The organism is Bacillus sp. KICET-3, from assembly GCF_033261025.1.
Taxonomy (GTDB): domain Bacteria; phylum Bacillota; class Bacilli; order Bacillales; family Bacillaceae; genus Bacillus; species Bacillus sonorensis.
Genome location: NZ_CP137345.1, coordinates 1,151,080 through 2,073,825, shown reverse-complemented (window position 1 = coordinate 2,073,825; position 922,746 = coordinate 1,151,080). Strand labels below are relative to the sequence as shown.

The window sequence follows — 922,746 nt, the reverse complement described above, 5'->3', positions numbered from 1 at the left end:
TTGCATTAAATAAAGAACCTACCAATACTCCTGCTCCAGCAATGCTAACTAAAATTCCATATTCACCTTCTGATAAAGAAAGTATCCTAGTTGCAAAAGCAGCTTCCAATGAATCTGTAGCTGTCATCATGACTACCATCGCACTAAATAAAAGATAAATTATCATGACATATAGAAACTTACGGCTAAATCCAATAACAAGCTTCCAATCATCTATTAATAACCTAAGAGATAATTTTGTCGTATCTGCTGTTTTTTCTAACTGTGCAGAGGATTCAACATTAGGCATTCCTACTGTAATTAATGCAGATAAAAATAAAGCTCCAGCATTGATATAAATAGCCATATTAGGTGTACCAATTGTAAACATCATTCCCGCTATTGCTGGTCCAGTCAAAAATGCTCCGGAATCAAGTAGGCTACGTAAAGAGTTGAAACGTTTTCTTTGTCCTATTGGTATTAACTTTGTAATATAAGTTACCGATGTTGAGTGGTACATAGAGCTCGCTATTGTAATAAGAAAGACCATAGCATATATAACCCCTAAAGAAGAGAAGAAAGGTAACAATGCAATTAGCACAGTCTGAAAGACACCTAGTGCTATCATGAGATATTTTTTATTTGAACGATCTACAAGACTTCCTGACCAAATATTAGTAAACAATGTTGATAAAGCCCTAATAATATATAAACCAGAGACAGCAATTGCCGATTCTGTTATGTTAAGAACGATTAGGTTTAGAGCAATAAAGTAAACCCAACTACCAACACTTGAAACACCAATACTAAACAATAAGATAGATGGATACCGCCAAGTTTCCAATGTTTTTTTAAAACTCAATTGAATTCCTCCTAAAATATAATTAGATAGAATGCAACACTTAAAACAAAATAAAAAAATCTCACCCCCAAGACTTGAAGTCTTAGGGACGAGATTTATCATCGCGGTGCCACCCTAGTTTATTAATATGTCGCCATATTAACCTTATCAGGTACGGCATTTAAAAATGCTTATACCTTAGCTCTATAACGGGAGCTCCCGTCACATCACCCCCTCCTAAAAGGTTCCGACGTGCTGCTCTGAGGCTTGCTTCAATAAAGAAATTCTAACCCTTTCTCAGCTACCAGGGTTCTCTGTATAGAATTCACTTTATTTACTCTTCTCTTCATCGCATTTATTTTTTATATAATATCACCTATTGGTATCTATGTAAATATCTGAAATTTTTTAATAATTAAAAAATAATCTATTAAGATATATGATTCTTATCTAACAACTAAAAAAAGAAAAATACTTCAGAGCAAAAAATCATTTGCAACTTTAATACAAAGTCGTTTTTTTTCGTTTTGGGGGTACTATAAAATTTTAGCTTGATAGCAATGTGCTTGTACCCCTTTAAAATCAAAACCAAATAGGACTGTCAATGCCAACATACTTATCAAAAGACCTTGTAAAAACTTTTTCATAAAATGGCTATCCCCTTTAACTAAAAATTTGTAACATCTTATGAAAGTTCTTAGGTGCTTTCAGTTTTGGACTTACAGATAATCCCTCCTTTCCCAGATATGATAGTACCATTATCCTTGAACCCCAGCAACACCTTTTTCTCATTTTTAAACATTTATTTACAAATAACAGGTTCGTTTTCTCTAGTGAGACTCTGAAATATTTGTTAAATTAAATTGGTCACTTTTACAAAAAGGAGGATTTTTTCTTGACACAACAAAGAAAAGAGGTTCATGAATAGCTCACCCCAGATGAGGAGTTATTGTATAGCCTTCACAAACAGGGGTTTGCAGAGCTTTGTAAACACCTCTTAAAAACAGCAGACATCCCTCAAGCAAAGGCATTTGTTAACAAGATGGAAAAATGAGAAGGAGTTATCGTGATCCCTTTTAGATTCTCAATAAAATAATGATTTTATCGAAATTTATAAAAGAAAAACCCTTCGCTTTGAAGGGTTATGACTCTTTACTGTTCTGATTAATAAAACCAAGATGAGACAAGCCCTTTTCTTTAAATACTTTTTTCGTGTAGAGTGGCGAATGTCCAAATTGTCGATGTATCTCGTTAAGACTTAACCTTTGATTAAAATGCAAATCATACAGCTTATCAAAATCAAGTTCTCTTCGTCTCCGGCATAATTCAGGGTAGCTAAGCTTGTCCACTTTTTTGGCTTCAAACAAATCCAGTATGATCCAATCTGGGATGTTTAATTTTTCACTTATTTGTCCTACAGTCAGCAGGTCTTTAAAATGCATCTTTTTGATTTCTTCAAAGCTGCGTTCATACTCTTCCCATGCGTATTTATGGCTACGTTCCGCCTTGGGGATATCTACTTCAAAAGTGGCACAGAAACTAAAACCATGTTCTTTACCAATGTGTCGATCGCTTCTTTGCCGAAATCCTTCTCTCCGCCTCTTGCAAGAGAGTATGCCTCATCAATAAACAGGATGCCGCCCATTGCTTTTTTGATTAAATCCCTTGTCTTTTGCGCCGTATGTCCGATGTATTCGCCGACGAGATCAGCCCGCTCAGCTTCGATTAAATGGCCTTTGGAGAGTACGTTCATTTCATGAAAAAGCCTGCCGATCAGCCTGGCAACGGTCGTTTTTCCCGTTCCGGGATTTCCTTTAAACATCATGTGGAGCGCTTGTTTTCCGGCCTTGAGCCCTTGTTCTTCCCGTTTTTTGTTGATGAAGATCCAAGCGTAGATTTCCTTTATATTGCGCTTCATTTCCTCCATACCGACAAGCGTGTTCATTTCCCTTTCAATCTCTTTCAGGATGCTGTGTTTGGCTTCATTTTTCTGCAGTGCGGCCTGATATTCCGCTTCCGCCTCAGAATTGGCCAAAACCTGCTTCTGGCCGTTCAGTATGATATTGATCTGTCCGTTGTTTTTGTAAGTAACAGCCCTCTCCAACACACTCACCTCACCGATTCTCTCTTTATATCCTATTCATGAAGCGCTGCACCGTGACAGCCGCCCAGGTAATGGACACATTACGATGATTTCTGACACGTTCGGGGCCGGCTTTGTTGAATTTTGCGCTTTCCCGAGAAATACTTTATTTCTTATTGTATTCAGGTAAGGTGTGTGGACAAACCAATTTTTTTCTTCACTTTTTTTTGCCTTTTCGATAGATCAGCCATCCGATCAAGATAATCAAAAGCCCTGATGCATCATAAGCGAGATCAAAAAAGAGCAGGTATGGGCTTTGCGGGTTGACATGGTGGATCTGAAGAATGTGGTGGTTGATGATTCCCTCTATAAAGTTAAACCAGCCCGCCCCAAGCAGAAACGAGCCCCAAAATATATGCTGCGGACGGCGGCCGTTCAGCTCTCCCCTGTTCCACAGCATGATTCCCCCGATAAAGAGGATGACCAGGGAAAACAGGTGGAACAGTCCGTCGCTCATGATTTGGTGAGGGCGGTCTGTATCCATGTACACACTATGCCATTGAAGCAGTTGATGAAAAATGATGCCGTCGATCATGGCGATGATACCGACGCCGAACAGGAAAGGCCCCCAAAACTGTTTTCTGTTTTTCATTTTTAACCTCCTCACGCGCTTATCTGTTATGTACCCGCCGGCCTAAAAGGAAAAACCGGTTATGTTTAGATTCTCTCCCGAAAGCAATTATCCTCTTTTTACCATGTCATAAAAAGCTATGCTGTATTAAATAGAAGAAATCCGGCACTGGCAAAATAAAAAAGCTGATCTTAAAAGGCTTCTAAATCCCTTTTAGATCAGCTTTTTATTTATGAAATCCGGGAAGTCCGCACGCGTTTTGTTTCAGCCTCGTTAATTGCAAGCGTCTCAGGGTCGATCACGACGCCATAGTCGTGCAATGCTGATTCAATGCTGACAAACTCGTTTAAGACGTCGTCCAACACCTTTTCAGGTTCCCGTTCAAGAGGATTCCCCCATCCTCCGCCGCCTGCACGGTAAAACTGGATGATACCGCCCGCAGGCATTTTGACTTCAAAAGCCGTTTCATCGATTTCTCTGGCTTCGTCTGTTCCATACCCGACGATCACCTTGTTGCTTGGTGCATCGTCGGCTCCGCAGAACTTTTAGTCAACATAATACTTTTATCATAAACTGTTTTTAGACAAATAAAAAAAGCCATTTCTAAAAATGACTTTGGGTGCTGCAATTGCCGTATGCAAGTAAGAAAGTTTTAAACCACACTCCTCAAAGTGGGTGTCTGCAGAAACTTTCCTGCCGTCCTTTCAAAGAAGGCTTGGCATTCCAGGTTCGATATAAAACTCCCTATTACAGCTTAAAGGTTAAAACTTAATTATCATTACGTACAATGCAGCGTAGTTGTATTATATGATAGATAAAGAAAAAAAGCAACCCCTGGTCAACGGCTTAAATTTTTTCAAAATTCGGTTAATTTATGGCGATCGTACAACCCTTCCGGACAGGTATGTCATAGACTGATTTTGAGGTGATGTCATATGGTTAAAATTTTCATCGATCCGGGCCACGGCGGTTCTGACTCAGGGGCCAGCGGCAATGGTCTGCAGGAAAAGCATGTCACATTGCAAATCGCTCTTGCCTTAAGAACCATCTTACTTGATGAATATCAAAATGTTTCTGTACAGTTAAGCAGGACAAGCGACCAGACTGTCAGCCTGACGCAAAGAACGAATGCCGCAAACAGCTGGGGAGCGGACTTTTTTCTTTCGATCCATATTAATGCCGGCGGGGGGACTGGTTTTGAATCGTATATTTATCCGGGCGTCGGCGCACCTACTACCACTTACAGAGATAGGATTCATGAAGAGATATTAAAAGCCGTCGATTTCAGGGATCGCGGCAAAAAAACCGCTGACTTCCATGTGTTAAGAGAAACGGTCATGCCGGCGCTGTTGACGGAAAACGGCTTCGTCGACAACGTCAATGACGCCAATAAGCTGAAATCATCAGCTTTTATTCAATCGCTTGCCAGAGGGCATGCGAATGGGCTGGCAAGAGCGTTTAACCTTTCAAAAAAGACAGCCTCTCACTACAAAGTCCAGATCGGCGCTTTTCAAGAAAAAAATAATGCTGATTCTCTCGCCGCTCAGGCTGAAGCAAAAGGTTTTGACGCCATTGTCATTTACAGGGACGGCCTTTACAAAGTGCAGATCGGCGCTTTTTCATCAAAAGAAAATGCTGAAGCGCTAGTTCAGCAGGCGAAAAGCGCGGGATTTGATGCATTTATTTATCAGGAATAAAAAAAGCCTGCGCTCCCTCCCTAGGGAACGCAGGTTTTTTACGCCTTCAGCACTTCGTTTTTGACCGCTTCTTTTTTGTTTGATACATAGCTGTTCAGAACCATTCCGATGATCACAAGAGCGATGCCTGCGCTGGAAACGGCACCGGGAAGCGGGCTGGAGAGAATCCAAACCTCTCCTGCTGCGGCAAACAGGACCTCAAAGGACTGCGTCGCTTCGACTGCCGCCAATTTCGGCATATCCCCTTTGACCATATCGGTTGCGGCGAAGAAGAGGACGGTCGCACATATCCCGGAAAACACCGCCACCAAACCCGATTGAATGACTTGGCCGCCGCCGGGAGGACCCGCTGTCATCACTCCGTATAATGAAAGGATCAGCCAGAAAGGAAGACTTGCGATCGTCATCCCCAGCACGCGTTGATAGGCGTCCAAACGGCCGGCGCAAACCTCCATCATTTTCCGATTTCCCAGCGGATATGCAAAAGAAGCAATGATGACGGGAACCACGCAGTAGAGCATGTCTTGAAAAGAAAGCTGTGCGGCATGTTCGAGCTGCATCAGCGCAACTCCCGCCAAAATAATAAGAGACATCATCAATCCCTTGTAGGGGATCTTTCCTCTTATTTGTACGGGGCCTGCTTGCGTCTGCACCGTTTCATAAAAAAGCGGCGCCATCAGCGAGCCCGAAATAATCGTGATCTGCCATGTGCCGGCGATCAGCCAGCCCGGACCGAAAGCTGCGGCAAAACAGAGCGGCGCATAAAATAAGCCAAATCCGACGGTGCTCCAGATGAACCAGGCGTAAGGCGCTTTTTTGATTTCCTGAAAAACGCGTCCTGCATTCCCTCTTGCCCAAACGATCATGAACAGAAGCGGCGCCATTATGATGAAACGGAGTGAAGCGCTCCAAATCCAGCTCCCCCCTTCCAATTCCATCCCCCTGTTGAGCACAAAGGTAAAGGCAAAAAAGAACGCGGCAAAAATGCCAAGAATAATCGGCCTCATATTGCTTCACTCCTCTTCTTGATGCCCGGCCAACCGGTCTCCAAGGCTCAGCCAGTTCTCCTCAGCAAGTCTGACAGCCGTTTCTGCATCTTTCTTCCTGCACGCATCGATCATCTGTCTATGCTGCTCAACGGATTTCATACTGCTGACTGAAGAAAACTGCGACATTTCGAGCCTGTATATCTTGGAGGCTATCCTCTCCAGGGCGCGCGTAATTTCCGGGTTTTTAGACGCCTTTAAAAACACGCGATGAAAGGCCTCATCTGATTCGATTGCTTCTATAATATCCTCCTTTTCAATCGCATGCTTCAAACTTCTGTTATGGGCCTCCAATTGTTTTATGTCTGCCTTTGTTAAAAAAGGGATCGAAAGCTTGACAGCCAAAGCGTGCAACGCCGCCGTCACGGTAAAGGCGTGCTTCGCCTCTTCCGGTTTCAGCGGGGCGACGCGCGTCGCCGATCCCGGAACGGCTTCAACAAGCCCTTCATCCTCAAGCCGTTTAAGCGCTTCTCTGACAGGCGTTCGGCTGATTCCGAACTGCTCTGCAAGCTCCTGATCGTGGAGGCGCTGACCGGGTTTCAGCTCGAGATGTACGATCGCGCGTTTCAGCGCTTGATATACTTCTTCACGAAACGAGACTCTTTTTAGCGGTTTAATGTTATGTTCCATCATAAAACCAATATATCGCATTTTGGTTTCATATGCAATAAAAAAAGAGCTTTGGCCGAGAAGACCAAACCTCTTTTTATTTATACTAAGATATCAACGACAAATTGCGACCATGGTTCAAGTCTGTCATACACGCTTTTCTCTTTCAGATCGGCGGCTTTCATCCACCGTCCTGCAATCTGGTCTTTTTCTTTTACTTCAACGCGTGCGCCTGCTTTCAGCTCAAGGGCGGAAAGAATGCCGATATGGACTTCGCCGACGCTGTTTCCATCATCATTAATGAGGCCGAGCGTGATCATTTTCTCTTTATCAGATTCAGCGATCAAAAGCTCCTCATTAAGCTCCCGGTCTGTGTTCAGCTTCAAAATATCAGCAAAATCGAGGCCTGCCGCAAAGTTCATATGGCCGCCGAATCCGAGAGAAAGCTTGTTATGGAGCCGTGCTTCCCCGCCTCCTTCAAGCCGTTCGTAAACGAATATCTCATCTTCTCTTTTAATGACGACATAAGGAATCGGCTGTTTAAAAGAAGGGTTTTCCTCTGCGTCTCCCCTTCTCATTTCGCTGAAATGGCGCTCAATTTGTGTCATGATCTTCTGAATTGTTTCCTGGTCGCTATTGACGCCTTGGAAGGTCAGCGTTTCTTTTGCAAATACCTCTTCCCGCGGCGCCACGAGAATCATTTCATCCATTTTTCCCATTGTATCCGTTTCCTCCTCAAGATAAAAGAGCAGATCGGTTCTGCTCTCATTTCGCCTTTTATTCAAGTCCATATAAAGACTGCAGGCTTGGGACCATTCCCCAAGCCCTGTCTTTACTTATCGCCAAAATAGAAGTCTTCGTCCTTTAATGGTTCGACGGTCGCCTTTTTGTAGCCGTTTCCTTTCATTGAGAAGAAGTCGTGCGACTTGGTCTTCGTATTTAAACCGTTCAATACGATCGGGTTGATCTCTTCCTCTTCAAAATAAGGTTCAAAGCCAAGGTTCATCAGCGCTTTGTTGGCATTGTAGCGGATGAATTTTTTCACATCGTGTGAAAGACCGACTTGATCATACAGATCTTCGGTATACTCAAGCTCGTTTTCATAGAGCTCTTTTAAGAGGTCGATCGCAAATGCATACAGCTCTTCCCGCTTCTCAGGCGTCTGCTTATTATAAATTTCCTGGGCGAGCAGGCCGACATAGACGCCGTGGATCGCTTCATCCCGCAGGATCAGGTTGATGATTTCGCCGCTTTGCATCAGCTTGCCTTGTCCATAAAAATAGAGCGGGTAATAGAAGCCGCTGTAAAACAGGAAGCTTTCCAAATACACGGACGCGACCATTGCTTTGAACAGCGAGATTTTGTCGCCTTGGCGGATTTTTTCATACAGTCCGACAATGATCCGCGCTTTTTTTTGCAGGTATTTATTTTGTTTCACCCATTCAAAGACTTCATTGATCGTCTCTGTCGGGGCAAGAGTCATGAAAATGTTTGAATAGGATTTGGCGTGAACCGCATTTTCCATCATGGCCATGAAGTTCAGCACCGCTTTGCGCTGGTGTCCTTCGACATGCTCCGCCACGAGCGGCATTCCCGTATTTCCCTGTTCCGTATCCAGAAGCGTCAGCCCCGCGAGCACTTTCATATAAGTATCCTGCTCATTTTGGCCCAGGTACTTCCATGTGAGAAGATCGCCGTTTAAGGCGATTTCCTCCGGAAGCCAAAACTGCTTTACATTTTGGTTGTAAAACATCTGGGTAAAATCATCTTCATGCTTTGACCAGTTTGCTGCATCATATATTTTCGTCACTTTCTCATACTCTCCTTTAATCAAACGACACAAGAAAGACAGCCTTCTTGCCCTGTATCCTTCGTTCTCGCATAGTAAAGTGTTTTGATCCCTTTGTGGTGGGCATAGAGATCGATCCGGTTCAGATCGCGTGTCGTCATTGTATCTTTCAGGAACAATGTAAAGCTTATGCCTTGGTCAACGTGCTGCTGGATCGTTGCAATCATGTCCACAACCTTAAACATGTCCATATCGTACGCTTCCTTGTAGTAGAACCAGTTGCTTGGCGCAAGTCCAGGCATTGGATAGTATGTTTTTGAGTTGCCGTATGTTCGTTCTTCAATCCGCTCCATGATCGGCATAACCGATGCGGTGCTTGACTGGACATAAGAAATTGATCCGGTCGGCGCGATGCACAGTCTGTAGCTGTGGTACAAGCCGTGTTCTGCGACAAACTCCTTCAGACGCTTCCAATCCTCTTTTGTCGGGATGTGCATGCCATCAAAAAGCTTTGCAATCTTTTCAAATTTCGGCGAGAAATCTTGTGTAATATACTTTTCAAAGTATTCTCCGGTTGCATATGTGGAACCTTCATATTGATAGAACGTTTCCCCTTTTTGTTTGGCGATCTCTGCAGACCGTTCAATCGAATAGAAGTTCATCATCATAAAGAAAGTGTTCGCGAAATCTCTGGCTTCTTCGCTTTCATAGGAAATACCGTTCTGCGCTAAATATCCGTGAAGGTTCATCGCTCCGAGACCGATCGATTTCATCGCTTTGTTCGCCTTTTTGACGGCCGGCGCATTCGTGATATTTGTCGTTTCTGAAACATGTGTCAATGAATCTGTGGCAAGCTTGACCGTTTGTTCGATCGATTTGTTTTTCATCACATTCAGGATATTCAAAGAACCCAGGTTGCAGGAGATATCCAGACCGATTTCATCTTCCATGCCGTAATCCGTGTAGGCCGATACTTGGGAAGCCTGAAGCACCTCTGAACAAAGGTTGGAAAATTTAACCTTGGACACATGGTTGTTCGCGTGCACTTTGTTGACGTTGTCTTGGAACATGATGTACGGATACCCGGATTCCGATCTTAGCATCGCAAGCTTTTCAAGCATTTTGCGCGGGTTGATTTTTTCTTTTTTGACCCTCGGGTCTTCCACTAAACGGTCGTACATCTCGTTCATGTCCATCTCGTCCATATGTTCGCCGTATGCTTTATAGACAGTGTGAGGATAGAATACGTATGCCGCTTTATCCTCTCTTGCCAGCTCGACGAATTTATCCGGAATGACAACCCCGATGGACAGCGTTTTTACCCTGACATCCTCGTCCGCGGAAATTTTCTTCGTGTCAAGGAAATCGTTGATATCGCGGTGGAAAATGTTTAAATATGCCGCGCCTGAGCCTTGTCTCTGTCCCATTTGGTCAGCGTAGCGGAACGCGTTGTCCAATAGCTTCATGACGCCGACGACCCCTTTTGTGGCGTTTTCGACGTCTTTAATGGCTTCGCCTTTCGCGCGCAATTTTGAAAGGTTGAGGGATACGCCCCCGCCAAGCTTGGAAAGCTGCATGGAAATATCCACGGCTCTGGAAATGTCGTTTAATGAATCATTGACTTCAAGGAGAAAACAGCTGACAAGCTCGCCGCGGCGTTTGCGTCCGGCATTTAAGAAAGTCGGCGTGCTCGGCTGGTATTCCTGGTTGATCATCATTCTGACGAATTCCTTCGCTTTCTCCTTATCACCGTTTGCAAAGAATAAGGCGACGATGGAAATCCGGTCTTCATAGCGTTCAAGAATTTTTTTCTTATCGTTGGTTTTCAGCGCATAGTCATTGTAAAACTTAAAGGCGCTCATAAATGACGGGAATCTGAATTTTTTGGCGTATGCCTCTTTAAACACTTCTTTGATTTCTTCAAAGGTGTAGCGGCTTAAAAATTCTTCTTCGTAATAGTCATTTTTAATTAAGTAATCGATTTTTTCTTTCAGATCATGAAAAAACACCGTATTTTGGTTGATATAATCTACAAAATAACTATGTACAGCTTCTTTATCTTTATCAAACTGGAATTTCCCGTCTTTTTGAATCATGATCTCATTGTTTAACTGGATCCATTTTGGCACTTGATTTTGTGACAACTCTTTCTACCTCCTGAGTAAACAGTTCAACGTCTTTAGCCGTCCCGCTGAGTTCAAATTTGTGGAGAATCGGGACTTGATACTGTCTCGATATTTTTTCTGCGCTCCTCGCAAAATTATCTCCCCAATTTCTGTTTCCGCTCGCCGCGACTCCCAGTAAGAGATGGGCGTTTTTTTCAAGAAACATCTCAGTTGTTTTCGGAACTTCTCCAAACCCTGTCGTGTACGTGATCAAAATAAACGGCTCGTATAAATACTCGTCTGCGCTGACTTTCCGCTTATTCCGAAACGGCGTTTTATCCACAAAGCGCTGAACATTCCCCGTCTTTGAATCAAATACGATTTGAAACATCATTATCACGACCTATTAAAATTGTTCCCGAGTCTCTCAACTCATCTTACACAATATATAGTATACTATCATTCCGAAAAACACAATATATTGATTCGCAAGTTGAGAAAGTTCACAATTAGCTCCAGCTTAGGAGCCCGCAGGCCAAAGAAATATGAGTAGAATGAGAGCTGATGCTCACCCTACTCATAAACCGAAATCTATCATAACACGAAAAAAATTGAGTTAGTAGACTAGACTTTTCCGCTTATTTTTTGTAAGCGTCGCAGCACTTGTTTTCGCATACTTCTTTAATATCGGCTTCAATCCCGAGTTCTTCAAGGACCGATTTAACGGCGGTCAGAATGGAAGCTTCCCTGATCAGCTCTTTCCCATTCACAAGAACGCTTGTTCCGTATTCGTAGCAGGAATCATCTTCACACGTTTCTTCCCAGTGGTTAATGACAATTTTAGGTTTCATCGTTTCGCTCATTCCTTTGCTCCTTTTGGTTCAAACAATACCTAGTTTATCGGTTAGCGCCCGCTTTGTAAATTTGTATGCATCGGGAGTTGATTTTACCGCATCGCGGTTGGCGGGCGATACATAAAAAGACCATGCCGGCGGGCATGGTCTTTCTGAGCCGCGAATCGCTATTCGAGTTCGAGCTGGACGTTTTTCTGCGGTGCGAAGGTTGAAATGGCGTGCTTGTATATGAGCTGCTGCTTTCCTTCCGTCTCAAGCAATACTGTGAAATTGTCAAATCCTTTTACCTGTCCGCGCAGTTGAAATCCGTTGAGTAAAAAGACCGTGACAAATGTATTTTCTTTACGGATCTGATTCAAAAACTGATCTTGAATATTTATCGATTTCATATTCTGGTCCTCCTTGTTTCTCTATAACATATTGTTTCGATTAAAGTTCGAGCTTTCCTGCTATATAAGCGAAAATTTCCTGTTTTTTCTGCTCGATGTTGACAGGGGGCGTCATGTCAAACCAGGCGACGTCCATTTTGTTCCTGAACCATGTCAGCTGCCGTTTGGCATAGCGTCTCGAGTTTCTCTTCAGCGTCTCTACTGCCGCGTCCAGCGGCTCTTTGCCTTCGAGATACGCATAGAGCTCTTTATAGCCGATCGCCTGAACCGACTGGCAGCCCCTGACGTGTCCATCATAAAGGCGCTTTACTTCTTCAAGCAGGCCCTCGTCCATCATCTGGTCGACCCGCCTGTTGATTCTGTCATAAAGCACTTCCCGATCCATCGTCAGGCCGATGAGGGCCGTGTTGTACAAAAGGTCTTTTTTCTGGCCTTCCATATGTTCAGTCATGGTTTTTCCGGAAGTATGTAGTATTTCGAGCGCTCTGATCACTCTCCGCGTATTGTTCGGATGAATCGCTTTGGCAGATTCGGGATCACGCACCGCCAGCAGGCCGTGAATATAATCAGCCCCTTTTGTTGACGCGAGGTTTTCCATCTCCGCCCGGAATGCGGGGTCGCTTGCATCCTCTGTAAATGAATAGTCATAAAGGACAGACTGAATGTACAGCCCAGTCCCGCCTACGATCATCGGCAGCTTCCCGCGGCTTTCAATTTCAGCCATTTTCTCCCTGACCATCTCCTGATATTCAGCGACGGAGAAGGATTCGGTCGGCTCCTTAATATCAAGAAGATGATGCGGTATTCCATTCATTTCCTCTTCTTTGATTTTTGCTGTGCCGATGTCCATTTTTTTATAAATCTGCATCGAATCGCCGCTGATAATTTCTGCGTTTAAACTGCCGGCCAGCATCACGCTTAATTGTGTCTTGCCCACAGCGGTCGGTCCGATCAAGACGATGACCGGGGGTTTCTTTTTATTCACTCATGATCACTCTCTTTAAGCAAGCTCCTCCCATTATACCATTTAACGTTCAAAAACACCTATTTCATTTTACCCTTTTTTGTTTCATGGCAAACATTTCCTTCACCAGCCAAGCGGTTCATTTCCGACGATTTCTCTTGTGATCCCTTTATATGAGTGTCTGTGCCTCTCCTTGTAGCCGTCGCTGACATAAACGACACCTCCGTACTGGATCGGCGGAGCAGTCGTATAGGCCAGATAGGTAATGCCCTCGATCTCATGGTAGTGCGCCCCGTCAGCCCTGGGAATCGCCGGTCCCGTAATCGCGTAGTATCTGTGGTAGTGTCTTCTGTCAAAGGACGTAATCCCTGAATAGAAATGGACATGCCGATCTGTATTGCTTCCATTCGCCGGCTGTGAAAATCCCTCAATCAAATGGATGTGTCCTTCGGCTTCAGACGTTGTCGCTCTGTATGCATGAGCATGCGCGGGGGCCTTCGTCCAATCTGACGGATATAATGCCATGTCCCTCTCTCCTTTTAGGGCGGATTGATTAAAAAATCGGCCCTTTTATAGCCGTCTGCCCAGGCAAAAAAAACCGGGCGGAATACATTGATGTTAGTCAGATATCATTTTATTACTGGGGGAATTTTTTTATGAATGAATTCGGACATGACGATTTATACCAGGTTGAGGACGATCGAATCATCGGCAGACCATTTTTCGGAAGGCCTTTTTTTGGAAGACCTTTCTTCGGAAGACCATTCTTTTACGGGCCGGGGCCATTTCTCGGAGGATTTTTAGGCGGACTTACAGCCGGAGCGCTGATAAGCCCTTTCGGATACCCTTATTACCCGCCATTTCCTTACTACCCATTCTACTGACAAATAAAGGGCCTCAAAAAGGGGCCTTTCTACATAACAATCCGCTTGACTTGGATCTTTCGGATCATTTATGATGGATTTTGCCATCCGGTATGTATAGCCGGGGGGATTTTTTTATGTCTAAAACTGACACCAGCTTTATCATACCGGCCTTTTATATTTCTTTTTGTCCCCAACTTTAGGAATTTCGGCTATGCTCTGCGGTTTAGCCATGGACAAGCCTGCAATGCCGCTCCCGGTGTCCGGGCTCCGGACCGCCGGATAAGAAGGAAATGGGCTTCTATTGAGTCATCTTAATGAGGAGGATGTGTTATGATTACGGGCTATTTGTTTCTTCTGGTCGCGATCCTGTCCGAGGCTGCAGCCGCCGCGATGCTGAAAGTGTCTGACGGATTTGCGCGATGGCAGCCGGGGGTTCTTGTCGTCATCGGATATGCGCTGGCCTTTTATATGATGTCGCTGACATTGCAATTCATCCCGCTCAGCCTCTCATATGCGACATGGAGCGGCGCGGGCACAGTACTGACGACCTTCATCGGTGTGATGTGGTTTCAAGAAAAACTGAACCGCCGGGCTGTATTCGGCATTCTTTGTCTAGTTTTAGGCGTTGTACTGATCAATCTCACATAAGGAAGGGATTTAAATGAAAGGCATTCTATTTTTAGCGGCGGCCATACTTTCAGAGGTATTCGGAAGTACAATGCTGAAGCTTTCGGAAGGATTCAGCGCCCCTGTTCCGGTAATCGGCGTCGTAATCGGGTTCGCATCATCGTTTACATTTCTCAGCTTTTCTTTAAAAACGATCCCTCTTTCATCGGCCTATGCCACATGGGCCGGAACGGGAACAGCGCTGACCGCGGCCATCGGCTGTTTATTGTTTCATGAACCGTTCAGCCTAAAAACGATCATCGGACTCGTTTTAGTCATTGGCGGCGTCTATTTGTTAAACCATTCAAAAGGGGAAGAAGCCGGGGAGCCGCCAGCCCAGCTTCATTCAGAACGTTTAGAGCCGGCCAAACGGCAGCAGTAGATGACCGTTTGAACAAGCTTGCCTTGTTTATTTATGGCACAATGATCTCCGGCTCCAGTTCAATGGCTACATTCCCTTGAACGGCCCGGGAAATCATACATGATGTTTCCGCTTTTTGAGCCAATTTTCCGGCAAGCTCCACATCTTTTTCTGACGCGTCTTTTGTTAAGCGGATCACAGGTCTGTGAATGATTTTCTCATATGTAAAAACGCCCCCTGTCACATCCACGACAGCTTCCGATTCCATCGTCAGCCCCTCTTTTTCAAGGCCGCTCCTTTCCATCATGGCAGCGAGCGTAATGATATAGCACGTCGCAGCCGCGCCAAGCAGCATCTCATCGGGGTTTGTGCCTGCTCCTGGACCGTCCATTTCCTTTGGGATAGATATCTCGGTTTTTAGATTTCCGCTTTCAATCCTTCCTACGTCGTTTCTTTTTCCAGGCCAGTCTGCCTGTAGATGGAAATGATGTTTGGCCATCTTAAACACCCTCCTTCTTTGATTTCTCTTTTAGTCTACTCATGTTTTGTCTACCTGTCCTTTTATTTGCTTGATTGATCGTAAGGACAGCAAAAATCCCAAGTCGTGATCTTCGTCTAACACGCAGGACATTAGCGGAGCATACGATACAACGAAACTTACCGAGAAAGGACGAAACTGATGGAAAACAAAGAACATATGCATATGCCGGGAGCTGCCCCCCAGCCGGATGTACCATTTCCGCAATATCCGCAGTCCGAGGCATTGGCGCACCAGATCAAATGTCCATTATTCCCCCATCTTAAACCGGTCACCTTATGCACAATCGCACCATTTGTTCATTACGGGCTCAATGAAGCGCAAGCGACTTCATACCGCCATGCCATGGAAGAAGTGGCTGCGATGGCATATTTAATGGGGATGGGGATTGACCCACACTTGGCCTACTATACAGTTGAATCCTGGGAAATCAATGAAAAATTTTACTGAAAAATTCAAGACTGAACGGTCAAAAAAGAGGGGAAAACGACCGTTCAGTCCAAGTCTGACGCCAGTGATCAATCAAGCATGATTCCAGGATCGGGCATGGCTTTCGGCAAAGGCGGCCAATGAACGCGGCTTTCTCCCGGTTACACGCTCAACTGTATTGGTGATGCGATTTTCAGCTCCATGCTTGATTTTTTGATCCAAGTCCGCCATGAAGCTGGCATACTCCGGCGATAATCCGGCTTTCATCAGCCTGTCTTTAAGTGCTGACACTGAAATATTGACATGGCTGACTGTTCGCCCGGCCGCCTCGCCGATAATCGCGGCCGCTTCAGCGTAGCTTAATGCTTGAGGCCCGGTGATCACGTGGTCTGTATTATGAGGAATGTCATCCATTAACGCACGGACGCCGACTTCAGCAATGTCGTCCGCATCAACAAAGCCCACCTTCCCGTCCCCCGAAGCAGTAATGATTTCGCCGCTCGTTTTAATAGAGTCTGCATGCTGGACATTGATAAAATTTTGCATGAAATAAGAAGGCTTGAGAATCGCCCATTCCGGAGCAAGGTCCTTGACCGCCTGATGAATCTTTCCAAAGACAGGGCCGTCTTCATCGATAATTGCGGCGCTGAGCATGACAATCCGCCTCACTCCGGATTCAAGAGCGCGTTCTACAAACGGCAGCACTGCATTGGAGGGATCATAGACGCCGACAGGCGCGACAAGATACAGTTTTGCAACATGTTTCAGCGCCTCCCTGTGAGTCGTTTCATCATTCCAGTCAAAATATACATGCTCGGCTCCGCTCATCAGCGGTTTCCTTCTGCTCGCAATGCGTACGATGCTCCCCTCAAATGATGAAATCAAGCGCTTGGCAATGCGGCCTCCTGTTGTGCCTGTTCCGCCAGTTATTAATATACGGTTTCCGTTCATTTCCCACACTCCTTATACTGATCATCGTTTTGGACTGGCGCTAGAAAGGATTCCGGCTGTCCTCCAAATGCTTCGATCACGGTCAATGGATTCCAGTAATCTTTATAGTGGACGATTTTCCCATCCTTCGTTTTAATGACGCTGATGTACTTCTGTTTGTACGGCAGCCCCATTGAGATGACGGTTCCCTCGCACTCAAACTCTGCAATCGCCGTGTTTGAATCAGGTATTTGATAAATGACAGGAGGAGTGAAACGTACAATATCAATTTTTTCTGGAAAATCCTTAATATAGTCATAGATTGCGGATTTCCCTTCAATTTTTTCTGGAAAACCCGCCGGTGCATACGGAAATTCGAAAACGGCTTGATCATCCCACAGTTCAATCCACTTCTTCATATCTTTTTCAAGCATAGAGTCTAAAAATCGCTCAATAACCTTCGTTATGCTGATACTCATTTCATTCACCTCGGATTTTATTTTTTAGACTGATCAGTCTAAAATAAACAAAAAATACCGACAATCAAAATGGGTAAAGCCGAAGCCGAATCTTTACCCGCTTTACTGTCGTCCGGCGATTAATCCAAAACAGATAGGCTGATATCGATCATGTCCTGAAGAACATCAAAATCCGCCGTTATTTTAGCGTTAAAGGTAAGAGACAGCCGCGCTTGATTTAAAAAACGGGCCAGTGCGAGCAGATCTTGATGATGATCCTTTAATTCGCCTTGCGATTGCGCCCTGACAAGAGCTTTGTAAAATGCGGCTTCAAGCTGTTTTGTCTGGTTTTGAAAATACTCGGAAACTTCCGCATCATGCGGCATTTGTTCAATTGCGCTGTTGATGATATAGCATGCTTTTGCACGTTCGGGATCCTTCAGGACTTCAAACCCCTCCTGAAAGATTTGCCTGATCGCCTGTTTCACAGATCCCGGGCTTTCAAGCATTTCAATGACCCGGGCATTTTTATCCCCCAAATAGCGCTTGAGGGCTGCCAAAAAAAGGTCGCGCTTCGTGCCGAACGTATTGTATAGGCTCTGCCGTGCAATTCCCAAATGGCTGAGTAAATCTTGGAGCGACGTTCCTTCAAAACCGTATTGCCCAAACACTTCCATCGCCTTATGAAGAACAAGGGCGGTATCAAATTCTTTATTCCTTCCCAACTGGTTATCACCTCCCTATCGTGAAGAATACTCTTTTTAGACTAAACAGTCAAGATTTTTTTCAAAAACAACCCGCAGCCGGCCCGCCGAAAAACAGAGCATGATTGTTTTACAGCTCTCATAGACATAGCATAAAGCGATCCGATTCAAAATAAACGGAATAAAGGAAGTGTGACAGTTGTTTATTTATACCGTTCGGCCTGGAGATTCTTTATATGGCATCGGTTCAGCATTCGGTATTTCCACTGATCAAATCCGTTTGACGAACGGACTGACTGAAACAAATATCGTTCCGGGACAGGCCCTTTTAATCCCGCTTTATACATACACCGTTCAATATGGAGACAATTTTTATTCGATTGCCGACCGGTCATTTGTATCAGCGGCGCTCCTGCGACAGGCAAACCCGCATATCGCGCCGGCCGCCATGCGCCCCGGCATGAAAATTACGATCCCCGACACACCGAAAAAACCGATCACAGCTTTAGGCTATTACGGGCTGAGGAGCCCTCAATTAGATCAGGAGCTGATCAATGATTTCGCTCCTTATGCCACTTACCTGGCGTTTTTTGAATACCATTTTTCAAATGACGGGTCTTTAAATGACATCAATGATCTGCCTGCTGTTCAAACGGCATGGAGGCGCCGCGTCCCCCCTCTGATGACGGTCACCAACTTAACCGAAACAGGCTTCAGCTCAGCGCTGGCTCATCAAGTCCTGAACCGCCCCGCAGCCAGAAGCAATCTGATCGCGAACATTGCAGCCACCATTTCAAGAAAAGGATATGCGGGGGTTAATATTGATTTTGAAAATATATCAGCGGAAGACAGGGACTTATTCACGGGCTTTTTGCGCGAACTGAAGGGACGGCTTCAGCCGTCCGGATACGTAGTGACGATCGCCGTCCCCCCAAAAACAAGCGAGGATATCGCCTGGTTAAGAGGCTATGATTACGGCGGAATCGGCTCGGTCGTCGATCTGATGTTCATCATGGCTTACGACTGGCATCACGGGGCAAGTGAGCCCGGTCCTGTGGCACCGATCAATGAAGTGAGGCAAACCATCCAATTTGCCCTCAGCCGGGTTCCAAAACATAAAATCATTCTCGGGTTTCCGCTTTACGGCTATAACTGGACTCTTCCGTATCAGCCCGGCGCCACCTATCCGGGAATCTCAAATCATGATGCGATACAGCTCGCTATGCGGCATCAAACTCGGATTCAATATGCCAAAGAATATGAGTCCCCGTTTTTCGAATATACCGATGAACAAGGCAAAAGACATGTTGTTTGGTTTGAAGACTCGCGGAGCATCGGCAAAAAAATGCTCCTGATGCGGGAGTATGACCTTGACGGAGGAGGCGTATGGCAGCTGACGCTTCATTTTCCGCAAGGAACGTGGCTTTTGACGAAATTCTTCCGGGTTCGTAAGGTTTAGCAGAGTGAAGTATTGCAAATGAGTAAAAAATTGCAAGTTCTAAAAATGAATAAAACAACTATATTCCTCCAAAATATACTGCGAGTGCCAAATATCATCGAAAGGAATGTTTTCTTTGAACAACGCTATTCACGAAACATTGGAGCTGCATGAACTTCTGATGTTTAAAAATCTCTGCCTGACTAAGTCTTCAACGATGACCGGGCTCGTGAAAGATCAGAAACTTAGAGACATCCTGGAACGGGATGCTTCCCAAACCAAACATCAGATCGAACATTTGCAAGGATTATTAACAACAAGGGGTGAAAATCTATGAACGAATTTATCCAGAACATGACGGGTATGGGAGCGATGACTGAACAGGTAATCGCGACAGACTTTTTGATTACCGCTAAAACAGGCGTTAAAAACATAGCAACAGCCATTACAGAAACAACTTCCCCCGAAGTAAGAGATACGCTTAAGCAATATTTAAACGATGCGATTGAAACACATGAACAAATCACGAATTATATGATATCCAAGGGTTACTATCATCCAGAAAACATATCTGCACAAATCAACACGGATATGAAAGCTTCTGAAACAGCGAAAGATTTGCCGCAAATATAAAAGAAAAGGAACCTGCAGCAGGCGGGTTCCTTTTTTTACGGAATTACACAGGTTCCTCTTTTTTCTCATCATAATCGATCACGGCTTCCGGTAATGCCGTATACTTCGCCCAATAAAATACCGCAATGGAGCAGACCGCAATCAGAGTCAAATCTACAGGCGTCTTCAATAAGCCCAAACCGTTTCCGAAGGAGCCCAAGTATGAAAAAATCAGCAGTATGATATAGTAGCCGACAAGCCACCATGCAGACTTTAGCTGCTGTCGGAACGGTACATCATCCGTCGGGACGAATTTTTTGCAGGCCCAATAGATGGCAAACATCACCAGCTGGGAGCCGAGCAGCCACGAAACCGTATTCCATCCCGACCAGTACACAATAAATGACGCAAAGACGAATGAAATCGGGGCAATGACAGCCATGCCTTTAATCTGCAGCGGTTTTTTTACATGCTTCGCGTTAAGGTTTAAAGCTGCTGCAGATACTGGAGCAATCGCATAAGAAAGAATCAATGCAACCGAACAAACATTGACGAGCGCATCCCAAGACGGAAAAGGAAGCGTCCAGAAAACGGCCAGCCCAAATGACAGCCATAAAGACGGACGGGGAATTCCTGTAGGTTTATTGACCTTCTTGAACACTTGAAACAAAGTACCGTTCCGCGCCCATGCATATACTAAACGTGACGTCGTATTCATAAAGATATTTCCGTTCCCGCCCGGAGACAAAATCGCGTCCAGCACAACAAGAGTCGCAAGCCAGCCCAACCCCAGCAGAACGGCGATATCTTTAAATGGCAAAGAAAATTCCTTTCCAATCGCCTTCCAACCATTCTCAAGCATATCCGTCGGAATCGCGCCGATAAACACCACCTGCAAAATCGTGTAGATGCAGGCAGAAACGATGATACATATAATCAAAGCGACGGGAATATTCCGCTGCGGGTTTTTTACTTCGCTTGCGACCGAAACAATCGGATGAAGCCCGAGATAGGCGAACATGACACCGCCTGTCGAAATTGATGCCTGTACACCGGCAAAGCCGAACGGCGAAAAATCACCTGCTGTAAAATTGGCCGCTTTAAAGTGAAACGCAAGTACGACAATGATGGTCAAAGGAACAACATATTTAAAAATGGAAATGATCAAATTGGATTTTGCGAATGCTTTCACACTCCAGTAATTCAGCAAAAAGAACAAGCATAATAAAGTAAATTGCAAAAGCCAGCCGATGATGGTCGGCGACTCTGACCCTTCTATCGTCAATCCGGGAAACCAATAAGCCATATACTGGCGAACTGCTGTGACTTCAATCGAAATCAGACTGGTATACGCAACGATCGTGATAAAGGAAATTAAAGACCCGACAAGATGGCCGTGCGTATAAACAGGGTAGCGGATAATTCCCCCCGTGCGCGGCAAAGCTGCGCCAAGCTCCGCATAGACCAGACCGATTAACAGGATGATCACCCCTCCGATAATCCAGGAAAAGCTTCCCGCAGGTCCGGCTTTTGAAGCGACATTGCTGACGGCAAACAGCCAAGCTGAGCCGAATATCGCGCCCATCCCGATCAAAATCAGATCCAGCAATGACATTGTTTTTTTGAATTTGCCCTGGTTTGACATAATGCTTCCTCCTAGTCATACGTTCTAAAAAGTCACACATGAATAGAAAGTAGTATGTTCAAAATGTGACACTGTATACTTTTTAGCCTCTTCTGGACTTGTTCAAACAAAACAGCCCTGGGGAACATTTAAATTCCCCAGGGCTCGTATATGACCGGTTGTGCAAGATGCTTCTTCAAACCATTAATTTACCGTAATCGGCTTGAAAAACGCTTCGATTTCATCAGCGGCTTTTTCCGCTCCTCCCGCTTCTTTTATGTTTTCTTGCATGTCTTTGACCCGATTCAGAAGTTCAGTGTTATCATCGACTTGAGAGACGGCTTCCTGCAATCGTTGAACCGTGGTTGCTTCAGGCTGCAGATGACGGCCGAGACCAAGCTCTTCAACGCGGCGGGCCGTCATCTCCTGTTCAGGCATTTGCGGAATCACAACGAGAGGAACACCTTCATTTAATGCTTCCATCGTACTGTTCATTCCGCCATGAGTAATGAACAGCTTTGCTTTTTTAAGGATCTCGAGCTGCGGAACAGACTGACGAATCGAAAAATTGTCAGGGATGTCCTCAAAGCTTTCGGGATCGATGGCTGCTCCTACCGACATGATGACCTGCCATTTTGTATCCCTGAACGCATCGATGCACATACTATAGAACTCAGACCAAGCATTGAACGCCGTTCCCAATGAAATGAGCATCACCGGGCGGCCATCGTCTTTGACAAGCTGCTCATTGTTGTTCTGAAATTTACGTTCGGCAAGAGATGGACCAACAAAACGGAAACGTTCGTCAAATGTGTCGCCATAAGGCTGAAAAGCGCGCGGCATAAATACAATGTTCAGCTTTGCCGGTTCAAACAGTTCTTCAAATCTCGCTGTCGAAAAATTGGCATTTTTCAAATCAGAAACCTGTTGACCAACCTTTTCGATCTGCATCCTTTCTACCAGATCCTTGAATTGAAAATGCTCGTTCTGAGCATATGTCGAGCAAAGCCGCACCGCCTCGACCCCAAGCTTTTCCGCTATGAGTTTACCTGTCATGGCCATAAAATCGTAAACGATCAGGTCAGGCCGGTCATGTTGGTAAAGCTCTTCAAGCTGAGGCAAAACCTCTTCCACCTCTTTCATAAACATTTTCGGCGCCTGCGGCATATCTTCTTTATTTTTCATCATCTCTCTGATTGTTTGGGGATTGATGTTTAAAGTAGAGCGGTATTGAAGCGGCTCTGCCCCCGTTTCTTCAATTGCCGCGACAAACTCGTCTGTGACCGGATATGTCACGCGATAGCCGCGCTCCACGAGTTTTTTTGTTAATGCAAGTGTCGGATTAATATGTCCATGAGCCGGAATATTGAAAATGGCGATATGTTTTTGTTCCATTTTAAAACCTCCTGTAATGTTTTGGAATGCGGATGGCGGCAGTTTGCTGTAGTGCAAAAGAGTCACCGATCTCGCTTTCATGCACATATATTAAATGAAGATATTATAGATAATAAAGGAAAAACCCTTCAAAATTAAGGTAAAATTAAAAAATACTAATATAGTCCTTTCTTCGAAAATAAAACTCAGAGCTTTAGTCTCATCTTCGAAAAAAAACTTGACTTTCATCCTTATTTCGTTACCACAGCCTTATATTTCAGCCTTTTCCGATAAAAAAAAGACACCGGCAAAACATATAAATGTCAGCTCGGCGCCGAGGAATTTTTGTCAAAATTTTGTCTAAATTTACTTAAATTTAGCTTAAATTATAACGCAAATGATGGTAAATCCCTGAACTTTTTTATAATGTTATGTTTGTCGTGCCTGCACTATCAACAAACCGCTTTCTATTTCATTAACTATAGATATGAGAGGACTGGTTTTTTTGGAACACACAACAGATCAGCTCGATGCCTATCTAATGGAACAAGCATCCAGAAATCATTTTCACGGCAGCATCCTGCTGGCAGACAAGAATGGTATTATATTGTCCAAGGGTTACGGATACTCCAATTACAGGGATAAAATTGAAAACGGACCGGAATCGCGCTATCAGATCGCTTCTTTGACAAAGCAGTTTACCGCTGTTGCGATCATGCAATTGCACGAAAAAGGTCTGCTCAAGACATCTGACCCCGTTCAATTGTATTTGCCCGACTATCCGAACGGGGACAGGATCACCATCAAACACCTGTTAAGCCATACTTCAGGCATTCCGGATTTTTTGGAAGAAGAACTGCTCGATATCGAATTAACACTTTCGACATTGGACCAATTCATTTCCCTCTTTGTGGACAAGCCGCTCGAATTCACTCCCGGACAGAGATTTAGCTACAGCAATTCGGGTTACATCCTGCTGGCTAAAATCATTGAAACGGTCACAGACGACTCTTATGAACACAACATCCAAAAGTTGATATTTGAACCTTTAGGCATGAAAAACTCCGGATTTTTCACTTCTCCGGCAGATATTTTTCCAACAGTCGGATATTTAGCAATTAATCGGGGAACGGTTCAAGCGCCGATCGTCTACGGCCATGGAGAAAGCGGGCTCTACTCAACCGTCGAGGATTTATATTTGTGGGACCGGGCGTTATATACTGAAAAACTGATCTCGGAAAGCGCGCTTAAAGAAATCTTGTACAGCTGTGTCAGAAAACCGGCTTTTCCGTGTGACGGCCCGTTTTCAGGACTTGTGCAAAACAATTTGATCGGATATGGTTGGTTTATTAATAAACAAAATAAGTATAAAATATGGCATGATGGAGAAATCCACGGATTTATCAGCTCTATCAACCGCTTCATTGACCAAAAAAAGGTTCTCATCATGCTCAGCAATTGCAATCTATCAAAAGCTGATGAGATCTTGGCTTATTTGGAAGACGCGTTGTTAAAGATGTAATGAATTCATAGAAAGGCAGCGGACATCGGTATGATAAAAAAAGGATTAAGCTTTGTTGCGGTCATTGTAATGATCATGGCCGGATTTTCACAAAAAGAAGCCTGGCTTGAGCTGATCAAACTAGGCGGAATGTTGTCGGTCATGTTGAGCATCCTGCTCGTGGCAGCCTGCGTCTTTTTCCCTGTCGTACCGTTTGCCATCATCGCCGGCCTAAACGGAGCGGTTTTCGGTATCGCAAGCGGTGTCTTGATCACATTATCAGGATCGATGCTCGGCACAATGCTGCTGTTTTTTCTTGCCCGCTACGGATTCAGGGATTGGGCGAGGAAAAAGACTTCGAAATATCCTAAAATCAGTGAATATGAAGCTTATTTTCATCAGAATGCCTTTACAGCCGTCCTTTTGGGCAGGCTGATACCTGTCATTCCTTCCGTTGTCATGAACACTGTCTGCGGCTTGAGCACCATCAAATGGGCGGTCTTTTTCACAGCATCAACGCTCGGGAAAATCCCCAATGTCCTTGTCATATCGATTGCCGGCGCCAATTTCAGCGAACATAAACTGGTGTCCTTCGGCATCTATGGCGCGTACATGCTGATCATCATGATCATCATCTATAGAAAATACCCCCATCTTATCTCAAACCGTAAGAAAACAGAGCAGTCAGAGAAAACGCCTTAATAGAAGGCGTTTTTTTCTGCTAAAAGCATGCAATTAATCAATTACGACAGCCGTTCCGTATCCGATTAATTCTGAAGTGCCCTGTCCTGCCGAGAGTTCAAATCTTAATCCGACAATAGCGTTTGCTCCCAATTCTTCCGCTTGTTTTACCAAGCGTTCCTTGACCATTTTCTTCGAATCTTCAAGCATCTCTGTATAATTTTTCAGTTCTCCGCCAATCACCGATTTCAAACCTGATAAAATATCTTTTCCAATATTTCGCGATTGGACAATACTGGCTGTGACGATTCCCTTCACTTCTTGTACGGTTTGATGAGCGATCGTATCCGTTGTAACGATGAGCATGTGGCGTCCTCCTTTTTCTGCATATGATTTATATCGGCAGGATATTGGAAATGTTTAGCTTTGCTCATTTTCAATATCCTGCCGATTTTTGGTAATGGGAATGATTCATCATATTTTATGCGGCTTTCCATTATTGTTTAGCGCCGGAATCCCCGGATGGGATGCCGCCGGCCTGGCCAACGGCGGCAGGCAGTACGTGTTAATAGATTATAAGCTTTTGACTTTGTTTAAAATCCCCAGCAGAATCTCTGCATTTTTTTCAGCAAATGGCGAATTCAACATTTCTTGATGGGCTCCGTATCCTTGATAAGAAAAAGGTTTTTGGATCGTCATGTTCGCAATATCCTGATTATCCCATTTTTCATGCTCGGCTTCAATTCGATGGATCTCGGCATTGATCGGCGCTTCGTAAACCATCTCCTGCCGATATTGATAAAAGCTCAAAACGCTTTTACGTCCTTGATTGCGAAGATATGTGATGTGCGCATGATCTTGTATATTGTTTTTCTTTACAAATTGTTCGATGATGAACTGTTCCACAAACTCTTCTGCATGTTTTTCCACCTTTTGCTGATCAAGCTTTTCTTTGCTGTTCTCCATTCTGCAGTCGAAAAGAATCAATTGTTCCACCCGGTCATTGTTGGATTCAAGCTGCTTAATCACCTCGTATGCAAGAGCAGAGCCCGCAGAGTATGCCAAAAAGTAATATGGGCCGTGCGGCTGAATGCGTTTAATCTGTTCCACATATTCACCAATGCGATTTGGCGATTCGATATAGTTCATTCCAAAGCCATTCCAGCCAGGAAGGTGCTCGCATAATGTCCGAAAAATATAGCCTGCCCCGCCAATACCGGGAAAACAATACAGATTGCCGTCTCCTTTTTTGCTGAGTTGAACCATATGACCCTTCAATTGATCAAAACTCAACTGCTTGGAGCTCGCGATGAATCCCGCAAAGTCTCTGATCCGCGGATATTGAAACACGGCTTGCAGCGGAACATCAAGATTCATCTCTTGTTTAATGCGCCATATAAGCGTCATCGCTTTCAGCGAATGGCCTCCAAGTTCAAAGAAATGGTCTTCAACGCCAATCCGCCCGATGCCGAGCACCTCCTGCCATAACCTGGCCAGCTGCGCTTCTGCTGCCGTATCCGGCGGGACGTGTTCGGCTGCAGAAACCGCACCATCCGGCTTTGGCAGCGCATGACGGTCAAGCTTTCCGTTTGCTGTCAAAGGCATTTGCTCAAGGGAGATAAAAAACGCTGGCACCATGTACGGAGGCAGCGCAACTTCCAAATGCGAACGAAGCTGTTTTGCCTCTGTGGGCCGTTCCGTGACGTAATAAGCGCACAGCGCCTTATCCCCGCCGGTGTCTTCCCTCATGATAACAGCCGCCTCCTTTACCGCGGGATGCTCAAGCAGCCGGTTTTCGATTTCTCCCGGCTCGATCCGGAAACCCCTGAGGTTGATCTGATGGTCTGTCCGTCCTATATACTCAATGTTTCCATCAGGAAGCCATCTGGCGAGATCGCCGGTTTTGTACATCCGCGCCCCTGGAGTGAACGGATGGGCCGCAAATTTCTCCCTCGTCAGTTCGGGCCTGTTCAAGTATCCGCGGGCAAGACCCGCGCCCCCAATACATAATTCCCCTGCAACTCCGACAGGCTGCAGCTTGTTATACCGATTCATAATATAGACTTGGTCATTCGGCAGCGGTTTTCCTATCGGTATTGTTCGGTGATTGCCGGGCTTCACATGATAGGAAACAGCGTCAACTGTGCATTCCGCAGGACCATAAATATTGGTTATCACCGGCTTCGGACCGCCGCCATACATTTCCCAGATCCGCTCCACCAGATCCGCGGGCAATGCCTCTCCGCCAATGATAAAGTGTTTTACGTGAACCGGCCGCTTCGCTCCGGCCAGCAGCTGAAGATGGGCTGGTGTACCATCAGATATGTCTATGTTTTGCCGGTGATAAAAACCGGTCAGCAGCCGATGATCGAAGCGCGCCGCTTCGGGAGCGATCACCAGCGTGTGTCCCAGCAATAAGCTGGCGAATATCTGTTTAACGGATGCGTCAAAGTAAACCGGCGCAATCAGCGCAATTTTCAAGCTTTCAGCATAATGGCGGTAGATGCGCTGATACAAGCCATCGACCAAGTTGACAACATTGCTTTGTTCAATCAGGACTCCTTTTGGTTTGCCTGTCGAGCCTGACGTATAGATGGCATACGCAAGATGCTGTGGGCTTGAAACAGCCGGAAGATTCGATTCAGCCGGCAAAGATTCGATCTCACCCAATAGAACTGTTTCCCCGGCAAACGGAATGTTTTGTCCATTTTGGCGCCTCAATAAAAATTTTGCATGACTATCCTCGAGAATAAAACCCGTCCGCTCTTCAGGTGAGTTCAAATCGAGCGGCAGATAAGCACCGCCCGCCTTTAAAATTCCGATTATGCCGATGATCATTTCGACGGAACGCTCAACCGCAAGGCCTACGATATCATCAGGTCTGACGCCTTTCTTTCTCAAAAGCCGTGCAAGTCGATTTGCTCTGTCGTTCAGCTCCCGATATGTGATCGACTGATCTTCGCAGATCACCGCTGTCTGGCTTGGTCTGTGATAGACTTGTTCTTCAAACAGCTGATGAATCGTTTTATTTGTCGGCTCACCAGACTTTTCCTCATTGAATGTGTGAAGCAGCTGATGTCTTTCCTTCTCTGTCAAGATGTCGATCTCTCCGAGCCGTATGTCCGGATCGGCTGCCACCTGTTCAAGCAGCTGCTGCCAGTGACCCGCCCATCGCTCGACGGTCTCCTGTTTGAACAGTGCCGTGCTGTATTCCAATGCGAACAGGAGCCGTCCGCTTTGTTCCTTAACACGCATTGTCAAATCAAACTTGGCGGTCGTATGCTTCCGGTCGCATTGACGCAATTTGAGTCCATCCATTTTCAGCTCGTGCTGCTCGATATTTTGGAAAGAAAACATCACATCAAACACAGGGTTCCGATTTATATCGCGCCGCACTTCGAGCTTCTCCACAAGCGCCTCAAACGGCACTTCCTGATGGTCGAACGCTTCAAGCGTTGTTTTTTTAATGTCTGTTAAAAATGCTTGAAATGTTTTCTCCTCCTTCGGATATCCCCGCAGCGCCAATGTATTGACAAACATTCCCGCGATTTTTTCCAGATCTGGATGAGGGCGGCCGGCGATGGGTGAACCGACGATGATATCATCCTGTCCGCTGTAGCGTGAAAGCAATGTTTGGTACGCAGCGAGAAGCACCATATAAAGCGTCGCACCATTTTGTTCCGCCAGCCGTTCGAGCTTTCGCTTTAATTCTGCATCGGCGGTTGATTCGACAACGCCTCCGCGAAAATCTTGAACAGACGGCCTCGGCTTGTCGCCTGGCAGCTTCAGGTAAGGCAGTTCGCCTGCAAGCTGCGCAAGCCAATATGCTTCTTTTGCCCGATAGGCCTTTTTTTGGATCCGGCTGTTTTGCCAAACAGCAAAATCCTTGTATTGGATGCGCAGCGGTTTGAGCTCAAATCCCTGATAGAGCGCGTTGAACTCATTGATGAAGATACTCATCGTCATCCCGTCGGCAATAATATGGTGCATGTCGATCACAAGCAGATGCCGTTCATTCGAGATCGACATCACACCTGCCCGAAAGAGCGGTGCTGCGCTTAAATCAAACGGTTGTACAATCGAATCTACCCAGCGCTCTGCATCGGCTTCTGTCCCGCAAGTATGCGGCAAGGAAAATGGCACATCCTCCTCGACGATCTGCATCGGAACCCCTTCTTTCAGCACAAAACGCGTACGGAGCGATTCATGCCGCCTGATCAGCGCATGAATCGCTTGTTCCAGCCGCTGAAGATTGAACGCCCCCTCGACAACCATTACTGTCGGTATATGATAGGCTGTCGTCTCCGGATGCATGTGGTGGAGCATATACATTCGTTTTTGTGCCGGTGAAACCGGGTATTCCTGTTGCAGCGGAACAGGTTCGATTTCTTTGTATGCTGAGACTTCCCCATCTGCTTCTATTCGCAAAGCCAGCTGTCTCACCGTGGGGTGCTGAAATACATCCCGCACCGGCACTTCGGCTCCGAGCTCCCGATGAATACGCGACACAAGCAGCATCGCCTTGAGCGAATGCCCTCCAAGCTTAAAGAAATGGTCAGCGGCGCCGACGCGTTCAACACCAAGCACCTCCTGCCAGATGAGAGCTAAATCCCTTTCTGCTTGAGTTGCCGGCTCTACATACTCTGCCGCTGCAGATAGCCGGTCCGGCTCAGGCAAAGCTTTTTCATCAAGCTTGCCGTTCGGTGTCACAGGCATACGGTCAAGCTCGATAAAAAAGGACGGCACCATATAAAACGGCAGCGCCGCAGTGGTATGCGCGCGCACATCACCGGGATTGACCGGCAGGCAGGCTACATAATATGCACACAATGTCTTGTCGCCATCAGCTTCCTCTTTGGCAATGACAGCTGCTTCTTTTATCGCTTCATATGCTAAAAGCGTTTGTTCAATTTCTCCCGGCTCAATACGATAGCCGCGTATTTTCACCTGATGGTCGATCCGTCCGAGAAATTCGATGCTTCCGTCAGGCAGCCAGCGGGCGAGATCTCCCGTCCTGTACATCCGTTCCCCCGGTGCGTAAGGGTTTGCTACAAATTTCTCCGCTGATAATTCCGGCTGATTTACATAACCGCGGGCAAGACCTTTTCCGCTGATGCACAGCTCTCCGGGAGCGCCGATCGGCTGGAGGCTGCAGGCTTCGTTTACGATATACATGCGGGTTCCGCGAATCGGGCGTCCGATCGTGATGTTTTCGTCTGGGCAAACGTCCCGCTGAACACTGGACGTGACACAGCTTTCTGTCGGCCCGTATTCGTTCACAAGCTCGATAAACGGAAAGTTCCTTTTGCTTCGGTAGACCATGTGTTCCGGCAGTCTTTCTCCGCCCATAATAACCGTCCGAAGAGAAGCGGCTGCTTCCGGCGTCAAAGCGTCGAGGAGAAGCGTATAGAAACTGGGCGGGCAGCATAAATGAGTGACATTATCAGATGCTATGATAGTGGATACGGCATTTGGATCTCTCGCCTGATCCTCCCCCGCCATGGCTACGGTCGCTCCTGTCAGCAGCGGAGAAAACGTGCTCAATATAGATGCATCAAATGTATAGGCGCCAAGCTGCAAGAACGTATTTTCGCTTGTCAAACGGTATTCGTCGGCATGCCACAGCAGATTGTGTGCAACACTTCTATGTTCCACCATCACTCCTTTTGGCTTTCCGGTTGTCCCCGACGTATAGATGACATAAGCCAAATTGTCTGGAGAAGCGCTCGGGGGCAAATGATCCGGATCGCCGAGGCCTTCCCAATTGATCTGTTGAAGGTTGAGAATCCGTTTTGAATCCATCACATCGATAGTCAATTGTTTTTGAGTGATCAGGATGTCTGCTTTGCTGTCTTTGATGACAAATTGAATACGTTCTTCCGGGTGGGACGGGTCAATCGGGACATACGCGCCCCCCGCCTTCAGGATTCCGAGAATGCTAACGATAACCAGAGGAGAACGGTCTGCCATAAGAGCGACGGTCGTATCCGGCTTTACCCCGTTTTCACGAAGCATATACGCGAGGTGATTGGCCCGGTTGTTAAGTTCCCTGTATGTCAGTCTGGCAGCCCCACACACAACAGCGGTCTTCTCCGGCGTTCTTTCGGCCTGTTCCTCAAACAGCTGGTGGACGGTTCTATCATTTGGAGCAGCGGCCTTTGTGCCGTTGAATGTATGTAACAGCCGGTGTTTTTCCGTTTTGGTCAACAAGTCAATCTCACCAAGCCGTATGTCCGGATCGTCTGCCACCTGTTCAAGCAGCTGCAGCCAATGTGTCGTCCAGCGCTCAATGGTCTCCCTTTCAAACAGCTCCGTCCTGTATTCCCACGTCAATTGCAGCTCTCCGTTTTTTTCTTCCGCCTGAAGTGTAAGATCAAATTTGGCGATTCTGTGTTTTTGTTGATACGGCCGCAGTGTGAGACCATCCATTGCCAGTTCGGCACTTTCTGTATTCTGCAGCACAAACATCGCATCAAATAGAGGGTTCCGGTTCACATCGCGGGGCGCACCGAGCCTTTCCACGAGCGCTTCAAACGGCACTTCTTGATGCTCATAGGCTTGCAGCGCCGTTTCCTTCATCTCTTCTAAAAAAGCCCTGAATGTTTTCTCACGCTGCGGATACCCCCTAAGCGCCAAGGTATTAACAAACATTCCGACGATCTTTTCAAGGTCGGCATGCGGACGCCCGGCGATCGGCGATCCGACAATTATATCTTCCTGCCCGCTGTAGCGGGCAAGAAGCGTCTGGTATGCTGCCAAAAGCACCATAAAAAGTGTAGCGCCGCTCTCCCCGGCCAGCTGTTTGAGCTTATGCGCCAGCTCCGGAGAGACAGATGATTCCACGGCACCCCCGATGAAGCTTTGTGCCGCCGGCCGCTTCCTGTCCGTCGGCAGCTGCAGCACCGGCAGTTCGCCGGATAGCTGCTTCAGCCAGTATTCCTCTTGTTTCTTGTACGCCTCACTTTTCCTCCGCTCATTTTGCCAAACGGCAAAATCTTTGTACTGAATCCTTAGCGGCGGCAGTTCAGCCCCATGATACAATTCGTTGAATTCATTGACCAAAATGCTGATCGCAACGCCGTCACAAATGATATGATGCATGTCAATCGCCAGCAAATGGGTCTCCTCAGACAGCCTCATGACTCCTACGCGCAGGAGAGGCGCGGCGCTTAAATCGAACGGCTCCACAAATGACTGCACCCATTGCCCGGCTTCCTCTTCTGTACCGTTTGCAGAACAAACTGTGAATGAAACATCCTCTTCAATCTGCTGTACGGGTTCGCCATCTACGATGACGAAGCGCGTACGCAGTGATTCATGCCGTTTGATCAGCTTCTGAAATGCTTGTTGAAGCCGCTCTTGGTCAAGCTTTCCTTCTGCAGTCAACACAAGAGGCATATTGTATGCTGTCTCGCGCGGATGGAGCTGCTGCAGCATATACATTCGCTTTTGCGCTGATGACACCGCATATTCCTCGACATATTCCCCCATGATATGTTATTCCTCCTTCCTCTTTACATTCCGCGGCGCCGGCTGAATGGAAGCAAACGGAGACATGCTTCCATTGGCCTCAATCCATACAGCAAGGTCTCTCACCGTCGGATGGAGAAACAGCTCCCTGAGCGGCACTTCCGCCTCTAATTCCTGGTGGATGCGGGCTATTAGAGTCATCGCTTTCAATGAATGGCCGCCCAGTTCAAAAAAGTGGTCTGTAGCCCCGACGCGCTCCACTCCAAGGACCTCCTGCCATAGAACGGCAAGTCGTGCCTCTGTAGCCGTAGCCGGCTCTGTATAAGCACTTGATAAACGTTTTGGTTCCGGCAGGGCTTTTCGGTCCAGCTTGCCGTTTGATGTCACAGGCATGCGTTCAAGCTCTGTCAAAGCTGACGGCATCATATATGCCGGGAGCGCAGCGGCAAGATATCCGCGCAATTCATCCGCCCCAACCGGCCTGTTGGCGGTGTAATAGGCGCACACCTCCATGCCGCCGGCACCTTCCCTGGCAATCACAACTGCTTCCTTTACTGCATGATGCGCCATCAGCTGATGTTCGATTTCACCAAGTTCGATCCGATATCCGCGAATTTTGATTTGATGATCGATCCGTCCTATAAATGTAATTTGTCCGTCTGGCAGCCACTTTGCAAGATCACCTGTCCGGTACATTTTCGCCCCGCTTTGAAAAGGATCCGCTACGAATTTCTCATCGGTAAGCTTCGCTTGGTTGATATAGCCGGGGCCTACACTGTCACCTGAAATGTACAGCTCGCCTTCAACTCCGATAGGCACCAGCTTCTTCTGCTGGTTGAGCAAATAAATGCGTGTATTGGAAATCGGCCTTCCTATGGAAGGAAACTCGTCGATCTGATCATCCGGGTTCATCGTCAGCGTCGTCACGACATGCGTTTCTGACGGACCATAATAATTATGAAGCGAAATTTGCTTTTCCCGAAGCGCCTGTTTCATTTCGCCGCTAACGACCAGTTGCTCGCCAGCTGATGCAATATGGTCGACACATGCAGGAAAGCGGTCGGCATAATATTTATTTTGAAATAGAAATTTCAAGAAAGCAGCCGGCAGAAACAGAACCCGGATCTGGTGGCGGTCAATGATGTTCAGCAATTCCTCCGGATCTGTCTGCTGCTCTTTTGTGATCAGCCGCAGCGTCCCTCCCGACAACAGCGTGGAGAATATTTCATGATAGCTCGCATCAAAACTAAAAGTCGCATATTGCAGCACATGATGGCTGAAATCAATCCCCCCCATTGTCAGCTGAAAATGAATCAGGTTTACAAAATTGCGGTGATTCAGCATGGCGCCTTTAGGTTTTCCGGTGGTCCCGGACGTATAGATCACATAAAACAGATCGTCGGGCTGATTGACCGCTTGCGGATTGTGTGACGGCTCATCCAATAATTCATCGCTTTCAGGCTCAATGACCGTAACGCCGGCAGGTACCCGTTCAGCCAGATGGGACTGAACGACAAAAGTGGATGCCGAGCTATCTTCAATCATTAGGCGGATTCGTTTCGCGGGATAATCAGGGTCAACCGGTACAAAAGCCGCCCCGCTTTTCAAAATCCCGAGAATGCCGATGATCATTTCCGGTGAACGCTCCGTCATGAGTCCAACAACATCATTCGGATGAATGCCGCGGCTGCGTAATGAATGCGCAAGCCGGTTTGCCCGTTCATTCAGCTCACGGTATGTCAACTGTCGGTTCTTGAACGCTATCGCGATATGGTCCGGCGTCCTTTCTGCCTGTTCCTCAAATAACTGCTGGATCGTCTTATTTTGCGGATAATCCGCCTCTGTATCGTTAAATGTAATAAGCAGCTGATGCTTTTCAGCTTCTGTCAAGAGATCAATCTCTCCCAGCGGTATATCAGGGGTTTCAGCCACTTGCTCCAAAAGCCTCAGCCAGTGCCCTGTCCAGCGCTCGACCGTCTCCCGTTCAAACAGCGCTGTGCTGTAGCCCCACGTAAAGGCAAGTCCCGTTTCTCTCTCTTCTGCCTGCAGCGTCAGATCGAACTTGGCTGTTTTATACATCTGCCGTTTATACGGACGTAGCGTCAATCCGTTCATGTTAAGCTCTGCATCGTCCATATTTTGAAGCACAAACATCGAGTCGAATAAAGGATTTCTGTTCACGTCGCGATGCACTTCCAACTTTTCCACCAGTTCTTCAAATGGCACTTCCTGGTTCTCAAATGCCCCCAGCGCCATTTCCTTGATTTCCTGCAGAAAGGCTTTGAACGTTTTGTCGCCCCGGGGCTGTCCGCGCATCGACAAAGTATTGGCGAACATTCCGGCGATCGGCTCCAAATCGGCATGCGGCCGTCCGGCGATCGGCGATCCTATGATCATATCTTCCTGTCCGCTATAGCGGGAAAGCAAGGTTTGATACGCCGCAAGCAGCACCATGTACAGCGTCGCCCCGTTATCCTTCGCCAATTGCTCCAGTTTCTGTTTTAATTCCAAATCGGCATGCGCTTCTATCGCATCGCCCGCAAAGCTTTGGACCGCAGGACGCGGTTTATCGGCAGGCAATTGCAGCAGCGGCAGTTCCCCGGATAGCTGCTCCATCCAGTATGCTTCTTTTTTTCTGTATGCTTCGTTTTTCATTCGCACATGCTGCCAAACCGCAAAATCTTTGTATTGAATTTTGAGCGGCGGCAAATCGGCGGCATCGTACAATTTGCTGAACTCATTTATAAAGATACTGAGGGTCACGCCGTCAGCGATGATGTGATGCATATCAATCGCAAGCAAGTGGCGATCTGCGCCTATTTCCATCATTCCTGCACGCAAGAGCGGAGCTTTGCTTAAGGCAAACGGCTGCACAAACGACTGCGCCCAATGGTCAGCTTCCTGCTCTGTACCGTGTACACGCGAAACCGTAAATGGTACTGTTTTCAGCACCTGCTGCACCGGCTCGCCCTCTGCTATAAAAAATCGCGTACGCAATGATTCATGGCGTTCAATCAGCTTTTGGAACACCTTTTCCATCCTTCTGTCGTCTACACGGCCATTCAATTCAAGAACGACCGGCATATTATAAGCAGTAGACTTCGGATCCAGCTGCTGCAGCACATACATCCGTTTCTGCGCCGATGAAACCGGATAGGTTTCCTGCCGGGGAACGGGCTCGATTCCCGCATATGGCGAAACGCTTTTCTTCGCTCCGATCCTATCTGCAAGCCCCCTCACCGTCGGATAGCGGAACACGTCCCGCAAGTGAATGTCCGTTCCGAATTCCTTGTGAATAAAAGAGACAAGCGTCATTGCCTTGAGTGAATGTCCGCCCAGATCAAAGAAATGGTCTGTCGCTCCTATCCGTTCGACCCCAAGCGTCTTCTTCCAAAGGTCGGCCAGACGTTTTTCCGTCTTCGTCGCCGGTTCTTCATATGCTGATGGAATAGATTGACAGTCGGGCTGAGGCAGCGCTTTTCGGTCAATTTTTCCGTTTGCTGTCAGCGGCATGGACGGAAGCCATGTAAAGAATGCCGGAACCATATACGCAGGCAGTGACAGAGCGGCATGGGCGCGCAGCTCATCCGCTGTCAGCCGCTGCTTTGCCACGTAATAAGCACACAAAGTTTTATCACCATTCGCTTCTTCCCGAGCGGTCACGACCGCTTCCTTTACCGCTTGGTGCTCGAGCATGCAATGTTCGATCTCCCCCAGTTCGATCCGGTACCCCCTGATTTTGACTTGATGATCAATCCGCCCTAAGTATTCAATATTTCCATCAGGCAGCCATTTCGCGAGATCTCCGGTTTTATACATTTGTTGACCTGCCTGAAACGGATGATCGACAAATTTCTCCGCCGTCAGCTTAGGACGATTCCAATAGCCGCGGGCAAGGCCCGCTCCGCTGATGCACAACTCGCCGGCAACGCCAATCGGCTGCATGTTCCTAAAGGGGCTGACCACGTATAATTGAAGATTATCGATCGGTTTTCCAATCGGAACCGTTGTTATGCCATCTGATAGCGGACACTCATAACAGCTTACTTCTACGGTGGCTTCTGTCGGCCCGTACATATTGATTAATTCAGCGCCGGTTTGACTGGACACCACACGCCGAAACCGCTCGGCCAATGGGGCAGGCAAAGCTTCGCCGCTGGCAAACACCTGCCTGATACTCCGGATCTGTTCAATTCGGCTGCCATCTTTAAGAGCATCGAGAAAAGCGGATAACATCGATGGAACAAAATGAAGGGTCTTAACACCGTACCGGGCGATGGTTTCGAGAATCACTTCCGGATCTTTTTCTCCCCCCGGCGGCAGCAGACACACTTTTGCTCCGACCTGTCCCCACCAAAACAGCTCCCATACTGAAACATCAAAACTAAACTGGGTCTTTTGCAGAACGACGTCATCGACCTCAAGCGGAAATTGTTTCTGCATCCAATGCAGGCGATTGACGACCGAATGGTGTTCGACCATGACGCCTTTCGGCTTGCCTGTTGAACCTGATGTGTAAATGACATATGCCATGTCATCTGCTTTACTAACCGGAGTCAGGTTGGCTTCGGCCTTCGTCAAACTGTCCGACTCGTCCAAGAGCATGCTTTCCCCGGAAAATGGAATGCTGCCGCCAATATGCGCCTGCTTTAATAACCAGCGCGTGCGGCTGTCCTTCAGCATAAACCCGATCCGTTCCTCCGGATAATCCGGGTCGATTGGAAGATATGCCCCGCCTGCTTTTAAAATGCCTAGTATCCCGACCAGCATCTCAATAGAACGCTCTGTCATCAGAGCTACGATATGATCAGGTTTGACTCCTTTCCCGCGCAGATCCCTTGCAAGCCTGTTCGCCCTCGCATTCAGCTCCCGATATGTGACCTTCCGACCTTCAAATAGGACAGCCGTTTGATCAGGCGTCCGTTCCACCTGTTCTTCAAATAGCTGATGAAGGGTTTTATTTCTCGGATACCTGGTTTCAGTACCGTTGAATTCAAATTGAAGCTGGTTTTTTTCCGCCTCTGTCAGTAAGTCGATCTCCCCGAGCTTGATGTCCGGGTCTTCCGCTACTTGCTCTAAAAGTCTTCGCCAATGTCCTGTCCAGCGCTCAATCGTTTCCCGTTCGAACAGTTCCGTCGAGTATTCCCAGCTAAATCGCAGCCGGCCGCTTTCCTCGTTTGCAAACAACGACAAATCAAACTTGGCGATCGTGTGCTCCTGTTCATAAGGGCTCAGTGTCAGTCCATCCATTGACAGCTTTGTCTTTTCCGTGTTCTGCAAGGCAAACATAACATCAAACACCGGATTCCGGTTGATGTCACGGCGCACCCCGAGCTTCTCAACAAGCGCTTCAAACTGTACTTCCTGATGTTCGAATGCGCCTAGCGCTGTTTCCTTGATTTCTTCTATAAATTCACGAAATGTCTTATGTCCTTCTGGACGCCCTCTCATCGGCAAAGTATTCACAAACATCCCGGCGATGTTCTCAAGGGACGCATGTGGGCGTCCTGCTACTGGCGATCCCACGATAATATCATCCTGTCCGCTATAACGCGACAGTAATGTTTGATATGCTGCCAAAAGAACAATATACAGCGTTGATTCGCTTTTCTGCACCAGAAGTTCAAGCTTTTGCTTCAGTTTTGGCTCTGCGGCTGTTTCAATTATATTCCCGCTGAAACTTTGTTCCGCAGGCCGCGGTTTGTCCGCCGGCAGCTGCAGAACGGGCAGTTCACCGGAAAGCCGGTCCAGCCAGTATGTTTCTTGATTGCTGTACGCCTCGCTTTCCATCCGCATATGTTGCCAAACCGCAAAATCTTTATATTGAATCGCAAGAGGCGCGAGCTCGATTTCGTGATACAGCGCATTGAACTCTTGAATGAAAATATTTAGCGTCATACCGTCTGCGATAATGTGATGCAAATCTATTGCAAGCAGGTGCCGCTCAGCTGTTACCTTCATGACTCCCACCCGGAGCAGCGGAGCTTTGCTTAGGTCAAACGGCTGTATAAACGACTTCACCCACCGCCCTGCTTCATCATCTGTCCCGTGATGGTAAGTAACATGAAACGATGCATTTTCTTCAATCCGCTGCACCGGTTCGCCGTCTGTCAAGACAAATCGGGTGCGCAGCGATTCGTGGCGGTTGATCAATTTTTGAAACGCCTGCTCCAAACGGTCATAGTCCAGTATGCCTTCCGCCACCAAAACGGCCGGTACATTATAAGCTGTTGCCCCAGGATCGATTTGCTGCAGTACGTACATTCGTTTCTGCGCAGATGACACCGGGTACTCTTTTTGACGCGGAATAGGAGTGATTCCGATGTAAGGTGATATTTTGCCATTCTCATCGAGCCATGCGGCAAGTTCTCTCACCGTTGGATGACGGAATAACTCACGCAGCGGGACTTCCGCTCCAAATTCCTGATGAATCCGGGCTACGAGCATCATCGCTTTTAAGGAATGTCCGCCCGACTTGAAGAAATGACTCGAAGCACCGGCTTTTTTAACTCCAAGCACCTCCTGCCAAAGGGCGGCCAAACGCGTTTCTGTTTCCGTCTCAGGCTCTACATGCGAATCCATAGCAGATACACGCTCCGGCTCGGGAAGCGCCTTCCGGTCAAGCTTGCCGTTTGGTGTTAGCGGCATCTTTGAAAGCTTTGTAAAGAATGACGGAACCATATATGATGGCAGCGCTTCTGCTATTTGATCACGCAGCTGTTCTGCTTCAATCGGTTGGCCCGGCACATAAAAAGCGCACAGCTCCTTTTCCCCGGATGCGTTCTCTCTTGCGGTGACAACCGCTTCCTTGACAGAATGGTGGGCTGAAAGATGAGCTTCTATTTCACCTAATTCGATCCGGTATCCGCGGATCTTGATCTGTTGATCAATCCGTCCCAAGTACTCGATATTGCCGTCCGGCAGCCATCTGGCCATATCGCCCGTTTTATACATCCGGCCGGGAGCAAATGGATTAGGAACAAACTTCTTTTCGGTCAGCTCCGGCTGATTCAAATAGCCGCGGGCCACCCCGGCTCCGCCCACGCATAATTCGCCGGGTGCTCCGACAGGCTGGAGCCGTCCCTCTGAATTCACGATATAAGCTGAAGAATTGCTGATCGGCCTGCCGATCGGAATCGGATCCCGATCATCCTGAATCCGATAACACGCCGAGAATGTCGTATTTTCGGTCGGCCCGTAGCCATTCCATATGGTCAGCGCCGGACAGGACTGTTTCACCATTCGAACATGTCGAGCCGACAGGACGTCGCCTCCGATGATTAAATGCTGCAGTCCGGCGAACATGTTTGCATTTTCATGTGCGAGCTGATTGAACAATGGCGAGGTCAGCCACATCGTTGAAATGCAGTTGTCTTTCAAAAAGCTCGTCATCTGTGCTGGATCAAGCAGCATATCCTTGCTCACCGGATAAATTGCGCCTCCGTGAAGAAGGGTTCCGAACACTTCAAAAACCGATGCATCAAAGCTTATCGCGCCAGTCTGTGCAAGGCGTCCGATTTGTGCGAACGGTACATATGACGAGCTATTTACTAAATGGACCACATTTTGATGTTCGACCATGACTCCTTTCGGTTTGCCTGTAGTCCCCGATGTGTACATAATGTATGCCAATTGCTGCGCCGTCGATGCGAGTTCCAAATTGGAGCTTTCGTATGGAGCTGAAACAGCATCCTCAATGAAAAGCACTGCTTCACTGCCGATAAAAGGAGGAACTGCCTCTTTCGTTGCAAGAATCAGCTTCGCTCCGCTGTCTTCCAGCATATAATGGATCCGCTCTTGCGGATATTCCGGGTCGACAGGCACATACGTCCCGCCGGACTTGAGGACGGCGAAAATTGCCGTTATCATCTCAATCGATCGATCTGCGACGACAGCCACAGCAACTTCGGGGCCCGCTCCCATTTTCCTCAATGCGCGTGCCAGTCTGTTGGCGCGCTTGTTCAGCTCGCTGTAGGTCAGCTGCTGCTCTTTATCAACCACCGCAGCGGCATCAGGCGTCCGTTCCACCTGCTCCTCAAACAACTGGTGAATCGTTTTATTCCGAGGAACAGCCGGATCCGTTTGATTGAATGTGCAAATGAGCCGGTGCTTTTCGGTTTCTGTCAATAGATCAATCTCTCCGAGTCTGATATCCGGATCATCTGTTATCTGCTTCAACAGGCAAAACCAGTGGCCCGTCATCCGCTCGACCGTCTCGCGCTCGAACAGGCCTGTGCTGTATTCCCATGTAAACCGCAGACCGCCCCTTTGTTCCTTCGCCTGGAGCATCAGGTCGAACTTTGCGATCTGATGTGTTACTTCATATGGATGAAATGCCAGTCCGTCCAGCACCAGCTCTTGATCCTCTACATTTTCCAGAACAAACATGGTGTCAAAGACGGGATTTCGATATCCATCACGCGAAATTCCAAGCTTTTCCATGAGGGCTTCAAACGGCACCTCCTGATGGTCGAAGGCTCCAAGCGTAACCTCCTTGATTTCTTCCAAAAACGAGCGAAAAGACTTTTCTTTTTGCGGGTATCCCCGAAAAACCAGTGTATTGGCAAACATTCCGGCCACCTTTTCAAGCGAAGGATGCGTCCGTCCGGCGACGGCCGATCCGACGATGATGTCATCCTCTCCACTGTAGCGGGCAAGCAGCGCTTGATATGCCGCCAACAACACCATATAGAGCGTCACTCCGTTTTCCCTTGCCAGCTTCTTCAGCTTTTCCTGCATCATCATATCAGCAGTTGCTTCCACTGCGTCCCCGGTAAAGCATGGCATCTGGGGACGCGGTTTATCAGCCGGAAGCTTCAATACCGGCAGTTCACCGGAAAGCTGTTTCAGCCAGTAAGTTTCCTGTCTCGCGTATTCCTCGCTTTTCATCCTTTCATTTTGCCAGACGGCATAATCTTTGTACTGGATCGTAAGCGGCTCCAGCCCGTCTCCCTTATAAAACGTCCCAAGTTCTTCGATAAGCATCTTCACTGTAACACCGTCAGCGATAATGTGATGCAGATCCACAGCCAACAGACAGCGTCCGTTCGGAAGTATCATCACTTCGACCCGCAAAAGCGGGGCTTTGCTTAAGTCAAACGGCTTTATGAATGACTGCGCCCAGCGTTCAGCGCCCTCTTCTGTTCCATAAGTGTACGCTATGTCAAACGGCACATCGTTCAGGACCTGCTGCACCGGCGCCCCCTCTTTCAAAAAAAATCGAGTGCGCAATGCTTCATGCCGCATCATCAGCTGGCGGAAAGCTTGTTCCAGCCGATGATGCTCCAATTCACCTTCTATCATCAAAATCTGCGGCATGTTATAAGCTGTTGCCGCAGGATCGATTTGCTGCAGCACATAGATTCTTTTTTGGGCCGATGAAAGTTCATACGCGTCTTGATGCGGGACAGGCTCAATTTTGATATGTGAACCTTCTTTTACAGGCTCTTCGGCCACTCCGTACTTCCTCCAATCAATCGGCATCGCCTTTCCTCCTTTGGCTTCTATCCGGAGTGCCAACATAGCTGGCATACAGCCGGTCATACCCTGCTGTTCCTATATCATTCACGATATGTTCCCGTTCGTTTTTGAAAAATAATCTCCGGTTTTCCGGTGTCATTTTGTCCAAATACTTGGTATATTGATGAATCGAGTGCCCTGCTGAGTCAATTCGATCCGCCAGTTCCCTGATGGTCGGATAACGAAATAATTCCTTCATCGAAATATCAATGTCCAGATCACGCTGAATGCGGGATATGAGTGTCATGGCGTTCAATGAATGGCCACCCAGTTCAAAGAAATGATCTGCGGCTCCGACGCGTTCGGCTCCAAGCACATCTTGCCAAAGGGCAGCCAATCTTGCTTCTGTTTCTGTCGCGGGCTTGATATAAACAGCCGACGCTGCTGCACGGTCCGGCTCAGGCAGTGCTTGACGGTCAAGCTTGCCGTTTCGAGTCAGCGGCATCTGCTGCAGTTCCATGAAAAACTCAGGCACCATATACGATGGCAGCATTGCGGCTATATGTGATCGAAGCTCGTGTAGGCCGACCGGCTGTTTTGCCACGTAATAAGCACATAATGATTTGGCGCCGCCGGCATCTTCCTTGGCGATGACAGCTGCTTCGCGCACCGCTTCATGAGATAAAAGCCGGTGCTCGACCTCCTCTATTTCAATTCGATAGCCCCGAATTTTCACCTGATGATCGATGCGGCCGAGATACTCGATATTTCCGTCAGGGAGCCAGCGGGCGAGATCCCCTGTTTTATACATTTTTTCACCCGGGCTGAACGGATTGGCTACGAATTTTTCGGCTGTCAGATCTGGACGATGAAGATAGCCCCGGGCCAATCCTTCACCTGCAATGCACAATTCACCCGCTGCTCCAATCGGAAGCAATTGATTGTTGTGATCCACAATATATACAGCATGATGATCGATCGGGCTTCCGATCGGAACCGATCTACCCGCGACAGAATGGCCGCCCTTCCATATCAGAGAGCAAACAGAAGATTCGGTAGGCCCGTATGCGTTATAATAGATCACTTGATTCTCCCATCTTTTCACAAGTTCAACAGATGGAGCCGATCCTGCAGTAATCAGCTTTCTTAAGGCCGGAACCCGCTCCGGCTCCAAATGCGCGGCATATCCGGGCGGCAATGTAGCTATTGTAATGTTGTTGTCATAAAGGAATCGTTCAAATAAACGATGATCTAAAATCACCGACTGGTCAGGAATATATAAAGCCGCCCCGCATAGAAGCGACATGGCGATTTCCCAGCATGACGCATCAAACGATAGACTTGCAAATTGAACGATTTTGTCCTCTTGGCTGACGGACATTCTGCTTTTGAATAAAAGAGTAAGGTTGCATAACCCGCGATGCTCGACCACTACTCCTTTCGGCTTTCCTGTCGTCCCTGATGTATAGATGACATACGCTGTATGCTGCGGTCCGGAGACCGGTTCCAAATCGGAGCCGTCCTGGCTGTAGGTTTTCTCCTCATCAAGAACGATCGTGGTACCCGAAAAAGGCGCGCGTTTTTGCAGATGGCGTTGCAAGAGCAGCAGCTTGATGCCCGAATCCTCTATCATATAAAGAATACGTTCTTGCGGATATTCCGGATCAATCGGAACATAAGCGCCGCCGGCTTTCAAAATCCCTAACATCCCGATGACCATTTCTAAAGAACGGTCAACCATAAGACCAACAAGCTGATCTGCTTTCATGCCTTCCGCCCTTAGCGTCCTGGCAAGCCGATTGGCACGGTCGTTCAGCTCGCGGTATGTCATCTGCCGGTCCCGGAACACGAGCGCGACATTGTCAGGCGATTGTTTTACTTGTTCTTCAAATAGCTGATGAATCGTTCGAGTCTTCAAATCATCTGTTGTTGTGTCGTTGAATGTGACAAGCAGCTGCCTTTTTTCTGCTTCCGTCAACAAATCAATCTCCTTTATCCGAATGAATGGATCATCTGCCACCTGTTCCAAAAGCCGGAGCCAATGACCTGTCCACCGTTCAACAGTCGCCCTTTCAAACAGAGCCGTGCTGTATTCCCAGGTGAACGTTAACCCGTCTGCCTGCTCTTCCGCTTGCAGCGTCAAATCGAACTTGGCCGTCTGGTACACTTTTTTGTATGAATCCAGTGAAAGCCCGTCCAGTACGAGCTCGGCATTTTCCGTATTCTGCATGACAAACATCGTATCAAATACAGGGTTCCGATTGATCTCACGGCGTACCCCGAGCTTGTCCACAAGCGCTTCAAATTGTACTTCCTGCCGTTCAAAAGCACCAAGCGCGGTTTCCTTGATCTCTTGTATAAACTGCTTGAACGTCTTGTCTCCATGCGGGTGCCCGCGCAATGCCAATGTATTGACGAACATGCCAGCGATGTTTTCAAGACCAGAGTGCTGGCGGCCGGCGATCGGCGATCCGACGATGATATCATCCTGCCCGCTGTAGCGTGCAAGCAGGGCCTGATATGCAGACAGAAGGACCATATACAGTGTCGATCCGCTTTCTGCGGCCAACTGGTCAAGTTTTCGTTTCAGCTTCAAATCTGCCGTTGCTTCAACAGTGTCTCCCGCAAAACTTTGCAGGGCAGGCCGCGGTTTGTCAGCCGGAAGCTCCAGCAACGGGAGTTCGCCGGATAGCTTTTCAAGCCAATATGCTTCTTGTTTCCTATAGTCTTCTGTTTGCATCCTTTTGTTTTGCCAAACGGCATAATCTTTGTAATGGAGCTTGAGCGGCTGCAGTTGTGCCCCGTTATACAGCATGCCGAGCTCATTGATCAACAGGCTTACCGTGATGCCGTCAGCAATGATATGATGTATATCTATGGCCAACAAATGCCTGTTATCAGACAGCGTCATCACTTCTGCACGTAAAAGGGGTGCTTCACTTAAGTCAAAGGGCCTGACAAATGATCGCAGCCACCGATCAGCTTTTTCCTCAGAGCCGGACCTGTACGACAGGCGGAATGACGCGTCTTCAAGCACCTGCTGCACCGGCTCCCCTTCCAGAAGGATGAAACGAGTGCGAAGCGATTCATGCCTTGCGATCACCCCGTTGAACGCCTGTTCAAGCCGGGTTCGGTCGAGGCGTCCCGTTATCAGCAAAACCTCTGGCATATGATACACCGTTGATTCCCGGTCCATCTGCTGCAGGACATACATTCTTTTCTGTGCTGAAGAAAGAGCGTAAGCCTGCTGTTTTGGTGCTGCTTCAATTTCGGCAAATGGAGAGGCACCTTTGTGTGCATCAATCCATGCCCCGAGTCCCCTAATCGTCGGAAAACGGAATAGCTGCCGCAGCGGCACCTCTGTTCTGAATTCTTTGTGGATTCGCCAGATCAGCGTCATTGCCTTTAGCGAATGGCCTCCTAGTTCGAAGAAATCCTCATCGGCTCCAATTCTCTTTAGGCCGAGCGTCTCTTGCCAAAGAACGGCTAAGAGCTCTTCCGTTGCCGTGTCAGGCTTGACATACGAACCAACAGAGGCAATACGTTCAGGCTCCGGCAGTGCCCGGCGGTCCAGCTTCCCGTTTGATGTCAGAGGCATGGATTGAAGTTCCGTAAAGAAAGACGGTACCATGTAAGGCGGGAGCGCCGCTGCTACATGTGCGCGCAATTCGTTTTTCTCAATCGTCTGCTTCGCTGTAAAATATGCGCACAGCGTTTTGTCTCCACTGCCGTCTTCCCTCGCGATCACGACGGCTTCCTTGACCGCTTCATGCTTTAAAAGCTGATATTCGATTTCATCCAATTCGATCCGATAGCCGCGGATTTTTACTTGATGGTCGATTCTCCCTAAATATTCAAGATTTCCACCAGGCAGCCATCTGACGAGATCTCCCGTCTTGTACATGCGTTCACCAGGGGCAAACGGATTGGATACAAAGTTCTCAGACGTCAGGTCCGGACGATTCCAGTAGCCTCGGCCGACTCCGGCTCCGCCGATATAAAGCTCTCCGGGAATGCCGATCGGCTGCAATTGCCGTTTTCCATCTGTAACATACAGCTGAACATTGGAAAGTGGTTTTCCGATCGGCGCATGTCCTGATGTCGACAAGCGTCCTTCAGCCGTTTCACCGCTTATTTCATAATAGCTGGCATCAATGCACGCTTCTGTTACCCCATAGGAGTTTATGATGTTCATACGTGATCCAAATGTCTTTTGAAGGTGATCGAAATCGGCTGACGGACAGCTGTCTGAGCCAAGGATCAGCCGGTTGAGCGCTCCTGTGTCCAGCTGGTTGTCTTCTATATATTGCATAAGCGACAATGCCAAGGCAGGAGTGGTTTCAAGCATGTGAATATCATGCGTGATCAGGAGCTGATAAACAGCTGCCGGTTCCAGCCTGGATTCGTTCGGACATATCACCAGTTTTCCTCCATGAGCGAGCGCCCTGATCAAGTCACCGGCAAACACGTCAAATGAAAAGCTGGCCATTTGCAGCACATTAGCAGTTTCTTTATCAAGCCCATATGCTTTACGCCATGCATGGGCCATGCTTTGAAGGCTGCCGTGTTCGATCATGACTCCTTTTGGCCGGCCCGTCGTTCCTGATGTGAACATCACATATGCCAAATGCTCCTGTTTTGTGACAGAATCAAGGTTTTCTTCCTGCTGACGACTGATCTGTACGGACTGAAAATCAATGACTTCCCCTCTAAAAGAAATTCGTTCCACAAGCGCCTGATGAGTGATGACAAGCTTTGCACCGCTTTCGTCAAGCATGTACTGAATCCGGTCAGAAGGATACTCCGGATCGATCGGCACATATGCACCGCCCGCTTTCCATACTCCGAGCACGCCAACCGCCATGTCTACAGAGCGGTCGGCAAGAAGCCCTACGAGTTCACCCGGCTTTACCCCTTTGCCTCTCAGCATCCGGGCCAGCTTGTTTGCCCGTTCGTTCAGCTCCCGATATGTAAGCCGCTCCTCCTTGAACGCCACTGCGACTTGATCCGGACATCGTTCCGCTTGTTCTTCGAATAACTGATGAACAGTTTTACAATCCGGTTGTGCCACCTTTTTTCCATTAAATGCGGTCAGCAGCTGTCGTTTTTCTGCTTCTGTCAGCAGTTCAATCTCACCAAGCAAGAGGTCAGGATTGTCCGCTACCTGTTCAAGGAGCTTCAGCCAGTGGCCCGTCCAGCGAAGTATGGTCTCCCGCTCAAACAGCTCTGTGCTGTACTCCCATGTGAATATCAGCTTGCCGCTCTTTTCCTCGGCCTGAAGGGTCAGGTCAAATTTGGCGATCGGGTGTTTTTGTTCGTAAGGATGAAGGGTCACCTCGTCTATTTCGAGCTCAACGCCACCCGCATTCTGCAGGACGAACAATGTGTTAAATACCGGATTACGGTTCACATCGCGAGGCACCCCGAGCCTATCAACAAGCGCCTCGAATGGAACCTCCTGGTGTTCATAAGCTTCGAGCGCCGTTTTCTTGATTTCCTCGGCAAACGTTCGAAATGTTTTATTTGACTGCGGATATCCCCGCAGCGGTAAGGTGTTTACAAACATGCCGGCGATGTTTTCAAGAGCGGCGTGCTGGCGTCCAGCTATCGGCGATCCGACGATGATGTCCTCCTGACCGCTGTAACGCGACAGCAATGTTTGATATGCGGCCAAAAGCACCATGAACAGCGTTGTTCCGGTTTCCTGCGCAAGTTCCTTGAGTTTTTCGTTCAGCCGTGCACCAGCAGATATTTCCAAGATATCCCCTGCAAAGCTCTGTATCTGCGGACGCGGCTTGTCAGCAGGCAGCTGCAGCACCGGTAGTTCACCGGAAAGCTGTTTCAGCCAGTATGCTTCCTGCTCCCTGTACACTTCGCTTTCCAAACGGGCATTTTGCCAGACGGCAAAATCTTTGTACTGGATCGTAAGCGGCGGGAGCTCCTCTCCGCGGTACAGGCGGCTGAACTCATTGATCAACAGGCTTGCCGTTACACCGTCAGAAATGATATGGTGCATGTCTACCGCCAGAACATGCCGACCGTCCTCCAGTTTCATGACCCCGGCCCGGAACAGCGGAGCCCTGCTTATATCAAACGGCCGTACGAAAGTCTGAACCCATTGTTGGGCCTCTGTTTTTGTTCCATTAAAATATGGCACTTCAACACTTACTTGCTCCATTACTTGTTGTACCGGTGCTCCGTCAACGATATCGAAGCGTGTACGGAGTGATTCATGCCGGGCAACAAGGCTTTGAAACGCCCGTTCTAATCGAGCGCGATCTAATGGACCTTCTGCCAGAAATACGGCCGGCATATTGTAGACCGTTGCCTCGGGGTCCATTTGCTGGAGGAAGTACATCCGTTTTTGTGCTGATGAGACCGGATACGTCTCCATTGACGGAGCCGGTTTGATCTCTGCGTACCGCGAAGTTCTTCCGTTCGCCTCAATCCATGCGGCCATTTCCCTGACCGTAGGATGAAAAAATAACGCCCGCAGCGGTACTTCAGTTCCTAATGCACGATGAATACGCGACACAAGAGTCATCGCCTTCAATGAATGTCCCCCGAGTTCAAAAAAGTCATCTGCGGCCCCGACCCGTTCCAATCCGAGCACTTCCTGCCAGAGAACGGCCAAGACCGACTCTGTCTCGGTCGCCGGTCTTATATTGGCTGATGCAGATACACGGACAGGCTTCGGCAGAGCTTTCCGGTCCAGTTTGCCGTTTGGCGTCAGCGGCATCTGATCGAGCTCGATATAAAATGAAGGCACCATGTAGGAAGGCAGCGCCTCCCCGATAAACGTTCGCAGTTCATCTGATGATAGCGGCTGATGACCGACATAATAAGCACACAATGCTTTATCCCCGCCGGCTTCTTCCTGCGCGGTGACGACAGCTTCTTTCACTCCCTGGTGCGCCAGCAGCCGATGCTCAATTTCTCCCAATTCAATGCGATAGCCGCGGATTTTGACTTGGTGGTCGATCCGTCCCAAATATTCGATATTTCCGTCAGAAAGCCAGCGGGCAAGGTCTCCCGTCTTGTACATCCTTTCCCCCGGAATGAACGGATGCTCTAAGAATTTCTCCGCCGTGAGCTTTGGCTGATGTAAATAGCCCCGGGCCAGTCCGGCTCCGCTGATGCACAGTTCCCCCGGGATCCCGATCGGCTGAAGCATGCCATGGGGGCCTGTGACAAACAATTGCAGATTATCGATCGGTTTTCCAATCGGCACTTTTGAAAGACGCTCCGCTTGCGGGCAATCGTAATAGCTCACATCAACGGTCGCTTCTGTCGGTCCGTACAGATTGATGAGACTGGCCCCGGTTTTACGGGAAATGAGGCGCTGAAACCGTTCTGCGAGCTTCGCCGACAAAGCTTCACCGCTCGCAAATACCCGCCGGATGCTCCTGATATATTCAAACCGATCTCCATCCTCCAACGCATCCAAAAAGGCGGATAACATTGACGGGACGAAATGCAGCGTGGTGATGCCGTACCGTTTAATCGTCTGAAGCAGGACTTCCGGATCTTTTTCTCCTCCAGGCGGCAGGAAGCAAACCTTTGCACCGGCCTCTCCCCACCACAGCAGTTCCCATACGGAAACATCAAAGCTGAATGGCGTTTTTTGTAAAATCACATCATCCTGATGAAGCGGGTACTGTTTTTGCATCCAATACAAACGATTAACGACTGAATGATGTTCAACCATGACGCCCTTTGGTTTGCCGGTTGATCCCGATGTATAAATCACGTATGCCAAGTCATCAGGTCCGGCTGCTGCCGGCAGATTGGGCTCCATTTGCTGAAGCTCGGCTCCTTCATTTAATATGACAGCATCTCCGCTAAACGAAATGTGCCCTCCCCGCTCTGGCTGTCTCACAAGCCATCGGGCTCCACTGTCAGCAAGCATGTATCTGATTCGTTCTTCCGGATAGTCAGGGTCAATCGGAAGATATGCGCCGCCTGCCTTCAAAATGCCAAGTATACCTACCATCATCTCGGCCGAACGCTCCAGCATTAAACCTACGATATGATCCGGCCGGACGCCTTTATCGCGCAGTATGCGCGCCAACCGGTTCGCTCTGGCATTGAGCTCCCGATATGTCAGCTGTCTGTCTGCAATCAGTACAGCCGTACGGTCCGGCGTCCGTTCAGCCTGTTCTTCAAACAGCTGATGGAGCGTTTTCGTCTTTGGATAGTCCGCTTTCGTATCATTGAACGAGACGAGGAGGATCTGTTTTTCCGCCGCCGGGAGCAGATCGATATCGCCAAGCTTGATATCAGGTTTTTCCGCCACCTGTGCCAAAAGCTGCAGCCAGTGATCCGCCCAGCGGCAGATCGTCTCCCGCTCGAACAGTCCGCGATGATATTCAAATTGGAATGTCACTCCTGACGGATCGTTCCCGACTCTCAGCAGAAGGTCAAATGTCCGCGCTTCATCTAATTCTAAAGAAGGTGCTGCCTGACTCAGTTCACCGCAGGATGCGTCTTGCCGGACAATGAGTACGTTAAAAATAGAGTCGGCATTCATCCCCAGCTTCTCTGCAACGGGCTCAATCGGAAATTCCCGATGCCTAAATGCAGCCTCCGCGATATCCGCCATCTCTTTTAGAAACGCTGCAAACGTTTTTTCACTCTTCGGGTGCCCGCGGAGCGCCACTGTGACCGCAGCCCGATTTGAGTCCTTGAGATCCTGAGCCGGCGAGCCCACAATGATGTCATCCTGTCCGCTGTAGCGGGACAGCAATGTCTGAAAAGCAGCCATCAGCACCGTATATAACGTTGTCCCGTGTTCACTTGCCAGCTGTTCGAGCTTCTGCTTGAATGCCGCCCCGGCCCTGATTTCTGCCGTATCTCCCACAAAGCCTTGCACCGGACGCGGGTGATCTGCCGGCAGTTGCAGGATGGGCGGTTCTCCAGCCAGCTGTTTCAGCCAAAAGGCTTGGTGTCGCAGCTTAGCATTCTCTCTTTTTTCTTCTTCGCTCATCAGGCCTTCTATATCAAAATCCATGATCCGCTGAGCCGGATTTGATGCAAGACTTTCGAGCAAAGCGGAATATTGCAATGCCATTCTTTCGATCCGGTCTCTAGAAAAAAGGTCTGTATTATACTCAAAATGACAAAGCATGGATTCAGGCTTTTCATAGATTTCAAGAGACAGATCGTATTTGGATCTCCCGGTGTCAACATGCATATACTCGAGCTCCAATTCAGACAGCCTGATGTTCGGCATAAATTGGTGCAGCGCAAACATCATCTGAAACAAAGGACTGCGGCGGAATGAACGATCGGGCTGCAACCGGGCTACCAACTGATCAAAAGGAACATCTTGATTGGATAAAGCGTTCCATGCTTCTTCACGGACTTTGTTCAACAGCGTTTGAAAACTCGGATTGCCGGAAAGGTCTGACCGGATCACAAGCATATTAATAAAAACCCCGATCATGCCTTCCAATTCCTTTCGGTTTCGTCCGTGAACCGGAGTCCCTATGGCCACATCCTCCTGATAGGTGTGGCGGAAAAGCAATACCTTGAAAGCAGACAATAGAACAGCGAACAGTGTAGCGCCTTCATTGCGGCTCAATGTTTTGAGAGACGCATAGAGCGGTTTCGGTATCGTCAGCATGAAGCTTGAACCTGCATAGGTTGGGACATCGGGACGGGGACGATCGCCCGGAAGTTCCAGCACCGGCACATTTCGAAGCTTGTCTTCCCAGTATTCGTACTGTTTTTTTAGACGATCTTCCTCAATGGTTTGACGCTGCCAGCTGGAAAAGTCGGCATATTGGACCTCCGGTTCGGGCAGAACGGCAAAGTTCCCGGTAAGGAAGCCGTCGTAAAATGTCAGCATTTCTTGCATAAACACTTGTAAAGACCAGCCGTCAAAAATCGTATGATGCATGTTTAAAAGCAAAATATGGTCTTTTTCGCTCAAGCAGAACAGTATGGCACGCCAAGGAACTTCGTTCAAGTCAAATGGTTTGAGAATCTCTTCCTGCAGGCGGCGCCTACTTTCCACCTCCCGTTCGCTTTTGCTTAAATGGTGACAATCGATGACCTCTAAGGTTATCGAGAAAAACGGTAATACCCGTTGGACCGGCTCACCATTCTCCCCTTTCGAAAAGCAGGTTCTGAGAATGTCATGCCGCTTGCACATTTCATCAAGGCTTTTTTGAAGCAAAGAGCGGTGCAATACACCTGTCAGTCGAAAACAGCTTGGCACATTGTAGAAGGAATTGCCCGTCTCCATCTCGTTTAACAACCACAAGCGCTGCTGTGGAAAAGAAAGCGGAAACTTATTTGATCCGCGTGGCTGAACCGGAATAGAAGATCCCTGTTCAGCACGCGCTTTCTTTTTCAGCAGGTCAATCACAAGGGCTTTATGATCTGATGAAAGTTTTTCGAACTTATGTTTAAAGTCATTCACTCTTTTTCCTCCCCTGCAGAAATTTCATGAAGCAATGCCTGTAGTTCATCTTTCGATAGATTCTCAAGCTCCTGAAGGACTTCAGCCGTCTCTTCATTCAGCTCCTCTGCAGGAATATCCGTCAGCCGGCTTGAAATTTGCTCGGAAAGCCGGACAATGCTCGGGCCTTTCAAAAGATCGACAATGGCGATGTTGATGTGGAAATGATCATCTATCCGGTTCTTCAGTTCGATCGCCATCATGGAATCTAATCCGTAATTTCCGAGCGATTGCTCCGGTGACAGTTTGGAACGGTTTAAACTTAAAACACCGGCTGCGATATCTTGAAGATGTGAAATGATAAAGGAACGGCGCGCGTCCGGATCTTTCAGGGCAAGAAGAGCTGTCAGCGGATCCCCGCTTTGGCCTGCGGCGGCATCCGGGTCTTTGTCAGCCGTTTTTTCTTCGGCGGTGACAACAGACAGCATACTCGGCTGATTGCCGCCGAAATTCGCTTTTACAACCAGCGGCCAGTCTGCGCCTACAACGGCGGCCTGGGCTACCTTTTGTCCGAGCAAATGTCCGAAGGCTTCCAGCCCTTGGTCATTTGTCATCGGATAAAAACCGCGGTGTACAAAATACTGCAGCAAATCAAGCTGAGTAGCCATTCCGGCTTGTCCCCAAGGGCCCCAGTTGATGCTCAAGGCCGGCAGACCTTTCGCCCGGCGGTAATGTGCAAGCCCGTCCATAAACGCATTGGCCGCTGAATAGCTGCCCTGTCCGGTCGATGCGACAAGCGATGCGATCGATGAAAACAAGACAAAGAAGTCCAAAGGATGATCTTCAAATTGTTTATGCAAATTCCATGCACCGATTGTTTTAGGCTCCATAACCCGGCTGAAATCCTTCTGTTGAACTTGAAGAAGAATCTGCGGGAGCGCCGCGCCGGCAGAATGAATCACACCCCGAATTTCCGGCCAGCTCTCTTGCTTATACGCTTTTAGATAATCTGACAGACTTTGCTCATCATTCACATCTACAGCAGCAACATGGACCGCTGCACCCAGCTTTTCAAGCTCTTTCACCGCCTTGACGCGATCAGCCATTGGATGATCCGGCCGAATATCGTTCCAGGCATGACGTTCAGGCAGAGGCTTTCGCCCCATCAGAATCAAATGGCGGGCTCCCCGTTCCGCGAGCCATCTGGCAACCAATAAACCAAGGGCTCCAAAACCTCCCGTAATTAAATAGCTGCCATCGAAACGAAACACCGGGTCAGCCGGCAGATGCAGGTCTTTTCTCTCGATTAGTCTCGCAACATAGCGCAGACCATTCCGAAAAGCGATCTGGTCCTCATCACTGCGGGAGGCGATTTCCTTCCAGATCCGTTCTGCTTCACCGGCATCTGGCAACGGATCTAAATCGATCAAACCGCCCTTGATATCACGGTGTTCAAGCTGGTTTATCACTTTCCCCAGCCCCCAAACCGGGGCTTGCAGTACATGAATCGCACCGTCATCGTTGACAATATTTTGCGCGTTTCTCGTCATCACCCAGAGACGCGGGGCTGTTTTCCAGCTGAAGCCGGCCAGAGCCTGGACAACATGGAGAACAGATATGCTGCCTAGAAGCTCTGCTTGCCGAAGAGTTTCCGGGGCTGCATCCTGCATATCTGCAGCATCGAGATTCCAAAGATGAATGATGCCTTTTAAATGGGAGCCATTTCCGCCCGCCTCCAGAACCAGCTTGCGGTAATCCTCGGGATCAGAAGGCTGAATCCGGTACTCACCAGCAGATTTGACAAATTGTTCCCCAGGGTAAACCATGACAAACTGCTCGTCTCGATCCGCCAATATGCCGGCAATGCTCTGACCGACGCTTTTTCTGTCAGCGAAAATCAGCCATTTTCCATGTCTGGTTTTCGATTCTGTCCGTTTGGCATCTTCCAGCTGCTGTGTCTCCCACTGTAAATCATAAAATGCCTGTTCCTTCATCGTATTTTGGTCGGCGGTTTGTTCTTTCAAAGACTTGGCATGGCAGTTTTTAATATTCAATATGATGTTCCCTTGTTCATCCAAAAGAAAGATATCGCCGATTAAAAGGGAATCGTTTTGGCTGTTAATCCGGGCGTAGATCCACATATCCGGTTTCACTTCGGGATAAAAAGCACCGCCTGCCCCCTCGGGAATATATGCAGATTCCACGCCTGTCGGCATATACACGGTCTCAGCTCCGCCCTCCCCAGCAAAAGGCAATGCAGCGGCAAGCACTTGGAAACAAACATCAAGTACAGCGGGATGATAGTGATAGTCCGAAATTTCTCCATGAAGCTCAGCGGGAATTGACACCTTTGCCAGCGCTTCTTCAGACCCCTGCCAAAGCTTTTCGATCCCCCTGAATGTCTGTCCGTACTCCAACCCCAATGTCCGGAATTGCTGGTAGCATGCAGCATGGCCGATTTCTGTCAGGCACCTGCCTTTCAATTCATCCAGGTCGACCGGTTCAGGCGCTTGAGCGGTTTGGACAATCAGCCTGCCTGAAGCGTTCAGCTTCCAGTCCTGTTGTTCATTATTGAACTTGCTGTAAATCGTAAACTCGCCGTCTTTCGGATGAAACATCAACCTCAGCATGATTGTTTCACTTTCAGGTATGAATAAAGCTTTATGGAATTCAACATGGTCGACCGTCAAAATAGAAACGGAATCCTGATAAATTTCTTTCGCGGCGGCCAGTCCCATTTCGGCGTATGCGGCCCCCGGAAACACAACGTTTCCTTGAATAAGATGGTCTTTCAAATATGACAAATGCGTCATATTCACTTCAGATTCCCAGGTTGGCAAAGGTGAAGACAGTCTTTTGCCTAAAAGCGGATGAACTTTATGCCCCAATCTGTCTTGTGCTGAGGCTTCAGATTCCTGCCAATAACGTTCCAGCTGCCACGGGTAGGTTGGAAGCTTTTCAAATGCGCCTCCGTCCGGATAAAAAATGGACCAGTCGATCTGGTATCCGGCGGTATAAAGCCCGCCAAGCGTTTCAAACAGCTTGAGGCTGTCATCTTCAAAACGCCGCAATGACGCCAAAACGGTTCCTTTTTTATTTGCGTTTTTCAACGTTTCTGAAATTGAATGAGCCAGTACAGGATGAGGACTGATTTCCAAAAAAGTGTGATAATCGGATTGAATGATTTCTTCTATTGATGAGGCAAATTGAACCGGTTTCCTTACATTTTCCCACCAATAATCAGCGGTTAAATCTCTTCCAGCGATTTGTTTTCCGGTTACTGTGGAATACAAAGGTGTGATCGTGCGGTGCGGAGACAAGTCGTGAAGGGATTTCAGCAGTTCTTCTTTCAACGGATTCATATAATGGCTGTGATACGGCACTTTTCCGCGCAAATACCTGCAAAAAACGCCTTGTTCTTCCAAAGGCTTGATGATTTTTTCCAACGAATCGGGATCACCAACCAATGTCAGTGAGCCTGGGCTGTTCACAGCGGCAACCGAGACGCTGTCTTCAAACCCATTCAAAAGCGGCTTGACATCTTCCAACGAAAGACCGACCGCCGCAAGCTTGCCCATGCCTGTTGTTTTTTGCTGTAACCGGCTGCGATGATAAATGACACGGACGGCTTGTTCGATAGACAGCGCTCCTGAAGCATAAGCGGCTGCGACTTCCCCGGCGCTGTGGCCGACGATAGCATCAGGTTTGATTCCCCATGATTTCCATAAGGCGGTAAGCCCCACCTGAAGAGCAAATATGGCGGGCTGGGCAAACTCTGTTTCCTCCAAAAGCGATTGTTCTTCGTTCTTTAACATTTCCTTCAGCACCGACCATCCGCCGTACTGCTGTAAAAGCCGGTCGCATTGTTCAACGGCTTGGCGAAATACCGGCTCTGTTTCGAGCAGCTTGCGCCCCATCCCCCACCATTGAGGCCCCATTCCAGAATACACAAACACAAGGGGTAAAGAAGCGGTTGCCCCTTTCACCAAGTCATGATGCCGGACTTCTTGCACGACGCTTAATCCGGGATACGGTTCTTCTGAAAGAAAAGCGTGCAGTTGATTGATCAGCTCTTCCTTTGAATCAGCCACAGCGGCTAGACGGCAGCTGTGATGGGTGCGCTTCACGCCGGCGGTATAGCATAGATCATGCAGAGTAGAGCAGGCTGAATCATCCTGTTCCAACCGATCTTTATAGGCCGCGGCAACATCTTTCAACGCCTCCAGACTTCTCGCAGATGCCGGAAAAACATACGGTTTTTCCGTAAATGTCCGGACAGGCGGCATCACATGCGGCGCCTCTTCCAACACAACATGGGCGTTCGTTCCTCCAAAACCGAACGAATTGACACCGGCGACGGCAGGCCCGTTTGTATCCGGCCATGGTGTCAGAGCCCGGGGAACTTGCAAACAAAGCTGCTCAAATAAAATCTTCGGGTTCGGGTCATTCAAATGAAGGTGCGGCGGAATGGCTTTATGTTTTAAGCAGAGCGCCGCTTTGATCAAACCGGCAATACCCGCAGCCGCTTCCGTATGCCCAAAATTGGTTTTGACCGAACCGATATAACATGTATCACCTTCAGGCCGATCCATTGAGAGAACGCTGCCGAGCGCATTTGCCTCTATCGGATCGCCCACAGGCGTTCCCGTTCCGTGTGCTTCCATATACTGAACCCGTCCGGGGCTGATGCCGGCCTTTGAATACGCCTGCCGCAGCAGTTCCTCCTGAGATTCGCCCCGCGGCACGGTAAGTCCGTTGGAATGTCCGTCTTGATTTACCGCTGTCGCTCTGATTGTCGCATAAATTCGGTCCCCGTCTTTTAAAGCTTTTGATAACGGCTTTAATACCGCAACACCGACGCCTTCTCCGCGAACATAGCCGTTTGCAGAGGAGTCAAATGTTTTTGAGCGCCCATCCGGCGACAGCATGCCGGCTTTCGACTCTGCAATGGTATAATCCGGCTTCAGCATCACGTTTACGCCGCCGGCAAGCGCCAATGACGCCTCATGATTCCACAAGCTTTGACAAGCCAAATGAACAGCTACCAAAGAAGAAGAACAAGCGGTATCGACAGATATGCTCGGCCCGCGAAAATCAAAGGCATATGACAGCCGGTTTGACAACAGCGTCATCATCGAACCTGTCGCCGTATGAGCCTCCACCAGGCTGCGATTGCTCTCCGAAAATTGAAGCAGTTTATAATCAAGCGTAAAACCGCCGATGAATACTCCGGTATCACTGCCGGCCAAACGTTCCAGAACCTGGCCACCGTCTTCTAAAGCCTCCCAGCTCGCCATCAGCAGCAAACGCTGCTGAGGATCCAAACTGACCGCTTCCCTCGGAGACATGCCAAAAAACTCAACATCAAACTGATCAAATTTCTCGAGAAACCCTCCCCATTTGGAAACGGTCTTGCCTTTTTTGAATCGGTCTTGATCATAGTAAGATTCGACACCCCAGCGGTCTGAAGGAATTTCGGATATCGCATCAATCCCCTCGGACAGCATTTTCCAATAGCTTTCCGGACTATTCACCCCTCCCGGGAATCGGCATCCGATTCCAATAATCGCAATAGGTTCCAAAGCAATTTCAGTTTCCTTCATTACTCATACTCTCCTTTAGAAAACATATTATCTCTTCGTTCAAAGCCATGATGTCCAACAGGATAAACCAGATGCGTTCGTCTCAACGCTTTAACCTTTTTTTCACTGTGGATATGCCGTTTGATATATAGGAAAAACTTTTTTTCTACCGTCATTTCTCGTTCAGACAAAACCAACAATATATTTTTGCTATGTAATTCTACTGGCGTTATGCTTTGCCCGGGGGCAGGCCAGCGGATGTCGAACAGTGAAACCGTTTCGATTACAAAAATAAAAACAAACCACTGCACCACCATCATCATGAGATGGTTTTAAAAAAAGCCTCTCTAAAAAGAAAAGCTTTCATCAGATTTGCTTGACTTGTTTCGAAGCCGCCTTTCCAGGTTTTCATTTAAACTTAGAAAAAAATCTTTCAACAAGCACGTTTTAAAAATAGAAAACTACTAAGGAATGAAATGTATGCTGAAACTAATGGAGAAGAATGGAATATTTCCCCTCAGTCTTTGCCGAAGAGGGCGTTTGGAAGCATCATTGGATAGAATAGGTAAAATCATAATTGCTGGTTGTGCTGTAGTCCCCATCGTGTGACTTCAGTCTTAAATAAACTTTTTCACCTGGCTGAATCGCAGTTAAGTGAATGGAATCCGTTTTCCCGGGGCCATGATCTTCTGCCTGTACGACAACTGTTTTTTGCGAAGTCACATAGTGCGCTTCCAAATCGAAGTTTTTCCCGATTGGAGAAGTTAACGAAGCTGATAAATCATGCTTGTCTGCCGTTTTATTCTGCCAAAGAAACCAATCTTCATCTATGGCCGTCTGCAGTTTCCATTGATAATGATTCCCTGGGAGAACTTCCAGTGCCGACTCTTTATGATCAGCCAAACCAGTAATCGCGGAAGCAGATTGTGAGGTTGCGAGCATGCCTGATAAAACAGCGGCTATCGGCAAAAGCTTTACGAGCTTGAACTTCATAAACGTCACTCCCTGTCAAATATTGTTGTAAACCGGCCGGTTTCACAATCATAATATACCTTGTTTGGATGATGTTGTAAATAATACTTGTCTATTATTTACGAAATTTAAAATAAAATACACATTTTTCCTACTTTAATCTGAACATCATGATCTATCACTAATACGTCGTACTTCTTTTACAAATGTAAAAAACTAATGACTTTCTGGGAAACAGACTCAGCTCCCCTTCCAAGCCAGATTAAATGCCCTCAAGCATCAGCTTCGTACAGCTGTAATGAAGGGATATGCTCAGCGCAGGAAAGCATGATGATCCGGGATGAGGCGGTCATGCCTGCAATGCATAATCAAAACAGGACAAGTAATATTGTCCGATACTTCCTCAATATGCTTTATATCGAGCAGAAATCCGTATCCTGACCTGTCTGTTATTCATTTTCCTCATCTCTTCAATATCGCTCTCTTTCATTTTGACGAGCGCCTGGCCGGCAGGCTGCTGAAAGAAGACATCATATGTTTGAACATCCATTTCGGAAAACGGTTATTACAGGAAGATACCAGTTGCCATACTGCCTTTTCGACAGGCTGACGAAACAGTATTCTTCCTATCCTATACTCGGCATCTTTTGTCGTGAGCCACGTTTTGATTACCGCACTTTGCAAGACCAAGGATTCAACTCTATCGGGATATTTGGAGGCGAAATAAATTCCGCTCGGTCCGCCGGCCGACATCGCAAGCAGGTGCACTTTTTCTATTTTTAAATGGATCAAGCAATGTTGCATAATAATGGCATGCGAGGTCCAAAGATTCCCCGGCATCTTTAGACGTCCGTCCATAGCCGGGCCGCGAAGAAGTAATGGGCGAAAAACCGTTTTGATACAAGTCGTGATAGCCGAATTCTTCATTGCAATTGGAATGCCCCCCGTGCATGACAAGAATGGGCTTCCCCTCGCCTTCCATTTCAAGAAAATCGTTTTTTCTAATCATGAGTTGCCATCCTTTCGCGAGCATTTCTATATACGGTCTTTCGCTGATTGCGTTTCAATTGAATACAAAAAGCGGCCGGGACGCTCGATCCCAGCCGCACAACAGTTGAGCTTAACGCTTGATCCGTCTGTCAGCCAATACATACAGCAAGCCGCCGGCCACCGCTAAAAAAGTGAAAATATACAGCATATCACTGAATATAGCACCCTCGGGATTTTCCATTGCCGGAAGAAATGGCATGTCAAACGCACGGATCGACAGCAGGCCGCCGACAAATGCGATGCCAATCCCTTCAGATAAGAAGCAGGCAAAATTCAAGATTCCCATGCCCGCCCCGGCTTCCTCCTGTTTCAAGCATTGTGCGGTGCTGTTGGAAATCACCGTCTTGATAAACGAAAGACCGCAAAATGTGAACACAAGCAATCCGGTCATGATCCACGGCGCCCGATCGCCAAACTTTGAAGCAGCGAGAAAGCTTGCGGCAATGAATGAAAGACCGAGGAAAAAAACCGGACGATTGCCGATCCGATCCGTCAATGTACCGCTTAATACACCGAAAAGGATGACGCCCATCGTACCGGGAAAGATAATTCCACCGCCAATCATGCCGGCACTCATATGATACACAGTCCTCATCATATAAGGGACCATGGAGATAAATCCGGCGACAGTTCCCAATAACACGCATCCGGACAGAACAACAATGACAAACTTTCGATTTCTCAATAAAGACGGTTCGATAAAAGGATGTTTCACTCGGCGGATGTGTAGTGCGAATCCGCTCACCGCCACGAAGCCCGCTGTCATATAAAGGATGTGGTATTCCGTGGTAAACAGCGCAAACATCACGATGGCAAACGAAAGCAAACAGATCCCAAAAACATCGATATTACGTATCAAGACAGTCTCATCGACAAGCCTTTTGGAAAAGTAAGGAGCCGATAAAAGCGCCGCCATCGGAAGAAGAAAAAGAAAGGACCAATGGATCTCATGCACGATCATTCCGCCAATCGCCGGACCTATTCCTTCCCCCGCCGCCACTATTGAGCCAACGATTCCAAACGCTTTCCCGCGGTCTTCCGGCCGAATGTGGCGCGTGATCATGACCATGATAAGCGCCGGTACAGCCGATGCGCCTGCTCCTTGAACAAAACGCGCGAGAATGACGGCCGGAAAAAAGGCGTGTGCAAGGAGCCCCAGCAGAGAGCCGCCTCCATATATGAACAAACCGATGACCAGCGGTCTTTTCAAACCATACATATCAGAAATCCTGCTGTAAACCATCGATCCGACGGCAAAAGAAATGATAAAGCCGGTATTCACCCAGCTGGCCGCTGACGGCTGCACGCCGAAATCTTTTGCAATATCAGGCAATGCGACATTAAACACGGTTTCGTTCATAACGCTGAAGAATGCGACAAAGCTAAGCCACCAAAATGCTTTCTTCTGCTGATGAGCAGTTTGTTCCGTCTCTGAGTTCAAATGCTTTTCTACCAAAATGATACCCCCACATTATAGGGGAATCACGCAGTTTATAGGGCAGATGATGCGCTTCCCCCCTTAATGTTCACCCTGATTGTTTTTCCGCACTTCATAAAAACGCCTCCTTATGTATGATGTCTCTTATTATATAACAAAATGAAATATTGACAAATAAAAGAAAAACGGACAGATCGATCGCGTCTGTCCGGCCGGTATCAGTTATCGTTTGTGCTGCAGCACTGTTTTATCTAAAGTGATCTCGTCTAAAATCCCAAGTATAATGGCAGCATTCTTTTCAGCATATGCGCCTTCCAGCATGTCTTTGTGCGCGCCATATCCGGTGTATTCGGTATAGCCTCTCTCCGCAGCGCCTTTCCATTTCTGCAATTCTTTATGTCTCGTGTTTTCAGCATGAATACCGGCTTCAATGAAATGAATGTTTGCCTTGATGCCGCCTTCATTTATTAACTGAGCCCAATATTCCTGATAGCATCTTTTTTTCTGTATCACTGTTTCTCTGACTGCTTCAGGAAGGTATACTGCAGATTCGTCACTTTCGGTATCAACAGGTAAAGGCTGTTGCTTTGGATAAGCGTCTATGATAATCAAATCGCTGACTTCCAATCCTCTGCGCTCCATAGCTTGCACCACTTCAAAAGCTAAGTTTCCGCCTGCGGAGTACCCTAATAGAACGTACGGGCCTTCAGGCTGTCTGTCAATGATGCAATTCACATATTGTTCAATGCGGCTGTCATCCTCGATAAAATGAAATCCGTATACGGCTGCTTTCAGATTCAGCTGTAATGCAAGGTCTTTAAAATACATGCCGAAGCCTGAAATCGGCGGGAAGCAAAAAAGGTGATGTCCGCCTGGCTGATTCAGTTTGATTACCGGCTGTTTGTCTGCCGCTTTGAGCTGTTTGGAATAAAGTGTTTCAGCGAGCTGGGCGATTGTCGGATTTTCGAATAGAAAGTCGATCGGTATGTCGATATCCTGCTGGTGTTTCAGCGTGTGAATGACCTGCAGCGCTTTTAATGAATGTCCGCCAAGGGCGAAGAAGTCGTCATAGATTCCGATCGTTTTGATACCGAGAACACTTTTCCAAATTTGTGCGAGCTCCTGCTCGACCCAGTTTCTTGGCGGTGTGATATCCTCACGCTTTTCGAGCTCGTTTTCTGGGACGGGAAGTGCGCTGCGGTCTATTTTTCCGTTTCCGGTGAGCGGCATACGGCCAATCCGTACCCAGTGCTGAGGTACCATATAGTCTGGAAGCACACGTGCCAAATTAGTGCGAATGCTTTTTTCGGTTCTGCTCTGATCGCTGACGTAATGTGTGTACAGTTGCGCCTCTCCGTCTTTTTCTATCAACGTAACTGCCGCTTCCCGCACGCCCTCAATCTCTAACAGCCGCGCTTCAATTTCCGCGGGTTCAATTCGTTTTCCGCGGATTTTCATCTGCCTGTCAATACGGCTGATATATTCTAAGTTCCCGTCGGGCAGCCAACGTGCCAAATCACCGGTGCGGTATATTTTTTCTCCAGGTACAAAAGGATGAGGACAGAAAACGGCATTTGTTAAGTCTTTTTTGTTCAAATAGCCGGCTGCCACTCCGTCACCGCCGACACAAAGCTCGCCGGGAACGCCCGTCGGCAAAAGACGTCCTTTTGCATCTAAGATGAAAGCGGTGCTGTTGCTGATCGGTTTCCCGATCGGAATCGGCGCTGCATAGTCTCTTTTTATTTCAAAAAAGGTTGAGAATGTCGTGTTTTCCGTAGGTCCGTAAATGTTATAAAGTGAAAGTTCCGGGCACGCATGTCTGACAGCATTTATAAGGGCAGGCGACAGCGCTTCCCCTCCGACATATAACGTATGAAGCCCGCGGAACATGTCTGCTTGAGCTTGGGCGAGCTGATTAAAAAGAGCGGTAGTTAAAAACAGGACTGTTATGTTGTTCTCAAGCAAATAGGCTCCGAAACGATGAGGTGTCAGCATTGTCGATTTGTCAATGATATGAAGGGCTGCGCCCTTTAAAAGCGCCCCGAACATTTCAAAGGTGACGGCGTCAAAGCTGATGGACCCCGTCATGATCAACCGGTCATGCACAGAAGCCGAGGTGTAATTGCTGTTGCATACAAGGGATACAACATTGCGGTTCGTGATCATGACGCCTTTCGGCCGGCCTGTCGAGCCTGAGGTATACATGATGTATGCAAGATCACCTGGGCTCGACGCGATGCTGAGCGTTTCTTTGTTTTCTTTAATAGCCGCCTTTGCATCCGCAGTAATCATTGCCCCCTGGAACGCTGCAAAGGGCACCAGCCCTTTTTGAACAATCAGCATTGCGGCGTTTGTTTCTTCAAGCATATAGCTGATCCGTTCAGGCGGAAGTTCGGCGTCTAAAGGGAGGTACGCTCCGCCTGCTTTTAAAACAGCAAGCACACTGATGATGAATTCAGGTGAATGAGCAGCTCGTATTCCGGCTATTGCATTTCGGCGAAGTCCGTTTTTATACAATTCATTGGCCAGTGCGTCCGATTTTTTATCAAGATCCCGGTACGATATGGACATATTCCCATAAACGACAGCTGTTTGGTCTGGTGTTTTTTTCGCCTGCTCGCGGAACAATTCTATAATTGTTTTATTCTTTGGATAGTCCGTTTTTGTATCGTTAAATTGTGTGACTATCATTTCTTTCTCTGTCGGATCAAGAAATGAAAAATCTGCAACAGGACAATCAGAATGATCTGCAGCCGTAGTTAACGCTTGAGTAAGCTGCCTCTTGATGCAGCTGATCCAGGAGACGTCGTAAACATACGCATTATAGCTGAACTTGATGACGAGTTCGTCACCGGGAGCAACGACAAGATTAAAATTGTACCCTGATTGCTCGGACACTTTTACTTCATCGATTTGCAAAGATGCATCGATATGATCGGCTGAATCAGCAATTTTTTGCTGCAGCGGATAGTTTTCAAAGATGATAATGTGATCTATTAGCTCCTGTTTTAAAGCAGTGCTTCCCTGAATTTCGAATAATGGATGATAAGTAAATGGTTCAGCATCCAGCATATCTTTCTGACAGCGTTTGAGCAGCTCAGCAAACGTTTCTTCTCTATCTGTTTTGACGCGAATCGGAATGGTATTGATAAACAATCCGATCATTGACTCGACATCGGGTATTTCCGAAGGCCTGCCTGAAACAACGGCGCCAAAAACAACATCATCTGTGCGGTTGTATTGCTGGAGCATGACGCCCCAGACCGTCTGAATCAGGGTGGCAAGGGTGACGCCGTGCTGTTTGGCAGTCTCTTTCAGCTTGTCCGTCAGTTGTTTATTTAAAGTGAATGTCAATTCTTCACGGCAATACCCTTCTTTTGTTTCTTTATCAGCGACACGTGGCAGCGGTGATGGAGTGCTGTAGTTCTTTAAATAGGAATCCCAGTACTCCGCCGCTGTTTCTTTGTCTTGTTTTATCAGCCAGGAAATATAGGTGCTGTACGGGCGGACAGGCTCTAAAGAAAGTGGTTTTCCTGCACGGATAGATTGATAAATTTGCATAAATTCCTGCAGAATGATTCCGAGACACCAGCCGTCCATTAAGATGTGATGGTGGCTCCAGACACAGGCATGCTCATGTTCAGCTGTTTTTAACAGAGAAATCCGCATCAGCATGTCTTTTTGCAAATCAAAGCCTTTTTGCTTGTCTGCTTCCTTAAACCGTTCAATATACTTTTTCTGATCGTTAGTTTGCTGATGGGAAATATCTTCTGTGTACAAATGGAAACTCCGCTCAGCCATCACGACTTGCCGGGGTCCCGTCAAATTCGGGACGTGCGGCAAAAATACGGTTCTAAAGATATCATGGCGGTCGATGATGACTTGGATGCTGCGCTGAAACCAGTCATAGCTGAGGCTTCCTTTTATGGTGAAGAGCGACTGCTCAACATACGCCCCCTCCTTTTCACGCAGGAAGGAGTGGAACAGCATCCCCTCCTGCATATGACTCAGCGGATAAATATTCTTGATTTTTTTCGTTTTATCCATAGTGTCTGCACCTTTCTTCACAGATTCATTAGTGAAAACTGAGCATATCGGAAATCTCTTGCAGTGCGGTCTCGGTTAGTTCATGATCATCAAAATCGCTGATGGTCTTTTCTGTTTCTGTTTTGTTCTGACAATGGCTGATCAGCTTTAATAAGTATTGATGGCAATTGTCGCAAAGGTGTGCGATCGTTTTTCGCTGAAAGCGGGCTGCGTCAAAATTCATGTTCATTGTCATTTTTCCTTCTGCCGCGATCGCGCTGATATCCAGCGATTGTTCGCGGTTCCATGTGGTGCTGATATCTTCTCCGGCACCGACAGGAGAAAACGAGAATGCATCCTCTTCAGGCGTTTCACTTGGACTGCCGCTTTCAAATTGACCGAGATAATTGAAGCTGATTTCTGGTGCGCCGGTGAAGTGGATGTCTGATTTGTCAGGCGGTGTCAAATACTTTAGTACACCGTAGCCGAATCCTTTGTCTGGCACCCGTCTTAGTGTATCCTTAGCTGTCTTTAACACATGAACCATGTTTTCTTCCGGATCGGGTAAGATTGAGCTTAGTTTAACGAATAACGGATAAATGGCAGTAAACCATCCAACTGTGCGGCTGACGTCAATGCCGTCTAACACATCCTCGCGCCCGTGGCTTTCCAATGACAGTTTGACGGTGGATTGTTTCGTCCAATCCTGTAAAGCAAGAATAACAGAAGCAATCAAGACATCTTGAGTATCCGTGTTATATGCGCTGTTAACACCTTTTAAAAGCGCCTCCGTTTCTTCTTCATTCAACGAGAATGAAACGTTGTCCCGTTTTCTCTCGTTTGCCGCTGGAGCGTCTGTTTGATCATATGGCAGCGCTCCGGCTTGGTATTCTTCAGCTTCACGCCAATAATCGATCTGTTTCATGAGCTGGCGGCTTTTGGCATAGTCAGTGAGTTTTTCTGTGTATGCTTGAAACGAACTTGTTTTAGGCGGCAGCTGGATTTCTTCCCGGTTGACAGCTTGGCGATATGCTGATGCCAAATCTTCAAGCAGGACGCGCCACGAGATGCCGTCAACAATGAAGTGATGAACCGATAGGAACAAGAAATCACCGTCAGCCGTTCGGAAAAGTCCGGCCTGCAGCAGCGGTCCATTCTCCAAATCCATCTTCTGCTGAATGTCGCGCACATGGCGTTTTATGATAGGTTCGTACCATGCATTGTCGTCGTGCGAACCAGCATTTTCTTCTTTTAGATTGATAATCTGAAGGTTGTATAGCGCATCGGCTGTAAGACTGGTCGGCCGATTATATTGAATCTGCTTTCCTTGATCGTCCTCTGTGAACACCATCCGTAATGCATCATGGTGAATTGTTATTGCTTTTAAGGTTTTGCGCAGCGCATCTTCCTGAATAGGGGTTCTCCGGTGAAGCATCACAGACTGATTAAAATGGTGTTTTTCTTTAATATCTTGAGAAAGGAACCATTTCTGAACAGGCGACCACTGCACTTCTCCCGCAATCGGAGCTTGGCTGGAGCTTGTGTCGGAATCGCGGATATAAGCTGCCAGTTCTTTAATGGTCGGATGACTGAACAAATCTTTAACCGCCATTTGTTTACCGATCCGATGCAGCCGCGCTGACACCTGCAGCGCTTTAATCGAATCTCCTCCAAGCTCGAAGAACGAATCATCTGTTCCGATTTTTTCCGCCCCAAGCACTTCACTCCATATATTTGCCAGTGTTTGTTCCATCCCGCTGTTTGGCGCCTGGAATGTACGCTCTGCTTCTTCCTTGAATGCCGGGCTTGGAAGCGCTCGGCGATCCAGCTTGCCATTCGGTGATAATGGCATGGAGTCCAGCTTTTGAATAAATACAGGGATCATATATAAAGGCAGCTTGCTTTTCAATACGGCAAGTATCGTATCTGTGTTTAGCTTTGGTTCTGCTACAAGGTAAGCGCATAAGTCGGTTTGTCCGGACGCTGTTTCATGAGCGAGCACGACTGCCTCTTTTACTCCGTCTATCCGGCGGATGACCGATTCAATTTCTTTTGTTTCTACACGATGCCCTCTAATCTTGACCTGATCGTCAATTCGTCCCAGATATTCGATTGTTCCGTCTGCCATCCACCTGGCAGCATCTCCCGTTCGGTACATCCGTTTTTCAGGCTGAAATGGGTGCTGAACGAATGATCTGGTTGTCATCTCTGGATTGTTGACATACCCTCTTGCCAGCCCTGTTCCCGCTACGCAAAGCTCTCCGGCAACACCGATTGGCTGAAGCTGATTTCCGTTTAAAATCAGGACTTGGGTATGATCGATCGGCCGCCCGATACTTACGTTTTGCATCTGTTCCATATGTCTCATGACGGTCGTTGCCACACTGTTTTCTGTCGGTCCGTATTCGTTGGCTAGTTCGATGTGCGGGCATACGGACAAGCTGTGCTCAATTAATTCCCGGTCGGCCGCTTCTCCGGCAAGAGTGACCACTCTAAGCGTCTTTGCATCTTCCGGCTGCAATACGTCTAAAAGCGCTCTATATAATACCGGGACGATAATCATATGGGTTACCCGATGATGAGACAGATCATGCTTAATGGCGAGAATATCCTTTGCTTCGTCTTCATTAGGCAGTATCGTTTTTGCGCCAGATAAAAGCGGTGTGAACGTGCTTGTCAGAAAGCCGTCAAATGAGAAAGAAAAGAGCTGCAGGATTGTGTCTGTCTCATCTAAAGCATAAGCGTTCCGCCGCCACTGAAGAGTGTTGGCAATGCTTTTATGCTCGACCATCACCCCTTTTGGACGGCCTGTCGTTCCCGACGTATAAATGATATAAGCCAAATGCTGAGCATTCGATACTTGCGGCAGCGGTGATTTGTCGTATGCCTCCGCATACTCCATAGTCAAAATCTCTCCTTCAAAATCAGCAGGTGCTTCCCAATCGATTGCATTTAATGTGATGAGCAGTTTTGTTCGGCTGTCGTTAAGAATATAGTGTTTCCGTTCCGCCGGGTATGCCGGATCAACTGGGACGTAACAGCCGCCTGCTTTCCAAACACCAAGGATAGCGGCGATCATGCCGAATGAACGAGGCATCATGATTCCTACCGGTGTGTCCGGTTTAACCCCCCGGCCGCGCAGCGTTCGTGCAATCCCATTAGACCATTCATCCAATTCTTGATATGTCAGTATTTTTTCTCCGCTGACAAGTGCTGGCGCTTTCGGTGTTCGTGCTGCTTGTTTTGCAAACAATTTATCGATGGTGTGTTCTTCATTTTTATTTGTTTGTCCGCTGTTAAACTGAATCAGCAGCTTATTCCGCTCTTCTTGAGTCAAAATGTCGATATGGTTAAGAGCAGTTTCCGGATTTTTGACGATATCAGCCAATAAATTTGTCAGATGGGATGCCCAGCGTTCTATTGTTGCTTTTTTAAAAAGTGCAGTTGAATATTCGAATTGTAAGTGGATTTGCTTGTCACCCTCAGACGCTTGCAATGTGATATCGAATTTAGAAACATGATGAGAAACTTCTGCCGGCTTCATCTCCAGATCATTGATATGCAACGGCTGGTGCTCATTATTTTGAACGACTAACATCGCATCAAACAGCGGATTTCGGCTCGTATCCCGCGGCACGCCGAGCTGATCGACCAGCTCTTCGAACGGATAATCCTGGTGCTCATAGGCTTCCAATGCGGTTTCACGCACTTCCTGCAAATATTGCGCGAATGGTTTCCCGCCCTCCGGGCGCGTCCGAAGCGCCAATGTATTGACGAACATCCCAAGTACGGGCTCAAGATCTTTGTGAGGACGTCCGGCAATCGGCGACCCGACGATGATGTCTTCCTGTCCGCTCAAACGCGACAACAACGCTGTGTAAGCCGCAAGGAGCACCATGTACAGGGTGCTTCCGTTCTCACGTGCGAGCTGGTGAAGGCCGGATGTGAGCTTTTCATCAAGCGTAAATGCAACCTGATCACCCGCGAAGCTTCGCACCGGCGGGCGGGTATGATCAGCCGGCAGATCCAGCACAGGCAGCTCGCCTTCGAGCTGCTTCAGCCAGTACGCTTCCTGCTTCTTGTACGTGTCTCCTTTTTTAAACTTCTCCTGCCATACGGCGTAGTCTTTGTATTGAATGTGAAGCGCCGGAAGGGTCCGGTTGTTGTAAAGCTCGCCGAATTCCCGAATCAGAATGTTGACGGAAACACCGTCTGAAATAATGTGATGCATATCAACCAGCAACAGGTGCCGCTCATCTGATACCTTTACGATTTGGGCACGGAACAGAGGGGCTTGGCTGAGATCAAACGGCTGAATAAACGCGGATGCGGCTTCTTGTTCGGTTTGTTCGCCGAGGGCTGCTGTCTGTAATGTAAATGACACTTCGTCATGGATGCGCTGTAACGGCTCGCCGCCTGCGTCCTGTTCAAAGGATGTCCGAAGCGACTCATGGCGCTTGATCAGCTGTTTGAATACTGTCTCCAGCCTTTCAAGATCAAGCTTCCCTTCCAGCTCCAACACGGCCGGCATATTGTAGCCTGTGCCTCCGTCCTCCAGCTGCTGAAGGACATACATCCGCTTTTGGGCTGAAGACACCGGGTAGGTTTCGCGTTTTTCAGCCGGCTTCATCGCTTCGTACGGACTGTCCGTTCCTTCACGGATGACAGTAGCGAGCCCTTCCACTGTCGGATGGGCAAACACATCCTTTAGCGCCACCTGTACGCTGAATTCCTTGGCGATCCGGGAGACAAGCGCCGTCGCTTTTAAGGAATGGCCGCCCCGATCAAAAAAGTTGTCGTGAATCCCGACAGGGCCGCTTTTCAGCACGTCCTCCCACAGCTGGGCAAGCTTCATTTCCGTCAGATTTCTTGGCGCTGTGTAGGTTTCCTGATCTGCCGCTCCGTCAGGAGCGGGCAGGGCGTTTCGGTCAAGCTTTCCGCTCGGCGTAACCGGCCATTTTTCCATCTCAATGATATGAGCGGGAATCATGTAGCCCGGCAGAAGTCTCTCAAGCCGCGCCCGTACTTCGTTTTTTCCGAGCCCTTCCGCATACGCGCATAATTCCGCCTCACCGCCGTCTGTCCGTACGGTTACGGCCGCTTCCCTGATGCCTTCTATGCCTCTTAGCGCCGCTTCAATTTCTCCCGGTTCAATCCGGTAGCCGCGGATTTTCACCTGATCATCCGTGCGGCCGAGAAATTCAATATGTCCGTCAGGAAGCCAGCGCGCCAAATCCCCGGTTTTGTACATGCGTTCACCCGGGTAAAACGGATCAGCGAGAAAACGCTCTTCTGTTAATTCCGGGCGATTCAAGTAGCCTCTGGCGACGCCCGCTCCAGCGATGTACAGTTCTCCGATGCATCCGGCAGGCAGCATTCGCTGCCTTTGATTCAAAATGTACAGTCTGACTTGATGAACAGGTTTCCCAATTGGTATTCGGTCAAGCTTTTCATGCCGCGGACAATCAAAGAATGCCGCTTCGACAGTTGCTTCTGTAGGCCCATAGGAATTCGTCAATTCCACATCAGGAAGTAATTTGCAAAATCGGGAGACGAGATGTGCCCCCAGCTGTTCGCCTCCGGAAAACACCCTTTTGAGCCCGTTTGTATTGATTGGTACAAGGCGATATTTTAAATGTTCTAAAAACGCATGAAGCATAGAAGGCACAAAATGCATAGCTGTGACCCGCTGTTCCTCTATGGCCTTCACTATCATTTCCGGTTCTTTTTCGCCTCCGTGAGGAAGCAGATAAACGGCTGCACCGGCATTTGGCCACCAAAACAGTTCCCAAATTGAAGCGTCGAATGAATAAGATGTTTTATGCAAAATGACATCCGATTTATTCAGCTGATAGCGGGACTGAAGGGAATTCAAAAAATTGACCGCAGATTGATGTTCAACTTCTACACCCTTAGGTCTGCCGGTAGAACCGGATGTATAGATGACATAAGCTAAAGAATCAGGGAGAACATCCACATTCGGATTGGACAGACGATGTTTCGGCCGGCTGTTTGACTGATTGAGATATACGATTTCTCCGGCAAATCCCGGAATCGGCGGATTGACGGATTGAAGAAGGAGAATATCCGTCCCGCTGTCCTTCAGCAAATAGCGGATTCGTTCTTCCGGATAGTCAGGGTCAATAGGCAGATAAGCACCGCCTGCTTTAAGAATGGCATAAATCCCGATCAGCATTTCAGGGGAGCGCCTTCCCATAATGGCTATGGTCTTTTCGGTTTTAACTCCGCGTTCGATCAGCTCCCATGCCATCCAGTTAGCCTGTTCATTCAATTCTTTATAGGTCATCACTCCGTCTTCAGAGATAACAGCGGGCTGATCAGGTGTTTTTACGGCTTGCTGTTCGAGTGCATGATGTAGAGTCTGATTTATCGGATAGCCCGTCTTCTGAAGCGGGTGGAATGATTCTATAACAGATCTTTCTTCTTCAGTTGTTAAGATCGGAATCTCGTCCAATTCCGTTTCAGGGCTCGAAACTGTGTTTTTCACGAGTGTTGTGAAAAGGCGGGTCCATCTTTGGATGGTTTCTTTTTCAAACAAAGCGGTACTGTATTCAAATTGACAAAAAAGCTCAGCTTCGTGTTCCGTAATATAGAGGGAAATATCGAATTTTGATATCGGATGCTGCAACTCTTGCCAGTGAAGCTGTATATCATTCATTTTGAGCGCTTGCTGTTCCATATTCTGCAGCACTAGTGTTGTGTCAAACAATGGGTTTCTGCTCATTTCGCGATGCACACCGAGTTTATCCACCAGCTCTTCAAACGGATAATCTTGGTGCTCATACGCTTCCAGCGCCGTCTGTCTGACTTCCTGCAGAAAATCGGCAAATGTTTTATTTCCGGCTGGGCGCGTCCGAAGGGCCAATGTGTTGACGAACATGCCAAGGACTGATTCAAGATCGGCATGCGGGCGCCCGGCAATAGGCGAGCCGATTACAATGTCTTCCTGACCGCATAGGCGAGACAAAAAAGTTGAATACAATGCTACAAGCGTCATATAAAGCGTGCTGCCGTTTTTACGGGCGAGCTGCTTCACACGGGCAGTGATCTCTTTACTGATCTGAAACGAAATTTTTCCGCCGGAAAAATCACGTTCAGCAGGACGGCGCTGATCCGTCGGCAGCTCAAGCACCGGGAGCTCTCCGCTAAACTGCTTCAGCCAGTATGTCTCCTGCTTTTGATACGTGTCTCCATTTTTGAATGTCTGCTGCCAAACGGCGTAATCTTTATATTGGATCCGCACCGGTTTCAGCTTCCGGTTTGCATACAGTTCGGTGAATTCGCGGATGAAAAGCTGAACGGATACACCATCTGAAATAATATGATGCATATCCACCAGCAGTAAATGCTTCTCGTTCCCCACTCTTACAAGGCCTGCTCTGAATAAAGGCGCTTGGCTGAGGTCAAACGGACGAACAAATCCATCCGCTGATGTTTCTTCACTTAGCGTAAACGGCACCTCGCTGTGAATATGCTGCACCGGCTCGCCGTCTGCTCCGGGCACAAAGGAAGTGCGAAGCGATTCATGTCTGCTGATTAAGTCTTTGAATACAGCAGACAGTTTTTCGCGATCCAACTTCCCTTCCAATTCTAAGACAGCCGGCATGTTGTAGCCGACACCTCCATCATCCAGCTGCTGAAGCACGTACATCCGCTTTTGAGCTGAAGAGACAGGATACGTCTGCCGCTCTTCTGCAGGTTCAATCGCCGCATACGGATTTATCTCTCCCTCTCCAATGATTCCAGCCAATTCTTCCACCGTCGGATGAGCGAAGATGTCCTTCAGCGGCAGTTGAACTTGAAATTCCTTGGCAATCCGCGACATAAGGACTGTTGCTTTTAACGAGTGGCCGCCCCGGTCAAAAAAGTTGTCTTGGATGCCTACAGGACCGTTTTTCAGCACATCTTCGAAAACCTGTGAAAGCTTTACTTCTAACAGATTACGAGGGGCTGTATATTGTTTTTCACTGATTGAAGCATCCGGTTCTGGAAGAGCTGATTGATCAACTTTTCCGTTCGGAGTCAGCGGCATGTTGTCAACCCATACCCATTTTGCCGGAATCATGTATTCTGGGAGCTCACTAGCCATGCAGCGGCGTAGTTCTGAAGAATCCAGCCTGTGTAAACTGCAATAGTAAGCACATAATTCATGTTCTCCGCTTTGGTTTTGCCGAACGAGAACAGCAGCTTCTTTTATGTCCGGATGATTTATGAGCGTGATCTCAATTTCTTGCGGCTCGATTCGATAACCTCTGATTTTCACTTGATTGTCCGCCCGTCCGATATATTCAATCGTGCCGTCATCAAGAAGTTTTGCTAAATCCCCCGTTCGGTACATGACGGCTCCAGGCCTGAAAGGATCGGGTGAAAATTTGTCGCGTGTCAGCTGATCATGATTGACATATCCTCTGGCAACACTCGCACCAGAAATATAAAGTTCACCTGATACGCCATACGGCTGCAGCTGTTTGTGCTGATTTAAAATATACATGCGGGTGCTGCCAATCGGTTTGCCGATCGGAGGCAGTTCAGGTATTAGGTCTCCCGGATGAATGGTGTACGCTGATACCACATGTGTTTCTGACGGTCCGTAATGGTTGTGTACATGCATGCTGCGTTTGCGGAAAACGTCCTGAAAAATATTAGAAACGACTAATTGCTCTCCGGCTGTAATCAGGTGTTTCACGCTGTGAGGAAACGCGTTCGCCAATTCCCGCTCGCTGAACATCATTTTGATAAACGCTGTTGGGAGAAATACAATCTCCGTTTGATGCTCAGTTATAAATGCAAATAACTGCGGCACGTCTCTTTTTATTGATTCAGGCACAATGTGAAGTGTGCCGCCTTGAAGCAGTGTTGAAAATATCTCTTGATAACAGACGTCAAAGGCAGGCGTCGCAAATTGAAGGACATCCGTTTCAAAGTCAATGCCCGAGTGAGTAAATTCGAATTGCAGCAGGTGAGCCATGTTTCGATGTTCAAATTGAACGCCCTTTGGTTTTCCTGTTGTGCCGGATGTATAAATCAAATACAGCAGATCTTCCGCTTTGTTGACCGGCTTCACATTGCTGCCGTCTTCTTCATTTTCAATCTCTTCTATATCGGTTATAAGGTAATCGTTTTCTAGCAATTCGGAATGATGCGCTTGTGACAACACATGTGAGCAGCCGCAGTCATTTAGAATAAAACGGATTCTGTCAGGCGGATAATGGGGATCAATCGGAACAATGGCTCCCCCTGCCTTCAAGATACCGAGAACACCGATGATAAGCGCTGTTGAACGATCCACTACGAGAGCAACAGGCTCCTGCCTTGTAACGCCTTTCCCCCGCAAATGCCGCGCCAATCTGTTGGCTGATTCGTTTAGTTCTCTGTATGTCAGTGAATGAGCTTGATCAATCACAGCCCGCACATCAGGTGTCTTGTCCGCCTGTTTTTCAAACATGGCATGGATGGTTTCAGAAACCGGTGTTCGATCTTCAATTTTCCCGATCAGCCGGCGCTTTTCGCCGTCTGTGATGATATCGATCTCAGCTGGTGAGAGATTCGGATTGTCTAAAATTTGTAAAACAGTGTTCAGGAGATGCTCCTTGACAGAAAGCACAAAAGATCGGTCATGCTGCTCTGCATCATAGCTCATTTTGATATGGATTTCTTCCCCCGGCGCTACCATAAGATAAAAGCTGTAATTGGTTTCATCCGCTACTGTGAAGTTATGAATCTGAAAAAGATCCGAAGCATCCGCCTGACTGTTCAGCATATGAATCTCTTGCTGCACCGGATAGTTTTCGAATACAAGAATGTGGTCGATCAATCCCTGCTTGACCGCAGAACGGGCTTGTATCTCATATAAAGGGTGGTAGCTGTATTTTTCTGCGGCAAGACGATCTTTTTGCATGTTTTTTATGAGCCTGAAAAACGGCGTGTCTGCGCCATGCACCCGAACCGGGATCGTATTGATGAAAAGGCCGACCATCTGTTCAATTCCTTGGATTTCAGCAGGTCTTCCTGAAATGACAGAACCGAACACGGCGTCATCGCTATTATTATATTTTTGAAGCAACATTCCCCAAATGGTATGAAAAATCGTACTGAGCGTGACTTCTTCTCTCGCAGCAAGCTCTGACAGCCTCCTGCTGTCTTCTTTTGAGAATGAGAATGTCACCTGCTCCTGCCTGCTTCTGCCTGTCGTTTTTTTCTGCTTCGGGAGCAAGGTTTGCTGCTCATAGCCAGATAAATAATGTTCCCAATAAGAAACAGCCTGCACTTTGTCCTGATCCATCAGCCAATTGATATACGATCCGTATGGCTGGACTGGCTCCAATGATAAAGGGGCGTTTTTTATATAAGCTGCGTAGATTTGGAGAAATTCCTTTAGTACAATGCTGAGGCACCAGCCGTCCATCACGATGTGGTGAAAGGTCCAGATACAAGTATATTGCCGCGTTCCGGTGCGAATAAGGGTGATGCGCATGAGCATATCTTTTTGCAGATGAAACCCTTTAGCACGTTCTTTTTCTTTTATTTGTTCGATAAATGCTGTTTGGTCCGCTTCATCTAAATCAGTAATATCCTCCTCCAGTATGCTGACAGTCCGTTCTCTCAGGACCACCTGCTGGGGAGTTGAAACGTTTTGGCTGATGAAAATCGTTCTGAAAATGTCGTGTCTTGCCACTAAAGCATTTATGCTATTTTGGAAAAACTGCGAGTTGACTTCTCCTTCTATTGTAAAAGCGGCTTGCTCAACATATGCCCGTGAATCTTTTTGCAGGAGGGAATGAAACAGCATCCCTTCCTGCATGTAAGACAGCGGATAAATATCCTGAATTGAATTCGCTTTTGTCATATTCATGTCTCCCTGTCACGATTTTCTACAATTCTTCCACCAAGTTGGATATACTGTCCAAATCCTCTGCCGTTAATGATTGACTGCTGAAATCGCTTAGCGTCTTTTCTGCCACCTGTTTATCAGCGCAGTGTTTCATAATCTCCTGCAAATCGTGTTCGATGATGCTGATGAGCTGTTCCATTGTCTTTCTGTGAAAGCGGGCTGGCGGATAGCTAAGTTGAAAGTGAAGCTTGTTTTCTGCTGCCATTGCACTTATTTCTATAACCTGCTCACGTTTCCATGTATGAGTAATATCCTTTCCGCTTCCAAGACCGGATGGCCGGAAACGCCCTTGTTTTTCTATGTCATTGAACTGCCCCAAGTAGTTAAAACTGATGTCAGGTGTTTTTGAAAATGTGATGCTTTTATGTTCAGGTTGTGTGATGTATTTCAGCATGCCGTATCCCACTCCTTTGTTCGGTATCCGGCCCAGTGTGTCTTTAACGGTTTTAACAGCGGTTCCGAGATCACCCGCTTGATTTTCCAAGTCTATGAGTACAGGGTACATGGATGTAAACCATCCGACCGTCCTGCTGATATCTAACTCAGGCAGAATATCTTCTCTCCCATGCCCTTCCATGGCAATACGGAGTTTTTTTCCTCCTGTCCAGTCACGAATCGCCAAGGTAGCCGCCGTTAACAGAATATCTTGTGTGTCTGTCCCGTAGGCGTGGTTGACGTTTTGCAGCAAAATTGCGGTGTCTTCTTCAGTAAGTGAAAAGCTCACAGATTCTCTTTCCCGACTGTGCGAATTCTCGTGATCCGGTATGTCATATGGCAATTCCGCCGCTAATTGCTCTTCAACAATCCGCCAATACGCCTGTTCACGGATCAGCTTGCTGCTTTGGGCATAATTTTGAATTCGTCTTGCGTATTCCTGATAGGAATCCGTTTTAGGCGGAAGCTGTATGGCCTGTCCTTCCGCTGCCTGATGATATCCGGTTGATAAATCCTCCAGCAAAATCCGCCATGACACACCATCGACTACAAGGTGGTGGATCGTGAGGAATAAGTAATCTCCCGATATCGTTTTAAACCATGCGGCATGTAATAACGGCCCTTGTTGCAGATTAATACTTTGCTGAAGATCGGCAACTTCTTTTTTTATTTTGGTTTCCCATTCGCCTTCCGCTTCTGATAGATTGAAAATTCTTAAGCTATACAATTGAGATTCATGGATGCCTTGGTTGATTTGTATCCATTGTCCGCCGTCGTTCTGATAAACCATACGGAGCGCATCATGATGCTCCGCCAGCTTTTGCAGGGATGCTCGAAGTGCATTTTCAGACAGACGACCAGAATGAAAAAGCATGACAGACTGGTTAAAGTGGTGTCTTTCTTTTATATCTTGTGACAGAAACCAGCGCTGAACAGGCGTCCATGGAACATCTCCCTGAACGGGACCTTGCATAATCCTTCTTTCTGTCTTGCGGATGAATGGTGATAAATCTTTAATTTTGGGATGGCGGAATAAATCGCTCGCTTGCAAGCTCCACCCACAGCGGCCGAGGCGTGCGGATACTTGAAGGGCTTTGATTGAATCTCCGCCTAATTCAAAAAACGAATCCTCTATTCCGATCCTATCAGCGCCGAGAACATCCTGCCATATGATGGCCAGCTGTTCTTCAAGATCATTGCGCGGCGGGACGTACGATTGTGTCGATGTGAAATCAGGCTCAGGCAGTGCTTTTCGGTTCAATTTTCCGTTTAATGTGAGCGGGAGAGCGTCCATTTCTATCATATATGGCGGCACCATATAGCCTGGCAGCATACGAGAGAGATGGGAACGTACTTGTTCAGCATTCATGCCCGGTTTTAAGGTCATATAGCCGAATAGCTCTTTGTTTCCCGAATGCCCTGTGCGCACCAACACAGCCGCTTCTTTGACCCCGTCTATATGACGAAGCGCTGATTCGATCTCCCCAAGCTCCACCCGATAGCCTCTGATTTTGACCTGATCATCGATGCGCCCTGCATATTCAATCGTACCGTCCGGCAGCCAGCGCGCCAGATCGCCTGTGCGGTACATTCGTTCACCAGGCGCAAAAGGATTAGGCACAAACTTCTCTTCCGTTAAATCAGGACGCCCAAGGTAGCCTCTTGCCACGCCATCCCCGCTGACACACAGCTCACCGACAGCTCCGATTGGCTGCAGCATGCCCCATTTATTTAAGATATAAGCGGTCGAATTACCAACCGGCCGTCCGATCGGAATGGAATGTTCATATGTCTTGTCAATGGGAAAGCATGTTGAAAAAGTCGTATTTTCAGTCGGGCCATAACCGTTCCAGATGGCCAATTCCGGGCAGGCATGTCTAACTCGATTGACGTGGCTAGCTGACAGAGCCTCCCCGCCGATAATCAGATGTTTCAGCCGGTAAAATAATTTCTCGTTTTGTTCTGTCAAATGGTTGAATAGAGAAGAAGTGAGCCACATTGTTGTGATTGCTTGATGTTCTATGTACCTCTCAAGCTGATGGTCATCTAAAAAAGTTTCTTTATCAGACAGATGCAAAGCAGCACCATTTAACAGCGGTCCAAATATTTCAAATGTCACAACATCAAAGCCGATAGACGATGTCAGCAGAAGCCGGTCTTCAGATGTAAATTCAATATAGTTGCTGTTTTTCACAAGGCGGATGACACTTCGCTGTTCAATCATTACCCCCTTCGGTTTGCCGGTTGATCCCGATGTATAGATGATATAAGCGAGTGAATTGGGCCCGCCTAGAGGTTCAAGATTCTTTGTTTCCCCTTGTCCTTGTATGTTTTCGATAACGATTTGCTCACATTCCATCTCTATTTCTAACGGGCGGTTTTCTGTTTTTTCTGATCGAAGGAGTATTTGGGCGCCGCTGTCTGAAAGCATAAACGATATTCGTTCAGCGGGCAGATCATCAGCGATAGGCAGATAGGCTCCTCCAGCTTTCAGAATACCAAGCATTCCGGCGGCAAGTTCCGGCGTTCGTGTTGTCAACAAAGCTACAACACGCTCAGGTCCGACACCTTTTTCGCGAAGCACCGCAGCAATTCTGTTTGCTCGGCTGTTCAGCTCCGCATAAGTTAATACTTGTTTATCACTGACCACAGCTATGGCGTCAGGTGTTTGCTCAGCCTGCAATTCAAACAGACGGCTGATCGTTTCATCTCTTGGATACTCTCTTTTGGTTCTGTTGAGTTCATGGATAAGGAAATGGGTCTCTTCCTCGTCCATTAAATGTATTGTTCCAAGTGCGGCTTCGCTGTCTTGTGTGATGTTGCGTAACATATTGATGAAGTATTGAAGCCACTTTTCTATCGTCTTTTTCTTATACAAGTCAGTATTAAATTCCATTTGAAATGTCGTCAATCCATGGGAGTCTTCGTGTGCATACAGGGTTAAATCAAACTTTGACACCTGATGTCCGTTGTTTGTTGCAGGACGAAGACGCAAGTTCTCCAGCTGCACGGATTCTTGATCCATATTCTGAAGCACGAACATCACGTCAAAGAGCGGATTTCGGCTCGTATCCCGCGGCACGCCGAGCTGATCGACCAGCTCTTCGAACGGATAATCCTGGTGCTCATAGGCTTCCAATGCGGTTTCACGCACTTCCTGCAAATATTCCGCGAATGGTTTCCCGCCCTCCGGGCGCGTCCGAAGCGCCAGCGTGTTCACAAACATGCCGAGTATCGGCTCAAGATCCTTGTGCGGACGGCCGGCAATTGGCGACCCGACGATGATGTCTTCCCGTCCGCTCAAACGCGACAACAACGCTGTGTAAGCCGCAAGGAGCACCATGTACAGGGTGCTTCCGTGCTCACGTGCGAGCTGGTGAAGGCCGGCCTTGAGCTTTTCATCAAGCGTAAATGCAACCTGATCACCCGCGAAGCTTCGCACCGGCGGGCGGGTATGATCAGCCGGCAGATCCAGCACAGGCAGCTCGCCTTCGAGCTGCTTCAGCCAGTACGCTTCCTGCTTCTTGTACGTGTCTCCTTTTTTAAACTTCTCCTGCCATACGGCGTAGTCTTTGTATTGAATGTGAAGCGCCGGAAGGGTCCGGTTGTTGTAAAGCTCGCCGAATTCCCGAATCAGAATGTTGACGGAAACACCGTCTGAAATAATGTGATGCATATCAACCAGCAACAGGTGCCGCTCATCTGATACCTTTACGATTTGGGCACGGAACAGAGGGGCTTGGCTGAGATCAAACGGCTGAATAAACGCGGATGCGGCTTCTTGTTCGGTTTGTTCGCCGAGGGCTGCTGTCTGTAATGTAAATGACACTTCGTCATGGATGCGCTGTAACGGCTCGCCGCCTGCGTCCTGTTCAAAGGATGTCCGAAGCGACTCATGGCGCTTGATCAGCTGTTTGAATACTGTATCCAGCCTTTCAAGATCAAGCTTCCCTTCCAGCTCCAACACGGCCGGCATATTGTAGCCTGTGCCTCCGTCCTCCAGCTGCTGAAGGACATACATCCGCTTTTGGGCTGAAGACACCGGGTAGGTTTCGCGTTTTTCAGCCGGCTTCATCGCTTCGTACGGACTGTCCGTTCCTTCACGGATAACAGTAGCGAGACCTTGGACTGTCGGATGGGCAAACACATCCTTTAGCGCCACCTGTACGCTGAATTCCTTGGCGATCCGGGAAACAAGCGCCGTCGCTTTTAAGGAATGGCCGCCCCGGTCAAAAAAGTTGTCGTGAATCCCGACAGGGCCGCTTTTCAGCACGTCCTCCCACAGCTGGGCAAGCTTCATTTCCGTCAGATTTTTTGGCGCTGTGTAGGTTTCCTGATCTGCCGCTCCGTCAGGAGCGGGCAGGGCGTTTCGGTCAAGCTTTCCGCTCGGCGTAACCGGCCATTTTTCCATCTCAATGATATGAGCGGGGATCATGTAGCCCGGCAGAAGTCTCTCAAGCCGCGCCCGTACTTCGTTTCTTCCGAGCCCTTCCGCATACGCGCATAATTCCGCCTCACCGCCGTCAGCCCGTACGGTTACGGCCGCTTCCCTGACGCCTTCTATGCTTCGGAGGGCCGCTTCAATCTCTCCCGGTTCAATCCGGTAGCCGCGGATTTTCACCTGATCATCCGTGCGGCCGAGAAATTCAATATGTCCGTCAGGAAGCCAGCGCGCCAAATCCCCGGTTTTGTACATGCGTTCACCCGGGTAGAACGGATCAGCGAGAAAACGCTCCTCCGTTAATTCCGGGCGATTCAAATAGCCTCTGGCGAGGCCGCCTCCGGCGATGTAGAGCTCTCCCGCGACGCCGGCAGGCTGTACGGCCAAATTCGGATCCAAGACATACAGACGCGCGCCGGGCACGGGCTTCCCGATCGGAATCCGCAAGCGATCCCTGTCCCGCTCTGAATCCAAAACGTAAAATGCCGCATCGACCGTTGCTTCTGTCGGCCCGTAGCCGTGAATCAGTGTTACACCCGGCAACAGAGAAGCAAAACGGGCTGCCGTTTGGGGCGCTAGCGGTTCACCTCCGGCGAAGACACGCTTCAGGCTTGTCCCCCCTCCCAGAGCGTCTATTTCCGCATGGTCTAAAAAGCTGTTCAGCATGGCCGGAATAAAATGAGCCGTCGTAATCCCTTCCTGCTGAATGGCTTTTACGATCAATGCCGGGTCTTTCTCCCAGCCGGGCGGAAGCAGATAAGCCGAAGCGCCTGAAAGGGTCCACCAAAACAGCTGCCAGACAGACGCATCAAAGGAGAAGGACGTTTTCACCATGATAATGTCGTCTTCCTGAAGCGGAAACTGCCGCTGCATGCCGGTCAGAAAGGAAACGGCCTGGCGGTGTTCAACGGCCACGCCTTTTGGCCGTCCGGTCGAGCCAGATGTATAGATAACATAGGCGAGAGAACCGCTGTCCGCTCGGTTAAACAGACGCTGTTCCGTTTCTTCACTCGCAAGAGCCGTCAAATCTACCGCTAGCGTCTCCCTGAAAACATCAGGTAGAGATAATCCCGGCTGTGTCAGCATCAAAGCTGCCCCGCTGTCTTTCAGCATGTAGCTCAGCCGCTCCTGCGGATACGTCGGATCAAGCGGCAAATAAGCTCCGCCCGCCTTTAGCACGGCGAGTACGGCTGTCAGCATCTCAGGCGACCGCTCACAGAGGACGCCGACGATGCTTTCCTTCGTGATCCCGTGCGCCGCAAGGCGCACAGCCAGCCGGCTGGCGCACATATCAAGCTCAGCGTAAGTCAGCGAGCCGCCGGCAAAGCGGATGGCCGGCCGCTCAGGTGTTAAAGCCGCCTGGCGTTCAAACAGTCCATGCAGAGTCGGGGCTGCAGGAAAAGCAGATTCTGTGTGGTTACATTCAGAAATCATGTTCCGTGTCTTGCTTCCATCAAGTAATGTCATCTTTGATACAGGAAGGGTCGGATCAGAGATGACAGTTGAGATCATGTGCTCTACATAATCTTTTATCTCGGCCATAATACCGGGTTCATAAAAACCGGGATCAAAATTGATCCGTACGTACAATGTCCTCCCTGGAATGACTTTGACACTGCATCCATAGTTGGTCTCTTCTGTCATCGCAAAGTTCTCAACCGAGAAATCGAACGATCGAGCCTGATTCAGTCCTTCAATTTCTTGCTGGGTCGGCACATTTTCAAATACGATAATATGATCTATCAGCTCTTGTTTCAGGGTGCTCAGAGCTTGAATATCATACAATGGATAATAGCTGTACGCTTCTGCATCAGCCATGTCCTTTTGCATCCTGCTGACAAGGCCAGAGAAAGAGTGGGATTCGGTTTGGACTCGAATGGGAATCGTATTGATAAAAAGTCCGACCATATTTTCTACATCTTCCAGATGAGACGGCCTGCCTGATACAACTGACCCGAACACAGCATCGTCACACCGATTGATTTTTTGCAGCAAGATCCCCCACAAAGCTTGGAAAACAGTATTCAGTGTTGCACCGCAAGCTGCTGCGATTTTCTGCAATGCGGAGGTCTCTTTTTCAGAAATCGTAAATGTAACCTGTTCTAATATCCCTGCTGACTTTTGATTGCTTCTTTTAGGAAGAGGTGAAGCTTTTTCGAAATGCTGAAGCCTTTTTTTCCAATACTCAGCTGCTTCTTCACGGTCTTGCTGCATCAGCCATTTTATATACGTCCCATACGGCTGAACCGGCTGCAAATCAGGAAGACGCCCTTCTCCCAATGCCTGATAAATGCAGAGAAAGTCTTTAATGACAATGCCTAAGCACCAACCGTCCATTAAAATATGATGATGGCTCCAGATACAAACATAATGATCAGGCGCCCATTTCAAAATCGATATTCTCATCAGTACATCAGTTTGAAGATCGAAGCCTCTGGATTTATCCCGCTCTTTAAAAGCTTCGGTACAATGTTCTTTATCTCTCTCATCGAGTTGAGAAAGATCTTCAAAATGAACACGGCAAGGACGATTTTTGAGCACGACTTGACGAGGTTTGGCTACATTTTTATAGATAAATGTCGTTCTGAAGATTTCATATCTGTCAAAAACAGCGTCCATACTTTTCTGGAAACGGTTCAAGTCAAGCTGTCCGTTGATCGTAAATGACGCCTGTTCAAAATAAGCTCTTGACTGTTCATCATACAGCGAATGAAAAAGCATCCCCTCCTGCATAAAAGACAGAGGGTATATGTCCTGTATTTCGGGTTGCTGGGGCATCAGCGAATCTCCTCTCCCTGTAGTTTGTTGACGGCTCCCATAATCTCACTCAATTCATCAAGCGTTAAATCTTCATCAGTGAAATCAGCTGCACTCCATTCTCTTTTTTCTTTGCCTGCACAATGCTGAATGATGTTTTCCAAAGCGTGTTTAAAATGACTGGCAAATGCCCGGATTGTTTTCTCATTAAATTGAAACCTGTTATAGATGATGTGCATGTTCAGACACCCTGATGAAACGGCGCCGCTGATATCGAGAACATAAGGCCGCTCCCAATCCGGGCTGATTTCATTCCCCGTCTTAATGTCAGAAACCTCAAAGGCTTTTGATTGAATATCCTGATCAAACTGACCTAAATAATTAAAACTGATTTCCGGGTTGCTTTGTTCAGACCCCCATAAGTTGTTCATATATTTCAGTACTCCGTAGCCTGTGCCTTTATGTGGTATGCGGTGCAGCATATCTTTTGTCTGCTTGATGTGGCGGCCCAGCCACTCATCCTTATCAGTCTGATCAAACTCACTTATATCAAGCCATACAGGATAAATGGAGGTGAACCAGCCGACTGTTCTGCTAATATCAATGTCATCAAGATACGCCTCTCTGCCGTGGCCCTCCATGCTGATTTTAAACTCGTCATTGCCTGTCCACTTCTGCAAAGCAAGGCCTAATGCCGAAAGAAGGATATCGTTTGTCTCCGTACTGTATGCTTTGTTTACGGCGGTTAACAGCAATTCCGTGTCTTGACGGGACAGCTCGACATCGATCACTTGTGTATCTTTGAATGTGTTCGATGCGACATCATGGTCTTTAGGGATAGGTTTGATATGCCGGTTCTCGCGCTCATTCCAATAGGCGATTTCACGATGCAGCCGGCGGCTCCCCGAATAGTCAGCGACTTTTCGTGAATAGGTTAAATATGAATCTGTTTTTTGCGGCAGCACTATGGGTTCTCCTGAGACTGCCTGCTCATATGCAATTGAAAAATCCTCGAATAAAATTCGCCATGACACTGCATCAATGACTAAGTGGTGAATCGTCAGAAACAAATGGTCGCCGTCCTGCGCCCTGAACAATCCAGCATGAAGCATAGGGCCGGTTTCCAAACGAATTTGTTGCTGCATCCGGTCGGCAGCATCCTCAATTTCTCTGCGTGCTTGAGCCGTGCTGTCTCTTAGATCAAACAGTTCGAGAGCATAAAGCTCATCATCTGGAATATCTGTTCCTCTGTTCACCTGTACCGGTCTTCCATCTTCGTACCGACAAACGATTCGCAATGCGTCATGATGCTTCACTATGCTTTTAAGCACCTCTCTAAGCGCAACATCATCAAATCGTTCAGCCCGGTACAGCATGACGGACTGATTAAAATGATGAGCTTCCAAAGATTGCGAGAAAAACCACCGCTGTATAGGTGTCCAAGGCATCTCGCCTTCGACTGGCGATTGGTCGATGACGCGTAGGACTTTCCGAACCCGGGCGGACAGTTCGCCAAGGGTCTGATGCTCAAACATTTCACGCACTGTTGTTTCAAACCCGCGCTGCTTCAGCCTTGCGCAAACTTGCAGGGCTTTTATCGAATCCCCGCCGAGCTCAAAGAAATTGGCGCTGACACCTAGCTCCTCCGCCTCAAGCAGCTCCTCCCAGATTTCAGCCATCGCCTTTTCAATCTCATTTCTGGGACTGATATCATCATCAGCTTGAGTGAGTTTATCAGGTTCAGGCAGGGCTTTCTGATCGAGCTTCCCGTTAACCGTCAGCGGGATGCTGCCAATCTGGATAAAACGGGCAGGAATCATAAAATCAGGCAGAACGGCTCTCAGTGAAGCACGGATGTCTGATACATTCGCGACCTGTCTATCATCTGTCACCATGTAAGCATATACAGCTGTTTGGCCTTGCTGATCAGTTCTTGTAATGACAGCCGCTTCGTTGATCATTGGAAGCTGAAGAAGAGCCGCCTGGATTTCCCCGAGCTCAATACGATGTCCTCTGACTTTTACTTGATCATCAATGCGGCCCATGTATTCCAGCTCTCCATTTGCCAGGCGCTTTGCAAGATCTCCGGTTCTGTATAATCTGTTCCCCGGAAGATAAGGATTGGGGACAAAGCGGGCGGAGGTCAGTTCGTCCCTGTTGAGATAGCCTCGCGCTACGCCTTCCCCGCCTATATACAGCTCACCCGGAACTCCGGTCGGCTGAAGGTTCATATAAGCATCCATCACATAAGCTTGCAGAGTTGCCAGCGGTTTTCCGATATTGCTTCTATTTTTTGCGATATCAGCTGCGGACAGTTTCTTGTATGTTACATGCACTGTCGTTTCTGTAATGCCGTACATATTGATCAGATCAGTATCCGGATATTTCTGATTCCAGCTTTGAAGCATGCCGGGCTGTAGAGCTTCGCCGCCAAAAATCACGTATCGGATATTTAAACGGTCCGTATGGTTTTGTTCTTCATGCATCAGGCCGTAAAAAGCAGTCGGGGTCTGATTGAGTACTGTGACGCCTTCTTTTTTTAACAATAACCGGAATGCATTGGGGGCACGGGCTGTTTCTTTAGAGACCACAACCAGTGTACTTCCGTTCAATAACGCACCAAACATTTCCCATACGGAGAAATCAAAACAATATGAATGAAATAAAGTCCAGACGTCCTGACTGCCAAAATCAAAAGGCATATCTTGATGTTTTAATAGACTGATAACATTGCGGTGCCCGACAATAACCCCCTTTGGCTGCCCCGTTGTTCCGGATGTGTAAATCACATATGCCGGCTGGTCTGCCGCTGTTTCTCGAACTCTAAAATCTCCAGGGATCGGTTCGTTTTCAGACTCATTGATATACAGCATTTGTCCTTGGTACCCGGCTGGTTTGTTTTGTCCGTAATCTGTCAGAAGAATTTTCGCTCCGCTGTCATTGAGCATAAAGCTGATGCGTTCCTGAGGATATTCAGGATCAATCGGCAAGTATGCTCCTCCGGCTTTTAAAATCGATAAAATGCCAATTACCATATCAGGTGACCGATCGAGCATTACACCGACAATATCTCCGGTGCGGACTCCTTGTTTAATCAGCATAGCCGCTGTCCGCTCAGCTCTTTCATTCAACTCTTGATAAGTGAGCCGGGTTTGACCGTATACCACTGCAATATGCTCCGAATGTTCAGCTGCTTGTTGTTCAAATACGCTTACAATGCTTTCATCTTTTGGATAGCAAGCATACTGTCCCATCTTCTCAATGAGCAAATTGCGCTCTGACGCAGGCAGCAACTGCATTTCTGATAGTTTCATATGGATATCAGCCGTTATCTCTCGCACCAGCCCGATAAAATAGGATGCCCACCGTGCAATCGTCTCTTCTTCAAAAAGGGCGGTGCTATATTCAAAACGGCAGCGTATGCCATCTGAATGCGTCTCAGCGTGTAGCGTCAAATCAAATTTAGACACTTCGTGTGCCGGAGTTACAGACGAAATCGATAAACCAGGCACATCAAACTGAAAATCTTCACTGTTTTGAAGCACGAGCATCGCATCAAACAGCGGGTTGCGATTGACCTCCCGGTGTATATCAAGCTGATTGACAAGCTGTTCAAAAGGATAATCTTGATTTTCAAATGCTGTCAGAGCCAGTTCGCGAATTTCCTGCAAATATGAGCGGAACGTTTTATCACCCTCAGGCTGGCTTCGCATGGCTAATGTATTCACGAACATCCCGATGACCCGCTCCAAATCGGCGTGCGGTCTTCCGGCAACAGGCGACCCGACAATAATATCCTCTTGCCCGCTTAGTTTAGAAAGCAAAATGGAGTAGACAGCCAGAAGGATCATATACATTGTCGTTCCCGTTTCAAACATGATGCGCTGCAGCTCATCTGCCGTTCTTTTATCAATGTTCACTTCGAATGTTCCGCCGCTGAAATCAGGCAGGCGCGGCCTCGTTTTATCAAGCGGCAAATCTAATACAGGAAGGCTGCCGCCAAGCTGATTGAGCCAGTAGGCTTCCTGTTTGCTGTACAGTTCCCCCGAAAACCTCTCCAGCTGCCACACGGCAAAGTCCTTATATTGCAGGTTTAAAGCGGGAAGCTCCTTTCCGCAGTATAAGTCAGTAAATTCTTGGACAAGGGTGCCCATAGAGACTCCGTCTGCAATGATATGGTGCATATCGAGCAGCAAAAAGGCGTTCTCATTGCCCATAGAAATGAAACTTGCTCTAAAAAGCGGTCCGGCCGACAGATTAAACGGCTTGATAAAGGACGCGATTGCAGACTGCAGTAAATGGTCTGATTCATTTTCAAGCTCTTGCAGCTCGAAGGTCATCTCTGGATGAATGATCTGCATCGGCTCCCCGTTGTCTGCCACAAAGACAGTACGCAATGATTCATGTCGATTCACAAGTTCTGTGAGAGCTTTTCTCAACCGAGGAAGATCCACATTTCCGGATAATTTCAGTACCGCCGGCATGTTATAGCCTGTGCTGTCGGCTGCCAGCTGGTGAAGAGCATATAATCTTTTTTGCGAGAAAGACAGCGGATAGAAATCTCTCGCATCGGCAGGCTCAATCTGTGTAAAAGCCTGCTCCTTTAAGCCCATCAGTTTGGCTGCCATGCTTTCCACAGTCGGATAAGAAAAAACGTCACTGAGCGGCAGCTCGATATTCAGCGTTTTATGTATTCTTGATGCGAGTGTGGCCGCTTTTAAGGACTGTCCACCTAATTGAAAGAAATCGTCGCGGATACCGATTTTCGGCTTATGCAGCACTTCTTCCCAAATGCGTGCAAGATCAGCTTCAGCTATGGTTCGAGGCGCGATGTACGTTTGACTCGTTGTGTCCGCAGGTGCGGGAAGTGCGGAACGGTCTAGCTTTCCGCTGGATGTTAACGGCATCCGGCTGATTTTGATGATGTTTGCAGGAATCATATAGGACGGCAATGTTCCGGCAAGGCGCTGGTGCAGATCCGGGAGGCCGTCTCCCATTTTCGGAACGATATAAGCCGCAAGTTCCTTTTCCCCGGCAGAAACATCATGGGCTATTACCGCGGCTTCCTTCACTCCGGGTGCCTTCCGAAGAACGGCTTCAATCTCGCTCAATTCGATGCGATAGCCTCTGATTTTCACCTGATCATCAAAACGTCCCATGTATTCAATCGTTCCGTCCGGCAAAAAGCGCCCAGCATCGCCGGTACGATATATACGTTCGCCATTAAGGAATGGATGGTCTGTGAATGCTTTTTCTGTCAGCTCCGCTCGTTTGTAATACCCGCACGCGAGACCCGCGCCGGAAATACACAGTTCACCCGCCGCGCCGATCGGCTGCAGCTGATTTCCGTGCAAAACAAATACTTTTGTGTTCGCAATCGGACGTCCGATCGTAATCCGCTCTTTTTCATTGAGATGACGCAGTACTGTTGTTGCCACACTGTTTTCCGTCGGCCCGTATTCATTTGCCAGCTCTGCGGAAGGACAAATCTTTCGGCTGGTCTCAAGGAGATCGGAAGTCACGGGTTCTCCCGCAAATGTTACGATTCGAAGGCTTTTTGCATCCTCATCAGTCAGCACTTCCAACAACACCCGGTACAGGGAAGGAACTATGATCATATGACTGACCTTGTGCTCGGCTATTTTCCGTTTAAGAGCGAACACGTCTTTTGCCTCGTCCTCCGTTGTCAGCAGTACGCACGCACCGGATATGAGCGGAGTAAACAAACTCGTCACACAGCCGTCGAAAACATAAGAAAACAGATGAAGCGCGATATCCCGTTCGGTCATGCTGTACTCTTTACGTCTCCACTGCAATGTATTGGCAATACCTTGATGATTAATGAGCACACCTTTAGGGCGGCCTGTCGTTCCTGATGTATAGATCAGATAGGCAAGTTCACCAAATGACGCATCAGGAGAAACAGTTTTGCGACTCGTTGTATGTTCTGCCGTTACGATACTGCCTTTATAGTCCAACGGGAGGAAGGAAATGAGTTCTTGTTCTGTCAGCAAAAGAGACGCTTGACTGTCTTGCAGCAGAAAAGAAAGGCGTTCTATCGGATAATTTGGATCAAGGGGCATATAAGCGCAGCCTGCTTTCCAAACCCCAAGCAGAGCAGCAGCCATTTCCAGTGACCGCCGCATCATGACAGCCACGATAGCGCCCGCTCCTGCTCCCTTGTCCAGCAGGGTGTGCGCAATCTGATTGGCCCGTTCATTTAATTGGCGGTATGTCCAGCATTCATCTCCCATCCTCAAAGCAGCCGCTTCAGGTGTTTTGTAAGCCTGTTCCTCAAACATTTGGAATACCGTTTTGTTTATATATGGTCTGTCTGTCGCGTTAAACGATTGAATGACCTTTCGTTCTTCAGGCGGCACAATATTGATATCGCTGACCGCAATTTCGGGATCTGCTAAAATACAATGGAGCGCTTGTTTGAAATGCCCCTGAATCCGCCGGATCTCCTCTTGTTGATAAACGGCGGCGTTATAGCTGAATTTGATATAAAACGGTTTACCCGGAACAATCACAATATTAAAGTCATAATTGGTTTGTTCTGACATTGAAATGTCATCCAGCTTCAGAGCGTTTTCTTCATTTTCGCTTCCGATGTTTAATGCCTGCTGAAGCTGTACAGGATAATTTTCAAACACAAGAATATGATCGATCAATCCTTGCTTCAACGGACTGTGGTTCTGAATGTCATAAAGAGGATAATAACCATGCTGTTCAGACGCCAAAATATCCTCTTGCACGGCTTTGACAAGTGAAGAAAATGACATGCCTTCATGAGATCGAATCCGGACCGGAACTGTGTTAATAAACAGCCCCACCATTGACTCAATCCCGTCGATCTCTGACGGTCGTCCGGAAATGACAGAGCCGAACACTGCGTCATCCGCGGCATTGTACCGATGAAGAAGAATTCCCCAAATCGTCATAAATAACGTGTTTAACGTGACTCCACATTTTTTAGCGACGGCTGTCAATTTCTCAACTATTTCCGGTTCTAATGCAAAACGGATGTGAGCAGCTTCATAATGTCCATCTGCTGAGCTGCTTTTTATCCCGGGAATAGAAGCGGTATTGCCGTACTCCCTCAGATAATCGCTCCAGTATGCAGCAGTTTCTTCTTTATTTTGTTCTCCAAGCCATTCAATATAGCGGCTGTACGGCACCGTGCTGCCGAGCTGTACAGGCTTGCCCTTTTTGAGTGACTCATACATGCCGAAAAACTCTTTAAGAATTATGCCCAGGCACCAGCCATCCATGATGATATGGTGATGCGTCCAGACACATGTATAATGGCTGTTTCCTCTCTCAAAAAGGGCAAGCCGCATTAACGGATCTTTTTGTAAATCAAACCCTTTTTCCCGATCCTTTTTCATAAATTCATCGATCAGGGCAAGCTGTTCATGATGACTCAGGTGAGAAAGATCTTCCCTATGAACAGTCAATTCACGTTTTGACAGCACAACTTGCTGCGGACCTGTAAGATCCGGCACCTCTTTAATAAAAATCGTTCTGAAAATATCATACCGGGAAACAAGAAGATGTAAGCTCTGCTGAAATGAGTCGATGCATAGATTCCCTGTAATCGTAAACGAGGTCTGTTCGACATAGGCTTTTGAGCTGAAATCCAGCAGTGAATGAAACAGCATCCCTTCCTGCATGTACGATAGCGGATAAATATCTTGGATCTGTGTCGCTTGCGTCATCAATTCCACACACCTTTTTCCAAAAGTTAAAGATCTTTCACGAGATTTTTAATGCTCGATAATGCAGATGGTGTCAATTCCTTATTGCTGAAATCGCTCAGCGTTTTTTCTCGTTCTTTTTTGTTTGAACAATGCTCGATAATCTCGATTAGATGGCTGTGAAAACTGTCCATAAACCGCTCAATTGTGTGCTGCCGGAACGCTTTTGTGTATATCGCTTTTACTTGAAGGCGTCCGTCTGTTACCAGAGCATTGATGTCCAGCTCATACTCTCTTTCTCTCTCCCCCGCTATTTCGAAACGAGGCTGGTAAGGAGACAGTTGAAACGCACCCGTTTCCTTCCCTTCACTAAATTGTCCGAGATAATTGAAGCTGACGTCAGGCTCTTTATGCTCAATGGCTCCTTTTTGTGCTAATAATCCGTAACCGGTCCCTTTGTTTGGCACTCTTCTCAGCATATCTTTAGTCGTTTTGATTCGGTAGGCAAGCTGATCTTCAAAAGGATTTGGAACACTCATGTCAAGCAGAATAGGATAAATAGAAGTGAACCACCCTGTCGTACGGGACATATCAATATTCGGAACATGCCCTTCTCTTCCGTGCCCCTCAGTGCTGATCACAATTTGCTCGTGTCCGGTCCAACCAGAAAGCGCCATTCCTAAAGCAGTCAGCAAAAGCTCATTTGCATCAGTCCCATAGGCTTGTTGGGTTTCAAACAGCAGTTTTTCTGTCCAGCCAGCAGATAATATAAATGCCGCTGTCTCAGCATTGATTTGATGTCTGTCCGGTATATCGCCGATGTCTCTGGGCAGAAAAGCCGCGTAAGCATCCAATATCGTTTGCCAATAGGTTTTTTCCGTTAACAATTGTTTGCTATCGGCTATTTGCGAAAGACTGTTAGCGTAGAATAAATAAGAATCACTTTTCGGCGGCAATTGAATCTCTGTGTGATCCAAAGACTGCTGATAGGCAGAAGCGAGATCTTCGAGCAGAATTCTCCAAGAAACGCCATCTACCACGAGATGGTGGATGGCAATCAGCAGATGATCCCCAACTGCTGTTTTAAACAAACCCGCCTGCAGCAAAGGTCCGTCTTGTACATTCATTTTGCTTTGAAGGACCCTTTCCTCAGCAGCTAGTTTTTCTTCCAAGTGTATCCATTCCGTTGAATCTTTTGTCCAATCTGCTATATGAAGGCCGAACAGTTCTGTTTCGGTGAGCTGAATTCCGCGATTGTACTGAACGACACGTCCGGTAAGATCTTGTTTAAAAACCATACGGAGTGCATCGTGATGCTCGGTCAATTTTCGCAGCGCTCGGCGAAGTGAGCCAGTATCGAATCCCTTTTCGCTGAAAAGCATGACGGATTGATTGTAATGTTTGATAAAAGCTTGGCGCTGACCGAAAAATCTGCGCTGAATCGGTGTGAGCTCTGCTTCACCCTGCACCGGTCCCTGGTCCGCCTGAGATACCAGCGGAGTGATATGACCGCTTAGCTCGTGAATCGTTGAGAAGCGGAATAAATCCCGTATGGTCATGCTCCAGCCTTCCGCTGCCAGCCGGGCTGACACCTGCAGTGCTTTAATAGAGTCTCCGCCAAGTTCAAAAAACGAATCGTGAACGCCGACTGGAGACATACACAGCACATCCTCCCAAATTTGTGCTGTCATTTTTTGCTTTTCATTGAGTGGCGGAGTATATGGTCTCGAGAAAACTTCATTTGGAGCTGGCAAGGCATTTTTGTCCAGCTTTCCGTTTAAGGTCAGCGGCATGTTTTCCAAAGGAATGATATACACGGGAATCATATAAGCTGGCAGGTCTTTTGATAAAACAGCACGAAGCGCCGTCGTATCAACATCTGAAGGTATTACATATGCTGTTAAACCAGCCCGGCCATTTTTGTCATTTTGAACGGCAACAACAGCTTCCCTGACAAGTCCCGTTCGAAGCAGGACACTTTCAATTTCTTCTGTTTCGATTCTGTAACCGTTTATCTTTACTTGATGATCCATCCGGCCGAGAATGCGGAGAGTGCCGTTCGGAAGCCAGCAGGCCCGATCTCCTGTTCTGTACAGCCTTTCTCCGGGTACAAATGGATTTTCCGTGAATTTCTTTTCCGTTAATTCAGGCCTTCCGAGATAACCCTTTGCAACGCCTGCCCCGCCGATGCACAGCTCACCTGCAATACCGATCGGCTGAATTTGATCACTCTGGCTGAGTACGTACATTTGTACATTCGGGAGCGGGCAGCCGATCGGTACGTGTTCCCCGGTACACTCTTCACCCATTCGCATTTCATAGCAGCTTGAATCGATCGTGGCTTCTGTGACTCCGTAGCTATTGATGATGCGCATGTTTTCGCCAAAGCGCTCCGTCAGTGTTTTAAAATCTTGCGCTTTGACCATATCGGAACCAAGAATCAGGATGTCTAAATCAGGAAGACTGAGCTGATTGCGGTACACATACTCCATAAACGGCACAATCAGAGCCGGAGTGGACTCCATGATCGTGATTCGCTGAGAATTCATGATTCTGTATAATTCCGCAGGTTCCAATCTCATCTCATCAGGGCAAATAACCAATGTTCCTCCGTTGGCCAAAGCTCTCGCCAAGTCACCTGAAAAGACATCAAAGGAAAAGCTCGCCATTTGAAGCAGTCTGACAGGCATCCGGTCAAGCTCATAAATCCTGCGCCATCCGAGAGCAGCATGCATAAAATTCCGGTGTGAAACGATAACGCCTTTAGGCGCACCCGTTGTTCCTGAGGTATAAATGATATATGCCGAATCCTCAGGAGCAGGAGCTGAAGCAAGGTTGCAGCAATTTGCTTCAAAGAATTGCTCATCATCAAGGCAGAGGCGGGAAATGCCACACTCGGCTGCCTCTGAAATCAAGTGTTTCAAATCACGCTGTATAAGAAGAATGTCTGCTCCGCTGTCCTGAAGAAGATATTCAATTCGAGCTTTTGGATAGTGTGAATCGATCGGGATATACACTCCGCCGGCTTTCATAACTGCCAGAATACCAACGACCGCATCAATGGATCGCTTCGCTAAAACAGCAACGACCGGTTTCGCCCCTTCTCTTTTTTGCAGTGTCCGTGCCAGACGATTGGCTCTTTCGTTAAGATGCCGATAACTAATGTGTTCTTTCCCATCAATTACGGCAAAATGTTCTGGTGTCTCCTCAGCCTTCGCTTCAAACATACGATGGAACACGGACTCAGTTTGAGGAAATTCAACTTGAGTGTTGTTGAATTCCATTACTAATTTTTGTTTTTCGTTTTCATCAAGTATGTTCAGTTCTGAAAGCCTTGTGTTAGGATTGATGATCGACGAATGCAAAAATTCGGTAAAATGAGCTGCCCAGCGTTCAATTGTAGTTTTCATGAATATATCTGTGCTGAATTCCATCTCACAGCGGATGACTCCATTTGATTCAACCGCAATTAACGTTATGTCGAATACAGAAATTTGGTGTATGAAATGGGCCGGCCGGACGTTTATTTCTGCAAGATCCATGTCGTGCTTTTCCATGTTTTGAAGAATAAACATGGCATCAAACACTGGATTTCGGCTCATATCCCGCGTCACGCCGAGCTGATCGACCAGCTCTTCGAACGGATAATCCTGGTGCTCATAGGCTTCCAATGCGGTTTCACGCATTTCCTGCAAATATTGCGCGAATGGTTTTCCGCCCTCCGGGCGCGTCCGAAGCGCCAATGTATTGACGAACATCCCGAGTATGGGCTCAAGATCTTTGTGAGGACGTCCGGCAATCGGCGACCCGACGATGATGTCTTCCTGTCCGCTCAAACGCGACAACAACGCTGTGTAAGCCGCAAGGAGCACCATGTACAGGGTGCTTCCGTACTCACGTGCGAGCTGGTGAAGGCCGGATGTAAGCTTTTCATCAAGCGTAAATGCAACCTGATCACCCGCGAAGCTTCGCACCGGCGGGCGGGTATGATCAGCCGGCAGATCCAGCACTGGCAGCTCGCCTTCGAGCTGCTTCAGCCAGTACGCTTCCTGCTTCTTGTACGTGTCTCCTTTTTTAAACTTCTCCTGCCATACGGCGTAGTCTTTGTATTGAATGTGAAGCGCCGGAAGGGTCCGGTTGTTGTAAAGCTCGCCGAATTCCCGAATCAGCAGATTCACAGAAACACCGTCTGAAATAATGTGATGCATATCAACCAACAAGAGATGCCGCTCATCTGATATTTTCACGATTCGCACCCTAAACAGCGGAGCTTGACTGAGATCAAACGGCTCGATAAACGCTGCCGCAGCTTCCTGTGCGGTCTGTTCTCCCAGTATGGCTGTCTGTAATGTAAACGGCACCTCGTCATAGATGCGCTGCACCGGCTCGCCGCCTGCGTCCTGTTCAAAGGATGTCCGAAGCGACTCATGGCGCTTGATCAGCTGTTTGAATACTGTCTCCATCCTTTCAAGATCAAGCTTCCCTTCCAGCTCCAACACGGCCGGCATATTGTAGCCTGTGCCTCCGTCCTCCAGCTGCTGAAGGACATACATCCGCTTTTGGGCTGAAGACACCGGGTAGGTTTCGCGTTTTTCAGCCGGCTTCATCGCTTCGTACGGACTGTCCGTTCCTTCACGGATAACAGAAGCGAGCCCTTCCACTGTCGGATGGGCAAACACATCCTTTAGCGCCACCTGTACGCTGAATTCCTTGGCGATCCGGGAGACAAGCGCCGTCGCTTTTAAGGAATGGCCGCCCCGGTCAAAAAAGTTGTCGTGAATCCCGACAGGGCCGCTTTTCAACACGTCCTCCCACAGCTGGGCAAGCTTCATTTCCGTCAGATTTCTTGGCGCTGTGTAGGTTTCCTGATCTGCCGCTCCGTCAGGAGCGGGCAGGGCGTTTCGGTCAAGCTTTCCGCTCGGCGTAACCGGCCATTTTTCCATCTCAATGATATGAGCGGGGATCATGTAGCCCGGCAGAAGTCTCTCAAGCCGCGCCCGTACTTCGTTTCTTCCGAGCCCTTCCGCATACGCGCATAATTCCGCCTCACCGCCGTCAGCCCGTACGGTTACGGCCGCTTCCCGTACGCCTTTGATGCTTCGGAGGGCCGCTTCAATCTCTCCCGGTTCAATCCGGTAGCCGCGGATTTTCACCTGATCATCTAACCGGCCGAGAAATTCAATATTTCCATTAGGAAGCCAGCGCGCCAAATCTCCGGTTTTGTACATGCGTTCACCCGGGTAGAACGGATCAGCGAGAAAACGCTCCTCCGTTAATTCCGGCCGATTCAAATAGCCTCTGGCGAGGCCGCCTCCGGCGATGTAGAGCTCTCCCGCGACGCCGGCAGGCTGTACGGCCAAATTCGGATCCAAGACATACAAACGCGCGCCGGGCACGGGCTTCCCGATCGGAATCCGCAAGCGATCCCTGTCCCGCTCTGAATCCAAAACGTAAAATGCCGCATCGACCGTTGCTTCTGTCGGCCCGTAGCCGTGAATCAGTGTCACACCCGGCAACAGAGAAGCAAAACGGGCTGCCGTTTGGGGCGCAAGCGGTTCACCTCCGGCGAAGACACGCTTCAGGCTTGTCCCCCCTCCCAGAGCGTCTATTTCCGCATGGTCTAAAAAGCTGTTCAGCATGGCCGGAATAAAATGAGCCGTCGTAATCCCTTCCTGCTGAATGGCTTTTACGATCAATGCCGGATCTTTCTCCCAGCCGGGCGGAAGCAGATAAGCCGAAGCGCCTGAAAGGGTCCACCAAAACAGCTGCCAGACAGACGCATCAAAGGAGAAGGACGTTTTCACCATGATAATGTCGTCTTCCCGAAGCGGAAACTGCCGCTGCATGCCGGTCAGAAAGGAAACGGCCTGGCGGTGTTCAACGGCCACGCCTTTTGGCTGCCCGGTCGAGCCAGACGTATAGATAACATAGGCGAGAGAACCGCCGTCCGCCGGCTCAAAGAGGTGGTATCTTGGCTCTTCATTCACGAGAGTCGTCATATTCACCTCCAGCGTCTCCCGAGAAAAACCAGGTACGGATAATCCCGGCTGCATCAGCAACAAAGCTGCCCCGCTGTCTTTCAGCATGTAGCTCAGCCGCTCCTGCGGATATGTCGGATCAAGCGGCAAATAAGCTCCGCCCGCCTTTAGCACGGCGAGGACGGCTGTCAGCATCTCAGGCGACCGCTCACAGAGGACGCCGACGATGCTTTCCTTCGTGATCCCGTGCGCCGCAAGGCGCGCAGCCAGCCGGCTGGCGCACATATCAAGCTCAGCGTAAGTCAGCGAGCCGCCGGCAAAGCGGATGGCCGGCCGCTCAGGTGTTAAAGCCGCCTGGCGTTCAAACAGTCCATGCAGAGTCGGCGCACCAGGCGAAACAGCTTCTGTTTTGTTAAACTCATATAAAATTGTTTGTTTTTCGCTTTCTTCAGCCATATCTAATTCTTTTATAATGCTGTGCGGATGTTGAAGGGCGTTTCCCAGCAATGTGAGCAGATGATGCTGTATTCGTTTGATTTCCTCACGGGAAAACAAGGTATTTTGATAGTCGAAATTTAAATGAATGCTTCCGGTGTCTATACGTTCTTGTATTTGAACAGAAAGCTCGTTCGCGGTATATCCGCTGAAATAAAGCGCCGTTTCATAGTCGAAGCCGTCGGCCCTATGCCATTGAAGCGGCTGATATTGCATGGAAATACCGATAAGGTTGTGTAGCTCCTTGTGTTCCTTTCTTAATTCATTAACCAGCAAGTTATAGGGAAATCTTTGATGGCGCATAACAGAGAGCTGTTCCCTGCCTACACTGCGGACAAAGGAAAGAAAATCAGCGTCAGGGTCGACCGTTTTTCTGATTGGAAGAGAGCTGACGAACATGCCGAGTGTTTCTTTTTCTGTTCTTGAACCTCTGTTTCCATAGAAGGTTCCGATAGCAAGATCTGTTTTAGACGTGAGACGGCTGATACATATGTAAAATGAAGCCATAAATAAGGAAATGATACTGATGTTCTGTTCTTCGCAAAAGATTCGGAGTGTTTGTCCCAGATGAGGCGAAAGTGTAATGGTATCTCTGGATGCGGAAGTGCTCTGCTTTTGTGAAGGAGTCTTGCCGGCTAGTGAGTGGTATACCGGCGGCTGTTGATAGGTCTGGATCCAAAATGAACGGTCTTTTTCAAAACGTGAAGATTGTAAGTATTGACTCTCTTTTTCGATATAGCGAATGTAAGATGGTTCAGGCTGATCAGATATAGACTCTTGTTTTATTATTTTTTGATAAAGATCAATAATTTGATTTCCCATTACATTTAAAGAGATGCCATCCATAATAATATGATGGAATTTTGCATACAGCCAAACCTCATCAGTGCGGATTCTTAGGAGATAAAATTGGTACAGAGGTGAATCGAACAGCTTAAACGGGATTCTGGCTTGATCATGAATCCATTGCTCTGTTTCTTTTATTTTAGTATTTGTAAAATCTATGATTTCAAGAGGTGTTTGTTTATATTCAGCAAGATACAGACGCGGTTCCGGATCTGTTCCTTCCATCAGTTGAAATCTGACTGTGTCATTGCGGGAGATTGAACGATTCAGAGCCTTTTCTAAAACATCAAGATCAATATCGCCTTTGAATTTCACACAGGCCGTTAAATTGCATATGCTTGTACCAGGCTCCAGCAGTTCGGTAAACCACACCCTCCTTTGGGCATGAGTTAAAAAATAAGTATTGTCCCTCAATGGATTCCCTCCATTTCTCATTATAAGAGGTTCAAAAAACGAAAAATGACAATAAAAGAAATTATATGGCTATAAAATCCATATATTCATTATATTACCCTATAATTTTAAAAGTACAATAAAATTATTAATTTTTTATAACATTTTTTTGAATTAATCACAAACCATAATGTAAAAAAAAGACCTATTTTCTGTATGAAAACAGGTCTGCCGTTATTATTGATTGCCAAAATAGCAGCAATTTGCTCCTCAATATCTTTTCGTCTTCGTCATCTATCAATCCGTCATGACCATTTTGATCTTACGATTTGTTCATATGATGGTTTCGCCATCTAACTCTGGCTCCCAAATGGACGGATGGCCGTCTGGAGCATTTAACAATGGCAAACAGCCCATGCCGCTTGAAATCCGGCTACCTTTTTTCTTTTAATAAACGAATGATCTCAACGTTTTGTTCAACGCTTTTTTTCAGCGATTTCTTGATTGCGGTTAACAAGCACATGATCAGCACAACAGGAGCCGCCATTACAATCCAAAATACAAAAGGAATGATTGTCGAAATGACCGTTTGAACACCCACCGGATTGTTCCTCCCAGATTTAGTTTTCCAAATTGTAACACGAATTGATCCGAAAATGGATGTTTTCGGAAAAAACGAAAAGGGGACGCTTTCAGCACTCAGATCGGGAGGTGTACCGCAGTATCCGCCTTTTTTAAATAAATTCTTTGTTCAAAAGCCGTTTCAATTCCTTTTTTCTTTTTTTCGCTGTGAGAATATAAAGAATGTCTCCCGGTTGAATCGTCGTATCGCCGTGCGGGGTGACCAAATCCCCGTTCCGTATCATCGCGCTGATGAGCGTTTCCTTTGGAAAACTGATGTTTTTCAAGGCTTGCCCTGTAATGGCTGTCTTTTCATCAACGGCAAACTCGATCATTTCGGCGTTTGCCTTTCCGATGGATACGAGCTCCAAAGAGTGAGGGGGTTCTACTTTCTCCGGTCCATTCAAGCCTAATGTGTCTGCAAAGATTGAAATGGTTGAACCTTGAATCAATGCCGATGTCAAGACGACAAAAAACACCACATTAAAGAACAGTTGGCTATTTTCAAGCCCCATCGTCATTGGAAACGTGGCAAGCACGATCGGAACGGCCCCTTTTAATCCCGCCCAGGAAAGAAAGATCTTTTCTTTCATATGAAACCCCATTTTGATCGTTGACAGAAAAACAGCAACGGGTCGGGCAAGGAACATTAATATAAGGGAAAGCAGAAATCCTTTGAAAATGATGCCAAATGATAGAAATTGTGAAGGGAAAACGAGCAAGCCGAGTATGATGAACATCAGAATCTGCATCATCCAGGCAAATCCTTCATTAAATCTGAAAATGGAATGGCGGTAGGTTAAATCCATATTGCCGATCACGAGAGCCGCTATGTAGACTGCCAATAAGCCGCTGGCCCCGACTAGATCTGTCACACTGTATGTCAGAAGTGCAAATGCGAGGGTGAAAATGGGATATAGGCCGCTCGAATCCAGATTGATCTTATTGATGGAAAAGCTCCCAAAACGTCCGAGCAAGTAACCGATAATCAGCCCCATTCCCATTTGCCAAAAAAACGAACCGATCAGTAAATAAACATTGGCATGATCAACCGTCATCAACTCGATCAGCGATAAGGTTAAAAACATGGCCATCGGGTCGTTCGTGCCCGACTCGGCCTCAAGGGTGGAAGCCAGCCTGTCGTTAATATTCTGGCCTTTTAGCACGGCGAAAATGGCGGCTGCATCTGTTGATCCGACAATGGCGCCAAATAAAAAGCCTTCCATCCAGGAAACATTGAATATCAACTTTGCGGCGACGGCCACAACAATCGTTGTGATTAGTACGCCTATTGTCGCGAGAGACAACGAAGGACCCGCAACCGCCTTAACCGAAGACCATTTCGTCTGCAAGCCGCCTTCAAAAAGAATCACGACCAATGCGATGATCCCGATCAATTGAGTCAGTTCCGGATTATTAAAGTAAATAATCCCCAATCCGTCGCTTCCCATAATCATTCCGACCAGCAGGAACAAAACAAGGGCAGGCACTCCTAATCGCGTTGAAAACTTTGTTGTGAGCACGCCTATAATCAGCAATAAGGCGGCAAGCAAAATAAAATGCTCTATATTTATATGTTCCAACCATACATCTCCTCCCTGTAAAAATCGTTTTTTTTCATAAAACACTATGCTTCCCCGTTTTTCGCACATGAGATCTCGTCAAAATGCCTGTGTTGTTTATTTTCCCTGGACGGCCGCTCCCCTAAACTTGGTCACCGCTGTCGCAACGATCGCGATAATGATGACAATCGGAAGCCAAACGACACCAAAGCGGTAAGCCGGTTCGACAACGGCTGCGATAACGGCGCCGAGACAATAGAAGACAATCGTTAAAGCGCGGAGCAGCGCATCTGTATGAAAGATGTTTTGATGGCTTTTTCTGAAGAACCGTGTACTGACATCTTCAAAAAAGTTGGCCAGAGTTCCGGTTAAGACTGTTGTAGAAATACCTGCGATCCCGAGTTTTCTAGCAGCGGTCGTCTGAAGCCCCATCGCCATGCTGAGCAATAAGATCAAAATGTGTGCTGAGATTTGAAATAATGACAAACATGCAAAAAGCAGCAAAACGAACCCCTCGATCATAAGGGCCGTCGTGACGGCTGGAGGCCAAAAGGATTTTTCCTGTTTTCCGACAATGGCGGAAGCGATGATCACGCCGATGATAAAGCCAAGCAATGCGGTGAGAGAATACATGACGGTCTTTTGCAGCGAGTGCCCGATGGCTAATCCCAGCAGCACGATATTCCCGGTCATATTGGCGGTAAATACGTGACCGATACTTAAGTACCCAATCACATCTACAATGCCTGCCGTCAAACAAAGAAGTAAAAGCATGATGTTTCGATACAAAGCAGCACTCAAACTGATTCAACCCTTTCCTGCCTATTGTAACCCGCGGATTTTCAAGTCATTCCTTTTCATATGAAATTAATGAAACAGTAAAACGGCGGAAAACGTATATTCCCCACCGGTATTTACGGCTCATATTGTAAAGTTTGAAATAGGCTCTTCTTACAATGATATTTTACCACGATGACAGCTGTTTGTGACGAATCGCGGCGCAAAGGGACGCCATAAATGGCCCCCGATGCTATTTTTTTCTTTACTCATGATTTAGTTCTGAAATATATCTTTAGGAGGCAAGACTGCATAAAATACTTTTATCCAATGCGAACTTTGTTTTGTAATTCAGACTTTTGACTCCTCATCTATGGATGCCGTCGCAAGAATCACAAAAAACACACATAAAAATATCCAAATTAAAAGGTGAATTTTAATGTTCGAATTAAAGGTCATATAGCAGGAATCGCTCCGAGCGCAAATCGAAGGATAAAATCGTCATATTAATTCGTTTGCTTCCCTAACAGCCAGGAACCCGCCAATAAATGGAAAAAGCAATAATTGAGCGAAGAATAGCGACTAAATATTCGCGCACAAAGCTCCACCCCGCCAATTATAAAGATATAAACAGGCAAGCCGCCCAAAAGTGCAAATATGCCGGCCCTTCATCCGGCGTAAAGGCGGCCACCGAAGAGCAGCCATTTCTATTTATTTATCTCCCTTTCGTTATCCTGATTTTTTTGGAATCAAAGCTTCCGATCATTTTTTTCTTTTTAGCATCCTTAAAAAGGAATACCCTGACGATATATGTTCCGTTGCCCAGTTTTTTCCTTACAGGCGACACACTATATGTTTTAAGCGGGGTAGAAACTTTAAAATAGCCTGTCACACTTCCGCCGCTAAACAATCCTCTGTTGATCCATTTACATATATAAGCTTTATAATAAAGTTTTGAACTGCCTTTCTTCTTCATTCTCCACTTAATAGAAGAAGCCCTTGAAGTGTAAGTGCTGGCATCTGTATAAACCTTGACAGTATAACCGCCTTTCGTTTGCCAGCCGGACCAGGCGGCCTCAGCTTTCCCCGTTGACATAAAAACCCCTGAGAAGGTGATTCCGGCAACGATCAATGTCATGATCAATTTTTTAGAGCTCAATTTACAGTTCATTTGCTTCATGACCTCCTAAGTATTCTCCGGCAATTCTTTCTTCTTTTTCGGCCGATTGCTTCATTATATAACATGCAGCAAATACATTCCCCTGTCATCTTTTATCATCGCGTATATGTACTACATCGTTTGAATACAGGTTAAGGAAGGTGATCTACTTCTTGCCAAGAGGAAAAATTCCCCTTTTGACAAGATCTGCACTCCCTATAGGCACAGCGCCTTTTCAGTATGAGAAAGCCTTATATTTTGTAATGTTTATTCTTTCGTTCTCATACGAATAATTTACCAACCACAAGAATATATGTTACATCCATTAATCAACACTTGCAACGAAAATCGCATCTTTTTGCTCTTTACAATTCTAAATGATTCTTAAAATCCCATAAAAAGCATCAATAAAAAACCTTCATTTTTATCATATACCCAATTGATATGAAACTTGACACAATGTTGTCATGTTTCATGTTGTATCCTCTAGTTAAAGCCGGAATGAAAACCGGATGCCGAATAGGAGGGATTGAATTGAAGCTTCTGCAAGTCAGGCTATTGGTTCAAGATTTTTAAGAAATGTGTGAAGTTTTACAACGATTTTTTAGGGCTGCCAATAAGCTGGTACGAGGAAAAACTGGAATATGCCCTTTTCAATAACGGAGAAACGAAAATCGAGCTTTTCTCTCGAAACAAGATGGCCGAAGTAGTCGGAGAGGAATTGGAAGGAGAAGCTCACTCAAGGTTCTTGCTCCAATTTGAAGTGGAAGACGTCGATCAAACTTATAACGATCTTAAGGAAAATGGAATTGAATTTGTTAATAAACCGCATGACCGCAAGGAATGGCGGGCGCGTATGGCCCATTTCCGCGATCCGGATCAGAATCTGATTGAGATCTATCAAATGCTGTAATTTTCTCGTCACATTGATCAATTTTTGATTTTCAACCTGCAGCATTATAAAATAAACAAAAACCTTCAAGGGTGATCGATATGTGCGGCAGATTCACGCTGTTTGCTGATTATGAAACCATCATTGACCGTTTTGACATTGATCAGATGATTCCGAAAGAACAATACAGGCCAAGCTATAATATCGCTCCCTCACAGCCCGTTCTGGCTGTTATCAATGACGGGGCAAGTCAGCGGCTGGGCTATTTGCGATGGGGGTTCATTCCGCCTTGGGCCAAAGATGAGAAGATCGGCTATAAAATGATCAATGCCCGGGCTGAAACCTTAGCCGAAAAACCAAGTTTCAGGAAGCCCCTGATCAGTAAAAGGTGCATCATTCCAGCCGACAGCTTTTACGAATGGAAACGGATCGATTCAAAAAGAAAACAGCCAATGAGAATCAAACTGAAGTCGAATGAGCTCTTTTCATTTGCCGGATTATGGGAGAAGTGGATTTCCCCCAGCAATGAACCGGTTTATACATGCACCATCATTACAACAAGACCAAACGCTTTCATGGCAAACATTCATGACCGGATGCCGGTTATTCTTGATTGCCATCACGAAAAGGATTGGCTCGACCCTGCCAATCAAGATAGTGCGTTCTTAGAAAGTCTTCTTACCCCCTGTCACTCAGATGACATGGAAGCCTATGAAGTATCACCTTTAGTTAATTCACCGCACCACGATTCTATTGATGTGATCAAACAAAGCCCTGCTCATTAAGCAGGGCTTGTGGAGTCCGCTCCCCTCCGTACCTCCGGTGTTGATTGGATGATGTCGCCGTGTTGCACACACACTGGAGCCCGCCCCTGGTCTTGTGCATCCACTACATTTACATTCAAACCATAAAGGCTATTTTGGCAAATCATCACTTCATTTGCCACCCGTATGCCGGATTCAATCGCTCCCTGCATCCATGCATGGGTGAGCGAGGTGTGTTCCCCACCGAAATGCACCCTTCCCTCAGGTGTAGGAATATAAGGATACAGCTCTAATTCCTGTCCTGGTTCAAATGCGGTAAAAGCCCCGGCAGAATACGGATTCTGGCTCCAGCTGAAAGAAGCTCCTGATACAAACTCAGAATACACGATATTTCCATATATCTCAGATAAGTTCATTAACGTATAACGGATGCGCTCTTGTTCAGGCAGACTGTCCCACATCAACGCCTCATCCGCCCATGTATAACTTGCTAAAACGACCGCATGTCCGGAAGATCCAAATCCATAGCTTGGATAGTACGAAAATCTAACAGGCAAATCCGTGATCGATTTGCCGCCACACTGCCCTGCTCTTTCCCAAAACCGGCTCTTAAACTCAATTCCAGTTTTGGTTGCGGCTATGTAATTGAGTTCACGAATTGCTCTTCGTTTATAGTAAGAAAAAGAATCATATGGTTCGACTTTCACAAATCGCAAGGCTGAAAAAGGAATCGTCACGATCGCAAGGTCAGCTGTCAGCGCCAAAGGCTCTGCTGACTGTTGATGAATACAATGAATCGTCACACTGGCTGGCTCCTGAGAAATTTTCACCATTTTTTGGCGGAACAAAATATCTTCTTTTAACTGCGGAAGAAATGCATCCGTCAGCAGGTCCATCCCTCCTGTGATCTCATAGAATCGAGCCGGGGATGTAAAAAAAATCGATTCCCGCAATACCTCAACAAGAGACATCCCCATATACGCTTCCATATCCAAAAGGATTCCGATCATATCGATTGCCCCGTTTGAAAAATAAGAGCTTAAATAAGAGCCCAGCGAATGTTTTCTATATTCCTTTTCAACAATGCGCCAATTTCTCTCCGGGTTTTGGTTAATAAAATTGAGGATCGGCTGCAAGACGGAAAGCATCAGTTCTTCAGCCGTTTTTCCTTGTTCATGTGGAGCAACCGGGAATCTTAAAATGCCAGGATTCTCTTCATAAAGATGGAGGCGTGTTTTGATGCCATTTGCATATATAATGTCCATTGGAGTTCGATTCAAAAATTCGTTTGTAGGCAGCTTGAATTTTTTAATATATTCCAAGGTTAATGTATGGATATCCGGAATACGCATCGGCCCAACGTTAAAATATAAACCCCTGCTGAAGGGAGCACGTACAGTGTAAACACGTCCTCCCACTCTATCGTTCGCTTCCACAATCGTGACTCTATGCCCGGCAGCCTTTAATAAAGAAGCTGCAACAAGCCCGGCCAGCCCAGCCCCTACGATAATGATACGTTTTGGATACTGCGTTGTTTTCAGGCCATTTCTGATGATATTGATCATGTCTACATCATTTGCTTGAAAATTCAATTTATTAGGCCCCCACTTTTTCGATTTATTGGATTATATTCCAGCAAAAGGATGCCTTATTACTTTTATCATCAAAAGGTGGAACGATCATGCGGGGCTTTTCAAACCGGGCGAGTTTAACGGCTAAAAATGGCTCATCCCGGAATCTATACAGGACCTGGGCACGATTGGTGGAACGCAAGTTGTGAGAACCAGCTTACCTTAACATGTCGCCTTATCATTGTATTTATAGGCAAATGATCTTCCGGTGCCAAATGTTCAGTGCTTTATTGTTCGGAGATTTTTTCCTTTAAAAACTTATGATCAAAAGTCTTTTTCCGTAGTGTTCCAGTCTGGGCAAGAGTTTCACAAACACTTCACATCTTTCAAATATTTAACATGCTAAACTAGATTTGTAAGCGCAAACAAAAACTTAGGAGGGCAAATCGTGAAAACGGCTATTAAAAGTTTATTGGCATTATCATTGATTTTAGGAACATTTATGATTTCACCCATTCTTACTCCAAACGCCTCTGCCCAAACAATGTCGACCAAATCTTACGGTGTAACCTACACTACAATGAATGTTGGTGACTCCAACGTATTTATGGGCGGTGACCGGTATGAAGTTCTCAATGGTCAGAATGTCCTTGAGATTAATCAATATGGCATGGTTAGAGCCATAGGTCTTGGCAAAGCGACTGTCGTTGTTTATAAAAACGGTGTTATTTATTGGGTGCATTATGTAACTGTTGTTAGATAATGGCTATCGAGATTACCGTAAGCATGTGCCCTCTATAGAGGGCCTCTTTACTTCATTTTCTCTATTCCTGTACCATCGATGAAAGATGGAGCAGTCTCAACGGCTTCTTCTGCGTCTAAATTTCCACTCACTTGATATAGCCCGCACCTTCATCATTACCCACAGCAAGCGGGTATGGTATGCAGTTGACAAAGCCGAATATAAAATGAATGTTCCCCGTGCTTGAACATGCACATAAAAAACCTTGAAAGGCAAATGACAATCAAGGAAGAAGAAATGAAAACTATTCAATTTTTCAAATCTGCACTCAATAAGTATTAATCACTCACCAAATATTAACTCATCCATTTCTTCTCGCTCTTTTGCAATGCCTTTATAAGTTTCGATCAAGTTCTTTACCATCTCAAGCGTTATTTCTCTGTCATTTTCATAAATTTTAATACTAGCTCCCATTGAGAGTAACTGTTCTATAGTATTTACTAATGATTTTAATTCTTCTGTGTCATAGTAATCACATTCAATAACAGGTTTTCCTGATTCAATCGCCTGTTTTAGCTCCTTAATAGGTTGGGATGATGTTTTTCTTAACAACGAGATGTACTTCCTAATATTTGAATCATTGAGTACTTCCACATAAATCAAGTCCATCATAATACCTCCTCTCTAAATAAAAGCCTTAAATGGCTATATCTATTCAAACCTTGCATAAAACAAATAATAGCCGGTGAAAAAATCGGCTATTTCTTTATATGCAGCGGCAAAACAATTGTTAAATTTTTACAAAGGATATTTTAGATTTACTGCTTCCGGATAAATTGTTGATGTTTAAAATACTAACTGGCTTCCGTTCATTATTCATAAATTAATGAAGCTCTTAAATTGTTAATTCCGTTTTTCCAAATACCCCTTTAAGCAAGTTAATGTATATACCCAGCCTTCTTTTTGTCCTATCATTTTTTCCACAATCTCTGGGTCATCTTCTTTTACTCCTGATTCATTTACTTCAATAATTGTACTTGTATCATCCTCTTTTAGTGTTATTGTAACAACCGTTTCTTCACCATGTTCTTCGCCCCAAGAGAACACTATTTTCTTATTGTTCTCGATTTCGAGTACATTTATTACCCCTTCTGCATTGTATTCATCATATCTTAATGTAATCCTCTTGCCTTTCTCCTATCTTTCAGAACTTGATGAGAACCAAAAATTCCCGATTTTTGAAGGAGATACGAATGCTTCAAAGACCTTATTGGCAGGTTTGTTTAGTTTTAATTTAGTTGTTACTTGAGTATTCAAATTTATCATCATCCTTTTAAATTATGTCTACTATCATTGATATTTTCTTCTTAAACTGGAACATTGAAGATATGTTGATTTTGTTTTCTGATCCTCCTATGTCGATACCTGCAACCACAGGGTAGCACATATTGACCTTAAAGCGAAACTCTAAGATTGCACTTTAGGGGTAAAGTATTCCAAAATCATTTCTCCCTTTTCAATACCTTCATGTTGTTACGATAAATGCGTTAAAAAGACTACTTTAACAAAACGTTGGGAAGTCAAAATTCATCAATCAACTGGATTCCAGACGGGATCTCATGAGCTGGATTCCTTCTGAGCAGAGGCAGCAGATCTTTTTGCAGCAGGAGCATTCGCACATTGAATTGGATATGTTTTATTTTACGGCAAAAGGTTTTAATTATACTGACTACGTTTACATTCTCGGTCTCCTATAGGTCAGTTTGTTTTGATCCAGTCCTTTTACAATCTCGGTGATTCTCCTTAAGCAGTGTTCCTCCGTACCTAAAATTCCCGACCATAATTTTTTTAAAAACGAAAATAATAATTTTGTGAAAGGAGGATGATTTATGACAAATAAAAAGCAGCAAAAAGAAAAACAAAAACATTCCAAATTACTTGGTATAAATATTACGGATACTGAGCTTGCCCAGGAACTTGGAAGTCTTCAGCAGCAGCTTGCCCAGGTGAACCAAAATGTAACCCAATTAGGAGCATCTCAACAACAAAGCGGCCAAGGTCAAGCTCAGCAAAATTCTCAAATGAATCAAATAAAGCAGCAGGTTCAGCAATTTGGTTCACAATCTCAACAGCAAATTCAGCAGACTGATCAACAAATTCAGCAAAGCCTCCAACAAGCTGATCAACTGCTTCATCAAGCTCTTCAAGGGATTCAAACCAATCAGGCCATGAACCAGGTGAATCAAGCTGTTCTACAAGCCCAACAATCATTAAATCAACAAGGGCAGCAGGGGCAGCAGGGACAGCAAGGTCAGCAAAATCAAAATCAGCAAAACCAACAAAATCAACAGTTTCAACCACCATTACAATAAAGATATCTCTGTATAAAAGAAAAGAGCCCTTAAAAACGGCTCTTTTTGGTCGTTCGTTTAGAGGAGCAATAGAATCCTTCACCTCTAAAATTTTGACATAAAGGAAAGTATAATTTTTAAAAAGTCACTACACCTCCTGATCTAAAAGGGCGGGCATCGGTTAAATCCAGTGCTTAATTTAAAATTAGGCGTTCAAGTTGAAATTTTTTAAATTCATTTTTCCTTACCGAATAAACCACCTTGCGCTATTCGCTTTTTTAACTTGAAATGGCGGGATCTTACTGCTTGCGTTTCTCACGCAATGCCGCATAGCTCCAGTCGTTCTCCTGTGAAGCTGACGGCCATCATCATTCGGTGCATCCGAGTCCACACTTGATAAGGGAAAGGCGCGTCTTCCATTCATAGAAAAAGCGGCCGCCAATCAGCTGCACAACATCAATGTGCAAAAGATCAGTGCCCGCATGCTCTCCGTGTTGAACTCAATATTCACGTTCGTTTTTCTTGTTTCTATCGTATGACAAAATGGAATAGAAAAAATCCGGGTTGGAACATTAACCTTGAAAGGCAATTGCCAGTTCATATTTTCAATTCAGCACTCAATATGTATTAATCATCACCAAATATTAACTCATCCATTTCTTCTTAATCTTTTGCAATCAATCAGTCCGCTATATGAAAAATTAATCATCGTCAGATACAGCATCATCAAAATCTTGTAACTCTTCCATAATTTCTTTTAAGCGAGTAATGCTGTTTTTAAATTCTTCCTGTTAGATTTCTTGATAATTAAAAATCTCCTTCTCCATATATATCATTATCAAATATTTTTTACCTCTGCTCCTAAATCTAATAATTTGTCGACTAACTCTTTTAATTTTTCCATTTCATCGATGTCGTTTGCATCGGTTTCTGCAAGGACCTCATTGTTTTCAATTTTGTTTTTTATTTCTGCAATCCCTAAATTCGTATGCTTTCTTAAAGGGACTATATATTTTTAATGAGCTATTAGGCATAATTTTTATTGCGATTTCTCCTTTCTTTAAAATTCTTCAAAATAATTTCGGTTAACAGGTTTTCCCGGGGCATTTTTGCTGAAACTTCCTCCGTGCCATCTTTTTAAATGCTCTTTACCTGCAACTTATTGATCAGGTCCACAGTAAGAAAAAATAGCCCAGCTTGAATAAGTGGGCTTTCAGTCTTTATATCCTCTTTTTCATTCACATCTGCAGCACCTCACGATTATCACGACTTTCGTAACGGACATATTGTATCAATGACTGCATTCCATGCTGTTGAGGCAGGATCGATTATTTTAAAATGTTCTGCATCCGGCAGCACAACCAAGCTCACATTACAGCCTTGTTCCATTGCCTTTAAATAGTAATCTCTGCTTAACTCGACTGGAACATGACGATCTAACACACCATGTACTAAAACTTGATCTATTTTCATCGGCAACCGCTCAATCGGGGAAACAACTTGATAGCGTTCTGCAACCTCATGTGGTGACCCGCCCATTAGTGCAGAAACATGACTCTTCATTCCTTTTTCTTCGTGAAATTCCCACATTTTTTTTAAGTCTGTTACCCCGGCCAAGCTGATTACTTTCTTGATGGGCACAACCAACTCATGAAACATTTGATCTGGGTTTCCTGCGGTTCGAGAGGCTAGCCAAAGAGCTAAATGCCCTCCTGCCGAATGCCCAATAATCATTACACTTGATAGGTCCAAACCATAAGGTTCCTTTAGCTGTGACAGATGGTTGATAGCGTCAATCACATCATGGAATGTTCCAGTCCAACCTCCTCCTTCTTCCCCCACTCTACGATACTCAATATTCCAAGTGGCGTATCCTCTACTAGTCAAATCTTCGGCAATGGGATTATTTTCTTCCAAATCATATTTCGACTGCCAAAACCCTCCATGAATCATAACGACTACCGGACACGGTTCTTTCTTGTCAGGCACCCGTAATACCCCGTATTGCGAATGATGTTTTCCATAAGATATTTTCGCTTTATGAGACATCTTATCCCCCTCTCAAATTGATTCTACAGGAAAAGCCATCCTTCCTTCTCCATCAAGAATAGCGTCTGAAGCAACAGAACATCCAGGGATTTTTTTACCGGGTCGGTCAGCCCAGCCCTCAGATCATCCCGACAGCTGTCTTCTGCAATTATAAATAGCTGACGCCTTGTTCAGCCCAGAGATATTCTCCATCATTATCAAGACTTTGACCGAGTGCTCAACGTTCAATTCATTTAAGCAGTGTTGAGCCCTCAGCTTTTGAAAAAGGTTAACCGCTTTCCGCACCGGTTTTCAAGCCGCACACCTTCAAAGCCTTTATACGGACGGCAGACAAGACATTAGATCTTCCCTCTTCAAATCAAAAAGACACCAAACAAACGCATGATTGCGCTCTTGTACTCTCCGTCTTGTGTGTTTAAGTGTCACAAATAAATAATATTTATTCACAAGGAAAAACATTTCGGGACACCGAATGATTAAATTGCAACAAAAATTTTCAGAAGGAGTGCTTGAAATGAAATTCAAAAAAAGTGTTGTTTTTGCGTTATCGATTTCAGCTTTAGCTTTATCTGCCAGTGGTATAGCTTCAGCGAAAGAAACGAAGAGCTCTCCTGTCACAGAAGTAAAAAGCGCTTCTATGCTTCCATCTCACGTGATAAAGATTCAAGACCGTAATTTGACAATAAGCGTCGGAGACCAAGCCTGGATAACCAATTTAGCAGCCACAAGATATGTTTCTGACAATACGGCGGTTGCCTCAGTGGATCAAGGTGGCTTGGTCACTGCTAAAGCAATAGGGACTGCAACAATCACTTTATTCAAAGGTGACAGTGTATTAGGCAAAGTGTTTGTTCAAGTGATTTAAACATCCCGTTTTCCGCCCAAATTGTTGAACAAATTTGGGCGGATTAAAACGGATTTAGCCCCCGTTCCATCAGGAGTCTATGTCTATGTCGATCCCATTCCGAGAGGCACATATATGTGTATCGCCTTTAAGTGGTCTGCAGCCGATTATTACGACCACTTCGGCAAACTAAAAAAAGCCTACGATTCGTCAGGCTTCTCAAAAGAAAATATTGCAAACGAAGTGTCGCTTATTCTCAAAAGATGGACTTTATAACCTAGCTCCAACTATTAATTGATTAAACAATGAAGGAGGAGGCGACCAGCCTCCCCCCTTGCACACCACCGTTTACGGGGCGGTTTGAATTTTTTTCTAACGCGAATCTTCCGTCCGGGGATATATTTTATTCGCATTCAGTCGCTTTTTTATTCCATAACAAAAAAGCGAGAAACATAATCTTCAAAGATGAGTTCGGTAACCGCAGTAACAAAGCGTTTGCCAATCAGTATTTATCGTTTTTGTCCTATAAATTGAATGACATGAGATAAACCATTATGTAAATCCCCTTCATGACGAACTGCTTCACCTAAAAAGAAGTGAACAATACGCCAGTCTGAATAAATGTGTAAAAACTCTTCCGGTCTATATAAAAATTCAGATTCTTGCGGCCCGCCGCTTTTATATGGAATTTGGTGAATTGAATATACTTCCGCAACAAAAAAACCGCCCGGTTTCACTGCTTCTTTAACCCCTAGAAGTGTTTTTCGGCGCAATTCTTCTGGAAAATGGCCAAAAATACATACAACCTCATCCCACTGATCTTTTTTCCATGACGCTTCATTTAAGTCAACGAGTTCCGTCTTCACTTCTACATTTCGGGCTTCTGCAAGCTTTTTCGTCTTTTTCAATCCAGATTCCGCGTAATCCCATGAAGTCACATTCATTCCTTGTTCGGCTAAAAAAACCGCATTGCGTCCTTCACCTTCTGCAATTGCTAATGCGTTACCTGTTAATTGAAGTTTTTTCTGAGAATCCGATAAAAATGCATTCGGTTCAGTTCCATAAACATAATTCTCATCTTGAAAACAGGTGTTCCAAAAATTCATGATCCCTGCTCTCCTTTTTTTTTGATACACTTCACTGCTCTTTTCCATGATCAATAAATCCCTTATTTGAGTGAAAGCTTAAGCGACGCATATCACTGTGACCGTACGTATTCCTGCGAGCGATGTTCTGCGGCTGCTCGTGAAGTTCAATACCTACGACGTCTTTCCGCTATCAAGATGGGTCGAACCTTGTATACTTATGCCTATGATCAGCCACTTATGCATAGAGATCTTCTGATAAAACGTTATTATTACGATTTAATTTAAATCCTAGGATATTTCATCTTCTTTGTCAAACCGAACGATAAAACAAAAAGCTTTTTTCAAGTATGTTTTAACAAATACATTTGATCTTTTTTAGTGACAGGTGACAAAATGGAGTAGAAAAGGTTCCCTAGTTAATCCCCTTTTTCGCTGGGTTTTTCTCGAACGTGTTCAAATTTATCTTTAAACATATGACACGGATCCTACAAATGTAAAAGTATACCCCTTGTTAACAATTTCATTTCTTTTTCCTTCATAGTCAAAGTTATATAGTAAAATGGCAGCGTTTATATTCTTCGGAAGTTGTTTACCCTGATTAGCTTCAAAACGAGATAAAATCATTTCTTCATATGAGCATCCGCCTATTAATTGATACAAAAATTCTTTATTATGGTCATGAGCAACCTTTTCAATAAAATCTTCATCTAAATCATCAATGTCTATTTCAAAATCTCTTAAAAACGGGGAAGGGAGGAAATCACCTTCTTCTTCATCGTATGGTAATTCAACGTATTTATTTAATGTATCAACAGTTTGAATACTACCGATCCATAATGAGACATAATTTTCTCGTTCCATTTTAAACCCTCCTATTTTCCAAGGTAATATTTTCATGAAATTACAAATATAAATTGTTTTTGAAAGCGCTTCTGTGTTAATTTTGATGTAAACAAATACAGTACACAAACAACTGGTTACTACATATCGTTTTGCCTTAAGTGTAATGCATTTCCTAACGCTAAGAGAACAAAATTCCACGAAGATTCTTCCAGAAAGAAAGTTCTAAGAGCCAAAAAAACGAGGTGAAAAAGTGTGCAACAAGAAAAAACAACATCAAATATTAACAGGATAGTACAGAGATATATCATTCTGTTCCTTGTTTTATGCGCATGTTATTTTGTTTACATGGGTGCTTTGGGTAATAAATTCACTCCAGTTCCACTAATTATTTTCATTGTTGTGCTATAATCGGAGAGCTAATCAGAATAGGCGGAATTAGAAGATAGAGGGTTTCAGCCTCTCTTAAATAAAGAGAGCTTCAAGTGTTTCACCTTTGTTTTCGGCTAATAGCCGTCAATACCATTATTTTTGATTCCTTTGTCTGGATGGAAATAAAGGGCATCCTTTACTATTCTGTAAACATAGATATCCTAATAATATGAGTAAACTTTCTTAATACTTCGCACATTAAGGATTTGCCATTAAAGGATGAAGAAATGCTTTTCAAAATTAACTAAAAGAACAGGAGACTTTAAATGGAAATCTTAATTAGACAAGAGCTCACTGAAGAATATAATACGACTGAGGAAATTGTTAAAAAAGCCTTTTTAAATGAAGAATACAGCGACAAGAAAGAACACGTACTTGTAAACAGGATTAGAAAATCAGATGCATTTATCCCTGAACTATCATTAGTCGCGTTAAATCAAGGCAAAGACATTGTAGGTCATGTCCTTTTATCTAAAATAAAAATCGTAGATGGTGATAGAGCTGCCGATTCTTTGGCACTTGCTCCGGTTTCCGTTGCACCTGAGTATCAGAAAAAAGGCATTGGGAGTCAATTGATTCGTACAGCGTTAAAAAACGCAAAAGATCTGGGTTATTGTTCAGTAATTGTTTTAGGACATAAAGATTTTTATCCAAAATTTGGTTTTAAACCAGCCAGCTTATGGAATATACAAGCACCATTTGAGGTTCCAGATGACGTATTTATGGCTCTAGAATTAACAGATCATTCTCTTGAAAAAGTGCAAGGTGTCGTTCATTATTCAAAAGCTTTTTTGGAGTAACAGCCAGATGAATGATTAGATATTTTAATAAAAAGAGGTTGTTCCGAAAATCGTTTTATAACATTTTCTAAAGACAGCTTCTTTTTTAATGTCTCAGTCGTTCCTATATTTCTCTCAGTGGTGGAACAGTAATCTCACTAAGTTTCTCCCCCCGCTTCACTACAGCAAACCAGCGATAGCTTATATCTCGGCAAACGAAAAAGAGCAGCTTTAATTTCCTGCTCTTTTGTTGATAACGGCTCCCGCTAATCTCCGGGAGGACTCAAAGATTATAAAGAGACATGTGATAATGGCTTTCTGTGCAAGCGGGGTCTCACCGCTTGCGTTCCCCTTGGCTGTCGCGCGCAATCCTGCATAGACTCCGGCCGCTCCTCCTGTGAAGCTGACGACTCTCATCATCATTCGAAAGGTGCGTCTCCCATTCTGGCCATTAAAAAAAAGCGGCCGCCAATCAGCTGCACAACATCCGTGTGCAAAAGATCAGTGTCCGCAGGTTCTCCGTCTTGGACTCAGGTATTCCACATTTTCTTTCAAAACCTTACAAGTATTTTTTTAGTTTTTCAGGAAGAAAAGCTTTCTGAACTTTAGTCTTCCCTTCTTCGTCTACAAATTCCACTTCATAAGCCTCTTCCGGTTCAGTAAAAATCATGACAACCGTACCGACTTCACCTTTTTTTAAATCTTCTGTTGGGTCATCTTCAATCAATACAACAGTTTCATATTGTTCGAATTTCAAATTTTCCACCTACTTTACATATAAAGTCGTTAATTCAGGAACATCCGATCCTGGTTTTAAAATCCATCCAGTTCTAACAGTGGCTGTTTTACCGTTTGGACCGGTAATGTCTATATCAACTGTATACCTTTGACCATATTGATCCAACTTCCCAATTATCACTTTCTGATTAGGAAGTTCCTTTTTAATTTTCATTTCTAATTCGTGTGCATTTGTCTTATTATAACCTAAAGCGCTCTCGAACACCTTAGCTTTATTGCCACCGACTGGATGATCCGGATTTAGTGCATAACCGGTGAGCTTTCGAGAATCAATGGTGGCATTTTCCACGTGAGGCAACGCCGGAAGGGTGTCACCGGAACCATGTGGTTTTCCATTATTATTACTTTCCGATTTAAATAAAACACTCGTCTTCTTATCCTCAAGCAGCTCCTTAAGCAAAGGCGTATTTTTCACATTAGGGACCTCTCCCGCTCTTTGGAGCATCCCTTCTAACGCAGGAACATACCGATTGATAGGCGATTTAATATGCCTTTTTGCGGAATTGACACCTTTCTTTGCTGTTTTAGCTGCCGTCTTTCCAGCCTTGCCAAGACTTTTGGCGCCTGTTGAAACAGTAGGACCGGCCTCTGCCAACCCCCATATTGTCCCAATTGCATAAGCAAGATAGTGTCCGCGAGAATAAGAATCTCCGTTTACCATTTGTTTATCCCACGAGTCAGCGATTGATTTCAACATACTTTCAAAGGCGGCTTTGTAATCATACTCAAATACTGCATTTACAGTTGCTTTTGGGTTTTTAAGAAAGTCATCAGCTTGTTCCGTAAGAGATTGGGCTGTTTCAACTGTTCCCACGACAGTCTCTTTTGCGAAATCGTATGCTCCACCGACAAAGCCTATCATACTTTCTAAAATATGTTTCCCATCTTCCAGAGTTCCTTTAATAGGATCGGCTCTGAACTTCTGGGATTCTTCGATGGCAGTAACATAGTTCATCTCTTCAGATGTAAGATTGTCATAACCAATCTCTTTGGCAACTTTAAGATACTCATCGGGATCATCATACAGCTGCTCAAGTTTTTTCTTTAACTTGTACATTTTAACATCATGTTCACTAACTTCGCTAATCTCTTTTTCAAGCTTTGATCTCTTATCAAGTTTATCTAACATGACTCCCATCGCTGTCTCTTGATCCCCGCGCAAAGCATCCATCTCATCCGGTTTTAAAATCGAACCTTTTTGATAGCCGGTGATTTCAATTTTAGGACCTGTGTACATTTTTTCAAGTCTGGTGATGTATCTTTGCATCGTCTCAAGATCGTTTTCAGCGGTTTTGAGAGCGTTGGTCTGCTCCCTGTCAAACGCATGCAGCTTCTCAATTGTTTGATTGATGTCTTTCATTGCTTTTCGATTGTGTTCGTGAAAATCGTTGTCGTTCAAATCCGGTAGATCGACAATATGGCTGACTTTCGCAATCGTGGCGTTGGCTTTGGATACCAAGTTTTTTGTTTTTCGATCAGCCGCGTTTAAGCCTTGCTCCAGATCGTGATCGAGAAAGGCTTGCGAAATATAACCGTTGTGATTCGGTTCGAGGGAATTCAGTGCATTTTTAATTTTTTTCAGCGTTGACTGGTATTCCTCAATGAAAGATTCATAGAACCGCAAAAACGGAGTGTGGCATTCTTCGTAAAAGGCGCGAATCGCGTCGCCGCCTTTTCCTTTTAAAGCATCGTCAAGAACCGTTATCCCGTCAACGCTTTTTTTGAGATCGGCGATTTCTTCTGATTGTTTTTTTAATTGTTCCAGCGTTTGATCAATTGCATCGTGCAACGCATGGACATCAAGAGTCTTCATGGCTTTCCCCTCTAATACTAAAGTTACAATCAGTATAGAGTTTACCACTTTATAGCAAGGAATTGGTGAATAAATACTGTCTATCCATGAAAATGAATCTTATTGATCAGAACAAACAACCCAAACGACAAAAAAAGAGCCCAACTCGGAATAAGCGGGCTTTCAATCTTTATATACTCTTTTTCATTCCACATCCGCGGCACTCACGGCGAGAATACTTCGTCCTTCACCGAACTTAAAACTTACCAATAAAGTCGTTAAAAATTACGTTACTTCTGTATTATCTGAATAAGATTACCGCATGTATCGTCGAAGACAGCTATTGTGACTTCGCCCATTTTTGTAGGCTCCATAGTAAACTTGACACCGTTTTCCAATAATCGTTCGTACTCTTTACGAATATCTGCAACGCCAAACATTGTTACTGGGATGCCATCGGCAAATAGCTTCTTTTGATACTCTTTTGCGGCAGGATGTTCATCCGGTTCGAGTAAAAGTTCGGTTCCGTCTTGATCATCGGGAGAAACAAGCGTTATCCACCTATATGCTCCGCTGGGAACGTCATGCTTTTTTACAAAGCCCAGCGTTTTTGTATAAAACTCCAATGCTTTGTCTTGATCTTGAACGAATATACTAGTAATAATGATTTTCATCATGTTTTGGGCCTCCTTTGATATTTGCGATGTATGGTTCTCTTCTAAACAATCTGGCTACAAATAGAAAAAACCATACATTCGTCATTAGTTATAAAATTAATCTACCCATCCTTTCAGCAAATTTTTAAGTGGCTCGTTGTTGAATATAAGTACTCGATATTTTCCCTTTCGTTTTGATTTTACAAGCCCTGCATCTTCCAATACAGAAAGATGTTTAGCTATCGCCTGTCGCGAAATGGAAAGCTCATGCTTCATAATCAGACGTGCCGTAAGCTCATACAACGTCAGCTCGTTGCGTTCGGATAGTTCGTCTAATATAAGCCGCCGATTCGAATCGCCAAGTGCTTTGAATATAGCATCTTTGTCCCAATTCATATATCGAGTATATGCAACTATACGGTTGCCGTCAATCATAAGTAACCTTATAGTTGCATGATAAAGGAGCCATGAAAATGACTTCCTGTGCAAGCGGGGTCTCACCGCTTGCGTTCCCCGTGACTGTCGCGCGCAATCCTGCATAGACTTCAGCCGCTCCTCCCGTGAAGCTGACGACCTTCATTTATCATTCGATACATCCGGGTGCACGCTTGATAAGGGAAAGTTGCGTCTCCCATTCTGGCCATAAAAAAAAAGCGGCCGCCAATCAGCTGCACAACATCCGTGTGCAAAAGATCAGTGTCCGCAGGTTCTCCGTCTTGGACTCAGGTATTATTTTCTTGTCTCTATCGTATGATAAAGTGGAATATAAAAAGTCCCCCATTTTATCCCCTTTTTTGTCGGATTTTTTTTGGACTGAATATAAAAAACCTTGAAAGGCAGTAGCCAATCAAGGTAAAGAAATATGAATGTTATTTATATATTTTTCTCAAATTTCGAACACAATTAAAATCAAATTCAAACTTCCTCAATATTATATTTTTGAGCGATAACCTTTAATAAGGATTCTATTTTCTCCTTATATTGTGGAAAATCTGAAATATAACTGTCACATGCTATCCTAAGGTAATAATAAAATGTTGGATAATCTACAATTACTTCTTCATCGATTACACCGAATTCAATTCCTTCAAAAGACTCTTCATCGGGCTCAAGTTCACATGGAAAGGTACATCCAACATCGTTTATTGCGGTTCCAACTTCTTTTGACAAATTCTCAATAACTTCTAAAAATTCAGAGTCTGCTAGCACATTAAAAAAAGCTGTAATTGGAAAATGACTTTCTTTTATTTGTTGAGATTCTAAAATTCTGTTCATTATTTATGCACTCTCTTTCTAATTATAGATCAGGGAAAAATGAAGTTACTGTTCCATTAGTGTCAGTATAGCCTATCCATTTTACTCCGTTGCTATCATAACCTTCCCAAACTCTTGTTAAGTTGCCCTTTGAAGCAGCATCAGCAGCTGCCTCCTTACCAAATTTCAAAAAATCATCGTCTGAAATAACAGATGGATCATAAATGGTTTTCTTAAATTCTTGGGCTCTCCATCCCGTGATCTCCCCTGTTTTGGGGTCTAAAGATGGAACCTTATATACAACCTTTTCTATCCCCTTAAGTTTAGGGTGCTTTTGAACACTTAGAATTTTTACGTTATTTTTTAAAAATTCATTTTTATTATGTGCCCCTCCTATCCCCCTTCTTCTTGGCACTTTTGGATCCGTATTTTTTATATGGTTTGCTAATGTTTCGGTAAATTCAACTTTTTTTATAGTACTCGCAGGCTTTCTATTTGATCCCTCACCATCAGCTTTAAAAAGCACACTTTTCTTTTTATCCTCAATCAGCTCCTTCAGCAAAGGCGTATTCTTCACATTAATAGAATTCGGTGCATCCTGAAGAATCCCTTGCAATGCAGGAGTATATCGATTGGCAGGTGGCTTGACATACTGTTTTACTGACTTACCGGCTTTCTTCACCTTGATAACCGCGGCTTTACCCGCTTTCGCAACATCTTTCGAGCCTGTTGGGACAGAGGATTTTCCACTTCTCAAGCCCACAAGGCTTCCGATCAAATAAGTAAAATAATGCGACCTTGAATACGCATCCCCACGTACTACTTTTTCATCATACTGTTCCACCAACGTATCAACCATACTTTGAAAGGCGCCTAAATAGTTGTATCCAAGAACTTTGTCAAAAACGACTTGTGGATCTTTATGTAAATTGTCGATTGTCCATCCAATATTCCATCCCAGCTGTATTCCGCCCTCGATAAAATCCTTCCCTAGATCATATACTGCGCTAAGCGAACCTTTAATACCATTACTGATATTCTGCAAAGCTTCTTTTCCATCATCCGGGCTAACTTCAAGAGGGTTTTGCATGACTGCCTGACGTCTTTCAAGAAATTGAACATATTCTAATTGTTCAGATGTAAGGTTATCGTAACCAATCTCTTTGGCAACTTTAAGATACTCGTCAGGATCATCTGACAACCCGTCAAGCTTTTTCTGTAATTTGTACATTTTAACATCATGATCGCTAACTTCGCTAATCTCTTTTTCAAGCTTTGATCTCTTATCAAGCTTATCCAACATGACTCCCATCGCTGTCTCTTGATTCCCACTCAAAGCATCCATCTCATCCGGTTTTAAAATCGAACCTTTTTGATAGGTGGCAATCTCAATTTTGGGCCCCGTATACATTTTTTCAAGTCTTTTAAGGTATTGTTGCATCGTTTCAAGATCGTTTTCCAGCGGTTTTGAGAGCGTTGGTCTGCTCTCTGTCAAATGCATGCAGCTTTTCGATGGTCTGATTGATGTCTTTCAAAGCTTTTCTATTTTGTTCGTGAAAGTCGTTGTCGTTCAAATCCGGCAGATCGACAATATGGCTGACTTTCGCAATTGTGGCGTTGGCTTTGGAAACCAAATGTTTCGTTGTTCGATCGGCCGCGTTCAAGCCGTTTTCTAAGTCATGGTCGAGAAAGGCTTGCGAAATATATCCGTTATGATACGGTTCAAGCGATTCCAGCACATTTTTGATTTTTTTCAATGCCGACTCATATTCCTCGATAAAAGTTTCGTAGAACCGCAAAAACGGAGTGTGACATTCTTCATAAAAAGCGCGAATGGCGTCGCCGCCTTTACCTTTTAAAGCATCGTCAAGAGCCGTTATCCCGTCGACGCTTTTTTTGAGATTGGCGATTTCTTCTGATTGTTTTTTTAATTGTTCCAGCGTTTGATCAATTGCATCGTGCAACGCATGGACATCAAGAGTCTTCATGGCTTTCCCCTCTAATACTAAAGTTACAATCAGTATAGAGTTTACCACTTTATAGCAAGGAATTGGTGAATAAATCCTGTCTATCCATGAAAATGAATCTTATAGATTAGGTCAAACAACCTATCTTCTGTTGCTTGAAGTTTTAAAAAATAGTTGATTTAAATAAAAAAGCCGTTAAAAACGGCTTTAAGAAAGAAATGAAAAATTTATATTTTTTGATTAAGAGAAGAAATAGTGACTGGGTGCGCTTGTTATGTTCCTTGAAGCTACATCCACTTTATCGGTGGACACATGACAAAGAAAGCTAAGTCCAATGATAAGAACCCCTTAAGCCAATCTTCATTTTAGACTTCATACAAACATTCCCCTTTCAATATTTGTTTTTGTGCATAGACCATCTTTTTGAGACAGATGAGGCTATCCTCTGTTTTTCCATTATAATCTAAATAAGTACCGGCTAAAAGAAAATTGAAGGTATAATCAATATAAAAGGACCGTTTAATTATGAGGGCATTACCGAATGTACTTTCCAGCCTGCGTATCGTGCTGTCATTTTTGCTGTTGACAACATCGAGCCCCGAGGCGTTTAGCGCACTATATGTATTATGTGGTATTTCCGATGTTGCCGATGGGTATATAGCACGTAAATTTGAGATCGAAACGAACTTAGGGGGCAAAACTGGATAGTTTGGGTGATTTTGTATTTTAGGCTGTGGTCCTGATTATTTTTTTCTTTCTTTCAGACATTTATGTAAGTAATACCGTTATATTTTGTGTTGCAGTGGTGGCCTTAGTCAGGCTTTTCAACTTTATGATCACAAAAGCTAAATTCAGACAGTGGGGGATGTTACATACTTTTGGGAACAAAGCGGCGGGGTTTGCTTTATATGTAGCAATCGCTTTGAGTATTGCTTTCTCTCATATCCCATCGTCTCTAGTAGTTGTGGTTTTTTCCGCAGCCCTTACTTCGGCAGTGGAAGAAACCGGCATATTGCTTACTTCTAGCGTGTATAAAGTCAATCAAAAAAGTATCTTTTTGCCTTGAACCTTTAGGTGAAAAAAGAAGATCATGAAATCTTATTTTCCGTTTTTTTTTAAAGTGGTCCTTGTACAAGGACCACTTTAAATTTATCTCCATCTCCAATTAATTTCATTATCTTCTTCGTATATTCCTGGTAAAGATATGCCTACCTTTTTTTGCTCATCATCAATAATAAACCAATTATCATCATCAAGCCATTCATCATTATATTTCTCTATTGCATAAGGGTCATCTTCATTTACTACTGCTTTAAAGAAATCTTTGAATTTCTCCATTTTTTCATTAGGGATGATTGTTCCATACATCCAAACACCTTCGACAGTAGCACCTTTTATTTCACCTAAACACTCATTTTTATAATATAGAAGCATATCTATCACTCCTTTGGATGCATTTTGATAAACTGTTTTGGAACTTCGCCTTTTACAAAGTATTCGGTATCTCTTTGAGTCCATTTTAAGGCTTTGTTTTTCCAATGTTCAGACTGCCGAGTATCATTTTTGATTAACCTTTCAATTTGTTTAGGGGATAAAATCACAACATCCTTTACTTCACCAGACCTGATTGCTTTCCTAAGAGCAGATATGTCGAGTTCTATTATATTTTCTCCATATCCCTTTGCAACCTTTTGATTTATAGTAAAGCTTGTATAAGGGCTGTTGGACTTTCCTCCTTTTCTATACCCGCCAAGAATGTGTTCTGTAACAGTAACCTGACGGCCTTGATACATACCGGTTTTGTTAGCGGGAACAAGATTTCCCGTTTCAGGCGATATATGAGATTTACCTATACCGTTTGGCCTTTTAGGTTCATAAGGAAAGTCTTCACCTCTATACAGATTGGTACCTTTACGGCTGTATGAATTTATATTAAGCACTTTCCCAGCTTTACTCATACCAAACGGTGTTAACATTGCTATGGCTTGATTAAGGCTACCTTGGCGCTGCTCATCTGAAATCTTATTCCCGAACATATCCCTGCCGGTGATCGTTTCGCTGAATCCGTTCGCTGAGGCAAGCCCGTATAAACCCTTTTCGGAGTTTTTCAAAGCGTGGAATGTTTTCGGCGTTTTGTAAGCAGCCAGGGCCTTATCAACTGTCGTGATGGCCTTTTCTGCTTTATACATGCTGTATACGCCTTTGATCCCTTTGGCGCCTTTGCCAAGCCAGCCTACAACTGGAATGTAGCCGGCGGCGCCCATCGCTCCCGCAGCAACCCGCTGCCCGTATGTCAACTTTTCACCAGTTACCGGGTCAACTCCCTCGGTGGCCCTCTTGTAATCATAATAGCCGGTGGCTTCTCCTACAAATGTGCTGCCGGCATCAAGCACTTTTTCATACCATGGCCGGTTTGCAAGCTCTTCCTGTTTTTTAGCGAGCTCTTCCTGCTCTTTGGCAATCTGACGGGCTTCAGCCTGATCTTTTTTAAACTGGATATAGTTTTCTGCATTCTTATGTACGTCATCTTTCAGTTGATAGGCTTCGCTGGCCCGGTAAGCTTTGGCGTCATAGTGAAATGGGGAAGCACTTTTCCCTTTGCCAGTTGCACCGATTAGAGCGGTATAGTCAGCGGTAACCATCTGCTGGTTGATTTCAGATGCGGCATATTCCTCTTTGAGAGCGGCGTCCAGATCATCGACGGCTTTGATCGTGTCTTTGCGCTCATCGTTTGCATCATTGAGGTGTTGTTTGAATGTGTTAGTTGAAAAGACATCTAGAGGCAGTATATCATGGATGCTTTGCAAAATGGCTTGCATGTCTTTTTTCTGCAGTGAAACCATTGCCTTTGAGTTTTTATAGGCATTAGCAAGCTGGTTCTCAAGAAATTCCATGTCAATAAACGTGTCGCCAGAAAGATCTGCCTCTTCCACAGCCGCGGAAACGCCGTCGAGAAATTGAACCTGCATATCAATCAGATCGAGCCAGTCGTCCACTATACCCGCCTGATCCCTGTAAAACGCTTTGATGTTATCGGCGCCTTTCCCCTCAAAATCATCGCCCAAATCAGCCATCTTTTGGAACGCCTTTTTCAGGTTGACAAACTGCTCTCTGGTGCTTTGGTATTCCTTGGAGCGTTTCTCCATAGCAGCTAATAAAGTTTTTGACTCATAGATCTTCATTCATCAAACCCTTCCTAAGTCTTAATCAAATAAGAGTTTACCACTATACGGAAATGAATTGGTGAATAAATCCTGTCTATCCATGAAAATGAATCTTATTGAGTAGGTCTTAAAACCCAACACACTCGACAGGCTTTTTCTGAATTCCAAAAAAGGAAAATCATTGTCAAAAAATGATCCTTTATGTAAAATGAAAGATATGCAGAAAAAGGAAATGTGCACCCTGAATTTTTTGAATATTTTAAATCAACTATACGAAAGGATGATAGGGGATTGAGTACAATAGCATTTGAGAAAGTTGGCCAAGCTATAAATGATTGGTACAAAGTGATTAAACAACACAACAAATCTAGGGCAGCTGAGATGAGAGAGGAGATCGAAATAGCACTGCCTAACATGAAAGAGAACCAAAATGTTTTAATATACTTCAGCCTGATAGACTCGCGTTATAAACTTATGACAGAGGATTACAACGAATCCGGAGAATTACTCAACAACATTAAGGCCAAAGCTCTAGAATCCAATACCGATGATATGATTCAATACTATTTTTACTTTTTTTCAGGACTGTATCAGTTTTATAAAAAGAACTTTGTTGACGCTATTAATTTTTATAAGATTGCTGAAAACAGGCTACATAAAGTACCGGATGAAATTGAAAAAGCTGAATTTCACTATCAACTTGCAATTGCATATTATGAGATTAGGCAGAATTTCTTTTCTATGAGCCATACACAAAAAGCATTGGATAGTTTCAAGGCCCATGAAGACTATACAAACCGAGTTATCAAATGCAAAATGCTCTTTGCAATGAATAAAGTTGATTTACAGGAATGGGATGAAGCTGTTGACCTGTATAAAGATGCGATCCTTATCGCGCACAAATCGAATGATAAGGCTACTGAAGGGCTTGGATACTTCAACTTAGGATTAGCTTATGAGAGACAAAACCTTTTGGAAAAAGCAAAGGAATGTTTTCAAAACGCACTTTCTATTCCTGAGCACCAGGAATCTGTCTATTCAATTCGTTCCATGTACATGTTAAGTCGAGTTTTCTACAAAATCGAGTCACCTTCCCAAGCTAGGGAATGGCGTATCAAAGCCCTTGAATTTGCTGAAAAAGTCCATGAAAAAGTATATCAAGCCAAGCTTAACCTCATATACTATTTGTATGATCAATCAAATCACACATCCTTTGACACCAGTATGAATTTATTAAAAGAAAAGAATCTGTGGTCTGATGTAGCCGATCTCTCCGAAAATGCTGCTTTTTTCTTCAAAAAGCAGGAAAACACAGATCTTTCATCAAAGTATTTTGAGGAAGCATGTAAAGCTAAAGACCAAATTTTGAATTTACGGAGGCGTATATCATGAAAAAAGGAAAGATCATCATCACTGCTGCTATTCTTGGGCTTCTTCTGGTTTCTGGATTTTCCTCAAATGGTAAAGCAGAATTCGCCACAACATTTAAAGTGGCTGAAAACGGCGCACTTGGATAAAAAAATGGCGGACTCATAAGAGTCTGCTTTTTTGTTCACAACAGCCCTCAGATAATCCCGAGAGCTGTCGCAAGGTTATAAATGGCCTGTCGTTTGATCTGATAATATTTGTCCTTTTTCAGCCCCATCTCCATATAAATTTCAATGTCTTTGATTTTTGTTGAAGAAAGATATTTCATCTGTATGATCTTCAATTCATCATCATCAAGGCTTTGTTTAAGCGCCCTGTCCATCTGTGCAACTTTTAATGCATTAAAGGAATGCGGATCTCGCAACCGCGGGAAAAGCTCTGTCATTCCGGCCGCTTCTTGCTCCTTTCTGTTTTCAAGCTGAACCTTCAAGGCCTTATATTTCTTGAGCTCCTTAATAATCGTATTTCTAACTTCCTTTTCGTCTATAGGCGGCAAAAATGACAATTGTTTTGCTAACAAATTCACCCCTCCTAAAAATAAAAAAGACACCAAACAAACGCATAAAGCGTAGGTTTAGTGTCCGCAGGCTCTCCGTCTTGGACTTATTTACTTATATACGATCTAACTAACTCCTGGGATGATTCTTTCAGAAGCTTTTTCTTCATAAAATTTAATGGTTCCAAATCAATATTATCAGCCATGGTATAATAACTTAATTCCTCATCTAACTTTTTGCGAATAATCTTCATATGAAGATATTTAAACAAACCAAAGGCTAAGTATTTTCCTTTTATTAATCCTGAATAGTTATATACACCATCCACATCATAAAAATCATCAATTTTCGAGAATTCATCTTCATAATTAATATTTTTTTTATAACAGATCTCTTTTATTTTTTGAATATATTTTTTTATTTCCTCTTGTTTTATTTTGTAAGTCCCATTCTCGAAATATCTTCCAGGGCTTATGCTTGTATTTTGTTCAAGAGTAAATTTAAAAGCTATAGCATAAACAATAAAGAGTTCTTTAAAACTCTGATACATATATGATATCCATGTTTCCCAATCTAATAATGATTCAAGTTCATAATCTTCTTTATCAAATACTTTTAACTTTAAAAGAGATAGTGCTCCTTCTTTAGTTACTATGTAATTTTCAAGAGTAAACTTTTCTAACTCTATTAAATTAGGGTGGTTCGGTATTTCAATATGTCTAAAATGGTCGAAGTCTTTATCTACAATAAAAAAACATTTATTGAGAGAAGATTTTTCCGCCTTCCATTTACCGAACATTTCTAACACATTTTTCTTTGACCTTAAACTATAAACCTTTCCAATTTTCAATTTACCATTAACTAATCGCTCAACTATTTTGTTATAGACAGGTCGCATCTTTTCATCTTCGATAAATAAAAATATGTCATATTCTCTATGACGTAGCATAACATCAGCTAAAAAGGATTTTTCACTTCTAGTTGGGAATGGATTCAATTTATACTCCCTCTCACTTCAGAACAATACTCTTTATAATCCCCTATAACATCAGGTGAATGCGTAGCAATTATAATTTGCGAGCTATTATTATTCTCCATCAACAAATCAAGAAGTTTGGATTGCCACTCTACGTGTAGTGACAACTCAGGTTCATCAATGAGTAACACTTTATCCTTTATTCGAAATTGAGATGTTAGTGAAAATACAAAAAAAATAACTATTTGTTTTTCTCCTGAAGAAAGCAGTGTCAAATCAAGTTCCTCATTAGGATTATCAGAATTTAAGAAAACTAACTTATTTTCTTCTTCGTTAAATCTAATCTGTTTATTAGTATCTTTCAAAAGATAATTAATTGAATCCAACACATGTGCTAAATTCTTCTTGAGAAAATCAATTCTCTTTTTTTGCCTAGACGCTATAACTTCAATTTCATTTAATTTGCTTAACTGTACGAACGCTGATATATGTTCAATAAATAATTTGTCATCTTTTATGACAACGCTATTTTCTTTTTTTTCGTAGCTATGCCTCAATTTGCTATATCGGAATAGTAATTCTTTTATATTTGTTTTGAATTTTTTCTTACCGTTAAATATTTCATTGATCTTTTCTTCTAAATTTGAAAAATCATAGTCATCAGCATCCATCAAGTCTGTAGTTATAGGTGCAGAAAAGTTTTCAACCATTTTATTTCTTAAATTTGTATTAATTATATTTTCCTCTCTAACAATTCTCTGTTTATGTAGATCAAAATGTCTATTTGCTGCCATTATAGAGTCTGCAATATTTTTCTGATTTTCAGAAGGAATGGCGTAGTAAGCACTATCAATCTCTTCATTATTTTTATATTCATTAATTGCTCTTTTTCTGTATCTTATAGGAACTGGTCCAATAGGTTTAGGCACATTTTGTCTAACTCTCCTATTAAGAGGTATATAGACAGTTTCAGAAAGAGGTACTATTTTTTCTTTAAAATTATTAATTGAATTTTCATTAGAATAAGTTTTATATTCATCAGAAAACATAAATTGCTGTGGTTCTTTAATTATTTCAAACTCTAACTCGTCGATTTTTCCATGTATATATTCCCCACGATCTTCAATAGTTAAACGAATTAATCTTTTATTACTCTCAAATTGTAAATCCAATAAAGAAAACTTATATTTAAGTAGTCTCTTAATATTACCAGATAGGATATAAAATATTATATCTAAAACTGTTGTTTTCCCACTGCCGTTTAATCCGTAGAGAATAGTTAATTTTTCATGAAATTCTATATCATATGTCTTCCCATATAAGTTGAGTATCTTAAGTCTTTTAATATTCACTTATATCCCCCTAAGAGTATGATTTATCCTTTGCTATATTATTTTAACATATTTCAAAGCTCCCTAATAAGTATCGGATATTCTAATAAGTTTTTTAAATTCACTTGGAGATCCAAAGAAATTCTTTACACCACCCTTTTTTATAAAAATCCTCCGCTATTTAATTTTGTATCCAATTTTGTAATCAACACGAGCAAAATCACCCTTCGCCGTTTCAATGATCATTTTTCCATGTTCGGGTGCCTCGGCTTCGTAAGCCGTTCCGTTGACACCGTCTAAAACGAAATAGTTACTTTCCCGCGTTGAATTTTATGTGTAATCGATAAATCTTGATTGACCGTCTAATTGTCTTGGACTGTTCACCTGCATCACTCCCTGTGCTATGATAGAAATGCCCATTATGTGTAACATAGTCGGAGCGATCTGCTTCGGTTTTTTTATTGGCTAATTTCAAGCTTGTCCATTCTCTATGCGAAACCGTTTGATCAGGCAGCACCGTGTTCCTCATCTTCCTGGTCATCCTGACCGTCATTTTCAGCTGGAGAATCATCTTCAGCCGCCTCGGTTTCTTGCCTATTCAGCGGCTCCGCTTCTGCATCTTGATCTTGCTTCCAGTCCCACCATGCATTCGCAAGCGGCGCAACCTCCGCAAGATATTGATCCATCAGTTCAACAATTTTGCCTGAGGACACCTCAAGTTCAAAAGCCAATTTACTAAAGGGTTCACCTTCAATTCTGCGCTTGACGAAATTGGGGAAGTCATTCGAAAACTTTTCAAAATTAGGAGCCATTCCGCTTGTGATAAATTCCTCGATATTCGCCCGTTCAATCTGCCGTTTTTCTTTTTTGGTTGGCACGTCTTCTTTAGGTAGACTGAGCTCGGCCTCAAGTTGTTCTGGCTGCGGTTCAACTTCTGATACAACACCATGCTGATCAACTTTATAGCTGGGTGTAGGTTGATTCGTGTTGGGATTGATTTCAACGTTTATAATTGATGCGTGTTGATTCCAGTTGGGATTCCACTTTTTGATCAATCATTTCGGAGAGGTGCTGGATCTTCCCGTCTAAATCCGCGCTATTGACCTCCAAGGTAATTTCCGTTAAGCCCTTCGGTTTCATATTCATCTTTTTTACGATTGCTTTGAAATCAATGAAAGAAGATATAATTGTTCCAAAGGTTACTGAACATCCGAATATAAAACAAATATCCATTTTTTATAGAAAACGCTATAATAGAGTGAACAAATATTATGAAGGGAGAGAGTGAATATTAACGAAGGCGAATTAATTAAAGTGACACTTAAAGGCTTAAAAAGTATAATCGACACTCATGGAACATATCCGCTGCTACAGCCTGGTGGTTTTGTTTTAGAAGATCCTTATTTCAATTTTAATGATCCAGCAACCGAGGAAGAAATCGAACACTTAGAAAGCGTCTTTAAGGTTAAATTCCCCAATGATTATAAAGAATTTCTTAGATTGCATAATGGAATGGATATTATTGACGGCATTGAAGTCCTCAGTATAAACGATGTAATCCAATATAATGAGGTTCAAGATCTTCCTGAAGGGTGCGTATTAATTGGATATCATTTTGATGGACGTTATGTGATTGATACAAAAAGATATCATATCGGATTGGATTACATGTTCTATTTAGATCCAATAGATCCATTTGAGGAGGCTGAAGATTTAGGTTCGAATTTTGAAATATGGTTCGACCGCTTACTTAGTTCAAATGGGAATAAGTTTTGGGAATTAAACCGAGACATTAAAAAGTATTATGATAACATATAAAAAAGACTCCATTAAGAATCCTTTTATATGCTGCTCACCAGGATTAAGGAGTCAAATTTCCTCCCCTGTATTCTCTTGGAAGCTGGCAGCCAATGTGCATGTTTAGTAGAGTTTTTTATAAGATAGGCGATCTCATGTAAATCCTTTTTTAATATTAAAACCCCGTCGGAAGGCAAAGCTTTCTAGATTATTAATTTGGCCAAACGATTATTGATTAGAAATAATCCTTTTCTTAAACCCGGCCTTGATAAAGAGAAAATCGAAATATCATGCTTCTTTTTACCGGCCGTGCTCATCTCGCTTAAAATCTCCCCCACCACGCTGCTGAACTTGAAGCCGTGTTCACGTGCGGGGGATCAAACGAATCAACCAAAAGGACATCGACACCTTTTTTGGCGAGAAAATACCCCGTAGCCATTCCCATTGAACCCGCTCCGACAATGATAACCTCAAAATTCCTTTTGGATTTTACACTTCCCTTTTCATGCAATATTAATCCTAAACTACCACTTTATAAGTATTGGTCAAATATAAAAAAACTGCCTTTTCAAGCAGGAGGAATTTATGAGCGTTTTTCTGTAACTTCAAGATTATTCATGCCTATTCGTTTTTTTATTTGAAATGGCTCCCACAAATCTCCATGAGGAGCAAAGATTATTTGGAACGATGTGAAAATGACTTCTTTTGCAAGCGGGATTTCACCGCTTGCGTTCCCCGTGGCTATCGCGCGCAATCCTGCATAGACTTCAGTCACTCCTCCTGTGAAGCTGACGACCTTCATCATTATTCGATACATCCGGGTGCACGCTTGGTAAGGTATGTCTCCAGCGGCCATCAATCAATTGCACAACATACGTGTGAAAAAGATCAGTGTCCACAGGCTCTCTGTCTTGAACTCGATATTCACGTTCGTCTTTCTTGTCTCTATCGTATGACAAAGTGGAATAGAAAAAGTACCCGTTTTATCCCATTTTTTGTCGAATTTTTCTCGGATTTGAACATAAAAAACCTTGAAAGGCAGTTGCCAATCAAGGAGTTGATACTTTTAACAATATTTCTATTTAATTTGCTAATATAATTATTTTTGGTCAATCGGCTCTATACTAAGCACCGTACCAATGGGTCCTAATTTTTCAATTAGTTTCTTTGCCTTTCCATATGGGAATCTCTCCATTAATAAATAAGGGGGATTTTTTGAAGCCTTTAGTAGATTTGCTGTTGAAATCTCAATCCCTATACATTCTTTATTCTTATTAAATCTTTCAATCCTCCATTAGGGGTCTTTGCTAACACTATATTGCAGGTATCAGGTGGCTCACTTATTGTTTTTTGTTCTGATTCACTTATAATGCAACCACTATTCACCCATTCAATAAAATCTGAAGTAATTACAGTAGCATGGCTTGGATCCATATCCCCAGAATCAACAATTAATACTTCTGTTTCCTTTTCATTTTGAAGCATTAGGAAAACATTTCCTCCTCCATCATCGCCAATAGAGACATATCCTCTTGCATATTCATCTACTTCCCATGTCTCGTTTCTTTCCACAATATCTTCTGTACCATAAATAGCCACCCCGCCACCAATTGAAAAACCATTTGTATTTCTTAATAAATCCTTATACACATTTGGTAATTTAGCTTGTAGAATATCTTCTGACTCTTGAATTTCAGTTTCACTTGCTGGCTTATTTTTTATCAAATCTGAAACCATTGATAAATCAATCACTTTACAAAACCTCCCAAACCCTCGAAATATTTATATGCATCCTTCATTGCTTTTCGAGCAGCTTTTTGATCAACACCTGCTTCAATCATTTCCCTATAACTCACATTACATTCATAACGTATGTCAGTATTAAATCTCTCGATTTTTCTCCGCTTTCTTTGCATAGAAGAAATTTTTGCGTGTGATTGGCCAGAGCTTGATGGGAGAAGTATTGCAGAAGCTTTCTTTTCGTTATAATCAAATCCACCCTCTTTAGCCCATCTTTTCGCCCTTTCATTTTGTATTGGGTGGTGAGACTGTATTCGATTATCAGAAGCAATATTTTTGTTCCCTGGTGCACGATTTACCCCTGAACTTAAATAGCCATGTTCATCAACATCTTCCTTTAGATATCCCCCTGGCCTTTAGCAGTATTAGTCGAAACCCTTTTAGCTGTTTTTGCACCTTTATTTGCTTAAAAACGTATTTTCCTACCTTGACTGCTTTAGTCGCAGGTATGACAGAAACGCCGGACAGGATACGGTCAGTGATGGATAACTACTCACCTGTTCCAGGGTCGACACCTGTTATCGCTCTATATCCATCATAAACACCGGATCAAAAGCTTTTTCAATGTCGCTTTTCTTCACTCTGTTTTCCAGTATCCTTTACCATTCTGTCCCATGACTCACAACCTGCCGCCAATGCGACAAGCAGCAAAACTGCGATTGGTGCAATAAACTTTTTCATTTTCCTTTCGGCCCGTGGCCGTCTCTTTAACCTTCACAAATTTCCTCATCAGCCCCCATGCGCTGTCCGCAGATAGGGCAGCAGGAATTCGGGCACACCTTTATAGCTTAGGCTTTTCTACTGCTCGTTTTAAATATTTTTCATCAAATTAGGAAATACTTATTTAAAAAGGTGGTGCTATTTATGGATTTCCCAATAATTCATACAAATTTTTGGGATGCTGTTACAGCAGTACCAATTATCTTGGTCATTACACAGATAATTAAAATCTTTCTCAAGGTTCCCAAAAAATATGTTCCATCTATTGCACTCGCACTTGGCTTAATTATATCTGTTTGCATAAGTCATCGACATAGCCTCGTAGCTGGAATATTTATGGGCGGATTCTATGGTTATGCAGCTATTGGATCATATGCATCATTGAAAACAACAATCTCATCATATAGAAACAAAAAAACATAAATGGACATGGAAAATACTCAATTTGATGGTTCGGGCGGATACTCTTCTATAAGAACCTGAAATGTTCTTATTGATAAGCTCCTCTACTTGAATTGATTGAATCAAAAATTGATACATAGCAATGAGTCTCACCTAAAGGAAACAGGAAGTAATTTTCCACCTCCACAAGCGTTGAAAATTTAGAGGTTAGGCAGGGTCCCTTTCAACGCCAAGATTCACACTCCTTGACAGGGACAGCTCCGCCGCCCCTGCTATTATTTAAATTTGTATGATGATTCAAGATGAATCCTGAAAAAATCACCTTTTGCCGTTTCAATAATCGACTTTCCATGTTCAGGTGCGTCTGTTTCGTAAGCCTCACCGTTAACGCCATCTAAAATGATGACAGTTACTTTCCCGTTAAATTTTATGTGTAATCGATAAATCTTGGTTGACGCGTCTAATTGTCTTGCACTGTCACCTGTATCGCTCCCTGTGCTATGATAGAAGTGCCCATTATGTGTACCATAGCCGGAGCAATCGCTTCGGTTTTTTTGTTGGCTAATTTCAAAGGTGCATAGGGTGGACAGCTTATCCATCCTCTATGTGAAACAACGTTTGATCAGGCTGCGCCATGTTCCTCATCTTCCTGGTCATCCTGACTGTTATTTCGATAGGGGATTCTTCTTTAGCCGCCTCGTTTTCCTGCTTGATCAGCGGCTCCGTTTCTGCTTCTTGATCTTGCTTCCAGTCCCACCATGTATCCGCATGCGGCGCCAACTTCGCGAGATATTAATCTATTAGCTCAACAATTATCCCTGAAGAAATCTCAAGTTAAGCCAATTTACTGAAGGATTCACCTTCAATTCTGCGCTTCACGAAATTAGCAAAGTCGTTTGGAAACTGTTCAAAGTTAGGAGCCATTCCGCTGGTGATAAACTCCTCGATGATTTCCCGTTCAATCTGCCGTTTTTCTTTTCTGACAGGTCTTTAGGCAGTCCAAAATTGGCCTCGATCGAATGATAAAAGACTCTTTTATATTACCTAACAAATATATTTCGTCGATCATAGGCAAAAATAATCATCGTTACACCTAGTAAAGCACAAATCATATACATAAATGAGTACGAGGAAAAATCAGCTACCGGCCCCATAATGACACCACCTAATGAAACGCCTAAATCAGCCATCGCAATGAATAAACCCAACAGTATATTGCGATTCACCTTTGGCAGAACAAAGCTCAAATATGTTGTTAGCGTTGGATAGAGAATTGCCTGCGCGATACCCATTAAAACCGCGCCAGAATAGAAGAAGATTGCTCCTCCTGTGATCGAAAAGCTTACAGACTGTGCAGCTATTGCCAAAATTAGCATCGTTCCCATTATAAATATTGGATGCCATTTGCCGTCTGAAGGAATTTTCTTTCGTAAAGTAAAACGGGCAAATACAACGGTAGCTGCTTGAAGCATAAGAAACACTCCGGCATTACCGCCTTGCAGCTCCTTCGCATAAAGCGGAATAAAGGTTGTAACGGCTCCAAACACAATTGAAGCCACTAACATGAACACACTGCATTTAAACAAAAACGGATTTTTCACTAGCTCGCCAAAGAACTTAAACATATTTGCACCCTGATTCGCATTCGTTTCTGCAGGTTGTTCTTTTCCTTTTTCTATTTTCGCACTATAGCCAGCCACACCTGTAAAAACCGCAATTCCAATCATCACTGCTGTGAAAGAATCCTTGCCCCCGTGCCAAATACCTAACGCTAAGATAGGCCCAATAATACCTGGTATGTAAGAAAATAAAGAATAAAGGGAAATACCTTGAGAGCGATCTTCCTCTGGCAGCGAATCAATAATGCCAATTTGCAATGCCATTGAAAAAAAGGCCGTCGACACCCCTTGCAGCATACGGGCGATGAAATATCCCCACAGTCCAGTAAACGTGTATAATATTAAAGCAACGCCATTCACAATCAGAATGGTGCGTAATACTTTTAACGGCCCGTGCTTTTGAATCATATGACCAGCCCATGGTCGAAAGAACATTGTCGTAAACAGATAGGCCCCCATGATCAAGCCGACGGTTGTGTTGGCGGCTCCGAATGCTTCCCCTTGTAAAGGAATAATTACATTAAGAATCGAATTGGCGCTAAAATACAGAAGCACCAACAAATACAAGCGTAATAAAGGCCAAGACATAGCTCTACTCAAAACCTTTTCCTCCTCTTAATTCAGCGCATTTCTTACATTAAAAACTGATGAGCTTTTGCAGTAACTTTCTGGCATATTCTGATTGAACATCCTTCAATTGGTTTATTTTAATGATTTCTTCGATTTGACCATCTTTAAAAATAATGACTCTATCACAAATGTAAGCAGCAGCTTGAATATCATGAGTGATAAAGATATAACTCATATTGTAAATCGTCTTTAACTCCTTTAATAATTCAAGTACTTGGATTTGAACGGATACATCTAAAGAGCTGATCGCCTCATCAAATAAAATACATTTTGGTTCTGTGGAGATGGCTCTGGCGATACACACTCTTTGAACCTCCCCGCCGGATAGCTCATGAGGATATCTGCTTTTATAAGATGGATCTAATCCTACTTGTCTTAACAGCTTATTAACCGTATGTTGATCTTGCTGTTTGCCTTTATTCTGAGCTTTTATTGGCTCCATAATGGCCTCTTCAACCGTAAAGAATGGATTAATGGCAGACTTATAGTCTTGAAAGACAACGCTTATGTCTCCTTGCCGCACTCGTCGCTCCTCTACATTCCGTCTTTCAAGTAGAACAGTTCCTTTATCAGGTTTTTCAATGCCTATTAGTAAGCGGCCTAGTGTTGACTTTCCACTCCCACTTTCGCCAATGATGCCGAGACACTCCCCCCGCTCACATTCAAAGCTAATATTTTTCAAGATTTTTTGTCTTTTTCTCGAAAAGACTCCACCCGTTTTATATGATTTCTCTAAACGATCAACTTTTAACAATGTTAAGATCTCCCCATTATTTTGTTAAAATTATCACTTAACGCGAGTCTGGTAGATACTAAATACTTGGTATAATCATGCTTGGCTTCTGAGAAAATGGTTTGTGTACTTCCTCGTTCAACGATTTCTCCATTCTTCATCACTAACACTTCATCCGCAATTTTTTTCACAACGCCTAAATCGTGAGAAACAAAGATAATAGAGCAGCCCATTCTATTACGCAATTGAATAAACTGTTCCACCACTTCAAATTGTGAAATGGTATCTAAAGCCGTCGTCGGCTCGTCGGCAATTATGATGTCAGGCTCTAACGCGAACGCCAGTGCAATCATGATGCGCTGCAGCATCCCGCCAGATAGCTGATGCGGATATTTGTTCATCATCTCTGTTGGATTTTTCAGCTTGACGCTTTCCATCGCCTGAATCATTTTTCGCTCAATTTCGTTTTTTCTTAAGCCGAAATGTTCAGCTAGTGTTTCCTTCAGATGAACCCCGATCACACATGAAGGGTCGAATGCACTCATCCCATTTTGCAGGATCATGCAGAGGTTTCTTCCCCGTTTTTTTCTCATCTCTTTTTCAGAAAGATGATTGAGTTTTTCTCCTTTAAATAAAATATCGCCCGTTTGACGAAGACAGGCCCTATTCAATCTCATAAACGACCTGCAAGTAACAGACTTACCGCTGCCGCTTTCTCCTATAATAGCTAGACAACTTCCTTGCTTTAACTGAAATGAACTATTATGCACGATGACATGACCTGAGTTGGCGTCCCATATTTTTAAATTCTTAACCTCTAATACATTCACTTTGCCACCTCTTTCTCTCGAAGCTTTATACTAGAAAGCGCCGCATGCTTTTGCCGTTTATCGCTGAGTCGGGTTAACCTGGGATCTAACGCAACCTGAAGCGAATCAGATAAAAAATTAAAGGCAGATACAATGATAATAATGGCTAATCCGGGTGCAAACATTAACTCAGGTCTTGTAAACATCACTTCTCTCGCCTCATTTAACATCATTCCCCATTCAGCATTTGGCGCTTTTATTCCCAAGCCTAGGAATGAGAGGCCTGATATTTGCATAATCATAGAACTGATCGAACTGCTTGAAATAACGGCGATATCAGAAAATGTAACAGGAATGATATGTCTATATATAATGCTTGTATGACGCATGCCAGCGGCTTTGGAGAATTTGACATACTCCGATTCCGCGTATTGCATAACAGATGTCCGAATAATACGAGCAAACCATGCCCATTTCATTAATATAAACGCAATCAGTATATTCACCAGACCAGCGCCTAGAATCCCGACAATCGCCAATGTCACCGCATATACTGGAAAAGACAGCATCACATCACAAATTCTCATGATCACAGAATCGGCAGCCCCTCGAAAGTATCCAGCGATAAAGCCTAAAACGGCCCCAATGAAAACAGAAATAACTAATGCAACAAGAACCCATAAAACACTAGGGCGAATACCATAAATTAACCTCGACAGCACGCATCTCCCGAGGTGATCATTACCCAATAGATACTCCCAAGATGGAGAGGCGTAGCGAAGTTTCATGTTTACTTCCAAAGGGTTATGAGGCGCAACGACAGGAGCAAATATCCCCAACATCATCACCGCCGCAATAATGATTAAAGAGACCATTCCTACCTTATCTTTACTTAAGTTTCTTAACATTCTCATTTAGATATCATTCCTTATTTTAGGGTTCAAAACAGCATTCATAATATCTGAGATCGTATTAAACAACACAAAAGCCACTGCGACGATCAAAACATACGCTTGAATAACAGGAAAATCCCTGCTTAGGATCGCATCAACGCTTAGACTTCCTAGGCCCGGCCAACCAAAAACATTTTCAATTACAACCGTCCCTCCTAAAATCATAGGGAATGCCATACAAAATATTGATATGGCTACTTGCAAGGAGTTCCTTAAAATATGCATGGTGATTTTCTTTTCTGATAAACCCGAGGCCCTTGCATATAATACATAGTCTTCATTTAAATTACTTAACACGGAGCTTCTAACCGTTCTAAAATAAATACCTGTATAACTTAAAGCAATGACAGAAACGGGCAAAATATAGCTTTTGTATGAATCCATTCCGCTAGTTGGTAACAAATCCAGTTCCACAGAAAAATACCAAATCATCATCGCTCCGAGCCAGTATGCAGGGGCTGCTGTAAAGAAAAACAAAATGCATCTTACCGATTTATCAATCACTTTTCCCTCCTTTATCGCGCAGAGAACCCCCAGTAATATCGAGAAGAAAATCATAACAACGGATGAGACTGACGTGAGCTTTAATGTATTTAGAAAAGCTGGACCGACTAATGTCCATACGGGCTCTCCCTTTACGTATGAATCCCCAAAGTCCAACTGCAAGCAAGACACAAGCCAGTCAACATATCGGACTATAAAAGGCTTATCCAATCCCAACTCTTCATTTGTTTGTTCAATTAATTCTTCTGTAATAACGGGAACATCCTGTGCTTGTAAAACCAACTCAGCCGGCTTTAAGGGAGAAAAGCTAATTAACACAAATGTTAAAAACGAGATGACTAAAAGCAGCGGAATTGAGATTATGAATCTTTTAATGATATAAGCTCCCATACAAAATCTCCTTTCACTCAAGCATCTAATGAACCAAAACCGTTTATCCACGAACATAAATAAAAAGGGGGAATTTCCCCTCTTTATTTACCTTTTATTCAAAATCCATTTGTTCAAATGGAAGCTCAAATTGAGTTTGCTTAAATGAAATGCCCCTTAAATTTTTCGGAGCAATGACAGTAACGTTCCCATTGGTAACCGGAATAAAAACCGCTTCATCATGAATGATGGTTAAAATATCTGCATATAGCGATTTTCTTGTTTTCTCATCAGCCGATACTAAGACTTCATCAACTTTTTTATAAAGTTCATCTGCTTTCGCAATGCCTTTTGTACTATGCAACCATGAAGATTCAGACGTAAAAGCGGCGACTGTATTTTGCGGATCATATGCCAGTCCCCATGTTTGGTTGAATAGCAAGTCGTAGTCACCAGTTGATCTTCGATTCATAATCGATGTTGATTTCTCACCAATGACCTCTAACTCTATGCCTGTTTCTTGCAGCGAACTTTGAATAAATTCAGCCTGTTTCTTTTGCGACGGAGAGTTATTGTCATAATAAAGCTTCATCGCCAGTTTTTTTCCGTCTTTCTCCCTTACCGTCGAGCCCTGTTCTAATGTCCAGCCCGTCTTCTCTAAGAGCTCCTTTGCCTTTTCAATGTCATATTCTCGTTTTTTCAAATCAACATTTGCATAATTAACGTTTGATGAAAAGAGTGTATCGGCCGCTGTTTCTGTACTATTTAAAATGTCCTTGCTAATCGTTTCCCGATCAATTGACAGCCAAATGGCTTCACGCACACTCTTGTCACCTACCGGATGATCCTTTTTACTGCTATTGGCTGCAATCATCTTTGTGTTCATTTGTTTACTTCTTACAAGTTGATAATCACCTGAATCAACCAGCTGGTTGATGGCTTCAATATTGATACTGTCTGCACCTCGATCATCTGTGAAGGCAAAATTGACCTCACCTTTTTGCAGAGCTAAAAATGTCGTTTCTCCTGCTGGAAGAGCTTTTGCTGTAATTTTCTTAATTTTAGGTGCGCCGCCCCAGTAGTTTTTATTTGCTGCAAACGTCGCATATCGATCGGTTTTATGGTCAATGAGCTTATAAGGGCCTGTGCCATTATAGCCATTGACACCATCTTTTGTTTCTCCATTTTTAAAATCTTTCGGAGAGATGAATACATACGGACGCGTCATAGACAATTCCACTAAGGTTGGATAATACGCTTCCGATAGCACGATCTCAACTGTATAGTCATCTATTACATTTACACTAACGATTTTAGTTGAGAGTTTAATCCAAGAGTGCTTCTCTTTATTGTTTTGGACAGCCTCAATGTTTTTCTTGACCGCTTTTGCGTTAAATGGTTCTCCGTCATGGAATGTCACACCTTTTCTTAAATGAAATGTATATACTTTTCCATCCTTTGATATGTCCCATGATTCAGCGAGCAAAGGCTTGATTCCGTCTTCGGTATTCTCAACTAACGATTCATATACCATCCCTTGTGCGGACATTGAACCTTGATACAGATGGGGGTTCATGTCATTAATATCTTGTGGTGTGGCGTATACTAACTCTTTTTTACCAGTTGCCGAACCGCTGCCTTTCACACCATTAGAGCTGCCCGAAGTTTGCGAACAAGCAGCTAAAATCGAAAAGATAAACAAAGCTAGCGCTGCTAACTTCACGTTTTTACTTAACAAAGTCTTGCCCTCCCTTAATTGTTAAATACGTCTCATTTATAAGCACATCTGATGACCATATATCGATGAACATCACTCCTTTATGAAAATCGAAATATTACCTGTTTTCATTTTTCCGTACTAATACAATGACTTTGTTTCTTCACTTTGTCCTAGTTCGCCGCATATCATCTTCAAATCTTCATCAAAACTTTGAACGGCAAATGCGTCAGACAACTTACCGTTTTGCTGGGATTGAGCCACCGCTTCAATTTTGCGCTCATAAGTTTGAATGAATTTATTGATGGTTGGACAATCGACATTCAAATGGTTTGCAATTCCTTGTAAGATTTTTATACGATAATAGTCTTCCTTCGGCATTCTCGGAATATCTAAATATCCTTCTCGGTTTACAAATATCGTTCGAATCGGTACAGCCGAAAAATCAAAGTACCTTCCCTCCTGATCCGGCTCTGAAAAAGGATCAATCAATAGCGAGGCATAACGTATATATAATAAGTACTCTTGATGAATCGGCTTTAAATTATTGAAATTTTCAATATCATATCGTGATAAACTTTCTAACCTTAACGGATAATTATCATCTGTCATAAACTTGAGTAAGTTGATGCTTTTGATGTTGATTTTCTTTAAAATCGCCATGATTTCTTTCCATTGGGCCAGCATATCACGAATTAAATGTTGCGTAATCGGCCCCTCGGGAAAAAGTTTATACACATATTTCTTAGTGTCTGTGTCTCCAAATATGGCCTGTAATGAAAAATCGTTCATAAACAGCGGAGGATGAACATATAAAGAAATATTTCTCGTTTCCGCCTCAATTGGAGATTTCATGACCTCCAGCGCAATGCCCAACTTTTCAAAAAGCTTAGACAGTGTGTCGATATTTTCGGATGGGTAGTTGGTCGAGCCTATGAAAATTTTTTTCTTAACGCCTGTTGTCAAAACTTCATTAGACGGTTCATCGCACATCCATCTTGTATCACCGTAGTATGTAGAGAAACTGATCACTTCAGCATTTGAGCGGATTGTATTTAGATAATGAGCAATTAAACTGTTGGACCCAAAGGTTGGAGAGACCAAAACAATGCATTTCACATGCTTGAGCACCTTATCATCGATTTGTTTTAAAACGTCGATATAGGCATCTGCCGTCACAGAAAAAATAATGGCGTCCCATTCTCCTGCAACCGTTTCATAGCCTTTAAAAACCCAATTAACCACGCATTCTCCTTTTATAGATTGATGCTTTTCATTTTGGATGCTTACGCGAATTTGATGATTGCTTTGCTTCATCGCTTCATAAAAACTTTCTGAACGGACAGACTCTCTTCCCGCTATCCCCACATCACAATTCAAATCGTTGTTAAAATTGACGGCAAGTTGAATAGATGCAGGACCAGTTCCTAATATTAAGACTCGCTGAAAATGACTCATAAAGCCCTCCCTTTCTCCCAACAAGCAATTTATGCTTTTTTATATAAGGCAATGTCAAACACTTGATCTGGCCGCAAGACTTGTTCAATCATTCTCCATTTTTGCCCATCTGCTTCTTTCATTGGATAATTGAACAACGACTTTAACCCGTTGCCATATCTCATCGCCACTACTACATGTTCATTCGTTAAGGGATATAGCTGATCCAAGATGTCATATTTACTTTCAACTGTTGAACTAAAAATGATATGCGTCACATCTTTTATCAGACTAAGCTCTTCGACTGATACGTTTTCTAATTGAATATTTAATTCATTTCCTAATTTCTTTACCACGTTTCGTCCAAGTTCGATGGCCTCATCATCAATATCAATCCCAACAGCTTCCGCTCCTGTTCGCTTCGTAATGAATAATAGTGTCATCGGGAATGAGCCTGAACCGACTAATAATACCTTTGAGTCAGCCTGAATTTGAAAACTGCCAAATTCTTTTTCAATACATGATTCGATGTTTTTGAAGTAATCGGTTATTTCCACATTTCCATCCAGTAACTTCAGTGCGCGATACTTCTCCATGATGGTCACGCAATGTGCCGATTTTTTTCTTAAATCAGCCACTAGATCATCCAAATCGCTGGATGTTTGTCGCTCCAGCTGTTCCCACGCTGCTTTATTTCTCTCATTTGTAATGAATGTGCAATATTCATCGATTAAAAACTCTAATTCCGCACAATGGCTGATTGTCTGAACATATTTTCCAGCTAAATCATCGAACTTTTCGGAGAACTCAACCAAACAATCTTGAAACGTTTTTAGCGCCTGCATTCTTCTACCCCCATATTTGACTAAACATCGATAAAAGCCTTTCCCTCTGCCACAATTCCGACGGACCCTTCAATCTTAAGATTTGTTAATTTTTCTTTATTACAATCCGCAAATACTTGAATCGTGCCGCCAGGTTGTCTTATTTTTGCCACAACCTCACCTTTCTTTTTCCAAGCTAGATAGGCTCCTACAGAGGCCGTACCTGAACCACACCCCCTTTCCCATACCAGGCTGTCCAGATGAGGTACATAAATAAGCGGAGCTAATTCATCAGATTGTGTTTTATACAATAAGATCCCTATTAAATTCGCATCCAACGCTACGCCAAGCAACTTAGCCAAGGACTGTGCCTTTTCCTTTATGCTCTGGCTAAAATCTTGGACTTCAATGACAATATGGATGAACTCATGATATCTCACGATAATGATGTTAATGTCGCTGTCAACGTAGTTGATCGTTCTTTGCTCAATCTTTTTAGGAATTGGCATACTCACTTGGCAGTCAAATGTATCTGAATTTCTTTTCACTTGGCACTTGATGAGCTCTTCCGCACCTGAAGCTTCTAATACGATATCAGTCTTCAAATGTTGTTGTAGTCCTTTTTCAGACGCGAGAAAGGCCGCCAATGCCATACACGCATTCCCGCAAAACTCACCTCCGGCCATCTGGAGATGAGCATCAGCTTGATTGTTTATCGGTTTTTCTATAAAACCTACTTGTTCAGCATACACGCTGTCATATGACATAATTTTTGAAGCAATGTGCTTATAGTCCTCAATTGGATAATTCGATTTAATAAGAATTGTCATATTTTGTGTTGGATTACATTTGATAAAATCTATTTCCTGTTTCATCACAACGATCCTTTACAATTGCATTTTTTCTTTTTGAAAATCGAAATTATTACGATTTATTTTTTGTGAATTATGGCATGATGCTGGATAGTGTTAATATTATTCTGTTTTCTTTATACACTATGGATGTTGCATAAAGAGATATCCAATATTCAGTTGTCTGCTTTACTGAAGGGAATTATTCGTCTGACTTTTATGCAGGACGAAAGATTTTCCCGTAGTCCACAAGACATGGCGGTGTTTTTCATTTCTTCTGAAAGGTCATTCCCGCCATAGAACATCCTGTAAAAAAGAGGAACTCTTGTTTTCTCTTCCCGTTGACTTAGCAGTAAACAAACAGACCTTCTTGTAAATATAAAGTGAAAATCGTTGTCCTGGCAGGCGGTTAATCTTCTGTTGCGATCTATTGATCAGCACATGGTAACATAAGCGGCATGCCAGGATTTTGATAAGATTGTCCAAAACATAATTTCAAAGCTCAAGTAAACCAGGAGGAATGAAGTCGATTGCCACCCTTTCATGACTTCACGTGCCGATCACTGCCCTGAGGTGAAAATCTCAAAAGATGATTGTTAATTAAATGTAAAAAACCGATGTTCAAGACTTTCCTATGAAGAACCGAATGAGGCACCTCGACAATCCGGCTGCCCGGATAAAGAACATGATAAAAGTCAATGCAGTTCATTTCACGAGTAAAACACTGAATTGTTATAGGCGTTCTTTTGGCAGTATAAACTGGATTCTTTAGTTTCTGCCGATACATGAACATGTGCTCCATTATCCGCAGGCACCTTTTCTTGAAAAGAAACGCTCTCCCCTTCCTTTCCCGTACTTAGTTTGTTCCGATGCAAATCGTAATTGTTTCGATTTTATCCTGATCATACATCCCTATTCCTTTTTATGTCAAGCTGTTTTGCTTTTTCCAAGCTTGCCAAAGAGGGAAAATGTTATTAAGCTTATAAATAGTAATTATTACGGTTTTAACAGAGACAGGAACTAATCGCCAAATCTGCCCCCTTTCCGGTACATAAAAAAAGAAAGGATGGTCATCATGAAAAACGTAGAAATAAATATTTTATCGGGTTTCTTAGGATCCGGGAAAACAACTCTTCTTCAAAAAATTCTAGAAAAAGAACAAAGAGGACGAAAAAAAGTAGCTGTCGTGATGAATGAAATAGGTCAAGTCTCTATCGATTCAGATTCAGTCCCTAAAAATACGCCGTTAAAGGAACTGCTAAATGGATGCGTGTGCTGCACACTGTCTGATCAACTCGAAGTCCAGATATCAGAACTTTTAAATCAGTATGATCTAGATGCAATCTATATCGAAACAACGGGGATTGCCCACCCAATTGAAGTGTTAGACAGTTGTTTGTCTCCTCTTTTAGCCGAGAAAGTGAGGATTCATTCTATTATTACTCTTTTAGACGCTGCCTGTTGGATGGAACGTAAAGAACTGAAGATCCCTCTTCAAAAACTTATTGCCGAACAAGTAAAACATGCAGATATGATCGTGTTGAATAAGATTGACTGTATATCAAGGAACAGCCTAAAGAGGATCAAAGAGGAGTTGCTCAGTATGAATCCAAGAGGAAAGATTATTCCGGCAGAATTCGCCAGCATCGATATTGGAACCATAAAAAATCTGCAGAAAAAAGAAAGAGTCGAACATGAGAAAATACACGCTGTCCAACATCTCCATATGAAAACATATGTTCATACTTTCTTACACCCTATTAGTGAGAAGCTATTTCGAGACTTCTTAAGGACAATGCCGGATACGATCTACCGTATTAAAGGCTATATCCGTTTTACGGGAAACCCAGATACACTTCTTTTTCAATATGCTTATGGCATGCCTTTTCATACAAAATCAGGATTAAAGATGAACAATACACTCGTTTTTATCGGCGATGATTTAGACCATGACAATCTGCAGGAAACACTGTGTAATCTAGAGGATAGAAGTGTGTCAACAGCTCATTAGTACAATTTAGCCTCTTCCTTCTGTTTGCGTTTGGCTTTGAAAAGAGATAAAATGATCTTTAAATCGTAATGATTACGTTTTGAGGATGGCATAAAAAAGAAAGGAGAGATCATATGGCCAAAAAATCAAAGGTGGCTAAAGAAAGACAACGACAAGAAATAGTTGAAAAATATGCAGAGCTGAAAAAGGAATTAAAAGCAAAAGGTGTCTATGAAGTTGCCGAGAGATTCATCCCCTACCCGTTTGCATAATCGTTGGGGAAATTACAGGAAGACCTGAGGATATTTAAGAAAGCTGAAGATGTCTAGAATCGCTTTTCGGGAGTTGGCGCATTAAGGGCTACTGCCAGGCATTTAAAAATCAAGTTCATAAAATCCATCAGGATTGTGTTTGCTCAGTACTTTATCATCATTTAAAAAATTCAATCCAAACCATTTTCGCATTTTAAATCATAATTATTTCGTTTTTATCTGGAGGGAAAACATAAAATGGCGACGTGGGATTTAAGTAATACGAATCATCATATCCTTATCTGCAACGGCAGCAGCTGCAATCGGGCCGGAGCTGAGGAACTAACGCAAGCGATTCGGAAAGAAATCTCAAATCGAGAGCTTGACGATATCATTCACACAACGCGCACACGTTGTAACGGAAGATGTCATGATAAGTGCGTTGTCATCCACTATCCAAAAGGAGCGTGGTATAGGGATTTAAAACCTGAAGATGCCCCTCTCCTTATTGATTCGCTTTGTGCCGATGAAGATTATACAGAAAAAGTAAGCCATTCGTATGACGGCCAACGTTTCGAACGTTCATTTGGAGTCATCGCCGGGGTTCCAAAAGACAAAGAAAAAGTAAACAAAGTATCGAAAAAATTGTAAAAGGAGACGAATCATCATGACTTTAACCAAACGAAACAAAATTCCTGTTACCATTCTGACTGGATATTTAGGCGCCGGGAAAACCACACTTTTAAATCGAATACTTACAAAAAAGCATAATCAAAAGATTGCGGTCATTGTCAATGAGTACGGAGAAGTTGGGATAGACAATCAGCTCGTGGTTAATGCTGAAGAGGAAATCTTGGAAATGAATAATGGCTGCATCTGTTGCACGGTTCGGGGAGATTTAATTCGTATTCTGCGGACCCTTGTGTTTTCAATGGATCAAGGTAACGTTCATTTTGATCGAGTTTTAATTGAAACAACGGGGCTAGCTGATCCAGCCCCTGTTGCCCAGACTTTTTTGATGGATCAATTGCTATCGGAAAAATTTGAAGTTGACAGTATTATTACCGTAGTAGACAGCAAGCATGTCACAAGACATCTGGATTGTCGGGATGAAGCTCAAGAGCAAATCGCTTTTGCTGATGTGATCATCCTAAATAAAACAGATTTAGTATCTAATGACGAGCTGAAATCATTGGAGCGAAGACTTGCCAACATAAATCCTACAGCTAAGATGCTGTATGCCAGAGATTGCAATATAAATTTAAGAGATATTCTAGGGATCCATACGTTTGACGTGAATCACAAGCTTGAAATTGATCCTCATTTTCTAGAAGATCATCATCATCACCATCATGATGATAAGGTGTCTTCTATTGCTTTTCGGGAAGAGAAACCGCTTGACTTAGCAAAGGTAGATCATTGGATGGGTTACCTAGTTCGAGAAAAAGGCGAAGACTTATTACGTTATAAAGGTATCCTCTATATTAAGGGAGTGGAAAATCGAATTGTATTTCAAGGGCTTCATATGTTGTTTTCAGGACGTCCTGATCGGAAATGGAAAGAAAACGAGACAAGGCAAAGCGAACTTGTTTTTATTGGGAAGGACTTAAACAAAGAGGAGTTGGAACAGCAATTTAAAAATTGCATAGCGAAGTAACACTTTTTTTACACCAGTAATCATTAAGCGTTCAACGGATGAATAAAGAAGAAAATTAGAGATTGCGACTTAATACTTATTGACTTAATACTTATTATAAACTATTCACTTTGAAAGGGGAAATTCATTCCTATGCTTGATAACCTGTACCGACAAGTTATCATGGAACATTATAGACATAAGAGAAATTTTGAAGAATTAAAAGGAGCAAATATACGAAAAGTACATTATAAAAACCCTACTTGCGGCGATGTTATGACTTTATTTTTAGACCTTAAACTTGATCAAGTTAAGAAAGCAGCCTTCCTTGGTGAAGGCTGCAGTATAAGTATGGCCTCTGCATCTATGATGACAGAGTTAATCCAAAACAAGCCGCTAAAAGAGATTGCGATTCTTAGAAAAGCATTTGAGGATTTAATTCGCGATGGAAAGTCAACAGATAAAATCGATTTAGGAGATAGTTTATCGTTACAAGGGGTTCATAAATTAAAAGCTAGACATAATTGTGCATTAATGACTTGGCAAGCCTTAGATAAGGTGTTAAAAGGCGAAAAAGAATACAATAACCTTTAGCTTATTTTAAGTATATAAACCGTTCTTTTGGCTGCTATAACAAGTAGCGAGGATATAAGTGCAGCCTATCACAGGCGGCATTAACGTGGTCAACATGTTAATAATCATCATATTCATCACTCACAACCCCTTGTATATCAACGGTTATGAGCGTACTAGATCAACGCATACAGAACATGAGTTCCGTTTATAATATATCCTCACGAGAATAACCTGTCAATAAAACATCTAAATATAAGACAACTTTTTTTGCCATGATTGTTTAGACACAGATCATATTCCTATATATTTATATTGGAGTAAAATATAGGTGGTATATTCTGAGTGAAAATCTGTACAAACTTCAAAAAATGGTTACTAGTACTCTCGTTTTCTCTAGGATTATTGTCTTTATCACTTTTCAACAGTATTGGCTTTTGATGACCGGGATCTCCCTACGTCTAGTGATGGAAAAGAAATAACAAAAGAAGAAATGCAAGAATTAAAGAGAACTATGGGAGACGTAAATTCCTCTTCTGCTTTTGAAGGGACAGGCTACTTAAACCCTACAACAGATGAATCATACGATGAAAACGAAAAACTAAACACCTTTGAAGAAATCACCCTCAACGGAGTTATCGGAAAAGATAATCATAGAGCAATCACATACCTTGAAATAAGATACCCTAAAAAACCTAATAGTCCTTTTCTATGCACAGGATTTTTTGTAGGCCCTGATACAGTCGTTACAGCCGGCCATTGCTTACATAACAAAAGCCAAGGCGGCTGGGCAAAATCTATAAAAGTTATTCCAGGAAAAAACGGCAAGAGCAATCCTTATAGCCATGCTTTGGGAAAAACTGCGCACTCTGTCAAAGGTTGGACAGAACATCAAGACCCTAACTTTGATTATGGTGCGATTAAAGTAGAAAGTAAATTAGGGGATAGAATTGGATGGCTAGGTTATGAGTGGCAAGCTGCAAGCCTTTCCGGAACCAAAGTAACTGTTCAAGGATATCCAGGAAGTAAACCTAGTGGCACTATGTGGAAGGACTCTGGGAGCATACTGCCAACTGAACCTCTTTCCATTAGGTATACTATTGATATGTCACCTGGTCAAAGTGGAGGCCCTGTATACAAGTCAAATCATAACGCAGTTGGTATTAATGCATGGGAACATTGGCAAGGGGATAAAAACAACTTCATTTACAACAGCGGTACTCGAATTACAAAGTCCGTATTTGATAATATAAGCTACTGGAAGGGTCTATAATGTTAAAATTCATCTCGAATTGTCTGCTCATCACTCTGTTCTCTGTATTCATTTCTGGCTGTGGCAGCACCAATAACAAAGACATTCCTACAACGAAGGAAAAACCTGTTATGACTACAGTTACTATTAAAGTAAGTGATAAAGACAATAAACCACTAAAAAATATAAAAGCTGTAGAAGATCTGAAATCCGATAAAGAGAATATGAGAGCGACTATCGGGCATGAAATCGGCACTACTGATAAGGAAGGAAATATAAAGTGGGAGACAGAGACGGGAAAATATGATGTCATTCTATATAACTTAGAATCTAAAAATGATTCCCATCAGTACACGATTAATATAACAGAAGATACAACAACAATTAAGTTGGTTTATAAATCATGAATTAGAAAGGTTCCCTCTTTATTAAAGAGGGGCCTTTTTATGATTTTAATACACCTTAATACCCTCGAAGATGTTAAAGTCAAACAAGTATAGCCCCTCTCAGAAAGAAGAAGGTCCTTTTCGTTAGTTAAACAGCCCCTTCCATGTGGCTCTTTCCGGCAATACCATCCGCAGCCTTTTGGAAGGGCCTAAACGAATATATAAAGACTTCAATAAGAGGACCTTTCACTTTCTAACCAATCGGGATACAAGTTCAAGTATTGAAAACAATAAAAAAACGCTCTTGCAGTTAAGCAAAATACGTTAATTTTATGTATTTGACGATTACGCCACCTGTTTAAAGTGAAGGGGTTTTGGGCTGGATTTGATTGGTCGCTCCTGTTGCCGGGACGGCAACTGACGGCAACTTTCGCTCCCAAACTCACCAGCCAGCTTCTTTACACGATTCAGACCCGAAGGATCTGTAAATGCAGTATAACGGATTCTTGATCAAGAATCAAAATAAATCATAAACTTAGTTCCACTATCCGTTTATCTATTGAAACATATGTGAATCACTTGAGACTCATCTTTCAGTCCACAAATTGTACCCGTAGCCTCGAACATTTAAGTGTTAAATATATAACACCTGTTAGCAAGAAGAAAGACTCTTTTCGTTAGCTAAACAGCTTCGTCATAACTGCCTATGGTGAAAAAAATCCCCTCTTGAATTAAGGGGATCCGGGGCAGATCACTGTCTTCCTCAACTTTTAAAGGGTTAACATACTCTATCTTGACGATTTTATTACCGTCTACGTACGCAGTAAGATATACACCTATAATAGATAATTATTCTGATTTAAGTTTTTTCTTTTCTATCAATTGGCATTTTATACAATAGTGTACAAGTGTTTGTTTATCATGCTCATTCATGCTGATAAATTCAACTGTCATAATCTGTTTGTTTGTTCTACGATCAAGGTAAGTGCGTTTGACTTGAGTATGAACGTCAATCACAATTTCATCATCCCCCTTATTTGGTAGGGAGATACTTAAATTCAAATCCTCTTCTGGTTCGTGTTTTTGCGTCTCTTCAATGATTAATGCAGCGCCTCCAGCACTGATATTTGTTGTATATGTTTTAAACATTGAGCCAGATCCATATGGACGAACAGTGACAGGAATCGTTGTATTTACTCTAAAAAATTGCCGCCTTTGAATTTTTGTCATTTGATCTTCTTCAGGTAAATACATATTTAATACAGGTATATTATGATAGATCTCTCGTCCTTGTATTACACTAGTAAATTTATAAGGGATTTGTTGCGCATTTACAAAGTGGATCGTGGCAATTGTATTTGTTGGAATAATAACAGTTCTTCCCGTTTCTACATCAACAGGATAATGTACTTTTAAAACATTTTCTTCAATGGATGACACTTTGCTTTTCGCAATGACATTTTCTTGATTTTCGTTTTCAAATTCTATTGTTATGATATTTCCTAAAGATAACAATGGGCATCACTCTTTCAATTCTACTTAATCATTATATCGGTACTATGACACATAAATTAAAGAAAAGAAAGGAGAAGACATTGAAAAAGTCTTTTCTTTTATAAAAGCTGCTTCTATTAATTCTAAAATGAATATCTTAGACAGCTTGAGAGATCGGGGAATAATTAAAGGCATCAATTCGGTTTCCATACTCTAGCATGTCAACTTCGTGTAACTGGAAACTTCAGTAAAGTAAAAAAAGCTCACCTTTTATTTCTTATTGGTGAGCTTCTTCTTATGAGTTCAGCTAATCAGCACAATAAATTACTAGTCTTGCGGCCTGCTAAAACTGATAGTGAGGATAGAAAATATAGCCTGCTACAGGCATAAACGTGGTCAACATGTGGTCAATCAACATATTCATCGCTCACAATCCCTTGTATATCAACGGTTATGAGCGATTAAAAATTACATCACCCGCTTAAACATCTTCTCCATCTCATACGTTGAGTAATGAATGATGATCGGCCGGCCGTGCGGGCATGTGAAGGGGTCGGACGTCCGCCGGAGTTCATCGAGCAGAGCCCTGATTTCGTCGTCGCGCAGGTGGTGGTTGGCTTTGATTGAGCCTTTGCAGCTCATCATGATGGCGGCTTCTTCGCGCAGTTTTTTGATATCGATGTTCCGGTCGTCAAGGACCTGCTGGATGATTTCTTCGATGAGCATCGTTTCCTCGCCCTTTGGAAACCATGTCGGATGGCAGCGGACGATATAGCTTCCCGAGCCGAATGATTCGAGAAAGACGCCGACTTTTGCGAGGTCCTCCAGGTGCTGGTCGATGATGATCGCTTCGTTCTTTGAGTAGTGCAGAGTCAGCGGAACGAGGAGATCCTGGACTTCGGGTTCGACCTCTCCGACTTTTTCACGGAAGTATTCATATTTAATCCGCTCTTGTGCGGCGTGCTGATCGATGATGTACAGTCCGTTTTCATTTTGGGCGAGAATGTAAGTTCCGTGCATCTGCCCGATCGGATACATGATCGGCACGCGTTCTTTCGGCGGTTCCGTCTCTTCCGGCAGCTCAGGTTCGATTTGCGGCTGTGCTTCTTCTTGTTCATCGGGCATGCGGACGTCGATGTCCGGCGGTTCAGGCGGCGCTTCTTGCGGAACGCTTTCCTCCCCTTCTTCCGCCTCGATCGGCGCTTCCTTTACAATCGCGCTTAATTTCATCGGCGAGTATGCGGGCGCTGTTTTCCGCTCTGGTTTCGCGTCATCAGCAGGCGCCGGTGCATTGTCGAAGTTCAGTTTTTGCTGCTCTGGTTTCAACAGCGGCTGCACCGCTTTTTTCGGCGCCTGTACGCTTGGAATGAGCTGCCGCTGTTTGAACACGCCTTTGATGGCGTCGCGGAGGAGCTCGTGGAGCTCTGTCTCTTTGCTTAATCTGACCTCAAGCTTTGACGGATGCACGTTGACATCGACGAGAAGCGGGTCCATGTTGATTTCAATGAATGTGATCGGATGGCGACCGATTGGCAGCAGTGTGTGATACCCTTCATGAATCGCTTTGACGAGCGGAAAGTTTTTAATATATCTGCCGTTGACGACTGATGACATATAATTTCGCGAAGCCCGCGTGATTTCCGGGAGCGCAATATAGCCTTTCACTTCAAAATCTAGCGAGCTGGCTTGAAGCGGAATCATTTTTCTTGCGACCGCGGTTCCGTAAATCGCCGCAAGCACATGGCGGACATCACCGTTTCCGTTTGTTTGCAGCAAGGTTTTCCCTTGATGCCTCAGCCTGATTGATACCTCAGGGTGTGCGAGGGCGATTCTGTTGACGACATCGGTAATATTGCCGAGCTCCGTATGGATCGTTTTCATATATTTCAGCCTTGCCGGCGTATTGAAAAACAAATTTGTAACGGCAATTTCCGTTCCCCGCCGGCTCGACGATTTTTGCTCGGAAATGATTCTTCCTCCTTGAAGTACCAGATGGGTTCCCGCGCCTTCCCCGGTGCTCGTCTTAATGCTGACGTGTGAGACAGACGCGATACTTGGCAATGCTTCTCCGCGAAATCCGAGCGTTCTGACGCGAAACAGATCGTTTTCATCCTTGATTTTGCTTGTGGCATGGCGCAAAAAAGCCGTTTTGCAGTCGTCAGGATCCATCCCTTCTCCATCATCAAGAACCTTGATGGAAGAAAGCCCGGCTTCTTCAACATCGATTTCAATTACCGAGCTGTTTGCGTCAATTGCATTTTCCACAAGCTCTTTTACGACGGATGCCGGTCTTTCAACGACTTCTCCCGCCGCGATTTTATTTGATAAATCATCGGGAAGCTGGACAATTTTTGCCAAGTGCGGTCACCTCTCTTTATTTTAATTTTTTTTGCAGCTTATACAGTTCATTCATCACTTGTAGTGGCGTCATATCAAGCAGATTCATCGCTTTAAATTCTTCCAGTACACCCTGCTCTTTTTTGGACAGCTTTGCTTGTTTTTCCTTCGGCTTGTCCGTTTCAAAGAAGGACAGCTGCGCCGGCTCCGCTGCGGGCGCCTGAGGTTCTTCGGCTGTTTCCGCTTGGACTTGAGGTGCTTTGGAAGCGGCCGGTTCTTTAGCGCCCGCTTCAAGCTCTTGTAAGATCGTTTTGGCCCGGCTGATTAAATCGCCGGGAAGCTCGGCAAGCTGTGCGACATGGATTCCGTAGCTTTTGTCAGCGGCGCCTTCTTTAATTTGGTGGAGAAATACGACTTTCCCCTCATACTCTTCCGCCCGGACATGGACGTTTTTCAGCTCGGCAAGCTTATCTTCAAGCGCTGTCAGCTCATGGTAGTGAGTGGAGAACAGCGTTTTCGCGCCGATATGGTTATGGACATATTCGATGATCGCCTGGGCAAGCGCCATTCCGTCATATGTGGATGTTCCGCGCCCGATCTCATCAAATAAGATCAGGCTGTTTTTGGTTGCGTGGACAATCGCGTTTTTAGCTTCGAGCATTTCCACCATAAAGGTGCTTTGCCCGGAAATCAGGTCATCTGCTGCACCGATTCTCGTGAAAATCTGATCAAAGATCGGCAAAACCGCTTTTTTGGCGGGAACGAAGCAGCCGATCTGCGCCAAAATCGAAATCAGCGCCATTTGCCTCATATATGTGCTTTTACCTGACATGTTCGGTCCTGTGATCAGGAGCATTTGTCTGCCTTGTCCCATTTGACAGCTGTTCGGTACATAAGACTGGCTGTCCATCACTTTTTCAACGACAGGGTGCCGTCCGTCTACGACTTCGACGACATCATCCGAAAACTCGGGTTTTACGTAATGGCGGTTTTCGCTGATCGTCGCAAAGCATTGCAGCACGTCGAGCTCGCTCATCATTTTGGCCAGCCGCTGCAGACGCGGAATATATTCTTTCACCTGATCCCGCAGCTCTGAAAACAGCTGATATTCCAGTTCAGAAATATTGTTTTCCGCTTCAAGAATCAAAGCTTCCTTTTCTTTCAATTCCGGTGTGATATAACGTTCTGCATTTGCGAGCGTCTGCTTTCGTTCATACCGTCCTTCTTCAAGAAGGTGGATGTTTGCTTTCGTCACTTCGATATAGTAGCCGAACACTTTATTAAAACCGACTTTTAATGAACGGATGCCCGTATATTCCCGCTCCTGCTGTTCGAGCTTCGCAATCCAGTCTTTCCCGTTCTTGCTTGCATCCCTGTATTCATCAAGCTTCGCGTTGTAGCCGTCTTTTATCAAGTTTCCTTCTTTTAGAGATAGCGGCGGATTTTCATAGAGCGCTTCTTCCAAAAGTTCAAGCAAATCGCGGCAAGGATCGATTCTTTCAGAGCGCTCCTGAGCTTTTGGATGATTGAGAGATGCGACAAGCTGCTTGATAGCCGGGACTTGCTTCAGCGATTCCTTCAGCTGAATCAAATCTCTGGCATTGACGTTTCCGTATGCGACGCGGCCGGCAAGCCGTTCAAGGTCGTACACTTCCTTCAGGCGCTCCCGCAAATCCTCCCGTTCAAACAAATGGGTCATGAGCGTTTCGACGATTTCCTGGCGCTCTTCGATCTGCCCCTTTCTGATCAGCGGACGGTCGATCCACTGCTTCAAAAGGCGGCCGCCCATAGCCGTTTTGGTTTCGTCCAAGAGCCAGAGAAGCGAGCCTTTTTTATTTTTGGAGCGGATCGTCTCCGTAAGCTCAAGATTCCGTTTGGAATAAAGATCGATTTTCATCGCTTCTTCCAATTCATAAGGCTGCACCTTTTGAAGGTGGTCAAGGCTTCGTTTTTGGGTGCGCTTCAAATAGGTGTAGAGCTTCATGAATGTGTCAACAAGCTCTGTTGACGGCAGATCTTTTACAATATCCGGGGTCTCTTGTGCCCGTTCATCTTCGAAGGAGATGGTCGCTCCGCAGCGCTCTTTTAAAATGGTCATCTCTTCTTCGCTGATCCGGCTGGAGACGACGATTTCCCGCGCTCCGACGGAATAGATTTCAGACACTACATCATCAAATCTTTCAATCGCCGCCACCAGGTTCTCCCCGGTCGTCAAATCTGAAAAAGCAAGGCCGTATGTATGCTGAAAATCGCTGACAGAAGCGATAAAGTTGTTTTCATTATCATGAATGCCCTTTCCGTCCATCACGGTTCCCGGCGTAATCAGCTGAACGACTTCCCTTTTGACGACTCCTTTTGCCGCCTTAGGGTCTTCCACCTGCTCACAGATGGCCACTTTATAGCCTTTCTTAATCAGCTGCTCGATATAGGAAGAGCAGGAATGATAGGGAACCCCGCACATCGGGATCCTCTCACTTGATCCGCCGTCTCTGCTGGTCAGCGTAATTTCCAGCTCCTGGGACGCTTTTTTGGCATCCTCGAAAAACATCTCATAAAAATCTCCGAGACGAAAAAATAAAAAGGCATCCTGATACTCTGCCTTGATCTTTAAATATTGCTGTATCATTGGCGTGTAGCCTGCCATATTAATCCCCCATTATGTATCAACGTTTCTATTCATTCCAAGATTGATTATACCACACAAACATTCACGCTGAAAAAAAAAGAAACTAGGGCGATATTTCCCTAGCTTCCTTCTATTCTTCCGGATCTCCGACCAAAAACTCAGGATTGATATCCTCCAATTCTTGATCGAGCTCCTCTTCCCAAGCCTCTTCTTCATCGGTTTCCGTCCAGTCGGAATTGACTTCAACGACAATTTTCGTTTCTCCGACCACTTCAGATAAAAACTCTCTTTCGGCCTGAACAACCACTTTGTTTCCGTTTGGAGAAATCGTCACTTCGAGGCAGTTCGGCTGCTGGAGCACCTTTGCAATAACTTCGTGTTCATCATCTAAGTAGTTTTTGTCGCGGTATCTGAGCTTGATGACATCTACATATGAAACGCGTTCTGTCACAACCTCTGTTTTTGTGTTGTCTGCATATGAATACCACACGTTGATGTCATATGTCCCTTCAATTTCAACCGTTTTTCCGATCTTTTCGGCATCATACTTATGATTGATAATCCAACCGCCTAATATACTGGTTGGTTTTTGCGAAGGGGAGATGGTATGTGTGGACTGGGTGAATTTCCTGCCTTTCGCGACTACCGCTTTTGTAATAATTTCCCTGTATTCAGACATTCGGTCATGCCTCCTTGTTTTTCCTCGTATTATCCTATGCTGGGCATTCGTCTAATGTGCGAGCTCTAAGAAATCAAAATAAAGTACCCATTTAATGAATCTGTTTAAGTGTATGCAGCAAACAAGGTAAACTTGACTTAAATCATAAAAGAAAAAGACAGACCGGATGCCGAACTTTTCGGCACAAAAAAAGGCGCCCATAAAGGCGCCAATTATAGTGAGCAGCTAGGTTGCGAGTTTTTGACTTTTGAACCGGTTTCTCCTGTTAAAAGGTTTCCCCCGGTCGATGTTATAATCTCATTTGTCACTTGGTTTGATATTGTATGGGCGACAAGCTGGAGAAGGTCGTTGACTTCCATTTGAGAGTCTCTGAACTCTTGGATGATCGGAATGCCATCAAGCTCTTCCTGAAGCGCATCGATCTTTGCCTCTGTTTGCTTTAAAGCCTCATGCTTTTCATAATGTTTAAAGTTGACGGCCTGCTTCTGCAGGGCTTTGATTTGATTAATGATGTTCGTGATTTTGGCATTTTCATTAATCTGCTCTTCAGCTTTTTTGAAGAATTCGACTTCTTCCGTTTCCGCAATCATTTTCGCGAGCTCGCGCGCTTTTGCCACAATATCTTTTTTTGTGTAAAGAGTCATCTTATTTCACCTCGATTGCTTCTCCCACCATTTCTCCGTCAAGCGACCATGTTTTCGCCTGGTGGATTTTCACGTTGACAAGCTGGCCGATCGCTTCTTTAGGCCCTTTGAAGTTCACAAGCTTGTTTTTACGTGTATAGCCGGCAAGAATATCAGGGTTGTTTTTACTTTCACCCTCTACTAATACTTCGACAACCTGCCCCTCGTATTCCTTCATTTTTTTGGCGGAAATTTCGTTGACAAGGTCATTCAAGCGCTGGAGGCGCTCTTTTTTGACCCTCATGGGAACATTGTCTCTCATCTTCGCGGCAGGCGTTCCTTCACGAGGAGAGTAAATGAACGTATAGGCGCTGTCAAACTCAACTTCCCTGTACAATGACAGTGTTTCTTCAAACTGCTCTTCCGTTTCGTTCGGGAAGCCGACGATAATATCCGTTGTTAAAGAAGCATTCGGCATCGCTTTTTTAATTTTGCCGACAAGCTCAAGATAGCGTTCCCGGTCGTATTTACGCGCCATCAGCTTCAAGACTTCCGAGCTTCCGGACTGGACAGGCAGATGGATGTGGTCCAAGAGGTTCCCGCCTTTTGCAAGCACTTCGATCAGATGGTCGTCAAAGTCGCGCGGGTGGCTGGTTGTAAAACGGATTCTCGGAATATCGATTTTGTGGAGCTCATCCATCAGATGGCCAAGTCCGTATTCCATGTCCTCAAAATCTTTTCCATAGGCATTGACGTTTTGGCCGAGGAGCGTGATCTCCTTGTAGCCTTCAGCCGCAAGCCTTCTCACTTCCTGAATAATATCCTCGGGACGTCTGCTGCGCTCTTTTCCTCTTGTGTACGGTACGATGCAGTATGTGCAGAACTTGTCGCAGCCGTACATGATGTTGACCCATCCCTTGATTTTGCCGTGGCGGACTTTCGGAAGGTTTTCGATGACGTCACCTTCTTTTGACCACACTTCAACCACCATTTCTTTCGACAGATACGCTTCTGACAAAAGCTCTGGGAGGCGGTGGATATTGTGTGTACCGAAAATCAGATCAACGAACGGATGTTTCTTTAAAATCCGGTTGACGACTGATTCTTCCTGTGACATACAGCCGCAAACACCGAGGATCACATCGGGATTATTCATTTTCAATGCCTTTAAATGGCCGATTTCACCAAACACTTTATTTTCCGCGTTTTCTCGGATCGCACACGTGTTCAGCAAAATGACGTTGGCGTCTTCTGTCGAGTCGGTCGGTTCATATCCGAGCGCCATGAAAATACCCGCCATCACTTCTGTATCGTGTTCATTCATCTGGCAGCCGTATGTGCGGATGTAAAACTTGCGCCCTTCCCCCATGCCTTTGTACTGCTCTGATATTTTAAAATCCTTATGGTATTTAACTTCTTCTTTGCCGCGTTTTTTTGCATCTTTTAAGGAAGGCGGAACATAAACAGCTTCAAAATATTTGCTGTAATCCTTCTCGGATTTTTTGTCCGATGGATTGACCTGTCCGCTTTCGGTTCGCTGTTTCTCATTCATGTTTTTTTCTCCTTTCAAACAAAGTTCCACACTACAGTATAAAGGTTCTCGGCTGTCAGCACAACCCAGAACCCATCATTGTACACTAACTGAAAATGATTATCAATGGTAATTTGCTTTGTTTTTTTAGCAGAGCTTAAAGCAAACCCGTTTTTCGGGCGCCGGTTTCGATGATGTCAAGCGCTCTGTCAAGCTCTTCTTTTGTATGCTCCGCCGTCATGATCGTTCTGATTCGCGCCTTGCCTTTCGGAACGGTCGGAAATACGATCGCCTGGGCAAATACGCCAAGCTCAAAAAGCACGGCTGAGAATCGGCATGTTTCCGCTTCATCGCCGATTAAGACCGGTGTGATCGGCGTCTCGCTTTGAATGAGCGGCAGACCGATTTTTTCGAGTCCTTTTTTGAAATATGCCGTGTTATCCCAAAGCCGTTTGATGAGTGAAGACTCTTCCATCAGCACATTGACCGCTTCAATGCATGCCGCGGTGACTGCCGGCGGATGCGAGGTGCTGAACAGAAACGGGCGGCCTTTATGTTTTAAATAGTCGATCAACACGTTTGAACCGGCGGCATATCCCCCCAAGACGCCGATCGCTTTGCTGAGGGTGCCGACCTGGATGTGCACCTTTCCGTCAAGGCCGAAATGATGAACCGTCCCGCGGCCGTTTTCCCCGAGTACGCCTGATGCATGAGCGTCGTCGACCATGACAAATGCATCGTATTGTTCTGCGAGTCTGACAATCTCCGGAAGCGGGGCGATGTCTCCGTCCATGGAAAACACTCCGTCTGTGACGATGAGGCGGGTTCTGTAATTCATTGATTTTTTCAATATCTTTTCCAAGTCTTCCATATTCGCGTGTTGATATACTTTCCGCCCCGCTTTGGTCAGTCTGATCCCGTCGATGATAGAGGCATGGTTGAGCTCATCTGATATGACGATATCGTCTTTTGTCAGGATGCTGGAGAGGATGCCTTGATTGGCCGTGAAACCGGACTGAAAAACGAGCGCCGCTTCTGTTTTTTTAAAGGCGGCCAGTTTTTTTTCGAGTTCATCATGCATCGCAAACGTGCCGGCAATGGTCCGGACTGAACCGGTTCCCGCCCCAAATTGTGCGGCTGCTTCAGCTGCCGCTTTTTTAAGACGCGGATGTGAAGTAAGTCCAAGATAATTGTTGGAGGACAGCTGAATGATGTCTCTCCCCTTCATTCTGACAGTCGGGCCTTGAGCCGATTCGATCTTCGGCAGCTCTTGAAAAGTTCCGTTTTCCTTCATCGTTTCGAGCTCTTTTTGTAAAAACGCGAATTCTTTCATATCAACCTCTCCTCTCTATGGTATCAATACGACTTTGCCGCACTGCCCTTCCCTCATAAGATCAAAACCTTTTTCAAACTCTTCAAGAGAAAAATGATGAGTGATGACAGGCCTGATCTGAATGGTTTCGGTATGAAGCAGTTCGGAGACCTGCCTCCATGTTTCAAACATTTTCCTTCCGGTGATGCCTTGAACCGTAAGACCTTTAAAGACAATGTCATTGGTCATGTCAATGCATACCGGATGCTCAGGCAGGCTTAATATATGGACCCTTCCTCCATTGGCCGCCATTTTTAAGCTTTGGCGGATCGCCGTGGGATGGCCTGACATCTCGCAAACAAGGTCTGCACCCCATCCGCCTGTTAAAGCGCTTACAATTTTGAGCGGATCATCTTTTTCAATTGAAATTGTCTCCGTTGCCCCCATCTGTACAGCAAGGTCAAGCCTGTACTCGTTTTTATCGATGGCAATCACCTGTGAAGCACCGGCTGCTTTAGCAACGGCAACGGCCATTAAGCCAATCGGTCCACAGCCGACAATGGCGGTTTTCGCTCCTGCCGTGATTCCTGACAGCACGGTGTGTACGGCATTTCCGAGCGGCTCTTGAATAGAAGCGAGATCATCAGGCATCCCCGGCGGATTTTTCCAGATGTTTTCTGCGGGAACCTTCACATATTCGGCGAAACATCCTTCTGTATCCACTCCGAGGATCATCGTATTGCTGCACACATGCTTTTTCCCCGTCAGACAAGGAACGCACCTTCCGCAGACGATGTGCGTTTCCGCGGATACGGTGTCACCCTCTTTCACAGATGTGACATGTTCCCCGACTGCTGCGACTTCACCCGAAAATTCGTGGCCGAATACATAGGGCGGTTTTACTCTTTGTTTCGCCCATTCATCCCAATGATAGATATGAACATCAGTTCCGCAAATCGATGCAGCTTTGACTTTAATCAGCACTTCATGTTTGCCGATTTCCGGAATCGGAACAAGATCGCAAACGGCTCCCGGCTCCCCCGGCTTCTTGATAAGCGCTTTCATTTTTCCGCTCATGATGAACAGACCCCCTTCGAAAAATCGCTTTACAAAAGGATTGTAGCACGATTTTCCATATTGGTAAATAAGTCTGTACATGTGAGGAGGACATCTGAACACTCTCTGAAAAAAATTGAACTATTTTTTAAAAAGGAATGTGTGTAATGAAATTTTCGTAGAGAAACCGTCTGACTTGTTTTGACGAATAATGGCACTCCAAAGCGTCGATCAAATTAGCGTAATCCTTATGGGCTTCCAGACCCGGAATCATCTTGTCAATCCCGTCAAAATCGGACCCGAATCCGATATGCCGTTCACCGCCCAGCGAGCAGACATGATCAATGTGAGACAGAATATCTTTTATTGAGGGCGTACCCTTGCCTTTTACAAATTCAGGAACGAATGTAATGCCGATCACACCGTTTTTGTCAATCAGCGCTTTGATCTGATCATCTCTTAAATTCCTTGGATGGGGGCAAAGACTGTGTGCATTCGAATGGGAAGCGATCGGATATGCCGCAAGTGAAATGGCATCCCAGAAGCTTTTTTCTGAGAGGTGGGACACATCTATCCATGCCCTGTTCCGGTTGGCGATGCTGATCAATTTTTTTCCCCATTGCGTAAGGCCGGCATTTCGCTCTTCCAAGGCGCCGTCGGCGAAAGCGTTCGCCCAGTTCCATGTCAGGCCGAAGCTTCTGACGCCGAGCTGAAAAAAGATATCAAACAGCCTCAGGTTTTTGGATATCGGTTCACAGCCTTCCATCGTTAAGATGATTCCGGTTTCTTCCATAGCAAGAGAATCAATATCTGCTTTGCTTTTGACCAGTTTGATTCGTTCATATTTTGCGATTTTTTCATGGAACAGCTGAATTTGGACGAGCGCCATTTCGAGGCGCACATTTGCAGGAACAGAATCGGGGAGAAAAATCGCAAGGCACTGGATCTTTGTCTTTCCGCTTAAAAGCGCACTGACCGGGGTTTGCAGCGAAGGATCGCTGTATTCATCAAGCTTCGGATGTTTCCAAAGCTTCCAAAGCAAGTCTGAATGGGCATCAAAAATATTCAAGCAGATCCCCTCCCATGGCAAATTTCCTGCCAAAATCAAAAACAACCCGCTTACATATGTAAGCAGGTTGAAGCATATGAAATAGGTACATTCTTTTTCTATCAGCGAGGTTCTACAATGAGCTTGATCGCCGTCCGTTCTTCGCCATCAATTTGAATGTCCGTAAACGCCGGAATACAAATCAGATCGACGCCGCTTGGCGCCACAAATCCCCTGGCAATCGCGACCGCTTTTACAGCCTGATTCAATGCTCCGGCTCCGATCGCTTGAATTTCTGCAGCCCCTCGTTCTCGCAAAACTCCCGCCAACGCACCTGCAACCGAGTTTGGATTTGATTTTGCTGAAACCTTTAATATTTCCATTCCTGCTCCCCCTTAAATTTACAATGGATAAGTGAGTGTTCATTAGAACAATCATTATTAGATATTGCTATTTCAAAAGCCATCCCCTTTTAATTGCTTTTCAAAAATAGCAGGGTACCTTCCATTTTTACTATATTCACTATAGGACCGGGATATTCCTGCTTTCTTTTTAATATTTTTCTAAAGTGATTTTCAGGTTCAGCTATTCAAAAAACATGTGGTCGTCATTGATCAGTACACGGTCAATTTTAACGGCTTTTTTGCTTTGTTCGTCTATATCGATCACGACGGCGCTCAGCGTCGTGCGGCCTTCCGCGACTTCAAACCTGACCGGCAGGCTTGTTTTAAACCGTTTGATAATCGTCTCCCGTTCCATACCGAGAATGCCGTCATACGGGCCAGTCATCCCGACGTCGGTGATGTAAGCCGTTCCTTTTGGGAGGATGCGGTTGTCGGCGGTCTGTACATGTGTATGCGTTCCGACTACGGCTGAAACCCGTCCGTCCGTATACCAGCCGATCGCCTGCTTTTCGCTCGTCGCTTCGGCATGCATATCGATAAAAATAAACGGCGTTCGTTTAGAAGCCTCTTCAATCAGTTCATCCGCTTTTTCAAATGGACAGTCGATTGGAGGCAAAAATGTCCGGCCCTGCAAATTGATCACGGCAAGCTCCTTAGCGCCGCTTGTTTTTATGTATGTGATGCCTCTGCCAGGCGTTCCTTTAGGAAAATTGGCGGGCCTTATGATCTGTGGAGCATCATCAATAAAATCAAAGATTTCCCTTTTATCCCATGTATGATTTCCCATTGTAATGACATCTGCGCCCGCCTGAATGATCTGATGATATATTTTTTCGGTAATGCCCTTCCCGTGCGCCGCGTTTTCACCGTTTACGATGACGGCATGGGGTTTATATTTCAGTTTCAGTTTTGGCAAATAGTTGTTGATCATCTCTCTGCCGGGCGAACCGACGACATCTCCAACAAATAAAATTCTCATGTTTTGACCCTTTCTTTTTATAAAATAGGTGTTGTTAATAGTGTTACACAAGAAAACAAAAAAATAAAGTGATGCGTTCGCACCACTTTATTTTGCGTATTCAACGGCTCTCGTTTCCCTGATCACCGTTACTTTAATATGTCCAGGGTAGTCAAGCTCGTCCTCAATTCGTTTTCGAATTTCCCGCGCCAAACGATGGGCTTCAAGATCGTTAATGGAGTCTGGTTTTACCATGATCCGCACTTCCCGTCCGGCCTGTATCGCAAACGACTTTTCAACACCCTCATACGATTCAGAGATTTCCTCCAGCTTTTCAAGCCTGCGAATGTAATTTTCGAGCGTTTCGCTTCTTGCGCCAGGTCTTGCGGCTGACAGCGCATCGGCTGCGGCCACGAGAACGGCGATGATGGAAGTCGGCTCCTGATCTCCGTGGTGTGATGCGATACTGTTGATGACGACAGGGTGCTCTTTATACTTGGTGGCCAGTTCCACACCGATTTCGACATGGCTTCCTTCCACCTCATGGTCAATCGCTTTCCCGATGTCATGAAGAAGCCCTGCTCTTTTGGCGAGCGTTACGTCTTCTCCAAGCTCTGCAGCCATTAGGCCTGTCAGAAATGCCACTTCCATAGAATGCTTTAACACATTCTGTCCATAGCTTGTTCTGAACTTCAAACGGCCGAGAATTTTGATTAAATCGGGATGAAGACCGTGGACTCCGACCTCAAATGTCGTCTGTTCACCCATTTCGCGAATATAATCATCGACTTCACGGCGGGATTTCTCAACCATTTCTTCGATTCTGGCAGGATGAATGCGGCCATCCTGAACGAGTTTATCAAGAGCGATCCTAGCTGTTTCGCGCCTGATCGGATCAAATCCTGAAAGGATAACGGCTTCCGGCGTATCGTCAATGATAAGATCGATTCCCGTCAATGTTTCCAGTGTACGGATGTTCCTTCCTTCACGTCCGATAATACGGCCTTTCATCTCATCATTTGGAAGGTTGACAACTGAAACCGTTGTCTCAGCCACATGATCAGCCGCACAGCGCTGTAAAGCCAATGAAAGAATATTTTTCGCTTTTTTATCAGCCTCTTCTTTCGCACGATTTTCAGTTTCTTTCATCATGATCGCGATGTCATGGGAAAGCTCATTTTCAACCCGTTCCAGAATGATTTGCTTCGCTTCATCACGAGTCAGACTTGAAATACGCTCCAATTCCGACTGCTGCATACGAATCATGTCATCCACTTTGCTTTCCATCTCTTCAATATGTTGTTGTCGTTCATTCAGAGAATGATCTTTCTTCTCCAACATCGCTTCCCGTTTATCTAACGATTCATCTTTTCGATCAAGGTTTTCTTCCTTTTGAAGTAAACGGTTTTCTTGTTTTTGAAGCTCATTTCGTCTTTCACGAACTTCTTGTTCAGCTTCTATCCGAAGCGTATGAATCTCGTCCTTTGCTTCAAGAAGGGCTTCTTTTTTCAACGCTTCAGCATCCCGCTTTGCGTCTCCAAGAATTTGTTCGGCTGCATTCCGCGCACCTGAAATTTTTGCTTCGGCAATGATTTTACGAACATAGTAGCCAACAACTAAACAGAATAGGCTCAGCAAAATGGAGATGAGAATTGTTAAAGGACTCATACTTTCACCTCCTCTTGCTATGAACTTGTTTCTTGCTAAAAGTAAGTGTCGGCATGTACATTGTACTTTCTTCTCAACATACAGAACCTTCACAGGGAATGAAGAAGCTTCACAGCCCTTGTCAAGTTTAAATGTTTATCAATCATGTTAAGAAAAACAAGTGATACAATTTCATTGTAATTGTGTGGGAAATACTTGTCAAGCTTACGGTCTTAACGTTTCAAAAGATATTCGCCGCTTATGGCGCTTCAAACCGCTGAAAATGGAAGAGGAGCTTCGGCGCGGGCAGCTGTCGGAGCGTTTTTTTAAGTGGAGGGGGGAATCGGTGCCTCAGCAAAAAGCTGAAGAAAAGGCCGCCGATCCATCGGCGGCCTTAATATTAAAATTCGAGTTCTTCCTGGATTTCTTCGTCATCACCTTTAGGAGCCTGACTGCCGGCATCATCCAATCCATAATGCTCCCTGATCTGCTCCTGGATCATCAGAAGCACGTCTTTGTTTTCTTTCAGGAACTGCTTCGCATTTTCGCGGCCCTGTCCAAGACGTTCATCCTGGTAGGAGTACCATGCACCGCTTTTTTGCACGATGTCAAGCTCTGTTCCAAGGTCGATGATCTCCCCTTCTTTTGAGATTCCTTCGCCGTACATAATGTCCACTTCGGCTGTCCGGAAAGGAGGGGCCACTTTGTTTTTCACGACTTTAATTTTCGTCTTGTTCCCCATGACATCATTGCCTTGTTTAAGCTGTTCGGCTCGGCGCACTTCAAGGCGCACAGAAGAATAGAACTTCAAGGCCCTTCCGCCCGGAGTCGTCTCCGGATTACCAAACATTACACCGACTTTTTCGCGGATCTGGTTAATAAAGATCGCGATGGTTTTCGATTTATTGATGGCTCCGGAAAGCTTCCGCAGCGCCTGGGACATCAGTCTGGCCTGCAGGCCGACATGAGAATCTCCCATGTCTCCTTCGATTTCCGCTTTCGGCACGAGCGCAGCAACCGAGTCGATGACAACGATATCAACGGCTCCGCTTCTGACAAGCGCTTCCGCAATTTCAAGCGCCTGTTCTCCCGTATCAGGCTGGGACAGCAGCAGCTCGTCAATGTTGACACCTAATTTTTGCGCGTAAACGGGGTCCAGCGCGTGTTCGGCGTCTATGAACGCAGCCTGTCCGCCCTGCTGTTGAACTTCGGCAATCGCATGAAGAGCCACCGTCGTTTTACCAGAGCTTTCAGGACCGTATACTTCAATAATCCTTCCGCGCGGATATCCGCCCACACCGAGGGCTGCATCGAGCGCTAAAGAACCGCTCGGTACAGTTGAAATTCTTGTTTCAGTCTGTTCGCCCAGTTTCATAATCGAACCTTTACCAAACTGTTTTTCTATTTGTTTAAGCGCCATGTCTAAGGCTGCCTGACGATCACTCATTCTATTTTTTCCTCCTTTATCACTTCCGCTATATCTACTATACCTTGTTTGCACTGATTTGCCAAGAAAAAAGCGAACGCATATTCGATTTTTTTGACGGGTTTTAAACGATAAAAATATGATCTCATAGGATAAAGCGGTCTTTTTTAAAAGGAAGATTCTCCGAAAAAGATATTATCGCTTATTTTCCCAGCACATTCAGCAGCAGATGGCAGCCGTATTTGGCGGAACGCTTCCTGACCGCGGATCTGGAGCCGGCAAACATGAATTCATGCACCTCTTCTGCTTTGCCGTTCACAGAGACCCCGATAAATACCTTTCCTGCGGGATGGCCTTCCTGCGTATTCGGACCGGCTACTCCGGTAAAGCTGATGCCGATGTCGCTTCCGGTTTTGTTTCTGATGCCTGCTGCGAGCTCCTTCGCGCATTCCGCGCTGACGGCTCCGAAGCGGTTCAGCGTTTCTTCGGAAACTCCTGCCGCTGAAACTTTCAATTCGTTTGTGTAGCAGACGGCTCCTCCTCTGAAATATTCGGAGGCTCCGCTGAGCTCCGTCAGCCAGCTCGAAAACAGCCCGCCTGTAAAGCTTTCCGCGGCAGACAGCGTCATCCCTTTGCGGACGCAGGCTTTCGCAAGCTCTTCAACAAGCGAAGTATCGTCATATCCGTAAAAGAACTCCCCAACACGCTCTAAAATCCGGTCTTCCGTTTCTTTAAGAAGGCGTTCCGTCTCAGCCGGATCCGCGTGTTTGGCCGTCAGCCTGAGGGTCACTTCCCCATCGGCCGCCAAAGGCGCGATCGTCGGGTTAGTCTGAGCGTCAATAAGGTCTTCCAAATCCGTTTCAAGCTGGGATTCTCCGATTCCGAAGAACCGAAGCACCCTTGAGACGATTTTTTCCTTTGAGCCCAGTTTTTCAAGAATGAGCGGCTTCGCTTCGTTTTCAAACATTGGGTTCAGCTCTTTCGGAGGTCCGGGAAGAAGCATGTAAAAGCGGGATTCATGCTCCAAAAGCATCCCCGGGGCCATGCCGAACCGGTTTGGCAATACATCAGACCCTTCGAGGATCAGTGCCTGCTTCCGATTGTTCGGTGACATCGTGCGGTTCGTTTTTTTGAAATAATCCTCAATCGATTGAAAGGCTTCTTCATCAAGCTGAAGCGGACGTCCGACGACCTCGGCGATCGTTTCTTTTGTCAAATCGTCTTTCGTCGGCCCGAGCCCGCCGGAAAAGATGATGAAATCAGACCTTTCCTGCGCGGTTTTAATCACTTGCTTCAAGCGTTCGGGATTGTCTCCAACCGCTGTATGATAAAAAACATTGATGCCGATTTCCGCGAGCTGCTTGCTGATAAACTGCGCGTTCGTATTGGCAATTTGCCCAAGCAAAAGCTCTGAACCGACGGCAATGATTTCAGCTTTTCTTTCCAGTTTCATGTTTTCCACTTCCCTAATGTTTAGTTCGATGTTTTTAAAGCGTCCCAGTTCTTAGCGAAATAATCCCATCCGGATACGACGGTGAAAAAGACGGCCACCCATAATGCCAGAGAGCCAAACGGGAACGAGACGAGCTCAAATGGCAGATTGTGCAGGAGAAGCGCTGAAATGGCGATGATCTGTGCCCATGTTTTCACTTTTCCAAGCATATTCGCCGCCACGACTTCCCCTGTCCCTGCAAGAACAAGGCGGAGTCCTGTCACAGCGAATTCCCGGCTGATAATGACGATCGCCATCCATGCCGGCGCCAGATGGTAATGAACCAAAATGATCAAAGCCGTGGATACGAGCAATTTGTCTGCAAGCGGATCAAGAAATTTCCCGAAGTTCGTCACAAGATTCAGCTTTCTCGCATAATAACCGTCGACCCAATCGGTAACAGATGCGAAAATAAACAGAAGGGCGCCGATCAGATGTGCGACCGGAATCGATTCGTTTCCGAAAGAAAGCGATCCCCACTGAAACGGAACAAGCATGATGATCATGAAAATAGGAATTAAGGCGATTCTCGAAAGCGTAATTTTATTCGGTAAGTTAAACATAAAGTTGCCTCCATATGTATCGTATTATTGCTGATGGACGAAAGAAAAAGTCATCCGGGCATTAAGATGACTTTTCCTCCTTTTTATTTTGAATCGTTATATTTTGTGTCATCACATTCTTCGGATCAAGTTCATAGGAAAGAACCTTGCCGTTGATTTTAATTTCCACACCCGGTGCATATCCGATCCGCAAATCAATCTGATCCTGGTCGGTTATATTTTTTTGAAAGGTCTCCCCTTTTTTCATCGTTCCTTCTTTAAGAGAGTTTCCTTTCGCATCCTGCACCCTTACCCAGGAGTCTCCAGTCGTTTTCACCTCAAGCTCAAGCTTATCAGCTCCCGATACTTCATAGGTGGTCGAGCTGCCCTGGCTGCTTACGGTCTTGATGTTCAACTCTTTTTTCTCATCGGCCTGCTCATCATCACCGTTTTCTTTTTTGTCTTTGTCCGCGGCTTTTTCGTTATCCCCGCTTTTTTGATTTTCCTTCGTCAGCGGTGAATCCTTGGAGACGTCGTACTTGCTTTGCGTCTCCTCTGTTTTCGTCTGGTCGGCGGAATTTTGATTTCCTCCTCCGATCACAGCCTGAACGATGACGTAAATGATCGCAATCACGACAATAACGCCGGCTGAGACAAGCAATGTAGGCAAAAGCTCAAGCGCTTTGGAGGCAGACTTGGGAAGCTCCCTCTGCGGCTTGATCGAAGAAAGCTTATCAGAAACCTCATCATTGTAGGAGTCAGGGATATCCTTTTTGAATTCTTCGAACAGATTTTCCGAGTTTAACCCGACAGCTTCCGCGTACTGTTTAATAAAAGCTCTTACATAAAACTTTCCCGGAATAATGTCATAGTTCCCTTCTTCAAGCGCAGTCAAATATCTTTTTTGGATTTTCGTGGCAGCCTGAAGATCGTCTAACGACATCCCTTTTTCCTCTCTGGCTTCTTTCAGCCGATTTCCTAGTTCAGTCACAACAAACACCTTCCATTTTAAAAATCAAAGCCTGAAAAACCCGTATGGTCAAACATCTGCGGTTCTTCGGCATGTTCATATGTAATCACCTCATCAGGGCTGTTACGCAATTCGATAATGTAATCGAAATCATCCATCGTATATTCCGTATTTTGAACAAAAATATCCGGGTGTTCGACAACTTTTGTCGCGGGCAGGCGCATAATTTCACTGACGAGCTGCAAATGGCGCTCAGATCCCCTTCTCGTCGAGACAATCCCGTCCAAAATAAAGACGTTTTCCGTGTTGTATTCATCTGCAACCAGCTGGCTCCTGATCGTTTGCTTCAGAAGCGTCGAAGACACAAAAAGCCATCTTTTGCTGGCACAGACGCTCGAAGCGACGATCGATTCCGTCTTGCCGACACGGGGCATCCCCCGAATTCCGATCAGCTTATGGCCGTCTTTTTTAAACAGTTCAGCCATAAAATCGACAAGCAGCCCGAGCTCGGCGCGTTCAAAGCGGAACGTTTTTTTATCATCGGCATCCCGCTGGATGTAGCGGCCGTGCCTTACAGCGAGGCGATCCCTCAATTTAGGCTCCCTCAGCTTTGTAACTTTAATCGTTTCCATCGTGTTTAAAATGGATTCAAGGCGTTTGATCTGATCTATATGACGGCATTTTAGCAAAAGGCCCCTTCTCGAAGTATCAACGCCGTTAATTGTGACAATATTGATCGATAGCATCCCTAGCAAAGAGGATATATCTCCCAGAAGTCCGGGACGGTTGACTTGGATTTCATATTCTAAATACCATTCGAGCTTTGCCAAATGATAACCTCCCTACCCATCATCGTGGCAAAAATTTACCTTCCTTTATCATAAAGCATTTTGCCTTAATTAGAAAGCAGAATGTGTGATTAAATAAGAAAAACGTCCGTTTCCCAAAATCAGGAAAAAACGGGCGCTGAAATCGGCCCTTCTGCCCCCTTTTTACCCTTCAAACCTCTTCGGCAAACAGAAAAAAGCGACCAGTCCGCAAAGAAACCCGACATTCAAACCTATAAAAAAGAGAGAGTGAACACACTCTCTCCTTAATGTGAGCTGTTGTTTTCAACAAGCTTGACCATCACGTTCGCAATGGCGCGCTGCTCCTCTTCCGAAGCTACGCTCCAAAGATCTGCAAGCACTCTTTCCTGATGGTTTTTTGAATCTACCTCACCAGCTAAATAATCTCCGATCTCATAAGCAAGATCTGAAATGGTTTCGTTTGACATTCCTTTTTCCTGGGCATAGTTCAGGCGGTCGCCCAAGAAGTTTTTCCACTGATCCCAATTATCCAGTACGGACATATCAGGCCCTCCATTCTCTTAAAGTTACAGGCTTATTATTCTCGGCGGGATCATAAACTATACATGTTTTTAACAATGCCAGCCTCCGTTTACCGATAAAATCTGGCCGGTAATATAAGATGCTTTTTCTGAAAGCAAAAACTGGACGGCGTCTGCGACCTCTCCCGGCTTTGCGAGTCTGCCCATCGGGATGTCCTCCGCTATCATCTCCTCTTCTTCTTTTGAAAATCCGGCCATCATATTTGTTTTGACGGCACCTGGGGAAACAGCGTTAACTCTGATGCCGCTCGGTGCAAGCTCTTTAGCGAGAGCTTTGACAAACGAATTTTGCGCGCCCTTCGTCATACTGTACAGCACCTCGCAGGAAGCCCCGGCCTCCCCCCAAATGGAACTGATCGCGACAATCGCGCCGGCTTTTCTGCTGACCATGGCCGGCAAAAGGTTCCTCGTCAACAGAAACGGGCTGGATACGTGCAGCTGAACCATGTCTTGAACCTCCCCATTCGACATGTCTGTCACAAGCCCGCGGAAGCTTTGCCCGCTGTTTAAAATAATGGCGTCAAGCGCCCGCCCGCCGATATAATCGGAAACCGCCGCGGCGCCGTCCGGAGCGGACAGATCGCTTTGGATGATGTCCGTTTGAACACCGTATGTATCTGACAGCCTTTTGCTTAAAGCAATGGCTGCTTGTTCATTTGTGTTGTAGTGGAGGAACAAATCAAAGCCGCTTTGCGCGAGCTTTTCGCATATGCTTTGGCCGATTCCCCCGCTAGCTCCTGTCACAAGAGCCTGTTTTGCCATTGTATACCCCTCCTCAAAAAAAGAAAGGTCCAGCGTGCATTTTGCTCACGCTGAACTTCCCGGTGTTTCACGATTTTGGAACGACTTTGCAGACGGTGATTCGGTCTTCTTCTATTTCTTCTTCGATGATCTGCTGAACATCCTCGAGGGTAATCGATTCAAGGACGGTGACGATATCAAATAGACTCGTCTCCAAAAAGGCGTATCGTGTAAATTGATTGGCAATGTACTCAGGCGAGTTCATCGATTTTAAGAAATTGCCGATTTTTTTCTTTCTTGCCAGCTCCAATTTTTCGGCCGTGATCGTCTCTTTCGCCTTAAACAGCACTTGCTTCAGCTCGTCGGCCAGCTTATCAGGTTCGGGCGTATCCCCGCCGACAGAAACGAAGCCAAAGCCGTGCTCTTCGGTGTAGTCATAGCTGAATGTCTCATCAATGTAGCCTTTTTCATAAATCCGTTCATAATCGGCCGAGCTTTTGCCGAACAGACACTCGAGAATCAGGTTCATGGTGAGCTCATGCTTTAAAAGGGCGCCGCCCGTGTTGGTCGGATTGATGCTTTTCAGACCGACTAAGCATTTCGAGCTTTGGACATTCATTTTGATTTCCTGCTCTTTTTGATGGACGGCCGCAGGCTCGCTGACTTCTTTGCGGACGATTTCCGGCTGGTCTGTATACGGCTTGTTCTGCTGATTTTCCCGGACCTGGCGGATGATCGCTTCAGGATCTACCGGACCGACGACAAACAGCAGCATATTGCTCGGATGATAGAACGTCTCATAACATTCATACAAAAGATCCTTTGTAATGTGTGAGATACTTTCAATCGTCCCGGCGATGTCGATCCGCACAGGGTGTTCTTTATACATATTTTCGATCAAACCGAAGAAAAGGCGCCAATCCGGATTATCGTCGTACATATTGATTTCCTGGCCGATAATGCCTTTTTCTTTTTCAACCGTTTTTTCCGTAAAATAAGGATCCTGCACAAAGTTGACGAGCGTTTCTAAATTTTCTTCTACGTTTGATGTGCTTGAAAAAAGATACGCCGTTCTTGTAAAGGAGGTAAAAGCATTGGCTGACGCCCCCTGCTTGCTGAACTGCTGAAATACATCTCCGTCGGCTTTTTCAAACAGCTTATGCTCCAAGAAGTGTGCGATCCCGTCAGGCACGCGGACCATATCTTGTTTTCCGAGCGGAACGAACTGGTTGTCAATCGAGCCGTACTTTGTCGTAAATACTGCATATGTCTTGTTAAAGCCTTCTTTCGGAAGAACATAGACATCAAGCCCGCCGGGCATTTTTTCATAGTATAGCGTTTCCTTAAGCTGGTCAAATTCGATCGTTTTCGTCAAGATGCTCCCTCCGTCCCTTTCAGAAAGTACGTTGTATCCAATTCGATTTTCTTTCCGACTTCGATAATATCGTCCTTTGTGACGCTGTCAATGCGGTCGAGCCATTCTTCCAAAGAATACTCGGTTCGGGCGGCGGCCTGCTGATAAATGAATTCGACTAAGCCGTAAGGCGTGTCAAGCGTTTCAAGAATTTGATTTTTGATGACCGCTTTCGTCTGGCTGATTGCCTCTTCCGTAAAATTGCCTTTTTTCATTTCTTGAAACTGTTCGCGAATAATATCGACAGCTTTTTGATAATTGCCGACTTCAATACCGGACATGACCATTAAAAGCCCTTTAAAGCTTTCGATTCTTGAAGCCGCATAATAGGCGAGGCTTGCTTTTTCCCGGACATTGATAAACAGCTTGGAATGGGAAAAGCCGCCGAACAGACCGTTAAACAGCTGTAAAGCCGGGTAATCTTCATCTGTAAAATACGTATTGGTCCGAAAGCCCATGTTCAGCTTTCCCTGCTTGACATCGGCATCTTCAATGACTTCCCGTGGCTCGGGGGCAAGGCCGCGCTGAATATCGGCTGCAGGCTTCGCCTCTCTTTCAGCCGCGTTGAAATAAGATGAAATGTATTGGTCAACCTGGCCGGCATCCACATCCCCAACGATGTATAAATCGAGCTGATCTTCGTTGATCGCTTTTGTGTAAGCTTCATACAGGCTTTCAGGAGTGATGGCTTCCACATCCTCAAGCTCCCCGTTTACATGCAGGGAATACGGCTCATCTTTGCACATTTCCTGAATGAGCCTCAGATTGGAGTAGCGCATTTTATCGTTGTATACAGCCTGGATCCTCTGCTTCAACGTCCGTTTTTCCTGAGAAACGTACAATGAATCAAAAGCGCCGTCTTTCAGCGCAGGAGAAAACATGATGTCCGAAAGAAGCTCCAAGCCTTTTTCCAGAAGGGGTGTCTGATCCTTTAAATATTTTTCATTGGCGATATCCAGCCGGAATGTGATGACATGCTGCTCCCCTTTTTTGGAAAGATCCGCTGACACCGAAGTGCCGTAAAGCTCGTCAAGGTACGTTCTGAGCTCGGCTGTTTTGGGGTGTCTGCTCGTTCCCCGCAGGAGCACATGAGGAAAGAGAGCCCGTTTTGTCACATCTTCTTTTGTTAAAGGGGCAAGCATTTTAAAAATGATCGAAACGGTTTTAAACTTTTCCGTTTTCACAATATGAGTTGTCAGTCCCCGGTGTTTTCCCTTTATTTCATTAAGGTATGTCATAAAGAACCTCCTTCGTCCTTGTTTATATTATGTATTATGACCAGAATTCAGCATATGCTCTTGGCTGTTTGGTTGTAATTATATCAACTGGAGGGGATTTAAGGAAACTAAAACCCTTGCCCCTCCGGGTAAATGAAAAAACGGTGCATGTCACACCGTCTTTACCGCTTCATTTTCATTTTCTTTTGGGTCAATATAAAATAAGACAAGAGCTAAAGCGGCCAGGCTGCACAAAAGGGAGACAATGAAAATCAGACGTTCCGCATTTGTCATCATATAGGCAAAAACGGGCGGTCCGAGAGCGACGCCGATAAACCGCATGCTGTTGTAAAATGACGAAATCGTTCCGCGCTCATCTTTTGAGATGCCTTCCGTAATCAGCGCATCAAGCGAAGGAAGAGCCATCCCGATGCCGATGCCGCCGATGCTCATAAACAGGAACAACGGATAAAAGCTGTGATTCCACCACAATCCGCCAAAAGACAGGACAAGCAGGACCATCCCGATGACCACACAGATTTTCATTCTGATTTTATTGTTTCCGATCAGCTTTCCCGCCAAATAAGAGCTGACCGATAAAAAAAGCAGCGGAATGCTGAGCAGCGCTCCTTTGACAATCCCGTCAATCTGATACTCTTTCTCAAGGTTTTCTGAAAGATAAAAGAGCACCCCGAACAGCAGAAACATAATAATGCCGCCGATAATGAAAATCGACACAAGCCAGCGTCCTTCCCGTTTAAAAATATGTTTGACGTTTTTCGAAAACTCTTTTAAAGATTTTGTATCTGTGCTATTCTCCTTTGGCCTTGGCACAAAACATAGCACAAGAAAAAAGCTGGCAAGACAAACGACCGGAATAAACCAGAACGGCATAAACCAAACCCAAGATGCTAAAAAAGCCCCTAAAATCGGGCTTAACACTTTTCCGGCGGTATTTGCGGTTTCAATATCTCCGAGACCTGCGCTGACTTCTTCATCATTGTGGAACAAATCTCCGATAAACGGCATCACGATCGGAGCGGCTCCTGCCGAACCGATGCCTTGAAGCACACGCCCCGCCAAAATCAGCGCGTACGGCTCTTTGAAAAAGGAAGAGGCAAAGCCGGCGACTGCGCCTCCGGCAGCCGCAATGACGAGGCACGGAAGCATGACCTTTTTTCTCCCAAACCGGTCGGACAAATAACCCGTTATCGGGATGCAGATGATCGCCACGACCGAGTAGACCGTGATGATTAAAGAAACCTGGAAGGAAGAGATGTTCAATTTTTTTTCAATGACAGGCAAAACAGGAATCAGCATCGAGTTGCCAAGCGTCATGACGAGCGGGACGGAAGACAGCGCGATAATGCTTTTAACGCCTTTTTTTCTGCTCAACTTTTTTCACCCAATTCATTAGTATTTCTACCTGTTATTGTGGCTTAAAGAGGGTGTGTTTATGTACGGCGGGCGGACACGTTTAAAAAACAGCCGCTCGCAGCTCGAGCGCCCGTCCTGTCAAAAACGTTTTCTTACGACGTGAAACCTGAATTTATCAGCCCTGAAATAATTCAGCGAATACAATACAGGACTGTCGTGTTGGTCATAGTGAATCTGTTTCAGCAAAAGCAGAGCTGTTTCCGGATCACACTCAAGAATTTGTGAGATCTTATCATGGTAGCCGATCGGCACAATATCGGCGACTGCGTAGCTTATGACCGCGCCAGACTTGTGCTCAAGCCATTCAAACATCGATTCCTGCTCATGTGAAAAGCCTTTCGGCAGAATCGCCATCGGTATTTTATCGAGACAGTAGACGACAGGTGCTCCGTTCGCTGTTCTTACCCGCTCAAGGAGAAATATCCCGTTTTCATCAGCATTTTGAAAACGGAGCAGATCCTCTTCCGTCGGGTCCGTTATCTGTGAAGACATAAAAATGGTTCCCGGGGTCATGCTTGCCTGTTCAATCATTTTCGTTACGCTGTTCAGCTGCTCGATGCCTGATAGGAATAAAGGTTTGGCGTTTACAAATGTGCCGACGCCGTGCCTTCTGATGATCACGTTTTCATCCTCCAGCACTCTGAGCGCTTCGCGCAAAGCACCCCTCGAGACGCCCATCAACTTTGACAGCTCAAATTCAGACGGGAGCTGTTCATTCTCTCGGTAAACGCCTTTTTCGATATCATCTTTTATCCGATCAATCACTTTTAGACATAAACGTTGATTGTCAGCTTTTATCGACATGTTCTCCCTCCGTCTGACAGATCAAATTAAAATTATCTTTAATTGAGGATAACTATATCATGTTTTGTCAAATAAATAAATAGACGTTTTGAACTCAGTTAGTTTACATAATAAATTTATATTAAACTGAACTCTCTTCTTTTAGGAAGAGAGTTCTTCATATTGCTCTTTTGACATGAGGACTTCACGGGGCTTTGATCCTTCATAAGGACCGACGACTCCGCGTTCTTCCATGGCATCGATGAGACGGGCCGCTCTCGTGTAGCCGATCCGGAACCGTCTTTGCAGCATGGAAACGGATGCCGTCTGCATGCCGACGACGAGTGCGACCGCTTCATCGTAAAGATCATCGGTCACTTCGCTGAGCGTTTCAGACGTTTCTTCCGGAATCATCTCTTCCTGGTACTGGGCTTTTTGCTGGGTGATGACATGATCCACGACTTTTTCGACCTCTTCGTCTGATAAGAAAGCTCCTTGAACGCGGACCGGCTTGTTGGCGCCGACAGGCAGAAACAGCATGTCCCCTCTTCCGAGAAGCTTTTCAGCGCCCCCCATATCAAGAATCGTTCTTGAATCGGTTTGTGAAGACACGCTGAATGCGATTCTTGACGGGATATTGGCTTTAATCACCCCTGTGATGACATCGACGGAAGGGCGCTGTGTCGCTATGATCAAGTGGATTCCAGCCGCACGGGCCATTTGCGACAGCCTTGTAATCGAGTCTTCAACATCTGAAGAGGCGACCATCATCAAGTCGGCAAGCTCGTCCACTATGACAATGATGTACGGAAGCTCAGGCTGCTTCGCTTCTTCAGATGCATTCATCCTTTTAATGCAGTCGTTATAGCCTTCAATATTTCGCGTTCCTGTATGAGAAAACAATTCATAGCGCCGCTCCATCTCGTTGACAACCTTTTTCAAAGCCTGCGACGCTTTTTTTGGATCTGTCACTACAGGCGCGAGCAAATGCGGGATGCCGTTATACACATTAAGCTCGACCATTTTCGGGTCGATCATCATCATTTTGACTTCATGCGGCTTTGCTCTCATTAAAATGCTTGTGATAATGCCGTTGACACAGACGCTTTTCCCGCTTCCCGTCGCACCCGCGACAAGAAGGTGGGGCATTTTGTTCAATTCAGCCAAAACCGCCTCACCGGAAATATTCCGGCCGAGCCCGATCATGAGCTTTGCGTCCGGACGGTCATTCAGCTTCGATTCGAGCACTTCTTTTAAGGAGACCATCGCGACTTCCGCGTTCGGCACTTCGATTCCGATCGCTGATTTGCCCGGGATCGGGGCTTCGATGCGGATATCCTTGGCCGCCAGTGCGAGCGCCAGGTCATCGCTTAAATTGACGATCTTGCTCACCTTGACGCCGACATCAGGGTAGACCTCATACTTCGTGACGGCCGGGCCGAGATGAACCTGTGTGACTTTTGCCTTCACACCGAAGCTTTGGAATGTTCTTTCAAGCTTTCGCGCATTATCATAAATATTTTTTTTATCAGCCTGCTGGCCGGTATGCTTCGGATCATCCAGCAAATTGAGCGATGGCAGCTGATAATCTTTGTTTTCGAGCTCTGTAAATGCGATCTCCGGTGCGGCCGGTATGTCCCCTTCACCTTCAGGCTCAGGCGGCGCTTCCGGCTGCTCAGGGGCTTCAAAAGCCTGAACCTCCGGCTTTTCATCCCGGTCGGAAAAGCTTGAAATGATCGGCTCTGTCTGAATCACCGGATCTTGATCAGCCTCAGCTTCCGGTGCGGGCTCTTCCACAGCTTTCGGTTTTCGTTGTGTTTTCTGTTTTTTTCCGGTTTTCTTTTTTGCTGAATGATGCTTCAAATCCTTGAGATCATCGAGAAACGCCAGCCATTGATTTTTCATAAACGAGGCGACCGGAGCCGTCCATTTGATCAGCGTCTCCTGAAGGGAGCGGTCAGTGATCAGAAGGAGGCCGATCAGTATGAGAAAAATGGCGATGATTTTAGAGCCGGCGGCTGCGAACAGAAAATAAGATCCCGCAAACAGCACCGCTCCGATCATGCCGCCGCCCAGGTCAGGGGTGCCCGTTTCACCTTTCATGTCCATTAAAAACAGTTCCCACGTATTTTGGATCACACTCGGCGACTGGATCATTCCCCTGTCTGCCAAGTGCTGAAAGAGCTGTACATGGGACAGAAGCAGCATGCTTGCGACGATGCAATAGAGCCCCGCTTTTCTTCTCGTCAAAAAACCCGGCGTTTTTTTCTTCCAAAACAATGATACGCCTGTTAAAAAGAGAGAAAGAACACATAGGATAAACCACTCGCCTGCGAAAAAACGGAACATGTAAATGAACGTTTGGCCTGCAACGCCAAGCTGTAACACCGTAATAATCGAAATGGCGATACAAATTAAACCGTACAATTCATATTTTAGATTAATCCTTTTGACCTGTTTTTGTTTCTTTTTCGATTTCCTTTTTCTTTTTGCCATGTTCCATCACCTTACTACATCAAAAAAATATAAAAACAAAGAGAAAGCAGCCCGTTTTCGGCTGCGATGTTTCCTCTGTATTCCCCTATTATAGCATATTTATCCTGATGACACTTCAGCTATTTATAAAATGTCAGCTTCAGCTTTTGGCCCGGAGACGTCTCCTGCTTTAAAAAATCCATCGGATTTGTACTGAGAACCTGAACCACTCTTGCTTCATCCCCGTTCATTTCGACGAGGAGGGGCACGCCGTTTACGTCTATCTGCCTCAGGTTGGTCTGCTCCGCCTGGCCGGCGAAAACGATTTCCTGCGGCATCGTCGTATAAAGAATCATTGAATCATCCTTTCTTTCCCGCCGCGTTCTTGTTCGATCAATTGATTGAGCTTTTGGATGGCTTGTCCGACACCGCCCGTTTCATCGATCAATCCATACTTGACCGCATCGTTTCCGACGACATTCGTCCCGATGTCACGGGTCAGATTGCCTTTTGAAAACATGAGCTCTTTAAATTTCTCTTCTGAAATGTTGGAATGGCTGGTCACAAACTTAATGACCCTTTCCTGCATTTTATCAAGATACTCAAATGTCTGCGGCACACCGATCACCAGCCCCGTCAACCTGACCGGATGGATCGTCATCGTAGCGGTTTCGGCGATATAGCTGTGATCGCAGGAGACCGCGATCGGAACGCCGATTGAATGTCCGCCTCCAAGCACGATGGAGACGGTCGGTTTTGACAGCGATGCCAGCATCTCGGCTATCGCCAGGCCTGCCTCCACATCGCCCCCGACCGTATTCAAAATGATCAGCAGCCCTTCGATTTTAGGATTTTGTTCGATTGCGACAATCTGCGGAATCACATGCTCATATTTTGTCGTTTTGTTTTGTGGCGGGAGCTGAACATGCCCTTCAATTTGTCCGATGATGGTCAGGCAGTGGATGTTTGAATCCTGTCCCATTTGCGGAAGATTTGTTTCGCCAAGCTGCTGTATTTTATTGAGGAGGTTGTCCTTAGCGTCCTGTTTGGCCGGCTGTTCTCCTTGTCCTTCTCCGTTTTGCATCCGATTTTCGTCCATCTGGGTCACCTCTTTCTCGAGTTTCTTTTGTATTATGGACTATGGCGTTTTTTTCATTCAGTGTAAAAAGGGCGAAAAAAAAACCAAGAGGCAGGCTCTTGGTTTTATACTTCCATGATGATTGGGATGATCATTGGTTTTCGTTTCGTTTTTTCGTATAAGAATTGGTTTAACGCGTCCCGCATGGTTTGCTTTAAGGCAGACCACTCGACAACGGCATTTTCTGTGCTTTCTGTGACGATATTTCTGACCAGTTCGGTCGCCTCTACGATCAGCTCTTCGGATTCCCTGACGTAAACAAAACCTCTCGTGATAATTTCGGGTCCTGATACAAGATGTTTTTTCTTTTTATCAAGGGTAATAACAACGATTAAAATTCCGTCCTGGGAAAGGAGGCGCCGATCTCTGAGCACGATGTTGCCGATGTCGCCGACACCTAGGCCGTCGATCAGAATGTTGCCCGACTGAACCTTATCGCCGATTTTGACATTTTGACCGCGGAACTCAACGACATCGCCTTTTTCAACCAGAAAGATGTCGCTTCGTTTCATTCCGATTTCTTCGGCAAGCTTTGAATGGGCTTTTTGCATTCTGAATTCGCCGTTTACAGGGATTAAATATTTCGGCTTCAGCAGATTCAGCATCAGCTTCAGTTCTTCCTGGCAGCCATGCCCTGAAACGTGGACGCGTTTTTGCGCAAATACGACATGGGCGCCTGCTCTTGTCAAAAGATCAACGGCCTTTGAATATACCAATTCCTGCCCCGGTATTGGGGAGGAGGCAATCAGGACAGTGTCGCCTTCTTCAATGTCAAGCTGTTTATGCCCTTGCTTTGCAATTCTTGTCAAAGCGGCCAGGGGTTCACCATGGTTGTCTCCCGTCAAAATAGCGACTTCCCTTTTTGGATGCTTTTTGACATCCTGGACAGGGATGAACATGTCCTCATCAGCGGTCACATAGCCGAGCTTAATGGCCAGCTGAAGGATGGAAGATATATTTTTTCCTGATACGGCCAATTTCCTGCCGTTTTGGCGGGCCGCATCAATCACCTGCTGAATCCTGTTAAAGTTTGAGGCGAAAACGGCAACGATCACACGGTTTTCCGCATTGTACATCACATCGGAAATGTCGCCTCCGACGACCGCTTCTGAAGGCGTATAGCCCGGCTTTTCAGCGTTGGCGCTGTCTGAAAGCAGGCATAGAACGCCGCTGTTGCCGATTTTGGCAATTTCGCCAATATCGCTGGTCTGATTTAAAACCGGCGTTTGGTCAAATTTAAAATCGCCGGTGCACACGATTGATCCGAGGGACGTTTTAAAGCTGACCCCGACGGAATCCGGGATGCTGTGGTTTGTCTTGAAAAATGACACTTTCGTTGAATCAAATGTAATCACGGATTTGGAGTGGATTTCCCGTAAATCGGCTTTTTTATTTGAGCCGTACTGCTTCAGCGTTTCTTTTAAAAGGGCAAGTGTCAGTTTTGTTCCGTAAACAGGCACAGATAGCTTGTTCAGGCAGTAAAAAACGCCTCCGATGTTTTCTTCGTGTCCGTGTGTGAGGAAAATCGCCTTTACTCGGTCAGATCGTTCAATCAAATATGAAATGTCCGGTATGACCACATCGATCCCCAGCATTTCATTTTCTGGATGCATGAGTCCGGCATCAACCACGAATATGTCAGAGTCGATTTCAATGACATAAAGGTTTTTTCCGATCTCCCCGACGCCTCCCAAGGCGATGATTCTAATATTTTCTGTATTTTTTTTCAAATTGTAATCCTCCTAATCTAAGTACCCGTCCATCATCACTTGTCCCTATTATACCTGAATCTAATTTTAGAAAACAAGAACCATTATGTATATAAGAAACGGCCATACCCAAAAAAGGAGAATGACCGTTTTCATCCGTATATGTTTTTACAGACCGTTCATCAGGCTGCTTAAACGGAGACGCTCATCTTCATTCAGCGGAATCAAAGGGAGCCGGACAGAGCCGACGTCAAGACCTTTCAGCTGAAGAGCCGTCTTTAGAGGCGACGGGTTTGGAGCAGCGAAAAGACCCTTCATCAGCGGAAGCAGCTTCTGATGGATCAAGGCCGCCTGCTGTGTCTCCCCATTCATGTAATGTTTGATCATCTGCTGCATTTCCGGTCCGATGACATGTGATGCAACGGAGACAATCCCCCTGCCTCCCACGGATAAAACCGGAAGCGTCAGACTGTCGTCGCCTGAGTATACAGCAAAGTCTTCAGGCGTTTCAGCGATGATTTTCGTAATCGCTTCAAGATCACCGCTCGCTTCCTTGATGGCAACGATATTTGGAATTTCCGCAAGGCGGATCGCCGTTTCCGGTGCAAGCGATGCAGCCGTGCGTCCCGGCACATTATAAAGCATGACAGGCAAAGATGTTTCTTCGGCAATCGCTCTAAAGTGGCGGTACATTCCTTCCTGTGAAGGTTTATTGTAATACGGCGTCACGAGCATGACGGCGTCTGCCCCGGCTTCTTCCGCCTTTTTCGTCAGCTTGATCGATGCCTTTGTATTGTTGCTTCCCGTACCGGCGATAACAGGCACACGGCCGGCTGCTTCCTTGACGGAATATTGGATGAGCGCGATTTTTTCCTCTTCGGACAGTGTCGGCGATTCACCGGTTGTTCCTGCGACGACAAGGGAATCCGTTCCGTTTTTCAGCAAATAATCAATCAGCTTTGACAATTTTTGAAAATCGATGTTTTCATTTTTGTCAAAGGGGGTAACCATTGCGGTTGCAATATTTCCGAAATTCATTTTTTTCACCTCATCATGATTCAATCACATTTATTTTGATAGTTCAAACACTTCGTGCAGGGCATTTACGGCAGTCGCCATATTTTCTTCGTGGACGAGCACCCAAATCGTCGTATGGCTGTCAGCCGACTGCAGGATTGGAATGCCTTTTTCAGATAGAGCGGTCACGATTTTTGAGGTGACGCCGGGCACTCCCATAATACCGGCTCCTACCGCTGAAACCTTCGCGCAATTTCTCGTAACGGCAGGCTCATAGCCCAATTCTTTCAGGATGCCGAGAGCTCGGTCTGTTGTGCTTCCGGCTACCGTATAGACAATTTCACTTGGTGTAATATTGAAGAAGTCCACGCTGATGCCGGCATTCGCCATCGCTTTAAACACTTCGGTCTGCACATTATATTGCCCTTCTTTCGCCGGTACCTTAAACTGTGTCACATCTTTTACATGGGCAATGCCTGTGATCAGCCGTTCAAATACGTCGCTTCCGGCCTTTGACGTGTGATGGCTTGTCACGAGCGTCCCCTTTTCCTTTGAATATGTCGAGCGGACCCGGATCGGCACCTTCGCCTGCATCGCGATTTCCACCGCTCTCGGATGGATGACTTTTGCCCCCTGGTAAGCCAAGTTGCAAATTTCCGTGTAGGTAATCACCGGAAGCGGCTTTGCTTTTTCTACGATTCTGGGATCTGCGGTCATGACGCCTTCAACATCAGTAAATATATCAATAAAATCCGCGTCCAGCGCCGCTCCAAGCGCGGCGGCCGATGTATCGCTGCCTCCGCGACCGATCGTCGTGATGTCCCCTTTTGCAGTCGCCCCCTGAAAGCCTGCGACGACCACTGCATCATGGTCGGCCAGCATGCTGACAAGGCGCTCCGGTTTCATTTCTAGTATTCTGGCGTTTGTGTGCTGGTTATCTGTTAAAAATCCAGCCTGTGCACCTGTCAAAGCGGCGGCTTTAATTCCGTTTTCCACCAGCATGCTTGAGAACACGACGGAAGAAATCGTTTCACCGCATGAAAGCAGCAGATCCTGCTCCCGTTCTGTAATGGTGTCCTGTCCTCCGTACAGGAGATCAAGCAGTGAGTCAGTCGCATACGGATCGCCTTTCCGACCCATGGCTGATACGACAACAACCACTTTATACCCTTCATTGACCGCATCTTGAATATGCTGTAAGGCAAGCTTTCTGCCGCGGTCATCTTTAACAGACGTTCCTCCAAATTTTTGAACGATGATTTTCACTTTATTTCACTCCAAGTTTATTTCGGACGCAATAGAAGAGAGCAGGCCGGTGTGGTCCTCACTCTCTTCTCGCATCTTTCGTAAGAAATCTTAGCATATTTAAACTAAATTTAAAGCTTTTAAGCTTTCTGCGATTTGTACGGAGTTCCAAGCCGCACCCTTCAGCAGGTTATCGGAAACAATCCACAGGTGGAATCCGTTCGGACGGTCGAGATCTTTGCGCACGCGTCCGACAAACACGTCTCTTTTCCCTACTGCATCGGCAGGCATTGGATATACCTGTTCGGACGGATCGTCCTGAAGAACGACGCCCGGCGCTTCTTTTAACAGGTTTTTAATATCTTCTGCTGTTACGTCATCACGGTCAGTTTCGATGTAGACGGATTCTGAATGCCCTGTCGCAACCGGCAGTCTGACGCAAGTCGCTGATACTTGAAGTTCAGGCATGTGCATGATTTTTTTCGTTTCATTGATCATTTTCATTTCCTCAAACGTAAAGCCGTTTTCCTGAAACTTATCGATTTGAGGAATCGCGTTGAATGCGATTTGATAGTGTTTTTCATCGCTTTTTACAGGCATGATCTGAGGCTCGAACGAATCGCCTTTTAAAATGGCTTCCGTCTGGCCGTAGAGCTCTTTTATCGCTTCATTGCCGGCTCCTGATACAGCCTGATAGGTTGAGACGATGACTTTATTTAAACCGAAAGCCTTGCGGATAGGCTCAAGCGCAACGACCATTTGGATCGTTGAACAGTTCGGGTTTGCAATAATGCCGTTATGCTGATGCAAATCTTCCTCATTGACTTCAGGCACGACGAGAGGCGTGTTTTCATCCATCCGGAACGCGCTCGTATTGTCAATGACAATCGCCCCGCGTTTGACAGCCTCATGGGCCAGTGCCTGAGATACGCTTCCCCCCGCGCTGAACAACGCGATGTTTACCCCTTCGAAGCTTTCCGGAACCGCTTCTTCTACAGTATACTCTTCGCCTTTGAATGTAAGCTTCGTACCTGCTGAGCGTTTTGAGGATAATAAAGTCAGTTTATCCAGTTCAAAATTTCTGTCTTCTAGTGTTTTTAGCATTTGCTGTCCTACAGCGCCAGTCGCACCAACTACTGCTACATGTAATCCTCTTCCCAATTGTAAAACTCCTTCCACCCTATCGTTAATGACGATTGGTTGACTATGCATTTTACATTATATTTTAACATAGAAGTGAGCCTGGTGATTGATATTTTTTGTTACATCTTCATTTTCTCCAAAATTACCGATCATTGCTGATCAGAACGGGCTGAAGCTGTTTATAGGAAAGCGCTTCTTCCACTGTCGGCAGCAAAAGATCCATTTTGGCAACGAGCGAATTCGGCTTTTGATACGGATCATCCTGACCGAACGGAATAAAGAACATATTTTTCGTCGTCATCAGCCTCATCAGATTAACGCCGTTCAGACCGAGCGCATCATTCGTTGATATGCCGAGAACGACGGGACGGGAATTGCGCACCGTCGCCTTGGCCGCCATTAAAACCGGAGTATCTGTCATCGCGTTTGCGAGCTTGCTCATCGAATTGCCCGTCAGCGGCGCAATCACCATGCAGTCGAGCGGTGTTTTCGGTCCGAGGGGCTCTGCTTTCGGAATGGAGTCGATGACGTCAAAACCTGTCAGCTCTTCGATTTTCCTTACCCACTCTTTTCCTTCTCCAAAGCGTGTATCGGTCGATTTTACGGTAGAGGTAACGATCGGTCTGACCTCGGCTCCCTGATTGACGAGGTTTTCAATTTGCGGAAATACGGCATCATACGTACAATGTGAGCCCGTAAGACCAAATCCGATTCTTTTTCCCTTGATCGACATGTTGACAGCCCCTTTCAGTCGGTTGTAGATGGTGTTAAAAGCTTACACAAAACATTGGCGATGATCTGACCTGCCGTTTTAGGCGCGACTATGCCGGGCAGGCCCGGAGCAAGGAGCGCTTTTATGCCCTGTTTTTCGGCGAAGCCGAAATCTGTGCCGCCAGGGCGGGTCGCCAAATCGAGAATCAATGCTCTGGGGGTCATTCGTGAAAGGACGTTGTGGTCGAGAATGAGACTTGGAATCGTATTGATGCAAATATCGGTATCCTCAACATGTTCCCCAAGTTCATTTATGTGGAAAGGTGTGAGACCCATCTCCATGATTCTGGCAAGGTGTGCGGAGTCTCTCGCACCGACTTTGACGCGTGCGCCGAGAGCTGAAAAAGCCCGGCTGATGCTCATCCCGGTCCGCCCGAGCCCGAGAACCATGACATTTGAGCCGTGAATCGTATAATCGGTATGCTGGATGGCCATCATAATGGCCCCTTCGACAGTAGGTATGGAGTTGTAAATCGCAATATCGTCTCTTTCAAAAAGCTTGACGAGCCTGCGGCCGGCCCCCTTAGCCATTCCTTCTAAATAATCGTTAGAAATGCCTGTATAGATGGTGCATTGAGGTTTTGTTTTTTCCAAATGCTTTTGTTTTAAAACGACTTCTTCATTTGAGAATACGGTCGCAACCGCCCCTTCCGCCGATGTTCCTGATACAGGCAGAACGATGCTGTCTACCGCTCCGAAGTCGAGTTCGCTTAATTTTAGTTTTGTGGCGCCTGTAAACCCGTGGTCAAGCTGATCAAAACCGACCAAAAACACGTTTGCTTCCTGTTCTGTCAGCTTGCGGATAATTTCAAGCTGCCTCGCATCACCGCCGATGATTGCAATCGTCAATCCGGTTAACATGGCTTTAATATTCACCTTCTTTTTTGACAAGGATCTATTTCGTAAGCTAATTTCATCATATGACAAAAAGGAAATGGCGGTGAATTGAAATATTTCGCGTATCGGTGTTGGCCAAAGCATGAAAAAACCCGGCTCCATGGGCCGGGATGGGCTGTGCGGTATGTAAAAAAACACCGGCATCCGCCGGTTTAATCATCGCTATTCCCGATTTCTTCCGGAACATCGAGAATGATCATATCAGATCCAATTTTTTGAATCCGTTTCCATGGCACCCTGATGTCTTGCCCCTGTTTTCTAAGGCCGAACCATTTAACCGACGGGATGATAAGAGCGGTAATCTGTCCATCCTGTTCATTGATTTCGAGATCGGTCTGTCCCAAAACGCCAAGGCGCTCAGCCCGCTTGACATCCACGATTTCTTTTCCGGATAGTTCACTGAGCCTCATGCAAAACCCCCCTTTTGTAATGATGTATGTTTGCAAAACAAAAAACATGCCTGCCTCAAACAAGCATGTTTTTCATTACGTTATTTCGGAAGCTCACCAGTCGGACTGATCAGTGCCGTTGAATAATCATCGGTAAAAATACGTCTTGCCAGGCCGTTGACCCTGTCCAGGCTGACGGCATTCAGCTTTTCAATAATCTCATCCAGCGTTCTGTGCCTTCCAAGCAAAAGTTCATTTTTGCCGTTTCGGCTCATTTTGCTGTTTGTACTTTCGAGGCTGAGCATCAGGCTGCCTTTCATTTGCTCTTTGCTGTTTTCAAGCTCTTTCGGCGTGATGCCTTCCGTTTTCAGCACGCGGAGCGTTTCATGAATGGTATCTGACAGCAGCTGAAGCTGGCTTGCGCCTGTTCCGGCATAAATGGTCATCATTCCGCTGTCTTCATATGAACTGTGATAGCTGAATACGGAATATGCAAGTCCTTTATCTTCGCGGACATCCTGAAACAGGCGGCTGCTCATGCTTCCTCCGAGGATATTGTTGAGCACGATCAGATCGTAAATGTCGGAATGGCCGGCTTCCAGCCCGTTGAAGCCGAGGCAGAGATGAGCCTGCTCGGTTTCTTTTTTCCGCGCCATTTTTTCATGATGGAATTCCGGTTTTGACATTCCCGTTCTTTTTCCTTTTGCTTCATATGAACCGAAATGCTTTTCGGCTTCTTTAATAAAGCTTTCAGGTACATTTCCGGCAATCGAAATCACGACGCGGTCCGGTGTGTAGTATTCGTCCATATACTGACGCAAAGCATCTCCGTCAAATGTGGCAAGCGTTTCCTCCGTGCCGAGAATCGGATAGGCGAGGGAATGGCTTCCATACGATGCTTTGCTGAGAAGGTCGTGGACGATGTCGTCCGGTGTATCCTCATACATTTTAATTTCTTCATAGACGACGTTTTTTTCTTTTTTCAATTCTTCTTCTTCAAAAGATGAATGAAAGAACATGTCTGAGAGCACTTCCAATGCATAGCTCGCATGCTCATCCAGAACTTTGGCATAATAGCACGTATACTCCTTTGAGGTAAACGCGTTGACCTGTCCGCCTATTCTGTCAAATGACTCGGCGATGTCTCTGGCCGTACGCGTTTTTGTTCCTTTAAAAAACATGTGCTCCAAAAAATGCGAAATGCCGTTAATCTCCGGCGTTTCATGTCTTGATCCGGTTCCGATCCAAACTCCGATCGCTACAGACCGGACAGTGGGATTATTTTCGAGTACAATTCTTACCCCATTTTGACAAGTATACCGTTTAATCAAATCTGTTCCTCCTATTCAAAGAACGGGCCACATATCTATTTTACCACAAGCCTTTTCTCATTCAGCAGCTGTGAGACAGTTCCGATCTGATAGCCTTTTTCCTTCAGTTTTTCAATCAAAACATCAAGGCTTTTTGCGGTTGGCTCTGTCGGGTGCATCAATATCATGGCGCCGTTATGTACTTTGCTTAAAACCCGATGCTGTAAGACGGCCGGCTGCGGTTTCTGCCAATCGATCGTATCAACTGTCCACATCACCGTTCCCATTCCCATCCTGCGGGCCTGCTCCACGACTTCTTTGCGAAAGCTTCCACTCGGCGGAGCAAACCATTTCGGCTTTACGGCAAGCGTTTCTTTGATTTGCTGGTTCGTCATCCGCAGCTGTTCTGAAATGCGCTCACTCGTCAGTTTGCTCATATCGGGATGATTGTATGAATGGTTTCCGATCTCATGCCCGTCATTTAAAATAGCTTTTGCCAAATCAGGATGATTTTTCACCCACTTGCCTTCCAGAAAAAACGTGGCTTTCACATCATTCTTTTTCAGAACGGGAAGCATCTGTGTCAAATACTCATCACCCCAGGCGACATTGACGAGAAACGATACCATCGGTTTATCGGGATGCCCCCGGTAAATCGGCTCCGGCTCTAGTGATTCCAAGTGGATTTCCGGTTTGACCTGGTCATAAACGAGAAGCTTTTCATCAAATGAGCCTGACCGTTTCATATTTTGGTATGATTTTTCAATATTGACCTTCAAGCCGTTATACCCGGGCATTGCTTTCCAAATCTTATCGATTTTTGCGTTTTGCGCTTTCACTTCATATTGAGACGCTTTTTGAAGCAGCTGCTGGTAAAGGTCGTTTTTTTGAGCGGCAACTGTGACCGCGTCTTTATTCATCGCATCTATGTAATTTGGCGGGTGCGGGTCGTTCATGACCTGATATGATACAAACAATAAAAAGAAAAAGACGGCAAACGAAACGATTTTTCTTTTCAATTGGATTTCCTCCCTTCCCCACAAATTATGTAGGAAAAGGACAAGATAGAACTTGACTCCCGTCTGCAGCAATTCCGCTTAAAACAAAGAAGCCGGGTCCCCCAGGCTTCCTTTCACTTCTTTTTAAGCTTGACAGAAGCAAGATAAACAGCGAATTAGGACTTCTGCTCTTCTTTTTCCTTCTGTTCGCGCAGTACCGCTTTTCTTGATAAGTTGACCCGTCCCTGCTTATCGATTTCCGTTACTTTGACAAGCAGCTCGTCGCCTATTTTCACAACATCTTCAACCTTGCCGACACGCTCAAGCGCAAGCTCTGAAATATGAACCAAGCCGTCTTTTCCGCTGAACAGCTCCACGAACGCGCCGAATTTTTCAATCCGTTTGACTTTACCTAAGTAAAGCTGTCCGACTTCAACTTCTCTGACAAGGTCTTCAATAATTTTCTTCGCTTTTTGGTTCATGCTTTCATCCGTTGAAGAAATAAAGATCGTGCCATCTTGTTCAATATCGATTTTAACGCCTGTGTCTTCAATGATTTTATTGATTTGTTTGCCGCTCGGTCCGATGACATCGCGGATTTTATCCGGGTTAATCGTCATCGTCAAGATTTTCGGAGCATATGGAGACAGCTCTTTTCTTGATTCTGCCAAAGTGCTCAGCATGCTTTTCAGAATTTCCATTCTGCCTTTTTGCGCCTGCTGAAGCGCCTCATCCAAAATTTCTCTTGATAAACCGGATATTTTAATATCCATTTGCAGAGCGGTTACGCCTTTAGCCGTTCCCGCCACTTTAAAGTCCATGTCACCGAGGGCATCTTCCATCCCTTGAATGTCTGTCAGGACCGTATAGTTGTCACCCGATTTGACAAGCCCCATCGCGATTCCGGCAACCGGCGCTTTGATCGGCACCCCGGCGTCCATCATCGCAAGCGTGCTTGCGCAAATGCTGGCCTGGGAAGTCGAACCGTTTGATTCAAGCACCTCTGATACAAGCCGAATCGTGTACGGGAAGTCTTTTTCAGACGGAATGACCGGTTCAAGCGCACGTTCGCCCAGCGCCCCGTGCCCGATTTCGCGGCGTCCAGGTCCGCGCATCGGCCCGGTTTCCCCGACGCTGAATTGCGGGAAGTTATAGTGGTGCATAAAGCGTTTTGATTCTTCAACACCGAGGCCGTCAAGGATTTGAACGTCTCCAAGCGCACCAAGTGTACAGATGCTGAGCGCCTGTGTCTGTCCGCGTGTGAACAGTCCGGAACCGTGTGTTCTCGGGAGCAGTCCGACTTCGGAAGAAAGCGGGCGGATTTCATCGACGCCCCGGCCGTCCGGACGCACCTTTTCTTCCGTGATCAGGCGGCGCACTTCGTTTTTCACAAGCTGTGACAAAATGTCTTTGACCTGTTTCAGTGTTTCTTCATCATGCTCTTCTTCTTCAAATTTTGCTAAAACTTCATTTTTCACTTCGTTGATCGCGTCTTCGCGCGCATGTTTTTCATGAACCTGGATGGCTTTTAACAAGCCGCTTTCCGCCATGCCTCTAACTTTTTCTTTCAGATCGGCATCGATCTCATAAAGGGTGACTTCTGATTTTTCTTTTCCGACAACCGCGACAATTTCTTCCTGGAATGCGATCAAACGCTTGATTTCTTCATGACCGAACATGATCGCTTCAAGCATAGTCTCTTCCGGCACTTCGTCTGCTCCCGCTTCCACCATGTTGATCGCGTCCTTCGTTCCGGCCACGACTAAATGGATATCGCTTTTCTCAAGCTGCTCAAGCGTCGGATTGATGATAAATTCGTTGTCAACCCGGCCCACAGTAACACCGGCGATCGGTCCTTCAAACGGAATGTCCGAAACGGAAAGCGCAAGGGATGAACCAAACATGGCCGCCATTTCTGACGAACAGTCCTGATCAACGCTCATCACGATGCTGACGACTTGGACTTCATTGCGGAAGCCGTCGGCGAACAGCGGACGGATCGGCCGGTCGATTAAACGGCTGGCAAGGATTGCTTTTTCGCTCGGTCTGCCCTCTCTTTTAATAAAACCGCCCGGAATTTTCCCGACAGCGTAAAGCCTTTCTTCATAGTTCACGGTTAAAGGGAAGAAATCTACGGTTTTAGGCTCCTTCGAAGCCGTGGCTGTGCTGAGCACCGCAGTATCTCCATAACGGATCATGACAGCTCCGTTTGCTTGTTTTGCAAGCTGGCCGGTTTCGACCGTTAATTTTCGGCCGGCCCAATCTATGGAAAAGACGTGTTTCTCTTGTCCCATTCTTATATGAACTCCTCTCTTCGGATAGTTTTTAGGTTACTCCTATTATGAACGAAATGAATTAAACATATCAATGGCAAAGTGCTATGTAGAGATTCAATAAGTTAATTAAGATCATTTATATGAACAACGTGTTTTGGAGTTGACGGATATTCGTTTTAATACGATAAAAAAGCGGGAATCCTCCCGCTTTTTACGATTATCGACGTAATCCTAGCTTGTTGATCAACTCACGGTAACGAGTTACGTCTTTGTTACGAAGATACGTAAGAAGATTACGACGTTTACCTACCATTTTAAGAAGACCGCGACGTGAGTGATGGTCTTTCTTATGAACGCGCAAATGCTCGTTCAGATTGTTGATTTGATCAGTTAGGATAGCGATCTGAACTTCCGGTGATCCCGTGTCAGATTCGTGGGTTTTGAACTCATTGATGAGCTGGTTTTTGCGCTCTTGAGTGATTGCCATCCTGTTTCACCTCCAAATGTTATTAGCCCCGGTTACCTAGCAAACGCCGGTGAATCGATTTGCCAAGTGATCGGTTTTAAAGCTACAGACAATATGATACTAGAAATACGGGCCTGATGCAACCATTTTTTATCAACTTTGCCGGACCGGCTGCTTCCACCATCATTGTTGACGGTTATTTGCATATTTTATACATATTAAATTTCGGTCAGCTTTCCTTCTTTAAAATAACGGGTCGCTTCTTCCTTGTCTTTCGTGATTTGTGCCACCAGCTCGCCTACGCTGCCGAATTTTTTCTCGCTTCTCAGCCGCTTATACCATTCGATTTTGATATCGCTCCCGTATATCTCCCGGTTAAAATCAAATAAGTTCACTTCAATTGAAGGCTGGCCAGGGCGCTTTTCGTAAAACGTCGGCTTGTACCCGACATTGCAGACTCCGTTGAATGACGCCCCGTCTATTTCCGCTTTGACGGCATATACACCTGTAGGCGGCACGATGTACGTGTCGGAAAGTCCGATATTGGCAGTCGGAAACCCGATCGTGCGGCCCCTTTTATCACCGTGGATCACAATGCCCTTCACATAGTACGGCCTCCCGAGCAGTTCGGCTGCATATTCGACGTCTCCTGCCCCGATCACACTACGGATCCGGGTTGAGCTCACCTTTTGGTCCTGGTTGGAATATTTGGCGACGGCTGTGCTCTTTACCCGGCCTTTGGCATACTCCTGGAAGTTCTCCATCGTGCCTTTGCCAAATTTCCCGAAGGTGAAATCAAAGCCGGCCACAACGTGGCATACATTGAATCCAATGATATATTGTTCGATAAAGGTCTCAGGCGAAAGGGAAGCAAATTCGGGACTGAATTCCACAATGTATAAAAAATCGGCGCCCAACCCTTCAATGATCTTTATTTTTTCGCGTAATGGCGTAATTAAATCTTTAGGCTCGCAGCCTTTTTTCAACACGGCTGAAGGGTGGGGATGAAACGTCATCACAGATGTTTTGACCCCTTCTCTGTCCGCGGTGTTTTTGGCCGCAAGAATCACTTGCTGATGCCCCAGGTGAACACCGTCAAAATAACCCAATGCCATAACTGATGTTGGAAAGTCCTCACGCTTCAATTCGTGTGGATGAGAAATATGTATCGTCTTCAAGAACGGTCACCTTTTCTTATTGTTCGCTTTTTTGCACGAGTACTTTTGCCGGTTTTAACAATCCGGGCTTTGTCGGATGCGGAAAATAGACGGCTAGACACCGGCCATCTTCTGTAAAAACCGCCAGGCGGTCTTCGCTTGTCAGATGCGATAAGCTGCCTGGTGTTTCAAGCACTGCGCCATTTTCCACTTTCTTAGCTAATGTATCACTAATTATCCATTTCGGCAAATGATCAAGCGCACGTTCGATCGGGACGAGCTGTTCAGACAATGTACCGCTTGCAACATGGCCCTCTATATGTGTGAAAGTCAGGCATTCATCAAGCGAAAAATGGCCTGAAGCCGTTCTGATCAAATGGGACATATGGGCCGGGTAGCCGAGCTTTTCGCCGATCGTTACCGCTAAAGTTCTGACATAAGTGCCTTTTGAACATGTCACGGTAAACCTGAACCGGGCCGTACCCTCTTCACGGCTGATTCCGGTGGTCAGTTCGATGTGATGAATGGTGATGGACCGCTTCGGCCTCTCGACTTCGATTCCCGCCCTCGCGTATTCATACAGTTTTTTGCCGCCCACTTTGACCGCTGAATACATTGGCGGAACTTGTTCGATTGTCCCTTCAAGACTTTTGAGGACGCTCCTCACGGTTTGTTCATCAGGCGGATTGCTGACTGCCTTTGTTTCCGTTATTTCTCCCGTCTGATCCTCTGTCTCCGTTGAAAATCCGAGTGTGACCTCGGCGTCATATGTTTTTGATTTTTCAGTCAAATATTCAACAATTTTGGTCGCCCTGCCGATACAGATTGGGAGAACGCCTGACACTTCGGGATCGAGCGTCCCTGTATGGCCGACTTTTTTTGTTTTTAACAGTTTGCGGATCTTCATCACGCAGTCATGGGAGGTCATCCCGGCCGGTTTATGTAAAAGCAGGACTCCGTTATACATGCACGTTTTCGCCCCTTTCTTCTATCAGCTAAAAAGGACAGGCAGTTGCCCGCCTATCCTGGATTAGCTTTTTATTCTTCTTTGTTTGAATTCAGCTCGTGAATCAAGGTCTCGATACGGTTTCCATAATCGATGGATTCATCGAATTCAAACTGGATTTCAGGTGTTTTGCGAAGCCTGATCCGGTTCCCCAGTTCAGACCGGATAAAGCCCTTCGCCTTCGCCAGGCCTTTCAGTGTCTCTTCCCTTTTCTTTTCATCGCCAAGAACGGAAATATACACTTTGGCAATTTGCAGATCACCTGAAACACTGACATCTGTTACTGTTAAAAACCCGATTCTCGGGTCTTTCAGCTTTCTTCCGATAATGTCGCCAAGTTCCTTTTTCATCTGTTCACCCACACGGGTGGCTCTCATACTCATGACCATATCACCTCTACGTTAAAACCACTCTGTTCTCGTGATCGTCCGTTCAATTTCCGGAAAAGAGTCGATAAAGGCGAGAACCCGCTGCAGCTCTTTTTCCGTTTGAACCCGGGAAGAAGAAACGGCGGCGATTCCAAAGCTTGTGCGCTGCCAAGTATCCTGGTAGTCGATTTCCGATATAGACACATTAAACCTGCCGCGGATTCTTGTCATCACCCGCTTCAGCACCGCCCGTTTTTCCTTGAGTGATGATGCATCATAAATGATGCACTCACATTCAACAAAACCGATCACTTTCTTTCAATTTCTTGCATGACATACGCTTCGATCATATCGCCTTCGCGGATGTCATTGTATTTCTTAATGGTGATACCACATTCATAGCCTTGTGAAACTTCTTTCACATCATCTTTAAAGCGTTTGAGAACATCCACTTCGCCTTCAAAAATGACGACACCGTCGCGGATTAAGCGGATTCCGCTGTCACGAGTAATGGTTCCTTCCGTCACATACCCTCCGGCAATCGTACCGATTTTGGAGACTTTGAATGTTTGGCGGACTTCAACCATACCAATGACTTTTTCTTCATATTCCGGATCAAGCATACCTTTCATCGCGGCTTCAATTTCGTCGATGACTTTGTAGATGATGCGGTGAAGGCGGATATCCACGTTTTCGGCTTCGGCGGTACTTTTAGCATTTCCGTCAGGCCGTACATTAAACCCGATGACAATCGCGTTTGATGCAGAAGCCAAGATGATATCGGATTCTGTAATCGCGCCGACTCCCGTATGAATGATTTTCACCCTGACGCCTTCAACTTCGATTTTTTGCAGGGCAGCCGCCAACGCCTCAACAGAGCCTTGCACATCGGCTTTGACGACGAGATTAATTTCTTTGACATCGCCTTGTTTGATCTGTTCAAATAAGTCGTCAAGACTGAGCTTCGCTTTATCGCTGCGCTGTTCTTCAAGCTGTTTTGTAGCGCGTGCTTCACCGACTGAACGGGCCGTTTTTTCGTCTTTGAACACAAGGAACTGATCCCCGGCGTTCGGCACTTCGTTTAGACCTGTAATCTCTACAGGAGTCGACGGTCCGGCCGATTTCACGCGTCTGCCGACATCATTGACCATCGCACGGACGCGGCCGAACGTGTTTCCTACAACAATCGGATCTCCGACATTGAGGGTTCCGTTTTGCACAAGCAATGTAGCAACAGATCCTTTTCCTTTATCAAGCTCGGCTTCGATGACCGTTCCTTTCGCCCTGCGGTTTGGATTCGCTTTAAGCTCCTCTACTTCGCTGACAAGCAGAATCATTTCAATCAGTTCATCGATTCCTTCGCCTGTAAGGGCGGAAAGAGGTACGAAAATCGTTTCGCCGCCCCATGCTTCCGGAACAAGGCCGTGTTCAGTCAGTTCTTGCATGACCCGGTCAGGGTTTGCCGTCGGCTTGTCGATTTTATTAACAGCGACGATAATCGGCACTTCTGCGGCTTTTGCGTGGTTGATCGCTTCAACTGTCTGAGGCATCACGCCGTCATCAGCAGCGACAACGAGAATCGTAATATCCGTGACTTCCGCTCCGCGGGCGCGCATTGTCGTAAATGCGGCGTGTCCAGGCGTATCAAGGAACGTGATCTTTTTGCCGTTTTCTTCAATTTGATAAGCGCCGATATGCTGTGTAATGCCTCCTGCTTCCCCTTCCACAACCTTCGTTTTGCGGATGCTGTCAAGAAGCGTTGTTTTTCCGTGGTCGACGTGGCCCATGATCGTCACGACAGGAGGGCGGATTTCAAGAGCTTCTTCCTGATCCGGCTCTTCATACTTTTCAAACTCGGTTTCTTCATGGACGATCACTTCTTCGACTTCTACGCCGTATTCCGATGCGATCAGTTCAACCGTGTCTTTGTCAAGATCCTGGTTGATCGTCGCCATGATTCCGAGCAGCATCAATTTTTTAATGATTTCTGACGGTTCCTTGCCAAGCTCTTCCGCAAGTGCGCCGACCGTCATGGAATTCGTAAATTCAATTTTTTCAGGCAGTTCTTTTTTCGGTTTGGACTGCTTCTCCTGTGGAGCTTGATGATGTTTATTACGTTTATTTTTTTTGTTGTTGTTGTTTTTCTTCTTGTTTTTGTTGTTAAATTGAGTATTTTGCACGTTATTCTTCTTTCCGTCTCGATTTTTGTTTGGTTTAGTTCCGGCATGCTGTTTTGCGGCTTCTTGCTGAGGTTTCTGGCCGCTTGAATCGGCGTTTTTTCTGGTTTCGGCCTGCTTGTTTGCGGCAGGCTGCCCGCCTTTTTTGAATTTTTTATCAAGCTGTTTGATTGCATTTTCTTCAATCATCGCCATATGGTTATTGACTTCAATATTCATATCTTTCAATGACGCTATGACATCCTTACTTGAAACATTTATGGCTTTTGCATATTCATAAACTCTCATTTTAGCCATTCGTTCACCCCCAAAAAAATTAATCGAGCTTGCGGAGCAACGTTTTCGCAAAACCTTGATCAGTGACGGCGACGACCACACGGGAAGGCTTGCCGATTGCACGGCCCAGAAGCGTACGATCTGCGACTTTCTTACATGGCACATCATAGTATCTGCATTTGTCGGTTACTTTTTTCTCCGTGTTGGCCGATGCGTCTTCTGCAAGCAAAACCAGCTTTGCGCGTGAATCCCTGATTTCCTTCACAACCAGGTCTTCTCCGGACACGACCTTTCGAGCTCGATTCGCCAGGCCCAGCAAGGAAAACCATTCTGTTTCCGACATCTATCTGGTCTCCTTTTCCGCCAGTTCCAGCAGTTCATCAAAAATCTGATCATCAATTTGTACTTGAAGCTGATTTGCTAAGCTGTTTTTCTTTTTTGCGGTTAAGATTACTTCTTTGTCAAGAGTAAGATAAGCTCCCCGGCCGTTCTTCTTGCCGGTCGGGTCTATGGAAACTTCCCCTTCCTTGGAACGGACAACGCGGATGAGCTCCTTTTTAGGCTTCATTTCCCCTGTTACGACGCATTTTCTAAGCGGGATCTTCTTTCGGCTGTTCACCAAAGGTCACCTCTTATTCATCCGATTCTGGAGTTTCAGTCTCTAAAAAGAGCTCTTCAGACTCTTCTTCAAGCTCTCTTGGATAAATTCCAAGTTCCCTTGCATCTGTTTCACTCTTAATATCGATTTTCCAGCTTGTCAGCTTTGCGGCCAGACGGGCGTTTTGGCCTCTTTTGCCGATCGCAAGTGAAAGCTGGTAATCAGGGACGATCACAGTTGTCGCCTTGTCTTCCTCATTGACGATGACATCAAGCACTTTGGAAGGGCTTAGCGCATTGGCGACAAATTCGACGGGATCGTTTGACCAGTGTACGATATCGATTTTCTCGCCTTTCAATTCATTGACGATCGCTTGGACGCGCTGTCCTTTAGGGCCGACGCAGGCGCCGACCGGATCGATATCGGGATCATCCGTCCGGACGGAGATTTTCGAGCGGTCTCCCGCTTCTCTCGCGACAGACTTAAGCTCGACAGTTCCATCGTAAATTTCCGGGACTTCAATTTCAAAGAGCCGCTTTAATAGACCTGGATGAGTTCTTGATACATAAATCTGCGGGCCCTTCGTCGTTTTTTCAACCTTTGTGATAAAAACTTTGATCCGGTCGTGAGGCTTGTAGACCTCATTCGGCATTTGTTCCGAGACCGGCAGAAGCGCCTCGATTTTGCCGAGAGAGACATAGATAAATTTATTGTCAATCCGCTGAACGATACCGGTCATGATATCTTCTTCGCGGTCAATAAATTCTGAATAGATGACGCCCCGCTCCGCTTCACGGACACGCTGAGTGACCACCTGCTTCGCCGTCTGGGCAGCGATGCGGCCGAAATCTTTCGGGGTAACTTCAATTTCCACGACATCTCCGACAATATAGTTCGGATTGATGTTTCTTGCGTCTTCAACCGAGATTTCAAGGCGCGGATCATAAACTTCATCCACGACGTCCTTGCGCGCGAAAACGCGGATGGTGCCGGTGTCGCGGTTTAAATCAACCCTGACATTTTGCGCCTGGTTAAAATTCCGCTTATACGCGGAAATAAGCGCAGCCTCAATGGCTTCGATAATAATATCCTTACTGATTCCCTTTTCTTTCTCAAGAACAGTCAGGGCATCTAACAACTCACTACTCATGTTTATGGTTTCCCCCTTAAACAGTCAAAAATTAATTGAACGAAACAGCTAGCCTAGCTTTTGCTATTTTTTCATATGGAATATTGATTCTTTTTTGCCGTGTCTTGATCGTGACTGTCACTTCCACGGTTTCACCGTCAAACGCAGAAAGCGTGCCTTCAAATTCTTTGTTGTCTTCAATCGGTTCGTACGTCTTAATATATACGTTTTTTCCGAGCGCTTTCCTGAAATCGGCTTCTTTCTTTAAAGGGCGTTCAGCTCCGGGAGATGATACTTCAAGAAAGTAGTTCTGCTTGATGGGATCTGCCTCGTCAAGCTTTTCACTAAGAGCTTCGCTAACCTTGGCACATTCTTCGATGTCAACGCCGTCATCAGAATCAATAAACACGCGAAGGAACCAGTTTTGACCTTCCTTGACAAATTCGATGTCAACGAGTTCAAGCTGAAGATTGTCTAATATGGGCTGGACCATTTCGCTGACAGTATCGATCACTTTGTTACTCATACTTTTCCTCCTTGTGCAGGCTCCAATTCATCAGCTCTCTCGTAAAAACCCCGCTTTCAGGAAGCAGGGGCTTAGAAAAGACGATGAACATGTCGAGACAAAATTGCCTGTTCAATACAAAAGAGCGGGTTTCCCCACTCTTCGCCTCGGCTATCGTTAGCATTTCCAATAAAACTATACCATAACCATTTTTTTATTGCAAATCATCAGAAAAGCGATCAGCCTGAGCTTTCTTCACATTCAGCGGGAATCCGGCGATTTCTCATTCATCCGTCCGGCATGTTCGGAAATGATGGAAGCGGCTGAGCCCGGATAAACGATCCGAAACCCGTCATAGTCCGGATAAAGGGTATCGTCATCCTGAATGCCGGTTAAAATCCAAAATTGGCTGCCTGCCCCGTCATGTTTTTCAATGATATCAAGCCATGTTTTGTAGACGCCATCCCTTTTTGTCTTGTCCTGGTAGCCGAATTCTTCCAAAACAACGGGCTTGCCGATTTCGTTTCCGTCGCGAATATGATCAATGATCCACTGATTCCCCCATTCGGCGGTTTCCCCCCAATGGTCCGGATATAGATGATATGTGCCGTAATCAATCGCTGAAAGAGCGGTGAGCCTTTTCCAATCAACGCCTTCACCGCCGCCGTATGGCCACTCCGGATGACCTTCTATCCGATAAAATCCTTCATCTCCGACTGCAACAAGATGGTTTTGATCGATCGATTTGATATAGGCGCTCATCTCATCGGCCCACTCAATAAGCGTGTTGCCGCTTTTATCCGACGGAGCCCTCGGTTCATTTGCCAGCTCCCATGCCATAATAGCGGGATCGTCTTTATACTTTACGCCTGTATATGTGTTAACCCGGTTCAGCATATAATATACATAATCTTTATAGGCTTTCTTTATGCCTGGATGGGTGTAAAAGGCGTCATGGCCGTCTGCCTTAAACCATCTGGCATATTGATTCATCCCGCCGAAATCATCCCAGTTGTTCACAAAGGGAATGACCAGTTTAACCCCTGTCTGGCCGGCTTTATAAATGGCATAATCAAGCTTTGAAAATCCTGATTCATCATATATCCCCGGTTTTGGCTGCATGACGGAGTGTTCGTTCGGCTCCCCGTCGAGGAACCCCCAAATGCGGATGACTTTCAGATTCATCGCGATCATATCGGCAAACACGTCATCGACCATTTTTTTAGACTTATAGTGAAAATAATAGTTATTGGTGCCTGCAAAATAAAAATCTTTTCCGTCTAACGTAAATCTTGTTCCAGATGTCTCCACAAATGAAGATGAAGCAGATGCCGCCCGCAAATCCCCGAACAGCATGACCGATCCTGCCGTCAAAAGCATCAAAAACATGTGCAACAAGCATGTTTTCACTTTCATCGTTTCCTCTCGCTTTCATAGAATGTGATGGGCGGCGGGTAATCGTCAATCCAATTCTTCTCAAGGTGTGACTTTCACTTTCACCACCGTTTCGACACCCTTCGGCCACATTTCAAATGTAAAGGTGGAATCGCTTTTCAAATAGTTCAAAACGCGCTCTCTAAGATAGAGATTTCCGTCCTTTTCATAAAAATCTTCGTCATAATTCATATAGGGCGTCCATGACCAGACCTCTTCAAGAACAGGTCTGCCGGTCGAGTCGATGACGCCTTTTACAGTGGCCAGCTGAGTGCCGTTTAAAGAGGCGGGGATTTCCAGATCTCCTTTGATTGCCGACTTGCTGATCGTAAACTCATGTTTCTCCAGCTCAGGTGTATCATAAAGAATCACATCCATCACCTGTCTGGCGCCTTTATCAAATGCAAAGGCAAGCTCTGCCTTCGTCCCGAATGACGGTGATCCGCCGATGAGTTTTGCCAAATATGACGCTTTAATCGTCACTGTTTTCCCGGAATTGTCAACTGTATAGTCGGTTCCTTTTTGCAATGGCTCCGATTGGCGGTAGATTCCTGTCAGCTTGTTTCCGTTCAGCTCGATGTCCGCAGTCTGATCGGTGATGGTCTGCCCTTTCCTGATGAAAAGGTCCGCCGGTTTGATGATGGCGTTTGAGACGCCGCGTCCCGCCTGAATGACGATGTCCTTCACGACCGGATCCCGCCATTTTCTTGCCATCCGGTCAAATTGGTCATTGCCGTTATCCCACCACATTGTGACCATTTGATACTTGTGGGAAAGCCTGACAAGCGTTTCATGGTACAAGCGCTTGGAATGCTTCTCATTTGCGCCCAGTGTCCCGTATTCACCGATGATGACCGGGTACCCTTTGCTGACGAATCTTTCATAAACCGGTTTCATATCCCGCTCCATGTCTTCGATATCTTTGGCAGTGCCCCAAGTCGTCCGGCCCCACCAGTTGGAGACATAGTCCCATGGCGAATAGTAGTGAAAGGTCAGCACGATCCGGTCATCCTCAGGCGGTTCAAACGTATTGAGCAGTTCATCCTTGTTGTCTTCCAGCCCGCCGATGATCACGAGCCGCCGGTCATTTTCCCCGCCTGTGGATCGAATGACCTTGAGCATCTCACGGTTGAGCAGGTTCAATTGATAAGCGCTCATTCCCGTCGGTTCGTTGACGATTTCAAACAGGAGACGCTCGCTTTTATGTTTGAAGCGGTCAGCGATCTGCCTCCACACTTTCCCCAGTTTTTCCAATGTCTCCTGCTGGCTGTTTCCCATGCGGTTGATCCACAGCCATGAATCGTGATGAATATTTAATACAACATAAAAATCTCTTTCCAAAGCCCAGTCCGTTACTTCCTCCACACGATTCATCCACTCGGGGGCAATCGTATATTCAGGGGCACTGCCGATGTGTGAATCCCATGTCACCGGAATTCTGACACTTTTAAACCCGGCAGCGCGGATATCATCGAATGTGTGCTCCCGGACAGGCGGGTTGTTCCATGAGCCTTCTGTAGGAACGGCGTCAAGCGTGTTGCCAAGATTCCAGCCCGGACTCATATGTTCCAAAAGCTTTTGAGGTGCGACGCTCTGCGCTTTCGCCTTGGTTCCCCAGCCGGTTCCTGAAGCTTGCGGGATCGCTCCTGAAAGAGCCGTTCCAATCAACAAAAACAAGAGAATGACCGATGTGATAAACCATGTGAAGCCCTTTTCTCTCAATCTATTTTTCTCCTTTTTTATCATTTTCAAAACGACGGCCGGATTCCGGCTGAATCGCCCGGCCGCCGTTCGTAGCTTTTGAGAAAGCTTAGATCGCGCATATTAAAGCGGTTTCAGCTATAGCCGAACATCATTCTGTTTTACGCATTGCCGATTAAGCGGTCATATTCAGCATATGCCGTCGCCATGTCGACCTGGGACCAAAAACGGTGATAGATGAAAGTCGGCAGCCCGTTCTCCCATTTGCCCGTGTCCGGGTTCCATGATGTATGGTATTTGTTTTCCAAATAAGGCCATTTTGGATCGTTTTTAATCTTCGGCCTGAGGTCGGTATGGCTGATATAGACGCCGTTTCCTCCTTTTGCAGGATCAGACGGTACACCATTTGGCCCCGGAATGGTGTTTCCTTGGCCAAATCTTCCGCTCCAGCCATTCGGAAAATAGATTTCCTTTGTAAAATAACGATGATAATCGGCATGCTCTTCTTCTGCTGCAATACCAATACCGTCATTTTTATTCCAAGCTGCGTCAAGCAGCTCTTTGGCCAGGTTTTTGGCTCGATTTCCGAGAGCGGTGAAGCTTCCGGTTTCAGCTTTAGTCCCGGCCGCAAAGAAAACAAGTGTTTTGATATAGCTGCCGAGAACGCCGACATCCTGGGAAGGATTCTTGGTCGTGACATGCAGCCCCGGATTGCCTGTGAAAGAATTAAATCCTTTCCACGGATCGGGCTGGCCGCTCCATTCAAGATTTGCCGGAATCCAAAATTCTCCCTGATCAGGCTCCGTGGCAATATTCGGATTTTTGCCCCCGTAAACCCTTTCTCCCGCTTCATTTAGATAATAGCCTTCATCATCTGAGAGCGGACGCTCGTTAACGAAAACATAATCCAATGAGTATGCGACCCATTTTTCAATTACGGTCTTTGCCATTTTAAAATTCTCAGAGGATGTGTCGCCTTTTGCAGCGAAAATATTATACAGTTCCGCCACCCTTTCCATCGGCCAGACTTGCATCCCAAACCAATTGTTAGAAGGCGGATCATGATAAACGGGCGCTTCTGTGTATGCCATGCCGTAAAACGTGCTGACATTTGCGGGATACGGGCTGTAGTTCCCATTCCAGCTGTTTGTGGCCCCGCCTGCGACAGCTCCTTCTGAAGAAAGCAGCCATGTGTACAGCTCAAGCTGCCTTTTCAGCGCTGTTTCCCAATCGGCGCGTGCTGAAGGCGAATTTGGAATCAGGCCCCCTTCAGAGGTGGACAGCGCATATGAGGCGACTGGATTTTGATAGCCTTGGTGGACATGGCTTGCGCCAATTCGCCAAGCCCAGTTTGCATACTGCCCGAGACCGCCTCCCCACGCGGTGTACCACGCCATTAAATAATGGCATGCGTCCTTTCCCGATCCTCTTGATGGTGATCCGTCCGAAGCGCTTCCTATCTTTTGGAAATATTTATCGTACATGCCATAACGGAGAAAATCCCCCATCTTCTTGGCTTTGTTAATATACGTACTGTTGCTGTAGCCCCATTGCTTCGCCCAATACATCGCCTGAACGGCCCGAGCGTCTGCATCGGTCGCGTTCGTATAGCGCCATTGCGGAGCCGGCGCCTGATTTTCCTTTGTGAACAGGCTCATAAATCCTTCATTTGCTTTTCCGAAGGTCTGATTATCCTGTGACGGATGCGGAACCGTTTCCCAAACGGATTCTTGCTCCCCGCGCTGATAAGTGTTTACATAAGCGGCGGTATGGGAAGGATTCAGCAGGTTTCCGAATCCGTACCAGTTGTCAACGTCCAGCAGCCAGTGCATTAAATACGTTTCATTGCTTCCATATGTGGCTTTCAGCTCAGCGTCAAGCGGATCGTTTCCTGCTGGATATTGTCCGGTAAGCGCTGACGGATAGAGATCTGGGAAGGGGTATTCAGCGGCGTATGTGGCAGGGCTTGAAGGGTTATAGTAGCCCATTGTCGGCTGTTCTTCTTTTCCGTCTCCTTCATTGACAGGGATGATATATGTCTCCATGCTGTCCCAAGCGGCTTCAAATTTAGACCAGTCCTGTGTGTAACGGCCATACATCGCTTCAAGCCACAGCCAGTAGCTGTATGCTTCAGATGTCGTCATATGGCCATAGTCAGGGGCTTCGCATATGAGCGTTTCAACAGAGTGGTAAGGGATGCCTTCCGGCGAAAAATAACCGTTTTTCGCACTTTTTATTTGCTCATACAATTGCATAAAGCGGGTTTTGTTGTCCATGATATTGTCCTCCTATTGAAGCTGTTGGCCTCCGTCTCAATGTTGGAAGCCTGATTATAACCTATCGTTCGGCTCATCTCCGAATACAAGCCGGCCCTCATCATATACAGGCATATACCTGGTTTTGGCAAGTGTATGCGATAATCCCTGATAGGAGTAGTCGTTTTCAGGATTCCAAAAGGCCGTTCCAGATGGCGCCGAAAGGCGGAATTGCACTTCTTTCTTGTGGGCCGACTGTCCGCCCGGATAAATCGGTACACCATTGAAGCTGACTTCCGTATAGTACATGTGTTTGTCTATCCGGTAAGGCTTCAGCTGAGAGACCGTTGCCCCCTCGTGATATCCGACTGTGACCTTGATGTCTTTGGCGGAATACCCGGCATTCACCGCTTCGGAAAGGTCAACGTAATAGCGGAAAGACAGATTGTCGGTCTTTCTTGCCGGCCATCCTGACCGGTTGTTGAGCTGGGCCCGGATTTCAGTATAGTTGCTTCCTGAGCTGTTAACGGACGCTTCGGCAAAAAATTCGTCAGCAGGCGTTTCTTGTTCAGGAAAGTCAGGCAGGGGCGATTGCCCGGCGCCATAGAGCTGATACATTTTCGCAGCATTTCCTGTAAAGGCTGCGTTGTAGTCAATCGCTACTTCGTTTGATACATAATCCGCCGTTTCATCCCGGTATGAATCGTCATTTCCCGGCCCGCCGACCAATGCTCCGTAAAGAATGTGGCGATGGAATTCAGGCACATTCATGCTATCGGCCCATGAACCATGTGCAGTCCGATGGTGCGGATGCTTGGGAGAATTTGAACCGTAGCCGACAACAAAGCTGCGTTTTCCGGGATTGTCCCCGAGTATATAATTCATTTGCTGTACGGCAAAATCGCGGTACTTTTTCGCTTTGGATGCGTCTTTTACCCAGTCGGAATACACAAAAGCGAGAAAAGCCGCATTTGAGGCGTAGCGCAGTGAGCCCCACTGCTCAAGCCATGCCAGCCCGCCCGGTGTATACGTAATTCTTTCCGTGGTTCCGTTGTGGTTGTAGCCGGTTGACCAGTAATCAAGATTGCGTTCGACAGATGCGGTGAAACGGGAGTCGTTTGTCAGACGGGCCAGCAGCAGCTGTGCGCCGTATGTGACGTCATCCCATGAAAGCGTCCAGCGGTAAGGCCAGCTTGCGGGTTCCCCCCAGTCGCCGGCTGAAGCCAGCGCTTTGTCCAGATATTGTTGTTCATCGGTTGCCAAGTACAGCCATACAGCCCCCCATGTCAGCTCATCCTTATAGCCGCTCCACGAATTGTAATATTGGCGGGCATCTGTAATACAGTCAGAATATTTCCCGCGGTATTGGTCAGCAAAAGCATACAGTTGCTTCGCATGGGTCAAAAGGGTGTTGGCGTATGAAGAATCTGTCGGCTGAAAGACAACCGAAGCCGCTGCAAGGGCCGCTGCCGTGCCTCCGGCCAAATCCGAGCCGGGACAGCCCGCATCAATCTTATAGGCGGGACGCTTCATCGGCATCACTTCAGCCGGCCCCCACCAGGCGTGGTCAGCGGCTCCATTGCCAACCTGCCCCCAAAATTCGTTAGGCGCCGTATGCGCTTTAATAAAATAATCGGTCGCCCATTTCAGATTGTCTAAGATCGCCTCAAGCTGCCCGGCCTCTTCATAAGCATCGCGGTATTCATAAACCGACCATGCCAAAACGGCCGCAGAATACGCCATCGGCAGCCCGAATTTTACATGGTCTCCGGCATCATACCATCCGCCTGTTAAATCATGGCCGACGTCTTTTCCGTCATCTAGCCCGGAGTCGCCTCTCCAATTCAGCCTGCTGTTTTCAGGCAGTGTTCCTGAGCGCTGGGCTTCATAAAACAAAATGGTTTTTTGCAAGAGTTCTGCATAATTTTGCGGATGTTCTGCCGCGTCAGCCTTCTCTGCAACCGGCGCCACTCCCATGCCGAACATAAGCACGGCAAATAAGAAAAGCGCTTTCATTCTTAGAAAAGCTGTCCGTTTCAACTGACTCCTTCCTCCTTATTTTGTTTTATCCATACAACATCGATCATGCTTTACATCCTCCTCACCTCCTTTCAGTCAAAACCTACGGTGTCCTTTCGATGATGGAGAGATGTCTGAATGTACCTTTGCCATCAACAAGCATTTGACAGCTTTACAGAGGAATGAGCCGAAACGGCTGTTCAAGAACGAAATCAATGCCGGCAATTTTTGCGGCCGAAACTTAGTTTGTTTAATAGAGAAACAAACTAAACAGTTTCATATGTTGTCAATTTTTAAACGCAACATCATTTTGAAAATATTAACATTTACATCTATTTTATGTCAATGGATCTGACAGCCCTTTATGAAGATTGTGAGATTCTTCCCCTGTGAAAGTGTCAGTTTATCTTCGGAACGATGACTTTCACGAAAAAAGCCGATAAAAAAACTGCCGACAAACAGTCGGCAGTCTTTAGAATAAAGAAAGCTGATTCTGATCCGGAAGCGACTCCAAGCAGCCGTGCCGCTCCAGGTATTCCATAATTGTTTTTGAAACTTTTCCTCTTTTTTGCAAATCTTCTTTTGAAAGAAATTCGCCTTCTTCTCTCGCCTTGACAATATTTAAAGCCGCGTTTGTGCCAAGTCCCGGTATGGAGTTGAAAGGAGGAATCAGGCTGTTGCCGTCAATCATGAATTCTGATGCATTTGATCTGTATAAATCGACCTTTTGGAAAGAAAATCCTCTTTCGCACATTTCGAGCGCCAGCTCGAGCACGGTGAGCAAACTTTTCTCTTTCGGAGAAGCGTCAAGCCCTTTGCTGTTGATGTCATCCATGACGGCTCTGATCGCGGTCGAGCCTTTGATCATCGTATCAATATCAAAATCATCGGCGCGCACTGTAAAGTAGGCAGCGTAATAAAGCAAAGGATGATGCACTTTAAAATAAGCGATCCTGACAGCCATCAAAACATATGCCGCGGCGTGGGCTTTCGGGAACATGTATTTGATTTTCTTGCACGAATCAATATACCAGTCGGGAACATTATTATTCTTCATTTCTTCTTCCCACTCAGGCGTCAGGCCTTTTCCTTTTCGGACAAACTCCATAATCTTAAAGGCAAGGGAAGGTTCAAGCCCCTGATAAATTAAATACACCATAATATCATCACGGCAGCCGATCACTTCGCTCAATTCACAAATGTTATTATGAATGAGCTCCTGCGCGTTGCCGAGCCAAACGTCGGTTCCGTGTGAAAGTCCGGAAATCTGAACGAGCTCGGAAAAAGTCGTCGGCTTTGTATCCTCAAGCATCTGTCTGACAAAACGGGTCCCGAATTCAGGAATGCCGAGCGTACCTGTTTTACAGCCGATCTGCTCTTCAGTGACGCCTAAAGACTCGGTTCCTTGAAATATTTTCATGACTTCCGGATCATCAGTCGGAATCGTCTTCGGATCAATACCGCTTAAATCCTGGAGCATACGGATCACCGTCGGGTCATCGTGTCCGAGTATATCAAGCTTCAGCAAGTTGTCGTGGATGGAATGGAAGTCAAAGTGGGTCGTTTTCCATTCCGAGCCCGTGGCATCCGCCGGAAACTGAATCGGTGAAAAATCATAAATGTCCATATAATCGGGAACAACGATAATTCCGCCGGGGTGCTGGCCGGTCGTCCGCTTGACACCGGTGCAGCCCTGTACGAGGCGGTCGATTTCCGCACCGCGCATATGAAGATTGTTGTCATTGGCATAGCCTTTAACATATCCGTAAGCCGTTTTTTCGGCAACCGTGCCGATCGTTCCCGCACGGTACACATTGTCTTCCCCGAACAGCACTTTCGTGTAGTTGTGCGCATGCGGCTGGTACTCTCCGGAGAAGTTCAAATCGATATCCGGAACTTTGTCCCCTTTAAAGCCGAGGAACGTTTCGAACGGAATATCGTGGCCGTCTTTTTTATAAGCTGCTCCGCATTTCGGACAGTCTTTATCAGGCAAATCAAATCCTGAGCCGACAGATCCGTCATCGAAAAATTCCGAATGGCGGCAATCAGGACAGACATAGTGCGGCGGCAGAGGATTGACCTCGGTAATCTCCGTCAAAGTCGCAACAAGTGAAGAACCGACAGACCCCCTTGAGCCGACGAGATATCCGTCATCCAGAGAACGTTTTACGAGCTTATGGGAGATGAGATAGATTACGGCAAATCCGTGGCCGATAATGCTTTTCAGCTCTTTTTCAATCCGTTTTTCCACGATTTCGGGAAGGTCTTCACCGTAAATGCTTTTCGCTTTCTCATAGCTCATTCGGCGGATTTCGTCCTCTGCCCCTTCGATTTTCGGTGTATAGAGATCATCTTTGATCGGTTTGATTTCTTCGATTTTTTCATTGATCTTCTGGGTGTTGGTGACCACGATTTCTTTCGCTTTTTCCTTGCCCAAAAATGAAAAGGCTTCAAGCATTTCATCTGTCGACCGAAAATGGACATTCGGCAGCTCATGCCTGTTGAGCGGATTTGCTCCGCCCTGGGAAGAAATCAAAATCTTTCTGTAGATTTTGTCCTCAGGATTTAAGTAATGGACATTTCCCGTTGCCACAACGGGAATGTTCAGCTTGTCACCAAGCTTTGTAATGTTTGTGATGATTTCCTTGAGCGCTTTTTCATCCCTGACCAGTTCAAGCTCGATAAGGTGGCGGTAGACTTCCGGCGGCATCACTTCCAGATAGTCGTAGAACGATGCGATGTCTTCGACTTCTTCCGGCGATTTTTGCATCATGCCTTCAAATACTTCCCCCTTGTCGCACGCCGAACCGATCAAAAGGCCTTCTCTATGCTTTTCGAGCTGTGACCTTGGAATTCTCGGCACCCTGTAGAAATAATTGATATGCGCTAATGAAACGAGTTTGAACAGATTTTTCAAGCCTGTCTCATTAACCGCCAAAAGGGTCGCGTGATAAGGTCTGGAACGCTGATATGCATTGGACTGCCCCATATTTTCATTCAGCTGGTCATGGTACAAGATATTTTTTTCAGCCGCATCTTTGAGCATTTTCACGAGGAGATAGCCCGTCGCTTCGGTATCATAGATCGCCCTGTGGTGCTGGGTGAGCTCGATATCGAACTTTTTACAGAGCGTATTCAGCCTGTGGTTTTTGAACTCGGGATAAAGAAAACGTCCGAGTTCAAGGGTATCGATGACAGGGTTTTGCGCTTTTTCCGATTTCAGCAGCTTCTTATAGGCGACATTGATGAACCCCATGTCAAAGCTCGCATTGTGGGCGACAAGCGTGTGGTCTCCGATCCATTCCTTAAAATCTCTGATGACTTCTTCAACATCAGGTGCGTCTTTGAGCATATCATCCGTGATCCCCGTCAGCTCAATGATCGTAGCTGATAAAGGACGGTGCGGATTTGCAAACCGTTCAAAACGCTCGATGATTTCCCCGCCTTTTACTTTTACAGCGGCCAATTCGATGATCGTATCGTAGACAGCCGAGAGCCCCGTCGTTTCGACGTCAAATACGACATAGGTTTCCTCTTCGAGCAGCCGGTGTGTGGGATTGTAAGCAATCGGCACGCCGTCGTCGACAAGGTTGGCTTCCAGTCCGTAGATCATTTTCACGCCATGCTTTTTGCTTGCCGCGTATGCATCAGGAAACGACTGTACGACAGCATGATCCGTAATGGCGATGGCTGGATGGTTCCATTTTTTCGCTTGTTCGACAAGCTTGCCAATGCCTGATACGGCATCCATCTGGCTCATCGGCGAGTGCAGGTGAAGTTCGACCCGTTTTTCATCTTCAGGCGCGGTATCCTCGCGCGTTTTCGCTTTGATTTCATTGACATCATTGGCGATCATGACGAGATCACGGACGAACGTGTCGTTTTGAATGCTTCCTCTTGCCTTGACCCACATGCCTTTTTTCAAGGATTTCATCAAGAGCGCATCTTCTTTTTCACGGGCGAACATTTTGACGAGGATGCTGTTTGTATAATCGGTGATTTTGAAGATGCAAAGCGTTCTGCCGCTTTTCAGCTCCCTTGTTTCAGCATCGAATACATACCCCTGTACCGTAATTCTCCGCTCTTCATCCATGATGCTGTCAAGCGTTCTGATTTCTTCCGTGTCTTTGATTGGATAGCCGATTTGCAGAGGTCCTGATGGCGCTTCATCATCAGCGCTTTCTTTATCCTGCTTCTCCATTTCAATTAAAGCCTGAAGGGCTCTTTCCTGGTCTTCAGCAAGCTTTTGTTCTCTGAACTTCTGAATCTCTTGATCTGAGACGAAAATTTCAGTCTCAAGCTGAAGCTCAGGAAATCCGAAGGTCCGGTAGCTTGACTGAATAAGCGAGCTGTATTTTTTCTTCAGTGCGGAAGCTTCTGTATCTGTTTTCGTTTTCAGCAGCAGTTTATTTCCTGCAAGTTTTGGCTTTTGCTCATTGAGAAGCGTTAAAATCGGCGGGGAAATACCGTCCAATTCTTGAATGCACCGCGTCCAGTAGTCCTGGATCAGCTGTTCGTCCACCGACTTGTCTTCGACTTCGATTGAGCAGGTCACTTGAGCGATATGGGAAAAAGTGCGTGTCAGCTGGTGATGAAACCGTTCGAAGATCTGATAAGGCAGCACGGCCTTAAATTTAAAGTGAAAATGCCAGGTTTTTTTATGTTTATGAACGGTAAGCTTGATGATCTGACCGCCTTCAAGATGGCGGACCATCGAATCTTCCGTAACGTTCAGCTGCTGCAGAAGAATTTGAAACTGTCTTCTGTTGACAGAAAGCTGGTCTTCCAAGACAGATTCCTCCCTAAAAGAAAATCATAATTGAAGGTACCTCGAGAGAGATTTCCGAGGTACCTTCCTTTACCCTAGTGTAACATGTTTATGCTTGAGAAGATAAGCTCTTCATTTGTTTTTCGATAAAGTCTGAAAGCTCGTCAACAGCGACTTCAAAGGATTCCCCTGTTTTGCGGATTTTCACTTCAACCACGCCTTCGTCGGCCCGTTTGCCGACTGTGATTCGCACAGGAAGTCCGATTAAATCGGAGTCCGCAAATTTGACGCCGGCCCGTTCGGCCCGATCGTCAAATAAAACGTCATAGCCTTTCGCTTTGAAGTCTTCATACAGCTTTTCGGCTAACTGAGCCTGCGCGTCATTTTTCATATTAAGAGCGAGGATGTGAAGATCATACGGGCTCACATTCAGCGGCCAAATCAGGCCTTTATCGTCATGATGCTGTTCGACGATGGCGGAAAGGGTCCGTGAAATACCGATTCCATAGCAGCCCATCAGCATCGGTTGGGCGCGGCCGTTTTCGTCAAGATATGTGGCATTCATGGCTTCTGAATAGCGGGTGCCAAGCTTGAATACCTGTCCGACCTCGATTCCTTTTGCAAAATGGATCGTTCCTTTGCCGTCCGGGGACGGATCTCCCTCCTGTATAAAGCGAAGGTCTGCGAATGTGACCTCGCCCGCATCGCGGCTGATATTGACATTTTGATAGTGGTAGTCGGCTTTATTTGCCCCCGCTGCGGCATTTGCCATCACTTTCACGGCAAAATCGGCGTACACCTCAATTTCCGGATGAAGGCCGACCGGTCCGACAAATCCCGGTTCTGTGCCGATGAGTTCTACCACTTCTTCAGCGCTTGCAAATTCGACCGTTTCCGCGTTCAGCAGATTTTTCACTTTAACATCATTTACTTCATGATCCCCTCTTGTCAGGATGAGCACGAAACGGCCGTCTGCTTTCAGAAGCATTGATTTGATGCAGTCTGCCGGGGATACATTGAGAAATGCGGCAAGCTCTTCTATCGTTTTCACGCCTGGTGTATGAACTTCCTGCAGTTCTTTCATTTCTTCGTGTTTTGCTTCAGCAACTTCCGCAACTTCCGCCATTTCGATATTGGCCGCATATGATGACTGATCGGAATAGGCAATCGTATCTTCGCCGACATCTGAAAGCGCCATGAATTCATGGGTATCTTTACCGCCCATCGCGCCGGAATCGGCAATAACAGGCCTGAAATTCAAGTCGCAGCGCGTAAATACATTCGTGTAAGCCTGATACATGTCATTGTAAGTTTCATCAAGGCTTTCCGCTGATGAATGGAAGGAATACGCATCTTTCATGATGAATTCGCGGCCTCTCAGCAAACCGAAACGCGGACGCTTTTCATCGCGGAATTTAGATTGGATCTGATAGAGAGTCAACGGAAGCCGCTTGTACGATTTGACTTCGTCGCGTACGATGCTTGTGATGACCTCTTCATGTGTGGCGCCAAGCGCAAATTCACGGCCGTGGCGGTCCTTCAGCCTCATCAGCTCAGGTCCGTATGTATACCATCTTCCAGATTCCTGCCATGTTTCCGCCTGCTGCAAAGCCGGCATCAGCATTTCAACGGCATTAATTTTTTCCATCTCTTCGCGGACGATGGCCTGAATCTTTTGAATGACTTTATTGGCAAGGGGCATATAGCTGTAAACCCCGCTTGTGTTTTGTCTGATAAAACCCGCTCTGAGAAGCAGCTGATGACTTTTCGCTTCAGCATCAGCCGGCACTTCCCGGAGCGTCGGAATTAGAGTCCTGCTCTGTCTCATTTCGTTCGCACCTCATTTATTTCAGTTGGTTACTTTACATCAATGGTCTTATAAGAATAAACGCTGGATATCGTTCCATGTGACGACAAGCATCAACAGCATCAGAAACGCCACGCCGACGAACACGACGAATGCTTCTTTTTCCCGGTTGATCGGCTTTCCGCGGATCGCTTCAATAAACAGAAACAAGAGTCTTCCCCCGTCCAACGCCGGAATCGGCAGAAGGTTGACGATCCCGAGGTTAATGCTTAAAAAGGCAGCCAGCTTCAACAGATTGACAAGGCCTGTTTTCGCCACTTGATCTGTCATATCATAAATCCCGACAGGACCCGCCAGCATATCGATTGAAAATTGGCCCGTCACCAGTTTGCCCAGACTTGTGACAATGTTCTGTGCTACGGTCACAGTTTCGGTTGCGCCATAGGAAATCGATGTGATAATTCCTTTTTGCACGGGGTTGTATGCGCCGAATCTTCCGACGGTCTTATCTCCTGATTTAACCGCTTCAGGAGTGACATATTTCGTCAGTTTGACATTGTCGCGCATCAGGACAATCTTCAGTTCCTTTTCGGGATTTTTTTGGACGGTATTGACAATATCGGTCCAAGAGGACATTTTTTCTCCGTTGATCGTCTGAATGTGGTCGCCTTCCTTAAGTCCGGCTTCAACAGCACGTCCGTTATCGATCAGCTTTCCAAGCACCGGCTCATCTGACGGCACGCCCTGCATCAAGCCAAGCAGGACGAGAATCACATAAGCCAAAATAAAGTTCATAATCGGACCGGCTGCAATCGCTTTGATGCGCTGCCAAACCGTTTTTGAGTGAAATTGGCGGTTGTACGGTGCAACTTGCACTTCTTCCCCGTCCACGATGAAAAAGGACGTTTCACTGACAGAAAAGGAAACGAGATGATCCTCATTGCCTTGCTCATAGCCGGTGATTCTCATCTGGTGCTCCAAATCGGCCTGTTCGACTTCGATGACCAATGCATCAGGATATTTTTCTTTTTGGTTGATAATGATTTTTTCGACTTTGTCTTCTTTGTTAAACAAAAGCCCAACCGTATAACCGGGCTTTACCTCGATCATCTCAGGATCTTCGCCGGCCATACGGACAAAACCGCCGATCGGCAGCAGCCTGATTGTATAAACAGTCTCATTTTTCTTAAAAGAAAAGATCTTCGGACCAAAGCCGATGGCAAACTCCCGGCACAGTATTCCCGCTCTTTGGGCAAGGATTAAATGGCCCAGCTCATGGAAAAAAACGAGCGTTCCAAAAATGAGAATAAAAGCTATCACAGTATTCACGGACATACCACCTTATGTGAGTAATGTTTGGACAAACCTTCTGGCATCTTTGTCCACTTCACGGATCTCCTGAAGGCTAGGCTTCGCAATCACCTGATGACGCTCCAGCGCTTTTTCAATGATATCTTCGATTTGCAGGAAGGTTATGCGCCCTGACAAAAAAGCTGCAACGGCTTCTTCGTTGGCGGCATTTAAAACCGTCGGCATTGTGCCGCCGATTTTGCCTGAATCATAGGCGAACCGCAAGCAGCGGAACCTTTCGAAATCAGCTTGGGCAAAATTCAGCCGGCCGACTTTCCACAGCTCGAGAGATTCTGCCTGATCAAACGGCAGGCGCTCCGGATAGCTGAGCGCGTATTGAATCGGCACTCTCATATCAGGTGTGCCGAGCTGGGCGATGACGCTTCTGTCATGGAATTCGACCATTGAATGAATGATGCTTTCCTTGTGTAAAAGCACGTCGATCTGTTCATAAGGCAGATCGAAAAGCCAGTGCGCTTCAATGACCTCGAGTCCTTTATTCATCATTGTAGCCGAATCAATCGTAATTTTTGCACCCATCGACCAATTTGGATGGTTGAGGGCTTCCTCGACTGTTACGCCTTCCAGCTCCTGTCTCGTTCTGTCTCTGAAGCTTCCGCCGGAAGCCGTGATGACGAGCCGTTTCATCTGCTTAGGATTTTCGCCTTGAAGACATTGAAAAATCGCAGAATGTTCACTGTCGACGGGAAGCAATGGAACATCGTATTGTTTTGCATGTTCTTTCACTATATGTCCGGCTGTTACAAGAGTTTCCTTATTTGCAAGCGCAATTGTTTTTTTATGCTCAATCGCCTTTAACGTCGGCAGGAGGCCGATGCTTCCGACGAGTGCATTGACTACGATATCCGCTTCCGGAAAAACGGCCGCTTCAATTAAGGCCTCTTCCCCGACTCCCATTTGAAAGGTATAGGAGAAGGAAGACTGTTTTAATGTTTCATATGTACGCTCATCACCGGCCGCTACATATTGGGGTTTAAACGCTTCGATGATCTCAGCCGCTTTTTCAACATTTTTTCCGAACGCCATCGCCGTAAGCCGAAACTTATCGTTGTGCGCTTTTATCACATCAAGCGTCTGTTCTCCGATGGAGCCTGTTGCCCCCAAAAGACATATGTTCTTCAAAATTGCCGCACCTCTGTTTCTTTCTAGCTATCAGTTCACTTCTATATCATAGCCCGAACGGCTGAAAAAGAACAAGCAAGAAGTATAAAACCGGCATGACAAATAAAAAGCTGTCAAAGCGGTCGAGCATTCCGCCGTGCCCGGGAAGAATCCGGCCGGAGTCTTTCACATGGTAATGCCGTTTAAACGCAGATTCAGCCAAATCGCCGATCTGACCGACGATCGATAAAAGCACCGTGATCAGCAGCACGAATAAATACGAGTGCGGGAAGCCTGTTGCCGCCTGGTAGACTGCCGAGAAGACGACCGCCGTGAAAATGCCTCCCCAAAAGCCTTCAATCGTTTTGTTGGGGCTGATCTCAGGCCATAGCTTGCGTTTTCCCAGCGCCTTTCCGATAAAATAAGCGCCGGAATCCGTCGACCAGACGACGCCGATCGCAAAAAAGACGTAGCTGAGACCGATGTTCCTGATTTCAATGAAATAATAAAAACCGAATCCGATATAAATCGCAGCCAGCGCCGCGAAGGCCGCCTCATCAAAGGAAAAAGAGTTTTTGCTGAGCACGGTATACGCCAAAAGCAGCAAAACGGCCAAAAACACGATTTCTCCCTTGGTGATGGCGAAATCCACCGTCCCGCCAAATTGGCTTGGACATAATAAAATCCCCAAAAGCAGCAGGCTGATGATGCCCGGGGCGCTTAAAAGCTTCATTCCTTTCATTCTTAAAAGCTCAAAAAGGGCCAGTATGCCCATCGCGTAGACTAGCAAGGTGAACGGCAGCCTGCCGACAATCACGAGCGGTAAAAAAATGGCCGCTGCCAAGACACCCGTCAATATTCTCTGTTTCATCTGCACCATCCTCTAAATTCCGCCAAACCTTCTCCCGCGACGCTGATATTCGCCGATGGCCTGAAGGAAATGAACCTCTTTAAAATCAGGCCACAGCACATCGGTAAATAAAAACTCACTGTACGCGAGCTGCCAAAGCATAAAATTGCTCAGTCTGATCTCACCGCTTGTTCGAATCAGCAGATCGGGATCTTGCAACGTTTCTGTCATGAGATAATCAGAAAACAGCTTTTCATCGATTTCTTCAATATTTACGTTTCCTTTTTTCGCCTCTTCGGCGATTCGTTTTGCAGCGTTGGCGATTTCCGCGCGCCCCCCATAGTTCAATGCAAAATTAAGAATAAGGCCGTCGTTGTTTTCCGTGTCGCTGATGGCTTTTTCAACCGCACGGATCGTATGGGGAGGCAGACCGTTTTTATCACCGGTAATGCGCACCTGGACATTCTCATCGATCAATTCAGGAAGATACGTGTTGAGAAATTCTTCAGGCAGCTTCATCAGAAAATCAACCTCAAGCTTTGGACGTTTCCAGTTTTCCGTGGAAAAAGCATATAAAGTCAATGCTTTGACACCCAGTTCGTTCGCGAGCTTTGTTGTCTCCCTGACCACCTTCATGCCTTCATGATGACCCGCTATGCGGGGCATGGCACGTTTTTTTGCCCAACGGCCGTTCCCGTCCATAATAATGGCGATATGTTCAGGAATTTCTCCCTTTAAAATATTTTCTTTTGTGTAACATTCCATGTTGGAAGCCGCTGAATGCTGATTCTTCCAATTTTTGAGTATATTGAGCATGAGATTCCTCCATCACCCAAAAGGTTGCTTTCCTGTTATATCCTGCTTGATAACAACAGTATTAACAAAAAAACCCCCTGTAAACATGAGAGGGTCTTTTCACTATTATCTATTGTACAGAGTTTTTCATTAAACTTCCATGATTTCTTTCTCTTTATCTTTTGTGATCTCATCAATTTTTGACACATATTCATCTGTCAGCTTTTGCACGTCTTCTGTTGAAGAGCGCAATTCATCCTCAGTCATTTCACCATTTTTCTCTAATTTTTTCAGATCGTCGTTCGCATCGCGGCGGATGTTGCGGACGGCTACTTTGGCGTCTTCAGAGTATTTTTTGACAAGCTTGGCAAGCTCTTTTCTCCGCTCCTCTGTTAAAGGCGGAATGGTGATGCGGATAATGCTGCCGTCGTTTGTCGGTGTGACGCCCAAATCGGCTTTTTGAATCGCTTTTTCGATGTCTCCGAGAGCTGTTTTGTCATACGGTGTGATGACGAGCATACGCGCTTCCGGTACGGTAATGGAAGCAAGCTGGTTTAAAGGCGTTTGAGCTCCGTAATATTCGACTGTTACTTTGTCGAGCAGCGACGGATTCGCACGTCCGGCACGGACAGTGGCCAATTCACGCTGGTATGCCGCTACAGCTTTTTCCATCCGTTCTTTTGTTTGATTCATCACTTGATTTGACACGTTATTTCCCCCTTACGATTGTTCCGATTGGTTCGCCGAATACGGCTTTTTTGATATTTCCTTCTTCCATAATGGAAAAGACGATCAGCGGGATGTCGTTGTCCATACAGAGTGAAGAAGCGGTCGAGTCCATGACGGCCAAACCTTCTTTCAAAACGTCGAGATAAGACAATTTTTCATATTTTACGGCCGTTTCATCCGTTCTTGGATCCGCATTGTAGACGCCGTCAACATTATTTTTGGCCATCAAAATGACATCGGCCTCGATTTCAGCCGCCCTCAGCGCTGCTGTCGTATCCGTTGAGAAATATGGATTGCCTGTCCCGGCGGCGAAAATCACGACACGCTTCTTTTCAAGATGGCGAATCGCTTTTCTTCTTATGTATGGCTCAGCGACCTGCCGCATTTCTATCGATGTCTGCACCCTTGACTGAACGCCGAGTGTTTCAAGGCTGTCTTGAAGGGCGAGGGAATTCATGACGGTTGCAAGCATTCCCATGTAATCCGCCGTTGCGCGGTCCATTCCCAGATCACTTCCGGTTTTTCCGCGCCACAGGTTGCCGCCTCCGACAACGACTGCCACTTCAACGTCAAGCTCTGCGATTTCTTTCACCTGCTTGGCGATGGACTGGATCACAGTCGGGTTGATGCCGCTTCCCTGCTCACCCGCAAGCGCTTCTCCGCTAAGTTTTAATACGATACGATTATACTTTGGTTTTTCCATAATAACCTCCAAGTGCATGCTTGCCGTTATTTATTATGCAAGAGAAAAAAAGGTTTGTAAACTGTTTTAAAAATAGGGACACAAATTGTGTCCCCTATTTTCCTTGAAAAGATCGTGCCGCACTGCTTTGGCAAGCGCTTTTCAATCTTATTTTTTCACTTGGTTCATAACTTCTTCAGCAAAGTTTTCTTGGCGTTTTTCGATTCCTTCACCGACTTCGTAGCGGACGAACGTTTCAACTGTTGCGTTTTTCGCAGCAACGACCTGCTTCACTTTTTCATCCGGATTTTTAACGAATGCCTGATCAAGGAGGCAGATTTCTTCAAAGAATTTGTTCAGACGGCCTTCAACCATTTTAGCCACGATGTTTTCAGGCTTGCCTTCCTGAAGAGCTTGCTGAGTCAGGATTTCGCGCTCGTGGTTTGTTTCTTCTTCAGACACTTGGTCGCGGGAAATGTAGCGAGGGTTTACAGCCGCAACGTGCATCGCGATGTCTTTCGCTGTTTCTTCGTCAGTTGTTCCGTTTAGAACGGTTAAGACGCCGATTTTTCCGCCCATGTGAAGGTAAGCACCGAATGTTGCGTCATCGCCTTTTGTCAGAACAGCGAAGCGGCGAAGCGTGATTTTTTCACCGATTTTTGCAACAGCGCTTGTGATGTGTTCTTCAACAGTTGAACCGTTGGCCATTTTTTGAGCCATAGCGGTTTCAAGGTTTTCCGGCTTTTCGGCAAGAATGTGATCGGCCAGTTCATCTAAAAGTGTTTTGAAGCCTTCGTTTTTCGCAACGAAGTCAGTTTCAGAGTTCACTTCTAAAATCACGCCTGTGTTGCCGTTTGTTTTTACAAGAGTCAGACCTTCAGCGGCGATCCGGTCCGCTTTTTTCGCAGCTTTCGCGATTCCTTTTTCTCTGAGAAGGTCGATTGCTTTTTCCATGTCGCCGTCAGTTTCAGTTAACGCTTTCTTGCAGTCCATCATGCCTGCACCCGTTTTTTGGCGAAGTTCTTTTACCATTTGTGCACTAATTGCCATTTTGATTTTCCTCCTTATAATCCAACAAAATATGTAAGTTTTTATCTGGTGAAAAAAAAGGTGATAAAAGGCAGTTCCCCCTTATCACCTTTTGATCAGGTTAAGCAGTTGTTGTTTCAGTTGTTTCTGCTGCTGTCTCTTCTGTTTCGGCTGTTTCTTCACCTTGTTTTGCTTCCAGGATCGCATCTGCCATTTTAGAAGTAAGCAATTTAACAGCGCGGATCGCGTCGTCGTTCGCAGGGATGACAACGTCGATTTCATCCGGATCGCAGTTAGTGTCAACGATTCCGATGATCGGAATGTTCAGTTTGCGAGCTTCTGCAACAGCGATGCGCTCTTTGCGAGGATCGATGATGAACAGTGCGTCAGGAAGCTCTTTCATGTCTTTGATTCCGCCGAGGAATTTTTCAAGACGCTCTAATTCTTTTTTCAATTGAACGACTTCTTTTTTAGGAAGTACGTCAAAAGTGCCGTTTTCTTGCATTTTTTCGATATCTTTAAGGCGTTTGATACGCTTTTGGATCGTTTCGAAGTTTGTTAATGTACCGCCGAGCCAGCGTTGGTTGACATAGTACATTCCAGAACGTTCTGCTTCTTCTTTAACGGAGTCTTGAGCTTGCTTTTTCGTACCGACGAAAAGGATTTTTCCTCCGTCAGCTGCAAGGTTTTTCGTAAAGTTGTAAGCTTCCTCAACTTTTTTGACCGTTTTTTGAAGGTCGATGATGTAGATGCCGTTACGCTCCGTGAAGATGTAACGCTTCATTTTTGGGTTCCAGCGGCGCGTTTGGTGGCCGAAGTGAACACCAGCTTCAAGCAATTGCTTCATAGAAATGACTGACATGTGATTTCCTCCTATATGATGGTTTTTTTCCTCCGCTTAGGTCATTTTTATGCAGGACTGCACGCGTCTCGCACAGCACCGCTTGCATAAATCGTTAAGCGTGTGTAATTAACACCATGGATTAATATATCATAAGCTTCCCGGACAATCAAGAATCGTTTTTCAGCTTTCCGCGAAATTTTAACAATAGCTCGATTTCCGTTTTTCCGCTTTTTAGCCGCCTTGCGATTTCTTCGGGTGAAAAGCCCTGCTCATGCAAGGCTGCGGCTTTTTCTTCTAAAGAGTCCGAGTCGCCGCGCTCTTCCTGATTCAGCTCATCCTCCGCCCTTTCCACTTCATCAATCATAGATTCAATGTGAAGCGGCAGATCGTCTGTTTCTTTTGCTTCCGCGCGCTCGGCATCCGATTCGTCCGGGGCATCCGGCTGGTGTTTGTCCGCTTGCTGAAGGTCCCTGACAAGCTTTTCATTTTCGTCTTTCAGCTCGATCAGAAACGCGGTCAGCGTATTCTCCGTTTCTTCCAAAAGCTGTTTCTGCTTTTTTTCAGCGTCCTTAAAAGCGCCGAGCCTCATGTAGAGAATGATGACAAAATAGATCAGTATACCGTGGAGCATAAAGCTCGCAAGCCATAATATTGTTGACATTTTTTTCACTCGCTAACCATGGATTTTAAAAAGTCTTGTAAAGAAGTTCTCCCCGCGGCTTTAACCCGGAGGCCCAGCCTAAAAAATGCTGCCGGCAATGCCAGCAGCCCATGAATTATTGTACCACTTTATCCAGCAGATGCTTCAATTTAAAAAGCGCCTTGGAGTGAATCTGCGAAATGCGGGAGGTCGATAAATTCAGCACCTGTCCGATTTCCGTCAGCGTCAGCTCTTCCTTGTAGAATAAGCTGATGACAAGCTGTTCCTTTTCGGAAAGCTCGTTTATTTTTTCTGACAGCTGGGATATCAGTTCGTCTTTGATCATTTTTTCTTCAGGGGTGCTCGTTTTGTCATCCCGTATCATGACCTGGACATTCTCACCGTCTTCATTGTCGTGAAGCTTTTCATCTATTGAAAGGAGATTTGCAAAAAAACCCTCATTGATCGTCGTTACGACATCCTGTTCCGTCATTCCCAATTCAGCCGCGATTTCGCTCGGTGATACGTTTCTTAAATAGCGCTGTTCAAGTTTTTCAATCGCAGCCTCGACTTTTTTTGTTTTTTCCCGGGATGTCCGCGGAAGCCAATCTTCTTTTCGAAGGCCGTCGATAATAGCGCCTCTGATTCTGAAAGAAGCGTATGTATCGAATTTCAAATCTCTCCCCGGATCGAATTTTTCAAGGGCGTCATACAAACCCAGCATGCCGAGGCTCACCAGATCATCTTTATGCACAGACTTCGGCAAGCCGACGGCGATCCGGCCGACGTGGTATGTGACAAGCGGCATATAGCGGCGGATTAAATCATCGCCGGCCTGAGGGTCTTTCCATTCTTTCCACCGCGACCAAAGCATCTGATCTTCGTAGTTCAAGGATTGCATCTTTATCCCCCTAAATTGCTTTTTAAATCGTCGTTATACCTTGTTTAACAGTGCGGATGACAAGCTCCGCGGTCTGCGGATCAAACTCGATGGTCCTTCCGCTGTTTCCGCCTGTATCCTCGCTTACAATCGGAATATTCAAGAGAGATAGATGTTTTTTTATCGCCAACACATTTCTTGGCCCGACTTTCATCAAATCATTTGTCATCTTAAATTTAAACATCTCGGCTCCTCCGGCCATTTTTGCTTTCAAGGCGAATTTCCGGCAGCCGGCTTCAAGCAGCATATCAACCGTTGCCGCAACGGCCGTGTCGGCATATTTCGCCAGATTGATATCCTTCGTCTTGGAAAGGGAAGAATCGGGAAGCATGACATGGACGAGTCCGGCCGTTTTTGCTTCCAAATCATAAAGCACGAGTCCGACGCATGACCCGAGGCCCGACGTCCTGATGCGGTCTGGAGTGCGGACGATCTTTACATCGGCAATGCCCACTCTGATAATGGAAGTCTCTTTTTCTATCATTTTCATAGCGCGGCACCCAATGAATGGAAGAGCTTTTCAAACGAATCATAGTCAGGTAAAAGGAATAAATGCGCTTTTACCTTCCGATTGTTCTCTTCATCAAAAATAGAGTTGTCAATGACAATCACCTGGTCTCCGACCTGGCTGAGCTCGATCAGCCCTTCGCTGATGACGGCTCCGAACATATCCAGCGTAAGCTCGGGAACGCTCGGATACATTTGCCGGTTTGTCAAATCGGCGAGAGCCGTCAAATATGACCCCGCCATAATATTGCCCAGTTCATGAAGGGCGGAGGCTCCTATATCATCAGGAGTCATGCAGTCAATGTCGAATTCCGGATCGCCGACAAGCTCCCTGATCAATTGTTCCGCCTCCGAAAAAGGCATAATAACGAACATGGAGCCCGGGAAATCCCCCTCCATCCGCAAAAAGATGCTGGCGACGGGAAGGTCTGCGCCGCCGAAGAAATTCACCAGTTCATCGAACGACAGCAGCTTGACAAACGGCACTTCCATCTCGATTTTCCTGTTCAATAAATGTGCCAAAGCAGATGCCGAATGGCCCGCTCCAATATTTCCGACTTCCCGTAAAATATCAAGATGCTCTTCTTTAATTCCGTTAAAAATGTCCATCACAGGCTCCTTATTTCTTAGCGTTATCGGAAGCTGAAGCAAGGCTTGACTTCCTGTTTAAAACGGCTTCAGAGTCAATCAGGTTGAGAAGTCTTTTGCCTTGTTTGACAATCCCTTTTATCCATTGTCTGCCGTCTTTCCCAACCGTTTCAGGAGCTGATTCAATCTCCTTTTCTTCGACCGTGATGACGTCGTTTGCCTCATCTACGACCCAGCCGACTTCAATGCCCTGATGGGTAATGATGATGATTCTCGTTTCGTCAGTGATCGCGTCACCGGGCGCTTCGATCCGTTTTCTTAAATCGATGACAGGCGTGACAACGCCTCTTAAATTAATCACGCCGCAAATATACGGTTCGACTCCGGGAACCCTTGTAGGCTGCTGCCATTTTTCGATCGACATGACTTCTGAAACAGAGATGGCATATTCTTTATGATTCACTTTGAAAACAATCATTTTTTCACCGGTGGTAGTCTGTGTGGTCAAGAGGATCGCTCTCCTTTCGCTTATCTATTTAATAAGGGCATTGCAATCGATGATCAATGCGACTTGTCCGTCTCCTAAAATCGTTGCTCCTGATATCGCAAAGACGTTTGTTAAATAATCGCCGAGCGATTTTAACACGACTTCCTGCTGCCCGATAAAAGAGTCGACGACAAATGCAGTCAGCTTGTCTCCTTTTTTGACGACGATGGCGTGGAGCTGGTCAAGATCATCTGCCGAATCCTCAACATTAAACTGCTCTTTCAGGTAAACCACCGGTACGATATGGCCCCTGAAATCAATCACTTCGCGGTCATGCGTGAACAGAATGTCTTTCTTATCAATGACAGCCGTTTCTATAATAGAAGAAATCGGGATCGCGAACGTTTCTTTTTCAAGCTTGACAAGAAGCACGGAGATGATCGAAAGCGTCAGCGGAAGCTGGATTGAGAAAAGCGATCCCTTTCCTTCGGTTGAGGTAATGCTGACAGATCCCCCCAATGATTCAAGCTTGCTTTTGACGACATCCAGGCCGACGCCGCGTCCGGAAATGTCCGAAATCTGATCCGCGGTTGAGAATCCCGGCGCAAAAATCAGCGCATCGATTTCATGGTCTTCAATCGTCTCTGCATCGCGTTCAGTAATGACGTTCCGCTCGAGCGCTTTTTCGAGCACTTTTTTGCGGTTGATGCCCGCTCCGTCATCCTCAACCTCGATAAAGACATGGTTTCCGCTGTGGTAAGCTTTCAGTGTGACTTGCCCTGTTTCAGGCTTTCCGTTTTTGACCCTGACTTCAGGCGCTTCAATGCCGTGGTCAAGGCTGTTTCTCAACAGATGGACGAGCGGATCGCCGATTTCATCAATCACCGTCCGGTCAAGCTCTGTTTCCGCCCCGAAAATGGTGAGCTCAATCTTTTTGTTCAGTTCCTTCGTCAGCTGACGGACCATGCGTGGGAAACGGTTGAACACAGTCTCCACAGGGACCATTCTCATATTGAGGATAATCGATTGCAGATCTCCGGAAATTCTCGTCATTCGTTCGACGGTTTCCGTTAACTCGCCGTGGTCAAGCTCTTTGGCAATCTGCTCAAGCCGTCCTCTGTCGATGACAAGCTCTTCAAAGAGGTTCATCAAAGAATCGAGACGGTCGATGTTGACGCGGATCGTTTTCGTTCCTCCGCCCGCCGCCGGTTTTGCCGGCTCTTTTTTGCCGTTCGACTGCTTCGGTTGTTTTGCCGGTTTTTCCGGTTTCTTCTCCGTTTCTTTCGGTGCGGCTTCTTTTTCTTCGGCAGGCTTTTCATTTTCAGATGGCGCAATGTCGATTTTCAGCTCTGTCACTTCGACTTTTTCAATTTCTGATACACCGTTGACTTTGTTGAAAATTTCCTGTTTATCATGCTTGCTTAAAAAGCAAATGACAAATTCGGAGTCAAAGTCTTCTGATTCAAGCACTTCCGTTTCCGGAATCGTTTTGACGACCTCGCCGATTTCGTTCAGCTGTTCAAATACCATGTAGACGCGGACGCCTTTAAGCAAGCAGTCATCTTTAAGAGAAACCGAGATTTCGTAGCAATTAAAGCCTTGCTCCTCCGCTTCTGCGATAACCGTTCTTTGAAATTCGTCATAGGACCATTTCGATTTGGAAGATGCTGCTTCAGGCGCTTCGGCTGCTGCCGCGGTTTCTTTGTTCGCCCCTGTCACGTCGAGCTTGGCGCAGACTTCAGAGACATCCCTTTTTCCGTCGCCTCCTTCAATGATCGACAGGACGATGGCTTCAAGATCGTCAAGCGCTTCAAACATGACATCCATCCATTCCGAAGTAATCGTCATTTCCTCATTCCGGATGGCGTCCAGCACGTTTTCAAGGCTGTGCGTCAAATGCGCCATATCTTCAAAGCCCATCGTGGCGCTCATACCTTTTAGCGTGTGGGCCGCTCTGAAGATATCGTGGACAAGCTGCAGATCTGATGGATTTTTTTCGAGTTCGAGCAATTTTTCATTACAGGTTTGCAAATGTTCTTTACTTTCTTCAATAAAGACGTCTAAATATTGGTTCATATCCATATGAGTCACGCCCTCTCTTTCTTCATATACGTCATAATAGCTGCAGCAATTTCATCAACATGCTTGATTTCATTCGCCAGTCCGTTGTTTATGACGGCTTTGGGCATTCCAAAGACGACGCAGGATTCCGCGGATTCAGCAATCACTGTCCCGCCCGAATGTTGTAAGAGGCTTTTGACGCCTTCGGTTCCGTCGCTTCCCATCCCCGTCATGATCACGGCGATTTTGTCAAAACTCTTTAGCGGCGCCAGCGAGTTGAACAGATAGTCCACAGATGGTTTATGGCGGCTTACTGTATCACGGTCATCAAGTGAAATCACCAGCTCGCCCTGCTCAAGGTGCACTGCCATGTTTTTTCCGCCCGGCGCAATATAGACGCAGCCGTCTTGTGCTCTCTCGCCGTTTTCAGCCTCCTTCACGGTTACTTCTGAGAGGTGGTTCAGCCTGTTTGCAAGGGAAGCCGTAAACCCCGCCGGCATATGCTGAACAACAAAAACAGGCGCCTTCAATGTCTTGGGTAGCTTCGGCAGCACTCTTTGGAGGGCTTTCGGCCCTCCCGTTGACGTACCGATGCAGACAAGCTGTTTGGCGCTTCCGGAACGGGCGGGACGGATCACGCTTTCTGCGACAACCTCTTGATGGGCTTCAGGCTTTGGCTTTAGCGCCGGGGCAGGCCGGGCCTTCAGCTTCGTCCGGCCGGCTGTCAACACCTTTTCAATCAGTTCTTCCCGCACTTTGTACAAATCGACCGAAATCGATCCTGACGGTTTTGCGACAAAATCAATCGCTCCAATCTCCAGGCACTCTATGGTAATCTCAGCCCCCCGCTGGGTCAGGCTGGAAACCATGATGACAGGAAGGGATTCTTTGGCCATGATTCTTTTCAATGTTTCTTTTCCGTCCATCACAGGCATTTCGATATCCAATGTGACCACATCCGGGCGGAGCTCCTCAATTTTTCGGAGCGCTTCCTCCCCATTTCTTGCCGTTCCTGCTACAGCAATCTGATGATTGGATGTTAAAAACTTGGTGATCATGTTTCTCATAAAAGCAGAGTCATCAACGACAAGAACACGAATCATGTTGCATTACCCCTTCTCAAAAATGAAGATAGTTTATCGATAAACGACCGGCTGCCTTCTTTTTTCGCTGTGCCGGCCTCAAGCAGCGAATCCGCCAAAAGGTAAACCGCCCTGCTCAGTTTGGAGCGCGGGTGTTTGATCAAAAACGGCTGCTGCTCAACGACTGCTTTTGAAACGAGAGAATCCTCAGGGATCGTCCCGGCGTATTCCAATTGCTGCTGCAAAAAGGCGGTTACCGTGTTTGAAAGCCGCGTATAGGCGGAAATTCCGTCTTTCTGGCTGATGCAGCGGTTGACGATGACCTTCAGCTTAAGCTCCCGCCCATTTAATGCCAAATGTTTGATTGCGCTGTATGCATCCATAATCGAAGTCGGCTCAGGGGTTGTGACAATCAGAATGTCATCCGCCGACAGGGCGAATGGCAGCTGATCTTTTGACAAGCCTGCTCCCATATCAAACAAGACATAGTCAAAATGTGAAAGAACAGCCGACAGTTCCTTCAGAAAAAACGCCCATTTCTCCCGATTTAATTCGAACATCGTATCGAGCCCGGTCCCTCCGGAAATATAGCTGATGCCTTTTGGGCCTGTTGACAAAGCGCGGTGAAAAGGCATTTGCTGATTCAGCACATCCATGATGGTATAGCGCCCCTGCCGGCCAAGCAGAATGTCAATATTGCCCATTCCGACATCGAGATCGATCAAAAGAACTTTTTTTCCTTTGTCGATGAATGCAAGAGCGGTATTCAGAGAAACATTTGATTTCCCGACGCCCCCTTTTCCGCTCATCACCGCCAGTGTTTTCGCTTTTTTATGATAAACGGCCGGCGTCTCGGCAAAGTGCTCTTCCATTCGCTTTCGCAAGCTTTCCGCCTGATCCATGTTCAACACCCCGTAAGCAGTTTCGCAAAAGATGCATTTGACATGTAGCGGATATCTTCCGGAACGTTTTGGCCGTTTGTCATGTAGCCGAGACCGATCTTCGAGTCAGCCAGGAGATTCATGACGCTCCCGAGTGAATCGGTTTCATCCACTTTCGTAAAAATCAGCTGATCGATCGGAACGCTCGAAAACTGCCTGACAAGCTCCTTCATATCCGAATATTTGCTGGTTGCGGACAAAACGAGAAACGCCTGAAGCCCCCGGTCAAACGGAATGATGTCCTTCAGCTCCTTGACGTACTGCCCGTCTTTGAAATTGCGGCCCGCCGTATCGATGAATACATGGTCAAAATCGGCGAATTTTTGCTGGGCTGCTTTAAATTCCTCTTGCGTATAACACACTTCCAGCGGAGCGTTTAACAATTCAGCATACGTTTTCAACTGTTCGACGGCCGCAATCCGGTACGTGTCTGTTGTAATAAAGGCGATCTTCCTGTTCTCCTCCAGCACTGAGGAAGCCGCAAGCTTGGCGAGGGTCGTCGTTTTGCCGACTCCTGTCGGTCCAAAGAGAACGACATATTTCGAACGGATCGCCATCTGCTCCCCCGGGTTTTCCGGAAGAAGCTCTGCCAAAGCATCGGTCACACGGAGAAGCGCCTTTTCTTCCGTCCATTCTTCCCCTTCTTGGAAGGATGAGCTGATCAGACGGCTAAACGCTTTCGTACGGACGGCTGCCGATACCCCTTGTTTCGTCAGAAGCCGATCCGCCTGCTTCAAAGGCTCCGGAAGAACATCGACAGGCTGTTCATGCTGCCGTGTTTCCAGCAATTCTTTCAGCTCTTTCACCTGATTGGCCAATTCTAGCTGCACCGGTTTTTCAGGCGGAGTGCCCGGATTTGGAAAAGCTGCCTGAAGCTGCTGCCGCCTCGGTTTTTGCCTGTCGGAATAGTCTTGATCAACAACAGCTATCACTTCAACGCCTTGTTTTTTGACAAGTCCGAGAAACCTTCTTGTTTGAATCTTTTTAGAGTTTAAAATGACGGCGTCTGTTCCAAGCTCATGTCTAATTTGTTTTGTGGCTTCCTGCATCGAACCAGCTACAAATTTTTTGATCTTCATTGAATATCCACCACTCCGATACTTTGAACTTCTACATTGGCCTCCAGTTCGTTATAAGAAAGAACCGGGAGATCAGGGAAATACCGTTCCAAAAGCTGTTTGACATACATTCTGACCGGCGGTGAGCAGAGGAGGATCGGCACTTCCTGCTTTAATGAAAGCTGCTCGATCTCTCTGGCTACAGATTGAATGATATTTTCCGATATTGCCGGTTCGAGAGATAAGTAGTTGCCGTGTTCAGTCTGCTGAATACCTTCAGCCACCGCCTTTTCAACGCGCCCTGAGCAGGTCACGACCTTCAGCATTTCGTTTTCTTTCGCATACTGGGCGGTAATCTGCTTGGCGAGAGACTGCCTTGTATATTCTGTCAGCATATCTGAATCTGTCGTCAATTTTCCGTAGTCGGCCAATGTTTCAAAAATCGTGACCAGGTTCCGGATGGATACTTTTTCTTTCAAAAGTTTTGCGAGCACTTTTTGAACATCACCGACAGACAGCGGATTCGGCGTGACTTCCTCGACAAGTACCGGATACGATTCTTTCAAATGATCGATGAGCTGTTTTGTTTCCTGTCTGCCGAGCAGCTCATGCGCATGCTTTTTGACCTGCTCGGTAATATGGGTCGACACGACGGAAGCCGGATCGACGACCGTATACCCGAGCATTTCGGCCTGATCTTTTTGAGATTCGGGTATCCATTTAGCCGGGAGGCCAAAGGACGGTTCAATCGTATCGATTCCTTCAATTTGATCATCCTCGCCCGTCGGGGACATCGCCAAAAAGTGATCGAGGAGAAGCTCGCCTTTCGCCGCTTCATTTCCTTTGATTTTCAGACGGTACTCATTCGGCTGCAAGGCAATGTTATCCCTGATTCTGACGACCGGGATGACGAGCCCGAGCTCAATTGCAAGCTGCCGTCTGATCATGACGATCCTGTCCAAAAGATCTCCGCCCTGATTTGCATCAGCCAGAGGAATCAGCCCGTAGCCGAATTCGAATTCGATCGGGTCAATATCAAGGAGATGTACGACGCTTTCCGGACTTTTCAATTCATCCACTTCGGCTTCTTCCTCTAAAATGTCTTCCACTTTTTCTTTATCTTCTCCGGCCTTGGAAAGCGTATAGCCGCCAAAAGCAAGAAGCAGCGCCAACGGACCTGTCAGCAGAAGTCCGATCGGCGTGAAAATTCCAAGCGCAAAAATCGTTCCCGCCGTCACATACAAAAGCTTTGGATATGCAAACAGCTGGCCTGTAATATCATGGCCAAGGTTGCCGTCTGACGCGGCTCTTGTCACGACGATACCCGTTGCCGTCGAGATCAGGAGCGCAGGCAGCTGTGATACAATGCCATCCCCCACAGACAGCAATGTGAAGTGGGATGCCGCTTCCTGAATGCTCATCTGCTTTTGCAGCATGCCGATGACAATCCCGCAAAGTACGTTGATGAGGACGATGATGATTCCTGCGATGGCATCACCTTTGACAAATTTGCTGGCACCGTCCATCGCTCCGTAGAAATCTGCTTCGCGCGCCACTTTTTCACGGCGGAACTTCGCTTCCTGCTCTGTCACCATTCCGGCGTTCAGATCGGCGTCAATGCTCATCTGTTTTCCGGGCATGGCATCAAGGGTAAACCTCGCGGCAACTTCAGAAACCCGCTCCGCCCCTTTTGTAATGACGATAAACTGGATGATGATCAGTATGATAAAGACGACAAGACCGACTAGCACATTGCCGCCGACAACGAATGACCCGAACGTCTCGACGACCTTTCCCGCATCACCGTTTGACAGGATCGAACGCGTCGTTGAAACGTTGAGCCCCAAACGGAACAGCGTAAGCAGCAGCAATAATGAAGGAAAAATCGAAAATTGCAGCGGTTCTTGCATGTTCATTGTGGTGAGAAGCACGATTAACGCAAGAGAAATATTCACGATAATTAAGACGCTCAACAACCATGGTGGAAAGGGAATAATAAGCATTGCCACAATGAGGACAACGCCGGATAAAACTGATAAATCTCTTGCTGACATGCTGTTTCTCTCCTTTTAAAACTAAAAAATTCATATTTTTTGCTTTGCTTTATATACGAAAGCCAAGATTTCGGCAATGGCCTTAAAAAATTCTTCCGGAACGGCCTGGTCAATCTCAACCTGATCATAGAGCGCTCTTGCCAGCGGTCTGTTCTCGACCGTCATGACGTCATGCTCTTTTGCAATCTGTCTGATTTTCAGGGCCATCAAATCGACCCCTTTCGCCACGATAAACGGCGCATCCATTTTGTTTTCGTCGTATTTAAGGGCGACGGCATAATGGGTCGGGTTCGTGATGATGACGTCTGCCTTCGGAACCTCTTGCATCATGCGGCGCATCGCCATTTCTTTTTGCTTTTGCTTAATTTTGGACTTGATTAACGGATCGCCCTCGGTTTTTTTGTATTCATCTTTGATGTCCTGCTTCGACATTCGAATGCTTTTTTCATAATCAAATTTCTGATAAAGGTAATCAAGCGCCGCAAGAAAAATCAAGGCGACCGCCGCTGACACCCCCATCAAAAACGCGAGCCAGCCGACATATGACAAAGCCTTTCCGGGAGCCAGAAGGGGAATTCTGAGAATGTCCCCGAAGTTTTGCCACAGAACTGCGAATGTCACGGTCCCGACGACAACGATCTTCAAAATCGATTTCAATAGTTCAACGAACGCCCTGATGCTGTAAATCCGCTTGAATCCTTTAAGCGGGTCCAATTTCTTGAGATCGGGTTTGACCACTTCCGGCGCAAATAAAAATCCCACTTGCAAATAGTTGCTTAACACCCCTGAGATAAGGGCCGCAACCATGACCGGCGCCAAAATCATTCCGGCTTCAAGCGCCAGATCCCCAAACAGTCCGGGAATATTGGCCTCCGTCACCTTCAACATGATCAGCTCTTTATAATATCTTTCGATCAGACCGATCAAGCGGTCCCTCATAAAAGATCCGAAAAACAACAGGGACAAAAAGACGATGAAGAGCGTGACGGCCGTATTGACATCTGCGCTTTTGGCAACCTGTCCTTTTTTTCTCGTCTCCCGCCGCTTTTTCGGCGTCGCTCTCTCCGTTTTTTCACCTGAAAAAAATTGCAAATCCAACGTCAGCTTCATCATGCCACCCCAAGCAAACTTAATAGATCTCTCATGGTCCGAATGGCAAATTCGAATACGTGTTGCATCATGCTGAACATTACCGCCATACAGATGATGAGCATGATAAAGGTGACCGCGATTTTCAGCGGAAGCCCGACGACAAACACATTCAGCTGCGGCACTGTTCTTGCCACAATTCCCAATGCCAAATCGACTAAAAACAGGCTTGCCACAACAGGTGCAGATAATTGAAAAGCCGTAATAAACATCGTGTTGAAGCTTTTCGCTATAAATTGGGCAAACTGTTCATTTCCAAACGCCAGCCCGAAATGATCGACCGGAATATATTGATAACTGTAATAAATCCCATCAAGCAACAGATGGTGCGCATTCAGGCTCAGCATCAGGAGCAAAGCCATCGTGTGCAAAAATTGACCGACAAGCGGGCTTTGCGCCCCTGTCTGGGGATCAATCACGTTTGCCACCGCAAACCCCATCTGAAAATCAATGAACGAGCCGGCGATTTGGACGGCCGCCATCATCATGTAGGCGATAAGCCCGAGGAGAAGGCCGACAAGCGCCTCTTTCATGACCAAAAGCATGTAAAAGCCGTCTACATCAAGATGGGGAGGCTTCTCAATCGTGCTGAAACTGATTAGCGCAAGAAAAAATGCAAAACCTATTTTATGAATGGCAGGAACTGTCCGATAAGAAAAGAGAGGCGCCGTTACATAAAATGCAGTGATCCTGACAAACACAAGTAAAAAAGCTGGAAATAATTCAATCATTGACATGTTGATGCTACCCTGCAAAACGATTTAAATTAGAGAACAGCTCAGTCGCAAAAGACAAAATCGTCGACAGCATCCACGGCCCAAAAATGACGAGCCCCACCAAAACGGCGACAATTTTCGGTATAAATGCCAGAGTCTGTTCCTGTATTTGGGTCGTTGCCTGAAAAACGCTGACGATCAGCCCCACTGCGAGAGCGAGCGCCAAAAGCGGCCCGCTGACGAGGAGCGTCACATATACCGCTCTTTCAGCAATCGATATAACAAATTCCGAATTCATGTTTTAGCACCTACTCTAAAAGCTTTGCAGCAAAGATTTCACAATTAAATACCAGCCGTCTACAAGAACAAAAAGCAATATTTTAAACGGCAGCGAGATCATGACCGGAGGAAGCATCATCATCCCCATCGACATCAGAACACTCGCCACTACCATATCGATAATCAAAAACGGAATAAAAATCATAAATCCCATTTGAAATGCGGTCTTCAATTCCGAGATGATAAACGCGGGCACCATTGTTGAAAGCGGAATATCATCAATGGATTCAGGCGTTTTCATCTTCGTGTAATTCATAAACAGCGCCAGATCCTTCTGTCTCGTATGCTTGCTCATAAACTCTTTGATCGGGGCCTCGGCTTTCGTATAGGCCTCATCTATGCTGATTTTGTTATCCATTAAAGGGGTCAGGGCATCTTTATTAATCTCTGAAAATGTCGGCCCCATAATGAAAAAGGTTAGAAATAATGCGAGTCCGATCAGCACCTGGTTTGGCGGCATCGACTGCGTTGCCAGTGATGTCCGTACAAAAGACAAAACAATGACAACCCTTGTAAAGCACGTCATCATGATCAAAATCCCCGGAGCGATCGAAAACACGGTTAACAGCAGCAGGAGCCTGACGCTGGCGCTGACATTTGCCGCATCGCTTGAATTAAATAAATCAATAAATTCATTCATGTTGATTTTGGCCTTTCTTTCTGCCTTTTGCATGGTTTTGTTTCAATTCCGAAAGCTGCGCTTTCAATGATTCAGAAAAAGAAGGTGCGTCCCCTCTTTTTTGCGCTCCTGAAACCTTGACTTGATCCACCCATTTTTGCCATTCGATTTTGCTGTTCATCGCAGCCTCGTGCTGAGCGAGAATATCTTTTACATCCTCTTCGTCATCGATCTCTTTCAAAAGCTGGATGTTTTCGCCGACTCCGACGACAAGCACCTTGTTCCCCACTTTCACCAGCTGTACGGACCTGTTTTGTCCGAGAGCCGTTCCGCCGATGTTTTCGACATATTGAAAGGGTTTTAACAGCTTGTTTCGCTTATTCATGAATTTGACCAATGCGTAAATCAGAAAAATCACGAACAGCAAAGCGCCGATCATTTTGACAAAATCAAAAATGGATACGGAAGGAGACGGGGTTTCTGTCTCCGTCTCTTCCTTAAGAGAATTGCCGCTTGTTTTCTCAGCCTTGTCTTTTTCTTTCTCCTCTTTCTTATTGTCTTTGCCTTTATCAAACAGCTGATCGACCGTCTGATCGCCGGATTCCTCTGCATGGGCGGGGACGTGCGGCATAGCGAGAAAAAGAAGCAGACAAATGCCGGCTATGAACATAAAAGATTTCTTCACCAAGTTGTACACCCTTTAGTCCAGCGTTTTATTGATCGCTTCCATGACGCGGTCGGCCTGGAACGGTTTGACGATAAAATCCTTTGCCCCTGCCTGGATCGCGTCGATGACCATCGATTGCTGCCCCATCGCTGAACACATAATGATTTTCGCTTGCGGATCGATTTCCTTGATTTCTTTCAGGGCGGTAATCCCGTCTTTTTCCGGCATGGTAATGTCCATCGTCACCAAATCCGGAGAATGCTCTTTATATTTTTCAACAGCCTGGGCTCCGTCTTGAGCTTCAGCGACCACTTCAAAGCCGTTTTTCACCAAAATATCTTTAATCATCATTCTCATAAATGCTGCATCATCAACTACTAAAATCTTATAAGCCATCTTAATCTCTCCTTCATCAATCTGTTGTTATCGTAATTTACTGATTCGCTCTGCCTGACTTAATATGTCTGTTACCCTGACGCCGAAGTTCTCATCGATGACGACGACTTCCCCTTTTGCGACAACCCGCTGGTTGACGAGGATGTCCACAGGTTCTCCCGCCAGTTTGTCAAGCTCGACGATGCTGCCTGTCGACAGTTCCAGCACCTCTTTGACGCTGCGGTTTGTCCTTCCAAGCTCGACCGTCACAGATAAAGGAATGTCCATCAGCATGTCGAGATTATTCAAATGAGGCTGTGCCTCAGGCTGGGAATCAAAAGGCGCAAATTCGGCCGGTGTAACCTGTACAGGCTCAGAAACCTTCGCCGTTCCCTGCCTTTTAGGCGCAGGCTCCTGTTTCGGCCTTGCCGCTTGAGGCGCGGCGGCCGGTGCAGGCTGCTCCGGAGCGGACGGTTGTTCCTCAGCCGGTGCCGCTTCGTCTGCCGGCTTCGTTAATTCATCAATCAAATCTTTCGCAAATGTAATCGGGTAAAGCTGCATAATATGGGAATCGATCAGCTCCCCGACTTTCAATCTAAAGGATACTTTGACGAGCGGGTCCTCTTTCGGGATCTGCTCTGTCCCTTCCCCTTCCTTTACATCAAGAAGATCCACCTCAGGCGGGGAAATATCGATCTTCTTGCTGAAGACTGTCGACATGGAAGTCGCGGCTGAACCCATCATTTGATTCATCGCTTCCTGCACGGCGCTTAAATGAATCTCGCTGAGTGAAGGATCGGCGTTGGTCCCGTCTCCCCCCATCATCAGGTCGGCGATGATCGCGGCGTCTTCCTGTTTGATGACAAGAAGGTTGTTTCCTGAAAAACCTTCTGTATAGCTCACACCGATTGATACATAAGGATGAGGAAATTCATCGCTCAAATGGCTTTTTTCAATTACCGAAACGGTCGGTGTTGTAATTTCTACTTTCTGATTTAACAACGTGGACAAAGCTGTTGCAGAGCTCCCAAAGGAAATATTGCCGATTTCCCCGATCGTATCCTGCTCCATCGGGGACAATCCTGATTCCGGCTGCTCTTCATTATTGTCATCGCCGCTTTTAAGCAGCGCATCGATTTCATCTTGTGATAACCTATTGTTATTCTCCATATTCTTCACCTCTTATGTCGTGATCTAGAATTTGAATCGCAGTTTTTCGATTCATTCGGCCGGCTTGTCCTAGAAATTTCGGTTTATCTCCGACCAAAACAGTAAGAGGTTCTGCTACTGATTTGTCCAAAGTGATACAATCTCCAATTTCTAAATGTAAAAACTCTTCAACTGTTAATTCCGATGATCCGAGTTCTGCGACAATTGGAATTTGCGCCGTCATAATCCGCTTTTCTATCGACTTTGTTTCCTCCGGTTTTGGCTCAATTCTGTCGGATTGCATCCAATAATGGACGGAAAGCTTAGGAATAATCGGTTCAAGAACGACGTGCGGGATGCAAAGGTTAATGACCCCGCTGATATCTCCTATTTGCGTGTTTAACGAAATGACGACGACCGTCTCATTAGGAGAAACCATTTGCACAAACTGCGGATTCACTTCAAAATCGGACATTTCCGGCTCAATTTCCGCGATCGATTCCCAAGCGTCTTTGTAATTCGTCAGACAGCTTTCAAATAGATTGGACATGATTTTCGTCTCAATTTCCGTCAAGCTGTCAATTTTGTTATGGCTCGAGCCGATACCGCCCATGACCCTGTCCATCATCGTATAGGCGATGGTCGGGTTGATCTCCATCATGATTCTCCCTTCAAGGGGATGAACCTCAAACAGATTGAGGATCGTCATGTTTGGAATGGATCTGATGAATTCCTCATATGGAACCTGGTCAACCGAGCTTACCGAGATTTGGATGTATGTTCTCAACTGCGCCGAAAAATAGGTTGTTAAAAGCCTCGCAAAGTTATCGTGAATCCTTGTCAAACTGCGGATCTGATCCTTTGAAAAGCGGAGCGCCCGTTTAAAATCGTATACTTTTACTTTTTTAACGGTCTCTTCCTTTTTCAGCTCATCGGCGTCCATTTCTCCGGTCGATATCGCTGAAAGCAATGCATCGATTTCATTTTGGGAGAGCACTTCTCCTGCCATCTTATTTTTCACCTCCGTGGTCCTGTCGAATATCGTTCCTACTGCAGATTAAAGGAGGTAATATATACTGTTTTTACTTTGCCCTCTTTCATGTAGTCCGAGTTGAGCTTTTCTTTCAGCTGCTCTTTAAAACGGTCTCTCCCTTTTTGTCCTTCCATTTCTTTAGCCGTAGTGTTCGCCAACAGGGAAATGACTGTATCTTTGATTTGGAAATCGCGTTTTTCAAGCTCTTCCTTCGCTTCTTTCGAATCGGTTTCAAGCTTGATCGACAGCCGGACATAGTTGTCCGATTTCAGGTTTGTCGTGATTTCAGCGATTTCCACGGACGATTCCACCACTTCGTCAATGGTCGGTTCCTGTTTGGCATCCTTTCCGCTTGCATTTCCTTTGATGACAAAAAAGGCAGCCAGCCCCAGTGCGGCAATCGCCAGAATAATAATCATCATGATTGCTAGAAGTTTTTTATTCATTCTGATTCCTCAATTCTTTGGTCACAAGAAAGTATTTGGATTTTTTGATAGAATGACACGATGCTTTCTACAACAGTATCTTCATCTTCTTTGACAACAAATTTCTTTCCGTTTGACAGCGTAATTGTCGTGTCGGGAAAACATTCAATTTGTTCGATTAATATTGCATTCAGAATAAAGGGTTGTCCGTTTAATCGCGTAACCTTAATCATCGTTTTGCAGCAGGCGCCCTATGAGGCGCCCGCCTCCCTCCTTATCGCTTCAGATTGACGAGCTCCTGAAGGATCTCATCAGAGGTTGTAATGATTTTCGCGTTGGACTGGAAGCCGCGCTGCGCGATAATCATTTCGGAAAATTCTTCCGAAAGGTCGACGTTTGACATTTCAAGCGCGCTTGTTTGCAGTTTGCCTGATGAACCTTCGCCAGGTGCGACAATCTGTGCGGCCCCTGAGCTCAATGATTCACTGTAGAGGTTGTCGCCCATTTTCATTAAGCCGTCCGGATTGCTGAACGTCGCAAGCGAGATTTGTCCGGCCTTGACGCTGTTGTTATTTTGATCTACATATGTCACCGTTCCGTCTGGTGCAATGGCGAAGCTTTTCGCCTCGTCCGCAGGGATATTGATTTTCTGATTGTCGGCCGTTAAGACAAACAGTCCGTCTGCAGTTATTAAATCGCCTTCATCAGACAGCTTGAAGTTACCGTATCTTGTATAGCTGATCTCATTCCCCGTGCCGACCCGGAAATAACCATCACCAGTGATCGCGATATCCAGCTGGCGGCCGGTTGTCGAAGGTGCGGCATTTGTATGAATGGTGTCGATTGATCCGACTGTTGAACCGAGCCCGACTTGCATGCCGTTTACTGATCCCCTGTTGGCAGTTGAGGCAGACGCCCCTGAAAGCTGCTGGCTGACGATGTCTTTAAAGGTGACCCTGCTTTTCTTAAATCCTGAAGTATTGACGTTTGAGATATTGTTTGCGACGACATCAAGCTTTGTCTGGAAGTTTTTCATGCCGCTGATTCCTGAATAAAGTGAACGTAACATTGAGTATTCCTCCCTGTATGATCTGTTTTTATTTGGCAGATACGCCTACCGCGGTCACATTCCACGGGCTCACTTCGGTGCCGTCGTCAAGGACGAGCTTATATTGGCCGTCTGAGCTTTTTATTGATTTGACGAGCGCGGTTTTTTCTTCTCTGTTTTCATTTTCATAAGTGACTTCTTTCCCAATCCAGTCGACATACATGGACATCGGATCTTGAAGGCCGACGAACGTTGACATCGTTGTATTTAAGTTGGTCAACTGTTCAAGGCTTGAAAAAGTTGCCATTTGCGCGATAAATTCGCGGTCTTCCATCGGATTTAAAGGATCTTGGTACTGCAGCTGTTTTACCAGCAATTTCAAAAAGTCATCCTTGCCCAGGTTGGAGCTGCCGGATGCCGTCTTTTTTTCCGAAGACGCTGTCGAATTTGCATTTGCGGCCGCGGTGATTTGGGTTCTTGCGGCAGCTGTTGTTTCAGACATTAGATCTCCTCCTCGTGATCCTGCACTCTGCTTTCAATCAGTTCATCCAAAAATTCCTGAAAATCTTCGTTTTCCTGTTCTTTTTGCTGATCTTGTTTCGGCGGCTGGTGATGCTTTTGCTGATCATCTGCCGGCTGGCCGAACGGCTGGTCTCCTGTTTGAAGCGGAACGCTGAAGCGGTCGATCTGTACAGACATCGTCGGAAGCGCCTGCTTCAGCTGGGCCAGGTTGTGTTCCAAAAGCTCTTTCGCGGATTGGGTCGAAGCAATGATCTTGCTTGAGAACATCCCATGCTGTTTGATCAGTTTGACGGTGATAAACCCCAGATTTTCAGGATTGAGACGAATGGTAAAGCTGCCTGTCGATTTCCCGAACGGCGTATATTTCATCTGCTTCCATGAGCCGAGTATCTGATCCGTGAATGTCTTTGACTGGGAAGATGTTTGATCACCTGCAGTCGCGGCCTGGAATGTGTTCACAGGCAATGATTCGGATTTCTGATGGCCGGTAAAGCTTTGGTGCAAAAGAACCGGTTTTTGCTCAGCTTTAGGCTGATTGTCTTTAGGAAGGACGAAGTACTGCTTCTCTGAAACCTGTACATCCGTTTTTTTGCCCAGAAGAAAGGCTTTCAGTTCGCTTTCGGCCATCTTCCATTCCTTTGCTCCCGTTTCCGCGGTGTTTTTCATCATCTGGTCGATGACACTTTGAAAGCTTTTCAGCTCTGCCTTTGACATGGACAGCAGTTTTGACTGGTCAGGATCTTTCGTGAATATTTGGCGCCTCAGCTCATCAACAAGCTCAGGCGAGGCTCCTTTGTCCTGCAGCATCTCGAGAAAGGCCGGCCCTTTTTCTAAAATGGATGCGATCTGCGTCGATTTTTCGAGCGGCTGTTGCTCATACACGAGCGTGTAGAGAAGATGCTGAATGCTTGTGAGAACTGTCTCATCAGGCGGATCATCGCCTTTTATCTTATCTCCGTCATTTCCGCTTAGCCGCTCTTCAGCTGGATGTTCCAACAGCTTTCCGTCTGCAGGAGCGGCGCCCTCTTCAGCGGCAGGCTGCAGCAAAGACTCGATTTTCTTCAGCAGCTCTTCAGCCAATGCTACTGTCTCCGGGTCTTTTGTCCCCTGACCAGCAAGATCCTGAAGCGCCTTGAGCCAATTTTCATCGAACTGGACGCCTGACTTTCCCGACAGCCAATTCTCAATGGTTTGCAAAAGCTCATTCGCACTTTCAGCCTGTCGGGACGTTCCTTCACTGTTCCCGTTTGACGTGAGGCTTTCTTTTTGCAGCACATTTTGAAACAACATACCCGCGGTCGTATTCCCATTTTTCCCTATCGTTTGCACCGGCGGCGCACTCTCAATAGAGATCATATCCAACAGCTTCAACTGATTCCCCCCTTTCTTAACGATCCTTAAGTTTTGACAGCTGCTCCGTTAATCCGGCGGCTTTATCAGGCGACATTTTCGCAAGAATTTCGCTGATCTTCTGCTTGTTCAAGGCATTCAGAATTTTGACCGCTTCCTTTTCATTCAGCTGGCTTAAGATTTTGGCGGCCTTGCCGCTGTCCATGCTCTGGTAGATTTTCACGACTTTTTGCGCTTGTTCATCGCTGTCGGTATCAGAGCTTACTTTGTTCTTGCCGTCTTTTTTGGCATCTTTCTCGAGTTTTTCAAACGAGCGGACCTTTTGGTTCAGTCTTTTAATCTCTTCATCGCTTGTTTTTAGATCGCTTGTCAGCGTATCAATTTTCGTTTTTTGTTCTTTGATCGTTTTCTGAAGCTCTTCGGTTTGGCCGTCTTTCGTTTTGTCCGCAGAAGCCGCCTCCTGCTTGTCATCTTGAACGAAGTCCTTCACGAAAGGAATATGGGAAGCGACATCTTTCACTCCGACACCGGAGAGCCACAATCCGACACATGCCAAAATGATTAAGAAAATGAACGGAATGACAATCAAAAACAAAAACGTCTGAAATTTACCGGCTTTTTTTTCTTCGGTCATTGTTTCTACTCCTAATTTCCATGAGTCATAAATTGGGTGATGGATATATCATCCATCTCCTTTATTTCATTTGCTTTGTTTCGTATTAAAAACATTTCAAGCTGTTTTTCTTTCATTTTTTCAAACTTTTTGAGTTCAATGTTTTTTTCAGTCAAATCGTTTTGCTTTTCGTTCATTTCGTTTCTTTTCATGATGACAAGTTTTTGATAATGGTGAATGGTGTTTTCAAGATTTGTGACAAATTGCTGGTAATGCCTCATTTCTTGAACGCTCATTCCCGTCTGCAGCTTGATTTCTTTATTTTTTTCAAGCGTTTCTTTTTGGTTCATGCTTTCATACAGCTTTTCTGCAACCTTTTCAAATTCGGATACCGATTGCTGATATTCCGCGAATGATTGGTCTTTTTCATTTTCCTTAAGCTCCAATAGCTTCTGAAATTTAAATGAATAAGCCATTCTATCCCTCTCTTCCTGTAAGACTCTTTAAGAAGGAAATGCTGTCTTCCATGGATGCCGCTTCATCAACATCCTGTTTGAGAAAACTGATCAGCTTAGGATGAAACTGGATTGCTTCATCAATTTCTCTTGAGGATCCTTTTTTATAAGCGCCAATGCTGATTAAATCCTCTGAGTTTTGATAAGTTGATAGAAGCTCTCTGAAGCGGTTTGCAGCATTGGTATGTTCTTTCTCAGAGATGTTTCCCATGACCCTGCTGATGCTTTTTAAAATATTGATCGCCGGAAACTGGCCTTTATTGGCGAGATTCCTGTCAAGGACGATATGGCCGTCCAGAATCCCCCTTACAGTATCGGCGATCGGTTCGTTCATATCGTCGCCGTCGACAAGCACCGTATAAAATGCCGTGATTGAGCCGTTTTCATTTGCGCCTGTTCGTTCTAAGAGCCTAGGTAAAATAGCGAACACTGAAGGTGTATAACCTTTTGTTGTCGGCGGTTCTCCCGCCGCTAAGCCGATTTCCCTCTGCGCCATGGCGACCCGTGTCACCGAATCCATCATAAACATCACATTTTGGCCTTTGTCGCGGAAGTATTCGGCGATGGCCGTCGCCGTATATGCAGCTTTCAGCCTCATCAAAGCCGGCTGGTCGGATGTCGCGACAACGACGATCGAGCGCTTCAATCCCTCTTCTCCAAGGTCTTTTTCGATAAACTCGCGCACTTCGCGGCCGCGCTCACCGACAAGGGCGATGACATTCAAATCCGCTGCCGTCTGTCTTGCAATCATTCCCATCAGGGTGCTTTTTCCTACACCGCTGCCCGCGAAAATTCCGACCCTCTGTCCTTTTCCGACGGTTAAAAGGCTGTCAATCGACCTGACCCCGACTTCCATTTTTTCTCCGATCGGAGGCCTTTTCATCGGATTCGGCGGCGCTTGCTCTGTAGAAACCGGAGTCAGACCTTTTGGGAGCATACTGCCGTCGAGCGGGTTTCCAAACGCATCGACAACCTGTCCGATCAGGCCGGCGCCCACTTTGACCCTCAATGATTCGCCCGTGGCTTCAACAATGCTGCCCGGCGCAATATTTGATGCTTCAAGATACGGCATAAGAAGGATATTTTGATCTTTGAAGCCGACGACTTCAGCTTTAATGATCTTTCGGCTGTCTCCTTTTGTATAGATCTTGCAGACATCACCGATCGAGCTTTCCGGCCCTTTGGACTCAATCATTAAACCGACGGCCTGTTTTACTTTTCCATAGCGTTTATAAGAATCTGCCGTTTCAATACATTCCAGCAGCTGTTTCAGCATCACTGGCTTTCACCCGCCGTTTCAAGCATGTCGAGCAGTTTTTGCTTGAGCTGCTGCAATTGGGTGTCAATGCCCGCATCGATTCTTCCGAAGGCCGTTTCTATATAGCAGGTGCCCTTCGCCGCTTTTTCATCAGCGTAGATCGCAAGGTGCGCACCGTATTGAAGCAGCTCTTCCAGCTCTTTTTTATGACTTTGAACCTCTATGTAGTATTCAGGGTCGACATATATGGATATCTCGTCAAACTCTTTCATTTCAGACAGCACCTGTTTCACAAGATCCTTGAAGGCTTCCTTGTCATCAGGCTTTTGGTTCCATACTTTTTTGGCCAGGGAAACGGCAAGCGCGATGATTTCTTCGGCAGAGCGTTCGATTTTTTCTTCATAGTCTTGTCTTGCCGTTTTGACGATCGCGTTGGCATGTTCCAACTGAGATGCATAAGCTTGCTCCGCCTCAGCCTTTCCCAGCTCAAACCCTGCCTCGAAACCTTCTTTTTCGGCCTGTTCAATCAAGGCCTCGCGCTCTCTATCCCATGCCTTTCGTTCCTCTTCGATTTGCCTGCGGACATGTTCGAGTTCCACATTCGCCTTTTCATATATTTTGCTTGCTTCCTGATGCGCCTGGTTGATCAGATGTTCGGGATCGGGCGTTTCAAGAAGGTCAGCTCCGCTTTCAGGGAGCTTCACTTCTTTTAATGAAATCGTCCGCCTTTTCTTATCCGGAATAGATGATAATCGCTGTTTAATAATGTTAGACAATGATATCATCTCCTCCGCCTCTGGCGATTACGATTTCACCCGCTTCTTCCAGTCTCCGGATGACGCTTACGATTCTGGACTGAGCTTCTTCGACATCACGCAGTCGTACAGGGCCCATAAACTCCATTTCCTCTTTGAAGGTTTCAGCCATACGCTGTGACATATTGCTGAACACAATGTCTTTGACCTCTTCGCTGGCCACCTTTAAGGACAGGAGCAGATCGTCGTTTTCAACATCGCGGATAACCCTTTGAATCGCACGGTTGTCAAGCGTGACAATATCTTCAAAGACAAACATCCGCTTCTTAATTTCGTCAGCAAGCTCCGGATCCTGGATTTCCAAGGCGTCAAGTATCGTTTTTTCGGTCCCCCTGTCAACCCCGTTTAATACTTCCACAACCGCTTCTATGCCGCCGGTTTGTGTGTAATCCTGAGTGAAGGTGGATGAGAGCTTCTGCTCTAAAATCTGTTCCACTTCGTTAATGATCTCCGGAGACGTCCGGTCCATGACGGCGATCCGTCTTGCGACCTCGGCCTGCACATCCTGATTCAGTTCAGACAAGATCTGTCCGGATTGCACAGGATCGAGGTAGGATAGAATCAAAGCGATCGTCTGCGGATGCTCGTGCTGAATAAAGTTCAGAATTTGTTCAGGATCGGCTTTTCTGGCAAAATCAAACGGTCTGACCTGCAAGGATGATGTGAGCCTGTTGATGATGCTGGACGCTTTTTCCTCACCAAGGGCCTTGTCCAACACCTGTTTGGCATAGTGAATGCCGCCTTGGGAAATGTATTCCTGGGCAATGGCAGTTTCATGAAATTCTTGAATAATTTCATCTTTTTTCTGAGGCGAAACAGATCTGACATTCGATATTTCCAGCGTCAGCCTTTCAATCTCTTCATCTGTTAGATGCTTGTAAACGGAAGCCGACACATCAAGCCCTAAGGATATCATGAGAATGGCCGCTTTTTGTTTGCCTGTAAGCTTGTCTTGTTTCATATTTGCCATTTCAATACTCCTCCTAATCCTCGGTCAGCCAGCTGCGTAATAATTTCGCGAATTCTTCCGGTTTATCTTTCGCCATTTTTTCAAGCTGTTTCCGCCTTACAGATTCTTCTGTTTCTTTTTCATCGTTCACGTCTGCCACTCTCACCGGTTCCTGAGGCATTTCATACCATTCTTCTTCATATTCTTCATCGTCATTTTTGCGTCTTCTTACAAGCCAGAAAATGAAGCCGATCAGCGCAACCAAGAGCACTCCGCCTGCAATATAGGCCCAAAGCGGTATGCCGCCGGTCTCCTTCTCAGTATCAAACGTTGCTTTTCCATCGAATTTTTCGACGGATACGACGATTTTATTTTGAAGATCTTCGTCTGACAGGTTTTGATTCTCGGATTTGTCAATGGATGTCCGGACGATTGTAGAAAGAATGTTTTTAATATCGTCCTGTCTTTCCTGTGTCAAAGAAGTCGGATTTTTCGGATCTGGCGGCTCAACCAATACTTGAATGCCTAAATCTCTGACCTTATAAGGGCTTTCTGCGATTTCTTTATGAATCCGGTTGACTTCGTAATTGAGACGGTCTTCGCTTTTTTCGTAATTGCCGTTCTGATTGCCGTCTTCTGTTTCGGCGTAATTCGTGACATCCTGATCACCTGTGCCGTTGACTCCGCCGGCCTGCGCCCCGTCTCCCGCATAAGTCTCGCTGATTTTTTCCGAGCTCACGACGATTCCAGCCATATTTTCTTTATCGACCGGCTCAACGAGGTCTTCTTTTCTTTTTTCCTGTGTAAAGTCGATGTCTGTTGTAACAGATACCGCGACTTTATCCTGCCCCATCATGGTGCCGAGCAGGCTTTGCACCTGTCTTTGCAGGTCTTTTTCGATTTGCGTCTTGATCTCCCGCTGAGAAGCGTAGGTGTCTCCCGACGAATTCCCCGAGTTCCCGCTGTTTTGATCATAGTAATTTGAATTTTGGTCCATGATGACAATGTTTTTAGGATCAAGATTCGGCACGCTTTTCGATACTAGATGATAGAGGCCGGTAATCTGGCTTTTATCAGGCGTATAGCCAGGCTTGATTTGCAGTACGATTGACGCAGAAGCTTCCGGCTTTTCCTCTCCGATAAAGACGGATTCTTTCGGGAGGTTGATCATCACCTTCGCGTCCTTGATGCCTTCCATGCCTTTGATTAAGTTGGACAGTTCCGTCTGCGTCGCCTCAGCTTTTAAGACGTCAAACTCATTGTCCGTCATGCCGAAACTGGCATTTTGGCTGAAGAATGAATAATCAATGCTTCCGCTTTTCGGCAGGCCTTCGGCAGCCAGATCCACTTTCAGCGAATCCACTTTTTCTTCAGGGACCTTGATGACGGTGCCGTTATCCGCAAGTTCGGTAGGCACGCCCTTCTCATCAAGCACTTTTTTAATCTGGCCTGCTTCTTCGGCAGATAAATCTTTATAAAGAGGAACCATCTTCTCAGACGAGGCGAAAATAGCGATGATGATGGTCAGGATGATGGCCGCTGCAAAGCCGCCGATCATCAATATTTTTTGCAGCTTCGATCTGTTGTTCCAAAAATCAGTTATTTTCGTTTTGATTTGCAATAAAGTACGATTCATCTTACTCCCCCGGTAGTTACACTAATTCTCTTCGCTTTCAGACTCCTTTCCTACATTTGCATTCTCATGATTTCCTGATAAGCCTCAACCGCTTTATTGCGGAACTCAGTCGCTGCGGTTAATGTCACGTTTGCTTTTTGAGCCGCGATCATAACCTCGTCAAGATTGACATTTTGGCCGAGCGCCAACGCGTTTGTCAGCTTATCAGAGTCATTTTGAGATTGATTCAGAGCATTGATAGAATCTTTCAGCACATTTGAAAAGCTGGTTTCGTTTCCGGAACCCGCTTGCTTGTTATTGATTTGATTCGTTACATCTGTCCCCGCCTGTGCGGATTGAACCTGAAACGGAGAAATTCCATTGATCATCAGTTCATCACCCTACTTTCCGATTTCTAATGCTTTCATGAGCATTCCTTTTGTCGCATTCATCGCTGTGACATTCGCTTCATAAGATCTGGTGCTGCTCATCAGGTCGACCATTTCCTTGAGGGGATCGACGTTTGGCATCTGAACGTAGCCGTCTTCATTTGCGTCAGGGTGTGTCGGATCATAAACAAGCTTAAAAGGTGTTTCATCTTCGCTGATTTTCGTTACTTTTACTCCTTCGCCGATTCTGTTTGACGCATTCATTGATGACTGAAGAACAGATGAGAAGGATTCTCCTTTCGGAGACGTCGACACGAGCTTTCTTCTGTAGGGCTGCCATTCCCCGTTTACTCTTTTGGCCCTTGTAGTGTCCATGTTCGCCAGGTTGGAGGAAACAGTATCCATTCTCACCCGCTGAGCAGTCAGCGCAGAAGCCGAGGTATTAATGCTATTGAATATCCCCATCATTTACCTCCCGTAATCGCGGTTTTCAGTGAATTGAATTTCCCGCTTACTCTTTCAACAAGTGCTTGGTATTGAATTTGATTTTGGGCCATTTCGCTCATTTCCCGATCGATATCTACGTTGTTTCCGTTTTGCTGATATGATGTTTGCTTACTAGAGACAATTGAATAATTAGACTCACTGCCTTCGAAGTCAATATGCCTATAGTCAGTTTTTATCGGGTTGATCCGTGAGGATTCCTCATTCAACATGCTTTTAAAGGAAACTTTTTTCGCCTTATAGTTCGGTGTATCTACATTGGCGATATTATTGGTTATGACTTTTTGCTTAACGTTTGCTCTTTGCAAGGCTCCTTCAAGTGTATGTATAGTTCCTGAAAATATATCCACCGCCAAAAACCTCCAATCTTTTTCCATCTGTCTTAAATTCTTGTCGAGAATTGTAAAAACCATAAGCCTATTGTAAGAAATAATAGGCTTAAAGTCTATGATCTGGGAGCAAAAAAAAATCGTAATATATATCTATTTTACGAATAGGTATTTTGACCTAGATTATAAGAACTATGTTTTGGTGAGGAAATGGAGGCGTCTAAATAATATACTTGTATATTATTTTCGAACTGAAATTTGTGGTAATATCGATTTTTCCGCACAAAAAAATTACAACAGTATAACATTTAAGAGAAAACAAAAAAAGGGTGCAGAACATTTCGTTCTGCACCCTTTACATTTAATGAGACTTCAGTTTTTCAAGCTCCATGAGGAATTTGTTGTTGAGCACTTTAATATATGTGCCTTTCATCCCTAATGATCTGGATTCAATAACACCGGCGCTCTCGAGTTTTCGCAAGGCATTCACGATGACGGAGCGCGTAATGCCGACTCGGTCGGCGATTTTACTCGCGACAAGCAGGCCTTCGTTTCCGTCAAGCTCTTCAAAGATATGTTCAATCGCTTCAAGCTCACTGTATGATAATGAGCTGATCGCCATTTGAACAACCGCTTTGCTGCGGGCTTCCTCTTCGATTTCCTCGGCCTTTTCTCTGAGAATCTCCATTCCGACAACAGTTGCGCCGTATTCGGCAAGGATCAAATCATCATCTTCAAATTTCTCCTGAAGGCGTGAAAGAATCAATGTTCCCAGTCTTTCGCCTCCTCCGATAATCGGTACGATCGTCGTCAGTCCCGCTTGGAAAAGATCGCGGTTTTCAACAGGGAACGCCGTATATTCGCTGTTAATATCCAGGTTTGATGACGTTTCCGGAATGTTGAACAGGCTTTTTGTGTAATCTTCAGGAAACTGGCGTTCTTCAAGCATTTTTTTCATCCGGTCATTTTCGATCTGCTGGTTAATTGAGAAGCCGAGGAGCTTACCTCTGCGGCTGACAACGAAAATGTTTGAATCGATGACGTCGCGGAGCGTTTCGGCCATTTCTTTGAAATTAACCGGCTTCCCTGCCGCATTTTGCAGCATTGCATTAATCTTTCTTGTTTTTTGTAATAAAGCCATAATAAATAATCCTCCTAAATTACTCGTATTTAATTGTTTTTTATAAAATAAACTGGCTTAAATCCTTATTCTTGGCGATCGAACCTAGCTTTTCTTCGACATACTGCGGCGTGATCACCACATGTTCCATCGTCACATCCGGAGCCTCGAATGAGAGCTCTTCCAACAGCCGTTCCAAAATCGTATGCAGCCTTCTCGCTCCGATGTTATCTGTGTCCTGGTTCACATGATAAGCCACTTCTGCAATCTTACGAATAGCATCGTCAGAAAATTCAAGAGATATACCTTCAGTCTTTAATAAAGCTTTGTATTGCTTAAGAAGCGCGTTATCAGGTTCAGTTAAAATCTTGACAAAGTCATCAATGCTCAGCTTTTTCAGTTCAACGCGGATCGGGAAACGGCCCTGAAGCTCAGGAATTAAATCAGACGGCTTCGCCATGTGGAATGCGCCCGCCGCAATAAACAGCACATGGTCGGTTTTAACCGCGCCATACTTAGTCATGACAGTCGATCCTTCAACGATCGGGAGAATGTCGCGCTGCACGCCTTCCCTTGATACGTCCGCCGAAGATGAGGCACCGCTTTTTTTGGCGATTTTATCGATTTCATCTATGAAAATGATCCCTGACTGTTCGGCTCTTATTACTGCTTCCTGAGCCGCTTCGTCCATATCGATAAGCTTTGCCGCTTCTTCGTTCGTCAGCACCTTTCTCGCTTCTCTGACGGTGAGTTTGCGGCGTTTTTTCTTTTTCGGCATCAGGCTGCTGAGCGCATCCTGCATGTTCATGCCCATCTGTTCCATACCCGAGCCTTGAAGCATATCAAACATCGATGGCTGCTGCTCCTCAACCTCGACCGTGACATAATGGTCCTCCAGTTCGCCCAGAGCAAGCTGATGGGCAATCCGCTTCCGCTTGTTTTCAATTTCAGACTCTTCCTGCATTTCCGCATCGTCGTTTTGCTGATCCTGATTTCCGCCAAACAGCATTTCAAAAGGATTTTTGGCGCCCGTCTGTTTTTTCCTTCCGGGGACAAGCAGGCGCACGAGCCGTTTATTCGCATTTTCTTCGGCAATGCCTTTTACTTCATTCATTTTTTCTTCTTTGACAAGACGGACGGATGTTTCTACAAGGTCTCTGACCATGGATTCAACATCCCGGCCGACATAGCCGACTTCCGTGAATTTCGTCGCTTCGATTTTAACGAACGGTGCGCCGACAAGCTTTGCGATCCGCCTTGCAATCTCGGTTTTTCCAACACCCGTCGGGCCCATCATTAATATGTTTTTAGGAACGATTTCTTCGCGCAGCTTTTCATCAAGAAGACTTCTTCTGTATCGGTTTCTCAAAGCGACGGCGACCGCTTTTTTCGCATCGAGCTGGCCGATGATGTACTGGTCAAGCCGTTCAACAATCTGTCTCGGCGTCAGCGGCTTTTTTTCCATATGCCTCATATCCTTTCTATTCAAGTTCTTCTACAATGATCTGATCGTTCGTATACACACAGATTTCGCCCGCAGTTTCGAGTGATGCTCTTGCAATCTCTCTCGCAGACAGCCCGGCGGCATGACGTTTTAACGCCCGGCCTGCGGCAAGGGCGTAGTTCCCGCCGGAGCCAATCGCAAGAATCCCGTCATCAGGTTCGATCACTTCGCCCGTTCCGGAAACGAGCAGAAGGCTGTCGGCATTCATCACGATCAGCATCGCTTCAAGCTTTCTGAGAATTTTATCGCTGCGCCATTCCTTCGCAAGCTCCACCGCCGCCCGCTGCAGATTGCCGTTGTACTCCTCAAGCTTCGCTTCAAACATTTCAAAAAGAGTGAAAGCGTCTGCAACAGATCCCGCAAATCCGGCGATCACTTTTCCGTTGAACAGCTTCCTCACCTTTCTTGCCGTATGCTTCATGACGACGGCCTGGCCGAACGTGACCTGGCCGTCTCCCGCCATGGCGCATTTTCCGTTATGGCGGATGGCAAATATCGTTGTTGCATGAAAAGATGACATAAAAGAACCTCCTTTATTTCCCTTTATGAGCCCGGGGGTGATGAGACATATAAGTCTTTCTGAGCATGTCTTTCGATACATGTGTATACACCTGGGTGGAAGAAAGATTGGAATGTCCCAGCAATTCCTGTACACTTCGCAAATCGGCCCCCTCATTTAATAAATGAGTGGCAAATGTGTGGCGAAGCATGTGCGGATGTATATGTAACGTACCTGAAGTCTTCTTAACCAGCTCTTCCAAAATATAGCGGACCCCCCTTGGAGTGAGGGGGCCGCCCCTTTGATTCAAAAAGACAAAAGGGTTGGGCTCCTTTGCTTTTGAGAGGAGGATACGTCTTCCATTTTGAAAATATAGATCCAAAGCCTCGCGGGCATAGGAACCAAATGGAATATACCTCTGCTTTCTCCCTTTTCCGTGAACCAGTACCGTATCCAAAAACAGATCGACTTCAGATTCCTTTAAGCTGCAAAGTTCGCTCACCCGCATCCCTGTTGCATAAAGAAGTTCCAACAGCGCCTGGTTTCTTTGGCCAAGCGGTGTATCCAAATCAGAAATTCGAAACAGTTCTTCAAGTTCTTTTTCATACAAAAACTTCGGAATCCGTTTATCCTGTTTCGGAAGACTGACAAGCTGAAACGGGTTGTCTTTTACTAATTTTTCCCTTAATAAAAATTTATAGAAGCTACGCAGAGCGGATATTTTCTTGCTGATCGTTCTGCGTGTGAGCCCTTTCTCATGTGCCTCCGTCAAAAAGATTCTTACGTCCGGATAGGTGACGTCCTCAAAACCTTTTATTCCCTGAACTTTTAAAAAGGTTTCAAATTCCTCAATCGACGAAATATAACCCACAATTGTATATTTTGAATAATTCTTTTCTATTTGTAAATATTCAATGAATAAAGTTAAAAAATTCTTAACATTTGCCATGACTCCACCTCGCCGAAAAGGGCTTTTAAATGTTATCACATAACAAGATGATCTGGCAATGAATAACTATAGTGTTTTCGCAATATTCCGAATCGTTTCCAAGGCACGCAAAGCGTACTGCTCATTTCGTTCCTGTTTATTTTTAATTTTAACGCCAAGATCCTTTAACAGCCCGAAATTCGCATTCATCGGCTGAAAGTTTTTCTTGTTTGTTTCCGTAATGTAGTGGGCCATGCTGCCGATTGCTGTTTCATTCGAAAACTCGACCAGTTCTTTACCCATGATGAGATGCGCGGCATTGATGCCGGCGACAAGCCCTGACGCTGCTGATTCCACATAGCCTTCAACACCTGTCATTTGCCCCGCAAAGAACAGATCGTCCCGCTGTTTAAACTGATATGTCGGCTTTAAAAGGCTCGGTGAGTTGATGAAGGTATTTCTGTGCATCACGCCGTAGCGGACGATTTCGGCCTGTTCCAATCCAGGGATCAGACGGAGCACCTCTTTTTGATCGCCCCATTTCAGGTGCGTTTGAAAGCCGACGATATTATAGAGGGTGCCTGCGGCATCATCCTGTCTCAGCTGCACGACCGCATACGGACGTTTTCCCGTTTTGGGGTCTTCAAGGCCCACAGGCTTCATCGGTCCGAAAAGCATCGTTTTTTTGCCCCGTTTGGCCATGACTTCGATCGGCATGCATCCTTCAAAAAAGATCTCTTTTTCAAACTCTTTCAATGGAACGGTTTCAGCTGATACGAGCGCGTCATAGAACCGGTCGAATTCCTCCTCTGTCATCGGGCAGTTCAGATAAGCGGCTTCGCCTTTGTCATAACGTGATTTTAAATATACTTTATCCATATCAAGGCTGTCCTTTTCGACTATCGGTGCAGCAGCATCATAAAAATACAGATAATCTTCGCCGGTCAGCCGCCGCAGCTGCTCTGACAGCGCCTCGGACGTCAGCGGGCCTGTCGCGATGATCGTCGGTCCTTCAGGGATTGATGTCACCTCTTCATTGATGACTGTAACATTCGGATGATTTTTCACCCTTTCCGTCACGTTCGCGGCAAACTCATGTCTGTCAACGGCAAGCGCTCCGCCGGCAGGTACTGAACACTCATCAGCCGCGGCGATAATCGCCGAGTCGAGAATCCGCATTTCTTCCTTTAATACTCCTACTGCATTCGTTAAAGAATTGGCGCGAAGGGAGTTGCTGCAGACAAGCTCTGCAAATTTATCGGTATGATGCGCCGGCGTCTGTTTTACAGGCCTCATTTCATAAAGACGGACGTTGATTCCCCGTTTGGCCAGCTGCCATGCCGCTTCGCTTCCGGCAAGTCCGGCTCCTATGACATTAACTGTTTGATTCATTGTTTACATCTCCTAATTTATGAATTGAATTGTTCTTTTAACACAACAAAGAAGGTGAGCAAAGCCCTGCTCACCGCTACTTTTGTTGTTCTTCCTTATAATCGCAGCCCGCGCATTGCACCTGAACGCCTTTTTTGAGCTTTTTCTCAACAAGCATGTCCCCGCATTTCGGACATTTGCGCTCAAGCGGTTTATCCCATGACACGAATTCGCATTCAGGGTAACGGTCACAGCCGTAAAAGATGCGGCGTTTTTTCGATTTCCGCTCAACGATGTTTCCGGTTTTGCAGGACGGGCATTTGACGCCGATTTCTTTGACGATCGGCTTCGTATTGCGGCAGTCGGGGAAATTGGAGCAGGCCATGAATTTGCCGTAGCGGCCCATTTTATACACCATCGGGTGGCCGCAATTCTCACAGTCGACGCCCGCATATTCGGGTTCGATTTCGACTTCCTGCATCTCGGCTTCCGCTTTTTCCACACGCTTTTCAAAGTCCTTGTAAAAGGAATCGATGATTTGCACCCATTGGATGTTCCCGTCTTCGACATCGTCAAGCTCTTTTTCCATTTTGGCCGTGAACTCGACGTTGATGATTTCCGGGAAAAACTCCATGATCAGTTCGAGTACGATTTCACCGAGCTCCGTCGGCAAAAAGCGTTTATTATCGAGCGCCACATATCCCCGTTTTTGTATGGTGTCCAGCGTAGGCGCGTAAGTCGACGGACGCCCGATGCCCAGCTCTTCAAGGGTTTTGACGAGCCTTGCTTCCGTATAGCGCGGAGGCGGCTGTGTGAAGTGCTGTTCAGGCTCAATGTCCTTGGAAAGAACGGTATCCCCTTCAGTTAAATCAGGGAGCATTTTGTTCTTTTCCTCCATTTGATCATCTTTGCCTTCAACATACACCTTCATAAAACCTGAAAATTTGACTTTACTGCCGTTCGCCCGAAATGTCAATCCGTTGTTTTCAAGGTCTACGCTCATCGTATCCAAAGTGGCCGGGGCCATTTGGCTCGCAACAAAGCGCTCCCAGATCAGCTTATAAAGGCGAAGCTGGTCTCTGCCCAATACAGCTTTCAGATCAGCAGGTTTCCTCAGCACTGAAGTCGGTCTGATGGCTTCATGGGCATCCTGGGCGTTTTCATTTTTTTTGGCAGGCTTTCGTTTGCTTCCCAAAAATTCTTTTCCGTAGTTTTCGCCGATAAAAGAAGCTGCTTCTTCTTGAGCAGTATTTGAGATCCGGGTTGAATCCGTTCTCATATAAGTGATTAACCCGACCGTTCCCTCTTTGCCGAGATCGATTCCTTCATATAACTGCTGGGCGATCATCATCGTTTTCTTCGCCCGGAAATTCAGCTTGCGCGCAGCTTCCTGCTGCAAGGTTGAAGTCGTAAACGGCAGAGCCGGGTTTCGTTTCCGCTCTTTTTTCGTAACCTTTGTGACTGCAAATTTGTTCCCTTTGATCTGTGAAAGGATTTGTTTTACATCATCTTCGCTTTTGAGCGGATGCTTCTCGCCCCGTATTCCGAAGAAGCTGGCTTCAAATGTTTCTTTTCCTTTTAGGAAAGAGCCTTCAATCGTCCAGTACTCTTCAGGCTTAAATTCGTTGATTTCTTTTTCGCGGTCAATGATCAAGCGGAGCGCGACAGACTGAACGCGTCCGGCGCTTAAACCTTTTTTGACCTTTTTCCATAAAATCGGACTGATTTTATAGCCGACAAGACGGTCAAGGACCCTTCTCGCCTGCTGTGCATCAACAAGATCCATATTGATCATGCGCGGATGCTTAAACGAATCTTTGATCGCGTCTTTTGTGATTTCATTAAATACGACGCGGCAGTCTGAATTTAAATCTAAATCAAGACTGTGGGCAAGGTGCCATGCAATGGCTTCCCCTTCCCTGTCGGGGTCGGCTGCGAGATAGACTTTTTTCGCTTTTTTCGCAGCCGTCTTTAATTCCTTCAGAACCGGACCTTTTCCGCGAATCGTAATGTATTTTGGTTCAAAGTTCCGCTCGATGTCAACTCCCATTTGGCTTTTCGGCAGATCTCTGACATGCCCCATCGATGCTTTCACTTTGTATTTTTTTCCTAAGTATCGTTCAATCGTTTTTGCCTTTGCAGGCGATTCCACGATGACTAAGTATTCGGACATAACATTATCCCCCTCAAGAGGTGTTCTCTCTCTTTTCAATTTAGCCTTTTTATTGTATTCAGCATAATCGTCGTTTATATAGTCTTTATTGTTAATGAAAGTGTCTGATTTTTATCCTTCTATATGATGAACGCCGATTAAAGCGTTTAAACTTGAAATCCTCACTATTATTAAATATTCGTATACGGTTTGTCAAACGATAATTCTAAACAGGATCCGTATATTGCACTTTAAAACCCGGAAGTTCGTCGAGAATGTCATCAATGCCGGCTACAAGTTTCGCCCCTTCCTGGATCAATCTGGCCGGGCCTTGGGAGTTCTGGTCAAAAATTGAACCCGGCACCGCAAATACCTCTCTTCCCTGTTCCAGCGCCTGATAGGCGGTAATGAGCGAGCCGCTTCTTTCTTTGCCTTGAATGACAACGATTCCTTCGGTTAAGCCGCTGATCAGCCGATTTCTCATCGGAAAGTGCCATTTTTGAGGTTTTATATGGGGAAGGTGCTCTGACACCAGCAAATGACTTTCCGCCATGTGCCGGGCAAGAAGACGGTTTTCACGGGGATATATGTGGTCGAATCCGCCGGCGATGACGCCGATCGTTTTTCCGTTTGTACGGATGGTCTCCTTGTGGGCAAGACCGTCAATCCCTTTTGCGAGCCCGCTGACGATCGTCCAGTCTTTATTGCTGAGCTCCCCGGCAAGGTGGCGGACAACGCTTTTTCCGTATGATGAAGGATCTCGGGTACCCACGATACCGATAAGGCGGTTTTCATTAAGAAACGTTTTCTTTCCTTTTAAAAAAAGAACGGGGGGCGGATCGTGAATCGTTTTCAGACAGGCTGGATAGTCAGGGGACGAAATCGCGATCATGCCGATTCCGTTATCGCTGTAGGTTTTTATCAGCCGTTTTGCTTTTGGAAGCTCTTTTTCGGCGAGCTTACGGATGGAGCTTGCACTGATCTTTTCATTTGACAGCTTTTTTAGAGGATGGGATGTTTCTTCTGAAAGCGATAAAGAAGGATCTTCCTTCCACCATTTGGATAACAGGGAAGGCGAAAGGATTCCATACAGGCGGAGCAAAATCAACAGCTCGCTCTGATCATTCATTCAAAAACCTCCAGCTTGATTTTTCAGAAAAATAATTCTGTTTTTTGAAAGTATCATACGATATCTCCATGATGAAAAAAGCAGGAATAGACCATTCGGACTATTCCCGCGATATCGGCCGTCAGTGAGTCTTGCAGGTCTCGTAAAGGCCTTTTTCCTTTAACACTTTAATGAGCGTCTCGCCCATGACTGAAGGTGTTTCCGCAACTTCGATTCCGCAGGCGTTCATCGTTTTGATCTTTTCGTCAGCCGTGCCTTTTCCTCCTGAAATGATCGCGCCGGCATGGCCCATACGCTTTCCTGGAGGCGCCGTTTTTCCGCCGATAAAGCCGACGACAGGTTTGGTCATGTTTGCCTTCACCCATTCAGCCGCTTCTTCTTCAGCCGTTCCGCCGATTTCCCCGATCATGATCACGGCATGTGTTTCAGGATCTTCATTAAATGCTTTTAACACATCGATGAAGTTCGTGCCGTTTACAGGGTCTCCGCCGATGCCGACTGCCGTCGACTGGCCGATGCCGGCTTCGGAAAGCTGATGAACCGCTTCATATGTAAGCGTTCCAGACCGCGACACAACGCCGACATGGCCTTTTTTATGGATATACCCCGGCATGATGCCGATTTTGCATTCCTCAGGCGTGATGACACCCGGACAGTTCGGTCCGATCAGCCGTGTTTTTTTGCCTTCCATAACCCGCTTCACTTTTACCATGTCAAGCACCGGAATGTGTTCGGTGATGCAGATGACAAGCTCCAGCTCCGCGTCCACGGCTTCCATAATCGCATCTGCCGCAAAAGCCGCCGGCACATAAATAACAGATGCAGTCGCTCCCGTTGCTTTTACCGCGTCTTCCACCGTATTGAACACAGGCACTCCTTCAACTTCTGTTCCGCCTTTGCCCGGCGTTACGCCGCCGACAATTTTCGTTCCGTATTCAAGCATCTGCTTTGTATGAAACAAAGCGGTTGAACCTGTAATCCCCTGAACGATGACTTTTGTGTCTTTATTAATAAATACACTCATTTTGGTCCCCTGCCTTTCTTACTTCACTAAGGATACGATTTTCTGCGCGCCGTCAGCCATTGATTCCGCAGACGTAATGTTGAGCCCTGAATCATCGAGGATCTTCTTGCCGAGATCCACATTCGTTCCTTCCAAACGAACGACAAGCGGCAATGTCAGCCCGACTTGTTTTGTCGCTTCCACAACACCTTCGGCAATCACGTCGCACTTCATGATGCCGCCGAAAATATTGACGAAGATCCCTTTGACATTTTGATCAGACAAAATGATTTTGAATGCCTCGGTTACCTTTTCGGCTGTTGCGCCGCCTCCTACGTCAAGAAAGTTTGCCGGTTCTCCTCCATAGTGTTTAATGATGTCCATGGTCGACATCGCAAGTCCCGCTCCGTTGACCATGCAGCCGATGTTTCCATCGAGTGAAATATAGCTTAAGTCATATTTTGATGCTTCTATTTCCTTTGGATCTTCTTCATCAAGATCCCTGTATTCCAATATGTCTTTTTGCCTGTATAGGGCATTGCTGTCGAAATTAAGCTTGGCGTCAAGCGCCATGACTTTCCCGTCACCCGTTACAACGAGCGGATTGATTTCGGCAATGGAACAGTCTTTTTCAACAAAAGCCCGGTACAGGCCCATCATGAATTTAACCGCCTGGCCGACCAGTTCTTTTGGAATATTGATGGCGAAAGCGATTTTTCTCGCCTGGTAGCTTTGCAGTCCGACAGCCGGATCAATGACCGTCTTGACGATTTTTTCCGGCGTTTTTTCGGCGACTTCCTCGATCTCTGTTCCGCCTTCTTCAGAAGCCATCAGCACGATGCGCGATGTCGCTCTGTCAAGAACAAGCCCGACATAGTATTCCTTTTTAATATCGCAGCCTTCTTCAATAAGTAAGCGTTTTATTTCTTGGCCATCAGGACCTGTCTGATGCGTGACAAGCGTTTTCCCCAATAACTCATCCGCATAGGCCTTTACTTCGTCTTTTGATTTTGCAATTTTTACCCCGCCTGCCTTGCCGCGGCCGCCTGCGTGAATTTGAGCTTTCACGACATAAACCGAGCTTGACAGTGATTCTGCTGCTTTGACCGCTTCATCAGCTGTAAATGCCACTTTACCTTCCGGAACAGCCACTCCGTATTTTCTGAGGACCTCTTTCCCTTGGTACTCATGGATATTCATTTCCCATCCTCCTAACTTATGTAGCAAAAATAAAAATAGACTGCGCTTTCATTTTATATAATCATAGAACGATTGTCTAGGTTTCGATGAGAAATCGTAAAATCCTTCTAAACATTCAAACTTTTATTTTATTGAAAATATAAAAATTAATAAAGGGAATGCCTTTTTCGCAAAGGTCATTCCCTCTTTTTCATTTTTTCATCCAATGTATAGATGAACGAAAAGATCTCGGCAACGATTTCATAAAGCTCTTCCGGGATATGATCGTCAAGCTCCAAATGGCGCATCAATTCGACAAGCGTCGGATCCTCCTGAATCGGAACACCGGCTTTTTTCGCTTCTTCAATGATCTTTTCGGCCGTAAGACCCGATCCTTTGGCAACCACTTTCGGAGCCTTGTCTTTCATTTCATCATAGTGAAGCGCGACAGCCCTTCTCAATAGAGATTCCTTCATATTTTCACATCCAGTATGCCTTCTGCAGCCTGTTCAAACTCACGTTCCAAAAACGGCGCGAGTTCAAGGCTCTCCCGCTTTTTCGCCGTAACGCTTGACAAGCTGTAGCCAAGCTCTTTCAGATTTTCTTTCAGACGGGGGATGAGAGGTTCAATGAGCGGCTCCAAATCAAACCCGGTCTCAATTGACACCGTCATGACGTTTTGCTGGATAAAGCAATCGACAACCGTTTCCTTCAGCCCCTCCAATTGCAGATAAAACATGAGGCGGCATTGGGAAGGGTCGATTTTTCCGTCATCCTTCTTTTTTCCCTTTAAGAAAACCGTCAAGTCCTGAACACCGTGCTTTGAAAAGAGAGGATACGAAAGAAAAAGCTGGCTTTGCGCTGACTGGTCCTGCTGCAGAAACAGCTGGCCGTTCAAGCGGTGAAACATCTGCTCAGCTTCCTGTTTGAGAGGCGCAGAAAGCTCCTGCGAATGCCTCGCCTCATTCAGTACCATTTTCAGCGAATGCAAACCTTGATCCTTTAATGCTCCTCCGTTTTCAATCGCTTTCATAAGCGTCAGCTCATCTTTGACGCCGAAAAGGTCTTTCGTTTTAATGAGAAGGGAGAGCACATCCGCTTTATTCGTCAAAGAAGGCGCTGTATCCCTGATAATATTCTGCAATATTTCCGCCTCTTTTTCCGACAATGCGCCCAGGCCGGCCGGAAGCCGCAAAGGCTGTTTCGCTTCAGCTGCTTTGATCCAGTTCACCGCTTCTTTGACGGCGTGTGTCCCGTTCTGTTCAGCCTGAGCGGCCAGTTTCGCGAGCAGTCCTTCTGCCGCAGCGGCTTCCGGCCCCTGCGATTTCGGCTGAACCGCTGCCGTTTCAGCTCCCGCCGGTTTGAACGGCGGCATTTGCTGAGGGAAATCCCGTTCGGCTGCAACAGCCGGCCGGAGAGGCTGGGCGGTCTGCTGCGGTTCTTTCGCCGCCGCTCCCGCCAGCTCTCTCAACGCCTGAACAACCTTTTCACCCTGAACATCGGTCTCCGCTTGTATAATCGACAACAGCGCTTGTTTCAGCTTCTCCAAACCAGCCGTCTGCTGCGGTTCTCTGCTGATCATGTCAAAGGCTTTGGCGATCTGGTTGTGCAGGGGAACCGGTTCTTTCACGGCCAAGATCGAATTCAGCACGCCCGGATGGATCGGGAGCTCGCGTTTCAGCGCGAACATAACGGCGTCCGCGCCTTTTTGCGCCTCTGCTTTCGGCAGATTTTCAAGCCATTTGACAGCGGCCTTTAAATCGTTTTCCCTGATGGGCTGCTGCTCTTTCAGCAGCGATCCGACCAGGAATAGGGCTTCCTTCGTTCTTTTCAATGAGAGACCGTTTAACAGCTTTACAGCTGCTTCCTGCATTGTCTTCGGATTTTTGTCAAAAGCCTCGACGACCTGGAGCCTGCCTGTCTGTTCACCCGGCTTCTTCTCATAGGAAAACCAGTAGTATGTATTTGCGGCAAGCGGTGTTTCCAGTTTTCCCTGCCATTTCGTATTGCCGATTTGGATTTCGGCGAACTCCCCGCTGATGAAACGGAGAACTTTGCCGAGCATCAGCCGTTTCTGGTCCGTCTCTGTCCCAGTCATCCGCTGAAGAGAATCCGACTTTTCAAATTGTTTAATCAAGCTGTTATGTATGTCGTTCAGCATCATCAGCATCCTGCCCCCTTTTCGGATTTATAAATAGGCTTGAACAGGGGCGAACGATCTTCGGTGAATGGGCGACGGTCCATATTTGGCAAGGGCTGCAAGGTGTTCCTTCGTGCCGTAGCCTTTATGGTTTTCAAATCCGTACAGCGGATATTTTGCAGCATATTCCTCCATAAGCCTGTCCCTCGTCACTTTGGCAATGCATGCGCCGGCAGCGATCGATGCGCTTTTCGCGTCTCCTTTTATAATCGATGACTGCTTTGTTTCCAAAGGAAGTGACATCGCATCTATTAACAAATAATCGGGAGCTGCGGACAGCGCTTGAACAGCTTTTATCATCGCCAGCTTTGATGCCTCGTAAATATTCACTTCATCAATCCTGGCTGCATCCGCTATTCCGACGCCGACAGCAAGCGCTTCTTCCATTATGAACGAATAGTAATCTTCCCTTTTCTGCTTTGACAGTTTCTTGGAATCCGTCAAACCCAATATCTCGCAGTCTTCTTTTAAGATGACGGCGGCGGCCACGACCGGTCCTGCCAAAGGGCCCCTGCCGGCTTCGTCGATCCCCGCAATATACCGATAGCCCTCTGCCTTCAGCGACCGCTCAAATGCCGTCATCGCTTGCCATGCTTCCCGCATTGCCGAAAGCCTTTGGTTTTTCTTCAGCCATGCGTTGATGAGCGCCTGAACGCTTTTCCGCTCATCTTGTTTGCACTGCTCGATAAAAGGGTCGTATTCATCTTTCACCGATTGAAGATGTTCTTTAATTTCCTTTACGGTTAATGTTTTCACTTTCACTTCTCCCCTATGTTTCTTATCGGCGCTTCTCCTATAAAAATAAAGACCCGCCTCTTTTAAAGCGCGCCTTTTTAGTCTGCAGGCTTTTCAAAAGAGAGCGGGCCGAATTTTTCAGTGCGGATATCCCTGATGATGACTTCTGTCGTTTTATCGTAATTAATCTCGCCGCCTGCCATGAGACAGCCGCGTTTTTTGCCGATCTCATCAAACAGCTCTACGATCTCTTCCGGAATTTCCGCTAAATCATAGCGCTTTTTTAAGCGTTCGGGATAGTGCTCTTCCAAAAAGCGCAAGCCGAAAACCGCGACATCCTGCAAATTGATGATCGAATCTTTTATCGCGCCCGTTGCCGCCAGTTTTAATCCGACGAGCTCGTCCTCAAACTTCGGCCATAAAATACCCGGCGTATCGAGGAGCTCAAGCTCTTTTCCGACTTTTACCCATTGCTGTGCAGTCGTCACTCCGGGCCTGTCGCCGGTTTTCGCAATATTTTTTTTTGCGAGCCGGTTGATCAAAGTCGATTTTCCGACGTTTGGAATGCCGACGATCAATGCCCGGATCGCCCGTGGTTTCACGCCTTTTGCTTTCATTTTATCAAATTTTTCTTTGAGCAGCTCTTTTGAGGCCGGCAAAATTTGATTTAAGCCCTGTCCGTTGACAGAGTTGATCGCAAGCGAGGGAATCCCGTCGGCCTCAAAATGTTTTTTCCACTCGTTTGTCACCGCGGAATCCGCTTTATCCGCTTTATTGAGCAGCATGATTCTCGGTTTGTTTTTGAGGATGTCCTCAATCATCGGATTCCTCGAAGACATCGGGATTCTGGCGTCTACCAGTTCATATACAATGTCGATCAGTTTAAGCTTTTCCGTTACTTCCCGCCTTGCCTTGGCCATATGCCCGGGAAACCATTGAATTACCATGTGACGGACACCTTCCTTCTGTTACTGCTATCTTTTAAAAGGCAGAATGATTTTATACTTCTTTTACAAAAAAAGAGCTTGTTATGGTTAACAAGCTCTTTTCGTTCGTTATCATTATCGTCTGATTTCTTTAATACGAGCCGCTTTTCCACGAAGTTCACGCAAGTAATAAAGTTTCGCACGGCGTACTTTACCATGACGGACAACTTCGATTTTCGCGATTTTTGGTGTGTGTAATGGGAATGTACGCTCAACTCCGACACCGTAAGAAATCTTACGAACTGTGAAAGTTTCGCTGATTCCGCCACCACGACGCTTAATCACAACACCCTCAAAAACCTGAATACGCTCACGGTTACCCTCGACAACTTTCACGTGTACACGGAGAGTGTCGCCAGGACGGAACGCAGGCAAATCAGTGCGCAATTGTTCTTTTGTGATTTCTTCAATCAATTTTTGCATCGTCTTCAACTCCTTCCAACAGATGCTCTTGGGCTCATATCGGCACAGCGGAACATCGTTTTCAAACTCAAACGGAAACCCCGTTCAAGTCACAAGTAGTATCATACCATACCTTTTCCCGCCATGCAATAGAATCTAGCTGTTTTCCCATTCTGAAATCCATTTTCTTTCTTCATCTGACAATGGATAATGCTCGAGAAGGTCAGGTCGCCGCAAAAATGTCCGTTTGAGAGACTCTTTCCGCCTCCACTCTTTTATTTTTGCGTGATTTCCTGATGTGAGGACCTCCGGGACCTTCCATCCTTTATAATCCGCCGGCCGCGTGTAATGCGGGTGTTCGAGCAGCCCTGTGCTGAAAGAATCCTCAAGGTGCGACTCTTCCTTGCCAAGCACTCCCGGCAGCAGCCTGACGACGCTGTCGGCTATCATCATAGCCGGCAGCTCTCCGCCCGTCAGAACGAAGTCTCCGATTGAAATCTCGTCTGTGGCAATGTGCTCTCTGATCCGTTCATCATACCCTTCATAATGGCCGCAAATAAACATTAAATGATCCTCTTTTGCGAGCTCTTCCGCCTTTTTCTGCGTATAGCGCTCGCCTTGGGGGCAGACAAGGACGATTCTCGGGGATGTTCCGGCTTCGGCGGTCAGCTTTTCGACCGCATCAAAAACGGGCTGCGGCTTCAACACCATCCCCGCACCTCCGCCGTATGGATAATCGTCGACCGTTTGATGCTTATTGTCGGAATACGCCCGAAAATTCACCACATGAAAACGGACGGCGTTCTTTTCCTGGGCTTTCTGCAGAATGGATGAGCCCAGCACACCTTCAAACATCTCCGGAAAAAGCGTTAAAAAATCAATTCTCATTCGTCAAGTAATCCTTCCATGATATGAATCTTGATCGTTTTGTCTTTGATGTTGATGTTTTTGACGACGGCGTCGATATAAGGGATGAGCGCGTCTTTTTTCCCCGGGCGCCCCACGACCCAGACATCGTTTGCACCGGGGGTTAAAATTTCTTTGACTTTGCCGATTGGATCTCCTTCTTCTGAGAAAACGTCACAGCCGATGATTTCATGAAAGTAATATTCGTCTTCCGCCAATGGGCTTAATTGGTCTTCGGGAACTTTAATCAAAGCGTTTTTTAATGTTTCGGCTTCCGTTAAAGTGGAGATCTCTTTGAATTGCAAAAGATGAAACTGTTTGTGAAGCCTGTGCGAGCCGACGGTCACCTGAACGGGCTCATCCTTTCCTTCCATGAATAAATAGAGCGTGTTTCCCGGCTTGTACCGTTCTTCGGGAAAGTCGGTTTTGGAAATCACGCGAACTTCACCTTTTACTCCATGAGTATTAACAATTTTCCCTACATTAAACCATTGTTTCTGCATTTCTTCACCTCGGACGAATTTCAATGACGATTCCGTCTTTAATCACAATTGTTTTACCTGCTGTCACATCATGCCAATTGTCGCCAACTTCAATGTCCATTAAAGCTTCAATCTCTTTTTCTTTCACTTCGCTGCCAAGCGGGAGCGTATGGATCTGATTGATTTGAAATGCGATCATTTTGATTTTATCCTGGCGCTTTTCAATCTCTTTTTTGAATGATTCGGTTGCCGCCGGATTGTGGTGCTCTTTTTCGTGTTTTCTGAGCTGAAAATAAAGCTGATTGCATTCGCGCTCAAGGATTTCTTTTCTTTCTTCAAAAGAAGCCAACAGCTTTTTTTTGCTGTTTTCGGTTAAAACCTGCATGACGGTAACACGTTGGATAATCTGCATGGCATCATCACCTACTGTCCCGTGATTTTTCCTTCCCTGACATCTGGCGGCATGGCGTTTAGCCGGCCATCCGGAATCGTTCATCTGTTTCTATTTTTCTCTCATGATAAAAAAGGGGGAGGTTTTCACCCTCTCCCCTTAGTCTGCGATCTCTAGTTGAACTTTCTTAGAAGACTGTGCGCCGGCCGCAAATACGACGGAACGTATCGCTCTTGCAGTCCGCCCTTTTTTTCCGATGACTTTACCGGTATCCTCTCTGTTGACAGAAAGGCGGAACATGATCCGCTGATCATTTTCTTCTTTTAATACCTGGATATCATCCGGGTGATCCACAAGCGGTTTGACCAATGATACAATCAGTTCTTCCAAGTGCAGATCACTCATTACTTGCTTTGTTTAGCGTTGTGGAATTTTTCCATAATGCCTTCTTTTGAGAAAAGGTTGCGAACCGTGTCAGACGGTTTAGCCCCTGTTTGAAGCCATTTCAGCGCAAGCTCTTCATCGATTTTCACTTCAGCCGGTTTTGCCACCGGGTTGTAAGTTCCGACTGTTTCGATGAAACGGCCGTCACGCGGTGAACGAGAATCTGCTACAACAATACGATAGAAAGGAGATTTTTTAGCTCCCATACGTTTTAAACGAATTTTTACTGCCATTTTACTAGCACCTCCGAAAATATTTCAACAAGATAGTATATTAACAATGATAAAAGTGTTTGTAAAGTGTTTTTTCTTAACAACGGTTTTATCATGTGAAAACAGGTTTACATGAAGGGCAATTTAAATCCTTTTTTCTTCCCTTTTGTCATGTTTGTCATTTGCTTCATCATTTTTTTCATTTCTTCAAATTGCTTTAAAAGACGGTTGACTTCCTGGACGGATGTTCCGCTTCCTTTCGCAATCCGCTTGCGCCTGCTGGCATTGATGATTTCAGGCTGCTCTTTTTCTTTTCCTGTCATCGATTTGATGATCGCTTCCACGTGGCTGAGCTGTTTTTCGTCAACCTTGACGTTTTTTAAGCCTTTCATTTTGCCTGCGCCTGGCATCATTTGGATCAGTTCATCAAGCGGTCCCATATTGCGGACTTGCCCGAGCTGTTCCAAAAAGTCGTCAAGGGTGAAGCTCATCGTTTTCATTTTTTGCTCAAGCTCTTTCGCCTTTTCTTCATCCACATTGGCCTGGGCTTTTTCGATCAGAGTGAGCACATCGCCCATTCCGAGAATCCTCGAAGCCATCCGCTCTGGATGGAACGGCTCAAGCGCGTCAAGCTTTTCGCCGAGACCGGCAAATTTGATCGGCGTATTTGTCACGGCGCGGATCGACAAGGCCGCTCCGCCTCTCGTATCGCCGTCCAGCTTTGTGAGGATGACGCCTGTCACACCAAGCTGCTCGTTGAAGCTTTTGGCGACGTTTACCGCATCTTGCCCCGTCATGGAATCGACGACAAGGAAAATTTCGTCCGGCTGACTTGTTTCTTTTACCTTTTTCAGCTCATCCATCAGCTCTTCATCAATATGAAGACGTCCCGCCGTGTCGATGATCACATAGTCGTGGTGGTCTTCTTTCGCCTTTTCGATCGCCTGCTTGGCAATATCGACAGGGCTGACCTGGTCTCCGAGCGAGAACACCGGCATATCGAGCTGCCTGCCGAGCGTTTCCAGCTGTTTGATCGCAGCCGGGCGGTATATATCCGCCGCCACGAGCAGCGGGTTGCGGTTATGTTTTTTGCGCAGCAGGTTGGCAAGCTTGCCTGTCGTCGTCGTTTTACCGGCCCCTTGCAAACCGACCATCATGATGACGGTAGGCGGGCGTTTTGCAGCGGCGATTTTGCTTTCTTCGCCGCCCATCAGTTCGGTCAGTTCTTCTTTGACGACTTTAATGACCTGCTGTCCGGGCGTCAGGCTTTTCATGACATCCTGTCCGACGGCCCGTTCGCTCACCTTTTTCACAAAATCTTTGACGACTTTAAAGTTGACGTCCGCTTCAAGGAGCGCCAAACGGACTTCGCGCATCATTTCTTTGACGTCTTGTTCCGTTACTTTTCCTTTTCCGCGGATTTTAGAAATCGTTTTCTGCAGTCGGTCGGCTAATCCTTCGAATGCCATTTTTCAGTGCCGCCTCCTAATCTAATTTCTCAAGCGCGTCTATGAGCTGCGCCGCTTCAGGCTGACCGGAAGTCAGCTCTCTGAGCTGCTCGAAAATCTTTTTGCGCTCTTGAAATTTTTTAAACAAAAGTAGCTTTTCTTCATATTGCTCAAGCATGGCTTCCGTCCGTTTAATGTTATCATAGACCGCCTGTCTTGAGACATGATATTCTTCAGCTATTTCGCCAAGGGAGAAATCGTCCAAATAGTAAAGCGACATGTAGCTTTTTTGTTTTGATGTCAACAACGACTGATAGAAATCAAATAAGTAATTCATTCGCGTTGTTTTTTCAAGCGTCATGAGACTCTCCCCTTTGTTAAGTCAAATCCCTTTACGATACATTAGTTTACGCTGATTTTTTTCATCTGTCAAGTTTTTATCTTGTCATGATTTCTTGCTGCTCTTTTTAAAAGACCCCTCTTTTGAAGAGGGGGGAACGCTACTCGGCTTTCTCGATCAAATCGGAAAACAGGCCGTATACATATGACTCGGCTTTAAACGGCTGGAGGTCGTCCATTTTTTCTCCGAGGCCGACAAACTTGACGGGAATCCGCAGTTCGTGGCGTATGGCAAGGACGATTCCGCCTTTTGCCGTTCCATCAAGCTTTGTCAGAACAATCCCTGATACATCCGTCGCCTTGGAAAACTCCTTCGCCTGTGTCATCGCGTTTTGGCCTGTTGTGGCATCCAAAACGAGCAGCACTTCATGAGGCGCATCAGGCACCTCGCGCTGTATGACCCGCTTTACTTTTTCAAGCTCCTTCATCAGGTTCACCTTGTTTTGCAGACGCCCCGCCGTATCGCACAGCAGGACATCGGCGCCGCGCGCTTTGGCGGCTTGGACGGCATCATAGATGACGGCCGCGGGATCTGAGCCTTCAGCCTGCTTGACCACATGGGCGCCGACCCGCTCTCCCCACACTTCAAGCTGATCGATCGCACCGGCGCGGAACGTGTCCCCGGCCGCAAGGACAACGTTTTTGCCTTCCTTTACAAACTTATGGGCGAGCTTGCCGATTGTCGTCGTTTTACCGACGCCGTTGACGCCGACAAACAGGATGATGTTCAAACGGCCGTCTTCTACATGGAGCTCGGAAACTTCCTGCTCCCCGCCTTCATAAATGTCGACAAGCTTTTCCGAAATGACGGACTGAACCTCTTTCGGATCCTGAATGTTTCTCAGTTTGACCTCGCGCTTCAGCTCGTCAATCAGCTCCATCACCGTTGACACGCCGACATCTGCCCCGATCAGGACTTCTTCAAGCTCCTCGAAAAAGTCTTCATCCACTTTCCGGTAGCGGGAAACAAGTTCATTGACGCGCTCTTGAAACGAGTTTCTCGTTTTGGCGAGCCCTTCTTTAAATTTTCCTGAGACTGAATCGGTCTGCTTTGTGATTTTCTCTTTCAATTTTTTAAAAAAGCTCATGACTGGTAACCTCGCTTTATTGAACTAATTCTTTCGTTTCTTCAAGCTTGACGGAGACAAGCTTGGAAACGCCTGATTCCTGCATCGTCACACCGTAGAGAACATCGGCTTCTTCCATTGTTCCTTTTCTGTGCGTAATGACGATAAATTGTGTTTCATCGCTGTATTTTTTCAAATACTGAGCAAAGCGGAACACGTTCGCTTCATCAAGCGCAGCCTCAACCTCATCCAGCACGCAGAACGGAACCGGTCTGACCTTGAGGATCGAAAATAAGAGGGCGATCGCCGTCAACGCCCGTTCTCCGCCGGAAAGAAGGCTTAAGTTTTGCAGCTTTTTCCCTGGCGGCTGTGCGATAATATCGACGCCTGACTGAAGCAGATCGTTCGGATCGGTCAGCCTCAGTTCGGCTCTGCCCCCGCCAAACAGCGCGCGGAAGACATCCTCGAAATGGGAGCTGATTTGTGCAAACGTTTCTGAGAAGCGCTTCGTCATCTCCTCATCCATTTCCTCGATAACTTGAAATAGCGTATTTTTCGCTTCTAGCAAGTCGTCTTTCTGCTCGGTCAGGAACGTATAGCGTTCATTGACCCTTTCATATTCTTCAATGCTGCCGAGGTTGACGGTGCCCAGTTCTTCGATCGCCAGCTTGATCAGCTTGACTCGTTTTCTCGCTTCCTCAGGGGCGAGCTCAAGCGGATATTTTTCTTTGGCTCCTTCAAATGACAGGCCGTATTCCTCCCGCAGGAATGAAAGCAGATTGTCAAGCTCTACTTCCATGCGGCCGAGCTTGACTTCCTCGTCTTTTAAGAGGCCTGCCATTTGTTTATACAGGCGCTTCATTTCTTTCAGCTCCAGCTCTTCGGTTTCAAGACCTTTTTGCAGCTTCATCCGCTGCTCCCTTCTTGATGCGATGAGCTCTGCCGTTTTATTTTTATCGTTCAGCTTCTGTTTGGCGGCTTCTTCTAGCTTTTCCTCGCCGCTTGAATTCGATGACATCTCATTTGTCAAAAAGGAGAGATCTTCTTTTGCAATCTTCAGCGCTTCGTCATTTTCGGCAAACTCTTCTTCCAATCTGGCGAGCTTCTCCCGTTCGTTTGCACAGGACTGCTCGGTTTTGGCCAGGACGACCTTCAGATCGGTGAGCTCGCTTTGCAGCGTCTCCTTTGTCGAGGTTTGCGTCTGTTTTCTTTCCGTCAGACTCTCGATTTCGCCGTCCAGCGCTTTTAAGTTTTCAGAAATGGCGGCAAGCTTTTCTTCGAGCTCTTTTTTTCTTTGTTTCTTTTCCTCGTCCTCTTTGAGGAGAGCCGATTTTTCCTGATCGTAAATCTCCAGATGGCTGTTGACGTTTTTCTCGGCGAGCTCGAGCTCATACAGGCGCCCTTTTATCTCCTGCTGTTCCGCTCTTAAACGCTCCCCGTCTTCACGCAGTGCCTGAAGCTCTCTTTCAAGCTTCTGAATCGCTTGTTTTAAGCTTTTGACTTCGCTCTCGAGCGCTTCTGTCTTGTCTTCCATTACCTGAAGGCGTTCTGTGACAGCTTCAAGCTCTCTGTTCCGGCCTAAAAGCGAACTGTTCTTCTTTTTGACGGCTCCGCCTGTCATCGATCCGCCCGGATTGACGACATCCCCTTCAAGCGTAACGATTCGGTATCTGTGGCCAAGCCGTTTGGCAAGATCATTGGCTCCTTTTAAGTGCTCTGTGATCAGCACGGTCCCCAGCAGATTTTGCACAGCCGTCCTGTACGCCGGGTCAAATGAAACAAGCTCGCTTGCAATCCCGATATAGGACGGGTTTTCCTTTGCCGCCTCGATGTCGCGGGGCTGAATGCTCCGCTCTTTGATGACGGAAAGGGGAAGAAATGTCGCCCGGCCTGACGAATGCTGCTTCAAATACTGAATCGCCCGTCTAGCCGCATCTTCGTTTTCAGTCACGATATGCTGGGCAGAAGCGCCCAACGCGATCTCAATCGCCGTCTCATACCTTTCGTCCGTCTTGATCAGTTCGGCGATTGCCCCGTGAATGCCCGGCAGTTCGCTTCTGGCTTTTAATACTTCTTTGACGCCTTGGTAAAACCCGGAAAAATCCTCCTGCATCGCTTCAAGCATCTCTTTTTTCGATCGCGCCTGCTGCACGTATTGATAAGCCTGGTAAAGGGCCGATTCTTTCTTCTCGTATTCGTTTTTCTTCAGTTCATAGTTTCTTTGCGCATCCCGGTATGCTTTGATTTGGTGTTCGAGGCGCTCCTCGAACAGGCTGAATTCGTGTTCGGCTTTTGCCTTTTGTTCGTCGAGCTCCCGGCGTTCGCTTAAGTATTTTTCATTGTTTTCCGCAAGGCGTTTCTGCACAGCCGCGGATTGGGACATTTGATCCTCCAAAAACTGAAGCTCATTTCGGAGTGATGCCTGTTCATTCAGGAGTTCAAAATAATCGCTTTTCAGCTGTTCGATTTCCTCTTCTACATTTTCGCTGTAGACCGAAAGCGCCTGTGTTTTTTCCTTGAGCCGCTTTGCGAGATCCTTTACTTCGCCCTGCAGTTTTTCAAATACGAGCTTTTGCGCGGCGATGTTTTCTTTTAAGGTTTTTTCCTTTTCTCCGCGCTGGGCGATTGTATCTTCAAGCTGGGCCCTGTTTTGGCTTGCGTTCTTTTTCCGCTCTTTCAGCACTTCTTTCCTGCCCTCAAGCTTTTCCAGCTCTTCGCTTGTCAAAAGGAGGACCTGCTGAAGCTCATCAACCGACTCGTCGAGGGCCTGGATTTTATCCCTTGTGTCTTCAATTTTGGCTTCCTTTGCCTGGATAGCCGATGAAGCGGCCATTTCCTCGTCTTTCGCTTTTTCGACCTTTTGACTGAGCGCCTCCCATTTTTGGTGAAGCTCTTCAATATCAAACGCCGTCAAAGCGATTTCAATTTTTTCAAGCTCGTCCTTTTTTTCAAGGTAATCCCTGGCGATCGACGCCTGCATCTTCAGCGGCTCGACCTGCCCTTCAAGCTCATGGAGGATGTCTTCGACACGGTTCAAATTGTCCTGTGTTTCAAACAGCTTGTTTTCCGCTTTTTTCTTTCTCGTTTTATATTTTAAAACACCGGCCGCTTCCTCAAAGATGCTTCTCCGTTCTTCAGCCTTGCTGCTTAAAATCTCTTCGACCTTCCCTTGGCTGATGATCGAAAACGCTTCTTTGCCAAGACCTGAATCCATAAAAAGATCGATGATATCTTTCAGGCGGCACGATTGATTATTGATAAGAAATTCGCTTTCCCCTGACCTGTATACCCTCCGCGTCACACTGACCTCATGAAAGTCGATCGGCAGAAAGCGGTCGTCATTATCAAGCGTCAGCGTCACTTCGGCAAGGTTCAGCTTTTTACGCGAGTCGCTTCCGGCAAATATGATATCTTCCATTTTGCCGCCCCGCAGCGATTTGGCGGACTGCTCCCCCAGCACCCAGCGGATCGCATCCGTAATGTTGCTCTTTCCGCTTCCATTCGGGCCGACGACGGCTGTCACACCCTTAACAAAATCTACAGAAATTCGTTCTGCGAACGATTTAAATCCTATTACGTCCAGACGTTTGAGGAACATCCTGATCCTCCTTATGTATTAAAGTATTACAATTCTATCATACCTCAGATAAAAGGCGTAAATATATCGAAATCCCCCTGAAATCGGCAAGGGGGATTTACTGTTTCATATGGTGTTTTTGCAGCTTTGCAAGTGCTTCCTGAGCGGCATGCTGTTCAGCTTCTTTTTTGGAACGGCCGCTTCCCACCCCAAGCACTTCTCCTTTTAGCGATACGTTTGCTTCAAATTCGCGGTTGTGCGCCGGACCTTTTTCCTGAAGGATCTTGTATTCCAAAGTGCCCCGTCCATCGCGCTGTACAAATTCCTGCAGCTGGCTTTTAAAATCCATCACATGAGAAAAAGCACCATCATCGATTTTAGGGAAAACGTACGCTTTCAGAAAGGCTACAACAGAGTCAAGCCCCTGATCGAGATACAGCGCGCCGATAAAGGCTTCAAACACGTCTGCCAAAAGGGCCGGCCGCTTTCTTCCGCCCGTCATTTCTTCCCCTTTTCCAAGAAGAACAAGCTCTCCGAAAGACAGCTCATGGGCGAGAGAAACCAAAGAAGGCTCGCAAACGATCGCCGCTCTCAATTTTGTCAAATCGCCCTCGCTCATCGCCGGGTATTTGGCATACAAAAATTGAGAAATCGTCAGCTCCAATACAGCGTCTCCTAAAAATTCAAGCCTTTCATTATCTTCATACGGCTTCTTCCGATGCTCATTCACATAAGATGAATGTGTAAATGCTTGATATAAAAGCTTTTCATTTTGAAATTGAACCGAAATCCGTTCTTGAAACTTTTTAAACTGCTCCGCTTTCTTTTGAACCATTTTCCTGTCTCTGAAATGTGAATGTTTTGACATAGCAACCTCCATATGGGCACATCAGGTTCACCTCACCTCCTATTAGAAAAAGGCAGGCTCGTATTTCATTCGGCAAAACATTAAACTAAAGCCGCATGTATAAAGGGATAAAGCCCCGTCTTTAAACGGGACTTTAAATGAGCTTACTGCTTACTATTTATGTAGTTCACAGCGTCACCGACTGTTGCAATCTTTTCAGCATCTTCGTCAGAAATTTCCATATCAAACTCGTCTTCAAGTTCCATGACAAGCTCAACTACATCCAGGGAATCAGCGCCTAAATCCTCTTTAAAAGAAGCTTCAAGAGTGACGTCAGCTTCATCTACGCCAAGGCGGTCTACGATGATTTTTGTTACACGCTCTAATGCGTCTGCCATAGCTATTCACCTCCCCTCAAGTATTATAGTTGATTCGTTTTAAAAAAACCATAGATAATTCAATTTTTGGCTTTGTTTATACCATGACCATTCCGCCGTCGATATTCAGCGTCTGACCGGTCATATAGCGTGATTGGTCGGAAGCAAGGAAGACAACGACGCTGCTGATATCTGAAGGCTCGCCAAAGCGGGCAAGCGGAATCTGCTTCAGCATTTCGTCCTGAATGTCACTTGTCAGCTTGTCCGTCATTTCCGTTGAAATGAATCCCGGTGCGATCGCATTGACGGTAATGTTTCTGGAAGCAAGCTCTTTTGCCAATGTTTTCGTCAAGCCGATCACGCCTGATTTCGCCGCGACATAGTTGGCCTGTCCGGCGTTTCCAACGACGCCGACAACGGACGCCACATTGATGATCCGGCCGCTTCTTTGCTTCATCATCTGTCTTGTCACGGCTTTGGCACAGTTGAATACACCTTTTAAGTTTATGTTAATGACATCGTCCCATTCACTTTCTTTCATTCTCATGAAAAGATTGTCTTTTGTAATGCCGGCATTGTTGACGAGGATGTCAATGGAGCCGAAACTCTCGATCGCCTGCTTCATCATCGCCTGAACCTCATCCGCATTGGAAACATCGGCCTTGATCGCAAACGCATCGCGGCCGAGCGCTTTGATTTCATCGACGACTTCATTCGCTTTCGCTTCATTCCCCGCATAATTGACGACGACGTTCGCGCCGTTTTTCGCAAGATCCAGCGCGATCGCGCGGCCGATTCCTCTTGAAGCTCCGGTAACAACGGCTGTTTTATTCTCAAGCATGGTCGTTTTCCTCCTTCAATGTTTGAACAGCGAGTTCAATCGTATCCGGGTCGGATACAGCAATCGTTTTGACTCTGCGGTTCACTTTTTTGACGAGACCTGACAGCACTTTTCCAGGCCCGATCTCGATGAATGTCGTCACACCTTCGTCGATGAGCCTGCTGATCGATTCTTCAAAGCGGACAGGTGAGTAGAGCTGTTCAATCAGTTTATGTTTAATTTCATCTTTGTCTGTCACAATGTCGGCGGTCACATTTGAGATCACCGGGATGGACGCATCCTTAATGCTGCATGCGTCAAGGACTTCGCGCAGCTTTTCAGCGGCAGGCTTCATCAGCTCGGAATGAAACGGACCGCTGACTTCAAGCGGAATCGCGCGTTTCGCGCCGTTTTCCTTTGCAAGCTCTGACGCGAGCTCTACGCCCTTTGCTGTCCCTGAGATGACGATTTGTCCAGGACAGTTCAAATTAGCCAGCTGAACAAGGTTCCCTTCTTCTGACACTTTGTCGGTCACTTCTTTCAATGCTTTGCCGTCCATGCCGAGAATGGCGGCCATCGCTCCTTCGCCGGCAGGAACTGCTTCATTCATAAATTCGCCGCGCTTTCTGACGGCGTAGACGGCGTCTTTAAACGACATCGCCCCGGCCGCAACTAAAGCCGTGTATTCGCCGAGACTGTGGCCCGCCGCAAAATCGGCTTCAATGCCGTACTCCTTTAACTTTTCGAGAGCGGCGATGCTGGCCGTTAAAAGGCTCGGCTGCGCATTGTATGTAAGGGTCAATTCTTTTGCGTCTCCTTCAAACATAAGAGCGCTCAAATTTGCTTCAAGCGTTTCATCAGCTTCTTCAAATATCCGTCTCGCTTTCGGCTCTTTCTCATACAGCTCCCGGCCCATGCCGATATGCTGAGATCCCTGGCCCGGGAATAGAAAAGCAATCTTACCCATGATGTAAAACCTCCAGACTATTCATCCGCTTTTTGTTGGATTTTTTCTTCAATAAAAGCTGCGACATTTTGGCTGACCATCTCTCTCGCCTGGCGGATCGCATGATAGACGGCACGACCGTCAGAGGAACCGTGCGCTTTGATGACCGGTGCCTTTAAACCGAAAAGCCCGGCTCCGCCATATTCAGAGTAGTCCATCTTCGTTTTCATTTCCTTCAGTTTCGGCTTCAGCGCCGAAGCAGCCAATTTGGCGGTAAAGCTCGAAGTCAGCGTGCTTCTCAGCATTTTAAAGATAGACAATGCCGCACCCTCAACCGTCTTTAAGGCAACGTTTCCGGTAAAACCGTCAGTCACGATGACATCGGCCACTCCATCCAGCATGTCTCTCGCTTCCACATTGCCGATAAAATTCAAATTGGTCTCTTTCAGCTTTTGGAAGGTCTGTTTTGCAAGTTCGTTTCCTTTTTTGTCTTCTGTACCGACATTCAAAAGTCCGATTCTCGGATTTTTCACTCCGAGCACCTGCTCTCCGTAAACAGAACCCATAATCGCGTATTGGACGAGGTGCTCCGGCTTCGCATCTACATTTGCTCCGACATCAAGAAGAAGAAAGCCTTCCCCTGAAACCGTCGGCAAAGTCGGCGCCAATGCCGGCCTTTCGATTCCTTCGATTCTGCCGACGATAAAAAGTCCGGCCGTCATTAAGGCGCCTGTGTTCCCCGCGGAAATGCAGGCATCGGCTCTGCCCTCTGCAACTTCCGCAGCCATCAGAACCATTGAAGAGTTTTTCTTTCTTCTGACGGCCCTGACAGGTTCGTCGGTCGCTTCAATAACCTCTTCCGCATGTTTGACGGTAATCCGCCCGTGTTCTGTTAAATGGGCGGCTATTTTTTCCCGGTCTCCGATAAGCGTGATCTCGAGGTCCTGGAAATCCTTGACCGCCTGCATCACTCCGTCGATGACCGCTTTGGGAGCATTGTCGCCTCCCATAGCATCTACAGCAATTCTCATGACAAATGCGCCACCTTCTATGATTGTTTTGAACGATACATGACAAATTCGCCTGAAAATACAGGCTCATCGGCAACATAGCTGTTCACGCCGACAACCGTTCTGCCTTTTTCTTTATCAAGTTTAACGACTTTCGCTTTTGCAACAACCCGCTCCCCCTGCTTGACCTGCCTCGTGAAGCGGATGTCCGCCTTCGCGGTTAATGCGAGCTCATCATCAATGACGGCAACGGCAAGCGAGTTGGCCTGGGCAAACAAATGATGCCCCCTGGCAATTTGGTTGCGGCTGAATACGTGTTCTCTTCTGATTTCAAGAATTGAAATCGCATGCTCATCAAGCTCAAGGTCGATGATTTCCCCGATGACCTCGTCGAGCGGAAGCGACTTCACTTCGTCTTCGAGGGATTTTTCGGCAACACTTTTAATTCTTTCCCTCAGTTCGGGGATTGAAAGTTCCAAACGGTCTAAACGAATCGTCTGAATGCTGACTTTAAATTTCTCCGCCAACTCTTCGTCTGTAATGAACGGGGTCATTTTTATCGTCTGCTGCAGCAATTCTTGGCGTTCTCTTTTACTTTTTCTCATATTATAAACACCATCCGCACATTTGTGACTAGGTACTAATAGTAGTATATAATTTCATAGATTGGAATGCAATCTTTCTTTACCTGTTCACGACAAGTTTTCACATCAGCTCAGCTTTTCCCCGTCCATGACTCCGCTTTTTTGCAAATGCTCCCGCAGCCCCGCGTATTCGGCATCCGTCCAGAACGCCTGGGATGAGACGAGTTCTGCCGCGTCTTTTCTGGCTGTCTCAAGGGCGCGGTAATCATGGACCATATCGGCGACTTTAAACTCCGGCATCCCGCTTTGCTTTTTGCCGAAGAAATCACCCGGACCTCTCAGCTCCAAATCCTTTTCAGAAAGCTCAAAGCCATCCGTCGTTTCAGACATGATGCTCATCCGCTCTTTGCCCGTCTCGGATTTTGGATCGGCCATCAGGATGCAGTAGGATTGATGGTCGCCGCGCCCGACCCGGCCGCGAAGCTGGTGAAGCTGGGACAGCCCGAAGCGGTCTGCATCATAAATCAGCATGACGGTCGCATTCGGAACGTTGACACCGACTTCAACAACGGTTGTCGAAACAAGAATCTGGCATTTATTGCTGCTGAACTGCCTCATCACATGTTCTTTTTCATCATTGGACAGCTTCCCGTGCATCAGCCCGATCTGCCATTTTCCTCTAAACGCATGGGTCAGCATGCTGTGGACATCGATTGCATTTTGCACGTCGAGCTTGTCGGATTCTTCGATAAGCGGACAGATGACATACGCCTGCCTGCCTTTTTTCAGTTCTTTTTCAATAAAAGCGAGAATCCGCTCCAGCATGTCGTGCTTTACCCAGTATGTCTCAATCCGCTTGCGTCCGGCCGGCATTTCATCAATGATCGACACATCCATTTCTCCAAACACGGTGATCGCCAATGTTCTTGGAATCGGCGTCGCCGTCATAAACAGAACGTCCGGGTCCTTTCCTTTGCTTCTCAATTTTTTTCGCTGTTCGACGCCAAAACGATGCTGCTCGTCCGTAATGACGAGGCCGAGCTGTTTAAAATGCACATCATCCTGGATCAGGGCATGCGTCCCCACCAAAATATCAATCTCGCCTTCTTGTAATCTTGCCAATAGCTCCCGTCTTCTTTTCCCTTTCACAGAGCTTGTCAAAAGCGCGACATTGACATCCAGGTTTTCAAACAGGGAGACCAATGAGTCCGCATGCTGTTCGGCCAGTATTTCTGTCGGCACCATCAGCGCCCCCTGAAAGCCGGACAATATGGACGCATATAAGGCGATGGCGGCGACGGCCGTTTTGCCTGAACCGACGTCACCTTGCAAAAGCCGGTTCATTTTGTAATCGGAAGCCATATCTTTCAATATTTCGCTTAAGGCTTTCGCTTGTGCGTTCGTCAATGTAAATGGAAGGCTGTTGACAAACGCATCTACGTCTTCACGTTTAAAAGTATGCCTGATCCCGTCGGACTGCTCCCGTTCAAACTTTCGCAACGCCTGCATTTTCAGCTGAAACAGCAAAAATTCTTCATATACAAAGCGGCGGCGCGCCTGCTTTAACGCTTCCCTCGTTTCCGGCTTGTGGATCGCTTTGACTGCATCCTGATAGGAGGGGAGCTTATAGGCGAGCCTGAGCTTTTCAGGGAGTGGGTCTTCGGCATGCTGCAGGTGGGTGCGGACGGCTTCCTGAATCAATTTCCGCATCGTCTTCACCGTTATATTTTCTTTTACCGAATAGACGGGTTCTATCGTCTGATCTTCCTTGTGGGGGCCGTTTTTCAGTTCCTGGACCATCACGGACTGCCTGTGCTTGTCCCATTTTCCTGAAACGGTGACCACCGAACCGATGGCCAGCTTCTTTTTCAAATACGGCCGGTTAAAGCAGACCGCCGTGATTAAATAGTTTCCGACTAAAAGCCGAAAGGTGAGACGGCTCCGCTTTTTCCCGTAATAGGTAAGAGAAGGCTCGCTGTGAACCTTCCCTTCGACCGTCACTCTTTCCTCATGTGCCACTTCTTCCAAATCGCGCAATTCATAATCGTCATATCGGTACGGGAAGTAGTTCAAAAGATCGGAAATATCGTAGATCCCAAGCTCATTCAGCGTTTTTTCCGTTTCCGTCCCGATTCCTTTTATAACAGATATACTATTTTGCAGATTGTTTTTCACGTGCAGATGACGCCCCTCCGAATATTTTTTTCTCCAATTCTTTTCCTGTCGGGGTTGCGGCGAGTCCGCCCCGGCCCGTCTCTCTCAAGGCCGTCGGCATCGTTTGGCCGATTTTATACATCGCATCAATGACTTCATCACACGGAATGCGGCTTGTGATACCGGCAAGCGCCATATCTGCGGCAACCATTGCATTCGCCGCTCCCATCGCATTTCGTTTGACACATGGAACCTCGACAAGGCCGGCGACAGGATCGCAAACAAGGCCGAGCACGTTTTTCAAAGCGATCGCCATCGCTTCGGCGCACTGTTCAGGCGTTCCTCCCGCCATTTCGACGATGGCCGCCGCCGCCATTCCGGAGGCCGACCCGACTTCAGCCTGGCACCCGCCGGCTGCTCCCGAGATGCTCGCATTGTTGGCAACGACAAATCCGAACGCGCCCGAGGTGAATAAAAAGCGGACCATCTGTTCCTTTGTCGGATGAAGCTTGTCTTTGACAGCGAACAGGGTCCCCGGAACGACGCCTGCGGATCCTGCCGTCGGCGTCGCACAAATCGTCCCCATAGCCGCATTGACTTCGTTGGTTGCAACCGCTTTGCTGACGGCATCTAAAATCACATCTCCGGACAGCCCTTTACCTGATGTAAGATACGCATGCAGCTTGACGGCGTCCCCGCCTGTTAAACCGGAATGAGACTGAACGCCGCTGATGCCCTTTTGCACAGCAGCTTCCATCACGTCCAAGTTAGCCTCCATCTGTTTGAAAATCTCTTCCCTCGTCCGGCCTGACACCGCGATTTCCTGGGTAATCATGATTTCTGAGATGGAGACGTTTTTCTCTTTTGTCAGCTGAATCAATTCTTTCACATTTCGAAACATGTAATCTCCCTCTTCCCTGTCCTTTTAGTCAGCGATCTGCGTCACTTCGATGATATTCGGCAGCGCTCTCAGTTCTTCAAATACGGCCGGATCGATCGCTTGGTCGACCTCGATTGTCATCAGCGCTTCCTGGCCGATATCTTTGCGGGCCACTTCCATATGGCCGATGTTTATTGCAAATTTCGCCAGTACATTGGCAACGCCTGCAATCGTTCCGTACCGGTCATTATGGACGACTAAAATGGCGGGATGATTTCCCGACAATCTGAGCTCAAAGCCGTTAAGCTCGATAATTTCTATTTTTCCCCCGCCGATCGAAATACCTGCAAGTTCAAGGGAACCTTGATCATCGGAAATAAGAAGGCGGGCTGTATTCGGATGTTTGGGTACCGCTTCCTCTTCACGGAACTCGATGTCAATTCCCTTTTCCTCGGCAAGGCGGATGGAGTCTTTAATTCTTTCATCAAATGTATCAAAATCTAAAAGTCCGCCGATGATCGCCACATCTGTTCCATGGCCTTTATATGTTTCGGCAAAAGAACCGTATAATGAAACGACGATTTTTTTCGGCTCTCTTCCAAATACGCTTCTGGCGACCCTGCCGATTCTGGCAGCGCCGGCCGTATGCGAGCTTGACGGACCGATCATGACGGGCCCGATAATATCAAACACACTTCTGTACTTCATCCGTATCCCCCTTTTATGTTTCACAGATTTCACCGTGATGCGCGGCAGAAAACAGCCGTTTTTTTTAGACTAATCGATCAATCATCAATTGGCAAGCAGCGCGAATACTCTTAAAAAAAGCCAAAAGAAGAGAAGGGCTTTTCAAAACACCCTTCTGCTCAATCATTATTCCGCAGCCAAAATATACGAATACAGCGGCTGTTTTCCGTCGTGAATTTCCACTTCAACATCTTCAAATGCTTCGCTGATATGGCCGGCGAGCTCTTCGGCTTCTTCTTCTGAAGCATCTTCTCCCTTAATGATCGTTACGATTTCAGTGTCCTCATCGACCATTTCCGCTATCAGCTTTTTCGCTGCCGTTAATTGTTCGGCCGCGGTTTCAACGATCTTTCCATTTAAAATGCCCATAAAGTCGCCTTTTTTGATGTCGATGCCGTCGATGTTCGTATCTCTGACGGCGTATGTGATTTGTCCGCTTTTGACATGAGTGGTCGCTTCAAGCATATTTGCTTCATTTTCTTCCGCGTTTGCGGCCGGATTAAATGCAAGCAATGCGGCCATTCCTTGGGGAACGGTCTTTGTCGGGACGACGATCACGTTTTGATCGGCGACATCAGCCGCCTGGTTGGCCGCCATGACGATGTTTGAATTATTCGGCAGAATCACGACTGTATCCGCATTGGCATCCCGGATCGCCTGCACGATGTCTTCTGTGCTCGGATTCATCGTCTGGCCGCCCTCTATCACGGCTGTGGCGCCAATGCTTTTGAAAAGTTCGGCAATTCCTTCGCCCATCGCCACGGTGACAATGCCGTACGGCTGTTTTTCAGCAGGGGCCTTGACGGCTTCTTGCTTGGACTGGCTGAGAATCGCGCTGTGCTGTTCTCTCATATTTTCGATTTTCATATTGATCAGACTGCCGTACTTTTGCGCATACGTCAGGACTTCTCCCGGATATTCAGCATGAATGTGCACTTTTGCAAGGTTCTCGTCGGAAACGACGAGCAGCGAATCTCCGAAGCGGCTTAAATCCTGGCGGAATGCGTCTTCTTTAAAGCTTTTTTTGTCCTGATCAAGCTTTACCATGAATTCCGTGCAATAGCCGAATTCGATGTCCTCCGTGTTCATATGGCTTTGAGCGTTTTTATGATGTTCGGCGCTGACGAGGTCGTCCAGCGATGGAAGCGCCACCTTTTCTGAAAGCTTTTCTCCTTTTAAAGAAGCAAGAAATCCTTCATATACAAACAGCAGTCCTTTGCCCCCGCTGTCAACAACGCCGACTTCCTTCAAAACAGGCAGAAGCTCCGGCGTCCGCTCCAGTGAAGCCTCCGCTTCGCGGACAACGGCTTCCATGACAGCGATGATATCGGTTTCAGTTTGAGCGGTGTCCACAGCTTTTTTGGCAGCGTCTTTCGCAACCGTCAAAATCGTACCTTCTACAGGTTTCATGACCGCTTTATAGGCGGTGTCGACTCCGGCCTGAAACGCAGCGGCAAATTCCTTTGCGTCGATTTTGCTTTTCTGTTCGATCGACTTTCCAAAACCTCTGAACAGCTGCGATAAAATAACGCCCGAATTTCCACGCGCTCCCATCAGCAGCCCTTTTGCAAGGCTTGCAGCCACTTTGCCGATATTTTCCGTATCGATTTGCTCCACTTCTTTTGCACCGGATGTCATCGATAAATTCATATTTGTTCCTGTATCTCCGTCCGGAACAGGAAAAACGTTTAACGCATCAACCACATTTGCGTTTTGGGACAGATGGCGCGCTCCGTACAGAACCATTTCTGCAAAGGCCTTCCCATCTAAGTTTCGTATAGACACTCTTGTTTTCCTCCTAACTACGGGTTCGTCACTCGTACTCCTTGTACATAAATGTTTACGGAATCAACTGCGAGACCTGTTGTCTGATCCAGCGTGTATTTGACTTTTGTTTGAACATTGTGCGCCACTTCAGAAATTTTTGTTCCGTAGCTGACGATGATGTACATGTCAATGTGAATGCGGTCTTCTTCCTGACGAACAATAACGCCCCGGCTGAAGTTCTCTTTTCTGAGGATTTCAGTCAGCCCGTCTTTAATTTGGTTCTTGGATGCCATACCTACGATCCCGTAGCAGTCAATCGCCGCCCCTCCGGCAACCATGGCGATGACTTCATTTGATATATCAATCTGTCCGTATTTTGTTCGAAATTCAATGGACACGTCGGTTCCTCCTTTTTGAGTCTCTTTGACCGAGTTATCATCATTCTACTATAAGGACCTTCTTTTTTAAAGAACAGGTAAGCTTCCCTCTAGACCCAACCCTACTTATACTACAGCGGGGGTAATTTTTCAAGTTGTCAAGGAATTATTCTTGAAAGGAGAGTAATCAATAGTTGCAAACGGTTTTCAGCTGTGTTAAATTATTAAAGTATCTGAAGCATCACAAATGATCAAATGATAAAGAATGATGATGTTTTTTTGAGAGTTAGGAGGGAAACAAATGGCACGTAAATGCGTTGTTACAGGCAGAAAAACACGTTCTGGCAATGCTCGTTCTCACGCAATGAACGCTTCTAAACGCACTTGGGGCGCCAACGTTCAAAAAGTGCGTATTCTTGTGAACGGCAAGCCTAAAAAAGTATATGTATCTGCTCGAGCTTTGAAATCTGGAAAAGTTGAGCGTGTATAAGACAAAATAAACGCCTGCCCAAAGCGACTTTGTTGTTTAGGGCAGGCGTTTTTACATTCTTTTTTGGTCCGGGAACCTGGGCGAATGTCAATCTTTGCGAAACGAGCCCAGCATTGCCCGGACAATTCCCCCCAAAAATTTCGGTAATTTAATCGTATAAAATTTCATTCCGTTCCCTCCTCAAGAGTCCCGCAAACCGCATGTATCGCCAGGTCTTTTCTGACAACCGGATCCCTAAGCATCCGCTCAAGCGGGCAGCCAGGATATTTTAATCAGTGCTTCTTATCATTATTAATATGCCTTCTGTAAACGAAAAAGCACCTTGTGATCGGATGAGTTCGTTACTAATACATAGTGTAGAACCAAGTGCAATATGACACTTATTTAAAGAATACTTAAATCCTTCGAGAGAAAGGTTTTTGACCGTTTCTGTAAACGGCAGGAATGAAATATAAGGCTTCGTCTGATCGCGTGTAACGGTATAAGAACCGGGGGGAAACAAGCTGATCGTGTTTTGGCGGTCGATCATCACCGCGTTGATCCTGCTCTCTGCCGCTTGATGAAGCAGCTGCAGATTTCCGAGAAAATGATCGGCTCTGCCTCCCGAGATGCCGAACATCCTGATGAATGCCGGTTCCTGCTTGACAGCCCAGCTGAGAGCCAGATCCAAATCCGTCTTGTCCTTCTCGGCTTGATAGATATGGAGGCGGGGTGCGGCTTCTTCAATGGCTTGCTTTTGCTCCGGTGTGATGCTGTCAAAATCGCCGAATGCTTCATCCGGAATGATTCCTCTATCCAAAAGTGTCACAGCGCCCCTGTCGACGCCGATCCAAAATGCATCCTTTTCGCGGTACCGAGACAAATCCGGGATGAGATGCTCGGGCCCTCCGGCCACAATATTGATGTTCATGATGGGTGTATCCTTCCTTTAGCCCGTTCTAAAAAAGAGCACAGCGAATGGCCGGCTCTTTTTTTTGGCTGAATGCGCCCGAACATTTTTAGTCAAGCGCTCCTTTTATTTCGGAAATAGCTTTTTTCCGGTCTTTTTCATTGTATATTGCAGAGCCTGCCACAAGCAGGTTCGCGCCCGCTTCGATACATTGCGCCGCCGTCTTTTTGTTGACGCCGCCGTCAACCTCGATCAAAAGCCCGGAAAGCCCTTTCTCTTCGGCAAGTTCCTTGACTTGCCTGATTTTCGGAACAACCGAAGATATGAACGATTGTCCGCCAAAGCCCGGATTGACCGTCATCAATAATACAAGGTCAAGGTCCTCCAGCACATGTTCAATCTGTTGAACAGGCGTATGAGGATTTAACACGACTCCCGCTTTGACGCCTTGTTCCTTGATCAGCTGGATCGTCCGATGGAGATGGGGACAGGCTTCAACATGAACGGAAAGAATGTCTGCACCCGCTTTTGCAAAGGCGGGAATATAACGATCAGGCTGTTCAATCATCAAGTGGACATCGAGCGGCAGTTTTGTGATCGGACGAACCGCTTCGACAACGAGCGGGCCGATCGTCAGGTTTGGAACAAAATGTCCGTCCATCACATCAATATGGATGAAATCAGCGCCGCCTTGATCGACATCTTTAATTTCTTCTCCTAAACGGGCAAAGTCAGCTGAAAGAATCGAAGGAGCAACATATACCATATCTTAATACCTCGGCTTTCTATCTTTTATCTCTGTTAAAAATTCAACATAATGGTCATAGCGGTATGAAGGGATGTCTCCGCTTTCCACCGCTTTTTTAACGGCGCAATTCGGCTCTTTTATATGCAGGCACCCGCGGAATTTGCATTCTGCGCTCTTTTCGCCGATTTCCAAAAATGTATATCCCAGATCTTCGGCTTCAATTCCCGTAAACTCGAGTGAACTGAAGCCCGGCGTATCTGCAACAAGACCGCCGCCCGTATGAATCAGTTCGACATGGCGCGTCGTATGCTTTCCTCTTCCAAGGTAGGCGGAAATGCCGGCGGTTTTCAATTCCAAGTCCGGGCTGATCGCATTCAAAAGGGAAGATTTCCCCACGCCGGACTGGCCGGCAAAAACGGTAATGCTGTCTTTAAAATGAGGAATAATCTCTTCTATGCCGCTTCCGTGTTTGGTTGATGTTAAATAAACATGGTAGCCGATCTTCCGATAATCTTCGGCATAGCGCCGGATCTGGTCTTCTATCTCACCCTCAGCCAAATCCATTTTCGTAATGCAGATGATCGGTTGAATGTCCTTTGCCTCGACAAGCACCAGGAAACGATCCAGCAACGACGTACTGAAATTCGGCTCTTTTGCTGAAAATACAAGGACAGCCTGATCGACATTGCTGATGGGCGGCCGTACCAATTCATTGATTCTTTCCTTAATCTCGAGAAGGTAGCCTTCCTTATCGTTGTCAGCCTGGTAGACGACATCATCGCCGACCAGCGGAGTGACTTTGTTTTTTCTGAAAATCCCTCTCCCCCTGCACTGAATGACGCTGTCTCCGTCCAGCACATAATAAAAGCCGCTTAATGCTTTAATGATTTTGCCCTCAGGCATATTGCACCTCCCTTATTCATCATCAGGATATTCAATCGTTTTTGACCTGACTACTTTATCGTTCACCGTCACTTGATAATACCCTTTTTGGCCGGGTTCAATCTTGAATTTGATCGTTCGCTCGGCAGGCGCCGTGATTTTAAAGTTTTCATAGGAGTCTGAGATGCTGTGTTCCGCATCATCGATCGAGATCTGGACATCCAGCTCTTCCCCCGGTGTATCCGGCTCATAAGGAATATCGATTTTTTCGGTCACTGTTTTGACCGGTTTTTTTTCAGGTCCAAGAGAAAACGTGACCTCGATTTTATCTCCGGGCTTGACGGACGTCCCGGCCGCCGGTTTCTGCTTAATGACCTGGCCTTCGGGAACCTCGTCAGAATGTTCCTCCTTTTCCACCAGGACCAGCTGATGATCATCGAGATAACCTGAAGCCGCCTGTTTGCTGTATGTTTTTAAATCCCGTAAAGCAATATCCTCAGGACCGAGACTGACCTTTAATTTCACCTCATCATCGCCAGGAACGATTTCCGTTCCCGCTGACGGCTGCTGCTCGATGACAGTCCCCGCTTCCTCGTCGTCATGAACCTCTTCGGTTGTGACATGTTTAAAGCCTTTTTGTTCAAGCAGCGTTTTGGCGGCGTCGATGTTCTGGCCGACGACATCATCCACCTCTTTTTTCTCCTTGCCCGAACTTTTATAAAGCTTGACTGTCGCGCCTTCCTTGACAACTTCGCCGGCTGCCGGATCGGATTTGACGATCAGCCCTTCTTCGATTTTTTCGTCGGCAATGTCTTCGGCATTCGGATCAACTGCGAATCCGTCTCCTTCAAGGAGGGTGACAGCTTCTTCGTACTCAAGGCCGGCTACATCGGGAACCTTCACGTCTTTTGGCATAAATAGCGAAGGAAACACCGTGACCGCCAGGACCATGGACGTGACAAGGATGAAAAACAGCGTCAATAAAACGATCGGCCATTTCTTTCTTTTTTTCTTCTTGTCCGCTTTTGCTTTTTTCTTTTTTTCTTTTTTCGTTAAAACCGGGCCTTCGCCCGGCTCGTCCGCCCCGTCTGCATCGTGCTGACCGGCGCCATTGTCCGGCAGATCTCTGATGACGGGAACCGCCTTTGTCATTTCATCATCCGACGGTATCGTAAATTTCTTTTCAGTCACTCTGTCCGGATCAAAAGCCGTCTTCAGATCGCTTTCCATATCTTCAGCCGCCTCATAGCGGTGAAACGGATCTTTGGCCATCGCTTTCAGCACGATGTTTTCCAGGCTTTGCGGAACGGCCGGATTCCACCTTTTCACTGAAGGCGTTTCCGATTGCAAATGTTTGAGCGCGATGCTGACCGCGGACTCTCCTTCAAACGGCGTCCGTGCGGTTAATAGCTCAAACAGCACGATGCCGAGTGAATAAATATCCGATTTTTTCGTAGACAAGCCGCCTCTCGCCTGCTCAGGCGAGAGGTAATGAACAGAGCCCAAAACAGAGTTGGTATGTGTGATGGTCGTTGAGCTTAAAGCCATGGCGATGCCGAAATCGGTGACTTTAATATGTCCCATATGGTCAATCAGGATATTGTGCGGCTTAATATCCCGGTGAACAATTTGATTATCATGGGCGTGCGCAATGGCGGAAACGATCTGTTCCATAATCTGGACCGCTTCCTTTGGATGAAGGGGGCCGCATTTGTTTATGTATTCTTTCAGGGTCATCCCCTCTACGTACTCCATCACAATATAATAGATGTCATCTTCTTCTCCGACATCATAGATGCTGACGATATTCGGATGGTCAAGACTGGCAGCGGACTGGGCTTCCCTTCTGAAGCGCCTGATAAAATCGGCGTCATGAACGAAGTCAAACCGCAGCACTTTAATCGCGACTTCCCGATCGAGTATGATGTCCTCAGCTAAATAAACGTTAGCCATTCCCCCTCCGCCGATGGCGCGCAGGATTTGGTAACGTCCGCTGATCCGTTTGCCGATTAGCACTTGTCTTCACCTTCTTCAATGTGAGAAGGGAGCTCCAACAATGCAACTGTAATGTTGTCTTCGCCGCCGTTGTCATTTGCCATCTGAACAAGCTGCTCCGCCTTTTCCTCCAGGGAAGATGCAGATTGAAGCATTTCTTTCAGCTTCTCATCATCCACCTTGTTCGTCAGGCCGTCAGAACATAATAAGACTTTGTCCCCGGGCTCTATTTCAAAAGAATGGGCCTCAACCGCCACTTCTGGATCAGTGCCGAGCGCTTTTGTCAGCACGTTTTTCCGCGGATGATGTTCGGCGTCTTCTTTTGAAATCCCTCCCGTCCGCACAAGTTCATTGACAAGCGAATGATCTTCGGTCAGCTGTGTGAAGCTTTCGTTATGCAATAAATAGCAGCGGCTGTCTCCGATATGGGCGACCGTCAGCGTTTTCCCCGTATATAAGGCACAGACGACCGTCGTCCCCATTCCCTGACATTCTTCATGCGCCCTGGAATGGTCGAAAATTTTCTGGTTGACGGCGGTAATCTGCTCCTTTAGCCATGCTTCGCTTTCAGCGGGCAAAGCCGGAATATCTTTCGTCTGCTCCCAGACGGCTCGAAGGGCGGAGACCGCCATCCTGCTGGCCACATCGCCGGCAAGATGGCCTCCCATCCCGTCGCAAACAACAGCCAGCACCCGATCCTCTTTTTCTGTAAAAATGCCGGCATCATCTTCATTGTGCTGGCGTATTTTTCCCCTGTCTGTTTTTAAGGCTGTCTTCAACCTTGATTCACCTCGTCTCTTCTTTTCGCTCCTTTGCACGAAGCTGTCCGCAGGCAGCGTCAATATCATGGCCTTGCTCTCTTCTGATCGTAACATTCACTCCGTGAGACTTTAATGTTTTTTCAAAGGCGAAAATCTGGTCTTTAGGTGTTCTGACATAGTCTCGTTCAGGTACATAGTTGACCGGAATTAAATTGACGTGACATTTGATTCCTTTTAACAGTTCGGCGAGCTCTTCCGCGTGTTCAACCTGGTCATTGACTCCGCCGAAAAGCCCGTATTCAAAGGTGACCCTTCTGCCGGTTTTCTTGATGTAGTATTCGACAGCCTTCATCAGCTCAGGCAGCTTGTAGGCCCTGTTGATCGGCATCAGCCGGCTTCTGATTTCGGTGTTTGGCGCATGCAGCGAAATCGCGAAGTTGATTTGCAGCTTTTCATCTGCGAATTCGTAGATTTTCGGAATGATGCCGCTCGTTGAAACCGTAATATGGCGTGCGCCGATATTCAGTCCTTTATCATGGTTGACGATTTTTAAAAATGCGAGCATCTCCTGGAAATTATCGAACGGTTCGCCGATTCCCATGATGACGATTGAGCTGACGCGTTCATCTGTTTCATCAAGGGCCTGCTGTACTTTGACAACCTGTGCGACGATTTCCCCTGCTTCCAGGTTCCGTTTCAGACCTCCGAGCGTCGACGCGCAAAACGTACAGCCGATGCGGCAGCCGACCTGTGTGGTTACACAAACAGAATTGCCATAATCATGTCTCATTAAAACGGTTTCGATCGTATAGCCGTCATGAAGTTCAAATAAAAATTTCATCGTACCGTCCTGGGATGTCTGCTTGACGGCCGTTTTCAGCGTAGTCAGGACAAACTGCTCTTTCAGCTTGGTGCGAAGCTCTTTTGAAAGATTTGTCATCTCATCAAATGAGGAGATTCTTTTGTCATAAAGCCATTCAAATATTTGTGTTGCGCGGAAAGGCTTTTCACCGTTTTCTTCAAGCCAGTTTTTGATGTCATCTATTTCAAAAGAATAAATGGACGGTTTCTCAGTCCGCAATTCTTTTCTTATTTTTCGTTTTGATTCAATCATTGTGATCCCTCTTTCTCATGCTGCAGATAAAGAAGCCGTCTGTACCGAAATAATGGGGAAGAATTTGAATGCTTCCGCCTTGCACATAAGGCGCCGCTTTTTCCGGCAGCCGCTCTCGTATCGTCGTGTCAGCTTCAAATTCATCATGTTCTTCTAAAAAAGCCCGCATGACTTGTTCATTTTCCGTCCGGTCCATCGTGCAAGTGCTGTAGACCAGTGTGCCGCCTTTTTTCAGCAAAGGCGCGATCTCTTTTAAAATTGCGAGCTGGATGCCGGCAAGGCGGGCGCTGTCTTCTGGTGTTTTGCTGTATTTGAGATCCGGCTTTCTGCGAATAACGCCAAACCCTGAGCATGGCGCGTCAACGAGTATCCGGTCAAATTGCTCCGGCTGAAACGCTTCAGCCGCTTTCCTGGCATCCATTGCCCGGGTGTCAATATTGGTAAGTCCCAGACGGCCGGCCGCTTCCTGGATCAGCTTCACTTTATGGCGGTGCAGATCAAGGGAAACGACTTTTCCGGTGTTTTCAAGAAGTTCGCCGATATGGGTCGATTTTCCGCCGGGAGCGGCGCACGCATCAAGCACGGTTTCCCCCGGTTTTGGTCCGAGCGCCCTGGCAACGAGCATCGAGCTTTCATCCTGGATGGTCACGTCTCCCTCTTTGAAAAACGGGCTTGTTGCAATGGTCCCTTTTAACAGCTTCAAGCCGTCGGGGGAAAGGTCGCCTTCTTCCGCCTTGATGCCAGCCTCACGCAAGCGATGCAGCATCGTTTCCCTGTCGTGTTTCAGCTTGTTGACGCGGATCGTCTGCTTTGGCGGGATCATGTGAATCCGGCAAATTTGTTCGGCCGCTTCAAACCCGTAGGCGTCAGTCCATTCTTTGACAAGCCACTCCGGATGGCTTGTTTCAACCGCGAGACGCTTAACCGGATCGTCAATTTCCGCAAATGAAGGAACGCCTTCCCGCTGTATTGAACGCAAAACCCCATTGACAAATGAAGAAATTCCTTTATGGCCGCGTTTTTTCGCGATTTCAACGGCTTCAAACAGTGCGGCCCGATCCGGAATTTTCTCCAGGTATTCCATTTGGTACAGCGACATTCTCAACAGGTGAATGACCCATGGCTTTACCTTTTCCGGCTTCTTAATGAACGGTTTCAGCATATAGTCGAGGGCAAGCTTGTTTTGAAGGGTTCCGTATACTAATTCTGTCAAGAGGCCCCTGTCTTTGTCGTTTAGGTCGTTTGTTTTCATGACAGATTGGAGCAGCAGGTTGCTGTATGCCTGATTCTGATCGAGTTTAATCAATGTATCGAGCGCGGTTTCCCTGACATTACTTTTTTTCATCGTCATGACCTAATTTCATTCCGGCTTGAAGATCCGCTCCCCTGACGAAGTCTTCGCCTTTCATTCTTTTTTTGCCGGCCGGCTGCACTTCCGTTAATTTCAGCGCAGTGCCGTTTCCAGACGCAACCACGATGCCGTCTTTTTCAATCGTGATGATCTCTCCCGGCTCGGCTTGTTCTGCAGCGGGAACCTTTTGCGCGGCCCACACTTTCAGGATTTGTCCGCCGAGGGTGGTGTAGGCGACAGGCCAAGGATGCAAGCCGCGGACTTGGTTGTACAGAACCTCACCGGGCTTTGACCAGTCGATCCGCTCTTGTTCCCGTTTAATGTTCGGAGCATATGTCGCTTTTTCTTCATCCTGTTTTTCCGGAGTCACGGAGCCGTCTAAGACTTTCGGAACCGTTTCAGAAAGAAGCGCCGCCCCTGCTTTGCTCAGTTTATCGTGAAGCGTGCCGACATTATCATTCTCTTCGATGTCAACTTCCACTTTTGAAAGCATATCTCCGGCATCAAGTTTTTCGACCATGTACATAATCGTCACGCCTGTTTTCTGTTTGCCCTCAAGGATGGCGTAGTGGATCGGCGCTCCTCCGCGAAGCTCAGGCAGAAGGGAAGCATGGACATTGATGCAGCCGTATGCCGGATAATCCAACAGCTTTTTCGGCAGGATCTGCCCGAAAGCCGCTGTTACGATCAAATCCGGCTTGAGCTCAAGAATTTTGTCCGTCTCCTGTTCCTCTCTCACTTTTTCCGGCTGAAGCACGGGGATGCCGTGGCGCAGTGCTTCTTCTTTGACCGGCGGGGGTGTCAGCACTTTTTTTCTGCCCTTCGGACGGTCGGGCTGTGTGACGACGCCCACCACGTCATATCCGTCTTTGATCAGCGTGTTAAGCACAGGAACGGAAAAATCCGGCGTTCCCATAAAAACAATCCTTGTCATCCAATCATCCTTCCATTTCCTCAAGTTCTTCCGCATCATAGTAGCGCGTTGCTTTTGACGTAAATAAAATGCCGTCCAAATGGTCGATTTCATGAAGCAGCGCTCTTGCCAAAAAGCCTTCCGCTTCAATGGTAAACGGCTTGCCGCGGCGGTCGAAAGCCCGGACTTTTACATAGTCGGACCGCGTGACCTCACCGTACAGATCAGGAAAGCTTAAACAGCCTTCAGGCCCCGTTTGCTCGCCGCGTTCCTCGAGAACCTCGGGATTGACGAGGTCGATTCTCCCCGTTTCATCGCCGATATCGACGACGGCCGCTCTTTTGGAGACGCCGATTTGCGGGGCGGCGAGTCCGACGCCGTCCAGTTCAAGCATTGTATCATACATGTTATCAAGTAGTTTTTTTAATGATTTATCAAAAGCCGCAACGGGCTCGGCAGGTGTTTCGAGAACAGCCGCCGGGTACGTCACGATCGGTTTTACTGTCAATCTAAAAGCCCTCCATCAGGTTGTATTCTACATCATCATATAAGGATTCATATCGATCGATATCGTCAATTGCTTTTGTTCAATATCGCGCTTGTAATGATCCATGATGTTTTTCAGCAAAGATGTAAGCTGGTTTTCCTGTTTGTATTTTATCACGCATTGGTAGCGATATCTATCCTTGATCCTTGCGATCGGCGAAGCGACAGGCCCGAGGATTTTTGCGTCATTGGAAATGTTCGCTTTTAAATATTGGGCGATTTTTTCTGTGACGAGAGCCGTTTTGGCGACCTCTTCGTGGGACACGGTGATAAGAGCCAAATAATAATACGGCGGATAGGCCTGTTCTCTTCTGTGCAGCATCTCCTGCTGAAAAAACGCTTCATAATCATGCGTTTTCGTCAGCTGAATGCTGTAGTGTGACGGTGTATACGTTTGGATGATCACCCTGCCCGGCTTCTCATGGCGGCCCGCTCTCCCGCTGACTTGCGTCATCAGCTGAAACGTCTTTTCAGCGGCCCTGAAATCCGGGATGTGCAGCATTGTGTCTGCGCTCAGCACACCGACGAGCGTGACGTTTTCAAAGTCGAGGCCTTTGGCGATCATCTGCGTGCCGAGCAAAATATCGGCTTCTCCTTTTCCAAAGGCTGTCAGCAGCTTTTCATGCGCCCCTTTCCTGGATGTTGTGTCAACATCCATGCGGATCACTCTTGCTGCCGGAAGGATTTTCGTCAATTCTTCTTCGACCCGCTGCGTCCCTGTTCCAAAATAGCGGATATGCTCGCTTCTGCATTCCGGGCAGCTTGACGGCATTCCCGTTTCAAAGCCGCAGTAGTGGCATTTCAAGCGCTGTCCGAATCTATGGTATGTCAGGGAAATTTCACAATGCGGACATTGGATGACGTACCCGCAGTCTCTGCACATCACAAAGGAGGAATAGCCCCTCTTGTTTAAAAACAGAACCGCCTGCTCGCCTTTTTCCAGCGTTTTTTCAAGTTCTTCCATTAACGCTTTGGAAAACATCGAGCGGTTTCCGCTTCTCAATTCCTCTCTCATATCGACGAGAGACACATCCGGCATGACCTGGCTGTTGACGCGCTGTTTGAGGGAAAGAAGCTTGTACACGCCTTTTTTTGCTCTTGCAAATGATTCAAGCGTCGGCGTTGCACTCCCGAGGACAACCGGACACCGATGGTATTCGGCCCGTTTAATCGCCGCTTCTTTCGCATGGTATCTCGGCATTTCCTCCTGTTTATAGGATGTTTCATGTTCCTCATCAATGATGATCATGCCCAGATTTTCAAAAGGGGCGAAAATCGCCGACCGCGCCCCTACGACAAGACGGACTTCCTTGCGGTGGATTTTCCGCCATTCATCATATTTTTCTCCGGTTGAAAGACCGCTGTGGAGCACCGCTACCTGTGAGCCGAACCGCCCTTTAAAACGATGGACCATCTGCGGGGTCAGAGAAATTTCCGGAACGAGGACGATCGCTTCCTTTCCGGCCTTCAGCACATTTTCTATCGATTGCAGATAGATTTCCGTTTTGCCGCTTCCTGTTACACCATGAAGAAGAAACACGTCATGACGATTGTGTTCCACCGCTTCTGTAATCGCTTCATAAGCATGCACCTGGTCTTCGGTCAGCGGAAGCGGCTCGGTTTTTTTGAACATTCTGTCCTGATAGGGATCTCTGTAAACCTCCTGCTCGCTTTCCATTAACAGACCTTTTTCTAAAAGTGATTTTAAGGATGCGGACGACCCTCCGGTTTTGTCCAAAAGTTCTTTGGCAGGCACTGTCAGCCCTTCCCCGCCTTCTATAAAATATTCGAGGATCGCTTTTTGCTTTACAGCCTGCGGGGAAAGTCCGTCAAGCGCCTCTTTCAGCTCGGCTTTCGGGCAGAGGGCCGATATTGTCCGCTGCATCTTCTTGCTCGTTTTTTGCTTGACCTTGTACGTCACTTCAAGGTTTCCCGCTTGCACCTGGCGCTGAATAAGCTTTAATGTTCGGTGATCTTCTACCTCTGAATAAGATAGGGCCGTTTTGGCTGAGAACATGCTCTTTAATGGCTCTGGAAGCGGCTCATCTCCGATGACTTTGATTTCTTTCGCGTATTTCGCTTTCATCGCGGCCGGAAGCATCGCTTGCAAAGCCGTGATTTTATAAGAAAGCGTCTTTTCCGTGAGCCAGTCCGACAGCTCGAGAAGCTCTTCCGTCAAAACGGGCGTCAGGTCAAGGATTTCCTCAATGTCCTTGACCGTCCGCCCATTAAGTTCTGAAGTCTCTTTTACATTGATGACGAACCCTTGTATTTTCCGGGGGCCGAAAGGAACGATCACCCTCATTCCTTTTTGGATCATCCCTCTCCATTTCTCGGGGATGCGGTAATCAAACGGCCTGTCCATATTCTTTGTCGTGACATCGACGATTACTTCAGCAAAATTCATGAAGATGCTCCGCTCCGTTCGGCAAGCTCTGCGGCTTCTTTCAAGATTTCTGCGGCGACCTCCCGTTTCGTCATCAGAGGGTGTTCTTTCTTTTCTCCGTTTTTATGATAAACCGTCACAATATTGGTTTCCGTTCCAAAGCCGGCGCCTTCTACCGCAATGTTGTTGGCGACTACCATATCGAGGTTTTTCGATACCAGTTTTTTGCGGGCGTATTCTTCCACTTGCTGCGTTTCCGCTGCAAAGCCGATCAGGATTTGCTTTATCTTCCGCTGTCCGAGCTCTTTTAAAATATCCTTCGTCCTTTCAAGCTCGATCACCAGGCTGCCGTCCTGCTTCTTCATTTTATGGTCATGGACGGTTTTTGGTGTATAGTCCGCAACAGCCGCTGTTTTCACGACAATATCGCTGTCCTCGAAGACAGATAAAACCGCATGATACATGTCATCGGCTGATTGGACATGGACAACATCGACGCCTGCCGGATCTCCGAGCGTCGTCGGGCCGGTAATCAATGTCACGCGGGCTCCGAGCCTTGCCGCTTCCTCAGCAAAGGCGTAACCCATTTTCCCTGTCGAACGGTTTGAGAAAAAGCGGACGGGATCGATTTTCTCTCTTGTCGGACCTGCTGTGACCACAACGTGTTTTCCGTGCAGCGGCCCGGTCTGTCCGCCTGAAAAATACTCTTCAGCCAATTCGACGATCCGCTCCGGCTCTTCCAGTCTGCCTTTGCCGACATATCCGCATGCAAGGTACCCTTCACTCGGCTCAATAAACCGGTAGCCGTCTTGATGGAGAGTCTCGATATTCCGTTTGACGGCCGGATGGCCATACATATGGACATTCATCGCCGGAGCGATCCATACCGGCGCTGTCGTTGCCAAAAGCGTCGTCGTCAGCATATCATCGGCGATGCCTGAGGCGAGTTTTCCGATCACATTGGCCGTTGCCGGAGCAACAATCACAAGGTCTGCCCAATCAGCAGCATCGATGTGGGCGATGACGCGCGGATCCGGCTCTTCAAATGTATTGGTATACACGTCATGACGCGAGAGCGCCTGAAAGGTGAGCGGGGAAACAAATTCACAGGCGGATTTCGTCATGATGACTTTGACATTTGCCCCTGCCTGCACAAGCTTGCTCGTCAATGCGGCCGCTTTGTAGACCGCGATCCCTCCGCTTACGCACAGCAAGATGTTTCGGTTTTTCAGCATCTTTTATCCCCCTTATCATTTTTGTGAGACGGCCCTGAAAAAAATAACAACCTAATGGATAGGTTGCTATTTTTCCGGCTATTAGCGATTTTCCTTTTCAAATGTAAGCAGGCCGGCATCGATTTCTTCCAGGGCTCTGCCGACAAATTTATGCGACTTCGGATTTTCGATCTGTTCATCCTTGTTTATCTGCATTTCGCGGGCGCGTCTTGCAGCTACAGTCACAAGCGTATATTTTGAATCAAGCTTATTCATTAAAGAGTCAATAGACGGATCTAGCATATGTTATTCAACCTCCAGCATTTTCTTATATCTCGGGGCAACGCGGTCGCGCCTTAAATGTTCGGCGAGAACGATTGCTTTAATTTTTTCGCAAGCAAGCTCGATGCTGTCATTTTCGACAACATAATCATAGGCGTCCATCAATTCGATTTCTTCCTTCGCCGCTTTCATCCGGTTTTCAATGAGGGCTTCTGTTTCCGTCCCCCTTGTGACGATCCGGTTTTTCAGTTCGGCAAGGCTCGGGGGCGCCAAAAAGATAAAGAGCCCTTCAGGAAACGCCTTTCTCACTTGAAGCGCGCCCTGAACCTCGATTTCAAGAAAAACGTCCTTTCCTTCCTGAAGCGTTTTTTCGACGTAGTCGACGGGCGTTCCGTAGTAGTTGCCGACATATTCAGCCCATTCGAGCAGCTTGTTGTTCTCGATCATTTCTTCAAACTCTTCACGCGTTTTAAAAAAGTAGTCGACTCCGTCCCGTTCGCCTTCTCTCGGCTTTCTCGTCGTCACGGAAATCGAATATTCAAATTTTGTGTCCTCCTGAGCAAACAGCGCCTGTCTGACTGTCCCTTTACCGACGCCTGAAGGGCCGGAGAGAACGATTAATAATCCTCTTTCATTCATAAAGCTTTTTATCCCTGCCCTTCATCCATGATTTCTTCTTTAACAGAAAGCCTTTGTGCTACTGTCTCAGGCTGGACGGCAGATAAGATGATATGGTCACTGTCCATAATGACAACCGCACGCGTTCTTCTTCCATATGTAGCATCTATGAGCATGCCGCGGTCTCTCGCATCCTGGATCATCCGTTTGATAGGCGCGGATTCAGGACTCACAATGGAGATGAGCCGATTCGCGGATATGATATTCCCAAAGCCGATATTGATCAGTTTAATCGTCATCCTATACGTTCCCCCTGTATTTTTGGACGTCTCTAGTTTAACCTGATGAGATCGTCCGTAAACAATACGCACAATCGCTATTCTATATTTTGCACTTGTTCTTTTATTTTTTCAATAGAGCTTTTCATTTCGACCACATGTTTTGTGATTTGGTGATCATTTGCCTTTGAGCCGATCGTGTTGGCTTCGCGGTTTAATTCCTGAACGAGAAAGTCGAGCTTGCGCCCGGCAGCGCCGCCAGTGTCACAAATATCGCGGAACTGGCGGAAATGACTTTTCAGCCTTGTCACTTCCTCGGTAATGTCAGAACGGTCTGCGAACAGGGCCACTTCCGTCAGGAGGCGGCTTTCGTCCAAACGGTCTGACGACCATTCTTCAAGCCTCGCCTCCAGACGTTCGCGGTAATGGCCGACAACCGCGGGAGCGAGCGCAGCGATGTCGTCTGTCAGCTTTTCAAGCTTGGCGATGTGCTGAAGGCAGTCTTCTTTAAGCCTCCGCCCCTCCGCTTCGCGCATCCCGCACAGTTCAAGAACAGCCGCTTCAACCGCCTCAAGAAGCACCCGTTCAAGCTGTTCATGGCGAACGGGCTCCTCTTCGATTTGGATGACGTGCTCGAACTGCAGCGCGTCGCGAAGCGTGATCTCGCCCGAAAGCTTATGGCGGCCCTTCATTTCGTCAGCGGTCTTCATATATTCCTCAAGCAGCGGCCAGTCAACCTTGATTTTCCGGCTGACCAGCGCCTCGCCGTCAACAGAAACGAACAGCTCCAACCGTCCTCTTTGTATATGCTTAAAAATCGTCTGCTTTATTTTGTCTTCTAAATAGAGCAATGGCCTTGGCATGCGGGCGTTCACTTCTTTAAACCGATAGTTGACAGATTTCAGCTCAACAGCCACTGTCAGTCCATCCTCCGTTTTGCTCGCGCTGCCGAAACCGGTCATACTCCGTATCATAAAACACACCCAATTCTTTATAAGTGAAAAAGGCAATAGAAACCTCTATTACCTTTAAGATTATATCATACAAGCCTATTTTTTTCTTGTCAAAAGTGACCCGGCAAGCAAAAAAGTTGGGAGGGCCGACATTCCGATAATCAAGAGCCAGTCCGCCATTAAAATCGGCACGGTGTGGAAGATCGGCTGCAGCGGCGGATAATAAATGACGACCAGCATCAGCAAAATCGATGACAGCACAGCGCCGAGCAAATAGATATTTTCAAACGGATTGCGGTCGAAAATGGACCGTTCACTCCGGCAGTCAAACACATGGATGAGCTGGGCGAGCACAAGGGTTGCAAAAGCGACGGTCTGGGCATATACAAGCGCATCGGGATTGCGGTTGTAAATAAACATGAACGCCGCGAGCGTCGCCGCACCGATTAAAAAGCCGCGCGATACGACCTTCCAGGCCAGACCCCTGGCAAAGACCCCCTCTTTCGGATGACGCGGCTTCCGCTTCATCACATCGCCTTCCGGCTGATCCATCCCGAGCGCCATGGCAGGCAGTCCGTCTGTCACAAGGTTGACCCAAAGGATCTGAATCGGAACAAGCGGCAGCGGCAGGGCAAGCATCATCGCAAACAGCATGACCAGAATTTCGCCGACATTTGAGGCGAGCAAATATCTGATGAACTTTCTAATATTTTCATAGATGTTGCGCCCTTCTTTGATCGCCGACTTGATGGTGGCGAAATTATCATCGACGAGAATCAGTGACGAAGCTTCCTTGGCGACGTCTGTTCCGGTGATGCCCATGGCGATGCCGATATCGGCCTGCTTGATGGCAGGCGCATCATTGACGCCGTCTCCGGTCATCGCGACAATATGGCCGTTTTCCTGATAGGCGGTGACGATTTTCAGCTTGTGTTCGGGCGATACCCTTGCAAACACGTATACATCGTCAACGATTTCCGCCAACTCTTCCTGTGTGAGCTCATTCAGCCTCTGTCCGTCTATCACTTTTCCGCCTCGCGGCAAAAGGCCCAGGTCTTTCGCAATCGCCTTTGCCGTTGTCACATGATCGCCTGTGATCATGACCGTTTTGATTCCGGCGGCGCGGCATTCTTTAATCGCCTTTTTCACTTCCGGACGCGGCGGATCAATCATTCCCAACAGCCCGATAAATGTTAAATCCGACTCCGCTTTTTCAAGCGTAAGATTTCCCGTCTCCTTGATCGGTTTATAGGCGACGGCGATGGTCCTCAGTGCCTGGGAGGCGAGCTTTTCCAGCACGGAGCCGGTTTCGGCCAGCCTTTCTTTTGTAAACGGCTCACGCCTGCCTTCGTTTAAAATCGTTGAAGAACGTTTCATTAAAACATCGGGGGCGCCCTTTGTAATGACAAAGCGCTTGCCGTTTCTGTCCTCCGCGATCACGGACATCATTTTCCGGGCGGAATCAAACGGAAACTCTTCGACAATCTTAAAGTGTTCGGCTACATACCGGTCCGTAAATCCGCCTTTTTTTGCGGCCGTCAACAGAGCGCCTTCCGTCGGGTCGCCATCCAAACGAAACTCGCCGTCTTCTTCGATGATGGAGGATGAATTGCACAATGCGCCAAACAGCAACACCTGCTGCAAAGATTTGTGGTTTTTGATTTGAATGTCCCGGCCGTTGATACTGAAGGAGCCTTGCGGATCATACCCGATGCCCGACACATTCCACGTTTTCCCCTCTGACCAGACATGGGTGACCGTCATTTTGTTTTGCGTCATCGTCCCCGTTTTATCAGAGCAAATAATCGAGGCGCATCCCAATGTTTCAACAGCAGGCAGCTTTCTGACGATCGACTTTTGCCTGATCATCCTCTGAACGCCGAGGGAAAGGGCGACCGTGACAATCGCCGGCAATCCTTCGGGGATGGCGGCGACGGCAAGGGAAACCCCGGCTAAAAACATGCTGTACACATCATGTCCTTGAACAACGCCCGCCACCACGACAAGCAGTGTTAGCAACAGCGCGGCGATGATCAGGATTTTCCCGAGCTCTTCAAGCCTTCTTTGCAGCGGTGTTGCTGTATTTCCGGCCGATTCTAGCATATCGGCGATCTTTCCCATCGCCGAGTTCATCCCCGTGCCAATAACGATTCCGGTGCCGCTCCCCCTTGTTACGAGCGTTCCCATAAAGGCCATGTTCGTCAAATCGCCCAATGAGACATCAGAAGCGTGAAAACGTTCCGAGTGCTTAGACACAGGAAGGGATTCGCCGGTAAGAGCCGATTCTTCGATTTCAAGGCTTTTCGTCTCGATCAGCCGGAGATCGGCGCCGATCCTGTCGCCGCTTGAAAAGCGAACGACATCTCCAGGCACAAGTTCTTTTGAAGGAATTTTGATCCAGCTTCCTTCGCGGAGCACCGTCACTTGCGGTGCCGACAATTCCTTCAGCGCCTGAAGCGATTTTTCCGCCTTTCTTTCCTGGAAAAACCCGAGGATGCCGTTGACGAAGATAATCGCAATGATGGCTACCGCATCGACATATTCACCCAAAAAACCGGAAACGAGTGTCGCCGCAAGCAGCACAAGAACCATGAAATCTTTAAATTGCGAAAAAAACAAGACCAATGCCGAGGTTTTTTCGCCTTCAAGAAGTTCATTTGCACCATGTCTTTCAAGCCGCTTTGCCGCTTCTTTTTCTGTTAATCCTTTGCTAATGGACGTTTTTGTTACGTTTAGCAATTCGGTTTGTCCCATCTCGTGCCATTTCATTGAATCGTCCACTCCTCCTGCCCTTAAAGCTTTCTGAGAATTGAGTCTCTATAAGTCAATTTATTCAGACTCGTCCAAAATCATGCTATAATTATTCGACGGACAATTGAGGAAGAGGATTAATGAGAAAAGGGTGTTTTTGATATGTCTTTTGACGGCATTTTCACATACGGAATGATTAAAGAACTGAACGAAACCATTCAGGGCGGCCGGATCACGAAGATCCACCAGCCGTTTAAGCATGAGCTGATCTTTCACATTAGGGCGAACGGCAAAAACCGCAAATTGCTGCTCTCAGCCCACCCCAGTTATGCCCGGGTTCATCTCACAGAGGAAGCATATGACAATCCGAGCGCTCCGCCGATGTTTTGCATGCTGCTCAGGAAGCATTTAGAGGGCGGCTTTGTCGAGCAGATTGAACAGATCGGCTTGGACAGGGTGATGGTATTTCACATCAGAAGCCGAAATGAAGTCGGTGATACACTGATCAGAAAGCTCGTGGTGGAGATCATGGGAAGGCACAGCAATATCGTCTTGACTGACGGGGAAAAAGACGTGATCATTGACAGTCTGAAACATCTTTCGCCATCGGTCAACAGCTACCGGACCGTTCTTCCCGGCTACGATTACATCCTGCCTCCCGCGCAAAACAAGCGGTCACCACTTGAGACGGAAGAAGAAGACATTCTCCGCCACCTGAATTTTCAAGAAGGGAAATTGGACAGGCAGATTGTTGCAACGTTTTCGGGAGTTTCCCCGCTGTTTGCGAAGGAAGCCGTATATCGGGCCGGTCTTGCAAACAGGGCAACACTGCCTGCTGCGCTGATGAAGATGTTCGCAGACATCAAAGAGCGGAGATTCGCGCCCCAGCTTGTAACGGAAGACGGAAAGGAATATTTTTATCTCCTTGATTTGACGCATATAAAAGGGGAAAAACGAATATTTGAGTCGCTGAGCGGACTCCTTGACCGCTATTATTTCGGAAAAGCGGAAAGGGACCGCGTCAAACAACAGGCCCATGATTTGGAACGATTCGTCATGAACGAAAAGAAAAAGAACGAAAACAAGATCAAAAAGCTGGAAAAAACGCTTGAGCAATCAGAAAACGCCACGACCTACCAGCTTTACGGAGAGCTTTTGACGGCAAACCTTTATCAACTGAAAAAAGGCGATAAAACAGCCAAAGTCATCAACTATTATGATGAAAACGGCGGGGAGGTCACGATTCCGCTCAATCCGAATAAAACGCCGTCTGAAAACGCCCAAAGCTATTTTACAAAATATCAGAAAGCGAGAAATTCGGTAGAGGTCGTCAAAGAACAAATCAGACTCGCCGAAGAAGAGATCGCTTATTTCGACCAGCTGATACAGCAGCTGGCTTCAGCTTCGCCAAAAGATTTGCACGAAATCCGCGAGGAGCTGCAAGAGGGAAAATATTTGCGCGCCAAACAGCAGCCCGGCCAGAAAAAACAAAAGAAGCAGGCACCTTCCCTTGAAACGTACGAATCCACAGCGGGAGTGACGATTTTGGTCGGAAAAAACAACAAGCAGAACGAATATTTGACGATGAAGTTCGCCGCCCGCGACGACATCTGGCTTCACACAAAAGATATCCCGGGCTCACACGTCGTGATTAGATCAAGCGATCCCGACGAGAAAACGATCCTTGAAGCGGCCCAGATCGCGGCCTACTACAGTAAAGCCAAAAACTCCGCTTCAGTTCCTGTCGACTATACGAAAATACGCCATGTCAAAAAGCCGAATGGGGCTAAGCCAGGGTTTGTCACCTATGATCGGCAGCAAACTGTTTTTGTGACGCCTGATGAAGATCTCGTCATCAAGCTGAAGAAGTCGCGCTGAATGTAAAAAGGCCTGAACCGTCAACGGTTCGGGCCTCTTCTTTTTCGGAAAAGCTCATCGATCTCCCGGACGAGCTGATCATCGACCAGCCCGTCGATCCGCCCGGCCAATTCAATCGCATGGCCCGGGCTTGCGCCGTTTGTCGAGACGCTGATGGTGATGTTTCCTTTTTTGATGATTTTCGGTACGTATACATTCCCGCGCTCCGCCTCACTCGCGACATTCACGAGCTGGCGGTCTCGCGCTGAATCGGCTATCCGCTTGTTCGTCTCGGGATCATCGGTGGCGAGAATGACGAGAAAAGCGTCTTCTGCATCTTCCGGCTCCGCTTTTTTCCGCTTCCAGCAAATCCGGTGTTTTTCAATCAGCTCAAGCATAGCAGCCGATACTTCCGGGCTGACGACGGTGACAGACGCCCCTTCATCCAGCACCGTCCGCAGCCGCCTTGCCGCGATCCGTCCTCCTCCGGCGATGACGACCTGTTTTCCGCTCAGATTAATGTGAAGGGGAAGCATAGGCTGCTCCTTTGAAGACAAAAGATGGATCTTGATTGCAAACGGCTTCCTTCACCCGGTTTAAAAACGCGTTTTTGACATGCGGGTGAAAGCCGAGATATTCAGACAGCACAACATCCGGATTGACTTCCTTCAGTTTTTCGGTCTCCCTTTTAATCTCGTTCATCAGCATCCCGGTAAACAGCAAATACGGAACGATGAAAGTCGTTTTTCCGCCGCTTTCTTTAAGCTCTGCAAAAACATCGAGATAATTCGGGGCACAAGCAGTCATAAAACAAGGGATGACCTCGGCGACCGGTGCGAGCGCTTTGAGGCGGGCGGCGATCTTAGTGATGTCGCGTTTGACATCCGGATCTGAGCTGCCCCTTCCGATCAGGACAACCCTCGCATGTTCATAAGGAACTCCCGTTTCTTCAATCCGTGTGAAAACGGCTTTGACGACTTCCTGATCGACGCCGATCGGTTTGCCGTAAGTGACATGGATGGAAGGATATCGCGAAGACGCTCGCGCGATTTCCTCGGGGATGTCTTGTTTGGCATGTGCGGCGGTCAAAAGCAAAAGCGGAACCGCTGCGATATGTGTCGCGCCTTTTTCCGCGCAGGCTTTAAATCCCGTTTCAATATCAGGTTCTGCAAGCTCCAAAAATGAGATTTCCTGAATGGGCGCAGACATATGTTGTTTACAGCTTTCCAAAAATGCGGCTGCTTCTTTTTGGGCTTTTGTCAGACGGCTGCCGTGGCCGATATACAGTATCGCTTGTTTCATCTTAAAGCGCCTCGCTTAATTCATTATTTTTCAGTCCGTTTTCAAACCAGTTTAAACGGGAGCTGAAATTGACCACATCACCAACGACGATGAGACTCGGATTGGAAATTTTTTCATTTTCAACGGTTGCGGCAAGCGACTCAACCGTGCAAAGCACCGTTTTCTGCTTGTTTGTCGTCCCCCAATGAATGAAAGCCGCCGGTGTCGACCGGTCGCGGCCGTTTTCTATTAACAGCCTTTCGATTTGCTTGACGTTTTTGATCCCCATATAAATGACAAGGGTATCGATTCCCGTCGCCAGCGCTTTCCATTTCTCTTCAAAGTCTTCTTCTTCTTTATAGTGGCCTGTCACAAACGCAACGTTTGAGCTCGCCTCCCGGTGGGTCATGGGAATGCCGGCATACGCCGCGGCTGCGATCCCCGAGGTGATTCCCGGAATGATCTCAAAAGAAATCCCGTTCTCTGCGAGGCTTTCAGCTTCCTCGCCGCCTCTGCCGAACACGAAAGGATCTCCCCCTTTTAGCCTGACTACGGTTTTTCCCTTTTTCGCATATTTGACGAGAAAATGGTTGATCATCTCCTGCTTCATCATGTGATAATCGGGAAGTTTTCCGCAGTAGATCAGGTCTGCCCCCGCTTTTGCATGCTGTAAAATCTGTTTATTGACAAGCCGGTCATATAAAATAACATCGGCTTTTTGGATGGCTTTTAAAGCTTTGATTGTCAGTAAATCGGGGTCTCCAGGACCTGCCCCAACGATATACACTTTCCCCATTTTGTTTCTTTCCCCCGATCGAATCAAAATCTTTTCTCTTCATTATAAATCATAAAGAAAGCGTTCGGTTGTTGAAAATATCACAGGTACCAAACGTTTTCTTTATGAAATAGGAAAGTGCATCTGCTGCACTTTCCTATTCACGCGTTTTCGGTTTTTATTTCGCTTGCGCTTTCACATATTCGACGAGCCGGTCTTTGCACTCGTTCCGGTCATGACTCCCCGTATCGAGTACGAGTTCAGGCGCTTCCGGTTCTTCGTATGGTGAATCGATTCCCGTGAAAAATGGAATTTCTCCGTTTCTCGCTTTTTTGTACAAGCCCTTCGGATCTCTTTGCTCACACGTTGCCAAATCACATTTGACATACACTTCATGGAACTCGTTTTTCTCGACGAGCTGTCTGACCAGATCGCGGTCTTCTTTAAAAGGAGAAATAAACGCCGTAATCACGATCGTGCCCTGTTCGACGAACAGCTTGGCGACTTCGCCGATCCGGCGGATGTTTTCTTTACGGTCCGCATCGGAAAAACCGAGATCTTTGTTCAGGCCGTGTCTGACATTATCACCGTCAAGCACTGTGACCTGAAAGCCTTCTTCAAACAGTTGGCGGGCGGCTGCGTTGGCAATTGTCGATTTCCCCGATCCGCTTAAACCCGTCAGCCAAATGATCGAGCTTTTATGCTTGTTTTTTTCGTGATATTCCTGTTTTGTAATGGATGCTTCATGCCAAACGATGTCTTTATTCACCAACAGTCTCCCCCCTTTTTTAAGAAACTCCGGCCGCTAAGCCTTTGATTAATGTTTGAATGACCTCAGGACGGCTGAATGTGCTTGGCGGGAATTCGCCGTTTCTCAGCATTCCCCGTACCTTTGTGCCGGACAAAATGACATGGTGTTCTTTGTCGTGAGGGCATGTTTTCGCCGTCGCCATCGAGCCGCATACATTGCAGTAAAAGCTGTGTTCAAATTTCAGCGGCGTGATGCCGATTTCTTCAGGTGTGAATTGATCGAACAGCTCCTGTGCCTCATATGTTCCATAATAATCGCCGACTCCCGCATGATCTCTTCCAACGATGAAATGGGTACAGCCGTAATTTTTTCTGACGAGCGCGTGGAAGATCGCCTCTTTCGGGCCTGCATAGCGCATGGCTGCCGGAAAGACGCCGAGGAAGACGCGGTCTTTCGGGTAGTATCCGTCAAGAAGCACTTGATAGCTTTCCATCCGGACGTCTGCCGGAATATCGTCTGATTTGGTTTCCCCGACTAACGGGTTGAGGAAAAGTCCGTCGACGGTTTCCAGCGCGGTTTTTTGGATGTATTCATGCGCTCTGTGCACCGGATTCCGGGTTTGGAATCCGACAATCGTTTTCCAGCCGAGCTCGGCAAACTTCCGTCTTGTCTCCGCCGGTTCGAACGTATGAGCGGGAAACTGTTTTTCGCTGCGTTTGATGAGTGTAATCGGGCCGCCGACATAGACGTTTCCCCGTTCAAACAATTTTTTTACGCCCGGATGGTTGAGATCATCGGTTTTATAGACGTTGACCGCTTCTTTTTTCTTGTCGGGCGTATAGATGTCTTCGATGTCAATGACCCCGTATGTTTCCCCTTGATATGTGAGACGGACGGTATCGCCGATTTTTAGCTCGGCGGCTTTTCGTTCGTTGACGGGAAGGCTGATCGGAAGCGTCCAGACTTGACCGCCTGCAAGTCTCATATTTTCAACGACTGATAGGTAGTCTTTTTCTGTTAAAAAGCCTTGGATCGGGCTGTATGCACCGATTCCAACCAGCTCCAAATCGGCAAAAGCGATCAAATCAAGTTCGATTTCCAGTGCGATATGTTGAACATCATATGCTTCATTGACGCGGATAACCAATACACCGCCGTGTGGCGCTAAACTCATAACATTATTTCCCCCTACTAGATGTTTAAATTCCCCCGCCCTGTTCATGGACGGAGCTATGTTCTTTTTTCACTGCCCTCACCAGGCTGATCGTCCCGACAGATGCCAAAAGAACGCTCGTAACGACGATGAGAGCATAATAGTCTCCTTTTAATAAAAGGCTGACCAGCATATAAGACAGGCTTAATGAAAGGAACGGCGATACGATCCACACTTTCAGCATCGTTTTGACCACCTGTTTATGAAAAACATTGCCGCCGTTTTTCGCCATGCCCATCCCGATAATAGACGATGATGTCACCTGTGCGAGCGGAACGGGAAGGCCGAACATGGAACTGAGAATGACAAGCCCGGCTCCCGTGCTTGAAAGAAGGATTCCTTCTCCTTTTGAAAATCTGGTAATCTTTTTGCCGTTTGTTTCAAGAACGCGGCGGCCCAATAAAAGGGCGCCGAGCGCGACAAACAGTCCGCCGTACAGCGTTCCTTCCCCGACTGTCAAAACATGTGCCGCCACCAAAGGGCCGACAGCGTTCGCGACATTGTTCATTCCCGCTGAAAAAGCCTCAAAAAATCCGCTGATTAACAGCAGAACCGTCAAAATCTTCGCTTTGTTCCCCGCAGCGCGGCGCTTTATTGTTTTCTTCATAAACTTTGCCATGGCAAAGGTAAAAGAAAAAGCTGCGACCGGAACGACTACCCAGAACAGGACGATGACAAACAAAGATTTGACAAACAAAACTTGATATGCGACACCTACTCCGACGACAGATCCGACTGTCACTTCACTCGTTGAAAGCGGGATGCCGAGAACATTTGCGATAAAAAGCGACAAGGCGGCGGACCCGATGATAATGCAGACGATTTCAAGCGAAATCACCCGCTCGGGAATGATGCCCGAACTAATCGTTTTCACGACGTTCCCCCCGCCGATGACGGCTCCGGAGAGAACGCCGGCCGCACAGATCAAGAGCGCGTGAAGCTTTTTTTTCACCGCTTCAGATCCGTAGGCGATGCCCATGGAAGCCGCTGCACCGCTCGCTCCGATGTTCATCGCAAAAAACATGCTAAATAAAATGGCGGCAAGTTCCATAACTCATCTCCTTACTCGTGTAATCCGCATTCTGTTTTATTTGATCCATTCCAGCGGCCGGAGCGGAGATCGTCTATCGTAAAAGCCGGAGAGGTGCACGGCGCGCAGCCGATGCTCGGGTATCCTTTGTCATGGAGCGGGTTGTACGGCAGATCGTGTTTTGTCACATATCTCCAAATATCCTTCCATGTCCAATGGATGAGCGGACAGACTTTGATAGACTTGAATTTTTCGTCTTTATTTAAAAAGTTCGTCTTTCTCCGCCCTTCGGATTGCTCGCGGCGCAGCCCTGACAGCCATGCCGGGTAAGCTGACAGCGTCTCGCGGAGTGGAATGACCTTCCTCATTTCACAGCAGAAATTCGGATTGGTCTCCCACAGTTTGTCCCCGTATTGCTGAGCCTGCTGTTCAACCGTAAGCTCCGGTTTCTTCATGATAATCTGAAGGCCCGGATATCGTTCTTTGACAGCCTCAATCGTGTCATACGTTTCTTTAAAATGCAGACCTGTATCAAGAAATACGATGACGGCGTCCTTTTTCACCTTATAAATCAAATCAATCAGGACGATCCCTTCGATTCCGAAGCTGCATGCGTATACGAGCTGATCCCCGTAATGGCCGTACGCCCATTTCAGGACCGATAATGCCCCTTTATATGAATCATCCTCTTGAAAAGCGATTTTTGGTTCTTCCCATGTACTGTAAGTAAATATTTTCGGTTCCCCCTTTTTCGCCAACAAAAAAACGGCTTCCAGCAGAAAAAAACTTCTGTGAAAACCGCCTCTAGTTTGTCTAGTCAGCTATTTCAATCTTATTTTTTCATTTTTTTCGATTTGAATGACCTTTCCATCTTGAACAACGAATGTGATGGATCCGTAATTCATGTCTTTCAGCATGTCTTTCATTTTGATGATCACTTTTTCGAGCTGCTCATCTCTTTTCATTGCCAGCTCCTCCTCTGCCCTAAAAAATTAAAATCTTTCTTCCAAATTTGAAAGAAAGACGAGGAACTTTACATATTCCTTATCTCTCAAAATGAGCGCATTTTGCTGGACGTAGCACCTTGCGCTTGCACGCAGGTTGCCGGGTTTCATCGGACCAGTCCCTCCACCGCTCTTGATAAGTCTGCTTTTGTTATTTTAAAATTTTAGCACAATTCGAACAAAAGTCAACCCGACTTTTTTTATAGGATTAATGAAAAATAAAAATGATGCTATTTTACTATATTTCAACCGGTCAAAAGCATGAAAAAAACAGAAAAACCGCGGTTTCATCAAATTAAAAAAGCCGTTCCCTTAAAAAGGGAGACGGCTTTCTTATTTTTCAATCCAAGCTCTCGACTCGGGATTTGCTTTCCACTCTTTCAGTTTTCCGGCATCGGCTTCACTGATGTATCCTCCGGCAAGCGCGGTTTCCGTCAATGTATCGTAATCGGTCAGGGTGTGATACTCGACATCCGCATTCTTAAAGGCGATGTCCGCTTTCGGAAGACCGTATGTGAAGATGGCGGCGACGCCGAGGACATCGCAGCCGGCCTTTTTTAGAGCGGAAACCGCTTCAAGCACGCTTCCGCCCGTCGAGATTAAATCTTCAATAACAACGACTTTCTGTCCGTTCTTGACCGTCCCCTCAATTTGATTTCCTTTTCCGTGCGCTTTCGGTTTGCTTCTGACATAGCACATCGGCAAACGGAGCCTGTCAGCGGCAAGGGCGGCATGCGGTATGCCCGCTGTCGCCGTGCCTGCGACCATTTCCGCTTCCGGAAATTTGTCTTTTATCAGCCCGGCGAGGCCTGACGCGATATCATCCCTCACTTCGGGATATGACAGCGTCAAACGGTTGTCACAGTAAATCGGCGACAGCATGCCGCTCGCCCATGTAAACGGCTCGTTCGGCCGCAGGAAAACCGCCTTGATCGCTAAAAGATGGCTTGCAATTTCTGTTTTCATGCTTTGATCCCCTTCCATTCCCGTACTATTTTCTGATATGCAGCAACCGGATCCTCAGCTTTGGTGATAGAACGGCCGACAACGATCGCCGACACGCCTTTTTCCTTTGCATCGGCCGGGGTCGCTACTCTGACCTGGTCGTTTTTCTGATCATCAGCCAACCGGATTCCAGGCGTCACAGTCAGAAACGACGGAGATACCTCCTGATAGATGCGCTCTGCTTCATGGACGGAACAGACAACGCCGTCCAGCCCGCTTTCCTCTGCGAACCTGCTGTAGTGAAGAACGGTTTCCGCAAGCGGCGTTTTGATCAGGAGCTCCTCATGAAGCATTTCCGGAGATGTGCTCGTCAGCTGTGTTACGGCGATTAATGACGGACGTTTTTGTCCGGCGGACGTCCCCGCCTCAAGACCTTCAAGAGCGGCTTCCATCATCCGTTTTCCGCCTGCAGCGTGCACATTGACAAGATGGACGCCAAACCCCGCCAGCCTTTTCATTGCCTTATATACGGTCGTCGGAATGTCATGGCACTTCAAATCAAGGAAAATGCGGCAGTTTCTATGTTTTAATTGTTCAAGAATTGAAGGACCTTCCTGATAAAACAGCTCCATCCCGACTTTCACAAAAAGCTCCTCTCCGTCAAACCGGTTCAAAAACGCAAATGTTTCCGGCGCAGATGCAAAGTCAAGCGCGATGATTGGCGGCGTATTGTTCATGCTTCCAGCTCCTTCCGATGCATTCGGTCAAAGACCCGTATCCGTATTTTTCTAAAACGCGCGGCAGTTCTTCAATGATCTCCGGGCAGGCGAATGGATTGACAAAATTGGCAGTGCCGACCGCGACTGCGCTTGCCCCCGCCAGCAGGAATTCAAGCACATCTTCCGCAGACTGAACGCCGCCCATGCCGATGATCGGGATGTCTACCGCCTGACTGACTTCATAAACCATCCTGATGGCTACCGGTTTTACGGCCGGGCCAGATAATCCTCCGGTCTTATTTGCCAAAATCGGCTTGCCCGTTTTCAGATCGAGCCTCATGCCGATCAGCGTGTTGATCATCGTCAAACCGTCTGCCCCCGCTTCTTCAATGGCTAAGGCGATGTCAGTGATATTGGCGACATTTGGAGACAATTTGACATAGACCGGAACGCTGGACACTTGTTTAACAGCCTTTGTCAGCTCGGCTGCCATTTCCGGACGTGTACCGAACGCGATCCCGCCTGTTTTGACATTCGGGCAGGAAATATTCAGTTCAAGCGCGTGGACATTCGGAGCTTTGCTGATTTCTTCGGCAACCTCCACATAATCTTCAAGCTGTGATCCGGCTACATTGGCGATAATCGGTGTATCGAATTGTTCCAGCCACGGAAGCTCGTGCTCCATGACAGCCTGAAGACCGGGATTCTGCAATCCGATCGCATTGAGCATGCCCGCTTGTGTTTCTGCGACCCTTGGCGTCGGATTCCCGAAGCGGGGCTCGCTCGTTGTCGCTTTGATCATGATCGCCCCGAGGCATGAAAGATCATAAAGGTTTGCAAACTCTTTTCCAAAACCAAAGCATCCGGATGCCGGCATGATCGGATTTTTTAATTTGAGGCCGGGCAAATTTACGTCAAGCATTACAAAAGCACCTCCTGCGCTTTGAAAACAGGTCCGTCCAGACAAACTTTTACATACGGTTTTTCACTTTGATCCGTATGGCATACACAGGCAAAACAGGCGCCGATTCCGCAGCCCATCCGCTCTTCCATCGATAAATAAACCTCTTTTTCGGGATAGCGGTCTTTCAAAGCCTTTAACATAGGGGTCGGGCCGCAGGCGAGCAGATAGTCAAATTGAAGGCCTTTTGCCTCGATGACATCGGTGACAAATCCTTTCTCCCCATGGGTGCCGTCCGCTGTGGCAATATATACAGGGCCGTACTCGGCAAATTCCCGCTCGTAAAACACGTCTTTGGCTGACGCAAACCCCAACACATGCACAACATGGACGCCCCGCTTTGTCAGCTGTTTGGACAGTTCATAGAGAGGGGGGACGCCGATCCCTCCGCCGACTAGAAGAGCCGTTCCGCCGGATTTGAGCTCGTCTGCCGGAAATCCGTTTCCCAGAGGGCCGAGGCAATCGACGAGATCGCCTTTTTCCTTTAAGGAAAGGAGCCGGGTTCCTTCTCCATCCTTCCGAAAAATGATCGTCATTTCCTGTTTGTCCCTATCAATCCGGGCGATGCTGATCGGACGCCGTAATAAAGGAGCGACAGATTCAGCGACTTTCAAATGAAGGAACTGGCCGGGGGCGCTGCACGATTCAGCGAGCTCCCCTTTCAGCACCATTTGGTAAATGCCGTCAGCGATGCAATCATTGGAACGAACCGTCATATATCCCTTTTTCATTTGACGGCAGCCGCCTCTTGAGCCATGTTGGCAGCAGGCATATGATCCGCGCGGAAGCTCATGCTCTCAAGCACCCGTAAAATCGCTTCGGCCGTATCTAATGACGTCAGGCAGGCCACACCGTTTTCGACGGATTCGCGTCTGATTTTGAACCCGTCTCTTGCCGGCTGCTTTCCTTTTGTCAGCGTATTGACGACGAACTGCGCTTCCCCATTGCGGATGACGTCAAGCAGATTCGTGCCTTCCTCGCCGATTTTCCCGACGGTTTTCGCTGGGATGGATGCTTCCCGCAGATAGCCTGCCGTACCTGCCGTAGCCAATATGTTGTAGCCGATGGCATGGAAGCGTTTGGCGATATGAAGGCCTTCTTCTTTGTCCTTGTCAGCGACGGTCAGGAGCACAGATCCGTAGTTCGGAATCTGGATGCCTGAGGCAATCAGCCCTTTGTAAAGCGCCTTTTCCAATGTCGTATCTTTCCCCATGACCTCACCCGTCGATTTCATTTCAGGGCCGAGTGTGATGTCCACCCTTCTCAGCTTTGCGAAGGAGAAGACGGGAACTTTTACATAGACGCCTTCCTGTTCTTTCTGAAGGCCTTGAGTAAAGCCAAAGTCTGCAAGCTTTCCGCCGAGAATGACCTTTGTCGCCAGATTCGCCATCGGAATTCCGGTGATTTTGCTGAGGAACGGCACCGTGCGGCTTGACCGCGGATTCACTTCCAGGACATAGACCTCGTCTTTTGACAGGACGAATTGAATGTTGAGCAGTCCGATAATGTTTAACCCTTTCGCAAGCTCAATCGTGTACTGTTCGATCTTTTTCTTGATCTCTTCTGAGAGCGATTGCGGAGGGTAGACGGCAATTGAGTCTCCGGAATGGACGCCGGCCCGTTCGATATGCTCCATGATTCCCGGTATGACGACCGTTTCGCCGTCAGAAATCGCATCGACTTCAATTTCTTTTCCGATCAAATATTTATCGATGAGCACAGGATGCTGCGGATTGATTTTGACCGCGTGTTCCATATAATGGAGAAGCTCGTTTTCGTGGTAGACGATTTCCATCGCCCGTCCGCCGAGAACATATGATGGACGCACAAGCACAGGGTAGCCGATATGTCCGGCGATTGTAACGGCCTCGTCTACAGATGTCGCCGTCTTCCCGAGCGGCTGCGGAACATTCAGTGTTTCAAGCGTTTGCTCAAACTTGTCGCGGTCTTCGGCGCGATCCAAATCTTCGAGCGATGTTCCGAGAATGTTGACGCCCCGCTCCGCCAATTCATTGGCGAGGTTGATCGCGGTCTGGCCGCCGAACTGGACGACGACGCCTTCCGGCTGTTCCAGATCAATGACATGCATGACATCTTCAATTGTCAGCGGTTCAAAATAGAGCTTGTCGGAAATACTGAAGTCAGTCGAAACCGTCTCAGGGTTGTTGTTAATGATAATCGCTTCATAGCCTGCTTCTTTGATCGCCCAGACCGAATGCACTGTGGCATAATCAAACTCAACCCCCTGGCCGATCCGAATCGGCCCTGAGCCAAGAACGATCACGCTCTTTTTCGCGGTTCTCTCCGATTCGTTTTCTTCTTCATACGTACTGTAGAAATAAGGCGTTTCCGATTCAAACTCGGCCGCGCATGTATCCACCATTTTATAAACCGGAATCATGCCCGCTTCTCTTCTGAGCTCATACAGCTGTCTTTCAGGCATAGCCCACAGGCGGCTGATGAAGTGGTCGGAAAAACCAAGCTCTTTCGCTTCTTTGAGCAGCCCGAGATCGCCGCGTCCCGCTTTCAGCGTCTCTTCAAAACGGATGATGCCCTCCAGCTTATGGAGGAAGAAAAGGTCAATCGCTGAAAATTCGTGGAGCTGGCTGATGGTATAGCCTCTTCTGATCGCTTCCGCCAAGTAGAAGAGCCGTTCGTCGCCCGCTTTTTTGATCCGCTTCTCAAGCACGTCATTCGTGATGTCTGCAGCGTCTTTCAATTCGAGATGGTACACATCTGCTTCAAGTGAGCGGACGGCTTTCAGGAGCGATTCCTCCCACGTTCTGCCGATCGCCATGACCTCGCCCGTCGCTTTCATCTGTGTGCCGAGCTTGCGGTTTGCCGATTCAAATTTATCAAACGGCCAGCGCGGGATTTTTGAGACGACATAGTCCAGCGCCGGTTCAAAAGAAGCATACGTTTTTCCTGTCACAGGATTCATCATTTCATCAAGAGACAGACCGACGGCGATTTTGGCGGCAAGCTTCGCAATCGGGTAGCCGGTCGCCTTTGAGGCAAGCGCCGATGAGCGGCTGACGCGCGGATTGACCTCAATGATATAGTATTGAAAACTGTCCGGATCAAGCGCCAGCTGCACATTGCAGCCGCCTTCGATTTCAAGCGCCCGGATGATCTTCAAGGATACATTGCGGAGCATTTGATATTCGCGGTCGCTTAAAGTCTGACTCGGCGCAACGACGATGCTGTCCCCCGTATGGATGCCGACAGGATCGATGTTTTCCATGTTGCAGACGACAATCGCATGGTCGCTTGAATCCCTCATCACTTCGTATTCAATTTCTTTATATCCGGCGATACTCTTTTCAAGCAGACATTGGTGAACAGGACTCATTTTCAAACCGTTCTCCACGATTTCCTTCAGTTCGTTTTCGTTTGAGCAGATCCCTCCGCCTGTTCCGCCAAGCGTATAGGCAGGTCTGACGATAACCGGGAAGCCGATTCGCTCGACAAAATCGCGCGCCTCTTCTAAAGAATGGATAATATCGCTTTCAGGCACCGGCTCATTCAGCTCATTCATCAAGCTTCTGAACAAATCGCGGTCCTCCGCCTTTTGAATCGCTGACAATTTCGTGCCTAGCACTTCAACGCCGCATTCCGCCAGAATGCCGTGCTCTGACAATTCGACCGCCAAGTTCAGCCCCGTCTGGCCGCCAAGGGTAGGCAGAATCGCGTCTGGCCGCTCTTTTCTGATAATCCGCGTTAAAAACTCGAGTGTCAGCGGTTCGATATAGACCCTGTCCGCCATTTCCGTATCGGTCATAATCGTCGCCGGATTAGAGTTGACAAGAATGACTTCATAGCCCTCTTCTTTTAAAGCGAGGCAGGCTTGTGTACCCGCATAATCAAATTCCGCCGCCTGGCCGATAATAATCGGCCCAGATCCGATCACCAAGATTTTTTTTATGTCTACGCGTTTAGGCATACCGTTTCCCCTTCTTTCTCTGTAGTTTCAATCATCTGCAGAAATTGGTCAAATAAATGGTTGGCATCCTCAGGTCCCGGTGAAGCTTCCGGGTGATACTGAACGGTAAAAGCGGGCATGTATTTGTGTTTCAGCCCTTCAATCGTGTCGTCATTGATCGCCACGTGCGTCACTTCAAGCGGCGTATTTTCAACGGATGATACCGTGTAGCCGTGATTTTGCGCCGTAATCGATACTCTGCCGGTTTTAAGCTCTTTTACCGGATGATTGGAGCCGCGGTGGCCGAACTTCATTTTGACGGTCTCTGCGCCGCAGGCGAGCGCGAACAGCTGATGTCCGAGGCAGATACCGAATAAAGGCACCTTGCCGAGAATGTTTTGGATCATGGCGATCGCTTCAGGCACATCCTTTGGATCCCCCGGTCCGTTTGACAGCATGACCCCGTCTGGCTTCAGCTGCATGACTTCTTCAGCTGTGATATTGTGGGGCACCACGATAACATCGCATTTGCGCTTATTCAATTCTCTTAAAATGCCGTGTTTCATGCCGAAATCAACAAGCACGATCCGTTTCCCCCTTCCAGGACTCGGATATGCTGTTTTCGTTGACACCCGGCTGACCTGATCCGTCGGAAGCTCTGTTTCTTTCATTTTTCTGACCAAAGCGTCCACATCCTCGTCAGGACCGGCAAACACCCCTTTCAGCGTACCCGCCGTGCGGATCATTCTTGTCAGTTTTCTTGTATCGATGCCGGATAAGCCCGGAATGTTTTTCATTTTTAAATATTCATCAAGCGTGTATGCCGAACGCCAGTTTGATGGAAGTTGACATAACTCTTTTACAATAAACCCTTTGACATAAGGCGTGATCGATTCAAAGTCATCTCTGTTAATGCCGTAGTTTCCGATCAAAGGATAGGTTAAGGTGACAATCTGTCCGCAGTAAGACGGGTCTGAGAGGATTTCCTGATAGCCTGTCATTCCGGTGTTGAAGACGACTTCCCCCATGCTGTTTTCCAGACTGCCGAAGGCATTCCCTTCAAATATCGTTCCGTTTTCAAGTACTAGACGTCTTTTCATTTTACAAGTCTCCCCTCTTTGTAAACGAGTTTTCCTCCGGCCATTGTCATAACCGGCCAGCCGAAACAGCTGATGCCGTCAAACGGCGTATTTTTCCCTTTGGAAAGAAAGCTGTTTTTATCAATCTTTTCTTCTTTTTCGAGATCGATCAATGTAATGTCAGCCGGCCGGCCTTCTTCAAGTTTTCCATAAGGCAGCCCGAACGCCTCGCTAGGCTTAACCGTCATATAATCAAGCAGCTGCTTTAATGTCCACTCGCCGTTTTTGACAAAGTGCGTATAAAGAAGCGGAAAAGCCGTTTCCAATCCGACGATTCCAAACGGGGCGAGGCTCATGGTCTGCTGTTTCTCCGCTTCCGTATGCGGCGCATGGTCAGTTGCGATAAAATCAATCGTCCCGTCAGCCAGTCCTTCCAAAAGCGCTTCCCGGTCTTCCTCGCTTCTGAGAGGCGGATTCATTTTGTAATTTGTATTAAGTCCGGGTATGTCGCTGTCACAGAGCAGCAGATGGTGCGGCGTTACTTCAGCCGTGACGCGGATTCCCGCTTTTTTGGCATCACGGACGGCCCTGACCGATTCCTTCGTGCTGATATGGCAGACATGATAATGGCAGCCGGCCGCTTCCGCGAGCAGCACATCCCTTGCGATATGGACTGCTTCACATACGGAAGGAATCCCGTTTAAGCCGTGGGATTTGGCAAATTCACCGTCGTGTACACTGCCCCCGTAGATTAAAGAATTGTCTTCACAATGGGCGACAATCGCTTTATTTAAAGACGCCGCCTTTTTCATCGCTTCATACATCATCCCCGCGTTTTGAATGCCGACGCCATCATCAGTGAAGGCGAATGCGCCTGCAGCTGAGAGCCCTTCAAAATCGGTCATTTCTTCACCGATTTGTCTAATAGTGATCGATGCGTACGGAAGTACCCTTACAGAAGCCGTTTCCCGAATGCGGTTTGTCAGCCATTCCATCTGTTCCTTCGTATCGGGAACCGGGCGTGTGTTCGGCATTGCGGCGACTGTCGTAAACCCGCCTCTTGCCGCCGCTTTTGCACCCGTTTCGATCGTCTCCTTTTTTTCTCCGCCAGGCTCTCTGAAATGGACGTGAAGATCGACAAGCCCCGGGGAGACGAGCAGCCCCTCTGCATCAATAACCGATTCAGCCGGTGCGGCTTCAATGTTTCCGATTTCGCTTATGACTTCGCCTGTAATCCTGATATCCCGTTTTACTGTTTCGCCATTTTCATTCAGCATGAAGCCGTTTTTAATTAAATAAGACATAAGCTTGATCTCCCCTTTTTTCATTTTCGCCTTGTTCGAGCGCCCGTTTTAAAACCGCCATTCTGATGTAGACGCCGTTTTCCATTTGTTTGAAAATCCTTGATTGAGCAGATTCCACCAGCGTGCTGTCAATCTCGACGCCGCGGTTGACCGGGGCGGGATGCATGATGATCGCGTCCTTTTTCATTCGTTTTACCCGCTCAGTAGACAAACCGAATGTTTGCAAATAATCGCGGTCATCCGCTTTCGTCTGATGGCGTTCATGCTGAATCCGAAGCAGCATCACGACATCTGAATTCGCAACAGCTTCATCTGCCGGCACATACGTCCCGTACGGATTATCCTTATCCTTCCACTCGTCAGGTCCTGAGAAAAGAACGGTTGCGCCGAGCCTTGTCAGGACTTCGGCATTTGATCTGGCCACTCTGCTATGTTTGATATCGCCGTGAATCGATATCGTCAGTCCGTTAAAGCTGCTGAATTCTTCGTAAATCGTCATTAAGTCAAGCAGAGATTGTGTAGGATGCTGGCCGCAGCCGTCTCCGGCGTTGACCACCGGGATGCCGACGCGGCCAACCAAGTCCTTGTAGTAATGATCCTCTGAGTGCCTGATCACACAAACATCGGCTCCGATCGATTCAAGCGTCCGCACTGTATCGTACAAAGATTCCCCTTTTTGGACGCTTGTCGAGACACCGTCAAGATTCAAAACATTCATCCCGAGTTTTTTTTCTGCGACTTCAAAGCTGAAGCGTGTCCTCGTACTCGGCTCAAAGAACAAGTTGGCGGCAAACCTTCCGGAAAGTGTGTGATGAGCTTTGCCTTTTTTCAGATCTTCCGCCTCTTTTATCAACCCGAAAATGTCCTCAATACTCAACTCGTTCATTGCGGTTAAATGTTTCACTATATTTTCGCCTCCGCTTTCATCGGAATTTTCTATAAAAAAACCCCAAGCCATGGCGGCTTGGGGTATAGTGAATCAGAGAATGTGAAAACCCACTTCTCTTTTCAGCAACCCTTTCAAGCCTCTCTGGACTTCCATTAAAAGGTCTTCTATATATGATTTTCTGCCTCTGTCCCGTCCTGTTCTTCCTTGGCTTCCGGCAGGACAAGATTCAATATCACTCCGACAATTGCCGCAAGCGCCATGCTGGACAGCTCAAATCCCGAAATTTTGATAAATGCGCCGCCGACGCCGATGACGAGAATGACGGATGAAATAATCAGGTTTCGTTTGTTTTCCAAATCAATTTTATTGTCAATCAGCATGCGGAGCCCGCTTGAGGCGATGATGCCAAACAACAGGAAGGAAACGCCTCCCATGACGGCTGAAGGAACCGAACTGATCAGTGCTGATATTTTGCCGACAAATCCGAAGCACAAGGCAATGACTGCGGCTCCTCCGATGACAAATACGCTGAATACCCTTGTGATCGCTAACACGCCGATATTTTCTCCATAGGTCGTTGTCGGCGGTCCGCCGATGCATGAAGCGAGCATCGTCGCCACACTGTCCCCGAAGATGGAGCGGTGAAGTCCGGGTTTTTTGATGAAATCCCGGCCGACCACTTTGCTCAGCACCATCTGGTGTCCGATATGCTCAGACATCGTCACGAAAGCGACAGGCACCATGGCAAGTCCGATGATGAGCGCAGCTGCACTCGGCGTATAATCAACAAACGGAAGAACGAAATCGGGAACCGCAAACCATTTGGCGTCAGCTACCATTTGAAAGTCGACAATTCCTTGAGTGAGCGCGTACAAGTATCCACAGATAATTCCGATTAACACGGGAATCAGGCTGAAAAACCCGCGTAAGAAAATCGCACAGATGACAGTCACAGCAAGCGTAAACCCGGCGACACCGAAGTGTTTGGCGCTGTAGACAAGCGTTTCGGTGTTTGGATTTTCGTACATGGCCATATTGACCGCTGTACTCGCCAGCCCGAGTCCGATGACGATAATGACCGGTCCGATGACAATCGGCGGGAGAAGCTTCATCAGCCAACCTGTGCCAAGCCGCTGGATGAAAAGGGCGATCAATCCGTAGACGATACCCGCCATAAAGGCGCCGATCATGGCCGCTCCCGGTCCGCCGGCCGCTTTTGCAGCAAGGATCGGGGAAATAAACGCGAATGATGAACCTAAGTAAGCCGGAATCTGTCCTTTTGTAATCAAGAGATATGCGAGTGTTCCAAGTCCGCTTGTGATCAGTGCAACGCCTGGACTCAAGCCGACCAGCTTCGGCACGAGAATGGTCGATCCGAACATGGCGAACAGATGCTGGAGACTGAACGAAACCCAATTCAGCGGTTTTGGCACTTCTCTTACATCTAAGTTAACGTTTTTCTGACTCATAATTTTTCCTCCTGATGATCGATTCACTGTCTATGATGTCTTACTCTCTAAAAAGAAAACGCCCATTAAAAAAGCCTCTTTGCATATGCGCAAAGAGGCAGACAAAAATCGTCACTGCTGGCGTGACTCCTAAGTGTCTCATCCCTCTTTGCAAACTCACTGGAATGCATTTAAAAAAGGATTCTCAGCTTGCTGACAAACGTTTGCATTCGCCGTCACAGCTGCACTTCGGTGCTCACTGTTCCCCGACTTCAGGACGTTTTCAAGCTAAGCTGTCATTCATTTTTTGTAAATTGCCGCAAGATCACGTCCGTCAACTTCTTCCAGCTGAACCATGACCTTTTCGGATTTAGAAGTCGGAATGTTTTTTCCGATGAAGTCGGCTCTGATCGGCAGCTCCCTGTGGCCGCGGTCGACAAGCACGGCGAGCTGGATTGCCGAAGGCCGTCCGACGTCGACGAGCGCATCCATCGCCGCTCTGACCGTCCTTCCCGTGTAAAGGACATCATCGACGACAATCACCTTTTGATCGGTAATGTCAGCCGGAATATCCGCGCCTTTGACAAGCGGCTCTTCATTGGCGGTTTTTTTGGACAAATCGTCCCTGTACAGGGTAATGTCGAGTTCTCCTACAATCACCCGGTTTCCTTCAATTTGTTCAATGCGTTCGGCGAGGCGCTTCGCCAAATAAATGCCTCTCGTCTTGATGCCGACAAGGATGCAGTCGTTCATTCCTTTGTTTCGTTCAATCATTTCGTGGGCGATCCTTGTCAATGCCCTTCTGATCGCCTGTTCGTCAAGCACAACAGCCTTTTCCTGTTCACTCATGACCTTCGCACCTCATCTCTTTGTTAAAAAGGATCAAACAAAAACCCCTTCTGCATAAAAGGCAGAGAGGGGTTCTTTAAGCGAATCATATCATTCACTTGTCCGATATCCTTCTCAGCCTCTCTGGACTGTGTTAAAGAATCTGTTCAGCTTCGTTTATTATTTCAAAAAAGAAATCGTCTGTCAATGTTTATTTCGAAGATTGTCGAGAAGAATTTTCATATCTTCAGGCAATGGCGCTTCAAATTCAACATACTCTCCCGTACGCGGATGATCAAACCCCAAGACTCCGGCATGGAGAGCCTGTCCATTGAAATCGATCGTTTTCTTCGGCCCGTATTTAGGATCTCCGGCAAGAGGAAAGCCGATATATTTCATATGCACCCGAATCTGATGGGTTCTCCCCGTCTCGAGCCGGCATTCAACGACCGTAAAATCGTCGAACCGTTCTTTCACTTCGAAATGGGTGACGGCGTGCTTTCCGTTCTCTCTTGTGACCGTCATGCTTTGCCGGTCTTTTTTGTCCCTTCCGATCGGAGCGTCGATTGTGCCGTGGTCATGCGGGATAACGCCATGGACGAGGGCCGTGTATTTCCTTGTCACCGTCTTTTTGACAAGCTGGTTGACAAGCGATTCATGGGCCATATCGTTTTTTGCGACCATCAAGAGGCCTGATGTATCTTTATCAATCCGGTGCACGATCCCCGGCCGCATCACGCCGTTTATGCCTGACAAATCATCGCAATGCGCCATCAAACCGTTGACAAGCGTTCCCGTCAGATGGCCGGGAGCCGGATGAACCACCATCCCGCGCGGTTTATTGACGACAAGGACATCCTGGTCTTCATAATAAATGTCAAGATCCATCGGCTCTGCCAAAACATCCAGCGGTTCCGGCTCAGGAACATCGACTATGACCACATCACCGGGCTGGACCTTGTAATTGGCTTTAACAGCCTTGTCGTTTACTTGTACGCGTTCTTCTTTAATCCATTGTTGAACCTGTGTCCGTGACCAGTCCGTTTCCATCACGGTCAAATATTTATCAATCCGTTCACTCTTATGGTCTTCCTGAACGGTCATTTCATAATGCTCCATTTTACAGCTCCTTCTTTTTCTTTCCGTCTAACAGCATTTGTACAAACAAGAGCAGGACGCCGATGCATAAAGATGAATCAGCGATGTTGAAAATCGGATAATGATAGTTGACGATCGTCACATGAATAAAATCGACCACCTCTTGTCTGAACACCCGGTCGATAAAATTGCCGATTGCGCCGCCAAGCATCAAGCCGAGCGAAATCCCGAGCAGCTTCTGCCCTTTTGCATGCTTCTGGATGTAATAGATGATGCCGACAATGACAATCGTTGTAATGATATAAAAAAACCACATCTGCCCCGCGAGGATTCCCCATGCCGCGCCGGTATTCCGGTGCGATGTGATCTGCAGGAAGCCGCCGATGACAGGAATGCTTTCCCCGTATACCATATTGCTGACAACGAGCCATTTTGTTAATTGATCGATACCGATAATAAACAGTGCAATTATGTAATAAGGCACAAATCGTTCCTCCAGTTTCTGTTTTTCTTCATTTAAGCATTTTATCAAGAAAAAGTATAGGAGTAAAGGAATATTCATTGACATCCTAAAAGAGGACAGATCGTCTGCCCTCTTTTCCAAACATCATGAATAAAGCGCCTCATTGTAGGGATCATCAGTTTCAGCCCAAATGGGCAGCGTCTTTTTTTCAAATTGGATATGGTACAAAAAATCATTTGCCGTCCTTGCCGTCGGCAAAACGGCCATTTTCGCGTACGGAATCGGCTGCCCCGTTTCTTCGCATATCCCATATGTCCCGTTTTCTATTTTTGACAGGGCTAAAAGCACATCCTGGAGTTCTTCTTTCACATGGTATATAAGAGTCGCCTGCTGATATGAATTGATTGACGGTGAATCTTGTTGAAAAAAGGAATATTCAAACAATCTTGATTCCAGTTCCTGCTTCATTTGAAGAAGTTCGCTTTGTATGCTCGCCAGCTGATTATTCACGCCTTTATCAACTCCTGCTCTTATCGTTGTGCTTTTAGTGTTGCCGCCAACTTGGATCTCCAAGCCCATAAGATTTTTCCTGACGTTCAAATCAGTGTCAAGTTTGGGATTCAGCCATATTTCAGAAAACGAAAAAAAAGCGGTCCGGGAATGCGGACCGCTTTTTGATTCATATTAATAATAGGTTTTGACAATATTTGCACAGCGAGGGCAAAGTTCAGGATGGTCGGAATCCTGGCCGATTTCTTTCGATACCATGCGGCACCGTTCACATGTTTCTCCTTCAGCCTGTGCAACGACAATTTTCCCTGTCTCAAACGTTTGTGCATCTTCCGGAGCTTCAGCTTCAGTACCGGCGATCGTCAATTCTGAAACGATAAAGAGCTGTTTTAGATCTTCGTTGATGGAAGACAGCAAAGTTCTTGACTGCTCGTTCGGATACAGCGTCAGGCTTGCAACGGAAGATTTTCCGATCACTTTTTCATTCCGGGCTGTTTCAAGGGCTTTTAACACGTCGTCGCGAAGCTTCATGAAGCGGTCGAATTTCTCTTCCGTCTCTTTTGCATTCGGAATGTGCTGTGTTTCAGGCATATCGGTAAGCTGAACGCTTTTTTCCGTTACAAATGTGAAATGGCTCCACATCTCATCTGCCGTATGCGCCAAGATCGGTGCGACCAGCTTGACGAGCGCGACCAATGTTTCATAAAAAACGGTCTGCATGCTGCGGCGGTCTTTATGATCGGCGTGCTCAATATAAACGACATCTTTGGCAAAATCCATATAAAACGCGCTCAGTTCAATTGCACAGAAGTTATGAACGGTATGGTAAATCACCGCAAAATCATATTCTTCATAAGCTTTTTTAACTTTTTCAATGACATTGTTCAGCTTGATCAGCATGTATTGATCGACTTCGCGAAGATCTTCTACAGCCACCGCGTCTTTTGCCGGATCAAAATCGGCAATATTCCCGTGAAGGAAGCGGAATGTATTGCGGATTTTCCGGTACACTTCAGCGACTTGCTTCAAAATCGCGTCAGATACGCGGACATCTGCTTGATAGTCGACAGAGGCAACCCACAGCCGCAAAATATCGGCTCCAAACTGATTCATGATTTTTGCCGGAACAACCACATTGCCGAGCGATTTACTCATTTTGCGGCCTTCTCCGTCAAGCGCAAATCCGTGCGACAGCACGCCTTTATATGGGGCTTTTCCAGTGACAGCGACAGCCGTTGAAATGGATGAATTAAACCAGCCGCGGTATTGGTCAGAACCTTCGAGATATAAATCCGCAGGTCTGACCAGGTCATCGCGCTCTTCCAATACAGCCTGGTGGGATGAACCGGAATCAAACCAGACGTCCATGATATCCTGTTCTTTCGTGAACTTCCCGTTCGGGCTTCCCGGATGTGTAAAGCCTTCCGGAAGCAGTTCATTCGCTTCTTTTTCAAACCAGATGTTTGACCCGTGCTCCCTGAACAAATCAGAAACGTGCTGAATCGTTTCATCGGTGATGATCGGCTCGCCGTTTTCAGCATAAAATACCGGAATCGGCACGCCCCATGCGCGCTGTCTGGAGATGCACCAGTCGCCGCGGTCGCGGATCATATTATAGAGACGCGTTTCGCCCCATTCAGGCACCCATTTTGTTTCCTTGACGGCTTCGAGCAGCTCGTTTCTGAAGTCTTTGATCGACGCGAACCATTGAGCGGTCGCCCGGAAAATCGTCGGCTTTTTCGTTCTCCAGTCATGCGGATAGGAGTGGGTGATGAAATCAAGCTTCAGCAAAGCGCCGTTTTCCTCAAGCTTTTCCGTAATCGGCTTGTTGGCCTGATCGTAGAACAGCCCTTCAAAGCCTGGCGCTTCGCTCGTCATATTTCCTTTCTCATCGACAGGGCAGAGAACGTCAAGTCCGTATTTCTGACCGATGATAAAGTCGTCTTCCCCGTGGCCCGGAGCGGTATGAACACATCCTGTGCCGGCGTCTGTCGTCACGTGCTCGCCAAGCATGACAAGTGAATCTCTTCCGTATAAAGGATGAACGGCCACAATATGCTCCAAGTCTTTTCCTTTGACGGTCTGTACAACTTCAGGATTCTCAAAGCCGACCGCTTTTGCTACGCTTTCCACCAATGCGCTTGCGATCACATAGCGGGAACCGCCTTCAGCCACGACGCTGTATTCTAAGTCGGGATGCACGGCGATTCCGAGGTTGGCCGGGATCGTCCAAGGCGTCGTCGTCCAGATAACGATTTTTTCGCCGTTTGTCAAAACGCCTTTTCCGTCCTTCACGTCAAAAGCGACATAAATGGATGGTGAGCGTTTATCCTGATACTCGATTTCCGCTTCAGCCAATGCCGATTCACTTGAAGGAGACCAGTAAACAGGCTTTAAGCCTTTGTAGATATAGCCTTTTTTCGCCATTTCGCCAAACACTTTAATTTGCTGTGCTTCAAATTCAGGCTTTAACGTGACATACGGGTTTTCCCAATCTCCTCTGACACCGAGGCGCTTAAATTGCGCTTTTTGGCCTTCGATTTGCTGCCACGCATATTCTTCGCAAAGCTTGCGGAATTCGGCTACCGTCATTTCTTTGCGCTTTACTTTTTTGTTTTTCGTCAGCGCTGTTTCGATCGGCAGTCCATGGGTATCCCAGCCGGGTACATATGGCGCGTGATAGCCGCTCATCGACCTTGAACGGACGATGAAGTCCTTCAAAACTTTGTTAAGCGCATGCCCCATGTGAATGTCACCGTTTGCGTACGGAGGGCCGTCATGCAGAACAAACATCGGCCTGCCTTCTGTCCGTTGCTGAACGAGGCGGTAGATGTCCATATCTTCCCATTTCTCCTGAATGTCAGGCTCCCGCTTCGGCAGGTTTCCTCTCATTGGAAAATCCGTCTTCGGCATTAAGAGCGTGTCTTTGTAATCCATTCCCATTCCTCCAAAACATTTTTCTAAAACAAAAAAAGCCTTTCATCCCATAAGGGACGAGAAGGCTTTGATCTCGCGGTACCACCCTTTTAGACAAGCCGAATTCGGCTTATCCTCTCAAACATCGTAACGTGACGGAACGTCCTTTCCTACTGCACGGTTCAGAAAGGAAACTCGAGGGCTGATCCACATGAATTCCGGCAATCCCAGGCTCACACCGCCCCCGGGTCGCTTCGATTGCTTTTAGGAATCGATGTCTGTCCCTCTCAAACGTTTTTCATCTCAATTATGAACGTATTATATGCGAACTGATCAGAACATGTCAAGATTGAAAGGAAAATCTATTCCCTTTCGTCCATGACTGCGTCTACTTCATACTCAAGCAAATGATCCCAGTCATCATTTTTCAGCAGGTCAAGCTGGGCTTCGATCAGCATTTGGAAGCGGGTTCTGAATACTTTTGACTGCTTTTTCAGCTCTTCGATTTCCATTGCGATCTTTCTCGATTTAGAAAGAGCTTCATTGATGATCCGGTCTGCGTTCTTCTCGGCTTCGCGGACGATGAGCTTCGCTTCTTTTTCAGAGCTTCGTTTTACGTCCTCTGCCGCTTCCTGTGCGACAAGAATCGATTTATTCAATGTCTCTTCAATCGTTGAAAAGTGTCCGAGACGCTCATCGAGTTCATTTACCTTCGCTTCAAGCTCTGTTTTTTTGCGAAGCACGATCTCGTAATCCTTTCTCACCTGGGTCAGAAATTCGTTCACTTCGTCTTCATCATAGCCGCGGAACGCTTTGGTAAATGTCTTATTATGAATGTCATTTGGCGTCAATGGCATGCTGCCCACCTCCATTATTTTCTTTATGTACAATTGTCCTATTCAACATTATAAAGCAAAATTCGACCGGGTGGAGAAAAAACTGTAAAACGGCTTATTTTTGTTTTTCAAATGTCAATCTCCACTTGCCTTTTTTCGTTTTGCCGTCAATGCTTTTCAGCGTGAAGCGCCCAAAGCCGCGAACAGACAGCTTGTCCCCTTCCGCAAGTGAATATGAGGGGTCTTCGATGACCTTCCAATTCACTTTGACGAGTCCGTTTTTGACAAGCGCCTGGGCTTTTTGCCGAGACAGTCTGCTCACTGCCGAGCAAACAGAATCAAGCCTTAAAGATGAAACTGTATCATCCATTATTTCGACATCTTGCTCCGGTACTTTAAGCTTTGACAGCGGAATTTTTTCCAGAGATACTTTCACCTTGCCGATTTGCCCGAGCTGGGAAAACACGAAATCAGCAACTTCTTCCGAACAAACAAACTGCCATATCCCGCCGGCATAGATCAGATCACCGAACTTTTGCCGCTTCAGCCCGATCCCCATTAAAGATCCTAGAAGCTCGCGATGTTCAATGGAGGCGAATTTCTGCGGATACAGCACTTCATAAGCCTGAAGCTGAAAATCTTCCGCGGACGGCTCGGCATATTCCGGATAAAGGATGGCCCGTTTTCGTTCGGCTTCAGAAAAGCCGCCGAAAAACCCAAGCTTCACCTCATCCGGCTGACCAACGAGAGAATTCAGAATCACCTGCTCCCGGGGATCCAAAAAATCGGTCAGCTTCATCCGGTATTGATCAGCCACTATTTGTTTCCATTCGAGAACCTGGTCAATGAACGGCTCTTCGTCTTTTCTGAAATGCTGGTAAATATCGCTCATTGTCTTTCCTTTCTAAGTCAACGGGCTTGGCTTAGAGCCAAGCCCCCACTTGCCAGCAAACGTTGAAGGCAACGCTTCGGCACTTTCTTCAGGCTCCGTGCCATCCTTAAAGGGACCGGAAATAGAATGTTTTAAAAAGCGCCGAGCATTCTGAAGACCGCAATAAGCCCCATATCTGCGAACCGCAGGACAAAGATCGCCACAATCGGAGAAATGTCAATCATGCCAAGCGGAGGAATGATTCTTCTGAACGGTTCAAGATAAGGCTCACAAACAGATGCCAACACTCTGCCGAATGATGTTGCTCTAGCATTCGGCACCCAGGACATAAAAATGTAAATAATAAGCGCAAACGAATAAACGGTTAAAAGCATGCTTAAAATTTTATAAATATAAAATAGGATCATCTGCGATTTACCACCTCTGGTGTTCTTCTTCTATGAGCTCGGAAATCGTGCCGGAGACATCGACGTTTTCAGGCGTGCATAAAAAGATGTCGGAGCCGATCCGCTGAATATCGCCGCCGAGGGCGTAAACCGTCCCGCTTAAGAAATCGACGATCCGTTTCGCCTGGTCATGCTGGATGCGCTGCAAGTTGACGACGACTGCGCGGCGGTTTTTAATATGATCTGCAATTTCCTGGGCTTCTGCGTACACCCGAGGCTCACTTAACACTACTTTAGAAGATTTTTGAACGCTTTGCAAACTTACTACATTCTGCTTCCCCGCCGATTTTGACTGGTAGGCGGTTCTGTCTTTTGATTCCTGTTCTTCAGGGAGCTCCTCCCTGTCTGTTTCAATATATTCGTATTCGTACTCCTCATCTTCTAAGGAAAAAAAGTTTTTAAATTTGTTTTTCAAACTCATGATTGTCCACCTCCAGTTTCATTTCCGACTAAGGAAGATCCGATTCTGACGAAGGTCGCGCCTTCCTCGACAGCAATTGTGTAGTCATTCGACATCCCCATCGACAGCTCGCTGCACGGAGCGTTCCATTGATCCAGCTTCTGAACCTCGCCGCGCAGCTCTCGCAGCTGGCGAAAACAGCTCCTGATGACCGCTTCATCATCCGTAAATGGCGCCATTGTCATCAATCCGGCGATTTTGATGTTTTCATAAGCGGACAGCTTCTTTACAAAAGGAAGCACCTCATCTGTTGCCATTCCGTGTTTGGAAGGTTCAAGCGACGTATTGACCTGTACAAAACAGTCAACCGGTTTTTGCGCCCTTTTTTGAATTTCATCTGCTAAAGAAAGCCTGTCTAAAGAATGAATATATGAAACATGATCGATAATCGCTTTTACTTTTCTTGTTTGGAGCGTACCGATAAAATGCCATACCGGTCTTTCATCCTTCAGCATTTCGCACTTATGAAGCAGCCCGGCATCCCGATTTTCTCCCAAATGCCTGATTCCTGCATCAAGCGCTTCCCGCGCTCTTTCAGGCGATACATATTTGGTGACTGCGATGACGGATATTTCTTCAGGTGTCCTGCCTGATCTTTTACACGCTTCGTTTATTCTGTCATGTATATGTCGTAAATTGCTTTTCACATCCACCTGTAAGCTATACCTCCTTTAACCCGATAAAGGACATCATCCGTCCGGTCTTTCCCCGATCTCTTCGATGTGAGAAAAACAGCGAACGCTCGCAGCTCGTGCACAGCGAGCTCACTTTGATTTGCCCGTCGGGAATTCCCGCATGTAAAAGAAGCTGTCTGTTCACCTCTTTTAGCTCCAGGCGGTACTCCCCTTCTTTTATCTGCACAAAAGCTCTGTCTTGTTCCTGAAGAGGAAGCTGTCTGACTTTGCTGATCACATGGTCATCGACCGTGTAGCAGCAAGCGCCGATCGAAGGCCCGATCACGGCGTGGATGTCCCCTGGATTAGACCCTTCACGGCTCTTCCAGGTTTCAATCATTTTCCCGGCAATCCCCTTGACGGTGCCTTTCCATCCTGCATGGGCGATTCCGACAAGCGAGCGGACGGGATCGTAAAAATAAACAGGAACACAATCGGCAAAACAGAGCGCCAAAAATAAATTTGTCTCGTTTGTATAAAGCCCGTCTGTTGCCGCGAGAGCCGTTTCGTAACGCAAAGCTCCCCTGCCGCGGTGTTCATGTGTCACTTTTTGAATGCGGTCCTCGTGAGTCTGATCGGCAAACACCCATTCATTCAGGTCTGTTTGCAAAATTTCGGCAACTTTTTTTCGGTTATTTGCGACATGCCGCTCATGATCCTGAACGTGCAGTCCTGTATTTAATGATTGAAAAGGCGGTTCGCTTTCCCCGCCGTTTTTTGTCGTAAATCCGGCTGTAAGCGCTCCGCCGGTTTTGGCCGTCTGATTCCAATCCTCAATCAAAAGAATTGACGGAGCATCAAGACGAAAGGGTTTATATGTACTCATGGTGATCAGCCTTTCGACAAATGTCATCATATCGCTCCTATTTTAACACATCTTTCTGCTTTCGTTTAGTTTCGTTTCAAAAAACTAAACGAAATGTATTTTTTGAAATATGAGCTCCTGATTTTGGCGCTTTACCTCGACCGGTTTGTTGAATATCAGCTTAAACGAACTAAAATGACGTCTTCTCCAATTTTAACTATATTTCGCCACGGAATAACGATCTCCTCTTCTTTTCCGAAAAATCCGAATATCCTTCCCGTTCCACCAATGACGATCGCCTGAATTTTCCCTGTCGTAACATTGATGTCAATGTCGCCGATGCTTCCGAGCCTTTTTCCGTTTGAAACATTTACAACATCCTTCACCTGGAAATCGGAAATGTTCATCATATTGTTGGGCACGCCTCCCTGTTCTACTGTCCTTTTATGATTATATGAAAGGCAGTCTCTCATTTAGACTGCCTTCAGATGACTTTATTTCGCTTTTTTCCTGCCGATGAACACATCGAGATCGACGGTAATGGCGGCCGATTCCTTCTTTAAAAAGGAGTTGATCCGATCCTTCTCCGCGGTCCAGGATAAAGGCGTCATGTTGATAAGCGGCAGAAGAAGCCGCTGAGTTAACACGCTGCTGTAGGTGAGCTCCATCCTGTCTTCCAGGTCAAAATGCGCACAGAACCGGTCTGCGGTATCCTGATTGGAATAAGCCAGCTTTTGGGGGGCGTCAAAAAACGCTTCCCTTAATTCCTGCAAATAGCCGCTTTTGGGAATCACTTTGATGACAATGCCGTCATCTGATACAAGCCGCTTGAATTCCGCATAATTAGAAGGCGACAATATACTCAGGATCACATCCATTGACCGATTCCGAAAAGGAGCGTTTGCCAGATCGGCGACACACCAGATCGCCTCTCTATCCTGCCTGGCTGCCGCTATAATCCCCGCTTTCGACAAATCCATCCCCACGCCTAAAAGCCGCCGTCCGGAGCGGATTTGAAGTTCCTCTGTGATCCGTGCCAAATGCGAGCCCTCCCCGCATCCTGCATCAAGGATTTTGACGGTTTTTCCGGCTGGCAGGCCGGCTCGTTTGATGCGGTCTGCCAGCGCTTCGCACAGCGGTTCAAAAAAGCCGCTGCCGGCAATCGTCCTTCTGGCTTCAAACAGACCTTTATCATATTTTACAGCGGGAGAATGCGTCATGACATTGACATATCCCTGTCTGGCAATATCGAATGTATGGCCGATTTTGCAAATTAAGCTTTTCCGGTCGGCAACGGTCATTTCTGCGGCGCACATCGGACATTGAAACATCGTTTCAAATCTCCCCATGAGCGCGGCGCTTTGCAATCTCTTCTTCACGATGATACACCTCATTCATTCATGTTTTGGATAAATGAAAAAGGCATAGACAAATACACCCGCCCCCTCGCGATTTTAAAAAACCCGACGGTGTGGATGTTGATGATTCGTCTATACCTTCCATTATCTATAACGAATGAATTGGATGATCATAGTGAACCCGCTCTCCTTTCATAGACATCTTATCAAGCTCTTTTTTAATTGTGAAGTCTTATATTCAAGCGACACCTTACATAAAAAATATTTTCCGAGACCTTTTTCCTATAAATACAAATAACTTAAGTTCCAGGATCAACAAAAAGCCATTGGCACAGTCGTTTTAGACTATGATCAAACACCCAAAAAGAGACAAAAAATCCTAAAATGAACAAAAAATAAATATATTGTCATATTATATTTTGTTTTGTACAATAATTCACATCACTTGATTTTATAAATGAAATAAAGAGAGGATGGACGGTATTGGCAGCAAAAATCGTTGATGAAAAGATCGGAAACATGCTGAATGAATGGTATAAGTCCTTGAAAGAAAACAAGCTGACAAAAGCATCTGAATGGCAGAAAGTCATTGAGATGCTGTTACCCCAAATCAAGGAGAATCGGCATCTCTCACATTATTTCGAATTGCTTGATTCGCGTTTTACTCAACTGACAGAGCATTTCAATCGATCCGGACATGTGTTGCAGGAAGGAGTGCATACTAAAACCGATCATATGCTTCAATACTATTTTTACTTTTTTTCCGGTATGTATCAGTTTGATCAAAAAAATTTCCTAAAAGCCATCGATTTTTTTAGAATTACTGAACAAAAACTCGCTAACATTGACGATGAAATCGAAAAAGCGGAGTTTCATTACCACCTGTCAATCGTTTATTATAAAATCCGGCAAAACTACTTTTCGCTAAGCCATGCTGAAAAAGCCTTCGACTCATTTAAAGCCCATGGCTCTTATCTTGCGAAAACGCTGAAATGCGAAATGGTGATAGCGGCAAACGAAGCGGATTTGGAACATGATGAAAAAGCTGAACAGCTTTATAAGCACGCACTCAAAGAGGCCGCTTCTCTTGACCCTCTGACAGAAAGCAATGCATGCTTTCATTTGGGAATATGCTATGAACGCAGGAATCTGTTGTCTGGAGCAAAACGATATATTGAGCGGGCGGCAGTCATTCACGAACAGCAACATTCAATGTTTGCCGTTCGAAGCACATATATGCTGAGCAGAATCAATTATAAGCTTAACCTGCATCATGAAGCACGCAAATGGTATTGGAAAAGCCTTGAATGGGCGGACAAAGAAAACGAGCCGATCTATAAAGTCAAATTGGGCATCATCTGCTCGCTGTATGAACGCCATGATTTGCTTGCCGTTGAAACCGCCTTACAGCAGCTAAAGGATCAAAAACTGTGGTCTGACGTAGCGGATTTGACTTTACAAGCGGCTTTTTACCACAAAACGCGGGGGGACAGCGATATAGCGGTGAAATATTTTGAAGAAGCATGCAAGGCGAAAGACCAAATGCTTGCATTAATAGAGGAGTCATCATCACCTGCCTCAACCCGCGGCAGCACCATCGCATAAGGTTCCATATGCCAAGCCGCCGTTTGACATACATGCGAGGGAGCCCTTTGTTATGAAAAGGGCTCCTGTAAAGCTTCGCCATTCTTGGAAGCTGACGCGGAAACACCGTTTAACCGCTCACATTTGCAGGCTTTTTCTTCGATAAGTACGGTCTGTCATCCGTCCAAACGGCTTTGACCGGCATCTCAAAAAAGGCCGACAAACTGTCGTCTGACATCATGTCTCTCGTCTTCCCCTGTGCAAATACTTCCCCCTTTTTAAGCAGCAGCGTTTTGCTGAAAACAGGGAGTATTTCCTCGGCGTGGTGGGTGACATACAGCATGGATGGCGCATTCTTTTTTTTCGCTATCCTGTCGATCGTTTCCAGCACTTGTTCCCGCGCGATAAAATCGAGGCCTGTAACAGGTTCATCCAGAATCAGGAGCTCAGGATCGGCCATCAAGGCTCTTGAGATCAGCACCTTTTGCCTTTCCCCCTGGGAGAGGGTTTCATACCTTCTGTCCGCATACTTGAGAGAGCCGAATTCCTCCAGGAAGGAAATCGCTTTTTCCCTGATATCCTGAGTAGGTGTTTCATAAAGTCCGATCGATGCGAACGCGCCGCTGAGCACAATTTCAAAGGCGCTGTCCTCAGGGTAAAGTTTGTGCTGCAATGCGGCTGACACGAGTCCGATCTTGCGGCGGAGCTTTTCTCCGAGCTCTGTTTTGCCAAACTCATGTCCCAGTACATTCACTCTCCCTGAAGTCGGAAAATAGTAAGCGCACAGCATGTTGAGCAAAGCCGTTTTTCCGGCGCCGTTTAAACCGTATAATGCCCAGTGCTCCCCTTTTTTCACCGTCCAGTCTACATCGCTGAGGATCCATTCTCCATTCCGCTTTAGTGATGCATGTTCAAGCTGTAAAACCATTTTTGTGCCCCTTTCCAGTTATGTAAATTTTCTGATAAATTAAAATATAATTCTTTTATTATAGCTCATAATCGCAGCAAAGTGAATGATAGTTTTCCAATTTTAACATGTAAAAAGCCGCAGACTGTCTGCGGCTTAATGGATATTCTTATTCATTTGTTTGATTGCGGCTTTTTCGAGCCGTGATACTTGAGCCTGGGAAATTCCGATCTCATCGGCGACTTCCATCTGCGTCTTGCCTTGGAAGAAGCGTTTTCTGAGAATCATTTTTTCACGCTCGTTCAGCCGTCTCATTCCCTCTTTTAATGCAAGCTCTTCGATCCATTGGGAATCTTTGTTCCGCTCATCGCTGATTTGATCCATCACATAGATCGGATCTCCTCCGTCATTGTAGATGGGCTCAAACAGTGATACAGGATCTTGGATGGCATCAAGGGCGAAGACGATTTCTTCGTGCGATACTTCAAGCTCTTTGGCGATTTCCTCTGCTGTCGGCTCCCTGCTTGTCTCACTGATAAGACGTTCCCGCACTTGCAGCGCCTTGTACGCGATATCCCTGAGTGACCGCGATACGCGAATCGGGTTGTTGTCTCGCAGATAACGGCGGATTTCTCCAATGATCATCGGTACAGCATATGTTGAAAACTTAACATTGTGGCTCAGGTCAAAATTATCAATTGATTTCATTAGTCCGATACACCCGACTTGAAATAAGTCATCAACATATTCTCCTCTGTTGTTAAACCTTTGAATGACGCTTAAGACAAGGCGCAAATTGCCGTTAACAAGCTTTTCTCTTGCTGAGCGGTCTCCTTCTTCCTGCATTTGCTTGAATAACTTTCTCATCTCTTCATTCTTGAGCACGGGCAGTTTTGATGTATCAACCCCGCAGATTTCAACTTTATTTCTCGACACTTTTTTCCCTCCCTACAGGAGCTGCTGTACAAAGTTCAGTATCTCCTTGGGTGGGAAAAATATGCATCGTTAATTTCCAAAAATAAGAAGACAGGAAGACAAACCCTTTGCTGGCAACGATTCAATTTTTATAAAAAAATTAAACCATCTTATTAAATTCTTTCCTCAGTCTTTTGATGATTCTTTTTTCCAGCCGGGAAATATATGACTGCGAAATACCGAGCATATCCGCCACATCTTTTTGCGTTTTTTCTTCGCCTCCGACAAGTCCGAAGCGAAGCTCCATAATTTGCTTTTCCCTGTCATTCAGCTGCTCGAGCGCTTTTTTCAGCAGCTTTTTGTCAACGTTTGCCTCGATATCCTTCGTGATGATGTCATTTTCCGTTCCGAGCACATCTGACAGCAATAATTCATTTCCGTCCCAGTCGATGTTTAGCGGTTCATCAAACGATACTTCTGAACGGATTTTATTGTTCCGTCTTAAATACATTAAAATTTCATTTTCTATACATCTTGAAGCATATGTAGCCAGCTTGATTTTCTTCTCGGGATTAAAGGTGTTCACCGCCTTGATGAGGCCGATCGTGCCGATGCTGATTAGATCCTCGATATTGATGCCTGTATTCTCAAATTTTCTGGCAATATATACAACAAGCCGCAAATTGCGTTCAATTAAAATCGCCCGCGCCGCCTGATCGCCGTCGGGCAGCTTATGAAGAAGCACCTGCTCCTCGTCTTTTGATAATGGCGGCGGCAGCGCTTCGCTTCCGCCGATATAATAAATTTCATCGCTTTTCAATCCGAGCTTTATTAAAAGTTTATACCAGAGATAGGTCAGCCTTAATTTTAGTTTTTTCATTTTCCTCCCCCTTCTAAATAAGCGTCCCCGGGAGTATGATAGTGTAACGGGTCCCGAGGTGTTATGAAACGTGTTTGACAGGATGGCCGGACAGCATTTTCGGGTGAACGATCGCATCGAATTCATCATCCGCCGACAGCGGCGAGGTACTGATTCCGATCAGGCATTTCGGCGCTTCGAGCACCTCCTTTTTCGTATATATCAGCACATGATCAGGCTTGAGGCACATTAAAAACTGATGCTGATGGCCGACGCCCCTGTATGGGATTAAACGAATCCTGCCGATATGCGGAAATGCATCATCAAGCAGGCCGATGGCGTCAACAGGACTGTTTTCCATGATGACCGAGCTGGCCTCTTCGCCCAATATGCCGTTCAGTTTTTCAATATTGACAATCATGACAGGTGTTTTTGTAATCGGGTCGTACAGCTGATTTCCAGAATCAATCAATCCGTTAAAATGAAGCGTATGTCCGTCGATATCCGCCTGAAGGCGTACGCGTTCCTCGTATTGAATCTTTTTTGCCTCGGCGTCTTCAAAGCGTTTTTTTGAAAACAGCCATACAGCCGGAAATCCGGCTCCGACAAACAGCCAGCTGACGGGATCGCCAAAACCGGACCAATTTGTCATAAAGACGCCGTTTTCCATGATCGAATCCGTTTCCAGCAAAGAATGAACCCCGATCATTCCCCCTCCCATTAAAAAAGTGACAAAATAAAAAGAAAACAAATTTTGCAAAAAAAAGCGAAACCGTTTAAATCCAAACGTCACAAGAACGATGAAGATGGAAAAAAACAGCTTGCCGGCCGGGTGAAGGACATATGGCGATAAAGGGGTAAACATAAACAGAACGATGCTTGACGCAACGAGCGCCCCAAGGATGAACCTTCGCTTTTTTACCCTTCGCTTCAATATAAACGCGGTCATCAGTAAAAGCAGCAAATCAAAACAAAAGTTTAACAGCCAAATCGCATCCAGATAAATCTCCACGTCCGTCCCCTTTCCTTGCGTATTCCCTTTCTGCGACCGGTTGACCATATGTTTGTTTTCCTAAGTATAAAGCAAGCCCAGAGGTAAAGTCTGTCAATTAATGTTGCGCAAATGGCACATTTTTTGAGAAATTCATACTGAATTTGTCGATGTCCGAAAGAAAAAAAACGCCGTCTAAAAACAGACGGCGCTTCTCATGAATTTAAGATTTTTCATTAATATACAGCTTGCCCTTTGCCGTTTTTCTCACTTCATTTCCATAGTCATCGCAGGCAATGACCTCGATTTCCGCTCCCTTTGCTTTCGCAGTGGAGGTGGCGGTCCAATATCCTTCATACTTGCCTGATGACACTTCTCTGAGCGGAAGTTCCGTCACGTTTTGTGCGGCTGTTTTGAAGTTGGTCAGCGGCATTCTGACGACGAAGACCGCATCGAGATCGGCGGTGCTTTCAAACTCGATTTTCACCGTTTCCCCCGTCTTCAGCTGTATGTCCTCAGCCGGCTTGAGGTTTGTGATTTGCGGCCCTTCAAAATTCACATCGACCGCCACTTTTTTAGTTGTTTTATTGCCCGCTGCGTCAGCAGCCGTGACTTTAATTTCATTTTTCCCGTTATCAAGGAGAATCCGGGCCGAATATTCGCCGTTTTCAACGGCTGCTTTCTTCCCGTTCACTTTGACAGAGTCCAAATGGTCGTCTGAGACGGTGCCTGTTACAGTTACGGTTTCTTTATTGAGCTTTGATCCGTCTTCCGGCGCAGTGATCGAAAGCTTCGGTTTGGTTTGGTCAAGCACGATCCGGACCGGAGCGGAAGCATCAGTCGTTCCGGAAGCGGCAGATGCTTTAGCGGTTATGATGTTTTCTCCTTTTTGAAGCGCGATTTCTTTTGAAAATGTGCCGTCTTTTCCGGTTTGTACCGTTCCGATTTCTTCCTTGCCGTTAAATAGATGCACGGTTATTGTCGGAGAAGACGTTCCTTCTATGACGGTTTTCTTCTGATTGGTGACAAGCCCGTCTTTCGGCGACGTGATCACCGGTACGGAAACTTCGTAGTCGACTAAAGCGCGAATCATGAAATTGCCTTGTTCCACAGGTATTTTCGACCAGGCACCGTCCGTAAATTGCCAGTTCCGGCCGGAGTTCTCGCCGTCTTCATCTGACGCGAGAGCCGGAGAGTGATCCATGTCCTTTGTTTGCACATAGACGAGATAGAAGTCCTTTCCGACCATGATGCCCTCATCACTCAGATCAACGTTGGTCCATTCGCCGTTGCGAAGCGCTTCCCCTGTGAACGGTCCGGCGATCTTGTTGCCTGGAGAACCTTTTTCGCCTGAAGCGTCATAGACTTCGACTGCAAAATCGGTGCCGCCCGGATCTGGAAAATCAGCTTCCCAGAATTTAAATAGTCCGCCTTTCAGCATCGCTTGTTCCTGTCCTTTGTCAAGGGACATTTTAACGGCAATGGCATTGTCTGCTTCATAAAAAGCCCAGGCATTTTCTGCAGTGCCGTCATCATAGCCGATTTCACCGGGATAGCCGATATAAGGATCAAGCTCGATGTCTCTTGTGGCATCTCCTTTTAGATCAACCGTGAATTGACTGCTGTAATAGCCTTTCGCGGCGATTTTCACAGTGTATGAGTTTTCATAGGCTGTGATTGAATACGTACCGTTTTCATCTGTTTGTACAGGCTTGACGGCCGCGTCTTCAATGAGATAGATTTTTGCATGTCGAACGGGTTCGCCGCTTTTTTTGTTTTTCACGATCCCCTTCAGTGTGGCTTTTTTCAGTTCTTTCATCACAAAGTCGGCAGTTGTCGTTTTGTCGGCTTCAATTTTTACGGTTTGGGTGCTTGATTCATATCCGTACGCTTCTGCTTTTATCGTATAAGTTCCCGGCAGATGGGCTATGCTGTATGAGCCGTCGTTCTCGCTTGAGTATGTGGATTTTCCCGTTTCAAGCACGCTCACCTTCGCCCGCAGCGGAAGGACTGCCGGAGATGCTTTCCCTCTCTGTATGTCCTGCCGGACGGCGTCAGCCGGTTTTGCTTGTTTCGGATCGATCGTTTGCTTTTTCGTTTTCTTGTCCTTCATGCTGCCTGTACGTTTTTCAACGCCTAAGCGGTTTTTCTTGCCTGTGCTTTTCGGCTCTTTGACAAGCTCGACATCATCAATGTACAGCCCGTCTTTTGAAATGTCTTCGTCTGATTGCAGATTAAACATGATCTTAATGGACTGCCCCTGGTATTGGGATAAGTCAATTTCTTCATCCATCCAATCCGGAGTCACCCCGGTGAATTGAGCGGCCTGCACCCATTCCGTTTCTCCTTCGGGCTGGATATAGACGAAGCCATAGTCAAAATCCTCTTCAAATTCATGCCAATATTTAAAATGGAGATAAAGCTTTTGATTTTTAGGCACTTGAACCTTAGGCATCAAAAGATTCATATTCGCCGAATCTTGATACGGCCCTGTCAAATTCGTTGCATATACTTGTTTACCTGATGCGGCCGATTTCGGTCCCGACTCGGGAACGCCCTGCTGCCATGAATCGTTTACTCCGTAGCTTGTCCAACCGGCTGCCGGAGTCTCAAAACTTTGTTTATATCCTGTTGTCACAGCAAATGAGATCGGAACTTCATATAAATTGGACTCCGTTTGATTTCCGCCGAAGTCTGTGACGATCCACTTGTAGGAAAGGATTTTGCCATCCAAAGAAGGAATGACCGCTTCAAACGTTCCTTTCTTGTAATCGCCGCTGATTTGTTTGCCAGCAACAGTCCGCCATTCGGAAGAATCGATTTGATAGGCCAGTTTGACTGTCGCAATGCTGACATCGTCTTCAGCTTCAGCTGTAAAGGAAATGTCAGAACCTGAAAAAACCTCTTTAAACGGTTCATGGGTTAAAACCGGCGGTTTGCTGTCTTCTCCTTCTTTTCCAACACGGCCTTCGGCTTTGCCGAGTCCTTCCGTGACGGCAGATACCGCCTCATACGCGTTGACAAGCCCGTGGCCGTACCCGTTGTTCGGTGATTCGGTAAACTTGCTGTCTGTTAAAGGTGTTGCCGTATTGATTAATATCTGTTCCATTTCATCGACAGAAAGCGATGCATCCGCTTGTTTTAAAAGCGCTGCAACGGCCGATACATGCGGCCCGGCCATTGAGGTCCCGTCCCAGCCGTCTTGATAGCCTTTTCCCGGAACAGATGACCGAATGTTGACACCGGGAGCGGTTATTTCAGGTTTTGTTTCATCATATGGTGACGGACCAAGCAAAGAAAAATCGCCCAATTGTTTGTTGATGTCAGTCGCCCCTGTTGCGAACGCTTCGGGATAGTTTGCCGGGTTTGCGATGGAGCCGGGCCCGCCCGGATTAAATAAATCCACGTTGCCTGCGGAAAATTCAGGGAAGATATCGGCGGCTCTCCATGCCTTTACCATATCCCTGTACCACTCATCAAGGCCCGATCCGCCGGACCATGAGTTATTGACGACATCCGGGGCCATTTCAGGGTGTGGATTGCCATCCTTGTCTTTAGGCGCCAATATCCATTCGCCAGCTTCAAGGAGATCCTCATCTGTGCCGCCATCCTCATTAAAGGCTTTCACCGCAATCCACTTTGCACCCGGCGCCACACCGATCTGATTTTGGCCCCCGGACTCTGAGCCAACCATTGTTCCTGTCACATGCGTTCCGTGTTCCAGATCGTCATATGGCTCAGAACCGCCAGTCGTAGCGTCAAACCAGTTGAATTCATGATCAGGACTGTCAGGATGCGCCGGGTCATATCCGCGGTATTTTTCTTTTAGAGCCGGATGATCCCATTCAACCCCTGTGTCAATTGAAGCCACAACGGTCCCGGTTCCGTCAAATCCTAATCCCCACGCTTTCGGTGCGCTGATCTGATCGATGTTCCATTCAATCCCGCCGCGGGCTTGCACCGGTTTTTGTTTGACAGACTGTTTGGCCGGCTTGATCAACTGCCTTTTTTCATTCGGTAGCACTTTTTCAACTTCCGGAAAGGCGGCCACCTGCTCCATGACTTCTTTTGTCGCACGGACAGCCATTCCGTTGACAATATAAAACGAGTGAATATCTTTAGCGTTTCCCTTTTTCGCTTGCTTTTTTAAATAGCTTTGCAAACGCTCCTGCGTCTCATCGGCTTTGATTCTTAATGAAGAAACAACGGCTGAACGCTTTTGGTATTCCGCTTTAGCTGAACTCAATGATTTCGCTTTTGCTTTCTTTTCCGCTTGTTTTGCGACTTTTTGCGTATCGACTTGATCTTTCATCTTAATCAAAAAGGTGACCATATCTTCTTTTTTGAAACGTTTTACAAGTGATGCCGATATTTTTTTCCCGGTGGAAGCATTTTGTTTGGCCTGTTCTTTGTAGGATGTGAGCGGTGATGCCGATTCTGCGGCGGAAGAAGCGGCGGGCATAAGCATCGATCCGGCTAAAAGCCCGCTCAAAATGGAGCAGAGCGCCTTCTTTTTCAGCTTTCTTTTCAAATGAAATCCCCCTTTTTCAGGTTGAATGTGATATGGCAGACGGCCCTCCTTTCTTTTGATTGTTTTGTCTGACAGTGGTGTTCTCTTTAATATAGTAAATATTGGTTTATTTTTTTGTCGTTATTTGTCAAGGATTTGTTTAAAATCCGTTAAAAAAAGACAAAACCGCTTAAAGGTTTTGCCTTTCTAAGATTCCTTTATTTTTTTGCCTCGTTGAAGGCTTTCAGTGCATCGACCAATCCGTATCCATACCCGTTGTTTGGTGAACTGTCAAACGTTTTGTCTGTCAAAGGCTTTGCCGTTTTTATCAAAATGCGTTCTATTTCATCAACTGTGATATTCGGATTGGCTTCCCTCATTAATGCCACAATGCCCGAAACATGCGGAGTTGCCATTGACGTGCCGTCCATCGCAGCGTATCTGTGCCCAGGATAGGCAGAACGGATGCTCGCGCCAGGCGCGGAAATATCCGGTTTGATCTCATCGTATGGTGAAGGGCCTTGCAATGAAAAATCGGCTAAAGCGTTCGTGCTGTCAACAGCGCCAATCGCAAAAGATTCGGGATAGTTTGAAGGATTTTCTACTGATCCCGGTCCGCCCGGCTCGAATTCACTTACATTGCCTGCCGCGAATGCAGGGAAAATATCGGCCGCGCGCCACGCTTTCACCATGTCGCGGTACCATTCATTAAGCCCGCGTTCGCCTGCCCAGGAGTTATTGACGACATCAGGCGCTTTTTCCGGATGCGGTTTGCCTTTTGCATCTTTCGGCGCCAAAATCCACTCGCCCGCTTCCAAAAGGTCTTTTTCACTTCCGCCATCCTCTCCAAAAGCTTTAACAGCGATCCATTTCGCAGTTGGGGCAACACCGATCTGATTTTTCCCGCCTGATTCAGAGCCGACCATCGTTCCGGTCACATGTGTGCCGTGCCCGAGATCGTCATACGGCGTTTTTTTATTGCTTGTGGCGTCAAACCAGTTATATTCGTTGTTCGGGCTGTTCGGCTTTGATGGATTATATCCGCGGTATTTTTTCTTTAATGCCGGATGATCCCATTCAACCCCTGTGTCAATCGATGCGACGACCGTTCCTTTGCCTTTATATTTTTTCTTCCAGACATCCTGTGCACGCACTTGGCGGATGTTGGCGGCAGCCTCAGAAGCTGATGCTTTTTTCGACGTTTCGATTGAGGCTTTTTCTGTTTCGCTCAATTTGATCGTTTGATTTGGCAGCACCTTTTCCACTTCTGGAAACGCCGCTATTTTTTCCATCACTTCTTTTGTTGCCGTCACCGCCATCCCGTTGACGATATAAAATGATTCCACTTGCTTTGCCGTGCCTTTTTTCTCTTCTTTTTCCAAATACGTTTTCAAGTCTTTTTGCGTTCGTTCAGCTTTTGTCTTTAAAGAAGTCAGAACCGCTGAACGTTTCAGCTGTTTGACCCTTTTTTTCGTCATGATGCTCGCCTTGGCATTTTTCTCAGTCACATTTGCTGTTTGCTGCGCATTGGCCTGGTCTTTCATTTTAATCAAAAATGTGACCTTTTCATTTTTGCCAAAGCTTTTGTAAAGAGAGCTTGATATTTTCGCTTGCACTTTCGCGCTTTTTCCGGCTGTGCCACTGTTGGCTTGGGCAGCACCTGGGACCAAAAGCGCACCGATCACTGCTGCATACACGAATGTGCGGTAAATGGGTTTTTTCTTCAAATGACATCCTCCTTTTGTGAATCGCGAAACGAGTCGCTTTTGCAGCTTCTTGCATTTCTATGTGTAGAAAAAAGAAGATATGTATAATGTAAAAGAAAAAACCTATAGATTTTGTCGACTTTTGTCATTTTTGTAGAATTGACATGTAAATTCATACTTTTTACATATACGCATGTTTAAAAATAGTTCGGTGTGCTGATGGGGATGACGACAAAAAGATGTCCTCCGGGACAAAAGAGTGAACGAAGAAGCTAGTCTGTCGTGCGGTGGATCAGGAGGATGGGAAGGCGCGGCCCGTTTATCGAACGGTTGCCTGATGTGCAACACATGAAAAGGCCGCCGATTAAAATCAGCAGCCTTTCTTATTCTTATCGTTTATTGCGGTTTCTCAAGAATGTCGGGATGTCCAGCGTATCCTCTGCAGGCTGTGATGGGCTGCGGTGAGGCATGCTTGGCTGTTGTTCTTCGCGCTTCGGTTCCCGCTTCGGAACGCTGTGATGCTGTTTTAAGCCTTGATTTAAAGGTCTGCTTTGCGGCTTTGCGGCATCTTGTTCCTGTTCAATAAAGCCGGTCGCAATTAAGGTAACAACAATTTCATCTTTTAGATTCTCATTAATGATTGATCCGAAAATCATGTTTACATCTTGATCTGATGCGGCGGCTACAATATCAGCTGCTTCCTGAACTTCATACAAACTTAAGTTTGATCCGCCCGTAATGTTCATAAGAACACCTTGTGCACCGTCAATCGCTGTTTCAAGTAACGGACTTGAGATAGCTTTTTTAGCGGCTTCGGCAGCGCGGTTTTCACCTGTGGCAACACCGATTCCCATCAATGCTGAACCTTTGTTTGACATGATGGTTTTCACATCGGCAAAGTCAAGGTTGATCAATCCAGGTGTCGCAATCAAGTCTGAAATACCCTGTACACCTTGGCGCAGGACGTTGTCCGCTTCACGGAACGCTTCAAGCATCGGCGTATTTTTGTCAACGATCTCAAGAAGTCTGTCATTCGGAATGACGATCAGGGTGTCGACGGCTTCTTTCATCGCTGTAATGCCGCCCGCAGCTTGAAGCTGTCTTTTTCTGCCTTCAAAAGTAAACGGTCTTGTCACGACGCCGACAGTGAGCGCGCCTAATTCTTTTGCAATCTGTGCGATGACCGGGGCAGCTCCTGTGCCTGTTCCGCCGCCCATTCCAGCCGTAACGAACACCATGTCTGCGCCTTTTAACGCCTCTTCAATCTGTTCTTTGCTTTCCTCTGCGGCTTTTTTGCCGACTTCCGGGTTGGCTCCCGCTCCAAGGCCCCGCGTCAGCTTCGCGCCGATCTGCATTTTCGTTTCTGCTTTGGATAGGTTAAGGGCTTGAGCATCCGTGTTGACCGCGATAAACTCGACTCCCTGTACGTCATTTTCTATCATCCGATTGACAGCATTGTTTCCGCCGCCACCTACTCCTATTACTTTAATCGATGCTAAGCCGTCTATATTTGTTTCAAACTCTAACATGCTAAATCCTCCTAATCCGTCGAATGACTAATCTCTATTCCCAAAAGAAGTTAAATATTTTTTTCATTTTGCTCGGCTTTTTCTCAGCTTGGGCCTGCTGCTGCTTTGATTTTGGTTTCGGACGCTGCTGCACTTCTTTTTGATGGGAAGCCGCGACTTCCTGAACCGCTTCCGCCGGCATTTTAAAACCTACTTTTCTGCCTTGGATTTTTGCGTTTCGGTATGCGAACTGAATGAGTCCGACCCCTGTCATGTATTGGGGTTCCCTTACACCGATATAGTTCGGGCTAGCCACTCTGACGTTATTTTGAAGAACATCCTGTGCGAGACTGAGGACACCCGGCATCCCCGCCTGTCCGCCCGTGAGTACAAATCCTCCCGGCAATTCTTTAATTCCCATGTTCCGCAGTTCCTCTGCCACAAACAAGAAGATTTCCTCGAGCCTGGCTTCGATAATGTCAGCCACTTCCCGCTGAGTGAACGTTTGTTTTTGGTCCGTCCCGATCACGGCGACCTCGAATGCTTCCTCTTCTGACGCTTCTTCATAGAAAGCATGTCCAAACTGTTTTTTCACCCGTTCAGCCTCATCAGTGGAGGTGCGGAGGCCGATCGATAGGTCCTTGGTAATGTTTTCGCCTCCCAAGGGAACGACGCGGGTCGCAAGAAGATGGCCGTTTTCAAAGACGGCGACAGTTGTCGATCCTCCGCCGATATCGATTAACGCCACCCCGAGGTTCTTTTCATCTTTTGATAATGCGACAGATCCGGCAGCCAACGGCTGCAGGCATATATCCATAATTTCAATTCCCGCCCGTTCTACACAGCGGAGCAGGTTATGTAGAATCGTTTTTGAACCGGTAATCAGCGATCCTTCAACTTCAAGGCGGACACCGAGCATCTTTTTCGGATCTGTTATATCGCCTCTTCCGTCAACGATAAACTGCCTCGGAATCACATCGACGATCAGCTGTTCAGGAGGGATGGACACGACTTGGGCCGCCTCCATGACCCGGCGCACATCTTCGACGTGGATTTCCTTGTTTTCGCTTGAAACCGCCACAACACCGTTCGTATCTTGAATATTGATATAGTTTCCGTTCACGCCGACAATGGCATGTCTCAGCGGAAAACCTATCATTCTTTCTGCTTGTTCAAACGCTTTTTTTATAGAATGAACCGTTTCATCTATATCAACGATTGATCCTTTTTTCAGCCCCTCTGAGGGAACATTTCCGACTCCGATAATGTTAAGCGACTCGTCCGACATTTCACCGACGATCACTTTTATATTGGACGTACCGATGTCTAGACTGACGTAAAGTTCATTGTTGTTCATTCTATGGCACCTCCTCACATTTCAGTCAATTCTATTCTATTATTTGCCGAACAACAATACAATGAATCTGGTTTTACAAGTGTGTAACAATACATAACGAACCAACACTCTGCTTTTTAGTTTTAGGATTACTGTGAATATTCGTTATATCCTATGTATATCCTCTTTTAAATCTGATTTTTTTTATTTTTTCTTCTTGATGCCGTCCATTTGGCGAGCAGTATTCTTCTGATGACGGCTATGTTTTGAAACAGCCTGACGCCAAATGCAAACATACCGACTAAGTACAAGTCTACACCAAGATGAACGCCCAGAAAAGCCAAACTTATCGCGAGAAGAATATTGAAGAAAAAGCCTGTCACAAAAACTAGTTCATCGTATATACTTTCTAAATGAGCCCTTATTCCTCCGATCAGCGTATCAAGTGATGCGAGAATGGCTAAGGACAAATAATTAGAGTACTCTTCCGGAATTGTAAAGTTCGTGGTGAACCCGATGGCAATTCCAAGCAAAAGACCTAAAACCGGAAGCCACATTAGGAATTCTCTCCTTTTGATTTTTCAAGCGGTTTCAATGGTTTGACTTGCATTGAACCTTCATAAGCTTTGATTTTGATACGTTTTTCAGGCTTTTTAATTTGCAAATCCAGATTCTCTCCCGCAAACAGATCTTGAAGGGTTGAAGCATTCATTCGGCTATATAGTTTATCGGCGTCTTTCCCGATGACTTTTACTGTTATCGGGTAGTTGTCCAATGGATAACCGTCTATTTTCGTCGTTCCGTTAATGTCCCTGATCACGGTCGTATTCACGACTCTCCTGTCGTTGATGGAAATGTCCTCTGCTTCGTACATGTTTAATTCATTGATCAGTTTTTTCAAAAGATCAGGAGGCGGGTTTTGAAGGGACTCTCCCGCTAATTCATCAGAAAACAGCCGGGAAATCGTAATCGTGATGCCGCTGCCGGTGACATCAGTAAAACCGGCCTGTTTTTTTAAATGCTGAAGCGTTTCATTCAGCGCTTTTGTCTGTGAATGGCCTTCTTCGCGGCTGTATGTGCCGAGCATTTTTTCATATTTATCGATCTCGCTGATCAGTTCAAGCTGCTTTTTCTGTTCCTTTTTTAAATCTTCGCGAATCTGCCATATGTCCCTCGTATCGCGGACCTCGGGCTCTTTCAGGGAATTAAACTGCACGGACAGCATAAGCCCGAATATGAGCATCAGAGCGCTTAAACCAATGAAACGATACTGTTTTTTCAAGATCCGCCCACCAACTTTTCACCTTTCATTCCCCTTGTTTTAAAAGAGGCTCCATCTCGATTTTATCTTGTTTCTCAATGCTGACTGACACATGGTCCCGGGTCAGCTGGTCAATCAGGCCGCCCGCTATGTTCAGCGCCGGCAAAAGCACGTCCGCTTCCCCGATCGCTGAAATGACAAACGGAGCCGGATGCTGAGTTCCGTCAACCGTGATGACCGGTCCGTTGCAGGAGATATAGGAATGATGCGTTACGCGTTGTCCGTTGATCGATACCGCGGCTGCGCCGGAGATCCAGAGCTCATTCAGCAGGCGGAAAATGTGGCTTTCGTGAACGATATAATTGTTTACATTCTCCCCTTCAGGCACATATGAGGAATCTTTCAGCGTGACTTCAATGCCTTCGCCCTGAACGCCGATTTCGCCGACATACATCCTGTATCTCTCAACATCTTCAAGAATATTGTAATATTCCTGTTTTTCGTTTTTGAGCGATGCTTCCGTTTTCCGAACTTCCTGCTGTTTCTTAAATAAATCTTTTTCCAGCGCTTTGTTTTGCTTTTCCTCTTTAATCAGCCTGTCGCGCAGGGAATATTCCTTTTTCCACTCCTCCGCGGTTTCCACGCGGTCTCTGTTTTCTTTTGCGAATTGGTATGAAAAAGCCAAAAGAAAGCCGAGAACGAGCATGGCCAGAGAGAGGTTGACTGTATGCCTCTTCAACGTTCCTCTTCCTTTTTATGGTCTTCGGACTTTTTTTTCAAAGATTCAAAGTATGCCGCGACTTCCAAATGGATGATGCCTTTTTCTCCTTTGGGAAGCTCCTTGACAATGGCGGGATAGTTCTCCATGTTTTTCGCAAATGTCTTGATCGAAGCCGTTACCATATAGCCGTCATTCATATACAGCCTGATAAGCCAAGGGTTTGATTTTTGAGGCGCGTAGTTGATCTCAGAAATCGATTTCTTTACGGAGTCAGGGAGTTTGTTCAGCTGTTTGGCCATTTGAATGAGCTTTTCGTTTTCCGGCCAGTCATTTAATATCGGCCCTTTGTCATTCGGGGTCACTTCTTCGGGAAGAACCGTCCCATTTTCAAGCACGGAATAATACACATGGTCTTTTTGTAAAAACGCAATACTTTTATATTCTTCGATGGAGATTTCAATTTTGTTGGGCAGTTTCTTGGAAACTTCGGCTTTTTTGACTAATTTATTTTTCTCAATCTTTTTTGCCGTTTTTTCTTTATTGAGGCTCCAGTATTCCGTCTGTCCTTTATAAATTTGGGACAGGGAAATGATGTCTTCTGCCGGAACGTTCCGGTTACCTTTAATCTCGACATTCGACACCTTGCTGATCGGCGTCTGAAGGTAGATGATGATCAGCATCATCGTAAAAAAAAGCAGGATGAAAGTGATCAGCCGGCGGTTTGCCTTTTGCTTTCTCTGTTCTTTGATTTTCGGAATCCGCTCTTCTATATTTACTACTTTTTCCTTATCAATACCGGGTTTCACGTTGGGCTCACCTCAGGTTCAATCAAGCAGACAAAAAACTTTTATTTGCTCTATTTTAGTTCGAAAAAAAGACGCGCGTCTCCAAATGGGACACGATGTCAGCTGCAAACAGAAAAACTTCCGTTAGTGAAACAAACGACATACTGAGGATGCCGTTTGTTTTTGTTCATTATATCATAAGGCTGGCTTGTTTCAGAGGGTGTTTATCGTTTTTCTCCGATGATTTCAACCTCTGTGTGCATATCGATATCATATTTTTCTTTAATCGTTTTTTGGATGTACGCAATCAAATCAAGAACATCTTTTGCGGTCGCCCCGCCAGCATTGACGATGAAGTTTCCATGCATTTCGGAAACCTTTGCCCCTCCGATCTGGTGGCCTTTCAGCCCCGCCTGTTCAACGAGCCGTCCGGCATGCTCAGGCAGAGGGTTTCTGAAAATGCTTCCCGCACAAGGGTTTGAGACGGGCTGTGTTTCTTTCCGGTAGTCTTTGTTTTTTTGCATTTGTGCGACGATCGCATCACGCTCTTTTTGTTCAAGCTTCAGAACCGCTTCGAGGCAAATCCCCGGCCGTTTATTTTGCAGGACAGACGTACGATAGCTAAACTCCATTTCTTCGTTCGTCAGCCATTCTGTTGTTCCGTCTTCAAAGAGAATCAGCGCTTTGACCAAAACCCGGCTGATGTCTGATCCGTGGGCGCCGGCATTCATATAAACGGCTCCGCCGACAGATCCCGGTATGCCTGAAGCAAATTCAAGGCCTGACAGCCCTTTTTTGCTGATGCCTGTAGACAGCCGTACAACAGAGTAACCCCCGCCGACCGTCACTTGCTCGCCATCGATTTCCATATGATCAAGTCCTGCTCCGAGTTTGATGACGACGCCCCTTATACCTTTATCAAGAACAAGCAGGTTTGAACCTCTGCCGATGGCCGTCCATTTGACGCCATGCTTTTTCACGACTTTCATCGTATCCCGAACCGCCTGAATGTCTTTCGGAACAACCAAAACATCGGCAGGACCTCCGATTTTAATCGTCGTATGGTTTGCGAGCGGTTCTTTTTCCAGAACTTTGCCAACTTGCAGCTCTTTTAATTCTTGTATTACCTTATCCATGGAAAACCTCCAAAATCTCTGTCATTATTTCGCTTGCTGTTTCAGCTCTTTTAATACTTCATACAAACGCTGGGCCGCGTCTGGAACACCGAGGGATTTTGTGCGTTCGCTCATCTCTTTTAATGTGTTGCCGTCTTGTAAAATATGATCGATCGCCTGAATAAGGCGCTCTCCATTAAGCTCTGATTCTTTTAAAACGACGGCGGCGTTCCGGTCGCCGAGCGATTTTGCGTTTACTTCCTGATGGTTGGCCGTGACATACGGGCTCGGAATCAGGACGCTCGGAATGCCGAGCGCGGTGATTTCCGCTATTGTCGTCGCACCGGCCCGCGCCACGATGACATCAAGCGCCTGTAAATACTCCGGCATTTGATGCAAAAACGGCTGAACGGACATATTTTCAGCCGCGCCCACTTTTTTCAGCTCTTCTATTACTTTATCATAGTGAACTTCCCCGGTAACATAAAGAACCTGATAATCCCGCGTCTTCAGCTCCCGCTGCATCTCGATGACAGCTTTGTTAATCGGAGCGGCGCCGCGGCTTCCTCCGAAAATGAGAACCGTTTTTTTGTCCTCCTGAAGCCCGAAAGACGTCAGTGACCTGGCCCCTTTTATAGAGACGACTTCAGACGCTCTCGGGTTTCCTGTGAATACAACTTTTTCTGCAGGAAAATGAGCTTTCGCTTCTTCAAAGCAAATCGCTACCTTATCAACATATTTGGATAAAAATTTATTGGTGAGCCCCGGCAGGCTGTTCTGCTCGTGAATGATCGTCGGAATTCCCAATTTTGAAGCGGCATACACAACAGGTCCGCATACATAGCCGCCCGTTCCGATCACCGCATCAGGCTTAAATCGCTTTAATTCTTTCTTGCACTCTCTGACACCTTTTAAAAAGCGCATTACGGTTTTGACGTTTTCAAATGAAAGCTTTCTTTTAAAGCCCGTGATTTCAATCGCTTTAAACGGGATGTTTTCCCGCTCGACGATATTTTTCTCCAGGCCCTTTTCTGTTCCGATATATAAAAATTCCACGTCAGGATGATGCTGTTTGACTTCTTTTATGAATGCAAGGGCGGGATAAATGTGTCCGCCCGTACCGCCTCCGCTTACAACGATCCGCATCTGTCTTCCCCCTTATTTCTTATGTACATGACGATAACCCTGCTTTAGGCACAGGGTTATCCGGCAAAACGATTTTGACTAGTATCTAGAATATCTGCTGACATTCAGCAGAACACCGACCGCCATCAGCATCAGGGTGAGTGACGATCCCCCGTAGCTCAAGAACGGCAGGGTAATGCCTGTCACAGGAATCAATCCGGTCACAACTCCAATATTGATCATCACCTGAATCGCGATCATGGAGATGACGCCGACAGCGACAAAGCTGCCGTATAAATCAGGCGCGCCCAATGCGATTCTGATGCCTCTCCATAAAAGAATGCTGAAGAGCAATAAAATCAGCGATCCTCCGATAAATCCGAGTTCTTCCGAAAGAATAGCAAAAATAAAGTCCGTCTGCGGCTCAGGAAGATAAAAGAATTTTTGTCTGCTTTGGCCGAGTCCGAGGCCAAAAAGTCCCCCTGGACCGACCGCATAAAGCGACTGAATGATTTGAAAGCCGCTCCCTAAAGGATCTTCCCAAGGATTTAAGTAAGAGGTGATCCTTTTAATCCGGTACGGAGCCGACAGGACAAGAGCGGCAAATCCGCTGAGGCCGATCAGGCCGAGAAACACAAAATGCGAAATTCTCGCCCCGGCCACAAAGATCATAATGATGCATGTGCCGACCATAACCGTTCCTGTCCCAAGGTCCGGCTGCATCATGATGATGAAAAAAGCGGAAAAGACGATGCCGAGCGCCGGCACAAAGCCCTTCCTGAACGATGTGATGTTTTTCTGCCTTTCAGATAGAAACTTGGCTAAAAATGCGATCATCGCAAGCTTCATGAATTCGGACGGCTGGATGCTGAATGCGCCGACGCCGATCCAGCTCCGCGATCCGTTCCGTTCCATGCCGATTCCCGGAATCAGAACGATGACAAGCAGGAAGAAACAGACGATGATCAGCACCTTCGCCCAAGTCCTCCATGTCCAATAGTCGACGTTCATGATGAAAAACATGGCGATGACCCCGATGCCGGCAAACAACAGCTGCCGTTTGGCAAAGAAAAAGGAATCGTCATATTTGTATGTCGCCCATACCGCACTGGCGCTGTATACCATGATGAGCCCGATTGTTAACAATAATAACGTAATGATAACCAGTAAAAAATCCGGTGACGTTTTTTTCGTTTGCAAAGCCGAACACCCCAAGCTTCATTTCTTTGGGGCTAAGACCGTTGAAGACAAGCCCCTTATTTAAGCATATGCACGGCGTTTACAAACATGTCACCACGTTCTTCAAATGTTTTGTACTGATCCCAGCTTGCGCATGCCGGTGACAGAAGAATGACATCTCCTTCATCTGACAGGCTGAACGCCGCAAATGCTGCTTGTTCAACATTATCGACATGTTTCACCTGTTGTATTCCCATTTCTTCAGCGAGCTTCTCGAACTTCGGAGCTGTTTCGCCAAATGTGATGATCGCTTTGACAAAGGACATATGCGGCTTTAATTCATCGAATTCATTTCCGCGGTCAAGCCCCCCGGCGAGCAGGATCACCGGCTTTTGAAAGGAAGAGAGCGCCTTTTTTGTCGCCAGGATGTTTGTCGCTTTGCTGTCATTATAAAACAATCTGTTTTTGATCGTCGCCACATATTGCATTCTGTGCTTGACCCCTGTAAAGGTCGTCAGCACCTGGCGGACGGCTTGATCAGAAACTCCCGCCGTCTTGACGATGCAAAGCGCGGCCAATATATTTTCCAGATTATGCTCGCCAGGCAGCACGACGTCTTTCAGCGGCATCACCTGCTGATCATTGAACATGATCATGCCGTCTTTGACGCAGGCTCCGCGCTCCAGCACCTGGCGGACAGAGAAGCAGACCTTTTCCGCTTTTGAACACTCGGCGAGCCGGACGACGGTCTCATCATCCAAATTGACAACGGCAACGTCTGTTTCCGCTTGATTTCGGTATATTTGCTGCTTGGCAAGCTCGTAATTCTCACGCGAATGGTGATAATCAAGATGGGCGTCAAATACGTTTAATAATAACCCGATTTTGGGCCTGAACCGATAGGTCCCCATCAGCTGAAAGGATGAAAGCTCTGTGACGATCCATTCATCCCCTTTCGCCAGGTTGGCCACTTCGCTTGCCGCCGTTCCGATATTTCCCGCAACCAGCGCTTTTTTTGAATCGGCTTTCAGCATTTCATAAACAAGCGTTGTTGTTGTCGTCTTGCCGTTGGAGCCCGTAATGCCGATAAACGGCGCATCTGTCAGATGGTAGGCAAGCTCTACCTCAGTCCAGACGGGGATGTTCCTTTTCAGCGCTTCTTCGACCATCACATTTTCATAGCGGATACCCGGATTTTTGATCAGAATGTCGATGGAATGGAGGTCGAACAGCTCTGTCGGGTGGGAGCCGCAGATGATTTCAACCCCTTTTCCGGCGAGAATTTGCGCCGGCTCGTTTTCTTCAAAAGGCTTTTGATCGTTCACCACGACGTGAACGCCTTTTTCATGCAGGATCGAAGCAGCCGCATATCCGCTTTTTGCCAGTCCTAATACAAGGACGTTTTGATTTTGTAATCGATCTTGAGTATCCACTTATAACCACACCTCGATGTAAATTCCTAAGACGGCAAGCAGAAGACCCGCTGTCCAAAATGTAACGACAACTCTCCACTCCGACCAGCCCACAAGCTCATAATGGTGATGAAGCGGGCTCATTTTAAAAATTCTTTTTCCTGTCGTTTTAAAAGAGATCACCTGCAAAATGACAGACAGGGTTTCAATGACGAATACGCCGCCGATGATGACCAGCAGGATCTCCAGTTTTGTTAAAATCGCAATCGTCACGATCGCGCCGCCGAGGGCAAGAGAGCCTGTATCTCCCATAAAGACCTTAGCGGGATGGGCGTTAAATACAAGGAATCCCAAAACAGCGCCGACAACGGCAACCGAGAAAATCGCGACATCGTATTGCGACTGGTTCCAGGCCAAAATCGCAAATGCTCCAAACGCAATCGCAGCAGTACCCGACAAAAGCCCGTCAAGCCCGTCTGTCAGATTGACGGCGTTTGAGCCTCCGACAAGCATGAAGATGACAAGGATCAGATAAGCCCAGCCGAAATCAAACGAAATGTCAGTGCCCGGAATCCGGATGTAAGTCGGCAATCCCTGTGCATAGTAGACCGCGTAAAACACGACAGCAATGACAATTTGTCCGATCAGCTTCTGCTTTGATGTAAGACCAAGGTTCCGCTTCATGACAACCTTTATATAATCATCCAAAAAGCCGAGCAGACCGTATCCAACCGTAACAAACAGCAGCAGAAACATATTCATGCTGGCTTCGGAAAATTTGAATGTCATTACGACCGTTGTGACGATAATCGATAAAATGATCATCACACCGCCCATTGTCGGTGTGCCCGATTTTTTTTGGTGGGACTTCGGCCCTTCCTCACGGATGCTTTGGCCGAATTTCAGCCTTCTTAAAAACGGGATGAATATCGGAGATAAAAGAACGCTGATTAAAAAGCCCAATAAGATGGTAAACAATATGACTTGTTCAAGCATGGTTCTCATCTCCTTCCCGCATGTTTAAGAAGCAGCATACGCATTTATCATATTCACTGTTTTTTCTCATATGTTGATTTATTTTGAACGCATCCATCACTTTAACAACTCTTTCCTCTATTTCTTTTTCAGTTTATTTCAATTCAAGAATGGCTCTTCTCGCCACTTCGGCATCATCAAAATCAAAGGTTTGTCCGCCGATCTGCTGATAGGTTTCATGGCCCTTTCCGGCGATGAGGACGACATCGCCTTTTTTGGCGTTGGCGATGGCGAAAAAGATCGCCTGTTCGCGATTGACGATGCTGTGGTAATACGACCCTTTTACGCCTTCTTCCATGTCATGCAGAATGGCGAGCGGGTCCTCGCTTCTCGGATTATCGGCCGTAAAGATCGGTTCATCCGCCAATTCGGCGGCGATCTTCGCCATTTTCGGGCGCTTAGTCTTATCGCGGTCGCCCCCGCAGCCGACGACGACAAACAGTTTTCCTTCTGTCAGGCCTCTGCACGTGTTCAGGACATTTTCAAGGCTGTCCGGTGTGTGGGCGTAGTCGACGATCACCGGAAAATCCTGTCCGGCATCAACCAGCTCAAATCTTCCCCTGACGCCTTGCAGTCCTTTAATCGCTTCGACAATCACGTCAAACGGTATGTCTGCGGCAAAGCCGATCGCCGCCGCTGTCAGCACGTTATATACATTAAACCGGCCGACGAGCGGAATCGTCACCCGTTCCGTTCCCTTTGGCGTCACAAGATCAAAGGTTGTCCCTTTCGGAGCCATCTCGATATGTTTCGCCATAATATCGGCGGAGTTGGAAATTCCGTATGTCAGCAGATGGGCTGACGTCACCTGGGCAAAATATTCGGAAGCGGGGTCATCGGCATTTAAAACGGCCCACTTCGGATTTTCGTGGTTAAAAGCACCGCCGAGCTGGGAGAAAAGAAGGCTTTTCGCATGCTTATACTCTTCCATTGTCTGATGATAGTCGAGGTGATCCTGCGTCAGATTGGTAAACGCGGCGATATCGTAATCACAGCCGTGTACCCGGCCCATATGAAGAGCGTGTGAAGAAACTTCCATGATGGCTGTATCCACGTTTTGGTCAACCATTTTTTTGAATGTTTTTTGAAGAGTGACGCTTTCAGGCGTCGTATTTTTCACGTCAAATATCTCATTATTGATTTTCATATACATCGTGCCGATCAGGCCCGTCCGGCTTCCCGCTTTTCTGAAAATCTCTTCGGCCATGTGGGACGTCGATGTTTTCCCGTTTGTACCGGTGATGCCGACAAGCTTGAGCTGCTTGGTCGGCTGGCCGTAAAAGGCATCAGATAAAACAGCAAGCGCTCTCTTCGTATGGCGGACGATGATTACGGGAACATCCGCGTCGACTTCCCTTTCGGCCACGATCGCCGCCGCTCCTCTCTCAGCAGCCTGCCGGGCATATTCGTGCCCGTCGACCGTGTATCCTTTTATACAAACAAAAAGACTCCCTGTTTTGACTTCCCTGGAGTCCATCTCAATTGAAGTAATGTCAGGGTCTTCTTGGCCGTTATAGGAAGGTTCGTTTTTTAAATATGTAAGAAGCTTTGTCAATTTCATCGTATCAAACCTCTCGAGTTCTATTCGTTCTAAATCAGTATCCTGTGATTTCGGTTCGTTGCTGCACGGACTTCATGCAGGCATACAGTTCATATTTTAGCGTAAAAAAGAGGAGACATCCAGCTAATCCTGCAAAATCTATATATTTTTTAATATAGGAAAAACGGGCAACCGGTTGAGAGCCGGCTGCCGTTTTCGCCTATCATCATATCAGTCTTGATCGTCTAGATATATGCGGATCGTTGAACCTTCTTTTACCTTCTCACCCGGTTTTGGAGATTGCTGAACGACGACGTCCCCTTCTCCCGATGCTTTCAGGTTGAGGTTGATGAGCAAAGGCTCAAGCTCTGTCACAGACAGCCCTATAAGGTTCGGGACTTCCACCAATTTTTTGTCCAGCCACTGGTATTTGCGTTCGATTTGATTTTTCCGCTTTTCAATCCCGAGCTGCGGGAGGCTGTCTCTCATAATATTGCCGACGATCGGAGCCGCTACAGTCCCCCCGAATTGAATCGTCCCTTTCGGGTTATCGACGGCGACGTAAACGACGATGCTTGGATCGTCAGAAGGCGCCGTGCCGATAAATGAAACGATATGGTTGTTTTTTAAGTATTTTCCGTCCTTTACTTTTTGCGCCGTCCCCGTTTTTCCGCCTACACGATAGCCGTCGACATACGCGTTCCGCCCCGTCCCTTGGGCGACGACGCTCTCAAGCGCATAGCGGATTTGCTTGGATGTTTCTTCAGAAATCACTTTCTTTTTAGGCAACGGCGTCTGTTGTTTGACGGTTTGTTTTGTGACCGGATCGATCCATTCTTTGGCGATATAAGGCGTGTACAAGGTTCCTCCATTCACCGCTGCCGAGACGGCCGCCACCTGTTGAATCGGCGTGACCGATACCCCCTGTCCGAATGCGGTTGTCGCCTGTTCAACAGGGCCCACGCGGTCAAGCGGGAATAAAATGCCTGTTCCTTCTCCCTGAAGGTCGATTCCGGTTTTTTTGCCAAATCCGAAATCTTTAATATAGCTGAACAGCTTTTCCTTGCCGAGCCGCTGGCCGAGCTCGACAAAGCCGGGGTTGCAGGAATTTTGGACGACTTCCAGAAAAGACTGTGAGCCGTGTCCGCCCCGCTTCCAGCATTTCAGCCGGGCTCCGTCGACCTCAACTGACCCTTTATCATAGAAATGGTCTTTTTGCAGATTGACTTTCTGTTCTTCCAAAGCCGCCGCAAGCGTAATAATCTTGAATGTCGATCCGGGCTCGTATGTGCTCCATACAGGCAAATTACGGTTATAGATTTTGGGATCGATTGATTTATAGTTAGCCGGATCAAAATCAGGCCTGCTCACCATCGCCAGAATCTCTCCGTTCTTCGGGTTCATCGCCACGCCGACCATCCCGTCCGGATTGTACTTGGCTTCCGCGATATCAAACTCCCGCTCCATGATCGTCTGCACCTTTGTATCGATCGTCAGCTTCATATCAAGGCCGTCTTTCGGAGGGGTATAGTCATCGGCTTCCCCCGGCATCCGCTTTCCCTTTGCATCAGAGTAAAACTTCACATAGCCTTTTTCGCCTTTCAGCTCCTTATCATAAAAAGCTTCAAGTCCAAGAAGACCCTGGTTGTCAATCCCCGCAAAGCCCAGGACATGGGACAGATAGCTGCCGAACGGATAGTGGCGAATGCTGTCCTCCGCGATATAGACGCCTTTTAAATTCAAATCCCTGACTTCTTTTGCTTTCTCATGGGAAATTTTCCGTCCCTCCGGATTGATTCTTTCAATCGATGTTTTTTTCGTGACGTGTTTGTAGGCTTTTTCTTCCGACATATTTAAAACATTGGCCAACAGCTTGCTCGTTTTGATGGGGTTTTCGACCTGCTTCGGAACGACCAAAACCGACGGCGCGCTTTGATTCGTCGCAAGCTTGACCCCATTTCGGTCAAGAATCTCCCCTCTTTCCGGTTCAAAGGGAAGGTTCCGGCTCCACGAGTCCTTTGCCAGGGACGTCAGCTTATCCCCCAGCACAAACTGGACATATCCGAGTCTTGTATCGATAATCAAAAAGATGACCACGCCAAAAACCAGAACGAATAATAAACGTTTTCTGACTGTCACATTAGAAACGCGCAAGAGACCGTTCACTCCTTATATGGGCTTGTTTCAGTTTATGCCCCGGAGCTGTTTGATAGAACGGCCGTGTAATCTCTAATTTCGGGCAAGCATCAGAGGCGCAAGGCAATATAGAAGGCCATCGACTTTTGCCGACAGCCTTCCGATCTGTTTTAAGAGTTTTTCAATTTGACTTTTATCACCGTATTGGTTTTTACCTTCTTGCCTTTCTTTACGCTTTGGCTTGTCACATAGCCCTCTCCGTTCGTTTCAATGTGAATGCCCGCCATCGAACCGAATCGGAGGACATCGCGCTTCGACCAGCCTGTCATATCTGGCATCGCAATGTTTCCGTCTGTCTTCAGAAAGACCCGCTCATTCGGCAGCACGGCTTCGCCTGCTTTCGGATACTGGTCTTTCACGGCCATTCCGTCGCCGATCGTGACCGGATCGAGGCCTTCTTCTTTTGCCTCTTTCACCGCAGACTCTGTGCGTTTGTCTGTCATATCAGGCATTGTCATTTGCTCGTCCTGCTCTTTTCCGTCGTCCTTCTTGCTGCTGGACGGCGTAATATTTAAATAGTGAAGACTGTTTTTCATGACTGGATTGAAGATCTTTGACACAGGTTCAGACCCTGTTTCTGTATCCTTCAGCTTCGGCTGCTGGACAGCGACATAGACCAAAAGCTCGGGGTCGTTCTTCGGCGCCATTCCCATGAAGGAGAACACATAGTTTTCCCGGCCGGTTAAATACTTGCCGTCAGGACCGGCAATTTGCGCCGTTCCCGTTTTTCCGGCGACATCGAATCCTTCGATTTGATACGGCCGTCCCGTTCCTTTTTTGGAAGTGACGACGTTTCCAAGCAGGTCGCGCACTTCTTTTGCCGTTTTTGCAGAAATCGGCTGGCCGACTTTTTTTGGTTTGTTTTGTAAGACCGTTTTATTGCTGTCCGGATCGACGACATGATCGATTACATACGGCTTCATCATCTTTCCGTTGTTGGCAACCGCCGTGGCGGCCTGAAGCTGCTGGATCGGGGTAACGGCCGATGCCTGTCCGTACGCGGTTGATACTTTGTCGCGCTGATATTCGAAATTGATTTTACTCGATGCTTCCCCAGGCAAGTCAATGCCTGTTTTATCATAGAAGTGGAACTTTCTTAAATACTGGTTAAAGCGGTCTGTTCCAAGCTTCTCATTGGCTAGGATGGCAAAGGCGACGTTTGAGGAGCGTTCAACACCTTCATTAAATGTGATCGGCCCCCAGCCGTTGCCGTTGTTGTGGTCTTTAATCGGTTTATCTTTTTTGGAAACCGAGTATGTCCCAGACTTGTAAGATTCTCCGCCGTTGTAGACGCCTTCTTCGATCGCGGCCGCCAGGGTGAAGATTTTCATCGTTGAACCCGGCTCAAAGCTGTAGGAGATCAGGTCATTGTAATAGTTGGTGACATCGCGCTTATTCGGATCAAAGCTCGGTCTTTGCCCCATGGCAAGCACTTTGCCCGTTTTCGGATCGACGACCGCCGCCATGATTTTTTTCGGCTGATACTCCTTTTGAACCGTCGTCATGCTGTCTTCCAAAAAGGCTTGAATCTTCTGGTCGATCGTCAAATATACATTGTCGCCGTTATCGGGCGCTTTCACCTTCTCCCCGCTGTTTGGCAGCCGCCACCCCGTCCTGTCGGTGTCATATGACATGTATCCATCCGTTTCTTTCAAATAGCTGTTCAACGTTTTTTCAAGGCCCATCATGCCTTGCATTTCCTTCGTTTTTTCGTTGATCTGCGAATAGCCGATCAGGTTTGAGGCGAAGATTCCGTTCGGATAATACCGTTTTGTATCGCGGATAAAGGCGATGCCCGGGAGGTTGAGCTTTTCGATTTTTTCTTTTTGGCTGTACGAAATATCGCGTCCGGCCGCACCAAACTCGACCTGAAACCCTTTTTTATTGAGAATGTCAAGCATTTCCCCCTCGTCCATGCCAAGAATCGGCGCGAGTTTTTTGGCCGTCTCTTCTTTATTGACGACGTGCTGCGGGTGTTTCTTATCGACGGTCATATTTTTATCCAGAATCGCGACAACCTTGTAAGTCGAGGTGTCTTCTGCCAGAACCTTCCCGTTTTGGTCAAGAATCGATCCTCTGTGCGCTTCGATCGTCCGTTTTTTTTCATACTGCTCCTTCGCCTTGACGGCAAGGACTTCGCCGTTTACTTTGCCTGTCGCTTGAATAAAGGCGAATCTTCCTAAAATGACAAAGAAAAAGAGGGCAAAACAAATACTGAGTATTGCCGCTCCTCTGTTCATGAATTTATTCTTTTTCGGCATTATGCATCATTCCTGTATGGTTTTCACTTTTTTATTCGTTAAATTAAGCCCTTTTTTCCGTGCGGTATCCATGATCCGTTCAGGTTCCTTCAGCTCATCTGCCGTCTTTTTGAGGTCATCAACTCTATTGCCTTCCGTTTCAACCTTTTTTTCGAGTTTTTGAATTTCAATATTGGTCTGATATGCGGCGAAAGCTCTTGAAATCATAAAGAGCGAACCGCCGAGAACAGCCAGGGCGAACAGGACGATCAGTACCTTTTCCCCCAATGTAATCGATGCCCTTCTCCGGATGACAACGGATTTTTCCGGACTTTGCTGTGTCTGTCTTTGCTGTTTTTCCGCTTGATAAGCTAAATTGCTCATAGACTGATGACCTCCTTTTTATTCGTACAGCTTATTCTCGTGCTTTTTCCGCGATGCGCAGCTTCGCTGACCGCGCGCGGTTATTGTTTTCAAGCTCCTCTTTTGAAGGAGTGATCGGTTTTTTATTCACCAATTTTAATTTCGGTTCAAACTCCTTGGGGATCACCGGCAATCCATGAGGCAGTTCAGGAAGTGAAGACAATTCTTTGAACGTCGTTTTACAGATCCGGTCTTCCAGCGAGTGGAATGTGATGACCGAGACCCTACCGCCCGGCTTTACCACATCGACCGCCTGTAAAAGCGCTTCTTCAAATACTTTCAGCTCGTCATTTACCGCAATCCGAATCGCCTGAAAAATCCGTTTGGCTGGATGGCCGCCGCTTCGTCTTGCAGGCGCGGGAATTGCTTCTTTTATGATATCGACAAGCTGCCCTGTCGTTTGAATAGCCGATTTCCCTCTTGCCTCTTCAATTTTCCTGGCAATCTGTTTGCTGAACTTTTCTTCGCCGTATTTGAAGAAAATCTTCACCAGATCCTCATAGCGCCACTCATTGACGACCTCTTTGGCCGAGAGACCCGCCGATTGGTCCATCCGCATATCAAGCGGAGCATCATGATGGTAGCTGAATCCCCTTTCGGGCGTGTCCAGCTGAGGAGATGAGACGCCTAAATCAAATAAAACACCGTCCACCTGGAAAATGCCGATTTCGTTTAGACGGTCTTTTAAATACCGAAAATTACTTTTTATGAACGTTACTTGTCCTTCATAACCCGCCAGTTTTTCCTTTGCGTGGCGGAGTGCGGTTTCGTCCTGGTCAAAAGCGATTAATCTGCCGTCCTTTGACAGCTGTGAAAGCAAATATGCGCTGTGGCCCGCACCGCCTAATGTACAGTCTACATATGTACCGTCAGCTTTTACGTTTAAACCATCAACTGTTTCTTTTAATAGTACTGTTTTATGCTGAAACATGTTTTTAAAAGTCCCACCTTTTCTTCAAATGAACTGATTGCAGAAACGCTGTCTCGCGCAAAGATTCATTATATATCAAAGCCGATCATGTTTTCAGCAATTTCGGCAAACGAATCTTCCTGCTCTTCTACATATTGTTCCCAAATCTCTTTGCTCCACAATTCAATTCGATTTGAAACTCCGATGACCACGCATTCCTTTTCAAGCTTTGCGTAGCTTAACAGCGGCGATGCAATGTTGATTCTGCCCTGCTTGTCCAGCTCGCATTCGGTGGCTCCGGAGAAAAAAAAGCGGGTAAAAGCGCGTGCATCTTTCTTTGTGAGAGGAAGAGCCTTCAGTTTTTCTTCGATGAGCTTCCATTCGGACATGGGATAGCCAAACAGGCATTGATCAAGCCCTCTCGTCAGTACAAACTGGTCGCCGAGGCCTTCTCTGAATTTTGCCGGAACGATCATGCGGCCTTTGGAATCAATCGTATGCTGGTATTCACCCATAAACATGATCTCGGCCCCCACCTTCCATCCTTAACTCACCACTATCCACCACTTCTCTCCACAAATTCATTTTACACTGTTTTAGAACAAAAAAAAACCCTGAACTAGTCAAGGTTTTTTAAAAAATTATTTCAAAGTTTGACAACTTGATGCATATTTTGAAATGAATATGGTAATTTTTTGTAGTTTTCCAAGAAATCAGGGCCGTATTTGTTCAAATAATACATGATATTCCAAATTCTCTCCTGAGGAGCGCCCAACGGCCTGATGCTCGTTTGAATTTTGTCAAAATCGCGCAGAATGTTGTTTTCTCTTTCTTCGATTTTCCTGATGACCGCCCTTTCCAGAAATGAAAGCTGATCCTGAATAAAGCCGGCATTTTTCTTTAAAAGCGGCTCAAGGCTGCGGTCAATTTCGAGCGCTTCTGACCGGACGGCGGAATGAATGCTGTCAATTTGTTCTTTCGCCTGTTTTACAGCATCGGCGAAATCCGCCGGAACCCTGCTGTCGAAAAACTCTTCTTTTTTGGCGGCAGCTCCCTTTTCGATCGATTCCCTCAGTTCAACGCCGCGCTCTGCCAGCTTCTTTTCAATATGCCGTTCTAAAATCGTGATTGACAGCCTCGGGACAACAGGCGGCATTTTAAAGCCCATCACCTGGAAAGCCGATTTCAGCTCTCCCCAATAGTTGATTTCTCCGGGTCCTGCGATAAACGCCAATGTCGGAAGAAGAAATTCCTGCATTAATGGCCTTGTCACGACATTATTGCTGAAGGCTTCCGGCTGTTCGCCGATCAGATCATACAGCTCAGGCTTCGTCCACTCGAGATCAAGCTCCTTCACGACAAAGGCTTCACCCTTTTTCTCGATCAAAAACCGCTCCCCGTCATGTTCATAAAATATATTCGCATGCTGCGCCGCCCCTTCAATGATCGGGGAGTAGCCCATTTCTTTCATGAGCGCCTGCTGATGCTTTACGGCCTCTGCCAGCTCATCATTATTTTTCAGCAACTCCTGAAAAAAACGGACTTCAAGAGACCTTAGTTCAGGATCTCCCGAATTCAGGAGGACGAGCCCGTCATGCTGGAACAGATCGGCAACGATGTACTCAAAAAAATCGGCAAAGGATGAAGACTGCCGCATACATCGCTTCAATTTGGAGAGAAGGCCGTTTGTGTATTCGGTCTCCTCAAAAGAAGCGAATACCCCGTTCAGCCATTGTTCGGCTTTGCCGGCATCAAGCTCCGTTTTAGCCGCCTGGCTTTTCTTCCAATGAGGCTGTGTGAGCTTGTGTTTTTTCACTTTTCCGCTGTCTGAAATATAGAGGTGATTGATCTCTTCCAAGTCGTGATCTTCCCCCGCCACCCAAAAAACAGGCACGACAGGTACATTCAGCTCTTGTTCTTTTTGTTTCGCAAACACGAGGATCGATATAATTTTATGTATGGTGTAAAGAGGTCCTGTTAAAAGGCCCGCCTGCTGCCCCCCGACAACGGCGACACTGGCGGGATCGCGCAGACGCTCGATTGCCCCGTTCATCTTTTTTGACTGAAATTTGCTGTGGTAATTGAGCAAGTAGTCGGCTAAGGCGCCGCGGTCATATGTCCGGGAGGAAAGATCGCACAACCGGACTTCCCAATCTTCTCTGTTTAAGCCGTAATCAAAAAACGGCCCGACATCCTTTTTTCCATCTATATAGTCTCGCACAAAAGGGTTTTGACTTTTTATGGAAAGTTCAGTAAGCTGCATCTTTCGAACTTCCTTTCTCCAGTAAATAGTTAGCTTTCCGAAAAGAGTATAGCACGTTCGGCGAATTGGTCAAAAGATTTAGCTTCATTCCTTTTCCAGCGCCTTGATGCTGTCATATAAAAAGGCGAGGTGGGGAGCTCTCTCCCCCGATTCTTCCGCCCGTTTCAACAAATAGCCCATAATGGCATCCGCTTCCGTTTTTCTCCCGGCAAGGACATCCGCCAGCATCGAGGATGTATTCCTCTTTGTCTGTCGGCAGACCGAAAGAACATTTTCCCATGATGCCTGCCGGTCTTCAATTGCTAAAATCCGGCTCGCTTCTTCAAATACGAGCCTCATAAATGATAAATATGCCGGCTGTTCAATCAGCTTCCCGTTTTCCACCCGCAAAAGAGCCGTCATCGGATTGACGCAGGCGTTAACAATCAATTTCCCGGCAAGCATGTCATGCCAATCTTCCCGCCAAATGAACGGAAAAGCTGTATGAACAGACGCAAGCTCTTTTTCAAGCTGATCAGGCGGTGAAGCCGTTTTAAACGCAGCCCATTTGACCGCTCCTTTTCCGGTGTGGCGAACTGTGCAGTCATCTTCCCTGACGGCGCCGTGTTCCACCGATCCGACATATATGTCCGATCCGGCATCCCGCCTCTCAAGCACGGGAATGTGACCCATCCCGTTTTGCAAAAACATGACATTACGGGGAGCGGCGCGCTCTACATCAGGTAAAACGGCTCCAAGCTGATGCTCTTTCACCGCGACAAAAAGCAGATCATACCCCGCATCCGGTTTCACTTCCGCTTCAGTTTTGGCGATATGTTCTTCTCCGTCTGTCAAAAGACGGATTCCGTTTCGCCGGATGGCCTCCGCCTGCTCTTTTCTTCTCGTGATGACCGTCACTTGATGGCGGAACGAAAAATAGTACGCAAAAAGAAGCCCGACTGAGCCTCCTCCAATCACTCCGATTCTCAAATCCTCACATCCTGCTGTTTTTTATATACTGTATATCATAGCAAAAATTGAATCAGATGACTTGCTTGGTGTTTCAAATTTTCAGAAAACCGTTTTTCTACATTATATTAGAAAATTTTTATCATTTGGATTTTTATAAAAAAGCGATTACAATATAGGTAGAACACAAACAAGGGGGTAACAAAATGGTTAAAGTCGAACGTTTGCTGATCAATTATAAAACACTTGAGGAATTCAAAAAATTCAGGGAATACGGGATTCAAGAACTCTCCATGCTGGAGGACCTTGAAAGCAACATGATTGAAAACGACAGCGACTCGCCGTTCTACGGCATCTATTACGGGGATCGGCTCGTGGCAAGAATGAGCCTGTATAAAGAGGATGGGAAATTCAACAAATATTTTGAAGAAGGCCAGGATTACCTTGAGCTCTGGAAACTTGAAGTTTTGCCGGGATACCAGCGCAACGGGTACGGGACGAAGCTTGTGGAATTCGCCAAATCTTTCGGTCTGCCGATACGCACAAGCCCTCGTGTCAAGTCATCCGATTTTTGGAACAAAATGGGCTTTACCGCGGTAAAATACGATATGGCCCGGGACAAAGGGGAAAATCCGCTCGTTTGGCATCCTGACAGCGAAAGCAATCAAAGCTCTGAATCCGCATAAACGAAAAACCGGCCGAAAGCTTATGGCCGGTTCCCTACTTCTCCATTCGTTCCAGATTGCCGTTCGGCTCCATTTGAAACTTAACCTTTTTGTTCCGCTCATCCTCCTGGAGTACAACCATTTTTCTGGCGCGCTCCATGATTTCAATCAGCGCTTTATAATCCTCCTCTGTCAGTTCAAGCTGTTTCTTCAGTGATTCATTCTCGCTCTTCAGCTTCTCGACCTCTTCCTTCAACGCGTTGACTTCTTCAATGAGCCGTTTTTTTTCTTCGCCGGCATCTTTTTGGGACGGCGCTTGTTTCAGCTTTTCTAAATAGCGGATGACATCATCGATCGTCAGGTTATCGGCTTTGTCTCCGGAAACGGTTTTCACCGAATTCGGCATGTTTGCCGCGTGAATCCCGATTTTTTTCCGCAATTCTTTGCGCTGCTTTTTAGCCAGTTCAATTCCAGATTGATACTGCTTTCTGACAAAAGAATTCCAGCGGAAGCCGCAGGCGGCAGCCGTTCTGCTCAATGCTTTGCCGACTTCCTCAAACGCCGACAGCTGTGTGCCGCCTTCCCTGATGTGCCTTAACACAACTTCAGCCAGCAATATATCTTCATCCTGCGTCCACGCATCCTGTCTTGTAACCGTCAAAAAAAATCCCCCCATGGCTTTATGAATTTACCTCATACATATGCAGCTAATAGAGTAGATAGACTATTTTCTTTTCAGGAAATAAAAGGATGAGAGGGGGGTTCTGCATAAAAAAACACAAGACCGGAAGTCTTGTGTTTTTGTTTCTTATGGATTAGTTGCTTTTTACGTCTTTTCCTTTGTATGATCCACATGCTTTGCAGACGCGGTGTGAAAGTTTCATCTCACCGCAGTTTGGGCATTCTACCATACCAGGCACTTGCAATTTAAAGTGAGTACGACGAAGTCTTTTTTTCGTTTTAGAAGTTCTTCTAAAAGGTACAGCCATTATTCCCACCTCCTTAAAGAGCGTTAAGATTCATCTTCTTGTTTTAAGAGCTTCCCAAGACCGGCCAGTCTGGGATCGATTCGATTTTTCCGGTCATCTTCTGTAATGACCTTCCAATCCCTGCCTTCTTGCGGAGCACCTTCTTCTTTTTGAACAGATTCACAAAAGATTTGCATAGGGATCTCAAGAAGGATTTCTTCTTTTACGACCGGCGTCAAGTCGATCAGATCATCCTCGACCATGTGGACGTCTTCATCTTCGATTTCATCGGTCTTATGAAATATAAACAGTTCTTTTGTTGAAATACTGAATGGATAACGAACATCAACAAGCGTTCTAGAACAAGGCAAGATCATCTCGCCCGAAATTGTAAAATCAAATGCAGCCTGCTTTGACCGGATTTCCGCTCTTCCTTTCACCCGCACCGGTGAAATGCTGCGTATATCCGAGATTTGAGAGAGTTCGTTCAGATCAACTGTTTCATCAAATTCAAAACCTGTCTTCGGCATTTGATTGAGCTGATGTATCGTCCATTTCATTGTATCACCTCTAAGAGAGCAACAAACATGATTATAGCTTTCATCATGTTTTTTGTCAATATTTTTTCTTTACAGATCACAGGCCCGCATCATTGATTCGTTGACATCGTGCACGACAATTCATACACTTAGAAAAAACGCTGCTCCAAGCGGACACCCTGTACATTCCATGTGTAAATGTATCATATCTATTTCAACAGATGCAAGGGAGGCGGAAAAATGAAAGCAGTCGGCGTTGTGGTCGAATATAATCCGTTTCACAACGGGCACTTATACCATCTAAAAGAAGCAAAAGCACAAACTGAAAGCGATGTGGCGATTGCCGTGATGAGCGGCTTTTTTTTGCAGCGGGGCGAGCCCGCCATCGTCTCCAAATGGGCGAGGACGAAAATGGCGCTTGCATCGCATGCTGATCTCGTCGTCGAGCTTCCTTATGCTTTCGCCGTTCAAAAGGCCGAAACATTTGCCGAAGGCGCCGTCTCCATCCTCGGGGAATTGCAGTGCGGTTCATTGTTTTTCGGCAGCGAAAATGGCGATATTGACACGTTTCTTAAGGCAGCGGCGTACACCATGAAACATAAAAAAGCGCTTGATGAAGAAGTCAAACAGCAAATATCCACCGGCATAAGCTATCCGGCCGCAATGGCAAAAGCGTTCCGCGCCGTGACAGACGGCGGCATGCTCGACCTTTCCAAACCGAACAATATCCTCGGATTTCAATATGTCAAAACGATCCTCGAGAAGGATATCCAGATGAAACCCGCGACTGTCAAGCGCCTTTCCTCAAACTATCATGATGCTTATTTCCCTGAGGGATCGAGCCGCATCGCGAGCGCGACAAGCGTCCGCAAATCAATGCTGGATCAAGGAAGCCTCGCATCCGCGAGCTCTTTCCTCCCTGAAACATCGGTTCATGAACTCGAGGAATACGCCCGGACCTTCGGCCTTTGGCACTCGGCTGAAGATTATTTTTCCTTTTTGAAATACACCCTTCATACGATGGATATGGAAGAGCTCCGCGGAATTTATGAGGTTGAAGAAGGGCTTGAGCACCGTATTATGAGGGCGATCCGCACTGCCGGGTCATTTTTGGAATACATGGAGCTTTTAAAAACGAAGCGTTATACATGGACAAGGCTGCAGCGGATGAATACGCATATTTTAACAAGAACAAAAAGAACCGATATCCGCCGCATTCTTTCTGAAGGGCGACCTGCCTACATCAGGCTTCTCGGGATGACCAAAAAGGGACAGGCGTACCTCTCGAAAAAGAAAAAGCAGCTCTGCGTTCCACTCATCACGAAGATCGGATCTTTTTCTCACCCGTCCCTTAGCCTGGACGTAAAAGCCGGAAAAGTGTTCAGCGCGCCTCTGAAGGAGCCTGCACGATCGATGCTGACAGAACAGGAGTATTCGCTGTCACCGATCAGATATGATGAAGACCGCCGGGAATTTTTGCGCAAATAAAAAAGCGCCTGAACTTTCATCAGGCGCTTTTTACTTTCTTTTCTAAATAGTGAATCGCATCATCCATCGTGTCGACAGGGACGATTTTCATAGCGCTCTTAATGTCTTTGGCCGTTTTGACCGCTTCCTCATAATTTGATCCTTTTCGTCCGCCTTCATTCGGTGCGAAAAAGATGTCCGCTCCCGCGCGGTCTGCAGCGACGATCTTTTGGCTGATTCCCCCGATCGGCCCCACTTTTCCTTCATCATCAATCGTTCCTGTCCCGGCAATATGGTGTCCCTTTGTTTCATCTTCTTTTGTCAGCTGATTATAGATTTCCATGGACATCATCAGACCTGCTGACGGTCCGCCGATGTTTTCGATATCCATGTTGACATCGGGTTTTACTTTCACATTCCGGTCTGTAATGAGAGAGACGCCCAGCCCCGCTCTGTCGGGATCTTCCTTAAACGTTTTCAGCTTCAGGCCGAATGACATTTCTTTTTTGTCCCTTTTGATGACCACTTCCACGCTGTCTCCCGCTTTTTTCGTTTCGATGTAGCGGACGAGCCTTTCCGCCGATTGAAAGGTTTTTCCGTCAACTTTCTTAATTTGATCTCCGACCTCTATCTTTCCTTTAGCGGGCATGCCGTCGACAACAGCCATGGCATAGACGCCGTTCGATGTGTAGCTGACTTTTTTCCCGGCCCGCTTATAGGCGGCGATCATCGCATTTTCCTGGGAATCCCTCATCATCTGCAGCTGTCTTTTCATATACTCCTGATCAGATTCGCCTTTTTGTTTAAAGTTATCTTCAGGTAGAATTTCATGGTAGGGGCGCATTTTCGCCCATAAGTATGTAATGGGGTTGGCAGGTCCGACCTTGACGGTCATCAAAGAAAAACTGCCTTTTTCAGGGTATCCGTCCTCCACCTTAATTAAAGGATTCAGCTCTGTCGCTTCGCCCGGCTCTGTGATGTAATAAGGCAGCTTCACGAACGTAAGAGCGGCCCCGAGGATGATAACCAATAATGCGATACGGATCAATCTTATTTTCTGCATGAAAACGTAACCCTCCTTCTTCAATATAACAGCTGAAAGCAGATCCGTTTCATTTGCCCGGCCTGCATGAATCCACAAATCGTTGAATACCTTCTAATGATCCGATTTCAAGAGAAGGGTTTTTTTCAATTTAGTATGTTCAGCTTTTTGTCAAAAAACCTCAGGGGGGAGAATCTGATGGTCTAAAATTTGGACCAAGCCTCGTATAATGATAAAGAAGTTTCTGAAAAGGGGGCTTCTCAGGCTTGCCGACATAACTCCTGCTTATTTTATCATGAACCTGTTTCCAATGTGAATTTTACAGCCGTAAGGAGGGTTAGAAATGGACATGTCAAAGATAAAGACTTTACTCATTGCCGGTGTGCTGCTTTTGTTTACCGCCGCCGTCATCACCCACCCGCAGGAGTCGCTCAACGCTTCAAAAAGCGGACTTGCCATGTGGTGGGAAGTCGTGTTCCCTTCCTTATTGCCTTTTTTTATTTTATCTGAGCTCTTGATCGGATTTGGAATCGTCAAATTTGTCGGCCTCCTCCTCGAACCTTTCATGAGGCCGGTTTTCCGGGTTCCCGGAGTCGGCGGATTCGTGCTCGCGATGGGCATGGCCTCCGGAAACCCGGCAGGTGCAAAGCTGACCTCAAGACTCAGACAGGAGCGGCAAATTTCCCGTGTAGAAGCCGAGCGGCTCGTCTCATTTACCAATTCCTCGAACCCGCTCTTTATTTTCGGAGCTGTCGCGGTTGGTTTTTTTCATAATCCGTCACTGGGCTTTGTGCTTGCGGCAGCCCATTATTTAGGCAATTTGGCTGTTGGGCTGACAATGCGTTCCTACGGAAGAAAAGAAGAAATCCTCCATACGAGAAGAAAAAAGCTCCCTGTGCCTTCCATGAAAGAAGCATTTAAAGCACTCCATAAAGCAAGGCTTGAAGAAAAAAGGCCGCTCGGAAAACTATTGAGCGATGCCGTGATTTCTTCCGTACAGACCTTGCTGATGGTAGGCGGATTCATCATTCTTTTTTCTGTCTTTAATAACATACTGTCCGTCGTGAAGATTGCAGATGTCCTCTCTTATGCCACCCGGATGGTCATGACGGCGCTCCATTTCCCTGCAGACTTTGACAAGCCTTTATTGTCGGGTCTGTTTGAGATCACGCTCGGAAGCAAACTTGTCAGTGCAACGGATGCCGTTTTGCTGCAAAAAGCCGTCATCGTCAGTTTCATTCTCGGATTCAGCGGTTTCAGTGTACAGGCTCAAGTTGCTGGAATTTTGGCTGAAACGGACATTCGCTTCAAACCGTTTTTTATTGCTCGCCTCTTGCAGGGAATCTATGCGGCTTTATTTGCGCTCATCCTTTGGAAGCCCCTTTATACGGCCTTCTCTTCTCCAAGTGAGCCGGTCTTCTCATTTTTGCGGGAGGGAGGACGTGAATCATTTCTCATACAGACATGGAATTTTATCGTACAAACAGGTCCCCTTCTTACGATTGCGACCCTTTTGCTTTATATCGTTCTTTACAGCAGACAGTCGGCAACTGTGAAAAAATGAGCAGCCGTTTTGGCTGCTCATTTTTTTGCAAACTTTTTTTGAAGCGCAGCTTCGACCGCTTCCGGTACGAGCTCTGCTACAGATCCTTTGTATTTTGCAACCTCTTTGACAATGCTTGAGCTCAAAAATGAATACTGGTTATTCGTCATCATGAAAAACGTTTCAATATTCTCGTCAAGCACTTTGTTCATCGAGGTTCCCTGCATCTCATATTCAAAATCGGAGACGGCTCTCAGCCCTCGCAAAATGACATTGGCCTGCTTGCTTTTCGCATATTCAATCAAAAGCCCCTGAAAAGATTCAACATGGACGTTTGGAATGTCCCGCGTTACTTCACGCAGCAGATCACAGCGCTCCTCGACCGTAAACAGCGGCTGTTTTGAGGAATTATTTAAAACGCATACATAAACCCGGTCAAATACTTTTGCTCCGCGCCTGATAATATCCAAATGTCCAAAGGTCACCGGATCAAAACTTCCGGGACAAACGGCAATGCTAGCCATCCCCATTCCCTCTCTTTCTATATATGGTTACTCCGGTTACACCGTATATCTCCTGCCGTGTCATCAGGAGTTCGCCCACTGTCTCCGGAAGCACCACTTCTTTCACATGCTCCGCCAAAATAAACCCTTTATCAGTCAGTATATTTGCTTCGTCAATGATTGATAAGAGCGCTTCCAGCTTTTGCTCACGATAAGGCGGATCCAAAAAAACCGCGTCAAATGTCAAGCCCCTTTTCACCGCCGCATGCAAAGCCCGTTCAGCGTCATTTCTGTAGACCTCCGCGCGCTGTTGAAGTCCCAGCGTTTTCAAATTGCTTTTTACCGTTTGAATCGCTTTAAAGTCCCGGTCGACAAATACGAATCGGTCAAACCCTCTGGAGAGCGCTTCGATGCCCAATCCGCCGCTTCCGGCATACAGATCAAGGCCTTCTCCTCCGTCAAAATAAGGGCCGACCATATTAAAGATGGACTCTTTCACTTTGTCTGTCGTCGGTCTGGTTGACGTGCCGGGAACCGCTTTTAATGCACGCCCTTTATAAGTCCCAGAAATCACTCTCATATTTCCACCACTTTTTCTTCAAACTCGAAAAAAATCATCACTATCTTATCATAAAGTGTTTTTGGGCACAAACAATCAAAGTCGATTTCTTATGTATAGGAGACTGAACACATGGTGATAATAGTAGCAACAGCATCGATTGATGTTGTTGCCAACCGCGGAGAAGACTTACGTTTCCCCATAAGTTCTTCCTCCGGTTTCTCCTCTCCCTTTGCCTTCTCCTTAACTCGTTAAGGAATAGAAGGACCCCGCAGGGTATTCTGCGGGGATTTTTTTAAACAAAATATTAAATTCCTGCTTTATAATCGTATTCCTTTGCTTTGTCCAGCTTAGATTCAAATTCCATTTTCAAAAACGGCTTATATGATGGATCGACCTGTTTGACAAACGAGTACGAACGGATCTTGGCCGCTATTTTTTCCGCCTCATCCATATTACAGTAAACGACCACATATTTCAGCCGTTTTGAAACATAGTGAACATTCCCAAATTTCCTGAGCATTTTCGCCTGCTTTAGAGAGTGAAGCCAGACGATTAATCCCTGACGTTTTTCTTCCATATTTTTCACCTGCCTGTCGCTATGTAACCAAAACTTCTATGAAAAAGACGAGACTAAAAAGGGTCTCGTCAGGAAACTTTGCAGCCGCAGCTTCCGCCTGATCCGCAGCCGCCGCCGCAGGATGAAAGATTATCAAAATAAGGATTTCCGGTCGGTACTTTAATATGCTCTGAAACAGCCCGGCCGATTTCAACGCTGACCTCATCAAGTATGCTTTGCAGCTCGGTTTCCGCCTTTTTAAAATCGGCAACCGTATCATGAAGGTCCAGCTCTCGTTTTATATCCCTCATTTTTTTTGAAATCTCTTTATAGTCAGGATGATACTTTCCAAAACGCTGCACATCCTCATATTGCTCTTTTATTTTCGTAAATGAAGCGATAATACGCCCAGCCTCTTCATCTTCTTGGAGACGCTTGTAGCACTCTCGGTAATGTTCAGCCGCCTCTGATTGAAGAATCATGCTGGCCAAAACATCCGCTTCATTCTGAAGCCGCAGGGATTCCATTGTGGCATACATTGACATGCACCTCCGAGTATTAGTGTATCATAAAATGGGATTTTTCAAAATGTCTATGTCATGTGGAACACCGCATGCTGAAATTTCAACGGCTCGACCGGCGTCTGTCATGCCTTTTGGTTTCGGTTTATATGTAGAGCAGCCAGCCAGCAGAAAGCAAAGACACAGAATCAGACAGCATTTCTTCATTTGGATCAACTCCCTTGCCCACTAGTTTTGACGGATGGGCCCGTTTTTATGATCACAAAAAAAGACTCAGGTCCGGTTAATCCTGAGTTCGCATAGCCTGAAACATTTGAATCATCATTTGAGCCATCTGAAGGCTGCTTGAAAACTGGTTCACACGATGGGGAATCGTTTTTTCGTAAAAATTCATCATATCAAGCTGAAAACCGGACAAATCATCAGGACGGCGGGAGAGCTTGCGGTACCAGACCGGCTGCTCGCGGATAAAACGGCGGCGCTCTTCATTTGCGAACACAAATTCCTGCACTTCTTTACGCATGACAAACTCCTTTGCTAATCTTTCCGGAAAGAAAACGGATGATGTCCCCCATGGTGGTCCGCATGTTTTTGATTGCCTCCCGAAAACTGGCTGAGCAGGCTTTGAAGCGAAGAAATGGACTGGCTCATTTTATTGATTTGTTCGTTCATTTTGTCAGCATCCATTCTCCTGACAGCCGTCACCATTTTAGAGATAAAATCGTTTTTTCCGCTCTCACCGGACGGCTTTTCCTGTGTTCCCTTCTTTTCTTTATAAGGCTCCCAAATCGCGTCGTCTTCCCCCAGCAACACCCAGTTCTCATAAACTTCCTGCCAGCTTTTTTCCTCTTTCCGCACGGCGGAAATCAGCTTAGGATGCCGTTTAACAAACCGCTTAAATTCATCGACTGATGACTGTGCGTTTTGATTCGCCAACGTCAACACCCCCTCCGAAAAACAAGTGCCTAATATAGTGTATCTTTAACAGGTGAAATGTGTTCGCCTAAATTCCCCGAGGCGGGCGTTCAAAACTTTACATATCTTCCCTTGCAAGCGGGAGAGTCGAACAGTGAATGCCTCCTCCCATTTTTCTGATCTCGGAAACATCCACAGGTATCGCCTCTATGCCGCTTCTCTCCAAAACTTCCATTGTACGCGGCGCATCGGCCGAGAATAATACTCTACCTGGGGAAACGGCCAGACAATTGACGGAAAGAACCGGATCTTCAGGATCGGCAAATAACAGCTTAATGCCCCGCCTGCGCATCTCTTCCATAAACCAGTACGGCAGCCGGGCCGGATCAACAAGAGCAGTCTCGCTGTCCAGCATTAAAAAGACTTCATCAAGATGAATCTTGTCAGCCGGCAAATCAACTGTTACAAGCTCTATCCCTTGCCATGACAGAATTTGCTCGAGCTGGCCAATCCCTTCCTGGTTGACGCGGACAGAACGTCCAATCAAAGCCGTCCGCCTATTCAGCATACAGAAGCTTCCGCCTTCAATAAATCCGTTGCCCTGTATCGTCCCTAAAATCGGAACGCCCATTTTTGCAAAGGTTTGATAGGCGCAATATTCCTCTCCCTCACGCATTTTTAATGCGAACCTGGTCAAAATCACCCCGCCCGGGACAGCAAGCCCAATGTCTCTCGTATAGATGGATTTCGTATGAAACGGACCTCCCCCTTGCAAATCGACTACCTCTGCCCCGACGTCCAACAGCGCCTTTCGCAAGCCATCGTGCTGGCGCCGGACAAGCTCCGGATCAATCGATTCAAAGCCGTACGTGTATCCCTGAATTTGCGAATCGCGGTCTCTCAGCACACGGGCATCGATCCGCTCCTCGTACGTTCCGCTCCTAAGCAGCTCCAGTTCTTTGCCGGGGCGGTGCAAAACAACAGTTTGAATCGCTCCGACGTGATTGGTCACTCCCCATTTTCTTCCCCACACTTTTTGCAGTGTCTCTTCATCATGAAAGCTTTTTTGAATCATGCTTTCTCCTAAAAATTCCTGTGTCGGCAGTGGCATCATTACATCTCCTTTGCATATTGATGTTCCAATAATAAAACGGTTTGAAGCAGCACCTCGGCCCCCCTTCTGCAATCTTCTGATGAAGAATGTTCCTCAGGACAGTGGCTTTTCCCATCAGCGCTCGGGATAAACAGCATAAGGGACGGGAATAATGAAGCGATAAATTGCGCATCATGCCCAGCACCGCTGAACATCGGCCGGAAGGAATAGCCAAGACGGCTGACCGCCTCTTTTGCAAGAGCCATCATCTTTTTTGAAAAAAAGGTGGTCTCCGTTTTCCACAGCATCTTCACATCCATCTCCGCCTCCGCCTCACGGACGTGAACATCAGCGAGCCGGATGATACGGAGGACGGCTTCTTCCCGTACTTCTTTTTTGGCATGGCGTACATCCACTGTAAAAACCGCTTCACCCGGTATGACGTTGTAGATGTTTGGGCTGATGTCAAAACGCCCAACCGTCGCAGTTAATCCGTCATCAATCGAAGACGCCAGATCCGGAATCCGGGTGATGATAGATGATGCCGCAACAAGGGCGTCATGTCTCATGTCCATCGGTGTTGTCCCGGCATGATTGGGTGCTGCGCTGATTGTGATTTCAATGCACGTGAGCCCGACGATTCCCTCGACGATCCCGATCTGGTCCCTTGACCGTTCTAGAATAGGCCCTTGTTCAACATGCAGTTCGATATAGCATGAAGCATTCTGAACCCTGTTCTTTCGCTCTCCTTTAAAATCAAGATTCTCTAAAGCTTGCGAGAAAGAAATTCCCGCTTTATCCGCTTTTTCATATGCTTCTTCTCTCGAGTATCGTCCGGCGAGAACGCCTGATGCAAGCATGGACGGTTCAAATCTCGCCCCCTCTTCATTCGTAAAATTGACCAGCTCGATCGGGCGCGTCAGCCTTTTTCCGCTCTCCGCCAATGCCCTGACTGCTTCGAGTCCGGCTAATAATCCGTAGACCCCGTCATAAGCACCTCCGTTTTCAACAGTGTCTAAATGGGAGCCGATCAGAACGGGGGGTTCATCATTCACTCCTTCATACCGGGCATACATATTTCCAAGGTCGTCGAGTCTGACGTCCATTCCGAGTTCTTCGCACCATCTTTTAAACAAAAGCCGGGCTCTCCCGTCTTCCTCAGTTAAAGCCAGCCTTGATATGCCGCCATTTTCGTTTCTTCCAATCATGGACATCTCTTTCAGGCTTTCGTCCAACCTGGACGAGTTTACATCGATCGTTTCCATACGTCTCCCCCTTTTCCCGAATCTTGAAGATTGGCCGTTTCTAGAGAAGATTCATGATCAGCCGGCTTTGCTGCGGGCAGAGCATATACAGCCAGCACCATCGTCATCCCGCCGGCGGCAAGTCCATACATAATCGGTTCTCCAGAGTCGGCGCCTTTCCAGACAAGTCCCCCGATAACAGCGGCGGCGCTGATGAGAATCGACCAGAAGGCCGCAGCGGCGGTCGCTTTTCTCCAGAAGAAACCAAGGATGATCGGGAAAAACATCGCACCTGACAAAATTGCATAAGCGATATCTAAAGCCGTCAGAACATCTTGAATCCAAAGGGCGCAAATGATGCTGAAAAGACCGATAATCAAGGTCACGGCGCGCGAGTAAAAAAGAAACTTCTTTTCAGTCATATCGGGAACAAGCTTCGGCTTGATGATGTCGTTAACAAGCAGTGTAGAAGATGCCAAAAGCGAACCCGAAGCCGTCGACATCAGCGCTGATATGACGCTTGCCAGCACAATTCCCAGCAGACCGGAAGGAAGGGTATGAAGCGCCATATAAGCAAAAGCATTCTGCGGCTGATCAAGAGCGGGAAAGACCGCATACGCACACATCCCGATCAGGCTGACGCCAATGGCGTAAAACATACTGTAGATTCCGGCGCCGATTCCGCCTGCTTTGACGATTTTCAGCGATTTCGCCGTAAAAGTGCGCTGCCAAAGCTCTTGACCGACGATCATGCCGAGGGTAAACAATAAAAAATTTTGAAAAATTGTTCCGCCTCCGATTGTACCTATATTAAAATAAGAATCAGGAAGCCGCTCTGTGATGCCCTCCCAGCCGCCTGCCTGAATAAGGCTTGCGGGGAGCATAATAAAGAAAATGCCTGCCGTCATAATGACAAATTGAACGACATCCGTCATGGTAATCGCCCACATTCCGCCGAGAAGCGTATAGAAAAGGACGATCCCTCCGCTTAACAAAATAGAAGGAAAAAGACCCCAGCCGAGAAAAACATTTAGAATCGTTCCCATGCCGATGATTTGCGTGACAACCATTAAAGACGTATACGTACAGGCGACAATCGCGCTGATCAGCCTTGTCTCTCCTTTATAGCGCCTGCTGAGCATCTCGCTGATCGTCAAAACATCCAGACCGTAAATCTTTTTCGCTAGAAAAAGACTGAGACAAATGATCCCCGCCCCCAGCATGATGACCATCCATGCACCTGATATGCCGTGCAGATAGCCCAGCTTAGCTGTGCCGATTGTAGAAGCCCCGCCCAGCACAACAGCCGCCATACATGACAAGTACATGAAAAAACCGAGATTTCGTTCAGCAACAGCGTAAGATTCAGAGGTTTTCACCTTTTTTGAGCCCATCCACCCAACAAACAAAATGACAGAGAAATAAAGAATCATAATGAATAGATCAATGTGTTTCATGCGCCCTCCTTTTATTTTCTGACTTATCTGTAAATTTAACATAGGAAGGTGCTGCAGAAAAATCGACATTCATTATGATTCCATCACAACTTTTTATGTCACGTTTTTTGACGATTTGCTTGCTTTTACGAAGGAACCATTTTAAACATATCAAAAATGACACATATTCGGGAGGCTCCAGATGGAATTAAGACATTTAAAAACGTTTCAAGTGGCTGCCGATCTTCTCCATTTCACAAAAGCAGCGGAGCGCTTAAATTTTACTCAGCCTGCTGTCAGCGCCCAGATTCACTCACTCGAACGCGAATTAAAGCAGCGGCTGTTTTTCCGAATCGGAAAACAGACATATCTCACCCCTGCCGGGAAGCTGCTGAAACATTATACAGACCGTCTGTTTCTGACAATTGAACAAATGGAATCATCATTATCAAGGCTGGCAAAGCCGAACGGGCAGTTAATGATCGCCGCATCCGAGATTTATTGCGCCAATTATTTAGTTCCCATCGTTTCTGAATATCTGAAACAGCATCCTGAAGTAGACATTCACATTCTTTCCCGTGCAAACAATGAAGTCATAACTGGAATTGAAAACAATCATTATGATGTCGGGATCATTGCCGGCGAACTTACCAATAAAAATATCACTAACATCCTGATTGAAGAAGAAGAACTGGTTCTTGTCGCCGCTAAAAGGCTGTTTCATCATTCACCCGAAAAATTGATGAAGCACCTTCCTTTTTTTAAATACCGGACAGACGGCTACTACCAAACCATGATGGAGGAGTTTTTGTCGCGGTCAGGTTATTCTCCTGAAAAAACCGTTGAAGTCGAAAGTGAAAAGGCGATTAAAGCAGCGGTTTTGAAAGGAATGGGAGTTGCCTTATTAAGCAGCAATCTCGTAAAGGAAGAAATTAAAAAAGGTATTCTCCAGGCGATAAAAGGAGCGCATAAAACCATTCAAGTCAAAACCTCGCTGATTACACCCGCACATAAAAAAGAAACCGCCACTGTTCAAACATTTATCAGGACGATCGAATTGCTGTGGAATCGTATATAAGACAAGCCCGGGAATAACCCGGGCTGTCATTCGTTCCACTGTTTGATAAAGTTCTGCGTATAATATTTCTCATCCACCCCGACTCCCAGATGGGTATAGTCGGCGTTTAAGAGAGCTTTTCTGTGTCCTTCGCTGTTAAGCCAGCCCTCAACAGCAGCCGGGCCGTCGACATAATTGAGAGCGATATTTTCTCCCGCCTGTTCAAAATTCACGTTCCCTTTTTCCAGACGGTCCTTCAGCGTACCCTCCGTTTTCGAAACGTGGGAGAAATAACGGTGCTCCTTCATATCGCTGCTGTGGCCATAGGCAACCTTGGCCACGGCTTCATCCCACTCAAGCTGAGAAAGGCCGTGTCGTGAGCGGATCACATTTGTCAAATCAAAAATCTGTTTTTCATTCGCCTTCTCAATTTTCTGCCAATCCGATTCAGTCAGCGCTTTCGGTTCAATCAAGGAGCCCCTGTAAACGACCTCATACGGCCTCTGCTTAATCAATGTTGCTGCATCAAACGCCCTGATGCTTGACAGCGTCCCTTCGAATTTATCCATATAAAGCTGAACATAGACATTTTCCAGTTTCACAGTGGGCCTGGTGTTCATATCTTCCTCTGAAAATTCAAAACGGTACGAACTGCCGTCATACTTGACATTGACATGCGGAGCAATCTGTGTTTTTTTAAACACGTCTCTTGCAGGCTGACCGATTGTAAACGGAGCCGTATTGACCTTGTCGCCTGTCACAAAAAGAGTAACAGCCTTATCGTTGAGAATGCCGATTTGAACATATTGTTTTGCTCCCTTATTGTACACCCACCATTCATAATCATAAGCAGACGGGTCGATTCTATCAGGTTTGCCCAGCTTTTTCTCAACAGTTTCAGCTGATTCCCCGATAAATGACAGCAAACCGGATGAAGGAATGTTTAACTTGTTTTCCTTTTTGGCATCATTGTTGGATACCTGCGGCTTGTCTTCTTTTACAATCTTCTCGGGGGTCGAACCGTATTGGATAAAAAGAGCGTATGAAGCCGCAACGATGAGAAGGATCAAGAAAGCTCTAAAAATATTCTTCAAATTTCCACCTCCTGCCAACGGATCAATCTATTACATAAACGGACTCATCACCTTCCGCCAAAAAACTCGTCTTTAGTGTCATTTAAACAGAACTTACGCGAATTTTCAATTACAATACAGCCTATTATCATGAGGAGACAAATATGTTTTTAATGAAGAAAATCCCCACGTCGTTCTTCATTTTCCGAAATAAATGTCAAAGCGTCCCCGGCTTGGCGATTTGATTTTTCGTAAGTCGAGACATCCCCGAGCGTAATCATTCCCGTTAATGTTTTCCCGTTTGTGACCGGAATCCGCCTGATCTGGTATTCTCCCATCAGTTCAATGGCTTTTTCAAGTGAATCATCTTCATTCAATGTGATAAGCTCTGTCGTCATGACGTTTGTCACTTTTTGCGAATTTGGTTTTTTGTCGGCTATTCCCCGCAAGACCAAGTCTCTGTCAGTTACGATGCCGACAAGTTCAAAACTGTCATCACGCACAACAGGAATCGCACCGACATTGCCTTCCTTCATTTTCACAGCTGCCTCATATACATTATCGAGAACTGTACAATATAACAAATCTTTTGTCATGATCTCCTTAACACTAGTCAAAAAAAGACCTCCTCTTCGTGACTGTCTTTCGTATTTGTTCCTATTGTCGTCAAGCCTTTCATGATTCATACTTTCATCAAAATATTTATATGAAGCAGGATTGAAAGTTTAACGCTTTCATACTATGATTGTCAGTAAAGGTAATTTTTTAAAAAGGGGGCTTTCAGGGATGAAATTTGAAGAATCCGGTATTGAAGGGCTTACCGCTGACCTGAATCGGCTGGACGATATCATGGAAAATGAAGGGTTTGTCAGGGCCGGACAATGGGATTATGAACGGGTCACCTATGACCGCAGGTTTGACATGGTTGAGGGCAGATACTATCTCCGTGTTTTTGGCTATGCGGTTGAAGGCGATGTCGGTGCTAGACGAGCGGTCATCAAACTGATGACTCCGCTTTTAGGAAAATATTATTATCCCCACGGAGTGGAGTATGGGGAAGATGAGCATTTTCCAAAGCAATTGCTGCAAACAAGCGAATCTGTTTTAAAAAAACTCAAAGAAAAAGTTTCCGCACTCCAAGTGTAATCTACATAAAAAGGGGTACAGCCGCTTGCCGGCCGTACCCCTTTTTTCAGTTTAATGAACCGTTGAGGGAGAATAAGGATCTTCCGCTTCATCTTTGGCTCTTTCCTTTTTTGCCCAGCTAAAAAAGACAATCGCCAAAAACGTGCCGTACACAATCTCCTGGATAATTTTCATCACGATGGCTCCAAGCTGCTGATCTTCAAGAACGGGCATGCTGCTGAACATCTCCGGTCCAGTAAGCGTCATCCCGCTCAGCGTATCCAGCGGAACGCACAGCTTCATCGCTTCCACCCATGCGGAAGGATCTGAATAAGTCAAATACAGGGGAGTGCCGCTGAACATAATCAAAGCACATGCAGGCGTCAGCAATATGCCGTCAGCCATAATATAGCCCATTTTCAAGAGACCGCCCATGTGCGGCAGTTCTTTGACCCGGTGAATAAGCGGCCACCACATGAAAAAAGCGGCGATAAAAATCAATACCGTGACAGCCGCATGATAAACGGCATTTGTTTTAATAAAATCAAACACAAGCGGAACATGGTACATTGAAAATAATCCATTGAATACGATGATTGCGATTAAAGGCTTGGAAAAAAACTGAAACAGCGGCTTGACAACCGGACGAAAAATCGCCTTTTTCCACAGCCATGCCGGCACTCCAAGAATGAGGAGCGGGGGCACGACCAAGTATAAGATCGCCATCTGTGCCATATGGGCGCTGAACATAATATGCCCGAGCAAATCAAGCGGACTTCCCTTTGAAGCATATAAAAGAACCATGCCTGTTACAAACAGGATGATTTCTTTCCTTGAAGCCCGTTCGTGTTCCGATCCAAAACGTTTGATCAGCACAAAATAAAGACCGATCAGCAAAAGGACGGCCCCTAGGTAGTAGGGGCTCCAAAGGGCGCGAAAACCGAATATTTCAAGGCTGCCCATCCCGAGCATCCTCCTTTCTCTCAGTCAGTTACCACCAGATCATTGTCATAAAACCCAAAACGGTTACAAATGCCACCAAAACCCCTGAGTAGAGGAACAAGGACGGCGCTTCATGCCCGCGCTGGCTCATGTGCATAAAATAATACAGCTGAAACGCCACCTGAATCACCGCAAGCAGAAGGATAAACGGAACCGTAAACCATACACCGGCATCAGATGCAACTGTTAAAAAAGCAACAACAGTCAAACCGATCATTAAACCGAATGAAATCACCTGATATCTCATGTCCTCCGCATTTTTCTTCCTGCGGTACACGAGGTCTGTTTTAGGGTTGCCTCTGTTTTCATTATTGACCATGTTACCCCACCATCCCCATTAAATATACAACGGTAAAGATAAACACCCAGACAACATCGATAAAGTGCCAATAAAGACTTGCCACGTAAAATTTCGGAGCGTTGTACAGGTTTAATCCGCGTCTTGCGTTTCTGATCATCAGCGCGAGAATCCAAAACAGCCCGAAAGTGACGTGTGCTCCGTGTGTGCCGACAAGCGTATAAAAAGCAGAGCCGAGAGCGGAGCTCGTAATGGTGAATTCATATTCGTGGATGTAATGTGTGAACTCATAAATCTCAAGCGCAAGAAAGCCCGCGCCCAGCAAAACGGTAATCCCGAGCCATATCTGCATTTTTTTAAAGGTGAAATTTTTCATGTGATACATCGCGTATACGCTTGTCAAACTGCTCGTCAACAGAAGCATTGTCGCAAGAAAGACAAGGCCGATGTCAAACATTTCGCTCGTTTTCGGCCCTCCTGCGGTTGAATTCCTCAGCGCGATAAAGGTTGCGAAGAGAGACGCAAACAATACCGTCTCCCCTCCGAGAAATAGCCAAAATCCGATAAATTTGTTTTTTCCTTCTAAGGTTGCTTTTTCAGGAGAAGCCGGGAAGGTTTCAGCTGTTAATTTCTCTTCTGTATGCATTACGCCTTCACCCCTTTGTCATCGTCATCCATCAGATCTTCCTTATGAATATGGTATCCGTGATCATCAATCACCGACCGGAGAAGCATCGAGAAGAAAGTGATGCCAAGTCCGGTCAGGATGACAGGTAATCCCCACGCAAATTCTGTCCGGTACATAAAGCCAAACGCCGATACAAAAAGCCCCAGAGAGATGATGAAAGGAAGAATCGATCCGTTCGGCATATGGACATCCTGCAGAGGCTCCGCAGCCGTCAATGATCGTTTTCCCGCTCTTTTCTCAATCCATAAAGCATCAAGTCCCCTGACTAAAGGCAGCTGCTTAAAATTGTATTCCGGAGGCGGAGATGAAACAGCCCACTCCAGCGTTCTTCCGTCAAGCCACGGATCGCTGCCGGCTTTTTTTCCTTTGATTGCCGTTACGATGATATTGATCACGAGGATAATGACGGCCACCGACATCATAAACGCTCCAATCGAACTGACCATGTTCGCCGTGTCAAATCCCTGATTCGGCAGATATGTGAACACACGTCTCGGCATTCCCCACAACCCGAGCCAGTGCTGAATGAAAAACGTCAGGTGGAAGCCGATAAAAAAGAGTACAAACGTAATCTTTCCTAAAGCTTCATTGAGCATTCTGCCGAACATTTTCGGCCACCAGTAATGCGCTCCAGCCAAGATCGCGAACACAACGCCGCCAATAATGACGTAATGGAAATGGGCAACGACAAAGTACGTGTCATGGAACTGGTAGTCTGCAGGCGCAGCAGCAAGCATGACCCCTGTTACCCCGCCGAGCACGAAAGACGGAATAAATGATACCGCGTAAAGCATCGGCGTTGTAAATTTAATGCTGCCGCCCCAGATCGTCAGCAGCCAGTTGAATACTTTAATTCCCGTCGGGACCGCAATGGCCATCGTCGCTACAGCAAAAATCGCATTTGCAACAGGGCCGAGGCCCGTTGTAAACATGTGGTGAACCCATACCATGAATCCCAAAAACCCGATCAATACCGTGGCAAAGACCATTGAAGAATAGCCAAAAAGCCTTTTTCTTGAAAAAACCGGAATGATTTCAGAAAAAATTCCGAATGCCGGCAAAATGAGAATATACACTTCCGGGTGACCGAAAATCCAGAACAGATGCTCCCAGATTATCGTGTTTCCGCCCAATTCGGGATTGAAAAAGCTTGTGCCGAACAGACGGTCAAGCATTAAGAGCGCGATTCCGACCGTTAAAGGAGGAAAAGCGAACAATATGAGAGCCGAAGAGACGAACGTCGTCCACGTAAAAAGCGGAAGTCTCATATAGGTCATGCCAGGCGCCCTCATGTTGATGATCGTCGCAAGGAAGTTAATCCCCGCAATCAGCGTACCGATACCTGAGATTTGCAGTCCGAGCACAAAGAAATCGATCCCGTGCCCTTCAGAATTTAGAGACAGTGAAGCATAAGACGTCCAGCCGGCATCAGGCGCCCCTCCCAAAAACCAGCTTAGGTTCAGAAAAATACCGCCGAATAAGAACAGCCAAAATCCAAGAGAATTTAAAAACGGAAACGCGACATCCCTCGCCCCGATTTGAAGCGGCACAACGGCATTCATCAAGGCAAACAGGAGCGGCATAGCCGCCAGAAAGATCATCGTAGTGCCGTGCATCGTCATCACTTCATTGTAGACTCCGGCGCTGACGAAGTCATTTTCCGGAATCATCAGCTGAATTCTGATCATCACCGCTTCGATTCCGCCGAGCACAAAGAAGAATCCCCCGGCTACTAAATAAAGCACGGCTATTTTTTTATGATCGACAGTTGTTAAATAGTCCCATAACACAGCCCCAAAACCTTGCTTTTTTCTAAGCGTACTCACAATGTAACCTCCCTCATTGTCCCTTTGAAGCGTTAATCTTGCGTTTTTAACCCCTTTAAGTATTCGGTCAGTGCATCAATTTCCCCATCGTTTAAAGCCGGGTATGTCCCCGTCATTTTATTTCCCGGTTTGATGCTTTCGGGATCCTTGAGCCAGGCCCGCAGATTTTCATCATTAAAATCTTTAACGCCGGCTACTTTCGTCCTTTCTCCAAAATTGGCGAGATTCGGCGCTGTTCTGGCCGCTTCCGCCCTCTTGTCCTTCGCATCTGTCGCGTGGCAGCTCAGGCAGTTTTTCTCTTTGAACAGCTTTTCACCTTCAACAGCGAGGTCTGTTTTCGGCTTCGCATTATCTTTTTCCATGCTCTTCATCCACTTTTTGAATTCATCCTTCGAAACGGCTTTCACTTTAAAATCCATTAAGGCGTGCGAAGGTCCGCAAAGTTCGGCGCATTTCCCGTAAAAATAATTACCCGCTTTTTTGGCCCGCTTTGAATCGAACGTCAGGTAGAATTTATTTTCATTATCTGTGTTCGTATCAACTTTTCCGCCCGCGGAAGGCACCCAGAAGGAATGTTTTACATCCGAAGCTTTCAGTTTAAAGTAAACGCGTTCATCTGTCGGAACGACCAGCTCCTGGCTCGTGATGACGCCGTAATCAGGATATTCGAATTCCCACCAGTAAAGGTTTGCCCTGACATTGACAACAAGCGTTTTTTCAGGGTCTCTGTTTTTCTTATCCATCGGCTTCGTATCGGCCAGACTGAACGTATGCGCGACAACAGGGACAACCAGCACAAGCAAAAGAATAATCGGAATAACAGTCCATAAAATTTCTAAATTGCGGTTTCCTTCAATCTGTTTCGGCATGTGGTCTTCGCCGAGCTTAGACCTTCTGTATTTGACAATGACAAATACGAAAATGAAGCTTACGACTATAACGACGACAACCATGATCAGCGTACTCAGTATCATGAGGAAATATTGCTGATCAGCCACTTCACCGGCAGGTTTCAGCGTCGATATAAACGGTTCTCCACACCCTGTTAAAACGAGCGCCAAAATAGTGAAAAGCGAAATCAGACGCCATTTCTTTAACATTTCATCCCAACCCCTTTTCAATCAATCCTTTTGAGACTTTCACTACTCAAGCTTTTATAGAACATCCATTCACCCATCAGACTACTCACACACAATAAAGCACTTACATTTCCTCTTTTCTTAAATAATGATGTTTTTTACTCAAAATACCATCTATGTATGAACGTAAAGCCGCCCATATAAGATGATCGAAAATCGAATCAGGCGGCTTTTACTTGATTGTTGTCTGCTTCCGTGTTTAGGTGACAGCCTTCAATGTGATGAGTATAGAGTTTCTATCCAATTTTAAAAAGTGTAAGAACGACCATTGCTACAAAGAATATGGTCAAATAATTTAATGAATATACAAACATAAGCGTCGCCCATTTCATGATATCTTTGCTTCTGAAGCCCAAAAGGCCGCAGATGAGCCAACCGATATTCAATACGGTTCCGAGGACGACAATCGGCATGCCCAACCCGCCGAGGAAAAACGGCAGAGGCATTAAGCAGGCGGTCCAAATGATAATTTGTCTTTTCGTCACTTCAAATCCATGGACAACCGGCAGCATCGGTATGTTCGCGGCTCTGTATTCCTCCGTTTTCTTAATGGCCAGCGCCAGAAAGTGGGGAATCTGCCAAATAAACATAATTAAGAACAGCACCCATGCGACAACTCCGATTGACCCTTCGACGGCAGTCCAGCCGATCAAAGGAGGAACAGCTCCCGAAATGCTGCCGATGATCGTATTGATCGTATAACGGCGCTTTGACCACATCGTATACAGAAAAACATACGTAAAGACGCCGATCATTCCGACGACAGCAGCCGTAATCGTGGTCATGAGGAGCATGATAAAACCGAGCGCAATCAGCAAAATTCCAAACCACAAAGCTTGGGAAGGCTGGATTTTGCCGGTCACAGTCGGCCTTGTTTTCGTCCGCTGCATCAGCTGGTCAATGTCCCGGTCATAGTAGTTGTTGATAACGCACGAACCTGCAATGATCAGCGACGATCCTGCTAAAGTGAACAGCACGATATCCAGATTTCCGAGAAAGCTCAAATTCGATAAATAAAAAGCGAGCCACATACCCGTAAAAGTTGTTATCAGGTTTGAGTAAACAATCCCGACCTTGATAAGGGCGAGGAAATCCTTCCATGCCGTTGTTTCTTCTATTTGTCCATTCATTGCTGTACCAGCTGCAATTCTTGGTTCAGCCATATAATGTTAACCCCCCTTACTCAAACCTTCATCACGTCAAGAGAAGCGGTATATTCAATAAAAACCTACAACTCTATCATACAAGATTACCGGTTGGAAAAAAACATCCTATTAGATATTAATCGACAAACCGGTTTATATTTGTGAACTTTTTATGACTTTCAATACAGATGAAGGAAAAATTGTGAACAACAGCCGAGAAACCTTCGGCATTCTAATATAGTTCTATCAAACGGGGCCGGAATAATCAAGTCTCCAATTCCAAGAAAAATGTGAACGCATTGTATTGCATTTTTGTGAACAATAATTGTTAAGAATTGCAGGAGAACATCAATTCGCTTAAACTTGAGAGTGGGTAAAAATTATTTTTATCAGTCAGTTTGGATTAAAAGGGGAATTGAATTTATGAATAAAGCATTAAAAGCCCTGGGAATTATTACGACTATCGCCATGCTCTTTGTCCTGATCGGCGGGGCTCTTGTCACAAAGACGGGTTCCGGAATGGGATGCGGCAGATCATGGCCCCTCTGCAACGGCAGTATATTCCCTGCGCTGACACTGGAATCAATTATTGAATGGAGTCACAGGTTTGTGAGCGGTACCTCCGGTATTCTCGTTTTGGCTCTGGCGGTATGGACCTGGAAAAAAATCGGCCATATCAGGGAAACGAAGTTCCTCGCCATTATGTCGGTTATTTTTCTTATTCTTCAGGCTCTTCTCGGAGCCGCAGCCGTCGTGTTCGGGTCATCCGCTATAATCATGGCTCTGCATTTTGGAATTTCGCTGATTTCCTTTGCTTCGGTTCTTCTTCTGACACTCCTTGTGTTTGAAGCGGACAGCAGTGGAAGAGCATCATCTTTCCATATAGGAAAAACGATGCAGTTTCATATGGCAGGCATCATCGTGTACACGTATATCGTCGTTTATACAGGCGCCTATGTCCGGCATACGGAATCAAGCCTTGCCTGCCTGGACTTTCCGATGTGCAGCAGGACGAACGGCTGGCTGCCGTCCCAGTTCCACGAGTGGGTGCAGATGGGCCACAGAATCGCTGCCCTTCTTCTTTTCGCCTGGATTGTCATCGCAGCGGTTCATGCGGCAAGACATTATAAAACCCAGAAGCGGATTTATTGGGGCTGGATGATATCGGTCATCCTGATTTTCCTCCAAGCCCTGTCCGGAATTTTAGTTGTCCTGACGCGCCTGGAATTGAGCTTCGCGCTTGCCCATGCATTCTTTATTTCCTGCTTGTTCGGGATCTTCTGTTATTTCTTGTTGCTGGTTACCCGCTACCGTCATCAAACCAAAGCACAAAGCTGAAAAACAGACGGCAAAAGCCCCTGCTGAGGAAGCAGGGGCTTTTTTTCGTTCTAAAAAAGCTGCCGATCCAATCGGCAGCCTGACTTTGTTTATTTCTTCATTTCAATGAGAAGGTCTCCTGTTTGAATAGCTTCTCCGTTGGCCACATGAATGTTTTCGATGGTACCTGAAAACGGCGCCTGGACGGTTGTTTCCATTTTCATCGCTTCATTAATCATCAAATGGTCGCCTTTATTGACTTTATCGCCTTTAGCAACCAGGAGCTTGATGACCGTTCCCGGCATAGTTGCTGCGATATGGTTCGGATTTGAACGATCCGCTTTCACTTTTTGGTGAACCGATGATTTGATACTTTCATCTTTAATGACGACTTCACGCGGCTGTCCGTTCAGTTCAAAGTAGACGACCCTTGTCGCATCAGGACACGGTTCTCCAATTGAGACCAGCTTAACGATCAGTGTTTTTCCTCTCTCAATTTCCACTTCAATCTCTTCACCGAGCGTCATGCCGTAGAAGAAGGTCGCCGTGTCCAACACAGAAATGTCGCCGTACAGCTCAGCCGTTTTGACATACTCTGTAAACACCTTCGGATAAAGCGCATAAGCGACAGCATCCTGGTCAGAAAGTTCAACATCATGTTTCTCCAAAAATTCCGTTTTTATCTCGTCAAAAGAGACCGGTTCAAGCAGTTCTCCAGGTCGGACGGTAATCGGTTTCTGCCCTTTTAAAATAAGCTTTTGCAGCTTTTCCGGGAATCCTCCGTGAGGCTGGCCGAGATACCCTTTAAACATCTCAACGACCGAGTCAGGGAAATCAAGGGATTCTCCCCTTTCGAAAATATCTTTTTCAGTCAGTTTATTTTGCACCATGTAAAGCGCCATATCCCCCACCACTTTGGAAGACGGCGTGACCTTTACGATATCTCCGAACAGATCATTGACCCGTCTGTACATTTCTTTTACTTCATTCCAGCGGTCGCCGAGACCGACTCCTTTGGCCTGCTGCTGAAGATTGCTGTATTGACCGCCAGGCATTTCATGCTTGTAAATTTCGGTATGAGGGGCATTCATCCCGCTCTCAAATTCACTGTAATATTTTCTGACGGCTTCCCAATATTGGGATAAAGATTCAATCGCGTCAACATTTAATTGCGGACGGCGTTTATCGCCTTCAAGCGCATGATACAGAGAGCTTGCGCTTGGCTGGGATGTCAGTCCGGACATGGAGCTGACGGCTACGTCGACAATGTCGACGCCGGCTTCAATCGCCTTCGCATACATGTAAATGCCGTTTCCGCTTGTATCATGCGTGTGCAGATGGACCGGAATATCGACTGTCTCTTTCAACGCAGACACCAATTCATAGGCCGCCTGAGGCCTTAGCAAGCCTGCCATGTCTTTAATGCCGAGAATATGGGCTCCGGCCGCTTCCAGTTCCTTGGCCATAGAAGTATAATACTCAAGGTTGTACTTCGTTCTTGCCGGATCAAGAATGTCGCCGGTATAGCAGATCGCCGCTTCGGCGAGTTTTCCGGAATCACGGACGGCGTCAATGGCAAGCGTCATGCCTTTCACCCAGTTCAGACTGTCAAAAATGCGGAACACATCGATTCCCGCAGCCGCCGATTCATTGACGAATTTTTTAATCAGATTGTCGGGATAGTTCTTATAGCCGACGGCGTTTGACGATCTTAACAGCATCTGGAACATCGTGTTCGGAATTTCTTTCCGCAGGTCTTCAAGCCTTTTCCAAGGATCTTCTTTTAAGAAGCGGTAGGCCACGTCAAATGTTGCGCCGCCCCACATTTCAAGACTGAACAGCTCAGGCCAGAGAGCCGCTGTCGGATTGGCAATCTTCATCAGATCATGGGTTCTGACCCTTGTCGCGAGCAATGACTGATGGGCATCGCGGAACGTCGTATCCGTCAACAGCACGGATTCCTGTTCTTTCACCCATTTGACAAGTCCGTCGGCCCCCTGTTGGTCGAGGATCTGTTTTGTGCCGTTTGGAATCGGCTGATCCACATCGGTTTTGACGATTTGCGGCTTATCAAACTCCGGCTTCTTCTTTTTGTCGATGCCAGGGAAGCCGTTCACCGTTACATTCCCGATATATGTCAGCATTTTTGTTCCCCGGTCTCTTTGTTTAGGGAACACAAAGAGCTCAGGCGTGGTATCGATAAAAGACGTATCATATTGGCCTGTCAGGAACTTTTCGTGCTTTGCCACGTTTTCCAGAAAAGGAATATTGGTTTTAATCCCTCTTATCCGGAATTCCTGAAGGTTTCGGACCATTTTCGCAGCAGCCTGTTCGAACGTCAGCGCCCATGTCGACAGTTTGACGAGCAGAGAATCGTAGTACGGGGTGATCACGGCTCCCTGGAAGCTGTTTCCCGTATCCAGCCGGACCCCGAATCCCCCGCCAGACCGGTAGGCCATAATCTTGCCTGTATCAGGCATGAAGTTGTTTGACGGGTCTTCTGTCGTTACCCGTGACTGGATCGCGAAGCCGTGAAGAGTGACCGCATCCTGTGACGGGATGTTCACTTCTTTGCTCTTCAGGCTCAGCCCCCCGGCGATCATAATCTGCGTCTGGACGATATCGACGCCTGTCACCATTTCTGTGATGGTGTGTTCGACCTGAACGCGCGGATTGACTTCAATAAAGAAAAATTCATCGTTCGCGACTAAAAATTCGACCGTTCCGGCATTGATATAATTGACGTTTTTCGCAAGTGCGACGGCGGCATCGCAGATTTTTTCCCTCAGCGACTCGGAAAGAGAAACGCTTGGTGCGATTTCAATGACTTTTTGATGACGCCTTTGCACGGAGCAGTCCCGGTCATACAGATGAACAACGTTCCCTTCCTTGTCTCCGATAATCTGAACCTCAATATGCTTCGGCTTTTCGATCAGCTTTTCAACATACACTTCATCATTCCCAAAAGCGGCTTTCGCTTCTGATTTCGCCCGGTCATAGGACTCCTGCAATTCAGACTCGCTTCTTACGATCCTCATGCCGCGGCCTCCGCCGCCAAGGGACGCTTTGATAATAAAAGGATATCCGTTTTCTTCAGCGAAGCGCTTGACATCCTCTGCATCCTTCACAGGTCCGTCGCTTCCCGGGATTACCGGGATGCCCGCTTTCTCGGCCTGTTCACGGGCTTTGACTTTATCGCCGAACATATCAAGGTGTTCAGAGGTCGGACCGATAAAAATGATGCCTTCCTCTTCACAGCGCTTGGCAAACTGGATATTCTCCGATAAAAATCCATAGCCTGGATGAATCGCATCCACATGGTTCCGCTTTGCAATCTCAATGATTCCTTCAATATCCAGATAAGCATCTATCGGCTTCTTTCCTTCGCCTACCAAATAGGCTTCATCAGCCTTGTATCTGTGATAAGATCCGCTGTCCTCTTTGGAATAAATCGCAACCGTACGGATATTCAATTCTGTACAGGCGCGGAACACGCGGATTGCAATCTCCCCTCTGTTCGCAACAAGAACTTTTTGTATAGGCTGTTGTGACATGTCGTTCCCCCTCATCCGCTGTTTTAGTATGTATCCTATTCTAAATCAATCAGATGAGCCTGTACACGATTAGTTTTTTAATAATTTATACTTTTTTTATATTGATTTTCTTTAATTTTTGTAGTATTAATAGGCTCTTTGCGCTTGTATCTATCAAAATATTCATTAAACATACTGATATTCACCAGCAGCCCGGCGCTTCCCATCAGCACCATGAGCGATGACCCCCCATAGCTGATAAACGGCAGCGTGACCCCGGTCAGAGGAATCAGGCCTGAAATGCCCCCCAGGTTGATGAATGACTGGATCGCGATCATGCTTGATATTCCGATCGCCAGCAGACTTCCAAACGGATCGTCGCATTTTCTCGCAATATAAAATCCTTTCAATACGATGAAGCTGAGCAGCAGAATGACAAACAAAACGCCGAATATGCCGAGCTCCTCGGCAATGATCGCCATGATGAAGTCAGTATGCGATTCAGGCAGATATCCGTATTTTTGGACGCTTTCGCCGAGCCCGAGGCCGAAAAGCCCTCCGGAACCGATCGCAAGGTAGGAATTGACGACCTGAAACCCTGATTTTTGAGCATCTTTGAACGGGTTTTGATAGCTTTCAAAGCGATTCATCCGCCCTTCGGTTAAAATGCTGTCCATATTTAATAAAATCAACGGGCTGACAAGCAGGAGAACAATCCCTGTCAGCATCAGGAGCTTCAGCAGCGTCTTTCCGCTGAATCCTGAACACAAAATAATGCATAAAGCGATTAAACCGATGATGGATGCCGTACCGAAATCAGGCTGGACGGCGACCAATGCGCAAATGATGAGCGTGATAAGCGCCGGTGGGGCGATTCCCGCTCCCAAATTATCGATATAGCTTTGTTTTTTCGCATAAACGGAAGAAAGATACAAGATGACGGTCAGTTTGGCAAACTCTCCCGGCTGAATGCTTAAACCTCCAAATTTGTACCAACTTTGAGCGTTTCCCGCAACATGGCCGACTGCAAACAGAGCGACCAAGGCGATGACGGAAGCAAGCAGCAATATTTTTTGGAATTTTTGATTGGCGAATGCCTTATACGGAAAAAGTGCCGTGAATAAAAACACTATCGTTCCGAACACCATGAATATGAGCTGTTTATCGAAAAAATAACTGCTGTCCTTTCCGAATCTTGTCACCGCCGTAATCATGCTTGAGCTGTACACCATCACGAGACCGAACCCGCACAGGAGGAATACAGCAAAGATTAATGAATAATCATAGGATTTGAGCATTCTTTTTATCATATTATCCTCTTCCTTACTTTCCCCTTAAAATATTTGATCCTTCGTTATTTTACTACACTTTCTTAAAAAGAACGAAGGATACCCTTTTATAGACCTTCGACATTCCGCTGAAAGAATCGTCCGTCTTCCACCTGTTCTTTTCATATCGGCAGAATGGGCGTCTTCGTTTATTCTTTGCAAACACCTTATGCTCCTTCATCAACCCCGGAATTCCGCTATAACAAAAAAAGCCTGCCGGCCATCTGTATGAACAGACATATTGTCGACAAGCTGACTCAGACTAAAGAAGTATCCCCTGAGTGATCCGTTTATTTGTTTGTAAATGCTTCATGCAGCGCAGACAATTCTCGCTCCAGCCTGTAAAGCAGTTCTTTTCCCTCTTGTTCTTCTACTAATCCAAGGCGGACAGCAAAGTCAATTTCTCTTGAGAGTCCGAACATTTGTGTATCTAAAACCTCTTCATAAAGAGGACATTGAGGCATCGTTAAGTTGTCCATTTGCACTTGAATCAGCTTCAAAATTTTATCAGCATCACGTTTTAACAAGGCAAGTGCTTTTTCACGATGATCGACTACAATCTCAGACGCCAAAAGTATCCCTCCGTTCCCCAGGCGAGTACCTAATTCTTCTATTTATAATAAAGCCTAACCCATAAAAATGCAAGCTATTTCTGCCCCTTCACCGGATTCTGCAAACTTAAAAAATGCTCAGGCTGTAATTCGCCGACAACAGCTCCAGCAGGCGGATTCCGGCTATGCTGTTTCCCTTTTCGTCCAATGCGGGCCCGAATATGCCGATGCCGAAGCTGTATGGGACGAGCCCCATAATTCCGCCGGAGACTCCGCTTTTCGCCGGAATTCCGATTTTGATGGCAAATTCGCCGCTGGCATTGTACATGCCGCAGGTCACCATAAAGGTTTTGCAGATTCTCGCGATATCTTTCGGAATGAGCTGTTTTCCCGTTTCCGGATGCTTTCCGTTCAAGGCAAAAACACAGCCGATTTTGGCCAGGTCAAGGCTGTTCATTTGAATAGCGCACTGCTTGGTATATAAATCCATGACATCTTCCACATCCGCCTGGAAAATACCATGCTCTTTCATGTAATAGCACATGGCCCTGTTCACCATCGATGTTTGAAACTCTGATTCCGCGACCTTTTCACAAACAGAGATGTTCCGATTATTCGCAAGCTCCCTGACAAAATCTAAAAGGCCGCCGATTCTGTCAGATGCCGCCGCTCCTTTTATCATGCTCGTCACCACCAATGCGCCGGCATTGATCATCGGATTCAGCGGCTTACCCGGATTTACGGTTTCGAGCTTGATGATGGAATTGAACGGATCCCCTGTCGGTTCCTTCCCTACAAAATCGAACACTTTTTCCGGGCCGTGATCCATTAACACAAGAGCAAGCGCCAGCACCTTAGAAATGCTTTGCAGCGTAAACATCTTTTCCACATCTCCTGCCGAAATGCATGTGCCGTCCGTATAGTAGACCGCGACCGACAAATCATCTTCTGATAATTCCGCCAAGGCCGGTATGTATGAGGCCACCTTTCCTTTCGAGGTGACTTTTTTCGCTTCTGTGACAAAATATTCGAGCTCATCATTATGCCGGCAATTCAAGTTTACATCCTCCATCCTAAGCGGCTTTTCTTTTACCTTTCCCTGAGGATGGCTGTGTTATGAGAAGTGACAATCCGAAAGAAAGCGCTTATAATCTCTGTGAGGGAGTGGTGAGAAACATGATGATTGTGACAATTACAGGAAATGTGAAATACCCGATTACACTTGATCCAAGCGTATGGATTTTTGATGATCGAAAGTTCGAACTGGATCAATTTTTTTCAAACAGTGAAGAAAGGGAACAAGAGCCGGCTGACCTTGAGATTGACCGGGAGCGCATCATCAGGGAAGGCGCTGTGTCGCCGCCGACATTAAAATCGGAGAAAAAGTATGAAAGGGAAAAACTGCTTGATGGAACGTTCGCGATCAAGCTGGAACCTTTTTTAAACAACGCGGAATTGTCAGCGTCCGCCAATCTGTGCATCTTTAAAACAAAAGAAGGCGATGTCCCGGTTCCGATCGAAAAAGCGCGCGGCATCATTCTCTGTTTCAGCCAAAACGGAAAGCCGCTGACAGAAGACGGGCCTGTCCATGTTTATTTTGCGGACGGCTCAAACCGGACAAATCCGATCAAACGTGTAACAGAAATTCACGTTCAATAGGCGGTTTTAGCCGCTTTGAAAAAACCTGGACAGCATATCCAGGTTTTTTCTTTACAGCAAATCGGCCGCAAGCCTTGCAAGCCCTGAGCGCTCCCCTTTCAAAAGTCTTACGTTCCCGGAAATTTTCTGATCTTTGAAACGCTCCACGACGTAAGCCAAGCCGTTATTCATCGCATCCAGATACGGATGGTCGATTTGCTCCGTGTCCCCCATCAGGACGATTTTACTGCCTTCCCCGACACGCGTGAGCAGTGTCTTCACCTCATGCTTGGTCAGATTTTGGGCCTCGTCGATGATAATAAATTGATCAGGAATGCTTCTGCCCCGTATATAGGTGAGAGCTTCAACTTGAATGGAGCCCATCCCCGCTAAAATATCTTCGAGTTCGCCGGGCTTTTTTGCATTAAATAAATATTCCAGGTTATCAAAAATCGGCTGTATCCAAGGGCGCAGCTTCTCTTCTTTTTCTCCCGGCAAATATCCGATATCCTTGCCGACCGGAACGATCGGCCTTGTGACGACCAGCTTTTTGAAATTGCCCAAGTCTTCCGTCTGCAGCAGCCCCGCTGCCAGCGCTAGCAGCGTCTTCCCTGTTCCGGCCTTTCCGGTTAATGTGACAAGCGGGATATCCTGCCTTAACAGAAGCTCGAGCGCCATCGTCTGCTGAACGTTTCTCGACCGGATTCCCCAGACCTGCTCCTGATCAAAAACCAGCTTTTTGACGGCTTTTCCACTTTGATCAACGATCCCGACCGCCGAGGATGAACCGCCGAGCGCATCCTTCATAATGACGAATTGATTCGGACAAAATGATTCACTGCTGACTTCATCAAGCGGCAAAAAGTGATTTTCATAAAATGCGTTCATCTGGTCGGCATGAATGTATAAATCGGTAAAACCGCTGTATATATCATCGTTTTCAACAACCCGGTCATGGAGAAAATCTTCCGACATCAAACCGATTGCATCGGCTTTGACCCGGACGAGCATGTCTTTGCTGACAAGGATGACGGGACGTCCGTCCTCTTTCGTTTCTTCCTCCAGACTCAAATTTTTCGCAACAGCTAAAATGCGGTTGTCGTTCGTTTTTTCTATAAAAATTTCCTGAAGCTGGTGAAAGGAGCGGTGGTTGAGTTCGATTCTTATGCTTCCTCCGTTTTGAAGCGGTACATTTTCATACAGCCTTCCTCTTAAACGCAAATCATCGATCAGTTTAGATACGCGCCTTGCATTTCTCCCAATTTCATCCATATAGCGTTTTTTAGAGTCGACCTCCTCCAATACGACAGCCGGAATGACAACCTCATTATCTTCAAAAGAAAAGATTGAATTCGGATCCTGCAATAACACATTCGTATCTAACACATAAATTTTACTCAATCTTCCGCCTCCTGGTCAGGATTTTTAGCCTTTTATTTTGAAGTGGTTTAAAAGCTGATGGAGCGCCCGCTAAAATATATGTTTTTGTGAATAAAGATAGAAGGTTAATTCAACAATAAAAATATTGAAAGCATTTATAAGGAGGCAACCTCAAGTGCGAATCATTTTTTTGATCCTAATTCAAACCGTTATGCTGCTTTCAGCCTGCGGCATTCAAAATAATGCCCGAGATAACGCGAATGAACTTCCGGGCAATAAGCCTGTTCAGGTGAAGAACACAGCCCAGGAGCCGGTTAACCGTGAAGATGGCCAGGCGATTTCAAGACGCCTTGTCAAAATAACCGAGAGCGTCCCCGGAGTTAATGACGCGACAGCCATCGTCCTCGGAAGGCTCGCCGTCGTCGGCATTGATGTAAAAGATAATTTGGAGCGAAGTAAAGTCGAATCGATTAAATACTCGGTCGCCCAAGCCCTGCAAAATGATCCATATGGCGCAAACGCGGCTGTGGTAGCCGATCCCGACACGGTAAACCGGCTCAGAGCGATGGGCAAAGAAATACAGGCGGGAAGGCCTGTCAAAGGTATCCTTGATGAACTGGCAGCAATTGTCGGACGCGTTCTTCCGGAAGTACCGAATGATGCAACAGACGACCAAAATACAAACCCGACAAAATCGAACAATGACCAGCTGAACGGCAACCGGCAAAAACAGCTTGAAAAACAACAGAACGATCAATCGAATAAATACATGAAAAACAGACAGCAATAATCTTGAAAAAGCTTGTGCCTTTACCTTCTTTCCGGCATAAGCTTTTTCCTTTTTTCTTTTGCAGAAAATTTTTTTGTCCTGGCATTGGTGATATAATGAATCATAAGCGAGGTGAAAAAAAGTGAGGGTAAAGTGTTCATTGTGTGACAAAATTGATCTAATCGATGATGACACACTGATTGCCAAGCGTCTTCGAAACCGGCCCATACATACGTATATGTGCAATGAATGCTACGAACGAATTAAAATCAAAACCGAGAACCGGATGAAAACCGGCCGTTTTAAATTATATCCGCACAGAAAAAACAAAGAGCAGATACAATCGTAAAAGCACCGTATAGACATGAACAGGAATTCATGTCTTTTTTCTCATTTTTGTTTCACAAGGAACAAAAAAAGAGGAATTAATTGATAAACATTTTCATTTGTAGTATATTCAAATTGTTTCACACGAAACAAAAAAAGGAGTGATAAATCATGGATTTTGATGTTTTAATTGTCGGGGGTGGCCCGGTCGGTCTGTTGACCGCTTCAGAATTAGCAATGGCCGGTGTGCGTACATGCGTCGTTGAACGCCTGGAAAAACCCTCTCCTTATTCAAAAGCGCTGACACTGCATCCGCGTTCAATCGAACTATTGGAAATGCGCGGTTTGTTTGATCGATTTAAAGAAAAAGGCAGGCCGCTTCCAAGCGGACATTTTGCGGGCCTTAACCCGGCATTGGATTTTTCTTTGCTTGATACACGATCCAATTATACGCTGTTTCTTCCTCAAACCGAGACGGAGAAAGTTCTTGATGAACATGCGCGCAGTTTGGATGTCTGCATCCTTCGCGGCCATGAAGTGCTTGCCGTCCGGCAGAACGATGAAAATGCAGAGCTTGTCGTCCAAGGCCCTGACGGATTGACTTTTTTAACGGCGGCTTACATTGTCGGCGCCGACGGGGCTGGAAGCACCGTCCGTAAACAAGCGGGAATCGCTTTTCCCGGAACCGACGCAAGTATTACAGCCGTCCTTGGCGATGTATCGCTTGATAATCCGCCTAACTCGAACTTCTATACGAGCATGAATGAAGAAGGAGCCGTTGTCATCGTACCATTGTCACCGGGCATTTACCGTGTTCTCAGCATAGCGCCGCATATGCCGCAGCGGCTTTTGCACGAGCCGGTGACATTGGAGGAATTAAAGAAAGACCTTCTGCGGATCTGCGGCACTGACTTCGGGATCAATCATCCGGTATGGATGTCGCGATTCGGCAATGCCAGCAGGCTGGCCGAACGCTACCGTTCACAACGGGTCTTTCTGGCTGGAGATGCAGCGCACATCCATTTCCCTGCCGGCGGACAAGGACTGAATGTGGGACTTCAGGACGCGATGAATCTCGGCTGGAAGCTTGCAGCCGTCATCAACGGCAGAGCCTCTGACTGGCTGCTGGAGAGCTATCACAAGGAAAGACATCCTGTCGGTGCAGAGCTTCTTCGCAATACGCAAATTCAAACGAAGATGTTTGATTTTACAAGGGACGGACTTCATATGCGTGGACTGTTGTCAGACCTCCTCACATTCCCTGAGGTCAATCGTTATCTGGCAGAGCAAATTACAGCGCTCAGCGTAACCTGCCTGCCTGACGAAAAGATGCCGGAGCATCAGCTGAACGGAAAGCGGCTTCCCGATTTCGAGGTCATGCTTCGCGACGGTACGTCTAAGCAGCTCTATTCGTTCCTTCATTCCGGAAGTTTTGTATTTGTTACGTTTGACGAAGAATCAATCCAGCTTCCAAGCCTCCCTCATATCAAAACAGTGGAAGCTAAAAGCATGTTGGAGCGTCCGGAATGGAAGGATGTCAAGGCAGCCCTGATCCGGCCGGACGGCTATGTCGCCTGGGCCGTCGACCATTCCGAAACAGACGCGAAACGGCTGATTTCCGAGGGTCTTCAGCGGTGGTGCGGACACGTTCCAATTCCATTCTTATAATCATTTTGTTTCACCTGAAACAAAATGATATAATAGTAGCAGAAAATCGATCAAAAAGGAGACCGTTTTCTGCATGGAACATTTGACACACGCCAAACAAGAGATATTTGACATGTACATTAAACTCATTCATCAGCAAGAACAGCAAGAAAGCATCATGGAGAAGCGAATGTCGGTACAGATCGAAAACATGGAGCAGGAACTTGGCTCTGAGCTGAAGCTGAACATGTCCGACATACATGCCATCGCCTGCATCGGAGATTATGAACCGATTAACGTCACCTCTATCGCCGGGAAAATGGGCCTTTCAAAAGCAACCGTTTCAAGAATCACAGCGAAGCTGATCAAAAAAGGACTCATCAGCAAAACCCAGCTCAGCGATAATAAAAAAGAAGTCTATTTTCGCTTAACCGCTAAAGGGAGAAAAGTGCATGTCATCCATCAGCGGCAACATGATCAAATCGAACAGCGTTTTAAAGACTTTTTGGACCGTTATTCAGCAGACGAAATCCTTTTTGCCAGAAGGCTGTTCAGCGACTTATTACTGAGTGATTTTTTGGCAGAACAATGAAAAAAGACACAGCCCTGAAATGGGCCGTGTCTTTTTTGTGTTCATCTCATCTTTTAAGGACTGACGCCTGTCTCCTGCTCCTTTTTGGAGCGGTGCAGCCGGATTTTGTAGATCGTCAGGATCAGAGCCGCCACGATCAGACCTTCGCCGACCGGCAAAAACACGCCGAAAAAAGTCAGAATCGTACATCCTAAAGCAAGAAAGACATAAATGACTGCTGTTTTCAACAGGGGCAGCCGCTTGGCAAACCCCAATTGAAAAACAACAGCGGACAGGATGAAGATGGTGATATAAAGCCACCACATCCCTGCCTCGGGATTTTGATCCACTTTATAAAGAGCGGCAAAAAATGAAAGCCGTTCGCTTACATCAGTCAAAAAGATTCCCCTCCCCTTTGCTTAGTTGGGTTTCTCTTTTTTCAATTCTGCGTGAGTTAAGACAATCCTGCCAGCTTTTTCTTTTTCGCTGCTTTTTCCCGTTCGTTTTTATCGAGAATTTTCTTTCTTAATCTGATCGATTCAGGTGTTACCTCGCAATACTCGTCCTCATTCAAATATTCGAGCGATTCTTCAAGAGACATGATGCGCGGTTTTTTCATGCTGACGGTCTGGTCTTTCGTCGCTGAACGCACGTTTGTCTGCTGCTTCACTTTGTTGATATTGACAACCAGGTCATTTTCACGGTTGTGTTCGCCGACGATCATACCTTCGTACACTTCTGTGCCCGGCTCAACAAAAATAACGCCGCGCTCTTCAACGCCCTGAATTCCATAGGCGGATGCTTTTCCGGTATCCATTGATACGAGGACTCCCTGGCGGCGGCCGCCGACTTGGCCAGGCTCGACCGGCTGATAGCTGTCAAACGTGTGGTTTAAAATTCCGAAGCCGCGTGTCAGCGACATAAACTCTGTTGAATAGCCGATTAATCCGCGTGAAGGCACATTGAAAATCAGGCGGACCTGGCCGTTTCCGTTATTGATCATGTCGATCATTTCGCCTTTGCGGGCGCCCATTGATTCCATCACCGCCCCGGTGTGTTCTTCAGGGACATCGATTTGAACGCGTTCAACAGGTTCGCAGCGGACGCCATCGATCTCTTTTATGATGACTTCAGGTTTTGACACTTGCAATTCGAAGCCTTCACGGCGCATGTTTTCAATTAAAATGGACAAATGAAGCTCCCCGCGTCCTGAGACGATCCAAGCGTCGGGCGAAGGCGTCGGATCAACCCGCAAACTTACATCTGTTTGCAGCTGCTGTTCAAGGCGCTCTTCGATTTTTCTTGCGGTGACATATTTGCCCTCGCGTCCGGCAAAAGGACTGTTGTTGACGGCAAACGTCATCTGAAGCGTCGGCTCATCGATGCGGAGAACCGGCAGCGCTTCCTGGTGATCGATGGGGCAGACGGTTTCCCCGACGTTAATGTCTTCCATTCCGGATACCGCGACGAGATCCCCGGCTTTCGCTTCTTCGATCTCAACTCTCTTCAGCCCCTGGAAGCCGAAGATTTTCGTTACGCGGAACGGCTTGACAGAGCCGTCAAGCTTCATTAACGCCACCTGCTGTCCGACTTTCATCGTGCCTCTGAATACGCGGCCGATCCCGATACGGCCGACATAGTCATTGTAGTCAAGCAGAGCGACCTGGAATTGAAGCGGCTCTTCGCGATTATCGACAGGGCTCGGAATATGGCTGACAATCGCTTCAAATAAAGCCTCCATGTTTTCATCCTGCTGATCCGGATTGGTTGAAGCGGTACCGTTGATCGCCGAAGCGTATACAACCGGGAATTCCAGTTGATCTTCGTTTGCATCGAGTTCGATGAACAAATCAAGCACTTCGTCAACGACCTCTTCGGGGCGGGCAAAATCGCGGTCGATTTTATTGACGACAACGATCGGCGTCAAGTTTTGCTCGAGCGCTTTTTTCAGGACAAAGCGGGTCTGCGGCATGCAGCCTTCATATGCGTCAACGACAAGCAGAACGCCGTCAACCATTTTCATAATCCGTTCAACTTCGCCGCCAAAGTCCGCGTGTCCGGGAGTGTCCAAAATATTAATGCGTGTATCTTTATAGTTAATCGCTGTATTTTTTGCTAAAATCGTGATGCCGCGCTCTCTTTCCAAATCGTTGGAATCCATTGCGCGCTCAGCCACGTTTTCATTGGCCCGGAATGTACCGGCCTGATGGAGAAGCTGGTCCACCAGCGTCGTTTTTCCGTGGTCAACGTGGGCGATAATAGCAATATTGCGAAGATCTTCTCGAAGTTTCACATTTTCATCTCCTAAAAAATTCAGATAATCTTTCATATTATACATGAGATTTGCAGGCATTTCAATTTGTTTAGCAAGATAAAGCGCTTCCCTCTTTATATTTTAAACGTTTTTCTGTAAACTAACAGTAGACCAAAAAAGGGGATGGAAAACAGATGAAGCAAATCAAATGGGTTTTCTTATTGTTCGCATTCGCCGCGGTCGCGAGCATCATGCTGATCGGGGTTGCGATCGCCGAAAAAAGCGTATTCGGGGTAACAGGCGCTTTGGCTGCTGTGATCGTGATTATGGGGGCTGGATTTACGCTTAAAAAGAAAATGCGCGAAAAAGGGATACTTGAATAGCAAAAGCCCCTTGGGAAAGGGGCTTTTTTTCATAACCCCACTCTTCCATCCACTGAATCGATTTTAAAAGTGGACATCAACGGATGTGCAACTTGCGATTGAAACGAAACCGGCGGGCGTTCCCCGCCGGTTTTCTAAAAAAAGAGAAGGTATATCATCATCAATACAACCGGATCAGCAAAAAATTCAAATATACAAAAACACACACGCGAAACAAGTTCACGTGTGCGTCAGCGGTAAAACCATAATTACATATTGTTTTCCCTTTTCATCCTTTTCCGTTTTCAGCTGTTCAAAACCGCAATGGGCCAGCGTCTGCTGCCATTCGTCCCGATCGAAGGGGACGGCGGCAAAGAGCGCTTTATGGCCTGCGTTTTTCAAGCTGCTCCCGATTTGCTCAATAATTGTTTTGCAGCGTCCTTTCCCTCGAAAATCGGGGTGGACAAGCAATGTGCCGAGCCATGGTTTGCCATTTGACGGTGCCCAATCAAGATGGAAGCTGACCGCCGCCGGGCGCGCTTCAGCCTCCCAGACGAGCCAGCTTCCGTTGTGCATCGCATAGGAGCGCATATAGCTTTCTGCGTTTTCCCCGTTTAGCTCTTCTTTGGCCCATTCTGGGCTCGCTTTGATCAGCTCTTCGAAAAATGCGAGGTCAGAGGATGAAAAAGGTCTGCTATTCATGGGGCAGATAATCTCTGAAGATCGTTTGATGAGCGGCGGGATTGCCGGCTATAATACTGTTGTTTTCGAGAAAATTGACCGGTTTTCCATCAAGTGTTGTATATGTACCTCCGACCTCATCCAACAGGACGCAGCCTGCGGCATAGTCCCAAGGCGCAAGCCGCATGGTCACATAGACATCCATTCTGCCCGCTGCCACATATGCCAGCTCCAAAGCAGCAGATCCGTAAGAGCGCGTTCCTCTGACCCGTTTGACAAGCGGGGATAAAACGCTTGGATCAATTCGCCGATTTTCCGTTATCCAGGTCGCATTAATGGCAAGAATGGCTTCTTCAAGGGGCACTTCCTTCATCTTTTCAAGCTTGATGTCATTCATATATGCACCCTCTCCGCGGAACGCGTGGTACAATTCATCGTGTGTTACATCATAAATCAGCCCGATTTTGCCTGTTCCGTTTTCGAAAATGCCGATTGAAATCGCGAAGTTCCGTTTTTGATGAATAAAATTCATGGTTCCGTCGATCGGATCGATGATCCAGACGATCCCATCCAAAGACGTGAGCTTGTCTCCCTGGCCTTCTTCGCCAAGAATATGATGATCAGGAAAAGCCGCTTGAATTTTTTCGATAAAAAAACGCTCTGTTTCCTTATCAATATTTGTGACAAGGTCATTCGGATTCGATTTTGTTTCAATCGTCATCTTTTTTTTCATCGATTCTTTGATCTTTTGTCCAGCTTCTTTCACCCAGCTTTTTGCAAGCCGGTCGATTTCCTTCCAGTTTGTCATCTCTCACAACCTCTTTTCTATGTATACGTGTTGTTTTATTCATAGCATACTGATATTGATCGAAAAAAAGCAAGAAAAATGAAAAAAGATTTCTGGCGCCGAATAAAAACGAACCGTCTGCCAGGTTCGTTTTTATTATGGTTTCATCCATACAATCTAATCCATTCTTTTCTAAGCCGCTCCAATTTTCGTTTGCTGATTTCAATCTGGGTTTCATCCTTTTGTTCCATGGCTTCGTAAAGTGTTGCCAGTTCATAATCGACTTCCAGCCTCCAAACGGCGGCCCGGTTATCTTTTTCTGCCATAGCCCCTTGTTTTACAATCGGTTTCATTTCCCTACGCCCCTTCCAGAGAAAATTGAATGTAAAAGGCATCCTTCTGGTCATAGCTTCTGCGGCATTTTTATATTTTCTTATTCATATCGTATGAATCGCTGATGCTTTCGCAACGTGATTCTAAAAATTGTGTGTTTACCTACCGTTTCCCACAAAAGTGAAGCTTCAAACGTTATTTTTTATTTGGAAAGTTAACTGTGATAAAATATCATTACTGATTGGACAAGGAGGAAAAGAATGAACAATCTGCGTTTCACTGAAGAAGATTTTCATACGTTTACAATAGAAGGCTTAGATGCGCGGATGGGCGTTTTGAAAGAAACCGTACGGCCTAAACTCCAGGGGCTGGGGGAACATTTTGCACCTGTTCTTTCCGTTCTGACCGGAGACGAAATGTTCGTTCACGTTGCCAAGCATGCCCGCCGCTCTGTCAATCCGCCTGATGACAGCTGGGTTGCGTTTGCAAACAATAAGCGCGGCTATAAAAAGCTGCCCCATTTTCAAATCGGCCTTTGGAAAACCCATGTTTTCGTCTGGTTTGCATTGATTTATGAATCCCCCCTCAAGGAAGAGTACGGAAGGCTGTTTAAAGAACACCTGTCAGAAATCAAGAGCAGGGTGCCTGACAGCTTTTTCTGGTCCGCCGACCATACGAAACCCGAAGCCCGAAAACAAGCCGACATGGATGCAGAAGGGCTCGAAAAGCTGTTTGACCGGCTTGCAAAGGTGAAAAAAGCCGAGGTTTTGTGCGGAATTCAGCTGTCAAAAGAACAGGTGCTCCAAATGAACGAACAGGTATTCCTTTCCGAAATTGAAGCATCTTTTGAAAAGCTTGCCTTCCTTTATCGCTTAACACAAAAGGTTGCGCTTTAATCAAATAATGAAAAAGGGATGAAATGCTCCATCCCTTTTCTACATTTTAATTTTCGTATCTTCTGTCAGCTCTTTCGCTTTTTTCACTGCCCGGTACGGAGAATAATCGCTCACCTCTTCAAACTGGCTGCATAGCTTTTTTTCTTCCGCCTTTCCAGGCACGATTTCTTTAAAACGGCGATATGCGCTCATTAATACATCGCGCTCCACTCCTTTTTCATAAGCGAGCTCGACCGCTTGAAAAAACGAAATGACATCAATTGCTTCTTCTGTGCTCCAGTCCTCATTCATCGGATATTGATATTCTTCCATTCTGATTCATCTCCTTATACAGTTCGTTCTGACGGCTTTTCTATCTTTATTATTCGTTTTCTGTTTTGCGTCTATCCAAGGGGTTTTTCCTCCCCTTAGGAAAGATCTTAAATTGTTCTTTACATTCTTTCAAGAACATAATATAATTCATTTGTTTTATGCCATCAAGGAAAAAGTAAAATAACTCCCTGATATTTGATAAAGAATAAGAGTAGGCATTACACGAAGGTGGGAAAACAATTGTTGCAGCACGAAACACCCTTATATACCGGTTTAAAGAAGCACGCTGGCAAGGATCCGATTCAATTCCATATTCCCGGCCACAAAAAAGGCTCTGGAATGGATCCTGAATTCAGACAATTTATCGGTGAAAATGCTTTAAGTATAGATTTAATCAATATTGAGCCGCTTGATGATCTACATGCTCCAAAAGGAATCATCAAGGAAGCGCAGGATTTGGCCGCCGAAGCATTTGGAGCCGATTACACGTTCTTTTCCGTTCAAGGAACAAGCGGAGCCATCATGGCGATGGTGATGGCTGTCTGCGGACCTGGAGACAAAATCATTGTTCCGAGAAACGTCCATAAATCCGTCATGTCGGCGATTGTATTTTCGGGAGCTGTGCCGATCTTCATTCATCCTGAAATCGACGATGAGCTGGGAATTTCTCACGGCATTACACCTGAGTCGGCACGAAAAGCGCTGCAAGAGCATCCTGACGCAAAAGGGCTTCTCGTAATCAATCCGACTTATTTTGGAATAGCAGCTGACCTCAGAAGCATCGTGGAATTGTCGCATTCATTCAACGTTCCTGTCCTTGTGGATGAAGCTCACGGCGTCCATATCCACTTCCATGAAGATCTTCCCCTGTCAGCCATGCAGGCGGGAGCAGATATGGCGGCAACGAGCGTTCATAAACTCGGAGGGTCATTAACACAAAGCTCAGTGCTCAATATGAAAGAAGGACTTGTGTCAAAAGAGAGGGTGCAATCGATTTTAAGCATGTTGACGACGACGTCGACATCCTACTTATTGCTTGCGTCCCTCGATGTCGCCAGAAAGCGTCTGGCGACGGAAGGGCATGAACTCATTGATCAAACGATCAAGCTTGCCAATGAGACGCGGAACCGCATCAATGAGATCAAAGGGCTTTTTTGTCCCGGCAGAGATATTCTCGGTTCAAAAGCAGCCTATGACTACGACCCGACGAAGCTCATTATTTCAGTAAAAAACCTGGGCTTGTCGGGGCATGACGTAGAAAAATGGCTTCGCGAAGCGTATCAGATCGAAGTGGAGCTTTCCGACCTGTACAATATCCTCTGCATCTTTACGCCTGGAGACCGCAGGAAAGATGCGGAAATGCTCATCAAAGCGCTTGAAGAAATCGCCCGTCAGGCCGTTTCATCGCAGGAAAGCAAAAGCAAGCCCGAAGTCCTTCTTCCCGATATCCCGGCTCTTGCCATGACACCTCGTGATGCGTTTTATGCAAATACGGAAATCGTTCCTTTTAAAAAAGCAGCAGGACGAATTATCGCCGAATTTGTCATGGTCTATCCTCCTGGAATACCGATTTTCATTCCGGGCGAGATCATCTCGGAAGAAAACATCAAATACATTGAAAAAAACCTTGAAGCAGGTTTGCCTGTTCAAGGGCCTGAAGACGACACACTTCATATGATCCGTGTCATCAAAGAACAGCAGGCAATCCTTTAAAACGAAAGGCATGCGGCAGATTGAATCTAAAGCCGCATGCCTTTTTTTAGTTCTCTTCTTCAAGATGGCAGTTGCACTGTCCGCATGTTCCGTAAAGAATCGTCACCTTTTCATCTTCAAAATGCTGAATGGTTTCGTTACAGTCTTGACAAACGATCGTTCCCATCTTTCATTCCCCTTTTCATTTCAAAATGGAAGCGTTTAATTTGGTTACCCTTATAATATGATGTCACATTGATGTTGTCAATGATAAATTGTATAACACATTTAAATCATTTTTATGTACATTATATGAGTTTAAGAAGGCTGATGATTCACATATCAGCCTGATACATCATGTTTATTCACACCATGGCTATATACAGACCAATTTTCCAGTCTATGTCATATGGCCTAGTGACCCATTCAAACCGGCGTCAATATCAAACATTCCAAAAATAAAACAGAGTTATCAATTATGTAACAAATGGGTAACAATGAAAGAATTCTTCTATTATCATGATAAAATAGGAATTGTTTACTAAATGAGCGGATATGAAAAAACAGGAAATTTGACTTGCATTTTTTAGAGAGGTGAAGCGACGGCATGTTGTATCGAGCTATTTTCACCGCGGTTTGTATCCTTTTTTTAATGAGCGGATGTTCTTTATCCCAAGTCACAGCTGATCAGAATGTTCAAAATGACCAAACACGTCACGCCAAGCTTCTCTTTTTTTCCGATAACGATCATATGGGGCGGGAAGTCGCTTATTATGATGCTCTTTTGGATTTAAAACAAGAATTTCCCCGGCAGGTTTCCAATATGGAAATCTTACATGATAAAGGAGAATGGAAAAAGGAAGTTCAAACATTTCCGTGCCTGCTGCTTGTCAGTGGCAAAACAGTACTGGTCAAGATCGAAGGAATAAAAGATAAAGAAAAAATCGTGGAACGTCTTCGAAGAGAATTAAAACGATAAAAAATCCCCCGGAAAAGGGGGATTTTTTATTGTTATTTTACGATATGAATCGGCATGCCGATCGCCACTTCTGCAGCTTCCATTGTGATTTCTCCCAATGTAGGGTGGGCGTGGATCGTCATGGCAATATCTTCGGCAGTCATTCCTGCTTCGATTGCCAGGCTCAGCTCAGAAATCATATCAGAAGCGCTTGCGCCGGCGATTTGTGCACCGATGACAAGTCCGTCTTCTTTGCGTGTCACAAGTTTAAGGAAACCGTCAGTTTCATTTAATGACAGTGCACGTCCGTTAGCAGCAAACGGGAATTTCGCAGCAGTGATTTCGATGCCTTCTTCTTTAGCTTGTGCTTCGGTATAACCGACTGATGCAAGCTCAGGTTCAGAGAAGACGACTGCAGGAATTCCGAGATAGTCGATTTCCGCAGCTTCACCGGAAATCGCTTCAGCGGCAATTTTACCTTCGTAAGACGCTTTGTGTGCAAGCGGCGGACCTTCGATGATATCGCCGATTGCGTAGATGTTTGAAATGTTTGTGCGGCATTGCTTATCTGTTTTGATGATGCCGCGGTCTGTCATTTCGACGCCTACTTGCTCAAGGCCAAGCTCATCGGTATTTGGACGGCGTCCGACAGTGATCAGTACGTAATCAGCATCAACGGTTTTTTCTTCACCTTTGACTTCAAAAGTGACTGTTACGCCGTCAGCTTTTTCTTCAACGCCTTTCGCCATCGCGCTTGTATGGATCTCAACATTGCCTTTTTTCTTAAGGTTGCGTTTGACAAGAGAACTCATTTGTTTTTCGAAGCCAGGAAGAATTTCATCTCCGCCTTCTAAAATAACAAGTTCAGTTCCGAAGTTTGCATACGCTGTTCCAAGCTCTGTTCCGATGTATCCGCCGCCGATGACGACAAGCTTCTTAGGAATTTCTTTAAGAGCCAAAGCGCCTGTTGAATTCAGTACGCGGTCGCTATATTTGAAGTTTGGCAATTCGATAGGGCGAGAACCTGTTGCAATGATCGCATTTTTGAATGTATAAGTCTGAGCTGAATTCTCATCCATGACACGGACAGAGTTGCTGTCTACAAAATATGCCTCACCTTTCACGATATCGACTTTATTGCCTTTCAGAAGGCCTTCAACACCGCCGGTAAGCTTTTTCACGACAGAGGCTTTCCATTCTTGAACTTTTGTAAAGTCTACTGTTACGTTTTCAGCTGTGATCCCCATATCTTCAGAATGCTTTGCATTCTCATAACGGTGGCCTGCATTGATCAGCGCTTTTGAAGGGATACATCCAACATTCAGACATACGCCTCCAAGATTGCCTTTTTCAACGATTGTTACTTTTTGTCCAAGCTGAGCAGCGCGGATGGCAGCTACATAGCCGCCAGGTCCCGCACCAATGACAAGAGTATCTGTTTCAATAGGGAAATCTCCTACTACCATGACATTACGCCTCCATTAAAATTAATTGTGGATCGTTCAGTAAACGCTTGATGTGGTTTAACGCGTTTTGTGCAGTTGCTCCGTCGATCATGCGGTGGTCAAAGCTCAAGGAAAGAGCCAGAACAGGCGCAGCAACAATTTCTCCGTCGCGAACAACGGCTTTTTCAGCGATGCGGCCGATTCCAAGAATAGCAACCTCAGGATGGTTGATAACCGGTGTGAACCATTGTCCGCCCGCAGAACCGATATTTGTAATCGTGCAGGAAGCGCCTTTCATTTCTGCAGGAGCAAGCTTTCCTTCACGCGCTTTTGAAGCAAGCTCGTTGATTTCATTTGAAATCTCAAAGATAGCTTTGCGATCCGCATGTTTAACAACCGGCACAAGCAGGCCTTTTTCAGTGTCTGCTGCGATTCCGATGTTGAAGTAGTGCTTCTGGATCACTTCATCAGTGCTGTCATCAATTGATGTGTTCAGTACTGGATACTTTTTAAGAGCTGATGTTAAAGCTTTTACCACGTAAGGGAGGTAAGTAAGCTTAATTCCTTGGTCAGCCGCAACTTGTTTAAACTGCTTGCGGTGTGCGACAAGGTTTGTAACATCGACTTCGTCCATTAATGTAACGTGTGGAGCCGTATGTTTTGAGTTTACCATTGCTTTTGCGATTGCTTTGCGGATTCCGCTCATTTTTTCGCGAGTTTCCGGGAATTCGCCTTCCGGTGCTTGAGCTGCAGCTGCAGGCTGTGCCGCAGGTTCCGCTTTTTGGTCTGCTGGTGCAGCTTGAGCTTCGGCATTTCCGCCGCTTAAGAAGCTGTCGATATCTTCTTTTAGAACGCGTCCGTTTTTGCCGGAGCCAGCAACCTTCGTAATCTCAACGCCTTTTTCACGAGCGTATTTGCGGACAGAAGGCATCGCGATTACGCGTTTGTTCGGATCTGCATCCGCTTGGTCCTGCTTGCCTGCGCCTGTTTCTTGAACCGGCTCTTCAGGACGTTCTTTTTTGTCCAGGTCCTGACCGCCTTCGGCAGATGACTGAACTTGTTCTTCTGTTTTAGCGTCGCCTGAGTCACCTTTAAATTGAAGATCCTCGTAACCCGGTGCATCAAATGTGATGATGGTCTGCCCAACGGTTGCGACTGTTCCCTCTTCAACTTTTAATTCTAATACTTTTCCTTTAACAGGTGAAGGAATTTCTACAACAGCTTTGTCGTTTTGCACCTCTGCCAAAACGTCATCTTCGTTTACCTCGTCGTTTGGCTTGACGAACCATTTTACGATTTCGCCTTCGTGGATTCCTTCCCCGATATCCGGAAGTTTAAATTCAAATGCCACAGTTCTCGACCTCCTAAGATAATTACGTAGTTGATTAAATCGTCAGCCGGCTTCCGGCCGACCGTCAGTTACACGGCTATAGTCCCCCGTCTGACTGTGGAAATGCATGAAGGAAAAAGATGAATGGCATCTTTTCCCTTTTGGATAATCAAATTAAAATTCCAATACTTTTTTAGCAGTTTCAAGCACGTCTTTATGGTTTGGAAGCCAGACGCTTTCAGCTTGAGAGAATGGGAATACTGTATCAGGCGCAGTCACGCGAAGCACTGGCGCTTCAAGGCTTAAGATCGCTCGGTCATTGATTTCGGCTACGACGTTTGCAGCAACGCCTGCTTGTTTTTGCGCCTCTTGAACAACGATTGCACGGCCTGTTTTTTCAACAGAAGCGATGATCGTTTCAATATCAAGCGGGCTGACTGTGCGCAGGTCGACAACCTCTGCTGAAACGCCTTCTTTTTCAAGCTCCTCAGCAGCTTTTAATGATTCGTGAACCATCGCTCCATAAGTGATGATGGAAAGGTCTGTACCTTCGCGCTTCACGTCGGCTTTACCGATTTCGATTGTGTATTCCTCCTCAGGAACCTCCTGACGGAATGAACGGTAAAGTTTCATGTGCTCAAGGAAAACAACCGGATCGTTATCGCGGATCGCAGAAATTAAAAGTCCTTTCGCATCGTATGGAGTTGAAGGGATGACCACTTTTAGACCAGGCTGCTGTGCAACAAGGCCTTCCAGGCTGTCGGCATGGAGCTCAGGTGTGTGAACACCGCCGCCAAACGGAGAACGGATGGTCACAGGAGAATGCCAGCGTCCGCCTGAACGGTAGCGCATCCGGGCCATTTGGCCGGAAACTGAATCCATTACTTCGTACACGAAACCAAAGAATTGAATTTCCATTACCGGACGGAAGCCTTGTAAGCCCATGCCGAGTGCAAGCCCGCCGATACCAGATTCAGCAAGAGGAGTGTCAAATACGCGATCCTCACCAAACTCTTTTTGCAATCCTTCAGTCGCACGGAATACGCCGCCGTTAACACCGACGTCTTCTCCGAAAACTAAGACATTTTCGTCATTTTTCAGTTCTGTGCGTAACGCATCAGTGATTGCTTGAATCATTGTCATTTGCGCCATGGCTTACTTCGACTCCTTCTCTTTATAAATTTCCTTTTGTTCTGCAAGGTTATAAGGAAGCTCTTCATACATGATGTCGATCAGGTCAGTCACTTTTTGCTTCGGCTCTTCGTCGGCTTTCTTGATCGCCTGCTTGATTTCTTCTTTCGCTTCTTCGATTACCTTGTTTTCTTCTTCTTCAGACCATAAACCTTTGCCTTCCAAGAACTTGCGGAAACGGACAAGCGGATCTTTCTGCTCCCACTCATTCTCGATTTCTTTCGTACGGTATTTTGTCGGATCATCTCCGGCCATTGTATGCGGACCGTAGCGGAAGCAAAGCGTTTCAATCAGGGTTGGCCCCTCGCCGTTTACAGCGCGTTCACGCGCTTCGCGTGTCGCCGCGTATACAGCAAGCGCATCCATTCCGTCGACTTGAACACCGACGATACCTGCGGCTGCAGCTTTTTGAGCAATCGTCTCAGCAGCAGATTGTTTTTCAACAGGTGTAGAAATCGCATAACGGTTGTTTTGTACAACAAAGATTGCCGGAGCTTTGTATGCACCCGCAAAGTTGATTCCTTCGTAGAAATCACCTTGAGAAGCGCCTCCGTCACCAGTATAAGTAATCGCAACAGCTTGTTTGCCGCGTTTTTTAAGACCGAGTGCCACACCGGCTGTCTGAATGTACTGTGCACCGATGATGATTTGCGGTGAAAGCGCATTAACATCGTCAGGCATTTGATTTCCCCGGAAATGTCCGCGAGAGAACAGGAACGCCTGATAAAGCGGAAGACCGTGCCAAATCAGCTGCGGAACATCGCGGTAGCCCGGAAGCACGAAATCTTCTTTCTCAAGTGCAAAATGAGTAGCAATTTGAGAAGCTTCCTGACCTGCAGTCGGCGCGTAGAATCCCAGGCGGCCTTGTCTGTTTAAAGAGATAGAACGCTGATCTAAAATACGCGTATACACCATGCGGCGCATTAATTCTTTTAATTGATCATCTGATAAATCAGGCATTGCCGCTTCGTTAACGACTTCGCCTTTTTCATTCAAAATTTGAAACGTTTCGAACTGCTTTTTAATGGCATCAAATTGCTTTTTGCTATCAACGATTGCTTTTTTCGTTTTTGCAGCCATATTAAAGTCACCTCTTCCTTTCTTTTGACAGTCATAGACGTGTAATCCTTATACATACAGAATTAGGGTGTCCTAAATTGACGGGCGCAACTCATATTTATTTCATATTAGCCGCTTTGCTGGTTGTCGAAACTTATTATGTAAGGACAGCCCAATGCGTTCTAAAACTGTATCATTTAAAGTTTACAACAAACTAATACAACAAGTTCCACCAAGGCTAAGTTTACACCAGCGGATGATACTCGTCAATCGATTTCATTCCCGAATTTCAATAAATGTATTCGCTTTTATAAAATCCTGTTTTCACGCTGATCCACCTGTTTCAAAACTGTGCTAGTATAGGACACAACCTGTATTACAATAGATGTGCGGAATTTGTCGAAAAAGGAGAGCCGAATCAACGGCTCTCCTTGACATGATATCCTGCAGCTTTGTAAAAATCTTTTCTCGCTTTGTTGTAGTCTTTTGTATAAGCATTAAAATGCTCGCTTTGCTTCATGACTTCCGCATATGATTTGTTTATTTTCCCCAGCTGCGATTCCAGTTCATTTAGTCCAAGCTCTTTATTTTGAAGGAGCTTGTACAATTCCTGATCAAGGCCGAGTGCATTCTTATAAGCCTTGTAGAGAGCATCATAGGCTTGATAGCGCCTTTCCATGTAGGAAACAGCGCTTTCCGCTTTCTTTTTGACATTGCGGTCGTCAATTTTTTCAGCGGACGCTTTATTCGCTTCAAATTCCTTTTTTGCCTTATCGATGCTTTCTTTTTCCGAACGCAAATGCTGTTCGCGTTCTTTTGCTGATTTAAGCGCTTTTTCAGAAAGTGCAACGACCTGGTCAAAATCATCCATATTCAGCTTTATCATCTTTTCATACAGCTTTGATTCGTTTTGCTCCAAGCTTTTGAGAGATTTTTGCTCCTTTTGAAACGGTTTTTCCAGTTCGACGACCTTTTCCAGCGAGCCATGCAGCGACTTTACCGGATCCTCCCACAGACATCCCGTTAACAGAAAAGCCGCCATACAAAAAACAGCAAGACCGGCCGGTACGCGCTTTTTAAAAGATTCCACTCCGTATTTCCCCCAATCTAAACACAAATTCAACTATAAAACGTCTGTGCTTGTTTGACAACCGAAGTCCGCTTAATCGGACAAGCTGATACAGAATCGGTATGTATCCGTTTTTCAATTTAGAACAGCCTTTGCCCGGAAATTTGCGCGAAAGTGGGCATTCGACTATACAACCTTGGCGCTTTTACATAATTTATATTAGACGCTATGCCTACTCGATAAAGGCTTTGCGTAAATTCATGGAGGAGGTCTTACTATGTACGGTTATTGCTGCCCTAGTTATGGATACGGGTACGGCGGTTATGGTTACGGCCGCACATTCGCTTTGATCGTTGTTCTATTTATATTGCTGATTATTGTAGGTGCCGCTTATTTAGGCTGCTAGCACCGCCGATATCATGACCAGCCGGAACAGGCTGGTCATGTTAACCATGCGTTATGATTCAGACATTGCGCACCATCCTCATCATCCGCTATACTTTACATATTAATCGTTGGGAGTGAAGATGTTGATCACAATGGAAAACATTGTCCGCGACGGTCATCCCGCTTTAAGAACCGTCGCCGAAGAAGTTCAATTGCCGGCAAGCGAAACAGAAATCAAACAGCTGACTGAAATGATCGAATTTGTGAAAAACAGTCAGGATCCTGAAATCGCCCAAAAATACAATCTTCGTCCTGGGGTCGGCCTTGCAGCGCCGCAAATTAATGTCAATAAAAGAATGATCGCCGTGCATGCCGAAAGCGAGGACGGTACATTATACAGCTATGCGCTGTTCAATCCGAGGATTGTCAGCCATTCAGTCGAGAAAAGCTATTTGACGAGCGGCGAGGGGTGCCTTTCCGTCGATGAGGCGATTCCGGGATATGTTCCCCGATACGCGCGGATCAGAGTGAAGGGAACAACAGTTGAAGGCGAGAACATCGACATTCGTTTAAAAGGGTTCCCGGCCATCGTGTTTCAGCATGAAATCGATCATTTAAACGGAATTATGTTCTATGACCATATCGATAAAGAGAATCCATTCAAAGAGCCTGAACAGGCGATACCGATTGGCAGATAATAAAAAGACGGATCATGCGATGATCCGCTTTTTTTCGAATTACGCCAAGAGGCCGAGCGCTTCGACCGCATGCGCAATTCCATCCTCATCAACGGGCTTTGTGATAAAGTCTGCTGCTTTTTTCAGCTCTGGCACGGCATTGCCCATGGCGACTCCAGTCCCTGCAAATTCGATCATTTGCAAATCGTTCAAGCCGTCTCCAAATGCATATGTATCCTCTCTGTCAAACGGGAGCTTTTCAATGACTTTTTTAATTCCTTCAGCCTTCGAGCCTCCGGCAGGCAGCACGTCAGTCGAACGCTCATGCCAGCGAACGAGGTCGAATTCGCGAAAATGACCGTATTGAGGTTCATCGGGCTCTTCACAGAACAAAAGCACCTGGAATATGTCTCTGCCTTTATAGTAGGAAGGGTCATGTTTCGGATGTTCCACTTTTAAGCTGCCGATTCCCTCATGAACAAAAGGATGGTCGTCCACGGAAGAGCGCATCCCCTCTTCCCCCATAAAAACGAGCGGATGTCCGCATGTTTCCGAATGCTGAAGCAAAGCTTCAAGCGATTGCGCAGAAATAGGGTTTTTATAGATGACCTCCCCTTCAAAAACGACATATTGCCCGTTGTAGGATATAAAAGAATCGATCCCAAGCTCTTCAAGTACCGGGCTGACCATGAACGGAGCCCTTCCGGTCGCAATGAATACATGGTGTCCGCGCTCCTTTAAATGGCGGATGGCTGTTTTCGTGCTTGCCGGGATTTGTTTATCGTGGTCATAAATGGTTCCGTCGATATCAAAAAAAATCAGTTTTTTATCCATGACTGTAAATCCTTCTCCCTTAGCTGTATAAATTTTATCGTCCTTCTGTTCCATCATACAAAAACTGAGGCGCCCAGAAAACCTTTTCACCCTAAAATAAAAACGAACCGCCATTCCAATAATATCCATGTAACAATAAACGAATTCATCATATAATAGAACTAAAGGTAGTAGGGCCGGTTTAGGACAAGTCAGCGAAAGGAGGAATCGAAATGCTTCGCCGTCTTCGAAAAAAAATAAAAAAACAATTGAACGGCATGATACGCAGAAAATCAATTGCTTAAAAGGACCTTCACACAGGTGAACAGGTCCTTTTTTTCTCAATGCTTTTCTTATCAAGCAATTTCGCATATAATAGAAAGATGAGTCTAACAATCGGCAGTTAAGGAGAGATTTGGATGATTTATAAGGTATTTTTTCAGAGCAGTAATGACGAAGTACCTGTTCGTGAAAAAACAGATTCAATTTTTGTGGAAGCTCAATCTGAACGTGAAGTCAGATCTAAATTAAAACAATACAATTACAACATTGAGTTTATACAGGAAGTTGAAGGCGCTTTTTTAGAATATGAAAAGCAAAGCGAAAATTTTAAAGTATTGGAGTTATGAATGAATGAAATTTGTTAAAAACGATCAAACGGCCGTTTTTGCCCTGGGCGGACTGGGGGAGATCGGCAAAAATACGTACGGTGTTCAATTTCAGGATGAAATCGTCCTTATCGATGCGGGAATTAAGTTTCCGGAAGACGAGCTTCTCGGAATCGACTATGTGATTCCTGATTACACTTACTTAGTCAAAAATGAAGAAAAAATCAAAGGCCTTTTTATTACGCACGGACATGAAGACCACATCGGCGGAATTCCGTACCTGCTGAAGCAGGTAAACATTCCCGTTTACGGAGGTCAGCTTGCGATCGGCCTTTTAAGAAAAAAGCTTGAAGAACATGGTCTTTTGCGCCAGACAAAACTTCATACGATTGAAGAGGACGATATTGTGAAGTTCAGAAAAACGTCTGTTTCTTTCTTTAGGACGACCCACAGCATTCCGGACTCATACGGGATTGTCGTAAAAACACCGCAGGGCAACATCGTACATACCGGCGACTTTAAATTCGACTTTACGCCGGTAGGCGAACCTGCCAACTTGACCAAAATGGCCGAAATCGGCAAAGAAGGCGTTCTCTGCCTCCTTTCCGACAGCACAAACAGCGAAATTCCGGATTTCACGATGTCGGAGCGCAAAGTCGGGGAAAGCATTGATGACATTTTCCGCAAGGTTGAAGGCAGAATCATCTTTGCCACCTTTGCCTCAAACATCCACCGCTTGCAGCAGGTGATTGAAGCGGCTGTTGCCAACGGCCGGAAAGTTGCCGTATTTGGACGAAGCATGGAATCTGCTATTGAAATCGGACAAACGCTCGGGTATATTAAATGCCCCAAAAACACATTTGTTGAAGCCAATGAAATCAACAGGCTTCCGGCAGGAAAAGTGACGATTCTCTGTACGGGAAGCCAAGGCGAGCCGATGGCCGCCCTTTCAAGGATCGCAAACGGAACGCACCGTCAAATTTCCATCAACCCGGGGGATACGGTCGTATTTTCATCATCTCCGATCCCGGGCAATACGATCAGCGTCAGCCGCACGATCAACCAGCTGTATCGCGCGGGTGCGGATGTTATCCACGGAGCCGTAACAAACATCCATACATCTGGACACGGCGGCCAGGAAGAGCAAAAGCTGATGCTGCGTTTGATTAAGCCGAAGTTTTTCATGCCGATTCACGGTGAGTACAGAATGCAAAAAATGCATGTGAAATTGGCGACTGACTGCGGAATTCCGGAAGAGAACTGCTTTATCATGGACAACGGCGAAGTGCTTGCTTTAACAAGCGAAGAAGCGACAGTTGCCGGAAAAATCCCTTCAGGCAATGTGTACATTGACGGAAGCGGAATTGGCGATATCGGAAACATCGTCTTGCGCGACCGCAGAATCCTTTCTGAAGAAGGACTTGTCATCGTCGTCGTCAGCATCAACATGAAAGAATTCAAAGTGTCCGCGGGACCGGATTTAATTTCAAGAGGGTTTGTCTATATGAGGGAATCCGGTGATCTTATCAATGATGCACAGGAACTCATTGCCGGCCATCTGAAAAAAGTAATGGAGCGGAAAACGACACAGTGGTCTGAAATCAAAAATGAAATTACAGACACGCTCGCGCCTTTCTTGTATGAAAAAACGAAACGCCGTCCGATGATTCTTCCTATTATTATGGAAGTATAATATCGGCCCGATATAAAAAACGGATGCACCTAAAAAGGTGGATCCGTTTTTTTTTATGATGACTGCACCGGAATATGTGTAAAGGCTTTGACATCAAAAAGCCCTTCCGTCGTCATTTTCATATCAGGAATTACCGGCAGCGCCAAAAAGGAAAGCGTTAAAAAGGGATTGAAATCGCCTGAAAAACCAGTTTGCTTCAAGGCTTCATGAAGGACTTTCAAACTGTCGTTCACATCCTCAAGCGGTTTGTCGGATAAAAGGCCTGCGATCGGCAGCGCGACGGAATGAAGCTCTTTTCCTCCTTTGGCGACGGTCAACCCCCCGCCGATCTCTTTGAGGGTTTCGATCGCTTGTAATAGGTCCTGATCATTCGTACCGACTGCGATTACATTGTGGGAATCGTGCGCAATTGTCGCCGCAATCGCCCCATCTTTCAGACCAAATCCTTTGACAATTCCAACCCCGATTTCCTTTATGCCCCGGTGGCGTTCGACCGCCGCGATTTTCAACAAGTCGGATTCTGGATCAGCTTTGAAAAAACCCCTCTCTTTCGGCTTGGCAACGACAAGCTTTGTCTCAAGCTGATTGGGAATGATTTCGATGATGCGGATATCCTTGTCCGAAACAATCGGCACCTGAAGATCTTTTGTCTCTAAATCAGGCAAATGCACTGTTTGCAGCATGTCTTGCTCAGGTTTGCAGAGAGCTGCGCCCGCATCATTCGCTGCCCTGTAAATCGTCCCATTGATCATCGTCTGAGTGATCTGTACATTTGTTAAGTCGCTGATAAAGAGGAGATCCGCATCATAGCCGGGAGCGATCGCCCCCTTTGTGTGCAGGCCGTAGCATTCGGCGGCATTAAGGCTTCCGAGCTGGTAGGCGAGAAATGGATCGAGTCCTGATTGAATGGCGAGCTTCACTTGGTGATTAATGCTCCCTTCCTCGATCAGTTCGTCCAAATGCTTATCATCCGTACAGAAAAAGAAGCGTCTTGCATTTTTTTCGTTTACGGCAGGCAATACACGGCGGACATTCTTCGCCACAGATCCTTCCCGAAGCATGACATACATTCCTCTTCTGACTCTTTCCAGCGCTTCTTCCGGGGTTGTTACTTCATGATCAGTCAGCACGCCGGCTGCCCGGTAGACATTGACAAATTTAGCTGACAGCCCTGCCAAATGCCCGTCGATCCGCTTACCCGCTGCATGGGCGTCAAACAATTTTTGCGCCATATCAGGCTCTGCAGCTTCTACAGAAACATAATCCATCACTTCTGCAAGCCCGAGCACCTCATCCCGGCCGTAAAATGGTTTTAAATCTTCGGCACGCAAAACAGCGCCGGATTTTTCAAATGCCGCCGCCGGAACGCATGAAGGCAGCATGAAATAAATATTCAGCGGGGTAAGATCGGCCTGGCCCATCATGAAACGGAGACCTTTTGCACCTGAGACGTTCGCGATTTCATGAGGGTCTGTAATCACGGTCGTCACACCATGGGGAATAACCGCCTTCGCAAACTCGGGAGGCGTCACCATTGAAGACTCAATATGTACATGGCCGTCGATAAAACCGGGAACAATCATTTGCCCTTTCGCATCAATGATCTCCTCCCCCTCATAATCGCCCAAACCGACAATGGCTCCGTTTACGATAGCGATGTCTGCCTCTATCCATTCTTGATTAAAAACATCCATTATTTTTCCGTTTTTGATAACCGTATCGGCTTTTCTGCGATGACCGGCAGCGCCAAGCCGGTGAATGAACATCTCTTTGTCCAAAGGTGTATAGCCCCTCTCTTTTTGTAATGTATATGGTTCAATATCCTATCCGAATCGCATGCAACAGTCAACGAAAAGATCAAAAAACCGCAAGCTGAAAAATGCTTGCGGCATAAATATAATATATTGAAAACTATTATTGCTGAAAAACCTTTTTCTCAAAGCGGTCAATATCAGGATTAGAGCCGATGACAATTAATATATCTTCCTCCTGAATCTCCTCGGTGGCAAGAGGAGACACAATCACTTCTTTTCCGCGTTTAATCGCAACGATATTGATGCCGTATCTTGCGCGGATATCTAGGTCAAGCAGCGTATTTCCCGCTAATTTGCTGTTCGCAACAATTTCTACAAGACTGTGTTCGTCTGACAGTTCCAGGTAATCAAGCACATTGTTGGACACGATATTATGAGCGATTCTCTTGCCCATCTCACGCTCCGGATGAACGATCCGGTCAGCTCCGATTTTGGATAAAACCTTTTCATGATAATCATTCTGGGCTTTTACCGTAATCATTTTTACACCGAGTTCTTTTAGCATGAGCGTGGTCAGGATGCTCGCTTGAATATTTTCTCCAATCGCCACAATGACATGGTCAAAATTGCGCAGTCCAAGATTTTTAAGTACAGATTCATCCGTTGTGTCGCCTATTACGGCGTGCGAAGCGATTTTCGCGTATTCGTTCACGCGGTCCTCGTCCCTGTCGATCGCCATCACCTCAAGACCTTCTTCACTTAATGCCTTGCAAATGCTGCCGCCGAACCGGCCGAGTCCAATCACTGCGTATTCTTTTTTCATCGGTTATTCCTCCATGGGTCAATCTTTAAAAAATTCTATCATATGATGAGGAATTTTTCCTCTATTCATATGTTATATCATTTTAGAAGGCATGATGTATGGTTTCGTTTTTTCAGCTTTCTCCATCTGGTTGTCAAGCGGCAGCAAAATGTGGAATGTGCTGCCTTCCCCCAATTTGCTGTCTATCTTCATTTCCCCGTTGTGGGCGCCGATAATATTTAAGCAGACTGTGAGCCCGAGTCCTGTGCCTTCTTTTTTTGTGGAAAAGAAAGGCTCGCCAAGCTTGTCCAGGTCATCTTGTGAAATGCCTCCGCCTTCATCTTTGATGCTGATTTTGACAAAATCCCCTTCCTGCTCAGAAGAAATCGTGATTTTGCCTCCGTCCGGCATCGCTTCAATTCCATTCTTGATCAAATTGATAAACACTTGCTTAATTTGATTTTCATCACCGTTTATTTCCCACTCTTTTCCTTGCTCAAAAGCTTTTTTAATTTCGATATGGGCAAGCACCGCATTCGTCTCCAGCAAAGTCGTCACCTGCTGAAGAACGGAGTTGATCTTGATTTTTTTAAACTGAACCTGATGGGGTTTTGCCAATACAAGGAGCTCCCCAAGCACAGAATCAATCCGCTTAATTTCAGAAAAGATAATATCAAAATATTGGCTTCTGTCTGGGTATTCCGTTTTCATCAGCTGCAGGAATCCGTTAACAGATGTAAGGGGATTTCTCACTTCATGCGCGATTCCCGCGGCAAGCTGGCCGGCCATCGCCAGCTTTTGGGACTGCATGGCGAGCCGCTGATTTGATTTCAGCAGCTCCATTTCCGCATTTTTCCGCTCTGTGACATCTGTAAGCGTGCCTAAGCTTCCCGTAAATTGGCCGTTTGTATAATACAATTTATAATGGACTTCGCCCCAAAACTTGCTTCCGTTCTTTCGATGATACAGCACCTCGATTCTCCCCTCACGCTCCTTGTTCTTCAGCTGAGCGATCAGGTGATTCGAAATCCGTTCTTCATGATCAAAGTAATCATTGTACATCGTTCCAATGCTTTCCTTTACACTGTAGCCGGTCAAAGTGGTCCATGCCTGGTTCAAAAAGGTAATGATTCCTTTTCTGTCGGTCTGAAACACGATTTCCTGAAGGTTGTCCATAATCCGGTTCGTTTCAGCCGAAAGCTCTTTATATTGTTTTTCACTTTCCTTCAGCTTATAGACAAGCTGATTCGATTCATCGATATACAGCGTCAGCCACCACACGCTGACCAATGTCACCAGTGTAAACAGAAGATCAACCGTCCAGTTAATTTTATTTCCCAATACACCGTAAAATAAATAATTCCAGAACATAATAAAGGTCATTGCCAAAACGGTTGCAATGATCCGTCCTTGATATCTTCTCATGCCCCCACCTGCCACTTGTATTTCTCAGTTAATTGTAACATTCTTTACACCATCTTTGAGAGGATTGTTCGAAGTATTTATCGTCTCAAATGGCGAATCTTTCAATAATGTGGGTTTTCGGTCATCTTTTGAACATTGCTTTGGCATACCATTTGGCAAAAAAGCTTTAGAAAAACCCTGCCGCGTAAAAGGCAGGGTCTTTCGTCAGGATTTTGCCTGATGCAGCGCAGTTTTCAGTTCTTCCAACAGCATTTCAGCGCCCTCTGGGCTCAGCGTGATTTTTCCGTTTGCATATTCGCGGTTTTCGGATGTAATCTCTCCGGTTATCAGGCAGACCCCATGGGGTTTATATTTTTGTAAAACAATTTTATCCTTATCTACAAAAAACTCAATGCTGTCTTTTATTGAAATATCCAGCGCCCTTCTTAACTCAATCGGCATCACGATGCGGCCGAGTTCATCTACTTTTCTCACAACTCCTATTGATTTCAAAATCTTTCGCCTACTTCCTCATTTTGTTTCTTCTTTTCTAAGATATTGTCTTAGCATAACGATAGACGAACAATAAACGAAAAAGGTTTCCCTCTTTTAGCAAAACTTCACGTAAGAAAAATGAAATAATTTTCTCATGATGTAAATATGAGGTCATCTTTTTACAGGTTTTTTTCAATCTCGTCACAAACCCCCAAAAATCGATGTTTTTCTGAGAAAATTTAAATGAAAATCTTTTTTTCAACACGAAGAAAAAACATTTCGTATTTCAAAAAATTTTAAATAGAGATTGGGTGAAAACATGTTTCAAACAACCGAGATCGGGATTGATCTAGGAACAGCGAACATACTGGTTTACAGCAAAAACAAAGGCATCATTTTAAACGAGCCTTCAGTCGTGGCGGTTGATACGGAGACAAAAACCGTCCTGGCGGTCGGAACCGAGGCGAAAAACATGATCGGAAAGACCCCGGGCAAAATTGTCGCGGTCCGGCCATTGAAAGACGGAGTCATTGCCGATTACGACATGACGACAGATCTTTTAAAGCAAATTATGAAAAAAGCGGGAAAAAACATCGGCTTTACGTTTAGAAAACCGAGCGTCGTCGTCTGCACGCCGTCAGGTTCCACAGCTGTCGAAAGACGGGCCATCAGCGATGCCGTCAAAAATTGCGGAGCAAAACAAGTGCATCTGATTGAAGAGCCTGTCGCAGCAGCGATCGGCGCAGACCTTCCAGTCGATGAGCCTGTCGCCAATGTCGTCGTCGATATCGGCGGCGGTACGACTGAAGTAGCGATCATTTCCTTCGGCGGCGTCGTATCCTGCCATTCCATCCGGATCGGCGGCGATCAGCTTGATGAAGACATCATGTCATTTGTCAGAAAGAAATACAACCTGCTGATCGGAGAACGTACCGCCGAGGAAGTCAAGATCGAAATCGGCTATGCACTGATCGAGCATGAAACAAAAACGATGGAAGTCAGGGGGCGCGATCTCGTAACCGGCCTGCCTAAAACGATTACACTTGAATCCAGCGAAATTCAGGCGGCGATGCGCGAATCTCTTCTCCACATTATTGAAGCCATCAGAGCGACGCTTGAGGACTGTCCTCCAGAGCTGAGCGGAGACATCGTCGACCGCGGCGTGATTCTAACCGGGGGAGGCGCCCTTTTGAACGGCATCAAAGAATGGCTTTCACAGGAAATCGTCGTTCCGGTCCATGTCGCCGCAAATCCGCTTGAATCCGTGGCCATCGGGACGGGCCGTTCTCTTGAAGTGATTGATAAACTTCAAAAAGCCGCTAAATAATTTTATATTTGACGTCTTTTTTGCAGACTTCCGACATATCGTTTGAAATGGAGAAACGATAAGGAGGAAGAACATGCTTAGAGATTTGGGAAGACGCGTGGCCATTACCGCTATTTTAAGCGGCATCATTCTCGGGGGAATGAGCATATCGCTCGCAAATATGCCAAGCTCCCCTCCCGGCCAAACAGCAAAAATAAATCGTTAAAAAAGTTCGCAGCCGCAGCTGCGAACTTTTTATTTTCAAGCGAATATTTGATATGATGTTATGGACAATAAAGGAGGTTTTGCAGGATGAATACATTTACCGATAAACTCAGCAAATATGCACAGCTTGTAGCAGAAGTCGGCGTCAATATTCAAAAGGGCCAGCAGGTCGTCATCAACGCTTCGACAGAAATCCGCGATTTTGTCCGCCTGCTGGTGAAAAGCGCTTATCAAAGAGGCGCAAAACATGTGACAGTCCGCTGGCAGGATGATGAAGTCACACGGCTGAAATATGAGCTTGCTCCTTTTGAAGCATTTGAAGAATTTCCGGAATGGGAAGCAAAGGGCATGGAAACGCTCGCGAAGGAAGGCGCTGCCTTTATTTCCATCGTCTCGTCAGGCCCTGATCTTTTGAAAGGAATCGACTCCAAAAAGATTGCGGCACAGCAAAAAGCGGCCGGAAAAGCTTTACATACATACAGACAAATGATCCAGTCGGACAAAGTCAGCTGGACTGTTGTGGCCGCGCCATCGCCTCAATGGGCGAAAAAAGTATTTCCGGACAGCAGTGAGGAAGAAGCGGTGCAAAAGCTGTGGGATGAAATTTTTAAGACGACCCGAGTTGACCGGGAGAATCCTGTTCAAGCATGGAAAGATCATGACCAATCGCTTCGCGATAAAGTGAGCGTGCTAAACGAAAAACACTATCAAGCCCTCCACTATCAAGCGAAGGGTACGGACCTGACGATCGAACTCCCTGAAAAACACGTCTGGGTCGGCGCCGGAAGCGTCAATGAAAAAGGCGACGAATTCATGGCCAACATGCCGACGGAAGAAGTGTTTACCGCACCGAAAAAGGACGGGGTGAACGGAACCGTTTCAAGCACGAAACCGCTGAGCTACGGCGGAAACATCATCGACGGCTTTACACTGACATTTGAAAACGGACGGATTGTCGATGTCAAAGCAGAGCAGGGCGAAGATATTTTAAAAGAGCTGATCGAAACAGACGAAGGCTCTCATTACTTGGGCGAAGTCGCATTGGTCGCCCATGATTCGCCGATATCCAAATCAAATATTTTGTTTTATAACACGCTGTTTGATGAAAATGCCTCAAACCACCTCGCAATCGGAAGCGGATATGCGTTTAACATTGAAGGCGGCAAAACGATGTCGCGCGAGGAGCTGGCGAAGGAAGGTTTAAATGAAAGCATCACCCATGTCGATTTCATGATCGGCTCAGGTGAAATGGATATTGACGGAATAACGGCCGATGGAAAAAGAGAACCGATTTTCCGAAACGGCAATTGGGCGATTTAAGATCTCCCGAAAAAAGGACCTCAGAAAGCTTCTGAGGTCCTTTTATATGGGATTGAAGACGAAGAAACTTCCGACCCGTTCACTCTTCAGCCGGTGACTGTAACGGCCAAAAAGCGTCCAATGATCCCGGCAAAGCACACCTCTCCGTTTCATCACGATTTCGGCAAGCTGCTTAAATGCTCGTGCTTTAGCTTCCAGTTTCCCGACTCGTCCTTTATAAATACGTTTGTCGCACGGCCTGCCCCGGAAACCGGTTCGCCTTGATAAAATCCTTTCCATTCGTACGTATGCAGGCAAACGGCCTGTTCGTCTGTTTCAGTGATCCAACTGACATCCTTGGCGCTGTATACTTCGTTTTCGATTTGCTTCCAGGCGTTTTCAAAGTAACGCTGAATCTCCTCAAAGCCCGAGCACGTTTGATCCGAGAACCAATACACCGCGTCGCGGTCAAGGAGCTCTTTGACATTTGCGAACACATGCGTGTTTGTTGCTTTTATATATTGATCAAGAGCCTTTCGGCATGACACAGCGACCATCTCCTTTATGATATAAGAAAACCCGCTGTTTAAGCGGGCTTTCTTGAATTATGCGTAAAGTTCGGCAAGCTTCTCCTGTACCGTTTTGTCTTCCAAAAACTCGTCATAGCTCATTTGCTTGTCTACGATGCCGTTTGGCGTGATCTCGATGATCCGGTTGGCGATCGTCTGTACAAACTGATGGTCGTGGGACGTAAACAGCATGGCGCCTTTAAAGCTGATTAAGCCGTTGTTCAATGCGGTAATCGATTCCAGATCCAAATGGTTTGTCGGCTCATCGAGCATTAATACGTTTGCTCCCGAAAGCATCATTTTTGACAGCATGCAGCGGACTTTTTCTCCTCCCGACAACACGCTTGCCTTTTTCAGCACTTCTTCTCCCGAGAAGAGCATCCGGCCGAGAAATCCGCGCAAAAAGCTCTCACTTTGATCATGCGGCGAAAATTGACGAAGCCAGTCTACCAGATTTAAATCGCTGTTCTCGAAAAATTCGCTGTTATCCTTCGGGAAAAAGGCTTGTGAGGTTGTGACGCCCCATTTAAATGTTCCGCTGTCGGGCTCCATTTCCCCCGCCAAAATTTTAAAAAGCGTTGTGGCGGCAAGCTCGTTGCGGCCCGTAAACGCGATTTTATCGTCCTTATTCATCATAAAGCTCACTGAATCAAGAACTTTCACGCCGTCAATCGTTTTCGAAAGATCTTTAACGGCCAGGACGTCATTGCCAATCTCGCGTTCCGGCGTGAAGTTGACGTACGGATATTTCCGTGATGACGGTTTAATGTCGTCAAGGGTTATCTTTTCAAGCAATTTTTTTCTCGAAGTCGCCTGCTTTGATTTGGACGCATTTGCGCTGAATCGTGCGACGAACTCCTGAAGCTGTTTGATTTGCTCTTCTTTTTTCTTATTGGCTTCCTGCGCCATTTTAAGCGCAAGCTGGCTTGATTCATACCAGAAGTCATAGTTGCCGACATAGATTTGGATTTTGTTAAAGTCCAAGTCGGCGATATGGGTGCATACTTTATTTAAAAAATGGCGGTCATGCGATACAACGATGACCGTGTTCTCAAAGTTGATCAAAAACTCTTCGAGCCACTGGATCGCCTGAATATCCAAATGGTTTGTCGGCTCATCCAAAAGAAGCACGTCAGGCTTTCCGAAAAGCGCTTGGGCAAGCAGCACCTTCACCTTGTCAGAACCGCCGAGATCAGCCATTTTCTTTGTATGAAGCTCTTCGGGAATACCGAGCCCTTTCAGCAAAATCGCGGCTTCCCCTTCGGCTTCCCAGCCGTTCAGCTCGGCGAATTCACCTTCGAGCTCTGCAGCGCGAATCCCGTCTTCATCGGAAAAATCCGGCTTCATGTAAATGGCATCCTTTTCCTGCATGACTTCATATAAACGCTTATGGCCCATAATCACGACTTTCAGCACTTCATGTTCTTCATACTCAAAATGGTTCTGTTTCAGAACGGCGAGGCGCTCCCCCGGGCTCATGTGCACATCACCCGTCTGAGGTTCAATCTCACCTGACAAAATTTTCAAAAAAGTGGATTTTCCTGCTCCGTTTGCCCCGATTAATCCGTAGCAATTGCCGGGAGTAAACTTTATATTGACATCTTCAAATAGCTTGCGGTCTGCAAACCGCAAGCTGACATTACTAACAGCTATCATTTAATATCCTCCATCACTATACTTCATTAAAAAGAGTATAACACGAATATCCCTTAATAGAAATGCTTTGCTTTTTTGCAATAAAGTTTTAAAGCCATTGCAGCCGTTTTCACGCTTTTTTTATGCATCTGGATAGTGACAATATGTTACAATTAATGTGGATTGGGGGATGGAAACATGAATATTAAAGATGATCCTGATATTCAGCGATGGATTAACATGAGGCCGTGGTATGCGCTGTTTGTTTCGCTTGCAATGGTGATATCGACAATGTCCATCGGATTGTTCAAGGGATATGATATGTGGACTTCAGACTTTTTTATTTTTTCGTGTCTTTTGACCGGATTCGGCCTTCTTGTAGGCTGGCTTCAAAAGGTATATTATAAAAAGGTCATCTATGGGGAAAACTCGGAAAATTAGACGGAGGACAACATGAAGCTTATCACTCTGACAGAGTACTGCATGTTTATTTTTTTTGCCGGGGTTTATTTGGCCGTGACAGGTTTTACGGCGCGCGACCTTGGCCTTTATATCGGAATCGCCCTTATCTATACGTTTGTACATATGGCGGCAAAACGAATGCTGGCAAAGCGGGGAAAAGAAGCAGCGGACGTCAGAATCCTCTACAGCGTGCTCTTGATAACCGCTTCAGTGTTTGTGACGGTACTGTTTATTGTCGTGCTGGCGTCACTTTCAGCATAAAAAGCAAAAAAGCCTGATATCCAGAGCGGACATCAGGCTTTTTTCAGTCTGTTTTTCGGATTTCATTAAACGGAAAGAACACAAATTGCGATGTCCCGGCCACCCGCTTCTTATCAATCAGCCCGAGGCCGTTCCGGCTGTCCATCGATCTCTGGCGGTTGTCCCCCATTACGAAGTATTTGTCTTCAGGAACTTTTACCGGGCCAAAATCGCCCGTCAGCTTCACGCCGACTGACTCGGCTTCTTTTTTATTTCCCGCCAAATATGGCTCATCCACTTTCTTCCCGTTAATGAGAAGCGTGTCATCCTTCATTTGCACAGTATCTCCCGGCAGACCGATCAGGCGTTTTACATAGTGGACATTTTTTTCATCGCCGTCAATAATGATGATGTCCCCACGTTTAAATTCTCCAATGTATTTCACGGTTTTATAGACGAACAGACGCTCTCCGTCATGGAGAGTCGGATCCATGGACGTCCCTTCCACTAAATACGGTTCGAATAAAAACGTCCTGATCAATAAAGCCAGAGCCACTGCAATGATAATGGCTTTTACCCATTCAAAGAGAGAACTTTTCTTTTTGGTGGATTTTTCTTCACTCAAAACGCTTCCTCCTAAAACAGTCTATCACGCTTTACAGATTGAAAAATAACAGCTTTTCCTATACTTTATCATATGTCATGGGAAATTTCCTAATTAGCATGCCGTCTGCCGGGAAAAACAGTAAAAAAGAAAGTGCCGCACAGAGAACGAGGCGGCACTTTCTAGCACTTATTATTCAGCTGGAACCGGCTTTTTCAAAATGCCGAGCAAGACGGCTGTGACAACCGCTCCGATCACGACGCTCACCAAATAGAGAAGCGGATGGTTTGTTGTCAGAAAGACGAACAATCCTCCGTGTGGAGCAGGAAGCGTGACACGGAAAAATTGAGACAATCCGCCCCCGATTGCTGATCCGATTACACAAGCAGGGATAACCCGCGCCGGATCGGCTGCCGCAAACGGAATCGCGCCTTCAGTGATAAATGACGCACCCATGAAATAGCACGTAATACCAGCTTCACGGTCACGTTTTGAAAATTTGTTTCTGAAGAATGTCGTCGCTAGCGCGATACCGAGCGGAGGCACCATACCGCCTGCCATGATGGCCGCGTGCGGACCAAAGTTTCCTGCGTCAATCATCGCAATCCCGAATGTAAAGGCCGCTTTGTTAATCGGACCTCCCATATCAATCGCCATCATACCGCCTAAAATAATACCCATGACGACAAGGTTTCCTGTGCCAAGGCTTTCAAGCCAATGTGTCAGGCCATCCATGATCATCTTGACAGGCGTGTTGACGATATAATGCATGATAATTCCCGTAAAGAAGATACCGAACAATGGATAGATTAAAACAGGCTTTAATCCGTCAAGCACTTGCGGAAGACCTGCAAATGCTTTTTTCAATAGAACAACGATGTAACCGGCAAGGAATCCGGCGATTAATCCGCCCAAGAACCCTGCATCAGCCAAAGTTGCCATAAATCCGCCGACCATACCAGGCGCAAAACCAGGACGGTCCGCAATGCTCATCGCGATAAATCCGGCCAATACAGCGACGATTAATTTTAATGCGTTGCCGCCGCCGATTGCATTTAAAACTGCCGCAAATTCATTATAAGAAGGGTCTCCCGGTTTTGCCGAGTTGATACCCCAGAAGAACGAAATGGCAACTAAAATTCCGCCGCCGACGACAAACGGAAGCATGTTGCTGACACCGCTCATCAAGTGCTTGTAAAAACCGCCGCCTTTTCCTTTTGCAGCTCCGGCTCCATCTTCGGAAGCGGCTTTACCTCCGCCTGTTCCCTGATAGATTGGCGCATCTTGCTTTAACGCCTGCTCAATCAGTTCTTTTGGCCGTCTGATTCCTGCCGTAACAGGCACTTCAATGACGTGTTTTCCTTTAAAGCGCTCCATCTCAACCTGCTTATCGGCAGCGACGATGATGGCCACGGCGTCTTCAATTTCTTGAGCCGTCAGCGCCCCTTTGATTCCGCCGGAACCGTTTGTTTCTACTTTAATGTCAACGCCCATTTCTTTCGCTTTTTCTTTCAAAGCGTCAGCTGCCATGAAGGTATGCGCGATACCAGTCGGACAAGCTGTAACCGCAAGGATTTTTCCTTTTGATGAAGGAGCTTGAGGCTCATCAGCCTGTTCTTCCTCTTCATCGTCTGAATCATGCTTGTTGATAATGTCGATGATTTCATCTTCTGTTTCTGCTTCAAGGAGCTGCTTGCGGATTTCTTCACGCATAAGCAAAGTTGACAGTCTGGACAGGGCTTCAAGGTGGGTGTTATTCGCACCTTCGGTTGCCGCGATCATAAAGACCAGATGGCTCGGCTGTCCGTCCAATGATTCATAATCGACGCCTTCTTTCGAACGGCCGAATGCGATCGCCGGCTCTTTAACGCTGGCTGTTTTCGCATGGGGAATGGCAATTCCTTCGCCGATCCCTGTGGAGCTTTGTTTTTCACGGTTAATGACCGCTTCCTTGTAGCCTTCTTTATCATTTAATTTTCCGGCTTGATCCAAAACCGTTACCATTTCTTCAATAACGTTTTCTTTCTTGCCGCTCTCAAGGTTCAACTTGATCGTATGCTTCGTAAGTAGCTCTGTTATTTTCATAACGTTCCCTTTCCTCCTTTAGATGGCTTTGACCTGAACTTCAGGGAGCAGTTTTTGGACCAGCTCTTCCGTTCCGAGCTCTTCAGAGAAAGCAGTAGCGCTTCCTGAAGCAACCCCTAGCCGAAACGCCTCTTTGATGTCCAGCTGCTTTTCGACTCCCGCAAGAAAACCGGCAACCACTGAATCTCCCGCGCCTACGGAGTTTACGAGCTTTCCTTTAGGTACATTGGCATGGTAGACCTGATCTTTTGTGAATAAAAGAGCGCCTTCGCCGGCCATTGAAACGATGGCGTTCTCCGCCCCCTGCTCAATCAGCTTTTTCCCGTAAGGAACCGCTTCTTCAGCAGACTGAATCGTTGTTCCAAACATTTCTCCGAGTTCATGATGGTTCGGCTTCATTAAAAGCGGATTCATTTTCGGCGCCTTTAGCAGCGCTTCCCCTGAGATGTCGACGACAACCTTGACGTTTTGCTCCCTGCATCTTTCCGCAATCTTTTCATAAGTATCTTGAGGCAGTGAACTTGGAATGCTTCCTGCCAATACGACGATGTCCCCTTCTTTCATTGCGGAAAACTGCTCTAAAAATGCAGCGAAGTCTTCATCTGTGATTGCAGGGCCCTGTCCGTTGATTTCCGTTTCATCACCGGTTTTCAGCTTTACATTGATCCGGGTATCCCCATTCACCTCATGAAAGGCTGTCTCAAGCTTCTCTTCTTCCAAGAATGACTTGATATATCCCCCGGTAAAACCGCCGACAAAACCGAGAACCTTTGATGGCACATGGTGTCTGTTTAATACCCGTGAGACGTTGATCCCTTTTCCTCCTGGATATTTCGAGTCATAGACTGAACGGTTTAATCCGCCTAGAGTAAAGTCTTCAACGTGAACAATGTAGTCGACTGATGGGTTGAGAGTTACAGTGTATATCATGTTTTCACTACCTTTACGACAGTTTTTTCTTGATAGTTATCAAATGAATGCGTTGCAGATCCTGCTGTAATGATAGTTGCTTCGTCTAAACTTGCAAAGGCAGAAAAAGACATTTCCCCAAACTTGGAAGCATCCGCCAAAACAAAGGCTTTTTTTGCCTGTTTGACAGCTTTCGTTTTCAAGAGGGCTTCTTCAGGATCAGGTGTTGTAAAACCCGCTTCTTTATGAATCCCATTGACACCGATAAAGCTTTTGTCAAACCGGTACCGGCCGATATCCGTCAAAGCGGAGCCGCCAACAATCGCGCCTGTTTTGTGCTTCACATGTCCGCCCAATAAATAAAAAGTAATGCCCTTTTTGATTAATGCCTCGATATGCATGACCCCGTTTGTGACCACGATTATATCCTTCTCTTGATCTATAAAGTCGATCATTTGCAAAGTGGTCGTCCCGGCATCTAGATAAATGCAATCGCCTTCTTCAAGCAGAGAGGCAGCTTCCTTGGCGATTTTTTTCTTTTCATGAAGGTTTTTGGATGATTTCTCAAGCATATCCGGCTCCTTCCGAATATCGGACAGCCTTGATGCCCCTCCATGAACACGCTTTAAATATCCGCGGGCTTCTAGCGTCGACAAATCTCTTCTGATCGTTGACTCAGATGCTTTTGTCAAATTCATTAAGTATTGGATTTTCACGACATCATGCTTTTCAATTTCATCGATGATCAGCTGATGCCGTTCGGGAGTCAACACATTACCACCCCTCTTTTGGAAACGCCTTCATTTAGCTTACAATTCTATTGTAAACGCTTTTTCGACATAACTCAACAAAAATCTTTCAAATTCATTCAATAACCATCAAAATCTTTCACATTTCAACATCTTAACGTGATATGTACCATTTGTAAACTGTATAAGCGATAAAAATCCGCAAAAATATGTGACATTATTATGATCTATTCTGAATTCATTCATTCGCCGAAGAGAAAAATTAAGCAAAATAAAACCTCATGCAGAAGCATGAGGCCGACAAAAGTCCGTCTTGTTAACTAGGCATATTTTCCACTAAAACTTGTAACATCCCGAATAAATACGCAAAAAGAAGCTTAAGGATAAATAACACGGCTACACCAATCCATGCGGCCCGCTTTGAAGATCCGGCCGCTTTTTGCAAACCTACAGCCGTTAAAGCAAAACTCCAGATCGTAAAAATGTCAAAGGCGCTTAAAACGGTCAGAAGAGGCTCCTCGGCAGGGATGATCCCGTCCAGCGACGTCACAGAAAAGGCCGCTTCAGAATCTGTTATATAATAAATGGCGCTGATGATGACATCCCTAACGACGGGAATGAAGTTTACAAAAACGGATAATGAGACCATGCAAATAAAATTGGTTGCTCCTCCGCCGATTTTTGCGAGCAGCCATAGCACCAAAGCACTGAGCACAAAGAAGATAATAGATTGAAAAATATCACGAAAAACGGCTACACCGCTTTTTAAAGCACTAAAATGCACTACATAATCTGCATCTGCGGCAAATTTCGAGGTGACGAGATAAACGGATAAGGCAGATAATGCAATCACGATGATCATTGGCAGCCAGATGACAGGCCGTTCTTTCATTCTCTCAAACTGCTGGACAGGACTCGTGATAAGGCCGATCAAAGACGGCTTTTTTTCTTTCACTGTTTCCACATTTACTTCCACTTTCTTATTCCTCCTGATCATTCCTTTTTATAAAATTAAAATCAATCTCCAGTCTATTGTGTGTCAAAGGAATTGTTTTTTTAAAGATAGCTTACGTCAAATAAAATCGGGCGGAAATTTGCTTTTTCCTCAGTCTTGAGAAGCACCGAGTGTTCCTGACCCGATATTGGGCTCAAGCCTCTAGAACGTGGCCGAAAAAAATGCTTTAGCCAGCCCGAATAAACTAGCGACTAGAAAAATCAGAGCGAACAAAACGGCCACTCCGATCCAGGAAGCCCGTTTTGATGCTCCCCCCGCATGCTGGAGACCAACACCAATTAAAATAAGCGGCCATACCGTAAAAATATCGAATACGCCCAACATGCTTTGAAAAGGCTCGCCTATTGAAATGATGCCTTGCAAGGAAGTGACCGGAGCCTCATGTTTGCCTTCTGATACATAATAAACGAGGTTGTTAATCACATGTCCGCTTGTCGCAATAAAACTGATAAAAATAGACAATGATAGCATGCTTAGAAAATTGGTTTTCCCGCCTCCGATTGAAGCGATCAGCCAAAATATTAGAGCGCTTAAAAAGAAAAATATGCCCGTCTTGAGAATATCCAATAAAATAGACAGTGATTGGAAATATGCTGTTATTTCGAATCTTTGCACACTCGAATAAAATGTTGCGACATTGAGATATGTAGATGCCGCTGATAAAGCCAGGACAATCACCATCGGCAGCCAAATGGCCGGCCGTTTACCCATTCTTTCAAACTGCCGGACAGGGCTTGTGATCAGACCGAACAAAGACGGCTTTTTCTCATTTCCTGTGGTCATATCCGCTTCCACTTTCGAACCCTCCTAAACATTCCTTTTTATGCTATGAAGCTCAATTTCACAGCAATTTCAAGTCTATCATTGATTCATCGTCTGTTTTTTTAAAATTAGCTTAATTTTGCATGAAATTGGGGACATTCGCATCAAAAAAGACCGTTTCAAAAACGGTCTTTTAATCCCGCAATCTGCCTGAAGATTATGCGGGCGAGATGCCCAGAGCGCATTCGGCGAGGGCCAGTTTTTATTCATAGCGCAATGCTTCAATTGGATCAAGCCTTGCCGCCTTATTGGCGGGGATCAGACCAAAGAGGATACCGATTGCTATGCTGAATAAGACACCGCCGAGAACAACCTGCCAGGAGACAAGCGGCGGCCAGCCGGCAATCAATGATATCAGAGAAGAACCTCCATATCCAAGCCCGATCCCCAGTACTCCGCCGATCAGGGTGATTAAAGAGGATTCGATCAAAAACTGGGTCAAAATCTGGCCTCTTGTCGCACCAAGCGATTTCCGAATACCGATTTCCCTCGTCCGTTCTGTGACCGATACAAGCATAATGTTCATGACGCCGATCCCTCCGACCAATAAAGAAATGCCTGCGATTGAGCCGATAAACATCGTCATAATCGTCGTAATCTGGCTGAGCCCGGCCGCGATTTCTTCCATGTTCATCACTTCATAGGAGTCTTTTGTGCCGTGATTGCCATTTACAATTTCCGCCGCCCGTTTTCCGACAGCCTGCAAATCATCAGGAGACCGGGCCTGTACAGAGACAGAACTGTAATCACTAATGCCGAATGAAGACGTTAACATCGTGAATGGAACGTACATTTCATTCATCCCCATGGAAAGCAATCCGGCTTCATCTTTCAAAACGCCGATGATTTGAACAGGCTGCCCGTTGATCCAGACAATTTGACCGAGCGGAGATTGGCCGGAAAACAATTCTTCCGCCAGTTTTGACGACACGATCGCCGCCCTTTTCCCCGTCCTATATTCGGTTTCCGTAAACATTCTGCCTTCTGCGAGTTTCAATGAATTGATGCTGATATATCCGTCATGAATCCCGTTCACCGTCGATTCGGATTCTTCCTCGCGAAACCGGACATTCATGGTCTGGGTCGCTTTGGCAACGACTCGCTTCACTCCTTCAATAGACTTTAAGCTTCTTATATCCTCATCTGTAAAACTGGCGTTCAAGTACGCATTCGGGTCGGCGGCCAGCTCTTCCTCGCTTGGATTATAATAGATGTCAACCGTGTTTCCAGGTCCGCTGATTGACTGCTTAAGCATCTGCTCCCCGCCCTGTCCTGCGGCAACAACGACAATGACAGAGCCTACACCGATGATGATTCCAAGCATCGTAAGGATTGAACGAAGCTTATGGGCCAGAATGGAGCTGAAGGCCATTCTGACATTTTCCGTGAGATTCATTCTGCCGCTCCCCTCCGCTCTCTTTCAGCAGGAACCATTTCTCCGTCACGCATCATAATGATGCGGCTGGTATATTCTGCGATTTCCGGTTCATGTGTGACGAGTACAACCGTTGTCCCTTCCCCATTCAATCGGGTAAATTGCTCCATAATCGCCATGCTCGTCTTTGTGTCAAGCGCGCCCGTCGGTTCATCCGCCAAAATCAGCTTCGGTTCATTGACAATCGCCCTGGCGATCGCCACACGCTGCTTCTGGCCGCCGGAAAGCTCGTTCGGCATATGGTCCATCCGGTCCTCCAGCCCGACTTTTTCAAGAGCTAGCTCCGCCCGTTCACGGCGTTCTTTTTTTGGAATGCCCGCATAGATCATTGGCAGTTCGACATTTTTCAAGGCAGTCAGCCTCGGCAGCAGCTGGAACTGCTGAAACACGAAACCGATTGACCGGTTTCTGATTCGGGCGAGCTCCTTCTCCCCGTACGAAGAAATATCTTCCCCTTCCAGCTTGTAGACGCCTGATGTCGGCCTGTCCAGACAGCCGATAATATTCATCAGCGTCGATTTTCCCGAGCCTGAAGGCCCCATGATGGAAAGATATTCGCCTTGTTCAATCTTGACATCGATTCCTCTTAGGACATCGATGGTCTCCCGTCCGATTTGATAGCTTTTTTTCAACTTGGAAAGCTCAATCATTTAAGCTTCACTTCCGTTCCGCTTTTCAAGTCATCGTCCGGGTTGGCGATGATCTGATCTTCTTTTGTCAGACCCGCGGTGATTTCAAATTCGCCGTCCGTTTTTTCTCCCGTTTTCACTTTGGTCTTTTTCGTTTTTCCTTCTTTCACGGCAAATACAAACGATTCGCCGCCTTCTTGTTTGACGGCGCCTGAAGGTAATACTTGAACCGTTCTTTTATCTGTCTGGATGTTCATGATCATTTTAAAACCCGGCTTGGCTTGAAAAAGCTTTCCTCTGACCTTCACTTCGAAAGGATACTTCACCGCATTTTCTTCCTTGCCGGTTTGCGTTCCTGGAGCCTCCTGCTGCTCCGGAGCCAGTCCGACTGCAGATACTCTGCCTCTCCATTCTTTATCAGGAATGACATCTGAAGTTATCGTTACGTTTTGCCCCTTCTTCACTTTTAATACGTCATATTCTGACAGCACACCTCTGACGACAAGCTTGTTATCATTGCCGATATGTATGATGGGCCGCCGGGTGTCCGTTTTCTTGCCTGCTGCTTCTTTATCCGCGGTGATCACAGTTCCATCGATTTCACTTTTCACATCAAACGCGGCCATTTTTTTCTGAAGCGTCTCCTTCTGCAAGAGGGCTTGCTTCAGTTCAAGCTGCGCCGTTTGCTTCTCCATTTCAAGCTGATCCCGCTCTTCATCAATTTGCTTTTCGGCTGCTTTTGCGCCAAGCTGAGCCTTTAAGTCCTTTTCCTTAGCTGCTAATTGACTGATCTTTTTTTGAATTTGTTCAAGCTGAAGCTCCTTGGATTCAATGGAAAGGTCGTTCTGTTTTTTTTCAAGCTCCATTTCCTCATTGGAGTAGGTGAATAGCACGTCCCCTTTTTTGACGCGGTCTCCCTCTTTCACTTTGACTTCAGCAATTTTTCCTTTATCAGGATCTTCATATTCGTATTGCTCATTTGCAAACATGAGCGTCCCGGGGACCATGACAGTTGATGTGATTTCTTTTTCTTGAAGACTGACGATTTCCATCGCTCCGTTTTCTCCACCGCTCGTTTGTACAGAGCGGTAGATGTTGATCCCGATTAAAAGTGCGGCTGCAAAAACAATCCCGATAGCGATCCAGATTTTTTTCATTTATAACGCTCCTTCAAATGACTCGGAAAAGTTTATAAACAAACCGCCTATTAGCGCCAGCAAAATGGAAATGACAAATAAAACAGCGACCCCGGTCCAAGCGGCTTTTTTTGAAATGCCGCCTACTTTTTGCAAACCTAAAGCAAGCAGGATGAGCTTCCAGATCGCAAAAATTTCAAACACCGCCAAAAGCGACTTTAGCGGTTGCCCGGCCGGAATGACACCGTTTAAAGATGTCACGATAACCTCGGGATCAATATTCGCAAAGGAGATGACAGCGCCGTTGATCAATTGTCCGATCGCTCCGATGAAATATATAAAAACGGCAAGCGAAAACATGTGGACATAATCGGTCTGTCCTTTCCCGATTTTAACGATCAGCCAGTAGATGAGAGCGCTGACGAGCAGGGAAATAGTACTGCCAATGATACTCCCGACTATACTGATGACACTTAACACAGATGTGATCAGTTCAGCATTTGGCAGCTCTTGAAGTTCAGAGGAGATACTCAATTTCTGATTGAGAAAATAAGCTCCGGCAACGGATATGATGAGAACGACTACAAGCGGCAGCCAGAAAACCGGCTTATCTCTCATTCTCTCAAACTGCTCTCCCGGACTAGTGATCAATCCCAATAAAGACGGTCTTCTTCCTTCTTTTGATAGATCTAGCTGACTTTCCATTTTCATTCCCCCTATTCTTTTTTATCTGTTTGTACGTATGGAAGGTAAAAAATGTTTCATGTATAACAACATAATAACAGACGGTGTGACGATGCTGTCACTCCGCCTGAAACATTTGATACTGCGCTTTTACTAGCTCATAATACATTCCGCGCTTCTGAATTAATTCCCGGTGGCTGCCCTCCTCTATTTTTCGGCCGCGGTCAAGCACCATAATGTTATCGGCGTCCCTTATCGTTGAAAGCCTGTGAGCGATCATAATCGCCGTCCGGCCGTGAAGCAGGGTTTTCAATGCCGCCTGGATTTTGACCTCTGTCTCCGTGTCAATGCTGGCTGTCGCTTCATCCAGAATGAGGATGCGCGGGTCGGCCAGAAGCGCTCTTGCAAATGAAATTAACTGCCTTTCCCCGGCCGACAGAATATTGCCTCGTTCTTCCACTTCTGTGGCATATCCGTTCGGAAGCTCCGATATGAACGAGTCGGCCCCGACGGCCTTTGCCGCCTCCATCACTTCTTCATCTGTCGCGTCGGGACGGCCAAAACGGATATTTTCCATGATCGTTCCCGAGAAAATAAAAGTATCCTGCAGGACGATGCTGATTTGTGAACGAAGGTCAGACAGTGAAACATCGGTGATCGGAATTCCGTCCACTTTGATCGTTCCCCCTGTGGCATCGTAAAACCGGCTGATTAAACTGGCGATTGTCGTCTTTCCTGATCCCGTATGACCGACGAGCGCCAATGAAGTTCCGGCGGGAATGTCAAAGGATATGCTATGAAGCGCTTTTCGCTTTCCGTCGTAAGAGAATTCAACCTCCTCAAATTCAATAAGTCCCTTCAATTCCTTTATGCTGACCGCGTCTTCTTTATCAGCGACATTCGGCTTTTCATCAAGAAATTCAAAGATCCGTTCAGAAGAGGCCATCCCCATCAGCAGCTGGTTGTAGACTTGACCAAGCCTTGAAATCGGCTCCCAGAACATTCCGAGATAAAAGGCAAAAGATACGAAGACGCCGATCGTAATCGTTTCATTGATGATCAGGCTTGATCCGTACCAAATTAAAATGGCCGTTCCGACTGCGTTTGTCATTTCAACAAGCGGGCGGAATGTCGCGTTTTTTTTCGTTGCTTCGCGCCAGGACTCCAGGTTTTCACTGTTGACTCCGTCAAAATACATCATATTCTCTTTTTCCTGTGTGAAGGCTTGCGTAACCCGGATTCCCTGGATGCTTTCATTTAAATGGGAATTGAGCTTCGATTGTTTCAATCGGACCTTTTGCCATGAACGTCTGATTTTCCGACGCAGATTGGTGGAGATAAAGAACATGACAGGCAAGGTAACCATGATCGCAATCGTCAGCTCAGGGCTGAGCGAAAAGAGAATCACGATAATTCCAAGGAGCAGCAAAATGTCCATCAGCAAATTGATGACCCCGCTCGTAAACAGCTCCTGCAAAGAATTGATATCGTTCATGATGCGGACAAGAATGGAGCCTGCCGACCGTTCATCGAAAAAACGGTGTGAAAGGCGCTGGACATGTGTAAACAAATGCTGTCTGAGATCGTAAATCACATGCTGTCCAAGCTTGTTCATCCAGCGGATTCTCAGGACATTGGCTCCATAATTGATCAGGTACATGATGCTGATGACACATATTAATATCAATAAGAGATTCATATCCTTGCCCGCGATCGCTTGATCGAGCGCATAGACGCCGATCAAGATCGGGACTGTCAGCCTGACAGCAGCGGCGATGATCACCGTGATAAAAGACAAAGGAAGCAGGTTTTTACGGTAAGGCTTTAAATATGTGAGCAGCCGCCACATTTGCGCCCAGTTAAAAGGCTTTTCAATGATTTGGTCTGAAGCGTAAAAAAACCGGTTCTGGATCGTTTGTTTTCTCGCCTGATTTTCCATATGCGACCCCCTACCCTGCAAAATGCGGTTCATTCAGTATATGTTTGTCTTTATATTGCAAATCGAAAATCCGTTTGTACAAACCGTTTTTTTCAAGCAATTCCTCATGTGTTCCTCTTTCTGTTACAGCGCCGTTATCAAGAACGAGTATTTCGTCGGCATGCTTTAAGGATGAAATCCGGTGGGCGATAATAAATGTCGTCCTGCCCCGCATCACTTCCTGAAGCGCCAGCTGAATCCTGTGCTCTGTCTCCATATCGACAGCGCTTGTCGAGTCGTCCAGAATCAATATGCTGGGATTTAGACAAATCGCTCTCGCTATCGCAATCCGCTGCTTTTGACCTCCCGACAGCCCGAGCCCTCTTTCTCCGAGCATTGTTTCATATTGATCGGGAAGCTCCATGATAAAATCATGAGCCTGGGCCCGTTTCGCGCTTTCGATAATGTCATCCAGCGATGCATCAGGTCTGCCATAGGAAATATTTGCACGGATGGTGGATGAAAATAAAAACGATTCCTGAGGCACTATCCCGATGTTGGAGCGGAGCATTTTTAACGAATAATGGGAAAGGGGCTTTCCATCAATCGCGATGTTTCCCGCTGTCGGTTCATAAAAACGGCTTAGCAATTGAATAATGCTGCTCTTCCCTGAACCGGTCGCCCCGATTAAGCCAATCGTTTTTCCGCGGGGCGCTTCAAAGGACACCCCATGTAAAGCGTCTGCACTTCCTTTTGAATATTGAAGGGAAACGCCGCTGAATACCACATCTCCATGAATCCTGCCGCCTTCCTCCGGATGACCGCAGTCGGTGATTTTCTCATCGGCCTCAATAATTTCCAAAAGCCGCTCTCCCGATGCCTTCGCTTGTGAAAACAAGTTGATCACATAGCCGAGATTCATGATCGGCCACATCATGTAATTGACAAGACTGAAAAAAGCGACGAGTTCACCCGGCTGCAGGCGGTTATGAATGACAAGCCAGCCGCCAAACGAAAGAAGGGCAACGAGACATATATTGCCGATAAACTCCATTAAAGGAAAGTATTTCGACATGATGAATGATGCGTTTAAGTTTTTATTCCGAAAATGTTCATTCGAATCGGTAAAATTCTGAATCTCGTAGTCTTCTTTTGATAAGGATTTGACGGTGTTCATTCCGCTGATGTTTTCCTGGACTTTCGTATTTAAACGGGCAAATGATTTCCTGATTTTCCGAAAAGCGGGATGCACCTTTTTATCAAAGCGATAGACAGCCGCCCCCAAAAACGGCAGCGAGGCGATGGTGACAAGCGTAAGCGGAACAGAATAAGAAAACATGACAGCCAGGCTGAGCGTCACGAGCAATACAAACCTGATCGCCTCTGCAAAGCCGAAAGATAAAAAGAATCGTATCCCCTCGACATCCGCGGTCAGACGGGACATGAGATCCCCCGTTTTGGCGCTGTCATAATACGTAAACGGAAGTCTCTGAAGCTTGGCATACAGTTCTTTCCGCAACCGGTAAACTGATTGAATGCCAAACATATCTCCGAGATATTGATGAAAAAAAGTTGCAGCTCCTTTTGCCGCCATCACGGCAATGAAACCTAAGCTGAGCCCTATAATCCAGTCATATTGGCCGTCGAGAATCACTACATCAATCGTCATTTGAAGCATAATCGGATAAACAACCGTAATGGCCGTCATCAAGAGCATTGAAAAGAGCGACCATACAAAAAATTTTTTATAAGGCCAATAAAAGGCTTTTAGTTTTTTCAGCGACTCCATTCGCACCAGCACCTTTCCAATTCATGTAAACAAGAGCACATCATTTAATATATCGGTTTCCGAAATAAAATTCCACCGTTTTTAAAAAATTCAGACTCATTATGTAGACATATTACCACTAATGCCGGAATCCCCTCTTGGTCTATAAATATATATTTTTTTCCCGGATTTTAAAAATATAAAGGAAATTTTTTGATGAATGAAGGAAGATGATGTAAAATAATAGAAAAAGTTATCAAATACTGAATAACGGAGTTGATTGCAATGTCGAAAAGAGAGGCTTTAAAAAAACGGCTTCTCCTATTAGGTGAATTGGAGCAAAAAATCTGGAAAGACATCCGGAAAGAACGGGAAGTCATCTATGCCAGACTAGGCGAGCTTGACAGGGAAATCCAGCGATATAGACGCTCCAATAAAGAGTATTATGCAGCACATTGCGTGGAAATTATTAAACAGCAGCAAGGAAAAATCGTAACGACAAAAGAGCTTAAAATGAAACTAAAAGAACGGACCAATTTTAATGTTCACCGTATTAGTGAGCTTTATGACCTGATTCAAAAATTAGAACCAAACATTTCCAAAGAACGACGGGGCTGTTTTCTTTACCTCGGAAATTCTTCTAATAAAAACGACAATCGGTTATAGCGTATGCGTAACCGATTGCCTGATTGCTTTTCACCCTCCGCTGACCGGGGGAATGAACGCGACTGTGTCACCTGACTTTACGTCACTGTTGCCCCTCTTGTACACTTCATTAACCGCGATCATCGCCCGGTCTGTTCCTTGAAGCTGATAGGTTTCTTTTAAAAATGACCTGATGCGGTCTGTTGTCGTGTGCTCTTCCTCCATCATGATGCTCTGAGTGCCTGCTTGTTCTGCAAGACCGGCAAATAAGAGAATTTTAATCACATTCAGCACCTCTTCCTTTCGTTGAAGCAGCCGCTTCGATGTTTGGTTCCCCTTCCGGATAGGCGGTGGTTTCAAGCTGGTCCCCGATCCAGGATTCTCCGTTTTCCCAATGCTCTTTTTTCCAGATCGGCACAATTTGCTTAATTCTTTCAATCGCATATTCGTTCGCTTCATATGCGGCTTTCCGATGAGGAGAAGAAACGGCGATGACCACTGCTGCGTCCGATATTTCCAGCCTCCCGATCCGGTGGGTAATCGCCGTTGTCGCCCCCGGCCATTTTTCTTCGATCTCTTCCCCTATTTGGGCCAGCATGTTGACCGCCATCGGGACGTAAGCTTCATATTCGAGATAGAGTGTTTTTTTTCCATTCGTCCATTCTCTCACAGTGCCGATAAATGTCGTAATCGCTCCGGCTTCTCTTTTCTCCACTTTTTTGACGACATCTTCGATCGCGATCGGTTCATTTGTTACATTAAATCGTTCAGACAAACGCCTTCCTCCTTTAGATGTTGTAATATGAATGACACAGCGCCAGGATCTTCAATATGGAAGGATTTTATGTCCGGTGTTGTCACAGGCGGTTTGCCGCGCTGATATATGACAGCGAGAACACCATCTAGCTGCTCAACCAATTGATGATCCTCTTCATTTCTGACCATCACGATCTTCGGATATGACGCTTGCTTAAATCCTTCAATCAACAGGCAGTCAATCGATAACAGCCCATAAACGGCAATCAGCTTCTCAAGGGTCCAGCCACCGCGGGCTGTAAACTGAAAAACACCATCTCCTTCTACACCGGAAGCCGCCGCCCCAGCCAGCAAAAAACGGGCGGAATCCTTTCCTTCTCCAATAAGGTCCGGCTCTCCCCCATGTCCGTGATGCTTCAGACAGCCCGCTTTCACGCCAAGACTTTCAAGCTTTTCCAAAAGCCTTTCGACAAAGGTTGTTTTGCCGCTGTTTTGATAGCCTACGATCTGGAGGATTGGAACATTTCGGGCCACAGCTGTTCACTTCCGATCTCTTCCCGATATAAAAGAACATGCACACGCCTTCCGGCTTCATAGCCTCTTGTCCCGCCTGGCAGCACGACGAGTGCGTTCGCATTCGCAAGCGAGGTGACGGCGCCTGATTTATCCAAGCCGACAGGCTCTGCCTGGAGCATCCCATCTTTGACCGAAACAAAAGAACGGACAAAGCGGGTAAACGGATTCGGTTTCGGGAAATCCTTGGTTAAAACAGCTTCAGCGCACAAGGCATACGGCTTTTGATCAAGAAGCCAGGTCTTGACGGAAGGCTTGACGAACAGCTCAAACCCAACGAAGCATGCTGACGGGTTTCCTGAAAGCCCAAATAGCAGCTTTCCGTCCAAATGAGCGACTGTCGTCACACTTCCAGGACGCATCGCCACTTTATTAAACAGCACCTCTGCACCGAGCTTCTCATAAATCGCAGGCAAAAAATCAAAATCTCCCACCGAAACCCCGCCGGTCGTAATCAGAAAATCAACCTTTTCTAGTGCATTGTTGACGGCGTCAAAGCTTTCCTCGAACTGATCCGAAATTTTCCCCAAATAAAGGGGTTTTCCGCCGGCCTCTTCAACTTGAGCAATCACCATGCTTGCATTGCTGTTGCGGATTTTCCCAGGAACGAGCGGGTCGCTGACATTCAGCAGCTCTGTTCCTGTGGCGATGATGCCGATGACCGGCTTTTTCACCACGGGGACCGATGCATAGCCGAAGGTCGCGAGCACAGCAGTCACCCCGGGCGTTATCCTTGTTCCTTTTGTTAAAAGAACTGATCCTTTTTCCGCATCTTCCCCCATTTTTGAAATATTATCACCTGGCTGAAAAGACCGCTTCAGCTCCATATAGTGTTTTCCGCCTTCAGAATAGGTTTTCGCAAGCTCCAGCATCACGACGGCATCCGCGCCTTCGGGAATCTGCGCGCCCGTCATGATCCGGACCGCTTGATGGGGACCGAGTTTTTTTTCTGAAACAACCCCCGCACCGATATGATCGATGACTTCGAATCGAAGCGGATTTTCCCGTGATGCGCCGGCAGTATCGGACGCCCTGACAGCGAAGCCGTCATATGGAGACCGGTCAAAAGACGGCACATGGTGATCAGCTATTACATCCTCGGCTACATATCTGTGCAGACTTTCCTCCAGATGGACCCACTCTGTTTCACCGTATTTATGATGCTGTGAGACAAGTGCCGCTGCTTCAAAAACCGGAATAGGTGTTCTTTTTTCAATCATTCAAAAAACCTCCTGTTGTTACATACCGATAAGTCTGGCTAATATCGAGTTGGCTTCCTTTATGTCGTTCGTTCCGTGAACAAGCGCTCTCCCGTCATGAAAAATCACGATGCGGAACGCTTCATATGAGACATGAAGCAGGTAATCATTTGCTTCAACTTTGCCTATGCGGGCCAGTTTATCGATGAGCTCCCGTTTTGGAATCCGTTTTAGCGTTTCGCTGCGAATCTGGACGGTTTCCCTTCCGCACAGCACGTCCGCCCTTTTTTGGCCTGCATCCCTGAGATATGGATAAATCGGCGCCCGGCCGCATGACGGGCATTCGTCGTGTTTACTTATCTGCATCTCAAAACGGGTGTTCATCCATAAATCAAACGTCACAAAAGCGGTTTGAAGCGCTTCTTTCCGATTGGTCAAAAGCTTTAATATTTCAGTCTGCTGATAAGCTGATACCATTTGAACAGCGGGCGAGATAATACCCGATGTATCACACGTGGCACCGCCGATTGGTATTTCTTCAAACAGACAGGCGAGGCAAGGCGTTCTTCCGGGAACGATGGTCATGTACATCCCCTGGCTGCTGACGCAGGCCCCGTAAACCCAGGGGGTATTCGTCTGCTGCGCCAGGTCATTGATGATCATACGGGTCTCAAAATTATCCGTTGCATCAACGACCGCATCCGCTTCTTCAATGAGAGGCTTCAGCGTCTCTGCAGTGCCTTCTGAAACATATGTATGCAATCTGACATCGCGATTAATTTTTGACAGGCGGTTCTTGGCCGCTATTGCTTTCGGAAGGCGGTCTTCCGCATCTTTTTCCGTATAGAGCTGCTGCCTTTGCAGATTGCTCCACTCCACGTAATCGCGGTCTATGATAGACAAATCGCCGACACCCGCGCGCACAAGCCCTTCAGCCGCAGCCGTGCCGAGCGCCCCGGCGCCGACAATCAAAACGCGGCTTTTTCTAATTCTCTCCTGCCCGGCCTGTCCGATGTTTTGGTATCTGATTTGCCTTGAATACCGTTCATGCATCAGGATATTCTCCTTTACTACCTTTTTTAATATCATATCATTTTTCCGTTGAAAAAATCTCTTTCTATACCGACGCTCCCCTCGGCCGTCAGGCTCCTGCAAGCCATGATGAAAGCAATTATTCCGGGTAAAACGCTTCTAATCTCTCTAAATCTGACTTTTTATTGACATTCACAAATTCTTCATTTTTCGCGCCGATTTTTTCTGCGTCGATATACTTTACGGAGATCCGGTCAAGGAAATCGCTTATTTTCAATTCATCACGCCGAAGCTGCTCGCAGATCGTTTGTTTGACTCTTTTATGATAGACCGCAGCAAGCGGCTGTGCTCTCCCGCCGGCAACAGGCACAACGGCATCGGCGCCAGAAGCAATCTGTTTTTTCAAAGACGAAATGGTTTCGTTCCGGATAAGAGGCGTGTCACAGGCCAGAACGATATAAATGTCTCCGGCTTGATGCTCCATCGCCGTATATATTCCGGCCAGGGGGCCTTTTCCTTTAAATGGCTCAACATCCTCAAGGACCGCTGTTTCCCCTTGTGACTTGAAACGGTCTGTGAGCCCGGGACGGCTTAAAATGAGTGCTTCTCCCCCCAAAGCTTGTTTGCACCATTGATAAAGAGGTTTGTTTTTCCATAAAGCAAATGCCTTCGGGTCCCCAAAACGGCTTGATAAGCCTCCCGCCAAAAGGACATAAACGGGCTTCATCGCTTCCCATCCTTCCTTCAGATAGATGTGTTGTGAAAATCATAGCAAAACAGGTGAAAAAGGAACAAGTCTCTAAAATGCATTTTTCAAAAGGCATGAGCTGTTCAAAAACAGCATATTGTAGTTGTAACTTCTATAGGAGGCTGGGTCGCCATGAAAAAAACATCAGGTTCGCTGCCTTTCTTTCATGATCTGTCACAAGAAAACCTTTTTTTAAAAGCCGAACTGGCCAGATGTCATCAATTGATCCATGAGCTTGAAGCCAGCTATTTCCATCAAAAAAACCAGAAACTTCATCAAGAAAATGCCTCGATGAAACAGGAGCTTCAACAGCTGACACTAAAATTGCAGCGCGTGTCGGAAAACAACCAGGACGGTGCGGATGAAACGCTGAACCGAATCAAAAGCGAACTGCTCGAGAAAATTGTTGTGCTGCAGGAGCTTCTTCAAAATGAAACGTTTAAAAGAAAACAAGAAATAGAAGAAAAACACCGCCTTCATGTAACCAACGTGAAAGCCTCAGAGGAAAACAAAAGCCTGCATAGGCAAATCAAAGCTGATCAGCAGCAATTGGAAGAAGAAAAAAGAATCAGGCAGCAAGTGGAACAAGAACTGGAAAAACGAACGGAAGAGAACAGCCGCCTGAAAGGCGATCTTCAGGCCAAAAATGTTCAGCTCCATCAGATCGAAGCTGATGTGGCGTTATTGAAAGAGCGGATGATTGATATGAAAAGCCGGATTGCAGAAGCGGAAAAAACGAAGGAAGCCCTCTTTTACGAAACCATCCTTTCTTACAAAAGACAGCTTGATGAAAGCGACAAGTGGATTGCTTCTCATTTTGCCGATATTGACACATCTTATCAAACAAAGAAGGAAGCGGAGCAGGACAGCGCCTTATTCGAGCGCTCAGAGCATATTGAAGCGGTTCTTCAATCCGTGACAGAACAAGTTGGCATCCTGCAAAAACAGCTGAATGTCATCCGGAAAAACGACGGCATGATGGAACAAAAAATCGACGAATGGAAAAAACAGTCTAAAGAGGAAAATCCATCTCAAAAGTTGATTTATAAAATTAAACGTAAGGAGAAAGAAACAAAACCTTTAAATTAAATACAACTTTAAGTAAAAATATGGATTTAAAAACTGCTTGAGCATATGCTCAAGCAGCTATCATAAGACAGCGGCCATACGGCCGCACTCCTTCTTCCCAAAATGCAAACGCTATCTGGGTAAATAAGGATAACCCTATTGCTGTTCTGTCTCAGTAGAGATGTCACCCTCTAATATATATTGACCGCGGTATGGTTTTTTGACTTCCGGGTACATTTTAATGAGGCTTTGCATGAAGGTTGTCATATTAGGAATTTCAAGTCCGCTTTCTTTTTCAATCTCTTTTTGAAGTTCGGAGCTTTTGATTGCCGCATTGTGACGTTTCAACGTTTTAATGGCCGCTTCACGAAGTTTTGCAGCTTTTGAACCCGGACGTGCTGTGCCTCTTCTGCGCCGTGTCGTACCGTCTGGAATTCCGGCCGGCAGAACAGAGGCTTGCTGAGAAGTCTGCTGCTGAGTTTTTTGAGATGACTGCGCCTGCTGCTGTTGCTGCTGGTAGCTTTTCATCTCCTGTGCAGCTAATTCAGCTAAAACAGGAAGTGATTCGCTTTTTCGGTCTGTGCGAAAATCTTTTTTTGTATCATTATTAAAGCTGGATGGGCGATCCAATTCACGCAGCTTTGCATATATATTGTCACGCTCAATCTGATACTCCCTAATGACCTTAACCTCAGCTTCATTTAACTGCTCTAATCTTAAACGCAATGCTTCCCTCTCGTTAAACATACCGTTTTTACCCTCCTATCAGAATAAATAACCCTCTAATAAAAATATTAGATTACCAAACTAATTTTATCAATTATTTTTTCGTTTTTCTACTGTTACTTTCCGTTAAGAAAATAGAACTAAATTTCTAAGAAGGTTGAATCCATGGGGTTTTTTGAAGCACATCGGCCTATCTTAGCCCCTTTGTCGAAAAATGGTAAATAATGAAGAAACCTAGAAAATTACTTTTGAGAAGAACATAATTAAGTGATTGAACATTTAGATCTGATAAAAGGAAAGTCTGAGAAAACGCTGATTATTACGGCTTATAAATCCAGAATATTCAAAATTGGCTGATTTCAGATGTCGAAACCTCATATATGTATGGACGGGGAACGGGCAAAATGACGCTTTATCAAAAATAGTAAATTAGACTCATCAAAATAAATAAAAAGGGGCTATTGTTTCATTTAACAAAAGGGGCGGCACGCGGAAATTTTTTAAAATTTTTTTTCTGTCGGCAGCCGGATAAATAAAAAACCCCCAAAAAAACGGGGTTTTTTATCCTTATTCAGCAGACTGCTCTGTTTCAGCAAGAACTCGGTTTACACGTTTTTCGAGCATTTTCATTCCGCTGCCTCCGGCTTGGAAATGGCGAAGCTGGCCTGTCTTGTCAAACACATAATAAGCGGGGACATATTCATTCTCAAACGCATCCGTTAATTTATGGTCGCTATCGACAAAAATCGGTTGTGTGATATCGTGTTCAGCAGCTACTTCTTTGATTTTATTAACGTCCAAATCGTCTTCTGAACGCGGCATGTGGACGGCTACAACGTTTAGCTTGCCGCTGTACCGGTCGCGGAATTCATTGACCTGCGGCATTGCCTCTTTGCATAAATGGCAACTGATTGACCAGAAATGAATCAAAGTCGGTTTTTCGCCGATCAGCTCTTCTTTTGACACTTCTCCGTTTAACCACTCTTTTGCGCCGGTAAGCTCTGGCATAGGCTGACGTAGTTTCATGTTTTTTCCTCCATTTTCATTTGATCCATTAAAAAGGTCTAACAAATGTTAGACCTTTCCAATTCCTTTTCATCCCGCAAAGACGAAATTAAAGTGTTTTTTGACCTGGTTTCCAGTTTGCCGGGCAAAGTCCGCCTGTTTGCAGCGCTTGAAGAACACGTAAAGTTTCATCTACATCACGGCCGATGTTGTTATGGAAAACCGTTTGATACTGCATTTCACCATCAGGATTGATGATGAACAGTCCGCGAAGAGCGACACCTTCTTCTTCGATAAGAACGCCGTATTCACGGGAAACTTCATGGTTTGTGTCAGCGGCAAGCGGGTATTTCAGCTGTCCAAGACCATTGTCCTTGCGGTCAGTGTTGATCCAGGCAAGGTGTGTGTGGATCGTGTCAGTAGAAACGCCAATCACTTCTGCATCAAGATCTTCGAACTCGTCATAACGGTCAGACATTGCCGTAATTTCTGTCGGACATACGAAAGTAAAGTCCATAGGATAGAAGAAAAGAACAGTCCATTTGTCGTTTTTCATGTTTTCCTCAAGGCTTACTTTTCCGAATTCCTTGTTTGGAAGTACTGCTTCCATTTCAAAGCGGGGCGCTTGTTTACCTACCATACGTTCTGGCATTTTATGTATCCCTCCAATATAATTTTTGGGTTCTGCTACCCATATTAAAATGAGAATTCAAATCATAAATTCTCATTTAGTTAACAACTTCACATAATTAATTATAGCGCCAATCGTTTTTTTAGTCAATATTAATTGATAATGAATTTAAATTAGCACACCCTCCTTTCAGGAGGGGTTCGTTCTATAAAAATTTTAACACGTTGTGCAGTGAAGAAACAAATCATCAGCATACTTTTTTGGGTACAAGTTAAAACCGAAGCGTGAACTTCGGCTTTAACTTAGCGTCTATTAATGAAATTTTCGGTCAACCTGGTCACAGATTTCATCTGCGGTCAAACCTGATGCCTGAATGACGGAAGCACCGGTCATCGTATCTGAAATCCCGAGCATATCGGAATCCAGACCTGTTACAACACAGCAGTCACAGCCTTTTGCGTCATCTTCCGTTTTCATCAATACAACCTCATACCCTTTTTCCTTTAAAGCAGCCTCTACATCTGAAAGGGACTGTTCAATTCCGATTTTTTTCGGCATGAAGAAACACCTCCATCATCTAAGATGCCACTTTTGCCGGTGTTTTATACCGGCTGGAGGAACTAACCGGCATAAACAGAAAAATAAGCTGTCATGACTTGAACCGCCGTTTCAAGCGCTTCTTCCTTCGGCTGCAGTTTTGCATGGTGCAGTCCGTACTTTGAATCGACGCCGAGCCAAAACATAAAGCCCGGATATTTTTTCAGCATATAGCCAAAGTCTTCTCCTGTCATCGCCTCTTTTGCACGAACAACCTTGGCAAGTCCCTTTTCAGCTACAAATTGCATAAAGTCTTCGACTAGGTCGCTTGAATTGTACACCTGATGATAGGCCGCCGGATAGCTGACTGTTCCCTTGCAATGATAGGCCGCCTCCAGGCCTTTGACCATCGCTTCAATTCTTGTCTTGACCAGCTTCATTGATGAGGGAGACAGCGTCCTGATCGTGCCTTCAAGCTTGGCTTCCTGGGCGATGATGTTCTGCGCCGATCCTCCCTTGATTGTGCCGATTGTAATGACAGCACTGTCAAGAGGATCTACATTTCTTGCCACAATCGACTGCATCTGCGTGACAAGCGAACTTGCTGCGACCACCATATCTTCGGCAAGATGGGGATATGCCGCATGTCCGCCCTTTCCTTCAAGCTCAATGACAAGCTCTGAAGTATTGGCAAAGAGAAGCCCACTTTTTGTCGAAATCGTTCCCACCGGAAGCTCAGGCGCGATATGCAATGCGGTGATCATGCTCGGCTCCCATTTTTTGAACACGTCGCTCTCAAGCATTGGTTCCGCTCCCCCCGGCCCTTCTTCTGCAGGCTGAAATAAAAACAGAAGGTCCTGTTTAACCGGATGATGGACAAAATGATCAATTAATCCGAGCGCGATGGTCATATGAAAATCGTGTCCGCATGCATGCATCCTCTCCTGATGGACGGAAGAAAAAGAATAGCCGGTCTCCTCCCGGATCGAAAGCCCGTCCATATCCGCTCTATACGCTAAAATCTTGTCGGGCGCTGTCCCTTTCACTTTGACAAACAAACCCGTTTTCCACTTTTCGATGTCAAGCCTGTTCTCGGGATATTTTCGCAAATGATCGAGAATATAAGCCTGGGTTTTATGTTCCTGAAATCCGAGTTCGGGAATTTGGTGCAGATCCCGTCGAATGGCTGTTAATTGCTCCAATTTCATCTTTTTTAACCTCCCGCCTATACGAAAAGGCGTGGATTGTTACATCCACGCACCGTTGTTGCCGCTTATTAGAGCTGACGCAATTCTTGTTTAATTTCCGTTTTGCCTTTTGTTTTTTCATCGATGTCTTTGATTTTTTTTGCAGGCGTTCCCGCAACTACTGTGTAAGGTTCAACATCTTCGACAACGATCGCTCCCGCCGCAACGACAGCTCCTTTTCCGACTGTCACGCCCTCAAGAACGACGGCGTTTGCGCCGATGACGACATCATCTTCAATGACAACCGGCTTTGCTGAAGGCGGCTCAATCACACCTGCAAGCACAGAACCCGCTCCGATGTGACAGTTTTTTCCGACTGTTGCCCGTCCGCCGAGCACCACATTCATGTCGATCATTGTTCCTTCTCCGATCACAGAGCCGATGTTAATGGAAGCTCCCATCATAATGACGGCGTTATCGCCGATTTCCACTTGGTCGCGGATAATCGCACCCGGTTCGATGCGCGCTTTGATGTTTTTCAAATCCAGCGTTGGAATGGCTGAATTCCGGCGGTCGTTTTCGATCACATAGTCTTCGATTTTGCCTTTGTTCGCCTCAAGCGCGGCACTGATCTCATCCCATTCGCCGAACACAACCCCTGTGTTTCCTGTGATAAAAGCTTTCGCAGAAGCGCCGAAGTCGATTCCTTCAAGCTCGCCTTTTACATACACCTTTACAGGTGTTGATTTCTTACTATTTTGAATAAATGAAATAATTTCATTTGCGTCCATCATCTTCATTATGTACGTCCTCCTTCTCTTTTCTACCCCATTACTGTATCAAAGGTAAGATTTAAAGACAAGAAAAAAAGGAGCCCGCCGAATAATCGACTGACATCCTCACTTTGTCTGAGCGGGAAACCGGCTTTTCCAGGTGAGGCGGCAGCGGTATTTCCGTGACCGCCAGCCGCTGAAGCTTAGGCGGGAACTTCGCACTTTTTGGCAAATTCTTTGCCGAATTCGAGCAGCATGTTTTCTTCTTCACCCTCCGGATTCATCTCGATTTTGACGGATTGAAGGATGATCTCTCCCCCAAGCTCCTTGATTTTTTCCTCAAGGATGTCGACAGCTCCGCAAAAATGCTCATAGCTTGTGTCTCCCGAACCGAAAATGGCAAATGTCCGGCCGCTGAAATCAAGGTCTTCCATGTCATCATAAAGATCCAAAAATTCATCGGGAAGGTCTCCGTCTCCCCATGTGTAGGCGCCTAATATAATGTGTTCATACTCATCAAACAGCGCTGCATCGATATCCATCGCTTCGTAGCGGTCAACTTCTGCTCCTCCCTCCAAAAGACCCTTTTCAATTAAATCGGCCATCGCCTCCGTGTTTCCCGACATGCTTGCATAAACAAGTAAAACCTTTCCCATGCTGATTCCTCCTGATATTTAATGTGCAATCATCGACCGTTCAAACGGTTTGACAAATTTACATTCATAAAGGCCGGCACAAAAGAAATTTTCCTTTTGATTGGCTACTCTGAGTCCGTGTCCTTTTATCGTATCGAACCATTTCAGCTCACACTCGAAGAAATCGAGCTGATAGATTCTTGAGAATTTGTTGTGATCCTGTGCAGATGTCACATAAATGACGCCGTTATCCTCTGATACGTCAAGAAAAGATTCTTCCTTTTCGACGATGTCTGAACGGATCGTTCGTCGTTCATGTGTATAGACGTTGAGGACTTCGACGGCTCCATGCTTCCCTTTCTTTGACCCCATCGCACAAACGAGCCATTCCCCGTCAAAGACAATCATGGAGGCCGTCATGCGATCCGCTTCTTTTTTCACCATGAAAACCGTCTCTCTTTCCAGATCATAAGCCCATATTCCGCCATGCACATGATGGATCTGTGTTCCGATGTACAGATGATGGCCATGAATGCACAGCGACCTGATGACGGGCGGAGCAGCCAAATCTGAAAACGGCTTTACGATTCTCCATGACACGCCGAAATCATCGGATGTATAAATGCAATGTTTTCCGTGTGCACATACAAAACCGTCATTACTGCCGGTTATGGACCATATGGTGGCGTTTGTCGGAAAGCTGGACATCGTCCATGATTCGCCTTCATCCGCTGATCTGATGATCGTTCCTGATTCCCCCACCCCGAATACATAACGGCCGATGTATGTAATCGAACAAATTTTACTCTTTAATTGAAAAAGCTTTTTCCAGCCTTGGTCAACCGAATAATGAAAAATACCTTCCCGTTTCACGGCTACAAAGTACCCGGAACGCCTTGAAGCGGCGACCGCTGTTGCTCCTTTATGAAACATGGGACTCAGCCCGCCCCCTTTGATGTTCCGCCCATTTGATAAAACTCAAAGCAAATTCTTTGCAGCACACAATATCTTCATCTGTTTCAGGTGCAAGCTCCACTTTGAGTGTTTCGGAAAAAAGATCCGCCCCCGTCTGTTCAAGCATGCTGTAAAACGTGTTAACCGCCTCGCAGAATTTTGGATACGCGTAATCTCCGGAACCAAAGCATGCAGCTTTTTTTCCTTTTAATACGAGGGATGACACGTCTTCATAAAACGCTTCCGCTTCATAAGGAAGATCTCCGTCTCCCCATGTATATGTGCCGATCAATATGTAGTCATATTCAGACAGTGTATCAACATCGACATCGTCCATCTCCATATATTCGACATCGATTGAATGCTCTGTGAATGTATCTTTAATAATCATTGCGATATCCTCAGTATTGCCAGACATGCTGGCGAACGTAATCAGCGCTTTAGCCAACTGAACCACCTCTATAATTGATAATGATTTTCACTATTTATAGATAACTTTAAATGAAAATGATTATCAATGTCAATAAGTACACAGAAAAAGACAGTCTTCCTCTTGGAATCCTGTCTTTATGAATGTTCATTCTATTGCTGAACACGTTTTTACAACCTCTAAAAACGCCTGTACCTGCTTCAATTGAAAAGCGGGTTCATACCCGAGCAGCCACGTATCTCTGCCGATCGCATTTCCTTTCACATCCAGCAGGGGGATCTTGTGAACATGGCTGCCGCTGCCGTGAAGCGTCACAGAAGGGAGAATCGCATAGCCGATCCCGTGGAACGCCATTTGTTTGCATGTTTCAATCTGGTCGACGATGATCGTCTGTTTCGGCGATGTTTTGAATTTCTGATGCCACCAGTGCTGGATTTCCTGATAGTACGTGCTGTCGCTTTTAAACTGGATAAATGGCCGTTCAGTCTTTGTGATATCATCGATGTTTTTAATTTCCGTATCGACGAGGTACAATTCATCCCTCATGAGATAATGCTTTGGACCTTTCCATTCAGGGTTGCCTCTGATAATTCCGATATGGACGTGGTCTTCATAAAGACTTTTCAGCATTTCACTGCTCCAGCCGGTGACAAGGGAGATTTTCACATTCGGATATTGCTTCACATATGTTTTCAGGACATTTGGCAGCCAATGCTGGCCGATAATAGAGGCCGCCGCCAGTTTTAATGTACCGTGAATTTCGCCTTCAAGTTCATCAATATTCTCTCTGACCTTTTCCTGCTCAATTGTGACATCTTTTGCAAACTGAATAATTTTTTCTCCCGCCGATGTGACGGTAAGCCCTTTTTGGGACCTCAAAAAAATTTGCGTGCCCCACGATTTCTCAATCGTCTGAAGGCGCTGGGACAGAGCCGGCTGTGAAACAAACAAACGCTCTGCTGCCTTGCGCATATTCAATTCCTCCGCCAAAACGACAAGCATATGAAGCTCTTGAAGCTGCATGTATATTCCTCATTCCAATAAGTTTTTCTTATCATTCATTTTAATGAATCTGTTATTTCTTTATCAAGTTTTTATGGCATATGAACTTTACATAAACAAAATTGAAGGGGGGATGTTGAAGCGAAAGAAAGAGGTGGATGAAACCGCTGCAAATAAAAAATAGGCAGCTGCCGCGCCTATTTATTCAATGTTCTGAGATGCTTGTTTAATTGTTTTAACACGACCCGGCGTGTAAAAATGCCTTCAAAAACCTGATCTTCATTTTCCACGCAGACAAACGGATGGTTGATGACCATGCCGAAGCCTTTTAAAATGGGGTCATCTATCTTTAAACGGGGAATATCTGTCAGCATCACTTCTTCGACATGAATCTGGTCAAGCTTTTCGAATTCAATCCTTTCAAGTCCGAAAATCTTATCCATAATCATGTTGGTTCCGATCAATCCGTGCAGGCGGAAAGACGGGTCAAGTACAGGGATGGCTGTATAACCGGTTTTCGTCAGGACGAGAAGAGCATGTTCCAAATTGTTTCCGACTTGGACGTGGGCTACTTTATCAGCATCGATCATGTAATTCCCCACTGTTGTTTCAAGAAGTTCATCTGATTGCAAACTAATCATGATTATTCGACTCCTTTTCAGCTTTAATCCATCAACGCATATATTCCCTATACTACTATAATATAAACTATATCAATATTTGTCGAAAAACTTTCCTCTTTTTCAGCGGGCCGGCTTCTGCGATGACAGCTAATGTTGAAATAAAAAAGATACTCTAATGAGTATCAATTGATATAATCTGACCTAATTTTCAGACCGGACACGGTCATATAAGGTAACCAGCTTTTTATATGTCAGGCTATCCACATTTTTTGTACCCGTTTCTATATCATTGATCTCACTGCTTAACAGCTCTACGGCGTATTCATGATTCAGCAGTACATTCAGCAACAGTTTTCTCTCTTCTTCTGAAAAGCGTTCCATTCTTAACCAGCCCCCTAATTGATTTAGCTAGAGCGAGAAACTATGTCCTCTCACTAGTTTCTATAGGGCTAGAATAAGAAATTGAAAATCAAACGTCAACCGCACATTTCGACATCTGACCGATTTTCTTTCAAACAATTATTTTGTATATCGATTTGCGTAGCTTGAAGCTGCATAAGAGTCGGGCTTGATTTTGGCATTGATCCCCATCGACGTGATCCGCCCTGTCATCTCCTGGATCAAGTCTTTCGTCATCCCTTTTTTTCCGATGTCCAAATGAACTTCAAGGGTTAAATCTGCTCCCTCGTCCGTAAACGGAAGAAGCAGATCGGTGATTTCGGTAAAATAGTCGTTCAGAAGGTATGCAGCAATTTCTTGACTGTAAGCTGTTTCAAGCGATATTTTTTCCCTGAGGCTATGTACCGGTCTTTTGACAATGGTGTTTTTTAAACAGCCCCATGCACCTTTGCCTTTGCGGTGCAAATGAATAGCAGTGATAAACTTTGTACAGTTCTGATGGATCTGAGAGTCTGTTCCGACTGAAAGCAGGTAGCTTGATCGCGGATCTTTGAGAATGAACGCTTTCAGCCTCTCGACCACTTCAGGAAATGTCATTTGATCTTCAGAAAGATTGTAAAATAGAAAAGAATCAGCCATTGGAATGCCCCTTTTCATTTATGATCTGCACCGAAGATGAACGTCCTTGTTTTTTCTGCTACCCCTTTTTTGTCGGTATATTTTTCAAGGTAAAACCGCAGCTGTCGCACGTGTAAATCACGTTTTGATTAGACTGGGCTGTCAGGACTTGATCAATATGCTGCATGCGGCGGCAATGCGGGCAAATAACGCTTGGAAAAGCTCTCATACATATCCTCCTATTGCTGAAGCAGTTCGAAGATCTCGATTGAAATCATATCGATGTTGTCAAACGGAAATGTTGTTGGCTTATCTCCTTTTTGAAAAACTGTCAGCTCAAACGTTTGGTTTTTTTCGAAATATTTCACGCTGCATACTTTTTCCCCGTTTACTTCGAAATAGCGCTGCGTCGGTTCGCCAGCTGCCTCCGCAGTCTCTTGCAGGCTCTGCAGTCTCGTGATGATACCCATTAATTGTGACATTCTAAAAAAGACTCCTTTCAAAAAACAACTTCAGGATCAAACAAGTATTAATTATAATACAAGTTCTACACGCATCATACCACAAAGTATCAGCCGATGACATTTTTCCTTTTCTAATCGGGAAAAAGAAAAACTGCTTTTCATAGTTTGGATTTTCTTTGAAATGTCATACATAAAAAATATTTTTTGCACGGAGGCGATTCGGGTGCAGCCATACGTTAGGTTTATGGATCATGCAGATTGTCTTATTCCTGCATGTAGAGAGGAAGCGTTTAGTTGCAAATAAAAAACTTGGCGGGGGCAGCGCCAAGTTTTTTAAAATCTTGATCTGATAGAGGGGTTGGGGAACAGAGAGGTTCATCTCTCTATAGTTAAATGATAATGATTATCACTATCATTGTCAACAGTTTTCTCGCCAATTTCTTTTTTTATTGAAAAATCCTTGTTAATAACAAGTTGCAATCGATTGGCAGAAGCGGAAAAACCGCTTTTTCTGCCGCTCTATCTTCAACATGCTTTTCTTTCTGCGGATATTCTGAAGGGATTTCATTTCCTGGCGGTTCTATCTTTGAACGGCCGATATCCGTCACTTTCATTTTGCCTTTGATTTTATTCAATGTTGTTGTCAAATATTCATCTTTAAACGAAACAGGCCCGTCCTTATCATGTCCGACGTATTCATATACTGTATACACCGCCGTGGGCCTCATTGATTTTCGTATGGTTATCATAGCTGAAAAACGGAATCGCAAGCTCAGGCGCGTCGGTACTATCAAAAATCCAGCCATTTTCCGCCGGACGGGCATTTACCTCCACATATCTGGCGGCAAAATTCTTATCCATATAAGGTTCCAGGAGGGCGGTCATGTCTTCTTTTGTTCTTTCCTTTTCGGTGAGCTTTTCATGGACATCTGCTATAGATCCGAGCGTCTCAAACACCGCTTCTCTTTCAGGCTTGCCGTATGCCGCGCCAATATCTCCTTGTAAAAAAACAGCCATAGAGGCGAAAAGCGCACATATCAGGGATGGCCAAACGTTCATAGGTTCCACCTCTTTTTTAGCATTTATATGGTTGCATTTCCTTAATATATGAAAAACAAACTTCCCGAAATTCATTTGTTCCAAAAGAAAAAGCGGCATTCCGCCGCTTTTTAAATCAAACCATCCTGTTCATATAAATAAGAGTAAGGCAGGTCGATGAACAGATACAGTTCTTCATCCATCGGATAAGAAAACGTTCTGATCATTTCCCCCGTTTCAATATCGCTGTACAAATCACTGAAAAATCCTTTTCTCATCGTTCTCATTCTCATAATGTTTTCTAAAAAATATGGGCGCCAGCTCCAGTTTTTGCCGATGTATTCAGGCTGGAACATCCATGTTCCCTCATGTTTGAACACGTTTTTGGTCACCTGAAAGCCGTCTCCATTACACATATAGATCCTGAAGCTGCAGTCGGTCAGTTCCCGCCCGAGGGTCATAAGGAAGTCATCATCGCTCTGACTCGCTTTTTTGAGCGGAGCGACCAGCTGATGAACCCGTTTATAAAACTGTTCTGAGTGTTCATATAAGATTTCGAGCTTCTTTTTCTCGTGTATGATAAATTGATGAAACTCCGCCTTCAGCCGGTCTTTGAGCAGATCCCTTTCAATGAACCGCCCCCTCGGAAGCTGCAGATACTGCCCCTGAAAATACCGGCCTCCGTTTCTCCAGGCGTATTGAAGCTGAAAATTAGCTTCAATGTCTTCGTACAGCAAAGCGGCGCCGATTTTTCTGGCGAGCAGCGATATGCTGTACAGCACGTATTCGTAGGAAGGCGAAGGAGAAGACTGCATGAGCGGCTGAAGGTCGATTTTTAGCAGATCAGGTGACAAAAGCGCGATTCTGTCAAGATTGCTGCTGCCTTTTCCGATATTGTCAACGGCGATTTTAATGCCGTATGTACGGTAATATGTCAGTACATGATGCAGCTGCTCGATATCCCCTTCAAAATTCTGTTCTGTGATCTCAATAACAAAACGGTTCAGTTCAATCCCCTTGTCCCGATACTCCATCAGCAGTTCGAGGAACCCTTCTCCGTGGTCCATCATCAGAACATTTGCATCTTGATTCATAAAAATCAACAAGTCCCGGTCACTGTCTACAAAATGATCCAGCGCCTGGCGGATCACTTTGAGGTCTACCTCTGTCTTATATTCCTCAGGAATCGACGGATCTGCGAAAAACGGACCGAGGCTCTGAACTTCGGAGTCTATCTGAATGCGCCCCAGCACTTCATAGCCGATCACTTTTTGCTCCTCGGCGCTGAAGATAGGCTGATAGTATGGAATGACATCTTCTATGTTTGTTAAAATATCGAGTGGATCCAACATGGCACATCACCTGCTTCTCATCTTTGTCTGATTATACCATATCGGCCCACACCAGTGAATTTGAAATCTTAAAACGGGCGGGGATTCAGCCACTGTCCCCCATCCATCGTCACGCATTCCCCGTTTATATACGCCGCTTTTTCGGAAAGCATAAATGAGGCAAGGCCGGCGATTTCTTCAGGGGTGCCGAGTCTTTCTAAAGGAACGCTTTTGATCGTGGCGAGTGCGGCTTCCTCTGATTCAAAGAGCTTTTCCGCACCGCCGGTCCTCTCGATCGGTCCAGGAGCGATCGCATTGACCCTGATCCCGTACGCTCTCCCCCACTCGACAGCAAGCGTTCTCGTCATGGATAATACGCCTGCTTTGGCCGCCGCGGAATGGACGACACCGGCTCCTGCACCCCATGCGTAGGTCGCCGCCATGTTTAATATCAGCCCATTCTTTTTATGTTTGATCCAATAGCGGCCGGCTGCCTGGCTGCAGTAAAACGTCCCGTTCAATACGATGTCGATGACTGCTTTCCAGCCGTTAACAGACAGCTTCTCCGCCGGACATATAAAATTGCCTGCCGCATTGTTGACAAGAGCATCTATCGTACCGAAGCGGGCGGCCGTTTCATTGATCATATGTTCCACGTCTTCGATCGATCTGACGTCCATCCGGCATATTTCGACTTGTCCTGCGAACGTTTCGATTTCTTCTTTGGCCGCTTCAAGGGTTTCTTGCGTCCTTCCCGTAATCATGACATTCCACCCTTCCTCAGCCTGCTTTCGGGCAATCGCTTTCCCCATTCCGCTTGACCCGCCTGTTACAATGACAACTTTTTTGTCCATGTTCATCCCCCTTGTTATGAATGAGTAATCATTCATTTAACAGTTTATCATATCCACTAAAAAAAATTAACAAATTGAAAGTCTGTCCTTATTTGAGTACTTGGATGATATAATGTATTGATTCTATTAAAGGTTGGTTGATCATGAAAAATCCATCCAGAAGACAATTTTTAAAAGGGCTCTTGGGCCTTTCCGCAGCCGGGATTTTTACTGCGGCCGGCGGCTTTGGCTACGCGCGCTATCTTGAACCGCACATGCTTGAAACTAACTTTGTTCCCATTAAACATCCACTGATTCCAAAAGGATTTGATCGGTTCCGGATTGTGCAATTCAGCGATACTCATCTAAGCGAGCACTTTACGGCACGCGAGCTTTTGGATGTCGTCCGCAATATGAACAGACTTGATCCCGATCTGATCGTATTCAGCGGGGATTTAATCGATAAGCCGCATCGCTACCGGGAACACGAAAGAGCCGTTCAAGCTTTACAGAAGCTCAGCGCCCCTTACGGAAAGTTGGCGATTTACGGAAACCACGATCACGGCGGCTATGGGACAAAAGTCTATCAGACCCTTATGGCGTCTGCCGGCTTTCGTGTGCTGCGAAATGATCTTATCAAACTGGAATTAATCGACGGCAGCATGATTGAGATTGCGTCGCTCGACGATGTGATGCTCGGCAGACCGAATTATAAAGGAACCCTCTCCAAACTCACCACAGACGCCTTTTCAATTTTGCTCGTGCATGAACCTGACGCGGCCTTGACGGCAAAAGACTATCCCGTCAATCTGCAAATATCAGGGCACACCCATGGGGGCCAGGTGCAGCTTCCCCTGTTCGGTCCCCTTATTACGCCTCCTTACGGTGAAATCTATACGGAAGGGATGTACGAAATAGGCGAAATGAAAGTCTATGTCAACCGCGGCATCGGGACGACGAGGCTTCCGCTCCGGTTTTTATCAAAGCCGGAAATCACCGTTTTTGAACTGGCAGCTGAGATGATGTAACTGCTGTGCCTATTGGCTCAAAATGAGGTATATCTGCATACATTAAGACGAATAGAAAAAATTCCCGCTCCTGTAAGCTTAGTAAAAAACGAAACTTCCCCGGCCTTTTTCCGTCTATATAGTAGGATTAGCAACGGGAAAAGGCTCCTTTTTCGTTTTAGAAAAGGAGATGTCTTACAAATTGCTGATGTATCAAGTGAAACCGGGAGAAACGCTGGAGATGGTCGCCGGCGATTTCAGAATCCCGTTATCCGCCCTGCTCCAAGCCAATCCCGGCTTGAGCGGCGGGCAACCAATTATACCAGGACAGACCATTGTCATCCCGGGGCTCAGAGATCCAAATACAATTCCTTACAGGATTGTCGTTTCCCTGAGCGCCAGAACGCTGAAGTTGTTTCATCAGGGGAGACTGATGAAAACATATCCGATTGCTGTTGGAAAAATACTTTCGCAGACGCCGAGAGGCGAATTTGTCATTGTCAACCGCCAGCCAAATCCCGGCGGTCCGTTTGGCGCCTATTGGCTGAGTCTAAGGCACTACGGCATCCATGGCACGAATAACCCCGCTTCAATTGGCAAAGCTGTTTCAAAGGGATGCATACGGATGCACAACCGGGATGTTCTCGCACTTGCTTCCATTGTGCCTAACGGTACCCGGGTTTCCATCACACCGTAAACCGATTGCAATATTAAACAAATTTGAACTATGTTGAATCTTATATTAAGATAGAATGGGACCTTTAGGGTAAGGAGCGTATTTATGGATATTTTTAAAAATCGTAATTTCGTCCGTCTTTTTTTCGCAGCTCTCGCTTCTCAAATGGGAACGACAGTTGGAAATATGGCTTTCGCTTTCTTCTTGCTCGACAGGTTCAGCAGCCAGCCGGCATACACGACAATCGCCGAGCTGATGTATTCACTTCCGACGGTTTTCGTTTTCTTTCTCGTCGGTGTGGTTGCTGACCGTTTTGACCGCAAGAAGGTGGCTGAAAACTGTGATTGGATCAGAGCGGGTTTAACTGTCGTTTTCTTTTTTGTGTTGTATCTCCAATCCATTCCGCTTGTATTTTGCGTTCTGTTTATCAGAAGCGCGGTGACAAAGTTTTTCTACCCTGCCGAAGCAAGTTTGGTCCAGGCGATTTTGAGAAAGGACCAATATGCCCAGGCAGCCGGTCTGAATCAAATGCTTTTCAGCTTGTTCATGCTGTTCGGCGTCGGCCTCGGCGCATTTATGTATAAGACGATCGGCCTGCATGGAGCGATCGCCCTTGATTTTATCAGCTTTATTATTTCCGGGTTTTTGATCCGTTCCTGTAATATTCCGCTTGAAGCGCGGCAGCCGAACGGAGAAAAAGGCTGGAAACACATCACGGTTAAAAGTTCAATGCATGACTTTAAGGAAGGCATTGTGTATATTTTGAAGAATAAATTACTGGCCTCGCTTGTGTTCGGATATTTTATTTTTGGGCTTGTAAGCGGCGGTTTATCCGTTCTGCCGATGTTTAAAATGAAATACGAGCTGTCCCCTGACAGCTATGAGTGGCATACCTCTCTCTTTACGGTCGTTCTCGGTATCGGACTTTTGGTGGGGGTCGGCGGCGGCGTTCTTCTTTCCAAAAAAGTGAAGCCAGAATACTTGATGTCAGTTCCGATCTTTATAGCTGGCGTGTTTATCATCCTGCTCGGATTTACGGATCAATTGCCGATTTACTATGCGGCCGCTTTTATCGCTGGGACATGCATCGGGCCCATCAATACCGCCCTTGGCGGATGGATCCCTAAAATCGTTCATCCGCGGCTGATGGGAAGAGTCAGCGGCTGGACGGATCCGCTTATGATGCTGGCCCAATCCTCGGCGCTCGGATTGATCGCCCTCTTATTCCCGGGCATCATCGGCAATGTTGATTATATATATTACGGATTGGCGGGGGTTATTCTGCTGGCCGCATTATACTATTTTATCGCGTTGCCCAGATTCAGCACCCAGACGGCAGAGGTCGATGTTCAAGCCGCATTAAAAAGACAAAAAAATACAAAAGCGAAAATAAACTCCGCTTTATAAAGAGAAAACGCGCGATTCATTAACAAATTCGCGCGTTTTTTTATGGAATATTTGCATTTTCTCTTGTATTTCGTATAATTTAGACATAAGCCTTACATCCCTAGGAGGTGATGAGGAAAGAATGGATAGGAGAGGAAAAATGGACGACCATAATCATACTAAAGAATTAAAACCAACCATCGAAAACCTTTCAAAAGCGATTTACACGGTCAATCGTCATGCTAAAACCGCGACCGATCCCAAATACCTGTATCTCCTGAAAAAGAAAGCTTTACAAAAGCTCATCAATGAAGGAAAAGGTAAAAAGGTAGGACTTCACTTTTCGAAAAACCCAAAATTCAGCCAGCAACAGTCAGATGTGCTCATTTCTCTCGGAGACTACTTTTTTCACATGCCTCCAACCAAAGAAGACTTCGATAACCTTCCGCACTTAGGTACACTAAATCATTCTTATCGGAATCCAAAAGCTCATATGTCATTGAACATAGCGAAGCAGCTGCTTCAAAACTACACGGGATTGAAGGAGAAGCCGCTCGTCACGAACCGAAAGCGCTCTTCTGCAAAGCCTGTATTCAAGAAGCTTGGCGAAAGTTATTTTTAATCAAAAAAAGCCTCCCGAAGGAGGCTTTTATTTGCTTTGGAAAATATATTTATCAAGCTTTTCAATGAGTTCGTTCAGTTCGGGTTTGCTGATCTGCTCATCTGCCCCGACTTGTTCTCCCTTATGGCGCAGGTCGTCTGTAATAAGCGAAGAAAAAATCAATATCGGCATTCCGGCGCTTAACGGATTGTCTTTTAACAGCTTTGTCAAGCGGTGTCCGTCCATCTGCGGCATCTCAATATCTGTTATCATTAAATCGACTTTTTCCTGAAGCTCTGCGCCGTCCTCGATCAGCGTCATGACGTGGTCATAGGCATCCTTGCCGTTTTCAAACGACATGATGTTATTGTAGCCCGCTTCATTCAGCTTTTCGACTAAAAGGCGCAGCAGCAAAGGTGAATCCTCGACAATGATCAGCTTTTTATCCGTTCTTCTTTTGTCGAACTTCTCATCCCTCATCTGATAAGGATTAATACCTGATTCAGACTCGAGGTCATAAATGATTTTCTCATAATCAGGCAGGAAGATCATCGTTCCTTCAAGCTTGATAATTCCTGTCAAATGCCTTTCCATTCCTTGATTCAACGCTGTCGGCTTTTCGATTTCCCCCCATGACACCCGATGGATCTGCGAAACGGAGCCTGTATGAAAGACGATTTTTCGTTTGTTGAATTCGGTGACAATAAATTTTTCCTGCTTTTCTTCTTCTCCGTGTTCCACATTGAAAAAAGAGAATAGATCGATGACGGGAAGAATTTCGCCGCGCAGGGTGATCATTCCCTCCATATGCCTGTGGGAATGGGGCACTTTTGTGATCCCGACAGGCTGGATGATTTCTCTGACCTTCATGACATTTATACCGAACACATTGTGACCCACTTCAAATTTTACAATTTCTAGTTCATTCGTTCCGGAACTTAATAAAATTTCCTGGTTGTTTAAAGACACTGATATCCCTCTCTATCCTACTTTGTGTTGTACTTTTTATATCGGCGTCTTTATTTAAAAGTTCAAGCTTTTGCTTTTACATTTTGATGGATGACAAGACCGATCAGGGCCAATACAATCAAAGAACCGAAAGCCATCCTGCTCGCTATATTTCCGAGGTCCTTGAACATCAAGGTAATTGAACCGTAAAGAAACGGGCCGAAAATTGAAGAAATTTTTCCGGAAAACGCAAACAGTCCGAAAAACTCGCCCCGTTTTTTCTCCGGCGTCAGTTCAATAATCAGTGTTCTTGACGCAACCCATGTCCCGCCGAGCGCGATGCCAAACAGGCTGCCCGCAATCCAAAACAGCGCTGCCGATGTAGTAAATACAGCGATGAGCAACGAGATGATCAAAATGACGGCAACTGCACTGACCGCCCGTTTTGCCCCGATCCTCTTTGTTACATAGCCCAGAAGAAATGAACCGATGATGCTTGCTACGGTTGAAACAAGATAAAGCAGGATAAATTGTCCCGTCGAAAAACCGATGACGGCCTTGGAATATACCCCCATCATCGCCACAGTCGTGGCAAGCGCGTCATTGAGAAAAAAGTATGCGATCATAAACAGGAAGACCGGACGGTATAATTGAATGTCCTTAAAGGTTTGCACGATTTCCCTGTAGCCGCTGAAAAACGACTTTTTCTCTTTCGGTTCAGGCCTTCTGCGCTCTTTCGTAAAGATAAGATACGGAAGAGAAAAGATCAGAAACAATAGAGCGGACGGAATGAACGCCTTATGAAAATCGTGGTTGCCAACCATCAGGTAGACCGTCAGACCGGCCAGTGTGCCAATGTATCCAACTGCTGTTCCAAATCCGGAAATGAGCGGGATCTCTTCCTTTGTTCCTAAATCAGCCAAAATCGGATCATAGAACACCAGGCTGGAGTGATAAAAAAACTTCGCCGTCACAAACATTATGATAACGAGAATTAAAGATAACGGCAGACCGTAAACCTTTTGTTCAAAGGAAACACCCGCCAAAAGCCCCATGAAGACCGTACAGGCCACGCAAATCATTGTAAACAGCCCGATATATTTTTTCTTTCTCCCCGTCCTGTCAATCATCACTCCGAACAGCGGTGTAAAAATCACGAGCAAAAAGCTTGCGGCGGCGTTTGAGTATGATATAAACGTACTTGCCACCTGATTCATGCTTGCGTTCTCACCGACTGTCTCCTGCAAATAAAAAGGGAAAAAGATCGTGACAATATTTGATGAAAATATCGTATTCGCAAAATCGTACAGAGCCCAGGAGATAATCGGCAGCGTAAGAAACAGCTTTAACCCTTTTTTCGGCGTCTGTTTTCCAGCCCGTTCACGTTCCAGCTCAATCATGATATAGATGCCCCCTATTTTTTAATCCTGACGTCTAACAGCACGCATTTCGGCCGAAAGCGTGCTGTTATTGTATCCGCTATTTTTTTAAAACAATTGTTCCGGCCAGCAAATCGTGGAGCGCTTGTTTCCTCTCAGTGAAAAACGCTAAAATATAACCGATCATTAAAATCGGAGATAAGAAACTTTTTGCCAGAAAACGTCCGGCGGCTTGCCCAAAGGAGATTTTTCCCCCTTCTGTATCCGCCACCCGAATTCCCATGATCTTCTTACCGAGCGTTGCCTGCCATTTGGATGATTCCATCAGCGTGTAATAAAGAAAATAAACAAGAAACGTGAAGACCCCTATAATCGCAAATATTTTTAGAAAGGCGAATAAAGTAATGAGAATTTCCTGTTCTGTTACGATTTCTTGATTTTTCTCCACTATGCGCATGACGTCGGGATCTCCCATAAACATCACTGTTGTAAACACAACTGTGAGTATATATAACGGGACACCGAGAATGACTCCGTCAATAAGAGAAGCTAGAAAGCGGAAGCCGATTCCGGCGTATTCGCTCTCCACTGAAAGAGCGGCTTCTTTTTTACTTAATTCCAATTTACTTCCTCCTAACATCTGACTTCTATATACTACTAAGGTTTGCCGATTTTTATCAATACGTAAAACGTTTTTTTAAGCTTAAATTAATGTATAGCTCACATGATGATCATTGACTTTCAGCGATATCGTGTTACAATAATCAAGGATTTTTTACGAGAAAGGTGTTCATGATGGGAACAATTGTGATGATCAAGGATCACGAATTAACCGTTTTAGAAGATGCAAGCAAAGCGCTGTACACAAAAATGATCAAGGATGCTTCAGACCGCGAAGATGACATTTACATATCATGGAAAGAAGATCTTGATTCAGAATATGGATATTGATCTTCCATATCATAAGGCAATCGCTTGATTGCCTTTTTTCTATCGCGGTTTAGCCGCCGGCCTGCATACCATTTAAAGTTTTGCATATACTTGTTTTAGTTTTCATAAAATTGATTGATTAAAAGATGACAATTTAACTGATGATGGTAAAATAAGATCAACCATAACATTTTTTAAGGTGATGAAAAATGGAACATTTGCTAAATCCAAATGTAAAAGAAATTGAAATTTCGGGAATCCGCAAATTCTCAAATCTTGTATCCCAGTATGAAAACGTAATCTCTTTAACAATCGGCCAGCCTGACTTTTTCACACCCCACCATGTCAAGCAGGCCGCAAAAAAAGCGATAGACGAAAACCATACATCTTACACCCACAACGCGGGCTATCCGGAGCTGAGACAAGCTGTCCAATTGTATATGAAAAAGAAGACCGATTTAAACTATGAAGCCGAGACCGAAATCATCATCACAACGGGTGCCAGCCAGGGGATAGACGCTGCATTCCGCACCATTTTATCGCCGGGCGATGAAGTGATCCTCCCCGGACCGGTCTATCCCGGATATGAACCGATTATCAAGCTGTGCGGCGCAGTACCGGTGATCATTGATACAACGTCTTTCGGGTTTAAGCTGACGGCAAAGCTGATTGAGGAAGCGCTGACCCCTAAAACGAAATGTGTCGTTCTTCCTTATCCGTCAAACCCGACGGGTATGACGCTTTCTGAGGAAGAATTGAAGGAGATCGCTTCCCTTCTGAAAGGGCGGAATGTGTTTGTCCTTTCAGACGAAATATACAGCGAGCTTACCTTTGACAGACCTCATCATTCGATTGCATCGGTTTTAAGAGATCAGACGATCGTCATCGGCGGACTATCCAAATCCCACAGCATGACCGGCTGGAGAATCGGGTTTTTGTTCGCACCTAAAGAAATTGCCAAACATATTTTAAAAGTCCACCAGTACAATGTGTCATGCGCTTCTTCCATTTCTCAAAAAGCGGCTTTGGAAGCCGTCACAAACGGGTTTGATGATTCGCTGATCATGAGGGAGCAGTATAAAAAACGCCTTGACTATGTTTACGATAGGCTTGTGACGATGGGTCTCGATGTCGTCAAGCCGTCCGGAGCGTTTTATATTTTCCCTTCCATTAAATCGCTGGGAATGACTTCCTTCGATTTCTGCACTTCACTTCTTGAGGAAGAGGGGCTTGCGATTGTGCCGGGCAGCTCGTTTTCAGAATATGGGGAAGGCTATGTGAGGATCTCATACGCTTATTCTCCTGATACGCTGCGCGAGGGGCTTGACCGGCTGGAGTCCTTTGTATTCAATAAGCGGCAATCGATTCAGACTACATAAACAACGGCTTTTACGCCGTTGTTTTTTTATATTTATTTTGGAAAAGAAATGATGAAAGTCGTGCCTTTTTCGACTTTGCTTTTTACTTCTATCGTTCCGTTGTGATTTTCGATGATGTTAAAGGTGACCATAAGTCCGAGGCCTGTTCCTTTTTCTTTTGTCGTTAGAAACGGCTCTCCGATTCGCTTGAGGACATGTTCAGGTATCCCTTCGCCTTCATCTTGGACCGTAACGGTTACCGCGTCAGCGGTTTCCTTGACTTCCAAATGGACTGTACCGCCGTCCGGCATTGATTCGACAGCATTTTTAATCAGGTTGATAAACACTTGCTTTAATTGATTTTGATCACCCTTAATAAAGATTTTTTCACCTGACAGTTTTGTATTGATTAATATACCGTTCAAGTTGGCCTGCGTTTCCAAAAGAGCCGTCACTTCGCGGATGAGCCTGATCAGGTCAAGCTTTTCTTTGAGGGCGTTTTGCTGCGGCTTGGCCAGCATGAGAAGCTCGCTTAAGATCAATTCGATTCTGCTTAATTCGGAAAATATAATATCAAAATAATGCTCATTTTCTTCCATCGTCGGCTTCATCAGCTGTAAAAATCCTTTAATAGCAGTGAGCGGATTGCGGATTTCGTGGGCGATTCCGGCTGCCAGCTGACCGGCAATCGACAGTTTTTCAGACCGCAGCATCAGCTCTTCGGTCTGCTTTCGTTCAGAAATGTCCCTTAAGATGACCTGAACTGCCGTTTCGCCGAAAAATGTCGTCGGAATGCAGACCATTTCTGTATAAATGAGCCGTTTTTCAAACGTATACCACGTCTGTTTGATAATTTCTGATTCAGACTGGCGGTCTGTGATTCGTTTGAGCTTCGTTTTCACGCCTTCATGGTCGCATGGATGAAGCTGTTCATAAATATCCTTGCCGATTAAATCTTCATATGTTTTCGCTTCAAACAAGCGGATGCCGGATTCATTCATAAATACCCATTTTCCTTTATGAATCACGGCAATCGTATCAATAGAGTTTTGGATCAAAAGCTGATAGCGTTCTCTGCTTTTTTGCAAAATGGTTTGAAATTTCTTCCTTGACGAAATATCAATGAGCAGCAGAAGCTCCGCTTTTTGGTTTTGAAAAACGGTCGGAGACGCTTTTACTTCAAGGTGAACAAGGGTGCCGTCGAGCTTTTTCCATGTTTGCTCGATCATACCCACTTCAAGCCCTTTCTGCATTCTTTTAATGCGGTTTTTAACGATTTCATGATACTCTTTCTCAATAAAATCATAGGAATACTTTCCGATAATTTGCCGCTTGTGCTCCGCCCCGAGCAGGCTGACCATCGCGTCATTGACATAGACAATTTTTCCTTGAACGCTGATACACAAAGGACTGGGCAAGCCTTCTACCATTGCTTCAAATTCTTCTTTTTCCGGAGCTCCGGCAGGTTCCCCAAGCTCGGCATCCTCTTTTAAAGAGCTGTTCTTCTTAGAGGGACGGTCTTCAAACACTTTCATTTTGAGAACAATTTCCCGTTCTTTTTCTCCAACATGGGTCGTCACAAAATCAATCGATGCTTCGATCCAGATCATCGTATAATCTTTTTTCACAAATCTGAAGGTGCATGGCAGCAAATGATGTTCATTGTAAAAATAACTTTCTACCAGAAAAAGATCGTCTTCGTGTAAATAGTCCTTCAAATACGTACCGATCAGTTCATTCTGCTCGTAGCTTAACAGCTCTTTGCAGTTTGCAGATATGTATATAAAACGGCCGTTTGCTGAAAGGACTGCCTGCAAATTCATATGAGGTTTATATTGCTCAAAACGTTTTGTTTTTTGTTCCATCGTATCCCTCCTTTATACCCTATTCACCACCAGCATTCAATAAAACGATTTTGTTTAAAAGGATTCGCTAAAATACGAGAAATCTCCTTCAAAACTTCTAGCATTCGTCAAATTTTGATAATAAAAAAAGAACACGGATCACGTCCGTGTTCTTTTTTGTCTAATCCTTGCTGTATTTTTTTTGCAGATCGACATAAGCGTTGACGATTTTGGCGGCGATGTTTTTGTTCATCTTCGTTTTATCGTCAATAGACGGGACGACAACGCTGAAGGCAACCTGCGGATTTTCCGATGGGTAATAGCCTGCAAAGGTGATATTGTAAGTTGGTGTGCCCCACCAGCTTCGGTTTGTGCCGTAATATTTCGTTTCAGCAGTTCCGGTTTTGCCTGATACGTCAAGCGAACCGAATGCGCCGGCGGCAGTCCCAGTCTGGGTCACTCTTTTTAATCCTCTCTTGACGATTTCGATGTCGCTATTCGAGTTGTTTATTTTATTCAACACATTGGCGGATCGTTCCTCAACGACAGGTCCGAGCTTTTCGGTTTCAGGCTGGCGGATGCTTTTCACGACTCTTGGCTGAACCCTGTACCCGCCATTTGCAATCGCAGAAATATATTGCGCGAGCTGCAAAGGTGTGTACGTATCATATTGTCCGATAGCTTCATTGAGGATCAGCCCTCCGACTGCATCCGGGGTCGTCTGCATTCCTGCTGACTCCTGCGGTAGATCAATGCCTGTTTTCACGCCGAGCCCGAACTGGCTGTAGTAATTTCTCATTTTATTTAAGTCTTCCTGATCCGCTGGAAGGGCTCCATAAGGTTTATATTTGACACCTGCGATATACATCGCGACATGGAACATATACACGTTCGAACTTTTTTCAAGCGCTCTGACTTCATCGGTCCAGCCGATGCTGTTTCCGGTGTAGGATCCCGTTTCAACACCACCAGCAAAGTGTAACTTTGTATCTAAATAGTGTTGTCCGTGCGGCATGCCGCTTTGATAGCCGGCAAGCACTGTCGCGCCTTTGACCGCCGACCCCATTTCATACTGGGTCGTAAAAGTGCCGATCGCATAATCGGTTATTTTGCCGTCGACGATCCGCTTTCCGGCCATTGACAAGACATCTCCGTTGTTCGGGTCCATCATGACGACGAACGCTCTGTCAAGCATGTAGTTTGAGCCGCGGAACTTGTTCAGCTCTTCTTCAATGATCTTTTCGACTTTCTTTTGGAGCTCTATATCGAACGTCAGCTGCAGATCATAGCCGCGCCTTCCTTCATCGACCGTTTCCTGGCTGACGACCTCGCCCGAACGGTTTTCCGTATATTGCACCTTCGCTTTTTTAGGATTTAAATATTCTTCATACTGATACTCGAGATAGCTTTTTCCGACCCTGTCATTACGGGCGTAACCCCTCGTCAAGTAAAAATCCTGCCGTTCCTTGAGCAGACCCTGCTCAGGTGTTGTAACACCTCCGAAAATTGAGTGCAGCGTCGTTTCGTAAGGGTATTTCCTCGTCCAGTCCATGATGACGTCGACCCCCGGCAGCTCTTCGAGATGCTCGGAAACGCGCGATACTTCTTCATACGTTAAATCGCGGGCAGGAAGCTGTTTTGAAGTTTTTTCATCAAGCAGCTGGGCATCATCTTTTGCCGCTGTTTTCGGATCCATCGCTTTTACAATTTGCGGTTCATAGGCATATCCGCCGGAGAACCTTCTAAAAATCGCCGCTGTTTCAAGCTCCTGCTTATCCTTTTTAAGAGCCTTGATCTCCTCGGCGGGAACCCGGTCAACCTGAAGGGCGTATGTTTTGGCAGACTCCAGTTTTTTCTCATTACTGCTTAAAAGCGCCTCAGCCTTTTTCGGGTGTGCGGCAAGCCAGTAATCTTTCAGGTCTCTCTCTTTCAGAAATGATGTATCAATATCGATCAGTTTTGCGAGTTTTCTCGCCGTGCTGATTTTTTCTTTCGTTTTGGTGCTTGTCATCACCGTATACGTGATCGCCGGAACGCTTTGATTATCGACGACCACCCGGCCGTTTCTATCGTACATTTTGCCGCGCGGAGCCGGATATGACGCGATTTTGGCCTCGGTTTTTGAAGCCTGCCGTTCATATTCCTCTCCGTTGACGATTTGCACAAGTCCAAGCTTCACAATCAACGCAGCAAATAAAGTGAACACCGCAAAGAAATACAAATTAATTCTCCACATGCGTGAGCGCTTGCTTTTTTTTATTTCAGCCGGATCATGTCCAGTTTCAGTCACCCAAAACTCTCTCCTCTCACAATATTCAATTTTTACATAATTAACTAGTCACCTGATATATATTGTAACACTTTTGTAATGGTTGTTACAATCTAAAGTTTTGAAAATGCCTGTCAATCTCTATTTCTATAAAAATTTATCTAACATATTAAAAATTTGGTACGTTTATGACAAGACGTGCAAAACAGCTGCTTGGTGGCACCCTGTCAGCAAAGGATTTTCATTATTATATGTCAAAATTAACAAAAAACGCATGTCAAAGGGAATATATGGATCAAATATTTCAAAAACCCCATGTTATCATGCTAGTGTACCACATAAAACTACAACATTTAGGAGGACCATCATTTATGAAAAAAGCTTTTCTTTTATCAGCTGCTGCTGCAGCATCGATCTTCACGTTCAGCGGCCAGCATGCAGATGCCAAGGAACAGCAGCACGTTCAAGTGAAAACCATCCATTCAATAAATGTTTCTGATCTAGCCGGCAAGCTGAATATTCAAAATGTAGACCAGCTATCTAAAGCTGACCAGGAAAAAATTCAGTCTCTGCTCCGTTCATATATGAAGCAATCAAATCAGCCGAAACCATCCGCGTCTGCTCAACAATCTGCTAAACCAAAAAGCGCGCAAACTCAAAAACAAGAAGCCTCTAAGCCTGCAGCTTCTAAAGAACAGGCTTCAAAGACAAAGCAAGACACGACAACAGCTTCTTCAGTAAGCGCATATGAAAAAGAAGTCGTTGATCTGACAAATGCCGAAAGAAAGAAACAGGGCTTAAAACCACTGACATTGGATGAAAAACTAAGCAGTGTCGCCCGCAAGAAGTCTCAGGATATGAAAGATAAAAACTACTTTGACCACAACAGCCCGACTTATGGTTCGCCATTTGACATGATGAAGAAATTCGGCATCACTTACCGTACAGCCGGCGAGAACATCGCGAAAGGCCAAAGAACGCCTAAAGAAGTCGTACAAGCCTGGATGAACAGTGAAGGTCACAGAAAAAACATTATGAATCCTAACTTTACACATATCGGTGTCGGATATGTGAAAGACGGGAACATCTGGACTCAGCAGTTTATCGGAAAGTAAGCCTGAGCCAACAAAAAACCACTTGCATTCCAAATGGAAAGCAAGTGGTTTTTATTTTACTGATAGTCTGTCCAAAGCTTATAGATGCTCTGTGTGCCGCTGTTTTCTTCGCCTTTTTCCGCGAGCCGGTCATAAAGGGTTTTCGCGAGCTCCAGACCCGGCATTTTCTCTCCCATCAGCTCTGCTTCTTCAAGGGCAATTCCCATATCTTTAATAAAATGCTTAACGTAAAAGCCCGGTTCAAAATCGCCTTTCAGCATCCTTGGCGCAAGATTGGAAAGCGACCAGCTTCCTGCGGCTCCCGTGGTGATGCTCTTTAGGACGTGTTCCGGATCAAGACCTGATGTTTTGGCGTAGGCCATCGCCTCCGCAACGCCGATCATTCCTGCGGCAATCGCGATTTGGTTGCACATTTTCGTATGCTGCCCGCTGCCTGCCGGCCCCTGATATTGGATGTTTTCACCCATGATTTGAAAAATCGGGAGGCACTCTTCATAAGCTTTCCGCTCTCCGCCGACCATAATGGCGAGCGTTCCGTTACGCGCGCCGATGTCTCCTCCTGATACAGGGGCGTCCAACGCATGAAGCGATCTCTCTTTGGCCGCCGCTTCGATTTTTTTGGCCAGCGATGGCTTCGAGGTTGTCATATCAATGAGGTATGAGCCTTTTTTGGCATTTTCAATAATGCCGCCGCTTCCAAAGTATACATCTTCAACATCCTGCGGATAGCCGACCATCGTAATGATCACATCTGCCGCTTCCGCCAGTTCTTTAACGGAGGATTTCCACTCTGCTCCTTGTTCCAGAAGGCTGTCCGCCTTCTGTTTCGTTCGCGTATAGACGACTACTGGATAGCCTTCTTGTAAAATATGGGACGCCATGCTGTTTCCCATGACTCCGAGGCCGATGAATCCGATTGTTTTTTTCATGCTGTTTCCTCCTTAAATTGCTTTTACCATGCCGCCGTCGATCAACAACGTTTGTCCAGTCATATATGTATTGCGCTCTGATAAAAGAAAGCTTGCATATTGGGCAAAGTCCTCCGGTTTTCCATAAGACCCCAGCGGGATTTGCTTTTCATAGTCTTCTTTGACCTCCTCTTGGGAAAGCCCTGTTTGTTCGGCTTTTTGCCGGTCAAGCTCTGCCACGCGGTCTGTCGCGATTCTTCCCGGCGCCAGCGTGTTAATCAAAATCCGGTGTTCCGCCAGTTCTTCCGCAAGCGATTTTGTGAGACCGACGATACCCATCCGGAACGTATTTGACAAGAGAAGACCCGGAATCGGCTGTTTGACTGATGATGAAGCGATATTGATGATCCGTCCGCCGCTTTTCTTCAGATAAGGCAGAGACTCCCTGATTAAACGAATATAGCTGAGCAGGTGCAGTTCAAACGATGATGTCCAATCTTCGTCTGTGAGCTCTAAAAGACCGCCGCCTTTTGGTCCTCCGACATTGTTGACAAGCATATCGATCGATCCATGGGTTTCAGCTGTCTTATGAACAAGAGCTTTAATATCCTCCCCGTTGGCAAGGTCGCATACAACATATGACACCGAACCCCCGCCCAGCACATTCAGTTCTTGTGCGGCATCTTGCAGGGCGGCTTCATTTCTGCCGGACAGCATGATATTGGCGCCTTCTTCAGCAAGCGCGGCGGCGATCGCTTTTCCGAGCCCCTTGCTGCTTGCAGCCACAAGTGCCGTTTTTCCTTTCATCTTTACATCCACAGATATCAGCTCCCTTCTTTTTTATAGTGTACCATGTATAGTCAGAAAATTGGGATTTGGAGAGTAAAAAGAAAACCCCCTCTGACTGCATGAGGGGGCCGGATATTTATACGTTGAATTTGTTAATCGCGTCCAACAGTTCTTTGTTTGCGCTGCTTAGCGTTTCAGTTGATTTCGCAATCGTTTCCAAAGCCGTCAGCTGTTCGTTTGTAGAAGCATTGACTTCTTCCGCGGCCGCGGCCGACTGCTGGGAAATAGCTGAAATGCTTTGGATCGAATCGGTCATTTTCTGCTGTTCATCACTCATCACCGATATCTCTGCGTAAATGTGGTCAATCGATTTGACAAGCGCCTGCATTTCAGCGGTAATTTTGCTGAGCGCTTCTCCTGTCTCATGAATCATGGCATTTTGCTCTTCATTCATCTTGCTGGCTTCCGTCATGGCAGAAACGGCTTCTTTTGTTTCCAGCTGAATTTGCTTGACGGTTTCATTGATATGCTGTGAAGATGCAGCCGATTGTTCGGCGAGCTTTCTGACTTCTTCCGCTACGACGGCGAAGCCGCGTCCGCTCTCTCCCGCCCGTGCAGCCTCTATGCTCGCATTAAGGGCAAGCAGGTTGGTCTGGTCGGAGATTGCCGAAATCGCTGTGACGACTTCTTCAATATTTTTCGTTTTTTCTTCGAGCTTTTGAAGCATTTGCTCCACTTTTTTCGTTTCCGCATTGGCTTCATTCGACTTTGCCAAAAGCTGTCCAAGCGCATCAATTCCCTGATAGCTCGCATCCTCTGACGTTCTTGAAAGCTTCTGAATGCTGTCGGCATGGTTCTCGATTTCTTTAATTTTGACGGACAGCCGCTCAGACTTCTCATTTACGGTTTCAACTTCTGCCGCCTGTTCTGTCGCGCCTGAAGCCACTTCTTCAATCGCCTCGGCGATTTCGTTGCTCGTTGATACCGTTTCCTCAGAAACAACGCTCAACTGGTCGGTCGATTCCGATACTTTTCCGGAAGATGCCCTGACTTTAAGAATCATCTCCTTCATATGGTCGACCATTTTGTTAAAGTCCTTTGTCAGCGTTCCGATTTCGTCTTTTGATTTGACGGCAGTTTGTACGGTTAAATCTCCTTCAGCGACAGCTTTTGTCTTGGCAATGAGCTGCTTGACCGGACCGGTAATCGTTTTGGCCAGGAAGTAGCTTAACAGAATCGCGGCAGCCAGAGCAATGACTGAAATCATGATCACCATTTTGTTCATTTCATTAGCGACCCAAAGCAGTTTTTTGGTTTCAAATTGCGTACCGATTTTCCAGCCTGTACCTCCGGCGGTCTGATAAGCGATCACACTGTCTTTTCCTATCTTTATGCCGTCCTTTGCAGAGAGGATGCCTTTGTATGTCTGATCCTGAGACATATCCTCGCCCTGTTTTGACGGATGCGCCAGCATCGTGCCGTTTTGATCGATTAAGAATGCATATCCGTCATAGGGCATTTTTTGGTTTTCAATGATTTTGTTGATTGATTCTAATGAAAGGTCAAAGCCGACGACGCCTTTTACTTTTTGATCAACGACGATCGCTTTTGCCGCCGTAATGATCATCTCCCCGGAAACCGCGTCTTTGTATGGCTCAGTCCAGACGACGCTGTCCGGTTTTTTTTCGGCTTCGGCATACCATGGTCTCTCAGCCGGATGATAATCTTTTGCGAATGTTGTTTTCGGAAATGTAAACATTTCCTTTTTATCAGTGCCTATATAGGCTAAATTGACAAACTCATCTTTCTCTTTTACTTGTTTTAATTCATCGCTGACAAGCTGCGTGATATTGTTGTTCCTATCCTTGATAAACGTTTGGGCCATTTGCCCGTCGCTGATGCGCTTCAGGACTGTTTCATAGTTTTCCAGCTGAAGCTCGATGTTTCCTTTAAGCGAACCGAGCAGGCTTGAAGTAGAATCTTTCGCCTCTTCCTGAAGCATCGATTTGAGGATAAATGTTGTTGATAATTGGAGAATGACCACTGTCAGAATCAGCATGACAGCAACGAATCCCGCAATTTTAATGTGCAGTTTTTTAAACACGCGACCCCCTCCTTTTTCATACACTTTCATCCTTTTTATCGGCTTTCGCTCCTCATCATTTAAGACAGGACGAAAAAATATCTTTATAATGGAAGGAAATGAAAAAGGGGTGATGGATGATCCGTAAGCAGATCTATGTCGATGCAGGCGCTTCTTATCAAAAGGTGGAGATCCGCAATTATTCATATGAAGATATTCCGGCTTTGATTTCTTTGCAAAAAGAATGCTTTCCCCCGCCTTTTCCAGAAGAGCTTTTATGGAATGAAAAACAGCTGCGCTCCCATGTTGATGTGTTTCAGGAAGGTGCGCTTTGCGCGGTCGCCGCCGGGAGAATCATTGGTTCAATGACAGGTCTGATCGTCCATTTTGATCCGGACCATCCCCGCCATAAATGGGAAGAGGTGACTGATCACGGATACATCCGGAATCACGTGAGCAGAGGAAATTCCCTTTATGTCGTTGATATTTCCGTCTCTCCCAGCTACCGGAAGCTCGGAATCGGAAAATGGCTGATGCAAACCATGTATGAATTAACGGTGTTTAAAGGGCTTGAAAGGCTGTTGGGGGGCGGACGAATCCCCCACTACCATCAATCAGCTGAAAGCCTGTCGCCGGAACAGTATGTGCAGGCTGTTTTGGACGGCAAAAAACGGGATCCTGTCCTTTCATTTCTTCTGCATTGCGGACGGTCGCCTCTTTGCATCATTCCGGACTACCTTGATGATGAAGAATCGCTTGGCCATGCGGTCCTTATGGAGTGGAAAAATCCTTTTTATCATGATCGGCAATAAAAATCCCCCCCTGTTTCTATAAGAAACAGAGGTTCCTTATTTCAAAAACGGCACTGATGGTAGTGAAACAGAGCCCGTTTGGGAAGAATGGGCTCTGTTATGTAAAATATTCGATTTTGGATTCGGGGAAATACCTGTCGACATATGATTCCAATGCGCTCCGCAGCTCCTGTTCTTCATCTTTTTGATAAATGTATTTGCCGATTCCGTATCTTCCCCATTTGTAGCGGCGCTTTTCTTCGTCAAGTTCGAGCTTTGTTTTCGGATAGTTTTTTTCGATGACGCGCTTGGCCGGCTTTGTAAACCTATGCTGAATCATTTCAAATGTAATATCATTCCTGACATGCTGCGGCAGTGCATGGTCCAGTTTTTCGAGCAGCATCCTGTACCCTTCCTGCCAGCCTTCATGAATGTAAATAGGCGCGATGATGAAGCCGAGCGGATAGCCTGCTTCAGCGACTTTCACGGCTGCTTCAATCCGTTTGTCCAGGGGAGATGTGCCTGGTTCAAAGTTTTTAATGACATAATCGGCGTTGACGCTGAATCTGAACCTTGTTTTGCCGTTATGCTTCGCATCAAGCAAATGGTCGACGTGGTGGAATTTCGTGACAAAACGCAATTTGCCGAGATCGGTTTGTCCAAAATGCTCGATCGCGCGTTTTAATGTATGTGTTAAATGGTCGATCCCGACAATATCTGACGTACAGGACGCTTCAAATTTCGTCTCCTGTGGAGCCCGTTCCTTCATATATTGATCGGCTTGATCAAGAATTTCCTCAACATTGACATATGTCCTGATATAGGGCTTGCTCCCCATTGTCGTTTGCAGATAGCAGTAGTGACAGTGCCCCATGCAGCCGGTCGCAAAAGGGATCGCATATTCTGCGGAAGGTTTTGATGAGTCAAATTTCAACGTTTTTCTGACGCCGATGACCAGTGTCGATTTTGCATTCCGGTATTTTTGCAGGTGGCCTTCTCCGGGAATATTCCGCACCTGATTGTGTGAAGTCGTTTCTCTGATTTCAAGGCCCATGCGGGAAAATTTATCTCGCAGCTCTATTCCGAGGGGATATTCTAAAGCGCGGGGCTCTATATAAACAAGCTGGGGAACAAATGGTTTGACCATCGGAAACAGACACATCCTTTAACTTATTTCCCATACTTTTTGCAAAATGCCGTTTCCTTATGCGAAAAGAAGATTATTCAAATAAATCGCGATACAGCCGTTCGGCCTCTTCGTATGAAGAAAAAACGGCATCATCCTCGGCAAACGCGTGATATGTATCATAAATAAACAAAGCCAGCTCGCCTTCGTGGATCGGGTGTTCGACAACTTCGGCTTCCTTAATATGAGTGACGCTCGCCGCATGCGGGTTCCTGTAGATGACATATACGCGGTCCCCCGCCTTGATATTTTGCTTTGACATGAAAAAACTCCTTCCTGTTTGCATCAGCATATATTATCTCCCCGCAACCAGAAGTTGATGCAACACACAAAAAACCCAGACAGCGTAAATGCCGTCTGGGTTCAGATGTCAATTAAGACAATTTGAAGTTTTCTTTTACGAATTGGACAACTTCTTCTGTTGTGCTCATAGAGAGAATCTGTTCTTTAAAAGATTCGGTCTCTTTCTTAGAAAGCTTGCTGATTTGCGTTCTTGCCGGAAGGATTGATGTCGCACTCATTGAGAACTCGTCCAGTCCAAGGCCGAGAAGAATCGGAATCGCAATTTCATCTCCTGCCATTTCTCCGCACATGCCAACCCATTTTCCTTCTTTATGAGCCGCTTCAATAACAAGCGTAATTAGGCGCAGAATCGCTGGGTTGTATGGCTGATAAAGGTATGACACCTGTTCATTCATCCGGTCAGCAGCCATCGTGTATTGAATCAGGTCATTTGTTCCGATGCTGAAGAAATCGACTTCTTTGGCGAACTGATCGGCGATCACCGCAGTAGCCGGAATTTCCACCATCATACCGACTTCGATGTCATCGGACACTTGATGGCCTTCAGCTTGAAGCTTTTCTTTTTCTTCAAGAAGAACCGCTTTCGCTTGCCTAAATTCATTGACCGTCGCGATCATAGGGAACATAATCTTCAGGTTTCCATATGTACTTGCCCGAAGCAGTGCGCGCAGCTGCGTTCTGAAAATCTCCTGCTCATCCAAGCAAAGACGGATGGCCCTGTAACCTAAGAAAGGGTTCATTTCTTTTGGCAGCTCTAAATATGGAAGCTCTTTGTCTCCGCCGATATCAAGGGTACGAACGACAACTGACTTGCCTCCCATACGCTCAAGAACGGTTTTATAGGCATCAAATTGTTCTTCTTCAGTCGGAAGCTGGTCTCTGCCCATATAAAGAAACTCTGTACGGTAGAGTCCGACGGCTTCGCCTCCATTTTCAAGAACGCCTTTGACATCGTCAGGCGTACCGATGTTGGCGGCAAGCTCAACATGGTGACCGTCATTTGTTACAGTCGGTTCATTGACAAGCTTCGCCCATTCCGCTTTTTGCTCCAAAAACTTTTGGTGCTTTTGCTCATATTGGCTGATGACGTCCTGTGAAGGATCAATGATTACATCGCCGTTGATGCCGTCGACGATGACTGTCACGCCGTTTTGAATTTCTTTAGTCACCGCTTTTGTACCGACAACCGCAGGAATTTCCAAAGAGCGCGCCATAATGGCTGAATGGGATGTGCGTCCGCCGATGTCTGTTGTAAACCCTTTTACAAAACGGCGGTTCAATTGCGCTGTGTCAGACGGAGTCAAGTCTCCTGAAACGATGATGACTTCTTCAGAAATCAGGCTCGGATTCGGAATCTCTACGCCGAGAAGGTGTCCTGTGACACGCTTTGTGACATCACGGATGTCTGCGGCGCGTTCTTTCATATATTCGTTGTCCATTGATTCGAACATGGAAACGAACATGTCAGCCGTCTCTTTCAAAGCGAATTCCGCATTAACGGAATCGGATTTGATTTTGTCTTTTATAGGATTTAAAAGTTCAGGATCGCTTAATACTAAAAGATGTGCGGAGAAGATTTCTGCTTTATCTTCGCCAAGCTCTTTTAACGCATGATTTTTAATAGTTTCAAGCTCTTGTTTGGAATTCTCGATTGCTTGTTCAAAACGATTTACTTCCGCCTCAAGGTCAGAGATGTTTTTCTTTTCAACCGTTAGATCAGGTTCTTCCAGCCGATATGCTTTTGCAATCGCAATACCGGCTGAAGCGCCTATTCCTTTCAATTCAAGCATTACTCGCCTAGTCCTTCGCTTTTCATTGTATCTTCAAGAGCGGCAAGTGCATCATTTTCGTCAGCGCCTGAAGCAGAAATCGTAATTTCGGCACCTTTCGCAATACCAAGTGACATAACACCCATAATCGATTTTAGGTTTACAGTTTTGCCGTTATATTCCAAATTGATATCAGCATCATATTTGCTTGCTGTTTGTACAAGAACAGTCGCTGGACGCGCGTGGATACCAGAATCTGCAGTTACTTTAAAAGTTTTTTGTGCCATTTTTATCAATCTCCTTTTAATTTAAAGCTTTTAATACATTCACAATATTATATCATACAGCCGTACGTGTCATCTGACAAGTACGGCCATTTTATGAACTTATTTTTCAATGCGGACGATGTCTTCCTGTGTCAGGCTGACAGAGCCCTCCGCCTGCAAGTGTACACTTGCTCCTTCTTGCAGGTTTGTGAAGATGATCGGCGTCATGAGAGAAGGCACTTGATCCTTCACTTTCTCAATATCGACTTCAAGCAGCTTCTGTCCAGGCTCAACACGGTCCCCTTCGGAAACAAATGATGTGAAGCCTTCGCCTTTTAAGCTGACCGTATCGATTCCAAAGTGGATCAGAATTTCTCTGCCGCCGTCTGATTGCAGGCCGATCGCGTGTTTTGTCGGGAAGACATTCAACACTTTCCCTTTTACAGGAGAAACGACCGTGCCTTCTGATGGAAGGATGGCAAATCCGTCGCCCATCATTTTTCCTGAGAATACTTGGTCAGGCACGTCAGTAATCGGATGAATCTCTCCGGCAAGCGGTGAAACAAACACTTCTTCACCCGCTTCATTTTGAAGCGGTTCTACCATGACCTCTTCAACCTGCTGCTCGACTTCATCGCCGGCGACAGGAGCTTTTTCAGGTCTTGGCGTGCGTCCTGACATAATATCCTGCATTTGCGATTTTAAATTGTCTGATTTTGGTCCGAAGATGGCCTGAATGTTATTGCCCACTTCGAGAACCCCTGATGCGCCAAGCTGTTTCAAGCGTTCTTTGTCAACCTTTTTCTGGTCATTGACCGTTACACGCAATCTTGTGATACACGCATCAAGGTGCTTGATGTTTTCTTTATCTCCCATTGCCGCAAGAATTTCATACGGCAGATCACCGGCTGATTCTCCGCCTTTTTCGGAAGATGATTCAGCTTCGGCATCCTCGCGTCCCGGCGTTTTCAAGTTAAACTTGCGGATCGCAAATCGGAATCCGAAGTAATAAATAACGGCAAGCACCAAGCCGACAGGGATGACAAGCCACCAAGCGGTACGGTTAGGCAGAATTCCGAACAGGAAGAAATCGATCAGCCCGCCGGAGAACGTCATACCGATTTTGATATTCAAGATGTCCATGATCATGAAAGACAGACCGGCAAACACACAGTGAATCGCAAAAAGAATCGGCGCGACGAACAAGAATGAAAATTCAAGCGGTTCAGTGATACCTGTTAAGAAAGATGTCAATGCGGCTGAACCCATGATGCCGGCAACAAGCTTTTTGTTCTTCGGTTTTGCCTCATGATAAATCGCAAGCGCTGCGGCAGGCAGACCGAACATCATAAACGGATATTTACCGGTCATAAACGTTCCGGCTGTCAATTGGACGCCGTCTTTAATTTGCGCCATGAAAATCCGCTGGTCACCGCGGACGATTTCTCCGGCTTTATTGGTATAGCTGAAAAACTCATACCAGAACGGAGAATAGAAAATGTGGTGCAGGCCGAAAGGAATCAGTGCACGCTCGATAATACCAAAGACAAACGCGGCAAGCGCTTCATTGGCTGCAAGCAGTCCGTTTGAGAAGCCGTTAAGAGCTCCCTGGATCGGCGGCCAGACGATCAGCATGATCAAGCCGAGGATCAAGGCGCAGACAGATGTGACAATCGGCACAAAACGCTTACCGGCAAAGAATCCCAAGTATTGCGGGAGCTCGATCTTGAAGAATTTGTTGTACATGGCGGCAGCCAGCACCCCGACGATAATACCGCCGAACACCCCGGTTGCCAGTGTCGGAATGCCGAGCATTGTCGTATATGCCGGATGGTTTTCCGCGAAAAATTTCGCTCTTTCAACTGCATCGCTCGGAATTGATCCGTTTTGTAAAAGAACGGCGCTCATCGTGACATTCATGACAAGATATCCGATAATAGCGGCAATCCCTGCGACACCGTCGCCATTTGCCAGACCGATGGCGACACCGACCGCAAACAGGAGCGGCAAGTTGGAGAAGACGATGTCTCCCGAATTTTCCATAACTTTCGCAACGAGCTGGATCGTGCCATTGGTTAAAAACGGCGCGACCTTCGTCATTTGCGGATTTTGCATGGCGTTACCCAGGGCAAGCAGGATTCCTGCAGCCGGCAAAATCGCAACAGGCAGCATAAGCGCCCGTCCAATTTTCTGGAGCACGCCGAATAGCGATTTAAACATGATGTTTACCCCCTCTAAGGATAGTTTGACCTTACAGCAAAAAAAACATGACAAACTCGTTCAAAAGACGACTTTTTTTCAATTTAACCGTTTACATTTCCTTTTTTAAACGTCAAAAAAGGCATGGTGAAAGCGGGTACATCAAGAAACGAAAGACAGCATCTTCATTTCTTCCCTTTTTTCACTCATGCCTGATCGAATCAGTAACACGTTATAAAGGCGTTATGAAATTTTATTAGTCAAACGGTACAAATGTAATGTTAAGTAAACGGCTTCTGCCTCATGAACAGGTTTCTTGAGCGATTGCTGCAAGATTTTGATCATCTTCCAAGCAGTATTGTAACATAGCGGATATTCCGTTTTCAACAGCAACATTAATTTTTCCGGCTCCTGAATCGGCTCCTCCCGTGTGATCCTGTCGATCGTAAAACGAAGATGACGGATCAGGCGCAGGTAGTTGACGCTTTCTCTGTTGACTTTCATCTGAAACGCATCTTCAATCACCTGGACAAGCCGCGATATTAACTGTGAATGCTGGTTGACTTCCGAAAGCGGCCTGTTCGTCAAAGCGCTGTGGATATGAAGGGCGATGAATCCGATTTCACCTTCAGGCAGCTGAATGTCGGATTGCTGGTTGATCATCTCAACGGCTTCTTTGGCAACCTCGTATTCTTTCGGATAAAGGGATTCCGTCTCAAGCAAAAACGGATTTTTCATGTCAAACCCTTTTTCCAAACGCTTGACAGCAAATGCGATATGGTCCGTCAGCGCGACATGGATATGTTCATTCAGCGGCTGACCGATTTTTTGCGCGATATGGTAAATGACATCATTGGCGATATCAACCATTTTTTCATCGACATATGTGAGGAGCTTCTTATACTGTGATTGTTCTTTATCATTTTCCAGAATAAACATTTTTTCATAGTTCTCATGTTCGATAAGATCTCCGCGCTTTTTGCCAAATCCGATCCCTTTTCCAATCAAGACGGCTTCTTTGTAATCCTCGTGGAGGGCGATTAAAACGTTGTTATTGAGTACCTTTTCAACAGTGAAGGATCTGTTCACGATCCTCAGCTCCTTTTTGTCATTCAATCTCTCATATCGTACAAAACTCATGAAAGCGCGTCAATTTATTTTGCCGTTTTTGATGAAAAATGTCGAATTTTTATCACCGATTGGAAAACAATTTGTTTTTCACTTATACCGTCGATCTTTCAATCAGCCTGTAGGGGAGAATTTTCTTTTCAGCCTCCTCTCCCCTGATTCCTTTTTGAAGAAGGCGAAACGCATGCCTTCCCATTTCTTTCGTCTTGATTTCAATGGTAGAAATACCGAGCAATTCGCTGATCGGCTGATTGTCGCAGCTCAAGATGGCGAGGTTTTCCGGAATTTGGACCTGATGCTTGCGGGCCTCAAGATAAAGCCCTGCAGAAACCTGGTCATTTGCCACAAAAATCGCCGTCGGTTTATCATCCATCCGGCTCCATGCGGAAAATAATGTTTGTCCGTCTGCAATCGTCAGCGACCGCTCAAAAACCCACTCATCCCGGTAAGGTTCACCAATGGCGGCCAGTGCTTCCTTATATGCCTCCAAGCGGTAATGACTGTTCACGCCATGTTTCCTCGCCAAGCCGATGGCTATTTTTTTGTGCCCTTTTTCAATCAGAAAATCAAGCCCGCGGCGAAATGCCTCATGATGCGGAATGCTGACCGTTGAAAAAAGGCGCTCCCTTGAATCCTGGCAGAGAATGAATGGCCCCGTGTCCCGCCAATTCAAAAGCTCTTCGTCCGACATTGCCTTTGAACAAAAAATCAAGCCGTCCACCTGCCGATGCTTCAGCTGTTCCAATGCGAACGTTTCCTTTTCCAGCTGATAATTTGTCTGGTAAAGCGCAAAGTGGACCTCCGACTTGGCCGCTTCCTCCGCAATTCCTTCAATTAATTCACTGAAATAAGGAAGGCTGATCGTCGGCAAAACCACGCCGATCATGTTTGAAAAGCCTTTTGAGAGGTGGACCGCATGCACGTTTCTCGCATATTCAAGCCGCTCAATGGTATCAAGAACCTTTTTCCGCTTTTCTGCTTTTACATAAGGGTGGCCGTTGAGAACCCTTGAAACGGTCGTAATCGAAACGCCAGCCGCCTCAGCTATTTCCCTGATATTCGCCATTTGATTCCCTTCTTTCACTTCGTTCTTGCTATGGTATGCGTTTTGTCATATGTACTATTTTCGCACATTTTCGGACCGGATCGAATCAGCTAAATTTCCCTATAAGCACTCATGTTTGCATTTTTTAAAATCGTCGTTTTTCGCCCCTTTCTTTAATCATAACATAGAATCCGAGAACAGAACATTAGTTCTTATTTAATGAGTTTTTAGAAGGGGATGAACACCGTGAAAAATGACAACTTAAAAGATCAGGGCATGTTAAAATAGATGGGTTTCATGATGCCGGAACACACCGAATTTCTTCTCGAATTAAACGCAACCACAACAGAGTGAAAAGGCCGGTGCTTAAAAAGAAGATTTGGATAGAGTAATATGTGAAGCGATGGAGTTTAATTCCTCGGTCCAGTTAGCCGCCGCCTCTTTTAAACGGTCAGAAAGTTATTTATGTAGAAGGAAAACTCAGATCAGCAAGATTTTTCACGTCGTGGATTCAAAAGGAGACGCCAATTTCATTAAATTTGAGGATGCTGTTGGCGTGGAAATGAAATAGGCGCTTCGTCAGTCAGAAGGGCTCTTTCATCTTTTTTCTGTTCATCTTATAGGTATTTTTAAACATCTTATATTCGTAACCGATTTGTTTTGATTACTTTTTATCTTTATAGATATACATTTCAATCATGATGTATGTGTATTTTTTATCACTGGCTACATATTGTGTAGATAACATGTCGACTTTTTTTATAGAATGCTGGGAAGACAGTGTATGCAAACAAAGCAGCCCATTTCCATTTAAGTCCTGGCAACGAAACTACAAGTCTAGCAGCAAATTCTTAAGCTGTATCCATAAACTTAGTATTGCCCCGGAAGTGGTCAACAATCTTTCATTAGCTAACCGGAGGAACGGCTTGAATATGTACACTTCCGTCCTCGTCCATAACGGAAACCTTTAAGAGTTCCGCAATTTGCTGTAGTTCAGTTTTCACAACCGTTGGGGTGAATGACACGCTTTCATTCTCGGCAGCATGTGATGGGTACGGGAAGAAAGCCGCCCCCACAATGCAGGCATACCAAATTTTTCTCGCATCCTTTCGTGTTATATTTGTTATATGTAATTACCTGAGAATATAGGTTAAATACACTATCAGAGTAATAACTTTCAATTCAGTTTGCAGAAAATTCGCAATTGGAGGTTAATAGAATTGGACGAAGATAAATTGAGAATTATAGAGAAAACAGCTTATATTCTATCTCTCGTATCCATCCTTGTTTGGGCAGCGACACCTGAATCCATTCAAGTATTATTTAAATTTGCATCCTATATCATGCTTAGTCTCGGATTCTTCATGTCTGGATATTTAGATAGGAAAGAGAAAAGTCCCATATTACTGGTTATAGCTTGGGTTGTAATTACAGTAAATATTTTTTAGACAACAGCAAAGCACCGACATTAGCCGGCGCTTTGCTTTGGACCTCAATCTCGAAGGGCCTTTTTTGTTATGCAAACAGTTTTGTCCATGCTGCTTTTCCGGTGATACCGTCCACGAATAGACCTTTCGCCTTTTGAAAGAGTTTAACGGCTTTGGTGACTTAAGGGGCTTTCCACCCACCTAAAGCTAAAGCAAATCTGGCAAAAGAGATTGAGCGGTGCGGAAATGCTGTTCCTCCACCGTTTGCAGAGCATCTTGTCAGGGCGAATCTCTATGAGCAGAATTTCGTTTTTTGCGAGGGAAACGGATGGCAAGGCCGGTGTCTTATGAAAAGAGCGGGAATGACGACATGAAAACCACAATAAAAATTTATACACAAAAAGATGAGACAGGCCGCTTCCCAAAAAGTGCAAAAGACTTTCGGAAATATCATCAAAATCGGGATTTCGTGAAGAATTGTTATTAAAATGTTATTTTTAATGATTCTTATTGACTAATAAAAAGGACAAACCCTTGATAAACCAAGGGTTTTCTTTGTTTAAAATAACTATTGCTATGGTATGCGTTTCATACTTTACAATGAAAACAGCACCGGTGCAGATCACGTTCTCATTTAGAAAGGAGAAGAAAAAATTGGGTATTTTCATTCTGATCCTCTTATGCAGCATCATCGTACTGTCTTCAAAAGCGGCGATGAAACCGCTTAAAGAAAAACATGAAGTCAAGCCGTTCCGCTCTTTTGATGACTTCTTTATTTCCAAGGATTGATTCCTTTCTTTTCGTGTAAAAGATGTCAGAATAAAGAGGAAGGAATGACCGCAGTTTTATCATAAACATAAAAGGACCCGCCATGAAGCGGGTTCCCTAATTTATGAAATCACAGTGAACTGTTTCGGATACCGGGTAAGCGCCTCTGCTCCGTCTGCGGTGACGAGCACATCATCTTCGATTCGGACGCCCCCGATTTCCGGCACATAGATGCCGGGCTCAATCGTGTATACCATTCCTTCTTTTAAAAGTGCATCATTATTATGGCTCATGGAAGGATACTCATGTGTCGAGATACCGAGCCCGTGGCCCAGGCGGTGCGGAAAATAATCTCCGTAGCCGGCTTTTTCAATCATCCCCCGCGCCTTTAAATCAAGATCGCCGATTCTGACGCCGGGCCTGCTCATTTCCAGTGCGGCCGTTTCAGCCTGAAGCACCGTTTCATATATTTCTTTCTGACGGTCGCTCGCGTTTTTATAAACAAGCGTCCTCGTAATGTCTGAGCAATACCCGTCAATGATCACGCCTAAATCAAACAGGACGAAATCTCCCGCTTTTAATGTCCGGCTGCCGGGATTTCCGTGCGGCTGACCGGATTTCTCTCCGAATAAGACCATCGTTGAAAACGACATTCCCTGGATTCCTTTTTTCTTCAATTCATATTCAATCTTCGCGACCACTTCGATTTCCGCGACGCCTTCTTTTAAAGCGGCCGCTCCCGCTTCCACCCCGTAATCAGCTAGCTTTGCCGCTTCCCGGAGAATGGCGATTTCCTGTTCATCCTTAACGACGCGGAGTTCGTTCAGCTTTTCTTCGGCAGAGACAAGTTCAGCCCCGTTTGTGACGGCTCTCAGCATGTCGGCGCGCGAAAGGGAGATCGCTTCTTTTTCGACTGCCACCTTCGCCAATGGCAGATTGCGTTTTTTCAGTGCGGCGGATATGAGGACCCACGGGTTTTCATGATCCTCATAACCGATGATGTCATATGCCCAGCCCGCCTCTTTTGCCTGGCTTTTTTCCATCAGCGGACAAACAAAAAACGGCTCCTCGTTTTGAAACGCAAACACGCCCATCAGCCGTTCATGGGGCTCTGTATAAAAGTGCGTCAAATAAAATACATTTTCTTTTGAATGAATAAAAGCCGCCGAAATGTCTTTTTCCCTCAGCCAGGAAGAGATATGCTCCATTCTTTTCAAATCCGGTTCCCTCCTAAAAACAAAATTCTGTTCAACTGATCTATGTAAACCTTCATTTATATTGTATCAGTTTTTTGCGGCGCTTGCCCGCCGGGGAGCCGGTTTCTTTTCATGGCCGCTGGTGATGATTGCCATGGTACAGGAACAAGAAAACGGCTGCCAATATGAATAGCAGCCGTTTTGGTATAGAATTTACGATTTTAGCAGCCTGAGGCCGTTTAAAATCACAAGCAGCGTGCTTCCTTCATGGCCGATGACGCCGAGCGGCAGATCAAGGATCTGGAGGAAGTTGCTGCAGATTAACAAGCAGATCACAGCAAGAGAAAACACGATGTTCTGTTTAATGATCCTGTTCATTTTTCGCGACAGCCGGATCATTTTCGTCAGCCCTGTTAAATCGTTTTTCATCAATACAATATCCGCTGTTTCAAGCGCTACGTCCGTTCCTTCCCCCATGGCGACCCCGACATCCGCCGCCGCAAGAGCAGGTGCGTCATTAATGCCGTCTCCGACCATGACAATCGTTCCGTTAGTTCTTTTAAGCTGTTCTGCTTCCTTTACTTTGCTATCAGGCAGACATTCGGAAACGACGATTTTCAGTCCGGCTTCTTCCGCGATCGCCGCTGCCGTTTCTGGCTGGTCTCCTGTCAGCATTGCCGTTTGAATGCCGAGGGAATTGAGCTCGCTGATCACCGCTTTGGCTTCGGGTCTGATTTGATCCTTCAGCGCAAAACAGCCCGCAAGGCGCCCGCCCTTTTTCACGTAAACAATCGTTTTTCCTTGCCCGGCGAGCTGTTGAACTGCATCCCCAAAGACGTGATCCGCCTCCTCTTCCCCGACAAATCCGGCTTTGCCAATGAACCATATTTCTCCTTCAAACTGCGCCTTCACCCCGAATCCCGATGTCTCTTCAATCGCTACGTTTCCAGGCGGGTGAATGCCTTTTGCTTCGGCAAACTCGACGATCGCTTTTGCAAGAGGGTGGTTTGACTGCTTCTCGATGGCAGCCGCAGCTTCCAAGTATTCATTTTCGTCCATGCCTTCCGCCAGAATCATGTTTTCCACGGCCGGTTTGCCGTTCGTAATTGTTCCCGTCTTATCCATGGCGACGATTTTGCTGTTGCCTAGCTTTTCAAGGAAGACGCTTCCTTTGACAAGAAGTCCGTTTCTTGCTCCATTTGATATCAGCGACAGAGCGGCAGGCATGATAGAAGCGACAAGCGCACAAGGCGAAGCGACGACCATAAACACCATCGCCCTGTAAAATGTCTCACTCCAGCTCCAGCCAAGCAGATAATGAGGCAGAAACAGAAGCAGTCCGACAGCGAGCAAAACACCTTTCACATACATGTTTTCAAATCGTTCAATAAACGCTTGGGACGGTGACACGCTGTTTTGCGCAGATTCGACCAGCTTGATGATTTTTTTAAAAAGAGAATCCTCGTTCGCTTTTTTCACACGTACTGTCAAAGAGCCGTTTAAATTGACGGTGCCGGCAAATACCGGATCACCGGCCGTTTTTTCGACCGGAATCGATTCACCTGTGAGCGCGGATTCATCGATGCTTGTCTGTCCTGATTCAATATCTCCGTCTGCGGCGACTCGTTCGCCGGGCTTGACCATGATCAGATCTCCGGCCTTCAGTTCGGCTGCGGCAACCTTTCGCTGTCCCGCGCCGTCCAACAACACGGCCTCTTCCGGCTCCAATTTCATTAAGGACGTCAAATCGCGTTTGCTTTTATTTAATGTATATGTCTCAAGGGCTCCGCTGAGAGAAAATATAAAAATCAAGATGGCGCCTTCTGCCCAATAGCCGATCAAGGCAGAGCCGACCGCTGCAAATATCATCAAAAGCTCGACATTCAGCGTTTTTTCAGAAAGGGTTTCGAGAATTCCCTCTTTTGCTTTGGCAAAGCCGCCGATGCAGAATGCGGACAGAAACAGTGCGATGGACAGTGTCTCATGGCCTGAGCACAGCCAGCCGGCGGCAATCAGGATGCCTGATAAAAGGGCGGCAGCCAATTCCCCATGCTCCTTTACGTTTTGAAAGCGAAATAGCGTATGCTGATGCTTAGATTGTTTTCGAATCTCTAATTGCATTATTAGCGTCCTCCCTAATTGAGAATGTAATTCATCATCAATTCCCTTATAAAAAACAAATTGCCGCCATTTGAGGCAGCATAAAAGATAAGTATTTAGTTTATATTATGGGTTTCCCCGTTTTATGCTCAGACAAAAACGGGAATCTTCTTTTTTATTATAGCATGGCATCAACAGCTTTCAAGTAATAATTATTATAATTTCTTTTTGATATTAATTATCATTTGCATCCGCCCATAAAAAAAAGCTGAAAGGCGATTTCAGCTTTTTTTCTCTGCCCATGACCTCATTTGTTCAACGGTGATCGGTCCGACGACCGATTTCTCAAGCTCCCCTTTTTCATTGATAAAAAATGTTGAAGGAATCGTCATGACATTATATTTTTTCATCATGTCGCCGGTGCGGTCAAAAACTATCGGGAATGAGAGATGATTCGCTTTGATAAAGCGTTTGACAGACTGTTCATTTTTCTCCACATTCAGCAAATTGACGGTAATCAGTTCAACATCGGCATGCTTTTCATCATAATAGGACTGAAAGCGGGGAAGCTCCTCCCGGCACGGCGGACACCAGGTCGTCCAAAAATGGATGATCGTCTTTTGGCCTTCCGCTGGAATAAGCACACGCTGCCCCTCTATTGTTTTCATCTGCATCACGGCCGGTGAAGCCTGTTTGGCAAGGGCCTGAGGCTGAAAAAACAGCATGCCCGCTGAGAACAGCAGAATGAGCGGACGGCAAAGGAAGCCTTTTCTTTTCATGTAATCTCCCCTTCTTTTTTTCTTTAGCATCCCCTCCGGATCCAAAAACTATGAAGAGAAAAGCGCGCCCCTCCTTCAGCGGCTCTGGATTCTCGGCGCCCCCGTCTTATTCGTTAATATCAAGTTCACGCCCAATTCCTTGCAGATCGTTGCATAATGAAGGGCTGTCAGCAGAATCATCCCCGTGTTCATCCCGAGAATGACCCCGGTCATCTGTAAATTCTCCATTGATCCGAGGAAATACATCATCAAAAACGATATCACGCTTGCCCAGACATTATGATAGAACGCATCTTTGACAAGCCCCATGCCAATGAGACAGGCCTGAAGCGGCATCACGAAAAAGTGGAATAAAAAATACGGCCATAATAGTTCCAGATAAAACGCGGCTTTTACAGAATCAAAAAACAAGTGGGTCAGCGGCTCTGCAAACTGATACATCACCAAAACAGACGGTATGCCGTAAAGAAGGGTAATCAGAATCGCCTGTTTGATCCGTTTAATGACTCTGTCATATTGTCCATAGGCATAGCTTTCGGAAATGCTGGGAATCATGACGATCATGAGTGAATGGGCGATAAAAGCCGGAAAAAAACCAATCGTCATCGCAACGCCGGAGAGCATGCCGAACTGATCGATGGCCGCCGTTTGCGAAACGCCTGCCGCAAGCAGCGTGCCCTTCACCAAAAAAGGCTCGACCGCATTAGCAATGGCATGAAACACACGCAGGCCTGTCGTCGGTATGGAAACGGTCAATAACCGCTTCAGCACGTCATTTCTCCGCAGATGAACATGCTGGCCTTTTGCGGCGGCGCGTCTGACTAAAATAAACTGGGAATATAAATAAACAAACACAACCACTTCGCTTGCGACAAGAACGAACAATGAAATCAAAACCGACGTATCCAGTTCAAAGGAATACCATTGGAAAAATAAAAACAAGCCGATCAGCTGAAAGATTTTTTTCAATGCATTCGCCATAGCGATTTTCCCCATTTGCTGGACGCCCATGAAGTACCCTCTTGCAATCGAGGTAAAGGCAACGGTGGGAATCATTCCGATCACAAGGCCCCTGATAAAGGGATGGTATGAATCAAATATCGGAATAAAAGGAAGGATGACGGCAGCGGCCGCCGTAGAAAAAGCCGTGCAAACCGCTGTCATTCGAAAGGCATGCTTCAGCATGCTTTCATGGAGTTTCGGATTGGATTCCGCAATGAATTTTGATATTGAAATGGGAAGCTCAAGGCTCGCGATCACGACGACCAAAAATATGGAAGGCAAGACACTCATATAGAGCCCCATGCCATGCTCTCCAAGTTCCCGCGCGAGAATCATGTTAATGACGAACTCAAGGCATTCTGCAAAAAAAGCAGCTAGCGATAGAAGAACGATTCCTTTCACAAAACGGTTCATGAGGTCTCCCCTTGTCTCACTGGTTATATCCCATCATATGAGACAAGTTCAAAAATTATTTTCTTTTTCATGTTTTCACTTGGAAAAAGGCATAAAAAAAGCCAAGACGATAAGTCTTGACTGCCATGGTCAGATCGCAAATACATGATTGCCGATGCGTTTCACGATCTTCCTCGTTCTAATCCAGTCATCTGATGCAGTGTCCGGATTATAAAAATATAATGCATCTGTTTCTTTTTTATGTTGATCGACCGCTTTTTCTACTGCTTTCTTTGATTCACGGTCCGCCTTTTTATTTATGCTCCCGTTGAGAACAGGCTCAAAAGCGTTCTTTTGGTAAATCACGCTTTTTATACTGTCAGGAAATCCGCCGTGCTCCACGCGGTTCAGTACGACATCGGCCACTGCCACTTTTCCTTCAAACGATTCGCCTTTGGCTTCCGCGTGTACAAGCCTTGACAATAAATCTTTTTCCCCGCTCGTCAACTTTATTTCTTCATTCTCTTCTTCTTTCTGTTCTGCATCCGGCCGGGGCGCAAATTCGATGAGATTTTTTTCATCCGTCAATTGAGAAAAAACCGGATGCTGTTCTTGATCAATGCTGGCAATCAGCCGCTTCATTTCCTGTCTGTCTTTTTTCGAGAATAACTTGACAGCCTGTGCATGTTCGATTCTTGCCGCTGGGAGCATACAGATGAAAAAAGCAGCTATCGCAGCAAATTTCGATTTCATTCCATTCCTCCTAGTCAAACACTTCTTCGAAAAAAACATATGTCTTACAGTAACAAGACAACTGATTGATTTCACTGATAAATTTTTGGCAGGCTTTCCATCAAAGCGTCCCACTGGCACATAATTGTATAGACACCGCGGATTTTTAACAGAAAAAAACAAAATATCCAGCAATACTTGGGCTGGATGCTTCCCTATATTAAAAGGCTTTCTCACCGCTTGAGAAAGCCTTCAGCTTCTTGGCTCTTTCATATATTGAAAAATGATGTCTCCCCCGCGCTGGGCGATTCCCCGAAAATGCTTAAAATCTTCCTGTTTCGTCAAGATGGCTCTAAAAGAAAGAAAATCCTCTTTTTTCACACGAAGTTCATGAATGCTGCCTGATCTCAAATTCTCGATCAGCTCAATCGCATTTTCCTCTGTCAATTTTCCTCTCTCCTTCTCCCGAAAATGATCTTTAACTAATTAACTATACCACTAAGTATACAGCCGTACAACAATAGTGCCGCCTATTCCCTTATCGCTTTACTTCTCCATGAAAATATTGCAAAATACTTTCAATAGGTTAAATCACTTTAAAGGAGAGGAAGCCACTTGAAAATTGCAAAAGTCGGGAACGTCATCGAATTCAAAAACGGACTCACCGGAGTCGTCGAAAAAGTAAACGAAAACTCGGTTATCGTTGATGTCACCATCATGGATAACTACAGAGACTTGGAATTGGACTCCTTAACTGTCGTTAACCATAAAAACTATAAAATTATTAAAGACTCCTTTCATTAATCATTCTCCGCACGACACGCAACCTGAACACATTCCGCACGATCTTCAGAAAAAGAAAAAAACCGCCGTTCTGTGGTATGGCGGTTTTTTCCCCTGCTCCCTACATCGTGTTAGAAGGGAATATAATTCGCCTGATTCCTTTATAGGATGAATGATATGAAGCCTTAAAAATCCTTGAGGTTCGGCCATATACTTGGCCCAATGATATCAAAGACATGTTGACAACAGCTGTAGACAACGTTCAAATACTTTTTATTATTAAGGAAAAAACAACCGGGGAAGTCATAGGAACAACCAGCATCGGTGGCATCGATGTACAAAACCGAAATGTTGAAATTGGCTGGACTTGGCTTTCTCCTGCTTATTGGAGAACAGGGGTTAACACGGAATCTGAGTTCTTGCTGCTTCAATATTGTGTTAAAATCGATCCATGTCCAATTTTCTGTGCGGTACCAAAAAGCAGTCGAGCGAATAGGGGCAGTAAAAGAAGGACACGTTTCGTATACATAGAATAAAGAAAGACGGTTCTGTTCATGACAATGTGTTCTACAGCATCATTGACAGCGAAAAAACATCTGATGGAGTTGTTGGAGAAAAAATACTGTTCCCTTTCTATAAAGAAGGTTGATGAGAGCTGGGATATCGCGGGAAAACCGCAAAAGCCCGTCTCGGAAGCGGGCTTACTTGCATCTACAGACGGGCTTCTATTTATATTAATATTTACCCAGGTGCCAACCCTTTGTGAATATATATAAGATAAAGGCCCAGATCGTGACCAGTCCAATTATTGATTTATGTCAGCCGTTTTACTAATAGTATTTCATCTCGGATTGGAATCCCATTATCAGCTGTGAAAGGAATCCCGGGCTTTATTTTTCTTGCCTTTTCAACAGCATTCACAAATAACCCAGCTAACACATAACCCCTCTTTTGATAGAATCCGATCGCTCTAACATTATCATTGGTTGTAATTAACTTCACTTGTTCACACCGCTCTCGCTCTGAAGCCCGTTCCACTTCTTTTAAAAGGGCAGAGCCAATCCCGTTATTTTCAATGATACTATCCAATGAAATGATTTCACATTCGGTTCCGTTAATAATGAACGTGATTAAACCTGTGATCTCTCTGTTTTCATCCAAAACTGCATATCCTTCCAGTTCATCGCACTGAAATGTGCCGTTTGAATTCACCATGACCGGGCTTCCCCAATGCGTCGTAAAAAATTGTGAAACCGCCCGTTTTGGCAAATCCTTTGTTGAAACGATTTTCATGTCATCCCCTCCAGTATTTTTCCCATTGTTTGCATGATTCAAGGCAAATAAAATGAAGAGCGAAACAATCCCACAAAGAATAGTTTCTGGTCGATTCAATGTGTGAAATTGCAACACCCTTTTTATTCCCAAATAGATCATATAACCAAAAAAACAGCTTGTAAAAAGAGACAGACAAAAAACTCTCACCTGTCTGGGAACAGCCAGCCAATATGTTAGAAGCTTTTCAGAGATTTTTCCCATTTTACCCTTTCCTTGCCTAAAAATGCACTATTTTTTTATAACGATCGATAATTTATAGTTCGCATGCTTGTTTAAGTCTTCTAAAAATTGATCTAATCGTTCATGGGATGGAAATTTGCATTCAAGCAGATAGCAGCCATCTCCACTAATTTTATAATTGTTTATGATATAGTTGGCTTGTGTTTTGATAAATGAGACATAAGGTTGATGATAGGTGCTGTTGATATAGATGTTAATAAAAGCATGTATAAAACACCCTAATTTAACTTGATTCACCTGAATGGTATACCCCTCAATCACTCCATGATCTTCCAGCTTGGCAACTCTTGAAGCGGCTGCCTGTCCTGTCAAATGAACTTTCTCTCCCAATTCTTTCATCGTCATACGACTATTTTTGGACAGTTCTTCTAATATCCGCTTGTCTGTGTGATCCAACATAAAATCAAATCCTTTCAATAGAAGCATTACCTTCCAGTGGTCTGTACTTTCCATTCTCTTCAATCAGGAGTGCGTTCGATGTTCTTTTACATAAATAAAATACGTTTTTTCAAAATTCAAGTCAAACCGCATAAAGACTTGATTTAATCCATGTATTTTTAAATTGATCCTCTATAAACTATACGTAAATCAAAGAAAAGGAGTTTTAAACATGAAAATCACACAAATTCGAAATGCAACACTACTTGTCGAATATGCAGGCAAAATGTTTTTAATAGATCCAATGTTGGCTGAGAAAGGCACTTACCCTCCTTTCCCAAATTCGTTAAGACAAGATCAAAATAATCCTTTAGTCAGCTTGCCAATGTCGATGGATCATATCATCAATGATTTAGATGCAGTTATTGTCACTCATTTGCATTTAGACCATTTTGATGATGCTGCCAAAGATGTATTGCCAAAAGATATCAAAATGTTTGTCCAAAATGAAGAAGATGCTGAAGAAGTAAGAAACGCCGGTTTTCAACATGTTGAGGTTTTAACAGAAGCTACGGTCTTTGAGGGTATTCAACTCATCAAAACAAAGGGTGAACACGGAAGAGGAGAAATTCTAAAACTTGCGGGTCTGGTATGCGGCGTTGTTTTCAAACACCAAAATGAAAAAACATTATATGTAGCTGGAGATACGGTATGGTATGAAGGTGTTCAAGAAGAGATCGATGCACATCAGCCGGACATCATTGTTGTCAATGGCGGGGATAATCAATTCTTTGAAGGCGGTTCACTTGTCATGGGAAAAGATGACATCTATGAAGTATATAAGGCTGCTCCCCGCGCAAAAATAATTGCGAGCCATATGGAAGCCGTCAACCATTGGACATTATCCAGAGAAGAATTGAAATCCTTTATTGGCGAAAAAGGAATCTCCTCTCAGGTTTTAGTGCCTGATGATGGTGAATCATACACATTTTAAATGCCCGGCGCAGAAGTCTAATAGCATCGGAAAAGAAAAACTTCGATGCTTTTCCAGGCTTCAAGCTGCCGATGAAAAGCATGGTTGCTGAAAGTGATCAAGCGGCCGTTTATTTTGTATTTGAAGGTGCGCATACAGGCACGTTCCCGCAACGGGACGACCCGTAAGAATGTCTCTTATGACATTTTTACGGATTGCTGACGGCAAGATTATTGAGAAAAGGTTCATGTTGATATGCATGACATTCACCTTCAGACTATTGCCTAATTTTCTAAAGAATCAAAAGGCCCTGCAAGGGTATTTTTTAATTGTCTGAAAAACAGACGTGCAATACGTTTAAGGTCACAGTTGATTCGATTTCCCGGTTTAAATCCGTATTTCCCCAGGTGCCCCCACCTCTTTAAAATTCATTCGGAATTGAAGAGACGCCGAAAAATGTCAATCAATTTTAGTACTTGTTTGACTTTTTTTTTGTCCAATATACCATGGGGCAGTATAATATTTTAAGTCGAGGAAATGAAGAAAGGGAGATCGGGAATGGCACTTTTACATACAAGTTTTAAACGTTTGCTGAGATTGCGGGATATTGAATTTTACCAAGTGGAAGTGAGTGATGGTGAAAGGTGCTGTTATTTGTTAATTTACGATAAGGGATTATCCGATTTTGATAAAGGATTGCGGGATTTTGATGAAGGCAATCTGATTAACGCTTATCTCATTACTCATTTTGAATTACCTGAATCGCCCTATCAAGACGTGTTACATTTTCTTAATGAACTATTAGGAATGAAACACAATTGCACATATTTCTTGGATACTTTATATGTTGAGAAAGAATTTGATTTTGATTTTCCTTTTGATATGCTTGCTATTCGTGATTATGTGAATGAAATATTGGCTTTGCTGAGGATTGATAAGGAGATGCCGGATTTTAAAGAGACCGCTTTTAATTATTTGTCGCAGGATTAGTCTTTAGATGCTAGAAATTAGCCGTATATCTCGACTGGCGCGTTTGCTATTGCGAGAACGCGCCAGTCGAGATGCCTTTCGTTCTTATCGAATCGGCTAATACTGCCTTGCGGAATTTCTGACGCTTCCGACAGCGGAACTTGCTTCCACCCTTTCGCCTCCATTACTTCCGATAATTTCGGTCTTACCGTTATCTTCATTCGTGTTCACCTCGTTTTGTTTATCTGATTATACGAGGTGTTTAATGATGGTACCTATTTGTGTATAATTGGAAGAATATTCTGGTATTTATTATTTCTACGGGGGGATAGTGATGGAAAAACACGAATATGAGTGGGTAAAATAAACGAGACAGATTTTACTAGATCAGTGTAAAGAATTGAAAGAAAATGATTTTACAAGAGAATTTGGATTTGGTTTTCAAAGCATAAGAGATTCTTTAGTTCATGTGGCGGGTTGTTATCACGCTTGGCTGGGTTCTTTTGTGCTTTCACAAACAGCTTCACCACTATTAACAAAGGAAACAATCAATGATATGCAGATAGAGGATATTCAACGTTATTTTCAACAGGCGAATATATATGTAGATACTGTATTTGAACAATTCACTGATAAATTTGACGATATTATCGAAAAAGAGCCTTCTTGGAAAGTAGGCGGTGGGGCTGTAAGAAAAACGCCGCACCAATTACTAATCCATTCTATTACGCATGAATTTCATCATAAGGGGCAAATTGTAGCAATGCTACGGTTGCTTGGTTATATTCCTAATAATACAGACATTTTGGGACTACCTGAAAAGGCATTTGCTATACATAAATAATAAGTTATTAACCTAACGGGGTGACGGCGTTTCGGTTACGTCTAAGCCGCTGTATAAGCGAAAGGAACTGCTGGCCGGCCTGAATACCGATCATCCTAACGTTAAGGTAGTCGATAGTGTACGCAGCCGTGCTGCGGATTGCTTGAATTAGTCCGCGAGAACAAGATCGAGGGGACGTTATGGGGGACGTTATGGAGCGCGTTGATTTGATTTATGCGGAGAACAGACGGTCAGATCGCTGGCTGAAGGTCGTGAATTACAAATAAAATATACCGACGTTTTCACAACCGGAATTTTCGTACTTGGACGGACAATATCCGGTATTATGGAGGTTATGCCCTACGATGCTTAGCGGAGGTTACATGTTGAGCGGATAATGCGATAAGGAAGCGGAGAAATTCGTCTATATTGAGCCGATTGGTTGCCGGGTGAAACACCGATCAAAACAAAGAACGGTTTGCTGCGGGTTCCTTTGTTTCATGAATGGCGTTGAATTGGACGGTCATAATCAGAGGTTGAGACGGATGGATTACGAAACAAAGGGCTATGATGATAAGGAGTATCCGGATGTTCGCCACGGACGCTACGATAACTGCGATTACACGTAAACATACGAACGATGAAGATACGGGATAGGCGACGAACAGACGAACGAAGACGTAAATGAGACAGATGACGGTGTGATCTCATTTTTGCACTTCGATTAACGAATTGAATCGCGCTTCATATTGACGATCTAACATCCGGTCCAGCACGCCTTATAATATCCGGTTAAATTTCAATAAAAAAAGACGCGTAACAAGTACGCGTCTCGGTCACAACCGCAAAGGTCAATCCACCAATGCAAAAATGTACGGGTCTCACGATCTGATATATTGCGTGATCTCACTTCGTTTCACCGAACAGAAGTATTACCGATTATCCACCGTCTCCGGATACAAATCATGATTCATCAAGCGGTATTCCGCCATTTTCTCGTATTTCGTCCCCGGGCGGCCGTAGTTGGTGTACGGGTCGATCGAGATGCCGCCTCTCGGGGTGAATTTTCCCCAGACTTCGATGTAGCGGGGGTCCATCAATTCGATCAAATCGTTCATGATGATGTTCATGCAGAAAGCCCAACTCTAATGAGAAGGGCTTTGAGTGCTTATTTTTTTCTTATGAAAACGGAATAACGATATATCTAAATTAAGATGCGAATCTTTCTGCGACTTTAAAAGAAGTGTTATCTGTTTGAACATATACGGAACTAACCGCGCTTACTGTACCTAATAGTAAAACAGCACAAATCAAAAATTTAGCTTTCATTTACATAACCACTCCTTTGAATTTGTTTTCTTGCATCGCATGCAATACGGTAAAAATCACAGGCATCACGAATCTTTTCTTCAGTTTCCAAAATTTCCGCCGCAATGATTCCGTAATCTTCCGCATCTGCATACAAACCGTTTTCCTTGAAGAACTTAAAAGAGTCTCTAACTAAATCCAGATCATGAATCAAGTAAAGCCCTTTTAGCATTTCAAGCTTTGCAAGGTCATATGAATTACAAATTTTTTCGGCATATTCTTTTCCTTCAAAATAAAGGTCGTGGGCTGTTACCAACTCAGCCTGCTTCGCTCTAACGTGTGCAAGGTTAAAAAAGGCTTTTGGTAAAAAACTATGATTAACCTCTCTATACACTTCAAGGGCTTTTTGGAGATGATCGGTAGCTTTTTCAAGTTCTTCAAGTTGATTATAACATATTCCAAGATTCAAATGCGATGAACCAATTAAATGAGGGGAGTCTAATCTTGTTGATTCACTCAATGCTTGATTTAAGCTAGGCAAGGCTTTTTCAGGAAGCATTTGATCTCGACGATTGCCGGCAAGAATGAATTGACATTGAACTCTACGTTCTCCATAAGTGTCATACTTTTTATAAATATTATAGGCGCGACTCGCATAATTCATTGAAAAAAATGTCTGTTTCATATGGTAATAAACTTCGGATACCTTGAAATAAAATTCAGCTTTCTCTAGATCGTCACACTCAAAAGAATCGAGTTGTTTTTCGGCATTCCTATAAAAGTTCAACGCAAGTATTAATTCTTTTTGTCTGAAATGATACATCCCCGCGAAGAATTGATAATAATATTCCAACATTCCTTCAAGGTTGTTCTGATCTCGAATTTTTTTGAACTCCTCAAATCGACTAGCTAAATTACCGCCAGAATCAGAATACATATAATCAAATTGTAGGTTGTGTCGGAACAACAATAAATTATAATAGACAACCACGTCTTGGTTTTGTTCCATTCGCTCTAATTCTCTTTCAACTTCTTTCCTAGTATCCTCCGCCCGGCCTGGCCAATTGTTTTTTAAAGCCGTATACCAAAAATTCATTTTCGTCGCAACTAAATCATAAGGAATAACATCCACACCGTCTCTTCCTTTCTCTCAAGATTAAAAGTTTTTAGAAAAATTAAAATATTAAACTTCCTTTATCTGCATAGTAATTATTCTACAAAATAAGCCTATTATTTACAACCATATATTGTTATCATTCCCACTATAAACTCTAATATGGAAACAAATTAAAAATTAAGTAGAATAAGTTTTTAGACCTGATCTATAAGATTCATTTTCATGGGTGGTCAGGATTTATTCACCATTTTTTTCCGAATAGTGGTAAAATCTATACTGATTGTAACTTCAGTATTAGAGGAGAATGCCATGAAGACTCTGGATGTTCAAGCGCTGCATAATGCGATTGACCAAACGCTAGAACAATTAAAAAACAGGCCGAAGAAATCGAAAAGGTGAAAGAAAGCGTCGATGCTCTTACGTCTCTTGACGATGCTTTAAAAGGGAAAGGCGGCGAAGCAATTCGTTCTTTTTATGAGGAATGCCACACTCCCTTTTTTGCGGTTCTATGAATCATTTATCGATGAATACGAATCGGCATTGAAAAAAATCAAAAATGCACTGAACTCCCTTGAACCGAATCACAATGGATATATTTCGCAAGACTTTCTAGAACACGATCTGGAACAAGGTTTGAACGCAGCTGATCGAACAACGAAACATTTAGTTTCCAAAGCCAACGCTTCAATTGCGAAAGTCAGCCATATTGTCGATTTGCCGGATTTGAATGACAACGATTTTCATGAACAGAATCGAAAAGCATTAACTGACATCAATCAGACGATTGAAAAGCTGCATACGTTTGACAGAGAACAAACCAATGCGCTTAAAATAGCCGAAAATGATCTTGAAACGATGCAAACATACATCGCGAGGCTTGAGAAAATGTATACAGGCCTGAAAATCGAGATCGCAAGTTATCAAAAGGGCTCAATTTTAAAGCCGGATGAGAATACAACCATCAACGGTCCGGTCAGCGGTCTCAAAGGAGCGTTAGAAAATGCCGAATCCTCAGCGATGAAGACGATGTTGGAAAAGCTGGGAGAACAGAAAGATACTAACGTTGATACACTCACCGCCCCTAATCGAGTAAAAAAATTAATAGAAAAGTACAAAATTCATAATGAATCAGTATACAATATAGAGAAATTAAAGTTTATAAAATATAAAATTAAAACACCCAATGTTCAAGTTAAAAGATTTGAAATGCCGTGGGGACCCGGAAAGATAAGCAAATTCGGAAGGGCAAGTGAAATCAGGAAAGCTCTAACCGAAAACCCTTTGAAAGCTGGCGAGGTTTCGAAGATTGAGAAAGACGCGAGAACGGCTAGGGATGTTGGTATAGTCAAGAAAAATGAAATCATTAAAGATGGAAGCCATATAACTAAAAGTGGAAAATTGAAATCCAATGTCAAGTATCAAGCCGGGGAATACAATTACATATACAAAACCGATAAAGAAGCAAGAATTAAAGAGTTTCAAGCTGATGACTTAAAATTAACAAAACGAGACAAGAGATTGCCGCATAATCCCAAAACACCTGGTAAACAACTTGGCGATCATGCTGGCCATTTAGCTGCTTATAGATTCGGAGGCTCTCCTGAATTAGATAATCTCGTTTCTCAATCAAGTAATGTTAAATCAAAGCAAATACAAGAAGCTAGAAAATAAATAGGCCAAAGCCATTTCAGATAAGAAAAAAGTATCAGTTAATGTTAAAGTTAATTATGACGGGAACAATCCTAGACCAAAGAGTTTTGAGATAAAATACAGTATCGATGGAAATTTAAAGAAAGTAACTTTAAAGAATTAGGAGTGATTGTGTGGCTAAAACATTTGAAGACTATTTATCTGAATTACAAACAGATATGGTTGCTATTTGTCTTGAATATGTTGGTAATCAGGCAGATGCTATTTATATTTATTGCTCATATGAACCTGAAATGTATTACTTTGACGTATTTTATAAAATAAATGGTAAGTTGGTTTATAAGCATAAGCTTAACGATGCAGTAGAAGAGAATGAAAAATACGATACATCAGAAAATCGTCAAGAAGCTGTTTTAGATATCGGGATAAAAAATTTAGAAGAAATCCATAAAAAATGTACTGAATTTGGCCATGAGATGCCTACAGAAATAAAATTAATTTACGATGTTAAACAAAACAGTTTGAAAGGTCAGTATAGATATGATTTAGTATATTCCAATGATGATGAACTATTGCCTGATGATATTTTTGACTTATGGTTTGAAGAAGTGAAAAAGTCTGATATAGAAAAATAAACTTTTAAGTACGGAATTCAAGAAAAGTTACGGTCTATCCTCAAAAACCTAGTGAATATTGTTTCCAGACGGTGACTGTTTATCAAGACCTAAATTATAAAAATCCTTAAAAATAAAGAAGAGCACATATTAGTCATGTATAATATGTGCTCTTCTTTTATTCAATTAAAGCGCCCGTTGACTGAATACTTGATTTGAAGATAATTCTATTATATTTAGAGGAGTACGACAACGATTCCTGTTTTTTTGGCCATTTTAAACCAGCTGGGCCATATGTTTTACGAATCGTTACCAACTCTCCAAATTGAGGCCTCACTCATTTCAACTGTCCATCAAGCCCTACCAGTGAATCGTTTGATCGCTTCCTCGGTCACCGGCGAGAAGAGGTTAACGAGGTTGCCGTCTGGATCACGGAACAGTATAGCACGGTTCCCCCACGGCATCGTGGTCGGTTCCTTTACCCACTCCTCGATAAACGGCTTTAATCGTTCGTATTCGGCATCGACATCGTGGACAAGGAACTCTATGATGACAGAGTGATTGTCGGCCGCCACTGCTGAACCTTCACCGAACAGTGGCACAGTCTGGGAGTGGCCGATCGCCAGGGTGCACGATGGCGCAACGAGTTCGGCAAAGACGGGCGCGGGACGCTCCGCTGATAAACCCATGACTTTCTCATAGAACTTGACTAGACGATCCACGTCGTCTGTAATGATGCGTACAGAAGCAAAATTCACAAGATACCATCCTTCCAATAATAAATGTATACAACAATACCATATACACTTTATTTTGTTATAAACTTTCCAGTAAAAACCAAATTCATTCAAAAACTGAATCATTTTACTGACTCCGATTATAAAACAACGCTACTGACAACATTATGTCAGTAGCGTTTTAACATTTTTTGGGCTTCCTCACGAATCCGATTTCGAAATGATTCAGGCTCTAATACAATCACATCGGCTCCCCAGCCAAGCACCCATCGCAGCAATTCGTCCAGTTGACGAACGCGTAAGACCACATGCAATCCATCTTGATGCTCTTCCATATCCTCTATGTAATGATTGTTTGATTCCTTCACCTTATCTGCGATGTCTTGGTTAAATCGGAGGCGAACTCGCAAATGCCGATCGTCCGAAGGGGTATACTCCCTTAAGTTAAAATGCGCTGGTCGTTCAAATCGTTCTTCCAGAGCAATAAATTCCGTCATTCGAGACAATCGGAAATGGCGAATGTCTTGGCGCAGTTCACAACGGGCCACGAGCATCCATGATCCTTGAACGAGAACTAATCCATAGGGGGAAACGGTACGAACACTATGGCGATTCCCATCGAAATCTGCAAGTTTTTTTACATAATGAAAGCTGATCTTTCGCTCGTCTAATATCGCTCGACGAATCTTTTCTAGATATTCTTTTTCTTTTGATGGCGTGACCTGTTTATCGGAAATGAGCAAACGTATAGCCTTGCGTACACGTGATGTTTCATTGCGAACGCTCTCCGGTAGAATGACCTCGATTTTGCCGCGGGCAGCTTGTGCTCTGACACGATAATCATCATCAAATCGTTGTTCAATAAAGTCCGTTCCCATCAACAAGCTTACGGCTTCTTGTACCGTGAAACTGATCGGCGGCAGGAAATAGCCTTCCATCAGAGAATATCCTGTCCCAGGAGCACCTATGATCGGAACGCCTGCTTCACTTAGCGCCTGAATGTCACGGTAGATGGTCCGAACACTCGTTTCAAATCTAGTTGCCAAATCTTCGGCACGTACAACTTCTTTACGTTGTAACTCCAGCACGATGGCTAACAAACGGTCTGTTTTGTTCATTGGTTTCCCACCTTGATGTTTAATAAAGAATAATAGTACCACGCCTTAATAGAGAAGATGATATAACGAACCTGGTGCTGGCATCTTTCAGAAATCTCTACAAAATAAGGGCAAGGCTTCTGTTTGTGTTATTCCGTTAACTGGCCCTTTAATTGAACAAGAAAGGGAAGGTGCCTCAGCTTATATCTTCTTGTAGACTTCTGCATACGCTACCTTTAATTGGTCTCGCAAATCCTTGTTCTCGTGCTCTAATCGCTTAACTTTACGCTTTAATGATTCGATAATCACTTCTTTATTATTTTCATTCATTTTATGCCTAACCTGCTTTACAGAAGGGCTTTTTATCTGCTGCTGACGTAGTGTTTCAATTCGCTCACGTAATGTCACATTATTATATAGCGTAGCCTTTGCCACTCCGGCCTCACTGGCTACACTATTAAAATTAATTTCTTGATTGGCTCTAACGAGCCTTTTAATAGCCTCATCTACTTTACTCATGGTAATGGCTTTTCGACTTTCATGAATTTGCTTTAGATGCTTTTTGCGGTCATATGTGGCCATATTATACCCCCTGCTTAGATTTTATTCTTTCTTTCGATTCGTCCGAATATTATATTGCCTTGTTTAATCGTATTATAAATATCCTGGAGTCTCTCTAAATTCTTCTGGTTTTTTTGTGCTATTTCTTCACGTCCGTATTGTTTCGCTACTTCAACCATTTTAGAAGTGGATTGTATGTAAATTTTATATTTACTTTAAATCCGTTATATCTCTGATAATCATTGATAAATTTCGAGATTGTCCCAAAGGTCCTTATATTCCATATATCCCTATCTACAAATTAGTTAGTGATTTCATCTATGTGGTTGAAGGAGGAAATTTCTATTAAGTTTTCTTGAATAACCTTAGAAATATGCTCTCGAAAAATACTTTTATAATCGCATGTAGTGTAATTTAAAATGTGCCTGCTCTGTCATATATGCTTACTTAGACCTCCGTAGGTTGTATAATGAATGAACTTTTTGCCTTTTCCCAATTCTCACGAATTTCATCATCTGAAGGATGCAAATATAAATTGGCTGTTGTCTGAATATGTGCGTGACCTAAACGTTCTTGGACTTGTTTAAGATCATTGGTCTGTTTGTAAAATATGGTTGCGTGTGTATGACGAAGTAAATGGGGGTGAACGGAAGATCGAACGAAAACCGAACGAAGGAGTTGCATATTTAACGACGAACTAACGCACGGGAAACGTTATAGAGGCGAGTGCGAAGTTTTATTCTTTTCCCTTTCGTCTAATGTATCGAATGCGTTTCGTATATTCGATCTAACATCCGATCCGGCCCACCGTTGTAATAGTTGGCGAGATTTCAAAAAAAACGCGTACAGTACGCATCTTGACCACAACCTCATTCAATCTGCCCATTATTTCTCCGATCAAACCACTTTTAAATACCCTGTTTTTACAGGTCGCACTTTTTATGCAACCGGATCACACAACCGCTACAATATTTCATCAGTTCCAACTCCTCTTACCCTTGGATTAGACGTAGAGACACCAAGACATGTTTCATTTGGTTCACTGTGATTTACAAATAAAGCCCTGGCTTCTTGCTTTCTTCCAGCTTTGTACAAGTCAAGAACATAAAGAACCTTTGAATTGTTCTATGAGCATCAACCGACCAAAAATCAGATCTTAAAGATAAAAAGTATGGATCTAAAAATAAGGGTAAGTCTTCTTCAATATCTACAAAATCTGATCGACTTTAATCTTTTTCTAAGTTAAATATTTCACTTATTTTCAATTGTTCAAATCCCCAATTCAGTTTTATTGTAAGACTTATCTCCATTGCAAAAATAATATATAAATGGATTTTTCACAGTAAAGTTCTTTCTTTTTCCGTTATTCCTTCATTTATATTTGTTCTATTGAGTAAAAAGCAGCTAGAGAAGGTAGTGTTCTTCCGTGAATTAGCAAACCTTCCCTCTCAAAGACTACTAATTCAAATTCTTGGCTTTGTTTGTTTTGCCTAACTTCCCCGACAGCACAAAATATTACATCATTATTCTCTTCTGCGAACCGACCTATATAATGAAATAATCCTTCATATTGAGGCGTTACAGCAAAGAAAGCTTCTTCAAACTTAATATTTACAAACGTACCATTTTTATAAATTCTAACCATAGCCCTTTTCTTTCCTGTTTCAACGCTTTTAACTATTCCGGTTACTGTTCTTGTATGACCTAAATCTGTTTCTTTTAATGCATCAGCATTCCTTTTATATAGTCTTCCATTAATCCTATTTGAATCTTCTGACTTTTCAGCAGGATCTGTTACTATTCTAATTGCTGGCTGCTCTACTGTAGCAGTTACTTTTCGACGCCGTTTTCTATTTTGTCGTTTTTGTCTATCTGCTTCTCTTCTTCTTACTCTTTCTTCCTCACTTAAAATTTCCAATTCAAAAGCTTCTCTTACCGACCTTCTCATTTGATCTGTTGAAACACTTCCAGTTTGAACACCCGACTGTCTAACACCAACTCTTCCATCTTCTTTTTCAAAAAAATGAATACAAGATTCTGAATGTCGACTTTCTCTCCAAGTTCTAAAATGACTCTTATTCCCAGGTCTGTTTACATAAGATAATTTCGCCTTGCAATCAGTTGTAGTACAAAACAATTTTTCTCTATACTTTTTCAAATAGTCTTCCATATTAATATCATCTAGACTAATCAATGCTTTTTCTTTTCCGTTAATATAAACTGCTTCATGGATACTGACCACGTGTTCCCCGCACCCCTTTTCCTAAAAATTCTTAAATTTTATTTAAAAAATTAACTGTATTTGATATTTTTACACTTATATCTATAATTCTACATTATTAGTAATAAATTAGCAATATCACTCCCTTTACACCTATAAGTCTACAAATTTTGCATTTTGGACTTAAAGATTCTGATATAAAAAAGCACCTATTTCGGTGCTTTCAAAAAATCAATCTTTAATTTTGCCCTCCTATAATAGGGTCTGTAGAGGCAAGTCTTTCTTTAAAGTAGTCACTTAACAGCATGATCACACCCTTCTCGGGCACCTCTTACCGATTATCCACCGTCTCCGGATACAAATCATGATTCATCATCCGGTACTCGGCCATCTTCTCGTATTTGGTGCCCGGACGGCCGTAGTTGGTGTACGGGTCGATCGAGATGCCGCCTCTCGGGGTGAATTTGCCCCAGACTTCGATGTAGCGGGGGTCCATCAATTCGATCAAATCGTTCATGATGATGTTCATGCAGTCTTCGTGAAAATCGCCGTGGTTGCGGAAGCTGAAGAGATACAGTTTTAAAGACTTGCTTTCTACCATTTTTTTATCAGGGATATAGCTGATATAGATCGTTGCGAAATCGGGCTGCCCTGTTTTCGGACACAGGGATGTAAATTCCGGGCAGTTGAATTTGACAAAATAGTCCCTGTTTTCGTGTTTATTCGGAAAAGCCTCCAGTACATCAGGTGAGTAGTCAAACAAATAGTTTGTCCCCTGGTTTCCGAGGAGGGTTACGCCTTCAAGTTCTGAATCTTTTCTTGTTGTCATTATTTTCTTCCTTTCTATCTTAAACTCCGCGTTTGTTTCCCCAGATGAGGGTGTGAAGCTGCGGCAGAACGCGGACGCGGTTTAATTCAGGGTCGTGCGTGACCGCTTTGACCAGTTCTTCATATTTTCGAAGCAGCTTTTCGACGAGCCGCCCCTGGTCTTCGGTATGCACGTCATCATTTCCGATCTGCAGATAAAACGGGATATCCGGATAACGGTGATGAATGCTCTTTGCAAATTGAAGATCTGAAGGGGTAAAAATGACGACCTTCAGGCTTGCCGCAGAAAGCCGTCCATGGTCCTTCAGCATGCCGACGATATGGTCCAGCTTCGTAAGATCCGTTTTCATATTTGAGCTTGGCGGCTTCGGCGAAATGGTTAAATCATCGATTTTTGTAAACCAGTCCTGATAAAACGTGCCCTGTGTTTCAAGCGCCGTGCGAATGCCGTTTTCTTGCAAAAGGGAAATCAGTCCGTCAAGCTGTTTTAAAAGAGCCGGATTTCCTCCTGAAATGGTGACATGTGAAAAAGCATTTCCGCCGATTTCTCTGAGCGATTCGTATATTTCTTCCGCAGACATCCATTTGATGTCTTTTTTGGCCGATCCGTCCCATGTGAAGGCTGAATCGCACCAGCTGCACGAATAATCGCAGCCCGCGGTTCTGACAAACATCGTTTTCTGGCCGATGACCATTCCTTCACCCTGGATGGTCGGGCCGAAAATTTCGAGTACGGGAATCGGTTTAGCCATTTGGCTCACCTTGTTTTGGACGGTAGACGACATAGCTTGTCGGCGTTTCCCTGACAAACACTTGAACACAGTGCGGCCGGTTTTCCAAGCCTTTCAAATAGGCGTCGACTTTTTCATAAATCGTTTTCGCCACCACCTCAGTCGACGGGATCTGCTCGCGGCTTTCCCCGGAAAATTCGCTGTGGTCGTTTAACAGCGTGTGATCGTATTCACCGTGCACCAATTTTTTAATGGTGCTGAAATTCACGAGAAAACCGGACTCATTCAATTGATCTCCGGCGATCGTGATATTGATTGTATACGTATGGCCGTGAATCCTGCTGCATGCGCCCGCATCTTCCCTCGGAATAAAGTGGGCCGCTGATACCTGCATATCTTTATTGAGTTCAAAAGCGTACAGGTGGTTTGTTTGCGGGTAGACTTGTGTAAGCATATTAAGCTCTCTCCCTTTTCATTTTCATGTATTCGTTGTAGCCGTTCGCGCGCAGTTTGCAAGCCGGGCATTCTCCGCAGCCGTCGGCGATGATGCCGTTGTAGCACGTCAGCGTCTCATTTTTGACGAATTCGAGTGCATTGAGATCATCGGCCAGCTTCCATGTTTCCGCCTTGTTCAGCCACATAAGCGGCGTATGAATCACAAACGGGCGCTCCATCGCCAGGTTGACGGTGACATTGCACGATTTGACGAATTCATCCCTGCAATCCGGATAGCCGCTGAAGTCCGTCTCACAGACTCCCGTCACGATATGCCGCGCCCCGATTTGGTAGGCGAGAATAGAAGCAAAGGATAAAAATACAAGGTTTCGTCCGGGAACAAAAGTGGACGGAAGCTCGCCTTCTTTCGCCTCAATTTTGATGTCATCCCTTGTCAAAGCGTTTGGCGCCAGCTGATTCAAAAGCGCCATGTCCAGCAGGTGGTTTTTTACGCCAAGCTTTTCAGCGATATTTTGCGCCACTTCAATCTCCTGCTGATGCCGCTGATTATAATGAAAGGTGACCGTTTCCACCTCTTGGAATTGCTGCAAGGCCCATAAAAGGCATGTCGTACTGTCCTGACCGCCGCTGAATACGACGACCGCTTTTTCCTGTTTCATAATTCCTCCTTCTCCGCTTTCACCAACTAAAAAACACCTTTCTTTAAAGGAAAGGTGTTCTAGCAAAAAATCAATAAAAAAGGCCATACCCCAAGGATACAGCTTTCCTTAGTTTTTTATAGAGGGTTTTGCTAGAACCTCTCCCGCGGTTATCTCGAGCGGATTTTGTTCAATTTTCTTTCGCCATCTTACCACAAATCCGGGGTTTCGCCAAGCACTAACGATTCGGCAGTTTTTTTATGATCAGAAAGAAGATGAACACAAGGCTCAGCTGACCAAATAAAGGATAGATGGTGGAAATCAATTTTCCATAGCCGATCTGTCCGGTTAAGTAGACTGTGAGTAGGATGAGAATAAATATATAAAGACTTTTGATATGAATATATTCGTTTATCTGCTTTTCAAGCCCGTAGAGATTACCGATGACCGATGTAAAGACTTCCCCAAAAATGATAAACAGATAGATGACATGGACGGAATGCTGAACGATATAGACCACCTGCGCCATCGGAATTTCATATAAAAGGACATTCGGCAATGTGGAAAGAGACAAAAAGCTTGCGATTAATACAAGGGTCAGCATGCTTCCTCCGATAAACGCGCCTCTTTTAATCAACCGTTCTGACTTCAATTCAGAGGCGATCGGTACAAGAACGGCCTGTGCTAGCGACAAATTAAAAGCGCCGTATGAAACAGCCGACACAATCCAGTCCGGCCTTGCCGAAAAACCCGGCAATTCGTGGACGGAAGGGCCCCTGAAAATAAACGAATCAAAGAGCACAATCAACGAAAAAAACACTAATAATGGCACAACAATGACATTGACGCTGAATATCCCCTTGACGCCGCTCATCGTGACAAACAGACTCAAAGCAACCGTTACAAGCATTCCCGCCTGGCTGGAGAGCCCGAGCTGTTCTTTAAAAATCGCCCCGGCCCCTGACAGCATGACAGAAGTCACACCGAGCAGAACCATCAGCATAAAGCCATTGACGAATTTTCCGAGCGTTTGTCCAAACAGAAATTTGTTCAGCTCCTGATAAGATCTGGCATTGATCCTGACTGAGATCAGCATGATTTTCGCACCGAGACAGGTGAACATCAGCCCGCTGATGAAAATGCCGGCCAAACCCGCCCAGCCGAATCTTAAAAAAAATTCAACGATTTCTCTGCCCGTCGCAAATCCAGCCCCGACAACCGTGCCTACATAGACAAATGCAAGTTGAAAAGCTGATCCTCGTGTTTGACTCATATTTCTCCCCCGTAAAATGAAACGTGATTTCCGCAAATTCCCTTTCTCCATCATATGAGACATGCTCCTTAAAAAGAAGGACAACTTCAAATACCGGAACAAAAAGGAAAAAGCATAGATCTTGAAAGTCAAAGTTAGTCAATGTATACTAATAGTCAGAGATGGTCAAACAAACGGCCATTTTTTAACCGGCAATTGGTCAAAAAAGGTCAAATCATTTTTAAAGGGGGTTTTGGCAAATGCGTTGTCAACATTGTCAAAAAAACGAGGCGACGATTCGCCTAAACATGCAAATCAATTTTACAAAAAAACAAATGGACTTATGTGAAGATTGCTATAAAGAATTGACTCAGCCTTCTATGTATTCCGGAGGCAGCTTTTTTGGAGGGGGTTCCTTCTTTAGCCAGCCTTCTCAAGCACAGCCGCAAACGGCTGCCAAAAAAGGCTTGCTTGATGAGCTCGCAGTCAATTTGACGAATGCCGCGAAAACGGGATTGGTTGATCCGGTGATCGGCCGCGATGATGAAGTGGCGCGCGTGATCGAAATTTTAAACCGCAGAAATAAAAACAATCCGGTATTAATTGGGGAGCCGGGTGTTGGTAAAACTGCCATCGCCGAAGGCCTTGCATTGAAAATTTCCGAAGGTGATGTTCCAAACAAACTGAAAAACAAGGAGCTTTACTTGTTGGATGTGGCCTCCCTTGTCGCCAATACCGGCATCAGAGGGCAATTCGAAGAACGAATGAAACAGCTGATGAAAGAACTGAAAGAACGCAAAAACGCGATTCTCTTTATTGACGAAATTCATCTTCTTGTCGGCGCCGGTTCTGCGGAGGGCTCCATGGATGCAGGCAACATTTTAAAACCCGCCCTTGCCCGGGGAGAACTGCAAGTCATCGGTGCAACCACATTGAAAGAGTATCGTCAAATTGAAAAAGACGCCGCTTTGGAACGACGCTTCCAGCCGATCATGGTGCATGAGCCTACAATCGAAGAGGCAACAGCCATTTTGAACGGCCTGAAAGAAAAATATGAAACCTATCATGGGGTTTCCTATACAGATGAAGCTGTGAAAGCCTGTGTCGTCCTTTCAAGCCGCTACATCCAGGACCGCCATCTTCCCGACAAGGCGATCGACCTTCTCGATGAAGCCGGTTCAAAAGCGAACTTGAAGATCGATACCGTCAGCGGTGAAGCAGCTTCAAAACGGCTGAAAGAAATTGAAGCGGAAAAGGCAAAAGCGCTTCAGGAAGAAAATTATGAGCTTGCCGCAAAACTTCGTGATGAAGAAGAAGCATTGCACAATGCGCTCGAGAAAAAAACAGAGGAAAAACAAGCAACGGTCGGCGCTGAAGACATTCAGGCGATCATCGAACAAAAAACCGGCATTCCCGTCGGAAAGCTGCAGCATGATGATCAGAAAAAAATGAAAGAGCTTGAAGCAAATCTCGGAAGCCGCGTCATCGGACAGAAAGAAGCCGTCAAAAAGGTGGCGAAAGCCGTCAGAAGAAGCCGCGCCGGTCTGAAAGCAAAAGACAGGCCTGTCGGTTCATTCCTATTCGTCGGCCCGACAGGCGTCGGTAAAACTGAGCTTTCCAAGCGGCTTGCGGAAGAGCTGTTCGGCACGAAGGATTCGATTATCCGTCTTGACATGAGCGAGTACATGGAAAAACACGCCGTGTCAAAACTGATCGGTTCGCCTCCTGGATATGTCGGACACGATGAAGCGGGGCAATTGACGGAAAAAGTCCGGAGAAACCCGTACAGCATCGTTCTGCTTGATGAAATCGAAAAAGCCCATCCTGATGTTCAGCACATGTTCCTTCAGATCATGGAGGACGGCCGTCTGACCGACAGCCAGGGACGGACAGTCAGCTTTAAAGATACTGTCATCATTATGACAAGCAATGCCGGCGTTTCCGAAAAGCAGACAACCGTCGGCTTTAACAGAGAAGAACGGCTGATGGGCGAACAATCATTGATTGACTCTTTAAGCAGCTACTTTAAACCTGAATTCCTGAACAGGTTTGACAGCATTGTCGAGTTCCAGCCTCTTGAAAAAGAAGATCTGGTAAAAATCGTCGATCTGCTTCTGAAAGATCTTGAGGACACATTAAGCGACCAGCATCTGACATTGCAGGTCTCCGAAGAAGCGAAAGAAAAGATTGCAGAAATCGGATACCATCCTGCATTTGGCGCCCGTCCTTTAAGAAGGACGATTCAGGAAACGGTCGAAGATCAAATGACAGACCTGCTTCTTGAAGAAGAACACATCTCAGGTTTCCATGTTACAGTTGAAAACGGCGATATCGCGGTAAAACCGGTCGCATAGTTCCGTCTGCCGGCTTCCTATACGGAGGCCGGCATTTTTTCTCCGCTCCAATATCCAATTCATCCCATTTCATCACCCAAAAGTCCCTATTCATCTGGATTTTATAACAATTTCTGAAACACCCTAAAGTTCCTATCTTGTGGCACCGATAATAACGATAGAAAAGTTAGTTAAAGGAATTGGTGAAAAAAATGGACAAAACATCGTTAATTGGAATCATTCTAGCTATCATCGGAGTAGGTGTCGGCATGGTGATGAAAGGCGTCAGCCCTTCAGTTCTTGTCAATCCGGCTGCATGGCTGATCATTGTTGTCGGGACAATCGCAGCAGTTACCATCGCATTTCCAACACGCGAAATAAGAAAGGTTCCAAAACTGTTCGGCATCTTATTTAAAGAGAAAAAGATGATTGAAATCAACGAGCTGATCCCCATGTTTACTCAATGGGCGCAAATCGCCAGACGGGAAGGCCTTCTCGCTTTGGAAGCAAACCTTAACGAAATCGATGACGAATTTTTGAAAAACGGCATGAGCATGGCTGTGGACGGACAGAGCGCCGAATTCATCCGGGACGTTCTGACAGAAGAAGTCGAGGCGATGGAAGAAAGGCATCAGGTCGGAGCCGGCATCTTTACACAGGCGGGAACATACGCACCGACGCTCGGAGTTTTGGGAGCCGTTGTCGGACTGATCGCCGCACTGGCCGATATGAGCAACACCGAAGCGCTCGGACACGCGATCAGCGCCGCATTCGTCGCCACCCTTCTCGGGATCTTTACAGGCTATGTGCTGTGGCACCCTTTTGCAAATAAATTGAAGCGTAAATCGAAGCAGGAAGTGAAAGTCCGCGAAGTCATGATTGAAGGCATCCTTTCCATTTTGGAAGGCCAGGCTCCAAAGGTCATCGAGCAAAAGCTGATGATGTATGTTTCTCCTAGCGAACGTTCCAGCATCGCTACTCAAGAAGGAGAAAAAGGGGAAAGCGACAATGGCTAAAAAAAAGAAAAAGCATAAAGACCATGAAGAGCATGTAGATGAGTCCTGGCTCATCCCTTATGCCGACCTGCTTACACTCCTTCTGGCCCTTTTCATCGTCTTGTTTGCGATGAGCTCGATAGACGCCAAAAAGTTTGATATGCTGTCAAAATCATTCAATGCCGTGCTGACAGGCGGTACAGGCATGATGGATTATTCCAGCTTCGTCGAGCCGAAATCGCCTACACAAGAGGACGGAAAAAAACCCGCTGAACCAAAAGACGTCCATCGTTCTAATTCAAAAGAAAAAGACCAGGAGGCGCTGAAAAAAATTCAGGAGCAGGTCAATCAGTTCATAAAAAATAAAAAGCTTGAGAAGCAGGTCAATACGAAGCTCACAGATGAAGGGCTGCTCCTTTCGATTGAAGACAATATCTTTTTCGATTCCGGAAAAGCGGTCATTCGCGAGCAGGACATCCCGCTCGCAAGAGAAATTTCCGATCTGCTCGTATTAAACCCGCCGCGTAATATCGTGATCAGCGGACATACCGATAATGTGCCGATCCGAAACTCGCAATTTAAATCAAACTGGCATTTAAGCGTAATGCGGGCCGTTAATTTCATGGGACTCCTGATCGAAAATCCAAAGCTTGACGCCAAAGTATTCAGCGCTAAAGGGTACGGGGAATACAAGCCTATCGCTTCAAACAAAACGGAGGAAGGAAGAAGAAAAAACAGACGTGTTGAAATTCTCATCCTGCCGATGGGCCAGGAAAATCTGAATGAAAAAGAATAAGGAAGCGGCGATTAGCCGCTTCCTTATTCTTTGTCCTTGTTCTTATAAAAGTTTTTTGCATTTAAGCCCACTCTTTTCAGCATGTCGATGCAGGCTTCTTTCTCCTCGCCGCTTAAAACGCTGATCATTTGATGAATCTCCTGCGCGTGGCCGGGGAAGATCTGCTCCAAGAGCTTGACTCCTTTGTCCGTAATTTGGGCATAGGTGACCCGGCGATCGGTTGTGCAGGCTCGTCTGATGATCAGTTCTTTCTGCTCAAGCTTGTCAACCACATATGTAATGCTTCCGCTCGCCAGAAGAATTTTGTCCCCTATTTGCTGAAGAGGCTGGTCTCCCTTGTGATAGAGAAGCTCTAAAACGGCGAATTCGGTTGGATTCAGACCATGATTATGAATATGTTTATTCATATGATCATTAATTGATCTGTATGCTCTTGATAGTACGATAAATAATTTTAATGACTGTTCCTGTTCTCTGTTACTCATATCTCTCATCTCCAAAGAAACAACTACAGGAAAACATTAATAAACTATGAGGAAAATGTCAACTGTTAACATTACATTCCCTCATTTGATAATAGGCCCTAAGAACCAAATCGATATTTCCGGACCTTCCACGGTATTGTGTCCTATTTTCAAGGTATTGGTTATCTTTTCTATAAATCAGCCCCTACTAGTGATATAATACCTCTATTCCTGTATTGATTGGGAGAGAGTGAAAAAATGAGCAATTTGAAAAATATATGGAAGAAAATGAGGCTTTATTTGATCCTTGTGATGGTCCCGGCTTTCATTATCAGCTTTTTTGTATACGAACAAGAACGGGAAAATATTACTGAGAAGCATCGGCAGACGGCGACGCTTATGCTGAATATCCACCGCAACCAGATCAATTATCTGATCGGCGAAACAGAGGCGCGGCTGAGCGCGATGGCGACGGCCCTTAATCATCCTGTCAATGATAAACATATCAAACACATCCTGACGGAAACCTATAAAAAGGAGCCGCGCTTTTCGGCTCTGTACCTGCTCAACAAAAACGGCGAAGTCATGGTCAGCACACTGCCGGCTAAAGAGAAACAGCCGCTTCCATACAAAAGCATTCTGCAAAAAGCGGAAAGCTCAAAGAAATCTGTCATCACAGATGACACCGACAACATGATGAATAATCGGGAGCTGAGCATATTAACCCCTGTCTTCAGTCCTGAAGGGCATGCGACAAACTTTTTGCTTGCTTCCATCCGCATCGATTATTTGAAAAATATCATGAATGTGTTAAGCCCAGAGCTTTCTATCAAAATACTCAATCAGAAAGACCAAATCGTCTTTACGGCGGGACATACGCCCCCTGAAAAAGAAACGGAGGAGACGGTAGATGCTTTTTTGGACCAGATCGACTGGAAACTTGAAGTATATCCTGAGCCGGTTCAGCTTGATGAACTCGTTCACGGTCTCCTGCTTTCCTTCTTAAGCATTTTTATTTTGCTTAACATCTTGTTTGTATTGCTTCAATATGTACTGCTAAAACGGCGCACCAAGCAGGAGCGCGCCCAAAATGAAGCGCAGAAGCTTGAACTGATCGGCACGCTTGCGGCCAGCACCGCACATGAAATCAGAAATCCGCTGACAGGGATCAGCGGATTCATCCAGCTTCTTCAAAAAAAATATAAATCTGAAGAAGATCAAATGTACTTTTCTGTCATCGATCAGGAAATCAAGCGGATCAACCAGATTGTCAGCGAATTCCTTGTGCTTGGAAAACCGACGGCGGAACAATGGAAACTGAATTCAATGAGTGAAATGATCGATGAAATCATGCCGATTATTCATTCTGAAGCCAATTTATACAATGTCGAAGTATCATTTCAAGACCAGGCGGAAAATCCTGCATACGTATTTTGCAAAAAGGACCACATCAAGCAAGTCGTATTAAATGTCGCTAAAAATTCGCTGGAATCGATGAAAAACGGTGGAAAGCTGTTGATTAACATTGAACATGATGAAAAGGCGGCGGAAATTGTGGTGAAGGATAACGGAGAAGGAATTCCTAAAGAAATGATAGAAAAGATTTTTCAGCCTTTTGTCACCTCAAAAGAAAAAGGAACCGGACTCGGTCTTGTTGTGTGCAAACGTATCATCTCAATGTACGGAGGAACGATTCAGATTGACAGTGAACGGCATAAAGGAACAACCGTAACCATCACGCTGCCGATTTCAAATGAGCAGCAAGATTAAGCATCATACTTTCCGGTCCCTCAAAAGAGCTGTCCTTCCGTTCAACGGCAGCTCTTTTCTCATTATGCCGTACACTTTTCAATGACAAGCACATCTAAGAGATCATGCAATGGCTTGTCTGATGAATGATGTTCATCCATTGTCATTTTTTGATATTGATAGATTAATTGGTCCAGCTCCTGGCTGCGCTTTATCGTCTCATCCCCTGTATACCCATAAAGCTCAGCAGCTTCAACCATCATTTGCCGCTTTTCGTTGATGGAAAAAAGCAATTCTTCTTGTGAATATTCATGCATACGCTTCACCCCTTATCGCCAGTAAACTTCGAAAACCTTGCAGATTTGCGTACTTGAGCATTATTACAGATTATACTTATTTTGTAAACCTATTTTTTGAAAAAAAGTTTTGAAATCGAGTATAATAGATTTGTTGGATTAAAGTTGTATTACCCGCTGATCAAAAAAGATAAACGCTTATGATATACAGGAGGTCTTTTTTATGGTGTTGAAAAGGCTAAAGGCGCTTTTTGCAGCCAAAGAAGCTATAACAGGTATCCCGCTGTTTTTCAGAGCCTTTAGAGCCTGGCGAAAAGGCGATTACCCCCTTTTTCCGAAAAAAACGATTTTACTTGCTGCTGCGGCTCTCGTTTATATCCTTTCCCCTGTTGACCTGATTCCCGATGTTCTTATAGGGCCGGGATGGATTGATGACGCGGCCGTTCTCGCTTTTTTATTTAGACAAATCGTTAAAGAGCTGGCTGATTTTGAAGCATTGGAGGGATGGGACAATGGAAGATAGAATGATTCACGGCCTGAACCACCTGCTGTTTTCCGTCTCAGACCTCGAGGCTTCTATCGCATTCTATGAGAAGGTGTTTGGCGCCAAATGGCTTGTAAAAGCCGAAAAAACAGCATATTTTGATCTAAACGGCATCTGGCTTGCCTTGAACGAGGAAAAAAATATTCCGCGGACGGAGATTCATGACTCCTACACGCATATCGCCTTTTCGATCAAACAGGAGGATGTGCCTGAGTGGGAAAAGAAATTAACCGCCCTTGGGGTAAACGTGCTAAAAGGAAGAAAACGCCATAAAGGCGATAAAGATTCGATTTACTTTACCGACCCTGACGGCCATAAATTCGAGCTCCACACCGGCTCTGTGCTGGACAGGCTCGCTTACTATCAAAAAGAAAAGCCGCACCTGTCCTTTCACGAAGCCAATATTAAAGCATTGTATGAAAAAAACAAGTAAAAAAAGCGCCCCGGCAAGGCTATGCCGGAAGCGCTTTTTTTATGATTGCTTCAGCTCGTCTTTTTCATAAATCGGCACCCATCCCTCAGTGGTGACGAAAATTCTGACGGCGACGACTTTCCGGTCCTCCTGAAGCGTAAAATAGTGGCGTGTGTTTTCCGGTACGGAAATCAAATCGCCGGGATTTAAAAGAACATCGAAAAACGCGCCGTCCTTTCCTTCAATCGCAAAAATTCCATGGCCGCTGACGATGAACCTGACCTCATCATCTGTATGGTGATGTTCCTGTTTAAAGTTTTTCAGCAGCTCATCCAGATTCGGATGTTGATCCGAAAGCGAGATGACATCCTGTGCCTGATAGCCGCGGCGCTCTGAAATATCTGAAATTTCCGCTGCGAACACGTCTAAAATCTTCTGTTTTTCTTCGTCGGTCAAATCATATTTTTCTCTTAGCCCAGCAGGCAGCTTTTCGATATCCCATTTTTCATAAATGACTTCCTGCTGCTTCAAAAATTGTTCTACCTCTTCCTGGTTTTCGATTGTTGTGTTTTCTTCATCATGGATGCGGATCGTTGCCATGCTTTTCTCCCCCTTTAGTGCACTCTTTACGCATATTGCGTTTGATATGATTTTAATTTTAAATGCCAGCTGAATAAAAATTCATAAGCCTCCAGCATGCGTTTCGCTTCAAATGCCGTGCGTCCCCAGACGGTAATGCCGTGGCTGCGGATCAGGACAGCGCCTGAATCTTTTGTCAGATGTGCGGCAAAATCTGCCGCCAAATCCGGGATATGGGCGGTGTTTTCAATAATCGGGACGGTGACCTCGGCATTTTCCTCCCAGTATCCGAGCGCTTTTATGATTTCCTGGCCTCTAAAGCTGACCTGCTTCTCTTGTCCATAAAGCTCAGATATCACGTTGTTGTCAATCGTATGGACGTGAAGACAGCAGCCGGCATTTGTTTTTTTGTAAACATACGTATGAAGAAGCGTTTCTGCCGACGGCTTCAGGGTATGACCGCTTTCCGCCGGCATGCCTTCTTCATCTACCAGGAGAAAATCCTCATCGGTTTCTTTTCGTTTATCTTTTCCGCTCGCCGTCACGAAAAAGCGAAGCGGATCATCTGACACTTTGATGGACAGATTGCCGCTCGTCGCCGGAAACCAGTCTCTCGCCGCAAGCTCTCTTTTCACTTCGGCCAGCTCCTGCCAGCGCTTTTTTCCTGCATCCATTCCTCCACCTCCTTGACGCCGAGAAGCGCCCGCTTCACATCGTAGAAATCTTCAAATGCGGCATGGCGCAATTGCAGGTCTTCACATTCCTTCAGCAAATAATCCCGCGCGATGCATAAATCAGCGCGCTTTGCCGCCTCCACATCTGTAACGGAATCCCCGATCATCACGATAAAATCATCTGGACCCTGAAGCTTGCGGATGATCGACGGCTTGCAGCAGCCGCATTCATTTTGGCATTGATCGTCGCACGGATACGGCCATTTGACCGATATGCTGTCGCCAAAAAAATCAGCCTGGTTGCAGTAAATCCGCTCTTTCTCCACGATTCCTTCAAGCAGCGGATATACGAAAAAGTCCATGCCGCCGCTGACGACGTAAAAAGGAAGTCCGCACCCGGACAGAAATGAAACAAATTCTTGGAAGCCCGCGCGGATTTCCGCCTGTTTGAGGATATATGCCGTAATGTCTTCCCTCAAGCCGCTGGAGAGCAGCTTGAACATGCTGCCGACACCCTCCCTGATCGACAGGTCTTTTGAAAGGACCGCATCTTTTAAGGCATGCCATTCTTCCGGAGCAAATGTTTTCATGATGCTGATGATGTTGTCATTTTTCGTAATCGTCCCGTCAAAATCGCAAATGATCAGCGGCTTTCTCATACAGATGCCTCAACTTTTCCCCATTTCTCAAGGGCAAGCCTTAAATCGGGAGAGCGCTTTGCCTTCTCTTCGGCAGGTTCAGCCTCCAGTACCGCTTCAATCGCCGCTCTAAATGCCCTGCCTCCTCCTATTGCTCCGTTCGGATGGCCGTGGATGCCGCCTCCGGCGTTTATGATATGATCAATCCCAAAATCCTTCATCAGCAGCGGGACCATTCCGGGATGAATGCCGGCCGACGGCACGGCAAAGGTCGGCTGAAAGACATCTTCTTTCGTGCATTCTTCATGAATGGCGAGTGCTTCGCGTTTTGGAAGGGCGACGCTTCCGTACGGGGAAGGAAACAGGCTGAAATCGGCGCCCGCATAGCGGTTCAGCTTTCCAAGCAGCAGCCGGTGGGAAAAGCCGTAATACGGTGATGACGTAAATGCGCCGCTTACCGCCGGATGCGCCATAATCGGCAGCGGAATGTCATCATCCTCCGCGAGGCTTTGCAGCACATCAAGCCCGTAGGCAAACACATTAAACAGCAGGACATCGGCGCCAAGCTCAGCGGCTTTTTTCGCTTTTGTTTTCAGCTCCATCGTCCTTCCCGTCAGGTTGACGGCGTAAAGCGTTTTATGGCCGGTTTCTTCATAGGTCTCCTGAAGAACCTTTCTCCCTTCTGTAATCCGCTTTTCAAACGGTGCACTGCCTGTTTCAAATAAAATTTCATCATCCTTGATCAAGTCCACCCCGCCAAGCGCCTGCTGCCTTAGCTGCTCTTTTAACTCCTCCATGCTCCGGCCGATGACGCCCTTGAAAATGCTCATCAGAAGCGGTCTTTCAAATTCGCCGATTTTTTTGCGGATCCCGTAGACGCCGAATCTCGGCCCCGGCAATGATCGTTTAAAGGCCTCGGAAAATTCGAGGTCCGTCAGTTTGACTTTTCCGTCAAGGGACAGCTTTCCGAAAACGGTCGTAAGGACGGCCGGGATATCGTCCGTAAAATTGAGTTCCGGATAGGCGATGGTGACTTTTGCCTGATGCTCTCCTTGATCGCCTTCGATTTCCTCAATCCGGACGACCCGCCCCTTGTGCCTTTTTAGTTGCTCTTTTTTTAATTGCGGCAAATCCGTCCAGGACCCCACAGTAAGGCCTAATGCAATTTGTTCGGCCTTTTTTTCCGGATCGCTGCCGGGATCCGTCAGGACATATGTTGCCAAAAGTTCGCTCATTCTTTAGCTCCTTCCTTGTTTCGTGCATATAAAAAACCTCTTTTTGCGCTGCATTCGCTTAAAGAGGTTTCGTTTCTGCGTGTCGAATCCTTATCTCTCAGCGGCAGCTGCAAGAATTAGCACCGTGCTTTTATAAGTCGGTTGCCGGGCTTCATCGGGCTCGTCCCTCCACCTGCTCTTGATAAGAATATTGTTTTTTATAAATTATTTTGAATTATCCCACCGTTTTCCGCGGTTGTCAATGAGAGACTTCCGACTTTTTGAAAATATTCAGCTCGGCGATCCGGTCGGCAGCTTCCCGCAGACGTTCTTCGCTTGTCAATAGACCGACTCTCACATATCCTTCGCCAAATGCTCCGAATCCTTTGCCGGGCGCCATGACGACATGCGCTTTTTCCAAGAGAAAATCGGAAAACCCTTCAGATGTAAAGCCTTCCGGAACAGGCATCCATGCAAAAAATGAGCCCTCTGGGGCCTGCGCTTCCCAACCGATGGCGCGGACGGCTTTCATCCAAACGTTGCGTCTTTTTTCATAGCGTTCATTTTGTTCCTTGACACAGCTTTGATCTGAAAGAAGCGCGACCGCCGCGGCGTCCTGGACTGCTTTAAAGAGGCTGACATACATATGATCCTGGTATAGGTTCAGCGCTTCAATCACCGAAGCATTTCCAGCGGCGAATCCGACTCTCCAGCCCGCCATATTATATGTTTTGGAGAGCGTATAGATTTCGATGCCGGCTTCTTTTGCTCCATCAGTTTCAAGAAAACTCACCGGCTTTTGCCCGTCATAGCCGATCGCCCCATAGGCAAAATCATGAACAACACAGATCCCGTGCGTTTTCGCGAGGCTGACCGTTTCCGCAAAAAACGCCGGCGTCGCCTGGGCTCCCGTCGGGTTGTTCGGATAGTTCAGATACATGAGCTTCGCTTTTTCCTTTATGTGTACTGGAATTTGGCTGTAATCCGGCAAATAGCCGTTTTTCTCCAACAGCGGCATCGTTTCCATGTTCGCTTTTGCCAGTCTGACGCCTGACCAATAATCCGGATAGCCCGGGTCGGGAACAAGCACCGTATCGCCGGGATTCAAGAGGCATTGCGGCAGCTCTACAAGCCCCGCCTTCCCTCCGAACAATACGGCGATTTCTTTATCAGGGTCAAGCAAGACGCCGTATTCCCTTTTATAAAATTCAGCGGCCGCCTGTTTCAGCGAACGGCTCCCCCGAAAAGAGGAATATTTATGATTTTCGGGATTCCGGACCGCTTCTGTCATCGCGTCAACAATGTGTCCCGGTGTCGGCTGATCGGGATTTCCCTGACCGAGATTGATCACATCATGGCCGGCGGCTATCTTTTCGTTCACCTTTTTGACCAAAGAAGCAAAAAATTGCTCGGGAAGCTGTTTCAATAGATCAGAAAGCTCAAATTTCATTTTTTTCACCCGCTTTGAAAAATTCTTGAAATGATAGTCCATCATCATATATTGTTAAAGATAAAATGTAAAGCAAAAAATGAGGTGGCTCAAAGTGAAGTGGACGATTTCCTGCCTGCAATTCGATATATCATACGGAAACCCTTCAGAAAATTTTAAAAAAGCAAGCCGGCTGGTCGAAAGTGAAAGCCGGCACGCGGATATTTTGATTCTTCCCGAGCTTTGGACGACTGGCTATGATCTAAAAAACCTTGATGCAATCGGAGACGATGAAGGAGAGCAGACCAAAGAATGGCTCCGGCAAACGGCGAAAGCGAACAATGTCCACATTGTGGGCGGCTCAGTCGCCGTCAAGAGAAAAAGCGGCGTATACAATACGATGTACATCGCCGACAAAAACGGAAGACTTGTAAAAGAATACAGCAAAGCTCACCTTTTTCAGCTGATGGATGAGCATCTTTATTTAGCTCCGGGATCGGGCGGAGGCTGCTTTGAGCTTGAAGGCGTCAAAGCAGCGGGTTTTATCTGCTATGACATCCGTTTTCCTGAATGGATCAGGAAACACACGTCAAAAGGAGCCGGCATCGTATTTGTATCAGCTGAATGGCCGCATCCGCGCCTCGATCATTGGCGGACTCTATTAACGGCCAGAGCGATCGAAAATCAATGTTTTGTCGCCGCCTGCAATTGCTCGGGGCATAACCCGGAAAACGAATTTGCGGGCCACAGCATGATCATTGATCCGCTCGGACATATCCTCGCCGAAGCCGGGCATGGAGAAACGGTGATCAGAGCCGAAATTGACCTTGATGACATCAAAAAAGCCAGGGGCCATATTCCGGTATTCGAAGACATTCGCAAAGATTTATATTAAAAAGTGTTGACAAATAAACATCGTTGCTGGTAACATTTTCAGCAACTGACTGACTGAAATTTTAAAATTTTATATTGATTTCTCTTATCGAGAGTTGGGTGAAGGACTGGCCTTATGATCCCAACAGCAACCGACCGTAATACCATTGTGAAATGGGGCGCGAACATGTTTGCGCCGCTAGGGCACGGTGCTAATTCCATCAGATTGCATTCTGAGAGATAAGAGAGGCGGACACGACGAATTAGCCTCTTTCTCTCACAGAGAAAGAGGCTTTTTATTTTTTGCAAACGACTTTAGGGGGAATCAAATATGACTGTAACGAAAACCGCTGTATACGAAACATTGACAGAAAGCTCGGCGGCTGCACTCGCCGTGCGCCTGGGACTCTTTTCGAGCAAAAGCACGCTGACCTGCCGGGAAATCGGAGACGGAAACTTGAATCTTGTCTTCCATGTTTATGATAAAGAGCAACAGAAAGGATTGATCATTAAACAGGCTGTCCCTTATGCAAAAGTTGTCGGTGAAAGCTGGCCGCTGTCGCTGGACAGAGCAAGGATTGAAAGCAGCGCGCTGATCAGGCAGGCTGAACACGTCCCGCATCTCGTACCGCGGGTTTATTATTCAGACACGGAACTCGCCGTGACCGTCCTGGAGGATCTTTCACACTTGGAAATCGCCAGAAAAGGATTGATCGCGGGCAACGATTATCCGAATTTATCGCGGGATATCGGGGAATTCCTCGGGAATACATTGTTTTATTCTTCCGATTATGCCCTTGATCCGCATATCAAAGAGCGGCTGGTCAAACAGTTTGAGAACCCTGATTTATGCGACATCACGGAAAATCTCGTGTTCACAGATCCTTTCTTTGACCATGAGACAAATGACTTTGAAGAGGAGCTTCGTGATGAAGCTGAGACCATATGGGCTGATGATGAATTAAAACGCGAGGCTGCGAAATTGAAAAACCGGTTTTTGACGTCTGCGGAAACGCTTATTCACGGTGATTTACACACAGGCAGCATTTTTGCAGGAGAAAAGGAAACAAAGGTCATCGACCCTGAATTTGCGTTTTTCGGACCGATCGGTTTTGATATCGGACAGTTTATCGCCAACCTGCTTTTAAATGCGCTGGCCCGGGAAGACGCAGAACGCGCCCCGCTATACACCCATGTTGAAACTGTATGGGACACATTCAGCAGGACTTTCAGCGATGCGTGGAAAAAGGATGCCCGGAGCGCGTACCGAAACACGCACGGAAGCCTTGAAGAAACGCTGAAAAAAGCGTTCGAAGACGCCGCGGGCTTTGCCGGGTGTGAAATGATCCGCCGGACCATCGGGCTTTCACATGTGGCGGATCTTGATACAATCGTTCCATTTGCCCGGCGGATCAGCCAAAAGAAACTCGCCCTTGCCATCGGCTCAAGGCTGATTAAAAAACGCGCGGATTTCCGGTCGCCGCAGGACATCATTAATACGTTTAAAGAACTAGCTTGAGGAGTGAATGACATGTCAGAGCAATTTGCTGTCCCCCGTTCTGTAGAGTGGGAAGAAACATCCATTAAAATCTTAAATCAGCAAAAGCTGCCCGGGAAGACGGAATATCTCCATTTAACAACAAAGGAGGACATCTATGATGCGATCAAAACCTTAAAAGTCCGCGGGGCTCCGGCCATCGGAATCACTGCCGCGTTCGGTCTGGCTCTCTGCGCCCAAAGCATCGATACGGCGGATGTTTCCGAATTCCTGAGCAAAGTCAGACAAATCAAGGATGAATTGAATGGGGCAAGACCGACGGCTGTCAATTTATCATGGGCGCTTGAACGGCTTGTGAAAAGCGCGGAAGGGGCGAAATCGGTTAATGAAGCAAAGACCGATCTCGTTCATGAAGCGATTCAGATCCAGATTGAAGATGAAGAAACATGCCGGCAAATCGGACAAAATGCGCTGCAGCTGTTTAAATCAGGCGATAACATCATGACGATCTGCAATGCGGGTTCGATCGCGACAAGCAGATACGGAACGGCGCTTGCTCCTTTTTATCTGGCGAAAACGAAAGACCTTCATCTCCATATATACGCATGTGAAACACGCCCCGTTCTTCAGGGCGCGAGATTAACAGCGTGGGAGCTGATGCAGGGCGGAATCGACGTCACGCTCATCACCGACAGCATGGCCGCACACACGATGAAAGAAAAAAATATTTCAGCGGTCATCGTCGGAGCCGACCGGATCGCCAGAAACGGTGACACAGCGAACAAAATCGGAACCTATGGTTTAGCGATTTTAGCGAAAGCCTTTCAAATTCCATTCTTCATCGCCGCTCCCCTTTCAACCTTTGATCCATCGATTTCAACAGGTGACGCCATTCCGATTGAAGAACGCGATCCGGATGAAGTCAGACAAATCGCAGGTGCGCAAATTGCGCCGAAAGAGGTGCCTGTATTCAATCCGGCCTTTGATGTCACTCCCCATCATTTAATATCAGGAATTATAACAGAAAAGGGGATTATCACCGACAGGTTTGAAGCGGAAATCGCCGCGCTCTTTTCCGTGCCCCGCCCGGATGCTCCCGCTAAGGCCCTTTATTAAAAAAGGCTTTAGCGGTTTTTCATCGATTGGATAATGTCTTGTTTCTGTTCTTTTGTCAGGACATGCAGCTTGACGAATAATTCAGCGTAGCCTGCAATTTTTTGCGGGCGGTTTGTTTTCATCTATTCGTCCTCCTTTTCACCGAGGCCAACATTTTTAACTTAATAAAATTATATGTCGCAAGAGAAAAAAAGAAACAGCATGTTTTCATTATTTTCCTTTATAAGGAATTTTTTCGATTTCAAGCAGAATCGCTTTTTTATCGATTTCATTTCCGGCATAGCCGGTCAGTGTTTTATTTTTTCCGATGACACGGTGGCACGGAATGAAAATCGGAAGCGCGTTTTTCTTGTTCGCCTGGCCGATCGCGCGGACTGCTTTTGGCTGGCCGATTTCCCGGGCAATGTCGGAATAGCTGCGTGATTCCCCGTAAGGAATGGTTTGCAGCGCCTTCCACACTTTTTTCTGAAAATCCGTCCCTTCCTGATGCATGGGTAGCGTGAACGTTGTGCGCTCTCCTCTGAAATATTCTTCCAGCTGCTGTTTTGCCTTTTGCAGCAACGCCGTTTTCTTCTGCTTCAGCTCTTGATCCTTTTTGATCATGCCGTCCAATTCTTCTTTTTCAAAAAGCAAATGTGTGATATGTTCAGTTTGCTCCACAAGGTATGCCTGTCCAAAAGGCGTAGTCATTTCAATGTAAAAACCCATGATGCTATAAAGCCTCCTCCTCATGCTGCTGCCGGATCGGGAGAGTCAGGTGGAATGTCGTGCCTTTCCCCTCTTCACTCTCAACCTCTATTTTTCCGTTGTGTTCTTCAATAATTTTATAGCTGACCATCAGCCCAAGTCCAGTGCCCCGCTCCTTTGTCGTATAAAAAGGCTCCCCCAGCCGCTTTAATTTATCCTCTGTCATACCGATTCCTTCATCGGTGAGCGATACGATGATATGATCGTCATCTTTCGGTTTGATGGTCACATAGACATTGCCCCCGTCAGGCATGACTTCGATTGCATTTTTCAAAATATTGATGAAGACCTGCTTGAGCTGATTGGGTTCACAATAAATCAGCGGAATTTGCCCCTCGCAATTGAGATGCATCTGCACATTGTCAAGGTTTGCCTGTGCATGCAGAAGATCCATGGTGTCCTGCATGATTCTCACGACATCCTTTTTCTCATACATGATCGCCTGCGGCTTCGCAAGGATGAGAAACTCCGTAATAATCGATTCAATCCGTTTAAGCTCAGATGTGATCACATTAAAATAAAGTGAGTGATCCCCCTCTTGAATGCTGCCCTTTAACAGCTGGATAAACCCTTTTAATGCCGTCATCGGATTGCGGATTTCATGGGCGATCCCCGCCGCAAGCTCGCCGACGACATGGAGCGTATCAGATTTACGCAGCCGTTCTTCCAGCTCCTTCCGTTCCGTCACATCCCTGAACATCGCCAGATTCATGTTTTGGATAATATTTCTCTTAAATGAAAATTCCAAGATTCGTTTTTGATCGGTTAATAGAAATGGTATGTCATTGTCCATTTCCTCAAAGGAAATGGTTTTTGCCGGGGAGGCCGCGTTTTCTATCTGATAGCCGGAGATGACGTCAAGAAGATTGGCGGTTTTTAACCGTTCAAGGGGCAGGCTGAAAATCTTTCCGGCCAGCGGGTTCGCATCTATAATCTCGTATTGGTTGTTGAAGAGAACGATCCCGTCCATTGAGCCGTCGAACACTTTCCTGAATTTCAGCTCGCTTTCCCGCAGTTCTTTTTCCATCTGCTTCCTGTCGCTGACATTTCTCAAGATGGTTAAATCCTGGCTGTCGAACATAATGCGCTTTGATGTGAACTCAAGCTCTTTATATTGCCCGTTTGCCATGCGGAACAACAGTTCAGCTCTGATTTCCCCTTTTTCATTGTACTGCTCTTGAATGGAAAGGTACCGCTTATCGGTTTTATCAATAAAATCCCACATTTTTTTATGCAGGAGCTCATCCATCGGCAGTTCAAAGATTTTGCAGGCGGATTGATTCGCTTTTACGATCCGGCCGTCATTGTTCATAATAATGATGGCATCCATCGCATTTTCAAATACTTCCCGAAACCGCTCCTCGCTTTTAAACAGCTGTTTTTCCATTGAGCGTTTTTCTGTGATATCCCTCATGATCGACATATAAAAGCCGTTTAAAATGTTAGATGTAATCGTCAGATCAAACAGCCTGTATGTTCCCGACCTCAGCCTCACAGGTAATTCACCTTTCGCTTTACCCCTTCTGAAAAGAGCGCTCCAAATACTGTCGAGCTTGCCGGCGTTTTCGGCGGAAACGAACTGCGCCAGCTTTAATTTTGACAGCTCGTCTTTTTCAATTTCGAAGCTTTGGCAAAACGACTGGTTGGCATCAATAAAGCGGCCCTGTTTATCAAAAATGACGATGCCCTCAACCGCCCTGTGAAACAAGTCTTTAAAAAGCTTTTCATTAATGCTGCGTTCCCGTTCCAATATTTTTTTGGATGAAATATCCCTCATCACGACAAAAAAGCAATCTTCCTTAATTCCTTTGTTCGCCGTAAATTCAATATATTTGACTGAGCCGTTATCCAGTCTGATCGCGGCTTCTTTTTTTGCATATCCCCGCTCTAAAAAGCGGTGCACGTTTTGATGTAATTCTTCAGGCGGAACAGCATGCAAAAAATCGAGCGCCGACCGGTTCAGCACATTCTTTTTTTTGCTTTGCAGGATGTTGCAGGCGGCATCGTTCGCCTGAACAATGTTCATCTGTTGATCCAAAATAAAAATAGCATCAAGCGTTCCGTTGAACATCAGTTCATACTGATACAAATCCGCCTTTAACTTTTCGTTTTCTTTCTTCAGTTTTTTCAGCTGGTTTTGCAGATGTAAAGATTCTTTCAAATCAAGAGTTTCCGCCATTTGTTACACTCCTTCTTCAAAACCTATCCTTCAATTATTCTACAAACCGTTCGATCTTCCTTCATTTGTTTCAAACATTTACAAGATTTCCACCGATTTTACAGGTTGATGACGATAAAAAAGTTTCTTACGATTCAGTTACATGGCCCTAACAATGAGGCTTACTTCATAGGAAAAGACAGCGTTTCTACTTTAAAATTTAATTGGCGGGCAACAATGATAAAGACGCATGCCAAACAGGCCTCCGGCTTTCAGCTGTTCTGCTGTTAACTTTTCAATAAAGGGTGATGTTATGTCGAATTCACGTGACAGCTATTTTGACAACGCCAAATTTCTTTTAATTTTTCTTGTCGTATTCGGCCACATCATTCGGTCATATATCAATGACAATGATGTGCTGCTTCATATTTATAAATTCATCTACACATTTCATATGCCGGCTTTTATCCTCATTTCAGGCTATTTTGCAAAAGGATTTAACAGGCCCGGATATATGAAAAAAATCGCGTTGAAACTGATTGTCCCCTATTTGATTTTCCAGGGAATCTATACGGTTTTTTATTCGTTTATAGATGACCAAAGCCTGTCCGCGGCCAATCCGTTTGAACCGCAGTGGTCGCTTTGGTTTCTGCTCAGCCTGTTTTTTTGGAATCTTCTTTTGTTTCCTTTTACAGCATTACCGGGAAAATGGGCGTTTGCCGCAAGCCTTGCGATCGCCGTTCTCGTCGGCTATGTCGACGCCGTCAGCGATACCCTCAGCTTATCAAGGACGTTTGTTTTCTTCCCGGTCTTTTTGGCAGGGTACTATCTGAAAAAAGATCATTTCAAAATGCTGAAGGGCTGGAAAGGAAAGCAGGCGGCATTAGCCGTTTTGGCGGCGACATTTGTTTTTTATTTCTTCGTCGATTTTGATTACTCATGGCTGTTTGGCTCCAAGCCCTACTCCGAATTTGGAGACGTTGGAATCAAAAGCGGCCTGAACCGCGTCGCGCTCCTTGTGCTGACGTTTGCTTCAACCTTCGGATTTATGGCGCTCGTTCCTGAAAAACGGTATTTCTTTACCCTTTGGGGGACGCGGACGTTTTATGTATATTTGCTGCATGGCTTTATTATCAAATCATTCAGAAAAACCGGTGCGGAAGAATGGCTCGCCGACTATCAGAGCCTGACCGTGCTGATCATCGCAACCGCCGTCTTGACCTTCTTCTTGTCCAGCAGCTTTGTCAAAACGGTGGCACAGCCGGTAATCGAATTGAAAATGACGAATTTAATGAAATGGTTAAAAAAACAGGGCAGGTATAACGCCTATTCAAAATAGGAGAGTGGGCGGGCCACTTACTTATTCTTCAGAGCATCTCTCTCAATATCAAAAGCGAATCCCCCTTATTTGTTTTTACAGTGAACAAATGAGGGGGATTCTTGTTGTGAAAAATGATGAAGAGGCAAAAAAAATATACCCCTCTCAGTCCGAATACATCCCCTTTTCCTCATATATATAAAAAGGACCCCCTTTACTGTTTCAGGGGACCCATCCTTCCAGTCAGTCTTTCTGTTTATCCTGTTCGGCTTGTTTCTTTTTCTTCTTTTTGTTCTGCTCGATTACGTCTATAAATTTAAAGGCGTTGACATCGCCGAGTTCGCCCGAAAATTCCTCCTGAAGCACTTTTTTGTTCATCGGCTTTTTATGATGTTGCATGTCCTTGCTTTTTTGATTTTTCTCCACCGCTCCATCAGTCTCCCTGTTTTCCTTGCTTTGAATTGCGGTTTGCGCCCCTGTCTCCGTTTTCAGCATCAAATTGTGTCATATATTGATGATCATGCATGCTTTCAGTCGGTGTTTTATTGTTAAGGGCGGCTTCATTTTTGGCAACTTTTCTTTTCATGCTGACATTCCTTTCTTCCCGGGTTTTCATTCATATCCTTTCCTAAATACATCCTTCCACACATCCATTTTCCGGAAAGAAAAAAAGCACCGGATATCCGGTGCTTACTTAAATATTTGCTTCACTTTATTGACGACGTATGAGCTGCCTCCGCGGTTTGACACATCCTCAATCATCATTGTGATCAAAAGATCTTTGTTTTTATAATCATAGGCGGTGAACCAGCCGTTTTCTTTTCCTTTTTCGTCCTTTTTCTTTTTCAGCTCGGCGGTCCCCGTCTTGCCTGCGATTGTCAGTCCCTGAGCGACCGGCTTATAAGCTGAACCGCGCGGGTCTTCCACAACGCCTTTCAGGCCTTTTGTGATGGCCGCAGCTTCGTCTGCTGTGACGAGTTGTTTGTGCCAGATTTCCTTCTCATCGCCATCCTTTTTGATCAGGCGCGGCTTGATCAAATCCCCGTCATTTAAAAATGGCGTGTAGGCGGCTGCCAAATGAATCGGAGACATGAGCATCTGCCCCTGTCCGTATGCTGTATCGCCCAGCAGAATTTCTGAGTCGATTCCGTCGTTTGAGATGGAAGACGCCGTTGTCGGAAATTCATAATCAAGCTTTTCTTCAAAACCGAACGATTTCAGCCCTTCGATAAATTTGTCCTTACCCGTGTCAATGGCTGTCTGGGCAAAGTAGATGTTGTCAGAGGTGATCAATGCATTTTCCAAGTCGACTTCGCTTAATTGCTCGGAAACCCGTGCGACTTTATATCCGCCCCATGACGAATCTTTCTGCCATTCCTTTCCGATGATCTGTTTCTTTTCATCCGCCTTGATTGCACCGTTTTTCAGCCCGATTGAAGCCGTAATCGGCTTAATGGTTGAACCGGGTGCATACGTTTTGTTGAATTTAGCTGTGAACGGAGCCGCTCCATCCTTATTGAGCTTTTCCCATTCCCCCTTCTTCCAGCCAAACAAAAACCCGTTTGGATCGTAGGAAGGTGCGCTGACAAGCGCCAATGTCTCCCCTGTCTGCGGCTGCAAGGCTACCGCGGCTCCGGAGTCATCTTTCAATTGGCTGTAGAGTTCTTCCTGTTTTTTGATATCGATTGTCGTGTGTATATCGGTTCCATCCTTGGCATCTTTTGAAGCGATCGTTGCACCTGATTCCGGAATCGAAATCGTCCAGCCGATTTCACCCCTCAGCTTCTTTTCATAAATGTGTTCAAGTCCGACGATGCCAAGCAGTGACGTTTGGCTGTAGTTATCTTTATTCTGCTTTAATTCTTCCTCGGTTATCGGCCTTATGTATCCGGTAAGATGAGCCGCTTTTTCACCGTAAGGATAAAATCTGGAAGTCGTGTCCTGTTTTAAAACCCCAGGGAGAGAGGTCGCTTTTTTGATAACGTCCTTCTCATTCGGCTTCGCTTTTTTAAGAGGGATAAAGGAATCATCTTGCACCCATTCGGCGGACAGCTGTTTTTCAATATCTTCTTTTTTCATGTCCAGTATGCCGGCCAGCTTTTTCAGCACTCCGTCTTTATCATCCCCGAGTTCTCCGCGGACGACGCCGATTTCGGGTACAGTCGCATTCGTTGCAAGCGCCTTGCCGTTCCTGTCATAAATGCTGCCCCGCACAGGTTCCTTCGCGGTAATCCGGATCGTTTCCCCTTTTTTCAGCTGTGAAAAAATAAAGGATGGATTCCAGTTAATGTTCCACGATGTTTTGCCATCTTTCTCCTCTTTCACAAGCTTTGCTTTTCCTTCAAAAGAAACGGGTCCGGCCAATGTCTTCATGCTGACTTTATAGGGAATCGTTTGCGTTTCTTTTTTGTCGTTATTTTTTTCGTCCTGATCAACGGCCGACACTTTAAGGTCAGAAACCCCGACCTGTTCATAAATGGATTTGTTTCGTTTCACGAATTCGTCTTTTGAAATCGATTTTTGCGCTTCCGTAGACAGCTGATCATACATTTCTTCAAAATTCTGCTTGTTCCATTTGTCTACATATTGATCCATGCTTTCTTTTGCCGTCGGTTCGTTCGAACAAGCCCCGACAAGCAATAGAAATCCGGCGGCCATAAACAAATGGACGATTCTCTTTTTCATCTCGTTTCCCCCTTTTTTTTCAAGTCCGCCATTTAAGCATTATATCATACAAATAGTGACTTTATGTGGATAAAAAAAGACAGCCGCATGGGCCGCCTTTTTATCCGATAATAATTCTTTCTTTTGGATAGTGGTAATTTGCTTCAACTTCTTTTCTTCCTATTAAATAAAGCAGTGTTACAATTCCGATCCGTCCGATGAACATCAGCGTCATAATGACGATTTTTCCTATTGTGCTGAGATCAGCCGTAATTCCCAGGGATAAACCGGTCGTACCGAAAGCCGAACATACTTCAAACATCAATTCCAGCAACGAGTGTTTTTCAGTCGCCGTTAAAATGAGTGTTGAACAAAGGACAAGCAGCACCGCTACCATCGTCACGACCAACGATTTCATCAAATCGGACTGATGCAGCTCTCTTTTAAAGAGTTTCACCGATTTATTTCCTCTTGCGAAATGGAATAAGGCCAGCAGGTTTAAAGCAAAAGTCGTCGTTCTGATCCCCCCGCCGACAGAACTCGGCGACGCGCCGATAAACATCAGCATGCACATAAACAATATCGTCGTATCTGTAAATTGGCTGATGTCCATTGTGGCGAGTCCCCCGCTTCGCGTCGCCGCGGACTGAAACAGAGAGTAAAATAAAATTTCATGCCATGTTTTCCCCAAAAAGGCAAAGCGGGCTTCCATGGCGAAAATGGCGATGGCACCTCCGACGACTAAAAGGAAAAAAGTGATTGTCGTCAGCTTTGTAAATAAACTGAAGGTGAATTTTCGCTCTTTGTTGAGCAGAAAGTCCTTCACTTCAATCAGGACCGGAAAACCGATCGCTCCGAAAATGAGCAGCATGATCACGATAAATTGCACAAAATAATCATGCCGGAACGGAATCATCGAATCACCGGTAATATCAAAACCGGCGTTCGTTGTCGCGCTGATGCTGGTAAAAAAGCCATGTATAAACGCTTCCCCCGGCGAATCAAAATACTTGAGGAAATAAGTGCCGAGGATCAGTCCGCCAAATAATTCGATCAAAAGGATCAGCACAAGCACATGCTTCATCAGCTTGACAATCCCTGATAAATTGGACTGGTTTTGGTCTGTCATAATCAGGCGACGCTCTTTCAAGCCGATTCGCTTACCGAAGATCAGCCACACAAAGGTTCCGAGCGTCATAATGCCGATCCCCCCAAACTGAAGCACGAACGCCAAAATCCAAATTCCGGCCGTGCTGAATGTATCGGCCGTATCGACCACCGTCAAACCGGTCACGCTCACGGCGCTCACAGCCGTAAACAGAGCGTCGATAAATGACCATTCCACATCCTTTTGATGTGCTATGGGGAGGCTTAATAATATCACGGAAACAGAAACCGCCAAAAAATAATATAGTGCGATCAGCTGTACAGGAGACAGGACACGCAAAAGCTTGTTCAGTAAAACTTTCATAATCGATCCTTCTTTTTCGTATTCAATAGTTGTAACATCATTTTCTTGTATAACGTGTTCCATTTTAAAGGAAACATTCTTTTGTGTACAGGTGAATTCATATTTTTGAATTTAAAAAAATAACCCCCCTTTTGAAAGGGGGTTATTTCGTTTTTTATTTGGCTTCCAGACGGCGGATTCTATCGTGTAAATCAGGATGGGTCGAAAACAGTGAAGAATGTTTTTTACCGCTGATTTTCAATGTCGCCACAGAAGCCTGTTCTTCTTTGATTCTTGATGTGTACTGCTGGAGGGAACGAAGCGCGTGAATCATCTTATCCTTGCCGGCAAGATCTGCTCCTCCTCTGTCAGCATGGTACTCGCGATGGCGCGAATAGGCGAAAACGACGAGGCTTCCGAGAATGGAAAATGCGATTTGGAACACAATAACCGCGATAAAGTGAACGATCGGAGCCAGCTCCTCACGAACGACTCGGGATACCGCCCACGCAGCAATCCTTGCAAAGAAAACGACGAATGTGTTGACAATACCTTGAAGCAGGGTCATCGTCACCATGTCGCCGTTCGCGATATGTGCGACTTCATGAGCGAGGACGCCTTCGACCGCATCATCATCCATTTCCTGAAGAAGCCCTGTTGACACAGCGACAAGCGAGCGGTTTTTAGAAGGTCCTGTCGCAAACGCGTTCACTTCACGGGAGTTGTAAATCCCGACTTCAGGCATTTTCGTCAATCCGGCAGCCCGCGCCAATTTATGAACGCGGTCAACCAATTGCTGCTCTTCGTAGCTGAGCGTCTGCTTTTCGGGGTTCAGCACCTGAACGCCCATCGCCATTTTCGCCATCCATCTTGACATCGAAAGCGACATAAAGGAACCGACAAAACCGACGACCGCGCTGAAGACGAGAAGGGCGCCTATATGAATGCCCCCACCGGCTGTAAAATACGTCCCGACGCCTGTCAGCGAACCGATGATCGATAAAACGATGCCGATGGTCGTGATGACCAAAATGTTCGATAAAAGAAAGAGAAGGATTCGTTTTCCCATAATTACCTCCATGTTATAATAAGATCAAATGAACTCGTATAATAAAATTATACGGCATTGAATTGAAAATGCAAGTGATAAGACGTAAGATAATGTTTATGTTTGCTATTTCATTTTTAATGACATATCGAGGTGGAATATGGAACCTTTTAAACTGACTCGCCTGGAAATGGCCAAACTGATGTATTCGCTCAAAGGACAACTGGATCTAAGTCCGCTTACTATTCTATTGCGGTCAGCCGACCTGACAATCGAAGAAGCGGAAGACCATTTGAAGATCCCCGAGTTCATCATCCGCTACGAACGCAAAAAACAAAAAACTGAACACGGGCTATCCACAAACGAAATTGTCGAGCTCGGTAATCTGTGTGAATTAACCTCTTTAAAATCAACCGCCATCCAAAACTGGATTAAACGTGATATTAAAGACTTGATGGGCCATCCGGAACTGGGCAAGAAGTATTCGATTGACCAGGCCGTCATCCTTCTTATTGTACGGGATTTAAAATCAGTTTATGACTTTGAAACGATCCGGCCCATTTTAAAAACGATTTTCAACACGATTACTGATCGATCTGACGACGTCGTCAGTCCGCTCCGCTTTTACGAAGGCTGTGCTCGTGTTCTTGATCATGTCCATCAGATAAAGGATTATACACGGAAAGAATCTGCATTGGAAACGATCGTCTTTCAGGAAACGGATCACCTGCGGGATTTTTATCATGATCTGCCTGATCCGGAATGGAAGAAAATTAGAGATATCACCGCGGTCACGGTACTGTCTGTCATCGCCTCCCATATTCAGGCGACGGCTCAGGCGATGATCGATAGCGTGCTGACAAAACACGACATGAAATGATTTTTTGACGCGCCTGGCTTGATACAGCCGGGCGCTTTTCATATGGACTTCAACAATTGCCAGCATAAAAAGCCCCTGTCCATTTCAAACTAAACAAGCCAGCACACTTAAAAAAGGAGTTGAAAACATGGCAAGAACAAACAAATTGGTTGTCCCTGGGGCAGAGCAAGTACTAGACCAATTCAAATACGAAATTGCTCAAGAATTCGGCGTACAGCTCGGATCAGATTCAGTCGCTCGCTCAAATGGATCTGTTGGCGGGGAAATGACAAAACGTCTTGTACAGCAGGCACAAGCTCAGCTCAATGGAAATACTGACAAATAAATACCTCTTGAATTATTCGCCGGGACTGCTCGGCGGATATTCTTGATTTAAATGTTCAGAGGGTCTCTTCTCCTTTTGAATCGGAGGTTTGGTTTGATGAGGGCTCTCTGAACCAGAACCTTTTTTAGCATTTCCTTCCTCCGGCTGCTGCTCGTTATTGTCATTATTATATTTTTCTTGAGGGTTTTGATTGTTTGGGGTATTTGTCTCCTCTTCTTTCTTTATATCCTGATCAGATTCATTCTGATCATGGCTTGAAGATTTTTGGTCGTCCGGCTGATCTTCGGTTTCGGAATCTTCATCATTTGCCTCATGTTCAGTCTGGTCTTCTTCTTTAACAGCTTTGTCTTTTTCATTTTTTTCAGCATCATCTTGGTTTTGATCTTGTGTTGCATCCTGTCCATCTTCAGCGTTTGGATCTTGCGCTTCTTTTTCATGGGACCGGATATAGCGGCCTGTGGAAATCCCTTCCTTTTGAGCTTTTGCGCGTGTATCAAGGTCTGATTCTACGGACTCCATCTTATAATCCCGTTCTTGATATTTTTTTGCGACATCATCAATTTCGCTTTTAATCGTTGCTTTATATGTATCATCTTCATTATTTTCATATACTGTGGCAATCAATATTTCCTTGGATTTTTTGACATATCCTAATTTATCGCTATCTTCAACGATTTCACTGACAACTTCTTTGAAGTCTGAATTTTTCCAATTTTCTATCCTTCCCACTAAGTCTTTTCCATCCTTATTCAGCGGGACCAAGTCCACGACTTCACAGTTTTTGTTAAGCGTCAATTCAAAGCTGGGATTAATGTCAATCGTCATGTATGCATATGCTTTGTTGTTCAAAACATCAGGAATGATCATAAAAGCGAACAACATGATCGCCGCGATGGAGAAAACGCCGGCTTTTAACGGCCGAAGTGAAAGCAGATCAAAAAAACCAGCGCGCCTCCTTGCCATTCTGGTCTCCGCGGGGAATGTAATCTCCTGACCGATTTCATAGTCTTCCTCTGTTTTCTTTGCTTTTAAAAATTGTCCGTCAGGGGTTAGCAATGTGACGAATTTTTTATTTTTTTCTACAATAATCCCTCTTCTCATGAGTTGAGCACCCCTTTTAGATAATCTTTAAGGTAAACATAATCGCCGGTTATAATAATGACCATGGCGATGATATATTTTCGGTTTCTTTCAACTGTTTTTCTGCTTACAGCCACCAGCTTCTCCAGCTGTTTAACGGGCAGCTGCCTTTTTTGAAACAGCATCGCCAGCAAATCCTCATGCTCGACAAGCGTCAGTGCCACTTTAATGGCGTTTTGCCTGGCATCCGTATGTTTAGGGGAGTTCTCCAGCAAATCTGAAAACGACAAACCGAAGCTTTTCAGCCTGGCTTTAAAATGCAGAATTTCCTCCCGTCTTTGTTCCTGTTCGAGCTGGCGGTTAAATTCGTTTATTGAAAGTTCCGCTTCAATCACACTTTGAGATGATTCCTGCTCTTCTCCTTCTTGTAAATCCATGTTCACATTTTGGGCGTTTCTTGCTTCTTTTCTTATATAATCTATCACTTTTCGTTTAATAATCAGTTCTGCGAATGCAAGCAGGGAATTTCCCTTTTCAGAAGAATATTTTTCAATGGCTTCATTAAAAGCGATCAAGCCAATGCTGAATTCATCGTCTTTTTCATCTATATATCGTTTGCACACAGATGAAACCGTTTTAGCCACAAAAGGCTTATATTGCTCAATAAGCTCGTTTTGCAACTGCTGATTTCCTTTTTGTATGCTGATCACAGACTCTTCCAATGTCGGTTTCTTTTTTCCCGTCTTAAACAAAAGGCTAAGCACTGGTTTCACCTCAGTTCCTCCCTATACTACTCATTTATGATAGCTAATTTGATAGGGATTCGCAAAGGAGAAAAGGTGGAATTCATTTCTATTTTTTCAAATATGACAATCAATTGCTTTATCTTATAGATCAATTCGTTATTTACTTGTTGATTAGGGGGGTTTTCCGCTGTTTTTGTAACATCCTTGTTAATAAAATGAAATGTTATTTCGTTTAAAAGCGACAACATTTACGCGGAAAAGGCCGAACTTTGGGTTTTTTTGTCCGCAACAAAAAAGCCGCCGGAACATGCCGGCGGCCTCAAATATGCTACTCCTGAACAGCTTTTGTTTCTTGTTTTTTCGGATTTGTCAAGAACCATCCTCCGAGAGCGATCGCAAGAAGTACAGCCCAGAAGATGAATTTCCATGTTCCAGAATGGATAAAATGCTCGGATACGATATGGATTTGCGGATGTGCAAGCGTGTAAAGCGCCAGTTTGACACCGACCCAGCCGACGATCAGAAATGCAGCCGTTTCCAGGCTCGGACGCTTCTTCAGCACATTTACAAACGCACTTGCGGCAAAACGCATGATAACAAGTCCTATGATACCTCCCGCCAGGATGACGATAAACTGGCCGCCGTCAAGCCCTCCGATTTGCGGAAGGTTTGTTGCGGGCAGCGTAACAGCCAGCGCCACCGCGGCTAAAATAGAGTCTACGGCAAAGGCGATATCCGCCAGTTCGACCTTAATAACAGTCGGCCAAAAACCGCTTTTTTTCGTTTCCTTCACTTTTTCGCCTTTTTTCAGAACATGGGTTTTCAAAATATGATGGATGGAAATATAAAGCAGATAGAGAGCTCCGATCGCTTGGACCTGCCAAACATTCACAAGAAATGAGATGGCGAACAATGCGCCGAATCTCATCGCAAATGCGCCGGCCAGCCCGTAGAAGAGCGCTTTTTTCCTTTCTTTTTCAGGCAAGTGTTTAACCATGACCGCCATGACGAGTGCGTTGTCAGCAGCCAAAATCCCCTCCAGCCCGACTAAAATGAGAAGAACCCAACCATATTCAAGTAACAATGCTGCATCCATTTCAAAAATCCCTCCTAAGTGATTGTTTCTTTCTCTTATTCCCGCTAATGCGGCAGGGTATTTTCAGCAAACAAAAAAGACCTCTGCCAACATTAGGCAAAGGTCTTGCTAGACATGGTTATCATTGATTAAAACATGCCAACAAAGCCGATGGATGGACATCCATGAACTGACGACTTTGTTTCCGGTTCATTCATTCAGACCGGACGCTACTCCCCTTTGGGAAAAAAGAAAAAATATTGAATTATAAGATAATACTAACCTCAGATGAATGAGCTGTCAATCCCTATTTTTATTTAAAAAAGAAGAAACTCTTTGCGATTTTACTTTGTTCCTCCTGTTTTTCAAAAAAAGATACAGGACAAACAGAATGACAATAGCGATTCCGAGCGGAAGAAGGTACCCGTCAAGGAGGCTGCCGACGGTTTTCCAGTTTTCACCGAGGTAAAAGCCTAAATAGACATAAACAAACGTAATCGGTGTAATTGCAATAAATGTATATATGCAAAAAGCCCATACATTCATTTTGGCCAGCCCGCAAGGAATCGAAATAAGCGTCCTGACCCCTGGAATAAACCGGCCGCTGAATGCGACAAAGCCGCCGTGCTTCTCAAAAAAGCGGTCTGACTTCTCAAGCGCTTCAGGTTTGATGAAAAAATATTTACCATACCGTTCTAAAAACGGTCGCCCGCCGTATCTGCCGAGCCAGTAAAGAGTCAGCGGCCCGACAACACCGCCAAGCGAACCTGCCAGAACGACGCCCCAAAGGGACATGTCCCCTTGATAGACCCAGTATCCCGCAAGCGGAAGGACGATTTCAGCCGGCACAAACTCGATGCAAAGCGCCAAAAAAATGCCGAAATACGAAAGACTTTTAAATGCTTCTGCCATTGATAAAATCATTTCTTCGATATCGATCACAACCTTTAACGATTGGTATTTTTAAGTTCAAAAGAACGCACAAAATGATTTTAACACATTCCGGGGGATTTGAAGAGAAAAAACATAACTCCACAGGACAGCAGGAGATCATGGTTCATTGGCGAATATCATGAAATGTAGTATAATTCACAAATCATACCGCTACAAACAAAACGGCAGTCGCCTTTATCAGCAAATATAGATTTACATGTTACACCATTAGTAAAAAGGCGGAGAGAAAAGTGACAGAAGTATTTGGTGAATATCATGCGGGGCTGATTGTTTTGTCTTATATAACTGCCGTTTTGGCAGCTTATACCGCCCTTGATTTATCAGAACGCGTCGTACATACAAAAGGATGGAAAAACAAAGGCTGGCTCCTGGCGGGATCCCTTACGATGGGACTTGGCATCTGGTCCATGCATTTTATCGGCATGATGTCATTTCAAACTGAAGCTGACATGACATACGATCCGCGGCTGGTCATTTTGTCGATTTTTGTCGCTTTTATTGGTTCACTTCTTTCATTTTACGTGGCGAATGGAAAGAACCTGCCGAAATTGAGGCTTTGGGCCGCTTCTTTTGCAATGGGAAGCGCCATTGCATCAATGCACTTTATCGGGAAGGAGTCGATGGACCATATAAAGATCGTCTATAATCCCACTCTTTATGCGGCATCTTTCGCAATTGCCATTACGGCCTCTTTTGCAGCCTTGAAACTTTCATTTGTATTCGCCAAAAAAACAGGTTCCTTCCGGATGCTTTTCATTAAAATCGGAAGCGCGCTCTTCATGGGCGGCGCTATTTCAGGGATGCACTATACGGGAATGGCGGCAGCCTCCCTACATATGACTGAAGGACACCGCACCGATTATACGGGGATAGATGCCGTCCAGCTGGGCATCGGGGTTGTCATGATCACCCTGTTCCTCCAGGCTCTTTTGATTTTCGGCGCAATTACCGACAAGCGCCTCCTGTTCCAGGCAGAAAAAGTCAAAGATAATGAGGAACGGTTTCAGTCCTTGATTAACCATAATATTGATCCCATCTACGTTTTCTCGCTTGAAGGACGCATGCTGTCCGCCAATTCGGCCGGATACATGTTCCTGAAAATGATGGGCGTTGAATATGGCCTGTTTTCAGGTCTTTTTCGGCGGGAAGACCATGAAAAGCTTCTCGGCTGGTTTCATCAGGTGAAACATGAGCTGCAGGCGCTTAACCGCGACACGCAAATCACGCTTTTTGATAACCGGTTCGACTTGAATTTGACGATGATCCCAGTGTGTGTCAAAGGCCGGCTGGACAGTATATATGTCATCTGCAAGGATATGACGAAGCAGCGGGAAGCCGAACGGAAAATCCACAGAATGGCCCATTACGATGCTTTAACTGATCTGCCGAACAGACGGTACGCGGTCAGCCATTTGAAACATGTGCTTCATCAACAACAGAAAGCGACAGCCGTTTTATTTTTGGATTTGAACCGCTTTAAAGCTTTTAATGACGATCTTGGCCACAATATCGGCGACCTGCTGCTGATAGAGGCGGCAAAACGATTGGCGGAATGCGTACCTGAACAAGGATTTATTGCCCGGCTGGGCGGTGATGAATTTATTATCATCATCCCGGCGGACCCGGACAGACAGAACATTGACAGGCTGTCAGAACGGTTGATCCAGCAGTTTGAGTCGGCCTTTTATATTAAAAAACACAGGCTGAACACATCTGTCAGCATCGGTATCGCAATTTCTCCGACTGACGGGACTGACGGCGAAGAGCTGATAAAAAAAGCGGATATAGCCATGTACGCCGCAAAAAAACAAAATCAAAGCAAATATCAATATTTCTCACCTTCCATTGGAATGCAGTACGATCCGTCTTAAAAAAAGAGGCCGAACTTCAGAAGGCGCAGACCGGCAGGCGGTTTATCCTCCGCTATGCGCCGCAATTCAGCTCATCATCCAAAAAAATGACGGGCGTTGAAGCGCTGGTCTGCCTAAAAGCGTCAGATGGGATGATTCACGGATTTTCCGAGGCCGCCGCTCTGATCGCAGACTTGGAAGAATGGATGATAGATGAAGTCTGCCGGCAGGCTAAAAAATGGCATGATAACGGAATTCCGCTGACCATTTCCGTTAACTTGTCTTCCCGGCACTTCGATTCTGAGCCGTTCATGTCGGCCTTTGAAAACAGCATAAAAAAGCTCCGGCTTCCATCCGGACTTCTCGAAGCGGAAGTTGCAGAGGCCGTCCTTATGAAGGCTTCGCCATACACAAAAAGAAGGCTTACATTATTACAAAAGCTTGGCGTCCCTATCTGCCTTGATCATTTTGGAAGCGGCGGCGGCTCATTGCACACCCTTTTTGATCTCCCCATCAGCAAAATTAAAATCGATAAATCCATCATTAAAGGGGTTCATTCAGGCTCAAAGTCTGAACAGATAGCCGGGGCGATTATTTCCTTCGCCCGTCATCTTTCGCTTGATATCGCCGCAGAGGGAGTTGAAACCGCGGAGCAGGCAGAGTTTTTAACAGCAAACGGCTGTGATGTTTTTCAGCGGAACGACAGCCGTCTCCTGTCCGCCGAGGAAGCGGAAAAGCTTATATATGACCAAAGCATGCATGCCAGCAGCATTCAGATGTAATTCTGACTGCTGCTTTTTTTGTCGATGCTCCTTACATCCATAAGTTACTATTCATGAAACAATCTGCACCGAGGAATCACTAAGGAAAAAAGGAGTTGGACAAATGCATACGATGTGGAAAGGCTCCATCAGCTTTGGTCTTGTCAACATTCCGATTAAACTGTTCGCAGCGACTGAAGATAAAGACATTAAATTGCGATCACTCCATAAAGAATGCCGCTCCCCCATCCAATATGAAAAAAAATGCACAAATTGCCATGAGGAGGTGGCTCCGGAGGATATCGTCAAAGGATACGAATATGTCAAAGGCAAATATGTCGTCCTAACAGATGAGGAGCTCAAGCAGCTGAAAGAAGAGCAGGAAGAGAAATCGGTTGAAATCGTTGACTTTGTCCAATTAAAGGAAATTGATCCGATCTATTTTAACCGTTCATATTTCGTCGGACCGGGAGACAATGGAACAAAGGCATACACCCTGCTGCGGGAAGCGCTGAGGCAGACGGAAAAAATCGGAATCGCCCACATCACCATCCGCTCAAAAAAGCAGCTTGCCATTCTTCGCGTATATGAAAATTGCATTTTAATGGAATCCATCCACTACCCTGATGAAGTGCGGAATGCCGCCCATGTCCCCGGTGTGCCTGAAGGAACGGAGGTCAATCAAAAAGAGCTGCAAACAGCCATTTCGCTTATCGATGAACTCACGACTTCTTTTGCGCCTGAACAATATGAAGATACTTACAGAATTGCTGTCATGGATAAAATAAAAGAAAAAATCGATCAAAATGAAGGTGTTGCGCCAAGTCCAACAGCCGGTCCGCGTGAAGATGTCATCGATCTCGTGAGCGCCCTTCAGGCAAGCATCGAGCGGACAAAAGCCCCGAAAAAACAAGAAGCCGAAAAAGCCATCAAACCGAAAGGAGCGGAGGATAAAAAACGGAAAACCTCGCGTAAAAAAGCCTCCGAAGCAAAGTAAAACATGGCCATCACAATGCAGCCCGTTCTCACGTCCGAGCCCCCCTTAGGCGAACATTGGCGGTACGAAGCCAAGTACGACGGCTATCGGGCCCTTCTGAGCGTCTCCAAGACCGGGGTCTCATTGATCAGCAGAAACAGCCAGCCTTTAGATAAGCTGTTTCCCGAGATTGTGATGGATGCCAAAACCAAGCTGACGACCCTCGAAGACCTTCTCCCCTTTACGGTCGACGGCGAAATCGTATCCTTGACAAACCGCTTTCGTTCAAGCTTTGAGTATGTACAAAAAAGAGGCATGATGAAAAGGAACGATCTCATCGGGAAAGCGGCCGAAACAAAACCGTGCCAATATCTCGCCTTTGATTTGCTGACATACAAAGGGGAAGCGGTGGCTTCATTACCTTATACAGAACGGAAACAGAAGCTTTTTGACTTGCTGAAACGACTCGGACTGCCCATGGCTCCCGAGCCCCGCTCAACTGAACGGATTCAGTATATCCCGGAGACTCAGGATTTTCATTCACTTTGGGACGCGGTCAAAAGGTTTGATGGCGAAGGAATTGTCGCGAAGAAAAAAGACAGCCGCTGGCTGGAAAATAAAAAAACGGCGGAGTGGCTTAAGCTTAAAAACTATAAAAAAGCCGCCGTCTTTATGACGGGATACAATAAGGCAAACGGCTATATGACGATTTCCGTTTCCGACCGCGGACAAATCAGGGAAATGGGATCTGTTTCCCACGGGCTCGGAGAGCAGGAACGAAACGCCATTCTCGCCATCGTAAAAGAACATGGAAGAGAAACAAAGGCCGGAGAATATGCGATTGACCCTTCGATTTGTTTGACGGTGCATTATTTGACGATACATTTTGGCACACTGCGAGAAGTATCGTTTGTTTCATTTGAATTTGATATGTCATGGGAAGAATGCACATATACACGGCTTTTGCTTCACTCAAGACATGTTCATCCATCCTTGCAGCTGACAAGCCTTGACAAAGTGATTTTTCCGGAAAGTGAAAAATCGAAAGCCGACTATATCAGCTATCTTGCAGAGATCGGCGACTTTCTGCTCCCTTTTTTAGAAAACCGGGCCCTTACCGTCATCCGCTATCCCCACGGAGCCGGCGGGGAATCTTTTTTCCAAAAAAATAAGCCTGACTACGCCCCGGAGTTTGTGACATCCATCAAGGATGACGAACACGAGCACATCGTCTGCCACGATTACTCCGTTTTGTTCTGGCTTGCCAATCAGCTTGCACTGGAATTTCATATCCCTTTTCAAACGGCCGATACGGAAGATCCGACCGAAATCGTATTTGACCTTGATCCTCCATCACAATCGGAATTTCCGCTCGCCGTTCGCGCGGCGGAAGAGCTCCGCCGTTTATTCGACCAGCTCGGCCTCATTTCGTTTCCGAAGCTGTCGGGTAATAAAGGGATACAGATCTATATACCGATTTCAAAAAACGCATTTACTTATGAAGACACCCGCACCTTTACTAGCTTTGCCGCCACTTATTGCGTCTCGCTTTTTCCCGATCTGTTTACAACAGAACGGCTGATTAAAAACAGGAGCGGAAAGCTTTACATTGACTATGTCCAGCATGCGCCTGGAAAGACGATCATCTGCCCGTACTCTGCAAGAGGAAACGGGATCGGCACGGTTGCTGCTCCGCTTTTTTGGGAGGAGGTCGGTCAAAACCTGTCTCCCGCTGATTTTACAATGGAGGCTGTCATCAAACGGACAAAAGAATTGGGATGCCCTTTCGAAGGTTTTTTCAGACAGCCCCAGGATCAACAGATCAAAGCGATTCTCAATCACTTAAAAGACACGCAACGGGCGGGAAGCTGATGATTAACGGAACAAAAGATGCTGGCTGTGGATGCCGGCTTTTTTTAAAAGAGCCATCAGCTGTTCCTGCTCCTCTTTTGTCAGACCTGAAAAAGCCCGCGCGATTCTTAAAGAGTGAATCGGATAAATCTCATCAAGATAAGATTTGCCCTTTTCCGTCAAGCTCGCGTAAACAGACCGTTTATCCTTTGGATCCTGCTCTCGTTTGATGAAACCGTTTTTTTCTAATTTGTCGATCACATACGTCACGTTACCGCTTACAAGGAGCAGCCTTGAGCCGATTTGCTGCAGCTTTTGGGCTCCCCTTGTATACAAAAGCTCCAATACAGCAAATTCCGTAGGGTTAAAGCCATGTTCCTTACTGTCCCGTATACTATGTTCTGAAACGCTTTTAAAAGCCCTGGCGAAAACCTTGTACAGTGACATAGCACGGTGAACTTCTTCCTCATTAAACGAAAGTCTCATATCATCTACCTCTTATACAATTTTCTTAAAACGAATACAGAAAAATGTAAACCCTTACAAAGCAAGAAAAAAAAGGGCGATATTTTTCCTATATTCGATATGTATATATTTTCGTTATTCGAAAGAAAACTCCTTCTTATTTTTTGAACAGATTAAAAAGAAGCCCCTTTTTTTCAAAATATCTTATTTTGAGAAGGGGCTTTGTTTTTGCGGAAAAAATAAAAATATTCGTTTCTGAGCTCTGTGATCGTCATCCTCTGCAAATTGTCCCGATTATATACTCCGATTGACATCAGTTTTTCAGAATAATGCTTTCTTTCTTTTTCCAATGCGTTTTTCAACAGTTTGCTCATGGGGTCTCCTTTCATTTTCGTGGTATTGTATAAGGCAAGAATACCTCTTGTTTGTTAATGGTTTATGAAGATCATGTTAAAGTTGTCCGCCTCCTTTTTTCAAATCAAGAGGATTTTTGGTACAGGCCGTTCTGCACCGCCCTGAGAAGCGGAAATGCATCTTTTCCGGCGAGCTTCATTAATGTCTCGAACAGCTCATCCCTTTTGTTGTCCAATGCAACGATTTCTTTAGCGAGTAAGATGGCTTGATGTTCTTTCACGAATATATTCCCCCCCTAATCAGCACTATAGCTAAAGCATACAGGGGTGATATTCCCGCTGCATCCTTTCTGTAAACTTTTCTTCCGTGGTTTTTTAAAAATTTCTTAATCTATGTTAGATTTTCTGACAAATGTCAGTTTTTTTATCGCATTTTCTTATATAATACAAAAAAAGTCATCTTAGGGGTGGGAAAATGACAGTCGAAGATCTTTCTTATAAGGATAAAAAAGTGATTTCCATTGGAATCGTCAGCGAGCTGACGGGTTTATCGGTAAGGCAAATCCGCTACTATGAAGAAAGGAAATTGATCTACCCGCAACGTTCATCAAGGGGAACGAGAAAGTATTCTTTCACGGATGTGGAGCGGCTGATGGATATCGCGAACAAACGCGAGGACGGCGTTCAGACAGCGGAAATCCTCAAGGATATGCGCAAAAAAGAGCAAAGCCTAAAAAACGACCAGCAGCTCCGAAAAAAAATGCTCGAAGGGCAGCTTAACGCCCATTTTAAATACAGAAACCGGTAAAAAAACGAATCGTTCACCATCGAACGATTCGCCCCGCTGTCAGTCACGGCTTGTCCGCTATTTGTCCGATATAATCAATCATGACACCCTTGTCTGGATCATTGCGGATTCTAAACGCGATTTTTCCGGGCTCTCCGCTGCCCTCTATCTTATATGAAGCGTGAAACACATGGATGCTTGCTTCAGCGATTCGAAAATCATCCATCTTAAGCCCGGAAATCCCCCATTTCTTTTTTGCTTTAAGCACCTGCTCAGGCGAAGGAGTCGCCCCTTCCACGTAAAGCTGTTTCATTTTAGGCAGATCATCTTCTATAATGGCCTCAAGCATATCTTCCGCGGCGGCAAGCCGACGGTCTTTCCCTTCATCATCACTGTCCTGACAGCCGGCAATGACGCCGAAAACCAGGCACAATATCACCGCAGCTATTCTTGGCATATCCCAAACCCCCTTCTCTCGCTAAAATATATAAAATGACGGGGGCGCCTGGCAAGCAAAAAACCCTCCATAAATGGAGGGCTCTGTTTATAATGCATGAATAAAAGCAGTTGCAATACCAAAATAAATTAAAAGAGATAAAATGTCATTCAGCGTTGTAATCAGCGGCCCTGAAGCGATCGCAGGGTCGACATTGCATTTGTGGAGAATAATCGGGACGATCGTTCCGGCCATCGTTCCGATAATAAGCGTGGCAAAAAGCGAAGTTCCCACCACAAATCCGAGCAGCAAATTTCCCTGCCAGACAATCGCGATTCCCGTAATGACGACGGCGCACACGACACCGATGATGATCCCGGCTCTCAATTCGCGAAAAATCAAGCGAAAAATCGTTTTTTTGTTGAGTTCTTCTTTAGAAAGACCTCTGATGACAACGGCCAATGACTGCGTCCCCGTATTTCCGGTCATCCCGGCAATCATCGGCATGAAAAAGGCCAATGCGACAACCCGCTGAAGCGTATCCTCAAAATAACTCATGATGCTGCCGGAAATCAAGCCGATAAACAAAAGCAGAATCAGCCAAGGGAGCCGGCGGTAAGCGGCCACATACGATTTCGTATCAAACGTGATCGCTTTACCCGATGCGGCGAATTTTTCATAGTCTTCATTCGCCTCCTGGATGACGATATCGATAATATCATCGACCGTCACGATCCCGACGAGCTCCTGGTTCTTTTCAACAACCGGAATCGCAAGGAAATCGTAGCGTTCAATGAGCCTTGCAACCTCTTCCTGATCTTGAAGGGCTTCAGCCGAGATCACCCTTGTAAACATTAAATCCTGAACCTTTTCATCAGGTTCGGCTAAAATCAGATCTCTGTATGATAAAACACCGACAAGCTGTTTGGCTTCATTGATGACATACAAATAGTTGATGGATTCGGCGATTTCCGCAAAGCTTTTCAGCTTGATCACGGCTTCTTTCACCGTATAATGCTGCGGAATCCACACATAGCGGTTTGTCATGATCCTTCCCGCTGTTTCCGGCGGGTAGTTCATCAGCACCCTGACCGCTTCTGATTCCTCCGCTTCCATGCTTGAAAGTAGCTGATCCTTTAAGGCGGGCTCCATTTCTTCAAGAAGGGCGGCGAGATCGTCATTGTCCATTTTGTTCATGACATGGGCCGCTTTTTCTTTCCCGACTTTATTCAGTACGGTAAGCTGTTCTTCTTTTTCAAGCTCGCCCATGAGATCGGTAATGTCTTCAACTGTTAAAAAAGACAAATACCGGCCGCGGTGCTTTTCAGGCATTTCTTTAAATAAGATAGCCATATCATAAGGCTGCAATTCTTCTAAAACGGTTTGAAACTCTTTTCGTTTCCCGTCTCTAAGCAAAATAATAATTCGTAAAATCAGTTCATCATATGTCATGTTTTGTACCATGGCAATCTGTACCTCCTTTTTTAGGAGACCCTTACATCACCATAGCAGAAGGTGCGGGGGATAAGGATCTCCTCGTGATGAATCAGTGTTTTGTGCTTAATAAATGTTTTCGTATGCTGATACCGCCTCGAATGGGGAGAATCCATACTCACACCTCCTGGTTTTCGTGTTTTGGAAATACGGCTCATTACTTTTTTCAAAAAATAAAAAAACACCTATTTCAAAAAATGAAGGTGTTAAAAGCCATACAGAATAAAACCCTAACGCCTTCAATCGTAGAGCTTTAGCACTGTATGGCATAGGCATCATGCCAGCTGCGTTAAAAATCACCTTATGTCGATGATTCTTGTTGACCCATTGGCGTCTTTGGACATTTTTGGGCAGCAGCGTATCTCCATACAGGAGCCTCACCTAACGAAGAGCTGTATTTACCGGACACAATGAGATTACAGAAAAAAAGGGTGACTGTCAATAACAAAAACGGTTTTATCCCTTTTCTAAATGCGTTTGTTCTCTTTTTCGCCAAAAATAAACCTGCTCTTTCGCCAAGTGCACCATCTAAGCCCCATTTATTCTTCATTTTCATCTGAAATATTTTCTTGTGATAGGAAATGGTAGTTTTCGTGAAGCAGCAGCGCATATTCTCCGTCAAACTTCGGATGGGGAACATATTCCGCCTGATTGACGGACAGCTCGTCCTTATCGCGGAATTCTTTTTCTTTCATATATACATCATCTCCTTTTTCACATAGAATGCCCCTTTTGCCGGCGCAATATGAAACGCGTCATGTCATCTAGTTATTCTCTCTCCTGTTAGATCGAGCACTTAGGTCTTATGGCTTACAATCTCAACATTATCCCTGATGATTCGACTTTTCTCCTCTATTATCTATATTTTTAGATTTTTCATAAAATTCATACAAATGAACCTTTTTTTAACAAAATAAATGTTTTACAATAGTATCACGCACCTTGTAACCCATCTAAAGCAGCACAAAACAGGGAGGGCTTTTATATGCAAATGCGATTAATTCCTTATGTGACGGACGAAAAGATTATGGACGTTAATGAACTGCCGGAAGGAATCGATGCGATTAAGGCGCCGGAGCTGTGGTCACAAGGTTTTAAAGGAAAAGATGTCACCGTCGCGATTCTTGATACAGGCTGTGATGTCAACCATCCCGATTTAGCGGACAGAATCATCGGAGGCAAAAACTTCACAGATGATGACAATGGAAAAGAAGATCAATTCAATGATTATAATGGACATGGCACCCATGTAGCGGGAACGATTGCCGCCAATGATCAAAACGGCGGGGTTTCCGGCGTTGCACCCGAGGCAAACCTTTTAATCGTCAAGGTTCTCGGCGGCGAAGACGGAAGCGGCCAATACGAATGGATCATCAACGGCATGAATTACGCAGTGGAACAAAAAGCCGATATCATTTCGATGTCGCTCGGCGGCCCTGCCGATGTTCCGGAATTAAAAGAAGCGGTAGAAAATGCCGTCAAAAGCGGTGTTCTCGTTGTCTGCGCCGCCGGAAACGAAGGCGACGGAAACGACCGTACAGAGGAATACTCATATCCCGCCGCCTATAATGAAGTGATCGCAGTCGGATCTGTATCACTGACGCGGGAATCGTCGGAATTTTCGAACGCCAATAAAGAAATTGATTTGGTTGCACCAGGCGAAGAAATCCTGTCAACATTGCCGGACAGGCAATACGGGAAGCTGAGCGGAACATCGATGGCCACTCCGCACGTGAGCGGCGCGCTCGCCCTGATCAAATCCTTCGAAGAAGACGCATTTAAACGGAAGTTGACTGAGCCTGAGCTATATGCCCAATTAATCCGCAGAACCCTTCCTCTTGATTACTCAAAAGCGCTGATCGGAAACGGCTTTTTATATTTAACCGCGCCTGAGGTATTAGCCGAAAAGGCCGGCGAAAAGAAACTTCTTTCCCTTTAAACAGCAGGGGCTGCCGACAATGCCGGCAGCCTTTTTTATTCCCCGAAAACTTTTATGGAATCTTTTTAATTATAAGAATACAAAAATTATTTTGACTAAAAGGTCATGACGGTATATAATCTACTAAACAATTTCATCGCCGGGAGCATGGTAATCTAGCGCAATGCTAGATTTTAAAAGGGAAGATTGGTGAAAATCCAACGCGGTCCCGCCACTGTAAATGAGGAGGTTATTTCAGATTAAACCCACTGTTTCGATACGGGAAGGGTGAAATAACCGTTGATTCACAAGCCAGGAGACCTGCCTGTTCTGACGCACCATTTACCTACGGTCGATAGGAGGTGTTCGAGTTGACGTAACAAAAGCTACGTTTATTTCTCGTTCGCAAATATGCTGTTTTCAGGCATTCACCTTCAGGCTACCCGGAAAGTGAGTGTCTTTTTTTATTGAAAATTAAAAGGAGGAGATCGAATGACAACTGTGAAAACAAGCAGCTTGGGATTTCCAAGAATCGGCTTGAACAGGGAATGGAAAAAATCGCTTGAGGCTTATTGGAAAGGAAAGACGGACCGAGAGACATTCCTGAACGAAATGGACGAACAATTTATTGCGGCGCTCAAAACACAGCTTGATCAGCAAATCGATATCATACCGGTTTCCGACTTTACATTTTATGACCATGTTCTTGACACGGCGGTGATGTTCAACTGGATCCCCGAAAGGTTCAAGCATGTAAACGATCCTTTAGATACTTATTTTGCAATGGCGAGAGGCACAAAGGAAGCGGTATCGTGCGAAATGACAAAATGGTTCAACACAAACTACCACTACATCGTTCCTGAATATGAAAAAGACGCACAATTCCGTCTCACCAAAAATCAGCCGCTCGAAGACTACCGCCGGGCAAAAGAAGCATTGGGGATCGAAACAAAGCCCGTCATTCTCGGCCTTTACACCTTTGTGACGCTGGCAAAGGGCTATGAAAAACAGGATATTCAAGATATTTATCAAGGCATGATCCCTCTTTACATCCAGGTTCTGAAAGAGCTTGAACAAGAAGGCGTGAAGTGGGTGCAAATTGACGAACCAGCACTTGTCACGGCTTCTCCTGATGAAGTGGCTGCAGCAAAAGAAATCTATCAGACGATCAGAGCCGAAGTCGCCGGGCCGAATGTCCTTCTGCAAACTTATTTTGATTCAGTTGATGGATACAAGGAGCTGATCTCCTTTCCGGTCGAAGGAATCGGGCTTGATTTCGTCCATGACAAAGGAAAGAATCTCGAACAGCTGAAAGCGCATGGCTTCCCTCAAGATAAAGTGCTTGCCGCAGGAATTCTGGACGGACGAAACATCTGGAAAGCCAATCTTGAAGAACGCCTCGACTGGATAACGGAGCTGATCGGCGGTCTCGGGGCAACAGAAGTGTGGATCCAGCCTTCGAACAGCCTGCTTCATGTTCCTGTCGCCAAACACCCTGATGAACAGCTTGCCGATGATTTGCTGAACGGATTATCTTTCGCAAAGGAAAAGCTGTTGGAGCTCAATCTGCTGAAACAGGGCTTAGTTTCCGGAAAAGCGGCCGTCCGTGCTGAAATTAATGAAGCCGCTGGACATCTGCAGGCACTCAAGCAATTCGGAACCGCCGCGGACACGGCTTTCGCCGAAGAAAGAAACAGCCTGACCCGGGACGACTTTTCACGTCCGACGCCATTTGAAGAACGTCTCCGCATCCAAAATGAATCCCTCGGTCTGCCGGTTCTGCCGACTACGACGATCGGAAGCTTCCCGCAAACCGCTGAAGTGCGCAGCGCACGGCAAAAATGGCGGAAAAAAGAATGGTCAGATGAGCAATACGAGTCATTTATCAAAGCCGAGACAAAAAAATGGATCGATATTCAGGAAGAGATCGGTCTTGACGTACTTGTCCACGGAGAATTCGAACGGACGGACATGGTCGAATATTTCGGCGAAAAACTGGGCGGATTCGCTTTTACCAAATACGCCTGGGTACAGTCATACGGCTCCCGCTGCGTCAGGCCGCCGGTAATCTACGGGGATGTCGAATTTAAAGAGCCGATGACGGTAAAAGAAACGGTTTACGCCCAATCTCTGACCTCCAAACAAGTAAAAGGAATGCTGACCGGGCCTGTCACGATTTTAAACTGGTCGTTCGCCCGCAATGATCTTCCGAGAAAAGAAATCGCTTTTCAAATCGCACATGCCCTTAGAAAAGAGGTAGAGGCGCTTGAAAAAGCCGGTATTCAAATCATACAAGTTGACGAACCGGCTTTAAGGGAAGGCCTTCCGCTGAAGGAACGCGACTGGGATGAGTATCTCTCATGGGCCGCCGAAGCTTTCAGACTGTCCACTTCATCTGTGAAGGATACGACGCAAATCCATACACATATGTGCTACAGCAATTTTGAAGATATCGTCGACACGATTGAAGACCTTGACGCAGATGTGATTACGATCGAACACAGCAGAAGCCACGGCGGATTCCTCGATTACCTTGAGAAGCACCCTTATTTAAAAGGGCTTGGCCTTGGGGTTTACGACATTCACAGCCCGCGCGTCCCTCCTGCCGAAGAAATGCTTTCGATTATCCGGGATGCGCTTAAGGTCTGTCCTGCCGACCGTTTTTGGGTCAATCCCGACTGCGGCTTGAAAACCAGACAGCCTGAAGAAACGATCGCCGCTTTGAAAAATATGGTTGAAGCCGCAAAACAAGCAAGAGATCAGCTGGCCCAAACCGTTTAAGTTACGAAAAAATTCAAAAAGAACCATCCGAAACAACGGGTGGTTCTTTCTGTTGGGCGCCGCTCATTATAGTTCTAAAGAATTATTCAACGAGCTCTAATTGATGATGCCTCATTATGACTTTTGATTCATTCGTACGATTTCTTTCCAGATTCTTTTCTTTTAACATATTCGTAGTAGATGATGGAAGGGAAGGAAAATATGTAGTGATTGACGATGGAAAAGCCCCAGAAAAAGGATTAAAACGAAAAAATTATGATGACGACATTCACTCTCTCAAGCTTTATGTCAAAGAATTGAATTCAGTCATAACAGAGCTGAGGCATGAAAGTTCATGCATTTTAAAAGCTCATCAAATGTATATCAACGGATGGCGGGGACAGGCACGGGAAATGTATGATGCCCTTTTGGACGATCTTGACCGCGTGGAATTCCGCGTGTATAACAGGCTGAGGACCATTAAACAGCGCGTTGCCGAGGAGATTGAAAGGCTTGAGCTGGAAGCCAGGGAGCTTTAAATGAGTATTCGTCTGAATGTAAATGATCTACACGCACTCGCCCGCCAATTTCGGTATTCACACGAGCAAATCAGCGATTTGATGCGTCTTTTGAATCGTCATTTGCAAGTGTTGCTTTCAAGTGTGACGACAGCAAAAACAAGCGATATTGATCAAGCTCAAACCGAAATGGAACACGAACTCAAAGGATACTTGCATACACTCGATGATCTGGAGCATTTGCTTTCACACACTGAAGTACAAATGATGAAAACAGATCAAATGCTGGCGGAGATGCTCTATCAATGCGGCGGATACTTAGCCGACTATCCGCCCATTATGAGCTTTTTGGCCTCAAAATGCCCGACCGTCGGATTCACGCTGACGGCATCGCTATTATCTGAACCGCTCGCATTGCTGAAACAATTGCGAGAAAACGGCCTGTCAGGCCTGTTCTTGAAAGGCCGCGTCCTCTATTTTCAGCTAGATGAGCAAGGCAGGAACCAGCTTTGGGCTGTACGCAGACTGTTAAGCAGCAGCATCACGGACAATATGTGCCTTCTCGCATACAACCAAACTGTAGGAGGCTCTCTTTCACGTACAGTCTTGGCTTTTAAACGAAAGCAGCCGCTTCTGATGTGAAACGGTTCCCAATAACTCGCCGCCATGGCGGACATCTTCAGCGTGAAGACACAACAAAGCCGTAGCGCTTCATGAACCGCCTTTTGAAAAAAGAAGCCTTTTATCGGAATAAGGCTTCTTTTTCGGTGGTCAATATGTATTGGCCTACCATGTCACATCCGCTTGTTTTATTCGGTGATCACCGTCTCCTTCTTTTAAAATGGTCATGTCTCCTTTTTCAGAAATGGTGACAACTGCAAGCGCCGTATCATGGACATAGCTGGAATTCCATATTTCATTGATCGGCCGGTTCTTGACAATATTCAGGAGCATCAGGATAAAAACGGAATGCGTGACAAGCAGCACGCTCCCTTCCTGGTGGTTGTGAACAATGTGGCCAAGCGCCTGTCTGACTCGGACTTCAAATTCGGCAAAGCTCTCCCCTCCATCGGAAATATACTGCTCAGGCGCTTTGAAATAGGCTTCAAACCTGCCCCGATCGTGTTGTTGAATGTCGTCATATGTTTTTCCTTCCCATGAACCGAGGGAAATCTCGCGAAACAAATCGTCTTTGATAAAAGGAATGGAACGGTTTTGGAGCATCGCCCGTGCAGAGTCAACGGCGCGCCCGCTTGTACTGACATACGCCGCCTGAAATTGAATACCTTTCAGCTTTTTACCGAGCGCCTCCGCATTCGCCAAACCTAAAGGTGTTAAGTCTGAATTCTCCCAGCCTTGCATTCTCTTATCAATATTCCATTCGGTTTGTCCGTGTCTGGCAATATATAAGGTAAGCAAACAATCCTCTCCTATCCTTTCTTCTTATGTTTATTTTATGTGAGAAACAGTCTAAATTAAAACATTTGAATATTCTGAACCATTTTCTTTTTTTTACGTCTGTAAGCTATAATAAAACATGAGGACAACCAAGGAGGATACAGACATGAACCATGAAGCATTTTTGCAGCGGGCGATTGATCTTGCCGTCGAAAGCGTCAAAGACGGGACAGGCGGACCTTTCGGCTGCGTCATTGTCAAGGATGGCAAAATCATTGCCGAAGGAAAAAACAATGTCACAACAAGCAATGATCCGACAGCGCATGCCGAAGTAACGGCCATCAGGCTTGCCTGTGAAGCGCTCGGCGATTATCAGCTTAGTGACTGCATTCTTTATACAAGCTGTGAGCCTTGTCCGATGTGTTTAGGCGCGATTTACTGGGCGAGGCCGAAGGAAGTGTATTTCGCGGCAAAGCATTCTGATGCCGCATCAGCCGGTTTCGACGATTCATTTATTTATGAGGAATTCACACGAGATCAAAGCGAACGAAACATTCCGTTTTACAACATAGAGCTGCGGGACAAGCTTGAGCCATTCCTGACATGGGAGCATACGGACGATAAAACAGAATATTAAATAAAGGAGCTTTCCTTCATCGGAAAGCTCCTTTTCAATGGCTGCGGTTCATTTTTTATACCAATCAAGATGCTGATCTTCCGCCTCAAAATCCAGACTTTCTGCTTTTCCATCCTTCTGGATCTCGAGCCTTACGGTTTTCCCTTTCAGCTTTTGCGGACTCTCTGCTACGTCCCTTTCAAAGTCCGCTGTTTTTTGAAACGTTTGACTCCCGGATGCCACTTTGACTGTGACGTTCCGGCCGGTTTCATTGACAAGCGTTCCGATCACTTTTTGGCCGCCGTCGCTTTCCTGCTCATATACGCCGTTTTCATCAGCTTTCGCCTGAGGCGTCAGTTCAAGTTCTTCCGCTTCCTGGCTTTTTCCATCCACCTCTACCTTCACAAGCTTTCCCATGAGATCATCGTAGTCTTCTTTGTTCTTAAAATGTCTGCTTTTCGGAATAATCAGCTCCCGGTCCTTTACTTTGATCGTCAGCTGATCATCCTCGGCTTGAATATACTGGCCGATCAGATCAAAATCATCTTCTGAATTCCTGCCTTTATCATAAGAATATTTTTTCAAATCAAGTTTTTTATGAGTGTGCTGATCTGCCGGCTTTTGCTGCTCGCTTTCTTGCGCGCCGCCGCAGCCTGTGAACATGGTAAACACAAGCAGTACAGTCAGCATCAGTGTCAATTCCATATATTTCATATGCTGCCCCTTTCGAATGTTTTAAAAAGAAAGCAAACAACCTTATGTTTGCTTTCCCGTCTCAGAAGGTTATTTGACTTGCAGGTCGACATTGATATTTCCCCTCGTCGCTTTGGAATACGGGCAAAAATCATGTGCGGCCTTGACGAGCTCTTCCGCCTTTTCTTTTTCCAGCCCATTCGCTGAAACAACGAGCTGAACGCCAAGCTTAAACCCGCCGTCACTCTCATCTTTCATTAAACTGACCCGGCCTTCCACCTCAGAATCAATCTCAATGCCTTGTTCCTTTGCGACATGTTCCAAAGCTCCCCCAAAGCATGCCGCATACCCGGCGGCAAACAGCTGTTCAGGATTGGTTCCTGCCTCGCCATCTTTTTTTTGATTCGGCATCACAATGCTGTGATCCAAAACACCGTCATCAGATTTCACATGTCCAGCTCTTCCGCCTTTAGCTGTTACGCTTGCTGTAAATAATGTCGTCATCTTATATTCCTCCTTGCGATTATTCCTTATTCTTTATATTTCACAAAACGGACTTTTTAAACATATAGACCGCGAATTGAACAATATTCTCTGTCTGTGAAAGAATAGGAAAAGGAGAAAAAATCGTATACAATAAAAAAAGAACAAATAAGAGTTGGTGAACAGATGGTAAATGATTTTGAACATATGAAGCTTGACAGACAGCTTTGTTTTCTGCTTTACGCCAGTTCGCGGGAGATGACAAAGCTGTACAAGCCTCTGCTCGATGAACTCGGCATTACGTATCCGCAATACTTGGCGCTTCTCTTATTATGGGAGCATGAAAGCTTGAGCGTGAAAAAAATGGGGGAGCTTCTTTATTTGGATTCCGGGACTTTGACCCCGATGCTGAAAAGAATGGAACAGCGCGGCTTGATCACGAGACAACGGTCCCCTGAGGATGAGCGTTCCGTTATCGTCAAGCTGACGGCGGAGGGTGCCTCTCTGAAAGAAAAAGCAAGATGCATCCCAACTGACATGCTGGCACAGACAAACCTGCCTGCTGATAAGCTGATGCATTTAAAGGAGGCGCTCCGTACTCTTCTTGATTCCTTGACAAAGGAAAACGGTAAAGCGTAAGTCAAATGCCTGTTATAAAGCCGAATAGGCGCCTTCAATGGAAGGCGCCCTTTTTTTACGACATGACCTCAAGTATGACATCGACATTTCCCGAAATTGCTTTTGAATACGGGCAGACACCGTGTGCTTGATGAACGAGTTTCTCGAGTTCCGCTTTTTCAATACCTGTTCCTTTCACTTGGAGTGTAACGCCAAGCTTAAATCCGCCGTCGGCTTCATCCTTGAGAAGGCTGACATGGGCCGTCACCTCAGTGTCAATATGCAGGCGCGCTTTTTTGGCGGTCAGCTGGAGCGCGCTGTCAAAGCAAGCTGCATATCCCGCGGCAAACAGCTGTTCAGGATTGGTGGCGTCTCCTTTCTCCTTTGCTTTCGGCGTTCCCGGCATGGCAAGCTCCAATGCCAGTGCGCCGTCAGGGGAGGCTACTTGTCCATCCCTGCCCCCTTTGGCAGTAGCTTTGGATGTAAATAATAATTTTTTCATGATTGATCTCCTTTATTTTTAATTGTGCACAATTAGATTTTACAAAATATAAATTAGAGATGCAATAAAAAAACATTCCGCCTTCAGATTCAGGCGGAATGTCAGTTTGTCATATCCGAATTTGTCCGTTTCCTTTAATGATATATTTAGAGGACGTCAGTGCTTGAAGACCCATCGGACCTCTGGCATGGAGCTTCTGTGTGCTGATGCCGATTTCTGCGCCGTATCCAAACTCAAATCCGTCGGTAAACCGGGTTGAAGCATTATGATAGACCGCTGCTGCATCAACAGACGTTAGAAAATAGCGGGCATTTTGATCATCTTCGGTAATAATCGCTTCTGAATGCCGCGTTCCGTACCGGTGAATATGCCGAATCGCTTCATTCACATCACGGACGGTTTTGACGCTGACGATCGGCGCCAAAAACTCCGTCTCCCAATCGAGCGCTTCAGCGGGAACAGCGGAAGGAAGCAGCTCGCAAACCGCCTGGTCTCCCCTAATCTCCACACCTTCTTTTTCCAGCCTTTGCAGCAGCTCTTGGACTGAACGCTTCGCCCAGTTTTCATGGATCAGCACCGTTTCGATCGCATTGCAGACGGACGGCCTTTGTGTTTTGGCATTGATTACAACTTGCTGCGCCATATCGCTCTGCGCTGATTCGTCAATAAAGATATGGCAGTTTCCCGCACCTGTCTCAAGCACAGGAACGGTTGATTCCCGTACAACCATGTCGATGAGATTTTTGCCGCCCCGTGGAATCAGGACATCCAGGCCATCATTTAACGTAAACAGCTGTTTGGCGGTTTCTTTGCTCGTATCTTCGATCAGCTGAACGGCGTCCTTTGGAAGTTTTGATGTTTCAAGAGCTTCCTGTATCACGCTGACAAGCGCTTTATTGCTGTTGATCGCAGATGAACTGCCGCGGAGTATACAAGCGTTTCCCGTTTTTAAACAAAGCGTGGCGGCGTCGACCGTCACATTCGGGCGCGCTTCATAGATCATACCGACAACGCCCAGCGGAACCCGGACCTTCTCAATAAGCAGTCCGTTTTCTTTTTGGATGGTTTCAAGGCTTTCCCCCACTGGATCATCAAGCTTAGTAAGGAGAATGACGGCATCCGCGATATCGCTCAGCCGTTTCGGATTTAAGGAAAGCCGGTCTAACAGCGCTGGCGAAAACCCTTTTTCCTTGCCGGCGGCAATGTCTTTTTCGTTTGCCTCTAAAATGACGTCCTGTTTGGCCCGAAGCGCTGCAGCAATTAACGTGAGCGCTTCGTTTTTATATTCTGTCGTCTGATGCACCAGCTCGTCTTTCGCTTTTTTTGCTCTTTTCGCTTTTTCAATCACTTCGCTCATGTTGATCAGCCCCCTATTCTTTTATGCTTATCCAATTATTTCGATGGATGACTTCTATTCCCTTTTCATGCGGAAATTCCCCGCTTCTCTTTCCTTTCACTTCGAGAAGCTCTTCCGCTGAATACAGCGTTTGCCCTTTGCCTGCCAATCCGTTCGGCCCGTAGACCTCGACGACCGCTCCTTTGGCAAAATCACCAGACACATCGGTCACACCCGCCGGGAGCAGACTGCTTCCATTTTCGGTCAGCGCCAGCTCAGCACCTTCATCAATGATAATTTTCCCCGATACGGGTGAATGAAAGGCGATCCACTGTTTGTGATTGTTCACCGATGACAAATCTGACTGACCGATGTAAGTGCCGTCCCCTCTGCCTTTTAAAATCCGACTTAATTTTTCTTCTCCTGCTCCTGTGCCGATAAATACATTGACACCGAGAGAAAGAGCGGTTTTTGCAGCCAAAAGCTTTGACTTCATGCCTCCCGTTCCGACTTTCGAGCCGATGGAGGAGGCATAGCTTAATAGATCATCAGTGATTTCAGGGATATAATCAAAACGCCGGGCCTCCGGGTTTTCCGCCGGATTTGAATCATAAAGGCCGTTGATATCCGTTAAGATGATCAATTTGTCGGCATGAATCAAGCCGCTGACAAGCGAAGAAAGCATATCATTGTCGCCGAATGTCAGCTCTTCTACAGACACTGAATCGTTTTCATTAATGATCGGAACAAGCCCTCTCTCGATCAGCTCCATGATGGTCGCATATGCATTGCGATACCGTTCTCTTTTGGCAAAATCATTTCTCGTCAATAAGATTTGTGCCGGCATCAGGCCGTGTTCTGCAAAGTGCTGAGTATATTGCCGCATTAAAAGGCTTTGTCCGACAGCGGCGGCGGCCTGCTTTCCTTTTAACGTAACAGGCCTTGCCGGATATCCCAGCTGAAAAAAGCCGGCGGCGACAGCACCTGAAGAAATAAAAATCACATCATGGCCTTCTTTTTTCAGAGCGGCGATCGCACGGACATGATCACTGACTTTTGCCTCGTCAATACCGCCCTTTGAATCCGTTAAAGAACTGCTTCCGATTTTAATGACTATCCGTTGTTTTTTCACGTTTCTTCCCTCCGAAATGATCAGGCGGAAGCCAATAAAAAAAGCCCTTTTCGCCAAAACAAAAAGGACGAAAAGGGCTTTCCGCGGTACCACCTTCATTGAATGCGCAGGACGCGCATTCCGCTTTCCCCTGTAACGCAGGGCAGCGCCTGGGTTTTCCCTCCAGGACTCCGAGGCAGGTTCGGCAGGTTTCATGTGGTGAAATGTTTCAGCATGTCATTTCACTCTCTTTCACAGAAAGAACTGCGTACTGGTCCTCTTCAACGCTCGCTGATTTTTTATCATTATGCCGAGGAAAACGGCTTCTGTCAAGATGTAATCCATCCGTTTTTTAGTTGAAAACGATCGTTTTGTTGCCGTGGACGATAATCCGGTCTTCCAAATGCCATTTGACCGCCCTTGCGAGGACGCTCCGCTCAATCGTCCGGCCGATGTTTTTCAGGGCCTCAACATTATCCCTGTGATCGACGCGTTCAATATCCTGTTCAATAATCGGACCTTCATCCAATTCATTTGTGACATAATGGGAGGTCGCCCCGATTAATTTAACGCCCCGTTCATATGCGCGTTTATACGGGTTGGCGCCGACAAAAGCGGGCAGGAATGAATGATGGATATTGATGATTTTGTGCGGATGCGCTGAGACGAATTCAGGCGTCAGGATCTGCATGTAGCGGGCAAGGACGATGACGTCTGCGCGATACTCTTCAAGCCATTTGAGCTGCTGCGCTTCGACTTCTTTGCGAATGTCTTTGTTGGCTTTCAAATATAGAAACGGGATGTTGAGCGATTCAACGATTTCCCTTCCATCCTCATGGTTGCTGATGACCGCGGCAATCTCAGCCATCAAATTGCCGCTCTGCCATTCCCATAAGAGCTCATGCAAACAGTGAAGCTCTTTTGAAACAAATATGACGACCCGCTTTAATTCGCTGGCAAGGGTGATGCTCCAAGTCATTTGGAAAGACTCCGCCACAGAAGCGAACGTTTCTTTCATCTTGGCGATTTTTTCACGGATTCCCGGGGCTTCAAATTCGATTCTCAGAAAGAAGCGGCCGCCTTCGGGATCTGTCGTATATTGGCTGGATTCAATAATATTCGCGCCGTTTTCAAATAAAAACGCAGAAACCGCCGCGACGATACCCGGCTGATCCGGACAGCTGACAAGCAGGCGCGCTTTTTCATTATTGATCTCTTGATAATGATTTAATTGCTGTTTCATATATGATTCCATTGTTTGAAAACCCTCTTTTTCTTAAACTATCTTTTCATTATACTGGAGTTTTTTGAAAAATCAATTTATGAAAACCCTATTTTAATGAAACGGATTTTTTCTTCAGCTGATCAGCTTCAACCCGACAGCCGACGCCAAAATAAGCGCAATAAAAAACATTCGCTTGGCATCCTTCGGTTCATCGTAAAACAGGATGCCGACGAGCGCTCCGCCTGCAGCCCCGATGCCGGTCCAAATCGCGTATGCCGTTCCCATCGGCAAAGTGTTCATCGCCAGAGAAAGCAGGATAAACGAAGCGGCAAAACCGATGATCAAAAGAAAAATCCATTTCAGGCGCTTGTCTTTGTGAAATTGGTTCATCATCGTCACGCCGAGCATTTCCAGCAAGCCGGCGGCGATTAAATAGATCCATTCCATTATGATGCTTCCTCCTTCTCCTCATGTGTGACAAGTTTCAAACCGATTACACCGCACAGCAAAACGCCTATCAGCAAGAGCTTGATGAGGTTGGCTGGTTCGTTGAACAGAATGATCTCGCACAGCACCGTGCCCGCTGTGCCCAGTCCTGTAAACACGGCGTATACGGTGCCGACCGGCAGGTTCTCCCCGGCCTTGACCAATAGGTAAAAACTGGCGGCGACGGCGAATGCGGTGCCGATCCATTCGATAGCTGTTCCCGCGTGTTTCAGCCCGGCCACCCAAAGAATTTCAAACAAGGCTGCCAAGACAACGTTTCCCCATCTCATATCGTTCCCTCCATTCAATATTTCTGCAAAAAGAAAAAACCCGGGTTATCGGTGAATACGATACTCCCGGGCTTTTATCCCTCCGTGTGCATATGAAGCTTCATATGTGTTTTCTCTCGGACCAGGCCACATACAGATGCGCGGAACCCTAGAAAACTTTAATCTGTATTCTTCAGTTATGAAATAGACTATCAGGCTTTTCCGGCAAAATCAACCTTTGCGCTTCCGGAATTCTTTGATCAACGCCTGAATATGCGCCTGATGATAGCGGTTATGGTCTGACATATGCCAAATGCCCCAGCGGATAGTGGCAAAGCCGCCTTCATACGGGACCGTCTTCAGCAAATCTTCTTCTGTCAGCTGTTCTGCGGTTTTCTTCAATACTTCCAAGACTTCATCATATTGCTGTAATAAAACCGACAACGGCACACCCTTCACTTCAGGCAAGTGTCCGTTTTCATCTGTCATCGGGCTGAACGCCTCTTCCACTTCACTCGGGAGCTCCTCTTGTCTGATTCTGTACACCCAGCGAATATCGACATTGATCAAATGATAAATCAGCTGGGCGATGCTGTTTTTATTGCCGTGTTCCCCCTTATCATCCAGCATCTCCTGGCTGCTGCCGGAAACGATCGACTTCAGCCGGCCGATATTTTCGTTGACGGCAGAAAAAAGAACCCCGACGGCCGGCGCCATCTTCTCATCCGTGGATAAATCTCTAATAAGAGCCATCCCCTCACTCCTCTATTTCCACTTTTCCATGCGGACGGGCTTGTTCGATTCGAACCGACCGGGCCACCTGGCAAAATCGCAGCACCCGCAGCTTTGGATTGCAATGCAAAAAAGCGGACATTGATCATGTCCGCTCCTTTGGATTATTGCAATTTCCCCGCGCCGGCCTGTTCTTCGACAATTTTAGGCACATCTTTGGCGGCGTCGATTTTTTCGTACAGCTCAGGCGTCCAGCCCGTCGATTTTTTGATTGACGCATTGTACGCTTTGTTATACGTGCTGACAACATCGATTTTTTGGTCATTCAGCAATGTATCTTCTTCATGTAATGCGTCGCCTTTGAAGGCTTTCATCATCTTCTCGGGCTTTGTTCCTTCAGGCAGACTAAAGTAGTTGTCCTCAGCGTAAATTTTTGAAGAATATCCTACACCCCATGAATAATCATAGTTGTTTTCCGTGTTTTTAAAATAGTTGTTGTACAGGTGCACTTTGCCGTAACGCACGCGCGGTGCCCGCTCTTTAATATTTTCGTACATGTTATGGTGGAATGTCACTCTCAAATGGCCGTTGTCGGCGGAATATTTGTCGCTTGATCCGACAATGGTATTTTTATCGTGGCCTGAGAAAACATTATAGGACACAGTGACAAAATCGGATTGTTTTTTGATGTCAAGCAGTCCGTCATGATGCTGAAATACGCGTCCGAAATAGGTGTCATCAAAGTTGTCAGGCTTGCTTCCGTCGTTGAAAGAGCAATGGTCAACCCAAACATGTTCAGAAGACTCTAACAACAGGTTGTCAAATTCAGAGTTCCAGTTTCCTTCGCTTCCGTCTGTCGGGTCCCAGGCCGGGAAGTAGTCATAAGCATTTTCAAATTCGATATTGCGGATGATGACATTTTTCGCTTGTTTGATATAAAAACCTCCGCCGAGGATTTTCGCGTCGTCCCCCAGACCGATGATCGTCGTATTTGATCCGACATTGAGGATCACCCGCTCTTTTTGATTTTTTTCAGAGCGCGCTCTTGCGTCTTCCAGTTTTCCGGACGGCTCCTTTTTCCCCCATTTATCGGGACTGTAAGCTGCCAAATACTTCTCCAGGCTGTATTCGGGATCTTTATAATCATCAAAGCCCAAAGGCTTGTTCTCATCATCAACATTAAGATCAATCGTTCCCTTAATATAAATGATTTTCGGCGTATCATTTAAACCGTTTGCGCTGTTTTTGCCTCCCAATGCTTCAACAAGCTGCTGCCGGTTTTGCACCGTATAGACATGGTCGGAAGAAGCGTCAGCCCCTCCGGTTGTTCCTTCGCCATAGGCGCCCCAGCCATCCTTTGATCCGAGCACTTCACGCCCATGGTCTTCCGCTTGCACCGGCAGGGAAGAACCCGCCATCATAGCAAGCGCCAAAAGTAAACCAATACCTTTCTTCACTACAAACACACCTTCTATCTAATTTTTTCACAAAAACTAATATATTCTATTAAAATATAAAAAACAACAGATAATTCCTCCTATGTTTTCGTTTCTCAGTTTATTCTTTTTATGACAATTTCCCCGGTTCATGCGATATAACTCTTCTTAGAAACGTTGATATAAAGCGGTTAAAACGGAAAGTGACTAAATCGCAAAAAAGTTTTTTCAGAATAATTAAAATAAAAAAATCGCCTATTCGGCGAAAGTTTTATTTGTCATCCCCTGGTTTATATAAATACGGATCATGTGTTTGCGGTTGCTGTTGGACATCTTTATCGATCATGATGGCATGATTTTCATGCAATGTACCGAGCGTAATCGAAGACAGCTCTGCCTTCCCTATCCCTTTTTCCTCCAATTTTTCGTACAGCCACTCTTTCGTTTTCTGCAAATATTTTAAATTGTGCTCAATAATCTCCCCATCGAGAATCAGCGGAATCGGCACAAAATTCCGTGCCGTCTGAAGGTTCAAATCTTTCGGCTGCACAGGCCTTGCCTCTGATTTTGGAATCACGCTGACTTGGCCGGATTCTTCAATCAGCGCCAAATCGACATCGTGAGGATCGGCATATCCTTTTTCACGAAGCTTTCCGAGCAGTTCATTGATTGTAAGCCGCTCTTTTTTCAGGCCCTTTTCATCAATATGTCCGTTTCGGATCAGCACCGTTGGACTGACAACAAGAAAGCGCCTCCAAACATTATGCAAAGACAATTTTTCAATACACAAATAAAAGATGAGAAAACTGAGGGCATAGTAAATCGCCATTCCAATGCTGGAAGTGAGAATCGGCTCGCTGATAATCGTTCCGATCGCAAATGTCAATAAGAGGTCGAAATTCGTCATTTGAGAAACGGCTTTTTTCCCGGCAATCCGAAAAAGAATGTAAGCGATAGTGAATACCAGAGCCGGCTTGAAGAAAAAAATCCATAGCTGTTCGAACGTCATATTCCATATCTTCTTTCCTGTTTTTGATCATCTCTCTTATTTTTAGCAATCATTTGCTGACGTATTCCGCCAAAGAAAAAAACCCCGGCTCTTCTTGAAAAGAACCGGGGTCTTGGCAGTTCAATCCGGACAGCTTACCATGGCTTGTCAACCGCAAGGGCTGCGGCAAGCGCTTTGCTGTGCTTCCGGTGGTTTTTGCGTTCTTCCGCCCGCTGTTGCGCTGTCTGATGAAGCATGATTTCTTCATCGGTCTGCGGCTCAACCTTTGGAACAGCCTGAGGGTTTCCATCTTGATCCAGAGCCACGAACGTTAAAAAAGAGGTGGCCGCAAGCTTGCGTTCCCCTGTGAGGAGATGCTCTTTAATCACTTTGACAAATACCTCCATAGACGTTCTTCCGACCCATGTCACATAAGACTCCAGACAAACGGAATCTTCCTGTCTGATCGGCTCGAGAAAATCGACAGAATCCATTGATGCGGTAACCGTCTCACATCTGGAATGTCGTGCAGCGGAAATCGAGGCAATGTCGTCAATATAGCTCATCAGCTTTCCTCCGAACAGCGTGTTGTGATTGTTTGTATCAAGCGGAAATACCCTGCTTGTTTTGACAACTTTCGATTCCCGGCAATATCTTTTCTCTGGTCCCTTCATATCCATTTCTCCTTTGATGTCTAGATGTGTTGTAAAGTGGAATTTTTCTTTATTAAACACTATTAGAATTCATTTGTCTAAACTTTTTTATCCGGCTGATTTGTGAGATTTTCTTGCCAAAACGTTTATTTCCAGCGCCGGGAAGGGAATAATGAAAAGTATTATATTGAGAGACGGGGGAGAGAACATGGATTCAGCAGTGCCGAAAAAACATCATCAAACAGAATGCACAAGTGAATATGACGTGCTAAAAAAAGTGGTCCTATGCCGGCCGGAGTATATGGCGATTCAGGATGTCATCAATGAAACACAAAAGTACTTCCATAAAGAAAATATAGACAGAACCATTACCGTCCGCCAACATGAGACTTTGATCAATGAATTGGAAAAACGCGGCGTAGAAGTGTTTCTGCTGCCGGCTTCGAGCCAATTTCCTGAACAGGTGTTTACAAGAGATATCGGGTTTACCATCGGGGAAACCGTTTTTACCTCCCGGCTTTCAGCCGATATCCGCCAGGGTGAAGAAAATGTGCTGCAGGAATGGCTTTCCAAAGAAAACATCGCTTATCGTTCGTTTAACGGAGGGTATAAAATAGAGGGCGGCGACATTCTCATCGATCAGCATACCGTTTACGCAGGGGTCAGCGAACGGACATCATTTTCGGCCGTTCAAGCGCTGAAACGCCTGCTTCCATCCCATGAAGTGATTCCTGTTCCATTTGAGGAAACCTATCTCCACCTTGACTGCGTCTTCAACATCCTTTCTCCGCAAGAAGCGCTCGTTTACCCAAAAGCGCTGGGAGAAAAAGAATACGAGGTGCTTAAAAAGCGCTATGATATGATCGAAGTGCCTGAAAATGAACAGTTCACACTGGGAACGAATGTCCTTTCCATCGGAAATCAGACCGTGATAAGCCTCCCGGATAATAAAGAGGTCAACAGACAGCTCAGATCGCGCGGCTACACGGTCATTGAAATCGATTTATCGGAAATTATCAAATCGGGCGGTTCTTTCAGATGCTGCACGATGCCGCTTGAGAGGAGCTGTACGTAAGGAAGGAGCCTAAAGCGGCTCCTGTTTGTTTTAGAAAAAAGCTTATCTTGTTTGAAGCGTCACTTCCATTTCATCGTCCTCCTTTTTGACCTCCCCGTCATACAAATGGCAGGCGACATAGTGCCCTTCCTCGGCTTCTTTCAAAACAGGCTTTTTGGCGGTGCAAATCGACATCGCTGCGGGGCATCTCGTTCTGAACACGCAGCCTGAGGGCGGGTTGATCGGGCTTGGAAGCTCGCCTTTTAAAATGATTCGTTTTCGTTTATCTTCGATGTCGGGATCTGGAATCGGAATAGCCGACAAAAGGGCTTGTGTATAAGGATGAAGCGGCTCTTGATACAATCGGGAGCTGGCCGTAATTTCAACCATGTGCCCGAGATACATGACGCCGATGCGGTCGCTGATATGCTTGACCATGGAGAGATCGTGCGCAATAAACAGAAAGGTCAATCCTTTTTCTTTTTGCAGTTTTTTCAGGAGATTGACGACCTGCGCCTGCACGGAAACATCAAGTGCTGAGATCGGTTCGTCTGCGACAATGAACTCCGGCTCCAGGGCGAGCGCCCTTGCGATGCCGATTCTCTGCCTTTGGCCGCCGCTGAATTCATGAGGATAGCGATTGGCAAAGGCTCGATTAAGGCCGACTGATTCCAGCAGCTCGTCCACTTTTTCAAGGCGCCCCTTCCGCCCTCCGTAGAGGCCGTGGATTTCCATCGGCTCCAGCAAGATGTCCCTGACCGTCAACCGCGGGTTTAATGAAGCATACGGGTCTTGAAAAATCATTTGAATTTTCCGGTTGTATCGAAACGATTCGGCTTCAGTTAATTTGTGAATGTGTTTCCCGCGGTATTGAACCCCGCCCTCTGTCGGCTCATAAAGGCGCAGCAGCACCCGGCCCGTCGTCGATTTGCCGCAGCCGGATTCACCGACAAGCCCGAACGTCTCTCCTTCTTTTATATGAAAAGAAATGCCGTCAACCGCTTTGACTGTTTTTCCTTTTCCGGCGTCAAAATGCATTTTCAATCCGCTGACTTTCAGCAATGTTTCTTGTTTCATGCCGATCCCTCCGTTTTCATTAAAAATAGCGGCGAATTGCGCAGAGCTCCTTTTCGTAAACCGTATCTTCGAGAGATATGATTTCGATGGTCTTTCCCGTTTTCGGAGAGTGAAGCATCTTCCCGTTTCCGTAGTAAATACCGACATGATGCACCCGGCCTTTGCCTTCTCCATACGCAAAAAACAACAGGTCCCCAGGCTCCGCCCCGCTAAACGGAACCGCTTTTCCGCCCGTTGCCTGGTCGCCGGCATCCCGGGGCGCGGAATATCCGTTCGCTATCAGCATATGGCGGGCAAAACCTGAACAGTCATAGCCAAATCCGCTCATTCCTCCCCACAGATACGGCAGATTTAAAAAAGCTTCGCCTGTCTGTACGATGTCTTTTCCGGATCCTTTTGGATTTCCTTTGACTTTTGCGTCTTCTTTTTTCAGCCATCTCGGTCCCAATGGCGTTTCGACTTGGAACCAGGCGCTGTCTTCATCCAGGATGGCAAGTTTTGTGAGAAAACTCAATTCGAGCTCTCTCGTTTTTTCCTCTGTATATAAATATGCGGTCGGTTTTTGAATGACGGCGTATACTTCCGACTGTGTCCGGCTTTTTTTTGCCAGATTAGCTTTCGGCATCCAGCCCGGGTAGCCGCGGTCATCTTTCGCTGACGGCTGTCCGGGGATGACGACCGAAGCCCAGCCGTCCCTTTCTTCTAGCACAAGAACTTCTTCACCGAAGAGCACCTGTGTCTGAATGAGATTGGCCGTGCACAATTCAAGGCGGGCCCCGTATGGCAATGAATCAAGCCAGGCTCTGATACGAACGGGCTTTGACAGCATCATTTGATCGACCTTCCTCGGCGCCTCAGGGTGTGTCCAGACATTCGCTACTGAAACGGCCGCCGTATATACATCCATCCATCACTCCCCCTTTATCCCTTTAATATTGGAGATGCCGAGACCGGGAACATCAGGAAAGAACATTCTTCTTCCTTCATAGCTGATGCCGCCTTTGACGATATCCTCCTTCAGCATCAGCGGTGCATCAAAATCGAACCTTGTCACATTTTTTTGGCTTGCTGCAAAGTGTGCCGCCGCTGTAATGCCGAGCCTAGTTTCGATCATGCTTCCGGCCATGCACTCCACCCCGCAGGCTTCCGCCAAAGCATTGATCTTTAAAGCGTTACGGATGCCGCCCGCTTTCATCAGCTTAATATTGATCAAATCAGCGCTTCTCGTTTTAAGCACCTGAAAAGCCTGCTCCGGAGAAAACACGCTTTCGTCGGCCATGATCAATGTATCCACTGCATCTGTTACTTGTTTTAATCCTTCAAGATCATCTTTATGGACGGGCTGTTCAACAAGCTCGATATCAAGACCTTCATCCTCCAGTTTCCGAATCGCCCTGACTGCCTGTTTGGGCGTCCATCCTTGATTTGCATCAAGCCGGATTTTCGCTCCCGTCCCCGTACGTCCGCGGATTTCACGGATGCGGGCAAGATCTGATTCGATGTCGTCCTTTCCGACCTTTACTTTTAATGTACGAAAACCCTCATTCATATAGCGGGCGGCGTCTTCCCCCATTTCTTCAGGCTGATTGACGCTGACGGTAAAGTCCGTCTCAATCTCCCGCCTGTACCCTCCTAAAAATTGATATAAAGGCAGCCCGCACATTTGTGATAAACAATCGTAAACAGCCATATCAACAGCGGCCTTTGCGCTTGTATTTCCGCACATCAATTTGTCGATTGTACAAAATACGGCTTCCGCCCTTAATAAACTTTGGCCGATCAAGGCAGGTGCAAACACCTCCCTGATCGCGCTTTCGATGCTGTCAAGAGTTTCTCCAGTGATAACGGCGGTCGGGGGCGCTTCTCCCCAGCCTGATGCGTCCTCTGCCAACATGTTAACCATGACGGCTTCAGCGGTATGCACTGTTCTGAGCGCGGTTTTGAACGGTTTCTTTAATGGAACGGCGATTCGGTATGTATGAATAGCGGTTATCTTCATGCCGGCCCTCCTCTTTTTTCGTTTTAAGAAACCCCGGGTTCGATCATCAGTTGTTTTTTTTCAGTATCAAGCATGCCTTCAGCCCCGATTGGTATAGCGATATTCGGGGAAGAATGGCCGATTTGAAAGCCTGACAGCGCCGGCTTGCCTTCCGGGACGATATAATCTTCTATGATCTCCTTTAACGTCAGTGATTCACTGCGCTTTTTCGGAATGCAATCATGAAAATCGCAGAGCAGAATACCTGCGGCATCAGACAATTTCCCCGCCATTTTCAAATGATTGAGCATCCGGTCGATTTTGTAAGGCTCTTCATCGATATCCTCTATAAAGAGAAGCTTTCCCCTTGTATCGATTTCAAACGGCGTGCCGAGGGTTGTCACAAGAAGGGCGAGATTTCCGCCGATCAGCTCCCCTTTTGCTTTTCCTTTTACAACAGCCTCTAAAGGCGAGACGTCTTCGGTCAGAGTGAGCGACATTTTTTGAAACAGCTGCTGAAAGGACTGTTTTGTCAATGGATGGACGTCTTCTTTGCCGATATCAGAGCTGAGCATCGGTCCATGGAATGTGATCAGATTGGTCCGCTTCTGGATGGCCATATGTAAAAACGTAATGTCTGAATATCCCCAAAATATTTTCGGATGGCTTTTGATGACGTCAAAATCAATCTTCTCCGCAATCCGTCCCGTCCCATACCCTCCGCACGCGCAGATCACCGCTTTGACGGACGGATCCTGGAACATATCATGAAAATCCCGCAGGCGCTCTTCATCCGTTCCCGCCAAATAGCCGTGTTTTTTGCCGGAGGCACGGCCGATTTTGACACGGAGCCCAAGCTTTTTTAAATATTGGACGGCGGCATCAAGTTTTTCCGCGACAGGCGGACTCGCCGGTGCGATCACCCCGACCGTATCGCCGGTTTTCAGTTTTTGAGGCGCGATTTTCAATGCAAAGTCCCCCTTGTGAAAAAACCGCCCGGAATCGTGCTGAAGAGGCGCACATACATGTCCCGGGCGGACTTTTTTATCATTCTATGTTTTTTCGGCCCATTTCAGTTCGATATAGCCGACAGGATGGCGGATGATGCCCTTGACATTTTCCTTTTCCAAATGGACTTGGTTATAGAAATAGACCGGAATGATCGGCATACCTTCAAATAACACCTTTTCCGCCTGATGCATCAGCTCATTGCGTTTTCCTTCATCAGCTTCATGTTTCGCCGCTTTGATCAGCTGATCATACTCTTTGCTGCTCCACCCGGTCCGGTTCATCGAATTATCGGTTTGAAAGCTTTCTAAGAAATTGATCGGGTCAGCATAATCGGCCAGGAAAGAGCTTTGCGAAAACTGAAACTTGAGCGCTTTTTGCTCCTCGAGGAACGTGTTCCATTCCATATTGGCCAGCTTCACATTGACGTTCAATACACTTTTCAGCTGTTGCTGAACCGCCTCGGCCATTTTTTTATGTTCAGGCTTTGTGCTGTATGTCAGCGTAATTTCCGGCAGCTTCTTATAATGTTCTTCCTTCATTCCTTTTTCAAGAAGCTTTTTCGCTTCATCGGCATTAAATGTGACTACATCTCCGCCTTCCTCGCGAAAGTCCTTGCCGCCTGATCCTTTCAAGCCCGGCGAGACAAAGGCGCGCGCAGGCTTTTCACCGTTTTTCGTGACGTAGTCGACAAGTTCCTGCTGGTCAACCGCCATCGCGAACGCTTTTCTGATGTTTTCATTTTGGAAGGGCTCCATCTTGACATTGAACCTGTAAAAGTAAAGGCCGGCCTGATCAAACACCTTCACTTCGTCAGACCCCATCAGCTTTTCGCTCATCTCTGCCGGTACATATGCCGTGTCAAGCTCACCCGACTGGAACATTTGATAATCGGTATTTCTGTCATTGACCATCGCCCATGTGACTTTATCCAGCTTTACGGTTTTTTTATCCCAGTACGTGTCGCTTTTTTCCATCGCCAGGCTTTCATCATGCTTCCACTCCGTCAGCTTAAACGGTCCGTTCCCGACAAACGTATCTGCTTCCTCATGCCATTTCGGATTTCCCTCGGCTACCTTCTGATTGACAGGGAAAAAGGCAGGATTTGAGACAATGCTTAAAAACGATTTTTGCGGGCTTGTCAGCGTGACTTTAAGGGTTTTGTCATTCAAGGCTTCTACCTTTACGTCATCCTTCGAGCCTTTTCCGTTGTTAAATTCTTCGCCGCCTTCAATAACATATCCTAAAAACGCGGCGGAAGAACCTGTTTTCGGATCAAGCAGGCGCTTCCATGCATATTCGAAGTCGCCCGCTGTCAGCGGATCTCCGTTAGACCATTTCGCCTGCCCGCGGATTGTAAAAGTATATGTCTTTCCATCATCGGAAATGCTCCATTTTTCGGCTGATGCGGCCTCAGGCTCATGATCGGCCCCAAGCCTCGTCAGCCCCTCCATCAAGTTGTTCAGCGCCTGCCATGACACATTATTAAAGCCGGTCGGCGGATCAAATGATGTCGGTTCATTTTCATTGTTCAGCTTCAGAACCTGTTCCTGATTCGACTCTTTCCCTTTCCCGTCCGCATTCGCATTCTGACCCGCCTGTTCATTTGCCGTACAGCCGAACAGCATGACGGAAACCACCATGACGATCAAACCGCTCCACCATGTTTTCATCAAATCCCCCCGTTTCATAGATTAAGAACTAAATACAACCCGTTTTGCCCGTTCATCCTGAAGCCAGCAGCAGACATCGTGCCCTGCCGCCACTTCCGTTTTCGCCGGATAGAGCTTTTCGCAGACCTCCATCGCATTTGGGCAGCGGGCGGTAAACGGACAGCCCGCCGGCGGAGAAAATAAATCAGGCGGCGTTCCGTCGATCGGAACGAGATCCGCTTCTTCAAGGTCAAGCCTCGGCACGGATTTCAACAATCCCTTTGTGTACGGATGCTGCGGATGATAAAAGATGTCTTTCCGCGTTCCCGTCTCTGCGATTTTCCCCGCATACATGACCGCGATTCTGTCGGCGGTCTGCGCGACAACCCCTAAATCATGTGTAATTAAAATGATGGACACGCCGGTTTTTTGCTGAATATCTTTAAACAGCTCAAGGATTTGTGCCTGTATCGTGACATCAAGCGCGGTTGTCGGCTCATCGGCAATCAGGATTTCCGGCTCACAGATCAGCGCCATCGCGATCACGATCCTCTGCCTCATGCCTCCGCTGAATTGATGCGGATACTGTTTCAAACGCTCTCCCGGATTCGGAATCCCGACGAGCTCAAGCATCGAGACCACGGCCTCTTTCGCCGCAGCCTTCGAAACCGCGCGGTGCTCCAAAACCGCTTCTGTCAGCTGATCGCCGATGGTTAAGGTCGGATTCAGCGCCGTCATGGGATCCTGGAAGATCATCGAGATCTCGGCTCCGCGGATCGTCCTCATTTCTTTTTCAGACAGATGGCGCAAGTCCTTTCCTTTGAAACGTATGGCTCCATCTGTGATCAAGGCAGAAAATTTCGGAAGCAGTTGCATGATGCTTTGTGATGTCACACTTTTACCGCATCCTGATTCACCGACAATCGCGAACGTTTCCCCTTCATACAAATCAAAGCTGACGCCGCGGACGGCTTTAACCGTCCCTCCGTATGTCGCAAATGACACATGCAGATTCTCGACTTCCAATATTTTTTTCCGCAAATGTCATGACCTCCTCAGCTTCGGATCTAGTGCATCCTGAAGTCCGTCTCCAAGAACATTGAAGGCGAACATCGTCAGGGAGATAAAGAAAGCCGGGAAAAACAGCCGCCACCAATGACCTGACAAAATCACCGGAAGACCGTCGTTCGCCATGACGCCCCAGCTGGCGAACGGAGCCTGAATCCCGAGCCCGAGAAAGCTTAAAAACGCTTCGGCGAATATCGCGGACGGCACTGTCAGTGTCATCTGAACGATGATCGCCCCCATCATGTTCGGAAGCAGGTTTTTTCTGATGATGCGCATTGTTTTCGCCCCAAACGTTTTGGAGGCGAGGACGTGCTCATCATGCTTGACCTTCAGCACCTGTCCCCTGACAATCCGGGCCATGCCGACCCATCCGGTGACAGTCAGCGCGATGAGAATCGTCCCGAGTCCGGGTCCCATCAACACCATTAAAAGAATGACGACCAGCAAGTATGGAAGTCCGTGGAGCACTTCAATGATCCGCATCATGACATGGTCGGTTTTTCCGCCTTTATAGCCGGCAATCCCGCCGTAAATGACGCCGATCGCAAAGTCGATCAAAGCCGCCATAACACCGACAAATAGCGAAATTCTCGCCCCGTACCATGTTCTTGTAAAAACGTCGCGGCCAAGCTCATCTGTTCCGAACCAATGCTGCGGGGACGGGGGAAGATTTTGCTGTGCGAGCGATTGCTGTGTGACGCTGTGCGGAGACAAAACCGGCCCGAAAGCCGCCATGATGAAGAGGAAGATCAGAATGCCCAAACCGGCCATCGCCAGCTTGTTCTTCCTTAAAATGCGCCAGGCGTTCTGCCAATAGGAGAGGCTTGGTCTGAGTACAGATTCACGTTCGCCCTTTTCCTGTTTCTTCGGGGCAAACCATTCGTTCGGGATATGCCCGCCCGGCGGCGCTTCATGTTCCGTGCGAACTGGGAGGCTCATATGACTCACCCTTTCTTATGCAGTTTAATGCGGGGATCAAGGATTCCGTAGGCCAAATCGACTAAAAACAGCATAACAATGAGGATGATGCTGTAAAAAACGGTGGTTCCCATAATCACGGGATAATCGCGGGAATTGATGCTTTCAACGAAATATTTTCCCATTCCCGGAATGGCGAAGATTTTTTCAATGACGAAGCTGCCCGTTAAAATGGCGGCTGCCAGCGTCCCGAGTACCGTGATCACGGGCATGAGTGCGTTTTTCAGGGCATGCTTCATGACGATTTTAACAGGGGAAAGCCCTTTCGCCCTCGCCGTCCGGATATAGTCCTGAGTCAGCACTTCAATCATGCTCGAACGCGTCAGCCTGGCGATAATCGCCATCGGCCCCATGGCCAAAGCAACTGTCGGGAGCACCATATGCATCGGGCTCGTCCATGTCGAAGGGGGAAAGATGTTCCAATTGACGGCGAACTGCTGAATCAGCATCGTCGCCATGATAAAGTTCGGAACGGAAATGCCGAGGACGGCGACCGTCATCGCCGCGTAGTCGATGATCCCGTTTTGCCGAAGCGCTGCAAAGATGCCGAGCGCAATCCCTGACAAAATCGCAATTATGAGAGACGTCATTCCCAGTTCAAATGAAACGGGAAAGCCTCTAGACAGCATATCGTTGACACTTTGTGAAGGCTGCTTGATCGACGGACCGAAATCAAAAGCGACGATCGACTTTAAATAAAACAAATATTGAACAAAGAGAGGCTCGTCCAAATGGTAGTAAGCCTCCAAATTCCGCTGGACTGCTTCATTTGTGTTCCGCTCTTCATTAAAAGGAGAGCCCGGTATTACTTTCATCATCACAAAGGTCAAGGTCGTAATCACCAAAATGGTCGCTACCATCGACAGCAGCCGCTTCATGATGTAACCTGCCATTGTTCATCACACCTTCCTAGGAAAATGTCGTTCTCATCGCAAGCTCTGTCATCACAAGCATCGCCTGGTAGGCTTCCAAAATGTCCTTTGCTTCATAACGGACTACCGTCGTTCCCGGCTTGATTTCCGTGCCCGGCATCAGGTTCGCCCATTCCGCCTGGCCGTAGTTGGCAAATTCGATGCTGAGCACCGGTCTGTCGGGAGGCGTGAGCGGCTTGACTTTATCCTTGTTTCGCAGCGCGAAAGCCGTCTGTTCTTTTAACAGGCGCCCCGCTTTTTCCGGTGTGAGACACTTGACCGCCGAACGGGAAATCGTTTCTTTGACGGCCGCGGTCGCCACGTTCGGAATCAGCTCCTCCGCTTCTGCCGCCGCCTGGCTGTCACCGGCAACCATCAGCACCGGGACGCCGAAATAGCCCGCCACATAAGCATTAAAGCCGAGCTCGCCGACCGGCTGATCATTTATGTAAAAATGTCTGACGCCGAAAATCATGCTGTGCGACATCACGCCTTTCATCGAGGCCCTCGCATGGTATCCCAAAAACATCGCTCCCGCGCATGTGTCATCAAGCCCCTGAACCATTGAAAACGGTTTGACATCCCCTGAGATCAGCTGCGCTTCAGGATGAAGCCGCTCAATCAAAAGGTTGTTCATCTTAGAATGGCTGTCATTGACAAGCACTTCAGAACAGCCGTTTTTGAACGCCTCTTCAATGACATAATTGGCCTCATCCGTCATGATCATCCGGCCCCGCTCATAATTCAGCTTGCTTGAATCAACGAACGTATCATCCGGAAGTCCCGAAATCCCCTCCATATCAACGGACATATACAGCTTCATCGAAAACCCCCCTGTCAAAAATCCCTCAATTTTTTTGTTATTTTATGAATATTCTAACAAATTATATTAGAATTTTAATAGGATTGCAATAACTGTTGGGAAATTTAGAAAATAAAGATAATGGTGGAATGTACAGGAATTTGCCGAATAAAAACAGGAGGCCGTTCCTAAGGCAGCCTCCTGTTTTTATTTATTGGTCGCCGCGGCTGACCGTTTCTTTTATTTCTTCGTATTTCTTCAACGTTCTGGAAAACACTTCATCAAACATCTGCGGCGCCTGTTGTCGTATGGCGTCGGCTCCTTCGGCGGTGATGCCCCCTTTTGTCGCCACTCTTTGCAATGTTTCCTCAAAAGTCATTTGTTTTTCCAACAAAAGTTTCCCGGTTCCTACCAAAGAATGAATCAGGAAGTCAAACGCTTCTTCTTTTGCCAGACTGCTGTTTCTTACTGCGGCCTGAGCGAATTCTTCAAAAATCGAAGCAATCAATCCCGGTGATGAGCTGGTTAAATTGCTCGCGGCATCGATATCTGCTTCCCGGATGTTTTTTACTCTGCCAAATGATGCGAGATATTCTTCGAGCCGCTTTTTGTTTTTTTCCGCCACGCGTTCTCCGTGAACCACAAGCGATGTACCTGTGTCTGTTTCAGATGTCAGAGTCGGTATGTATCTTGATACTTGACTGCCTGTCCACTTGTGAAGCTGCTCGATCGTGACCGCGGCCGCGATAGACACGATGTGCGCATCTTTTTGGAGATGCGGACTGATCTGTGCGACTGCTTCTTTTACAGCTATAGGCGGTACACAGATGAAGAGAAGTTCGCATTGATTTGCGAGTTCCTCAGGAGATTGGCGGGAAACATTCGGATAGCGTTTTATAAAGCTTTCAGCTCTGCCTCCGGGTGTCCTCGTACTGATTGCCACCATATCTTCATTGATCTTTTTTTGTTCAAGCAGCTTTGATGCGATCATGTCTGCCATGCTTCCAAATCCGATAAAACCGATTTTTTTCAATGCTTTTAACACCTCGGGGTATTGGTCTTTTATCCGCCGCTGGGCGGTCTGTTATCTATTCTATCCGTTTCTTTTACAATTTCCCACAATGTTTTCACGTTTATCCCACACTCTTTGTTTATGATGTAGTCATCAAAGGTTATGATAACAATAGGAGCGTGGAGAATATGGAATACAATCGGGAAAATCCTCATGAACCCAAACATGAAATCATCATTCCTGAACAGCAGACGGAGCAAACCGTTAACCGTGCAGAGCATCAAAAACGCAAAATGTCCTGGCTGACGCCGATCATCAGCGGCATCATCGGAGGAAGCCTCGTCCTCGGTGTGACGACGTTTCAGCACAGCGGAGACGAAAAGACCAATTCGTCAGTGCAAACCCAAACAAATCAAACAACAAATACGACTTCGCCGCAAAGTACGAAAACGGAAAAGCTGTCAAACTCAAGCACATCAGATGTATCGGACATGGTTGAAAATGTGTCGCCTGCCATCGTCGGCATCTCAAACTATCAAAAACAGTCACAGACCGGCATGTTCGGCTTTGAAAGCAGCAATAACAGCTCCAGCGAAGAGGAAACAGGAACAGGATCAGGCGTTATTTATAAAAAAGCGAACGGAAAAGCGTATATCATCACAAACAATCATGTTGTCGAAGGCGCGAGCAAGCTGACCGTTTCCTTATCTAACGGAAAAGAAGTGGAAGGCAAGCTGCTTGGCAGCGACTCCCTGACAGACCTTGCCGTTGTTGAAATCTCCGCTGATCATGTGGAAAAGGTCGCAACTTTCGGCGACTCTTCCAGCCTAAAAGCGGGCGAATCAGTGGTGGCGATCGGCAACCCGCTCGGCAAAGACCTTTCCCGCACTGTAACACAGGGAATCGTCAGCGGTGTCAACCGGACCGTTTCCGTCGATACATCAGCCGGGGAAACCAAGATGAACGTCATTCAGACGGATGCCGCGATCAATCCAGGAAACAGCGGAGGAGCCCTGTTAAATACAAAAGGCGAAGTCATCGGGATTAACAGTATGAAAATCAGTGAAACCGGTGTTGAAGGGATCGGGTTTGCGATTCCGAGCAATGACGTCAAGCCGATTGCAGAGGAACTGCAATCAAAAGGAAAAATCGAACGTCCGTATATCGGTGTGAGCATGATGGATCTGAACCAGGTTCCTGAAAACTATCAAACAGGAACGCTCGGATTGAGCGGCAGCCAATTAAACAAAGGCGTCTACATCGGCCAGGTCGCCGCAGGATCTCCGGCTGAAAAAGCAGGCCTCAAAGAAAATGATGTCATCGTCAGCCTGAACGGCAAAGAAACCGATTCAGGAAGCACCCTCCGCAATATCCTTTACAAGAATACAAAGATCGGAGACACGGTGAAAGTGACGATTATCAGAAACGGCAAAACCATGACAAAACAAGTGAAGCTTGATCAAAAAGAAGAAACTTCTTCTTAATCAATATAAATCCTCCCTGGCTGCCGGCATTGCCGGCAGTTTTTTTATTTTCGAAAAAACCAAGGCTCCCCATCAGGGGGCCTTGGTTACATTGTTGTCTGAATCGGTGTAAGCCGGGCTTCAATTTCTTTCCGTCTATTTTCAAGATATGGCGGCAGCGCAAGGCTTTGCCCCAGGTGGTCGATGTCTTCGTCAACGGCAAAACCGGGACCGTCTGTCGAAAGCTCAAAAAGGATGCCGTTCGGTTCTCTGAAGTACAGCGCTTTAAAATAATAGCGTTCTACGATGCCGGAGTTTGTGAAGCCATGCGCGCTGATTGTTTCATGCCATTTTTGCAGCTCTTCCTCATCTTTGACGCGGAATGCAACATGGTGGACGCTGCCTCTACCGGGCCGCTCTCTCCGCAAATCTTCGGTTTTTTTCACATGGATTTCCGTTGCTGCCCCGCCTTCTCCTGATTCAAAAATAAGCAGTTTTTGGTTTGTTTCCGTCCAGTCTTCGGCAATCTGCTTAAAGCCGAGAATGTCTGTCAGAACGGCGGCTGTCGGTTCTGTATCGGCGACGGACAGCTCGACGGGACCGAGCCCCCTGATGGCAAATTCCCCGGGAATGACGCTGTTTTTCACAGGTACTCCGATATCTTTGCCGTTTTCATCCGCAGTGAGAATGATGTTTTGTCCTTCAGGATCTAAAAAGCGGAGAATGCTGCGCCCCGCCCGCTTGGTGATGGAGTCTTTGGCAACGCCGAGCTCATCAAGACGCTTTTCCCAAAAGCGAAGCGCCTCTTCCCCCGGTACGCGAAGCGAGACGGATGAAATGCAGTTCGTGCCTTCCACACGGCGCGCCAGCATCGGAATTTCGAAAAATGTCAAATCCGATCCGGGCGTCGCAACCTCATCTCCGTAAAACAAATGATACATCGTCGGCTCATCCTGATTGACTGATTTTTTGATCAGCTTCATTCCCAGTCCTTTTACATAAAAATCGTAGTTTTTTTGCGCATGTGCCGTTAAAGCAGACACGTGGTGAATACCGTTTACTTTCATAACAATTCATCTCCTATTAGGTTGCGATGTTAATATCTCGAATTCGAGATATATGTTCTATAACCAAGGTATGTGATTTCAAGTCAAAAGTCAACTGATGACGCTCGGCACACAAGATGGTGAAGGAAAACACGAAAAATCTTAACAATAAGAGTTATATATCTAAATAAAGTTCGACTATAAATCTTCTAAAACGCGTTTTACCACCTCAAAATACATCAAAAATAAAAAAACAACGAAAATCAGAAAATTTATTTTATTTTTGTTTTTGAAAAATGGTATTACAATATAAAAATAGTTTTTCAGAAAAAGAAATCAAACAATGGGAGGCGTAACAAATGAATGCAGAAGAAAACGGACTAAAAAAAGAGATAGGCTTATTATTTGCGCTTTCTCTGGTGATTGGAACGATCATCGGCTCGGGCGTGTTTATGAAGCCCGGCAGTGTTCTTTCTTATTCCGGCAATGCGCAGATCGCACTTTTCGCCTGGCTTCTGGGAGGCTTTCTAACGCTTGCAGGCGGACTGACGATCGCCGAACTCGGTACACAGATTCCGAAAACGGGCGGCCTTTATACGTATCTTGAAGAGATTTACGGAGAGTTCTGGGGCTTTTTGTGCGGCTGGGTTCAAATCATTATCTACGGACCCGCGATCATCGGCGCGCTCGGATTGTATTTCGGCTCACTCGTGGCCAATTTGTTTTCATGGGACAAGTCATTTGCCGCGCTTATCGGCATTATATCCGTCGCCTTTTTGTGCATCGTCAACATTATCGGCACCAAGTACGGCGGGGCGGTTCAAACGATCACAACGGTCGGAAAGCTGATCCCCATTGTATGCATTGTGATCTTCGGCCTTTGGAAAGGCGACGAGCATATATTTAGTGAGGTCAGCAGCGGTATCGCAGACCAGAACTTCGGAGCTGCCGTTTTGGCGACATTGTTCGCTTATGACGGCTGGATACTGCTTGCCGCGCTCGGCGGAGAAATGAAACAGCCGGAAAAACTTCTTCCAAAAGCGATGACCGGAGGCATTCTGATCGTTACGGCCTGCTATTTGTTTATCAATCTGGCACTGCTTCATATCCTGCCTGCCGACCAGATCGTAAAGCTCGGCGAAAATGCGACAAGCACCGCGGCATCGATGCTTTTCGGACCGATCGGCGGCAAATTGATCTCCATCGGAATCATTGTCAGTATTTTCGGCTGCTTAAACGGGAAAGTCCTGTCCTTTCCGCGCGTCATTTTCGCGATGGCTGAAAAAAAACAGCTGCCGTTTTCTCGCTGGATCTCCCACGTTCATCCGACGTTTCATACCCCGTGGATCGCCGTCATCGTGCAAATCATCTTTGCGGTTGTGCTGATGATTATCAGCAATCCGGAAAAGCTGTCAGAGGTTTCAATTTTTATGATCTATATCTTTTATGTGATGGCATTTTTCGCGGTATTTATTTTACGCAGACGAAACAGCGGGCTGAAAAGATCGTACAGTGTACCGCTTTATCCTTACCTGCCGATCGCGGCAATCGCCGGCTCCTTGTTTGTCCTCGGCAGCACGCTCTTAACAGACTTCTACAGCTGCCTATGGTCGATCTTGATCGGCCTTGCCGGATTGCCGGTTTATGTTTGGATGAAAAAAGCATAGCTTCAACCGCTAAAGGAAGCCGCCGGAACGACCCGGCGGCTTTTTTACCCTTTCACAGACCCGATCAAGATCCCTTTGGCAAAATGCTTTTGCAAAAACGGATACACCGCTAAAATCGGGAGGGTCGCAATGACGATGACGGCCAATTTAATCGACTGCTCCGGCGGGACGGTGTTTTCCATCATGTCATTGGTGGTCCCTGTCAAATCCGACAGAATCGTAACTTGGCGCAGCACCATTTGCAGCGGCCATTTTGCACTGTCATTGATGTAAAGAAGCGCATGGAAAAAATCGTTCCAAATGCCGACCGCATAAAAGAGCGCAAAGGTTGCGACAATCGGTTTCGAAAGCGGAAGCGCGATCCGGAAAAACACGCCGATCTCCGAACAGCCGTCTATTTTCGCGGATTCTTCCAGCTCTCTCGGCAGCTGCTGAAAAAAATTTTTAATAATGATTAAATTGAACGGATTAATGGCCATCGGTAATATCAACGCCCAGTAAGAGTCCAGGAGACCAAGCGATTTGACGACGATATACGTCGGTATCATCCCGCCGCTGAAGAGCATCGCGAAAATCACAAGATTTAACAGCAGGTTCCTTCCCTTCAGATGCCGTTTTGCAAGCGGGTATGCCATCGTAAACGTAAACATGAGCTGGACGATCGTTCCGACCACCGTAATGAGCACGGATACACCCATGCTTCTGATAAACGTCGGTGTCGAAAAAATATAACGGTATGCATCAAGTGAAAATGTTTCCGGAAAGATGAAAAAGCTTCTTTCCGAAAGTTCTGCTTCTGTCGCAAACGAACCGGCGATAATGTACAGAAAAGGCAGAACCGTCACAAGTCCGCAGCAGCCGAGAAAGACGATATTAAACCAATCAAACACCCGCCCGGCTTTCGTGTTATGAATCGCTTCTGAACCGGCCATTTTTTCTTCACCCCCATCCTAAAACAGACCGTCCTGGTCGAATTTTTTCGCGATATAATTGGCGCCGAAAATCAACGCAATGCCGACGACTGATTTAAAGAGGCCGACTGCCGTACTGTAGCTGTAAGCTCCCTGCGTGATTCCGACGATATAGACATATGTGTCAAAAATCTCCGCCACACTCCTGTTCAAAGAGTTGGTCATCAGAAAAATCTGTTCGAAGCCGATGTTCAAAAAATTGCCGATTCTTAAAATGAGCAGGACGATGATCGTGCTTCTGATCGCCGGGAGCGTAATATGCCACAATCTTCTGAAACGCCCCGCTCCATCCATCACGGCCGCTTCATACTGCTCCTGGTCAACTGAAGCAAGCGCCGCCAAAAACAGAATCGTTCCCCAGCCCGTCTCTTTCCAAATACTCTGCAACACGATCATCGGCCTGAACCATTCGGTGTCTGAGAGAAAGGAAATCTCTCTTCCCGTTATCTGTTCAAGGATTTTATTAATGACGCCGGTGTCAACCGTGAAAAAGACAAACGTGATGCTGACGACGATCGTCCATGAGACAAAATGCGGGACATAAATGAATGTCTGAATGCATCTTTTGTAAATGGCGTGCCTCAGCTCATTCAGCATCAGGGCGACAATGAGCGGCGCCGGGAAGGCAAATATCAAATCGAGAGCGGCGAGCATCAGTGTATTGCGGAGCAGCCGAAAAAAATCGGGGTTCATAAAAAAGTCTTGAAAATACTCAAATCCGACCCATTCGCTTTGCCAAAAGCCGAGATAAGGCGAATAATCCTTAAAGGCGATCAATACGCCCCACATCGGCCAATATTTAAAAATAAGAAAATATAAAACACCGGGAACGAGCAGAAGATAAAGCCATTTATCCCGTTTAAAGGCTGCCAGCCCGTTCGTTTTCCGTTTTGTTGCAACAGCGGCCGTCTCCGTTTTCGTTGTGATTTCCATATACCGCATCCTCCTTTCGATCTGCTGCCGGAGACGGTCCTATTTCGACTGTAGATACAATTCGTTCAGTTCTTTCATCAACTCTTCCCCGCCGCTTTTATACCAGAGCTCCACAGCATCCTGAAAGCCTTTTTCATCTATGTCTCCAATAATAAACTGCGTTTTGGCATCAAGGATGATGTTGTCGAGCTGAGCGCCTTTTTGGGTGTATAGATCGGAAACAAGCGATTCAGCCGGATTGAATACGGCGATTTTTTCTCCTTCCTTCACCACCTGCTGACGATGCTTGAAAAGCCTGGTCTTTTGTTCTGCAATATAATATCTCTGCTCAGGGATCCCCATACTGAACTGCGCAAGCCCTTCGTGCTCATAAAGCAGTTTTTTGTTGTTTTTTTCAAGCGATGTAAACGTTCCGTTTTCAAGCTTGTAATTGCGTCCCTCGACCCCATTGTTGGCGATGATCTGGGCTTGTTCGTCATTCATTTTGTCGAGGAAGGCGAGAACATCCTTCAATTCTTTTTCCGTCTTGACGCTCGCTTTCGGGATTGCGATCATGCCCGCATATCCGGATGTCGGAAAGGTATAGGTTCCTTTTGGGCCTTTTACCGTGCCGACGACATCGATGACATTTTTGTTTTTAGGATCGGCTTCTTCAAGGGCGCTTTGGATTTGCGAAGCCCGTGAGCCTGTATCAACGATCACGCCCGCCTTTCCTTTCACGATTGGATCATTCCATTTCGCCGAATCCATCACGGCGAAATCTTGATTGATCAGCCGTTCATCATACAGCTTTTTAAAGAAACGGAGCGCCTCCATATATTCGTCTGTCGTAAAATCGGGTACAAGCTCGCCGTTCTCATTCACGCCATAGCGGTTCGGCGCGCCAAACCACGTCTGCATAATATCCCATGGGCTTCCGTTGCCAAGGCCCATCCATTTCGGTACAACCATGCCGTACGTATCGTCTTTACCGTTTTTGTCAGGATCTTTTTCCTTAAACGCTTTCAGCACTTCATAAAAATCTTCGATCGTTTTCGGCATATCGAGCCCGACGTTTGTAAGCCAGTCTGTTCTGATGATGATGGAGGCGCGGATCAGATCCCTTGCCCTGTATATGCCGTAGACCTCCCCGTTGACTGAACTGTTTTTCATCACCTTTTCATCGGCCCGGCTGAGGTTTTTATAATCCTTCACATATTTGGAGAGCTCCCAAAACGCCCCGGCTTTGACAGATTTGATGAACCCGGGCGACTTGTCCGTGACGACGATGGCATGGGGCATATCTCCGGACGCCATGACGATGTTAAATTTGTCATTGTAAGAAGAGTTCGGAACCCATGTTACCTTGATATCCTTTTTCGTATACGCTTCAAGCGCCTTTAAAGAAGGGCTGTTTTCCCCCGGGCTTTCGGGCGACAGAAGCGGAGCCATGATGCGGATCGTGTTCTTTTGGTTGTCCTTTGCATGTTGATGAGACGTTTCATTCGCGCTGCATCCCATAAATATGAAACAGACGACAGGCACGGCCAGCCACTTTTTAATCCTTTTTTTCGGCATAATGCGATTCCCCCTTTTGATCGTTTGACTGCTTCACCACAATGCAAAGCGCTTTCATTTTTCCGGCAAGCTTCATTTTTTGCCCGGCATAGCAAACTTTATTTGCCGGTATGACCTTTTCTTGCATCTCCTGTTTCAGGGGGCATATCTCCTATAATCTCCAGCAGAGCGATCGTGTTTAAGCACCATTGCGACATGGTGTTTGTCGTGACCCAGGGAATTTCCGCGAGCCGCTTCCAGGAGTCCGTCTGCTTCACGGTAATCGGCAATGGGGTATGGCTCAGCGTTTCATCAAGCAAAAGGCGCCATGCTTTTTCGGCAAGCTGTCTGTCTTGGCGGCGGGCTCCATATGCAGCCATCGCAGCGGAAAACATCGGCCAGTGAAACAGCCTATCATGAAGTATTCCGCCGCTTCTGCTCCGCTTTTCTTCGTCACTCAGCAAATAAAAATCACCAAATTCCGCAAGCATGTCGCTCCATTCCTCGTCTTCCAAAAGACCGGCGAGCTCCATCCATACTTGCGGGGCGCCAAAAGCGATGACCATGTGATAGCCGCCTTTATTCCCGTCTCCCATATGAAGCAGTCTTGCATCTTCGGGATCGTATTCAAAAGTCGGCCCTGACAGCAAACGCAGCTGCAGCGCTTTGAGTTGGTCAATCCCTTTGAGAATTTTCGCCAAATAAGCTTGATTACCCGTTCTTTCCCATTCCGTCAGCCAATTGGAGCAGAGTGCCGCCCAATCGGGTCCGACCCTTGCATGGGTGTAGCATTTGCTTTTTGGATAATACGCCCTCATTGGATCCAACGTTTTCAACGCTTGATCAGCATCCTTCACTTCCGATAAAATGTCGCCTGTCCGTTCATCCGCTGTCAAATAGTAGTAAGCTTTATGAAGTCCGGCCATACTGATTCTCACTTCTTTGCAGCCGCAGCCCCAATGAATGACATTGTGCCTTGAGCCAAGCCCTTTATATTCGCCGAAATGATAGCAGTCCACCTCGCTTGTGTGGCGGGTCATCGCTTCAGCCATTCTGAAAATGTCTTCTCTTCCCGATCTGAAAAACATCTGCCAAAGCCATAAATTCGGAACCAGTTCTGTATTCTGCCAGGCATAGCCGCCTAAATCATAACGCCACACATGGCGGACCGGGTCGTACGTATGCATGACATCCCCAAAATGCCAATAGCCGTACCAGCCGCGTTGGTCAACTTCATGCTTGTAAAACGAAAAGGACTGAGCAAGCTGTTCTTCGAGCATCGCTTTAAATGGATGGCTTTTATCTTCTAAACTCCATATTCCAAGAGCGCGCGTTTTATAATAGTATTCAGGTTCACACACCAAAAGCGGAGGATTTTGCCATTCATCTGCCAGGATGTTCAGCTCTTCACTGCTTGGCGGTTTTGCAAAACAGGCGAGATTGACTTCGCTCGTATTGGCGATTCCGACGGGTGTCGAACGCATTTCCGCAAACCCTTCATAGGCGCTTTCAACATGGGTTGTCTTTGAATAATGCCGGAGATCCATTCCCTCAGCCTCAGGAGGCCAAAACCAAACGGTCAATTTCGCGTTTTCTGTATGAAGGCCTGAAACCTCAAGCGATGACGGATATTTCTCAAAAAAATGTCTGAGTCCCAAAGCAATTCCCCCGTTTTCACCCCCGGCATACATCAGCCCTTTCGCCCTTTTGCCATGGATGGCGCGCACCCAGGCGCAATCCGGGTCAGTTCGTTTTTTTAAACTGTAGTGAAGCGGCGAATCCTGGACAAGCTTATAGTCATTCCATACCGCATTTCCTGTTGCATCACGGACTACTTCTGAAGTTTCGGCATTTTCGCTCACCAGCTCGCCCGCGATCTGTTTTTCGTATAGCCCGTTTGCTTCGTTAAACCTTCTGGTGACCAGAAGCTGGGCAGCCTCTCCGTAAATCCCGCTGTCTGCTGCATAGCGAATATGCCGATTCCAGGGGGCTCCGCTCAACTTTGCCGAACATTCCAATCCGAGTCCTTTGACCCTTTCATTTTTCCCCTCACTATCAATAAATATCGTGTGCATGATCCGAATGGATGCAGAGCCGGCATAAAAAGAAAATCTGACCGTAAACGGGAGCCACGCAGTTCCAGAGCGGGTGCCGCGATGGACCCCTTCGGCCTTGATAACCGCCTTCACCGGCCCGCTTTGTTCGATTGCCGCGCTGGTGATCATGCTTTCAAATCGTTCAATTTGATAGATCGTCTCTGATGCTGTGCCGCTCTTTTTTTCTTTGAAGGCGATGAGCCGTCCGGTTTTTAGCAATCGTTCGCCTGAAAGTGAGATTGAGCTGATCAAGGATGGACCTGTTTTTTCAAGTTTGCAGACCATCGCTCCTGTATTGACGGTGATGCTGCTTTCCCTTTCGCTGAGTTGAAGAATGCGTTCAGGCGTTTCCTGTCCTCTTTTTTGCAGCAAGACACGTCCGCCGCTTCCCTCCTTGAAAACGGCGGCATGCCCCGTCCACTTCACAGAGCCGTCCGGCCAGTACGCCAACGGCCAGCTTTGCAAAAACGGAGCGGGTTGATCAGGTACGGTGATTGAGATCGGATCGTCTTTTTGAAGCGCGCCTATTTCCCACGGGACTCCCCAAGTCACACCACCGGAGGCGTTCGGCGCTGCATTCAGCCATTTTAATTCAGCCTTTGCCATTTGAAATGCTCCTCCCTTTCTCATGGATTAGCCAGTATTTTCCCTTCAGGCCGTCTTGCCGTCAATGCTCCTTTTTTGCCTGAGGCGCTTAAACAGATTTCTCCTTTTTTGCCGGCCTGCCTTTGTTTTGCTGTAACCTCGATTGTGCAAATAAAAAGCCGCAGACAAAGGTCTGCGGCTTTTTATTGTCTTGCTGCGGGAAATAGTAAGGTCCGGTATTGATAAGGTCCGAGCTTCAGGCGGCCCCTTGCTTCCCTATTATTTGTGATCACATCGGCTGCATTGTATGGCAATACCACTTCTCCCCCTTTTCCGTCCATATTGACGATCACCCAAAGAGTGCCGTCCGGACCCATGCGCGGGGCGACGATTGTGCCCGGCGTCACATTCATGTTAAGTGTCACACCGGCCTCTTCGGCGTAGTGGCTGATCATCTTCTTCAGCATCATGTCCCCGGCTTCTCCTGCCGGCATCGAACCGAGCATGACGATTTTTCCTTTGCCCCGTTTATGCTCTGTCATAAAAGCCTTCCCTGAGGCCGGTCCTTGTTCAATGATGCCGACCGCCTCTGCCGGATCTGCTTCAAAAACAGCACTCCACAGACTGAGCGGAGCCTTGATCCCAAAAGCGCTCCCCACTGTGCGCCGCTCATCCAGCGGAAACGTAAACAGCGTTTTGACCCCGGCGTATGTTTCTAAAGGTCCAAGCCCGCAGTCGGTATGGATGGTATGATGTTCCGTCCGCCCGCCTGTCAAAGGTCCGGCGATCCAAATTCCGCCGTTTTCCGTGAATGCTGATGCCTTTTTGATGAATTCCGGCGGTAAATAATGAATAAACGGGGTAAACAGCAGCTTATAGCCGGCAAGCGTGCTGCCTTCCAAAATCACGTCTCTATGGATGCCCAATGATAAAAACCGGTCATAAAAATCGGTGATGAGCGACCTGTAGTGGAGCTGGCGGTGAGGCTCAGTCTTTAAAAAAGCCTTCGCCCGGTCTGAATAGACAACAGCCGTTTCAGCCTGAACAGGAACAGTCGAGAGCACGGCATCCTCAATCTCTTTTCTGGCGCGCTCGACTTCAAGCACATTCCGATAGCCCACATCCTGCTCGCCCCAAGCGCTGAGAATTGAACCGTGCGGCTGTTCAGAGCCGGCTCTGTGCTGCCGCCACAGCCAATAGCAAAAGGCCTCACTCCCCAAGGCATAAGAAGATACCGCTTCAGCTCTCAAATAGCCGTCTTCATGAGGCAGCGCATAGCTTTCAAGTGAAGCGCTGTAGGAAGGACTTGTTTCCATAATCCAAAAAGCCCGTCCTTTTTTCATGTTTCTCCATAAATCACAATTGAACAAAAAAGCGGCTCTGTTTTCTTGGGAAGCGTACGTATCAAAGGAGGCAAAATCAAGGCCGCTGAACAGGTCCTCATTATTTACGCCAAACATGATACTGCTGTTATGGGTGATCGGAGCGTCTGAATGCTTTCTGATCACCGCCGCTTGTTCGTGGGCAAATTCAGTGATTTTTTCCATGGAAAACAGCTGATACATCGTTTTTAAAGATGAATGATGCAAAAATGGAGTCGGACCGGGTTGAGGGATTTGTTCAAAGGTCTGATACGTCACGCTCCAGACGCCGGTCCCCCATGCCTCATTCAGCCGGTCAATCGATTGATACCGTTCCTTCAGCCATTTGTGCCACAATGTTTTGCATGTTTCGCACATGCATTCGCTGACATGGCATTTCAATTCATTGTCAAGCTGCCAGCCGGCAAGCCCCGGCAGCCCGCCGATTTCTTTGGCAATATGCTCAGTGATCAGCCGCGCCCGCTCTCTGAAATACGGATGGTTCGTACAGACATGCTGCCTTGATCCATGTCCCATCGTTTCACCTTTTTCATTGACATGGATTCTTTCGGGATGGCCGTGGGTCAGCCAGATCGGCGGAGTGGCAGTCGGCGTGCACATGACGGTTTCAATTTCATTGGCGGCCAGTTTGCGAATGACATGCGCAAAAAAACTGATATCAAAACACCCTTCTTCCGGCTCCATTTTTGACCAGGCAAATTCGCCGATTCTGACAACATTGATCCCCGTTTCTTTCATCATATGGATATCTTCTTCGAGGACGGCTTCATTCCATAACTCAGGATAAAAACAGGCACCGTGGTACAGCTTTTGCTGTTTCATGCTCACACCGTCTCTTTGACAAACGGCAGCCCGAGCTCCTGCATACCTGATGAGACAAGCTTTGCGATTTCCCGGGCGCCCTTTTTCGTAAAGTGGGTATAATCGTTTACATTTTCTGAAATCATGAAATATTTAAAAATGTCACTGTATCCTTTTTCCGCAAAGTGCTGAAGACTTTTATTCATGAGGTCGATTAAGAGGACATGTTCTTCTTCTGCAAGCTGTTTCATGGCAATGCAATAATCAGGAAAATCGTTTAAAAACACGCCGTTCTCGTAGTGAAGCCTGGCAACAGGGGTAATGAGGAGCGGTGTGGCTTCCTTTTGGCGCGCTCCTTCAATATACATCCTTAAATATTGTTTGTATGTGGTGTACGGATCAGTATAGCGTTCGGGTTTGTCTTTTGATGAATCATTATGGCCCATCTGGACAAACAGCCAGTCGCCTTTTTTGATGACCTCCAGGATAGCCGCCAGCCTTCCTTCTTCCACAAAGGTTTTTGAACTCCTTCCTCCGATTGCCCGATTGACGACCTGAACATCCTCCGACAAATAAGATTGAAGAAATTCCCCCCATCCGCCTTGAGGCGAGTTCGCTTGATAGTTCTGGACCGTTGAATCCCCGGCCAAATAAATCGTTGTCACATTCTATCACTCCTTTTTGATCAAATCTCTTACGAAACAACCTTTCAATTCTATTGAAAAAAGCGGAAGATTTGACGGACGCGGCTGTCCATCTTTTGTCCTCGCGTCCGCCATTTTCCTGATGCGTCACACTAAGGCGAGAAAACGCTTACTATTCATTTTATGGGAACGGATTTTAGATCACAATCATACTTTTTTGTTTTTCTGGATTGGCGCCGTACTCCTGAAAATGAACCCTTTCCTCCACTCCGTCAGGATAATTCGGGCTTTCTCCAGGCTTTAAAAACATAAACACTTGTTTCGTCGCTTCAACCCCGATGGCATTGTAATACGCGATGCTTTTCCGATTCAGATCAATCACAGGAACATTCATGTTTCGCCCGAGTTCTTTCATCGCATTCGGGTACTCTCCGATGCTGTTGTAAAACACGCCGTTCTCATCGAATGTCCGCTTGCTCTGGGTTGTGACAAGCACTGGCCGTCCGCCTTTTTCCCCGGGTCCGGTCGATATATGTTTTCAAATAATCCTGAAATGTCGTGTTTGGATCGGTATGTCTGGAACGAAGCTGTCCCTTCATTTTTGATTCTCTTTTTAATCAGGGTGTATAAATATTCGGTTTCTGTTGGGCAGACATGCCTTCACCCAAATAAAAACCGGTATGCGGCGGCTGGTTGTAGCCGACGTTTTGCCAGGCGATTCCAAGGCGGTAGACAGCATCATGCATCAGCGTGTACATGCGATGATTTGTCACATTAGTCGTCGTGTAAATTCTGAGCGCACTGCTGTCATCTGTGCGCCATATCACTTCTTCGCGCCAGTCTCCGATCAAGTCGGCCGAGAGAGCAGGCGTCGCCTTAGTCCCATTGTTTGCAGAAGCTCCGGCAGCCGTCAGCAGATTGATCGTTTTGGAATTTTTGTAATCCCATTTATCAATCCTGTTGCTGTCGAGAAGTTCCCGCTGAAGATCACCGTCCCACCAGACGCCAAAATTCGTTGAAGAAGGAAGGGTGCTCGAAATCTTTACCCCTTTTGCCGTATACAGTCCGCCGTTCGCCCACACCTCAGCTCCAGGATGGCGCGGATCAATGTCGGCCGCCATCCCGCGTCCGACATCCTTGCCGGCATGGACGCCCCAAAGGAGTTTTCCTGTCGCTGCATCACGGAGTGACAATCCGTAAGGGGAACCGCTGTTTTCGTGGACTTGAAACACCTCCATTCCGGCCCTTGCCGGATCAAGGTCGCTGGCGTGCATCGCATCTCCGTGCCCCCATCCAGTCGAATACAAGCCTTTTCCATCATGGTCAACCGCCATGGCGCCGTACAAAATCTCGTCTTTTCCATCGCCGTCGGCGTCTGCGACACTCAAATTATGATTGCCTTGTCCGGCATACCCATGATTTCCGGAGGAATTTGAATCAAATGTCCACAGTTTTGTCAGCTTCCCGCCCCTCCAGTTGTAAGCGACTAATACCGTCCTCGTATAATAGCCGCGCGCCATGACAAGGCTCGGTCTCTCTCCGTCAAGATACGCGACACAGGCGAGAAAACGGTCAACCCTGTTCCCGTAGCTGTCTCCCCAATCCGCTACGTTTCCGCGGGCCGGTTCATAGTCTACGGTTGCCAGCTCTTGTCCTGAATCGCCTTTAAAGATCGTCAAATATTCCGGCCCCGACAATATCCGGCCTTGAGCGTTGCGGTAATCGGCATCAGCGCTCCCGATCACCTTCCCTCTTCCGTCTTTCGTTCCGTCAGCCGTCTTCATCGCGATTTCCGCTTTTCCGTCACCGTCAAAATCATAGACGAGGAACTGCGTATAATGGGCGCCGGCGCGGATGTTTTTGCCCAAGCCGATTCTCCACATCCGGGTGCCGTCCAGCTTGTAAGCATCAATGAATACTTCTCCGGTATACCCGTCTTGTGAATTGTCTTTCGAATTTGAAGGGTCCCATTTAAGAATGATCTCGTATTCACCGTCGCCGTCAAGATCGCCGACGCTCGCATCATTCGCGCTGTAGCTGTATGAGACGCCATCAGGCGTTCGCCCGCCGGACGGCTTTTGCAGCCGAACCGATTTGTAGTTCTCCCCCCAGACTGCGGCCTTTTCAGAGGACGGCTGCTCCTCGCCGTTTACCACGGCTCTCACTTCATACGATGAATTTACATTCCCATTTGAATCAAGAAAGTTCGTACTGGATGTTATCGGAGCGTTGTTGAGTTTTTGTCCGTTTCGATACACATTGAACGAAACGGAGGACGGCTCCGTTCCGAGCAGCCGCCAGCTGATAAAAACGCCGTTATCCGTTTTGACAGCGACAAGCCCCCGCTTCAGTGATTCCATTTGTCTCGCCTGCAGCGTCCGGCCCGCATCCGCTTCCGCTTTTTCCGATAAAGCTGGAACCAGCATGAGTGTCAGAAGAGATGCAGCCGTCAGCAGTTTCCTCCATCTGTTTCTGCCTTTGTTCATAACAGTCTCCCTTCGCTATTTTGTAAGCGCTTACTTAAACGGATTCTATTATGACTTCCATTTTTATTCAATTGTACTTTCTTGCAATCGGCAGATAACGGAAAATAACGCTTTTAATATTCAGCATCTGTATATCCGTACTTTTTTGCCTGTTTATCTTTTTTTGCAGAGGCAGCATTCCCCAATCCGAGAAAGCAGCGGTGAGCGAGAAACATCCAGACAAGGGCGAATAAACTGATGCCGTAAAACGGAATCAAGCCCGGAACAGTCATGAGGACATAGACGACCGCCGCACCTGATGCGGCCATGGCGATCGTGGTCAGAGGGCGAAGCATGCCAATCAGCACAGCTTGAGAAAAGTACCGGACAAACGGCATTTCAAAATGAACATAGAGCGGAAAAATATACATGAGCACCATGATATACAACACGCCCGCAAGCCATGTTGAATAACTGACCATGATCGAAAACAAATCCGCCCTGCCTTGAAAAAATTGATGGTTGACGAACAGCATCCATCCAATGGCTGCAAGGATAAGCCCGAGTCCGTTTGTTTTGATGAATTCTTTTTTATACGTTTGATAAAAGGTTTGAAACACCGGCACATCCGCATGCCCCCTCAGCCATTTGCGAACAACGGCAAACATGGCGGCCGTGCTCGGGGCCCAGCCCAACACAATGCCGCCGCACAATGTAAATAGAAGCCACAGCCCGTTCAGCCAGGCGATTCTGGCGGCCGCTTCGCAGCAGCCGTAAATCATCGCCATCGCGCCTTTTTCCCGCATGGATCAATCCACCTTTCCATCTAGTCCCGCAGCAAGCGGCGCACCTCAAAATTGGCATAGTCCGCCACGAGCGGCGCCATTTGCCTGAAGCCGATTTTCCCTCCGCCATAGACCGGGCCGTATCGCCTGCCGTCATCCGTCCATTCGAGAATCGGCAGACCGTTGATCGAAAAGGATACATATGCTCTGTCTTTGACCAGCTTCATTCGATAAGGAGGCAAAGCATCATCAGCGGGCGGAAGAGGATCGGCTCCTTCCTTTACAAGATGAAATCCCCGGCTTTTACGGAGATTGCACGTTCTAAACGCCCTCTCATCATGATGTTTATGTCTGAAATAGGATAGATGCAGGGCATTGATGTCGCCTGAATGATATTCCGGATATTTTCCCCTTCTCTTCGCAAGGCGCGGAGCAAATAAATCTTCCCCGTGGAGGCCGGCAGCAGCGAAAAATATCATGCACAGCCCCGGTTCTCTTACAGGATAGAAATCCCATTTGATGATGATCTCATCCGGAAATGTCTCAGGACACCAATAAACAAAATGCGCATCATCTCCATAATGCTCTGGGTCGAGCTCGTTTTCCAACTGCATTCTGCCCTCCGGAAAACGAACCTTTCCTTTTCCCTCCATCACCCAGCCGCGGAGATCTTCACTTGATGACAGGCGGTTTTGATAGATGATGTCTCCTTCTTTGGCATCAAGGCTGGACATGGGACTCCCTCCCTTCCGGCTGAAGATATGCCCGCAAATCAAGCCCGAGCTCCCTGATCGCTTCAGCGACAAGCCCTGCCGTTTGGCGGGCTCCTTCTTCGGAAAAATGGGTGTTGTCTATTATGCCGTCCGGATAATGCGGATGCTCGCCAGGCTGAAAATGGACAAACAGCCGTTTCGATCCTTCGATACCGAGAGATTCATAGAGCGCTTTTGTTTTTGACCACAAATCGATCATCGCGACTTGAAGGTATTCGGCGAGCTCCATCATGGCTTTCGGAAAGTCGCCGAGAGTGTTCACAATGCCGCCGTTTTCATCAAAATGCCGGCGCTGCACCGGTGTGACGAGGACGGGATAGGCCTGGTTGTTCCTGGCGGTGTGGATATAGCGGGACAATTGTTCCTGATAGGATGTAAAGGGATCTGTTCCGTATGATTTTTGATCATTGTGGCCGAACTGGATGAACAAATAATCCCCCGGCAAAAGGCGGCCGGCGATGGCATCAAGCACTCCCTCATCAATAAAGCTGTTTGAACTCGCCCCGCCTTTGGCCAGATTGACAATGTTGACCTCCTTTGTGAAAAATGCCGGCAAAAGCTGCCCCCAGCCAGCCATCGGAGCTTCATGCGGAGGGCAGTCGGCAACTGTCGAATCCCCTGCCAAATACATGGACGCCTTCGGCTTTTCATTTATTTTCTCCATTGTATCCTCCCTTTCACGATGATTCCTGGTGAATCTGTCTGTACCGGCTCGGGGGAATCCCGACCTGCTTTTTGAAAATCCGGTTGAAATAGCTGTGCCTGTAGCCGACTTCTTCAGAAACATCATGGATTTTTTTATTTGTTTCAAGCAGCAGCTCTTTTGCTTTTTCAATACGGAGCCGTGTCACATAATCAATAAAATTAATCCCTGTCACATGTTTGAACGCCTTGCTTAACGTGTAAGAATTCGTCCCCGCCTCATCGGCGCAGCTCTCAAGCGAGATGTCCTTCATGTAGTTTTCATGAATCATGACCAGCACCTGTTCGACAAGCCGTTTTTGCTGTCTGTTGTTTCTTCCTTCAAGCTCTTTAAGGTATGGGCCGACAATCCGCTCCATCAGCCAGGAGACGGCACGCGTCGGCTCTCTGAGATCCGACAGTTCCCGAATCAAATGGCTTTGGTTGAATAATTCATAGGGATGGAGACCTGAATGTAAAATTTCTTCCTGAATTTTTGCAAACAATTGAAGCATTCCGGGCTGAATGCGGACTTCCGTTTTTCCTTTTTCAGCAAGCTCCTGAATAAAACGCGCAATCAACTGTCCGGCTTCCTCCTTTTTCTCAAGACGAATGGCCTGAATCACCTGTTTTTCAAGGGCAAACGGATAATAGGACTCGCCGGGAATCCGTTCTTCCCGCTCGTTTAAATCGATCATCTGGCTCGAATTTTCAAACTGTCTGTATCGTTTTCCCGTCTTTACCTCTTCATATATAACAGGAATGTCTTTTACCATGGTCACCGGCTTTGAGATCGTCGCCGTGACATGCAGTCCTGAAAATGCGTGAACCGTCTGCGTCAGTTCGCTGACGAAATCAGCGACGGCCTTCTGCACATCCGTCTTCCGGCTTTGCATCAAAAGCAGTGCAAGCGATAGAGAGCGCGCATCTGTGATATAGACGTGTGTAAACGTGTTTGCGGCCAGCTCTCTTGTCATGTTGCCAAGCATAAATTCGGCCAAGCTTTCATCGTTATCTGAAAAGGAACCGTTTCCGCCATACAGCCCTGTCAGCTGAATATCGACGATGATGAACACCCTGTCTGCTGCATTCCAGCCGCAGTTCTTTAAACGCGTTTCCAGGTTTTTTTCTGATTCACCGGCAACATGCCCTTGCAGCAGGCGTTGGAAAAATCCGCTTGCCGCTTCTGAACTCTGGTTGACCACCTGCTTTCTCAGCCTTCCGCTTTCATGTGACATATCATTCCATCGTTTTTCAAGCCAACGAAATTCATCCCGGTGAACAGGGATGCCCGATTTTTTCTCTTCGCCCGAACAGAGCTGTATCAGCCTCGCAACCGGCGAGTAGATTTTGTTTGAGGCATACCATGTCAAGAAGACCGCCACCACAATACCGGCAATGCTGACTGAGGCGACGAGTTTTGATAAAAACAACACCGGAGCCGTAATCGAGGACATTGGCGATGCGGAAACATAAGTCCATTTCTGGTTGAGCCTTGCCATCTGTCCATAAGACACGGAGTATGCGCCGCCCTTCCACCTAATCAAAAATGATCCTTGTTTTTTCCGCTGCTGTTCAACCTTCTCTTTTAAAACGCTTTCAAAATGGCTTTCACCGCTTTTCTTTTCCGTTGAAACGGACTGCTGCTTTCGATTGAAAAGCAGCGCCGTTCCTTTTGAATAAGGGGAAAGGCTTTTGAGCAAATGTTTCATTTCCCTTCTGTCAAGCGTTAAAATAAGGGCGCCGAACGGTTTTGAGACGCCTCCCGGTATTTTGTGGACAAGGGTTATATCAGATGAACGTTCTTGCCAATAGACGTTTTCGTCGCCGGCCAATAGCGAATCATAGGCCTTTAATGCTTTTTTGTCGATAAATCCGCTGTATTCCGGGTTTAAAAGCAGCGGCTCCTGGTCTTGAATGAATAGCTCCACCCTCTTAATAAGCGGATTTTGATCCTGAAGCAAAAACAGCGACTTTGACAGCCTGTATGTCGTTTGGAAGTCTCTCTCGAAATCGGCATCGGCCAGTCCGTTCATCAGCCGGGTATCGTATGCCAGTTGGGAAAGCATGATTTCAAGGCCTTCCAGCTTGTCATCAATTTGGCTGATCTGCCGGGAAACCTGGCTTTCATGCAGATGCTGGAGCTCTTTTTCAATTTTCGCCGCTGAGAAAAAATAGATGCCCGCCCCCGTCAATAAACCGGGAATACACGTAATCAGCAATAACAGCACAAAGCTTTTTTTAAAATAGGTCCCCTTTCGCCGTGAAACATGTCTTTGATGCAGCTTTTTCATCCCTTTCACCCCACTGCAAATAAAAAGAATGTTTCTTGATCAATTGTTATTGAAAGACGCGTGATGTCGAGCGGGCGACATCGGCCAGGAAGGTCAGCGCGAGGCCCTGGCCCCATCCTTGAATGCGTTTGTACGGGACATCCTTATAGCCCTGGACATCCCGCATGACCGCCGTTCCCGCGGACACACGCTCGACCCGGCCGTCATCGCGGACGGCTTCTGTGACCGCACTCAAGGTTTTCTGAATGTATTTGTGGTATAAAGAACCCTTTGCAAGCAGACCGGCGGCAATTCCGGCCGAACCTGAGACCTCAAGATAGGAGTCGGGATCAGTAAGCACTGTATGCCATAATCCTGAAGAATGCTGCAGCCTGACGAGCGCGCTCAAAAGATCTCTCAATGAACCGTCAATGATCATATAAGACGGATGTTGCACATCAATCAAAGGCAGCGCCTTGGCCATCGTCAGCGCGGCCCAGCCGTTTCCCCTCGCCCAAAAGATCCCTGACATATGGTTTTTCGCCTGATGATCCCATGCATGGTAATACAAATTGGTATCCATATCCTGCAAAAACTCCTCATGTCCGTGAAACTGCCGCAGACCGTCTTCAAAATAGTCTTCATTGCCCGCAAGTTTTCCGATCCTGAGCAAAAACAGCCCGGCCATCATCATCGTATCCACCCATGCCTGCTCAGGAAAAACGTCCTTTTCGGAATTGACAGTATGCTGGAGGATTCCGTCGCCAAACCGCGGCGCTTCATGAAGGACATAATCCGCCATCTGCCTCGCCGTATCCAGATAGCGCTCATCGCCTGTTGCCTGATACAGCGATAATAGCGTGTGTCCGATTGATACACCGTTGATCGAAAGCTTTGGCAGGCCGTCTTCAAGCCTTTCATCCACCCATTCTTTCAATAAGCGGAGGTATTCTTCATTTTTTGTAGCTTCATACGCTTCCGCCACACCGTAAAAAGCAACGCCTCCCGGCCAGTCCCAATCAAAATCCATGTCAAACGTCCGCTTTACGATTCTATCGATCACCTCATACAGCTTTTCTTCATCAAAAACAAGCTTCGGCATGTATATATCTCCCCTTTTTTATTTTAATCCGCTCATACTGATGCCTTGAACGATCGATTTTTGAAATACAAAAAAGACGAGTACGACGGGCAGCAGCGACACGACCGACATCGCAAACATCGCCCCCCAGTTTGACGCCGTTTCCGTGTCTAAAAACAGCTTCAGCGCAAGGGAAACGGGGTACAGCTCAGGTTTATTTAAATATAGAAGCGGATTGATCAGCTCTTCCCATTTCCAATAAAACGAAAAGATCGCAGAAGTCGCAAGCGCAGGGGCGATCAGCGGAAGGATCACCCTGAAAAAGATGCCGAAACGGCTGCAGCCGTCTATTCTTGCCGCTTCATCCAGTTCAACAGGAATCGTTCTGATAAACTGGATCATCAAAAAGATGAAAAACGCGTGTCCGAAAAACTGCGGAACGACGATCGGCTTGAAGGAATTCAGCCAATCAAGCTTCGCGAAAATGATGTACTGCGGAATCATCAGCACTTCGTGAGGAAGCATCATCGTCACCATCATGCAGGCGAACCAAAACGCTTTTCCTTTAAACGGAATCCGGGCGAACCCGTATGCGATCAAGGCGGAAGACAAAACGGCGCCAACCGTCGACAGTCCGACGATGATCAGCGAATTTTTAATGAATGTGATAAACGGCTGCCCTGCAATCCCTTTCCACCCTTCTGCATAATTGCCCACAACAAAGGGATCGGGAATCAGTGAATGAGATGTTGCAAAAATGCTCGCACTTTCTTTAAATGAGCTGGCAAAAAGCCAAATGATCGGGTATAGAAGAAAAAGGGCAAGGCACGAGGTCAGGATGTGGAAGACCGCCCGGCCCGTCTTGCTTTTTCCTTTTTCCGCCGGAAAAGCGGCAGCTTCCTTTTGAATATCCTGCATCGGGTCCATATGTCATCCCTCCTTTGATTCGTAATGCACCCATAAGGATGATGTTTTAAATAAAATGAAGGTCACAAGCCCGATCAGAATGAGCATCACCCACGCCATTGCAGAAGCATAGCCCATTTGGAAAAAGTTGAAGGCGCGCTGGAACAGATAAAGGGAATAAAGCAGCGTCCCGTCGAGCGGGCCGCCTTCGCCCTTGGAAATAATATAGGCCGGTGTAAAGGTCATGAACGCGGAAATGGTCTGCATGACCAGATTGAAAAAAATGATCGGGCTGAGCAGCGGCAGGGTAATCAGAAAAAACCGCTGCACTCTGTTTGCGCCATCAACGCTAGCCGCCTCCTGGTACATCGGCGGAATATTCTTCAGTCCGGCCAAAAAAATCAGCATTGATGAACCGAATTGCCAAACCGACAAAAGGATCAAGGTCCATAACGCACTCGTCGGATCCTGGTACCACAGAATTTTCTTGTCAATGCCGATAAAAAACAACAGCGCATTAATAACACCGTCATTTCCAAACACATTGCGCCACATAATCGCGACGGCCACGCTTCCGCCGATAATGGACGGAAGGTAGAAGAGCGTCCGGTAAATCCCGACTCCTTTTTCCGCCCTGTTCAATATCACCGCGATGAAAAGCGCGAAAGCAAGCCTCAGCGGCACCCCGGCGAGAACGTAGGTAAACGTCACCTTCAAGGAACCCCAGTATTTCTCATCTTCCGTCAGCATCGTTTTATAGTTGTCCAAGCCGATCCACTTAGGTGCCGTAAACAGGTCGTAATTGGTGAACGACAGAAACAGCGATGCCCCCATCGGAATGACGGTAAAACAGAGAAACCCGATAATAAACGGAGAAATAAAGGCATAGCCCGCCAGGTTGTCTTTTCGCTGTTTGTTCTTCAAATCCGCATCCTCCTGACTGATTGTAGCCGAGATGATCCCATGTTCGGCTTACTTTCCTTGATTTTGTTTGAGTATGGCGTCCGCCTCTTTTCTGAATCTCTCTGCACCTTGTTCAGGTGTTATTTTTTTGTATAAAATCTGGTCAGACGTATCCTTCAACAGTTTGATCACTTCTGCGCTCCCCACAGGCTCCGGCGGATCGGCCTCTCCGGCATATTGAGATGCCCGTTCAACATATTCAAAAATCTTTTTTTCCGCTTCATTTAATTCAGACTTGACCGCTTCAGCCGCTTTTGACGAAACCGGGACGCCCCGTTCTCCTTTCATCAGAGAGTTGGCCTTTTCACTGTTGACGAAAAAGTCGATGAATTTCGCCGCTTCTTTTTTATGCTCTGAGCTTTTCGGAACCGAAAACAGCATGCTCGGCCTTAAAAAGAGCGCTTTTTCTTTCAAATGCTCAGGCGGCAGATGCAGGGACAGAGGCGCATCCGTCAGTTGGGCAAACGCCGAATATTGGTTGGAGTAGTTCCATGTCACAGCCGTCCGGCCTTTCACGATAAAGTCATCCTCCATCCCCTTCACCTGCGCGCTTTCATCAGGCGTTGGAGAAGCTTTGGCTTCGACAAGCTTCACCTGCCGCTTGAAGTAATCGGCAAACAGCTTGTCATCCGTATAGGCGAGACCCGTTCCGTCTTCCTTGTAAAAGCGTTCCCCCTTCGTTCTGAGATAAAAAGGGAAAAAGACGTCAGGCGGATGCATTCCGTTTGATCCGTATTGGCCCGTCTTTTCCTGCACTTTGAGCGCGGCGTTTTCAAAATCGGTCCATGTCCAATTGTCATCCTTGATCTTGATGCCTGCTTTTTTGAAAAGCTCGTCATTGGAAATCACCGACAGAACATTGACGCCCAGCGTAAAACCGTACAGTTTGCCGTCGATCTTCCCGCCTTCGATCACTTTGTCATCGATCGAATCGGTATTGATCGTTCCGTCTTTCAAATAAGGCGCCAAATCTTCAAGCTGGCCCTTCCCCCCGTACTGAGACAAATATGCGGTGTCCATCTGGATCACATCTGGCAGCTGACCCGCGGCAGACATCGGGGCAAGCTTTTTCCAGTAGTCATCCCAATTCGCAAATTCGGCCTCAATGTTGACATGCGGATGTTCCTTTTCATACATCTCGATGATCTTCGTCGTATAGTCGTGCCGCGGCTGTCCGCCCCACCAAGCGACCCTGAGCGTGATCGATTTTTTGCCGCCTTCGCCGGCCGTTTCTTCACTGTTTGAACTGCATCCGTATAGGCCAAGCATCAGCACGGCGCATAAAAAGAATGGTACGAATTTCCTCATCAACATCCCCCTCTTTTTGTAAGTGCTTACATTTCATTTTAATTTCATGGCACCTCTTCCAGAAACTCAAAAAACAGAGAATAATGTTAAAAAAACAGAGATGTCGGCGATTTTTTGCACATAAAAAACCGCCGGATTCTCTGCCGGCAGCTTATCGTCTCGATTTTTCATTCTTTTTCCGATATTCAGACGGCGTATAGCCGGTGTATTTTTTAAAGACAAGGCTGAAGTATTTCGGATTGTCGCCGAATCCTAATTTCTCGGCCAGTTCTCCGATTGGGATGCCGCCCGTATGCTTCATGATAGCCATCGCTTTTTCAATCCGCACTCTTGCGACATAGCTTGAAAACTTCTCGCCTGTTTCCTGCTTAAAAAGCTTGCCGAGATAATCGGGATTCATATACAGCATGTTGCGGGCCGCCCATTTTAATGAGAGCTTCGGATTGGCCGCTTCTTTTTGAACCAGGTCAAGCATTTTGTTAATCAAAACCGATGTTTGTCCGCCCGGCTTGACAAGCTGTTTGTCGAGCCCGCCGGACGCGTGGTCATATAATGCAGCCGCTTCCCTGATGTCTCCGTTCCGGCTGACGGCAGCTTGCAGCTGAACCTGCAGCTGTTTGCCCGCCTGATGTTTTATGTGTTCGATTTTATCCCTGAGCCGATCCGGGTGTTCTTCACCATCTGCGGCAATAACAAGCACACCCTTGATCAGGACTGCTGCGATGGCCGAGGATGCCAGGATGCCGCCCGCAAGCTTTTCAAGTGTGGACAAATGTCCGCCGCCTTCGCCCTGAACAGAAAACAAGACAATCCTGATGTCCTTTCCATCGGGAAAAAAGCGCAAATATGCATCGGCATCGCTTTTGTCACCCTTGATCAGCTCTCGTAACGCGTGTTTTTGGATGTGCGGACGGACGAGATCCAATTCCGTTTTCACCCGTTCTGCCGATTCTTCTTTCTTCAATTCGTCGATCACGCTTTCAAGCGAAGCTGTGATGTGATTTTCATTGCACGGCTTGAGCAGATAATGTCTGACTCCGTATGTCATCGCCTTTTTCGCGTATTCAAACTGGCCGAAACCGGTCAGTAAAATAAACCGGATCGACGGGTGGTCTCGGGAAACCTTCTCGATCAATTCAAGTCCGCCCATTCCCGGCATTTTAATATCGCTGATGACAATATGCGGACGTTCGCGCAAGATCAGCTGGTAGGCTTCAATTCCGTTCTGCACCGCGCCGACCAAAGACGCACCGAATGACTTCCACTGGATCATGCTTGAGATGCCCTCAAGAATGATCCGTTCATCGTCTGCAAGCAGAACTTTATACATCACGACACCCCGCTTTGAAATGGTATTTTAATGGTGATCTCTGTCCCCTTGTTTTTTTGGCTTGAGATATGCAATCCATAGCCCCCGCCAAACATCAGCTTCATCCGTTCATCGATATTTTGCAGCCCGATGCCTTTGCCCCTTGTTTGGACAAGGCCTTTTTTTGCTTTGTCCAAAAAATCTTCGTCCATGCCGGGGCCGTTGTCTTTTACTGTCAAATAGGCAAATCCCCCGCTTTTCCATGCCTTTATGCTGATTCGGCAAGGGTCAAGGACAGGCTCAAGACAATATGTAATCGCATTTTCAGCCAAAGGCTGAAGAATCATTTTCGGGACGGGGCACATTTTGACAATAGGATCGATTTCCACTTCATACACCAGCCTTTCCGCAAAGCGGAACTGCTGAATCGTGAAGTAGTGAAGGACAATGTCAGCCTCTTCCTCGATTGTTAAGACATCTGATTTCATATTGACGGCATTTCGCAGCAAAAAGCCGAGAGATTCTGTCATTTTGGAAATTTGCGGCTGCCTGTTCATCTTGGCCAGCCAGTTGATCGACTCCAATGTGTTGTATAAAAAGTGGGGATTGATTTGCGCCTGAAGAGCCTTAAACTCCGTCTCTTTAATCATGAGCTGCTTCTCATAATTTTCCGCTATCAATTGGTTGATCCGTTCAACCATTGTAATGAAAGCGCGGTTCAATACGCTGACTTCGTCCTGGCGCTCAGGAGGCGCCTTAGGGAGCGGCTCTGTTTTAAAATCTCCGTTTTGCACGTTTTTCATGGCGGCGACCAGCTTTTCAATCGGGCTTGTCATGCCTCTTGCCATTTTTCTTCCAAAAAGGACAGCTGTGAAAAAGAAGAGTATAAAAAGGGAGATGAATATGGACTTCATCGCAGTTATTTTCGAAAACATCGCGTCAAAGGGAATCAGGCTCCAATATGTCCAATTCTCATATGATGATTTGACATATGAAACAAAAAACCGCCGGCCGTTTTTGTTCACGATGTCATATCCGTTTTGATCAGCGGAGGATAATCGGAGAGCGTCCATTTTTTTCAAAGGGCTTTCTGAAAAAAATAGTTTCGTTCCATCCGACATGGCAATCTTGCCTGCGCCTTCCCCCCAGTCCTGCGGGAGATCGCCGACAATGCTTTTTAAATCGGCCACGATCAGGACGATTCCTAAATGATCAAAATTCAAATGATGATATGAGCGGATTTGCCTGGCTGATAAAAGCTCGCCGTTTACACCGGGCATTGTCACCCACGCATTCCCCCCTTTCCGTTCCGCCGCTTTTTCAATCAGCCTGTCGATCTGCCTTTTAAGCGCCTCTGTTAAGCTTGCCCCTGCTGAATATTCCGTTTGATAAGCGTCAAATAAATGAATGGATTTAATGTATCGTTTTGATCCGGTGTATTCGGAAAGCTTGTCCCAAATGTCTCTCTTGATTTTGTACCGGTCGTATTTATTTTGGTCTTGCCCCGCTTTTAGGAGGTTGGTTTGGATGTTTTGATCTGTTGTGATTTGATAAGAAACATCTTCAATTTTTTTTAGTTCATCTTCAATGCTTTTTGATGACATCATCAGCACCTGTGACGATTTTCTGTAGATTTGCTGGTCATACACCCGAAAAGTGTATTGGACGCCGCTCAAAATCAAAATCAGCGAAACCGCCATAATGAATGAAATCAGAATAAACAATTGATCTTTAATTTTTAAATGCTGCAACCGGTTCACGGACAAACACCTTCATTTCAAGCGCATGAAGGAAGCCTGTTTTTTCTCATGGCGGCTGTCAACTGCACGGAAAGCGCGAATCGCCAGTTTGTTCAGAACAAGACTCAGGGCGCTCCCGCTGAAAAACAAAAGAAATGCGACGTGGAATAAAGCGAGCAGGACGAAACCAAAAGCGCTGATCATCATCAACAAAGAAGTGAGCGGGCGGGAAAAGCCGATGATAAAGCTGTATTTCAGCACCTCGATCTGTTTCACATCATAGTGGGCATCGATCGGAAAAACGTATAAGAGGATGATGGCATATATCATAAAAGGCTGATGAATAAGCTTAATACGGCGGGCTGGTCGCGAAAATAGACGGCGGCGATTGAAAAATCGACATACAGCAAAAGGGCGATGAGCGATAACACCAGTCCGAGAATAACTGATCTTCCCCACTGTTTTTTAAATTCGCTAAAAAACGTCTGAAAAACAGGGATATCCGTCTTTCCCATCGCCCATTGCCTTGTGACGGCAAACATGGCGCAAGTCGCCGGAGCCAATCCGAATATGACCAATCCAGCTGCAGAAAAACCGATCCACAGCAAATTCAGAAGCGCAAGCCTCATCACCCAGTCGCAAAACCGGTAAAATCCGTTCGACAATACGTGAATCATGACACCACTCCCTTACCTCATCTCAAACCCAACGGAAACGCTTACATTTTGCAGAACAAAGTCTGATTTTGTATATTTCGATTCCCGTCAAATAATTCCTGCTTTCTTGAGGCTGAAAAATGGGAGCCAAACGGCTCCCAACAGGGGTTTTACGAAGAGCAGAAGACTTTCAGCTGTTTTGGCCGTACATATAAATCGTCCCCTACTGTAATTTGAAGCTTGAGAAAATACTCTTTTGTCAATTCAATTTCGATGATGTCCCCGGTGTCCGTTCGTTTCAGCTCAAGCTGAACCGTCGAGCCGATCGCGCGGATGTGTTCCGCCTGGCAATGAATTCCGCTTTCATCGTTCGGTGTTTTTTCAACGATAAAATGATGAGGTCTTGCAAACCCGACTCCGCTGGCAGCTGTCTTGATCGTCTTCACATCCCCGGGCACTTCAAACTTGAAATTCCCATCATAAATATAACCGCTGTCAAGCCGGCCTTTAAATTGATTGACTGTCCCAAGAAAATCGTACACGAACGGATTTTCAGGCATTTCATAAACAGCTTCAGGTGTGCCGACCTGCTCGATCCTTCCGTCGTTCATAATCACGACGCGGTCTGAAATGTCAAGCGCTTCCTCCTGGTCATGGGTGACAAAGACGCTTGTAATATGAAATTCGTCATGCACTTTTCGAAGCCAGCGCCTCAATTCTTTCCTTACTTTTGCATCCAATGCGCCGAACGGTTCATCCAACAGCAGCACTTGGGGATTGACAGCAAGGGCGCGGGCGAGTGCAACCCTTTGCCTCTGTCCGCCGGAAAGCTGTGAAGGATATCTTTCGCCAAACTCTTTGAGTCTGACAATGTTCAGCAGTTCATCAACTTTTTGCTTGATTTCCTTTTTTGAAAGTCTTTCTTTGCGGGGGCGGACTTTCAAACCGTAGGCCACATTTTCAAAAACGGTCATATTGCGAAAAAGGGCGTAATGCTGAAAAACAAATCCGACATTGCGGTTTTTCACATGTACATTTGTTTGATCAGCCCCCTCAAACAAAATGCTTCCCTGATCAGCCTGTTCGAGCCCGGCAATGATCCTGAGCAAGGTTGTTTTCCCGGACCCCGACGGCCCCAGCAGGGAAATCAGCTCTCCTTTTTTGATTTCAAGATTGATATCTTTCAACACATGAAATTCACCATACGACTTGGAAACATGTTTGATTGAGATTCCCATATTACTAAGCTCCTTTTCCTGCCGTTTTTGTCTTTTTCTCGAGAATATTTTTCAGCACCAATGTAATTAATGCCAAAATAGACATTAATGAAGCGACGGCAAATGCGGCTGAAAATTGGTATTCGTTATATAAAATTTCGATGTGGAGCGGCATGGTATTCGTCTCGCCTCTAATATGGCCGGATACAACAGATACGGCGCCGAATTCGCCGATCGCCCTCGCTCCGCATAAGATCACGCCGTACAGCAGGGCCCATTTGATGTTCGGCAGTGTAATGTACCAAAATGTTTTCCAGCCCCCTGCTCCGAGGGTCAGCGATGCCTCTTCTTCAGACGATCCCTGGCTCTGCATAAAAGGAATCAGCTCGCGCGCGACAAACGGGAGCGTCACAAACAATGTTGCCAGCACAATTCCCGGCAGAGAGTAGACAATCTTTACGCCATGGTCCAACAGCCATGGACCGAACACTCCTGTCGTTCCAAAGAGAAGAACGAATACAAGTCCGGCAATCACGGGCGATACCGCGAAAGGCAAATCGAGCAATGTGACAAGAACGTTTTTCCCTTTAAAGTCATATTTCGTCACCAGCCAGGCGGCCGCTATGCCGAAGACGGCCGAGAGCGGCACGGTTATCGCCAGCACAATGAGCGTCAGCCTGATGGCCGACAGAGCGCCCGGGTCTGTAATGGACGCCAGATAAACATCCGCTCCCTTTTCAAAAGCCTTAATAAAAATGGCGGCAAGAGGCAGCAGCAAAAAGATCGATAGAAATAGATAGACGATGGCGACCAGCACCGCCTTCGTGGTTTTCGTGCCAAATGATTGATGTGTTTGAATTTGCGTCTGGACGTTCAATTTTGTCAGCTCCTTACCCACCGATTTGATATGCGCCACTGAAAGAGATTGATCACCAGCAGCAGTAAGAATGAAATGACAAGCATGACGCAAGCCACAGCCGTTGCCCCGCTGTAATCATACTGTTCAAGCTTCGTCATGATTATCAGCGGCGTAATTTCCGTTTTGTACGGTATATTGCCGGCGATAAAGACGACTGAGCCGTATTCGCCGAGGGAGCGGGCAAATGCCAGCGAAAACCCTGTAATCAGAGAAGGAAGCAGCTGGGGAAAAATCACTTTCCTGAAGGTTTGGCGAGGAACCGCCCCGAGAATGGCTGATGCTTCCTCTACTTCTTTCTCAATATTTTCAATCACCGGCTGCACAGTTCTCACGATAAAAGGAAGACCGATAAACACTAAGGCGATGATGATTCCGAGCGGTGTAAACGCAACTTTGACATGCAAAAATTGCCCGATCCACCCATTTGGCGAGTAAAGTGACGTAAGCGCGATACCTGCGACTGCGGTCGGCAGTGCAAACGGAAGATCGACAAGCCCGTCTAGCAGTTTTTTTCCGGGAAACGTATAACGGGTCATGACCCAAGCGATTAAAAGGCCGAACACGGCGTTGACAATGGCGGCCGCCAGAGCCGTCAACACCGTCAGCCTGATGGAAGCCGCCACTCTTGGTTCGGCAACCGCCTGCCAAAAATCGTGAAATCCCATCGAGGCCGTTTTCATAAACACCATTGTTAAAGGAATGAGGACAATCATGCCGAGGTATGCCATCGTGATTCCGAAACTGATGCCGAATCCGGGAAATATGTTTTTTCTTTTTGTATACCGCGCACCTGCTGTTTTGATTTTTTACACCTCCAGCTCTTTTTATTTTCTGTACAATTGATCAAATATTCCGCCGTCGTTGAAATGCTTTTCTTGAGCCTTTTTCCAGCCGCCGAAGGCATCATTTACATTGGCCATCTCAACGCGCGGAAACTGTTTTTGAAATTTTTGAAGCACTTTTTGATCCCTCGGCCGGTAGTAATGCTTGGCGGCAATCTCTTGGCCTTTTTCGGAATATAAATATTCGAGGTATGCTTTTGCAGCCTTTTCCGTCCCTTTCCGCTCGGCGACTTTATCAACAACCGCGACAGGCGGTTCAGCCAAAATGCTGATCGATGGGTAGACGATCTCAAATTTATCTTTCCCAAGCTCATTCAACGTGAGATATGCTTCATTCTCCCAGGCAATCAGCACATCGCCCAGCCCTCGTTCGACAAATGTCGTCGTCGCTCCGCGGGCCCCGGAATCCAGCACTTCCACATGGCCGTATAAATCTTTCATATAGGACTCTATTTGTTTCTGGTTTCCTTTATAGGCCTTATCAGCATATGCCCAGGCAGCCAGGTAGTTCCACCTTGCGCCCCCCGATGTTTTTGGATTCGGAGTGATGACTGACACACCATCCTTGACCAAATCGTCCCAGTCCTTAATCTGTTTGGGATTGCCTTTTTTCACAAGAAAAACAATCGTTGATGTATAAGGGGTTGAGTTGTCAGGCAGCTCTTCTTGCCAATTTTTAGACAAAAGGCCTTGCGCTGCGATGCTGTCGATATCATAAGCCAGCGCCAGAGTCGCCACGTCCGCTTCAAGTCCGTCGATGATGGATCTCCCCTGTTTGCCCGATCCTCCATGTGACTGCTTAATCGTCACGTTTTGGCCGCTCTTTTGTTTCCAATACGTTTGAAAGGCCTGATTATATTCCTGATAAAGCTCCCTTGTCGGATCATAGGAAACATTCAAAAGCTCGATGGAATCTGAATCGGAAGACTGGGTGTTTCCGCTTGAGCAGCCCGCTCCAACCAGTGTAAAAACGAGTAATAGCATCGAAATATTTCTGAACCATTTCATCAAATAGCCCTCCTTTAAATGTTATTTTTATATGTTGATATAGGCGGTTTCGCTACTCTTCTTTTCTCTAAAATGGCGAAAAACGCGCCCGGCAAGCCCTTAATCGGTACAAAAAAACCCTTGACATATGTGTGGTAGACATGTCAAGGGCCTTCGGTTTTCCGATCAGCAGGCTTTTTTCAGCTCAAATTTATCTCAATAATATTCAAAGTATTCCTACAAGTCAACTATGTTTTAAAATATATTTTTCCGCATGCAAAAGGCTTGACTGGGGTTTCGCCCAATCAAGCCTTCTCAGCCTTCTATTTTTTTGCTTTTGCCGATTTTTTAATATTTACGCCGACCGCCGTCCCGTTTCTGCTGGAATCGGCGACACCCATAAATGATTTGTTTTCCCGGTCAATGAAAATGCTCTGCACATTGCCGATATCGACCGGACTCGTTCCAAACTTATGGCCAAATTCATTGAGCCTCAGTCTCACATCTTCAGGCATTCCGGATTCATAACGGTAGGAAGAAATGCTGTTCGTGTAGATCCTGGGCTCCTCAATCGCGTCCTGAAGGCTCATGCCGTATTCAAAATAATTGAGGATCGTCTGGAAAACGGACGCGATGATCGTCGTTCCTCCAGGCGAGCCGACTGTCAGCACAGGTTTGTCATCTTTAAAGACAATGGTCGGCGTCATGCTGGACAGCGGCCTTTTATTCGGCTGCACTTCATTGGCTCCGCCCGGCACCGCATCAAAATCGGTCAGTTCATTGTTTAAAAACAATCCGTATTCAGGAACCATAATTCCGGTTCCGAAAAGCTGTTCAATCGTGGTCGTATATGAAACGACATTGCCCCATTGATCTGTGACAGTAAAGTGCGTCGTTTCTCCGATCTTTTTATCATCAGGCTGCTGCACGATTTTATAGTTCTGCTCGCCTGTTTCATATTTCCACGGATCGCCCTCTTTCACGTCGCGGTTTACCGAATCGAGGCTGATCAGCTTTTGCCGCTCCTTAATATAATCGTCATCCAGCAGACCCTGCAGCGGAACATTGACAAACTCGGGATCTCCGGCATATGCCGCTCTATCCGCATAGGCCAGGTGCATCGTTTCCGCCAAGAGATGATATTTCTCAAATGACTTCGGATCATACTGGGAAACGTGAAAATCATCGATCAGCTTCAGCAGTTGCAGCATGAAAACCCCGCCTGAACTCGGAGGAGGCATGCTCGCAATATCATAGCCATGATATTCTCCCCAGATCGGCTTATCGGTTGTCACCTCATAGCGGGCCAGATCGTCCGCTGTCATGGACCCTCCGAAATCCTGCACGACATCCGCGACCGCCTTGCCGATCTTTCCTTTATAAAAAGCCTTTGACCCTTCTTCTCTAATCAATTTAAACGTTTTCGCCAAATCTTTTTGAACGAGAATATCCCCCTCTTTCAGCGGTTTTCCGTCCGGAACAAAAATATCTTTCGCAGCCGTTTTGCTCAGCTTGTCCTGATGTTCCTCAATCGCATCAGCCAGCACCGAATCGATTGGAAACCCTTCCTCGGCAAGCTTGATCGAAGGAGTAATCAGGTCCTTCATTTTTTTTGTGCCCCATTTTTCATGCGCCGCTTCAAGTCCCTTCAGCGTCCCCGGGACACCGACTGCATTTCCGTGTGTTGATCGCTTTGAAAAAGGAATCGCTTTGCCGTCCTCATCTAAAAACATATCCGGAGTTGCGCCTTGAGGTGCACGCTCACGGCTGTTGATGATCGAAGTCTCCTTCGTTTTTCCGTCGTAGACCATCATAAATCCGCCGCCCCCAAGTCCCGACATCATCGGCTCTGTGACATTCAGGGCAAATTGAATCGCAATCGACGCATCAATCGCATTTCCGCCTTTTCTCAACACTTCCGCACCAATTTCAGATGCCAACGGATGGGCTGTAGCCACCATTCCGTCTTTTCCGACGGCAACCTTATCCCCATTGTCAGCCGGGCCCTCTGCTTTCGAAACTGGACTGAAAAAGCAACCAACCGCTAAACAAACAACAAAAACCATGATAGCAAAACGTCTCATCTGCTCACTCCCTTTCCAGTTTATTACTACTATAACAAGAAAATGGACAGAAGATAAAGAAAAATCCCAATATTCGATAATTTTAAACCAAAACTCCCGTTTTTTTAAAAAACAAACCGGCAATGATCCTTCAGGCATAATTGAAGGAAGGAAAAACAGACTATTCATAAGGAAATTTCGTTTTTCTTTTCGGCCATACTGTTTACAAAAACATCACAACGTCTGAAAATTAATTGTTTTTTTCGACTGTACCTGTTTTTTTTCGACAAAAAGTAATATAATATTTTGATGTGTGCATTGTCTCATTTAAACAATGGAGGGTTACAAATGTTGAAAAGAAAAAAAGACAAGTTTTCTGTACTTTTGACGGAAATTGCAAAGAATTTAGACGAAACAGCCGAGTATTTTGTTAACTATAAAGTGACGAATCAAACGACCCTTAAAGAATTTGCAGATACCTTAAAAGAGTATGAGACAAAAGGAGATAACTATGTACATACGATGATTAAGGAACTGAACAAGGCTTTTATCACACCGATTGAGCGCGAAGACATCCTTCAGCTGACAAACAGCCTTGACGATGTGCTCGACGGAATCGAACACTTTTCAGCCATGATGGAAATTTTCTCGATTACGTCATCAGACGAACACATTGACAAATTCAGCGGCTATATCAGAGAATGTGCGAAAGAAATTTTGATTACAATCGAATTGATGGCTGACAACCGCCTGAAGGAAATTCAGCCTCATGCCATCAAAATTAAAGAATACGAACATAACTGCGACAATCTTCACCGCAAATCATTAAAAAACCTATTTGGTACGGAAACAGATCCAATTAAAGTCATTCAATACCGGGAAATTTATGAAACGCTTGAAGAAATCGCGGACTCATGCCAAAGTGTAGCAAACAATTTAGAAACCATCATAATGAAAAATGCGTAACGAGGGATTATAATGGATCTTTTATTTGTGTTAACCATACTGATTGTCATCTTTGCTTTGGCATTTGACTTTATCAACGGGTTCCATGATACTGCAAATGCGATCGCCACCTCGGTATCGACAAAAGCTTTAAAACCTAGGCACGCCATTATCATGGCTGCCCTAATGAACTTTGTCGGCGCCATGACGTTCACGGGGGTGGCGAAAACGATCACGAGCGATATCGCCGATCCTTTTAAACTGCAGAACGGATCAGTGGTCATTCTGGCTGCTCTGATCGCCGGAATCACGTGGAATCTCGTCACATGGTACTTCGGCATTCCAAGCAGCTCTTCCCACGCGATTATTGGGGCGATTGCCGGAGCTGTTATCGCATCAGACGGATTCGGCGCGATTAAATACAGCGGATTTATTAAAATTATCGAAGCACTTATTTTATCACCGATTCTCGCCTTTGTTGTAGGATATATCGTCTACACCATCGTCAAACTTATTTTTAAAAACAGCAACCTTGCCAAAACAAACAAGCAGTTCCGCCGGGTGCAAATCGCGACAGCGGCGCTGCAATCCTACACACACGGAACGAACGACGCCCAAAAATCGATGGGGATCATTACGATGGCATTGATTGCCGGCGGCATGCACAACACGCACGATGTCCCTTTTTGGGTACAATTCGCATGCGCCTTGGCCATGGGTCTTGGAACATCTGTCGGCGGCTGGAAAATCATTAAAACCGTCGGCGGCAAAATCATGAAGCTCCGCCCTGTCAACGGTGTTTCCGCCGACTTAACGGGCGCTGCGATCATCTTTGGGGCCACAATCATTCACTTGCCTGTCAGCACGACTCATGTTATTTCTTCATCGATTCTCGGAGTCGGCTCCGCCCACAGGGTGAAAGGCGTCAACTGGGGTACGGCCAAGCGAATGGTCATCACATGGGTGATTACCCTTCCGATTGCAGGAACTCTCGGCGCATTTGCCTACTTTATTCTGGATTTGTTCTTTTAATACATCAGCTCCCGTCCAAAAACATCTGGGCGGGAGTTTTCATGTTTAAGAGATTTTCGGCATATCTATAGAAGCAGTACTGCACTCATTTCTCGGGAAGAGGGAACAAGTCATGCTGCTTTTTTATCAATTCTCAGTTTGGGTTATCGTTCTGGCTTTGGCTCTGTACGTTTTTGCCGTGTGGCGCTTTGAAAAAAAGATGAAAGAAAAAACGATTGCCATCCGGAAAACCTGGTATCTCCTTTATGTAATCGGCGCCGTGATTTACTGGACGTACAATCCGCAGTCCCTTTTTACAGACCCGCTTCATTATCTGATCGTCGCCGTTTTTTTCACGCTGACCGATGCATTTATTTTCTTAAACGCCTACTTTAAAAAACTGGGCAGCAATGAACTGGCGACAGACACAAGAGAGCTGCTCGAAGAAAACAACGACCTGCTTCACACCTATCAAAACAGGCTGAAAACGTTCCAATACCTATTGAAAAACGAACCGATTCACATCTATTATGGAGATATAGAAGCTTATGCAGAAGGCATTGAAAAACTCATTAAACGGTTTGCCGAAAAAATGAATATATCTGCCTCACTCTGTGAATATAATTCAGAGCAGAGCAAAGATCATTTGCTTGAACACATGGAAAACCGTTTCGCTGTTCAGGAAAAGCTGGAGCGAAAAGATGTATATTACGAAGAAAACGGAAAAATGGTCCTGATTCCATTTTCTATCCATGAATACGACTATGTCATGAAACTGACTTCCGAGGACCTTGTCACTGAATTTGATTATCTTCTGTTTACTTCTTTAACGAGCATCTATGATCTCCTGCTACCATACGAAGAGGAAGGTGACGAATGATGGAGCCGGTTTTTCAGCACGACGAAGACCGTTCAATCAAGCGCGGCGCGTGGAAAGTATTTAAAAAACAATCGAGAACAAATATCGCCAAATATGAACTCAGCCCTCATACCGAACGGATTTTCAGACAAAATGCACGGCTGATTGATGAGTATAAACGAAAAAATGCCTGACTCAGGACGGGAAATTGCTCCCGTCCTTATTCCGTTTTCCCCGTTCATACATACAATAAACCAAATGAATCCAATCAGGTGATGCTGTGAAAAAAATGAAGAAGCATGTGAAACACGTCGATTTTGCAAAATTTGGCCTCTCAGACTATACGACTCTCCTCAGGAAAAGAAGCGAGAAGGTGATAAAGGCGTTAAACAGACGAAAAAAGAAGAGCTGACCCGCAAAAAACCCCAGCTTGGCATGACGGCAATCCAAGCTGGGAATTCCCTTTTGATGTCAGCGCTTTCAAAATGATTTGCTATGATAAAAAATGTTCTTCTGATGAGAGCGATTGCGGCAACCGATCAGCCTTAATAGGTTTTACAAAGAATGCGACGCAAAGCGAACCTGCCACCGCAAGCCCCCCGGCAAGCAAAAACGCGCTCGTAAAGGCGCCGCTGTACTCTACAATGAATCCCGTGACAGTCGGTCCGATAATCCCTGACGTATTTGCGAGAAAATGCATGAACCCGCCCACACCCCCGACACGGTCAGGATGGACGATATCCTGAATAATCGCCCAATACGTGATGCCTGTCAAATATAAAAAGAAAACGGACAATGCCACTAATGCGACCGCTCCGTATGCCGTCGTCACCACTCCGGCCACCCCGATGCATACCGCCGCCGCCAAAAGACAAACGACAAGAACAGCTTTTCTCGAAAACATCTGCTTCCCCGTCACCTTGAAGATATAATCTGAAATAAATCCGCCTAATGCAAGACCGATAAACCCGACAACCCAAGGAATGATCGTCGCTATGCTCATATCGTGGATGCTCAGCCCGCGGGCGGTCGTTAAATAGCTCGGAAACCATGTTAAGAAGAAGAACAGAATGTAATTATATGAGAAAAAAGCAAATGCGGTAAAAAGGATCGTCGGCTGTTTTAAATAAAAGGACAACGGAATGCCGGCCCCTTTTTCCCGAGGCTCTTCTTTCCCCTCGACAGCGCTTTGAACCCCTGTCGGCCTGTCTTTTATAAGCGTCATCCAAAACCAGGTCCAAATCAGTCCAATCAGCATAATGAGAACAAAGGAAGCTTTCCAGCCCCAATGGATCGCAATCAGCCCGACGATCGGCCCCGACACAGCCCCTCCGAGCGGAGTTCCGCACATGGCCATTCCGAGCGCCCTCGCCCTTTCCTTTTTCGGAAACCAATTGTTGACCGCCTTGCTTGTGGCTGCTGAAAGAGGACCTTCTCCCATTCCAAAGATGACGCGGATGATAAACAATGAAGCAAAGTTGTATGTTAGCGCAATGGCTCCGCTGAATACCGACCATACAACCATTGCCGCCGATAACGTATGTTTTGCTCCATATTTGTCAGAAGCCCAGCCGCCAATGAAATTAAACACCGCATATCCGATGAAAAAGCTGCTGAACAGCATCCCCATTTGCGCGGGGCTGATGTGCAGGTCTTCCTGAATAAACGGGGCGGCGACAGACAGCGCCGAACGATCCAAGTAATTAATCACCCCTGCCAAAAAAAGCATCACAAGCACAAAGCCACGGCCGTTTGAAAACATGGGCAACCCCTCTTTCTGCATTTTTGCTCATTCCGACAAACCGATTACAACCTTCACCGGATTTCCTTCTCGAGCAAGCGCTGATTCAAAGCCGGAAGCAACCCTGCTGAACGGAAGGTATCCGGTAATAAAACGCTCCGCGTCGGCCAAGCCGTCCGCAATGGTTTGAATCACCATTTCAAAATCGCTCCGCAAAGCATTTCGGCTCGACAATATGGTCAGCTCTCTCTTGTGAAACTCGGGGTCCGGAAACGAAAGGTGATCCTTGACAAGCCCGGCAAATACAAGACGTCCCCCGTGCGCGGTGTACTTGTAAGCCTCGTTCATGGAAGCGGAATGGCCTGTCGCATCGAAAACCGCTTGAGGAAAATCGCCGCCTGTGATCCGCTTGATCTCAGCCCATGCACGGTCCCCCGCAATGACGGCTTCATCAGCCTCCGCCCACATCCGGCTGAATGCCAGACGTTCTTGGCGGATATCCATCGCGATCACTTTTGCCCCTTTCAATTTGGAAAATTTCATCACGCTGAGCCCGATGGGCCCCGCTCCAATGACAAGCACAGTTTCTCCTTTTTGGACATCCGCCCTTCTGACGGCATGGGCACCAATACTTAAACACTCGACGACCGCCGCTTCGCTGTATGTCAGATTCTCCGTTTTGATCAAGCAGTCCGCAGGAATCTTCACATACTCCTGCATCCCTCCGTCAATATGAACCCCGAGCACTTTAAGATTCATGCAGCAATTGGGCCTGCCGCTTCGGCAGGCGGCACAGCTCCCGCATTCCAAATAAGGAATGACTGTGACCGGGTCGCCCGGCTTCAGATTCTTGGATCCGTGAATGTCGGCAATTTCGCCTGCCAGCTCATGACCAAGCACCCTTGGATATGAAAAATACGGCTGTCTGCCGCAATAGGCGTGAAAATCAGTCCCGCAGATGCCTATGCGTTTGATTTTGACCAGTGCTTCACCATCAGTCGGTTCAGGCTCTTTCACTTCGATCATGCTGAAATGATAAGGTTTTTCACACACGATTTGTTTCATCCGGTTCGCCCTCCTATCACTAGACTCCCGTATAAGCCATAAACCCTCCATCAACCGGTACTGTAATGCCCGTGACAAAGCCTGACATCCCTTCATCCGCCAGCCATAGCAAAGTTCCCAATAAATCTTCAGGCTGTCCAAACCGTTTCATTGGAGTGCGTGAGATAATCTTTTCCGCTCTCTGCGTCAATCCGCCGTTATCGTCAAGTAGAAGCCGCTCGTTTTGTTTGGTCAGGAAAAAGCCCGGAGCAATGGCATTGACGCGGATTCCCGTTTCAGCCAAATAGACGGCAAGCCACTTTGTAAAATTTTCAATGCCGGCCTTTGCGGCGCTGTATGCGGGTACTTTCGTCATCGGGACCTGGGCGCTCATCGAGGAGATATTGATGACTGAAGCCCCCTTTCTGTTCAACATCGTTTTCGTAAATCGTTGCGTTGGAATAAAGGAACCGAGAAAATTTAAATTGAAAACAAATTGAAAATCTTCGACTTGCAAATCAAAAAACGTGGTGACATGTTCGTGTAAGAGGTGATCCGGATGCAGGGTTTCATTCGATGTCGTTGCATTTGGCTGGTTGCCGCCGGCTCCGTTGATCAGCAGATCGCAGCCGCCGAAACGTTGTGTTACGAGATGCTCCGCCCGTTCAACGCTTTTTTCATTTAGCACGTCACACTCGACTGCGATCGCCTCGCCGCCGGCATTCTGTATTTCGCCGGCTACAAGCTCCCCGTTTTCAACATTCCGGTTCAGGATCGCAACCTTCATGCCTTGGCGCCCGAGTTCCCGCGCCATTTCGCCGCAAAGCACGCCGCTGCCGCCGGTGATGACAGCCGTTTTTCCCTTTAAATATTGATGGATTTCAAGCATTGTGAAGCCCCCCGTTTTTCTCTTTCCAGAGAATCCCAAATGCCCCATAAATACATGATTCCTAGCGCCCTGTCATACAGCCCGTATCCCGGCCTGCAATTTTCATTCCAAATGTGGCGCCCGTGGTCCGGACGCACATAGCCTGAAAAGCCTATGTCATGATAGGCTTTGACAATCCCGCAAATATCAACAGAACCATCCGTCGTCCTATGGGACGTTTCGATAAAATCTTGATTGTCATAAACTTTCACATTGCGGATATGTGCGAACGGAATCCGATCAGGATACGTTTTGATAATCCGGATAATATCGTTTTCCAGATTGGCGCCTAAGGAGCCGCTGCAAAGGGTGACGCCGTTGGAAGGATCGTCAACAAGCCGAAGCAGACGCCCGATGCTTTCCCCGGAGGTGATAATGCGTGGAAGCCCGAAAACCGGCCATGGCGGATCATCCGGATGAATCGCCATTTTGATCCCGCAGCGCGCAGCGGTTGGAATGATCTGCTCCAAAAAGTATTGAAGATGGTTCCACAAATCCTCTTCTGTCACGTGTTGATACGCTTCAAAAAGCTTTGTCAAATGTTCCAGCCGCTCAGGCTCCCAGCCCGGCATCGTAAATTCCACGTTGTTTGCGATTTTATCAACAAGTTCAAAAGGATCGATTTGGTCGACTTTTGCGTGTTCATAAAACAAGGCGGTCGAACCGTCTTCCGCTTTTCTGTACAAATCGGTACGGAGCCAGTCAAATACCGGCATAAAATTGTAGCAGATCACTTTCACGCCCGCCTTGGCCAGGTTTTCGATTGTTCGTTTGTACCTTTCGATATAACGATCCCTCGTCGGCAGTCCAAGCTTAATATCCTCATGAATGTTAACGCTTTCAACAACATCGGTGTGAAAGCCGTGCTCTCCGCAAACCCGCTTGATCTCCATGATATCTTCCAGCGGCCATTCCTCACCTGCGGGGAGATGATGAAGCGCCCAAACGATCCCTTCAACACCTGGTATTTGCCTGATTTGCTCAAGGGTGACGGTATCATTTCCTTTTCCATACCATCTGAACACCATTTTCATCGCTTGCCCCTCCAGTTCAATAAGATAATATGATTTTTGTCACCTGATCGGGATGGTTCTTCGCTTTTTTCAGCGCCTCTTCGATTTTCGTAAACGGCATGATTTCAGTGATGAAAGATTCGGCCAGCTGCGGATTCCTATGCAAAAATCGAATGACATCCGGAAATTGATTGACGCTGTGCTTTGTTCCGTGTATTTCAATATCTTTCTTTGTCAGAAGGAGGCCAGGGACCGTCACATGTTCTCCTGTTAAGCCGACAATGACAATTCTCCCGCCCGCAGCAGCTAAATATATGGATTGTTCGATGGTCGCGGGAATTCCTGCCGCTTCGATGACAATGCCGGCGCCTTCCCCATTCGTCAGCTTGGAAACAGTGTGTTCCGCATTTTCTTCATGTGGATGAATAACCGTATCAGCGCCGAATGATTTCGCCAGCTCCAGACGTTCGCGTACTGGATCAACGGCGATCACAACCGCTTGAAACCGTTTTTTAATCTGTGCCAAAATCGTTAATCCTATCGGACCCATTCCCAATATGACAACCGTTTCACCGCTTTGAATGTTTGCGCGCGTGATCGCTTGGGCACCAATCGCAAACGGCTCGCATAAAGCGCCCGTCGCAAAATCCATCTGTTCCGGAATGGGATGAACATGCGTTTCCGGGACGGTGATATAATCCGCAAATCCCCCTCTGCGCACTGACCCGATCATATCAATGTTCACACAGGCATTCATTCTCCCTTTTCGGCAGGGATAGCAGCTTCCGCACGGAATGGCAGGTTCAATCACGACCCGTTCCCCAGGCGATCTGCCCTTCACCTGAGCCCCGGTTTTTTCAATGATGCCGGACAGCTCATGTCCAAAGATTTGCGGATATTGTGCATAAGGGTTTGAGCCGTCGTAAAAATGCACATCGCTTCCGCAAATACCGGCGGCCTTGACTTTCACAAGAACTTCATGGCCGCCGGGCTCGGGACGGGGCAGGTCTTGAAAAACAATCGAAAAGGGCTTTGTCATTACCGCTGCTTTCATGCAACCCCTCCTTTTAAAGCGCTTTCTTTTTAAAATAACCGGGAAATTCTTCGATCAGCATCTCCTTATCCACAATGACCAGCTTTAAATGCTCTTCAGCAATCCGGCGGGCTTCTGACGGCTGTTGTGCTTTGATCGCTTTGATGAGGGCCGCGTGCTGCTCATAAATCGTGTCCCAGTTAAAATCTGCAGCAAGTCTTAAAAAGCGGATTCTCCGAAACGGTACGTTCATTTGCTCGATCGCTGACCAAATATTCGCTTTGCGGCATCCTTCAAAAATCATTTTGTGAAACGCTTCATCCAAATCAAACAGACTCTCATAATTTTTCTGATCGATCGACATCTCCTGCATCTTCACATTGTGCTCAAGCTCGATCATCGTTTGCCCCGGGAAATCTCGGCACGCTAATTCGGCAACCGCCTTTTCAAGGTTTTCCCTCATAAATCTCGCTTCCTCCACCAAATCAAGGTCGATCAGCGATACCCGCGTTCCTTTTTGAGGATAAATTTCAAGCAGCCCTTCTTTTGACAGCTGAAGAAAAGCTTCCCTGACCGGCGTTCTGCTCACCTCATATTTTTCGGAAATTTCTTTTTCAGAAATGTGGCTTCCCGGTATGAGCCGAAATTTCATAATCTCTTCCTTAAGCAAATAATAAACCTGATCCCTTGTAGACCGTACGCTTGAGTGAGTGATGTTCATGATCCCACCTCCCTTCTTTCTTATACTACCATACTTGTATGGTAGTACGGTAGCTGTTTTTTGAAAGTTCAAAAATAAAAAGGCGAACTTCATATGTTAAAATTTTGATGTTGGCAAACTATTGTTGTGGGAGTGACCAGCACACAATGCTTATTTTTTTCGGTAAGTTTGTCTTACTCTATTTTTTCTGTTCAGTTGGATTTTCTATATTTAAGGTTATGTATTATAACATTGGAAAAAATCTTGTTAAAAAGACAGCTGAAGGCACAAAAATGAATTGGGCAATGAATGTTCTCGTTAAAAACGGTACGAAAATGGATGGGGACGATTACTTTATGACGGCTGTTTTGGCAGGTTTATTTGCGATTTATTTATGAAAGATACCCGCAGGCTCTCATGACAGAGAGCCTGTTTATTTTAATAACAATTCAATTTTCGCCTTTGTCCTCGGTCCATAAATACCGTCGGCAGCCAATCCGTTCATCATCTGAAACCGTTTCACCGCATCCGCCGTTTTCGGTCCGTAATATCCGTCAATGCCGTTGTTTTTTGCTCCCTTATCCGGGTAAAAATAAAGAGCCGCGAGCGCCTCTTGAATTTCCCGGACGGCCGTCCCTTTCATCAGCGGGCTTTTGACTTTATAGATGCCGGAGGGCAGTGTATAAGATGTCTTGCTGGTTGAAGATGACTTTTTCTTTGAGGCGACGGCAGCCAGCGCTTTTTCGGTGGCGGGGCCGTAAATGCCGTCGGCCGTGATCCCGGCTTGTTTTTGAAGAGACATCACCGCCTGTGCGGTTTCATTTCCGAAAGAGCCGTCGGCACCGGACTTCGGCAAAGGGAAGCCTGCGGCAATCAGCCGTTTTTGCAGAGCCTTTACGCTTGAGCCTGACGAGCCTTTTTTCAGAATCGTCCCTGTCGATTTGCACGATTGACTCGTTGCCGCCGTTGTGTTCGCTGCCGTTTGGTTCCCCAGGAGGGTGCCGACTTTTTTTCTGAATGCCGCAAGCTGGCTTGAATCGCTTACCCATGGCGCCGGACAGTTTTTGTTCGTCACATCATAGTGGCGGACGATGTTGTCAGTCAAAAGCCCGTAGCGCTTGCACAAATCCGCGACTAGTTCGGCAGTGTTCTGAACGGTTTCGCTGTGAATTTTACCGTCTTTTTCGACGCACATTTCGACGCCGATTGCCGCCGTGTTGGCATTCGGCTTTAGGAAGCTTACATAGCAGCGGTTCCCGTCATGCGCATGGCAGGCGACTTCATCCTCCGGAATGATCTGCTGCACTTCGCTCCGATCGACAAAATAATGAGCCGAAGCGTGGCGTTCATCGGCAATGCAAGTACTGTTGAAGTAATTCCTTTCATTTAATGCGGACGCCCCGGGTGTTGCCGTCCAGTGCATGACGATGCCTTTCACTCCCGACAATTTCAGTCCGGGCCGGGTGTACTGATTGACTTTCACAAAGTTTTTCACAACCTTAACCAATTGAACCACTCCTGAAAAAGGCTGCCCTGCCGGCAGCCTCATTTCGTCAGTCCTTTTTGTTGCAAAATCTCTTTTTGCAGCTTTCCTTTGTCAGTGACATAATTGTTTTTATACCAGGCGACAAGAGACGTAACGATTGTAAACACCGTGGAACCAGCTACATATAAGGCATCTGCCAATGTGTTGACCTGATCCTCGCTGATCGGCAAGGCTGTTTTACCGAACATGATCAACGTCTGGTTTACCAATGCAATAAAAAGAAGCGCCGTGCGAACCACTGTGCCTTTGTCAAAGCTTTTCATACGCGTTTTCCTCCTTATTTCTGCAAAAGGTTATAAAAAACGGCGATGGCCCCGCTGATGATGCCGGTGCTGACCGCCGTGACGATCGCGCCCGTAATGCTGCGCTTAATCCATGTTGTATTTTCTTCAATTTTGTTGAGCTTTTCATTAATCGACATAATCTGCTGATCGTGTCGGTCAGATGACCTCTCCAGTGTACTGACGCGCTGCTCGAGCGTTTTTTGATCAGCTTTCAGCTCTGTGATCCTTTTTTGAAACACGTCTAATTCCGGCGTTTGCGGCATATTGCATTCCTCCTGTCCACCTCCTCAGGAACGAGGGCAAAATAAAGACCCGTCTACATAGACGAGTCTAATTGTTTCCTAGTGTAAGCTGGATGATTGGTAAACAATCCATCAACTTTTAAGTGAAGCATTTTCTTTGTTAAGCCATTCTCACTCTCCGCATCAAAAAACACATGAATCTGCATGTTTTCCTTATGAATCATTTTGACAATGGCTTCATTGACCAATTTGGCATTCGGTCCGACTGCGGAGGCGTACGTTTTCATTTTTCTTAACGAATCAGGTGTTAAACGGCTGACTTCGTCATCGCGCAGGAGACGGGTCAACGGAATGTCTTTGTTGATTGAACGTATTTTCCGCAAGCTTTTTTCGCTGAACGATTCTACAACGACTTTGTTTTCCGCAATTAAATCATTCTTTTCAAGAATATCAGCCAGCTGTTTTTCCATGACCAATTGCCCGTTTTCGTCTTCTCTCGTTTCAATGTAATAGTTTGTTGACTTCCCGAATGTTTTGATGATCTCTTCGATGGTCAATATTTTCTGCCCCTTGCCGGCATCAAGCTTTTTAAGCTCTGATAACTTTAAATCGTGAACTTTCCCCTTTCCGTTTGTCGTTCTGGCGACATCCTTATCATGTATTGCAACGAGTTTTCCGTCTTTCGTTTGCCGCAGATCGATCTCGATGTCATCCGCTTTATCTTTGACTGCACGTTGATAGGATAATAGCGTATGCTCCGGTTCTAACGAAGAAGCTCCCCTGTGGGCAATCATTAAAGGATGGTACCTGTCCTCGGGGGCTGATTTTGTAGAATTCTCAGCCGCCGAGCAGCCGCTTATTAAAATGAATAGAGCGATAATGAGTAGGTAAATAAAGTTTTTCATAAGATCAAAAATATCATACTTTACTATCAATATCAAAAATTTCCTCTTTGAAAATATTCTTAAATAAATCCTTAAAGCACCAGTTTTATAGAATGAGCGCCGATCTTTTGATTTCTTCAGTACCAACGGTTTGTCACAGGGCAAAAAATAACCGGGATACTTTTTCTCCTTTTTTTTTCGCTTATTAATTAGATTCCAATAAAACAACACCCTCAGCTTAAGCCGAGGGTGCTGGGCATTTAAACTTATCGTTTAACAATAAAAGCAGGTGTTTTCACTTGGAAATTCCCTCCATTAACGGTATCGTGAAAATACCCTTTAATACGAACACTATTTTTTCCTTTCTTCAATTTAAGCTGTGAAATTTTAAACACTTTTGTCGGTGTCTGTAATTTAAAAGTTCCTGTTAGCAACTTACGAGATTCCCAATAATCTTTATTCCAAACTTCAGCCGAAAGCGTATATTTAAAATTCGCAATACTGCCGCCTCCATATTTTGCAACAACGTCTATAGAAGTTGCTTTCGGTGAATAGGAATCAGCATCGGTACAAATCTTTAAAACATAAGTATCATAGTAATCTGAACAAGGCATAAAACATTTCTCCTTTTTTGGTTTTTGTGCATTCTAATGAAACCTGCAATAGCTGATCTAAAGTAAGAAAACCGCCTCTAATAAAACGTATTTTTCAGCTTCTCCGAAACTGCAAAAGCACCAAATGCAAATTGCTCGTTTCTTCAAGAGCGTCGGAAAGACCTGCAATTTTGACATACACATAAGGAACAACCGCCTCTGCAAACAGTTTCAATACGTATATTGCTTTTGCCATTTTTGACTTTTCAAGAAACTCGCAGTGGGGATCGGCATTGAAACTTTTACAAAACAGCGTAGGGCGCTCATTCAACTCTTCGTTAAGAATGGAGCTTGTCCAGCCGCCATCTCTTTCGCGCTGTTCTCTGTCATTTTCTAATGCGTCCTTCGGCGGTCGAGAGTTTTCCAGGCGCTGATCTTTTTGTTGGAAACGCCGAGCTCATCTGGTGAAACGATTTGTAATATTTCCTTCGTATTGTCGATAGAGCCGGAATGCCTCATCTCTTTGCATGGCCCTCGTTCTTGGCATCGTACGTCGTCCCCTCCTCTTTTCAATTCGTATCTTTACAGTCAACATCTGTTTTCATCGAAGCTGATGACGCGGTTTTCTCTCTTCACTTATAGGTGGCAAACGTATGACAAAAGAATGATCATTTTTATGCCAGGCGATTGGCGGGTTTTTCTATTTGCTTTGCCATTTTCGCTTGCGCACGCTTCACATTTGTCTGTACAGTCGATTTTTTGATGCCGAGCATCGCGGCAATCCGTTCGTAGGAAAAACGCTCAACCTTGTGCAAAATGAATATTTCTTTTTCCCGGGCCGTCAGGACGGATAGGGCCGCTTCGATCCGCGCTTTGTCAGCCGCCGATACCTCATGCGCCGGCTCAAAGCGGATTCCCTCAGAAAACGTGTCCATGATTCGCGGATCTTTGATCAGCATCCGTTTATAGGAATCCCGTCTGTCTATAGCCCGCCTGATTCCCGGTTCTCTCCCGTGTTCAAGCCAATCGACGACATATTCCAAATCGGCGATCATGCTTCTGATCAGTTTTTTATCTTTGAGCTGCTCCGGCGTCAGCCACTCTTCATCCTGAAGAGGCCGATATAATGTTCTTGTCGCTTTTAATGTCCTTTTGTATTCAAAAAGTAAATCTTCCATTTTTGTGATCCTCCGTTTTTCAACATAAAAAAGGACACCAATCAGCTGCACATGCTGTGCATTCTGATCAGTGTCCGCAGGCTTTCCGTCTTGGACGTATGATGTTTTAAACTAAAACCTATAGCCGATTTCAAACTCGACTCTTGCAAGGTCTCCCTTTCTTGTTTCAATGACGGTTTTTCCGTGCTCAGGCGCATCAGTCTGCCATGCCGCACCGTTTACTCCATCAAGCACGATCACTGTCACCTTTCCTTCTTTGATCCGGCTCCCGACAGTTGTACCATGAATCGCTTTTAATGGTGTTGGCTGTTTCAATTGCTCTCCTCCTCTTCATGTTCAAATGCTTCCGCTTTGGTGATCACCTTTTGTAAAACGCCCTTCAATTTGCTTTCAACGGAGCCGGGTCGATCGGCTCCCTTCCGTTTAGATAAGCGAGAGAAAGCTTTGCTGCAATCAGCAGCTCGGGGGCGGCAGCGATTAAATAAGCGTTTTTTTCCTGTGAAAAAGCTGTATAATCGCCGACCTTTGCTATTAATCTTCCATTTGAATATGGAAAACGTTTTTTCTCGACATCACTGTACGCGGAATAAATATATACATCCGTATTCGTTTTGACGACGCGCCACGGTAACGGGCTGTACGCCAAAGCTTCTTTCCCCATTATTTCTTCCTCACTTTCCGTCTTCTTCATGCCACCTTTTGATTTGTGCGTCTCTTTTTGCCGAAATCAGCATAATGAGAACGATCGCTTTCAGACATTTAAGCACTTTGCTTCACCCTTGTTTTCATTTTTAATACAGCTTTGATTGTCTCCGTTAGATCTCCGCTTTGCTTTCGGGCAGGAGCTGAAAAACGCCCCCCAGCCGATGTCCTGATAAACGGAATTGTGTCCTTTGCACAAACGGCACATCAGACCATTCCCTCCAGTCTATGATTGATGTCAAAAGAGTTCCCTTTCATGTGACAAGGTAATCCTGACACATTTCAAACAGTCTCGTACCAAGCGCTTCATCTATGCCGACGATTTGTTCAACATCAAGTTCGCTTAAAAGCAGGATCGGCTTATGGTTCAAGTACCGGTAATTAATAACAGAGTAGGTTTGCTCAACCCGCGACTCGGTCGCCCTCGGCTTTCCGCTCCCAGCTGAAGCTTTACATACCGCTCATATTGTCCTTTGTTTTCAAATTGCAAGACAGGCATTCCATTTTTCGCAAATGCGATAAAGGCACCGGCTTCACAGAGCCTCCAGATCGAACCGAGCCCCGCTGTATGGAATCAAGATCGTCTTCATCCTATTTCCTTCTTTCTGCCATGCATACCCCTTGAAAACAGGTCCTTTCTCATGCGTTTTCTTTGCAAAGCTTCCCGTGGATAGCCGTATGTCCGTATTTGGGTAATGAACGGATGTTCAATGTTCATGTCCAGCACTTTCTTTACATCGATACGAAATTTATCAAAACCTACCTAAAAAAGATCAGGAAACAGCTCGCGGTCTGCTACGAAATATAGCGTTTCAAACTTCATTATCGTTTCCCTGCCAAAGTTTCGTGTACCCCTTTCGATTTTTCGAACATAACTTCAGAAATATTCAGCCTTTCGCCACCTGCCTTTGCGTCAGTCCCCGCTTGGATCGTTCTTCAATTAAACGTTTCCGCAAATGCTTCACTCCCTCATCCATGATACAATACGTATCGTTTATTTTTGATTATATACGATACAATTCTTATCATCAACATTTTTTTGATACTTTTTTTATCAAATGTTTATTTTGATACATTTTGTATCTATAATAAATAACATAATGCCGAATTGAGGAAGAGAGGTCATTCTATGCTTGGCGGCAGACTGAAAAATCTTAGAGGAAAACGGACGCAGGAAGAGGTAGCGAAGCAGATCGGCGTTTCAAGGGCGCGCTATTCCCATTATGAAAATGGAAGAAGCGAGCCGGATTATGAAACATTGAAAAAATTGGCTGATTACTATAAAGTGACGATAGACTATTTATTAACGGGGACAGAGAATGGCCGTTCTCTTGAAGAAAGGTTTGAAGATCCCGATCTTCAAATCGCATATCGGGACATGCAGGAGTTTTCGCCTGAAAGCAGGCAGCAGGCGATTGAATTTATTCAATATTTAAAGGAAAAAGAGAAAAAGCGGAAACCCGGGGATAGACAGGATAAATAAGGAATTTCTATTCAACATAACAGATGATAGTCTATGTGAGTGTATAGGGCCCTTTAAGGGCTTTTCTTTCCCAGAAAAATAGAACATTTGTTCGAAGGGGTGTCTTCGTATTGGAATTTTATTTATCTCACCTAGAAGAATACGTAAAAAATATGTACCTTAAGTTTGGTTTTACTGAACCGTATCAAATTGACATGCAGCGGATCGCCTCTTCCCTTAATATTTGGGTGCATTATGAAGATGTGAACAGCATGATGATCAAGCATGACGGCATGTACAGCATCATTCTCAACAGCAGGCTTTCCAAAGAAAAGCAGTGGGAAGATTTTGCCCATGAACTGTGCCATGTATTAAAACATGCGGGAAACCAATTAAATATGAATAAGATGTTCCGCGAACTGCAGGAGTTTCAAGCCAATCAATTCATGTATCATTTCTGCGTTCCGACCTTTATGCTTCTGAAATTGGATTTTCCCGAACTTCGCTGCCATGCGGTCAAAATGATCGCCGATCTTTTCAATGTGACAGAAGAGTTTGCCGCCAAACGAATGGAACTATTTGAAAAGCGGCAAATCGGAATCCAGTTCCACAAAGCATGGAAGACAAGCCTTCTTGAGGATGCAGAACCTTCTGCAGAGCGGACCATTGACCAGTTTGATAAGGCAGATGAATTCACGCGCTTTAAAAGAAAAAACCGACATCAGTACCCTTTCACAAAAAAAGCAAAAAAGTGGATTGCTGCCGAAAAGCAAGCGGAATACCTTCTGGAAAAATAGCCGAAAACAGCCGGCTGCGCTCATCCGTAAGCGTCAGCCGCTCCTTCTTTGACTGCTTTTATATATCGATCGAAGACTTCATTTTTAGAAGCGTCCCTCCCCTTTCTGCTGAAACGGTCAAACATCGCCTTTCGCTGGGCGGTGCTGATTTCAAATTGCACGCTTAGTCCTGTTCTGCATCGATTGTTGATGCTTTTCGGGGATGTACCCGAAAGACGTGCGCTTTTTTCCAATAATTCGGCTGAAAAGCCGTGCCTCCTCAGCGAATCGACGAATACCTCTGCGCGTTTTCGATCTGTTCCCCCAACTAATGTTCGACAATGCGAAAGCTCATAATAGCCGTGAAAAGCCAAAACGTATTCATGTCCCGCGGCCATCTCTATGGCACGCGGGTCGTCAAAATGGTCGCTTGTCACATGAAGCACATGATTCCCGCGCAATTTAATCCCTTCAAGCAAATAAACGGAATAACCACCGGCAAAAGCTTTGACAATCTCGCTGATTCCAGGTTCAATCCCCCCTCCATGAGGAGACATGACGAGCAGGCTGTTCCCTGCAGCTTGTGCAAAAACCCTGTAATCAGTTCCTTCGATTTCATTTTGTGACAATTCTTTGAAACTAGCGTATTGATCAGCAGCTGCCCTGTTCATTCTTCGTTTTTCCCTCTCCTGATTGTCCTGTTTTTCATGTAGTTTACCGGGAGTCAAGACGATTGTAAATTATAATATTATTGGTTTTTAAAATGTCGAGACAAAATCGCCTAAACCCTTTGCCATTGGGGACGAAAAAGAAAATTTAGATGATACCATAAACCATAAAGTTGGTTGGTCTGTGGATAAGAATAACGTGAAGTTTAGTATCGATCAAGTCAGTATCGTAAAGCAGGATCTTGAATCAGGTGATAAAGTATGATAGGTGTCCATTTCATTATCGATAATAAAAGCAAGAAAGACATTTCAACTGACCGCTGTTCACACAAGAGAGCAAATTAAAGCCAGTGTTCATAGTGAGAACTTCGATGGGGATATCATGTCTGGAGCGAAAACAGACGGCTTTGTTCTTTTCCCAATCAAAAAGTTAAGTAAGCCTGAAGACATCAATTCTGTAAGAGTTAAGTGGGATTTCTGGCCTGACAAAAACACTTCTGAGGGATTAAATGAACTTGATGCCCAATTCAGTTTCTAATCCTGAAACAAGAACAAACGTTCCTATATAATCATCTCAAGGAGATGACACCATGAATGAGGTGGACTGTTTCTTTTATGAAGCTGGACATGGCGACTTTGTTCATTCGTTTTTTTCGACTATTTCATATCATTTAGAAAAAGATGGTTGGGGAACAAAACATCCTTTGCTCATGAATGATTTATACCATAATAAGCTAAAATGGAGCGATGTTCCGGAAGCACGAGAGAATTTAAAAGAGATTGAAGCAGAGCTTTCTAAACTCGCACCTGAAATGGTTATATGGGATATTGAAGACTTATCAAAAAATCCTCCTTGGGGAAACAATATAAGTCCTAAAGTAACCAATTTATCAAATTACTTTGCAACAAGTGACGGCAAAACTTTTTTTGAAGTATTATACAAAGCAATGGATGCTTCAGAGGAAGATAAATGCGATATGACAATTCAAAATGTATAAATGAGCCCTCTGTGAAGAGGCCTTTTTGTATTACTTCAATAATGCTTTAATGGCCTTCGTCTTCGGCTCATACACACTACGAGCGAACATTCGTTCATAATTTTATTTGAGGTGAAAACATGTAAGATGAACGAAAGGACGAAAATTGTTGACGAAATCCAGAGAAGCGCCTCTATAACTGAATAAAGTGAATACTCAATTTAAAAATCAATCATTTCCCATTAAAATTAAAGACCTGATCTTGCATATATAAATATATTTGTTATGCTAAATTTATTATTTATTTTTCTTAAAGGAGTTGAGTAGTATGTTTTACGCCCCTTTATTTGAAAATGATGTACCAACAGCACTCTCCCGCTCTTAACGGAGAGAAGGTGCTATTTGGAATTCTCTCCGTTAAGGCTTAAACAAGCCTAAAAAATGGAGGGAACAAAAATGAAAAATACGCTTATTGGTTCTTTATTTTTAATATTAGCTTCAAGTATCTGGGGAGGTATGTACGTTGTCGTTAAAGTAGTAGTGGCAGTGATACCACCATTAGAACTTGTATGGATGCGATATCTATTGGCACTTGTTGCATTAGTCATAATTGGCCTGGTGACTAAACAAAGCTGGAGAATTAAAGGACAGCACTTCGGCATAATAATTGCTATTGCAATTATTGGGTATGTCATTTCCATTGTCACCCAAGAAACAGGTACAATGCTTTCTACGGCCCAAATGGGGGCAATTATAACTTCTACAACACCAGCTTTTATGGTTGTGTTTGCTAGTTTAATCCTTAAAGAACGTTTAAGCATTAAAAAGATGATTTCAGTTATTCTAGCAACTACAGGTGTGATTACCATTGTTGGAATTGACGATATTGATATGAGTAGCACTCTTGGTGGAATATCACTTATTATTGCAGCATTAACATGGGCGTTAATGTCCGTGCTTATTAAACGTCTACCTGGTGGTTATTCGCAAATTGTTGTCACAACCTATGCTACTTTAATCGCTGTTGTTGTTTTAACTCCTTTTGTCATACCAAAGTTGCCACAAATAAAATTTAATGAACTAATTAATCCAACCATATGGGGAGGATTAATTTATCTGGGTGTAATTTCGACAGCTATTGCATTTCTATTATGGAACCGTGGATTACAAATGCTAAATGCCTCCAGCGGAGGAGTTTTCTTTTTCTTTCAACCTGTTGTTGGAACATTATTAGGATGGTTAATACTAGGTGAAGTGATTAGTATAACCTTTTGGATAGGTTCTGTTTTAATTCTCTTTGGTGTCTTAACTGTCATTAAAGATAGCCAAAAAGAACAAAGCCATTCAATATCTCAATAGATAATGGAAAACAAATGTGAAATTTAGGAGGCATACTATGGCAACTTTCGACGATTTTCAAAAGCTAGATATGCGTGTTGGAGAAATTATCAGAGCAGAGGCGTTCCCTAAAGCAAAAAAACCAGCTTATAAACTGTGGGTTGATTTTGGAGAAGAAATAGGTGTTAAACAAAGTAGTGCTCAAATAACAGATTGTTATGATTTGGATGATTTAATTGGCAAACAAGTATTAGGAGTAGTTAACTTTCCCCCTATGAGAGTTGCTGATTTCAGTTCAGAAGTTTTAGTAATGGGTGTATATTCAAAGCAAGGCGTTGTTCTTATAGAGCCACAACAAAAAGTGGAAAATGGTGACCGGTTAGGATAACTCAAACATTTAGAACACAGATAATATAATTTATCTGTGTTCTTTTTTTATGATATAGAACAAAATTTTATTGTTTCAGATAAAAATAAAGAAAATTTATAGCTTTAACAACTTTTCAAGGACTGCTCTCGTTTTCGGTCCATAGATTCCTTCTGGCGTTCATCATCTGGAACCGTTTGACCGCGTTCGCCTTTTTCTTCCCAAAATAGCCGTCAATCCCGTTATTTTCGGCGCCTTTGTCCGGATAAAAATAAAGTGCAGCTAAAGCCTCCTGAATCTGCCGGACGGCTGTTCCTTTCATGAGCGGACTTTTGACTTTATAGATGCCGGACGGCAGGGTGTAGGATGATTTATTGCCGCTTGAGGATGGCTTTTTCTTTTTCGCTTCAATGGCCGTGAGCGCCTTTTCGGTAGCCGGTCCGTATATGCCGTCCGCCATAATCCCGGCTTTCTTTTGAAGGGATTGATTTGACGGCCTGCACGGCTTCATCACCATAAGAGCCATCGGCCCCGTACTTCGGCAGCGAGAAGCCCGTGGCAATCAAACGTTTTTGAGCGCCTTTACACTTGAGCCGGACAATCCTTTTTTAAGGATAGTCGATCCTGTGGATTTGACCGGTTGGGCCGTGGGTGCCGTCGTTTTTGATACAGTTTTATTCCCGAGCAGGCTGTCAACTTTCTTCCGGAAGGCAGCAAGCTGGCTGGAATCGCTCACCCACGGCGATGGACAGTTTTTGCTTGTCACATCATAATGCCGGACGATTCTGTCTGTAGAAAGGCCGTAACGTCTGCAAGACCAGCGACCAATTCAGCAGCATTTTGAACAGTTACGCTGTGAATCTTGCCGTTACTTTCCACACACATTTCAACGCCAATTGCATTGTGTTGAGATTTGTTTTTAGAAAACTGGCATGGAGGCATTTAGCCAAGCTTTAAAAGCAGCTGGGGGAAGTTTTGGGAGAGTTTTTTAAAATATCCCCTTTCCCCCTAGTATTCATAAGGTTTGATTATATTTACTACGATTGTAAATTACAATTGAATATTTTTTTGTTATGATCAGAAGTATACTCCCAGATTAGGAATGAATGCCAAATGATGAAACATATACTTGGACATATGCTTGTCGTTACTTTTATCTTTTTGCTGATCATCTTTGCCCTTGCCATCATCATCGGCGGCTATTTTTTTGATGTCACCGGCTTTTTCGCGATTTTCGGTGTTACATATGATTCGCCGGGTTCTCTTTTGTTGTTTATTCTTTTAAGTTTCGGGCTTGGTTTCATATTTGAAATTCCTGAAAAGTTTCTCAACCTGCTGATCGGGCATAAATTTATAACATTTGTGGTCGAATGCTTTTTTACATGGCTTGCGATCCATATTGCCGATGAAGTGATAAAAGGCATCAGCATCCCTCTTGATGTTGAATTCCTTGCCTGTATGTTTTTATTCGTAATCCAGCAGGCTTTTGAAGATCTTGAAGAAAAGAAAAACGTAGAGGCAGAATAAAAAGTGCATGATAAAATAGGCCATTCCAATCATTTCAAAAAAGGGCCTTCTAAGAGGGGGCTTTTTTTCGTTACAATTATATAGACCGATCAGTATATTAAGAAGGTGATAGGATGAAAGACCAAACAAGCAGCCGGGATAAAATATTGCGCACAGCTTCACGGTTATTCCGCAAGCAAGGCTATCATGCGACCGGATTAAATCAAATTACGGCCGAAAGCGGCGCCCCGAGGGGATCGATTTATTATTATTTCCCGAAAGGCAAAGAAGAGCTTGCCGCCGAAGCGATCAAAATGACCGGTGAAACGGTCAAAACGTATATCAAGTCAGCCATCAGCCAATCAACCGATCCGGCGGAAGCGTTTCAAACCTATATTCGAATGATGGCTGAAGGATTTGAGGAATACATGATGGAGGATTACGAAGACATCCCGATCACATCATTCGCTTCGGAAACATGGTCTTTCAGCGAAACGCTCAGAACAGAATGTGACCGCGTGTACGAAGGATGGCGGCTTATCTATGAGGAAAAACTGATACAGTCCGGCTATGAGAAAGAAACAGCCAAAACGCTGAGCACAGCGATACAGGCGATGATAGAGGGCGCATATGTGCTGTCGATCACGAAAAAGAACGGGCGGCCGTTACACGCCGCTGCTGAACAAATTCCTTTTTTGTTACAACAATAATCAAGGGTGGGAAATCGAATGGAACACACTAAAAAAAGCACTTTCATGATTATCGCAATTTTAATTGTAGGCAATTTCCTTGCTCTGATTAATGAAACGGTCATGAATGTGGCATTGCCGAAGATTATCGAAGACTTTGGCGTCTCCGCGAATACGGCCCAATGGCTGTCAACCGGATACATGCTGATGATCGGGATCGCGGTGCCGGTTACCGCGTTTTTAATGCAGCGCTTTACGACAAGGCAGCTGTTTCTTTCCGCGATGAGCTTATTTACATTGGGAACCTTTTTGGCAAGCGTGGCGCCTGCCTTTCCTCTCGTTCTGGCAGGACGAATTATTCAAGGGTCGGGGACGGGACTTATTTTGCCGCTGGTCATGAACGTGATCCTGACCTTGGTTCCTCCCCATAAGCGCGGAACGATGACCGGGATGCTGACCCTTGTCATTTTATTCGCACCGGCGATCGGCCCTGTCATCTCCGGCTATATTGTCGAACATTATTCATGGCGGATCGTCTTTTTCATGATGCTGCCCGTCTCGCTCTTCATGATCTTTTATGCAGCATTCCGATTAAAAAATGTAACCGAATTGACCCGTCCGAAAATTGATATCACATCGATTTTGTTATCTACGATTGGTTTCGGAGGAATCGTGTTTGGCTTCAGCAACGCCGGAGAGGAAGCCGGATGGAGCAGTCCGAAGGTCATCATTGGACTTGCGGCCGGGATGATCGGATTGATTTTATTTGTGAGCCGTCAGCTCAAACTAAAAGAACCGATGCTGGATATGCGGCCTTTCCGGTCAAAAGTGTTCTCGACAGCGGTCATCCTTGTTTGGCTCGTAATGATGCTGCAATTTTCGATGATGCTGATCTTGCCGCTTTACTTCCAAATGGCGCTTGAGCTGTCACCGTTATACACCGGCCTGTTGATGCTGCCTGGCGGCCTGGTTCTCGCCCTGACCTCTCTCGTAGCGGGGCGCCTTTTTGATAAGCTCGGTTTTAGGCCGCTGCTTCTCACCGGTTTAATCATTGTCACCGTTGTGCTTTGGCTGTTTACACATATTTCGAGCGAAACCTCGATGGCAGCCGCAATGATGCTTTATGCGGGCTTTACACTCGGCGTCGGCTTCACGATGGCACCGGTGATGACACTTGGATTAAATCAAGTGCCAAAGCCTTTATACCCTCACGGCTCGGCGATTATGAATACGGTCAACCAAGTATCGGGCGCGATCGGCCCCGCTTTATACACGACAATCTTGACAACCGTTTCAAACCGGTTCATTCATCAATCGGCTTTAACTAACGAAAAGGACCTGCAAATGCAGGGAATGACCGCAGGCGTTCATACGGTCTATTATGTCGCAATCGGCTTTGCCATTGCTGCGCTGGCGCTTTCTTTCCTGATCAAGGACAAACATGAAGACACGCAGAATGCATAAAAAAAAGCAGCCCGGCTTTTATTAGCCGGACTGCTTTTTTAATCGAATAAATACGCGGGCAATTCCAAAGCTCCGCACGCTGTCATATTCTGAGGTGATGTTCATGACCTGCCAGCGCTGTCCCGGCAGATCTGCTTTTGCAGCCATTCCGCCGTCAGCCTCTATAAGATCACCTGCCTTGACCGCCTCATCACATCTGACATACACTTGTCCGGCGAGACCGACCACATTCCATTCTTCGCGTTCTTTTCTAGATTTATAGTCTTGTCCAGGAAGGTAGTCGGGATTTTCTTTAGGAAACAAGACCATTTGACCGTCAAGGCCTTTTTGCCATTCATAAACATATCCGCCAAACTCATTTTTGACGCAGCGGCCGGACCAATGAAAGCTTGCTTCCCCGAGGATTGCGCCGAGCAGATTGTCGCCCTTTTCAGCCGGTCTGATCTTACCGCCTTCGGAGGGCGACAAGCGTCCCCGCCGGAATCTTTTCACCCGTCAGACTTTCAAAATACTCGCAGTAGTCTTGAAAAGGGTTAATCGTGCCGTTTCTCGCAAGCAATTCAATCTTCCGGTTCACTGAGGAAGGTGTGCTGCCGGCAGCCCATCCCATCGCTATCGAATCTGAGTTGGGGTTTATCGTATTGTATGAAGAAAGGGCTGACGATTGTGCCGTTCCATCCGCCCTTCCGCGCACCGATCCTGCAACAAAATTATTATTGCCTGTCGCATGGGACTCCCTCGAACCGATGATACCGCTGCCTTTATATATCTTTACAGTTTTCAATAGGCGGCAAATGTATGACACAATCAAAAAGACGCGGAATCGGAATTCCGCGTCTCTCTATATCAATCTAATATTTTCACTTTAACGGTTTTTACGCCCCAGTTGAGCGCGTCTTCTTTATTTGAAATAAATACATCGATTTTATGTCCGTTTATGGCGCTTCCGGTATCTTCAGCGGTCGCTTCGCCATAGCCTTCAACATACACTTTGGAACCAAGCGGAATCACGTTTGGGTCAACTGCGATGACTTTAGCATCCGGATTGGCATTCAAATCGACTCCTGTTTTTGTAATGCCTGAAATGCCGCCGTCATTTGCCGAATATGCAGTAGCTTTAACGGTGATTTCTTTTGCAGCCGCTTCAGGCTGACTGCTTGGAGCTGCTTGCCGTTTTACAGGTGCCGCAGGCTGTTCGCTTTGGACGGCTGCTTGTTTTACAGGTGCTTTCACACCCGCCCCATCTCCGGTTATCGCCATGGTTTTTCCGGCAAAAATCAAGTCCGATTTGAGGTTGTTCCATCCTTTAAGATCGTTCACAGAAACACCGTACTTTTGAGCGATTTTTGATAATGTATCTCCAGGTTTGATGGTGTACTGCTTCTGATCAGAGTTTTCTTCTTGAGAAGAAATGTTCAGCTTTTGACCAGGAAAAATGATGTCTGATGAAAGCTGATTCCATTTTTTCAAGTCCTTTAGGTTCAACCCGTTGTCTTGGGATATCCCCCAGAGCGTGTCCCCTTTCTCAACCGTAATTTCTTTTGCTGAGGCGCTTGCTCCGAATGCAGTCGCTGACATAGCTGCGGCTGCAGCCAAGGACATTATTGTCTTCTTCATAAGTTAAATCCTCCCTTGTTAGCTCTTTAGAAACTAACAGGAAAGATCGTAACATAGGAAAATGTCATCCCCATGACAGATTGGTATGAATTTGGTTACAGTTTTTTTACTGAAATAATTTGATTTTATTTAAAATTTCGTATTTTCTCCCGTAGGGACTATCCTCCTGTTTCTGATTCGCCAATGGTAACACGGCTGTTCTTTAATCGCTATGGCTGGCATCCTCCGTTCTATCTGGGCCGTTTCGCCTGATCCACAACCATTCTCTCAAATCCGGATATTCCTGAATAAAGAAGGAGGGATTGGGGTATTGTGTAGTAAGGAAAAAAAGACCGTCCGCTTCACCAACTCTTTTGCGGGTTAAAAAGGCCGCCGGATTGAGCTGTCGCATCCTGCTTCCCATTTACACTTTTCATAGCGGCGGTCTCACCGTAAGGGAGGGTTGCTGTTCAATTTATCAATGATAACTGATGATGACGGTTTCATAAGCAGCCGGAAAAATTTTCTTCGAAAATATCTTGTAATCTTTCCGTAATTATTGTAACATTTGTAACATAAGAGATATATTTTTTCTTAAGGAGAGAAGAACAGTGAAAAAGTTTATCGTTTTTATGTTAGCTGCTTTATTGGTTTTACCTATCCATACGACAACTGCTGCTAAAAATCATACATCAGGGGAATTAACGAAAAAACAGGTGTTAACGATGACATTGCAGGCCCGTGAACATTTTTGGAATACAATGAGCGGCCATAACCCGAAAGCCAAAAAATCAACATGCCAAACTAACATATTCGAATATCAAAATCTTTCATATGTTTATATGTGCAGTGAATTTAGTACAAAAGCGAAGCTGACCGACTACCTGACTCCCGTGTTTACAAAAGATGCAATCAAAAAAGGCTTTAAGAAATACAATATCATCAGCTATAAAGGAAAAATGGCCGTTCCAGTCGGTGATGGGGACAACCTGTTGGATTGGGAGCATTCAACATTCAAACTCATCTCCAAAAAAGGCAATGCCCGCACATATAAATTTACCGTGCCTGCCAAGGACGGATCGCCTTCAGCAAAAAGAAACATCACATTCACCAAGGAAAACGGCAAATGGAAAATCAATCAGCTGGATGCCGCCATCTAAACAAAAAAGCTAATGTCTCACATGCAGACATTAGCTTTTTTCATTGTTATACCGTCAGTTCGACCAGGTTGCCGTCTGGATCTTGGATGACACTCTCATAATAGCCGTCTCCTGTCACACGGGGCTCTCCAACAACAGGCACCCCTTCCTCCTTTAACCGGCGGGTCATCTCATCTACCTTTTCACGGGAGCCCAGGGAGAACGCCATATGTGCATAGCCTTCCATTTCCTCTTTTCCCGGCGTCAAATCCGGCCGTCTCATCAGCTCAAGCCGGGTTCCTGACTGAAACTGTATAAAATAGGATTCAAATTGTTTTTTCGGATTGATGTATTTTTCGTTTGCTGTTCCCTTAAAAAATCTTGTGTAGAAATCTTTCATTTCCTCTAAATGTTTCGTCCAGATTGCGATGTGTTCGATTTTCATTTTTTCCATCCCTCCCAGTTGATATTACCATATATCACTCCCGGGAAATGTATATACATAAAAATTTCATATTTTATGTCGGGAAAATTTGAATGTATTCATAAAGATGCCGCAGCATATCAGCAGTGCGCCGATAATGATATTCGTGGTGATCTGTTCGTGCAATTGCAGCCATCCAAAGAAAAGAGCCAATACCGGAACGAACATTAATGCCATGGACGCTTTTGACGCTTCGATTTGATTAAGCACCCAAAACCATACGACAAATGTAAAACCGGTCGAAAGCAAACCATTAAACACCAATGACCATACCGCCTGATATGTCCACTCGGCTGAATGGACGGGTTCCAATATAAAGGAAAAAACCAATAGCATGACGGCTCCCATCATAAGATGCCAGGCATTCATATGAATGATATCGATATGCTTGAATTGAAGCTTGCTAAACACATTCGCGATTCCCCAGCTAAGCGCTGCCGCAAGGACGCACAGTTCTCCAAATACAGCGCTTTGATCGACATTCAGCATTTCTTTTCCAAATATAAATAACAGTCCGAAGAAGCCGCATATCAGCCCGATCGTTTTATACACATTCATTTTTTCGTTTAAAGTAAAATGGCTGATCACCGTAACAAATATAGGCATTGTATACACCAAAACAGAGGTTTTCCCTGAATCGACAAATTGCATGCCATACGTTAAGATCCCCATATAGCCCAGACCCATCAGCAGGCTCATGATGATATAGCTTTTGACATGTTCTTTTCCGATGGAAAGTTTTTTTCTTTGAATGAAGAGAATGAGAAATAAAGGAACCGCCCCGATGAACAGGCGCAAAGCCGAAAACAAAAGCGGGGGGATATCGTGGATTCCTACTTTCATCGCAACCCAGGTATAACCCCAAATAAGTGTGACAGATATGATTCCCAGCATGACTTTTACCATTATCCAGCCGCCTTTCTTGTTGAAATATCGTGCTGGTTTCTATCATATGTTACATTTATATATAACTGAAATACTTTTTTATTATCGGAGGTATAACCAAATGGTTATGAACATGAACCATCTTCACATATTTGTAAAAGTGGCAGAGACATTGAATATTACAGAAGCGGCAAAAGAATTGTTCATCTCTCAGCCGGCGGTAAGCAAAGCGATTAAAAACCTGGAAAGCTCGCTGCAGCTCAAATTATTGATCAGAGATAAACATCATGGTTTGATGCTGACTGACGTCGGAAAGGAAATTTTGCTGCTGGCGAGGCAAATGAAGGGGATTGAAAGCAAAATATATCAAGTAGCCAACCGGGAAAACAAGCTGTTAAGCGGGAAGGTGAAAATCGGTTCATTTCCTGCCGTCTCAACAAATATCATGCCGCAGGCGATTGCGGCATTCAGATCAAACTACCCGCTGATCCGCATAGAATTGGTTGAGGGGACCTCTGAGCAAATCAAAGGATGGGTCGAGGATCGGACGGTTGATATCGGGATCGCGGCATCTCCATTTGAACCGTTTGACCATCAACTATTGTGCAACGACTATATGGTGGCCGTCATTCCGCCGCAATATGACGAATTAAAACAGGCAAAGCATATCGACCTCAACACATATCAAGATGACCTTATTTTTTGCAAAGGCGGTCATGAAATCGCGATGTCAAACACGTTCCAGCAGCACCGTATTGAATTAAAGGAAAACTTGACTGTCCAAAATGCCGAAACCTTGATTAATATGGTTAAAAACAACTTGGGCATAGGCATTATTTCAAACTTTACACTTTCATCTGTACCGCATCAATTGATCAAAAAGGACATCTTTCCCCGGATCACCCGCGATATTGGCGTCATCGCGCACTCATTCGATGACGTAACGCCGGCGGCGCATGAGTTTATTAAGGTGTTGAAAACAGACGTAATCTAAATCGGTAGCCTTGATACACAAAAAAACCGCCTTGGTCAAAAAGCCAAGGCGGTTTTCATTCCATGTGCTCAATCATGAAAGTTCGTGCCGTCTGTCGTTTCTTTAATCACGCCGGCGCGGATGACGAAATCCCCGAAGTGTTCGCCTTCCTTGCGTTCTTTCGCATAACGCGGAAGAATTGTACGAAGTTCTTTTAAAATTTCTTCCTCACCGATGTTTTCCCGATACATTTTGCTCAAACGGCTGCCGTCGAATGCGGCGCCAAGATACATGTTGTACTTGCCCGGCGCTTTGCCGATAAAGCCGATTTCGCCGAGCGCATGACGGGCGCAGCCATTCGGGCATCCTGTCATGCGGATGGTAATCTCTTCGTTCCGAAGCCCGTTTTCTTCTATGATCTCATCAATTTTATCAATCAATGCCGGCAAATACCGTTCCGCTTCAGCCATTGCCAGTCCGCATGTCGGCAGAGCGACGCACGCCATCGAGCTGCGGCGGAGCGCCGTATAATGCCTTCCGTCCGTCAAGCCGTACTGCTCAATCAGCTCGCTGATTTTTTTCTTTTTTTGGCTTGATACATTGGCGATGATCAGGTTCTGGTTTGCGGTCAGCCGGAATTCGCCGGTATGGACCTTGGCGATTTCGCGCAATCCGGTCATCAGCTTGTAATCAGCATAGTCTGTCACTCGTCCGCCTTCGACAAACAGCGTAAAATGCCAATTTCCCTTCACACCTTTTACCCAGCCGTAGCGGTCGCCGTTATGGTCGAAATGATACGGCTTTGCTTCGGCTAAACTCCAGCCGAGGCGGTTTTCAAGTTCGGTTTTGACCGTTTCCAATCCGAGGCGGTCAACCGTGTACTTGAACCGGGCATTTTTGCGGACAGAACGGTTTCCGTAATCACGCTGAATCGTAATCGTTTTTTCTGCCACATCATAGATTTGCTCCGGTTTACAGAAGCCGATGACCTTGGCAAGCTGAGGATATGTCGCCTTGTCGCCGTGGGTCATCCCCATTCCGCCGCCGATTGCCACATTAAAACCGATGAGCTTGTCATCTTCCACGATGGCAATAAAACCGAGATCCTGTGAAAACACGTCAATGTCATTTGACGGCGGAACGGCAATCCCGATTTTGAATTTCCGCGGCAGATAAAGCGGTCCGTACATTGGTTCGACTTCATCGGTTTCCGGGGTGCCGGCGACTTTTTCTTCATCAAGCCAAATTTCATGATACGCGCGCGTACGCGGCAGCAAATCATCACTCAATTTTTTCGACCATTCATAGACTTCGGCATGAATGTCCGACTGGTATGGATTTGAAGCGCACATCACATTGCGGTTGACATCGCCGCACGCCGCAATCGTATCCAACAGCGCGGAATTGATTTTCTGAATGGTTTTTTTCATATTCCATTTTAAAATACCGTGCATTTGAAAGGTTTCCCTTGTCGTCAGCTTCAATGTCCCGTTTCCATACCGGCTGGCAAGCTCATCCATGACAAGCCATTGCTCAGGCTTCGCCACCCCGCCCGGCATCCGGACGCGAAGCATGAACTGATATGCAGGCTCAAGCTTTTGCTTTTGGCGCTCATTGCGAAGATCGCGGTCATCCTGCAAATAGCTGCCGTGATGTTTCATCAGGCGGTTATCGTCATCGGAAATTCCGGCGCTGATATGATCGAGCATCGATTCCTTCAGCGTGCCGCGCAAATAATTGCTTTCTCTTTTAATGCGTTCAACATCGCTTGGCGGGCCTTCCGGCGCTTTTAATATTTGATTCCCCATCTTGGAAAAACCCCTTTCAGTCAAAATCAGTATACATCACGCTGATAGCGTTTTTGCTGCTTCATCTCTGCCAAGTAGGCTTCCGCTTCCTCGCGGCTCATGCCGCCTTCTTTTTCGACAATGTCCAGCAAGGTGTTGTGAACATCTTTCGCCATATGGTTCTTATCGCCGCAAATATAGAATGCCGCTCCCTCTTGAAGCCACTCAAACAGTTCTTTGCTATGCTCAAGCATCCGGTGCTGGACATATACTTTTTCCTCCGAATCGCGGGAAAATGCGATATCCATCTTCGTCAGCACACCGTCTTTCAGCCACTTTTGCCACTCTGTCTGATAGAGAAAATCCGTGACAAAATGCTGGTCGCCGAAGAACATCCACGATTTCCCCTTCGCCCCGGTTTCTTCGCGCTCCTGCATAAACGAACGGAACGGCGCAACGCCTGTGCCTGGTCCGACCATGATGATCGGTGTGTCCGGATTTTCCGGCAACTTGAAATTTTTGTTCGGCTGAATGAAAACCGGCAATGTGTCGCCAGGCTGAAGCCGTTCGGCACATAGAATCGAGCAGACTCCTTTCCGGTCTCTGCCGTGCGTATTGTAGCGAACCGCCCCAATCGTCAAATGGACTTCATCCGGATTCGCCGCGATGCTGCTGGCGATCGAATAAAGGCGCGGAGGCATTTTCCGGAGAATCGAAACAAACTCTTGCGCCGACGCACTGAACGGTCCGAAGTCCCCGGCGAAATCCAGCAAATCGCGTCCGTGAATATACTCTTTTAAGCGGTCTTCATTGCCAGGCGCCGTAAGCTCCCGCAGCTTTTCATTCTCGGTAAGTGCCGCTGCCTGCCGAAGAAACTTCTTCGTTAACACCGTAATTTCAAAATAAGATGTCAGCGCTTCTTTCAGCGGGAGCCGTTCCCCTTGTTTATCAACGGTGACGACTTCATCCGGATCCCACTTCATTTCCTGTAACAGCATATCGACAAGTTCCGGGTCATTTTCCGGATAAATGCCGAGCGCATCTCCCGGCTCGTATGTGAGACCGGACCCCTCGAGCGATAATTCGAGATGGCGCGTTTCCTTATTTGAACCGCGTCCATTTAAATTCAAATTTTCCAGCACTTCTGCTTGAAACGGTTTTTTTCTCGAATAGACCGCATCAGCCGTTTGAGGAGCTGCCGCCTGATTCGGAGCGGCGCTTTTACCTTGTCCCCCGGCTTCGCTCAAACCGCCCAGAACGCCTTCCAGCCAAGCGGACGCAGAATCATCAAAGTCAACGTCGCAGTCAACACGGGGATGGAGCCTTTTTCCGCCGAGCTCTTCCAGCCGCTGATCGAAATCTTTTCCCGTTTTGCAGAAAAACTCATATGAACTGTCTCCAAGAGCCAATACGGAAAAACGGAGATCATCTAGCTTAGGAGCCCGTCTGCCATGAAGAAACTCATGGAATGACTGGGCATTATCCGGCGGATCGCCTTCTCCGTGCGTGCTGACGACGACCAGCAGGTTTCGTATTTTTTTCAACTGGTTTGCCTTAAAGTCGCTCATGGATGAAACGGTTACTTGAAAGCCTCGCTCTTCAAGCTTTTTGCCCGCATTCTCCGCAAGCCCCTGAGCATTTCCAGTCTGTGATCCGTAAAGAATGGTCACTTCTTTTGAAACAGGCTGCACCGGTTCAGCGGCCGGAATTTCCGCTGCCGGCGTTTCCAGCGCCGCTGCTGCTTCAAATGACTGGGAAGCGGCCAAAAAACCGCTCAGCCAAGCTTTCTGCGATTCTGTCAAAGTCGGCAGAAGACGGTTGAGAAGCTCTGCCTGCTCCTGATTAAACGGACTGTTCATTACCTGAAGTTGCAACGATATCCACCTCACTAAGGAATAAAAAATGATGACTGTTGGTAACAGCAGAACACGGCCCCTATTATCAACTATTCCGATAAACGAAATCGGTTTTAATGACGCAGGGAACGCAAAAACATGGCTTCGTTTTAGGAACATTTTCTTTTACAAGAAAGGGTGTATGCGTTCACCTCAGCCTGATTTTTCTGAAAACTGTATAAGAACTTGGCTGATCAAGCACCTGATAAACATTTCCTAAAAAAGATTCTACTTTAAAGTTTACTGGAATACTCAACATTAGTAAAATATATATTAATTATCACAGCTATTAATATCTTTAATAATAAGGTGGGATTGTTTTGTATTATGATGCACTAAAGACATTCGTCACCCTCGCCGAGGTGAAAAACTTTACAAAAACCGCCGAAATCCTTCTCATGTCCCAGCCAAGCGTAAGCATGCACATTAAAAACCTTGAGAAAGAATTCCAAACCAAGCTGTTCGAGCGTTCGCCGAAATTTCTAAAAATCACCCCTACGGGCGAGATTTTATATGACCGCGCCAAACAAATGATTGCCATTTACGAACAGACAAAGCAGGACATTCTCGATCATCACCATTCCATTAAAGGCGAGCTGAAAATCGGGGCAAGCTTTACGATTGGAGAATATATTCTTCCCTCTTTGCTGTTTGATCTTCAAGCAGACTACCCCGAACTTGAACTCCAAGCCGTTATCGGGAATACAGAAGAAATCGTGCAATCCGTCCGCCGCTATAAGGTAGATATCGGTTTAATCGAAGGACAGACAAATGAAAAAGATCTTTCTGTCCACGCTTTTATGCAAGACGAACTATTCATCGCTGCTTCAAGCGATCATCCGCTTGCTAGCCAAAGCGAAGTGACGATGGCCGACCTTCAGAATCAAACATGGGTGACGCGGGAAGTCGGATCAGGAACGCGTGAATATCTTAATCACGTGATCCGTTCAAATGGGTTGAAAGTGAAATCATTTCTGACGATAAGCAGCAACCAGGGAATCAAAGAAACGCTGATGACGGGTGTCGGGCTTTCCCTCTTGTCGCGGAGCGTCATTGAAAGAGACGTACAGCACGGAAACCTGACTGTGATCAAGCTGAAACATCAAACATTTAATCGAATGCTTTCATATATTTATTCACCCATTATGCAGGATAAGAAAAACGTGAAGATTTTTATCAATGCCCTGAACAAAAGAACAAACTTGGAAGCGGGAGACGAATATGATACCGGCGCTTCAAATCCTCCCTCTTCACACAATTGTTTGTATTGATTTGTCGATCATGTGAATCATCGCTTCCAAACATTGACTCCCGTCCGCACAACCCATATCCTGGAATTATCAAATGGAAAAGGGATGATGATATGAAGTTGTTAACGAAAGGTTTAGTTGCTTCATGTTTGCTTGCCGGAGCTTTTGCAGTTTCAGGAAATCCCTTGCATGTTCAGGCCCAAGAGACGGCGAAAACGGCGAATCACTCTATTCAGAGCATCATTTCCCCGCAGGCTGCCGTCATCAACAGGCCGATGAAAGTTGGACAGGAAGACCAATATGTCGGAATTAAGAACATTTCATACAGCGGAAGCGCGATTACGGTCAGAATTGTCTCAGACCGCGTCTATGTAAAAGCCGTCAGCCCTGGAAAAGCGATATTTTCCTATACAAATACACTGGGCCAGACGATCATTAATAATATCACGGTTACAAGGTAGCCTTCAGCAATAAAACCCCCGATATCCTGATATATCGGGGGTTTAGTAGTTCTTTAACCTGACCTGCATTGGAGGGGAGCAGATCATATTGGTTCGCTTTTTTAGGACTTTTAGAGAATATCGGCTATGCGTCTTCGGGTGGCAATACTGCATTTGCAGCCCGAAGACGCATAGCCGATCCTAGAACAGCTGAATGTTGGCAAAACCAAAACACCAATCAATTGAAAATCGGTGTTTTTTCTGATGCTATTTATCTTCCAGCTGTTTGATGATTCTTGCGGGATTCCCGCCTACTATTGCGCCAGCCGGCACATCTTTTGTCACAACCGCCCCGGAAGCGATCACCGCATTGTCGCCGATATGCACTCCGGGATTGATCACGGCCCGTCCGCCGATCCATACATTATGGCCGATCGTCACCGGAATTCCCGACTCCGCTCCGCTGATCCTTTCAGACGGATTCAATGGGTGTGTTGCCGTATAGATATGTACGCCAGGCCCGATCAAACAGTTGTCGCCCACCCGGATTTCACAGACATCGAGAAACACGCAGTCAAAATTCGCATAAAAATTCTCTCCGACATGAATGTTATAGCCGTAATCACAGCGAAAGGTCGGCTCTACGTATACCTCGTCTCCTGTTGAACCAAACAGTTCCTTCAGCAGGCCGATTCTTTTATGATCGTCTTTTTCCGAAGTTTGATTAAATTCACTTGTTAGCCTGCGCGCGTTTGATCTTTCTTGTCGCAAAACCGGATCAGCCGCATTATACAGTTCCCCGTTTAACATCTTCTCTTTTTCAGACTTCATTCGCCTCATCTCCCCTGTAAAACCCTTTTGTTTCGACAATCATTTTACCATATTATGATTTGGATTAAGCTGAATTCCCGGACCACATTGATAAACAGGCGGCTCCCGCCGAAGCGAACAATTCAGTTACCTTAAAGGCTTTCCAAAAACGATATGCCAATGAAGATGTTTTGAATCCTGATAATCGCCTAGATTTGTTATCACCCTGCAAGCGCCGTGTTCTTCCGTTACCATTGCAGCAACCTTTTGAACAACATCCAGTAATTCAAGCAGCAGCTCATGATCCTCTTCTTTTAAAGTAATAAGGGAAGAGATGTGCTTTTTTGGGATCGCTACAATGTGAACCGGATAAAAAGGTCTTGTATGGTAATAGGCTAATACATTTTCAGTCTCTATCACTTTATGTACCTCGGTTTTCCCGCTGAGCACTTCATCACAATAAAAATCTTCAGTCATCTTGCATCCTCCTTAATCTAAATATATAGACACGCAGATACGGCATTAATGATGATGATGGCTGTGGCTGGTTTTGTGGTGAGTATGGATGCCGCCGCTGCCTGCGCTTTTTTCCTTTTTTAACTCTGATGTTTTCACCCACCATTGTGTGCCTTGATAAGCGCCATCTAACATTTTCACCAAAGCCATGTCATCTTTTTTGATCAATTTTATGATTTTGACTCTTTGATGCCGCGGTATTGACTTTATGGCAACTCCATCTTCGTCGAATATATTGAACCTCCCGTGATTCTTGGCTTCCTTCCAATTTTCAACGGTATCAGCCCCATAAATGGCTGAGCCCAATTTCAGCTCATCCCCTTCTTTATATTTCCCTTCGAGCAATCCCGCGACCACCCCTCCTAATATACAAAATATCACAAATCCAAAAAGGAATCGTTTGAAGCACTTTTTCATTTTCTTTTCCTCGATTTTTCAGCTTATTGTCCTGTTTCTGATTAAGTACTGCATCAATTGCATGTAGGTTATTTCGGGGCTTTTTTCTCACGGATCACTCATCCGAAAAGGAGCCGCTGCTTTTTATGATTTTATGAAGCAGCGCAATCGTTTCTTCCGCTTCTTCTTTCGATATCAAATCTTTATCCAAAGAACAACCGTTTTGAAAAACATTTGCCATCATGTCAATGCAGTCGTCATGGAGCTTCGCCAATTCACGGCGCTCAGCTTTGGTGATTGATTGATCAAGCCGTTTGGTCATTAATTCTTTTAATCTTTTAATATGCGTTTGAAAAATGAGCGCTCTTACTGTTGTCGGGCTGTTATTCATATAATTTGCCCCCTTCCAAGTGATCGATTCAAATATTGATGTAAACGGCCAATATCTGCTTCACAGATAAAGAGCAGCAGGTCTTTAGATATATTCTGCTGATGATATTATCCCACAATTTACCTTCAACGTGAAATACTTTCTACATGATATTATTTTTTGGGGCTGAAGAAGGAGAAAACAGGAATAAAAAAAAGCGGTCTTTTATAAGCCCGCTTATTTCCCTTACTGTATCAAAAGTCTTAAACCATTCTTGAGGAATTTCTGAACAAGAGATCGGGTAAACTATGGCCAGATGTGGAGGCGATGATATTGTTCAAAAGGCTGACGGTGTTGCTGATCATATTCTTACTTCACGCAGGAACAATCCAGGCGCAAACGTTCACCTATCCATGCAGCATTGTTCTTCATCCGGTCAGGGATATCCCCAATGCCCGGGGCGCTGCTTTGATTACGAAAGTGAAAAAACCGTATACAGATCTGCCGATGAGTCCTGTTCGGGAACGGCAAAGTGTAGGCATCTATGCCGACTGGATGCCCCTTCCTTCTTCATTTGGAGAGTATGACCGCTATGAAGGATTCGCGCAGATCCCCGGTGAAATCAGTTGGCGATTTAAGATGTATCCTGTTAAGGAAGATGCCCCAAGCTGGTTTGGCGGAACTCCTTGGGCAGGCAAATTTGATGAGATATCATTAGAGCTTCCCGCGAATACGCAAGTGCAAGTGCGCCTTTCTGATTCGAAAACCCAAAGGTTGGGCCCCGCTGTTTTACAAAATACTTTATCCGGATGCCGAAGCTGAAGCGGGGAAGTTCCCGATGATAAGCCTGGATCATCCCGTTGTCGCGGCTATTCTCCAATACACTGCGTCAAGATGCGATTAAATTTTTCCCGCTCTTCCCAGAAAGGGCCGTGGCCGCTGTAATGAAAGGGGATCAGCTGCGAATTCCTGATGCTTTGATGCAGTTCTTCAGCTTGTGCAAATGGAATCACTTTGTCGTGAATCCCGTGAATGATAAAAGCAGGTGCTGATAGTTTCGGCAGATCAGTATAAAGCTTTTCATCCCTTAACATCTTGATAACCGCTTTGGTTGACCACCCTGCCGCCTGCAGCCCCAATTGAAAAAACCAGTCTGAGAATGATTCTGTTATATACCGAAAGAAAAAAGTGTCTGTTACGTCACGCATCATTTTAGGGCGGTCACGCAACGCTTGCTGAAGCAATTGATCAGCAGTCTCTTTCGTGAAGCCCACAGGAGCTGCAGCGTCTACAAGGACAAGTTTAGATACTCCATAACCATTATACCGGGACATATACCGGATCGCGATGGCTCCCCCTGTTGAATGGCCGACGAGTGTGACATTGTTTAATTGAAGCGCGCCCACTACATGGCGAATATCAGCCGCCAATCGATTGTAATTGTAGCCGCTTATCGGCTTATCCGAATGCCCGAATCCTCTCCAATCAATTCCTATACAGCGGAATCCTTTTTCCGGCAGAACATTAAACTGATACTCAAACTGTTTATGGCTTAACGGCCAGCCATGTAAAAAAACGATGGTCTTGCTGCTTTCGGGATTGATATCCTCCACATATAGCTTTACGCCTGGTTCTACATAAACAAAGTATCCCACGTCACATCCTCCATCACACGTCTTACCATTAAGATACTCGCTTTGATGAACAGAAATGAATGTGTATTTGTTTTATGCAGAATCCTTAATTGCGGCGGATAAAAAATATCGTCATCTGATCAATTTTATATTGACAAAAAAAATTATTTATGCTATAATTTACCTATATGATTTTTTTGTGTATAATGAGATTCTCCTGGCCGGGGGAATCTTTTTTTATGCAGGAAGATCATGCGATGAAACAAAATGAGTCCAGTTTAACTTCCTTAATATCAGCTTTTGGGCGGGCATATCACAGCGCATACGACACACCCAAAATTTTCGATGATTTTATTGCAAAAGATCTCATTACCGAAAAAGAGTTTGCGGATATCAGTCAAAATATGATTCAAGGAATACAGTTTTTCAACAAAGATATTGCTCAAAGATTTCAAGATGAGCCGGAAAACATGTTGAAATGGATCACTCAAGTCCAGCTTTCTCCAACACCCTTGGCACGTGCTGCGTATTGCGAAAAAGTATTGCTTCATGAAGTGATGTTGGGATTAAAACAGTATGTCATACTAGGCGCCGGTTTAGATACGTTTTGTTTCCGGCATCCAGAATTGAAAAACCGCTTAGACATATTTGAAGTCGATTATCCAGCTACACAGCAATTTAAAAAGAAAAGACTGGATGAGGCCGATTTACAAATTCCGGGTCATCTTCATTTTGTTTCGATGGACTTCACCAAAACGTTTTCCTATCAACATTTGCTAGATGAAGGGTTTGAATACAAAAAAACATTCTTTAGCCTTTTAGGTGTTTCATATTATTTAACAAAAGAAGAAATCTCAAACTTGATCAATCATTTGTTTGCCGAAGTTCCATCAGGCAGTTCTATCGTTTTTGATTATGCAGATGAAACATTATTTGAAGAAAAAGGAATATCCAATCGGGTTGAAAACATGGTGAAAATGGCAGCAGCAAGCGGGGAGCCAATGAAATCTTGTTTCGCTTATGATGAAATCGAGAACATGTTGGAAACAGCCGGCTTGCTCATTTATGATCATGTATCGCCAGCCGAAATAAATGACCGTTTCTTCAAGAATCGAACGGATGATTTATCGGCATTCGAAACGATTCATTATATCCATGCCGTAAAAAAATAAGTTCTCTTTGCATTGCCGCTCAATCGTTAGGATGATTGAGCGGTTTTTTATGAATTGTCTATTAAGAAAAACAGGCTAATGAATGGCCTGAGAAAATGCATCCACTTTCTTAAGATTCAAACATATCTGTGACTGCGCCTTTTGACGCTGGTGATACTAAGCGTGCATACTTTCCAAGCGCCCCTGAAGATGCTTTTAGCTTAGGCTGAATCCAATGATCTTGCCGTCGGTTCAGCTCTTCTTCTGTAATTTGGAATGAAATCTCCTGGGTTTGACTATCAATGGTGACGATATCGCCTGTTTGAAGATATGCAATCGGACCGCCTACTTGGGCTTCAGGCGCGACATGGCCGACGACAAAACCGCGGGAACCGCCCGAAAATCCCCCAAAATTGCTGTTTTTGAACAGCAAAAAACACTCCCGGCAACTGAGAGTGTTATGGTAAAATATTCTTTGTACAAAGTTTCGGCTCACTCAAGGGAAGTTGGCTCATCCCCTTAGAAAGGGGGTGATGCGTATGACAACATATGAAGTCATCTCTTTAATGATTGCTTTTGGCATGTTAATTGCCGTGTTGTCTAACAAAGAAAAATAGACTTCCCTTGAGCCCGCCAAAGTTCAAAGGGAAAGTCTATTTCAAATGACATATGAGCCAAGCCCTTGTCGGGCCGCTTTGTACGAATGACTCGACTGTTGACCGCAGTCGGGTCCTTTTTAGTATATGCAGATTCTAAGCAGAACATAAGCATAATGGTGTCACAAGATGCTTTGGTTTACTTTTTTATAATTATATAGTATCACAGTTGAATCAAAAGTAAACATAAAACAATTTACATTTTATGTTGACTCCATTGCCCGCTTCAAGCATGCCATTCAATTTCGCGGAAACGGCACTTCCTCTTCCAACACCGCCGAGCCTGCAGCAAGGGCTGACTCAACATTCAGGTCAACAATGTCTCCTTGTCTTTGCCAGAGTAAGTCCGTTATATCTTTATTTCTGTACCTTTAGCGCCTGCGGTAAACCTGATCATTTCCCGCATTCTTCCAGGAGCGCTTGAACTGAACTCGACGGGTTTACATTCTAGACTTTCTGTTGAAACATAGTTTGGTTAGCTTTGGGTATGTTGGTTGATCAAATCAATTGTGTGGAAGAGCAAGCTCTTATCTCCCCAGTTCCCATGTCCGGGTACAACCGTTTTGACATGTGGATATTTTTCGATTACTTTTTTAACGGAGTCATCCCATTGTTCTACATTTGCGTCAGAAAGATTTCCGAGATCTTTTGCATCTAATGATTTGATCATACATCCGCCGAATAATATGTTATATTTCGGAAGCCAAACCGTAATGTTGTCTTGTGAATGGCCTTCACCAGGATAAAAGGCTTCAATCACTGTGCCGCCGGCTTTCATCACTGGGTTTGCATCAAGTGTCGGATTTGGCGAAGGATATCCATATTCCTTAGCCAGCTTTGCTGTCAAATGTGTACTGCGCACATCGATTCCTTCATTCAGCAGCGCCCGAATGCCTGAAATGCTATCATCATGCGCATGAGTAATCAGTGCCAGAACAACTTTTTTGTTCAAATGTTTTTTGATCATCTTTAACAGTTCTTCAGTTTTTTGGTCGTCCCCCCATGCTGTATCAATCAGGACGGCTCCTTTTGAAGTGGATACGATTAACCCATTGTGGTCATAGGTTGTGCCGTTCCAATCATTATACGATGTATGCGCCCATACTTTGTCATTCAATTTCGTTAATACAATTGACTTTTCCGGGTTGCTAATCTGAGCTGGAGATGAAGTTTTAGAGTGGGCGATCGCTTGATAGCCGAACGATGCCACAGCAACAGATAATATGAGTAATAAATGAACCACAGCTTTTCCAATCCACCCATTGCTAATGTTCAAATGAATCTCACCTTTCTCCATTGGATTTCAACAAAAAAGTTCGTTGACATCAAACATATTAGACATTACAGAATGAAATCCTTGTCTATACGCTCATCAATCACTGATTCACGCTCTGTAAAAATGAGCTGTCGTCAAACTCCAAAAACTCGTCCTGCATGCAGACAATTATTTTCGGATAACGTACCTACTCATCGCGTTTTTGGATTGCGCTTTTCTAAGAGTCCGTCATTTTCTTCGACTGCCCTATCGTAGATTCCGTATGCCTTTCCGATTTTTTATCACCGCAGTTTTTCGCAGCATGCGCTCCTTCTTCACGCGTTTACCCGTTCTATTTGGGGACAAACTCTGCGTCTCCACTTCGGTGAAATTGTAAGGGCCGCTACCCTGCGCATGTAACCGTGCAAGCAAAAACGGCTAGAAACGTTGATATAACATCTCTAACCGTTGTGTACGATTCCGACTGGGATCGAATTGCTGCCTTCTGTACAAGTGTTTCGACTCTGATATCCCCTTTTATTTCAAGGAATCTGATCATTGTCCGCGGTATGCTTATGAGCTTGGTGAATGAATGGCAGCCGGTTTCTTTTTGGCTCTATCCGAAAGCTTCACTCCTTTAAACCGATCATTTTCTGTGCGAAATCGGGATCTTCCAGCAGCGGTCGTCCGATCGCGACGGCATCCGCCAGTCCGTCCCTGATGATCCGGTCTGCAAAACTGCGCGTATAGATTTTTCCGACGGCGATGACAGGTATTTGAAGATGCTGCTTAATGGCGGCTGCGTCGGGCAACTGGTAACCTGGATGGATATCGGCCGGCTGGATGGGCAGCAGGCCGCCGGAAGATACGTCAACTCCGTCAAGCAGGCCGTCCGCTTCGAGTGATTTGAGTATCATCGCGTGTTCCTGTGGATTTAGGCCGCCATCGATGTAATCGGTCGAAGAGATCCGCACGATAACCGGGTAATTGCGGCCGGTTTCAGAACGAATGGCGGCAAGCGTGTCTTTCAAAAATTTCATCCTGCCGAGGCGCGTCCCTCCATATGCGTCATTTCGGAGATTGGAGATCGGCGACAGGAACTGATGAATCAAAAATCCGTGAGCGGCATGCACCTCAATTCCGTCAAAACCCGCCATAATGCTGCGTCTGGCGGCCATCCGGTAATCCTCAATAAGCGCCTCAATCTCGGAAATCGACAATTCCGCAGGCTTTCCGTATGATTCGTCATAGGGGATTGCACTTGGCGCAATCAGCCGATCCGTCACTTCCGGCGCCGACTTTCTTCCTCCATGAGATAATTGAACGAATATCGGTGTATCCCGGGTATGAACGGCATCGGTTACTCTCTTCAGCATCTCGGTGTGTCGATCCGAATAAATGCCGATATCGTTAGGCCACAGTCTGCCATTATCGGATACAGCCGTCGATTCGACGATCATCAAGCCGATACCTTTTGCTCTTCTTGAATAATGCTGAACGTGATGTTCTGTCGCATAACCTTCCGGCGAGCCTTTGTACTGCTGCATGGGCGCCATGATGAATCGGTTGCGAAGTTCGATGCCGCCAATGGTGAGAGGGGTATCCAGGTTAAGTGATGTTGTGGTAATCAATTGAAATCCACTCCTTCAATTTATCTTTGAATGACATTTTATAAGGTTATATCTACAATGTACATATATAAATCATGCTATAATGGAGAAGAATTCTTCATATTAAAGATAAAAAAACCGTTATGGAATATAAAATAAAGGAGAAAACTCTATGGACAGCATCGACAGTAAAATACTATCACTGCTTCATGAGAACGCGCGAATGCCGATTGCCGAAATCGGCCGGAAGATCGCGATGACACAACCGGCCGTAACCGAACGGATGCGCAAGCTCGAAGAGAAGGGAATCATCGCCGGCTACAAGACGATTCTTTCGCCTAAGAAACTCGGTAAAGACGTCACGGCATTCGTGCTATTCAAGACAACCAATTGTCTGGACTTTCAGGAATTTTGCTCGCAATCCCCGGATGTCATCGAATTGTACCGGATCAGCGGGGAGTATAATTTTATGATGAAAATCATCACCGCATCGATGGAATCGCTAACCGCTTTTCTTGATTCATGCAGCCCGTACGGTTTTTCTTCAACGCTTATCGTGCTTTCAGAGGCGATCGAACATAAGCTCCTGATCCCCGATAATGGCGAATAACATTGTGTGACTTTCTGTTAAAACCAGGCCCTGAGGCTGACAAGGATGAAAAACTTGATGGCGTTTTTGCGCTAGCTTTTGAGCTGTTTTGAAAGTTGTTTCGGAAAAGGAGTTAACTAATGCGAATGTTGAGTGGAATTTTTAGTTATTTGTGTACCGCCGCCTTTTCTGTTGTATCCGCAACAATCGTTTACACAGTGATGTTTCTAGAGAATAATGGTTTTGCATCTTTTATGGCGATAAGTTTTTTCATGTTTGCAGCTTATTTTATTTTTGCTGCACCGGTTCAAATCTTTTTAAATCGCAGCCCCCAAAAATTTAGCAGCCGATATTTGGTTGCTTACTTCATCATCTCTTTTGCCGTTTGTGCGACCGCGGCCTTATTGCTGGGTAATGGCCTCATTGTGTTTGTATGGTATAAACTGTACCTTTTCAGCTTTCTTTCGGCTTTCATTTATTGGTTTTGGGATTCCGTCTTTTTTCAGAAGAAATAGAATAGATGAGCTCCTTTAAAAATGATGACGGGGAATGTCCCAGCAGGCGATTTCGTTATCTGCAGCAAGGATTTGGCCACTTTTTTTGATTAGCGGCGGCTGATATTAAACATGTTAAACAGTGGCAGAATATCGTTGCCTGCAAAAGACAAGGAAGGTGCGGGGGATGTGTTTGCAATCCTGGGATGAAGCGGTTTCTAATTTGGTTATTCAGAAAAGAAAAAATGGCTGAAGAAGTTGACGAGTTGATGACTGGTATATGGCTCAGAAAGGAGTCTTATCATGAAAATTGAAATTAAAAAGAAAGAAATACAAAGAAAGTACAGAGAAAAGATGAAAAAACAGAAACAAGCGAAAGAGGATGAGAAAAACTACTTTAAGGAAGTTTTCGTTGTTGTAACAATAATAGTGTTATTCATTTATTTTTTTTATACTCTTCAAGGATTTTAATACGCCGTGGATGCATTTTCTAAAAAAAGCAGTTACTTCTTTCCTTTATCACAAGGCTAAGATAACACTGACAGAAGCCAAATGAATTTTCGCGAGCCGTCAATGAACATGATCGCTTAGCTGCCCATACCCGGGAGATGGGAAATGGGAAGCTTTTTTAAGATGAAAAATAAATATGAATCGTACAGAAGATCACGATCTTTGCTTATACAATTGCTGCAAACTTCGCATGGCATGCTTTGGCTAAATCTTGAGGTGCTAACTTTAGCTGCATGCCGATTTTTCCTGCACTGACAATGATAAAATCAAGGGTTTCTGCGGTTGCATCAATATAGGCCGGGAACGATTTTTTCATGCCAATCGGTGAGCAGCCACCGCGAACATAGCCAGTTACCCCCAGAAGCTCCTTCATTGGGATCATATCTATTTTCTTCTCACCTGCTGCCTTTGCCGCCTTTTTTAAATCTAATTCCTCTGCCACGGGTACAACAAAGACGTAATATTGATTGGCTCCCGCTGTTGCAACTAATGTTTTATAAACATACTCGACGGGATAACCAATTTTCTCCGAGACAGAGATGCCATCTACCGTTTGCCCATCTTCTGTTTTGTAGCCTAATAACTCATAGGAGATGTTTTGCTGTTCTATCAAACGAACCGCATTTGTTTTTGCCATTTTTTTCGCCATGCTCTTCCCCCACGATCAAAAAAACTTTTTTGTCTCTTTAATTACGGTCAAGAAGTAACCATATATAATCATATACTAACATTAGAGACAGCCATATTCTACTAATCTGTATCTTTTGAAAAAGAAAGTCATACGTATCGCGGATTGCAGGCATGCTAACGAAAGCAAGGAGGCTTTTCAGCGATGAATCTGTTCTGATTATAATACGTTCGCATAGAATCGCCGCCTTTTTTCTGTATGCTATTTAAAAGCCTTCTATTAACTTATATTCTTTTCTTATTCCTTCTAAAAGCTGACAACCTAATATTTCGCGGGATCATAAGATGGCTGGCCTTCATGTTACTTGAACTTGCCGAATTTCCAGACTTTAAAATCAAAACAATGGATTCGACATTTTTTCTGGTTTCAGATCCATTTGAAATGATCCAAATTATAAGATAGAAGAACACTCCTTCCCCAAAACCCCCCACAAAAGCTAATGTGGCTTCCCCATCTGGTTTTTTCATCTTCTGGGTTTGTGAAAAAAAGATTAGAACTCGTAAGCCAAAGCAACGCCGTGAGTATAAGCATCTTATCTTTACCTTTTTAATTTTTTTTGGATGAAAGAAAGCGTATCTAACGCTAGCTTTTTGCGGCAAAGAACAATACCGGCATGGCCGCAATTGTAGAGATATCTTTCGGGTTTTCCCCAACTTTCCCACAAAGAATCAGCATCTTTTATATCAATATATTGATCATATTTAGCAGAAATCAGCAGAATGTGATCCTTGTTAACTTTTGGCACGGCTTGACTAGGATCTGTGATTTCCCAATATCTTATTAAATCTTCATAAGTCACTCCATGTTGTTCTAATTCTTCTCTTATGAATTTACCTGGAATTGTATTCCATATCGAATAAGAAAGGCGATTGGCATAAAATATTGATGCCACTACATCAATTTGAGATTCAAGGGTAGCAATTAAATTGGCAATCCATCCTCCTAGACTTACCCCAACTAAGATAACAGGACCTGTTTTATTTGCTTTTATCCAGTGGATTAATGCTCGCAAATCTACTATAGCCTGTCTTGTCGATTCAACTGTACGATCAATATTCGCACTGATCATCAATTCACCGCTATACCGTGAATGTTCCGGCTCTCTTTCAAAATGATAGGGGAGAGAAAAGTAGTACATGTTCCAACCTAAATCTTTCATTATGCGATGATGAAAGATTTTTTTTATTCGATCGTATGAATCCATTCGCCAGCCGTGGACAAAGATAACATTGGGTTTATCTATATCCGTTTTGTTAAAAAAAACCTCCCCTTTTAAAGTATCGTTGACGAGATCCCCTGATGGAATTAAGGATTCATAGCTGAATGTTCCAACCATATATTTTTTTCTTGATTCATCCAGAATAATTGAGACATCAGCAATTTTTGATTTGTAGAATTCATCTCTAGCAATTGTATCCAACGAAAAAGCAGAAAAATGTTTATCCTTACTTCTTTTTCTGTGTAAATCATATAAGGCCAACCGATCTATGAATGTTGAAAAAAACACTTTATGTCCTCCTGTTTATAGGGGTGTTTATTTTTATTGTAATTAGTCTATTTCATATAATAAATCTCTTATGTTCAGCTTTAGAATCAAAAACCTTTATTCATCCCTCATTATCAATTATTATTTTACTATTTCACGGTAACCGATTGGTGGATAAATCATGCCCTACCACGAAAATGAATCAAATCATCCAGGTTAACAACTCCTCCCCGTTTGAATTCAAAAAAGAAAGACAGCCAATGCTGACTGTCTTTTGTGCATCTTTTAACCCTTACTTTATAAAACTCACTTTCTCAATCACAAACTTCTGACGGCGTTCTATTTCTGTAAATTTCTTCTTTGTCCAAATTCCCCTATTAAACTTTCATATCTTTAAGTTACAATGCTGTCTGACCAGTTTGGTGTATTACAATCCCTTCTTAATTCGTTAAAGGCTAATCGTCAAATAGCTGGAGTATAGATGGAATTAGAGATGTTCCCCAATTGTTAGACCATAAAGGTACCGATGTCACAAAGAATCACTATCTCAACAAATATGCAATTCAGGATAAAAAGCTTCAAAATCAAACTCCCTCAGTTGAGGGGTTTTGCTTTTGCGTGAAATCATCAAGTCAGATCTTGAAAAACAAATCGGCACGTTGCGCCGAAAGCACAAGTATCGATACGGATATCGCAAAATCACTGCCATACTAAAACAGGGAATGCGCATTTACCATAAAACTGTTCAACGTATTATGCAGAAGAATCATTGGCAGTGCCGTGTTTAGGTAAAGAAACGGCAGGAATACGGGGCAGCCGTATGCCGTGGCTCAGAATATTTTGGAACGGGACTTTATTCCGAACGTCCTCTCAAAAAACTCGCAACGGATATCACGTACTTGCCTTATGGACAGAAACAATTGTATCTGTCCAGTATATTGGACTTGTACAATGGAGAAGTCATTGCTTCCAGCATTGGAGAAAAGCAAGATACTGCCTCTGTCTTACATACACTTGACCAGCTCCCAGTATTGCCTGAGAACTGTGTTCTACATAGTGACCAAGGCTCCGTGTATACTTCTTATGAGTATCAGAAAGCCGTAAAAGCAAGAGGCATTACCATGAGCCTGTCCAATATGCCTCCATCGAATCGTTTCATTCCTCGCTAAAGTCTGAAACGTTCTATATTATAACAATATTCGTTTTCAAACGAAACTAAACAACCAATCACCGATAAACTATCGGCAATTGGCTGTATAAAAGGTGTTTTAATCCCTGTCTCAAAATGGGGTCAGTCCCAAAAGGCGGGTTTTCTTTAATCGATATTGTAGGTTGAAATTAAGTTTCAGTTCTTTCCGCGACTTTGATCGTATCATTGTTGGCTAACAAGTGAAGCACCTACCGTAGTTACGACACCTAATAAAAGAACTGCACAGATGACTAATTTTGCTTTTGTCTTTTTGCCTCAATTGCCAGTCGATAAAAGTCAGTAGCACCCCAAGCATCTTTTTTGTTCACTAAGATGTCCGCAATCGACTCACCATAGTGTTCCATGTCAGGATACATATCTTTCGACTCGAAGATCTTGAACGCTTCCCTTACTAATCCTAAGTCCTCGGATAAGAACAGCCCTTTCACCATCTTTAACTTAGCAAGTATCACGTCATTTTTGTACTTTTCTGCAATTTCCCGTGATCGTCTATAAAATGTCTCAGCCCCCGTAAGGTCTTTTTGTTTTCCCTTAATATAGGCAATGAGGAACAACGTTCTTGCCATAAAATCATGGTTTTCTGGTTTGGTTATTTCAAGTGCTTTAAAAAGATGGGAAACAGATGCGTCCAGTTCTTCCATATTATTATAACATAAACCAATATTAAACAGCGAGGAACGTAATAAATGTCCACGATTCTTTTCTTTTCCGTGAAGTCTTTTAGCCTCATTATAAGCCTCATGCGCCTGTTTCAAGGCTTTGCCGTATTGATAACAATCTGCCAAGTTTCCGAATATTATGAATTGACATCGTACTTTTTTGACACCGTATGTAGCACTTCCGTCAACTTCCGGCTGATTTTTAAATATGTCATATGCATGCATCGCATAATTCATTGAAAAATGTGTCTGTTTCATATGATAAAAAATTTCTGAAAGTTTAAAATAAAATTCAGCCTTTTCGAGTTCTATATTATCTTTATCTATAGTATCAAGGCACTTTTCTGCTTTTCGGTAATATGTTAATGAGTGTGTAAGCTCTTTTTGTCGGAAATGGTATTCTCCAGTAAAGAAATAGTAATAATATTCTAACATTCCGTTCAATTCTCTGTTTCCGACGTAGCCCCTGATGTCACCGTAGGTTTCCTTAATGTCTTTGACTGCGTTGGGGTAAATGTATGCTAGCATAAGTTTATGTCTAAACTCTAATAGAGAGTAATAGATAAGGACATCTTGGTTCTCTTCCATTTGATTTATCTCTTGTTGTATTTCTCTTCTAACTTTCTCCGCATTACCGATGTCGTTATTCTTAATCCTGCTATACCAAAAATTCATTTTAGTGGCTACTAAATCATAAGGAATTACACTTTCACTTGGCAACTTTCAAACCCCTTTCCTATATTCTTTCGTTTTCCATATATTAAGAATTATAGCACAAGAAGGGAATGACACAGAAATTATTTAGGAATTTTTAAAAGAAAGTGAATATATCGACAAATTAATCATCTAGTTACAGCTCTTTCAATTTATTCTTCATATGCAACTTCAACGCAGCTTTCCAATACCTCGCAGCCCCCTCCTTTATTCCTCCTTCTTCAGTTCTTATATAATAAGGATACTCCTCAAACATATCATCACATACGACAACTTCTTGAATCTTTGTGTTTTCCTTTCTTAAATAATTATTAAGTTGTTTTCTTATCGAAAAAAGCTTGTTTAATTTATCCTCATAATATTCGATCAGTTCTTTACTTTTATCTGATTCGGCTTTCTTCATCCTTATCTCTATTGCATGAATACAAAGATCAATAATGAATTTTTCGTGAATAGCATTTGTTCATTCATTAGAAATAACAGGATTCATATCTCACCACAACCGAATATACGTTTCCTTTTATGATACGTCAATTTAACAGTCTCTAAACAAAAAAGCCCTTACTCAGAAGGACTTTCATTCATTGTGTTCACTTTATTTTTTCTGAGAACATATCGACCGTCGATAGTCTTTTCAACTACCGGATGAATTTCATCAATCCCTGCATAAAAATTAGTCTGTCAATTGCTTAAGCTTTCTTGCCCAAAGTACCGCTGTAGCACCTTGACTAAGAGATAAAGGCAACCATTTTTGTTGCAATTTTATCAAAATATTCTGTCATTCTAATACTTGTTTCTATTAACTATAAACGCTTTGATTAAATCCAATTTGTTTGATGCTCTTCACAGAATTTTCGAGAAATTTGGAGCTGATCAATCTCATCCACAACTCTCAAGAAAAAGCTCCCTTACAGAGAGCCTTAGTCATTCACTTAAATTACACTGTTTATTGCCTCTTCAATCATTTTGTTGAAACTTGTGAATTCTTCAACCACATCTCCGCTCGGTTTATCTAATTCAACAAAAACATTATAGTCAATATCAAAACAGTACCAAGAGATATCAGAATCCCCCAAAAATAAATATCTATTGTTCCATTCGTTTTCGTGCCATATTTCATTTGCGCCGATAATTCCATTATTGACGTCATTAGGGTTTGCATTATAAATAATCAAGCCATTGAACTCTAATCCATCCGCTTTTCTTAAAAAATCTCCATATTCCTTTATCCAAAGGTTTTTTTTAATGTTTTTAGAAATCCATTCTTTAACCAGTTCAATATTTTTTTCATTTGCAGGTGTCATTATCGATTTTTGATACTGATTTTCAATCTCTTCGATACGCTGCAATAAATGGGATAACATGTAATCACCTGCTCACTCTTTTAAATTCTTCTTCTTTTTTTACAAGGCGCTTTTAATAAAATCTTCTTCTGCTGTTCTGTACTCATGAGTCCCATTTCCCAATGGTATTTCCGTTTCACATAATTAATCTCTTTCAGGAAATTTTATTTTTATACGGTGGTTCATTTCTATAAAAATGTTCAACAACGGTTACATCTTTTTTTATGCTTACGCTTGCCGCATTGAGTTGAATTTCAAAATCTTCATATTCTCCATTTAAAACTTTATTCAAATAATCAATATACTCATCCGCTTGGTCTATTGTCATAATATTTTCAATGAAATCAGAAAAAATATTAATTTCTTTTGGCAAGATTATTCTTAAATCACCGAATGGGTCTTTTTCAAATTGATAAAAATGCTTCATAAGTTATTTTTCTCCTTTTAAGAAGGCTATTTACTATATGAAGGATATGAAGCAGCTATTGATCTGTCTTTATTCAAATACATCATTATTATAGCTGATGAAGTGGCCCCCTTATACTTATCTGTACCAATCTTCTTCATTTTCTCAAATGCTTTATCAATGACCTGTAAATTAGGTGATCCCAATTACTTTTATTGTTCAACTACCAGATGGAATTTCATCAATCCCTGCATAAAAGTTGTCATGTTGATTATTGGCATTCTCAATTTCTTTTTGAAGCTTATAGCCTCTTATTTTACCTTTATGTTGCTGTAAAATCTTTATGCTGCTTCACGATGCTTTTGTACGAAGTTTATGCTTTCTAAGGGTGGAAACTAAATCTTTTACTTACCAGCTCAATTAATGATGTTTTTATTCGTTATGGATGAATCATCTTGACTGTCTAATTCATACAACTTTGCGTAAATCTCATTCGAAGTTTACGCATGACATTAATCTCAGCATCTTTAAGCTGCTCAACTCTTATCGGAGTGCTTCTTTTTCATTTAACACGTCCCCATCTCCTAAAAACCATTATTTACTTATAGTTTATAGGGCTTTTTTATGTTTAACAATTATTTGAACGAAAATCCCTTCTTACAATTTCCAAAAATAAAAACCTCACCCTTAATAAGGATGAGGCTACTTTGATTACTCTTCATCTTCCCAATCTTCGTCTTCTTCCCAGTTTTCTTTAGATTCCTCAAGCTCTTCCATAAAAAAATAAAGGAAATTATCAGCTACTGTTCGACCATAATCCTCTTGATTCTCCCAAAGTATAACTGGACATTCTCCACCTTCCATCTTATTTGTATCAAGACAATAAGAGAATTCATCTACGTATTCAATCACTACGATACCATCAATTAAACCATAGTGATTTCTGTAGTTTTCAGTAACTGTTACTACTCTGGGTGAAACTTTTCCATGACCTAAAATATCCACACCATAAATTCCACCAGCCCCATAGTTTTTTAAAAACCATTTATAACTTTCGGGTAGTTTTACGTTTAGGCTTTCTTGAATTTCATTAATTTTTTCGATGCTAATTCTACCTGTAAAGTCATCATCTTCAACATTTTCTTTTATGAATTGTTCAACTTGCGAATAGTTCACTAAAATCACCTCTAAATCTTGATTCTCTAATTGTTTAGCTCTCCATTTCCTTTTAATTCATGTAATACCTTGCTATATTTAGTGTGCCAGCTATTTGGAATTTCTGGCATTGCGCCAGGTTCTTCTATCATAGTGCTCTGGGTGAGCTCTTTTGACTAAGCAGGCTCAATTTTTCATATTTTCCAGCCGCTCCTTCTATGAAGATGACGACCATCATCCTCATCGGATTTTTCTTGATTTAAACAAAAAAGCACTTAATCAAAGGTTAAGTGCTTGAGCTTGAATATATTAAATTATTCTTCCTCGTACCAATCTTCTTTAGCTTGATTTAAATATTCCCATAAAAACTCAAGGAAGTTAGAAGCCTTTTGGTGATCATATCCGCTTTGATAAACCCATGTAACTACAGGACACTCTCCATCATCCATTTTTTGTGTATCTAAGCAATAAGCAAATGCATCCACTTCAACGACTACGACAATGTGATTTGGTAAATTATAAAGTTCCCTATAGTCTTTGGTGAACTCTACGACTTCAGGGGATACGAGTCCATGCCCCAATATTTCGACGCCAAAAGAGCCGCCTGAGCCATAGTTTCTTAAAAACCATTTATAACTTTCAGGAAGAGAGGTTTGTAAGTCTTCTTCAATTTTTTTAATTTTTTCCTCATTAATTCCTCCTGTAAAATCATGGGGATTAGCATGCTTGTTAATAAAGTCTATAATTAATTCTTTGGTAATCATTGAGATCCACCTTTCAAGCTCTTTTCATATTCTTCCGCTCTCCACATCCAGTATTTTCTTCTGAAACTATCGTATTGTTGTTGCAGTTCAGGATTATTTCTAAAGCTATCCCCCTTCTCCACTAACTGGTGCAGTACTTTATGGTATTTTTTATGAGTGGTATGAAGTATCTCCAACATTGTCCCAGGCTCTTTTTGTATTAAATGATGTAAATTAATTGGTTTGCCATCTTCCCCAATGGGCGCTTTTCCGCTTTTCATTAATTCCAAATTAGTTATATTTTTATTTGGATGCTTCATGTTGAAGTCAATGTTTTTAAGTTGATAAATCCTCCTGTCAACATCTTTTAAATTTCCTCTTGGTTTTACTTTACCTTTGACTTCAACTGCATTATACCTTTCTTTATTTAACCATGGTACCGAAATATTCCCACCTGTAAACGGTTTTCTGCTTAGATCAGAGATTTTCTTTGCTTGTTGTATTAACTTGCTCTTAATATTCTGACCATCAAAAACATTATAAGGAAGCCTTCCTCCCCCAGCAAGCTGAACTTGCGGAGCGAAAGGATTGTGAATTTGTACTTCCTTTAGCTTTGATGCTGCGCTTTGGATTGACTTTTTAGAAGCCTTGATGCCGTTTCCAACAGCCTTCTTGGAAACTTCCGCTGCTTTGGCTCCAGCCTGACCGGCCTTCCCTGCCTTTGCAACCTTTCCTACTTTATCTGCACCTTTGGTACCGACAATAGATGTGCCAACCATTCCAGTAGCATAGGTGAACCATCTCGCTCTGCTTTCGGCATCACCATTGATGACATCCCGCTCAAAGGACTCTTCAATCCCCTTTTTCATGACATTGAATGTGTCAACAGGATGTGTAATGGTATAACCAATGCCCTCTAAGGTTTCTATTGGATGGGTTACTGTATCCCATATGCCGGTAGCTGTATCAACTGCCACATCTTTGAGACCTACGCCGATACCTTTAAGAATATCATCGCCGGTTTTATTAAATTTAGCTAGATTGTAAATCACTTTTTGTTCAGTTGTTAGATTGTCATATCCAATCTCATCAGCAATTTTAATATATTCACCATTGTCAAGGTCCTATCAAGTTTCTTTTTTAACTTGTATATTTTAACATCATGTTCACTAACTTCGCTAACTTCTTTTTCGAGCTTTGATCTCTTATCTAGTTTAGCCAACATGACTCCCATCGCTGTCTCTTGATCCCCGCGCAAAGCATCCATCTCATCCGGTTTTAAAATCAAGCCTTTTTAATAGCCGGTGATTTCAATTTTAGACCCCGTATACATTTTTTCAAGCCTTGTTATGTAGTTTTGCATCGTCTCAAGATCTGATTCAGCGGTATTGAGAGCGTTGGTCTGCTCCCTGTCAAAAGCATGGAGCTTCTCGAGAGTGTTGCTGATTTCCTTTTTCGCTTTCTGATTGTGTTCATGAAAATCGTTGTCATTCAAATCCGGCAAATCGACAATATGGCTGACTTTCGCGATCGTGGCGTTGGCTTTGGAGACCAGATTTTTTGTTGTTCGATCGGCCGCGTTCAAGCCGTTTTCTAAGTCATGATCGAGAAAGGCTTGCGATATATATCCGTTGTGATTCGGTTCAAGAGAATTCAGCGCATTTTTGATTTTTTTTAAAGCTGATTCGTATTCATCAATGAAAGTTTCGTAGAACTTGAGAAACGGTGTATGGCATTCTTCGTAGAAGGCACGAATCGCGTCTCCGCCTTTTCCTTTTAAAGCATCGTCAAGAGATGTGATGGCTTCAACACTTTTTTTGACTTTAGCCATTTCATCCGACTGTTTTTTTAATTGTTTTAGCGTGTGATCAATTGCATCGTGCAACGCCTGAACGTCAAGAGTTTTCATGGCATTCCCCTCTAATACTAAAGTTACAATCAGTATAAAGTTTACCACTTTATAGAAGGGGATTGGTGAATAAATCCTGTTCATCCATGAAAATGAATCTTATTAATTAGGTCAAAAAAACTATTCTATTTAGGTACAAAAAAGGACAGCCAATACTGACTGTCTTCCGCATTATCCATAATTTTCCGCAGTTCTGTAACTCCATTCCAAAAACGCTTCTCCTTGACACATAATGTAACGATCTAAAAATATCTCAAAGTTAAGATTTAGTGACTTGTAGTCTAGACCATCCTCAAATAAATAGAGATAGTTAGGATCACCCTGTTTAAGTCTATCCTTGTCAATTATAAGGTGACATTCTTCCAAGAGATGACCTATTGGAATCCCGTTAATACCCTCAAACAATTCCACATATTCTAATTCTTCTTCAATTTCTTCAAGGCTAAATAAATGCAACCCTCCACCTATATTCTCACCATCTGAAATAATGTCGAAAATCCGAGCACCATTATGTTGTTCTAAAAATTTCTTGTAATCTTTAGGGAAGGATATGCTGTGTATCAATTCAAAACTTTGAATTTCATCCCGTGCTCCGTAATTAGAAAAGGTAACTTGAAACTCGGTAATATACCCTTCTGAGCCAAATAGTTTAATTGTTCCATTGTGATCTAAAAGACTTTTCAAGCTATTCACAGTTTTGTCTACAAAAGTAGTCAAAGGCAACACCTCACATATCGATGAATATAGGATAGTAGGAAATGCTTGCAGATGGCCGATCTGCCAACTCTCTTCTCTAAACGAAACCGGGACATCTCTAGAAACCTATCAGAATGAACAAGAAATGCTAATACAAGAGCAGATCAAATTGCTTAAACAGCAAATCAAATCTGGATATATTCCTCAAACTGGGCTTGTAACCTCCTCTTGTCGGATCATCGTCTGGTACTTTTTCTTCTGATGGGTCTTATTCAAGTATTCTTCTCCAAATACGTGTTAATCCTGACCTAATCACCGCAATTAAAGGAATTAAACTTCAACACTGAAGCTTTCGTTAACATGCTGGGATATGGGCTTGATGCAGCTCATGTCTGGCCCAGCTAAGATTCTCGGGGTAAATAATGCGAATGATCCTTACCAAAACATTATGGATGGCTCAAAATATACCGCTCAGTTACTTCATGGAAATCTTGAGAAGACTCATTAGCTGCTTATAAATGGGCCTGGTAAGTAGGGGGTTCTTCCCTTAGTCGTTCATCTGCCAATATGCTTGCTCCCTGTCGTCCTTGACTTAACATTAGCTCAAAAGAGATTTAACGTCGGAACTTTGGACATTCTCGATAGTTTACCTTCGATTTTAATTTCCCTTCTCCTCCGCACAATTTATTAATCGTTATAAAAATTGAGTTGCCAAGGAATTTTGGTTTAACCGGATATTTAACGCGGCGTGATCACAGCCCAAAAATTTCAAGACTCAAGGCTTTTCCTAGTGAAAAATAGTTTTTTTAAAAAGGGTAGGATGATGGAGAGCTGCGATACTTCCCATGTAAAATGAATGTTTCTACTGAATGCACACTAATTCACAATAACCTTCATCATTCAATATATATTGGCAGGCGCCAGGAGGCAATACGGGGCACGGACGACCACTGGCATACATGAGATATGGGTTGATGGGAAAAGAATATGGGCTTATAGGATAAGAATATGGATTTACAGGATATTGACGGTGAAACAAGCCAATCACTTCCTTCTTATTTATTATTAAGATTGTATTTGACTGCTTATGTTCTTGCAGATTGTCTTTACACAATTGTGTCAATGCCTAAAAAGGATTGCTTAATCTCTATACTTTATTTCTTAATGAAATACACCCATTGTTAAAAAATCGGATCGTATTGCCTGCTATCAAAACTTGATCACATGATGTGATGAGTTTCGTCGATGAAAAATTCTTAATGATCCCCTATAAAGAATCAACAATCGAATCAATTCCATACATGATTAACAGCAAATGCGTTTGGATGATGAATAAGTATTCGATTTCTTTATCGCTGCTACGATTTAGATGTTATTTAAAGTGAAAAGTAAAAAGCCATTCTCGAATATCTCGAGAATGGCTTCATACTAATGTTTTTGGTATGATTCCGACTGGCCCCCTCTACCTTGCCAAGGTAGCCGATAGTGATCCGATAAGTCAAACGTTGGTATATTAGCGTTAAGTCAACGCTTGTTTTATAAACGTTCTTATTCTATTAATACCAATTATAGACTGTAGCGCGCCGGTACCCTCAAGTATTTTTAAGGAATTGTTTTAACGTAAAAAAGCGCCCCATCCGATTAAGGACAGGGCGGTATGTTATTCTTTATTTAGCGCGGGATGCTCGTAATAATGATCGGCGACGATTGCAAAGTTATCGCGATCGAAATTATCCCAATTGATTTTATTGTTTGTTTTTCGTTCAATTTGAATCGATAGCACTTTTTTCGATTCCGAATTACCTTTCGTATCAATTAATGGGAATTTCCACGTAAGAATAACTCGACCTACTTTTTTATCTTCGAAAATTTTCGGGAAAACCTTTTCGGCTTCTATAAGCATCCCTTTTTTAATCATGTTTGTGGTGAGGTTATCGTTGCCGTTTAAAGTTGCGTTGACTGTCCTAACGGTTTTTGTATCCGATTCCAGAAGATCCGATACTTCCAAGTCACTTATCTTCGGTTCATTACCAGATTTTTTACCGACAGTGTTTTCAATTATTTTTTGTATCTCCTCTTTACTCTTTTCTTTGTCTGTCACTTCGGGCTCTTCTTTTTCGCTTTTTGTCTCTTCTTTTATATTTTTTATTCCATTATCTTTTATTACTACTTGATTGTTTTGAGGTTTTTCCTCTTTGTTCGGTGCCTTCGCAGGCTTTGTTTTTTCTTTATGTTCCTTGACCTGTGCTGTAACTTGTTCCGACTGCGGACTTTGAGTAAAATACCCTAACGCGGCTAAAACAACAACTACGGAACTAACGACAATGCGTGTTAAAACCGTCCATTTTTTATTAACCCACATTAGAATTAAACCGACTGGAAAAAGTACAATTATCATAAGTATGGTAAACCAGTTTGTTTTGTAAAATGGTGTTTCTTTCAATTCTCCCCCTCCTATAGGTAAAATTATACTAAATTGTAAGTATGCCCCGCAATCTAAGTTATATATCCTGGCACCCACGGTCTTACAGGCAGGTACCAGCCAAAAAGTTCCGCTTACTTAATTGAATTTTTCGAGCTGTTTTTTAGAAAAGAACAAAAAAAATAAACCCTTTCTATGCAAGGGTTTTGGGTATGATTCCGACTGGGCTCGAACCAGCGACCTCTACCCTGTCAAGGTAGCGCTCTCCCAGCTGAGCTACGGAATCATGATATGTAACACTGGGTATTTGTCTTACTGACAAGTTCTATTATATGCAGATTATATTGTTTCGTCAACTACTTTTTTTCATTTTTTTATGTTTGCGAATGTTTGCTATTGATCAATCCTCTGTTCCCTATTACACTGTTTTATTATCAGTTAATTCAAAATATTCAATGCGAAGAGGGGGTCTTACATGAATTCGTCTTTGATTTCACCTGATGATATGTGGGTGCTCTGGGGGTTTATTGCGGTGTGGGCGGCTGTGAGCATCTTTTTGGAGCAGCGATACCGCTGGGCTTCGGCTGTATCCGGGGCGGTGATCGCGCTTGGTGGGGCGATGCTCTTTACGAATGTCGGCGTTCTTCCGACCGAGTCGCCCGTTTATGACGCGGTGTGGACGTATGTCGTTCCGCTTGCGATTCCTTTGCTGCTTTTTCAAATCAATGTACGGAAAATCTTCAAAGAAAGCGGACGGCTTCTGCTCGTTTTCTGCATCAGCTCCGTCGGCACGGTCATCGGCAGTATACTTGCGTTTTTCTTGTTCAGGCATCAGATTCCATACCTTGATAAAATCGGCGGAATGATCAGCGCTTCTTATATCGGCGGCGGTGTTAATTTTGCGGCGATGGCGGCAAAGTTTCAAACTCCGGGCGAATATGTCTCTTCAACCGTTGTTGCCGATAATTTTATGATGGCACTGCTCTTTTTTATTTTGATGGGTATACCGTCGCTAAAATGGTTTCAAAAACGGTTTCCCTCTGCCTGTATTTCCGATTCCGGAAAAAATCGGGCCGAATCATACTGGAAGAGAAAAGACATGTCGCTCAGAGACATTGCCATGAATCTGGGAACGGCATTCGCGATTGTTGCCGTTTCAGTTAAAGCGGCTTCTTTTTTTAAAGGGCTTTTCCCATCTGACGGCGGGTCGGTTTTTATTCAGTTTTTATCCGGAATTCTCGGCGATCAGTTTCTGCTTCTGACAACGCTGACGCTTTCCGCGACGTTTGCTTTTCCCCGCTACTTTCAAAAGCTTCGCGGTGCACAGGAAATCGGCACTTATCTGATTTATTTATTTTTTGTCGTGATCGGCATTCCTGCGGACTTGCGAATCATCCTGACGAATGCGCCTCTCCTTTTAGCGTTTGTTTTTGTCGTTGCGATGACCAACCTGTTGGTTTCATTGGCGGCCGGCAAGGCGCTCCGCTTTCGGCTCGAAGAGATTCTCCTGGCCTGCAACGCCGCAGTCGGCGGTCCGACCACTGCAGCGGCGATGGCGATCGGGAAAGGCTGGCGCGAGCTTGTCGCCCCGATCATGCTGGTCGGGACGTTCGGCTACCTCATTGGCAACTATGTCGGAACCTTCATGGGGACCTGGTTTGCCAGTCTGCTTTAAAACGAATAAAGGCCGGGGTGTTCAGCAAATTCCCGGCCTTTTCGCTTGCCCGCTCATGACCGGGCAAGCGTCCCTGCTGCAGCTTGCAAGGCTTGCGCAAAATCTTCCTGCAAATCATCCGCGTTTTCCACACCGACGCTGAGCCTCAGCAGGCCATCGGTAATTCCCCGCTTTTCCCGCTCTTCTTTCGGCATTGCGGCATGTGACATTTTCGCCGGATAGGAAAGGATCGACTCAACCGCCCCCAAGCTGACGGCAAAAACCGGAAGAGTAACATTCTCCACGACTTTTTTAACGGCTTCAGCATTCTCCAGCTCAAAAGAGAGAACCGCGCCGGCGCCGTTTGACTGGTGCTTATGCACAGAGGCGCCCGGATGTGAAGATAGCCCCGGATAATACACCTGCTTGACAGCCGGGTGGTCTGCAAAAAATTCGGCGAGCTGCTGAGCTGTTCGGCTTGCTTTTTCGAGGCGCACCTGGAGCGTTTTTAATCCTCTTAGGACGAGCCAGCAGTCCTGCACGCCGAGAACCGCTCCGAAAGAGTTTTGCAGCTTATAGAGAGCTTCACCGAGCTTTTCATCTTTGACGGCGGCAAGACCTGATAAGACATCGCTGTGCCCGCTTAAAAATTTCGTCGCGCTGTGCAGGACGATATCAACACCAAGCTCAAGCGGCCGCTGAAGCGCCGGGGTCATAAACGTGTTGTCAAGGAAAGTCAGACAGCCGTGCGCTTTGGCAAGCTTGACGACGCCCCTGATATCCGTGATCCCGAGCGTCGGGTTCGAAGGGGTTTCAAGATAAATCACCTTTGTGTTTTCCTTGATGTTTAGTGCAATTTCATTTAAATCGGTCATATCGACAAAAGTATGCTCAATACCAAAGCGGCTCAATACATCGGTAATCATCCGGTACGTGCCGCCGTAGACATCTTTTGTGACCAGAACGTGATCTCCTTTTGATAAAAGCAAAAAAGCGGTGGAGATGGCGGCCATGCCTGAAGAAAAAGCAAACCCGCGCGCCCCGCCTTCAAGCTCGGCGATCGCGTCTTCAAGCGCTTTTCTCGTCGGAGTCCCGGAACGGCTGTAATCATATTCGCCGAACTGGTCAAACGAGCTTTGATGAAAGGTCGATGCGTGCTGGATCGGCACGCTGACGGCTCCTGTTGCTCCGTCTGTTTTTGATTGGTTGTGTACGAGTTTAGTTTCGAACGTCCAGCTCCCCTTGCTCATGCGTTGACCGCCTCCTCTTTTACTTTCTGCAATGCCTGCTTGAGGTCATGCTTCAAATCGGCTACATGCTCAATTCCGACCGAAAAGCGCAGCAGCCTGTTGCAGACGCCGTTCGCGATCCGGATGTCCTCGGGAATATCCATGTGGGTCTGTGTCGCCGGATATGTGATAAAGCTCTCAACCCCGCCCAGGCTTTCAGCAAAGCAGATCGTTTGCAAGCTTTTCAGAAACGGGTTGACCCATTCTTCTTTTTGAACGCGAAATGACAGCATCCCGCCTTTTCCTGGATAAAGAACGTCTGCAACCTCCTCCTGTTCCTCCAAAAACGCGGCGAGCTCCCGGGCGTTTTCCTGATGCTGCCTCATTCTGAGGGCAAGCGTCTTCATGCCTCTCATGAGCAGCCATGAATCAAACGGGGATAAAACAGCGCCGATGGCGTTTTGATGCTGAAACATTTCCTCTGACAGCTCTTCGCCTTTTGCCACGACGAGTCCAGCCAAAAGATCGTTGTGGCCGCCTAAATACTTTGTCGCACTGTGAATGACAAGATCAGCCCCAAGCTCAAGCGGCCTTTGCAAAACCGGGGTGTAAAACGTATTGTCCACAATCAGCAGCAGGCCGTGCTCCTTGGCGATTTCCGCGACTTTTTTAATATCGGTTTCCTGCATGAGCGGGTTTGTCGGGGTTTCTACAAAAAGCGCCTTCGTGTTTTCCGTGATTTTTGACTTGATACAGTCCTCGTCTGAGAAATCATCGTACAAAAAGCGCAGTCCGTATTTTTTCCATTCGTTTTCGAACAGGCGGTATGTCCCCCCGTATAAATCCGAGGAGACGATCAGCTCATCTCCGCTTTGAAACAGCGCCATAATCGTCTGAATGGCGGCCATGCCGGAACTGAACGCAAAGCCGCGCGTTCCGCCTTCGAGTTTTGCGATTGCGTCCTCCACAAGCTGTCTTGTCGGATTTTTTGTGCGGATGTAATCAAATCCGGTGGATTCTCCGATTCCTTTATGGCGGTATGCGGAGGAGAAATAAACCGGCGGATTGACGGTTCCCGTTATTTCATCGCTGCGGTTTCCGATTTGCGCCAGTGTTGTTTGTACATGTTCAGTCATATGACACCATCCTTTTAAAAGTAAAAACCCCTTCTTCATAAGAAGAAGGGGTTGGATAAACGCTTCCTCTTATCTTCCAAGCATGTCGCTTGCTGGATTTAGCACCTTGGTGCACTGACATTGTCAGGTGCAGCCGGTTGCTGAGGTTTCAAAGGGCCAGTCCCTCCACCTCTCGTGATAAGAATGTCTTTAATTTTCTGATTGTTCTTTACTTTACCCCAATTCAGGAGAATTTTCAAGAGCCTTTTTTGAATCTTTATCTCCTTGATATGATATGATGAAATCCCGGATCAGAAAAAGCTTGCCACATTGTAGCGGCAGACTAATGTAGTCCGGACGCAACCCGGGTCAGCCGAAAATTGCAGTTACGAAGAGAATTTTCGCACTATTCGTGTTACAATGTTGGAAACGTTAACAACCTACTTTCTGGAGGAATTCAGCTTGACTATGAAAACAGGAGTCATTCAGGAAAAAAAGCTTTACTCAAAAGAGCTCGGCGAAGAAATGGAGCTGTTGGTCTATTTGCCTTCCAGCTATTCCCCGCTCTACAAATACCATGTCATCATCGCCCAGGATGGTCATGACTATTTCCGTTTGGGCCGCATCAGCCGGCAGATCGAAGAACTGTTACACAACGGTGAAATTGAACGGTGCATCGTCATCGGCGTCCCTTACAAAAGCGTTCAGGAAAGAAGGCACACATACCATCCGGAAGGGCCGAAATTCGAAGCGTATAAGCGCTTTTTGGCACATGAACTGGTTCCTTTCGCAGACCGGGAATATCCAACATATCAAGTCGGACCTGGCAGGACGCTGATCGGAGATTCACTCGGGGGAACCGTGTCCCTCATGACTGCGCTCGATTACCCGAATATGTTCGGTAATGTCATTATGCAGTCCCCGTACGTCGACAGCCATGTGCTTGAAAAAGTCGAAACCTCCGCTTCGCTGCAGCTCATTTCGGTGTACCACCAAATCGGCGTAAAAGAAACCGAAGTCAAAACGACCGACAATCAAATTTTGGACTTTACCGCTCCAAATGAAAAACTGAAGGAGCTGCTTCAAAACGAGAACATGAACTATCACTTTGAAACATTTGACGGAGACCATAAGTGGACGTACTGGCAGCCTTTAATCACGCCCGCCTTAAAAAAAATGCTTTAGCTCTCCGTATCTAAGCTGATCTTTGATATACTAAAACCATATAAATTGTCTAAGGAGGGAACAAAATGAAATACGGTATTGTGCTATTCCCATCAAAAAAACTTCAGGACATTGCAAATTCCTACCGGAAACGCTATGATCCGAATTACGCTTTAATCCCGCCCCACCTCACATTAAGAACACCGTTTGAATCTTCTGAAGAAGATATCGGCAAAGTCGTTGCACACCTGAGAGAACTTTCTAAAGAGCTGAAGCCGATCAGGCTGAAAATTACAAAGTTCAGTTCTTTTGCCCCGGTCAATAATGTGATTTATATGAAAGCGGAACCGACAGCGGAATTAACGGAGCTGCATGAAAAAATGTACAGCGGCGTTTTGGAAGACAAGCCGGAGTATGCGTTTGTTCCCCATGTGACGATTGCCCAAAACCTTTCTGATGATGAGCATTCCGATGTCCTTGGAACGCTTAAAATGAGAGACGCGACACATGAAGAAATCATCGACCGCTTTCACCTGCTTTATCAATTGGACAACGGCTCTTGGACCGTTTATGAAACATTTATTTTAGGAGTGTGAAGACAACAAGTGAAATCCGTCATCGTCAAGAATGATCAGCAGCTTAAAGACGCTTTTTTTGTCAGAACAGAAGTATTTATCAAAGAACAGCATGTTTCACCGGAAGAAGAAATGGATCATCTCGAACAGGAATCTTCACACCTTGTCATCTATGACGGAAAAGAATCGGTCGGAGCCGGCCGCGTTCGCCTTGTTGACGGGTACGGAAAGCTGGAGCGAATCTGTGTTTTAAAAAGCCACCGTTCCTCAGGTATCGGCAATCTGATTATGGAGGCGCTGGAAACGGAAGCGAAAAAACAGGGCGCTTCCCGATTCATGCTGAACGCCCAGACACAAGCCGTTCCTTTTTACGAAAAACACGGCTACAAAGTCGCCTCCGAAGAATTTTTAGACGCGGATATTCCTCACGTCAAAATGATCAAAGAATAACTTCCCGCAAGGCGCGTAAAAGCGGGCTTCAGGTGCCGCACGCCGCCAATATCTCCTCCTGCGGGCCAATGAACCGTTCCACATCCGGAACGGTTTTTCTTTTCCCCCGCCCCTCAATATTTCATAGTTTGTTCATCTTTTGTTTATCGTTTATTCAACATTATTCGCTAAGGTTATGTGTAAGCTTTCAGGAAGGGTGCACAGCCCGTTTCTCCTGTTGGGAGGTAAAAATCGAATGCCGTTATGATGAAAACCAAATTCGCCACCTTATGCCGCTTCGGCACTGTCGGAGCCGGAAACACATTGATTGATTTCGGGGTATTTTTCCTGCTTACGGCGGTCAATGTCCCCTACCTTCTCGCACAGGTTTGTTCATATACCGCCGGCATGGCAAACAGCTATATCTGGAATCGCACGTGGACATTCCGGGTGAAAAAAAAGGTCCGCGGACAAGAGATTTTCCGTTTTCTCCTGATAAACCTTGCAGCTTCAGGGATCACCTTTCTTATCCTCTACGTTCTTCAAAAAGGGGGCTTGTCTCTCTTTTCCAGCAAAATCATAGCGACCCTCGGAGGAATGGTGATGAATTTTATCGGTAACCGCCTATGGGTGTTTCAAGAACCTGAAACAAATTCTTAAGAATTGAAATGAACAGGAGTGAATAATCATGACAATAAGAAAAGCCGTTATTCCCGCAGCCGGGTTGGGAACGAGATTTCTGCCTGCGACAAAAGCGCAGCCGAAAGAAATGCTGCCGATCGTTGATAAACCTGCCATTCAATATATTGTGGAGGAAGCCGTTCAATCAGGCATAGAAGATATTCTCATCATTACAGGAAGAAACAAGCGCTCGATTGAAGATCATTTCGACCGGTCTGCTGAGCTCGAACAGAATCTATTAAATAAAAACAAACATGATCTATTAAAAGAGATTCAGAACATTGCCGACTTAGCAAACATCCATTACATCCGCCAAAAAGAGCCGCTCGGACTCGGACACGCGGTTTTGTCGGCGCGGCATTTCATCGGTGATGAGCCGTTTGCCGTCCTGCTCGGCGACGACATCATGATCTCGGAAAAACCGGCCTTGCAGCAGCTCATCGACGTATATAAAGAATATAAAACATCTGTCATCGGCGTTCAGTGTGTCGAACCGGCCGATGTCTCCAAATACGGGATCATTCAGACAGCCACGCAGAAAAATAAAGTATATGACATCGAAGACTTGGTCGAAAAACCGGCTGTTCGAGAAGCGCCTTCGAATATCGCCGTCATGGGACGCTATATTTTAGAGCCATCCATTTTCCCTGTTCTTGAGCGTACCCAAAAAGGCGCGGGGAATGAAATACAACTGACAGACGCGTTAAGAGACATATGCCGGGAACAAAACATTTATGCCCGGCAGTTGGAAGGCAGCCGCTTTGATATCGGCGACAAGCTTGGCTGCTTTAAAGCAAGCATCGAAATGGGGCTCATGCGGGATGAGATGCGGCCGAAACTGCTGGCCTACATGGAGAATGTCCTCAAAAGAGAAACGCAGAAAGGAGCTTTACAATGAAGTCAGTGCTCGTAACCGGAGGAGCCGGATACATCGGAAGCCATACCGTTCTGGCATTAAAAAAACAAAACATAAACGCCGTTGTGCTTGACAACCTGTCCACAGGACACCGTGAAGCCGTTCACACCCCTCACTTTTACGAGGGTGATATCAGCGATCACGGATTGGTGACATCGATCATAAGAAAGCACGAAATTGATGCCGTCATCCATTTTGCGGCAAAAAGCCTTGTATCGGAATCAATTGAAAAACCGGAACTCTACTTCAGAGAAAATACAATAAAATCCTGTTCTTTCTTTGAACATATCATCAGTGAAGGCGTCAAACACATCGTGTTTTCATCAACAGCGGCCGTTTACGGCATCGCAGGGGACAAGCCGATCCGGGAAACCGCTCCGCTCCAGCCTGTCAACCCTTACGGCGAATCAAAACTGATGATTGAAAAATACCTGCATTGGGTCGGGAAAACGCATCATGTCAAATGGGCCGCTCTCCGCTATTTTAATGCGGCAGGCGCGGACATGGACGGGATCATCGGCGAAGACCACGATCCTGAAAGCCATCTCATCCCTCTCATCCTGCAGACGGCGCTTGGCCGCAGAGAAAAAATCTCAATCTTTGGCGATGATTATCCGACACCCGACGGGACCTGCATCAGAGACTATATTCATGTCCTCGATCTGGCGGCGGCCCATTTGTCAGCTCTTGATGCTTTGTATGAAGACAGACTGAAACAAAATGTTTATAATGTAGGGACAGGGGCCGGACATTCCGTGAAAGACGTGATGGAAACAGCTGAAAACGTCACGGAAAGAAACATCCCAAAACAAACGGACAAGCGCAGAGCGGGCGATCCCCAGGTGCTTGTGGCAGACAGCCGGGCGCTTCAGACAGATACCGGATGGAAGCCGAAATACAGCGATTTACAAACCATGATTCAAAGCGCTTGGGAGTGGCACAAAACACATCCGAACGGGTTTTGATATTCGCTTGTTTCCCGTCCAAACGGAGAAAAGTCACGCCGTATGATCCAAATGTTCGGCTGATGAATGAAAAAGGCAGGGTGAAAAAACAAAAATGGGAAGCATAGTGAATGACATTTTAATATGGCTGACCGATCTCGGTTATCTTGGGATAGCGATCGGTTTAATGATTGAAATCATCCCGAGCGAAATTGTGCTGGCATACGGAGGGTATATGGTGTCAAACGGCTCCATCACTTTTATCGGTGCCATCATCGCGGGAGTCATCGGAGGAACGATTGCCCAATTGTTTCTCTACTGGATCGGCTATTACGGCGGTCGGCCGTTTCTATACAAATACGGAAAATACTTACTGATTCAAAAACATCATATTGAAACAGCGGAAAAATGGTTTGAAAAATACGGGGGCGGCGTCGTATTTTCAGCCCGTTTCATTCCGGTCGTCCGGCATGCCATCTCCATTCCCGCCGGAATTGCCAAGATGCCGCTCTTGAAATTCACCGGTCTGACGGTGCTCGCCATCATCCCGTGGTCGATTTTATTTGTTTACCTCGGAATACAGCTCGGAAGCCGGTGGGATCATGTTGAAAATGTGGCTAAAACGTATACAACTCCGATAATGCTTGGAGCAGCGGTTTTAATCATCTTATATTTCGGACTCAAAACATTGCGCAAAAAATAATGAAAACCCCGGCAGACCGCCGGGGTTTTCGCTTATCCGGGAGGCCGTCCGCCGGACAGCTGTCAAATATGACAGCGTGCCGCCGCAGAACAGGCACCACGGAATTCGCTCTATGCCATTAAACCGATTCATTCACATAACGGCCTATGTTTCTCTTTTCTGAGATTCTCTGCTCCATTCCTTTTTTCCGTTTTTGTTCCTGCACTCTTCTTTCTGCAGATGTCTGGTTTTCCACTCGTTTTTCTACTTCTCGGTAAGACCTTTCGCTTTGCACGAAGGCCGTTTTTTGGATATATGCATAATTTGATTTCTGGCTGATGGTGCGATTGGCGTATTGTACATACTGATCATGGTAAACCGGCGGCAAATATCCCATCGTATCTCCTCCCATGCTCGCATTCCCAAAAATCTACTGTTTTAAATGGTTGTCATTTGATATGATAGACGTTGTCCCATAAGAAGACGACTACCAATTACTGGAGGACTTCTTTTTGAAATGCGCACGTTTAAATAACAGAGACATCCATCTACATACATATTCGCGAGAACATTTTCAATTCCTCTTTGACGAGGCAAGAAAAGACCATATTACATGCAAAACATGCGGCATGCCGCTTCGGTTGGCATTGACAATCCATGAAGAACCGCATTTTGTTCACAGGGAAACAGGTGATTTTTCTGAATGTGAAGCGGCATGCCTCAACGATCAGCCAAAAGAAAAAACGGCTTATACGGAAAGCGGCGTGTTCCGCCTGCCGAAAGGAAAACCGATCACAGAGCAATCGCAGACACCGGCAAGCGTTTGGGAGCCTCCGAGAGAGGCGGCTGTTCATAAACATTTTTTTCCCAAAGCCGAAACATCGGCTGAGCAAATGTTTCCGAATGTTTCTTTACATGAAAAACAGCTTGAGGCCGTTTCCGCTCCGGAAGGCCCTCTTCTCGTACTGGCCGGCGCCGGAAGCGGGAAAACGCGGGTATTAACGGCGAGGACGGCTTATATGCTGTCACATCTTGAGATACCGCCTGCTGCCATCCTGCTTGTCACCTTCACCACAAAAGCGGTCAAGGAAATGAAAGAGCGGATGGCCTCGCAGTACGGCTTGGCGGAACGTACGGTCAGCCGCCTTGTAACCGGAACATTTCACAGCCTGTTTTATAAAATTCTCTATCATCATGATCCTGCGAAATGGAATGGAGACCGCCTGCTGAAATGGGAGTGGCAAAAAGAGCAGTACATCAAAATGGCATTGGCCGACGAAGGGCTTGATGAAAAAGATTTTCCGATCGACCAGGCGATCCAGCAGATCGGCTATTGGAAAAACGCCTATCTTCCCGGGGAGCGCATTCCGCTTGAGGACGAATGGGAGAAGCGGGTGCACCGGCTGTTCTGCCATTATGAAGAGCAAAAAAAATCACGCGGCCAATTCGATTTTGATGATATGGCTTCCGCATGCTATGAGCTGTTTCAAGAACGTCCGGATGTTTTGCAGAGATACCAATCGCGGTTTCATGCGATTTTGATCGATGAATTCCAGGATATCAATCCCGTCCAATATGCGATTATCAGGCTTCTGGCCAGCCCTGAAAACAACATCACCTGTGTCGGTGATGATGATCAGTCGATTTATGCGTTCAGAGGCAGCAGCCCTTCTTTTATTCTTGATTTTGAAAAGGACTTTCCGGATGCAAAAACGATTCATCTGGCGACGAATTACAGGTCAAGCCACCCCATTGTCGCAAGCGCGGAGGCGGTCGTCAAAAGAAACAAAAACCGCTGGGCCAAGACACTGGAAGCCGTGCGGGACGATGTCAAAAAACCGCTTTTATTTTATCCGTATGATGAAGAGGAAGAAGCGATCATGATCGTCTCCGATATCCGCGAGAAAATTCAAATGGGCGCCAAACCGCAGGATTTCGCCGTCCTTTATCGGACAAACAGCGGCGGCCGCGCCATTTATGAACGCCTTCACGAGTCGGCGATTCCCTATACGGCCGACCAGGGCGTCCAGTCCTTCTACAGCAGGCGGATCGTCCGGCAAATGCTCGCCTATCTTTATTTAAGCCAAAATGAAGATGATACAGAAGCCGTCAAACAGCTATTGCCGGCCCTCTTTTTAAAGCAGTCCGCTTTAAATACGCTAAAGGCGCTCTCAATCACAGAGGATTGTACGATGGTGCAGGCGCTCGTAAAATTGACCGATATCAAACCGTTCCAGCTTGAAAAAATCAAAAAAATCGTTCCCTTTTTCAGCAGCCTGAAAACGATGAAGCCTGTCGAAGCGATGACATTTGCTGAAGAAAAAATGGGCTTTTCCGACTATCTGAAAAAACGCGGCAATGAAGGAAACAAGCTGGAAAAAGGCTCAGATGATCTGCGCGATTTGAAAACGGCAGCGAAGAGATTCAAAACGATCCCTGAATTTCTGGCGCATGTTGATCATATGAGAGCAGCCGAGAAACAAAAACCCGACGGAAAGGGAGTCCAGCTGTTAACGATCCACCGCGCCAAAGGGCTTGAATTTAAAACGGTCTATATCCTGGGAGCGGTCGACGGTTCCATCCCCCATGACTTCGCATTGGAATCGGCAAGAAAGGGTGATGAAACCGCCTTGGAAGAAGAAAGAAGGCTCCTTTATGTCGCCATGACCCGGGCGGAAGACAACCTGTATATCAGCGTCCCATCGGTCAGAAGAAGCAGAACGGCCTACCGTTCAAGATTTTTGCAGCCGATTTTAAGAAAACAGCCGCAGGCGGCTGAACTTCAATCGCGTTAAAAAACACCGTGCCCTCCCTTACCGGAAGGCGCGGTGTTCATTTTTTGCTGTTCATCATTTTAGCGATCGTATTGAAATCCATTTTTTCTTTTCCGCTAACAATCGATTCGACAATCCGGTCTTCCATTTCTTTTGGAACCCGTTTATTCGCCAATTTGGCAACGCGTTTAATAACGCTGCGGACCGTTTTTTCATCCTTGAAGTTGGCGTTTTGCAAAGAGTTCGCCAGCTGCATCACGTCCGACATGCTGACGCCTGTTTTCTTTTCAATGTTTTTGAAAAATTGATTGTCCATATCCCTGCCTCCTTTTTTGGGAGTGATACGCTATCATATGTCTTTTGGAAACGCCGCGTGCCTTTCCCAGCCGATTCTTTTATAAGAAGAGAGCACAGAACTGCCGCGCCCTATGCTCCCTTCTTTTTAAAAGACTAGTATCTAAAAGAAGCGCCGACAATGATGAGAAGAATAAATAAAACAACGATCAATACAAATGTTGAGCCATAGCTATTGCCGCCATAGCCGCCATTGCCATAGCCAATAGGAACTCCTCCGCCATAAAAGCCCATCTAAAGCACCTCCTTTTCTCCCTATACCATATGAAAATTGATAGAGTTCGCTTGGATAGATGCATAGGGCTTGTGTGGATTATTTAAATACGCCCGGCAGTCCCGCATCCTCTCCCAGCCATGCTTCAGATGTTTCAGCGAACTGTTCGACTTGATGTCCAAACCGTTCTGCCGACTGGTCCAATTGATCCAATTCCCTCTGCTGCTCCTTCATAATTCGTTCATGGTCCGCCTGAGATTGATCATGCCTGCGGTAAACCGAGTCTATCAGCTGTTCAAATAGATTCACGCGGATCTCCCTCCTCATGATTATGTATGCATGAAGAGGGAGAATGGAAACAAAAAAACCGGATCTTTTTCCGGCTTTTTTTGAAAAAAATTATTGGGCTCTTCTTTTTTTGCCGCATCCGCATCCTTTTTTCTTCACTTTTTTTGAGAAAGTGGATTGATTGTTGCTGGAAGTATTCGCCAACCGGCCGTGATGCCGCCTTTTCACTTGTCTCATTGCTATTCCTTCCTTTCTCATTCGTATATCCCATTATATGACTCATCTTTTCATAAGTTGCTGTGACAAACCCCCATTCAACTGAGCCATTTTGACACGATCGTTTCCATCACCCCTGCCAGGCCGGCAATGGCAAGCAGCAGGATCAGCCATTCGGCAACGTCTGGAATCAGCGCGTAGAACACAAGCAAAAAAGCAGTACACCAGACCCCTGTGCACCAATAACAGCTTAACAGTTCACCGATCCAGGCTCTCAGGCCTTTTCCTTTAATGACAATATATGTTTCAACCTGTCCTGCTTCATTTTTTTCTTCAACCTCTTCGTGAAACAGGCTTCGCAATGGAGCCGTGATCGTGTCAAACACGACAAGACGCGTCAGCCGAAACACCGCAAGCGAAAATAATATCAATAAAAACCAGCTTTGTATCACATGGCTCCCCCTCATGAATATCGTCTGATCTCTAAATATATGCCGCATCCGTGCTGAACATGATTTGAAAAACGCGTGCTGCCGCTAAATTTGGGTGCGGAATTGTATGTTTTTCTCATTCCGCTATGGAACCAATTTGCATTTAATAAAGTGTGGATAAGAAAGGAGTGAAAGTTATGTCGTTTCAAGAAAATGCCGAAGCACTCTATACGGAAACATTCGACGACATCTCCAGGGAATATGAACAGCTTATTGAAATCATAGATTCTGAACATGTTACGCTAAACACGACAAACATAACAGCCGCTCTCTCTCTACAGGCAATTGTCATCACACTGATTATTCTGGCGGTGCAGCTGACGATCGAAGATCCGGATACAGCCGATCTCATCTCGGAACAAATTCTGGCCGTACACAGATTGCAAACCAAGAAAAAGACGATCATTCAAGTAATAGGCAGCCGACATGTCGAAATTACACTTTCTTCGTTGGAAATCGCAGTTTCTGTTCAAATCTTGACTGACGTTCTGACCGCTCTTTTAACAGAACTTGACATACTTTAAATCCTTCTTTCTTTCTAATATTCTTTAGAAATTGAGGTGAGAATCAATTGTCAGATAAAGAAAAACTCAAAGCAGATGTCAATCCATTAATGAGTACGCTCGTGACAAATATCCTTAGAAAACACGGGGTCTCAAAGGACAATGTACGGACGCTGTCTGAGGAAGAAAAGAACAATATTTTAAAAATGCTCGATGATTTGAAAGCACAGTCTGAAGCCGTCATCAAGCAGCAGAAGAAAAAACAAGAAAAGAACAAGTCGGATAACACGTTGCAATCCGAAGACAGATCAAAACGAAGAAGAAACCGTTCAAATAAATTAAGAGAAAAACTCAAACAAAGAAGACAGCAGGAAAATCATGCAGCAAACGAAGAAAAAAATGGGGATTTGGATTAGGGTATTTGCCATATACAAGTTCAAAGCTTCAAACATTTAATAATAGTAAATGGAAGGAGGAATACAAATGGAAACAAGACCATATTCTTGGGTTGCGCTTGATCCTGAATGCGAGCATCCGGGAACCGAGTATTATCCGAGATTCCCTAAGAAACAGCTGTGTGACGACTATAATTGCAAATGCGGCAAAGACGATGCATTCATCAATCAGGAATTGGATCAGCTCAACCTTAACAAGCAGCTTTCAGATGAAACGATCATTATTAAAGATTCTTGCGATATCAGAGTTTCTACAGAGGATACCCAAGTCGTCGCATCTGTACTGACATCTATTCAGACAGCAATCGTTACAGTTGTTCTCGCCATTATTGATGACTTTGAATTGGCGGAGCTTGTATCGCAAGATTTGCTGCAAGTATCAGCCAACAAACAAACGAACCGCCAAAAGCTGGTAATCGACAATTCACGCGATGTCACAGTAACAACAGAAGATACAGACGTTGCTGCATTGATCACCACAGCGGTCCAAACACTTACAGTTATCATCGCAACGCTTATTGTCGGCATTCTTTAATACAAAAAGCAGAGCCAACCCGCTCTGCTTTTCTTCATTTTTATAGACGATTACCCACACCAACAAGGGCACGGGTACATATGTTGTTAAAGACTAAAGTCAAATATCCTATATAAAGGAGCTGAAATCCATGAGCTGCGGAAAAAACCATGGCCGGCATGAAAATTGTGTATGTGAAGCAGTTGAGCAGATTATTGAAGAGCAGGAAGCAGTCGAGGAAACAGCGGCATGCTCGACAAGCTGCTTCGGCAACTTGCTGAATCCGACTGTTTCCGGAAAAGACACGATTCCGTTCCTTTTGTATGACAAAAAGGGCGGCCTGTTTTCAACCTTTGGAAATGTCGGAGGATTTTCAGATGATATGCAGTGCTTCGAATCTATTTTCTTTCGGGCAGAAAGTTTAAAAGATTGCTGCGCAACTCTTTCAATCCTGAGGCCTGTGGACATAAACGGCGATACGCTCAGCGTTTGCCACCCTTGTGACCCTGACTTTTTCGGGCTTGAAAAAACGGACTTTTGCATCGAAGTCGACTTGACTTGTTTCTGTGCTATTCAATGTCTGTCACCTGATCTCGTAGATCGCGCAGCAGACAAAAAACACAATCACGGTTAAACCATTCAGATTGCATCCTTAGCCGTATAACCCGGAAAACGGCTTGGTGCATGCCTTACTCACGAAAGCTGCCGGCTCTCGGCAGCTCCTTTTACCAATAGAAAAGCCCGGCCGTCTTGAAAACGAAGCGAAAATCCATGATTTAGGAGGGATCATAACATGACGATATTTTCAGGCGATAACTGCGTATGCGATGCAGTTGAAAAGATCCATGAGCTGCAAAACGCCATTGAAGAAGATGGCTGCCCGACAAGCTGTTTCAGCAACCTGCTGTCTCCAACGCGAAATCTCGGCGATACCATTCCGTTTATTATATACACATCTAAATCAAAGCCGTTTGTCGCTTTCGGAAACGTAGGAGAACTTGAAGCAGGCCCTTGCTTCAGCACCGTTTTTTTCAGAGTTGAAAACATCAAAGACTGCTGCGCGACGCTGAGGCTGTTGATCGCCTTTGACGAAAACCGCCGCATTCTTGATTTCACAGATGAAAAAGATAAAATTTGCGATGTGTTTCGTTTAGAAAAAACAAGCTTCTGTATCGAAGTGGATCTGGAATGCTTCTGTGCAATCGAATGTTTAAACCCGCAATTGATCAACCGCACAAATTAAAGTCCCTGCAACGGGACTTTTTTTGTGCTAGAAACCGAGCGGGTGGAGCGAAGTAATGCTTGCGATCGCCAGCTCAGCAGGATCGCCTTTGCTTGATGTCCGCACGAAGACAGAATCGCCTTTTTTTTCGATGAGCGTCCCCCTGTAGGTCTTTCCATTTGCTTCAATAAGACAAAGCGTTTTCGGCATATTCCCCGGCAGGCTTGTTAAAAAATCGATTTTTTCGGTTATCGTCATTTTACTGAGCGGTTTCTTAATCGGCTTTATTCCTTTTGCAGGTCTGTCCGCCTCCCTGTTTTGAACTGCTTCAGCCGCCTCTTTCTCCTTTGAAACCGGTTCTTCTGCATGTTCTTCGCTTCGTTTTTCCTTATCTTTAAGTGCTTTTTCTTTTGCCGTTTTTTTTCTTTTGATGAGAATGTCCTGCATGTTTGCCTCTGCCGCATCATAATCAGGCTGTACAATATACATGAGCGGCTTTTGCTCCGCATCGTTTTTCTTATTAGACATCTTTTATCCCTCCGATCCGTTCATGGTATATCTATATGACGGAAAAGGAAAAATCAGAAGAAAAGAAAAAGCAATCCTTGAAACGGATCGCTTTTTCATACGTTTTTTATCGGGCGATAATATGGTAGCCGGAATCAACATGCAGGTTTTCGCCTGTCATTCCGCGGGAAAGATCGCTGAATAAGAATAAGGCTGTGTCGCCGACTTCCTCAGGTGTTGTTGTACGGCGAAGCGGAGCGCGCTCCTCGATTTCTTTCAGGATCGTATTAAAATCGCTGATTCCTTTTGCGGACAGCGTGCGGATCGGTCCGGCAGAAATACTGTTGACACGGATTCCTTCTTTTCCGAGATCGTTTGCCAAATATTTCACGCTGGCATCAAGGGAGGCTTTTGCGACGCCCATGACGTTGTAGTTTGCAACGACGCGCTCTCCTCCAAGATATGTAAGCGTGACAATGCTTCCGCCTTCAGTCATAATGCCGCGCGCAGCTTTGGCAACCGCCGTCAGCGAGTAAGAGCTGATATTATGGGCGAGAAGGAAGCCTTCGCGATTCGTGTTCAAATATTCTCCTGCGAGCTCTTCTTTGTTCGCAAAGGCGATGCAATGGGCAATCCCATGGATCACTTGGACTTCGTCTTTGATTTTGGCAAAGCACTTTTCAATTTCCTGATCGTTTGTAACATCGCATGGCAGAACAATCGAATCATTGCGCTCCAAAGAATCAGCCAATTCCTTAACCGATTTTTCAAGCCTCTCACCGGCATATGTAAAAATCAGCCTTGCACCGGCATTGTGAAGGGAACGGGCAATTCCCCAAGCGATGCTTCGTTTATTCGCAACACCCATGACGACAATATTGCGGCCTTCTAGTGATACGTTCATATGTATAAATCCTCCTAATGATTAACATTTTATTAGTACCTGATCATAATATATAGTATCACAAACTGTGTCAGGCTGACAATTTCATAATCGCCATGAGAGACTTTTTATCAAAAAAAGCGGGCGTTCCGCTGCAAAACCCGCCCGCCGTTGCAAAGGAAGGATCAGCTAGAGCCGACTCCCTCCCTGCAGCGATTTTTGATATGCAAAATGATTGGTCGGCCCGTGTCCGGATCCGATATCAAGGCTGTGGGCCACCGCTTCGTGCACAAACGATTCTGCGGTTTCAAAAGCTTCATGAATGCCGCTTCCTTTGGCGATTTCCGCTGCCAGGGCAGCTGAAAACGTACAGCCTGTTCCATGCGTATTTTTTGTCTCAATAAAAGGATTTGTTATTTCAATGAAGGCCTCTCCGTCAAAAAGCAGGTCGGTCACTTTTTTCTGCTGCGGCTGATGCCCTCCTTTTATAATCGGATAGCGGACGCCCATTTTATACAAATCGCGGGCCGCCTCTTTTCGGTCTTCCATCGTTTTGATGCTTCTGCCTGTCAGCACCTCAGCCTCAGGGATATTCGGCGTCGCCGCAAAAGCCCTTGGCAGCAGCCGCTGTTTCAGCGTTTCAACGGCTTCATTATTTAACAGCGATGCCCCGCCTTTGGCAATCATGACGGGATCGACAATCACATTCCTCAAATCGTGTTTTTCAAGCTGTTTTACAATGGCTTCAATCATCTCCGCGTTCCAAAGCATTCCCGTTTTAATGGCGTCAGGCCGCAAATCTTCGGCGACGGCTTCAATCTGTTGGCCAAGCGCTTCCGGAGACAGCGAAAAAACGCCGTGCACACCTTGTGTATTTTGCGCGGTTACCGCCGTCAAAGCCGACATGCCGTACACACCAAGCTCCTGAAATGTTTTGAGGTCAGCTTGTATCCCCGCGCCTCCCCCCGAATCAGATCCGGCGATTGTCAACGCTTTACATATGCTCATGTTGTCTGCACTCCTTTTAGGCCTTTAGCCAATCCATCTGTGATATATCGTTTTTGCCCGGTTGATGTCATTTGTCCCATGAATAAAAGCCCTGCCATCCCGGAAAATGACGAATTTGAAGTCTTCAGCCCTGCCTGACACAAGATATGGATTTCCCGTTACTTCCAAGCCCGCTTTTCTTAGGCGGACGGCCAGCTCCTCCAGTCCGGGCGGCTGTTTTGCGGCAGGTCTGATCTGAACCGTTTGCCGCCCGCAAAGCACAGCCGCTTTTGTTTCATTTTCCGGTGAAAGAAACGGAAATTCACGGGTACCGCACGTCGGACATGCTTGATCTTTAAGAGCGTCCGCTCGAACCTCGGACCTTTCATTTGTCCATATATCAAATGAGCGGAGCATTCCGGATGGTTCATGCCCTGTCAAGAGCTTAAGCGCATCTGTCACTTGATAAGCGGCGACCTGCTGGACGATCGGGCTGATGACGCCGGATGTATCGCACGTCATCGTGTTCGCCGGCAGGTATCCCAAAAGACAATGCAGGCACGGCGTCTTGCCCGGGATGACTGTATACGCAATCCCGTAGCTTGCCACACACGCTCCATATAAAAACGGGATGCCCGATTTGACGGCCGCATCGTTTACCACGAGCCGGGTCTCAAAGTTATCTGTGGCATCAATGATCAATGATGCGCCTTCTGCAAGGCTGAGCGCTTTTTCCGCCGTGACATCGGTGACGATGCCGTTAACCCGGACAGAGCCGTTGATCAGGCGAAGCCTGTTTTCAGCTGCGGCCGCCTTCGGCATTTGGTCTTTGACATCCTGTTCCGTATAGAGCTGCTGGCGCTGAAGATTGCTCCATTCGACATAATCCCTGTCAACGATTGTAAGCGAACCGACTCCGGCTCTTACAAGCATTTCAGCGCTCGCCGACCCAAGGGCTCCCGCTCCGATGATCAGCACATGGGCGCCCTGCAATTTTTTTTGGCCGTCAGGACCGATCGGCCGGAACAGCTCCTGCCTTGAATACCTGCCGTTCAAGTCGTCAGCATCCCTTCTTCAGGGCTTGAAGCGATGCCATAGTCTTTTTCAGGAATTCTTCCCGCAAGGTATCCAAGTCTCCCGGACTCGACGGCAAGCTTCATGGCAAGCGCCATTTTCACGGGGTCTTTTGCACCTGCCACCGCCGTGTTCAAAAGAACGCCGTCGGCCCCAAGCTCCATTGCGTATGCCGCGTCTTTAGGAGAGCCGATACCGGCGTCGACGATCACCGGAACTTCAGCCTGCTCGATGATAAATGAAAGATTGAGAGGATTGATAATCCCCTGTCCGGAGCCGATCGGAGATGCTCCCGGCATAATCGCATGCACGCCAAGCTCTTGAAGTTTTTTTGCCAGCACGACGTCATCCGATGTATACGGAAGCACGATAAAGCCTTCTTCAAGCAGCGCCTCTGATGCTTTTAATGTTTCTACGGGATCGGGCAGAAGCGAACGGTCGCAGCCGATCACTTCCACTTTAATCATGTCGCAAAGCCCGGATGCTTTTGCCAGCTTTGCAATGCGCACCGCTTCCTCAGCCGTTTTTGCGCCGGCCGTATTCGGCAGCAGTGTATAGCGGCTTAAATCAAGCTGTTCGAGAAAATTGGGCTGTGATTCTTCAAAAATATTCATCCGTCTGACGGCAAACGTGAGAATCTCCGACTCTGATACGCGCACCGCCTCTTTTTGAATCTCAAATGACGGGTACTTTCCTGTTCCAAGCAATAACCTTGATGAAAACTGTTGATCAGCGATTTTTAACATGTTTATCCCCCTCCGACAAAATGAACGATTTCGATGACATCGTTTTCTTCCAGTTTGATTTCTTGATATGTTTCTTTCCCTATAATTTGTCTGTTTCTCTCTACGACGACAACCCGATTTTCCAGCTGATAAGAAGCGAGCAGGTCATAAATCGTTCCCCCGTCATTCTTCCAGTCTATTTTCCGTCCATTCAGCTGAATAATCACTTATGCACAGCCTCCTTCCGCTCCACTTTGAACGCTTCTTCCCAGGCCGGATTGACCGGCCGGCCCACAATCATATCCGTGATCATCTCACCGGTTGCTGGCGCCAGGAGGATGCCGTTTCTGAAATGGCCCGCCGCAAACAAAACGCTGCCATTTTCAGGGTGCCGGCCAATATACGGATTGCCGTCCTCTGTTTCAGGCCTTAACCCGGCCCAGCATTGATCGATTTTCATGCCGCCGATCTCGGGCAGCATCATTTTCGCCTTTTTGACCACCGCTTCGATTCCGTTCAGGTCAGGCTTGTCATTCCAGTCTCCGTGTTTCATTGTGGCGCCGATGACAAGCTTTCCGCTGCGGCGCGGAACAATGTAGCAATGATCATGGTAAAGCGTTCTTGTTAAAGGAATGGTGTCATTCCAAACAGACAGACACTCGCCTTTTACCGGATAAAAGCTTTTGTTTAAACCGAGCTGCTTAAAAAAGACGCCGCTCCACACACCGCTTGCGATTGCCGCGTGCTCCGCCTCAACGGCGCCTGAAGCCGTCATTATGCGCACTCCGCCCCCTGATGCCGCTTCGACTGATAAAACAGGGGCATGCTCAAAGATATCCGCGCCAAACAGCTTTGCCCCTTTGGCGAAAGCCCTGCAAACAGAAAGAGGCTCAACATGAACATCATCCCGGATAAAATTCGCGCCGATGATTCCTTTGGCGGCATGCGGCTCTTTTTCAAATACTTCTTCGGCCGTCAGCCATTCAGCCGAATCGAGCTCAGCCATTGCCGCAAGACGCACCCGGTCGCTTTCAGTAAAGGCGAGTTTTAATATTCCCCCGTCATGCCGGTTGATGTCGATGCCGCTTATTTTTTTCAATTCAGGGGCCAGCCGCTTATACGCCGACTGGCTGGCTCTCGCAAACTCGAAAAATGTGCCCGGTTTATCGCATTCGGCATGGGCGCCGAGCATTCCGGCAGCCGCCCGGGTCGCTTTCTTCCCGATTTCTCCGCTTTCAAACACCGCTGTTTGTTTTCCCGCTTTCGCAAGATGATAGGCAATCGACGCACCGATGATTCCTCCGCCGATGATGATCGTTTCATAGCGCTTTTTCATATAGATCTCCCTTCACAAGACATGCAAGTCGTTCAGCCGCTTCAGCAGGCCGGTCTTTTGAAAAAATCCCGGACATCACGGCGATGCCGTCAGGGTTGGCCTGCTTTACCTCTGGAAGGCGATGTTCGGTTATTCCCCCGATGGCAATGACGGGGATGGCGACAGCTTTTTTGATCTCCTTCAGGCTGCCGGTTCCCCTCTCTGACAGCCCCTTTTTGCTGTCTGTTTGAAAAATATGGCCGAACAGTACGTAATCCGCTCCTTCTTTCTCAGCCTGCACCGCCTCTTCAACAGAGTGTACGGACTTTCCGATTTTCAAATGCGGGAAACGATTTCTTACACATTTAACCGAAAAACCGTGGGAAGGCAGCTGGACGCGGTGTATATTGTGAAACAAGGCGACATCCACCCTGTCATTGATGATGAGCTTCCGTTTATCGACTCCGCCTGCCAGCAGGCGTTCAATTAATTCAGACAATTCATGGACCGTTTTTGACCTCTCTCTGATATGGATGAAGTCGGCTATGTCCTTTATCGATATGATGCTGGCTGCAAGCTCCTCCAAAGTGTGCCGGTTATCGGTGATCGCGTGAAGTCTCAAGCTGTTCCACCCCGCCTTTTGACCAGCCCTCTTTTTTATGCGCCATATTCCAAAATTGGTATTCATAATAGCTTGAAATGACGAAGTTTTCCTTCATTTTCGCACGGATGCCGGCAGTGCTTTTTTCAGCCAGTTCGTCAAAACGATTGACCTGTTCGATCACCAGTTCTTTGAACCAGTCTCCTCCGTATGTCGCAATCCACTCCTTGTAAATGTCATTCTCAGGGCTGCACGTTTTCAGCGTTTCCCCGACATCATAGTAAAGCCAGTAACAAGGAAGCAAAGCGGCGAGTATTTCCGCAAAATTCCCGCTCATCACAGAACGATACATGTGGGATGTATACGCATATGCAGTGGGCGACGGCTTGAACGCATTCTTTTCCTCTTCCGTAATCCCCAATAATTCGGTGAATTTTCTGTGCAGGGAAAGCTCTGCTTCATAAGTTCCGTTTGCATGCTCCGCCATCCGGCTCGTTGTATACAGATCATCCGCATACGCCGCGGCGAAGGATTGAACCTTGGCAAAATGGGTCAAATAATAGGAATCCTGGAGAACATAGTATTTAAAGCAGTCGACCGGCAAAGAGCCGTCTCCAATTCCTTGGATAAACGGATGGACAAAGCTGCCCTCCCACCATTCTGCAGCGCTTTTCCGGCATTCTTCTGAAAACTTCATTTCGAGGCTCCTCCTTCAATTCAGAAAATGAAAAAACCACTTTCCCCGCAGGAAAAGTGGTTTGGAATTTGCATATAACAACCATATCAAATACCTTGCCACTTCCCTACGCAGGTTTGAACCTGTTCAGGTTATGAGGGTCTAAAAGTCACACTTTTATCTCAGCCCTTATCAAGGACTCCCCTAGTGGAAAACATTTCTTTTTCATTCAGTTATACTTTTATCTTAACACGAAATAGAAAATGGTCAAGCATCAGTCTTCAAGCGTTTTTTTCAATTCCGCGATATATTCGCGCGAACCCGTGGCGATCAGCCTGTCACCCATTTGCAGCCTTGTATCGCCGTGGGGAACCAGGCTGTCAACATCCCGGAAAATCCGGACGAAAATGACATCCCCCGTAAACGGGAACTCCCTTAGCAGCACTCCGTCAAACCTCTCATTGTTCATATTGATCTGGTACAATGATGCATCCTGATTCGCCAAAAGCTTCATGACACCCGGAGCCTCAATTAGTGCGCGAAGCATTGTTTTCGTTGATAACAGGATGGAGAATGTATCAATTCCGTTTTCTTTCAATTCGGACTCGGCTGCAGGCGAACCAGCGCTCGCAATGATTCTTTCGACGTTTTGCTCTTTGGCAAACAGCGCGATTCCGGTATTCCGCTCTTCATTGCCCGTCGCTACAACAAGAATGTCCGTCTCAAAAACGCCGTATGATTCAAGTGTTCCGAACTCATAGTCAGGCAAAACCTCCACATCAAAAACGGACTCTGACAGTTTTTCCTCTTTCTTTTCCTGATGCACATGCAGAATTCTGACATGGTATTCTTCAGGAGAAAGCTCAAGTGTAACCGGCAGCGTCATTTGGTTGGCGCCGATAAAGGTGATCGTTTTTTGCTCTTTGTCCTTTTGCGCTTTCGGCATTAACTTTTTGAAGCCGATCGGGGTAATGATGCTGGTGATCACGGCCACAAGAATAAGCGCGCCCGACATTTGCGCGTCTATGACACCGATCCGTTCGCCGATCGTAGTCGCGGCAATAACGAGAGACAATGTTGACGTCAGCAAAAATCCTGAAGCCAGCACGGTTTTTGTATCATACCACTTCTTCAAAAACAGCCCGGGAACGACCTTGCTGATCAAAAGCGCCACAAATAACAGCGGGATCATGATTAATATTTTCGGGTTTTCAAATAATGACCAAATGTCAAGCTTGACTCCCGTCATCACGAAAAAGATCGGAATCAAAAAGCCGTAGCCGAATGAATCAAGCTGCTGGACCAGTTCTTTATTCGGAGAAAGCAGTGACACGAGAACACCGGCCAGAAATGCGCCGAGGATATTTTCCGCGCCCAGCGATTCCGAAAGCGCCACAAGCACGATGATCAAGGTAAAAATCGCCCTTGTGCCGATTTGAATCGTTCCTTTTGACATGACTTCAATAAACGAGCGGTTTTTAAACACTCTCCCGAAAAGATAAAGAACGACACCTGCGGCAAACAATATGATCAACAGCCACATATTGCTGCTTTCGTCTCCATATATCGAGGCAAAGACCGCCAACAGAATCATTGTTACAAGATCGGCAATCACCGCTACAAGAAGAATAATCTGGCCGATGTTCGTCTTCATCAGACGATCTTCCTTCAAGGTCGGAACGACGACCCCGAGCGAAATCGTTGAAATGATCAGCGTCATTAAAAAGGCATTGTCAATAAAGCCCGCCAGTACAAAGCTGTAAGAAAGCCCGAGCGACAAAATAAAAATCCCGGCAAAGATAATAGCAGCCGTTTTAAAGGTATTTGGCGCCGCTTTTCCGTTTTGGAGAACCTGCTTTTTCTTTCCCCTTTCAAATACAGAAAAATCGATTTCCAAACCGCTTAAAAACATCAAGAATATAAATCCGAGCATCGAGAGCGTCTCAAGCCACGTATCATGTTGTGCCACAAGGTTCAAACCGCTTTTTCCGATAACAAGACCCATGATGATCTCCGCCACAACGACAGGCATGCTCAGTTTTAATCGATGCAGCAGGATGGGGGTCAAAAATGCGACAATGAGTACGACGACTAAAGATGATACAGATGTATGCTCCATAATTGTTACCTCCTAAAAACCGGTTTACGGGTAGTATAGTGTTCCCCTTTTCTGATAAAAAGGTCTTATTTTGAAAGAAAAGAGCGGCTGGCTTTTCTTTTCTCACAAGTGTAAAAATCGATTTTAACAATGCTGGCCGAGAAATAAAAGTGATATGCCTGATTTTCTCCGCCGGAAATTTTTGAAGGTGAAAAAAGCGCATAAACGAGGTATGATGTCCAATAAACAAAGCAAATGAGGGTTATCATATACACAACTGCCAATGTGAGGTGAAAGACGTGAAATACGATGTGATCGGAGATATTCACGGATGTTATGATGAAATGACAGCATTGCTGGAAAAGCTCGGCTATTCTCTCAAAACGGGTGTGCCCGTCCATCCCGAGAACAGAACGCCTGTCTTTCTCGGAGACCTGACGGACAGGGGGCCGAAATCCATTGCCGTCATTGAATTTGTGGCATCCGCTGTAGAAAAAGGAGCGGCCCGCTATGTCCCCGGCAACCATTGCAACAAGCTCTACCGCTTCTTCAAAGGAAATCCGGTTAAACTCATGCACGGGCTGGAAACGACAGCTGCCGAATACAGACAGCTTTCCCCACAAAAACAAGAGCATATCAGAGCGCTTTTCATGCGTCTCTATGAACAGGCGCCGCTTTATGACATCCTGCATCAGGGCGAGCTTGTCGTTGCCCATGCCGGGATTAAAGCGGAATACATCGGAAAGAAGCCATCAGGAAAGATCAAACAATTTGTTCTATACGGCGATATCACCGGAGAGACGCTGCCTGACGGCCGTCCGGTCAGACGGGACTGGGCCGTACATTACCGGGGCGAACCATGGGTCGTCTACGGCCATACACCGGTCAAAGCTCCGCGGATGGTTCACCATACGATTAATATTGATACGGGATGCGTATTCGGCAACAGGCTGACCGCCTTCAGATTTCCCGAACTGCAAACTGAGTCCGTCCCCTCCTCAATGCCTTATGATGAAACAAGATTTCGCGCTAATCCATAAAAAAAGAGAGCTGTTTTAGCTCTCCAATAATTGCTGGATATCCTGCGGAAGCGGCGCAGAAAACGTCAGCTTCTCCCTTGTCAGCGGATGAATAAACGTCAGCCTCTCACTGTGAAGCGCCTGTCTTTTGATGGCATCCCGCGTGCCCCCGTAAAGCGTATCACCGCACAGCGGGTGTCCGATATGGCTCATGTGGACGCGGATCTGATGGGTTCTTCCGGTTTCAAGGCTTAGCGAAACATCTGTCAGCTGTCCGATGCGGCTGTTCACCTTGAAATGAGTTACCGCCTTTTGGCCTTCCGGAATAACCGCCCGTTCAATAATGCTTGTTGCTTTTCTGCCGATCGGGGCGTCGATCGTTCCGGATTCCTCCCTGATCAAACCGTGAACGACGGCGCGGTATTGCCGTTTGACTTCCCCCTTTTTTTGCAGGCCGGACAAAAGGGAATGAGCAAAACGATGCTTGGCGACAAGCATCACCCCTGATGTATCGCGATCAAGCCTGCTGACAAGATGAACGGTCGCCTGGCAGCCCGTCTGCCGGTAATAGTGAATGAGCCCGTTCGCAAGGCTTCCTGACGGATGCTCCCGCGAAGGGATTGATGAAAGAAAAGGCTTTTTATTCAGCACAAGAACATGGCCGTCTTCAAACAGGATGTCAAGCGGGATCGCTTCCGGCTGCAAAGATTCGCTGACCTTTTCAGGCGGAAACAGAATCACAAGCTCGTCTCCTTCCTGAAGAACATATCTGACCGTGACATGCTCCCCGTTGACGAGAAGATCTCCGCCTCCGAATTTGATATCTGCAAGCATCCTCTTTGAAATACCCATTCGCTGTACATACTCTTTCAGGAGCATGCCATGTTCCTGCGCTGTAATCGTTAGTCTCAATGTAAAATCATTCACGGTAAACCTTCCTACTCTCCCTTGCCGATAAAGGAATCCTGCACCCTTTTCCAAAACGGAAACGGGCGGAACCGCGCAAATCTGACATTCTCGTTCGCCACGCGGCACTGAATCGATTTGACGTCTTTATGCAGCAATGTTAAGTGATCAACCGCAACCTGAAAATGAACATCATTGAGGGGTTTGATCACACATGTGTGGTGCTCAGGCAGAATGAGCGGCGAACCGACCGTCCGAAACACCCGGTTGTTGATCGATGCCATTTCAGCGAGCTGGATCGCCCTGATTGACGGGTGTATGATCGCACCGCCAAGCGCTTTGTTATATGCCGTGCTTCCCGAAGGAGTTGACAGGCAGAGCCCGTCTCCGCGAAATGTTTCAAAAAGCTCCCCTTTTATTTCGACATCGGTGACAAGCGTCCCCTCAATGCTTTTGATCGTACACTCGTTAAGGGCCAGGTACCGGGCTTCTTTTGCACCGTCATTGTAGCGGACGATCACTTCCAGAACCGGATATTCCACGATTTGAAACGGCGTTTTGGCAATGGCGATCACCAGCTTTTCAATCTCGTCCGGAACCCAGTCTGCATAAAAGCCGAGGTGGCCGGTATGAACCCCGACAAATGCCGTTTTATCGAGACGGCTGCTGTACTTGTGAAAAGCGTACAAAAGCGTTCCGTCCCCTCCGACGGAAATGACGATATCAGGCTCTTCCTCATCACACTCAAGGCCGAAGTCGAGCAGATACGTTTGAATTCTGCTTTTCAATGTATCGGAAACCGGATTTCCTTTTGACGATACCGCAAATTTCATCATGATTTCTCCTTTCCCCTAGCCGTCATCCTCGTCCTTTTTCTTCCGTGAGAAAACCGCCTGTGCTTCATGAATTTCACCCCTGATCTCAGACATCTCTTCATCAAGTCTTGAAGCTGCTTCTGAAGCCCTTTGCAGTCTTAATTTCACTTTTTCGGGGATGTTGCCGCTGTATTTATAATTTAAAGAATGCTCAATCGTCGCCCAAAAATTCATTGCCAGCGTTCGGATTTGAATTTCAACCAAAATTTGCTTTTCTCCGTTTATCGTCTGCAGAGGATATAAAATCACAAGATGATACGAACGATAGCCGCTTTCTTTATGCTCCGCGATATAATCGCGTGTATCCACGACAGTGAAATCCTTTCTCGCCAAAAGCATCTGCTTGACGATTTGGATATCCTCAAAAAATTGACACATAATCCGGAGCCCAGCAATGTCCTGCATCGTTTCGATGTTATGCAGCGGAATGTTTTTCCGTTTCGCCTTTTCCAATATACTCGGCACGGGCTTCACCCTCCCGGTCACAAACTCAATGGGCGAATGCTCCTCCTCGTATTCATAAAGTGCCCTTATCCCTTTCAGCTTTACTTTCAGTTCTTCAACAGCCTGCCTGTACGGCGCTAAAAAACGCTCCCATTGTTTTTCATCCATAAACCTTCCCCCAATTTCATCGCCTTTTTTCTAGAGGAATACCCGCTTCACTCTTTCCTCCATTTCTTCGCCATAGTTTGCATTATCTTTAATATTTTCTATCAGGTATCGAAGCTCATCATGAAGCCCGATAAGCTCCAGTTGCCGGTCTCCGATATTCAAAAACACAGGAATATGCTGATCAAGGGCCGACTTCATATCGGACCATATCCTTTCATCTAACATCACATATTGGAAAGAATCGCCTTGTTCAAGTATGTATACAAATGCAAAATGATCAGAGTCTGCAAGCATCCGTCCGGCCGGTTTCCGCTGTTCCCCATCCTTTAGATCGCTTGTCAAAACAAGCCGGTCATTCTGCAGATCCGCTTCTGTAATCTCAATTCTGTTCTGCATAATGTTCTCCTTTACAATAAAAGTACAGATTCATTTTATCACATCAAGTTCAATATTGATAAACGTTCATATCCAAGAGATAATAAGGAAAATGTGATTTCAGCAGCTGAGAGGAGCCAAAAAATGAGCCAGGAGCTTGAAATAGAATTTAAAAATATGCTGACAAAAGAAGAATTTGAACAAATTTCAACATACTATCAATTCACCTCAGAGCAGTTTGTCACACAGCAAAATCATTATTTTGATACAAAAGAATTTTCGTTGAAAGAAAAAGGCGCGGCACTCAGAATCCGCCAAAAACAAGATGTTCATGTGTTGACACTGAAAGAACCGGCGCCCGTCGGCTTGACGGAAACCCACCAAAAGCTGCCCTCCCCGCCGGATCTCGAACAATTCTGCATTCCAACAGGACCCGTGTACGACCGTTTGAAAGATCTCGGCATCGAACCTGGGAACCTCGCATATTTCGGTACGCTTGTAACAGACCGCGCAGAAAAAAAACGGCCGGAGGGCTTAATTGTTTTAGATCGCAGCCGATACTTAAAGGTAGAGGACTACGAAATAGAATTTGAAGTCGCTGACTATGAACAGGGTAAACTTGATTTCGCCAAACTGTTGAAATCATTCGGCATCCCAAAACGCGATACAAAAAACAAAATCGTCCGTTTTTACGAGCAAAAACTGAAAAATATATAAGGTGGGAACATAATGAACATCAACAATTTGACCGCCCTTTTGGAGCTGCAGGCATTACGGTCGTTTTATCAAACGCCTGGCAGCGGTTCAGAGGATACGGGCTTTGATTTCAGTTCGATTTTAAACCAGTATGTAATGAATTCCGGCGGCGGCTTGCAGTCAGGAACAGGAAATCTTCCGCACGTTCAGACCGGGGCCATTTCCTCCGTACAGACGCAGCCGGCCCAAGCTTTGGCGGCTGACAAGCCTAGTGCGGCCGACGTTTCTCCAGCCGCTGGAACAAGCGCGGTTTCTTTTGGCGGACAAAATAAAAATATTGATGAGATCATCAAAAAAGCCGCTCAAAAGTACGGCGTTGATGAAAAACTGATTCATTCGGTAGTCAAACAAGAGTCTGGCTATCAGCAGAAGGCGGTCAGCCCTGCCGGCGCGATCGGCCTGATGCAGCTGATGCCTTCAACCGCGAAAGCGCTGGGGGTCACAAACGCCTTTGACCCCGTTCAAAATATTGAAGCCGGAACAAAATATTTAAAACAAATGCTTGACCGCTACAGCGGAAATGTTCACCTTGCATTGGCGGCATACAACGCCGGTCCCGGAAATGTTCAAAAGTATGGAGGCATTCCTCCATTCAAAGAAACGCAAAACTATGTAAAAAAGATTACAGCAAATTACTACGCATAAGCCAGAAAGGTTTTCTTTCTGGTTTTTTTATTTCTCCTATAAAAACCTCCAAATTTATCCTCCTGATATAAAAAATACACATTTAACAAGCGGATATGATATGATATTTGAAACAAAAACAGCGCCTCCCCGGCGAATGCTGAAGTCGGTTTGTTTGTAGAATCCGCACCGGGTTGCTAAAATAAATATATACAATCGTGAAATAATAAATGATCCACAATATAAATATTTTTTGCAATAGGAACCGTCATTTTTTCCTATTAGCCATTTTAAAAGGAGTAGTCAACATGGGACAATCGTTTAACGCACCTTATGAAGCGATTGGAGAAGAACTTCTATCGCAACTTGTTGATACTTTTTATGAACGAGTGGGACGGCATCCGCTGCTCTCCCCCATATTTCCGGATGATTTAACGGAAACAGCGAGAAAACAAAAGCAATTTTTAACACAATATTTAGGCGGTCCGCCCCTTTATACAGAGGAGCACGGGCACCCGATGCTGAGAGCCCGGCATCTTCCATTCCCGATTACACCGGAACGGGCGGATGCCTGGTTATCATGCATGAATGAGGCAATGGATCATGTCGGTTTACAGGGCGATATCAGGGATTTTCTTTTTGAAAGGTTGACTTTAACAGCCAGGCATATGGTAAACACGCCTAAAATGGAGGATGGTTCGCATTGACACTGAATCAGCGTGACCAATTTTTCTCCCATTGCCATGGACATCCGCAAAAGCCGATGGAAATCTATATGTTTGTTGACCCTTTATCCCCGGAATGCTGGGCTTTGGAGCCTGCTATCAAAAAATTGAAAATCCGCTATGGACGTTTTTTCACATTGCGAATGATCGCCGCCTGCAGCATTACGGCGCTAAATGTTCAGAAACGCAAAAAGCGCCGCCTCGCAGAAGCCTGGGAAAAGATTGCGAGCAAATCGGGCATGTCATGCGACGGAAGCCTGTGGTTTGACAATCCCCTTTCCGCTCCATATTTGGCTTCATTGGCGCTGAAAGCGGCGGAGCTTCAGGGCCGAAAAGCCGGATTGCAGTTTTTGCGAAGCATGCAGGAGCGTTTGTTTCTCAACAAACAGGATATTACCGATGAACAGGTGCTGTTCAATATTGCCGAAAGTACGCAGCTCGATTCGAATGAATTCAAAAAAGACCTTCATTCGCAAAGCGCGGTAAAAGCGCTGCAATGCGATATGAAAATCGCCGCCGAAATGGAAGTCACATCCGTTCCGACGCTCACCTTTTTCAACAGCCACCGCGAAGGAGAAGGCTTAAAAGTAACCGGACTTTATTCATATGACATATACGAAGAAGTACTTTTTGAAATGCTTGGAGATGAGCCGAAGCCATCGCAAACTCCGCCACTCGAATTATTTGTCGAATACTTTCAATTTGTTGCAGACAAAGAAATCGCCGTGGTTTATGATTGGACGCTTGAACAAGTAGAGCGTGAAATGAAGAAACTCGCTTTTTCCGGAAAGGTCAAAAGAGTTGAAGCCAAGCACGGCATGTTTTGGCGTTATGCCAATGAAGACGCCGATGCCGGACCGCTCTGTCAATAATCAACACAACACGGGGTTTCCCGTGTTTTTTTATGGATGACACAGGAACATTTGTTCTATTTGAAAGTATTAAGAAACCGCGCCGGGATAAGCGCGGTTTCTAGTATGTCTTAACGACAACAAAGGGGATGGGAGAAATTTTTCACGGTCAAACAAAGGGGTAAATGTTTGTTTGTGATCAATTTCACATCTTTATAATATCAAATCATGTCGAGTTTTGACAACTGATTTTATTACTTTTCACATATTTGTCACAAAACATAAAAGGTAGATGCCCATCATATGATGAAAGTAGGACAGAAAAACCCGGCCGTCTGTCTGTAAAAAAAGGCGGTGGAACGCGGGTTCATACGACTTTATAAGCTATTTTCCGCACCTCAAAAATTTTATCAGTCCATAGGAGGGTTTTTATGCTTCATATTGTGTTCGGGGTAGCATTGACTGTCGTTTTTTTCTTTTTGAATATTTTAGGCTGGATGCATATGCTCCCTCTTTATATTACGTCCCCCCTGTTGTTTGTATCGATCCTTTTTACGATCAGCCGCTTCAATCACCGCAAGACATTTAAAGGGTTTTAGGCCCGCCTCCTTTTAAAGAAAAAGGCCGCCGGTTGTGCCGGCAGCCTCAAAGGCGTTCCCGATAAGGGAGCTTTTTTATTTTTTTAGCAGGAGCTCTTCCATTTCATTCAGCTGCTCTTCAAACTTTTTGCATGCAGCTTCGATCGGATCTGAAGTCGTCATGTCGACTCCCGCTTTTTTGAGCACTTCAATCGGGTAATCAGAGCTTCCGGCTTTCAGGAAGTCGATGTAGCGGTCAACCGCCGGCTTCCCTTCCTTTAAAATCTGCTGGCTCAAGGCCTGGGCGGCGCTGTAGCCTGTCGCATATTGATATACATAATAATTGTAGTAGAAATGAGGGATTCTCGCCCATTCAAGACCGATTTCTTTGTCAATTTCAATATTTTCTCCGAAGTACTTTTTGTTTAAATCATAATAGATGCTCGTTAAAAGTTCAGGTGTAAGCGGCTCGCCTTCTTGGGCTTTGACATGAATCGCATGTTCAAATTCGGCAAACATCGTTTGTCTGAAAACCGTCCCTTTAAACCCTTCAAGCATATGGTTTAAAATATAAAGGCGTTGTTTTTCATCATCGACCGTGTTCAGCAGATAGTCCCCCAGAAGGGCCTCATTTGTCGTTGAAGCCACTTCAGCGACAAAGATGCTGTAGTTCCCGTACGGATACGGCTGATGCTTTCTCGTATAATAACTGTGGACGGAATGGCCGAATTCATGGACAAGCGTGAACAGGTTGTTAACGTTGTCCTGCCAGTTCATCAAAATATACGGATTTGTTCCGTATGCGCCTGAAGAATAAGCCCCGCTCCGTTTTCCTTTGTTCTCATATACATCAACCCAGCGGTTGTTTAACCCCTCTTTGAGGATGGATGTATATTCTTCACCCAAAGGAGCGAGCCCTTTGATCATGTAATCTTTCGCCTGCCCGTACGTCACTTTCATGCCGGAATCTTTTACAAGCGGCGTGTAGAGGTCATACATGTGCACTTCATCAAGTTCGAGCACTTTTTTTCTGAGCTCAACATAGCGGTGAAGAAGCGGCAGGTGTTTATTGATCGTGCTGACGAGATTATCATAGACCTCTTCGGGAATGCTGTTGCGCGACAGGGCCGCTTCCCTGGCCGATTGATAATGTTTAACCTTTGCATAAAAATTATCTTTTTTGATGGCGCCGCTGAGCGTTGATGCAAGCGTGTTTTTAAAGCGGCCGTACGTATCATACACAGCTTTGAATGCGTCGCGGCGGACGTCGCGGTTCTCGCTTTCCAAAAAGGTGATGTAGTTTCCGTGTGTGATCTGGCGTTTTTCCCCGTTCTCATCGGTGATTTCCGGAAATTCCATATCGGCGTTGTTGAGCATGCCGAATGTTGTGGACGGAGATGACAGAACATCTGACGCCTCTGCGAGCAGCCCTTCTTCCTGTTCGCTCAACACGTGGGGCCGCTCTTTGTTGATTTCTTCAAGCGCATGCGAGTAGAGCTTTAGTTCCTCTTTTTCTAAAAGGAACTGCTGAAGCTTGTCTTCCTGTATCGATAAAATCTCCGGCACCATATAAGCTGTCGCGCTGGCAGCCTGTGTATAAAGGTTGGAGGCTTTATCATTCAGACCCTGATAAAATGAATTGCCTGTATCCTGATCATAGCGCATATGAGCGTAAGTATACAGCTTCCCGAGCCTTTCCATGACCTTGTCCTGATATGTCAATGCTTCATATAAATCGTCGGCGGAATGGCCGAGCCTTCCCTTAAATTCGGAGAGCTTAGGCAGCAGCTCTTTAACCGCTTGAAATTCCTCATTCCAGGCTTCATCAGATGGAAAGATATCCTCGAGTCTCCACGTGTCCTCTTGCTTCACCTCATCTCTTGCAGGCAGTTTTTTCGTTTGGTTTTCTTCAGCCACTGTAAATCCCCTCGCTTTCTTTACTCCAAGTCCATTGATGTTCAATAAACTTGTATTGGTTTTATCTTCTGTTTTTTCACCGCCTTTTGTCAAATCATTTGCGAAAAAAATCATACTTGATGCAGCAATCAGAAAACAAAATACACATCTTTTGATCGGAAACAGACAGAGACACCACCTTCCTTTCTATAGCTTGATCGAAAGGCCTGATGATCATTCGGAAAAATAGCGGGCGTCCCTTTTTAACAGCTCCTCAAGCCGAAGCCCGGGGGAAACCTGACGCGCGGGAATATACATGTCGTTCTCCTTTGTCAAAAAACCTTTGTCATGCAACAGGCGAATATATTCAGTGACGGCGCTTACCGCCTTCTCCCGCTTGTTCCACCTCAGCTTCAGCTCTTCGTGTCTGACAAGCTGATTCATATAAAGGACTGCAGACTTCAGGCGGAAGGAAGAATGCTTCATCAAAAACAGATAAAGATAGCCTTGCCACACATAAACCGGCTGAACAAAAATAGAGCCTGACGCGACGGGGAGGAATACTTCTGATGGAAAAAACGGCAGGGGAATCTGGAAGTTTTCATAAAACAGCGCCGCTATTTGTCTGGCATCCTTTGATAAAAAGCGCGGGGGCTTCATTCTGAAGCTGCGGACATTTCTTTTCCAGCCCTCAAGCTGATAAGGAGATGGTTTTTGAATAGAAGATAAAGCTTGTAAGTCTGTTTGCTGAAGCGGAAGCACACGGCATGATGCGGATGTCTTGTTTGTCAAAAACGGGATTAAATGCTCAAGGATGAGGAAGGCTTTTTGTTCGGGGCAAAAAAACACGAGCCTTGGAGGCATCCCGCTTTCTTCGCAGAACTGCCAATGGAAGGCTGAAAGCTGAAAAAAGCTGTTTGATAAACGTTTGAACCGATTACCGCCGATCATCCAAAACGGCTGAATACCTTGTTTCAGAAAACCGGACGTTCTTTTTTGATATTCTGTCATACTGAGAGCAGCGCACTGAAATTCGATCGCTGTTTTCCTTTTTCCGTCGTCCACAAGCACATCCGGCCTCTGACTGATCTGCCGCAAATACGGTTCCAGTACCGCCTTTATCCTCTGCTGCTTGAGCCATTCGTATAAAAGGCGTTTTCCTTTCAAATGATAAAGGCTTTCCGGTTCATGGGAAACGGTGCATGCCGAATCAGGCTTATGTGCAAAATGATGAAGCTTTAGGTCACCTACTTTGAGATCAACTTCATGATGGCAGACCGGGCAGTAAAACCTTTGTTTCTTTCTCAGTTGTCTGAGTTCATCCGCTTTGTAGCCATCAGCCAAACAAATCAGGCGTCCCCCGTCAAGCTTTGCGCTGAACACATTGATTCTCTCCTTTCTGTCCTGTAACTATTCAACACATCTGCGCAATGCTCCTTTTCTTCAAAACCTTTTGAAACGGAATAATGGCGGGTGATTTTCAGGAAAAACGGCTGATTCGAAGGCGAAAATATCTCCAATAAAACGCAAAAAAACCGATTTTAAAGTAAAATCGGTTTTTTTATGCAAAGTGTTCGTTTATCGTATGAAGGGCATGATCAGCCGCAATCAGTTTTCCATATTCCTTCAGCATATGAATCGTCATCTTCGATTCTGAAGCATATTCAAGCAAAATGCTCAGCTGATTCTCAATCTCTTCATCAGGCATTTCAATGAAATCCACAAATAAATAATAGCGGTTTTCATGTGAATATAACGTCGTTTGACAGCCGCTGATGGTCATTTTTGATAATGAGATGACATCCTCAAAATCATCAAATTTCAGGACGAACTGAAGTTTTTGCTCTTCGGATTGTTCTTCCTTTTGAAAATCGTCCAGCAATGCGTCAAGGGTTTCCTCAGCTGTGTCTTGCTTTTTATCTTCAGGAATCGGCAGTTCAAGCTTTTGTCCATCTTTGGAAAGCTGAGCTTTCGTCACAATGATTTCCAATCCCTTGTCAAGGGCCTGCACTTGAATCCAAAGGGGGCCTTCTACGGCAAATTCTTCTTCTTCGTGCACTTCGTCCATCATTTCCCAAAACAGCTCTTCACTGCGTTCTCGATTGTACCAAATTTCTTCTCTGTCAAACCCGCGGTCCTCTATATCACCATAGGAAATATAAAACTTAACCGTATGTTCATTTATTCTTTCGATTTCCATTTGCCAACCTTCCCTTCTTTGTAAGATGTTGAAGGGATAACTAAGCTCCCAATTAATTGTACTTTACTACACTTTACCCTTTACGTCCACTTCTTAACCCTGTGGCGTGATCAATCTTTCATTTCTATTTTATGATAAAAAAGACATAAAAGAAATAAAAATGCATCAAACGACGGCCTAACATAATTTTTCATCCGCTTCATATATTAGTTGTACAAGCAGCAAACGACAAACACAGTGAATGAGCCCACAATGCAAAAGCGAGGTGCCAGTTGATGGAACACGAATTACTGATGCCGCTCCTTGTCATCATCGGGATCGACCTGATTCTCGGCGGCGATAATGCGGTTGTCATCGCCATGGCAAGCAGGAATCTGCCTCCCGTCCAAAGACAAAAAGCGATCATCATCGGCACATGTATTGCCATTTTCATGAGGATTATACTGACAACGGCAGCGGTATATCTGCTTGCGGTTCCTTATCTGCAATTTATCGGAGGGATCTTCCTTCTGTATTTGGGATACCAGCTCCTGATTGAAAAAAAGGACGCACAGCATGTCAAAGGCGGGACATCTTTATGGAAAGCGATTCGGATTATCGTAATCGCCGATCTATTTATGTCCCTTGACAATGTCATTGCAGTTGCCGGTGCATCCCACGGCCGCTTAATGCTCGTCGTAGTCGGTCTGATGGTTTCGGTGCCTGTAATTATCTGGGGGAGCAAACTCATCCAGGGCGCCCTTTCCAAATTCCCGCTGCTCATTTACGCCGGAAGCGGGCTGCTGGCATTTACAGGCGGTGAAATGATCGTCAGGGAGCAGGAACTGTCATCCTTTATGGCAAGACACAGCACCCTTGAAATGCTTTTTCCGGTCCTTGCGGTTATTTTTGTCATATTGGCCAGCATTTATTATGAACAGATGATTGAAAAACATTAAAAAAGAAGGCTGAATCGTTCAGCCTTCTTTTTTTAATTTGCCAAGCGCTGCGCTTCTCTCAATTGGAATGTACGGACTTTACGCGGAAGGAAACGACGGATTTCATCTTCATTGTATCCGACCTGCAAGCGTTTTTCGTCGATGATGATCGGACGGCGCAAAAGGCCCGGATGCTCATTGATCAGCTGGTACAGCTCCTGAAGAGGCATTGTTTCCAGGTTGACGTTCAGCTTTTGGAACACTTTAGAACGTGTTGAAATGATCTCGTCTGTTCCATCCTCAGTCATCCGAAGGATTTCTTTTATTTCATCAATTGATAAAGGCTCTGAAAAAATATTTCTTTCTTTAAACGGAATGTCGTGCTCTTCTAACCATGCGCGCGCTTTTCTGCAAGACGTACAGCTTGGTGATGTATATAATGTAACCATAATTCTTCACTCCTTGAAAAGTAGAATGAAATCAGCTTATTATTAAATTGAAATAAATCTAAAAAAGTAATCTTTATAGAATATTATACTATAAAAAAGTAAGTGTGAACAGTACACAAAAGAAATTTTTTGACAATCCTGCGATTTTTCTTTTTTAAAAACAGATTTCATTCTCATTTAGTTTAACTCATCGAAAATGTTTTTTTGTTTTTCTTCGTCGATGATTGTTAAGACTTCATCCACATCTTCAAACGATTCTCCATACCATTTTTCATCTTTGTATGTATGGATTTTTTCGTACGTTTTTTTCATCGCTTCAAATACTTCTTCTTCTGTATTCGATTTTGGGGACCAGTAAAGTATCTCCATTTTATTGACTTTGCCGGTGGCAAGCGACCGGCGGCGGTAGCCGATTGACTCAGCATGTTTAAAGTTTTCCTTTTGATAAAATGCAAGACGCTTCGCTGTATCTGCATCATCTTCATCAACAGGCTCAACCTCAAGGAGTATCGGTTTGTTTTTCTTTTTGAGGTTCTCTATCAGTTTTGAACCGAGCCCCTGGCCTCTTGCATCTTTTGAAACGAATAAATAGTCGATGAATATAAAGGAATCAAACTCGGCATACATCAAGACGTGATGCCTGCCTTCCTCTTTATGGTAGATATCGCTTCGTTCCCTTAATAATGCTTCCATATGCTTTTTCGACTTCATTTCTTCAACAGGAAAATACTCGCTAAGCTTCTCATACCAGTTCATTTATTTGCTCCTTATGGATGTTCTTTTGATTCACACTTTAGATATACCCGCTTTCTCATGAAATTAAACCAATATCTCTTGCAAAGAATAGGAGCAAGGGCAACAACTTGTTGCTTATATACTAAGACGGATGTTTCACCTGAAAGTTTCAATTTTTTTTGAAAAAGCATATAAAAAAAGACAGCCGTTTCGGCTGCCTTCTGTGCTTTTATTTTGACTGATATGCTGCAAATTCTTCCTCGGAACACATGACAAAATGACCCGGCTTCACTTCGCGAAGCTCCATCTGTTCGCCGTCTTTCAATTTATGGACGGACGGATCGTACGTTTTTCGAACCCGTGTCCGTTCATAATCCGGATCCGGAAGAGGAATCGCTGAAAGAAGCGACTGTGTATAAGGATGAAGCGGATTTTCGTATAATTCGTCTGCCGGCGCCAATTCGACAAGCTTGCCGAAATACATGACGCCGATCCGGTCGCTGATGTATTTCACCATTGACAAATCGTGGGCGATGAATAAGTATGTCAGCCCTTTATCTTTCTGCAAATCTTTCATTAAATTGACGACCTGAGCCTGGATGGATACGTCAAGTGCTGAAATCGGCTCATCGGCAATGATAAACTCCGGTTCTACCGCCAGCGCCCTTGCGATTCCGATCCGCTGGCGCTGACCTCCGGAAAATTCATGCGGATAGCGGTTGGCGTGTTCTTTATTCAATCCGACCAGCTTTAAAAGTTCGTGGACCCGTTCCAGACGCTCCTTTTTCGTTTTGGCCAACCCGTGGATGTCGATCCCTTCAGCGATAATGTCCGCAACCGTCATCCGCGGATTTAATGAAGCATATGGATCCTGGAAGATCATCTGCATCTTCCGGTTGAATTCGAGAAGCTCTTTGGCGGATTTTTTGCCGTGCACATTCTTTCCTTTAAAGAACACTTCACCAGAGGTTGCTTGGTACAACCGGATGATGGAGCGCCCTGTCGTCGATTTTCCGCAGCCCGATTCCCCGACGAGACCAAGTGTTTCCCCTTTATAAATGTCAAATGAGATTCCGTCAACAGCTTTCACAGTTCCTTTTGGCGTTGTGAAATGCTGTTTTAAGTTCTTGATTTCGAGCAGTTTTTCCGCCATATCATTCACCTTCTTTCACTTGAACCGGTTTTTCGTAGTGATCTTTAAACTCCCTCATTTTGCTTTTGACAGCCGCGGGCGGTTCAACCTTTGGCGCATCAGGATGCAAGAGCCAGGATTTCACATAATGCGTATCAGAAATTTTGAACATTGGCGGCTCCTGTTCAAAATCGATCTTCATGGCATAAGGGCTTCTTAATGCAAACGCGTCGCCTTTCGGCGGATTGGTCAGATCAGGCGGTGATCCCGGTATCGCCATCAGTTCCTCTTCTCCGTTATGATCAAGGCTAGGCATTGAAGCTAACAGCCCCCATGTGTACGGATGCTTCGGATTGTAGAAAATTTCATCAACCGTTCCAATCTCCACGATCTGTCCGGCATACATGACGGCTACTCTGTCCGCTACGTTCGCAACAACTCCGAGATCGTGCGTGATGAAAATGATCGATGTTTCAATCTTTTTCTGCAGCTCCTTCATCAGCTCCAAAATTTGCGCCTGGATCGTAACGTCAAGGGCTGTCGTCGGTTCGTCGGCGATCAGAAGCTTCGGATTGGCGGCAAGCGCCATCGCGATGACAACCCGCTGTCTCATTCCCCCGCTGAATTCGTGCGGATATTGGTTCACGCGCCGTTCAGGCATTGGTATCCCCACCAGGCTGAGAAGTTCAACTGCCCGCTTATGCGCGTCTTCTTTTGAAATGGTTTCATGCTTAAACAACACTTCTGTGATTTGGCGCCCTACTTTCATCGTCGGGTTTAGGGAAGTCATCGGATCTTGAAAGATCATGCCGATCTCCTTGCCGCGAATCGATTGCATTTCTTTTTCCGATTTAGGCACGAGATCTTGTCCGTTAAATAAAATTTGTCCGCTTTTAAAATAGCCCGGCGGCATTGGAATCAGCTTCATGATCGCTTGTGAAGTGACGCTTTTGCCCGATCCGGATTCTCCGACAATCGCCAGCGTTTCTCCTTTGTCAACGTGAAAATTAACGCCGCGGATGGCCTGGACTTCTCCGGCATATGTTTTAAACGAAATGGCTAAATCTTTCACTTCAAGTAAGTGTTTCATCATTCTCACTCCTTTATTTACGCAGCTTCGGATCTAAAGCATCGCGCAATCCGTCGCCGATAACGTTAAATGCAAACATGGTCAGGCAGATAAATGTAGCCGGGAAGAACAAGCGCCAAGGATAATATTCCAAGCCCTGCACACCATCGGTTGCCATCGTTCCCCAGCTTGCCAAAGGTTGCGGAACGCCGAGACCAAGATAGCTTAAAAATGCTTCATAGAAAATCGCCGTAGGGACAGTTAATGTCATCGTCACCAAAATCGGGCTCATGATGTTTGGAAGCAGGTGCTTTCTGATGATCCGCGAGTTTTTCGCGCCCAATGTTCTTGAAGCAAGCACGAATTCCTGGTTTTTAAGCTGAAGCACTTGTCCGCGCACGATTCTCGCCATATTGATCCATCCGGTAATGACCATCGCGACGATCATGGTGATCAGCCCTTTTCCCATTACGACGAGAAGAAGGATTGTCATCAACAGGGAAGGAATCGCCCATAAAATATCCGCGATCCTCATCATGATCTCATCTGTGCGTCCGCCTCTAATGCCGGAAATCGCGCCCCAGATGACACCGATCAAAACGTCGATCAACGCCGCTGCAAGGCCGATTGTCAGCGAGATGCGTGCGCCGACCCATGTACGGACGAACACGTCCCTTCCAAGGTCATCAGTACCAAACCAGTGCTCAGCGCTTGGCGGTTTATTCGTGTTGGTTAAATCTGTCGTCTGATATTCATGGCTCGAGAATACCGGCGCGAAGATGGCCATCAGAGCTATGAGGATAAGAACGACAAGACCGCACATCGCCAGCTTGTTTTCTTTAAATCTTAAGAATACGTCTGTCCAAAAAGAAAGGTTTTTCTTTGAGATTTTTTCCGCTTCGCTATGGTCAACAGCTGCAGGCTCAAACATGTCTTTAGGTATTTGCTGCATCCTTTTACTCCCCTTTCTTAGCGCCAAACAGTTTAATGCGCGGATCAATTAAGCCGTATAAAATATCAACAATGAGGACGCAAAGCAGTAAAATCGCGCCGAAAAACACGGTGACGCCCATTATCACTGTATAATCGCGGTTCGTTATGCTTGTGACAAAGTGCATGCCGAGTCCGGGTATGCCGAAGATTTTTTCAACGACGAACGTCCCTGTTAAAATAGAGGCCGCCATCGGTCCCATATATGTAACAACCGGCATGATCGCGTTTCTGATCGCATGTTTGACGGTAACCGCAAACGTGCTCAAGCCTTTCGCCTTCGCCGTACGGATGTAGTCGCTGCTCAGCACCTCCAGCATGCTTGAGCGAGTCAGACGGGCGATAAACGCCATCGGCATCGATGACACGGCGATTGCCGGCAATACGGTATGTCCCCATGATTCCCACTGTGCGACAGGGAACCAGCCAAGCTTCATCGCCAATACATACTGCAGAAGCGCGGCCATGATGAAGTTCGGCACAGAGATGCCAATAACAGCGATGATCATCGCTGTATAATCCTGCCACTTATTTCGCTTCAACGCCGCGATCACGCCGAATAATACGCCGAAAGCCAATGCGAGGCAAATCGCTTCCATTCCCAGTGTAAAAGAAATCGGAAAACCGGAGTTGATTAATTCGTTCACGGTTTGTCCTTTATATTTAAATGATGGACCGAAATCCCACTTCGCCACGGACACCAGGTAGTCGAGATATTGTTTAAATAGGGGCTGGTCTAAACCATAGTAAGAATTGAGGCTGGCTTCTATTGCAGGAGGAAGCTTCTTCTCGCCTGAAAAAGGTCCGCCAGGTATCGACCTCATCAGGAAGAAGGTGGCTGTGACAATCACCCATAGAGAAATCAGCATATAAACAAGACGACGACCTAAAAATTTAATCATTTTACACACCTCCGAATATTCAGTCTATTAACCTTTTATCATAAATAAAAGTATATGGGGGAAAGTCCCAAAAGCCCCCATATACTTTGTGATGCAGTTTTATTCAAAATGCGCGGTTTTGAAATAGATCTCTCCGGTACCTGTCAAAACAAAGTCTTTTAAACTCTTATCATGCATGTAAGGCATGGTGTAGAAGTAGATCGGAGCGATCGGCAGCTCATCCATGATGATGGCTTCGGCTTCTTTCATCAGCTCGATGCGTTTTTCCTCGTTTGTTTCAGTTGAAGCTTTTGAAAGAAGTTTTTTGTATTCCGCGTTCTCCCAGTTCGTATCGTTGTTTCCGCCTTCTTTGTCGCGGTATGTTTCAAGGAAGTTCATACCGTCGTTAAAATCGGCGACCCAGCCCAAACGGGCGATTTGATAGTTTCCGGTATGGAGCTTATCAATGTATACGTTCCATTCTTCATTGCTTAATTCAGCTTTAACGCCTAAATCCTTGCTCCACATTTCCTGTACAGCCTGAGCGATTTTTTGATGCGCTTCATCCGTGTTGTAGGAAAGCGTGATTTTCGGCAGATCAGACGCTTTTTTCAGACCGAGCTCTTTCAAGCCTTTGTTCAGAAACTCCTTCGCCTTTGCAACATCATGATCTTTGAAATATGGTTTGTTTGATTCAAATCCGGTGACCGCCGGAGGCACGAATCCAGTCGCAGGAATCTGCTCCGCCTGTGTGATGTTCTTGACGATCGCCTCGCGGTTGATCGCGTATGTCAAGGCTTTGCGGATGTTGACATTGTTTAACGGAGCCGCTGCTGTATTGAATTTGTAAAGGTAAACAGATGCGAACGGATCAATGTTCAGGCCTTCTTTTTTGAGGCTTGGAATCGCGTCTGTCGGAATCTCGTCAAGAGGCTGTCCGACGAAATCAAGCTCACCTTTTTTATACATGTTCAGCCCAGTATTAGCATCGTTGACCATCGCCATGTTAATCTTTTTCAGTTTTACAGAATCTTTATCCCAGTACTGGTCGTTTTTCTCCAGTACGATATTCCCGCTGTGCTTCCAGGATGTTAATTTGAAAGGTCCGTTGGATACATAATTTTCATCTGCTTTTGTATACCATTTCGGATGTTTCTCAGCGACTTTTTTATTGACCGGCAAGTAAGTATAAAATGCTGTAAGTTCAGTGAAGTACGGTGTCGGTTTTTCAAGCTCGACCTTCAATGTCTTGTCATTGACCGCTTTAACGCCGACATCGTCAATCTTTCCTTTGCCGGTGTTCGCTGCTTCACCGCCTTTTAAGTAGTAAAGCTGGTATGCGTATTGTGATTCGTTTTTAGGGTCAAGCGCCCATTTCCAGGCATATTCAAAATCCTCTGCTGTTACAGGATCACCATTTGACCATTTCGCACCATCGCGAATTGTAAACGTGTATGTCTTCTGGTCTTTGCTGATTTCGATTTTTTCCGCTGCCGCTTCGACCGGCTTTCCGTCTTTTCCGATTGTAGTCAATCCTTCGAAAGTCTGACGAAGCACGTTTCCAGAAACTGAATCGTTTGCAAGGCCTGGATTTAATGAAAACGGCTCAGTTTTAATATTGACGTTCAGGGTGTCTTTTCCTTTGCTGTCTTTTTTGCCGCCGTCGCCAGAACTTGCGCCGAAACCGCAGGCACTTAATACGAGAGTGAACATAAGAACTAAACTGATGAGTGACCAACGCTTCTTCAAATGAGAAACCCCCCTGTTTCATATTTTTTTAGTTCCTTACTCCTTAACATTCAGATTTATCATAAAAAAGTAATAGGACCACTTGCCATACTTTTTCCTCTGTTTCGTCTTTTCTGAATATTTATTATGTAAAGAACCTGTAACACCGAGGTGAACAAATTCATTATAATTAATAGAATAATTTATTGCAATATTAATTTTCAATTATTTTTTTATTCAAACTATTTAGGTTTGTCAGAAAATCTGCCAAAGATATGAATACACTTCTCTGTTTTAAAGCATGAACTCGTTAAAATGATCGGTCATTTTTTACAGCGGGAAACGTTTTTTACGTATAACATTACCCATTCTTTATACAGAACTTTCCACGGTGCGGGAAACTTTGTTCATCCCATTGTCAGATTCTTTTTTTCAACACGGGTGACTTTTATTTCAAATTTATATATAATAAAATTATGAATAAAATGCGATGAAAAAGAAGAGTACACATTTCTTCCCATTTGAAGAGAGTCCGCGGCGCTGGGAGCGGATAATGGCGAATGTGGAATGGGCTTTGGAGCAGCTGACCGAACGATTTGCAAGTAGGCTCAGCCGGAGAAGACTTCGTTAACAACGTCTAAAGTGATTTCATTTTGACCATAATGAAATAATCAGGGTGGTACCGCGGTTCATTCGTCCCTTTTGTGTTAAGGGAAGAATGGGCCTTTTTATTTTGAAATGAAAAGAGGGATTTTCATGAAAACGATTTTTTCCGGAATTCAGCCGAGCGGTTCTGTAACGCTTGGCAACTACATCGGAGCGATGAAGCAATTTGTTGATTTGCAGGATGATTACAACTGCTATTTTTGCATCGTTGACCAGCATGCAATCACAGTGCCTCAGGACCGCCTCGAGCTGAGAAAGAACATCCGCAATCTGGCTGCGCTTTACCTGGCTGTCGGACTTGATCCGAAAAAAGCGACGCTGTTTATCCAATCCGAGGTGCCTGCGCACGCACAGGCGGGCTGGATGATGCAGTGCGTCGCCTACATCGGCGAGCTTGAGCGCATGACGCAGTTTAAGGACAAAGCCAAGGGGAAAGAAGCCGTCGTCTCAGGCTTGTTGACCTATCCTCCTTTAATGGCTGCCGACATCCTGCTTTACAGCACAGACGTCGTTCCTGTCGGAGAGGACCAAAAACAGCATCTGGAACTGACCCGGAATCTGGCGGAGCGCTTCAACAAGAAATACAATGACATTTTTACGGTGCCAGAAGTGAAAATTCCGAAAGTCGGCGCCCGCATTATGTCGCTTGCCGATCCGCTCAAAAAAATGAGCAAGTCGGACCCGAACCAAAAAGCGTTCATTACTCTTCTTGACGATCCAAAACAGCTGGAGAAAAAAATCAAAAGCGCCGTCACCGATTCTGAGGGAGTCGTCAAATATGATAAAGAAAATAAACCCGGCGTGTCCAACCTTCTGACGATCTATTCCATCCTTGGACAGGTCACAATTGAAGAGCTTGAAGCCAAATATGAAGGCAAAGGCTACGGCGAATTTAAAAGCGACCTGGCTGAAACGGTGATCAATGCGCTGAAACCGATTCAGGACCGGTACTATGAATTGATCGAATCCGAGGAATTGGACCAAATTCTGGACGAAGGCGCTGAACGCGCGAACAAAACGGCCGGAAAGATGCTGAAAAAAATGGAGAATGCGATGGGCCTCGGCCGCAAAAGACGCTAAACAAAAAACACCTTCTCAATTGTCCTTTGACAATCAGAAGGTGTTTTTCATAAAGAACAGACACATAAACCTGATACACTGATTCAGCCGCTTGGCACACTCGATCTTCCTATAAGTAAATGCTTTAGAAAACATGGCTTTCGTCTGAAAAATGACCGGCTTCCTTTTTTGATTTTAAAGGAAGCCATTGAAAAAGACCGCCGCTTCTACCGACAGCCTTCTTGAATTTAGTTGACTTTTGACTCATTTTCAATTTCCCAAAGCTTTTCAAAAAACGGCTGCCCTTTAATTAAATTTTCACAGAAATCCCGGTGTTTCTCCGACCAGCCGTCGATTGTTTCATTGAAAAGCATGTCCCAGATTTCTTCAAATGTCATCCGTTTAATCTGTTCATACATGTAAGGATTCCATTCCGTATACCAGTAGGCGATCTCGGCGCGGTTTTTGAGCCCTTTCAGCTGATCAAGCGCCATGAATAACAGCTGTTTCAGCTGGCGTTCTTTTCTTGTTAGTCCTCTGACATGCTCCGGTGATAATGATAGAATGTGGTATTCCTTTGAAGATTGCAGCTTTTCCGGCGAAAATTCATATTCCTGCGGCTCGACGTCCTTCACCATTTCATATACAAGCTGCTCCTGCCTCGGAATGAGACGGCTTTTTCTGACCGGTATCGAATAGCCGGCCGTATCGACCGCAAGGATTCCGATGCCATCCGTCACAACGAAGCAATGGTCAAGCTGTGTACGCTCATGGTTTTTGCGAATATACGCTTTTTGATGGACCTCATTTAATAATTCCGGCGGAAGCTCTGATAGGTCATTTTCTATGTAGTTGAACAAAACCGGCGAAACCCTCAGCAAAGGGACCTGGTCAAGCAGTTCCACGCTGTCTTCCTTCCGCCATTCATGAAAGTGGCAGACGTTGTAGCCATTTTCTTCTCCCTCAAACCAGTTCACCCACACATCATGAAGAAATAACATTTCTAACCCCTCACTTTATAAAAACTGTTGTCCACAGTATAGGCAAGGGGGAAGGAATTTATTCCATCCGGCAAAGATTATGGCAAAGCTGCATGAAAAAAAGCCAAGGGCGGCCGCGCCCCGGCTTTCTTATTTAATATTCTTCGGATCAAGCGCATCGCGCAGTCCGTCTCCGACAAAGTTAAAGCATAAAACGGTGATTAAAATCATCAGCCCCGGAAACAGCGGATACCACCACGCCTGAATCATAATCGTGAAGTTTTGCGCATCCTGGAGCATGTTTCCCCAGCTGGCCATCGGCGGCTGAACGCCGAAGCCGAGATAGCTGAGCGCCGACTCCGATAGAATGACCGTTCCGACGGACAGCGTGGCCGCAACGATAATCGGCCCCATCGCGTTCGGCAGGATGTGGGAGAAAATGATCTTATGGCTTCTTGTCCCGATCGTTTTCGCGGCGAGGACAAACTCTCTCGACCTCAGCGATAAAAATTCTCCACGGACGAGCCGCGCCGTCGTCGTCCATCTTGTCAGGGCGAAAATTAAAATCAGCTTGTCTACACCAGGCTGAAAAATGGTCACAAGCGTAATTAACAGGAATATGTCGGGTATTGATAATACAATATCGACCAGCCGCATCATGATCGCGTCGATGATCCCGCCGAAATAGCCGGCGATCGCACCGATCACGGTGCCGATTGTGATTGAACCGAGTACAGAAGCAAAGCCGACAAGCAAGGATACCTGAGCACCATACAGCAGGCGGCTGAAAATATCGCGGCCAAACTTGTCCGTTCCCATCAAATGCTCAGCGCTCGGGGGCTTGAGCTTGTCCAGCAGATTCTGCTGTTCCGGCGGATACGGAGCAATCACCGGCGCAAATATAGCCGACAGGATAATGATGGATAACAGGATTCCGCCGAGCACGGCCAGCTTATTTTTGAAAAACTTTTCAAAAAAGATTTTTGTCATTGTTTCCGGCTTTGGTGCGACGTTTTCCTGCAGTCTGATCTCCGGTGAAGGCGTCGATGGGTTTGGCTGTGTCATGACGAGTCCTCCTCTTCTTAATACTCAATCCGCGGATCGACGACCGCATAGAGAATATCCGCAATTAAATTTCCAATGACAACAAGGGCGGCAGAAATGACGGTCATGGCCATGATGACCGGATAATCTCTTTGAAAAGCGGAATCGACAAACAGCTTTCCGAGGCCGGGCCAGCTGAAAATTTGTTCCGTAACGACGGCTCCGCCGATAAAGGAAGGAATCATCAGTCCAAAAATCGTGATCACCGGCAGCAGCCCGTTTCGAAGCCCATGCTTGTACACAACCCGGTTTTCTTTAAACCCTTTCGCTCTGGCCGTCCGCATGTAATCCTGCCTGAGCACGTCGAGCATGCTTGACCTTGTATAGCGGGTGAGCCCCGCCATGTCAGCGGCTGCGAGTACGAACGCGGGCAGAATCAAGTGATGGACGCGATCCCATAAACTGAAATCTGAATTGATCGTCATGACGCCTCCTGTCGGGAACCAGCCTAAATTGACCGCGAGAAACATAATCAGGATCAACCCAAGCCAAAAATTCGGGACGGCAAGTCCGATAAACGATGTAAACGTAATCCCGTAATCCAGCTTCGAATACGGGCGCCTCGCCGAAAGCACCCCGAACGGAATTGAGATGAGAAGAGCGAGAATGGTCGAAACAAGCATTAATAATAGCGTATTCGGAAGCCTTGCCATGATCAATTCGGAAACAGGCATTCCTTTTCTGATGATCGAAGTGCCGAAATCCCCCTGAATCATGTTGCCGAGCCATTTTAAATATTGAATGTGCTCCGGTTCATTCAATCCGTATTTTTCGATGAACTTTTCCCGGTCGGCGGCGCTGATGGTCGGATCCATCATTAAGGCCATCGGATCTCCCGGGGCGGCTTTCATAATCGCGAATGACAAAATGGTAATCCCAAGCAAAATCGGAATCGACATGAGCGTCCTGCGAATGATATATGTAATCATCTTTTATCCCCTTTTTTATCAAAATTCTTAAGAATGAAGGGGAAGGAAGCGTGCCGAAAAACCTCCCTCCCCTTAAGGGAATTTCCTTTATTTTTGATCCAGCCACCAGTTTTCGGCTTTATAGAAATCTTCCTTCGGATGGAAAACAAAGCCTTTCATGTTGGCCGGCATCGCTCTGTGGTAATTCGTATAGTACAGGAACGTGTACGGCTGATCTTCCGCCAATATTTTGTAGATCTTTTCATACGCCTTTTTATAATCCTCACGGTCTTTCAGCGTTTTGGACTCGTCAAGCAGCTTATCTAGCTCTTTATTTTGATACCACACATAGTTCAGCCCTTTTTCCGCTTCTTTCGAATGGAAGATCGTGCTTTGATCAGGGAATGTGGCAAGGCTCCAGCCTAGGATGATCGCATCGAAATCCCAATTCGGCGGATTCATCTGTTCGATCAAAGCGCTCCACTCGACGATTTGCGGCTTCGCCTCGATGCCGATTTCTTTTAGCTGCTGCTGAACGACAACTGCGAGGTCTTCTCTCGTCTTATTGCCCTGGTTTGTTTTGATGACGAAGGAGAATTTTTTGCCGTCTTTGTCTAAAATGCCGTCGCCGTCCGTATCAGACCAGCCGGCTTCTTTCAGCATTTTTTTCGCTTTTTCAGGGTCGTGGTTAAACGTTTTAATCCCTGCTTCATTGTCCGGATAATTCCATGACAGCGGGCTTTCAGGAATGTTGGCGATTTTCCCGTCTCCGTCAAGAACCTGATCGACCATCGCCTGGCGGTCGAGCGCATACGTCAGCGCCTGGCGGACCTTCTTGTCTTTAAAGAGCTCGTTCTTTTCATTCCAGCCGATGTAACTGTAATTCAACCCTAAATCTGTATCGATTTTTACATTGTTAAATTTTTCGGCGGTTTTATAATCAGGTCCCGGCGTGATGACAAAATAATCGATATCACCGGCTTGAAGCTGTGTCAGCGCCGCATTTGAATCAGGGATGACTTTATATGTGATCGAGTCCAGATGCGCTCGTCCGGCGAAATAATCGTCAAACGCTTCAACTTTGACGTATTGACCCTGCTTCCATTCTTTGAATTTAAACGGGCCGGTTCCGATCGGATTCTTACGGTTGAATTCATGCTCGCCAAGCTCGCTGATCGGAACATCCTTCAAAATGTGCTTCGGCAGGATGCCATAGCTTGTCAGCGTTACATTATAAAAATAAGGATCTGGCTGCTTCAGTTTAAACTCAACTTCATATTTGCCTTTTTTCGTGACGGATTTAAGCATTTTAAAGCTTGAGCCGCGCTCGCCGACATAGTCTTTGCTCAACGGAATGCTGTACGTAAACACGACGTCATCGGCGGTCATTTCCTTGCCGTCGTGGAATTTGACGCCTTTTTTGAGCTTGATGTCAAACGTCAGGCCGTCCTCCGACTCCTTTACATCCTCGGCAAGCTGTTTTTCGACCTCTAGCTTTTCATTGGTATCCAAAAGGGTATTATAGAGGAGCCTTTCAATATCAGAGCTTGCCGTATCTGTTGAATACAGCGCGTTAAACAGCGTCGGCTCACCCGTTGATCCGGCGACAAGGTCTCCGCCCTGCTGCGGCTTGCCGTCAGATTTGCCTTCCTTCTGCTCCCCTCCGACTTCGCCGCTGTTGCAGGCCGAAAGAAACACCGATAAGATCAGCAGCAGACTTAAAAACGAAAATCCAGTTTTTCTACGCATCTTCATTTTGCGAATTCCCCCTTTTTGAGCTATTGTTTTCCCGGCCGAATTGACCCCCGATTTTGAAAAAAGACATTCCCCCTCTCAAGGATTAAATATGTGACGGCCGTTCCCTTTATTCGTAAAGGTGGCATGCCACGAAGTGGTTTGATTTCACTTCCCTGAAAGCGGGCTCCCTTTCTCGGCATTCCGCTTTTGCGGCCGGACATCTCGTATGGAAGACGCAGCCCCGCGGCGGATTGGCAGGGCTCGGCAGCTCCCCTTTCAGAACGATCCGCTCCCGCTTTGCGCGTCCCTTCTTTCTTGTGACCGGAACGGCGGACAGCAGTGCCTGTGTATACGGATGAAGCGGATTGTCATACAGCTCATGCTTATCTGTAAGCTCCATCATTTTGCCGAGGTACATCACGCCCACCCTGTCGCTGATATGGCGGACGACGCTTAAATCGTGGGAGATAAACAGATAGGTCAGGTTAAATTCGTCTTGAAGCTCTTCCATCAGGTTGATGACTTGGGCCTGGATCGACACGTCCAAAGCCGAAACCGGTTCATCGGCGATGATGAGCTCAGGGTTTAAGGCAAGCGCCCGCGCGATCCCGATGCGCTGGCGCTGTCCGCCGGAAAATTCGTGCGGATAGCGGTTTGCAAACGATGGATGCAGGCCGACTTTTTCCAAAAGTTCTTCCACTTTTTCATTGCGCTCTTTGAAATTGTACATGTGGTGGGTGTTAAAGGGCTCTTTGATGATGGATCGCAAGGTTTTTCTCGGATTCAGAGAGGCAAACGGGTCCTGAAAAACCATTTGGATATTTTTGCGGACGCTTTTTCTTAAGCTTTCTTCCGACAGGGCGGAAATGTCCCGGCCTTTGTAAAGGATTTGTCCGGCTGTCGGTTTGTAGAGTCTGATCATCGTCCGCCCGGCAGTCGATTTTCCGCACCCCGATTCCCCGACGATTCCGAGCGTTTCGCCGCGTTTTAACGAAAAGCTGATGCCGTCAACCGCTTTGACATCCCCGATCTTTTTCTGAAAGATCCCTGATCGGATCGGAAAATACTTTTTGACGTCTTTCAGCTCTAAAAGGGTTTCATCATGTTTTATCGTTTGTGCCTGCTGTACTTGTTCCGCTGATGCAGTCATCCCCTCATTCCCCCTCCTCATATAAGAAGCATCTGACGGTCCGTCCGTCGGCCCGGGTTTTCAGGTCCGGCTGAGAGCCCCAGCATTTATCAGTGGCGCTTGGACATCTCGGAGCAAAGCGGCAGCCTGTCGGAAGGTTGTCAGGCGTAGGCACATTTCCCTTGATGGCCGTCAGCTTTTCAATCGAACCGTCTATTACCGGAATGGAATTTAACAGCCCTTGCGTATAGGGATGCAGGGGATTGTCAAACAATTCATCGACCGTGGCGTTTTCAACAACTTGTCCGCAATACATAACGATGACGCGGTCAGCGATTTCCGAGACGACGCCGAGATCGTGTGTAATCAGAAGAATCGATGTACCGAATTTGGCGCATAAATCTTTCATCAGCTCCAGCACCTGGGCTTGGATTGTGACATCGAGCGCCGTTGTCGGTTCATCGGCGATGAGCAGCTTCGGATTGCAGCTAAGGGCTATCGCGATCATCACCCGCTGCCTCATGCCGCCGGACAAGCGGTGCGGGTAATCTTTCATCAGCTGTTCGGCTCTAGAAAAACCGACAAGCTTCAGTAATTCAACCGCCTTTTTTTCCGCTTCTTTTTTAGATAGTTTTTTATGATAGATTAACACCTCTGTGATTTGTTCACCGATCGTTAATACCGGATTAAGGGATGTCATCGGCTCCTGAAAAATCATCGAGATTTCATTTCCGCGGATCTTGCATAATTCCGGTTCTTTGTATGTAACGAGATCACGGCCTTCCAGTTTGATGGACCCTTCCATGATCTTCCCGCCGGAGCTCCCGACAAGCCCCATAATCGATAAAGAGGTGATGCTCTTTCCAGATCCTGATTCTCCGACCAATGCCACGGTTTCTCCTTTTTTTATCGAAAAATCCACTCCGTCAACCGCAGGTATCGGCTGTTTTTTTCTAAAAAAATAGGTTTTCAGGTCGCTGACTTCCAGCAATGCGCTCATCCGGATTCCCCTTCCATAGACCAGAAGTTAAATAGATTGGATATGAATCTAATTGCACAACATAATACTGAATTATCTTAAAATTTTATAGTTGTATATTATTACATAATCATTACAAAAGCAAGGAATTTTTAGATGTTTTGTCATAATATTAATTAAATACCAATATTTTAATATATTAAAGCGTTGGATCTATAAAGTCCTCGGATGGAAGCGACAACACATCGGCAACCTTTAATTTCTTGACGGACAAATATTTTTTTACAATATTAAAACCGACAGCATACCCGAGCATATCAGGATAATAACCTTTTCCGAATAAAATATTGGAGAATAACCGTCCATCTTGCCGACGCAGCTCGAAATAGGGCTGAACCAGTCGATTTTGGAAATGCTCGAGCTGTTTTTCTGAATAAAACGATGTCCAGCCGGCGGTTTCCGATTCGCCCAATCTTTCATAGACGGCGGTTTCCGCCATTCCCTCGAGAATGATTGTATCAAGAAGCGTCATATTTTTTTCCTCTTTCGGCATATTTTCTAACCGGCAAACATGGTTGTACTCATGGGTCATGATGGCTGAGATCGAGGAGGGAGAAATATGCGCTGAAAGAAATAAAAATAATTTGTCATGAAAGGCAAGGCCTGATTTAGAGCCGAATACGACCCGTATTTTTCTGTTTCTTTCATCGACAGGAAGGATGATGATCGGAACATCCGGGCCCTTCCACCGTTTTCTGAGCAGCCGTTCCTCTTTTTTTACATGCTCAAATACACCTTTTTCCTTGAGCTCCTTCATCACCTTCTGTCCGTCTGACCAATAGCGGAGCATTCCATGGGCCTGAAGATGGCTGATCAATGTCATGCTTTGATCAGCTTTCGCTTCTTTAAAATAAGGCAGAAGATAGAAGGACAACTCCCGAATTGATGAAGCTTTTTCATACCATTCATATGTTTGTTCGACACTCATCCAGGTCACTCCTCTCACCTGTATGTTATGCAGGCTGAAAAAAACGGCTACCATCTTGGATGGCAGCCGTTTTCATACGGTTATTGAAATTTTTTAAAGATTAGTGTCGCGTTATGTCCGCCAAAGCCAAGCGAGTTGCTGAGCACGACATTTACGTCCTGGCGGCGCGCTTTATCTGGAACATAGTCCAGATCACAGTCTTCATCAGGTGTTTGAATATTAATTGTCGGAGGTATAATTCCTTCTTTGATGGCGAGCACAGAGAAAATCGCTTCGATTCCCCCGGCAGCTCCGAGCAGATGCCCTGTCATCGATTTCGTTGAGCTGATGGCAAGCTTATACGCGTGCTCTCCGAATACTTCTTTGATCGCGATCGTTTCATACTTGTCATTGTATGGCGTACTTGTTCCGTGCGCATTGATGTAGTCGATTTCACCAGGTGACAGGCCGGCGTCTTTGATCGCTTCTTTCATCGCTCTGGCGCCGCCTTCTCCGTTTGGCGCAGGAGCCGTGATGTGGTATGCATCTCCTGTCGAGCCGTAGCCGACAATTTCAGCGTAGATGTCAGCTCCCCGGTTTAATGCGTGCTCAAGCTCCTCAAGAACGATGATTCCTGCTCCTTCCCCCATGACGAAACCATCCCTGTTTTTGTCAAATGGACGGCTTGCCGTTTTCGGGTCCGGATTTGTAGAGAGCGCTTTATTGGCTGAGAAGCCCGCAAAGGACATTCTGGTGAGCGGCGCTTCCGTTCCTCCCGTGATCATCACATCCGCGTCGCCGCGCTGGATGACCTTAAAAGCGTCTCCGATTGAGTTCGTACCTGTCGCACAAGCGGTAACCGTACATGAATTGACTCCTTTTGCACCGAGCGCGATTGAAATTTGCCCAGTCGCCATGTCAGGAATCATCATCGGAACGAAAAACGGGCTGACCCGTCTCGGTCCTTTCGTCAAAAATGTTTCAAATTGCTGTTCAAGCGTTTCCAGGCCGCCGATGCCTGAACCGACCCATACGCCGACTCTGTCGGCATTGTTGTCATTGATGTCAAGCTTGGCATCTTCAACAGCCATTTTCGCAGAGACGACCGCATATTGGGTGAAGCGGTCCATTTTCCTTGCTTCTTTTTTATCCATATAGTCTTCTATCTTAAAATCTTTCAGCTCTGCGGCTACTTTTGCGGGGTACTCATCCGCATTAACCCTTGTAATCGGGCCAACTCCTGAAACTCCGTTCACCGCGTTGCTCCAGCTTGTTTTGACGTCATTACCAAGAGGTGATAAAGCTCCTAATCCGGTAATGACTACTCTTTTACTATTCATAAGTTGCACCTCACCTTTCTTCTAGCGGCCCCAGCGCATGGCAATGGCTCCCCATGTCAAGCCTCCGCCGAAACCGACCATCACAATGACGTCACCGTCTTTTATTTTACCAGCTTCAAGCTCTTCCACAAGAGAAATCGGAATCGAGGCAGCTGATGTGTTTCCGTATTTATGAACTGTTTTGGACATTTTTTCAACCGGAAGCTCCAAACGTTCCCGCGCCGCCTCCATAATCCGAATGTTTGCCTGATGCGGCACTAAAAAGTCGACATCCTCTTTCGTTAATCCGGCTTTTTCGATAACCTTCACACTGGATTCTCCCATTTGGCGCACGGCAAATTTGAACACTTCTCTGCCATTCATGATTGTATGATCTTTTTCGTCCAAGTACAAGTGCTTCCCGCCTCTGCCGTCAGCGCCGAGCTCAAAGGACAGAATGCCTCTGTCATCGCTGACAGGTCCGACAACCGCGGCTCCTGCCCCGTCTCCAAATAAAACGGCTGTATTGCGGTCATCCCAGTCGGTAATACTGGAGAGTTTTTCCACACCGATGACAAGTACGTGTTTATATGTTTCCGCTTCGATAAATTGTTTGGCGGTCACAAGGCCGTACATGAATCCGGCGCAGGCGGCGCTGATATCCATCGCACACGCGTTAAATGCACCGAGCTTTTCTTGAATCATGCAGGAAACCGTCGGGAATGCCTGATCAGGAGTAACGGTCGCAACGAGGATCATATCAAGATCTTCCGCCTTGATGTTTGCATCTTCCAGCGCTCTCTTAGCGGCGGCAACAGCCATATCAGATGTCATCTCTTCTTCGGCTGCGATTCTTCTTTCTTCTATTCCAGTTCTTGTACGAATCCATTCGTCAGATGTTTCAACCATTTTTTCCAAGTCGAAATTAGTCAGCACTTTTTCAGGGATATACCGGCCAATTCCAATAATTCCAGCTTTCATAGGAAAGACTCCTTTATTCATGATTTTTTCCAACTAATGTTATGAGTAATTATTAGTATCTGGTACTAATCCTACCCTATTTTTTTTCAGTTGGCAATATATACGTCTAATCTAGCAGACCGATACCTTCATATAGTAAAGGTATAAAGATGAAGGGAGGCTCATAAGGATGGCGGCTGACGATTTTTTCACGAAAATGATGTTTGGCGCAAATCGGTCCAACAACCGTGAAAATCAGTCTACACATGAAGAACGGCATGACATAGAAAATGAAGAGGAAACGGAAGAACTCAATGAACCCGATTATATGCACATTCTGGATCAGGTCGGACAAATAATGGATTCCATCGATGAATTGAAGCCTGTCTTTAAGGAAATCGGCTCGATGGTAAGCTCCTTAAAAAATAAGATTTCCATGTAAAAAGCCACTTCAGATATAAGTGGCTTTTCCTGCAGCACCCAGATTAAGAATCTGATCCAGCATCCGTTTTGCCAAGTTCGTACGCTTCCGCCATCACTTTGGTAAACAGCGTCATAAACGGCTGAAGCATCTCCGGCGAGAGCTCAATTCCCGCCTTCTCCATTTCTTCCTTTGCTTCCGGCACGTATTTCATGGCGATTTGTAAAAATTCCATTGATTTTTCATGCTGCATCTGGATCACCTCTCATTTGGCAGTTTTCCTGTTTTTTGTATTGTTCGATAAGCCCTTTTATTTTTTCCTGGAATGACTGATCGACAATCGGGCTGAATTCGCCCATCTCTATCACACCGTCCTGAATGTCAAAAATCCGCCGGCCGCCCTTAAGCGTCCCTTTATTGAATTCGTCTGCGATGAGCTCATAAGCTTCATCAACATGCTGAATGGTGCTTGTGAGCACGATGTTCTCGCCCAGCTCCGACTGGTCGCTGACATAGCCGATCGCATAAAGACCGTCTTTTTTGATTTGTTCTATGACAGGGACATTATACCCGTCCCCGGCGGGATACACAACATCCGCGCCCGCTTTTTTCATCTTTTCATACTTGGCGACGGCCTTTTCGGAGTCGTCCCACTGCCCGACATATTCTGTTTTGACCTTAATGTCCGGATTGATGTATTTCGCACCTTCGATGAATCCTTTCACTTCAGGCTGCCACGAATGTGTGGCCAGTATGCCGAGTTTCCCCGACTTTGATTGATGTGCAGCGGTCATGCCGCCAAAAAACCCCATCGCCCTTCCGTCAAAGGTGATGCTTGTCACATTTTTATGCTCGGCTTTGCTGTTCACCAGCACAAAATGAATATCGGGATAGTTTCCGCTTATGCTGTTAAACACTTTTTCATATTCGCTTCCATGTCCGAAAATTAAGTTGACGCCTTTTTTCTGAAAGTCTTCTACAGCCATTTTGACTGCGGCTTCATTATCGATTCCTTCTTTATAATAGACATCGACATTGTAGACAGACTGTATTCTTAATAATCCTTTATATCCTTTGGTTCCCCATACTTGATCGCTTATTGTATCAGGGACAAGCAACCCGACTTTTTCAATTTTCCCATTCAGCGGCGTTTGTCCGCAGCCGCTCATGACAAGGAGAATCAAAAAAATCACGCCAAGCCTGTACACCATGCCATGTTCAACTCCCTTTCAAAAAACCAACAAATGAAATCTATCTTTATTGTATCCTTTCACGTACAACTAAGGAAGATCTTTCTTATTTTTTGTCGAAAAATGTAGTCATTTGTCTTTTCCATTCCTCAATTTTAGCAGCGGCTTCTTCGTCTGCGGTTTGCCGTTCAAACCGCAGCGGTGAAGGGCTTTTTTGAATGGCATAAAAGGCGAGCTGTGCAGCGACATCGTCTACAAAAAAGGCGGACTCCCTGTTTTCTTTGTCCTCATTTCTTATATCCCAGGGCCCGTACATATCCGGAAGCACGATCATTTCGACGCCCTTTTGTTCCGCCGCTTCCTTTACATCCTCCAGCAGGTGTTCGTACACCAGTAGAAAAGCAGGCTTGTTTTCAGGTAAAACGTCAAGCGCTTCTTCAGGCATGCAGCCTGTATATTGAATGAAAATCTTGTCATAATCGCCTTCCAGTTCTTGTTCAATCAGGCGAAAATGCTGGTTTCTCACCAGCCACATCAGCCGTTCTTCAAAATAAAGCCGCTTGATGTCATCACTAGCTTTTGCCAATTTAACGTCAACGCTGACGCCTTCCTCCATCAGATGTTCGCAAAATGAAAGGCCGAAGAATTCGTCTGCTCCATACACCAGTGCCGATTTCATCCTAAAAGACCACCTTTCGAATCAGTTTTTCTGCTGTTTTAAACAGCGAAAAACAGCCCTATTGAAACATGGGCTGCTATTATTCTATTCTCTATAAAACTTTTTCATGCGTTTTGAAAAAGCTCGCTATCGCTGAATAAATGCGGCTGGGATGATCAGACAAATGCAGCGTCAGCTCCACGCGGTGCCCGCCTTGCATCTGGCGCTCCTCAAATGTTTTGGCGTGGAGCATGTAGGGATATGGGGAGCCGTTCAGCTTTTGCCAGATGTGGACAGGCACGAGATTATGATACGGGGAGATCGATTGGAACGGGTAATGGGCGGCCTCCCGCTCAGTTATACCGTAGCTTTCCGCAATTTCTTTAATAAACCGCTTGTAGAAAAATTTATTTTCCTTCTCACGATCATGATGAGCCTGAAGATCAAGGCAAGGATTGAGCATCGCGGCAGAACGGATTTGATCCGGAATCGAGCGAAGAAGTTCACCAGCGATCAGCGCGCCTGTTCCTTCTGCAAGCAGATGAATTTTTTCATTTAAAATTTCCTGCCTGAACACATAGTGGATCAGCTGTTTCGCATATGAAACCGCTTTTTCAGAGCCCCAGTGCCTGCCGAATAAATTGCTGTTCACAAGGGTGTAGCCCTTGTTTCTTAAACTTTGGAGAAGCTGGTTTCTGCCGTAGTGCTGGAGCCAGAAGCTCGAGTCCTTCCCAACGAAATGGTTCCTGTCGCCGAAAATAAATATCGCGAAACCGTTTGGTCTGTATGGAAGATGAATGACGTTCCATTCTGAATCGACTTTGAAAAAACGTTCCGTTATTTTCATCACTTGCCTGCCTCCTTCCTGCCGTAATCTGCACATTATCTTATGTGGAGCATGCTAGAAACGAATAAGGAAAAGTCCCAGTCTTCATGATGAAAATCAATTTTACAAAACCAAACGTCTGATATTTCTGAAAACGAAAAGCTTTGGTTCTGCCGTGTTCACTAAAATGTCCTTTCTAGTTTACTGTATGTGTGATATGATAAGCTTTAGAATCGAATGAGAAGGACGAGGTGGAAACGTGAGATTTATCGTAACTTTCATTTGGACGTTCATTTTGACACAAATGGCTTGCTATATTATCGGAGCCATGGGCGGTGCAGAATACGACTTTACGCTCAGTTCGATCATGGGGATCATCATCACCGTTATCGTCATTGTTCTTGGAGAAATTATGCCCGTTCAAAAGGATGCAAATCAACATTAAAACCCCTGCCGTCCAAAGGCGGGGTTTTTAAGTTTGTTTTGTGTCATCCCAGCCGTCCCGCATGAGGACGGTTGTTTTTTTAAGGCTTTCTTTTATATGTCCACAGACGGTTATGATTGGATGTCTCTGGAAAATATTCGCCGGCCGTCAGCTTGATTTGCTGCGGATTTTTGACCATGCTCCCTGTCTCGCCAATTTCCACATAGATGCCGTTGTTCGGCGCTTTTTGCCCCGGGCGGAATTGATGCTGCTGTCCCATTTTTCTTCACTCCTTTTAGAAAATAGTCTGCCCCGTTTTTCTCCTTCCATCCGTATCCCAAGGCAGCTTTTCCAAAAAACGGGCGTATCCCCCCAAAAAAACTGCTGATCCCTAGAGATCAGCAGTTTTTCAATTAAGACAGCAGCGCCTTAAGCAAAGCTTTTTGTACATGGAGACGGTTTTCAGCCTGCTGGAACACGGCTGAATTCGGTCCATCGATAATATCTGCGGTCACTTCTTCGCCGCGGTGCGCCGGAAGGCAATGCAGGAAGATATAGTCCGGTTTGGCATGCGATACGAGCGTGCTGTTCACTTGGTATGGCGCAAAGTTGTTCAGGCGCTCCTCTGTTTCCGCTTCCTGGCCCATGCTTGTAAATACGTCGGAGTAGATGACATCTGCATCCTTGACGGCGGACACCGGATCATTTGTGATGCTGACTTGTGCACCCGTTTCTTCGGCATAGCCCTTTGCCAGCTTGACAACGTCCTGATCAGGTTCATATCCTTCAGGAGAAGCGACGGTGATGTCGCAGCCGACCTTCGCGCAGCCGATTAGCAGCGAATGTGCGACATTGTTTCCGTCTCCGATATAGGCAGCTTTCAGTCCGTTGAAGCCGCCTTTTATCTCTTGAATCGTCAAAAGATCGGCAAGCGCCTGGCAAGGATGGAACATGTCTGTCAAACCGTTGATGACCGGAATAGCCGCGTGTTTGGCAAGCTCTTCGACTTTTTCGTGTTCAAAGGTGCGGATCATGATCGCGTCAACATACCCCGACAGCACCTTTGCCGTGTCGGCGATGGTTTCCCCTCTGCCGAGCTGCATGTCTTTGCTGCTTAAAAACAGGGCATTTCCGCCGAGCTGCGCCATTCCAGCTTCAAATGAAACCCTTGTTCTCGTCGATGATTTTTCAAAAATCATCGCCAATGTTTTACCTTTGAAGATGTTTTGAATTTTGTCGTTTTTCATGGCGGCGGCTTCCTGAAGGAGATACAAAATCTCCTCTTTTGAGACATCTTTTAAGCTTAAAAAATCCTTGCCGGACAAATTGATCTTGAGCGTTTCACCGATTTTTACAGTAGACATGTTTCCACTTCCTTTTTATATAAATCCTTTAGCGAGACAGCCTGTGTCGCCCCGCATCCACTTCTTAAAAAGGCGCGCACCGTCTCTTCTTCCGTCATGATGCCCACGCCGTGGGTTATCGCTTCCTTCCGCTCCCGTTTGGCTTCGTTCGAATCTGTCAAATTGATATGAAGCGCTTTGTCCGTCCGTTTGATCCAATCTTTGAAACCGGATGTCTGAACGATGAATCCCGCCTGCTCAGCAAGGGATTTCAGCTCTTCATCCCCCTTGAAATAGATCGATCCTTTTTCATTCCACACATCGGCGAAAATTTTCTTCATCGCGCTTTCCGGATTGTACCCGACATACATTCCTTCTCCCGTTGATTTCATCTCAGGTCCCAGCTTCAGATCGACGTCATGGATGGCATGAGATGAAAAGACCGGAAATTTCACGGCCACCCCATGACGGTTTTTCTTGACGGGATTGAGCTCTTGCAAGCTTGATCCGGCGAGAAGCTTTGCCGCAAGGGGAATCATCGGCACTCCCATCACTTTGCTGACGACGGGAACTGTTCGGCTCGCTCTCGGATTGACTTCAAGAATGAGCAGCTGATCCGGTTTATCGGGATCAGCGATAAATTGAATATTCATGATCCCTTTAAAGCCGAGGCTGCGGACGATTTTTCCGGCCGCGCCTTCGGCTGCGCGCTTCATGCCGGACGTAACGGAAGGGCCGGGCAATACCGCATAGCTGTCACCGGAATGGACGCCGGCTTTTTCAATGTGTTCGATATAAGTCGGGATATAAAAATCCTGTCCGTCGCTGACAAGGTCAATCTCAAATTCCTTCCCTGAAATGTATTGATCAATCAGGATCGGATACGGCATCACGGCTGTGCCGTCGAGCAGCTCTGCCAGTTCCCCCTCAGAATGCACGATCATCATTCCCATTCCGCCGATGACATAGGACGGTCTGATCAGCACCGGATAACCGATGCCGTTTGCTTTTTGCAGCGCCTCTGATTTTGATGATGCCGTTTCCCCTTTGGCATGAGGGATGCCGAGTTCGTCGAGGAGCTGATAAAATTGATCCCGATCCTCGAGGACGTCAAGTGTTTCCGATGAGGTTCCCAACAGGACGATACCCGCTTTTTCGATCGCATCTGCCACATTGATGGCAGATTGGCCGCCGAACTGGACGATCGCAAAATCGATATTTTCAGCTTCTGCGACATTTAGAATATGCTCGGGCGTGATCGGTTCAAAATACAGGCGGTCCGCCATTTCGTAATCCGTGCTGACGGTCTCCGGATTGTTGTTAAGCATTATTGTTTCAAAGCCGAGGCTTTTCAGCGTCATCACGCCGTGAACGGCGCTGTAGTCAAATTCGACCCCCTGTCCGATCCTGATCGGTCCGGAGCCGATGATAAGCGCCCGTTTTTTTGTTTTTCGCGAGATATCCCCGTCGCTTTCTCCGTAGTATGTCGAATAAAAGTAATTCGTTTTCGCATCAAATTCAGCGGCGCACGTATCGACGATTTTAAATGAAGCGGTAATTCCCTGTTGTTTGCGGAGGGATCTCACCTCTTCTTCCGTTTTTCCGGTCAAAGAAGCGATTGTGCAGTCAGTAAATCCCTTTTCTTTCGCCTTTTTCAACAGATCGCAAGGGAGCTCATCCCCGTCCTTCATCAGCTCGTTCTCAAGATCAATGATATTTGAGAAAACATGGAGGAAATAGGGGTCTATTTTTGTTTTCTCATGGATCTCTTCAATTGAAATTCCCCTGCTCAACAGTTCCATGACTGCGAAAAAACGGCGGTCATCAGGAGTTTTCAAAATTCCCTGCAAAGCAGCGGAGGAAAAGCCGGAAAGCTCGGGCAAATGGGCCCCTTGTGTTTTCAGTTCCAGGGATGCAACAGCTTTTTGCAAAGCCGCTTCAATGTTGCGGTCAATCGCCATGACCTCCCCTGTCGCTTTCATTTTTGTGCCAAGCTTGCGGTCGGCATTTTTAAATTTGTCAAACGGCCAGCGCGGGAATTTAACAACGACATAGTCAAGAGCCGGTTCAAAGCTGGCATATGTCGAATCTGTCAGCGGGTTTTTCAGCTCATCAAGCGTGTAGCCGACTGCCAATTTGGCCGCCATTTTTGCAATCGGGTAGCCAGTCGCTTTTGAAGCGAGGGCGGATGAACGGCTGACCCTCGGATTGACTTCGATGACATAATAGTTTTTGCTCTCAGGGTCTAACGCGAATTGAATGTTGCAGCCTCCGATGACATCGAGCGCCGAAATAATCTTTAAGCTTGCAGAGCGGAGCATTTGATAATCGGCATCTGTTAATGTCTGTGACGGCGCGACAACGATCGAATCCCCTGTATGAATGCCGACGGGATCGATGTTTTCCATATTGCAGACGGTGATGCATGTATTGTTTTTGTCGCGCATCACTTCATACTCGATTTCTTTATAGCCGGCAATGCTTTTTTCGACAAGGCATTGATGAATCGGACTCGCGAGAAGGGCGCTTTCGATCAAAGGCATGAATTCCTCCTTCGTCTTTGCGATCCCCCCGCCTTTGCCGCCCAATGTGTAAGCCGGACGGACGATAATGGGAAAACCGATGGAGAGCGCAAAACGAAGCGCATCTTCTTTATTGTCGACGATCTCAGAATCAGGCACCGGTTCATTCAGTTCTTTCATGAGGGCGCGGAATTTTTCTCTGTCTTCTCCTTTTTCAATCGTTTCCACAGACGTTCCGAGCAGCTTTACATGGTATTTTTTTAAAATGCCCGCTTTTTCCAGCTCTACAGCTAAGTTTAATGCTGTTTGCCCGCCCAGATTCGCAAGCAGTCCGTCAGGTTTTTCCCGTTTGATAATCTGGGTGAGGCTTTCGACCGTCAGCGGTTCAAAGTAGATTTCATCGGCAAATGATTCATCCGTCATGATCGTCGCCGGGTTGTTGTTGACGAGAATGACGCGGAATCCTTCGCTTTTTAGCGCCATGCAGCCTTGTGTTCCCGAATAGTCAAATTCCGCGGCCTGCCCGATGATGATCGGTCCTGATCCGATAACAAGTATGCTTTTTATGCTGTGATCTTTAGGCATGGGCGATTTCTCTCCTTGCTTCGTTCAATTTCTGCATATATTCGTTGAAAATCCATTCGCTTTCAGCCGGGCCCGGATGGGCTTCCGGATGAAACTGAACAGACATCACGGGCAATGTGTTGTGGACCAGCCCTTCTACAGAACCATCGTTTACATGATGGAACCTGACCGAACATTCCTTTCTGTTAATGGTCGCTTCATCAACAACATAGCTGTGATTCTGGCTCGTCATGAAAACGCGGCCGGTTTCCCTGTCCATCACCGGATGATTGGCCCCCCTGTGGCCGAATGGAAGCTTGTAAGTATCGCTTCCAAAAGCGAGAGCGATCAGCTGGTGTCCAAGGCAGATGCCGAGGGTCGGATAGGATGCGATGATGTTCCGGAGTGTATCCATGTACGGCATAATGGCTTTTGGATCACCGGGGCCGTTCGATAGGACGACCCCATCCGGGTTCAGTTTTAAGACGCTGTCCATCTCCTGGTAACGAACGACCGTCACTTTGCAGCCGCGTTCTGCAAGTGATGAGGCGATCGATTTTTTATAGCCGAAATCGATCAGCGCGATATGTGTCGGGCCGTCTCCGAACGTGCCGGTTCCACTTTGTCCGGCGGCCTGTGCGGCAACATTTTCCCGGCTCCTTGAAGCGGGCAGGCTGTCTTTTTGGACGGTCAGAACGGCATTCAGCGTCCCTTTTGCCCTGATATGTTTGACGACCGCTCTTGTATCAACATGAGAGAGCAGCGGAACGTTCCAGTTTTTCAAGTAATCCCGCAGGCTTTTCGTCGCCTGATGGTGGGAAAAGTGCCCGCACGCCTCATAGACGACCACGCCTCTCACCTGCGGCTTCCTGCTTTCAAAGTCGCTCGCATTGATGCCGTAGTTGCCGATCAATGGATACGTAAAAACGATGATCTGCCCTTTATATGAAGGATCTGTCAGCACCTCTTGATAACCGGTCATCCCTGTGAAAAAAACGACTTCCCCTGTACAGCCTTCCCGGCCGTCTAATTCTCCGCTGAAGGAGGTTCCATCTTCTAGAACTAAATATCCTTCCATCTTCTGCCCACCTCTGATGAATAAATAATATTTTTCATGAATTTTTATACTTAGATAACGAAAAAAAATTATTGTTTTACGGTCGAATGCCGTGAAAAGACATTGTTCAGCTTCTCAACCGCTTCGGTGATTTCATGTTTCTCCACGGTCAACGGCGGAAGAAGTCTGATGACATTCGGACCTGCCGGAAGGACGAGCAATCCTTCTGTTTGAAGCTCTTCAATCAATGGCTGAACGGGTTTTTTGCATTCAATGCCGGCGATCAGGCCTTTCCCTCTGATCTCTTTCACAAGCGGGAATTGAAGCATGCTTTGCAGTTCCTCCCGCAAACATTCGCCCTTTTCGCTGACCTCATCGAGAAAACGTTTCTCAAAAATGATATCCAATGTGGCGTTTGCCGCTGCCATTGCCAGCATGTTTCCGCCGAATGTCGTGCCGTGTGACCCTGGGGAAAATGCAGCTGAAAGGTCTTGTTTCCCAATGACAGCTCCGACCGGAAAACCGCTGCCGAGTCCTTTTGCGACGGTGATGATATCCGGCGACAGCCCTTCATGCTGGTAACCGAAAGCTTTTCCTGTACGGCCGATCCCCGTCTGAACCTCGTCAATGATAAGAAGAGCCTGTTTCTTCCGGCAGAAAGCCTGCACTTCTTGTAAAAATTCGCCGCTTGCCGGAATGACGCCGCCTTCCCCTTGGATCGTCTCAAGCATGACCGCTGCGATGTCCTCTTCATCACTCAGCTCGTTGAATGCATCTGGTTCATTATATGGGAGATAGTGAAAGCCGGTCAGCATCGGGCCGAATCCGTGTTTAATCTTTTCCTGCCCGGTGGCGGCCATTCCGGCGTAAGTTCTGCCGTGAAAAGACTGCTGAAACGTGATGATTTTCGTTTTTTGCGTATGTTTGCGTGCCAATTTAATTGCCGCTTCATTCGCTTCCGCTCCGCTGTTGCAGAAAAACACAAGATCGCCTGCACTGTTGTTCGCCAATTTCTGAGCGACTGTTTCCTGCAGCCCGTTTTGAAATAAATTCGAAACATGCCAGACGTCGTCAAGCTGTTTTTTTATCGCGGCTGCCACCGGATCCGGGCAATGTCCCAGGTTGCAGACAGCGATTCCCTGAACGAAATCGAGATAGGTTTTGCCGTTTTCATCTACGGCAATCGTGCCTTTCGCTTGTTTGATATGGATATTCCAGCGGCTGTATGCCTGAAATAAATAACTCACGATACGGCCTCCTTCTGTTTCCTGATTTTTGTGCCGATGAACGTATGCTTTGCAAGAAAAGACCCTGTTCCGCTGACAATCATTACCTCATCCACCTGATCGGTCAGCGCCGCCACAGCGGAGTTTACCTTCGGAATCATTCCTCCGTGAATCACTCCGTCGGAAATGTACCGTTTGATTTCTTCCGGTGTGATCGAAGAGATCATGTTTTCATCTTTCATAATCCCTTTGACATCTGTGACAAACATTAATTTATCGGCATTCAGGGCACCGGCGACGGCCGACGCCGCCAAATCGGCGTTTACATTGAGCGTCTCACAGTTTTCCGTCATCGACAATGGCGCGATGACTGGAATGAATCCTTGTTCCATCAGCGTTTCAACCATCCGGCCATTCACCTTTTTAATCCGGCCGACCTGACCGTATTGATTTTCATTTAGATAATCGGCGACAAGAAGGCCTCCGTCTTTACCAGAAACACCGACGGCTGAAAGCCCGTGCTTTACAAGCTCTGCAACAAAAAACTTATTGATGGAACCGGACAGCACCATTTCTGCCACTTCCAAAACCGGTTTTGTCGTTTTCCTCTGTCCGTTGACAAACTCCGTCTCGATTTTTAATTTCTTCAGCATATTCGTGATATCGGGTCCTCCGCCATGAACGACGGCGATTTTCCAGCCTTCTTCGGCCAGCTCTTTCATATTCTCAAAAAATTCATCGGAAAGTTCTCGAATTACGCTTCCACCGCATTTAAAAACGATTGTTTTTCCCATTGGTTTCCCCTTTTTACGTACGATAGCTCGCATTGATTTTGACATATTCATAAGTTAAGTCGCAGCCCCAGGCCGTACCTGTTCCTTCTCCTTCAGACATCTGCACGATGATTTGAACTTCGCTTTTCTTTAAATATTCTTTTGCAAGCTCTTCGGAAAACGGCTGAGGCTCATTGTTCCTAAAAAGGCACTGGCCGCCAAGATGAATTTCCAGCTGTTCAGGCGCAACAGATGCCGCGCTGTCTCCGATTGCAACGATGATTCGGCCCCAGTTGGCATCTGTTCCATATATCGCTGTTTTAACAAGATTGGAGCCGACAATTTTTTTGGCGATAACCTGGGCTTCGAGATTGCTTTTGGCGCCTGTGACCCGGGCTTCGATCAATTTTGTCGCTCCTTCCCCGTCTCTTGCGATCTGTTTGGCGAGATCCTTGCAAACAAGCTCCAAGCCTTTTTTAAACACAGGCCATTTTTCATGGGCCTCATGAAGACATTCGTTTTCCGCACAGCCGTTCGCCATGACAAGTACCATGTCGTTCGTGGACGTATCCCCGTCGACTGTAATCTGGTTGAACGACACATCCGTGATTTCTCTTAAAGCTCTATTAAGCGCGCCTTCCTCAACAGATGCATCAGTTGTGACAAAGCCGAGCATTGTCGCCATATTGGGATGGATCATGCCGGACCCTTTCGCCGCGCCGCCGATCGTCACTTTTTTGTCTCCGATCATTAATTCGAAGCATGTTTTCTTTGCGACCGTATCCGTCGTCAAAATCGCCTCCTCAAACGCGCCTTCACACGGTTTTGTTTGACCAAGGAGGCTGATCCCTTCCCGGATCTTCTTCATATTAAGATATTCGCCGATGACACCCGTTGAAGAAACCGCTACAAGCTCCGGCTCAATGCCAAGGATGTCGGCGGTTTTTTGGCGCATTTCATAGGCATCCAAAAGCCCCTGCTCCCCTGTGCATGCATTGGCATTTGCACTGTTGACCACCACCGCTTGAAGATGTGCGCCTTTTTTGAGACTGTCCTGCGTGACCTTGATCGGAGCAGCTTGAAAATGGCTTTGCGTATAAACGGCGGCGCTCACTGCCGGCACCGAGCTGATGATTATCCCCATGTCCTTTTTGGAATAGCGGAGTCCGCAGTGAATGCCTTTTGCCTGATAGCCCTTCGGCGAATCAATGCTTCCGTCTGTTTTTTTGATGCTGTCTTCACTCACCTGAATCATGGTTCATTCTCTCCCGTCTTATGGATAAATTGGCGTAAAATCAAGTCCCGCCGTCTCGCTCCAGCCGTTCATCAAGTTAAAGTTTTGAACGGCCTGCCCTGCGGCTCCCTTCATTAAATTATCGATCACCGCTACGATCGTCACCCTGTTCGTCCGTTCGTCAACGGCAACGCCGATATCGCAAAAATTACTGCCGTACACTTCCTTCGTTGCCGGGAATTCGCCCGATTTGCGAACTCTCACAAAATAGGAATCTTTGTAAAAATCAGAAAAAACACGCTGCAGGCGGTCAACTGTCATACTTTCCTTCAGCTCTGTATAAATGGTCGCCATAATTCCCCTTGTCATGGGAGCCAAATGCGTACTGAACGTAATCGGTTGACACGCCGGGTCCCAGCTTCCGAGAACCTGCTCGATTTCGGGTGTATGCTGATGTTCATTTACCTTATATATTTTAAAATTGTCATTAACCTCGGAAAAATGAGTTCCCACCGAAACCTTTCTGCCGGCTCCGGACACTCCTGTCTTTGCATCGACAATAATAAATGATTCGTTTGCAAGCCCGTTTTTGATGAGCGGGGCTAAACCGAGAAGCACAGCGGTCGGAAAACATCCCGGATTGGCGATGTACGTTGCCGTTTTGATTTCTTCCCGATTCAGTTCGGACAGTCCGTAAACCGCTTTTTCAAGCACATGCCGGGGAGCGGAATCCCTTTTATACCAATTTTCATAAACATCCGGATTTTTGATCCTGAGGTCGCCTGACAGATCAATGACCGGCACATCATATGAATCAAGCTGAGGTGTCAGCCTGCTGGATACTCCCGGTGGAGCTGCCATAAATAAAAAATCAATTTCACCTGCAATCCGCTCGATCTCGATCGGTTTGAGGATCTGGTCTGTCAATTTGAAAAGGTGCGGATATGACTGATGATACGGAACCCCTTCATCACTCGATGAATATAGTATGCATTCATCCACATAAGGATGAGACCTGAGAATCCTCACAATCTCGGCTCCCCCATAGCCTGTAGCGCCTATAATACCTATTTTCAAAACAAATTCACCTTCTTGGTCTTTGTGAAATTAGTTAACATTATATCATGAATAAAAATTAATTCAATTGTATATTTAATATTTTTTCTTTAAGTTTTCATCATTTCCCCCTGCTGGTCTGATGTGCGGATCCATTTCAATCGCACATGTTTTTCCCGAAAAAGAAAAAAGGAACGCCTCTAAAAAGCGTCCCTTCGCTGTGTAATATTCAGTATGGCAAGTTAAGCTGCCATGATACGCCGAACTTGTCGGCGACCCAGCCAAATGATCTGCTGAATCCGTATTCGCCGAGCGGCATTAAAATGCTTCCGCCGTCAGCCAGCCCTTGATAAAGCCGGTCTATTTCCTCTTCCGTATCGCAGGTTATAAAGATTGAAAACGATGGTGTAAACGTAAAATCGTGTTTGACATTGCTGTCCATGCACATAAATTCCTGTCCTTTTAATGAAAAGGCGGCTTGTTTTACGCTTCCCTCTTCCCCCGGTTCATTTGCTCCGTAGCGGACAAGGCCCCTGATTTCTGAATCCTCTATCAATGATATGTAATGATTCATGGCTTCTTCGGCATGTCCCTGGAACATCAAAAATGGGTTCACTTTTGTCATCTATGGCAGTCTCCTTTTAAAAAAAAGAGCCTGTTCAACGGGTGACAGGCTCTTTTTTCTTATTGTATACCAAGCGCGATCTTCGCGTATCTTGACATTTTATCCCGCGTCCAAGGCGGATTCCAGACGATATTGACGTCAACCTCTTTGACTTCCGGTAAATCGGCCAGCGCGGTTTTGACTTGATCCACGATAATCGGGGCGAGCGGACAGCCCATGGAAGTCAGGGTCATCGTGATGTCCGTTTTTCCGTTTTCATCCATCTCCACATCATACACAAGGCCAAGATTCACAATATCGATGCCCAGTTCAGGGTCAACGACCTGTTCAAGAGCGCCCATGATGTTTTCTTTCAATGCTTCATCCACACTTCTTCACTCCTTTTTTCATCAGTATAACGCACTTTTGATATTTTCTAAAACGAAAGTGCTTTTTTTAAAGATGGGTATCAAACCATTCAACCGTTTTCAAAAGGCCTTCTCTCGACACTTTATGGCCGGCGCGTTCATCCGCGATAAACCGGAGCAGATCCGGCCTGTTTTCATATTGAGGGAGGACGGATTCATAAAAGCTGCGGGCCGGCGCGAACGGCACAACGCTGTCCTGCTTGCCGTGCCAAAAAAGAAGCGGCCTTGTTTGCAGCTTTTCCGGCTGCAGGGAGAGATCGAACCGCTTTAATTCCTCACGCTGCCGTGCGATTTGTTCTTCAGTTACGGAGATTTCAACCTGCTTTTCTTTGAAGAAGGCAAGCTGTTCATCAAAAAGTCCTATATAGGAAGGACAGCCCATCAGGCTGACGGCGGCGGTGATCCAATCGTATTGAGTCAGAGCGCCAAGCGTCACGATTCCGCCCATCGATGTTCCCGCAACACCGATGCGGCCATTTTCTATCAAGTCGGCCTCATGAAAATGTTTTTTCAGCACGTCAAGCTCTTTAATTTCATTGGTGACAATGCTCCAAAACCTGGCAGCCAGCTTCTCCTGGGAAAGGTGCCCATCCCTTTCCCCATGATATGCCGCTTCAGGCAAAACCGCCCGCATTCCCTTCTCCGCAAGCAGATAAGCAAAGTGCAGATTGTGTTCTTTTGCGCTTGTAAAACCGTGTATAAAGAAAACAAGAGGAAGAGCTTTCTCCTTTTTTTCCTCTTTTACAATATGTAAAAAAGGGATTCCCGAAATGTTCTGTTTATCAACAATGATCACGACTGTTTCTTCCTCCTTTAGGATATCCATCACCACCAGTTTAACATGTAGACAATAAAGAAGGTAAAAAGATACACTATAGGTAAGACAGAAACTTTTAAATTTACGGTTAAAAGGAGCATTTATGGAAACGAAACCATATTTAATTGCATTGGACTTAGACGGTACATTATTAAAAGATGACAAAACCATTTCCGAAAGCTCAAGCGAAGTCATCCGGAAGCTGAAGGAAGATGGGCATTATGTGTGCATTTCCACGGGCAGGCCGTTCAGGGCAAGCGCGATGTACTATGACCAGCTTCAGCTCGATACGCCGATCGTGAATTTCAACGGAGCGTTCGTCCATCATCCGAAAGATGAGAGCTGGGGAAGATTCCATACGTCGCTTGATCTTGACGCAGTCAAACAGATTATCGAAGTCAGCGAATCGTACAACGTCCATAATATCCTGGCTGAAATCATGGACGATGTGTATTTTCATTACCATGACGAGAAATTGATCGATGTGTTTACAATGGGCAATCCGAATATCACGGTCGGTGATTTAAGAAAAAACCTCGGCGAAGATGTCACAAGCGTCTTGATCCACGCCAAGGAAGAGGATGTACCCGCGATCCGCTCCTATTTGTCCGATGTTCATGCGGAAATGGTCGACCATAGAAGATGGGCCGCACCGTGGCATGTCATCGAATTGATCAAAAGCGGCATTAACAAAGCGGTCGGACTGCAGAAGATCACCGATTACTACGGCATTCCGCGGGAGCGGGTCATCGCTTTCGGGGATGAAGACAATGATCTGGAAATGCTTGAGTTTGCGGGATGCGGCGTGGCGATGGGCAACGGGATTACAGGTGTGAAAAACGTCGCCGACCAGGTTGCAAAATCGAATGAAGAAGACGGCATTGCAGTCTTTTTAAAGGATTATTTCTCGTTATAATTTTATAATTTGCCATTCATAAACAGGTTTTTCAAACGGCAATACTATGGAAGACGGTTTGAGAGACCGTCCAACTCGTTTTTAGGGGGCAGTCAGGATGGGTAAACGAAGCAAATCGAAAAGGTTTATTCAGCAAGGCAAAGACTCGCTCAAACAGCATGCTGCGAGGTTCCCTTACAGATCCACACTGGAAGAAGCGGAGCAGCGATCCGGCCCGACGGAATGCGGAGGGCTGTAAAGTGAGGAACGAATTATTTCAAATGGCAAAAGCGGCTGTACGCGAAGCTGAAACAATGGCAAACAGCGCAGAATCCGGCGAACGGGAAAAAGCGATTGAAAGGGCGCAAAACGCACTTTCCTCGGCATACGCCAATTCCACTGACGCAGAGCGGAGCCAGCTTCACGATCTTCAGGATCAGCTTGATCGATTGTCCTAAAAAACGCAAACAGGAGTCTGTGTCATCGGCACAGCTCCTTTTTTGATGACCCGATCTTCAAACTTCCACGCCATTATTTTCCCCATCCGGCATAAAAACGTTTGACATCGGAAACAAAAGAGGTTACATTATTAAAGGCGAACATTATGTATTATTTATAAATTAATATTCGTTTTTAGAGGTGAATACTATGGATAACGTATTTGATTATGAAGATATTCAATTAATTCCTGCAAAATGCATCGTCAGCAGCCGGTCTGAATGCGATACATCGGTTCAGCTTGGCGGACGGAGATTTAAACTGCCTGTAGTGCCTGCCAACATGCAGACGATTATAGATGAAAAACTGGCGATTTGGCTTGCTGAAAACGGTTACTTTTATGTAATGCACCGTTTCGAGCCTGAAAAACGGTTTGAGTTTATACAAGATATGAAATCCCGCGGGTTATTTTCTTCCATAAGCGTCGGGGTCAAGGATGAGGAATATGAGTTTATAAAGCGGCTAGCAGAGGAACATGCGGCGCCTGAATACATCACGATTGACATCGCCCACGGACATTCAAACGCTGTTATCACGATGATTCAGCATATCAAAGCACATTTGCCTGAGAGCTTTGTCATCGCCGGAAACGTAGGAACGCCGGAGGCGGTAAGAGAGCTGGAAAACGCCGGAGCAGATGCTACGAAAGTCGGCATCGGACCGGGGAAAGTATGCATCACCAAAATCAAAACGGGATTTGGAACAGGCGGATGGCAATTGGCCGCGCTGCGCTGGTGCGCCAAAGCGGCAAGCAAGCCGATTATCGCCGACGGCGGCATCCGCACTCATGGAGACATTGCCAAATCGATCAGATTCGGCGCCACAATGGTGATGATCGGTTCATTATTCGCCGGGCACGAAGAGTCGCCCGGGGCAACAATTGAAAAAGACGGAAAGCTTTACAAAGAGTACTTTGGTTCAGCCTCAGAGTATCAAAAAGGGGAAAGAAAGAATGTCGAAGGCAAGAAAATGCATGTCGAGCATAAAGGCTCGATCAAGGATACGCTGACAGAAATGGAGCAGGATCTTCAATCCTCTATTTCTTATGCGGGAGGAAACAAACTCGATGCGATCCGTAATGTCGACTATGTGATCGTCAAGAACTCCATTTTCAACGGAGACAAGTATTAACAAATATTCAGAGGCATCCGTCGCCGGATGCCTCTGTTGTTTTATACATTCGATGAGGCGCTTCTTATTTCACTTCAAACGTTTTGCCCGCCCTCAGCACACCAAGCTGTTCCGTTCTTCCCAAAAATGTGACATTCACATCATATGCACCCGGCTCAGGCACTTCCTTCCAGACATCTGTAAAATCGTATGTCTCTTTTGGCTGTAAGGTCATCTTTTGAAAAGCCTGTGTAAACATTTTTCCTTTTGAATAGCGGTATCTTTCATTTCCTTCCTTGTCGCTTACGATCAGCTCAAGCTTCTGTCCGCTGCTGAATTCAAACTCAACCGCTTCATCCGAATGGTTCACAACTGACATGTTAAATTCGATTTCATCCTGTTTTTGCACCGGCTCAACCGTCAACACAACACTTCCGTTATTCATTTCCCCTGATACCTCCTTAACAGGTCCGCTCTCCCGGTTTTGTCCGCATCCTCCAATAAACAGCAAAAGCACGATCACTAAAGCAAGCCTCATTGATTCACCCTTTCTAGTCTTTACGGAAAAACCCTAAAACCGCGGTTGTTTGCACAACATTTGTGAAAGCCTTTGGATCCACTTCTTTAATAATTTTTTCTAAATCGTATAACTCATACCTTGTGATGACGATAATCATCATCTCTTTTTGTTCATTCGTAAAAGCGCCTTTGGCCGGAACGGTCGTAATGCCGCGGACCATTTTGCCGTAAATGGCTTCCTTTATCTCCTCCGCTTTCTTTGTGACAATCATGACGGTGAGTTTGGCGTGGCGGGTGTGAATCGCATCAATCACCCTCGTGGTCACATAAAGTGTAACGAGCGTATATAATGCTTTCTCCCAACCATTCAATAATCCTGCTGTCAAAATGATGGCTCCGTTTAAAATAAAGAAATAGGTCCCGACCGGTTTATCCTTCCATTTCGCAAGGATCATCGCGATAATGTCAAGACCTCCTGTGGAGGCTCCGTATTTCAGCGTCAGGCCGATCCCGACCGCAGAAATCACCCCGCCGAAAACAGCGTTCAGCAAAATATCGTTTGACAGGCTCAGTTCAGGGAGCATTCCGAGAAAAACGGTCGTCAGCGCAACGCTTAACACGCTGTAAACCGTAAATGAACGCCCGACCTTCAGCCACCCCAAAATGCCGACTGGGATATTTAAGATAAAGAGCAGCGTTCCCGTTGAAAAGTAAATGGGGCTGTACTGGTCAAGCGCGCTTGATAAAAGCTGCGCAACACCAGTAAAACCGCTTGCGTAGACATCGGCAGGGATTAAAAATAAATTTAAGCCGATGGCATTTAATAAGGCGCCTATGATGACAATGAACAGTTTTTTTGCTTCCGCTATTACCATATTGAGTTCCTCCGCTTATTCTATATATTTGGTTTACCCTAAAAACCATATTTTGAAAACGCCATAGCAAAATTATATGATATAGTTGATCAAAAGACGAAGCGAATTTTCCGCCGGATTATATGCAAGTGGCGGCGAGCGCCGTTCTTCTGATCTTGAACATTTTGATGAAAGAAGGGGTTTACATGACCGTTCATTTGATAGCCGACAGTGCGGCCGATCTGCCTAGATCTTTTTATGATGAGAATCGCATCTCCTTTATTCCTTTGCGGGTGCTTCTTGACGAAAAGGAGTATGACGACCTGCTGACGATTCAGCCCGCAGAAGTCTATGAAGCGATGCGCCGAGGGAAAGCGCCCAAAACCTCCCAGCCGTCTTTGCAGCTTTTGACAGACATGTTCAGCCGGCTTGCAAAAGAAGGAAATCCCGCTTTATATATCGCCTTTTCTTCTCAGCTTTCCGGCACATATCAGACAGCCGTGATGGCGGCAAACGAGGTTAAGGAGGAGTTTCCTCACTTTGACCTGCGGGTCGTTGATTCAAAATGCGCTTCATTAGGCTACGGCCTTGCCGTCAAGCACGCGCTGGAACTTGCTGCTAACGGCAATACAATACAAGAAATCGAAATGTCTGTAAAGGAGTTTTGCGACCATCTCGAACATATTTTCACAGTCGACGATTTGACTTATTTGGCAAGAGGCGGCAGAATCAGCAAAGCATCCGCTTTTGTCGGAGGACTTTTGAATATCAAACCGCTTTTGCATGTCGAAGATGGAAAGCTTGTCCCCCTCGAGAAAATCAGGGGCAGAAAAAAGCTCCTGAAACGGATGATTGAACTGATGAAAGAAAGAGGCCGGGATTTAAGCAGCCAGACGATCGGCATCAGCCACGGTGATGATGAAGAATCGGCAAGCGAAATCAAGCGCCTCATCGAAGCCGAATTTCATCCGAAAGACATCGTTGTCAACATGATCGGCTCTGTCATCGGCGCACATGCCGGTCCGGGCACATTGGCAATCTTTTTCTCCGGAAAAGAAAAAAGATGATCTTTTCGGCTTGAACCGGCCGCAGAAGCCGTTTGATTCTCATGCAGGCTGATGGCTCCCTGTCTTTGACAAGGAGCCGTCGATTTTTAAAGCCTTACGGAAGAATTTGCCCGTCAGAAACGTCATCATCCATAACATTCGTATCTGTTATTCCCGTGTCCGCAAACGTAATTCCTGTATTCGATCCGCCTGACCCTTCAACCGTTTTTGACGTCATGATCGGATTGATCCTGTACGCCCCGCCAAAATTGACGACCCCGCCGTCTGACACTTGATGAATATAGATCGAGCAGCAATGTTTCATACCATTTCTCCTTTTCATATAATATGTATTTTATGCCGTTTTTTTTAGAAGGTATAAACTTCCCGGCAAAAACGATATAAAAAGCAGAGCACATAGTTTCAGGCCCTGTGAGCAATCTATACGTGAAGCATGTTTGGGAGGTGCTATACGTGACGAAAGACGATGATAAAAAACCGGTGGACAACAACGCCGTCAACCAGCAAAAAAACCTGCTCGCCGAAAAGAACAGGCAGGCTGGAAAGCATCAGGACTCCCAAAAACCCCATCATTTATAAAAAAACAGGCGGCGTTTCTTTTAAACGCCGCCTCCCTCACTATTTTTTTTCGTATGTCCAGCCGTCTTCCTGATAGATCTTTCCCTGCTTCATCAGGTGGCCGAGCGCTCTTTTAAACGCCGCCTTGCTCATGTTAAACCGCGCTTTAAGGTCCTCCGGGTCGCTTTTATCCCAATATGGCATCGCCCCGTTTCTCGATCTCAAATACGTCAGGATCTCCTCGGCGTCAACCGGCATGGCGTCCTGCTTTCTCGGCAGGAGCGACAAATTGACAGAGCCGTCCTCCTTTACCTTGATGACTCTGGCCGTCAGCTTTTCTCCAAGGCGCGGCTCCCTTTTTCTTTCAGAGGAGTGGATGAAGCCCCTGATCCCGCTGTCGGAAATCATAAAAGAGCCTGAAGCGATCAGACGGTAGACCGTTCCGGACAGCTCTTTATTCATCAAGTCGGGTGAAGCATCCGTAAACAGCTCGGTCATTTTATCTTCAGGAGCCGGCTTGGCAAACATTCTTCCATGGCTCGTGATTTTCAGCATGCAATAAAGCCTGTCCCCTTTTTTCGGCCAGACAGATTCGTAGGGCGGAAGATGTTCAGTTGCAACCAATGCATCCTTCGTGAGTCCGACATCGACGAAAACGCCCATGTCATCGACCGCATCGACGACTTCCACCCAGCCGTAATGATCAGCGCTGATCAGCGGCTTTCTCATCGTAGCCGCCAGGCGTCCTTCATGATCGATAGATATGAAGACATCGACCTCTTCTTTTTCTTCAATATCCTCGGTTATCTCACTGTTGTGAAGAAGGATGACTGTTTCTCCATCCGTCAAAAAGTATCCATAGTCTGCTTTATGATCTATTTTCAATGTTAATTGCTGCCCTGGTTTCATACTTCTTCTTCCTTTCTTATCCGCCTGTTTCAGTATTCCTCCAATGTTTAAATTATTGCCAGATCACGGCCAGGCAAAACCGCTCATATTGGAAGTTTCACCTTATTCTACTATAATTGATTCATAAGTAAAATGGATGGAGGTTTTTTCACATGGCTAAAGAAAGCTCATTTGACATCGTGTCAAAGGTAGAACTGCCCGAAGTTCAAAACGCAATCCAAACCGCTTTGAAAGAAATCGGCACACGCTATGATTTCAAAGGTTCGAAAAGCAGCATCACACTCGAAGGGGACGAGCTTGTGCTCGTATCAGACGACGAATTTAAAATGAACCAGCTGAAGGATGTCCTCGTCAGCAAGCTGATCAAACGGAATGTCCCGACGAAAAACATCGAGTATTCCAAGCTGGAAAACGCTTCAGGCGGAACGGTCAGACAGCGTGGAAAACTGGTTCAGGGCATCGACAAAGAAAACGCGAAGAAAATCAACACCTTGATCAAAAAATCGGGGCTTAAAGTTAAATCCCAAGTGCAAGATGATCAAATCAGGGTAACCGGAAAAAATAAAGACGATCTCCAGCAAATCATCTCCATGGTGAGGGACGCCGATCTTCCGATTGATGTTCAATTTATAAATTTTCGATAAATTCTTAATTTACTGTTGATTAATCCCCCGATTTTCGGTAAATTGAGTAAAAGCGATCAGATTTCTTTAAAACTGAATACCGTTCTTATCAAGAGAGGCAGAGGGACTGGCCCGATGAAGCCTCAGCAACCGGTGAATGAATGTTCATGACCAAGGTGCTAAATCCAGCAAGCGGACTGCTTGGAAGATAAGAAGAAGGATATGCGTCACTCAAAAGTCTTCTTCTTCAGAAGACTTTTTTATTTATCACTGAATGTCAAGGGGGAGAACAATGAGTTTTTTGGAGGATATAAAACGGAAAACGTTAATAGCCGACGGTGCGATGGGGACGCTGCTTTATTCCTACGGAATCGACCGCTGCTTCGAAGAGCTGAACATCTCAAAGCCGGATGAAGTGAAACGCATTCATGAAGCGTATGTACAGGCAGGTGCGGACATCATCCAAACCAACACGTACGGCGCAAATTATATCAAGCTGTCCAGATACGGCCTTGAAGACGAAACAAAGCAAATCAATGAAAAAGCCGTCCGGCTTGCCCGTTCAGCGGCCGGATCAGCCTATGTTCTTGGAACGCTCGGCGGAATCCGGACGTTTAATAAAAACGCGTATTCGCTCGATGACATCAAAAGAAGCTTCCGCGAACAGCTTTATCTTCTGTTGAATGAACAGCCGGACGGTCTTCTTCTGGAAACCTATTATGATCTGGAAGAAGCGCGGGAAGTATTGAAGATTGCCAGAAAAGAAACAGAACTCCCGATCATCGTGAATGTATCCATGCATGAAGAAGGCGTTCTTCAAGACGGAACCCCTCTCAGCGAGGGACTGAAGCTGCTGGCGGGCCTCGGGGCGGACGTTGTCGGCATCAACTGCCGCCTCGGCCCTTATCACATGATCACAGCGCTCGAAGAGGTTCCTCTGTTGGAGGACGCCTACCTTTCCGTCTATCCGAACAGCAGCCTTCCGTCCCTTGTCGAAGGACGGCTTGTCTATGAAACGGATGATGAATATTTCAGAAACAGCGCGATCGAATTTCGCAATCAGGGCGCGCGTATCATCGGCGGGTGCTGCGGAACGACCCCGAACCACATCAGGGCGATGGCCGAAGCGGTCAAAGACCTTCCGCCGGTCACCGAAAAACAGGTCAAAATCCGGAAGAAAGCGGCAGCGGCCGTACAAAACGCGAGGACGGAGCCCGCTTTAAACGAGCTGGCAAAAGAAAAGCGCTCCATTATCGTCGAGCTGGATCCGCCTAAACAATTAAACTTTGAAAAATTCATACGGGCCGCAAAGGAGCTGCAGTCAGCCGGCATTGACGCCCTCACATTGGCGGACAATTCGCTTGCCACACCGAGAATCAGCAATGTGGCCTGCGGCGCCCTATTAAAGCAGCGGCTTGATATGAGATCGCTCATCCATATTACGTGCAGGGACCGAAACCTGATCGGCCTGCAGTCCCACTTGATGGGCCTTGATACACTCGGGCTTTCGGATGTTTTGGCGATTACCGGGGACCCGTCGAAAATCGGCGATTTCCCCGGAGCGACATCGGTCTACGACTTGACGTCATTCGACTTGATCAGCCTCATCAAACAATTTAATGAAGGCTTGTCCTATTCGGGAAAGCCGCTCGGCAAAAAAACGAATTTCTCTGTGGCGGCCGCCTTTAATCCGAACGTCAGACACATCGACAAAGCGGTCAAACGGATCGAGAAAAAAATCGCCTGCGGCGCAGACTATTTTATTTCCCAGCCCGTCTATTCCGAAGAACAGCTCATCAAAATCCGTGAGGAAACAAAGCACCTCAAAACGCCGATCTACATCGGGATCATGCCGCTCACAAGCAGCCGGAATGCGGAATTTATCCACAACGAAATTCCCGGGATTAAGCTGTCTGATGCGATTCGCGAAAAAATGGCGCTCGCAGGTGATGATAAACAAAAGCAGGCTGAGGAAGGGCTCGCCATCGCCCGTTCGCTGCTAGATGCCGCATGCGATTTGTTCAACGGCATTTATTTGATCACACCGTTTTTGCGTTCTGATTTGACCGCCGAGCTTACAGCATATATCCATCAGAAAGAAAAGGAGACGACTAATGTCTATCATCAATGACCAGCTGAAGAAAAAAATTCTCGTTCTCGATGGTGCGATGGGAACGATGATCCAAAACGCCAACTTATCGCCCGCTGATTTTGGCGGCGAGATCTATGAGGGATGCAATGAATACTTGAGCATAACGGCTCCGCACGTCATTCAGGGAATTCATGAGGCCTACCTGGCCGCAAAAGCCGACATCATCGAGACGAATACATTCGGGGCCACAAGGCTCGTACTTGACGAGTATAACCTCGGGCATCTCGCCTTTGAATTGAACATGGCATCGGTCAAGCTCGCAAAAGCGGCCGCTGAAAAATTTTCAACACCTGAGTGGCCAAGATTTGTCGCAGGTGCAATGGGGCCGACGACGAAAACCCTTTCCGTTACCGGGGGAACGACGTTTGATGAGCTGACCGCAAATTATGAAGAGCAAGCGAGAGCATTGATCATCGGGGGAGCCGACCTTCTCCTCCTTGAAACAAGCCAGGACATGCTGAACGTAAAAGCAGGCTTCATCGGCATCAAGCAAGCGTTTGAAAAGACGGGCAAACCCCTCCCCCTTATGATATCAGGAACAATAGAGCCGATGGGCACAACGCTCGCCGGACAGGATATCGAATCATTTTACATCTCCCTTGAGCATATGCGGCCGATCAGCGTCGGTCTAAATTGCGCGACAGGGCCCGAATTTATGACAGACCATATCCGCAGCTTGTCCGCTCTTGCCCGGACGGCGGTCAGCTGTTATCCGAACGCAGGGCTTCCAGATGAAGAAGGGCAATATCATGAATCACCGCAGTCGCTGGCGAAAAAAATCAGGGCCTTTGCAGAGGAAGGCTGGCTGAACGTTGTCGGCGGCTGCTGCGGAACGACGCCGGCCCATATCGAAGCTCTGGCTGATGAAGTGGCTTCGCTCCCTCCGCGTCCCGTTCCGGACGGACCAAAACCGCATACCGTCTCAGGAATTGACGGCTTGATTTATGAAGAAGCGATGCGCCCCCTTTTCGTCGGAGAACGGACGAATGTCATCGGTTCGCGAAAATTCAAGCGTCTCATCGCCGATCAGAAATTTGAAGAAGCCGCAGAAATCGCCAGAGCCCAAGTGAAAAGCGGCGCTCATGTCATCGACATCTGCCTCGCTGATCCCGACCGCGATGAAGCGGAAGATATGGAAGGGTTTTTAAAAGAAGCGATGAAAAAAGTGAAGGCCCCTTTTGTCATCGATTCGACGGACAAAACAGTAATCGAAAAGGCGCTTAAATATTCGCAAGGTAAAGCGATCATCAACTCGATCAACCTGGAAGACGGCGAAGAACGTTTTGCCGACATCCTCCCGCTCGTCAAGCGGTTCGGCGGTGCGCTGGTCGTCGGGACGATCGATGAAAAAGGGATGGCCGTTACGGCGGAAAAGAAACTCGCCGTCGCCGTACGTTCATATGAGCTGCTTACTAAAAAATACGGTATTCCGGCGTCAGATATTATTTTCGATCCGCTCGTCTTCCCGGTCGGTACGGGTGATGAACAATATATCGGTTCAGCCAAGGAAACGATTGAAGGAATCCGCCTCATTAAAGAAAAGCTGCCGCAATGTTTAACGGTTCTTGGAGTAAGCAATGTGTCATTCGGCCTCCCTCCCGTCGGCAGGGAAATGTTAAATGCTGTTTTTTTATATCATGCCACACAAGCCGGGCTCGATTATGCCATCGTCAATACGGAAAAGCTTGAACGGTTCGCTTCCATTCCGAAGGAGGAAGTCGAAATGGCCGAAAAGCTGCTGTTTCATACAGATGACAAAACACTCGCGGCATTCACGGCATTTTATAGGGGAAAGAAAAAAGCGGACAAGCAGCCGAAGACATCGCTTTCTCTTGATGAACGTCTCGCCGGTTATGTAATCGAAGGCACGAAGGAAGGGCTGATCCCCGATCTTGAGGAAGCTTTAAAAAAATACGACACGCCTCTGGATGTGATCAACGGTCCGCTGATGGAGGGCATGGCTGAGGTCGGACGGCTGTTCAACAACAATGAACTGATCGTCGCCGAAGTGCTGCAGTCGGCTGAAGTCATGAAAGCCGCCGTCTCCTTTCTCGAACAATATATGGAGAAAAAGGATGACAGCGGCAAAGGCAAAATTATTTTAGCGACGGTTAAAGGTGATGTCCATGATATCGGCAAAAACCTGGTCGACATTATTTTAAGCAACAACGGCTATAAAGTCGTCGATCTCGGGATCAAAGTGACGCCGCAGGAGCTTATCGAAGCGATCCGCAAAGAGAATCCGGATATTATCGGTTTGTCGGGTCTGCTCGTCAAATCTGCACAGCAGATGGTCGTCACCGCACAGGATCTTGATAAAGCCGATATTTCCGTACCGATTATGGTCGGCGGCGCCGCTCTTTCAAGAAAATTTACAAACATGAAAATATCGCCGGAATATAAAGGGCCGGTTTTATACGCAAAGGACGCCATGGAGGGCTTGTCGCTCGCCAATCAGCTGAGAGCCGATCCGTCGCAGTTTCTCGAGAAAAAAGAACAGGCTGCACCCGCCGCCGTCGCAGAAAAAAAACCGTCGTCAGCCGTTATTGAAATGCTTGAAAAACGGGCCCGCATCCCGAAGGCGCCGGTCTATCAGCCGGAAGACTTGAAACGGCACTATTTGAAAAACATAGATCTTTCCTATATCGTGCCGTATGTAAATGAGCAAATGCTGCTCGGCCATCATCTCGGTTTAAAAGGTAAAGTGAAAAAGCTGTTGGCTGAAAAGCATCCGAAAGCGCTCGAATTGAAAGAATTAATCGATCAATTGCTCAATGAAGGAAAGGAGCACGGCTGGTTCGATCCTGCGGTCGTCTATCAATTTTTCCCGGCGTATAGCGAAGGCGACGCGCTGCATATCCTTGATCCAGATCATCATGGCACAATACTCGAAACGTTTGTTTTTCCAAGGCAGGAAAAGCTCCCGTTCCGCTGTATTTCCGATTACATCCGCCCGAAAGGCGAAATTGACTATGTATCGTTTTTTGCGGTTACCGCGGGCAGACATGTGAGAGACATCGCGAACCGTTTTAAAGCGGAAGGCGACTACTTAAAAAGCCATGCGGTGCAGGCGCTCGCCCTTGAACTGGCCGAAGGGCTCGCCGAAAGGACGCATCAAATCATCCGCGACCGCTGGGGCTTTCCTGATGCGCCGGACTTCACAATGGAGCAGCGTTTTCAGGCGAAGTACCAGGGACAGCGCTATTCCTTCGGATATCCGGCCTGTCCGAACCTCGAGGATCAGGAAAAACTGTTCAGGCTCATTCAGCCTGAAGGAATCGGCGTTCACCTGACAGAAGGGTTTATGATGGAGCCTGAAGCCTCCGTATCTGCGATCGTCGTCTCACACCCTGAGGCCAGATATTTTAATGTGCATTGACCGCAAAGAGCCTCATATGATCGTATAAGAAATCACGGCCCATTTCGGAAAATTTTCAGACGGGGCACGAATGAGCACCGCTTCTTTTTATCGAGCGGTCCCGCCCCGATCTCGAGGGCATCCTGCAATATCAGCTGAGGGGAGCGGCAACGGCTTGAAAGCTTCCGCAGGCAAAAACGATAATCCGCCGTGCGGAGGAGCGTCTCCGTCAAAAAGGCGCCGATGTTTTATGGTGTAATTGGTAAATTACTATTATATTAGGCTGGAAAGGATTTACGAGATTCCCCCATCCATTGCTGTACAACTATAAAAAACGTCCCGCCAAAGGCGGGACATGAGAAGCCGAAAAAGCGTCAAAGCTTTGCGGCTTCTTTTTTAAATTGGGCAAGCGCATTTGCCACCTTTCCGAATTCGGACGCATGCGGACGGTCATCTCCGTCCTTGTAGCCATAGTCAACCATCCGGTTCCGGTTGAGGCACAGCTTGGTCAGCTCAGGTTTAAACAAATCAAACAGCTCGAAACGCTCCCGCAGCTCAGGGAATTGCCGTTGATAGTCCAAAATCGCGTCAGCGAGCGCTTTCCAAAGATGCTTTTCAGAAAGCAGATCATAGTTTTCCAAAATGTTTGCGACATACCGCAAGTGGCAAATGAACAGTCCGGTAAAAATGAATTGCACGAGTCCTTCCGGCGGCTCGCTTCTGAGAACCGCTTTTAAATCCTCCGTCAAATCGTTCAGCTCTGGAAGGGGCTGGTCGCTGATATTGACATCATCAACAAAATCTTTAATCGCCAGCCTGTGTGGTCTATGGTCTTTTAAAACAAGAATCGTATTTTGGCCGTGCGGGGAAAATACGGTTCCATACCGGTACATAAAGTGGAGCAATGGCGGCAGCACAGTTTTAAAGAGCAGCCTGATCCATTCTTCAGCCGGCAGCCCCGATTTTTCAATCAGACGTTTGATAAAAGGGACGCCATTTTGATCGACATATGTTAATGAAGCAAGCGTCACCGGATGCTCACCGTCTTCCAGATACGTATAAATGCTTTCTCTAAAGATGACGCCGAGCATTTCCAAATATTGATATGGCGCTTTTTCAAGAGATTGATAGTATGGATGGTTCACATTGATGCTGGCGTTTTCCCCCGGCAGAATCACCCGGCACGTCTCTTTTAAAAATACGTCGTTTTCGGCGATCCCTTTAATATGCTCCGTGATGTTCGGCGCAATCACCGTCCGTTCTGAAGGCAGGCCCCGGTAGACAAGCGTGTTTAATATGCTCATCGGCAATTTGATATGATGCTTGTGTTTATTTGTGATGTTCGTAAAGGTTCTGATCGACTGCTGCGGCAAATATTGATCCTTTCCCTCTCCCAGGGGAATGATGGTTCCTGAGGCGATCTCTTCGGGAAATTGCTGAATGATCGTGTTGGTCCACTGCCATTCATGGACAGGCATCAAATAGTAATCTTTCTGATTCGCCCCCTGTTTCTCCAGCATTCTGGCAAACTGCTTCAATGTCAGCTCATCAAGCTCTTGATTGATCAATGCTTCATATTCCAGCCCTTCAACCGAGTGGAATGTTGCCGCTTCTTTATGAACGGCGATCCACAAGAGCCGCTCGGCTCTCTGTTGTTCAGGGGCAAACCGGAGATAGTCATCATAGCCAAAGCCGATCCTCCCCTTGTTGTAGACGATCCACGGATGGCCCGTCATTTCTCCTTCGATCATCGCATAATCAGCTTCTGTCAGCTCATCTGCCGTGAGTGCATCTTTTGCCAGCAAGTGGACGTCGGCAAGCAAGGTGTGATTAAACTCTTTGATTAAATGACCCGCTGTTTCCGGGCTCATCGGAATATGCGGCTGAATGTCGAGAAGAAACTCAATCGCGCTCACATGTTTCGTCCATTGCCCGTCTTTTAGCACTTCGATTGTCTCCGGCACCGTATCAAAGCTGTCAAACAGGCGCGGCTTCGCCGAAAATCGGTATGCTTTATGCTCCGACGTCTCCAGCTCATAATGGGAAATGCCGTTTTCCTTCCCAATCAATACCGGCTGGATGATATCCTCATACATATATTCGGAAAGCATTTTCGCCAGCAGCCGCTGATTGGCTTTTCTCCATCTGTCTTCATGAAGCACCCGGTTCAATTCGTCTTTAAACAACATGAAAAATGCCTCCTTTTTAGCCGTTTGGCACGGCCGCTTTTTCTTTCACCGCTCCGAATGTCTGAAATACGGTTTTATGGCTGACGGTGTATACTTCCCTTCCGGCAAGCTGATTGATAATGACCGAGTTGCGGTAAGCGCCGAGTCCCAAATCAGGCGCTCCCACTCCGTGTGTATGCAGCTCCCCGTTTTGCACAAAGATGTGGTGGTCCGTTTTCACCGCCGTCTTCAGCCGATAATCACGCGTGATGACGAAGCGCCCGCTTTCATCCTTTTCAATCAGGCTGTCAACAGGCGCGAGGAATTCCGGCAGCCTTTCTTTATAGCCCGTCGCCAGTATGACTACATCGGCCAGCCGCTGGAACCGTTCTTCATTCACACGATGGGAGCAATGAAGAACGCATGATCCGCGGTCCAGCTCGATATGCTCGACTTCTGTCATGGATTGCAGGTCAAAGGCCGCGTCACGGCCGCCGGCTGTCCGCTCATACAGCAAATGGTATATGTCCGCGATCGTCTTCGCGCTGATTCCTTTATAAAGAAGATCCTGCTGTCTTAGCAGCTCATCTTTTTTCCATTGCGGAAGCTGGTAGAAAAAATCGATATAATCCGGGGAGAAATATTCAAGACCCAGGTTTGAATATTCCATCGGGAAAAAGCCTTTAGAACGGGTCAGCCAGCTGACATGCCGAGCCTCGCCTCCGCCCACAAGATCATAAAACACCTCTGCTGCGCTTTGCCCCGAGCCGATTACGGCAACTCTTTTCCCCTTGAACCCGTCTTGTTTCTTCATTAAATATTCGGAGGAGTGGAATACTTCGCCGCCAAGCGCCTTCCTTAAGGATGCTGGAACGTGCGGTCCGGTGCCGATGCCGAGCGCGATATGCCTGCTGAAATAGATGGATTCTCTTCCGTCTTGTTGATCGGCGACCCGGACTTCATATAAAGCGCCTTCTTCTGTTTCAACAAGGGATATGCTTTCAACGTTCATGCCGAAACGGCAGGAATCGAGTTGTTCGGCGACCCATTGGCAGTAATGGTTATATTCCTTTCTCGGAATATGAAAATCTTCCAGAAAATAAAACGAATACAAACGGTGATGCTGCTGAAGATAATTCAAAAAACTGTATTTGCTCGTTACATCCGCCATCGTTACCAAATCGGCCAAAAACGGCACTTGCAGGGTTGTCCCTTCAATCAGCAATCCGGGATGCCAGTTAAAGCTGCTCTTTCGTTCAAAAAACAGCGCATTGATCTCAGGTACGGGATCAGACAGTGCGGCAAGGCCGAGATTAAAAGGCCCGATCCCGACGCCGATGACATCATATATATCATTTTGTTTGCTCTGTGAGTTCATGTCTTTTCTCCTTTTCTAAGAAACGTTTTCGTTCACAAAACATCAATAAGCCGGTTTTATCAGGAAGATTGACGGGTTTGACGGGACGGAAGCCGCACTTTTCAAAGACGTGAATCATTTTTTGATTGCGGATATCCGGTTCTGCGATCACTTTTTCTGTCTCCGGCGTCTCAAATTGCAGCCTCACCATCGCTTGCAATAGCGGCAGGGCCAACCCTTTCCCCAAAAACGATTTTTCCCCGATCAACAGATGCACACCCTGATCGTACGGAGCATTGTCATAATGGTGCTCAATGATGTCTCCTTTGACCCAGTACGATTCCCAATAGCTCATCGGGACGCCGTCGATACAGCCGATGTACAGCGTCTGATGAGGGTCTGTGATCGCTTGATGGAAATGCTTCTCAAATTGTGAAAACGGCATATTTAAATGCCAGAACGGAATAACGTGCTCTTCCTGCATCCAGCGGTACACCAGGGATACGTCTCTCTCATAGTCGGCCTTTCGAAACGTGATTCGTCTATTCATGGACGGCGGCCGCCTCCCTCAGAAGCGGATTTTCCACAGATGTATAGCGGGATTGTGTTTCAAGCGAGCCTGTCAGTTCATCCATGTCATAAAACCGCGTTAAAAGATTAGCCTTGCACGGAAGCGCCGGAAAGCGAAGCAGGCTGTCTGTCAATTCGGTGATGCCGTACTGTTTCTCCGCTTCCAGGAGCCGCTCCCTGATCATGCCGAGCAGCGCTTCTTCACTGATCAGCCCTGCGCAGCCGAAGCCGTTCACAAGTCCGAATAAATGGTTAAAGAAGAAATAGTAGCGCAGCCTTTCAACCGCCACCCCGTCGGAGCAGACCGTTTCGCTTTTTGCGCTCAATCCCCCGACAAGCCCTGAAAGGGTATGCACCTTTGACTCACTGTAGTAATAGCCTTGGTTATCCCTGTAGTAAAACGTCTTCGGATAGCCGTTTTTCAGTTGGACGACGGCGTTTTGCTGATGGGCTTCAACGGCCAGTCCATAGGTTTCAAACAGCCATAAGACAGGCTCAAGCGAGATAGCCAAATACCGGTCAAACCAATCCGCGCTTACCTCTTCTGTCGTCCGCCCTTCTTGCAGCGCCAGGTGTTTAATGATTACTGCAAGCCTTGATTCTTTTCCATACGCGTGGTCTTGGCATAAGCCCGCGACAAGGGACGCGGAACGATGGTCTTCATAAAACGGATTCTCCCTGATCACGACTTCAAATCCAGACTCTCCGCTTTCTCCTTTGATTGTCATGTAGGCCGGATCTTTGATCACACGGAAGCCGGAAAATTGCGCCTTCAGATGTTCGCCAAGCTCCGTATCCAGAAGCCGGGCAATCTCAACACCGCGGTCTAGCTCTTTTTGCTTGTTGACGCGGAGCGAATTCGTAATCTTGATCGGCACAGAGAATTTGTACATAAATCTCGACTGTTTGCTGTATACAGTGCGGACGGAGGATGTCGCCGTAAATGTCCGGCCTTTCGCCCCCAAATATGTAAGCAGCCCTTCTTCGATCAGCTTCTTGACGAACGGCTCATCCAACAGGGCTTTCGCCTGAAGCGGATGTGCGGGAAGAAGCACAAAATCGGGATTCCCCGCCTCTTTTTCAAGCCAATCCTTGTCAACGAAAGGATCGTTTCTCAGTTCCTCTTCAATCAAGCGGGGCGCTGTCATGCCGATTGATGAATCATGAAGCACAAGCGAGGCATGGGCTTTAAAATAGTGAAGCTGAAATTCCCCCTTCAATTCCGGAGAAAAGATTTTTTCTTCCTCATGCTTCATTCCCTGTCTGCTTTTTGGAGTCGGATGCATGAGATGGCCCAAAAGAAGCGACTGCTCGGCTTCGATAAAGGTAAAATCGGCTGTGTTCAGCTCTTTCTGGTCATCCGCCCGTTCTTCCACATAGCGGCGGATATTGCGGCAGCTTAAAATCACCCTGAGCATGAATTCATCCTCTGCTCCCCGGTTGTTTTGCTGAAGAAGCAATTCTTTTGAAGCGAGGGAGACGAGTGTAACGTAGTCGAGCGGAAGCTGTTTTCCATCCTGTTTTATTTTGTAATACAGCGGAAAGGAGAAAAGATGCCTCCCCGTTTTCGACCAGTATTTCACCGGAACGATCAGCTCGATTTGCTGGCGTTCAAGCGGTACAATCAGCGTTCTTCCGGTTCCTGTCCGGGTCTCCTCCGTGTTGATTCCGGTTTCCCGCAAATAGCAATTTAAAAAACTTTGCATCGTTGCTTGCTCTGCTATTTCTTTATAAGAACTCATCTGATTACCCTCCTGCTATTCAAATAAAAGCTTGCAAGCTTTTGAATCTCGCAAAGAACCTCTTCAATGTCGGAAAGGGCCGTTCTCGGGTTGAGAAGCGTAAATTTCAAATACGTTTTTCCGCCTGCAGACGTTTTTGCAATGACGGCCCGTCCTGTTTGAAACAGCTCCCGATGAATGTATCTGTTCAACTCGTCATTTTCCCTGTCATCGTCTCCGGCAAGCCGGCGAAAGACGATGGCATTCAGCTCCGGACAAGGATTCAGCAATTCGAATCGGGCGTCTGCCGCGATCTTTCGCGCCGCCGCTTCGGCCAGAGCAAACGTGCCGTCGATCAGCTCGGCAAATGCGTCTTCTCCAAGCACGCGCATTGAGATAAACAGCTTTAAAGCGTCAAAGCGCCTTGTGGTTTGGAGAGATTTATTGACAAGATGAATGATGCCGTCCGCTTCATCCTCTTCAGGATTCAAATAATCGGCATGATGGTCAATAAAACGGAAATTCCGCCCGTCTTTTATGAGAAACGCCCCGCAGCTGACCGGCTGGTAAAACTGTTTGTGAAAGTCAACGCTGATGGAATCGGCCCGTTCGATCCCGGCCAATCGATCACGTCGTGTTTTACTCATGATCAAAGCACCGCCGTATGCCGCGTCCACATGGAGCCACATAGCGCCGGCATCTGCGGCATCAGCCAATTCCTGCAACGGGTCAATGCTTCCAAAATCGGTCGTTCCGCATGTTGCCACAAGCGCAAACGGATAAAGCCCGGATTCGTCCAGCATCTCTGTTTTCTTCTTTAAATCGCGCAGACACATGCGCTTGTTCCCATCCGTTTCGACGAGCACGACGGCGCGCTCTCCCAAACCAAGCTGTGAGGCTGATTTTTTGACGGTAAAGTGGGCATCTTTTGAACAAAGAATCCTGAGGCGGCCCGCTTCAGGAGGCAGCCCGTCTTTTTGCACATCCCAGTTCCATTTCTTTTCGCAAAAAGCGTCGCGCGCAAGCAGAAGCCCCATATGATTTGATTGCGTCCCGCCGCTCGTAAATGTTCCGTCCGCTTCCTTGCCGTAGCGGAATTTCCGGCAGAGCCACTGCACCATTTCCTCTTCAATTAAAGATGCCGCTCCGCTTTGATCAAAGGAATCCATCGACAGGTTCAGCACACTGATCAGCATTTCGGCCACAAGAGCCGGGATCAGAGGCGGACAGTGAAGATGGGCGATGCATGTCGGGTGCTCGACATGGATGCGGTGCGGCAAGAATCCGTTTTTCAGCTCGTCGAGAACATGCTCAAGCGGCTCGCCCGTTTTCTGAAATGAACATAATTCTTTGATATTATGATGTAAATCACGCGGCATGTTTCCGCTGTACGGCTTCGTCTTCCCCTTCCATTCGTCTTCCAAAGCGGCAGCAGCGGCTTGCACCGCTTCCCGATAGGCTTCGATTCCCTGTTCGCCGCCATTCATGAACAGGGAATCAACATGTTTCAGCTTACTTGACAGCTTCATAGACAGCCTCTTTGAAAATCGCTGCAATATCGTCGATTTGCTCTTCCGTCACGATTAAAGGCGGCAAAAAGCGGATGACGCTTCCATGGCGGCCGCCGGTTTCGACGATCAAGCCTTTTTCGAAGCATTTTCTTTGTATGTGAGCCGCAAGCTCCGGATCAGCAGGGAAGCTGCCGTTTTTGCTTTGTTTTTGGAAAGGAGAAACGATTTCAGCACCGATCATTAAGCCGCGGCCTCTGACATCGCCGATCTCAGGAACATCGCGCTGCACGTCCTTTAAATGCTGCATGAGCTTGGCCCCGGCTTTTTCTACACGTGATAAAACGTCATGTTCTTTCACATATTTTAATGTTGCCGTTCCGGCCGCCATTGCCATCTGATTTCCCCTGAATGTGCCGATGTGCGCTCCCGGGCCCCATTGGTCAAGATCCCGGTCATAGATCACGACAGACAGCGGCAGACTTCCGCCGATCGCTTTTGACAGTACAATGACATCCGGTATAATGCCGGCATGTTCAAAGGCAAACATTTTTCCCGTTCTGCCGATTCCGGTCTGCACTTCATCGACAATCAGCGGAATGCCCCGTTCTTTCGTGATTCTCCTCATTTCTTTGATCCATTCCACAGGCGCCGGCACAGATCCCCCTTCACCTTGGACGGCTTCGAAAATCATTCCTGCCGGCTGTAAAATTCCGCTTTCAGGATCATCGAGCATATGTTCAATATACGCGCTCGACAAGCGGTGGGTCTCCTCTCCTCCCGCTCCGAACGGACAGCGGTATTCATAAGGGTAAGGAAGAAAATGGACATCAGGCATCAATCCGTGGACATGTTCTTTCGGAGACAAATTGCCGCTCAGCGCCATCGTTCCGTGGGTTGCTCCGTGATATCCGCCGTGAAACGAGAGAATGCTCCTCTTACCGGTCGCCGTTTTGACAAGCTTGATAGCGGCTTCGATCGCATCTCCTCCCGTTGGACCGCAAAACTGAATTTTCGCCCGCTTGGCAAACGATTCGGGAAGGCTGGCAAACACCTCGCTGATAAATTCCTCTTTTATTTCAGATGTAATATCAAGCGTATGCAGCGGACGCTTTTCATCAATCATTTTTTGTATGGCCTCAATGACAACTGGATGATTATGACCGAGCGCCAGCGTACCCGCACCTGCCAGACAGTCATAATATTGCTTTCCATCCGCATCCTTCACGAAAATGCCTTCCGCCGTTTGCATGGCAAGCGGAAATCTTCTCGGATATGAACGCGCATTCGATTCTCTTTTATTTTGCTGCTCCAAAAACAGTTGATTTTTAGAACTCGTTTGTACAGACATAGAAAGCACTCCTCCAATTGATAAAGATTATCATTTTCATTGACAAAAAAAGTGTATATTTTGTGTCAGAGATATGTCAATAATATTCGGAAAAAAGGGACGTTTATCATATTGAGGCGCCTCTGCCCTCTTCTGCACATCACACATATCCCTAATATGAATCCAAAGTCGTAAGATAAAGGAATTTATTGGTTTTCTATCATGATTTATCAGGTTTAAAAAAGAAAAAAATATGGGGCAAACAGGAGGTTGGGGCCGGCTTGTATGCCGGCCTGTGGTGCTGGTGTCACATCAGTTCCCGCGCTAATTCGGCAATCGTCCGGATGCCTTTTTCAAGGTCGGACAATGAGGCATAGGAGTAGGAGAGCCTGATGCTTTGCCTTGCTTCTTGATCATAAAGCGTCCCCGGGTTGATCAGGATGTTTTTCTTCAATGCTTTTTCAAATAGCGTATGGATCTGCAGCGGTTTATGAAACGTGACCCAAATGTAAAATCCGCCGCTCGGTTTTTCCCAGCTGGCGATCCCTTCGCAGTGGGCCTCTAGGCAGCGCAGTGCCGTGTCGCGCCTTATTTTCAGTTTATTTCTGATCCGGGCGAGGTTCTTTTCATAAAGGCCGCTTTCCATCCACTTCGCGGCCGCCCATTGGGAAAGGGAGCTTGATCCGTAATCGGTTTGCATTTTAATGTCCGCCAGCCTTTCGATAACAGGTTCGGGGCCTGCCACCCAGCCGATGCGGAGACCGGGGCTGACGGTTTTCGACAATGTGCCGACATAAAGAACGTTACCGTCTTGATCGAATGCTTTCAGCGGCGGAGAAGGCGGACCATCGATCCATAAATCGCCGTATGCGTCATCCTCGATGATCGGAAGACATTGCTGTTTGCTGATGCGAATCAGCTCTTTTTTTCTTTCTTCCGTCATCTGTCTGCCTGTCGGGTTATGAAATGTCGGAATCGTATACAAAAGGTCTGCGCCGCATTGTTTTTTGCAGGCCGGAATGACGGCCGGGTCTAATCCCTTTTCATCCGCCGGAATCCCGCATAGCTTCATCTCCATCGATTGGAAAACGTGAAGCGAGTAAAGGTATGACGGCCTTTCCGTGAGCACGGCGGACTTTCGTTTCAGAAGACCGATCGATATGAGCTGGAGCGCCTGCAGGGCGCCGGAAACAATTAAAATGGAATCAGGCGAGACACTCACACCTTTTTGTTCGAGGCGATCCTTGATGACTTCCCTTGTATAGCGGTTTCCTTTTGGCTCTTCATAACCGAGGGTAAGTTTCTCAGCTTCAGCATGGCGAAGAATTGTTTTCATGTCCCGATAAGGCAGAAGTTCAGGAGACAGCTCTCCTGTTCCAAGTCTGATGATTTCTTTTTTGACCTCCTGCCGGTTGATTTCCTGGATTGTCAATGAATTCGGGCGGTGAATCCCTGACCGGACATAGCTGGTCCAATCGAGCGCCGGACCTGAAGCAAGCCCGCTCCATGTATATTTCGTCACTTTTGTGCCGCCTCCCCGTTTTCCCTCCAGCAGCCCTTCAGCGGTTAATTCATCTATCGCGGCGGTCACCGTGCTCCTGTTGACACAAAATATCGAGGCGAGTTTGCGCTGGGAAGGGATTTTTGTTCCGACAGGCCATTCTCCTTTGAGGATTTTTTCTTTGATGATCTGTTCAATTTGCTGATATAACGGGATGTCTGAGTTTCGGTCCAACTGGTTGTTCACTTTTTTTCGTTCAGCTCCTTTTTTCAAAACGTCATTTGGCTGGCTCCCCCATCCAGCCAAATGGCCGGAGACAATATATTCGTCTTACTCTACAATAAAACGGACGTGTTTTGAAAGGGGTTTTTATAGCAATGAACGCAAGTTTTCATGGAATGATTCTCGCTTTAGGACTGATTCTTCCTTTAGGAGCGCAAAACGTCTTCATCTTTCAGCAAGCCGCTGTTGCACATCGCTTATGGCGGGTGCTGCCGCTTGTGGTTTCCGCTTCCTTATGTGACACGCTTCTCATCATACTGGCTGTGACAGGAGTTTCTGCAGCCGTCGCCGGGATGCCTGCCGTAAAGATGATCTTGGTAGCAGCAGGCACCTGTTTTCTTTTTTATATGGGCTGGGTCACATGGAACAGCAAGCCTGCCAGTGGAAACAGCAATTCTGACGGTCTGACGGCAAAAAGGCAAATCGTTTTTGCAGTTGCCGTATCCTTATTCAACCCGCACGCAATACTTGATACTGTCGGTGTCATCGGCACCAATTCTTTAACATATGACGGCCAGGAAAGATGGCTGTTTACCGGATCGTGCATCTTTGTGTCATGGGTATGGTTTACAGCGCTGGCCGTTTTGGGGCGTATCCTCAGGCGTCTTGATTCCCGCGGGGCATGGCAGACCCTTTTCAATAAAGGATCCGCTCTTGTGATGTGGGTCCTTGCCGCATATCTTGGTATTTCATTATTTGCTTAAAGACAGCCGGCATGCCCTTTCGTATGCCGGTCTTTGAATAATTGAAGATCAGGCAGAGCACAATAGCATCTATCTGGAAAGCGTCTTCCCATCCGCCCTGGCTGGCAACGGTATTGGATGCGGACGGTTTCCCGGACTTGTGCGGCGTATGCGCTTTTGCTCATCAAACCAGCGACATACTTGTACTCGCCCAGGAAATCGACACACTCCTATTCTAAACCGGCATCTGCCCTGTTTGATTCTGAAGTTTTACAGGCCTGCCGCTTGCAAAAGATTCGGTTGCCGCGATGGCGATTTCCAAATTAATGGCTGCATCTTCTTCGGTTACGATCGGCTTCTTTTGATCACGGACGCATTCGGCAAAGTGCTCGAGCTCCAAACAATATGCTTCATGAAACCTCGTCTGAAAATCCGGAACGATGTCAAAGCTGCCGCCTTTTCCGGTCAGCATTGTAAGCGATTGGTTTCGGAGCGTCCCGATAAAAATACTGCCTTCGGTTCCGATGATTTCGGCGCGAATATCATAGCCGTAAGGAGAGTTTCGGCTCGCCTCCGTATCCCCGGCGGCGCCTGAATCAAATTCCATATAGGTGAGGGCCTGATCGACGTCCCCGCATTCGTCCATAAAGCAATGCTTTAAAATCCGCCCGTGCCCGGATACGGAAGTGATTTCCGCTCCCATTAAATAGCGGGCAATATCATAATCATGGATTGAACAATCGATAAAAATGCCGCCGCTGTTTTTAATAAATTCAGCTGGCGGGGAACCAAAGTCGCGCGTAAACCCTTTAAAATAGATCGGTTTGCCGATCTCGCCGGCATCGATTCTTTTTTTGGCATCCGCATATGCCGGATCAAACCGCCTCATAAATCCGACTTGGCAAATGACGCCGGTCTCCTTGATCTTCTTAACGATTTCTTTTGATTCATCAAGATGTAATGTCAGCGGCTTTTCGACAAAAATCTGTTTGCCGCAATCAGCCGCCTGTTTTATCATGTCCGCATGAGTGGTTGTCGGCGTGACAATGATAACTGCGTCTATATCCGGATCCTGGAGAAATTCATATGGGTCCGCAGACCATTTTTCGACGCCCAGCTCGGCGGCAGCCTGCTCAGCTCTGCCTTTCAGCGGATCGGCTACAGCCGCAAGCTGCGCGCCTTGCACAGCCGTTTTTAAGTTCTTCGCATGGTAATAGCCGAGCCTTCCCAATCCCAATACTGCACATCTCACGTTTTCTGACATGTTCAACTCCCCTTTGTGTCTGATTCATTTGACGGCATTTTTCTACAGGCTATCCCGCAGAAAAATGCCGTCTGCTTTGTAAGCGCTTCACTCCAACGGCGGAGACAGCCTTCTTTCGCCTGTGCAGCTATCCTAATAAAACGCTGCCGCCACATGTGAGAAAGCGCTTGCTCAACATCGGTTTTATTCTATCGCCGTTCATATACTTCTGCAACACTTTTTTCACTCCTCTCATTATATTTTTGCAAATGAGACAGAAAAAACAAACACCAATTCAACGGCAAATAAGAGCAAGCGCTTGCACAAAATGCAGCCAAAAGGAGCCGCTTTGACAGTTAAAGCTGCTGCCTCTTTTCCGATATCTTTTCGTCGATTCGGAGCGGTGCGGTTGACTGTCTGATCACAAGTTCCGGGGTGAGAATCATTTTGCTTTTTGATTTTTTCTTGCCGTGAATGTCTTCGGCAAGCAGTTCAACAACGCGGCGCCCCATTTCTTCTATCGGCTGTGACACGGTTGTAAGCGGCGGGTCGATCATTTCCGCCAAAATCGTATTATCGAAGCCGATGACTGATAAATCCCCAGGCACTTTCAGCCCCCATTCCCTTGCCGTCTGGATCACGGCGCAGGCCAGCACATCATTGACGGCAAAAACGGCCGTCGGAACCTTCTGAGCGAACATGGCTGCGGCGGCTTCTTTACCGTTTTGAAGAGAAAAACCCGTTCCAGCCATCAGCGACTCATCGATTTCAATTCCCGCTTCATCCATTGCTTTTTTAAAGCCTTTCAGACGGTCTTTTTCACCTGTTGTCGATCCGTCGCCGATCAAGCAGGCGATCTTTTGATGGCCGAGCGAGATTAAATGTTTTGCAGCCAAATACCCGCCCATGACATCATCAATGACCACGACGTCCATCGGAAAAAGAGCGCGATCCTGCGAAATCATCACAAGCGGAATACCTTTTTCCACAATATCCTCAAGCGCGGCAAAGCTTTCTTTGTTTTCTATGCCTGTCGCAAAAATGATGCCGTCGACATTTTTTTGCCTCAGCACTGAAAAATACTTTGTTTCTTTTTCCGGGTTCCTGTCCGTCGAACACATGATAATGCTGAACCCAAGCTCATCCGCCCGTTCTTCAACGCTTTTGGCCAGTTCTCCGAAAAAAGGGTTTGCGATATCGGGCGTCAAGAGGCCGATGATATTCGTACGCTTCCCGGTCAGCGCAGAAGCGTGGACATTCGGCTGATAATCAAGCTCTTTCATGACCTCCAGCACTTTTTGTCTTGTCGATTTGCTGATTCTCCCGGTATGATTGATCACCCGCGAAACTGTGGAAATAGAAACGCCGGCTGCTTCCGCTACATCATAAATGGTTTTTTTCATTTTGTCTTCCTCACCCGTATCCGCAATAAGATTTTCTAATATTCCATTATAGAGTGCGGCAGCCGTGTCCGCAAATCTGCTCCCACTCCTCTCTTAACATTCCGTACCTGATGGAATCATAATATGTTCCATTGTAATATCTGACTTTGCGAATACGCCCCTCCATCGTAAATCCCGCTTTTTCCGCGCACTTCATCATCCGCTGATTTCCAGACCAAGTGGTCATCCCGATTCTCGGAATATCCATGTTTTCAAACAAATAGCCGCCCCACAGCTTCACGGCTTCAGTGCCGTAGCCGCCGTTCCAATATAAAGGATCATAGATGACGATTCCACATTCAAGCCAGCGGGTCGGCCTGCATTCCCAATAGTAGGACACCGTCCCCTTCAAGACTCCGCCGATCTCTATCGCCGCATAGCGGGGAGGCTTATCTTTCAAAGCCGGCAAAAACGAATCGATGAAATATTGATACGGTTCAGGCTGCAGCGGAAAATAAGGCGCATCCCATTTTTTCCATTCAGGTTTTTTCACCCCATAGATCATGTTCCACAATCCAGGCAGGTCATCCATGGTGATCTGACGCAGTTTGACTTTTTCGCCATGTATAGGCGCCACGCGTTTCCCTCCTTTTTCATTCTATATTTCTCTTCATCATCTTTCGGTACTCGATGGGCGAAATTCCTTCCATTTGCTTGAAAAGCTTTGAAAAATACGTCGGATCATCAATGCCGACTTGTTCCGCGATTGATGACATTTTGTCATTTGTCACGGAAAGCAGCCGCTTCGCTTCAAGGATGCGCGCCTTATTGGCATACTGCCCCGGCGTCAGGCCGACCGCTTTTTGCATGCAGCGGGTAATGTAGTCCTGGTTGTAATGCAGAGCTTGCGCCAGTCGATCCATGCTCAGCTTTTCTTTATAATGGCGGTCAATATAGCGCTGCGCTTCTGACGCCACCCGTTCATTCGCGGAAGGAATGCGGAACGCCTCTTTCTGCAGGTGAATCAGCAGCTCTTCAAACAAAAGCTGCTTCCTCAAAGGCAAATCCGTATTCTCGGCTGTATCATCTATCAAACTTCTAAACTGCTTTTCAATAAACGTCTTTTGATCGACTTTTCCCTTCCTCGGAAGCCTCAGGCTGTATAAAGGGGGCGTCTCAAACGTTCCCTTCTCGAGCTTGAGCCCGGTCCAATTCTCACCTCCCTGATCCGCCAATTCGTATGATTTCTCTTGAAAGTGAAGCCAGAAATAATGGGTATCCTCATGACAGCCCTGATGGCCGTAATGCTCCAGCCCCGGTATGAGGATAATATATTCTCCTTCCCTGATGCGATAGGGCTTGCCGCCTTCCGTCAAAAACAGCTCCCCTTTTATAACATATAAAAGGTCAAAAACGGAATATTCACGTTTTATATGTTTTTCTCCTGTTTTGAACACGCCTTCCCCACAGGTGATTAAAACAGGCAGCGGCGGGATCTTGAAGATGATATGGTCCAATGTTCTCCCCCCTTTGATTTAGTCGGATTTCTCCAAGAAGTATCGGTTTCGTCTCTTTTTATTATAAAAAAATGGCGTTACACTATTAATCGGATTTTGAAAAGAAAGGGGTCACCGCCATGAAGAAAACAAACGTTCAACACCTCTCTTTATTCGCTTTGACCTGGCCGATTTTTATTGAGGTTTCATTATATATGCTGATGGGCAACGCTGATACCCTGATGCTCAGCCAATATTCCGACGACAGCGTGGCAGCCGTCGGCGTCAGCAACCAAATGCTGAATCTGATCATCGTCATGTTTGGATTCATCGCAACAGGCACTACGGTCGTTATTTCACAATTTTTAGGATCACGGCAAAAAACGGCAGCGATGGATGTCGGGCATGTTTCCATCAGCGCCAATTTTATCATCAGCCTGCTGATCAGCGCAGTCATTTTTATTTTTGCAGAACCGCTTTTATTGATGATGGGCCTGTCAGCCGAACTGCTTGGTGAAGCAAAAATCTTTTTGCAAATCGTCGGCGGGCTGTCCTTCATTCAGGCTCTCATCATGACATTCAGCGCCATTTTGAAAAGCTACGGCCATACGAAGGATACGATGGCTGTCACGATCGGCATGAATATTTTAAATATCGCAGGCAACTATCTTGTTATTTTCGGGCCGTTCGGATTTCCGGTATTAGGCGTTACAGGGGTGGCGCTATCTACTTCAACGGCGCGCATCATCGGCCTGTTTGCGATCGCTCTGCTCGTCAAAAAGCGCATTGGAATGCCGATCTTCTCAAAACGGCTTTTTTTCATGCAAAAAGGACATTTACAGAAGCTGCTCAAAATCGGCATCCCTTCGGCCGGCGAACAGCTTTCTTATAATGCGTCACAGATGATCATCACCTATTTTATCACGCTGATGGGCGCACAGGCGCTGACGACAAAAGTATATGCGCAAAATCTGATGATGTTTATCATGCTTTTTGGCACGGCGATCAGTCAGGGAACCCAAATTTTAATCGGACGCCATATCGGCGCCAAACAATTTGATGAAGCTTACAGCAGATGCCTGAAAAGTCTCTGGTGGGCGTTGGCGATTACGACCTTCACCTCCGTTCTCTTCGCCCTGTTTTCAAAACCGCTGATCGGCATCTTCAGTCAAAACCCAGATATTATCGCGACAGCCAGCATGTTAATCGTCATGACGATCATCCTTGAGCCCGGCCGTTCATTCAATGTGGTCATCATCAACTCTCTCAGGGCCGTCGGGGACGCAAAATATCCCGTCTATATGGCGATCATCTCTATGTGGGGGATCGGCCTGCCAATCGCTTATATTTTTGGCATTCAGCTCGAACTCGGGCTTGCGGGAATTTGGTTTTCGTTTATTGCCGATGAATGGGTTAGAGGGATTTTGATGTACAGAAGATGGAGATCAAAGATGTGGCTGCAAAAAGGGTTTGCGGCTTAACCGGCTTTCAATCGAATGCCGGTTTTTCGTTAGAAAGCGCATATCTGCTGAAACATAAGAATGAGAGTTCCCAGATGATGGGCGGTGATGAAGGCATCGGCTCCGGTCCTTGACTACGCTGAACACGGCTCCTCGGCTTCCGAACATCAAGAAAGCTGCATGGCAGAACCTCCGATTTTGAAACGGGCCTTGTATCACAGTTACACCACTTAAAACCGAACAAATCCAATAAAAAAGCACCCGGCGGCCGCCGGGTGTTTTATTCATCAATATCGATCCTGTATGTCTCAAACCAGGTATGGATTTGGGCAAGATGCGCGATGAGCTGCGGGCCCTTCATCAATTGGCCGTACCATGGCACCTTGAAAGACGCGCCCTCCGTCTCGATCAGCTGATTCAGCTTTTTGTTGTCTAAAAAGGTGTGGAGAGCCGAATCTTTGTTCTTGAGCAGTGATGCCAGCCAGCGTTTAACCGCTTTTGTGTAAGCCGGGTGGTGTGTTTTTGGATACGGGCTTTTCTTGCGATATAAAATATCATCAGGCAAAATTCCTTCCATCGCTTTGCGGAAGACCCCTTTTTCCCGGTTTCCGTGCATTTTGAATTCCCACGGAATGTTCCAAACATATTCAACAAGCCTGTGATCGGCGAACGGCACCCGGACTTCCAGGCTCGCGCCCATGCTCATTCTGTCTTTCCGGTCAAGCAGAGTCGTCATAAACCAAAGCATATTTAAGTAAAAGAGTTCTCTTCTTCGCTTTTCCTCGCCCGTTTCCCCGTCTGCATGAGGCGTTTCCTTCACTGTTTCCTCATATCTGGCCGTCACATACTCCTTGAGTCCGATCTTTTTCTGCCAGTCGCTCCGCAAAAGCCCGATCCGTTCTTCCATCGATCTCATCCATGGGAAATCTTTCACATCTTCAGCCGAATGGAACCAAGGGTATCCGCCGAAAATTTCATCTGCACATTCCCCAGACAGACTCACGACAAAATCCTTTTTGATTTCTCTGCAAAACCAAAGCAATGATGAATCAACATCAGCCATCCCGGGCAAATCCCTGACAACCACTGCTTCCTCTAAATAGCCGGCCAGGTCCTCCTGGGAGATGACACAGTTATGATGAACGGTTCCGAAAGCATCAGACATTTTTCGAATCCACGGTCCATCGGCATTCGGCTGAAATAAACTTGATGTAAAATATTGCTCATTGTCCTCATAATCGACCGAAAACGTATGGAGCGGCGCCTCTCCTTCTTTTTCAAAATGCTTCGCTGCTGTTGCTGTAATGGCGCTTGAATCTACTCCTCCCGATAAAAACGTACACACAGGCACGTCTGAGACAAGCTGTCTTGTCACCGCATCTTCGAAAAGCGACCGTACATTCAGTACAGTGTCGGCAAAGCTGTCTGTATGCTTTTCGCTTTTGACGTTCCAATAGCGCCAGGTCGTCAAACCGTCTTTTGAAAACAGCATGGCGTGCCCGGGACGGATTTCTTTCATTCCTTTGAAGACCCCGCTCCCCGGCGTTCTTGACGGGCCGAGTCCAAAAATTTCGGCAAGGCCTTGACGGTCAACCTTCGCTTTTACCTCAGGATGAGCAAGAATCGCCTTGATTTCAGAACCGAACAGAAATGACGTGCCCTGCTCAAAATAAAACAGCGGTTTGACTCCGAGACGGTCCCGCGCCGCAAACAGAAGATCCCTTTTTTCGTCCCACACCGCAAAGGCGAAAATTCCATTCAGTCTGTGCACGCACTCTTCTTTCCATTCCATGTAGGAATGAAGCAAAACCTCTGTATCGGAATGGCTGTTAAATTGGTGTCCCAGCGCTTGAAGCTCTTTTCGCAAATCCTCTGTATTGTAAAGCTCTCCGTTATAGCAAATCGTGTAGAGATTGCCTTGATGTGTGCGGGTCATCGGCTGTTTGCCGCCTTCCAGATCCACAACGGCCAAACGCTTATGTCCGAATAAAACGTGATGCTTTCCCCAAATGTTTGTATCATCAGGCCCTCTTTTTGACAGCGTTTCAGTCATTTTCTCCATGATAGGCTGCTCTCGGACAAGCGGTTTTTTAAAATCCACCCACCCCGTAATTCCACACATTGTCGATCAGCTCCAATTCTAATGTTCTTTCTCTTTTTAGGCTTCACTTCCTTTGTCACTTTACTTATTTTATGCATCTTACAATAATAGTTGAATTGTCCATCAGAGACTTGTATGAGACAAGCCTGTTTTGGAAAAAAAGAAGAAGGAAAGGAGACAGACATGGACACTGGACGAGAGATGCGGATTTATGAAGAAAGTCGCAAATGGATTTACGGCACCGTTATCATGGAGGATGGCATCTGCCTGATCGAAAATGAGGAGGGGGATTTATTTTTGTTTGAAAGTCTGAAAAGCCCTGCCGTCTTTGTCAAACTTGACGGCGACTGGGTGAAAGCAGAGCTTTTCGATCAATTCGCCGTTACAGAAAAACACGGAAACATTGCATTAACGGGCGGGGAGGCGCTCCGCTACCTGAAAACCGTCAAACAGGCTTTTTTGGATTTTTTGAATGATTTGGACGATGGGCAGTTTTACGCTTTTTTGGATCAGCTGAACAGCCTCGGATTTTCTGTGTTTGACTGTGTCTACGCATATAACGGATTGAGCTTTTTGACAGATGCGGAGTGTGCAAAAGGCGTATCGTTTTACCAATTTTCAACCGATGTGAAGCAATGCGCACTTCAGCATCATTACGAACGGAACGGGGAGAGAAAAGACAGGTTTGAATGGACGGCATCTGACGGGACGCGAATCGTGACGATTTCCGCATACAAGCCTCCTACATAAAAAAACACCAGTTCCAACAAACAGAACTGGTGCCTATGATCAAAAGATCTTAAAGCCTAAAGGAAGACGAAGTCCGAGCGCGATCGTCAACAACAGGACGACAATGAAGCCGATCCAAATCCCGGTCATGCCTTTATCTTTTTTCTTGCGGATCAACAGCATCTCCATCAAACCGACTGTCACGAGGCCGAGTATGGCCTTTGCTATGTATTCCCCATTCCATGCCGTGAACATAAACAAGAGCTGTGCTCCGGTTATGATGATTAAGATATAGAATAAGCGGAGAATCATGTGCGTGATTTTTGCACCTTTGCTGTTTCCTGCAGAATAAAGTCCGTAAGCAACGATCACTAAAATGAGCGCGATGACCCATGTCGTGATATGCATATGCGTCATATCAAATTTCCCCCTATCGGATCAGGTATCGCTCTTATATTATCATGAACCCGTCCATTAAACAAAAAATGTGAACGCTGTCATAAGGATGCGGGAGGCGCTGCATTCACCATCAGCGCCTCTTTCTCAGCTATCTTTTTTTATGGTTTTTCATGCTTTTCGAAATCTGCTTCCAGCGGTTTTTTCTTGTTTCATCGCCCGTTTATCTTTTTTTCTCGCAAGGTATTCGAGCTCTTTTTTCAGCTTCACGTAGCTCTGTAAGCGATGGCGGTCCAAGCTCCCTTCCAGAATGGCTGTTTGAACGGCGCAGCCGGGTTCTTGATCATGGCGGCAATCCGAAAATTTGCAGCTTTTCGCCAGCTGTTCAATATCGGCAAAGCTTTCGCGGAAGCCTTCTTCAGATTCCCAAAGCTCAAGCGCCCTCATGCCCGGCGTGTCGATTACATTTCCTCCATCGGGAAGCATAAACAGCTCCCTGTGCGTGGTCGTATGCCGCCCTTTGTCATCGCCTTCACGGACCGCTTGAACGGCCTGGCGGTCCTCTTTCAAAAAGAAATTAATGATGGTCGATTTTCCGACCCCTGAAGAGCCTAACAGCGCCACCGTCTCTCCTTCTCTGATATACCGCCTCAGCTCATTCATACCCATGCCCTCATGTGTACTGATGACATGGATGGGCACACCAAGCGCGACAGATTCAGCCTGTCTGACCCTTTCCTCAATCCGGCCCTCGATGTCCGCTTTGCTCAGCACGATGACCGGATTGGCGCCGCTTTCCCAAGCCAGCAATAAATAGCGTTCCATTCTTCTCATATTGAAATCCTGGTTGAGTGCACTGACGAGAAACACCGTGTTTACGTTAGCCGCCGTGATTTGTTCCACCGTTGGATCACCCGCTGCCTTCCGCGAGAATTGGCTGAAGCGTGGAACAATATCCACGATCGTTCCTTTTTGTTCGCCTTCCCGCGGACGCATATACACCCAATCCCCCACAGCAGGGTAATCTCCGCTGCTTTCCGCTTCAAATCTCAGCCTGCCGGACATTTCGGCAAGCCATTCTCCATGCCCGGTAAACACCCGGTACATCCGCTTATGCACAAGAGCGACTCTCCCAAGCACAAGTCCGTTTTCTTTCATATCCTTTAAAGCATCGCTAATATATTTCACACCTAATCTTGTTAGATTCAATTTCGTTTCCTCCCATTGTCTGATGATGTATCAAAAGAAAAAAGAGCCTAAGACAAGGCTCTTTTTTTGCGCTCTATCAAGCAAAGCAAAAAATCCATGAGCCGCACCGGCAGCCCATGGAATAGAATATCACCAGATCAACAAAAGAGAATCGGTTAATGAATTGACATGGGCTGCGCTATGAAAAGTGGACTGGCAAACATCACAATCGCTTTTCTCATCGCACATCCCTCATTTCCGTAAATTTGATATCTCCAGTATACAAAATCATCCATCAGATGACAACACTTTATTTGAAAGCGTCCCGATCGGCTCGATCGTAATATCAACCTGATCCCCTTCATGAAGAAACCGCGGCGGATGAAATCCATTGCCGACCCCGGACGGCGTCCCCGTCGCAATGATATCCCCGGCTTCAAGCGTCATTCCTTTGGACAGCGTCTCAATGATTTCAGCAATCGGAAATATCATATCTTTCGTGCAGCCGGACTGGCGGAGCGCCCCATTGACGCGCGTTTCCACTTTCAGCTGTTGAGGATCCTCAATCATTGACTTATGTACGAGATACGGCCCCATCGGACAGGTGGCATCAAGGCTTTTTCCAATAAAAAACTGCTTATGGCGCTTTTGCAGATCACGCGCTGTCACATCGTTGACGATCGTGTAGCCGAACACATAGTCGAGCGCTTCTTCTTTCGGAATGCGTCTGCCCGTTTTGCCGATGACCACCGCCAGCTCTCCTTCATAATCAAGCGCATCTGTCACGCCTTTGTGTGCATCAATGTCTTCCATGTGTCCGATCACTGATGTCGGCGCTTTTGTAAAGACCATGATATGCTCGGGAATATCCGCTTCGCTTCCCATTTCAATCGCATGGTCCCGATAATTTTTCCCGATGCAAAAGACGTTTTTCCGCGGCTTGGGAATGGGCGCAAGCAGTTTGACATCTGAGAGCGGATAAATATAAGAACCGCTTTCTTCAGTATGCTTCTTCTTTGACCATTCAACAAGCTGCTCAACATGGCGGACAAACTTGTCCCCCTCACTTACACATTCAATGAGTGTTTCAGGTATGGTCTCAAGCTCAAACAGCTTTTTTTCGGCTTTCTGCAAATCCATGATTTTATCGCCCATCACAAGTCCCACAAATATTCGGCTGTGCAGCCCTGCTGTCGCAAACTTCATTCATATTCCCCCGCACGTTATGATTTCATCTTCACTTCTTTTCTAAATATTCTCTAAAAAATGAAAAAATCCTTTCTGCCCTCTAAAAACCCATTCAAAAGTCCCGGCCTCTCATTCCTAAAAAAGAATAGCGGCTCACATTGCAGTAAGCCGCTTTGATTACACTTTGCGATATTTGACTTCCGTTACATTCCCCTCATACCATTCGGTGTATTTTTCATAGCCGCTTTTCGAACTCTTATGATGTTTTTTCTTATCGTAGTGGTGATATTCCCACCGTTTGTGGCGACATTTCGGCTTTTTATCCGGTTTTTTGCTTTTATCATGCTTTTTGCAGTCATCCGGCTTTTTGCTTTTGTCATGATGCGGCTTTTTGCTTTTATCATGTTTTTTACAGTCATCCGGCTTTTCGCTTTTATCATGCTTTTTGCTATTGTCATGATGCGGTTTTTCGCTTTTATCATGTTTTTTGCTTTTGTCATGATGCGGTTTTTCGCTTTTATCATGTTTTTTGCTTTTGTCATGATGCGGTTTTATCCCCCACCACAGATCCCAAATGTTAGAATCTTTCTTATTTTTTCCGCTTCCTGAGGATTCAGGCTCACGGTCCAAATATTGATCTCTTCCCTCGCTCTTCAGCTGGTCTACTGCTTTTTGAATATCATGATCATGGACACCACTCATCTTTATACCTCCTATCCTATCTTTTTATGTCCTGTTTTATCATACTCAAGGGCAGAGACAGGTGTACTGAGGCAAATGACTGTTTTGTTCAAACTTAGGCCGCCCGCTCCCGGGACAGGCTTTTTCCACATATAATATCCCATCTGAAAAAGGAGGAAATGATCATGAATGGTACTGTCTTGCCGGCCTTCAGGCTGTACATTCACCCAAACGAATTGAACAAAATAAAAAAAGACATTTGGAGCGACGAAGCTGTTCCCGGTGCGCTCCAAACCGGTACGGTACGCATTCCGGTCTTCGTTTCCTACAGAGGGGCGCACACCCGCGAATTGCAAAAGAAATCCTATTATATTCAATATCGCAAACAAACAAAAAGAAAAGAGTCCGAATTTCACTTAAACGCTGAGTTCAACGATCCTTCCTACATTCGCAATCGACTTTCTTTTCATTTCTTTGACAAAATCGGGGTGCTCGCCCCATCAGCTTCCCATGTGTTTCTTTCTATCAACGGAAAACAAGAAGGCGTCTATTTAAAAATAGAGTCGGTTGATGATACATTCTTAAAGAAGAGAAATTTAGAAGACGGTGCAATTTATTATGCCGTTGATGACGATGCCAATTTTTCTTTGCTAAGCTCTTTTGACAAACAGGCGAAGAAAAACCTGCTTCAGGGCTATGAAAGAAAATGCGGATCGAGCAGGCACGACAATGTTTTACAAGAATTGATCTACTTTATTAACACCGCAAAAGACGAGACATTCGCAAAGGAGATCAAGCGCTACCTTGATGTCAAACAATATTTGTTGTGGCTGATCGGAGTCGTGTGCACGCAAAACTTCGACGGATTTGTTCATAATTATGCTCTTTACTTCAATGAAAAGACGGGGATATTCCAAATCATCCCTTGGGATTGTGATGCGACATGGGGACGGAATATCAACGGTGAAGATATGAAGCACGACCGCATTCCGGTGACCGGCTATAATACATTATCAGCAAGGCTCCTGGACATTCCATCCTTTAAATCACAATATTTCGCTTTGATGAAACATGTCCTGCAGCATGAATTTACGATCAGCCGGCTTTCGCCCTGTCTGACAAAATGGCATGCCGTCCTAGCCCCTTACCTTGAACAGGACCCTTATACAAACATTACCTCCGCTCAGCTGGAAGATGAACAAAAACAGATTTTCCATTATATCGAAAAAAGAAAACGTTATCTGTTTTTATCACTTTCCAGGCTTTAAAGAGACGGTCTAGTTTATGACTCTTGCTTCAGCGCAGAAAAAAATGTCGCATTTTTTGTCATATTGACGAAAAAAATCCTTTCAACCCAAAATGGAGTATACTATCAGTATCAACTTTTTTAAATTGTGAAAAAGCTGATCCACCGGCTCAAAATACAAGTGAAAGTTGGAGACTGCCATGATGAACAAAAAAATTGAAGCAAAACGATTGGACTTGATTGAAACCGCCGAAAAATTCGGGATCAATTCCAAAGAAGCCATTCGCTGCAGCCAGGAATTGGACAACTTGCTGAATCAAAAAATGCAAAAGCATGAGAGCGGCTTGCAGCTTGAAGATGTCTTTAAAACGAGCGGCCGCCGCTCTTCCTAAAAGCGCCTGCCCGAGCAGTCAGATGGCGCCCATTTCACCGGTAGAGTCTGTCGTATTAGCACCGGTTTTTTCTGATTCACAATTTTCGTTCACGATCAATCAACCAATGTTTTTTGAACGTAGATGATCGTGCAAACGCCGTATGCAATAATTGCCGAAGGTGTAAACGACTCCTGATACGGGATGTGGACTAGACCGTTCAACAATAAGAAAAAACCGCTGTTCAGAAAGAAATATCCAGCCGTTACAGCCAGCTTATCTTTATCTCTGATTCTTGACTGCTGAAAACCTCTCAACATCCAAACTTGTTTTTTTACCCCGACAGCATAGGCAGTCACCATAAAAAGCAAAGCCAGCAAAATGAAATGATATTGAAACTCGACATACATATAAACTTCCGCTCCTCGTAACAAACATATACAGTCTTTTTACGCTTTCACACGATAGAAGTTTCATCGTCCCGCTTTTTTATTTAATCACAGGAAGCGCCCAATCCTCATAAGATATGGTGTATAGCCCATTAGAGATGTTTGAATCAATGGAAAAGGGTGTGCCTTAATGCCAGCGATTGTCGGAGCTTTTAAAGTAAATGCCGTAGGTTCAAGCGGGGTTGTTCATATCGGGGACTGCATCACGATCTCTCCTTATTCAGAACTGAAAACATTTGCCGGCGCCGGAAGCTTTATTACCGGAGACGGAACCGTCATATACAACCAAAACAGCATCACCCGCACTTTTGACAACGATCTGATCGATCAGCCGGTCGCAGGAAATCTGTAAGGAGTGAGGTCATGAACTTCTATATTAATCAAACGATACAAATCAATTACTTAAGAGTAGAAGGAATCAGCAACTCTTCCGTCTTGCAGATCGGGAGCGCCGGTTCAATTAAAACGCTTTCCAATTTGTATAATACCGGAAGCTATACTGAAGCGGCTCCGCCCGTAACAGGAGAGGTTCCTACCCCATTCTTTGTCCCCCTTCAGTCTCCTTCGGCAACAGGAGTACGCGGAGGTGAAAGCTCATGAACCAGCAGCACCCGCCATATTCACAAAACATTTACAGCTACTTGCAGCAGCAGGCCGCACAAATTCAACAGCTTGAAAGACAGATCTCCGTAATTCAGGCAGAGCTGAACAGCCTGAAGGAAAATCCGGGAACAAGAATTGACCGGGTTGAATACAAATTTGACCAACTAAAAATCGAACGCCTGGAAGGAACCCTCAACATCGGGCTCAATCCGGCGGATCAGGAACATGTCGAAAACTTCGAAATCGGCCAGCATCCGCCGGAAATCGGGATGCTCCAACAGGAAATGAACGGTCAGCTGATCCAGCATGCAAGACAGCTTGTTGACGCTTATTTAAACGAAGAAATCCCCCATCACCTGGAACAGCTGGAAAACCGGTATGACAGCAAGCTGGATGATACAAACCGGCACCATATCATTGAAGACATCCGAAAACAGGTAGACAGCCGCATCCGCTATTATGCCAAGCATGTAAAAACCGAAGAATCCGCTTCACCGAGGGAGCAGGCGGAAAAGCTGGCCGAACATGTGAAGCGCGATATCATCCGGGCGATTGAACATTTTCTAAAAGCGATACCTGATGAAATGAAAGGAAATGAAAACGAATGAATTTTACTGTTGTAAACCGCTGTTTGGACGTAGGCAACATTAAAATCACCGGGGTTTCAAGCTCCTCCGTTTTTTTAATCGGAGATACAGAATCCATTTCGCTCTCATCGATTTTTGATACGCCGCCGGAATCTCTTATCATCGGGGCAATCACCCCGCTGGCGCCTGAATAATGCTGAATAGAACTTCCAAAGTGAAATTCTTAAAATTGCAGTTTGTCGGGGCCGGCAGCACGCTTCAAATCGGTGATTCAGAAGAACTGTTTTTCAGGGAAAAGGTTCTCGCCATCCAACGCTATCTTGCTGATTATCTGGGGAATGAAGGCTCTTTTAAACAGGAAGATTATCAGCTTTTCCAACAGCCTGTCCCCCAACCGCTTCCGGAAACAGGCGTATGTTCCGCGTTTTTCCATGAAAACCCGGTCATTCGCGTGAGAGCCATCAAGATTCAAAGTGTTTCTTCTTCATCAACTGCCCATATAGGATCAACCCGCAGCATAGATACCGACACAAGGATCAAGCATATTCGAAACCTCCCCCCTAGGAATTCACAATAGCGAAAAGGCCCGCATATACTGTCTCGAGACTTCTAAAAAGGGTGTCGATCAATCATGCCAGCAATTGTCGGACCTATCAAGATCAACTCTATATCAGGGGGAGTAGTAAATTTCGGTGATTCCTTTTACCTTTCTCCAAAAAGCACTTCAAAATCCGCACTTGGTTCAGGTGCCGGAAATACAGGAGATTTCCTAATCGTGAACAATGGTTTAAATGCTACAAATTATATAGACCCCGATGTCAGCGACTCGGATGTTGTCGGAAATGCATAAAGCAGCCTCATTCATACAGAAGGAGGCTGCTTTTGAATTGATGCATCCGCTCTATCATTTTAATCTTAGCAGCGAAAAACATGTCAAATCATTTCAAGCGATACGGCAGTTCCTCTGCCGCTCGGCTCTGCCGGCTGGACGATCAATTTTTTCGGCAGTCTAGCCCTGAGCTCCTGGACGTGACTGATCACACCGACTGACAGATTGTCGGACTGGAGTTTTTCCAACGCTGTGATCACCGTATCCAGCAAGTCTTGATCAAGCGTTCCAAACCCTTCATCCAAAAAGAAGAATTGCAGCGGGTATTCTCCGCGAAGCTGGATTTGAGCGGATAAAGCAAGCGCCAGCGCAAGGGAAGTCAGAAAGGTTTCACCGCCGGACAAGCTCGTGACCGGACGCTTGACTCCGCCGTTGGCATCATCCCTCATGACAAATCCGCCTTCCGAATCGACCTCAATCGCATACCGCTGTCTTGTCAGTCCGCCGAGTCTTGCCGACGCATCTCTTGTGACGCTTTCCAGCTGTTCTTCGGCCAAATATTCGACAAAGCTGTTCCCTTTAAATACAGCTTGAAGTTTATCAAGCCGATCGATATGAGTCTGCCACTCTTTCAAGGAAGCTTCAAGCGCCTTAAATCTTTTATGGTTCTCGCGCATTACATTCAGCGCTTTTACCGCCGCTCCTTTTTCCTCAAGCGCCGCGGTGAATGCTTCATCTGCGCGCTGCTTGCGAATGGCCGATTTTTCCCATTCTTCCTGGGAAAGCGATCTGCCTCCGAGCTTTTCCTCGATCCGCCTGACATTTGATTTGCATTGTTTTGTTTGATCCCAGTACGTTTGGATGTCTTGTTTCAAACGGTCAAGCTCCTCCTGGTCCATGATGTGCTTTTTGACATCGGCGGCATCTTCAAACATTGTGTGTTCAGCCTTTTCCGTCCAGATGCCGGACGCTTTTTTCAGCCTTGCCGAAGCTTCCCGCAATGCGAGCTCACAGCCCTTTGTCCGGGCGCTCAATTGGTTCGCTTGCGACTCTGTCTCCTTCAGCTGATCGTATAGCGTCTGATCGCGTTCATTCAGCTCTTTCAATTGTGTCTTCACATCTTGCAGCCGTTGATCAATGGCGGCTGTGTGAGGGTAATCTTTGAGCTCTTTTTGATATTCGCTTATTTCTTTTTTCAGGCTTTCAATCAGATAATGGAGATCAAGCCGTTCTTTATCGAGCGTATACAAGCGCTCTGCCAGCTCTTCTTTCTGCTGTTCATGTTCTTGCAGAAAGCGGACGCTTGTTTCAATTCTTTTTTCATAATCCTCTGCCGCAAGGTCCTTTTCTTCAATCGATTTTTGCCATTGTTGAGCCTGCTCATATGACAGGCTGTCAAATTGTTCGTGAAAGCTGTTTTCCAGCTCTTCCAGCGAATCGCTGAGCTCGCCGACGCGGCTCTGAAGCCGTTCCCGCTCTTTTTCTTCATAGCTGATACGTTCGCGAATCTGCTCGCGTTTTTTTGATGCTTCCTTGTAAGCGGTGAGGAGCGTAGACATGCGGCTTTTGATGTCAGCGAGGTCCTGCTTGATTCCCTTCCATTCAAAACCGATGTGGCGGAAGCGTTCGGGTATGTCCGTTTCTTCAAATGCGGCGGCAACTTCCGGCATGCCAGGCTCGCTTCTCATTAAAAATCGGCATTCATTGATAAGATGGTCAGACTGCTGTTCAAGCGCCACTTTTGCTGAAAGAAATTCCTGGGCAAGCCCTGATGCTGCTTCAATCATGCTTTCAACTTGCCGCAATTCCGCTTCCATCTCTTTTATCGAGATGTTTTCCACATTGGTATGGGCGGGTTTTTCATGCAGGATGGAACCGCAGACAGGGCATGGCTCTCCTTTTTTAAGCTGTTTTGATAATTCTCTTGTCAGCTCGTCCGTTCTTGCCTGTTCACGTTTGGCAGATAAGTCATCCCGCTGTTTGGCAGCAAGATTGACGGTTTCAGACAGGGCGCGTTCCGTCTCGCAAACCATCGCATAAGCCCGTTCGACCGCGGCAAACACCGCTTGAATATGTTCTTCTTCTGTTTTGATCCCGCGCTCAAGCGTTTCCTGTTCTTTCTGAAGCCGGCTGATCACGGCCTGCTGCTTGTTCAGCCTCTCTTGTTCCGTCTCGGTCTCCTTTTTGCGCTGCCCGATTTGAAATGCAAGCTGATTGGCGTACGTGCAATTTTTTCGCTCTTCACTGGATACCTGAACAGACTTCAGTTCGGCCTTCAGCTGATTCTGCCTCGCTGTCCCCCGCTCCAGCAGATTTTTTACCTTTTCCAGTTCTTCAGTTGTCTTTTTGATGTCTTTTTCTTTTTCCATCTTCTCACGAAGTTTCGCATCGGCTTCTGTTTGGACGGCGAGGCGCTTTTTTTCGATCTCTTTGAGAGCTGTCAATTGCTCCTCTTGCTTCAAAAGCTCTGGTTCTGTTTCCTTTTTGATGCTCCTGAAGGTTTCGTATTCCTGATGCGCTTTCTCATGAAGAACTTCATATTTTTGCAGTTCTTCCCGGGCCTGCTTCTCTTCCTTCTCGGCGCGCGCCGCGTCTTTTTGTGCGTCAAGATATGCATCAGCGTAAGGTTTCAGCGTGTTTGCGGTTTCGGCAAGACGCAGGCTGTTTTCTTTTTCCGCCATCAGGTCCTTTTGTTTCAGGAGTTCTTCTTCCTCTTTGAGATATCCTTCTTTTTCCTTTTGCAGATTCCAAATCTCCTGACATTCGGTAAAATGCTGAATCTCACTGTCCCGTTCAAGCCGTTTGCTTTGCAAAGCGTGTTCAGCTTCTTCAAGATGCTTTTCCGCACGCTTCAGCGCCTCGCTATCGGCTTCTCCAAGGCCCGCTTGTTCGGCAAGCATTTCATTTTTTTTCGCCTGAGCTGCCTGCACCCGTTTTTTAAGTTTTTTCACAAGCCTGTCTCCATACTGCTCAAGATTGAAAAGACGCTGAAGCATCTGTCTGCGGTCTGCTCCTTTTAAAGAAAGAAATTCAGCGAATTTTCCCTGTGGAAGAACGACCGCCCTCGTAAAATCATCGATCGTTAAGCCGAGCAGCTCTTCGACTTTGCGGTTGACTTCATTTGCTTTATCAGCCAACACGATCTGTTCTTCCTTCATTTCAATGAAGCGGCATATGGAGGTTTTCACTTTTGTGGCGTCCGTTCGTTTAAAGACGCGTTCCACTTTATAGGCCGTCTCATGGCCGGTTTGCAGCTTAAACGTGAAGGAAACGGCAAGCTCGTCCTCAGCATGGTTTAAAATGCCGTGCGTGTTATTGGCCGCCCGCTCTACTTTTCCGTATAGAGCCAATGTCATCGCATCCAAAATCGATGATTTTCCGCTTCCGGTCGGCCCGAATATGCCAAATACGCCTGCACCGCACAGGCTTTCGAAATCAATCACCTGTTCCTCCCTGAAACTGTGCAGCCCTTTTATGGACAGGGAAATCGGCTTCATATGTCATCCCCCTCTTCCAATTCCGTTCCTGAGGCAAGCTCCAAAAACAGTTTTACGGTCTCTTCATCGGGAACCGCCCCGCCGGTCTGTCTTTCATAGAACGTTTTAAACCTTTCTTCAATCGGGACATGGCGGGACTGAACCGTTTGTTCGGCTGACGACAAAGTGTCATGAAAAACAGGACGAATGTGAATGATTCCTTGATGCGCTTTTCTCAATCGATGAATCTCTTCAATCGAAAGCTGGTCTGTCAGATGGATTTCAAGGTCGATCCAGGCGTTTTTGTCACGCTCTTCTTCAAGCCAGCTGTACACTTGCGAGATCCCTTCCGTCGCCTTCCATTTCACAAGCGGTTTTCCGCTCGACAGGAAAATTTCTTTCCACTCTGCCGGCCCGCCCGGTTCGGCTTCCACAACTGTGACCGATTTAGCATATCCGGCTTCTGAAAAGCTGTAGGCGAGCGGAGAACCGGAATACCTGGCAAGCGTGCGGGCGCGTTTGATCGTCTGCGGGCGATGCAGATGCCCGAGCGCCACATATGCGGCTGTTTCAGGCAGGCTTTCCGCAGCCACCGTATACGCGCCTCCGACTTCGATCGGCCGTTCAGAATCAGTCTGGCTGCCGCCGGCGACATAAATGTGGCTCGCCGCGATCTGAACGGCATCTTTTCTGAACTTTCGGCTCATATGCTGGAAGGTCTGTTTTATTTTTTCGTCGTACTGATCGCGGAGCAGCTTTTCATCAAATGTTTCAGACAGCACTTCATTCAATCTTGATTCAGAAGGATATGCGAGCGCTGCAACAGAAAGAAATTCCCCTGAAGAAGGAATTTCTATGTCTACAGGCTCTGCCTGCGGATATCCGATCAGATGAATCCCGTGGTCTGTCGTTAACGGAGATGCCGCTGAAAGGCGGTCAGGATTGTCATGGTTTCCGGCAATGACCACGACAGGCCGCTTACCTTTATCAGATAAAGCAGAGAGGCTTTCATAGAACAGCTGTTCCGCCAGAGCAGGCGGGTTTACGGTATCAAAAGCGTCCCCGGCCATGACAATGGCATCGATTTTCTCATCTCTTGCGATCATTGCAAGTTCATCAAGAAAGTCCTCCTGCTCTTTCAGGCGGCTTCTTCCTTCAAGCGTCTTTCCTAAATGCCAGTCCGCCGTATGTAAAATTCGCAAGCTTTTTCACCTCTCTTTTGATCAAAAACCTCCCCCGCGCCCTAGGCTTGGGGGGAGCTCAATATGTCGTCAAAACATTAGCACATGGCAGCCGTCAAAAAAGTAAAGGGCCTTTCCTTTCAGAGGCGTCTTCAACATCGTTTCGACGGCCCGCGCATAGAGATTGATCTGTGTTTCATAGCGTTTTCTCAGTATCGGCTCCGCTCCTTCAAAGCCGCTTCTAAATTTGCCGTGTATCCGGTCTGTTTTGTAATCGAGCAAATAAAATCCATCATCCGTCTCAAACAAACAGTCAATAATCCCCTGAATCAATACAGGTTCATCCGCTGTGTTCATGCCGGGATATACGTCCTGGGCGGGCAGCGTCATATTGAAGGGAACTTCCCGTTCAACCCGCCGGGCGCTCAGCAGTTTTTCACCTATGTCCGTTTCGAAAAACGCGAGAATATCGTCTTCTTCGATCGCCGCACGCTGATCTTCTGTTAAAAGCTCTTTCTCGACAAGCCTGTCAAGCAGGCGGCCAAGCTCATCCGCTTGCGGGGCATGGGTCAACGGGAGGTGCTGCATGACCGTATGCATCGCCGTTCCCCGTTCGGCAGCCGTCAGCCCTTTCGCCATCATAAAGGAAGGCCTTTTGAACAATACAGTCTCTTGTGCCGGGCGAATCAATGATCGGTCGCCATATTCATCCTCATATTCCTTCTGCCTTTTGATTTCGGAGACAGACTGCTTTGTGCGGATGCGGGACGCGTCTTGATAAGGGTATGACCATGTCAGCCTCTCGCGCACTTCCTCCTCATAATCAAATGGTCCATCGATCGGCAGCCCTTTTTTAATCAGTGACAGCCGGTCATGCTTTTCCTCCTCGGTGTGAGCCTGATCTTCAGCTTCAAGCTCTGCGGAAGAGATCCAGCTGATCGTAAAACGGGACGGATGATGATAGATTTCATCATTCGGCGACGGTAAATCGTCAGACATATCCCTGTGCCGCATTAATGCGGGCCCGATAAAATCGAGATAGGATTTGGCCTGAAAACGTTCAAAATCAGGCAGCAGCCATTCGGATCGGGAAGCGGAAGACCGCCATTTTGCCAATAGCTTTTCCTTGTCCTTCGCCGTACCGACCAAAAACAGCTTTTCCTTTGCCCGGGTTAGGGCGACATACAGGACGCGGAGCTCTTCTGATAAAAGCTCGCGGCGCATTTTTTTCTTCATTGCGATAAGCGGCAGCGTCGGATAACTGATCCGCCATTTTGGATGGATAAACTTTGTCCCGAAACCGAGCTCTTTATCAAGCAGATATGATTTGTTTAAGTCCATCATGTTAAAATTCCGGCCAAGTCCTGCCGTAAATACGACTGGAAACTCAAGCCCTTTGCTTGAATGAATCGTCATCAGCCGGACGACGTCTTCCTGTTCGCTCAAAGCTCTTGCGGTTCCGAGATCATCGCCCCGCTCCTGCATTCGTTCTATAAATCTCAAAAAGCGGAACAAGCCGCGAAAGGATGTCGATTCATATGATCTGGCCCTGTCGTAAAGCGCGCGCAAGTTGGCCTGCCGCTGCTTTCCGCCCGGCATTCCGCCGACATAATCCAAATACTTCGTATCCCGGTAAATTTCCCAGATCAGCTCAGCCACTGAATGATGTTTTGCATATGTCCTCCACTTTTTGAGGAGCCGGTCAAAGCGGCTCAGCTTTTCATTAAGGGTGTCATCCGGGTCGGACGAGGCGATATACGCTTTCAGCGCTTCATAAAAAGGAGCTTTTTTATCCCTGATTCTGATCAGGGACAGCTCATTTTCATCAAGGCCGACAATCGGCGATCTGAGAACGGATGCCAGCGGGATATCCTGGTATGCATTATCGATTATCTTCAGCAGCGAAAGCGTGACTGCGACTTCTGTCGCTTCAAAATAGCCTGTTGACAAATTCGCGTAAACCGGAATTCCCTGCTGTTTGAATTCATCCATGATCTGCGGCGCCCACGGCATTGACCGCAATAAAATCACGATGTCGCGGTACTCGATGTTTCTCGTTGTTTTCGTTTTGCCGTCATACACTTGGAATTTCCCGGATATCAGCTCGCGGATCCGTCCTGCCATGGCCCTCGCCTCAAGCTGAACCGTTTCCAGCTCTTCCGCCTCTTCATCCGCGCTGTTTTCCTGATTTTCAATCATCAGCACTTCCGTTTTTGTGCTGTCATTTGGAGGATATGACGCGCCGAGCTTTAATTCTGCCTGCTCGTCATAGTCAACTTCGCCGACCTTTCCCCCCATAAGCTGCTTAAACAGAAAGTTGGTGCTGTCTAAAATGTCGGAACGGCTTCTGAAGTTTTTATTTAAATCGATTTTCTGTCCGGCGCCTGATCCATCATCTGTAAACCGTTTATATTTTGAGAGGAATAACAGCGGCTCAGCCAGGCGGAATCGGTAGATCGACTGCTTGACATCGCCCACCATAAAGAGATTTCCCTCATGCTCCTCCTTGGCGACCAGCTTTAAGATGGCCTCCTGGACAAGGTTTGTATCCTGGTACTCATCGACAAGCACTTCATGGAACTGATGCCGGTAATGGGCCGCAGCTTCGCTCGGGACCGTTTCCCCCGCTTCATTTTTCTTTGTCAAAATCGCCAGACAGTCGTGTTCAAGATCGGAGAAATCGACGATGGCCTTTTCTTTTTTCACCGCCTTAAAGCGTCTGCCGAATTCGATGACAAGCTTGACAAGCGTCTTGATGACGGGCTTCATCTCCTTCAAACTTGCCAAATGCTGATCAGGAGTCCGCGTGAAATAATCGGTTTTCAGCTTTTCCAGCTGTTTTTTCGCACTGTTTCGCAGCTCTGTCGCTTCTTCGATTAAAGACGGCTCGAATTCATCTCCTTTGCACGGCTTTGCCCGTTGAAATGAAACGGCGGACACAAGCTTATAAAGCGCCGCGAAATCATCCTGATGCCTGATCAGATTGTCGATCTGCGCCAAATCATCGAGAAAGTTTTCCGCGCGCGGCGCAGGGCCTCCCGGCTGTTTTGCCAGCTCAAGCGCACGGGCCAGCTTTTCCCGCACACCTTTCAGAGCGAGTTCGACATCTTCCTTGATATAAGGATAAAACGGCAGTGCTTCTACCTTCGCGTCAGCATCTGCGTCATACAGCTCGACAAACTTTTCAAGCCAGGATTCCGGATCGGGATGAGAGCGGGAAAACTCATAGACCCGCTTCACCAGGTACTGCAAATCCAGATCATGGCGGTCTGTCGTATATCGATCAACCAGTTCAAAAAAAGCCGGATCGCCTTTTTGATATTCTTCCTCAAACAGCTCGTCAAGCACTTCATCGCCAAGCAGCTCTCCTTCTGTCTGGTCGGCGATCCGAAAGGCCGGATCAACGTCGATCATATAATAATATTTGCGAACGACCTGAAGGCAAAAAGAGTGCAAGGTTGAAATGCTTGCCTTGTTCAGCAAGGAAAGCTGCCTGCGCAAATGAAGGGAGCCGGGATGTTCGGCAAGCTCCCTTTCAAGCGCTTCACCTATCCTGTGCTTCATTTCGGCTGCGGATGCGTTTGTAAATGTGACGACAAGCAGCCGGTCGACATCGATCGGGTTATCCTCGGCCGTAATTTTCCGGATGATCCGCTCGACAAGGACAGCCGTTTTTCCGGAACCGGCGGCCGCCGCGACAAGAATGTCCCGTCCGGATGAGACAATCGCTTTCCATTGATCATCCGTCCATGTGCTGTTCTTCGGCTTAGCCATCTCCATTTGCCTCATCCTCCTTTTTCAGCCAATCCAATATCACATTGTCTTTTTCCGGCTTCAATACCCGGTACTCATTCTCCTCAAGCGATTCGTCAAACTGGCAGAATGATTTGAAAGAACAAAATGTGCACGGGGTCCTGTCTTTTAATTTATAAGGCTCGATCGCCACTTTACCGTCTGTAATCTCCTCGCCGGCTTTTTGAAACGTCCGGCGGATGTGGTGTCTTAATAAGTGAAAATCTTCTTCTCTGACGACCGCAGAATCCGAACGGAGCGAACCGTCTTTTTTCAAGCCTGCGCTGATGATGTCGGACCTGCCCTGTTCAAGGGTGGTGTCCATCAGCTTGATGGCTTCCTGGTCTCCCAGCAGAAGCCCTTTCATCTTAAATTTCTTAAATATTTCTTTTTCAATCTCATCCAGGCCGAGCGGTGCGGAGGCCTGAATCATCGGATCGTGCACATGAAAATAAAGAACTCCGGCCGGCGAGGCCTTCATCCCGAGCCAATCCGCCGAATGGGTGATGGACAAATCAAGATATGTCAGCATTTGCAGCGCAAGGCCGTAATACACTTCAGCCAGATCAAGGCCTTTATCGCTTGATTTGTAATCCACGATTCGCAGCAGCAGCCCTTTTGAGCTCTCGGCTTTATCCACCCGGTCAATCCGGCCGACAAGCTCCATTGTGCAGCCGTTTTTAAGAGTAAACCGCATCGGAGGAAGCGGACCTTTTCCGCCGAAGCCAAGCTCGAGACCGACGGGAGCAAACCCGCTCGCTTTCGCATGCTCGCTTAAAATGCCGGATACCCGCGCGATAATTTTTTGCAGCTTTTGCTTCACATAGTGGTGACGGTTTGAGCTGAGCAAAATCTCTTTTTGCAGTTTCGGCGCGAGCCGTTCTACCGCATCGCTTGATAGTGCATCACATTGTTCTTTCGTCAAGTCGCGCCAATCGAGCTTCAGTTCATGAAGACGGTCTGAGATCAGCTTCAGCGCTGAATGAAACAGCTGGCCGATATCCGGAGCTTCAAGTTTGAAAAATTGGCGTTCCTTCAGCTTTAAGCCATGGGAAGCAAAGTGGGAAAACGGACAGGCTTTGTACATTTCCATCCGCGACACGCTCCCCTGGATGTGCTCCCCGTACAGTTCCCGGCTTACCCGCTGATTGAGAGTGTGAACTTTGTTTCGGAAAAACAAGCTCGACAGGACATTTTGTGAAAATCGCCGATCAGGCTCATCCATCAAAAAGTTGTATGTACTCCACCATACATCGCTGATCGCGTACTGTCTCGACCAGATCCCGAGCTGCCCCGCCAAATAGCTTAAAGCAGTGCTTTTATTGACGAGAAATTCAAGCTGTGCCTCATCATCCAGCTGTTCCGGTTCGTTGGCGAGCATCTTCTCGGCATGATCCGGAAACAGTTCGTTTAACCGCTTCACAATAGTTGAGGGAAGCAGCGTTTTCCCTTCAGCATCTGCGATCGGATATGAGACATAGAGCTGATGAGAAGGGCTTGAGAGCGCCATGTAGATCAAATAATTTTCATCAAGCAGCTGTTCTCTTCCCGTTGCCGCAAGCGCCGCCCCGTTTCTTTTCAGCCACTCCCTGTCGTCATCTGTCAAAACCCCGTCATCGGCCGGCCTTGCCGGCAGGATGCCGTCGTTTGCCCCGATGAGAAACGTGCATTTGATACCGTACATTCTGGATAAATCCATATTGCCGATAAACACCTGATCAAGCGCAGGCGGAATCAGCGAGAATGTTAACGACTCCAAACCGGTTTCGATCATTTGCTGAAACAAGGAAAACGATATGCGCTCGTCCCCCATCATTTCCACAAACTCGTCCAATAATTGAATGACGGCGTCCCAGACCTGTTCATGCTGTCTTGATTCCTCGATCCGGCCGCTTTCTTCGGCAATCCGCCTTTCCTCTTCAAGCTTCAGCGGAATATCGGCCTCTTCAAGATAGAGATAAACGGCTTCAGCCATTTCCCTCACCGATCCCGCTTTTTTCAGGCGTTTTTGCAGGCGGTGAACAGGCGGCACAATCCAGTCCTTTAATTCATTGAGCATGTTCTCAGTCTCAATTTCCCGGTCGGTCTGTGCAAAGTCCTCATCCAATGAAGTATATCTTCTGTAAACAAACGGTTCACTGCTTGTCCACCTGTTCCCTTGAATACCATAAGCAATGCAATAGTTTTCTAGCTGGTCTACCTGTTCCCGCACCCGTTCCTTCGGCTTGTCCCCGGGGAATAAAAGCTCTGTTTTGATGCAGCGGAATACCGCTTCATATCTCCAGTTTCCTTTAATGATATCAAGTGTTGAACGAATCAGTTCGATCAGCGGATGGTTCCGCATGGACTCTTTGCCGTCTATGAAAAACGCAAGTCCGTAATCTGTAAACACTTCTTTGATCGCGTCTTGATAATCTTCAAGATTGCGGGCGATCACCGCGATATCTTTCAGCCTGAACGCGCCGCTGCGGACCAGGGAGCGGATTTCCCTGGCGATCCCTTCAATCTCGGTTCTTCTGTTAGCCGCCTGCATGATGCGGAAAGACTCTATTTTTCCTGTGTACGCGTTTGCCGGCCTTTCATCAAAATAACGCTCCACATGTTGCAGCTCCGGCGCGTGCTTATGCCGTTTCGCTTCTTCCAGGCGGATTTCTGACACATCAAGGCCGAGCTCCCGTGCTTTTTGGTGAAGATCAAAATATGCCTTTCCCGTCATCCGGAAAAGATGCAATTCATGCGGTATGTTTCCTGTAAAGGGCCGATCCGCCGTCAAAGAAAATGTAATCTCCGGCGCATGTGCCATCAGCTGTTCAAGGACGAGCATCTCCTGCGGGGTGAATTGGTGAAAACCGTCCACATAAATGGAAGCTTCCCTGATCTCTTCGGCATGCGGTATCTGTTCCGCCAAGAGTGTCAAATAATCTTCTGACTGAACATATTGATCTTTGAGGCTTTCTTCCATCTTGCTGTACAAAATATAGAGGTCGTGGAGCTTGTCGGAAAGAATCCGTTCATCCTCATATTCCGACGTCCCGCTTCCCTGCATAATCTCGCGAATGCTATCTGGCGTCAGGCAGTGCCGTTTAAACTCGGTCAGCATTCGTTCAACCTGCTCCGTAAAACCGCTTTTGTCACTCGCGTTTTGATACACTTTAAACTCATCCTTATGCTCTTCGATCAATTTGCGAAGCAGCATTTGAATGCCGGTTCCCGTCAGAAACGGACGGTTCATGCCTCCCGTGCGCTGGAGGATTCGCCAGGCAAGCCTTGAAAAACTGTAAACCTGGGCGCGGATCGTCCCGCCCAAATCAGGAGTTTTACTAAGCTCATATTCCATTAAAAACGTCATCTGATCCGGGACTAGAAAAATGATCGGTTTCCCGAGCGGGTCATGGCGAAGCTTTTCTCTGATGTCATCCAAGATAAAGGTCGTTTTCCCACTCCCGGACCTGCCTGATAAAAAAACTGCTCCCACTATGTCCGTCTCCTTTCTGTCTTCATTACCTTTCTATTCTATCGAATCATCTAGAAAATAACCATTCTTCAAAACTGGAAAAAACCGTATGAGCGCTATTCCCATACGGTTATTTTTGTTTAAACTGTACAAAAAACAGCATCAAGAACGAGATTACCGCAATTGAGGCCACCCACAGCCATGCCATCGTCATATTCCCCGAATCAATCGCCAAATAGATTGCCGTTGGAACGGTTTCCGTCACTCCGGGAATAATGCCGGCAAACATAAGCGTCGCCCCAAACTCGCCCAGCGCCCTGGCAAAACTGAGCACGCTGCCTGTGATCATCGCGTTTGACGCAAGCGGCAGGGTAACGAATAAAAACACCTTCCATTCATTTGCGCCATCAACCCTTGCCGCATCTTCTATTTCACGGTCAACACCCAAAAAACCCGATTTCGCCGACTGGTACATCAGCGGAAAAGCGACGACTGCCGCTGCGATCACCGCCGCCCACCATGTGAAAATCACCGGCGCCTGAAACACTTTTTCAATCAAGCGGCCGATCACGCTCTGTCTGCCGAATATCACGATTAAGAAGAAGCCGACGACGGTCGGCGGTAAGACGAGCGGCAGCATCAAAACCGTTTCGATGACAGATTTGCCTTTGAACCTTTTATGCGCCAGCATTCTCGCCGCAACCGCGCCGGTGATGACGGCAATGACGCCCGCCGCGGCAGCCACCTGGACGGAAATCCTGATCGGGGAAAGAAATTCCTCAAACATCCCGGTGATCAGCCCTTCTTAAATCCGTACTTTTCCATCTTCTGAATCGCCTGATCGCTTTGCAAAAATTTGTAGAACGCTTCAGCTTGCTCTCTATGCTTCGTTTGTTTCACAATGCCGAGCGGGTAAATGATCGGAGTGTGCAGCTTAGAAGCGGCGGTTTCCGCTACCTCCACCTGATCGGAAGTGAGGGCATCCGTCCGGTACACGACACCTGCGTCCGCATTGCCCGTTTCAATGTAGGAAAGCACTTGTCTTACATCCTTGCCGTAAACGATTTTAGATTGAACCTTTGACCAGAGATGAAGGTTTGTCAATGTTTCCTTCGCATATTTTCCGGCGGGAACTGATTCAGGCGTGCCAATCGCAAGCTTTTCGACTCCGCTTTTCGTCAAATCTTCGAAGCCGCTGACCTGCTGGGCTTTCCCTTTTGGAACGATCAGCACCAATGTGTTTTCAAGCAGCTTGACGGAATCAATCTTTGAAATTAAACCTTTTTCAACCAGTCTATCAAATTTGTCTTCCGCAGCCGAAAAAAACAGATCTGCCGGAGCTCCCTGTTCAATCTGCTGCTGGAGTGCTCCTGATGAACCAAAGTTAAACTTAACGCTGACATTTGGGTGATCCTTCTTATAGTCAGCCGCAAGCTCAGTCATCACGTCCTTCAGACTCGCGGCCGCAGAGACCGTAAGCTGAACATCTTCAGACTTTCCTTTTCCTGATGCGTCTTTTTCAGCCTGGCAGCCGAAAAGCAAAAACGCTAAAATCATGGTCATTCCCAGTAAAAACGCCTTTTTCATCAATCTCACTCCAATTTGTATGTAAGTACTTCGACGCTAAAATCCATTTTACGTCAATCTTCATTTTTTTTAAATAGATTCAATTCATCTGACATAATTGACACTTTTTCTCCGGCACATGCAGACGCTTCCGCTCATATACTGACAGGGCGATAACCATGAAAAAGCATGAGGTGATGCAGGATGTGGCATGTTCCACCGTATAATCCCGCCTTCCCCGCCAGGCAAAACAGCCGGCTGATTAAAGATATTGGGAAAGCGATAAACGGCGAACACAGCGCGGTCATATGCTACCAAAAACTCGCACAAATGGCGGCAAATCCCGAAATTAAAAAACAAATATTAGAGATCAGACAAGACGAAATCCGTCATTTTAATACGTTTCTAGCGTTTTATACTTCTCTGGCCGGCAGAAAACCGGATATTAAAATAACCGAACCCTGTCCAGCTCAATACCAAGCAGGTTTGGAATTCGCTTTTAAAGATGAACAGGAAACGGTCGACTTCTATTTAGAGACGTCAGATCACGCACAAGACCGGAAGATCAAAGAGGCATTCAAACGTGCGGCTGCCGATGAACAAAACCACGCTGTCTGGTTTTTGTATTTTATGACAAAACAGTAGAGCGTACTCCTTTTCAACTGACTGCGGTGAACTTGATCAATATACCCTTATAGGGTATATTTTAACAATATGACAATCTTTTTTCACTTCAGTCAGTAAAGAGGTGCTGAAACATTGAACGTTTTATTGGTAGATGACGAAATCCGGATGCTTGATCTGCTTGAGCTTTTTTTGGAAAACTTTACATGCACGAAAGCCGCTTCCGGTAAAGAAGCGCTTGCTCTGATTGAACAGCACGCTTTTGATTTGGTCATCCTCGATGTGATGATGCCTGAGATGGACGGCTGGACAACCTGTGCGAAAATCAGGAAGATCACAAACGTTCCGATTATCATGCTCACCGCAAAAAACGGACAGGACGACATCGTCAGGGGGTTGACCGGGGGTGCCGACGATTATTTAACAAAGCCGTTCAGTGAAAAAGTTCTTCTCGCCAGAATTGAAGCTGTATTAAGAAGAACAAAGCGGCAGACTGAGATTCACTTTCACGGGTTAATCTGGAATAAAGAAAGACATACGCTCCATATCAACGATCGGGAAACCGGCATCACGCCAAGTGAATTTGAATTGCTCGGCGTCCTCCTGAATCATCAGGATCAGGTGCTGGCGAGAGACCAATTGATAGAAAAGATTTGGGGATTTGACGCCGATATTGATACACGAACGGTCGATTCACATATGAGAAATCTGCGAAACCGCCTGAAAAAAGCGGGCTTTCCCGTGCAGAATTATCTCCAGACCGTCTACGGTGTCGGCTATAAATGGTCGAGCAAAGGAATCAGGTATCATGAAAAGCATTTCGTTTAAGCTGGCGGGGGCCTTCTTCATCTTCACCCTCTTTATCGAGTCCATCCTGTTTGTCACTTTGTATTCCTCAATTGTCAATACAAGAATAAACGATGAAATTCACGCCTTGCAAAAAAGGGGCAACAGCCACAGGGACGTCTTGGAAAAGCATTTTGACCAAAGGACGGTCGAACATGTCGCCTTGATGGAAACAGAAGCTGAGACGAACGTCATCATCACGGACAAAAACAGACACATTCTTGCCCAGTCCGTCCCGGGGGATATGACAGAGCACCTTCATTTCGAAGAAAAGAACATCCCCAGATCCGGCACCGCCTTGTCATCACATTGGAATACAGCAAAATACATCTGTGCGATCAGCCCTATAATGAAAGATGGAAAAACGATCGGCTATGTGTTTATGTATTTGGAGACGTCTTCCATACAGGCTTTAGTACAGAGCATCACAAAGCGCTTTATCATCTGTTTCGGTTTAACAGGTATTTTTACGGTCATCGCCATCTTTCTGTTCAGCCGGTTTTTGACAAGACCGATTATCATGATCAAAGAAACGACCGAAAGCATCATGAACGGCCAACATGATATTTCACTCGATATCAAAAGGAATGATGAACTGGGGGAACTCGCCGCTTCGATCGAAAACCTTTCCTCCGGCCTGAACCGGCTGCAAAAAGAACGAAATGACTTTCTATCAAGCGTTGCCCATGAACTGAGGACGCCGATTACGTATATTAAAGGCTACACTGATATTGCAATGAGGGATAAGCTTGACGATGCCGCCAGACATCAGTATTTATCCATTATTAAGGAAGAGACGGACAACCTTGCCCGGCTGGTCGATGATTTATTTTTGCTGACAAAGCTGAAACAGCCGAGCTTTACCATCCAAAAAAAGCGGGTTCACCTTCATACATTTATTCAAAAAGAAGTGCAAAAATCGCAAATCGCTTTTTCCGAAAAACAAATCGGCCTTTCTTTTTACATTCCGAAGAATTTGTATGTATCACTTGATGAAAAACGATTCTCTCAAGTGATGACAAATCTCTTGAATAATGCCCGCCATTATTCAGATCCTGATACGGAAGTCACTGTCACAGCATGGAAATCAAAAGACGAGATCATCATTACGGTTGCTGATGAGGGCTGCGGGATTCCCGAAGAAGAACGCAGCTATATATTCGAACGCTTCTATCGCATAGAAAAGTCAAGGTCGAGACAAACCGGCGGAACAGGGATGGGACTCGCCATCGTAAAAGAAATGGTTGAGCACCACGGCGGCTTGATCACAGTGAACGGCAGATATCCGAAAGGAAGCGAATTTATGATCAGGCTGCCTGCAGAGAAATAAGCCGGCCATTGTACTCTGCATATTAACCGATGCATGAAAGAGCTCTGCACAAACAAGCAGGGTCTGTTCAATCAGCGGATGATTCATGATATGGATCATCTTTTTTCTCCGTTGGCAACCGGGATGGAGCCTTTGGAACATCCCGCATCTCGTTCTTAATCACGTCTGAGGAGTAAAGCATAACGGCCATGCTTCCTCCATATTGTTTGGCCCGAATCAATACCGGCTGATTATATTTGTTTTGGAAGCGAAAATCTGGTCCGTTCCAGCTTACCGTAGCATCACGACCGGGCGGAACATACGGGACACGCCTGCTGTGGGAATAGCGCTGAACGATTTTCAGTCCTGCACGATCGACTGCATTATACAAAGTTGAGGATACTTGGCAAATGCCTCCCCCGACCCCTTCGGACAATTCACCTTTAACGATAATAGGAGCACTCATGTACCCCTTTTCCTCGGTTCTCTTTCCTACAACCCGGTTAAAGGAGAATGTCTCACCAGGGAAAACAACGTGATTGTCAATGGCCTTGGCGGCAAGTGAGATATTGTGTGAACGGCTCTTATTGCCCGAATTAAAATAAGTCACATATCGACCAATCTGCTGCACTCGGATGTGAGCAAGCAGCTCACTGTCAACTTTCGGATAAATATTCAACTCCGGGACTTCCACTTTAGAGGGACCGCTCCCGAAGAAATAGGTATAAAACTGCTCTTTAAACGCCTGTCGATAAAGCTTGTAGCCCACCTTTCCCGGGACGATTCTTCCCTTGTCGTTGATGATGGCATTTATAGGGGCCCGGTAAATTTGTTGATCCAGCTGATCGATAAACGCACCGTATTTTTTGTCATCAATGATTGGAGTTCCTGGAAAAGGCATTGTAAAGTTTTCACGGTTCACTACGGCAATCGGCCGTCCTTGTTGGGTGATCGTCAAACTGTCAGGCGGATCAGCAGGCTGCGCCAATAGCAAAAGACCGGTTATCCATATTTTCATCATAAGTCGGTATCCCTCCCGACAATAGTATGAACAGTAGCCTATCCATTCATGTATCTCCTCCCTTCAAATAGCGGATCAACAGAACATTCACCATTTCAATACGTAACCTAAATCTTTAAATATCATTCAGGCTTCTGCACCGGTTTTGCACATTTTGCGGTTATACTATGGGACATATGCTGAATCAAGAAGGAGGTAATCCAGGTGAAAAAGACATCCGGCTTTCTGTTGATCATGCTGATCACCGCAATCGTGCTGGCAGCATGTCAAAATTCAGAAACTGGCCACGAGAAAAACCATCATGAGCATCAAATGAATGCCCATTCCGTAAAAGAAGACAAAACAGCCGCTTCCCTCCCAACGGAATTCAACAATCAAGCGGCCGAAGGATTAATCGTGAAAGACACAAAAAACACGACAAGACTGAACGCCAATACACCTGAAGAATTAAGCATCATGACATCGCAAACAGTCTGGCCCGCCACCCATAGACAGAATCGTCCTGGAGCGGTTATTTTGGTTTCCGGAGATTCCTGGCAGACCGTTCTTGCAGCGGCGGATCTGATTCATCACCCGAATAACGGACCAATGTTAATCACAGACCATGACAAAATTTCAGACAACATCCGCAAGGAAATAAAGCGGTTAAATCCGACCGGCGCCTCTGACGGCACCCAAATCATGGCCATTGGAAATATTGACAAAAAAGCTCTTCAGAAGCTTGATTCTTATAAAGTAAAACAGCTGAAGGGCAACAATCCGGCTGAACTGGCAAAAGAAATTGACAAAGAATATGCGGGCGCAGGGGATGAATACCCAAAGAGCGTCATCATCGGCTCGTCAGAGAATGATGCAGAGCTTTATACACTGCCGGCGGTAAACTGGATCGCTCATATGCCTGAACCGATATTGTATGTGGATAAGAGCGGCATCCCCGAAGAAACGGCACAGGCATTAAAGAAAAGAAACGGTAAAGCAAACATTTACATTCTTGGACCGGAAACAGCGGTTTCTAAAAAAACGGAAAAAGCATTAAAAGAATACGGAACAGTCAAAAGAATCTCGGGAAGCAATCCTGTGGCCAATTCGATTGCCTTTGCAAAATATAAAGATAAAAGCACCAATTTCGGCTGGGGCATCACTGCTCCCGGACACGGTTTATCTTTTGCGTCGACAGAGACGCCTGACCTTGCTCTCGCAGGTGCTCCTTTTTCTCATTTAGGAAAACATGCGCCTTTGCTTGTATTGAAAAATGGACAGGCTGACCGCTCTATTTACAGCTTTTTGTCGGACATTCAGCCGTCCTTTCAGAATGACCCGCAGGACGGGCCTTACAATCATGCCTTTATTCTCGGAACTGAAAACGAGATCTCTTTTCAGACCCAGGGAATACTTGACGACATACTGGAAATTAAATCGGCTGAAGGCGGACATTCCGGCCATTCATCTTAAAAAGAGAAGGCTCTTCAAAAGGGCCGTCTCTTGTTTTTTGCCTATCTAAAACCAAATACCGTAAAAATTGATCCATCCTTCTTCATTCTCGGCGGCTGGATTTATGATCGCTGACAATGTATGGCTTTTTGCCCTTTTTTATATGTTGAACGGAATCGGGGGAGTGCTGTACATTCCCGCACAGCGCGCGCAAATTTCAGACTGCACTGAAAGCGCGATGCGGACGGAAGTGTTTGCCGCGCTTCATGTCATTGAGGGCTTTGGTGCGGCGGTCGGCCCGATCGCAGGTCTTGCCGTTTATTCGTATCATCCCGCCTTGCTTTTCGGTTTTCAGGTTTGCGCGTTTTCACTTTATTGGCTTGTCGTATATTTTAGGCTGCCTGAGACGCTTCCGTCAAAAAGCCAAAAAGAGATTTTACAAAAAGAAAAACCCGTTTTCATCCAGGACATGCTCCTTCATCATCGTTCCGTCCTGCTTCTGATGCTGTTTACGATCCCGGTCAGTCTCCTGTATGCTCAGCTTGAAACAAATTACCGGCTTTATTTGGCAGAGCTTTTTGAAAACTTCTTATTTATTCTTGCTTCTTTTACAGTCTGTCACGCCCTGCTTGGCATTGTCCTGCAAATTCCGCTCGTGAAATGGACGGAAAAGCTGAAAATGAACACGGTTGTTATCATCTCATACGGCTGCTTTGCTCTTTCGGCAATCGGCTTTGCTTTTGCTTCTTCTCCGGCTTGGCTGCTCTTGACCACAATCGTTTTTACGGCTGGAGAAAGCGTGCTGTTCAATCACGTTCAAGCCTTCGTCTCAAAGATCGCACCTTCCCATATGCGCGGCAGATATTTCGCGTTTTACGGGCTTCACTGGGATATTTCCCGGACAATAGGACCTTTTTTAGGCGGGGTGGTCCTCATCCGCTGCGGCGGAGCTGTTCTTTTTCTATCGTCCTGTGCAGTTGTGGCAGCCGGAGGAGCCGCTCAATACTTTGCTGTCAAGAAATTGGAGAAAGCGGCCGAATGAAGTTGAAAAAACCGGGTATTTTATAGTACCTGGTACTAGTATAAAGTGCTATAATAAGGGCGATATTCTTCTTTAAATTAGGAGGCATTATGGATACGTTAAAAAGGCAAACAATCGGAAGCCTGTTAAAATCAGCTGCAGACCGGTTTCCGCATCGAGAAGCGGTGGTCTATTCAGAGCTTGATTTGCGGTATTCCTATCAGGAGCTTTTTGAAGAAACAGCAAAAATAGCGAAGGGACTGATGGCGCTCGGCATCCAGAAAAGTGAGCATGTCGCCATTTGGGCTTCCAATATTCCGGAATGGATTCTCCTTCAGTTCGCAACGGCGAGAATCGGCGCTGTGCTCGTCACTGTGAACACAAGCTATCAGGCAAGAGAGCTTGAATATTTACTGGAGCATTCCGATTCGACGACACTCTTTTTAATGGACGGCTATAAGGGGACTTCCTATATTGACATGATTCATTCGATTACCGGAAATCAGGAGGCATTGCCAAAGCTTGAACGCCTTGTCTATCTCGGACACGGAGAGACACCGGAAAACATGATTTCATTTGCAGATCTATCGAAAAAAGGCGAATTCATATCTGATGATGCCCTTTTTGAAAGAGAGCGGTCATTATCGCCCGATGATGTCATTAATATGCAGTACACGTCGGGTACGACCGGATTTCCAAAAGGCGTAATGCTGACGCATTATAATATTGTCAACAATGCGGCGATCGTCGCCGACAGAATGGGGCTCACCAATAGAGACAGATTGTGCATCCCGGTTCCGCTTTTCCACTGTTTCGGCTGCGTGTTAAGCACGCTTGCCTGCGTGTCGGCGGGGGCGGCCATGCTGCCGATCATCGAGTTCAAAGCGGAAACGGTTTTGCAAACGGTTGAACAAGAAAGATGCACAGGTCTGCAGGGCGTGCCGACAATGTTTATCGCCGAGCTCTCGCATCCACATTTTGCAGATTATGATCTTTCTTCATTACGGACTGGTATTATGGCCGGCTCACCATGTCCGAAAGAAGTCATGAAAAAAGTCATGAAGCAAATGAACCTGACAGACATCACAATTGCATACGGACAGACAGAGTCATCACCGGTTATTACACAGACAACCATTACCGATACAATTGAACGCCGTGTTGAAACAGTCGGCAAAGTCCATCCTCACGTGGAAATCAAAATCATCGACCCTGAGACCGGCCGGGCGCTCGGCCCCCATGAACAGGGCGAACTGTGCACAAGGGGATATCTCGTCATGAAAGGATATTACAAGATGGAGGAGGCCACCAGAAAGGCCATTGATAAAGATGGCTGGCTCCATACAGGCGACCTCGCAGAGATGGATCAGGACGGTTATGTCAGAATTACCGGACGTCTAAAAGATATGATTGTCCGCGGCGGAGAAAACATTTATCCGCGCGAAATCGAAGAATTCCTGTATGAGCATGAAGATATTGTCGATGTTCAGGTCGTCGGTGTTCCGGATGAAAAGTACGGAGAAAAAACGGCAGCCTTTATTAAATGCAAACCAGGCAAAACGCTGTCACTTGAGGATGTCAGGACATTTTGCAAAGGGCAGCTTTCCTACTATAAAATTCCTGAGTATGTGTTTCAGCTTGATGAATACCCGCTGACTGCCTCCGGCAAAGTGCAGAAATATATTTTAAGAGACTGGGCGACAGACATGCTGGCCGCCACTACCGAATAGATTGATATAAAAAGCCGAAAATCCCAGGACACCCCTGGAATTTTCGGCTTTTCGCACAGTTAAAACACCTTTTTGCGGTCGCGCTCTTCCTTCAAAATTTCGACGGCTTCGCGGAACCGCTGTGAATGGACGATTTCCCTTTCCCTTAAAAACGCCAGCCCGTCATTTAAGTCAGGATCATCTGACATATCGATCAGCCATTGGTATGTCGCCCTCGCTTTTTCTTCCGCTGCAATATCTTCATATAAGTCGGCAATTGGGTCGCCCTTTGCTTGAATATATGTAGCTGTGAATGGAACGCCTGCCGCGTTATGATAAAACAGGGCTTTGTCATGGTCTGCGTAATGATCGCCAAGCCCGGCGTCCCTCAGCTGCTCAGGCGTCGCGTCTTTCGTTAATTTGTAAACCATTGTCGCGATCATTTCCAAATGGGCGAATTCTTCTGTACCGATATCGGTCAGAAGGCCGACGACTTTATCAGGGATGCTGTAGCGCTGATTCAAATAGCGGAGCGCGGCTGCCAATTCTCCATCGGCTCCGCCGTATTGCTCGATTAAGAATTTAGCCAGCCTTGGATTGCATTCCCTCACTTTCACGGGGTATTGCAGTTTTTTCTCATAAAGCCACATGAACCTGACTCCCTTCCTTCATTAAACTTGCCATGGCCAAGGACTTCTTTTCCAGCTCCAGTACGATTCCGTCCGATCGGGACTCCCCTGTACGAGGGGACCATATTTAGATTCAAATTTCGCTTTCAGTCTTTTAGAGTACACGGCATACTGGTTATATTGTTTGATCGCATCGATATCATCCGGATGTGTATCAAGGTACAGCATGAGCTCGATAATGACAAAATCGACCGCCTGAATCTCGTGAAGCCTTTGATAATAGTCTTGCGGCAACGTGTGTGTCATCCCCCCTTACCTCCCATCTCATACGGATTTTCATAAGGATCGTAAAAAACGGGCCAAAGCGTCCCTTTTTTTAAAGCCTCCATAGGCGAGAACTGCGGCAGGCCGCGCGGCTGAAAGCCTAAATATAAATTCGGAGGTGTTCTGTAATACCTCTTGCCCAGCGGCGGACACGGGTCAAAAGCGCTGTGGAACGGACGATACGATTTAACTTTGGTGAATGATTCCTGGTCATGCTTCACATGGGTTCACCTCTATTTGTGATGAATCTAATTTATTTGTATTCATCCGCTCTGCCCGTTATGTTTTGAAATGCCCTGTTTTCCAATGATCAGTTTTACTTATTAATCTTTTAAATAAATTCGTATTTTACGAATCGCTAAAATTATATTATAGTTATCAATAGAAAATACTTTACCTAGTGAACAAAAAGGCTTTCAATACAGGAAGAAGGGTTTTAATTTGAGAATAAAACATGATTTCCTTCGGGATATCATATTAATATTGATCAGCAGCCTGGGAGGGTTTCTTCTTTCATTGACAGGAATGACGATCGGATGGATGGTCGGTACAATGGCGGCCGCCGCCTGTCTGTCGTTGTTTCAGCCGGCTCCGCTGAAACAAGCAATCAGCCAAAAAGGCATCCATAAAGGATGGCTCAGCTTTGGACAAATGCTTCTGGGAATTGAACTCGGACAGAAAATGAATATGTCCGTGATTTTCATTTTTAAAGAAAACTGGCTGATCATCGGGGTGATGCTGATCCTTTCCGTCATCTTCGCGCTGCTCTCCGGGTTTGTTTTATGGCGGTTCAGCAATGCGGATATGCTGACGAGTTTTGTAGGAACGGCCCCGGGCGGACTATCCGCCATGCCCGGCGTCGCTCAGGAAGTGGGAGCCAACACGGCCATCGTCAGCCTCGTACAGATGATCCGGGTGCTGCTGGTAGTCATGACGATACCTTTTTTCGTCGTTTTCATTCATTCCCAATATCCCGAATCACAGTCCGCCACCCACCAGATGCTCGCCGCCGGAACATCCGAATTCGGAACAGCTTATATTGCTTGGACAGCCGTCATTGTATTGGCCGCTTTTTTGGCTTGCAAGGCGATTGCATTATTGCGCTTTCCAGCGCCTTGGCTGCTCGGAAGCATGGTTGGCGTCGCCGCCATTCAAATCGCCGGCAGTTCGTTGTCCGGCCTCAGCCTGACTGCATGGTGGCCCCACGGATTTTCGGTGCTGTCGCAAATCTGCCTTGGTGCAACGATCGGCTCAAAAATCAATAAAGAGATGTTCATCGGCGTCAAGCGGACACTGATTGTCGCCTTCCTCGGCTCCGTCGGCCTGATCATTGCGATGATTTTGAGCGCCGCCGTGACTGCCCATGTAGCGGGCATTTCTTTGACGACGGCCATTTTGGCGTTTTCACCGGGGGGAATCGCGGAAATGGCGACGACATCCGTTACCCTTCACGCCGATTCGACATTTGTCGTCGCTGTTCAAGTGTTAAGGGTCGTTCTCGTCATCGCCATGCTGCCGCCGTTCTTTCGGCTGCTGCATCACAAATCGGAAAAAACGGCGCACCCGCATATGAAAAAAGCCGGAACTGAGGGGTAACCCTTTCGTTCCGGTTTTTTATTTCAACCCCATACTGCATCCATCCTCCAATTTCGCCAAACATTAACTAAAGACGCCACTGTAAAAGATTTCATTAAAAAAAGCATTTAAAGAAGTAATAAGCTTTTACTAACTAATGATATTTAGCTACTTAACCAACAGATGGAAAATATCCATTTTTTCACTCATCCTTTGACTTTCGATCCTAGACTTCATAGATTGTTTCTTTTCGAAATCTGTCTGCGCAGCATAAAGAGAAAGTTTTGAAGTAAATGACGCATCAAATGTGGTCATATCTAAAAAAGGCGGAATTTTGGCTTTTTATCCTCCTTATGAACATATGCGGATTGTCTTATTTTGTTATGCGCGTCCCCGCTTTTCCATCTAGTGCAGCTGCCGCTTGATCCAATGAACAAATAATTGCCTCTTTACCTAACTTTGCAAATTCTATAGCCGCTTGCATCTTTGGCAGCATACTGCCAGCAGGAAATTGCCCTTCTGCCACATATTGTTCTGCTTCTTCTACTGTAATTCGGCTTAGTTTTTGCTCATTTTCTTTGCCAAAATTGATAAATACATTTGGTACGTCTGTCAACATCATGAAAACATCAGCATTTATTTGTTGTGCAAGCTTTAATCCTGAACGATCTTTGTCTATTACTGCTTCAAGACCATGTAATAGACCGCTGTCGTCACGATATACAGGTATACCGCCGCCGCCAGAGGAAATAACAATAGTTTCATCAATTAAACGCCGAATCTCTTCTATCCCATGGATCACTTTCGGTTCCGGGGAAGGCACAACTCGTCTATAGCCACGCCCTGCATCTTCTGACATAGTAAATCCTTTTTCTTCTAATTGCTTCGCTTCTTCCTCTGAATAAAATACTCCTATTGGTTTCGTTGGTTTTTCAAATGCTTTATCATACTTGTCCACTTCAACCATTGTTAGAAATGTAGCTACATTCGCGGTAATGCCCCGTTTTTTAATATGGTTTTTCAAAGCTTTTTCCAGCATATAACCAATGAATCCCTGTGATTCTGCGTTACAAGCATAGATTGGCAGCGGTTCAACGACATTTTTGGCAGCTTCATTTTGAGCAATAATATTCCCAACTTGCGGACCATTGCCGTGTGTAATCACAATTTTATGTCCTGCTTCTTTAATTTCAATCATATGACGTGTTGCAGAGATTACATTTTTGAATTGATTAGTATAAGTTGCTTCTTGTTTTGGCTGTAAAATTGCATTACCTCCTAGAGCGATTACTACACTTTTCCCCATTTCTTTCACTCCTTTGTTAAAGCCATATAAATTCCATATAAAGTATCCATCCCAGAAGAAGAACCTACTTTTATAAGGCTTTTCATACTTTTTAAAGATGAATCATGTTGTAATTTTGTGATTTTTGAACTAAATAAACCTTCTATAGCACAAGTTAAAAAGCGCGTGCTGACAAGGGTTGTTAAGGGTTTTCTGATTAGACTTCCCAATGTTTCAAGGTGTTTTTCGGCAATAAAAGAGTTGATGAAATGTCCATATAATATACCGACCAGTATATCGTCACCCGTCGGCGTTAAACCTTGGCCGCGTCCGATAAAGTAACGAAACTCCTCTTCCAAATTTTCAGTTGGATCGTGTAATTTATTTATCAAGTCCGACACATGAGCTGATTCAAAATCAGTAGATTCATACGATTTAAATGAAATTTGTTTCACATTTTCTTTTAATTTATTTATATTTGCATGTTTAAAATCCGTATATAACGGAAGTATTTTCGCATTAAAATTGAGCTCAAAACGGTTGTGGGAAAGATGGTTATTGCGAACGTGAAATGTATCTCCCACCTCAAGATCGGCTTTTAGTGCTTGCTTCGTTTGTGAGTCAAGCAAGATTCCAAATGGAAAGGTCCCATTTTCATTTGTGCCGATAAATATCAATTCATCATTCCGATCAACAATATTCAAACCTTTTTCAAAAATGCTGTGTACAGTAAACGTTTTTCCTTCAATTAATAGCTGAAGTGCGATTGAACCAATCGCACTTGCCTGTAAAATCATCCTTGAAAACCTAGCTTTTCAGCATATGCTGTGATTGCTTTCTCAAAACATTCGATTGGAGGATGAACTGTACCAGCACCAATTTGCCCATATCCGGCAATTTTATGTGCAATACCTGTGTTAATTACCGGCGTGATGCCTGTTTCAACAACTTTACGTGCATCAATACCTAAACACGCACCTTTGAAGTCCCACGTCGGAATAACAAAGTTCGGATTTTCTCCAACACAGATTTCAGCCATTTGATTGCTTGTTTCAAGCGCATCATTAAATCCGCCTGTTCCAACAAAACGTGTTACTGCAGGGGCAGCAATCATTGCTACGCCGCCAACACCGATTGTTTCTGTAATCGCTGAATCACCGATATCTGGGTTTGCATCTTCCGCTGAGTAGCCAGTAAAATATAACCCTTGCGGTGTATGAACAGGTGCTGTAAACCACTCATCTCCCATACCAGCAATACGAATGCCAAAGTTTTCACCGTTTCGGCACATTGCAGTAACGACTGTACCATGTTTGATTGTACGCGCTGCATCCATTATTGCTTTTCCAGTCGCCATGGCAATGTTTAAGAAAAATTGGTCTGTATCAGCTAAAAATTGGATAACTTCTGCACTTTGTTCGTTTTCAACATCATCTAATGCCGCAATTACTGGAGCAACTTCTTTTAAAAACACCAATGATGCCGCAATATTGCGCTGGTGAAATTCATCCCCCATTGCAATAGCTTTAGCCATCAACACATTAACGTTTATGCCTCCATCAATTTTTCTTAAGGCCTTACTTAACACTGGACCCAACACATCTTTCATCCAGTGCAGGCGATTGATTACCTGCTCATGATAAGCACCGAAGCGTAATACTGCACCGATGCCTTCGTTCATTTGACAGTACGCCTCATTGCCGCTCTCTTTGTTCATAACAACAAGAACCGGCATATTAGGTGATGTAATGCCTCCCATTGGTCCAACTGCATTCACATGATGACATGGAATAAATGTAATCTTATTGTTTTCAAGCAGACCGCGCGCTCCCTCTTCATCTTCTGCCCATCCTTCAAAAAGAATCGCTCCAACACAAGAGCCTTGCATAGGATCTGTCATATTTTCATATTTAATTGGAGGCCCGGCATGTAATAACACATAATCTTCTAATTCAGGAATCACAGACTTGGCAGGTACAACATCCGTTAAGAATGGTTCAGCTGCTATGATCTTCCGGATAACAGCTTCGTTCGCTTCATTTATTGTTTTGTACCCCATTAGATTGTCTCTCCTTCATAGTAGTTTAGAAATTGAAGTACTTTCATTAACTTTTCATCACCGCCAGCAATTGGACGCCAGTTAAATTGAACACACTCTGATCCGCTCTTCTGAACAGCTGTTGTAAAACTTTTCAGCCCAATATTGATCACACTTGGCTTCTTATTGATTAAGGACACAATTTTTTCGTCTACTGTTAAGTCTTCTTGGGTATGTTCAAATTTTTGTATATCAAGGACTGGCTGTTCAACTTTTCCTCCTGCCAGTTTAATCGCTGTACGAACCATTTGGTCGTTTGTCTCACAAATCATTGCACCACTTTCTTTTAATGTTTCAATTTGCTTTTCGTAACCTTGAGGATCTCGAGCTGTACCTACAACTGTTACAAGCACTGCAAGTTCACGCCCACCCTGATGTGCATTGGCTAAAATACGTTTAATGGCTGGTGCTAATTCATTTGCCATATCATCATGACTGCCATAGCCAATGACGTTATCAATCATGATGACTGCTGTTGCAGGATCGTTTCCAGATGTTTCAAGCATTTCGATGCGTTTTTCAGGATCAATCATCGGGTGCGGCTTCCCTTGGGTATAAATATCATCGCCTAAGTCAATAATTTCATGATGGTTTGTTTTTAGGATATAGGCATCTTTCTTCTCTTCAGGCACTTCCTCTTTGAATGCCTCTTTCACTAACATAGCTGCTTCTGATGCCAAGGTGCCGCCTGAGTAATAACCTTTTATACCAACTTGCGAATCTTTTAACGACACGTTTACATTTTCAGCCACTGTCGGTTCAAAATTCGGTTTGTCGCCATTGGATAATTGAACAGATACAACCGCTGCTTCTTCAAGTGTATACGCATGATAAATATTTTCTTCCTGATATGTTGGTTTATCTCCTAAAAATAACGTAACAACCGGTTTTTCAATATTTCTTAAGACGTTCAATACTTTTTGCTGCACTTCCTTTGCAGGCGGTTTAGAAATTACTGTAATCACTTTTACTTGTGGATCTTGATTTAATGCTTTGATACTATCTAAAACCGTGGTAGCACCAACCTCTGTTGATAAATCCCGACCACCTGTACCAATTGCGTTTGTTACACCTTTACCAAGACGGTCAATGATGCATGTCACTTCCTGAATCCCTGTACCTGATGCACCCACAATGCCAATATCTCCTTTATTGACGATATTTGTAAATGCCAGTGGCACGCCGTGAATAATTCCCGTACCGCAGTCTGGTCCCATGACTAATAATCCTTTTTCATGCGCCTTTTGTTTCAACTTAACCTCATCTTCTTTAGATACATTGTCGCTGAATAGAAATACATGTAACCCTTCATTCAATGCATTTTCCGCTTCCATTGCTGCATACTGACCAGGAATGGAGATCAATGCCAAATTAGGGTTGTTCGCAAGCTCCATTGCACGCTTCCAGTTATGTGCTTCTTGGTCTTTAGCTGTGCCTTGTGAAGCAGAGTCTCCTTTTAAAGCTGCTTCTACTTCTTCTTTCACTTCCGATACCTTTTCTTCTTGGTTTGTATCTATAACGATGACGATATCATTTGGGTTTGCTTTTTCCAATTCATCTGTGCCCAAACCTGAAGATTTAAAAATGTCTTTGTTAGCTGGTGTTCCCATCATGATAGAAACTTTGTTTATACCATCTATTGCAGATAACTTGTTTGATAAAAGCATTAACACGATAGAATCTTGATAGGTGTTTTCTTTTATAATTGTGTATAACATAATGATCCTCCATTTTGTTATTCTGCAAATCTATTCTTTCCATGATAGCGATTGTAATGAACATCGCCTGAAACGAGGTAGTTATAAATATCGTCTACAATTTCAATTCCTTCTTTATCATATTTTGCACTTCTTAATTTACCGCGCTCACCCGGATAATAAATTTCTCCATAGCCTTCTGCTGCCGGCTGTGCTTTTAACTCATCAAGCATCGTCGAAATCTGTTGTTTAAAAGCAGTTAAATCTGTGAAGTATGCTGGGTTGATCACAATATGAATTTGCCCTAAATCGCGGCCTTTTGTCAGGTCTTGATACATGGAAGATACATGTACGCCATGAGGTACTCCAAGAAGGCTGCCTGATAAGATATCCACCATCATCATCAATCCATAACCTTTTGGACCGGCAATTGGCACAAGTGCATGGACATCTCTTGCATTCGTTGTTGGTTTGCCGGCTGCATCTACTGCCCATGTTTCCGGGATCGATTCATTTTTACTTCTTGCATCCAATACTTTTCCCCATGCCTGAACAGTTGTCGCCATATCAAATGTGATCATGCGTTCATCAGCCGATGGTGCACTAAAAGCAATTGGATTGGTGCCAAAGTATGGTTCTGTTCCTCCAAACGGTACGACCATTGGATCTGATTGGCACATGCTTAAAGCAACCATGTCTTGTTCTGCTGCCATTTCAACAAAATAACCCAATGCACCACTATGCGAGATATTCTTCATGCCTACAACAGCAACACCTGAATTTTTTGCCATTTCGATTGCTTTTTCCATCGCTTGTTTCGCCGCTTGGTGACCTGGACCATTATCTCCGCTAAAGACAGCGGATGCAGGTCCTGTTTGTTCAAATGTGTAGTTTGGGTTTGCTGTAATACCGCCTTTTGCGATTCGTTCGGCATAGTATTCCACACGTACTGCACCATGGGAATGGATCCCTCTATGATCGGCGAATGTCAATACATCTGAAACATCGTGTGCGGCTCCTTCATTTAATCCAGCTTTGATTAGCTTCTGTTTGATTAAATGAAACAGCTCCTGCTTAGATACACGCATCTGATTCCCCCCCTTCCATTACATGATTAGTAAATTTTGTCTGACTCTAAATAATCTAAAATTTCCTTTGTAACTGGGATACCTGTTTTTTTATACTGTTTCATCACATCTATTTGAATTTCACCGGGATAATACACTTTGTCAAATCCTTCAGCAGGTGGGTTGTCGTGTAATTCTTCAACCATTTGAGATATTTTTTCCAGGAATTGCTCCTTCCCACCAAAGTATTCAGGATTGATTACGAGATGAAGCTGCCCTAATCGACGGTACTCTGATAAATCTTTATACATGGAAGTGACATGCTTGCCAAATGGCAAGCCGAGTAAACTCCCCGATAAAATATCAACCATCATCGCTAACCCGTATCCTTTAGGTCCAGCCATTGGTAATAATGCATTTACTTTAAACGGGTCTGTTGTTGGCGCTCCATTTTTATCCACTGCCCATGAGTCTGGGATAGATTTGTTTTTACTTCTTGCATCTAAGATTTTCCCCCAGGCTTGTACCGTTGTTGCCATATCAAAAAGTATTGGACTACCATCTTTTCTAGGCGCACTAAAAGCAATTGGGTTGGTGCCAAAGTATGGTTCGGTGCCACCAAATGGCACGACCATGGGATCAGATTGACATACTGTTAATGCCGCCATGCCTTCTAATGCTGCTTGACGTGCATAATAACCAATAGCACCGCTGTGTCCCATTTCTTTTACACCGACAACACCGATACCTGATGTTTTTGCTAATTCGATTGCCTTTTTCATTGCTTGATAACTCACATAATGCCCTAACGCATTATCCCCGTGATAAATCCCTGAGGCAGGGCCCGTTTTTTCGAAGCTTAGCTTTGGTTTCAGGTTATATCCACCTTTTAATGCACGTTCCGAATAGTATTGCATTCTCACTGCACCATGTGAGTGAACACCTCGTTCATCTGCAAAAATGAGTAAGTCAGCTGTTTTATCCGCTTGTTCTTCAGGTAAACCTGCTTTCACTAATTTATCTTTCATTAGCTGCCTGAGACGATTACGTTCTATATACACTAATGGTTCACTCATTAACATTGCCCCTCTTTATAGATTAATATCTCTATTCGCATCCTTAGAATAAATATACGAGAATGGTTCATCCAAACCAATTGCATAGGTTGCTTGCGGCGTATAAGCTCCCATAAAAATATAGTCACCTTTGTCAACTGGCATCCACTCGTTGTCCAAGTTGTAAACACCTCGTCCACTTAATATATAAGCACCATGTTCTTGAACGTGCGTTTCAATGTAACCATGCGAAGCACCTGGCTTAAATGAAAGAATATGAATGTTCATGTCATATGCGATTTCTTTTGGCAGTAAATCTTGAATTAATACTTCTTTCATACCTTCATAGGCTTCTTGTTTGATGTTATTCACATTACCTGTAACAATTTCTGGTGTATGTCCTTTAAGCGGCTGATAACGCTTTTTGTATAAAAACAAACGGCTGTCCTCACCATTATTATTATTTTCAAAAGTCAATTGTAAGTGTGGAGGCACATATAAGAATCCGCCTTTTGCTAATTCGTATTTTTCACCGTCCGCAAAAGCGTTGATTTTACCATATTCAACGTACACAAATGATTGGATACCATCACCGGCAAAACCGGTTTTGTTTCCGCCCTTGTTTTTAACTGTTACCAAATAATCTACAAACCTTGCACCTAAACGCGGGGATCCTAAAATCGTTACATCACAATCTTCAAAGCCAGGTACAACATTATTAACCAAGCCATCAGGTGTGATTACCGCATAATTATCCTTTTTTATTACTGAACGTGTTTCTAATAAACCTTCTCTGTATCCTTGATTATGATTTAAGTAACTCATGAGTATCTGGCTCCTTTTCATTATTATTCCTTATAAGCTAGTTCAAACAATACATCTTTCAATACTTCAATCCCCTTCACAAGGTCTTCTATCTTCGTTTCTTCATTGGTATTGTGGCTAATTCCGCCAATAGAAGGTACAAACAACATTGCTGTTGGGACAAAATCGGCAAAAATTTGCGCATCATGACCTGCACCAGATGGCATCAATTTATAGCGGTCCCCCACATTGGCCTTAGCTGCTTTTTCAATTATTTGAATGATTTCTTTATCCATCAATGACGGTGCTTCATCCATCCATAAATTAATGTCATAAGTCATGCTGTTTGCTTCTGCAACCGCTTTAACTTTATCTTCAATTTCTCTCGCAAAATTATTTAATAGTTGTTGATCAATATGACGACAGTCTATCGAAAAAGTAATTTCTCCAGGGACGACATTTACCGTGTTTGGAACAGGAGCGACATGTCCAAACGTTAATACAAGAGGCTCCCCAATTTCTCTAGCTCGTTTCGTTAAGTCTGTTACAATTTCACTATATGCAACAACTGTATCTCTTCGTAATGACATCGGTGTTGTGCCAGCGTGATTTGCCTCACCTTTCAAGTTAATTGTGTAACGTTTTTGACCAACAATCCCAGTCACAACACCAATCGCTTTATTTTCCGCCTCTAATACTTTCCCTTGTTCAATATGTACTTCAACAAATGCTTTAATATCGCCACGAACATCATCTGTTTTACGGTAATCAAAACCAGATTCGTGCATAGCATCTTCGAATTTAATTCCTTCAGCATCTTCTATTGTGTCAACATCCGCTTTTTTGGCTAAGTTAAAGAAGTTTTTGCTTCCCCAAAATGTATATGGGAATCGACTGCCTTCTTCTTCTGCGAGCGATAGTACTTCTATTGTTCGTAATGGTTGACCATGTTTTTCTTTTAAATATTTCACAGCAACCAATGCAGATAAGATACCGAATTGTCCATCCAGATGACCGCCTTCTACAACTGTGTCGATATGTGATCCTGTTAAAATAGTTTCTTCAGGATATTTACTTCCAACAAGACGACCAGATAAGTTTCCAACATCATCAAAGCTTACTTCTAAACCTTCTTCCTTGAATGTCGCTTCCAGTTCGCGAACTGCAGCAATCCATTCAGGGGAGTATAACAGACGCGTAATACCCCCTTGTTCTAAACCGCCATAACTTGTGAATTTCTTATCTAACGTTTCAAAGGTTGATTGAATATCCATTCTTTTTCTCCTCCTTTCTCTTATTTACTTTCATCATAGAACCCTGTTTACAACCATTCATTGACATAACCAACAATAATGGAAGAGCATTTTATGCACTTTCAACAAATACACCTTTTAATCAATTTACGGTATCTAAATAATGGGCTAATGCCAGAGATAAAAAGAAACTGTTGGCTTTCGATTACATAAAAACTTGAAAAATAACAAATTAAATTTGCATCGAATTTCTTCTAAAGAAAATCACAGATCGCTCGCTTAAAAATTTATAGATGGGAGCGACACATCTCTCTTACCCATTAATAAATAAGGTGCAAATAAAAAAACTACCCTATAAATCAATAAAAAACATTGATTTATAGGGTAGTTTAAAATGATATGCCAAGAGTCAGGATACATACGAGCAGCAGCAATTCTAGGCTGTACCTTAATGTATATTGAAAATTTTTGATTCGTTTTAATTTGATTAACAGCTGCTGCTGTAATCGCGAGAGATTGTGGTGAAGTCAACTTTACCATGCTCACTTCAGCTGTATTAGCCGCCATAAGAAATGCTGATGACACACTGATTTGCGAGTGTAACACAATCTCAGGTCGCCTTCACATCTTCCTATGCCTCAAATTCCTGACGGGGCAGCTGTCCCGTCGCTCAAGGAATAAATCTTCCTACTTTTTCATTTGAAATTCCTTTTTCTTTATCATAGATTTCGACACCGCGAAGGATTGTTTTCACTACCTGAGCACCAATTTTGCGGCCAATATACGGACTAATTTTGTGTCGATATGCTAAGTCCCCAGCTTTTAATTCATAAGGTGCATCTTTCTTAATAAATACGAAATCCGCATCTTTCCCTACTGCAATACTGCCTTTTGATGCTAGATTAAAACGTTTCGCAGGGTTTGTAGCAATAATGGCTGCAAATTTGGATAATGGCATATTACGTTTTTGCACACCTTCATCAAATAATACATCGACATTATTTTGTAAACCTGCGATACCTCCCCAAGCTTCAAATGCATTATCCGTAGCTTTTAAGTCCGGGGTACATGGTGAATGGTCTGATGTTACGAATGAAATATCTCCGTTTAATACCCGATTCCACATGCCTTCTAAGCGTGATTGCTCACGGATTGGCGGAGAGCATTTTACAACCGGTCCGATATTATCTAGTTCTTCTTTATAGAAATATAAATAGTGTGTACATGTTTCGCATGTAATATCGACCCCTTCCTGTTGTGCTTTGACAATTTCGTCTACGCCCTCTTCACAAGCTATATGAACGATGTGTACACGACATCCCGTTTCTTTCGCAAATAGAATAATTTTTCTAATCGGTTCTACTTCAGTAAATACGGGTCGAGAATCTACATAAGCACGCAATGAAGTTTCCCCATTTTTAGATGCTATTTCCCCTAACTTATCGGTGATTGCGGCATTTTCAGCGTGTATAGATAATATTTTGCCTGTCTTCGCAATTTGTTTCATGCCTTCGTAGAGGGAATAGTCATCCACGTTCATGAAATCTCCTTCTATAGAACGGTCGCCACATGTTGCTAAAAAACATTTATATGCAACAACACCATTTCTATCCAATTCTTGAATACCCCCATCCAAGTTAAATGGTACTAAACCGCCGTAACTCGCAACGTCTACTGATAATTTTCCTTTTCCGGCTTTAAATTTTTCTTGAATAGATTCCTCATCTACCGTTGCTGGCACTTGATTTAATGGCATTTCAATAATCGTCGTTACACCGCCTTTTGCAGCGGCACGTGTTCCTGTGTCATAGCCCTCCCATTCATCACGATAGCCGCCGCCCGGCTCTGTGATATGCACATGTGCATCAATCATACCTGGAGATACAATAGATCCTTTTGCATCGATAATTTTTGCACTTGTACCCAAATCCTTACCGATTGCTGCGATTTTGCCATCTTTGATCCCTACTTCGACTTCTTGTTCACCATTTTCTAGAATGACTAATCCATTTTTGATAATTGAATCAAAATTCATCAAAATCATCCTCCTCTTTTTTAAGCTGCAAGAATCATATTACTTGCTGCATTGATAGAGATTGCTGTAAATAGAAGTACACCTGTAGCAAGGAAACCGCCAATATATATCCTATTGATTAACATCATTCAGTATATTCCGTTCTTGTTGACCCAATAGAGCATCCAATTAAAATGGTTACAGTTGAAAACGCAAATAAAACGTGAGCAGCAACAATACCGGAAACTTGTCCAATAATTTATGTTTTTGCTGATTTTATTTGTGTGGAGCCGGAAACACTCAATAAAGCTTGTGAACCAGCAAATGTCTGCAATCAAACCGAGGAGATCCAATCCGCAGCACCACGTAATACACCTTGCAGTTAGCACCTATATCACCATAGGTATATCTTAAATGCATAAAACCGGGATGCTGTTTTGAACCCTTGTATCCGCTTACGGCGAGTCGTAAGGCTATCTAAGAAGGAACTTATAATAAGGGATACCATTAATTTTAGCGGTGATGATCCCAGTTTTAAAAAGACCACCAACGGCTATATCATTCTGAATATTACGCCCTGCTCCCACTGCAACGTTAAATGAGGATGAATTTCTTTGTTCAAGTGATCTTCGGCATGATATCTTTATAATAACCACACTTTTCAAAAAACGAAGAATCCTGTTGAATACCTTGATTTTGTTCAAGCATAATGATTCTCCTTTAATATTTTTAACTAAAGGATTATACGTATAATTACCTTCAAAAACAGTGTACTATCAGAGTTAGAAGTTATCCTTGTAACATCTTACATATTTTATTTTATCTTTTTCTAACATAGATAAGGAGGTAGCCTTTTTGACAACTTTAAAAGAAATATTATCTGTACTGCAATTTTCAGATTTAACATTGCTGAATGAGCAGGGCGATTTGGAACGAGTGGTAGAAATGGTTGATATTACAGAAACGCCTGATATTAAAAATTTTACAACGCCACGCTCACTTATCGTCACAACAGGAATGAGCTATCAGGATGATCAATCCGGACTAATCAGTCTTATTAGTGAGTTAAATGATATACAAGTTGCTGGTCTAGGTATCAAGCTATCCCGATTTTTAAAAAAATTAGATGATGAGGTTATTGCATTTGCAAACAAATTAAAATTCCCAATTATTGAAATTCCGGAAAGTTGGAATTTGGGATCCATTACTCATCATATATCTTCATTTATCTTGGATGAAGAAACAGAAAAATTACACTTCGCATTAGATATCCAACAAGAGTTAAATGCTATGCTGATGCAAGGGTTAAGCCTGAACATGATGATTGAGCGTTTAAGTAGACTTATAAAGGTTCCTGTCATGCTGCTAAATTCTTTTCATCAAGTTGAATCATCGAGTCATCACTTTCATCAAAACTCAGAACATGTTCAAAAAAACCTTAATTATTTCAGGAGATATTTATTAAATTCAGAGCAAATCGAACCAAATCATAATGGTGTTTTCCAGGAAGAATATGCTGTATTTAAGGTTCCTGCATTTAAATATTTTCCGTATTATCTTATGATTTCAAATGTTAATTTGCTCAACTATCCGATTAGTTTATTAACAATAGAACAAGCAGTCAACACACTTAGCCTCGCAATTTATAAAAATAGTAAAATCAAGGAAGCAGAGCAGCAGGACGTGAACCATTTTTTCACAACACTTATGTCCGAACATCCTGATAACCTTGTTTCACTGGCACAACACACTGACCTTTTAAAAAAATATCACATTCAACCTTCTACATTCTATCAAGTGATTATTTGCGGGATTGACAAAGAAAAGAATGTAGAAAATAGCGCCTACATAAATGAGCGTTATCAGATGACTTTTGAGTGGCTGACGCATAAGTTTACTGGGATTGACCCTTCCATTAGCATATATATGTCTCAGGGTGAACGCAGATTTACGATACTTTTACAAAGAAGACATCATTATTATTTGGAATACTGCAGATATATCCAAAAAGAGTATCAGCTATTTTTTAATAGCTCCCTTTCATTTGGCATTGGCAATGAAGTCTCCGAGCTTTCACAATTACCACTGTCTTTTTTCGAAGCAAATGAGGCTTATGATAATAAATATGAACAAGGCGAAATGGAATTTATAGAGTCCTACAAATCCAAAAGCGTAGAAGAATTATTACAGCTCATTCCAACGAATAAATTAAAGCCATTTATCATTTATACACTCGGTCCTTTAGCCTATCCTCAGACAACGAAGGAAAAAGAACTACGATTCACATTAAGTGTCTATATGGCAAACCAATGTGATCTTACAAAGACCTCAGAAGATATTTTTATTCACCGTAATACTGTGAAATATCGCATTAAAAAATGCGAAGAAATATTAGGTCAATCTGTAGAGTCTCCTGATACATCACTGAGCATTCGATTGGCATTATTTGCTTCAGAGAAAATATCGTTGTAAATAAAATACTTATTTAGTTAGCTGCTGCTTTATTCTGTCTTAACATAACCACAAGGAAAAATAGCAACGCTGCAGCTGCAAGGAGGATGGTTGCAATATAGAATGCTAATACTTGCGAGCCGGTTACATCACCAATATAGCCAGTAAGTGTCGGTGCAATAACAGATGAGCTCATTCCAAAGAAGTTAAAGAGAGTTAATGCTCTGGCAACTCTGTCTCCTGATACGGAATCAGATACATAGGTTATTAAAACTGGATCAATCGCAAGTTTGCCTAATAAGCCATATAAAATTAACGCAATATACAGCACTGCAGGATTTGGTGCAAATACTGTCAAACTAATTGTTACTGCTGCAGCAATTAATAGAAATAAAATTAAACGCAGACGCAAATGTGCATTTTTGTCTATATATTTAGTAAATATCAAAGCGCCAGGTACTGCAGTGACCGCAACTAGTGCAGCTACATATCCTACTGAACCTTGATTAAATCCTTTTTCTGCTACAAGGAATGATGGCAGCCAAGTTACAATCATATAATAGCCATAGCATGTTGCAAAATATACAAAATATACAACTAATTGTCTTGGAGAAAATAAGCTTTCATTTTGAATATCCATGCTTAGTGCGGCGTCTTTCTTCTCTTCAGCCACTTCCTTATCTGATGTTTTATCTTGTTTAATAAACAACACAAACACAAATGTTACAGCTACGATGACGATAGCTGTTATAACAAGCATATAATTCCATTGAATATCAAAACCGCCTACTAATACCGATGATCCGATTAGTCCAATTACCATCCCTAATGCTGAACCGCTGTTTATAATCGCATTGGAAAAACTTTTTTTATCTTTTGGCGTATGTTTGGCTGACAAGGAAAAGGCTGCACCGTAATATGAACCGGTCGAAATACCAGCCAATAACGAACCAATGTATACTTGCATGATGGTTGAACTTGTGCCAATTACAAATGCAGCCAGCGCAAAAACGATAAATGCAGGAATTAAAACCTTTTTTTGTCCAAATTTATCGACAAGGGCTCCTGACGGAATTTGCATACCTGTATATGCAAAGAAATAAATAGAAGCAACCAACCCCATCTGTGTGTCACTAATATTTCCTAATGATTCTTGAATCTGCGGATATATTGGCGTAAGTATTGTGCGATAAATCCAAATAGCTACCCACCCTAAACACAATGCAATAATGATCTTTTTGTAATAATTGGGGTCATGTTTAATTGTTTTTTCCACGGTATGACACGCTCCCTTCTTATTATTTAATCTATTTTTTATTTAATTAAATTGTAGGTTGTAAGCCAGCCAATAACATTGTTCACTTTCAACAAAAACAAAAGCAACATTATACATTTTAGACAAAAGGCGTCTGCTTAAAAATATCGATGGAATGATTCATCGATAGAAGCTAGTCTTATTTTTCCCAGCTCTCTCATTTCTATAAAAGTAATAATGATTAACATATTATTTTACGAGCGCTGTTCAAAATGAATAATGAAATGACAGGTAAAAAAGATGGCTCTTTTTTAAAACAAACTTAGGAGTACCCAATTTATAAAAAAAGCACTTCCTAAATAAATAGGAAGCACCACCACCGTTTATATAACAGTGTTCTTAACGTTTTGAGAAATATACAAATAAGTTCTAAGTGTACCTAATTCATTTATATCAACGTTTTAGAAATTGTTATTTGGATGAAAATGTATCAAAAAGGATTGAAATTTACATTACTTGAACCAATTTGCACCAACATTATGGATGTTAGTTGAATACACTTACTTATTCTATTTCTTCTGATTCTACTTGATTTAAACTTTTACCAATATATTTCCATTGTTTTCTTCCATTCTCTTCTCCCCCTGAAATAGCAGCAGCTGCATAACTGGGACTTTTAAATATAAAATCTTCTTCAAATTGATAAAACTCATTTTGGTTCATTAGTTTCACAACTCCATCCTCAATTAAAGAGTTTCTCATCTTTATTATTGCATTTCCAGCCGAAGGGCGATTCTCAACTACTGCGGTTGATCCTTTTAAAACAATATATTTATCCTCTTCAATCTTCATCTTTGCCTTCGCACCTTTTATAGAAAACTCATAAATTTTTTCTTGTACTTTTTCATCATCAGTACTACCTACCACTTTTTTAGACTCTAATACATCAATACCTATAGAAGATAAAATTAAGTTAATCGCATCTAGAAATTGTTTCATTTCTGCATTATCTACTTCCGATAGATTAGGTTTTGAAGGTCGATTGCCATTATCTAATATCACATTACCTGATTCATTAGCTATTCTACATAATTCTGATTCTAAATACTGAATTTGCGTTTTAGTTATATAATCATCTTTTGATGTAAAAACAATTACCTCATTCCAAAATTCCTTTTGCTTATCTCCCAGAGCATGTGATTTTAATCGATTACCGACGTTTTCACCTTCACCAATATAAATTTTTGTTTTCTCAGGATTTTTTATATCATTTCCTATTAATATATAACATCCAGCTTTTTTAGATTCTTCTCTTTGTAGGAATGTCTTTAATTTTGCTCTTGGAAAAACAGTTGTATAAATTGTCATATTAGATATTTCAACTGTTCGAAGTCCATTTGGATTACCGTCTACTAAAAATAAACGTATTAGTTTTCCCGACAAATCAACCACCTCTAATAAGTTATAATTCTTCCACACTCAATCCTTTAAACGCTCTTCCAATTGCTATTTCACCAATTTGTCTAATCGTTCCCCTACCATCATTCATCGTGTAGAATTTAACCCCTTTAATCTTCACATCTTCTGTTTCATCTTCAAATATAATCTCAGCTTCATGTTCATTTATATACATTAATAAATCTTCTTTCCACTGTTCTTCTTCAATATTTCGACCTTTTGGCTCGATAAATATTTGAATGAAATAATTACTGTTTTGTAAGTAAAGAATAAAGTCTGGTTGGAATCCTGCTAAATTCACTTCATCATGTCCACTACCAAACTGATGCAATTTTAATTTATTATTTTTTGCTGATTCACGATGCATATTTTCATCCATTCGTATTAAATACACATCAGAGTATTCCTCTTGTAATTCCTCAACTCTTTCGGCTATGCGTTCGATTAATTGCTTTTCGGTTAAATTAATAATTGCGGAATCATACACAAAATAGTTTTCCTTTATTTCATAACGGTCTACTTTTTGTGGACTATCCTGTATGAATGTCTTACCTGTATCATAGTTTGGTACACGTTTACGGTAATTTGCAATATACTCCTTAATTGGATAACCAATAAACTTACCAGTTCCACGCTGTTTACTGTAGCCTGATTTTATTTGTTTAGCGACATCAGTAAAGTAACGCTTCAGTATGTTTAACTTTTCACTAGCTGTTAGTACACTACTGTCCAATGTTCGTGGAATTGTAACGTAAATTGTTCGATTATAAATGTTTAACCATTTCTCTTCAAAGAACTCATCCCTTGATTTTAGTAGCGGAATGTACTTTTTCAAGTTAGAAAAATGATAGAACGACAAACGGTTCATAATTTTATTGAGATAACGCTGGTCGAAAGTAACGGCAACATTATAAGCATTTGAATAGTCCTCTTGAACTTGAATGTCTTTATAACCCACTTCTTTTAATGCTGAAATATATGGGATGACAACATCATTTTTTGTATCGACACCATATTTCTCTAATGAATCGTAGTAGTTATCAGTTACTTCAATGGTTTCATTGTAATAAATTTTACCGTATTTCCATACGTCCGTCCGTTTAAATGTAGGTTTCACCTTTACATCAATTAACGGATTTTTCTTGTCCTCACCTGTTGGTAAATTCATTTCATCTAAAGCAGCTACTAAGTTTTTCAAATATTGAGGCTCATTGATTGTATGATAGTGAATCGTCTCTAAAATCAAGCTATCTTTACTATCATCATCAAACCTGCGTGTAAATGAACGTTCACCATTTAGCAAAAACGGATAATACCTAGCACCACGTCCGATTAATTGTGCTTCTGACATCGTCGTTGCTTTCGTTCCTTTAACTTTTGGATCATCACTTAAACGAACAATATCAAACAGATTTAATACGTCCCATCCTTCCGTAAGTCTAGCAACCGCAAAAATGACACGATATAAATTCGTTGGGCTTTCTAAGCTGTTTAGTGCTTCATAGTGCCCTTTTTCTAAGATCCCCGATTGACTCGTATCATTTGCATTTATAATTCGATTAGGAGCAAATTCACGTTTTATATCACGAACTATCTCACTTAAATTTTCCTCATTTTCACGGTAGTAGTCATGAGCTAATGCTAATGTTTCACTATCATCTTCAGATGCAATATGTGATTGTCTATTGAGAAACGCTTTTAAAGATTCAACGGTCAATGTATCGATTAGCTCATTAAATTGTTCGTGTGCAGCATTCGAAGCATCAATTCGCTGTGATTTAAACATGATTACAGGCTTGATATATGACCCATGTTCTTCCAGCGCATATTTCCTTCTATATTCACTTAATAAAACGACATTCATCATGTTGTCCAGATCTGTATTACTCGACTGAATTCGCTTTACATTCTTAGAATATTTATCTTGAATGAAGCGGTCGAGTGCATAGCGATACAGCACTTTATCTTTGTATTTTTCATAGACATTCTTATTTTCCAGGTCAATTGTGGCGGTAAACTCAAGTAAGCGATTGTCTTCATTTGCATTTAAAATCGTTGAGATTGCTTTTTCCCATGATTGTTCCGTTTCTTTTTCCGACTTGGTAGAAGCGGAGTAATGGTGTGCTTCATCTCCTAAAATAACGACTTTATTCCTTGCATAGTCTTCCTCACCCATTGCATTTTCTTTTTGCGTATAAATATCAGCAGCAACACGTTGGACGGTTGCCAGTTTTAAATAGATCGTGTTCTTACTTTGAGTTTTTGGGAAAGATTGAACTTGTCTAATTTCAATTCGTTCCCCATCTATTTCAATTTGCGATGCATATAAATATTTATCCGATGCCATATTTGTAAGGTTATCAATCGTTTTGCTTAATACACCGTTTGTATTTACTAAGAATAAGAAATTTTGATACCCTCGTTCTTGATACAGATATAAAATAAGTCCAGCCATTAAATCCGTTTTACCGCTTCCAGTTGCCATGTTGAATAGTACATGATTCACATTTCTAAATCGAAACTCATTCGCTGCTTGTGAATAATGAAAAAAGCGTAAAGCAGCATCTTGATAATACCTAAACGTATGTACCATGTTCTGTTTAATATATTCAGGTGTTTCCCATGCACCCTCTTCGTTAAACAAACTTTCATTTAGTTCTCTTACTTCGTCGTATAAAGGTAATGGTAATTGTTTCTTCTTTGCCACACTTATTCACCACCTTCATCATAGAAATTTTTATTAAATGAATAATCACTATTAGAAATTAAATCACGAACATTTTCATCATCGATTTCGGAGTAGTTGAAGTAAAGTTGATTTTTATCAATGATTTTAATGAGTGTTTTCTTTTGATCATCAAATGATAATTCATGTAATGTATCTTTTATCTTTTCTAAATCAACACGAAAGTCAATTTCCGCTTCTTTTACCATAAAATCAAACACTTCATGTAGTTCTGTTTGTGTTCTAGCATCTCGAATGGATTTTAAGAACCCACGATTTTTCTCCATTAATTCAACGTAAACAAAGCTCCCACCACCTTGCCAGTCAACATCTTTGGAAATACCACCTTGCTCACCTTCAATTACCTTCTGAAGACGTGGGACAGATACTGTATTAATGTAATCCATTTGTTCAATACCGATATAACGACGGTTCATTTTGTGTGCGACAGCTTGGGTAGTTGCTGAACCCATAAAGAAGTCAAGAACGATATCGTTTTCTTTTGTTGAGATATCAATTATATTTTTTAATAAGTTCTCAGGTTTTGGATAACTAAATGATTCATTTTCTAGCAATTGATTAACTTCATCATTCCCGAGTTTGTTAGTACAATTAGTCAGTAATTCTTTTAGAAAGTCTTGCAGTAAAAAGTCAGAGATGACGGAACTTAATTTACCTGATGCCATATCCTCATCTTCGAATTTTCTCATATATGGTTTAGTAATATTTAAAAAAGGATAATCATCAGGAAAGACTATATATCCGTTATCATAATAGTGTTGAAACGTATCTTTAGTTACAGCCCATGTTCGCTTTTGACTGGCTGGATATTCCTTTTGTGTTTTCGGATCCACCATAGTAAAATACGAGTTTGGTCTTTCCTTATAATTCCTTTGAGTGGTTAAATCTGTTAATCTCCAGGGGCGACCAGGGTAATCTTCAGATGTATAATAATTTCTTTCTACTTTTCTACCTATAACTTGATTTTTTTCCTCTACGTTGCTGTAAGCTAGTAGAAAATCAAAATCTTGTGAGTAATTAAAAGGAACATCCGATTTACCATATCTAGTCCTACGTGGTGTTGTTCCCAAAAACTTATCGATTCCAAATATAGAATCTGCTAAAACTTTCAAATAATGCATCCCATCTTCATTAATATTAATCCAAATTGTTCCACCTTCAATTAACAATTCCTTTGATATTATTAAGCGATTTCTCATAAAGGTTAGCCATGTAGACATATGGAAATTCGAATTATAATTAAAAGTATCTTCTTCTTTAGTTTCTTTAAAAAGGTATGGTGGATCAATATAAATCATTTTCACTTTCCCTGCATATTTCTCTTTTAATGTATGTAATGCTAGTAAGTTATTCCCTTTCATTATCAAGTTGTCATCTTCACTAAAACTGTCTACCTCATGTTCGCCGTTATCATCATACTTTTTTGCATTCACTAAAATCTTCTTATCTAATAGAACGTCAATTTCTTCCTTTGCAATCACTTCGTTCAAAAAAGGCTCATCTGGTCGTAAATCGTCTTTATCTGTGTCTTCTTTACTCATGCTTGCTTTTAAGACTGTATCTTTATAAGGAAAATCCAGTACAACATCTGTCGATTCGTCTATAAACTTCCCACCCGCTGTTAAACCAATCTTCTTTGAATATTTTGTATATGAATCTTGCCAGTATTCGTCTGCTTCAAATAGTTCAATGAGTTTATTTGTTTGCATGACAATGTTACCTGCAATATCAATTGTAAAGTTACTTTTTAGTGTTTCATTCGAAATAAATGCTTCAAGCAAACCTTTATCGTACGTATCTAAATCTCGAATGACTTTATTTTTGTTTAATACTTCTTCTATAAAATACTTTTCACCAAATTGCTGTAAAACCTGTTTTATTGCTTCATTAATTTTAGTTTTCATGGCAAAATCACTCCTTAAAGTAATTTAGTCTATATAAAAATTTTATGAATTTCTATTTTTATTCTATCATATAAAGAAGTAGTTCCAATAAATCTTGAAGAAAAAAAGGGAGGAATTCATCCCTTTTAGATATAACCTCTTTCTTTCAAGCTAGTAAACTGTTATCACTATTTACTACTAAATTGTCAAGCACCTCAACCCCTAGTGATTTTCCAGATTATACAAATATTTTTGTGACGTTTATATCTTCCATCGACGGTTTAATGTCACCACTTGGATGCTGATGCGCAAGAATGACACTTGCTGCATTATTAAGTATTGCTGATTTATACACCTCCCGAGGATGTACAATCGAGGAATTCAAAGAACCAATATGACAACGGTGAACTGCAACAACATTATTTTTCGTATTTAAAACACATAACAAAAAACACTTCACGATCATCACGATAAAGCGAGATGTTATCTTTGCTCCGTCTTCTGGGCTACGAATGATATAATCGACACCTCTCCTGCCTCTCTGATAATTTGTTCAATGCGAACTACTTCTAAAATGGTTTCCATTTAGATCAATCTCTCTATAATTTTTTTGACCTTTTTGGTCACCATAGAGAGAATCTTCGCATTGATTAATGTCAATTGGCGTAAGTAGCAAAGCTATCGAGTGATTCGTATACGTTTTGGGGAAGCCCAATGAATTAGGGTGCGTTAAAAGCGTTAATAGCTTTCCTACGCACCCTTACCCTACTTGGCTGACTCATAACATCCGAAGAACGAAGACCCTTTACATAATCGATAATTCGTCTCTTCTTTACAGACGAATTAGGAGATTATAATTAGGGGAGCTAAAAAGGAAAAAACTCTAGGGAGACCCTACTTACATCTTTATGAAGCTATAGAATTTAAGTTTTTGAGAACTGAGGTGCACAACGAATGCCCTTAAGACCGGCTTTCTTTCTCTTTGAAAATTCAAAAATCCTCCGATATATATAGCGAATGCCGCTAAATAAGGAGGAGAGCCGGATGAAAAAGATATGGAAAATCGCGGTTTTGGCTGCAATGTTCGTCGGTTTTTTCGCAAGTTCACCCCGCATTCAAGCGGAAAGTAATAAGCAGGACAACGAGGTCATTGTCGTATATAAAAATACCAGCGGAAAAGAAACCGTCATCGAACAAGCAGACACAGTAGAACACGTTTACCGGCACATTCCCGCAGCCGCTGTCACTGCGGACGACAAAACAGTGCGCGAACTTGAACACGATCCCGACGTCCTGTATGTCGAAGACAACCTCCAGGTAGCTGCTGCCGACAGCACCGCTCTAAAAGCTGTCTCCAGCAGCACAGCGCAAAATACCTCCGCGTTTTCACAGTGGAACATCAAGCCGATTCAAGCCGCACTGGCTTGGAATAAAGGTTTGACCGGAAAACAGGTGAAGATCGCGGTTATTGACAGCGGGATTTCCCCCCATGAAGAGCTGTCGATCGCTGGCGGTGTATCGATGGTCGGCTATACCGCTTCATACCGTGATGATAACGGCCACGGAACACATGTTGCCGGAATCATCGGAGCGAAGCATAACGGACGGGGGATCGACGGCATCGCGCCTGGCGCGCAGCTGTATGCCGTAAAAGCGCTGGACCGGAATGGTTCGGGGGATCTGAAAGGCATCTTACAAGGCATCGATTGGTCGATCCAGCACGGAATCAATATCATCAATATGAGCCTCGTCGTTTCAGGCGACAGTCAAGTTCTCCACGATACAGTAGATAGAGCATACAAAAGGGGAATCATTTTAGTCGGCGCGAGCGGAAATGCCGGAAACGGAAAATCCGTTTATTACCCGGCAGCCTACAGCAGCGTCATTGCCGTCTCGGCAACCAATGAAAAAAATCAGATCGCCTCATTTTCCAACACCGGCAGTGCCGTCGAGTTTTCCGCTCCCGGCACATCGATTATCAGTACATCTTCCGATCGCGGCTATGCAATCGGAAGCGGCACTTCACAGGCAACGCCGCACGTCACCGGAATGTTTGCTCTTTTGAAACAGCTGTACCCAACCGCTTCAAATGCTGAGCTGCGAAAGAAAATGCAGATTTATACAAGCGATTTGGGCGCTCCCGGCCGTGATCATTTGTTCGGCTACGGATTAATCCGCTTGAAAGAGGTCACACAGCCATTGGAAAAAGTGCAAAAAGCCGTCGGACAAGCGGAAAAGACAAAGAAAAAAGCGGACATTCAAGCCGTGCAAAAAGCGATCGAACCGCTGCCTGCAAACACCGATAAAACCGCTTTGAAAAAAAGACTCAATGCTGTTAAAGAGCAGCTTAAAAAAACAGCCGAAAGCAAAGTGAAACTCGCTGAGAAGCAAAAAAAGAAAACCAATGCCGACGCCGCCCAGAAAGCGGCCAAAGAACTCGACAACAAACTTTCAAAACGAATTTACAAAAACGGATCAACGCGGTTCGCTCAAGTCTCTTAAACACCGTAAAGCAGGCCGTTGCTAAAGCTGAAAAAGCGGCCACAGACTCAAACCTCGGCAAAACGCAAAAAGCGATCAATGAGCTTCCTGCCGGAAAAGACAAATCAAATCTGCAAAAAAGGCTGAACACCGCGAAAAAGCAAGCGGCAGCAGCCTATCAAAAAAAGTGGCAGCGGCAAAAGCCAAAGTCAAAACGGCCGAACAAAAAAGAACGAAAAAAACAAAATCAGCAGTCGGCAAGCTGAAAGCATCCGCCGAAAAAACGAAGCTGCAAAAACGGATCAATGCAATTAAGCTGAAGTAGTACGGAAAAAAGCCCGGAATCATCCGGGCCTTTTAATTTTCATATTTAGCAAATACGTCCTTTTTGATGCTGTTGTACAAATTGATATTTCCGGGCTTGTCATTTACGAAATCGTATTCCTTGGTCGGCCCGCTTACTTTCCGCCGTATTCTCCAATCACTTTTTATCAATTCTTTCTGTCACAATCCCGACGATGTCCCGATCTGAAACAAAGCCGAAATGGCGGCTGTCATAACTGTGAATTCGGTTGTCCCCAAGGACAAAGTAATGGTTTGCCGGAACTTTTTTCTCTCCCGTTACCTCTTCAAGCGTAAAATCCCCTGTCAGGTCGCCTCCGGCGGTAACAGCCTTTAATTCATCCAAATAAGGCTCTTTTACCGGTTTGTTATTAATAAACAGCTGATCATCTTCATATTTCAGCGTTTCACCCGGAAGTCCGATGATCCGTTTAATGAATACATCTTTCTCAGGCCCTTTAAACAGGAGGATGTCAAAGCGATTGATCGTTTGAAAATGATGGGCAAAGCGGTTGATCAAAAGTGTATTGCCCTCCTGAAAGGTTGGATTCATGCTGACCCCTTCTACTTTATATTCAATAAAAATGGCGTTTTTCACCTGAATTCCAAGGACGATCAACAACACTGCGGCAATGACCATATAGCGCTTTTTCACATCAATGCCCCCCTAGTCATTCTCTCTCTGGCTGATTTTCACGTTCAAACGATGTTCAATGCGTTTTCCGGCGTACCATAAAATCAAAATGACGATAATGGCGGCTGCTGTCCGCAAAGGCTGCGTAAAGAGCGCATTCAGGTCATGGCCGATAAAACTGACGATAAAAATCATCACGAACTTTCCGCAAAGAACCGCAAGTGAAAAAGGCAGCAGGCTGATTCTCGAGAGCCCTGCCACAACATTCACCGCCGCCGAAGGGGTGAAGGGAAAACAAAGCAGCAGAAACAGCGGGCCGAAGCCGCGTTTTTCGAGCCAGATCATCAGCCTTTTCACCGACTGGTGCCTGCGTATAAAAGCCAAGGCCTTTTGCTGGCCGAAATGGCGGATAAAAAGAAAGACCGAAATCGACCCCGCTGAAGCCCCGATCCACGTCAAAAGGAACCCCTCCCACAAACCGAACGAATTAACATTTGCAACGATAAACACGATGAGGGGAAGAAACGGAAGAAGGGCTTCAATGAACGGCAGCAAGATAGCGGCAAAAGGACCAAAAGCCCGATAGCTTTGAAAAAATTCTGTTAGATTCTCTTCTGTAAAATAACTGAAAAATTGCTCCAACTTTATTCTCCTCATACAGTTGTCTACTTCTATTCTACACGTTAAACCTAAAACTTTAAATGATCGGCCTCCAAGGTTTTCAAGAATCGGCAGAACAGCACTTCCTTATTATTCTGAAACAACCCGGTCATTTTAGTCTTTTTTTCCCGTTCTTGAAAAAAGAACGGGCTTTCGTGTAAAATAAAAACAGAACAAACGTTCCCGAACAGAAAGAAATGAGGAGAAAAGCCATGACGAGAATTCCTGCAGATGTCAGGGACACGATTGAAAAGGCTATTTATCTTCCGATGACCATCAGCATTTTAAACAGGGATATCAGCATAATTCAGCAAAGTCCGTTTAAGCTGAAGGACCCTTATCTGCGCCTGATCGAACAGGCGCTGAAGCTGGCCCAGCGCGATTTATACGATGTAAAAACCGATTTACGCAGGCGGAAAGTCAAAATTCACGAAGTGTCCCGTGACGAAGCATTTACGATGTATTGCTTTATTTATGAAGGATACGAAGAAGAGCACAACTACTTTAATCCCCGTATCCGCAACCAGGTCGCCGCGCTTTTGGAGCATTATTTATTCGCGGCAGAGCCCGGTCAATAGCGTTTTTTCAGCTCCCTGAGGATGAATTCATATATCAGCTGGTTCCGGTCTTCCTTTGGATACAGCATAAATTCCTGTTTTTTCTGCACGGCGCTTCCTTCAATCCGATCGAGAAACTTGGTTCTCAGCCATGCCGTGCGGTAAACCTGATTTTCAAAAGATGAGATGGAAACCGGCAGCTCCAAAGATTCGCCATTTACAAACGTGACGAATGTGTTGTCATACTTTGCCGCACGGAATTCATGAACGTGCGCATGTGAAAGCCACCCGCATTGAGGCCTTGTTGAGGAGAATGTGGGAAAAAGAAAAATATTGTTTGAATGATCCACCATGATCGGCGGTTTATGGGAAACTTTAATGACTTCATATGTGCCGGCTTTTCTTCCCGCATAGCTTGAGCCGAAATAGCGGCAGCTTCTCTCTATAATTTGGAAGGGCCTCATATTGACCCGAAATGTCCTGTCGGTTTCAATTACTTTTGAAGCGGGCTTTTTCCCCTCATCAAGAGGCAGCACGGCCATTGTCGAACTGTTTACTTCATAAGAATCTCTTGTCATATCTTCGGTATTGCTCATCATGATCCTCCCAATCATTAGTCATATTATACTACTAATCTAACATTATCCTTTACAAAACGACAGGATTTTTTCCAATTAATTTGAAAATATGTTTTTTAATTGCAATTTTTATTTTTTATCCGGCAAAACACAAATTTTTTGTCCGAATCTATACCCTTTTATTCTTATAAAGATGCTTTTTCGAATAATTATCTAAAAATTATAAATACTTATTGATTTTTTCATTCGCAATCCATATACTATAAAAAAGGCATCAGGGGGAATCTTTATGAAAGAGAAAAAGTCGTACGCTGAGCTCATGAAGTCCCGCAATACCCAAAAGGTTAAAGAACTTGATGTAACCATTACGGATATCTACATCCAGATGGTCCTTGATGAATCGTTGTTTAAACGGCGTTTGAACATGCTGTGCGAGAAGATTAACGAAGCATTAGACAAAGGGGATAAACAATCTTTCCTTGAGCTTTCAAGAGAATATACCGCGCTCAAAAAGCACGCTTAACGGCCGATCCTACAAAGGATTGGCTTTTTTATATGAAAAAAGGCCAAGCGCTGTTCGTCCCGGCCTTTTTATCCGTTTATGATGGTTCCCCCATTGACATGGAGCACCTGTCCGGTCATGTAAGAAGAATCTTCACTGGCCAGAAACAGATAGCTCGGCGCTACTTCGGCAGGTTGTCCCGGCCGTCCCATCGGTGTCGTTGAGCCGAACACCTCGACTTCTTTTTCCGTAAACGTCGACGGGATCAGCGGCGTCCAAATCGGACCCGGGGCCACACCGTTGACGCGGATGCCCTGATCTACGAGCGATAAAGCAAGCGAACGCGTGAATGCGGTAATCGCCCCTTTTGTCGATGAATAATCGATCAGCCTTTCATTGCCGGCATACGCCGTAATCGATGTGGTGTTAATGATTGAGCTGCCTGTTTTCAAATGAGGCAGCACCGCTTTCGTCAAATAAAACATCGAAAAAATGTTGGTTTGAAACGTTCTGATCAGCTGATGGCTTGTGATCTTTTCGATTCCTTTTTGCGGATGCTGTTCAGCCGCATTATTCACGAGAATATCGATGGTCGGAAAAGCTTCTTTTGCCTGGCGGACCACCTCATTGCAAAAAGCCTCATCCCCGATGTCCCCGGCGATCAGCTGGCACCCTACACCCTCTTTTTCGACATAAGCCTTTGTTTCTTCTGCATCGCGGTGCTCATTCAGATAAACGATCACCACGTTTGCGCCTTCCTTCGCAAATAAAACGGCTACCGCACGGCCGATTCCGCTGTCTCCCCCGGTAATAATCGCCGTTTTTCCGGCCAGCTTTTTATCCTTTTTCGGCCTGTCAAAAACAGGACGGGGATCCATCACATACTCCAATCCGGGCTGCTGCGTCTGGTGCTGGGGAGGCAGTACTTTTTTCTTCGGTTTACTCAAGACGATTCCTCCTTAACATCAATTAAACCTTACTATTTTATGGGAAAAAGCCGTTTTTTATGACAAGCCGTCTCACGTGCATGAATATTTCTGGATTGGAAAATTTAAGAGAAAACAGAACTGGAGGGAACGAAGTGACAAACAATGAACAAAAACTGCCGGACTCGCCTGAATCTTTTTGGAGAGACAGCACCGAACTTCCATCATTTCAGGAGCTGACAGAAGACGTGAAGACAGATGTCGCGATTATCGGCGGCGGAATGACAGGGATTACGACGGCATACATACTGACGCAAAAAGGGTACAGCGTCGTTTTGATTGAAGCCGGACGCCTTCTGAACGGAACGACGGGACATACGACCGCGAAAATCACCGCACAGCATGACTTGATTTATGATGAGCTGATTCAGCATATCGGAATGCCGCGGGCTCGTCTTTATTATGAGGCAAATCTCCAGGCCCTTTCCTTCATCAAAAATCTCGTCCATGAACAAAACATCTCCTGTGATTTTAAAGAGCAGGACGCCTGTATTTATACGACGGAAGAACAATCGGTCCAAAAAATCAGAAAAGAGCATGAAGCCTATCAAAAACTGGGAATCGAAAGGGAACTCATCAAAGATCTTCCCGTCGCCATCGATATAAAAGCGGGCCTGGTGATGAAAAATCAAGCGCAGTTTCACCCGCTCCACTACTTAAAACACCTTGCCGATGCCGTCCAAAAAGCTGGCGGAAACATGTTCGAAAACACGGTGGCAAAGGAAATCAAAGAAGGAGACCATCCAAAGGTCCTAACGAAAAACGGGCATATGATCATCAGCGATTATGTGGTGTGCTGTACGCATTTCCCGTTTCATGATAAAAAAGGATTTTATTTTGCAAGGCTTGAGCCGAGCCGTTCATACGTATTGGCCGTCAAGCCGAAAACCCCGTACCCTGACGGCATGTATTTAAGCATAGACCAGCCATCCCGGTCACTGCGTTCCGTCACGATAAACGGGGAAAAGATGGTGCTTGTCGGCGGAGAAAGCCATAAAACCGGACAGGGAAAAGATACGATGGAACACTATAAAGCCCTTGAATCATTCGCGGAAGGCGTGCTCGGCATCGAAGACATTCCCTACCGCTGGTCAACTCAGGATTTAATCACCCTCGATAAAATCCCTTATATCGGGCCGATTTATCCGAAAGAAAAACGGATCCTTGTCGCGACCGGATTCCGAAAATGGGGCATGACATCAAGCACGCTCGCCGCTCAGCTCATAACGGATCATATCACAAACGAAAGCAATCCATACCAGGAAGTCTTCTCCCCTTCCCGCTTTCATCCGGACCCGAGCATCAAAAAAGCGATTTCCTATAACACCGATGTCGCCAGACACTTTGTTGAAGGAAAGCTGGAACAGCCGCTCAGAACGCCGGATGAGCTTGTCAGCGGAGAAGGAGCGGTTGTCAGAGTGGGCGGAAAACGGGCAGGGGCTTATCGCGATGAAAACGGACAGCTGCACATGGTTGATACGACCTGCACCCATATGGGCTGTGAAGTCGAATGGAATGACGGCGAAAAGACATGGGACTGTCCATGCCACGGCTCAAGATTTTCGATTGACGGCGAAGTGATCGAAGGGCCCGCCGTCATGCCGCTAAAAGATCCTGAAAGCTAAGCGGTTTTCTGTTAAAAAACAGCAAAAATCAGCCGATAAAAAGAGAAATGCCGGAAATTCAAAAAACCGGCATTTTTCATTATCGATTACAGGGGGATACGATCGTGTTATTCAAAAAGGATAGAAAGACAGAACGATCATTTTTTGCTGAAGAGAGCCGTGACAATACAAACCGGATCAGGCTTGAAAAGCATACCGAATTTAAAAAACAGCTCGCCATGGTTGATTTGACTGATGAGGATCTCTGGGTGTTAAGCAAGCTGAAGCCTTTGGTTTCAGAACATCTTGAGCCGATCGTCAGCCGTTTTTATAAAAACCTTGAACACGAAAACTCGCTCATGGATATCATTCACGACAACAGTTCGGTCGACCGCTTAAAGAAGACCTTGAGCATTCATATAAGCGAAATGTTTTCCGGCATCATTGACGAAGCTTTTTTAGAAAAACGCATCCGGATCGCCCATGTTCATTTGAAAATCGGGCTTCTTCCTAAATGGTACCTGGGTGCTTTTCAGGACCTTCTTCTGTCAATGCTGAAGATTTTTGAAACCGCCTTAGCGACAGAAGAATACATGCGGGCCGTCAGAGCGGTTACGAAAATTCTGAACATTGAACAGCAGATCGTTCTCGAAGCTTATGAAGAGGAGCATGCCAGAATACGCGCCCTCGAAGAAGAACGAAAGGCTGCGCTTCACAGGCAAATCAAAGATACTTCAGGCTCGTTGGCCACATTATTTGCGGAAACGACGGGCGCGGTTCAGGAATTGGTGGATAAATCAGCAGACATCGCCGAAACTTCAAAATCGGGAACAAAGACGGCGACTTCTGTCGAAGAAAAATCAATCGGCGGCAAAAAGGAGCTTGAGAATCAGGCACAGCAGCTGAACCAGATGGGCAACAGCATGACCGAGATCGAGCAGGAGATTAAAAAACTCGAAGAAATTGCAAGCCAGATCGAAAAGATTTTTGGAATCGTAACAGGCATTGCCGAGCAGACAAACCTGCTGTCGCTCAACGCTTCGATCGAATCAGCCAGGGCCGGAGAACATGGAAAGGGATTCGCCGTTGTCGCCAACGAAGTCAGAAAGCTTTCCGATGATACGAAAAAAACCGTCTCAACGGTATCTGAGCTGGTCAACAACACAAACGCGCAAATCAGCATCGTGACAAAGCACATTACAGCGGTGAATCAGCTTGTGATTGAAAGCAAGGATAAAATGGCGCAGATCAATCATTTATTCGACGATATTGTCGGCAGCATGAAGCTCAGCAAACATCAAAGCGGCAAGATTGAAGAAGATCTGCAATCCTTCTTAAACGGCCTTCAAGAAGTAAACGGAGCCGTATCGCAAGTCGCCGCATCAGTGGATTCCCTTGTCGAACTGACAAAAAAATAAGGACAAACCTGCACAAATGTCAGCCGGCGCTCACCTGCAGCCGATCCCGCTGTCCCGCAGATTTCTGTTTAAAATCAATGAAACGTTTGCGGCAAAAATCGCGGCATGCGCCCAAGAACTTGGGATTTCTCATCATAAACTGAATGTCAGGGAGGCGCTTCAGGCGTCGTGTTGGTAACCCGCTTATTTGCGATCGGCAGCTCTAGGCGGAAACGGAACAGCTGAGTGATAGCATAATGCCGGTCAAATTAGTGAGTACCCGTTTTTCATTTTAGTATAATGGTGGTACAGCAAAAAAACGTGCACTCATGTTTGAAAGGGGATTTATTTTAAATGACTGCGATTTGTTTAATCCGGCACGGAGAAACCGATTGGAACGCTTTAGGAAAACTTCAGGGAAGAACCGATATCCCTTTAAATGAAACCGGAAAAAGACAGGCGAAAGAAACCGGGGAATATTTGAAACATACATCCTGGGATGTCATCATTTCGAGCCCATTAAAAAGAGCGAGGGAAACGGCGGACATCATCAACCAGTATCTCGGTCTTGATATTGTTGAAATGGAGGATTTCATCGAAAGAAATTACGGAGATGCGGAAGGCATGCCATTTGAGGAAAGAATGAAGCTGTACCCGGATAAAAATTATCCGAATCAAGAATCAAAAGAAGCGCTGGCTGAACGTCTGATGGCGGGCATTCAAAAGGTTGGCGTCCAATACCCGGATCACAAGGTGCTGATTGTCGCCCACGGAGCGGCGATTCATGCGCTCCTGTCCAAGATTTCCAACGGCGATGCCGATCTTGAAAATACAAAACTCGTCAATGCCTGCCTGAGCAACATCAGCTTCCTGGAAAACAAATGGCATATTCAAGACTATAACGTGTCAGATCATCTATCTGATTAATACCTGTAAAAATGCGGACGGCATGATCAGCCCGTCCGCATTTACGTTCTGCCTCGTGTTGCTTCCCGCCGCAGCAAATAAATAAAATAAGGCCCTCCGATCACGGCTGCGATCAAGCCGGCCGGGATTTCGATCGGCGGAATCAACCCTCTTCCCGCCGCATCCGCCAAAAGCAGGATGATGGCGCCGACCATTCCGGAGACGGGTATCAGGATGCGCGACTCAAAGCCTGCCAGCTTTTTCGCGATATGCGGGGCCATCAGCCCGATAAAACCGATCGTCCCAACAGCGGTTACGGCCGCCGCCGTCAGCATTACCGCAGCGGCAAGCAGCAAAAACCGCGTCTTTTCAAGGCTGATGCCAAGACCTGCGGCAATCCCGTCTCCCGATTTGATGATATCAAGCGGCTTCCCCGCCAACCATACGGGCGGAATCAGCAGACAGCACCAGATGAAAAGAGAGAGAACATCATCCCAGCTTCTTCCCCATAAGCTTCCGTTCAGCCATATTAAGGCGCTGTTTACATTCGGGCTCGCTCTTGAAATCAACAGCTGAATTCCGGAATGGCAGAAAGCGTTGACGGCAATCCCGACAAGCGCCAGCCGAACCGGGGATATACCGTTTCGGTAAGCCAATGAATAAACAAGCACCGCGGCCAGGATGCTGCCTGAAAAAGCGGCCCCTGTCAAAAATATCGTGCTTTGCTGCGAAAACAGCACAGTCACAAGCACCGCACCCAGCCCTGCACCCCCTGTTATACCGAGCGTGTCAGGGGCGGCGAGCGGATTTCTCATCAGCGACTGGGCGATCACGCCTGCCACAGCTAAAGCGCCTCCCGCAAGGATCGCCAGGATGACCCGCGGCATTCTAAATTCCATCACCATGAACCGAGTTCCCGGATCGCCCTGTCCGGCCAAAGATTTGATTATATCACCAAGCGGAATGTTCTCATCGCCGATCGCTACATTGATCAGCGCGAAGAGAAATAGACAAGCAAGAAGAACGAACAGCATGCCTGCCGATTTTTTCCGCCGCCTTTTTGTTTTGTCCGTTTTGATGTTCACGATGCCGATCCCTCTTTTCGTCTCCTTGCCAAATAAATGAAAAAGGGTGTTCCGATAAATGCCGTCACAACGCCAACCGGCGTCTGATATGGATAGTATACAAAGCGCGAAGCGATGTCCGCCAATAAAAGCAGCACCGCGCCAAGCACTGCCGAATACGGGATCACCGTCCGGTAATCGGCCCCCATCACATACCGGATCATATGGGGAACCATCAAACCGATAAAGCCGATCGGACCTGCCGCTGATACGGAAGCCCCCGCGAGCGCGACGACAGTGACTCCTATCAGCACCCGGCTGAGCCATACTTTTTGCCCCAGCCCCTGTGAAATGTCGTCACCAAGGCTGAGAACGGAAGCCGTTCCCCCCAAGGCAAAAGCAAACAATAAACCGGCGAGGCTGACGGGAAGCAGAAAATTCAGCTTATCCCATGAGCTTCCGGCTAAAGAACCTGAAAGCCAAAACAAAATCGTCTCTGTCGATTCTTCATGAAAAATCAGCAGCATCTGCGTAATCGACGCAAGGATCGCCTGAATGACGACGCCGACCAGCGCAAAGCTGATATCCCGGCTGTGTTCACTGAAAACAGATGCAATCGCATATACGATAACAGCAGCCATGGTTCCTCCGGCAAAAGCCGCCCCCATCGTGACCTGCGGAATGGCGGCAGCCGGAAACATCACCGTCAGAAAAACGACTGCCGCCGAGGCTCCGGCGTTAATGCCAAAAATGCTTGGCGATGCGAGGGGATTTCTCGTGACCGCCTGCATGAGCGCGCCGGCGGCGCCCAAACTTGCGCCGATGACAGCCGCTTCCAAAGCGCGCGGAATCCTGATGGACAGAATAATAGAATGCAATTTTGAATCGCTGTATGAAAATACGGCCGACCATATATCAGAAAGTGCAATATGAGTCGAACCGATCGACACGGAAAGCATGAAACTCACGATCAACAGGGTGAACAACGCGATGCGGACCAGCAGCATGTGTTTCATTAAGCAGATCACCTCCTTGGAAAAAAACAAGCGCATGCTTCTGAAAAAGCATGCGTGAAAACGCCGGGAAAAGCCGGTCTTCGAATGAACGGTTCATTAAACCGCAGCAAATTCGTGCGGTAAACCTGCAAAATTACTCAGTCTTTCCGGTTTTTAAAATATCTTTATTGATTTGATCGATCACGGCATTTGCCCCGTCTATACTGCGGCGAAGCGACCATGCGAACCTGTCGACCTCATATACCTTGTGATGCTTGACAGCGCTGAGCTTGTTCCATAGCGGATCTTTTTCAATCGGCCGTTTTCCGTTTTGATCAACTTTGTCCTTTTCTCCCGTCATTAATATGATGATATCAGGGTCCTTCTCCAGAAGCTGCTCAACGGTCATTTTAATATTGACGGACTCTCCGTTTTCAGCATCGTTTTTTTGGCTGTCTCCCACACCGTATGTGTAGCCGATTTTCGTTAGCAGCTGGGAGGTGAAGAAATTTTCATCACGGACGGTGATTGCGTCATTCGTATTTCCGAGCAGAAGAATGCTTTGTTTTTGATCAGGAAGCTTCTCTTTCAGCTGATTCAGCTTTTCTTTATGTTCTGTCAGCTTTTTCTCCATTTCGCTTTCTTTGCCGACCGCTTTCGCTATCGTGAGAGATGCGTCCATCGTATCTTGATAATCGGCATTTAAATTTTTCAAAGCAATCGTCGGCGCAATTTTTGACAATTTATCGTATACACCGCTATGTCTGCTTGAGTCGGCGATGATCAGATCGGGCTTTAACGCCGCGATTTTTTCAAAACTTGGCTGCGCCCGGGTGCCGAGCGATGTATAGCCTTTTATTTCTTCTCTCACTTTTTCATTAATAAACTTCGGCTTTCCGTCATCTGCGACGCCGACGGGTTTGATGCCCACATCGAGCAGGGCGTCAATAAATCCGAGTTCAAGGACAACAACCTTTTTCGGATGCCTCGGCACTTTCGTTTCGCCGAGATCATGCTTCACCGCTACAGGATTTTGGGCGGAGCCGCCGGCGCTTCCTCCTGTACCGGAGCACGCCGCCAACGCTGAAATCATGAGGATAAAAGATAGAATCATAACATATCTAAGCTTCATATGTATCTCCTTTTTTCGTAATAGACGAAATTATTATAGCAACACAGCAGCTTAATGACAACGATAATCATTATCATTTAAGTAAAAAAACCCTCCATCCCCTTTAAAGCGGCCCATTTGCGGCACTGCCTCCATTTCTCCTTTCCTGTGAGTGAGCGCCAAATGACTGTGATGATAATAGAGCGATATTGCACGCACAGTACCAAATAAACAATCTCCGCCGATCAGCATACCCCAGATGAATGATTGAAGAGGATGACCATTCGTCCGGCATTCAGGAGCACGACCCTAGTATAAAACGGATCGTTTTCTGTAAAGCAAATAATATTTTCATAAAGTTAGCGGCTCGATGGCGTCTTGCCGTTGTTGGTCAATACGACATTTTTCATATAACCAGGCATTGAAACCCCTTCTTTTTTCATTACTTTAGCATGTGATATATTTTCTAAAGTGGGAAATGAAACTTAAAAAAACAAAAATATTTTTTCAAAAAAATAGGCCTACCATATATTTCATTTTTTTTCTATAATAAATTAACAGAATAATTCGAATAGGGTTTATTATAACTCTTTTTGGATTATTCTGAATAAAACGGAGGAGAGTGAGCAAAGGTGAAAAAGAAAAGTTTATGGCTTAGTGTGCTGACGGCCCTTCTGCTGGTTCTGTCAACGGCCTTCAGCAGTCCCGCTTCTGCTGCCCAGCCGGCGAAAGATGTGGAAAAGGATTATATTGTCGGATTTAAGTCTTCAGTGAAAACGGCAGCCGTGAAAAAGGATGTCATCAAAGAGAACGGCGGAAAAGTGGACAAGCAGTTTAAAATCATCAACGCCGCAAAAGCGACACTTGATCAGGAAGAGGTAAAAGCCCTCAAAAAAGATCCTAGCGTTGCTTACGTAGAAGAAGACCATATCGCCCATGCGATGGCCCAAACAGTTCCTTACGGCATCCCGCTCATCAAGGCTGACAAAGTGCAGGCCCAAGGTTATAAAGGGGCAAATGTCAAAGTCGGTATCATTGATACGGGAATCGCTTCGTCTCATACAGACTTGAAGGTAGTCGGCGGAGCAAGCTTTGTATCTGGTGAAAGTTATAATACGGACGGTAACGGACACGGCACACATGTTGCCGGAACAGTGGCGGCGCTTGACAATACAACAGGCGTTTTAGGCGTTGCACCGAACGTCTCCCTCTACGCGATTAAGGTGTTGAATTCAAGCGGAAGCGGAACATACAGCGCAATCGTCAGCGGAATTGAGTGGGCCACACAAAACGGCCTGGATGTCATCAACATGAGCCTCGGCGGACCATCCGGCTCAACTGCGCTGAAACAGGCTGTGGATAAAGCATATGCCAGCGGAATTGTCGTAGTGGCAGCAGCGGGGAACAGCGGATCTTCCGGCAGCCAAAACACAATCGGCTATCCGGCAAAATATGACTCCGTCATCGCCGTCGGTGCGGTTGACAGCAACAAAAACAGAGCTTCATTCTCCAGCGTCGGCTCAGAGCTTGAAGTCATGGCTCCTGGCGTCAGCGTATACAGCACATATCCTTCTAACACGTACACATCATTGAACGGAACTTCAATGGCTTCGCCTCATGTAGCGGGAGCAGCAGCCTTGATCTTGTCGAAATACCCTACGCTTTCAGCTTCCCAAGTTCGCAACCGCCTCTCAAGCACTGCGACTAATTTGGGAGATTCCTTCTACTACGGCAAAGGGCTGATCAATGTCGAAGCTGCCGCTCAATAACATATTTTAGCAAATCACGTATAGAAAAAGCTAGTGTTTTACGACATTAGCTTTTTCTTTATTGATCAAGGGCGTTTTCAACACTTTGAATCCGCTCCATGATGGTCGGATGGCCATATTTAAAAATCTTGACGAGAAGCGGCGGATTCGCCTCGCTTAAGCCTGCTTTTGACAGCTCCTGAAAAGTCGCCACAGCGGCTTTTTTGTTTTCCGTCAATTCGATCGCATACTGGTCAGCGGCTTTTTCCTGATGTCTTGACACCGCGTTTGAAAAAGGAGAAGCGGCAAAAGTAAGCACGCCTATGAGCAGCAGCAAAAGCGGCAGAGCGGCCAGGTCTGTCCCGCCTTTAATGTGCAGCTCTCTTCCATGCCGGCTGATGATCCATTTGTACAGCCTGTCAACGGCATACAATCCGGCCAGTGATAAAAGCAAATACCCGGCAAGTCCTATGTATACATGCTTCATCACATAGTGACCCATTTCGTGGGCCATGATAAATAAAATTTCGGGTTCATCCAGCTTGTTCAGCGTCGTATCCCAAAGAACGATCCGCTTGTTTGCCCCGATCCCCGTCACATAAGCGTTCAAAGCGTTTGTTTTTTCCGACATATTCACTTCGTATACATGATTGGCGGGGATATCCGCCTGATCGGCGAGTTTCAAAATATCATGTTCGAGTTTTTTATTTTTCAGCGGATAAAAATCGTTATATAGAGGATCGATGACGACAGGCTGCAGAAAAAATAAAAACAGCGTAACCGGTACGGTCAGACACCATGCATAAAGCCACCAGCGTTTCTCATGCCTTTTCATCAGCCAGTAAAATACGATGACGGCCCCTGCGGTTAATGGGAAGCTGATCCAAAAATCGATCACCTGATCTTTAATCCAGCTTGCCGTTGTCTGTGTCGAAATACCGTAGTCAAGCGAAAACCGATAGCTGATCCAGTCAAGCGGCAAGGATGCGGCCGTAACGATTAAAAACAGTCCGAAAACATAAGCCGCAATTTGAATCACTCTGCGCTTTGATGTGTGCTCAGCCCAATGCTTCATCTTTTGCGACAAGCCCGCAATTAAAAGAATAAAAAACAGAAACCACTCAAATGGAATACGGATGAAAAACAAAAAGTCTTTGATTTTTGAATAATCTTCTGTCAGCATAAGTTCTCTTTCATTCATAAATGTCGCCGGATCTGCGCTTGTCCCCTTCAGCGCTTCAGGAACGGAGGAGTCCCCGGCCATGAAAAGATACCAGTAGAAAAAAAGACCGTACAGCACATAAAGCAGGCATGCTCCCGCGACCCATTTCCTCATCGGTATATCACCCCTTGCGAAATAGCATTTACCTCTATTGTAAGCTTTTTGCCGCAAAGTTAGAACCAAGCCTTACAGCGGGAACAAAAGACCTGCGGCGGCAAGCGCCAAAATCGTTCCAGTCACGACAATGATGACGCTCGCTCCCAAGTACGACAGTAAAAAAGCGATGACAGCCCCTGCGAGTCCGTAGAGCGCGCCGTTTTGAACCAAAAGAATCCCCGGAAAAATCAAAGCGCCCAATACCGCATACGGCACGTTTTTCAATACGCGTTCCAAAAAGCCGGGAAGCTTGAGACTTTCAAAAGCAACTAAAGGAATCATCCGCGGAAGATATGTAACAGCGGCCATTCCGAGGATCATCCAAATGATGGGACTAGACATATTTTCTGTTCTCCTCCGTTCTCACCTGATGCAGCCATTCAATCAGGACCGCGGACAGTAATGTCGCGCAGACGATCGACCAGCCCGCCGACAGCATGCCGCTCAATTGGAATACCGTATTGAACAAAGCCCCTGCCGCCGCCAAAAAAAGAACCTTCCTCTGTTTTTTCAACGCCGGGACAAGAATTCCGATAAACATCGCATAAAGGGCAACACTCATGCTCTCCTGCAAAACGGAGGGCATTCCGGCACCGGCAAAGTGTCCGGCCGCGCTCCAAAAAACCCAGCTTACATATCCGATTGAACCGAGACCTATCATATAACCCGCCGTCAGTTTTTCGCTCCTTAAAGCCGCGACAGCAAACGATTCGTCTGTTACGGCAAAAAAAGCATAAAACGCTTTTTTCCAACGTGAATCCCGCTCAACCAGCTGATTTAATGAAGCGGCAAACAAAAAATGCCTAATATTAACGATAAACGTCGTCATAATAATTTCAATGATGCCGGTTTGGACGGCAAGCATGCTTAATGACATGTATTGGGACGCCCCTCCGAATACAAGGGCGCTCATCAGAAATGTTTCAATTAGCGACAGACCCGTTGTTTTCGCCAGCAGCCCGAACGTCAGGGCAACGGGAATATAACCGACGGCAAGCGTTATGCCCGAACGGAGCCCGTCTAAAAATGTGAGCTGATGCTGCTTTTCCATGTTGACACCTCTTAGGGATAATAAATTAATGTGTAGCATGCTGCGGTTTGGTCTGTTTTGTTTTCATATTTGTGCACCGTATTGGCAGTAAAGTGCATGGCATCTCCCTCGTGTAAATCACAGCTGTAATCACCGGCGGACACCGTCACCTTCCCTTTGCTGACAAGCACATATTCTTCTATGCCGCCATGATGGGGCTCTGATTCATGCAAGCAGCCCGGCAGCAGCTCAATATAAAAAATTTCAAACTTTTTTTTCTGGTCGAACGGAAAATGAGAAAAAGCGGCATAGCGGTCATCTCCCGCCATCACAGGCGTTTTCTCAATCTTTCTGACAACAGTCGGCTCTCCTGACGGCTTTTCGGCGAGGGATGTGAACGATACTTGCAGCCCGTTGGCGATTTTCCAGAGCGTTGTGATCGTCGGACTTGAGGAGCCTTTTTCAATTTGCGCAAGCATTCCTTTGCTCACCCCGGTCAGGGCTGAAAGCTGATCAAGGCTGTAATTGCGGATCTTTCTGAGCCTTTTGATGTTTTCGGCGACTTGCTGTTCGATAGAATTCATCGCGACACCTCCAATAAATTAAACATTTGTATAATTTATTGAACATTATAACATATATCTTCCGGATGAAAAGCCCTCTTTTTGGTTAGACTTCACACGAGAGGTGATCATTCTGAAAAAAATGATGGGCATCGTGCTTTTTTTCGGTATTTTGGCACTCGCTGTTTTTTATGTGTTCAGCCTGATGGCGGACCCATTTGATGCAAGGAATGCCGAAGAAATCACAATGACGCCGGCAGAAAAAAACGGCCGTCCGCTCAGAATCGAAAAAAAGCAATATATCAACGGCATACTCGATACGTTCAATAAAGGAAAAAGAATGAAGGAAAACAATGCTTATGATCTGGATTCTCCCGCTTATCACGGAAGCATTAAAATGAGCGACACAGATCATGTGCCTTTCACCGTCTGGCTGAAAAAGGATGGGGCAATCATTTTAAAGAACGAAGAAAAGACTTATTATCATCTCAATGAAAGAGAAAAAGCCAAATTTATAGAGAATGTGCAAAAAGGGACGTAGCAAACGTCCCTTTTCATGGTTAAGACTGGTTCGCCAAAATGTCTTTAAGTGCCCGGCGAAGAATTTTGCCTGTCGAGTTTTTCGGAATCTCATCAAGAAAAATGATGGATGAAGGCCGTTTGTATTTCGCGAGATGCTGCCTGCAGTGCATTGCTATTTCCTCTTCTGTCAGCGTCTTCGTCTTAGGGACGATATAGCATTGCACCGCTTCTCCCGTATTGGGATCGGGAACGCCGATTACAACCGCCTCGGCGACTTCCGGATGTCTGTAAAGAACCTCTTCGACTTCTCTCGGATAAACATTGTAGCCGCCGACGATAATCATATCTTTTTTTCTGTCGACGATGTAGAAATAACCGTCTTCATCCCGCTTTGCCAGGTCTCCCGTGTAGAGCCAGCCGTCTTTAATCGTGTGGGCGGTTTCTTCAGGCATTTTATAGTACCCTTTCATGACGTTCGGCCCTTTGACGATCAGTTCGCCCACTTGTCCTGCCGGCAGTTCTTCCCCCAGCTCATTAACGACTTTGTTCTTGACATTGAGAATATTGGTTCCGATTGAACCCGGTTTACGGCCGGTGCTGAACGGATTAAAACATGTAACAGGTGAAGCCTCGGATAATCCATAGCCCTCCAGCACAAGAACATTGAATTTCTCTTCAAAATTTTTCAAAAGAGCGACAGGCATGGCGGCGCCTCCTGAAATACAAAGCCTGACAGAGGCAAATCCGTTTTCATCAGCAGCCTCATGCTGATACAGATAATTGTACATTGTCGGAACACCGGCAAAGATGGTCGCCTTATGCTTTTTCACAAGCTTAAACACCGCGGACGGACTGAATTTTGGAATAATTAAAATCGCGGCCCCGTTCATCAGCGGAGCGTTCATACAGACGGTTAAACAGAATACATGAAACATCGGCAAGGCGGCGACAACCAGATCGGCTTCATTCATCGTCAAATAGCCCGCCGTATCATTCGCATTTGAAAAAAGGTTTTTATGTGTCAGCATCGCGCCCTTCGGCTTTCCCGTCGTTCCCGACGTATAAAGAATCGCCGCCGTGTCTTCTTCATTGAGCTCAGGAGAGACGCGAGAGACGGCCTTCATCAAGTTTGTAAACGATTTCAATTTCGCTTTGATTTGAAGATTTTCCGGTTCATGAAGCTGCCCTTCCGTTTCGCAGAACACGACATGCTCGACTTTTGGGAGCAATTCATGCATCTTTTCGTATAAAGGGAGAAGCCGTCCGTCCGCCACGATGACTTTTGCATCGCCGTTGGTCAGCATATAGCCGATTTCTGTCGGCGTATAGGATGGATTAATCGGAATCACGACAGCCCCAGCTTTCAAAGCTCCGAAAAATGAAATGACAAAATGCGGTGTATTGCCGAGAAGCAGTGCGACATGATCCCCTTTTTCAACCCCCAGTTCGTACAATCCCCCTGCAAAACAATCAATTTTTTGCTGAAGCTCACCGTAAGTTTCCTTCTTTTCCCCAAAAATATAAGCGGTTCTATCCGGTTTTGATTTGGCTGTTTCCCCCAACTTCGCAACTACATTCATTCTCCCACCCCTTCAAAAATGAATGAATAACCATTCATTTTTTGATAATAAAAAATCTATCCCCATTATAGTAAATGAAGCGAAAACACTCAAGAGATGATGGAAAATATCTTCCATTCCTCTTATGCCTATAGAGAGATCTGCATAACCGGCATCCATCCATTCTCACATCCTGCATGTCGCAAAAAAAAAGCCGCTCCGAGAACTGGAAAGCTCTTGGAGCGGCCCTCAATGTTAGTAAACGAGATCCAAAAATTCTTCTTTTTGAATGTTCCCGAAGTAATGCTGAATATCAACGCCGTCGAGTGCTTCTTCAATCGCGTTTCTTTCATACTGGACGCCTGACAGTTTGTCTTCGATCTCGCCGACATCGCCGACACCGAAAAAGTCGCCGAAAATTTTGCATTCCTGAATCATGCCTTTATGAACTTCCAGACGAATATCAATCGAACCTGCCGTAAACCGTTTCGAATGCTGCAAATTGAATTTAGGAGATTTTCCGTAGTTCCAATCCCAGTTTTGGTAGCGTTCCTTTGAAATTTGATTGATGATTTTCCAGTCCTCATCAGTCAGTTTATATTCGGGGATGTCCCCTTCCGTATCGAAAATATACCTCAGAAGCAGTTCGCGGAATTCCTCAGTCGTCATTTTCTGATCAAGAAATTCGCTGATATTGGCCACCCGGCTTCTGATCGATTTAATTCCTTTTGATTCGATTTTATCTTTTTTTACTTTCAGTGCCGATACGACATGTTCGATCTCAGAATCAAATAAAAGCGTACCATGGCTGAACATTCTTCCTCTTGTTGAAAATTGGGCGTTCCCCGAAATTTTCCGGCCGTTTGCCATCAGATCGTTGCGCCCGCTCAGCTCAGCATCGACCCCAAGGCGTTTTAAAGCGGCGACAACGGGTTCGGTAAACTTTTTAAAGTTATGAAAGCTGTTGCCGTCATCCTTTGTGATAAAACTGAAGTTCAAGTTTCCGAGATCATGGTAAACCGCTCCGCCTCCGGAAAGCCTCCGGACGACGATGATTCCGTTTTCATCCACATATTTCGTATTGATTTCTTCAATCGTATTTTGGTTTTTGCCGATGATGATCGAAGGCTGATTGATATAGAACAGCAAATATGTCTGTTCGGGATCAAGGTATTTTAAGCAGTATTCCTCGATCGCCAGGTTGATTCTCGGATCTGTAATGTTTTGATTATCGATAAACAGCATGTTTTTTTCCTCCTTCTAGTCTCCCCACACATAACCCGTCTTCGCCAGATCGACTGGGCCGTTAAAAACGGTTTCCGCCTCTTTTTTTAATTGCCGATGATCCCCAAAGTGCGGCAGGTGTGTAAGAAGAAGCCTCCCTGCTCCGGATTCTTCCGCGATTCTGCCAGCTTCAAGGCTGTTCATATGCCCGGCATTCGTACCGTCCTGATCCGCGTAAAAATTGCACTCGCTGATCAGCAAATCGGCGCCTTCAGAAAAAGTGATAAACGATGTCTGAAAGCTTGAATCCGCCGTGTATACGGCGCTGTGCACTCCGTCTGTGATCCGCATCGCAAAACAGTCGACCGGATGGGCCGTTTTTAGAAAAGTAAACGTAAACGGGCCAAGCGCCAACGGCTTCTCAGGATCATACGCAATCCCCGCGGTATGCGTTTTATATGTAAGCTGATGGAATTGATCTTGATCAAACGGATGTCCATATATCGGAAGCGCGTCCTTCCCTTTTCCGAGAAATGAGCCGACAAGCTTGGCAAACTGCAAAGGGCCGACGTCCGCAATATGGTCATGGTGATAATGGGATAATACAACAGCATTTAGCTTCTCAACAGGCAGAAACTGCTGGAGCTTTGATAAAACTGCACTGCCGCAATCAACCAGGACCGAATAATCCCCTGATTGGAACAGGTATCCCGAAGTCGCTTCATTTGCAGCCGGAAATCCGCCGTAACAGCCTATCACAGTGATCTTCATATCTTTCACACCTCATTTATGTGGCTATCGTCCCACTATTCAATATACCCATTTTTCTTTAAAATTGCATGTTTTATGTTTTGTCATAAAACAGACATTGACCTTTCTTCATCTGTTATAATACAATGATAACAATTAAAGGAATGGGGGATATAAGATGATTGGAAAAATCACAGAATTTTTCAGAAACCTGCCTGCCAAGAAATGTGCGGAATGCGGCCGCGAGATGGAAGAACAGCATGAATGCTACGGAAATACATGCTGCAAATGCCTAAAATTGAATGACCTTTGAACACAGCACGCTCCGGATGATGCCCTCGTTCCGGAGCGTTTTTTTGTCACAAAGTTAGTCAAAAAGAGAGACATTTTTGTCAAATAGCATTAATTTAATTATAATTAACTATATGAAATAGGTATAAACACCCCGTACCCAAAACTTCTGAACCTCTTCAGTTATGAACATTATACCGTTTACTGAAATTTCAGAAAATAATTCCTAAATTTTTTTATGGACGAGATCCTTTTTTTTCGGCTATACTAAATTTAATAGTCTCATTATTTAATATACTTATATAATGAAAAAAACTGACGTTGGGAGGGCATCTATGAAGAAGAAAATAAAATTCGGATTAGCTACTCAAATTTTCCTTGGACTGATTTTAGGTGTCGTAGTAGGCGCCATCTGGTTTAACAACCCGAATATAGAAACCTATCTGAAGCCGGTGGGGGATTTATTTTTAAGATTAATTAAAATGATTGTAGTTCCAATCGTCGTGTCCAGCTTAATTGTCGGGGTCGCGGGAGCGGGCAGCGGCAAAAAAGTTGGCCGGATCGGATTTCGGACTATTCTATACTTTGAGATTATTACAACTTTCGCGATTATACTCGGCCTTGTGCTGGCAAACGTTTTCCAGCCTGGTCATGGCGTTAATTATACAACTGGCGAAAAAACTGATATCAGCCAGTATGTTCAAACTGAAAAAGAAGCGAGCACGAAATCGGTTGCAGACACGTTTTTGCATATTGTGCCGACGAACTTTTTCCAGTCTTTAGCTGAAGGCGATTTGCTTGCGATTATCTGCTTTACCGTGTTTTTCGCCCTTGGAATTTCAGCGATTGGGGAAAAAGGAAAACCTGTGCTTGCGTTTTTTGAGGCCACATCCCAGGCCATGTTCCACGTCGTAAACCTTGTGATGAAATTCGCGCCGCTCGGTGTTTTTGCTCTGATTGGTGTAACAGTTTCCAAATTTGGATTTTCATCACTGTTATCGTTGGGAAAACTAGTTATATTGGTGTATGCCGCCCTTGCGGTTTTCCTTATCATTGTGTTCGGCATTGTCGGAAAAATGGTTGGCGTCAATATATTTAAATTTTTAGCCTATTTAAAAGATGAATTGTTGCTTGCTTATACTACATCAAGCTCAGAAACGGTTCTTCCCCGTGTAATGGAGAAAATGGAAAAGATCGGGTGTCCAAAAGGCATTGTGTCATTTGTCATTCCGATCGGCTATACCTTTAACCTGGACGGGTCTGTGCTGTATCAGGCGATCGCCGCATTGTTTTTGGCGCAGGCCTCAGGAATCGATCTGTCGATTGGCCAGCAGATCACGTTAATTCTCGTGCTGATGGTCACTTCAAAAGGGATGGCTGCGGTGCCGGGCACATCGTTCGTCGTGCTGCTTGCAACATTGGGCACGATCGGCGTGCCTGCTGAAGGACTGGCCTTCATAGCGGGCGTCGACCGGATTATGGACATGGCCCGCACAGTCGTCAACCTGACAGGAAATGCCTTGGCGGCTGTCGTCATGTCCAAATGGGAAGGCGAATATGACGCTTCAAAAGGTGAAGCCGTACTGAATAAAAGCGAACCGATTGATATGAAAATGTCCGGCTGACCCCGGAACTGAATACTGAAAGAAAAAACGCATGTTTTCCTCCATGGAAACATGCGTTTTCTCGTTGAAAATATACGATTTTACCAATAAACCTGTCCAAGCAATCCCCTCCCCGCGGCATATGATGTACTGTAGATAAATTAAGATAATAACAGGAGGGAAGTTTTATGTGTTATTACCATGACTATCATAAAAAAGATCATGACTGCAAAAAATACTACTACTACTATTACTACTATTATCCATGCTACAAAAAAGATTATCATTACTATGATTATAAAAAAGATTATTATTACTATGATCATTGCAAGAAAAAACATTATGATTACTGGTAAATAAAACATTCATCCAAGAGATGAAGACTTCCGTATTTCTTTCCCCGAAAGGATCAAAACGTCCTTTCGGGATTTTTTATTAAAGGACCGGGTTTTATACCATGTCAGACTGGATATAGCGGTACAAAAGCTGTGCCGTATGCTCCAAGGATGTTTGATGTGTTCTTTCAAATGCGTGTGAAGCATCTATTCCCGGACCGATTAATCCATGGATGATGTCATGTCCCGCTTTGATTGCCGCTGAAGCATCAGATCCGTAGTATGGATAAATATCAAGCTTATATTCGATCCCATGCTTTTCACAAAGCTCGACCAGCCGCTTTCTGAAGCCGTAATGATACGGTCCGCTTGAATCTTTCGCACAAATCGATACCGAATATTCGTCAGTCGATTGACCATCGCCGATCGCGCCCATGTCAACAGCCAGATATTCAACTGTCTCAGGCGGAATATTGGAGTTGCCGCCATATCCGATTTCTTCGTTATTGGAAATTAAAAAATGGGTGGTATACGGCAGGCTGATTCCTTCTCTTTTAATCTGTCTGATCAGCTGCAGTAATAGGGCGACGCTTGCCTTATCATCGAGATGGCGCGATTTGATAAAGCCGCTCGGGGTTATTTCAACCCGGGGATCAAAAGATATAAAATCGCCGACATCAATGCCGAGCGCCCGGGTGTCTTTTTCACTACGAACCGGTTCATCAATGCGCACCTCCATATTGTTCTGGCTCCGTTCTGCTTTTCCCGCGTCTTTATAAACATGAACTGAGGTTTGATGCATTAAAATCGTCCCGGTATAGCTTTTTCCCGATGATGTTTCAATCCGGCAATATTCACCTTCGATCGAGTTATAGCGGAAGCCGCCGATTACATCGATTTTCAGCCTTCCGTCCGCTTTGATTTCTTTCACCATCGCACCCAGAGTGTCCACATGAGCAGTCAACAGCCTGTGCCTCGACTCGTCGCGCCCCGGTATTGTAGCAATCAGTCCTCCTTTGTGATTGATCTTTGTTTCAATTCCCTGTTCTTTCAGAAGCTGATGAATATAGTCTATGATCTGGTATGTATTTCCGGTCGGGCTCGGAATTGAGACAAGCTCTTTAATCAGCTGCATCGTTTCATGAATAGATGCCATGTGCATCCCCTCCTATTTCTTTATTATATAGTATACCTCACTCAGGATCCTTGAGAAAAAAATTAGCACCAGATACTAATACTTGGTGTTATAATATAAAAAAGGAGAGTGAGCATCATGGAAACTTTATCAAAAGCACGCATTTCAGCTATCGGAGCTTATGTTCCCGAAAAACGGCTGACAAACGAAGACTTGGAAAAAATCGTTGATACCTCTGATGAATGGATCGTTCAGCGGACGGGCATGAAAGAAAGGCGGCTGGCATCTGAATGGGAATTCACATCTGATCTTTGTATCAGGGCTGTAGAAGATTTAAAAAACAGATATCACGGCACACTTGATGATGTCGATATGATCATCGTCTCTACGACGACAGCCGACTATGCGTTTCCTAGCACGGCATGCCAAATCCAGGAACACTTCGGATGGTCCGATACCGGGGCGGTCGATGTCAATGCGACATGTGCCGGATTAACTTACGGCCTCCATATCGCAAACGGACTGATCACCTCGGGATTGCACCGCAAAATTCTTGTAGTTGCCGGAGAGACATTGTCCAAAGTAACCGATTATACAGACCGCTCATCTTGCGTATTGTTTGGAGACGGGGCAGGCGCACTGCTTATCGAACGTGAGGAAAAAGCACCCGGGTTTATTACGTTCGTACAGGGTACAAAAGGAGATGGAGCCCGTCATTTGTACAGAACCGGCTTAAGGAGCGATTTGAAGGGAGAAAAGCTGCTGGGCGCGGGAAAAATGGTTCAAAACGGGCGAGAGGTATACAAATGGGCGGCCAGATCGATCCCGGAAGGCATCAAAAAGCTGCTGGAACAAGCGAAAATGGATCTCGGAGACATTGATTGGTTCGTCCCTCACAGCGCCAACCTGAGAATGATCGAATCGATTTGCGAAAAAGCTGGAATTCCGCTTGAAAAAGCTCTGACAAGCGTTGAATGGTTCGGCAATACATCATCAGCTTCGATCGTTCTCGCGCTTGATCTGGCCGTTAAAAACAAAAAGCTCAAAGAAGGAGATACCGTGCTCCTTTACGGCTTTGGCGGAGGTTTTACATATACGGGGATGCTTGTAAAATGGGGCGCATCCGTTTGACTGCAACTCCTATCCGCTTCTGCCCGGTTGGCCGTCCGGCAAGAATATGCAGCTGTTATTTCGGCAATGCACCCGGCAGGAATCGGCTATTTACGAAAAAAAACACCTTTTCTTATCGAAAAGGTGTTTTTGAATTATGCGGGCTGTTCCTCCATTTTTTCTTTTCTGAGCAGCCACCAAAAATAAATGATTGTCAAAGCCATCATGACGATAGCCATTCCGCCGAGCACCGCCGCTTGTTTCCACATATAATCATAATCTCCGCTTGAAATAATCGCTCTGTAGCCTGCGATGCTGTAAGTCATCGGCAGAGCGGCATGGATAAGCTGGAAGAATTTAGGTACAAGCGCCAATGGGAACGTTCCTCCGCTTCCCCCAAGCTGAAGGACAAGCAGGATGACGGCGATGAAACGCCCTGGATTTCCCATCGATGCCGCCAGGAACTGAATGATCGCAAGGCATGTAATGCTCATAATGATGCTGAACAGATAGAATCTCCAGATGCTTTGCACCTCAAGGCCGATGCCCAAGAGAATGACCGTGCATGCGATCACAGCCTGTAAAATTCCGACCGGAAGCAGCACGCTGAATTTGCTGAGGAACCATCCAAACGCAGATTCAGGACGGCCTGACGGCTCTTTGACATCAAACACAACAGTGATCATTAAGGCGCCGACGAATAATCCGAGCGATAAAATGTACGGAGTTAGCCCCGTTCCGTAGTTTGAGACCTGATTGATTTTATCGCCTTTCACATCGACAGGATCGGAGAACATATTGTAGTTCTGTTCGCCTGCTTGAATATCGCCCGTCTGATCAGCTGCGTCAGAAAGCTTGTTTGACAGCTCGCCGCTGCCTTTAGAGATCTTGCCGAGGCCTTCATCAAGCGTTGTTGCCCCTTCCGCCAGCTTGGAAGCAGCATCTTGAAGCTTTCCTGACGCATCCTGGAGCTGTCCGAACTTCTCTGTCAATGTCTGACTGCCCTCAGAAATTTTTGAAGAGCCGTTTCTCGCTTCAGCGAATTTTTCGTTATACGCTCCGAGTCCGTTTGTCAGACTGTTGAGTCCCTCTTGAATTTTTTGCGATCCTGTGTAAAGCTTATTCACCGCGCCGGGAAGCTGTTTTAGTTCGTTAAGCTTCTGTTTGATGTCTGACAGGTCGGGAAGCTCGCTTCCGTCTGGAATTTGGGCTTTCAGACGGTCCAGTTCAGGGAGCTTGATGCTTCCCGTCTTTTGTTCGACCTGTTTTAACAGCGCCGCTTTTTGTTCTTCTGTGAGAAAATCGCTTGATTCAATGATCTGCTTCACTTGGCCGTTTTGATTTTTCAAGGCGTTTTCAAGCTTGGATATGTCATCCGAAATCCGGCCGATTTCTTTTTTTGCCTTCTCCGCATGTGAAAGGGCGCTTTCAAGCTGGGCGATTTTTTCTGGTGAAATCGCGTTTTCAAACTGCTTCACGGTTTGAGCCTTTTCATTCAATTGCTCCAAACCTGACACGATCTTCGGCATGCCTTCTTGCAGCTGTTTGGCTCCGTTGTACATCTGGCCGCTTTTTTCCTGGAATTGTCCGAGTGCTGAATCAAGCTCATGAATTTTTTGATTTAACGTATTGAATGCTGTGCCGAACGGATCCATTCCCGTTTTATTGAATTCAATTTGGCTTTTTGCCAATTTTTCAAGGTTTTCTTTCAGGGTTTTGCTTCCCTTTTTCGCATCCTTTAAGCTGTTATTCAGCTTTTCTGCTCCTGCGCTGGCTTCGCCAAGCCCTTTTGCGATTTTCCCGAAGTTATCAAAAATCACTTCCGCGTATTGTTCGCTGATTTCCGAACCGACAGAATGCTGAAGCTGCTCAATCGCCTTATCGCTGATTTGTGCGCCGACATAATTACGTCCGGCATTGGTATGATAGATCAGATTCAGCTTTTTCGGTTTTTTATCCATGACCGTGCTGGCGTCTTTGGAAAAGTTCTCAGGAATTTCTACAACCATATAGTATTCTTCATTTTTCAAGCCTCTTAACGCGTTTTCCTTCGTTGTAAAATGCCAGTCAAACTTTTTATTCTTCTTCAGCTCTTTGACAAGATCATCCCCGATATGAAGGTCTTTGCCTTCATATGTCGTCCCTTTATCAGTATTGACGACAGCTACGGGGAGCTGATCGACATGTCCGTAGGGGTCCCAGTATGCCGCCAAAAATACGCTGCTGTAAATCAGCGGAATAAAGAGAACCCCGATTACGGATATCAGCAGCTTTTTGTTTGTTATCAGTTCTCTCCACTGGTTTCGTAGTATACTCATTGTTGATAACGCCTCCTAATTAATGACCGCTTTCTCTGTTCGGCCGCACCCCCACGATGATCTAATGGGACAATCCTTTCACAATATACATTTTCAGCATTTCCGCTATTTCTTCTTTCTCTAGTGGTTCATGGTGTTTCTCCCAATCAAAGATGAGCGCAATATACAGCTTGAAAATGACAAATGCGTTCAGTTCTGGATCACACGGTTTTATATCGCCATTTTTAATCGCTTCTTTAATTTTTTTCTTAATGTAATTGATGACCATGCGCTCGAGATTTTCAGTCATATCCCGTGCGACAGGCGTGCCAAGCTCCGCTCCCTCCTGAAAAATTTTGATGGTCAGCTGGTGTTTTTTTCTGTACTCCAAGATGGCAATCAACGCGCGATGCGCATTTTCGTGAAACGGCAGATCAGGATCGATCGCATTGTCAGCCGTTTGCTTCATTTCAATCAGCAGCGACGAAATGATTTCGCTAAATAATTCTTCCTTGTTTTTGAAAAAGGTGTAAATCGTCCCTTTTCCGACATTTGCCAACTTTGCCACAAGATCCATTGTCGTTGCTTTGTATCCGAATTGAGTAAATGATTTTGTGGCAGCTTCTATGATGAGCGCTTTCCGGTCAATGGTCATAGTTCCTCACTCCAAAAATGACTATTTGAACATTTTGGTCAATAAGTACAAAAAGTAATGTAACACATCCATTTTTAAAATGCAATTAATTAAAATGTATTTTTTCCAAAAAACGGCCTCTCATGATGCAGCGGTTTAAAAGTAAGCAAAATAAAAAAGCCGCCGGATATTATCCGGACAGCTTTTGCTCTTTCTAGTCTGTTATTCAAATAAATGGGCGATTACATCTGCCACGGCTTGTTTGCCCTGGTCAATGCAATCCGGGATGCCGACGCCTTCAAAAGAAGCGCCTGTGACAAAAATGCCGGGATATGACGTCCCGATGCCCTCTCGTATTTGTTTGATTCTGTTTTTATGGCCGACGTGATATTGCGGCATGGCTTCATTCCATCTCGTAATGCAGGTCATTTCCGGTTCGCCTTCGATTTTCATAATCCGCTTTAAATCCTCAAGCACAATCCTGACCATTTCATTGTCGGACTGGTCGACCACAGATTCATCACCGGCTTTTCCGACATACGCCCTTAACAGAACCTTGCCTTTCGGCGTTGTATTTGGCCATTTTTTGTTTGTCCATGTGCAGGCGGTAATGGAGAAATCGCTGTTTCTCGAGATCACGAAGCCTGTGCCTTGGTGTTCCATTTGCACAGCTTCCTCTGGAAAACCGAGCGCCACATTTGCGACAGAGGTTGATACCATCTCCCGCAAACCTTTAAGCCAATCCTCATTTGGAAACATCGCGGCAATCGCTTTATGCGGAGCCGTGACGACGGCGGAATCCGCTTGAAGAATGACGCCGTTGTCAAGCTTCAGGCTGTAACCCTGGCCGCCGCGTTCAATGTTGACGACCTTTGTTCCCTTATAGATTTTCGTCAGTTCAAGCTGTTTTTCCAATTCTTCCACTATCGTCTGCAAACCGGTTTTCAGCGTCTGAAACTGGCCTTTCTTTTTTGCGGCCGGCTTTTGCCGGTTTTTGCCGCCAGATTTCTTCATGCCGATAATCAGGCTTCTGTGCTTCTGTTCGGTTTGGTAAAACTGCGGGAATGTCGACATCAGGCTGAGGCGGTCGATGTCCCCGGCATAAATCCCTGAAAGGAGAGGTTCAATCAGGTTCTCAACCACTTCGCCGCCGACGCGCCTTCTGAAAAACTCTCCAAGCGACTGGTCCTCCTGAGGCTTGCTGGCCGGCAGCACCAAATCCATCCCTGCCCTCAGTTTCCCCTGCAGGGAAAACAGCCCTGTCGTCAAAAAAGGTCCGATTTTAGTTGGAACACCCATGACGGCCCCTTCAGGAATCGGATAGAGCGTTTCATTAACGAGAACATAAGACTGGCCTGTCGCATTATTTACAAGCAAATGCTCTAAACCAAGATCCTTGACGAGCTGAGGAGCGCTCTGTTTTCGTTCCAGAAATGAGTCTGGGCCTCTTTCAACGATATAGCCGTCTTTATGAACGGTCTGGATCTTTCCGCCTAATCTCGGACTGGCTTCGACAAGCGTCACTTCAGCGGGGAGATCGTTCTTTTTGATTTCTTTCTCCAGGTAGAAGGCGGCGGCCAATCCGGTAATACCGCCGCCGATAATGACAATCTGCTTACGTTCTCCACTCATATAAAATCGCCTTCTTTACTGTTCTTTCTCCAATCCTTTTAAGACAACGGATGCCAAAGCATCGATAAACTGCGGCTTCGCATTCGGCATTTCCGGCCTGTAATAGCTTGCTCCGATATCATCTGTTACGACTTTGCATTCATAATCATTATCGTACAGGACTTCCAGATGATCGGCTACAAATCCGACAGGAGCGTAGACAAAGGCTTTGTAGCCTTTTTGCTCTGATAAGTCCCTCGTCAAATCCTGGACGTCAGGTCCAAGCCAGGGATCCGGAGTGTTTCCTTCGCTTTGCCAGCCGACCGCATACTCTTTTACGCCCGCTTTTTCGGCGATCAATTTTGCGGATTCTTTAAGCTGCTCCGGATACGGATCCCCCATGTCGACAATCTTTTCCGGAAGGCTGTGCGCCGAAACGATCAGCACGGCATTTTCCCGTTCTTCCGACGGCATGCCTGCGTAGGTTTTTTTGATCTGATCCGCCCAATATTCAATGAACCCGGGCTCATCATACCAGCTGTTGATAGATGTAATCGTCAAGCCGCCCAGTTTTTCGGCCTCGGTTTTCGCCCGTTTGTTATACGACTGGACGCTGAACGTTGAGAAGTGCGGCGCCAGTACGAGACTGACGGCCTCTGTTATACCGTCTTTGTGCATCTCTTGAACGGCGTCCTCAATAAAAGGTTCAATATGCTTCAATCCGATATAAGCTTTAAAGATGACGTCATCCTGTATTTCATTTAAGCGCTTTTCCAGCTGCTTCGTCTGCTCCTCGGTAATTCTCGCGAGCGGGGATATTCCGCCGATCGCTTGATAGCGGTCTTTTAAATCCTGGAGCATGTCCGGATCAGGCTTTCTGCCTCTTCTGATGTGCGTGTAATACCGTTCAATATCCTCTTCCTTGTACGGCGTTCCGTACGCCATCACAAGAAGCCCCATTTTCTTTTTACCCAACATGAACACCTCTTTAAAGATCTTGATCTATACGTATTTTGACAGTTTATATTGAAAAGACCAACTGAAATGCTCATGGAATCATGCTCGATTGTTTTGAGGCGGAATACTCATGAACAAATGCCGTCAATTTTTTCAGTGCATCAGGGCTGACCTCTGGAAAGATGCCGTGTCCGAGATTAAAAATAAACCGGTCCGTCTGCATTCCCTGGTCAAGGATTTCTTTTGCCCTTTCCTCGATAACCTCCCAAGGGGCAAGCAATATCGATGGATCGAGATTCCCCTGAAGCGTTTTGGACAAGCCGTTTTCCCGCGCTTCCTTTATGCTCATCCGCCAGTCCAGTCCAACGACATCAAGCTGAAGATCATGCCAGTCGCGGGCGAGATGGCCCGCGCCCACCCCAAACATGATCAGCGGAACGCCTTCTTTTTTCAGCTCTTTAAACAGGGCGTCCATTGTCGGCTTGATATAGCGGCGGTAATCATCGGCGCTGAGGGCACCGACCCATGAATCAAACACCTGGATGGCTTTTGCACCGGCTCTGATTTGCGCCTTCACATAAACGGCCGCCATGTCGCCAAGCTTTTTCATCAGCCGGCTCCACGCTTCAGGCTGGCTGTACATAAACGCTTTCGTTTTATGGTAGTTTTTTGACGGTCCGCCTTCTATCATATAGCTCGCCAATGTGAACGGAGCTCCGGTAAAGCCGATCAGCGGAACATTCAGCTGCTCCTCTGTCAAGAGCTTAATCGTTTTAAGCACATATGGAATATGCTCTTCAGGCTCAAGTTCACCCAGCTTGTCAACGTCGGCGGCAGAGGTGATCGGGTTGTCGATGACAGGCCCGATTCCGTTTTGAATTTCAACATTTACGCCAATTCCCGGAAGCGGTGTCATAATATCCTTATAAAGAATCGCCGCATCCACCCCGTACTGTTCCACAGGCAGCCTGGTCACATAAGCGCACAGTTCAGGCTGATGCGTAATTTCAAACAATCCGTATTTCTCTTTCAGCGCCCTGTATTCCGCCTGCGACCTTCCCGCCTGCCTCATGTACCAGACCGGTACATGAGGGCTTTTTTCTCCGCGGCACGCTTTTAAAAATGTGTCATTAAAAGCCTTGTCGTTTTTCACAATGATTTCCACCTTTCAAACTGCAACCATACGTTCGCAAAATTACTCCTTCAAATATACCGTTTTTTTAAGAATCGGTATACTCATGAGACTTATTGTTCAAAAAATTGATGAATTTCGAGTTGCTAATGATCTGAAGGGAATACTTTCGGCTCAATAAAATCCGTTCCTTTTCCTTCCGCCTTTGTCTGCGGGTTATACGGAACAATCCTGTAGGCTGCGTCCGAAAATATATTGGAATACGGGATTTCGTAGCTTCCTTTCCCTTTGACGGTATCGATTAGCTTCTCTTTTCCGTTTTTCCTTTCATATATTCGGTATTCAGCTCTTTTATCCTCTTGCTCATGCCATTTTAATGTCACCGTGATCAGTCCCATTGGCGTGAAGGAATAGCCGGCCTCTGCGCTTTCCAGGTCTTCCAGATGGATCGGACTGTCCAGATCTTTGACCCCCTCGGGCTTCTCAAATGTATTCGGCTTTTGATTGGAACGCCGTAAAATATCTTTATAGAGTCTTGTCGGGTACGAACTTCCTCCTTTTAAATAGTGCTTTGCATCTGTTTTATCGTAGCCCATCCAGACCGCTCCGGTCACATCGGGGGTATAGCCGGCAAACCACGCGTCTTTTGTACCGCCCTCTATTCCGGTAAACGTTGTGGAACCGGTTTTTCCGGCAATTTCTCCGGAAAATTCGCCGGATTTTGCCGTTCCGCTTCTTACAACCTCTTGAAGCATCCTCGTCATATACCAGGACGTCTGCTTGCTGAACACCTTTTCAGGAATTTCCTTATGCCTGTATAAAACATTCCCGTTTTCATCGGCAATTTTATTGATAAAGTACGGCTCGTCATATTCCCCCGAGTTGGGGAATGTCCGATAGGCCCCCGCCAATTGAAGGGGGGACACTCCTTTTTTCAGTCCGCCCAGCGCCAGAGCGAGTCCTTCGTCTGGTATGTTCATCCCTAATCGGCTTACATACGGCTTGACTGTCTCAACGCCGACCTCATTCAATGTCCATACGGCGGGCGCATTTTTGCTGTACGTCAACGCATCGACCATCGATACTTTTCCTTGATACTGTCCATCATAATTCTTTGGCGAATAGCCGCCATAGGAAAGCTGTTTATCCTCTAGGAGGGAATAAGGTTTGAACAGCTTTTCTTCAAGGGCCGGGCCGTAAACGGCAAGGGGTTTAAACGTCGACCCCGGCTGGCGGGCAGCCGTCGCCCTGTTGTACCCTTTTGAAACGTAATTCCTTCCGCCGACCGCGGCGATCACACCGCCTGTCTTGTTATCGATAAACACGGCGCTTCCTTCGGCATGATGGTCCGTCCCCGGAAAATAGCCATCCTCTTTCATCAGGATGTAGGCCGCTTTTTGCATGGATACATCAAGCGGAACGCTGATCGTGTAACCGCCTCGCAGAAGCTGGTCGCTTGAAATCGAATATCGATCATCCGCCTCTTTTATGACAAGGTCGATATAGCTGTCAAGCCAAGGGTTTTTCGATTTTTCTTTGACATGCAGCCCCAGTGTGCTTCCTTGCGCCCTGACCGTTTCTTTTGAGCTGATATACCCCTGTTCATTCATCATGCCGAGTATGACGTTGCGCCGCTCTCTGCTTTTGTCCGGATGAAGGATGGGGGAATAGGTTGTCGGCGCTTTTGGAAGCGACGCGAGAACAGCTCCTTCGCTGACTGTTAAATCCTTTACATCTTTATTAAAAAAATAATTGGCGGCTGCCTGAATCCCATAGACGCCGTGTCCGAAGTACAGCTGGTTCAGGTACATTTCCAGCAGCTTGTCTTTACTGTAGTCCCGCTCCAAATTAATCGCGATGATGACTTCTTTTGTTTTTCTTAAAAATGTTTTGTCATGAGTCAAAAAAATGTTTTTAGCAAGCTGCTGGGTAATCGTGCTCCCCCCTTCGACTTTGCCTCCGGCTAAAATATCTCGATATACAGCCCGGCTTACCGATTTTAAATCGATGCCGTGATGTTCATAGAAACGCCTGTCTTCAACGGCAATGAACGCATTTTTGACATCATCCGGCACTTCATCGATTGAGACGGGCCTCCGGTTTTCAGAATACAGGCTTGCGATTTCTTCCCCGTTTTGATCAACGATCTTTGAAGAAGCATTGAAAATCAATTTTTTCTCATCAATCACATAGTCACCGAGAAATAAAATCGTAATATATGCTAGTAAAGATAAAAGGACAATCGTCGCTGCAATGATGATCGGAATGAAAAATCTCTTTTTCATCTATTCACCTCATTCCTTTCTATAGCTAGTATGGGAATTTTTTCTTCAAATTATGTTTTGACTTTTCGTGCGTATCACCGATAGAATTTTAAACTGCCCTTTTGTTATACTAACAAAAAAGGGGTGAGAAAAAATGAATTTTTATATTACATACGGAACGGTCGATTTTTTAAAAAAGATCGCCCAACAGCATGAACTTGAAAAAATGCTCTTTATGAAAGGGCAGGACTCCGCGATCCTTTTCCACGAGACAGACGGAAAAAGCGTCTTTCAGGCACCTCACAGCTACGACATCATCGATCAATCCGGCTCATTGGAGCAGCCGGGCTTTGCCGTCCTCAACAATATTCCTGTCACAGAAGAAGGAAGATCCCTGTTTGAAACCCGTTTTAAAAACAGGGCAGGCAAAATAGAAAAACAGCCTGGATTCAAGGCGCTCAGGGTGCTGCGGCCGAAAGAAAGCGATACGTATATCGTATTAACCCTTTGGGAGTCAGAGCAGGCATTTCAGGATTGGAAAAACTCAAAATCCTTCAGCGAAGCCCACAACAAACAGCATTCTTCCACAGGAATCAACAAAGGCGGCACGATTTTTTCCCGTCCGTCCTATATTTCTTCCTATCATTCAGTCGAATAACTGCCTCAATGCGAAGGCAGTTTTTTTATTTCCGAGGAAATGACGCCCCTCACACTCTGCCGGCCCATGAATAAGCTGTAAGAGGTCATCATCACGGGGGGATGAAAAATTGGGGTTTGAATTAACGTCCATTCATTTCGTGTATGTGGGCTTTATCGCAGCCATCCTCGTCTTCATGCTTTTCCGCCTTGACACAACCTTTATTTCGCTTGCCGGAATTTTTTTCGTTTCTTTATGTGCCACCCACTCATTAAGCGCTTCTGTCATCGGTGTTTTTAACAGTTTGATCTACGCTTGCACGGAACTTCTTCCGACTATTTTTATCATTTGCTTCATCGTGTCCATGAGCGAACTCTTAACGAAAACAGGCGTCAACGAAACGATGATGACCCCCGTTTCCAAAATGATCAAAGGGCCTGTTCTGGCCTACTGGATCACTGGAATTTTGATGTTTATCATCTCATCTTTTTTTTGGCCTTCTCCCGCTGTCGCGCTTATTGGCGCTGTTCTGCTGCCGGCGGCTCTTAAAGCCGGATTATCGCCGATGGCCACAGCTGCGGCGATGAATCTCTTTGGCCACGGGTTTGCCCTGTCCGGAGATTTCGTGATTCAGGCAGCGCCAAAATTGACGGGCGACGCGGCCGGAGTGCCTGTCACAGAAGTGATGAAAGCCAGCATCCCGCTTGTCGCTATAATGGGAATTGTGACAACAATGACAGCCTTTCTCATGTTTGAAAAGGCAAGAAAGCGTCAAAATATAAGTCCGTTTGCCAACAAAAGCTCAGAATCCATGAAAAAAGAAGCGGAATGGCGGCTTTCACAACCTTTAAAGAAACTGCTCGCCATCCTCATCCCGATGTTTTTTCTTAGTGATATCGCCTTGATGCTGATGCTGGATCTTCAAGGTGATGAAGCGACCGCATTAGTCGGAGGAACGGCAGTTTTCGTCCTCATCCTCATCCACTTTATCGTCCACAAGCACCAATGCCTTGAGAAAATCACCGAATATTTCACTCACGGTTTCCAATTTGGGTTTAAAGTTTTTTCCCCCGTCATTCCGATTGCCGCATTTTTTTATCTTGGAGACGCGGGTTTTGAAAAAGTGTTGACGGCCGATATCCCCGGCTTCTCGAACAGGATCGTTCATGATCTCGGTTTGTCTTTCGCCCATTCCGTACCATTGTCTAAAGAAATCGCAGCGATCGCTCTAACGTTTGCCGGGGCAGTAACAGGGCTGGACGGCTCTGGTTTTTCCGGGATCTCGCTCGCCGGCTCTGCAGCGAGAATGTTTGCTGAGGCTGTTGACGGAAATCCTGCCGTTCTTACCGCGCTTGGCCAAATCTCAGCCATCTGGGTCGGAGGCGGTACGTTCCAATCTACAATAGACATATACTAATTTTTTTAACTTTATTAACTTTTGTGGGTGTTTAAGCGGGTGATCTAACAGACCATGAGATCATCCACATAAGTTATAATAAAAAGAAAAAAGGGACGAGGAAAAAATGAGTATCAACAAAATAAGATCATTTTTATACAAGTCGGCCAAGATTTTGGGAGATGTCAACGCGGTGAAAAATGGAACGATCGGAAAGCGTATAGCTCGACGTGCCGCTGGTAAAGCAGCCGGCAAAATATTGGGCAAGCTGTTCAAGTAATCTATATAGAAAATCCCCCTCATTTGTTTTAAAATGTAAATGTGCGTTTTAAAACAAGAGGGGGTTTATTATGGCTTTATTTATTTCAATATTTGCTGCTTTTATGCTTATAGGAGCACTTATAGGTGTATTAATGCTAATCCCAGTTCAAACAAGAAAAGCTGGACTTCGGCTGGCTCTTTTTTGTATTATTATTTTACTTTCAATATCACTAATTAATAATTTTTTTCTAAAGCACAAAAATGAACCGGTTGCCACCATTACTCCAGAAGAGTATAAAAAAATAAAAGAAGGAATGACTTATGATGAAGTCAAAAAAATTGTTGGTGGAAAAGCGAAATCTGTAGAAAAAGTTGGTCATTCCTCATCAAAATTTTATGATTTCGACGGAGAGGGCGGCTTAGAAAATGATGCAGAAGTATCTCTTTATTTTGTTGCTGGTGAGTTAAGTTTCAAAAGTGAATATGGGTTAATTACTAAAAATAATCAATCCGAATTAAATCATTCATCTACTGAGAATGAGACAAGCGATACAAGAAATATAATTGAAGATTTGGTCGATAAACATTTAAAGAACGTTTCTATTGAAGACATTGAAGTCAATCAAAATTTGGGGCATGATAAAAAAGATCAATACATTACGCTAGTTCACTTATCATTTGATCTTAAAAATTCACCAGCAACAACAAAAAAGATAATTGAACTATATAGTGAGGATTTGGCTGCTCGTCTTGCTGAGGAAGACACAAGCGTTAGCGAACTTTCTGTATTTTGGAAAGCACCTTATATAGATGAAGACGAAACTTTAGCAAAATTCTCTTATAAAAGATCTGGTGAAAAAATGGTGACCAGTGCAAGAAATGTTTCTCAACTCTTAAATTAAATTATGAGCCCATTCGAAAGGATGGGTTATTTTTCTTGTTGAAAACAGAACAAATGTTCCCTTATAATCATCTCAAAGGAGATGAACACCATGAAAGATGACAACTTGAGAGATCGAGGAACGATTAAATGGACAGCAATGATGCTGCCGGAGCATGTCAGTTTGCTTCGAGAGTTAGAAAGCAACCACAATAGAGTGAAAAGGCCAGTGCTCGACATGGCCCAAATAGAAGATATGGAACGGGTCATATGTGAGGCAATGGAGTATAATACCCCGGTACAGTTCTCTGTATTTAAGCCGCTGCCGTTTTTGAATGGAGCAGACACCGGGGAGATCATTCAAATAGAGGGGCATATCCATTACATAAACCAGCTGAAGAAAACTTTCCATGTCGTGGATTCTAAAGGAGACACCAATCTCATTAATTTTGAGGATGTTGTTGGGATTGAGGCAAAATAAAAAAGCTCACTGTTATGTGAACTTTTTAATCCTCTGAATTTTCTTCTGGGTTTAGTTCTTTATTAGTCCTACTTGTCACCCATGTTTCATTTAGAAGTACTGCTTTTCTAAAAATCTCATTATCTACATCTTTTAAATCGCCAATTGGCTTTTCAATTCCCATATGTTTTATGTGATTCCACGTGGTTTTATGAGCCCTTATGTATGATTTTTCGTTAAGTCCTACATTCTTATATAAGTCAGCCTCTAACGGAATGTCATATTTCTCGTGAGGCTTCATTTTTTTCATTGTTGAAATAGGCAAAATCTCAAAGTCTATGTTTGTAGGAGATTCATAATCATCTTCATGACCTATAATCAAAACAGGGCGGCGTTTAACTCTAACTTTCCCCGCCCTGGCATCAAAATATTTTTCTAAGGATGTACAAACCTTACCGATTTTCTCTTCTGGATTCCCCATTATTCTACCTCGCAACTTAATGAATCAAAATCATTTGTTTCGATGTCGAATATCATGTCACTTTTTTGAACAAGTGTATTGCCAGCTTCAAATTCACTTAATCCTTTTCGCGAATTTTTATATGCTTGATCTTGATGACTTAGGTTTCTTAATACCCCAGCAGAATATTTGCCATAATCGTAAACAACTTCTCTAATGGTATACTCCTCTTCTGGCGTTAACTCATCCTTAAATGGAGGCAAAAGTGTAAATGATCTTCTGACTTCTCGATTAACAGGCCCATGAACCCATCCTTCAAAATCTTCGTTAAAAAGCCATTCACCGAAATTTGCATAATGTTGTTTTTGTGCAAAGTACAAAAGTTTATGCATTTTCATTTCACTTAAATCATTTTCTTCTTCTGTTACATCATATACTAACTCGTAAAAATGTTTAATTGCCGAGGCTATAAAGAGAATGTCTCGGGGCATATAAATACACCTCCTAACTTAATAATAGCGCTCATCGATAAATACAACTCATTGTTTCCTTATAGTATCTTATTTTACCTTATATTACAATAAATAATCACGATTTGCGCTGATTTCATTTAATTTTTTTGCTCTCATGATACGGCCGGTATTTCTTCCTGCCGGCTTCAAGCTCCTGCTTCAGCTGTAAAACATCAGTGCGTAAAAGCAGGTTAACCTGTCCAATTTTTTTAATCGGCTTAATCCGCCCATCACTAATCAGCTTACTCAGCCGCTGCTTATTCACGTTTAAAATTTCTTGAGCCTCTGGGGCGCCGAGGACTTCATTTTTTATAAAGCCCTCAACATCCTGGCGACTTTTCAAATGATATTCCATGTTTACCTTCTCCTTATGTCCTTTATAATCGTTAGGACGGTCACCCCCAACACAATGGCCATAATGACTGTCGTGAAAGTGCTTGTCCATAATTCGCGCAGTCCAATAGCTGCCGCGCTTAATAAAATCATGGAAAAAATGAATGTTTGTCTTCTCTTCATATTATATGCTAGACTGGTTATAATTATATTAGGGAGCGAGCGACCACTCGCCTCCCCATTTGCTCAGTCCTTCTTATTATTCTTCTTTGCATCATGTGATTGTTGGGCAATCCACGCGATTGATGCAACATAGAAGAGAATTTGAAGGACTTTTATCATGTTGTCCAGCATTTCTTCACCTCCTTATGTCTTCATTATACCACGTGTGTAGACTTAGGTCTATAGTTTTGGTGAAAAAATGTCCTCCTTTTCTCAAAAAACACTCGATTAAATAGGTCTGATAACCTAAAACAAATGATTCATTTTCATGGATAAACAGGATTTATTCACCAATCATTTTCCGTATAGTGGTAAACTCGTTACTGACTAAGACTTTAGGAAGGGTTTGATGAATGAAAATCTATGAGTCAAAAACTTTAATAGCCGCTATGGAGAAACGGTCCAAGGAATACCAAAGCACCAGAGAACAGTTTGTCAACCTGAAAAAGGCGTTTCAAGGGATGGCTGATTTGGGCGATGATTTTGAGGGAAAAGGCGCGGACAACATCAAAGCTTTTTACAGAGATCAGGCAGGTATCGTGGACGACTGGGTCGATCTAATTGATATGCAGATTCAGTTTCTCAACGCCGTTTCTGCAACTGTGGAAGATGCCAACCTTTCCGGAGACACGTTTGTCGACATGGTGTTTCTTGAGAACCAGCTTGCCAATGCTTATAAAAATTCTAAGGCAATGGTTTCCCAGCAGAAAAAAGACATGAAGGCTATATTACAAGACATCCATGATATACTGCCTTTAGAAGTCTTTTCAACTGACACATTCAAACAACACCTCAATGATGCAAACGATGAGCGCAAAGACACGATCAAAGCTGTCGATGATCTGGACGCCGCTCTCAAAGAGGAATACGCCGCATCTGAAATCAACCAGCAGATGGTTACCGCTGATTATACCGCTCTAATCGGTGCAACTGGAAAAGGGAAAAGTGCTTCTCCGATTCACTATGATGCCAAAGCTTACCGGGCCAGCGAAGCCTATCAACTGAAAGACGACGTACATAAAAATGCTGAGAACTATATCCAGTTTAAAAAAGACCAGGCTGAAGCCCGCCGGATTGCAAAAGAGCAAGAAGAGCTTGCCAGGAAACAGGAAGAGCTTGCAAACCGGCCATGGTATGAAAAAATGCTTGATGCCGGCAGCACATTTGTGGGCGAAATCACTGGTTATTATGATTACAAGAGAGCTTCTGAAGGAGTCGACCCCGTCACAGGTGAGAAGCTGACATATGGGCAACGGGTTGCTGCGGGAGCGATGGGTGCCGCCGGATACATCCCGGTTGTCGGGTGGTTCGGGAAAGGTGCTAAAGGGATCAAAGGCGCATACAGCATGTACAAAGCCGAGAAGGCGGTCACAACAGTTGATAAAGCCCTGACTGCCTATAGAACGCCGAAAACATTCCAGGCTTTGAAAAACTCTGAAAAGGGTCTATACGGTCTAGCCGCGGCCAACGGGTTCAGCGAAACAATTACCGGCCGGGATATGTTCGGGAATAAGATTTCGGATGAGCAAAGACAAGATAGCTTTGACCGAGCTTTATCCATGATTGGAGCATTTGGTTTGCGTGGAATTAACACAAAGTTAAATGTTAAAAAGCCGGATGTCCCCAAAAGGCCGACTTGGCGACAATCAGAAGTTGATGTAGGAAAGGACTATCCTGATTACAGTGCTCAAAAGTCATTTATAGACGGCAAAGAAGTCCCATATGGAAAAAAGGGAAGCTCTCGACCGGATTTTTATAAAAAAGGCCATAGCATAGAGGTGAAAAATTACAAAATAACTACACCAAGTGGAAGAAGTAGACTAGTGAACAATGTTTCAAAACAAGTTGAAAAACGCTTGACTGATTTGCCAAGTAATACAAAACAAACTGTAATCATAGATATTAGGGGCCAGTCGGTTTCTGAAGAGATAATGGATGACCTGTATGATAGAATCATGAAAAAAACCAATGGAAGAGCAGATATTAAATTTAAAACTAATTTGGGGTGAAGCACGATGGCTGTAGGATTTAAAGTTAAATATTATTGGTATCAGGTCGGCCATGGCGACTTCTTACATTCATTTTTTTCAACAGTAAGCTATCATTTAGAAGAAAACGGTTGGGGATCAAAATATCCTTTTTTGCTAAATGATCTTTATCAAGGAAAACTTGAAAGTGAAAACATTGGCAAAGCTCTTGAAGAGTTAGAGGATATTAAAGAGCGATTGAAGAATTATAGCCCTTCACAGGTTGTATGGGATATCGAGGACATTAGCAAAAGACCGCCTTGGGGAGATAATATAAGTGAGGAGATTACCGACCTATCTAATTACTTTGTTACGAGCGATGGAGAAGATTTTATAAACATTTTAAAAAGCGCTCTTGAGAAAGGTTTAAAAACAAATTCAGACGTTTATATTGAAAGTATTTGATATAAAGGCCCTTCACAGAGGGCCTTTTTGATTAATTTAACGGTGATTTTTATCTTACACGAATCTTTTGTCCAGCATATATTTTGTTTGCATTCTTGATGCCATTCCAATTCTGCAGCGTCTTAACTGATGTATTGAATCTTTTAGAGATTCCGGATAAAGTGTCACCGGATTTGATTGTGTAATACTGCTTTTTGTTTGATGTTTTTGAAGCACTCCCGCTGATCTTTAACTTCTGGCCAACATAAATCTTATTAGGGTCTTTTATGTTGTTCAAACTTTGGAGAGCTTTGACGGTCGTGTTGTATTTCTGTGCGATTTCCGAAAGCGTATCCCCTTTTTTGACTGTGTAAACCGTATCCGATTTAACTGACTTTTCATTTGAAATAGGTTTTACTTCAGCGGCTTTTTCTTTTGTTACAGCTGCCTTTGCACGTAATCCGTCCCTATAACAAATGTTCATATCAACATTGCCAGATATGCCAGCTACCTTTCCACAATCAGAATACTGCCAGATATCTGCATCCCGGCCAAGTTTGCTGCTGTAACGGGCAACCCATAACGCAAACGGCTTCAGTTTAGTTTCATCAAGACTGTTTTCAAGGAAAGACTTGCCGCTGTAAATCATGGCGAAGTAGCCCGCTTTTTCAATCTCTCGTAAGAAGGCAACTGCTGCATCTGTTAAAATTGATTTGCTGACATTCCTCTGATTCACTTCAAGATCAAGTACAAGCGGATATGAGAGACTAACCTTTTTCACAGTTGACAGAAAGAACTTGGCTTCTGCCAATGCCTCTGACTTTGACCCGAATCGCGCAAAGTGGTAAGCTCCCGTTTTAATCCCCGCGGCGTTTGCGCCTGAAACGTTCTTTTCAAATTTCTTGTCCTTCAGGGTTGTCCCTTCTGTTGCTTTAATAAAGGCAAAATCAATCCCATCCCCCGCAACTTTCTTCCAATTGATATCCCCTTGCCAATGTGATACGTCAATACCTTTGATTCCCATAAAAAATCCTCCTTTTTAAAAGTTAAAAGGCTGCCCGCCGGCAACCTCATTTCGTCAATCCTTTATTTTTCAAGACCTCTTTTTGCAGCTTTCCTTTACCTGTCACATAGTTGTTTTTATACCAAGCGATAACAGACGTGACAATGGTAAACACTGTAGAGCCAGCCAAATACAAAGCATCTGCCAGCGTGTTGACCTGGTCCTCATCGATCGGTAAAGCTGCCTTTCCGAACATGATCAAAGTTTGGTTTACCAATGCAATAAAAAGAAGCACCGTGCGGACCACCGTGCCTTTGTCAAAGTTTTTCATAATATGTTTTCCTCCTTATTTTTGAATAAAATTAATGAAAAGCGCCGCAATTCCAGAGATCACAAGCGTACAAACCGCCGTTATAATGGCGCCCGTGATGCTGCGCTTGATCCATGTTGTGTTTTCTTCAATCTTGTTGAGCTTTTCATTGATAGAGATAATCTGCTGATCATGACGGTCAGACGTCCTTTCCAGCGTGCTAACGCGCTGTTCAAGTGTTTTCTGATCCGCTTTGACCTCTGTGATCTCGTTTTTCAAAACATCATACTCATTCGCTTGTGGCATATCCTGAAATCCTCCTGTCCTCACATCATTTTCACCTCCCTTGAGGCAAAATAAAAACACCCTTATAGGGTGTGTGCCATGCCTAAGTCCACACTGATGGCAGGCTTATCATAGCTCCGGCCTGTTATTTCTTCATATTCAGCCGGAGTGATCCAATTAATTCTTACGTATTCCCGCATTTCTTCATCTGTGTAACACCCCCAATCATAAAACTGTTTTATATCCGAGAAAGTTGGATACTTCATGAAGCCCCGCCGCCTTTCAGCGCTGAAACATCTGCCTGTAGTTTCGCTATTTGTAAGGAAAGTAAAGCATTCTGTTTTTTCAGCAGTTCAGTAGGGTTCGGCTCCGGATCGGGCGGCGTTACGCTCTCTATATACTCTTTAGTTGCTGATTCGATCCACTCCTCTTTTTCCGGATCATACTTCGGAACGTATAATCCTGAGGGAATCGGGGTGGTCGTACCATTCGGCGGCAGCTTCTCGCCTTCTTCGATGTTTATTTCGATATCATCTTCGCCAGCATATTTATAATTCTCATCGTAAAAAAGAACGTGCATGATACGTCCCTCCTCTACCATAACGGTATTGATTCATTAAACGACACCCTCGTTACCTTTGTTTCATCGTTCGCCAACATACCGTCGTATTTCAAGTCGCCGTCAGTCGTTAAAGAAAAACGAGCCGTTCCGTAAGAACCTATCGTAGGTACAACGAGATCGACTGTCTGCGTCGGCTTATTCGTAAATTTTGCGACTGACGTGCCGACGGATGGTAATATTCCGAAAGAGCCACGCAACCAAAGAACGTTGTTGCTGACCGAGAATTTAAACGGATACACCGAATCCTGTGTCGCTCCATTTATGAGCGTAACGGTATTCCAAGTCGGGGATAAGTCGGCATCAGTTATAAATCTCTGCCAACCTTTGAATGACCCGTCAGTGTGGACTGTTCCGAACCACCTTTTAGGATTGTTCGTCGCAGTTACCACGATCGTTTTGCGTGTATTATTAGTTGAAACATCGTAATGAAACCATTCGACCGCATTCGGGTCTGGAGAGTTTATGATTTTGCTGCTGACACCATAATAAAGACCAGACGGTAAAGTTAACAGGTCAGTGCCATCAGCAATTAGTTTTCTGCTTCCGTTGTCTTCGGTCAACTTAAATAACTGGCCGCCATTCCATTTGTCTTTTTCTGTTTGATAACGCGAATAAAACGAATCAAAATCGGATTTCGCTAACTGCTTTATGTTATCAACTTTATCCAATCCGACTTGGGATTTCGTGACCTTATGCGGATTGTCCGTTTTAGCTGCGTGTTGATCCGTGTAGGCCTCCGCCTTCTCCTGCGCGGCATTCGCCTTCTCCTGCGCGCCGTCCTTCGTTTCGATGTTTTCAAATTCATCAAACTTCGCTTTAATCTCTTCGAGAGTTTGGCTAATTTCGTCCACAGTTTTGTTTATGCCAGCCCGTAAGGATTCAAAATCATCAATGTAATATTCTGCGACCGGTACGATATTCTGATCTTCTAATGTTTTCGCAATGGAGAAAGTGAAAAATATCGTCGCAAGCGCCTGACCGTTTGTATAATACAATTTGACTTCGGCCTTTACCTGGCCGTAGTGCTTCAATTCTTCATCAGACAGGACATATTCAGCTTTCCCGTTTACCTTGTCCGTCAGGATCAGGCTGCGTTTATAAAACGAGTCATCCGCATACAGAAGGACTATTTTGGCATCTACCGCCGAAAGAGGCAACGGGACGCCGTCTTTTGTAAAAGAAAAAGACAGCTTTGCGCTGCCCGTGTCCTGGGTGAAAAATTGTATGTTAGTTGAAATGGGCGCTGATCTGCGCGCGTTAATGTCTAATGGAATTTCGCCCTGTTTATAAATCATCGCTGAACCTCCTTACATCTGTGGGTACATAAAGACTTGGGCGATACCATAGCCTTTTTGAAGAGAATACGGCTGTTTAATATGCATCACGTAAAAGCCTGTGCCGTCTTCTGATTTAGTACCAATGCCACCTGTAGGCACGATGCTGTCCCCTGTCTGGACAGTCTCATCAATTCTGACATATACCTGGCCGATCAGCCCGACAATATGCCACTCTTCCCGTTCTTCCCGCGGGATGTATTCAAGGTCAGGGTTATAGTTTGGATTTTCTTTTGGAATTTTGAGTTTACGGCCGCTCTCATCCATAATCGTTTCGTAGATCATGCCGCCGAACTCATTCCGAAGATACCGGTCATTCCAATAGAATGCCGCACCGCCCATAACGACCCCGGCCGTCTCAGAAATAACGCCCAATACCTTGTCCCCTTTTTCGGCTTTCCTGATCTTGCCCCCGTCCAAGGTCACCAGATAACCGGATTCAATTTTACGGCCGTCTTTAGACTCAAAATATTCCGCAAGGTCTTTGAAATCGGACACACTTTCCACACGACCAACACCTTGGATATTTCCGTTTGTGGAGCCGATTTTCCATTTAAGATTATCCTTCGAAGGTGAACCATTACCGTATCCACCACCTACCGAATAACTATCATCGTTAACAACTGCCTGGGAAGCCATCACCACTCTTGCAGGTCCGTCCCCTTTTGTGTGCGAGTTGTTGGACGCTATAATGGCTTGCCTTGAACCCTCTGTGGAGGAGCCGCCAGAAACGCCACCCATGAAATTCCTTGGACCTTTTGCTATGTTGTCACCCGTAGCCGCGATAATCGCACTTGTTGGATCTAAAGGAGCCCCGGAAGTCGTCGCCCCTCGGAATCCTCCTTTGAAATTCGTTGGTACAAATTTGTACTTGTTCCCCTTAATCATGGCCGCGTAGGAGTAGCCGGATGTCTGAACATTATTAATGTTCGCCTGTGAATTTGGTGACGTGATCCCGTATGTACCGCCTTCTCCTTCCATGATTCCATTGGAGATATTCACAGAGTACACCCCGCCGCCGATTCCGATTCCCTGCTTGGCCGACTTATAAAAAGTAAAATTGGACAGGTTGACATTATCCGTTTTTTGCGGACCGCCATATAGACGAATATCAAAGCCCGCTTTTTTGAATCCCCTAATCGTGATATTGTTCAAGGAAATGTTTCGGCTTCTATACTGCAAGGCAATGACCGGGTTATCCTTATAGTCATATGAAGGATCACCTATTGCAGTAAAGTTGCTGACAGCTACGTTTTTATAAGCTGAAACCACTAACGCACGCGGGGTCAATCCTTCATACATATCATTGAATATCGGTTCGATTGCTGTACAATCCGTAAGGGTGACATCGTAGGCCGTTGTGCTTTCCGGATCCTCTGCTTTGTGATGCCCGATATGTCGTAGATCAAAGCAGCGCACATCACGAAAGGACACATGGCCAATGACATGAACATTTTGGGATGCCGGCCATTCCTTATGTGCTTTGACTTCTACGCCCCGGATATTACCAGATGTATAGTTATTGATCAGCCAAACATGTTTTGAACCGTCATCAACTTCAATACCATTTGAGTTTGACTGCCCTTTAGGGTGAGCCGTACCACGCTGATCAACCGAATGAGAATTTGAAATAAAAACGTATTCGCTGTAATGCGTGGTAATGCCGTCATCCCCTGCGCCATACGCCACACAATTATCGACCCAAATGTATTTGGAACCATCTTTTGTCCAGTCGGTATCAGGCAGGTGGTCATATGTCGGCGATGTAATATCAATGCCATGAAGCCCCGCATTGATGGCCTCGACATCCTTCACCCATCCAAACCGTACATTTGCAAAGGTTAAACAGCTTGAATGTTGGCCGCCCGTAGCCCCGACGCCGCCCTGCCTGTCCGGGTTCCAATCAAGCGACATCCCTTGCACGAAAATATTTCGGTTCCCGTTTTTATAATCGGCGTTTGTGATGACCCATTCGCTGGCGGGTGTGTCTTCATGAAGCTTGAGGGTTGTAACACCTTTTCCCTGACCGATCAGATAAGTCCAAGATGGCAGCTTGATTCCTTTGACAATATATATGCCTGAATTTAATACAACTCTAACACGGCCGTCCCCTAGTGCTTTTCTGAATGCCTCCGTGCTGTCGGTTTTCCCGTCCGGAACAGCTCCGAAATCATCCACATTTACCGTCCGTTTTATTTTCTGCTCAAGCCGGTTAAATTCTAAATCCAGCCGGTCTTTCAATGTTCGGGAAGTTTTCCCGTCAGTTGTCACCCTTGCGTCCACGACCTCTTTTACATCTTTCCCGTCGTGATTCACAATCAGATTAGCAAACCGCGCATTTAAATTATCTAAACGATTCGCAACAGTAAAACCGCCGTGGTCGATCTGATCCGACTTGTGGGCGGTTTTAGATAATCTATGGCTTTTTAAATTATACTCATGATCGTTTAACGCGTTTTCAATACTCTGCATGTCCCCACTTAACTGCGATTCATAGAGGGAATTTCGAGTCGTATTGTAGTTTTTAGTCAGCCGCACCATCTTCCTCACTCCTTTTTGACAAAATAAAAAACGCTTATCTGAGCGTTCTGAACAACTGATCGATATATCTTTTTTGATTCCTCAACCTTTTTGCCTGGTCAACATTGATGTCCTGAATGTCTTTTCGGAAATTTGCAAATGTCAGCTGCGGGCTGCTGTATGGATCCAATGGATTGTACTGAATTGAAATCAGCCTTACATCATCTTCAAATGTAATGCCTTCCGCTGTATCAGCCAAGACATGAATTGTGTCGCCTTTCCAGAAGTCTTGTTCAATTTCTAAAAGTTTTGGCTCATAGATTTTTTGAAAATCAGCTTCGATCGTCATTTCCGGATAAGGGTTCACATGCTTTTTCAGAGCAGAAACCATGCGGCTGGATTTTTTTATTGTTTCATCTTTTATCGGTTCAGCCCACCGCGGCTTTCCTTCAATTAAGAATTTCTCTTCATCAGGGTGAACATATAAAATAGGCTCAAATTCATATTTTGGATCCTTGTCAGTACTATTGCTGCCTTCTTTTAAGGCACCGTATCCCCAGGCTCGTGTGGTACTATTTTGGGAACTTGTTTTAATTGTAATGCCTGGCATGTTATAACGGGAATCCAGAGTAAAATCAATGCGGATTCCCATCTTTTTATAGACGTAGATTTTGTAATTATCGACATCTATTTCAAGCCCATAATCTTCAATAATTTCATCCATCAATTCCGTAGAGTTTTTATCGCCAAAATTCTCCTGATCAGCGCTTGGAAACTCGCTCTCTGGCGCCTTCAGAATATATTTGAAATCTGTATCTTTCAAGGCAATATCCAGCGCTTCTCTAAGCTTTAATTTCTTGGTTACGGTATCATTCACGTAATTATTGATCAGCAGAACAGAAAAAATATGAGCTGCTGTGACGGTTTTTGTAAGGATATTATTTTCCTGCCTTACTTCTACATCCGTAATATAGTATTTTTGATGATTGAATTTTTTCTCATCCAGATAAAGTATGTTGTCGTTCACCAATAAATCGAATTCTGTGCCGTTCTCCTGCGTTTTTGTGATCGTGAAGGTAAAACTCTTCTTACCTGTCGTATCGTCCGTCAGATCAACGGAAACCCCGGTTATTTCAACAACACTTTTACCATCCTTCGTTGAAACATGCAGCTGTGGAAAATCAACATCTGAAGGCAAACTCTGATTGAGTGTGATGTCTTTGCCGTCATACTCCTTACTCGGAAATTCCGGCTCCGGTATCGGTGTGTCAGGTTGATCAGGATCAATAGGAATATCGTCCACAGAATCATATTGTGTAAGATTATACGTTTCAATTAGATTGTTTAACTTCGTCGCATAAGCCGGGTCTGTAGCATAACCGGCTTTTACAAGGGCTGCTGTTGCTTTCTTGTAATCTTTTTCACCTACTATGGCTTTATAATGGTCGGGATCCCAGCTTGTTCCGTTAACATAAAGTTTGGCTAAATCTTGCAGAGAAGCATACCAGGATGGGTACTTGCGGAATTTGGCTTGTACCCGGGTCGCATTCCCTTTCCGATCGTATTCAGTCGTCCACATGAGAACATATTGCCCGTTATAAGTCCCCTTAATTCCGAATAGATTTTTTCCTTTCTGAGCGAGCCCGCTTGTCCCCCATGCGCTCTCTAAACAGGCCTGAGCAATAATGAGAGACGCGAGAATATCATACTTTTTATATATCTTCTGCGCGTCTGGTGCAATCTCTTTTATAAAATCTGATCTTGCCATTTCACTTGCTCCTTATGCGTAGTAGAATCGTGTATCAAAAGTGATTTCAAAATCATCAGTATTTTGTATTTCAAAATCATTGCTCCCTATATCAAGCCCCGGGAGCCTGCCGGAGGTTTTAACCGGCTTATTATTGATCACGGTATACTGTTTGATAAAAGTGACAGGCTGTGATTTTTTCAACTCCTGTTCAATTTTCAGCCTCTCCCCATTTGTATGGTTGATGATCGTCACGTTTTTACCTGAAGCCCGTAAGGTCACATTGTAGTCATGCTGCATGGGATTGATAAAAGCATCCCCCGTATTGTAAACCTGAAATCTTTTTCGATTTTTAAACACATATTCCAGGTTGTCGTGCATCTGAATATTCATCCCTGGGCTCCAGTATTCTCCGTGAAAATTCTGTTTTGTTAAAGAAGTGAATTTTGACTCCGCTAAACCAGTGTAGTTGTTAAATTCCACAGTAAAAGAAACATGATTTTTTTCTTTTTCTTTTGGAATACTGAAATTCCCATCACATGTGACACGAAAACGGAGATTTGGCAACAAGTCGGTTGAAATATAGTAAGGGAACGGTTTAACCAAAACCGCGTATAGTTCCCGCCGATACTGATAAAAATTTTCGGCAATGACTGAATTCAGATAGATTTCAACTGATATTTTTCTTTCTGTATATTTGACGTCACGGGGATGCTGCGGCAAAACGACTCCATTTATTCTCGGGATATTTGTTGTTTCACGCTCAATGCCTGGTGACTCAGGTGTAAAACTTAAAGGTTCAAAAAAAGGAAGCAGGCTGCTTAAACTCTGCTCCCCTAAACCATTATCATAGTCAATGTACAATTCCACTATCTCACCCCATTCAAGTATGAAGTTCGAGTATACCGATCCCCGGATGATTGATCGATTTTCTTCCCATCAAGATAAGTGTTGTTATCTTTTAATAGGATCTGTTGCAAGAGCTGCACATTTTTATTTAGAAAATCAATTTGTTTTGCCATCATACTGATCTGTTTTTCTTGGTTCTGCACAACACGGCTGATGTCTACAGAAAAGTCTTTAGGCGAGGCCAATTCCTGTGCAGGCTTTTCCGAAACTTTTTGAAGCAGGAGGAGCGCTTTTGAAATCATTCCATCCTGCAAATCCGGAAGTACGCCAAGCTTTCTACCAACACGGGCCCATAGCCCAATATTGCGCTCCCGATAAGATGGATCCTCTGTGATGGTCGTTTCATCATACCCGCGTTCATTTAAGATCGCCCATTTTGATCCACCACGGCCAGGCGAAATACCGCCTTTTGCATATCCAACATATCCGCCGCCTCGTGCCATCGATTTTAACCCCGGATGATTGTTTATGTCACCATATCGTCGTTTGATATAGTTAATGGCAGCCAGGATATTATCGATCGGATTCAAAATGTTATTATGTCCAGGAAACTTATTCGCGTTGAACGTGCTCGGAATCGTCTGCATCAGCCCTTGTGAAGGGTGCCCAGCTTTCGCATTAGAATCCCATAAATTGATGGCGTTAGGATTACCGCCACTTTCTTTCATGGCGATAGTAACAAGCCCCGGGATCCATGAAATCGGCACACCCGCGATGCCGACTGCTTCAGTCACCCATTGGTTTACAGCTTTTGTTCCGCCGGCTCCTTTAAATGTACCTGGATCCGGCATGACACCTTTCAGGAATTGAGCTGCCCCATCCTTCAATGTCTTGAGTATACCGGTCCCTAACGAGTCAATGCCTTTTCCAGTTTTGTAGGGGATCAGCCCACTAAACAGTTTTTTGATTAAGTTGCCGGGACCCTTTGTAATCAAGTCCATTGCGGTTGAGCTGACATCCCCGACTTTATTTACAACGCTTTTTCCGAATGATACAGCCCCATTGACCATTTTTTTAGAGCCGTCAATCGCTTTTTTGAAAAAGTCGCCAACCCCTCCTGCATATCCTGGTAACCCTGTGGCTGCTAATTTTTTTGACTGGTCATGCGGTAGTACGGAGGTGCCTCGTGGGAGATCCCAAATTTGCGGGCCGCCTGCCCCTACAACATAAGTTCCTATGCCTGGTGTATGGGCCAACTCCCATCCTTCTTCACCGACAAGCGCTTTCCCTCCAGGGTGAAAGTCTGTTCCTTTTGCATAAGCGACACCAGGTGCAACTTGCATTTTAGAAGTATCTTGATAGCCTTTGGGTTTCCACTCCGGAATCGTTGGCGCGTGCAGAAATTCAAGAACTTTATTAATATAGCCGGTGATCTGATTTATTACCCCTGCTAAATCAATTAGGTGACGATCCCATTCATCAAGGATATCACCTGTTTCAATATCAACCTGATCAAGAGGCCGGCAGCTTGAAGTTTTGCCTCCTCGACTACGCCTTTATGTGTCTCTTTTGCTTGTTCAATTGTTTTTTCGGTTTGGCTTCTAGCTTTCTCAACAATGTCATCGTGCTGTTTCTTTGAAATTACTCTTTTTACATAATACTGATCATCAGCAGCGTTAATAACAGCGTCGCGCTGCTTTTCGGCAGCTTTAATTGTTTTTTCTTTTGCTTTGTTGCTGTTTTTCACAACAGCGGCTGCCTGTTTGGCGGAAAGATTAGAAGACTCTTCCTTCAACTTTCTAGAAATTTTCGTTTGTTCACCTTTACTACGGGTAAGTGCTGTCTCCATTTGGGAGAGCATCTTCCCTTGAATTTTAGTAACTTCTTCATTTTCTTTATCTGTAAGCTTACGATGTTCTTTTGCGGCGTTTCGATAAATCTCATTTACACGATCCACATATCCTTGTATTTTCTTTTGTTTCTTTTGGTTTCCATCCCCAATTTTATTTAGAATCTTAGCCGCGTATTTATCTGATATTTCCTCATTGGACGCAAAAAACTCCTTTAATACCTTGGTGGCTGAATCAGTGCTCGTTTGGAATCCATTTTTCAAAGACTCTCCCATCGCTGTAAACTGTGTTGCGACATCGTCCGCTATTTTCTTGGTGATTTTTGCATTGGTTATACGGAGATATTCAAGCTTAGCCGTGACTTTTGTATTCATATCTTCATAAGCATTCACAGCTTTTGCAGTAGACTTCGAAACCCCTTTACCAAAGTCAATAGTCGATGGAAGAACCCTTTTCTTCAGGTTGTCATAATAGTTCATACCTGCTTCCGTAAGAAGCGTTACACCTGTAATAGCAAGGCCAATAGGACTACCTAACAAACTCAATGCGCCACGTAAGAGGCCGACAACTCCCGCTCCTTTTTTGAGAATGTTGAAAAGGCCAAAACCACTTTTCGCTAATTTCATGAAGCCGCCAGCGCCTTTAATTGCATTGGCCCCGACCTTTAAAATATTTCCGCCGAATTTTAAGAGCTCAGGTGCAAACGAAAGAATAAGGCCGGCGATTGTCCCGACGGGGCCGCCAAATAAACTTAGACCAAGCCCGGCAACACGTGAAGCACCGCCCAGCCCCCGCATAGCTCTTGTACTTCTACTAGATGACTGCTCAAGCCGTCCTACTCTCGTTGTTGCGACCGCGGTTGATTGATGGAAACGTTCCATCCTTGTAGACGCTACAGCCGCCGCCGTGGAGGTCGTGTTCATTCCTGCAGCCGCTGTCCTGGAAGCTGCTCCCGCCGCAATAGCTTCTGTGGAATAAGTGCTGAGGCTTGCTGAAGCCCGATTTACACTGCCTGTTAAATAGCTTCCGGCAGTCCGCAGCATGTTCCAGCCTGCTGCCACCTTTGGCAGAGAACCTAAAATCAATAAAAACGCCCCACCTAAAAGCGAAAACACAGTTACCGCTCCGCCAGTAATCGCAATGGTACTCGCAACGGAAGGGGGTAATGAATCGAACCAGGTAACGAATTTTGTTAGACCGTCAGTGGTTGCACGAATCACAGGGAGAAACTGATTCCCCAAAGTGATAAGAGCGTTGTTCACAGCAGATTTCAGATATTCCATGGATCCGGCCAGGTTATCCATTTGCTTTTTGGCTACTCTGTCCGCAGCGCCCCCGCTGTTTTCAATTTCTTTGGTGAAATCTTGGAGCTTGTCTTTTCCTGCGTGCATTAAAGTAATAAATCCAGAAAGAGCGTGCTGCCCTGCCAACTGTTTAGCAATACGGATTTTTTCAGTTTCGGTATAATTTTTTGTTTTCTCATTGATCTGGCCGATTATATCCGAAAGCGGACGCAATTTCCCTGTGGAATCAGTTACTTGCAAACCTAATTCATGGATCGCATTTCCGGCTTGTTTTGGCGGAGATGATAGGCGAGTAAGTGTAGCCCGCAAAGCCGTTCCTGCCATATCAGCCTTAATCCCGCTGTTTGCCAAGATACCTGTTGCCGCCGCTAATTCTTCCATGCTGAGTCCGGCCGTTTTTGCTGCCGGAGCCGCATATTTCATCGTTTGACCGATCTCTTGAAGCGTGGCGTTTGAGTTGGTGAACGTATACGTCATGGCATCCGCAACGCGGTTTGTATCTTCAGCTTTGATATGAAATTCCGTCAAGATATCAGAAACGATGTCAGCTGTAACACCAAGGTCTGTTTGTCCGGCTGCGGCAGTCGCGAGAAGACCAGGCATAGCTCCAATGATTTGATTCGTTTTATACCCGGCCATCGCAAGGTACTGCATTCCTTCGGCAACTTCTCCATCAGTAAACTGAGTTGTTGCACCCAAATGACGCGCCGTTTCCGTCAGTTTAGCCATTTGGTCGTTTGTGGCATTCGCTAAAGCACCAACACGGCTCATAGCTTTTTCAAAATCAGCTGCGGCTTTTACACTTACTCCAATCCCCAGCGTTCCCGCTGCGCCAACAGCCGAAAGGGCTGTTCCAACCTTAGAAGCAGAATGGTAAACAGCGTTTAGCCCTTCAGATACTTTCCCTGAATCTCGTCTGAACACAGAAAAAACACCCGAAGCGCGACGGGTGCTGTTTGTCGTGTTTTCAAATTCTCTTGTTACACGTTGCAGTTCGTTTCCAAGGCTTTGGTGAACTGCAATAGCATCATTCAGCCTGCGGCCTTGTATTTGGGTCTCTCGATTGTCGATCCCTTTTTCTTTTGCTAATTTCTCGTATTTGGCTCGATGCTCTTCGACTAATCGGCCCTGGATACGATATTTGCTATTGAGACCTTCTACTTGGGATTGGAGAAATTTAGATTGATTGCCCGCCGCTTTATAAATAGCACTGGAGGCTTTCATTTCAGAATTTGCTAAACGCATTTGCCGCTTTAAGCCCTCAATTCCTCGGTTAAAACCGGTATCATCAAGGCCTACTTTAACGATCATATTTCCGATAGGTTGCGCCATATGTATCCACCCCGCTTCCCTGGCATAAACTCAACGAAAAAAGACCGGCTGCTTAGCCTGCCTTAGAAAAACACTTGATCAATTGGAACAACTTTAGGTTTATTTTCATGTGCCAAGACTTCTAAGTAATGGTAAATATCCATCTCGTCAATTTCAGTCATGGTCCAACCCTGTTTTAAAAGGGCAGCGTAAATATCATTGAGCTGATCTATTCCTTTTTCTGCTGAAAGGCCTCCGTTTCCACTCCCGGCAAAAAATCTTCTTCCTCCTTAACTTCCTCATAACCCATAATTTCGCCCATGATTCGCCTTACTTCGTCTGAAACTTCAAAAGACTGTAGACCTTCTTGAAATTCCTCTAAAGTAAATTGGTTGCGGAATACCCGTACAATGAACTTCATACGATCTTCAAGGCTCTTAAGCACTTCCTTAATACTGTTGGTATTTTTAGCGGCTGCCTCATCTAGCTCCAGAGCTTCATACAAAGTTTTTGTATTAGTACGAGGTGCAATAAACGTCTTATATTTTTCTTCTTTTTCAAACCATAATTTCACCGAAATTTGTTTTTGAGCCATGTTGACTCCTCCTTTATTTTGTTTGATATGAAAAAAGAGAAGCACGCTGCTTCCCTTTATACTGTTTTGCCAATGTCTACGCTGGATTTATCACCAGAAACAGAATCTGGATTTTTATAGGCAGCACCAAATACTTTTTCATAAAACTTGTCCAGACTAAAATTCGGTGCATCCTCGTCAGCCAATACTTTATAGATGTCATCCTGTTCTCGCTCCATAAATTCAGCAGAAAGTTTGACTGTTTGGAAGTCTGTCTTTTCTTCTTTTGTTTTCCATTCATCATCCGGAAGGGAAAAACGCCCTTTCACTAAGCCTACATGGCGATTCTTGCCGTTCGCTTTTGGTCCATAGAAAGACATCGCAACCCATGGCGCGATAACATTCTTTTTGAACATATAGAGCCCGTCTGTTTCTTTTATCCCAAACAATTCCTCCAAGATTTCCATTGGCAGATCCCGCATTTCAAGCTCCAATTTTGTAGAACCAGTCGTGACAGCCATATCCACCAGTTTGTTGTCTGCATACTGCTTTTCTGTTGATGTATCCGTATTGACCTTCGCGTTAATTGCGTAAGGGTAATCAATAATTTTTGTAGCCACATAAAAGCCATTTTCCTTTTTTAAAGGCGCAAATTTAACGCCTTCCAATCCGGTAACTGAACTGTATTCAGGCATTCTAAAACCTCCAATTATATTAAAATATTGGCCTCAAATCGGCGTCCCTTCCGAATAAGACCCTCATCTTTTAAAAAGTCATTGATTAAAATTCCTGTTTGAAAATCCAATCGATTCATGACCCCTATAACGGCAGCCAAAATCTGATCGCAGGATGAATCGTTGTATACATCAATTTGATAGACAGCGCTGTCCTTGATCGGCTTTCCATCAGCCCACTTGGTAGTTCTGTAGTCCAATTCCTGTACGACGATATAAGCTGGTTTGCTTTTGATGCCAATCGGCACCGCAAGTTCAAAAATGTTTGCTGGATCAGCCAATAATAAAAGCGCCGGATCAGTTTCCAGCGCTTCAAATACTTTATTTTTTAGTTGTAGGGCTCTTTCCACTACATTCATAGCTTGTACCCTCTTTTTATAACGGTTGCCATCGCCTGAAGCATCCTATCATTGGCACTTAGCATACTCTGCTGAATGAACGGGTTAGCCGGCTGATGAATGGTTCCGAATTCAGGCAAGTGGACACGGAACTTCGTATCTTTTGTAGGACCGACAACCGCATATATTTCTCCGTCGGGATCCTTGCGTGTCCGGTTTCCAACAATAATATCTTCGTCAATATGAGGGTGATTGCCGCCAATGTCTGATCTGGGCGCATTTTTGTCAATTTCTTTGGCAAGGACCGCACCCCCGGCTTTTACAGCAGCTTTATTTATCGCTTCATCCTTTCTTGCAAGAGAAGCTAAATATGAATCCAATTCTTTAAAGCCCTGCATTTCCATTTCGATCTTCATTATTCCACCGCCTTTGCCCTAATCGTGGTGAAATTTTTCCGAGAATAGTTCGGGATGATAGATTCAATCACATACGCTTGATTCTGAAAAAGGATCCGCATATGTTCATCGATATCCTCGCGGTGTCGGATCGTGAATTTTACTGTCCTCTCCTTCTGCACCGCGGCCGCCGCGTAATATTCTCGGCCTTTTAACCCTTCGGCTTTTGCCCAGCATTCAACGACCGTTTCATAGTCACCTTCCACAGGGAGACGGCCGCCTTCTTTTTTCTCTTGAAACTTGATTCGATACCGCATGTCATTCAGCATTAGAATCAGTCTCCGGAACCGTATATTTTAATTGATTGATCATCATCGTAAGCACCCCATCAAGATTTGAAGTCGTGCCGGCCACTTCCCGATTTTCATACCAATGCGTAACAAAAGCCTTTACACACATATCAGCCCGCGCTGAATTGTTAGGAAATTTCAACCCGGTTGCAGCTGTAATGTATTCTTTTGCAGAAGCGATAAACCCAAGGATTAAATCATCCTCCAGATCACCATCAACCCGGAGGAATTTTTTCGCCTCTTCAAGCTCTTTTTGTTCCATTTCAGTCATAGGGCATCACCTATCCTTCGTTAGCTAGATGTTCCGCCACCTTTTAATTCATCAATTTGCTTTTGTAAACCGTCTAAAATGGCCTTTACTTCACTGTTTAAGTTAACCATCATGATGCTGCCGGTTCCGACATTGTTACTTCTGACAATATTGTCACCAAGCATTTCATGAGTGATACTTTTTTCTTCAATGACAGCCGGATCACCTTTGTCACCTTTCGGTCCTTGGGGTCCTGGCTCTCCCTGTGGACCTTGTGGGCCAGTATCTCCTTTGTCCCCTTTTGGCCCTTGAGGTCCCTGCGGCCCAGTTTCCCCCTGCATACCCTTAATGTACAAAGGATTATCCTCGCTGTTGCCTTTCAAATAAACCGGTGTTACCGGCTTTCCTGTACCGTCGTCCTCTGCAGAAGTATAGACTCCGTTACTTTGGTTCAGAAATTGATCTGCCATATCTCATCATCCTTTTCAATTTTTTTTATTTTCCTACGTCAACTGATTTATCTTCTGTGTCGCCGGTACTTGGAGTTTCATTGTCGGGAACAGCGTCTTTAATAGATGCAAATTCCGCGTAAACAACAGCATCCGTGTCCCAAAGTACAACGTCCTCACGTTCAATGATTCGCATATCTGTAGAGTTACGGTAGAATGCTTTACCACCGACATTTGTCGTTAAAATGGAATATTGCTGACGATCAAAGAGTTTGACAGCTTCTTTAAGGTCTCCAATGATTAATGGATATTTTGGAGTCGTTTTTGTACCGCCGTTTGGCAAATACTTATCAGAAATGACGGATACCGGCTTACCGAACAATAATTTTTTAGTTGGATCAGTAGGGTTCGGTTGAAGCAGGTAACGGCCGAAAGCGTCTTTCAGTTTATCTAACACGTTAAATCCTGATTGGTTCGTGACAACTTTAGTCGTGGCATTAATAGCCGGATCAAGTTTGACATTGAGAATGTCTTTAATGTCGTCCTGCTTCGATACTGTGGTTTTTGCAAGTGTTCCTAATTGATTAAGAATCAACGTATTGCGGGTCACGGCCGACTTTTTGGCAAGCCAATTAGAAAGGTACTGCAAAAGCGCTTCTTGTGTATCTGCAAGCAAATCATTAGAAAGAACCAAAATCCCGGCATAGTCTTTAATGCTATATTTAATGTTTTCAAATTTAGGGTTCTCTAATTCTTCAATATCCGCTAATTCCTCAAGATTTACTAACGGGGTGATATCCGCTAGTTTTTCAAGAACCCTTGACCCTTTGTTTGTTGATACCGGAATGACATCGACGAGATTTGCCAACGTATCAAATTGACGTCGTTTTTCATTTATTTTCGTGGAGATATCCTGCGGTACAATAAGCCCGCCGTCCTCATCCACACCTTCTTTCATCGCGGCAAGAGGCTGTGGTACTTTGCCTGTTCTAAGGGCAGATGCAAAAAGCTGAACATGGTTTTTCGCATCTGTTTTGGCGATATCATCCGTTGGCTGTTGCGGGTTCTTTGCCTCTGGATCTTGCTGCGGCTCTTCCTGTGCATATGAAACCTGCATGTTTCGTAAATCCTCATATGTCTGAATTTGATCTTTAATTTGCTGAGCTTCTGCAAGTAGTTTTTTGGCTTCATCAAGTTTTCCCTCATCGGTCAATGCTTCAATTTCCGTACGCTTTTCTGCCAAAGCCTGACGTAATGCTCGTTCTTGTTTAGACATTCCGCCCCCGGCGAAAAATTGAATATCGAGTTTCAAAAGTTCTTTCTGTTTCAAATGCTTATCCTCCTTAAAAATGGCATAAAAAAGAACCCTTAAAGATTTAAGAGTTCAAGTTTCATATTGATCTTTTGTTTTAGTATTTCATTCGGGCTTGTTTCTTCAGCCGGATTTCCAGCAGCAGATTGAGCAACAATTTTGCCTGGAACATGTTTAAAATGTGCAAGCACCTGATGATCAATGCAGGCTGCTACATCCTTTGATTCTGAAACCACATCGATCAAGCCATAATTTAAAGCTTCATCGGCAGTGAGCCAGGTTTCCTCATCCAGCAGCTGACGTAAAGTCCCGTCATCCAGTTTGTCGCCTGCTTTCGCAAGATATGTGGAAACGATACTTTCAGTAATCTTGTCCAGATCATCGGCTGCCTTCCGGAATTCCGCGGCATTCCCGACCATCCCCATGTATGGGTTGTGAATCATCATCATGGCATTACTTGGCATCGTGATTTTATCGCCGGCCATTGCAATGACGGAAGCGATACTTCCGGCCAGCGCATCCACATAGACTTTGATTTTGGCTTTATGACGCTGGAGCATCGAATGAATAGCCTGCCCCTCGAAAACATCTCCGCCTGGCGAATTGATGTACAAATCAATAGAGCTCACGTCCCCTAAACTTTTCAATTCAGACTGAAAGGCCTTGGACGAACTCTCGCTAAACCATCCTTCGCCGGTAATAGAACCGTAAAGTGTGATTTCAGCAGTCGAATCATTCAGAACCTTCATGTTCCAATACTTGTTTTTCTTCCTCTGTTCCGTTGCCATCACCCCCTTTCAGTCGATCTGAAGACCGTTTCGTCTTGTTAAGCTGATATTCTTTCATAATTGAAAGGGGAACAAGATTTAAGTTTCCATAATGCTCATCGCCGATCTCTCCGATGCCTGTCATGTCCTCTTTTTGAAGAATAGTATTGACGCTAAAGGCGCCTACGCTTTGCATCGTTTTATAAAATTCAGCACGTGATTTACTGTCCCCACGGAGCTCCGATTCCAGGTTAAATTTAAAGTAATAGCCATTGTTTCGCTGATTCTCTGTCAAAATCTTATCGTTCAACTCTTGTTCAATATTTGTGACGATTGGCTGTAAAGTGGTTTTGACATAATCTAAGGACTGCTGCTCTATATTTGAAAATGTCGCCCGGTCCAGTTCACCTATTTTATGCGGTGGCACCTTGTAAATCGATGCAATCTGTTGGCGATTCCATTTCATCGATTCAATAAATTGGGCATCTTTCATAGGCATGGTTACCTGTGAATAATCAAGCCCGGCGTCTAAAACTGCAATAGACTGCCCCGCATTCACCCGCTCCCAGTCTTCTCTAAGAATTTGTTTACTTTTTCGGTCTAAAAGGGTCGGCGCTTTAACAACACCGAACGGTGCACCGCCATTCTTGTAAAATTTCGCGTTGAATTTTGTGGCAGCTCTATTTGACCCTATATTGTCCCGAATAACTGAAATCGGAGTTTGCCCCACAATTCCGTCAAGAGACAGGTTTTTAAAATGCAGCACCTCTTCATAAAAAAACTCACGGTATCTGCCGTCAATCGTTGTGGAGTACCAAACACGTCCGTTATTGGGATCAATATTTGTGTTGGTTGCTTCCGGATCCAATGGTCTGATCCCCGTCACATTCCCGTCTTTATCAAAAAGTAAAAGGTTGTAGCTGTTTCCCCAAGTGCAAAGCCTTGTAACCAAAAGCCGCTTCCACACAAAGCTTGTCATATAGTCATTGACTTTGTTCAGAATGATATTGCTAACACTATTTTGAACCTGTTGTATGTTGCCATTTTTGTTCTGAAAAAGTTTGATCGGAAGTTTGGCAATATCGTCCGCCAAAACAATCACACAGGCATATACATCCGGATGAAGAACGGCCGTTTTAGTTGATACCCTTTCACCAGATGAGCTTTCAGATCCAGCAAAAATATTTCTAAACCACGTAGCTGGATGGAGAAGGGAACCGCTATCCTCTTCAGCAATTTCATTTTTTATCCCGCTCTTTAAACGGCTTAATAGCATCTATTTCCCTCCCCCATCCTTATTTTTTTGACGAGCGAACCCTACCAAGCTCGCAAGCGAAAATAAAAAAACACCGGTTGCAATTAAACCCGCGTTTACGTTTATTCGGTATATGGCTATTGAAATGAATACCATGCCTGCAATAAGCAAAGTATCTTCTAAAAATAGCTGTAAGGCTTTTAAAATTTTCAAGTTCTCACCCCCTACAGGCTGAAAGATCCAGACTGAATATAAGCGTTTAAGTCGATCGCTGTATCAATCTGAGAAGCCCGAACATGTGCATTAATAAGTGCAGCCGCCGGGTCAATCCGTTGTGTGGACTTGGACTTGTCCAGCATTATATTTTCCTGGGCATCCACTTTTGTAACGGCGTTCCCCATAGCCCAAGTCAGCAGATCGTTTTTATTATGGATGATCTTTTTCGCCTTCACTTTTTCTCGGAAGTCTTTCGTAGGCTCTGAAAGTGTGGCTACACCCTGCCGAATTTCAACCATCACATATCCGTCTGCCTCCATCTGTTGGGCAAACTGTGTGGCATTGTACGGATCGTAGGCAATTTCTTTTATCCGCCAGCCTTTTTCTTTCTCCATTTTTTTAATGTAGGTTCTGATATAGTCATAATCGACAACAGCGCCGTCGGTAACGGTTAGCCAGTTCTGCTCCCTCCACAGATCATAAGGTACGTTATCAGTCTTCATACGCTCATAGAAAGTATCTTCAGGCATAAAGCCGTGACTCTCAACAGCAAAGCTCCCATTATCCAATGGGAAAATAAACGAAACAGCTGTCAGGTCAATTCGTTTTGACAAGTCAATTCCAACATAGCATTCACGGCCGGATAGATCAGGGAACTGATCAGACCCGCAATCTTTCCAAGCCTGCATATCCATGTATCCACCGTCGCGCATATTAACCCAAACATTCATATTCTTGGTCAGGAAATCCCTCATCTTTTCAGGAACAGCCAGAGCCATTTCAAGACGATCTCGCAAATATTTTTTCCCAACTTCATGAGAAGCTAATATAGGATTAGCCTTTATCCAATTCCTTTCATCCTTTATGTCATCGTCTTTATCTATTTCGTTCACCATGACAAAATACTGTTCATTTGTCTCTACTTTGTTTGGATCGAGAAGACGTGAAACATAATCATACTCCACGCGATAGGCCGGATTGTTTAACTCGTGCCCCGCTGTCGTGATAATAACCATGATCGGCTGCGTTCTTGCGCCCATCCCCGACTCCAGGATATCGTAAATCTCTGACGTTTTATGAGCATGATATTCATCTATTATGCCGCATTGCGGGTTAAATCCGTCACCGGTCTTTCCTGCATCTTTAGATAAAGCTTTGATGGTTGAATTTGTTTTTGGGTGCTCAATGGTACTGTATGCTATCCTGTATTTTTGCTCAGGTTTGTTTAGAAGTTCGCACCCTTCTATTTGGGCTTTTATCTCCTTCCAACATATTTGAGCCTGCTCCGTCTTTGTTGCCCCTATATAAACTTCAGACATTTTCTCATTGTTTGCCATTGCTTCATAGGATGCAACACATGCTAGACTCTGAGTCTTTGCATTTTTACGGCCAACCTGCCAATACACTTTTGTAAAACGGCGGTATCCTGTATCTTTATGAATCCAGCCATAAACATTACCGAAAATAAAGATTTGAATACGATCTGGAACTATGTTTTCACCAGCTAATGGCCCTTTTGTATGTTTGAATTGCGTCATCCAGTAAAGAAAGCGACGGGCTTTTTCATCGTCAAACACGTAAGGAAACTCTCTTGTTCCTTCTCTTTTAATATCATTTAAAAACCGCTGACAAGCCCATATATGCTTTTCGCACGCAACAATCTCGCCCGATATCACATCGCGCGAGTAATCAATCATAAACTGTTTAATTGTATTCATACATTACTAAACTCCTTTTCTGCTAAAGTCTTCTCCCGTTCTTCCTGGGTTTTCGTGATCGCGAGCTTGGCGCGTGCAGACGGAGTGAGCCCAAAGTCATTTGCAGCCGATTTCATTTGATCGTAGAAATTTTTCTGCCGTTTCAGCAGAGGGTGCTCTTCTCCAACCAACTTGATCGGCTCTCCGTTTTCATCTTGACCCTCTGTATGAATCATGATGCCGTCTTCTTCAATAATTTTCGAAATAGAGATGTATTGAGAATACGCATTACAGTAGGCAGCCAACATGCTGATATCTGCCTCCGTGATGATTTCCACCTCAGATAAAAGAGCAGCAACCCGTTTAAATTCTTTTTTAGCCACCTTATCCAGCCAGGAAGGAGGTTTGATATTGTCAGCGCGCATTTTCATTTTTTGTTCGTGTTTAGCCCGCGCGGCCAGTTCTTCCGTATTCTTTTTATTCGGATTGCCCTGTATTAATTGAAGGGCCGCGGATTTTGCAGGTCTCGGCATGTTTTTCACCTCATTCCTTTTAAAAAATCGCAATTTTTCGCTTGTTTTTTTCACAAATCATGCTATGATGAAATCAACAACAAAACCAGTCATATCAAGCCCTCTCGGCAAATCTGTCGAGAGGGTATTTTGCGTTTCGGGAACTTTGAAAAGCGGTGTTTGTTTACAGAAAAGGGGGCGCCGTTCCCGCGGCGGTTGCTTTCCAAGGATTTTCATAGGGGGGTATCCCTACTTGATCGGCTTGCTCCGGTCGCCGTGAACCTTGTTATGGCAAGCATTGCAAAGACTTTCAAGGTTTGAAAGGTCTAAACGCTTGGACCAGTCCTGCTTCACTTCCACAATATGATGGACCATGTCAGCAGGAGTGAATCGATGTTCTCTCAAGCATCGCTGGCAAAGACGATTGTCACGAAGCAAAACAAGTTCTCTTGTTCGTTTCCAATCTGTTGATTTATAAAAACTTGTAATTGTTTTGTTTCTTGAATGTTTGTTGTAATGTTTCGTTTCCTCCTGCTGGGCATGCCTATGGTCAGCGCAGTACCCCTCTCTGGTAAGGGCCTTACACCCATGGGCCTTACACTCCCTTAATGGCTTAGGCGGCATTGTAATCCTCCTTCAGTGTCAAACACTTATTGGTTCATCTCCTCATTTGCCTTCTCGACTAAAGGCTGCATAAGCAGGCTAATACGCTCCTTTAAATTGGAATACTCTGTCAAAAGGCGATCAGCTTTCTTTAGCCTCTTAGCTTTGTCGTACTGACTCTTCACACTTCTGATTCGTTTTTGCAGCTCTCTAATTTGTGGGGTAGTCACAGAGAACACAGCCCTATGCTGGCAGGCAGGGCATTGGATATACCCGATGACAACACCATTCTTCCTTCTCTGCTCCTGCATAACGATTGCATGAACGTCTCCACAATGCTCGCATTTACTAATAGGTTGATTCATCGCCTTGCCCTGGTATCTATAACGCTGCTTACGTTCCCTATTCATACGCTCTCTCACCGACCGCCAGTTCCTTCGTCTCAACTGCTAGTGCCTTATCAGGATCGTTACCATGCTTGATACGAATATAGGTAGAACCAACCTTATCGGCTCCCCCTGTTCGCCACTCGAAATCTATTGCAATACGATTGGTAATCTTCTCACCTTTGTAGAAAACACGCGGTACCGAATCAATATCCTCAAGCTCAATCTGTAGCAAAGGTGACTTATTGAGTGGCTCTGCTTCCAGATTATTTAAATCGCCTTTTGGAATAGACCCTCCCTCGAGAAGTACAGTTCCCCCATATTTGTAGCCAACATAATTCACAGCTTCTCTTATAGCGGATAATGAGTCTGGTTCTTCCCTCACAAATCCTGTTAACAGCACACCAAGCTTATGAAGCCTTTTAACAACATCCACTGGCAGCCCTTCATCACAAACGACATTATAAAGCCCATCGACTTCTGATCCGTCTACATATCCAATAATATTCACATCGGGATATTTACGATGAAAAATCTTTACAATCGCCTTATTTACAAGGACTGGATAACCATTTTCTCTCGCAAACTCCATAAGCGCGGTTGTTTTACCAAGCCGCCTTTGTCCCTGTCTTACAAAAATAAACTCATTCTTTTCGGCTGCCTTTTCCAACAGGTCTGAAATGCTCATATGCGCTAAGTTCAATTCAAAGCTCATAGGTCAATCCCTCCTAAATAAAAAACGCCCTCCCATTTGGGAAAGCGTCTTTTTTTATCATCTATGTTAATTTTCATTTCCTACTAATTCATTGTATTCTTCCAGCCATTCAGTAGGTATACTCTTATTAGCTTGTATATATCTCATGATAGCGCCACTTAATTCTTCTGCCCTTTGTTCATCATGAATGAATCTCGGTTTCACCCCAATAGGTGGTTTTACGAAGCCAATCGGGGACGCACTATAAGAAGAATTCTCTTTCTCTTCAATATCAACCGAATCCACACTCACCATCTCATCACAAACAAAAACCCCTCTTTCAATTGCTTTCCTTGCTTCCTCTCTAATTTTCTCCCGCTGCTCGTCTGATGTAATTAATCCATTATATTTAACGACTAAGATTTTCAATAGGAACACCCTCCTGTATATTCTTTCTAAACCAGGCCCACATTGGCCGCCAATCGTTTATTCTGAGATTCACTGGACCCGGTTTACAGAGAACATAAAAAAGCACCCTTCATTTGGGTGCTATATATGATGATGCACTGTAAACCATACAGATATTGTTTAATCCCACTAGTTACAACATGGTTTACCACAATGAGTATGAGAGTGTGTAACAGGATCGTAACTAGAATAAGTGTGTGGATATTGATGCACATGCTGGAAATGCTTATGATGCACATTTGTTATATGCTGCGGATGAATATGCGGCACAATTGTTTTAGAAAAAGTATGAGTTTGACAACAATTAGTCGGGTGTACAATTGGCGGCATCACATTTGGTTTGCAATGAAACATGACTAAGCTCTCCTTTCATTCATTGATCATATTCATTATTAAACTATGATAAACAGTGTATACATGTACCATTACAATCACCCATATTTGTCCGATCGAGTACTATCCACAGCCTAAATCAAAAAAAGTATCCTCAAAAATTTTTTAAGGATACTTAAACTGAAAGGTGAGAAGTAAATATATTTATTATTGATTTCGATCCATATTTGCAGCTTGTCTATTCGAATTCATTCAAAAAAAACAAGAAGCATCCTTCAGGATACCTCTTGAAAAAAGGGGTAATTCTCGATGTATTTTATTTTATGCAATAAATTTTAAAAAATAAACTTGTCTACTCGCTTAATACCATAATACTCGATAGTCCAGTCTTGGACTGTCCTCTTATCTTAGTTGTACAATTCCTCCTTACGCTAAACGCTTATTCAAATTTGCGCCTTACATATACTCCGGGAGGAAGCCAAGTATTGTAAGACGTCATGTCCAAAAAACACACTTCTTACAAATCTCCCGATACCAAAGCCGCAAGACTAGCGCGATCCGGCTCAGAATGTTCCTCCCGTTTGGCTTCATTCTTCATCGCCTTAATTTGAGTATCCGAATTCACCTTGATAAGGGAATGGTGCGTCTCCCGTTATTTCTTGATAAGTAAATCTTATCGATAAAGCACACATAAATAGTCTCCTTTTTTGTCTCTATTTTTGTCCTCAAAAAGTTTATTTTTTGTCCCAATAAAAAAAGCACTCAGATGATTCCGAGTGCTGTAGCAAGGCGATAAATCGCCCTTTTCTTTAACCTGTAATAAGCATTTTTGGTAATACCCAAATCCATATAGATGTTGATGTCTTTCACCCTGGCAGCCGTCAGATATTTCTTTTCGATGATTAAACGTTCCTCATCGTCCAAGCTGTTTTGTAAAGCTCGTTCCATCTGTTTGACCTTGAGCTCGTTAAAAGCGGATGAATCCCGGAGGGAAGGAAATGCCTTCATGCCGCGATTTTCGCATTCCTTTTGATTTTCAAGCTGGACTTTGATTGCCCTATAATCTTTCAATTCTTTAATCACAATTTCACGTACAGCTCTAGTGTCTACTGGTTCGAAAAATGTTAATTGTTCAATGCTCATGCCAATTTCTCCAATCGTGCTTTTACTGCTTCTAATAAAGCATCTTGCCCCAATGCCTTCCCTTCCAGGGCTCTCATTACATCCTCGTCCACGGTCCCTTCTGTCACCAGGTGATGAACGATGACGCTTTGCTTTTGCCCCTGTCTGTCCAGCCTGGCATTTGCCTGTTGGTATAGCTCCAGGCTCCAGGTCATACCGAACCAAACAATGATATGGCCGCCATCTTGAAGGTTTAGCCCGTGTCCGGTAGAAGCCGGATGCGCCAGAAGCATTTCTATTTTCCCGGCATTCCAGGCTTTTATATCTTTGCTGCCATTTAAAGTCCTTGCATTTTTGAATCTGTTTTGAATCCGTGAAAGATCGTGCTGATAACAATAAAACACCAGGATCGGGTTTCCGTTTGCTGCCTCCACTATGTCTTCCAGTTTGTTTAGCTTTTCATCGTGTATTTCTTGAATTTTTCCGTTCTCATCATAAACCGCACCATTTGCCAGCTGCATCAATTTGTTAGAAAGAACAGCCGCCGTATCAGCCACAACATCACCGCCAGCGAAAGGCAACAGCAATTCTTTTTCAAGTTGCTTATATTTCTCCTTGGCTTTTGCCGGAAGAGTCACTTTCATTATGTTGTTGATTCTTTTCGGCAGATCGAGCCAGTCTTTTGCCTGCATGCTAATGCAGATATCAGAAATCTTTTTGTGTATTGATTGCTCGGCCCCGTCTCTTAACTTCCAGCTATAAATGATCGTTCGGTTTCGCTTATCGGGCTGAAAATATTTTTCTCGATAACTGGTTACCGTTTTGCCCAGACGTTCCCCCTGGTCTAACAGATACATTTGCGGCCATAGATCAATTAAACTATTTGGGGCTGGCGTCCCCGTCAATCCCACAATTCTTTTGATAAAAGGGCGAACCTTTTTTAAGGCTCTGAATCTTTTAGCCTTGGAAGATTTAAAGCTTGATAGCTCATCTATCACGACCATGTCAAAAGGCCATTTCTTGCCGTAGTAATTGACAAGCCATTCAACGTTTTCACGATTGATCACATAAATGTCCGCGGGCGCATGTAAAGCTGAAACCCTTTGATGTTCGGGACCCAACACTTTTGATACACGAAGGTATTGTGTGTGATCCCATTTCTCTGCCTCGCGGCTCCAGGTATCTTCTGCAACCCTCAACGGTGCGATTACTAAAACCTTCAAAACATCGAAATAATCATGAAGCAGATCGGAAACAGCGGTTAACGTGCTTACCGTTTTTCCCATCCCCATATCAAGGAAAAGGCCAGCGGCCTCACTTTTGATAATGTGCTGAATGGCATGCTCCTGGTATTGGTGAGGCTTAAACTTCATGAAAGAACCTCCTAATAAAAGCGTCTATTGTTTCCCGGGAATCAAGTTTGCAAACGGTAAAGCCTAAACTTTCTAAGTCCCGTTTTCTTTTCTCCTGCAAGGGCCGAAGGTTTTTCCCTGGCGCTTTCATTTCTGCAAAGACTGCCCTTCCTCCCGGAATCAAAACAAGTCTATCCGGCACCCCTGACATTCCCGGAGAAACAAATTTAAGTGCCTGACCCCCCAAGCTCTCAACCTTCCGTTTGAGAAGTCGCTCCAATTGACTTTCCTGCAAAACTGTCTCCACTCCTTTTATGAATACGTCCATACCGGACATATGTCCATACCCCTATATAGACTACTGAAATAAAGAGATTATAGAGATTTTCTTACGTGTATACGCTATATTCTTTAATATATCTTTTATATATAAAATATGAAGGTATTGCCGGTATACAAGGGCTAAACCCTTGATACAATTGGTTTTTGCATACCTTCATAACCTAATAGTCATGAAGGTATTTCATGAAGGTATGAAGGTATGTTTTTGGAATATCCAAATCTTGCATGGAGGTATCCTTCAAAGTATGAAGGTATATTTTCACTCCCTCACAAATGCTCTTTGGTACCCGTAGTTTTTACCGAAATACAACCTCCCTCGATCTTTCGTGTGCGCTTTCCAGCCTGGTATGCGTCTAAGGATGTCGTTAATTTCACGCGCTTGGATTGGAGTCATTTGTTTTGGGTCGCCCTCAAACAATTCGACCCATATTTCCATAGCACAAACACGTTCGCGCTTTACTGTTCCTTCGTCCGTTTCTCCAAAGTCGCTGCCGTGGATGAAACGTCTTCGCTCACTGATGTCTTTTTTGGCCCAATCCTCGGGGAGCAACCTGTTTAAATACTCTTCGATCAAACCGGCTTTGGCACTTTCCTCAGTATGTGCTTCCTGGGCTTCTTTTGCGGCATCTGCCAATTTACCGGACAGATAAAGAGGCTCTTTTTCGTTCCAACGGACAACGGCCTCAGCCCATATCTGGTCAATCTCATATTGGTTAAGGTCTTTCCAAATGCTTTTTGTTCTTTCCTGTGCTGCCACAACAACCGGCCAAAACCGCCGGTTTCCGGTTCGGTCTCTCAGAAAAGTCACGTCATTCGTTGAACCAAAGAAAACGCACTGACGCGGGAAAACGGAAATCTGGCGGCCGTAAGCTACTCGATAGCTGTCCTCTTGTTTTGATATAAAGTGCTTAACGGCTTCTGCCTCAGCTTTACGGGTTGCAGACAGTTCAGCCAGCTCAATGAGCCAGGCGCCTTGCAATTGCTCATAAGCTTCTTTTCCTTGAACGGTAGTGATTGAGTCAGAATGCCAGTCCATGCCGAGTTTTTTAATAATGTAGCTTTTCCCGACTCCCTGCGGTCCCACCATGACTAAGACATTATCGAATTTCAGTCCAGGCTTCATTACCCGGCCGACTGCTGCCGTGAATATCTTACGGGTTACGGCCCGGACATACTCAGAGTCTTCAGCACCTAGGTATTCAATGAACAGCGTGTCAAGACGGGGCAGCCCATCCCATTCCAGGCTATTGAGATAATCTTGTACCGGATGGAATTTGTTTTTCCCCTGTACCTCCATAAGCGCGTCATGAACCTTTCCTTGACCTGAAATTCTATAAACAGTTTCAAGGTAGTTACGTAAAGAAGCGTCGTCTCTGTCCGTCCAATATTCTCCCTCTGACAGCTTGCGCCAAGGTAGATCACCTAAGACGGCGGCCCGATGGGAAAAATCATTCCAGGCAATCTTTCCGGCCAGGTGCGGATCATTTTGTAAGATCAAAATTATATTTTTGGCGGTAGAAAGAATATCTCCGTTCTTTTTGACGTCCAGATTTTCAAACCAATCGCTATTTACATCCTCAATGACTCCAAATTCTTCACTTGCTGCCTGTAGTCTTTCCTGGCCTAAAGTTCGCTTGACGTTTTTATCCGCCTGAGCGAACTCAGTCATGGCCGTAAAAGACGGGAGCCGGACGACCGGCGTCCCTGGCTCGGCTTCCTCATCCCGCATGCCGAATTTATGGATACGAACCAAATCAAACGCATTGACCAGTTGCCCGCCTATCGGGTCCGTACCATGATGGGAATAGGCAAATTTATCATCATCATAGAGAATCAGGCCGCCGGTTGTAGAGCCGGCTTTATAGGTGAAGCGCCCCGGCCCTGCTTCTTCATACACATCAGATAGAAATGTTTCGACTGCCTCAGTAATTGAATACGTGCGGCAGAAGGCCCCGACCATTCCGTTTTTCTCATGGGGGTCACCTTGTTTGTCCGCGAGCTTCTGACGTTGTTTTTGAAGCCTGGACGATTCAGGCCAATAAGACGGGTCTTTCCAATCTGTGTACCGGGATAAGACCTCGTCAGGGTCAAGCCAGGGCAAATCTTGCAGCCTGAAAACGAACTCCCCATCTTTAGAAGTTGACGGCCAATACATAAGCCGATGCGGCTGATATGTTGTATCATCGAAAAAATCAATGCCTAAATCCGCCGCCAAGCGTCGGGAGACTGCCTGATACTCGTCAGGTGTTATAGGTCGTTTTAAAGGAATGACCAGGCGTAGTCTTGGGGATGTGCTGCTATGCTTATGCGTTGAGTACGCGGCGCATGCAAAGTCGAACATCATTTCAACCGACGCCCACAGATCGCCTTTGATAAAGTCAGCATCCAGCGTAACCACCTGGCGCCAGACCACAGAGTCAGTTTTTCGCCGGCCACCTTTTAAAGTACCGCCGACGAACCCGCCGACGTCTTTTATTTGGTCCTGCTGCGCCTTCGACATTTTTTTATACTCTTCCGAGGTTTCAGATGTGTAATTTGGCGTTGATAGCTTTTTCAGCAGGTCGGACCAAAGAATGTCTTTGTTCTTCCAAGCCTTGTCCCAACGGTTGCGACCTGTTGCGATGGTGATAGACCCGTCATGCTGCACTCGTTTTTTTAAAGCTGTTTCCATCACCTTCCGTCCCTCTCAATCCATTTCATGTATTCGGAATCTCTTTTCCTAGCAAACAAGAAAAGCCCGAGCAGGGCTATAAGGCTTCTCAAAAATCGCATGCTTTCAGCCCCTATCAATCTTTTTTATAGTAATGCGTGACAAACCCGTCAGCTGTCAGCGGCAGCCCCTTTGCCCAAGGGATAGGCTCACCCATCACCTTTTCAACGTGTTCCAGGGAGCCTGCCCCTTCCTCAGTATCCAAAACGGCTTCGTCATGAATGTGCATAACCGTACGGTAGCCGGCGGCATCCAATCGCTTTAATGCGACAGCGAGACAATCGCGGGCGACGGCCTGGACAATGTTCTCCGTAAGTTTTCCGCCATAAGTATTCAGCCTGGTCCATTTGCCGTTTTCCGAGCCCTCATACGTCAGAGCGTCTTTTCCAAAACGTTCATCGCGTATAAGCTTTGGCCTGGCATATGCCAGGCGGCGGCCAGATGGAAGCTGAATAAAGAGAATGCCGGACTCATAGAAGAAAAGTAAACCGTGCTGCAGCCGTTGTTCTTTACGATCGCGAACTGCTGAGATCGCGGCCTTTTCAACGTCATACCAAAACTTCACGATGTTTGCGTTGGATTCACGCCAGGCGTCAACCAATTCCGGGAGCTCCTCTTCCTTGAGCCCCATGTCTAAGGCGCCCATTTGAATCAAGGCGCCCTTTCCGCCTTGATAGCCTAGGGCTAATTCAGCGATTTTTCCCTTTTGTCGCAAAGGGTTTCCTTTGGTTATCGATTCAACCGGCACATTGAACATTTGAGAGGCAGAGGCTTCATAAATCTTGCCATGTGTATTGAAAACCTCTAAGCGCCATTTTTCACCTGAAAGCCAGGCAATGACCCGGGCCTCTATTGCGGAAAAATCGGAAACAATGAACCGGCAGCCCTCAGACGGTATAAACGCCGTCCGGATAAGCTGCGATAATACAAAAGGCACCCCGTCAAAAAGCAGTTCGATCATTTCATACTGACCCGCTTTTAACAGATTACGGGCGGTATCCAGGTCTGATAGTTTGTTTTGCGGTAGGTTCTGAACCTGTACAAGCCTGCCGGCCCATCTGCCCGTCCTGCCTGCGCCATAAAATTGAAGCAGTCCCCGGACACGGTTATCCTGACAAAGCGCCCTTTCTATGGCCTGGTACTTTTTTACGGAGGTTTTAGATAACTCCTGGCGGAGCTTCAAAACCCGTTTGACGGTCTCATCCTCTGACTTATCGATCATCTTCGAAATGGCATCTTTATTGAGGCTCGTCACCTTTAGTCCTTTTTCTTCTAGCCAGGCTTTTAATTGAGAAACGCTATTTGGGTTTTCTAAGCCCGTCAGTTCCTTTGCTTCTGCAATCAGTTTGTTTTGATATGCTGTGTCACAAGCTATAGCATGCTTGACCAATTCCGTATCTACCCGGACCCCGCGGTCATTGATCTCCTGATCAAGCGCCCATAGAGATTGTTCTGATTGTGGAACCTCGTATTTTATTAGGCGTTTCCTAATAGCCCGTTCCACTTCAACGTCTTGGATACAATAAGCCTTAAATTTCTCCCATTTCTCCGGATCGTGTTCAGGGAGGTTACGGGTTCGCCCGCCGTTCGCCTTTGTTGGCTTACACGGAATAGAAAAATACCTGATTAACGCTTTGCCGGCTTTATCTTTTTGAGCTTCCAGCTTCATTGATTTTGCTACGCCATCAAGATTGCCTGGGAGCCCGAGCGTTGTCGCATGCACGGCCGTACAACGCCATTGATCCGGCAGCATCAAAAGGTCAAAATGTTTGGCGATACAAGTTCTTTCAAAATTGGCGTTATATGCGGTTTTAATGACTTTGGAGCTCGTCAAAGCTGCCAAAAGTTCAGGGGGGAGCTTTTCGCCCTGGGCTAAATCAATTATTTGGATCGGCTCATCATCAAAAGCATAAGCAAACAGCAAAATTTCAAAGTCCGGAGCCTCCGTATAGGCGTAGACGCCTGACTTGATCAGATCAACGCTGGAATAGGTTTCTATATCAATGGCTAACGTTTTCATGAATTTCACGCCTTTTTCTTTTCAATACAGAGCTTCCCGTTTGAAAGCTTTAGATCCATTTCAGACAGCTCACCTTTCAGTAAGTCGAGCTCAAATATTTTTTCGAGAAAACGGGTCTTAGAAGTCACTATATCGCCTAAGTATTCAAGCATTGCCTTGTCCTCTTTCTCGGTGAAAGTCGCTAAAATTTCTTTATCTTCGTACTCATCGACATCCCTATATTGAGTTACTACAAGCCAAACTTTTTTCATATTTACAGCCTCCTACTCTATTAAAAGAGGGGAAACAATCGTCTCCCCTAAATCCTTCAAATTAGCTTAAAAAGTCGTCGTCATCGTCATCCTCGACATCGAGGGCGTCAAAGTCATCTTGAGCGCGAGAGCGTCCGCCGAGATAGTCCCCGTCTTCCCATTTCTGTACGTTGTTTAGGCCGCATGCAATTCCTTTGTTTCCGGCTGTGTTAAACGGGTAGAAGTTGATAGACACGCGTCCATAGCATCCGGAATAGACTTCCTCAGAGTCAATAATTTCATTTAGGTGAGCATCGACAACACCAGGTCGCGTCTTGCTGGAAGCATTTAAGAAGTAAGCTCCTGCGTATTCTTCCTGATCCGGTCTTTCCTCGTCACCGTCACGTAGAGGGGTTTTGAGGTTTTTCGGGATTTTACCGCCCCACTTGCTGGCCCCTGCCTGCTTTGCTGCCTCTACTGCTGCTTTAATTTTTTTCAGTGTTTCTTTATCCGACTTTGGAATAATGATCGACATGCTGTATTTTGGTTCCTGGCCTTCTTCAATCGCGTGAGGTTGAAAAATGTGAACGTAAGAAAAACGAACCTTTCCTGTGATTACCTTTGTGCTTGAATTTGTGTTAACTGCCATTGTTTCATTTCTCCTTTATTTTTAAGTTTTTATTGAAAATCAGCTTGCGCCGATTCAATTGAATTGATCTCAGGGCGCTTGTCTGATTCCGGAACCAGGGTCGGTTTCCCTGTAGGCTTCACGACAAGATCGCCAAGGTGTTCATTAAATGCTTTTTTACCGATTGATTTTTCCAGGGCGGATATGCCGAGAAGCTCTTTATTGTATATCTCTTCTTCCGAATAGCCAGCTTCAAGAAGCTTGGCGGCTGCCTCGGTTTTATCGGCATATTTCCGGATACTCCGGCCTTCGACAAGCTTCCACCCTGGGAACCTCTTGCCGTGGTTTTCTGCTTGCGATAAGGCATAATCCTGAACGTCTTTCGCCCATCGTTTTAATTCCTCAGCCTCATAAAGAATCTGGCCTAGTTCTTCTTCAGAAAGCAGCTCAGGCGCTTTGAAATCATACTTTGCAAGCTCTAGGTTTGCTTCTGCCCTCTTTCTGCAAGTAAAGCGCGCGCGACAGAACCGGCAATGATCACCCGAAATAAATTCCCCTTCTCCTGCTGCGGCCATTTCAGCTCGCGGCTTAACAAATTCATCAGCCCAGGCCAAAAGCTGATCAGCTTTGATTTCGTCTGTTGATACGCTGTCAAGCCGAGGTTGAATAATTGTCATGCGAACCATTTCGATGTCATAGAGCATGCCGAATTGATTGATAGCCCCCAAGGCATACAGTCGCATTTGTGTGTTTTCCTGGGCGGAGACAGGTACGCCCTTTCCGTATTTAAGGTCAATAATTTCCACTACATTGTCACCGATCGCCACCACGTCACCGGTTCCAAAGCCTTCCGGCACCCATTCGCTATAATCTAAGCGCTGCTCAAGGAGGATAGTAGCGTCCCTTGTCCCAGCCTGTAGCGCGTTAATTCTTTCAACCACAAGATCAGCATAGCTTGTGACATAGTCGAGCATGGATTGAGAGAAAAGTTCGTGTTTTTTTAGTTTGTTCATCCGGCGCGTCCTGGCCGTTTTAGAAATTTGCCCGAAATGGTATTGCAAAAGTACTTCTGATAATTCATGAGCCAGGGTACCTTCTTCGGCAAAAACGCTCGTAGACTCTTCAAACTCCTGTTCCAGCCGGGCACTTGGTGTACAAGTGAGCCACCTTTTTGAACCGGAGGCGGAAAGCAGGGCGTGCGCCCGGCTTGAATGGTCTGCCATTATAGAGCCTCCGCATGCTTAAGTAGTTCAGCGTATTTTTCGGCCGGAACTTCTGAAAGCTTTTTCGCGCCAAACTTCGCGAACAGTTTTTTAACCTCGGCTTGCTTGCCTTCCTGTGCCAATGCCGCAAGCTTATCCCTAACAACTTCCTTGCTGATTGCCGGCGTTTCTTCTTCCTCTTGGTTTGGCGTTTCTTCTACCTCTTGGGTTGACGGCTCTTCTTTTACATCCTCAGTAGGCGGCGTTTCAACCTGTGGGGTCTCTTCTGTTTCTTGGGCAACGGCTTTGCTGTCCCAAACCACTTCTACTTTGTCCAGGGCGTTTGCAAGCGCCTGGATAGCCGCGGCCAAGCCAGGTGCCTTAATATTCACATTGATATTCATGAAAAATTACCTCCTATTTTTTATTGCGGAAAGCCGCAATTTCTTTCTTTTTCGCCTTACGCATTTTTAACTTGTAATCTTCTTCTTCGTACTGGCATTCCTCAACTTGTGCGGCTGAGAGCTTCCCGGACTCAACCAGTTCCGCAATCTTGATCGGGTTTAAAGCTGAGGCCGGCATCCCGACAATAGAGCCAAGCAAAGCTTTATCGAATTTCACGGACACTTTTTTAACAGCTTCGATGATAGTTGCCGTATCATCACGATAGACTATAATCGGGCCAGACTTTCTCAGAAAAGAGATCAATTTGGCTGTTCGTGTGTTGATATTTGAATTTAGAGCGGTACGATTTTTCTTTGCCTGGTTAAGCTCCTGAAAATAAGCATTTGCCTGGGGTAATGTTGTGATCTCTGACATTGGTAAAACCTCCTATTTTCATATGGTTGGGCCGCATGGTATAATGACGGCGTTATTTGTTTTGTTTTTAGTCGCCTCTGCCAAGGCGGCTTTTTTATTTGTCATCATCATCCTGGCCGTCCTCGTCTTCATACTTCAAATATTCCAAAGGATATCCGTAACGGTTGATCTCCGTGATCATTGGATGTTCGATATTCATTGAAACGATCTCCTTACAGTTGAAACGTTTAATCCCCTGTTCGCAAATTTGGACGCGATTTCGTGAAGCCGAACAACCTGTTCCGGGTGCTCCATCCGTTTAAGATCCTTGCAATTTAAAATGATTGTTGCCGCAATTTCTACACATCCTTCAAAATCATGTTCCTCGATCGCGGCAGGCAATTCCGCAATAAGATCTCGCGTTGAAATGAACAGCCTTTCCGCCTTTTCGCGGTCAGTTTTTAGAAATCGGTTTAGGTTCATGCTTGCTCCTCCTTTTTTGGTATAATGTCCCTATCAAGATAATAGGAGGTGAAAAGAATGGTAGTTGTTGCAAAAACTCTTGATGATTTCTCACATATCGTTAGGAATCATGGTCTAAATGGAATCGAGCCAGTTCACATTTATTATTCATGCGATTATGAAGACATTGCTTTTAATCAAAGGGTTGAACCAGGTCGTACATATAAGTACTCCCTTGCCCTTTTTTCACCTATTCAAAAAGTTTTCCATAATGGAACGTTTGACATACAATCAGCAGGTGAAGTTGGTCAAACTATAAGTGATTTCAAAGGTGAGTATGGCTATCGTCCGCAATTATTTGAAACATTAGAGCTAATGGATGGAAACCTAATTACCTCGAATTACATGGGTTTAGTTTAGTGATTTTTTAGCGTCCTTTAGGGCGCTTATTTTTTCAGCAGAATGCTATTGATCTCTTGTTTAACAAGTCTTTTAGCATATTCGGCAATCACTTGTTCAGTTTTTGGCTTATATCTAAATTGATCTAAACAATGTAGTAAGTCTCCATATGTCTGACAAAATGATTTGAGTTGTCTAATGAGGTCTTTTGCTGTATTCTCCAAAGCTTCTTCATATTCAACTGATTTGATTTTTACTTTTTGCATTTCCAATCTATAAGGCTTCATTTTCTTTCTCCTCCTATGTGTGTCCAGTTTTATCGGCTTCCTTTAATTATTGAAGCGACAGAATTAATGCTGTAACAGACAGAATGACACAAATGATGCTAAGGATTATTCCAATTAAATGAAATTTTCTATCGTTCATAGGATCACCTCCGAACTTTTTCAACCTCTGTTGCCGCAGGGGTGGAGTTATTTTCGTTTTGATTGCTCATTTGTCTCTTTCTCCTTTACATTTTCAATCGTTTTCTGCACAGCTAGTCCGTTAAGAACATGCGTAAATTCAATTGCGTTCTTCTTTTCGCCGGTTAATTCGTTAAAAATCATCAGTAAAGCTGTGTTGGCCGCCGTGAAAAACTCGGTCAAATCCACGTCCGTTAACTCTTCTATAAAGTGCTCTGATTCTTCATTAAAGACTTCAAAAATTGCTCCTGAAAGTGCAACAGAATACATTTGATGCTTATCCATTGATTTTCTCTCTCCTTTCATTTCTCAAAATCTCATTTTTGTGTTTTCACAAAGGCTTGATAAATCTTCATAAAACGTTCCGCCTTACTTAATGAAAGCCATTCTCTTGTTTTGATCTTCATTTTTTTTTCACCTTCCCACTTTTTTAACCGAATGATCTTTTACGGTTATCCCGCCCATTGTTAACGTTCTGAATCTGATGTCTTTTCCATATTTTCGGGAAACGATACTTTCAAAAATGGGCTTTAACTTAAGAACCTTGTCCTCTGTGATTTCAATTTTTCCTACAGTCATTTTTTTTACGAGACCTCCTTTTCTGTAAGGCGGATCTGTTCTTGCCCGCTGTCCAATTTGGCATAGACCCAACCTTTCAAATAGCCAAGTTCGACATCACTTAGTTTCCGAATTTTGTCTATCAATTCCAAATCGACTTCAGTTAGCTCTTTCCCCATACGTTTCACCCCCCTTCCGCCTCATTTTACGTTGACAACGTAAGTTTAGCACCTATTTTTTGCGTTGTCAACGTGTTAGTGAGATTTTTTTTACGTTGTCAACGAACTTCAACTAATGTATACTTGTCTTGTGTTAGATTTTCACTTTAAGAAGGAGGTGCTTAAAAGTGCTGTACAAAAGGATTAGAGAACTTAGGGAGAAAGAAAAATTATCCCGTGAAAAGTTTGCTGCTCGGATCGGTGTGAGCCGGGGCGTTATAGAAAATATAGAATATAACAGGGTTGAACCAAAAGATGTCTATATCCAGTCAATCTGTAGGGAATTTCATGTTAATGAAGAATGGTTGAGGAACGGGACGGGAGAAATGTATAGTTCCACAACTGAGGAAGAGTTATTTGTTGAGAAGCTCGCGGACTTACTCAAGGATGATAAAAAAGAGGTTCGTGATCTGGTTATGGCTTTGTTCAAATTAGAAGGGAAAGAATTTGAAGTAGTTAAGGACATGGTAGAAGTATTGGTAAACAAAAAAGCAACCTAGCAAAAAGGCTGCTTTTTTGTTTAAGAGGCATTCAATAAAATCCTTTTGACAAAGACAAGTATTAATTTTAAAGGCTCCGCGGAATCGGTCTTGTCAATTAATAAGTGCAATTCTTTTTTTAAAGATCGAATGTCATTTTTCAATTTATTGCCTCCTTGATCTTGAAAAAAAAAAAAATGAAGTTTTTGAAACCGTTTAGCAGATGAAAAAATGAATACCATTTGATATTCTTTATATTACCACATCCAAAACGTATGTTCTATTCTAATTTTACTAGTTATACAAAGGAGTCCATAAATTATGCGAGTCGCGCTTTATATAAGAGTGAGTACTGATGAACAAGCTAAGCACGGATACTCTATCGAAGCCCAAAAAGAAAAGTTAGAAGCCTTTTGTTTATCTCAAGGGTGGAAAATATATGAAACCTACATTGATGACGGATACTCAGCAAAAGATTTAAACCGGCCGAAATTTAACCTAATGAGGGACGCGATCGAAAAGGGCGAGATCGACATTTTGCTTGTTTATCGTTTAGATCGCTTAACAAGATCAGTCATTGATCTATATGAAATATTAAAAATGCTTGATGAAAATGGCTGTAAATTCAAGAGCGCCACAGAAATATATGACACTACTAATGCAATGGGAAGACTGTTCATAACTCTCATTGCCGCTATAGCTCAGTGGGAAAGAGAAAATCTTGCAGAACGTGTCAAAATGGGAATTGAGAAAAAAATAAAAAGTGGTAAGTGGAAAGGTGGAATGCCGTCATATGGGTATTTTTATAAAGATGACGAACTGATCGTAAATCCAAAAGAAGCCAAGGTGGTCTTACTTATATTTAAAATGGCGAAGACCCTCGGCTTTTACACTATTGCCAAAAAGCTGACAGAAGCAGGATACCACACCAAGAACGGCGGCGAGTGGCATGTTGATACAGTTAGAGGAATAGCAAACAACCCGGTTTATGCCGGATATCTTACAAATAATGATGACCCTCAAGGAGCTAAAAAGCCGCCAAGGGAACAAGTTTTGTATGAAGGCAATCATGCAAGAATTATCCCCAGAGATGAATTTTGGGAGCTCCAAGATATTCTCGACAAAAGGCGCGGTACCGGCGGTAAAAGGGAAACAAGCTCTTACTATTTTTCGTCTATTCTAAAATGTGGTCGCTGCGGGAGCTCAATGTCTGGGCATAAAACACCGGCAGGAAAAACCTATAGATGTTCAGGCAAAAAAGCAGGAAAATCTTGCACTAGCCATATCATTCTTGAGAAGTATTTAGTACAAAAAGTTTTTGAATCCTTTGATGACTTGATTTCTGAACTAAGCCCTCGAGCGAACGTCGCAACAAATTCACCTGATGAAAAAATCAAAGAGATGGAAAATAAATTGGCTTTAATCAAAAAGAAGTTGGAAAAACAAAAAAATATGTACGAAAGAGATATCATTGATATTGACGAATTAGTATCAAAAACAGAAAAACTTAGGGAAGAAGAAAAAGAGATTGCTTCACAATTGAGAGCTTACAGAAAAAGTGCCGATCATTCCGAAGACATAACTTACATTGCGGAAAACATCAGCTCTCTTTGGGAAATAGCCAATGATTATGAGCGAAAACAAATGATGACAACCCTGTTTTCCCAAATGGTTATTGATACAAAAGAGGAATACAAAAGAGGTACAGGAAAGCCTAGGGAGATTCTAATTCTGTCCGCAAGATAATAATATGTCTTTCGTCGGAGGCGGTACACTTGTTCCATGGGCGCTCATTCCAGTGGCAGCCATCTGCAAAGTCGATCCTTTTGAACTGGCGAGAATCAATTTCATTCCCGTCGCGATAGGGCTGACCGTCACGGCGATCACTGCGATATTTCTTCTATAAAAAAGCTGACAGACCAGTTGAAACAGGGTATGAACTGTCATAAAATTATAAAAACTCTTTATTCCTTAAGGGAGGAATTGATTTGAACGCAGCCGCATTAAAGCAAACAATCTGTGAGCAGCTTGAGACGCGCTACGATGAGATGGTATCACTGAGGCGCCACTTCCACCAGCACCCTGAACTTTCTTTTCAAGAAAAGGAAACAGCAGCGTTTATCGCTTCTTATTATGAAGCCCTCGGCATCCCGATTCGCACAAATGTCGGCGGAGGCGGCGTCCTCGCTTATATCGAGGGAGGGCAGCCCGGCCCTGTCATCGCTTTACGAGCCGACTTTGACGCCCTTCCCATCCAGGATGAAAAAGATGTTCCTTACCGGTCAGCGGTCCCGGGTGTTATGCATGCCTGCGGCCATGACGGCCATACCGCCACACTGCTTGTCCTCGCAAGAGTTCTGCACGAAAACGCGAGCCGTTTAAAAGGAAAGCTTGTGATGATTCATCAGCACGCGGAGGAATATTCACCAGGCGGGGCGAAACCGATGATTGAAGACGGCTGCCTTGACGGAGTCGACGCAATTTTCGGCACGCATTTATGGGCAACAGAGCCGCTCGGAACGGTGCAATACAGAACAGGACCGATCATGGCAGCTGCAGACCGCTTTACCATTACAATCAACGGGAAAGGCGGGCACGGCGCCCAGCCTCATAAAACAAAGGATGCGGTATTGATCGGTTCACAGATTGTATCGGCCCTTCAGCACATTGTCAGTCGCAGGCTTGATCCGACACAGCCGGCCGTCATTTCGACAGGATCATTTCTCGCAGAAAATTCTTTTAATGTCATTGCCGATAAAGCGGTTTTAATCGGTACAGCCCGTTCCTTCAGTGAAGACGTCCGGACGCTCATTGAAAAGGAGATCGAACACGTTGTCAAAGGGATCTGCCTGATGCACGGCGCTTTTTATGACTATTCCTATGAAAGGGGCTATCCGCCCGTCTGCAATCATCCGGAAGAAACGGCGTTTCTCGCGGAGATTGCCCGGCGTACGGACGGTGTCGAAAGAGTGGCGGAAAGCGAATTGCAGATGGGCGGAGAAGATTTTTCCTACTATCTCCAGCATGTGAAAGGGACTTTTTTCTTTACAGGGGCCCGCCCAGAAAATCCGCAGCACGCCTATCCCCATCATCATCCGAAATTTGATATTCATGAAAAAGCGATGCTGATCGCCGCCAAAGTGATGGCAAATGCGGCGCTTTCTTATCAGGAGCAGGGAGAAGCTTCTGCGGCAGCAGCTGAGGTTTGATTCCGCACACAAAAAGAAAAAGCCGGGTTCATTCCCAGGCTTCTTCTTTGATCAACCTCAAATGAAACACATGCCTCGCCGTTTCTCCGAGGTGCCCGAGCAGTTTATAATTGGCGGTCCCGCCGACGATCGCGCCAAAGCCCGGAACGAGCTGAAACAATTTAACCAGGTCAAGATAATCCCGGTACTCCTGCTGAAATGCGCGCCAATCGATTTCCCGATTTTCCGTTTCCCAATTTTCAATGATGCGAAAAATCTCTTTTCGATGAGCTTCACTTGAAAAAGCGAGCTGAAAAATATAAAGAAGAAATATCCGTTCTTCTTTTCGCTTCGTATTGCATCCGTAAATTGAGGCCAATTCAAACAGGCATTTCATTTTAATGCCCAGCAGAATCGGAAAATCTGCCATTCCGAGAAAGATCCCGCCCGCTCCGGTGCCAATGCCGGATGCGGCGGCCGCCTTTTGATATTGAGCGATCACTTTTTTAGCCAACTTGTCTTTTTCTCCTAAGGAAAGCGAGCCTGTTTCCTTTTGGTGCGTCGTCAAATTTGAACCGAGCAGCGTGGCTTCAACCATTTTTTTAACGCTTTCGGTAACAGCTTTATGAACCTTGCCGGGAATACGGGCGTTAATCTTTTCCTGCACACCTTTTGACATCCGCTCGGCCATTGATGCTTTTCGCAAAAACCTCATTTTCCAGCGGAAGGCTTCATCTAATAAAAACTGATTTTCATTCATGCCTTTCACCCCTTCTTTATTCATACTGACGGATAAAGAAAAGGATTCATTTACCTGCGTGCATGTTTTTTAAGCCTGCTGCTGAAGTACGGCTTCAAAATGACAAAGATGAGCAGCGCTGAACCCGCAAGTCCCGCAAGCGTCCCTGTCCACTGCATCTTGATGGCGCAAGCGGCCGCCAATACCAACGCCTGAATACTGAGTACAATGTGGAGCAAGGAAAAGAAGCTTTTTCGCCTCTCCTCTTGTCTCACGGGATAAAGCTCTTGCAGAGACAAATGTGAAAAATGGTCAAATAAAGGCGTCAGCTGAATGCCTGTAATAAAAACGGTAAAAACGGCCAAAAGCGCGGACACCCATTCATGAGTTGAAAAATAAACAATAATAACGGCAAAAATGACTGTCAGTCTGAGGACGATCCCGAAATAGTCGTTCGATCTGATAAAAGCTCTCGCGTACATATACGTAAACGTCTTCCGCTGATCATACGGGATGAATCCGAGCAGCCAATCCAGATAAGCCCTCCTTTTTGCCTGCTTTCTGAGATGCGGCACATCTGTAAACAAATTGGCCAACCTGTAAAACCGCTGTTTCCTTCTTATTTCGTCCTCGATATGCTGCTCCCATTTCAATGATTTTTTCTTTACAGCCGCTGTAAAATACACGATCAGCACAGCCATGATGGCATAGACGGCGAGCGCAAAGCCGTAGGAACCCTGCAATGCAAAATAAATGACAAGCGTATTTAGGAAGAAGCGGACGACTTGGTCGATGATCCGGATGTTTTTTTCACGTAAGTACGTCATCCGCCATTGCATCGCCATATTCCAGGCCTTCACCACAAGCAATTGAATAAAAAGAACCGCATACGCCGGCAATGTTTTTCCGCTTGTTTGAAAATAAAGCGGAGCCGAGACGAGCATTAACGCAATCAGCGGAAACAGCTGCGTCGCAAAGCTGAAGCGGAAGGCTTGTTTCAAGTACGGCTCCATTTTTGCTTCAAGCGGCAGCAAAAACACAAGATCCGCTTCTTTCAACAGCGTTCTGACGTAAGAGCTTGTCAAAACGAGCGAAAACAAGGCCGCCATCACCCAATAGGCAGGAAATCCTTGCGGAATATCTTTCAGCCATTTGCTGTACCAGCTGGCCGCACCTGCGATAAAAAAAATCATGACGATGACGAGATGGTCATTGAGCATATATTTCAAATAGGATCTTGTTTCTTTTATATACTCCTCAATTCTGGCCTTCCAAATGTCTTGAATGCTATTCATAGCTCTCTTCCTTCGTCAGCTCAAGATACAGATCGTCAAGGCTTGCTTCCTTCATCGAAAATTGTTCTCTGAGCTCTTCAAGCGTTCCCTTAGCCCGCACTTCGCCGTTATGTAAAATAATGAAAGAATCGCAATACCGCTCAGCTGTCGCCAGTATGTGCGTCGACATCAAGACGGCGGAACCGTTTTTCTTCGCTTCATTCATCCGCTCGAGCAGAGCGTTGATGGCAAGCGGGTCGAGACCAAGAAAAGGTTCGTCAATGATATAAAGATCAGGCTCCACTAAAAAGGCGCACATAATCATCACCTTCTGCTTCATTCCCTTAGAAAAATGGGCTGGAAACCATTTTAGACGCTTTTCCATTCTGAACTCCTTTAAGAGCGGGGGAAGCCTTTTTTCAAACGTTTCTTTTGACAATCCATAAGCCATCGCAGTCAGTTCCAAATGCTCTTTAAGCGTCAGCTCTTCATACAAAATCGGCGTCTCGGGAATAAATGTAAACTGTGAACGATAGCTTTCCGGATCTTCGACAAACGTTTTGCCGTTCAGTTCAACTGATCCTTTGTGCGGCTCCATCAAACCGATAATATGGCGAATCGTCGTGCTTTTGCCGGCCCCGTTCAAGCCGATCAAGCCGACGATCTGCTTTCGGTCAATCTCAAATGAAACATCCCGGAGCACCGGATTGCGTGTATACCCGCCGGTCAGATCTTTTACAGAGAGTAGTGACATACGTTCGTTCCTTTCTTGCATTTTTCTTAATAGTACCAAAAATAAGGAGGTATTTGAAACGTTTTCCCCTATGCTTTTCACGCATAAACGAAAACGCATCGGGACAATCTAATGATTGAAGAGGGGGAAGCTGATCTTTCTGGCGAATGAGGTGTTTGTCAAAGACAAAATCCTGGAAAGTCCAGTTTGAAAAGAATATAAAGCATGTCAAAGGCTTAGAAATTTCTTTCATCCACTGAATTGAGAAAGCATCTGCTTTATATGGTACACATCCTATAAAAAAGATGTGATGATCAAATGAGGTGTTTGTCGCAGGAAATGGACAGGCGGTTTAAGTCTTCATTTTGACGAAAAATGGGGTGCTTGCAAAAGGCAGTGTATAAATTTCTTTAGCAAAAGCCGACCCTTCTTCATGCAGGGTGAACGCGGGAGCCGTTCATCCTGTTTTCGTGTTTCCGGAATAATTGTGGTAATATTATGCTTATACATAACCTTTCCGTTGTGGAAAAAGGAGGAAAAATATGAGCGATTGTATTTTTTGTAAAATTATAAACGGAGAAATCCCTTGTGCAAAAGTCTTTGAAAATGAACACGTAATGGCTTTTCTGGATATCAGTCAAGTCACAAAAGGACATACCCTTGTGATTCCAAAGGTTCACAAAACCAATATATATGAAATGACACCTGAGATATCAAGAGATTTTTTTGAAGCGGTTCCGAAAATCGCCCAAGCCATTAAAGATGAATACGAGCCAATCGGTTTAAATCTTCTGAACAACAATGGCGAAAAAGCGGGCCAGTCCGTCTTCCATTACCACATGCACATCATTCCCCGCTACGGGAAAGGAGACGGCTTCGGAGCCGTCTGGAAAACGCATGCGGACGACTATACACCGGAAGATCTGCAATCGATCGCTTCTTCCATCAACAAGCATTTAACATGAGAGGTTGAAGGGCACCGGCTAAGCGCCGGCGCCCTCTTTGATTTGCCGAGCTTTGTATTGAAGTCTGTCAAAAAAAATACACAATATGTACGATCCCTTTTCCCTTCAAGAATCCCGGCGCTCCTTTTTCACACAATTCAAATTTTTTATGTATAACGGGAACCATTTATGATAGGATGGTTTTATATTTTTTATACACACGACAGGGAGCGATTGTGATGGTACGTACTACAAACTTTAATGCAGGACCTGCAGCACTGCCTTTAGAGGTGTTACAAAAGGCGCAAAACGAATTTGTTGATTTCAACGGAGCGGGGATGTCCGTCATGGAGCTGTCCCACCGCAGCAAAGAATACGACGCCGTTCATCAAAAAGCGAAAGCTCTTTTAAAGGAACTGATGGAGATTCCTGATGATTATGAGATTTTGTTTCTTCAAGGCGGCGCAAGCCTCCAGTTTTCAATGATTCCGATGAACTTTCTTTCAAAGGAAAAAACGGCGCACTTCATCATGACCGGAGCATGGTCTGAAAAAGCCCTGGCTGAAGCCAAGCTTTTCGGAAGCACATCGGTTATTGCGACCAGCGAAGACGACACTTACAAATATATTCCCGATATCCCGGAGATTCCGGCTGACGGAGCGTATCTTCATCTGACATCTAACAATACGATTTTCGGCACGCAGTGGCAGCAGTTCCCTGACTCACCGATTCCGCTTGTAGCTGACATGTCGAGCGACATTTTAAGCAGAAAAATCGACGTATCAAAGTTCGGCATCATCTATGCCGGCGCACAAAAAAACCTGGGCCCTTCAGGGGTAACCGTCGTCATCATCAAAAAAGACCTGCTCTCAAAAGAAAACGAACAGGTAGCGAAAATCTTAAAATACTCAACACATGCTAAAGCGAATTCGCTTTACAACACCCCTCCGACTTTTGCCATTTATATGCTGTCTCTCGTGCTTGAGTGGCTGAAAGAAAAAGGCGGAGTGGCTGAAATTGAAAAACGCAACCGCAAAAAAGCCGGGATTTTATACAGAGCGATTGATGAAAGCGGCGGATTTTACAAGGGGCATGCGAGAGAGGACAGCCGTTCAAACATGAACGTTACCTTCACGCTGAAAAATGATGAACTGACAAAAGCATTTATCGCGAAGGCCAAAGAAGAAAGAATGTCAGGCCTTGGCGGCCACCGTTCTGTCGGCGGATGCCGCGCATCGATTTACAATGCGGTTTCTGTTGAAGATTGCGAAAAACTTGCCGCCTTCATGAAAACATTCCGGGAAGAACATTAGACTTCCGCCTCATATTTCCAGAGGCTAAAAAAGGCTTCCCCAACCATTCCAAAGTTTGATATACTACTATAAAGCTTTCGCAATAAATGACGAGCATATTATTGGAAAGCAGCAAAATGAGCCTGAGACGAGGAGAGAATAGTTATGAAAACAAAAGAATTAGTTGCAATGGCCCTATTTGTCGCCATTGGTGCAGCGCTGCACGCAGTGATTCCGCCCTTTTTTTACGGGATGAAGCCAGATATGATGCTGATTATGATGTTTATGGGTATCCTTTTGTTCCCAAAACTCCAAAATGTACTTGTCATCGGAGTTGTCACCGGCATTATTTCCGCTTTAACGACTTCGTTTCCGGGAGGACAGCTGCCAAACATCATTGATAAACCGATGACGGCTTTGATCTTTTTCGGCGCTTTTCTCGCTGTGAAAAAACTTGGCAGCAGAACGCTGACAGCCGCTGGATTAACCGCTGTGGGAACGCTCATTTCAGGAACGATTTTCCTGACGTCTGCCCTATTGATCGTCGGCCTGCCGGGAAATCAGGGATTTATGACGCTGTTCTTTGTCATTGTGCTGCCGACCGCTTTGATCAGCACGATCGCCATGTTTGTCATCTATCCCATTGTGCAGACGATCCTGAAACGATCAAGGCTGACTGAAGAAGTAAAATAATGCAAAAACCTCTTTAAGAAAGGCGTGCTCCTTTTTTGAAGAGGTTTTTTTTCGGATATATGGTCAAAA

General features: G+C 45.6%; 862 protein-coding genes, 1 tRNA gene, 1 other RNA gene, 30 pseudogenes, 10 riboswitches and 4 other annotated features (1 of these 908 only partly in view). Of the genes and pseudogenes, 210 read left to right on the top strand and 684 right to left on the bottom strand.

Features of this window, described 5'->3' with window-relative positions; genetic code table 11:
- The 6 genes and pseudogenes from R5H20_RS10195 to ssrS form a co-directional block, all read right to left on the bottom strand.
- Positions 1 to 841, bottom strand: the 5' portion of a protein-coding gene (locus R5H20_RS10195; RefSeq protein ID WP_088272943.1) for an MFS transporter. Its footprint begins 419 nt before the window's first position; the window shows 841 of its 1,260 coding nt (coding positions 1–841); its start codon is at positions 839 to 841; the stop codon falls past the left edge of the window.
- A gap of 81 nt (positions 842 to 922) precedes the next feature.
- Positions 923 to 1,179, bottom strand: a binding site (T-box leader).
- Positions 1,180 to 1,962: 783 nt separating this feature from the next.
- A complete protein-coding gene (locus tag R5H20_RS10190) occupies positions 1,963 to 2,262 on the bottom strand; it encodes a hypothetical protein (RefSeq protein WP_048355661.1) in 300 nt (99 codons plus the stop codon).
- Between the two features lie 104 nt (positions 2,263 to 2,366).
- A pseudogene (locus R5H20_RS10185) lies at positions 2,367 to 2,927 on the bottom strand (AAA family ATPase); the annotation flags it as partial.
- 193 nt (positions 2,928 to 3,120) lie between these two features.
- A complete protein-coding gene (locus tag R5H20_RS10180) occupies positions 3,121 to 3,555 on the bottom strand; it encodes a DUF2243 domain-containing protein (protein WP_006640247.1) in 435 nt (144 codons plus the stop codon).
- A gap of 209 nt (positions 3,556 to 3,764) precedes the next feature.
- On the bottom strand, positions 3,765 to 4,043 hold the full coding sequence (locus R5H20_RS10175) for a hypothetical protein (protein ID WP_006640248.1): 279 nt from the start codon (positions 4,041 to 4,043) through the stop codon (positions 3,765 to 3,767).
- 106 nt (positions 4,044 to 4,149) lie between these two features.
- Positions 4,150 to 4,333: non-coding RNA, 6S RNA (gene ssrS / locus R5H20_RS10170), on the bottom strand.
- 136 nt (positions 4,334 to 4,469) lie between these two features.
- Between ssrS and R5H20_RS10165 the strand changes: the two genes are divergently transcribed.
- Entirely contained in the window at positions 4,470 to 5,231 is a 762-nt protein-coding gene (locus R5H20_RS10165) for an N-acetylmuramoyl-L-alanine amidase (protein ID WP_006640249.1), read from the top strand.
- A gap of 38 nt (positions 5,232 to 5,269) precedes the next feature.
- Here the strand turns inward: R5H20_RS10165 and R5H20_RS10160 are convergent, their stop codons facing one another.
- From R5H20_RS10160 to R5H20_RS10115, 10 genes are all read right to left on the bottom strand, one after another.
- Positions 5,270 to 6,238 carry a DMT family transporter gene (locus R5H20_RS10160; protein ID WP_006640250.1) on the bottom strand — a complete coding sequence of 323 codons (969 nt, stop codon included), beginning with the start codon at positions 6,236 to 6,238 and terminating at the stop codon, positions 5,270 to 5,272.
- A gap of 6 nt (positions 6,239 to 6,244) precedes the next feature.
- Positions 6,245 to 6,910, bottom strand: a complete 666-nt coding sequence (locus tag R5H20_RS10155) for a GntR family transcriptional regulator (RefSeq protein WP_006640251.1) — start codon at positions 6,908 to 6,910, stop codon at positions 6,245 to 6,247.
- A 77-nt stretch (positions 6,911 to 6,987) separates the two neighbouring features.
- Positions 6,988 to 7,605 carry a hypothetical protein gene (locus R5H20_RS10150; RefSeq protein ID WP_006640252.1) on the bottom strand — a complete coding sequence of 206 codons (618 nt, stop codon included), beginning with the start codon at positions 7,603 to 7,605 and terminating at the stop codon, positions 6,988 to 6,990.
- A 113-nt stretch (positions 7,606 to 7,718) separates the two neighbouring features.
- Entirely contained in the window at positions 7,719 to 8,696 is a 978-nt protein-coding gene (nrdF, locus tag R5H20_RS10145) for a class 1b ribonucleoside-diphosphate reductase subunit beta (protein WP_006640253.1), read from the bottom strand.
- A 20-nt stretch (positions 8,697 to 8,716) separates the two neighbouring features.
- Complete coding sequence (nrdE, locus tag R5H20_RS10140) at positions 8,717 to 10,819, bottom strand: class 1b ribonucleoside-diphosphate reductase subunit alpha (protein ID WP_006640254.1); 2,103 nt, start codon at positions 10,817 to 10,819, stop codon at positions 8,717 to 8,719.
- Complete coding sequence (gene nrdI / locus R5H20_RS10135; protein WP_006640255.1) at positions 10,776 to 11,171, bottom strand: class Ib ribonucleoside-diphosphate reductase assembly flavoprotein NrdI; 396 nt, start codon at positions 11,169 to 11,171, stop codon at positions 10,776 to 10,778. The genes nrdE and nrdI overlap by 44 nt, the downstream gene beginning before the upstream one ends.
- A 247-nt stretch (positions 11,172 to 11,418) precedes the next feature.
- Entirely contained in the window at positions 11,419 to 11,631 is a 213-nt protein-coding gene (locus R5H20_RS10130) for a hypothetical protein (RefSeq protein ID WP_006640256.1), read from the bottom strand.
- Positions 11,632 to 11,801: 170 nt separating this feature from the next.
- Positions 11,802 to 12,023: an RNA chaperone Hfq gene (gene hfq / locus R5H20_RS10125; protein WP_006640257.1), complete on the bottom strand. Its 222-nt coding sequence runs from the start codon at positions 12,021 to 12,023 to the stop codon at positions 11,802 to 11,804.
- A gap of 40 nt (positions 12,024 to 12,063) precedes the next feature.
- On the bottom strand, positions 12,064 to 13,008 hold the full coding sequence (gene miaA, locus R5H20_RS10120) for a tRNA (adenosine(37)-N6)-dimethylallyltransferase MiaA (protein ID WP_006640258.1): 945 nt from the start codon (positions 13,006 to 13,008) through the stop codon (positions 12,064 to 12,066).
- A 102-nt stretch (positions 13,009 to 13,110) separates the two neighbouring features.
- The gene (locus R5H20_RS10115; RefSeq protein ID WP_006640259.1) at positions 13,111 to 13,512 is read right to left on the bottom strand and encodes a YmaF family protein; all 402 of its coding nucleotides are present in this window, start codon (positions 13,510 to 13,512) and stop codon (positions 13,111 to 13,113) included.
- Positions 13,513 to 13,643: 131 nt separating this feature from the next.
- On the opposite strand from R5H20_RS10115, the gene R5H20_RS10110 reads away from it, so the two are divergent.
- The 3 genes from R5H20_RS10110 to R5H20_RS10100 all read left to right on the top strand — a co-directional run bounded on the left by R5H20_RS10110 (position 13,644) and on the right by R5H20_RS10100 (position 14,901).
- Positions 13,644 to 13,871 carry a hypothetical protein gene (locus R5H20_RS10110; RefSeq protein WP_006640260.1) on the top strand — a complete coding sequence of 76 codons (228 nt, stop codon included), beginning with the start codon at positions 13,644 to 13,646 and terminating at the stop codon, positions 13,869 to 13,871.
- A 312-nt stretch (positions 13,872 to 14,183) separates the two neighbouring features.
- Complete coding sequence (locus R5H20_RS10105; RefSeq protein ID WP_006640261.1) at positions 14,184 to 14,501, top strand: SMR family multidrug efflux transporter EbrA; 318 nt, start codon at positions 14,184 to 14,186, stop codon at positions 14,499 to 14,501.
- A gap of 13 nt (positions 14,502 to 14,514) precedes the next feature.
- On the top strand, positions 14,515 to 14,901 hold the full coding sequence (locus R5H20_RS10100) for an SMR family multidrug efflux transporter EbrB (RefSeq protein ID WP_006640262.1): 387 nt from the start codon (positions 14,515 to 14,517) through the stop codon (positions 14,899 to 14,901).
- Between the two features lie 31 nt (positions 14,902 to 14,932).
- Here the strand turns inward: R5H20_RS10100 and R5H20_RS10095 are convergent, their stop codons facing one another.
- Positions 14,933 to 15,379 carry an OsmC family protein gene (locus R5H20_RS10095; protein WP_006640263.1) on the bottom strand — a complete coding sequence of 149 codons (447 nt, stop codon included), beginning with the start codon at positions 15,377 to 15,379 and terminating at the stop codon, positions 14,933 to 14,935.
- Positions 15,380 to 15,559: 180 nt separating this feature from the next.
- On the opposite strand from R5H20_RS10095, the gene R5H20_RS10090 reads away from it, so the two are divergent.
- Positions 15,560 to 15,868 (top strand): hypothetical protein, encoded by a 309-nt coding sequence (locus R5H20_RS10090; RefSeq protein WP_006640264.1) that lies wholly within the window; start codon positions 15,560 to 15,562, stop codon positions 15,866 to 15,868.
- 72 nt (positions 15,869 to 15,940) lie between these two features.
- Here R5H20_RS10090 and R5H20_RS10085 read toward each other — a convergent pair whose 3' ends face one another.
- The 3 genes from R5H20_RS10085 to R5H20_RS10075 all read right to left on the bottom strand — a co-directional run bounded on the left by R5H20_RS10085 (position 15,941) and on the right by R5H20_RS10075 (position 17,960).
- Complete coding sequence (locus tag R5H20_RS10085) at positions 15,941 to 16,798, bottom strand: NmrA family NAD(P)-binding protein (RefSeq protein ID WP_006640265.1); 858 nt, start codon at positions 16,796 to 16,798, stop codon at positions 15,941 to 15,943.
- A complete protein-coding gene (locus R5H20_RS10080) occupies positions 16,795 to 17,256 on the bottom strand; it encodes a nuclear transport factor 2 family protein (RefSeq protein WP_006640266.1) in 462 nt (153 codons plus the stop codon). The genes R5H20_RS10085 and R5H20_RS10080 overlap by 4 nt, the downstream gene beginning before the upstream one ends.
- A gap of 119 nt (positions 17,257 to 17,375) precedes the next feature.
- The gene (locus tag R5H20_RS10075; RefSeq protein WP_006640267.1) at positions 17,376 to 17,960 is read right to left on the bottom strand and encodes a TetR/AcrR family transcriptional regulator; all 585 of its coding nucleotides are present in this window, start codon (positions 17,958 to 17,960) and stop codon (positions 17,376 to 17,378) included.
- 178 nt (positions 17,961 to 18,138) lie between these two features.
- Between R5H20_RS10075 and R5H20_RS10070 the strand changes: the two genes are divergently transcribed.
- The 3 genes from R5H20_RS10070 to R5H20_RS10060 all read left to right on the top strand — a co-directional run bounded on the left by R5H20_RS10070 (position 18,139) and on the right by R5H20_RS10060 (position 20,010).
- On the top strand, positions 18,139 to 19,398 hold the full coding sequence (locus tag R5H20_RS10070) for a glycoside hydrolase family 18 protein (RefSeq protein WP_006640268.1): 1,260 nt from the start codon (positions 18,139 to 18,141) through the stop codon (positions 19,396 to 19,398).
- Between the two features lie 115 nt (positions 19,399 to 19,513).
- Positions 19,514 to 19,714, top strand: a complete 201-nt coding sequence (locus R5H20_RS10065) for a hypothetical protein (RefSeq protein ID WP_006640269.1) — start codon at positions 19,514 to 19,516, stop codon at positions 19,712 to 19,714.
- Entirely contained in the window at positions 19,711 to 20,010 is a 300-nt protein-coding gene (locus tag R5H20_RS10060; protein WP_006640270.1) for a spore coat protein, read from the top strand. Before R5H20_RS10065 ends, R5H20_RS10060 begins: the two co-directional genes overlap by 4 nt.
- A 43-nt stretch (positions 20,011 to 20,053) precedes the next feature.
- Here the strand turns inward: R5H20_RS10060 and R5H20_RS10055 are convergent, their stop codons facing one another.
- Positions 20,054 to 21,634 carry an APC family permease gene (locus R5H20_RS10055; RefSeq protein ID WP_006640271.1) on the bottom strand — a complete coding sequence of 527 codons (1,581 nt, stop codon included), beginning with the start codon at positions 21,632 to 21,634 and terminating at the stop codon, positions 20,054 to 20,056.
- 183 nt (positions 21,635 to 21,817) lie between these two features.
- Positions 21,818 to 23,008 (bottom strand): macrolide family glycosyltransferase, encoded by a 1,191-nt coding sequence (locus R5H20_RS10050; RefSeq protein WP_006640272.1) that lies wholly within the window; start codon positions 23,006 to 23,008, stop codon positions 21,818 to 21,820.
- A gap of 484 nt (positions 23,009 to 23,492) precedes the next feature.
- Here R5H20_RS10050 and R5H20_RS10045 point away from each other — a divergent pair, with 484 nt between their 5' ends.
- Together R5H20_RS10045 and R5H20_RS10040 are read left to right on the top strand one after the other, a co-directional pair.
- Complete coding sequence (locus R5H20_RS10045) at positions 23,493 to 24,509, top strand: serine hydrolase domain-containing protein (RefSeq protein ID WP_006640273.1); 1,017 nt, start codon at positions 23,493 to 23,495, stop codon at positions 24,507 to 24,509.
- Positions 24,510 to 24,539: 30 nt separating this feature from the next.
- Positions 24,540 to 25,190, top strand: coding sequence for a TVP38/TMEM64 family protein (locus R5H20_RS10040; RefSeq protein ID WP_006640274.1), 651 nt, complete (start codon positions 24,540 to 24,542; stop codon positions 25,188 to 25,190).
- A gap of 33 nt (positions 25,191 to 25,223) precedes the next feature.
- Here R5H20_RS10040 and R5H20_RS10035 read toward each other — a convergent pair whose 3' ends face one another.
- The 18 genes and pseudogenes from R5H20_RS10035 to R5H20_RS09950 all read right to left on the bottom strand — a co-directional run bounded on the left by R5H20_RS10035 (position 25,224) and on the right by R5H20_RS09950 (position 103,659).
- The gene (locus R5H20_RS10035; RefSeq protein ID WP_006640275.1) at positions 25,224 to 25,535 is read right to left on the bottom strand and encodes a YbjQ family protein; all 312 of its coding nucleotides are present in this window, start codon (positions 25,533 to 25,535) and stop codon (positions 25,224 to 25,226) included.
- 207 nt (positions 25,536 to 25,742) lie between these two features.
- Entirely contained in the window at positions 25,743 to 32,660 is a 6,918-nt protein-coding gene (locus tag R5H20_RS10030) for a non-ribosomal peptide synthetase (protein ID WP_006640277.1), read from the bottom strand.
- A gap of 6 nt (positions 32,661 to 32,666) precedes the next feature.
- Positions 32,667 to 42,122 (bottom strand): non-ribosomal peptide synthetase, encoded by a 9,456-nt coding sequence (locus R5H20_RS10025; RefSeq protein ID WP_006640278.1) that lies wholly within the window; start codon positions 42,120 to 42,122, stop codon positions 32,667 to 32,669.
- The gene (locus tag R5H20_RS10020; RefSeq protein WP_006640279.1) at positions 42,112 to 52,524 is read right to left on the bottom strand and encodes a non-ribosomal peptide synthetase; all 10,413 of its coding nucleotides are present in this window, start codon (positions 52,522 to 52,524) and stop codon (positions 42,112 to 42,114) included. Before R5H20_RS10020 ends, R5H20_RS10025 begins: the two co-directional genes overlap by 11 nt.
- On the bottom strand, positions 52,521 to 58,106 hold the full coding sequence (locus tag R5H20_RS10015) for a type I polyketide synthase (RefSeq protein ID WP_006640280.1): 5,586 nt from the start codon (positions 58,104 to 58,106) through the stop codon (positions 52,521 to 52,523). Before R5H20_RS10015 ends, R5H20_RS10020 begins: the two co-directional genes overlap by 4 nt.
- Complete coding sequence (locus R5H20_RS10010; RefSeq protein ID WP_141231115.1) at positions 58,106 to 58,396, bottom strand: hypothetical protein; 291 nt, start codon at positions 58,394 to 58,396, stop codon at positions 58,106 to 58,108. Before R5H20_RS10010 ends, R5H20_RS10015 begins: the two co-directional genes overlap by 1 nt.
- A gap of 238 nt (positions 58,397 to 58,634) precedes the next feature.
- The gene (locus R5H20_RS10005; RefSeq protein WP_006640282.1) at positions 58,635 to 59,078 is read right to left on the bottom strand and encodes a hypothetical protein; all 444 of its coding nucleotides are present in this window, start codon (positions 59,076 to 59,078) and stop codon (positions 58,635 to 58,637) included.
- 179 nt (positions 59,079 to 59,257) lie between these two features.
- Positions 59,258 to 60,090: pseudogene (locus R5H20_RS10000) on the bottom strand (alpha/beta fold hydrolase).
- An 87-nt stretch (positions 60,091 to 60,177) separates the two neighbouring features.
- The gene (locus tag R5H20_RS09995) at positions 60,178 to 61,548 is read right to left on the bottom strand and encodes an MFS transporter (protein WP_040348809.1); all 1,371 of its coding nucleotides are present in this window, start codon (positions 61,546 to 61,548) and stop codon (positions 60,178 to 60,180) included.
- A gap of 219 nt (positions 61,549 to 61,767) precedes the next feature.
- Entirely contained in the window at positions 61,768 to 65,613 is a 3,846-nt protein-coding gene (locus tag R5H20_RS09990) for a non-ribosomal peptide synthetase (protein WP_087962550.1), read from the bottom strand.
- A gap of 7 nt (positions 65,614 to 65,620) precedes the next feature.
- A complete protein-coding gene (locus R5H20_RS09985; protein WP_088272945.1) occupies positions 65,621 to 76,438 on the bottom strand; it encodes a non-ribosomal peptide synthetase in 10,818 nt (3,605 codons plus the stop codon).
- A gap of 25 nt (positions 76,439 to 76,463) precedes the next feature.
- The gene (locus R5H20_RS09980) at positions 76,464 to 84,137 is read right to left on the bottom strand and encodes a non-ribosomal peptide synthetase (RefSeq protein ID WP_088272946.1); all 7,674 of its coding nucleotides are present in this window, start codon (positions 84,135 to 84,137) and stop codon (positions 76,464 to 76,466) included.
- Positions 84,137 to 91,837 carry a non-ribosomal peptide synthetase gene (locus R5H20_RS09975; protein ID WP_006640604.1) on the bottom strand — a complete coding sequence of 2,567 codons (7,701 nt, stop codon included), beginning with the start codon at positions 91,835 to 91,837 and terminating at the stop codon, positions 84,137 to 84,139. Before R5H20_RS09975 ends, R5H20_RS09980 begins: the two co-directional genes overlap by 1 nt.
- Before the next feature lie 26 nt (positions 91,838 to 91,863).
- On the bottom strand, positions 91,864 to 99,570 hold the full coding sequence (locus tag R5H20_RS09970; protein WP_373870192.1) for an amino acid adenylation domain-containing protein: 7,707 nt from the start codon (positions 99,568 to 99,570) through the stop codon (positions 91,864 to 91,866).
- A 391-nt stretch (positions 99,571 to 99,961) separates the two neighbouring features.
- Entirely contained in the window at positions 99,962 to 100,129 is a 168-nt protein-coding gene (locus R5H20_RS09965) for a hypothetical protein (protein ID WP_155910088.1), read from the bottom strand.
- Between the two features lie 133 nt (positions 100,130 to 100,262).
- Positions 100,263 to 101,732, bottom strand: coding sequence for a potassium/proton antiporter (locus R5H20_RS09960; RefSeq protein ID WP_006638033.1), 1,470 nt, complete (start codon positions 101,730 to 101,732; stop codon positions 100,263 to 100,265).
- Positions 101,733 to 101,828: 96 nt separating this feature from the next.
- On the bottom strand, positions 101,829 to 102,512 hold the full coding sequence (locus tag R5H20_RS09955; RefSeq protein WP_006638034.1) for a YoaK family protein: 684 nt from the start codon (positions 102,510 to 102,512) through the stop codon (positions 101,829 to 101,831).
- Positions 102,513 to 103,203: 691 nt separating this feature from the next.
- Positions 103,204 to 103,659: a hypothetical protein gene (locus R5H20_RS09950; protein ID WP_006638035.1), complete on the bottom strand. Its 456-nt coding sequence runs from the start codon at positions 103,657 to 103,659 to the stop codon at positions 103,204 to 103,206.
- 522 nt (positions 103,660 to 104,181) lie between these two features.
- Here R5H20_RS09950 and R5H20_RS09945 point away from each other — a divergent pair.
- Positions 104,182 to 104,560, top strand: a pseudogene (locus tag R5H20_RS09945) (VOC family protein).
- Positions 104,561 to 104,640: 80 nt separating this feature from the next.
- A complete protein-coding gene (locus tag R5H20_RS09940) occupies positions 104,641 to 105,324 on the top strand; it encodes an SOS response-associated peptidase (RefSeq protein WP_006638037.1) in 684 nt (227 codons plus the stop codon).
- Here the strand turns inward: R5H20_RS09940 and R5H20_RS09935 are convergent.
- Positions 105,321 to 106,895 carry a flavin monoamine oxidase family protein gene (locus tag R5H20_RS09935; RefSeq protein ID WP_006638038.1) on the bottom strand — a complete coding sequence of 525 codons (1,575 nt, stop codon included), beginning with the start codon at positions 106,893 to 106,895 and terminating at the stop codon, positions 105,321 to 105,323. The genes R5H20_RS09940 and R5H20_RS09935 overlap by 4 nt on opposite strands.
- 427 nt (positions 106,896 to 107,322) lie before the next feature.
- Between R5H20_RS09935 and R5H20_RS09930 the strand changes: the two genes are divergently transcribed.
- On the top strand, positions 107,323 to 107,637 hold the full coding sequence (locus tag R5H20_RS09930; RefSeq protein ID WP_006638039.1) for a BLB8/JUQZ-1 family protein: 315 nt from the start codon (positions 107,323 to 107,325) through the stop codon (positions 107,635 to 107,637).
- 321 nt (positions 107,638 to 107,958) lie between these two features.
- Here the strand turns inward: R5H20_RS09930 and R5H20_RS09925 are convergent, their stop codons facing one another.
- Together R5H20_RS09925 and R5H20_RS09920 are read right to left on the bottom strand one after the other, a co-directional pair.
- Positions 107,959 to 108,288, bottom strand: coding sequence for a hypothetical protein (locus R5H20_RS09925; protein ID WP_254726441.1), 330 nt, complete (start codon positions 108,286 to 108,288; stop codon positions 107,959 to 107,961).
- A 200-nt stretch (positions 108,289 to 108,488) separates the two neighbouring features.
- Positions 108,489 to 108,942, bottom strand: a pseudogene (locus tag R5H20_RS09920) (SRPBCC family protein).
- Positions 108,943 to 109,505: 563 nt separating this feature from the next.
- On the opposite strand from R5H20_RS09920, the gene R5H20_RS09915 reads away from it, so the two are divergent.
- The gene (locus tag R5H20_RS09915; protein ID WP_006638042.1) at positions 109,506 to 109,988 is read left to right on the top strand and encodes a hypothetical protein; all 483 of its coding nucleotides are present in this window, start codon (positions 109,506 to 109,508) and stop codon (positions 109,986 to 109,988) included.
- A 1,242-nt stretch (positions 109,989 to 111,230) separates the two neighbouring features.
- Here the strand turns inward: R5H20_RS09915 and R5H20_RS09910 are convergent.
- A complete protein-coding gene (locus R5H20_RS09910; RefSeq protein WP_006638043.1) occupies positions 111,231 to 112,016 on the bottom strand; it encodes an alpha/beta hydrolase family protein in 786 nt (261 codons plus the stop codon).
- A gap of 514 nt (positions 112,017 to 112,530) precedes the next feature.
- Between R5H20_RS09910 and R5H20_RS09905 the strand changes: the two genes are divergently transcribed.
- Together R5H20_RS09905 and R5H20_RS09900 are read left to right on the top strand one after the other, a co-directional pair.
- Positions 112,531 to 112,881 carry an Ig-like domain-containing protein gene (locus R5H20_RS09905; protein ID WP_006638044.1) on the top strand — a complete coding sequence of 117 codons (351 nt, stop codon included), beginning with the start codon at positions 112,531 to 112,533 and terminating at the stop codon, positions 112,879 to 112,881.
- 114 nt (positions 112,882 to 112,995) lie between these two features.
- Positions 112,996 to 113,136: a hypothetical protein gene (locus tag R5H20_RS09900; protein WP_155910090.1), complete on the top strand. Its 141-nt coding sequence runs from the start codon at positions 112,996 to 112,998 to the stop codon at positions 113,134 to 113,136.
- A gap of 233 nt (positions 113,137 to 113,369) precedes the next feature.
- Here the strand turns inward: R5H20_RS09900 and R5H20_RS09895 are convergent, their stop codons facing one another.
- Together R5H20_RS09895 and R5H20_RS09890 are read right to left on the bottom strand one after the other, a co-directional pair.
- Positions 113,370 to 113,966, bottom strand: a complete 597-nt coding sequence (locus R5H20_RS09895; protein WP_029418451.1) for a class I SAM-dependent methyltransferase — start codon at positions 113,964 to 113,966, stop codon at positions 113,370 to 113,372.
- A 447-nt stretch (positions 113,967 to 114,413) separates the two neighbouring features.
- Positions 114,414 to 114,809, bottom strand: a complete 396-nt coding sequence (locus R5H20_RS09890) for an immunity 22 family protein (RefSeq protein ID WP_006638046.1) — start codon at positions 114,807 to 114,809, stop codon at positions 114,414 to 114,416.
- 677 nt (positions 114,810 to 115,486) lie between these two features.
- Between R5H20_RS09890 and R5H20_RS09885 the strand changes: the two genes are divergently transcribed.
- Complete coding sequence (locus R5H20_RS09885; protein ID WP_006638047.1) at positions 115,487 to 116,020, top strand: GNAT family N-acetyltransferase; 534 nt, start codon at positions 115,487 to 115,489, stop codon at positions 116,018 to 116,020.
- A gap of 538 nt (positions 116,021 to 116,558) precedes the next feature.
- On the opposite strand, the gene R5H20_RS09880 is transcribed toward R5H20_RS09885, so the two are convergent.
- The 7 genes and pseudogenes from R5H20_RS09880 to R5H20_RS23585 form a co-directional block, all read right to left on the bottom strand.
- Complete coding sequence (locus R5H20_RS09880) at positions 116,559 to 116,765, bottom strand: DUF4926 domain-containing protein (protein WP_373870191.1); 207 nt, start codon at positions 116,763 to 116,765, stop codon at positions 116,559 to 116,561.
- Positions 116,766 to 118,610 (bottom strand): ribonuclease YeeF family protein, encoded by a 1,845-nt coding sequence (locus R5H20_RS09875; protein WP_006638050.1) that lies wholly within the window; start codon positions 118,608 to 118,610, stop codon positions 116,766 to 116,768.
- A 269-nt stretch (positions 118,611 to 118,879) separates the two neighbouring features.
- Positions 118,880 to 119,263, bottom strand: coding sequence for a VOC family protein (locus tag R5H20_RS09870; RefSeq protein WP_006638051.1), 384 nt, complete (start codon positions 119,261 to 119,263; stop codon positions 118,880 to 118,882).
- Between the two features lie 99 nt (positions 119,264 to 119,362).
- Positions 119,363 to 119,641, bottom strand: a complete 279-nt coding sequence (locus R5H20_RS09865) for an ArsR/SmtB family transcription factor (protein ID WP_029419136.1) — start codon at positions 119,639 to 119,641, stop codon at positions 119,363 to 119,365.
- Positions 119,642 to 119,672: 31 nt separating this feature from the next.
- The gene (locus R5H20_RS09860; RefSeq protein ID WP_155910154.1) at positions 119,673 to 119,825 is read right to left on the bottom strand and encodes a hypothetical protein; all 153 of its coding nucleotides are present in this window, start codon (positions 119,823 to 119,825) and stop codon (positions 119,673 to 119,675) included.
- 335 nt (positions 119,826 to 120,160) lie between these two features.
- The gene (gene cdiI, locus R5H20_RS09855) at positions 120,161 to 120,520 is read right to left on the bottom strand and encodes a ribonuclease toxin immunity protein CdiI (RefSeq protein ID WP_006638053.1); all 360 of its coding nucleotides are present in this window, start codon (positions 120,518 to 120,520) and stop codon (positions 120,161 to 120,163) included.
- A 22-nt stretch (positions 120,521 to 120,542) separates the two neighbouring features.
- A pseudogene (locus R5H20_RS23585) lies at positions 120,543 to 122,487 on the bottom strand (T7SS effector LXG polymorphic toxin).
- Between the two features lie 504 nt (positions 122,488 to 122,991).
- Here R5H20_RS23585 and R5H20_RS23580 point away from each other — a divergent pair.
- The gene (locus R5H20_RS23580; RefSeq protein ID WP_081605376.1) at positions 122,992 to 123,174 is read left to right on the top strand and encodes a CDP-alcohol phosphatidyltransferase family protein; all 183 of its coding nucleotides are present in this window, start codon (positions 122,992 to 122,994) and stop codon (positions 123,172 to 123,174) included.
- 441 nt (positions 123,175 to 123,615) lie between these two features.
- On the opposite strand, the gene R5H20_RS09835 is transcribed toward R5H20_RS23580, so the two are convergent.
- Positions 123,616 to 123,900, bottom strand: coding sequence for a hypothetical protein (locus R5H20_RS09835; RefSeq protein WP_006638057.1), 285 nt, complete (start codon positions 123,898 to 123,900; stop codon positions 123,616 to 123,618).
- A gap of 5 nt (positions 123,901 to 123,905) precedes the next feature.
- A complete protein-coding gene (locus tag R5H20_RS09830) occupies positions 123,906 to 125,648 on the bottom strand; it encodes a ribonuclease YeeF family protein (protein WP_006638058.1) in 1,743 nt (580 codons plus the stop codon).
- A 273-nt stretch (positions 125,649 to 125,921) separates the two neighbouring features.
- Between R5H20_RS09830 and R5H20_RS09825 the strand changes: the two genes are divergently transcribed.
- Both R5H20_RS09825 and R5H20_RS09820 read left to right on the top strand, forming a co-directional pair.
- Positions 125,922 to 127,022: a response regulator aspartate phosphatase gene (locus R5H20_RS09825; protein ID WP_006638059.1), complete on the top strand. Its 1,101-nt coding sequence runs from the start codon at positions 125,922 to 125,924 to the stop codon at positions 127,020 to 127,022.
- Positions 127,019 to 127,147, top strand: coding sequence for a hypothetical protein (locus R5H20_RS09820; protein ID WP_255130297.1), 129 nt, complete (start codon positions 127,019 to 127,021; stop codon positions 127,145 to 127,147). The genes R5H20_RS09825 and R5H20_RS09820 overlap by 4 nt, the downstream gene beginning before the upstream one ends.
- A 47-nt stretch (positions 127,148 to 127,194) precedes the next feature.
- On the opposite strand, the gene R5H20_RS09815 is transcribed toward R5H20_RS09820, so the two are convergent.
- The 5 genes and pseudogenes from R5H20_RS09815 to R5H20_RS09795 all read right to left on the bottom strand — a co-directional run bounded on the left by R5H20_RS09815 (position 127,195) and on the right by R5H20_RS09795 (position 130,917).
- Positions 127,195 to 127,578: an ArpU family phage packaging/lysis transcriptional regulator gene (locus R5H20_RS09815; protein WP_006638060.1), complete on the bottom strand. Its 384-nt coding sequence runs from the start codon at positions 127,576 to 127,578 to the stop codon at positions 127,195 to 127,197.
- 83 nt (positions 127,579 to 127,661) lie between these two features.
- Complete coding sequence (locus R5H20_RS09810; protein WP_006638061.1) at positions 127,662 to 128,552, bottom strand: DUF4435 domain-containing protein; 891 nt, start codon at positions 128,550 to 128,552, stop codon at positions 127,662 to 127,664.
- Positions 128,549 to 129,883 (bottom strand): AAA family ATPase, encoded by a 1,335-nt coding sequence (locus R5H20_RS09805; protein ID WP_006638062.1) that lies wholly within the window; start codon positions 129,881 to 129,883, stop codon positions 128,549 to 128,551. Before R5H20_RS09805 ends, R5H20_RS09810 begins: the two co-directional genes overlap by 4 nt.
- A 156-nt stretch (positions 129,884 to 130,039) precedes the next feature.
- A pseudogene (locus R5H20_RS09800) lies at positions 130,040 to 130,203 on the bottom strand (XtrA/YqaO family protein).
- Between the two features lie 165 nt (positions 130,204 to 130,368).
- The gene (locus tag R5H20_RS09795) at positions 130,369 to 130,917 is read right to left on the bottom strand and encodes a hypothetical protein (RefSeq protein WP_006638063.1); all 549 of its coding nucleotides are present in this window, start codon (positions 130,915 to 130,917) and stop codon (positions 130,369 to 130,371) included.
- A gap of 235 nt (positions 130,918 to 131,152) precedes the next feature.
- On the opposite strand from R5H20_RS09795, the gene R5H20_RS09790 reads away from it, so the two are divergent.
- Positions 131,153 to 131,680, top strand: a complete 528-nt coding sequence (locus tag R5H20_RS09790; protein WP_029419131.1) for an SMI1/KNR4 family protein — start codon at positions 131,153 to 131,155, stop codon at positions 131,678 to 131,680.
- Between the two features lie 346 nt (positions 131,681 to 132,026).
- Here the strand turns inward: R5H20_RS09790 and R5H20_RS09785 are convergent.
- From R5H20_RS09785 to R5H20_RS09770, 4 genes and pseudogenes are all read right to left on the bottom strand, one after another.
- Positions 132,027 to 132,104 (bottom strand): annotated as a pseudogene (locus R5H20_RS09785) (hypothetical protein); the annotation flags it as partial.
- A gap of 138 nt (positions 132,105 to 132,242) precedes the next feature.
- Positions 132,243 to 132,464, bottom strand: a complete 222-nt coding sequence (locus R5H20_RS09780; protein WP_006638066.1) for a hypothetical protein — start codon at positions 132,462 to 132,464, stop codon at positions 132,243 to 132,245.
- A gap of 294 nt (positions 132,465 to 132,758) precedes the next feature.
- A pseudogene (locus R5H20_RS09775) lies at positions 132,759 to 133,411 on the bottom strand (SMI1/KNR4 family protein).
- Positions 133,408 to 133,695 (bottom strand): hypothetical protein, encoded by a 288-nt coding sequence (locus R5H20_RS09770; protein ID WP_244185819.1) that lies wholly within the window; start codon positions 133,693 to 133,695, stop codon positions 133,408 to 133,410. Before R5H20_RS09770 ends, R5H20_RS09775 begins: the two are co-directional and overlap by 4 nt.
- A gap of 628 nt (positions 133,696 to 134,323) precedes the next feature.
- Here R5H20_RS09770 and R5H20_RS09765 point away from each other — a divergent pair.
- Positions 134,324 to 134,602 carry a hypothetical protein gene (locus R5H20_RS09765; RefSeq protein ID WP_006638069.1) on the top strand — a complete coding sequence of 93 codons (279 nt, stop codon included), beginning with the start codon at positions 134,324 to 134,326 and terminating at the stop codon, positions 134,600 to 134,602.
- Between the two features lie 254 nt (positions 134,603 to 134,856).
- Here the strand turns inward: R5H20_RS09765 and R5H20_RS23575 are convergent, their stop codons facing one another.
- From R5H20_RS23575 to R5H20_RS09715, 10 genes are all read right to left on the bottom strand, one after another.
- Complete coding sequence (locus tag R5H20_RS23575; protein WP_006638070.1) at positions 134,857 to 135,180, bottom strand: XtrA/YqaO family protein; 324 nt, start codon at positions 135,178 to 135,180, stop codon at positions 134,857 to 134,859.
- A 441-nt stretch (positions 135,181 to 135,621) separates the two neighbouring features.
- Positions 135,622 to 136,800: a staphylopine family metallophore export MFS transporter CntE gene (gene cntE, locus R5H20_RS09755; RefSeq protein WP_006638072.1), complete on the bottom strand. Its 1,179-nt coding sequence runs from the start codon at positions 136,798 to 136,800 to the stop codon at positions 135,622 to 135,624.
- Between the two features lie 37 nt (positions 136,801 to 136,837).
- The gene (locus R5H20_RS09750) at positions 136,838 to 137,584 is read right to left on the bottom strand and encodes an ABC transporter ATP-binding protein (RefSeq protein ID WP_006638073.1); all 747 of its coding nucleotides are present in this window, start codon (positions 137,582 to 137,584) and stop codon (positions 136,838 to 136,840) included.
- 2 nt (positions 137,585 to 137,586) lie between these two features.
- On the bottom strand, positions 137,587 to 138,393 hold the full coding sequence (gene cntD / locus R5H20_RS09745; protein ID WP_006638074.1) for a staphylopine uptake ABC transporter ATP-binding protein CntD: 807 nt from the start codon (positions 138,391 to 138,393) through the stop codon (positions 137,587 to 137,589).
- On the bottom strand, positions 138,390 to 139,286 hold the full coding sequence (gene cntC / locus R5H20_RS09740; RefSeq protein ID WP_006638075.1) for a staphylopine uptake ABC transporter permease subunit CntC: 897 nt from the start codon (positions 139,284 to 139,286) through the stop codon (positions 138,390 to 138,392). Before cntC ends, cntD begins: the two co-directional genes overlap by 4 nt.
- The gene (opp1B, locus tag R5H20_RS09735; RefSeq protein ID WP_006638076.1) at positions 139,287 to 140,219 is read right to left on the bottom strand and encodes a nickel/cobalt ABC transporter permease; all 933 of its coding nucleotides are present in this window, start codon (positions 140,217 to 140,219) and stop codon (positions 139,287 to 139,289) included.
- 94 nt (positions 140,220 to 140,313) lie between these two features.
- The gene (cntA, locus tag R5H20_RS09730) at positions 140,314 to 141,936 is read right to left on the bottom strand and encodes a staphylopine-dependent metal ABC transporter substrate-binding lipoprotein (protein ID WP_006638077.1); all 1,623 of its coding nucleotides are present in this window, start codon (positions 141,934 to 141,936) and stop codon (positions 140,314 to 140,316) included.
- Positions 141,937 to 142,056: 120 nt separating this feature from the next.
- The gene (locus R5H20_RS09725) at positions 142,057 to 143,373 is read right to left on the bottom strand and encodes an opine metallophore biosynthesis dehydrogenase (RefSeq protein WP_006638078.1); all 1,317 of its coding nucleotides are present in this window, start codon (positions 143,371 to 143,373) and stop codon (positions 142,057 to 142,059) included.
- Positions 143,374 to 143,402: 29 nt separating this feature from the next.
- Positions 143,403 to 144,197 carry a nicotianamine synthase family protein gene (locus R5H20_RS09720; RefSeq protein ID WP_006638079.1) on the bottom strand — a complete coding sequence of 265 codons (795 nt, stop codon included), beginning with the start codon at positions 144,195 to 144,197 and terminating at the stop codon, positions 143,403 to 143,405.
- 20 nt (positions 144,198 to 144,217) lie between these two features.
- Positions 144,218 to 145,051 carry a histidine racemase CntK family protein gene (locus R5H20_RS09715; protein WP_006638080.1) on the bottom strand — a complete coding sequence of 278 codons (834 nt, stop codon included), beginning with the start codon at positions 145,049 to 145,051 and terminating at the stop codon, positions 144,218 to 144,220.
- Between the two features lie 1,051 nt (positions 145,052 to 146,102).
- Here R5H20_RS09715 and R5H20_RS09710 point away from each other — a divergent pair.
- The 7 genes and pseudogenes from R5H20_RS09710 (at position 146,103) to R5H20_RS09680 (ending at position 151,136) form a co-directional block, all read left to right on the top strand.
- Complete coding sequence (locus R5H20_RS09710) at positions 146,103 to 147,038, top strand: CobW family GTP-binding protein (protein WP_006638081.1); 936 nt, start codon at positions 146,103 to 146,105, stop codon at positions 147,036 to 147,038.
- A 113-nt stretch (positions 147,039 to 147,151) separates the two neighbouring features.
- Positions 147,152 to 147,374 (top strand): annotated as a pseudogene (locus R5H20_RS09705) (30S ribosomal protein S14).
- Positions 147,375 to 147,526: 152 nt separating this feature from the next.
- A complete protein-coding gene (locus R5H20_RS09700; RefSeq protein ID WP_006638083.1) occupies positions 147,527 to 147,919 on the top strand; it encodes a (2Fe-2S) ferredoxin domain-containing protein in 393 nt (130 codons plus the stop codon).
- 16 nt (positions 147,920 to 147,935) lie between these two features.
- Positions 147,936 to 148,925: a CobW family GTP-binding protein gene (locus tag R5H20_RS09695; RefSeq protein WP_006638084.1), complete on the top strand. Its 990-nt coding sequence runs from the start codon at positions 147,936 to 147,938 to the stop codon at positions 148,923 to 148,925.
- A 132-nt stretch (positions 148,926 to 149,057) separates the two neighbouring features.
- Complete coding sequence (gene sufU, locus R5H20_RS09690) at positions 149,058 to 149,498, top strand: Fe-S cluster assembly sulfur transfer protein SufU (protein WP_006638085.1); 441 nt, start codon at positions 149,058 to 149,060, stop codon at positions 149,496 to 149,498.
- 409 nt (positions 149,499 to 149,907) lie between these two features.
- Positions 149,908 to 150,750, top strand: coding sequence for a trypsin-like serine peptidase (locus tag R5H20_RS09685; protein ID WP_224254491.1), 843 nt, complete (start codon positions 149,908 to 149,910; stop codon positions 150,748 to 150,750).
- Positions 150,750 to 151,136, top strand: coding sequence for a DUF2606 family protein (locus tag R5H20_RS09680; protein WP_006638087.1), 387 nt, complete (start codon positions 150,750 to 150,752; stop codon positions 151,134 to 151,136). Before R5H20_RS09685 ends, R5H20_RS09680 begins: the two co-directional genes overlap by 1 nt.
- Positions 151,137 to 151,964: 828 nt before the next feature.
- Here the strand turns inward: R5H20_RS09680 and R5H20_RS09675 are convergent.
- The 126 genes from R5H20_RS09675 to R5H20_RS09050 form a co-directional block, all read right to left on the bottom strand.
- Positions 151,965 to 152,630, bottom strand: coding sequence for a flagellar brake protein (locus R5H20_RS09675; protein WP_006638088.1), 666 nt, complete (start codon positions 152,628 to 152,630; stop codon positions 151,965 to 151,967).
- A 447-nt stretch (positions 152,631 to 153,077) separates the two neighbouring features.
- Entirely contained in the window at positions 153,078 to 154,967 is a 1,890-nt protein-coding gene (gene mutL / locus R5H20_RS09670) for a DNA mismatch repair endonuclease MutL (RefSeq protein WP_006638089.1), read from the bottom strand.
- 16 nt (positions 154,968 to 154,983) lie between these two features.
- Positions 154,984 to 157,590, bottom strand: a complete 2,607-nt coding sequence (gene mutS / locus R5H20_RS09665) for a DNA mismatch repair protein MutS (protein WP_006638090.1) — start codon at positions 157,588 to 157,590, stop codon at positions 154,984 to 154,986.
- 112 nt (positions 157,591 to 157,702) lie between these two features.
- Entirely contained in the window at positions 157,703 to 158,251 is a 549-nt protein-coding gene (gene cotE / locus R5H20_RS09660; RefSeq protein ID WP_006638091.1) for an outer spore coat protein CotE, read from the bottom strand.
- 212 nt (positions 158,252 to 158,463) lie between these two features.
- Positions 158,464 to 158,895, bottom strand: coding sequence for a regulatory iron-sulfur-containing complex subunit RicA (locus tag R5H20_RS09655; protein ID WP_006638092.1), 432 nt, complete (start codon positions 158,893 to 158,895; stop codon positions 158,464 to 158,466).
- 1 nt (position 158,896) lies between these two features.
- The gene (miaB, locus tag R5H20_RS09650) at positions 158,897 to 160,426 is read right to left on the bottom strand and encodes a tRNA (N6-isopentenyl adenosine(37)-C2)-methylthiotransferase MiaB (RefSeq protein WP_006638093.1); all 1,530 of its coding nucleotides are present in this window, start codon (positions 160,424 to 160,426) and stop codon (positions 158,897 to 158,899) included.
- Between the two features lie 136 nt (positions 160,427 to 160,562).
- On the bottom strand, positions 160,563 to 161,738 hold the full coding sequence (locus R5H20_RS09645) for a glycine C-acetyltransferase (protein ID WP_006638094.1): 1,176 nt from the start codon (positions 161,736 to 161,738) through the stop codon (positions 160,563 to 160,565).
- A gap of 15 nt (positions 161,739 to 161,753) precedes the next feature.
- Positions 161,754 to 162,797: an L-threonine 3-dehydrogenase gene (tdh, locus tag R5H20_RS09640; RefSeq protein WP_087962519.1), complete on the bottom strand. Its 1,044-nt coding sequence runs from the start codon at positions 162,795 to 162,797 to the stop codon at positions 161,754 to 161,756.
- A 124-nt stretch (positions 162,798 to 162,921) separates the two neighbouring features.
- A complete protein-coding gene (locus R5H20_RS09635) occupies positions 162,922 to 163,842 on the bottom strand; it encodes a dipeptidase (protein ID WP_006638096.1) in 921 nt (306 codons plus the stop codon).
- Between the two features lie 101 nt (positions 163,843 to 163,943).
- On the bottom strand, positions 163,944 to 164,204 hold the full coding sequence (gene spoVS / locus R5H20_RS09630) for a stage V sporulation protein SpoVS (protein WP_003181955.1): 261 nt from the start codon (positions 164,202 to 164,204) through the stop codon (positions 163,944 to 163,946).
- Between the two features lie 202 nt (positions 164,205 to 164,406).
- Complete coding sequence (locus R5H20_RS09625; RefSeq protein WP_006638097.1) at positions 164,407 to 165,204, bottom strand: TIGR00282 family metallophosphoesterase; 798 nt, start codon at positions 165,202 to 165,204, stop codon at positions 164,407 to 164,409.
- A gap of 87 nt (positions 165,205 to 165,291) precedes the next feature.
- A complete protein-coding gene (gene rny / locus R5H20_RS09620) occupies positions 165,292 to 166,851 on the bottom strand; it encodes a ribonuclease Y (RefSeq protein ID WP_006638098.1) in 1,560 nt (519 codons plus the stop codon).
- Positions 166,852 to 167,230: 379 nt separating this feature from the next.
- The gene (gene recA, locus R5H20_RS09615; protein ID WP_006638099.1) at positions 167,231 to 168,277 is read right to left on the bottom strand and encodes a recombinase RecA; all 1,047 of its coding nucleotides are present in this window, start codon (positions 168,275 to 168,277) and stop codon (positions 167,231 to 167,233) included.
- Positions 168,278 to 168,458: 181 nt separating this feature from the next.
- Positions 168,459 to 169,709 carry a competence/damage-inducible protein A gene (locus tag R5H20_RS09610; RefSeq protein WP_006638100.1) on the bottom strand — a complete coding sequence of 417 codons (1,251 nt, stop codon included), beginning with the start codon at positions 169,707 to 169,709 and terminating at the stop codon, positions 168,459 to 168,461.
- 20 nt (positions 169,710 to 169,729) lie between these two features.
- A complete protein-coding gene (gene pgsA / locus R5H20_RS09605) occupies positions 169,730 to 170,311 on the bottom strand; it encodes a CDP-diacylglycerol--glycerol-3-phosphate 3-phosphatidyltransferase (RefSeq protein ID WP_006638101.1) in 582 nt (193 codons plus the stop codon).
- A gap of 61 nt (positions 170,312 to 170,372) precedes the next feature.
- Positions 170,373 to 171,281, bottom strand: a complete 909-nt coding sequence (locus R5H20_RS09600; protein WP_006638102.1) for a helix-turn-helix domain-containing protein — start codon at positions 171,279 to 171,281, stop codon at positions 170,373 to 170,375.
- A gap of 17 nt (positions 171,282 to 171,298) precedes the next feature.
- Positions 171,299 to 172,090 carry a YmfK family protein gene (locus R5H20_RS09595; protein WP_006638103.1) on the bottom strand — a complete coding sequence of 264 codons (792 nt, stop codon included), beginning with the start codon at positions 172,088 to 172,090 and terminating at the stop codon, positions 171,299 to 171,301.
- Between the two features lie 263 nt (positions 172,091 to 172,353).
- Positions 172,354 to 172,611, bottom strand: coding sequence for a DUF3243 domain-containing protein (locus R5H20_RS09590; RefSeq protein ID WP_006638104.1), 258 nt, complete (start codon positions 172,609 to 172,611; stop codon positions 172,354 to 172,356).
- Between the two features lie 69 nt (positions 172,612 to 172,680).
- Positions 172,681 to 173,412, bottom strand: coding sequence for an elongation factor P 5-aminopentanone reductase (gene ymfI, locus R5H20_RS09585; protein WP_006638105.1), 732 nt, complete (start codon positions 173,410 to 173,412; stop codon positions 172,681 to 172,683).
- A gap of 67 nt (positions 173,413 to 173,479) precedes the next feature.
- Entirely contained in the window at positions 173,480 to 174,766 is a 1,287-nt protein-coding gene (gene yfmH, locus R5H20_RS09580) for an EF-P 5-aminopentanol modification-associated protein YfmH (protein WP_006638106.1), read from the bottom strand.
- Positions 174,763 to 176,043, bottom strand: coding sequence for an EF-P 5-aminopentanol modification-associated protein YfmF (gene yfmF / locus R5H20_RS09575; protein ID WP_006638107.1), 1,281 nt, complete (start codon positions 176,041 to 176,043; stop codon positions 174,763 to 174,765). Before yfmF ends, yfmH begins: the two co-directional genes overlap by 4 nt.
- Positions 176,044 to 176,193: 150 nt before the next feature.
- Positions 176,194 to 177,417: a bacillibactin exporter BcbE gene (locus R5H20_RS09570; protein ID WP_006638108.1), complete on the bottom strand. Its 1,224-nt coding sequence runs from the start codon at positions 177,415 to 177,417 to the stop codon at positions 176,194 to 176,196.
- A gap of 120 nt (positions 177,418 to 177,537) precedes the next feature.
- Positions 177,538 to 178,263 carry a GntR family transcriptional regulator gene (locus tag R5H20_RS09565; protein ID WP_006638109.1) on the bottom strand — a complete coding sequence of 242 codons (726 nt, stop codon included), beginning with the start codon at positions 178,261 to 178,263 and terminating at the stop codon, positions 177,538 to 177,540.
- A 141-nt stretch (positions 178,264 to 178,404) separates the two neighbouring features.
- Positions 178,405 to 180,738, bottom strand: a complete 2,334-nt coding sequence (locus R5H20_RS09560; protein WP_006638110.1) for a DNA translocase FtsK — start codon at positions 180,736 to 180,738, stop codon at positions 178,405 to 178,407.
- Between the two features lie 119 nt (positions 180,739 to 180,857).
- Positions 180,858 to 181,073 carry a YlzJ-like family protein gene (locus R5H20_RS09555; RefSeq protein WP_006638111.1) on the bottom strand — a complete coding sequence of 72 codons (216 nt, stop codon included), beginning with the start codon at positions 181,071 to 181,073 and terminating at the stop codon, positions 180,858 to 180,860.
- Complete coding sequence (locus R5H20_RS09550) at positions 181,070 to 181,816, bottom strand: ClpP family protease (RefSeq protein WP_006638112.1); 747 nt, start codon at positions 181,814 to 181,816, stop codon at positions 181,070 to 181,072. The genes R5H20_RS09555 and R5H20_RS09550 overlap by 4 nt, the downstream gene beginning before the upstream one ends.
- Before the next feature lie 104 nt (positions 181,817 to 181,920).
- Positions 181,921 to 183,585: a ribonuclease J2 gene (rnjB, locus tag R5H20_RS09545; protein WP_006638113.1), complete on the bottom strand. Its 1,665-nt coding sequence runs from the start codon at positions 183,583 to 183,585 to the stop codon at positions 181,921 to 181,923.
- Positions 183,586 to 183,732: 147 nt separating this feature from the next.
- Positions 183,733 to 184,602, bottom strand: a complete 870-nt coding sequence (gene dapA / locus R5H20_RS09540) for a 4-hydroxy-tetrahydrodipicolinate synthase (RefSeq protein WP_006638114.1) — start codon at positions 184,600 to 184,602, stop codon at positions 183,733 to 183,735.
- A 30-nt stretch (positions 184,603 to 184,632) separates the two neighbouring features.
- Positions 184,633 to 185,847, bottom strand: a complete 1,215-nt coding sequence (gene dapG / locus R5H20_RS09535; protein WP_006638115.1) for an aspartate kinase — start codon at positions 185,845 to 185,847, stop codon at positions 184,633 to 184,635.
- 99 nt (positions 185,848 to 185,946) lie between these two features.
- A complete protein-coding gene (asd, locus tag R5H20_RS09530; RefSeq protein ID WP_006638116.1) occupies positions 185,947 to 186,987 on the bottom strand; it encodes an aspartate-semialdehyde dehydrogenase in 1,041 nt (346 codons plus the stop codon).
- 124 nt (positions 186,988 to 187,111) lie between these two features.
- Positions 187,112 to 187,702 carry a dipicolinate synthase subunit B gene (gene dpaB, locus R5H20_RS09525; RefSeq protein WP_006638117.1) on the bottom strand — a complete coding sequence of 197 codons (591 nt, stop codon included), beginning with the start codon at positions 187,700 to 187,702 and terminating at the stop codon, positions 187,112 to 187,114.
- A 14-nt stretch (positions 187,703 to 187,716) separates the two neighbouring features.
- A complete protein-coding gene (gene dpaA, locus R5H20_RS09520; protein WP_006638118.1) occupies positions 187,717 to 188,601 on the bottom strand; it encodes a dipicolinic acid synthetase subunit A in 885 nt (294 codons plus the stop codon).
- A gap of 188 nt (positions 188,602 to 188,789) precedes the next feature.
- The gene (locus R5H20_RS09515) at positions 188,790 to 189,047 is read right to left on the bottom strand and encodes a YlmC/YmxH family sporulation protein (RefSeq protein WP_006638119.1); all 258 of its coding nucleotides are present in this window, start codon (positions 189,045 to 189,047) and stop codon (positions 188,790 to 188,792) included.
- 80 nt (positions 189,048 to 189,127) lie between these two features.
- Positions 189,128 to 190,357 (bottom strand): M16 family metallopeptidase, encoded by a 1,230-nt coding sequence (locus tag R5H20_RS09510; protein ID WP_006638120.1) that lies wholly within the window; start codon positions 190,355 to 190,357, stop codon positions 189,128 to 189,130.
- Between the two features lie 35 nt (positions 190,358 to 190,392).
- Entirely contained in the window at positions 190,393 to 191,355 is a 963-nt protein-coding gene (locus tag R5H20_RS09505) for a polysaccharide deacetylase family protein (RefSeq protein WP_006638121.1), read from the bottom strand.
- 155 nt (positions 191,356 to 191,510) lie between these two features.
- The gene (gene pnp, locus R5H20_RS09500) at positions 191,511 to 193,628 is read right to left on the bottom strand and encodes a polyribonucleotide nucleotidyltransferase (RefSeq protein WP_006638122.1); all 2,118 of its coding nucleotides are present in this window, start codon (positions 193,626 to 193,628) and stop codon (positions 191,511 to 191,513) included.
- Between the two features lie 199 nt (positions 193,629 to 193,827).
- Positions 193,828 to 194,097: a 30S ribosomal protein S15 gene (gene rpsO, locus R5H20_RS09495; RefSeq protein WP_006638123.1), complete on the bottom strand. Its 270-nt coding sequence runs from the start codon at positions 194,095 to 194,097 to the stop codon at positions 193,828 to 193,830.
- A 197-nt stretch (positions 194,098 to 194,294) separates the two neighbouring features.
- The gene (gene ribF / locus R5H20_RS09490) at positions 194,295 to 195,254 is read right to left on the bottom strand and encodes a bifunctional riboflavin kinase/FAD synthetase (RefSeq protein ID WP_040348290.1); all 960 of its coding nucleotides are present in this window, start codon (positions 195,252 to 195,254) and stop codon (positions 194,295 to 194,297) included.
- A 16-nt stretch (positions 195,255 to 195,270) separates the two neighbouring features.
- Positions 195,271 to 196,200, bottom strand: coding sequence for a tRNA pseudouridine(55) synthase TruB (truB, locus tag R5H20_RS09485; protein WP_006638125.1), 930 nt, complete (start codon positions 196,198 to 196,200; stop codon positions 195,271 to 195,273).
- 71 nt (positions 196,201 to 196,271) lie between these two features.
- Entirely contained in the window at positions 196,272 to 196,622 is a 351-nt protein-coding gene (gene rbfA / locus R5H20_RS09480; RefSeq protein WP_006638126.1) for a 30S ribosome-binding factor RbfA, read from the bottom strand.
- Positions 196,623 to 196,640: 18 nt separating this feature from the next.
- Positions 196,641 to 196,919: a DUF503 domain-containing protein gene (locus tag R5H20_RS09475; protein ID WP_006638127.1), complete on the bottom strand. Its 279-nt coding sequence runs from the start codon at positions 196,917 to 196,919 to the stop codon at positions 196,641 to 196,643.
- Complete coding sequence (infB, locus tag R5H20_RS09470) at positions 196,916 to 199,081, bottom strand: translation initiation factor IF-2 (RefSeq protein ID WP_006638128.1); 2,166 nt, start codon at positions 199,079 to 199,081, stop codon at positions 196,916 to 196,918. The genes R5H20_RS09475 and infB overlap by 4 nt, the downstream gene beginning before the upstream one ends.
- A gap of 19 nt (positions 199,082 to 199,100) precedes the next feature.
- Complete coding sequence (locus tag R5H20_RS09465; RefSeq protein ID WP_006638129.1) at positions 199,101 to 199,403, bottom strand: YlxQ family RNA-binding protein; 303 nt, start codon at positions 199,401 to 199,403, stop codon at positions 199,101 to 199,103.
- Entirely contained in the window at positions 199,404 to 199,679 is a 276-nt protein-coding gene (gene rnpM, locus R5H20_RS09460) for an RNase P modulator RnpM (RefSeq protein ID WP_006638130.1), read from the bottom strand. It lies immediately after the preceding gene.
- A 13-nt stretch (positions 199,680 to 199,692) separates the two neighbouring features.
- Entirely contained in the window at positions 199,693 to 200,808 is a 1,116-nt protein-coding gene (gene nusA / locus R5H20_RS09455) for a transcription termination factor NusA (protein ID WP_006638131.1), read from the bottom strand.
- A gap of 31 nt (positions 200,809 to 200,839) precedes the next feature.
- The gene (rimP, locus tag R5H20_RS09450; protein ID WP_006638132.1) at positions 200,840 to 201,313 is read right to left on the bottom strand and encodes a ribosome maturation factor RimP; all 474 of its coding nucleotides are present in this window, start codon (positions 201,311 to 201,313) and stop codon (positions 200,840 to 200,842) included.
- Between the two features lie 240 nt (positions 201,314 to 201,553).
- Positions 201,554 to 202,708, bottom strand: coding sequence for a glycoside hydrolase 5 family protein (locus R5H20_RS09445; RefSeq protein ID WP_006638133.1), 1,155 nt, complete (start codon positions 202,706 to 202,708; stop codon positions 201,554 to 201,556).
- A 60-nt stretch (positions 202,709 to 202,768) separates the two neighbouring features.
- Positions 202,769 to 204,448 (bottom strand): cellulase family glycosylhydrolase, encoded by a 1,680-nt coding sequence (locus tag R5H20_RS09440; protein WP_006638134.1) that lies wholly within the window; start codon positions 204,446 to 204,448, stop codon positions 202,769 to 202,771.
- Positions 204,449 to 204,588: 140 nt separating this feature from the next.
- Positions 204,589 to 206,703: a glycoside hydrolase family 48 protein gene (locus tag R5H20_RS09435; protein ID WP_006638135.1), complete on the bottom strand. Its 2,115-nt coding sequence runs from the start codon at positions 206,701 to 206,703 to the stop codon at positions 204,589 to 204,591.
- Positions 206,704 to 206,757: 54 nt separating this feature from the next.
- Complete coding sequence (locus R5H20_RS09430) at positions 206,758 to 208,722, bottom strand: glycoside hydrolase family 9 protein (protein ID WP_006638136.1); 1,965 nt, start codon at positions 208,720 to 208,722, stop codon at positions 206,758 to 206,760.
- A 451-nt stretch (positions 208,723 to 209,173) separates the two neighbouring features.
- Positions 209,174 to 213,490: a PolC-type DNA polymerase III gene (locus R5H20_RS09425; RefSeq protein ID WP_006638138.1), complete on the bottom strand. Its 4,317-nt coding sequence runs from the start codon at positions 213,488 to 213,490 to the stop codon at positions 209,174 to 209,176.
- Between the two features lie 88 nt (positions 213,491 to 213,578).
- Positions 213,579 to 215,297 carry a proline--tRNA ligase gene (locus R5H20_RS09420; protein WP_006638139.1) on the bottom strand — a complete coding sequence of 573 codons (1,719 nt, stop codon included), beginning with the start codon at positions 215,295 to 215,297 and terminating at the stop codon, positions 213,579 to 213,581.
- A 48-nt stretch (positions 215,298 to 215,345) separates the two neighbouring features.
- Complete coding sequence (rseP, locus tag R5H20_RS09415) at positions 215,346 to 216,611, bottom strand: RIP metalloprotease RseP (RefSeq protein ID WP_087962512.1); 1,266 nt, start codon at positions 216,609 to 216,611, stop codon at positions 215,346 to 215,348.
- 6 nt (positions 216,612 to 216,617) lie between these two features.
- Positions 216,618 to 217,769 carry a 1-deoxy-D-xylulose-5-phosphate reductoisomerase gene (dxr, locus tag R5H20_RS09410; RefSeq protein ID WP_006638141.1) on the bottom strand — a complete coding sequence of 384 codons (1,152 nt, stop codon included), beginning with the start codon at positions 217,767 to 217,769 and terminating at the stop codon, positions 216,618 to 216,620.
- Between the two features lie 46 nt (positions 217,770 to 217,815).
- Positions 217,816 to 218,619, bottom strand: coding sequence for a phosphatidate cytidylyltransferase (locus R5H20_RS09405; RefSeq protein WP_006638142.1), 804 nt, complete (start codon positions 218,617 to 218,619; stop codon positions 217,816 to 217,818).
- Between the two features lie 12 nt (positions 218,620 to 218,631).
- Complete coding sequence (locus tag R5H20_RS09400; protein WP_006638143.1) at positions 218,632 to 219,414, bottom strand: undecaprenyl pyrophosphate synthase; 783 nt, start codon at positions 219,412 to 219,414, stop codon at positions 218,632 to 218,634.
- 129 nt (positions 219,415 to 219,543) lie between these two features.
- Positions 219,544 to 220,086 (bottom strand): ribosome recycling factor, encoded by a 543-nt coding sequence (gene frr / locus R5H20_RS09395; protein WP_206702894.1) that lies wholly within the window; start codon positions 220,084 to 220,086, stop codon positions 219,544 to 219,546.
- Between the two features lie 16 nt (positions 220,087 to 220,102).
- Positions 220,103 to 220,825 carry a UMP kinase gene (gene pyrH, locus R5H20_RS09390; RefSeq protein WP_006638145.1) on the bottom strand — a complete coding sequence of 241 codons (723 nt, stop codon included), beginning with the start codon at positions 220,823 to 220,825 and terminating at the stop codon, positions 220,103 to 220,105.
- 147 nt (positions 220,826 to 220,972) lie between these two features.
- Entirely contained in the window at positions 220,973 to 221,854 is an 882-nt protein-coding gene (tsf, locus tag R5H20_RS09385; RefSeq protein ID WP_006638146.1) for a translation elongation factor Ts, read from the bottom strand.
- Positions 221,855 to 221,954: 100 nt separating this feature from the next.
- Positions 221,955 to 222,695, bottom strand: coding sequence for a 30S ribosomal protein S2 (gene rpsB, locus R5H20_RS09380; RefSeq protein ID WP_006638147.1), 741 nt, complete (start codon positions 222,693 to 222,695; stop codon positions 221,955 to 221,957).
- Between the two features lie 148 nt (positions 222,696 to 222,843).
- Positions 222,844 to 223,338, bottom strand: coding sequence for a DUF6115 domain-containing protein (locus R5H20_RS09375; RefSeq protein WP_006638148.1), 495 nt, complete (start codon positions 223,336 to 223,338; stop codon positions 222,844 to 222,846).
- A gap of 115 nt (positions 223,339 to 223,453) precedes the next feature.
- Positions 223,454 to 224,218: a FliA/WhiG family RNA polymerase sigma factor gene (locus R5H20_RS09370; protein ID WP_006638149.1), complete on the bottom strand. Its 765-nt coding sequence runs from the start codon at positions 224,216 to 224,218 to the stop codon at positions 223,454 to 223,456.
- A 22-nt stretch (positions 224,219 to 224,240) separates the two neighbouring features.
- Positions 224,241 to 224,747 carry a chemotaxis protein CheD gene (locus tag R5H20_RS09365; RefSeq protein ID WP_081605379.1) on the bottom strand — a complete coding sequence of 169 codons (507 nt, stop codon included), beginning with the start codon at positions 224,745 to 224,747 and terminating at the stop codon, positions 224,241 to 224,243.
- Entirely contained in the window at positions 224,744 to 225,373 is a 630-nt protein-coding gene (locus R5H20_RS09360; protein WP_006638151.1) for a chemotaxis protein CheC, read from the bottom strand. Before R5H20_RS09360 ends, R5H20_RS09365 begins: the two co-directional genes overlap by 4 nt.
- Before the next feature lie 10 nt (positions 225,374 to 225,383).
- Positions 225,384 to 225,860, bottom strand: coding sequence for a chemotaxis protein CheW (locus tag R5H20_RS09355; RefSeq protein WP_006638152.1), 477 nt, complete (start codon positions 225,858 to 225,860; stop codon positions 225,384 to 225,386).
- A 24-nt stretch (positions 225,861 to 225,884) separates the two neighbouring features.
- Positions 225,885 to 227,921, bottom strand: coding sequence for a chemotaxis protein CheA (locus R5H20_RS09350; RefSeq protein ID WP_006638153.1), 2,037 nt, complete (start codon positions 227,919 to 227,921; stop codon positions 225,885 to 225,887).
- Positions 227,922 to 227,926: 5 nt separating this feature from the next.
- Positions 227,927 to 229,003, bottom strand: a complete 1,077-nt coding sequence (locus R5H20_RS09345; RefSeq protein WP_006638154.1) for a protein-glutamate methylesterase/protein-glutamine glutaminase — start codon at positions 229,001 to 229,003, stop codon at positions 227,927 to 227,929.
- Complete coding sequence (locus tag R5H20_RS09340; RefSeq protein WP_006638155.1) at positions 229,000 to 229,884, bottom strand: MinD/ParA family protein; 885 nt, start codon at positions 229,882 to 229,884, stop codon at positions 229,000 to 229,002. Before R5H20_RS09340 ends, R5H20_RS09345 begins: the two co-directional genes overlap by 4 nt.
- A 2-nt stretch (positions 229,885 to 229,886) precedes the next feature.
- Complete coding sequence (flhF, locus tag R5H20_RS09335; RefSeq protein ID WP_006638156.1) at positions 229,887 to 231,002, bottom strand: flagellar biosynthesis GTPase FlhF; 1,116 nt, start codon at positions 231,000 to 231,002, stop codon at positions 229,887 to 229,889.
- Positions 230,999 to 233,035, bottom strand: coding sequence for a flagellar biosynthesis protein FlhA (gene flhA, locus R5H20_RS09330; RefSeq protein ID WP_006638157.1), 2,037 nt, complete (start codon positions 233,033 to 233,035; stop codon positions 230,999 to 231,001). The genes flhF and flhA overlap by 4 nt, the downstream gene beginning before the upstream one ends.
- A gap of 30 nt (positions 233,036 to 233,065) precedes the next feature.
- On the bottom strand, positions 233,066 to 234,145 hold the full coding sequence (gene flhB, locus R5H20_RS09325) for a flagellar biosynthesis protein FlhB (RefSeq protein ID WP_006638158.1): 1,080 nt from the start codon (positions 234,143 to 234,145) through the stop codon (positions 233,066 to 233,068).
- The gene (gene fliR / locus R5H20_RS09320) at positions 234,145 to 234,921 is read right to left on the bottom strand and encodes a flagellar biosynthetic protein FliR (protein ID WP_006638159.1); all 777 of its coding nucleotides are present in this window, start codon (positions 234,919 to 234,921) and stop codon (positions 234,145 to 234,147) included. The genes flhB and fliR overlap by 1 nt, the downstream gene beginning before the upstream one ends.
- A gap of 7 nt (positions 234,922 to 234,928) precedes the next feature.
- On the bottom strand, positions 234,929 to 235,198 hold the full coding sequence (gene fliQ, locus R5H20_RS09315; protein ID WP_006638160.1) for a flagellar biosynthesis protein FliQ: 270 nt from the start codon (positions 235,196 to 235,198) through the stop codon (positions 234,929 to 234,931).
- A gap of 15 nt (positions 235,199 to 235,213) precedes the next feature.
- Positions 235,214 to 235,879, bottom strand: a complete 666-nt coding sequence (fliP, locus tag R5H20_RS09310; RefSeq protein WP_006638161.1) for a flagellar type III secretion system pore protein FliP — start codon at positions 235,877 to 235,879, stop codon at positions 235,214 to 235,216.
- Positions 235,872 to 236,543, bottom strand: coding sequence for a flagella biosynthesis regulatory protein FliZ (fliZ, locus tag R5H20_RS09305; protein ID WP_006638162.1), 672 nt, complete (start codon positions 236,541 to 236,543; stop codon positions 235,872 to 235,874). Before fliZ ends, fliP begins: the two co-directional genes overlap by 8 nt.
- 15 nt (positions 236,544 to 236,558) lie before the next feature.
- The gene (locus R5H20_RS09300; RefSeq protein WP_006638163.1) at positions 236,559 to 236,921 is read right to left on the bottom strand and encodes a chemotaxis protein CheY; all 363 of its coding nucleotides are present in this window, start codon (positions 236,919 to 236,921) and stop codon (positions 236,559 to 236,561) included.
- Positions 236,922 to 236,948: 27 nt separating this feature from the next.
- The gene (fliY, locus tag R5H20_RS09295) at positions 236,949 to 238,070 is read right to left on the bottom strand and encodes a flagellar motor switch phosphatase FliY (protein ID WP_006638164.1); all 1,122 of its coding nucleotides are present in this window, start codon (positions 238,068 to 238,070) and stop codon (positions 236,949 to 236,951) included.
- Entirely contained in the window at positions 238,060 to 239,058 is a 999-nt protein-coding gene (fliM, locus tag R5H20_RS09290) for a flagellar motor switch protein FliM (protein ID WP_006638165.1), read from the bottom strand. Before fliM ends, fliY begins: the two co-directional genes overlap by 11 nt.
- A gap of 38 nt (positions 239,059 to 239,096) precedes the next feature.
- Positions 239,097 to 239,528: a flagellar basal body-associated protein FliL gene (gene fliL / locus R5H20_RS09285; RefSeq protein WP_006638166.1), complete on the bottom strand. Its 432-nt coding sequence runs from the start codon at positions 239,526 to 239,528 to the stop codon at positions 239,097 to 239,099.
- The gene (locus R5H20_RS09280; RefSeq protein ID WP_006638167.1) at positions 239,525 to 239,740 is read right to left on the bottom strand and encodes a swarming motility protein SwrD; all 216 of its coding nucleotides are present in this window, start codon (positions 239,738 to 239,740) and stop codon (positions 239,525 to 239,527) included. The genes fliL and R5H20_RS09280 overlap by 4 nt, the downstream gene beginning before the upstream one ends.
- Before the next feature lie 41 nt (positions 239,741 to 239,781).
- Positions 239,782 to 240,576, bottom strand: a complete 795-nt coding sequence (gene flgG / locus R5H20_RS09275) for a flagellar basal body rod protein FlgG (protein WP_006638168.1) — start codon at positions 240,574 to 240,576, stop codon at positions 239,782 to 239,784.
- A gap of 28 nt (positions 240,577 to 240,604) precedes the next feature.
- A complete protein-coding gene (gene flgD / locus R5H20_RS09270; protein WP_006638169.1) occupies positions 240,605 to 241,057 on the bottom strand; it encodes a flagellar hook assembly protein FlgD in 453 nt (150 codons plus the stop codon).
- Positions 241,057 to 242,448 (bottom strand): flagellar hook-length control protein FliK, encoded by a 1,392-nt coding sequence (locus R5H20_RS09265; RefSeq protein WP_006638170.1) that lies wholly within the window; start codon positions 242,446 to 242,448, stop codon positions 241,057 to 241,059. The genes flgD and R5H20_RS09265 overlap by 1 nt, the downstream gene beginning before the upstream one ends.
- A 16-nt stretch (positions 242,449 to 242,464) precedes the next feature.
- The gene (locus R5H20_RS09260) at positions 242,465 to 243,061 is read right to left on the bottom strand and encodes a MotE family protein (RefSeq protein ID WP_006638171.1); all 597 of its coding nucleotides are present in this window, start codon (positions 243,059 to 243,061) and stop codon (positions 242,465 to 242,467) included.
- 11 nt (positions 243,062 to 243,072) lie between these two features.
- Positions 243,073 to 243,516 (bottom strand): flagellar export protein FliJ, encoded by a 444-nt coding sequence (fliJ, locus tag R5H20_RS09255; protein ID WP_006638172.1) that lies wholly within the window; start codon positions 243,514 to 243,516, stop codon positions 243,073 to 243,075.
- Between the two features lies 1 nt (position 243,517).
- The gene (fliI, locus tag R5H20_RS09250; RefSeq protein ID WP_006638173.1) at positions 243,518 to 244,831 is read right to left on the bottom strand and encodes a flagellar protein export ATPase FliI; all 1,314 of its coding nucleotides are present in this window, start codon (positions 244,829 to 244,831) and stop codon (positions 243,518 to 243,520) included.
- Positions 244,831 to 245,598 (bottom strand): flagellar assembly protein FliH, encoded by a 768-nt coding sequence (gene fliH / locus R5H20_RS09245; RefSeq protein WP_034325767.1) that lies wholly within the window; start codon positions 245,596 to 245,598, stop codon positions 244,831 to 244,833. The genes fliI and fliH overlap by 1 nt, the downstream gene beginning before the upstream one ends.
- The gene (gene fliG / locus R5H20_RS09240; RefSeq protein WP_029418507.1) at positions 245,582 to 246,598 is read right to left on the bottom strand and encodes a flagellar motor switch protein FliG; all 1,017 of its coding nucleotides are present in this window, start codon (positions 246,596 to 246,598) and stop codon (positions 245,582 to 245,584) included. Before fliG ends, fliH begins: the two co-directional genes overlap by 17 nt.
- A gap of 13 nt (positions 246,599 to 246,611) precedes the next feature.
- A complete protein-coding gene (gene fliF, locus R5H20_RS09235) occupies positions 246,612 to 248,213 on the bottom strand; it encodes a flagellar basal-body MS-ring/collar protein FliF (protein ID WP_006638176.1) in 1,602 nt (533 codons plus the stop codon).
- A gap of 50 nt (positions 248,214 to 248,263) precedes the next feature.
- Positions 248,264 to 248,581, bottom strand: a complete 318-nt coding sequence (gene fliE / locus R5H20_RS09230) for a flagellar hook-basal body complex protein FliE (RefSeq protein WP_006638177.1) — start codon at positions 248,579 to 248,581, stop codon at positions 248,264 to 248,266.
- 12 nt (positions 248,582 to 248,593) lie between these two features.
- Positions 248,594 to 249,046 carry a flagellar basal body rod protein FlgC gene (flgC, locus tag R5H20_RS09225; RefSeq protein WP_006638178.1) on the bottom strand — a complete coding sequence of 151 codons (453 nt, stop codon included), beginning with the start codon at positions 249,044 to 249,046 and terminating at the stop codon, positions 248,594 to 248,596.
- Positions 249,046 to 249,435 carry a flagellar basal body rod protein FlgB gene (flgB, locus tag R5H20_RS09220; RefSeq protein WP_006638179.1) on the bottom strand — a complete coding sequence of 130 codons (390 nt, stop codon included), beginning with the start codon at positions 249,433 to 249,435 and terminating at the stop codon, positions 249,046 to 249,048. Before flgB ends, flgC begins: the two co-directional genes overlap by 1 nt.
- 340 nt (positions 249,436 to 249,775) lie before the next feature.
- Positions 249,776 to 250,555, bottom strand: a complete 780-nt coding sequence (gene codY / locus R5H20_RS09215; protein ID WP_006638180.1) for a GTP-sensing pleiotropic transcriptional regulator CodY — start codon at positions 250,553 to 250,555, stop codon at positions 249,776 to 249,778.
- A gap of 40 nt (positions 250,556 to 250,595) precedes the next feature.
- Positions 250,596 to 251,999 (bottom strand): ATP-dependent protease ATPase subunit HslU, encoded by a 1,404-nt coding sequence (gene hslU / locus R5H20_RS09210; protein ID WP_006638181.1) that lies wholly within the window; start codon positions 251,997 to 251,999, stop codon positions 250,596 to 250,598.
- A gap of 16 nt (positions 252,000 to 252,015) precedes the next feature.
- A complete protein-coding gene (gene hslV / locus R5H20_RS09205; protein ID WP_006638182.1) occupies positions 252,016 to 252,558 on the bottom strand; it encodes an ATP-dependent protease subunit HslV in 543 nt (180 codons plus the stop codon).
- Between the two features lie 13 nt (positions 252,559 to 252,571).
- Complete coding sequence (xerC, locus tag R5H20_RS09200; protein WP_006638183.1) at positions 252,572 to 253,486, bottom strand: tyrosine recombinase XerC; 915 nt, start codon at positions 253,484 to 253,486, stop codon at positions 252,572 to 252,574.
- 66 nt (positions 253,487 to 253,552) lie between these two features.
- Positions 253,553 to 254,857, bottom strand: a complete 1,305-nt coding sequence (gene trmFO, locus R5H20_RS09195; protein WP_006638184.1) for an FADH(2)-oxidizing methylenetetrahydrofolate--tRNA-(uracil(54)-C(5))-methyltransferase TrmFO — start codon at positions 254,855 to 254,857, stop codon at positions 253,553 to 253,555.
- A gap of 76 nt (positions 254,858 to 254,933) precedes the next feature.
- Complete coding sequence (gene topA / locus R5H20_RS09190; protein WP_006638185.1) at positions 254,934 to 257,009, bottom strand: type I DNA topoisomerase; 2,076 nt, start codon at positions 257,007 to 257,009, stop codon at positions 254,934 to 254,936.
- Positions 257,010 to 257,214: 205 nt separating this feature from the next.
- Positions 257,215 to 258,117 carry a DNA-processing protein DprA gene (gene dprA, locus R5H20_RS09185; protein ID WP_006638186.1) on the bottom strand — a complete coding sequence of 301 codons (903 nt, stop codon included), beginning with the start codon at positions 258,115 to 258,117 and terminating at the stop codon, positions 257,215 to 257,217.
- Between the two features lie 121 nt (positions 258,118 to 258,238).
- The gene (gene sucD / locus R5H20_RS09180) at positions 258,239 to 259,141 is read right to left on the bottom strand and encodes a succinate--CoA ligase subunit alpha (RefSeq protein ID WP_006638187.1); all 903 of its coding nucleotides are present in this window, start codon (positions 259,139 to 259,141) and stop codon (positions 258,239 to 258,241) included.
- An 18-nt stretch (positions 259,142 to 259,159) separates the two neighbouring features.
- A complete protein-coding gene (sucC, locus tag R5H20_RS09175; protein WP_006638188.1) occupies positions 259,160 to 260,320 on the bottom strand; it encodes an ADP-forming succinate--CoA ligase subunit beta in 1,161 nt (386 codons plus the stop codon).
- Positions 260,321 to 260,496: 176 nt separating this feature from the next.
- Positions 260,497 to 260,775, bottom strand: a complete 279-nt coding sequence (locus R5H20_RS09170; RefSeq protein WP_006638189.1) for a FlhB-like flagellar biosynthesis protein — start codon at positions 260,773 to 260,775, stop codon at positions 260,497 to 260,499.
- Complete coding sequence (locus tag R5H20_RS09165; RefSeq protein ID WP_006638190.1) at positions 260,772 to 262,463, bottom strand: hypothetical protein; 1,692 nt, start codon at positions 262,461 to 262,463, stop codon at positions 260,772 to 260,774. The genes R5H20_RS09170 and R5H20_RS09165 overlap by 4 nt, the downstream gene beginning before the upstream one ends.
- A 24-nt stretch (positions 262,464 to 262,487) precedes the next feature.
- Positions 262,488 to 263,255 carry a ribonuclease HII gene (locus tag R5H20_RS09160; RefSeq protein ID WP_006638191.1) on the bottom strand — a complete coding sequence of 256 codons (768 nt, stop codon included), beginning with the start codon at positions 263,253 to 263,255 and terminating at the stop codon, positions 262,488 to 262,490.
- Positions 263,256 to 263,332: 77 nt separating this feature from the next.
- A complete protein-coding gene (gene ylqF / locus R5H20_RS09155; protein WP_006638192.1) occupies positions 263,333 to 264,181 on the bottom strand; it encodes a ribosome biogenesis GTPase YlqF in 849 nt (282 codons plus the stop codon).
- Positions 264,182 to 264,295: 114 nt separating this feature from the next.
- Positions 264,296 to 264,643, bottom strand: coding sequence for a 50S ribosomal protein L19 (gene rplS, locus R5H20_RS09150; protein WP_003181728.1), 348 nt, complete (start codon positions 264,641 to 264,643; stop codon positions 264,296 to 264,298).
- Positions 264,644 to 264,778: 135 nt separating this feature from the next.
- Positions 264,779 to 265,510, bottom strand: coding sequence for a tRNA (guanosine(37)-N1)-methyltransferase TrmD (gene trmD / locus R5H20_RS09145; protein WP_006638193.1), 732 nt, complete (start codon positions 265,508 to 265,510; stop codon positions 264,779 to 264,781).
- Positions 265,507 to 266,031 (bottom strand): ribosome maturation factor RimM, encoded by a 525-nt coding sequence (gene rimM, locus R5H20_RS09140; protein WP_006638194.1) that lies wholly within the window; start codon positions 266,029 to 266,031, stop codon positions 265,507 to 265,509. The genes trmD and rimM overlap by 4 nt, the downstream gene beginning before the upstream one ends.
- A 4-nt stretch (positions 266,032 to 266,035) precedes the next feature.
- Positions 266,036 to 266,422 (bottom strand): YlqD family protein, encoded by a 387-nt coding sequence (locus R5H20_RS09135; RefSeq protein ID WP_006638195.1) that lies wholly within the window; start codon positions 266,420 to 266,422, stop codon positions 266,036 to 266,038.
- A 138-nt stretch (positions 266,423 to 266,560) separates the two neighbouring features.
- Positions 266,561 to 266,806, bottom strand: coding sequence for a KH domain-containing protein (locus R5H20_RS09130; protein ID WP_034325770.1), 246 nt, complete (start codon positions 266,804 to 266,806; stop codon positions 266,561 to 266,563).
- On the bottom strand, positions 266,806 to 267,078 hold the full coding sequence (rpsP, locus tag R5H20_RS09125) for a 30S ribosomal protein S16 (protein WP_006638197.1): 273 nt from the start codon (positions 267,076 to 267,078) through the stop codon (positions 266,806 to 266,808). The genes R5H20_RS09130 and rpsP overlap by 1 nt, the downstream gene beginning before the upstream one ends.
- 107 nt (positions 267,079 to 267,185) lie before the next feature.
- A complete protein-coding gene (gene ffh, locus R5H20_RS09120; RefSeq protein WP_006638198.1) occupies positions 267,186 to 268,526 on the bottom strand; it encodes a signal recognition particle protein in 1,341 nt (446 codons plus the stop codon).
- A gap of 16 nt (positions 268,527 to 268,542) precedes the next feature.
- On the bottom strand, positions 268,543 to 268,866 hold the full coding sequence (locus tag R5H20_RS09115) for a putative DNA-binding protein (RefSeq protein ID WP_006638199.1): 324 nt from the start codon (positions 268,864 to 268,866) through the stop codon (positions 268,543 to 268,545).
- Positions 268,867 to 269,005: 139 nt separating this feature from the next.
- Positions 269,006 to 269,992, bottom strand: coding sequence for a signal recognition particle-docking protein FtsY (gene ftsY, locus R5H20_RS09110; RefSeq protein WP_006638200.1), 987 nt, complete (start codon positions 269,990 to 269,992; stop codon positions 269,006 to 269,008).
- A gap of 16 nt (positions 269,993 to 270,008) precedes the next feature.
- A complete protein-coding gene (gene smc / locus R5H20_RS09105; protein WP_006638201.1) occupies positions 270,009 to 273,569 on the bottom strand; it encodes a chromosome segregation protein SMC in 3,561 nt (1,186 codons plus the stop codon).
- Positions 273,570 to 273,666: 97 nt separating this feature from the next.
- Entirely contained in the window at positions 273,667 to 274,416 is a 750-nt protein-coding gene (gene rnc / locus R5H20_RS09100; protein WP_006638202.1) for a ribonuclease III, read from the bottom strand.
- A gap of 143 nt (positions 274,417 to 274,559) precedes the next feature.
- Positions 274,560 to 274,793, bottom strand: a complete 234-nt coding sequence (gene acpP / locus R5H20_RS09095; protein WP_003181706.1) for an acyl carrier protein — start codon at positions 274,791 to 274,793, stop codon at positions 274,560 to 274,562.
- 76 nt (positions 274,794 to 274,869) lie between these two features.
- On the bottom strand, positions 274,870 to 275,613 hold the full coding sequence (gene fabG / locus R5H20_RS09090; RefSeq protein WP_006638203.1) for a 3-oxoacyl-[acyl-carrier-protein] reductase: 744 nt from the start codon (positions 275,611 to 275,613) through the stop codon (positions 274,870 to 274,872).
- Positions 275,606 to 276,559 (bottom strand): ACP S-malonyltransferase, encoded by a 954-nt coding sequence (gene fabD, locus R5H20_RS09085; protein WP_006638204.1) that lies wholly within the window; start codon positions 276,557 to 276,559, stop codon positions 275,606 to 275,608. Before fabD ends, fabG begins: the two co-directional genes overlap by 8 nt.
- A gap of 17 nt (positions 276,560 to 276,576) precedes the next feature.
- Positions 276,577 to 277,569, bottom strand: a complete 993-nt coding sequence (gene plsX, locus R5H20_RS09080; protein ID WP_006638205.1) for a phosphate acyltransferase PlsX — start codon at positions 277,567 to 277,569, stop codon at positions 276,577 to 276,579.
- Between the two features lie 17 nt (positions 277,570 to 277,586).
- Complete coding sequence (gene fapR / locus R5H20_RS09075; RefSeq protein WP_006638206.1) at positions 277,587 to 278,153, bottom strand: transcription factor FapR; 567 nt, start codon at positions 278,151 to 278,153, stop codon at positions 277,587 to 277,589.
- 105 nt (positions 278,154 to 278,258) lie between these two features.
- Positions 278,259 to 280,307 (bottom strand): ATP-dependent DNA helicase RecG, encoded by a 2,049-nt coding sequence (recG, locus tag R5H20_RS09070; RefSeq protein ID WP_006638207.1) that lies wholly within the window; start codon positions 280,305 to 280,307, stop codon positions 278,259 to 278,261.
- Positions 280,285 to 281,187 (bottom strand): L-serine ammonia-lyase, iron-sulfur-dependent, subunit alpha, encoded by a 903-nt coding sequence (sdaAA, locus tag R5H20_RS09065; RefSeq protein WP_006638208.1) that lies wholly within the window; start codon positions 281,185 to 281,187, stop codon positions 280,285 to 280,287. The genes recG and sdaAA overlap by 23 nt, the downstream gene beginning before the upstream one ends.
- A 24-nt stretch (positions 281,188 to 281,211) precedes the next feature.
- A complete protein-coding gene (sdaAB, locus tag R5H20_RS09060; RefSeq protein WP_006638209.1) occupies positions 281,212 to 281,874 on the bottom strand; it encodes an L-serine ammonia-lyase, iron-sulfur-dependent subunit beta in 663 nt (220 codons plus the stop codon).
- Positions 281,875 to 282,039: 165 nt separating this feature from the next.
- Positions 282,040 to 283,698 carry a DAK2 domain-containing protein gene (locus R5H20_RS09055; RefSeq protein WP_006638210.1) on the bottom strand — a complete coding sequence of 553 codons (1,659 nt, stop codon included), beginning with the start codon at positions 283,696 to 283,698 and terminating at the stop codon, positions 282,040 to 282,042.
- 17 nt (positions 283,699 to 283,715) lie between these two features.
- Positions 283,716 to 284,078, bottom strand: coding sequence for an Asp23/Gls24 family envelope stress response protein (locus R5H20_RS09050; protein ID WP_006638211.1), 363 nt, complete (start codon positions 284,076 to 284,078; stop codon positions 283,716 to 283,718).
- Positions 284,079 to 284,358: 280 nt separating this feature from the next.
- On the opposite strand from R5H20_RS09050, the gene rpmB reads away from it, so the two are divergent.
- A complete protein-coding gene (rpmB, locus tag R5H20_RS09045) occupies positions 284,359 to 284,547 on the top strand; it encodes a 50S ribosomal protein L28 (RefSeq protein ID WP_006638212.1) in 189 nt (62 codons plus the stop codon).
- Positions 284,548 to 284,634: 87 nt separating this feature from the next.
- Here the strand turns inward: rpmB and spoVM are convergent, their stop codons facing one another.
- The 17 genes from spoVM to R5H20_RS08960 all read right to left on the bottom strand — a co-directional run bounded on the left by spoVM (position 284,635) and on the right by R5H20_RS08960 (position 302,246).
- Positions 284,635 to 284,715, bottom strand: coding sequence for a stage V sporulation protein SpoVM (gene spoVM / locus R5H20_RS09040; RefSeq protein ID WP_003221545.1), 81 nt, complete (start codon positions 284,713 to 284,715; stop codon positions 284,635 to 284,637).
- 100 nt (positions 284,716 to 284,815) lie between these two features.
- Positions 284,816 to 285,460, bottom strand: a complete 645-nt coding sequence (locus R5H20_RS09035) for a thiamine diphosphokinase (protein WP_087962513.1) — start codon at positions 285,458 to 285,460, stop codon at positions 284,816 to 284,818.
- A gap of 85 nt (positions 285,461 to 285,545) precedes the next feature.
- A complete protein-coding gene (gene rpe, locus R5H20_RS09030) occupies positions 285,546 to 286,202 on the bottom strand; it encodes a ribulose-phosphate 3-epimerase (protein WP_006638214.1) in 657 nt (218 codons plus the stop codon).
- A 3-nt stretch (positions 286,203 to 286,205) separates the two neighbouring features.
- On the bottom strand, positions 286,206 to 287,087 hold the full coding sequence (gene rsgA, locus R5H20_RS09025) for a ribosome small subunit-dependent GTPase A (RefSeq protein WP_006638215.1): 882 nt from the start codon (positions 287,085 to 287,087) through the stop codon (positions 286,206 to 286,208).
- Between the two features lie 12 nt (positions 287,088 to 287,099).
- Complete coding sequence (gene pknB / locus R5H20_RS09020; RefSeq protein ID WP_006638216.1) at positions 287,100 to 289,082, bottom strand: Stk1 family PASTA domain-containing Ser/Thr kinase; 1,983 nt, start codon at positions 289,080 to 289,082, stop codon at positions 287,100 to 287,102.
- Complete coding sequence (locus R5H20_RS09015) at positions 289,076 to 289,840, bottom strand: Stp1/IreP family PP2C-type Ser/Thr phosphatase (RefSeq protein WP_006638217.1); 765 nt, start codon at positions 289,838 to 289,840, stop codon at positions 289,076 to 289,078. Before R5H20_RS09015 ends, pknB begins: the two co-directional genes overlap by 7 nt.
- A gap of 7 nt (positions 289,841 to 289,847) precedes the next feature.
- Positions 289,848 to 290,936, bottom strand: coding sequence for a dual-specificity RNA methyltransferase RlmN (gene rlmN / locus R5H20_RS09010; RefSeq protein WP_006638218.1), 1,089 nt, complete (start codon positions 290,934 to 290,936; stop codon positions 289,848 to 289,850).
- Complete coding sequence (rsmB, locus tag R5H20_RS09005; protein WP_006638219.1) at positions 290,929 to 292,281, bottom strand: 16S rRNA (cytosine(967)-C(5))-methyltransferase RsmB; 1,353 nt, start codon at positions 292,279 to 292,281, stop codon at positions 290,929 to 290,931. The genes rlmN and rsmB overlap by 8 nt, the downstream gene beginning before the upstream one ends.
- Entirely contained in the window at positions 292,268 to 293,221 is a 954-nt protein-coding gene (fmt, locus tag R5H20_RS09000; RefSeq protein ID WP_006638220.1) for a methionyl-tRNA formyltransferase, read from the bottom strand. Before fmt ends, rsmB begins: the two co-directional genes overlap by 14 nt.
- Positions 293,222 to 293,225: 4 nt before the next feature.
- Positions 293,226 to 293,708 carry a peptide deformylase gene (gene def / locus R5H20_RS08995; RefSeq protein WP_006638221.1) on the bottom strand — a complete coding sequence of 161 codons (483 nt, stop codon included), beginning with the start codon at positions 293,706 to 293,708 and terminating at the stop codon, positions 293,226 to 293,228.
- Positions 293,709 to 293,735: 27 nt separating this feature from the next.
- On the bottom strand, positions 293,736 to 296,153 hold the full coding sequence (priA, locus tag R5H20_RS08990; RefSeq protein WP_006638222.1) for a primosomal protein N': 2,418 nt from the start codon (positions 296,151 to 296,153) through the stop codon (positions 293,736 to 293,738).
- The gene (gene coaBC, locus R5H20_RS08985) at positions 296,150 to 297,367 is read right to left on the bottom strand and encodes a bifunctional phosphopantothenoylcysteine decarboxylase/phosphopantothenate--cysteine ligase CoaBC (protein ID WP_006638223.1); all 1,218 of its coding nucleotides are present in this window, start codon (positions 297,365 to 297,367) and stop codon (positions 296,150 to 296,152) included. The genes priA and coaBC overlap by 4 nt, the downstream gene beginning before the upstream one ends.
- Before the next feature lie 81 nt (positions 297,368 to 297,448).
- Complete coding sequence (rpoZ, locus tag R5H20_RS08980) at positions 297,449 to 297,649, bottom strand: DNA-directed RNA polymerase subunit omega (RefSeq protein ID WP_006638224.1); 201 nt, start codon at positions 297,647 to 297,649, stop codon at positions 297,449 to 297,451.
- A gap of 3 nt (positions 297,650 to 297,652) precedes the next feature.
- On the bottom strand, positions 297,653 to 298,267 hold the full coding sequence (gene gmk / locus R5H20_RS08975) for a guanylate kinase (RefSeq protein ID WP_006638225.1): 615 nt from the start codon (positions 298,265 to 298,267) through the stop codon (positions 297,653 to 297,655).
- An 8-nt stretch (positions 298,268 to 298,275) separates the two neighbouring features.
- Positions 298,276 to 298,545, bottom strand: a complete 270-nt coding sequence (gene remA / locus R5H20_RS08970) for an extracellular matrix/biofilm regulator RemA (protein WP_003181657.1) — start codon at positions 298,543 to 298,545, stop codon at positions 298,276 to 298,278.
- Positions 298,546 to 298,622: 77 nt separating this feature from the next.
- On the bottom strand, positions 298,623 to 299,498 hold the full coding sequence (locus R5H20_RS08965) for a YicC/YloC family endoribonuclease (protein ID WP_006638226.1): 876 nt from the start codon (positions 299,496 to 299,498) through the stop codon (positions 298,623 to 298,625).
- Between the two features lie 75 nt (positions 299,499 to 299,573).
- Entirely contained in the window at positions 299,574 to 302,246 is a 2,673-nt protein-coding gene (locus R5H20_RS08960; protein WP_006638227.1) for a calcium-translocating P-type ATPase, SERCA-type, read from the bottom strand.
- Between the two features lie 144 nt (positions 302,247 to 302,390).
- On the opposite strand from R5H20_RS08960, the gene R5H20_RS08955 reads away from it, so the two are divergent.
- The gene (locus R5H20_RS08955) at positions 302,391 to 304,106 is read left to right on the top strand and encodes an Rqc2 family fibronectin-binding protein (protein WP_006638228.1); all 1,716 of its coding nucleotides are present in this window, start codon (positions 302,391 to 302,393) and stop codon (positions 304,104 to 304,106) included.
- A gap of 20 nt (positions 304,107 to 304,126) precedes the next feature.
- Here the strand turns inward: R5H20_RS08955 and R5H20_RS08950 are convergent, their stop codons facing one another.
- The 30 genes from R5H20_RS08950 to R5H20_RS08805 form a co-directional block, all read right to left on the bottom strand.
- Complete coding sequence (locus R5H20_RS08950; protein WP_006638229.1) at positions 304,127 to 304,621, bottom strand: precorrin-2 dehydrogenase/sirohydrochlorin ferrochelatase family protein; 495 nt, start codon at positions 304,619 to 304,621, stop codon at positions 304,127 to 304,129.
- The gene (locus tag R5H20_RS08945) at positions 304,602 to 305,387 is read right to left on the bottom strand and encodes a sirohydrochlorin chelatase (RefSeq protein WP_006638230.1); all 786 of its coding nucleotides are present in this window, start codon (positions 305,385 to 305,387) and stop codon (positions 304,602 to 304,604) included. Before R5H20_RS08945 ends, R5H20_RS08950 begins: the two co-directional genes overlap by 20 nt.
- Before the next feature lies 1 nt (position 305,388).
- Positions 305,389 to 306,162, bottom strand: coding sequence for a uroporphyrinogen-III C-methyltransferase (gene cobA, locus R5H20_RS08940; protein ID WP_006638231.1), 774 nt, complete (start codon positions 306,160 to 306,162; stop codon positions 305,389 to 305,391).
- Positions 306,163 to 306,319: 157 nt separating this feature from the next.
- On the bottom strand, positions 306,320 to 306,913 hold the full coding sequence (cysC, locus tag R5H20_RS08935) for an adenylyl-sulfate kinase (protein WP_029418522.1): 594 nt from the start codon (positions 306,911 to 306,913) through the stop codon (positions 306,320 to 306,322).
- A 16-nt stretch (positions 306,914 to 306,929) separates the two neighbouring features.
- Positions 306,930 to 308,066 carry a sulfate adenylyltransferase gene (sat, locus tag R5H20_RS08930; protein WP_006638233.1) on the bottom strand — a complete coding sequence of 379 codons (1,137 nt, stop codon included), beginning with the start codon at positions 308,064 to 308,066 and terminating at the stop codon, positions 306,930 to 306,932.
- Positions 308,067 to 308,091: 25 nt separating this feature from the next.
- Positions 308,092 to 309,156: a sulfate permease gene (locus tag R5H20_RS08925; RefSeq protein ID WP_006638234.1), complete on the bottom strand. Its 1,065-nt coding sequence runs from the start codon at positions 309,154 to 309,156 to the stop codon at positions 308,092 to 308,094.
- An 11-nt stretch (positions 309,157 to 309,167) separates the two neighbouring features.
- Positions 309,168 to 309,869: a phosphoadenylyl-sulfate reductase gene (locus tag R5H20_RS08920; RefSeq protein WP_040348351.1), complete on the bottom strand. Its 702-nt coding sequence runs from the start codon at positions 309,867 to 309,869 to the stop codon at positions 309,168 to 309,170.
- An 87-nt stretch (positions 309,870 to 309,956) separates the two neighbouring features.
- On the bottom strand, positions 309,957 to 310,061 hold the full coding sequence (locus tag R5H20_RS08915; protein ID WP_071583799.1) for a YezD family protein: 105 nt from the start codon (positions 310,059 to 310,061) through the stop codon (positions 309,957 to 309,959).
- A 115-nt stretch (positions 310,062 to 310,176) separates the two neighbouring features.
- Positions 310,177 to 310,282: riboswitch (SAM riboswitch) on the bottom strand.
- Between the two features lie 190 nt (positions 310,283 to 310,472).
- Positions 310,473 to 311,105, bottom strand: a complete 633-nt coding sequence (gene pyrE, locus R5H20_RS08910) for an orotate phosphoribosyltransferase (protein ID WP_006638237.1) — start codon at positions 311,103 to 311,105, stop codon at positions 310,473 to 310,475.
- Entirely contained in the window at positions 311,102 to 311,821 is a 720-nt protein-coding gene (gene pyrF, locus R5H20_RS08905; RefSeq protein WP_006638238.1) for an orotidine-5'-phosphate decarboxylase, read from the bottom strand. Before pyrF ends, pyrE begins: the two co-directional genes overlap by 4 nt.
- Positions 311,790 to 312,725: a dihydroorotate dehydrogenase gene (locus R5H20_RS08900; protein ID WP_006638239.1), complete on the bottom strand. Its 936-nt coding sequence runs from the start codon at positions 312,723 to 312,725 to the stop codon at positions 311,790 to 311,792. Before R5H20_RS08900 ends, pyrF begins: the two co-directional genes overlap by 32 nt.
- Positions 312,725 to 313,495, bottom strand: coding sequence for a dihydroorotate dehydrogenase electron transfer subunit (locus R5H20_RS08895; protein ID WP_006638240.1), 771 nt, complete (start codon positions 313,493 to 313,495; stop codon positions 312,725 to 312,727). Before R5H20_RS08895 ends, R5H20_RS08900 begins: the two co-directional genes overlap by 1 nt.
- Complete coding sequence (carB, locus tag R5H20_RS08890) at positions 313,492 to 316,707, bottom strand: carbamoyl-phosphate synthase large subunit (RefSeq protein WP_006638241.1); 3,216 nt, start codon at positions 316,705 to 316,707, stop codon at positions 313,492 to 313,494. The genes R5H20_RS08895 and carB overlap by 4 nt, the downstream gene beginning before the upstream one ends.
- The gene (locus R5H20_RS08885; protein WP_006638242.1) at positions 316,692 to 317,786 is read right to left on the bottom strand and encodes a carbamoyl phosphate synthase small subunit; all 1,095 of its coding nucleotides are present in this window, start codon (positions 317,784 to 317,786) and stop codon (positions 316,692 to 316,694) included. Before R5H20_RS08885 ends, carB begins: the two co-directional genes overlap by 16 nt.
- Entirely contained in the window at positions 317,783 to 319,069 is a 1,287-nt protein-coding gene (locus tag R5H20_RS08880; protein WP_006638243.1) for a dihydroorotase, read from the bottom strand. Before R5H20_RS08880 ends, R5H20_RS08885 begins: the two co-directional genes overlap by 4 nt.
- Positions 319,053 to 319,973: an aspartate carbamoyltransferase catalytic subunit gene (locus R5H20_RS08875; RefSeq protein WP_006638244.1), complete on the bottom strand. Its 921-nt coding sequence runs from the start codon at positions 319,971 to 319,973 to the stop codon at positions 319,053 to 319,055. Before R5H20_RS08875 ends, R5H20_RS08880 begins: the two co-directional genes overlap by 17 nt.
- Positions 319,974 to 320,122: 149 nt before the next feature.
- The gene (gene pyrP, locus R5H20_RS08870) at positions 320,123 to 321,427 is read right to left on the bottom strand and encodes a uracil permease PyrP (protein ID WP_006638245.1); all 1,305 of its coding nucleotides are present in this window, start codon (positions 321,425 to 321,427) and stop codon (positions 320,123 to 320,125) included.
- A 279-nt stretch (positions 321,428 to 321,706) separates the two neighbouring features.
- Positions 321,707 to 322,255 (bottom strand): bifunctional pyr operon transcriptional regulator/uracil phosphoribosyltransferase PyrR, encoded by a 549-nt coding sequence (gene pyrR / locus R5H20_RS08865; protein WP_006638246.1) that lies wholly within the window; start codon positions 322,253 to 322,255, stop codon positions 321,707 to 321,709.
- Positions 322,256 to 322,438: 183 nt separating this feature from the next.
- Positions 322,439 to 323,353, bottom strand: coding sequence for an RluA family pseudouridine synthase (locus R5H20_RS08860; protein WP_006638247.1), 915 nt, complete (start codon positions 323,351 to 323,353; stop codon positions 322,439 to 322,441).
- A 1-nt stretch (position 323,354) separates the two neighbouring features.
- A complete protein-coding gene (gene lspA, locus R5H20_RS08855) occupies positions 323,355 to 323,816 on the bottom strand; it encodes a signal peptidase II (protein ID WP_006638248.1) in 462 nt (153 codons plus the stop codon).
- A 123-nt stretch (positions 323,817 to 323,939) separates the two neighbouring features.
- Positions 323,940 to 324,305, bottom strand: a complete 366-nt coding sequence (locus tag R5H20_RS08850; protein ID WP_006638249.1) for a TraR/DksA C4-type zinc finger protein — start codon at positions 324,303 to 324,305, stop codon at positions 323,940 to 323,942.
- Between the two features lie 174 nt (positions 324,306 to 324,479).
- Positions 324,480 to 327,242: an isoleucine--tRNA ligase gene (gene ileS / locus R5H20_RS08845; RefSeq protein ID WP_006638250.1), complete on the bottom strand. Its 2,763-nt coding sequence runs from the start codon at positions 327,240 to 327,242 to the stop codon at positions 324,480 to 324,482.
- A gap of 49 nt (positions 327,243 to 327,291) precedes the next feature.
- Positions 327,292 to 327,522: a binding site (T-box leader), on the bottom strand.
- Positions 327,523 to 327,583: 61 nt separating this feature from the next.
- Entirely contained in the window at positions 327,584 to 328,078 is a 495-nt protein-coding gene (locus tag R5H20_RS08840) for a DivIVA domain-containing protein (protein WP_006638251.1), read from the bottom strand.
- Between the two features lie 94 nt (positions 328,079 to 328,172).
- A complete protein-coding gene (locus tag R5H20_RS08835; protein WP_006638252.1) occupies positions 328,173 to 328,949 on the bottom strand; it encodes a YlmH family RNA-binding protein in 777 nt (258 codons plus the stop codon).
- A 131-nt stretch (positions 328,950 to 329,080) separates the two neighbouring features.
- Positions 329,081 to 329,356: a YggT family protein gene (locus tag R5H20_RS08830; protein WP_006638253.1), complete on the bottom strand. Its 276-nt coding sequence runs from the start codon at positions 329,354 to 329,356 to the stop codon at positions 329,081 to 329,083.
- 7 nt (positions 329,357 to 329,363) lie between these two features.
- Positions 329,364 to 329,816, bottom strand: coding sequence for a cell division protein SepF (gene sepF / locus R5H20_RS08825; protein WP_006638254.1), 453 nt, complete (start codon positions 329,814 to 329,816; stop codon positions 329,364 to 329,366).
- Entirely contained in the window at positions 329,813 to 330,508 is a 696-nt protein-coding gene (locus R5H20_RS08820; RefSeq protein WP_006638255.1) for a YggS family pyridoxal phosphate-dependent enzyme, read from the bottom strand. The genes sepF and R5H20_RS08820 overlap by 4 nt, the downstream gene beginning before the upstream one ends.
- Before the next feature lie 7 nt (positions 330,509 to 330,515).
- A complete protein-coding gene (gene pgeF / locus R5H20_RS08815) occupies positions 330,516 to 331,355 on the bottom strand; it encodes a peptidoglycan editing factor PgeF (RefSeq protein ID WP_040348353.1) in 840 nt (279 codons plus the stop codon).
- 155 nt (positions 331,356 to 331,510) lie between these two features.
- Positions 331,511 to 331,744, bottom strand: coding sequence for a YlmC/YmxH family sporulation protein (locus tag R5H20_RS08810; RefSeq protein ID WP_006638257.1), 234 nt, complete (start codon positions 331,742 to 331,744; stop codon positions 331,511 to 331,513).
- Between the two features lie 84 nt (positions 331,745 to 331,828).
- Positions 331,829 to 332,713: a putative RNA methyltransferase gene (locus tag R5H20_RS08805; RefSeq protein WP_006638258.1), complete on the bottom strand. Its 885-nt coding sequence runs from the start codon at positions 332,711 to 332,713 to the stop codon at positions 331,829 to 331,831.
- Between the two features lie 462 nt (positions 332,714 to 333,175).
- Here R5H20_RS08805 and R5H20_RS08800 point away from each other — a divergent pair, with 462 nt between their 5' ends.
- Positions 333,176 to 334,297: a response regulator aspartate phosphatase gene (locus R5H20_RS08800; protein ID WP_006638259.1), complete on the top strand. Its 1,122-nt coding sequence runs from the start codon at positions 333,176 to 333,178 to the stop codon at positions 334,295 to 334,297.
- Between the two features lie 109 nt (positions 334,298 to 334,406).
- Here R5H20_RS08800 and R5H20_RS08795 read toward each other — a convergent pair whose 3' ends face one another.
- From R5H20_RS08795 to R5H20_RS08675, 25 genes are all read right to left on the bottom strand, one after another.
- Positions 334,407 to 335,204, bottom strand: a complete 798-nt coding sequence (locus tag R5H20_RS08795) for an ABC transporter ATP-binding protein (RefSeq protein WP_006638260.1) — start codon at positions 335,202 to 335,204, stop codon at positions 334,407 to 334,409.
- A gap of 135 nt (positions 335,205 to 335,339) precedes the next feature.
- A complete protein-coding gene (gene sigG / locus R5H20_RS08790; RefSeq protein ID WP_006638261.1) occupies positions 335,340 to 336,119 on the bottom strand; it encodes an RNA polymerase sporulation sigma factor SigG in 780 nt (259 codons plus the stop codon).
- A gap of 139 nt (positions 336,120 to 336,258) precedes the next feature.
- Entirely contained in the window at positions 336,259 to 336,978 is a 720-nt protein-coding gene (gene sigE, locus R5H20_RS08785; protein ID WP_006638262.1) for an RNA polymerase sporulation sigma factor SigE, read from the bottom strand.
- Positions 336,979 to 337,039: 61 nt separating this feature from the next.
- On the bottom strand, positions 337,040 to 337,969 hold the full coding sequence (gene spoIIGA / locus R5H20_RS08780; protein WP_006638263.1) for a sigma-E processing peptidase SpoIIGA: 930 nt from the start codon (positions 337,967 to 337,969) through the stop codon (positions 337,040 to 337,042).
- 202 nt (positions 337,970 to 338,171) lie between these two features.
- Positions 338,172 to 342,479 (bottom strand): S8 family peptidase, encoded by a 4,308-nt coding sequence (locus R5H20_RS08775; protein WP_006638264.1) that lies wholly within the window; start codon positions 342,477 to 342,479, stop codon positions 338,172 to 338,174.
- A 197-nt stretch (positions 342,480 to 342,676) separates the two neighbouring features.
- A complete protein-coding gene (locus tag R5H20_RS08770) occupies positions 342,677 to 344,185 on the bottom strand; it encodes a S8 family serine peptidase (RefSeq protein ID WP_006638265.1) in 1,509 nt (502 codons plus the stop codon).
- A 368-nt stretch (positions 344,186 to 344,553) separates the two neighbouring features.
- A complete protein-coding gene (gene ftsZ / locus R5H20_RS08765; protein ID WP_006638266.1) occupies positions 344,554 to 345,693 on the bottom strand; it encodes a cell division protein FtsZ in 1,140 nt (379 codons plus the stop codon).
- Between the two features lie 34 nt (positions 345,694 to 345,727).
- Positions 345,728 to 347,029, bottom strand: a complete 1,302-nt coding sequence (gene ftsA, locus R5H20_RS08760) for a cell division protein FtsA (protein WP_006638267.1) — start codon at positions 347,027 to 347,029, stop codon at positions 345,728 to 345,730.
- Between the two features lie 167 nt (positions 347,030 to 347,196).
- Positions 347,197 to 347,565 carry a small basic family protein gene (locus R5H20_RS08755; RefSeq protein ID WP_006638268.1) on the bottom strand — a complete coding sequence of 123 codons (369 nt, stop codon included), beginning with the start codon at positions 347,563 to 347,565 and terminating at the stop codon, positions 347,197 to 347,199.
- A complete protein-coding gene (locus R5H20_RS08750) occupies positions 347,565 to 348,290 on the bottom strand; it encodes a DUF881 domain-containing protein (protein ID WP_006638269.1) in 726 nt (241 codons plus the stop codon). The genes R5H20_RS08755 and R5H20_RS08750 overlap by 1 nt, the downstream gene beginning before the upstream one ends.
- Positions 348,291 to 348,315: 25 nt before the next feature.
- Positions 348,316 to 348,975: a DUF881 domain-containing protein gene (locus tag R5H20_RS08745; RefSeq protein WP_373870199.1), complete on the bottom strand. Its 660-nt coding sequence runs from the start codon at positions 348,973 to 348,975 to the stop codon at positions 348,316 to 348,318.
- Positions 348,976 to 349,004: 29 nt separating this feature from the next.
- Positions 349,005 to 349,796, bottom strand: a complete 792-nt coding sequence (locus R5H20_RS08740) for a cell division protein FtsQ/DivIB (RefSeq protein ID WP_006638271.1) — start codon at positions 349,794 to 349,796, stop codon at positions 349,005 to 349,007.
- Positions 349,797 to 349,999: 203 nt separating this feature from the next.
- Positions 350,000 to 350,911, bottom strand: a complete 912-nt coding sequence (gene murB / locus R5H20_RS08735) for a UDP-N-acetylmuramate dehydrogenase (protein WP_006638272.1) — start codon at positions 350,909 to 350,911, stop codon at positions 350,000 to 350,002.
- A gap of 24 nt (positions 350,912 to 350,935) precedes the next feature.
- The gene (gene murG / locus R5H20_RS08730) at positions 350,936 to 352,036 is read right to left on the bottom strand and encodes an undecaprenyldiphospho-muramoylpentapeptide beta-N-acetylglucosaminyltransferase (protein ID WP_006638273.1); all 1,101 of its coding nucleotides are present in this window, start codon (positions 352,034 to 352,036) and stop codon (positions 350,936 to 350,938) included.
- A 78-nt stretch (positions 352,037 to 352,114) separates the two neighbouring features.
- On the bottom strand, positions 352,115 to 353,215 hold the full coding sequence (gene spoVE, locus R5H20_RS08725) for a stage V sporulation protein E (protein ID WP_006638274.1): 1,101 nt from the start codon (positions 353,213 to 353,215) through the stop codon (positions 352,115 to 352,117).
- Positions 353,216 to 353,271: 56 nt separating this feature from the next.
- Positions 353,272 to 354,627: a UDP-N-acetylmuramoyl-L-alanine--D-glutamate ligase gene (gene murD, locus R5H20_RS08720; protein ID WP_006638275.1), complete on the bottom strand. Its 1,356-nt coding sequence runs from the start codon at positions 354,625 to 354,627 to the stop codon at positions 353,272 to 353,274.
- Positions 354,628 to 355,602, bottom strand: coding sequence for a phospho-N-acetylmuramoyl-pentapeptide-transferase (mraY, locus tag R5H20_RS08715; protein ID WP_006638276.1), 975 nt, complete (start codon positions 355,600 to 355,602; stop codon positions 354,628 to 354,630).
- Between the two features lie 133 nt (positions 355,603 to 355,735).
- Complete coding sequence (locus tag R5H20_RS08710; protein ID WP_006638277.1) at positions 355,736 to 357,202, bottom strand: UDP-N-acetylmuramoyl-L-alanyl-D-glutamate--2,6-diaminopimelate ligase; 1,467 nt, start codon at positions 357,200 to 357,202, stop codon at positions 355,736 to 355,738.
- 210 nt (positions 357,203 to 357,412) lie between these two features.
- Complete coding sequence (locus R5H20_RS08705; RefSeq protein WP_006638278.1) at positions 357,413 to 359,335, bottom strand: stage V sporulation protein D; 1,923 nt, start codon at positions 359,333 to 359,335, stop codon at positions 357,413 to 357,415.
- Between the two features lie 152 nt (positions 359,336 to 359,487).
- On the bottom strand, positions 359,488 to 361,638 hold the full coding sequence (locus tag R5H20_RS08700) for a penicillin-binding protein (protein WP_006638279.1): 2,151 nt from the start codon (positions 361,636 to 361,638) through the stop codon (positions 359,488 to 359,490).
- Positions 361,639 to 361,644: 6 nt separating this feature from the next.
- Positions 361,645 to 362,001, bottom strand: coding sequence for a cell division protein FtsL (gene ftsL, locus R5H20_RS08695; protein WP_006638280.1), 357 nt, complete (start codon positions 361,999 to 362,001; stop codon positions 361,645 to 361,647).
- A 31-nt stretch (positions 362,002 to 362,032) separates the two neighbouring features.
- Positions 362,033 to 362,971 carry a 16S rRNA (cytosine(1402)-N(4))-methyltransferase RsmH gene (gene rsmH, locus R5H20_RS08690; protein WP_006638281.1) on the bottom strand — a complete coding sequence of 313 codons (939 nt, stop codon included), beginning with the start codon at positions 362,969 to 362,971 and terminating at the stop codon, positions 362,033 to 362,035.
- Positions 362,972 to 363,039: 68 nt separating this feature from the next.
- Positions 363,040 to 363,471 (bottom strand): division/cell wall cluster transcriptional repressor MraZ, encoded by a 432-nt coding sequence (gene mraZ, locus R5H20_RS08685; RefSeq protein WP_006638282.1) that lies wholly within the window; start codon positions 363,469 to 363,471, stop codon positions 363,040 to 363,042.
- Between the two features lie 125 nt (positions 363,472 to 363,596).
- Positions 363,597 to 365,213 (bottom strand): bacillithiol biosynthesis cysteine-adding enzyme BshC, encoded by a 1,617-nt coding sequence (bshC, locus tag R5H20_RS08680; protein ID WP_006638283.1) that lies wholly within the window; start codon positions 365,211 to 365,213, stop codon positions 363,597 to 363,599.
- Positions 365,214 to 365,297: 84 nt separating this feature from the next.
- Entirely contained in the window at positions 365,298 to 366,182 is an 885-nt protein-coding gene (locus R5H20_RS08675) for a 2-dehydropantoate 2-reductase (RefSeq protein ID WP_006638284.1), read from the bottom strand.
- A gap of 185 nt (positions 366,183 to 366,367) precedes the next feature.
- On the opposite strand from R5H20_RS08675, the gene R5H20_RS08670 reads away from it, so the two are divergent.
- A complete protein-coding gene (locus tag R5H20_RS08670; protein ID WP_006638285.1) occupies positions 366,368 to 366,847 on the top strand; it encodes an N-acetyltransferase in 480 nt (159 codons plus the stop codon).
- 34 nt (positions 366,848 to 366,881) lie between these two features.
- Here R5H20_RS08670 and gerR read toward each other — a convergent pair whose 3' ends face one another.
- The 3 genes from gerR to R5H20_RS08655 all read right to left on the bottom strand — a co-directional run bounded on the left by gerR (position 366,882) and on the right by R5H20_RS08655 (position 368,354).
- A complete protein-coding gene (gene gerR / locus R5H20_RS08665; protein ID WP_029418540.1) occupies positions 366,882 to 367,487 on the bottom strand; it encodes a sporulation-specific transcriptional regulator GerR in 606 nt (201 codons plus the stop codon).
- 154 nt (positions 367,488 to 367,641) lie between these two features.
- A complete protein-coding gene (gene rpmF, locus R5H20_RS08660; RefSeq protein WP_003181522.1) occupies positions 367,642 to 367,815 on the bottom strand; it encodes a 50S ribosomal protein L32 in 174 nt (57 codons plus the stop codon).
- Between the two features lie 23 nt (positions 367,816 to 367,838).
- On the bottom strand, positions 367,839 to 368,354 hold the full coding sequence (locus R5H20_RS08655) for a YceD family protein (RefSeq protein WP_006638287.1): 516 nt from the start codon (positions 368,352 to 368,354) through the stop codon (positions 367,839 to 367,841).
- Positions 368,355 to 368,573: 219 nt separating this feature from the next.
- Between R5H20_RS08655 and R5H20_RS08650 the strand changes: the two genes are divergently transcribed.
- Positions 368,574 to 369,821: a nucleotidyltransferase gene (locus tag R5H20_RS08650; RefSeq protein WP_006638288.1), complete on the top strand. Its 1,248-nt coding sequence runs from the start codon at positions 368,574 to 368,576 to the stop codon at positions 369,819 to 369,821.
- Between the two features lie 19 nt (positions 369,822 to 369,840).
- On the opposite strand, the gene R5H20_RS08645 is transcribed toward R5H20_RS08650, so the two are convergent.
- Complete coding sequence (locus R5H20_RS08645; RefSeq protein ID WP_040348362.1) at positions 369,841 to 370,863, bottom strand: SepM family pheromone-processing serine protease; 1,023 nt, start codon at positions 370,861 to 370,863, stop codon at positions 369,841 to 369,843.
- A 322-nt stretch (positions 370,864 to 371,185) separates the two neighbouring features.
- Between R5H20_RS08645 and ylbJ the strand changes: the two genes are divergently transcribed.
- Entirely contained in the window at positions 371,186 to 372,406 is a 1,221-nt protein-coding gene (ylbJ, locus tag R5H20_RS08640; protein WP_006638290.1) for a sporulation integral membrane protein YlbJ, read from the top strand.
- A gap of 17 nt (positions 372,407 to 372,423) precedes the next feature.
- Here the strand turns inward: ylbJ and coaD are convergent, their stop codons facing one another.
- The 9 genes from coaD to R5H20_RS08595 all read right to left on the bottom strand — a co-directional run bounded on the left by coaD (position 372,424) and on the right by R5H20_RS08595 (position 379,236).
- Positions 372,424 to 372,909, bottom strand: coding sequence for a pantetheine-phosphate adenylyltransferase (gene coaD, locus R5H20_RS08635; protein ID WP_006638291.1), 486 nt, complete (start codon positions 372,907 to 372,909; stop codon positions 372,424 to 372,426).
- A complete protein-coding gene (gene rsmD / locus R5H20_RS08630; protein ID WP_006638292.1) occupies positions 372,902 to 373,468 on the bottom strand; it encodes a 16S rRNA (guanine(966)-N(2))-methyltransferase RsmD in 567 nt (188 codons plus the stop codon). Before rsmD ends, coaD begins: the two co-directional genes overlap by 8 nt.
- Positions 373,469 to 373,754: 286 nt before the next feature.
- Positions 373,755 to 374,027, bottom strand: a complete 273-nt coding sequence (locus tag R5H20_RS08625) for a YlbG family protein (RefSeq protein ID WP_006638293.1) — start codon at positions 374,025 to 374,027, stop codon at positions 373,755 to 373,757.
- Positions 374,028 to 374,095: 68 nt separating this feature from the next.
- Entirely contained in the window at positions 374,096 to 374,545 is a 450-nt protein-coding gene (locus tag R5H20_RS08620) for a regulatory iron-sulfur-containing complex subunit RicF (protein ID WP_006638294.1), read from the bottom strand.
- Between the two features lie 265 nt (positions 374,546 to 374,810).
- Entirely contained in the window at positions 374,811 to 375,050 is a 240-nt protein-coding gene (locus tag R5H20_RS08615) for a YlbE-like family protein (RefSeq protein ID WP_006638295.1), read from the bottom strand.
- A gap of 14 nt (positions 375,051 to 375,064) precedes the next feature.
- Positions 375,065 to 375,463: a YlbD family protein gene (locus tag R5H20_RS08610; protein WP_006638296.1), complete on the bottom strand. Its 399-nt coding sequence runs from the start codon at positions 375,461 to 375,463 to the stop codon at positions 375,065 to 375,067.
- Positions 375,464 to 375,560: 97 nt separating this feature from the next.
- Complete coding sequence (locus tag R5H20_RS08605; protein ID WP_006638297.1) at positions 375,561 to 376,553, bottom strand: dimethylarginine dimethylaminohydrolase family protein; 993 nt, start codon at positions 376,551 to 376,553, stop codon at positions 375,561 to 375,563.
- A gap of 2 nt (positions 376,554 to 376,555) precedes the next feature.
- Positions 376,556 to 377,800, bottom strand: a complete 1,245-nt coding sequence (locus R5H20_RS08600) for a Zn-dependent hydrolase (protein WP_006638298.1) — start codon at positions 377,798 to 377,800, stop codon at positions 376,556 to 376,558.
- The gene (locus tag R5H20_RS08595) at positions 377,782 to 379,236 is read right to left on the bottom strand and encodes a sodium:solute symporter family protein (protein ID WP_006638299.1); all 1,455 of its coding nucleotides are present in this window, start codon (positions 379,234 to 379,236) and stop codon (positions 377,782 to 377,784) included. The genes R5H20_RS08600 and R5H20_RS08595 overlap by 19 nt, the downstream gene beginning before the upstream one ends.
- Before the next feature lie 181 nt (positions 379,237 to 379,417).
- On the opposite strand from R5H20_RS08595, the gene R5H20_RS08590 reads away from it, so the two are divergent.
- Positions 379,418 to 380,293, top strand: a complete 876-nt coding sequence (locus R5H20_RS08590) for a LysR family transcriptional regulator (RefSeq protein WP_006638300.1) — start codon at positions 379,418 to 379,420, stop codon at positions 380,291 to 380,293.
- Positions 380,294 to 380,319: 26 nt separating this feature from the next.
- On the opposite strand, the gene R5H20_RS08585 is transcribed toward R5H20_RS08590, so the two are convergent.
- Both R5H20_RS08585 and R5H20_RS08580 read right to left on the bottom strand, forming a co-directional pair.
- Positions 380,320 to 381,366, bottom strand: coding sequence for a CAP domain-containing protein (locus R5H20_RS08585; RefSeq protein ID WP_006638301.1), 1,047 nt, complete (start codon positions 381,364 to 381,366; stop codon positions 380,320 to 380,322).
- Positions 381,367 to 381,515: 149 nt separating this feature from the next.
- Positions 381,516 to 381,962 carry a CBS domain-containing protein gene (locus R5H20_RS08580; protein WP_006638302.1) on the bottom strand — a complete coding sequence of 149 codons (447 nt, stop codon included), beginning with the start codon at positions 381,960 to 381,962 and terminating at the stop codon, positions 381,516 to 381,518.
- A gap of 169 nt (positions 381,963 to 382,131) precedes the next feature.
- Between R5H20_RS08580 and R5H20_RS08575 the strand changes: the two genes are divergently transcribed.
- Entirely contained in the window at positions 382,132 to 382,491 is a 360-nt protein-coding gene (locus R5H20_RS08575) for a YugN family protein (protein WP_006638303.1), read from the top strand.
- Positions 382,492 to 382,542: 51 nt separating this feature from the next.
- On the opposite strand, the gene ctaG is transcribed toward R5H20_RS08575, so the two are convergent.
- The 6 genes from ctaG to cyoE all read right to left on the bottom strand — a co-directional run bounded on the left by ctaG (position 382,543) and on the right by cyoE (position 388,586).
- Complete coding sequence (ctaG, locus tag R5H20_RS08570) at positions 382,543 to 383,433, bottom strand: cytochrome c oxidase assembly factor CtaG (RefSeq protein WP_006638304.1); 891 nt, start codon at positions 383,431 to 383,433, stop codon at positions 382,543 to 382,545.
- Between the two features lie 28 nt (positions 383,434 to 383,461).
- The gene (gene ctaF, locus R5H20_RS08565) at positions 383,462 to 383,791 is read right to left on the bottom strand and encodes a cytochrome c oxidase subunit IVB (RefSeq protein ID WP_006638305.1); all 330 of its coding nucleotides are present in this window, start codon (positions 383,789 to 383,791) and stop codon (positions 383,462 to 383,464) included.
- Position 383,792: 1 nt separating this feature from the next.
- A complete protein-coding gene (gene ctaE / locus R5H20_RS08560) occupies positions 383,793 to 384,416 on the bottom strand; it encodes a cytochrome c oxidase subunit III (protein ID WP_006638306.1) in 624 nt (207 codons plus the stop codon).
- The gene (ctaD, locus tag R5H20_RS08555) at positions 384,416 to 386,284 is read right to left on the bottom strand and encodes a cytochrome c oxidase subunit I (RefSeq protein ID WP_006638307.1); all 1,869 of its coding nucleotides are present in this window, start codon (positions 386,282 to 386,284) and stop codon (positions 384,416 to 384,418) included. Before ctaD ends, ctaE begins: the two co-directional genes overlap by 1 nt.
- A 32-nt stretch (positions 386,285 to 386,316) precedes the next feature.
- On the bottom strand, positions 386,317 to 387,384 hold the full coding sequence (gene coxB / locus R5H20_RS08550) for a cytochrome c oxidase subunit II (protein ID WP_006638308.1): 1,068 nt from the start codon (positions 387,382 to 387,384) through the stop codon (positions 386,317 to 386,319).
- Between the two features lie 275 nt (positions 387,385 to 387,659).
- Positions 387,660 to 388,586, bottom strand: coding sequence for a heme o synthase (cyoE, locus tag R5H20_RS08545; protein ID WP_006638309.1), 927 nt, complete (start codon positions 388,584 to 388,586; stop codon positions 387,660 to 387,662).
- 405 nt (positions 388,587 to 388,991) lie between these two features.
- Here cyoE and R5H20_RS08540 point away from each other — a divergent pair, with 405 nt between their 5' ends.
- Positions 388,992 to 389,906, top strand: a complete 915-nt coding sequence (locus R5H20_RS08540; RefSeq protein ID WP_006638310.1) for a COX15/CtaA family protein — start codon at positions 388,992 to 388,994, stop codon at positions 389,904 to 389,906.
- Positions 389,907 to 389,995: 89 nt separating this feature from the next.
- On the opposite strand, the gene pyc is transcribed toward R5H20_RS08540, so the two are convergent.
- The 4 genes from pyc to glsA all read right to left on the bottom strand — a co-directional run bounded on the left by pyc (position 389,996) and on the right by glsA (position 396,354).
- Positions 389,996 to 393,439 (bottom strand): pyruvate carboxylase, encoded by a 3,444-nt coding sequence (gene pyc / locus R5H20_RS08535; protein WP_006638311.1) that lies wholly within the window; start codon positions 393,437 to 393,439, stop codon positions 389,996 to 389,998.
- A gap of 77 nt (positions 393,440 to 393,516) precedes the next feature.
- Positions 393,517 to 394,728, bottom strand: a complete 1,212-nt coding sequence (gene ftsW, locus R5H20_RS08530; protein WP_006638312.1) for a putative lipid II flippase FtsW — start codon at positions 394,726 to 394,728, stop codon at positions 393,517 to 393,519.
- A gap of 308 nt (positions 394,729 to 395,036) precedes the next feature.
- Positions 395,037 to 395,318, bottom strand: a complete 282-nt coding sequence (locus R5H20_RS08525; protein ID WP_006638313.1) for an Fpa/YlaN family protein — start codon at positions 395,316 to 395,318, stop codon at positions 395,037 to 395,039.
- Between the two features lie 106 nt (positions 395,319 to 395,424).
- Positions 395,425 to 396,354: a glutaminase A gene (gene glsA / locus R5H20_RS08520; RefSeq protein WP_006638314.1), complete on the bottom strand. Its 930-nt coding sequence runs from the start codon at positions 396,352 to 396,354 to the stop codon at positions 395,425 to 395,427.
- Between the two features lie 119 nt (positions 396,355 to 396,473).
- Here glsA and R5H20_RS08515 point away from each other — a divergent pair, with 119 nt between their 5' ends.
- Positions 396,474 to 396,956, top strand: coding sequence for a hypothetical protein (locus tag R5H20_RS08515; RefSeq protein ID WP_029418550.1), 483 nt, complete (start codon positions 396,474 to 396,476; stop codon positions 396,954 to 396,956).
- 51 nt (positions 396,957 to 397,007) lie between these two features.
- Here R5H20_RS08515 and R5H20_RS08510 read toward each other — a convergent pair whose 3' ends face one another.
- On the bottom strand, positions 397,008 to 398,336 hold the full coding sequence (locus tag R5H20_RS08510) for a PhoH family protein (RefSeq protein ID WP_006638316.1): 1,329 nt from the start codon (positions 398,334 to 398,336) through the stop codon (positions 397,008 to 397,010).
- A 154-nt stretch (positions 398,337 to 398,490) separates the two neighbouring features.
- Between R5H20_RS08510 and R5H20_RS08505 the strand changes: the two genes are divergently transcribed.
- From R5H20_RS08505 to R5H20_RS08490, 4 genes are all read left to right on the top strand, one after another.
- Positions 398,491 to 399,105 carry a YhcN/YlaJ family sporulation lipoprotein gene (locus tag R5H20_RS08505; protein WP_006638317.1) on the top strand — a complete coding sequence of 205 codons (615 nt, stop codon included), beginning with the start codon at positions 398,491 to 398,493 and terminating at the stop codon, positions 399,103 to 399,105.
- A 121-nt stretch (positions 399,106 to 399,226) separates the two neighbouring features.
- Positions 399,227 to 399,433 carry a YlaI family protein gene (locus R5H20_RS08500; RefSeq protein WP_006638318.1) on the top strand — a complete coding sequence of 69 codons (207 nt, stop codon included), beginning with the start codon at positions 399,227 to 399,229 and terminating at the stop codon, positions 399,431 to 399,433.
- Positions 399,434 to 399,582: 149 nt separating this feature from the next.
- Complete coding sequence (locus R5H20_RS08495) at positions 399,583 to 401,079, top strand: monooxygenase (RefSeq protein WP_006638319.1); 1,497 nt, start codon at positions 399,583 to 399,585, stop codon at positions 401,077 to 401,079.
- 73 nt (positions 401,080 to 401,152) lie between these two features.
- Positions 401,153 to 401,650, top strand: coding sequence for a MarR family transcriptional regulator (locus tag R5H20_RS08490; protein ID WP_006638320.1), 498 nt, complete (start codon positions 401,153 to 401,155; stop codon positions 401,648 to 401,650).
- A 53-nt stretch (positions 401,651 to 401,703) separates the two neighbouring features.
- Here the strand turns inward: R5H20_RS08490 and R5H20_RS08485 are convergent, their stop codons facing one another.
- Both R5H20_RS08485 and typA read right to left on the bottom strand, forming a co-directional pair.
- Positions 401,704 to 402,027: a YlaH-like family protein gene (locus R5H20_RS08485; protein WP_006638321.1), complete on the bottom strand. Its 324-nt coding sequence runs from the start codon at positions 402,025 to 402,027 to the stop codon at positions 401,704 to 401,706.
- 56 nt (positions 402,028 to 402,083) lie between these two features.
- The gene (typA, locus tag R5H20_RS08480) at positions 402,084 to 403,922 is read right to left on the bottom strand and encodes a translational GTPase TypA (protein WP_006638322.1); all 1,839 of its coding nucleotides are present in this window, start codon (positions 403,920 to 403,922) and stop codon (positions 402,084 to 402,086) included.
- A 155-nt stretch (positions 403,923 to 404,077) separates the two neighbouring features.
- On the opposite strand from typA, the gene R5H20_RS08475 reads away from it, so the two are divergent.
- Positions 404,078 to 404,266, top strand: a complete 189-nt coding sequence (locus tag R5H20_RS08475; RefSeq protein ID WP_006638323.1) for a YlaF family protein — start codon at positions 404,078 to 404,080, stop codon at positions 404,264 to 404,266.
- 219 nt (positions 404,267 to 404,485) lie between these two features.
- Here R5H20_RS08475 and R5H20_RS08470 read toward each other — a convergent pair whose 3' ends face one another.
- The 3 genes from R5H20_RS08470 to R5H20_RS08460 all read right to left on the bottom strand — a co-directional run bounded on the left by R5H20_RS08470 (position 404,486) and on the right by R5H20_RS08460 (position 406,066).
- Positions 404,486 to 404,947, bottom strand: coding sequence for a GNAT family N-acetyltransferase (locus tag R5H20_RS08470; RefSeq protein ID WP_006638324.1), 462 nt, complete (start codon positions 404,945 to 404,947; stop codon positions 404,486 to 404,488).
- Complete coding sequence (locus R5H20_RS08465; RefSeq protein ID WP_006638325.1) at positions 404,940 to 405,734, bottom strand: inositol monophosphatase family protein; 795 nt, start codon at positions 405,732 to 405,734, stop codon at positions 404,940 to 404,942. Before R5H20_RS08465 ends, R5H20_RS08470 begins: the two co-directional genes overlap by 8 nt.
- A 143-nt stretch (positions 405,735 to 405,877) precedes the next feature.
- Positions 405,878 to 406,066 (bottom strand): hypothetical protein, encoded by a 189-nt coding sequence (locus tag R5H20_RS08460; protein WP_006638327.1) that lies wholly within the window; start codon positions 406,064 to 406,066, stop codon positions 405,878 to 405,880.
- A gap of 240 nt (positions 406,067 to 406,306) precedes the next feature.
- Between R5H20_RS08460 and R5H20_RS08455 the strand changes: the two genes are divergently transcribed.
- Positions 406,307 to 406,942: a YktB family protein gene (locus R5H20_RS08455; RefSeq protein WP_006638328.1), complete on the top strand. Its 636-nt coding sequence runs from the start codon at positions 406,307 to 406,309 to the stop codon at positions 406,940 to 406,942.
- Positions 406,943 to 406,981: 39 nt separating this feature from the next.
- On the opposite strand, the gene R5H20_RS08450 is transcribed toward R5H20_RS08455, so the two are convergent.
- Positions 406,982 to 407,254, bottom strand: a complete 273-nt coding sequence (locus tag R5H20_RS08450; RefSeq protein ID WP_006638329.1) for a UPF0223 family protein — start codon at positions 407,252 to 407,254, stop codon at positions 406,982 to 406,984.
- A 240-nt stretch (positions 407,255 to 407,494) separates the two neighbouring features.
- On the opposite strand from R5H20_RS08450, the gene R5H20_RS08445 reads away from it, so the two are divergent.
- Positions 407,495 to 408,967: an aminotransferase class I/II-fold pyridoxal phosphate-dependent enzyme gene (locus tag R5H20_RS08445; RefSeq protein WP_006638330.1), complete on the top strand. Its 1,473-nt coding sequence runs from the start codon at positions 407,495 to 407,497 to the stop codon at positions 408,965 to 408,967.
- Positions 408,968 to 409,013: 46 nt separating this feature from the next.
- On the opposite strand, the gene R5H20_RS08440 is transcribed toward R5H20_RS08445, so the two are convergent.
- Positions 409,014 to 409,133: a GapA-binding peptide SR1P gene (locus R5H20_RS08440; protein ID WP_006638331.1), complete on the bottom strand. Its 120-nt coding sequence runs from the start codon at positions 409,131 to 409,133 to the stop codon at positions 409,014 to 409,016.
- A 420-nt stretch (positions 409,134 to 409,553) separates the two neighbouring features.
- On the opposite strand from R5H20_RS08440, the gene R5H20_RS08435 reads away from it, so the two are divergent.
- Positions 409,554 to 409,925 (top strand): hypothetical protein, encoded by a 372-nt coding sequence (locus R5H20_RS08435; RefSeq protein WP_006638332.1) that lies wholly within the window; start codon positions 409,554 to 409,556, stop codon positions 409,923 to 409,925.
- A gap of 32 nt (positions 409,926 to 409,957) precedes the next feature.
- Here the strand turns inward: R5H20_RS08435 and lpdA are convergent, their stop codons facing one another.
- From lpdA to R5H20_RS08410, 5 genes are all read right to left on the bottom strand, one after another.
- The gene (lpdA, locus tag R5H20_RS08430) at positions 409,958 to 411,370 is read right to left on the bottom strand and encodes a dihydrolipoyl dehydrogenase (RefSeq protein ID WP_006638333.1); all 1,413 of its coding nucleotides are present in this window, start codon (positions 411,368 to 411,370) and stop codon (positions 409,958 to 409,960) included.
- A 4-nt stretch (positions 411,371 to 411,374) separates the two neighbouring features.
- Complete coding sequence (locus R5H20_RS08425) at positions 411,375 to 412,700, bottom strand: dihydrolipoamide acetyltransferase family protein (protein WP_006638334.1); 1,326 nt, start codon at positions 412,698 to 412,700, stop codon at positions 411,375 to 411,377.
- A 153-nt stretch (positions 412,701 to 412,853) separates the two neighbouring features.
- A complete protein-coding gene (pdhB, locus tag R5H20_RS08420; protein WP_006638335.1) occupies positions 412,854 to 413,831 on the bottom strand; it encodes a pyruvate dehydrogenase complex E1 component subunit beta in 978 nt (325 codons plus the stop codon).
- A gap of 3 nt (positions 413,832 to 413,834) precedes the next feature.
- Positions 413,835 to 414,950, bottom strand: a complete 1,116-nt coding sequence (gene pdhA / locus R5H20_RS08415; protein WP_006638336.1) for a pyruvate dehydrogenase (acetyl-transferring) E1 component subunit alpha — start codon at positions 414,948 to 414,950, stop codon at positions 413,835 to 413,837.
- A gap of 397 nt (positions 414,951 to 415,347) precedes the next feature.
- Positions 415,348 to 415,971, bottom strand: coding sequence for a YkyA family protein (locus R5H20_RS08410; protein WP_051056687.1), 624 nt, complete (start codon positions 415,969 to 415,971; stop codon positions 415,348 to 415,350).
- 304 nt (positions 415,972 to 416,275) lie between these two features.
- On the opposite strand from R5H20_RS08410, the gene R5H20_RS08405 reads away from it, so the two are divergent.
- Entirely contained in the window at positions 416,276 to 416,404 is a 129-nt protein-coding gene (locus R5H20_RS08405; protein WP_006638338.1) for a YjcZ family sporulation protein, read from the top strand.
- A gap of 124 nt (positions 416,405 to 416,528) precedes the next feature.
- Complete coding sequence (gene def, locus R5H20_RS08400) at positions 416,529 to 417,083, top strand: peptide deformylase (protein WP_006638339.1); 555 nt, start codon at positions 416,529 to 416,531, stop codon at positions 417,081 to 417,083.
- A gap of 39 nt (positions 417,084 to 417,122) precedes the next feature.
- On the opposite strand, the gene R5H20_RS08395 is transcribed toward def (R5H20_RS08400), so the two are convergent.
- Positions 417,123 to 417,896: a Cof-type HAD-IIB family hydrolase gene (locus tag R5H20_RS08395; protein ID WP_006638340.1), complete on the bottom strand. Its 774-nt coding sequence runs from the start codon at positions 417,894 to 417,896 to the stop codon at positions 417,123 to 417,125.
- 398 nt (positions 417,897 to 418,294) lie between these two features.
- Here R5H20_RS08395 and R5H20_RS08390 point away from each other — a divergent pair, with 398 nt between their 5' ends.
- Entirely contained in the window at positions 418,295 to 418,504 is a 210-nt protein-coding gene (locus R5H20_RS08390) for a DNA-dependent RNA polymerase subunit epsilon (protein ID WP_006638341.1), read from the top strand.
- Between the two features lie 4 nt (positions 418,505 to 418,508).
- The gene (gene rnjA / locus R5H20_RS08385; protein ID WP_006638342.1) at positions 418,509 to 420,176 is read left to right on the top strand and encodes a ribonuclease J1; all 1,668 of its coding nucleotides are present in this window, start codon (positions 418,509 to 418,511) and stop codon (positions 420,174 to 420,176) included.
- A gap of 53 nt (positions 420,177 to 420,229) precedes the next feature.
- Here the strand turns inward: rnjA and ade are convergent, their stop codons facing one another.
- From ade to R5H20_RS08365, 4 genes are all read right to left on the bottom strand, one after another.
- The gene (gene ade, locus R5H20_RS08380) at positions 420,230 to 421,942 is read right to left on the bottom strand and encodes an adenine deaminase (protein ID WP_373870198.1); all 1,713 of its coding nucleotides are present in this window, start codon (positions 421,940 to 421,942) and stop codon (positions 420,230 to 420,232) included.
- 148 nt (positions 421,943 to 422,090) lie between these two features.
- A complete protein-coding gene (locus R5H20_RS08375) occupies positions 422,091 to 422,753 on the bottom strand; it encodes a potassium channel family protein (RefSeq protein WP_006638344.1) in 663 nt (220 codons plus the stop codon).
- Between the two features lie 72 nt (positions 422,754 to 422,825).
- Positions 422,826 to 424,157 carry an ATP-binding protein gene (locus R5H20_RS08370; protein ID WP_006638345.1) on the bottom strand — a complete coding sequence of 444 codons (1,332 nt, stop codon included), beginning with the start codon at positions 424,155 to 424,157 and terminating at the stop codon, positions 422,826 to 422,828.
- Positions 424,158 to 424,361: 204 nt separating this feature from the next.
- Positions 424,362 to 424,649, bottom strand: a complete 288-nt coding sequence (locus R5H20_RS08365; RefSeq protein WP_006638346.1) for a transcriptional regulator AbhA — start codon at positions 424,647 to 424,649, stop codon at positions 424,362 to 424,364.
- A 301-nt stretch (positions 424,650 to 424,950) separates the two neighbouring features.
- Here R5H20_RS08365 and mreBH point away from each other — a divergent pair, with 301 nt between their 5' ends.
- The 3 genes from mreBH to R5H20_RS08350 all read left to right on the top strand — a co-directional run bounded on the left by mreBH (position 424,951) and on the right by R5H20_RS08350 (position 427,482).
- On the top strand, positions 424,951 to 425,958 hold the full coding sequence (gene mreBH, locus R5H20_RS08360; RefSeq protein ID WP_006638347.1) for a rod-share determining protein MreBH: 1,008 nt from the start codon (positions 424,951 to 424,953) through the stop codon (positions 425,956 to 425,958).
- A gap of 73 nt (positions 425,959 to 426,031) precedes the next feature.
- Entirely contained in the window at positions 426,032 to 426,163 is a 132-nt protein-coding gene (locus tag R5H20_RS08355; RefSeq protein WP_006638348.1) for a protein YkpC, read from the top strand.
- Between the two features lie 86 nt (positions 426,164 to 426,249).
- The gene (locus R5H20_RS08350) at positions 426,250 to 427,482 is read left to right on the top strand and encodes an aminopeptidase (RefSeq protein WP_006638349.1); all 1,233 of its coding nucleotides are present in this window, start codon (positions 426,250 to 426,252) and stop codon (positions 427,480 to 427,482) included.
- A 152-nt stretch (positions 427,483 to 427,634) separates the two neighbouring features.
- On the opposite strand, the gene R5H20_RS08345 is transcribed toward R5H20_RS08350, so the two are convergent.
- Positions 427,635 to 428,009 carry a YybH family protein gene (locus tag R5H20_RS08345; RefSeq protein WP_006638350.1) on the bottom strand — a complete coding sequence of 125 codons (375 nt, stop codon included), beginning with the start codon at positions 428,007 to 428,009 and terminating at the stop codon, positions 427,635 to 427,637.
- 57 nt (positions 428,010 to 428,066) lie between these two features.
- Positions 428,067 to 429,686 carry an ABC-F family ATP-binding cassette domain-containing protein gene (locus tag R5H20_RS08340; protein WP_006638351.1) on the bottom strand — a complete coding sequence of 540 codons (1,620 nt, stop codon included), beginning with the start codon at positions 429,684 to 429,686 and terminating at the stop codon, positions 428,067 to 428,069.
- A 177-nt stretch (positions 429,687 to 429,863) separates the two neighbouring features.
- Between R5H20_RS08340 and R5H20_RS08335 the strand changes: the two genes are divergently transcribed.
- A complete protein-coding gene (locus R5H20_RS08335; protein ID WP_006638352.1) occupies positions 429,864 to 430,106 on the top strand; it encodes a hypothetical protein in 243 nt (80 codons plus the stop codon).
- A gap of 12 nt (positions 430,107 to 430,118) precedes the next feature.
- Positions 430,119 to 430,388 (top strand): hypothetical protein, encoded by a 270-nt coding sequence (locus R5H20_RS08330; RefSeq protein ID WP_006638353.1) that lies wholly within the window; start codon positions 430,119 to 430,121, stop codon positions 430,386 to 430,388.
- A gap of 43 nt (positions 430,389 to 430,431) precedes the next feature.
- Here the strand turns inward: R5H20_RS08330 and lepB (R5H20_RS08325) are convergent, their stop codons facing one another.
- The 12 genes from lepB (R5H20_RS08325) to R5H20_RS08270 all read right to left on the bottom strand — a co-directional run bounded on the left by lepB (R5H20_RS08325) (position 430,432) and on the right by R5H20_RS08270 (position 444,142).
- Positions 430,432 to 430,992: a signal peptidase I gene (gene lepB, locus R5H20_RS08325; RefSeq protein ID WP_006638354.1), complete on the bottom strand. Its 561-nt coding sequence runs from the start codon at positions 430,990 to 430,992 to the stop codon at positions 430,432 to 430,434.
- Between the two features lie 171 nt (positions 430,993 to 431,163).
- The gene (locus R5H20_RS08320; protein ID WP_006638355.1) at positions 431,164 to 433,056 is read right to left on the bottom strand and encodes a PTS fructose transporter subunit IIABC; all 1,893 of its coding nucleotides are present in this window, start codon (positions 433,054 to 433,056) and stop codon (positions 431,164 to 431,166) included.
- Positions 433,057 to 433,074: 18 nt separating this feature from the next.
- Entirely contained in the window at positions 433,075 to 433,986 is a 912-nt protein-coding gene (pfkB, locus tag R5H20_RS08315) for a 1-phosphofructokinase (RefSeq protein WP_006638356.1), read from the bottom strand.
- The gene (locus R5H20_RS08310; protein WP_006638357.1) at positions 433,983 to 434,738 is read right to left on the bottom strand and encodes a DeoR/GlpR family DNA-binding transcription regulator; all 756 of its coding nucleotides are present in this window, start codon (positions 434,736 to 434,738) and stop codon (positions 433,983 to 433,985) included. Before R5H20_RS08310 ends, pfkB begins: the two co-directional genes overlap by 4 nt.
- 292 nt (positions 434,739 to 435,030) lie before the next feature.
- Positions 435,031 to 435,690 carry a YknW family membrane protein gene (locus R5H20_RS08305; RefSeq protein WP_006638358.1) on the bottom strand — a complete coding sequence of 220 codons (660 nt, stop codon included), beginning with the start codon at positions 435,688 to 435,690 and terminating at the stop codon, positions 435,031 to 435,033.
- Between the two features lie 180 nt (positions 435,691 to 435,870).
- Positions 435,871 to 436,524 (bottom strand): YknW family membrane protein, encoded by a 654-nt coding sequence (locus R5H20_RS08300; RefSeq protein WP_006638359.1) that lies wholly within the window; start codon positions 436,522 to 436,524, stop codon positions 435,871 to 435,873.
- A 229-nt stretch (positions 436,525 to 436,753) separates the two neighbouring features.
- The gene (locus R5H20_RS08295) at positions 436,754 to 437,947 is read right to left on the bottom strand and encodes an ABC transporter permease (RefSeq protein WP_006638361.1); all 1,194 of its coding nucleotides are present in this window, start codon (positions 437,945 to 437,947) and stop codon (positions 436,754 to 436,756) included.
- Complete coding sequence (locus R5H20_RS08290) at positions 437,944 to 438,636, bottom strand: ABC transporter ATP-binding protein (RefSeq protein ID WP_006638362.1); 693 nt, start codon at positions 438,634 to 438,636, stop codon at positions 437,944 to 437,946. Before R5H20_RS08290 ends, R5H20_RS08295 begins: the two co-directional genes overlap by 4 nt.
- Positions 438,633 to 439,772, bottom strand: a complete 1,140-nt coding sequence (locus R5H20_RS08285; protein ID WP_006638363.1) for an efflux RND transporter periplasmic adaptor subunit — start codon at positions 439,770 to 439,772, stop codon at positions 438,633 to 438,635. The genes R5H20_RS08290 and R5H20_RS08285 overlap by 4 nt, the downstream gene beginning before the upstream one ends.
- A complete protein-coding gene (locus R5H20_RS08280; RefSeq protein ID WP_006638364.1) occupies positions 439,773 to 440,456 on the bottom strand; it encodes a YknW family membrane protein in 684 nt (227 codons plus the stop codon).
- A 97-nt stretch (positions 440,457 to 440,553) separates the two neighbouring features.
- Complete coding sequence (locus tag R5H20_RS08275; RefSeq protein ID WP_006638365.1) at positions 440,554 to 442,374, bottom strand: ABC transporter ATP-binding protein; 1,821 nt, start codon at positions 442,372 to 442,374, stop codon at positions 440,554 to 440,556.
- Positions 442,375 to 442,384: 10 nt separating this feature from the next.
- Positions 442,385 to 444,142 carry an ABC transporter ATP-binding protein gene (locus R5H20_RS08270; RefSeq protein WP_006638366.1) on the bottom strand — a complete coding sequence of 586 codons (1,758 nt, stop codon included), beginning with the start codon at positions 444,140 to 444,142 and terminating at the stop codon, positions 442,385 to 442,387.
- Between the two features lie 264 nt (positions 444,143 to 444,406).
- Here R5H20_RS08270 and R5H20_RS08265 point away from each other — a divergent pair, with 264 nt between their 5' ends.
- Positions 444,407 to 444,787, top strand: coding sequence for a Rok-like winged helix domain-containing protein (locus R5H20_RS08265; protein ID WP_006638367.1), 381 nt, complete (start codon positions 444,407 to 444,409; stop codon positions 444,785 to 444,787).
- 30 nt (positions 444,788 to 444,817) lie between these two features.
- Here R5H20_RS08265 and moaD read toward each other — a convergent pair whose 3' ends face one another.
- The 6 genes from moaD to R5H20_RS08235 all read right to left on the bottom strand — a co-directional run bounded on the left by moaD (position 444,818) and on the right by R5H20_RS08235 (position 449,053).
- Positions 444,818 to 445,051, bottom strand: a complete 234-nt coding sequence (gene moaD / locus R5H20_RS08260) for a molybdopterin converting factor subunit 1 (protein ID WP_006638368.1) — start codon at positions 445,049 to 445,051, stop codon at positions 444,818 to 444,820.
- Positions 445,044 to 445,541, bottom strand: a complete 498-nt coding sequence (locus tag R5H20_RS08255; protein WP_006638369.1) for a molybdenum cofactor biosynthesis protein MoaE — start codon at positions 445,539 to 445,541, stop codon at positions 445,044 to 445,046. The genes moaD and R5H20_RS08255 overlap by 8 nt, the downstream gene beginning before the upstream one ends.
- Complete coding sequence (gene mobB / locus R5H20_RS08250) at positions 445,520 to 446,056, bottom strand: molybdopterin-guanine dinucleotide biosynthesis protein B (protein WP_006638370.1); 537 nt, start codon at positions 446,054 to 446,056, stop codon at positions 445,520 to 445,522. The genes R5H20_RS08255 and mobB overlap by 22 nt, the downstream gene beginning before the upstream one ends.
- Entirely contained in the window at positions 446,023 to 447,315 is a 1,293-nt protein-coding gene (gene glp / locus R5H20_RS08245) for a molybdopterin molybdotransferase MoeA (RefSeq protein ID WP_006638371.1), read from the bottom strand. The genes mobB and glp overlap by 34 nt, the downstream gene beginning before the upstream one ends.
- Before the next feature lie 18 nt (positions 447,316 to 447,333).
- Positions 447,334 to 448,347: a MoeB/ThiF family adenylyltransferase gene (locus R5H20_RS08240; protein ID WP_006638372.1), complete on the bottom strand. Its 1,014-nt coding sequence runs from the start codon at positions 448,345 to 448,347 to the stop codon at positions 447,334 to 447,336.
- Positions 448,348 to 448,465: 118 nt separating this feature from the next.
- Positions 448,466 to 449,053, bottom strand: a complete 588-nt coding sequence (locus R5H20_RS08235; RefSeq protein WP_006638373.1) for a molybdenum cofactor guanylyltransferase — start codon at positions 449,051 to 449,053, stop codon at positions 448,466 to 448,468.
- Positions 449,054 to 449,206: 153 nt separating this feature from the next.
- On the opposite strand from R5H20_RS08235, the gene R5H20_RS08230 reads away from it, so the two are divergent.
- Positions 449,207 to 450,163 carry a hypothetical protein gene (locus R5H20_RS08230; RefSeq protein WP_006638374.1) on the top strand — a complete coding sequence of 319 codons (957 nt, stop codon included), beginning with the start codon at positions 449,207 to 449,209 and terminating at the stop codon, positions 450,161 to 450,163.
- A gap of 135 nt (positions 450,164 to 450,298) precedes the next feature.
- Here R5H20_RS08230 and rok read toward each other — a convergent pair whose 3' ends face one another.
- The 19 genes from rok to fadH form a co-directional block, all read right to left on the bottom strand.
- Positions 450,299 to 450,889: a transcriptional regulator Rok gene (rok, locus tag R5H20_RS08225; protein ID WP_006638375.1), complete on the bottom strand. Its 591-nt coding sequence runs from the start codon at positions 450,887 to 450,889 to the stop codon at positions 450,299 to 450,301.
- 546 nt (positions 450,890 to 451,435) lie between these two features.
- Positions 451,436 to 451,894, bottom strand: a complete 459-nt coding sequence (locus R5H20_RS08220; RefSeq protein WP_006638376.1) for a TlpA family protein disulfide reductase — start codon at positions 451,892 to 451,894, stop codon at positions 451,436 to 451,438.
- Positions 451,895 to 451,982: 88 nt separating this feature from the next.
- The gene (gene ahpA, locus R5H20_RS08215) at positions 451,983 to 452,525 is read right to left on the bottom strand and encodes a biofilm-specific peroxidase AhpA (protein ID WP_006638377.1); all 543 of its coding nucleotides are present in this window, start codon (positions 452,523 to 452,525) and stop codon (positions 451,983 to 451,985) included.
- A 291-nt stretch (positions 452,526 to 452,816) separates the two neighbouring features.
- Positions 452,817 to 453,062, bottom strand: coding sequence for a YkuS family protein (locus R5H20_RS08210; RefSeq protein WP_006638378.1), 246 nt, complete (start codon positions 453,060 to 453,062; stop codon positions 452,817 to 452,819).
- A 62-nt stretch (positions 453,063 to 453,124) separates the two neighbouring features.
- Positions 453,125 to 454,249, bottom strand: a complete 1,125-nt coding sequence (locus R5H20_RS08205; protein ID WP_006638379.1) for an N-acetyldiaminopimelate deacetylase — start codon at positions 454,247 to 454,249, stop codon at positions 453,125 to 453,127.
- Between the two features lie 68 nt (positions 454,250 to 454,317).
- Complete coding sequence (gene dapD / locus R5H20_RS08200; RefSeq protein ID WP_006638380.1) at positions 454,318 to 455,028, bottom strand: 2,3,4,5-tetrahydropyridine-2,6-dicarboxylate N-acetyltransferase; 711 nt, start codon at positions 455,026 to 455,028, stop codon at positions 454,318 to 454,320.
- Positions 455,029 to 455,204: 176 nt separating this feature from the next.
- On the bottom strand, positions 455,205 to 455,657 hold the full coding sequence (locus R5H20_RS08195) for a flavodoxin (RefSeq protein WP_006638381.1): 453 nt from the start codon (positions 455,655 to 455,657) through the stop codon (positions 455,205 to 455,207).
- 18 nt (positions 455,658 to 455,675) lie between these two features.
- Positions 455,676 to 456,569 (bottom strand): WD40/YVTN/BNR-like repeat-containing protein, encoded by an 894-nt coding sequence (locus R5H20_RS08190; protein WP_006638382.1) that lies wholly within the window; start codon positions 456,567 to 456,569, stop codon positions 455,676 to 455,678.
- Complete coding sequence (locus R5H20_RS08185; protein WP_006638383.1) at positions 456,559 to 457,038, bottom strand: flavodoxin; 480 nt, start codon at positions 457,036 to 457,038, stop codon at positions 456,559 to 456,561. Before R5H20_RS08185 ends, R5H20_RS08190 begins: the two co-directional genes overlap by 11 nt.
- 129 nt (positions 457,039 to 457,167) lie before the next feature.
- Positions 457,168 to 458,043, bottom strand: coding sequence for a transcriptional regulator CcpC (locus R5H20_RS08180; protein ID WP_006638384.1), 876 nt, complete (start codon positions 458,041 to 458,043; stop codon positions 457,168 to 457,170).
- A 176-nt stretch (positions 458,044 to 458,219) separates the two neighbouring features.
- A complete protein-coding gene (cbpB, locus tag R5H20_RS08175; RefSeq protein ID WP_006638385.1) occupies positions 458,220 to 458,663 on the bottom strand; it encodes a cyclic-di-AMP-binding protein CbpB in 444 nt (147 codons plus the stop codon).
- Between the two features lie 183 nt (positions 458,664 to 458,846).
- Positions 458,847 to 459,026: an antirepressor AbbA gene (abbA, locus tag R5H20_RS08170; RefSeq protein ID WP_006638386.1), complete on the bottom strand. Its 180-nt coding sequence runs from the start codon at positions 459,024 to 459,026 to the stop codon at positions 458,847 to 458,849.
- A gap of 138 nt (positions 459,027 to 459,164) precedes the next feature.
- Entirely contained in the window at positions 459,165 to 459,683 is a 519-nt protein-coding gene (locus R5H20_RS08165) for a ribonuclease H-like YkuK family protein (protein WP_006638387.1), read from the bottom strand.
- Positions 459,684 to 459,741: 58 nt separating this feature from the next.
- A complete protein-coding gene (locus tag R5H20_RS08160; protein WP_006638388.1) occupies positions 459,742 to 459,891 on the bottom strand; it encodes a hypothetical protein in 150 nt (49 codons plus the stop codon).
- 10 nt (positions 459,892 to 459,901) lie between these two features.
- Positions 459,902 to 460,144 carry a YkuJ family protein gene (locus R5H20_RS08155; RefSeq protein ID WP_006638389.1) on the bottom strand — a complete coding sequence of 81 codons (243 nt, stop codon included), beginning with the start codon at positions 460,142 to 460,144 and terminating at the stop codon, positions 459,902 to 459,904.
- A gap of 428 nt (positions 460,145 to 460,572) precedes the next feature.
- Positions 460,573 to 460,839, bottom strand: coding sequence for a hypothetical protein (locus tag R5H20_RS08150; protein WP_051056681.1), 267 nt, complete (start codon positions 460,837 to 460,839; stop codon positions 460,573 to 460,575).
- A complete protein-coding gene (locus R5H20_RS08145) occupies positions 460,823 to 461,185 on the bottom strand; it encodes a DUF3993 domain-containing protein (protein WP_157678847.1) in 363 nt (120 codons plus the stop codon). Before R5H20_RS08145 ends, R5H20_RS08150 begins: the two co-directional genes overlap by 17 nt.
- Before the next feature lie 110 nt (positions 461,186 to 461,295).
- Entirely contained in the window at positions 461,296 to 462,516 is a 1,221-nt protein-coding gene (locus tag R5H20_RS08140; RefSeq protein ID WP_006638390.1) for an EAL domain-containing protein, read from the bottom strand.
- A gap of 68 nt (positions 462,517 to 462,584) precedes the next feature.
- Entirely contained in the window at positions 462,585 to 463,349 is a 765-nt protein-coding gene (gene fadH, locus R5H20_RS08135) for a 2,4-dienoyl-CoA reductase (RefSeq protein WP_006638391.1), read from the bottom strand.
- 143 nt (positions 463,350 to 463,492) lie between these two features.
- On the opposite strand from fadH, the gene R5H20_RS08130 reads away from it, so the two are divergent.
- The 4 genes from R5H20_RS08130 to R5H20_RS08115 all read left to right on the top strand — a co-directional run bounded on the left by R5H20_RS08130 (position 463,493) and on the right by R5H20_RS08115 (position 467,019).
- The gene (locus tag R5H20_RS08130; protein ID WP_006638392.1) at positions 463,493 to 464,356 is read left to right on the top strand and encodes a metallophosphoesterase; all 864 of its coding nucleotides are present in this window, start codon (positions 463,493 to 463,495) and stop codon (positions 464,354 to 464,356) included.
- Positions 464,357 to 464,537: 181 nt separating this feature from the next.
- A complete protein-coding gene (locus R5H20_RS08125; protein WP_081605382.1) occupies positions 464,538 to 465,032 on the top strand; it encodes a L,D-transpeptidase family protein in 495 nt (164 codons plus the stop codon).
- 84 nt (positions 465,033 to 465,116) lie between these two features.
- A complete protein-coding gene (locus R5H20_RS08120; RefSeq protein ID WP_006638394.1) occupies positions 465,117 to 466,418 on the top strand; it encodes an MFS transporter in 1,302 nt (433 codons plus the stop codon).
- A gap of 139 nt (positions 466,419 to 466,557) precedes the next feature.
- Positions 466,558 to 467,019 carry a YkyB family protein gene (locus R5H20_RS08115; protein WP_006638395.1) on the top strand — a complete coding sequence of 154 codons (462 nt, stop codon included), beginning with the start codon at positions 466,558 to 466,560 and terminating at the stop codon, positions 467,017 to 467,019.
- 27 nt (positions 467,020 to 467,046) lie between these two features.
- On the opposite strand, the gene R5H20_RS08110 is transcribed toward R5H20_RS08115, so the two are convergent.
- From R5H20_RS08110 to R5H20_RS08100, 3 genes are all read right to left on the bottom strand, one after another.
- A complete protein-coding gene (locus tag R5H20_RS08110; RefSeq protein WP_006638396.1) occupies positions 467,047 to 467,967 on the bottom strand; it encodes a chemotaxis protein in 921 nt (306 codons plus the stop codon).
- Positions 467,968 to 468,029: 62 nt separating this feature from the next.
- Positions 468,030 to 469,346, bottom strand: coding sequence for an MFS transporter (locus tag R5H20_RS08105; RefSeq protein WP_006638397.1), 1,317 nt, complete (start codon positions 469,344 to 469,346; stop codon positions 468,030 to 468,032).
- A gap of 79 nt (positions 469,347 to 469,425) precedes the next feature.
- Positions 469,426 to 469,947 carry an RDD family protein gene (locus R5H20_RS08100; protein WP_006638398.1) on the bottom strand — a complete coding sequence of 174 codons (522 nt, stop codon included), beginning with the start codon at positions 469,945 to 469,947 and terminating at the stop codon, positions 469,426 to 469,428.
- Positions 469,948 to 470,117: 170 nt separating this feature from the next.
- On the opposite strand from R5H20_RS08100, the gene R5H20_RS08095 reads away from it, so the two are divergent.
- Positions 470,118 to 470,276 carry a hypothetical protein gene (locus R5H20_RS08095; protein ID WP_006638399.1) on the top strand — a complete coding sequence of 53 codons (159 nt, stop codon included), beginning with the start codon at positions 470,118 to 470,120 and terminating at the stop codon, positions 470,274 to 470,276.
- A gap of 188 nt (positions 470,277 to 470,464) precedes the next feature.
- Positions 470,465 to 471,645 (top strand): annotated as a pseudogene (locus tag R5H20_RS08090) (aminotransferase A); the annotation flags it as partial.
- A 21-nt stretch (positions 471,646 to 471,666) separates the two neighbouring features.
- Here the strand turns inward: R5H20_RS08090 and R5H20_RS08085 are convergent.
- A complete protein-coding gene (locus R5H20_RS08085; protein ID WP_006638401.1) occupies positions 471,667 to 473,478 on the bottom strand; it encodes a PAS domain-containing protein in 1,812 nt (603 codons plus the stop codon).
- Positions 473,479 to 473,638: 160 nt separating this feature from the next.
- On the bottom strand, positions 473,639 to 475,747 hold the full coding sequence (locus R5H20_RS08080; RefSeq protein WP_006638402.1) for a peptidoglycan D,D-transpeptidase FtsI family protein: 2,109 nt from the start codon (positions 475,745 to 475,747) through the stop codon (positions 473,639 to 473,641).
- Between the two features lie 350 nt (positions 475,748 to 476,097).
- Here R5H20_RS08080 and R5H20_RS08075 point away from each other — a divergent pair, with 350 nt between their 5' ends.
- A complete protein-coding gene (locus R5H20_RS08075) occupies positions 476,098 to 476,841 on the top strand; it encodes a CAP domain-containing protein (RefSeq protein ID WP_006638403.1) in 744 nt (247 codons plus the stop codon).
- A gap of 56 nt (positions 476,842 to 476,897) precedes the next feature.
- On the opposite strand, the gene R5H20_RS08070 is transcribed toward R5H20_RS08075, so the two are convergent.
- From R5H20_RS08070 to R5H20_RS23565, 4 genes and pseudogenes are all read right to left on the bottom strand, one after another.
- Complete coding sequence (locus tag R5H20_RS08070) at positions 476,898 to 477,770, bottom strand: NAD(P)-dependent oxidoreductase (RefSeq protein ID WP_006638404.1); 873 nt, start codon at positions 477,768 to 477,770, stop codon at positions 476,898 to 476,900.
- A gap of 12 nt (positions 477,771 to 477,782) precedes the next feature.
- Positions 477,783 to 478,568, bottom strand: coding sequence for an SDR family oxidoreductase (locus R5H20_RS08065; RefSeq protein WP_006638405.1), 786 nt, complete (start codon positions 478,566 to 478,568; stop codon positions 477,783 to 477,785).
- Positions 478,569 to 478,674: 106 nt separating this feature from the next.
- A complete protein-coding gene (locus R5H20_RS23570) occupies positions 478,675 to 479,601 on the bottom strand; it encodes a methyl-accepting chemotaxis protein (RefSeq protein WP_373870172.1) in 927 nt (308 codons plus the stop codon).
- 63 nt (positions 479,602 to 479,664) lie between these two features.
- Positions 479,665 to 480,540, bottom strand: a pseudogene (locus R5H20_RS23565) (cache domain-containing protein); the annotation flags it as partial.
- 218 nt (positions 480,541 to 480,758) lie between these two features.
- Here R5H20_RS23565 and R5H20_RS08055 point away from each other — a divergent pair.
- Positions 480,759 to 481,433, top strand: coding sequence for a GNAT family N-acetyltransferase (locus tag R5H20_RS08055; protein ID WP_006638407.1), 675 nt, complete (start codon positions 480,759 to 480,761; stop codon positions 481,431 to 481,433).
- A 97-nt stretch (positions 481,434 to 481,530) separates the two neighbouring features.
- Here R5H20_RS08055 and splB read toward each other — a convergent pair whose 3' ends face one another.
- The 7 genes from splB to R5H20_RS08020 form a co-directional block, all read right to left on the bottom strand.
- Positions 481,531 to 482,559, bottom strand: a complete 1,029-nt coding sequence (gene splB / locus R5H20_RS08050; protein WP_006638408.1) for a spore photoproduct lyase — start codon at positions 482,557 to 482,559, stop codon at positions 481,531 to 481,533.
- Positions 482,560 to 482,632: 73 nt separating this feature from the next.
- Entirely contained in the window at positions 482,633 to 482,860 is a 228-nt protein-coding gene (locus R5H20_RS08045; protein ID WP_040348372.1) for a splAB operon transcriptional regulator SplA, read from the bottom strand.
- Between the two features lie 112 nt (positions 482,861 to 482,972).
- Positions 482,973 to 484,691: a phosphoenolpyruvate--protein phosphotransferase gene (gene ptsP, locus R5H20_RS08040; RefSeq protein WP_006638410.1), complete on the bottom strand. Its 1,719-nt coding sequence runs from the start codon at positions 484,689 to 484,691 to the stop codon at positions 482,973 to 482,975.
- A complete protein-coding gene (locus R5H20_RS08035; protein WP_006638411.1) occupies positions 484,691 to 484,957 on the bottom strand; it encodes a phosphocarrier protein HPr in 267 nt (88 codons plus the stop codon). Before R5H20_RS08035 ends, ptsP begins: the two co-directional genes overlap by 1 nt.
- Before the next feature lie 99 nt (positions 484,958 to 485,056).
- Positions 485,057 to 487,156 carry a glucose-specific PTS transporter subunit IIBC gene (gene ptsG, locus R5H20_RS08030; RefSeq protein WP_006638412.1) on the bottom strand — a complete coding sequence of 700 codons (2,100 nt, stop codon included), beginning with the start codon at positions 487,154 to 487,156 and terminating at the stop codon, positions 485,057 to 485,059.
- 222 nt (positions 487,157 to 487,378) lie between these two features.
- The gene (gene glcT / locus R5H20_RS08025; protein WP_087962515.1) at positions 487,379 to 488,275 is read right to left on the bottom strand and encodes a glucose PTS transporter transcription antiterminator GlcT; all 897 of its coding nucleotides are present in this window, start codon (positions 488,273 to 488,275) and stop codon (positions 487,379 to 487,381) included.
- A gap of 82 nt (positions 488,276 to 488,357) precedes the next feature.
- A complete protein-coding gene (locus R5H20_RS08020) occupies positions 488,358 to 489,329 on the bottom strand; it encodes a LacI family DNA-binding transcriptional regulator (RefSeq protein ID WP_006638414.1) in 972 nt (323 codons plus the stop codon).
- Between the two features lie 1,199 nt (positions 489,330 to 490,528).
- Between R5H20_RS08020 and R5H20_RS08015 the strand changes: the two genes are divergently transcribed.
- Positions 490,529 to 490,756: a hypothetical protein gene (locus R5H20_RS08015; RefSeq protein ID WP_006638415.1), complete on the top strand. Its 228-nt coding sequence runs from the start codon at positions 490,529 to 490,531 to the stop codon at positions 490,754 to 490,756.
- A gap of 67 nt (positions 490,757 to 490,823) precedes the next feature.
- On the opposite strand, the pseudogene R5H20_RS23560 reads toward R5H20_RS08015, so the two are convergent.
- Positions 490,824 to 490,877, bottom strand: a pseudogene (locus R5H20_RS23560) (hypothetical protein); the annotation flags it as partial.
- A 512-nt stretch (positions 490,878 to 491,389) separates the two neighbouring features.
- On the opposite strand from R5H20_RS23560, the gene R5H20_RS08010 reads away from it, so the two are divergent.
- Entirely contained in the window at positions 491,390 to 491,524 is a 135-nt protein-coding gene (locus tag R5H20_RS08010; RefSeq protein WP_006638416.1) for a hypothetical protein, read from the top strand.
- A gap of 101 nt (positions 491,525 to 491,625) precedes the next feature.
- Here R5H20_RS08010 and R5H20_RS08005 read toward each other — a convergent pair whose 3' ends face one another.
- The 6 genes from R5H20_RS08005 to R5H20_RS07980 all read right to left on the bottom strand — a co-directional run bounded on the left by R5H20_RS08005 (position 491,626) and on the right by R5H20_RS07980 (position 498,152).
- Entirely contained in the window at positions 491,626 to 492,711 is a 1,086-nt protein-coding gene (locus tag R5H20_RS08005) for a M24 family metallopeptidase (RefSeq protein WP_373870171.1), read from the bottom strand.
- Positions 492,712 to 492,912: 201 nt separating this feature from the next.
- On the bottom strand, positions 492,913 to 494,820 hold the full coding sequence (locus R5H20_RS08000; protein ID WP_006638418.1) for a heavy metal translocating P-type ATPase: 1,908 nt from the start codon (positions 494,818 to 494,820) through the stop codon (positions 492,913 to 492,915).
- A 260-nt stretch (positions 494,821 to 495,080) separates the two neighbouring features.
- Positions 495,081 to 495,578 carry an endospore biogenesis thiol-disulfide oxidoreductase StoA gene (gene stoA / locus R5H20_RS07995; RefSeq protein WP_006638419.1) on the bottom strand — a complete coding sequence of 166 codons (498 nt, stop codon included), beginning with the start codon at positions 495,576 to 495,578 and terminating at the stop codon, positions 495,081 to 495,083.
- Between the two features lie 75 nt (positions 495,579 to 495,653).
- Complete coding sequence (locus R5H20_RS07990) at positions 495,654 to 496,994, bottom strand: polysaccharide biosynthesis protein (protein WP_006638420.1); 1,341 nt, start codon at positions 496,992 to 496,994, stop codon at positions 495,654 to 495,656.
- Positions 496,995 to 497,123: 129 nt separating this feature from the next.
- A complete protein-coding gene (locus R5H20_RS07985; RefSeq protein ID WP_006638421.1) occupies positions 497,124 to 497,726 on the bottom strand; it encodes a cell wall hydrolase in 603 nt (200 codons plus the stop codon).
- 231 nt (positions 497,727 to 497,957) lie between these two features.
- Positions 497,958 to 498,152, bottom strand: a complete 195-nt coding sequence (locus R5H20_RS07980; RefSeq protein WP_006638422.1) for a hypothetical protein — start codon at positions 498,150 to 498,152, stop codon at positions 497,958 to 497,960.
- A gap of 168 nt (positions 498,153 to 498,320) precedes the next feature.
- On the opposite strand from R5H20_RS07980, the gene R5H20_RS07975 reads away from it, so the two are divergent.
- Complete coding sequence (locus R5H20_RS07975; protein ID WP_006638423.1) at positions 498,321 to 498,509, top strand: YkvS family protein; 189 nt, start codon at positions 498,321 to 498,323, stop codon at positions 498,507 to 498,509.
- A gap of 215 nt (positions 498,510 to 498,724) precedes the next feature.
- Positions 498,725 to 499,024 carry a GNAT family N-acetyltransferase gene (locus R5H20_RS07970; protein ID WP_224254488.1) on the top strand — a complete coding sequence of 100 codons (300 nt, stop codon included), beginning with the start codon at positions 498,725 to 498,727 and terminating at the stop codon, positions 499,022 to 499,024.
- A 277-nt stretch (positions 499,025 to 499,301) separates the two neighbouring features.
- On the opposite strand, the gene R5H20_RS07965 is transcribed toward R5H20_RS07970, so the two are convergent.
- Both R5H20_RS07965 and R5H20_RS07960 read right to left on the bottom strand, forming a co-directional pair.
- The gene (locus R5H20_RS07965; RefSeq protein ID WP_029418574.1) at positions 499,302 to 499,781 is read right to left on the bottom strand and encodes a GNAT family N-acetyltransferase; all 480 of its coding nucleotides are present in this window, start codon (positions 499,779 to 499,781) and stop codon (positions 499,302 to 499,304) included.
- Positions 499,782 to 500,051: 270 nt separating this feature from the next.
- The gene (locus R5H20_RS07960; RefSeq protein WP_006638426.1) at positions 500,052 to 500,462 is read right to left on the bottom strand and encodes an Lrp/AsnC family transcriptional regulator; all 411 of its coding nucleotides are present in this window, start codon (positions 500,460 to 500,462) and stop codon (positions 500,052 to 500,054) included.
- Between the two features lie 211 nt (positions 500,463 to 500,673).
- On the opposite strand from R5H20_RS07960, the gene R5H20_RS07955 reads away from it, so the two are divergent.
- The 3 genes from R5H20_RS07955 to R5H20_RS07945 all read left to right on the top strand — a co-directional run bounded on the left by R5H20_RS07955 (position 500,674) and on the right by R5H20_RS07945 (position 502,404).
- Positions 500,674 to 501,435, top strand: coding sequence for an MBL fold metallo-hydrolase (locus R5H20_RS07955; RefSeq protein ID WP_006638427.1), 762 nt, complete (start codon positions 500,674 to 500,676; stop codon positions 501,433 to 501,435).
- 71 nt (positions 501,436 to 501,506) lie between these two features.
- Positions 501,507 to 501,602: a hypothetical protein gene (locus tag R5H20_RS07950; RefSeq protein WP_236835980.1), complete on the top strand. Its 96-nt coding sequence runs from the start codon at positions 501,507 to 501,509 to the stop codon at positions 501,600 to 501,602.
- A gap of 433 nt (positions 501,603 to 502,035) precedes the next feature.
- Positions 502,036 to 502,404, top strand: coding sequence for a hypothetical protein (locus tag R5H20_RS07945; RefSeq protein ID WP_040348377.1), 369 nt, complete (start codon positions 502,036 to 502,038; stop codon positions 502,402 to 502,404).
- Between the two features lie 17 nt (positions 502,405 to 502,421).
- Here R5H20_RS07945 and R5H20_RS07940 read toward each other — a convergent pair whose 3' ends face one another.
- Positions 502,422 to 502,604 carry a helix-turn-helix domain-containing protein gene (locus R5H20_RS07940; RefSeq protein WP_006638429.1) on the bottom strand — a complete coding sequence of 61 codons (183 nt, stop codon included), beginning with the start codon at positions 502,602 to 502,604 and terminating at the stop codon, positions 502,422 to 502,424.
- Between the two features lie 155 nt (positions 502,605 to 502,759).
- Here R5H20_RS07940 and R5H20_RS07935 point away from each other — a divergent pair, with 155 nt between their 5' ends.
- Entirely contained in the window at positions 502,760 to 503,227 is a 468-nt protein-coding gene (locus R5H20_RS07935; RefSeq protein ID WP_224254528.1) for a DinB family protein, read from the top strand.
- Between the two features lie 911 nt (positions 503,228 to 504,138).
- Here R5H20_RS07935 and R5H20_RS07925 read toward each other — a convergent pair.
- Positions 504,139 to 504,339 (bottom strand): annotated as a pseudogene (locus tag R5H20_RS07925) (7-cyano-7-deazaguanine reductase); the annotation flags it as partial.
- A gap of 185 nt (positions 504,340 to 504,524) precedes the next feature.
- Positions 504,525 to 505,646, bottom strand: coding sequence for a Rap family tetratricopeptide repeat protein (locus tag R5H20_RS07920; protein ID WP_006638433.1), 1,122 nt, complete (start codon positions 505,644 to 505,646; stop codon positions 504,525 to 504,527).
- 294 nt (positions 505,647 to 505,940) lie between these two features.
- Here R5H20_RS07920 and R5H20_RS07915 point away from each other — a divergent pair.
- The 3 genes and pseudogenes from R5H20_RS07915 to R5H20_RS07900 form a co-directional block, all read left to right on the top strand.
- Positions 505,941 to 506,795, top strand: a pseudogene (locus R5H20_RS07915) (ribonuclease YeeF family protein); the annotation flags it as partial.
- A 42-nt stretch (positions 506,796 to 506,837) separates the two neighbouring features.
- Positions 506,838 to 507,302, top strand: a complete 465-nt coding sequence (locus R5H20_RS07910) for a DNA/RNA non-specific endonuclease (protein WP_254726484.1) — start codon at positions 506,838 to 506,840, stop codon at positions 507,300 to 507,302.
- A 152-nt stretch (positions 507,303 to 507,454) separates the two neighbouring features.
- Positions 507,455 to 507,916, top strand: coding sequence for a hypothetical protein (locus R5H20_RS07900; protein ID WP_006638435.1), 462 nt, complete (start codon positions 507,455 to 507,457; stop codon positions 507,914 to 507,916).
- Between the two features lie 332 nt (positions 507,917 to 508,248).
- Here the strand turns inward: R5H20_RS07900 and R5H20_RS07895 are convergent, their stop codons facing one another.
- The 10 genes and pseudogenes from R5H20_RS07895 to R5H20_RS07850 all read right to left on the bottom strand — a co-directional run bounded on the left by R5H20_RS07895 (position 508,249) and on the right by R5H20_RS07850 (position 516,437).
- Positions 508,249 to 508,653, bottom strand: coding sequence for a VOC family protein (locus R5H20_RS07895; RefSeq protein ID WP_006638436.1), 405 nt, complete (start codon positions 508,651 to 508,653; stop codon positions 508,249 to 508,251).
- A 149-nt stretch (positions 508,654 to 508,802) separates the two neighbouring features.
- On the bottom strand, positions 508,803 to 509,750 hold the full coding sequence (locus tag R5H20_RS07890; RefSeq protein ID WP_006638437.1) for a helix-turn-helix transcriptional regulator: 948 nt from the start codon (positions 509,748 to 509,750) through the stop codon (positions 508,803 to 508,805).
- A 180-nt stretch (positions 509,751 to 509,930) separates the two neighbouring features.
- Entirely contained in the window at positions 509,931 to 510,311 is a 381-nt protein-coding gene (locus R5H20_RS07885; protein WP_006638438.1) for a DUF6262 family protein, read from the bottom strand.
- 426 nt (positions 510,312 to 510,737) lie between these two features.
- Positions 510,738 to 510,938, bottom strand: a pseudogene (locus R5H20_RS07880) (tyrosine-type recombinase/integrase); the annotation flags it as partial.
- A 727-nt stretch (positions 510,939 to 511,665) separates the two neighbouring features.
- Entirely contained in the window at positions 511,666 to 512,532 is an 867-nt protein-coding gene (locus R5H20_RS07875) for a hypothetical protein (RefSeq protein WP_006638439.1), read from the bottom strand.
- Between the two features lie 310 nt (positions 512,533 to 512,842).
- Positions 512,843 to 513,340, bottom strand: a complete 498-nt coding sequence (queF, locus tag R5H20_RS07870) for a preQ(1) synthase (protein WP_006638440.1) — start codon at positions 513,338 to 513,340, stop codon at positions 512,843 to 512,845.
- Between the two features lie 19 nt (positions 513,341 to 513,359).
- A complete protein-coding gene (queE, locus tag R5H20_RS07865; RefSeq protein WP_006638441.1) occupies positions 513,360 to 514,091 on the bottom strand; it encodes a 7-carboxy-7-deazaguanine synthase QueE in 732 nt (243 codons plus the stop codon).
- Positions 514,084 to 514,524 (bottom strand): 6-carboxytetrahydropterin synthase QueD, encoded by a 441-nt coding sequence (gene queD, locus R5H20_RS07860; protein ID WP_006638442.1) that lies wholly within the window; start codon positions 514,522 to 514,524, stop codon positions 514,084 to 514,086. The genes queE and queD overlap by 8 nt, the downstream gene beginning before the upstream one ends.
- A gap of 1 nt (position 514,525) precedes the next feature.
- The gene (gene queC / locus R5H20_RS07855; protein WP_006638443.1) at positions 514,526 to 515,185 is read right to left on the bottom strand and encodes a 7-cyano-7-deazaguanine synthase QueC; all 660 of its coding nucleotides are present in this window, start codon (positions 515,183 to 515,185) and stop codon (positions 514,526 to 514,528) included.
- Between the two features lie 102 nt (positions 515,186 to 515,287).
- A riboswitch (PreQ1 riboswitch) is annotated at positions 515,288 to 515,332 on the bottom strand.
- Between the two features lie 70 nt (positions 515,333 to 515,402).
- Positions 515,403 to 516,437 carry a YkvI family membrane protein gene (locus tag R5H20_RS07850; protein ID WP_006638444.1) on the bottom strand — a complete coding sequence of 345 codons (1,035 nt, stop codon included), beginning with the start codon at positions 516,435 to 516,437 and terminating at the stop codon, positions 515,403 to 515,405.
- A gap of 239 nt (positions 516,438 to 516,676) precedes the next feature.
- Here R5H20_RS07850 and R5H20_RS07845 point away from each other — a divergent pair, with 239 nt between their 5' ends.
- The 3 genes from R5H20_RS07845 to motB all read left to right on the top strand — a co-directional run bounded on the left by R5H20_RS07845 (position 516,677) and on the right by motB (position 520,540).
- Positions 516,677 to 518,770, top strand: coding sequence for an ATP-dependent Clp protease ATP-binding subunit (locus R5H20_RS07845; RefSeq protein WP_006638445.1), 2,094 nt, complete (start codon positions 516,677 to 516,679; stop codon positions 518,768 to 518,770).
- A gap of 191 nt (positions 518,771 to 518,961) precedes the next feature.
- On the top strand, positions 518,962 to 519,765 hold the full coding sequence (gene motA, locus R5H20_RS07840; protein WP_006638446.1) for a flagellar motor stator protein MotA: 804 nt from the start codon (positions 518,962 to 518,964) through the stop codon (positions 519,763 to 519,765).
- Positions 519,758 to 520,540: a flagellar motor protein MotB gene (gene motB, locus R5H20_RS07835; protein WP_006638447.1), complete on the top strand. Its 783-nt coding sequence runs from the start codon at positions 519,758 to 519,760 to the stop codon at positions 520,538 to 520,540. The genes motA and motB overlap by 8 nt, the downstream gene beginning before the upstream one ends.
- A 23-nt stretch (positions 520,541 to 520,563) precedes the next feature.
- On the opposite strand, the gene R5H20_RS07830 is transcribed toward motB, so the two are convergent.
- Positions 520,564 to 521,025: a MarR family transcriptional regulator MhqR gene (locus R5H20_RS07830; protein WP_006638448.1), complete on the bottom strand. Its 462-nt coding sequence runs from the start codon at positions 521,023 to 521,025 to the stop codon at positions 520,564 to 520,566.
- A gap of 237 nt (positions 521,026 to 521,262) precedes the next feature.
- Here R5H20_RS07830 and R5H20_RS07825 point away from each other — a divergent pair, with 237 nt between their 5' ends.
- On the top strand, positions 521,263 to 522,774 hold the full coding sequence (locus R5H20_RS07825; protein WP_006638449.1) for a sporulation kinase KinD: 1,512 nt from the start codon (positions 521,263 to 521,265) through the stop codon (positions 522,772 to 522,774).
- A 62-nt stretch (positions 522,775 to 522,836) separates the two neighbouring features.
- On the opposite strand, the gene R5H20_RS07820 is transcribed toward R5H20_RS07825, so the two are convergent.
- Complete coding sequence (locus R5H20_RS07820; protein WP_006638450.1) at positions 522,837 to 523,070, bottom strand: aspartyl-phosphate phosphatase Spo0E family protein; 234 nt, start codon at positions 523,068 to 523,070, stop codon at positions 522,837 to 522,839.
- 202 nt (positions 523,071 to 523,272) lie between these two features.
- Between R5H20_RS07820 and R5H20_RS07815 the strand changes: the two genes are divergently transcribed.
- Together R5H20_RS07815 and fosB are read left to right on the top strand one after the other, a co-directional pair.
- The gene (locus R5H20_RS07815; protein ID WP_006638451.1) at positions 523,273 to 523,572 is read left to right on the top strand and encodes a YkvA family protein; all 300 of its coding nucleotides are present in this window, start codon (positions 523,273 to 523,275) and stop codon (positions 523,570 to 523,572) included.
- Position 523,573: 1 nt separating this feature from the next.
- Positions 523,574 to 524,026 carry a metallothiol transferase FosB gene (gene fosB, locus R5H20_RS07810; protein ID WP_373870170.1) on the top strand — a complete coding sequence of 151 codons (453 nt, stop codon included), beginning with the start codon at positions 523,574 to 523,576 and terminating at the stop codon, positions 524,024 to 524,026.
- A gap of 39 nt (positions 524,027 to 524,065) precedes the next feature.
- Here fosB and R5H20_RS07805 read toward each other — a convergent pair whose 3' ends face one another.
- The 5 genes from R5H20_RS07805 to R5H20_RS07785 all read right to left on the bottom strand — a co-directional run bounded on the left by R5H20_RS07805 (position 524,066) and on the right by R5H20_RS07785 (position 528,560).
- Positions 524,066 to 524,605: a 1,2-dihydroxy-3-keto-5-methylthiopentene dioxygenase gene (locus R5H20_RS07805; protein WP_006638453.1), complete on the bottom strand. Its 540-nt coding sequence runs from the start codon at positions 524,603 to 524,605 to the stop codon at positions 524,066 to 524,068.
- A 26-nt stretch (positions 524,606 to 524,631) separates the two neighbouring features.
- A complete protein-coding gene (locus R5H20_RS07800; protein WP_006638454.1) occupies positions 524,632 to 525,258 on the bottom strand; it encodes a methylthioribulose 1-phosphate dehydratase in 627 nt (208 codons plus the stop codon).
- Complete coding sequence (gene mtnX / locus R5H20_RS07795; RefSeq protein ID WP_100244890.1) at positions 525,216 to 525,923, bottom strand: 2-hydroxy-3-keto-5-methylthiopentenyl-1-phosphate phosphatase; 708 nt, start codon at positions 525,921 to 525,923, stop codon at positions 525,216 to 525,218. Before mtnX ends, R5H20_RS07800 begins: the two co-directional genes overlap by 43 nt.
- Positions 525,914 to 527,131: a 2,3-diketo-5-methylthiopentyl-1-phosphate enolase gene (mtnW, locus tag R5H20_RS07790; RefSeq protein WP_006638456.1), complete on the bottom strand. Its 1,218-nt coding sequence runs from the start codon at positions 527,129 to 527,131 to the stop codon at positions 525,914 to 525,916. Before mtnW ends, mtnX begins: the two co-directional genes overlap by 10 nt.
- Positions 527,132 to 527,218: 87 nt before the next feature.
- A riboswitch (SAM riboswitch) is annotated at positions 527,219 to 527,319 on the bottom strand.
- A gap of 50 nt (positions 527,320 to 527,369) precedes the next feature.
- A complete protein-coding gene (locus tag R5H20_RS07785) occupies positions 527,370 to 528,560 on the bottom strand; it encodes a pyridoxal phosphate-dependent aminotransferase (protein ID WP_006638457.1) in 1,191 nt (396 codons plus the stop codon).
- A gap of 94 nt (positions 528,561 to 528,654) precedes the next feature.
- Here R5H20_RS07785 and R5H20_RS07780 point away from each other — a divergent pair, with 94 nt between their 5' ends.
- The 3 genes from R5H20_RS07780 to mtnA all read left to right on the top strand — a co-directional run bounded on the left by R5H20_RS07780 (position 528,655) and on the right by mtnA (position 532,026).
- Positions 528,655 to 529,434 carry a carbon-nitrogen family hydrolase gene (locus tag R5H20_RS07780; RefSeq protein ID WP_006638458.1) on the top strand — a complete coding sequence of 260 codons (780 nt, stop codon included), beginning with the start codon at positions 528,655 to 528,657 and terminating at the stop codon, positions 529,432 to 529,434.
- Positions 529,435 to 529,515: 81 nt separating this feature from the next.
- Positions 529,516 to 529,659, top strand: a riboswitch (SAM riboswitch).
- An 84-nt stretch (positions 529,660 to 529,743) separates the two neighbouring features.
- The gene (mtnK, locus tag R5H20_RS07775; protein WP_006638459.1) at positions 529,744 to 530,931 is read left to right on the top strand and encodes an S-methyl-5-thioribose kinase; all 1,188 of its coding nucleotides are present in this window, start codon (positions 529,744 to 529,746) and stop codon (positions 530,929 to 530,931) included.
- A gap of 12 nt (positions 530,932 to 530,943) precedes the next feature.
- Positions 530,944 to 532,026 (top strand): S-methyl-5-thioribose-1-phosphate isomerase, encoded by a 1,083-nt coding sequence (gene mtnA / locus R5H20_RS07770; protein WP_006638460.1) that lies wholly within the window; start codon positions 530,944 to 530,946, stop codon positions 532,024 to 532,026.
- 8 nt (positions 532,027 to 532,034) lie between these two features.
- Here mtnA and R5H20_RS07765 read toward each other — a convergent pair whose 3' ends face one another.
- The 3 genes from R5H20_RS07765 to R5H20_RS07755 form a co-directional block, all read right to left on the bottom strand.
- A complete protein-coding gene (locus R5H20_RS07765) occupies positions 532,035 to 532,148 on the bottom strand; it encodes a hypothetical protein (protein WP_006638461.1) in 114 nt (37 codons plus the stop codon).
- Positions 532,149 to 532,236: 88 nt separating this feature from the next.
- A complete protein-coding gene (locus R5H20_RS07760) occupies positions 532,237 to 532,734 on the bottom strand; it encodes a methylated-DNA--[protein]-cysteine S-methyltransferase (protein WP_006638462.1) in 498 nt (165 codons plus the stop codon).
- 4 nt (positions 532,735 to 532,738) lie between these two features.
- Complete coding sequence (locus tag R5H20_RS07755) at positions 532,739 to 534,952, bottom strand: PAS domain-containing sensor histidine kinase (RefSeq protein WP_006638463.1); 2,214 nt, start codon at positions 534,950 to 534,952, stop codon at positions 532,739 to 532,741.
- Positions 534,953 to 535,244: 292 nt separating this feature from the next.
- Between R5H20_RS07755 and R5H20_RS07750 the strand changes: the two genes are divergently transcribed.
- Positions 535,245 to 536,270 (top strand): acyltransferase family protein, encoded by a 1,026-nt coding sequence (locus R5H20_RS07750; protein ID WP_006638464.1) that lies wholly within the window; start codon positions 535,245 to 535,247, stop codon positions 536,268 to 536,270.
- Between the two features lie 222 nt (positions 536,271 to 536,492).
- Here R5H20_RS07750 and R5H20_RS07745 read toward each other — a convergent pair whose 3' ends face one another.
- The 5 genes from R5H20_RS07745 to htpX all read right to left on the bottom strand — a co-directional run bounded on the left by R5H20_RS07745 (position 536,493) and on the right by htpX (position 541,432).
- Positions 536,493 to 536,675 carry a hypothetical protein gene (locus R5H20_RS07745; protein ID WP_006638465.1) on the bottom strand — a complete coding sequence of 61 codons (183 nt, stop codon included), beginning with the start codon at positions 536,673 to 536,675 and terminating at the stop codon, positions 536,493 to 536,495.
- A gap of 7 nt (positions 536,676 to 536,682) precedes the next feature.
- A complete protein-coding gene (locus R5H20_RS07740) occupies positions 536,683 to 536,835 on the bottom strand; it encodes a hypothetical protein (RefSeq protein WP_167373798.1) in 153 nt (50 codons plus the stop codon).
- A 104-nt stretch (positions 536,836 to 536,939) separates the two neighbouring features.
- Positions 536,940 to 538,934, bottom strand: coding sequence for a penicillin-binding transpeptidase domain-containing protein (locus tag R5H20_RS07735; RefSeq protein WP_006638467.1), 1,995 nt, complete (start codon positions 538,932 to 538,934; stop codon positions 536,940 to 536,942).
- A 100-nt stretch (positions 538,935 to 539,034) separates the two neighbouring features.
- Positions 539,035 to 540,384 carry a TrkH family potassium uptake protein gene (locus tag R5H20_RS07730; protein WP_006638468.1) on the bottom strand — a complete coding sequence of 450 codons (1,350 nt, stop codon included), beginning with the start codon at positions 540,382 to 540,384 and terminating at the stop codon, positions 539,035 to 539,037.
- A 154-nt stretch (positions 540,385 to 540,538) separates the two neighbouring features.
- Positions 540,539 to 541,432, bottom strand: coding sequence for a protease HtpX (gene htpX / locus R5H20_RS07725; protein ID WP_006638469.1), 894 nt, complete (start codon positions 541,430 to 541,432; stop codon positions 540,539 to 540,541).
- A 139-nt stretch (positions 541,433 to 541,571) separates the two neighbouring features.
- On the opposite strand from htpX, the gene R5H20_RS07720 reads away from it, so the two are divergent.
- Together R5H20_RS07720 and R5H20_RS07715 are read left to right on the top strand one after the other, a co-directional pair.
- On the top strand, positions 541,572 to 542,291 hold the full coding sequence (locus tag R5H20_RS07720) for a DUF1836 domain-containing protein (RefSeq protein ID WP_006638470.1): 720 nt from the start codon (positions 541,572 to 541,574) through the stop codon (positions 542,289 to 542,291).
- A gap of 127 nt (positions 542,292 to 542,418) precedes the next feature.
- Positions 542,419 to 542,616, top strand: a complete 198-nt coding sequence (locus R5H20_RS07715; RefSeq protein ID WP_006638471.1) for an alpha/beta-type small acid-soluble spore protein — start codon at positions 542,419 to 542,421, stop codon at positions 542,614 to 542,616.
- A gap of 12 nt (positions 542,617 to 542,628) precedes the next feature.
- Here the strand turns inward: R5H20_RS07715 and R5H20_RS07710 are convergent, their stop codons facing one another.
- From R5H20_RS07710 to R5H20_RS07695, 4 genes are all read right to left on the bottom strand, one after another.
- Positions 542,629 to 543,717, bottom strand: a complete 1,089-nt coding sequence (locus tag R5H20_RS07710; RefSeq protein WP_006638472.1) for an anti-sigma factor domain-containing protein — start codon at positions 543,715 to 543,717, stop codon at positions 542,629 to 542,631.
- A complete protein-coding gene (gene sigI / locus R5H20_RS07705; protein WP_006638473.1) occupies positions 543,714 to 544,469 on the bottom strand; it encodes an RNA polymerase sigma factor SigI in 756 nt (251 codons plus the stop codon). Before sigI ends, R5H20_RS07710 begins: the two co-directional genes overlap by 4 nt.
- A 301-nt stretch (positions 544,470 to 544,770) precedes the next feature.
- Complete coding sequence (locus R5H20_RS07700) at positions 544,771 to 545,538, bottom strand: TerC family protein (RefSeq protein ID WP_006638474.1); 768 nt, start codon at positions 545,536 to 545,538, stop codon at positions 544,771 to 544,773.
- 279 nt (positions 545,539 to 545,817) lie between these two features.
- The gene (locus R5H20_RS07695) at positions 545,818 to 546,441 is read right to left on the bottom strand and encodes a DedA family protein (protein WP_006638475.1); all 624 of its coding nucleotides are present in this window, start codon (positions 546,439 to 546,441) and stop codon (positions 545,818 to 545,820) included.
- A 260-nt stretch (positions 546,442 to 546,701) separates the two neighbouring features.
- Between R5H20_RS07695 and R5H20_RS07690 the strand changes: the two genes are divergently transcribed.
- From R5H20_RS07690 to R5H20_RS07675, 4 genes are all read left to right on the top strand, one after another.
- Complete coding sequence (locus tag R5H20_RS07690) at positions 546,702 to 548,342, top strand: diguanylate cyclase domain-containing protein (protein WP_224254487.1); 1,641 nt, start codon at positions 546,702 to 546,704, stop codon at positions 548,340 to 548,342.
- Complete coding sequence (locus R5H20_RS07685) at positions 548,294 to 549,103, top strand: EAL domain-containing protein (protein WP_081605383.1); 810 nt, start codon at positions 548,294 to 548,296, stop codon at positions 549,101 to 549,103. The genes R5H20_RS07690 and R5H20_RS07685 overlap by 49 nt, the downstream gene beginning before the upstream one ends.
- Before the next feature lie 103 nt (positions 549,104 to 549,206).
- The gene (locus tag R5H20_RS07680) at positions 549,207 to 550,079 is read left to right on the top strand and encodes a non-homologous end joining protein Ku (protein WP_006638478.1); all 873 of its coding nucleotides are present in this window, start codon (positions 549,207 to 549,209) and stop codon (positions 550,077 to 550,079) included.
- 3 nt (positions 550,080 to 550,082) lie between these two features.
- Positions 550,083 to 551,930 carry a DNA ligase D gene (locus R5H20_RS07675; RefSeq protein ID WP_006638479.1) on the top strand — a complete coding sequence of 616 codons (1,848 nt, stop codon included), beginning with the start codon at positions 550,083 to 550,085 and terminating at the stop codon, positions 551,928 to 551,930.
- 3 nt (positions 551,931 to 551,933) lie between these two features.
- Here the strand turns inward: R5H20_RS07675 and R5H20_RS07670 are convergent, their stop codons facing one another.
- The 3 genes from R5H20_RS07670 to R5H20_RS07660 form a co-directional block, all read right to left on the bottom strand.
- Positions 551,934 to 552,395, bottom strand: coding sequence for a MarR family winged helix-turn-helix transcriptional regulator (locus R5H20_RS07670; protein ID WP_006638480.1), 462 nt, complete (start codon positions 552,393 to 552,395; stop codon positions 551,934 to 551,936).
- A 173-nt stretch (positions 552,396 to 552,568) separates the two neighbouring features.
- Positions 552,569 to 552,748: a Fur-regulated basic protein FbpA gene (gene fbpA, locus R5H20_RS07665; protein ID WP_006638481.1), complete on the bottom strand. Its 180-nt coding sequence runs from the start codon at positions 552,746 to 552,748 to the stop codon at positions 552,569 to 552,571.
- Between the two features lie 104 nt (positions 552,749 to 552,852).
- Positions 552,853 to 553,008, bottom strand: coding sequence for a hypothetical protein (locus tag R5H20_RS07660; protein WP_006638482.1), 156 nt, complete (start codon positions 553,006 to 553,008; stop codon positions 552,853 to 552,855).
- Positions 553,009 to 553,202: 194 nt separating this feature from the next.
- Between R5H20_RS07660 and R5H20_RS07655 the strand changes: the two genes are divergently transcribed.
- Positions 553,203 to 553,535 carry a MerR family transcriptional regulator gene (locus tag R5H20_RS07655; RefSeq protein ID WP_006638483.1) on the top strand — a complete coding sequence of 111 codons (333 nt, stop codon included), beginning with the start codon at positions 553,203 to 553,205 and terminating at the stop codon, positions 553,533 to 553,535.
- Between the two features lie 43 nt (positions 553,536 to 553,578).
- Here R5H20_RS07655 and R5H20_RS07650 read toward each other — a convergent pair whose 3' ends face one another.
- The 3 genes from R5H20_RS07650 to R5H20_RS07640 all read right to left on the bottom strand — a co-directional run bounded on the left by R5H20_RS07650 (position 553,579) and on the right by R5H20_RS07640 (position 556,139).
- Positions 553,579 to 553,971 (bottom strand): hypothetical protein, encoded by a 393-nt coding sequence (locus R5H20_RS07650; RefSeq protein WP_006638484.1) that lies wholly within the window; start codon positions 553,969 to 553,971, stop codon positions 553,579 to 553,581.
- Between the two features lie 87 nt (positions 553,972 to 554,058).
- On the bottom strand, positions 554,059 to 555,414 hold the full coding sequence (gene mgtE, locus R5H20_RS07645; protein WP_006638485.1) for a magnesium transporter: 1,356 nt from the start codon (positions 555,412 to 555,414) through the stop codon (positions 554,059 to 554,061).
- A 261-nt stretch (positions 555,415 to 555,675) separates the two neighbouring features.
- Positions 555,676 to 555,840: riboswitch (M-box (ykoK) riboswitch) on the bottom strand.
- Positions 555,841 to 555,983: 143 nt separating this feature from the next.
- Positions 555,984 to 556,139 (bottom strand): transcriptional regulator SplA domain-containing protein, encoded by a 156-nt coding sequence (locus tag R5H20_RS07640; protein ID WP_006638487.1) that lies wholly within the window; start codon positions 556,137 to 556,139, stop codon positions 555,984 to 555,986.
- A gap of 290 nt (positions 556,140 to 556,429) precedes the next feature.
- On the opposite strand from R5H20_RS07640, the gene R5H20_RS07635 reads away from it, so the two are divergent.
- The 4 genes from R5H20_RS07635 to R5H20_RS07620 all read left to right on the top strand — a co-directional run bounded on the left by R5H20_RS07635 (position 556,430) and on the right by R5H20_RS07620 (position 561,282).
- Complete coding sequence (locus tag R5H20_RS07635) at positions 556,430 to 557,383, top strand: S8 family peptidase (protein WP_006638488.1); 954 nt, start codon at positions 556,430 to 556,432, stop codon at positions 557,381 to 557,383.
- 131 nt (positions 557,384 to 557,514) lie between these two features.
- A riboswitch (cobalamin riboswitch) is annotated at positions 557,515 to 557,706 on the top strand.
- A gap of 148 nt (positions 557,707 to 557,854) precedes the next feature.
- Entirely contained in the window at positions 557,855 to 560,143 is a 2,289-nt protein-coding gene (metE, locus tag R5H20_RS07630; RefSeq protein WP_006638489.1) for a 5-methyltetrahydropteroyltriglutamate--homocysteine S-methyltransferase, read from the top strand.
- A 206-nt stretch (positions 560,144 to 560,349) separates the two neighbouring features.
- Positions 560,350 to 560,661 carry a hypothetical protein gene (locus tag R5H20_RS07625; RefSeq protein ID WP_006638490.1) on the top strand — a complete coding sequence of 104 codons (312 nt, stop codon included), beginning with the start codon at positions 560,350 to 560,352 and terminating at the stop codon, positions 560,659 to 560,661.
- Positions 560,662 to 561,282, top strand: a complete 621-nt coding sequence (locus R5H20_RS07620) for a WXG100 family type VII secretion target (RefSeq protein WP_006638491.1) — start codon at positions 560,662 to 560,664, stop codon at positions 561,280 to 561,282.
- A 144-nt stretch (positions 561,283 to 561,426) separates the two neighbouring features.
- Here the strand turns inward: R5H20_RS07620 and R5H20_RS07615 are convergent, their stop codons facing one another.
- Complete coding sequence (locus R5H20_RS07615) at positions 561,427 to 562,059, bottom strand: histidine phosphatase family protein (protein WP_006638492.1); 633 nt, start codon at positions 562,057 to 562,059, stop codon at positions 561,427 to 561,429.
- Positions 562,060 to 562,204: 145 nt separating this feature from the next.
- Between R5H20_RS07615 and R5H20_RS07610 the strand changes: the two genes are divergently transcribed.
- Positions 562,205 to 562,675 carry a guanine deaminase gene (locus R5H20_RS07610; RefSeq protein ID WP_006638493.1) on the top strand — a complete coding sequence of 157 codons (471 nt, stop codon included), beginning with the start codon at positions 562,205 to 562,207 and terminating at the stop codon, positions 562,673 to 562,675.
- Between the two features lie 48 nt (positions 562,676 to 562,723).
- Here the strand turns inward: R5H20_RS07610 and R5H20_RS07605 are convergent, their stop codons facing one another.
- Together R5H20_RS07605 and R5H20_RS07600 are read right to left on the bottom strand one after the other, a co-directional pair.
- Complete coding sequence (locus tag R5H20_RS07605; protein ID WP_006638494.1) at positions 562,724 to 563,368, bottom strand: hypothetical protein; 645 nt, start codon at positions 563,366 to 563,368, stop codon at positions 562,724 to 562,726.
- Positions 563,369 to 563,437: 69 nt separating this feature from the next.
- Positions 563,438 to 563,851 carry an organic hydroperoxide resistance protein OhrB gene (locus R5H20_RS07600; protein ID WP_006638495.1) on the bottom strand — a complete coding sequence of 138 codons (414 nt, stop codon included), beginning with the start codon at positions 563,849 to 563,851 and terminating at the stop codon, positions 563,438 to 563,440.
- Positions 563,852 to 564,016: 165 nt separating this feature from the next.
- On the opposite strand from R5H20_RS07600, the gene R5H20_RS07595 reads away from it, so the two are divergent.
- The gene (locus R5H20_RS07595) at positions 564,017 to 564,469 is read left to right on the top strand and encodes a MarR family winged helix-turn-helix transcriptional regulator (protein ID WP_006638496.1); all 453 of its coding nucleotides are present in this window, start codon (positions 564,017 to 564,019) and stop codon (positions 564,467 to 564,469) included.
- 55 nt (positions 564,470 to 564,524) lie between these two features.
- Here the strand turns inward: R5H20_RS07595 and R5H20_RS07590 are convergent, their stop codons facing one another.
- The 10 genes from R5H20_RS07590 to R5H20_RS07545 all read right to left on the bottom strand — a co-directional run bounded on the left by R5H20_RS07590 (position 564,525) and on the right by R5H20_RS07545 (position 573,207).
- Positions 564,525 to 564,950: an organic hydroperoxide resistance protein gene (locus tag R5H20_RS07590; RefSeq protein ID WP_006638497.1), complete on the bottom strand. Its 426-nt coding sequence runs from the start codon at positions 564,948 to 564,950 to the stop codon at positions 564,525 to 564,527.
- A 109-nt stretch (positions 564,951 to 565,059) separates the two neighbouring features.
- Complete coding sequence (locus R5H20_RS07585) at positions 565,060 to 566,307, bottom strand: glutamate-5-semialdehyde dehydrogenase (protein ID WP_006638498.1); 1,248 nt, start codon at positions 566,305 to 566,307, stop codon at positions 565,060 to 565,062.
- 13 nt (positions 566,308 to 566,320) lie between these two features.
- The gene (gene proB / locus R5H20_RS07580) at positions 566,321 to 567,418 is read right to left on the bottom strand and encodes a glutamate 5-kinase (protein ID WP_006638499.1); all 1,098 of its coding nucleotides are present in this window, start codon (positions 567,416 to 567,418) and stop codon (positions 566,321 to 566,323) included.
- Positions 567,419 to 567,478: 60 nt separating this feature from the next.
- Positions 567,479 to 567,691, bottom strand: a binding site (T-box leader).
- 58 nt (positions 567,692 to 567,749) lie between these two features.
- Positions 567,750 to 568,652 (bottom strand): formyltetrahydrofolate deformylase, encoded by a 903-nt coding sequence (gene purU / locus R5H20_RS07575; RefSeq protein WP_006638500.1) that lies wholly within the window; start codon positions 568,650 to 568,652, stop codon positions 567,750 to 567,752.
- Positions 568,653 to 568,754: 102 nt separating this feature from the next.
- Positions 568,755 to 569,069, bottom strand: a complete 315-nt coding sequence (locus R5H20_RS07570; protein WP_006638501.1) for a DMT family transporter — start codon at positions 569,067 to 569,069, stop codon at positions 568,755 to 568,757.
- Positions 569,069 to 569,398, bottom strand: coding sequence for a DMT family transporter (locus R5H20_RS07565; RefSeq protein WP_006638502.1), 330 nt, complete (start codon positions 569,396 to 569,398; stop codon positions 569,069 to 569,071). Before R5H20_RS07565 ends, R5H20_RS07570 begins: the two co-directional genes overlap by 1 nt.
- 61 nt (positions 569,399 to 569,459) lie before the next feature.
- A riboswitch (guanidine-I (ykkC/yxkD leader) is annotated at positions 569,460 to 569,561 on the bottom strand.
- 47 nt (positions 569,562 to 569,608) lie between these two features.
- Positions 569,609 to 570,130 carry a DinB family protein gene (locus R5H20_RS07560; protein ID WP_006638503.1) on the bottom strand — a complete coding sequence of 174 codons (522 nt, stop codon included), beginning with the start codon at positions 570,128 to 570,130 and terminating at the stop codon, positions 569,609 to 569,611.
- Between the two features lie 143 nt (positions 570,131 to 570,273).
- Positions 570,274 to 571,566 carry a pectate lyase family protein gene (locus tag R5H20_RS07555; RefSeq protein ID WP_006638504.1) on the bottom strand — a complete coding sequence of 431 codons (1,293 nt, stop codon included), beginning with the start codon at positions 571,564 to 571,566 and terminating at the stop codon, positions 570,274 to 570,276.
- Between the two features lie 250 nt (positions 571,567 to 571,816).
- Positions 571,817 to 572,554 carry a DUF421 domain-containing protein gene (locus R5H20_RS07550; RefSeq protein ID WP_006638505.1) on the bottom strand — a complete coding sequence of 246 codons (738 nt, stop codon included), beginning with the start codon at positions 572,552 to 572,554 and terminating at the stop codon, positions 571,817 to 571,819.
- A 134-nt stretch (positions 572,555 to 572,688) separates the two neighbouring features.
- Positions 572,689 to 573,207 carry an acyl-CoA thioesterase gene (locus tag R5H20_RS07545; RefSeq protein ID WP_006638506.1) on the bottom strand — a complete coding sequence of 173 codons (519 nt, stop codon included), beginning with the start codon at positions 573,205 to 573,207 and terminating at the stop codon, positions 572,689 to 572,691.
- A 187-nt stretch (positions 573,208 to 573,394) separates the two neighbouring features.
- On the opposite strand from R5H20_RS07545, the gene R5H20_RS07540 reads away from it, so the two are divergent.
- Positions 573,395 to 574,261, top strand: coding sequence for a dimethylarginine dimethylaminohydrolase family protein (locus tag R5H20_RS07540; RefSeq protein ID WP_006638507.1), 867 nt, complete (start codon positions 573,395 to 573,397; stop codon positions 574,259 to 574,261).
- Positions 574,262 to 574,303: 42 nt separating this feature from the next.
- Here R5H20_RS07540 and R5H20_RS07535 read toward each other — a convergent pair whose 3' ends face one another.
- The 10 genes from R5H20_RS07535 to proG all read right to left on the bottom strand — a co-directional run bounded on the left by R5H20_RS07535 (position 574,304) and on the right by proG (position 584,747).
- On the bottom strand, positions 574,304 to 575,317 hold the full coding sequence (locus tag R5H20_RS07535; RefSeq protein ID WP_006638508.1) for an ABC transporter ATP-binding protein: 1,014 nt from the start codon (positions 575,315 to 575,317) through the stop codon (positions 574,304 to 574,306).
- A 19-nt stretch (positions 575,318 to 575,336) separates the two neighbouring features.
- A complete protein-coding gene (locus R5H20_RS07530; protein WP_006638509.1) occupies positions 575,337 to 576,224 on the bottom strand; it encodes a C40 family peptidase in 888 nt (295 codons plus the stop codon).
- Between the two features lie 3 nt (positions 576,225 to 576,227).
- On the bottom strand, positions 576,228 to 577,316 hold the full coding sequence (locus R5H20_RS07525) for a dipeptide epimerase (RefSeq protein ID WP_006638510.1): 1,089 nt from the start codon (positions 577,314 to 577,316) through the stop codon (positions 576,228 to 576,230).
- A gap of 23 nt (positions 577,317 to 577,339) precedes the next feature.
- Entirely contained in the window at positions 577,340 to 578,263 is a 924-nt protein-coding gene (locus tag R5H20_RS07520) for a S66 peptidase family protein (RefSeq protein WP_006638511.1), read from the bottom strand.
- Positions 578,264 to 578,347: 84 nt separating this feature from the next.
- Positions 578,348 to 579,994: a peptide ABC transporter substrate-binding protein gene (locus tag R5H20_RS07515; protein WP_087962516.1), complete on the bottom strand. Its 1,647-nt coding sequence runs from the start codon at positions 579,992 to 579,994 to the stop codon at positions 578,348 to 578,350.
- A 3-nt stretch (positions 579,995 to 579,997) separates the two neighbouring features.
- Positions 579,998 to 580,996, bottom strand: coding sequence for an ABC transporter ATP-binding protein (locus tag R5H20_RS07510; protein ID WP_006638513.1), 999 nt, complete (start codon positions 580,994 to 580,996; stop codon positions 579,998 to 580,000).
- A 3-nt stretch (positions 580,997 to 580,999) separates the two neighbouring features.
- The gene (locus tag R5H20_RS07505) at positions 581,000 to 581,962 is read right to left on the bottom strand and encodes an ABC transporter permease (RefSeq protein ID WP_006638514.1); all 963 of its coding nucleotides are present in this window, start codon (positions 581,960 to 581,962) and stop codon (positions 581,000 to 581,002) included.
- Between the two features lie 5 nt (positions 581,963 to 581,967).
- A complete protein-coding gene (locus R5H20_RS07500; protein ID WP_006638515.1) occupies positions 581,968 to 582,894 on the bottom strand; it encodes an ABC transporter permease in 927 nt (308 codons plus the stop codon).
- 16 nt (positions 582,895 to 582,910) lie between these two features.
- The gene (locus R5H20_RS07495; protein WP_006638516.1) at positions 582,911 to 583,735 is read right to left on the bottom strand and encodes a M55 family metallopeptidase; all 825 of its coding nucleotides are present in this window, start codon (positions 583,733 to 583,735) and stop codon (positions 582,911 to 582,913) included.
- A gap of 190 nt (positions 583,736 to 583,925) precedes the next feature.
- Positions 583,926 to 584,747 carry a pyrroline-5-carboxylate reductase ProG gene (proG, locus tag R5H20_RS07490; RefSeq protein ID WP_006638517.1) on the bottom strand — a complete coding sequence of 274 codons (822 nt, stop codon included), beginning with the start codon at positions 584,745 to 584,747 and terminating at the stop codon, positions 583,926 to 583,928.
- A gap of 167 nt (positions 584,748 to 584,914) precedes the next feature.
- Between proG and R5H20_RS07485 the strand changes: the two genes are divergently transcribed.
- Positions 584,915 to 586,210, top strand: a complete 1,296-nt coding sequence (locus R5H20_RS07485; RefSeq protein ID WP_006638518.1) for a S1C family serine protease — start codon at positions 584,915 to 584,917, stop codon at positions 586,208 to 586,210.
- A gap of 86 nt (positions 586,211 to 586,296) precedes the next feature.
- Here the strand turns inward: R5H20_RS07485 and R5H20_RS07480 are convergent, their stop codons facing one another.
- Positions 586,297 to 587,256 carry a ring-cleaving dioxygenase gene (locus R5H20_RS07480; RefSeq protein WP_006638519.1) on the bottom strand — a complete coding sequence of 320 codons (960 nt, stop codon included), beginning with the start codon at positions 587,254 to 587,256 and terminating at the stop codon, positions 586,297 to 586,299.
- A 338-nt stretch (positions 587,257 to 587,594) separates the two neighbouring features.
- On the opposite strand from R5H20_RS07480, the gene R5H20_RS07475 reads away from it, so the two are divergent.
- On the top strand, positions 587,595 to 588,902 hold the full coding sequence (locus tag R5H20_RS07475; RefSeq protein WP_006638520.1) for an APC family permease: 1,308 nt from the start codon (positions 587,595 to 587,597) through the stop codon (positions 588,900 to 588,902).
- A 44-nt stretch (positions 588,903 to 588,946) separates the two neighbouring features.
- Here the strand turns inward: R5H20_RS07475 and R5H20_RS07470 are convergent, their stop codons facing one another.
- From R5H20_RS07470 to ggt, 24 genes and pseudogenes are all read right to left on the bottom strand, one after another.
- The gene (locus tag R5H20_RS07470; RefSeq protein WP_006638521.1) at positions 588,947 to 589,834 is read right to left on the bottom strand and encodes a carbohydrate ABC transporter permease; all 888 of its coding nucleotides are present in this window, start codon (positions 589,832 to 589,834) and stop codon (positions 588,947 to 588,949) included.
- An 18-nt stretch (positions 589,835 to 589,852) separates the two neighbouring features.
- The gene (locus R5H20_RS07465; RefSeq protein ID WP_006638522.1) at positions 589,853 to 590,806 is read right to left on the bottom strand and encodes an ABC transporter permease; all 954 of its coding nucleotides are present in this window, start codon (positions 590,804 to 590,806) and stop codon (positions 589,853 to 589,855) included.
- 39 nt (positions 590,807 to 590,845) lie between these two features.
- A complete protein-coding gene (locus tag R5H20_RS07460) occupies positions 590,846 to 592,363 on the bottom strand; it encodes an extracellular solute-binding protein (protein ID WP_029418612.1) in 1,518 nt (505 codons plus the stop codon).
- A 98-nt stretch (positions 592,364 to 592,461) separates the two neighbouring features.
- Positions 592,462 to 595,044, bottom strand: a complete 2,583-nt coding sequence (locus tag R5H20_RS07455) for an exo-rhamnogalacturonan lyase family protein (protein WP_006638524.1) — start codon at positions 595,042 to 595,044, stop codon at positions 592,462 to 592,464.
- Between the two features lie 182 nt (positions 595,045 to 595,226).
- A complete protein-coding gene (locus R5H20_RS07450; protein ID WP_006638525.1) occupies positions 595,227 to 597,227 on the bottom strand; it encodes a beta-galactosidase in 2,001 nt (666 codons plus the stop codon).
- A gap of 2 nt (positions 597,228 to 597,229) precedes the next feature.
- Complete coding sequence (locus R5H20_RS07445; RefSeq protein ID WP_006638526.1) at positions 597,230 to 597,871, bottom strand: rhamnogalacturonan acetylesterase; 642 nt, start codon at positions 597,869 to 597,871, stop codon at positions 597,230 to 597,232.
- Positions 597,872 to 598,046: 175 nt separating this feature from the next.
- The gene (locus R5H20_RS07440) at positions 598,047 to 598,346 is read right to left on the bottom strand and encodes an SGNH/GDSL hydrolase family protein (RefSeq protein WP_006638527.1); all 300 of its coding nucleotides are present in this window, start codon (positions 598,344 to 598,346) and stop codon (positions 598,047 to 598,049) included.
- 121 nt (positions 598,347 to 598,467) lie between these two features.
- Positions 598,468 to 600,336, bottom strand: coding sequence for a rhamnogalacturonan lyase (locus R5H20_RS07435; protein WP_006638528.1), 1,869 nt, complete (start codon positions 600,334 to 600,336; stop codon positions 598,468 to 598,470).
- 113 nt (positions 600,337 to 600,449) lie between these two features.
- Complete coding sequence (locus tag R5H20_RS07430) at positions 600,450 to 601,121, bottom strand: YesL family protein (RefSeq protein WP_006638529.1); 672 nt, start codon at positions 601,119 to 601,121, stop codon at positions 600,450 to 600,452.
- 20 nt (positions 601,122 to 601,141) lie between these two features.
- Positions 601,142 to 601,834 (bottom strand): YesU family protein, encoded by a 693-nt coding sequence (locus R5H20_RS07425; RefSeq protein WP_006638530.1) that lies wholly within the window; start codon positions 601,832 to 601,834, stop codon positions 601,142 to 601,144.
- Complete coding sequence (locus tag R5H20_RS07420; protein ID WP_006638531.1) at positions 601,821 to 602,537, bottom strand: rhamnogalacturonan acetylesterase; 717 nt, start codon at positions 602,535 to 602,537, stop codon at positions 601,821 to 601,823. Before R5H20_RS07420 ends, R5H20_RS07425 begins: the two co-directional genes overlap by 14 nt.
- A 13-nt stretch (positions 602,538 to 602,550) precedes the next feature.
- Complete coding sequence (locus R5H20_RS07415) at positions 602,551 to 604,848, bottom strand: AraC family transcriptional regulator (protein ID WP_006638532.1); 2,298 nt, start codon at positions 604,846 to 604,848, stop codon at positions 602,551 to 602,553.
- 46 nt (positions 604,849 to 604,894) lie between these two features.
- On the bottom strand, positions 604,895 to 605,929 hold the full coding sequence (locus R5H20_RS07410; protein WP_006638533.1) for a glycoside hydrolase family 88/105 protein: 1,035 nt from the start codon (positions 605,927 to 605,929) through the stop codon (positions 604,895 to 604,897).
- 18 nt (positions 605,930 to 605,947) lie between these two features.
- On the bottom strand, positions 605,948 to 606,835 hold the full coding sequence (locus tag R5H20_RS07405) for a carbohydrate ABC transporter permease (protein ID WP_006638534.1): 888 nt from the start codon (positions 606,833 to 606,835) through the stop codon (positions 605,948 to 605,950).
- Positions 606,836 to 606,838: 3 nt separating this feature from the next.
- On the bottom strand, positions 606,839 to 607,759 hold the full coding sequence (locus R5H20_RS07400) for a carbohydrate ABC transporter permease (protein ID WP_173400957.1): 921 nt from the start codon (positions 607,757 to 607,759) through the stop codon (positions 606,839 to 606,841).
- 27 nt (positions 607,760 to 607,786) lie between these two features.
- Positions 607,787 to 609,085, bottom strand: coding sequence for an ABC transporter substrate-binding protein (locus tag R5H20_RS07395; protein ID WP_006638536.1), 1,299 nt, complete (start codon positions 609,083 to 609,085; stop codon positions 607,787 to 607,789).
- Between the two features lie 151 nt (positions 609,086 to 609,236).
- Positions 609,237 to 610,415 (bottom strand): response regulator, encoded by a 1,179-nt coding sequence (locus R5H20_RS07390; RefSeq protein ID WP_006638537.1) that lies wholly within the window; start codon positions 610,413 to 610,415, stop codon positions 609,237 to 609,239.
- The gene (locus R5H20_RS07385; protein WP_006638538.1) at positions 610,415 to 612,154 is read right to left on the bottom strand and encodes a sensor histidine kinase; all 1,740 of its coding nucleotides are present in this window, start codon (positions 612,152 to 612,154) and stop codon (positions 610,415 to 610,417) included. Before R5H20_RS07385 ends, R5H20_RS07390 begins: the two co-directional genes overlap by 1 nt.
- A gap of 12 nt (positions 612,155 to 612,166) precedes the next feature.
- Positions 612,167 to 612,810, bottom strand: a pseudogene (locus tag R5H20_RS07380) (YesL family protein).
- A 149-nt stretch (positions 612,811 to 612,959) separates the two neighbouring features.
- A complete protein-coding gene (locus R5H20_RS07375) occupies positions 612,960 to 614,027 on the bottom strand; it encodes a sulfate/molybdate ABC transporter ATP-binding protein (protein ID WP_006638539.1) in 1,068 nt (355 codons plus the stop codon).
- A 4-nt stretch (positions 614,028 to 614,031) separates the two neighbouring features.
- The gene (gene cysW, locus R5H20_RS07370) at positions 614,032 to 614,823 is read right to left on the bottom strand and encodes a sulfate ABC transporter permease subunit CysW (RefSeq protein ID WP_236836175.1); all 792 of its coding nucleotides are present in this window, start codon (positions 614,821 to 614,823) and stop codon (positions 614,032 to 614,034) included.
- Positions 614,824 to 614,888: 65 nt separating this feature from the next.
- Complete coding sequence (gene cysT / locus R5H20_RS07365) at positions 614,889 to 615,728, bottom strand: sulfate ABC transporter permease subunit CysT (RefSeq protein WP_034325803.1); 840 nt, start codon at positions 615,726 to 615,728, stop codon at positions 614,889 to 614,891.
- A 21-nt stretch (positions 615,729 to 615,749) separates the two neighbouring features.
- Positions 615,750 to 616,775 carry a sulfate ABC transporter substrate-binding protein gene (locus R5H20_RS07360; RefSeq protein WP_029418620.1) on the bottom strand — a complete coding sequence of 342 codons (1,026 nt, stop codon included), beginning with the start codon at positions 616,773 to 616,775 and terminating at the stop codon, positions 615,750 to 615,752.
- Between the two features lie 302 nt (positions 616,776 to 617,077).
- Positions 617,078 to 618,838 (bottom strand): gamma-glutamyltransferase, encoded by a 1,761-nt coding sequence (gene ggt, locus R5H20_RS07355; protein WP_006638543.1) that lies wholly within the window; start codon positions 618,836 to 618,838, stop codon positions 617,078 to 617,080.
- A gap of 327 nt (positions 618,839 to 619,165) precedes the next feature.
- Between ggt and R5H20_RS07350 the strand changes: the two genes are divergently transcribed.
- From R5H20_RS07350 to R5H20_RS07335, 4 genes are all read left to right on the top strand, one after another.
- Positions 619,166 to 619,783, top strand: coding sequence for a DUF47 domain-containing protein (locus tag R5H20_RS07350; protein WP_006638544.1), 618 nt, complete (start codon positions 619,166 to 619,168; stop codon positions 619,781 to 619,783).
- 12 nt (positions 619,784 to 619,795) lie between these two features.
- On the top strand, positions 619,796 to 620,794 hold the full coding sequence (locus R5H20_RS07345) for an inorganic phosphate transporter (RefSeq protein WP_006638545.1): 999 nt from the start codon (positions 619,796 to 619,798) through the stop codon (positions 620,792 to 620,794).
- Positions 620,795 to 620,906: 112 nt separating this feature from the next.
- A complete protein-coding gene (locus R5H20_RS07340) occupies positions 620,907 to 621,653 on the top strand; it encodes a type II toxin-antitoxin system SpoIISA family toxin (protein WP_006638546.1) in 747 nt (248 codons plus the stop codon).
- On the top strand, positions 621,653 to 621,826 hold the full coding sequence (locus R5H20_RS07335) for a type II toxin-antitoxin system SpoIISB family antitoxin (protein WP_029418621.1): 174 nt from the start codon (positions 621,653 to 621,655) through the stop codon (positions 621,824 to 621,826). Before R5H20_RS07340 ends, R5H20_RS07335 begins: the two co-directional genes overlap by 1 nt.
- Positions 621,827 to 622,125: 299 nt before the next feature.
- On the opposite strand, the gene R5H20_RS07330 is transcribed toward R5H20_RS07335, so the two are convergent.
- The 16 genes and pseudogenes from R5H20_RS07330 to R5H20_RS07250 form a co-directional block, all read right to left on the bottom strand.
- On the bottom strand, positions 622,126 to 623,394 hold the full coding sequence (locus tag R5H20_RS07330) for an MFS transporter (protein ID WP_006638548.1): 1,269 nt from the start codon (positions 623,392 to 623,394) through the stop codon (positions 622,126 to 622,128).
- Between the two features lie 27 nt (positions 623,395 to 623,421).
- Positions 623,422 to 624,438 (bottom strand): zinc-binding alcohol dehydrogenase family protein, encoded by a 1,017-nt coding sequence (locus R5H20_RS07325; RefSeq protein ID WP_006638549.1) that lies wholly within the window; start codon positions 624,436 to 624,438, stop codon positions 623,422 to 623,424.
- Positions 624,439 to 624,457: 19 nt separating this feature from the next.
- A complete protein-coding gene (locus R5H20_RS07320) occupies positions 624,458 to 625,306 on the bottom strand; it encodes an SDR family oxidoreductase (protein ID WP_006638550.1) in 849 nt (282 codons plus the stop codon).
- A complete protein-coding gene (uxuA, locus tag R5H20_RS07315) occupies positions 625,282 to 626,379 on the bottom strand; it encodes a mannonate dehydratase (RefSeq protein WP_006638551.1) in 1,098 nt (365 codons plus the stop codon). The genes R5H20_RS07320 and uxuA overlap by 25 nt, the downstream gene beginning before the upstream one ends.
- Before the next feature lie 16 nt (positions 626,380 to 626,395).
- Complete coding sequence (locus tag R5H20_RS07310) at positions 626,396 to 627,412, bottom strand: zinc-binding alcohol dehydrogenase family protein (protein ID WP_006638552.1); 1,017 nt, start codon at positions 627,410 to 627,412, stop codon at positions 626,396 to 626,398.
- 13 nt (positions 627,413 to 627,425) lie between these two features.
- A complete protein-coding gene (locus R5H20_RS07305) occupies positions 627,426 to 628,112 on the bottom strand; it encodes a GntR family transcriptional regulator (protein WP_006638553.1) in 687 nt (228 codons plus the stop codon).
- A gap of 412 nt (positions 628,113 to 628,524) precedes the next feature.
- Complete coding sequence (locus tag R5H20_RS07295; protein ID WP_029418626.1) at positions 628,525 to 629,598, bottom strand: peptidoglycan recognition protein family protein; 1,074 nt, start codon at positions 629,596 to 629,598, stop codon at positions 628,525 to 628,527.
- Positions 629,599 to 629,636: 38 nt separating this feature from the next.
- The gene (locus R5H20_RS07290) at positions 629,637 to 629,900 is read right to left on the bottom strand and encodes a phage holin (RefSeq protein WP_006638556.1); all 264 of its coding nucleotides are present in this window, start codon (positions 629,898 to 629,900) and stop codon (positions 629,637 to 629,639) included.
- Between the two features lie 14 nt (positions 629,901 to 629,914).
- Positions 629,915 to 630,184: a hemolysin XhlA family protein gene (locus R5H20_RS07285; protein ID WP_006638557.1), complete on the bottom strand. Its 270-nt coding sequence runs from the start codon at positions 630,182 to 630,184 to the stop codon at positions 629,915 to 629,917.
- Between the two features lie 53 nt (positions 630,185 to 630,237).
- Positions 630,238 to 631,068: a glycerophosphodiester phosphodiesterase family protein gene (locus tag R5H20_RS07280; protein ID WP_040348387.1), complete on the bottom strand. Its 831-nt coding sequence runs from the start codon at positions 631,066 to 631,068 to the stop codon at positions 630,238 to 630,240.
- A gap of 245 nt (positions 631,069 to 631,313) precedes the next feature.
- Positions 631,314 to 631,661, bottom strand: a complete 348-nt coding sequence (locus R5H20_RS07275; protein ID WP_006638559.1) for a hypothetical protein — start codon at positions 631,659 to 631,661, stop codon at positions 631,314 to 631,316.
- A gap of 94 nt (positions 631,662 to 631,755) precedes the next feature.
- The gene (locus R5H20_RS07270; protein WP_155910100.1) at positions 631,756 to 631,896 is read right to left on the bottom strand and encodes a hypothetical protein; all 141 of its coding nucleotides are present in this window, start codon (positions 631,894 to 631,896) and stop codon (positions 631,756 to 631,758) included.
- Positions 631,897 to 632,314: 418 nt separating this feature from the next.
- Positions 632,315 to 632,818: a sigma-70 family RNA polymerase sigma factor gene (locus tag R5H20_RS07265; RefSeq protein ID WP_040348389.1), complete on the bottom strand. Its 504-nt coding sequence runs from the start codon at positions 632,816 to 632,818 to the stop codon at positions 632,315 to 632,317.
- 111 nt (positions 632,819 to 632,929) lie between these two features.
- On the bottom strand, positions 632,930 to 633,133 hold the full coding sequence (locus R5H20_RS07260; protein ID WP_006638562.1) for an XtrA/YqaO family protein: 204 nt from the start codon (positions 633,131 to 633,133) through the stop codon (positions 632,930 to 632,932).
- A gap of 64 nt (positions 633,134 to 633,197) precedes the next feature.
- Entirely contained in the window at positions 633,198 to 633,509 is a 312-nt protein-coding gene (locus R5H20_RS07255) for a hypothetical protein (protein WP_276514987.1), read from the bottom strand.
- A 218-nt stretch (positions 633,510 to 633,727) separates the two neighbouring features.
- A pseudogene (locus tag R5H20_RS07250) lies at positions 633,728 to 633,957 on the bottom strand (ATP-binding protein); the annotation flags it as partial.
- Between the two features lie 692 nt (positions 633,958 to 634,649).
- Here R5H20_RS07250 and xre point away from each other — a divergent pair.
- On the top strand, positions 634,650 to 635,003 hold the full coding sequence (gene xre / locus R5H20_RS07245) for an HTH-type transcriptional regulator Xre (RefSeq protein WP_006638564.1): 354 nt from the start codon (positions 634,650 to 634,652) through the stop codon (positions 635,001 to 635,003).
- 152 nt (positions 635,004 to 635,155) lie between these two features.
- Positions 635,156 to 635,779, top strand: coding sequence for an ImmA/IrrE family metallo-endopeptidase (locus R5H20_RS07240; RefSeq protein WP_081605389.1), 624 nt, complete (start codon positions 635,156 to 635,158; stop codon positions 635,777 to 635,779).
- Between the two features lie 20 nt (positions 635,780 to 635,799).
- Here R5H20_RS07240 and R5H20_RS07235 read toward each other — a convergent pair whose 3' ends face one another.
- Entirely contained in the window at positions 635,800 to 636,429 is a 630-nt protein-coding gene (locus R5H20_RS07235) for a poly-gamma-glutamate hydrolase family protein (protein ID WP_006638566.1), read from the bottom strand.
- Positions 636,430 to 636,694: 265 nt separating this feature from the next.
- Between R5H20_RS07235 and R5H20_RS07230 the strand changes: the two genes are divergently transcribed.
- From R5H20_RS07230 to R5H20_RS07215, 4 genes are all read left to right on the top strand, one after another.
- Complete coding sequence (locus R5H20_RS07230) at positions 636,695 to 636,964, top strand: hypothetical protein (protein ID WP_006638567.1); 270 nt, start codon at positions 636,695 to 636,697, stop codon at positions 636,962 to 636,964.
- A gap of 52 nt (positions 636,965 to 637,016) precedes the next feature.
- A complete protein-coding gene (locus R5H20_RS07225; RefSeq protein ID WP_006638568.1) occupies positions 637,017 to 637,424 on the top strand; it encodes an immunity 70 family protein in 408 nt (135 codons plus the stop codon).
- A 435-nt stretch (positions 637,425 to 637,859) separates the two neighbouring features.
- On the top strand, positions 637,860 to 638,762 hold the full coding sequence (locus tag R5H20_RS07220; RefSeq protein WP_006638569.1) for a DMT family transporter: 903 nt from the start codon (positions 637,860 to 637,862) through the stop codon (positions 638,760 to 638,762).
- 37 nt (positions 638,763 to 638,799) lie between these two features.
- Positions 638,800 to 639,129, top strand: a complete 330-nt coding sequence (locus tag R5H20_RS07215) for a tRNA-binding protein (protein ID WP_006638570.1) — start codon at positions 638,800 to 638,802, stop codon at positions 639,127 to 639,129.
- Positions 639,130 to 639,225: 96 nt separating this feature from the next.
- Here the strand turns inward: R5H20_RS07215 and R5H20_RS07210 are convergent.
- A pseudogene (locus R5H20_RS07210) lies at positions 639,226 to 640,058 on the bottom strand (peptidoglycan-binding protein).
- 163 nt (positions 640,059 to 640,221) lie between these two features.
- Here R5H20_RS07210 and R5H20_RS07205 point away from each other — a divergent pair.
- The 3 genes from R5H20_RS07205 (at position 640,222) to R5H20_RS07195 (ending at position 642,767) form a co-directional block, all read left to right on the top strand.
- Positions 640,222 to 640,635, top strand: a complete 414-nt coding sequence (locus R5H20_RS07205) for a YrvL family regulatory protein (RefSeq protein WP_006638572.1) — start codon at positions 640,222 to 640,224, stop codon at positions 640,633 to 640,635.
- A gap of 113 nt (positions 640,636 to 640,748) precedes the next feature.
- Positions 640,749 to 641,324, top strand: a complete 576-nt coding sequence (locus tag R5H20_RS07200) for a TetR/AcrR family transcriptional regulator (RefSeq protein WP_006638573.1) — start codon at positions 640,749 to 640,751, stop codon at positions 641,322 to 641,324.
- Between the two features lie 18 nt (positions 641,325 to 641,342).
- Positions 641,343 to 642,767 carry an MDR family MFS transporter gene (locus R5H20_RS07195; protein ID WP_006638574.1) on the top strand — a complete coding sequence of 475 codons (1,425 nt, stop codon included), beginning with the start codon at positions 641,343 to 641,345 and terminating at the stop codon, positions 642,765 to 642,767.
- 21 nt (positions 642,768 to 642,788) lie between these two features.
- Here R5H20_RS07195 and R5H20_RS07190 read toward each other — a convergent pair whose 3' ends face one another.
- From R5H20_RS07190 to R5H20_RS07180, 3 genes are all read right to left on the bottom strand, one after another.
- Complete coding sequence (locus R5H20_RS07190; protein ID WP_040348333.1) at positions 642,789 to 643,235, bottom strand: peptidase G2 autoproteolytic cleavage domain-containing protein; 447 nt, start codon at positions 643,233 to 643,235, stop codon at positions 642,789 to 642,791.
- Positions 643,213 to 643,551 (bottom strand): peptidase G2 autoproteolytic cleavage domain-containing protein, encoded by a 339-nt coding sequence (locus R5H20_RS07185; RefSeq protein WP_236836042.1) that lies wholly within the window; start codon positions 643,549 to 643,551, stop codon positions 643,213 to 643,215. The genes R5H20_RS07190 and R5H20_RS07185 overlap by 23 nt, the downstream gene beginning before the upstream one ends.
- A gap of 62 nt (positions 643,552 to 643,613) precedes the next feature.
- Positions 643,614 to 644,384: a 3D domain-containing protein gene (locus R5H20_RS07180; protein ID WP_006638575.1), complete on the bottom strand. Its 771-nt coding sequence runs from the start codon at positions 644,382 to 644,384 to the stop codon at positions 643,614 to 643,616.
- 590 nt (positions 644,385 to 644,974) lie between these two features.
- On the opposite strand from R5H20_RS07180, the gene R5H20_RS07175 reads away from it, so the two are divergent.
- Positions 644,975 to 645,523, top strand: a complete 549-nt coding sequence (locus R5H20_RS07175) for an IseA DL-endopeptidase inhibitor family protein (RefSeq protein WP_006638576.1) — start codon at positions 644,975 to 644,977, stop codon at positions 645,521 to 645,523.
- Positions 645,524 to 645,569: 46 nt separating this feature from the next.
- Here R5H20_RS07175 and R5H20_RS07170 read toward each other — a convergent pair whose 3' ends face one another.
- Complete coding sequence (locus tag R5H20_RS07170; protein WP_006638577.1) at positions 645,570 to 645,947, bottom strand: VOC family protein; 378 nt, start codon at positions 645,945 to 645,947, stop codon at positions 645,570 to 645,572.
- Positions 645,948 to 646,013: 66 nt separating this feature from the next.
- Positions 646,014 to 646,892 (bottom strand): DMT family transporter, encoded by an 879-nt coding sequence (locus R5H20_RS07165; RefSeq protein ID WP_006638578.1) that lies wholly within the window; start codon positions 646,890 to 646,892, stop codon positions 646,014 to 646,016.
- A gap of 100 nt (positions 646,893 to 646,992) precedes the next feature.
- Here R5H20_RS07165 and R5H20_RS07160 point away from each other — a divergent pair, with 100 nt between their 5' ends.
- The gene (locus R5H20_RS07160; RefSeq protein WP_006638579.1) at positions 646,993 to 647,865 is read left to right on the top strand and encodes a LysR family transcriptional regulator; all 873 of its coding nucleotides are present in this window, start codon (positions 646,993 to 646,995) and stop codon (positions 647,863 to 647,865) included.
- 68 nt (positions 647,866 to 647,933) lie between these two features.
- Here R5H20_RS07160 and cysI read toward each other — a convergent pair whose 3' ends face one another.
- The gene (gene cysI / locus R5H20_RS07155) at positions 647,934 to 649,652 is read right to left on the bottom strand and encodes an assimilatory sulfite reductase (NADPH) hemoprotein subunit (protein ID WP_006638580.1); all 1,719 of its coding nucleotides are present in this window, start codon (positions 649,650 to 649,652) and stop codon (positions 647,934 to 647,936) included.
- A 26-nt stretch (positions 649,653 to 649,678) separates the two neighbouring features.
- Positions 649,679 to 651,505, bottom strand: coding sequence for an assimilatory sulfite reductase (NADPH) flavoprotein subunit (locus R5H20_RS07150; RefSeq protein WP_006638581.1), 1,827 nt, complete (start codon positions 651,503 to 651,505; stop codon positions 649,679 to 649,681).
- A gap of 341 nt (positions 651,506 to 651,846) precedes the next feature.
- Between R5H20_RS07150 and R5H20_RS07145 the strand changes: the two genes are divergently transcribed.
- Positions 651,847 to 652,797, top strand: a complete 951-nt coding sequence (locus R5H20_RS07145; RefSeq protein ID WP_006638582.1) for a LysR family transcriptional regulator — start codon at positions 651,847 to 651,849, stop codon at positions 652,795 to 652,797.
- A 92-nt stretch (positions 652,798 to 652,889) separates the two neighbouring features.
- A complete protein-coding gene (locus R5H20_RS07140) occupies positions 652,890 to 653,237 on the top strand; it encodes a hypothetical protein (protein ID WP_006638583.1) in 348 nt (115 codons plus the stop codon).
- 246 nt (positions 653,238 to 653,483) lie between these two features.
- On the opposite strand, the gene R5H20_RS07135 is transcribed toward R5H20_RS07140, so the two are convergent.
- The 4 genes from R5H20_RS07135 to R5H20_RS07120 all read right to left on the bottom strand — a co-directional run bounded on the left by R5H20_RS07135 (position 653,484) and on the right by R5H20_RS07120 (position 655,329).
- On the bottom strand, positions 653,484 to 654,047 hold the full coding sequence (locus R5H20_RS07135; RefSeq protein ID WP_006638584.1) for a maltose acetyltransferase domain-containing protein: 564 nt from the start codon (positions 654,045 to 654,047) through the stop codon (positions 653,484 to 653,486).
- Between the two features lie 126 nt (positions 654,048 to 654,173).
- Positions 654,174 to 654,503, bottom strand: coding sequence for an HIT family protein (locus R5H20_RS07130; RefSeq protein ID WP_006638585.1), 330 nt, complete (start codon positions 654,501 to 654,503; stop codon positions 654,174 to 654,176).
- 45 nt (positions 654,504 to 654,548) lie between these two features.
- On the bottom strand, positions 654,549 to 654,899 hold the full coding sequence (locus tag R5H20_RS07125) for a hypothetical protein (protein ID WP_040348336.1): 351 nt from the start codon (positions 654,897 to 654,899) through the stop codon (positions 654,549 to 654,551).
- A gap of 154 nt (positions 654,900 to 655,053) precedes the next feature.
- On the bottom strand, positions 655,054 to 655,329 hold the full coding sequence (locus tag R5H20_RS07120) for a hypothetical protein (protein ID WP_006638588.1): 276 nt from the start codon (positions 655,327 to 655,329) through the stop codon (positions 655,054 to 655,056).
- A gap of 312 nt (positions 655,330 to 655,641) precedes the next feature.
- Between R5H20_RS07120 and R5H20_RS07115 the strand changes: the two genes are divergently transcribed.
- Entirely contained in the window at positions 655,642 to 656,130 is a 489-nt protein-coding gene (locus R5H20_RS07115; protein WP_006638589.1) for a YoqH family protein, read from the top strand.
- Between the two features lie 47 nt (positions 656,131 to 656,177).
- On the opposite strand, the gene R5H20_RS07110 is transcribed toward R5H20_RS07115, so the two are convergent.
- On the bottom strand, positions 656,178 to 656,963 hold the full coding sequence (locus tag R5H20_RS07110; protein ID WP_006638590.1) for an alpha/beta fold hydrolase: 786 nt from the start codon (positions 656,961 to 656,963) through the stop codon (positions 656,178 to 656,180).
- A 236-nt stretch (positions 656,964 to 657,199) separates the two neighbouring features.
- Here R5H20_RS07110 and R5H20_RS07105 point away from each other — a divergent pair, with 236 nt between their 5' ends.
- Positions 657,200 to 658,114, top strand: a complete 915-nt coding sequence (locus R5H20_RS07105) for a class I SAM-dependent methyltransferase (RefSeq protein WP_006638592.1) — start codon at positions 657,200 to 657,202, stop codon at positions 658,112 to 658,114.
- Between the two features lie 109 nt (positions 658,115 to 658,223).
- Here R5H20_RS07105 and R5H20_RS07100 read toward each other — a convergent pair.
- Positions 658,224 to 658,502: pseudogene (locus R5H20_RS07100) on the bottom strand (dihydroxy-acid dehydratase); the annotation flags it as partial.
- A 124-nt stretch (positions 658,503 to 658,626) separates the two neighbouring features.
- Here R5H20_RS07100 and R5H20_RS07095 point away from each other — a divergent pair.
- Positions 658,627 to 658,710 (top strand): putative holin-like toxin, encoded by an 84-nt coding sequence (locus tag R5H20_RS07095; RefSeq protein WP_034325812.1) that lies wholly within the window; start codon positions 658,627 to 658,629, stop codon positions 658,708 to 658,710.
- A 514-nt stretch (positions 658,711 to 659,224) separates the two neighbouring features.
- On the opposite strand, the gene bla is transcribed toward R5H20_RS07095, so the two are convergent.
- Positions 659,225 to 660,025 carry a subclass B1 metallo-beta-lactamase gene (gene bla / locus R5H20_RS07090; RefSeq protein WP_006638594.1) on the bottom strand — a complete coding sequence of 267 codons (801 nt, stop codon included), beginning with the start codon at positions 660,023 to 660,025 and terminating at the stop codon, positions 659,225 to 659,227.
- A gap of 608 nt (positions 660,026 to 660,633) precedes the next feature.
- The gene (locus R5H20_RS07085) at positions 660,634 to 661,635 is read right to left on the bottom strand and encodes an oxidoreductase (RefSeq protein ID WP_006638595.1); all 1,002 of its coding nucleotides are present in this window, start codon (positions 661,633 to 661,635) and stop codon (positions 660,634 to 660,636) included.
- 151 nt (positions 661,636 to 661,786) lie between these two features.
- Between R5H20_RS07085 and R5H20_RS07080 the strand changes: the two genes are divergently transcribed.
- From R5H20_RS07080 to R5H20_RS07070, 3 genes are all read left to right on the top strand, one after another.
- Entirely contained in the window at positions 661,787 to 662,224 is a 438-nt protein-coding gene (locus tag R5H20_RS07080) for an Lrp/AsnC family transcriptional regulator (RefSeq protein ID WP_006638596.1), read from the top strand.
- 125 nt (positions 662,225 to 662,349) lie between these two features.
- Positions 662,350 to 662,718, top strand: coding sequence for a UPF0715 family protein (locus R5H20_RS07075; RefSeq protein WP_224254486.1), 369 nt, complete (start codon positions 662,350 to 662,352; stop codon positions 662,716 to 662,718).
- Between the two features lie 282 nt (positions 662,719 to 663,000).
- Complete coding sequence (locus R5H20_RS07070) at positions 663,001 to 663,168, top strand: hypothetical protein (protein WP_006638598.1); 168 nt, start codon at positions 663,001 to 663,003, stop codon at positions 663,166 to 663,168.
- A 205-nt stretch (positions 663,169 to 663,373) separates the two neighbouring features.
- Here the strand turns inward: R5H20_RS07070 and ybaK are convergent, their stop codons facing one another.
- Positions 663,374 to 663,856, bottom strand: a complete 483-nt coding sequence (gene ybaK / locus R5H20_RS07065; RefSeq protein WP_006638599.1) for a Cys-tRNA(Pro) deacylase — start codon at positions 663,854 to 663,856, stop codon at positions 663,374 to 663,376.
- Between the two features lie 577 nt (positions 663,857 to 664,433).
- The gene (locus tag R5H20_RS07060; RefSeq protein ID WP_006638600.1) at positions 664,434 to 665,402 is read right to left on the bottom strand and encodes an alpha/beta fold hydrolase; all 969 of its coding nucleotides are present in this window, start codon (positions 665,400 to 665,402) and stop codon (positions 664,434 to 664,436) included.
- A gap of 608 nt (positions 665,403 to 666,010) precedes the next feature.
- On the opposite strand from R5H20_RS07060, the pseudogene R5H20_RS07055 reads away from it, so the two are divergent.
- A pseudogene (locus tag R5H20_RS07055) lies at positions 666,011 to 666,641 on the top strand (IS3 family transposase); the annotation flags it as partial.
- 180 nt (positions 666,642 to 666,821) lie between these two features.
- On the opposite strand, the gene R5H20_RS07050 reads toward R5H20_RS07055, so the two are convergent.
- The 9 genes and pseudogenes from R5H20_RS07050 to R5H20_RS07015 form a co-directional block, all read right to left on the bottom strand.
- Positions 666,822 to 667,970, bottom strand: a complete 1,149-nt coding sequence (locus R5H20_RS07050; protein ID WP_006638601.1) for a Rap family tetratricopeptide repeat protein — start codon at positions 667,968 to 667,970, stop codon at positions 666,822 to 666,824.
- A gap of 130 nt (positions 667,971 to 668,100) precedes the next feature.
- A complete protein-coding gene (locus R5H20_RS07045; RefSeq protein WP_006638602.1) occupies positions 668,101 to 668,367 on the bottom strand; it encodes a hypothetical protein in 267 nt (88 codons plus the stop codon).
- A 529-nt stretch (positions 668,368 to 668,896) separates the two neighbouring features.
- Positions 668,897 to 669,328: a YrhA family protein gene (locus R5H20_RS07040; RefSeq protein ID WP_006638603.1), complete on the bottom strand. Its 432-nt coding sequence runs from the start codon at positions 669,326 to 669,328 to the stop codon at positions 668,897 to 668,899.
- 133 nt (positions 669,329 to 669,461) lie between these two features.
- Positions 669,462 to 669,734: a hypothetical protein gene (locus tag R5H20_RS07035; protein ID WP_006638604.1), complete on the bottom strand. Its 273-nt coding sequence runs from the start codon at positions 669,732 to 669,734 to the stop codon at positions 669,462 to 669,464.
- Between the two features lie 690 nt (positions 669,735 to 670,424).
- The gene (locus tag R5H20_RS07030; protein WP_006638605.1) at positions 670,425 to 670,889 is read right to left on the bottom strand and encodes an SMI1/KNR4 family protein; all 465 of its coding nucleotides are present in this window, start codon (positions 670,887 to 670,889) and stop codon (positions 670,425 to 670,427) included.
- 26 nt (positions 670,890 to 670,915) lie between these two features.
- Positions 670,916 to 671,014 (bottom strand): annotated as a pseudogene (locus tag R5H20_RS23555) (hypothetical protein); the annotation flags it as partial.
- A gap of 168 nt (positions 671,015 to 671,182) precedes the next feature.
- Positions 671,183 to 671,632 carry an SMI1/KNR4 family protein gene (locus R5H20_RS07025; protein WP_006638606.1) on the bottom strand — a complete coding sequence of 150 codons (450 nt, stop codon included), beginning with the start codon at positions 671,630 to 671,632 and terminating at the stop codon, positions 671,183 to 671,185.
- A pseudogene (locus tag R5H20_RS07020) lies at positions 671,629 to 673,520 on the bottom strand (T7SS effector LXG polymorphic toxin). Before R5H20_RS07020 ends, R5H20_RS07025 begins: the two are co-directional and overlap by 4 nt.
- Positions 673,521 to 673,691: 171 nt before the next feature.
- On the bottom strand, positions 673,692 to 674,237 hold the full coding sequence (locus tag R5H20_RS07015; RefSeq protein WP_006638610.1) for an SMI1/KNR4 family protein: 546 nt from the start codon (positions 674,235 to 674,237) through the stop codon (positions 673,692 to 673,694).
- Between the two features lie 349 nt (positions 674,238 to 674,586).
- On the opposite strand from R5H20_RS07015, the gene R5H20_RS23550 reads away from it, so the two are divergent.
- The gene (locus R5H20_RS23550; RefSeq protein WP_326073045.1) at positions 674,587 to 674,724 is read left to right on the top strand and encodes a lysozyme family protein; all 138 of its coding nucleotides are present in this window, start codon (positions 674,587 to 674,589) and stop codon (positions 674,722 to 674,724) included.
- 1,152 nt (positions 674,725 to 675,876) lie between these two features.
- On the opposite strand, the gene R5H20_RS07010 is transcribed toward R5H20_RS23550, so the two are convergent.
- Positions 675,877 to 676,659 (bottom strand): hypothetical protein, encoded by a 783-nt coding sequence (locus R5H20_RS07010; RefSeq protein ID WP_006638612.1) that lies wholly within the window; start codon positions 676,657 to 676,659, stop codon positions 675,877 to 675,879.
- Positions 676,660 to 676,851: 192 nt separating this feature from the next.
- Positions 676,852 to 676,924, bottom strand: a tRNA-Val gene (locus R5H20_RS07005).
- A gap of 189 nt (positions 676,925 to 677,113) precedes the next feature.
- Between R5H20_RS07005 and R5H20_RS07000 the strand changes: the two genes are divergently transcribed.
- Positions 677,114 to 678,313, top strand: a complete 1,200-nt coding sequence (locus R5H20_RS07000) for a DUF819 family protein (protein ID WP_006636883.1) — start codon at positions 677,114 to 677,116, stop codon at positions 678,311 to 678,313.
- Positions 678,314 to 678,366: 53 nt separating this feature from the next.
- Here R5H20_RS07000 and metC read toward each other — a convergent pair whose 3' ends face one another.
- On the bottom strand, positions 678,367 to 679,542 hold the full coding sequence (gene metC, locus R5H20_RS06995) for a cystathionine beta-lyase (protein WP_006636882.1): 1,176 nt from the start codon (positions 679,540 to 679,542) through the stop codon (positions 678,367 to 678,369).
- Positions 679,539 to 680,657, bottom strand: coding sequence for a methionine biosynthesis PLP-dependent protein (locus R5H20_RS06990; RefSeq protein ID WP_006636881.1), 1,119 nt, complete (start codon positions 680,655 to 680,657; stop codon positions 679,539 to 679,541). Before R5H20_RS06990 ends, metC begins: the two co-directional genes overlap by 4 nt.
- 66 nt (positions 680,658 to 680,723) lie before the next feature.
- Positions 680,724 to 680,841, bottom strand: a riboswitch (SAM riboswitch).
- A gap of 263 nt (positions 680,842 to 681,104) precedes the next feature.
- On the opposite strand from R5H20_RS06990, the gene R5H20_RS06985 reads away from it, so the two are divergent.
- The 7 genes from R5H20_RS06985 (at position 681,105) to R5H20_RS06955 (ending at position 686,048) form a co-directional block, all read left to right on the top strand.
- Positions 681,105 to 681,821, top strand: a complete 717-nt coding sequence (locus tag R5H20_RS06985; protein WP_006636880.1) for an esterase family protein — start codon at positions 681,105 to 681,107, stop codon at positions 681,819 to 681,821.
- Positions 681,822 to 681,886: 65 nt separating this feature from the next.
- Positions 681,887 to 682,396 (top strand): YjcG family protein, encoded by a 510-nt coding sequence (locus tag R5H20_RS06980; protein WP_006636879.1) that lies wholly within the window; start codon positions 681,887 to 681,889, stop codon positions 682,394 to 682,396.
- Between the two features lie 9 nt (positions 682,397 to 682,405).
- The gene (locus R5H20_RS06975) at positions 682,406 to 682,825 is read left to right on the top strand and encodes a GNAT family N-acetyltransferase (RefSeq protein WP_006636878.1); all 420 of its coding nucleotides are present in this window, start codon (positions 682,406 to 682,408) and stop codon (positions 682,823 to 682,825) included.
- Between the two features lie 243 nt (positions 682,826 to 683,068).
- A complete protein-coding gene (locus R5H20_RS06970; protein ID WP_006636877.1) occupies positions 683,069 to 683,464 on the top strand; it encodes a GtrA family protein in 396 nt (131 codons plus the stop codon).
- A gap of 28 nt (positions 683,465 to 683,492) precedes the next feature.
- Positions 683,493 to 684,383 (top strand): UTP--glucose-1-phosphate uridylyltransferase GalU, encoded by an 891-nt coding sequence (galU, locus tag R5H20_RS06965; RefSeq protein WP_006636876.1) that lies wholly within the window; start codon positions 683,493 to 683,495, stop codon positions 684,381 to 684,383.
- A complete protein-coding gene (galE, locus tag R5H20_RS06960) occupies positions 684,380 to 685,366 on the top strand; it encodes a UDP-glucose 4-epimerase GalE (protein WP_006636875.1) in 987 nt (328 codons plus the stop codon). Before galU ends, galE begins: the two co-directional genes overlap by 4 nt.
- A 94-nt stretch (positions 685,367 to 685,460) precedes the next feature.
- On the top strand, positions 685,461 to 686,048 hold the full coding sequence (locus R5H20_RS06955) for an undecaprenyl phosphate transporter UptA (RefSeq protein ID WP_006636874.1): 588 nt from the start codon (positions 685,461 to 685,463) through the stop codon (positions 686,046 to 686,048).
- A gap of 118 nt (positions 686,049 to 686,166) precedes the next feature.
- Here R5H20_RS06955 and R5H20_RS06950 read toward each other — a convergent pair whose 3' ends face one another.
- The gene (locus R5H20_RS06950) at positions 686,167 to 686,424 is read right to left on the bottom strand and encodes a hypothetical protein (protein ID WP_006636873.1); all 258 of its coding nucleotides are present in this window, start codon (positions 686,422 to 686,424) and stop codon (positions 686,167 to 686,169) included.
- Positions 686,425 to 686,539: 115 nt separating this feature from the next.
- On the opposite strand from R5H20_RS06950, the gene R5H20_RS06945 reads away from it, so the two are divergent.
- A complete protein-coding gene (locus tag R5H20_RS06945; RefSeq protein WP_006636872.1) occupies positions 686,540 to 688,822 on the top strand; it encodes an ATP-dependent helicase in 2,283 nt (760 codons plus the stop codon).
- A 37-nt stretch (positions 688,823 to 688,859) separates the two neighbouring features.
- On the opposite strand, the gene R5H20_RS06940 is transcribed toward R5H20_RS06945, so the two are convergent.
- The 4 genes from R5H20_RS06940 to R5H20_RS06925 all read right to left on the bottom strand — a co-directional run bounded on the left by R5H20_RS06940 (position 688,860) and on the right by R5H20_RS06925 (position 690,340).
- A complete protein-coding gene (locus R5H20_RS06940; protein WP_006636871.1) occupies positions 688,860 to 689,117 on the bottom strand; it encodes a sporulation-specific transcription regulator SpoVIF in 258 nt (85 codons plus the stop codon).
- 134 nt (positions 689,118 to 689,251) lie between these two features.
- On the bottom strand, positions 689,252 to 689,389 hold the full coding sequence (locus tag R5H20_RS06935) for a YjcZ family sporulation protein (RefSeq protein WP_006636870.1): 138 nt from the start codon (positions 689,387 to 689,389) through the stop codon (positions 689,252 to 689,254).
- A gap of 79 nt (positions 689,390 to 689,468) precedes the next feature.
- On the bottom strand, positions 689,469 to 689,678 hold the full coding sequence (locus R5H20_RS06930) for a hypothetical protein (protein WP_006636869.1): 210 nt from the start codon (positions 689,676 to 689,678) through the stop codon (positions 689,469 to 689,471).
- Positions 689,679 to 689,971: 293 nt separating this feature from the next.
- Complete coding sequence (locus R5H20_RS06925) at positions 689,972 to 690,340, bottom strand: DUF1360 domain-containing protein (protein ID WP_081605349.1); 369 nt, start codon at positions 690,338 to 690,340, stop codon at positions 689,972 to 689,974.
- A 161-nt stretch (positions 690,341 to 690,501) separates the two neighbouring features.
- Here R5H20_RS06925 and R5H20_RS06920 point away from each other — a divergent pair, with 161 nt between their 5' ends.
- The 5 genes from R5H20_RS06920 (at position 690,502) to R5H20_RS06900 (ending at position 693,079) form a co-directional block, all read left to right on the top strand.
- Entirely contained in the window at positions 690,502 to 690,888 is a 387-nt protein-coding gene (locus tag R5H20_RS06920; RefSeq protein ID WP_006636867.1) for a spore coat protein, read from the top strand.
- Between the two features lie 47 nt (positions 690,889 to 690,935).
- Complete coding sequence (locus R5H20_RS06915; protein WP_006636866.1) at positions 690,936 to 691,283, top strand: hypothetical protein; 348 nt, start codon at positions 690,936 to 690,938, stop codon at positions 691,281 to 691,283.
- Positions 691,284 to 691,350: 67 nt separating this feature from the next.
- Complete coding sequence (locus R5H20_RS06910) at positions 691,351 to 691,857, top strand: spore coat protein (protein WP_006636865.1); 507 nt, start codon at positions 691,351 to 691,353, stop codon at positions 691,855 to 691,857.
- A 130-nt stretch (positions 691,858 to 691,987) separates the two neighbouring features.
- Positions 691,988 to 692,470, top strand: a complete 483-nt coding sequence (locus R5H20_RS06905) for a CotY/CotZ family spore coat protein (RefSeq protein WP_006636864.1) — start codon at positions 691,988 to 691,990, stop codon at positions 692,468 to 692,470.
- 159 nt (positions 692,471 to 692,629) lie between these two features.
- The gene (locus R5H20_RS06900) at positions 692,630 to 693,079 is read left to right on the top strand and encodes a CotY/CotZ family spore coat protein (protein ID WP_006636863.1); all 450 of its coding nucleotides are present in this window, start codon (positions 692,630 to 692,632) and stop codon (positions 693,077 to 693,079) included.
- A 27-nt stretch (positions 693,080 to 693,106) separates the two neighbouring features.
- Here R5H20_RS06900 and R5H20_RS06895 read toward each other — a convergent pair whose 3' ends face one another.
- From R5H20_RS06895 to R5H20_RS06850, 10 genes are all read right to left on the bottom strand, one after another.
- Positions 693,107 to 693,586: a CotO family spore coat protein gene (locus R5H20_RS06895; protein ID WP_006636862.1), complete on the bottom strand. Its 480-nt coding sequence runs from the start codon at positions 693,584 to 693,586 to the stop codon at positions 693,107 to 693,109.
- Between the two features lie 106 nt (positions 693,587 to 693,692).
- The gene (gene fabI / locus R5H20_RS06890; RefSeq protein WP_006636861.1) at positions 693,693 to 694,469 is read right to left on the bottom strand and encodes an enoyl-ACP reductase FabI; all 777 of its coding nucleotides are present in this window, start codon (positions 694,467 to 694,469) and stop codon (positions 693,693 to 693,695) included.
- Positions 694,470 to 694,637: 168 nt separating this feature from the next.
- The gene (gene thiD, locus R5H20_RS06885; RefSeq protein ID WP_006636860.1) at positions 694,638 to 695,456 is read right to left on the bottom strand and encodes a bifunctional hydroxymethylpyrimidine kinase/phosphomethylpyrimidine kinase; all 819 of its coding nucleotides are present in this window, start codon (positions 695,454 to 695,456) and stop codon (positions 694,638 to 694,640) included.
- A gap of 24 nt (positions 695,457 to 695,480) precedes the next feature.
- Positions 695,481 to 696,491 (bottom strand): thiazole biosynthesis adenylyltransferase ThiF, encoded by a 1,011-nt coding sequence (locus R5H20_RS06880; RefSeq protein WP_006636859.1) that lies wholly within the window; start codon positions 696,489 to 696,491, stop codon positions 695,481 to 695,483.
- A complete protein-coding gene (locus R5H20_RS06875) occupies positions 696,488 to 697,255 on the bottom strand; it encodes a thiazole synthase (RefSeq protein ID WP_006636858.1) in 768 nt (255 codons plus the stop codon). The genes R5H20_RS06880 and R5H20_RS06875 overlap by 4 nt, the downstream gene beginning before the upstream one ends.
- A 2-nt stretch (positions 697,256 to 697,257) precedes the next feature.
- Positions 697,258 to 697,461 (bottom strand): sulfur carrier protein ThiS, encoded by a 204-nt coding sequence (gene thiS / locus R5H20_RS06870; RefSeq protein WP_006636857.1) that lies wholly within the window; start codon positions 697,459 to 697,461, stop codon positions 697,258 to 697,260.
- Complete coding sequence (thiO, locus tag R5H20_RS06865) at positions 697,458 to 698,570, bottom strand: glycine oxidase ThiO (RefSeq protein ID WP_006636856.1); 1,113 nt, start codon at positions 698,568 to 698,570, stop codon at positions 697,458 to 697,460. The genes thiS and thiO overlap by 4 nt, the downstream gene beginning before the upstream one ends.
- The gene (gene tenI, locus R5H20_RS06860; RefSeq protein WP_006636855.1) at positions 698,554 to 699,171 is read right to left on the bottom strand and encodes a thiazole tautomerase TenI; all 618 of its coding nucleotides are present in this window, start codon (positions 699,169 to 699,171) and stop codon (positions 698,554 to 698,556) included. Before tenI ends, thiO begins: the two co-directional genes overlap by 17 nt.
- A complete protein-coding gene (tenA, locus tag R5H20_RS06855) occupies positions 699,146 to 699,847 on the bottom strand; it encodes a thiaminase II (protein ID WP_006636854.1) in 702 nt (233 codons plus the stop codon). The genes tenI and tenA overlap by 26 nt, the downstream gene beginning before the upstream one ends.
- An 86-nt stretch (positions 699,848 to 699,933) precedes the next feature.
- Positions 699,934 to 700,042, bottom strand: a riboswitch (TPP riboswitch).
- 58 nt (positions 700,043 to 700,100) lie between these two features.
- The gene (locus R5H20_RS06850; protein ID WP_006636853.1) at positions 700,101 to 701,945 is read right to left on the bottom strand and encodes a monovalent cation:proton antiporter family protein; all 1,845 of its coding nucleotides are present in this window, start codon (positions 701,943 to 701,945) and stop codon (positions 700,101 to 700,103) included.
- A 278-nt stretch (positions 701,946 to 702,223) separates the two neighbouring features.
- On the opposite strand from R5H20_RS06850, the gene prpE reads away from it, so the two are divergent.
- Positions 702,224 to 702,964, top strand: coding sequence for a bis(5'-nucleosyl)-tetraphosphatase PrpE (gene prpE / locus R5H20_RS06845; protein ID WP_006636852.1), 741 nt, complete (start codon positions 702,224 to 702,226; stop codon positions 702,962 to 702,964).
- Between the two features lie 15 nt (positions 702,965 to 702,979).
- Here the strand turns inward: prpE and R5H20_RS06840 are convergent, their stop codons facing one another.
- The 4 genes from R5H20_RS06840 to R5H20_RS06825 are packed head-to-tail and all read right to left on the bottom strand — an operon-like array spanning position 702,980 to position 705,732.
- Positions 702,980 to 703,822, bottom strand: coding sequence for an RluA family pseudouridine synthase (locus tag R5H20_RS06840; RefSeq protein WP_206702871.1), 843 nt, complete (start codon positions 703,820 to 703,822; stop codon positions 702,980 to 702,982).
- Between the two features lie 59 nt (positions 703,823 to 703,881).
- On the bottom strand, positions 703,882 to 704,682 hold the full coding sequence (locus R5H20_RS06835) for an NAD kinase (RefSeq protein WP_006636850.1): 801 nt from the start codon (positions 704,680 to 704,682) through the stop codon (positions 703,882 to 703,884).
- An 18-nt stretch (positions 704,683 to 704,700) separates the two neighbouring features.
- Complete coding sequence (locus R5H20_RS06830) at positions 704,701 to 705,336, bottom strand: GTP diphosphokinase (protein WP_006636849.1); 636 nt, start codon at positions 705,334 to 705,336, stop codon at positions 704,701 to 704,703.
- Positions 705,337 to 705,366: 30 nt separating this feature from the next.
- Positions 705,367 to 705,732 (bottom strand): UPF0738 family protein, encoded by a 366-nt coding sequence (locus R5H20_RS06825; protein WP_006636848.1) that lies wholly within the window; start codon positions 705,730 to 705,732, stop codon positions 705,367 to 705,369.
- Between the two features lie 123 nt (positions 705,733 to 705,855).
- Between R5H20_RS06825 and R5H20_RS06820 the strand changes: the two genes are divergently transcribed.
- From R5H20_RS06820 to R5H20_RS06800, 5 genes are all read left to right on the top strand, one after another.
- Positions 705,856 to 706,428 (top strand): CYTH domain-containing protein, encoded by a 573-nt coding sequence (locus tag R5H20_RS06820; protein ID WP_006636847.1) that lies wholly within the window; start codon positions 705,856 to 705,858, stop codon positions 706,426 to 706,428.
- Between the two features lie 12 nt (positions 706,429 to 706,440).
- Positions 706,441 to 707,112, top strand: coding sequence for a lytic transglycosylase domain-containing protein (locus R5H20_RS06815; RefSeq protein WP_006636846.1), 672 nt, complete (start codon positions 706,441 to 706,443; stop codon positions 707,110 to 707,112).
- Between the two features lie 287 nt (positions 707,113 to 707,399).
- Positions 707,400 to 707,798, top strand: a complete 399-nt coding sequence (locus R5H20_RS06810; RefSeq protein WP_006636845.1) for a globin domain-containing protein — start codon at positions 707,400 to 707,402, stop codon at positions 707,796 to 707,798.
- Positions 707,799 to 707,854: 56 nt separating this feature from the next.
- Complete coding sequence (gene spxH / locus R5H20_RS06805) at positions 707,855 to 708,688, top strand: protease adaptor protein SpxH (RefSeq protein WP_373870167.1); 834 nt, start codon at positions 707,855 to 707,857, stop codon at positions 708,686 to 708,688.
- Positions 708,689 to 709,098: 410 nt separating this feature from the next.
- A complete protein-coding gene (locus R5H20_RS06800; RefSeq protein WP_006636843.1) occupies positions 709,099 to 709,266 on the top strand; it encodes a hypothetical protein in 168 nt (55 codons plus the stop codon).
- Between the two features lie 75 nt (positions 709,267 to 709,341).
- On the opposite strand, the gene pepF is transcribed toward R5H20_RS06800, so the two are convergent.
- The 4 genes and pseudogenes from pepF to R5H20_RS06780 all read right to left on the bottom strand — a co-directional run.
- Positions 709,342 to 711,162 carry an oligoendopeptidase F gene (gene pepF, locus R5H20_RS06795; protein ID WP_006636842.1) on the bottom strand — a complete coding sequence of 607 codons (1,821 nt, stop codon included), beginning with the start codon at positions 711,160 to 711,162 and terminating at the stop codon, positions 709,342 to 709,344.
- A 213-nt stretch (positions 711,163 to 711,375) separates the two neighbouring features.
- Positions 711,376 to 712,524, bottom strand: coding sequence for a competence protein CoiA family protein (locus R5H20_RS06790; protein WP_006636841.1), 1,149 nt, complete (start codon positions 712,522 to 712,524; stop codon positions 711,376 to 711,378).
- 178 nt (positions 712,525 to 712,702) lie between these two features.
- Positions 712,703 to 713,341 (bottom strand): adaptor protein MecA, encoded by a 639-nt coding sequence (gene mecA, locus R5H20_RS06785; RefSeq protein ID WP_006636840.1) that lies wholly within the window; start codon positions 713,339 to 713,341, stop codon positions 712,703 to 712,705.
- Positions 713,323 to 713,448: pseudogene (locus R5H20_RS06780) on the bottom strand (hypothetical protein); the annotation flags it as partial. The gene mecA and the pseudogene R5H20_RS06780, both read right to left, overlap by 19 nt.
- A gap of 168 nt (positions 713,449 to 713,616) precedes the next feature.
- Between R5H20_RS06780 and R5H20_RS06775 the strand changes: the two are divergent.
- Complete coding sequence (locus R5H20_RS06775; RefSeq protein ID WP_006636839.1) at positions 713,617 to 714,279, top strand: TerC family protein; 663 nt, start codon at positions 713,617 to 713,619, stop codon at positions 714,277 to 714,279.
- A gap of 32 nt (positions 714,280 to 714,311) precedes the next feature.
- Here the strand turns inward: R5H20_RS06775 and spxA are convergent, their stop codons facing one another.
- The 7 genes from spxA to R5H20_RS06740 all read right to left on the bottom strand — a co-directional run bounded on the left by spxA (position 714,312) and on the right by R5H20_RS06740 (position 721,263).
- A complete protein-coding gene (gene spxA / locus R5H20_RS06770; RefSeq protein WP_006636838.1) occupies positions 714,312 to 714,707 on the bottom strand; it encodes a transcriptional regulator SpxA in 396 nt (131 codons plus the stop codon).
- Positions 714,708 to 714,884: 177 nt separating this feature from the next.
- Positions 714,885 to 715,463, bottom strand: coding sequence for a GNAT family N-acetyltransferase (locus tag R5H20_RS06765; protein ID WP_006636837.1), 579 nt, complete (start codon positions 715,461 to 715,463; stop codon positions 714,885 to 714,887).
- Positions 715,464 to 715,671: 208 nt separating this feature from the next.
- Positions 715,672 to 716,595 (bottom strand): ABC transporter ATP-binding protein, encoded by a 924-nt coding sequence (locus R5H20_RS06760; RefSeq protein WP_006636836.1) that lies wholly within the window; start codon positions 716,593 to 716,595, stop codon positions 715,672 to 715,674.
- A gap of 1 nt (position 716,596) precedes the next feature.
- The gene (locus tag R5H20_RS06755) at positions 716,597 to 717,664 is read right to left on the bottom strand and encodes an ABC transporter ATP-binding protein (RefSeq protein ID WP_006636835.1); all 1,068 of its coding nucleotides are present in this window, start codon (positions 717,662 to 717,664) and stop codon (positions 716,597 to 716,599) included.
- A 13-nt stretch (positions 717,665 to 717,677) separates the two neighbouring features.
- Positions 717,678 to 718,595 (bottom strand): ABC transporter permease, encoded by a 918-nt coding sequence (locus R5H20_RS06750; RefSeq protein WP_006636834.1) that lies wholly within the window; start codon positions 718,593 to 718,595, stop codon positions 717,678 to 717,680.
- Between the two features lie 4 nt (positions 718,596 to 718,599).
- The gene (locus R5H20_RS06745) at positions 718,600 to 719,535 is read right to left on the bottom strand and encodes an ABC transporter permease (protein ID WP_006636833.1); all 936 of its coding nucleotides are present in this window, start codon (positions 719,533 to 719,535) and stop codon (positions 718,600 to 718,602) included.
- A gap of 99 nt (positions 719,536 to 719,634) precedes the next feature.
- A complete protein-coding gene (locus R5H20_RS06740) occupies positions 719,635 to 721,263 on the bottom strand; it encodes a peptide ABC transporter substrate-binding protein (protein ID WP_006636832.1) in 1,629 nt (542 codons plus the stop codon).
- 460 nt (positions 721,264 to 721,723) lie between these two features.
- Positions 721,724 to 721,946 (top strand) — a binding site (T-box leader).
- Between the two features lie 52 nt (positions 721,947 to 721,998).
- Between R5H20_RS06740 and trpS the strand changes: the two genes are divergently transcribed.
- Positions 721,999 to 722,988, top strand: coding sequence for a tryptophan--tRNA ligase (gene trpS, locus R5H20_RS06735; protein WP_006636831.1), 990 nt, complete (start codon positions 721,999 to 722,001; stop codon positions 722,986 to 722,988).
- A gap of 227 nt (positions 722,989 to 723,215) precedes the next feature.
- On the opposite strand, the gene R5H20_RS06730 is transcribed toward trpS, so the two are convergent.
- The 9 genes from R5H20_RS06730 to R5H20_RS06690 all read right to left on the bottom strand — a co-directional run bounded on the left by R5H20_RS06730 (position 723,216) and on the right by R5H20_RS06690 (position 733,071).
- Positions 723,216 to 723,968: a YjbA family protein gene (locus R5H20_RS06730; protein WP_006636830.1), complete on the bottom strand. Its 753-nt coding sequence runs from the start codon at positions 723,966 to 723,968 to the stop codon at positions 723,216 to 723,218.
- A 129-nt stretch (positions 723,969 to 724,097) separates the two neighbouring features.
- Complete coding sequence (gene opp4C, locus R5H20_RS06725; RefSeq protein ID WP_006636829.1) at positions 724,098 to 725,012, bottom strand: oligopeptide ABC transporter permease; 915 nt, start codon at positions 725,010 to 725,012, stop codon at positions 724,098 to 724,100.
- A 17-nt stretch (positions 725,013 to 725,029) separates the two neighbouring features.
- Positions 725,030 to 725,980, bottom strand: a complete 951-nt coding sequence (locus R5H20_RS06720; protein ID WP_006636828.1) for an ABC transporter permease — start codon at positions 725,978 to 725,980, stop codon at positions 725,030 to 725,032.
- A gap of 87 nt (positions 725,981 to 726,067) precedes the next feature.
- Positions 726,068 to 727,714, bottom strand: coding sequence for a peptide-binding protein (locus R5H20_RS06715; RefSeq protein WP_006636827.1), 1,647 nt, complete (start codon positions 727,712 to 727,714; stop codon positions 726,068 to 726,070).
- Between the two features lie 109 nt (positions 727,715 to 727,823).
- Positions 727,824 to 728,846, bottom strand: a complete 1,023-nt coding sequence (locus tag R5H20_RS06710; RefSeq protein ID WP_006636826.1) for an ABC transporter ATP-binding protein — start codon at positions 728,844 to 728,846, stop codon at positions 727,824 to 727,826.
- A 4-nt stretch (positions 728,847 to 728,850) separates the two neighbouring features.
- The gene (locus R5H20_RS06705) at positions 728,851 to 729,825 is read right to left on the bottom strand and encodes an ABC transporter ATP-binding protein (RefSeq protein ID WP_006636825.1); all 975 of its coding nucleotides are present in this window, start codon (positions 729,823 to 729,825) and stop codon (positions 728,851 to 728,853) included.
- Positions 729,826 to 730,003: 178 nt separating this feature from the next.
- Positions 730,004 to 730,792, bottom strand: coding sequence for a DUF2268 domain-containing putative Zn-dependent protease (locus tag R5H20_RS06700; protein ID WP_006636824.1), 789 nt, complete (start codon positions 730,790 to 730,792; stop codon positions 730,004 to 730,006).
- Positions 730,793 to 730,872: 80 nt separating this feature from the next.
- A complete protein-coding gene (gene fabF, locus R5H20_RS06695; protein ID WP_006636823.1) occupies positions 730,873 to 732,111 on the bottom strand; it encodes a beta-ketoacyl-ACP synthase II in 1,239 nt (412 codons plus the stop codon).
- Positions 732,112 to 732,132: 21 nt separating this feature from the next.
- A complete protein-coding gene (locus R5H20_RS06690; RefSeq protein ID WP_006636822.1) occupies positions 732,133 to 733,071 on the bottom strand; it encodes a beta-ketoacyl-ACP synthase III in 939 nt (312 codons plus the stop codon).
- Between the two features lie 169 nt (positions 733,072 to 733,240).
- Here R5H20_RS06690 and R5H20_RS06685 point away from each other — a divergent pair, with 169 nt between their 5' ends.
- Positions 733,241 to 733,492, top strand: a complete 252-nt coding sequence (locus R5H20_RS06685; protein ID WP_006636821.1) for a hypothetical protein — start codon at positions 733,241 to 733,243, stop codon at positions 733,490 to 733,492.
- Positions 733,493 to 733,535: 43 nt separating this feature from the next.
- Here the strand turns inward: R5H20_RS06685 and R5H20_RS06680 are convergent, their stop codons facing one another.
- The 4 genes from R5H20_RS06680 to R5H20_RS06665 all read right to left on the bottom strand — a co-directional run bounded on the left by R5H20_RS06680 (position 733,536) and on the right by R5H20_RS06665 (position 736,166).
- The gene (locus R5H20_RS06680; protein WP_006636820.1) at positions 733,536 to 733,724 is read right to left on the bottom strand and encodes a ComZ family protein; all 189 of its coding nucleotides are present in this window, start codon (positions 733,722 to 733,724) and stop codon (positions 733,536 to 733,538) included.
- Positions 733,714 to 734,682, bottom strand: coding sequence for a BMP family ABC transporter substrate-binding protein (locus R5H20_RS06675; RefSeq protein ID WP_006636819.1), 969 nt, complete (start codon positions 734,680 to 734,682; stop codon positions 733,714 to 733,716). Before R5H20_RS06675 ends, R5H20_RS06680 begins: the two co-directional genes overlap by 11 nt.
- An 85-nt stretch (positions 734,683 to 734,767) precedes the next feature.
- Positions 734,768 to 735,340 carry a hypothetical protein gene (locus R5H20_RS06670; protein WP_006636818.1) on the bottom strand — a complete coding sequence of 191 codons (573 nt, stop codon included), beginning with the start codon at positions 735,338 to 735,340 and terminating at the stop codon, positions 734,768 to 734,770.
- 91 nt (positions 735,341 to 735,431) lie between these two features.
- Positions 735,432 to 736,166, bottom strand: coding sequence for a hypothetical protein (locus R5H20_RS06665; protein WP_006636817.1), 735 nt, complete (start codon positions 736,164 to 736,166; stop codon positions 735,432 to 735,434).
- A 238-nt stretch (positions 736,167 to 736,404) separates the two neighbouring features.
- Here R5H20_RS06665 and R5H20_RS06660 point away from each other — a divergent pair, with 238 nt between their 5' ends.
- On the top strand, positions 736,405 to 736,590 hold the full coding sequence (locus tag R5H20_RS06660; protein ID WP_006636816.1) for a YjzD family protein: 186 nt from the start codon (positions 736,405 to 736,407) through the stop codon (positions 736,588 to 736,590).
- A 79-nt stretch (positions 736,591 to 736,669) separates the two neighbouring features.
- On the opposite strand, the gene R5H20_RS06655 is transcribed toward R5H20_RS06660, so the two are convergent.
- The 11 genes from R5H20_RS06655 to R5H20_RS06605 all read right to left on the bottom strand — a co-directional run bounded on the left by R5H20_RS06655 (position 736,670) and on the right by R5H20_RS06605 (position 748,172).
- The gene (locus R5H20_RS06655; RefSeq protein ID WP_006636815.1) at positions 736,670 to 736,849 is read right to left on the bottom strand and encodes a YjzC family protein; all 180 of its coding nucleotides are present in this window, start codon (positions 736,847 to 736,849) and stop codon (positions 736,670 to 736,672) included.
- 133 nt (positions 736,850 to 736,982) lie between these two features.
- Entirely contained in the window at positions 736,983 to 737,933 is a 951-nt protein-coding gene (gene argF, locus R5H20_RS06650) for an ornithine carbamoyltransferase (RefSeq protein WP_006636814.1), read from the bottom strand.
- The gene (locus R5H20_RS06645; protein ID WP_006636813.1) at positions 737,921 to 741,019 is read right to left on the bottom strand and encodes a carbamoyl-phosphate synthase (glutamine-hydrolyzing) large subunit; all 3,099 of its coding nucleotides are present in this window, start codon (positions 741,017 to 741,019) and stop codon (positions 737,921 to 737,923) included. The genes argF and R5H20_RS06645 overlap by 13 nt, the downstream gene beginning before the upstream one ends.
- Positions 741,012 to 742,076 carry a carbamoyl phosphate synthase small subunit gene (locus R5H20_RS06640; protein ID WP_006636812.1) on the bottom strand — a complete coding sequence of 355 codons (1,065 nt, stop codon included), beginning with the start codon at positions 742,074 to 742,076 and terminating at the stop codon, positions 741,012 to 741,014. The genes R5H20_RS06645 and R5H20_RS06640 overlap by 8 nt, the downstream gene beginning before the upstream one ends.
- Positions 742,077 to 742,144: 68 nt before the next feature.
- Positions 742,145 to 743,302, bottom strand: a complete 1,158-nt coding sequence (locus R5H20_RS06635) for an acetylornithine transaminase (RefSeq protein WP_006636811.1) — start codon at positions 743,300 to 743,302, stop codon at positions 742,145 to 742,147.
- Positions 743,299 to 744,075, bottom strand: a complete 777-nt coding sequence (argB, locus tag R5H20_RS06630) for an acetylglutamate kinase (RefSeq protein WP_006636810.1) — start codon at positions 744,073 to 744,075, stop codon at positions 743,299 to 743,301. Before argB ends, R5H20_RS06635 begins: the two co-directional genes overlap by 4 nt.
- Positions 744,076 to 744,088: 13 nt before the next feature.
- A complete protein-coding gene (gene argJ / locus R5H20_RS06625; RefSeq protein ID WP_006636808.1) occupies positions 744,089 to 745,309 on the bottom strand; it encodes a bifunctional ornithine acetyltransferase/N-acetylglutamate synthase in 1,221 nt (406 codons plus the stop codon).
- An 18-nt stretch (positions 745,310 to 745,327) separates the two neighbouring features.
- A complete protein-coding gene (gene argC / locus R5H20_RS06620; protein WP_006636807.1) occupies positions 745,328 to 746,365 on the bottom strand; it encodes an N-acetyl-gamma-glutamyl-phosphate reductase in 1,038 nt (345 codons plus the stop codon).
- 208 nt (positions 746,366 to 746,573) lie between these two features.
- On the bottom strand, positions 746,574 to 746,969 hold the full coding sequence (locus tag R5H20_RS06615) for a VOC family protein (protein WP_006636806.1): 396 nt from the start codon (positions 746,967 to 746,969) through the stop codon (positions 746,574 to 746,576).
- Positions 746,970 to 747,028: 59 nt separating this feature from the next.
- A complete protein-coding gene (locus tag R5H20_RS06610) occupies positions 747,029 to 747,337 on the bottom strand; it encodes a metal-sulfur cluster assembly factor (protein WP_006636804.1) in 309 nt (102 codons plus the stop codon).
- Positions 747,338 to 747,404: 67 nt separating this feature from the next.
- Positions 747,405 to 748,172 (bottom strand): prolyl oligopeptidase family serine peptidase, encoded by a 768-nt coding sequence (locus R5H20_RS06605; RefSeq protein ID WP_006636803.1) that lies wholly within the window; start codon positions 748,170 to 748,172, stop codon positions 747,405 to 747,407.
- Positions 748,173 to 748,296: 124 nt separating this feature from the next.
- On the opposite strand from R5H20_RS06605, the gene R5H20_RS06600 reads away from it, so the two are divergent.
- The 4 genes from R5H20_RS06600 to guaC all read left to right on the top strand — a co-directional run bounded on the left by R5H20_RS06600 (position 748,297) and on the right by guaC (position 750,717).
- Positions 748,297 to 749,109: a Cof-type HAD-IIB family hydrolase gene (locus R5H20_RS06600; RefSeq protein WP_006636802.1), complete on the top strand. Its 813-nt coding sequence runs from the start codon at positions 748,297 to 748,299 to the stop codon at positions 749,107 to 749,109.
- A gap of 97 nt (positions 749,110 to 749,206) precedes the next feature.
- Positions 749,207 to 749,347, top strand: coding sequence for a hypothetical protein (locus tag R5H20_RS06595; protein WP_006636801.1), 141 nt, complete (start codon positions 749,207 to 749,209; stop codon positions 749,345 to 749,347).
- Position 749,348: 1 nt separating this feature from the next.
- Entirely contained in the window at positions 749,349 to 749,546 is a 198-nt protein-coding gene (locus tag R5H20_RS06590; protein WP_006636800.1) for a DUF3813 domain-containing protein, read from the top strand.
- Positions 749,547 to 749,736: 190 nt separating this feature from the next.
- Positions 749,737 to 750,717, top strand: coding sequence for a GMP reductase (guaC, locus tag R5H20_RS06585; RefSeq protein ID WP_006636799.1), 981 nt, complete (start codon positions 749,737 to 749,739; stop codon positions 750,715 to 750,717).
- A gap of 64 nt (positions 750,718 to 750,781) precedes the next feature.
- Here guaC and R5H20_RS06580 read toward each other — a convergent pair whose 3' ends face one another.
- Positions 750,782 to 751,234, bottom strand: coding sequence for a BsuPI-related putative proteinase inhibitor (locus R5H20_RS06580; RefSeq protein ID WP_040347915.1), 453 nt, complete (start codon positions 751,232 to 751,234; stop codon positions 750,782 to 750,784).
- 13 nt (positions 751,235 to 751,247) lie between these two features.
- The gene (locus R5H20_RS06575) at positions 751,248 to 752,090 is read right to left on the bottom strand and encodes a YitT family protein (protein WP_006636797.1); all 843 of its coding nucleotides are present in this window, start codon (positions 752,088 to 752,090) and stop codon (positions 751,248 to 751,250) included.
- A 185-nt stretch (positions 752,091 to 752,275) separates the two neighbouring features.
- On the opposite strand from R5H20_RS06575, the gene R5H20_RS06570 reads away from it, so the two are divergent.
- The gene (locus R5H20_RS06570; RefSeq protein ID WP_006636796.1) at positions 752,276 to 753,136 is read left to right on the top strand and encodes a DegV family protein; all 861 of its coding nucleotides are present in this window, start codon (positions 752,276 to 752,278) and stop codon (positions 753,134 to 753,136) included.
- Positions 753,137 to 753,230: 94 nt separating this feature from the next.
- Here R5H20_RS06570 and R5H20_RS06565 read toward each other — a convergent pair whose 3' ends face one another.
- A complete protein-coding gene (locus R5H20_RS06565; protein ID WP_006636795.1) occupies positions 753,231 to 753,440 on the bottom strand; it encodes a spore germination protein in 210 nt (69 codons plus the stop codon).
- A 149-nt stretch (positions 753,441 to 753,589) separates the two neighbouring features.
- On the opposite strand from R5H20_RS06565, the gene R5H20_RS06560 reads away from it, so the two are divergent.
- Positions 753,590 to 753,715, top strand: a complete 126-nt coding sequence (locus tag R5H20_RS06560; RefSeq protein WP_006636794.1) for a DUF3941 domain-containing protein — start codon at positions 753,590 to 753,592, stop codon at positions 753,713 to 753,715.
- 39 nt (positions 753,716 to 753,754) lie between these two features.
- Here the strand turns inward: R5H20_RS06560 and R5H20_RS06555 are convergent, their stop codons facing one another.
- Positions 753,755 to 754,603, bottom strand: a complete 849-nt coding sequence (locus R5H20_RS06555) for a CvfB family protein (RefSeq protein WP_006636793.1) — start codon at positions 754,601 to 754,603, stop codon at positions 753,755 to 753,757.
- 152 nt (positions 754,604 to 754,755) lie between these two features.
- Between R5H20_RS06555 and R5H20_RS06550 the strand changes: the two genes are divergently transcribed.
- From R5H20_RS06550 to metH, 3 genes are all read left to right on the top strand, one after another.
- Complete coding sequence (locus tag R5H20_RS06550; RefSeq protein WP_006636792.1) at positions 754,756 to 755,247, top strand: YajQ family cyclic di-GMP-binding protein; 492 nt, start codon at positions 754,756 to 754,758, stop codon at positions 755,245 to 755,247.
- 82 nt (positions 755,248 to 755,329) lie between these two features.
- Positions 755,330 to 755,441: riboswitch (SAM riboswitch) on the top strand.
- 77 nt (positions 755,442 to 755,518) lie between these two features.
- Positions 755,519 to 757,357, top strand: a complete 1,839-nt coding sequence (locus tag R5H20_RS06545) for a bifunctional homocysteine S-methyltransferase/methylenetetrahydrofolate reductase (protein ID WP_006636791.1) — start codon at positions 755,519 to 755,521, stop codon at positions 757,355 to 757,357.
- Positions 757,341 to 760,757 carry a methionine synthase gene (metH, locus tag R5H20_RS06540; RefSeq protein ID WP_006636790.1) on the top strand — a complete coding sequence of 1,139 codons (3,417 nt, stop codon included), beginning with the start codon at positions 757,341 to 757,343 and terminating at the stop codon, positions 760,755 to 760,757. Before R5H20_RS06545 ends, metH begins: the two co-directional genes overlap by 17 nt.
- A 353-nt stretch (positions 760,758 to 761,110) precedes the next feature.
- Here metH and R5H20_RS06535 read toward each other — a convergent pair whose 3' ends face one another.
- From R5H20_RS06535 to R5H20_RS06505, 7 genes are all read right to left on the bottom strand, one after another.
- Positions 761,111 to 762,925, bottom strand: coding sequence for an IucA/IucC family protein (locus R5H20_RS06535; RefSeq protein WP_006636789.1), 1,815 nt, complete (start codon positions 762,923 to 762,925; stop codon positions 761,111 to 761,113).
- Positions 762,926 to 762,941: 16 nt separating this feature from the next.
- A complete protein-coding gene (locus R5H20_RS06530) occupies positions 762,942 to 764,282 on the bottom strand; it encodes a lysine N(6)-hydroxylase/L-ornithine N(5)-oxygenase family protein (protein ID WP_006636788.1) in 1,341 nt (446 codons plus the stop codon).
- The gene (locus tag R5H20_RS06525) at positions 764,257 to 764,811 is read right to left on the bottom strand and encodes a GNAT family N-acetyltransferase (RefSeq protein ID WP_006636787.1); all 555 of its coding nucleotides are present in this window, start codon (positions 764,809 to 764,811) and stop codon (positions 764,257 to 764,259) included. Before R5H20_RS06525 ends, R5H20_RS06530 begins: the two co-directional genes overlap by 26 nt.
- Positions 764,804 to 766,573 (bottom strand): IucA/IucC family protein, encoded by a 1,770-nt coding sequence (locus R5H20_RS06520; protein WP_006636786.1) that lies wholly within the window; start codon positions 766,571 to 766,573, stop codon positions 764,804 to 764,806. Before R5H20_RS06520 ends, R5H20_RS06525 begins: the two co-directional genes overlap by 8 nt.
- Entirely contained in the window at positions 766,570 to 768,081 is a 1,512-nt protein-coding gene (locus R5H20_RS06515; RefSeq protein WP_088272958.1) for a pyridoxal phosphate-dependent decarboxylase family protein, read from the bottom strand. Before R5H20_RS06515 ends, R5H20_RS06520 begins: the two co-directional genes overlap by 4 nt.
- Complete coding sequence (locus R5H20_RS06510; RefSeq protein WP_006636785.1) at positions 768,065 to 769,411, bottom strand: aspartate aminotransferase family protein; 1,347 nt, start codon at positions 769,409 to 769,411, stop codon at positions 768,065 to 768,067. Before R5H20_RS06510 ends, R5H20_RS06515 begins: the two co-directional genes overlap by 17 nt.
- A gap of 286 nt (positions 769,412 to 769,697) precedes the next feature.
- Positions 769,698 to 771,137 carry an aminotransferase-like domain-containing protein gene (locus R5H20_RS06505; RefSeq protein WP_034325860.1) on the bottom strand — a complete coding sequence of 480 codons (1,440 nt, stop codon included), beginning with the start codon at positions 771,135 to 771,137 and terminating at the stop codon, positions 769,698 to 769,700.
- A 131-nt stretch (positions 771,138 to 771,268) separates the two neighbouring features.
- Between R5H20_RS06505 and R5H20_RS06500 the strand changes: the two genes are divergently transcribed.
- On the top strand, positions 771,269 to 771,877 hold the full coding sequence (locus R5H20_RS06500; protein ID WP_006636783.1) for a LysE/ArgO family amino acid transporter: 609 nt from the start codon (positions 771,269 to 771,271) through the stop codon (positions 771,875 to 771,877).
- A gap of 214 nt (positions 771,878 to 772,091) precedes the next feature.
- Here the strand turns inward: R5H20_RS06500 and R5H20_RS06495 are convergent, their stop codons facing one another.
- From R5H20_RS06495 to R5H20_RS06480, 4 genes are all read right to left on the bottom strand, one after another.
- Entirely contained in the window at positions 772,092 to 773,120 is a 1,029-nt protein-coding gene (locus R5H20_RS06495) for a scyllo-inositol 2-dehydrogenase (RefSeq protein WP_006636782.1), read from the bottom strand.
- Between the two features lie 335 nt (positions 773,121 to 773,455).
- The gene (locus R5H20_RS06490) at positions 773,456 to 774,502 is read right to left on the bottom strand and encodes a LacI family DNA-binding transcriptional regulator (protein WP_006636781.1); all 1,047 of its coding nucleotides are present in this window, start codon (positions 774,500 to 774,502) and stop codon (positions 773,456 to 773,458) included.
- Positions 774,503 to 774,548: 46 nt separating this feature from the next.
- Positions 774,549 to 775,118, bottom strand: a complete 570-nt coding sequence (locus R5H20_RS06485; RefSeq protein ID WP_006636780.1) for a GNAT family N-acetyltransferase — start codon at positions 775,116 to 775,118, stop codon at positions 774,549 to 774,551.
- Positions 775,119 to 775,134: 16 nt separating this feature from the next.
- On the bottom strand, positions 775,135 to 775,998 hold the full coding sequence (locus R5H20_RS06480) for an AraC family transcriptional regulator (protein ID WP_006636779.1): 864 nt from the start codon (positions 775,996 to 775,998) through the stop codon (positions 775,135 to 775,137).
- A 119-nt stretch (positions 775,999 to 776,117) separates the two neighbouring features.
- Between R5H20_RS06480 and R5H20_RS06475 the strand changes: the two genes are divergently transcribed.
- Complete coding sequence (locus R5H20_RS06475) at positions 776,118 to 777,458, top strand: MATE family efflux transporter (protein ID WP_006636778.1); 1,341 nt, start codon at positions 776,118 to 776,120, stop codon at positions 777,456 to 777,458.
- The gene (locus R5H20_RS06470; RefSeq protein WP_157678849.1) at positions 777,431 to 777,571 is read left to right on the top strand and encodes a hypothetical protein; all 141 of its coding nucleotides are present in this window, start codon (positions 777,431 to 777,433) and stop codon (positions 777,569 to 777,571) included. Before R5H20_RS06475 ends, R5H20_RS06470 begins: the two co-directional genes overlap by 28 nt.
- Before the next feature lie 146 nt (positions 777,572 to 777,717).
- On the opposite strand, the gene asnB is transcribed toward R5H20_RS06470, so the two are convergent.
- On the bottom strand, positions 777,718 to 779,559 hold the full coding sequence (gene asnB / locus R5H20_RS06465; protein WP_006636777.1) for an asparagine synthase (glutamine-hydrolyzing): 1,842 nt from the start codon (positions 779,557 to 779,559) through the stop codon (positions 777,718 to 777,720).
- 162 nt (positions 779,560 to 779,721) lie between these two features.
- Here asnB and R5H20_RS06460 point away from each other — a divergent pair, with 162 nt between their 5' ends.
- Positions 779,722 to 780,288 carry a DUF2777 domain-containing protein gene (locus R5H20_RS06460; protein WP_029418691.1) on the top strand — a complete coding sequence of 189 codons (567 nt, stop codon included), beginning with the start codon at positions 779,722 to 779,724 and terminating at the stop codon, positions 780,286 to 780,288.
- Between the two features lie 39 nt (positions 780,289 to 780,327).
- Here the strand turns inward: R5H20_RS06460 and R5H20_RS06455 are convergent, their stop codons facing one another.
- The 4 genes and pseudogenes from R5H20_RS06455 to cotG form a co-directional block, all read right to left on the bottom strand.
- The gene (locus R5H20_RS06455) at positions 780,328 to 780,684 is read right to left on the bottom strand and encodes a YisL family protein (protein ID WP_006636775.1); all 357 of its coding nucleotides are present in this window, start codon (positions 780,682 to 780,684) and stop codon (positions 780,328 to 780,330) included.
- Between the two features lie 130 nt (positions 780,685 to 780,814).
- A pseudogene (rsgA, locus tag R5H20_RS06450) lies at positions 780,815 to 781,872 on the bottom strand (ribosome small subunit-dependent GTPase A).
- Positions 781,873 to 782,139: 267 nt separating this feature from the next.
- The gene (locus R5H20_RS06445; protein ID WP_006636773.1) at positions 782,140 to 783,057 is read right to left on the bottom strand and encodes a fumarylacetoacetate hydrolase family protein; all 918 of its coding nucleotides are present in this window, start codon (positions 783,055 to 783,057) and stop codon (positions 782,140 to 782,142) included.
- A gap of 159 nt (positions 783,058 to 783,216) precedes the next feature.
- Entirely contained in the window at positions 783,217 to 783,741 is a 525-nt protein-coding gene (gene cotG, locus R5H20_RS06440) for a CotG/ExsB N-terminal domain-containing protein (protein ID WP_006636772.1), read from the bottom strand.
- 164 nt (positions 783,742 to 783,905) lie between these two features.
- On the opposite strand from cotG, the gene R5H20_RS06435 reads away from it, so the two are divergent.
- Together R5H20_RS06435 and R5H20_RS06430 are read left to right on the top strand one after the other, a co-directional pair.
- The gene (locus R5H20_RS06435) at positions 783,906 to 784,988 is read left to right on the top strand and encodes a CotH kinase family protein (protein WP_006636771.1); all 1,083 of its coding nucleotides are present in this window, start codon (positions 783,906 to 783,908) and stop codon (positions 784,986 to 784,988) included.
- 181 nt (positions 784,989 to 785,169) lie between these two features.
- Positions 785,170 to 785,358, top strand: coding sequence for an aspartyl-phosphate phosphatase Spo0E family protein (locus R5H20_RS06430; protein WP_006636770.1), 189 nt, complete (start codon positions 785,170 to 785,172; stop codon positions 785,356 to 785,358).
- 95 nt (positions 785,359 to 785,453) lie between these two features.
- Here the strand turns inward: R5H20_RS06430 and R5H20_RS06425 are convergent, their stop codons facing one another.
- Positions 785,454 to 785,747, bottom strand: coding sequence for a DUF3784 domain-containing protein (locus tag R5H20_RS06425; protein WP_006636769.1), 294 nt, complete (start codon positions 785,745 to 785,747; stop codon positions 785,454 to 785,456).
- A 169-nt stretch (positions 785,748 to 785,916) separates the two neighbouring features.
- Between R5H20_RS06425 and R5H20_RS06420 the strand changes: the two genes are divergently transcribed.
- The 6 genes from R5H20_RS06420 to R5H20_RS06395 are packed head-to-tail and all read left to right on the top strand — an operon-like array spanning position 785,917 to position 787,826.
- Complete coding sequence (locus R5H20_RS06420) at positions 785,917 to 786,138, top strand: spore germination protein (protein WP_006636768.1); 222 nt, start codon at positions 785,917 to 785,919, stop codon at positions 786,136 to 786,138.
- Between the two features lie 11 nt (positions 786,139 to 786,149).
- Positions 786,150 to 786,386, top strand: coding sequence for a spore germination protein GerPB (locus R5H20_RS06415; protein ID WP_006636767.1), 237 nt, complete (start codon positions 786,150 to 786,152; stop codon positions 786,384 to 786,386).
- The gene (locus R5H20_RS06410) at positions 786,383 to 786,997 is read left to right on the top strand and encodes a spore germination protein GerPC (RefSeq protein ID WP_006636766.1); all 615 of its coding nucleotides are present in this window, start codon (positions 786,383 to 786,385) and stop codon (positions 786,995 to 786,997) included. Before R5H20_RS06415 ends, R5H20_RS06410 begins: the two co-directional genes overlap by 4 nt.
- Complete coding sequence (locus R5H20_RS06405; RefSeq protein ID WP_006636765.1) at positions 786,994 to 787,170, top strand: hypothetical protein; 177 nt, start codon at positions 786,994 to 786,996, stop codon at positions 787,168 to 787,170. Before R5H20_RS06410 ends, R5H20_RS06405 begins: the two co-directional genes overlap by 4 nt.
- Positions 787,170 to 787,553: a spore germination protein GerPE gene (locus R5H20_RS06400; protein ID WP_006636764.1), complete on the top strand. Its 384-nt coding sequence runs from the start codon at positions 787,170 to 787,172 to the stop codon at positions 787,551 to 787,553. The genes R5H20_RS06405 and R5H20_RS06400 overlap by 1 nt, the downstream gene beginning before the upstream one ends.
- Positions 787,554 to 787,607: 54 nt before the next feature.
- A complete protein-coding gene (locus R5H20_RS06395) occupies positions 787,608 to 787,826 on the top strand; it encodes a spore germination protein (protein ID WP_006636763.1) in 219 nt (72 codons plus the stop codon).
- Positions 787,827 to 787,909: 83 nt separating this feature from the next.
- Here R5H20_RS06395 and sbcC read toward each other — a convergent pair whose 3' ends face one another.
- From sbcC to modA, 6 genes are all read right to left on the bottom strand, one after another.
- On the bottom strand, positions 787,910 to 791,302 hold the full coding sequence (gene sbcC, locus R5H20_RS06390; protein ID WP_006636762.1) for an exonuclease subunit SbcC: 3,393 nt from the start codon (positions 791,300 to 791,302) through the stop codon (positions 787,910 to 787,912).
- The gene (gene sbcD, locus R5H20_RS06385) at positions 791,299 to 792,483 is read right to left on the bottom strand and encodes an exonuclease subunit SbcD (RefSeq protein WP_006636761.1); all 1,185 of its coding nucleotides are present in this window, start codon (positions 792,481 to 792,483) and stop codon (positions 791,299 to 791,301) included. Before sbcD ends, sbcC begins: the two co-directional genes overlap by 4 nt.
- 69 nt (positions 792,484 to 792,552) lie before the next feature.
- Positions 792,553 to 796,242 carry a helicase-exonuclease AddAB subunit AddA gene (gene addA, locus R5H20_RS06380; protein WP_006636760.1) on the bottom strand — a complete coding sequence of 1,230 codons (3,690 nt, stop codon included), beginning with the start codon at positions 796,240 to 796,242 and terminating at the stop codon, positions 792,553 to 792,555.
- A complete protein-coding gene (gene addB / locus R5H20_RS06375; protein WP_006636759.1) occupies positions 796,229 to 799,729 on the bottom strand; it encodes a helicase-exonuclease AddAB subunit AddB in 3,501 nt (1,166 codons plus the stop codon). The genes addA and addB overlap by 14 nt, the downstream gene beginning before the upstream one ends.
- A gap of 109 nt (positions 799,730 to 799,838) precedes the next feature.
- The gene (modB, locus tag R5H20_RS06370; protein WP_006636758.1) at positions 799,839 to 800,495 is read right to left on the bottom strand and encodes a molybdate ABC transporter permease subunit; all 657 of its coding nucleotides are present in this window, start codon (positions 800,493 to 800,495) and stop codon (positions 799,839 to 799,841) included.
- Between the two features lie 8 nt (positions 800,496 to 800,503).
- On the bottom strand, positions 800,504 to 801,295 hold the full coding sequence (gene modA / locus R5H20_RS06365; RefSeq protein ID WP_006636757.1) for a molybdate ABC transporter substrate-binding protein: 792 nt from the start codon (positions 801,293 to 801,295) through the stop codon (positions 800,504 to 800,506).
- A 183-nt stretch (positions 801,296 to 801,478) separates the two neighbouring features.
- Here modA and R5H20_RS06360 point away from each other — a divergent pair, with 183 nt between their 5' ends.
- The 3 genes from R5H20_RS06360 to R5H20_RS06350 all read left to right on the top strand — a co-directional run bounded on the left by R5H20_RS06360 (position 801,479) and on the right by R5H20_RS06350 (position 804,074).
- Positions 801,479 to 801,919, top strand: a complete 441-nt coding sequence (locus R5H20_RS06360) for a ferritin-like domain-containing protein (RefSeq protein WP_006636756.1) — start codon at positions 801,479 to 801,481, stop codon at positions 801,917 to 801,919.
- A 147-nt stretch (positions 801,920 to 802,066) separates the two neighbouring features.
- Complete coding sequence (locus R5H20_RS06355) at positions 802,067 to 802,726, top strand: response regulator transcription factor (protein WP_051056661.1); 660 nt, start codon at positions 802,067 to 802,069, stop codon at positions 802,724 to 802,726.
- On the top strand, positions 802,707 to 804,074 hold the full coding sequence (locus R5H20_RS06350; protein ID WP_006636754.1) for a sensor histidine kinase: 1,368 nt from the start codon (positions 802,707 to 802,709) through the stop codon (positions 804,072 to 804,074). The genes R5H20_RS06355 and R5H20_RS06350 overlap by 20 nt, the downstream gene beginning before the upstream one ends.
- Before the next feature lie 67 nt (positions 804,075 to 804,141).
- Here R5H20_RS06350 and R5H20_RS06345 read toward each other — a convergent pair whose 3' ends face one another.
- Positions 804,142 to 805,074, bottom strand: coding sequence for a VanW family protein (locus tag R5H20_RS06345; RefSeq protein ID WP_006636753.1), 933 nt, complete (start codon positions 805,072 to 805,074; stop codon positions 804,142 to 804,144).
- Positions 805,075 to 805,278: 204 nt separating this feature from the next.
- On the opposite strand from R5H20_RS06345, the gene R5H20_RS06340 reads away from it, so the two are divergent.
- The 3 genes from R5H20_RS06340 to R5H20_RS06330 all read left to right on the top strand — a co-directional run bounded on the left by R5H20_RS06340 (position 805,279) and on the right by R5H20_RS06330 (position 809,256).
- Positions 805,279 to 806,526, top strand: a complete 1,248-nt coding sequence (locus tag R5H20_RS06340) for a cell wall-binding repeat-containing protein (protein ID WP_006636752.1) — start codon at positions 805,279 to 805,281, stop codon at positions 806,524 to 806,526.
- Between the two features lie 103 nt (positions 806,527 to 806,629).
- Positions 806,630 to 807,547, top strand: a complete 918-nt coding sequence (locus R5H20_RS06335) for an MFS transporter (protein WP_006636751.1) — start codon at positions 806,630 to 806,632, stop codon at positions 807,545 to 807,547.
- A gap of 89 nt (positions 807,548 to 807,636) precedes the next feature.
- Positions 807,637 to 809,256 (top strand): AMP-binding protein, encoded by a 1,620-nt coding sequence (locus tag R5H20_RS06330; RefSeq protein ID WP_006636750.1) that lies wholly within the window; start codon positions 807,637 to 807,639, stop codon positions 809,254 to 809,256.
- A gap of 59 nt (positions 809,257 to 809,315) precedes the next feature.
- Here R5H20_RS06330 and cotJC read toward each other — a convergent pair whose 3' ends face one another.
- The 3 genes from cotJC to R5H20_RS06315 are packed head-to-tail and all read right to left on the bottom strand — an operon-like array spanning position 809,316 to position 810,409.
- The gene (cotJC, locus tag R5H20_RS06325; RefSeq protein ID WP_006636749.1) at positions 809,316 to 809,885 is read right to left on the bottom strand and encodes a spore coat protein CotJC; all 570 of its coding nucleotides are present in this window, start codon (positions 809,883 to 809,885) and stop codon (positions 809,316 to 809,318) included.
- Positions 809,886 to 809,906: 21 nt separating this feature from the next.
- Positions 809,907 to 810,170, bottom strand: a complete 264-nt coding sequence (locus tag R5H20_RS06320) for a spore coat protein CotJB (RefSeq protein ID WP_006636748.1) — start codon at positions 810,168 to 810,170, stop codon at positions 809,907 to 809,909.
- Entirely contained in the window at positions 810,167 to 810,409 is a 243-nt protein-coding gene (locus tag R5H20_RS06315; RefSeq protein WP_006636747.1) for a spore coat associated protein CotJA, read from the bottom strand. The genes R5H20_RS06320 and R5H20_RS06315 overlap by 4 nt, the downstream gene beginning before the upstream one ends.
- Before the next feature lie 220 nt (positions 810,410 to 810,629).
- Here R5H20_RS06315 and R5H20_RS06310 point away from each other — a divergent pair, with 220 nt between their 5' ends.
- Positions 810,630 to 811,784: an AbrB family transcriptional regulator gene (locus tag R5H20_RS06310; protein WP_006636746.1), complete on the top strand. Its 1,155-nt coding sequence runs from the start codon at positions 810,630 to 810,632 to the stop codon at positions 811,782 to 811,784.
- 352 nt (positions 811,785 to 812,136) lie between these two features.
- Here R5H20_RS06310 and arcC read toward each other — a convergent pair whose 3' ends face one another.
- The 10 genes from arcC to R5H20_RS06260 all read right to left on the bottom strand — a co-directional run bounded on the left by arcC (position 812,137) and on the right by R5H20_RS06260 (position 823,740).
- Complete coding sequence (arcC, locus tag R5H20_RS06305; RefSeq protein ID WP_006636745.1) at positions 812,137 to 813,069, bottom strand: carbamate kinase; 933 nt, start codon at positions 813,067 to 813,069, stop codon at positions 812,137 to 812,139.
- A gap of 5 nt (positions 813,070 to 813,074) precedes the next feature.
- The gene (locus tag R5H20_RS06300) at positions 813,075 to 813,845 is read right to left on the bottom strand and encodes an oxamate carbamoyltransferase subunit AllH family protein (RefSeq protein ID WP_006636744.1); all 771 of its coding nucleotides are present in this window, start codon (positions 813,843 to 813,845) and stop codon (positions 813,075 to 813,077) included.
- Entirely contained in the window at positions 813,842 to 815,107 is a 1,266-nt protein-coding gene (locus tag R5H20_RS06295) for a YlbE family protein (protein ID WP_006636743.1), read from the bottom strand. Before R5H20_RS06295 ends, R5H20_RS06300 begins: the two co-directional genes overlap by 4 nt.
- Positions 815,107 to 816,864, bottom strand: coding sequence for an acyl-CoA synthetase FdrA (locus tag R5H20_RS06290; protein ID WP_006636742.1), 1,758 nt, complete (start codon positions 816,862 to 816,864; stop codon positions 815,107 to 815,109). The genes R5H20_RS06295 and R5H20_RS06290 overlap by 1 nt, the downstream gene beginning before the upstream one ends.
- A 17-nt stretch (positions 816,865 to 816,881) precedes the next feature.
- Positions 816,882 to 817,931: an ureidoglycolate dehydrogenase gene (gene allD / locus R5H20_RS06285; RefSeq protein WP_006636741.1), complete on the bottom strand. Its 1,050-nt coding sequence runs from the start codon at positions 817,929 to 817,931 to the stop codon at positions 816,882 to 816,884.
- Positions 817,932 to 817,957: 26 nt separating this feature from the next.
- Positions 817,958 to 818,986 carry an ureidoglycolate dehydrogenase gene (gene allD / locus R5H20_RS06280; protein ID WP_006636740.1) on the bottom strand — a complete coding sequence of 343 codons (1,029 nt, stop codon included), beginning with the start codon at positions 818,984 to 818,986 and terminating at the stop codon, positions 817,958 to 817,960.
- A gap of 15 nt (positions 818,987 to 819,001) precedes the next feature.
- Complete coding sequence (allE, locus tag R5H20_RS06275) at positions 819,002 to 819,790, bottom strand: (S)-ureidoglycine aminohydrolase (protein WP_006636739.1); 789 nt, start codon at positions 819,788 to 819,790, stop codon at positions 819,002 to 819,004.
- Positions 819,791 to 819,813: 23 nt separating this feature from the next.
- Complete coding sequence (gene allC, locus R5H20_RS06270) at positions 819,814 to 821,043, bottom strand: allantoate deiminase (RefSeq protein ID WP_006636738.1); 1,230 nt, start codon at positions 821,041 to 821,043, stop codon at positions 819,814 to 819,816.
- A 649-nt stretch (positions 821,044 to 821,692) separates the two neighbouring features.
- Positions 821,693 to 823,057: an allantoinase AllB gene (allB, locus tag R5H20_RS06265; protein WP_006636736.1), complete on the bottom strand. Its 1,365-nt coding sequence runs from the start codon at positions 823,055 to 823,057 to the stop codon at positions 821,693 to 821,695.
- A gap of 452 nt (positions 823,058 to 823,509) precedes the next feature.
- A complete protein-coding gene (locus R5H20_RS06260; RefSeq protein ID WP_006636735.1) occupies positions 823,510 to 823,740 on the bottom strand; it encodes a hypothetical protein in 231 nt (76 codons plus the stop codon).
- Between the two features lie 151 nt (positions 823,741 to 823,891).
- Between R5H20_RS06260 and R5H20_RS06255 the strand changes: the two genes are divergently transcribed.
- Positions 823,892 to 825,508, top strand: a complete 1,617-nt coding sequence (locus R5H20_RS06255) for a PucR family transcriptional regulator (RefSeq protein ID WP_006636734.1) — start codon at positions 823,892 to 823,894, stop codon at positions 825,506 to 825,508.
- Positions 825,509 to 825,521: 13 nt separating this feature from the next.
- Here the strand turns inward: R5H20_RS06255 and R5H20_RS06250 are convergent, their stop codons facing one another.
- From R5H20_RS06250 to R5H20_RS06230, 5 genes are all read right to left on the bottom strand, one after another.
- On the bottom strand, positions 825,522 to 826,763 hold the full coding sequence (locus R5H20_RS06250) for an MFS transporter (RefSeq protein ID WP_006636733.1): 1,242 nt from the start codon (positions 826,761 to 826,763) through the stop codon (positions 825,522 to 825,524).
- Between the two features lie 543 nt (positions 826,764 to 827,306).
- Complete coding sequence (locus tag R5H20_RS06245) at positions 827,307 to 828,194, bottom strand: GIY-YIG nuclease family protein (protein WP_373870166.1); 888 nt, start codon at positions 828,192 to 828,194, stop codon at positions 827,307 to 827,309.
- Positions 828,195 to 828,204: 10 nt separating this feature from the next.
- Positions 828,205 to 830,907, bottom strand: coding sequence for a DEAD/DEAH box helicase family protein (locus R5H20_RS06240; protein WP_006636731.1), 2,703 nt, complete (start codon positions 830,905 to 830,907; stop codon positions 828,205 to 828,207).
- Positions 830,908 to 830,909: 2 nt separating this feature from the next.
- Complete coding sequence (locus R5H20_RS06235; RefSeq protein WP_006636730.1) at positions 830,910 to 832,850, bottom strand: site-specific DNA-methyltransferase; 1,941 nt, start codon at positions 832,848 to 832,850, stop codon at positions 830,910 to 830,912.
- Between the two features lie 217 nt (positions 832,851 to 833,067).
- Positions 833,068 to 833,295 carry a JAB domain-containing protein gene (locus R5H20_RS06230; protein WP_123032305.1) on the bottom strand — a complete coding sequence of 76 codons (228 nt, stop codon included), beginning with the start codon at positions 833,293 to 833,295 and terminating at the stop codon, positions 833,068 to 833,070.
- Between the two features lie 578 nt (positions 833,296 to 833,873).
- Between R5H20_RS06230 and R5H20_RS06225 the strand changes: the two are divergent.
- Positions 833,874 to 835,635 (top strand): annotated as a pseudogene (locus R5H20_RS06225) (S8 family serine peptidase).
- 156 nt (positions 835,636 to 835,791) lie between these two features.
- On the opposite strand, the gene lepB (R5H20_RS06220) reads toward R5H20_RS06225, so the two are convergent.
- Together lepB (R5H20_RS06220) and R5H20_RS06215 are read right to left on the bottom strand one after the other, a co-directional pair.
- Positions 835,792 to 836,307, bottom strand: a complete 516-nt coding sequence (gene lepB / locus R5H20_RS06220; protein ID WP_006636729.1) for a signal peptidase I — start codon at positions 836,305 to 836,307, stop codon at positions 835,792 to 835,794.
- 12 nt (positions 836,308 to 836,319) lie between these two features.
- Positions 836,320 to 836,928 carry a TVP38/TMEM64 family protein gene (locus R5H20_RS06215; protein ID WP_006636728.1) on the bottom strand — a complete coding sequence of 203 codons (609 nt, stop codon included), beginning with the start codon at positions 836,926 to 836,928 and terminating at the stop codon, positions 836,320 to 836,322.
- A 230-nt stretch (positions 836,929 to 837,158) separates the two neighbouring features.
- On the opposite strand from R5H20_RS06215, the gene R5H20_RS06210 reads away from it, so the two are divergent.
- Entirely contained in the window at positions 837,159 to 837,524 is a 366-nt protein-coding gene (locus R5H20_RS06210; RefSeq protein ID WP_006636727.1) for a YhjD family protein, read from the top strand.
- Here the strand turns inward: R5H20_RS06210 and R5H20_RS06205 are convergent.
- A complete protein-coding gene (locus R5H20_RS06205; protein ID WP_006636726.1) occupies positions 837,518 to 838,099 on the bottom strand; it encodes a competence protein ComK in 582 nt (193 codons plus the stop codon). The two genes, R5H20_RS06210 and R5H20_RS06205, sit on opposite strands and share 7 nt — an antisense overlap.
- 271 nt (positions 838,100 to 838,370) lie before the next feature.
- On the opposite strand from R5H20_RS06205, the gene R5H20_RS06200 reads away from it, so the two are divergent.
- A complete protein-coding gene (locus R5H20_RS06200; protein WP_006636725.1) occupies positions 838,371 to 838,604 on the top strand; it encodes an IDEAL domain-containing protein in 234 nt (77 codons plus the stop codon).
- Between the two features lie 68 nt (positions 838,605 to 838,672).
- Here R5H20_RS06200 and R5H20_RS06195 read toward each other — a convergent pair whose 3' ends face one another.
- The gene (locus R5H20_RS06195; RefSeq protein WP_006636724.1) at positions 838,673 to 839,530 is read right to left on the bottom strand and encodes an SDR family oxidoreductase; all 858 of its coding nucleotides are present in this window, start codon (positions 839,528 to 839,530) and stop codon (positions 838,673 to 838,675) included.
- A 134-nt stretch (positions 839,531 to 839,664) separates the two neighbouring features.
- Between R5H20_RS06195 and R5H20_RS06190 the strand changes: the two genes are divergently transcribed.
- The 5 genes and pseudogenes from R5H20_RS06190 to R5H20_RS06175 all read left to right on the top strand — a co-directional run bounded on the left by R5H20_RS06190 (position 839,665) and on the right by R5H20_RS06175 (position 843,497).
- Positions 839,665 to 841,194 carry an FAD-dependent oxidoreductase gene (locus R5H20_RS06190; protein ID WP_317907732.1) on the top strand — a complete coding sequence of 510 codons (1,530 nt, stop codon included), beginning with the start codon at positions 839,665 to 839,667 and terminating at the stop codon, positions 841,192 to 841,194.
- Positions 841,195 to 841,241: 47 nt separating this feature from the next.
- Positions 841,242 to 841,784, top strand: a pseudogene (locus tag R5H20_RS23545) (protoglobin family protein); the annotation flags it as partial.
- Entirely contained in the window at positions 841,767 to 842,591 is an 825-nt protein-coding gene (locus R5H20_RS23540; protein WP_411859080.1) for a methyl-accepting chemotaxis protein, read from the top strand. The pseudogene R5H20_RS23545 and the gene R5H20_RS23540, both read left to right, overlap by 18 nt.
- Positions 842,592 to 842,658: 67 nt before the next feature.
- Positions 842,659 to 842,780 (top strand): annotated as a pseudogene (locus tag R5H20_RS06180) (acetyl-CoA C-acyltransferase); the annotation flags it as partial.
- Between the two features lie 144 nt (positions 842,781 to 842,924).
- On the top strand, positions 842,925 to 843,497 hold the full coding sequence (locus R5H20_RS06175; protein WP_006636720.1) for a histidine phosphatase family protein: 573 nt from the start codon (positions 842,925 to 842,927) through the stop codon (positions 843,495 to 843,497).
- Between the two features lie 41 nt (positions 843,498 to 843,538).
- On the opposite strand, the gene R5H20_RS06170 is transcribed toward R5H20_RS06175, so the two are convergent.
- From R5H20_RS06170 to R5H20_RS06160, 3 genes are all read right to left on the bottom strand, one after another.
- Complete coding sequence (locus tag R5H20_RS06170) at positions 843,539 to 844,510, bottom strand: FecCD family ABC transporter permease (protein ID WP_051056660.1); 972 nt, start codon at positions 844,508 to 844,510, stop codon at positions 843,539 to 843,541.
- Positions 844,511 to 844,557: 47 nt separating this feature from the next.
- Positions 844,558 to 845,556, bottom strand: a complete 999-nt coding sequence (locus R5H20_RS06165) for a FecCD family ABC transporter permease (protein ID WP_006636718.1) — start codon at positions 845,554 to 845,556, stop codon at positions 844,558 to 844,560.
- A gap of 133 nt (positions 845,557 to 845,689) precedes the next feature.
- A complete protein-coding gene (locus R5H20_RS06160) occupies positions 845,690 to 846,667 on the bottom strand; it encodes an ABC transporter substrate-binding protein (protein ID WP_006636717.1) in 978 nt (325 codons plus the stop codon).
- A 611-nt stretch (positions 846,668 to 847,278) separates the two neighbouring features.
- Between R5H20_RS06160 and R5H20_RS06155 the strand changes: the two genes are divergently transcribed.
- Positions 847,279 to 848,415: a S8 family peptidase gene (locus tag R5H20_RS06155; protein ID WP_006636716.1), complete on the top strand. Its 1,137-nt coding sequence runs from the start codon at positions 847,279 to 847,281 to the stop codon at positions 848,413 to 848,415.
- Positions 848,416 to 848,473: 58 nt separating this feature from the next.
- On the opposite strand, the gene R5H20_RS06150 is transcribed toward R5H20_RS06155, so the two are convergent.
- The 4 genes from R5H20_RS06150 to R5H20_RS06135 all read right to left on the bottom strand — a co-directional run bounded on the left by R5H20_RS06150 (position 848,474) and on the right by R5H20_RS06135 (position 851,386).
- Positions 848,474 to 849,730, bottom strand: a complete 1,257-nt coding sequence (locus R5H20_RS06150; RefSeq protein ID WP_006636715.1) for a M48 family metallopeptidase — start codon at positions 849,728 to 849,730, stop codon at positions 848,474 to 848,476.
- 72 nt (positions 849,731 to 849,802) lie between these two features.
- Positions 849,803 to 850,114: an AzlD domain-containing protein gene (locus R5H20_RS06145; RefSeq protein ID WP_006636714.1), complete on the bottom strand. Its 312-nt coding sequence runs from the start codon at positions 850,112 to 850,114 to the stop codon at positions 849,803 to 849,805.
- A complete protein-coding gene (locus R5H20_RS06140) occupies positions 850,107 to 850,823 on the bottom strand; it encodes an AzlC family ABC transporter permease (protein ID WP_006636713.1) in 717 nt (238 codons plus the stop codon). The genes R5H20_RS06145 and R5H20_RS06140 overlap by 8 nt, the downstream gene beginning before the upstream one ends.
- 11 nt (positions 850,824 to 850,834) lie before the next feature.
- Positions 850,835 to 851,386 carry a helix-turn-helix domain-containing protein gene (locus R5H20_RS06135; RefSeq protein WP_006636712.1) on the bottom strand — a complete coding sequence of 184 codons (552 nt, stop codon included), beginning with the start codon at positions 851,384 to 851,386 and terminating at the stop codon, positions 850,835 to 850,837.
- Between the two features lie 121 nt (positions 851,387 to 851,507).
- On the opposite strand from R5H20_RS06135, the gene R5H20_RS06130 reads away from it, so the two are divergent.
- The gene (locus tag R5H20_RS06130) at positions 851,508 to 851,906 is read left to right on the top strand and encodes a YhfM domain-containing protein (RefSeq protein WP_006636711.1); all 399 of its coding nucleotides are present in this window, start codon (positions 851,508 to 851,510) and stop codon (positions 851,904 to 851,906) included.
- 19 nt (positions 851,907 to 851,925) lie between these two features.
- On the opposite strand, the gene R5H20_RS06125 is transcribed toward R5H20_RS06130, so the two are convergent.
- From R5H20_RS06125 to R5H20_RS06110, 4 genes are all read right to left on the bottom strand, one after another.
- The gene (locus R5H20_RS06125) at positions 851,926 to 853,467 is read right to left on the bottom strand and encodes a fatty acid--CoA ligase family protein (protein ID WP_006636710.1); all 1,542 of its coding nucleotides are present in this window, start codon (positions 853,465 to 853,467) and stop codon (positions 851,926 to 851,928) included.
- Between the two features lie 12 nt (positions 853,468 to 853,479).
- The gene (locus R5H20_RS06120; protein ID WP_155910141.1) at positions 853,480 to 853,626 is read right to left on the bottom strand and encodes a hypothetical protein; all 147 of its coding nucleotides are present in this window, start codon (positions 853,624 to 853,626) and stop codon (positions 853,480 to 853,482) included.
- 75 nt (positions 853,627 to 853,701) lie between these two features.
- Positions 853,702 to 854,691, bottom strand: a complete 990-nt coding sequence (lplJ, locus tag R5H20_RS06115) for a lipoate--protein ligase (RefSeq protein ID WP_006636709.1) — start codon at positions 854,689 to 854,691, stop codon at positions 853,702 to 853,704.
- Between the two features lie 15 nt (positions 854,692 to 854,706).
- Positions 854,707 to 855,441 carry an MBL fold metallo-hydrolase gene (locus tag R5H20_RS06110; RefSeq protein ID WP_006636708.1) on the bottom strand — a complete coding sequence of 245 codons (735 nt, stop codon included), beginning with the start codon at positions 855,439 to 855,441 and terminating at the stop codon, positions 854,707 to 854,709.
- 157 nt (positions 855,442 to 855,598) lie between these two features.
- Here R5H20_RS06110 and yhfH point away from each other — a divergent pair, with 157 nt between their 5' ends.
- From yhfH to R5H20_RS06095, 3 genes are all read left to right on the top strand, one after another.
- Positions 855,599 to 855,733 (top strand): protein YhfH, encoded by a 135-nt coding sequence (yhfH, locus tag R5H20_RS06105; protein WP_006636707.1) that lies wholly within the window; start codon positions 855,599 to 855,601, stop codon positions 855,731 to 855,733.
- Between the two features lie 313 nt (positions 855,734 to 856,046).
- The gene (locus R5H20_RS06100) at positions 856,047 to 857,336 is read left to right on the top strand and encodes a glutamate/proton symporter GltT (protein WP_006636706.1); all 1,290 of its coding nucleotides are present in this window, start codon (positions 856,047 to 856,049) and stop codon (positions 857,334 to 857,336) included.
- Between the two features lie 167 nt (positions 857,337 to 857,503).
- The gene (locus tag R5H20_RS06095) at positions 857,504 to 857,671 is read left to right on the top strand and encodes a hypothetical protein (protein ID WP_167373799.1); all 168 of its coding nucleotides are present in this window, start codon (positions 857,504 to 857,506) and stop codon (positions 857,669 to 857,671) included.
- A 94-nt stretch (positions 857,672 to 857,765) separates the two neighbouring features.
- Here the strand turns inward: R5H20_RS06095 and R5H20_RS06090 are convergent, their stop codons facing one another.
- A complete protein-coding gene (locus R5H20_RS06090; protein ID WP_006636705.1) occupies positions 857,766 to 858,806 on the bottom strand; it encodes a M42 family metallopeptidase in 1,041 nt (346 codons plus the stop codon).
- A gap of 117 nt (positions 858,807 to 858,923) precedes the next feature.
- On the opposite strand from R5H20_RS06090, the gene R5H20_RS06085 reads away from it, so the two are divergent.
- Entirely contained in the window at positions 858,924 to 859,916 is a 993-nt protein-coding gene (locus R5H20_RS06085; protein WP_006636704.1) for a ketoacyl-ACP synthase III, read from the top strand.
- 134 nt (positions 859,917 to 860,050) lie between these two features.
- On the opposite strand, the gene R5H20_RS06080 is transcribed toward R5H20_RS06085, so the two are convergent.
- The 6 genes from R5H20_RS06080 to R5H20_RS06055 all read right to left on the bottom strand — a co-directional run bounded on the left by R5H20_RS06080 (position 860,051) and on the right by R5H20_RS06055 (position 868,811).
- On the bottom strand, positions 860,051 to 862,213 hold the full coding sequence (locus R5H20_RS06080; protein WP_006636703.1) for a YhgE/Pip domain-containing protein: 2,163 nt from the start codon (positions 862,211 to 862,213) through the stop codon (positions 860,051 to 860,053).
- A 61-nt stretch (positions 862,214 to 862,274) separates the two neighbouring features.
- Positions 862,275 to 862,847, bottom strand: a complete 573-nt coding sequence (locus R5H20_RS06075) for a TetR/AcrR family transcriptional regulator (RefSeq protein ID WP_006636702.1) — start codon at positions 862,845 to 862,847, stop codon at positions 862,275 to 862,277.
- A gap of 201 nt (positions 862,848 to 863,048) precedes the next feature.
- Complete coding sequence (gene hemY / locus R5H20_RS06070) at positions 863,049 to 864,458, bottom strand: protoporphyrinogen oxidase (RefSeq protein WP_006636701.1); 1,410 nt, start codon at positions 864,456 to 864,458, stop codon at positions 863,049 to 863,051.
- A 15-nt stretch (positions 864,459 to 864,473) separates the two neighbouring features.
- Positions 864,474 to 865,412, bottom strand: coding sequence for a ferrochelatase (gene hemH, locus R5H20_RS06065; protein ID WP_006636700.1), 939 nt, complete (start codon positions 865,410 to 865,412; stop codon positions 864,474 to 864,476).
- Between the two features lie 73 nt (positions 865,413 to 865,485).
- Positions 865,486 to 866,547, bottom strand: coding sequence for a uroporphyrinogen decarboxylase (hemE, locus tag R5H20_RS06060; protein WP_006636699.1), 1,062 nt, complete (start codon positions 866,545 to 866,547; stop codon positions 865,486 to 865,488).
- A gap of 125 nt (positions 866,548 to 866,672) precedes the next feature.
- Entirely contained in the window at positions 866,673 to 868,811 is a 2,139-nt protein-coding gene (locus tag R5H20_RS06055; protein WP_006636698.1) for a transglycosylase domain-containing protein, read from the bottom strand.
- Between the two features lie 133 nt (positions 868,812 to 868,944).
- On the opposite strand from R5H20_RS06055, the gene R5H20_RS06050 reads away from it, so the two are divergent.
- The 5 genes and pseudogenes from R5H20_RS06050 (at position 868,945) to R5H20_RS06030 (ending at position 872,445) form a co-directional block, all read left to right on the top strand.
- Entirely contained in the window at positions 868,945 to 869,448 is a 504-nt protein-coding gene (locus tag R5H20_RS06050; RefSeq protein WP_006636697.1) for an antibiotic biosynthesis monooxygenase family protein, read from the top strand.
- Positions 869,449 to 869,557: 109 nt separating this feature from the next.
- Positions 869,558 to 870,817: pseudogene (locus R5H20_RS06045) on the top strand (hypothetical protein); the annotation flags it as partial.
- Positions 870,818 to 870,950: 133 nt separating this feature from the next.
- Entirely contained in the window at positions 870,951 to 871,103 is a 153-nt protein-coding gene (locus R5H20_RS06040) for a hypothetical protein (protein WP_224254485.1), read from the top strand.
- 70 nt (positions 871,104 to 871,173) lie between these two features.
- Positions 871,174 to 871,986 carry a hypothetical protein gene (locus tag R5H20_RS06035; protein ID WP_017474571.1) on the top strand — a complete coding sequence of 271 codons (813 nt, stop codon included), beginning with the start codon at positions 871,174 to 871,176 and terminating at the stop codon, positions 871,984 to 871,986.
- A 90-nt stretch (positions 871,987 to 872,076) separates the two neighbouring features.
- A complete protein-coding gene (locus R5H20_RS06030; protein WP_182423286.1) occupies positions 872,077 to 872,445 on the top strand; it encodes a YolD-like family protein in 369 nt (122 codons plus the stop codon).
- Positions 872,446 to 872,470: 25 nt separating this feature from the next.
- Here R5H20_RS06030 and R5H20_RS06025 read toward each other — a convergent pair whose 3' ends face one another.
- The 3 genes from R5H20_RS06025 to R5H20_RS06015 form a co-directional block, all read right to left on the bottom strand.
- Positions 872,471 to 872,905, bottom strand: coding sequence for a hypothetical protein (locus R5H20_RS06025; RefSeq protein WP_088272708.1), 435 nt, complete (start codon positions 872,903 to 872,905; stop codon positions 872,471 to 872,473).
- Positions 872,905 to 873,375: a Panacea domain-containing protein gene (locus R5H20_RS06020; protein ID WP_088272707.1), complete on the bottom strand. Its 471-nt coding sequence runs from the start codon at positions 873,373 to 873,375 to the stop codon at positions 872,905 to 872,907. The genes R5H20_RS06025 and R5H20_RS06020 overlap by 1 nt, the downstream gene beginning before the upstream one ends.
- A gap of 115 nt (positions 873,376 to 873,490) precedes the next feature.
- Complete coding sequence (locus R5H20_RS06015) at positions 873,491 to 873,751, bottom strand: helix-turn-helix domain-containing protein (protein WP_088272706.1); 261 nt, start codon at positions 873,749 to 873,751, stop codon at positions 873,491 to 873,493.
- A 553-nt stretch (positions 873,752 to 874,304) separates the two neighbouring features.
- On the opposite strand from R5H20_RS06015, the gene R5H20_RS06010 reads away from it, so the two are divergent.
- Positions 874,305 to 875,960 (top strand): ribonuclease YeeF family protein, encoded by a 1,656-nt coding sequence (locus tag R5H20_RS06010; RefSeq protein WP_088272705.1) that lies wholly within the window; start codon positions 874,305 to 874,307, stop codon positions 875,958 to 875,960.
- Between the two features lie 6 nt (positions 875,961 to 875,966).
- The gene (locus tag R5H20_RS06005; RefSeq protein WP_088272704.1) at positions 875,967 to 876,383 is read left to right on the top strand and encodes an immunity 70 family protein; all 417 of its coding nucleotides are present in this window, start codon (positions 875,967 to 875,969) and stop codon (positions 876,381 to 876,383) included.
- A gap of 49 nt (positions 876,384 to 876,432) precedes the next feature.
- Here R5H20_RS06005 and R5H20_RS06000 read toward each other — a convergent pair whose 3' ends face one another.
- The 39 genes and pseudogenes from R5H20_RS06000 to R5H20_RS05810 form a co-directional block, all read right to left on the bottom strand.
- Positions 876,433 to 877,386, bottom strand: a complete 954-nt coding sequence (locus R5H20_RS06000) for a glycoside hydrolase family 25 protein (RefSeq protein ID WP_088272703.1) — start codon at positions 877,384 to 877,386, stop codon at positions 876,433 to 876,435.
- Positions 877,387 to 877,432: 46 nt separating this feature from the next.
- On the bottom strand, positions 877,433 to 877,696 hold the full coding sequence (locus R5H20_RS05995) for a phage holin (RefSeq protein ID WP_088272702.1): 264 nt from the start codon (positions 877,694 to 877,696) through the stop codon (positions 877,433 to 877,435).
- 15 nt (positions 877,697 to 877,711) lie between these two features.
- A complete protein-coding gene (locus tag R5H20_RS05990; protein WP_048407283.1) occupies positions 877,712 to 877,981 on the bottom strand; it encodes a hemolysin XhlA family protein in 270 nt (89 codons plus the stop codon).
- Positions 877,982 to 878,043: 62 nt separating this feature from the next.
- Positions 878,044 to 878,226 carry an XkdX family protein gene (locus R5H20_RS05985; protein ID WP_048407282.1) on the bottom strand — a complete coding sequence of 61 codons (183 nt, stop codon included), beginning with the start codon at positions 878,224 to 878,226 and terminating at the stop codon, positions 878,044 to 878,046.
- Entirely contained in the window at positions 878,223 to 878,540 is a 318-nt protein-coding gene (locus R5H20_RS05980; protein WP_224254484.1) for a hypothetical protein, read from the bottom strand. Before R5H20_RS05980 ends, R5H20_RS05985 begins: the two co-directional genes overlap by 4 nt.
- Before the next feature lie 14 nt (positions 878,541 to 878,554).
- Positions 878,555 to 879,877 (bottom strand): phage baseplate upper protein, encoded by a 1,323-nt coding sequence (locus tag R5H20_RS05975; RefSeq protein ID WP_224254483.1) that lies wholly within the window; start codon positions 879,875 to 879,877, stop codon positions 878,555 to 878,557.
- A gap of 12 nt (positions 879,878 to 879,889) precedes the next feature.
- Entirely contained in the window at positions 879,890 to 882,457 is a 2,568-nt protein-coding gene (locus R5H20_RS05970; protein ID WP_224254482.1) for a peptidase G2 autoproteolytic cleavage domain-containing protein, read from the bottom strand.
- Positions 882,458 to 882,491: 34 nt separating this feature from the next.
- Positions 882,492 to 884,204 (bottom strand): glucosaminidase domain-containing protein, encoded by a 1,713-nt coding sequence (locus tag R5H20_RS05965; RefSeq protein ID WP_224254481.1) that lies wholly within the window; start codon positions 884,202 to 884,204, stop codon positions 882,492 to 882,494.
- A gap of 12 nt (positions 884,205 to 884,216) precedes the next feature.
- Positions 884,217 to 885,053, bottom strand: coding sequence for a phage tail family protein (locus R5H20_RS05960; protein WP_006637254.1), 837 nt, complete (start codon positions 885,051 to 885,053; stop codon positions 884,217 to 884,219).
- Positions 885,053 to 889,518 (bottom strand): annotated as a pseudogene (locus R5H20_RS05955) (phage tail tape measure protein). The gene R5H20_RS05960 and the pseudogene R5H20_RS05955 overlap by 1 nt, the downstream one beginning before the upstream one ends.
- Before the next feature lie 208 nt (positions 889,519 to 889,726).
- Positions 889,727 to 890,092, bottom strand: a complete 366-nt coding sequence (gpG, locus tag R5H20_RS05950) for a phage tail assembly chaperone G (protein WP_006637252.1) — start codon at positions 890,090 to 890,092, stop codon at positions 889,727 to 889,729.
- Between the two features lie 56 nt (positions 890,093 to 890,148).
- Entirely contained in the window at positions 890,149 to 890,766 is a 618-nt protein-coding gene (locus tag R5H20_RS05945) for a major tail protein (RefSeq protein WP_224254478.1), read from the bottom strand.
- 14 nt (positions 890,767 to 890,780) lie between these two features.
- A complete protein-coding gene (locus tag R5H20_RS05940) occupies positions 890,781 to 891,164 on the bottom strand; it encodes a hypothetical protein (protein WP_224254477.1) in 384 nt (127 codons plus the stop codon).
- Positions 891,161 to 891,559, bottom strand: coding sequence for an HK97-gp10 family putative phage morphogenesis protein (locus R5H20_RS05935; protein ID WP_096892028.1), 399 nt, complete (start codon positions 891,557 to 891,559; stop codon positions 891,161 to 891,163). The genes R5H20_RS05940 and R5H20_RS05935 overlap by 4 nt, the downstream gene beginning before the upstream one ends.
- On the bottom strand, positions 891,559 to 891,867 hold the full coding sequence (locus R5H20_RS05930; RefSeq protein WP_096892026.1) for a phage head closure protein: 309 nt from the start codon (positions 891,865 to 891,867) through the stop codon (positions 891,559 to 891,561). The genes R5H20_RS05935 and R5H20_RS05930 overlap by 1 nt, the downstream gene beginning before the upstream one ends.
- Positions 891,857 to 892,159, bottom strand: coding sequence for a head-tail connector protein (locus tag R5H20_RS05925; RefSeq protein ID WP_048354907.1), 303 nt, complete (start codon positions 892,157 to 892,159; stop codon positions 891,857 to 891,859). The genes R5H20_RS05930 and R5H20_RS05925 overlap by 11 nt, the downstream gene beginning before the upstream one ends.
- A 20-nt stretch (positions 892,160 to 892,179) precedes the next feature.
- Entirely contained in the window at positions 892,180 to 892,608 is a 429-nt protein-coding gene (locus tag R5H20_RS05920) for a collagen-like protein (protein ID WP_096892024.1), read from the bottom strand.
- A 25-nt stretch (positions 892,609 to 892,633) separates the two neighbouring features.
- Entirely contained in the window at positions 892,634 to 893,917 is a 1,284-nt protein-coding gene (locus tag R5H20_RS05915; RefSeq protein WP_224254476.1) for a phage major capsid protein, read from the bottom strand.
- Between the two features lie 38 nt (positions 893,918 to 893,955).
- A complete protein-coding gene (locus R5H20_RS05910) occupies positions 893,956 to 894,687 on the bottom strand; it encodes a head maturation protease, ClpP-related (RefSeq protein WP_224254475.1) in 732 nt (243 codons plus the stop codon).
- Entirely contained in the window at positions 894,632 to 895,942 is a 1,311-nt protein-coding gene (locus tag R5H20_RS05905; protein ID WP_224254474.1) for a phage portal protein, read from the bottom strand. The genes R5H20_RS05910 and R5H20_RS05905 overlap by 56 nt, the downstream gene beginning before the upstream one ends.
- A complete protein-coding gene (locus R5H20_RS05900; RefSeq protein WP_048407273.1) occupies positions 895,943 to 896,134 on the bottom strand; it encodes a DUF1056 family protein in 192 nt (63 codons plus the stop codon).
- 11 nt (positions 896,135 to 896,145) lie between these two features.
- Positions 896,146 to 897,855, bottom strand: a complete 1,710-nt coding sequence (locus tag R5H20_RS05895) for a terminase large subunit (protein WP_088272693.1) — start codon at positions 897,853 to 897,855, stop codon at positions 896,146 to 896,148.
- Positions 897,852 to 898,367, bottom strand: a complete 516-nt coding sequence (locus R5H20_RS05890; RefSeq protein WP_025807612.1) for a phage terminase small subunit P27 family — start codon at positions 898,365 to 898,367, stop codon at positions 897,852 to 897,854. Before R5H20_RS05890 ends, R5H20_RS05895 begins: the two co-directional genes overlap by 4 nt.
- 228 nt (positions 898,368 to 898,595) lie before the next feature.
- Positions 898,596 to 898,970 (bottom strand): HNH endonuclease, encoded by a 375-nt coding sequence (locus R5H20_RS05885; protein WP_224254473.1) that lies wholly within the window; start codon positions 898,968 to 898,970, stop codon positions 898,596 to 898,598.
- A 26-nt stretch (positions 898,971 to 898,996) separates the two neighbouring features.
- Positions 898,997 to 899,359, bottom strand: coding sequence for a hypothetical protein (locus tag R5H20_RS05880; RefSeq protein WP_017474890.1), 363 nt, complete (start codon positions 899,357 to 899,359; stop codon positions 898,997 to 898,999).
- On the bottom strand, positions 899,352 to 900,050 hold the full coding sequence (locus tag R5H20_RS05875; protein WP_088273061.1) for a hypothetical protein: 699 nt from the start codon (positions 900,048 to 900,050) through the stop codon (positions 899,352 to 899,354). The genes R5H20_RS05880 and R5H20_RS05875 overlap by 8 nt, the downstream gene beginning before the upstream one ends.
- Before the next feature lie 66 nt (positions 900,051 to 900,116).
- A complete protein-coding gene (locus R5H20_RS05870) occupies positions 900,117 to 900,458 on the bottom strand; it encodes a hypothetical protein (protein WP_088273062.1) in 342 nt (113 codons plus the stop codon).
- Positions 900,459 to 900,626: 168 nt separating this feature from the next.
- Entirely contained in the window at positions 900,627 to 900,851 is a 225-nt protein-coding gene (cotD, locus tag R5H20_RS05865; protein WP_006637235.1) for a spore coat protein CotD, read from the bottom strand.
- Between the two features lie 741 nt (positions 900,852 to 901,592).
- Positions 901,593 to 901,973, bottom strand: a complete 381-nt coding sequence (locus tag R5H20_RS05860) for an ArpU family phage packaging/lysis transcriptional regulator (protein ID WP_006637234.1) — start codon at positions 901,971 to 901,973, stop codon at positions 901,593 to 901,595.
- Positions 901,970 to 903,325 carry a DEAD/DEAH box helicase gene (locus R5H20_RS05855; protein ID WP_048356002.1) on the bottom strand — a complete coding sequence of 452 codons (1,356 nt, stop codon included), beginning with the start codon at positions 903,323 to 903,325 and terminating at the stop codon, positions 901,970 to 901,972. The genes R5H20_RS05860 and R5H20_RS05855 overlap by 4 nt, the downstream gene beginning before the upstream one ends.
- On the bottom strand, positions 903,315 to 903,641 hold the full coding sequence (locus tag R5H20_RS05850; RefSeq protein ID WP_224254472.1) for a VRR-NUC domain-containing protein: 327 nt from the start codon (positions 903,639 to 903,641) through the stop codon (positions 903,315 to 903,317). Before R5H20_RS05850 ends, R5H20_RS05855 begins: the two co-directional genes overlap by 11 nt.
- Before the next feature lie 264 nt (positions 903,642 to 903,905).
- Positions 903,906 to 906,317 (bottom strand): VapE domain-containing protein, encoded by a 2,412-nt coding sequence (locus R5H20_RS05845; protein WP_082142510.1) that lies wholly within the window; start codon positions 906,315 to 906,317, stop codon positions 903,906 to 903,908.
- A 115-nt stretch (positions 906,318 to 906,432) separates the two neighbouring features.
- The gene (locus R5H20_RS05840; protein ID WP_048406858.1) at positions 906,433 to 908,376 is read right to left on the bottom strand and encodes a DNA polymerase; all 1,944 of its coding nucleotides are present in this window, start codon (positions 908,374 to 908,376) and stop codon (positions 906,433 to 906,435) included.
- 5 nt (positions 908,377 to 908,381) lie between these two features.
- Positions 908,382 to 908,627 carry a hypothetical protein gene (locus R5H20_RS05835; RefSeq protein ID WP_048406859.1) on the bottom strand — a complete coding sequence of 82 codons (246 nt, stop codon included), beginning with the start codon at positions 908,625 to 908,627 and terminating at the stop codon, positions 908,382 to 908,384.
- Positions 908,628 to 908,688: 61 nt separating this feature from the next.
- A complete protein-coding gene (locus R5H20_RS05830; RefSeq protein ID WP_048406860.1) occupies positions 908,689 to 909,255 on the bottom strand; it encodes a DUF2815 family protein in 567 nt (188 codons plus the stop codon).
- Between the two features lie 29 nt (positions 909,256 to 909,284).
- A complete protein-coding gene (locus R5H20_RS05825) occupies positions 909,285 to 910,457 on the bottom strand; it encodes a DUF2800 domain-containing protein (protein WP_048406861.1) in 1,173 nt (390 codons plus the stop codon).
- Entirely contained in the window at positions 910,457 to 910,840 is a 384-nt protein-coding gene (locus R5H20_RS05820; protein WP_048406862.1) for a hypothetical protein, read from the bottom strand. The genes R5H20_RS05825 and R5H20_RS05820 overlap by 1 nt, the downstream gene beginning before the upstream one ends.
- Positions 910,841 to 910,853: 13 nt before the next feature.
- Positions 910,854 to 911,255 (bottom strand): hypothetical protein, encoded by a 402-nt coding sequence (locus tag R5H20_RS05815; protein ID WP_048406863.1) that lies wholly within the window; start codon positions 911,253 to 911,255, stop codon positions 910,854 to 910,856.
- 195 nt (positions 911,256 to 911,450) lie between these two features.
- Positions 911,451 to 911,717 carry a YqaH family protein gene (locus tag R5H20_RS05810; RefSeq protein ID WP_009330095.1) on the bottom strand — a complete coding sequence of 89 codons (267 nt, stop codon included), beginning with the start codon at positions 911,715 to 911,717 and terminating at the stop codon, positions 911,451 to 911,453.
- 57 nt (positions 911,718 to 911,774) lie between these two features.
- On the opposite strand from R5H20_RS05810, the gene R5H20_RS05805 reads away from it, so the two are divergent.
- Positions 911,775 to 912,116, top strand: coding sequence for a hypothetical protein (locus R5H20_RS05805; RefSeq protein ID WP_073412045.1), 342 nt, complete (start codon positions 911,775 to 911,777; stop codon positions 912,114 to 912,116).
- 26 nt (positions 912,117 to 912,142) lie between these two features.
- Here the strand turns inward: R5H20_RS05805 and R5H20_RS05800 are convergent, their stop codons facing one another.
- From R5H20_RS05800 to R5H20_RS05785, 4 genes are all read right to left on the bottom strand, one after another.
- Positions 912,143 to 912,382: a hypothetical protein gene (locus R5H20_RS05800; RefSeq protein ID WP_073412044.1), complete on the bottom strand. Its 240-nt coding sequence runs from the start codon at positions 912,380 to 912,382 to the stop codon at positions 912,143 to 912,145.
- Positions 912,383 to 912,568: 186 nt separating this feature from the next.
- Positions 912,569 to 912,844, bottom strand: a complete 276-nt coding sequence (locus tag R5H20_RS05795; RefSeq protein WP_048406871.1) for a hypothetical protein — start codon at positions 912,842 to 912,844, stop codon at positions 912,569 to 912,571.
- A 129-nt stretch (positions 912,845 to 912,973) separates the two neighbouring features.
- Positions 912,974 to 913,138 carry a hypothetical protein gene (locus R5H20_RS05790; RefSeq protein WP_224254471.1) on the bottom strand — a complete coding sequence of 55 codons (165 nt, stop codon included), beginning with the start codon at positions 913,136 to 913,138 and terminating at the stop codon, positions 912,974 to 912,976.
- A 5-nt stretch (positions 913,139 to 913,143) separates the two neighbouring features.
- Positions 913,144 to 913,296 (bottom strand): hypothetical protein, encoded by a 153-nt coding sequence (locus R5H20_RS05785; protein WP_224254470.1) that lies wholly within the window; start codon positions 913,294 to 913,296, stop codon positions 913,144 to 913,146.
- 167 nt (positions 913,297 to 913,463) lie between these two features.
- On the opposite strand from R5H20_RS05785, the gene R5H20_RS05780 reads away from it, so the two are divergent.
- From R5H20_RS05780 to R5H20_RS05765, 4 genes and pseudogenes are all read left to right on the top strand, one after another.
- Positions 913,464 to 913,835, top strand: coding sequence for a helix-turn-helix domain-containing protein (locus R5H20_RS05780; protein ID WP_224254469.1), 372 nt, complete (start codon positions 913,464 to 913,466; stop codon positions 913,833 to 913,835).
- 300 nt (positions 913,836 to 914,135) lie between these two features.
- Positions 914,136 to 915,560, top strand: coding sequence for a recombinase family protein (locus R5H20_RS05775; RefSeq protein ID WP_224254468.1), 1,425 nt, complete (start codon positions 914,136 to 914,138; stop codon positions 915,558 to 915,560).
- Positions 915,561 to 915,570: 10 nt separating this feature from the next.
- Positions 915,571 to 915,720, top strand: a pseudogene (locus R5H20_RS05770) (hypothetical protein); the annotation flags it as partial.
- 142 nt (positions 915,721 to 915,862) lie between these two features.
- Positions 915,863 to 917,023, top strand: coding sequence for a M20 family metallopeptidase (locus tag R5H20_RS05765; protein WP_373870163.1), 1,161 nt, complete (start codon positions 915,863 to 915,865; stop codon positions 917,021 to 917,023).
- Between the two features lie 28 nt (positions 917,024 to 917,051).
- Here the strand turns inward: R5H20_RS05765 and R5H20_RS05760 are convergent, their stop codons facing one another.
- From R5H20_RS05760 to R5H20_RS05750, 3 genes are read right to left on the bottom strand one after another with little or no spacing between them, the layout of a single operon-like run.
- On the bottom strand, positions 917,052 to 917,762 hold the full coding sequence (locus R5H20_RS05760) for an EcsC family protein (RefSeq protein ID WP_006636694.1): 711 nt from the start codon (positions 917,760 to 917,762) through the stop codon (positions 917,052 to 917,054).
- 50 nt (positions 917,763 to 917,812) lie between these two features.
- Positions 917,813 to 919,036, bottom strand: coding sequence for an ABC transporter permease (locus R5H20_RS05755; protein ID WP_006636693.1), 1,224 nt, complete (start codon positions 919,034 to 919,036; stop codon positions 917,813 to 917,815).
- The gene (locus R5H20_RS05750; RefSeq protein ID WP_006636692.1) at positions 919,029 to 919,769 is read right to left on the bottom strand and encodes an ABC transporter ATP-binding protein; all 741 of its coding nucleotides are present in this window, start codon (positions 919,767 to 919,769) and stop codon (positions 919,029 to 919,031) included. Before R5H20_RS05750 ends, R5H20_RS05755 begins: the two co-directional genes overlap by 8 nt.
- 521 nt (positions 919,770 to 920,290) lie before the next feature.
- Between R5H20_RS05750 and R5H20_RS05745 the strand changes: the two genes are divergently transcribed.
- From R5H20_RS05745 to R5H20_RS05735, 3 genes are all read left to right on the top strand, one after another.
- The gene (locus R5H20_RS05745) at positions 920,291 to 920,713 is read left to right on the top strand and encodes an HIT family protein (protein ID WP_006636691.1); all 423 of its coding nucleotides are present in this window, start codon (positions 920,291 to 920,293) and stop codon (positions 920,711 to 920,713) included.
- A 218-nt stretch (positions 920,714 to 920,931) separates the two neighbouring features.
- Positions 920,932 to 922,005: a 3-phosphoserine/phosphohydroxythreonine transaminase gene (gene serC / locus R5H20_RS05740; RefSeq protein ID WP_006636690.1), complete on the top strand. Its 1,074-nt coding sequence runs from the start codon at positions 920,932 to 920,934 to the stop codon at positions 922,003 to 922,005.
- Between the two features lie 144 nt (positions 922,006 to 922,149).
- Positions 922,150 to 922,677, top strand: a complete 528-nt coding sequence (locus R5H20_RS05735) for a tryptophan transporter (RefSeq protein WP_006636689.1) — start codon at positions 922,150 to 922,152, stop codon at positions 922,675 to 922,677.
- Positions 922,678 to 922,746 lie beyond the last annotated feature (69 nt).

Coding starts and splice junctions, on each gene's coding strand:
- fliE (WP_006638177.1), bottom strand. CDS start 248,581: ATGATCAATGGAATTTCTCCGTTTCAGGTTCAATCCGCACAGGCGGGG.
- R5H20_RS08880 (WP_006638243.1), bottom strand. CDS start 319,069: ATGTCTTATTTAATTAAAAACGGCTTCATGCTGAATGAAAATGGCGAA.
- pyrR (WP_006638246.1), bottom strand. CDS start 322,255: ATGAGTGAACAGGAAAAGGCTGTTGTGCTTGACGAACAGGCGATCAGA.
- R5H20_RS09940 (WP_006638037.1), top strand. CDS start 104,641: ATGTGCGGCAGATTCACGCTGTTTGCTGATTATGAAACCATCATTGAC.
- dapA (WP_006638114.1), bottom strand. CDS start 184,602: ATGAATTTCGGAAATATTGCAACCGCAATGGTTACCCCCTTTGACAAA.
- R5H20_RS06715 (WP_006636827.1), bottom strand. CDS start 727,714: ATGAAGATGCGTAGAAAAACTGGATTTTCGTTTTTAAGTCTGCTGCTG.
- R5H20_RS08085 (WP_006638401.1), bottom strand. CDS start 473,478: ATGGAACAAAAAACAAAACGTTTTGAGCAATATAAACCTCATATGAAT.
- R5H20_RS23550 (WP_326073045.1), top strand. CDS start 674,587: ATGGGCTTGATGCAGCTCATGTCTGGCCCAGCTAAGATTCTCGGGGTA.
- R5H20_RS06410 (WP_006636766.1), top strand. CDS start 786,383: ATGAACCAGCAGCACCCGCCATATTCACAAAACATTTACAGCTACTTG.
- R5H20_RS07800 (WP_006638454.1), bottom strand. CDS start 525,258: ATGGATGCAGGAAAAAAGCGCTGGCAGGAGCTGGCCGAAGTGAAAAGA.
- codY (WP_006638180.1), bottom strand. CDS start 250,555: ATGGCTTTATTACAAAAAACAAGAAAGATTAATGCAATGCTGCAAAAT.
- sdaAA (WP_006638208.1), bottom strand. CDS start 281,187: ATGTTTCGAAATGTGAAAGAATTGATTCAGCTGACAAAAGAGAAAAAC.
- gpG (WP_006637252.1), bottom strand. CDS start 890,092: ATGGCTCAAAAACAAATTTCGGTGAAATTATGGTTTGAAAAAGAAGAA.
- R5H20_RS07095 (WP_034325812.1), top strand. CDS start 658,627: ATGCGTATGACAACATATGAAGTCATCTCTTTAATGATTGCTTTTGGC.
- R5H20_RS07350 (WP_006638544.1), top strand. CDS start 619,166: ATGTTGAAAAGAAAAAAAGACAAGTTTTCTGTACTTTTGACGGAAATT.
- ptsP (WP_006638410.1), bottom strand. CDS start 484,691: ATGCTTGAATTGAAAGGAATAGGCGCTTCAGCCGGTATTGCGATTGCA.
- R5H20_RS06145 (WP_006636714.1), bottom strand. CDS start 850,114: ATGTCTAGTCCCATCATTTGGATGATCCTCGGAATGGCCGCTGTTACA.
- dprA (WP_006638186.1), bottom strand. CDS start 258,117: ATGAATGATCAGAGCGAGCTGTTGATTTTGCTCCGCCTGTATGGAATC.
- R5H20_RS07195 (WP_006638574.1), top strand. CDS start 641,343: ATGGAACACACTAAAAAAAGCACTTTCATGATTATCGCAATTTTAATT.
- rpsP (WP_006638197.1), bottom strand. CDS start 267,078: ATGGCAGTAAAAATTCGTTTAAAACGTATGGGAGCTAAAAAATCTCCT.
- yfmF (WP_006638107.1), bottom strand. CDS start 176,043: ATGACATACCTTAATGAAATAAAGGGAAAACACCGGGGACTGACAACT.
- nusA (WP_006638131.1), bottom strand. CDS start 200,808: ATGAGTAGTGAGTTGTTAGATGCCCTGACTGTTCTTGAGAAAGAAAAG.
- R5H20_RS10095 (WP_006640263.1), bottom strand. CDS start 15,379: ATGGCCAAACATCATTTCCATCTACAGGCAGACTGGCCTGGAAAAAGA.
- R5H20_RS06615 (WP_006636806.1), bottom strand. CDS start 746,969: ATGACAAAAGTGAACCCATTTTTGATGTTCCAGGGACATGCCGAAGAA.
- sbcC (WP_006636762.1), bottom strand. CDS start 791,302: ATGAAGCCGATTTCCCTGTCCATAAAAGGGCTGCACAGTTTCAGGGAG.
- R5H20_RS09715 (WP_006638080.1), bottom strand. CDS start 145,051: ATGAAACAGGAAATAGATTTTATCAAATGTAATCCAACACAAAATATG.
- R5H20_RS05775 (WP_224254468.1), top strand. CDS start 914,136: ATGCGAGTCGCGCTTTATATAAGAGTGAGTACTGATGAACAAGCTAAG.
- R5H20_RS05820 (WP_048406862.1), bottom strand. CDS start 910,840: ATGAATATCAATGTGAATATTAAGGCACCTGGCTTGGCCGCGGCTATC.
- R5H20_RS08340 (WP_006638351.1), bottom strand. CDS start 429,686: ATGATAGCTGTTAGTAATGTCAGCTTGCGGTTTGCAGACCGCAAGCTA.
- murG (WP_006638273.1), bottom strand. CDS start 352,036: ATGCGGATCGTTGTAAGCGGAGGCGGTACGGGCGGACACATTTATCCC.
- rpsO (WP_006638123.1), bottom strand. CDS start 194,097: ATGGCAATCACTCAAGAGCGCAAAAACCAGCTCATCAATGAGTTCAAA.
- R5H20_RS06575 (WP_006636797.1), bottom strand. CDS start 752,090: ATGGTAATAGCGGAAGCAAAAAAACTGTTCATTGTCATCATAGGCGCC.
- sucD (WP_006638187.1), bottom strand. CDS start 259,141: ATGAGTGTATTTATTAATAAAGACACAAAAGTCATCGTTCAGGGGATT.
- fosB (WP_373870170.1), top strand. CDS start 523,574: ATGATTCACGGCCTGAACCACCTGCTGTTTTCCGTCTCAGACCTCGAG.
- R5H20_RS06985 (WP_006636880.1), top strand. CDS start 681,105: ATGAAAACAGGAGTCATTCAGGAAAAAAAGCTTTACTCAAAAGAGCTC.
- R5H20_RS07225 (WP_006638568.1), top strand. CDS start 637,017: ATGAATGAGGTGGACTGTTTCTTTTATGAAGCTGGACATGGCGACTTT.
- hfq (WP_006640257.1), bottom strand. CDS start 12,023: ATGAAATCGATAAATATTCAAGATCAGTTTTTGAATCAGATCCGTAAA.
- R5H20_RS09910 (WP_006638043.1), bottom strand. CDS start 112,016: ATGTCTCATAAAGCGAAAATATCTTATGGAAAACATCATTCGCAATAC.
- R5H20_RS08235 (WP_006638373.1), bottom strand. CDS start 449,053: ATGAAGCCCGTTTATGTCCTTTTGGCGGGAGGCTTATCAAGCCGTTTT.
- R5H20_RS07470 (WP_006638521.1), bottom strand. CDS start 589,834: ATGGCCGGTTCAGAAGCGATTCATAACACGAAAGCCGGGCGGGTGTTT.
- R5H20_RS08355 (WP_006638348.1), top strand. CDS start 426,032: ATGCTTAGAGATTTGGGAAGACGCGTGGCCATTACCGCTATTTTAAGC.
- yhfH (WP_006636707.1), top strand. CDS start 855,599: ATGATTGGAAAAATCACAGAATTTTTCAGAAACCTGCCTGCCAAGAAA.
- R5H20_RS08625 (WP_006638293.1), bottom strand. CDS start 374,027: ATGGAAGAAAAACGTCAGGGATTAATCGTCTGGCTTCACTCTCTAAAG.
- R5H20_RS07715 (WP_006638471.1), top strand. CDS start 542,419: ATGGCAAGAACAAACAAATTGGTTGTCCCTGGGGCAGAGCAAGTACTA.
- R5H20_RS07740 (WP_167373798.1), bottom strand. CDS start 536,835: ATGAAAAGAAAAGTTGCCAAAAATGAAGCCGCCCTTAACAATAAAACA.
- R5H20_RS07695 (WP_006638475.1), bottom strand. CDS start 546,441: ATGATTTTATCAATGGCAGAAGCATTTAAAAGTCTTTCGTATTTCGGC.
- fabG (WP_006638203.1), bottom strand. CDS start 275,613: ATGCTTGAGAATAAAACAGCCGTTGTTACCGGAGCTTCAAGAGGAATC.
- R5H20_RS07160 (WP_006638579.1), top strand. CDS start 646,993: ATGGTTATGAACATGAACCATCTTCACATATTTGTAAAAGTGGCAGAG.
- opp4C (WP_006636829.1), bottom strand. CDS start 725,012: ATGACACAGCCAAACCCATCGACGCCTTCACCGGAGATCAGACTGCAG.
- R5H20_RS06295 (WP_006636743.1), bottom strand. CDS start 815,107: ATGGGGTACAAAACAATAAATGAAGCGAACGAAGCTGTTATCCGGAAG.
- R5H20_RS07950 (WP_236835980.1), top strand. CDS start 501,507: ATGAAAAGCATGGTTGCTGAAAGTGATCAAGCGGCCGTTTATTTTGTA.
- R5H20_RS09555 (WP_006638111.1), bottom strand. CDS start 181,073: ATGATTCTTTATACGACGATGCCGCAGGAAATCGTTTTCGCCGGCCAG.
- motA (WP_006638446.1), top strand. CDS start 518,962: ATGGACAAAACATCGTTAATTGGAATCATTCTAGCTATCATCGGAGTA.
- flhB (WP_006638158.1), bottom strand. CDS start 234,145: ATGAAGCTGACGTTGGATTTGCAATTTTTTTCAGGTGAAAAAACGGAG.
- ftsW (WP_006638312.1), bottom strand. CDS start 394,728: ATGATAAAAAGAATGCTCAAATCCTATGATTATTCATTAATCTTTGCT.
- flhA (WP_006638157.1), bottom strand. CDS start 233,035: ATGTCAGCAAGAGATTTATCAGTTTTATCCGGCGTTGTCCTCATTGTG.
- cyoE (WP_006638309.1), bottom strand. CDS start 388,586: ATGGCTGAACCAAGAATTGCAGCTGGTACAGCAATGAATGGACAAATA.
- R5H20_RS07815 (WP_006638451.1), top strand. CDS start 523,273: ATGGTGTTGAAAAGGCTAAAGGCGCTTTTTGCAGCCAAAGAAGCTATA.
- R5H20_RS10130 (WP_006640256.1), bottom strand. CDS start 11,631: ATGAAACCTAAAATTGTCATTAACCACTGGGAAGAAACGTGTGAAGAT.
- rny (WP_006638098.1), bottom strand. CDS start 166,851: ATGAGTCCTTTAACAATTCTCATCTCCATTTTGCTGAGCCTATTCTGT.
- R5H20_RS08410 (WP_051056687.1), bottom strand. CDS start 415,971: ATGGCGGCTTTTCTGTTAACGGGATGTCTGTGGGAGGATCCGGTAAAG.
- R5H20_RS07805 (WP_006638453.1), bottom strand. CDS start 524,605: ATGGCAACGATCCGCATCCATGATGAAGAAAACACAACAATCGAAAAC.
- R5H20_RS09340 (WP_006638155.1), bottom strand. CDS start 229,884: ATGGATCAGGCGGAAAGCTTGCGAAAGCGAATGGAAGAGCACTTTGCC.
- rpmF (WP_003181522.1), bottom strand. CDS start 367,815: ATGGCTGTACCTTTTAGAAGAACTTCTAAAACGAAAAAAAGACTTCGT.
- R5H20_RS06005 (WP_088272704.1), top strand. CDS start 875,967: ATGGCTGTAGGATTTAAAGTTAAATATTATTGGTATCAGGTCGGCCAT.
- R5H20_RS09135 (WP_006638195.1), bottom strand. CDS start 266,422: ATGCAGATTATCCAACGTGTTACCGTCATGCAGGTTTTAACCGAAAAC.
- R5H20_RS07970 (WP_224254488.1), top strand. CDS start 498,725: ATGTTGACAACAGCTGTAGACAACGTTCAAATACTTTTTATTATTAAG.
- R5H20_RS07635 (WP_006638488.1), top strand. CDS start 556,430: ATGCAAATGCGATTAATTCCTTATGTGACGGACGAAAAGATTATGGAC.
- R5H20_RS09980 (WP_088272946.1), bottom strand. CDS start 84,137: ATGCCCCAGCAACCCGAAATACAGGACATATACCCTCTGTCTTTTATG.
- R5H20_RS05805 (WP_073412045.1), top strand. CDS start 911,775: ATGGTAGTTGTTGCAAAAACTCTTGATGATTTCTCACATATCGTTAGG.
- R5H20_RS07275 (WP_006638559.1), bottom strand. CDS start 631,661: ATGCCTTGTTCAGATTACTATGATACTTATGTTTTAAAGATTTGTACC.
- trpS (WP_006636831.1), top strand. CDS start 721,999: ATGAAAACGATTTTTTCCGGAATTCAGCCGAGCGGTTCTGTAACGCTT.
- R5H20_RS07360 (WP_029418620.1), bottom strand. CDS start 616,775: ATGAAATGGTTCAGAAATATTTCGATGCTATTACTCGTTTTTACACTG.
- galU (WP_006636876.1), top strand. CDS start 683,493: ATGACAATAAGAAAAGCCGTTATTCCCGCAGCCGGGTTGGGAACGAGA.
- R5H20_RS06905 (WP_006636864.1), top strand. CDS start 691,988: ATGAGCTGCGGAAAAAACCATGGCCGGCATGAAAATTGTGTATGTGAA.
- ade (WP_373870198.1), bottom strand. CDS start 421,942: ATGTTCATTCACCGGCTTGGCGCTGCCGGTCATCGCAGAAAAGCCGAT.
- R5H20_RS09565 (WP_006638109.1), bottom strand. CDS start 178,263: ATGTCGATAAAAGCTGACAATCAACGTTTATGTCTAAAAGTGATTGAT.
- R5H20_RS06330 (WP_006636750.1), top strand. CDS start 807,637: ATGGATACGTTAAAAAGGCAAACAATCGGAAGCCTGTTAAAATCAGCT.
- R5H20_RS09720 (WP_006638079.1), bottom strand. CDS start 144,197: ATGCAGGCGCTAAAAACGTTTCAAGATTGTTTGGTTGAGTTCTCCGAA.
- R5H20_RS07425 (WP_006638530.1), bottom strand. CDS start 601,834: ATGTCCAGCCTTGATGCCAAAGAAGGAGACATCATCTATCAAAACCGC.
- R5H20_RS07200 (WP_006638573.1), top strand. CDS start 640,749: ATGAAAGACCAAACAAGCAGCCGGGATAAAATATTGCGCACAGCTTCA.
- topA (WP_006638185.1), bottom strand. CDS start 257,009: ATGTCCGAATACTTAGTCATCGTGGAATCGCCTGCAAAGGCAAAAACG.
- R5H20_RS06595 (WP_006636801.1), top strand. CDS start 749,207: ATGGGTAAACGAAGCAAATCGAAAAGGTTTATTCAGCAAGGCAAAGAC.
- R5H20_RS07265 (WP_040348389.1), bottom strand. CDS start 632,818: ATGGAAGATTTACTTTTTGAATACAAAAGGACATTAAAAGCGACAAGA.
- infB (WP_006638128.1), bottom strand. CDS start 199,081: ATGGCTAAAATGAGAGTTTATGAATATGCAAAAGCCATAAATGTTTCA.
- rpoZ (WP_006638224.1), bottom strand. CDS start 297,649: ATGCTAGATCCGTCTATTGACTCTTTAATGAATAAGCTTGATTCAAAA.
- smc (WP_006638201.1), bottom strand. CDS start 273,569: ATGTTCCTCAAACGTCTGGACGTAATAGGATTTAAATCGTTCGCAGAA.
- R5H20_RS10150 (WP_006640252.1), bottom strand. CDS start 7,605: ATGGGAAAAATGGATGAAATGATTCTCGTGGCGCCGCGGGAAGAGGTA.
- R5H20_RS06545 (WP_006636791.1), top strand. CDS start 755,519: ATGAGTTTTTTGGAGGATATAAAACGGAAAACGTTAATAGCCGACGGT.
- modB (WP_006636758.1), bottom strand. CDS start 800,495: ATGTTTGAGGAATTTCTTTCCCCGATCAGGATTTCCGTCCAGGTGGCT.
- mreBH (WP_006638347.1), top strand. CDS start 424,951: ATGTTTCAAACAACCGAGATCGGGATTGATCTAGGAACAGCGAACATA.
- R5H20_RS08035 (WP_006638411.1), bottom strand. CDS start 484,957: ATGGCACAAAAAACTTTTAAAGTAACTGCAGATTCTGGTATCCACGCG.
- sdaAB (WP_006638209.1), bottom strand. CDS start 281,874: ATGAAGTACAGAAGTGTGTTTGATATTATCGGGCCCGTCATGATCGGT.
- R5H20_RS06200 (WP_006636725.1), top strand. CDS start 838,371: ATGAAAGAGAAAAAGTCGTACGCTGAGCTCATGAAGTCCCGCAATACC.
- splB (WP_006638408.1), bottom strand. CDS start 482,559: ATGGTCAAACCATTTGTTCCCCAGCTTGTTTATATAGAGCCCCGCGCT.
- R5H20_RS06040 (WP_224254485.1), top strand. CDS start 870,951: ATGAGTATCAACAAAATAAGATCATTTTTATACAAGTCGGCCAAGATT.
- R5H20_RS05735 (WP_006636689.1), top strand. CDS start 922,150: ATGAAAACAAAAGAATTAGTTGCAATGGCCCTATTTGTCGCCATTGGT.
- R5H20_RS07405 (WP_006638534.1), bottom strand. CDS start 606,835: ATGGACCCGATGCAGGATATTCAAAAGGAAGCTGCCGCTTTTCCGGCG.
- R5H20_RS06520 (WP_006636786.1), bottom strand. CDS start 766,573: ATGAGTTCTTATAAAGAAATAGCAGAGCAAGCAACGATGCAAAGTTTT.
- R5H20_RS08575 (WP_006638303.1), top strand. CDS start 382,132: ATGAAATTTGAAGAATCCGGTATTGAAGGGCTTACCGCTGACCTGAAT.
- R5H20_RS07375 (WP_006638539.1), bottom strand. CDS start 614,027: ATGGGAATCTCAATCAAACATGTTTCCAAGTCGTATGGTGAATTTCAT.
- R5H20_RS08405 (WP_006638338.1), top strand. CDS start 416,276: ATGTACGGTTATTGCTGCCCTAGTTATGGATACGGGTACGGCGGTTAT.
- R5H20_RS07550 (WP_006638505.1), bottom strand. CDS start 572,554: ATGACGTTCGAACAGCTATGGATTTTTTTCTTCAAGCCGGCTCTGGTA.
- R5H20_RS06020 (WP_088272707.1), bottom strand. CDS start 873,375: ATGCCCCGAGACATTCTCTTTATAGCCTCGGCAATTAAACATTTTTAC.
- rpmB (WP_006638212.1), top strand. CDS start 284,359: ATGGCACGTAAATGCGTTGTTACAGGCAGAAAAACACGTTCTGGCAAT.
- R5H20_RS07570 (WP_006638501.1), bottom strand. CDS start 569,069: ATGGAATGGATCTATTTAATCGCCGCCGGCTTGCTGGAAATGCTCGGC.
- R5H20_RS08470 (WP_006638324.1), bottom strand. CDS start 404,947: ATGAATAGCAGACCTTTTTCATCCTCTGACCTCGCATTTTTCGAAGAG.
- R5H20_RS07675 (WP_006638479.1), top strand. CDS start 550,083: ATGGCCATCACAATGCAGCCCGTTCTCACGTCCGAGCCCCCCTTAGGC.
- R5H20_RS07395 (WP_006638536.1), bottom strand. CDS start 609,085: ATGAGGAAATTCGTACCATTCTTTTTATGCGCCGTGCTGATGCTTGGC.
- R5H20_RS06955 (WP_006636874.1), top strand. CDS start 685,461: ATGGGAAGCATAGTGAATGACATTTTAATATGGCTGACCGATCTCGGT.
- R5H20_RS06165 (WP_006636718.1), bottom strand. CDS start 845,556: ATGAAACACATGCTGCTGGTCCGCATCGCGTTGTTCACCCTGTTGATC.
- mgtE (WP_006638485.1), bottom strand. CDS start 555,414: ATGGTACAAAACATGACATATGATGAACTGATTTTACGAATTATTATT.
- ylbJ (WP_006638290.1), top strand. CDS start 371,186: ATGGACATGTCAAAGATAAAGACTTTACTCATTGCCGGTGTGCTGCTT.
- R5H20_RS07435 (WP_006638528.1), bottom strand. CDS start 600,336: ATGAACAAAGGCAGAAACAGATGGAGGAAACTGCTGACGGCTGCATCT.
- stoA (WP_006638419.1), bottom strand. CDS start 495,578: ATGAAAAGAAAAGGCTTCCTTTGCCGTCCGCTCATTCTGCTGTTCTCA.
- R5H20_RS06475 (WP_006636778.1), top strand. CDS start 776,118: ATGAAGAAAACAAACGTTCAACACCTCTCTTTATTCGCTTTGACCTGG.
- R5H20_RS23580 (WP_081605376.1), top strand. CDS start 122,992: ATGAGGGCATTACCGAATGTACTTTCCAGCCTGCGTATCGTGCTGTCA.
- R5H20_RS09885 (WP_006638047.1), top strand. CDS start 115,487: ATGGAAATCTTAATTAGACAAGAGCTCACTGAAGAATATAATACGACT.
- R5H20_RS05850 (WP_224254472.1), bottom strand. CDS start 903,641: ATGTCCGGTATGGACGTATTCATAAAAGGAGTGGAGACAGTTTTGCAG.
- R5H20_RS06990 (WP_006636881.1), bottom strand. CDS start 680,657: ATGACTGAACATGTACAAACAACACTGGCGCAAATCGGAAACCGCAGC.
- R5H20_RS07595 (WP_006638496.1), top strand. CDS start 564,017: ATGGTAAATGATTTTGAACATATGAAGCTTGACAGACAGCTTTGTTTT.
- R5H20_RS06140 (WP_006636713.1), bottom strand. CDS start 850,823: ATGGAAAAGCAGCATCAGCTCACATTTTTAGACGGGCTCCGTTCGGGC.
- R5H20_RS05980 (WP_224254484.1), bottom strand. CDS start 878,540: ATGCACGTTCTTTTTTACGATGAGAATTATAAATATGCTGGCGAAGAT.
- R5H20_RS06835 (WP_006636850.1), bottom strand. CDS start 704,682: ATGAAATTTGCGGTATCGTCAAAAGGAAATCCGGTTTCCGATACATTG.
- R5H20_RS06015 (WP_088272706.1), bottom strand. CDS start 873,751: ATGGAATATCATTTGAAAAGTCGCCAGGATGTTGAGGGCTTTATAAAA.
- R5H20_RS06400 (WP_006636764.1), top strand. CDS start 787,170: ATGCTGAATAGAACTTCCAAAGTGAAATTCTTAAAATTGCAGTTTGTC.
- carB (WP_006638241.1), bottom strand. CDS start 316,707: ATGCCTAAACGCGTAGACATAAAAAAAATCTTGGTGATCGGATCTGGG.
- R5H20_RS07130 (WP_006638585.1), bottom strand. CDS start 654,503: ATGACTGAAGATTTTTATTGTGATGAAGTGCTCAGCGGGAAAACCGAG.
- R5H20_RS08645 (WP_040348362.1), bottom strand. CDS start 370,863: ATGCAGAAAATAAGATTGATCCGTATCGCATTATTGGTTATCATCCTC.
- R5H20_RS07535 (WP_006638508.1), bottom strand. CDS start 575,317: ATGAAACAAGAAACATTGCTGAAAGTCAGCGGATTGAAAATGCATTTT.
- lplJ (WP_006636709.1), bottom strand. CDS start 854,691: ATGCTGTTTATCGATAATCAAAACATTACAGATCCGAGAATCAACCTG.
- R5H20_RS10190 (WP_048355661.1), bottom strand. CDS start 2,262: ATGCATTTTAAAGACCTGCTGACTGTAGGACAAATAAGTGAAAAATTA.
- R5H20_RS08490 (WP_006638320.1), top strand. CDS start 401,153: ATGGAACATTTGACACACGCCAAACAAGAGATATTTGACATGTACATT.
- R5H20_RS08595 (WP_006638299.1), bottom strand. CDS start 379,236: ATGAAACACATTGATCTATTCATTATGATTCTTTATTTCTCTGTCATT.
- R5H20_RS06235 (WP_006636730.1), bottom strand. CDS start 832,850: ATGAAAACTAAAATTAATGAAGCAATAAAACAGGTTTTACAGCAATTT.
- R5H20_RS06900 (WP_006636863.1), top strand. CDS start 692,630: ATGACGATATTTTCAGGCGATAACTGCGTATGCGATGCAGTTGAAAAG.
- fliH (WP_034325767.1), bottom strand. CDS start 245,598: ATGATATCATTGTCTAACATTATTAAACAGCGATTATCATCTATTCCG.
- R5H20_RS07655 (WP_006638483.1), top strand. CDS start 553,203: ATGACAGTCGAAGATCTTTCTTATAAGGATAAAAAAGTGATTTCCATT.
- R5H20_RS09915 (WP_006638042.1), top strand. CDS start 109,506: ATGACAAATAAAAAGCAGCAAAAAGAAAAACAAAAACATTCCAAATTA.
- R5H20_RS09280 (WP_006638167.1), bottom strand. CDS start 239,740: ATGATTAAGGTTACGCGATTAAACGGACAACCCTTTATTCTGAATGCA.
- R5H20_RS07255 (WP_276514987.1), bottom strand. CDS start 633,509: ATGAAGAAGACGGAAAGTGAGGAAGAAATAATGGGGAAAGAAGCTTTG.
- rpe (WP_006638214.1), bottom strand. CDS start 286,202: ATGGTATATGTTGCTCCTTCGATTCTTTCAGCTGACTTTGCCCGTTTA.
- R5H20_RS09870 (WP_006638051.1), bottom strand. CDS start 119,263: ATGAAAATCATTATTACTAGTATATTCGTTCAAGATCAAGACAAAGCA.
- R5H20_RS08615 (WP_006638295.1), bottom strand. CDS start 375,050: ATGCGTAAAGAAGTGCAGGAATTTGTGTTCGCAAATGAAGAGCGCCGC.
- dpaB (WP_006638117.1), bottom strand. CDS start 187,702: ATGTCGATCAAGGGAAAAAGAATCGGATTTGGTCTTACGGGCTCACAT.
- R5H20_RS09700 (WP_006638083.1), top strand. CDS start 147,527: ATGGCGACGTGGGATTTAAGTAATACGAATCATCATATCCTTATCTGC.
- R5H20_RS08230 (WP_006638374.1), top strand. CDS start 449,207: ATGAAAAAAACATCAGGTTCGCTGCCTTTCTTTCATGATCTGTCACAA.
- R5H20_RS08440 (WP_006638331.1), bottom strand. CDS start 409,133: ATGGGAACGATCGTTTGTCAAGACTGTAACGAAACCATTCAGCATTTT.
- R5H20_RS08395 (WP_006638340.1), bottom strand. CDS start 417,896: ATGGATAAAAAACTGATTTTTTTTGATATCGACGGAACCATTTATGAC.
- R5H20_RS07640 (WP_006638487.1), bottom strand. CDS start 556,139: ATGAAAGAAAAAGAATTCCGCGATAAGGACGAGCTGTCCGTCAATCAG.
- R5H20_RS07430 (WP_006638529.1), bottom strand. CDS start 601,121: ATGCGGGAAAAAGGCGCGATGGCGATGATTTACGGCTGCTGCGAAGCG.
- R5H20_RS08810 (WP_006638257.1), bottom strand. CDS start 331,744: ATGATGAACATTTCCGATTTCCAGGTGAAGGATGTTGTAAATGTTTCA.
- rsgA (WP_006638215.1), bottom strand. CDS start 287,087: ATGCCTGAGGGCAAAATCATTAAAGCATTAAGCGGCTTTTATTATGTG.
- sat (WP_006638233.1), bottom strand. CDS start 308,066: ATGAGTTTAGCGCCACACGGCGGTGTATTGGTTATCCGCGTCAATGAA.
- R5H20_RS06810 (WP_006636845.1), top strand. CDS start 707,400: ATGGGACAATCGTTTAACGCACCTTATGAAGCGATTGGAGAAGAACTT.
- ahpA (WP_006638377.1), bottom strand. CDS start 452,525: ATGCCAGAACGTATGGTAGGTAAACAAGCGCCCCGCTTTGAAATGGAA.
- R5H20_RS07755 (WP_006638463.1), bottom strand. CDS start 534,952: ATGGCGGAAACTCTTGATTTGAAAGAATCTTTACATCTGCAAAACCAG.
- sigE (WP_006638262.1), bottom strand. CDS start 336,978: ATGAAAAAACTAAAATTAAGGCTGACCTATCTCTGGTATAAACTTTTA.
- R5H20_RS07760 (WP_006638462.1), bottom strand. CDS start 532,734: ATGGGTTTTTACATTGAAATGACTACGCCTTTTGGACAGGCATACCTT.
- R5H20_RS07845 (WP_006638445.1), top strand. CDS start 516,677: ATGCGTTGTCAACATTGTCAAAAAAACGAGGCGACGATTCGCCTAAAC.
- R5H20_RS07565 (WP_006638502.1), bottom strand. CDS start 569,398: ATGAGATGGGGAAACGTTGTCTTGGCAGCCTTGTTTGAAATTCTTTGG.
- bshC (WP_006638283.1), bottom strand. CDS start 365,213: ATGCAGCTTACTGAACTTTCCATAAAAAGTCAAAACCCTTTTGTGCGA.
- R5H20_RS07455 (WP_006638524.1), bottom strand. CDS start 595,044: ATGGCAAAGGCTGAATTAAAATGGCTGAATGCAGCGCCGAACGCCTCC.
- R5H20_RS08860 (WP_006638247.1), bottom strand. CDS start 323,353: ATGGAGCATTATGAAATGACCGTTCAGGAAGACCATAAGAGTGAACGG.
- R5H20_RS06705 (WP_006636825.1), bottom strand. CDS start 729,825: ATGAGCGCATTGCTGGAAGTCAGCGACCTGAAAACCTATTTTTTTAGA.
- dpaA (WP_006638118.1), bottom strand. CDS start 188,601: ATGTTAACCGGATTGACGATTGCAATCATCGGCGGTGATGCGAGGCAG.
- R5H20_RS07650 (WP_006638484.1), bottom strand. CDS start 553,971: ATGCCAAGAATAGCTGCGGTGATATTGTGCCTGGTTTTCGGCGTCATT.
- R5H20_RS10100 (WP_006640262.1), top strand. CDS start 14,515: ATGAAAGGCATTCTATTTTTAGCGGCGGCCATACTTTCAGAGGTATTC.
- R5H20_RS08205 (WP_006638379.1), bottom strand. CDS start 454,249: ATGAAATTGGAGCAATTAACAGCCATTCGACGGGATCTGCACCAAATT.
- R5H20_RS07135 (WP_006638584.1), bottom strand. CDS start 654,047: ATGAAGTCTGAAAAAGAGAAGATGTTAAACGGGGAACTGTATAATGCG.
- htpX (WP_006638469.1), bottom strand. CDS start 541,432: ATGGGAAAACGAATCCTTCTCTTTCTTTTATCGAACATTTTGGTCATC.
- R5H20_RS06970 (WP_006636877.1), top strand. CDS start 683,069: ATGATGAAAACCAAATTCGCCACCTTATGCCGCTTCGGCACTGTCGGA.
- R5H20_RS07850 (WP_006638444.1), bottom strand. CDS start 516,437: ATGAGTCAAACACGAGGATCAGCTTTTCAACTTGCATTTGTCTATGTA.
- mtnA (WP_006638460.1), top strand. CDS start 530,944: ATGTCAGAGCAATTTGCTGTCCCCCGTTCTGTAGAGTGGGAAGAAACA.
- ftsA (WP_006638267.1), bottom strand. CDS start 347,029: ATGAACAACAATGAACTTTACGTCAGTCTAGACATCGGTACGTCCAAT.
- R5H20_RS09780 (WP_006638066.1), bottom strand. CDS start 132,464: ATGATGAAGGTCGTCAGCTTCACAGGAGGAGTGACTGAAGTCTATGCA.
- R5H20_RS07985 (WP_006638421.1), bottom strand. CDS start 497,726: ATGAAATCGAAATTTGCTGCGATAGCTGCTTTTTTCATCTGTATGCTC.
- R5H20_RS07325 (WP_006638549.1), bottom strand. CDS start 624,438: ATGAAACAAATCGTGTGTGAAAAACCTTATCATTTCAGCATGATCGAA.
- R5H20_RS05825 (WP_048406861.1), bottom strand. CDS start 910,457: ATGGCAGACCATTCAAGCCGGGCGCACGCCCTGCTTTCCGCCTCCGGT.
- R5H20_RS07885 (WP_006638438.1), bottom strand. CDS start 510,311: ATGGCCACATATGACCGCAAAAAGCATCTAAAGCAAATTCATGAAAGT.
- fliJ (WP_006638172.1), bottom strand. CDS start 243,516: ATGGCTTATTCATTTAAATTTCAGAAGCTATTGGAGCTTAAGGAAAAT.
- R5H20_RS07120 (WP_006638588.1), bottom strand. CDS start 655,329: ATGAATAACAGCCCGACAACAGTAAGAGCGCTCATTTTTCAAACGCAT.
- rok (WP_006638375.1), bottom strand. CDS start 450,889: ATGTTTAACGAGAGGGAAGCATTGCGTTTAAGATTAGAGCAGTTAAAT.
- R5H20_RS09975 (WP_006640604.1), bottom strand. CDS start 91,837: ATGACGCAAGCGACACAGATCCAAGATATTTATCCGCTATCGTACATG.
- R5H20_RS06950 (WP_006636873.1), bottom strand. CDS start 686,424: ATGGGATATTTGCCGCCGGTTTACCATGATCAGTATGTACAATACGCC.
- R5H20_RS07080 (WP_006638596.1), top strand. CDS start 661,787: ATGGACAGCATCGACAGTAAAATACTATCACTGCTTCATGAGAACGCG.
- R5H20_RS08495 (WP_006638319.1), top strand. CDS start 399,583: ATGGATTTTGATGTTTTAATTGTCGGGGGTGGCCCGGTCGGTCTGTTG.
- R5H20_RS05970 (WP_224254482.1), bottom strand. CDS start 882,457: ATGGTGCGGCTGACTAAAAACTACAATACGACTCGAAATTCCCTCTAT.
- R5H20_RS06755 (WP_006636835.1), bottom strand. CDS start 717,664: ATGAAACACTTACTTGAAGTGAAAGATTTAGCCATTTCGTTTAAAACA.
- R5H20_RS10090 (WP_006640264.1), top strand. CDS start 15,560: ATGGAAAACAAAGAACATATGCATATGCCGGGAGCTGCCCCCCAGCCG.
- sucC (WP_006638188.1), bottom strand. CDS start 260,320: ATGAATATCCATGAGTACCAAGGGAAAGAGGTCCTCAGAAAATACGGA.
- R5H20_RS10155 (WP_006640251.1), bottom strand. CDS start 6,910: ATGATGGAACATAACATTAAACCGCTAAAAAGAGTCTCGTTTCGTGAA.
- R5H20_RS05990 (WP_048407283.1), bottom strand. CDS start 877,981: ATGCCACAAGCGAATGAGTATGATGTTTTGAAAAACGAGATCACAGAG.
- uxuA (WP_006638551.1), bottom strand. CDS start 626,379: ATGAAAATGGTGTTCAGATGGTATGGAAAAGGAAATGATACCGTCACC.
- R5H20_RS08435 (WP_006638332.1), top strand. CDS start 409,554: ATGTTGTATCGAGCTATTTTCACCGCGGTTTGTATCCTTTTTTTAATG.
- R5H20_RS08195 (WP_006638381.1), bottom strand. CDS start 455,657: ATGGGAAAGGTTTTACTTGTTTATGCAAGCATGTCGGGAAACACGGAG.
- R5H20_RS07720 (WP_006638470.1), top strand. CDS start 541,572: ATGGAACCTTTTAAACTGACTCGCCTGGAAATGGCCAAACTGATGTAT.
- R5H20_RS06720 (WP_006636828.1), bottom strand. CDS start 725,980: ATGATTACATATATCATTCGCAGGACGCTCATGTCGATTCCGATTTTG.
- rnjA (WP_006638342.1), top strand. CDS start 418,509: ATGAAATTTGTTAAAAACGATCAAACGGCCGTTTTTGCCCTGGGCGGA.
- R5H20_RS06230 (WP_123032305.1), bottom strand. CDS start 833,295: ATGATCGTGAAGTGTTTTTTGTTATGTGTTTTAAATACGAAAAATAAT.
- R5H20_RS06600 (WP_006636802.1), top strand. CDS start 748,297: ATGGAAACGAAACCATATTTAATTGCATTGGACTTAGACGGTACATTA.
- R5H20_RS05785 (WP_224254470.1), bottom strand. CDS start 913,296: ATGGGGAAAGAGCTAACTGAAGTCGATTTGGAATTGATAGACAAAATT.
- R5H20_RS06425 (WP_006636769.1), bottom strand. CDS start 785,747: ATGTATGTCGAGTTTCAATATCATTTCATTTTGCTGGCTTTGCTTTTT.
- R5H20_RS08755 (WP_006638268.1), bottom strand. CDS start 347,565: ATGTGGCTTCCGGTTTTAGGTCTTTTGCTTGGAATTGCCATCGGGTTC.
- R5H20_RS08105 (WP_006638397.1), bottom strand. CDS start 469,346: ATGATTGAGCTGGAACGTGAACGGGCTGGAAAACAGACGCCGAAAAAA.
- R5H20_RS08335 (WP_006638352.1), top strand. CDS start 429,864: ATGAATATTAAAGATGATCCTGATATTCAGCGATGGATTAACATGAGG.
- hslU (WP_006638181.1), bottom strand. CDS start 251,999: ATGGAAAAAAAGCCGCTGACGCCGAGACAGATTGTTGAACGGCTTGAC.
- spoVM (WP_003221545.1), bottom strand. CDS start 284,715: ATGAAATTTTATACGATTAAATTACCGAAATTTTTGGGGGGAATTGTC.
- allD (WP_006636741.1), bottom strand. CDS start 817,931: ATGCGTGTATCTAAGCAGGAGCTGTTTCATTTAATCAAACAGAAGCTA.
- rnc (WP_006638202.1), bottom strand. CDS start 274,416: ATGTCAAAACATTCACATTTCAGAGACAGGAAAATGGTTCAAAAGAAA.
- addA (WP_006636760.1), bottom strand. CDS start 796,242: ATGGAGATGGCTAAGCCGAAGAACAGCACATGGACGGATGATCAATGG.
- R5H20_RS06525 (WP_006636787.1), bottom strand. CDS start 764,811: ATGAATAGACGAATCACGTTTCGAAAGGCCGACTATGAGAGAGACGTA.
- R5H20_RS07035 (WP_006638604.1), bottom strand. CDS start 669,734: ATGAAGCATTTTTATCAATTTGAAAAAGACCCATTCGGTGATTTAAGA.
- R5H20_RS07495 (WP_006638516.1), bottom strand. CDS start 583,735: ATGAAGCTGTATATGTCCGTTGATATGGAGGGGATTTCGGGACTTCCG.
- R5H20_RS06025 (WP_088272708.1), bottom strand. CDS start 872,905: ATGGGGAATCCAGAAGAGAAAATCGGTAAGGTTTGTACATCCTTAGAA.
- R5H20_RS07820 (WP_006638450.1), bottom strand. CDS start 523,070: ATGCATGAATATTCACAAGAAGAATTGCTTTTTTCCATCAACGAAAAG.
- R5H20_RS06455 (WP_006636775.1), bottom strand. CDS start 780,684: ATGACGCATATGCATATCACGACATGGGTCATCGCGCTCATTTTAGTG.
- R5H20_RS10005 (WP_006640282.1), bottom strand. CDS start 59,078: ATGAAGTTCAAGCTCGTAAAGCTTTTGCCGATAGCCGCTGTTTTATCA.
- R5H20_RS07285 (WP_006638557.1), bottom strand. CDS start 630,184: ATGCCGCAAACGCCGGAATTAGACGTGTTTCAAAAAAGGATCACAGAG.
- R5H20_RS06510 (WP_006636785.1), bottom strand. CDS start 769,411: ATGTCTGTACAAACGAGTTCTAAAAATCAACTGTTTTTGGAGCAGCAA.
- R5H20_RS08710 (WP_006638277.1), bottom strand. CDS start 357,202: ATGAAATTGACAAAGCTTCTTACATATTTAAAAAACGAACCTTCCTAT.
- R5H20_RS08165 (WP_006638387.1), bottom strand. CDS start 459,683: ATGGCTGATTCTTTTCTATTTTACAATCTTTCTGAAGATCAAATGACA.
- R5H20_RS05895 (WP_088272693.1), bottom strand. CDS start 897,855: ATGAATACAATTAAACAGTTTATGATTGATTACTCGCGCGATGTGATA.
- fliF (WP_006638176.1), bottom strand. CDS start 248,213: ATGAATCGTACTTTATTGCAAATCAAAACGAAAATAACTGATTTTTGG.
- queC (WP_006638443.1), bottom strand. CDS start 515,185: ATGAAACAGGAAAAAGCGGTCGTCGTATTCAGCGGCGGTCAGGACAGT.
- R5H20_RS06690 (WP_006636822.1), bottom strand. CDS start 733,071: ATGAAAGCTGGAATTATTGGAATTGGCCGGTATATCCCTGAAAAAGTG.
- R5H20_RS07600 (WP_006638495.1), bottom strand. CDS start 563,851: ATGACGACATTATTTACAGCAAGCGTAACAGCTAAAGGCGGAAGAGCT.
- R5H20_RS08220 (WP_006638376.1), bottom strand. CDS start 451,894: ATGAAACTACGTCAGCCTATGCCAGAGCTTACCGGCGCAAAAGAGTGG.
- R5H20_RS06050 (WP_006636697.1), top strand. CDS start 868,945: ATGAATTTTTATATTACATACGGAACGGTCGATTTTTTAAAAAAGATC.
- R5H20_RS06825 (WP_006636848.1), bottom strand. CDS start 705,732: ATGCAGAACAGAATTGAGATTACAGAAGCGGATCTGCAGAATGACCGG.
- metH (WP_006636790.1), top strand. CDS start 757,341: ATGTCTATCATCAATGACCAGCTGAAGAAAAAAATTCTCGTTCTCGAT.
- R5H20_RS08095 (WP_006638399.1), top strand. CDS start 470,118: ATGATGGGAACAATTGTGATGATCAAGGATCACGAATTAACCGTTTTA.
- trmFO (WP_006638184.1), bottom strand. CDS start 254,857: ATGAATCAAACAGTTAATGTCATAGGAGCCGGACTTGCCGGAAGCGAA.
- R5H20_RS06290 (WP_006636742.1), bottom strand. CDS start 816,864: ATGTTATACACAATTATAAAAGAAAACACCTATCAAGATTCTATCGTG.
- glp (WP_006638371.1), bottom strand. CDS start 447,315: ATGATTGAAAAAAGAACACCTATTCCGGTTTTTGAAGCAGCGGCACTT.
- glcT (WP_087962515.1), bottom strand. CDS start 488,275: ATGAGTTTTGTACGATATGAGAGATTGAATGACAAAAAGGAGCTGAGG.
- R5H20_RS08650 (WP_006638288.1), top strand. CDS start 368,574: ATGAAAGCAGTCGGCGTTGTGGTCGAATATAATCCGTTTCACAACGGG.
- R5H20_RS06670 (WP_006636818.1), bottom strand. CDS start 735,340: ATGAAATCGGCACTGGTGTATGGAGCAGACGAATTCTTCGGCCTTTCA.
- galE (WP_006636875.1), top strand. CDS start 684,380: ATGAAGTCAGTGCTCGTAACCGGAGGAGCCGGATACATCGGAAGCCAT.
- R5H20_RS09360 (WP_006638151.1), bottom strand. CDS start 225,373: ATGGACATTTTTAACGGAATTAAAGAAGAGCATCTTGATATTTTACGG.
- R5H20_RS09260 (WP_006638171.1), bottom strand. CDS start 243,061: ATGACCGAAGAAAAAAAAGCCGGTAAATTTCAGACGTTTTTGTTTTTG.
- R5H20_RS06910 (WP_006636865.1), top strand. CDS start 691,351: ATGGAAACAAGACCATATTCTTGGGTTGCGCTTGATCCTGAATGCGAG.
- sufU (WP_006638085.1), top strand. CDS start 149,058: ATGCTTGATAACCTGTACCGACAAGTTATCATGGAACATTATAGACAT.
- R5H20_RS05945 (WP_224254478.1), bottom strand. CDS start 890,766: ATGCCTGAATACAGTTCAGTTACCGGATTGGAAGGCGTTAAATTTGCG.
- R5H20_RS09370 (WP_006638149.1), bottom strand. CDS start 224,218: ATGCAATCCTTGAACTACGAAGATCAGATGCTTTGGTCGCGGTGGAAA.
- R5H20_RS06000 (WP_088272703.1), bottom strand. CDS start 877,386: ATGGGAATCAAAGGTATTGACGTATCACATTGGCAAGGGGATATCAAT.
- R5H20_RS06815 (WP_006636846.1), top strand. CDS start 706,441: ATGAACATCAACAATTTGACCGCCCTTTTGGAGCTGCAGGCATTACGG.
- rpsB (WP_006638147.1), bottom strand. CDS start 222,695: ATGTCAGTCATTTCTATGAAGCAATTGCTTGAAGCTGGTGTTCACTTC.
- R5H20_RS07560 (WP_006638503.1), bottom strand. CDS start 570,130: ATGGCTCTTATTAGAGATTTATCCACGGATGAGAAGATGGCGCCGGCC.
- R5H20_RS07170 (WP_006638577.1), bottom strand. CDS start 645,947: ATGAAAATCGAACACATCGCAATCTGGACGAAACATTTAGAGGAAATG.
- fmt (WP_006638220.1), bottom strand. CDS start 293,221: ATGACAAGGATTGTTTTTATGGGAACGCCGGATTTTTCCGTTCCTGTG.
- mraY (WP_006638276.1), bottom strand. CDS start 355,602: ATGCTTGAACAAGTCATATTGTTTACCATCTTATTGGGCTTTTTAATC.
- R5H20_RS08540 (WP_006638310.1), top strand. CDS start 388,992: ATGAATAAAGCATTAAAAGCCCTGGGAATTATTACGACTATCGCCATG.
- tsf (WP_006638146.1), bottom strand. CDS start 221,854: ATGGCAATTAGTGCACAAATGGTAAAAGAACTTCGCCAAAAAACGGGT.
- cdiI (WP_006638053.1), bottom strand. CDS start 120,520: ATGAACAGAATTTTAGAATCTCAACAAATAAAAGAAAGTCATTTTCCA.
- trmD (WP_006638193.1), bottom strand. CDS start 265,510: ATGAGAATTGATTTTTTAACGCTTTTTCCGGAGATGTTTGAAGGTGTG.
- flgD (WP_006638169.1), bottom strand. CDS start 241,057: ATGTCTGAAACAACAGCTGCCGCAAGAACCCAAATCACCGCGGCCGCA.
- R5H20_RS07340 (WP_006638546.1), top strand. CDS start 620,907: ATGCTGCTTTTTTATCAATTCTCAGTTTGGGTTATCGTTCTGGCTTTG.
- R5H20_RS06500 (WP_006636783.1), top strand. CDS start 771,269: ATGAACGCAAGTTTTCATGGAATGATTCTCGCTTTAGGACTGATTCTT.
- xerC (WP_006638183.1), bottom strand. CDS start 253,486: ATGGCAAATGTTAAGAATTTTTTAACTTTATTCATTGAATATTTACAA.
- R5H20_RS07045 (WP_006638602.1), bottom strand. CDS start 668,367: ATGAAGAAAGCCGAATCAGATAAAAGTAAAGAACTGATCGAATATTAT.
- R5H20_RS07525 (WP_006638510.1), bottom strand. CDS start 577,316: ATGAAGATAACCGCTATTCATACATACCGAATCGCCGTTCCATTAAAG.
- R5H20_RS08390 (WP_006638341.1), top strand. CDS start 418,295: ATGATTTATAAGGTATTTTTTCAGAGCAGTAATGACGAAGTACCTGTT.
- R5H20_RS06350 (WP_006636754.1), top strand. CDS start 802,707: ATGAAAAGCATTTCGTTTAAGCTGGCGGGGGCCTTCTTCATCTTCACC.
- R5H20_RS07825 (WP_006638449.1), top strand. CDS start 521,263: ATGAGCAATTTGAAAAATATATGGAAGAAAATGAGGCTTTATTTGATC.
- R5H20_RS09115 (WP_006638199.1), bottom strand. CDS start 268,866: ATGACGCTTGAAAAAACAACGCGAATGAATTACTTATTTGATTTCTAT.
- R5H20_RS06820 (WP_006636847.1), top strand. CDS start 705,856: ATGAGCCAGGAGCTTGAAATAGAATTTAAAAATATGCTGACAAAAGAA.
- fabF (WP_006636823.1), bottom strand. CDS start 732,111: ATGAATAGTAAAAGAGTAGTCATTACCGGATTAGGAGCTTTATCACCT.
- R5H20_RS06875 (WP_006636858.1), bottom strand. CDS start 697,255: ATGTTAAAAATCGCTGATCAACAGTTTTCATCAAGGTTATTGCTTGGA.
- R5H20_RS05855 (WP_048356002.1), bottom strand. CDS start 903,325: ATGAAGTTTAAGCCTCACCAATACCAGGAGCATGCCATTCAGCACATT.
- R5H20_RS08280 (WP_006638364.1), bottom strand. CDS start 440,456: ATGGAAAGTCAGCTAGATCTATCAAAAGAAGGAAGAAGACCGTCTTTA.
- hslV (WP_006638182.1), bottom strand. CDS start 252,558: ATGTCATCTTTTCATGCAACAACGATATTTGCCATCCGCCATAACGGA.
- R5H20_RS07180 (WP_006638575.1), bottom strand. CDS start 644,384: ATGAAGAAGACAATAATGTCCTTGGCTGCAGCCGCAGCTATGTCAGCG.
- R5H20_RS09950 (WP_006638035.1), bottom strand. CDS start 103,659: ATGAACTGTAAATTGAGCTCTAAAAAATTGATCATGACATTGATCGTT.
- R5H20_RS07540 (WP_006638507.1), top strand. CDS start 573,395: ATGGATTCAGCAGTGCCGAAAAAACATCATCAAACAGAATGCACAAGT.
- cobA (WP_006638231.1), bottom strand. CDS start 306,162: ATGGGGAAAGTGTATATCGTTGGGGCAGGTCCTGGAGACCCCGATTTA.
- R5H20_RS09890 (WP_006638046.1), bottom strand. CDS start 114,809: ATGGAACGAGAAAATTATGTCTCATTATGGATCGGTAGTATTCAAACT.
- R5H20_RS10015 (WP_006640280.1), bottom strand. CDS start 58,106: ATGAAGGAAACTGAAATTGCTTTGGAACCTATTGCGATTATTGGAATC.
- R5H20_RS09400 (WP_006638143.1), bottom strand. CDS start 219,414: ATGCTCAATATACTCAAAAATTGGAAGAATCAGCATTCAGCGGCTTCC.
- fliY (WP_006638164.1), bottom strand. CDS start 238,070: ATGGAGAATAACAATAGGTTATCACAAGATGAAATCGATGCGCTGCTT.
- R5H20_RS10060 (WP_006640270.1), top strand. CDS start 19,711: ATGAACGAATTTATCCAGAACATGACGGGTATGGGAGCGATGACTGAA.
- R5H20_RS05845 (WP_082142510.1), bottom strand. CDS start 906,317: ATGGAAACAGCTTTAAAAAAACGAGTGCAGCATGACGGGTCTATCACC.
- R5H20_RS06085 (WP_006636704.1), top strand. CDS start 858,924: ATGGAAACTTTATCAAAAGCACGCATTTCAGCTATCGGAGCTTATGTT.
- xre (WP_006638564.1), top strand. CDS start 634,650: ATGCTTGGCGGCAGACTGAAAAATCTTAGAGGAAAACGGACGCAGGAA.
- R5H20_RS06300 (WP_006636744.1), bottom strand. CDS start 813,845: ATGATTTTACAGGCAAGTGCGATTGGTTCAATCGCACTTCAGCTATTA.
- R5H20_RS07515 (WP_087962516.1), bottom strand. CDS start 579,994: ATGAAACGGGGGGATTTGATGAAAACATGGTGGAGCGGTTTGATCGTC.
- R5H20_RS06840 (WP_206702871.1), bottom strand. CDS start 703,822: ATGCTCCTGAAAGAGTATGTACAGCGAATGGGTATTTCAAAGAGGATG.
- R5H20_RS10180 (WP_006640247.1), bottom strand. CDS start 3,555: ATGAAAAACAGAAAACAGTTTTGGGGGCCTTTCCTGTTCGGCGTCGGT.
- R5H20_RS06430 (WP_006636770.1), top strand. CDS start 785,170: ATGAACAAAAAAATTGAAGCAAAACGATTGGACTTGATTGAAACCGCC.
- R5H20_RS08295 (WP_006638361.1), bottom strand. CDS start 437,947: ATGAATCTCACGGAAAATGTCAGAATGGCCTTCAGCTCCATTCTGGCC.
- spoVS (WP_003181955.1), bottom strand. CDS start 164,204: ATGGAAATATTAAAGGTTTCAGCAAAATCAAATCCAAACTCGGTTGCA.
- R5H20_RS06730 (WP_006636830.1), bottom strand. CDS start 723,968: ATGTTATTTCTTCATGATGTGTGGGTGAACTGGTTTGAGGGAGAAGAA.
- R5H20_RS06110 (WP_006636708.1), bottom strand. CDS start 855,441: ATGAAGATCACTGTGATAGGCTGTTACGGCGGATTTCCGGCTGCAAAT.
- R5H20_RS05790 (WP_224254471.1), bottom strand. CDS start 913,138: ATGACTGTAGGAAAAATTGAAATCACAGAGGACAAGGTTCTTAAGTTA.
- R5H20_RS08450 (WP_006638329.1), bottom strand. CDS start 407,254: ATGGAAGAATATCAATATCCGATGAATGAGGACTGGAGCACAGAAGAA.
- R5H20_RS08700 (WP_006638279.1), bottom strand. CDS start 361,638: ATGCCGAAAAAGAATAAATTCATGAACAGAGGAGCGGCAATACTCAGT.
- fbpA (WP_006638481.1), bottom strand. CDS start 552,748: ATGAGCAAACTGTTGAAAAACGCATTGGAAAAAGAAAGAAAGCATTAT.
- R5H20_RS06080 (WP_006636703.1), bottom strand. CDS start 862,213: ATGAGTATACTACGAAACCAGTGGAGAGAACTGATAACAAACAAAAAG.
- R5H20_RS06355 (WP_051056661.1), top strand. CDS start 802,067: ATGCTTGATCTGCTTGAGCTTTTTTTGGAAAACTTTACATGCACGAAA.
- R5H20_RS06935 (WP_006636870.1), bottom strand. CDS start 689,389: ATGGGCTTTTATGGCGGAGGAGTTCCTATTGGCTATGGCAATGGCGGC.
- R5H20_RS07205 (WP_006638572.1), top strand. CDS start 640,222: ATGATGAAACATATACTTGGACATATGCTTGTCGTTACTTTTATCTTT.
- fliM (WP_006638165.1), bottom strand. CDS start 239,058: ATGGCAGGAGAAGTGCTCTCCCAAAATGAAATCGATGCATTGCTTTCA.
- R5H20_RS05860 (WP_006637234.1), bottom strand. CDS start 901,973: ATGAGCATTGAACAATTAACATTTTTCGAACCAGTAGACACTAGAGCT.
- R5H20_RS06320 (WP_006636748.1), bottom strand. CDS start 810,170: ATGACACACACGTTGCCGCAAGACTATTATCAAAGGCTTCACGAGATT.
- R5H20_RS06555 (WP_006636793.1), bottom strand. CDS start 754,603: ATGAAACCAGGGCAGCAATTAACATTGAAAATAGATCATAAAGCAGAC.
- mtnW (WP_006638456.1), bottom strand. CDS start 527,131: ATGAGCGAACTTTTGGCAACATATGTCCTGACGGATCCCGGCAGCGAT.
- R5H20_RS06710 (WP_006636826.1), bottom strand. CDS start 728,846: ATGACTGCATCAGCGGAACAAGTACAGCAGGCACAAACGATAAAACAT.
- R5H20_RS06075 (WP_006636702.1), bottom strand. CDS start 862,847: ATGACCATTGACCGGAAAGCGCTCATCATAGAAGCTGCCACAAAATCA.
- R5H20_RS09985 (WP_088272945.1), bottom strand. CDS start 76,438: ATGACAAAAGCGAATTCAATTCAGGATATTTATCCGCTGTCTTACATG.
- flgC (WP_006638178.1), bottom strand. CDS start 249,046: ATGGGGATATTCAATAGCATTAATACCTCGGCTTCTGCGCTGACTGCT.
- thiO (WP_006636856.1), bottom strand. CDS start 698,570: ATGAAAAAGCGCTATGAAACGATCATCATCGGCGGAGGAATCATCGGT.
- R5H20_RS06640 (WP_006636812.1), bottom strand. CDS start 742,076: ATGGAAGGATATTTAGTTCTAGAAGATGGAACCTCCTTCAGCGGAGAA.
- R5H20_RS08455 (WP_006638328.1), top strand. CDS start 406,307: ATGAACAATCTGCGTTTCACTGAAGAAGATTTTCATACGTTTACAATA.
- R5H20_RS09905 (WP_006638044.1), top strand. CDS start 112,531: ATGAAATTCAAAAAAAGTGTTGTTTTTGCGTTATCGATTTCAGCTTTA.
- R5H20_RS09420 (WP_006638139.1), bottom strand. CDS start 215,297: ATGAGACAGAGCAGGACTCTAATTCCGACGCTCCGGGAAGTGCCGGCT.
- pdhB (WP_006638335.1), bottom strand. CDS start 413,831: ATGGCGCAAATGACAATGATTCAAGCAATCACTGATGCGTTACGCACA.
- fliG (WP_029418507.1), bottom strand. CDS start 246,598: ATGGCAAATATGAAACAAGACAAGCTTACAGGCAAACAAAAAGCGGCC.
- rseP (WP_087962512.1), bottom strand. CDS start 216,611: ATGTCCGTGAATACTGTGATAGCTTTTATTCTCATTTTTGGAACGCTC.
- R5H20_RS05760 (WP_006636694.1), bottom strand. CDS start 917,762: ATGAATGAAAATCAGTTTTTATTAGATGAAGCCTTCCGCTGGAAAATG.
- R5H20_RS06750 (WP_006636834.1), bottom strand. CDS start 718,595: ATGCAGCAAATACCTAAAGACATGTTTGAGCCTGCAGCTGTTGACCAT.
- queF (WP_006638440.1), bottom strand. CDS start 513,340: ATGACAACAAGAAAAGATTCAGAACTTGAAGGCGTAACCCTCCTCGGA.
- R5H20_RS07335 (WP_029418621.1), top strand. CDS start 621,653: ATGGAGCCGGTTTTTCAGCACGACGAAGACCGTTCAATCAAGCGCGGC.
- R5H20_RS07545 (WP_006638506.1), bottom strand. CDS start 573,207: ATGAAGGGACCAGAGAAAAGATATTGCCGGGAATCGAAAGTTGTCAAA.
- serC (WP_006636690.1), top strand. CDS start 920,932: ATGGTACGTACTACAAACTTTAATGCAGGACCTGCAGCACTGCCTTTA.
- R5H20_RS08670 (WP_006638285.1), top strand. CDS start 366,368: ATGGTTAAAGTCGAACGTTTGCTGATCAATTATAAAACACTTGAGGAA.
- R5H20_RS08745 (WP_373870199.1), bottom strand. CDS start 348,975: ATGCTCGTTCTCGGCTTTCTTTTGGCTTTTTCATACCAATTCGCAAAA.
- R5H20_RS06550 (WP_006636792.1), top strand. CDS start 754,756: ATGGCTAAAGAAAGCTCATTTGACATCGTGTCAAAGGTAGAACTGCCC.
- R5H20_RS23575 (WP_006638070.1), bottom strand. CDS start 135,180: ATGGATAAGCTGTCCACCCTATGCACCTTTGAAATTAGCCAACAAAAA.
- R5H20_RS10105 (WP_006640261.1), top strand. CDS start 14,184: ATGATTACGGGCTATTTGTTTCTTCTGGTCGCGATCCTGTCCGAGGCT.
- R5H20_RS10080 (WP_006640266.1), bottom strand. CDS start 17,256: ATGAGTATCAGCATAACGAAGGTTATTGAGCGATTTTTAGACTCTATG.
- R5H20_RS07410 (WP_006638533.1), bottom strand. CDS start 605,929: ATGCCGAAGCTTGTTTTTGATGAAGAAAAGCTGTATGAGGTGATCGAT.
- R5H20_RS10030 (WP_006640277.1), bottom strand. CDS start 32,660: ATGGGGGAATATGTCGAGGAATATGCGGTGTCATCAGCGCAAAAGCGA.
- R5H20_RS08285 (WP_006638363.1), bottom strand. CDS start 439,772: ATGAAAAAAATCTGGATCGCTATCGGGATTGTTTTTGCAGCCGCACTT.
- R5H20_RS06150 (WP_006636715.1), bottom strand. CDS start 849,730: ATGAGGAAATGGGTCGCGGGAGCATGCCTGCTTTATGTGCTGTACGGT.
- tenA (WP_006636854.1), bottom strand. CDS start 699,847: ATGAAGTTTTCAGAAGAATGCCGGAAAAGCGCTGCAGAATGGTGGGAG.
- pyrH (WP_006638145.1), bottom strand. CDS start 220,825: ATGGAAAAACCAAAGTATAATCGTATCGTATTAAAACTTAGCGGAGAA.
- rsmH (WP_006638281.1), bottom strand. CDS start 362,971: ATGTTTCAGCATAAAACAGTACTATTAAAAGAAACAGTTGATGGTTTA.
- rsmB (WP_006638219.1), bottom strand. CDS start 292,281: ATGAAAAAAAGTAATGTCAGGGAAACCGCGCTCGATACATTGATTAAA.
- R5H20_RS06405 (WP_006636765.1), top strand. CDS start 786,994: ATGAATTTTACTGTTGTAAACCGCTGTTTGGACGTAGGCAACATTAAA.
- R5H20_RS05940 (WP_224254477.1), bottom strand. CDS start 891,164: ATGAATGTAGTGGAAAGAGCCCTACAACTAAAAAATAAAGTATTTGAA.
- rsmD (WP_006638292.1), bottom strand. CDS start 373,468: ATGAGAGTGATTTCTGGGACTTATAAAGGGCGTGCATTAAAAGCGGTT.
- R5H20_RS07460 (WP_029418612.1), bottom strand. CDS start 592,363: ATGCCGAAAAAAAGGATTAAAAAGTGGCTGGCCGTGCCTGTCGTCTGT.
- R5H20_RS06655 (WP_006636815.1), bottom strand. CDS start 736,849: ATGGGACAGCAGCATCAATTCCGCCCGGGGCAAAAAGCGCCGAACAAC.
- fadH (WP_006638391.1), bottom strand. CDS start 463,349: ATGGACAAAAAAGTTGTCATTGTAACAGGCGGGTCAAGCGGAATGGGG.
- R5H20_RS08005 (WP_373870171.1), bottom strand. CDS start 492,711: ATGGAGCATATCTCTTCCTGGCTGAGGGAAAAAGACATTTCGGCGGCT.
- R5H20_RS10160 (WP_006640250.1), bottom strand. CDS start 6,238: ATGAGGCCGATTATTCTTGGCATTTTTGCCGCGTTCTTTTTTGCCTTT.
- R5H20_RS08895 (WP_006638240.1), bottom strand. CDS start 313,495: ATGAAAAAGGGATATATGACGGTTCGTTCCAATGATTGCATCGCTGAC.
- R5H20_RS05935 (WP_096892028.1), bottom strand. CDS start 891,559: ATGAAGATCGAAATGGAAATGCAGGGCTTTAAAGAATTGGATTCATAT.
- R5H20_RS06565 (WP_006636795.1), bottom strand. CDS start 753,440: ATGAAACATTGCTGCTCGATCTATATTCATCAAGTGTCAGACGGCGGG.
- R5H20_RS08375 (WP_006638344.1), bottom strand. CDS start 422,753: ATGAAAAAAGAATACGCAGTGATTGGACTCGGCCGGTTCGGCGGCAGC.
- R5H20_RS08840 (WP_006638251.1), bottom strand. CDS start 328,078: ATGCCATTGACGCCAAATGACATTCATAATAAGACATTTACCAAAGCG.
- fabI (WP_006636861.1), bottom strand. CDS start 694,469: ATGAACGTATCACTAGAAGGCCGCAATATTGTCGTCATGGGTGTTGCG.
- R5H20_RS07530 (WP_006638509.1), bottom strand. CDS start 576,224: ATGGATGTATATACGGCGGCCGTTTCAGTAGCGAATGTCTGGACACAC.
- R5H20_RS06415 (WP_006636767.1), top strand. CDS start 786,150: ATGAACTTCTATATTAATCAAACGATACAAATCAATTACTTAAGAGTA.
- R5H20_RS07480 (WP_006638519.1), bottom strand. CDS start 587,256: ATGAAAGTAAACGGTATTCACCACGTGTCTGCTTTAACGGCACATGCG.
- fliQ (WP_006638160.1), bottom strand. CDS start 235,198: ATGAATTCGGAATTTGTTATATCGATTGCTGAAAGAGCGGTATATGTG.
- R5H20_RS07040 (WP_006638603.1), bottom strand. CDS start 669,328: ATGTTATCCCATTTATTGCAGCGTATCGAAGAGATTGAAAATCAGTAT.
- R5H20_RS06175 (WP_006636720.1), top strand. CDS start 842,925: ATGACTGCGATTTGTTTAATCCGGCACGGAGAAACCGATTGGAACGCT.
- R5H20_RS07505 (WP_006638514.1), bottom strand. CDS start 581,962: ATGAGCCTCCCAGTTCGCACGGAACATGAAGCGCCGCCGGGCGGGCAT.
- rimP (WP_006638132.1), bottom strand. CDS start 201,313: ATGAGTAACAAAGTGATCGATACTGTCAGCGAAATGGTCCAGCCCATA.
- R5H20_RS07700 (WP_006638474.1), bottom strand. CDS start 545,538: ATGGATGCAGCATTGTTACTTGAATATGGTTGGGTTCTTCTCATTTTA.
- R5H20_RS08950 (WP_006638229.1), bottom strand. CDS start 304,621: ATGCTTCCCCTTCACATTAATCTGAGCGGAAAACAGGTCGTCATCGCC.
- pyrE (WP_006638237.1), bottom strand. CDS start 311,105: ATGAAAACAGAAATTGCAAGCCATCTTTTAGCGATCAAGGCGGTTTTC.
- R5H20_RS06205 (WP_006636726.1), bottom strand. CDS start 838,099: ATGAGCAATACCGAAGATATGACAAGAGATTCTTATGAAGTAAACAGT.
- R5H20_RS06570 (WP_006636796.1), top strand. CDS start 752,276: ATGACCGTTCATTTGATAGCCGACAGTGCGGCCGATCTGCCTAGATCT.
- R5H20_RS08835 (WP_006638252.1), bottom strand. CDS start 328,949: ATGAGCGATATTTACCAGCATTTCAGAAAAGACGAAGAGCCGTTCATT.
- R5H20_RS07240 (WP_081605389.1), top strand. CDS start 635,156: ATGTACCTTAAGTTTGGTTTTACTGAACCGTATCAAATTGACATGCAG.
- R5H20_RS09365 (WP_081605379.1), bottom strand. CDS start 224,747: ATGAAAATGATAGAAAAAGAGACTTCCATTATCAGAGTGGGCATTGCC.
- R5H20_RS06135 (WP_006636712.1), bottom strand. CDS start 851,386: ATGAATTCTATCGAACAGCAAGTCGCCGAAAACATCAAAAGGCTCAGA.
- R5H20_RS09895 (WP_029418451.1), bottom strand. CDS start 113,966: ATGAATTTTTGGAACACCTGTTTTCAAGATGAGAATTATGTTTATGGA.
- R5H20_RS06170 (WP_051056660.1), bottom strand. CDS start 844,510: ATGCTGTTCGTTCTTCTTGCTTGTCTATTTCTCTTCGCGCTGATCAAT.
- R5H20_RS07345 (WP_006638545.1), top strand. CDS start 619,796: ATGGATCTTTTATTTGTGTTAACCATACTGATTGTCATCTTTGCTTTG.
- R5H20_RS08075 (WP_006638403.1), top strand. CDS start 476,098: ATGAAAAAAGCTTTTCTTTTATCAGCTGCTGCTGCAGCATCGATCTTC.
- R5H20_RS08020 (WP_006638414.1), bottom strand. CDS start 489,329: ATGGCGAATATCAGGGAAATAGCTGAGGCGGCTGGCGTTTCGATTACG.
- R5H20_RS06335 (WP_006636751.1), top strand. CDS start 806,630: ATGATCGCTGACAATGTATGGCTTTTTGCCCTTTTTTATATGTTGAAC.
- fabD (WP_006638204.1), bottom strand. CDS start 276,559: ATGGGTAAGATTGCTTTTCTATTCCCGGGCCAGGGATCTCAGCATATC.
- allD (WP_006636740.1), bottom strand. CDS start 818,986: ATGAGTGAACCATTAGTGTATATAGAACGTAATCGTCTCAGGCAGCTA.
- R5H20_RS09830 (WP_006638058.1), bottom strand. CDS start 125,648: ATGAAGATCTATGAGTCAAAAACTTTATTAGCTGCTATGGAGAAACGC.
- R5H20_RS05905 (WP_224254474.1), bottom strand. CDS start 895,942: ATGCTATTAAGCCGTTTAAAGAGCGGGATAAAAAATGAAATTGCTGAA.
- R5H20_RS08240 (WP_006638372.1), bottom strand. CDS start 448,347: ATGCATGAACGGTATTCAAGGCAAATCAGATACCAAAACATCGGACAG.
- R5H20_RS08115 (WP_006638395.1), top strand. CDS start 466,558: ATGGACGACCATAATCATACTAAAGAATTAAAACCAACCATCGAAAAC.
- R5H20_RS06120 (WP_155910141.1), bottom strand. CDS start 853,626: ATGGATGCCGGTTATGCAGATCTCTCTATAGGCATAAGAGGAATGGAA.
- R5H20_RS05880 (WP_017474890.1), bottom strand. CDS start 899,359: ATGAATAGGGAACGTAAGCAGCGTTATAGATACCAGGGCAAGGCGATG.
- R5H20_RS06675 (WP_006636819.1), bottom strand. CDS start 734,682: ATGGTGTACAGGCTTGGCGTGATTTTTTTGATTCTCCTTGTCATGAGC.
- ftsZ (WP_006638266.1), bottom strand. CDS start 345,693: ATGTTAGAGTTTGAAACAAATATAGACGGCTTAGCATCGATTAAAGTA.
- R5H20_RS06920 (WP_006636867.1), top strand. CDS start 690,502: ATGTCGTTTCAAGAAAATGCCGAAGCACTCTATACGGAAACATTCGAC.
- R5H20_RS06515 (WP_088272958.1), bottom strand. CDS start 768,081: ATGAAGCTGTCAAGTAAGCTGAAACATGTTGATTCCCTGTTCATGAAT.
- R5H20_RS08960 (WP_006638227.1), bottom strand. CDS start 302,246: ATGAAATGGCACGAGATGGGACAAACCGAATTGCTAAACGTAACAAAA.
- ileS (WP_006638250.1), bottom strand. CDS start 327,242: ATGGATTACAAAGACACGCTCTTAATGCCGAAGACGGATTTTCCAATG.
- R5H20_RS09680 (WP_006638087.1), top strand. CDS start 150,750: ATGTTAAAATTCATCTCGAATTGTCTGCTCATCACTCTGTTCTCTGTA.
- gmk (WP_006638225.1), bottom strand. CDS start 298,267: ATGAATGAAAGAGGATTATTAATCGTTCTCTCCGGCCCTTCAGGCGTC.
- R5H20_RS09375 (WP_006638148.1), bottom strand. CDS start 223,338: ATGTCAACAATATTATGGCTTGCGAGCTTTATGCTCCACGGTATACTG.
- dapD (WP_006638380.1), bottom strand. CDS start 455,028: ATGAAGATGATGGACGCAAATGAAATTATTTCATTTATTCAAAATAGT.
- R5H20_RS08370 (WP_006638345.1), bottom strand. CDS start 424,157: ATGAGAAGATATCAAGGACGGATCATTGCAACCGTTTTGGCAATGACC.
- priA (WP_006638222.1), bottom strand. CDS start 296,153: ATGAATTTTGCTGAAGTAATCGTCGATGTCACGACAAAGAATATGGAC.
- R5H20_RS07670 (WP_006638480.1), bottom strand. CDS start 552,395: ATGAGACTTTCGTTTAATGAGGAAGAAGTTCACCGTGCTATGTCACTG.
- R5H20_RS10055 (WP_006640271.1), bottom strand. CDS start 21,634: ATGTCAAACCAGGGCAAATTCAAAAAAACAATGTCATTGCTGGATCTG.
- R5H20_RS06055 (WP_006636698.1), bottom strand. CDS start 868,811: ATGAAAAAGAGATTTTTCATTCCGATCATCATTGCAGCGACGATTGTC.
- R5H20_RS07390 (WP_006638537.1), bottom strand. CDS start 610,415: ATGTATAAAGTTCTGCTTGCAGACGATGAACGGATCATTCTTGAGGGC.
- R5H20_RS06035 (WP_017474571.1), top strand. CDS start 871,174: ATGGCTTTATTTATTTCAATATTTGCTGCTTTTATGCTTATAGGAGCA.
- R5H20_RS07750 (WP_006638464.1), top strand. CDS start 535,245: ATGTCGAATTCACGTGACAGCTATTTTGACAACGCCAAATTTCTTTTA.
- R5H20_RS08600 (WP_006638298.1), bottom strand. CDS start 377,800: ATGGAAACGATCGATGTAAACTCGTCCAGGTTGGACGAAAGCCTGAAA.
- R5H20_RS07075 (WP_224254486.1), top strand. CDS start 662,350: ATGTTGAGTGGAATTTTTAGTTATTTGTGTACCGCCGCCTTTTCTGTT.
- R5H20_RS09350 (WP_006638153.1), bottom strand. CDS start 227,921: ATGGATATGAACCAATATTTAGACGTCTTTATTGAAGAAAGTAAAGAA.
- fliR (WP_006638159.1), bottom strand. CDS start 234,921: ATGTCAATGATTGAATTATTTCCAGCTTTTTTACTTGTGTTTGTCAGG.
- R5H20_RS09725 (WP_006638078.1), bottom strand. CDS start 143,373: ATGAGTCATTTTCAGCGAGTCTTAATATTAGGAACTGGTCCTGCATCT.
- R5H20_RS07485 (WP_006638518.1), top strand. CDS start 584,915: ATGGAATACAATCGGGAAAATCCTCATGAACCCAAACATGAAATCATC.
- R5H20_RS08465 (WP_006638325.1), bottom strand. CDS start 405,734: ATGACAAACTGGAAGGAAATCGACCGGCTTGCAAAAAGCTGGGTGAAA.
- R5H20_RS05890 (WP_025807612.1), bottom strand. CDS start 898,367: ATGCCGAGACCTGCAAAATCCGCGGCCCTTCAATTAATACAGGGCAAT.
- remA (WP_003181657.1), bottom strand. CDS start 298,545: ATGACGATTAAACTGATCAATATCGGCTTTGGGAATATCATATCCGCG.
- R5H20_RS09710 (WP_006638081.1), top strand. CDS start 146,103: ATGAAAAACGTAGAAATAAATATTTTATCGGGTTTCTTAGGATCCGGG.
- R5H20_RS06580 (WP_040347915.1), bottom strand. CDS start 751,234: ATGAGGCTTGCTTTAGTGATCGTGCTTTTGCTGTTTATTGGAGGATGC.
- pgsA (WP_006638101.1), bottom strand. CDS start 170,311: ATGTTTAACTTACCGAATAAAATTACGCTTTCGAGAATCGCCTTAATT.
- R5H20_RS09515 (WP_006638119.1), bottom strand. CDS start 189,047: ATGAGGCTCAGTGAACTATCCGGAAAAGAAATCGTGGATGTCAAGCGG.
- R5H20_RS08190 (WP_006638382.1), bottom strand. CDS start 456,569: ATGTTTCATAAAGGAGCAACAGCGGTCGCCGCTTCAAGGCGTTCCGGG.
- R5H20_RS09655 (WP_006638092.1), bottom strand. CDS start 158,895: ATGACTCTTTACACAAAAAAAGATATTGTGGCAAAAGCGCGCGAGCTC.
- R5H20_RS07965 (WP_029418574.1), bottom strand. CDS start 499,781: ATGAAAATCGTTTCAACAAAGGATTTGCCAAAACGGGCGGTTTCACAA.
- R5H20_RS06925 (WP_081605349.1), bottom strand. CDS start 690,340: ATGAGGGGGAGCCATGTGATACAAAGCTGGTTTTTATTGATATTATTT.
- R5H20_RS06210 (WP_006636727.1), top strand. CDS start 837,159: ATGACGAGAATTCCTGCAGATGTCAGGGACACGATTGAAAAGGCTATT.
- R5H20_RS09835 (WP_006638057.1), bottom strand. CDS start 123,900: ATGCTTCTATATTATAAAAATGAGTGTTTAGGTGAAATAAAAGGTGCT.
- R5H20_RS05875 (WP_088273061.1), bottom strand. CDS start 900,050: ATGAGCTTTGAATTGAACTTAGCGCATATGAGCATTTCAGACCTGTTG.
- R5H20_RS08900 (WP_006638239.1), bottom strand. CDS start 312,725: ATGCTTGACGTAAATTTGCCCGGCCTCAAATTAAAAAATCCGATCATG.
- R5H20_RS09345 (WP_006638154.1), bottom strand. CDS start 229,003: ATGATTCGTGTTCTTGTCGTTGATGACTCTGCTTTTATGAGAAACATG.
- rlmN (WP_006638218.1), bottom strand. CDS start 290,936: ATGATTGAATCAAAACGAAAAATAAGAAAAGAATTGCGGACTGAGAAA.
- R5H20_RS06125 (WP_006636710.1), bottom strand. CDS start 853,467: ATGAATGTAGTTGCGAAGTTGGGGGAAACAGCCAAATCAAAACCGGAT.
- R5H20_RS08590 (WP_006638300.1), top strand. CDS start 379,418: ATGGAATTAAGACATTTAAAAACGTTTCAAGTGGCTGCCGATCTTCTC.
- metC (WP_006636882.1), bottom strand. CDS start 679,542: ATGAGCAAGGGGAGCTGGACGTTCGAAACTAAACTCGTACACAACCAA.
- R5H20_RS09695 (WP_006638084.1), top strand. CDS start 147,936: ATGACTTTAACCAAACGAAACAAAATTCCTGTTACCATTCTGACTGGA.
- fapR (WP_006638206.1), bottom strand. CDS start 278,153: ATGAGAAAAAGTAAAAGAGAACGCCAAGAATTGCTGCAGCAGACGATA.
- R5H20_RS05910 (WP_224254475.1), bottom strand. CDS start 894,687: ATGGCAACGGAACAGAGGAAGAAAAACAAGTATTGGAACATGAAGGTT.
- asnB (WP_006636777.1), bottom strand. CDS start 779,559: ATGTGTGGAATTACGGGGTGGGTGGATTTTAAAAAACCGCTTGTCCGA.
- spxA (WP_006636838.1), bottom strand. CDS start 714,707: ATGGTTACATTATATACATCACCAAGCTGTACGTCTTGCAGAAAAGCG.
- rplS (WP_003181728.1), bottom strand. CDS start 264,643: ATGCAAAAATTGATTGAAGAAATCACAAAAGAACAATTGCGCACTGAT.
- R5H20_RS08000 (WP_006638418.1), bottom strand. CDS start 494,820: ATGCAATTAGAGATTCGAAAACAATCTAAGCATCAGCATACGCTATTT.
- coaD (WP_006638291.1), bottom strand. CDS start 372,909: ATGGCTAGCATTGCCGTTTGTCCCGGAAGTTTTGATCCGGTGACCTTT.
- mutS (WP_006638090.1), bottom strand. CDS start 157,590: ATGGCAGGCTACACGCCAATGATACAGCAATATTTAAAGATCAAGGCA.
- R5H20_RS06435 (WP_006636771.1), top strand. CDS start 783,906: ATGAATGGTACTGTCTTGCCGGCCTTCAGGCTGTACATTCACCCAAAC.
- opp1B (WP_006638076.1), bottom strand. CDS start 140,219: ATGGGAGCTTATATCATTAAAAGATTCATAATCTCAATTCCGCTGCTT.
- R5H20_RS08265 (WP_006638367.1), top strand. CDS start 444,407: ATGTCGAAAAGAGAGGCTTTAAAAAAACGGCTTCTCCTATTAGGTGAA.
- R5H20_RS08830 (WP_006638253.1), bottom strand. CDS start 329,356: ATGATCCTATTTTATATTTATAAAATTTTAAGCATGCTTTTAACCGTT.
- spxH (WP_373870167.1), top strand. CDS start 707,855: ATGGAAATCTATATGTTTGTTGACCCTTTATCCCCGGAATGCTGGGCT.
- R5H20_RS07910 (WP_254726484.1), top strand. CDS start 506,838: ATGCCGTGGGGACCCGGAAAGATAAGCAAATTCGGAAGGGCAAGTGAA.
- R5H20_RS07765 (WP_006638461.1), bottom strand. CDS start 532,148: ATGAAAACAAACCGCCCGCAAAAAATTGCAGGCTACGCTGAATTATTC.
- cotJC (WP_006636749.1), bottom strand. CDS start 809,885: ATGTGGCTTTATGAGAAAAAACTGCAATACCCCGTGAAAGTGAGGGAA.
- R5H20_RS07585 (WP_006638498.1), bottom strand. CDS start 566,307: ATGAGCGAAGTGATTGAAAAAGCGAAAAGAGCAAAAAAAGCGAAAGAC.
- R5H20_RS05800 (WP_073412044.1), bottom strand. CDS start 912,382: ATGAAGCCTTATAGATTGGAAATGCAAAAAGTAAAAATCAAATCAGTT.
- R5H20_RS05920 (WP_096892024.1), bottom strand. CDS start 892,608: ATGGCAGATCAATTTCTGAACCAAAGTAACGGAGTCTATACTTCTGCA.
- R5H20_RS07610 (WP_006638493.1), top strand. CDS start 562,205: ATGAACCATGAAGCATTTTTGCAGCGGGCGATTGATCTTGCCGTCGAA.
- guaC (WP_006636799.1), top strand. CDS start 749,737: ATGGATAACGTATTTGATTATGAAGATATTCAATTAATTCCTGCAAAA.
- flgG (WP_006638168.1), bottom strand. CDS start 240,576: ATGTTACGTTCACTTTATTCAGGAATCAGCGGCATGAAAAACTTCCAG.
- argB (WP_006636810.1), bottom strand. CDS start 744,075: ATGGGAAAAACAATCGTTTTTAAATGCGGTGGAAGCGTAATTCGAGAA.
- R5H20_RS08120 (WP_006638394.1), top strand. CDS start 465,117: ATGGATATTTTTAAAAATCGTAATTTCGTCCGTCTTTTTTTCGCAGCT.
- queD (WP_006638442.1), bottom strand. CDS start 514,524: ATGCTTACACAAGTCTACCCGCAAACAAACCACCTGTACGCTTTTGAA.
- R5H20_RS08475 (WP_006638323.1), top strand. CDS start 404,078: ATGAAGCAAATCAAATGGGTTTTCTTATTGTTCGCATTCGCCGCGGTC.
- R5H20_RS06535 (WP_006636789.1), bottom strand. CDS start 762,925: ATGTTGTTTAAAGACGAATTGAACCGGGTGCTTCATGAAGACAGATGG.
- R5H20_RS09625 (WP_006638097.1), bottom strand. CDS start 165,204: ATGAGAATTTTATTTGTTGGAGATGTCGTCGGTTCGCCCGGCAGAGAG.
- R5H20_RS08130 (WP_006638392.1), top strand. CDS start 463,493: ATGAAAAATCCATCCAGAAGACAATTTTTAAAAGGGCTCTTGGGCCTT.
- R5H20_RS10025 (WP_006640278.1), bottom strand. CDS start 42,122: ATGCCGATTGATTGGAGGAAGTACGGAGTGGCCGAAGAGCCTGTAAAA.
- purU (WP_006638500.1), bottom strand. CDS start 568,652: ATGGAATCATATATGAAACAGCAATTAAATCATTATCAAGAGATCAAT.
- R5H20_RS06940 (WP_006636871.1), bottom strand. CDS start 689,117: ATGGACAATCAATTTTTCAAAAACATTGAAAAGAAAACAGGCGTCAGC.
- R5H20_RS09560 (WP_006638110.1), bottom strand. CDS start 180,738: ATGGCAAAAAGAAAAAGGAAATCGAAAAAGAAACAAAAACAGGTCAAA.
- ggt (WP_006638543.1), bottom strand. CDS start 618,838: ATGAGACGTTTTGCTATCATGGTTTTTGTTGTTTGTTTAGCGGTTGGT.
- coxB (WP_006638308.1), bottom strand. CDS start 387,384: ATGTTAAAGAAATGGCGTCTGATTTCGCTTTTCACTATTTTGGCGCTC.
- allE (WP_006636739.1), bottom strand. CDS start 819,790: ATGAGTTACTTAAATCATAATCAAGGATACAGAGAAGGTTTATTAGAA.
- R5H20_RS07500 (WP_006638515.1), bottom strand. CDS start 582,894: ATGGCAGGTTACATCATGAAGCGGCTGCTGTCGATGGTAGCGACCATT.
- R5H20_RS06645 (WP_006636813.1), bottom strand. CDS start 741,019: ATGCCTAAAGATCACAGCATAAAAAGCATACTTGTTATCGGATCAGGA.
- murB (WP_006638272.1), bottom strand. CDS start 350,911: ATGGATAAGGTAATACAAGAATTAAAAGAGCTGCAAGTTGGCAAAGTT.
- R5H20_RS23570 (WP_373870172.1), bottom strand. CDS start 479,601: ATGATTCTTAAAGTCAGGGCATCTTCCGGAAAAGTATCGGAATCGACC.
- frr (WP_206702894.1), bottom strand. CDS start 220,086: ATGAATCAAACAAAAGAACGGATGGAAAAAGCTGTAGCGGCATACCAG.
- R5H20_RS08275 (WP_006638365.1), bottom strand. CDS start 442,374: ATGGAAAATCAGGCGAGAAAACAAACGATCCAGAACCGGTTTTTTTAC.
- allB (WP_006636736.1), bottom strand. CDS start 823,057: ATGAATTTTGATTCAATTATCAAAAATGGATTAGTCATTCTAGAAAAT.
- R5H20_RS07270 (WP_155910100.1), bottom strand. CDS start 631,896: ATGGCAAAAGCAATATACGTATTGAAACTGTTTGCAGAGGCGGTTGTT.
- R5H20_RS06495 (WP_006636782.1), bottom strand. CDS start 773,120: ATGTCAGAAAACGTGAGATGTGCAGTATTGGGATTGGGAAGGCTCGGC.
- R5H20_RS06130 (WP_006636711.1), top strand. CDS start 851,508: ATGATGGGCATCGTGCTTTTTTTCGGTATTTTGGCACTCGCTGTTTTT.
- R5H20_RS09610 (WP_006638100.1), bottom strand. CDS start 169,709: ATGAAACTGGAAAGAAAAGCTGAAATCATTGCCGTCGGTTCAGAGCTT.
- R5H20_RS23540 (WP_411859080.1), top strand. CDS start 841,767: ATGCGGGCCGTCAGAGCGGTTACGAAAATTCTGAACATTGAACAGCAG.
- R5H20_RS08290 (WP_006638362.1), bottom strand. CDS start 438,636: ATGATTGAGCTTTCCAAGTTGAAAAAAAGCTATCAAATCGGACGGGAG.
- ctaG (WP_006638304.1), bottom strand. CDS start 383,433: ATGGGCAGCCTTGAAATATTCGGTTTTCGCGCCCTTTGGAGCCCCTAC.
- R5H20_RS07830 (WP_006638448.1), bottom strand. CDS start 521,025: ATGAGTAACAGAGAACAGGAACAGTCATTAAAATTATTTATCGTACTA.
- R5H20_RS07450 (WP_006638525.1), bottom strand. CDS start 597,227: ATGAAACAGCAAAAGCTGTACCACGGTGCCTGTTTTTATCCTGAGTTA.
- R5H20_RS06100 (WP_006636706.1), top strand. CDS start 856,047: ATGAAGAAGAAAATAAAATTCGGATTAGCTACTCAAATTTTCCTTGGA.
- mraZ (WP_006638282.1), bottom strand. CDS start 363,471: ATGTTTATGGGTGAATACCAGCATACGATTGATTCCAAAGGCCGCATG.
- pfkB (WP_006638356.1), bottom strand. CDS start 433,986: ATGATATACACTGTAACTCTCAACCCATCAGTCGACTACATTGTTCAC.
- R5H20_RS05975 (WP_224254483.1), bottom strand. CDS start 879,877: ATGATTTATAAACAGGGCGAAATTCCATTAGACATTAACGCGCGCAGA.
- R5H20_RS08925 (WP_006638234.1), bottom strand. CDS start 309,156: ATGGAACTTGCCGCCATTTTATTTAGCATGTTTTTTGCGATGAACATC.
- R5H20_RS07890 (WP_006638437.1), bottom strand. CDS start 509,750: ATGAACAAAACAGACCGTTTGTTAGCCATCGTGCTGGAGTTACAACGT.
- R5H20_RS08210 (WP_006638378.1), bottom strand. CDS start 453,062: ATGCCGAAAAAAATCGGAATTGAACAGTCCCTTTCAGATGTAGAGGCT.
- R5H20_RS10050 (WP_006640272.1), bottom strand. CDS start 23,008: ATGGAACAAAAACATATCGCCATTTTCAATATTCCGGCTCATGGACAT.
- R5H20_RS06090 (WP_006636705.1), bottom strand. CDS start 858,806: ATGGCATCTATTCATGAAACGATGCAGCTGATTAAAGAGCTTGTCTCA.
- R5H20_RS07955 (WP_006638427.1), top strand. CDS start 500,674: ATGAAAATCACACAAATTCGAAATGCAACACTACTTGTCGAATATGCA.
- plsX (WP_006638205.1), bottom strand. CDS start 277,569: ATGAGAATTGCTGTAGATGCTATGGGAGGCGACAATGCTCCCAAAGCG.
- ybaK (WP_006638599.1), bottom strand. CDS start 663,856: ATGGCGAAAAAAATGGCAAAAACAAATGCGGTTCGTTTGATAGAACAG.
- pyc (WP_006638311.1), bottom strand. CDS start 393,439: ATGTCACAACAGCCTATACAAAAAGTTCTTGTTGCGAACAGAGGGGAG.
- ymfI (WP_006638105.1), bottom strand. CDS start 173,412: ATGGCAAAACAGGCTCTTGTGACAGGAGCTAGCGGGGGAATCGGCCAA.
- R5H20_RS06745 (WP_006636833.1), bottom strand. CDS start 719,535: ATGATTAAATTTTTAGGTCGTCGTCTTGTTTATATGCTGATTTCTCTA.
- R5H20_RS08515 (WP_029418550.1), top strand. CDS start 396,474: ATGATGATTGTGACAATTACAGGAAATGTGAAATACCCGATTACACTT.
- R5H20_RS07000 (WP_006636883.1), top strand. CDS start 677,114: ATGAATTCGTCTTTGATTTCACCTGATGATATGTGGGTGCTCTGGGGG.
- R5H20_RS09875 (WP_006638050.1), bottom strand. CDS start 118,610: ATGAAGACTCTTGATGTCCATGCGTTGCACGATGCAATTGATCAAACG.
- R5H20_RS09405 (WP_006638142.1), bottom strand. CDS start 218,619: ATGAAACAGAGAATATTGACGGGTGTCTTGGCAGCGGCCATTTTTTTA.
- R5H20_RS07280 (WP_040348387.1), bottom strand. CDS start 631,068: ATGAAAAACTTTATTTACCTACTCATTATCGCTCTATTCATTTTAATA.
- R5H20_RS09165 (WP_006638190.1), bottom strand. CDS start 262,463: ATGATGCTGAACGACATACATAACAGCTTGATTAAACAATTTGAAAAG.
- R5H20_RS08160 (WP_006638388.1), bottom strand. CDS start 459,891: ATGAGAGCTTTTCCAAGCGTTATTTGCCCGCATTGCCGCCGCATGCAG.
- R5H20_RS07940 (WP_006638429.1), bottom strand. CDS start 502,604: ATGAAGATAACGGTAAGACCGAAATTATCGGAAGTAATGGAGGCGAAA.
- R5H20_RS08885 (WP_006638242.1), bottom strand. CDS start 317,786: ATGAAAAGACGTCTAGTACTTGAAAACGGAACGATATTTGAAGGGAAT.
- R5H20_RS05750 (WP_006636692.1), bottom strand. CDS start 919,769: ATGTCACTACTCTCTGTAAAAGATCTGACCGGCGGGTATACACGCAAT.
- acpP (WP_003181706.1), bottom strand. CDS start 274,793: ATGGCAGACGCATTAGAGCGTGTAACAAAAATCATCGTAGACCGCCTT.
- R5H20_RS06850 (WP_006636853.1), bottom strand. CDS start 701,945: ATGGAGCATACATCTGTATCATCTTTAGTCGTCGTACTCATTGTCGCA.
- R5H20_RS09645 (WP_006638094.1), bottom strand. CDS start 161,738: ATGAAAGAATTCGCGTTTTTACAAAAAGAGCTCGAAACGATGAAGGAA.
- R5H20_RS10115 (WP_006640259.1), bottom strand. CDS start 13,512: ATGGCATTATATCCGTCAGATTGGACGAAGGCCCCCGCGCATGCTCAT.
- R5H20_RS06895 (WP_006636862.1), bottom strand. CDS start 693,586: ATGTCTAATAAGAAAAACGATGCGGAGCAAAAGCCGCTCATGTATATT.
- R5H20_RS07025 (WP_006638606.1), bottom strand. CDS start 671,632: ATGATTACCAAAGAATTAATTATAGACTTTATTAACAAGCATGCTAAT.
- miaB (WP_006638093.1), bottom strand. CDS start 160,426: ATGAATGAGAAACAGCGAACCGAAAGCGGACAGGTCAATCCATCGGAC.
- motB (WP_006638447.1), top strand. CDS start 519,758: ATGGCTAAAAAAAAGAAAAAGCATAAAGACCATGAAGAGCATGTAGAT.
- R5H20_RS08330 (WP_006638353.1), top strand. CDS start 430,119: ATGAAGCTTATCACTCTGACAGAGTACTGCATGTTTATTTTTTTTGCC.
- R5H20_RS09435 (WP_006638135.1), bottom strand. CDS start 206,703: ATGGACAACAAAACCCGCTTTATGCAATTGTATGAGCAAATAAAAAGT.
- R5H20_RS07620 (WP_006638491.1), top strand. CDS start 560,662: ATGAGTATTCGTCTGAATGTAAATGATCTACACGCACTCGCCCGCCAA.
- R5H20_RS08320 (WP_006638355.1), bottom strand. CDS start 433,056: ATGAAAATAACAGAGCTACTTACGAAGCATACGATCAAGTTGAACCTT.
- R5H20_RS08605 (WP_006638297.1), bottom strand. CDS start 376,553: ATGCCACTGCCGACACAGGAATTTTTAGGAGAAAGCATGATTCAAAAA.
- R5H20_RS05745 (WP_006636691.1), top strand. CDS start 920,291: ATGAGCGATTGTATTTTTTGTAAAATTATAAACGGAGAAATCCCTTGT.
- R5H20_RS10085 (WP_006640265.1), bottom strand. CDS start 16,798: ATGAACGGAAACCGTATATTAATAACTGGCGGAACAGGCACAACAGGA.
- R5H20_RS06765 (WP_006636837.1), bottom strand. CDS start 715,463: ATGAACTGGTATGAGAAGCTTAGCGAGTATTTTCCTGTTGAAGAAATG.
- R5H20_RS08460 (WP_006638327.1), bottom strand. CDS start 406,066: ATGAAACCGATTGTAAAACAAGGGGCTATGGCAGAAAAAGATAACCGG.
- R5H20_RS06490 (WP_006636781.1), bottom strand. CDS start 774,502: ATGAAAAAAACCATTTATGATGTAGCGGAAGCAGCCGGCGTTTCTATT.
- ftsL (WP_006638280.1), bottom strand. CDS start 362,001: ATGAGCAATTTAGCTTATCAAGCGGAAAAACAGCAAAGACAGACACAG.
- abbA (WP_006638386.1), bottom strand. CDS start 459,026: ATGGAACGCTTTTCAGAAGAAGAGAGAAAACTGTTGCTGAATGTACTG.
- R5H20_RS07785 (WP_006638457.1), bottom strand. CDS start 528,560: ATGAAATTTGAGCTTTCTGATCTATTGAAACAGCTTCCCGAGCAATTT.
- R5H20_RS07215 (WP_006638570.1), top strand. CDS start 638,800: ATGGCAACTTTCGACGATTTTCAAAAGCTAGATATGCGTGTTGGAGAA.
- argJ (WP_006636808.1), bottom strand. CDS start 745,309: ATGATTCAGGTGAGTGAAGACAGCATCAAAAAAACAGACGGAAGCATT.
- R5H20_RS05925 (WP_048354907.1), bottom strand. CDS start 892,159: ATGACTGAAATGGAACAAAAAGAGCTTGAAGAGGCGAAAAAATTCCTC.
- fliP (WP_006638161.1), bottom strand. CDS start 235,879: ATGAATGAATTTATTGATTTATTTAATTCAAGCGATGCGGCAAATGTC.
- cotG (WP_006636772.1), bottom strand. CDS start 783,741: ATGAGTGGTGTCCATGATCATGATATTCAAAAAGCAGTAGACCAGCTG.
- R5H20_RS05885 (WP_224254473.1), bottom strand. CDS start 898,970: ATGCCGCCTAAGCCATTAAGGGAGTGTAAGGCCCATGGGTGTAAGGCC.
- queE (WP_006638441.1), bottom strand. CDS start 514,091: ATGGCTAAACCGATTCCCGTACTCGAAATTTTCGGCCCGACCATCCAG.
- cotD (WP_006637235.1), bottom strand. CDS start 900,851: ATGTTTCATTGCAAACCAAATGTGATGCCGCCAATTGTACACCCGACT.
- R5H20_RS08180 (WP_006638384.1), bottom strand. CDS start 458,043: ATGCAGCTTCAAGAGCTTCATATGCTTGTCGTTTTGGCGGAGGAATTG.
- R5H20_RS08965 (WP_006638226.1), bottom strand. CDS start 299,498: ATGATACGGAGTATGACCGGTTTCGGCAGCGCGAGCAAAACGGAGGAT.
- R5H20_RS08350 (WP_006638349.1), top strand. CDS start 426,250: ATGAATACATTTACCGATAAACTCAGCAAATATGCACAGCTTGTAGCA.
- R5H20_RS08045 (WP_040348372.1), bottom strand. CDS start 482,860: ATGTCAAAGCAAAATATCAAGGCGGGGGACCGCGTATATGTCATCTAC.
- R5H20_RS07235 (WP_006638566.1), bottom strand. CDS start 636,429: ATGAACAGGGCAGCTGCTGATCAATACGCTAGTTTCAAAGAATTGTCA.
- R5H20_RS06095 (WP_167373799.1), top strand. CDS start 857,504: ATGTGTTATTACCATGACTATCATAAAAAAGATCATGACTGCAAAAAA.
- R5H20_RS06680 (WP_006636820.1), bottom strand. CDS start 733,724: ATGCAGCATGAAAAATCAATGGAATTTTTACAAATCGCCATGAAATAC.
- R5H20_RS09590 (WP_006638104.1), bottom strand. CDS start 172,611: ATGTCCGTACTGGATAATTGGGATCAGTGGAAAAACTTCTTGGGCGAC.
- R5H20_RS10035 (WP_006640275.1), bottom strand. CDS start 25,535: ATGCTCATCGTTACAACGGATACGATCGCTCATCAAACCGTACAAGAA.
- R5H20_RS09465 (WP_006638129.1), bottom strand. CDS start 199,403: ATGTCGGAAACAGAATGGTTTTCCTTGCTGGGCCTGGCGAATCGAGCT.
- allC (WP_006636738.1), bottom strand. CDS start 821,043: ATGGATATTCAATCAACCTTTGAAACGTTAGATAAGAAATTCACAAGT.
- cbpB (WP_006638385.1), bottom strand. CDS start 458,663: ATGATTAGTTTGCAATCAGATGAACTTCTTGAAACAACAGTGGGGAAT.
- fliI (WP_006638173.1), bottom strand. CDS start 244,831: ATGCTGAAACAGCTGCTGGAATGTATTGAAACGGCAGATTCTTATAAA.
- R5H20_RS08795 (WP_006638260.1), bottom strand. CDS start 335,204: ATGGTTTTACAGCTTGAACATGCATCACTAAAGCGGAATGGAGAATGG.
- R5H20_RS07590 (WP_006638497.1), bottom strand. CDS start 564,950: ATGAAAAAATTATTATTTACATCCAAAGCTACTGCCAAAGGGGGCAGG.
- R5H20_RS05810 (WP_009330095.1), bottom strand. CDS start 911,717: ATGAACCTAAACCGATTTCTAAAAACTGACCGCGAAAAGGCGGAAAGG.
- R5H20_RS07680 (WP_006638478.1), top strand. CDS start 549,207: ATGCATACGATGTGGAAAGGCTCCATCAGCTTTGGTCTTGTCAACATT.
- cntC (WP_006638075.1), bottom strand. CDS start 139,286: ATGAGAATGTTAAGAAACTTAAGTAAAGATAAGGTAGGAATGGTCTCT.
- R5H20_RS07105 (WP_006638592.1), top strand. CDS start 657,200: ATGAAACAAAATGAGTCCAGTTTAACTTCCTTAATATCAGCTTTTGGG.
- R5H20_RS05765 (WP_373870163.1), top strand. CDS start 915,863: ATGGTATCACTGAGGCGCCACTTCCACCAGCACCCTGAACTTTCTTTT.
- R5H20_RS07465 (WP_006638522.1), bottom strand. CDS start 590,806: ATGGAAATCACAACGAAAACGGAGACGGCCGCTGTTGCAACAAAACGG.
- mtnK (WP_006638459.1), top strand. CDS start 529,744: ATGACTGTAACGAAAACCGCTGTATACGAAACATTGACAGAAAGCTCG.
- pyrF (WP_006638238.1), bottom strand. CDS start 311,821: ATGAACAATACGCCGCCAATCATCGCGCTTGACTTTGCATCTGCGCCG.
- fliL (WP_006638166.1), bottom strand. CDS start 239,528: ATGAATAAAAAACTTCTAGCAATCATGATGATTATTATTCTGGCGATT.
- R5H20_RS07415 (WP_006638532.1), bottom strand. CDS start 604,848: ATGAAAAAGCTGCATCAAAGACATGTTTCACGGCGAAAGGGGACCTAT.
- R5H20_RS09765 (WP_006638069.1), top strand. CDS start 134,324: ATGGATTTCCCAATAATTCATACAAATTTTTGGGATGCTGTTACAGCA.
- metE (WP_006638489.1), top strand. CDS start 557,855: ATGACAACTGTGAAAACAAGCAGCTTGGGATTTCCAAGAATCGGCTTG.
- R5H20_RS07730 (WP_006638468.1), bottom strand. CDS start 540,384: ATGAAAGTTTTACTGAACAAGCTTTTGCGTGTCCTGTCTCCTGTACAG.
- ctaF (WP_006638305.1), bottom strand. CDS start 383,791: ATGGTCAATAATGAAAACAGAGGCAACCCTAAAACAGACCTCGTGTAC.
- R5H20_RS08055 (WP_006638407.1), top strand. CDS start 480,759: ATGATCCGTAAGCAGATCTATGTCGATGCAGGCGCTTCTTATCAAAAG.
- R5H20_RS09550 (WP_006638112.1), bottom strand. CDS start 181,816: ATGGACGAAAATCGGATGCAAAACGGAGAAGGACAAGGAGAACAGCCG.
- R5H20_RS09925 (WP_254726441.1), bottom strand. CDS start 108,288: ATGATGGACTTGATTTATGTGGAAGTACTCAATGATTCAAATATTAGG.
- nrdI (WP_006640255.1), bottom strand. CDS start 11,171: ATGTTTCAAATCGTATTTGATTCAAAGACGGGGAATGTTCAGCGCTTT.
- R5H20_RS08155 (WP_006638389.1), bottom strand. CDS start 460,144: ATGTCACAATTAATGGGTATCATCACGAGACTGCAGAGCCTGCAAGAG.
- R5H20_RS07305 (WP_006638553.1), bottom strand. CDS start 628,112: ATGAACATCACTCACTCAAGCGTACGGTCTACAAGGGATCAGGTTTAT.
- pnp (WP_006638122.1), bottom strand. CDS start 193,628: ATGGGACAAGAGAAACACGTCTTTTCCATAGATTGGGCCGGCCGAAAA.
- R5H20_RS06460 (WP_029418691.1), top strand. CDS start 779,722: ATGGACACTGGACGAGAGATGCGGATTTATGAAGAAAGTCGCAAATGG.
- R5H20_RS06445 (WP_006636773.1), bottom strand. CDS start 783,057: ATGAAGTTTGCGACAGCAGGGCTGCACAGCCGAATATTTGTGGGACTT.
- R5H20_RS06775 (WP_006636839.1), top strand. CDS start 713,617: ATGGAACACGAATTACTGATGCCGCTCCTTGTCATCATCGGGATCGAC.
- R5H20_RS05995 (WP_088272702.1), bottom strand. CDS start 877,696: ATGAAAAACTTTGACAAAGGCACGGTGGTCCGCACGGTGCTTCTTTTT.
- R5H20_RS05755 (WP_006636693.1), bottom strand. CDS start 919,036: ATGAATAGCATTCAAGACATTTGGAAGGCCAGAATTGAGGAGTATATA.
- R5H20_RS05840 (WP_048406858.1), bottom strand. CDS start 908,376: ATGAAAACGTTAGCCATTGATATAGAAACCTATTCCAGCGTTGATCTG.
- pyrP (WP_006638245.1), bottom strand. CDS start 321,427: ATGAGTCAGAAAAACGTTAACTTAGATGTAAGAGAAGTGCCAAAACCG.
- R5H20_RS09130 (WP_034325770.1), bottom strand. CDS start 266,806: ATGAGTGATCTGCACTTGGAAGAACTGATTGTATCATTGGTCAAACCG.
- cysI (WP_006638580.1), bottom strand. CDS start 649,652: ATGGGGAATCAAATATTAAAAGCGCCGGAAGGCCCGCCAAGCGATGTT.
- ffh (WP_006638198.1), bottom strand. CDS start 268,526: ATGGCATTCGAAGGATTAGCCGACCGACTGCAGAAAACGATTTCTAAA.
- R5H20_RS05815 (WP_048406863.1), bottom strand. CDS start 911,255: ATGTCAGAGATCACAACATTACCCCAGGCAAATGCTTATTTTCAGGAG.
- ctaE (WP_006638306.1), bottom strand. CDS start 384,416: ATGCATACAGAAGAGAAATTAACAGCTGAAACCTTCCCGGCTTCTCCT.
- R5H20_RS06420 (WP_006636768.1), top strand. CDS start 785,917: ATGCCAGCGATTGTCGGAGCTTTTAAAGTAAATGCCGTAGGTTCAAGC.
- ylqF (WP_006638192.1), bottom strand. CDS start 264,181: ATGGTAATTCAATGGTTTCCCGGGCATATGGCCAAGGCAAGGCGGGAA.
- pgeF (WP_040348353.1), bottom strand. CDS start 331,355: ATGAGTACATATAAACCCTTTCGTCTTGATGCTCCGTCAATTCTTTTG.
- pdhA (WP_006638336.1), bottom strand. CDS start 414,950: ATGGCTGCAAAAACGAAAAAAGCAATCGTTGATAGCAAAAAGCAATTT.
- R5H20_RS07320 (WP_006638550.1), bottom strand. CDS start 625,306: ATGCTTGAAATCCATCAATATTTAAAGGGAAAAACGGCTGTCATCACC.
- R5H20_RS07475 (WP_006638520.1), top strand. CDS start 587,595: ATGAATGCAGAAGAAAACGGACTAAAAAAAGAGATAGGCTTATTATTT.
- rimM (WP_006638194.1), bottom strand. CDS start 266,031: ATGCAGAAACAATGGTTTAATGTAGGGAAAATTGTTAATACTCATGGA.
- R5H20_RS06700 (WP_006636824.1), bottom strand. CDS start 730,792: ATGAGTGTCGAACAAACATATGAATGGTATGAAAAAGCTTCATCAATT.
- R5H20_RS08070 (WP_006638404.1), bottom strand. CDS start 477,770: ATGAAAAAAACAATCGGATTCATCGGCCTCGGAGTCATGGGAAACAGC.
- R5H20_RS07310 (WP_006638552.1), bottom strand. CDS start 627,412: ATGAAAGCAGCGGTAATGACAAAGCCCTTTTCGATTGTTTTTCAAGAC.
- R5H20_RS06360 (WP_006636756.1), top strand. CDS start 801,479: ATGTGGCATGTTCCACCGTATAATCCCGCCTTCCCCGCCAGGCAAAAC.
- argF (WP_006636814.1), bottom strand. CDS start 737,933: ATGTCTACTGTAAAAATCGGTGAAACGCTCAAGATCAATTTGTCCGGC.
- R5H20_RS05835 (WP_048406859.1), bottom strand. CDS start 908,627: ATGAAAAAAGTTTGGCTTGTAGTAACTCAATATAGGGATGTCGATGAG.
- arcC (WP_006636745.1), bottom strand. CDS start 813,069: ATGGGGAAAAGTGTAGTAATCGCTCTAGGAGGTAATGCAATTTTACAG.
- mecA (WP_006636840.1), bottom strand. CDS start 713,341: ATGGAAATCGAAAGAATAAATGAACATACGGTTAAGTTTTATATTTCC.
- R5H20_RS06665 (WP_006636817.1), bottom strand. CDS start 736,166: ATGAAAATAACGGAACGTTTTTTCAAAGTCGATTCAGAATGGAACGTC.
- R5H20_RS09170 (WP_006638189.1), bottom strand. CDS start 260,775: ATGAAGGAATCTCTATTGAGAAGGGCTGTCGCGCTTCACTATGATGAA.
- R5H20_RS06530 (WP_006636788.1), bottom strand. CDS start 764,282: ATGAACTCACAGAGCAAACAAAATGATATATATGATGTCATCGGCGTC.
- R5H20_RS06830 (WP_006636849.1), bottom strand. CDS start 705,336: ATGGATGAAAAACAATGGGAGCGTTTTTTAGCGCCGTACAGGCAGGCT.
- modA (WP_006636757.1), bottom strand. CDS start 801,295: ATGAAAAAGGCGTTTTTACTGGGAATGACCATGATTTTAGCGTTTTTG.
- R5H20_RS08945 (WP_006638230.1), bottom strand. CDS start 305,387: ATGAAACAAGCGATACTGTATATCGGCCACGGCAGCCGTCTGACAAAA.
- sepF (WP_006638254.1), bottom strand. CDS start 329,816: ATGAGTTTGAAAAACAAATTTAAAAACTTTTTTTCCTTAGAAGATGAG.
- R5H20_RS08140 (WP_006638390.1), bottom strand. CDS start 462,516: ATGTTGGATCCACTCGATATTTTAACAAACATAGAAGATGTCATTCCA.
- R5H20_RS08620 (WP_006638294.1), bottom strand. CDS start 374,545: ATGTATGCCACAATGGAATCCCTGCGGCTTCAGAATGAAGCGGATGTT.
- R5H20_RS09865 (WP_029419136.1), bottom strand. CDS start 119,641: ATGAATTGGGACAAAGATGCTATATTCAAAGCACTTGGCGATTCGAAT.
- R5H20_RS06030 (WP_182423286.1), top strand. CDS start 872,077: ATGAAAGATGACAACTTGAGAGATCGAGGAACGATTAAATGGACAGCA.
- R5H20_RS09820 (WP_255130297.1), top strand. CDS start 127,019: ATGAAAAAAGGAAAGATCATCATCACTGCTGCTATTCTTGGGCTTCTT.
- R5H20_RS07735 (WP_006638467.1), bottom strand. CDS start 538,934: ATGAAAAAGAGAATCGTCCATTTGTTTATGGCCGCCGGATTTCTATTG.
- R5H20_RS07960 (WP_006638426.1), bottom strand. CDS start 500,462: ATGTTGGATCACACAGACAAGCGGATATTAGAAGAACTGTCCAAAAAT.
- ptsG (WP_006638412.1), bottom strand. CDS start 487,156: ATGTTTAAATCGCTATTCGGCGTGCTCCAGAAAATTGGACGGGCGCTT.
- R5H20_RS09970 (WP_373870192.1), bottom strand. CDS start 99,570: ATGAGAAATGGAGGGAATCCATTGAGGGACAATACTTATTTTTTAACT.
- R5H20_RS08655 (WP_006638287.1), bottom strand. CDS start 368,354: ATGAAATGGACGATACATCAGCTCAATCAAATGCCGAAGACAGGTTTT.
- R5H20_RS06800 (WP_006636843.1), top strand. CDS start 709,099: ATGCTTCATATTGTGTTCGGGGTAGCATTGACTGTCGTTTTTTTCTTT.
- R5H20_RS07165 (WP_006638578.1), bottom strand. CDS start 646,892: ATGGTAAAAGTCATGCTGGGAATCATATCTGTCACACTTATTTGGGGT.
- R5H20_RS05985 (WP_048407282.1), bottom strand. CDS start 878,226: ATGAAGTATCCAACTTTCTCGGATATAAAACAGTTTTATGATTGGGGG.
- R5H20_RS06395 (WP_006636763.1), top strand. CDS start 787,608: ATGCCAGCAATTGTCGGACCTATCAAGATCAACTCTATATCAGGGGGA.
- truB (WP_006638125.1), bottom strand. CDS start 196,200: ATGTATAACGGAGTCCTGCTTTTACATAAACCGGCCGGGATGACCTCC.
- R5H20_RS05930 (WP_096892026.1), bottom strand. CDS start 891,867: ATGCTGAATGACATGCGGTATCGAATCAAGTTTCAAGAGAAAAAAGAA.
- R5H20_RS10165 (WP_006640249.1), top strand. CDS start 4,470: ATGGTTAAAATTTTCATCGATCCGGGCCACGGCGGTTCTGACTCAGGG.
- lpdA (WP_006638333.1), bottom strand. CDS start 411,370: ATGGTAGTAGGAGATTTCCCTATTGAAACAGATACTCTTGTCATTGGT.
- R5H20_RS08270 (WP_006638366.1), bottom strand. CDS start 444,142: ATGGAGTCGCTGAAAAAACTAAAAGCCTTTTATTGGCCTTATAAAAAA.
- R5H20_RS08955 (WP_006638228.1), top strand. CDS start 302,391: ATGTCTTTTGACGGCATTTTCACATACGGAATGATTAAAGAACTGAAC.
- hemY (WP_006636701.1), bottom strand. CDS start 864,458: ATGAGTGGAGAACGTAAGCAGATTGTCATTATCGGCGGCGGTATTACC.
- R5H20_RS09300 (WP_006638163.1), bottom strand. CDS start 236,921: ATGGCTTATAAGATTTTAGTAGTTGATGATGCAGCATTTATGAGAATG.
- R5H20_RS07220 (WP_006638569.1), top strand. CDS start 637,860: ATGAAAAATACGCTTATTGGTTCTTTATTTTTAATATTAGCTTCAAGT.
- R5H20_RS06345 (WP_006636753.1), bottom strand. CDS start 805,074: ATGATGAAAATATGGATAACCGGTCTTTTGCTATTGGCGCAGCCTGCT.
- R5H20_RS06010 (WP_088272705.1), top strand. CDS start 874,305: ATGAAAATCTATGAGTCAAAAACTTTAATAGCCGCTATGGAGAAACGG.
- R5H20_RS07140 (WP_006638583.1), top strand. CDS start 652,890: ATGAAGTTGTTAACGAAAGGTTTAGTTGCTTCATGTTTGCTTGCCGGA.
- R5H20_RS06160 (WP_006636717.1), bottom strand. CDS start 846,667: ATGAAGCTTAGATATGTTATGATTCTATCTTTTATCCTCATGATTTCA.
- ftsY (WP_006638200.1), bottom strand. CDS start 269,992: ATGAGCTTTTTTAAAAAATTGAAAGAGAAAATCACAAAGCAGACCGAT.
- R5H20_RS07420 (WP_006638531.1), bottom strand. CDS start 602,537: ATGGAGAAAATAAATGAAAAGCCGAAGGCGTCCATGTATTTGGCAGGG.
- thiD (WP_006636860.1), bottom strand. CDS start 695,456: ATGAGCATATGTAAAGCGTTGACAATCGCCGGATCTGATTCGGGGGGA.
- cotE (WP_006638091.1), bottom strand. CDS start 158,251: ATGTCTGAATACAGGGAAATTATTACAAAAGCGGTAGTCGCGAAAGGC.
- recA (WP_006638099.1), bottom strand. CDS start 168,277: ATGAGTGATCGTCAGGCAGCCTTAGACATGGCGCTTAAACAAATAGAA.
- R5H20_RS10110 (WP_006640260.1), top strand. CDS start 13,644: ATGAATGAATTCGGACATGACGATTTATACCAGGTTGAGGACGATCGA.
- R5H20_RS07290 (WP_006638556.1), bottom strand. CDS start 629,900: ATGAAAAGCTTTGACAAAGGCACAGTGGTTCGCACGGCGCTTCTTTTT.
- R5H20_RS09860 (WP_155910154.1), bottom strand. CDS start 119,825: ATGAAGGTCGTCAGCTTCACGGGAGGAGCGGCTGAAGTCTATGCAGGA.
- R5H20_RS07330 (WP_006638548.1), bottom strand. CDS start 623,394: ATGTTTTCAAACGGCCGTGGCTTTGTGCTTGTGATGCTTTTTTTGGCA.
- R5H20_RS09900 (WP_155910090.1), top strand. CDS start 112,996: ATGTGTATCGCCTTTAAGTGGTCTGCAGCCGATTATTACGACCACTTC.
- R5H20_RS05795 (WP_048406871.1), bottom strand. CDS start 912,844: ATGGATAAGCATCAAATGTATTCTGTTGCACTTTCAGGAGCAATTTTT.
- R5H20_RS06685 (WP_006636821.1), top strand. CDS start 733,241: ATGGCGGCTGACGATTTTTTCACGAAAATGATGTTTGGCGCAAATCGG.
- R5H20_RS10040 (WP_006640274.1), top strand. CDS start 24,540: ATGATAAAAAAAGGATTAAGCTTTGTTGCGGTCATTGTAATGATCATG.
- R5H20_RS05830 (WP_048406860.1), bottom strand. CDS start 909,255: ATGGCAGTTAACACAAATTCAAGCACAAAGGTAATCACAGGAAAGGTT.
- R5H20_RS08915 (WP_071583799.1), bottom strand. CDS start 310,061: ATGAAAGACATGCTGAAAGACATGAATTACGGATCCATCACATTCGTT.
- rbfA (WP_006638126.1), bottom strand. CDS start 196,622: ATGAGTATGAGAGCCACCCGTGTGGGTGAACAGATGAAAAAGGAACTT.
- R5H20_RS07605 (WP_006638494.1), bottom strand. CDS start 563,368: ATGAAATATATGGAATTGACACTGATGCTGACTGTACTGCTTGTGTTT.
- R5H20_RS07710 (WP_006638472.1), bottom strand. CDS start 543,717: ATGAGAAGAGGGATTATTGTAGAAAAAAATAAAAAATTCGTCACATTG.
- R5H20_RS07990 (WP_006638420.1), bottom strand. CDS start 496,994: ATGAACCGTTTTGTGAAAGGAATCGTTCTTCTATCGCTAGCTGCTTTT.
- R5H20_RS05965 (WP_224254481.1), bottom strand. CDS start 884,204: ATGGCAAGATCAGATTTTATAAAAGAGATTGCACCAGACGCGCAGAAG.
- R5H20_RS09445 (WP_006638133.1), bottom strand. CDS start 202,708: ATGAAAGTGAAAACATGCTTGTTGCACATGTTTTTGATGCTTTTGACG.
- R5H20_RS08145 (WP_157678847.1), bottom strand. CDS start 461,185: ATGAACGTTTGGCCATCCCTGATATGTGCGCTTTTCGCCTCTATGGCT.
- flhF (WP_006638156.1), bottom strand. CDS start 231,002: ATGAAGATCAAAAAATTTGTAGCTGGTTCGATGCAGGAAGCCACAAAA.
- coaBC (WP_006638223.1), bottom strand. CDS start 297,367: ATGCTGAAAAACCGAAACATCTTGCTGTGCGTAAGCGGAGGGATCGCG.
- R5H20_RS07070 (WP_006638598.1), top strand. CDS start 663,001: ATGAAAATTGAAATTAAAAAGAAAGAAATACAAAGAAAGTACAGAGAA.
- R5H20_RS06760 (WP_006636836.1), bottom strand. CDS start 716,595: ATGGCGGAAAAACTGCTCGAAATCAAGAACTTAAAACAGCATTTCACA.
- R5H20_RS06980 (WP_006636879.1), top strand. CDS start 681,887: ATGAAATACGGTATTGTGCTATTCCCATCAAAAAAACTTCAGGACATT.